We start from the raw sequence: 894,138 nt of genomic DNA, 5'->3' as shown, positions 1-894,138 counted from the left end.
CGGCGTATCGACAAAGCCGGGGCAGATGATCTGCAGCCGGATGCCGATCCGGTCGAGATCGAACTTCAGGCTCTCGGCCATGTTGATCAGCGCGGCCTTGGAGGCGCCGTAGGCGGCGCTGGTGGGCAACCCGCCATAGCCGGCGACGGAAGACACGATGGCGATGTGGCCATATCCCTGCGCCTTCATATGCTCGACGGCCGGCAGCAGGCAGTTGACCACGCCGTTGAGATTGACCGCGAAGCTCTCCTCGAAGGCTTCGCGGTGGAGATCGTCTCCCCGCACGGGGACCGCCACCCCGGCATTGAGGATCACCAGCGACAGGTGGCCATGATCGTACTCGATCGCCGCCAGCACGCGCTCCATGTCCTTGGGGTCGGTGACGTCGCCGTCGAGAACGGTGATCCTTCCCTCCCCGGCCGCCTCGTGCTGCAGGTCCACCAGTTTCTCGTGGCTTCTGGCGGTGACGACCACCGAATAGCCTTCACGCACCAGCTTGAGCGCCAGCGCCCGTCCAATGCCCGCGCTCGCGCCGGTGACCCAAGCCAGTTTATGTTCGGATTTCACAGACTGAATACTCATCACTCTCACTCCTCGGCACGCGCCGGAAAAAACGCACGCATCTCCTTCTGGCGAAAGAGACGAGCCCGGCCCTTCATCGCGGCAGCGGTCCTTGCCGCGGAGCCCCAGATGCCTTGGAGACGATTTTTGTTCGGGACAGAGCGGCGGCGAAACGCTATTTCTTGCCTGAAGTGCAGGCTGAGCCGAAAACACGCCAACATTTCGGCGGTCCGGGGTCGTTGTCGATTTTCGTCAGCCGCCGTTCGTATTTCCCTGGCTGTGTCGCCCTGCTCCGGCGCCTGTCCTCAAGCACGAGGTTCTGAAAATGACCATTCTACCGTCCGTCCTCGAAGCGATCGGCAACACACCCTTGATTCGGCTGAAGGCCGTGTCTGAAGCCACGGGCTGCGACATCCTCGGCAAGGCCGAGTTCCTCAATCCGGGACAGTCGGTCAAGGACCGCGCCGCGCTGTCGATCATCCGTCACGCGGAACGGAGCGGGCAGCTCCGCCCCGGCGGCGTCATCGTCGAAGGTACGGCCGGCAATACGGGCATTGGGCTTGCGCTCGTCGGCCAGGCGCTTGGTTATCGCACCGTGATCGTCATTCCCGAAACCCAGAGCCAGGAGAAGAAGGACGCCTTGCGGCTGCTTGGCGCCGAGCTCGTCGAAGTGCCGGCTGTTCCCTACAAGAACCCCAACAACTACGTGAAGCTCTCCGGCCGGCTCGCCGAGCAATTGGCAAAGACAGAACCGAACGGCGCCATCTGGGCGAACCAGTTTGACAACGTCGCCAACCGTGACGCGCATGTGGAAACCACGGCGCCCGAGATCTGGCGCGACACGGACGGCAAGGTCGATGGCTTCATCTGCGCCGTCGGCTCCGGCGGAACGCTGGCGGGCGTCGCACTGGGGCTGAAGGCGAAGAACCCAGCAATCAAGATCGGCCTTGCGGATCCGCAGGGCGCAGCGCTTTACAGCTACTACACCAGCGGCGAACTGAAGGCCGAGGGCAGCTCGATTACCGAGGGCATCGGCCAGGGCCGCATCACCGCCAATCTCGAAGGCTTTACGCCGGACTTCTCCTACCAGATTCCGGATTCGGAAGCCGTTCCCTACGTCTTCGACCTGATCGAACGGGAAGGCATCTGCGTCGGCGGCTCGACGGGCATCAACATTGCCGGTGCCGTGCGGCTCGCCAGGGAGCTCGGTCCAGGACATACGATCGTGACGATCCTCTGCGACTATGGTAACCGCTACCAGTCGAAGCTCTTCAATCCGGACTTCCTGGTCTCCAAGGGACTGCCGGTGCCGGCCTGGTTGAAGACGTCTTCCCACATTGCGGTGCCATACGAATCAGTTGGATAGGAATGCGATGACTAGGACCGTGACCGCCCTTTTCCGAGACGATTTCTACCTCTCGACCTGCGAAGCAAGCGTCACCGGGATCCTGGAAGATGGCGGGATCGAACTGGATCAGACTTGCTTCTACGCAACATCGGGCGGGCAGCCCGGCGACACCGGCTTTCTGGAGCGCGCCGACGGCAGCCGGATCGACATCGCGGTCGCGCGTCACGGCGAAACCAAGGACATCATCATCCATGTGCCGGCTGAGGGACAGCTGGTGCCGAATGTCGGTGAAAAGCTCGTCCTGCACATCGACTGGCCCCGCCGCTACCGGCTGATGCGCATGCACACCGCCTGCCATCTGCTCTCGGTCGTCTGCCCCTTCCCGATCACTGGAGCCTCGGTTGGCGAGGACGAGAGCCGCGTCGATTTCGACATGAGCGAGACGATCGACAGGGACGAAGTCACGACGGCGCTGATGAAGCTCGTCGAGGAAAATCACCCGGTTTACGTCCAATGGATCACCGACGAGGAACTCGTCGCCAATCCCGGCATCGTCAAATCGAAGAACGTGCGCCCGCCGATCGGCCTTGGGCGCGTCAGCCTTGTCTGCATCGGCGAAAATTCGGCCATCGACAGCCAACCCTGCGGCGGCACCCATGTGTCGGAAACGCAGGAAGTCGGCGCTATCCACATCGCCAAGATCGAAAAGAAGGGCAAGGAAAACCGCAGGTTTCGTATCCGCTTCGGTAAGCCCGAAGATCGCGCATCAGTTTGAGTAGGGAGTTGCGACCGTGACCAACAACAAGAGCGCCTTTGTCGTTTCCGCCGATTGGCTGCAGGAGCGCCTCGGCGACCCGGCGATCCGGATCCTCGACGCGGCCTGGTACCTGCCCGCACAGAACCGCAACCCGAAGGCGGAATACGACGCCGGACATATTCCCGGTGCCGTATTCTTCGACCAGGATGCCATTGCCGACCACACGAGCGGCCTGCCCCACACCTTGCCCTCGCCGGAAGTCTTCGCCTCGTCGGTCGGCGCGCTCGGCGTCAGCGAGACGGACACGATCGTCGTCTATGACGGCCCCGGCATCATGACCGCACCGCGCGTCTGGTGGATGTTGCGCATCATGGGCGCCAAGAACGTTTACGTGCTCGATGGCGGCATGGACGGCTGGAACAGGGAAGGACGCCCTGTCACCACCGAAGTGCCCTCGCCCAAGCCGGCGACGTTCAATGCGAGCTTCACACCTTCGGCAGTCACTTCCTTCGAGCGGATGAAAGAGATCGTCGCCGACGGCAGCATCCAGATCGCCGATGCCCGCGGCGCCGGACGTTTCTATGGCGAAGAACCGGAGCCGCGCGCCGGCATGCGCTCGGGCCATATGCCTGGCGCGCACAGCCTTCCCTCCGGCATTTTCTCGGAAAACGGAAAGTTCAAGGATCTCGCGACGTTGCGCCAAACCTTCGCCGACGCCGGTGTCGATCTCTCCAGGCCCGTGGTCACGACCTGCGGGTCGGGTGTCACCGCCGCCATCATCACCCTGGCGCTGCAATCGCTCGGCCACACGGACAACACCCTTTATGATGGCTCCTGGTCGGAATGGGGCAGCCGCGCCGACACGACCATCGTCACCGGTCGAGAGTGATATCATGCGCTCGCCGAAGCTCGCCTCCCTGACAGCGCACGTAACCGAACTCGAAATGACGGCGCCGCCGAAGCAAAGCCTGCCGATGCCGGTCAACATCCAGACCGCCATCCTGCGCGTCTCCGACATCCCGCTCAGCTATTACCGCTTTTTGTACCTGCGTGTCGGTCGCCGCTGGCACTGGACCGAGCGGCTGCGGATGAGCGACGAGGAACTTTCAGAGGTGCTCGGCGACAAGCGGACGAGTGTCACGGTTCTCTATGTCAACGGCGCGCCGGCCGGCTTTTTCGAGTTGCACCAGGGCGACGACGACATCGTCGAACTCGTCCATTTCGGCCTGATGGAACATGCGCTCGGCCTCGGCCTCGGCAAGTGGTTCCTGCTCCAGACGCTCTTTGCCGCCTGGGCGCTCAATCCGAGCAAGCTGACGGTAACGACCAACAATCTGGATCACCCCCGCGCGCTCCAGCTTTACCAGCAATTCGGCTTCTCGCCGGTCGCCACGCGTGAGGAGACGGTCGAGCCTTTGACCGACGAGGAACTGCTGACCCTGGCGAAAAATCTCTGAGGCGTGTCGCCCGGCAAGTTCCGGGTGGTCGAAAGGGGCGCGACCGGCGCATCCTCCTGATCGAACATTTCAAACCGAACAAGGAGATGCGCCATGACCTTGCGCTACATTCCGATGTCCGACGACGAAGCGCGGCGGATCCGAGACGGCGGACCGGACGCCTACGGCAATCCACCGGAGCGAGAGATTTCCGACGGTGACGGCGTGCCCTGCCGGCACTGCCTGCGCAATGTCGGCGCCGGGGAGCCCTACCTGATCTTTGCGCTGCGGCCATTTTCGTCGTTGCAGCCCTATGCGGAGACAGGCCCGGTGTTCATGCACGCCGAGGAATGTCCGGCGCATGACGGCGGCGCGCTTCCGCCGATCCTGGCTTCGAGCGTCAGCTATCTGTTGCGCGGCTATGGCGAGAACGAACGGATCGTCTATGGGACCGGCGGTGTCGTTTCGTCGGAACAACTGCAGGCGCGGGCGGAAGAATTGCTGGCACGACCGGACGTCTCGTCCGTACATGTGCGTTCGGCCAAGAACAATTGCTACCAATGCCGGATTGAACTGGCCTGAACACGAATTCGGCCCGGCATTTCTACCGGGCCGCAAAATCTATCTCTCAGGCGACGTTCAGGGCGGCCTCGGGCGCATAGGCATCGTAGCCCAGCGCTTCGGCGACCGGCGCGTTGGTGACGCGGCCGCGGTGGACGTTGAGGCCGGCACGCAGATGCCGATCCTCGGCGATCGCCTTCAGGCCCTTGTCCGCGAGTTGCAGGCCGTAGTGAAGCGTCGCGTTGTTCAGCGCATGCGCCGAAGTCACCGGCACCGCGCCCGGCATGTTCGCCACGCAGTAGTGCACGATGCCGTCGACCTCGTAGGTCGGGTCGGAATGGGTGGTGGCATGCGAAGTCTCGAAGCAGCCGCCCTGGTCGATGGCGACGTCGACGATGACAGCACCCTTCTTCATGCCGGTCAGCATTTCGCGCGTCACCAGTTTCGGCGCCGCAGCGCCCGGAATGAGAACCGCTCCGATCACCAGATCGGCGGAGAACACTTCCTCTTCCAGCGCGTCGATGGTCGAATAGCGCGTGTGGACGCGGCCGGCGAAGAGATCGTCGAGCTGGCGCAGGCGCGGAATCGAGCGATCGATGATCGAGACATCGGCGCCAAGCCCGGCCGCCATCCGTGCCGCATGCAGGCCGACGACGCCGCCGCCGATGACCGTGACCTTCGCCGGCAAGACACCCGGCACGCCGCCGAGCAGGATGCCGCGGCCGCCATTGGCCTTCTGCAGCGAGGTCGCGCCCGCCTGGATCGCCAGGCGTCCGGCAACTTCGGACATCGGTGCAAGCAACGGCAGGCCACCGCGATCGTCGGTGACGGTTTCATAGGCGATCGCCGTGACGCCGGAATTGAGGAGACCCTTGGTCTGCTCCGGATCGGGCGCAAGATGAAGGTAGGTGTAGAGAATTTGGCCTTCGCGGAGTTGCGCCCATTCGGAGGGTTGCGGCTCCTTGACCTTGACGATCATGTCCGACTTTTCGAACACTTCCTTTGCCGTCGCGACAATCTTCGCGCCAGCGGCACGGTAAGCATCGTCATCCGCGCCGATCCCTGCCCCAGCCTTGGTTTCCACGATCACCTCGTGGCCATGGGCAACATATTCACGCACCGAGCCGGGCGTCAGGCCGACTCGATATTCATGGTTTTTGATTTCCTTCGGGCAACCGACACGCATCCTCGCGTTCCTCTCCTGTATGGGCTTTTCGCCGCTTCTGACGAGGCATTCAGCAAAACACGGCCTAGATCGAATGTCCTTGCAAAGAGGGAATCCCGGGCGCATTGATTTCGAATAGTATTGCGCGAACTGAAGCATTATTGAGGGAAACCACCAATGAGCGAACTCGATGCCATCGATCATGCGATTCTGCGCATCCTCCAGCAGAATGGCCGGATCTCGAATGCAGACCTCGCGGCGAAGGTCGGGCTCTCTCCGTCCGCGTGCTCCCGCCGGGTCGACATCCTCGAAAAGTCAGGAACGATCGCCGGCTATCATGCACGCATCGCCCACAAGGCGCTCGACTACCAGATCATGGTGATCGTGCATATTTCGCTGTCGGGCCAGTTTGCCAAGACGCTTGCCGAGTTCGAGGCGGCAGTGAAACTCTGTCCGAACGTGCTCGTCTGCTACCTGATGTCGGGAGAATACGACTATATTCTGAGGGTCGCGGCCAAGGACCTGCAGGACTACGAGCGCATCCACCGCGATTGGCTCTCGGCGCTGCCGCATGTGGTCAAGATCAATTCCAGCTTCTCGCTACGGGAAGTGATCGACCGGCCGAACGTCGGCATCTGAGCGAGCGGCCTACCGGCCGACGACACAATTGCGGCCGCGTCCCTTGGCGGCGTAGAGCCGAAGGTCGGCCTCGGACAGCAGGTTCTCGATCGCCGCTCCGTCGTCCGGTGTCGACGACAGGCCGATGCTCGCGGTCACCGGCCGCCCATCCGGCGTCGAGACGAGATCCGACACGGCTACGCGAATCTCGTCCGCCCGGCGCAAGGCATCGCCATGGGTCATTGCCGGGCAAAGGATCACGAACTCCTCGCCGCCATAACGAAACAGCCGATCGATCGGGCGCAGCTTCGATTTTACCGTCTCGACCAGCCGCTGCAGGACGCGATCGCCTTCCTGATGGCCGAAACGGTCGTTGACGCCCTTGAAATGGTCGACGTCGATGATCATCAGCGTAACCGCGGCGTTGCCGGCGCTCGCTGTGCGGAGCATTTCCGGCCCTTCGATTTCAAACCGGCTGCGGTCGAGCGAACCGGTCAGCGTGTCCTGCCCCGACCGCGAAAGCAGGTCTTCGTAGCGTTCGCGGAACGTCAAGGTGTTGAAGATATCGCCAAGTGGCCGATCCGACATAGCCAGGAACGGATGGCGCGAGGCATTGAGATACATGCCTGTCGCGATCGCAAAAAAGGGCGCCGCCAGCATCTTCGCCATCCAGCCGCCCCAGAAAACCTCAAGGGGCGCACCGTTCCACCAGCGTAGTGCCACGTAGAACGCAGCCTGGTCGAACGTCAGCACGACGACGCCGCAGATCAGGAATCGGACAGTCGCGAAACGCCGCAGCCACCGTCCCAGCCGCTCATAAAGCAAGATGATCATCAGCGAATCGAAATAGAGGATCGTCGTCCCCCAGACCATCAGCCAACCCATCTCGTCGATGAAGGCGAGGTCGGCGGATCGGTGCGCCACAATCGATACGGTATCGTGCTGGCGCAGCAAGAGGCTCAGCGCCACCGTCAGGAAATTGCCGGCGAGCAAGCCATAGATCGGCTGGCGAACGGTTGCCGCATCCTCCTTCACGTAGAGCAGCAGGATCATCATCAGCTTGCCGGAGAAAAGCACGGCCGAGCCGGGCGAGATCACGCCGAACGGCAATTGCACGTAGAAGACGGCCGCGAGATAGGTCTCGATGAAATGCATCACGCCGAGCGCGGCGACGAAGACGCCAAGTCCGAGCCGGACCCGTAGATGCAGCAGCCCGATCATCGCCGTGACGTAGACCAGCGCCTCGCCGACGAAGAGAAGAAGGTTGGCGTTTGGCATGCGCTTCAAAAAATCCGTTTCCCGAAGCCCGGTTAAACGGGAAGTTTGAAGAAAACTTTAGCGGGACCCGCAGTTGCCCGGCTTCAGAATGCGAAAATCTGCCGCTTTCGGAAATGTCGCCTTTCCGGCATAGTCGCCGCCAACCCACCGTGGTCCGCGCGTCAGCGGACAAACTCCGGATTGCACTCGTCTCGGAAGAACCGGGATCCTTGATAAATGGAGGACCGCATGCCAACGATGACATCCCCGTTCCACCTCACGCGCCGTTCGCTTCTCGCCGGGGCCGCAGCTTCCTCGGCGCTCGTCATCCTGCATCCGTTTTCCGTCCGCGCCGCCGCCAATCAGGCGCATCTCAGAATCATGGAAACGACGGACCTGCACGTCCACGTCTTTCCCTACGACTATTATGGCGACAAGCCCAACGATACGGTCGGTCTTGCCCGCACCGCCTCGATCATCGACGCCATCCGGGCCGAAGCGACAAACTCCATCCTGGTCGACAACGGCGATTTCCTCCAAGGCAATCCGATGGGCGACTACATCGCCTATCAGCGCGGCATGAAGGATGGCGATATCCACCCTGTCATCGCCGCCATGAACGTGCTCGGCTATGATTGCGGCACGCTCGGCAACCACGAATTCAACTATGGCCTGGACTTCATGTTCAAGGTCCTGAACGGCGCGAATTTCCCGCTCGTCTGCGCCAACCTGACGAAGGGCGCCCTTGCCGCCAATGGGCGTCAGGACGAGCTGTTTCTCAAGCCTTACGTCCTTCTCGACCGAAAGGTGAAAGATGGTTCCGGCACGGAGCATCCGATCCGCATCGGTCTCATCGGCTTCGTCCCGCCGCAGATCATGACCTGGGATGCCAAGAACCTCGAGGGCAAGGCCAACGCCCGCGATATCGTCAAGGCGGCCGAAGCCTGGGTGCCGCAGATGCGCGAGGAAGGCGCCGATATCGTCGTCGCGCTCTCGCATTCGGGCATCGGCCAGCAGTCCTATGCGGAGAACCTCGAAAACGCATCCGTGCCGCTGGCAGCGATCGCAGGCATCGATGCGATCGTCACCGGACATAGCCACCTGGATTTCCCCGGGCCGAAATTCGACGGCATCGCGGGGCTCGACAACACGAAGGGCCTGATCTCCGGCAAGCCCGGCGTCATGGGCGGCTTCTGGGGTTCGCATCTCGGCCTGATCGACCTGCTGATCGAACGCGAGGGTGGTGCCTGGCGTGTCGTCAACTCTACGAGCGAGGCACGGCCGATCTATCGTCGCGAAGAGAAGAAGGTGATCGCTGAAGTCACCGACAAGCCGGAGGTGCTGGCCGCCGCAAAGAAGGACCACGAGGCGACGCTCACTTATGTGCGCACGCCCGTCGGCAAGACCAGCGCGCCGCTCTATTCCTACTTCGCTCTGGTCGCGGACGACCCTTCCGTGCAGATCGTCAGCCAGGCGCAGACCTGGTACATCAAGGACATGCTGAAGGAGACCGAGTACCGCGACCTGCCGGTGCTTTCGGCCGCCGCTCCCTTCAAGGCCGGCGGCCGCGGCGGCGCGGACTACTACACCGACGTTCCGGCCGGCGACATCGCAATCAAGAACGTTGCCGACCTCTATCTCTACCCGAACACGGTGCAGGCCGTTGTCATCACTGGCGACCAAGTGCGCAACTGGTTGGAAATGTCCGCCGGCATCTTCAACGAGGTCAAGCCGGGCGCCACCGATGCACCGCTGATCAACGGCGGTTTCCCGTCCTACAATTTCGACGTCATCGACGGGGTCACCTACCAGATCGACCTTTCCGAGCCGCCGAAGTTCGACAAGGACGGCAACGTCATCAGTCCTTCCTCGAACCGCATCAAGAATCTGCAGTTCAACGGGAAAGCGATTGATCCGGCACAGAAATTCGTGGTCGCCACCAACAACTACCGGGCTGGCGGCGGCGGCAATTTCCCCGACATCGCCGCCGACAAGGTGGTGTTCGTAGCCCCCGACACCAACCGCGATGTCGTGGTGCGCTACATCATCGATCAGGGCACCATCAACCCCTCGGCCGACGCCAACTGGACCTTCGTGCCGCTCGCCAATACGAGCGTGACATTCGACAGCGGACCGAAGGCCCGGCAGTTCCTGGCGCAGGTGAAGGGTGTGGCGATCGAGGATGCCGGTGATGCCGCCGAAGGGTTTGCTCGCTTCCGGATCAAGCTCTGAGCCCCAGTCAAACGAAGATCGGGCCGCCACCCGTGGCGGCCCGCCGCTTTTTGGCAGGCGACGAAGGTTCAGCCGAATCAGCGAAGCCTATGGCAGGCTGCCCAAAGGCAATGCGAGACATTAATAATGTCCGCTAACTATATGAGAAGATTTGGATATGCCGCAGGCGGCAACCGATCAAACCTGGCGCGACTGGGCGTCGTCGGAAAACAGCGACGGGCCGGTCTGGTCGATGATCTGGCGTCCCTTGCGCAGCGCGGCGTCGATCGCGTCCTGCTCGGATGTGAAGAGATCGGCGCGAATGAAGCTGCGGATTTTGGCGCTGCCATCGGCCGAGGGCTTCTCGATACTGCCCGCCAGGCGAAACTGCGAGCCCTCGCGCATGGGCGTCGCGCGGATGGTGCATTCGGCATAGGCCTCGGTCTTCCCGGGCGCAGCCTGCGTCTGGTTTTCGGAGGAACCCGAACGGCCGAACAATTTCGAGAAAAACGATGCCATGACCAAGACTTAGACGCCGCAGCCGGCACTGTCAAAGCTTAAGTGCCGATTTTCGACCGCGGCGCCGTCATCCCGGCCTAGATGATGAGATTGGAGAGGATTTCGTTCTCGGTGATGTCCTGGTAACGCAATCCAGCGGCGTCGAAGCGGGCCTTCAGCACTGGGAAATTCTCGGCGTGCTTGGTCTCGATGCCGATCAGGATGGAGCCGAAATTGCGCGCCGATTTCTTCAGGTATTCGAAGCGCGAAATATCGTCCTCGTCCCCGAGCAGATTGAGGAAATCGCGAAGCGCGCCCGGTCGCTGCGCCATGCGCAGGATGAAGTATTTCTTGAGCCCCGCGTGGCGCATTGCCCGCTCCTTTACGTCCGGCAGGCGCTCGAAGTCGAAGTTGCCGCCGGACACGACGGCAACCACCGTCTTGCCCGCAAGCGCCTCGGGGCCCAGCGCTTCCAGCGCCGCAACCGAGAGGGCGCCCGCCGGTTCCAGCACGACGCCTTCGACATTCAGCATATCGACGATCGTCAGGCAGATCGCATTCTCCGCCAAGAGCATCACCTGATCGGCGGAAAAGCGGCGGAGGGCCGCAAAATTGAGGTCGCCAATCCGTCCGACTGCGGCACCGTCGACGAAATTGTCGACCTGATCGAGGGTGACGACGCTGCCGGTTTCGAGGCTCTCGCGCAGGCTGGGCGCGCCGGCGGGTTCGCAGAAGATGAAGTGATCCGCGTCGATCACGTCCTTGAGATACCCCGTCACGCCGGCGGCAAGGCCACCGCCGCCGACGGGCAGAACAACGAGATCGGGTGTCACGCCATCAGGCAGTTGCCAGACAATTTCAGCGGCGACGCTTGCCTGGCCCTCGATGATATCGGCATGATCGAAAGGCGGCACCATGACGCCGGCGATCGCTTCGACGTGATCGCGCGCCGCCTTGTAGCACTGGTCGAAGATATCGCCGACGAGGCGGATGGTGATGAATTCGCCGCCGAACATGCGGGTCTTGTCGATCTTTTGCTGCGGCGTCGTCACCGGCATGAAAACGACGCCAGGCACGCCGAAATGGCGGCAGACGAAGGCAAAGCCCTGGGCGTGGTTGCCGGCCGAGGCGCAGACGAAGGTCTTGCCGGATGCGTCGGCGCCGAGCGCCTTGCGGAAGAAGTTGAACGCGCCGCGGATCTTGTAGGAGCGCACGGGCGACAGGTCTTCGCGCTTGAGGTAGATATTGGCACCGTAGCGCGCGCTCAAGTGCTCGTTGAGCTGCAGCGGCGTCGGCGGGAAGATCTCCCGCAAGGCTTCGGTTGCGGCTTCGACATCCTGCTTCATCGCGTGCGGTCTTCCGTTGAGTTGGTCGATGGCTGTGGCTATTGCACATTGCAACGCCCGAAGCCATCGCTTTGACTCGAATCGGACCGCCGTGAACAATGCAGCCGCATCCCCTTCGGCCGGGACGTCCGCAACACTTTCCGGGAAATTGAACGCTTGAACGCAACCTTGATCCGGCATGCTGTGCACATCGCGGCAATCCTCGGCATATACCTAGCGGGCGCCATGCTCGTGCCGGCGATGGTCGATCTCTATTACGGGCACCCGGACTGGCCGATCTTCACCGCTTCGGCCTTCATGGTCGGAGGCCTGTCGCTCGCGACCTTCATGGCGACCCGCATGGGGCCGCCGCCGTTTTCCAAGAAGTTCGGATTCGTCCTGGTCAATCTGTTGTGGGCGGTCTTTTCCGTGGTCGGAGCAATCCCGCTCTGGCTGTCGTCGCTCGATCTTGATTTTGCCCAGGCGCTTTTCGAGTCCGTCTCGGCAATTACCACGACCGGCGGCACCGTCATCGTCGGTCTCGACGACGCGCCGCCGGGGCTTCTGGTCTGGCGTTCGCTGCTCTGCTGGCTGGGCGGCATCGGCATCGTCGTGCTCGGCCTGTTCATCATCCCCTATCTCAGGGTCGGCGGCATGTCCTTCTTCAAGATGGAATCCTCCGACACCAGCGACAAACCGTTCGCGCGCCTCGCCAGCTTCAGCCGCGCCTTCCTGATCGTCTATGTCGTCATCACGCTTCTCTGCGCGATCGGCTACTTCCTGACCGGCATGAGCCGCTTCGACGCCGTCAACCATGCAATGTCGACGGTCGCGACCGGCGGCTTTTCCACCCATGATGCGTCCTTCGCCTATTTCGGCAGCATCCCGCTGCTCTGGACGGCGACCTTCTTCATGGCGCTCTGCAGCCTGCCCTTCTCGATCCTGATCGTGCTGGTGGCACGCGGCCGGCTCGACGCGCTGCGCGATCCGCAGATCATCGTGTTTCTCGGCTATCTCTCGGCCTTCTCAATCGCGGTTGCCATTTATCACCGCCTCGCGAATGGCGTCGAATTTCACCTGGCGCTGGCGCATTCCTTCTTCAACATCACCTCGATCCTCTCGACCAGCGGCTATGCCAGCCAGGATTACAGTCTCTGGGGGCCCTTCGTCGTCATGGCCGCCTTCACCGCCACCTTCATGGGCGGCTGTTCCGGATCGACGGCAGGCGGCATCAAGGCCTATCGCTTCATCGTGCTCTTCAACGCGATCCGGTCGGGGCTCAACAGACTCGTCTACCCCAACGCGATCTACGCCGTGCGCTACGGCACAAATCCCGTCGATGCCGACACGCAACGCGCGATCTTCCTGTTCTTCATCACCTATATCCTGCTCTGGGCCTTCGGGAGTCTCGCCATGGGTGCGCTCGGCTATGATCTGATCACTGCGACATCGGCAGTCATCACCTGCCTTTCAAATGTCGGTCCAGGGCTTGGCCCCATCATCGGACCGGCGGGTAACTTCTCGACGCTCGGCGATCCCGAACTCTATCTACTGTCGCTGATGATGCTGCTCGGCCGTTTGGAGGTTCTGACCGTGCTCGTGATCCTGACGCCGGTGTTCTGGAAGCATTGACCATCGGCCCGCCGGCCCTATCGTCTTGACTCGATGCGGCAGATGCCGAAAGTCGGTGTCATCCGGCGAGGGGGAAAACGTCATGGTGAAACATATGCTTCTTCTGGCGACGCTGACCGCCGCCACGACACTATCCGGAAATCTGATCGCACACGCCGGACCACTCACCGATGCCGCGGCGCAGGCGGAGAAGCTTGCCGCTTCGGGTGACGCTGCAAAAGCCCGCGACCTCCTTCGCCAGGCGATCAGCGACTTTTCGCAAAAGCTACCCTTCGCGATCGGCAAGGCGATTTTTGTTTCCAAACAGCCGACTGGCTATGCGATGTACCAGCCGAGGGACAACTCGGTCTTCAAGGAGGGCGAGTCGCTGATCTCCTACATCGAGCCGATTGGCCTCTCCTGGAAGGATGCCGCCGAGAAAGGCAAGCTCGAGAGCCACTTCACAGTCGATTTCGACATCCTCAACCCGAAGGGCGACGTGCTCGCCGGGCAAAAGGCCTTCGGCGATTTCACCTTCACCGGCTATCTCAGAAACCAGGAAATCTATGCGACGCTGACCATCGATGTTTCCGGCGCGCCGGCGGGCGAATATGTGCTGCGCTTCCACTTCAACGACATCAACAGCGGCAAGAGGGCCAGCGTCGACCAGCCCTTCAAGATTGCCGGACCGTAAGACCATGCCTGATGCAATAACGACCGTTGGTTTCGATGCCGACGATACCCTCTGGCAGAACGAGCAGTTTTTTCGCCTGACCGAGGCTCGCTTCGCCGAACTTCTCAGTCCCCACACAGACACCGAGCATCTGTCCGAACGGCTGCTTGCCGCAGAAAAACGCAATCTCCGTCTCTACGGTTTCGGCATAAAGGGCTTTGTCCTCTCGATGGTCGAAACCGCGGTGGACGTGACGGAGGGGAAAGTCCCCTCTTCCGTCATCGCCGAAATCCTGGCGGCCGGCCGCGACATGCTCGTGCACCCGGTCGAGCCGCTCCCGCATGCCAAGGAAACACTTGACGCCCTTCATGGCCAGGTCCGGCTCGTCTTGATCACCAAGGGTGATCTCTTCGACCAGGAACGCAAGCTTGCCGCCTCCGGCCTTGGCGACTATTTCGACGCCGTCGAAATCGTCAGCGACAAGAATGCCGGCACCTACGAGCGCATCTTCAAGCGCCATGGCGACGGCCCGTTGAAGAGCCTGATGGTCGGCAATTCGCTAAAGTCCGATATCGTCCCCGCGCTCGAGGCGGGCAGCTGGGGCGTCTATGTCCCGCACGCGCTCACCTGGTCATTCGAGCACCACGACAAGCCGGACCACCACCCGCGTTTCCGCGAGATCGAGCATCTCGGCGGACTGGCCGCGCTCGTTCGTGGTTTGAGCGACTGACTTGCTCCGCCTCATCCACAAGACAGGTCGTCCATTGGTGCGGTCGACGGGAATCGAACCCGTACGGTTTCCCGAGGGATTTTAAGGCCCTTGCGTACATCAGGTCTACGCCGGATCCGGCGCTCCGAGCACCGCCAAATCGATGCAAGAAGAAGCGGTAGACAGCGGCACGCGGACGATTTCCAGGGAAGGCGCGGGAAAAGCGAAGGCGCATCCCCTTGACGCAGCAGCGTAAGTGATTGATCTAAGAGCTCATGCGGGCGTGGCGAAACTGGTAGACGCAAGGGACTTAAAATCCCTCGGCCTTGGCCGTACGGGTTCGACCCCCGTCGCCCGCACCAGACAGACGGCTTTCAGGATCATTGGGCGGCCGGCATCCAACCCTCGCTCGGCAGCGACAGGTTTGCGCCGGAAAAGGTGGCCGCTCAGTTGTTGTAGTAGTAGCAATCGCATTCCGCCTGGTGAGCATCGTCGTGCCATACCCGGACGGCGAGTTTCGAAGCGCATCCCTCGTCTTCCAGCCTGAGGCCGAGAAGCGAGACCGCTGCCGCCTTGGAATTGGGGGCGTCCACCTCGATTGCCGATCCGACCTGGTGGACTCCCTGCCGCGGGGTCCAGGTGAAGATCTGAACGCTATAGTGCATCGAATATCCTCCGTGGAGAGATGGTGTGCACGCAATACTGTTGCAGAACGCTGGAGCGGAATGAGGAAGCGTTGACGTTTCCGCCCGCATCCTAGTCTAAGCTATTATAATCGATCACGTTTGCGATATTGTGTCGCCCGACCAAAATCATCGTGATCTGGTGTTCGGATTGAGCCGGTTGCCTTGAAGCGAACTAACCGTCTTCTACAGTCGCCTCCGGTCGATCGCCGCCGTCTGTGTGTTCGAAGTGCCAGCGACCCTGCTCGTCCTGGAAACTGATATCTTCGTCGTCACCGCCAACCTGCTGTTCAGCGGCGGCGGCCTTGGCGGCGGCGAGCGCCAATTCGCGGCTGGGAAAGGGTTCCGAAAATGCGTCGGCAGCCTTGTAGGCCCAGCCTCCGTCATGAGGAACGATGGTGTAAGTGATCCTCGCCATACTTCCCTCCAACAGTCCGAAAGACGCTTCGGTCTTCGGGCGGGCCGTCGCCGCACGGCCCTTCTTTCCTCCTCGTCAAAGGCATGCTCATGCCGAACGCCGCGGATATTACCACAGGTACGGTGCGAATTGCCACCTTCGCGAACCACCCGGGAACGGCGTGCAACGAATCAAAAAAGCGGCCCCTCTCGGAGCCGCCCTTGATCAAGAAATCCAATATCTTGAGCGATCAGACCGCGAGCTTCGCGGCGATCTTGGCGACATGTGCGCCCTGGAAGCGAGCAGCCTCGAGTTCGACCTCGGAGGGCTGACGCGAACCGTCGCCACCGGTGATCGTCGAGGCGCCGTAGGGCGAGCCGCCCTTGATCTCGTCGAGGCCCATCTGCCCCTGGAAAGCATAGGGAAGGCCGACGACGACCATGCCGTGGTGCATCAGGGTCGGGATGAAGCCCAGGATGGTCGACTCCTGGCCGCCGTGCTGCGTCGCCGAGGATGTGAAAACCGAGCCGACCTTGCCGACCAGCTTGCCCTTGGCCCACAGGCTGCCGGTCTGGTCGATGAAGTTGCGCATCTGCGAGGCAACCGTGCCGTAGCGCGTGCCCGCGCCGAAGATGATCGCGTCATACTGCGCAAGTTCCTCGACATTGGCGATCGGCGCTGCCTGGTCCAGCTTGTAGTACGAAGCCTTGGCAACTTCTTCCGACACCAGCTCGGGAACGCGCTTGACGTCGACCTCGGCGCCGGCCGATTTCGCGCCTTCGGCCACCGCATAGGCCATCGTTTCGACGTGTCCGTATGCCGAATAATAGAGAACAAGAACCTTGGCCATTAAATGCTCCTTTGGATTCAATCGATCCCACTTGATCACCGCTACCGGGAAGATTTATCAAAATGCGGCCGCTTGCCAGGAGTTGTCCGGGAAACAGACTGTTCTTGCTCGTCGAACAATGAACAATCACTGTTAAACGATTGGCTTATATAAATAGGAATTATCGATGAGCCCAAAAATCGTCACTGCCGCGATGGTCGCCATCGGCGACGAACTTCTGTCGGGTCGAACCAAGGACAAGAACATCGGCCATCTCGCCGACATGATGACCATGGTTGGCATCGATCTGCGCGAAGTCCGGATCGTCGCCGATGACGAGGCTGCGATCGTCGAAGCCATCAACGCCGTGCGCGGCCGCTACGACTACGTCTTCACGTCAGGTGGTATCGGCCCGACGCATGACGACATCACCGCCGACGCGGTGTCGCGCGCCTTTGGCGTCGAATGCGTCTACGATCCGGAGGCGATGGCCCTGCTCGCTGCAATGTACGAGCGCCGCGGCATGGAGTTCACCGAGGCGCGCAAGCGCATGGCACGCATGCCGCTAGGTGCACGCCATATTCCAAATCCCGCCTCCACTGCACCGGGCTTCGCCATCGGCAACGTGCATGTCATGGCCGGCGTGCCGCAGGTATTCCAGGCCATGCTCGACGCCTTGCTGCCCGGCCTTCAGGTCGGTTCGCCTCTCCTCTCCCGGACCGTGCGCTCACCTTTCGGCGAAGGCGATATCGGCAGCCCGCTGACGGAGGTGCAGAAGAACCATCCGGAGACGAGCATCGGCTCCTACCCCAAGTTCGACGGCAAGAACTTCTCGACCGATATTGTCGTGCGTGCCCGCGATCCACAGGCGCTGGCTGCGGCCGAAGCCGACGTGCAGGCAATGATCCAGGCGATCACCGAAGCGCGCGCGAAGACCTGATTGCGACTGCATAGTTCCTGAGATTGGATCGATTGAAGCACAAATATGCGGCAGGCCCGATGCCCTGCAGCGAGCTTGGCGTGTCTTAGAGGATACGCGGCGCTGTAGAGCCTTGCGCTTTGACCGCCATTGCCGTTATTGCATGTCGGCAAATCAGGATGACGCGTTCCCGCCTGCCCGATCTGCCGGACGCTTCGCCTTTACCTCGTACAGACAAGCCGGAGCCCACCCATGTCGCTGCCCGATAAAGCCTTTCCCGTCTCCTGGGACCAGTTCCACCGCGATGCCCGCGCCCTCGCATGGCGCCTTGCCGACAACGGCCAGGAATGGCGCGCCATGGTCTGCATCACGCGCGGCGGGCTGGTTCCCGCGGCGATCATCTGCCGCGAGCTCAATATCCGCATGATCGAGACCGTCTGCGTCGCGTCCTACCACGACTATGACACGCAGGGTCAGATGAAGGTGCTGAAGGGCATCGCGCCCGAAATTGCCGAGAATGGCGGCGAAGGCGTGTTGATCGTCGACGACCTGACCGATACCGGCAAGACCGCCGCGGAAGTGCGCGCCATGCTGCCAAAGGCACATTTTGCCGCCGTTTACGCCAAGCCGAAGGGCCGGCCGATGGTCGACACCTTCGTTACCGAAGTAAGCCAGGACACCTGGATCTACTTCCCCTGGGACATGGGCTTCACCTATCAGGAGCCGATCGCGAAGGGTACGCGCGGCTAAGAGCCGGGCATTCGACCCAAGCGCCTCAAGCGGTCCCTGCGTTGAGGGCCGGTTGCTTGAGGCGCTGCTTTAGCCGGCCTCACGCCATTGGCGGTATGGCGCCAATCAATGTCTCGGCCGTCAGTCCCCGCCCGGCCTGACTGCCGGCTACACCGTGTCGCCAGACGGCGGCGGCCGCTGCCTCGAAGGCCGGCATCCCTTGAGCAAGATGTGCGCCGATGATGCCGGCGAGAACGTCTCCCGAACCGGCGGTTGCCAGCCACGGCGGCGCATTGTTGTTGATCACGGCCCGGCCGTCGGGTGCGGCGATCACCGTGTCCGCTCCCTTGTAGACGATGACAGCGTGGCTGACGCGCGCCGCCGCCTGCGCCTTCTCAATCTTGGAGAGGGCGTCGTCGCCGGCAATATCGGGAAAGAGGCGGGCGAATTCGCCTTCATGCGGCGTCATGACCATCTGGCCGCCGGCTCTCACAAGCGCGGAGAAGAGCTCTTCGCGGTTCGCCCGGAACGATGTGATGCCGTCGGCGTCGAGCACGAAGGACCGGTCGCAGAGCGCCAACACAAAATCCCTCGTCTTCTTGCCGACGCCGAAACCGGGCCCAAGGACGAAGCTGCCCAAGCGGTGATCCTGCAGCCATTTCGTCAGGTCTCGCTTACCCTCCACTTCCCTCACCATCACGGCGGTCAACTGCGAGGCGTTGATGCCGAGCGCGGCTTTTCCCGTGGCCACCGTGACCAATCCGGCGCCGGCCGCAAGGCCGGCCGTCGCCGCCAACCGCGCGGCGCCCGTCGCTTGCCGGTCCCCGGAGAAGACGACGAGATGGCCACGCTTGAACTTGTGCGTCGATGGAGCGAGATCACCACTCCAACCCGACCAGACAGCCGGCGAGTTCAGACGCAGTCGGCCGGCTCCGGCCAGCACAATGCGCGGCGGGATCCCAATATCGAAGACTTCGAGCGTCCCGCACAGGAATCGGCCAGGCAAAAGCCAATGGCCCGGTTTCGGCGCCATGAAGGTTACCGTGTGGCGGGCTGCGAAAGCTGCGCTGCGGATTTCACCGGTCCGTCCATCGATGCCGCTTGGCAGATCGACGGCAATGACCGGGAGCTTGCTTGCGTTGACACGCTCGATCAGTTGAACGGTCTCACCCGAAAGATCGCGCGAGAGCCCTGCCCCGAACAGCGCATCGACGATGACATCGCCGACCCGCGGTTCGAACTCCGTGAGCGATGCCACCGCTCCGTGCCATTCCGACCGCGCCCGTGCGGCGTCGCCCTGAAGTGCCGCGGGGTTGCCGAGTGCAAAGACCGCGACGTCCGCGCCACTCTCCGCGAGACCGCAGGCGGCGACATAACCATCGCCGCCGTTATTGCCCGGCCCGCAAAGCACGACGAAACGGAGAGCATCCGGGCAGCATCGCAGCGCCGCAGCGGTCACGGCCAGGCCGGCGTTGCGCATCAGCGTAAAGCTATCGATGCCGGATTGGGCGGCCGCCTGATCGATTGCGGTCATTTCCGAGGGCGTGATCAACAAGTGCTGAAGTTCGGAGCGCATGACCCAGACTTATCCACGCCCGGCGGCCCGAAGCAAGGCCCACCGTCGCGGCACACAATATGCCCTCTAATTATGCATCTGCACATATTTGTTGCTCAAATAACGTGCTCCACCCCGTCAATGAGCAAAGGCAACGGCCAGGACCGGGCAACTTTCGATCGAAAATCATAAAAATTAGGCAGATCACCGTCAAGAATGGCGTGGAAACGCCGCGATCCGGGTCTCGGCAGCAGATTTTTTGTCATTCCGACAGATTTTCGCAGAAAAACTGGCATGCAACGTGCATATTCAGGGCGAGCGGGCATGATCCTGCTTTAAAGGGAGAAGCGGAGAGACATTTTCTCATGAAAAAGATCGAAGCGATCATTAAGCCCTTCAAGCTCGACGAAGTGAAGGAAGCCCTTCAGGAAGTCGGCCTGCAGGGCATTACCGTCACGGAAGCCAAGGGCTTCGGGCGACAGAAGGGCCACACGGAGCTTTATCGCGGTGCCGAATACGTGGTGGACTTCCTGCCGAAGGTAAAGGTCGAAGTCGTGCTGGCGGATGAAAACGCGGAGGCCGTCATCGAGGCGATCCGCAATGCCGCGCAGACCGGCCGCATTGGTGACGGAAAGATTTTCGTTTCCAATGTGGAAGAAGTCATCCGAATTCGCACGGGCGAAACCGGCCTCGACGCCATCTGATATCTCACGGGCCGTCCGGCCCGGTTTCTTTTCAAACCTCGTCATCTCACACAGGGAATTACGGCAAATGACGACTGCAAGCGATATTCTGAAGCAAATCAAGGACAATGACGTCAAGTTCGTCGACCTGCGCTTTACCGACCCCAAGGGCAAGCTGCAGCACGTAACGATGGACGTCGTCTGCGTCGATGAAGACATGTTCGCCGACGGCGTCATGTTCGACGGCTCCTCGATTGGCGGCTGGAAGGCGATCAACGAGTCCGACATGGTGCTGATGCCCGATCCGGAAACAGCGCATATGGACCCGTTCTTCGCGCAGTCGACGATGGTCATCATCTGCGACATTCTGGACCCGGTTTCCGGCGAAGCCTACAACCGCGACCCGCGCGGCACGGCCAAGAAGGCGGAAGCCTACCTCAAGGCCTCCGGCATCGGCGACACCGTCTTCGTCGGCCCGGAAGCCGAGTTCTTCGTTTTCGACGACGTCAAGTACAAGGCCGATCCGTACAACACCGGCTTCAAGCTCGACTCCTCCGAACTGCCGTCGAACGACGACACCGACTATGAGACCGGCAACCTCGGTCACCGTCCGCGCGTCAAGGGCGGCTATTTCCCGGTTCCGCCGGTCGACAGCTGCCAGGACATGCGTTCGGAAATGCTGACGGTTCTCGCCGAGATGGGCGTGACGGTCGAAAAGCACCACCACGAAGTGGCTGCCGCCCAGCATGAGCTCGGCGTCAAGTTCGACGCGCTGGTTCGCAACGCCGACAAGATGCAGATCTACAAGTACGTCGTGCACCAGGTTGCCAATGCCTATGGCAAGACCGCAACCTTCATGCCGAAGCCGATCTTCGGCGACAACGGCTCGGGCATGCACGTGCATCTGTCGATCTGGAAGGACGGCAAGCCGACCTTCGCAGGCGACGAATATGCCGGCCTGTCGGAAACCTGCCTCTACTTCATCGGCGGCATCATCAAGCATGCCAAGTCGCTGAATGCCTTCACCAACCCGTCGACGAACTCCTACAAGCGTCTCGTCCCGGGCTATGAAGCGCCGGTTCTGCTCGCCTACTCGGCCCGCAACCGTTCGGCCTCCTGCCGCATTCCGTTCGGCACCAACCCGAAGGCCAAGCGCGTCGAAGTCCGCTTCCCGGATCCGACCGCCAACCCCTATCTCGCCTTCGCAGCCATGCTGATGGCTGGCCTCGACGGCATCAAGAACAAGCTGCACCCGGGCAAGGCCATGGACAAGGACCTCTATGACCTGCCGCCGAAGGAACTGAAGAAGATCCCGACCGTCTGCGGCTCGCTGCGCGAAGCGCTCGAAAGCCTCGACAAGGATCGCAAGTACCTGACCGCCGGCGGCGTGTTCGACGACGACCAGATCGATTCCTTCATCGAACTGAAGATGCAGGAAGTGATGCGCTTCGAAATGACCCCGCATCCGGTCGAGTACGACATGTACTACTCGGTCTAAGCCCACCGGCAACATCGACTTAGCTGCCGGCACGGTAAGAGCATGAAGAGCCGGCGGTTCCTCGAAGAGCCGCCGGTTTTTCTTTCGGCTTTCGCTTTCGTCCGCGGAGGCGGCCCCTTGCGCAGGCGGCACCGTTTGCGGAATTGTGTGATATTATGATGGCGGCAATCTTTGCGCGTCCAGCCGGGCGCACGGCGCCGAAGGTCAACGCAGGGCGGAAGGGAGATCCCTATTGATGTTTTGGGTTCGCCAACCCAGATAATCTCCTGAAAGGATGTGTTGCGTCATGAAACAAAGAAACGCCAAATTCGAGATCGGACAGGTGGTTCGCCATCGGATTTTCCCGTTCCGCGGCGTCATTTTCGACGTCGATCCGGAATACGCCAATACCGAAGAGTGGTGGAACGCTATTCCGCAGGAGATCCGCCCGAGCAAGGATCAACCCTTCTACCATCTGTTCGCCGAAAACGATGACAGCGAATATGTCGCCTACGTTTCCGAGCAGAACCTGGAGTTCGACGACAGCGACCGGCCGATGCGCCACGCCCAAGTCGATGCCCTGTTCGATAAGGATGGCGTCGGCCACTACAAGCCCAAGGCGACTTTCCGTCACTGAAGCATGCCGCAAAAGTGCGTGGCGTTTTGAGATGAAATATCGAAGGCTCAACGAACCCTAAGATCGCGACGCGCTTCAAGGCTTTTGCCCCGGATAAAATGAAAACGCCCGGACGTTAAGTCCGGGCGTTTCTTTTGGCGATCGCGAGCGATCGCTCAGTTCTGCTTGGCAGCCTTCTGGGCTTCCTCGAGCTTCTTGCGGGCGTCCTCGGCCTTCTTCTGCATTTCTTCCTGCAGGAGGCGCTGGCGCTCTTCGAGCTGCGACTGTTCGATCGGTTCGCCGTCGAATACACCGGTGAAGCCTGTGAGGGCCATCTTGATCGGGTTCGGCGCACGCTGGAAGTTCACCGACGTGAAGACGACTTCATTGCCCTTCTTCAGGCTTGCGATCAGCTGGTCGGAGAGCGGCGCTTCAGCGACGCACTTGTCCGGCATGCAGATGGCGTAGTCGAGCTTCACCGGCTTGCCGCCGTCGATCTGCATCTGGACACCGGTCGGGATGAGGCGTGCGGACGGTACGGAAACCTGCAGGACCTTGCGATTGACCTTGCCGCTTACGGTGATGAGGCCGACAGCGGTCACGAGCTGGCCGTTATTGGCGGTCAGCAGGTTCTGAACGATGCAGACGTCATTGTCTTCCTGCTTGGTGCAGACCTTGAACCAGCCCTGCGGCGGCTTGCCACCCGCCTGCTGGGCGGATGCAACACCCGGCACGCCCGCAGCAGCTACAGAGAGCGCCAGCGCTGCCATACCCGAGCGTTTGGTAAAATTCGACTTGAAGATCATTGTGATTCCGTCTCCTGAAATCCGGTAACGGAACAATTCGTTCCGCAGGTGAGTATCGTCAGCCGCCGTTGTCCTGTTGGCCAAATAAGGCAAATGCATGACCCCGTTTCCGGAAACACCTGTTACATTGGCTCGCTTCGATTATCCAGTGTTTCCTGTCATTTTTTGACTTGCGACTGGGTGGAATTTGGGCGGCGGATCGGTTGGATTCATCGGTCACCGTTGCTAACGTTTAGGGAATCGGCCTGTTGATACCCCTTCACGGGAGGTGACTTTGCGTTCAATTCTCTCCGGTCTGGCACTGCTCATGACCGTCACTTCGTTCGCCAACGGCGCGGCAGCCGCTCCTGTCCATGCCATCGCCATGCATGGCGAGCCGGCGCTGCCAGCCGATTTCAAGAACTTTCCCTACGTCAATCCGAACGTGAAGAAGGGCGGGAAGATCTCTTACGGCGTCGTCGGCAGCTTCGACAGCCTCAATCCTTTCATCCTGAAAAGCATGCGCACGACGGCGCGCGGCATGTGGGACCCGGAATACGGCAACCTCGTCTACGAATCGCTGATGCAGCGCTCGCGCGACGAGGCCTTCACCATGTACGGCCTGCTCGCCGAATCGGTCGAATGGGATGACGACCGGACCTTCATCCAGTTCAACCTCAATCCCAATGCCCGCTGGGCCGACGGGCAGCCGGTAACCGCTGAAGACGTCATCTTCAGCTTCGAACTGCTGCGCGACAAGGGACGGGTTCCCTTCAGCAACCGCCTGGCCAAGGTGGCGAAGATGGAGAAGGTGGGCGACCGCAGCGTCCGCTTCACCTTCACCGAAGAGGCCGACCGCGAACTTCCGTTGCTGCTCGGGCTGTCGCCGGTGTTGCCGAAGCATGCAATCGACGTTGCGACCTTCGAGCAGACGAGCTTGAAACCGCCGCTCGGCTCCGGTCCCTATCGCGTCGCCGAAGTGAAGCCCGGCGAGCGCATCGTCTACAAGAGAAACCCGGACTATTGGGCGAAGGACCTGCCGTCGAAAGTCGGCCAGGACAATTACGACGAAATCTCCGTCGAGTATTTTCTCCAGGAAAATTCGCTGTTCGAGGCGTTCAAGAAGGGCGAGATCGACGTCTATCCCGAAGGCAGCGCCACCAAATGGGCGCGCGGCTATGATTTCCCGGCTGTCCGCACCGGCGAGGTCGTCAAGGAAACCTTCAAGCCGAAGACGCCCTCGGGCATGCTCGGCATCGTATTCAATACCCGCAGGCCGATGTTCGACAACCTCAAGCTCCGGCAGGGTCTGGCGCTGGTGTTCGACTTCGAGTGGGTCAACAAGAACCTCTTTGACGGCGCCTATACGCGCACCCAGAGCTACTGGCAGAATTCGACGCTGAGCTTCCTCGGCGCGCCGGCCGACGACCGCGAACTCGGCCTCATCGGCGATGCGCGCGAGCGTATCAATCCGGCGATTCTCGACGGCACATACCGGCTGCCGGTGACCGACGCCTCCGGTCGCGATCGCAACGTGCTGCGCGTCGCCGTTTCGCTGATGCGGGAGGCCGGCTTCCAGATAAAGGACGGCAAGATGGTGAACGCCAACGGCGCGCCGCTCGCCTTCGAGATCATGAGCCAGAATGCGGGCCAGGAAAAGATCGCGCTGGCCTACCAGCGCTTTCTCGCCCCGCTCGGTATTCAGGCTTCCGTACGCACCGTCGACGATTCGCAGTACCAGCAGCGCAGCCAATCCTTCGACTACGACGTGATCATCAAATCCTTCCCGTCGACTTTGTCGCCCGGCGTCGAACAGGTCGGGCGCTGGTCCTCCCAGTCGCGGGACCGGCAGGGGAGCGACAACTTTGCCGGCGTAGCCGACAAGGATGTCGACCGCATGATCAACAACATTCTCCAGGCCCGGACGACCGAGGATTTCACGGCCGCCGTACGTGCGCATGACCGGTTGCTGGTCAATAATTCCTACCTAGTGCCGCTCTATCACCTGGACGCGCAGTGGGTGGCCAGGCACAAGCATATCGGCCGCCCCGATGTATTGCCGCTTTACGGCTATCAACTTCCGACCTGGTGGGATCAAAACGCGCAGTAGAGGGTTGGTTCCCTTTTGGTAACGCATTGAAAGCCGGGTCAAACCGGCTTATCTCGCCGACATACCAAATAAGGAAAGGCACCCGCACCATGGAAACCGTCAGCATCGATATCGTCTCGGACGTCGTCTGCCCCTGGTGCTATCTCGGCAAGGCGAGACTCGATCAGGCGATCGCCAATGTTCCGGACGTGCTCGTCACGGTCAATTGGCGTCCCTATCAGCTCAATCCCGACCTGCCGCCCGAAGGCGTCGACCACAAGCAGCATCTGGCCGCAAAGCTCGGCGGTCAGGCAGCCGTCGATCGCGCGCATGACATGCTGCGCGAGCTCGGAAACGCCGACGGCATTGCCTTCGACTTCGATGCCGTGAAGATCAGCCCGAACACGCTCGATGCCCATCGGCTCGTGCGCTGGGCTGCAACCAACGGCGAACCGACGCAATCGGCCGTCGTCGGCCTGCTCTTCAAGGCCAATTTCGAAGAAGGTCGCAACGTCGGCGATCACGCCGTGCTGCTGGATATCGCCGAGAAGGCCGGTCTCGATCGGCCCGTCATCGCCGCATTGCTGAACTCCGACGCCGACAAGGACGCCGTCAAGGAAGAGGTCGGGATGGCGCGCGAGATGGGCGTGACCGGCGTGCCCTGCTTCATTCTCGACGGACAATATGCCGTGATGGGAGCGCAAACCGTCGACGTATTGACGAATGCGCTGAGCGAAATCGCGCAAATGAAGGCGAGCGGCAAACCCAACTGAGCAGCCCTGTCTCCTTAAGTCGATTCGAGGAGACATGCAGCAAATCTAAAGCGCTACGGCGACCTTCGCGCGTCTGAAAAGGCGCGCGGCGCTGTAGTCTGGCGCTACGGCAGCACGCTACAAAACGTGGCTACTTCGCCAGGCCCGCGAGCTGCGTCATCACCATCGCAGCGCCTGAAAGGCGCTTCTCCGGCGTTGCCAGCTCCCTTTGGAAGAAGATGCTGTGATCCGGCCGGATCTTCGCGAGCGTGCCCTGCTTGGCGATGTAACCGACCAGCGCCGCCGGGTTCGGGAACTCCTTGTTGCGGAGCTGGACGACGACCCCCTTCGGCCCGGCATCGAGCTTCTCGACATTGGCCGTACGGCAGAGCGACTTGATGTATACGATCTTCAGGAGGTGCTGGACCTCGATCGGCAACGGCCCGAAGCGGTCGATCATCTCGGCGCCGAAGCCGTCGATTTCCTTGAGATCCGTCAGTTCACCCAGGCGGCGGTAGAGACCGAGCCTCAGGTGCAGGTCCGGCACGTAGTGTTCGGGGATCATCACCGGGGTACCGACCGAGATCTGCGGCGACCAGCCGGTATCGTGGATTTCTTCCTCGCCCTTGAGTTCGGCGACCGCTTCCTCGAGCATCTGCTGGTAAAGTTCGAAACCGACCTCCTTGATGTGGCCCGACTGTTCCTCGCCGAGCAGGTTGCCGGCGCCGCGGATATCGAGGTCGTGGCTGGCAAGCTGGAAGCCGGCGCCGAGCGTGTCGAGCGACTGCAGCACCTTGAGCCGGCGTTCGGCCGTTCCCGTGAGCGTCTTGTTGACCGGCAGAGTGAACAGCGCGAAGGCACGCACCTTCGAGCGGCCGACGCGGCCGCGAAGCTGGTAGAGCTGGGCGAGGCCGAACATGTCGGCGCGGTGCACGATCAGCGTATTGGCCGTCGGGACATCGAGACCGGATTCGACGATCGTCGTCGACAGCAGCACGTCGTAACGCCCGTCGTAGAAGGCGTTCATGATGTCTTCGAGCTCGGTCGCCGGCATCTGGCCGTGAGCGACCGCCACCTTCAGTTCCGGAACGTCGGATTTCAGGAAGTCATGGATCTCCGAGAGATCACTCAAGCGCGGGCAGACATAGAAGCTCTGGCCGCCGCGATAGTGCTCGCGCATCAGCGTTTCGCGGATCACCAGCGCGTCGAAGGGTGAAATGAAGGTGCGCACCGCCATGCGATCGACCGGCGGCGTGGTGATCAGCGACAACTCGCGAACACCTGTCAGGGCGAGCTGCAGCGTGCGCGGGATCGGCGTTGCCGAAAGCGTCAGCACGTGCACGTCGGACTTCAGCTCCTTCAGCCGTTCCTTGTGCTTGACACCAAAGTGCTGCTCCTCGTCGATGATCAGCAGACCGAGATTGGCGAAATTGACCGAGGTGCCGAGCAGCGCATGGGTGCCGACGACGACGTCGGTTTTTCCATCGGCCACTTCCTTCTTGGTCAGCGCCAGTTCCTTCGAGCCAACGAGACGGGAAGCCTGCTGGATGCGGATCGGCAGACCGCGAAAGCGCTCGGAAAAGGTCTTGAAATGCTGGCGCGCGAGCAGCGTGGTCGGCACGACGACGGCAACCTGCACGCCGTTCATGGCCGCGATGAAGGCGGCACGCAGTGCCACTTCTGTCTTGCCGAAGCCGACGTCGCCGCAGACGAGGCGGTCCATCGGGCGGCCGCTGCCGAGATCGTCGCGCACCGCCTCGATCGAGTTCAACTGATCCTCGGTCTCGTCATAGGGGAAGCGGGCGGCGAATTCGTCATAGACACCATCCTGAGCGACGAGAACCGGCGCCCGGCGCGTGTGGCGTTCGGCGGCGATGCGGATGAGCCCACCCGCCATGTCGAGCAGCCGCTTCTTGAGCTTGGCCTTGCGCGCCTGCCAGGCAACGCCACCAAGCTTGTCGAGGATCGCATCGGTCCCCTCCGCACCATAGCGCGACAGAAGCTCGATGTTTTCGACCGGCAGGAACAGCTTGGCGTTTTCGGCATAGACAAGCTCGAGGCAATCGTGCGGCGCTCCGACGGCCTCAATGGTGCGCAGCCCGACGAAGCGGCCGATGCCGTGCTCGGCGTGCACCACATAGCTGCCCTCGTCGAGGCCAGCGACTTCGGCGATGAAGTCGGCCCCGCGCTTGCGGCGCTTCGAACGCCGCACCATGCGGTCGCCCAGGATATCCTGTTCGCCGATAACAACGAGATCGCCGGTCTCGAAGCCGGCCTCGATGCTGAGGACGGTCGATCCCACCTCGCCCGGCTTCAGGCTCTTGACCTCGGCCAGTGCCTTGATCGGCTTGATGTTGCCGAGCCCATGTTCGACGAGCACCTGCAACAGCCGGTCCAGCGATCCCTCGCTCCAGCCCGAGATGACCACCTTGGCGCCCTTCGAACGGCGCTCGGCAATGTACTTGACCGCCTGGTCGAAGACGTTGACGCGTTCGCTCTCCGTCTCCCCCTCGCCCGCCGACTTCGCCCAGCGCATGCCCTGGCGCGCATCGACCGATATCACCTGTCGGGCTTCGCCTTCATGCTCGTTGAACGGCGACAGGCGAATGGCGTCGCGCGAGGCAAGCGCAGCGTTGAAGCCCTGCGAATTCAGATAGAGCAATTCCGGCGGAACCGGCTTATAGGGCGTACCCTGCGTGGTCTGCGCCTTGCCGGGAGAGGCCGATGCCAGACGGGCATCGTAATAGTCGAGAATGAGCTTCGAGCGTTCGGCGGCGGCTTCGCGCGCCAGATGGTCGGTGACGATGCGGAAACCGTCGAGATAGTCGAAGACCGTCTCCAGCCCATCATAGAAGAGCGGCAGCCAGTGCTCCATGCCGGCGTAACGCCGCCCTTCGGAGACAGCCTGATAGAGTGCATCGTCGCGGGTCGTGGCGCCGAAGAGCGAAAGATACTGCCTGCGGAAGTGGCTGATCGTCTCCGGCGTCAGCGACACCTCGCTCATCGGATTGAGATCGAGAGAGCGAACCTGGCCGGTCGTGCGCTGGCTTGCGGGATCGAAGGAGCGAATCGTCTCGAGCGTGTCGCCGAAGAAATCGAGACGCAGCGGCTCGGCGCTGCCGGGCACGAAGACATCGAGGATGCCGCCGCGGACCGCGTATTCGCCCACTTCGCGCACCGTCGCGACCCGCTCGAAGCCATTGCGCTCAAGCCGGGTGGCGATGTCATCCATGCGTACCTGATTGCCCGGGCGGGCCGAAAACGCCAGGCTCTCGATCACCTCCTGCGGCGAAATCTTCTGCAGGGCGGCATTGACCGTCACCAGCACGATCGCCGCATGCGGCTTCTTCTTGTGCGCAATCAGCGCGCTGAGTGCCGCGAGACGCCGTGCTGACGTGTCGGCGCTCGGCGACACGCGGTCATAGGGAAGGCAGTCCCAACCCGGCAGTGTCAGGACCGGAATATCCGGCGCTACGAAGCTCAAGACCTGCTCCAGGTCAGCGATCCGCTGGCCGTCCGACAGAATATAGGCGACCGGCTGGCCCGCCCGCGCAAGTTCGGCCAGAACCAGTGCCTCGGCACCGGCGGGAACCGGGCCGATCGTGATCTCCCGCTGCGCTTCGACGATCTTCTTCGGATCAAGGCCAACCAGCATCATCGGTTTATTTCATTCCTTCGGGAAGCTTGTCGAAATCGGGACGATAGGCGGCGATGCGCTCGAACATCGGCGTCTGATAGCGAACGGGCACCGGCTGTTCACCGGTGATCCACCTGACGAGATCGTTGTCCTCTTCGCGCATGATCGTCTCGAGTTCATCGAGTTCGACTTCGGAAAGCGCCGAAAGCTCAGCCTCGGCAAACTGCCCAAGAATCAGATCCATCTCGCGAATGCCGCGATGCCAGGCACGGAACAGGATCCGCCGTCGCCGCGGATCGAGATCGGCGCTGGTGCGTGAGATGCCAGTCATGGAAATTCCTTCCTGCCGCCCGCTACCGCGCCGCGCGTCTTCCAAGGCGCACGAAAGTCGCTGTAGCACTTGAGATTGCTGCATGTTTTTGCCCCTGATCCGGACTGGGTTCAGGGAGAAAGAAAACATGCAGGAGAGCGCCGCGCATTCGGACGAACACGCGAAAGACGCTCCAGCGCTTTGATTCCAGAGCACCTTGTCACCTTCAGTGATACCACTTGAAAGCGGGACGCTCCAGGCTACGGTTTGTCGTCACTGGGCTCTATAAACTCTGAATAGGTGATTGTCAGCCTTGCCAAAGCCCGATTTATCATCGCAATTTCATCGCCATGCGCCCCGCCCTGCTCGATCCGCTCTTCTCACCGCTCGACACGCTTCCAGGCATCGGCCCGAAGATCGGGGAGCTCTATGCCAAGCTGCTCGGTCGTGAAACGATCGAGGATTGCCGTGTCGTCGATCTTGTCTTCCACGCGCCGCACTCGCTGATTGACCGCCGGCAGCAGCCCGGCATTGCCCATGCGCCGCAAGGGGTCATCGTCACCATTACCGGCCGGGTCGACCGCCATCAGCCGCCGCCGCGCGGCAAACCCAACCTGCCCTACCGCGTCTTCCTGCATGACGAGACCGGCGAGCTGGCGCTCACCTATTTTCGGGTCAAGGGCAACTGGCTGGAAAAGTCGCTGCCGGTGGATGAGACGGTCATCGTCAGCGGCAAGGTCGACTGGTTCAACGGCCGGCCATCCATGGTGCATCCGGACTATGCGGTTCGGGCGAGCGAGGCGGAAAACCTGCCGCTGGTCGAGCCGGTCTATGGCCTGACCGCCGGGCTTTCGCCGCGGACATTGCGCAAGTCGATCGAGGCGGCCGTCGCCCGCGTGCCGGAAATGCCGGAATGGGTGGACGATGCGCTGCTCACCAGGCAGGGTTTCGCCAGTGCCGCGGAGAGTTTCCGCGCGCTGCATGATCCCCGGGATGCAACGGATATCGATCCGCAGGCGCGCGCGCGCCGCCGGCTTGCCTATGACGAATTTCTCGCCGGACAGTTGTCGCTCGCGCTCGTCCGCCAGCGCCTTCGCAAGGTCGCAGGTACGCCGGTTCACGCCACCGGCACGCTCTCCCGGCCCGTCATCGATGCACTTCCGTTTTCGCTGACGGCGAGCCAATCGACGGCCATTGCCGACATCCTCAAGGACATGGCCGGGACCGAGCGCATGCTGCGGCTGCTGCAGGGCGACGTCGGCTCCGGCAAGACGATGGTGGCGTTGATGGCGATGCTGGCAGCGGTCGAATCCGGCGGACAGGCCGTGCTGATGGCGCCGACCGAAATTCTCGCCCGGCAGCACCATGCGACCCTTGCGCGGATGGCCGCGCCGGCCGGCATCACGATTGACGTCCTGACCGGCCGCACCAAGGGCAAGGAACGCGATGCCATCTTGGATCGTATCGCGTCCGGCGAGACGCGGATGGTGATCGGCACGCACGCGCTTTTCCAGGATACGGTGAACTACAAGGAACTGACACTGGCGGTGGTGGACGAGCAGCACCGCTTCGGCGTTCACCAGCGCCTGCGCCTAACTGCCAAGGGGATCTCTCCGCATATGCTCGTGATGACGGCGACACCGATCCCGCGGACGCTGGTGCTCGCAGCCTTCGGCGACATGGATGTCTCGAAACTGACGGAGAAGCCTGCCGGGCGTAAGCCGATCCAGACCGTGACGATCCCGACGGAGCGTACCGGCGATATCGTCGACCGGCTGGACGCAGCCCTTCGCGAGGGCAAGAAGGCCTACTGGATCTGCCCGCTCGTCGAGGAGTCTGAAGCCGTTGACGTCATGTCTGCCGAAGAACGATACGAAGGCCTCGCCAAGCGCTTCGGCAACAATGTCGGCCTCGTACATGGCCGCATGAATGGGGCCGAGAAGGACGCCGTCATGCTCGCCTTCAAGAATGGCGAGATCCGGTTGTTGGTCGCCACCACCGTCGTCGAGGTCGGCGTCGACGTGCCCGATGCGACGATCATGGTGATCGAACATGCGGAACGTTTCGGCCTTGCCCAGCTTCATCAGTTGCGCGGCCGCGTCGGGCGCGGCGACGACGCTTCGACCTGCATCCTGCTCTACAAGGGTCCGCTCAGCGAGAATGGCCGATCACGGCTCTCGATCCTGCGCGACAGCGAGGACGGCTTCCTGATTGCGGAGGAGGACCTGAAGCTGCGCGGTGAAGGCGAGTTGCTCGGCACGCGCCAGTCGGGCACGCCGGGCTTTCGCATCGCCAGCCTGGAAGCCCATGGCGATCTCCTGGAAATCGCCCGCAAGGACGCCGCCTATGTGATCGAGCGCGACCCGGATCTGACGTCGGAACGCGGCGAAGCGCTGCGGACACTGCTCTATCTCTACCGGCGCGACGAGGCGATCCGCTTCCTGCGCGCCGGCTAGATGCCAACCAGGACAGTGTGAGCCGGTTTCGACCGGACGGACGCCTGGTCGTCAGGCGGTCTTCTGCTGCCCGATCTTCAACGGCGCATTGGCAAGCGGCTTGTGGTCAGGCGTCACAAGGCCACCGGAGATCAACAGCTTGGCGGCATCCTCCGCACTCATATCGAGCGGAATGATCTTGTCGCGCGGTACGAACAGCAGGAAGCCAGCCGTTGGGATGGGAGTCGGCGGGAGAAACACCGTGACCATGTCCATGCCGCGGTCGTCGAACTTGGCGGCGATCTCCCCTTTGACATCCGTTGCGATGAAGACGAGCGCCCAGAGGCCCGGGCTCGGATATTCGATCAGTCCTGCCTTTTTGAAGGACGACGACTGCTCCTGAAGCACCGTCTGGAAGATCTGCTTGGTCGACTTGTAAATCGTGCGCACCAGCGGCGTGCGGTTGACGAGGGACTCGCCGAAATTCACGATCGACCGGCCAACGAGGTTTGCGGTCAGGAAGCCGACGAGCGTGATCACGACGATGGCGACGAGCAGTCCGAAGCCGGGGATTGCAACGGGAGAATAGGTGTCCGGATTATAGAAATTCGGCAGATACGGCTTCACCCAACCATCCGCCCATTCGATGAAGGAGCGGACGAGCCAGGCCGTGATCGCTATCGGTGCACAAATGATCAGACCAGTCAGGAAATAGTTTCGTAGCCGGGTTGCGATGAAGCTCTTCTTCGTCGTCATGCGTCTTTCGCCTTAGATCACGCTTATGATTTCGGGTCGGATCGACCGAAAATCATAAACCTGATCGCTTCTCCAGTTAGAGCGGGATTCGGGCGGAAGACCGCGCACATTTTTCCTCAATCCCGCTCCAGCCTCACGCGACCCCGAAGGCCGGATGATAGGCGACAGTGCCCGCCGCCATCGCGCCGGAGAGTGCCAGCGCCATGAAATATTGCGGCGCACAACCGGGGAATACAAGAGCCGATTCGTTGCGGAAACCGAACTTTTGATAATAGGCGGGATCGCCGACGACGACACAGCCGGCAGCCCCTTCCGCCCGCAGCCATTCGAGCCCCTCGAGGATCAACTGCCTGCCGATGCCCTGCGTCTGGACCTCCGGCTTGACCGACACAGGCCCAAGCCCGAACCAGCCGGATTCTGCCGGCGTCAGGGTGACGGGCGAGAAGGCGATGTGCCCGACAATCTCATCGTTCATCTCGGCAACCAGCGAGACGCTGAGCGCACCGGCTTCGCGCAGGCGTTCGATGATGAGGGGCTCGCTCTGATCGCTGTGCGGATGCCCTTCAAAGGCGGCAGCGGTCACGTCCCGAATCGCCTTCTCATCGCCTGGACGCTCATGCCGGACGTAGATCATTCGACGGTCACCGATTTGGCGAGGTTGCGGGGCTGGTCGACGTCGGTGCCCATGAACACCGCCGTGTGGTAGGCAAGAAGCTGGATCGGCAGCGAGAAGATCATCGGCGCGATGACCTCGTCCACGTCAGGCAGCACGAGCGTCGCCATGGTCTCGAGCTTGGAGGCGGCAGCGCCCTTCTCGTCTGTGATCAGGATGATCCGGCCGCCGCGCGCGGCCACTTCCTGCATGTTGGAAACCGTCTTCTCATAGAAGCGGTCATGCGGCGCGATGACGATGACGGGCATGTTCTCGTCGATCAGCGCGATCGGCCCATGCTTCAGCTCGCCGGCGGCATAGCCTTCGGCGTGGATATAGGAGATTTCCTTGAGCTTCAGCGCACCTTCCATCGCCAGCGGGAAGCTGGTGCCGCGGCCGAGATAGAGCACGTCATCGTACTTGGCGAGCTGGTGCGACAATTGCTCGATCTTCGGCTGGATGGCGTTCAGCACCTGGCCCATGATGCGCGGCATCTCGGCAAGGCAGCGAACCAGCGCCTGCTCCTCCTCGGCGCTGACCGTGCCGCGGGCGCGGCCAGCGCCGATCGCCAGCGACGCCAGCACCGCGAGCTGGCAGGTGAAGGCCTTGGTCGAGGCGACACCGATCTCCGGACCGGCAAGGATTGGGAACACCGCATCGGACTCGCGCGCAATCGTCGATTCGCGGGCGTTGACGACGGCGCCGATCTTCAAGCCGAGCTCCTTGCAGTAGCGCAACGAGGCGAGCGTGTCGGCGGTTTCACCCGACTGCGAGATGAACAGTGCCGCCGACTGCGCCGACAATGGGATTTCGCGATAGCGGAACTCGGAAGCGACGTCGATTTCCACCGGCAGGCGGGCATAGCGCTCGAACCAGTATTTGCCGACCAGGCCAGCGAGATAGGCCGTGCCACAGGCGGAGATCGCCAGGCTCGGAACCTTTGCAAAATCGATCGCGCCGGCGAGCGGCTTGATGCGGTTGCCGGCGAAGTCGATGTAGTGGCTCAGCGCGTGCGCGATCACCTCCGGCTGCTCATAGATCTCCTTCTCCATGAAGTGCCGGTGGTTGCCCTTGTCGATCATATAGGCGGCAGCCGACGAGATCTGGCGCGGCCGATCGACGACATTGCCGGCGAGATCGAAGATATGCACGCCGTTCGCACCGATCACCGCCCAGTCGCCGTCGATCAGATAGGTGATCTCGTTGGTGAAGGGCGCAAGCGCGATCGCGTCAGAGCCGAGGAACGTTTCGCCCTTGCCGTGGCCAATCGCCAGCGGCGGCCCGTTGCGCGCCGCCATGATCGTCGACGGGTCGTCCTGATAGAGCACGGCGAGCGCATAGGCGCCGGTGACCCGCTTCAGCATCGCGTGCATCGCCTCGCGCCGGCCAAGGCCTTCGCGGCGGAACTTGGAGAGCAGATGCGCCACGACCTCGGTGTCGGTGTCGGTCTCGAACCTGGCGCCATCGGCGATCAGTTCGTCCTTCAATTCGGCGAAGTTCTCGATGATGCCGTTGTGGACGACGGCGACACCGTCGGTGAAGTGCGGATGGGCATTGCGCTCGGTCGGCGCACCATGGGTCGCCCAGCGCGTGTGGGCGATGCCGATCGTGCCGGCGAGCGGCTGTTCGCGCAACCGGATCTCGAGATTGACGAGCTTGCCCTCGGCGCGCCGGCGCTCCAGCGTTCCGCCATTGATGGTCGCCACACCGGCGGAATCATAGCCGCGGTATTCGAGGCGCTTCAGCGCATCGACCAGTCGCTCCGATACCGGCTGGTTGCCAACGATGCCCACAATACCGCACATAGTCGTCTCCGATTTGTCCCCGCGCCCGACGCGGCGCCTCAGTCAATGAGGGCAGATGTCCCGCCCGACGCGCTGCCTTGGTAAAGCATTTGCCGGGTGAGGCAATCCGTCCCGATTTCACTTTCGGTTTCAGTATTTAACGCTCCGCATGTTTCCCCGAATCGCAGCCGATTCAAGCAAGCTGCAGCGGACCTTTACGTGCCTGATGAGGCCACGGCGCCATCGGCCTAGCCGGCGGCTTTTGCGGCCTTCTTGGCCGCCTTAACCGCCTGGTAGCGTTCGCGCAGCAGCCGCGCCCGACCCGGCTTGATCTCCTGGCGGGCGCGGCCGAAGGCAACGGCGTCGGCCGGCACGTCCTCGGTAATCACGCTGCCCGAGGCAACCAAGGCCCCATCGCCGATCGTCACCGGCGCGACCAGCGACGAATTCGATCCGATGAAGGCATTTTCACCGATGCGGGTCTCGTGCTTGTTCACGCCATCATAGTTGCAGGTGATCGTACCGGCACCGATGTTCGAACCGGCACCGACGAAGGCGTCGCCGATATAGGTCAGGTGGTTGACCTTGGCGCCAGCGCCGATCTCCGCCTTCTTGACCTCGCAGAAGTTGCCGACCTTCGACTTTTCGCCGAGATCGGCGCCCGGGCGAAGCCGGGCAAAGGGACCGACCGTCGCCCCGGCCCGGACCGTTGCGCCTTCGACATGCGAGAAAGCGTGGATGACGGCACCGCTCTCGACGCGTGCGCCGGGACCGAAGACGACATTTGGTTCGATCAGCACATCTTGCTCGAGCACCGTATCCCAGGCGAGAAACACCGTTTCCGGCGCGATCATCGACACGCCCGACAACATGAGTTCGTGGCGACGGCGCTGCTGCCAGAGCCGTTCGATGAAGGCGAGCTCGGCGCGTGTGTTGCAACCGGTCAACTCCTCTTCCGGCGCCTCGACGGCAATCGCTCGTCCGCCGATCTCGCGGACGATCTCCACGAGGTCGGTCAGGTAATACTCGCCCTTGACGTTGGCATTGCCGATGCGGCCGAGAAGATCGAGCGCCTTGCGACCGTCGATCGCCATCAGTCCACCGTTGCAATAGGTGATGCGGCGCTCTTCCTCGGTCGCATCCTTGTGCTCGCGGATGGCGAGCAAGGCGCCGTCCTTGACGATCAGACGTCCATAGCCACTCGGATCGGCGGCCTCGAAGCCGATCACCACCACGTCGTTGCCGGCGGCAAGACCGTCACGCGCGGCCTTCAGAGGTTCCGGCGTGATCAGCGGCGTATCGCCGAAGACGACGAGAACGTCGTCATAACCTTTTGCCAGCGCTTCACGGGCAGCCAGCACCGCATGCCCCGTACCCAGCCGTTCCTTCTGCAGATAGGAAGAGACCGACACGCCGCCGATATCGGCAGCCGCCGAAACCGATTCTGCGTCGCGGCCGACCACCAGAGCGATGTCGGAGATCGAGGCGCTCGCCAGCGCCTGAACGACATGGGCGATCATCGGCCGGCCAGCGACCGGATGCAGCACCTTCGACATGGACGATTTCATCCGCGTGCTTTCACCCGCAGCCAGAATGATGGCCAGGCACGTCCGTTCCATACAATACTCTCCTTGGTCTTTCCGAGGCTGACGCCTCCCGCACAATTTCTTAAATCGAAATCGGTTCAAGTACAAAATCACGCACGATTCGGCGCTGTGGTACCGCCAAGATATTGCGAGAAGCATAATTCTCACAATCACGTCGCATTAACCGGCTTAAAACCCGATGATGGCATAAGAAGGCGCGGAGCCTGTATCAGTGCGCGGGTGCATCGCTCCCAAGAGGGAGACGAGACCGCAATGCACAGTCGCACCGAACTCGATCTAGAGGCGCAACAGCCAAGCGCGGCACGCACCTTCGTCCGCTCCCCGTTTTTCCTGCTCGTCATCACAGCTGGTGTGCTCGCGCTGCTGCTCTGCGTGACGGTCCCGCAGCCGATCGGCCCGATGTTCTGGGATCATTACCTCTATCTCGATGCCGCGAACCGAATTCGTGACGGGCAAATCCCTTCGGTCGATTTCTTCACGCCCGTCGGCGCCCTCGGCTATTACCTTTTCGCAGGCCTGCAGGTCGTCTTCCCCAACGGCCAACCACTGCTGCTCGCGAGCTGGTGTCTGCTGCTCGTCACCGGGCCGCTGATGGCGCTCGTCGTCTTCGACGTGCAAAAGCGCTCGGCGCTCTTTGCCCATGCGATCCTGTTGCCGTTCCTGTTGTTCTCGGTCTTGCCGTTCAACACCGGCGATTTCTACCCCTATCCCGGCTCAGACGGCTTCGGCATCTACAACCGCCAGGTCTGCCAGCTCCTTTATGTGCTCGCCGCGGCATTGGTTCATGTTCGCGACCGTCGTATCCTTGTATTCGTCGTTGCCGCGGCGATGGTCGCTCTCTTCTTCGTGAAGATCACGGGCGCTGTCGCCGGCACTGTTCTTTGCCTGATGGCTTTTGCCGCAGGCCGCATGCCCTTCAAATCGGCGCTGGCCGCAGCATTGCTGTTCTTCGCCGTGCTCGCCGTGGCCGAGATTTCCGTGAGCGCCGTATCGGCCTATCTCAACGACATCCTGGCGCTGCTGGCCGTCAACGACGACAGCCTGTTGCCACGCCTGCTGCAGGCGGCCTCGCTCAACGCCGACCTGCTGATTCCGGCCGGGCTGCTCGGCCTGGTGCTATTCGTGGCGCACCTTTCATCCTTTGCACAGTCCCTGCGGCGGCTTGGCGGGCAACCCTCTCTATCAGCACTCGCGAGAGTCTTCGACCAACCGTTCCTCTGGCTGGCCACCTTCGTCCTTGCCGGCATTCTCTTTGAAAGTCAGAATACCGGCAGCCAGGCGCTGATCTTTCTGCTGCCTTTGCTGCTCAAGATCGTTGCCGACGAGGTCACCGGTGCCGCGCTTCAGCCGCGTGCGATCGCAGTAGCGATACTCGCCCTGGCGGCCACCCTCCCACCAGCCACCGCCGTCCTTCAAAAAAGCGCTCGCGCGTGGATCGGGGCCATCAACAATGTGCCACTCGAAAGCCGGAATCTCAAAACGATGGGCGCCGTCAATCTCCGGCCCATTCTGGCGCTGCGCGCCGAACGCCTGCGCGATATCTATACTGCCCATCGCCCCGCCTTCGATGCCTTCGCGAATGCCGGCGAGCTACCGTCGTTCCTGCTCTACAGCGATTTCGACTTCCAGGCCGGCTGGCTGGCAAATATCGATGAAGCCATCGATGCGATGCGCGCCTATGAGGCGGCAAATGGCGTGCGTTTCGAAACGATCCTCAACATCGATTTTACCAATCCGTTCCCGTGGCTGATGGATCGTAGCGCCCCGAAACATGTCGCGATCGGTGCAGATCCGTTCCGCGCCGTCCCTCCGCCGGATGAGAATGTCCGCGCCGCCCTGCGTTCGGTCGACATCGCGCTCGTGCCGACCTGTCCGGTCACCAACGTCAATCGGATGCTGCTTTCGCTCTATCAGCCGAGCCTCCAGCCCGGCCATGAGCGCGTGACGCTGACAAGGTGCTTTGACGCCTTCATCCGCAAAGAGCTAAAAGCCACGGCATCAGCCGCGAGCAGCTCCTGATGACCGACGACTAGGCCTCGGGCCGCAGCCGGCTCTCGCTCAGAAGCCCGCTCTCCTCCAGGATCGGATAGGCGACGGACGCGATGTGCGCGTTGACGCGCTTGAGATCGCGCAGCATGTCGAGATGCAGCGAGCTCGTCTGGAGGCTCTGGACCAGCCCGTCTCGCAGACGCTCGATATGCCGCTCGGCCGAACGCTTCTCCATATGGCGAACGCTCACCTTCACCTCGATGAGCTGCCGGGCCAGATCGGCATTGCGACTGACGAAGATGGATTGGGCAACGCGAAGATTGTCGATCGTAAGATTGAACAGGCTTTTCAGCTCCTGATAGCCCTCCTCCGAGAACTTCAGACCGTTGTCGACCTTTTTGACGATCTCCTCGCAAAGCCCCTTCTCGATGATGTCGCCCATATGTTCGAGGTTGATGGCGTAGTCGATGATGACGATCGAGCGCCGACCGTCTTCCTGGCTCAAGCCATCACGTCCCAAGCGCGACAGAAAGATTTTCACTTCCTGCTGCAACTGGTCCACCTGCTTCTCGAACTTGGCGACGTCGCGAATTTCGGAGAGATCGTTGTTTTCGAAGGCGGCGGCTGCGCGCATCAACATCATCTCGACCAGATCGCCCACGCGCAGAACTTCGCGGGTCGCCCCGGAGAGCGCCATGACCGGCGTATGCAGGGTACTTTCATCGAGATAGCGCGGCCCGCTCTCTTCCGTTTCCGCATCGGGAATGAACCGGATCATCAGTTGCGACAGCAGGCCGGCAAAGGGCCAGGCGAGGATCGCAACGGCAAGATTGAAGGCAAGGTGGATATCGACAGGCAGGTTCTGTCGCGGCAGCGGCAGGCTTTGCAGGAATTCTACACTCACGCTCGTCAGCGGCAGTGCGATCAAACAGCCGGCTGCGCGAATGACGAGATTGCCAAGGGTGACGCGGCGCGCCGATGGCGCGGAGGCCAAGGTCGCCATGACCGGCGGGATCGCGCCCCCGAGATTGGCGCCAAGCACGAGCGCCACCGTCAATCCCACGGTCAGAATGCCCGCGGACGAGAGCGACAGGACCAGCATGACGATCGCCAGGCTGGAGGACGAAGCGAAAGCCAGCCCGGCGGATATGAGGAGTGCGACAGGCCAGGCGCTGTCTAGCATACCAAGGAACGCCGCCAGCGCCGGAGAATCGCGCATCGGCTCTGTCGCGGAGCCCAGCAGATGCAATGACAGGAGCATGAGGCCGATGCCGACGAAGGCGGCCCCGAGACCCTGGCGGGCGTTCGAGCGGCTGGCACGGTGCAGAACGACACCGACCAGGATCACGAGCGGCGACAGCCATTCGATGCCGGTCGCGACGATCCACGCGGTCATGGCCGTGCCGACATTGGCGCCGAGGAGCACGATCTGGGCCATGCGCGAGCGCACCAACCCCTTCTCCACGAAGGAAGCGGTCATCAAGGCGGTGGCCGTCGAACTCTGGAGGGCAAGCGTCGCGATCAGTCCCGTCGCGAAAGAGCGGACGGCCCCATTGGTTCCCTGCGCGAGACCGGCGCGCAATCGCGCACCGAAGGCGCGTGTCACGCCGTCCTTGACGAGCGACAGGCCGAAGAGGAGCAGTGCGACCGCTCCGAAAAGATTGACCATCACGATTGTCGACTGCATCGCATGCCTTCCCGCGGGGACTTCAGAATCGCCCCTTACCCTTGCAACAGAACCACAGTTCCAATGCGTATTCGACTCAATCTGACAGATAAATTTCGATTGCCGGCTAATGAATCCGACATGGGTTGTGCCGCGCGCGCCCGATGGGTTTGCAGGTCCTTCGCGGATCTCCTATGCCCGCTGCAACGCGTCGGTGGCAAGGCATTGAAAGCCGGGGGGATCGCGACCCACCAACGATCCCGTGAGCGCGCGCAATTTGCGGCAAACGACCCTTCATTTCCTGTTTCGTTTGTTTTAAGGAACGAATTCGTTTGGCCCATGGCCGCCGCATTGCAACGAGGTTTCTACCCCATGCTCGAATCCCTGAGAACTGCCGCCCAGACCTGGGTAGTCAAAGGCCTGCTAGTCATTCTCGTTCTGTCGTTCATGGTGTGGGGCGGCTCATCTCTGACGATGACGAGCCAGTCGGACGCGGTGGTGGTTGTCGGCGACGTCAAGGTCAAGGCGCCGGAGTTCCGGCTCGCCTATGAAACCATGCTGGCTCAGGCCTCCCGCCAGCTCGGCACCCGCCTGACGCCGCAGCAGGCACGGGCCTTCGGCATCGAACAGCGGGTCTATTCGCAAGTCGTTGCAGGTGCGGCTCTCGACCAGCTTGCAGACGACATGAACCTCGGCCTGTCGCAGGACCGACTGGCCAAGCTGATCGCCGACGATCCGGCGTTCCACAGCGTCAATGGCCAGTTCGACCGGCTGACGTTCTCGAGCGTGCTGCGCAATGCGGGCCTGCGCGAACAGGATTACATCAACAGCCAGAGCCAGACCGCGATCCGTTCGCAGATCGTCGATGCGCTCTCGGACGGTTATGCCGCTCCCAAGGTTCTCACGGATGCGATCGGCGCCTACCGTCACGAAAAACGCACCGTCGACTATCTGCTGCTCTCGAACGCCAATATCGACGCGGTGAAGGTACCGGGCGACGATGTGCTGGCGCCCTGGTACGATACCCGCAAGGCAAACTACCGCGCCCCCGAATATCGCAAGTTCAGCTATGTAAAGCTCGAGCCGGCCGACGTCGCCGATACGGCAGCCGTGACGGATGAAGAGATGCGAGCCGAATATGACCGGCGCAAGGAGAGCTTCCGCACCGCTGCGACGCGGACCATCGAGCAGCTCACCTTCCCGTCACGTGAAGCGGCTGACGCTGCAGCGACCAAGCTCTCCTCCGGCACGAGCTTCGATGATCTGGTGAAGGCCGAAGGCAAGACCTCGGCGGACGTGCTCCTCGGCGAGTTCACCAAAGATCGCGTGCCCGACGCCAAGATCGCCGAAGCGGCCTTCGCGGTTGCTGCCGACGGCGGCGTATCTCCGGTTGTCGACGGCGCCTTCGGCCCGGTCATTCTGCGCGTGACGAACATCCGTCCGGAAGCGGTACGCAGCTTCGATGACGTCAAGGAAGAATTGCGCAAGGACATCGCCCTTTCGGCAGCGAGCGAAGAGGTCATGCGCCTCCACGACAAGATCGAGGACGAGCGCGCTTCCGGCGCTCCGATCAAGGAGGTCGCCGACCAGCTCAAGCTGAAGCTGGTGACCATCGATGCCGTCGATGCAACCGGCAAGGACAAGAACGGCGACGCCGTTGCCGGCCTGCCGGAGCAGGCTGCCCTTCTGCAGGAGGTCTTCAAGGCGGATGTCGGGGCGGAAACTCTGCCGGTCAATGTCGGCCGCGACGGCTATGTCTGGTTCGACCTCGATGAGATTACCCCCGCGCGCGATCGCACGCTGGACGAGGCTCGCGATGAAATCGGCGCCGATTGGATGGCGGAACAGCAGCGTGCGGCCCTTGCCAAGAAGGCTGGTGAGTTGAAGCAGCGTGTCGAGCAGGGTGCAAAGCTCGCCGACATCGCCAATGAACTCGGTCTCGCCGTCGAAACGAAGTCCGGGCTGACGCGCGCTACCTCGGACGCGGCCCTGAGCCCGGCGGCTGTCGCTGCTGCCTTCTCGGGTCCGAACGGCTTCGTAACCAACGCTGCCGGCATCGGCGGCGAGGGACAGGTGCTCCTGCAGGTGACGGCAGTCGAGAACGGCGGCCCCACCGATGCACTGCAGGACGATAGCCGCCAGATCGAGGCCATGGCCCGCGTCAGCGGCGAAGATATTCTGGATCAGATGGTCGCCACGCTGCAGGCCGCCTACGGCGTATCGATCAACCAGACGCTCGGCGAAACCGCAGTTGCGCAACGATAGGCTCGAGGAAACAACCGATGAGTGATCTCAAGCCATTCGTCGCCAAGGTCGCCGCCCGCGAGGCGCTGAACCGTGAAGACGCCCGTGCCGCCTTCGAAATCATCATGTCGGGAGCCGCAACGCCATCGCAGATCGGTGGCTTCCTGATGGCACTGCGTGTGCGCGGCGAAACGGTCGATGAGATCGTCGGCGCGGTCGGCGCCATGCGTGCCCGCATGCTGCCGGTCGATGCTCCGGCCAATGCCGTCGATATCGTCGGAACCGGCGGTGACGGCGCCGGCACCTACAATATCTCGACGCTCGCTTCGCTCATCGTGGCCGGTGCGGGCGTTCCGGTCGCCAAGCACGGCAACCGCGCACTGAGCTCGAAGTCGGGCACCGCGGATGCGCTCTCGTGCCTCGGCGTCAAGCTCGACATCGGCCCCGCGGCCATCTCGCAATGCATCCGGGAGGCGGGCGTCGGCTTCATGTTCGCGCAGCAGCATCATTCGGCGATGCGCCATGTCGGCCCGACGCGGGTGGAGCTCGGAACGCGGACGATCTTCAACCTGCTCGGTCCGCTCTCCAATCCGGCCGGCGTCAAGCGTCAGCTCGTCGGCGTCTACGCGCCGCAATGGGTGCAGCCGCTTGCCGAAGTGCTGCGCGATCTCGGCTCCGAAAATGTCTGGGTCGTTCATGGCGAAGGCCTCGACGAGATCACCACGACCGGCACGACTGAAGTCGCGGCTCTCGAGAACGGCAAGATTTCGACCTTTACGCTGACGCCGGCCGATTTCGGCCTTGAGACGGTGACGCTCGATGCACTGAAAGGCGGCGACGGGGCGCACAATGCGGCTGCGCTGCAGGCGGTGCTCGATGGTGCCGAGAACCCCTATCGGGACATTTCCCTTGCTAATGCGGCAGCAGCGCTGATGATAGCCGGACGAGCGAAGGACCTCGGCGAAGGCATGGCGCTCGCCCGCCAGTCGCTTTCGAGCGGCGGCGCCAAGTTGGCGCTGCAGCGCCTGATCAGCGTTTCGAACGCAGCCTGAGGAAGGATCGACAACGATGACGGATATCCTGCGCAAGATCGAAGCCTACAAGCGCGACGAGATCGCGGCCGCGAAGTCGCAGACACCGCTTTCCGAGCTCAAGGCGCGTATCGCCGAGCAATCCGCGCCGCGCGGCTTTCACGCCGCGCTCACCGCACGCAAGGCCGCCGGCACATTCGGGCTGATCGCGGAGATCAAGAAGGCAAGCCCGTCGAAGGGGCTCATTCGCCCGGATTTCGACCCGCCGGCCCTTGCCAAGGCTTACGAAGCTGGCGGTGCCGCCTGTCTCTCGGTACTCACGGATGCACCGAGCTTTCAAGGCGCGCCCGCCTTCCTTGAAGCGGCACGCGCGGCCTGCGCCCTGCCCGCACTGCGCAAGGACTTCATGTTCGACCCCTACCAGGTGTTCGAGGCACGGGCTTGGGGCGCCGACTGCATCCTGCTGATCATGGCTTCGCTCAGCGACGACGACGCTCGCCGCCTCGAAGAGGCGGCGTTCGAACTCGGCATGGATGTGCTCATCGAGGTGCATGACGCCGAGGAAATGGAACGCGCGCTCAAGCTCGCCTCCCCGCTCGTCGGCATCAATAACCGCAATTTGAGGACGTTCGAGGTCGATCTCGCCGTTTCCGAGCAGCTTGCAGGCATGGTGCCTTCCGACCGGCTGCTGGTCGGCGAAAGCGGCATCTTCACCCACGAGGATTGCCAGCGGCTGGAAAAAAGCGGCATCACCACCTTCCTCGTCGGCGAAAGCCTGATGCGCAAGAGCGACGTCGAAGCGGCGACACGCACCCTGCTGACCGGTACCGCAGACATATTGGCGGCCGAGTAATGGGTAAGCCGACGCTCACACATCTCGGTGGCAGCGGCGAAGCGAACATGGTGGATGTCGGCGACAAGGCCGAGACGGTGCGCATCGCGGTCGCCGAAGGCCATGTCCGGATGAAGCCGGAAACGCTGGCACTCATCCTCGAAGGAGACGCCAAGAAGGGCGACGTCATCGGCACGGCGCGGCTTGCGGGCATCATGGCCGCCAAGCAGACCGCCAATCTCATCCCGCTCTGCCATCCGCTGATGCTGACGAAGGTGACCGTCGACATCACGCCCGACCCAGCGCTTCCCGGCCTCCGAGTCGAGGCGCTTGCCAAGCTCACCGGCCGCACGGGCGTCGAGATGGAGGCACTGACGGCCGTAAGCGTCGCGTGCCTCACCGTCTACGACATGGCGAAGGCCGCCGACCGCGAGATGGAAATCGGTGGGATCCAGGTCGTCAGTAAATCTGGTGGCCGGTCCGGCGACTTTCGACGCGAAGGGAAATGAGATCATGTCGCTGCTATCCGTCGAAGATGCGCTCGACCGTATTCTTGGCAGCGCAACCCTGAGGCCACGGACGGAAGATGTCGGTCTTTACGACGCTGTCGGCCGCGTCCTTGCCGAGGATGTCTCGGCGCTCGTCACGCATCCTGCCTTCGACAATTCGGCGATGGACGGCTATGCGGTCCGCCACCAGGACATCGAGACCCTTGGCGCGGAACTTGCCGTGATCGGTCAATCGGCTGCCGGCCATGGCTTCAAGGGAGAGGTGGGGCCCGGACAGGCCGTACGCATCTTCACCGGAGCGCCCCTGCCCGCCGGCGCCGATACGGTGATCATCCAGGAGGATACCGAGCGGCTTCCGGAAGACCGGATCCGAACCAAGTTCGTTCCCGGCAAAGGGCGCCATATCCGCTTGTCCGGGCAGGATTTCGCCTTTGGCGAAGCCGCGCTGTCGGCGGGTGAGTTGCTCGATGCCGGCCGGCTGACGCTCGCCGCCGGCATGAATCACGCGCGCCTGCCCGTTTTCAAGCGCCCGAAAATCGCGATCCTTGCCACCGGCGACGAACTGCTGCCCCCCGGCAGCAAGCCGGGAGCCGACCAGATCATTGCCTCAAACAGCTTCGGCGTCGGGGCCATCGCGCGCGACAACGGCGCGGAGGTCATCGATCTCGGTATCGTCGCTGACGACCAAAAGGCGATCGCCGCCCAGGTCGCGCGGGCCCAGGCGGCCGATGTCGACGTGCTTGTCACGCTCGGCGGCGCCTCGGTCGGCGACCATGACCTGGTCCAGGCAACTCTGCTTTCCTGCGGCATGACGCTCGACTTTTGGCGCATCGCCATGCGCCCGGGAAAGCCGCTGATGGTGGGCAAGCTCGGCGATACGACCGTGCTCGGCCTCCCCGGCAACCCGGTCTCGAGCCTCGTTTGCGCACTGCTGTTCCTGGAGCCGCTGACGCGCAAGCTCGCGCGACTGCCCGCCCGCGAGCGTATGACGACTGCACGACTCGCGAGCCCGCTGCCAGCCAACGACGTCAGACAGGACTACGTGCGCGCGCGTCTCAGCAGAGACGAAGACGGGAACCTCGTCGCGCATCCCTTCTCGCGGCAGGACTCGTCGATGATGAAGGTCTTCGCGCAGTCCGACTGCCTGATCGTGCGCCGGCCGCACGCTGCGGAAGCGCCGCTCGGCGCATCCTGCGACATTCTCAGGCTGCGCTGAAACGCTCGCGTCAATTCTGCCGGCATTCCCGGATTGGCAAGCGAACATCGCTGACCCGGGAAGTCTCATTTCTGCTTCCAGGCCTGGATCGTGTCATGGCGCCGACATGATAGCGCTGTACAAAGGGAGCTACTTGATCGCCGCCGAGGACGTCCGACTACGGATGTACTAGCGGACCCGCGGTGATCTGGAGAAAGGTCGGGTTCAGCCCGGCCTTTTGCTTTTGCGCGGCAGGTCCGGGCCGTCGACGCTGCCGCCTCGAGCCGAAGCAAATGTATCTCCGGCCCCTCGACAACTTCAGGGGATGGTTCAGTTGGCCGCCTCGTCGCAGCGGCTGACGAGGATCTTGTCGATCCGCCGCGCGTCCATGTCGACCACTTCGAAACGATAACCGTGGGCGATGGCGATATCGCCCTCCTCTGGCGTCTTGCGCAACTGCTGCACCAGGAAGCCGGCGATCGTTTCGAAGTTGCCGTCGGCATCGATGCCCTCGATCCCGATCGTCAGGTGGATCTCGTCGATCGGTGTACGGCCATCGACGAGATAGCTGCCGTCCTCGCGCTGGCGGATCAGCGCGTGCTCGATGTCGTCGTAGTTCGAGGGAAGCACACCAACGATGGCCTCCAGGATGTCGGCAATGGTGATGATCCCCTCGGTGCTCCCGTATTCGTCGACAATCATCGCCATATTGATGCTCGACGACTTGAAAGCCTCAAGTGCCTTAAGGCAGGATGCGGTCTCCGGCAGGGTGTGAATCTCGCGGATGTATTTGCGCACATCGAAGGGACCGGAGCTCGGCGCGTTCAGGATCTCTTTCGCCAGAACGGCACCGAGGACATCGCCGCTCGGTCCATCGACGACCGGATAGCGGGAATGGCCGAACTGACCGATCTTGCGGCCAACCGTCTCCAGGCTGTCATTGACGTCGATGAAACTCACCTCAGTCCGGTGCGTCATGATCGACTTCACGTTGCGGTCGCCGAGCCGGATAATTCGCCGCAACATCTCGTGTTCCGACTTCTCGATGGCGCCGCTTTCGACACCCTCGGCCATGATCGCCTGGACTTCCTCCTCGGTGACGTGATCCGGATCGTCCGGACGCATGCCGAGAAGACGCATGGTCACCGACGCGGCCGTTTCGAAGAGGTAGACGATCGGGGCCGCAATCCGCGACAAGAGCAGCATAGGCCGTGCCACGAACATTGCCAACGCTTCGGAGTTCTTCAGCGCCAGCTGTTTCGGGATGAGCTCACCGATGACGACGGACAGGAAGGTGATGAGGGTAACGACGAGTGCGACGGCGACCGTGTTGCCATACGGATTGATCCAGCCGATTTCATTGAGCAACGGCGCAAACCTGGCGGCGATCGTAGCGCCACCGTAGGCGCCAGCCAGCGTGCCGACGAGCGTAATGCCGACCTGTACTGTGGAGAGGAACTTGCCCGGGTCTTCCGCAAGCCTCAGCGCAACCTCGGCGCGGTGATTTCCCTGTTTTGCCATCTGGCGAAGCATGGGCTTGCTTGCCGAGACGATTGCCATTTCCGAGAGAGCAAAAAATGCATTGATCAAAAGCAGGACGAAAATGACAAAAAACTCGGACATGGTCTCCAGGTCACCGTTGACGAAAGCCGCTCCGCTAGGGAACGACCAATCACCAGATAAGGCCAGCGGGCGATCTGAGCAAGCGCAAGCATTGAAATCGATGCGAGCTGCTGAACATTGACGCTCAATCCCGGAGAGGCCGAGTTCAGGCGCCGTTATGCAAGGCGCTGCGAACCCGCGCGCGACCGATCTTGATGACATTCTCCATCGCGCGCCGGGCGCCGACCTCATCACGCCGGCCGATCTCCTCGACGATGCGGATATGGTTGCGGGCGACTTCGTCTATGCCGCCCCTTTCCGCGGTCGGCGAACTCAGCTTGAAGACGCCGACCAGCGCCGCTTCGATCAGCCCGCCGACCGTTCGCATGAACGGGTTTCCGGAGGCCTCGGCGACGGCGAGGTGAAACTTCAGATCCGCGACGGCGAGGCTCTCTGCCGTATGCCCTTCCTCGCCCATGGCAACGGCGAGACGCATCATGCGGCTGATTTCCGCTTCCGAAGCGTTTCGCGCGGCGAGCGCTGCCGCATGCGGCTCGAATGCGAGACGCACTTCGCTGAGGTGATAAAGGAACTCCTCGTCGACCCCGCACTCGAAATGCCAGGTCAGGATATCGCTGTCGAACAGGTTCCAGTCGTTGCGCGGCGTCACACGCGTGCCGATGCGGGCACGGGGCACGACCAGTCCCTTGGCGGCCAGTGTCTTCATCGCCTCGCGAAGAACCGTCCGCGACACCTTGAAGCGCGCCGCGAGCTCCGGATCCCCAGGAAGAATCGAGCCCACAGGGAATTCGCCGGATATGATCGCCTTTCCAAGTTGATCAACGACATGCGCATGACTCGTGCGTTTGCGCGAGCCAGACACAACGGTTTCCAGCAAACTCCTGTTCAACCTATCTCCTCCAGGCACTCCCCTGCCTGATTCCTGCCGGCACGAATATCGGTGCCCCGAAGCACCGCCAGCCGCTTGCCTCAAACTTGCGCAAACGAGTGTAGTTTGATCGATCGATTCCGGAAAGCCCCCGGAAAGACAGGCAGAATCGGCGTTTGCGACATTCTCCAATGGTCGCAACGCCCTGGTTGCCCATCCTCAAAAGACAAACCCCGCCAGAGGGCGGGGTTTGCTTAACGTCCCTTCCGTAAGCCGCTTACTTCGGCAGCTGGTCGTCGACACCTTCGACGTAGAAGTTCATGCCAAGCAGCGTGCCGTCGTCCGACGACACACCGGCCGCAAGCCACTCGCTGCCGTCCTGCTTCTTCAGCGGGCCGGTGAAGGGCTTCAGTTCACCCGACTTGATCTTGGCTTCGGTTTCCTCGGCCATCTTCTTCACGTCATCAGGCATGTTGGTATAGGGCGCCATCGTCAGGATGCCGTCCTTCAGACCATCCCAGCTCGACGTCGTTTCCCACTTGCCGTCGAGGAAAGCCTGGGTCCGCTTGACGTAATAGGCGCCCCAGGTGTCGACGATTGCCGTCAGCTGCGTGTTTGGGCCGGCCGCGATCATGTCGGAGGCCTGGCCGAAAGCCTTGATGCCGCGTTCGGCGGCAACCTGCATGGGGGCGGTCGTATCGGTGTGCTGCGTCAGGATATCGACGCCCTGGTCGACCAGCGCCTTGGCGGCATCGGCTTCCTTGCCGGGATCGAACCAGGTGTTGGCCCAGACGACCTTGATCTTGAAGTCGGGGTTCACCGAGCGCGCGCCGATGACGAAGGAGTTGATGCCCATCACCACTTCCGGGATCGGGAAGGAGGCAATGTAGCCGGCGACGCCCTTCTGCGACATCTTTGCGGCGATCTGGCCCTGGATGTAGCGCCCCTCATAGAAGCGGCTGTTGTAGGTCGCGACGTTCGGCGCCGTCTTGTAGCCGGTCGCGTGTTCGAACTTCACGTCCGGGAACTTCTGCGCGATCTTGATCGTCGCATCCATGAAGCCGAAGGAGGTCGTGAAGATCAGGCCGCAGCCGGAGCGCGCGAGGCGTTCGATGGCGCGTTCCGCATCCGGACCCTCCGGCACGTTTTCGAGGAACTGCGTCTCAACCTTGTCGCCGAGCTGCTTCTCCAGCGCCTGGCGGCCGATGTCGTGGGCCTGGGTCCAGCCGCCATCGGTCTTGGAACCGACGTAAACGAAGCAGATCTTGGCCTTTTCCTGAGCGCTGGCGCCCGTGGCGAAGCCGATCGCAGCCGCGGTACTTGCGAGAGCGAGCAGTAGTTTCTTCATTTTCTTGACCTCTGTCGGTTTGAGAAACGTCCGTCTGAAATGCTTGAAATCACCGGTCCGGCACAAACGGTTTGCCGAGCGATGCCGGCGTATTGATCAAGGTCGTGCGCCGGTTATGCGAGATGAGAATGAGTACGACGATTGTCGCGAGATAGGGAAGCGACGAAAGGAACTGCGAGGGGATGCCAAGGCCGAAGGCCTGCGCATGTAGCTGGCTGATCGAGACGGCACCGAAGAGATAGCCGCCGGCGACCACCCGCCACGGCCGCCAGGAGGAAAAGACGACCAGCGCCAGCGCGATCCAGCCGCGACCCGCCGACATGTTTTCCACCCATTGCGGCGTATAGACGAGCGACAGTTGCGCACCGGCGAGACCCGCGCAGGCGCCGCCGAACATCACGGCAAGATAACGGGTCCGGATGACGTTGACGCCCAGCGCATGCGCAGAGGCATGGCTGTCACCGACAGCACGCAGCTTCAGGCCGGCGCGGCTGCGGAAAAGGAACCAGTGAACGCCGGCAACAAGCGCGATCGACAGATAGAAAATGATATCCTGCCGGAACAACAGCGGGCCGAGCATGGGGATATCGGCCAAAAATGGTATCGCGATCGGCTGCAGCTTGATGCCCTGGATGCCGAGGAAGCTCTCTCCCATCATGCCGGAAACGCCGATCCCCAGCAGCGTCAAGGCGAGGCCGGTCGCCACCTGGTTCGCGACGAGGGTCAATGTCAGGAAGGCAAAAAGCTGCGAAAAGAGCGCGCCACAGAGGACGCCGGCGAGCATGCCAAGAACGGGCGAGCCGGTGATCTGGGTGATCGCGAAGGCGGACACCGCCCCCATGATCATCATGCCTTCGACGCCGAGGTTGAGCACGCCCGAGCGTTCCGTCACCAGTTCGCCGATTGCGGCCAGCACCAGCGGGGTCGCGGCGGTGATGACACTCAGCAGGATCGCTTCGACAATACCCATCAGCGGCTCCCCTCGGTGCTTGTCGCGGCCAACCGTTCGAAGACCAGCTTGATGCGATAGTGGATGAGCGTGTCGCAGGAGAGCACGAAGAAGAGCAACAGGCCCTGGAAGACGCGCGTGACCTTCTCGGAGACGCCGATCGACAACTGCGCCGCCTCGCCGCCGAGATAGGTCAAGGCAAGCACGAGGCCGGCGGCGACGATGCCAAGCGGATTGAGGCGACCGAGAAAGGCGACGATGATGGCGGTGAAACCGTAACCGGGCGAGATGACCGGGCGCAGCTGCTGGATGGCGCCGCTGACTTCCGAAATGCCGGCGAGCCCGGCAAAGGCGCCCGACAGCAGCATCGAGAACCAGATCATCCGCCGTGACGAGAACCCGGCAAAGCGCCCTGCCCGCTCCGACTGGCCGAGAACGGAAATCTCGAAGCCCTTCAGCGTATAGCGCATCATGAACCAGACGAGGACGGCGGCGATGATGGCAAAGGCGAAACCCCAGTGCGTGCGTCCAGAAGCGATCATTTCCGGCAGGATCGCATCGACGGCGAAAGTGCGCGTCTCCGGAAAGTTCATGCCGCCGGGGTTGCGCCAGGGACCGCGCACCAGCCAGTCGAGAAAGAGCTGCGCGACATAGACGAGCATCAAGCTCGTCAGGATCTCGTTGGTGTTCATATGCGCCTTGAGGAAGGCGGGGATCGCAGCAAAGAGCGCGCCGCCGAGCATGCCCATGAGCATCATCAACGGCAGCACCAGCGGTGACTGCCAATCGTAGAAAACCACCGGCAGGATCGAGCCGGCGATGGCGCCCATGATGAACTGGCCCTCGGCGCCGATATTCCAGTTGTTGGAACGGAAGCAGACCGAAAGCCCGACGCCGATCATGATCAAGGGCGCGGCCTTGATCGCCAGTTCGTGCAGCGACCAGACCTCGCTCAGGGGTTCGACGAAGAAGCTGTAGAGCGCCGCCACCGGGTTCTTGCCGAGCAGCGCGAACATGATGCCGCCGAAGACGATCGTCAGCAAGAAGGCGATGAACGGCGATAGGACCGAAAAAAGCGTCGAGACCTTGGCGCGCTTTTCCAGTTCAATGCGCATGTGCGGCCTCCGTGCCTTCCGTCTTGCCGTACATCCCCCCCATCAGGAGGCCAATCTTTTCGCGCGAGAGCTCTTTCGCCGGATAGGGATCGGAGAGCCTTCCATCGCTGATGACGGCAATCTCCGTCGCGACTTCAAAGATCTCATCGAGATCCTGGCTGATGACGAGGACCGCGGATCCCGCCTTCGCAAGGTCGACGAGTGCCTGGCGGATGCGGCTCGCAGCCCCGGCATCGACCCCCCAGGTCGGCTGATTGACGACCAATACGCTCGGCTGGCGGTCGAGCTCACGGCCGACGATGAACTTCTGCAGGTTGCCGCCCGACAGCGAACCCGCCGGCGGATCCTCGCCGCTCTTGCGCACGTCCATCGCCTCGGAAATGCGCTGCGTGGCACTCGCCACCGCATCCCGCCGTATGATCTTGAGGAAACCGCCGCCGAGGAAAGCCTTGGCATCCGAGCGGCTGCGGGCAAGCACCAGATTGTCAGAGAGCGGCAGCGCCGATACGGCGGCATGACCGTGCCGCTCTTCCGGAACGAACCCTGCGCCCATCAGGCGGCGGGCATTGATGTTCCTGCTGCCGACGGGCCGCTGGCGGATCTGCACGGCATTTTCATCCGCGATGGGATACTCGCCCGACAACGCATCGAAGAGTTCGCCCTGGCCGTTGCCGGCTACACCGGCGATCGCCAGCACCTCGCCGGCATGAACCTTGAGACAGATGTTCTTCAGCGATACCGCAAAGGGCGTGCGCGCGGGAACCGTCAGGTGACGCGCCTCCAGTTGCACCTGGCCCTTGGCGCTCGTGCCTTCGGCCGTTACGACCGCGACATCGCTTCCGACCATCATGCGCGCCAGCGATGACGGCGTCTCCGCCTTCGGATCGCAGGCGCCGGTGACCTTGCCGTGACGCAGCACGGTGGCGCGGTCGCAGATGCGCTGAACCTCTTCGAGCCGGTGGCTGATATAGAGGACCGAGCGTCCCTCCGCCTTCAGCTTGTAGAGCGTTTCGAACAGGCGATCGGCCTCCTGCGGCGTCAGGACCGAGGTCGGCTCGTCCAGGATGATGAGACGCGGGTTCTGCAGCAGCGCGCGCACGATCTCGATGCGCTGGCGCTCGCCCACGGAAAGATCGGCCACATGCGCCTTCGGGTCGAGCGGCAGGCCGTAGGCATGCGACAGGCGTGAAGCTTCCTCCGCCACCTTTGCCAGCGAGATGTTCGCGTCCATCGAAAGCGCAATGTTCTCGGCGACAGTCAGCGCCTCGAACAGCGAAAAATGCTGGAAAACCATGCCGATGCCGAGCTTGCGCGCGGCGGCGGGGTTGGCGATGCGCACGCTCTGGCCCTGCCAGAGGATCTCGCCGGCCGTCGGCGCCAATACGCCGAACAGCATCTTCACCAGGGTCGATTTTCCGGCACCGTTTTCGCCGAGAAGGGCGTGGATCTCGCCCTGTTCGATCTGCAGATCGATTCCATTGCAGGCCGCGAAGCTGCCAAACAATTTCGTCAAGTTGCTCACAGCCAATAGATGGCCGTTCGCCGCTACTCCCTCAACAGGCACGCTGCCCTCTTTCCCCTCTGCTGATCCGCGTCCGCCTTCCTGCATGTTTCCTTAAATCCTAGCCGATTTAAGGATAAAGACATGCAGCAATTCAAAGTGCTACAGCGACCTTTACGCGTCTGACAAGACGCGCGGCGCTGTAGGGCTTCGATCACGGAATCAGCAGTGTTGTTCCACTTGTTTTTCTTGTCTCGAGATCCGTATGCGCCCGCCCTGCATCGGCAAGCGGATAAGTCTGATTTATATTGATACGCACTTTGTTGCTTTGCACAATATCAAACAGGGAATTTGCACACGCTTCCAGCGCAGGCCGCGTGGCAACGTAACCGAAGAGTGTCGGACGCGTCGCAAAGAGAGAGCCCTTCTGCGCCAGGATGCCGATGCTGAAAGCCTCCACCGGACCGGACGAATTGCCGAAGCTCACCCACAGGCCGCGCGGCTTCAGGCAATCCAGCGACGCCGGATAGGTGTCGCGCCCGACGGAATCATAGACGACGTCGACACCCCGGCCATCGGTCAGTTCCTTTACCCGCGCGACGAAGTTGTCCGTGCGGTAATTGATCACGTGGTCGTAGCCATGCGCCAGCGCCAGATCGATCTTGTCCTGCGAACCCGCCGTGCCGATCACGGTCGCGCCCAGCGCCTTTGCCCATTGGCCGGCGATCAGTCCGACGCCGCCGGCGGCGGCATGAAAGAGGATCGTCGTGCCGGGGCCAACCTGATAGGTCTGGTTGAGCAGGTATTGCGCCGTCATGCCCTTCAGCATCATCGCCGCCGCGGTCTCGAGGCTGATGCCGTCGGGCACCTTCACCAGTTGCGAGGCATCGACATTGCGTTCGCTGGCGTAGGCGCCGTCGGCCGATGCATAGGCGACGCGATCACCGACGGAGAAGAGATTAACGCCGTCGCCGACCGCAGTGACGATGCCAGCCCCCTCCTTGCCCGGCACGAAAGGCAGGCCCGAGGCGGACTTGTAGAGGCCGGTGCGGAAATAGACGTCGATGAAATTCAGGCCAACGGCGACCTGGCGGATCTGCACCTCGCCCGGGCCTGGCGGCGAGAGCGTGACGCCTTCGAGTTTCAGGACCTCCGGTCCACCGAGTTCGCGTACCACAATCGCCTGTGCCATTGCCTGCTCCTATTTCCGGCCGAGATTTGGAAAAATCTGCAGCACGAAGCCAATTACGTAGAGATAGATGCCCGCCACGACGAAGCCGGTCACGACCCAGGCCGGCGTCGCAAAGTGCAAGAGCAATGCGTAAACGCCGAGCGCCGACCAGATCAAGAAGACGCCGAGATTCAGCGGTCGCAAACGCTGCACGCGAACCGGGTGGAGAAAATTGATCGGCAGGAAAGTCAGGACCACCGAGACGAAGACCACGACCGACGCCGTCACCTCGCTTGCCTGAATGACGAACAGCGTGAACACGATCATGTTCCAGACGACGGGGAAGCCCGAGAAGAAATACTCGTCCGTCTTCATGCCCATGTCGGCATAATAGATCGCGCTCGAAACGACGATCGCGCCTGCCGCGACGAAGGACCAGGGTTCGCCAATCATGCCGCTCTGATAGAGCGCAAAGGCCGGCAACAGCACATAGGTCACATAGTCGATGACGTTGTCGAGCGTGTCGCCCGACCAGTTGGGCAGCACTTCCTTGACGCGGACCTTACGGGCGATCGGGCCATCGATGCCATCGACGAGCAGCGCAAGACCCAGCCACCAGAACATGTCGACGAAGCGATGTTCGGCGGCGGCGACGACGCCGAGGAAGGCGAGAAACGATCCCGAGGCAGTCAAGATATGCACGGAAAAGGCGCGGATCTCGGCGTAGGGAACTCGTCTGTAGTTAAAAAACTTCATCTGCGGACGCCGCCCACCCCTACTGTTTTCCCCGTGCGGGCCTCACACCCGCCTCAACCGCTTTGCGGCGCATTGCCGGTAATATGCACCCTTTGCAACGCATCGCCACTAAAATTCAAGGTTCTCAGCTTCCGCTTGCCACATTGTTCTGTGGACACTTGCAAATTGCTTCTGCGCTGATTCCACCCATTTATTTCGCTCTCGCCCGCGACTAGAGGTATGATTGAGGTTCGACCGAGACGCCTCACAGCGTGTGCGAAAGGGTTTGGTTGCATCATGGATCACTATGACATCGCCATCATCGGTGCAGGCCTCGCGGGATCGCTCGCGGCCATCGCGCTTTCCGACGCCGGTTACCGCGTCGCTCTGATCGGCCCCGAGCCGGCGGTCGCCGACGGACGCACCACCGCGCTGATGGACCAATCGATCGAGTATCTCAAGAAGCTCAACCTATGGGAAAAGGTCGAGCCGCTGACCGCGCCGCTCGCGACCATGCGCATTCTCGACGGAACCAACCGGCTGCTGCGCGCGCCGCCTGTCAATTTCCGCGCCTCGGAAGTCGGGCTCGACGCCTTCGGCTACAATATCCCGAACGCGCCTTTCATCGACATTCTCCGCCAGCGGGCCGAAGAGAGCCCGACGCTGACGCGCATCACCGCCTCCGCAATCGGCTTCGACCTTTCGGACACTGTCGCGACCATCGACCTGGCGAACGGCAGCCAATGCAGCGCCCATCTCCTCGTCGGCGCCGATGGTCGTCGCTCCCCGGTGCGCGAAGCGGCGAAGATCTCCGTCAGCACCTGGTCCTACCCGCAGACGGCGGTCGTCTTGAACTTCGCACACGAATTGCCACACCAGAACATCTCGACAGAGTTCCACACCGAAAGCGGCCCCTTCACCCAGGTTCCCCTGCCCGGCAACCGCTCCAGCCTCGTGTGGGTGCGCAAACCCGACGATGCTGCGCAAACGCTGACGCTCGACCTTGCCGCACTCTCCCGCGCGGTCGAGGACCGCATGCAATCGATTCTCGGCAAGGTGACGGTGGAGGGCGCGCCACAATCCTTCCCGCTTTCCGGCATGACGGCACAACGCTTCGGCAAGGGCCGCGTCGTCCTTCTCGGCGAAGCGGCGCACGCCTTTCCGCCGATCGGGGCTCAGGGGCTCAATCTCAGCCTGCGGGACGTGATGACGCTCGTCGATCTCATCGGTGCATCGAAGGGAGAGACGCTTGCCGACGATATTGGCGACCGCTTCGACAGTCGCCGCCGGCTGGATATTGTCAGCCGCACTGCGAGCGTCGATCTTCTCAATCGCTCGCTGCTTTCCGGCTTCCTGCCGGTGCAGGCGCTGCGCGCGCTTGGACTGCATGTGCTTTCCGCCGTCGGGCCGCTTCGCAGCCTGCTGATGCGCGAAGGCATTCACCCCGGCAGCGCGCTTCACGCCCTCAAGGACAGCCTACGGGAAAAGATCGGGCGGAAGAGCGCCTGAGCGGATGAGATAAAGCAGGCCGGTGACAGTCGCCACCGAAAGCGTCGTGGTGATCAGAATCGTCGCCGAGGCGCGCTCCTGCCACACACCGTACTGGTGACCGATGACGAAGACATTCGTCGCCGTCGGCAGCGCGGCGAGCAACACTGCCGTCTGCACCCAGATCGGATCGTAGTTCCCGGTCAGGCTCATGGCCGTGAACATGACCAGCGGATGCAACAGCAGCTTCGCCGGAACGATGTAGCCGATCTCGACGGGAATGCGCTTGATCGGCCGCAGCGCCAACGTCACGCCCATGGCAAAAAGCGCACACGGTGCTGCGCACTGGGCGAGGTAATCGATAAGCCGCCGAACTGGCACCGGCGGCTGCACCGCGAAGAAGGCGGCAACGACACCGGCAAGCGTCGCAAGGATGAACGGGTGCAGGATGATCTTGCGCGCGACGCTTGCGGCGAGCGCCAGCGGCCTTTCCTGCCGGCCCCCTGATATCGCCATCATCGCCGGCGCGACGGCAAAATGCGCTGCATTCTCGAAACTGAAGATCAGCGCCACCGGCACTGCGGCCGCATCACCGAGAGCAAGAAGCGCCAGTCCAGGCCCCATATAGCCGATATTGCCGTAGGCGGCGCCAAAGCCCTGGATCGTCGCCTCGGCAATAGAATTGCGCCGCACATGGACGCCGATGAGGAAGATCAGCGAAAAAACGATGTAGGTCGCACCGACGGTCGTCAGGATGAAATCGGCGCGCGCCAACTGTTCGATCGGTGTGCGCGACACCAGCTTGAAGAACAGCGCCGGCAGAGCGAGGTAAATGATGAAGGTGTTGAGCCAACCCATCGCCTCGCCCGGATGATGGACGAAGCGCGCCGTCAGATAACCGAGAAAGATCAGGCCGAAGAACGGCAGCACCAGCCCCGCGATTTCCGTCATCTTTCCCCTCGCATCTTTCACTTCCCCGCGCCAGCGTGGGGCCTTCGCGCGCCTGCGGCACCCTGCATTCAAATGAAGGCACTGTTTCCAGAGCATCTTTCCGCTGCAGGTGATTCCACTTGAAAACGGGATGCTCTAGCCCGGAAATCGACCTGGCGATTAGGCCGGCCCCAGCGAAAAGTGATTCCGAGATACGAGGGAATGCCCTAGCCGATTTTCATCAGGATCGGGAAGGTCTGCTGGAACCAGATGGCCACCGAACTGATGAAACCGAAGAGGAATGCAAGGCCGGCAAGCACGAGGAGCCCGCCCATCAGCTTCTCGACAAGGCCGAGATGGCGGCGGAAGCGGAACAGGAAGCGCATGAAGGCGCCGGAGAAACCGGCGGCGATCCAGAACGGAACGGCAAGCCCGAGCGAATAGACGGCAAGCAGCATGGCGCCGTCGGACACGGTGTCGCGCGCAGCGGCGACGCCGAGGATCGTGCCGAGCACCGGACCGATGCACGGCGTCCAGCCGAAGGCGAAGGCAAGCCCCATGATATAGGCGCCAGAGAGCGTCGCCGGCTTGCCGCCGCCCTGGAAGCGTGCCTCGCGCGCGAGCAAGCCGATCTTGAACACACCGAGGAAATGCAAGCCCATGACGATGATGATCACGCCGCCGATGCGCGACAAGAGATCCATGTGCTGCCGCAGCAGCATGCCAATCGACGAGGCCCCTGCCCCGAGCGCCACGAAGACGGTTGCGAAGCCGAGCGTGAACAGAAGTGCTGCCGGCAGGACCGCGCGCCGGGTGCTGCCGATCGTCGCCGCATCACCGCCGCGGAACTGGTCGACCGAAACGCCGGCCATGTAACAAAGATAGGGCGGCACCAGTGGCAGAACGCAGGGGGAAAGGAACGACAGGGCGCCGGCAAGAATGGCGGTCCAGATGGAAATATCGGCGATCGACAACGGCAAGAACTCCGGCATGCGGCATTTGGGCCATTCCTTAGCCGCAGGATCACGATGATACCAATCACCTTTTGGCGATCATTGCGCCATGCACGGTTTCTTCGCAAAACCCGCAATTTTTAGGTTGACCGACAGGAAACACGCGTGCATATGTCCGCCCACTTCCGCCGGGCTTCACGGCCGCGGCCAGGGAGCGCGTAGCTCAGCCGGTAGAGCAACTGACTTTTAATCAGTAGGTCCAGGGTTCGAATCCCTGCGCGCTCACCACTGGTTTTCTGTCCGACCCGGAGACATAGGTAACAGTTTGTCCCTAAGAGATGGGTGACAATCTCGTGCCGAACGGATTGTCGATGGTTTGCAAGGTCCTCTGCTCCAGGTCGATATATCCCAGATCATAGTGCATGAAGCTGACGAGCCAAATGCCGTCGTCGACTTCCTTGATTCCGAGTTTCTGTCCGGCCAGCACGGTCGAGATGTTGATCTTCTTGCGGTAGATGCAGATGCGGCCGCAATTGGTGACGAGTGCGTCTCGATCGTGGAAGGGGTAGTTGATCTCCGGCAGTCCCTGGTAGGGTCTTGCGGATGCGACATAGAGGCTGGCGGGCACCTGCATGTCGAGCGCCTCGTGGGGGCGCTCCTGATTGAATTCGCTGACGAATGCATCGAAGCGGGCCTGCTGCTGGAGGATGTTTTGGCCGGGTGGCTTGGTTGCCTCCTGCTTCAGCGTCAGGTGCATGCGCTCATGCCGGCCGTTTTGTTGGGGACGGCCCGGCCTGATGCGCTCCAGCGTGATGCCGAGCCGCAGCCACCATACCGATAGTTTCGACAGATTGTAGAGCCCGTTTGGCGAGGCGAAGGGGAGCCCATTGTCGCTGCGGATCGCGATGGGCAGGCCGCACTGTGCAAACAATCGCCGGAAGGCGTCGAAGACGCCCGGCTCGCGCGTCGACTCGAAGGCTTCGCAGGCGAGAAGGTAACGGGATGCCTTGTCGGTGACCGTCAAGGGGGTAACAGTATCGGCCGTCACCGAGCTTGAACTCGCCCTTGAAATCGGCACACCAAAGATCGTTGGGCCGCAATGCCTGTTGAAGTGGACGGCTCCCAACGGCATCGAATGTGCCAGAATGAGTTCGTTGAAAGCTCAATCGAGGGAGACCGTCCGTGGAACAGATTACTCGAATTGGTATGGATACGTCAAAGAACGTTTTCCAATTGCATGGTGTGAATGCGAGCGAGCTGCCGGTGCTTCGCAAGAAACTGTCACGCAGGGAAATGGTGAAGTTCTTCGAGAAGATGCCGCCGACCACTGTTGCGCTTGAGGCGTGCGGCGGTTCGCATCACTGGGCGAGGTTGCTAAGCTCGTTCGGGCACGAAGTGAAGCTGATCGCGCCGCAACTGGCAAAACCCTATGTCAAGCGCGGCAAGAACGATGCGTCAGATGCAGAGGCATTGTGTGAGGCGATGAGCCGGCCGACCATGCGCTTCGTGCCGGTGAAGACCGCCGATCAGCAGGCAGCCTTGATGCTGGTCGGAGTGAGGGAAAGATTGATCCGCAATCGCACCCAGCTTGCTAATGCTATCCGCGGCTTTGCGATGGAGTTCGGTGTCATCGCCGCCAAGGGCATCTGCCGGATCGAACCATTGCTGGAGCGGATCGCCACCGATCAGTCTCTACCGGAACTGGCACGCGAGCTATTCGCCATGCAGGGTGAGGAATATCGCGAGCTGCTTGCCGAGATCAAAACCGTCGATGGACAGCTGATGGCCCTGCATCGCGCTGATGAATGCAGCAAACGGCTGGCGGAAATCCCTGGTGTCGGACCGATCGGCGCCTCGCTTCTGATGATGAAAACCCCCGACCCGGCGATGTTTAAATCCGGACGTGATTTTGCCGCCTGGATCGGCCTGACGCCAAGAGATCATTCGACGGCGGGCAAAGTCAGGCTCGGTGTGATCACCCGCGCCGGTGATGAGATGTTACGAAGTGTGCTGGTGGCGGGTGCAACCGCTGTTCTTCAGCCGGTTCGCACTGGTCGGAGTAAGAATGCTTCTCCCTGGCTCCTTGAGCTCCTCCAACGCAAGAAGCCAAAACTCGTTGCGGTGGCGCTGGCCAACAAGATCGCCCGGATCGCCTGGAAGCTGATGGTCAGCGGGGAAGCGTACCGAAGACAACCCCAAGATATCCCGCAGGAGGCCGCAGCGCTGGCGGCATGACAGATCGGCCATCACGATGAGCAGAGAATGACCGCTGCTGTATTGAGTTGATGCGTGAACTTGCAAGAAGGAAGCAGATGGTGTGATCGATCGATCCAAGACGCGTGATGCTCCGTTTGTCCCAATGGCCGTTAAAGGTCGAAATACTGCTTGGAACTCGCGTCGCGGAAACCATCTTGGCCAGTGGTCATGTGCGGCCACACCCAAAGGCCGCACATATGGAAGCAAGCGATCCGATCAAAATTATCTGCAGAAAACACTTGCAAATGGGAGCCGTCCACATATGGGACAAGGCCGTACCTTCGGCCCGGTGCCGTTGCCGCTTGCGGGCATGGGCGACCAGACCATGTCGATCGAAACGGCATGCACCGTACTCTTTGACGGCACCCGCACGTCGCCGGCCAGGCGCTTCACCAGCAGTTCCCGGATCTTCCTGGCACCCCAATGCGGCTTCTCCTTCTTGCAGGAGACGATCATCGCCTCGACCGCTCCGGGCAACTGGTTGGCATAGCGGACGGGCCGTCGCGGCCGGCATCCGCCAAAGACAAAGCGGCGCTTCCCGATCGGCAAAGATCGAGAGGTTGGACATTACAGCGAACGCTCGAGCAGCCGCAGAGGTCTGTCGGGGACAGAAGCAGCCCGCTGATTCAGGCGCCAATCGCGATCGGCACGCTAGAAATCGAAATAGACGGTGACGCCAGATCGACGGTAGCGGTACGGGTCATAGTAGCCATAGTACCCGCGGTCATAGCCGCGATAGTACCCGTAATGCCGCGGATAGCACCTGCCGTAGTAGTGACATGAACGCCAAGCGTACCGCCTATCCCAACGATGATGCCACCGGCGATCGGCGCGCCAATGACGATGGCTCCGGTGACTGACCTGATCGACAGTGCCGGCCTGTACTTGCTCGGGTTTGGGCACGAAAATCGGAGCAGCGCTCAGCGGCACGGTGAAAGACGCAGCCAAACCAATCGCTGCGAAGGCGGATAAGAGCTTTTTCATCGTGATTCCTCCTATCTTGTAATTATTTTGGGCTATTCAGCCTGAACCGCCGATGAATACGCAAGCCGCACGGCTGGTAGCCTGGCACCGCTGGCGCCGCCCCTATGAGCGGTGCCGGGCGACGCTAACGTGCAATTACGGAACGTTCCCGTCAGGTCGACAGTTCCCTCCCTGGCCAGCCAGAGACGCACGACGTGCGGAAAATCTGAAGCGGGCCTTGCCGGAAACCGAATGAATCGCCTGCTGATGCCGTGCGCCGTAAGGCAGGCGCTGTCCGCTGTCGGGGCCGCCGATCACCCACGCACCGCAACCGGCCTAATGCTCACCGTCGGCTTCCGCGCGCTTACGATCGGCTACGTTATGGGCCGATCGTCGGCCGTCACCGGGCAAGGCTACCGGCGATAACCGCCGCTGCGCTAACAAGGTCTACAACCGGTTGACGGGATCGACGGCTGGAGGGCTTCGGTTGTCCGATTGCGTGAATGCCAGCGATCCGCTTGCCCCCCGGCATCACCCCTATCGACAATTGCGCGCGTTGCGTAGATGCTGAACCTCACGCTAAGGATGCAGAGTGGTGAACTCCCGGGTTGATTTGTAGCAAAGGGGTGAAAGGCATGAAAAAGCTTATCATTGCGATTGGAATAGTTGGTACGCTTGCTTCCTGCACGCAGACTGAGAAAGGGACCGCCATCGGCGCCGGCACGGGCGCCATCATCGGAGGCGTCGTAAGTGACAGTTGGGGCGGCGCGGCGATCGGTGCCGTGGCCGGTGGCATCATGGGCAACCTCATCGGTCGTTCCCGTGAGCGCGAAGGCTACTGCATCTATCGCGATCGCTATGGCCGCCGATACGAAGCGCGCTGCCGATAACGGCCGCCTCCCGAAGCGAACAGCGTCTTTCCTGCAGCGCGCGTAACTTCGAAACTGGCAAGAAACCCTTGCGATAGCAAACAACCTGGCCGCCATGCGTCTCTCGCTTGGCGGTCGGCGTCCGGATTATGGATGGTGCTGCCGAGCCATTCGGCAGCTTTTCGTCGTCGATAAGCCGCTATCCAGGCGGGACATACCGCTAGTAGGACGAGAGCAAAGGTGCCAGCAACGGCGAGCATCGTTGCGCGCCGGGCCAGCGACAACTGCCGAACAGCAAGAGACGTCCTCTATCAAGCGTGTTACACTGCTGACATGACTGATGAAGAGCAGACCTACGAATACTCGGATTTTTCTGGCCAGTTCAGTGACGATGGCGTCATCGTCGAATTGCGGATCTATCGGCCGGCGGGCACGAATCTCGATTGGGTACTCGAGGTGATCGACGAGGAAGGCTTCTCCACCACGTGGGAGGAGCCCTTCCCCACCGATCGAGAAGCCTTTGAGGAGTTCATTGCGACCGTCCAGCGAGACGGTATCCAGGCATTTACCGACGAGCCGCCACACACCGTTCACTAGCACCTGTCGTGACCCGTAGTCTGATTGCCACGGCTGCAGGTCTCCTGTGATCGCAAATTCAAAGCGCGCCATCGATCTTTGCACAGGCGCGGTGCCGCAGGCGGCATTCACCCACCCAGCAAATCCGCTACGCCGCAGCCGCCCTCCGCGTCGCACGCATCTTCAATGGGCTCATCCCATATTCGCGGCTGTAGGCGCGGGAAAAGGCGGACAGGCTGTCGAAGCCGCAACGAAGCGCGATCTCGCGGATCGGGCTGCCGGAATCGCGCACCAGACGGTGTGCGACCTGGAGGCGGAGCCGAAGATAGTAGGCGCCGGGGCTGGTCGATAGCCCTCGCGCAAAAAGCAACTCCAGCTTGCGCTGCGAAATCGAGAGCCGCTTCGTCAAGGCTGCGATCGTCAACGGGCGCTCGAGCGTGCGCTCCATCAGCCGTATCGCGTCTGCAAGTTCCGGGTCGCGCGTCTCGATCCGCCCGAGCGATACGAATGGCTGGACATCGGTGGCGCTGTGCGTTTGGTCATAGACGAAGATGCTGGCGACATCGAGCGCCAGCGCCGAACCCAGCCTTTGCGTGATCCAGTGCAGCATCATGTCGAAGGTCGGCGAGGCACCACCTGACGTCCAGAACTTCCCGTCGGCGACGAAGCGATCGCCAAGCACGGTCAAGGCCGGAAAGGCCTGGCTGAAATCCTCGAGTTCTTCCCAATGGGCGGTTGCCCTGCGGCCATTGAGCAGGCCGGTCCGCCCGAGCAGCCAGCAGCCTGATTCGATGCCGGCTATGATATCGAAATGCCGGGAGGCCTCCTGCAGGATTCCGATGAATTTCTTGCCGACATGCCGATCGAGGTTGAAGCCCCCGATCACCAGCAATGCGTCGCCGGCAAGTGGCTGGGCGAACTTGCCGTCGACCACGATCGGCACGCCGCAGGTCAACGTCACCGGTTTTCCGTCGGCCGAAAGCAGCCTCCAGCGAAACACGTCGCGTCCAGAGATGCGGTTGGCGGCACGCATCGGATCCAGCACCGACGCAAGCGACATGATCGACGACTCCGGCAGGATGACGACGGAAACTTCGATCACAGATTGTAGACGTCCATCGGAAGGCATGCGGGAAATGTCAAATTTTGAGCGATAAATGTCAATTCTGGAAATGGCATTCGGGCATTATCAGACCGTATCGATCTCCCTACGCGCGGCGCTGCAGCCCCGCGCAGAGACGTTCCCCTTTCCGCCTTTTGCCGGAACGGGCCGGTCGGAGTCATCCACCGGCCCGTTTTTTTATGCGCAAGTGCAAGCGCTGCAGGTGAACGCCGAATCCGGCCTTGACCGCATTCAACATCGGAGACCTCAATCCAGCTTGATTGAGATCGAGAACCGGCAAGGCATGGGACCAGATGTCCGCCTTTTATAATTTTGGCCGGACATCAGTGAAAAATATCCACGCGCTCTTCCAGCCAGTTCGCAATCCCGCTGAAACCACAGTACATTTGCCGTCGTCTTTTCTCTCTCTACGGCCGGGCATGACGTCATGAACATCCCAAGACTTCTGCTGATCTTGCTGCTATCGGCGGTCCCGACCTATCTTCTGCTTCTCGGCTTCATCTATCTTTCGCAACGCACGCTTCTCTACCCCGGGGCCGAAGACATTGCCGCGCCTGAGCGAGCGAGTTGGGGCGAGAATGTCTCCGTCAAGACGCCGGATGGCGAGACGCTGCACGGGCTTTACAGCGAAGGCAACCCCGACAGGCCCAGTGTGCTGCTCTTTTTCGGGAATGGCGATCGGGTCGACAACTACGGCTTTCTCGCACAGGCCCTGGCCGCGCGGGGCATTGGACTGCTCGCGATTTCCTATCGCGGCTATCCGGGATCCACCGGTTCACCAAGCGAGAACGGTCTGCTGACCGACGGCATCGCGGCGTTCGACTGGCTGGCGTCTCGCGTCAAAGGGGGCATCGTCGTACTCGGTCGGTCGCTTGGCACCGGCGTCGCCGTGAACACGGCGACACAAAGACCGGCAACCGGCATGATCCTTGTCTCGCCCTATCTGTCGGTTCAGTCGGTCGCCCAGGCGCGCTACCCATTCCTTCCGGTCTCGCTTCTCATCAAGGATTCCTTCCGCTCCGACCTCAAGATAGCGGCGGTGAAACAGCCAAAGCTTTTCATTCACGGACGGTTGGACGACAGCATTCCCCTGTCTTCGGGCGAGGCGCTCTATCGCATCGCTGCTGAACCCAAGCAGATGCTGGTTGGCGAGCGCTCGGGTCACAACGACATCTGGAACGACAAGACGGTAAGCGAGGTGATCCATTTCGTAGAGTCGCTGGAATCGGATGCGACCTAGGCTACCCCGCCCAACTGGAGGGAGGTCTCTCGAATTTCCGTTGAAGAACAGACGATTTGCCCGACCTGAGAGATAGGTGACGTTTCGTACCGAAGACATGGGTGACACTTTTCGCTTTTTGCGGGAGGTGTTGATGCCGTGGAAAGAGACTTCGGTGATGGAGGAACGTCTACGATTTGTCGCCCGGCTGCTTGAGGGCGAAGGCATGAGCGATGTGTGCCGGGAGTTCGGCATCTCGCGCAAGACCGGCTACAAGATCTTCAATCGCTATAAGGACGACGGCCTGGAGGCTGAGAAGCCCCTGCAGGTCTTTGATGGCGCTCGCCGTCGATGTCGTCGACTGCTCGGTCGTCGCCACACGGTAGGCGAGATTGTCGATCTTCCTCACTTCGGATTCGAGCACGCGGAAACGCTCTTCGCTCCTCGCCTCCATGGCACTGCGCCACTTCTGAAGCTCCTCGATGTCCCTGCCCTTGTTCACCCAGATCGTGACGCCGCCGACGCACATGCCGAATAGCGTCACGAGTTGGATGATCGTGTTCAGGTTCCATTCGAGCTTTTGCGCGCGCTTCGGGAATTCCATTGGCTGATCCTCAAGTCCCATTCTGCCCCTCGTATGCAAATTTTGATGATCACCGCGCAGCGTCGTGAGCGCTGCACTCTTCCTTGGTCCAGACGCGGGCACCGCATATGCCCGCCACTGTGTCGTCGATCTTGTCCTGGTCTGCCGGCGTCGCGCCGCGGGCGCCGATAAGCGAAGTCCCGACGACCGCCCTAGCCGTTAGGTTGAGTTGCTCTTTCGACGCATTGACCCGTCCCGTTGAGGTACAGCCAGCCGCGCTCAAGGCAGAGGCGACGATTAACGCGAGCGCGATCCGCTGCATTGGTCAGTTCTCCGATTGCTTTGTTGGTGGCTGCCTGGGCTTCGACGCGCTCGGCCGCCCTGCCCTCATACCTCGCCACAGGCAGCAGCCAGACAGCGTTGACCGCCTGCATAGCGAAGAACACGACAAGGCCGCCGGCAGCAGCCCCAGCGGCCAGAGAGATACGGCTGAACATCACGCCATCCTCTCGACCTGCTTCGCCACAGCCTTCCGATCGGCGTCCTTCCGCCAGTAGAGTAAGCCGGCGATGCCACCGAGCGCGAGCAGGAGGATAAGAAGGTTCTGCCAAGGTATGCCGCCGATCGCGGTGAGGATCGACGCGCCGCCGCCGCTGACGGCCGGGACGACCACCTCTTTCGACTTCCACCACGGCGCATCGAGGCTCGGCGGCGTAACCGGGACGGGAACCGGTACCGGCTTCTCTTCGGTTACCGGCGCGACCTTCACCTCCGGACGAGCCGCCTCACCCGGAGTGAGCGCCACGAGCGCCTTGTGCATTGCCGACCTGGTCTTTGGGCCGACGTCGCCGTCGACCTCAAGGCGCTGGTCAGCCTGGAACTGCCGGACGTTGTCGGCGCGATAGCCGAGGAGGACGAGCGAGATCCGGGCGAGCCGGTCGAAGCGATCGGCCAAGCCGTTCTTGCCGCCGTTGATCTTCTTCGTGATCGTCTCGGCGTCGCCCTCGTCGGCCCAGCGGTTCAGCCCGCGGGTGTCCCAATAGAACAAGGGAACAAGGCCTTCCCAAGGGTCGGTGTTGACCGCGTCCGGATCCTTGACGAAGTCTGGGCAATCGAGGCCGGCGGAACGGCACCATTCGCGGTACTGGGCATAATTGTCCTTGCCCGTCAACTGCATGCCGGTGCGGCCGCGGTAAAGGTAGCCGTCGCCATCCTTCTCCGGCGTGTTGCCGAGATCGGTCCTGGTATCATAGCGCTGCTGCGCCGGCGTCGGGCCCCAGATCTCCCGGTCGTACCGGAAGTCGCCGCTTTCGTGCATCAGCTGCGCGAAGTACTGAGCGAGCCGGTGCGGCCGATCCATGCCGAACTTGCTGCCGTATTTGTCCAGTGCCACAAGCACGGACGCGAGGTTGCTCTCGTTCACTTTGCCCTTCGAGGCATCGCGAACCTGCTGAGCGGTGATGACGCTCATCGGTTACTCCTGATTGTTGGGAGGGAGTTGGCAGGCAAAGGCGACCAGCGACGGGAATGATCCCGAGCCATGTGGCGATCCTTTGATTGTTGGAAACTATCTATTGGGTCAGAGGGACCCAGTTATTGACTTGCGGTCGCCCCCATAGGATTTGATTGGCCACGAATAGAATGATAGAGAGGGCGGAATGCTAACCGATGCACGAAGCATCGCGATCGTGGGGAACGCCGCGTCGCTTTTAGACGCGAACCATGGATTGGAAATCGATGATCACGAGGTGATCATCCGGATGAATCGAGGACTGCCAACTAACCCCGAAAAACAAGGGCGGCGGACGAGCATTCTCGCCTTTTCAGTTTTCCCCCAGATCGCAGACATCTATGACCAATTCGGCGCTGACAAGCTCATCTGGATGTCACCGAAGCTGCGAGACGAGGCTCCGGGCGACCTCGAGCTGGAATTCTATTCGCTGGAACGATGGGAAACGCTGCACTCAAAGCTCGGAGCCCGCCCCAGCGTTGGTGCTATGGTCCTTGACTATGTCTCCACCTTTGGTAGCCAGAGCGTTAACATTTACGGGTTCGACTTCAAGCGCACCACGTCAACATACCTTGAGGCGCCCCACATCGGCCCACACAATTACCAAGCTGAAGAGGCGTTCTGTCTCTCGATTGTAAACGAGCGAAATTGGCGAATTAGGAGAGACTATGCTGACTAGGCGCGAAGAACTCATTGAACAGTACCGGATTCTCCACGCTCGCGAGAAATACGGCGCCTCCTCAGAAAAGCAGATCGACTTCATTACGCCGTGGCTGAAAGAGCTTGGCCCTATCAACACGATTCTCGATTTCGGATGCGGGCAGTCCCAACTGGTCGACTGGCTTGCCAGAGATTTCGGGGCCCAGGCTTTCAGATATGACCCTGCGATTGAGCAATTCAACCAGTTCCCGGTAGACAAGGCAGACGTCGTGATCAACACCGATGTGCTTGAGCATATCCCGCTTGAGGACGTCGACGGCTTCATCGCGCGCATCGCGTCGATCAGCGAAAAGGTGTTCTTCAACATCTCGAACATCCCAGCGGTCGCGATCCTGCCGAACGGCGAGAACGCGCACTGCACAGTCGAGCCTCCGGAATGGTGGGCGGAGCAACTTGCCAAGCACTTTGCGGTAGTAAGGCGGGTACCGAGCTATCGCCCCTCGACGTCGAGCTTCATCACCTGGCTCGAACCGGCCTGACCATCTTGCCCCCACGTTCTGCAATCGCGTGGGGGCAATTTATCATTATGCCGCCTGGTACCGCACCGGGTCGAGGAAGACGTAATCATCGTCTGACAGCATCCCATAGATGCGTACTGACCCACCCACGTTCACTTCGATCTTTACCCGCGTCTGTCGGCCGTCACTGTTGCCGACCGAAGTCGACCGGAACACCCGCAGCCTGCTTGGACGCATGTTACTTGGGAGCGAGAGGATTGCTTCCGCCTTCGTACCCGCCTCAAGGATACCTTCCAGTTGAATTTCGCGCTCCTTGTTTGCCGTCATGGGGCGTCCTGATGCTGGAAAACCACCCGCTGTGGAAGTAGCGAGATGGTAGTGGGATAGCATCGATCTGGGGCGAAGCCCTTCGAATGATGTCGCGGCTGATCGCACGTGCGATGGCCCGACCGATCAGGCGGTACGTGAACGGTGTGTCATGTATCCTGTCGCGAACGCGAGGGTCTGAGGCATCGGGGCTTGTGACGTAGTCGGCGAGAATTTGATCCGTCCCTTGCGTCGTATCCACAATGATCGCGCCTCGAGTTGCGGCGATAGTGTGAAGTCCGGTGCTCCCCACAGCCGCAGAGCACCACACGCCAGTCGTCAGGGGAACTTGGCTATTCAGCGGGCAAATACGCCTTAAGATCGGGCCAACCGCTGAAATTTGCGCGGATATCAGCCATTCTAGCCACGCCAGCGATGGACACCTCGTAATCGACGACGCGCTTAACCTCGTCGGTGCGGCCTAATGCAAGCAGCGCCTTGAGCCAAGGAACAAGAGCGTCCGCTCGATCCGGCGTTCTAGAGTGATAATTCCGCCCGTGTGCTTCCGCTTCCTCGTAGCGCCCTGAACTCAGACAGAAATACGCCATCACTTGCGACAGCATTCGCTGGTCAATGAAGAAGTCTTTTGCACGCTGGATTAGCTCCAATACGCCCGTTTGGTCATTATGCTTGTGAAGCAGGCCAAGCCCATCGGTCCAAGCATAAAGATACCCAGGCGAGAGATCGAGCAGTGATGAAAGGCAGCGCTTACCGTTCTCAAGAGTGCCGATAGCAGCATGCGCTTGCATCAGCGACATCCATGTAAACGTATCATTCGGAAACTTACTTACGTAGAACGCCTCACGGTCGATCAGCGCGCCCCAATCGCCAGAACGCCGCGCCTCCAGCATAGATCGATATGCGTCGTAGGATTCTCCCCAATCAAAGCCAAGCTCGTTGAGCAGCGATTGGGATACAGGGTGGTAAGTAAGGCAATTGATCCCTTCGCTTTGCCTCAAATACCATTCTATGTAGCCCAGCAGATAGTCGTAGTCTCCTGGGAGCTGCTGGACAAACGATCTCACCATCATCGCGGTGATTTCGCCATTCGGATGTAGAGCAGTATGAAAGAGAGATCGCTGAGGTGCGTTACTCCTGATGTAGCCGGCGAAATCGACTTTCGTGCCCGACCGCTTTTGACACATCTCAATTATGCTCAGATCCATGCTGAGCATGCGGAGTGGCGTTGCCTTAGGCCCAAATCGAGAGAGCGCCTCACTTGGCGAGGCCGCGTAGAACTGAAGATGGGGATACCTAATTACTTGATCGACGAGAGCGCTATAGCTCATCATCAACTGATCAGACATCGGCGTTGACTGAGTGCCCTGCACGACCCAACGGCCTTGCGATCTGGCTTCTTCAATCAAGTTGTGTGCCATCGACTCATCAATATATCGACAGCCAACTCCGAGAAAACTCAGCAAGAAGCCGAGATCTTGCCCGACGGCATAGCAGTCCGCAATTTTGCTCGCGGTCAGAATGGCAGCAAGATGCTGCCCTTGGCAGTTGCCATCGAAAATGACAAGAGGCAGCGTCACTCTCTGACTAGGCCCCAACGAGATCTGCGAGTTCGCCAACTGTTTGGCATATTAGAGCCGCCTGGGGTTCGATCTTGACCCCGAGCCTGTCCTCCAACTCGAACATGACTTGCACATGTCCGAACGAATCCCATCCAGGAACGTCCGCTGCGGTCATATCTCGCGTCAGCTCGCCCTCGAAAAGTGGAAATGTCGCTCGAACCGCGTCCACGAATGCGTCTGTCATCAAAGCCTACTTCCCTCAAAATCGAGTTCAGCCAAGTCCATGGACCTGGTGAGGTAATTCTTCCGATTCTCCGATCGTGAGATCTTGCCACTGGTAGTCTTCACGAGTGAGTTTGCCCGCACCGCAACGACATGAGCGGGAGCAATTCCGAAACTGTCATTGATGCGCCCGATGATCTCTGCCTTCAGCGCCCTCACGGCCACTTCGCCGGTCGCCTCTACCGCAAGTATAAGTTGTTGTGTGCCGCTCGCATCGTCGACGCCAAAAGCCGTTGTGCGCCCGGGTTTAACGCCGGGAATGGTAGATGCAAGCTGCTCTATATCATGCGCGTACAGATTCTTTCCGCGAACGATTATGAGATCATCGACGCGGCCGGTGATGTAGAGAACACCTTCATACTTAAAGCCGAGATCGCCCGTTTGATACCAGCCATCGACGAACTTCCGCTTCGTAGTCTCCTCGTTGCGGAAGTAGCCGCCACACATCGAAGGCCCGCGAATAACTACCTCTCCAACGTTGCCATCTTGCAGATTATCACCAATCCTGATGTCCACCCCTTCGATTGGCATACCCACTGGCATGATGACCTTCGAGCGGTCAGTCGCCTCGTGCGCCACAACTACGCGCCTTTCAGATTCCAAGATATGCGCGTCTACCAGCAGACCTGTGATTGGCGCTCGTCGCGGCGTCTGCGCAATCGCGAACACGTACTCAGCGGCTGCGTAGCAAATCTGCACCGCGTTCGCCGGTAGCCCGTGTGGACCGAAGCGAGTTTCGAAGGCATGCATGTCGTCTTGCTTGCAAGGTTCAGAGCAGTTGATGACCGCCCTCACCCCCGATAGTGCATTTTCAGATAAATCCAGCCGAGCGCGCTTGGCCAGATAGTTGAAGGCGAAGTTTGGCAACCAACAATAGGCGTTTGGATGCTTCTCCAAAAGCGAGATCAGCACACCTGGGTTCGATAGCCATGCAAACGTATCGATCAACCGTACCGGCACCCCTTTCCGCATTGGCAGCAAGGTCGCAGCAACAAGCCCCATATCATGGTAGATGGGCAACCAAGAGATAACATTCGACGTATCGTCGATGCCGATCGCATCCCCGTAAACATCCAGCTGCGAAAGCAACTGACGATAGGTGACGGTCACTCCTTTCTTCAAGCCGGTTGTGCCGGACGAATGCTGCAGAAACGCGATATTATCAAGGTCAACCGGGACCGCCGTGGGACGCTTCGGCGTCTGGAATACCTCGATCTCGTCTGTGGAGACAATCACGTCAACGCCCAGCGCCTTAACATGCTCCAAGGACGACGGCTCACTCACAACCAGATGCGGTTGAATACGGTCGATCAACCGCTTATGGCCCTTGGCCCAAGCACTTACGTCCTGCTTAATTGTTGGTGGAGGCATGAATGCCGGGACTGCCCCCATCCACTGCGCGCCGAAGAATGCAAGCAGCATACCCTCGCTGTGCTGGGCGAAAATAAGTACGATATCGCCCTTGGCCACCCCATTCTCAATGTACATTTGAGCTGTAGATGAAATCCTGTCGTGAACATGAGAGAAGGTGAGCCTTTTCTCATGACCAGCGATACCGTGAAGATCAAAGCAGACTTCTTCAGGAAAGTTTTTTGATTTACCGGTAAGCGCTTCGAAAAAGGGATTGGCCATTAGCAACTCCAAATAGAGTGACGCTGGTATATTGCCACTAGCCAAGCTAAGTCAATCGACGATTAAGGCGCCTGAAACCTGATCGCGTCGAGAAAGATGTAGTTGTCGTCCGACGGCATGCCGTAGATGAGCACATTCCCGCTGGTCACCAGTTCCAACTTTACGCGTGTCTGCCTACCGTCACTATTTCGCACCGATGTCGTCCAGAACGTCCGGACGCGGGCCGGCCGCAGATTCGTCGGGAACGAAATGATAGCGGTGCCATCAGCCTTGGTTCCAGCCTCCAGAATGCCCTCGACCTGCACGACCCTGTTCTCGTCCACCGTCACATACGGCGTGCGAAGGCTGGATGACCAGCTGTTTGCGAAATACCTGATCGGCAACTGAACGGCGTCAATAGATGCGGTTGACTTTCGGATGATGTCGCCAGCGATAGCCCGCCCAATCACATCGCCCTCAAGTCGATAAACAAACGGCGTTTCATGAATTCTATCGCGAACGCGTGGGTCTGATGCATCCGGGCTCGTGACATAATTGGCAAGAATCTGACCAGTAACCTGAGTCAGGTCGACTACGACCGCGCCACGTGTTGCGGCAAGATTCCGGTATGCCTCGCGAAGGGGAGCGCCGTACTGAGCGTTGGACGTCGCAAGACCCCTAGGTCCAATCGACATTCAGGCTTCCCAAATCAGTTGATCGCTGATTCATAGGAGACCGTGTTGAACGAGGGTCTTTTGCATGGCGGCGAAGCGGTATGAACTGAGCGATGCTCAGTGGGTCAGGATTGCATCTTTGTTGCCTGGTAAGGCTGGTGATCCCGGGCGCACCGGCTCGGACAACCGCTTGTTTATCAATGGCTGTCTTTGGGTGCTGCGTTCCGGCGCCCATTGGCGCGATCTGCCGGAGCGTTATGGCAAATGGAAGACGGTGCATAAGCGCTTTAGCCGCTGGTGTCATGCCGGCATATGGGAGCGGGTGTTCGAGACGCTGACGGCTGACCGTGACAACCAGTATCTAATGATCGACAGCACCATCGTTCGTGCCCATCAGCAGGCGGCATCCGGAAAAGGGGGGCCAAGGATCAGGCGCTGGGGCGTTCCCGAGGCGGACTGACCACCAAGATCCACATGTTGGCCGACACGCTTGGTCGGCCGCTACGTTTCATTGTGACGGCTGGCCAAGTTGGCGACATCACGCAAGCGCCGGCTCTTCTGGATGGCCAGAGCGGCGATGCCGTTCTGGCTGACAAAGCCTATGACAGCCATGCCTTGCGTGAGACGATCGCCGACATGGGAGCCGTGGCGGTAATCCCGTCAAACCGCTCGCGCAAGGTCATCATCCCCCACGACGAACTCGTCTACAAACATCGCAACCGCATCGAGCGATGCTTCAATCGGATGAAGCACTTTCGTCGCTTCGCCACGCGCTACGACCGTAGAACCATTCACTTCCAAGGCTTCCTCTATCTCGTCGCCGCAATGAGTTGGCTCCAGTGAATGTCGATTCGCCCTAGAGCGGTTAAGGCGGGAATTGGAGCGCCGTGCCAGTGATGCGGCGGCTGTGCTGTTCCTTCAGAAGATGACGGAACTTGTCCCGATCCGCGATGTCGTCAAGGCAACCGCGACGGTGGGTGCGTTGATCGAATACTTCATGATCGCCGGCAGGAGGAGCTTGCCGAAGCACGGAAGGCTGCTTTCATCGAGGCGGCGGTCGAAATGGACGACTACGCTGCCACTGCAACAGCGATGTGGCAATCCGAGGAAGACGCCGATCGGGCCGCCGCTCACCTGGCGCAATCCTACGCGTTCCAGTCTGCAGCCAAGGCCCTCCACGCCAAAGCCGAGGATACCGGCCGTGACTGAGACCGCAATTCACGATCACATCTTCGGCGCCTACATCTACCGCTGGGACCGCCAAGGTCGGAAAGGCCAGCCGTGCGATGTCCTGATCCGCACCAAGGTCATGAATAGCTGCCTCGTCAAGTTCGCCGACGGCTACACAATGGTCACGAGCCGGAACGCGCTGCGCAAGAACCCTGCCGCCCGCCAGGCTCAAGGAGGAGAGGAATGACGGCAAGAGCAGCAATCAAAGCCGCCGACCTCAAACGCATGGCCGATATCGCCAAGTCGAAGGGTGTCACTGTCTGGGTGGAGATCGACGGCAGGCGCGTCGGTGTTTCCCCCGATATCCAAGATATTCACAAACCTGCTACCGTTGACCTGAAGCCGGATGACTTCTCGTCATTGTCCGAATGGCAGGCGTGGAGAGACCGAGAACGTGCTCGTGAAGCTCAAAGGAATTCATAAGGTCAAGCGCCGGCTGGCGAACGGAGAGGTGCGCGTCCACTATTACGCATGGCGCGGCGGCCCGAAGATGGAGGCTGCACCGAATACGGAAGCGTTCGCCGCCGAACTTCTGAGACACCGGGCAGAGAGTGCCCCTGCCGAAGTGAACACGCTCGACGACCTGATCGACGCCTTCCAAAAGAGCCCCGCGTTCGCGGCTCCGGCAGAGAAGACGCAGGACGCCCACAGGCATTCGTTTAAGGAAATCCGCAAGGAATGGCCGAAGCTCCCGCTGAAGCTGACGCAGCAGCGCGGCATGAAGGCGATGATCCGGAATTGGCATCACACCTTTGCAGCCAACCCGCGGAAAGCCGACCAAATGCTTTTTCCCTCTCCCGCGTCTTCACGTTCGGGATTGACGAGGAAACGATCGAAAAGAACCCCTGCACCGGAATCGATAGACTTTACACCGGATCACGCAAGGAAAGCGTCTGGACGCCTGAGTTGATCGCTCTGTTCCGGGCCAAGGCCAAGGCTCACATGCTCCTCGCCTTCGAAATGGCGATTCACACCGGGCAACGCCAAGGAGATCTGCTGTCCCTCACATGGAAGCAGTACGACGGAACGCACCTGTCGTTCCAACAGGGAAAGACCAAGAAGCGCGTTCGGGTGAAGGTCCACAGCAAGCTGAAGGCCATGATCGACGCGCTGCCAAAGGACAAGATGCGAATCTTGAACAACTCGCGCGGCCGGCCGTGGACGAAGGACGGCTTCAAGACGTCATGGGGGAAAGAGTGCGCCAGGCTGAAGATCGAGGGCGTGACGTTCCACGACTGCGCGGCACGTTCATCACCGAACGGCGACGTGAAGGATCGACGACAGAACAGATCGCGTCGATCACCGGGCACTCGATTGCAGAGGTGGGAAGAGTGCTTGAGAAGCACTATTTGGCGACGGACCAGCAGACCAGCGATGCCGTCATTTTGCGGATGGAAAAGAACATCACGTGAATGAATTCTGTAAACGGCTATGGGAAAGCTGTAAACGGGGTCTAGTAGAACTTCAAAAACGCCCGCTAAGCGCTTGATTTTTTGGCGACCCCTGCAGGATTCGAACCTGCGACAACCTGCTTAGAAGGCAGGTGCTCTATCCAACTGAGCTAAGGGGCCGTCCCGGGCCATGCCCGTCGAATGCGGCCGGAGGACTTAGTGGGTCCAGGGCTGCATCCGGTTGAAACGGAAGTTGTCCGGATAGGACACGTTCTTGCGCGTCGCTTCCTTCGGCGCGATCACGCGGTATTCGATGCCGTTGCGCTCCGCATAGGCGATGGCCTGCTCGGCATTTTCGAAGGTCAGCCGCAGCTGCTGCTTCATGTCGCCGGAACTGGTGTAACCCATGATCGGGTCGATGGTGCGCGGCTTTTCCTGATCAAACTCCAGCACCCACAGATTCGTCTTGGCCTTGCCAGACTGCATGGCGGTCTTTGCTGGACGATAGATCTTTGCGGACATGGTTTCGAACGGCTCCATACTCTCGCCGGCAACATTCATGGGCGCCGACATTCCGTCTTCCCATAACGCAGAATGATTTAAAACGGAATGACTTTCGGCCGGATAAATTTGGCTTTTCAGTCGGAGGATTGCGCCCGATACAGCGTGCCGCTGGCAGATCGTACAGGTCGCGCGCACGACGCGTACAAAAGGGCCACGCACCGGCATCCGACGAAAGGAAGATACGCGGGAAATCGAGAACACCATCCTAGGCGTTACGATGGTCGGAGTGGAGAGATTCGAACTCCCGACCCTCTGGTCCCAAACCAGATGCGCTACCAGACTGCGCTACACTCCGTGCCAACGGCGCCGGAGATACACGGTTCGCCCTTGGGCTGCAACATGAAATTTCGTTGACGCCTGCACTAAAGAAAAACCGGCTTTCGGCCCAGCCACGGTCCGCGGCCGACAGAAATGTCCCGAATTGGGACAAAGATGCCGGTTTGTCATTCGAATTTAGTAATCACTAAATCCATTGCGGTTAGAGCCAAGCGGTGCACAACCACGCCGTGCCAGCCTTTCCAAGCCCGCCCGAGCATCTTCCCCCATGAACACCCAACTCGATCTCGCTACCGTCCTCTTGCTTCACAAATCATCGTTCCTTGTCGGTGCGTTCTGCTTCCTCTACGCCCGTTGGCAATCGCCGCGCGATGAAGGTCTTGGAATTCTCGCAAGTGGTTTCTTCTTCCTGGCTCTCGCTTCGACGCTTGCCGGCTACGGCGAACAGAAACTGCTGCCGGCCTATCTGTGGACGCTTTCGAGCTTCACGCTCGGGATCGGCGGTTATGCGTTGTTCTGGATCGGCGTGCGCCGCCTGAGCGCCGGTCGTCGACGCAAGACGGACTGGCTGGCGCTTTCAATACCGATCGCGGGCGCGGCAATCGGCCTTGCCACGCATTTCCATGTGGTCAATTACATCCGCGCCAGCGTGTTCAACGCCACCGCCTTTGTCTTCCTGGCCGCCTCCGCCCTCGCCGTCATATCTGATCGCAGCAGGGAACCGTTGCCGGTACGCGCCCTGTTTGCGGCGGCCATGGCCGTTGGCGCCAACCTTTGCCTTGCGGTGGTGATCGGGCTCGTGAAGCCCGGCATCATACCGATTACCACCACCTACGCCTTTTTCCTCTCGATCATCTGCCACTTCGCGATCGCCCTTTTTGCTCTGGTCCTCGTCAAGGAGAGAGCTGAAGCCGAACTCCGGTGTTCGGCCGACACCGATGCCCTGACCGGCGCCTGCAACCGACGCTGGTTTCTCGCGCAACTGCCCAGATCGAACTGGCACGGCGACTGCCTCGTCGTCATGGATCTGGATTTCTTCAAGCGCATCAACGATCGCCACGGCCACCAGGCCGGCGATCAGGCTTTGATCGCCTTTGTCGATCTCATCAGGAAGAATCTCAGAAAGGGCGATTGCTTTGCCCGACTCGGCGGAGAGGAGTTCGGCCTCTACCTCCCGCAGACGAGCGAAGCACAGGCGCTGGCGATCGCCGAGCGGCTCCGTCGGGCGGTCGAAGAGCTCGTGGTGATCAGCAACGACCAGTGCATAGCGCTCAGCGTCAGCATGGGGCTGGCCTTCGCCGGCGGTGACGAGGGTACGTGGGAAGATTTGTTCAACAGGGCGGATGCAGCGCTCTACGAAGCCAAGCGCAGCGGCCGCAACCGCGTCACTTCATTTTCTTCAGCGGCCGCAAGCGGCTCGAAGCCAATGGAACGCAGCCTCAGTCGCACCGGGTGAGACAGAGGCGGATGGGCGAGCCCCCCAAAAAAGAAGCGGCCATCCTCTACGGCGGCCGCCCAGGCTGGAGGTTTGATGCCTCATTTTACTCTTACTGAGAGAAATTGCCTGTGGCCAATTTTCACCTATGCCGAGCAAAAGCCACCATTGCGCGAGCGCATGGCAACTCTACACTTTGTGCTGCAGGCCCCGTCGTATAGAACGGATACGCAGCCGCATCGTGCTGTCTCTCCTGGAGTTTGGCTTTGCCTTTGTAAGATCCGGTCTCGCTAGTTTCACCCCGCACGCCCGATGGCGCCCGCCGCTATCGGATTGATTTTTTGCGCGTTCGTTGAGGTGACGGTTCGAGACCGGAATGGCATTGCCGATCTCAAGCCCGGCGAAGCATCGCCAGGCGGAACCATCACCTAAAAACGCTGCCAGACCGTGTCCCCGGAACGGGTGCTCAAACCGTCGTCTCGATGGACTTCCATTTGGAAGAACCAGACGATATGTCTCACACACTGACGGTCCTGTGGACCATTGAACCACAAACTCCTCCGCGCCCCTGGCTTGCTTGCAGCCGCTGCCGCAGAACACGCCCCTTCGAATGCAGCGGCAAGACACGGCTGAATGCCAACGGGCGCAGGCTGGATGCCTGGCTGATCTATCGCTGCGCCGACTGCGACGGTACCTGGAATCGCCCGATCTTCGAGCGGCGGTCTGTTTGTGACATCGCGCCCGAGACGCTCGATGCGCTTCAAAACAACGACTCCGGCTGGATTCGCCAGGTCTCGTTCGATGTCGAGGGGCTTCGCCGAAACACGGACACGATTGAAGAATTCGCGGAATGCCGCGTGACAAGGCGCGTACTCGCCCAATCGCTTGACGGCTGCACCCAGCTTGAGATCGTCCTCGCGGTGCCGTTGCCGATCGGCATGCGTACCGATCGCCTGCTATCGGCGGAACTCGGCCTTTCGCGCAACAGGCTCGTTCGACTCGAGGAAGCAGGACGGTTCAGGCTGCAGTCCGGCCCACGCAAGGCGCTGCAACGGCCCATCAGGGACGGGATGCGTGTGATTCTCGATCTCGCGAACGGAGGTAAACAGGGAGACGTCGCCGATCGCGCGACGGGCCGGCTGCACTCCGCATGAACGAATCGAGGAAGCGCCGGCCACAGACCGACGCTTCCTTCATCTCGGTCATTGAGATCAGAACTTTACACCGACGCCGACGGTGAACTGGTGCTGGTCGAGATCGACATTGACGCCGCCGATGTCCTTGTCGCCATAGTCGTTGTAGCGATACTCGGCGCGTCCGAAGACGTTGTCGGTGAACGAATAATCAACGCCGGCACCGATCGTCCAACCGTTGAAGGTCTCTTTTTCCTTTGAAACGCCGGGCACGTCGACAAAGCCCCGGGTGACGGTCCAGCCACCTGCCCCATAAAGCAGCGCCTTGTCGTTCAGCACATAGCCGACACGCCCGCGTATCGCGCCGGAGACATCGGTGCCGACTTCGGCCGAGGTCCCACCGACATCGACGGACTTGTCGTTCCAGTTATAGTTGACATCGCCCTCGATGCCGTAGACCCAATCACCCTGCTGATAGTTGAAACCGGCAAAGGCACCGAGAAGGCCGCCGTTGAAATCTTCCGCGGCATTGCCGCCGGGCGCGCTGAAATCACCGTTCAGCCAGCCGCCGCCACCTTGAAGACCGACATAGCCGCCGGTCCACACGAAAACGGGCGGCGTTTCGACCACTGGCGGCGGCTCAGCCGGCTGCGCAAGGTCTGCCGCCATTGCAGTTTGGGTAAATGCCGCGGCCGCCGCGATGGCAACAAGCACATTCCGGATCATCACAGATGCCTCCTGTCGTCTTCGGCAGAACATTAGCAACTTATTAAGTTGAAGTCTGCCCAAAAGGCTTCGCAGTCATCATCGATCGGATCGAATCGTCTCGATACGGGTGATTTAGGCACCGATCCTCAAACTACAAGGCGGTGACGGAAGCCATCTGACGATTGGTGGCGCTGTAGCACTTTGATTTGCTGCATGTCTTTGTCCTTAAATCGAGGTCGATTTAAGGAGACATGCAGTAGGCCCCGGGTCAGCGGCGCGGAATTCGAGCGCCTTCGAGGCGATCTCCGGCCCGAATGGCAAGTCGTTTGACGGCGCCGGCATTGAGCTCGAGAACGAAGGCGACAGGTTCGCCGGAATCGATGATCGCCTCGGACAATGGTACGGCATCTTCGCGGATCGTGCGCACGGTGCCCTTGTTGTCGATGAACAGCATGTCGAGCGGGAGATATGTGTTCTTCATCCACATCATCACGCGACGGGTTTCGCCAAAATCGAACAACATGCCGTGATCCGGCGCCATCGACCGCCGGAACATCAGCCCCTGCTCGCGCTGATCGGGATCGACGGCCAGTTCGACGGTCAGTTCATGGACTTTCCCGTCCGCAGTCACAAGGCGCATCTTGTCCTTCGTGAAGGCGACATCGGCGAGCGCCACAGCAGCCAAGGCGAACAACAAAAAAAGCGCCGACAGGGCGCTTTTTCCGGCAAGGCTTCGGACCGTGAGCATCAATGCGACCGGCTGGTCGGCGACGGGCCGTCCGGATGAATCTCGGCAGCCATCAGGCCCTTTTCACCATCGCCGAAGCGCACCAGGACAACCTGTCCGGGACGAAGCTCGGTGAGGCCGAAGCGCCGCAGGGTCTCCATGTGAACGAAAATGTCCTCGGTGCCCTCGCCGCGCGTCAGGAAACCGAAGCCCTTGGTGCGGTTAAACCACTTGACGAGCACCCGTTCGAGGCCGCTGGTCGGCGTCACCTGGACATGGGTGCGCACCGGCGGAAGCTGAGATGGATGCACCGCCGTCGACTGATCCATCGACAGGATGCGGAACGCCTGGTAGCCGCGATCGCGCTTCTGGATGAGAGCTACGACCCGCGCGCCCTCGAGAACCGTCTGATAGCCGTCGCGCCTCAGGCAGGTCACGTGGACCAGGACGTCCTGCATGCCGTTGTCAGGCACGATGAACCCGAAGCCCTTGGCGACATCGAACCATTTGATCACGCCCGTGATTTCGATGAGGTCGAGAGCGTCACTGCCAAAGTCGTCACCATGCATGACGTCTTTTGAAGATGTCCTATCCGCCATTCTCTCCCAGCCCCTCGTTTACGCGCGACTACCGATACGGTTAACTGATTCTTATTGACCAGAATAACATCGTCCCGCCGCGGATACGCAAGACCCTCGGCATATTTTGGCCGAGATCTAATATGCGGACGCAGCCTTGCCTCTGGCTTGCTGGCAGCCCAGTATACGCCATCTTCTGCAAAACAGGGACATTGCAATGCGCTATCTGCACACAATGGTTCGCGTCAAGAATCTGGACGAGGCCTTGAACTTCTACTGCACCCTTTTCGGCCTGACCGAAATCCGCCGGTACGAGAACGAGAAGGGCCGCTTCACGCTGGTTTTCCTCGCCGCCCCCGGCGACATCGATCGCGCGCGCGGCGAGCTCTCACCCTGCCTCGAACTCACCTACAACTGGGATCCGGAAGACTACACCGGCGGGCGCAACTTCGGCCACCTCGCCTATGAGGTCGACGATATCTACGGCTTCTGCCAGCACCTGATGGACAATGGCGTAACCATCAACCGTCCGCCGCGCGATGGTCACATGGCCTTCGTGCGTTCGCCGGACGGCATTTCGATCGAGATCCTGCAGAAGGGCGAACACCGTCCGCCGCAGGAGCCCTGGGCTTCGATGGCCAATACCGGCGCATGGTAAGCCCCGCGCAATTCTGACCGGCGAGGATGACCCTATGCGGCCGGTAGTTCCGGTCGGCATGGCCGAGTCGCCGATCAGCAGCAGCTATGAATGATCTGAGGCCCGGTCGATCCGGGCCTTTGCATGTTTGAAACATGCAGGCTCAAGGTTAGCGCCGGTTTACAAATCACGTGTCGTTGAGTATTTTTTCGCGCGGGACGTTGATGCCGGGCCCTTTCCGCGATGTCTCGTGGCGGCGACCCCCTTTGTACTTGGCCTGATCTTTTCCCGTGGCGTTCTTTTGGACCGCTGCGAGAAGCTTGAGTTTGTTTGTTCTGAGCGATGTTTCGGAACTGAGACTTAATGCATGACAAGGCGAAGGTTTCGCCGGTCATGCACGGAGAGCGGGGATAGGACGTTGCAACATCCGGACACGAAGGGCGCAGTGCTCGCTGCCATTGCGCGGGCGGCAGCTTTATCCGTTTCGCTGCTGGCGCTCAGCGGCTGCGTGTCGGCCGTCGCCGACGGTGACGTCACCGCCGGACTGAACCCCGAAGGGCAGACCACATCTCAGCATGCGGCCGAACCGGCCGGGCAAGGCACGGTCCGGGATGCGCAGGTGGCAGCGCTCGGCAGCGATCCGCAAGCGCATCAGGCCGCCACTGCGCAGGATTCCGGTCAGGCACAATCCCTGACCATGCAGAACACAGGCCTGCGTGCCGCTTCCTCCAGCATCTACGGGCCGACTGCGGCGCCGCAGGGCATGCCGACGACGCAGCCGCAGGCCAACGGAACCGTGCCGCCGCCGGCCGGCCAACCCGCCATGAACGCGACCACGAACAGCCTGTTCAGCGGCACCCAGCGACAGCCTCAGCCCATCATAACGCCCCAACAGGGGGCCGCGAACGAGGCCGACGCTACGGCGGCACACACGGCGGTCGCCGCTTACGCTCCGACTGCAACACAGGACGCTCTTCCCGCAGCCGTTCCCGTGCCGCTCAGCGCCGAGGCTGCCGCCGGCGGCGAAACATCGGCTGCCCTTCAGGCCGTGGCCAATGCGGAGGTTGCGCCGGCCGCGACCGAAGTCGCGATGGCGGAGCCAACGCAGGTGTCCGCCGGGGCCAAGGATGGCGACGGCGACAAGCAAGTGCCGAAAGCCTGGACGCTCGCAACGCTCTTTGCCGGAAAGCACAAGGAGAAGCCGCAGGAAGCACAGCGCGCCGCCCAACCGGCGGGAAAGAAGACGATCACCACCAGCAATCCGAGCCAGCCGCAGACAGCCTCCCTCGCCTACACGCTTCCGGGCGTCAAACTGAATTCGCTCTACAATTTCGAGCACGAAGAGCATCTCGGCGACGATGGCGACGGCGCGCCGGTTCAGGTCGCCTCCCTTTCGGGCTTGGCGCGGCTGGCACCGAGCGGGCTGATTCTACAGACGGAAAAGGTCGACGCCGGCTGCTTCAAGCCCGAACTCATGCAGATGCTGAAGAAGGTGGAAGCGCACTACGGCAAGCAGGTCATGGTGACTTCCGGCCTGAGACCGATCAAGGTCAACCGCGCGAAGCAGTCGCTGCATACGCGCTGCGAGGCAGCAGACATCCAAGTCCAGGGTGTCAGCAAGTGGGATCTGGCTGAATTTTTGCGCAGCATTCCTGGCCGCGGTGGCGTCGGCACCTATTGCCATACGGAGTCGGTCCATATCGATATCGGCGCACAACGAGACTGGAATTGGCGCTGCCGGCGCGGCAAGGGCTGAGGCCAACCGCTTGTTTCCATGGGCTATTCCGCAGGTTCTGCCCATCGACTCCCGCCTGTGGAATTTTTACAGAAATATGAAGTTTGCCGCTTGCGGTTCTCAAATCCTCTGGCTATAAGGCGCCCACACAGCGAGTGCGCCCTTCGTCTATCGGTTAGGACACCAGATTTTCATTCTGGGAAGAGGGGTTCGACTCCCCTAGGGCGTGCCACTGTGTTGACCTCCTCTCCACACACAAATTGCTATTTTCTTCGCCTGAAGCAGTGATTTTCTGTCTCCGTGGCGAATCCGGTTCCGCCCGGTGGTTCGTCGGATTTTTCTCGCTGTTTTTAACAGGAAAAGCACAAAAATCCTGCGTTTGGCGCTTGCGGTCTCCAGAGTCGCTGGATATAAGGCGCCCACACAGCGAGTGCGCCCTTCGTCTATCGGTTAGGACACCAGATTTTCATTCTGGGAAGAGGGGTTCGACTCCCCTAGGGCGTGCCACTGTGTTGATCTTCTTTCCCATGAAATTCGACATTTTCCTCTTCTGAAACAGCAACTTGCCGTCCCGGACGCATCTCCGATTCCAGCTCTTCAGGTGCTGAATTTTTTCCTGATGTTTTTAACAGGAAAAGCACAAAAATCCTGCGTCTGGCGCTTGCGGTCTCCAGAGTCGCTGGATATAAGGCGCCCACACAGCGAGTGCGCCCTTCGTCTATCGGTTAGGACACCAGATTTTCATTCTGGGAAGAGGGGTTCGACTCCCCTAGGGCGTGCCACTGTGTTGACCTCTTCCCCCACATTTCCAATATTAGGGTCGCAGTATCCGCGCGATTGCAACTCATGTTCGATCGCGTCTCGGCACTCTGGAAGCGATGCCTCTGAATTGATGTCGAGGTTTGAGCTGAAAGAGGATAATATGCGCCGGTGAATTGCGCACGGTCGCCAGACTGCGTTGCAAATCATCAGCGACAAGCATGGGCGCCCATCGTCTAGCGGTCAGGACGCCGCCCTCTCACGGCGGTAACACGGGTTCGAGTCCCGTTGGGCGTGCCAATCGCTGCTCGCAAGTGCACCAGCCGGCCATTCAATCATCGATGGGTGAACCCGAGCGTTTCTCGCTCGGCGATTTTACAGCGCCTTCGCCGCATCCGTGACGCGCAATTGCACACGACGCTGGCCTTGCCACAGATCCGCCGACACCGAGCCGGCGACGTGAATCGACGCGCCGCGGCTCGCGAGCAGGAAATCGCCGAGCGGCGTTTCCGTTGCCCGGAACGCAATACCGTCGAGCCGGCTGCCGTCCTGGCCTTCCAACGTTACCTTGATGTGGTTGGCGCCCACCTGTCGGCTGTCGCGCAACCGGTGTTGCGGAAAGGCGAAGACCGGTTGCGGATGCGCCGAACCATAGGGGCCGGCCTGTTCCAAGAGATCGATGAGTTCCAGTGTCGCGCCGGAGGCAGCGAGCGCACCGTCCAGCTTGAGTGTCTGGATGGCGACGAGGTCGCGTACTGCCGCCTCCGCACGTTCCTCGAAGAATTGCCTGAGCTTGCCGAGCTTCGCCCGCTCCACCGTAAGGCCGGCAGCCATCGCATGGCCGCCGCCTTTGACGAGCAGGCCTCCATCAACCGCGGCCCGGACCATCTTGCCCATGTCGAAGCCGTTGATCGAACGGCCCGAGCCGGTGCCCCGGCCATTCGGATCGAAGGCGATGGCGAAGGTCGGCCGGCGGAACTTCTCCTTGATGCGGGCGGCAAGCAGCCCGACGATACCGGGGTGCCAGTTTTCCCGCGCCGTGACGATCACCGAGGCGCCCTCGCCAGTGCCGTACTCCGCAAGAACCTCGGCCTCGGCTTCGGCCAGCATGACGGCTTCCATGGCCTGCCGCTCGCGGTTGAGCTCATCAAGCTGCGCGGCGATCCTTTCCGCCGCTCCGGCATCGTCCATCGCCAGCAGACGGCTGCCGAGGGCAGCGTCGCCGATGCGGCCGCCGGCATTGATTCGCGGCCCAACCAGAAACCCCAGGTGATAGGGCGTGACCGGGCCGCCGATCGCCGCCTTTCTCAACAGCGCCGCGAGCCCGACATTGCCCATGTGCCGCGCCGCGATCAGTCCCTTGACGACATAGGCCCGGTTCAGCCCCTTGAGCGGCACGACGTCACAGACGGTCGCGAGCGCCACCAGATCAAGCTGCGCCAGCAGATCGAAGGATGCGGCGCTCCCGTTGCCGGCACTGCGCAGCACGCGCAAGGTGTTGACGAGGACCAGATAGACGACGCCGGCGGCACAGAGATGTCCCTGCCCCGAAAGATCGTCTTCCCGATTGGGATTGACCAGCGCGTGACAGGCTGGCAAGGCCGACCCCACCTGATGATGGTCGATGACGACGACGTCGACGCTACGTCGCCCCGCAACGGCAAGTGCTTCATGGCTCGTCGAGCCGCAGTCGACGGTGACAATGAGCTCGGCGCCATTGTCGATCAGTTGTTCGATCGCCGCCGGATTCGGCCCGTAGCCCTCGAAAATCCGATCGGGAATGTAAATCTCCGCGTCGATGCCAAAGTGACGGAGGAACCGGGTCATGAGCGCCGACGACGCGGCACCGTCGACGTCGTAGTCGCCGAAGACCACGACCTTTTCACGCCGCTTGATGGCCGCCGCGAAACGATCGGCGGCCTTGCGGCAATCGGTGAGCGTATCCGGATCCGGCATCAGCGACCGAAGCGTCGGATCGAGGAAGCTCGCGGCATCGTCGAGCACGACCCCGCGGCCGGCAAGCACGCGACCAAGGAGATCGGAATAACCGTGGACCTGACTGATGGCGAGCGCCCGGTTCTGGCCCGCCTGGTCAAGCCGTGACACCCAGCGCTGACCGCTGACCGATTGCTCGACGCCGAGAAAGGCCCGCTGTACCGGATCCACCAATTCTTCCATGTTCGTCCACCCGCCTGCACTTAACTTTTCTTAGCGCATAACCCCGACAATCGTGACCGTTTTTGGAACGGCATACACAGAGATCCGCGGTCCGCGCCCCGTTTCCGGCGCCGCTCGCCTGACATGCCCATATGAGAAAGCCTCGCCGGCATGCTTGCACGGCGAGGCTTCCAATCTATCGGCGACAATCCGGCGCTACGCGCCGCCGCCATGCATTGCGGTTGAGGTCTGTGCCGCCCTCAGTTCGCCTTCGGACGCTCGATACGGATGACCTGCGGCTCGCCGACGAGATAGCCCTCGCTCTTGATCGCCTTGATGGCATCGCGAACGGAATGCTCCGAGGTCGCGTGTGTCACCAGGATGATCGTCTGCGGCTCGCCGCTCTCCATCAGGTGCTTGGAATGCTGCATGATCGATTCCAGCGAGATGCCGTTATCCGCCATGCGCGTCGCGATGCTGGCGAAAACGCCGGTGCGGTCGACGACCTTCAGGCGGATGAAGTAGCCGCCCTCGTGGCTCTGGATCCGCGCGCGCTTGTAGGGAAGCAGCGCATTGGTCGGACGGCCGAAGGCCGGAACGTGCTGAGCACCCGGACGGCTTTTCGCGATGTCGGCGATATCGCCGAGAACGGCCGAGGCGGTCGCGTTGCCGCCGGCACCGGGGCCGACCATCAGCAATTCGCCAAGAATGTCGGATTCGATCGCGACTGCATTGGTCACGCCATCGACCTGGGCGATGACGGAATCATAGGGCACCATCGTGGGATGGACGCGCTGCTCGATGCCGCTCTCGGTACGCTGCGCGACCCCCAGGAGCTTGATCCGGTAACCGAGATCGGCCGCCGCATGAATATCGTCGATCGAGATATTGGTAATGCCTTCGAGATAGATGTCGTCGGCAGCGATCGCCGTACCGAAGGCGAGGCTCGTCAGGATCGACAGCTTGTGCGCCGTGTCGTTGCCCTCGATGTCGAAGGCCGGATCGGCTTCGGCGTAACCGAGACGCTGCGCTTCCTTGAGGCAGGCTTCGAAGGAAAGCTCTTCCTTCTCCATCTTCGTCAGGATGTAGTTGCAGGTGCCGTTCATGATCCCGTAGACGCGCGAGATCGTATTGCCGGTCATGGATTCGCGCAGCGCCTTGATCACCGGGATGCCGCCGGCGACGGCCGCTTCGTAGTTCAGAAGCGCGCCCTTCTCCTCGGCGATCTTGGCGAGTTCGATGCCATGGGCCGCAAGCAACGCCTTGTTGGCGGTGACGACATGAATGCCACGCTGCAAGGCGGCCTTGACGGCGGAATAGGCTGGGTCGCCCGAGCCGCCCATCAATTCGACGAAGACGTCGATATCGGCGTCACGCGCAAGCGAGACGGCATCGTCGAACCATTTGATTTGCGAAAGGTCGACGCCGCGATCCCTGTTGCGGTCACGCGCGGTTACGGCCGTGGTCTCGATTGCCCGCCCGCACGTTGTCGCAAGCATCTCGTGACGATCCTGGAGGATTCGCACGAGCGAGGCACCGACGGTACCCAAGCCCGCAATGCCGATTTTGAGGGCATCTGCCATAGCCATTTCCTAACATGTAAGGGGCGAGCCGCGAGAACCGCGGTGCCGGTGTGGAAGGAGGCGCACCCAAGAGCGCGCCTCCCGTCTTATTTACTTGTGAGCGTTGAGCGAGACGACGTTGTGCATCGTCTCGTCGGCGGTCGACAGGAATTTCTTGATATTGCGCGCCGCCTGGCGAATACGGTGCTCGTTCTCGACCAGAGCGAGGCGCACGTAGTCGTCGCCCTGCTCGCCGAAGCCGATGCCGGGAGCAACCGCGACATCGGCCTTCTCGACTAGGAGCTTCGAGAACTCGAGCGAACCGAGATGGCGGAACTTCTCCGGGATTTTCGTCCAGGCAAACATCGTCGCTGCCGGCGGCGGCACGTCGAAGCCCGCCTTGCCGAAGCTCTCGACCATCACGTCGCGGCGGCGCTTGTAGACGTTGCGGACCTCGGCGATATCGCTGCCATCGCCCTTCAGTGCCTGGGTCGCCGCCACCTGGATCGGCGTGAAGGCGCCGTAATCGAGGTACGACTTCACACGGGTCAGCGCCGCGATCAGTCGCTCATTGCCGACGGCAAAGCCCATGCGCCAGCCGGGCATCGAGAAGGTCTTCGACATCGAGGTGAACTCGACCGTGCAGTCGATCGCTCCCGGAACCTCCAGGACAGATGGCGGCGGCGCGTCGTTGAAGTAGATTTCCGAATAGGCAAGATCCGAAAGCACGATGATGTCGTGCTTCTTCGCGAAGGCGATCACGTCCTTGTAGAAGTCGAGGGTCGCGACCTGCGCCGTCGGGTTCGACGGATAGTTGAGGATCAGCGCCAGCGGCTTCGGGATCGAGTGGCGCACGGCGCGCTCGAGCGGCGGGAAGAAGGTCTCATCAGGCTCGACCGAGATCGAGCGGATGACCCCACCGGCCATCAGGAAGCCAAAGGCGTGGATCGGATAGGTCGGGTTCGGGCACAGGACCACATCACCCGGCGCGGTGATCGCCTGGGCCATGTTGGCGAAGCCTTCCTTGGAACCAAGGGTGGCGACGACCTGCGTTTCCGGATTGAGTTTGACGCCGAAGCGACGGGCGTAGTAGGCGGCCTGGGCACGACGCAGCCCGGGAATGCCCTTCGACGACGAATAACGATGCGTGCGCGGGTCCTGAACGACCTCGCAAAGCTTGTCGACAATCGACTGTGGTGTGGGAAGATCCGGATTGCCCATGCCGAGGTCGATGATGTCAGCACCGGCCGCTCGCGCGCTTGCTTTCAAACGGTTGACCTGTTCGAAAACATAGGGCGGCAAACGCCGGACTTTGTGAAACTCTTCCATCTCCAAACCTCGTTTGGCGCACGCTCCCGCCAGCGGCTCAAGCCTTCGCGAAACCGTGCGCTGTGGTGAACGGCCGTCCTTGCGGCCATTGAACGCTTTGCGTCCAAATCACCGGAAAGGCAAGCGCTAATTCTGGATCTCTTTCAGCGTGTCGGCACCGTGCTGTTCGGCGAGCGCGCGCATTTCCTTCAGACGACGCTGATATTCCGCTTCCGAGATCGCGCCGGACTTGCGCGCAGCGCCGAGCGATGTCAGCCGCGCCTGCATGTCGGCCGCCTCCTCGTTCGTCATCTGCGTCGTCGCGGCCGGCTTTTGGCCGTAGACCGAGGGATAGTTCTCGAAGTTCGTCGTCTGGTTGTTGCAGCCTGCAAGCGTGCCTAGCAGAACGATCCCGACAAGCCAGGTGATGGAACGCTGTTTTCCGACGGCAAGCATACTGAAGAGAACCTCTGATCTGACGGCGCGACGATGCGCCTAGCCCTTGTAATCATTTTCGGGCAGAATGTAAAAATACAAAACAAACAAGATGCTGTGGAGGAAGCCGGGTGACAGCAGAGAGGAAAACGGAAGGCACCACTGGCAAGGACGGCTTCACGGGTTTCGACCCCAAATCCGTCGAGCCATACATCGTCAAGGACCCGGAAAGCCTCGCCGTCAACCTCGCCCGCGCCATGGAGCAACTCGGCAAGGCGGCCTCCGCCTGGCTGGCGCCGCGTGAATCGGGGCAGAAATCGGACGTCTTCGCCGAACCGGTCACCGACATGGTGAAAACACTGTCCAAGGTCTCCGAATACTGGCTTTCCGATCCGCGCCGCACACTTGAAGCGCAGACGCATCTGATGGGCAGCTTCTTCGAGATCTGGTCGCGGACGCTCCATCGCATGTCCGGCGAAGTCGGGATGGCGGAGCCCGCCGCGCTCCAGCGCAACGACAAACGCTTCTCCGACGAGGATTGGGTGAAGAACCCGTTCTTCGATTTCATCCGGCAGGCCTATTTCGTCACATCGGATTGGGCCGAGCGCATGGTCGAAGACGCCGAAGGGCTCGACGATCGCACGAAACATAAGGCGGCTTTCTACGTCCGCCAGGTTTCGAGCGCACTCTCGCCCACGAATTTCGTCACCACCAATCCGCAACTCTATCGCGAAACCGTCGCGTCGAACGGCGCCAACCTCGTCAAGGGCATGCAGATGTTCGCCGAGGACGTCGCCGCCGGCCGTGGCGACCTCAAGCTGCGGCAGACGGACACCAGCAAATTCGCGATCGGCGAGAATATCGCGATCACGCCCGGCAAGGTCATCGCCCAGAGCGACGTCTGCCAGGTGCTGCAATATGAAGCCACGACCGAGACGGTGCTGAAGCGACCGTTGCTGATCTGCCCGCCGTGGATCAACAAGTTTTACGTCCTCGACCTCAACCCGCAGAAATCCTTCATCAAATGGGCCGTTGACCAGGGGCATACGGTGTTCGTAATCTCCTGGGTGAATCCGGACGAACGGCATGCGACCAAGGACTGGGAGGCCTATGCCCGCGAAGGCATCGGCTTTGCCCTCGACACCGTCGAGCAGGCGACCGGCGAGCGCGAAGTCAACGCCATCGGCTATTGCGTCGGCGGCACCTTGCTGGCCGCAACCCTTGCGCTGCACGCTGCCGAAGGCGACAATCGCATCCGCTCCGCGACCCTGTTCACGACGCAGGTCGACTTCACCCATGCGGGCGACCTCAAGGTCTTCGTCGACGAAGACCAGATCCGCCAGATCGAGCAGAACATGAGCGTGACCGGCTACCTCGACGGCTCGAAGATGGCGACCGCCTTCAACATGCTGCGCGCCTCCGAACTCATCTGGCCCTACTTTGTCAACAACTACCTCAAGGGGCAGGATCCCCTGCCCTTCGATCTGCTCTACTGGAATTCCGATTCGACGCGGATGCCGGCAGCCAACCACTCTTTCTATCTGCGCAATTGCTACCTCGAGAACAAACTCTCGAAGGGTGAGATGGTGCTTGCGGGCCGGCAGATCTCGCTCGGCGACGTGAAGATCCCCATCTACAACCTCGCCACCAAGGAAGATCACATCGCTCCGCCGCGCTCGGTCTTCCTGGGCAGCTCTGCCTTCGGCGGCAAGGTTACTTACGTGCTTTCCGGCTCGGGCCATATTGCCGGCGTCGTCAATCCGCCGGACAAGGGAAAGTACCAGTTCTGGACCGGAGGCGCGCCCAAGGGCGAGTTCGACGAGTGGTTCAAGGCAGCGAAGGAGACGCCGGGATCCTGGTGGCCGCATTGGCACCAATGGATCGAGAAGCTCGACAAGAGACGCGTTCCGGCCCGCAAGCCCGGCGGTCCACTGAATTCGCTCGAAGAGGCGCCGGGCTCCTATGTTCGCGCCAGGGCATGATACATTTGCAGGAAATATCTTGATTTTCGATCCGCCGCTCGCACAGGCAACCCTCGTGCAGCGCTACAAGCGCTTTCTCTTCGATGCGATCCAGCCGGATGGTACCGCCATGACCGGATCCTGCCCGAATACGGGTTCAATGCGTGGTCTGACGACGCCGGGCTCACGCATATGGATGTCGGAGCACGACAGCCCGACGCGGAAATACCGTCACATGCTCGAGATCGTCGAAGCCGACGGCACGCTGGTCGGGATCAATACCGGTTTGCCGAACCGGCTCGCCGAAGAGGCCATTCGGCTTGGCCTCGTTTCCGATCTGCACATCTACCAAGGCTTCGCGCGGGAACAGAAATACGGCCGCAATTCGCGCATCGATATCTTGCTCACCGATCCCGTCCGGGGCCTTGCCTATGTCGAGGTGAAGAACGTGCATTTCAGCCGCAGGCCCGGCCTCGCCGAATTTCCGGACAGCCCGACGGCACGCGGCGCCAAACATCTCGACGAACTCGGCGACATGGTCGAAGGCGGCCACCGCGCCGTCATGATCTATCTCGTGCAGCGCGGCGACTGCGACCGCTTGCGAATCTGCCGCGACTTCGACCCGGCCTATGCGCAAGCCTTTGACCGCGCCATGGCACGCGGGGTCGAGGCCTATGCGATCAAATGTCAGGTTTCGCCGACCCAAATCCGTCCGACCGGGTTGATGACAGTGGACGAAGCGGCCCTCGCTGCTCTATGAAATCCGACTTGGAACAAATGAAAGCTTTGGAATGGTGACTTACATCGAGGCAGGGTCTGCCCCCTATAAAAACACCGGCGTTATCCGGCTCTACGGACCGGAAGGTTTCGAGGGCATGCGCAAGGCCTGCCAGGTAACGGCGCGCTGCCTCGACGAACTCGTCTCGCGCGTTCAGCCGGGCGTCACGACCGACGAGATCGACCGCTTCGTCTTCGAGTTCGGCATGGACCATGGCGCGCTGCCGGCGACGCTGAACTACCGCGGCTACACGAAGTCCTCCTGCACCTCGATCAATCACGTCGTCTGTCACGGGATTCCCAACGACAAGCCGCTGCGCGAAGGCGACATCGTCAACATCGACGTCACCTATGTCGTCGATGGCTGGCATGGCGACTCAAGCCGCATGTATCCGGTCGGCGAGATCAAGCGCGCGGCCGAGCGGCTGCTCGATGTCACCCATGAAAGCCTGATGCGCGGGATTGCCGCCGTACGCCCGGGCGCACGCACCGGCGCCATCGGCGAGGCGATCCAGACCTATGCCGAAGCGGAGCGCTGCTCGGTGGTGCGCGATTTCTGCGGCCACGGTGTCGGCAAGCTCTTTCACGACGCGCCGAACATCCTGCACTACGGCCGCGCCAATGAAGGCCCCGAATTACGCGAGGGCATGATCTTCACCATCGAGCCGATGATCAATCTCGGCCGCCCGCATGTGAAGGTGCTTTCGGATGGCTGGACCGCCGTTACCCGCGACCGGTCGCTTTCGGCGCAATACGAGCACACGGTCGGCGTGACCGCCGAGGGATGCGAGATCTTTACTCTGTCGCCCGCCGGCCTGTTCAAGCCGGGCCTCAACAATGTCGGCGCCGCATGAAGAAGCGTCCAATCTCCCCTGAGGGCGATGATGCGCCATCGGCGGACGAAAGGACGTTTTTTCCGCAATTGCAGTTGGGCAGGGGATCTGCGCCGAAGAAGGCGCCGGCGCCCGAAGCGCATTATCACGGCCATCGCGATCGGTTGCGGGCGCGCTATCGCGAGCACGGCGACGCGGCGCTGGCGGACTACGAAATCCTTGAAATGCTGTTGTTTCGGCTGATTCCGCGCAAGGATACCAAGCCGATCGCCAAGGCGCTCATCAGCCGTTTCGGAACGCTTGCCGGTGTCTTCGGCGCACCGATCGGGCTGTTGCAGGAGGTGGACGGCATCGGCGAGGCCGTTGCCCTCGATCTCAAGCTGATCTCCACGATCGGTCACCGCACCCTGAAGAGCGAGCTTCGGCAAAAGCACCTTCTCTCCTCCTGGAGCGCCGTCATCGACTATTGCCATGCGGCAATGGCCTATGAGACCAAGGAACAGTTCCGTATCCTCTTTCTCGACAAGCGCAACGCGTTGATTGCCGACGAGGTGCAGCAGACGGGCACGATCGACCATACGCCGGTTTATCCACGTGAAGTGGTCAAGCGCGCACTCGAACTCTCCGCTACGGCGATCATTCTCGTCCACAATCATCCGTCTGGAGACCCTACGCCGTCGCGCGCCGATATCGACATGACCAAGCTGATCGTCGAAACGGCGAAGCCGCTCGGCATCGCCGTCCACGATCACATCATCATCGGCAAGGATGGGCATGTCAGCCTGAAGGGCCTGCGGCTGTTCTGAGAAGCGGTTCCAGACGGAAGCCGCTTCCACTGTTCCCGGAAGTGCTTCGGCCTACAGCCATTTCGCGCGTCGGAAGAAGCGATAGAGCGTGGTGCACAGTCCGATGATCACCGCCAGCACGATGAAATAGCCGTAGCGGAACTTCAGCTCCGGCATGTCGTCGAAATTCATGCCGTAGATACCGGCGATCGCGGTCGGCACGGCGAGGATCGCCGCCCACGACGCGAGTTTGCGGGAAATCTCCGTCTGTTCGGACTGTCCGATCATCAGGCTCGCCTCGAAGGTGAAGGCGAGAACTTCGCGCAGCGCGTCGATATCCTCCTGGACGCGGCGCACGTGGTCGGTCACATCGCGAAAGAGCGGCTGCAGCGCGGCATCCATGCCAGGAAGATCGATGTGTTCGTGCCGGCGGCAGACGTCGACAAGCGGCACGACCGCATTGCGCAGCCTCAGGAGATTGCGGCGGAGCAGATAAAGGCGCTCGATATCACGCTTGACCAATCGCTCCCGCAACAGCCGATCTTCCAGTTCTTCCACCTCCTCATGGATCGCCTCGATCACCGGCATGTAGTTGTCGACGATGAAATCGAGGATCGAATAGAGGATGTAGTTTTCGCCATGGGCGAGCGCGGACGGCGAAGATTCGCAACGCTGGCGCACCGCCATGTAAGACGTGGACGCGCCGTGCCTGACCGAGACGACATAGCCTCGGCCGACGAAGAGGTGGGTCTCGCCGAAAGCGATCTCATCGCCGACCATATGAGCGGTGCGGGCCACGACGAAGATCGAGTCGCCATAGATCTCCAGTTTCGGCCGTTGATGCGCCTTGCCGGCGTCCTCGATGGCCAGATCGTGGAGATCAAACTCTCTTTGCAACTGGTGAAGCAGGTCCGCATCGGGCTCGTGCAGGCCAATCCAGATCACCGCGCCTGGCCGCGAGCGCCACTTGCCCGCATCTTCGATCCGGATATCGCGTAGTCTCACGCCGTTCTCATAGACCGCCGCCGCCACGACACCCGGCCGATGCGTGAGCTGTGCAGCCGCGCCCTCCTCGTCAAGTGGCGGCACCGCCCTGTTCGTAAGCTCCAATCCCATCGTCAGCCTCCCAGGCAAATACGACACCGATGGGGCTCGGCATGTCGTAACGAAGCCAAGCCTACGCGCATTCCCTTATATTCTCATCCCGCTGTTTCGGCTATGAAAACCACTTCATCAAACCGTGCCATTGACGGTATAGACGCTTGCAAGCGAGAATTTTTGCGATGCACAATGATTCCTCCCTTCAAACGGAAATGCCCATGAACCAGTTCGATCTCATTGTCGTCGGAAGCGGGCCCGCCGGTCGCCGCGGCGCCATCCAGGCCGCCAAGCTCGGAAGGAAGGTTCTCGTCATCGAACAGGGAAAGCGCGTCGGTGGCGTTTCGGTGCATACGGGTACCATTCCCTCCAAGACCCTGCGCGAGACGGCACTCAATCTTTCCGGTTGGCGCGAGCGCGGCTTCTACGGGCGCGCCTACCGCGTGAAGCAGGAAATCAGCGCCGACGATCTCCGGCAACGGCTGATCATCACCCTCAATCACGAGGTCGAGGTTCTCGAACACCAGTTTGCCCGTAACCGCGTGCAGCAGATGCGCGGCAAGGCAAGCTTCGTCAATCCGACTACGCTCGAGGTCGTGAAAGACGACGGCGAGACCCTGCTGGTTTCAGCGACCAGCATCATGCTTGCCGTCGGCACGAAGCCATTCCGTCCGAACTACATGCCCTTCGACGGCAAGACCGTCCTCGACAGTGACGAACTGCTGGATATCGCGGAGTTGCCGCGCTCGCTCGTGGTCATTGGCGCCGGCGTCGTCGGTATCGAATATGCGACGATCTTCAGCGCGCTGGACACGCATGTCACGGTCATCGACCCCAAGACGACGATGCTCGACTTCATCGACAAGGAGATCGTCGAGGATTTCACCTACCAGCTGCGCGACCGCAACATGAAGCTGCATCTCGGACAGAAGGCCGACAAGGTCGAGCGACTCGACGACGGTAAGGTCCTGCTGACGCTCGACAACGGCCGCAGGATCGTCACCGACATGGTCCTCTTCGCTGCCGGACGCATGGGCGCGACCGACACGCTGAACCTGCCTGCAGCCGGGCTCGAGGCCGACAGCCGCGGACGGCTCAAGGTCAATCCGGAGACGTTCCAGACCTCGGTGCCGAACATCTATGCCGCCGGCGATGTCGTCGGCTTCCCGAGCCTTGCCTCGACCTCCATGGAACAGGGCCGCATCGCGGCGCGCGTTGCCGTCGGCGCGATCGCCATGGAACCGCAGAAGTATTTCCCCTACGGCATCTACGCGGTGCCGGAAATCTCCACCTGCGGCCTTTCGGAAGAAGAGGTCAAGGAACGCGGCATCCCCTATGAATGCGGCATAGCGCGCTTCCGCGAGACCTCGCGCGGTCACATCATGGGGCTCGATTCCGGCTTGCTGAAGATGATCTTCTCAATGAAGACTCGCCGTCTGCTCGGCGTGCACATCATCGGCGAAGGCGCGACCGAGCTGGTGCACATCGGCCAGGCCGTGTTGAACCTCAAGGGCACGGTCGAGTATTTCGTCGAGAACACCTTCAACTACCCGACGCTTGCCGAGGCCTACAAGATTGCCGGCCTGGATGCATGGAACCGCATGGGCGAGATCAAGCAGGAACTGCCGAAAGCGTAAGCCGTAGGCGACAGGTCTGGGCGCGCGTCAAAGACGGCGACAGCGGCGTCCAACTCGGTCGCGTACCGGGCAAATCGCCCGCATGCCCACCATGCCCACGAATCAGGTAGCTTTGCCTCTCCTGATAAAGAGACATGAACGCCATGCGCATCCTTTCCCTGAATGCCTGGGGCGGCAAGCTCCATTCGCCGCTGATGAAATATCTCTCGCAGGTCGATGCCGATGTTCTGTGCCTGCAGGAGATCGCGCGTTCGCCGACCACGGAAGCCGAGTGGCTGACGTATCGCGATGCGGATGTCGTATTGCCGCAGCGCGCAAACCTCTTCGACGAGATCGCGGCAGTGCTTCCGGGGCATGATGGCTTCTTCTGCCCAACGGCACGCGGCACGCTTTTCGACGGCGACAGGTCCGTGACCTCGGAATTTGGGCTCGCAACCTTCGTCCGACGGACGCATTCCGTCATCGGGCAGGCGCTCGGCTTCGTGCATGGCAGCTTCTCATCCAATGCTTGGGGGCCACATCCACGAGCGCGGAATGCGCATTGCATCCGCCTGTTCGATCACGACATCGGCGCTGCGATCACCATTGCGCAGATGCATGGACTGAGAGAAATCAATGGCAAGAACGACACGGCGGCGCGGCACGCACAAGTGGATGCGCTTGTGGCGCTCATCCGTCAGGTCTGGCCGGGCGACGAGCGGCTCGTCGTATGTGGCGACTTCAACGTGCTTCCCGACAGCGTTACCTTCCAGGCACTCGGGCGGCTTGGGCTCATCGACCTTGTGGTCTCCCGTGGCCACACGGATACTCGAACGTCGCACTATCTGAAAAGCGGCCGCTTTGCCGACTACATGCTCGTGAACGGCGACGTCGATGTCACCCGCTTCGATGTCGTCGCGCAGCCGGAAGTGTCCGACCACCGCGCCCTGCTCCTCGACATCGGCTAGGCCACGCCGCTGAAACCGGAATAGATCCGCCTCCGCGACGTGCCTCCAATGAAAGAAGCCCTGCCGCAAGCGGCAGGGCTTCTCGATTCCTAAGGCTTGGGTCCGATTACTCGGCGCTGTCTTCAGCGGCCTTCTTCTTGGCCGGAGCCTTCTTCTTCGGAGCCGCGGCTTCTTCGCCTTCAGCGGCTTCAGCCTTGGCAGCAGCCTTCTTCTTGGCCGGAGCCTTCTTGGCAGCCTTGCCTTCGCCCTCTTCGTCGTCGGCCGTCAGCTCTTCCTTGGAAACCGTTTTGTCGGTTACCGAGATTTCGCCGAGCAGGTGGTCGACGACCTTTTCTTCGAACAGCGGAGCGCGCAGCGATGCAGCAGCGCCGGGGGTGTTCTTGAAGTAGTCGAGGATCTGCTTTTCCTGGCCCGGGAACTGGCGGAGCTGCTCGAACAGCGAACGCTGCAGTTCGTCGTCGCTGACCTGAACGCCGGCCTTTTCGCCGATTTCCGAGAGAACGAGGCCGAGGCGGACGCGGCGCTCTGCGAGCTTGCGGTATTCGGCGCGGGCTTCTTCTTCGGTGGTTTCTTCGTCAGCGAAGGTCTTGCCGGCCTGCTGCAGGTCGGTGTTGATCTGGCGCCAGATGTTTTCGAATTCGGCTTCGACGAGGCGCTCCGGCGTTTCGAACTTGTAGAGTTCGTCGAGCTGGTCGAGGATCTGACGCTTGACCTTCTGACGGGTCAGGTTGCCGTACTGGCTTTCGATCTGGCCGCGGACGATTTCCTTCAGCTTGTCAGCCGATTCGAGGCCGAGCTTGGTGGCCAGTTCGTCGTTGATTTCGATGTCCTGGGCAGCAGCGACGTCCTTGACGGTGATGTCGAAGGTCGCTTCCTTGCCGGCGAGATTTGCAGCCGGGTAGTCAGCCGGGAAGGTGACGGTAATCGTCTTCTCGTCGCCAGCCTTGACGCCGACGAGCTGCTCTTCGAAGCCTGGGATGAAGCGGTTGGAGCCGAGAACCAGCTCAGCGTCTTCGTCCTTGCCGCCGTCGAAGGCAACACCGTCGACCTTGCCGAGGTAATCGATCGTGACGCGGTCACCGTTGGCAGCCTTGCCCTTCTTCGATTCGTAGCTGCGGGCGCTTTCGGCGATACGCAGGATCTGTTCGTTGACTTCCTCGTCAGCGATTTCGACGACTTCGCGGGTCACCTTGATGCCGCTGACGTCCTTGAGTTCGATCGCCGGGATGATCTCGTAGGCGACGGTGAACTCGAGGTCAGCTTCCGCGTTGAGGATCTTGTTGGCTTCGGTCTCGTCCTCGGTCATCGCGATTTCCGGCTGGGTCGCCGACTTTTCGCCGCGGCCGGACAGGATCTCGGTCGGCTTGTCACGAACGATCTCGTTGACGAGGTCAGCCATGATCGACTTGCCATAGACCTTCTTCAGGTGCGCAACCGGCACCTTGCCCGGACGGAAGCCGTTGATGCGAACGCGGTCCTTCACTTCGGCCAGACGCTCGTTCATCCGAGCTTCCATGTCCTTGGCCGGGATAACGACCTTGAGTTCGCGCTTCAGCCCTTGAGCGAGCGTTTCGATAACCTGCATGTTCAAACCTTCATTTCACGTTGACTGTGCTCTTCCCCTTCATAAGGTCTGGCGAGCACGTGAGCCGATCCATTTGCCGGGAGTGGCTTTACGCAGTTCTGCAACCGTTTTGCAAGCAAAATGGCACTCCAGCCCCCTTCATCCCTGCAGAATCCGGACTTTAGGCGCGATCCCTGTCTGGTGCGGGTAGAGAGACTTGAACTCCCACGCCTTGCGGCACCAGAACCTAAATCTGGCGTGTCTACCAATTTCACCATACCCGCGTTCAGACAATCGCACCGCCTGATCGTATTCCCGCAAGTCCAACCAGCGGAATCCCGCGGATACAATGGGCATGCTGAAAGTTTACGGCTTTCCCGAGCGCGGCGTCTCTATATCACTCGTTTTCGCGGGATCAAAGGGAAAATGCGTATTTCCCACGACGGACCGGAGGACCTGCCGAGCTTCAATAAAGCGGCTCTTCATAGACCGGGCTTCCGTTGACCGCGATCTCGCGGATCTGCGCACTGCCCTTTCCATCAACGCGGATATTGACGGAAAGCGCCTCGGCATTGCGCGCCTCCTCCAATGTGCGCCCTTCGCCCTCCGGCACGTAGAAGCGCTCTATGCCGTAGTCGACATTCACCGCGGAAGGAGGCGACGACGGATAGTACGAGAATGGAAGCGAGCGGAGTACGACGCTGTCGCCAACGGGCGGCAAGGGTTGGAACGACGCTTCGGTCGCCGTCCAGAAACCGTCGGGTTGCCTTTCCAGCCGGACATAAAGCACAGCTTCACCCGATTGCGTCGGAAGCGCCCCCTTGAGCAGATCAGGCTGCAGCCTGGAAATATCGTAGCTCAGAATCACGTAGTCGCCCCTGAGCAGGTCGCGCGGATCAACGGGCACGGTTTTCAGAAGCACGTCCCGCCCGCTTCGGAGGATCGAGGCCCTGCTCTCGATCATGTAGCCGAGTGCCGCCGTCTGCACGCCGGCGACAAGCAGGGCGGCAAGCAGCGGATTCAGCCAACGCTTATTCGATGTGCCGCTGATCATCGCGAAACCTCCGCCTGGCGCGTCCGCGCCATGTGCCCTTCGATGCGAATGACCAGCCACGCGATGCACGCGACGACCAGCCCCGAAATCAGGAAGAAGCCCGATGTGCCGAGCATCGATCCCAGGGTTTCAAAGGCGAGGTAGAGAAGCTCTCCGGCAAAGGCGACATAGCCGAGATAGCGCACCGCCCCATTCTGCGCTCCGGCAAGCGCAATGCCGAGGAGCGCCACCAGCAATGTGCCCGCTCCGGCCGCGATCTCCGTCGTCAGACCGACCGCCTCATATTGGAGCCCGGTGAAACCAAGTAGGGCGAGCGCAAAGGAATAGAAGGCGGGCGCCGAACCGGCATCGAGCGCAAGTTGGCGCACCGGCGAACCCGGCAGGGTCGCCACCAGGAAGGCCGCAAGACCGAGAACAGCGAGGCCAGCGGCGAAAGCAAGCGACGGGCTATCCAGGTAGAGCCAGGCCAGCCAGGAAAGAACGAGCAGATAGGCAAGATGGCGAGCCCTGCCCGCTTCCGTGAAACGAACCAGGAGAACGACGATCACGGCCAGGACCGGCACGGACCACAAGTGCCAGTCGGAGATCGTGGGGAACGCACCTTCCGTCAACATCGTACCGAAATAAAACCACGCGAGCCCGCCGGCGGCGGTTGCCATCGCCGCCGAGCGAAATGCGAATGCCGAGAGACTGGCGCCGACGAACCACAGCAGCGCAGCATCAGCCGCATCGCCCGACAGGTGGTACATCTGCCCGATGAGGGCGATACCGCCGCCAAAGGCCGCCGCCCCCAGGACCAGCGCTGCGGCGGCAAAGGCCGCCCTGCCGGCGCGCAACAGCCAGCCGGCGGCAAAATGGAAGCCCCAGATCAGAGCAACGATGCCGGCAACCCGCGCCAGACGGGGCAGCGCCTCCCAATTGGCGGCGACAAGCAACAGGATCGACGCGGATAGCAGGAGGGCGGCGAGGATGAGCAGGACGCGCCCGGCTCGGAAGGTCGACTCCCGTCCGTCATACTCGGCCAGCATGGCGCGTGCGGCATTGTCCTGCAGCAGGCCCTTGTCGATCCAGTGCTTGAAGTCTCGCTCGAGACGCGCGCGGTACATGCTGCCCTCAGCCTTAAGCATCCGATGCTTGAAATGATCCGGGTTCATCACCAACTAACCACGTATCGGCGCGGAAATACAACCGCTCTGTCGCGAGCGCGGCTCCTGCACCGATAGGGACTGCTGAACGGCTTGCGCGATGCGCATATCTTCCATGCGGATATTGCACTGCACAAATCGATTTAAGGCCCCTATATTCAAATCATCAAAGGCGAACGAAGGCAGCAAGCCAGACGATCGCCAGCGGAACTGGCCAACCGCCTCAGGATACTGGGAAGGGCCCGGGCAAAACCCGACAGAATTCGGATGAGCGTACTCCTCCTCCCAACGCTCCTCCGATCAGATTGGCAACACTCCTCCTCCCGGTTGCCAGTCACTTCAAATGACGCTCGCTGGACCTCCTCCCCCAGCGGGCGTTATTGTTTTTCAGCTCTCCTCCCCACAAGAAAGCCAGCACGTCGAGCAATTGCACAATATTCGTGCACGTTCCGGTCGCGCGCGCCCGGAGCCATGCACAGATCGCATAGGTGCCATTCTGGAACAGCTCTACCCTTCCGCCCGGCTCCATACTATCTTCAACTCATCGATCGGGGCGGCGCACTCCTCCTCCCAGCGCCCCTCGATTTGGATCGGCGACACTCCTCCTCCCGGTTGCCGATCAGAACAAAGCGACGCTCGCTGGACCTCCTCCCCCAGCGAGCGTTGTTTGTTTTTGCCCCCCGGATTTCGGTCGAGACTTTCACCACCACAACCCGATTGCACGATGCGCATCGAGCGCCGTTCGTGGCCCGGCGACCGCGCCCAGGCTTGCACCTGATGCATGGGTGCGATGCAGCATTATCTCTGTAACTTCTGCTCAAAACGATTATATTCCAGACCATCAGATGACGGCCAGCAAGAGAGATAGAGCGCTGGCAAACGACCCTAGAAAGGATAGGATCATGAACCTCGCACGTTCTTTCAACAATTGGCGCAAGTATCGTCAGACCTGCAACGAGCTCGGCCGCATGAGCGACCGGGAGCTCAGCGACCTCGGCATCGGCCGCGGCGACATCCCGTACGTTGCTCGCCAGGCGATCAAGTAATTCAGGCTGCGCTTCAAGTGCAACCGGCCTCCAGTAAAAACGCCTTCCGGTTCATTCCGGGGGGCGTTTTTCGTTGCCCAATCCGCGGATATCCCAACGCGCCTTCGCACGTGCGAGATGAACCTGAGATCTGGTCGACAACGCCCGGCGGAATAACACGAGCCACGCTCGTCAAAGGCGCCGTGAGCGGCGCGTCCACGATTTCAGAGAACATTTAAAACACATATGCTTAGCGCAGAGAGAATAGCATTTTAACCAATCGTTAATCGATGCCGTCTTTTGAAGCGGTGCCCATCTATGCGGCGATGCACTGCACAAATGCATAGCAGCTGCATTTTCTTTGCACTCCACCTTCTAATTAGACAAGCGTATAAGAACCTCAACGACGCAGACAGATGGCTGTCGCGACAAACTGATTTTGAGGAAAAGACCATGAACCCGATTCGTATCGCAAAAAGCTGGATCAACTACCGCCGCACCGTCAGCGAGCTCGGCAACCTGTCGAACCACGCTCTCAATGACATCGGCATCACCCGCTACGACATCCGCAACATTGCGGCCCGTTCCTTCCGTTAATCCGAACGGTTCGAACTGACTTTCAAAACGGCGTCCTTCGGGGCGCCGTTTTCGTTTATTGACATTGGAACGAAGGGCCGAGCCGTGATAGGAAACCGGCCATGAGCAAAGACACCACTTCCCACTCCCCCATCCATGTCATCGGCGGCGGCCTTGCCGGCTCGGAAGCCGCCTGGCAGATCGCCGAGGCCGGCGTACCGGTCATCCTGCATGAGATGCGCGGCGTGCGCGGCACCGACGCGCACAAGACCGACGGCCTTGCCGAACTCGTCTGTTCCAACTCGTTCCGCTCGGATGACGCGACCAGCAATGCGGTGGGCGTCCTGCACGCGGAAATGCGCCTCGCCGGCTCGCTGATCATGAAATCCGCCGACGCCAACCAGGTTCCGGCCGGCGGCGCGCTTGCGGTGGACCGGGACGGCTTTTCCGACGCGGTCAGCGCGGCGATCGCGGCCCATCCGCTGATCACGGTCGTGCGAGAAGAAATCACCGGCCTGCCGCCGAAGGAGTGGGACCTGGCCGTCATCGCAACCGGCCCGCTGACGGCGCCGGATCTTGCCGAAGCGATCCGTAAGGAAACGGGCGCCGACGCGCTTGCCTTCTTCGATGCCATCGCGCCGATCGTCTACACCGAGACGATCGACATGGATGTCTGCTGGTACCAGTCGCGCTACGACAAGGTCGGCCCCGGCGGCACCGGCAAGGACTACATCAACTGCCCGATGACCGAGGAGCAGTACAACGCCTTCGTCGACGCGCTGATCGCCGGCGACAAGACCGGCTTCAAGGAATGGGAAGGCACGCCCTATTTCGACGGCTGCCTGCCGATCGAGGTGATGGCCGAGCGCGGCCGCGAGACGCTGCGCCACGGGCCGATGAAGCCGATGGGCCTCACCAATGCCCACAACCCCACGGTCAAGCCCTATGCCGTCGTACAGCTGCGCCAGGACAATGCGCTTGGCACGCTCTACAACATGGTCGGCTTCCAGACGAAGCTGAAGTACGGCGCCCAGGCGGAAGTCTTCCGCATGATCCCGGGCCTGGAGAATGCCGAGTTCGCCCGCCTCGGCGGCTTGCACCGCAACACCTACATCAACTCGCCGACGCTGCTTGACGCAACATTGACGCTGAAATCGCGGCCGGGCCTGCGCTTTGCCGGACAGATCACCGGCTGCGAAGGCTATGTCGAAAGCGCCAGCATCGGCCTCCTTGCCGGCCGCTTCGCCGCTGCCGAGCGCAAGGGCGAGGCATTGGCTGCACCGCCGGCCACCACCGCCTTCGGCGCCCTGCTCAACCACATCACCGGCGGGCACATCGTCTCCGACGATGAGCCGGGCAAGCGTTCGTTCCAGCCGATGAACGTCAATTTCGGCCTGTTCCCACCGCTCGAACCGGGCGCAATCACCAAGCCGGAGGGCGCCAAGCGCTTCCGCGGCAAGGAAAAGGCCGTTGCCAAGAAGCAGGCAACGGCATCACGCGCCCTCGCCGATTGCGCCGCATGGCTCGGCAAGTCCGCCTGACGGCGAACGAGGAGCCAGACAACGAACGGCCCGCTCGCGATGACGCCAGCGGGCCGTTTCTTTTGAACCGCTACTCGCTCGCCCGCGCCGTCGGGGACGGTTCGGAATCGGCATGCGTGAATTCCGATTTCGGATTGAAGCTACCGAGCAGCCACAAGGAAACCTCGGCCGCTTCGCCTGCGTTTTGAAACTCGAAGGCGTTGTCCAGATAGGCAAAGTCGGGGAAATGCACGATCAGCCCACGGCCGGTCTCGGAGCTGTTCACCCGCACCTTTCCAGGCTGGATCACGTGGCAGACATAGTGCGTACCATGCGATTGGATGAAGCCCGCCTTGCCGTCGTGCAGCCGCAGGAATATCGCCTTCCAATCCGCGGTGGAATGCAGCGCACGGATCGCCTCGTCCGGAAAAGCACGGCCGAATTCAACCATCGCAGAGCCCGCATCGGGCTTGTCCCAATCCCGCTCGGCGCGGGCGTTCATCCACATGTAGAATGCGCCGGCCAGCACGATGACGGCGATGAGCAATAACCAAAGCATCCGCGGGTGCTCCCCTTCGCTCGGCGTAACGCCGATAAAGCGCTTCCATACGCTGCGAGGCTTGTGCCAACGTGTCGTCCCGTCGGGGCGACTAAGCCGAACGCATCAGGCTTTTGACGGGTAGCCGCCTACATCGACCGGCTGCCTTGACGGTTAGAAGCGACGGCGCCGAGCGGCGCGCCACATCCACCATTGCCGCCGCCATTGCGCCGGACGAATGGGTGTCTTCAAAAGCCTGGCGCCAGCCGCCTCGGCCCGATCGAAGACCGGCTCGGCCAACGCAAGCGGCACGAAGGCCGGAAAGTTCTGCGGCGAGATCGTCGCCATTTGCGCTCGAGCCCTGGCAAGGTGGTCCCGTCCGAACCCGGCGAAGGCCCGAATGGCCCGGCTGATTCCGTCGGTGTCCTCCCCGGCGATGAGCCCTTCTCGATCGAGGCCGGTCGCGCGCAGCAGTTCTGCCGGCAAATAGACCTGACCGCGTCTCAGATGCAGCGGCAACAGCATCAGGAGGCCGGCGACCGTCTGCGCGACGCCAGCGTGGCCGGCGGCTTCCGCGGACTTTGCAGCATTCTGCGGATCGAGCACCAGCGACGAGAGCTGGATCAGGGCCGAGGCGGTCTCGCCGGCATAGCCCTCGAGTGCCGAGCGGTCTTCCATCGGATCGTCATAGAGATCGAAAATCCGGGCGTCGATCATGTTCTGCAGCACCGAGACCGGCAGCCGATGCTCGCGAATACACTGGAGAATGGCTTCGGCAAGCGGATGCCCCTCGCCGGAGCCTGCGCTGTTGCCAATGAGATCGCGCCACCATTGCATGCGGATTTCGCCTGGAATCGGCTCATGCACGAGATCGCGAATTCGAGCGATCTCGGCATTGAAGGCATAAAGCGCGGCGAGCGAGCGCTGCTTGTCGGCGGGCGCCAGCAGGCAGGCGAGATAGCGGTCGCGGTCCGTGTCCCGGAGGTCGGCCAGGATCTGAGCGGAAATGTCTTGCACGTCGTCTTCCTCGGATCCCGATCAAACGGCGATCAGCGCGACGGCGACTGCACGCGATTCGGCCAGCATCACATTGTAGGTGCGAACCGCAGCCCCGGTACTCATCGGATCCGAGGATACGTTGACGGCACGCAATGCCGCCTTCAGGTCCGCGGGCAGCGGGCGGATGTCCTTGCCGGTACCGACCAACAGCACTTCGATGTCTTTCGCCTCATCGATGACTTTACGGAATTTCTCGACCGCCAAGGGATCGCCTTCCACCACGTCCCATGCATAGACGCCCGAGGGCAGCATCAGGATCGAGCCGCGATGCGACATGTCCGCAAAGCGAAAACCGCCGTTGCCATAAGCATCGATAGGCGCACGGCCCGGAAAATGCGCTTCGCGGATTTCAATACCCTTGGGCATTTCAAACTGTACCCTTTGCCGCGCCGGCAGCACCCGTATCCGCGCCGGACGCGTTTTCGTCCCCCGGAATGTGGTCGGTCCGCTTCCTGAAGAGGATGAGGACCGGGCCGGCGATGTAGATAGAGGAGAACGTCCCGACGGCGACACCAAACAGCATGGTGACGCTGAAGGAACGGATGAGGCCGCCACCGAAGAGATAGAGCGCAGCAAGCGCCAGAATGGTCGTCAGTGCCGTCAGGATCGTGCGCGAGAGTGTTTGGTTGATCGACGTATCGATCAGCACCGAAAGCGGCATGCGCGGATAGCGGCCGAGATTCTCGCGGATGCGATCGTAGATCACCACCGTATCGTTCAACGAATAGCCGACGATCGTGAGAACGGCGGCGATGCTGCCGAGATTGAACTCGATGCCGGTCAGCACCAGGAAGCCGATCGTCAGCAGCACGTCGTGCACGGTCGCGATGATCGCGCCGACGGCGAAGCGCCACTCGAAACGTAGCCAGACATAGAGCAGGATCGCCACGAAGGAAATCGCGAGCCCGATCGTTCCGGCACGTGTCAGCTCGCCCGAAACGACGGGGCCGACCACTTCCACCCGGCGGAACTCGTATTCGTCGGCCAGCTCCGTCCGGATGACGCCGGCTGCGGTCTGCTCGGCATTGTCGCCCGCCTCTTGGGACGGCACCCGAACGAGCACGTCCTCGCCCGAGCCCAGTTGCTGCACCTGTACTTCGCCGAAGTTCAGTTCGTCGAGGCGGGTGCGGAGGTCGGCAACGTTGACCGCACCGCCCTTGGAGTGCAGCTCGATGATCGAGCCGCCCTTGAAGTCCACACCCAGATTGAGCCCGATGCCCGCAAGCAGGAGTACGGAGGCGGCCGACAAGGCGGCCATCAGGATGAACGCCGGATTGCGTATCCGCATGAAGCGGATGTCCAGATTGCTGAAGCGACCGGTCCGAATGCCCTTCGGCAAACGTTCCGACTTCCACTGCCGAAGCCAGCGCTTCACGATCAGGCGGGTCACGGTATAGGCGGTGAATAGCGTCGTGACACTGCCGATCGCCAGCGTTACGGCGAAACCGCGCACCGGACCGGAACCGAGGTAGAACAGGATGGCGCTGGCGATCAGCATCGTCAGGTTGGCGTCGAAGATGCTGCTGAAGACGCGGGAGAAGGCGTTGTTGATCGTGCGGCGCAGCGGCTCACCACCACGAACCTCCTCACGCAGGCGCTCGTAAATCAGCACGTTCGAATCGACCGCGACGCCGATCGTCAGGATGATGCCGGCAATCCCCGGCAGGGTCAGCGTCGCGCCTGACGCAGAAAGTGCGGCAAGGATCAGGACGATGTTCAAGGCGAGCGCGATCACGGCAAAGACGCCGAAAACGCCGTAGAAGAAGATCATCGAGGCGGCCACGGCAATCGCGGCAACAAGACCAGCCTTGAGCCCATCGGCAATCGCGTCGTTACCGACCCCGGGGCCGACTGTCCGCTCCTCGACGAAGGTCAGCGGGGTCGGGAGCGGTCCGGTCCTGATGAGGGCGGCGAGATCCGCAGCGGAGTCGGCCGGCAGATCGGCAGAAATGCGCACCGTGTCGCCCTTGACCGCGTCCGAAAGTTTCGGCGTTGCAGCTACCTGGCCATCAAGGACGATCGCAATCTTCGCCTGCGGCTGCTGCCCCGTGACCGCGGCGACGCGCTGTTGCGAGGCCGCATCGAGCTTGACCGCGACCGACGCCGTATCGCCGGCAGCATCCGCTTCGGGCAGCGCGGCGAGAAAATTGCCCGTCGCCAGCAGCGGCTCTTTCTGGACCAGATAGGGAACTGGCGGGTCGTCATAGGAATAGAGGACTTCTGCGCCCGCCGGCACTTGCCCCTCGACGGCCCGCTCAACCGATACGGACGTATCCAGCAATCTGAATGTCAGAAGAGCGCTTTGGCTGAGCAAGTCTTTCAGTCGTTGCGGGTCGTCGAGACCCGGCACCTGGACGATGAGGCGATCCTTGCCGCGCCTCTGGATCAACGGCTCCAGCACGCCAACTTCGGCGACACGGCTGCGCACCACGTCGATAGACTGATCAAGAGCCAGGGACAGCCGGTAGTCGATCCCTTCGTCGGTCAGGCGGAGACGGACGAGCTCATCCTCGGCGGCGCTGTCAAACACGACTTCTGAAATTGCCCCTCCGCCAAAGCCACCGATTTCGACCGGCGCCGTCAGCGTCTTCAGTTTGTCGCGAGCGGCCGAAAGTTGCACACGGTCCCGAACCCGGAACGAAATCGACTGCCCTTCCCCCGAAAGGCCGATATAGGCGATATCGGCGTCGCGCAGCGATTTGCCGACTTCGCTGGCGACCGTTTCGAGCCTTTCAGCGACGATATCGCTGCGCGCGGCCCGCAGCATGAAGTGCGAGCCTCCCTGGAGATCGAGGCCGAGCGCCACCTGGCGATGAGGCATCCAGGACGGTAGTCCCGCCGCCTCCTCGCGCGTTAGAACATTCGGCAAGGCAAAGGCGATGCCGGCGAGAGCCACCAACCAGACGAGGATACGTTTCAATGGCGGAAATCTGCGCATGCCTCAAACGCTCCAGTTGTTCGTCGGATGGTGACTGTCCGCGTCCCTTATTCTTTCACAGGTTCGCCTTTGACGCGAACTTCAGATACGCCGCTGCGAACGACGCGGATCTTCACGCCTTCGGCAATTTCGACTTCGAGCTCGTTGTCATCGACGACCTTCGTAACCTTGCCGACGATGCCGCCGCCGGTCACCACCTGATCACCACGACGGATGTTCTTCAACAGCTCCTCGCGGCGCTTCATCTGGGCGCGCTGCGGACGGATGATCAGAAAATACATAACGACAAAAATCAGCAGGAACGGCAGGATGGACATGAGAATGTCCGCGCCGCCAGCGGAGGGGGCGCCGGCTGTCTGCGCAAAAGCTTCGGTAATGAACATCGATCACTCCTTGAGTTCAAATATCGGCGGTTCCTCCGCACCAAATCGGCCGGAATATAGGGGCGCGCGGCGGCTCTGCAAAGCAGCGGCACCCTTACCCGTTCCTGTGCCTCTGACACAATTTCGACAAGAGTAGAACCCCCCGCGCGAGGCTCTGCGGCCTTTTCCAGCGCAAACCTGCGTGCTACCGGGTGTCAGTTGACCGTACAGTCGCAATCGCGTGCCGATTCATGCGGCCTTCGTCCCTGCGGCGCGACCAAATGATTGATTCAGTTGCTGGAGATAGACAGATGCCGGAAGCAAAGATCGACGTTCTCATCCGGGAAATGCAGAAGCTTTCCGCAGCGATCGAACGCATGGCCGGTCCAGCCGCAGCAAGCAATGATTGGAACGCCGCCGAATGCTTCGTCTGGGCACCCGCCACGCATCACCTGCAGCCGGTCGCCAAGCCCAACCGTATCGAACTGTCGTTGATATCAGGTGTCGACCACGTCCGTGACATTCTGCTCGACAACACGCTGCGCTTCGCCGAGGGCTTTCCTGCCAACAACGTGCTGCTCTGGGGCGCGCGCGGCATGGGCAAGTCATCGCTGGTGAAGTCGGTGCATGCGCAGGTGGCCCGCGAGACCGGGGTTGCCATCAAGCTCGTCGAGGTGCATCGCGAGGATATCGCCACTCTGCCCACACTGATGGACATCCTCAAGACTGCGCCAGTCCCGGTGATCGTCTTCTGCGACGACCTGTCCTTCGATCATGACGATACGTCCTACAAATCGCTGAAGGCCGTGCTCGACGGTGGCGTCGAAGGTCGTCCGTCGAACGTGCTGCTCTATGCGACATCGAACCGTCGCCATCTGCTGCCGCGCCACATGATGGAAAACGAGCAGTCGACCGCCATCAACCCTTCCGAGGCCGTCGAGGAAAAGGTTTCGCTGTCCGACCGCTTCGGCCTGTGGCTCGGCTTTCACAAGTGCAGCCAAGACGACTACCTCGCCATGATCGATGGCTATGCCAAGCACTACGGCTTCGCCGTCGAGGCCGAGACCTTGCACGCGGAAGCGCTCGAATGGGCAACGACACGCGGTGCAAGGTCCGGCCGCGTCGCCTGGCAGTTCATTCAGGATCTTGCCGGACGCATGCGCCATCGCCTCGACGCATAGGCTGCGCGATCGCATCCCTGGTCAAATCTGCTCTTCTAGCAAAAAATACCGCCTGTCGGCCCCGACAGGCGGTATTTGACTTTTCGGCCTCGATCGCGCCCGACCAAGGAAACGGCTGCGGACTATTCGAGGAAGGTCGCCGGGTTTACCGCCGTGGCGTTCTTGCGGACCTCGAAGTGCACCTGCGGCTGGCTGGCGCGACCGGTCATGCCCGACGCCGCGAGCGTCTGGCCGCGCTGAACCTTCTGGCCGCGCTGAACCTTGAGCTCGGAAGCGTTGCCGTAGACCGTGACCGTGCCGTCGTCGTGGCGCACCAGGACGGCATTGCCGAGTTCCTTCAGGCTGCTGCCCGAATAGATGACGACGCCGTTTTCGGCCGCCTTGATTGGCGTGCCCTCGGGCACCGAGATATTGATGCCGTCGTTGCGGTTGCCGTCGACGTTGGCGCCGTAACCGGCAACCACCGCGCCGCGCACCGGCCAGCGATATTTGCTGATGCCCGTCGACTTCGGCGAGTCCTCGTCGACATCCGTCTTGATGGCCGCAACGTCCGTAACGCTCTGCTTGGCAGCCGGCGGCTGGTACTCTGCCGGCTTGTTCTTTTCGAGCGAAGCAACCTGCGGCTGCTCGGCCTTCTTGCTCGGAACCGATGCGGTCTTGACCTGGTCCGGCGCGGCGCCGGCTGTGCCCGGCAGCTGCAGCGTCTGCCCGACGCGGATCGATTCCGCAGTCAGGCCGTTCGCCTGCTTGAGTGCAGAGACGGACACGCCCGTCGCCTTGGCGATGCGATTGAGCGAGTCACCTGGCTTGACGGTATAGGTTCCACCGCCGTTACCTTCGCCGTTCGTCGCCGGCTTGCCGGCAACGACATCGGTCTTGCCTGCACCCTTTTCGCGGGACTGGGCAGAGCCAGGCAGGATCGCAGCGTCACGGTGATCGTTGGGCAAGGGCGAAGGCTGGCGCTTGTTGCCATCGAGACCGGCAATCGAGTTGGTCGCAGCGGCCTTTGCCGGGCTGCCCACGGAACCAAAGGTCGGGATCACCAGCCGCTGACCGGTTTCGACCTGAGCGGCGGACTGCAGACCGTTGGCCTTCAGAATTTCCTTCTCGGGAACACCGAAGCGCTTGGAGAGGACCGCGACGTTGTCGCCGGGGCGAACCATGATCGTCGGGGCGTTCTGCGTCGTCCAGCCACTCTTGCTGGCGGTCTCCTTGACGGCCGCCGGAAGCGTCTGCTGCGTCGCGATTGCCGCCTGCTGCTGACGTGCAGCGGGGAACGGCTGCGCTTCGGGGCGCTGGCGTGCCGTCGAGCTCGGGTCGGCCAGGGTCGTGCGCTGAACGGAGATCGGCGTCGATGCGCCACGGGCCGTAGACACCGGAGTGGAAGCGGTATTCACCGGATCATAGCCACCCTGCGTGCCTGCTGTCGGATAAGGTTGACCGAGAGCCATATTGCGCGAATCCGCAGAAGGGGCAGCCATCTGGCCGACCGCCACGTCACCGCGCGGTACCGGTGTCGCATCGCGTGGAATTGAATTTGTGGTGATGTTGTCCGACCGGGAGAACAGGCCGTCAAATCGGCTGGCATCCGAGCTGCAGCCCGTTGCGACGCCTGCAAGCAGGACCGCCACACACAGGCGGATCGTAGACTTTCCAACCCCGGGAGATACAAACTGACGCATGACGCTTACCCACTCCGAACGCAACTCGATGTGGGATGATTAAAACGTATTAGAGTTACCGCCCGGTTAAGGTCGGTACCACCAATGGACTAATTTGACGAAACGCTAACCATAGGCGCCGGCTCGTCGCATCAATAGCGCCGAACAAGCCTGGTGACCGCGCACTCTTGCGCGACGAGTTTTAGCTCAGTTCGGAATAGAGACGCTCGATTTCGGAAACCGAACACCGCTCCGTTGGTTCATCTTCATAGCTGATGCTCGTCAGATCCCAGGCGAAGATCGGACGTCCCTCAGGACGGACGGGAGTTTCGGACTGAGCGGTCTTGTCTTCTTCGAGCAGGACGCTCACCAGTGTCTGGAACGTTGCCTCGCCATCGGCTCCGCTCGCCCGCTCATACTCGAGCGACCGCAGACCGGCGACGGCGGCCTCGCGCGTCCCAAAATAGCGCAGGCTGTCCTGATCTTCGGGGCGGAGGCTGTCGTAATAGTCGATGAAGTTCTTGTAATAGGCCTCATGGTCCCCGGCATCCAGAAACCTGCCGAAGGCCTGGTATTCGCGCGACGCCAACTGCGGGGTCAGACGATTGTTCCACTCGTCCCGGCTGAGCGGCGGCTGCCCATCCGATGCCTTCTTCGTCTGGCTGAGATAAAGCAGAGCGTCGGCGGAAAGGGAGATGCGCGGTGTGGGGTCGAAGAAGCTCGCCGCAAGAGCCTGCGCGGCCTGTTCGTCCTTGCCGCCGGAATTCGCCTGGCCGGAGCTGCGCCCGGCAAGATTATTCAGCCCGTCGCCCGATGCTGCAGCCGTCAGCCTGTTCGCGATCTGCATTTGCCGTCTCCGTCAATCTCACGATCCGGCAGCAACACCCTGGTCGAGCAAGAGCAACGACTCGCGGGAGGAACCCATCGTGCAGTGGAGGCGTATGGCCCGAGGCTTGCGCGAGGCTGGATACAGTTAAGAATCTCTTAACGCGCCAGCTGAGACGATTAACGCGCCAGCTGAGACGTTCGACAGCGACAGTATTACAGGAACGAAGCGAGCTGCGGGACGATCGGAAGGTAGGGCGCGTCGAACAGATCCTCGCGGTCGAAGCGGCTTCCCGTTCGATTGACCCGGACGACCCGGCAATGGGTCTCGCTCATCATGATCGGCACCACCAGGGTTCCGCCCGAGACGAGATGATCGGAAAACATGCGCGGCAGGCTGTTGAAGGCGGCCGTGATCAGGATGCGGTCGAAGGTACCCTCGCCCGGCACGCCGGCGCTGCCGTCGGCATGGCGGACGATGACGTTGCGAACGCCTGATTTCTCGAGGTTCTTCTGCGCCGTACCGACAAGTGTCTGATAGCGGTCGATCGTCAGGACACGCTCGGCCACCCGCCCCATCACCGCCGCGGTAAAGCCGCTGCCGGTTCCGACCTCGAGGATGCGCTGCCCTGTCTTCAGGTTCAGACAGTGCAGCAACCGCACGGCAAAATCATAGCCTTCCATGAACGAGCCGCAATCGAGCGGAATCGTCCGCTGCGAATAGGCCTCGGCCTGATATTGCGGCGGCGCGAACAGGCCGCGCGGGGTCTGCTCGACCGCCTTGAGGAGATCGTGATTGCTGATGCCTGCGGCGCGCAGCCGCAGCACCATCTTGGCAAAGCCTTCCTGTTCCGAAGCGCGCACGCTCAATCAATGAGCCCCTTCGTTCAATGCCCGCATCAGACGGTCCTGGACGGTATAGTCCGTCAAGTCGAGCTTGAGCGGCGTTACGGAGATGTGGTTCTCGCGCAGTGCATGAATGTCGGTTCCGGCGCGGAAATCGCCGAACCGCTCACCGAAGCGCAGCCAGAAATAAGGAAAACCACGGCCGTCAGTGCGCTCATCGATCGACAGGCCGAAGTCGAGCTTGCCTTGTGACGTTACCTCGACCCCTGCAACGGTGTCGGCTGAGCAGTTCGGGAAATTGACGTTGAGAAGCGTGCCATCGGGCAGTTCCACGGCCATCAGCTTGCGGATCAGACCCGGCGCATGCGTCTCCACCACATCCCAAGGCACGGTCTTGCCGACGGCGTGGTGATAGGCCTGGCTGAGTGCGATGGAGCGAATGCCCTGCAACGTCCCCTCGATGGCGCCCGCCACCGTGCCGGAATAGGTCACGTCATCGGCCATGTTGGCACCAATGTTGACGCCCGAGAGCACGAGATCGGGCTTGCGGTCCAGCACCTTGCGGACGGCCATGATGACGCAATCCGTCGGCGTCCCCCGCAGCGCAAAGCGCCTCTCCGTGATCTGGCGCAGCCGCAGGGGTTCCGACAGGGTCAGCGAATGCGCCAAGCCGCTCTGGTCCGCCTCGGGCGCCACGACCCAGACATCGTCCGAAATCGTCCGGGCCACCCTTTCGAGCACGGCGAGGCCTTCAGCATGAATGCCGTCATCGTTTGTCAGCAGGATCCGCATGGATGCCGTCCTTCCCTTGACGTCCGTTCAGTCCGCCTTCTCGATGCGCTTCTGGCCGCCCATGTAGGGCACCAGCACATCCGGCACCGACACCGAACCGTCTTCGTTCAGATAGTTTTCGATTACGGCGATCAGCGCGCGCCCGACGGCGACACCGGAACCATTCAACGAGTGAACGAAACGCGTTCCCTTGTCTTCCTTGGTGCGGTAGCGCGCATTCATCCGGCGCGCCTGGAAGTCGCCGCAGACGGAGCAGGACGAGATCTCGCGATAGGTGTCCTGTCCCGGCAACCATACTTCCAGATCATAGGTCTTGCGAGCGCCGAAGCCCATGTCGCCGGTGCAGAGCGTCATCACGCGGTAGTGCAGACCGAGGCGCTTCAGCACCTCTTCCGCGCAGGCGGTCATGCGCTCGTGCTCGTCGATCGAGGTTTCGGCATCGGTGATCGAAACCAGTTCGACCTTATTGAACTGGTGCTGGCGCAGCATGCCGCGGGTGTCGCGACCGGCCGAACCGGCCTCCGAGCGGAAGGACGGCGTCAGCGCGGTGAAGCGCAACGGCAGCTTTTCGCCTTCGAGGATCTGCTCGCGAACGATGTTGGTAAGCGGCACTTCCGCAGTCGGGATCAGCCAGCGATCATCCGTGGTCCGGAACAGATCTTCGGCAAATTTCGGCAACTGGCCGGTGCCGTACATGGCGTCGTCGCGCACCAGAAGCGGCGGCTGCACCTCGGTGTAGCCGTGCTCCTGGGTGTGCAGGTCGAGCATGAACTGGCCGAGCGCACGCTCGAGCCGGGCCAGCTGTCCCTTGAGGATCGTGAAACGCGAACCGGAAATGCGGGCGGCCCCCTCGAAATCCATGAGGCCGAGCGCCTCGCCGATTTCGAAATGCTCGCGCGGCTGGTGGTTCCAGGTGGGCTTGTTGCCGACCACGCGCTTGACCACGTTGCCGGTCTCATCCTCGCCGACCGGAACGTCCTCGAGCGGGATGTTCGGAATGCGGGAAAGCGCGTCGCTGAGCTCGGCTTCCACCTTGCGGCTGTCTTCCTCGAGCGCCGGCATGGCGTTCTTGAGTTCGGCCACCTCGGCCTTCAGCATTTCGGCGAGCTCGGCATTCTTCTGCGCCATGGCCGCGCCGATATCCTTCGAGGCAGCGTTGCGGCGCGACTGCATGTCCTGCAGCGACTGAAGGATCGAGCGGCGGCGTTCGTCGAGCGCGATCAGCGACGCCGACAAAGGCTCCGCGCCCCGCTTCGCCAGGGCGGCGTCCAGCATCTCGGCATTTTCACGGATCCATTTGATATCAAGCATTGTCGTTCCACGCGTTGGTCAACTCACGGCGCGAAATCTCGAATGCTCAGCCCTTGGCGGGGCCGACCTCTCCGGAAGATCCTTCCTGCGACTCGGCAACTTCGCTCTTGAGCGCGTCCGCTGCCCGCTGTCTTTCGACGAGTCGCGCCGTATAGATCGAAATTTCGTAGAGAAGGATGGCTGGCAGTGCAAGGCCGATCTGGGAAACCGGGTCAGGCGGCGTGAGCACGGCTGCAACCACGAAGGCAATCACGATCGCGTACTTCCGCTTCTCGGCCAGGCCCTGCGACGTGACGAAGCCGACGCGTGCGAGAAGCGTCGTGATCACCGGGAGCTGAAAAACCAGACCGAAGGCAAAGACCAGCGACATGATCAGGCTCAGATATTCCGAGACCTTCGGCAGAAGCTGAATGGCCACCTGCCCTTCGCCGCCGCCCTGCTCCATCGCCAGGAAGAACCACATCACCATCGGCGTGAAGAAGAAGTAGACCAGGGCGCCGCCAAGCAGAAAGAGGATCGGCGACGCGATCAGGAACGGCAGAAACGCGGCACGCTCGTTCTTGTAAAGGCCCGGAGCCACGAATTTGTAAATCTGCGCAGCGATTACCGGAAAGGCGATGACCAGCGCACCGAACATCGCCACCTTGATCTGCGTAAAGAAGAACTCCTGCGGGGCCGTGTAGATCAGCTCGACATTGCGATGATTCAGGCCGGCCCAGCTCACTGCCCATTTGAACGGCAGCACCAGGAGATTGAAGAGACCCTTGGCGAAGTAGAAGCAGACGAGGAACGCCACGAAGAAGGCGCCGACGGCCCACATCAGGCGCCTGCGCAATTCGATCAGGTGCTCGATCAGCGGCTGCGGCCGGTCCTCGATATCGCCGCTCATGCTTCACCTTTCTTGCGCGTGCTGGCGCGCGGCTTGGACGTCCTGGCAGCCTGCTCGGCTGAAGCGGGCTTCGACGACGTCTTCTCGGCCACCGCTTTTGCGGGCGCCTTTGCCGAAGTTTTGGGTGCCGCCGCCTTGGGCGTTGCGGCCTTCTTCGCCGCCGGCGCCGGATCGGCCTTCGCCCTTGGCGCCCGCTTGGGCTTCTCGGCCGGGATGGCTGCTTCGGCGCGCTCCAACTGGCGGGTGGCTGAGCCCAGGGCGGCTGCGGCAACCGCATCCGCGGGCTTCGCTTCCGTCGCCGCCACCGGGGCAGCCGCAGCCACCTCCGCAGTCGCGGGCTCGACAGCGCTTGGCGTGACCGGCTTGTCGGGCGTCGCAGCCTTCTGCAGGTCCGACTTGATCTCGCTGCCGATCTGGCGAAGCGGATTCATCGCATCCCTGAGCGCATTGGCCGGGTTGAGGCTCTGCGCATCGCTGATCGTCTTGCGAACCTCGTCGAGGTCCGCTTCGCGCAGCGCTTCGTCGAATTGCTGGCGGAACTCCGAGGCCATGCCGCGCATCTTCGCCGTCATGCGGCCAAAGGCCCGCAGCATAGGCGGAAGATCTTTCGGCCCGACAACGACGATCAAAACGATGGCGATGACGACAAGCTCGGTCCAGCCGATATCAAGCATTCGAAATGTCCTGCAACCCGTGATGGGAACTGGTCCGGTACCGATACCGGACCGGCTCCACCGACGCCAGACCGTTAGCGAACTTCGTCGGACTTGTGGTCAACGGTCTTGCTGTCGAGCGTCTTGTCGGTCGCGCCCGCTTCCTCGTCGCTCATGCCCTTCTTGAAGTTCTTAATGCCCTTCGCAACATCGCCCATCAGTTCGGGAATCTTGCCACGACCGAACAAGAGCAGCACCACGACCAAAACGATCAGCCAGTGCCAAATGCTAAAGGAACCCATGCTCTTACTCCTCTGAGCCTTCCCGATATAGGCTCTTTCACATGTCAATTTTCAGGCGCGCGCTAAACACGCCCTTCTTTGCGACAGAACCTAAGATGCAGAACCATCTTTTTCAAACAGTAATATATCCCGCTCGTTAACTGAAAGCATTACATCGCGCAATCCTTGCGGCAATTGGTCCGCGCGGATGCGCGCACGCACCACATCTTCACAACGCGGCACCGCGAGCTCCAGCAGTTCCACCACACCGATGAACCGGCGAGAGAGGATACGCGCGGGAATATCGCCCTCCTCCTCGCCGACACGCACGCCGGAAAGCCTGACGGCGACCGAAACCCGCTCCCCTTCCTGGTGCCGCCCAGCGGCGACCGTGCCGACCGGCGTGTCGACGCGGCCATTGCGAACCTGTGCGTTGAACACGTTGATTTCCGAGAAGAAACCGGCTGCGAACAGGTTCCTCGGGTGACGATAAAGCTCATCGGCCGTGCCGACCTGCACCAGTCGCCCATCCTGCAGAAGCGCAATTCGGTCGGCCATGCGCATCGCTTCCTCCGCGTCGTGGGTGACGACGATCGCAGTTGCCCGGGTCTCTCTGAGGATGGCGAGCGTATCGGCGCGGATCGAATCCTTCAGGCGCGAGTCGAGTCCGGAAAACGGTTCGTCCATCAGAAGCACGGCGGGGCGTGGCGCAAGCGCGCGGGCCAGCGCCACCCGCTGCTGCTCGCCGCCGGAAAGCACGTGCGGGTACTGGTTGGCGTAGTGGGAGAGCCCCACACGCTCGAGCGCCGCATCCGCCTGGTTCAGGGCTTCCTTCTTCGGAAGCGCCGTCAAGCCAAAGCGAACGTTGTCACGAATGGACATATGCGGGAAGAGCGCGAAATCCTGGAACATCAGGCCGACGCCGCGTTTTTCCGGCGGCAGGAAAACCGAGGGGCCGGAAATCTCTTGGCCATTGAGCAGAAGGCGTCCCGCACTCTGCTTCTCGATCCCTGCGGCGATACGCAGCAGGGTCGTCTTGCCGGACCCGGACGGTCCGAGCAGGCAAAGCACTTCGCCGGCCTTGGCCGCCAGGCTGACGCCCTTGATCGTTTCCTTGGCGTGATAGCTGTGATGAATGTCTTCGAAGGTCAGGCTCGCCGCGAAGGATACACCCGCCCGTCGTGTCGTCATGACGGGAGCGTCCTGCGGATCTGAAACCATGCTTGCATTCCTTGACACCAGTCGTGCCCGTCAAAACTGTCGGGCGCCGGGGAAAGCCGATATCCCCATTCAGGTTTTTAATCGGCTTCTTCGCCCTTCGGTGTCAAGAGCCCCAGTTCTTCAAGGTCAAGCTGGGTGATGGGGTCCTCGTTCTCGGCAAGCTCGTCTTCGCCCACGGGAACGGGAATATTGAGATTGGACGGCACGCGGCCGGAAAGCAGCCCTGCCCCCTTCAGTTCCTCGATACCCGGCAGATCGCGCAGTTCCTCGAGGCCGAAGTGATCGAGAAAGTCGCGGGTGGTGCCGAAGGTCACCGGCCTGCCCGGCGTACGCCGGCGTCCCCTGAAGCGAACCCAGCCTGCCTCCATCAGGACGTCGAGCGTGCCCTTCGATGTTTGGACACCGCGGATATCCTCGATCTCGGCGCGGGTTACCGGCTGATGGTAGGCAATGATGGCGAGGACCTCGAGCGCAGCGCGCGAGAGCTTGCGGACCTCCTGCTCGTCGGTCTGCACCACGAAGGAGAGATCGGCGGCCGTGCGGAAGGCCCAATGGTCGGCGATCTGGACAAGGTTGACGCCGCGCGTCGCATAGAGCGCCTTCAGGCGCCCCATGATCCGCCTGACATCGGCACCACGCGGCAGCCTGCTTTCGATATAGGCCTCCGACACAGGCTGCGCCGAGGCAAAGACCAAGGCCTCCGCGATCCGCTCGGCTTCTTGCTCCAGCCGCGGATCGAAGGACGGCGTCGTATCGATTTCGTCATCCTCGTCAGGAGTGTCTGGTATGTATTTTTGGGCTTCAGCCACGGGCTGCCTCCATTTCGGCAAGCGTCTCCGCATCGATCGGATTTGGTCCGCGCCGAAGATAGATCGGCGCAAACGCCTCTTCCTGACGGATCTCCAGCCGGCCCTCGCGGACCATTTCGAGCGAGGCGGCAAAGGAGCTGGCGATCGCCGTTGCCCGCTCCTTCGGCGTCGTCATGTAGCGGATAAGAAAATGATCGAGCGCTGTCCAGTCATCGAGCTCGCCGATCATGCGCGCCAGAATCAGGCGTGCGTCGGCGAGAGACCATACGTGGCGCTTCTCGATGGTCACCTGCGTGATCGCCTGGCGCTGCCGCAGGCTCGCATAGGCGCTCAGGAGATCATAGAGCGAGGCATCGAAACCGGACTTCTTCTCAGTGACGATATGTTCCGGCGCACCGCGAACGAAGACGTCCCGGCCAAGCCGGTTTCTGTTGACGAGCCGCGTTGCCGCCTCACGCATCGCCTCCAGCCGTTTCAGCCGGAAGGCCAGGGCCGAGGCCATTTCCTCGCCAGTCGGACCATCGTCCTTCACCTGCTGCGGAATCAGCAGCCGCGACTTCAGATAGGCAAGCCATGCCGCCATGACGAGATAGTCGGCGGCGAGTTCGATGCGGATGCTGCGCGCCCGCTCGATGAAGGCGATATATTGCTCGGCGAGTGCCAGTACGGAGATGCGCGAAAGATCGACCCGCTGGCTGCGGGCGAGATGAAGCAAGAGATCGAGTGGCCCCTCGAAACCGGCGAGATCGACCACCAGCGCTTCTTCATGCAGCCCGCGCTCGGCAGTCTCTTCCTGCCACAGGGGCTCCATCGGCGCCTTCGACGCAGGCTTACCTTGTCTTTCGCCCGCATTGCTCACTGACAATCCGATCCTTTCCCGCTGGCCGCGCCTGCCTTACGCTGTTGCGAACAGACCGTTGAACTCGGCCCGCAGATCGCTTTCGTTCGCATCGTCAGGCGTCCGGAAGGCTGCCTCGGCGATCCTTGCCCGACGCAGGCTCTCGCCAGCGAGAACCGGTACGACGTCGGCGACGGCCTTCATTTCTTCCATTATGCCATGACAATGCAAGACGAGATCAAGCCCCGCGGCAATGATGTTGCGCGCGCGCGTGGTCATGTCGCCGGCAAGCGCGTTCATCGAGACGTCGTCCGACATCAAAAGACCGTCGAAACCGATGTGACCGCGAATGACCTCGCGCACGACCTTCGCCGAGGTGGTCGCCGGATTGTCCGGATCGATCGTCGTGAAGACCATGTGCGCCGACATCGCCATCACCTCGTCCTTCATCGCGACAAAGGGCAGGAAGTCGCTGGCGGCGAGTTCATCGAAAGTCGCGCTGACTACGGGCAGATTGTGGTGCGAGTCGACGAAGGTGCGGCCGTGACCGGGCATGTGCTTCATGACAGGCAGCATGCCTCCGGCCTTCAAGCCCTCGCCCATCGCCCGACCGATCGCCGCGACAGTCTCAGGGTCATGACCGTAGGCACGATTGCCGATGACATCGTGGCTTCCGGGCACCGGCACATCCAGCACCGGCAGGCAGTCGACGGTGATGCCGAAACGCATCAGGTCGAAGGCATGCAGGCGCCCCATGAGCCAGGCCGCGCGCAGACCCAGTTCGGCGTCGCGGCGGTAGATTTCACCGATCGCCGCGCCGTTCGGATATTGCTGGACGAGCGGTGGCCGGATGCGTTGCACGCGTCCACCTTCCTGGTCGATGAGCACCGGCGCGTTCGGATTGCCAATGCTGTCGCGAAGCGACGCCACCAGATCGGAGATCTGCTGCTCCTCGCCGATGTTGCGCCCGAACAAGATGAAGCCCCATGGCCGCTCGCCGGCAAAGAACTGGCGTTCGCCGGTCGTGAGAGAAAGGCCCTTGCAGCCCGAGATAAATGCTTTTGATTCGCTCATTGGGAGAGCATAGAGCGGGCGCCGCCCGGCGCGAAGCCACAAAGACGAAGTCCCGTCGCTCATGCACAGGGCCATGGGGCGATCGAAATCCCTGAAATGCGAAGGGCGCGGCCCCCGAGCCGCGCCCTCCTCAAACTCTATCGATGTGCCAGGCTTACTTGGTCACCAGGCAGCTTCCGCCAGCGCCCTTGTACTTGGAGCACAGGGCGTTTGCCTCTTCCTTGGATCCGGCCGGGATACGGACGCGATAGTAGGTCCCCTTGCCGGCGATCTCCGCCTTGCGGATATCGACGCCGCGGCCGCCGATGACGCTTCCGAACTTGCTGGAAAGGCTGTTGTACGACTTCTGCGCCTCAGCTTCCGACGGCAGGGACGCGACCTGGATGTAGTATCCGCCGGTCGGAACCGAGGCCGTTGCCACCTGCTGCGGCGGCTGCGCTTCCGGCGTGGCGGCGGCCTGCTCTTCAGCCGGGCGAACATTGCCACCCTCTGCGGCCGCAGCGGCCACTTTGGCCGGCTGCTCGGCCGGACGCGCCTGCGGCGTCGGCGCCTTCTCGGCCGGTGCCGTGGTCGTCACGCTGCGAACCGGAACCTCTTCGAGATTGGCGTTGCCCGTCGCGGCAAGCGCGACCTGGTCGTCATTGGCCGATGCCTGACCGGCAGCGCTGACCTCAGCCGAGGCGACTTCCTTCGAGGGCGTTTCCGGCAGCGGCTGCGTTGCTCCGGCAACATCGGTCGCAGGCGCGGCAACCGGCTCTTCACGAGCAACCAGCGTGCCGTCCGGCTTGACGATCATCGTGCGTACCTTGCGCGGTGCGACGGCAGGCGCCTTGTCTTCTTCCTGAGCGGCCGTCGGGGCGCCGCCGTCCGGCAGCAGGCGAGCGCCATCCTCGTCCTCGGCAGGCAGGCTGGCCTGCGGGCCATCCGCGTCGTCACTGCCTTCGAGCGGCAGCGTTTCCGGCGTCAGCGTCTTCTGAACGACGTCCATCGGCTCTTCGGTCGAGGAAACCAGCGCTTCCTGCTGCGGCGCACCGGCCTGGGCTCCAGCGACACGATCGTAAACCGCCTTGTCCTGGTTCGGCACAGTCTTGCCGCCCTTTTCTTCCGGCACGACCTTAACCGGCCCCTTGTCGGCGAGAATGATCTTGGGGCCCTCGGCCGAAGTTACGGCATCGCTGCCGCCCATCCAGGCGTAAACAGCCGCGCCGCCGAGAATGATGACGCCAGCAACGCTTGCGGCAAGCAGCATCGTGCGCTGCGACCGCCGGCCCGAGCCGTAATCGCGATAGTCGCCCGCATCGTCCTGGCCCTGCGCCGCGGAAACCCGCTCGGCATCGCGCGCCGGAGACTGCCGTTCGGTCATGGAGCGGCGGAAATCCTCCTCCATCGCCTTTTCGAACTCGTCAAAATCATCGAGCGCGCCGGCACCGAACGACGGACTTGCATTTGCGGCTGGGGCAGGACGAACCGCCTCGGCCTTTTCAACGGCCGCCGGACGGGCTTCCTTGACGGCCGGAGCCGGCGTGCCGAACAGTTGCGCCATTTCCGCGTCGATATCGAGATCGTAATCCGCCGGATAGGCGACCGGCTTTTCCGTTTCGATGACCGGCAGTTGCGGCACCTCCATGTCGGCGATCGGTGCAACGCCATTCTCGGCTTCGGCAATCATCGAGGGATCGAAAGGCAGCGCGCTTTCGGGCTGTGCGTCCTGCTGCTCAGCCGGGGCCGGAGCGGCGAAAGTCTCGACGGAGCGTTCCGGTTCGCGCTGCGGAGCAGCGGTCTCGGCGACCGGCTGCACAGCAGCCTGCGGCACGGCCGCAGGGGCTGCGGCAACGGGTTCGGTCGGGCCGAGGTCGGCGAGGTCGAGCTTCAGCGCGGCATCGGAGAGCTCCAACTCGAAGTTCTCGATGTCGAAGCCGGGCTCGTTTTCCGGCTCCGCGACGGGCTGTGCTGGCTGGGCGGCCTCGACCACCGGCGTAACGGCAGGTGTGGCGACCGCGGCAGCAGCAACCGGCGCGGCCTGGGATACGAGCGGGCCGGCAAAGGCGCGCTGCTGGCTGGCGCCGGTCGGCGAAGCGACAGGCGTCGCCCGACTGAAGGTCGGCGTAAAGGGATAGGGGCTCTTCTTCGCCGGCGTCGCGACCGTATTTGCCGGGGCGGCGGCAGGCGCAATGACCGGCTGTTCCGTTGCATGAAGCGCCGGATGAGACTGCACGGCAGCGGCAACGACGGCAGCGACCGGCGGAACCGGGAAGCGCTCGACATCCGCGAGAAGCTCGTCGCGGACAGTTTCATGGCCCGCGGGCTCTTCCGGGATCGTCTCGTTCGCGTGAGCGGTCTCGTCAGCGTGCGCCTCTTGCACGACATCAAGGCTCGGCTCGTCGTAGACCGGGAACGGCTCGGCGACAGGGGCAGGCTCGGCCCAAGCGGCAGAGGGTTCCGCGGCCGGCGCTTGCCAGCCATCCGCAACCTGTTCCTTCGCCTCGGATGTCGGCTCTTCTTCGAACGGCAACAGATCGGCTTCGCCGAGCGACAATTCGAGTTCACGCTCCAGATCGAACGCCGGCTCATCGGCGCCGAAGTCCGCGCCATCGCCTTCTGCAACCGGAGGGGCGGCCGAGAACGATTGCACTTCGAAAGCCTGCTCGGGCTCCTCTTCGACGACAGCGGCTGGCGCTGCGACCGGCTCCGGCTGACGGAATGTCGGCGCGTCGTATTCTTCCGCGAGATCGGCTACCGGCTCGATCCGGGCCTCTTCAACCGGCTGCGGCGCCGAAACCGGCTCCACAGCAGGCTGCTGCACAGCGCGGGGCGCATCATAGCTATCGAAGGCGCGAAGAAGTTCGTCCTCGAGATCGAAGGCGGGATCCTGACGGACCGCCTCCTGATGTCGCTGCAGCTCTTGCAATTGCTGTACGGCCGGCCGGGCATCGTAACCGACGATCCGGGCGAGTTCGGCCAACGGATCATCGTCTGCCAATACGTCGAATTCAGCCGGCCCGCTTCGTGCGAATTGTTTGTCTGCCATGCTCTCCACTCACAATTGCCTGTATTTATGTGCCAGTGCATTGTGGGAAAATGGTGACAATACTTATCGCATTTCCTCCGGTGCGGAGGTGCCTGTTATAGACAGGCCGGACTTCAATACCGAAGCGACAGCATGCACCAGCCCGAGTCTGGCAGTACTTAATTCTCTATTTTTATCGTTAACAAAACGTAATTCCGGATTCTCTTTACCTTTGTTCCAGTGTCCGTGGAAGGCAGCGGCAAGATCGTACAGGTAAAACGCGATGCGATGCGGCTCCTGAGCCAGTGCCGCCGCCTCGATCACTCGCGGATATTCTGCGAGCTTGGCGACGAGCTGAAGTTCCGTCGGATCCTCGATCTGCCCCTGTACGGCACCGGCAAAGTCGAGCGATTCGATATCCAGATCCGGGAAAGCTTCCGCCGCCTGACGGAACACCGATCGGCAACGTGCATGAGCATACTGCACGTAGAAGACTGGGTTATCCTTGGACTGTTCTGTAACCTTAGCAAAATCGAAGTCGAGCGGCTCGGAATTCTTCCGATAGATCATCATGAAACGAACCGGATCACGGCCGACTTCATCGACGACGTCGCGCAGCGTGACGAAATCGCCGGAGCGCTTCGACATCTTCACCGGTTCGCCGTTGCGGAAGAGCTTGACCAGTTGGCAAAGCAGAACCGTAAGTTTTGACGAACCGCCTGATACGGCGCGTGCCAGTGCTTCGAGCCGCTTGACGTAACCGCCATGGTCGGCGCCCAGCACATAGATCATCTCGTCGAAGCCGCGATCGAACTTATCCTTGAAGTAGGCGACGTCGGCGGCGAAATAGGTGTAGCTGCCATCGGACTTGATCAGCGGCCGGTCGATGTCGTCACCAACCTCCGTCGAGCGGAATAGCGTCTGCTCGCGATCTTCCCAATCCTCCGGGAGCTGCCCCTTCGGCGGCGGCAGCGTGCCCTTGTAGACGTGCCCCTTGAAGGTCAGGTCGTTGATCGCGGTGCGAATCGCAGCCGCTCCATTGGCGTGCAGCGTCCGTTCGGAGAAGAAGACGTCGTGATTGACGTTCAACGCCGCGAGATCTTCGCGGATCATCGCCATCATGGCATCGATCGTCCGGTCCTTGACGAGCGGCATCCACCTGTCTTCGGGCATCAGGCGCAGGCTCGTGCCGAATTCATCGGCGAGCGCTTCGCCGACCGGAACGAGATAGTCGCCCGGATAAAGACCCGCCGGGATCTCCCCGATGTCCTCGCCAAGCGCCTGGCGATACCGCATGAAGGCGGAACGCGCGAGAACGTCGATCTGCGAGCCGGCATCGTTGATGTAGTATTCCTTGGTCACCGCATAGCCGGCAAAGGCCAGCAGGTTGGCAAGCGCGTCGCCGACGACGGCGCCACGGCAGTGGCCGACATGCATCGGTCCCGTCGGGTTGGCCGAGACATATTCGACGTTGACCTTGCGGCCCGAACCGACGGTGCTGCGGCCATAGTCAAGGCCCGCCCGCACCACGCTCGACAACAGCTTCTGCCAATAGGATACCGAAAGCCGGACATTGATGAAGCCCGGGCCGGCAACAGTCACTTCGGTGACTTCCGGGTCCTGTTTGAGCTTTTCAACGATGAGTTCGGCAAGCGCCCGCGGGTTCAGGCCGAGCGGCTTGGCCAGCACCATGGCGGCATTGGTCGCGACGTCGCCGTGGCTCGGATCGCGCGGCGGCTCGACATTGACACGGCCGAAGTCAAGCTCGGATCGCTTTTCTCGAACGCTTTCAAGCGTTTCGAGAATGTCCTTAATTCTTGATTCGAAGTCCGTGAAGAGATTCATCTGATCCGTCCGCTTTTCCCGACCACATGTGACCGGCGCAAAACTCAAAAAGGAGGCTCGGTTCGGTCGAACCGCAAGCCTCCGGGCGGGGCGTCCCTACCGCAAATCCGGCGTGTGGTCAAACAAGCGCTTGTGCACGCTGATTGCGAAGGTATCGGTCATGCCGGCAAGATAGTCGCCGACATGACGGGCTCGCGCCGGTTCGGCCATGCCGGCAATCTGATCGACCCAATAGTGCTCCCGCATCAATTGCGGGTCATCCATGAAGGCATGGTAGAGATCGCAGACGATCGACGCCGCGCCCTCCCGCACCCGCATCACTTCGGGGTGCCGGTAGATGCGGGTCATCAGCAGGCGCTTTATCTGTTTGTCGGTCTCGCTCATCTCGTCGGAGAAGGTCGCCATGACCGTACCCGCCTGCCGCACCTCGGTTGCGCTCTCCGGGCGAATGTCCGCGATGCGTTTCTGGGCGACACCGATCACGTCCTCGACCATTGCCGTGATCTGGCGACGCATGATCTCGTGCGTGAAGCGGCTGCTTTCAAGGCCGGGATAGCGGTCGTGGACCTCGCGCATCAGACGGGCAAGGAACGGCACGTCTTCCAGCATCTCGAAGGTCAGATAGCCGGCCCTCAGGCCGTCGTCGATATCGTGCGTGTTATAGGCGATGTCGTCGGCGATGGCCGCGACCTGCGCTTCAAGGCTCGCATAACTCGCCAGCTCCAGATCGTACAGTGCGCAATAATCGAGGATCGGCTGCGGCACCGGTCCGCGCGTGCCCTGCCCGTCGGGCGTCAGCAGCGGTCCATTGTGCTTGACCAATCCCTCCAGGCTTTCCCAGGTCAGGTTCAGCCCGTCAAATTCGGCATAACGCCGTTCGAGTTTCGTGACGATGCGCAGCGACTGGGCGTTGTGATCGAAGCCGCCGTAGGGCTCCAGCATCTCATGCAAGGCATCCTCGCCCGTATGCCCGAATGGCGTGTGACCAAAATCGTGGACGAGGGCGACCCCTTCGGCGAGATCCTCGTCGAGCTTGAGCGCGCGTGCGAGTGCGCGAGCGATCTGCGCCACTTCGATCGTATGCGTCAGCCGCGTGCGGTAATGGTCGCCGTCGGCAGCGATGAAGACCTGCGTCTTGTGCTTCAGCCGGCGAAAGGCGGTCGTGTGCACGATGCGGTCGCGATCGCGCTGGAAATCCGAACGTGTCGCGCTCGATGCTTCCGGATAGAGCCTGCCGCGCGTCGCCCAGGGATTCGACGCGAACGGCGCGTGTTCACCATAACCGAAGCCCAGCGCAGTTTTGTCGAATGTCATTTTCCACCCAAATCGTCATCCCATTGACGGGACATTGAAGCCTTCATACCTATAGTGAAAGCCACGGAAACGCGTCGCGCAAGCATCGACCGATTCCGCAAGCGAAAGCAATGGCTTGGCCGCGGGGGTTGAAACCACCTCCGGAGCCGGGCGCGACATTGCTGGAACAACAATCCAATCTCTCCGGTTCTTGACCCCGGCAGGAGGCAGATATGACGCAAGAAACCGTGACCATTTCGGACGCTGCTGCAAAGCGGATCGCCACGATCCTTCGTTCGGACAGTCACAACAATGCCATGCGAGTATCCGTGGAGGGCGGCGGCTGCTCGGGATTCTCCTACAAGTTCGACCTGGTCGATAGCGCAAACGACGACGACCTGGTGCTGGAGAAGGACGACGCCAAGGTTCTGATCGACAGCCTTTCGCTCGTCTATATGGGCGGTTCGGAAATCGACTTCGTCGACAACCTGCTCGGCCAGTCGTTTCAGATCAAGAATCCGAACGCGGTCGCAAGCTGCGGATGCGGAACGAGTTTTTCCATCTGACACGGCCAGATGCACCTGATCGTGGTCGCCATCAGAGATATGGCGACCCCAGCCAAAGCAAACGGTTCGCCAGCCGATCGACGAGCGGCTTGGCGCGCAATGCCTCGAGCGTGACGGGCTCGGCCGAGGCCTGAACATCCGATATCATGCCGCCGATCGTATGGGCGAAACCGTCGTCCAGCACTTCGAGATCGAACTCGAAGTTGAGCCGCAGCGAGCGCGGGTCGAGATTGGTCGATCCGACATAGGCCCAGCGCTCATCCACGATCAAGAGCTTCGAATGGTTGAAGGCGCCCGCGGCGCGCCAGACGCGGCAGTGGCCTTTCAGGACCTGGTCGAATTGCGCGGTCATCGCGCGATCGACCAAGAGCAGGTTGTTGACCGCGGGGACGATGATATCGACGTCGACGCCCCTGCGGGCCGCAGTAACCAAAGCGCTGATCAGCTCGCGGTCCGGAAGGAAATAGGGCGACATCACGCGGATGTTCTTCCGCGCCACCGAGAATGCCCCCATCAGTATCTTGTGATTGGTCTCGTTCGTAGCGTCCGGGCCTGAAGGTACGGCGCGCATCAGCACGGAAGGCGCATCTGCCGGCGGGGGCATGTCTTCGAGCGTCCAGGCGCTGCCCGTCAGCATCTCGCCGCTGGAAAATTGCCAGTCCTCGGCGGCAACCTGAAAGATGTCGGCGACCACCGGGCCGCTCACGCGAAAATGCGTATCGAGCGCCGGTATTTCGCCGGCGATCTCGTTGGTAAAGCCGGCGCGGATGTTCATGCCACCAGCAAAGGCAACCCGGCCGTCGACGACGAGGATCTTCCGGTGCGTGCGCAGATTGGCATAGGGTAGCCGCAGCCCCATGATGATATTGCCGTTAAAGACGGCCGTCGGAACGCCGGCGGCCTTCAAATGACCGACGATGCTTGGGACGGAGTAGCGTGCGCCGACCGCGTCGATCAGCACGCGCACCTCGACGCCGCGCGCGGCCGCGGCGATCAAGGCATCCGCGAAGCGAAGGCCGACCACGTCGCGATCGAAGATGTAGCTCTCCATCAGGATGCTGCGCTGCGCACCGGCGATCGCCGTCAGCATGGCCGCATAAGCGGCGTCTCCACCGGCCAGAACCTCGATGCCGTTACCGGAACACATGCGATGGCGGGAAACACGATCCCCGAGAATTTTCATCGCGGCAAAGCGATTCCCGAAGCGTCCGGCAATATCCGTTTCAGAGATATCGAACCTGCCGAACTGGTCGGGGCCCTGCCCGCGCAACAGCGCGCGCTGCGAGCCTATCGAGGAGCGGCGGATACGGTTGATACCGGCAACGGCATAAAGCAATGCCCCGACGATCGGCGAGAGCAGAACGACACCGACCCAGCCGGCGGCCGCGCGAACGTCGTCCTTGGTCATGGCGGCGTGAATGGCAGCCGGGATGCCAAGCACGAAGGACAATAGCGCCAGGATATGCGGCCAGTAGTTCTGCACGAGATCGATCATGCGCCGGACTATAGCCGGCCATGAACCGGAATCAATTCGAGCACCCGCACCCATACCGTATAAACTGTGGTCGGCGCCGCACGCCGTCGTTGCACCTTTCCCACCGGCCTGAAAGGCCGCAGGTATCGGATTTGTCAAAAGAATCCGGAGCGGCTAGAAGATTCTCGGCGTCAAGGACTCACCGACATGGAAGGGCGTTTCGAGCCATGAAGATTGCGACCTGGAACATCAATGGCGTCAAGGCGCGAATCGACAGCCTCTTGGCGTGGCTGAAGGAAGCCAATCCGGACATCGTCTGCCTCCAGGAAATCAAAACTGTCGACGACGGCTTCCCTCGTCTGGAAATCGAGGCGCTCGGCTACCATGTCGAGACTCACGGCCAGAAGGGCTTCAACGGTGTCGCCCTCCTCTCCAAGCTGCGGCCGGACGAAGTCACCCGCGGACTGCCCGGAGACGATTCGGACGAGCAGTCCCGTTTCATCGAAGGTGTGTTCTCGGTTGCCGGCGGCGTGATCCGCGTCTGCTCGCTCTACCTGCCGAACGGCAATCCCGTCGATAGCGAGAAGTATCCCTACAAGCTTTCCTGGATGCGCCGGCTTGCGGCCTACGCCGAGCAGCGCCTTCTGCTCGAAGAGCCCTTCATCCTGGCCGGTGACTACAATGTCATCCAGGAGGAGCATGATTGCTGGGACATCAAGGTCTGGCAGAACGACGCTCTCTTCCTGCCTGAAACACGCGCGGCCTTTCGGCGCCTGCGCAATCTCGGTTTCACCGACGCCGTGCGGGCGACATCGGACGCAGTCCCGCTCTATACGTTCTGGGATTATCAGGCCGGTTGCTGGCCCAAGAATTTCGGCATTCGCATCGACCATCTGATGCTGTCGCCGGAGGCGGCCGATCGTTTGGTTTCGACATCGATCGACAAGCATGTGCGCGCCTGGGAAAAGCCCTCGGACCACGTCCCCGTCATCGGCGAGTTTGCCTTCGCCGCGGCTTGAGGCGCGGAACTGCCGTTCGGCTCTTCCGTATCAGTGCCGCTGTTTTTTGGGATTGTCCCGCGACGCGATCAGTCGTCGTCGCCCTGCATGTGCAGGTTTTGCGACAGGGCGATTGCCGTACGGCGGTCGTCCTCGCTCGCCAGCGAGAACGCTTGCTCCTGCATCGACTGCATCCACGGCCGATCCTTCGGCGAACACTGGTCGAGCGCGGCGGTCATATAGGCGAGACCACGGACGGTCTGGCCTTCCTGGAAAATCACGTTGCCGAAGACACCCATGGCACCGGCATGGCCGCTCTTGCGGGCCCGATTGAGCCACTTCTTGGCTTGCTGAACGTTGACACTGCCGCCCTCGCCCGAGAGCAGCATGCGCGCGAGCTGGAACTGCGCCTCGGCGACCCCAAAGGTCGACGCCGCCTGGAAATAGAGTTGCCGTGCCTGGGCCATATCCGACTTGATCGGGCTGTCGGGAATGCCGCGTCGGTAGTAGCCGGCAAGAGAGATCAATGCGTTGACGAAGTAACCGGTATCCTCGGAGCCCGGTTCCACGCCCTGCTGGGCGATCTCGCTATAGATCTTGAAGGCTTCGAGGTCGTTCTCGGTGACGCCGTCGCCATAGGCATACATATTGGCCAGAGCCCAGCGGGAGCCGGTATGTCCCTTCTCCGCCGCGTATTTGTAGGCTTCGATGGCCTCATCCTTGCGACCGTTCTTGTAAGCGGAGAAGCCGAACTTGAAGAGCGCGAAGGGGCCGGATTCCTTCGTAACGCCTGCCCCTGGATCAAAGGCAAGAGCCGGCATGGTGATGGTCCCGCAGACCGCCAGCGACACGCCGAGTATCGCAACCTTCAGTGACTTCAGTTCACCCGCAAGCATCACAGTCTAATTCTTCCGTTCCAGCCGGCCACGCCGAACTCATCACCGCTGCAAACACAAACACCCGGGCGACCCGCCGCCGCCCAAAACTTCATCACATCCGTCGACTGCATCGACGCGACCATTCCAGAACGAAACTTCGACACATCCGCCAAAAGACCATTTCAGTCGGCCACTTGCACCAAAGTACCGGAGGCCACATCTGACATGAACATCGACTGTCCAAGTTTCATTTCACACCAAACGCTGCAGGTTTCGTTTTCACGTTGCAGGTTTGTCCCTACTATCGCTGCTCCCTGTTTGTGGCGGGAAATGGACATAGCCGGGACGAGTCCGATGCTAACAAACTCTAGCATTAAATGTGTTGCTGAATCGTCACATTGCGGGACGCTGCTGGCGCTTGGTTAAACACTCCACACCAAAAGAAAGGCCCGGTTGAAACCGGGCCCTGAACAGTAAGATTAACGGAGGATCAGAACTTGATCTTGATCGAGGTCGAGACGGCCGCGAAGAAGTCGTCGTCGAAATCGTACTTCACGTCGGTACCGACGGGCTGCCCCTGATACACTTGCGGACCGGAGCTGCCGCCCGTCAGAATACCGACCGCTCCGGCGAGGCGGAACTCGAGGTTCTCGGTTGCGGCATAGGAAAGCCCGGTGCCGAAGGTCCAGGTGTCGGTCTGCGTGCCGAAGCCGTGGCTCGTCCCACGATCCCAGGTGATGCTGGCTGCACCGCTAAGCTTGTCGGTAAACTTGTGGCCGACACCGCCCGAGATCGTCCAGCCGTCACGGTAGAGCAAGTTGAGGCTGGTGCAGGGCGTGAGAGGATTGGCCGTACGCGGGCAGAAACTCAGAACCTGGAGTTGGCTCCAATCGGTCCACTTGACCGACCCGAACGCCACCCAATCCGGAGCGATACCCGACTGCACCTTCAATTCCAGCGAATCCGGCATGGAAGCGTTGCCGAAAACATCGTATTTGGTGCCCGGTATCCGCACCAGTCCAACGCCCGGGATGAATGCCGGAAGCGCCGCGTCCCGCAGATCGATCGAGCCAGAAAGGTCATCCAGATCGACTGCACTGTTGTAAACGAGGCTAGCCCGCACAGCATACTCGGGAATTTCGTAGGCGACACCCGTGCGCCATCCCCAGCCTGTACCTTCAAGATCAAGTCGACCAGAGCCATCAAAGGTGCCGAATGCCGGCACGACCTGCCGTTCCTTGAACCCGCCAACCTCCTGGTAGAACACACCACCGATCACACGCAGTTGACCAGGCCCCACTGCCCATTTGTAAGAGCAGGTCGCAGCATAGTTGTCACTTTCGACCTTCGTTTCGGCGTTATCATTGGCGCCTGCCCAGTTAAATCCTGGTTTCGAGTGCGCGCCCCACGGCTGCGAATAATCAGCCATACAGTCGAAGCCTTCGCCGATCCCGGCCTTGATGCCGACGCGCGGCACCCAATAGCTCTCGGTATCGCGAACGCCATCGGACGGACCACCAGGCGTACCGTTCAACGGGTTGAGATCGACGACGTTGTTGAGTTCGCGCTGCGGATTGACGTAGGTCGCCGACGCTTCTGCCGCGTAGTCCGACGGGTCGAAGAGCAGGTCGATGTTGTAGCCACCGCGCTCGAGACCGCCGGCGTGGGCCGCCGACGCAAACAGCAAACCAGCCGCCACCGTCAGGACGCCACGCTTAAAATTCATGTGAGCCATCAAGCTCCTCCCCTGCACTGCACTCTGCGACATTCCACCTCATGCCGCGTGTGGCGAAAGTATTCTCACGAACATGTGAAATCGCAAATGCCAGAGGCTGAGGTGGTGCGACACTATGGGTCACATGATTTACGTAAGATTCTCATGATTTAGACACATTCGCGCATTTCCGGAATGATATTCCGGGAAATAGGTAAATAAGCCAATAAAATAGGAAAAACTTCCAACACTCGCGAAAGCTGTGTCGCGGAGACAACAATATTGGTTTTTGCTGGAGGCCACAAAAATGGCCATTGAAACTCCGCCGGCACATGCCAAGCGATTTCGTGAACGGTCTACAGTATTCGGCCCGGCGATTCGATCCCGAAGCTCGTGCGCGCAAGTATATCCTGATATGCTAAAATACAAAATCCGCGACAGTGCTGTCGCGGATTCCGATTTCCTTGATCGACCGATCCTGGGGCGGATACACCCCTAGCGTGTTTCCTAGCCGGCTTCCGCTACGCGGGTGAGAGCAACGCCAAGCGATTCCTTCTGAAGATCGAGCTCCACCAGACGCTCACGCTCGGCTTCCACCAGCTCAGGCTTTGCGTTCGCGACGAACTTTTCATTGGCCAATTTGCCAAGAATACGCTCGCGCTCTGCCTCCACCTTGGTGATCGCCTTCTCCAGGCGCGACTTCTCGGCGGTCAGATCGATCAGGTTGCCAAGCGGCAGGCACGCGGTCGCCTCGCCGACGACGATCTGAGCACTGCCGCGCGGAGCGACAGCCGCATGGTCGATGTGTTCGACACGCGCCAGGCGGGCGATCGCCGGGGCATGCTGCTGCAGCCGCTCGCGCGTCAGGTTGTTGGCACCGACGACAATCAGCGGCGCGGTTGCTGCCGGCGGAACATTCATCTCCGAACGGACCGAGCGAATGCCCGAAACGAGGTCAATCAGCCAGTTGATCTCATCGGCAGCGGCGTCGTCGGCATAGGAAGCCGCCGGCCATTCGGCGTGGCAAAGCAGCGTCTCGCGTTCGCGGCCCTCGCCCGCCGTCTGCCCCCAGAGTTCCTCGGTCATGAACGGCATGAAGGGATGAAGCAGCTTGTAGATCTCGTCGAGGACGTAGGCGACGCAGGCCTGCGACTCGCGCTTGGCCGCCTCGTCCTCGCCATTGAAGACCGGCTTCAGCAGTTCGAGGTACCAGTCACAGAACTGGTTCCAGACGAAACGGTAGAGGCTGCCGGCCGCTTCGTTGAATCGATAGGCCTCGATCGCCTCGGTGACGTCACGGATTGTGCGCGAGAGCTCGGTCAGGATCCAGCGGTTGATGGTCAGCGATGCGGCTTCGGGAATGAAGCCTTCGCTGTCGACCACGCCGTTCATCTGGGCAAAGCGCGTCGCGTTCCAGAGCTTCGTGCCGAAGTTGCGGTAACCGGCGATACGAGCGGGATCGAGCTTCACGTCGCGGCCCTGCGCGGCCATGATCGCCAGCGTGAAGCGCAGAGCATCGGCGCCGTATTCGTCGATGAGTTCGAGCGGGTCGATGACGTTGCCCTTCGACTTCGACATCTTCTGGCCGTTCTTGTCGCGAACGAGCGCATGGACATAGACGGTATGGAACGGCTCGACCGGGGTGCCGTCTGCATCCTTCATGAAGTGCAGGCCCATCATCATCATGCGGGCAACCCAGAAGAAGATGATGTCGAAGCCGGTCACCAGCACGTCGGTCTGGTAATACTTCTCCAGTTCCGGCGTCTCGTTCGGCCAGCCGAGCGTCGAGAATGGCCAGAGCGCCGAAGAGAACCAGGTGTCGAGCACGTCTTCGTCGCGCGTCAGGATTTCGCCCGGCTTGAAGTTCTCGAGCAGGTCCTCGACATAGGCCTTCATCGGACCTTCATGCGCAAGATAATGCTGGATCGCGGCGTGCAGCGCCTCTTCCTCTGTCTTCTCGACGAAGACCTGACCGTCGGGGCCGTACCAGGCCGGGATCTGATGCCCCCACCAGAGCTGACGCGAGACGCACCAGGGCTGGATGTTCTCCATCCACTCGAAGTAGGTCTTCTCCCAGTTCTTCGGAACGAAATTCGTCCGACCTTCCTTGACCGCGGCAATCGCCGGCTTCGCCAGCGTCTTGGCGTCGACGTACCATTGTTCCGTCAGGCGCGGTTCGATCGGCACACCGCCACGGTCGCCATGGGGGACCATGTGCTTGTGCGGTTCGATCTTGTCGAGCAGGCCAGCCTCTTCGAAGATGCGGACGATGATCTTGCGAGCCTCGAACCGGTCCTTGCCTTCGAGCTCGTCCCATGCGCCATGCAAGGCGGCCGGGTCGGTAAGCCCTTCGAGGAACTCCTCGTTGTCCTTGACGGTGATGCGGCCGTCGATCGTCATGATGTTGATCGCGCGCAAGCCTGCACGCTTGCCGACGTCGAAGTCGTTGAAGTCGTGCGCAGGCGTGACCTTCACCGCGCCGGTGCCGGCCGTCGGGTCCGCATAGCTGTCGGCGACAATGGGAATGCGCCGGCCGACGATCGGCAGGATGACATGCTTGCCGAGGAGCGGCTTGTAGCGCTCATCGTCCGGATTGACGGCAATGCCGCTGTCCCCGAGCATCGTTTCCGGGCGGGTGGTCGCGACGACCAGATAGTCACGCTTCTCCCATTCGGTCGCCTTGCCTTCCTCGTCGAAGGCAACCGGATGTTCATAAGTGACACCCGGCTCGAGCGGATAGCGCAGATACCAGAGATTGCCATTGATCTCGTGCTGCTCGACTTCCAGATCGGAAATCGCCGTCAGAAGCTTCGGGTCCCAGTTGACCAGGCGCTTGTCCTTGTAGATCAGCCCTTCCTTGTAGAGCGAGACAAAGACTTCCAGAACCGCCTCCGACAGACCGTCGTCCATGGTGAAGCGTTCACGCGACCAGTCGCAGGATGCGCCAAGCCGTTTCAACTGGTTGAAGATCAATCCGCCGGATTCGGCCTTCCACTCCCAGACCTTCTCGATGAAGGCCTCACGCCCCATCTGGCGACGGTGCTGCTGGGTTTCCATGAGCTTGCGCTCGACCACCATCTGGGTCGCAATGCCGGCATGGTCCATGCCCGGCTGCCACAGCACGTCCTTGCCGCGCATGCGCTCGAAGCGGACCATGATGTCCTGAAGCGTGTTGTTGAGCGCGTGGCCCATGTGCAGCGAGCCGGTCACGTTCGGCGGCGGAATCACGATACAGAAGCTGTCGGCGCCGGGCTTGGCACCCGCGCCTGCACGAAACGCGTTTTCTTCGTCCCACTTCTTGGCGATACGTGGATCGACGGATGCGGAATCGTAGGTCTTATCAAGCATTTTGGAGCCAATTTAGGAGAGTGATGTCTGTGTCTTGTAAACCGGAACGGCCGGTGCAAGTCAACACGAACGCAAAAAGCCGCGACGGTCGCCGCGGCCCCATGCGTCAAACGGTCTGAATTTCAGCGACGCGGTCCGCGGGCAACACGCTCGATTTCCTCGCGAACCAGCCGTTCGACGAGTGTCGGCAGATTGTCGTCCAGCCATTCCTGCAGCATCGGCCGCAGCATCTCCTGGGCGATTTCGTCAAACGAACGCCTCGCACCCTGATCGACCGCCAGAGCGAGATTGTCGAAGGATTGCGCGACCTTCCGGCCGACTTCCGGAGAGACGATGGCTGCGATCGCCTTCTCGGGTGCCAGCGTGTCGGCCACCGGTGCCGCTGCCTGTGCGGGCGATTCGGAATTGTCGCGACGCTCCGATGAACCGGGGGCAGCGACGGCCTCCACATCCGCGCGTGTTTCGGAGGCTGCAATCGGCTGAGCAGCCGGAGCCTTGGGTGCCGATACCGCAGCCATGCGTGACGTTACGACAGGGCTGTCCTGGACCACCGGCGCTGCCGCCGGCGCGACTGGCTGCGTGTCACGCGGGGCAAACCCTGTCGCGTGACGCTCCGACGCCGCGCGAACGCGTGCTGCGACATCAGCCAGGGAGAGCGGCGGCTGCGCGGACACCGTACCAGCCTCGGACGGAACGATGGAAAGCTCTACGGACGGCGCCGCTGGTACGGCCCTTGGTGCTGTTTCTGTCGGCTCCTCGCGTCGTCCGAAGGCAACCGTCTCGATCTCGCGGTCGATCGTCAGTTCGATCTCGTCGCCCGCCTCGTCCTCGAAGTGCTGCTGCGGCGAAAGCCCGGCCTGCCCAGGCTCATTGCTCTCGATGATCTTGCGAATGGATGCCAGGATCTCATCCATCGAAGGTTCACGCGCGACATTGAGCTGTGCCATTTTCATCCTCGTTTGCACGGCCGGCATGTGCTTCAGAACGAGACATGCGCCGATTTCCGACAAACCTTATGTGAGTTCGCGGACGAAACAAACGCCACGAATCAGCCACTCAGATTCTTGCACAGATTTGTTTTCAGGGGAAAAAATAGAAACGTCAGCGCCGGCTCAAGGCGCGGGACGTCGCCCAGAGCATGTCACGCAAAGGCAACTGCCTCGACAACGCCGCCATGGAAAGCTTCTTGCCGTGCTCAAATCCGAGTTCCTCCATCCCAACAGGTTCGACAGCATCCAGAGCCTGAAGGACGGCATCAAAGCCTACATCCACTATTTCAATCATCAGCGCATCAAGCTGAAACTGAAAGGACTGAGTCCTGTGCAATACAGAACTCAGTCCCTATTATCCTAGCCCAGCAATCGTCCAACCTTTTGGGGTCAGTTCAAGACCGGGGCGTTTTCTTCAGCGACCGTCGACGGTTCGAAGACCGAACCATTTGTCCTTGACCGCCTCGTAGTGTTGCTCGGCGCGATACTCCGCAACCTGCAACCCTTGGCTCTTCACCGTAAGATTCGCGGCAGCCGCAAGCAACGTGTAGCTGGCTACGACGGCGTCGCGCTGTGCGAGGGCCAGCAGTTCCTGCGCCTGAAGCACGTCCTGCTGCGAATCGAGAACGTCCAAGGTCGTACGCTGGCCGACCTTGCGCTCTTCGATAACGCCGTCCAATGCCAGTTTGGCGGCGGAGATCTGCGCCTTGTTGGCGGAAATACGGGCAATCGCGGCTTCAAGCTGCGCATAGGCGGAAACGATCGTCTGCTGAATGGCCGCGCGAGCCGAATCGACCAGGATACGCTGCTGCCCCAGGCGTTCCTTTGCCTGGCGGATCTGGCCGTATTCGGCGCCGCCCTGATAGATCGGAACTTCCAGCCGCGCCGTTATGCTCGAGGTGTTGTTGTCGAGACCGTTGGTGCTGGCATTACCGGTGGTGCGGCTGACCTCGCCTTGAAGCGTCACGCCAGGCAGCATCGTGCCTTCCGCAGACTTCACCTGGTAACCGGCCGAGTCGACCGAGTATTGCGCGGCCAGAATCGTCGGATGCTCGCGCAGGCCCATTGCGACAGCCTGATCGAGCGAGCGTGGCAGGCCCTTCGAGGCGGGCGAAGCCTGCTTGATGCCCTTCGGCACGTCGCCGACGATCTGTACATAGGTCGCTTCGCTCTGCTTCAGCTGAGCGACGGCCACGATGAGCTGCGACTGCGCGTTGGCGAGCGATGCCTCGGCAAGGCTCACGTCCGTGCGCGTGCCTTCGCCCACGTCCAGGCGCGCCTTGGCGGCGTTCACCTGTTCCTGCAGGAAGGCGATGTTCTGCTTGCGGATAGAGACCAGCTGCTGATCGCGGGCGATGTTGGAGTAAATGGTTGCAGCCGAGAGCAGGATCTGCATTTCGTCGGCACGCAGCGATTCGCGGGTCGCGAATACGTTCGCTTCGGCCGCGCGAACGTTGTTCAGCGTCTGAAAGCCGTCGAAGACCATCTGCGTTACGGAGACACCGACCTGTCCCTGATGAAAGTCTTGTGACCTGGTTTTCTCTCTATCGACAGTCGTAAGCGTTCCTGTTGCGAAAGCTGCCACTTGGGGCCGAAAGCCAGACTTGGCGATCGGCACACTCTCGTCCGTCGCGCGCAGACCCGCACGTGCAGCATTCAGATCCGGGTTGTTCTCGTAGGCTTTGGCCATTGCGCCGAATATCGTCTCGGCCAGTACTGCATGCGGGGCAACCAGTACACTCGTCGAAACGGCGGCCCACAGAGCCGCTTTACGGACAATCGACACCATTACTTCTCTCTCCGATCGGGGCGGCAGAGCCTGCCCTCTATTTTCCGCGGCGCCGTCCTCGTAATAAAACGGCGCTGCCTAGATACGGCGATGAAGCGCTCACACCGCCCACTGGTGAGCAAATCACTACCACTGCACTCTTTGAAACCCGGATTCCAGATTCCGACAACTGCGCAGACCTACTCTGCGCAGGCATTTCAAAAAGAAACACGCCCCCCGTTGCGAATTGGCAACATTGTTATTTTAGCAGTGCATTTTGAATGCTGATATCCCTCAATAAGCGGGACCTCAAAAAACAAATTCCTGCTCGCGGCGGAAGCCTGGAAGCGGCTTCACCGCAGTGTTGAAATCGGCACGCTCGGAGGTTCTTCCGTGCTCGTGCACATAGAGTTTAGCGCGCGAAGCGTTGCCAAATCCTTCGACCACGACGAGCCGGCCGCCATCGCGCAATTGTTCGAACAGCCCCGCAGGCAACACTTCCACCGCACCGTGGACGAAGATGACGTCGTAGGGCGCTTCGGCAGCGTAACCCTTCTCGAGTTCGCCGGTGACGACGGCGATATTGTCATAGCCGAGACGCGCCAGGGTCTCGGTGGCGGTGGCGGCAAGACCCTGATCGCTTTCGAGCGCCACGACCGAACCGGCGATCAGCGACAACAGCGCCGAAGCGTAGCCGGTGCCACAGCCGATCTCGAGCACGACGTCGGACTTGGCGATCTCGGCAAGCTGCAGAAGCTTGGCGAGCGGCGAAGGCTCCATCAGGAATCGCGGGGCTGCACCGTTGGTGCCTTCAAGCGCGATGTCGGTGTCGATATAGGCGAGCTCCTTCATCTTGGCGGGCACGAACTCCTCGCGCGGCACGGTGAGGAAGGCGGACAAGACCGAGTGGGACGTCACATCCGTCGTGCGGATCTGGTTGTCCACCATCTTGGTACGCGCTGCTTCGAAATTCATGCTAGTGCCCTCGTATCCGGATAGGCGCGGCGCCGCTTTTCGGAGAAGCCCGCGCGATCGTCTTGTGGCTCTCAACGGAAAGCCTTTGACGTAAGCTCTTAAATCGCCGCCCCGCCGGATTCAAGCGACAGCGGCAAATTGCGCCGGAAAAACGGGGAAGAAGGGACTGATCGGCCAAGCGCGGCGGCGCGCGGACAAGGTGCGACGCATCGTTGAGGTATTGACCCGGGCTGGGTCAGCGCCCGGCTGCGCCTTCCAGGCCGACGAGGGCGATCTTGGTATAGCCGGCGTTCTGGATGAGGTTCATGACGGCCATCAGCTCGCCGTAGTCCACGGCCTTGTCGGCCCTCAGCAGCACACGCGTCTCGGTGTTGCCCTCGGTCAGGCGCTTCAGCTCGTCGGCGAAGGTCTCGCGGGCCGTTTCTTCGTTGCCGATCGCAAGCGCCAGATCCGCCTTCAAGGTCACGAAGACCGGCTTGTCGTCGCGCGGTGTGGGCTTTGCCGCCGATTGCGGCAGATCCACCTTCATGTCCACCGTGGCGAGCGGCGCCGCCACCATGAAGATGATCAGGAGTACAAGCATGACGTCGATGAAGGGCGTGACGTTGATTTCGCTGTTCTCGTCGAGATCGCCGCCGTCCTGGCTTACCTTTCCGGCCATGGGTCACCCGATCCGTGCGATGGTTGTCTCGGCATGGACGAAGCCTTCCTGACGGCGGGGCTGCGCCTTGCGGACCAGACGGTGGTCGAGGTCACGGCTGACGAGCCGCTCCACGGCGGCCGCCGCATCGGCAAGGATCACCTTGTAGCCGCCCACCGAACGGGCGAAGTAGTTGTAGATCACCACCGCCGGAATGGCTGCGACGAGGCCGATCGCAGTGGCGAGCAACGCTTCGGCAATACCGGGTGCGACGATCGCAAGATTGGTCGTCTGCGCCTTACTGATGCCGATGAAGGAATTCATGATTCCCCACACCGTGCCGAAGAGGCCGACGAAGGGACCGACCGAGCCGATCGAGGCCAGAATGCCGGTTCCACTGGCCACGCGCTTGCCGGCACGAACCTCGATGCGGTTCAGCAGCGAAGAGACGCGTTCCTTGATACCGCTTAAGGGCGCATGGTCGACCACCGCCTCCGAACGCACCATTTCGTCGATCGCCGCCGCCACCATCTCAGGCGCGGGGCCCGACTTGCCATCGAATGCATTCTTGACATCCGCGAGGCCGTTGGCGGCTGACAGGAGACGAACCGCGCGGGTAAGGCGTGCCTTCGCACCGAAAAGCTCCAGTGCCTTGACCAGGAAGATGGCCCAGGTGGCGATGGACGCCACTGCCAGGCCGATCATTACGCCTTTGACGACCACGTCTGCAGCCATGAACATGCCAATCGGCGAGAGATCATGCGGCAGCACCGGGCTCGCCGCACCCTCAGTCGTGGCGGCGCCTTCCACCGTTACGGGGGCGGTCTCGGGCGACGTAGCCTGCGCTGCGGGCTGCCCCTGCGCGGCCGGAGCCGCCTGGTTTACCGGTGCGCTGCCGGCGGTCTGGCCCTCTGCGATCGGCGCCTGCGCGGGCGAACCCATGACGGTTTCCTGATTGCCGCTCGTGACCGGGACTGACGATGCGCCTTCACTCGCTGATTGAGCGAACGCAACCGCAGGCAAAGCAGCCGATGACAGACCGAGCATCGCGGCTGCCAGCAGATTGATCGTCGATCGCGCTCGGTTCGGCATCTTGTTCCTCACGTACTGGTCCGTTTCGTCGTTTCAGAGCGAAGGGAAGGTCGTCACCCGCTGCATCCCTTGCGTGCTTTTTGGGTTCTTTACGCAAGGGGGAGCCGAATGACAAGGATTTGTGGAGTTTATCAATCAAGAATAATTTCGCAACCGACCCGGCGGCCAGGACACGCACTGGAACTGCCGTCAAATGCCTGGCGGATCATCCGTGAAGGTAGCCGTCCGCCAGTCATAGGCGCGGTGCCGTTCCCACGGGCGGGCAAGAGTCGTGAATGCCGTCCGAAACTGCATTGGCGGCGGCGCTTGCTCCGTATCCGGCTGCGCTCGTATTTCGATCGCACCCGTACGACGCAGCGTCCGTGCATTCACAATGTGGGCGCGATCGCTCGGGCACGTCGCGCCATCAACCCGGGCGGCGGTCATCACCAAATCCGCCAGGCCGCACAAGGCTGGAAACAGACGCGGGTTCTCGAGCGCGATGATCGTCCAGCCGTAAGTGTTGCGCGCCGCACACCATTGCTTTTCCCGGCAGATGAAGACACCCGCAGCATTCGCCTCGATCGCCGACGACAGATCCGCGCGGATTGCGGCCACCTTTGCCTCTTCGAGCGGCGGAGCGCCCTTCCCGTTCGGCTCCGTAGCCGGATAAGGATCGGCAAAAGCTGGCGGCGCAAGCGTCACCGGCGCAAGATGTCTTCCCACCGCGAGTGCTCGCTGCCATTGTGAAAACACGAAATCCGACGGGCGCGTCCTGTTGGTCGCGATCGCGCCGTTCGCGACGAGACCGATGAGGCGGCCATCTTCGGCTATTACGACGTCGGGAAGACGGTCGCGCTCCACGGCGAGGCTGACAAGACCGGCGCAGATCAGCAGGGCACCCGACAGCGCCAGCCAGCTCCGCAATACACAGACCAGAATACCGCCCGCGGCAATCAGCACAAAGCCGAGATGCCCGATGCGACCGGTGACGATCTCGCCATCAAGCGAGGTTACGAAGCGGGCGATGTCAAGCATCCGGTCGAGACCCCATGCCATTGCCACCAGCGGATAGTGTTCAAGCCCCAGTGGCATCAGAAGCATGGCGAACAGGCCGAACGGCATGATCACGATGCTGATCACCGGCATGGTGAGAACATTGGCGAGCAGGCCGTAAGCCGGCAACCTGTGGAAATAGGCGATCGAATAGACCGATGTCGCCAACCCGCCAATCAGCGAGGTGATGACGACACCGGCGACTACGCCCGTGACCAGCCCCCTTCCCTTGCTTCGCCTTTCCGCTGCCGGTAGCTCCGTTTCCCGCCGCTCGCGCCAGCGCGCATAACCGGCAACGAGCGCAAGGGTCGCGGCGAACGACATCTGAAAACCAGGTCCGGCAACCGCCGACGGCGTTAAGGAGACGATGACGATCGCCGCAAGCGCAACGTTGCGCAGGCTGATCGACATGCGATCGAAAAACACCGCCACGAGCATGATCGAAATCATGATCCAGGCGCGCAATGCCGACACGGCGCCACCGGCGATGAGAATGTAGAGACAGACCATCAGCAGCGCGCCGGCCGCCGCGACCTTCTTGACCGGCACACGATGGGCCAGGCCAGGGACCATGCTGAGGACAGTGCGGGCGCCGATCAGAAAGGTTCCGGCGGCAAGTGCCATGTTGAGGCCCGAGATCGCCAGCACATGGGCAAGGCCGGCTTGCCGCAACACCTCGACCGTCTCGCGGCTGATGGCACGCTCTTCCGCCGTCACCAGTGCAGCGGCAAGTGCTCCGGTATCGCCGCCGATCGCGGTGCGGATGCGCTCTCCGACTGCCTCTCGTATCGAGGCGATGCTGGTCGCCAAGGATGAGCCGAAGGAAAGGGTCGCCTCCAATTCTCCGGCCGCAGGCGCTTTTCCGCCCGTCGGCGAACCATAGAAGAAGCCGACTGCGCCGATGCCCCTGAAGTAGCTGTCAAATGCAAAGTCGTTCAGCCCCGGCAGTGCCGGGCCGGACGGCGGCGACAGCCGCGCCCTGCCCTCGATGGTCGCCCCTATCGGCAGCGGCTCGTCCCGACCTCGCGCTACCAGCGTTATTCTCGTTGGTTGGCGGCGCAGGCGCGGCTTGGTGGTCTCTCGAACCTCTACCCCGTAGCGCCATTGGCCCCGGTCGTCCTGTTCGCGGGAGAACACCACGCCCCGCACATTCGTCGTCACCGGTGCATCGAGGATAATTGTATCGATGCGCGCCGTCTCGGCCGCGATCAGCACCATTCCCGCTACAAACAGCATCGCCGCGATCAGCGGTGCCCGCAGCAATGCAGATTTTCCAACGCAAGCCACCGTCGCCATGCCAAAAACGCAAAGCAGCAGTGCAAGTTTGGCGATTCCGACATCAAATGGGAGCGACAGCCAAGTGAGGACACCGAAGCTCAGCAGTACCGGTATCAACACGAAGCCGTGACCGAACGCGCGCTCGTCTTCGATCGCGGAGGCGAAAGACACCTTGACCAGACGCGGGCTGAGGTGAGCCGAGAATATGGATATCCCGCGCTTCACCCGTGTCGAGAGCAAGGCGGGCGGCGCATTGGGAGCAAGGACTGCAACGGCATTGGCAGGATCGGAACCGGACAACAGGAAGCTGCCGCGCTCCGCGTCGTGCGACGCATACCGCCCTTCAGTATCGTTCATTGCGCCAGCGCTCTTTCCCCCCGAATATGCGCCCGATCATGCAACCAAAGGCACACAACCGCAACCGCTGCGCTATCTGCTGAAAAAAGCGGCAAACCTATATAGAATGGTACCGCACCATCATCCGACGCGATTGTTGATCTGCTTGGACTTATTGCCCGTAACATGCCATTGTTGCGTCGCCATATGCACATTTTCGCATCGCACAATTTGCCTTTCGTACAGCTTGGCAGTCGAAAATAAATCATATAGCAAATTCGCAACGTTCATTTTCGTGGCACGTCTCGGTGCCACGTTGCCATAAGACGGAGGGTCCGATGACTGAAAAAACCGCGGTTGTAACACTCGATGGAAAGTCGGCGGATCTTCCGGTGCGATCGGGGTCCATCGGCCCTGACGTCGTGGACATCGGCTCGCTTTACAAGCAGACGAAGATGTTCACTTACGACCCGGGCTTCACCTCCACGGCGTCGTGCGAATCCAAGATCACCTATATCGACGGCGACGAAGGCGTGCTTCTGCACCGCGGCTATCCGATCGAGCAACTTGCAGAACACGGCGACTTCCTGGAAGTCTGCTACCTGCTGCTCTACGGCGAACTGCCGACGAAGGCACAGAAGGCCGACTTCGATTATCGCGTAACGCACCACACCATGGTGCATGAGCAGATGTCGCGCTTCTTCACCGGCTTCCGCCGCGACGCGCACCCGATGGCCGTCATGTGCGGCTGCGTCGGCGCGTTGTCGGCCTTCTATCACGACTCGACCGACATCACCGATCCGCATCAGCGCATGGTCGCTTCGCTGCGCATGATCGCCAAGATGCCGACGATCGCGGCCATGGCCTATAAGTACCACATCGGCCAGCCCTTCGTTTACCCGAAGAACGACCTCGACTACGCCTCGAACTTCCTGCGCATGTGCTTCGCCGTTCCGTGCGAGGAATATGTCGTCAACCCGGTCCTGTCGCGCGCCATGGACCGCATCTTCATCCTGCATGCCGACCACGAGCAGAACGCGTCGACCTCGACGGTTCGTCTCGCCGGTTCGTCGGGCGCCAACCCGTTCGCCTGCATCGCTGCCGGTATCGCCTGCCTCTGGGGCCCGGCACATGGTGGCGCCAACGAAGCGGCGCTCAACATGCTCGCCGAAATCGGCACGGCCGACCGTATTCCGGAATATATCGCCAAGGCCAAGGACAAGAACGATCCGTTCCGCCTGATGGGCTTCGGCCACCGCGTCTACAAGAACTACGACCCGCGCGCCAAGATCATGCAGAAGACCACGCATGAGGTGCTGGCGGAACTCGGCCACAAGGACGATCCGCTGCTCGAGGTCGCGATGGAACTCGAGCGCATCGCACTCACGGACGAGTATTTCATCGAGAAGAAGCTCTATCCGAACATCGACTTCTACTCCGGCATCACGCTGAAGGCGCTGGGCTTCCCCACCACCATGTTCACCGTGCTCTTCGCGCTCGCCCGCACCGTCGGCTGGATCGCGCAGTGGAACGAGATGATCGAAGATCCGGAGCAGCGCATCGGCCGCCCGCGCCAGCTCTATGTCGGCGCTCCGCAGCGCGACTACGTGCCGGTCTCCAAGCGCTGATCGGTTTCAGACCAGAAAGCAAAGCCCGGTCAGCGATGACCGGGCTCTTGTTTATGGGGCCGCGACATCGGCTCGTACGCGTTTCCATCAGACTGGCTGCAAGCAATGCCGGTCGCAAACTGGCCACGGCGGGCGGAAGCCCAGCGCATAGTTTCGGCGGCGTCGGCGCATCGAGGGATGCATCCTGCGCGCTCAGGGGACTGTGAAGCTTACCTATTGGCCTTCTGGAGATAGCCGAGAACAATCTCGGCCGCCATCTCTCCCGGCGGGCGGCTCGTCGCCATGCGCCGCTGTACCACTGCGTAGCCATCCAGCATCGAGGCGCGCTGCGCCGTTGCACCGGAAAGCCGCTCCATCCAACGCGTCAAGGCACCGGGGCGGATTGCCTGGTTGAAGTATTCCGGGACGATCGGGAAGTCCGCGATCAAATTCGGCAAGGCGCCGCTCCAGATGCGGATGCGCTTGTGCAAAAGCTTCACCAGGAAATCGGGATCGTAGGTCGAAACGACGGGAACGCCGGCCAGCGCCAGTTCCAGGAGAACCGTTCCCGAGGCAGCGATCGCCGCATCGGCCTGATCGAAGGCGGCCCATTTTTCCGCCGCCCCCACGGTGATCTCCGGCTGGATGGGCCAAGATGCGGTGATTTCGCGCACCAGCTTCTCCTGCCGCGAAACGGTCGGCAACAGGAAGCGGATGCCAGGATGCCGGCTAGCAAGCTCCTCGACCACCCGGCCAAAGATTGGCAACAGGCGGCCAACCTCACTGGAACGGGAGCCCGGCAGAAGGAGGCATGTCGACACGCGCCCATCCATGGCGCCGGCAAGGCGCTGCTGGCGGCTTGCCCGAACCGCAAGCACATTCGCATCGCTTGCGAGGCGATGACCGACATAGGTCGTCGGAGGGCCCTGCAGCCTCTGCATCGCCTCCGGTTCGAACGGCAACACGGCCAAAACGTGATCGACATAGCCGCGCATGCGCGGCGCGCGCTCCGGCTTCCAGGCCCAGACGCTCGGGCAGACATAGTTGATGACAGGCACATCCGGCAGTGCCGCACGGACTTTCCGCGCCACGCGGTGGGTAAAGTCCGGGCTGTCGATGATCAGCAACGCGTCGGGACGCGCGGCAATGATCGCCTGCGCCGTCTGGCGAATGCGCATGATGAGCTTCGGCAATCTTGCCAACACCTGGGTGAAGCCCATGATGGATAGTTCGGAATAGTCGAAGAGGGAGCGAAGGCCTTCGGCCTCCAACGCCTCGCCGCCGACACCAACGAGCTCTATCGGCCTGCTGCTTTGGGTCCGAAGCGCCCGGACGAGATCGCCGCCCAGAAGGTCTCCTGAAACCTCCCCCACGATCACCGCGAGTTTGTAGCTGGACGCGCTCATCGCTCGGCTCCCCTGGCCGATCGCTCGACCCCGGCGACAAACAGACCGGAGCGATTGGCGACGTCGATCACGTCGGCGCGTTCCAGCACCAGCGCCCTACCAGCTTCAACGGCGATGCCTGCGAGACCGGCCCTTTCTGCAAGCGCCACGGTAGAGGGCCCGATCGACGGCAAGTCGGCGCGAAGATCCTGCCCCGGTTTGCAGAGTTTGACGAGGACCCCCCGCCGGCGAGAAGAGACACGGCCCTCGGCCTTCAAGGCGACGACACGCTCCAGCATTGCATCGGTACCTTCAGCGCCCTCCAGCGCCACGACGCGCCCGCCGACGGCCACAGCACCCTGCCCCACATCCAGAGCGCCGAGGGCATTGGCAGCGGCAATGCCGGCCTCTATGTCGCGGCGGTCGTCGGCATCGGGCGTGACTGCACCGATCGGCCCCGGTTCCGCCAAGAGATTGGGCACCACTTCATGGACGCCAATGACATGGGCTCCGCTTGCCTCGATCAGCGCCATGGCCATGCGCAGCACGGCATCGTCTCCACCGGATACCAACGTCTTCAACACAGCCGGGATCTTTGCGAGCGTTCTGAGCGTCGGGCGAATATCACGCCATTCGGGCCGGCGGCGAACCCAGCCCGACAGGACGACGCGATCGATCCCCTCTTCCCTGAAGGTACGGCTGATATTGGCAAAGTCGCCGATTCCCAGCACGGAATGATCGAAGCCGACCCAATCGGCCTCTTCCGCCTCTCGCGACAACGCGATGATGAAAGGATCTTCGCCGCGCGCCCGGACGGCCTCGGCCACATGGTGCGGCAGCGCGCCCCCGCCGGCGATGATTGCGAGCCGACCGCCGGTCGCTGCGTGGCTCGCAGCAGCCGACATCACGCTCACGCCTTGCCGCGGGACGGCGACGATAGTGCCCTGTCGCTCTCGGCCGCGATGAAATCGAGGATTTCGACGACCGGTGCGCAGTCGGCGTATTCTTCGCGAATGGCGGCCGCATTGGCGCGGATCGACTCCGGGCCTTCAAAGATCTGCTTGTAAGCACGACGAACGACGTGGATCGTTGCGCGGTCGATCCCGGCTCTCGTCATGCCGACAACGTTCAGCCCGCTCAGCACACCCGGATTGCCGTTGAGCATGCCGTAGGGAATGACGTCATAGCTGACGGCGGAGAGGCCCCCGATGAAGGCCTGGCGGCCGACACGGGTAAACTGGTGCACGGCGCAGCCGCCGCCAAGAATGGCGCGGTCTTCGACCGTGACATGGCCCGCCAGCATCACGTTGTTCGACAGGATGATATTGTTGCCGAGCCGGCAATCATGCGCCACGTGCGAATAGGCCAGGAAGAGATTGTTGTTGCCGACGACCGTCTTGCCGCCATGTTCGACGGTGCCCGTGTTCATCGTCACGCCTTCGCGGATCGTGCAATTCGTGCCGATCAGCAGTTCCGTATCGACGGCGCTATGATGAACACTCTGCGAGTCGGCGCCGATCACAGCCTGCGGGAAGATCTTGGACCCCTTGCCGATGGTTGTACGGCCGGTCACCACGACATGACTGTGAAGCTCAATATCGTCGCCGAGAACGACTTTAGGACCCACGTGGCAAAAAGGGCCGATCTTGACGTTTTCGCCGACCACAGCGCCGTCTTCGATGATCGAGGACGGGTGGATCTTCGCTGTTGCTGCAATCATGTTCAGGCGTCTTCCTTGCTGACGATCATTGCGCCGATATCAGCTTCTGCGACCAGTTGCCCGTCAACTTTTGCATCACAGTGAAATTTCCAGATATTGCCGCGCTGCTTCTGCTTCACGACATGGAATTCGACGCGATCGCCCGGAACGACCGGCTTGCGGAACCGCGCATTGTCGATGGTCATGAAATAAACGAGGTTTGTTCCGGTTCCCACCTTGCGGGCACAGATCGCACCGGCCGTCTGAGCCATGCCCTCGACGAGCAAAACGCCGGGCATGATCGGCTGTTCGGGAAAGTGACCGGTGAAATGCGGTTCGTTCGCCGAGACGTTCTTGATGCCGATCGCCGAATTGTCGCCGTCGATCTCGATGATCCGATCGACGAGCAGAAATGGATAACGATGCGGGAGCAGCTTCAGGATTTCCTGAATGTCCGCCGTACCGAGAACCGTTGCTGCCTCACTCATTCGAGCCGCCCTTCTTCTTTTTCTGTCTGTCGCTTGCCCGCATCGCCATCTCCGCGACGTCGCGCAGGAAATCGCGCATCGGGCGCGCTGGAATACCACCATAACGTTCGCCGGCGGGAATATCGCTTGCCACGCCGCTCATCGCCGCGATCTGCACGCCATCGCCGACCGTGATATGACCATTGACGCCGCTACCGCCGCCGATCATCACGCCGTCGCCGATCTTCGTGCTGCCTGCAATTCCGACCTGGCTGACGATGCCACAATAGCGGCCAATGCGCACGTTGTGGCCAATCTGGACGAGATTGTCGATCTTCGTCCCTTCGCCAATCACCGTGTCATCCATCGTGCCACGGTCGATCGTCGTGTTGGCGCCGATCTCCACGTGATCCTGAATGATCACGCGCCCAACCTGAACGATCTTGATCATTCCGCCCTTCGGACCCGGGGCATAGCCAAACCCGTCCTGCCCAATACGGGCGCCTGGATGGATGATCACGCTGTTGCCGACGAGAGCACAGAGCACGCTTGCGCCTGAGGCAATCGTACAGTCGCGGCCGATGCGCACACCCGGGCCGATGACCGCGCCGGCAGCAATGCGGGTGCCGCGACCGATTTCCGCGCCGGCTCCGACGACCGCCATCGGCTCGACTTCGACACCGTCTTCGAGACGCGCGGTCGGATCCACGAAAGCGCCCGGCGCCACGCCCTTGAGGCTGGTGTTGCGCGCGGGGCGCATCGCGACCTCGTGCAGCAACGTACCGGCAAGAGCAAAGGCCGTATGCGGGCGAGCCGTCAGCAGGACCGGGATATGGGCAGGTACAAGGCTGGAGATCGTCTTGTCGCAGATGATCGCGGATGCCTGACACGTATCAAGCTCGGCGCGGCTCTTGCGAGACAACATGTAGCAGACGTCACCGGGCTTTGCCCGATAGACCGGCGCTACCGAACGGACGGCGCGGTCTGCGACCGCGACATCCACCAACTCCGCCCCAATTTGATCGGCCAGGTCGCCCAGGCGAATCCCTTCATGGGGCGGAAAAAACCAGTTCTGTTCCATGGACACTCCAGAACGATCTTTTCTGGCAGTTCTGGACTGCTCGTTTATCAGAACGACGAGGAAATACCGAACTTCAGGTTCTGTACCCGGTCGAAGTCTTCCTTGGCAACCGGCCAGGCGTAATCGACACGCAGCGGACCGAACGGCGAAGCCCAGATCAGGCCGATACCGACCGATGCGCGCAGCGAGGAGTCGTTGCCCTCAACCGTTTCGCCCGGCGCCATCGTGACCTTGTTGCTGTAGAGCGTGCCGGCATCGGCGAAGACCGCACCACGGAAGCCGCTGTCACGCGGGATACCCGGAAGCGGGAACGTCGCCTCGGCCGAAGCCGTGAAGTAGGTCGTGCCGCCGAGTGAATCGCCCGTAGCCTTGTCGCGCGGGCCGATACCGTTGCGCTCGAAGCCGCGGATGTCGTTAGAACCGAGCTGGAACTGGTCGAAGACCTGAAGATCGCTGCCGGTTTCGAAGATGTGACCGGCGCTACCACCGAGCGACGCGATAATGTCCGCCTCGTCGTTGACGGTGTAGTACCACTTGGCCTTGCCGGTCATCTTGTAGAAATCGGAGTCGCCACCGAGGCCTGCAAACTCGTGCGTGAAGGTCGCCAGGATACCGTCATGCGGCAGCTGCGCATCGTCGAGCGTGTTGTAGGTGATCGACTGCGATACCGACGAACGAACCCAGTTTCCACCCTCGACCGCGCGAACGTAGGGCGACGACAGCTTCGCAACGTTGCCGCTATAGTCGAACTGCGTGAAGTTGTAGCGCAGCGTGGTCGACAGGTTTTCGGTGATCGGCGCCGTTACGCGCAGGCTGAAGCCCTGATCTTCGTAGCTGTAGTTGTCGTCGTCGAAATCGTTCTCGTTCTTGAACACGTCGAAGCCAGCAGCCAGACGATAACCAAGGAAGTACGGCTCGGTGAACGAAACGTTGTAGGTCCGGCTCTCGTCACCGCGACCGGCAGCGACGCGAATATACTGACCGCGACCCAGGAAGTTCTTCTCTTCGATCGACGCCTCGACCAGGAAGCCGCCACCGCTACCGGCGGAGTAGCCAGCACCGATACCGAACGAACCGGTCGATTGATCCTGAACATCGACAATCACGACGACGCGGTCAGCAGCGCTGCCCGGTGCAGTCGAGATATTGACGCTCGAGAAGTAGCCGAGGGCCTCCAGGCGACGCTTGGCGCGCGCAACCATCTCCTGGTTGAAGGCATCGCCTTCACCCATGTCGAATTCGCGACGGATGACGTAGTCACGCGTGCGGGTGTTGCCGCGGATCTCGATGCGCTCGACGTAGGCTCGGTCGCCCTGGTCGACGAGGTAGTCGACGGCGATCGTGTGGTTGGCGAGGTCGCGGTTGCCGCGCGGCGTAACGCGCGCAAAAGGATAACCAGCCGAAGCGACGCGCTTCGAAATCTCGCTCATCGTCGCCTGAACGTCCTTGGCCTTGTAGACCGAGCCTTCACGGCTCACGACGAGACCCTTCAGCTCTTCGGCATTGATGCCCTCGACGGTCGATTCGACATTGACGGCGCCGAAGTCATAACGCGGACCTTCTTCGACGGTGATCGTCACCGTGTACTCGTTGGTCGCCTCATTGAGCGTCGCGTCAGAGGAAACGACCTGGAAGTCCGCGTAACCGCGGTTGTAATAGAACTGGCGCAGCAGCTCCTCGTCGGCGCGAAGCTTGTCCGGATTGTAGACGTCCTTGCGCGTGATGAACGAGAAGATGCCCGATTCCTTCGTCGCGATGACCGACTGAAGACGGCCGTCGCTATAGGCCTCGTTACCGACGAAATTGATCTGGGAGATCTTGGTGCGCTCGCCTTCATTAATCACGAAGGCAAGGTTGACACGTCCTTCGGCAACCGGAACGACCTGCGTCGTCACCGTGATGTCGCTGCGGCCGATGGCAGCATAGGCGTCCTTGATTGCCTGAATGTCCGTTTCGACCGTCGCTTCGCTGTACGGGCCGAGCGGCTGCGTACGGACGACGCCCTGCAGCTTGTCGTCCTTGATCTTGCGGTTGCCGTTGAAGACGACCTGGTTGACCAGCTGGTTCTCGCTCACGTTGACGACCAGTGTACCGCCGGCGACATTGATGCTGACGTCGGAAAAGTAGCCGGTGGCATAGAGGCGCTTCACGGAAGCGTCGATGTCAGTGTTGCTGAAGGCCTTGCCCGGAACGATCGTGATGTTCGCACGGACGGTCTCCGCGCTGACGCGCGTTGCCCCGCGCACTTCGACACGATTGATGACCGCAGCTTCTGCGACAGACGTGCCTGCGAGCAACCCAACTCCAGCGCCGGAAACAACAATGCTTGTTGACAGCGCAGCCGCCGACACCGCGTTCAAAAACCTTGAACCAGCTTTCATGTTCAAATCTTACCTTTTCCAAACGTCGCGCGGCAGTTTCGTGCCGACTCCGGTCACGGTTGCCGTTTTAACCGCTTTTCCCATACAAGCAAGCCAGCTCGTTAATTTCTGTTTACTTCAATTCGAACCGTGGCTTAACGGCCACTACAGCCTCGAGTTATCGTAAACAAAACCTTTCTTCGCAGGCCGTTGAAAACCAATCGTTCACAGTGTCCGCCGAATTCCCCCTCGCCTTTCCCCGACCGAACGCTAGCCGAAGAACATCGATATGTCGTTCCAGGTGGCAAAGACCATGAGCATCAAAACCATGGCAAAGCCGATCCGATAGGCGACATCCTGCGCGGCAGGACCGACAGGCTTCCCGCGCAAGGCCTCAATCGCATAGAACATCAAATGGCCGCCATCAAGCACCGGCACGGGCATGAGGTTAAGCAATCCTATGGAAACTGACAGGATCGCAGCGATATTCAGCAGGAATGGAATACCGAGCGTCGCCATCTGTCCGGAGACCTTGGCGACGCGGATCGGTCCACCGATCTGGTCCGCCTTCATCCGTCCGGTCAGTACGTTGCCCAGGTAGTCGAAGGTGCCCGTGATCACGTGCCAGCTTTGCAGGACGCCCTGGCCCACGGCCTCGATCGGGCCATAGGTGACGGTGCGGAAATTGCCGGCTTCCTGGTCGGTCAGGATGCCGATGATGCCAATCTCCATCTTGTTGCCGAACTGGTCGGCGAGTTCCGTCCGCTGAGGCACCATCGGCAGATCGAGTATCGCGCCATTGCGCTCGATTCGGATCGTGATCTTCAGTTCGGGCCGCACGCTGACATAGCGGCGAACGTCGTCGAAGGTCGTCACCGGCGTGCCGTCGATCGAGATCAGCCGATCGCCCGGGATGACGCCCGCCTGCGCTGCTGCGCTGTTTTCGTTCACCCGCGCCACCACCGGATCGGCGACCTGGCGGCCGTAAACGGAGAACAGAACGGCGAAGATCGCAATCGCGAGGATGAAGTTGGCGATCGGCCCTGCGGCAACGGTGGCCGCACGCTTCCAGAGCTTGGCGCCAACAAAGGTCTTGCCGCGCTCTTCCGGCGCGATCGCCTCCAGGCGCTTGTAGTCCGGCACGCTCGCAGCGTCCTCGTCGCCGAAGAACTTGACGTAGCCACCGAGCGGGATCGCCGACAATTTCCAGCGTGTTCCGCGTCGATCGGTCCAGCCGAACAGTTCGGGACCGAAGCCGATCGAAAAGGCAAGGATGCGTATTCCCGACCAGCGGCCGACGAGGTAGTGCCCCATCTCGTGTACGAAGACCAGCAAGGTCAGCACGAGAAGGAAGGGGATGATATAGCCGGTCAGAAACTGAAAGGCATCGAGCAGATAGGTCATGAACGTTCCTCAAGTCCCTGCGGTCGGCATCAAGGGCCGAGCAGGACCGAACCGAAGGCGATCTGGCGCCCGTCGCTGACGAAATACTGAATCATGACCAGAATCAACGCCGCGATGCAGGCGAATATCAAACCGTCGACTCGATCCATGACTCCGCCGTGCCCCGGAATGAGACGACTCGAATCCTTCACGCCAAAGCGCCGCTTGATGAAGGACTCGAACAGATCCCCAATCTGGCTGGCAACCGAAAGCACCAGGGCAATAATCGGGATCCGAAGATCTTGCAGCGAAAAGTATGCCATAAAAACGGCAATACCGGCGAGGATGCCACAAATCGTGCCGCCGATGGCGCCCGACCAGGTCTTGCCGGGCGATATGCGCGGCGCAAGCTTCGGGCCACCGATCGCACGACCGGTGAAATAGGCGAAAATGTCGGTTGCCCATACCACGGCAAAGACGAACAGCGTCGCGATCAGGCCGAGATCGTCGGCGCCACGCAGTGCGGCCAGCGAGATGCCGGTGAGGCCCGCATAGGCAATGCCTCCGGGCAGCCACCAGCTCGTCTTTTGAACAAGGACCCAAAGCAATGCGGCGCCGATGCCGAACGCCAGGAAGGGAAGGCTGTAGCCGATGTAGCCGGTGACGACCAGACCTGCGATCACCGCCATGGAGAGCCAACCGAAGGCATTGCCCTGGAAATCGCGCTCAACCAGGCCGGTGATCGTCGACCACTCGTAGTAGACGAGAAGCGCGATCAGGACGGAAAGGAACTGGAAAGCGAGCCCGCCGAACCAAGTCGCAGCGAGAGCGACCGCTGCGAGCACCACCCCCGAAGCGATGCGAAGCTTGAGTTCAGTTTGCATCAGGAACCAACCGCCCGCGTCGGCTCGACCAATCCGCCAAAACGGCGCTCCCGGCAAGCATACTTCTCCAGAGCCGCCAGGAAGGTCTCACGTGTGAAATCCGGCCACAGTTCGGGAACGAAGATCAGCTCGGAATAGGCGCCCTGCCAGAGCAGGAAGTTCGATAGACGCTCTTCGCCGCTCGTACGGATGATGAGGTCCGGATCAGGTATATCGGCAGTGTCCAGCGCAGCCGCAATGCGTTCCTGGTTGATGTCCTCCGGGCGCAAGCGCCCTTCGGCGACATCGACGGCGAGGCGACGCATCGCGCGGCTCAACTCGTCCCGCGCGCCGTAGTTGAAGGCGATAACCAGGGTAATTCCGGTATTCGCCCGCGTCGTTTCCTCGGCCTCTATCAACAAGGGCAGGATGTCGCCGCGCAGGTTGGAGCGGTCGCCGATGACACGGATGCGGACGTTCTCGCGATGCAGGTCGGCGAGATCCCGGCGGATGAAGGTCTTGAGCAGCCCCATGAGGTCGCTCACCTCCGGCTCCGGCCGGCTCCAGTTTTCCGAGGAGAACGCAAAAAGCGTCAGATAGCGAATACCCAACTGGGCCGCCGTCTTGACGGCATCGCGAACGGTCTCGACGCCTTTGCGATGCCCCATGGTGCGCGGTAGCCCACGCGCGTTAGCCCAACGCCCGTTGCCATCCATGATGATGGCAACATGTTCAGGAACGGTCGTGGAGATGAGGTTTTGCATAAGGCGTCCGCGAAAGGAGACTCAGATCACGAGCAGATCAGACCTGCATGATTTCCTTTTCCTTCTCGGCGAGCAAGCGGTCGATCTCGGAAATCGTTTCGTCGGTCATCTTTTGCACGCGCTCGGACTGAGAACGGCTGATATCCTGACCGATTTCGCCATCCTTTTCGGCTTTTTTCAGGTCATCCATACCGTCGCGGCGCACGTGACGTACGGCTACCTTGGCTTTTTCAGCGTAATCGTGGGCCACCTTGACCAGCGACTTGCGGCGCTCTTCGTTGAGCTCGGGCAACGGAATGCGCAGGTTCTGGCCGTCGATGATCGGATTGAGGCCGAGGTTCGATTCGCGAATGCCGCGATCGACGGCGCCAACCATCTGCTTGTCCCAGACCGAAACGGACAGCATGCGCGGCTCGGGAACGGTGATGTTGGCAACCTGGTTGAGCGGTACGCGCGAGCCGTAGGCTTCAACGGTCACCGGGTCGAGAACATTCGCCGACGCCCGGCCGGTACGAAGCGATGCAATATCGCTCTTGAATGCGGAAATGGCGCCATCCATGCGACGCTTCAGTTCCTTCAGTTCAACACCTTCACTCATGGTCGAAACTCCCGTTCTATCATTCGCCGGCCCGAGGGCCGTTCTGCGGCGTACTTAGTTGTCTGTGACGATGGTCGCGCGACCGCTGCCGGTCAAGATTTCCGCGAAACCACCCTTTTCGTGGATCGAGAAGACGACGATCGGAATGGTATTTTCGCGTGCAAGCGCAACGGCGGCAACATCCATGACGGCAAGGCCCTTTTCAAGGACCTCGCTGTGGGTCAAGCGATCGAAGCGGGTCGCAGTCGGATCCTTCTTCGGGTCGGCGGAATAGATACCATCGACCTGAGTGCCCTTGAAAATGGCCTGAGCCCCCATTTCCGCCGCGCGCAGCGCCGCAGCCGAGTCCGTCGTAAAGAAGGGATTGCCGGTGCCGCCGGCGAAGATCACGACGCGGCCGAGCGAAAGATGATGAAGCGTTGCGCGCTGCGAGAAGCTTTCGCAGATCTCCGGCATCGCGATTGCCGAAAGCACGACCGTGTCGATGTCGAGCTTGCGCAGCGAGGTTGCCAGCGCCAGCGCGTTGATGACCGTTGCCAGCATGCCCATGTGGTCGCCGGTCACCCGGTCTCCACCCTTGGAGGCCACCGCGACGCCGCGGAAGATGTTGCCGCCACCGACGACGACACCGACTTCGACGCCCATGGCGCGCGCTTCGGCGATGTCGGCGGCGATGCGGTCGGCGACCGCCACGTCGATACCGAAGCCCTGGCTGCCCATCAGGGCTTCACCGGAGGCTTTGAGGAGAACACGCTTGTAGATTGGCTCGGCCGGCATCATCGCTCCTGATCAGATCGGTGCGCGTGCGCACGACGGCGGCGCACAGCGCATAAGGACATATTGCGCTCTCCGGTTTCAACCGCTGCGGAGTCATTTCCGGCGGGTCCGGCGCATTGACGAAGCCCGATACACGAAGGGCACCGCGTTGTCACGCGATGCCCCGAGGTTTTCCCAATATGGGTGAAGAAATCAGCCCTTGGCGACGGCCGCGACTTCTGCAGCGAAGTCGGACTCTTCCTTCTCGACGCCTTCGCCGAGCAGCAGGCGAGCCATGCCGGTCACTTCGATCGGTGCGCCAGCAAGCTTTTCAGCGTCCTTGACGGCCTGACCGACGGTGATTTCCGGGTTCATGACGAAGGCCTGCGACAGCAGGGCGACTTCTTCGAAGAACTTGCGCATGCGGCCTTCGACCATCTTTTCGATGATGTTGTCCGGCTTGCCCGAAGCGCGCGACTGTTCGATGAAGACGTTGCGCTCGCGCTCGGCGACAGCAGCGTCGACTTCTTCGGCGCGGATCGCCAGCGGGTTGGTCGCAGCGATGTGCATGGCAATCTGGCGGCCGACCGAGTACAGCACTTCCTTGTCGCCGACCGACTTCAGCGCGACGAGAACGCCGAGCTTGCCGATGCCGTCGCCGGCAGCGTTGTGGATGTAGGTTGCGACAACGCCGTCTTCGACCTTGAGCAGAGCCGCGCGACGCAGCGTCATGTTCTCGCCGATCGTGGCAATCGCGTCCTTGATCGATTCGTCGACCGACTTGCCGGTCGCCGGATAGTTTGCGGCTGCAATGGCTTCAACCGTGCCGTCGGTGCCGAGCGCTACGTTGGCGACGCCGCGAACGAGTTCCTGGAAGGCTTCGTTACGGGCAACGAAGTCGGTTTCGGAGTTGATTTCGACGACGACGGCCTTGGTGCCGCCGCTGACGATGCCGACGAGGCCTTCGGCAGCCGTACGACCCGACTTCTTGTCGGCCTTCGCGATACCCTTGGCGCGCAGCCAGTCGATCGCTGCTTCCATGTCGCCGTTGGTTTCAGCAAGTGCCTTCTTGCAATCCATCATGCCTGCGCCGCTCTTTTCGCGCAGTTCCTTCACCATTGCTGCAGTCACAGTCATCTTTTTTGCCTCTTTGTCTGTTTGGCGGGGCGTACCCGCGCATGGCGCGATGCCAGGAGGTTTGGCAGGGAATGGCTTTTCAATGTGACACCGTGATGAATGCATCACGCTGATGTTGCTCGGATCCAACGATCCGAACGGATCGGCGCCATCCCCGGCTGAAAAGAACAAGGCCGTTCAGACTTTCATCACAAACGGCCTCGTCCCGACATTTCATTGGGGGCGACAGGGTTATCTGCCGCCAGAGCCCGATCAGGCGTCGGTGGCCTCGTCGAGTGCCGGCTCGACCGGAACTTCGGCAGAGGCGCCGAGGTCGCGGCCTGCTGCGCCCTGCTGGCGTGCGATGCCGTCGATGGCAGCGCGAGCGATGAGGTCGCAGTAGAGAGCGATGGCGCGCGAAGCGTCGTCGTTGCCCGGGATCGGATAGTCGATCTGGTCCGGATCGCAGTTCGAGTCGATGACGGCGACCACCGGGATGCCGAGGCGCTTGGCTTCGTCGATCGCGATCGATTCCTTGTTGGTGTCGATGATGAACATCAGGTCCGGGGTGCCGCCCATGTCGCGGATACCGCCGAGTGCGCGGTTCAGCTTTTCGCGCTCACGCTCGAGGTTCAGGCGTTCCTTCTTGGTGAAGCCCGAAGCTTCCGAAGCGAGGATTTCGTCGAGCTTGCGCAGGCGCTGGATCGAGTTCGAAATCGTCTTCCAGTTGGTCATCATGCCGCCGAGCCAGCGAGCGTTGACGTAGTACTGGGCCGAACGCTTGGCGGCGTCAGCGATGATTTCCGAAGCCTGGCGCTTGGTGCCGACGAACAGAACGCGGCCGCCGTTGGCAACGGTGTCGCTGACGACCTGCAGGGCGCGCGACAGCATCGGCACGGTCTGAGCGAGGTCGATGATGTGAACGTTGTTACGATCGCCGAAAATGTACGGCTTCATCTTCGGGTTCCAGCGGTGCGTCTGGTGGCCGAAGTGAACGCCAGCTTCCAGAAGCTGACGCATGGTAAAATCAGGCAATGCCATGCCTTTTTCTCCTTTTCCGGTTGAACCTCCGCGAAGCGTCGAGCATGGTCTTTCGACCGACCCACCGGCGGAACGATCCGGATTTCTCCCGGAACATCCCATGCTTCACGTGTGGAATGGGCAGCCCCTTAACCTCAACTGCCCGAGAAATCAAGACGCGAAAGCCGCTTTTTGGCGGGATCGCCTATTTGCAGTCCTCGGAATTGAAGACTTCGAGGTCAGCGAGCTTTCCGCTGAGGACAAAATCGCCGTAGTCCATCGTCAGGTCGCGGGTGATCCCGTTTTCATAGAGCTTGAATGACATGCGGTAGATCGGCAGGGCATCGCCGCTCTTGTCGTCGTTGAAATAGGAGATCGTCACCGGCCAATAGCTTTCGCTACCGAACTTGCCGGCTTTGCCCGCATCCGGCTCGTCGGCGGTGGGCTTGCGCGATTTGCCGACGAAGGTCGAGGTGATCAGCGTCTTGTCGCCCGAGTCGGAACCGTCGAAGATGCGCGCCTCGAACAGGCTTTCCCCCTTCTTCGCCCGCGAGATCACTTCCATCATGTGGGCGGTAGGGAACCGGCTGGCCGCGAGTTCCACCTCACGCTTGTCGGGCGCGGTCAGCTCGACCTTGACGCCGGCCTTTTCCTCGTGCGCCGTGCCGCGCACTTCCTTATCCAGTTTCTCGTCTGTGAAGGAACGTGTCAGGAAGCGGAAGTTGCCGCTCTTCAGGTCTTCATAGGTGGTCGTCTGTTGGTCGGTGAGACGCACTTCCTCGCCGGTGTCGACCTGGGTCACGAAGCGGAAGCTGACCGTATAGCCCTCGCAGGCGGAGCCATTGAATTCATAGACCATGCGACCATACATTCCGGCAATGCCCGAACGATCCGACGCATCCTTGAGTTCGAGATCATAGACGGCGCGATGCGGCACGAGGATGTTCGCACTCGCCGCCGTCGCGCCCGACGCCGTCATGACGGCGAAACAAACGCTGCCCAGTGTGACGAGACCGAAGCCTTTATGAAACATCCGTTTCCTCCTGTTGGACTCGCCGGCAATGCTATAAACAAGCGTTCGGCAGAAGCGAGGCGGTGATTGCAGGAAAAGCCGGGCCCCCGCCGCGATCCGGCCTGAATGCAGGATTTTAACACAAAAGACAACAATGGAGCTTTCCATGTCCGCAGAGATCGAAACGCGCCTCAAGGACCTCGGCGTCACCCTTCCCCAGGCTGCGACCCCGGTCGCGAACTATGTGCCGTACGTGATCAGCGGCTCCATGCTGTACATCTCCGGGCAGCTTCCGATGGAGGACGGCAAGGTGGCCGTGACGGGCATTGTCGGCAAGGATGTCGACGTCGCCCGCGCACAGCGCGCCGCCGAACTCTGCTCGATCAATATCCTCGCACAGGCAAAATCCGCGCTCGGCGGCGACCTCGGACGCATCCGTCGTCTCGTAAAGATCAACGGCTTCGTCGCCTCGACGCCGGAATTCACCGAGCAGCATCTGGTCATCAACGGCGCCTCCAATCTGCTGGCCGGCGTGCTCGGCGAAGCAGGCAAACACGCCCGCGCCGCCGTCGGCATGGCCTCGCTTCCCTTCAATGCCGCCGTCGAAATCGACGCGGTCATCGAGATCGCCTGATCGGGGTGCCCGGCATGGCTGATATTTCCTGGCTGAAGGCCCAACCGATCGCCCATCGCGGCTATCACGACATGAACAGGCAAGTGTGGGAGAATACACTCTCGGCATTCTCCCGCGCCGTCGAGGCGGGTTTCGCGATCGAGTGCGACCTGCAATACACCGCCGACAGCATCCCGGTCGTCTTCCATGACGACGACACGCAGCGCCTCTGCGGTATCAAGGGCGATGTTCGCTCACGCACCGCCGGCGAGCTCGGGCTGATGGCGATCGGCGGGACGAAAGACAAGGTGCCGACCTTGACGCAGATGCTGCGGCTGGTCGACGGCAAGGTGCCACTCGTCATCGAACTCAAGGGCCGCAAGGGCGACGACGAAGGCTTTGCCGCCGCCGTTCTGGAGACCCTCGAAGGCTATAAGGGACATGTCGCCCTGATGAGCTTCGATCACTGGCTGCTCAAGGATCTGAAGGCGCTCGACGCACCCTACCCGCTCGGCCTGACCGCAGAAGGCGCCAATCCCGAAACCTTCTTCGTGCACGAGGAAGCGATGCAGTTGGGGCTCGACTTCATCTCCTACCACTACGGCCACCTGCCGAACCCGTTCATCACCAAGGAGCGGACACTCGGCAAGACGATCATCACCTGGACCGTACGCGACCGGCAGGCCGAGGCTTACACCTACGCCCACGCGGACCAAATGACCTTCGAGGGTTTCGACCCGCGGGAGGCCCTGGTTTCCTGAACTGATGTCAGACGCCGTCACCATCCGTATAGCCCAATCCTTCGCCAATGTGCCGGCAGCACGTTGGAACGTGCTTTCCGGTGCGTCGAAGGAGCATCCCGACGGCGTCTACAATCCCTTCCTCTCGCATGCCTATCTCTCCGCTCTTGAAGAATCCGGATCGGCAACCGCCAAGACCGGTTGGCTCGGCCAGCACCTGCTTCTCGAAGGATCGGACGGGCACCTGCGCGGCGGCCTCGTCTGCTATCTGAAGAGCCACAGCCAGGGCGAATATGTCTTTGACCATGGCTGGGCCGACGCCTTTGAACGGGCCGGCGGGCGCTACTATCCGAAGCTGCAAAGCTCCATCCCCTTCACACCGGCCACCGGACCGAGACTGCTTACGGCACCGGGGGAGAATGGTCGAGCGGTACAGGATGCGCTTGCCGCGGGCTTGAAGGAGCTTGCGTGCAGGCACGACGTCTCGTCGGCGCATGTCACCTTCGTGCCGGAAGCCGAGATGCCCGCCCTCGAGCGTGCCGGCTTCCTGCACCGCACCGACCAGCAGTTCCATTTCTCAAACGAGGGTTACGGATCGCACGCCGATTTCCTGGAGACCCTTGCCTCGCGCAAGCGCAAGGCGCTCAAGAAGGAACGCAGGGCTGCGCTCGAAAACGGCATCTCGATCGACTGGCTGACAGGCCGCGACCTGACGGAAGCGATCTGGGACCAGTTCTTCGCCTTCTACATGGACACCGGCGGCCGCAAGTGGGGTCGCCCCTATCTGACACGCTCCTTCTATTCGCTGATCGGTGAGCGCATGGCCGACGATATCCTACTGGTGATGGCGCGTCGCAACGGCCGCTACATTGCCGGCGCGATCAACTTCATCGGCGGCGACGCGCTTTACGGCCGTCACTGGGGCTGCATTGAGGACCATCCGTTCCTGCATTTCGAAGTCTGCTACCACCAGGCGATCGACTTCGCGATCGCCAAGGGCTTGAAGCGGGTCGAGGCCGGTGCCCAGGGCGAACACAAGCTCGCGCGGGGCTATATGCCCGTCACCACCCATTCGGCGCATTTCATCACCCATCCGGGGCTCGCCCGCGCGGTCGCCGACTATCTTGACCGCGAGCGCAGGGATGTGGAGGAAACGGGCGAGATTCTTGCAGAACACGGACCTTTCCGCAAAGGTGAGCGGCAAGACGACTAGACCGCTTCGGCGAGGGCCGGCCTGCGCCAATTCACGAGGAACGACAATGAGATACGACGACAACAACATCTTCGCCAAGATCCTGCGCGGCGAAATTCCTTCGCACCGCGTCTACGAGGACGATGCGACGATCGCGTTCATGGATGTGATGCCGCAGGCCGAAGGCCACTTGCTCGTCGTTCCGAAGGCTCCCTCGCGCAACCTGCTCGATGCCGATCCGGCGACGCTGCCAACGCTGATTGCGACCGTGCAGAAACTGGCGATCGCAGCGAAAGAGGCCTTCGAGGCGGATGGCGTCACGGTCATGCAGTTCAACGAGGCACCGGCCGGCCAATCGGTCTTCCACCTGCACTTCCATGTCATTCCGCGGCGCGCGGGCGTGCCGCTGAAGCCGCATTCAGGTACCATGGAAGACGGCGCCGTGCTGGCGGCCAATGCCGAAAAGGTTCGGCAGGCGCTCTGATCGCGCCTTCAATCTCTGCCTGAGTTGTTGTTCCGCCGAGACGGCTTCCCTGCTCGGCGGATGGCTTTTTCACGTCACCGGTCTTCGGCGAAGACAACCGCTCAGAAACCGAGCAACCAGAGCCCTGACGCGAGCCCTGCGATCGCGGTCGCTATCCCGATCGCCGGCTTTCGGCCGAAGAGAAAGAAAGCCACGGCCCCAAGCGCAACGGACCCCGTGCGCAGCCAGAGTGGGGATTGCTCGAGCACTCCCGTCGGATAGAGGACGAGCTTGGCGATGACCGCGGCGACGAGAGCGGTCGCGACCGCCCTCACCCAATTCAACGCTTCGGAATCATCGCGCAGCTTGTTGCCGGCAACCACGCCCAGCCAGCGCCAGATGTCGGTTGCCAGCCAGCCGGCGATCGCGATGAAGGCATAGGGCCACCAACCGTCCTGCCACGTCATGCGCCCACCTCCTTGCGTTGGCGCCAAAGGCGCTCGACCAACCAGGCGAGCGTGCCGCCAACGAGGCCGGCAATCAGGATATCGAATTCCGGAAACAGCCAGTAGAACAGCGGCCCGCCGGCGAGGCCGAACAGGAGCGCGACGTAGACGACGGGATGGCGCGCGGAATGCCATATCGATGCGAGGAAATAGACGGGTGTCAGGAAGAAGAGACAGCCGGCAACGATCGGCGGGAAGTCCGCGACGAAGTGGTAGACGACGGCGACCAGCAACATGTTTGTCGCGACGAGCGTGATGCCGAAGCCGGCAAAGAAGGCGGCACGCCGCCCGCGCGGCACCTTCGGCACCTTCTCCATTGCGAACACCCAGGCGGTGATCGCGATGAAGTGCGACAAGAAGAGGAGCAGCCATGTGGGCGTTCGCGACGTGCGCAATTCCGGAACGAGCGCCGCAACCATGGGCATCAGACGAACGGACGACAGCGATACCGCCAGGAACGCGGCCGCAAGATTTGCGCCGCTCATCATCGAGCCGACAAGGATTACCTTGGCCGGAAGCGCCCAGACGATGCCGGTCATGAAGACGACCTGCTGCACCGGAATTCCAGCCTGCGCCGTCAGCGAGCAGAAGCCGACGAAGGACAGCATCAGGATGAAGGCCGGCAGGCTGAAGATGCCGCGCATACCCTTCCCGAACCAGGCGAGCGAAGATTGCTCGTCTTCTTCCCTATTCATCGGCACTTCCGGATTGTCTTTGACTCAGAAAAACGGTGCCGGATGGTTTGCATCCGGCACCGTCGAACATCTCTTGCAAGCGCCTATTTCTTGCGAGGCACCTTCGGCACCGTGCGGCCCTTTCTCGGAGCCACGTCGCTGGCCCCAGCCTCTCTACCCGACGACGCCTTGGCGGCAGCCTTCTTCGGCTTGGACTTCGGCGCAGACTCGGCGCCCACTTCTTCCTTATCTTCGGCCTTCTTCGGCTTTGTGGTCTTCATCGCCGGGCGGGAAACCTCCGCCTTCGGCTTGATTGGCGTGGTTTCGGGAACGGCATCCAGCAGCAAGCCCTTGGTGCCATCGGCCTTGGTGCCGATCGTCACCTTGACAACGCCGCCCTTCTTCAGCTTGCCGAAGAGGATCTCATCGGCGAGCGGCTTCTTGACGTTTTCCTGGATGACACGCGCCAGAGGCCGGGCACCCATCTTCTCGTCGTAGCCCTTCTCGGCAAGCCAGGCGATCGCCTCGGGCGCGAGGTCGAAGGTAACGTTGCGCTCGGCAAGCTGGGTCTCCAGTTGCATGACGAACTTCTGCACCACCTGGTGGATAACCGGGGTCGGCAGCGAAGCGAACGGGATCACCGCGTCCAGACGGTTGCGGAATTCCGGCGTGAACAGGCGGTTCAGCGCCTCTTCGTCCTCACCCGTGCGCTTGGAAGAACCGAAGCCGATGGCGGCCCGGGCCATTTCTGATGCGCCGGCATTGGTCGTCATGATCAGGATGACGTTGCGGAAATCGATCTTCTTGCCGTTGTGATCGGTCAGCGAGCCGTGATCCATGACCTGCAACAGGATGTTGAACAGATCCGGATGCGCCTTCTCGATCTCGTCGAGCAGCAGCACGCAATGCGGATGCTGGTCGACGCCATCGGTCAACAGGCCGCCCTGGTCGAAGCCGACATAGCCGGGAGGTGCACCGAGCAGGCGCGAAACCGTGTGCCGCTCCATGTATTCCGACATGTCGAAGCGCAGAAGCTCGACGCCGAGCGACGTCGCAAGCTGCTTGGCGACTTCCGTCTTGCCGACGCCGGTGGGGCCGGAGAAGACGTAGCAGCCGATCGGCTTGTTCGGTTCCCGCAGGCCAGCGCGCGCCAACTTGATCGACGAAGCGAGTGCTTCGATCGCCAGATCCTGGCCATAGACGACCGAGCGTAGCTCCTTCTCGAGATTGGCAAGCACTGCCTCGTCGTCCTTGGAGACGGTTTTCGGCGGAATGCGCGCCATCGTCGCGATCGTCGCCTCGATCTCCTTCTCGGTGATCAGCTTACGGCGCTTGCCGGCGGGCAGCAGCATCTGCGCCGCGCCGGACTCGTCGATCACGTCGATCGCCTTGTCGGGCAGCTTGCGGTCATTGATGTAACGGGCCGAGAGCTCGACGGCCGCCTTGATCGCCTCGTTCGAGTATTTCAGGTGGTGATATTCCTCGAAGTACGGCTTCAGCCCCTTCATGATCTCGATCGCATCGGCAATCGTCGGCTCGTTCACGTCGATCTTCTGGAAGCGGCGGACGAGCGCCCGGTCCTTCTCGAAGAACTGACGGTATTCCTTGTAGGTCGTCGAGCCGATGCAGCGGATCGCACCGTTGGACAGCGCCGGCTTCAGCAGGTTGGACGCATCCATCGCGCCACCGGACGTGGCGCCGGCACCGATGACCGTGTGGATCTCGTCGATGAAGAGCACGGCACCGGGATAATCCTCAAGCTCCTTGACGACCTGCTTCAGGCGTTCCTCGAAATCGCCGCGGTAGCGCGTGCCCGCGAGCAGCGTGCCCATGTCCAGCGAGAAGATCGTCGCGTCCTGCAGCGCCTCCGGCACCTTCTTTTCGACGATCCGCTTGGCAAGGCCCTCGGCAATCGCCGTCTTGCCGACGCCGGGGTCGCCCACATAGAGCGGATTGTTCTTGGAACGGCGGCACAGCACCTGGATGGTGCGGTTCACCTCAGAGTGACGCCCGATCAACGGGTCGATCTTGCCGGACTTCGCCTTTTCATTGAGGTTGACGCAGTAAGCGGTCAGAGCGTCCTGCTGCTTCTTGGGACCGTTTTCCTCGGTGTCGCGCGAAGGCTTCTGCTCGGATTCGTGATCGTCGGCGCCGCGTACCGGCCGCGACTCGGAACTGCCCGGGCGCTTGCCGATACCGTGCGAAATGAAGTTGACGGCGTCGTAACGCGTCATCTCCTGCTCCTGCAGGAAATAGGCAGCATGGCTTTCGCGCTCGGCGAAGATGGCAACCAGCACGTTGGCGCCGGTCACTTCCTCGCGGCCGGACGACTGGACGTGGATCACCGCGCGCTGGATGACACGCTGAAAGCCCGCCGTCGGCTTGGAGTCCTCATCGTAGCCGGTCACGAGATTGGAGAGCTCGTTGTCGACATAATCCGTCACGGTTTTGCGCAGCGTCTCGAGATTGACGTTGCAGGCGCCCATCACGGCTGCCGCGTCGGCATCATCGATCAATGCCAAAAGCAGATGCTCGAGCGTGGCGTATTCATGATGGCGCTCGTTGGCAAAAGTCAGTGCCTGGTGCAGCGCCTTTTCGAGGCTGGGCGAAAATGTTGGCACGTTAGTTCCTCATTTCTTTTCCATGACGCATTGCAACGGATGCTGATGCTGCCTGGCAAAATCCATCACCTGCGTCACCTTGGTTTCGGCGACCTCATAGGTGAAGACGCCGCACTCTCCGACGCCGTGATTGTGGACGTGGAGCATGATACGGGTCGCCTCTTCCGGGTCCTTCTGAAAGAAGCGCTCCAGAATGTGGATGACAAACTCCATCGGCGTGTAATCGTCATTCAAAAGCAGAACACGATACAAACTCGGCTTTTTGGTCTTCGGCTTGGTACGCGTGATGACGGACGTGCTGCGGTTGTTGCCGTTTCCCTCGTCATCGCTACCTTGCTGCATCCGGACCGGCATGGCGATCATTCTTGTCAGTTCCTTGTACAGCAGCGACCCCATTGAACACGGCCGCAGCGTGCTTGCCCTTTATCTAATGGTTCGTTTCCAGATTTTAAGACCGAACCAACGCACTGCAATCATAATCGCACGAGCGCGCGCAAGATTGATCAACTTTCTTCGGGCCGCTCACAGCAAAAGCGAGAAAACAAAAGGGCCGGTCGCAATTGCTGCGACCGGCCCTCGATAAACTTGTGTGCTCAGCGATCAGGCGGCGGCAGCGGCGGCCTTGACTGCTGCCGTTGCCTTGGCAACCGGCGCTTCGTAGGGCTTGTAAGCATCCTTGGCGAGATCGGCGTACATTTCGCCGATCTTCGTAGCCTCGGCGACGAAGCCTTCGTAGCTCGACTTGATGTAGTTGGTCTGCAGTTCGAAAGCAGCTTCGACACTCTTGGTGGCCGACAGCTTCTCGACGTGCGCAACGCCTTCTTCGAAGGACTTCTTGGAATAGTCGGCGGCTTCGGTCGCGATAGCCTGGAGACCCTTGGTCCAGGCGGAATAGCTCTTTACAGCCACATCAATGGCTTCTTTGCTCTTCTTGTTTGCATCATCGAAGTTGAACATCGGGTGTCTCCTTAGTGACGGCCTGATCTGGAGGCTTCAGTTTATGTGCACTGCACAAAAAGTCAAGACGAGTGTGCAACGCAATAAAATACAACGGATGCAACAACTTGATGAAGAAATGCCGTCGAGCGTAAAATTTCCTTCGATCTTTGCCGAAGACGGAAGATGAATGCCGCGAGCAATTGCCCAAAACGACATCAAGGCTTCATCAGAAACAATAAGCCCCAAAAATCGCGGGGATTTTCGGGGCTCGCTACTTTGTCGTCCGTCGTCAGGACTTAGAGGTCGATGTCGAGGATCGCCATGGAGAAGTTGTAGGAAAGCTCGCCATCTTCCTCATCGCGGAAAACGACACCGAGGAACTCGTCACCGAGATAGACCTCAGCGGACTCGTCCTTCTTCGGGCGAGCCTTGACGACCATCTGCTGGTTGAAGGTGCGCTTGAAATAAGCTTCAAGCTTGCGGATTTCTTCGGGCTTCAAAACACGTCTCCGTAGCCGTTTATCTGTGCGGCGCTTCTCGCACGCTGCATCGCCGGGTGTAAACCCCTCGAAAGAGGCTTACGCACCGGTTCCCGTGTGTTCAGATATCGAAGCTGCTCAGGATCTGGTCCATCTGACGCGACGGCTCGGAGCAACCGGCCTCGCCCACCACCTTCGCCGGCACGCCTGCGACCGTCGTTTTCGGCGGTACCGGTTTCAACACGACGGAGCCAGCGGCGATGCGCGAGCAGTGGCCGATATGGATATTGCCGAGAATCTTGGCGCCGGCGCCGATCAGGACTCCATCGGCGATCTTGGGATGGCGATCGCTGCCTTCCTTGCCCGTGCCGCCGAGTGTCACGCCGTGCAGGATAGAGACATTGTCGCCGATCACGGCCGTCTCGCCGACGACGAGACCGGTGGCGTGGTCAAGGAAGATACCGCGGCCAATACGGGCGGCCGGGTTGATGTCCGTCTGGAAGACGCTCGACGAACGGCTCTGCAGATAGAAGGCGAAATCCTTGCGGCCGCGCTTCAAGAGCCAATGGGCAAGGCGGTGCGTCTGGATGGCGTGGAAGCCCTTGAAATAGAGCACTGGCTCGATGAAGCGGGTGCAGGCGGGATCGCGGTCATAGACCGCCTGGATATCGACGCGCAGAATGGCGCCCCATTCCGGCCAATCCTCGAGCATCTCCGAGAAGGTCTGTCGCAAAAGGTTCGCCTGGAGGTCGGGATGATCCAACCTCTCGCAAATGCGATAGATCACACTTTCTTCGAGCGAGTGCTGATTGACCACCGTCGAATAGAGGAAGGCCGCAAGCATCGGGTCCTGCTCGGCTGCCACGCGGGCTTCCTCACGCAGGCTGTTCCAGATCGGGTCCATCACCTTCAACGCTTCCGTCTGGCGAAGTTCGGTCTTGGCGACCATCGTCGCTCTCCTTCCTGTCCGTCCTACAGTCACTATAGGGGAAATCCGACATGACTTAAATGGCCCGGCCCCAGTTCCACTCTCGGTCGAGCGGCTCAGGAGCGGGCAAGCGTACGGTGCTCTCCGCCCACTTCTTCGAGGAACTCGAGCACGGCCTTCTTGAATACCCGATCACCAACCGCGAGCATATGGTCCCGGCCCGGAATATCAAGCGCACGCGCATTGGGCATCAGTGCCGCCAGTTCCTGCGGCGAGCCGGCAATGTCGTCCTTCGTCCCGACACCGATCAGGGTGGGCATGTCGATGCGCCCCATGTCCTCGGCCGTCAGCAGATCACGGGATGTCGAGATACAGGCCGCAAGCGCCTGCCTGTCGCTTTTGGTCTGGTCGGCAAAGGCGCGGAACATGCGGCCGCGCGCATGGGTCACGACCTCCAGAGAGGGCGCCACCAGGGCATCGGCGATCGGGTCCCAATCCCCTACCCCTGTCACCATGCCGATGCCGAGGCCGCCGAAGATCAGCGAGCGCACCCGGTGGGGATGTGCGAGCGCCAGGAATGCGGAGATGCGCGCGCCCATTGAGTAGCCCATCACATGCGCTTCGGCGATGCCGAGATGCCCCAGAAGCGCTACGGCGTCGCCCGCCATCTGCTGTGGATGATAGAGTGCTGGATCATAGGGTTTGCTGCTGACGCCGTGCCCTCGATTGTCGAGCGCAATTACCCGGTAACCGGCATCGCCCAGCGTCTTCAGCCAGCCCGGGAACACCCAGTTGACGTTGGCGCTCGAGGCAAACCCGTGAATGAGCAGAATGGGTGCGCCGGCTGGATCACCTTCGTCGAAGAAGGCGATCTCCAGGCCCTCGTGGGTAAAGCGGGAAAACGGCGGCGGATTGAGATCCATCTTTATCATCCTAGGGGTATCGATCCGGCGCAACCTAGTTCGTCGCCCTGGCGAGTGAAACCCCGCCCCGGTAAAAACCACAGCTGCGGCGTGTTTGCCGCTACACTTTTGCACCAAAGCTCACTATGGTGCCGGCAACTTTCAGACTTGCATTCATCGGAGCATGACATGGCCGGCCACAGCATCCCGCACTTCCAGAACGACGGCGGACATCAGGCAATCGAAATCGGCGTCAAGGAATTCATGTGCACCGGCGCGTCCATTCCGTACGATCACCCGCACATCTTCATCGATATGGGCGACGACAACGAGAAGGTCTGCTCCTACTGCTCCACGCTCTATCGCTACAATCCGAAGCTGAAAGCGACGGAAACCAATCCGCCCGGCTGCCTCTTCGCCCACAAAGCCGCCTGACACGCCACGATGTCGCGCGCTGTCGCGATCATCGGCGCCGGTATCGGCGGGCTTGCGGCCGCCTTGTGCCTCGCCCGCCGCGGCTTCGAGGTCGACATCATCGAGCGGGCCGAGGCACTGACCGAAGTCGGCGCCGGCCTGCAGCTGTCACCGAACGCCTCGCGCATCCTCATCAAGCTCGGCCTCCTCGCGAAGCTCGAACGCTGCTGGAGCGAGCCCGAGCACATCGGCCTGGTCGACGGCGTAACCCTGAGCCCTCTGGCCAGCGTATCGGCTGGCGCTTTCGCCCGCCGCCGCTGGCATGCCCCCTATGCCGTCATGCATCGCGCCAGCCTGCAGAAGGTCCTGCTTTCCGCAGTCGAGGCCGAGTCTAGCTGCCGCCTGCAGCTTGGGCATCAGATCGATGCTCCCGATGAGCAGACGATTGAAAGACTGACGGGGCGCCGCCCGGACATCATCGTCGGCGCCGACGGGATCTGGTCGCGATTGCGCAACAGCGTACCCGGTGCCGGCCGCGTAAGCTTCTCGGGCAACGTCGCCTGGCGCATGACGCTCACGCGCGACACGGCCGCGGGCCTCCTCCAACCGAACCAGGTGACGGCGTTCCTCGGTCCTCGCGCCCATCTCGTCGCTTATCCGTTGCGGGAAGTTGACGGCTTCAATCTCGTCGCGATCATCGAGGGCAAGGAGACCGACGCCGTCTGGGTCGGCAAGGATTCGGACGAGCGGCGCCAGGATTGCCTGAATGCATTCTCGCGCTGGAATGCAGGCATTCGCTCGCTGCTCGAAAAGGCTACGGCTCCCACCTATTGGCCATTGTGCACCGTGGACGATGGCGCTTGGCAAGACGGGCGAAGGACCGTGCTGATCGGGGATGCGGCCCATGCAATGACGCCTTTTGCGGCACAGGGCGCAGCCATGGCAATCGAGGACGCCTTCGAGCTTTCCGACTGCCTGGCCACCGGCACCGATGTCCCATTGGCGCTGGCGACATTCGAAGCGAGGCGCCGACCACGCATCGCCCGGGTTCGCCGGCGCGCGGCATTCAATCACTTCGCCTACCATGCCCGGGGGCCTTTACGCCTCGGCCGCGACATCGTCCTGAAACTCAAGGGACCGGACGCGCTCGCCGCCGACCTCGACTGGCTCTACGGCTACGGCGCCCAACGGCCCTAGTTCCGACGCTGCTGCATGTCTTCTTAAATCGACCGCGATTTGAGAGCGAAGACAGGCAGCAAACCAACGCACGACGGCGACCTTTGCGCGCCCGACAAGACGCGCGCCCTGCGGCGCTGAGCCTTCGATAATCGATGCCGGCAAGGCGCCGCCAGTGGTCGCGGCGCCTCTTTTTCGTCAGACGGCGTTCGCCGCCGCCAATCCCGCCTCGATGTCGCGGCGGATATCCGGCACATCCTCGAGGCCGATCTGCAGGCGGATGACCGGCCCTTCCGTCGGCGCCAACGCGACCTTGCGATCTCCCAGGCCAACGTGAACGGCGAGACTTTCGAACCCGCCCCAGGAGTACCCCAACCCGAAGAGCTTCAGCGCGTCGAGGAAAGCGTGCGCCTTGGCCTTGAACCGATCAGGGCTTTCCGCCTTGAGGACAAAGGAGAAGATGCCGCTCGCGCCGCTAAAATCACGCTTCCAGAGTTCGTGGCCCGGGAAGCTCGGCAGCGCCGGATGCAGTACGCGCGCGACTTCGTCCCGCGTTTCGAGCCATTTCGCCAGCGTCAGCGCACTTTCCTGATGGCGTTCGAGACGGATGCCCATGGTTCTGAGGCCGCGCAGGATCTGATAGCTATCGTCCGGCGAGACACAGACGCCAAGGGTGACCATCGCCTCCGTCAATGCCGGCCAATGCGCAGCGTTTGCCGACACGGTGCCGAAAAGCACGTCCGAGTGCCCTGAAGGATATTTGGTGGCCGCATGGATCGATACGTCGACACCATGATCAAGCGGCTTGAAATAGACCGGCGTCGCCCAGGTGTTGTCCATGGTGACGACGCAGCCGTGGCGATGGGCGGCGGTGGCAATCGCGCGGATGTCCTGCATCTCGAACGTGTTCGAGCCCGGCGCTTCGGTGTGTACCAGTCGCGTGTTCGGGCGGATCAGCGATTCGATACCCGCACCAATCATCGGATCGTAATACTCGACGGTGACGCCGAGACGCGTCAGCATCGTGTCGCAGAAGTGGCGCGTCGGGAAATAGACCGAATCGACGACCAGTGCGTGGTCGCCCGCCGAAAGGTAAGCGAGGAACGGCACCGTCACCGCAGCCAGACCCGAGGGCACCAGGATCGTCCCGGCGGAACCTTCGAGCTCGTTGATCGCGTCGCAAAGCGCATCCGTAGTCGGCGTTCCGCGCGTCCCGTAGGTGTATCTCTGTGCGCGCGTTTCCATCGTCTTCGCATTGGGAAACAGCACGGTGGATGCGTGCACCACCGGCGGATTGACGAAGCCGAAATAGTCGGAGGGATTGTTGCCGCTATGAGCGAGACGGGTGTTGATGCCCCTCTTGCCATTCACATTGCCGCTGTCTGCCATTGCATGTTCCGCTTCTGATTTCGAATGAGAAACTCTTCGAATGAGCTACAACTGCGGTCAAGTGGCAAAAATCATGGAGTGTCGTTTTGGCAGTTATTGGCGGGCATTTGGCGATTTTTCGCCCAGCGCCCGCTCGCTTCCTCCAAAAACTGCCTAACTTTCTGGCTTGTTTCGAGTTTTTCACATGCAAAATCAGAAAATCGGCAGCCTCTCTTGACCCTCATGGAATTTGAGCATGAGATAGCCTGTGCTCGCGCCAGGAGGGTGGCGGAGACTGCACGCGCCGGAAGAGGCGCCGGTGCAGACGGGAACTAACGACAACAGAAAAAGGTTCTAAAAATGGCAAGAAGAATTCTGACAGCTCTCGTTGGCGCTGCTGTCATGGGGATTGGCACACAGGCGGCTTCGGGCGCTACCCTTGACGACGTGAAGGCCAAGGGCTTTGTCCAGTGCGGCGTGAACACCGGCCTTGCCGGCTTCGCGGCACCGGATGCTTCGGGCAACTGGAGCGGTTTCGACGTTGACTACTGCAAGGCAATCGCCGCCGCGATCTTCGCGGATGGCAGCAAGGTAAAGTACACGCCCACTTCGGCCAAGGAACGCTTCCCGGCACTGCAGTCCGGTGAGGTCGACGTTCTTGCCCGCAACACCACGTGGACGATCAACCGCGACACCGCGCTCGGCTTCAACTTCCGCCCTGTCAACTACTATGACGGCCAGGGCTTCATGGTTCGCAAAAGCCTGAACGTCAAGTCGGCCCTCGAGCTTTCGGGCGCGGCCGTCTGCGTGCAGACCGGCACCACCACCGAACTCAACCTTGCCGACTATTTCAAATCCAATAACCTGCAGTACAACCCGGTCGTCTTCGAAAAGCTCGAAGAGGTCAACGCCGCCTATGACGCCGGCCGTTGCGACGTCTACACGACGGACCAGTCCGGCCTCTATTCGCTGCGCCTGACGCTTTCCAAGCCGGATGATCACATGATCCTGCCGGAAATCATCTCGAAGGAACCGCTCGGCCCGGCCGTGCGCCAGGGTGACGACCAGTGGTACGACATTGTCAGCTGGGTTCACTACGCCCTGATCCAGGCCGAAGAGTTCGGTATCACCCAGGCGAACGTCGAAGAAATGAAGAAGTCGACCAACCCGGATGTCCAGCGCTTCCTCGGCGTCGAGGCCGACTCGAAGATCGGCACCGACCTCGGCCTGACCAACGAATGGGCCGTGAACGTCATCAAGGCGGTCGGCAACTACGGTGAAGTCTTTGACCGCAACATTGGCGCCGGCAGCCCGCTGAAGATCGAGCGCGGCCTCAATGCGCTGTGGAACAAGGGCGGCATCCAGTATGCCCCGCCGGTCCGCTAAGGCGATCTGATACAACAGGGGAAGCGGGCCTCCCGCTTCCCTTCCAACGATAAGAACACCCATAAGGGTGAAAAGGGGAAAGAGGCATTGCATGGCGATTGGCGTCACAACTACGCCTGAGAAAAGCAAACCGTCGGGGTCTATCATCAATGACCCGCAGGTCCGCGGGATATTTTATCAGGTTATCACCCTCGTCGTTCTCGCGGCCTTCGTCTATTGGGTGGCCGACAATACGATCGAGAATCTGAAACGGGCGAACATCGCTTCCGGCTACGGCTTCCTGAACGGACGCGCGGGCTTCGACGTCGGGCAATCGCTGATCGCCTTTACCAGCGATTCCACCTATCAGCGTGCGCTGCTCGTTGGCCTGCTCAATACGCTGCTCGTAGCGATTTGCGGGATTTTCACCGCAACCATTATCGGCTTTGCGGTCGGCATCGGAAGGCTTTCGCACAACTGGCTGATCGCCAAGCTGTCGCTCACCTATGTCGAGGTGTTCCGGAACATCCCGCCGCTGCTCGTCATCTTCTTCTGGTACAGCGGCGTTCTGGCCATCTTGCCGCAACCGCGCGAATCGGCGGCGCTGCCGCTCAACATGTTCCTCAACAACCGCGGCCTCGCCTTCCCCAAACCGATCCTCGGCGACGGCTGGCAATACACGCTCTTTGCGTTGGTCATTGCAATCGTCGCAAGCATCGCGGTGGCACGCTTTGCGCACAAGAAACAAGACGCCACCGGGCAGCGCTTCCCGATTCTCTGGACGGTTCTTGGCCTTGTCATCGGCTTGCCGCTACTGACGTTCTTCGCCACCGGCTCGCCGATCACCTTTGACGTTCCGGTGGCCGGAAAATTCAATCTTACCGGCGGTTCGGTAATCGGACCCGAATTCCTGTCGCTGTTCCTGGCGCTCTCGTTCTATACCGCCGCCTTCATCGCCGAGATCGTACGCGCCGGCATTCGCGGCGTGTCCAAGGGACAGACAGAGGCCGCCCATGCGCTCGGCATCCGACCGCGCCTCACGACGCGCCTCGTCGTGGTCCCGCAAGCGCTGCGGATCATTATTCCTCCGCTCACCAGCCAGTACCTGAACCTGACCAAGAACTCGTCGCTCGCCGTCGCGATCGGCTATGCGGATCTTGTGGCCGTTGGCGGCACGATCCTCAATCAGACGGGTCAGGCGATCGAGGTCGTCACGATCTGGATCGTCGTCTACCTGTCACTCAGCTTGGCGACGTCCCTGTTCATGAACTGGTTCAACGCCCGCATGGCCTTGGTGGAGAGATAAGACCATGACCACACACCAGGCTACTTTCGTGCGCGCCTCGATGATCGAGGCATCGTCACCACCGATCGCAGAAGGCGGGCTCGTCCGCTGGCTGCGCAAGAATCTCTTCGCCACGCCCAAGGACACCGTGCTTACCATCATAAGCTTGCTGGTGCTCGCTTGGCTCGTGCCGCCGGCAATCCAGTGGCTCTTCCTTGACGCCGCCTGGACCGGCGGTGGTCGCGGCGTGTGTGCCACGGTCGCCCAGGGCGGCGCCCAGCCTGAGGGCTGGAGCGGCGCCTGCTGGGCCTTCGTCAATGCGAAGCTCGACCAGTTCGTCTATGGACGCTACCCGCTCGAGGAGCGCTGGCGGCCCACCCTCGTCGGCATCCTGTTCGTGCTTTTGCTCGTGCCGATGCTGATCCCGAAGGTGCCCTACAAGAGCATCAACGCCATCCTGCTGTTCGCGGTACTACCGATCGTCTCCTTGATCCTGCTTCCCGGCGGCTGGTTTGGGCTGACCTTCGTCGAGACGCCGCTTTGGGGCGGCCTGATGGTCACGCTCATACTCTCTTTCGTCGGCATCGCGGTGTCGCTGCCGCTCGGCATCCTTCTTGCGCTTGGCAGGCGCTCGCACATGCCGGTCATCAAGATGCTCTGCACCGCCTTCATCGAACTGGTACGCGGCATTCCGCTGATCACCGTGCTGTTCATGGCGAGCGTCATGCTGCCCTTGTTCCTGCCGCAGGGCGTTACCTTCGACAAGTTCCTGCGGGCACTGATCGGTGTGTCGCTCTTCGCATCGGCCTATATGGCTGAAGTGGTGCGCGGCGGCCTCCAGGCCATTCCGAAGGGTCAATACGAAGGGGCGGATTCGCTAGGCCTCAGCTACTGGCAGAAGATGAACCTCATCGTGCTGCCGCAGGCGCTGAAGCTGGTGATCCCCGGCATCGTCAACACGTTCATCGGCCTTTTCAAGGACACGTCGCTGGTCTCGATCATCGGCATGTTCGACCTGCTCGGCATCGTTCGCTTCAACTTCACCGACGCGAACTGGGCCTCGTCGGTCACGCCGATCTCAGGGCTAATTTTCGCTGGCTTCATATTCTGGCTTTTCTGCTTCGGTATGTCGCGCTATTCAGGCTTCATGGAACGCGTGCTCGACACGGCCCATAAACGATAAAAGAGGGGAGGATCGCATGGCAAACACCGCCACTGCTTCCAAAATGACCGTTTCTGCGACGGATGTTGCAGTCGAAATCACCGGAATGAACAAATGGTACGGGGACTTCCACGTCCTTCGCGACATCAACCTGAAGGTCATGAAGGGCGAGCGCATCGTCATTGCTGGCCCGTCGGGCTCCGGCAAGTCGACGATGATCCGCTGCATCAATCGCCTGGAAGAACACCAGAAGGGCAAGATCGTCGTCGATGGCATCGAGCTGACCAACGACCTGAAGAAGATCGACGAAGTGCGCCGCGAAGTCGGCATGGTCTTCCAGCATTTTAATCTCTTCCCGCACCTGACGATCCTGGAAAACTGCACGCTTGCGCCGATCTGGGTGCGCAAGATGCCGAAGAAGCAGGCAGAGGAAATCGCGATGCACTTCCTGAAGCGCGTCAAGATCCCTGAACAGGCGCATAAATATCCGGGCCAGCTTTCGGGCGGCCAGCAGCAGCGCGTGGCGATCGCCCGTTCGCTTTGCATGAACCCGAAGATCATGCTTTTCGACGAGCCGACCTCGGCACTCGACCCGGAAATGATCAAGGAAGTGCTCGACACCATGGTCGGCCTTGCCGAAGAAGGCATGACCATGCTGTGCGTCACCCACGAAATGGGCTTCGCCCGCCAGGTCGCCAACCGCGTGATCTTCATGGACCAGGGCCAGATCGTCGAGCAGAACTCGCCGGCCGAGTTCTTCGACAATCCGCAGCATGAGCGCACCAAGCTCTTCCTCAGCCAAATCCTGCACTAAACCAATTCCGGACGGAGAACCGTCTGAGAGAAACGCCCGCCTCGATGAGGCGGGCGTTTTCATTTCAGCGATCGGATGGTCGTCCTATTCCACTCGATAGCGCAACGTGCCGACGGACCAACGGATGCCGCGTCTGTCGAGATCGTCGGTCCAGGTATTCTGCAATCGCGCAACGATGTCGCCAGGCGCATCCCGGGCATTCAGCTCGACCTTCAGCCCACGGGATTTCGGTGCAACACCGCTCAAATCGATGGCATCGCTGATCACGAAAGCGACGAGGACATTTTCGCCCTCGCCCGACGCCTCGAAATCAAAGCCGTAATATTCGTCCGGCAATGTCAGCGGCACGTCTGGCGCAAGCGGCGTGATCTTCCGCGCGAACTCGTTCGGAAAGATCTGCCTCGCCTTGCCCTGGCTGTTCACGTCGAAGAGCAGCAGGTCGCCGCTGGTGCGGCTGGTCACCGTCAGCTTGAAAACGTCGCCGGCCCTCATGGTGTCGGTCAGTCTATGGCAATCCTGACATCTCCGGTCTCTGTCTTGCCGATGATGTCGCTGACCGCGTTGACGGCATTGGCATCTTGATGGATGGGGTGGGCTAGGTTCGGAGTGCCGGCTTGCAGATAAGCCCCCTGCCCGTTGCCGTTTGCGTCCAGCTTTTCGGGCGCGACTGCGCTCTCACCAAGAGCCTGCGCCTTGCTTTCCAACTGCGGGTCGAGATTGCCGCATTTGTCATGCGAAGCGCAATCAGCGGTCGATTGCGCCCTTACGAACTCGAGAAGCTCGGCGTTCGCGTAACTTCCCACACCGACGAGCAAGGCTCGGTCGCCGGCTGCGGCCGGAGCAGGATGCAAGGCGAGACATGTCACCACAGCAAGCACGGCACACCAAGACCTGCCATGCGTGCTCATTGGCCCCGCTCCCTCGTGTAAAGCGGCTGGATGGCGACCGTGCTGTCGCTGCCTTCCAATCGTGTCTCAAGAAGGCGCAGCAGCGCCGCGGCGTCGAGCTTGGAGTTGGTGAAGGCGGCCGCAATGGCGTCGATCGGCGTGTTGGTCGAAATGACGACCAGATGATCGGCGCCGAAGGGTTTCACCACTTCCAGGCCCTGAAGCTGAAACGGATGGCTGCCGCTGCCCGCAATCTGCGCATCGAGAAGCTGCGCTTCACCGGTATTCGCCAGATTGAAAACCAGCATGTTGGCGTAGTCGCCCTGCGCCGCCTTAAAATTGAGACGGTCCCCTGCCGCATAGATGTCCTTGAGCGGCGCAAGCGAAACGCTGCCAGGGCTCTGCGCCGCCAAGGTTTTCAGGAAGTCGACCAGGATGAACTTGTCGACGGCGCCCTGGAGCATTTCCGGCGCGATATGCTCGCCGGCGACATCGCCGTTCGGCGTATAAAACACGCCGGTCGCCGCATCCCAGCGGTAGGGCACGCCATTGCCGCCCAGATTGTTTAGCGGCGGCGCCGCACCGGCAACGCTCAGTGCCAGTTTCCCCGTCCACCCCATCTCACGCGGTGATTTCAGCCGCGTCCTGGCTTCGCCGGTCGCAGTCGCACCAATCGTTGCACTGCGCGGCAGCGACAGAACAATCTCCTTGTCGGAGCGCGGCAACTGCGGCGTAAAGTTCGGCACCTGCAGGGCTTCCGACTGAAGCTTGACGTTGGAGAAGACGTAGTCCTCGAGTTCGATGCGCGAGATCCGGCCATCGCCGTCACGGTCGGCAGCGCCTTCGAGGGCCCGGGCGAAGCTCCAGCTCAGGGCCCCGCGCGGCTCTCCGCCAATCACCACTTCCGGAGTCGGCTGGCTTTCCAGCGATGCGGCCAGGATCGTCACGCTGGACAGTTCCGCCTCCTTGGCGCCCTCGAGCGCCTCCTCGGATGGTGGAGGTACCTTCGCGCGCACGATCGGCGCAAGCCGCGTCTTGCCGGATATGGAACGGTTCATGCCGCCGGAAAAGCAGCTGTCCGAAACGAACAGAACCTGAATGGCCTTGGCCTCGGCTTCCGCGAACCAGGCGTTCAGTTCGTTGTCGACGATGATCTCCTTGCCCGTTTCCTCCGCACGGCTTCTGTCAAAGCCTGGCAGTTCCAGGAACTCGTCCAGGCCGTCGTCCTCGCTGCCCGCGACCAATTCCGGCACCTGCGCGCCGTGCCCGGCATAGGTGAAGACGATCGTATCGCCGCGGGCTGCGCCGGCAACCAATTCGCTCCAGGCGGAGCGGATGGCGTCCTTCGTCGCCTGCTCGTTGATGAACTGCCGTATCGTGCCGACATTGGCCGCTTTTAGCGCCTGCGCGACATCGCGTGCGTCCTTGACCGCGCCGTCGAGGCTCACTTCATGCGGATAGGCATCTACCCCAACGACAAGCGCCGAAGTGGCAGCGAAGACGGGAGCTACGGACAGGACGACGAGCGCCGTCGAAAGCAGGATCCTGTGCAGCACCGCTAGTTCCCCACATCCACTTCCACCCGCCGGTCGAGCTGGTGCAGCATCGCCTCGTCATAGGCGTTCGGATCGTCCGGTTTGAACGGCTCTTCCTCGCCCCTGCCGACGACTGTCCAGGTGCCTGGGTAGCCGGCACCGACGAGGTACTTCGCCAATGCCTCGGCGCGTGCGATCGACAGCGCCTTGTTCGCCTCTGTCGTGCCAACCGGATCGGTATGACCAATCAGCGTGATTGTCGGCGGTTTTGCCGACTTCAGGCATTCGAAAAGATCCTTTGCCGACTGCAATCCCTCGGGCGTGAACTCGGCGGTGCCAAAGACGTAGCGCACCGGCGTGGCCTTTTTCCTGATCGATATGCCGCGGTAGGAGAACTTGCAGGCGCCGCGCGCCGCGAGCTTGACGGGCTTGGTTGCCGCAAGTCGCATCTCCGAGGCCAGCCTGTCCAGCCGCAGGATATAGTCCTTGTCCGGCGCCATCCAATCGGGGGTCAGCTCTTCGTTCGCCGCATCTTCCAGCGCCTGCTGATAATAGGTCGCCGCCGCCTCATAATCCCGGCGCTCCCGGTTGATGTCGCCGAGAGCATCGAGAATCTGCCAGGGGCCACCGGCGTCCCTGCTCGCAGTCGTCAGGTCGCCTTCGAAGCTTTCGAGCTTGGCGCCCTGCCCCACAGCGGCCGCGACCCGATTGAAAGTCGCCAACGCCGCGACCCGACGCGTCAGCGCGATCTCGGTCGCCGAACATCCGGCGAAACGCTCGGGATCGACCGCTGCGCGCGCAGCCGCCTCGTCGCTCCGGTTCAGCGCTTCGGACGCCTGGCGAAGGCCATCGCAGGCCGTCGCGGGCCAGGCAAAAGGCAGCGCCAACGCCGACACGAGAATGAGGGATTTCATCACCTTTGCCATAATTCGCGCGTCACTCCCTGATCTCGAACGTCACCATCTGAACGCTGCTGGCCCCGCCATCGCCCTGGGCCTGCTTGGCCAGATTGATCGCCAGCCCCCTCGTCGGCGGCAACCGCGACTTCGCCACGTAGTCGCGCGCCTTCTCCACAGTGAGTCTCTGATCGCCAAGCCCACCGACGCGACAGAAAGCCAACATCGACTCGGATGGTGCCGGCGTGTCGAAGGTCAGCGTGCCTGTCCCCGGCTGCGGGATCAGGCGCCGTTCGCCCGGCTGCAGCGTCGTGTTGCCAATCATCACATCCGGGATGACCTCGACATTGCCGTTCTCCTCGACATAAAGGATCTGCAACTCGCAGGCCTGATTGGCGCTGAGCTCGAAAGAAAGCTGATCGCCGACCTTCGCCGTCGTCGACTTCACGTTCAGTGCGAGCGCCAGCCTGTCGCCAGCTTCCGCTTTCTCCTTGCGATAATCGGGCACCGCGACCGCGATCGATTGTGGCTTCGCGTCCGACGACTGATCGGCACCGGCAACGACGATTGCCGCCGTGTCCAGGGGACGGCGCTGGAGCAATGGTTCCAGCAGCAAGGCATATTGCTGTTCGACCTCGTTGCGCGGGATCGTTCCGCCGGCTTCCAGGGTCGTCACCCAGTCGAGCCCCAGGCGCAGGACATCGGTGTTCGTCACGCGCTTGATGGCATTGGAGAATTGCTTCGGCGTCATGTCGAATTCTGCCGCCAAGCCGTCAAAGTCGAGTTCGTCTTCGTATTTGTCCGCGAAGTAGGTGATGATCTCTGCGTCGCCCGGCGCATGCCTGCTCTGGAGACCGCCATCGGGCGTCGGCTCGGTCACTCCAAGCGCCTTGAGGGCGGCGACGAAGCGCTCGCGATCCTTGCGATAGGCCTCGTCCAGTTCCTCCTGCTTCACATACATGGCGAGCAGCACGTCCTGCTGATCCTTGCTGAAAAGCGTCGATGTCTCGATATGCTCACGCAACTGATCGCGCTTCGACAGAATACCGTCGGCATGGCAATCGACGCAGGAACGCGCATTGACGATCTCGACGCTCTTGCCGATCGGCCGCTTGCGGAACGACACGATCGTCGTCGGTCCGACATCAAGCTGTTTGCCCGCCGCGGTCGATAAGTAGTACCCCTGCAAGCCGTTCGGGAGCGAGAAGATCATCTCGCCCCCATCATGCTCGAAGGGCACCAGACCCGCATCGAGCGGAGCGAGTTCCGTCGGCCCATGCGGGAACCGCTTCAGCACCTGCTTGCCGACGTCGCCGCCGAAATCATAGGATTTCCAGTAATAGCCGCCGAAGGGCATGTCGTGCCGCTCCAGCATGCGGTTATGGTCGGATACGCCGGAAGAGCCGTCGGCGAAGCCGGCACGCAGGACGTCGCGCCGGCGGATGTTGCCGGCGACGTCGATCTTGAAGCGCGCCTCGAGCTCACCAATCTGGGTCGGCAGCCTCATCAGCCGATTGTAGATCTCCGGCCGGGCGCCATTGCTCATGAACCAGTCGATCCGCATGATCGGCAGTTGCGTGGCCGTTTCTCTGGAAAGTGCCGCCAGCGACGGATCGCTCTGCGGATCGATGCCGTAGAAATAACGTTTGATCAGGAAGTCATAGTCCGCGGCCTCCCATTGCAGCTCGCGCAGATCGACGCGCACCAGCAGCCCGTTGGTGCCGTCGACCTCCGTCGGCAGGACCAGTTTCGGCCCATAGGAGAGCGAATTGAGCAGTTTCTTGAAGCCGCCCGCGAGCACGTCCATGCGCTTCATGAAGGTCTGGTCGTCCTCGCAGCCCATCATGCCGTTGTATTGGTCGCGATAAGAGAAATAGCGCATGAACGGACGATCGCGCTCGCTGACAGTCCCTATGTCCTTCAGCGCCGCCTCGACGAACTGCCCGTAGGTCAACATCGGGCGCGAGCGTTCGGGCTTGGTCGCTGCGGTTTGCGGTAGGCTTTTCTCGCTCAGCGCGTTGATCCAGTCCTCCAGCACCTTGATCTCTTCAGCCGAGGGCCGTTTGCCGAGCGGCATGCGGCCGCTGACGACCGTGGAATAGAGACGCGACTTCGATGCGTCGCCCGGTACCACGAAATTGGCATCGGCGGCGATCGAAGCGAGATCGCCGGCGGGGTAGCTCCCCTGCGAACTTTCGCCCGGTCCGTGACAATTGCGGCAATACTTGCCGATGAAGGCATCCGCCTGCTGTGCCAGCACCGCATGGTCGCCGCCGAGCGCTTCCGCTGCCGTGCTTTCCTTGCAGACGGCGGTCACAGACTGCGCCACCGGCGCCGGCGCCTTCACTTCGCGGTCGGAAAGAAAGGCGTAGATCGCCCGCCGGTCGTCCTCCGTCAAAACTTTCAGCCCCTTGGCGATGCGCCGCATGACGGGATCGCTGACTGGCGCACCTGAGAGTTTCTTTCCTTCGTCGATGAGACCCTTGGTGAAGACCTCGGGCGAAGCAAGGCCCGCCACCTTCGCCTTGCTGATGTCTGGCGCAACCGCCCCCGTCAGGTCCTTTTCACCCTGGTAGGCACGTTCGAGATCGAAGCCATAGGTGGTGGTGCGCGGCGTATGGCAATCGCCGCAAGCGCCGACATTCTCGACGAGGTAACGACCGCGCTCGGCTTGCGTCTCTTCCCGCGGTTGATAGCCCGGCACCGTGAAGTGGCTGCGCTTCCAGAGCGTGATCGTCGTCTGGCGACTGAAGGGGAAGGCGATCTCGTGTTCCTTGGAGGTGGCGTCCGACTGCGGCAGCGTCTCGATATAGGCCTTGATGTCGAGCGCATCCTCCGGCTTCATCCCGCCATAGGACGTGTAGGGCATGACCGGGTAGAGGTTGTTTCCCTCCCGATCGAGGCCGACCAGCACCGCGTTCAGGAACTGTGCGTTTGTCCACCCGCCGATACCGTTGGCGTGCGGAGAAATGTTCGGCGCATAGAAGGTGCCGATCGCAGTGTTCATCTCCATGCCGCCGGAAAGCAGTTCCGTATTGTCGCCGGATCCGTGACAGGCGCCGCAGCCTGCTGCGTTGAACATGTACTGGCCGTTTTCCACATTCGCCTTGTAGGTCGAAAACGCGTCATCGGCGAAGGCATCGCGTGCTTCTGCAAGGGCGGGGCAAAACGAGATGGCAAGCAATGCCGCCGCCGACAATGCCAATGCCCCCGAGCCGGGGCCGGCTCTTCGCGAGACGCTCCCCAGCCTTCTCCGCAGACCGCGCATGAAACCCTCTCCTCATTCAAAAAGTCACTCGTGAAATCTGCTGCTTATCGAAACTGAAACCGCTCGAACTCGATTCGCCTTGGCTTCTTGCCGAGTTCGTTCAAGCCCTTGACGATTGCTTCTCTCAGCGGCGGCGGACCGCAAAACCACAGGTCGGCCTCCGACGGATCGATCACGCTTCCGGTTGCCAGCTTGGCCGCGTCCAGGCGTCCATCCGCAGAGGAATCATGCAGGACGAAACTGAAGTTTCCGAGCGTCCGCGCCTGCGCCTCGAAGGTTTCCAGGCCGATCGCCTCGCGTCGGTCGCGAACGCAATAGACCATGTGGATCTGCTGCCCTTCGTCGCCCTTGAGGTGCCGCGCCATCGCCAGGAACGGCGTAACGCCGATGCCGCCGGCAAGCCAGATCTGCTTCTTGCCGCCACGACGATGATTGAAGCGGCCGTAGCCGCCTTCGAGCTTCAGCCGATCACCGGCCGCGATATTGTCACGGAGCGCTTGCGTATAGTCCCCGAGCGGCTTGATCGCGAAGCGGACGATGCCGTTAGCCTCAATGCCGGCGATCGTAAACGGGTGCGGCTCCCGAAGGCCCGGCTTCATCACGCGCAGAAACCCGAATTGCCCCGGCCTCGCGCGGAGGCGACGCCCGAGTGGCCGCGCTGCGATCACGGTCGCGCCGTTCTCCCTGGCCACGTCAAAAACCTCGTAGCCGCGCGTTCTGAGCCAGGGCAGAAGCTGGGTATAGGCGTAGCTCAGAATGCCGAGCGCGGCAAAAACGTTCAGGTAGACCGCGAGCATCGCAGTGCCGTCGTAAGGACGTTTGATGAACATCTGGTGGAAAGCGACGAGAACGAAGAGCAGACCGATCAGGCGGTGCGTGTATCGCCAGAGGTGGTAGGGAATCTCTATCTTTATCCTCGGGATGACCTTGACGATGCTGAGGACCAGCAGGACGACGAACCCATAGAAGGCATACTTCCCGGCCGAAGCGGCTAGGTGGTTCAGGCCGCTCGTCAGTGCCAGCCCCTTGAAATCGGGCTTTAGAAAATAATGGACGAGGATCAGGATCAGCACGGAGATGCCGATCCTGCGGTGGAAGTGATAAACGCGGTCGAGACCGCCGAACAAGGCTTCGACGAACGGCGGGCGCGCGGCCATGAATTGAGCGATCGCCATGCCGACGAAAGCGGCAGACGAGGCCATCAGGGAGAATGTCGTCAATGCGTTGGTGTGGCTGACCGCGGGCACGGCCAACAGCCCCGCAATCACCATCAGCGACCAGACCAGAAACGCGCCCACTTGCATCCTGCGCCCCTCAACGCCGACGTCAGATGGTTGTTGCCAAGGAGAAGACTGACAAGCCCCTTACCATTCGTCAACATCATTCCCGCTGGAAACGGCTGATGAGCTTCCTTTATTCATGCCTTTGAAATTCGTGATTTTTGAGCGCTTGCTCATTTACCTTTCTCAAGGTTCGCATCAGCTTGAAAGGCGATACCGGGTTGCGACGATCGCCTTGCTTGCCTCCTTGTGAGAAATTGTGCAAGCTCCTGATATATCAGAAGCAAAGGAACGGCATGTCACTGCAATCCCAAGCGCACCTAGCCTATCTTGCGCTCGAGCGGCTCATCGTGACACTCAAGCTCGAGCCCGGCGCCCTGGTCACCGAGAAACGGTTGATCGAGCTCGCGGGGCTTGGCCGAACGCCGGTTCGCGAGGCGATCCAGAAGCTCGCCTGGCAGGGCCTGATGGATGTGCGACCGCGTGTCGGCCTGCAGATCACCACGATCCGTCCCGACGACCAGGTCCATGTCATGCAGGCCCGGCAGAAGTTGGAGCCGCTTGCGGCAGCTCTGGTCGCGACACACGCGAGCGCCGATGACCGGCGCGCGATGAAAGCCTGCGGCGTGGAGATGGCCGCCTGTCTCGACGCAGGCGACTTGGAGGGTTTCCTCGTCGCCGACAAGGTCTTTGACGAACTGATGGAGGAGGCCTGTCCCAACCGCTTCCTGACTGCGGCGCTGGCACCTTTGCAGACCCATGCGCGCCGCATTTGGTTTGCGTCGTCCTCTCCGGAAAAGATGGCTGGATCGGTTCGCCGCCACATCACCGTGATCGATGCGATCGAAAGGGGTGACGCTCCAACTGCGTCTGCGGCGATGACGGAATTGATGAACTATCTATCAGACGCCTGAGGACCGGTCGCACAAGTGCGAGGAAATCACCGCAACCATTTGCTTTGACAATGATTTCTTCACTCTCATACCGTCAAGCCACGCATCACGCCATTAGGATATGAGGCGTCTGGCCACCACGGGTCGCGGCCGCGCTCGCGCGGCGCGAGGCCGCACAGGTCGGCTGCCGGTGCTCGGTCACCAGAATATCGACATCGTGCTCCGTATGCCCCACATGCGAGACCATCGAAACCTCCGGCGAATGGCTCCGCCCTTAGCGACGAATGCCCACCACAAACAACGAAAGGCGCCCTGGGGACGCCTTTCGTTAAATCGAAGATTGCCTGGAACCGGGATCAGCCGACGAAGGCCCGCTCGATCACGAATTCGGCCGGCTTGTTGTTGGCGCCCTCGGTCAGCCCGGCTGCCTCGAGGATTTCCTTGGTGTCCTTCAGCATCGCCGTCGAACCGCAGATCATGCCGCGGTCGACAGCCGGATCGAGCGGCGGCAGGCCGAGATCGGAGAAGAACTTGCCGTTGACCATCAGGTCGGTGACACGGCCCTTGAACGGATAGTCCTCGCGGGTCACCGTCGCATAGTGGCGCAGCTTGTCGCCGACGATCTCGTTCAGGAACTCGTGATTGCGGATTTCCTCGACGAGATCAAAGCCGTACTTCAGTTCGGCGACGTCGCGGCAGGTATGGGTGAGGATCACTTCCTCGAACTTTTCATAGGTCTCCGGATCGCGGATCAGGCTCGCGAAGGGTGCAATGCCGGTTCCGGTCGAGAACATGTAGAGACGGCGGCCGGGAACCAGCGCATCAAGCACCAGCGTGCCAGTCGGCTTCTTGCGCATCAGCACCTTGTCGCCGGGCTTGATCGCCTGGAGATGCGAGGTCAGCGGGCCATCCGGCACCTTGATCGAGAAGAACTCGAGCTCTTCGTCCCAGGCGGGGCTGGCGATCGAATAGGCGCGATAGATCGGCTTGTCGCCAACCATCAGGCCGATCATCGCGAATTCACCCGAGCGGAAACGGAATTCCGCAGGGCGGGTCATGCGGAAGCGGAAGAGCCGATCCGTATAATGCTCAACGCTCGTCACCGTCTCGACGTAAACGCCTGCCGGTGCCTGGATCGCGAAATCTTCCGTTTTTGCCGGAGCATTCATCTGGCTAAAGTCCTGTAATGATGACCCTGTTTATCAACAATGACCGGATATTCCAAGCCATGCGCGATGGGAAGGAATTCCCTTCCAAATATAGTCGCTTTCGCGGGATTTTCAGCGTGCTTCACACTGTCGCGGCCAATCCGACCCAACTCTTGCGCCAAGCCAGACGGAAACCGCATCACATTTTTCTAGGCATTGCTTCATGAAACACGCCGCCAGCTATAGGATTTTGCGTCGGTCGAGGGCTTTGCCGTCGGCTGGTAGTGAACGGCGATTCCAGGCAGGCGCCCTTCCGAAAGGCGCTTGAGAGCCGTCGCATTGCTGACTGCGAAGCTATCGACACCGCAGCGCAGCATAAGCGGGATCTGGTCGATCAGCACGTCACCGATCGCCCTCACCTCGCCGCCAAAGCCGAGCCGCGAGCGCAACAGCGACGCGTGGCTGAAGGCGCGACCGTCGTTGAAGGCCGGGAACGCCACCGCCACGAGAGCGACGCGATCGAGATGGGGCGCCAGCTTCGTCACGTCATCCGCCGGCGCGATGATCACGCCGAGGCCGGTTTCGTCGCTCGTTTCGACCTTGGCGAGGAACGCATCGAGGCCAATAATCGCCTTCTCGTTCGAGCCCGCCTTCGTTTCCTCCGTCTCGATGATCCAGGGATCGTCGCCTACGAAGCCGGTTTCCTTCCAAATTTTCGTCATATCCGTTCCTTGCGCCTCAGGCAGCTTCCTGCGCACTGCCATAGAGCGCGTCCTTGAAGGGTTGCGGGCCGACGCGGCGATAGGCTTCGAGGAAGGTCTCGTCCTTGTCGCGGCGAAGTCCCAGATAGGTGTCGACGATCGTCTCGACGGCATCGGTCACCTTCTCCGGCTCGAAGCCGCGGCCGATGATCTCGCCGATCGAGGTGTTCTCGTCGCCGGAGCCGCCGAGCGTGATCTGATAGAGTTCCGCACCCTTCTTCTCGACACCAAGCAGGCCGATATGGCCGACATGGTGATGACCGCAAGCGTTGATGCAGCCGGAGATCTTGATCTTCAGCTCACCGATCTCGGCCTGGCGCTCGGGCGAGCCGAAGCGGTTCGAAATCTCCTGGGCCACCGGAATGGAGCGTGCATTGGCAAGCGCGCAGTAATCCAGCCCCGGACAGGCAATGATATCCGTGATCAGGCCGGCATTGGCGGTCGCAAGGCCGGCGGCAACGAGCGCACGGTAAACCGGCTCGAGATCGGCCAGCGCCACATGCGGCAGGATGAGGTTCTGCTCGTGGCTGACGCGAATTTCGTCGAAGGCATATTCCTCGGCGATATCAGCAACGGCATCCATCTGCGCGTCGGTGGCGTCACCCGGAATGCCGCCGATCGGCTTCAGCGAGATCGTCACCATGCCGTAATCCGGATGCTTGTGCGGCTGCACGTTCTGCTGCACCCAGCGGGCAAAGTCCGCATCGGTCTTCTTCCAGCGTGCGAGGCTCTCCCAGCCTTCGGCGCGGTTGCCGAGCGCCGGCGGCATGAAATAGGTGGCGATCGCCTGGATGTCCGTCTCAGGCAGCTTCAGTTCCGTGTCCTTGAGCGCAGCAAATTCGACCTCGACCTGGCCTGCCAGTTCTTCGGCGCCGGTCTCGTGCACGAGGATCTTGATGCGGGCCTTGTACTTGTTGTCGCGGCGGCCGTGGAGGTTGTACACGCGCATGATCGCCGTCGTGTAGGACAGCAGGTCCTCTTCCGGCAGGAAGTCGCGGATCTTCTTGGCGATCATCGGGGTGCGGCCCTGGCCACCGCCGACATAGACGGCAAAGCCGATGCGGCCGTTCTCGTCCTTCTTAAGGTGCAGGCCGATATCGTGGACCTGGATCGCGGCGCGGTCACGCTCGGCGCCGGTGACGGCGATCTTGAACTTGCGCGGGAGGAACGAGAACTCCGGGTGAACGCTCGACCATTGTCTCAGGATCTCGGCATAAGGCCTTGGATCAGCGACCTCATCGGCCGCCGCCCCGGCGAAGTGATCGGCCGTGACATTGCGAATGCAGTTGCCCGAAGTCTGGAGCGCGTGCATCTCGACCGTCGCCAGTTCCTGCAGGATATCCGGTGTATCGGAAAGGCGCGGCCAGTTGTACTGGATGTTCTGGCGGGTGGTGAAGTGGCCATAGCCGCGGTCATATTTGCGCGCGATATGGGCGAGCATGCGCATCTGACGGCTCGACAACGTGCCATAGGGAATGGCGACGCGCAGCATATAGGCATGCAGCTGCAAATAGACGCCGTTCATCAGGCGCAGCGGCTTGAAGGCATCTTCGGCGAGCTCGCCGCTCAGGCGGCGCCCGACCTGATCGCGGAACTGTTCGACGCGGGAGGAAACGAAAGCGTGGTCGAATTCATCGTAACGGTACATCGGGTATCGGTTCCTCAGGCAGCGTGTTTCGGGCCGGCCAGACCGTTGTAGCCGGCAGCATAGGGGATGGACGGGCCTTCGGCGCGGATGCGTTCACGCATGCGCAGCGGCCGAAGCGTGCCGTTGATCTCTTCGACGTCGACGACATTGACGTCGACGACCTTGTTATCCTCGAACGCCTGCTTGCCCGTGGCTTCGAGTGCCGTCACGGCCTCGGCATGGCGGGCAACAAAGGCATCCTGAAGCGATTCGGCCCAGTTGCCGGCGGCATCCAGCCAGACGGAAATGCCGTCCGAAAGCCGATTTGCCGTCAAAACCTTGCTCACCATCGTCTCTTCCTCAGCTCAAAATCTGTTCGTTGCGCCCGGAGGCGACTTCAGCGGTCTTCTTGGCACCGCGTGATTTGCCGACGACGAGCGGTTCGGACCGCCCGAAGTTGGCGCCGGCAACGGCCTCGCCAATGATGACCATGACCGGACCTGAAAGCTCGCTCCGGTTTTCGAGATCCGGAAGATCCTTCAGCGTGCCATGCAGCAAGCGACGATCCGCGCGGCTGGCGTTCTCGATGACGGCGACGGTCGTTTCCGCCGGAAGGCCCGCCTGCATCAGACGGCCAGCGACGGACGCGGCGACAGTCCGGCCCATATAGACCGCGATCGTGGCACCGGAAACGGCAAGCCGTGCCCAATCGGGCAGAACTTCGCCGGTCAGATCGTGACCGGTGGTGAAGACCAGCGAAGAGGCAACGCCGCGCAGCGTCAGCGGCAATTCGAAATCAGCGGCGGCAGCAAAGGCCGACGTAATCCCCGGGACGATCTCATAGCTGATACCGGCTTCGCGCAGTGCTGCCATTTCTTCGCCAGCGCGGCCGTAGACCAAGGGATCACCGGACTTCAGGCGAACGACTCGCTTGCCTTCGGCCGCGAGCGCCACGAGCAACTGGTTGATCTCGTCCTGAGACTTCGTGTGGCAGCCCTTGCGCTTGCCGACGGACAGGCGCTCGGCGTCGCGGCGGCCCATATCGACGATCGCCTGCGGCACCAGCGCGTCATAGACGATCGCATCGGCCTCCATCATCACGCGCTGAGCGCGAAGCGTCAGCAGGTCTTCAGCGCCCGGACCGGCACCAACGAGCCAGACATGGCCAGCCGCCTTCTCGGGCGCATCGAGCAGACGCGACGCCTCGCGGCGGGCAGCCGCCAGATCGCCGCCGGCGACCCTGTCGGCGACCGGACCCTGGAAGAACCGGCGCCAGAAGAGGCGGCGCGCCACACCACGCGGCACCAGGCGGTCGACAGCCTCGCGATAGCTCGCGGCGAGCGATGCAACGACACCGAGGGAAGGCGAAAGGAGCTGATCGATCTGGGCGCGGATCATCTGGGCCAGCACCGGCCCTGCCCCTTCGGTGCCGATGGCGACTGCGACCGGGGCACGATTGACGAGCGCCGGCGTGAAGAAGTCGCAAAAGTCGGGCTGGTCGACTGCATTGGCCGGGATCTTGCGTTCACGCGCGGCGACAACGATGCGCCGGTCATCGGCGGCATTGCCGGTCGCGGCAAAAACGAGGATGGCGCCGTCGAGCTGCTCGGGAGCGAAGGCGGCCGCCACGCGTTCGATCGCGCGATCACGAAGGTACTGCGCGAACTCTGTTTCCGGCTCATCGGCGTAGACGACGATCGAGGCTTCCGTGTTCAGCAACAGCCGCACCTTGGCAAAGGCCTCGTCGCCATTGCCGAACACCGCCACGCGCTTCTGCGCGACGCGAAAGAATGCGGGGAATACGGCGAGCTGCTGCGTCATGGTCTGGCAGAGGTTTCCTTCTACAGGCTGCGCCGAATATCCCGCATGGAACACGACAATTGAAGGAACAGAAATTTCAATGCCTTTCCGGTCCCGTATTGTTTTGCTCGGTGGTGCACCATTTTGAGCAAATATCTCCAGTCCCCTTAAGCCGCCGACCCTTCCGCGGCCATTGCGCCGCGGGGGCAACCTCCGTTAAATGCGGTCACTGACCTGCCGGAGATGCAAGACATGACCCAATCGGACCTCGCCGAACGGCTTTTGACCGTCATCGAGCAGAATATCCTGCCGCTCACCGAAAAGGGTGTGGCCGCAGGCAACAAGGTGTTTGGCGCTGCGATCCTGCGCAAATCCGACCTGTCGCTGGTGCTGGCGGAAACCAATAACGAGACGGAAAACCCGCTCTGGCATGGTGAGGTCCACACGCTGAAGCGTTTCTACGAGATGGCGGAGAAGCCCGATACGCGCGATCTCATTTTCCTGTCGACACACGAGCCCTGCTCCATGTGCCTTTCGGCCATCACCTGGGCCGGTTTCGACAATTTCTATTACTTCTTCAGCCACGAAGATTCGCGCGACAGTTTCGCGATCCCGCATGATCTGAAGATCCTGAAGGAAGTCTTCCGCCTGGAGCCGGGTGGCTACGCCAAGGACAACGCCTTCTGGCATTCGGCCTCGATCGCGGACCTTGCGAAGGGCGCCGATACTGAGACCCGTGCGCGGCTTGCCGCCCAGGATGCCCGCATCCGCGCCCGCTACCAGAGCCTTTCCGATAGCTACCAGTCGGGCAAGGATCAGAACGCCATTCCGCTGAACTGAGATCCATGGAACCTTCACGCGACATCCAACGCCTGCTCGACATCATGGCGGCGCTTCGCCAACCCGAGACCGGCTGCCCCTGGGACATCGTTCAGACCTTCGAGACGATCAAGCCCTATACGATCGAGGAAGCCTATGAGGTCGCCGACGCCATCGAGCGCGGCGACATGCACGACCTTTGCGACGAACTCGGCGATCTTCTTCTGCAGGTGGTGTTCCACGCCCGCATGGCGGAGGAAGCGGGTGACTTCGCCTTCGGCGACGTCGTCGAGGCAGTAACGCGCAAGATGATCCGCCGGCATCCGCATGTCTTTGCCCGTTCCGACGCCGATACGCCCGAGGCGGTCAAGTTGCAATGGGACCAGATCAAGCAGGCAGAGAAGGCAGAACGGCAGGCGAGACGCACCAAGCACGGCCTCGCCCCGGATGCCGCTAAGAGCCACCTCGGTTCGGTCCAGCGCTCGTTTCCGGCGCTTGTCGAAGCCCTGAAACTGCAGGAGCGCGCGGCAAAGGTCGGCTTCGACTGGTCGGAACCTGAACCGATCCTCGACAAGATCGAGGAGGAGATCGGCGAACTGCGCCAGGCGCTGCGCGAAAAGGATCGCGCCAAGGTCAGCGACGAACTGGGCGACCTGATCTTCGCAGTGGTCAATATCGGCCGCCACGTCGGGACTGACCCCGAAATGGCCCTTCGCGGCACCAACACCAAGTTCCGCCGCCGCTTCGCCCATATCGAGCGCGAGCTAGAAGCCGGCGGCGAGACGCTGGATAACGCGACGCTGGAGCGGATGGAAGAGCTTTGGCAGGCGGCCAAGGCGATCGAGCGGCAGCTCGGCTAAGACCGTCGGGACGCATGTTTCCGATGCGTCCCTCGCAGGCAGCCAGCGAACCGATGGCTCGAGCAAAACGTTTGGGCTAACCAGTCTTTGGCTTACCAGTCTTCTTCGACGGGCTTCGGCCCGTTTCCGAGACGGCGTTCCAGATCGGACGCCTCGTTTTCGGTCAGCCGGAGATCGAGGCTCACGCGCCCGTCTTCCAGATCCTCGCGGCCGTCGACGATGGCGTGCTGATAGATCCAGGGCAGAAGCTGCAACTGGTCGATGCCGAGAACGACGGTGCATTCCGTCAGAACGCCCGACAGGCGTCGGCCGATTTCGGCGAGCAGCTCGTCAACGCCCTCACCGGTAATCGCCGAGACGGCAACCGTATTTTCCGAGGTCGCTGCCTTGCCGCGCAACGCTTCGCGCGATTCGACATCCAGCCGGTCGATCTTGTTCCAGACCTCGATCAGCCGTTCGGACGCTTCCTTCTCGTCGATGCCGAGATCGGCGAGAATGCGGAGCACATCGCTTGCCTGCGCCTGGTTGTCCGGGTCGGAGAGATCACGCACGTGCAAGATCAGATCCGCCTCCAGCACCTCTTCGAGCGTCGCGCGGAAGGCAGCGACGAGGTGCGTCGGCAGGTCGGAAATGAAACCGACGGTGTCGGAGAGGATCACCATGCGGCCATGCGGCAGCTTCAGACGCCGAAGCGTCGGATCGAGCGTCGCAAACAGCATGTCCTCGGCGAGTACGCCCGCCCCGGTCATGCGGTTGAAAAGCGTGGACTTGCCGGCGTTGGTATAGCCGACGAGGGCGACGATCGGATGCGGCACCTTCTTGCGCTTGGAACGGTGCAGCTGCCGGGTCCGGCGGACCTGTTCCAGTTCGCGCTCGAGCTTGACGATGCGGTCCTGCAGCAAGCGCCGGTCCGCTTCGATCTGGGTTTCACCCGGGCCACCCATGAAGCCGCCGCCACCGCGCTGACGCTCAAGGTGGGTCCAGCTTCGGACCAAGCGGCCTTTCTGGTAGTTGAGATGCGCAAGATCGACCTGCAGCGTGCCTTCCTTGGTGGAAGCGCGGCGCCCGAAAATCTCGAGGATGAGGCCCGTTCGGTCGATGACCTTGGCGTTCCATTCCTTCTCGAGATTGCGCTGCTGCACCGGCGTCAAGGGATGATCGACGATAACGAGACCGGCATCCTGTTCGACGAGGATGTGGCCGATCTCCTCGATCTTGCCGGTGCCGAGCAGGGTGCCAGGCTTCGGCTGCGCCACCGGAACGATGGCGCCATGCACGACATCGAGGTCGATCGCCAGCGCCAGCCCGGTCGCCTCGTCGAGGCGGCTTTCATCCGAGCGTGTGGTCGTGGCCGAGAGTATCTCTGCGGACTGTCTTCCGGTCTTTTTCAAGACCGGAACGATGACGACCGCGCGCATGTCGTCGCGGAGCTTCTCGAGCTCCGGAATGATCGACGACGATTTTGAATCCCGCTTGGTAATGTGCCTAACGTCCCGTCAGGATGCGGCTTCTTCATTCTCGAACATCTGCAGCGGCTGGCCGGGCATGATGGTCGAGATCGCGTGCTTGTAGACCAGTTGCGAGTGGCCATCGCGACGCAACAGGACGCAGAAATTATCAAAAGATGTCACGACACCGGTGAGCTTGACACCGTTGATAAGGAAAATTGTCAATGAAATCTTTTGCTTGCGGACCGTGTTGAGAAAGAGATCCTGCAAGTTTTGAGAACGTTCCGCCATCGCGCCGCTTCTTTCTTATTTGCCGGCGTTTCGCGCCGGTGCATTTTTGTCGATATCTGCAATCAGAGGCGCCACAAGTACCTTCCCCGACACCTCTCTAAGTTTGGTATCAAATCAATGTCTTTTCCGCAACGCCGAAAAAGGCTTCACGAATATTCTGTGCTATGCTTCCCGGATGGCCATTGCCGATCGGCCTGCCGTCCACCGAAACGACCGGAAAGCAGATGCTGGTAGCAGCGGTGATGAAGACCTCGCGCGCCGCGAGCATTTCCTCGATCGAGAATGCTCTCTCCTCGACCTTGAGCCCAAGCGGGCCCGCCACGTCCATCAGTGTGGTGCGGGTGATTCCCTTCAGGATTCCGTGCTCGGCCGTGCGTGTGCGCAGCGTTCCGTCGCGATCGACGATCCAGACATTGGTCGCGGCGCCCTCCTTCACCGTGCCATCGGCGTCGACGAAAATCGCCTCCTGCGCACCCTCCTCCTTCGCCTTCTGGCGGGCAAGCACGTTGGGCAGAAGCCCGACGGACTTGATGTCCACCCGGTCCCATCGGTTTTCCGGCACGGTGATGGCCGAGATCCCCTGCGTCGCCTTTTTGGCGATGGCTTCGGCATCGGTGCGCTTCGCCGTCACCACGATCGTCGGTTTGGTCTCCGTGGCCGGAAATACATGGTCGCGGCGCGCCACGCCGCGCGTGACCTGCATATAGAACAGACCATTCCGAACCCGGTTGCGCCGGATCACTTCCCGGATCACATGCACGAGCGCCGCACGGCGCATCGGCCAGGCGATGCGCAATTCACGAAGCGAACGGTCGAGACGATCGAGATGCCGGTTGAGATCGACGATGTAACCATGACGGACCTCGCAGACCTCGTAGACACCGTCTGCAAACTGATAACCGCGGTCCTCGATATGGACTGCGGCGTCGGCATGCGGCACGTAGGCACCGTTGACATAAGCAATTCTCGGCATGGATCTCGGCCTTAAAAATACTGGATGCTGACGCGGAAAAGTTGTTCGACATGCCGCACGGCATCGGCGGCGGCAAAGAGCACCACACGGTCCTTTGCCTTGATCTTTGTATTGCCATCCGGGCGGATGAACGTCTTGTCGCGGTAGAGCGCGCCGATGCGGATGCCATCGGGAAGCTCGAGGTCACGCAAGGCCCTGCCAACCAGCGGCGACGTTTCCAGCGCTTCGGCCTCGATCACCTCGGCCATTCCCTTCTGCACCGCGTAGATGGAGCGGATGCGTCCCTTGCGCACGTGCTGCAGCACGCGGGAGATCGTCACGGCGCGCGGGTTCACATAGGCGTCCACGCCAGCCGTGCCGGCAAAATCCTGATAGGACGGTTCGTTGATCAGCACGAGCGTCGACTTGGCGCCGAGCCGCTTCGCCATCATGCTGCCGAGGATGTTGATCTGGTCATTGTTCGTCAGCGCGACCACGAGATCGGCATCCTGAACGTCAGCCTGCGCCAGGATTCGCTGATCCATCGCGGAACCGTTGAGGACAACGGTGTTGCTCAGCTTATCCGCCATCACCACTGCCCGGTCGCGATCGCTCTCGATCAGCTTCACCCGGGTCCGCGGCTGATGCTCCTCGATGGTCTTGGCAACGAAGTAGCCGACATTGCCGCCGCCGAAGATGATGATGCGCCGCGCTTCCTGCTCCTCATGGCCGAAGAGCGCCAAGGTCCGGCGGGCATGGTCTCGGTCGCAAACGACATAGGCGATATCGCCTGCCTGCAACTGGTCATCAGAGTGCGGTACCATGACCTTACCGTTGCGGAAGATACCGGTCACCGTCGCGAGCAGATCGGGGAACAGTTCGCTCAACTGCTGCAGCGGCGTGCCGACAACCGGGCAATCTTCGAGGCACTCGAAGGCGACCATGGCAATGCGGTCTTCGGCGAAACGCACGATGTCAATTGCACCAGGAAAGGAAATACGCCGCAATACCAGCCGCCCAACCTCGACCTCGGGCGAAATGGTGACGTCGATCGGCACGTTCTCACGGGAGAAGAGGTTCGAATATTCTGGCGCGAGATAGCTTTGCGCCCGAATGCGCGCAAGCTTCGTCGGCACGTTGAAGATTGCATGCGCCACTTCGCAGGCGACGATATTGACCTCGTCGGAAAGGGTGACGGCGATCAGCATGTCGGCCTGGTCGGCACCAGCCCTGGCGAGCACGTCCGGATGCGCACCGTGTCCGACATAGCCACGCACATCAAGGCTTTCGGTGATGTTGGCAATCAACGCTGCCGACGTATCGATCACCGATACGTCGTTGTCTTCCTGTGCCAGCCGCTCGGCGATGCCATATCCGACCTGGCCCGCGCCACAAATGACTACCTTCATGTCGACCTTTCAAGGAGCTACAGCGACCTTTTGCATATAAGTCGCGCGGCGCTGTAGGAGCGCGGGTGCCAGGGCCGTAAGTTGTATCGGCTCAGACGCCCAGCGACTTCAGCTTTCGATGCAGCGCCGACCGTTCCATACCGACGAATTCCGCCGTACGCGAAATATTGCCGCCGAATCGGTTGATCTGCGCGATCAGATAATCACGCTCGAACATTTCGCGAGCCTCGCGCAACGGCAAGGTCATGATGTGCTGGTCGCCCTGGGCCGAGATCTTCGGCAGGGTATCGCCCACTTCCGTCGGCAGCATGTCGGCAGAAATCGGCGTATCCGGACCGTCGCTGCGGGCAAGGATCATCAGCCGCTCGATGTTATTGCGAAGCTGGCGGATGTTGCCGGGCCAGTCATGGGCCTGGAGCACGGCCAGCGCGTCGTCGCCGATCTTGCGCGGACGGATACCCGCCTGTTCGCTGACCTGGCGCATGAACATGTCGACGAGGAACGGAATGTCCTCGCGCCGCTCGGCGAGCGCCGGCACCCGTACCGGAATGACCGCAAGCCGATGGAACAGGTCTTCGCGGAAAAGGCCCTCGGAAATCATGTTTTCGAGATTGTAGGCCGTCGAAGAGATGATCCGTACATCGACCCGGACCCGCTTGGTGCCACCGACGCGTTCGAACTGTTGATCGACCAGCACGCGCAGGATCTTGTTCTGCGTCTCGCGCGGCATCTCGCCGATTTCGTCGAGATAGAGAATCCCGCCATGAGCCTCCTCAAGAGCGCCCGTGCGACGCGGCTGGCCCGGCGTGCCTTCGGTCCCGAAAAGCGCGATCTCCATCCGGTCAGGCGTGATCGCCGCGGCGTTCAACGCCACGAACGGACCGGCGGAGCGTGTCGACTTGCGGTGGATCATCCGCGCGACCAGTTCCTTGCCCGACCCGGACGGCCCCTGGATCATGATGCGGCTGTTGGTCGGCGCGACCTTCTCGATCGTCTGACGAAGCTGCGACACGGCAACCGACGTGCCGATCAGCTCAACGGGATCGCCGGACTTCCTCTTCAGCTCAGAGACTTCGCGCTTGAGCTTCGAGTTTTCCAGCGCCCGCTCGGCAATCAGGATCAGCCGATCGGCCTTGAAGGGCTTCTCGATGAAGTCGTAGGCGCCACGCTTGATGGCGTTGACGGCGGTTTCGATGTTGCCGTGACCGGAAATCATGACGACCGGGAGATCCGGATACCGTCCCTTGATCTCGTCGAGCAGCGCCAGTCCGTCGAGGCGGCTTCCCTGCATCCAGATATCGAGGAAGACCAGACGCGGCACGCGATCGCTGATCGCCGCCAGCGCGCTGTCGCTGTCGAAGGCGGTGCGGGTTTCGTGCCCTTCGTCAGAGAGGATACCCGACACGATCTCACGGATATCTTCCTCATCATCCACAACCAGAATATCAGCGGCCATCGCTCGCACCCTTATCCTTCAAACTGTCTTCGCCCCCGGTCTCTCCGGCAGGCGGCAGGATCACGCGGATCATCGCCCCGACACCGCCGTCGAAATCGGCTGGCGCGTCGTGCAATTCCAATTGTCCGCCATGGTCCTCAATGATCTTCTTGACGATGGCGAGCCCGAGGCCCGTGCCCTTCTCGCGCATCGTCATGTACGGCTCCAGAATCCTGTGCCGGTTCTCTGTCGGCAGGCCCTTGCCGTTGTCGATGATATCGACAACGAAACGACCCGAGGCCAGGTCAGTTCGCGCTCGTGCGACGATCATCGCGTGGCCGCGCACCGCATCAGCCGGCACCGCCTCGATCGATTCGACCGCATTCTTGACGATGTTGCCGAAGGCCTGGCCAAGCATGCGCCCATCGAACAGGCCTTCGAGCGGCTCTTCGCCGAGGTCCCGCACGAAATCGATGTGATTGTTGCCCATCTCGCGTAGGAACATCGCATCCTTTAGGATCGCGCGGAGATCGGCCTTTTCCTTGGTCGGCTTCGGCATGCGCGCGAAAGCCGAGAACTCGTCGACCATGCGGCCGATGTCTTCCACCTGGCGCACGATCGTATCGGTGCACTGGTCGAAGACGGCCTTGTCTTCCTGATTGATCTGCTTGCCGTAGCGGCGCTTCAGGCGCTCGGCGGAGAGCTGGATCGGCGTCAGCGGGTTCTTGATCTCATGCGCGATGCGGCGCGCCACGTCGGCCCAGGCCGTCGATCGCTGCGCGATGACGAGGTCGGTGATGTCGTCGATGGTGATGACGTAGGATTCGTTCGACTCGCCGCCCTCTTCGCGCGTTACCTGAACGTTCAGTGTCCGCTCGGTGCCGCCGCGCATGATGTTGATCTGCTTGCGGTAGTCGTTGCGATGGCGGTTTTCGGCCTCGACCAGGACCTCTTCGATCTCCGGCGCCACCGTGCGCAGATCGGCCCCCAGGAGCTCAGGCGCCGCCTTCTTCAGGAAGTCTTCGGAGGAAGAGTTGGCGATGGTGATCTGCCGGTCGCGGCCGACACCGATCACGGCGGCGGTCACGCCTGAAAGAACGGCCTCGATGAACCGGCGGCGATGGTCGACCTCGTCCTTCGCCTCCAGGATCTGCTCCTGCTGGCTGCGGATTTCCGAGACCATCTTGTTGAAGGTGCGCGACAGGTTGCCAACGTCGCCGTCGACGGCGCGCACGGGCACGACGACATCGAGATTGCCCGAGGCGACGCTATCGGCAGCGCCGATCAATTGGCGAATGGGCCGGACGATCCGGTCGGCGACGGCGATGGCGGTCCAGATCGCCGCCAGGAGAACGATGAGCGCAAAGCCGATGTAGAGGACGCCGAAGGCGATCTGCGTGAAGGTCCGCCCGGCCTCCAGCATCTTGTACTCGGCCGTGTTCTCTTCCATCAGCCGCAGCGAGCGCATCACTTCCGGATCGACGTTGCGAACCGTGTAGAGATAAGTGCCCGGAATATCGTCGAGCGGAATCACGGCGCCGACGAGGTTGGTGACCCCTGGCGGGATCAGCGTCGGCTGGCCGGATACGGAGCTTTTCAGCGCGTCTGGCGGGATGGCCGGCAGCGGACGGTCGGTGGAAATGTTGGCCTGGATGATGGCGCTGCCGTCGGCCCGCACGAGGAAGGCGCCGAGCATGCCGCGGCCCCGTGCCTGGCGGGTCATCAGCTCCGTAAAGCCGGTGCGGTCGAGGCTGTAGAGCTGCCGGTTGCGTTCGAGGTCGTTCGCCATCGACACGGTCTGGCCCTGCAGGTAGCTGGCATTCTCGAGCACATAGGCCTGGGCGACGTTGATCGACGAGCGGACGATCGCCTGGGTTCGCAGCGAAAACCAGCGATCGAGACCGACATCGAGGGTGATGCTGGCAAAAATCGCGACGAGAACCGCCGGCGTGATCGCGACGATCGAAAACAGGGCAACGATGCGGACGTGCAGGCGCGCGGCGGCGCGGCCCTTGCTGCGGGCACGCAGCAGCCGCAGGATTTCGCGGGCGATCAGGTAGATAAGGCCGACGACGAACAGGCTGTTGATGGCAGCGCAGGCGATGACGACATTTCTCTCGAGCCGTATCGGCGTCAATCCGAGAAGCACGAGCAGCGAGACGGTGGCGCAGATCAAGGCGCCGGTCGCCAGCATCAGCCCCGGGAGAGCAAAGGACGCGCGCCGGTCCTGCGCCGCGAGTCCCTCATCTGTGCCCAGCGGCAAGGCCATTGCGTCCACCATAAAAAGCGTTCCCCCAACCGCCGCCTGCCGGCGACGGCATCACTTGCTGGCATTCTCTGGTCAAAGGTTGACCTCACCGCCCAAATGGGCTGCTGCGTTGCGGCCCCAGTCAATCAATTGGGTCAAATCAATTGAACGAGACGGCAACGACGGGCGATTCGGCGGTCGTCACACGTTCAAGCAACGCATTGTGGCGAAAATGCAACGGTGGTCGTGACCAAGTCAAGCGCTGCGTGAGCTGCGATAGACCGAAACGCCGAGTTCGCGGATTTTCTTGCGCAGCGTGTTACGGTTGAGGCCGAGCAAATCGGCCGCCTTGATCTGGTTACCACGGGTTGCGGTGAGCGCCGCCAGGATCAGCGGATACTCCATCTCCGCAAGCACCCGGTCGTAGAGGCCGGCCGGCGGCAAGGCATCGCCGAAACTTGCGAAATACTGGCGCATGTTTTCTTCGACGGCCTGCGAAATGGTGAGCGATCCCGGCCGCGCCGCGGTCTTCTCGATCGGGCTGTCCGGTATCTCGGAACGCAACTCGTTTTCGATGATTTCGCGGGTGATCACATCCTGTGGATAAAGTGCCGTGAGGCGGCGCACCAGGTTTTCCAGCTCGCGCACGTTGCCCGGCCAGGCATGTGCCTTCATCAGTTCCAGCGCTTCGTGGTCGAAGCGCTTGACGTCGAGCCCTTCCTTTTCCGCCTGCTGGACGAAGTGGCGAACGAGATCCGGAATATCCTCTGCGCGGTCCCGCAGCGGCGGCAGACGCAACGGCACGACATTGAGGCGATAATAGAGGTCTTCGCGGAACAGGCCCTGATTGATCGATTGCTTCAGGTCCTTGTTGGTCGCCGCCACGATGCGCACGTCCGAGCGAATCGGCGTGCGGCCGCCAACGGTCGTGTACTCCCCCTGCTGCAGAACGCGCAGCAGACGGGTCTGCGCGTCCATCGGCATGTCGCCGATTTCGTCGAGGAAGAGCGTGCCGCCCTCGGCCTGCTCGAAACGACCGGTCGAGCGCATCTGTGCGCCGGTGAAGGCGCCCTTCTCATGGCCGAAGAGTTCGGATTCGATCAGATCGCGCGGGATCGCCGCCATGTTGATCGCCACGAACGGGCCGTTGCGGCGCTTGCCGTAATCGTGCAGTGCGCGGGCGACGAGTTCCTTGCCGGTACCGGACTCGCCGGTGATCATCAGCGTCAGATCCGTCTGCATCAGGCGCGCCAGCACCCGGTAGATTTCCTGCATTGCCGCCGAACGGCCAACCAGCGGCATGCCGTCCTGGGTGTCGTCGTCGAGCTTCGCCGGGCGACGCTTGGGTTCCGAGAGCGCCCGGCCGATGATGCCGATGAGTTCGGTCAGGTCGAAGGGCTTCGGCAGATAGTCGTAAGCGCCCTTCTCCGAAGCCTTGATCGCCGTCATGAAGGTGTTCTGGGCGCTCATGACCAGCACCGGCAGATCGGGGCGCGCCTTCTTGATGCGTGGCAGCAGATCGAAGGCGTTCTCGTCGGGCATCACGACGTCGGTCACGACGAGATCGCCGTCGCCCGCCGCAATCCAGCGCCACAGCGTCGCCGCATTGGAGGTGATGCGGACATCGTAGCCGGCGCGGCTCAGCGCCTGGTTCAGCACGGTGCGAATGGCTGCGTCGTCATCCGCAACGAGGATCGTGGCACCCGTCATGCAAGGTTTCCTTTTGTCATCGGCATGTCGTCTTCATCCGCTGCCTGGCCCTTGGAGGCTGGCATCAGGACACGGAAAGTGGTGCGGTTCTGCTGGCTGTCGCATTCGACGATGCCGCCATGGGCGCCGATGATCTTGGCGACCAGCGCGAGCCCCAGGCCGGAACCGTTGGTCTTGGTGGTGATAAAGGGATCGAAGAGCAGCGGCAGAAGGTCGGAAGGCACGCCCGGCCCATTGTCGTGCACGCAGAATTCGAGCGGCAGCGAGATCTTCTCGCGCGTTCCGGCAACGGACAGGCGGATGCCCGGCCTGTAGGCTGTCGTCAGCACGATCTCGCCGTCACTGCGGTCGCCGATCGCTTCGGCCGCATTCTTGATCAGGTTCAGGAAAACCTGAACCAGTTGATCGCGGTTGGCGAAGACCGGCGGCAAGGACGGATCGTAGTTCTCCGCGAACTTGATTTGTCGCGCGAAGCCGGCCTTGGCGATCGCTTTCACGTGGTCGAGCACCGAGTGGATGTTCAGCGGCACGCGATCCACGGGGCGCTCGTCGGAAAACACCTCCATGCGATCGACCAGCGAGACGATACGGTCAGTTTCATCGCAGATCAGCCGCGTCAACGCCCTGTCTTCGTCATTGACCGAGGTTTCCAGCAGCTGTGCAGCACCGCGTATGCCGGAAAGCGGATTCTTGATCTCATGCGCCAGCATCGAGGCAAGGCCCGTCACCGAACGGGCAGCGCCGCGATGGGTCAGCTGCCTGTCGATCTTGTCGGCCATTGAGCGCTCCTGGAAGACGACGACGACCGCGCCCGGCTCGGAAAGAACCGGCGCGACATAGAGATCGACGAGCTTGTCGGCGCCGAGACGCGGCGAGCTCAGGTCGACGCGGTATTCATTTACCGGCGCCTTGCGTTCGCGGACCTGCTCGATCAGGGTCAGCAGCGGACTGCCGAAGGGGATGAAGGCGCTGATATTGTGGCGCGCCAAGTGGTTGGCACTGGCGCCGAAAAACGATTCGGCTTCCCAGTTGGCGAAAGCGACCAATCCATTGGCATCGACCAGAATCACCGGGTTCTGAATGGCGTTCAGAACAGCCATCGACAGACCGTTCGCGGCCGCATCGGGAACGCTCGGTTTCTCGGTCATGCGGCAATTCCTTCTGCGACCATCTCGCCGTCAGACTCGGCCGGCGCCGCATCCAGCATCGCCGCACGCGCCCTGTCGCGGACAAATCGGACATCGGTCGACGTCAGGATTGCAGCCTTTTCCGCGCCTGCCATGTCGGGGGCGGCGCGGTCGAGATACCATGCGACATGCTTGCGGGCGTGCCGCAAGCCGACGTCGACGCCATAGAATTCGAGCATCATCTCGTAGTGCTCCGCAAAGGTATCGGCGATCTCCGCCTGCGAGGGGTGCTCGACGACACCGGCAAGAAAGCCGATGTGCCACGGGCGCCCCTGCGACGAGCGCCCGGCCATGACGGCGTCGGCACCCGACCGGCGAAGAATCTCTTCCGCGTCGGCGATCGTCTCCACGTCGCCATTGGCGACCAGCGGAACGGTAACGACGTCGCGAACCGGGCGAATTGCATCCCAATCGGCCCTGCCGTTGTAGAACTGCATGCGCGTGCGGCCGTGCACGGTAATCGCCTTCACGCCCGCCTCTTCGGCGCGTTTCGCAATCAGCGGCGCATTGATGGAGTTTTCGTCCCAGCCGAGCCGCATCTTCAGCGTCACCGGCACGTCGACGGCGTTTACCGTTGCATCGACCAAGGACAACGCGTGGTCGGGATCGCGCATCAGCGCCGAGCCGGAATAACCGCCCGTCACTTTCTTGGCCGGGCAGCCCATGTTGATGTCGATGATATCGGCACCATTGTCAGCGGCGATCCTGGCGGCTTCAGCCATCCAATGCGCTTCCCGACCGGCGAGCTGGACGATGTGCGGCTTGATCCCCGAATTCTTCAGGCGCGCCCAGGATTCCGACGCATTGCAGACCAGCTCGCGGCTCGCAACCATCTCGGTAACGACGAAGCCGGCGCCGAAGCGCCAGGCGAGCCGCCGGAATGGCAGATCGGTGACACCGGACATGGGCGCAAGCGCAACCCGGTTGCGGATTTCGATCGTCCCGATCCGGAGCGGTGATGAAAGAGCCGGAATTGGCAAATGCTTATCTTTCAGGCACATGTTGTTGCTGCACTATTTTTAGACATTGTTCTTGAGCTTGCCAAGCGATTTCGGCGCCTTGCGCAAATTTCCTAGCTTGGCTGGCAAAGCACGATCCTTCGCGGTACATCACGGCGAAGATCGGCGAATGCGGGACCTCATACAGAAGATGCAGCCTCAAGAACAGCTCAAGTGCGGCGTGGTGATCGTTGCAGCCGGGCGCGGCGAACGTGCAGGACAATCCGCCGAAGGTCCGAAGCAGTATCGAACCATCGGCGACCGCCCCGTTATCGCCCATACGCTTGACACTTTCGCGACATGGCCGGGCGCAGGCCCGATCGTCGTCGTCATCCACCCGGACGACGAGGCCTTGTTCGACGCGGCACGCAAACGCTCGGTGGCCGGCGACGTGATCATCGTCCATGGCGGTGCGACGCGGCAGATATCCGTGCTCGCCGGCCTCGAGGCACTCGCCGGGACCGGCGTAGGCCATGTCATGATCCACGATGCGGTTCGCCCCTTTGCCGATCACGCGCTGCTTTCGCGCTGTGCCGCCGCGCTCGGCGGCGAGGTCAAGGCCGTTCTGCCGGCGGTCGCGGTCGCGGACACGCTCAAGCGCGCGGGCAAGGGCAGCGTCGTGCTGGAGACTGTGCCGCGCGACGGACTCTATGGCGCGCAAACACCGCAGACCTTCGATCTTCCGGCCATTCTTGCCGCACACCGGGATGCGGCCAAGAGCGGCCGCACCGATTTCACTGACGATGCTTCGATCGCCGAATGGGCCGGCCTCAAGGTCGTCCTCGTCGAGGGCACGGTCGACAACGTCAAGCTTACGTTGAGAAGGGATATCGCCATGGCCGACGAGAAACTCAAGCGCACCGCCCTGCCCGACGTGCGTACGGGCAACGGTTACGACGTGCACCAGTTGATCGAGGGTGACGGCGTCACGCTCTGCGGCGTCTTCATTCCGCACACGAAAAAGCTCTCCGGCCACTCCGATGCGGACGTGGCGCTGCACGCGCTCACCGACGCGCTGCTCGCCACCTGCGGCGCCGGCGACATCGGCGACCATTTCCCGCCGTCCGATCCACAATGGAAGGGTGCGCCGTCGCGCATTTTCCTGGAACACGCCGCACGCATCGTGCGCGAGCGCGGCGGCGTCATCACCAATGCCGACATCTCGCTCATCGCCGAAGCGCCGAAGGTCGGGCCGCATCGCCTGACGATGCGTCAGAACCTCGCGGAGATGCTGGGGATTTCGCTCGACCGCTGCTCCGTCAAGGCCACGACGAACGAACGCCTCGGCTTCGTCGGCCGCGATGAAGGCATTGCCGCCATCGCCACGGCCACCGTCATCTATGGGAGCCTTTCGTGATGTGGCCCGCCGACATCGAAGTCAAGGCTGGCGAAATCATCGCCGAGCTCACGGCACGCGGCCTCAAGGTCGCGACGGCCGAATCCTGCACGGGCGGCCTGATCGCGGGAGCGCTCACCGAGATTTCCGGTTCGTCTGCCGTCGTCGATCGCGGATTCGTCACCTATTCCAACGAAGCGAAGGTCGCCATGCTCGGTGTCGAGGAGGCGACGCTTGCCGCCCATGGTGCGGTTTCGCGCCAAACGGCAATCGAGATGGTCGAAGGCGCGGTGCGACATTCGGCGGCGGATTTTGCGGTGGCCGTCACCGGCATTGCCGGTCCCAGCGGCGGTTCGGCCGAAAAGCCAGTCGGGCTCGTGCACCTTGCGGCATCCGGGCGAAATGGTGAGATGCTGCATCGAGAGATGCGTTATGGCGACATCGGCCGCAGTGGCATCCGGCTTGCGACCGTCCGCACCGCGCTCGACATGCTCGCGGAAATCGCTCAGATCGCGTAGATTCTGTCGGCGCGTTTTTCGAAGGCGTCGGAGAACATCCGGAAGGCGCGGTCGAACATCGAGCCCATCAAGGCGCCGAGTATGCGGCTCTTGAACTCGTAGTCGATATAGAAATGCACGACCGACTGGCCCTCGCCCGCCGGTTCGAAACGCCAACGGTTGTCGAGATACTTGAACGGCCCGTCGATGTATTTGACGTCGATCGCACGCTCGGCCTTGTTCAACAACACCTGTGTCGTGAAGGTCTCGCGGATCGCCTTGTAGCCGACGGTCATGTCGGCAAGTAGCAGCAGCTTGCCGTCGCGCTCCTTGCGTGAGCGCACCGTCAACGCCTCGCAGAGCGGCAGGAATTCGGGATAGCGCTCGACATCGGCGACGAGATCGAACATCTGGTCGGCGCTATGCTTGACGACGTGGTTGGTTTCGAAATGTGGCATGTCCGAGAGCTAGTGGCCCCGCTTTATCTTAGCAAGTAGCAACGCCGTTTCGGCGTGCGATTTCAACACGAGAACCGGCAGGTCGGCATGGGCCGCCAGTTGCATCTCGATCTCAACCGCATCCCGGCGCTCGAAGTTCCAGATATACCGAAGGAAATCGAGATCGACCTTCTCCGGGCAGTCGTCGGCCATATCGGGACGGGTCTTTTTCCAATAGGCGAACCAGCGCAGAAACACCCCGAGCAGCGAGACCCAGCGCGGCGGCCGCATCCAGATCACGACATGCGCGCGCGGCAGCCTGAGCGGCAGCGTCTTCGGGCCCGTGCCATCCATGATCCAGCGTTCGCCGGCCGCAGCCTTCGAGATCAGCGCCAGCATCTCCTGTCGCGTCGCGGCCGAAGCTTCCATCCCGGCATCCAGAAGAACTCCCGGTCCATCGCCAGATGCGGCAGGTCGAGCCGTTCGGAGAGTTGCCGGGAAAGCGTGCTCTTGCCGCTGCCGGAACAGCCGATCACCAGAATACGTTGCGCATTCCCGAGATGCGACGCTGCCTCTTCCCCGTTCATAAATCGCGGCATCGGCTCGCCTCCTCTGAAGACAGCCGTTAGGCGATCGAGCGGGCCGATGCAAGCTTGGCGCGAGCGTCCGAACGTCGCGCCATGGCCTGGGCAAGCGTCCCTGTAAATACAAACTCTCAAAACAAAACAGCTCCGGCGCAAGCGCCGGAGCTGATCGTTCTCGAAACGCGCAGTCCGCCTTACTCGGCAGCCTGCAGCTTTTTCTCGCGCGCCGCCCTCAGACGGGCAAAGTCATCGCCGGCATGGTGCGACGAGCGCGTCAGCGGGCTCGAAGAAACCATGAGGAAACCCTTGGTATAGGCGACGGTCTCGTAGGACTTGAACTCCTCGGGGGTCACGAACTTCTCGACCTTGTGGTGCTTGCGGGTCGGCTGCAGGTATTGGCCGATCGTCAGGAAGTCGACATCCGCGGTGCGCAGGTCGTCCATCAGTTGCAGCACTTCGTTGCGTTCCTCGCCGAGGCCGACCATGATGCCGGACTTGGTGAACATCGTCGGGTCCAGTTCCTTCACGCGCTGCAACAGGCGCACGGAGTGGAAATAGCGCGCGCCCGGGCGGACCGTCAGATAGTTGCCCGGCACCGTTTCCATGTTGTGGTTGAAGACGTCGGGCTTGGCGGCGACGACGCGTTCCAGCGCACCCGGTTTCTTCAGGAAGTCCGGCGTCAGGATCTCGATGGTGGTCGTCGGCGAAGCCTCGCGGATCGCCCAGATGACCTTTTCGAAATGCTCGGCACCACCATCTTCCAGATCGTCGCGGTCGACGGAGGTGATGACGACGTGGCTCAGCCCCATCTGCTTGACGGCCTTGGCAATGTTTGCCGGCTCTTCGAGATCGAGCGCATTCGGCTTGCCGGTCGCGACGTTGCAGAAGGCGCAGGCGCGGGTGCAGATTTCACCCATGATCATGAAGGTGGCGTGCTTCTTGTCCCAACATTCGCCGATGTTCGGGCAGCCGGCCTCTTCGCAGACCGTGACGAGCTTGTTGCTCTTCACGATCGAACGCGTCTCCTGATAGCCCTTCGACATCGGCGCCTTGACGCGGATCCAGTCCGGCTTGCGCATCACTTCCGTGTCGGGCTTGTGCGCCTTTTCCGGGTGGCGGACGCGTTGCGCCCGGTCAGAGACGGCATCGAACACCGTTACCATACTGTCATCCTCGTCGCGGCGGGACCGGCGTCAGGCCGGGTGACCCATTTTCGCTCTATATAGACGGCCCGACGGGAAATGTCAGGCCGTCTTTACTTGATGCCCGACGGAAGCGCGGAAGGCCCGGCAGACTATCGTTTGACGGCGCGACCAGCGGCAATCAACAGGCAGGCGCCGATGAAGCCGATGACCAGGTAGGCGACCCAGCCGGCAAAAGCCATGCCGAAGGCCGCCAGGATGAAGTTCAGCACCACCGCGCCGATGATGCCGAGCAATATGTTCATGAACAGGCCCATGTCGCTGCTCATGAACTTCTCCGCGAGCCACCCGGCCAAACCGCCGATGATGATCGCAGCCAGAATACCGACGCCGTTCACGCTCATTTTCGTCTCCGTGCATTGAGAACATGGCCGTCCTCAATGCCGAAGCCGCCGCAAAAGTTCCGGCGCCGGACAACCGTTAGGCGTTCAGCGCACGGCCATAGGCGTCGAGCACGCTTTCCTTCATCGTCTCCGAGATCGTCGGGTGCGGGAAGATCGTGTGCATCAGGTCTTCTTCCGTCGTCTCCAGGTTCATGGCGACGACGAAGCCCTGGATGAGTTCGGTCACTTCGGCGCCGACCATGTGGGCGCCGAGCAGTTCGCCGGTCTTCTTGTCGAAGATCGTCTTGACCAGGCCCTGGTCCTCGCCGAGCGCGATCGCCTTGCCGTTGGCGACGAACGGGAAGCGGCCGACGCGGATATCGCGGCCGAGTTCCTTGGCCTTGGCTTCGGTGAGGCCGACGGAGGCAACCTGCGGATGGCAATAGGTGCAGCCCGGGATCTTCAGCTTGTCCATCGGGTGGACGTTCGGCAGGCCGGCGATCTTCTCGACGCAGATCACCGCCTCGTGCTCGGCCTTGTGGGCAAGCATCGGCGGGCCGGCGACGTCGCCGATCGCGTAGACGCCGGGCACGTTGGTCTTGCCGTAGCCGTCAATGACGATGCAGCCGCGGTCCGTCTTCACGCCGAGCGCCTCAAGGCCGAGGTTCTCGATGTTGCCCTGGACGCCGACGGCCGAGATCATGCGGTCGGCGGTGATCTTCTCGACCTTGCCGTCCTTCATCTCGACATGGGCGGTGATCGAGTTGGCAGCCTTCTCGACCTTCGTCACCTTGGCTTCGAGATGGATCTTCATCCCCTGCTTTTCGAACTGCTTCTTGGCGATCGCCGAGATCTCGGCGTCCTCGACCGGCATGACCGTCGACAAGACTTCGACAACTGTCACGTCGACGCCCATCGTGCGGTAGAAGGAGGCGAATTCGATGCCGATCGCGCCGGAGCCCATGACGACAAGCGACTTCGGCATTTCCTCGGGCTTCATCGCCTCGAAATAGGTCCAGATCAGCTTGCCATCGGGCTCGATGCCGGGAAGTGCGCGCGGACGGGCGCCGGTCGCGATGATGATGTGCTTGGCGGTATAGGTGCCCTCGCCCTTGGTGTTCTTCGGCAGCGGCGCCTGCGGCTGGACGGCCGGCTTCGTCGACTTGCCGACGACGATTTCGCCGGGCTTCGTCAGCTTCGCTTCGCCCCAGATCACGTCGACCTTGTTCTTCTTCATCAGGAAGCCGACGCCGCCGTTCATGCGCTCGGCAATGCCGCGCGAGCGCGCGACGATCGCCTTGAGGTCCGGCGTCACCGTGCCCTCGATCTTGACGCCATAGGCGCCCGGATGCTGAGCGTAGTGCAGGACTTCGGCCGAACGCAAGAGCGCCTTGGTCGGGATGCAGCCCCAGTTGGAGCAGATGCCGGCCAGATGCTCGCGCTCGACGACCGCGGTCTTCAAACCAAGCTGTGCTGCGCGGATGGCGGCGATGTAGCCCCCCGGACCCGAACCGATGACGATGACGTCGTAATTCTCAGCCATATGTTTCCTGCCTTTGTCTCAAGCGACCTTGCGGGTGAACAGCACCCAGTCGTGTTTCTTGCTTTCGTCAAAGAGCGGAACCGCCTCGGCGCGCGCTGCCTCGCCGAAGCCGTTTGCTCTGTATAGTGCCTGGGCGCTCACGTTGTGGCTTTCGGTGATCAGGCTCACCGGCGCCGATCCGGCGCGTTCGAATTCCCTTGCCAGGAGCGCGCTACCGATCCCGCGGGCGCGCTGATGGCGATAGACGCCGAGGCTTTCGATGAACCAGTGGCCGACGATCTGCCTTTGCAGCGCGAGCAAGGGTTCCAGCACCGGGTGCTTGGCGACGATCTCCAGAACCTCCGGACCGATCGCATAGCCAACCGACAGACCGGCAATCTCGTCATCGGTTTCGGCAACCAGCGCGTCGCGCCAGTTTCCAGGCCCGGGCTCCTCGCGAAGCTTGTTGCGGCCGCGCTCGAAAGCCGTGTCCGTCACTCCATGGAGGACGGCGCCGTACCAGAGCCAGGAGGCAAAGCCGTGCGCGGCGATGTCGACGAGAATGGCGAGCTCGGCCGCCTCACGTCTTTCCGCCGGACGAATGGTGACGCCCCCCACCATTCTTAGATCCCAAGCATCATCCGCACGACCGGTTCGAGACCCCGGCCGATCGCACGCGTATTCTCCGCATCGAGATGCACGCCATCGAGCGGCGTGGTCATCGCGACGGATCCGGCATCGAAGAAGCCGCAATCAAGTTCGTCGGCAAGATCGCGATAGAGCGGCGCCAGCATGGCTGACTGCTCGACGCCGCCGGCGAACATGGCGGCAAATCCGGCATCGGCAGTTTCGCAGAGCGCCGGCGGCGCGACGATCAGGATCTCCGGTCCCTCCTCGCCCTCGACCGGCCAGTCATGCCGGCGCACGAGGTTGACGAGACGCTGAATACCCTTCACGGCGCCGAAGGCGGTTCCGTGGATCACCGGCTTCATGTCGTTGGAGCCGAGAAGAAATATAATGAGATCGAGCGGCGCGTGGCTGTGCAGCACCGTCGGCAGCACTTTTGCACCATTGCGATCGCAATCGGCGAGATGATCGTCATAGGCGGTCGTGCGACCGTTCAACCCCTCGGCGATAACCTGGACGTCAGAACCGAGCGCCTTCTGCAGCACACTCGGCCAGCGATCGGCAAGCGGGTGGCGGCCTCCGTCCGCGGCATCATAGCCCCAGGTCAGACTGTCGCCATAGCAGAGAACTGTTTTCATCGTCCGGGTCCGCCTTCGACTGCGCGAATAGGAACGGACCGGCCCGAGGGCCGGTCCCTATCCAACTCAGACCAGCATGCCCATCGGGTTTTCGATGTAGCGCTTGAAGGCTCCGAGCAGTTCGGCGCCGAGCGCGCCATCGACGCAGCGGTGGTCGGTCGAAAGCGTAACGGTCATGACATTGGCGATGACCATCTGCTTGTTCTTGATCACGACACGCTCCTCGCCCGCACCGACCGCGAGGATAGTCGCGTGCGGCGGGTTGACGACGGCGGCGAAGTTCTTGACGCCCATCATGCCCATGTTGGAGACCGCCGTGGTGCCGCCCTGGTATTCCTCGGGCTTCAGCTTGCGGTCCTTGGCGCGCTGGCCGAGGTCCTTCATCTCGTTGGAGATGGCCGACAGGCTCTTCACTTCCGCCTGGCGCACGATCGGGGTGATCAGGCCGCCCGGGATCGACACGGCAACGCCGACATCGGCGTGCTTGTGCTTGACCATGGCGTTCTCGGTCCAGGAAACGTTCGCGTTCGGAACGTCGCGGAGTGCCAGCGCCAGGGCCTTGATAACCATATCGTTGACGGAGAGCTTGTAGACCGGCTTGCCATCCTTTTCAGGGGCTGCGGCGTTGAGCTGGGCACGGAGCGCCAGCAGTGCGTCGAGTTCGCAGTCGACCGACACGTAGAAGTGCGGGATCGTCTGCTTGGATTCGACGAGGCGCTTGGCGATCGTCTTGCGCATGCCGTCGTGCGGCACGAGTTCGTAGGAACCCGGCTCGAAGAGTTTGAGAACGGCGTCGTCCGACGGGCCCTTGGCGAGCGGTGCGGCCGCGGGAGCTGCAGCGCCGGCAGCCGGAGCCGCCGCGGGCTTCGCGGTGCCACCGGAAACGGCGGCCTCGACGTCCTTCTTGACGACGCGGCCGTGCGGGCCGGAACCGGCGATTGCCGAAAGGTCGATGCCGGCGTCCTTCGCCAGGCGACGTGCGAGCGGCGAAGAGAAGACGCGCGCGCCTCCCTCGGACTTCGCCGGCTGCGCGGCAACCGGGGTGGGGGCGGCTGGTGCAGGAGCGGCCGCCGGAGCGCTCGGCGCTGCCGGTGCGGGCGCTTCCGCCTTGGCGGCAGGTGCCGGTGCGGCTGCACCGTTGCCACCCTTGGCAGCGGCTGCGACATCCTCGCCATCGGCGGCAAGAACGGCAATCAGCGCATTGACCTTGACGCCTTCGGTACCGGCGGGAACGACGATCTTGGCAACGGTGCCTTCGTCGACGGCTTCGACTTCCATCGTCGCCTTGTCGGTCTCGATCTCGGCAATCACGTCACCGGACTTGACCTTGTCGCCTTCCTTGACGAGCCACTTGGCCAGATTGCCTTCTTCCATCGTCGGAGAGAGGGCAGGCATTGTGATGTTGATAGGCATCGAAGGGCCCTCCCCTTATTTGTAGCAAACGGCTTTCACCGCATCGACGACCTCTGCGACGCTCGGAAGCGCCAGCTTCTCGAGGTTCGCGGCGTAAGGCATCGGCACGTCCTTGCCGGCGATCGTCAGGATCGGGGCGTCAAGGTAGTCGAATGCCTGCTGCATGACGCGGGTGGCGATTTCGGTGCCGACGGAAGACTGCGGATAGCCTTCTTCGACGGTGACGAGACGCCCGGTCTTCTTGACGGATTCGATGACCGTCGGCAGGTCCATCGGACGGATGGTGCGCAGGTCGATCAGTTCGACGTCGATGCCCTGGGCCTCGAGCTCGGCAACCGCCTTGACGGCATAGGTCATGCCGATACCGAAGGAGACGATCGTTGCGTCCTTGCCCTGCTTGTGGATGCGGGCCTTGCCGATCGGCAGAACGAAGTCGTCGAGCTTCGGCACTTCAAAGGAGTGACCGTAGAGGATTTCGTTCTCGAGGAAGATGACCGGGTTCGGATCGCGGATCGCGGCCTTCAGCAGACCCTTGGCGTCGGCTGCCGTGTAGGGCATGACGACCTTGAGGCCGGGGATATGGCTGTACCAGGCAGCGTAGCACTGCGAGTGCTGCGCGGCCACGCGGGCAGCGGCACCGCTCGGGCCGCGGAAGACGATCGGGGCGCCCATCTGGCCGCCGGACATGTAGAGCGTCTTGGCCGCGGAGTTGATGATCTGGTCGATCGCCTGCATGGCGAAGTTGAAGGTCATGAACTCGACGATCGGACGCAGGCCGGTCATGGCAGCGCCGACGCCGACGCCGGCAAAGCCATGCTCGGTGATCGGGGTATCGATGACGCGGCGAGAACCGAACTCCTGCAGCAGGCCCTGGGTGATCTTGTAGGCGCCCTGATATTCGGCGACTTCTTCGCCCATGACGAAAACATCATCGCTGGCGCGCATTTCTTCGGCCATCGCGTCGCGAAGCGCTTCACGAACGGTCATCGTAACCATTTCGGTGCCGGCCGGGATTGCCGGATCGGCGGCAACCTCAATCTTCGGCTGGGCTGCAACCGGAGCCGGCGCGGAAGCGGCCGGAGCCTCGGCTGCTGCCGCCTTCGGCGCTTCGGCCTTCGGAGCAACGGCGATATCGCCGGCGGCTTCACCGTCCTGCAACAGCACGGCGATCGGCGTGTTGACCTTGACGCCTTCGGTGCCGGCGGCGATCAGCAGCTTGCCGATCGTGCCTTCGTCGACGGCTTCGACTTCCATCGTCGCCTTGTCGGTCTCGATTTCGGCGATGACGTCACCCGAGGACACCTTGTCCCCCTCGTTCTTCAGCCATTTCGAGAGCGTGCCTTCCTCCATCGTCGGGGAAAGGGCGGGCATAAGAATTTCTACTGGCATGTTTGTCCCTCCCCGGATCAAAGCAGGATGTCGGTGTAGAGCTCGGATGCATCCGGCTCCGGATCGGCCTGGGCGAAATCGGCGCTATCGGCGACGATATCGCGGACTTCCTTGTCGATCTGCTTGAGCTCGTCTTCGCTCGCCCAGCCCTTTTCCATGAGACGGGCCTTCACCTGCTCGATCGGGTCGTGCTCCGAGCGCATCTTCTGCACTTCATCCTTCGAGCGATACTTCGCCGGGTCGGACATCGAGTGGCCGCGGTAGCGGTAAGTCAGCATTTCCAGAATGATCGGGCCCTTGCCCGCGCGGCAATGGGCGACAGCCTCGTCGGCCGCGGCCTTGACGGCGCGAACGTCCATGCCATCCACCTGGAAGCCCGGAATGTTGAAGGAAACGCCGCGCTGCGAGAAGTCGGTCTGTGCCGAGGCGCGGGAAACGGCGGTGCCCATGGCGTAACGGTTGTTCTCGATCACGTAGATCACCGGCAGCTTCCAGAGCTGCGCCATGTTGAAGCTTTCATAGACCTGGCCCTGGTTGGCCGCGCCGTCACCGAAGTAGGCAACGGAAACATTGTCGTTGCCGCGGTAGCGGTTGGCGAAAGCGAGACCGGTGCCGAGCGACACCTGGGCGCCGACGATGCCGTGACCGCCGTAGAAGTGCTTTTCCTTGGAGAACATGTGCATCGAGCCGCCCTTCCCCTTGGAAAGACCGCCGCGACGACCGGTGAGTTCGGCCATGACGCCGCGGGCGCTCATGCCGCAGGCCAGCATATGGCCGTGATCACGGTAACCGGTGATGACCTGGTCGCCTTCCTTCAGCGCCGCCTGCATGCCGACGACGACCGCTTCCTGGCCGATGTAGAGGTGACAGAAGCCGCCGATGAAGCCCATGCCGTAGAGCTGGCCGGCCTTCTCCTCGAAACGCCGGATCAGCAGCATCTCGCGGTAGGCGTTGAGATCTTCTTCCTTGGAGAATTCGGCGAAGGTGCCGCCGTTGAAATCTTTCTTGGCCGGCTTTGCGGCACTCTTGCGGCTGGAAACGGACGCGGATTTTCGCGGAGCCATTCGTTCCTCCCAATGGTTAGCCTTTTGCGGTTACCATAGGGAAAGAAAGCGGCCACAGCAATGCCATATTTGCATGGCTCGCATTCCATGCAAATTATTGAATTTGCTCTATAAATTTCAATTAACTGAATTCAGGTTAATCTGCAGCGCGGTGAAAAATAACGATCTCGTCGCTTCGCGACATGTTCAGCGCGAGGCGAGCTTTTTCATCCAGCATGTCCCGTTCCAGCGACCCGTCACTCATCAGCTGAACCTCTTTTTCAAGGATCATTCGCCGCTTCGTGAGCTCATCCAGCCGCGCCTGCCGCTCGACGATCTGGCGATCGAATTGCTCGGTCGCCTTCAGGCCATAGCCGCCGTGGATGGAATGATAGCCGAAGTAGGAGAGAAAGGCGACCGCGATCAGCGGCATCACCAGCCGCCCCAGTTTCCGTTTCTTATGATGCCGTGTCCACATCCATTCACGCCCTGATACGCAATACGGAAATCAGATTAGCGGCGATTGATTAACCGACCGTTGACCATGAATGGCAGGAAAACAGAAACCCGCCCACGTGGAAACGTGAGCGGGTTCGTTTGTTAGCTGCTGCGTTGCGTATCCGACAGGACGCGCGGCGCTCTAGTAAGTTAGAGCGGGATGCGGGCGGGAAACCGCGCATACTTTTCCTCATCCCGCTCTGGGATCAGCCGCGCAGGATCGAACGGCCGGCGTATTTGGCCTGCAGGCCGAGTTGCTCTTCGATGCGGATGAGCTGGTTGTACTTGGCGAGCCGGTCCGAACGGGCGAGCGAGCCGGTCTTGATCTGGCCGCAGTTGGTGGCAACCGCGAGATCGGCGATCGTCGCGTCTTCGGTTTCGCCGGAGCGGTGCGACATGACGGCGGTGTAGCGTGCCTTGTGCGCCGTCTCGACGGCATCGAGTGTCTCGGAGAGCGAGCCGATCTGGTTGACCTTGACGAGGATCGAGTTAGCGACGCCCATCTTGATGCCATCGCGCAGGCGCGCCGAGTTGGTGACGAACAGATCGTCGCCGACGAGCTGAACCTTCGAGCCGATCTTGTCGGTCACGGTCTTCCAGCCGTCCCAGTCGTCTTCCGCCATGCCGTCTTCGATCGAAAAGATCGGGTACTTGGCAGCGAGTTCCGCGAGGTATTCAGCCATGGCGCCCGGCTCCAGTGTACGGCCCTCACCTTCGAGCACGTACTTGCCGTCCTTGAAGAATTCGGTTGCGGCGCAATCAAGCGCGATGAACATGTCTTCGCCCGGCTTGTAGCCGGCCTTCTCGATCGACTTCATGATGAAGTCGAGGGCTGCCGGAGCAGAAGCGAGACCCGGGGCAAAGCCGCCTTCGTCGCCGACATTGGTGTTGTGGCCGTCGGCCGCAAGCTGCTTCTTCAGCGTGTGAAACACTTCCGAACCCATGCGGACCGCATCGCGCATCGTATCGGCACCGACAGGAACGATCATGAATTCCTGGAAGTCGATCGGATTGTCGGCATGGGCGCCGCCATTGATGATGTTCATCATCGGAACCGGAAGAACATGGGCGTTCGGACCGCCGACGTAGCGATAGAGCGGCAGGCCGGCAGCTTCGGCCGCAGCCTTGGCGACGGCCAGCGACACGCCGAGGATGGCGTTGGCGCCGAGGCGCGACTTGTTCGACGTGCCGTCGAGCTCGATCATGGTCTTGTCGATCTGGATCTGGTTCTCGGCATCGAGACCACCGATCGCTTCGAAGATCTCGCCGTTGACGGCTTCGACAGCGCGCTCGACACCCTTGCCGAGGTAACGCATGCCGCCATCGCGCAGTTCGACGGCCTCATGCGCACCGGTCGAGGCGCCCGACGGCACCGCCGCACGGCCGAAGCTTCCGTCTTCCAGATGCACATCGACCTCGACGGTCGGGTTGCCGCGGCTGTCCAGGATTTCTCGGCCGATGATGTCGATGATTGCAGTCATGATCTCTTCCCTGCTTGAGGACGGTGGGTGGTCGGGGCCTGTCATACGCCAAGGCCTCGAAATTACAATGGCGCGCAAAATGTAAAACCGTTCGCGCCATTGCGGTTCATGAAAATTTCACGAAGCGTCGCTGACGGCTCAACCCTTGGCGATCGCGTCGAAGGCGAGCAGCTTTTCAAGCAGCCTCGGCATCTCTTTCAGGTGCACCATGTTCGGGCCGTCCGACGGCGCATTGTCCGGGTCTTCGTGCGTCTCGACGAAGACGCCGGCAACACCGACGGCCACGGCCGCACGGGCGAGCGTCTCGACGAATTCGCGCTGGCCGCCCGAAGAACCGCCCTGCCCGCCCGGCTGCTGCACCGAATGGGTGGCGTCGAAGACGACGGGCGCGCCGAGCGAAGCCATGATCGGCAGCGAGCGCATGTCGGAGACCAGCGTATTGTAGCCGAAGGAGGCGCCGCGCTCGCAGAGCAGCACGTTCGGATTGCCGCTGTCGGTGAACTTCGCCAGCACGTTCTTCATGTCCCAAGGCGCCAGGAACTGGCCCTTCTTGACGTTGATCGCGCGGCCGGTCTTGGCGGCCGCGACCAGAAGATCGGTCTGGCGCGACAGGAAGGCCGGGATCTGCAGAACGTCGATCGTCGGGGCGACCAGAGCGCACTGCTCCTCGGTGTGCACGTCGGTCAGCACCGGGAAACCGAATTCCTTCTTGAGATCGGCGAAGATCTCCATCGCCTTGTCGAGGCCGATGCCGCGCTTGCCGGAGAGCGACGTGCGGTTCGCCTTGTCGAAGGAAGACTTGTAGACGAGGCCGATACCGAGCTTCTTGCAGAGTTCAGAGAGCGCACCCGCGATCATGAAGGCGTGTTCGCGGCTCTCCATTTGGCAGGGGCCGGCGATCAGCGACAGCTTCTCGGTTTGCGCGAAGGCGACCTGGTGGGCGCCGTTGCCGACAACTACTCTGGCATTCGTTTTCATCATCAAGCTCCAAAAGCGAAGATCACCCCTTGCCCCGGCATTTCGGGGACAATGAGGCGTCCGCCCATTTCTGCAAATTCGATATCGTTCTCAGCGAAGAGAGTGCGTGTCGCCTCCAGGTCGGCGACGCGGAAAACGACGGCGCGACCGCGCAGGCCGCGTTCGGCACCCCGCACCGAACGGCCGAAGAAGGCTTCCATACCGGCGGGATTCAGCACCGAAATCTTGGCGTTGGTGGCCGACACATCCATGCCGAAGGAATGCGCCGTGACTTCGCGTTCGTCGACCGCCTCCTGCAGCAGGTACTGGAAATCGGTCGGGTTGGCTTCCGACAGGACCACCTCGGCGATGCCGATCACGCCGTTTTCATGCTGCTCCAGTGCGGCCCGATCGGTGGGCAGCGCCCGGACACGCTGACAGTTGAAGAGGAAGAAATCCGGCGAGCGCAGATCGGCCGCGAAGGCAAGGCGGAAGGAACCCAATCCCTCACGGCCATCCGGCAGCTTCATCGGCCGGGAAAACTCCAGCATATCGCCGCCGGATATGCCGCGGGCGCGAAAGCGGATGTGATCGCTCGCGGCATCCTCGGTGCCGAAGACCAGCGCCGAGAGACCTTCCGGGCCCTGGCGGAAACGGAAGGCCTGATCGCGCGCGACAAAGGCATTGCCGTCGAGTGCGGCGGCTTCGCATTCTTCGCGGGAAGCAACGGCCAGCGGCTCGAGGTAGGTGCCGTCGGAAAAGAACACGCAGGCATTTTCGGTACCGAAAGGATGGCGGGCATCCTCGGCGACCGTAAAACCGAGATCAGACAGGCGACGCCGTGCCTGGGTAAGCGTATCCACCGGCAGCACGAGGTGATCGAGCGGGCGGGTGGTGCGCTTGGAGAGGCTCATGGCGTTTTCCCTGATGGTTCGCCGCTGTTTGCAACTTTTGGCCGGCGAATGCAAGCCGGGTCGCGGCCATGGAGCCGATTGGTCGCTGACGGCCGAACGCGGGCCGCAAACAGAAACGCTCCGCGCCGGGCCGCGCCCGCCGCAGAGTTACCTTTGCCAGCAAGTGCCGGACTGCCTCAGTAGTAGCCCGGAGCCGCCGTGGAGTTGGCGGTATTTCCCGCCCCGAGACCGGGGGCGAAGGTTTGGGGCTGCGCATAGGTCGTATTGGTGGAGGACGTGGAGGCACAGCCCGCAAGCCCCGCCACGATCGCCAGCGGCACGAGTAACAAAGTGATGAAGCGCATGCGTATTGCCCCTTTCCAGTTTAGCTGACGAACAGAAAAGAACGAAACTGACGGTTTGGCGAGTACGTAACAGTAACGCGACGTAACAAGGGACGATGATCCACATGCAGCGTTACCCGGAAATGCAGCCGCGGGTCACCGCAGACACCGCGATCGCTCCGTTCGTCCTGTGCGACCCACAAGGCGCGCACTGCGGTCGACTGCTGTGCATGGCATCGCTCATTTTGCGATCCATCCCCGCCCGCTGATGGCGAATACCCAAAGCGTCCGGCACGTTATCATGCGGCGTGTGATTTCAACCGCTTGAGAAGCGGACACAATCGCGTAAAGTTGTTCGATGCAGCCTGGAGCTACGCCAGGCGGCAGGCTGAGGGGCAGCGCTTGATCTTTTTGTTGCAAGGCATGAAACGCATCCGGGCACGGCCGATAGGCTGCGCAAGGCGCATCAGGACGCCAACCTGGTTCCCGCTTGGATATGAATCGACATGATCCGCGATTTGACGGCCAAGCTGGCCTCCATCGCCATCATGATGTTTGCGCGCGCGCTGACTGCGGCGCGCGCTATCTGGCATGAGACGGGTCTGCCACCAAAGCAGAGCATCTATTTCGCCAATCATTCCAGCCACGGCGATTTTGTGCTGATCTGGGCGGTGTTGCCGCCCTGGCTTCGGGAACGCGCGCGGCCGGTTGCCGGCGCGGAATACTGGCTGAAATCGAAACTCTCGGCCTTCATTGGCCGCGACGTCTTCGATGCGGTGTTGATCGAGCGCGACCCGGCGGCCCGCACCCAGGATCCCGTCGAGCAAATGACGGCTGTTCTTAACGACGGCTCGTCGCTGATTCTCTTTCCCGAGGGAACGCGCAATCAGACCGAGGCACGGCTGCTTCCCTTCAAGAGCGGGCTCTATCACCTCGCCTGCAGGCGGCCGGACGTGGCACTGGTTCCTGTCTGGATCAACAATCTCAACCGCGTCATGCCGAAGGGGGAGTTCGTGCCGATCCCGCTCATCTGTACCGTAACTTTCGGCGAACCGATGCATCTGAAAGCGCAGGAGACGAAGGACGAGTTCATCGCCCGCGCCGAGGCTGCCATGCTCGCGCTCGCGCCTCCATCAACGGAAGACGACGCATGAGCGCAGCAACCTTGGACATGCTCAAACTGCTCCTGGGTGTCGGCGGCATTCTCGTCCTGGCGTCGAGCATCGGCTACGTCCTGAAGCAAAGGCTCTCGCCGGATGGGTCGAACGGTGCAATCGAGAACCTCAACGCCCGCATCAAGGCATGGTGGGCGATGGTGGTGCTGATTGCCATCGCCTTCGTTGCCGGCCGGGTCGGCGTGCTCCTGCTTTTCGCCTTCTGCTCTTTCGCGGCGCTACGCGAATTCATCACGCTCATCAATACCCGCCGCGGCGACCACTGGGCGATTGCTGCCGCTTTCTTCGTCGTTCTGCCGATCAATTACGTTCTGCTCTGGGCCGAGCAATACGGCATCTATTCGATCTTCGTGCCGGTCTATGCCTTTCTGCTGATGCCAATCATCGCGGTCATGCGCGGCGACACGCGCGATTTCCTGCTGAGGATCGCGGAGGTGCAATGGGCGCTGATGATCTGCGTCTTCTGTGCCTCGCACGTGCCGGCACTCCTGACGCTGCAGATCCCGGATTACGAAGGGCGCAACGTCCTTCTCATTGCCTTCCTGGTCATCGTCGTTCAATCCAGCGACGTGCTGCAATATGTCTGGGGCAAGCTCTTCGGGCGGACCAAGATTGCACCGACCCTTTCGCCGTCGAAGACGGTCGAGGGCTTTATCGGCGGGGTCGCAAGCGCCACCCTGATCGGCGCGTCGCTCTGGTGGATCACGCCGTTCACGCCGTCCCAGGCCGCGTTGATGTCGTTTCTCATCACCCTGATGGGCTTCTTCGGCGGGCTCGTCATGTCGGCGATCAAGCGTGACCGCGGCGTCAAGGACTGGGGCCATCTGATCGAAGGCCATGGCGGGCTGATCGACCGGCTGGATTCCGTCGTCTTCTCCGCACCGATCTTCTTCCATTTGACACGTTACTGGTGGTCACTGACATGACCGCGAAGCTGAGGGGCCTGGCGGGCAACGGCATGGTGCACGTGGCATTCGCTTTTTTTGCCATGGGCGGCTGGGCACTTTTCGCCAATCGCCATCATCCGATGCCCAAACCGCTTCTTGCCGCGATCGTGCAAGGAACGCTCTCGGCGCTTTTGACCCTCTACCTCAAGACAGCGATCGACGCGCTTTCCAGGCGGTTTCGCGGAACAAAACGTTTGTTCCTGCCGCCACTTCTCGCCTGCCTCGGTTCGTCGGCAATGCTCGCCGCGATTCACACGGCCAGCGGCACGCCGGAGGTCCTGAGGACGATCGCCCTGCCGCTCGCGGTGTCGACCACCTACGCCGCCATCTACAACTATTCCATCAGCCGAGGAGAGCCTGGGCATGACCGAGACCGGTGACCGCAGGCCGCTCGCAAGCCGCAACACCCGCTGGGCGCAGGCGATCGCGCGACGCCTGGCGTCGATGAATGTCACGCCCAACCGGATCTCGCAGGCAAGCATGCTGGCCGCGGCCTTCGCCGGGCTTGCCTTCTGGCTGACGGGCGAAACGCAGGATGGGGTGAGGGTCGCGCTGTTCGTCGCCGCCGCCCTCTTCTGCCAGTTGCGCCTGCTCTGCAACCTCTTCGACGGCATGGTCGCCGTCGAGGGCGGCAAGGGCGAGGCCGATGGTCCGTTTTGGAACGAATTTCCCGATCGCATCGCGGACATTTTCATTTTCGTCGGTGCCGGATATGGCATCGGCTTCCCTGCGCTCGGCTTTGCCGCGGCCGCCTTCGCCGTGCTGACGGCCTATGTGCGCGAACTCGGCCACGCCAATGGTGCTCCGAGCGACTTCTCCGGGCCGATGGCCAAGCAGCACCGCATGGCGGCAATGACGCTGGCTGCTGCGCTATCGGCCTTTGAAGGCCTGTGGCTCGGCGACGGCGAAATCCTCTGGATCGCGCTGCTTGTGATTTCGATCGGCGCACCGCTGACCACTCTCTTGCGCGCACGCCGCCAGATTGCCTGGCTACGCCGGAACACTTCGCACAAAGGCTGATCGTTCCCCTCCCGCTGCAACTGACACGCCCGCGCGATAAACCCGCGAGCGCCTCTTGACGTTTCGTTATCTCCATTACTAGATTGATTAGTCGCTTTATTATTTGAACCCTTGCCCGTGCCTGTCGACGATCGAGAGGTTCGCTTTTGTAAAAGACTTCTGTTTCAAATGGTTATGGCGCATTCCTCTCGCGCCTTCCGCAACGGAGAACACGAATGACCACTCCGGACCGCATCGACGATGTCGACGCACTGCGCGGCTTTGCCCTGCTCGGCATCCTTCTCGTCAACATCATGGCCTTCGCCTCAGCCTTCTATGGCCTGGAACTCGCGGACCCCACCTTCAGCAGCATTTTCGATCGCGCCGTCCATCTGGTAATCGCGCTGTTCTTCGAGATGAAATTCTATCTGCTCTTCTCATTCCTGTTCGGCTACAGCTTCACCTTGCAGATGCGCTCGGCGGAAAAAGCGGGCGAGGCCTTCGTGCCGCGGCTCTTGCGCCGGCAGGCGGGCCTTTGGTTGATCGGTGTCACCCACGCGGTTCTGCTCTTCCATGGCGATATTCTCACCACCTATGCCGTACTCGGCGTCGTCCTGCTGATGCTCAGAAATCGCAGCGACGACGCCCTCTTCCGCCTGGCGAAATGGCTGGTCATTCTCGTTGCCATCGCATGGGGCGCACTCGGCATTCTCGCGACGCTGGAACCGATACCGCTCGACCGGTCGGCGATCCTCGCCGCCGCAGAGGCAACCGAACTTGCCTTTCGGGGTAATTGGCAGACGGTGATCGGCCAGCACCTGATGGAGCTTTCGACCATCTGGGTGATCGTTGGCCTGCTGCAGGCACCCTCTGCGCTTGCAATGTTCTTGCTCGGGCTGATCGCCGGGCGTCACAAGATGCTGGCGCGACCGAGGGAAAACCGGGCATTGTTCCGGCGATTGCTTTGCGCCGGCCTATGGATCGGCCTGCCCGGCGCCGTCATCTATGCCTATGCCAGCGTCGAGATGCTCGATTCGCCGATCGCGATCATCGGGCTCTCGGTCGGGCTGATCACCGGACCGTTCCTGACCGGCGCCTATGTCGGCGGCATGATGCTGTTCTTCGGGTCCAAGGCCGGCGAACGCCTGCGAAACCTACTGGCGCCCGCCGGCCGCATGGCGCTTTCCAACTACCTCATGCAGTCCCTGTTCGCAGCCCTGATCTTCCATGGCTACGGCCTTGGCCTCATCGGCAAGGTCTCGCCCTTGGCAACGGTGTTGATTGCGCTCGGCATCTTCACCGCCCAGCTTTTCATCAGCCGCTGGTGGATGGCCCGTTTTGTCTATGGGCCGCTTGAATGGGTCCTGCGCTTCATCACCATCTGGCGGCCGCCGCAATGGCGCAAGCCGGTCGAGGCGCGCTGACCGCCCTCAGGCGGAAGCTCCGAACGCCGGTGCATACGAAAAAGGCCGATCTCGCGACCGGCCTTTCTTGGTTCATGCAATCCCGACTTAGACGAGGCGGGACTGTTCCAGTGCCGCTTCGACGAAGCTTGCAAACAGCGGATGTGGGTCCAGCGGACGCGACTTCAGTTCCGGATGATACTGGACGCCGATGAACCACGGATGATCCGGATATTCGACCGTTTCCGGCAGCACGCCGTCCGGAGACATGCCGGAGAAAACGAGGCCACAGGACTCGAGGCGGTCCTTGTAGTCGACGTTGACTTCGTAGCGGTGGCGGTGGCGCTCTGAAATATCGGTCGAACCATAGATCTCGGCGATCTTGGTGTTGCCCTTGAGCGACGCGCGGTAGGCGCCGAGACGCATCGTGCCGCCGAGATCGCCGGAGGCGGAACGCTTCTCGAGCTCGTTGCCTTTCACCCATTCGGTCATCAGGCCGACGACCGGCTCCTTGGTCGGACCGAATTCCGTGGACGAAGCCTTCTCGATCCCGGCGAGGTTGCGGGCCGCTTCCACGACCGCCATCTGCATGCCGAAGCAGATGCCGAAGTAAGGCACCTTACGCTCGCGGGCAAAGCGGGCCGCGTTGATCTTGCCCTCGGAGCCGCGTTCGCCGAATCCGCCGGGAACGAGGATGCCGTGCACCTTTTCGAGATAGGGGGCCGGATCTTCCTTCTCGAAGACCTCCGACTCGATCCACTCGAGCTTGACCTTCACCCGGTTGGCGATACCGCCGTGGTAAAGCGCTTCGATCAGCGACTTGTAGGCATCCTTGAGGCCCGTGTACTTGCCGACGATCGCGATCGTGACTTCGCCCTCCGGCGTGCGGATCCGGTCGGCAACGCGTTCCCAGGCTTCCATGCGCGGCTTCGGCGCCGGCTCGATACCGAAGGCGGCGAGCACTTCGTTGTCGAGGCCTTCCTTGTGGTAGGCGATCGGAACGTCATAGATCGAGGCAACGTCGAGCGCCTGGATAACGGCCGACTGGCGGACGTTGCAGAACAGCGAAAGCTTGCGGCGCTCGGCTTCCGGAATTTCGCGGTCGGCGCGAACGAGCAGGATATCGGGATGAATGCCGAGCGCCTGCAGTTCCTTGACCGAATGCTGCGTCGGCTTGGTCTTCAGCTCACCGGCTGCCGGGATATAGGGCATGAGCGTCAGATGGACGTAAACCGCGGTGCCGCGCGGCAGGTCGTTGCCGAGCTGGCGAATCGCCTCCATGAACGGCATCGCTTCGATGTCGCCGACCGTGCCGCCGATCTCACAGAGCACGAAGTCGTAGTCGTCATTGCCTTCGGTGACGAAGTTCTTGATTTCATTGGTGACGTGCGGAATCACCTGAACCGTCGCGCCGAGATAGTCGCCGCGCCGCTCCTTGTCGATGATGTTCTTGTAGATCCGGCCCGTGGTGATGTTGTCGGTCTTCGTCGCCGAACGCCCCGTGAAGCGTTCGTAGTGGCCGAGATCGAGATCGGTCTCCGCGCCATCGTCGGTTACGAAAACCTCGCCGTGCTGGGTCGGGCTCATGGTGCCCGGATCAACGTTGAGGTAGGGGTCGAGCTTGCGCAGTCTCACCCGGTAGCCACGCGCCTGCAGCAATGCTCCGAGAGCTGCTGCAGCGATGCCTTTTCCGAGGGAGGAAACCACGCCGCCAGTGATGAATACATATCGCGCCATGGGAGTCACCGGATACCTTTTCACAAATGATTCCGCCACCGAAAAATTCATGTTCCAGAACTTTTCGCCTTGGGATGGAGGCAGATTTCACACAAAACAAAACCGGCGGATGAAACATCCGCCGGCGGGTTCTTTGGAATTGCGGCCTTATTGGCCGCTGGGAACTTGCGATCCCGAATTGTCGTTGGCGGGCGTCTCGGTCGTTGCGCCGCCTGCCGGAGCTTGGCCCGACGTTGCCGGTACCGTCGAGGGAACACCGTTGCTCGTTGCCGGGGCAGTTGCCGGCTGCTGCTGGGTGGCGCCACCGGCGGGAGCCTGGGTGTTGCCGCCGCCGAGCGAGTTGAGAACGCCGCCACCGTTCGAGCTGGTGCCCGGGATACGATCGAGGATGTCGGTCGCCTGCGGCTGATAGCGAGCGAGGATGCCCATGGCGAGCGCCAGAACGAAGAACAGGGCCGCGAGGATTGCCGTCGTGCGGGTCAGCGCATTGGCCGTACCGCGCGCGGACATGAAGCCCGAGCCGCCGCCGATGCCGAGACCACCGCCTTCGGAACGCTGAATGAGAACGACGCCGATCAGGGCGACGACGACCATGAGATAGATGACGAGTAGTACGGTCTGCATCAGCTTCCAGTCCTGCCCTTTGGGCACACGAATCAAACCATGCGCAAACTCGGCATGGCCGGGCGCAATTTTCGCGCCTCTTTATACCATGCCGTGCGCCATTCCAAGCCCCTGCCCGGCGATGCGGGCGATCAGGCCGTCAATTCTTCATAAGCCCGGTAGATGGCGAGGAAGTCTTCCGCTTTCAAGCTCGCGCCGCCGATCAGGGCGCCGTCGACATTGGCGACGCCCATCAGCTCCTTGGCATTGGACGGCTTGACCGAGCCGCCGTAGAGGATACGCATCTTGGCACCGGCGTTGCCGAAGCGCGAAACGAGTTCCTCGCGCATGAAGGCATGCGCCTCCTCGACATCGGCCGCCGTCGGGGTCAGGCCGGTACCGATCGCCCAGACGGGTTCGTACGCAATGACGGTGTTTTCGGCTGTCGCCGCATCCGGCAGGCTCTCGGCGAGCTGGCGCTTCAGAACGTCAAGCGTCTTGCCGGACTTGCGCTCATCGCCGGTCTCGCCGATGCAGACGATCGCCACGAGCTCGGCGGCGTGTGCCGCTTCCGTCTTCGCGCGAACCAGCGCATCGCTTTCGGCGTGGTCGGTGCGACGCTCGGAATGGCCGACGATGACATGGGTGCCGAAGCAATCGGCGATCATTTCGGCGGAAACGTCGCCGGTGTGGGCACCCGACTGCTTCTGATGGCAATCCTGCGCGCCGATCATCAGCGGGCTGTCATCGCAAAGCGCCGTTGCCACATAGAGCAGGGTTGCCGGCGGGCAGATCAGGGTTTCGACCTTGGCGGAAAGTTCGCCCTTGACCCCTTCGGCCATCGCCTTGATCTGATCGAGCGAGGCGCGGGTTCCGTTCATCTTCCAATTGCCGGCGACGAGCGGGCGGATATCGGGCGTCATGCAATTTCCTCCGGGTACTTTTCTCCGCAAGCGGCCTAGCAAATGCGCCCGGCAAATAAAAGCTCTGCCGGCGATTATTCCCGCGGCGGGACAAGTTGTCCTGCCCCGCCGCGAGCGGTTGTCAGGCGCTGCGTGTCATCTCGATTACCGCGAAGGGCAGCCCTTCGTCGTCGGTCTCCTTGCGTGCGGTTTCGACGAAACCGCGGCGACGATAGAAGTCGACGGCGGCTTGATTGTCCGCATAGACACTGACTTCGAGCGGCCCGAGGCGCGCGGCAGCATCCTCGACAAGGGCGCGACCGATGCCGGCGCCGTGGATATCCGGATCGACGAACAGACCGCCAATGAAGTTCTCGATCAGCCCGATGAAGCCCACGACCTGCCCGTCGATCGCGGCGACCCAATTGTCTGCCATCGGCAGGTAAGTGTCCCGCACCAGCTGCTGCTGTTCGAGAAGGCGCGCCTCACCGAGAAACGGATGGCCGACACGCGACGCCGCGAGCCAGATTGCAAGCAACCGTTCGCCTTCCTCCGGACGCCAGGGGCGAATGGCGATGGGCGCGGCACCGTCACGGGCTCCCTGCTTGCCTTCCGGCTTTGCGGCCGCAATCGAGTACATCAAAGGCAGGCTTGGCATGGTTGCAGGCGGCGCCATGCGCCGGTCACCGAGATCTCGCATGCCTTCGAAGCCGACCCAGCCGTTGGCGTAGGGATATTCCGTCAGACGCTCGATCCGGAGTCCGGAATCGATGAGCGCCTGGATCACGTCAGCGATACCCCAGTTGAACTCGAAGGATGGGTGGGGATTGGTAAAGCCCACGACACCCTCTTGGTAGCCGCCGATTGCAAGGCCTGTGCCGGAATCGGCGACATAGTCGCCGACGCCCGCTTCTGCGACCGGTTTCTTGGGAGCATAGTCGTAGTGTGGCTTCCAGCCCGGGTCGAAGACCATGGCGAAGGGATGGAACTCGATGAAGGCGAAGCGCCCGCCCGGCCTCAGCACGTCGGCTATGCCGCGCGCCCAAACGCCGAGATCCGACAGCCAGCAGATGGTGCCGTAGGACGCGAAGACGCGATCGAACCGCCGTCCGTCCGCCACCGCACGCTCGAACCATTCGAACAGGTCGGACCGTTCGAAGCTGGCCGCAATCCCGCTTTCTTCGGAAAGCCGCGTCGCAAAGGCGATCGCCTCGTCCGAGATATCGACACCAGTGACCCGGGCGCCGAGGCGGGCGAGACTCAGGCTATCCTGACCGGAGTTGCATTGGAGATGGAGAAGCTCCAGCCCGGCGACGTCGCCGAGCAAGCCGATTTCTTCAGGATAGAGCGTGGAACCGCCCGCGCGAAAAAACGCTGCCTGATCGCCCTTGTGGCTGTTATGCGCGACCGTCGCCGCGTTCCAGGAGAGGCGATTGGCCTCGTGAAGATCGTTACCCATAGTCCTATTCATAAAATCGTGTCGGCAGACATGCGACCGGTGCCCCGTGTGCGCGCTGTTCCTAAAACCTCAGCACGGCCTCAAGCTCGTCATCATAGTGCTCGCCCGTCGGCTCAAAGCCGAGGCCACGATAAAATCCTTCGGGGCTGCCGGGACCCTGCCCGTAGCTCGTGTAGAGTTCGCGAAGACCGCGGGCTCTCAGATCGCGCACGACAAGGGCAATCGCCTGCTTGCCAAAGCCCCTGCCCTGAAACGGACGGGCAATCATGAAGCGCCAGAGATAGACGCCGGGGCAATCGATGCCGTCGTCCCAGTCGGAACCTTCATGCAGCAGGATGAAGCCGACCAGCGTCTCCTCAGCATAGATCGCGCGGAACCAGGCATTCTCGGAAAAATGGGCCTCGGCGATCGAGGTGCCGTTGTCCGCTACCATGTCGCGCTGTTCGTCGCTCAGCGTCTCGCTGAGCTCGCAGACGTCACAGACGGTCGCGGCTGAAATTCGCCGGAGGCTAATCTCGGCATCAGACGTCAATACGGTCTCACGCATTGGGAAACTCCTAAGAAAAATCAAAATGTAAAAAAGCCGAGACCGGGACGGTCGGCATCAATTCACCCGCAAAAAGGGCAATTGGCGCCTATAATGAAATCATGGCGAGAAAACGCCTGCCCGTTCGCATTGGCGAACGCCCGTGAAATCCGGTTCGCGAGTGGGTCGTGGCTCCAGTTTAGGAACCCGACGTCACTTTGGTCGACCTGCCGTCGGCTGCGTTCCGCCGTTCTCCAAGCCGGCAATCGCCGCGTGAACGTCCGCTTCCAGATCTTCGTCGAATTGCTCGAAGATCGTATCGCCGATCAAGCCGTGAACCTCGCGGAGGTAAGGGGCGGCCGCCTCGCCTTCGCCAAGAGCGAGGTAGGAGCGCGCGATCGAAAGCGACGAGAGCGGCTGGCGCCGCTCCAAGGTCCATTCTCGGGCCAGCAGTGAGACGGCAATGCTCTCCCGATACTGGCCGGCATCGCAAAGTGCCGCGCCGTAGCCGCTCTTGACCCAGTAATACATGTCCGTGAAAGCGAGGTGCGCGTCGGCTACGTCGGACGCCAGACGCCAGGCGTCGATCGCCTCGCCATATTTGGCTTCGGTTCCAAAGCGGATGCCCCTGCACGCATGCTCGTAGGCCTGCCGCTCGTGCGGACTCATTGGTGTCGTTTTTTTCTTCGCCATGTATGCCAGCCCAACTGCTCCCAGGAACAACTCCTCCGTGTCCCCTCCACTGCAAGTGGACCACAGCTTGCCGACCTCAACAAGATCGCAGTGCAATTTTACGGTATTATCGGCGAATAAAAGCATGGGCTCATGGGTCTCACCGCCGTAACCGAATTGTAGCGGCCGGGCTGGCGAACACGGAGACGATCATGTTGCGCAACGACAGGGCCGGGTTCGGCTGGGTCACCATCGTTCTTCACTGGACGATTGCCGTGATCATTCTCGCCTTGCTCGCCCTCGGCTTCATCATGCGCCGGGTTCCGATCGACCCAGCGCTGCAGTTTTCGCTCTACCAGTGGCACAAGTCGCTGGGTTTCACCGCGCTTGGCCTGGCGGCAATCCGCGCCCTCTGGCACGTGATCGAGCTTCGCCCCCAACCGCCAGCAGGCCTCAGCCCACTTGAACAGCGTGCCGGCAGCGTCACCCATATCGTGCTCATCGGGCTTGCTCTCGCGGTCCCGCTCGCCGGCTGGGCCGTCGCGTCGACCTCGACGCTGAATATTCCCAGCTTCTATTTCAACTGGTTCATCATACCGCATCTGCCGATGGCGAAATCGGCGCCGGCCGAGGACTTCTGGACGCTCGTCCATATGACGCTCGCCTACCTGCTCCTCGCTTTTGTCGCGTTTCACGCATTGGCCGCCCTCTACCACCACTTTGCGCGCCGGGACGACGTCCTCGTTCGCATGCTGTCGGCCGGATCGCACCGCCGTAAACGCTCCCAAGCGGCGAGCGCAGATCCGGTGATCGCTGGAAGGAAGAAACCATGACACTGCGCCTGCAACCACCACCCAGGGCAATTGCACTCGCCTTTCTGGCGGTCATGCCCGGTGCGTCACTCACATTCGCCGCCGCGCCTGACCTTGCCGACGCCGCCGGCAACTATGGCATCACCTCTGCCTCCCGCATCCATTTCACGGTGGCACAAACCGGTGGCGGCGGAGGAATTGCCGGTGACTTCGGCAAATTTTCCGGAAGTTTCCGCATCGACCGAAATGATGTCGGCCGCTCAACGGTCGAGTTCACGCTTTATCCGGCGAGTGTGAAAACGGGAGAGAAGCGTGTCGAGGATTTCCTGAAATCGAGCGCCGTCTTCGATACTGCCAACTACAGCACCGTCACCTTCCGCTCGACGAACGTGAAGCAGACCGGCCCCGATACGGCGGCGGTCGAGGGAACATTGACGGCCCGCGGCACCTCCCGCAAGGAGCGCTTCTCCGTCACGCTGCTTGACTGGAATCGCGGTTCGATCGCCTTCAACATCCGCGGCAATATCCACCGCTCGCCCTACGGCATGGATGTCGGCACGCCGATCTATTCCAACGTCGTCGAATTCGACATGAACATCAAAGGGCAGAGGCGCTGAACGCCCCTGCCCTTGGCGAAGGATAGGCTCGTCGTTCAGCCGATCTGGCTGCCGACGAAATCCTTGACGATGCGTACGATGCCGCGGCCGAGCAGGTCGTCCAACGCAGCGATGAACTGGTCGACGTGGGCGCGCTCGCAAATCAGCGGCGGCTCGAGCCGGATGACATTGCGATTGTATTCAGTGAAGGCGACGAGCACGTCGTAGTCGCGCAGCAGCAGCGCGCCAATGAAGCCCGAGAGCGAGCCCTTGAGCTTGTCGTCGAGCATCGAGACGACAGGGCGCAGAACCATCGGCAGCGTCTGGCTGAAGTCCTGGAACTCGAGGCCGACCATCAGCCCCTTGCCGCGCACGTCCTTGATGATCTTCGGATACTTCCCCTTCAGCGCCTGCAGGCGCTCGAGCAGATATTCGCCGCTGTCGGCGGCGCGATCGATCAGGTGTTCGTCGTAGAGCACGTTGATGCCCTCGATCGCCGTCACACAGGCCTCGCCCATGCCGCCGAAGGTTGCCATGGCGTGGATCATCGCGGTCTTCGGCGTGCCATAGGCCTTCATGTAGACTTCACGGCGCGCGATCATCGCACCAACGGCAGCCTTGCCGGCGCCGAGCGACTTGGCAAGCGCGGTCACATCGGGCACGACGCCATAATGCTCAAAGGCATAGAAGCGACCGGAGCGGCCATAGCCGCACTGCACCTCGTCGGCGACCCAGAGCACGCCGTATTTGTCGCAGAGCGCGCGCAGCTTCTGCCAGTATTCGGCCGGCGCCTGGATGATGCCGCCGCCGCCCTGGATGGTTTCGAGCACGATGACGCCGATTTCCGGATCGGACTTGAAGGCGTTCTCCACGGCGTCGATATCGGCAAAGGGCACGCGGACCGTATTGTCGGTGACCTTGAAGTCGGCGCGGTAAAGCTGGCCATCGGTGATGGCGAGCACGCCTTTGGTCTTGCCGTGGAAGGAATTCTCGGCATGGACGACCTTCGGCCGCTTCGGACCGGCGGCGCGCTCGGCGAGCTTGACCGCCGCCTCCATCGCTTCCGAACCGGACGATCCGAGAAAGACCATGTTGAGATCGCCGGGCGAGCAGGCAGCGATGTTCTTCGCCAGAGCCGCCGCATATTGCGACATGAAGGCGATCGCGATCTCGTGGCGCTTTTCGTCCTGGAACTTCTGGCGCGCATCGAGGATGCGCGGATGATTGTGGCCGAAGGCGAGCGAGCCGAAGCCGCCGAAGAAATCGAGGATCTTTCGGCCGTTCTGGTCGGTGTAGAACATGCCCTCGGCGCTCTCGATCTTCACCTTGTGGAAGCCGAGAAGCTTCATGAAGTGGAGCTGTCCTGGGTTCAGGTGCTCCTTGAAAGCCGTGGTGATGTCGCCGATCGACATGGCTTTCGCCTGTTCGACGGTGATGAGGTCGGGCTTGGTCACGCCACCGTCAAGCGAGGGGGCGGCAACGGCGATACGGTTCGGTATGTCCAGCATGGTGTCTCCCCTCATTCGGCCGGCACGGCGACGGCAGCGGTGGAAACGGCGCCCGTCTTCTTCGCCCGATATTCGTCGTAGGCGGCGATTAGCATGTCGCCGTCATTGTATTCGGCACGCCAGCCGAGCTCACGCTTCAGCTTGCCGGTTTCGCGCACGCACATCTCGTCGGCGATCAGATACTGCTCCGGATCCATGATCGGCCTGTTGATCAGGTCGAAGAAGGCCAGTGTCTGCTTGACCGCGAAGGCGGGCGTCGGCAGCAGGAAGGACTTGGAACCCGCGTGCCTGATCAGATTGCCGAGCAGGTCGCGCACGGAAGGCGGATTGTCGGAGCCGAGATTATAGGCTTCGTTCGGCACGCCGCCCTTCCAGGCAAGGCGCGCGGCTTCGGCGCAATCGAAGACCGAAATGAACTGGTAGGGCACCTTGCCCGAGCCGATCATCGGCACCGGCAGGTTCAGGTCGATCAGCTTGAACAATTTCTCGAGAATGCCGAGACGGCCGGGGCCAATGATGAGGCGCGGGCGGAAGATCGCAATGTTCATGCCCTGCTTGCGCCATTGCACCGCGAGCTGTTCCGTCGCCCACTTCGACTTACCGTACTCACCGAGCGGCTTTGCCGGGTGATCCTCCGTCTGCGGCGACTGGACCGTATGGCCGTAGATCATGTCGGTGGTGAACTGCACCAGACGCGACGCGCCGGCGGCATCCATGGCCTTCATGATGTTTTCGGCGCCGTAATAGTTGACGGGCCAGAAGAATTCCCATCGTTTCGAGCGGATCTGCAGCGGCGACAGCATCTTCGCCGCCATGTTGTAGACCATATCGTCCGCGCCGATCCCGACCTTTTGAACAGATTCCAGATCGGTGACGTCGCAATGGACGAAGCGGGCGCGGCCGTAATGCGGCAGGTCGGACTTGACGATATCGGCGATCACGACTTCCTCGCCGTCCTTGACTAGGCGCTCCGCCAGGTGACGGCCAACGAAGCCGTCGCCACCAAAGATGATGTGTTTCATGACTTGCTCCCGAATTCTGCGGTGCCCACCCCGGCGGCTTCAGCCGACTTGTCATCGGCATGGGATGAGATGCCCGACTGGGCGATGAGAACGGTTCCTGCACAGATCAGCGCGATACCGGCGATGCGCCAGGCATTGAGGTCCTCGCGGAAAACGAAATAGGCGAAGACCGCGACGGCAACGTAAGCGAGGCTCAGGAAAGGATAGGCAAAGGAAAGCTCGACCTTCGACAGCACATAGAGATGCGACGCCATCGAAATGACGAAGGTCGCGAGGCCGGCAAAGACCCAGGGGTTGAAGACGATCTGGAACAGCCGGACGATCGCCGTTTCGGCGGTCATCGATATCGGTCCGAGCGTCATCATTCCCTGCTTCAGCATGAGCTGAGCGGCAGCGTTGGTAAGCACCGTAAAGAGAATGAATGAAATATATTTCATTGTTTTACTCCCAGTCCCGCAAATGTACTTACGGGCAAGAGGCGGATTTTCCGTGAAGTTTGAAAGTTTAATTGAATAAAATTGTCTGCATTCTCATTCTGGCAAAGCCAGAGCCGTGCGCTTCCAGAAGTTGGAAACGAGCGCAGGATCGCGCAGCGCCTCGAGCTTTTTCCAGGAAGGGAACGATTTTTCAAAGACTTGCGGGCTCATGCGGGCATCCTTGTACGGATTGATCGCACCGCCGGCCTCGATCACGATGCGATCGAGCGCATCCAGGAGCTTTACTGTCCGTTCACCTTGATTGGCGAAGTCCAATGTCAAAGTAAAACCGGGTCGCGGGAAGGAAAGAAGACCGCGCGAGCCGATGTCGCCGAAACGCTTCAGAACCGTGAGGAACGACGCGTGGCCGGCAAGCCGAGCGGTCTCCATCAGCTTCGCCGTGATCTCCGGTGCACGGTCCGTCGGATAGACGCTCTGGTGCTGGTAGAGACCGCGCGGACCGTAAAGCCTGTTCCAGGCACCGATCGCATCCAGCGGATAGAAATAGGATGTCCAGGGAACCGTCGTCACGGTTTCACCCGGCTTTTCCTTGCGGAAGTAATATTCGTTGAAAGCCTTGAGCGTTGCCCGGTTCAGAAGGTTGAAAGGCGGCGCGAAGGGCACCGACAGCTTCAGTCCCTTTGGGATGTCGGGCAACTCGCAGGAGCCATCGGCGTGGTCGCCGGCCAGCAATACACCCCTGCCCGCGCGGGAACCGGTTGCGAGCTGATCGATCCAGGCAACGGAGTATTCGTGCTCCTGGTCGACGCGATCGACGAGGGCGAAGTATTGGTCGAGGTTGTCGAAGCGGATCGCATGTTGCTGGACATGCGGCGACGGCACCTTCATCAGCCGCAGATCCACGGTCAGGATCAAGCCCGTCAGGCCCATGCCGCCGATGGTCGCGGCGTAGAGTTCAGAGTTCTCTTCCGGCGAACAGGTCAGCCGATCCCCGTTCGAACGCAGGAGCGTGAAACCCGTCACGTGATTGCCGAAGGTGCCGCGCGCATGGTGGTTCTTGCCGTGGACGTCGTTGGCAAGGGCGCCGCCGACGGTGACGAAAGCCGTACCAGGGGTGACCGGCAGGAAGAAGCGATGTTCGATCGCGCGTTCGAGCACCTGACGCAAGGTCACGCCGGCCTCGCAGGTCATCTTCCCGGTGCCGGGATCGAAGGCGATGATCCGGCCATGTCGGCGGCTTTCGATCAGCGTGCCCCGGTCATTGTGGCAACTGTCGCCATAGCTGCGGCCGTTGCCGAAGGGCAAGTAGCCACCGGCCTCCAGGCTGCCGAGACGGTCCTCATAGTCGTCGGGCGAGATGGCCGGCCGCGCGCGATTGTCGAGCCGACCCCAGCTTTCATGATCCAGCAAACTCATTGCGGCCCGATGGCTCCAAACAGGATCAACAGCGCGCCGACCAGCATGGTCAATTGGCTGCGCCAGTCACGCATGATGAAGACAACGGGGTCTTCATGCAGCATGCCGCGACGCGCAAGCATCCAGATGCGCAACAACATATAGAGCACCAGCGGGCAAAGCGGCCACAGCGCCCAGGGCGTGGTGTACATTTCCTGGAGTTCCTTGCTGTGCACGTAGAGCGCAAGGACCAGGGCCGAGGTGAAGGCGGAAGCGACGCCGGCCTGCCCCACCATCTCGAAATCGACAGCAAGATAGCCGCGGCCCGGAACGTTGCCGCCGTCCTTGTCGTCAAACTCGTGCAACTCGACGTAGCGCTTCACCAGCGCCAGGCTGAGAAAGAAGAAGATCGCGAAGGAAACCAGCCAGAAGGAGAGTTCCGTGCCCGTGGCCGCAGCACCGGCAACAATGCGCGTGGTGTAGAGGCCGGCAAGCGTGAAGACGTCGACCAGCAGCTTGCGCTTCAGCACGAAGGTATAGGCCGTCGTCGCGCAGGCATAGAACGCCAGCACACCGGCGAATTTCCACGGCAGCAGAAGCGTCAGCGACAGCGACGCCAGGACGAGGCAGGCGGCAAGAATGAGCGCCGTCGGCACCGACATCTGGCCGCTTGCGAGCGGCCGATGACGCTTCTTCGCGTGGCGACGGTCATTCGAAAGGTCCGAAAGGTCGTTGATGACGTAGACCGCCGAGGCGAGGAAACTGAACGCGAAGAAGGCAATGATGACGCTGGCGATCGCGTCGAGATGCAGGACCTCGTGATTGAGGATCATAGGCACAACGATGAGCACGTTTTTCGCCCATTGATGCACCCGAATGGATTTCAGCGGCGCGAGCATGCTCACCTGGCCGGTATCCAGGCGCTCGGCATCATGATTGCGGCGCCACTTTTCGGCGGCCGCGTCCGGAGCAACCACGATCGCGCACCGCGCCGCCTCGAAGACGGCGATGTCGTCTCGGCTGTTGCCCATATAGTCGAAGGCACCGTCGCCGTAGCGGTCGACCAAAGCCTGGCGCTTGCGGCTGCTCGTCAGATTGAGCGCGTCGGTCGAATGCATGACCGAGGAGAAGAGCCCGACATGATCGGCAACGTCTCTGGCGACGGATGGCGCCGCTCCGGTGACGAGCACCAGTTCGCGCCCGGATTTTCTCTCCTCCGCCAGCCGATCGATGACGGCCTGGCGGTAAGGCCAGTCCTGAGCCTGGCGGCCGGAACGCAAGGCCACCTCATGCTTCAGCCGCGCCTTGCCCTTCGCCAGCCAGAACAGCATGGGAATGAGCATCAGGGGATTGCGCAAGAGGATGATCGCCGCACCTTCCCACAGCGTATCGGCGGCCAACAAAGTACCGTCGAGATCCACACACAGGGGAACGTGCCGTGTTTCGGTGCGCGCGTCCATGATTTCCACCCCAGCCATAATTGCCGGGCATGATGACGTCTTCAACTTTCCAGAGTGGAAACACGGCCCACAATCTCGCCCGGAAACTGTCGGGCTGGTTAACAAATGTCAGCGGCGCCGACAAAGGTCAGTGGCGACCGATCCAGTTCAACGCATCGCGCCAATCGGTCATGCGCAGCGGGGTGCCGTGCGAGCCGGTTTCGAAGAGAACGAAGCGTGTCGGGTAGCCCTTGGACTTGAGCGCACGGTAGAGCGCCCTCTGGCTTTCGGCCGGATAGACGCTGTCGCGGCTGCCGTGGCTGAAGAACATCGGCAGCTTCGCCTTGTAGGCAGCGCTCTTGGTGAAATCGGGGTCGCTCACGCCCCCCATCACCATCATGCCGCCGAGAGCCGCCACGGCAGAGGCATCGCGCGAAACGCCCCAGCAGATGAAGCTTCCCATCGAGGCGCAGGCGAGCACCACGGGGCGACCGCCGGACCGCTCGGAAGCCTGCTTCACCAGGCCGGCAATATCTGCAGCGCCTGATGTGTCGAAGGAACGGACGCTTGGCGCGTAGTAGGTGCCGCCATTGGCGACAGCGAGGTTCTTCAGCCGGTTGAAGTTGCCGCCGAAGGAAAAATCGTTGGTGCCGAGCCGGCGATCGCCGCCGCGGCCGTGGACGAAGATCACCGTGAAGGCAGCGCCACGGTCGGGACCGACGCGGGTCACATCGAGCGAATGGCCGCCAATGTCCAGCGTCTCGTTGACCTGCTCGCTCTTCACGCCAAGCGAAACATAGGCACGTTTCACCCGGCGCTCCGGGATCTCGTCCCGTTCGTTGATGTCGCGCAGTTCCTGGTAATCGACGGTCAGGTCGTCGCCGTCATCATTCTGCTGCAGCACCTTGCCATAGGAGAAGAGTTCGTCCTTGAAGGGCTTCACAGCCTGCGCCTGGGCGACGGAAGCCGCGGAAAACAAGGCAACGGCCAGCAAAAGCCGACGAAACGGAAAAACAATTGTGGACACGGCCAATGACGGGCTCCCTCGTTCGCCGAAAGACTTGCCATCGCCCGGACGCCAAAGCAACACTTGCTCCGTGACATGGCCATGAAGGCGGGATTTCGCCCCGGCCGACGCCTGAATTCTCCTTTTGTTCGCGTATCCCGTGAGAGTCTGGCAGAATTCAGGTGATTCGACCGCCGGGGGATGGCGGCAAAGCCGAGGTCTTGCTATGGCCTCCGGCATCCCCAGACGACAGGAACGACCCGAACGGCCCCATGGACGACAACAGCGACCTCTTTTCAATGCCCGAGCAACCGAAGCCTGCACAGCCGAGCGCCAAGCCGGCGGTGCCAGCGGCACCAGTCGCGCGCGAAGAGCCGCGCCCTGCGCCGAAAGGCAGTGATGGCAGCGACTATGACGCTTCGGCGATCGAGGTGCTCGAGGGTCTGGAGCCGGTTCGTCGTCGTCCGGGCATGTATATCGGCGGCACCGACGAGAAGGCGCTGCACCACCTCTTCGCCGAAGTCATCGACAACTCGATGGACGAAGCGGTCGCCGGCCACGCGAACTTCATCGAAGTCAACCTCGATGCCGACGGCTTCCTGACCGTGACCGATAACGGCCGCGGTATCCCGGTCGAGAACCATCCGAAATTCCCGGGCAAGTCGACGCTCGAAGTCGTCATGACGGTGCTGCATGCCGGCGGCAAGTTCGATGGCAAGGCCTACGAAACCTCGGGCGGTCTTCACGGCGTGGGCGTTTCCGTCGTCAACGCGCTGTCCGATGCGCTCGAAGTCGAGGTCGCCCGCAACCGCAAGCTCTATCGCCAGCGCTTCTCCCGCGGCATTCCGCAGGGCGGGCTCGAAGAACTCGGCGACGTGCACAACCGCCGCGGCACCCGCGTTCGCTTCCATCCGGACCCGGATATCTTCGGGCCGCACGCACATTTCGAGCCCGGGCGGCTGTTCCGCATGGCGCGCTCGAAGGCCTATCTCTTCGGCGGCGTCGAGATCCGCTGGTCCTGCGATCCGTCGCTCCTGCAAGAAGGCTCCGAAATCCCGGACAAGGCCGTCTTCCACTTCCCGGGCGGCCTGAAGGACTACCTCGCCGCGACGCTCGGCAAGGAGTTCACCGTCACCCGCGAGATCTTCGCCGGCAAGTCGGAGAAAGCGAACGGGCACGGCTCGCTCGAATGGGCCGTCACCTGGTACGGCGGCGACCAGCAGGTGCATTCCTACTGCAACACCATCCCGACGCCCGAGGGCGGCACGCATGAGGCGGGTTTCCGCATCGCGCTGACCAAGGGCCTGAAGAGCTATGCCGAACTGACGCAGAACAAGCGGGCGGCGATCATCACCACCGACGACGTGATGATCTCGGCGGCTGGCATGCTGTCGGTCTTCATCCGCGAACCGGAGTTCGTCGGCCAGACGAAGGACAAGCTTGCGACGGTCGAGGCGCAGCGCATCGTCGAAAACGCGCTTCGTGACCCCTTCGATCACTATCTGGCCGACAATCCGGGAGAAGCCGCCAAGCTGCTCGACTGGGTGATCGAGCGCGCCGAAGAGCGCGTGCGCCGGCGCAAGGAGAAGGAAGTCAACCGCAAGACGGCGGTGCGTAAGCTCCGCCTACCCGGCAAGCTGGCGGACTGCTCGCAGAACACCGCAGAAGGCGCCGAACTCTTCATCGTCGAAGGGGATTCGGCAGGCGGATCGGCAAAGCAGGCGCGCAACCGCTCCAACCAGGCGATCCTGCCGCTGCGCGGCAAGATCCTCAACGTCGCGAGTGCGGGCCGCGAAAAGCTCAGCGCCAACCAGCAGATCGCCGATCTCGTCCAGGCCCTCGGCTGCGGCACGAGAACCAAGTATCGCGGCGAGGATCTCCGCTACGAGCGCGTCATCATCATGACCGACGCCGACGTCGACGGCGCGCATATCGCCTCGCTGCTGATCACCTTCTTCTACCAGGAGATGCCGGAGCTGATCCGCGGCGGCCACCTCTATCTCGCCGTACCGCCGCTCTACCGCATCAGCCAGGGCTCGAAGACGCTCTATGCCCGCGACGACGCGCATCGCGAAGAGCTGATGCGCACCGAATTTGCCGGCCGCGGCAAGGTCGAGATCGGTCGCTTCAAGGGTCTTGGCGAAATGCTGCCCGCGCAGCTCAAGGAAACGACGATGGACCCGGCCCATCGCACGCTGCTGAAGGTCGAGATCGACGAGATCGACTTCGAGGGCACGCGCGAGGCGGTGGACAATCTCATGGGCACGAAGGCCGACGCCCGCTTCCGCTTCATCCAGGAGCGCGCCGTGTTCGCCGAGAACCTGGACATCTGATCGCGGGATGGACGCGAAGACGCGTGACGTTCTTGCGCGTCGCACTCCACCGCTCAGCGATCGAGATCGAGAACGGCGGCACGAGTGCTGCCGTTTTGGTTTTCAGCGCATCGCGGTTCGGCGAGCCGAGATCATACCGCCCGGCGAACGGGCTTTTCCATGAACAGACTCAGCGGATCCGGCTGGTAGCCACCAAAGGGCGGACGCTCGACATAGGCGGCCGCCTTGTAAAGCCCGATCGCCTCGGGCTGGTAGATGCCGGTTTCGAGGCGAATTGCCGTATATCCGAGTTCACCCGCGCGTGCCTCCAGCGCCTGCAGCAACAGCTTGCCGATCTTCAGCCCCCTCGCCCCCGGATCGACGAACATGCGCTTGATCTCTGCCGTGCCGTCGTCGGCTTTCACCAGGGCACAGCAACCGACGATGTCGCCGTCACGCCGTGCCACATAGAAGGAAACTCCAGGCTGCTCCAGGCTCGACAAGTCGATCATATGATTGCTCTCGGCGGGATAGAGCGAAGCGGCATAGGCGTCGGAGAGTTCCAATAGACGCACGACCTGAGCTTGGCGCGGCGACTCCAGGGCTATGGTTACGGCAGGCACTTGTTTCGTCCTTCTCGATCTCAGCTATTTCTGCCGGACGTTAGTGTCAGCTTTTCCGCCAGCCAATACGTCAAATGACGCAGACGCCGGTCCCGCCTTATCAATCCGGCTAACGGGCCGAAACAATTTGTTCCGCGCCACCCGCTGCTCCGCCGCAATTCGGAGAGAATCGCACAGGCATAGGTTGATCCCTCACAAGCTCCAGGGACCAACGACAGGAACACCATGCAAGCGGCGCTGATTGTCATGACCATTCTCGGCTGCGACCACGATGTCAGCCAATGCCAGTACATCTCGACGGTCAACGGCACATGGCCGTCTATCGCCCAATGCGACACGGACTCGCAGGCGCAATTGCCAAAGTTCTCGAACGCAAACTATCCGGTCGTCGTCGCCGTTTGCGAAAGCTCCAGCCCGACCCTCGCCGACTTGACGCCGCCACCGGCCGGCTCCCAGCAGAGCCGGATGCCGCCCTCGCAGGTGGCGGAGCCGGAGCCTGAACCAACCTTGCCGAAACGGACACTGGCCTTCCTGTCGGGTGCCATCCCGGATCGGGAAAAGCTCAAGGCCATCGTCACAAAGCCGGTGCACTACATCGAAGACGGTTATTCCTGGGTCGCCCGCCGGTTCACCAACGAGAAATGAGCTTTCAGCAGGTTGTCCGCGGGCAGTCGCGCCGGAAACGGCGATTTCCTATACCGGTCACAGCGACGGTTGCGGCGGCCTTCGTACTACCGGAGGTGCGCCGGTCGCCGGAGCGCCTGCGGAGAAGTAGATGGAGACGCTGCGGGACGCAATCGACCGCAACCAAAGTCACGCGGCCTGTCGCGCCGCGAGTTCCGCGTAGTCGCGGGCCGACTGCCGCTCCTCGGCAAATGCCAGGCGCTCGAGCAGGTCGATCATCGCAGAATTGACCGGCGACGATGTCCGCGCATTCCGAAGGCGTGCAAGCAGTGCTGCGGAAACGGAAGCGACACTGTCGTTTCCGGCTGAAGCATCCTGGCGCCAGAGAAGCACGGCCGCAGCGAAGGTTTCGCTGACATCATGGCCGAGGCCGGCGCTTTCGAACAGGGCGCGGATCGAATGAATGCGGCCGCCGGAGAGGATGGAGCGCACGCGCTTTTCGCAAACGCCGGAGAGATCGACGATTGCCGCCGAGAAAAATTCCGCGCGGCCGGTAACGAGCGCATGGAGCAGGAAGGCTGGGGTCAGGCGCCCGGTCTCGCGCAGATGTGCCACGAGGCCAGGCAATTCCTCCACCGCCAGCGTGCCGGCCATGCCGACGGCAGCGATGTCGCAGGCTTCCCGGGTGATCCGCCGGCCCCGGGCTTCTCCGATCGCCGTCTGCACCAGGCCGAAGGCGGCCAGTGCCGCGCCCACCTCTTCCACCAGCGCGTGGCGGGCGTCGCTCGGCAGGTCCGGCCGTGCAAGCAACAGGTCACGCACGGCCGCGGAACAGCCAAGTCGCTCGGCGATGCGTTTCAACGACCGGCGCGACAGGTTGGCGCCCGCGTTTTCCAGGAGGATCAGAATTTCTTCCTCGCCGCCGATTTCGGCGATCGCGGCCGATACGGCACGGGAGACGAAGCTGCGCGCGGCGATCAGAGCCCGTGTTTCGAGCGTTCCTCTGGCCGCAAGGTCGACGAGGTCCTCATCCGTCAAGACCGGCGAGCGGGATATGACGACATAGGCAATTTCAGGCTGGTCCTCGGCGAGGCCGAGAATAATGGCGCGCGGAACGGACGAGCAGCCGCAAAGCGCATCGGCAAGTGCGTGCCGAACCTTTGGCGACGGGTCATCGAGCAGGAAGGTCATCGCCATCTCCGCGGCGCGGCGATCCAGGCCATTCATCTGCGCATCGACATAGGCGCGACCAAGCGCACTGGCGGCGCGGGTGCGCTCACCCGTTCTCGCCGTTTCCACCCAGCGAAGAAATGCTTGTATGATCACCTACGCCCCACTAGACCACGCCAATGCCACCGATGTTCAAACCCTAGCGGGCAAAGGTTTAAGATTGGTTCACCATGTCTGTTAACCGCTCCCAAACCATGAAGCCGCTGCTGATCGTCAAAAGCGCCCTCCCGGCCATGGACATCGTTGCACTCAATGCGCTCGCCGGTATCATCGTGGATATTGGTTCCGACACCGATACGCTTGCCGGAATGGCAGGTTTGGCAGGCCGCACCTTCGCGCTTCTCGCGCGCGTCGGACCGCTGGAGCGGCTGAGCGAAGACGCGTTGCAACAGCTGCTCGATAGCGGTGCCGACGGCATCGTGCTTTCCGGATGTCGTGGGCGTGCCGATATACAGCAGCTCGATGTGATGCTGCGGGTTGCGGAAGCCGCCAACGGCACCGCGCCCAATCCTATCCGGATCTATGGAGAATACGGCGGTTCGCCGGAGGGATTCTTGTCGCCCCATCCGCTGACGGACTCGTCGCCCCGCCTGAAGGCTCTGATCTTCAATGGCTTAGCGCTGGCAAAGTCCGTAGGTTGTCAGGAGCCGACCAGCGCTCGCCATCAGCGCGTCGCAGCGCCGATCCTCACCGGACGCGCGAATGTGGTCCTGAGGGCGTTCGAAGCCGGCGTGCCCGCCTATGAAGTATTGCCTGCCACCCCTGACGAAGCCGCGGCACGGTGGGTGCGATCGCAGAGCCGTGACAACGGTTTTGCCTCGGTCGTCTGCAACTCGGTCGAACAGGCAGCCATTCTAAGCAACGCGTGACCCATCACGCGGCCAAAGTCTCGGGTCTCAACGCGTCGGGCGGGTCATCTGAAAGACATCACCACCGTCGCAATAATCCATGTAACCAAGACGGGCGAGCGGCTTGACCGTCGCCATGTCGAAGCGGCCGTCGCGGATTGCTTCTTCTCGGATATGAATGCCGACGACCTGGCCGATGACGACATAGTTGTCGGTCACCGCGCCTTCCAGGCTTTTTGGTTGAAACATCTCGGTCATCCGGCACTCGAGCGCAGCAAAAGCCTCGGCGACGTACGGCGCATTCACCAAGGTGCCATCGACCGGAGTAAGCCCGGCGATCTCGAATTCGCTCTCGCCATGCGGTGCGGGAACAGACGTCTTGTTGACAGCCTCGGCAAGATTGCGGCTGGCGAAGCTCGCCGTGAACTCACCCGTCGCCTCGATGTTGCGGACCGTATCCTTGTGGCCGCTGGACGAGAACATCACGAGCTTTGGCCGATCACTGATGGCGTTGAAGAAAGAATAGGGCGCGAGGTTAAGCGTGTCGTCGGCCCCGCGCGTGCCGATCCAGCCGATCGGCCGTGGCGAGACGATGGCCTTGAAGGGGTCATGCGGCAGGCCGTGACGATTCGAGGCCGTATCGTAGAACATCAGGCGTCCTCTCCGACCCAGGTGACGATCTCGGCGAGTTCCGGCCGCGGCCGTTCCGTCGGCGGCACCATCGCGGTACCGATGTGGATGAAGCCGGCAAGTTTCTCACCCGGATTGACACCCAGCAAGGGATAGGCGCGTTCGTCGAAGGCGAACCATTCGGTCAACCAGTTGGAGGCGTAGCCGAGTGCGTTTGCGGCCATCAGCAGATTGAGACACACGGCGCCGGCAGACATCAACTGCTCCCATTCCGGGATCTTGAAATGCGGCGCAGCCTTGCTGACCACGGCAACGACGACCGGCGCCCGCGTCAGCCGCGTTTCCTCGACCTTGATCATTTCCTCCGAAAGATCCGGTTTTACCGCCAGCGCCAGCGCCTTCAATTCGGCGCTGATGCGCGCCCTTTCCTCGCCGCGATAGACGATGAAGCGCCAGGGAGCGAGCTTGCCGTGATCCGGCACACGGGAGGCGAGCTTCAGCATCTCCTCGACCTCGGCCCTGCTGGGGCCGGGTTCGCCCATCTGGAAAGCGGGGATCGAGCGGCGGGACGCAAGGTAGTCAACAAGCTTAATTTCGGTTTTCATGTCGGATGAATTCCACTAATTTGCCGCAGCATCGGAAGCCACGAAAATGCCATATCGGCGTCCCAAGTGGAGTCACTCAGTCAGGAAGTCAACTGCTCTCATGCGTGCATGCTCTCGTATTTTCCTCGGAACCGGGCTCGCGATCCTTGTCGCCGGCGCTGCCGCGGAAAGTGTGCGTGCCGAGGATGCGACCCAGGCCTTCGAGAGTTTTCCCTCGATCGCCGGCCCGCGCAAGATGCCGAAGCTTACGGGCTTCAGCCCGATGACGACCGATCCGATCGCGGAAGGCACCTTGAAGGATGTCAAGCTCGAAGCCTTGCTCACGGAGAAGGGCGCGCCCGTCGAAGCCGGCCTGACCTGGCGCGTGTTCAGCCCGATCCCGGGAAGCGACGGCAAGCTGCCGCTGCTGGCGACGTCGGAGGGCGGCTCGACGGCATTCAACGTCGCACCGGGTGATTACTTCGTCAACGTTTCCTTCGGACGCGCCTCAGCAACGCGCAAGATCCGCGTGCCCGAGGAAGGCACGCTCGAAAAGCAGACTCTGGTCTTGGATGCAGGCGGCATCAAGCTGAACGCCGTCTCCGGCAGCGATGTCCGCATACCGCCGGCAGAACTCAGCTTCTCCGTTTATTCCGCAGATACCAAAAGCGACGGCGAGCGGGCGCTCATCATGTCGGATGTGAAGCCGAATACGGTGATCCGGCTCGGCGCCGGAACCTATCACGTGACCTCGAGCTACGGTGCGACCAACGCTTCGACAGCCGCCGACATCCAGGTCGAGGCCGGCAAGCTGACGGAAGCGACCATTCAGCACCGCGCTGCCAAGCTGACGCTCAAGCTGGTGTCGGAACCGGGCGGCGAAGCCATTGCCAACACCGCCTGGACGATCCTGACGTCGGCAGGCGACACGGTGGATGAAGAAAACGGCGCCTTCCCGACGCTGGTTCTGCTCGAAGGCAGCTACTCCGCCGTCGCGCGCTACAAGGACAAGATCTACGAACGGGACTTCACCGTGAAGGCCGGCGTCAACACGGACGTCGAAGTGCTGCTCAGCAGCGGCGGCAACGACGCGAACACCAATCCGGGCGCCGTCTCTGAAGCACAGGACTAACCCCAGCGTAACGGTAAGCGATTGACGCTACGTCAGCCGGCTCGCCGCATGAACCGCCGGCGCGGCGGCGCCATGGAGAAGACCGCGTCATAGATGCGGGCCAGCAGATCCTTGCGATCACTACAGACGCCGAGGTCCTCGGGCGTCAGAACCCGGCCGATGCGCGCCGCGATCGTCGTGCCGGACAGACGGCGGAACTCGCGGATCAGTAGCGACAGCCTCAGCGTCAGTGAAATCTTGCTCGCCAGATGGAAGATGGGACCGTTCTGCCCCTCGAAGTAGATCGGGATGACACTCGCGCGCGCCGCCTGGATCAGTTTCGCCGGGAAGATCTTCCAGGGCAGGTCCTCGGCACGGCCAAACCCCTTGGGCGCGGTCGCGACGCCGCCGGCGGGAAAGATCACGATGGTCACGCCCTCCTTCAGCAGCCGCAACGCCTCATGGCGCGTCGCCATGTTGACGGCCAGCGCCTCCTTCGTCTCCTCGAACGACACCGGCAGGGAGTACGGCGCCATTTCCGGCACCTTCAGCAGTTCGTTGTTGATGAGGACGCGGAACGGTCGGCCAAGCTGTTCGGCGAGAGCCAATACGGCGATGCCGTCACCGATGCCGAACGGGTGATTGGCGACGATGACGATCGGCGTGTCGGGCAAATGCCGCGGCGGCCACTCGCCCTGGGTGCGCAGCTTCACATCGATGAGCTGCAGCATCTCGCCGAAGACCCGATCGCTCTTGCCGACGATGTCGGACCGCCAGCGCGTGTAGAGCTTTGCGTAACGGTTGCGGCCCGACAGGCCTTCGATGGAGCGGATGAACCAGCGCTTCAGACGCCGGTCGTTTGCGTTGGCGTAGGACAGCTCTTTGAACTGCACGGAATTCTCCGATGGATCATCTCGTATCCGGATATTCCGCTAATATGACAGTTTGCTGACAAAGCAAGTGCCCGGGGTCTCAACCCCGGGCTTTCTTTTCGGCCTTGCGCTTGAGGTCCGGCGCCATGGCTTCCGACGCGAGCGATGCAATCGCCTCGTCGAGCGACATCGCGGTCTGCGCCTGGGAACCCAGACGGCGGATGTTGACCGAACGTTCTTCGGCCTCGCGCTTGCCGCAGACGACGATGACCGGAACCTTGGTCACCGAATGTTCGCGGACCTTGTAGTTGATCTTCTCGTTGCGGAAGTCGGTCTCGACGGTCAAGCCCGCATCACGCAGGAGCTCGGCAACCTCGCGACCGTAGTCGTCGGCTTCCGAGGTAATCGTCGCGACGACGACCTGCAGCGGCGAAACCCAGAGCGGCATATGGCCGGCGAAGTTCTCGATCAGAATGCCGAGGAAGCGCTCCATCGAACCGCAGATGGCGCGATGGATCATGACCGGTTGGCGCTTTTCCGATTCCTTGTCGATGTAGAATGCGCCGAAACGCTCCGGCAGGTTGAAGTCGACCTGGGTGGTGCCGCACTGCCATTCGCGGCCGATTGCGTCTTTCAGCGTATACTCGAACTTCGGCCCGTAGAAGGCACCCTCGCCCGGCAGGATGCCGGTCTTGATGCGGCCTTCCGACTGCGCCTCGATCGTCTTCAGCACGTCCATCATCACGCTCTCGGCGCGATCCCAGAGCTCGTCGGAGCCGACGCGCTTGTCCGGGCGAGTGGAGAGCTTGACCACCACTTCCTTGAAGCCGAAGTCCTCGTAAACCGAGAGGATGAGGTCGTTGATGCGCAGGCATTCCGCCGCCATCTGCTCGTCGGTGCAGAAGACGTGGGCATCGTCCTGCGTGAAGCCGCGCACGCGCATCAGACCGTGGAGCGCGCCCGAGGGCTCGTAGCGGTGGACGTTGCCGAACTCGGCCAGGCGAACCGGAAGTTCGCGATAGGACTTCAGGCCATGCTTGAAGATCTGGATATGGCCGGGGCAGTTCATCGGCTTCAGCGCGAAGACGCGGTCGTCGTCGGTCTCATCACCGGCGACCGTCACCTTGAACATGTTGTCACGGTACCAGCCCCAGTGACCCGAGGTTTCCCAGAGCGACTTGTCGAGCACCTGCGGCGCGTTGACTTCCTGGTAGGTGTTTGCGAGCCGGCGGCGCATGTAGGCCACCAGCGTCTGGAACATACGCCAGCCCTTGCCGTGCCAGAAGACGACGCCCGGGCCCTCTTCCTGGAAATGGAACAGGTCCATTTCGCGGCCGAGGCGACGATGATCGCGCTTTTCGGCTTCGGCGAGCACGTGCAGATACTGGTCGAGCTCTTCCTGGGTGTGCCAGGCGGTACCGTAGATGCGGGTCAGCATCGCGTTGTTGCTGTCGCCGCGCCAATAGGCGCCGGCCACCTTCATCAGCTTGAAGGCCGTGCCGATCTGACCGGTCGACGCCATGTGCGGGCCGCGGCAAAGGTCGAACCAGTCGCCCTGATAATAGATCTTGAGATCTTGTCCCTCGGGGATCGCGTCGACGAGTTCGACCTTGTAGCTCTCGCCCTTTTCAGCAAAGACCCGGCGAGCCTTCTCGCGCGACCAGACTTCCTTGGTGAAAGGCTTGTTGCGTGCGATGATCTCCTTCATCCGCTTTTCGATGAGCGGAAGATCGTCCGGAGTGAAGGGCTCGTTGCGGGCGAAATCATAGTAGAAGCCATTGTCGATGACCGGGCCGATGGTCACTTGCGTTCCCGGCCACAATTCCTGCACAGCCTCGGCCATCACGTGCGCGGCATCGTGACGGATGAGTTCCAGCGCGCGCTTGTCGTCGCGCACGACGATCTCGATCCTGCCATCGGTCACGGGATCGGACAGGTCGCGCAGTTCGTCGTCGAGCGCAATCGCCACGGCTTTTTTGGCGAGCGACTTCGAAATCGATTCTGCTACGTCACGGCCGGTCGTGCCGAAGGGATATTCGCGCACCGAGCCATCGGGAAATGTAAGGGAAACGGAATTCGACATAATGATCTCCTATCCAGTCCCGCCAACGAATGCGGGTGGTATGGTTGACCGGCAACGACCGGTGAATGACGATACAGCGTCGCATCCGTCGGACGCGCATAGATCGCTGTAGTGCTTTGGATTGCTGCATGTTTTGCCCCAGGCCGGAGGCGACCCGGGGAAACACGCGTAGCCTGATAAAGGGTTTTCGAAAGTGAGTAAAGGTGAAGGCAGCGATGGAGCCTAGCGGCGCAGCATCTCGGCAAGCCCCTTCACCGTATTCCAGTTGCGGAACGTTCCGACACCGAGACGCTTGGTCGTCATCGCACCCAGGAGTTTCGATTCGCTCGCCTTGCCGGTGAAATGGACCCACAGATCGCCGTCGACGATTGCCAGCCGTTCGCCGGCGACACAGTAACGCTCGAGACCTGCGAGCGCGGCGTCCGTCAGCGGATCGCGCATCACCCGCACATGGACACGCGTCGCGTCTTCTTCGCCCTCATCGCGAAACGGATTTGATGCCGCGAGCTTCCGCCAGCCGGCGCCGGACCGGACAATTATGTCGACATGCCGGCCAAATGTCTTCGCGAAAGCCGTCTCAAGCGGCGATTCGAGGTCTCTAGTGGACATTTGTCCGGCCTCAAACACAAGATTGCCTGTCGCAACCAACGTTCGCGGCGAACGGTAGCCGAGGCCTTCAGCCATCTCTCTGAGATCGGCCATCACGACCCGTCGCCCGGCACCAAGAACGATGCTGTAGAGCAAGGCAACGTAGCTGTTCATCTCTTCTCCGTTCATGCACGCCAGAAATCCGCGGCGCCCGCCGGCAGGCGGGCGAGAACCCGATCGAGCTTTGCCTCGTCGATGTTGCGACGCAGGGCGGCAGCCACATCGACGATCGCGCTGTCCGGCGAAAGATTGTGATCGGGCCGGAACGCCTGCACCTCGCGGGTCATGGCGATACGGCCCGAAAACGGGCTCTTCGGTTCTTCGAGGTCCCATTCGGCGACGAAAATCGCGCGCAGCACCGGCGGCAAGACATCTGCGAACAGGATGGCCTCCTCAAGATCCAATCGCCGCCGGAAAGTCTGGAACACCGCCTGAACCATCGTATAGGCCTGGTTCGTCGTCTGCAGCCCGGCCAGCTCGCGCACGTCGAGGATGAACCGGTCGAAGTCGACCGAGGCCTGGCGGTATTCCATCGGCATGGGCATCGTGATCAACCAACCTTCGGCCGCGGTCGCCAGTAGCGCCACGGCGCATACCACACGAGGCGAGACTCGAGCCGTTCCGGCACCGGATCAAAACCGTGCGTCCCGCCTGGCCCGCAGCGGGCGACGCGAAACAGCGTCATCCAACCTCCGGCCCAGAGGCCATGACGCGCGATTGCCTCATAGCCGTATTCCGAACAGGTCGGCAGGTGCCGGCACGAATTGCCGATGAAGCTCGAAAGCGTAAGCTGGTAGGCGCGGATCAGCGCCATCCCGATCAGCCGCCCCGGAGTCTTGCGAAACGGGCCATTCCAGTTTCGACCATGCGCCGCCGGCTCCGCACCGCTGTGCGGCGAATGCCGACAATTCGGTTCGCCGCACATGTCAGACGGCCGCGAGCAGCCGCTTGGCTTCGATCTGCTCGATGGCGTCGACCACGGCATCAAAAGTCAGCATCGTCGATGCGTGGCGCGCCTTGTAGTCCTTGACGGGGCGCAGAAAGCGCATGTCCTCGAAGCGCCCGGACGGCCCCTCGCCGTCCGCCTTCAACATGGCAAGCATGTCCGCACGTGCCTGGCGGATTTCCTCCGCACCGGCGCCGACGACATGGCGCGCCATGATCGAGGAAGATGCCTGACCCAGCGCGCAGGCCCTCACGTCATGGGCAAAATCGGTGACCACGTCGCCGTCCATCTTCAGCCAGATATGCACCTTCGAACCGCAGAGCTTCGAATGCGCGGTCGCGTCCGCGTCGGCGTCCGAGAGCGTTCCGATGCGCGGAATGTTGCCGGCAAATTCGAGAATTCGGCTGTTGTAGATGTCATCCATCATTTGACGCGATCCGACTGATTTTTCGCGGTTTTGAGTGATCGACACATGATTTTCTCCGGTAGGCAGGAAAAAAGCACGACGCGACACGCTCCGCCTCTTTCATCTCTGTGGCACCATACTATATGCTATGTCGTGTTGGGGCGACAGTTCCGCAAGAGGAACTATGTCGCCTGTTGTTTGGGAAACCGTGCCGGAAGGTCCAGTGCACTGCTAAGCCAGGACCCGAAAGCCCCGGAGCCCGCCAACGGAACCCAAGCCTGCAGGGTTAGGCGAATGGCCAGTGGCGAGTTGTCCGAAAGATAAAACGTCAAGCAATCCCGTATTGCTCAAAGAGGCCATTATGGATGCCATAGTGAAGAATTTTCCTGTGCTCGACGATGCGAGCCGCCGCCCGACCCAGAAGGAAGCGGAGGAAGCCGTACGCGTTCTGTTGCGCTGGGCCGGCGACGATCCGGAGCGCGAAGGATTGAGGGACACGCCGGCGCGCGTGGCGAAGTCCTACCGCGAGCTTTTCAGCGGCTATGATCTTGCCGCCGAAGACGTGCTTGGCCGGACCTTCGAAGAGGTCGCCGGCTACGACGACATGGTGCTGGTCAAGGACATCCCGTTCTACTCCCATTGCGAACACCACATGGTGCCGATCATCGGCAAGGCGCATGTCGCCTACCTGCCGAATGGCCGCGTGCTCGGCCTGTCGAAGATCGCCCGCGTGGTCGATATCTACGGCCGCCGGCTGCAGACGCAGGAATCGATGACGGCGCAGATCGCCCGGGCGATCGACGAGTCGCTTGCCCCGCGCGGCGTCGCCGTGATGATCGAAGCCGAACATATGTGCATGGCGATGCGCGGCGTGCAGAAGCAGGGCTCGACAACGCTCACCACCACATTTACGGGTACGTTCCAAACGGAACCGGCCGAACAGGCGCGGTTCATGACCATGATCAGGGGCTTCAAGTAAGGCTCCGACAGACGGAGCCTTCCATGACGCTCATCTTCGACGCCCCCTCTTCCAACAAGGCCGAGCTGGAATCCGGACCGGCCTTCACGCCCCGTTTCGACGAAAAGGGCCTGATCACCGCTGTCGTCACGGACGTGCGGGACGGCGAACTCTTGATGGTTGCCCATATGAACGCCGAGGCCCTGGCGCTGACGATCGAGACGGGTATCGCGCACTATTACAGCCGCTCGCGCAAGAGCCTCTGGAAGAAGGGCGAAAGCTCCGGCAACCTCCAGACCGTCAAGGAGATCCGCACCGATTGCGACCAGGATGCGATCTGGCTGAAGGTCTCGGTGGGCGGTCACGACGCCACCTGCCACACCGGTCGCCGGTCCTGTTTTTATCGCACGGTCGGCGTCGAGAGCGGCCAGGCCATCGTCACAATCACCGACGACCACAGGCACTTCGACCCTGCCGAAATCTACGATAAAAATTAGGAATCGCGCATCTTTTTGATGCGGCCACATGCTATATTTATCATTTGGAAACCAAGCGAGCGCCTAATCCTCAAGCAAGGATGCGGCGCGACGGGGGGAGCGGCAACGTTCCCGATTGTATTGCAAACTGTATCCAATATTTATCGGTCATGCCGCAATCGGCGACGGGATCGGTGATATACCTAAGTACGGTGCCAGTCTTTCAGCAATGGAATAGGACGAGGCCGGCACCTGCGCCGGCTTGGCGAAGCCTCCCAAGACGCGCGCATCAATATGCCTCTCTCCAGGATCGAATTCGGTCCTGGGAAGTTAAGTCAATGATGAATTGCCACAGCGATCTTCGCGCATTCTCATCGACGTGTCGCGCTGCGGAGTATTCGGCGGTGTTGGAGGTGCCGGATGTTGAACTGGACTTTTACGCGTAGCAACCAAATTACAGATCCGTCCGACTTGGACGGAACATCGATTTCAACAACGCCGCCAGAACCTGCGACACCCCCGCAAAAACCGAAGATCGCCATTGCCCTTGGGGGCGGCGCCGCCCGCGGTTGGGCGCATATCGGCGTGCTGCGCGCCCTCGACGAGGAAGGCATCGAAGTCGGCATGATTGCCGGCACGTCGATCGGCGCGCTCGTCGGCGGCTGCTACCTTGCCGGCAAACTCGACGAACTCGAGGCCTTCGCCCGCTCCCTCACCGTTCGGCGGATCGCTGGCCTGCTCGACTTCGCCATTGGCGGCGGCGGTCTCTTCGGCGGTCTCCGCCTGACCAAACGCATGCAGGAGCACCTGGAAGGTCTCAGCATCGAAGGTCTCGACCGACCGTTCATCGCCGTTGCGACCGAAGTGCATAGCGGTCACGAGGTTTGGCTCGAAAAGGGATCGCTCATCACCGCGATCCGCGCCTCCTACGCGCTGCCCGGCATCTTCGAACCGATCAAGGCGAACGGGCGCACGCTCATTGACGGCGCGCTCGTCAATCCAGTCCCGGTCTCGGTCTGCCGCGCTCACGAGCAGCAACTCGTCGTCGCCGTCAACCTGAACTACGACCTCTATGGCCGCTCCGCCGTCGTCAAGCACAGCGCTGGGATGGAAACGCCTGATGCACATGAGAAGGAAGCGACCCATCACTCCCGCCTCGGCATGACTGGCGTGATGGTTCAGGCCTTCAATATCATCCAGGATCGTATTTCGCGGGCCCGCCTTGCCGGTGATCCGCCGGATCTGGCGTTGCACCCCAAGCTCAACGATATCGGCCTGTCGGAGTTTCATCGTGCAGGTGAGGCGATCGACCGCGGCTACCACGAAGCGAAGGCCAAGCTCATGGAAATCCGCAGAATGCAGGACGCGCTCGTGCGCTGACGCGCATCCCATCAATCTTCTGCGTTGGCCCCGCGGTGATGGCGCGGGGCATTGCTCATTTGAAGGAACCCCTTCGCGAAGCCGAAGAACCGCTTCGCGCGTCGTCGCTACAAGCAGGACGACGTATCCGAGGCGGATAAGAGGGCGGCGTGGGCCGCCCTACCCGTTAGCCAGCGATATAGGCTTTGATCTGTTCGGTCTCGTGCTCGATCGCACGGATGTGGTGCTTGATCACGTCTCCGATCGAAACGATGCCGGCGAGGCGGCCATCTCTTTCGACCGGCAGATGACGGGCCCTGAGCTTGCTCATCATTTCCATCAGGGCCTGGACGGACATTTCCTCGGTGCAGCTATAGACGTTCTGCCACATGACGGCCGCGACCGGCCTTTCGAGACAGGTGGCTCCCTGCTTGGCGATCGCTGCGACGATGTCGCGCTCGGTGAGGATGCCTGCGATCTGATCGTCCGCATCGACGATGATGACCGCACCGATATGATTGTCACGCAAGAGAATGGCAGCCTGTTGGACTGGCATCTGCGGGCCGACCGTTACGACATTGCGGCCCTTCTCATCGAGTATTGCTTTTACTGACATGCGCACATCTCCCGTTGCGACAACACCGGGTCGGCAGGGAAGGTCCAGCCGTCTCTCGTGCGGTACGGTCGGGCGATGGAACCTGCACCCTGGCCGCTTACGATCGCCTGCCCGCGTGCTCCTCAGACGCGAATGGGCTTTCGATACCCGGCCTTCACAGGCCGCCTGCCTCTCGACAATCGGCGACCGCAGCAAATGGTGCGCCAGCACCCTTGGGAAATCAAGCGCTCAGCAGCGCCGTGCGCCGATCTTTCCCCGGCCGTCAGTCGCGCGGGTCGAAAAGGCCGAAGAGAAGAAAGCCGAAAAGGAAACCGCCGATATGGGCCTCCCAGGCGATGCTGCCCGCGCCGCCAGGCGTGAACATGCCAAGCCCGATCAGGAAGTTGGTGAGGAACCAGATCCCGGTGAAGATCAGAACAGAGCGATTTGCCAATGATTCGCTGACAGGCAGCCGTCGGTTGAGATGGGCAAATTGCCGGCTGATCCGTCCACTTGGCGAGAAGACGAAGCGCGCCGCCGCGCCCATGAAACCGGAAACGACACCCGAAGCGCCGACGACCACGATCATCTCACCCCAATGAAATGCCGTGTGCAGCGCAACGGCGGCCGCAGCCGAAAGGCACCAGAACACCGCCAGCCGCCCCATGCCGATGCGGCGTACGACCGGAGCACCGAAGGCGACCATCCAGAAGATATTGAAGATCAGGTGCTCCCAGCTCCCGTGCAGGAACGAATAGGTAATGGGGCTCCACAGCCAGGCGAGCCCCTGCTCGGCCAAGGGGTGATCGTAGCGCGCCGGCAAAAAGGCGAAGTTGAAGATGATCTCCTGATCGATCGCAGGCGTCAGGACATAGGTGCGCAAGGCGTGAATGGCGATCAGAAACAGCAGGATGCCGGTCAGTCCGGCCGGCAGATTGAAGGCAGGCTCACGCGAAGGACCGGCGGCGCTGTCCCGGTCCGTCTCCGGCGGCGTTGCCGTCTGATCTCGTTCCATGGCTGCTGCTTTCTCCATCGATTGGTCCGTTCGATCGAATTCGATAGAGGCGATGGCATGACATCGCCGGATTCGGACCGGACTGGGGGCGCCCAGCCATAAGCAAACAAAAAAAGACCGTCCAGTAAAAACTGAACGGTCGCCAAGCTCAAATCCGAGCTCCAGTTCAAGTGCCGAAGCCAACGCTTCGTGAAGTCATGTCTTCCAGTGCCAGTCGCGGCGCCCGCGTGCAATCGAAACCGTTCGTTAACCTTAATTTCGAGCTGGCATGGTTTTCGCTCCATTGATCTCAATACCGCGATGAACGGCCAAACATGTGCCAGACCGGCACAGACGGCTCGCAGAAATGGAATGAACGCAAAGATGCGCAGCAATACGAGCACGGAGCTTTTCCGATACTGGAACACCATTCGCGGCAAGCGCGACCTTCCCCGTCGGGACGAACTCGAGCCGGGGGACATCCGCACGCTGCTCCCCAACCTGTTCATTCTCGAGCGTGACCGCAACGCCGGCATCTCGTTTCGTCTGGCGGGAACCCATGTCTGCGCCCTCTTCGGCCTTGAGTTGCGCGGGCGGCAATTCGGCTTGCTCTGGCTGAACGCGCAGGCGGCCAAGGCGCAGCGCATGGCCGGCCAGGTGATGACACACCGGGTGCCGGTGATGCTGTCCGCCAGGGGCCGTACCGCCGATGCGCGCGAGATCGAGGTCGAAGCGCTGTTGCTGCCGCTCGCCTCGACCGAAGGTGCAAGCGACCGAATCCTGGGTGCACTCTCGCCGCTTTCCCGCCCGTACTGGTTGCATGCGACGTCGGTGGAAGGCCTTGACGTCACCGGCATGAAAATCCTCGATCCCGATCGCACAGCCGTGTTTCGCGAAGAACAGGCGACGGAATATGTCCCGCCCCGCGCAGATTCACAGGGCGGCGAAGGAGTTTTCGGCGAGTTCCGTCGGGTCCGACATCTCCGCATCCTGGAGGGCGGGCGTCGCGGCTGATCGCCGCCGCTGTCCCGGGCTGACCACCTGGACCAACCGGAGGACGAACCTTCTATTAACCCGAACGTCCTAAACTCTGCCTGCCGAAATACGTCATGCAGAGTCACCATGTTCTCGTTCCAGCACACTCAGAATACCGCTCCGAAGCCGCATCACGAAGGTGCGTTCCAGCGCGTTTCGGTGAATCTTGCTGGACGGCTGATGCTCGCCAATCACGACGAATATGACTGCACCGCCGTCGACATGTCGCCCGGCGACGTCCTGTTTTCCTCACCGGCACGGCCGCGGGCGGGTGAGCGTATCATCGCCTATATCGACCATGTCGGTCGCCTCGAGGGCACGGTGTCGCGCGTTGCCGACGATGCCTTTGTGATTCAGCTCAACGCCACCGAGCGCAAGCGCGAGAAGCTGGCCGCGCAACTCACCTGGATCGCCAACAAACATGAACTCGGACTACCGGAGGACCGGCGCCACGATCGCCTTGCACCGCGCAAGACGTCTACGGAGCTGACGCTCGACACCGGCGAAAAATTCCCTTGCCGCATCATCGACCTCTCACTCTCCGGCGCTGCCGTGGACATCGAGAACCGCCCGCCGATCGGAACCCCGGTCATGCTCGGCAACATGAAGGGCAAGATCGTTCGCCATTTCCAGGAAGGCTGCGCCATCGAGTTCTCGGGCGTGCAGTCCCGCGAAGCGCTGACAGAATTCCTCTGAGGCCCGCCCGCGCCATCGCGCCTGCCCTACTCCAAGATCAAGTTCGCTGGCCCGATCCTGCCGCACGAAACGAGGGCGCCTCGCGAACTACCGGTTTCGCTTCCTGCCCTCAAAGTCTTTGATATTTCGCGTGTCGGCATCGCAAAGCCGCGCATCTTTGCGCGACATGCCTTGATTCTCGGCCTTCACAGTAGATCTGCCCAATAGGCCGCAACGAAGCTGCCGTTGAAGCTCAGCCGATCGAAATCGTTTCGAGGCCGAGTCTGCCTCATTTCGGAACATCACGACCCGACCGCGGCTTCCGGCAGTCGCAAATATTTTCTCGAACAAATTCAAGGCGCGACGCATATTCCAAGTCGAAAAACGTCGACACAATCGTCGGATTTCGCCTCGCGCGCCACACATCGCGCCCGCCATTCTCCCGTAGCCGCTGCGCCGGTCGGCCCGCGGCTCGGCATGGGTCGATTGATTACAATCACTTACATGGTCAAGGAAACATTAACGGACGGTCATTCCGCTGGAAAATCAATAAAATTTGAGTCAAATTCGATTTAAATAAAGATCAAAATCTATTCTTATTTTATTCTTATACGACTTTCATTTGTACTTGTTTTTAGTTCGCAAGTTCGCGATCGATGAAAACGTATGTGCCATTGTCGAACCACAACGGGGAGACAATCATGCTCAAGACAATCACCAAGATGATCGCGGTTGCGGTTCTTTTCACCGCCGGCCTGATCGAAACGGCGCAGGCGCTTCCGGCCAACATGGTCGTCACCGGCGCCACCAACCCGCCGATCGGTCACTACGAGTTCTGCAAGATCTATCCGTCGGAGTGCGCCTCCAACGGCAAGGACGGCGGCCCGATGGTGCTGACGCGCGAAGGCTGGCAAAAGATTCTCGAGGTTAACTACGACGTCAATCAGGCGATCACGCCCATGACCGACATGGAGATTCACGGTGTCGAAGAAAAGTGGTCCTACCCGGAGACGGTTGGCGACTGCGAAGATTACGTTCTGCTGAAGCGCCGCAAGCTGATCGAGGATGGCTTCTCCCCGTCGGATCTGTTGATCACCGTCGTGCTGCAGCCGAATGGCGACGGCCATGCCGTCCTGACCGTGCGCACCGACCGCGGCGACTTCATTCTCGACAACATGCGCAACAAGGTTCTGCTGTGGTCGGACACCGAATACACCTACCTCAAGCGCCAGTCGACCGAACACTCCGGTCGCTGGGTCAAACTCCAGGACGGCCGCACCGTCGCCGTCGGCAGTGTACGGACGCAGTAATCTTGGAAGACTTGGGAGGCGGCGCGCCTGCCGCAGCAGCCTCCGTCATTACAGGGCTCCGGTCATACTATCCCCGTCCAGACCGGGCCTCGGCCGGTTCCGCGTCCCTCGGAACCGGCATTTTTGTCAGCGACATCCTTGGTGCGCCAAAGCGCATCGCGATCTTTCAGCTTCGCGCTTGCACTTTAGTTTTTTGATCGCAAACCGCTGCGCGCGTTTGCGCGACATGCCCTGGCAGTCGGAAGACGCCTTCATCGAAAATTAACCATCCTCGACCAGCGTCGGGCAAGCGACATCGTCCATCCTTCGATGTGCAGGAAAGCGTAAGCCGATCACTGGACCGCCAGGTTCGGCGCTACGGGACAGTCCAACGATGAGCAGCACTTCAAATGATACTCACGAACCGGACCTCCAACCGCTGCTGTCGTCCGGCTTCGTTTACCGGGTGACGGCAGTCGTCATGGTGCTCGCGACGCTGACGGCCGCCATCTCGCTTGCGGGGCGCTGGTTCGGGGAAAATCTCGCCCTTGCCGGCCACACCGCGAGCAATGAGGTTTTCGACATCTTCATCGGCCAGGATCACCTGCGCCTTCCCGCAAACATGATCCGCTTCGAAGCTCAGCGCGCCACCTCGATCGCCGAGCGCGTCGATCTTTACCTGACCTGGCCGGGGCTCGAAGGCTACAGCGATCGGAGCCGGGAACTCTTCAACAATGTCGACGCACCCGAAAAGCTCATCTTCCTGCAGATTTCGCAAAGCACGATGTCTCGCGACATGTCCGGGCGACTCGAGCCGATTTACGCGCAGGTCTTCGACGGCGCGCCCACGGCTGGCCCTGCGGGCCTGACGGAGCACGCAGTCAAAGCGACATCCAGCTATGCGGGCGAAGTCTTCTTGACCGCTGAGACGCCTGCGCAGTCCCCCTATGTGGTGCGCTGTCTCAAGCCCGGCCTACAAGCCATCTCGACCAGCGCCGACTGCCAGCGCGACATTCACGCCGGAAAGGATCTCGTCGTGCTCTACCGATTCTCGAACAGGCTGCTGCCGCAGTGGCGCGAAATCGACCAAGCGATCGCGACCTTCGTCAAAAGCCGCCTCGTGCCCTGATTTCGACTAACTGGCGTGGTGCAGGCAGCCCGCCGCGCCATTGCGCAACACCGGCATCGCCCTTGTACAAATGCGTTCGATTCCGGAAACCAATCATTCATCATAAACCGATTGGTAACGCTATGCCGATACTGTCTCGAGAACGGTCGTTCCCGGAGGCGGCGTCCGGACAACCCCATGACATGAGAATAAAGAGTAGCGTAGTGTCCCAATCCGGTTTTTTTGATCTCGCGAAGCGCCCGTTCGGTGCTCTTTCAAAGATGGTAGGACGGGTCGTCCTTGCGGGCGCCATTGCCTCGGTCACGCTTGCCGCACCGGCTTTCGCGGCCTCCTCGAACTACGCCAATCCGAAATATTCGGGCATCGTCATCGATGCGAAGACGGGCAAGATCCTCTATGGCGAGGACGCCGACGAACTGCGCTATCCGGCGTCGCTCACCAAGATGATGACGCTCTATCTGACCTTCGAAGCGCTCGAAGCCGGCCGGATCACGAAATCGACGCCCATTCCCTTCTCGAAGAACGCTTCCTCCGAGCCGCCGTCCAAGCTTGGCGTCCGCGCCGGACAGTCGATCACCGTCGAGCAGGCGATCCTTTCGCTCGTCACCCGCTCGGCCAACGATGCGGCGACGGCGCTTGGTGAATATCTCGGCGGTTCCGAGCAGCGTTTTGCCCGCATGATGACGAACAAGGCCCGCGCGCTCGGCATGACGCGCACGACCTATCGCAACGCAAACGGCTTGCCCAACCCGGAACAGCGCACGACGGCGCGCGACCAGGCCCGCCTCGGCCTCGCGCTTCGCCAGCACTTTCCGCAATATTACGACTACTTCTCCACCCGCAGCTTCCAGTTTGGCCGGCAGACAATCGGCAACCACAACCGCCTGCTCGGCAATGTACGCGGCGTCGACGGCATCAAGACCGGCTATACCCGCGCATCCGGCTTCAACCTGGTGACATCGGCTCAGCTCGAAGGCCGCAGCATCGTCGCTGTCGTCATGGGCGGCACCTCCGGCGGCAGCCGCGACGCGCAGATGCGCCGACTGGTCGCCAAGTACATGCCCGCAGCGTCCCGTCGCGGCGACGGCAACCTGATTGCCGAAACCAAGTCGGCTCCGGTTCCGGCCGAAGAAACTGAGGTCGCTTCGGCAGCGCCGGTTGCCGAGACGCCCGTTGTTGCCGCGACCGCCAGCGGCCATGACCTGCCCAACACCGGCCCGGTTCCGGACTTCCGCTACAACGGCGAGAGCGCGGGCAGCGTGCAGATGGCCTATGCCGGCAGCGCGCGCGCATCCGACAACCCTGTCCTTTCGCCGAAGATCGTTCCCAACACGCTCGATGCGCAGAGCCTGAAGCTTCGTCAGCCGGTCGCCGCCGGCATGATCGACACCCAGGTCACCAACTCCGTGCCGAAGAAGGCCGAAGCCAGCGCAAAGGCAGAGCCGGTCGAGGTCGCAAAGGCCGAGCCGATGCCGGCCCAGCCGCAAGGCTGGGTGATCCAGATCGGCGCGACGCCGGACAAGGATCAGGCCATGACCCTTCTCGGCAATGCCAAGGACAAGGGCGGCAAGGCTCTGCAGAACGCAAAGCCCTTCACGGTTGCCTTCGGCCAGGTCTACCGCGCGCGCTTCGGCGGCTTCGACGACCAGGATGCAGCCGTCAACGCCTGCAAGGCATTGAAGAAGAAAGGCATCTCCTGCTGGGCGAGCCAGCAGTAAGGTAAAAGTTTTGGCGGCCGGATGTGTTTGTTTTCCGGCCGCCTTCCTCGGATTTGTACAGCGTAACGAGGTTAATCATGGCGATAAACGAAAACGTTCCGGGTGTTACCCCGCTGCCGGGACGGCGCGCTAAGCCGTCGCGTATCAACCTGCATCCCCTGCACGAGGCGGCCATGCGCATTGCCGATCTCGGGCTCAACAGATCGAAGGCGAAGACGCGCGATCTGGTCGGGATGCTCCTGACGCACGGAGCCCGCGCCTGGCGATCGACGCAGCCGCGCGCCGGCATTCATCTTCACGTGACGGGGCCGAACCGCCGCCATCCCTTGAAGATGCGGATCTCTTGAAAGTTCGCGAAGTTGCAAGGGCGGCCTATGCCGCCTTTGTGCTTTCAGCAGTGTCGCTGCGACGATGCGTCGTAGAATACCCCCAACCAGCCATCCGGCTGGCGGTTCGCCGCACCCTCAAAGTTGAAAGCTAGAGCAACCGTAGAGCGTCATCCGGACGCACGGGGCGCTAGAGAAGTCCGAGCTCCGCCAGTTCGCGGCGCAGTTCGAGCGGCATATCGGCGCCACCGCCGGAAAGCGACGCCAGGTCGCGGGGCGCGTCCTTGTCGGTGAGATAGCGCCAGCCCTGGAAGGCGCGCCGCGGCTGCAGCTCCGTCTCAACCACTTCCGGCCCGAGCAGCAGATTGCAGCGGCCGATACCCTCGCCATCCGTGAAGGTCTCGATACCGATCAAGGGCTGCCGCGCCTGCACCGTCCCCTTGATGACCCAGTAGAGCGAACCGCCGTCCAGCAGTTCCTCCATGCGCTTGGGCACCATGCGGGTCGTGTGAAACGAATGGGGCTCAAGGCCGGCGGCCATGGCGGCCATCGCCTTGCGCGAAACCCATTCGCGCAGGTCATCGATCGATTCCGCCCCGACGCAGAGCTTTATGAGATGCAGAGACATAGCTGTTTTGAACACCCGTCCGGCCGTTGCGGTCAAGCGGCCAGACGCTGTTCATCCACAATCACCGCCACTGCATAATTCCTTAAACCGGGATCGATTTAGGGACAAAATTATGCAGCGCTTCAAAGTGATACAGCGATCTTGGCGCGCCCTAAGAGGCGCGCGGCGCTGTATGGCTCAACATTCGACGACGTTGACCGCGAGACCGCCGGTCGATGTTTCCTTGTACTTCTCGTTCATGTCGACGCCGGTCTGGCGCATCGTCTCGATGCAGGCATCGAGCGGTACGAAATGCTTGCCGTCGCCCTTGAGCGCCAGCGACGCCGCCGTCACCGCCTTGACCGCGCCGAGCGCGTTGCGTTCGATGCACGGCACCTGAACCAGGCCGGCCACCGGATCGCAAGTCATGCCGAGGTGATGCTCGAGTGCGATCTCAGCGGCATTTTCGATCTGCTCGGGCGTACCGCCCATGACGGCAGCAAGCCCCGCAGCCGCCATGGCGGACGCTGAACCGACTTCGCCCTGACAGCCGACTTCTGCGCCCGAAATCGAGGCGTTGTGCTTGATGATGCCACCGATCGCGGCAGCCGTCAGCAGATAGTCGCGAATGCCCTCCTGATCGGCATCATCATGGAAGTGCATGTAGTAGCGGATCGTCGCCGGAACGACGCCGGCGGCACCGTTGGTGGGCGACGTGACGACGCGGCCGCCCGCGGCATTCTCTTCATTGACCGCCATGGCGTAGACGCTCAGCCAGTCGTTGGCGAGCAGCGGATTGGTCTTGTTGGAGCGCCATTCTTCCTGCAGCTTGTCGTGGATCGAGCGGGCACGGCGGCGGACCTTCAGGCCGCCGGGCATGATGCCCTCCTGGCTCAGCCCTCGGTCGATACAGTTGCTCATCGCGCCCCAGATGCGGTCGAGCCCGGCATTGAGCTCGTCCGGCGACATGGTCGCTTCTTCGTTCGCCCGCTTCATCTGGGCGATCGTCAGGCCCGAGCGGGCCGCCATGTCCAGCATCTCCTGGGCTGTCGAGAACGGGAAAGGCACCTTGACGCCAGCCGCCTTGTTCTTCGAGGCACGCATGGCCTCGAGTTCCGTATCGGTCACGACGAAACCGCCGCCGATCGAGTAATAGATCCGCTTCAGAAGCAGCCTGCCATCCCGATCGAAGGCGGAGAAGGACATGCCATTGGCGTGGCCCGGCAGCGGCACCTTCTTGTCGAAGATCAGGTCCGTCTTCGGCTGGAATTCGTAGGATGGATGTCCGGGCGGCGCAATGCGTCCGCTGCGCTCGACCTCGTCGATCAACGCGTCCATGCGATCGGGGTCGACCAGATCGGGGCGTTCGCCGACGAGGCCAAGGATCACCGCCCTGCCCGTTCCATGGCCGATGCCGGTATGGGCAAGCGAACCATGCAGGCTGACCTTGATCGCCGCAACGGCAGCATGGGACGGGCGCGGCCAGTCATCAGACAAGATGAGATCGAGAAAGCGGTTGGCGGCCGACATCGGCCCCATCGTGTGCGAGCTCGAAGGCCCGATACCAATCTTGAACACGTCGAAGACGGAAAGAAACATAAGCTGCCTGCCCCGGAGACTGACCCGCAGCGCACCGGCATGACCGCCTGAACGCCGCATTCACGATTGCCTCGATATCACGCTTCACGGTCCGTGCGAACCGGCGCGCTATCCTCATATTTGCTGGACGATTTTATCCTCAGATCGGTCCCGATTTAAGGAAATCCGCACCAAATATAGGAACGAAGCCTATGCGATCCCATAGCGAACGGTCAGGCGATCAACCGACATTCGATCCCATCCGTGCGACATTGCCGTGCGCAGGCGCTCTGGCCATCTGGAATCAAAACGGCGCGGCTCCTGGGAAGCCGCGCCGACAATCAGTGGACTTTTCTAGATACTAGATATCAAAGGCCGCCGAAAAGATAAGCAAGAACAAGAACGCCAGCGAAACCAGCTACGGCGCGAGCAGTCACACCCCAGCAAGACTTCTGAATTGTATTGTCCATGATGTCTCCGAAATACTCTCAACGGCCGCGGGCAGCACATATGGCGCGCCCCGCGTCTGGGGCCATGCATATTGAAGAAAACGTAAATCCGCAATGGGGAAATGTGGCGAAAAGGTGTCCTGGCCTTGTCGCACCAAACGCCAAACTGGTGAAAACCGCGCAGTCGACCGGCGGCGACGGAGAGAAATTCCGCCGCAATTTCATCACAGTAGTTGACGCGCCGCCGATTCCCACGCCGCCGCGGCCACCTTGCAATTTCCAAAAGCCATGCCAAAAACACGTGTATGACCTTCGAAGATTACATAGCGCTTGTCGTGTTCATCCTGCTTTGGGCAGGCTTCAGTTGGGCGACCGACGGCTCGCGCGGCTTCAAGCGTGTGAGTCTCACCCGCCTCATGAACGAGCATCGCGGCCGCTGGATCCGCAATTCGCTGAACCGCGACCTGAAGATGATCGACACGCAGATCATTGCAGGGCTTCAGGCCGGCACCGCCTTCTTTGCCTCGACGACGATTTTCGCGCTCGGCGGCTGCTTCGCGTTGCTGGGGGCGACCGAACAGGCGCAGATGATCTTCGCGGACATGCCCTATGTCTTCCATGGCGGGCGCACCGCATTCGAGCTCAAGGTTGGCGGCCTCACCTGCCTCTTCGGCTACTCCTTCTTCAAGTTCGGCTGGTCCTATCGGCTGTTCAACTATTGCTCGATCCTGATGGGCGGCATTCCGATGACCGCCGACATGCAGCGAGATCCGCGGGCGGCCGAGAGAGCGGCCGAACGGGCGATCCGTATGAACGTGCTGGCCGCCAAGCACTTCAACGCCGGCCTCAGGGCGATTTTCCTGTCGATCGGTTATCTCGGCTGGTTCGTCAGCCCCTATGTCTTCGTCGGGCTTACCGTCTTCGTCATCTTCGTGCTGACCCGCCGGCAGTTCTACTCGCAGGCACGCGCGGCGCTGCTGCAGGACGCAGCGCCCTGACGGCACGCACGCCTTTCGCGCCGAACAGAAACAAGTCAGGCCTACTCAGTTCCACCATCAACCAGCGACGCGTGTTTGGCGCAAGCCAAGCCTGTCACTCTTCCTCACGCCCACAGGATGGCGAATGCCCATGTCCGACAGCAACATGACTTCACCGGCAACACAGATACCGGCTCAACCCGCCGCACGGGGAAGGCTCGCTTTCATCGATTTCGCGCGCGGCGTGGCGCTGCTCGCCATGGCAACCTATCACTTCGTCTGGGATCTCGAGTTCTTCGGCTATGTTGCCGCGGGAACCGCCGGCACCGGCGGCTGGAAGATCTTCGCCCGGCTGATCGCCAGCAGCTTCCTGTTCCTCGCCGGTTACAGCCTGGTGCTCGGACAATGGCCGAATCTGCGCTTCGACGCGTTCATGCGCCGCTTCGCCAAGATCGCCGGTGCCGCGGCGCTGATTACCATCGCGACCTATTTCGCGTTCCCGGACACGTTCATCTTCTTCGGCATCCTGCATGCTATCGCCGCCGCAAGCGTGATCGGCCTCGTTTTCCTGCGGCTTCCCGCCGTCGTCTCCCTCGTTGCGGCTGCAGCAGCCATCGCAGCCCCCTTCTATCTGCGCTCGGCGGCCTTCGACGCACCCTGGCTCTGGTGGGTCGGACTGTCCGAAACGCTGCCGCGCTCCAACGACTACGTGCCGCTGCTGCCGTGGCTCGGGCCATTCCTGCTCGGCCTTGCCGCAGCCAAGCTCTTCCACGCGCGGCTCGTTGCGGCCCTGGCAATCCGCCCATCCACAGGCGACAAGGGCAAGCTGTGGATGAAGCCCTTCGTCTTCGGCGGCCGTCACAGTCTGGCCATATACCTCATTCACCAGCCCGTGCTCATCGGACTGGTCTATCTCTTCTCGCTGATCTCACCGCCGACATTGCCGGATCCCAAACAGGCGTACCGCAGCAATTGCGTCGCGGCCTGCAACCAGGGCAACCCAGCCGTGCCGTGCGAGACCTTCTGCGGCTGTACGTTAGACCTTCTGGTACAGCAGAACCTGTTCGACGATCTGAACAGGGGAGAGATCAACGTCAGCACCGATGAACGCATTGCGCGAATCGCGCGACAGTGCACAATGGACGTGCAATCAGGGGACTAGGACATGAATGCCTATCGTGCCAAGCCGCTGACCTTCCCGTGGCCCGCCCTGCTCTACGGCGTCGCCACGCTCGCGGCCCTTGTTCTGGGGCGATATTCCCCCATCCCGGTGGCACATGGACATAGCTGGTTTCCCTGGATCATCGGCGGCATACTGATCGTTGCGGCCATCTGGCTGGACCTCTGGGCGGTCAAGACGTTGCTCGACCGCCACACGGCCGTCATGCCTTACCGCTCGGCGACCTGCCTTGTCACCTACGGCCCCTTCCGCTTCACGCGCAATCCGATCTATCTCGGCTATACTTTGATGATGGTCGGCTTTGGCCTAGCGACGCTCAATCCGTGGTTCTTCATCACGGCGATCGCAGCGGTGATGCTGACGACGCTCTTTGCCATTCGCAATGAAGAGCGGCACTTGCTGTCGCGCTTCGGCTTCGAGTTCGAGCGCTATTGCCGGCACACCAGCCGCTGGATCTGAGCCGGCAGGCCGGAATGGCCAAACAAAAAAGGCGGCGCAGACGCCACCCTTCAAATTCCTCAAATGCATTGGCGGATCAGGTGCCGACGCCAATCTCCGCCAGACGCGTGAGGCACGCCTCTTCGACATTGTCGAGCTCTGCCAGGGTATCTTCGATATCCTTGCGCTTCTGGCGAAGTTCCTCGCGCTTCTCCTCGACGCGGCTCATCAACAGGCGAAGCTGGCCCATCTCGCCGGGCGGGTCCTTGTAGACCTGGATGATTTCGCGGATCTCGGCAATCGTAAAGCCGATCCGCCGGCCACGCAGAATTTCCTGGATCAGCCGCCGATCCGCGGGTCGGAACAGCCGCGTACGGCCGCGGCGCTCGGGATGAATGAGGCCCTCGTCCTCATAGAACCGCAGCGTTCGGGTGGAAATGCCGAATTCCCGCGTCAATTCGGTGATGCTATAATATTTATTCACGCTGCCATTCCATGATTTTTCGCAAATCCACTATCGTTGACCTTGACGTAAAAGTCAAACAACGGCGCTTACGTGACGTGGAACCACCAGGTGGCAATGCCGAGAAAACTGAAGAAGCCAGTGATATCCGTAATGGCGGTCACGAAGACGGCGGAAGAGACGGCCGGATCCGCGCCGAAGCGGTCCAGACACAGCGGAACGAGGATGCCGGCAAGCGCTGCGGCCATCATGTTGATCAGCATCGCAGTAGCGATGATGCCGCCGATGTTCGGATCCTGAAACCAGAGACCGGCCACCAAACCGATCAGCGCGCCGAAGATCATGCCGTTGAGGAGCCCCACCCCGGCTTCGCGCCGGATGATGCGCGGAGCGTTGTGAATATCGAGACCGCGGGTCGCGAGCGCACGCACGGTGACCGTCATCGTCTGCGAACCGGCATTGCCGCCCATGCCGGCGACGATCGGCATCAGGATAGCAAGCGCCACGATCTGCTGAATGGTCGCATCGAATAGGCCGATGACCGAAGCGGAAATGCAGGCCGTCATGGAATTGATGAACAGCCAGGGCACGCGCGAGCGCGATGCTTCCGCCACCGAGTCCGACAGCTCTTCGTCGCCGACACCGCTCAGGCGCAGCAAGTCTTCCTCGGCTTCTTCCTGGATGACGTCGACGACGTCGTCGATGGTGAGAACGCCGACCAACCGACCGTTGTCGTCAACCACCGCCGCGGAGAGCAGGTCGTACTGCTCGAAGAGCTGAGCTGCCTCTTCCTGGTCCATTTCGGCAGGAATGGCGTGGCTCGTGTCGTGCATGATTGCATCGACCTTGACCGAGCGTTTGGTACGCAGCACGCGATCGAGGTCCACGGCGCCGAGCAGCTTGAAGGTGGGATCGATGACGAAGATCTGCGTGAAGCTCTCGGGCAGGTCCTCGTCCTCGCGCATGTAGTCGATCGTCTGGCCGACGGTCCAGAACGGCGGCACCGCCACGAACTCGGTCTGCATGCGCCGGCCGGCCGTGCTCTCGGGATAGTCGAGCGAGCGGCGCAGACGAACCCGTTCCGTGAAGGGAAGCTTCGCCAGGATTTCGTCCTGGTCTTCCTGGTCGAGGTCCTCGAGAATGTAGACGGCGTCGTCGGAATCCATCTCGCCGATAGCCTCGGCGATCTGCTCGTTCGGCAGATGATCGACGATATCGAGACGGATCGCCTCGTCGACCTCGGTCAGCGCCGAAAGGTCGAACTCCTTGCCGAGCAGCGAGACCAGCGCCAGACGCTGCTCCGGCTGGATCGCCTCGAGCAGGTCGCCGAGTTCCGAGGAATGCAGGCCGGCAACGTGCTGGCGCAGATAGATCGTGTCGCGATCGGCAATCGCCGCGCCGACATGCATGAGGAAATCGGAACGGACCGAACCGTCGTCGGCATAGATGTCCGAACCGTCAAAGGTCTTGACGTCTTCGAGACCGCTGTCGTCGTCGCCGATATTGCTCATGGGCGCCCTCGAAACGATTGCTGCTTTCCGGTGGCCATCTTTGCAGACCGGAAAGAATGCGTCACTGACGGTTGGCTGGCCTTCTTCCGCCGCCGTGGTCCGGAGTCGGGCTCTAGAGCCTGCTACCGCAAAGCCCCGCCGAGGTCCACAGCACAGTTACCACCCCGCGCGTGGCGACAACAGATTTATTCAAGCTGTTGCAAATACATGAGAAACCGGCGGTATCTCGATGCAGTCGACATCGACCGCACGATCGGTTAGCACTTTTCTTCGTTCCCTGAAGCCGGAATCGATTTCAGCGAGCGAAACAGCAGCTCAAGGTTTACGGCGTCTCCTGCGTTCCTCAACGGGACGAACGCCCAAGACCGCTGCAGCCGAGGAATATCTGATGGCGATCCGTCCCATTGTCCGCTTTCCAAACCAAATGTTGAGCCGCAAGGCGGACAGCGTCACCCGCTTTGACGCGACGCTCGAGGCCCTTGCGGCCGATCTTCTCGACACGATGCGAGCGGCACCGGGTATCGGCATCACCGCCCCGCATATTGGTGTCCTTCAGCGGGTGACCGTGATCGAACTCGACCAGGAGAGCGGCGTTAGGATCTACGTCAACCCGGAGATCGTCTGGCACTCTACCCAGCTCATGAAACATGCGGAAGGCAGCGTTTCGATGCCAGGGGTCACGGAAGACGTCGAACGTCCGCAAGCGGTGCGAGTTCGCTTTCAGGCGCTCTCCGGTGAAACAATGGAAGAAGAGGCCGAAGGGCTGATGGCGATTTGCCTGCAGCACGAGATCGATCAGCTGGACGGCATATTCTGGACCCAACGCCTCTCGCGCCTGAAACGCGATCGGGCGATCAAGAAATTCGAAAAACTGACAAGGGAACAGACACGCGGCTAGAGCCGTGCCCCGCAGACAGTATCAAGTGACTTCACCAAGGATCTGACAATGAAGCCAACATATCTTGCAGTCATCGGCCTCCTGGCTCTTGCCGGTTGCAACAGCGCCCAACAGAGCCTTGAACCCCTGCCCGAAAGCCTGACCTACGGCGAGAATGCGAGCAAGAGAAAGACGCAGGCCGCTCCCGGCACGATGGTCCAGAACCGCTTCATGTATGAAGGGCAGATGGTCTACGAAACCTACGAGGTTCAGCCCGATCACAGCTACAAGCTCGTCCGGCGCCGCGTGGACCAAAGTGGGCCCGCCGGCAACGGCTGACGAGGGCCGTGGAGTCGCGCTCGACCTGAAAGGCCCGTTGCGATCGACGGTGCAGACGAACGCAACGGGCCGGCACAGGTCCGTCCACGCGCGTTCAACGCTTACTGTTGGATCTACAAACAAAAAACCCGGCCGAAGCCGGGTATTTGGTGCGGTCGAGAAGACTCGAACTTCCACGGGTTGCCCCACAGCGACCTCAACGCTGCGCGTCTACCAATTCCGCCACGACCGCATCGTGGTAGCTGCCGACTCGCGCCAGCGGGGCTGCATTTAGCAAAAGCCCCCGGGGTGCACAAGGGACGGCTGTGCACAATTCGAATGATCGCGACGGAACGCAGCAGCCTTCGCATTTTTCGGTGTGAAGAAGCCGTGCCCGGCCGCCTCTCGCAGACCAAGTGCGCACGCACGTTATCAGCCATAGCGCCGAGACCGGCCGTTTGGATCGCGGCAGGCCCCTACCAATCGCGAGCAAGACGAACGAGCTTCCGCCATGTTGGACGCCTGTTCTTGAGCGGAAACGTGCAGCGAATATATCGGTCAAAGACCCGATCCCAGGCTAAACGCCATCTCGCTGAGCTGAGGAAAAAAACAAAAAACCCGGCCGAAGCCGGGTTCTTTTGGTGCGGTCGAGAAGACTCGAACTTCCACGGGTTGCCCCACAGCGACCTCAACGCTGCGCGTCTACCAATTCCGCCACGACCGCATCGTGGTAGATGCCGACTTGCGCCGACGCGGCTGCATGTAGCAAAAGCCCCTGGGGGGCACAAGAGGATGACGACAGAAATTTGACGGGAAATGAAACTATTTCAACAGCCCGCTCGGGAAGCCGTGGAAACGCTGGACTCTTGTCTCACGCCGTCCCATGTACAAGCTCTGAAAAACAGGAATACCGAGCGAATGCAGCGTGAGAATCTGAGCCAGGACATGTTCGCCCCTCCGGAATCACCGCCGGTTCGCTGGCGGATCGCCTCCGAACTGGTCGATTATCCACAGGCCGTCGAGTTGATGGAGCAGGAAGCCGCCGCGATCGCGGCCGGAACGGCGGACGAACTCGTCTGGCTGGTCGAGCATCCACCGCTTTATACGGCCGGAACCAGCGCCGATGCTGCCGACCTGGTGATGCCAGACCGCTTTCCGGTTTTCGCGACAGGTCGCGGCGGCGAATACACCTATCATGGTCCGGGACAGCGCGTCGTTTACGTCATGCTCGACCTCAAGCGCCGGAAACAGGACGTGCGCGCCTTCGTCGCCGCGCTGGAGAGCGTCGTCATTTCCACGCTCGATTCCATGAATGTCAGAGGCGAGCGCCGCGAAGATCGGGTCGGCGTCTGGGTTCGCCGCCCGGAAAAGCCAGCCCTGCCGGATGGCTCCATGGCAGAAGACAAGATTGCCGCAATCGGGATCCGCCTGCGCAAATGGGTGAGCTTCCACGGCTTCGCTCTGAACGTCGATCCCGACCTCGACCATTTCGGCGGCATCGTGCCCTGCGGTATCCGCGGTTATGGTGTCACGAGTCTCGTCGACCTTGGTCTGCCGGTCATGATGCCGGACGTGGACATTCGTCTGCGCGAAGCCTTCGAGAGCGTGTTCGGCCCGACGACAACCGACGGAGCCTAATTCCGCCTAGTTTGCGGCCCGTCGCCCCGCCTGCCGCTCGCGCCAGATGATGAAGAGGCCAGAGCCGACGATGATGGCGATGCCGAGCCATTTGGAGAGCGATGGAAAGTCTCCGAAGATGAGGTAGCCAAGCGCTGTCGCCGTGACGATCTCGAAATAGTGGAATGGCGCCAACAAGGAAACAGGCGCCGCTCTGAAGGCCTTGACGACGAGCAGGTGGCCGTAGCCGGAGAGCGTGCCGAGCACGACCACCAGCGTCCACCCAAGTGCCGATTTGGGTAAGGACGGCACGAAGTCCGCACTCCCCATGCCGTTACCGATCAGGATCACCAGCGCCATCATCAATGTGCCGCCGATACCGGCGATGGTCTGCATCGTCAGCGGCGAGTCGCCGGTACCGACCGCGCGATTGAGAAGCAGATAGCAGGCAAACACGAAGGCGCAGGCAACCGGCAGCAACGCCGTCACGCCGAAGACCGCGAAGCTCGGCTGGATGACGATCATCGCCCCACCGAAGCCGACGACGATCGCCAGCCAACGCCGCCAGCCGACCTTCTCCTTGAGAAACACGGCCGAAAGGCAAGTCAGGATGAAGGGCTCGACGAAGTAGATGGCAAAGGTGTCGGCCAAAGGCATGTACTTCACGGAAATGAAAAAGAACAAGGCCGCGGTCGCCAGCAGCACGCCGCGCAGCAGATTGGCCCAGGGACGCTTCGGCTTCAGCGCCCGCAGGCCACCGGCGCCGAGAAGCATGGGCAACGTAGCCACCAACTGGAAGAAGAAGCGATAGAAGGTTACCTGGCCGGGCGACATGCCTTCATAAACGGCCATATATTTTGCAATCACATCCATGCCGGGCAGAATGACCATCGCAAAGAGCATGATGGCGACGCCTTGCATGACGGTATTGGCAGGCTCGGCAGCCGCGGTTCGGGCGTCGGTCATGGGCAAGCTCCGGTTGGCCGCGGCAGATTAGTGGCAACGCTGTGGTTTTCAACGGTCGGGCGTTTTATCAGACGCGCAAAGGTTGCTGTGGCACTTTGATTTTCTGCATGTCTTCGTCCTCAAAGCGAGGTCGACTTAAGGAGACATGCAGTAAGCCGCAATTGACGGTGTTTTTGGCGCTTCGGGGTGGTCCCTCGCCGACCAAATGCCTATAAGTTCAGGACCATCTTCCGCCCCGGACATCAAAAGCGGCGGTCTGCCTGATGTCCGGGACCTTTGAACGTAACCGTGGCAAAGGAGATATCCATGCGCTTGTCCACCGAAACGATGATTGCCCGCCTGCGAGACACCAGCGACGGTGACACGCTGGGTGGACGCATCTGGAGGGCGCGCGATGCCGCCAACCTCAGCACCAAGGATCTTGCAGACCAGCTTGGGGTCCGCGCTGAAACGGTCTCGGCCTGGGAGCGCGATCGCGCCGAACCCCGGACGAACCGGCTGTTCCTGCTGGCCGGCGTGTTGGGCGTTACGCCCGCCTGGCTGATTGCCGGCCTCGGCAAGGCCCCGGATTCAGACGCGTGCGACGACGAGCGCGACGGTCTTCGCGAGCAGCTTGCACTGGTCAAGAAGCTGCATGAGCAGACCGGCAAGGCCATCGCGGCTCTTGAGATGGAACTCAATCGCGTTCAACAGAACATTCGTTAGCTATTACCGATTCCAACGGGCCGCCGTCCTGGTGGCCCGAAACCATTTTTGCTCAAGGGAGAAATTAAATGGATGTACGCGCCGCCGTTGCCGTTCAGGCCGGCAAGCCGCTCGAGGTCATGACGGTTCAGCTCGAAGGCCCGAAGGCCGGCGAGGTGCTGATCGAGGTCAAGGCCACCGGCATCTGCCACACCGACGACTTCACCCTGTCGGGCGCCGATCCGGAAGGGCTGTTCCCGGCGATCCTCGGCCATGAAGGCGCCGGTATCGTCGTCGACGTCGGCCCGGGCGTCACCTCGGTGAAGAAGGGCGACCACGTCATTCCGCTCTACACCCCCGAGTGCCGTTCCTGCCCGTCGTGCCTCAGCCGCAAGACCAATCTCTGCACCGCGATCCGCGCGACGCAGGGCCAGGGCCTGATGCCGGACGGCACCTCGCGCTTCTCGATCGGCAAGGACAAGATCCACCACTACATGGGCTGCTCGACCTTCGCCAACTACACGGTGCTGCCGGAGATCGCCGTCGCCAAGGTCAACCCGGACGCGCCCTTCGACAAGATCTGCTACATCGGCTGCGGCGTCACCACCGGCATCGGTGCCGTCATCAACACGGCACAAGTGGAGATCGGTGCGACCGCGATCGTCTTCGGCCTCGGCGGCATCGGCCTCAACGTCATCCAGGGCCTTAGGCTTGCCGGTGCCGACATGATCATCGGCGTCGACCTCAACAACGACAAGAAGGCCTGGGGCGAGCGCTTCGGCATGACCCACTTCGTCAACCCGCAGGAGGTCGGCGACGACATCGTGCCCTATCTCGTCAACATGACGAAGCGCGGCGCCGACCAGATCGGCGGGGCCGACTACACCTTCGACTGCACCGGCAACACCAAGGTGATGCGCCAGGCGCTCGAAGCCTCGCATCGCGGCTGGGGCAAGTCGGTGGTGATCGGCGTCGCCGGTGCCGGCCAGGAGATCTCCACCCGGCCGTTCCAGCTCGTCACCGGCCGCAGTTGGATGGGCACCGCCTTCGGCGGCGCCCGCGGCCGCACCGACGTGCCGAAGATCGTCGACTGGTACATGGAGGGCAAGATCGAGATCGATCCGATGATCACCCACACCATGGCGCTCGAAGACATTAACAAGGGCTTCGAACTGATGCATTCCGGCGAAAGCATTCGCTCGGTCGTTCTTTACTGAGCGCCAGGTGGCGCAGTTCCGGGCTTCAAACTATGCCCGGAATTGCTTCACAACCTGAATGACGCAATTCCGGACGGAAAACCGCTTCGCACTTTTCCTGGAATTGCTCACAATCCGATTCAGAACGGCGCCGGAGTCGATTGATTTCCGGCGCTTTTTCAGTCCGTTGAGAAATTGATTCAAGATGATCTATGTCGATGCCGATGCCTGCCCGGTGAAGGCGGAAATCCTGAAGGTGGCCGAGCGCCATGGAATAGAGGTGACTTTCGTCGCCAATTCCGGCCTGCGTCCCTCGCGCGACCCGATGGTGCACAACGTCATCGTCTCGGCGGGCTTCGATGCGGCGGACGATTGGATCGCGGAACGGGCGCATGAAGGCGATATCGTCGTCACCGCCGACGTGCCGCTGGCCGCGCGCTGCGTTGCCGCCGGCGCACTGGTCACCGGTCCATCGGGCCGCCTCTTCGACAAGAGCAATATCGGCATGGCATCCGCCATGCGTGATCTTGGCCAACACCTGCGCGAAACCGGCGAGAGCAAGGGCTACAACGCCGCCTTCACCCCACGGGATCGCTCTGCCTTTCTTGAAACACTTGACCGACTCGCACGCCAGTCGAAAAAATGACAGCGCGACGAGCAATCCTGCGGGCAACCGCAATCGCAAGGGCATTTCAATGAAAGCGACGACAAAGCTCAGGCACTGGCCCTTCTACACCGCCCTCTTCTGCGGAGCTCTGACCGTACCAGCCCTCTGGTTCGTTGCGCGCCCCTTTGTCCTCGTGGCCGCGGCCATCACCTTTTTCTGCGTCTATCTCTTCATGAGCTGGCGGCGCCTGCGAATGATGACGGGCAGACACCTGAAAACGCATGCCCGCAACACCGACGAGCCGGAAGCCGTCATCTTCCTTGTAACATTCGGCGCCGCCACAACCGCGCTCGTCTCGCTGTTCTTTGCGCTCAATGCCCAGCAGACCGCATCCGCCCTGGCGCTCGCCCTCGCCTTTGCCTCCGTCGTGCTCGGCTGGGCGACCATCCACATGATGGCCGCCATGCACTATGCCCATGTCTATTGGGTGGCTGACCAGACCAAGCAGGCAGCGGAGCCGGCGCGCGGCCTCGATTTTCCCGGGACCCCTGATCCTGGCGGCTATGATTTCCTCTATTTTTCCTTCGTCATCGGCATGACGGCGCAAACATCTGATGTCGCCATCACGACGACGACCATGCGGCGCATCAACCTGATGCACGCCATCGTCTCGTTCTTCTTCAACACCGTGCTCGTCGCCGCCGCCGTGAACGCGGCCGTGCAGCTTGCCGGCTGAGCATAATTATCCAAGGAGCATCCCATGAAAGTCCTTTCGCAAAACACCGCCTTCGGCGGCATGCAGGGCGTCTTTTCGCACGAATCCGAGGCCTGCAAGGGCGAGATGACTTTCGCCGTCTTCGTACCGCCACAGGCTATCAAGGAACCGAGGCCGGTCGTCTGGTACCTGTCCGGCCTCACCTGCACGCACGCGAACGTCATGGAGAAGGGCGAGTACCGGCGCATGGCGTCCGAGCTCGGCCTCATCATCGTCTGCCCGGATACCAGCCCGCGCGGCACCGACGTCCCCGACGAGTTGACGAATTGGCAGATGGGCAAAGGCGCCGGGTTCTATCTCGACGCCACCGAGAAGCCCTGGGCCGAGCACTATCAGATGTACACCTACATTACCGAAGAGCTGCCCGCCTTCGTCAGCCAGCACTTCCGCATGGACATGAGCCGCCAGGGGATCTTCGGACATTCAATGGGCGGTCACGGCGCGATGACGATCGCGCTCAAGCAGCCGGACCGCTTCAGGAGCTGCTCGGCTTTCGCGCCGATCGTCGAGCCGTCGACCGCTGATTGGTCGATCGGCGCCTTCGAGAAGTACCTTGGAACCGATCGCGCAGCCTGGCGGCAATACGATGCCTGCGCCCTCGTCCAGGATGGCGCACGCTTCCCCGAATTCCTGGTCGACCAGGGCAAGGCAGACAGCTTCCTCGAAAGCGGACTGCGCCCCTGGCTGTTCGAAGACGCCGTGAAGGGCACGGGCATCGGTCTGACGCTGCGGATGCATGAGCGCTACGACCACTCCTATTACTTCATCTCGACCTTCATGGACGATCATCTGAAGTGGCATGCCGACAGGCTGGCCTGAGCCGATTTGACCGCGGAGCGACTGATGACCCACCTCTTTCTCGTCGGCGCCGGCGGCGCGATCGGCTCGATCTTGCGCTACCTCGCCGGGCTCTGGGCTATCCACCGCTTCGGGCCCAGCTTCCCGTGGGGCACCCTCGGCGTCAACGTCACAGGCTCGTTCCTGATCGGCCTGCTGGTGGAGATGATCATGCGCAAGTTCGGCGCGTCGCCGGAAATGCGCGTGTTCCTCATCACCGGCGTCCTCGGTGGGTACACGACCTTCTCCGCCTTCTCGCTGGATGCAATCACGCTGGCCGAGCGCGGCGATGTCGTGCTTTCCGTCATCTATGTAATCGCCAGCGTCGCGCTTTCGATCTTGGCGGTCTTCAGCGGGCTGGCTCTGGTGCGCGCAATAGTCTAAAGGCTGCTCCTACAGGCGCTGCGTCTCCAGAGAGAAACGCGGCGCGTGCTGCATTGGTCCTCGACCGTCATCGTTTCGAGGGCATTATCATGCAGCGGCTAAAGGATTGCGGCAGCCTTTGCGCGCCTGAAGCGTTTTCTTGCGTCCATCCCAGCCGCAGGAGCTTCGGACTGACGCGCGACGCTGCGGAAACGGAAGGCAGGTTCGCTCAAATGGCAGGTATAGAACACAGACAAGTGGATGGTGACGAGGCCGGCATGCGTCTCGACCGCTGGTTCAAGGTGCACTTTCCCGGGTTGGGCTTCGGTCCGCTGCAGAAACTCCTGCGCTCCGGCCAGATTCGCGTCGATGGCGCGCGCGCCAAATCCGACACCCGCGTCCAGCCCGGCCAGACGATCCGCATTCCGCCGCTCGGCGTCGACCCGAAGGAGACCAAGACCGGCCCGATCGGTGGCCGTGATCTCAGGCATTCTCCGGATGGCGAGCTTCTGTCGCGCATGGTGCTGCATGAGGATGCAAAGGTCATCGTGCTGAACAAGCCGGCCGGCCTTGCCGTCCAGGGCGGCTCCGGCGTCAGCCGTCATATCGACAAGATGCTCGAGGCCTGGACCAACCAGAAGGGTGAAAAACCGCGCCTGGTGCACCGGCTCGACCGCGACACCTCGGGCGTGCTGGTGATCGCCCGCACCCGCGGTGCTGCCCAGCAACTGACGGCCGCCTTCCGCGAGCGTGACACCAAGAAGACCTATTGGGCCCTGGTGAAAGGTGTGCCGCGAAAGCGTGAAGACCGGATCTCCACCTGGCTCGTCAAGGAACAGACGCCGGATGGCGACCGCATGCGTATTGCCAAGCATGGCGACGAGGGCGCCGATCACGCGATCTCCTACTACCGGATCGTCGAACAGGCCGGCCAGAACCTCGCCTGGCTGGAGATGGAGCCCTATACCGGCCGCACCCATCAGCTGCGCGTGCACGCAGCCCATATCGGTCATCCGATCATCGGCGATCCCAAATATTTCGAGGCCGACATCAACTGGTCGTTCCCGGGCGGTATTCAGAACCGGTTGCACCTGCATGCCCGGCACATCGACATCCCGCATCCGAACGGCGGTCGCCTGCAGGTGACCGCACCGCTGCCGCCGCACATGGTGCAGAGCTGGAACCTGCTCGGTTTCGACGAGAATGCTGCGAACGAGGAAGATTGATGAAACTGGCTCTCTTCGACTGTGACGGGACACTGGTCGACAGCGGTGGCCTGATCCATGAAGTGATGGCGCGCACCTTCCAGGCCTTCGACCGCGAGCGCCCGCCCCTTTCGGCGACCAAGGGCATCATCGGCCTGACCCTGGACATCGCCATTGCCCGCCTGCTCGGCCGCGAGCACGTGGACGACCTGGCGCTGGCGATGACGGCACACTATAAGGCGATTTTCGCAGGCGTGCGCGGCGAAGCCGGCTTCCAGGAGCTGTTGTTTCCGGGCATCGCCGACATGATGCAGACGCTCTCGTCGCGCCATGAACTGCTGATCGGTGCCGTCACCGGAAAGTCGCGGCGCGGCCTGACCCATATCGCGGCAACTCACGGCTTCGACAGCATCTTCTTCGTTTCCCGTACGGCCGACGATTGCCCCTCCAAGCCGCATCCGGCAATGGTGACGGAGTGCTGCTCGGAAGCCGGCATCGATGCGAAGGATACGGTCGTCATCGGCGACGCGATCTACGACATGCAGATGGCCAAGGCAGCCGGTGCCGCCGCCATCGGCGTCGCCTGGGGTTATGCATCCGTCCCTGACCTCATCGAGGCAGGCGCGGATTTCGTTGCCCAGACGCCGGCTGACATCATTGAATGGATGGAACACAATCATGCCTGATATTCGCGACGAACTCACCGGTGCGATGAGCCACGAGGATCCGGTCCGCCGCGCACAGATCCAGATGCTGAAACCGCTGCCGAAGCGCTTCTACAAAGAGGTCAGTGTCGCTGCGGTCGACGGCGATACGCACAGCGTGCTGCTCGATGGCCGGACGGTGCGCACGCCGGCAAAACAGCCGCTTGCCGTGCCGACGCGCAAGCTCGCGGAGATTCTCGCCGCCGAATGGGAGGCACAGACCGCGGTCATCGACCCCGGCCAGATGCCGGTCACCCGCATCGTCAACACGGCACTCGACGGCGTCGCCAAGGACCAGCGCTCGGTCTTCGATGACATCCTGCGCTTCGCCGGAACCGATATGCTCTGCTACCGCGCCGACAGTCCGGAAGGTCTCGTCGCGCGCCAGAACGAAATCTGGAATCCAGTGCTCGATTGGGCACAACAAACGCTCGGCGCCCGCTTCATCCTTGCCGAAGGCGTGATCCATCAGGAACAGCCGGAAGAAGCACTCGCTGCCTATGCGGAAGGCTTGCGTGCCTTCGCGACGCCGCTCGGCCTCACCTGCGTCCACACGGTGACGAGCCTGACGGGCTCGGCCCTCTTGGCGCTCGCCTTCGCCTCGGGCAGGCTCTCCGCCGAAGAGGCTTGGACGGCCGCGCATGTGGACGAGGACTGGCAGATCGAGCATTGGGGAACCGACGACGAGGCCTTCCGCCGGCGGGAGAACCGCTGGCAGGAAATGCAGGCGACCGCGGCGGTGCTCGACGCCCTGCGCTAAACGAGAACGCCACATCGCTGAATACGATTGCGGGCTGCGCGTCCTTCATGACGCGCAGCCCGCTTCATTTGTAACTATGGCCGCCGCTTCGAGAGCCTGACGCTACGGCAATGCAGTACGCAGCGTTAGGCAGCGAGCTTCAGTCCGGCAATGCCGCTGACGATGAGCGCGATGCAGCCGAGACGGATGAAGGTCGCGGGCTCCGCGAACAGGAAGATGCCGAGGATGACGGTGCCGACGGTGCCGATGCCGGTCCAGACCGCGTAGGCCGTGCCAAGAGGCAGGCTGCGCACGGCAAGACCGAGCAGCACGACACTGAGGATCATCGACCCGACGGTCAGGATCGTCGGCGTGACGCGCGTAAAGCCATCCGTGTATTTGAGACCGATTGCCCAGCCGATTTCGAGGACACCGGCAAGCAGAAGAAGGAACCAGGCCATGTCAAACTCCCAAGGTTGGAGCGAGGCCGTCCCCGCGGATGTTCGGTATCGACTTTGCGAACCGTGCAGCCGTCTGCAATGCAGGCTCTATCCCACACACCGGTGCCGACAGCAAGGCAACCACGGACAGATCAGCTTTGCACCGGTGGCAAAGCTAGATCGTTTCACGCATTGCTTGAAAACAAGTGGGGTTCCTGCGAGCCAGGAATTTCGCAAAGGGAAGCGGTCTTACGCTTTTCCGGATAGGCGCTACGGAGCAGTGCGCTCCCGGCGCAGTTTCGCCCACCATTCCAGCCGCTTGCGGATTTCGCGCTCGAAGCCGCGCTCCGGCGGGTCGTAGAAGGTCTGGCGGCCCATCTTTTTCGGAAAATAATCCTGGCCAGAGAAAGCATCCGGTTCGTCATGATCGTAACGATAGCCGTCGCCGTAGCCTTCGCCTTTCATCAGCTTGGTCGGTGCGTTGAGGATGTGTTTCGGCGGCAGCAGCGAGCCGTTTTCCTTGGCAGCGCGCATCGCCGCCTTGTAGGCAGTGTAAACGCCATTCGACTTCGGCGCGGTCGCCAGATAGACGCAGGCCTCGGCGAGCGCCAGCTCGCCCTCCGGCGAACCGAGATAATCATAGGCGTCCTTGGCGGCGTTGCAGATCACCAGCGCCTGAGGGTCGGCGAGGCCGATGTCTTCGACCGCCATGCGCACCAGGCGTCGCCCAAGATAAAGCGGATCCTCGCCAGCGTCGAACATGCGGCAGAGATAGTAGAGGGCAGCATCCGGATCGGAGCCGCGTACCGACTTATGCAATGCGGAAATCAGATTGTAGTGGCCGTCCTGGCCCTTGTCGTAGACCGGCGCCCGGCGTTGTACGATGTTTTGAAGTGCTGCCGCATCGAAGATTTCGTCGCGCCGGGCCGCCCGCCAGACTTCCTCGGCCAATGTCAGGGCCGCCCGGCCATCGCCATCGGCCATGCGGATCAAGCTGGCACGCGCATCCGCATCAAGCGGCAGCGTCTTGCCTTCCGCCTGCTCGGCTCGCGATAGCAGCTCCTGGATGCTGTCTTCGTCATGCGGCTTGAACGTCAATACGCGGGCGCGAGACAGCAGAGCGGCATTGAGCTCGAAGGACGGGTTTTCCGTCGTTGCACCGACGAGGATGACGGTGCCGTCTTCCATGACAGGCAGGAAGCTATCCTGCTGGGCGCGATTGAAGCGGTGGATCTCGTCGACGAAGAGCAGGGTCTGCCGGCCGGACATGCGCCGCGCACGCGCCGCTTCGAACACCTTCTTGAGATCGGCGACGCCAGAGAAGATGGCCGAAATCTGCTCGAAGGCGAGCCCTGCCTCCCCCGAAAGCAACCGCGCCACGGTCGTCTTGCCGGTACCCGGCGGCCCCCAGAAGATCATCGATCCGAGAGATCCCGACGCGATCATGCGCGACAGCACGCCATCGTCCCCGGTCAGGTGTTCCTGACCGGTGACTTCGGCAAGCGTGCGCGGACGAAGCCTGTCGGCAAGCGGTCTTGCCGAGGCCATCTCAGGAGGTTCGGAGGCGGAGAAGAGATCGCTCATCGGAAGAACTGACGGATCAATTGCCCGTCCCGCTCGATCTCGACGCGCCAGAAGGAGGCATCGTCGGCCATCACATGCTCCAATGTCTTGGACGTGTCGATCGCGGTGCCGTTGACCGAGCGCACGATGTCCTTCGGCTCCAGGCCGATGCGTGCCGCAGGCGAGCCGCGGTTGACCTCCATGACGACGACTCCTTGCAGCGAGGTCGACATGCGCAACTCGTCGGCAAGCCGCGGCGACAGGTTGGCGACGACCGCGCCGGCGAAGGGATTGCGCCCTTCGATCAACCGTTCGTCGCGCGGCGACGTCTCGGGCGCCCGATCGAGCTTCAGCGTCACGTCACGGGTTTTGCCGTTTTCCGACACGGTGACATGCGCCTCGTGACCGATGCCCACCGTCGTCAGGCGGTAGCCGAGCGCATCCGGGTGTTCGACGTCGATGCCGTTGACGGCGGTGATCACCTGTCCCGGCTTGATGCCCGCCTGTTCGGCCGGGCCACCCGCCACGACAGCAGTCACCAGCGCGCCACGGGCGCGGTTGAGGCCGAGGGCTTCGGCGACTTCAGAGGTCACCGGTTCGAAGCTTGCGCCGATGAAGGGACGCACGAAGGTGCCGTTACCGCCTTCGGCGGAGGCGACGAAGACCTTCACCAGATTGGCCGGGATGGCGAAGCCGACGCCGTTCGAACCGCCCCCCTTGGAGAAGATCGCGGTGTTGATGCCGATGAGCTGGCCATTCATATCGATGAGGCCCCCGCCGGAATTGCCCGGGTTGATTGCCGCATCCGTCTGGATGAAGAAGCCGAAATCGCCCGACGAGACCTGGTTGCGCGCGAGCGCCGAGACGATGCCGCTCGTCACCGTCTGGCCGACGCCGAAGGGATTGCCGATCGCGAGAACGAGATCGCCGACTTCGACCGCATCGGAATCGCCGAGCGGGACGATCTCGAACGGGCCGTCCGACTGGATCTTCAGCACCGCCAGGTCGAGCCGGTCATCCTTGAGCACGATCTTGCAGGGAAACTCGCGGCCATCGGCCAGCGCCACCTTGATGTCGTCGGCGCCCTCGATGACGTGGTTGTTCGTCACGACGATGCCATTCTTGCCGACGATCACGCCGGAGCCGAGCGAGGATTGCTTTTCCGAACGGTTCGGCATCCGCTGGCCGAAGAATTCCTCGAAGAAGGGATCGCCGGAAAAGATCGAGCGGCGCTCGACGACCCGTTCGGCGTAGACATTGACGACCGCGTTTGCCGTCTGCTTGACGAGCGGCGCGAAGGAAAGCTGCATTTCGGTGCGCGACTGCGGAACGGTCTTGGCCTCCTCGGCCAATGCCGGACTGGCAAGAGAAACAGCAATGACGAGCGCGGCAAGCGCTCTCTGACTAACGATCATGTGAAGCATTCTCCTATTCGTCGCGGCTACGTTCAGATAGGATTTCGCGGGAAAAAAGGCAAATGTTGGCGCAAGATACGCGAACTTGCCGGCTTCACGCGCCACGCACGAAAACGTGGTTCGGCACCCCTTTCACGGTGATCGAAAGTCTGCTGAGTTCTTACAAGCCAAGGCTCATAAACCACTCTCGGATAAGACCATGCCATCCTATCGTCCGCCGCGAATCGTTTCCTCCGAAATCACCCCGGAGAATATCTTCATCAACCGCCGCGCATTCCTGGGCGCCGCTGCCGGCGGCATCCTCCTCGCCGGAAGCAGTTCAGGCATGGCGGCTGCGCTCAGCGCACCGAAAGGCAAATACGTCGTCGACGAGGATCTGACCCCGGAGGCCGACGTCACGGGCTACAACAACTTCTATGAATTCGGGACCGGCAAGGGCGATCCCGCCGCCAATTCCGGCAACTTCAAACCGACGCCCTGGATGGTGAAGGTCGACGGTCTCGTCGGCAAGCCGCAGGAGTTCGGGCTAGAAGACCTGCTGAAGTTCCCGATCGAGGAACGCGTCTACCGCATGCGCTGCGTCGAGGCATGGTCGATGGTGATCCCCTGGACCGGCTTCCAGCTTTCGACCCTTCTCGACAGGGTCGAGCCGCTTGGCAGCGCCAAGTATGTTTCGTTCGAAACGGTCGTGCGCCCAGCGGAGATGCCGGGCCAATCCGGCTTCTTTCAGCCGCTGCCCTGGCCCTATCGCGAAGGGCTGAGGCTGGATGAAGCCCGCCACCCGCTCACTCTCTTGTCCGTCGGCGTCTACGGCAAGACCCTTCCCAACCAGAACGGGGCGCCGATCCGGCTCATTACTCCCTGGAAATACGGCTTCAAGGGGATCAAGTCGATCGTGCGGATCTCGCTCACCGAAACGCAACCGCCCTCCACCTGGAACCTGTCGGCCCCACACGAATACGGCTTCTATGCCAACGTCAACCCGGCCGTCGATCACCCGCGCTGGAGCCAGGCGACGGAGAACCGCATCGGTGGCGGCGGCTTCTTCGGCTCCAATCGTCGCGATACCCTGCCCTTCAATGGCTATGCCGATGAGGTTGCCAGCCTCTATGCCGGCATGGATCTGAGAGCGAACTATTGATCATGGTCCATCTGCCCGCCCTCCCGAAACGCTACCATTCAGCCTCGGTATGGGCGCTTTATGGCCTCGGCTTGCTGCCGGCAGGCTACGGCTTCTATCTCGGCGCCACCGGGCAACTCCCCGGAAATCCGGTCAAGGAATTCGAGCACCTGCTTGGTCTCTGGGCGCTTCGCTTTCTCGTCGCGACCCTGGCGATCACGCCGATCCGCGACATTTTCGGCATCAATTGGCTTCGCTACCGCCGGGCGCTCGGCCTGCTCGCCTTCTATTACGTGCTGATGCACTTCCTCGCTTACATGCTGCTCGACCAGGTGCTGAACGTCGCGGCGATCCTCACCGATATCGGCCGTCGCCCGTTCATCACCATCGGCATGGCCGCGCTCGTGATGTTGATCCCGCTGGCACTGACGTCCAACAATTGGTCGATTCGCAGGCTCGGGACCCGGTGGAATACGCTGCACCGGCTTGCCTATGTCATCGCCGCTGCCGGCGCCCTGCATTTTTCGATGTCGGTGAAGGTCGTTGGCCCCGAGCAGATGCTCTATCTCGGCCTGGTCGCCGTGCTGCTCGCCTGGCGACCGGTGCGCAAGCCCTATCTGCGCCGCAAACGTCAGGCGGCCAATGCGCCGGTCAGACGGCAGCCCATAGAAAAAGCGGCCGGGTGATCACCACCCGGCCGCTTTTGTTTTTCTGCCTTCGAATCGGCTTAGGCTGCTTCGGCAGCTTCAGCTTCAGCGGCAACGCGGGCGCGGTCCGCTGCGCCCTTGGCGTCGACGTCGCGGTCAACGAACTCAATGACGGCGAGAGCGGCGTTGTCACCGTGGCGGAAGCCAGCCTTCATGATGCGCAGGTAGCCGCCGTTGCGGGTGGCGTAGCGCGATGCGATCGTATCGAACAGCTTCGAAACGACGGCGGCGTCGCGGATCTGCGAGATCGCCTGGCGGCGAGCGTGCAGGTCACCGCGCTTGCCGAGCGTGACGAGCTTCTCGACGATCGGGCGGATTTCCTTGGCCTTCGGCAGGGTCGTGACGATCTGCTCGTGCTGGATCAGCGAAGCTGCCATGTTGGCAAACATCGCCTTGCGGTGGCTGGCGGTTCTATTCAGCTTGCGGCCGGCTTTTGCGTGGCGCATGGCTATTCTCCTTCAATGCAGGCTTTGCCTGCCGTTTCCTGGCACATACAGGTGCAAGCACCTGCTGTTTGACGGGGAAAGGCAGAACAAGCTGCCTTTATCTGTTAGTATTGGTCTTCGTAACGCTTGGCGAGATCTTCGATGTTCTCGGGCGGCCAGGACGGCACTTCCATACCGAGGTGCAGGCCCATGGAAGCGAGAACTTCCTTGATTTCGTTCAGCGACTTGCGACCAAAATTCGGCGTGCGGAGCATTTCTGCTTCGGTCTTCTGAATGAGGTCGCCGATGTAGACGATGTTGTCGTTCTTCAGGCAGTTGGCCGAACGGACCGAAAGTTCCAGTTCGTCGACCTTCTTGAGAAGCGCCGGGTTGAAGGCGAGTTCGGTAACTGCTTCTTCCTCTGCTTCCTTCTGCGGCTCGTCGAAGTTGACGAAGACCGACAGCTGGTCCTGAAGGATGCGGGCCGCAAAAGCGATCGCATCTTCACCGGTGACGGAACCGTCCGTCTCGATGGACATCGTCAGCTTGTCATAGTCAAGAACCTGGCCTTCGCGGGTGTTTTCCACCTTGTAGGACACCTTCTTGACCGGCGAGTACAGGCTGTCGACCGGGATCAGGCCGATCGGAGCATCTTCCGAACGGTTGCGATCAGCCGGCACGTAGCCCTTGCCGTTGTTGACGGTGAACTCCATGCGGATCTCCGCGCCCTCGTCGAGGGTGCAGATCACATGGTTCGGGTTGAGGATTTCGATATCGCCAACCGTCTGGATGTCACCGGCGGTAACAACGCCCGGACCCTGCTTGCGCACGACCATGCGTTTTGCGTCGTCGCCATCCATCTTGATGGCGATTTCCTTGATGTTGAGCACGATGTCCGTCACATCTTCCCGAACGCCCGGGATAGAGGAGAACTCGTGCAGGACGCCGTCGATCTGCACTGCGGTGACAGCAGCACCGCGCAGCGACGACAGAAGCACGCGGCGAAGCGCGTTGCCGAGCGTCAGGCCAAAGCCGCGTTCAAGCGGTTCCGCAACCAGCGTTGCCTTGGTGCGGCCGGAGGAGACGAACTCCACCTTGTTCGGCTTGATCAATTCCTGCCAATTCTTCTGGATCATGTTTTCTGCCTTCCGTTCGTTGCCACCATCCAATCGTGACAACCGAGCCCCGAAGACCGGCAGAGCGCGGATGCACCCTCACCGGCATGTTGAATGCATATGATCAGACGCGGCGCTTCTTGCGCGGACGGCAGCCGTTGTGCGGGATCGGGGTCACATCGCGGATCGAGGTGATCATGAAGCCCGCAGCCTGCAGCGCGCGAAGAGCCGATTCACGGCCGGAACCCGGACCGCAAACTTCGACTTCCAGCGACTTCATGCCGTGTTCCTGAGCCTTCTTGGCGCAGTCTTCAGCGGCGATCTGTGCGGCAAACGGGGTCGACTTACGCGAGCCCTTGAAACCCTTTGCACCGGCAGACGACCAGGCAATCGCGTTGCCCTGTGCGTCGGTGATGGTGATCATCGTGTTGTTGAACGACGAATTGACGTGTGCGACGCCAGACGTGATGTTCTTGCGTTCGCGGCGGCGAACGCGGGTGGCTTCCTTGGCCATAGGATCCCTTTCTTAGATCTCTGCACCGCCGTAATTCCAGCGGCTCCACCGGGAAAAGGATTTGTCGTCCCCCGCCCTGCATCTTCATTTCCCCGAAGAGCGGAATACCCGCTCTTCGGACTTAACATCCAGCCATTCGGCCAGACAGCGGTCAGGCAAGCGCCTTACCAAACTGCAAAAGGAGGCCGGCGCCTGACGCCAGCCTCCCAATCTCCCTTTTCGGGAAATTACTTCTTCTTACCGGCAATCGCCTTCGCCGGACCCTTGCGGGTGCGGGCGTTGGTGTGGGTGCGCTGACCACGAACCGGCAGGCCACGACGGTGACGCAGGCCGCGGTAGCAGCCAAGGTCCATCAGGCGCTTGATGTTCATCGAGGTTTCGCGACGCAGGTCACCTTCGACCTGGTAGTCACGGTCGATCGTTTCGCGGATCTGCAGAACTTCAGCGTCCGTCAGCTGATGCACGCGACGATCGGACGGAATACCGACCTTCTCGACGATTTCCTGTGCGAATTTCGGGCCGATCCCATGAATGTAGGTCAGCGCGATAACTACGCGCTTCGCCGTCGGGATGTTGACGCCAGCGATACGTGCCACGTCTATTCTCCTTGCGTTCCAGTTGCCATCCGGCAATAGGTGCTTCGTTACGCGACCTCGAAGAGCCGCACGTTGATTGAGGTTCGAGACACGTCAAAAACGACCGCACCCGGACTTCATTTTCTTTGAAGACCGCGCCGATCGCTCTCATGTCGCGAGTTGGCGCTGTCTTTGGCGGAATCGGCCGGAAAAGTCAACTCCCCGGCGGTCCCTTTTCGGCAAAGACCAGTGTCTAAGCCAGAATCTTCTCGATCTCTGCGGTGACGGCGGTCACGTCCGCCATGCCATCGACCGTTCTCAACTGACCAGTACCGGCATAGTGCTCGGACAGCGGCGCAGTCTTTTCGCGATATTCGGCGAGACGACGCCGGAAGGCTTCCGGATTGTCGTCCGAACGGACCGCGCCTCCCGCAGCGATGGTCTCCGCTACGCGATTCTCCATCCGCTTTACAAGGGCCGCCTCGTCGACCTTCAGCTCGATGACCGCATCGAGCTTCAGCCCCTTGCTTTCCAGCATCTTGTCGAGGGCAATCGCCTGCGGAACCGTGCGCGGGTAGCCATCGAGAATGAAACCCTTCGCACAATCCGGCTGATCGATGCGATCCGACACGATTTCGTTGACGATCTCGTCCGATACCAGCTGGCCGGCGTCCATGACTGCCTTGGCGCGCTTGCCAACTTCAGTCGCCTGGGCAACGGCCGCCCGCAGCATATCGCCTGTGGAAAGCTGCGGAATGCCGTATCTCTCCGTCAGAAGCTTGGCCTGAGTCCCCTTGCCAGCGCCCGGCGGTCCCAAAAATATCAGTCTCATCGTCCCCTCTTTCCTCCGCGCAGCTTCGACTTCTTGATCAGCCCCTCATATTGCTGTGCGATGAGATGGCCCTGGATCTGTGCTACAGTATCGAGGGTCACGCTGACAACAATCAAAAGCGACGTACCACCAAGGTAGAACGGCACGCCGGTCTGCGAAATCAGAACTTCCGGCAGAATGCAGACGAAGATCAGGTAGACCGCACCGATGACGGTGATGCGCGTCAGGACGTAATCGATATATTCAGCGGTGCGTTCGCCCGGACGGATGCCCGGAATGAAGCCGCCGTGCTTCTTGAGATTGTCAGCCGTGTCCTTCGGATTGAAGACGATCGCCGTATAGAAGAAGGCAAAGAACGCAATCATCGCTCCGTAAAGAACCATGTAGAGCGGCCTGCCGTGGCCAAGCGCACCAACGATGGTCGTCGCCCAACCCGGCAGCGTCGCCGTGTTGGCAAAGCCTGCAAGCGTTGCCGGCAGCAGCAGCAGCGAGGAAGCGAAGATCGCCGGGATGACGCCCGAAGTGTTGAGCTTCAGCGGCAGGTGCGAGGTGTCGCCCTGGAACATGCGGTTGCCGACCTGGCGCTTCGGATACTGGATCAGAAGCCGGCGCTGTGCCCGCTCGACGAAGACGATGAGCGCAATGACGGCAACGACCATGATAATGATCGCGAGGATCAGCGGCGTCGAAAGCGCGCCGGTGCGGCCGAGTTCGAGCGTACCGGCAAGTGCGGTCGGCAGGTGGGCGACGATACCGGCGAAGATGATCAACGAAATGCCGTTGCCGATACCGCGCGACGTGATCTGCTCACCGAGCCACATCAGGAACATGGTGCCGCCGAGCAGCGAGATGACGGTCGAAATGCGGAAGAACCAGCCCGGATCGTTGACGAGGCCGTTGCCGCTCTCGAGGCCGACGGCGATGGCGTAAGCCTGCGCCGTGCCGAGAAGCACCGTGCCGTAGCGGGTGTACTGGTTGATGATCTTGCGGCCCTGCTCGCCTTCCTTCTTCAACTGTTCCAGCGCCGGAACGACGGAGGTCATCAGCTGAACGATGATCGAAGCAGAGATATAGGGCATGATGCCGAGCGCGAAGATCGCCATGCGCTCAACTGCACCACCCGAAAACATGTTGAAGAGGCCGAGGATGCCGCCGCTCTGGCCACGGAATGCCTGGGCAAATGCTTCCGGATTGAGACCGGGCAGCGGGATATAGGTGCCAAGACGGTAAACCAGAAGCGCACCAAGCGTGAACCAAAGCCGTTTCTTCAGATCTTCCGCCTTGGCGAAAGTCGAGAAATTCAGGTTCGAGGCGAGCTGTTCCGCTGCAGAAGCCATGCAATTCTCCGCGTACCAAATCTCGGAATCAGCGGGAACACCCGGTCCGTTCCGGAAGGAGTAACTTTTCGTCTTGAAAACCGGACGCGACGCGATTGTGTCTGCAATCGGATGCCTCACCGTGGTTTCCGCTATGTCCGCCGCGGCGAGCGATTCGCCGGCTGCGGACGTGAGGCTCACATATGGGAGCAAAACCGCCCGGAGTGAAGCACCCCGGGCGGTTCATCAGTAATATTATTCAGCGGCAGCTGCGAGCAGCTTGACCGAACCGCCGGCCTTTTCGATCTTCTCGATCGCCGACTTGGAAGCGCCGGCAACTTCGATCGAAACCTTCGCCTTCAGTTCGCCGTCAGCGAGAACGCGGACGCCGTCCTTTTCGCGACGGATGACGCCAGCGGCCTTGAGAGCGGCCGCGTCAACGGTCTTCGAAGCGTCGAGCTTCTTGGCGTCGATTGCCGTCTGGATACGGCCGAGCGACACGACAACAAACTCCGAAGCGAAGATGTTGTTGAAGCCGCGCTTCGGCAGACGACGGTAGATCGGCATCTGGCCGCCTTCGAAGCCGTTGATGGCAACGCCCGAACGAGCCTTCTGACCCTTGACACCGCGGCCGGCCGTCTTGCCGGAGCCCGAGCCGATACCACGGCCGAGACGCTTGCGGCTGTGGGTAGAGCCTTCGTTGTCCTTGATTTCATTCAGTTTCATGATCTTATCCCCCTCACTTCTCGTCGACGACGCGAACGAGGTGCTGGACGGTCCGGATCATGCCGCGAACAGACGGAGTGTCTTCCAGCGTGCGAACCCGGTGCATCTTGTTGAGGCCCAGACCGATCAGCGTCTGACGCTGTACGGCCGGACGGCGAATGGGGCTACCGATCTGCTCGACAGTAACCGTCTTCTTGGCAACTTCTTTCTTAGCCATCTGTCAGCTCCCTTATTCTTCGGAAGCAGCGCCGGAGGAAACACGACGAGCCTGGAGCGTTGCATACTTGATGCCGCGCTGAGCTGCGATGTCCTTCGGGTGCATCTGGTTCTTGAGGGCGTCGAAGGTTGCGCGAACCATGTTGTAGGGGTTCGACGAACCGGTCGACTTTGCAACGACGTCATGAACGCCGAGCGTTTCGAAGACGGCGCGCATCGGACCACCGGCGATGATACCGGTACCGGGCTTGGCCGAACGCAGCAGCACCTTGCCGGCGCCGTGACGGCCATGAACGTCATGATGCAGGGTACGACCACCACGCAGCGGGACGAAAATCAGATCGCGCTTGGCAGCTTCCGTGGCCTTGCGGATGGCTTCCGGCACTTCGCGTGCCTTGCCATGGCCGAAGCCAACGCGGCCCTTCTGGTCGCCAACGACGACGAGAGCGGCGAAACCGAAACGACGACCGCCCTTCACCACCTTGGCGACGCGGTTAATTGCTACGAGCTTATCGACAAATTCGCTGTCGCGCTCTTCGCGGTTCTGGCGATCTTCGCGAGAACCTCTTTTTTCTTGTGCCATTGTCCTCTTCCTTTTTCTTTTCCGGGTGCAATCGGCAGATTGACGAGACCGCCTCCCCTCTTTTTGAGGTGAAGACGGCTGGAGATTTGCGAAACCGGCTGAAAAGCCCGGGCGTTACGCCCGGGCCAACGAACTTAGAAGTTCAAGCCGCCTTCGCGGGCTGCCTCGGCCAGCGCCTTGACGCGGCCGTGGTAGATGAAGGCGCCGCGGTCAAAGACAACGTCCTTGACGCCAGCCTTCGAAGCACGCTCCGCCAGGAGCTTGCCGACAGCCGAAGCGGCTGCCGTGTCTGCGCCGGTCTTCAGAGAAGACCGCAGATCCGTGTCGAGGGTCGATGCCGAAGCAAGGGTCTTGCCGGCAACGTCATCGATGATCTGCGCGTAGATGTTCTTCGACGAGCGATGAACCGACAGGCGCGGGCGGCCGTTGGCGACCGCCTTGATTTGACGGCGCACGCGGTTGGCGCGACGCACAAGAGTATCTTTCCTGCTAGCCATTTCGCGTGATCCTTACTTCTTCTTGCCTTCTTTGCGGACAATCCGCTCTTCGGCATACTTGACACCCTTGCCCTTGTAGGGCTCGGGGCCACGGTATTCGCGGATTTCCGCGGCAACCTGGCCGACCTGCTGCTTGTTGATGCCGGACACGATGATTTCGGTCGGCTTCGGAACAGCAATCGTAATGCCTTCTGGCGTCTGGTAGACGACGTCGTGGCTGAAACCGAGCGCGAGCTGCAGGTTCTTGCCCTGCATCGACGCACGATAACCAACGCCGTTGATTTCGAGCTTGCGCTCGTAACCGTCCTTGACGCCCTTGAAGATGTTCTCGATCATCGTGCGGGACATGCCCCACTTCGAACGAGCATCCTTGCTCTGGCTGAGCGGCTGAACAACAACCGCATTATCTTCGAGCTTTACCGAAACTTCGTCGTTTGCAACGAAGAACAGTTCGCCCTTCGGGCCCTTCGCCGTTACCTTCTGGCCATCAACGCTTGCCGTGACGCCTGCCGGAACCTGAACGGGCTTCTTACCGATACGAGACATTTTTATACCTGTCTGTTCGCTATGGAGAACCTGCTACGCCTTCGTTAGAAGACGGAGCAAAGGATCTCGCCACCAACATTCTGTTCGCGTGCCTGATGATCGGCCATCACACCCTTCGGGGTCGAAAGGATGGTGATGCCGAGGCCGTTCGCGACCTGCGGAATGGACTTAACCGAGACATAGACTCGGCGGCCCGGCTTGGAGACGCGTGCGATCTCGCGGATCACGGAAGCGCCTTCGTAGTACTTCAGCTCGATGTTCAGCTCGGACTTGCCGTTGCCGAATTCGACTTCAGAGTATCCGCGGATGTAACCTTCGGCCTGAAGGACATCCAGAACGCGTGCACGGAGCTTCGAAGCCGGCGTCGAAACGCTCGACTTGCGGCGAGCCGCGCCGTTACGGATACGGGTGAGCATATCGCCCAGCGGATCAGTCATTGCCATGTGCCCGTCTCCTTACCAGCTCGACTTGACGACGCCCGGCACCTTGCCGAGGTTGCCCAGTTCGCGAAGCGCAATACGCGACATACGAAGTTTACGATAGTAGGCGCGCGGACGGCCGGTAACTTCGCAACGGTTGCGGATGCGGGTCTTGGATCCATCGCGCGGCAGACCTGCCAGCTTGATGGTTGCCTTGAACCGCTCTTCAATCGGCAGAGACTGGTTCATGATGATCGCCTTCAGAGCGGCACGCTTTGCAGCCTGCGAGGCAACCAGTTTGCGGCGGCGCTTGTTCTTTTCAACTGCGCTCGTTTTCGCCATTACAGTTATCCTTCTTTACGCTTGTCGTTACGGATTACTGACGGAACGGGAAGTTGAACTCTGTGAGCAGAGCGCGAGCTTCGTCGTCGTTAGTTGCCGTCGTGCAAACGATGATGTCCATGCCCCACATCTGATCAACCTTGTCGTAGTTGATCTCAGGGAACACAATGTGCTCCTTGATGCCCATAGCGAAGTTGCCACGGCCGTCAAAGGACTTCGGATTGAGGCCGCGGAAGTCGCGAACGCGCGGGAGAGCGATGTTCACGAGACGATCCAGGAACTCATACATCCGAACGCCGCGCAGGGTAACCTTGGCACCAATCGGCATGCCTTCGCGGACCTTGAAGCCTGCGATGGAGTTGCGAGCGCGGGTGATTACCGGCTTCTGGCCAGCAATCGCTGCGAGGTCGGCAGCAGCAACGGTCGGCTTCTTCGAGTCGCCGGTTGCTTCGCCAACACCCATGTTGATGACGATCTTGTCGAGGCGCGGGATCTGCATTTCGTTGGCGTAGGAGAATTTCTCCTGCATCGCCTTGCGGATGCGCTCTACATATTCCTTCTTGAGCCGCGGCTCATAAGCGGACTTAGCCATCGATCACTTCTCCCGAACGCTTGGCCACGCGGACCTTCTTGTCGCCATCGATCTTGAAACCGACGCGGGTCGGCTTGCCGTCCTTCGGATCGGCAATCGCGATGTTCGAAAGGTGGATCGGGGCTTCCTTGTTGATGATGCCGGCTTCCTGGCTCTGGGTCTGGCGCTGGTGACGCTTCACCATGTTGACGCCACGCACGACAGCCCGGTCTTCCTTCGGCATAACCTGGACGACTTCGCCGGTACGGCCCTTGTCCTTACCGGTGAGAACGACAACCTTGTCGCCTTTGCGAATCTTTTGCATCTCTCAACGCTCCTTTAGAGTACTTCTGGAGCCAGCGAGATGATCTTCATGTGGTTCTTGGCGCGGAGTTCGCGCGGAACCGGTCCGAAGATACGGGTGCCGATCGGCTCTTTCTTGTTATCGATAAGAACGGCTGCGTTGGTGTCAAAGCGGATGACGGAACCATCCGGACGGCGGATGTCCTTCGCAGTGCGAACGACAACAGCCTTCATGACATCACCCTTCTTTACGCGGCCGCGCGGAATGGCTTCCTTGATCGAAACGACAATGATGTCGCCGACCGACGCATACTTGCGCTTGGAGCCGCCCAGCACCTTGATGCACATGACACGACGTGCGCCGGAATTATCCGCCACGTCGAGGTTTGTTTGCATCTGAATCATGTCAGGTCGCCTTCTTGTTGTTACCAGGCCGGTTGGGCCGAGACCCCCTCGCCTGGCTTATAGTGCTCATCTCAAAGCAAAAGAACGCCCGGACTCGAGCGTTCCTCTGCTTCAATTGCGTGCTTCATACAGGTATTTGCCCAAGACGCAAGGGTCTTGCGGTCAAAACCTGCAGAAATCAAGCGTGGACGGCTACGACCGTCCAGCGCTTATCCTTCGAGATCGGCGCACATTCCTCGATAGAAACGACGTCACCAACCTTGTACTGGTTGTTTTCGTCGTGCGCCTTGTACTTCTTCGAACGGCGAACGGTCTTCTGGAGGATCGGGTGCGCGAAGCGGCGCTCGACCCGGACGACAACCGTCTTGTCGTTCTTATCGCTGACAACAGTGCCCTGCAGAATGCGTTTCGGCATATTTTCTGGTCCTTAGGCCTTGGCTTCTGCCGCCTTCTGGCGGGCAATGGTTTTGACGCGTGCGATGTCCTTGCGGACTTCGTTGATACGCGAAGACTTCTCGAGCTGGCCGGTTGCCTTCTGGAAGCGCAGGTTGAACTGCTCCTTCTTCAGCTTGGCAAGCTCTTCGTTGAGTTGATCGGCGCTCAGAGCGCGAACATCTGCGGCTTTCATGAGCTTCACTCCTTACTCTGCGATACGCTGCACGAAGCGCGTCTTGACAGAGAGCTTGGCAGCGCCAAGACGAAGTGCCTCACGGGCAAGTTCTTCGCTGACACCATCGATCTCAAACATCATACGGCCGGGCTTGACCTTGCATGCCCAGTATTCGACCGAACCCTTACCCTTACCCATGCGGACTTCCGTCGGCTTGGCGGTGACGGGAACGTCAGGGAACACGCGGATCCAGACGCGGCCGGCGCGCTTCATGTGACGCGTGATCGCGCGGCGGGCCGCTTCGATCTCGCGCGCATTGACGCGGTTCGGTTCCTGAGCCTTCAGGCCGAATTCACCGAAGGCGAGATCAGAACCGCCCTTGGCAACGCCCTTGATGCGGCCCTTGAACTGCTTGCGATACTTCGTACGCTTTGGCTGCAACATTTTTTTACTTCTCCGATATTGGCTGCCAAACGCGAATGTTACGCGTTTTCACGACGGCGGTCACGATCGCCACGGTCGCGATCACGGCCGGACGGGCCCTGGTTGTCACTTTCGATCGCGCGACGCTCGGAAGCCATCGGATCGTGCTCAAGGATTTCGCCCTTGAAGATCCAGACCTTGATGCCGCAGATACCGAAAGCGGTTTCCGCTTCGGCCGTGCCGTAGTCGATATCCGCGCGCAGCGTGTGCAGCGGAACGCGACCTTCGCGGTACCATTCGGTACGAGCGATTTCGGCGCCACCGAGACGACCGGCGCAGGTGATCTTGATGCCTTCGGCGCCAAGACGCATGGCCGACTGAACAGCGCGCTTCATCGCACGGCGGAAGGCCACGCGGCGCTCGAGCTGCTGGGCGATCGACTGGGCAACGAGCGTTGCGTCAACTTCCGGCTTGCGCACTTCGACGATGTTGAGGTGCGTTTCGGAGTTGGTCATCTCGGAAAGCTTCTTGCGGAGCTTTTCGATGTCGGCGCCCTTCTTGCCGATGATCAGGCCCGGACGAGCCGAGTGGATCGTGACGCGGCACTTCTTGTGCGGGCGCTCGATGACCACCTTGGCGATACCGGCAGCCTTCAGCTCTTCCATCAGGTAGGCGCGGATCTTCAGGTCTTCGTGAAGAAGCTGGCCGTATTCGGCATTGTCCGCGAACCAGCGGCTATCCCAGGTCCGGTTGATGCCGAGACGGAAACCGATCGGATTAATCTTCTGGCCCATTATGCGGCCTCCCCTTTGGCTTCCACTTCACGAACGACGATCGTCAAGTGAGAGAACGGCTTTTCGACACGCGATGCACGGCCGCGACCACGAGCGTGGAAGCGCTTCATGACGATCGACTTGCCAACGTAAGCTTCTGCGACGACGAGCGAATCGACGTCGAGATCGTGGTTGTTCTCTGCGTTTGCGATCGCAGATTCAAGGGTCTTCTTGACCGTCTCTGCGATGCGCTTGCGGGAGAACTCCAGTTCGGCCAGAGCGCGGTCGACCTTCTTGCCGCGGATCATCGCGGCAACCAGGTTGAGCTTCTGGGGGCTGACGCGGATCGTGCGCGCAACTGCCTGCGCCTCATTATCCTTCAGCCGGCGTTCGGCTTTTGCCTTGCCCATTGTTACTTCCTCTTTGCCTTCTTGTCCGCGCCATGACCGTAGTAGGTCCGGGTCGGAGAGAATTCGCCAAACTTGTGGCCGACCATGTCTTCGTTGACGCTGACCGGAACGTGCTTGCTGCCGTTGTAGACGCCGAAGGTGAGGCCGACAAACTGCGGAAGGATCGTGGAGCGGCGGCTCCAGATCTTGATCACTTCGTTACGACCGCCTTCGCGGACCTTCTCAGCCTTCTTGAGAAGATAACCGTCAACGAACGGACCTTTCCATACTGAACGAGTCATTCGAGACTTCCTCTCTTACTTCTTCTTCTGATGCCGCGAACGCATGATGAACTTGTCGGTCGACTTGTTCGAGCGCGTACGCTTGCCCTTCGTGGGCTTACCCCACGGGGTAACCGGGTGACGACCACCCGAGGTACGGCCTTCACCACCGCCGTGCGGGTGGTCAACCGGGTTCATGACGACGCCGCGAACGTGCGGACGCTTGCCGCGCCAGCGCGAGCGACCAGCCTTACCGTCATTGATGTTGCCGTGATCGGGGTTCGATACGGCGCCGATCGATGCGAGGCAGGAACCGTGCACGAGGCGCTGTTCGCCCGAGTTCAGACGAAGGATCGCCATGCCCTGGTCGCGACCGACGAGCTGTGCGTAGGTACCGGCGGAGCGGGCCATCTGGCCGCCCTTGCCCGGCTTCATTTCCACGTTGTGGATGATGGAGCCGACCGGGATGTACTGCAGCGGCATCGTGTTGCCGGGCTTGACGTCAACGGCCTTCTCGGAAGCGATGACCTTGTCGCCGGCAGCGAGGCGCTGCGGAGCGAGGATGTAGGCCTTTTCGCCGTCGGCGTAGTTGACGAGCGCGATGAAGGCGGTGCGGTTCGGGTCGTATTCCAGACGCTCGACCGTGCCTTCAACGTCGAATTTGCGACGCTTGAAGTCGACCAGGCGGTAGGTACGCTTGTGACCGCCGCCCTGGAAGCGAACGGTGATGCGACCGAGGTTGTTGCGACCGCCCTTGGAGGACAGGCCTTCGGTCAGCGCCTTGACCGGCTTGCCCTTGTAGAGGCCAGCCCGGTCTACGATGACCAGCTGACGCTGGCTCGGGGTCGTCGGATTGAAACTTTTCAATGCCATTTTCTTGTTCCCTTTTGGGTTTTTACCCTAATGGGCCTATCCGTTAGAGACCGGTGGAGACGTCGATGGACTGACCGTCGGCGAGCGTGATGATCGCCTTCTTCACGTCCTTCTGCTTTCCGGCAAAGCCGCGGAAACGCTTGGTCTTGCCCTTGCGGACGAGCGTGTTCACGGCCGTAACCTTGACGCCGAACAGAGCTTCGACGGCAGCCTTGATTTCAGGCTTCGAAGCGTCCTTGGCGACGTTGAAGACGACCTGGTTCTGTTCGGAAACCAGCGTCGACTTTTCGGTGATCGAGGGGGACACGATCACGTCGTAGTGGCGAAGATCCGTCATTTGAACCGCTCCTCCAGAGCTTCCACGGCAGCCTTGGAAAGCACGAGCTTGCCACGGCGCAGAATGTCGTAAACATTGATGCCCTGAACCGGCAGAACGTCCACGTTCGGGATGTTCTGGGCTGCGAGCTTGAAGTTGTTCTCGATCTCGGCGCCGCCGATGATCAGAGCGTTAGTGAGGCCGAGCGATGCAAACGCACCGGCGAGAGCCTTGGTCTTGGCTTCCTTGGCAACGAGGTCGTCGATGACGATGATCTCTTCAGCCTTCAGCTTGGCCGACAGGGCATGACGCAGGCCGAGGGCGCGAACCTTCTTCGGCAGATCATGCTCGTGGCTGCGGACGACCGGGCCATGGGCCTTGCCACCGCCGCGGAACTGCGGAGCGCGAGCGGAGTGGTGGCGGGCGCGGCCCGTACCCTTCTGCTTGTACATCTTGGCGCCGGTGCGCGAAACTTCCGCGCGGCCCTTGGCCTTGTGCGTGCCCTGCTGCTTCTTGGCGAGCTGCCAGCGAACGACGCGGGCAATGATGTCTTCACGGGGTTCGAGGCCGAAAATGGCGTCAGAAAGGGAAACCTTTCCCGCGTCCTTGCCCTCGAGGGTTTTGACGTTGAGATCCATTACTCGGCTCCCTTACTTCGATGCTTCGGCGCGCACGGCGGCCGGGCGCGGAGCGCCTTCCGGGGTGCCCGACTTGATGGCGTCACGAACGACGATCCAGGCACCCTTGGAGCCGGGGACTGCGCCCTTGACCAGGATCAGACCGCGGTCTTCATCGGTCGATACGACTTCGAGGTTCTGGGTGGTGACGCGGGTCTGACCCATGTGACCAGCCATGCGCTTGCCCTTCCAAACGCGGCCCGGATCCTGGTTGGAACCGGTCGAACCGTGCGAACGGTGCGATACGGAAACGCCGTGCGTTGCACGCAGACCACCGAAGTTGTGGCGCTTGATCGCACCAGCAAAGCCCTTACCGATCGTGGTACCGGTAACGTCGACGAGCTGGCCGGCAACGAAATGGTTGGCCGTCAGTTCTGCACCGATGTCGATCAGGTTGTCCGCGGTAACGCGGAACTCGACGAGCTTCGCCTTCGGCTCGACGTTGGCAGCAGCAAAATGGCCGCGCATCGCCTTCGGCGTGTTCTTGACCTTCGAACGGCCTGCACCCAGCTGGACAGCCACGTAGCCGTTCTTCTCTTCCGTACGCTGGGCTACCACCTGGCAGTTCTCCAGCTTCAATACTGTAACCGGGATATGCTCACCGGCGTCGTTATAGACGCGGGTCATTCCCACTTTCTGTGCAATCACACCTGAACGCATCGGTTCATTCCTCTTGAGAGTTAGTGACGGGGCGAGCCCCCTCACATCTCTGGTTTAAGGTTTCCTTGAGATCATCCGATCTTGAGGTCGCCCGTTTTCGGAAGCCGTTGGACCGGGGTCCACGTACCTTCCTTGTTATTAAAGCTTGATTTCCACGTCGACGCCGGCAGCCAGGTCGAGCTTCATCAGCGCGTCAACGGTCTGCGGGGTCGGATCTACGATATCGAGAAGGCGCTTGTGGGTGCGCATTTCGAACTGTTCACGGCTCTTCTTGTCGACGTGCGGCGAGCGGTTGACCGTAAACTTTTCAATGCGCGTCGGCAGCGGTACGGGACCGCGCACGCTTGCACCGGTACGCTTTGCCGTCGACACGATTTCGCGCGTCGAGGCGTCGAGGATCCGGTGATCAAACGCCTTGAGGCGGATGCGGATGTTCTGGCCGTTCATACGACTTATCCTTGTTCATGTTGTCTGCGGTTTCCGTGGAAAAACACGCATTGAACTTCGTTTAATGTTCGGCCAGTCCGCAAATTTTCAAAGATCGGAGGGACAGGGTTTCCCCTGCCCCTTCCTATTTGAGCGGCCGTGGCCGGCCTGTTCTTTGGTGAGCGCACAACGTCGAAGCACCATGCAAATCACGCGTGGGCGCCATTTGCACTATTTCGTCGTCTTCGGCAAGCCGTGCGACCAACTAAATCTTTCGGGGCGGCTATGACGGAGGCGCATAGCATGCGCCTCACTTCATTTCCGCCTTTAGTCCCGTCGATTACTCGACGATCGAAGCAACGATGCCGGCGCCGACGGTGCGGCCGCCTTCGCGGATCGCGAAGCGCAGCTTTTCTTCCATCGCGATCGGTACGATCAGCTCGACGTCAACGGTGACGTTGTCGCCCGGCATGACCATTTCCGTGCCTTCCGGCAGCGTCACGATGCCCGTCACGTCCGTCGTGCGGAAGTAGAACTGCGGACGGTAGTTCGTGAAGAACGGCGTATGACGGCCGCCTTCTTCCTTCGTCAGGATGTAGGCTTCGGCCTTGAACTTCTTGTGCGGCTTGACCGAACCCGGCTTGCACAGAATCTGGCCACGCTCGACGCCGTTGCGGTCGACACCGCGCAGCAGCGCACCGATGTTGTCGCCGGCCTGGCCCTGGTCGAGCAGCTTGCGGAACATTTCAACGCCCGTGCAGGTCGTCTTCGTCGTCGGACGGATGCCGACGATTTCGATTTCTTCGCCGACCTTGACGATGCCGCGCTCAACGCGACCGGTCACAACCGTACCGCGGCCCGAGATCGAGAACACGTCTTCGATCGGCATCAGGAACGGCTGGTCGATCGGACGCTCCGGCGTCGGGATGTAGGCGTCAACCGCTGCCATCAGCTCGCGGATCGCGTCTTCGCCGATCTTCTTGTCCGAATCTTCCAGAGCGGCAAGCGCCGAGCCCTTGATGATCGGAATGTCGTCGCCCGGGAATTCGTAGGACGACAGAAGTTCGCGAACTTCCAGCTCGACGAGCTCGAGAAGCTCGGCGTCGTCAACCTGGTCGACCTTGTTGAGGAACACGACGATCGCCGGAACGCCGACCTGGCGGGCGAGCAGGATGTGCTCGCGGGTCTGCGGCATCGGGCCGTCAGCGGCCGAGCAAACCAGAATCGCGCCGTCCATCTGTGCAGCACCGGTGATCATGTTCTTGACGTAGTCGGCGTGGCCGGGGCAGTCAACGTGAGCGTAGTGACGGTTGGCCGTCTCATACTCGACGTGCGCCGTCGAAATCGTGATACCACGGGCCTTTTCTTCCGGAGCGGCGTCGATTTGGTCATACGCCTTGAACTCGCCGAAGTACTTCGTGATCGCTGCCGTCAGCGACGTCTTGCCATGGTCAACGTGGCCAATCGTGCCAATGTTAACGTGCGGCTTGTTGCGCTCAAATTTGCTCTTTGCCATTTCCGGCTCTCCGTTTTCTATCCCCTCTCGGGGAAAACTTTCTATCTGCTTTCAGCGTGTCGGTATTCCGGTCACTTCTGACCGGAATACTTTGCCTGGATTTCCTGTGCGACGTTCGACGGGACCGGCGCGTAGTGATCGAAGGTCATCGTGTACTGCGCACGACCCTGCGACATCGAGCGCAGGTTGTCGACGTACTTGAACATGTTCGCCAGCGGAACGTTTGCGTTGATCACAACGGCAACGCCACGCGATTCCTGGCCCTGGATCTGGCCACGGCGGGAGTTCAGGTCGCCGATAACGTCGCCGACGTAGTCTTCCGGCGTTACGACTTCTACCTTCATCATCGGCTCGAGCAGCTGTGCGCCAGCCTTCTTGGCTGCTTCACGGAAGCAAGCACGGGAAGCGATTTCGAAGGCGAGGACCGACGAGTCGACGTCGTGGAATGCACCGTCCACGAGCGTCGCCTTGACGCCCAGCATCGGGAAGCCAGCAAGCGGACCCGAGGACAGAACGCTTTCGATACCCTTCTGAACGCCCGGGATGTATTCCTTCGGAACAGCACCGCCGACGATCTTGGATTCGAAGACGAAATCGTCGCCGTCCGGGTTCGGTTCGAACACGAGCTTGACGCGCGCAAACTGACCGGTACCACCGGACTGCTTCTTGTGCGTGTAGTCTTCTTCGTGCTGACGCGTGATCGTTTCGCGGTAAGCAACCTGCGGTGCACCAACGTTGGCTTCAACCTTGAACTCGCGACGCATGCGGTCGACGATGATGTCGAGGTGAAGCTCACCCATGCCGGCGATGATCGTCTGGCCGGATTCCTGGTCGGTCTTGACGCGGAACGACGGATCTTCGGCCGCCAGGCGGTTGAGCGCGAGGCCCATCTTTTCCTGGTCGCCCTTGGACTTCGGCTCGATCGCGATCTGGATAACCGGCTCCGGGAATTCCATACGCTCGAGAACGACCGGCTTCAGCGGATCGCAGAGCGTGTCACCCGTCGTGGTTTCCTTGAGGCCGGCGAGAGCAACGATGTCGCCTGCGAAGGCTTCTTCGATGTCTTCACGCGAGTTCGAGTGCATCTGCAGCATACGGCCGACGCGCTCGCGCTTGTCCTTGACCGTGTTCATGACCGACGAGCCCTTTTCGAGCTTGCCCGAGTAGATGCGGGCGAAGGTCAGCGAGCCGACGAAGGGGTCGTTCATGATCTTGAACGCGAGCATCGCGAGCGGCTCGGCATCGTCAGCATGACGCTCGATTTCAGCTTCGGTCTTGACGTCGATGCCCTTGATGGCCGGAATATCGACCGGCGACGGCAGGTAGTCGACGACGGCGTCGAGAAGCGGCTGAACGCCCTTGTTCTTGAACGCGGTGCCGCAGAACATCGGGTGGAACTTCACGTCGATGGTGCCGCGGCGAACGAGTTCGCGGATCTTGTCGTTCGAGGGCATGTTGCCTTCGAGGTAGGCCTCCATCGCGGCTTCGTCGATCTCGACAACGGTCTCGATCAGCTTTTCGCGATATTCTTCGGCCTTATCCTTCAAGTCGTCCGGGATCTCGACGACGTCCCACTGGGCGCCGAGCGATTCATCGCGCCAGACAAGAGCGTTCATCTCGATCAGGTCGACGACGCCCTTGAAGTCGCTTTCAGCGCCGATCGGCAATTGCATGACGACGGCGGTCGCTCCGAGACGGGTCTTGATCATTTCGACCGAGCGGTAGAAGTCGGCGCCGGTCTTGTCCATCTTGTTGCAGAAGATCATGCGCGGAACATGATACTTCTCAGCCTGACGCCAGACGGTTTCCGTCTGCGGCTCAACGCCGGCGTTGGCGTCGAGCAGCGCGATGGCGCCGTCGAGAACGCGCAGCGAACGCTCGACTTCGATGGTGAAGTCAACGTGGCCGGGGGTGTCGATGATGTTGAAGCGGCGGGTCTTGCCGTCGCGACCCTTCCAGAAGGTCGTCGTAGCAGCGGACGTGATGGTGATGCCGCGTTCCTGCTCCTGCTCCATCCAGTCCATGGTAGCGGCGCCGTCGTGGACTTCGCCGATCTTGTGGGACTTGCCGGTGTAGTAGAGGATGCGCTCGGTCGTCGTGGTCTTGCCAGCGTCGATGTGCGCCATGATACCGAAGTTACGGTAGTCTTCGATTTTATATTCGCGTGCCATAGTGGACTGCCTCTCGAGACGTTCGCGCCAGAATTACCAGCGATAATGCGAGAACGCACGGTTGGCATCAGCCATCTTGTGCGTGTCTTCGCGCTTCTTCACGGCGCTACCACGGTTGTTCGCTGCGTCCATGAGTTCGCCGCAGAGGCGATCGACCATGGTCGTCTCGTTACGCTTGCGTGCGGCCGCAATCAGCCAACGGATGGCGAGGGCCTGGCGACGCTCCGGACGAACATCGACCGGAACCTGGTAAGTAGCACCACCGACGCGGCGCGAACGCACTTCAACGTGCGGCGCAATGTTGTCGAGCGCGGAATGGAATACGGTGATCGGCTCCTGCTTCAGCTTAGCCTGGACCGCATCGAATGCGCCGTAAACAATGCTTTCCGCTACGGACTTCTTGCCGTGCAGCATGATTGCGTTCATGAATTTCGTGACAACCAGATCACCGAACTTCGGATCCGGGTTGATCTCACGCTTTTCTGCTCTATGACGTCGGGACATACTTCTCGTCTCTTTAACTGTTTCAGCGCTTTACCACGCGGAGGACCTCGCGCAGCGCCAGGATTTTCAAAACCGAATTACTTCGGACGCTTCGCACCGTACTTCGAACGGCGCTGCTTGCGGTTCTTAACGCCCTGCGTATCGAGAACGCCACGGATGATGTGGTAACGAACACCCGGAAGGTCCTTAACACGGCCGCCGCGGATCATAACAACCGAGTGTTCCTGAAGGTTGTGACCTTCACCCGGAATGTAGCCGATGACTTCAAAGCCGTTCGTCAGACGAATCTTGGCAACCTTACGGAGCGCCGAGTTCGGCTTCTTCGGGGTCGTCGTGTAAACGCGGGTGCAAACGCCACGCTTCTGCGGGTTTTCCTGCAGAGCAGGAACCTTGTTGCGCTTTACCTGTGCCTGACGAGGCTTGCGGATCAGCTGGTTTACGGTAGGCATATACCCATCCCTTGCAAAATCTTGTCACGTTACCCTTGCGGGCGGATCGTTGCCGTCGCCGGCAGTTTCGAACGCCTCATGAAATGCGCAAAACAGGGGCCGATCCGCCTTTCCGCAGATGGCCCCAAATAAAGCAGAGGACGCACTATCGTGCGCGTCGTGCGTGCAGCATTGTAGTCGTCAGCGTGCGTTTCGAACCTTGTTTGAGGCGAACTCCAGAACGCGACGTTCCGAACCAGCCAGCCTCACATGGGCTCCGATGCGGCGGGGTGTACTGATTTCAAGGCCAACAGTCAAGGGCAATTAAGAAATATTCTATCGCCCGCAGGCCTGACATGCCTGCAAAACCAGGCTTTTGCACATGGTTTCGCACCCGGCGCTCGCCTCTTTGACCCTTCAGCAGCCGGAGTGTCCGACAGGGTTAAGGAATCGGCAACCACTTTGTGGGGGTTTTCCACCGTCTTCGAGTCGGCCGCCCGAGATGCGCTCCGGCTGCGCCGCATTTCCATCGCCTTGGACAAAAAAGGGCGCTAAGGTCGCGCCAGCCAAACGAAAGGAAACAAAATGGCCGTCACCCCAGACAACGACAATGCCCCGGACGAACCGATGGTGTTCATCATCATCGGCAAGGCCTATGAGACCGACGGCGACGAAGACGGCGTGGACATTCACGTGATGCTCAAGGCGCCCGACGACGATACCGCCGTTCGCGAAGCACTGAACGCCCTTGCCGAAGAGGGTTTTCTCGAGGCTGATCTGGACCAGATCGGGACACTGACCGAGGTGCCGAACGAAGAGCCTCACGCCTCCGCCTACCAAGGCGCACTCGAAGGCGAAGTGGCGATCATCCGCTTCAGTTGAGCTTTACGGGCAAGCGACCTTCGCCCTCGCCGCTTGCGCGCGGGCCGCACCTCCCCAAAAGAAGAAGCCGCCGAGAGCTATCTCGGCGGCTTCTTCTTTGTCTGGACAGAGGGCGGAAGCCCGCCCTCCCCCGTTTATTCGGCTGCTGCGTTCTCGTTGGCGAGATCGGCCAGCATCGGCGTTGCGGCCTCCGCACCCGTGCCGCGACGACGCTCTTCCAGGATCATTTCGTCGCGCGCGGTTGCGATGCGGCGAATCTGGGTCATCGTGCCACCGGTACCGGCCGGGATCAGACGGCCGACGATGACGTTTTCCTTCAGGCCCTGCAGGCCGTCCGTTTTGCCGGCGATCGCCGCTTCGGTCAGGACCTTGGTGGTTTCCTGGAACGAAGCTGCCGAGATGAAGGACGGTGTCTGCAGCGACGCCTTGGTGATGCCAAGCAGGACCGGATCGCCGTATGCCGGCTTCTTGCCCTGTTCGATCAGGCTGTCATTGACGTCTTCGAGTTCGATACGATCGACGTTGTCACCGACGATGTAGGTCGAGTCGCCGGCATCGGTGATTTCCACCTTCTGCAGCATCTGGCGAACGATGACTTCGATGTGCTTATCGTTGATCACAACGCCCTGCAGTCGGTAGACTTCCTGGATTTCGTTGACCAGGTAGGAAGCAAGTGCTTCCACGCCCTTGATCGCCAGAATGTCGTGCGGCGCTGGGTTGCCATCGAGGATGTAGTCGCCCTTTTCGATGTAGTCGCCGTCCTGAAGATGGAAGGGCTTGCCCTTCGGGATCAGGTACTCGACCGGCTCGACACCGTCTTCCGCCGGCTCGATCAGAACGCGACGCTTGTTCTTGTAGTCGCGGCCGAAGCGAACGGTACCATCGATCTCGGCGATAATGGCGTGATCCTTCGGACGACGTGCTTCGAACAGTTCGGCAACGCGCGGCAGACCACCGGTGATGTCCTTGGTCTTGGCGCTTTCGAGCGGCGAACGGGCGAGAACGTCACCCTGGCTTACCTTCTGGCCGGGTTCGACCGAGAGGATCGCGTCAACCGAGAGCATGAACCGGGCTTCGCCGCCGCGCGACAGCTTGGCAACTGCACCGTTCTTGTCCTTGATAACGATCGCCGGCTTGAGATCCGAGCCGCGCGGCGTCGAACGCCAGTCGATAACCTGACGCTTGGTGATGCCGGTGGATTCGTCGGTCGCTTCGAGCACCGAGATGCCGTCGACGACGTCTTCGAAGTGAACGGTACCCTCCACTTCCGTCATCATCGGACGGGTGTAGGGATCCCACTCGGCGAGACGCTGACCGCGCTTCACCTTGTCGCCATCGTCGACGAGGATCTTCGAACCATAGGCAACGCGCTGCGAAGAACGCTCTACGCCGCGCTCGTCGAGGATCTGGATCGCCATGTTGCGGCCCATCGCGACGAGAACGCCCTCCGAGTTGCGCAGCATGTTGCGGTTCTTGATCTGGATCGTACCTTCGTAGGACGCTTCCAGGAACGACTGGTCGACCACGGTCGCGGTACCGCCCAAGTGGAAGGTACGCATGGTGAGCTGGGTGCCGGGCTCACCGATCGACTGAGCTGCAATAACGCCAACCGCTTCGCCCATGTTGACCGGCGTACCACGCGCCAGGTCGCGACCGTAGCAGACGCCGCAGACGCCGGTCTGGATTTCGCAGGTCAGCGCCGAGCGGATACGGATCGACTGGATGCCAGCCTTCTCGATCTCGATGACATCTGCCTCCAGGATCATCTTGCCGGCATCGACGATGCGAGCGCCGGTCACCGGGTGATCGATATCGTCCAGGGCCGTGCGGCCGAGGATACGTGCACCGAGCGATGCCACGACCTGACCGGCATCGACGATGGCCGTCATGGTCAGACCCTTGTCGGTACCGCAGTCGACGGAGTTGACGATGCAATCCTGCGCCACGTCGACGAGACGGCGGGTCAGGTAACCGGAGTTCGCGGTCTTCAAGGCGGTGTCGGCAAGACCCTTACGGGCGCCGTGCGTCGAGTTGAAGTACTCGTTCACGGTCAGGCCTTCCTTGAAGTTCGAGATGATCGGCGTCTCGATGATTTCACCCGACGGCTTGGCCATCAGGCCGCGCATACCGCCCAGCTGACGCATCTGGTTCGGAGAACCACGAGCACCCGAGTGCGACATCATGTAGATCGAGTTCATCGGTTTCTGGCGACCATTGTCGTCGAACTCGACCGCCTTGATGCGTGCCATCATCTCGTCGGCGACCTTTTCCGTCGCCTTGCCCCAGGCATCGACAACCTTGTTGTACTTCTCGCCCTGGGTGATGAGACCGTCGTTGTACTGCTGCTCGTATTCCTTCACCAGCGCTTCGGTGTCACCGACGATCTTCGCCTTGGTGTCCGGAATGACCATGTCGTCCTTGCCGAACGAAATGCCGGCGCGGCAGGCATGGGCGAAGCCGAGCTGCATGATGCGGTCGCAGAAGATGACCGTGTCCTTCTGGCCGCAATGACGGTAGACCGTGTCGATCATCTTGGAGATGTTCTTCTTGGTCATTTCCTGGTTGCAGATGTCGAACGGAATGTTCGGGTTCTTCGGCAGCAGTTCGCCGATGATCATGCGGCCAGGCGTCGTTTCGTAGATCTTCGAAACCGGGTTGCCCTCGGCGTCGACGGTCTTGTAGCGACCGCGGATCTTGGCGTGCAGCGTCACAGCCTTGGTTTCGAGCGCATGATGCAGCTCGCCCATGTCCGAGAACGCCATGCCTTCGCCCGGCTCGTTCTGGTTCAGGATCGACAAGTAGTAGAGACCGAGAACCATGTCCTGCGACGGAACGATGATCGGCGCGCCGTTTGCCGGGTGCAAAATGTTGTTCGTCGACATCATCAGCACGCGGGCTTCGAGCTGCGCTTCGAGCGACAACGGCACGTGAACGGCCATCTGGTCGCCGTCGAAGTCGGCGTTGAAGGCCGTGCAGACGAGCGGGTGCAGTTGGATCGCCTTGCCTTCGACGAGCGTCGGTTCGAAGGCCTGGATGCCCAGGCGGTGCAGCGTCGGCGCACGGTTCAGCAGAACCGGATGCTCGCGGATGACCTCGTCGAGGATATCCCAGACTTCGGGCTTTTCCTTCTCGACGAGCTTCTTGGCCTGCTTCACCGTCGAGGAGAAGCCCTTGGCGTCAAGCCGCGCATAGATGAACGGCTTGAACAGCTCGAGTGCCATCTTCTTCGGAAGACCGCACTGATGCAGCTTCAGTTCCGGACCGGTCACGATGACCGAACGGCCGGAATAGTCGACGCGCTTGCCGAGCAGGTTCTGACGGAAGCGGCCCTGCTTGCCCTTCAGCATGTCGGACAGCGACTTCAGCGGGCGCTTGTTGGCGCCGGTGATGACGCGGCCGCGACGGCCGTTGTCGAACAGCGCATCGACAGATTCCTGCAGCATGCGCTTTTCGTTGCGGATGATGATGCCCGGAGCACGCAGTTCGATCAGGCGCTTCAGACGGTTATTACGGTTGATGACGCGGCGATAGAGATCGTTCAAATCCGACGTCGCGAAACGGCCGCCGTCGAGGGGGACGAGCGGACGCAGATCCGGCGGGATCACCGGAACGACCTTCATGATCATCCATTCCGGCCGGTTACCGGATTCCATGAAGTTTTCGACGATCTTCAGCCGCTTCATCAGCTTCTTCTGCTTCAGATCCGAGGTCGTCTCCGCGAGCTCGGTGCGCAGATCGCCGGCGATCTTCTCCAGGTTCATCGAAGCGAGCATTTCATAGATCGCTTCAGCGCCGATCATGGCGGTGAACTGATCTTCGCCGAACTCATCGACGGCGAGCATGTAGTCTTCTTCGCTGAGAAGCTGATTTTCCTTCAGCGACGTCAGACCGGGCTCGGTGACAATGTAGTTCTCGAAGTACAGAACGCGCTCGACATCCTTCAGCGTCATGTCGAGCAGCGTCGCGATGCGGCTCGGCAGGGACTTCAGGAACCAGATATGGGCAACCGGAGCAGCGAGCTCGATATGGCCCATGCGCTCACGGCGAACGCGCGACAGCGTGACTTCGACGCCGCACTTTTCGCAGATGATGCCCTTGTACTTCATGCGCTTGTACTTGCCGCACAGGCACTCGTAGTCCTTGATCGGGCCAAAGATGCGCGCGCAGAACAGACCGTCGCGTTCCGGCTTGAACGTGCGGTAGTTGATCGTCTCCGGTTTCTTGATCTCACCGTAAGACCAGGAAAGAATCTTCTCCGGCGACGCGATCGAAATCCGGATGGAATCGAAGGTCTGTGCAGGCACCTGCGGATTGAAAAGATTCATGACCTCTTGGTTCATGCCTGTCTCCTTTACGGGCTTTACGCCCTGAGCTTGGCGAGGGTGCCGACAAATCCCGGGCGCCGGCCCCTGCCCCTTAAACAGCTAAAACCGCATTGGCTGCGGCTCTGTTCCTTCCGAAGACTGAGCGTCTCCAGGCGGAAACGGTGCGCGCCGCATCGCGGCACGCACCTTGGGTCTCTTTACTCGGCTGCGTGCGGCAACTGTGCCGCGCCAGCCTCGTCGACCTTCGAGTTTTCGAGCTCGACCGAAAGGCCCAGCGAGCGCATTTCCTTGACGAGAACGTTGAAGCTCTCCGGAATGCCCGCCTCGAAGGTGTCGTCGCCACGGACGATCGCTTCGTAGACCTTGGTACGACCAGCGACGTCGTCCGACTTGACCGTCAGCATCTCCTGCAGGGTGTAGGCCGCGCCGTAAGCTTCCAGCGCCCAGACCTCCATTTCCCCGAAGCGCTGACCGCCGAACTGCGCCTTACCGCCCAGCGGCTGCTGGGTGACGAGCGAGTACGGTCCGATCGAACGGGCGTGGATCTTGTCGTCGACCAGGTGGTTGAGCTTCAGCATGTAGATGTAGCCCACGGTCACCTGGCGGTCGAACTGATCGCCGGTACGGCCGTCGTAGAGCGTCGACTGGCCGGTCACCTTGAGGCCGGCCTTGGCCAGCATCTCGTTGACGTCGGCTTCGACTGCACCGTCGAAGACCGGAGTCGCGATCGACACGCCGCGGCGGGTCTGCTCGGCCAGGCGCACAATCGACTCGTCGTCGTACTGCTTGATCGGCTCGCCCTTTGGACCGGATCCGATGACATCGTCGATGGTCGCGCGCAGCGGCTTGATGTCGCCACTCTCGTGGTAGGCATCGAGCATCGCGCCGATCTTCTTGCCCATGCCGGCGCAAGCCCAGCCGAGATGGGTTTCGAGGATCTGGCCGACGTTCATGCGCGACGGAACGCCGAGCGGGTTCAGAACGACGTCGACATGCGTGCCGTCTTCCAGGAACGGCATGTCTTCGATCGGCACGATACGCGACACGACACCCTTGTTGCCGTGACGGCCGGCCATCTTGTCGCCCGGCTGGATCTTGCGCTTAACAGCAACGAAGACCTTGACCATCTTCATGACGCCCGGAGGCATTTCGTCGCCACGCTGGACCTTTTCGACCTTGTCCATGAAGCGCTGCTCAAGGCGCGACTTGGACTCGTCGTACTGGGCGCGCAGAGCTTCGATCTCGCCCTGAGCCTTTTCGTCTTCGACGGCGAACATCCACCACTGCGAGCGGGGGTATTCACTGACGACGAGGTTCGAAAGCTCGGTGCCCTTCTTGAAGCCCTTCGGGCCGGCAACGGCCGTATGGCCGCGCAGCATGTCGACGAGACGTGCGTAGACGTTGCGATCGAGGATCGCCTGCTCGTCGTCGCGGTCCTTGGCGAGGCGTTCGATTTCCTCGCGCTCGATCGCCATCGCGCGCTCGTCCTTTTCAACGCCGTGGCGGTTGAAGACGCGAACTTCGACGACGGTACCGAAGGTGCCCGGAGGCATGCGCATCGAGGTGTCGCGGACGTCGGAGGCCTTTTCACCGAAGATGGCGCGCAAAAGCTTTTCTTCCGGCGTCATCGGGCTTTCGCCCTTCGGCGTGATCTTGCCGACGAGGATGTCACCCGGCTGAACCTCAGCACCGATATAAACGATACCGGCTTCGTCGAGGTTGCGCAGCGCTTCTTCCGAAACGTTCGGAATGTCGCGGGTGATTTCTTCCGGCCCCAGCTTGGTGTCGCGCGCCATCACTTCGAATTCTTCGATGTGGATGGACGTGAACACGTCGTCGCGCACGATCCGCTCGGAGAGCAGGATCGAGTCTTCGTAGTTGTAGCCGTTCCACGGCATGAACGCGACGAGCGCGTTGCGGCCGAGAGCCAGGTCACCGAGGTCGGTCGACGGACCGTCAGCGATGATGTCGCCCTTGTTCAGGACGTCGCCGACGGTCACCAGCGGGCGCTGGTTGACGCAGGTGTTCTGGTTCGAACGCTGGAACTTCTGCAGACGATAGATATCGACGCCCGACTTCGACGGATCGAGGTCTTCGGTGGCGCGGATAACGATACGGGTCGCGTCAACCTGGTCGACGACGCCGCCACGACGGGCTGCAATCGCCGCGCCGGAGTCGCGGGCAACGACCGGCTCCATGCCGGTACCGACGAACGGTGCTTCGGCGCGCAGCAGCGGCACGGCCTGACGCTGCATGTTCGAGCCCATCAGTGCGCGGTTGGCGTCGTCGTTCTCGAGGAACGGGATGAGCGCGGCTGCGACCGAAACGAGCTGCTTCGGCGAAACGTCCATCAGATTGATGTTGTCGCGCGGCGCCAGCATAACTTCACCGGCGTGACGGCAAACGACGAACTCTTCAGCGAAGGAGCCATCACCCTCGAGAACCGAGTTTGCCTGGGCAACGTGATACTTCGCCTCTTCCATCGCCGAGAGATAGACGACGTCGTTCGTCACCTTGCCGTCGACGATCTTGCGGTACGGGCTTTCGATGAATCCGTACTTGTTGACGCGGGCGAAGGTTGCGAGCGAGTTGATCAGACCGATGTTCGGGCCTTCCGGCGTTTCGATCGGGCAAATACGGCCGTAGTGGGTCGGGTGAACGTCGCGGACTTCGAAGCCGGCGCGCTCGCGGGTCAGACCACCCGGGCCAAGTGCCGAGAGACGGCGCTTGTGGGTGATTTCCGAAAGCGGGTTCACCTGGTCCATGAACTGCGACAGCTGCGAGGAGCCGAAGAATTCGCGAACGGCAGCAGCGGCCGGCTTCGCGTTGATCAGATCCTGCGGCATGACCGTGTCGATCTCGATCGAGGACATGCGTTCCTTGATCGCGCGCTCCATGCGGAGCAGGCCGAGACGGTACTGGTTCTCCATGAGCTCGCCGACCGAACGAACACGGCGGTTGCCGAGGTTGTCGATGTCGTCGATCTCGCCCTTGCCGTCGCGCAGTTCGACGAGCATCTTGACGACCGCCAAGATGTCTTCCTTGCGCAGGATGCGCACGGTGTCGGCGACTTCGAGGTCGAGGCGCATGTTCATCTTGACGCGACCGACGGCCGAAAGGTCGTAGCGCTCGGCATCGAAGAACAGCGTGTTAAACATGGCTTCCGCGGAATCCATGGTCGGCGGTTCACCCGGACGCATCACGCGATAGATGTCGAACAGGGCGTCCTGACGGTTCTCGTTCTTGTCGGCCGCGAGCGTGTTGCGGATGTAGGCACCGACATTGATATGGTCGATGTCGAGAACCGGGATCTCGTCGAAACCGGCCGAGAGGATGACCGGAAGGGTCTTCTCGTCGATCTCGTCGCCGGCTTCGAGGTAGATCTCACCGGTGGCGAAATTGACGACGTCTTCGGCAAGGTAGTTGCCGTAGAGATCATCGTCGGTCGCCTTGAGCGCCTTCAGGCCCTTTTCCTGCAACTGACGGAGCAGGCGCGGGGTCAGCTTCTTGCCGGCCTCGACAACGACTTCGCCGGTGTCGGCGTCGATCATATCGGTGATGGCCTTCTGGCCCTTGAGCGCATCCGGTTGGAACGGCACGCGCCAGCCTTCGCCGTCGCGCTGGTAGAGCGACTTCGTGTAGAAGGTGTCGAGGATTTCCTCGCCGTCCATGCCGAGTGCCATCAGCAGCGACGTCACCGGAATCTTGCGGCGGCGGTCGATACGGGCATGCACGATGTCCTTGGCGTCGAACTCGATGTCGAGCCAGGAGCCGCGGTAAGGAATGACGCGAGCTGCGAAGAGCAGCTTGCCCGACGAATGGCTCTTGCCCTTGTCGTGGTCGAAGAAGACGCCCGGCGAACGGTGCATCTGCGAAACGATAACACGCTCGGTACCATTGACGATGAAGGTACCGTTGTCGGTCATGAGCGGCATGTCGCCCATGTAGACGTTCTGTTCCTTGATGTCCTTGATCGACTTCGCGCCGGTATCCTCGTCAATATCGAACACGATGAGACGCAGCGTCACCTTGAGCGGCGCTGCGTAGGTCAGATCGCGCTGACGGCATTCTTCGACGTCGAACTTCGGCGGCTCGAATTCGTAGGACACGAACTCCAGCATCGATGCGCCCGAGAAATCCTTGATCGGGAAAACGGACTTGAAAACAGCTTGGAGCCCCTCGTCAGGGCGACCGCCCTTGGGCTCTTCAACCATCAGAAACTGGTCGTAGGACGCCTTCTGAACCTCGATGAGGTTCGGCATTTCTGCGACTTCTGGAATTTTACCAAAAAACTTGCGTACGCGCCTGCGACCGTTAAACGAAAGGGTCTGAGCCATCGTCGCTCCTTGTCAATCTTGCATCCGGGCCTGCAACGGACGGGAACCGATGGCCAGTCGATCCCGTCAATCAATGAGTAGTCCAATCTCGTCCAGCTAACGAAAAACGCTCAGCGCGGATTGCTGAGCTGCCTTCCGTTCGAGACCATCCTCTTGAAGAACCCATTACCCAAAAGCCTTTTTCGACAGGCTTTTGGGTAATATGTTCTAAAAACGGTCAAAGAGAGGCGGCCTGAAAAGGCCACCTCCCCTTGCATGTAGCCGAATTACTTGACGTCAACCTTGGCGCCAGCTTCTTCGAGCTTCTTCTTGAGGTCGGCAGCTTCAGCCTTGGAAACTGCTTCCTTGACCGGCTTCGGAGCGCCTTCGACCAGGTCCTTGGCTTCCTTGAGGCCGAGGCCGGTGATGCCGCGAACTTCCTTGATGACGTTGATCTTGTTGGCGCCAGCGTCAACGAGGATTACGTCAAACTCGGTCTTTTCTTCTTCAGCAGCAGCAGCAGCACCGCCGGCAGCGCCGCCAGCAGCAGCAACAGCTACCGGAGCAGCAGCCGAAACGCCCCACTTCTCTTCGAGCATCTTGGAGAGCTCAGCAGCTTCCAGGACGGTGAGCGAGGAGAGGTCTTCAACGATCTTTGCGAGATCAGCCATTTTACTTTTCCTTTTGTTCGGTTCGAACTGGTTTTAAATACAACAGCGAAAATCCGCCTTAGGCGGCTTCGTCCTTCTTGGCATAGGCCGAGAACACGCGAGCAAGCTGGCTTGCCGGTGCCTGAACAACCGTTGCGACGCGGGTTGCCGGGGCATTGAGAAGGCCCAGCAGCTTTGCGCGCAGCTCGTCGAGCGAAGGCAGGGTCGCGAGCGACTTGACTGCTTCGGCGTTGAGCGTGGTCGTGCCCATGGCGCCACCGAGAACAACGAGCTTGTCGTTGGTCTTGGCGAAATCCATGACAACCTTAGGAGCCGTGATCGGGTCTTGGCTGTATGCAATCAGCGTCTGACCCTTGAAGAGATTGCTCATCCCTTCCGACTCGGTGCCCTGAAGAGCGATCTTGGCCAGGCGGTTTTTCGCGACTTTGACGGTGCCGCCAGCAGCGCGCATCTTCGAACGGAAGTCGTTCATCTGCGCAACTGTGACACCAGCATAGTGGGCCACGACAACCGAACCGGAAGCCTTGAAGACTTCGTTCAGCTCCGTGACGAATTCGCGTTTTTCCGCTCTTTCCACTGTCTGTCTCCAGTTGACAGGGTTGCAATAATGCCCCCCTGCCGGGTTTGCCTTTGTCACCCGAGATCGAGCTCGATCCCTGATAACGCTTAAGGATCCTGTCCCTTGGCGTTCCCGGGAGAGCCGGGTCTGACACAAGGCAAGCGAGGTTCGAACCGAATTTCGACGCCTCCGGCGCCATGGTGAAATTCAGATCTTACCCGTCTCATGCAGGCCGAAGTGATTAAGGTAGAACCACCCGCAATCTCGGACAGGAGTTCCGGACTTGACATCCGGAATTCCCGGCCCCGAAGGACCGGGAATTTGTGCGCCGGGCCGAAGCCCGAAAACAATTAGGCGACGCTGAGCGTGGCCGGGTCGATCTTGAGGCCCGGGCCCATGGTCGACGAAATCGCGACGCGCTTGACGTAGTTGCCCTTGGCGCCGGTCGGCTTCGCCTTGATCACGGCGTCAGCGAAAGCGCGGATATTTTCTTCCAGCGCCTTGGCATCGAAGGATGCCTTGCCAACGCCAGCGTGAACGATACCAGCCTTCTCGACGCGGAACTCGACAGCGCCGCCCTTGGATGCCTTGACGGCACCGCCAACGTCCATCGTAACCGTGCCGACCTTCGGGTTCGGCATCATGCCGCGCGGGCCGAGAACCTTACCGAGACGACCGACGAGCGGCATCATGTCCGGGGTGGCGATGCAGCGATCGAAATCGATCTTGCCGCCCTGGACGATTTCGACGAGTTCTTCCGCGCCGACAACGTCAGCACCGGCAGCCTTGGCTTCGTCGGCCTTGGCGCCACGGGCGAAAACAGCGACACGAACCGAGCGGCCGGTGCCGTTCGGCAGGTTGACAACGCCACGAACCATCTGGTCGGCATGGCGCGGGTCAACGCCGAGGTTCATCGCGACTTCGATGGTCTCGTCGAACTTGGCGGTCGCACGTTCCTTGACCAGCGATACGGCTTCGGTGAGGCCGTAGATCTTCGCCGGATCGATGCCCTCGCGGGACTTCTGTACACGCTTTGCAATCTTCGCCATGGTCTTAGCCTACCACTTCCAGGCCCATAGCGCGGGCAGAGCCCTCGACCATAGCCATTGCGCCTTCGATATCGGCAGCGTTGAGATCCTTCATCTTGGCTTCGGCGATCGACTTGATCTGAGCCTTGGTGAGCTTGCCAGCGGAAGCGCCCTTACCCGGGGTCTTCGAGCCGGACTGGATCTTTGCTTCCTTCTTCAGGAAGTAGCTGACCGGCGGCTGCTTCATGACGAAGGTGAAGGACTTGTCCTGGTAATAGGTGATGACGACCGGGATCGGCATACCCTTTTCCATTTCCTGCGTGGCGGCGTTGAACGCCTTGCAGAATTCCATGATGTTAATGCCACGCTGACCGAGCGCAGGACCGATCGGCGGGGACGGATTGGCCGACCCAGCCTTCACCTGCAGCTTGAGCTGGCCTGCAACTTTCTTAGCCATTTCTCTCTGCCTTTTCTAAAACCCTCTCGCGACGGATCGCTCCAAGGATCGATTGCGCCGGCTTCCCGGCTTTTGCCGACCACGGGGAGATCGGCGGCTGCGGTTGCGTGGTGCGGAACATCCGACCCGGCTAAGGCCGGCCTCCTTCCACGCGCATGCGGATTTCTCCGCCAGAACGGGTCGTAACCCGCCCTATCTCTTGAGATCTTCTCAGACCTTCTCGACCTGACCGTATTCCAGTTCGACCGGCGTCGCGCGACCGAAGATCGACACCTCGACCTTGAGGCGCGAACGCTCTTCGTCGACGTCCTGAACGACGCCGTTGAACGAGGCGAACGGACCGTCGGAGACGCGAACCTGCTCGCCGATCTCGAACGAAACCGACGGCTTCGGCCGTTCGACGCCGTCCTGCACCTGGCCGAGAATGCGCTCGGCCTCATGATCCGGAATCGGAACCGGCTTGCTGTCGGTACCGAGGAAACCCGTCACCTTCGGCGTGTTCTTGATAAGGTGGAATGCCTCATCCGTCAGGTTGGCACGAACCAGAACGTAGCCCGGGAAGAACTTGCGCTCGGCGTCGACCTTGCGGCCACGACGCACTTCGACAACCTTCTCGGTCGGCACGAGAATCTTCTCGAACAGATGCTCGAGGCCCTTCTGCTTGGCCTTTTCCTCGATCGATTCAGCGACCTTCTTTTCGAAGTTCGAATAGGCGTGAACAATGTACCAGCGCGCAGCCATGCTACCCTCCACCCAATCAAGCGCCAACGTTGAGGACGAGGCCGATCAGCCATCCCATCAACTGGTCCGCAGCAAAGAAGAAGGCAGCGGCAAAAAAGACCATGACAAAAACCATCAGCGTCGAGATCATCGTCTCGCGCCGAGAGGGCCAAGTCACTTTCGACGTCTCGGAGCGAACCTGCTGCAGAAACGTTACCGGATTCGTTTTGGATGCCATGTAATGCTCACGCCATTACGGCGCGTAAAGCCGATGATTCAGCCCCACGCACCGCGTGTCTGTTTGGACCCTACATAAAGACCGATTCTGAAAACCACAAGAGCCAATCAGTCTTTTTTGTGAATTTCGTCAGCCGGGTAACCGGCCCTTAAACTTACTCTGCCGAACCCTCAACCTTTATGCAAGTGTCGAGGAGAATGGCAGGGGCAGAGGGGCTCGAACCCCCGACCTGCGGTTTTGGAGACCGCCGCTCTACCAACTGAGCTATACCCCTATTCAGCGGCGCCTTCGTCCAACGACGCGTCACCGCCTCAAGTCAGCGGCTTCATATTCAGTTTGCCGGAGGATGACAAGCATCTTTCACCGAAGAAGCGAAAAAATCCTCATCGGAACGTATCCGGCCTTACCCTCCCGCCTACAGGCTCGAAGAAGGGGCGCAAGTTATTGCCGTGCCAATCGGAATTTTCCACAGGCGCAGAACCAAAGGAGCCGCTACCCTGCCGGCAATTGGCTGGAACCGAATCAATGTCGCGCATCGCGCTGGTCGATACGATCCCTGCTGGCCATCGCTCTTCGAAGAACGAGCCATGGCCGTAACCACCCTGCTCTTCCCTTTCGTCAGCGAGATCCACCACATCGGCAGCACGGCAGTACCGGGACTGGCGGCGAAGCCGAAGATCGATATCGATGTCGTCGTCTCGGATCAAAGGATGGTGGCGGAAATGAGCGCGCGCCTTCGTAGCGCCGGCTACACCTTTCACGGCGATCCGTACGCATGCAACCTCTGGACCTTCACCGCCGACACGCGCCCCTGTGGCACGCGCCTCTATCTCTGCGAAACCGGCAACGCCGCGCATGCGGCACGCCTCCTGTTCCGCGATGCGCTTCGCGAGCACCAGGATCTCGCCCGCCGTTACGACACGCTGAAGCGGCGGCTCGCAAGGGAGGCGAAGGGAGACTGGGATATCTACACCAATGGGAAGCGCGGCTTCATCAATGAAGTCCTGGCACTGGCGGCAACGAAAAAGGGCCCCGCTGTCGCCAGCGGGGCCCTCTGAAGAACTGTAACCCTAGGGATTACTCGACGATCGAGGCAACGATGCCGGCGCCGCGTGCAAATCGCGCTTGCGCGCCATTTGCACATCTTTGCTGCCGTCGGCAGCTTACGGCATCGCCCTTCCGATCGTTACTCGACGATCGAAGCAACGATGCCGGCGCCGACGGTACGGCCGCCTTCGCGGATCGCGAAGCGCAGCTTTTCTTCCATCGCGATCGGAACGATCAGTTCGACGTCAACGGTGACGTTGTCGCCCGGCATGACCATTTCCGTGCCTTCCGGCAGCGTCACGATGCCCGTCACGTCCGTCGTGCGGAAGTAGAACTGCGGACGGTAGTTCGTGAAGAACGGCGTATGACGGCCGCCTTCTTCCTTCGTCAGGATGTAGGCTTCGGCCTTGAACTTCTTGTGCGGCTTGACCGAACCCGGCTTGCACAGAATCTGGCCACGCTCGACGCCGTTGCGGTCGACACCGCGCAGCAGCGCACCGATGTTGTCGCCGGCCTGGCCCTGGTCGAGCAGCTTGCGGAACATTTCAACGCCCGTGCAGGTCGTCTTCGTCGTCGGACGGATGCCGACGATTTCGATTTCTTCGCCGACCTTGACGATGCCGCGCTCAACGCGACCGGTCACAACCGTACCGCGGCCCGAGATCGAGAACACGTCTTCGATCGGCATCAGGAACGGCTGGTCGATCGGACGCTCCGGCGTCGGGATGTAGGCGTCAACCGCTGCCATCAGCTCGCGGATCGCGTCTTCGCCGATCTTCTTGTCCGAATCTTCCAGAGCGGCAAGCGCCGAGCCCTTGATGATCGGAATGTCGTCGCCCGGGAATTCGTAGGACGACAGAAGTTCGCGAACTTCCAGCTCGACGAGCTCGAGAAGCTCGGCGTCGTCAACCTGGTCGACCTTGTTGAGGAACACGACGATCGCCGGAACGCCGACCTGGCGGGCGAGCAGGATGTGCTCGCGGGTCTGCGGCATCGGGCCGTCAGCGGCCGAGCAAACCAGAATCGCGCCGTCCATCTGTGCAGCACCGGTGATCATGTTCTTGACGTAGTCGGCGTGGCCGGGGCAGTCAACGTGAGCGTAGTGACGGTTGGCCGTCTCATACTCGACGTGCGCCGTCGAAATCGTGATACCACGGGCCTTTTCTTCCGGAGCGGCGTCGATTTGGTCATACGCCTTGAACTCGCCGAAGTACTTCGTGATCGCTGCCGTCAGCGACGTCTTGCCATGGTCAACGTGGCCAATCGTGCCAATGTTAACGTGCGGCTTGTTGCGCTCAAATTTGCTCTTTGCCATGGGTACGTTTCCTGTGGTCAAGTATGAATGATCAGCCGGCAGGGCCGGTTTGTGGAGCCGTTTAAGGGTTTCAGGGGATTTGCGCAAGACTTAATTGCGTACGCCCGGACCGGTCGCCGACGGCCTTTTCCTATCGAAATGTAAGAACGGTGAAGCGCCGACGCAAGACCGGGCATCTGCGAATCACGGATCGCCAGCCAAGCAAGATAAACAATGGCTTATCACGAGGCGCTGAGGCATCGATTTAATTGGAGATTTGGAGAGAATTCGCTGCTGGAGCGGGTAGCGGGAATCGAACCCGCGTATTCAGCTTGGAAGGCTGCTGCTCTACCATTGAGCTATACCCGCGGGCCTTCGATCCAGAAGCAGAATGGTGGAGGGAGTTGGATTTGAACCAACGTAGGCTGAGCCAACGGATTTACAGTCCGTCCCCTTTAACCACTCGGGCATCCCTCCATTATTCTGTCGGGATCTTTCGACCAAGCAATTGAGATCGCGAGACAACCCAGCGACTTGTCGTTGCCGCTCTCGATCTGTGGCCGGGTATATGACTGCCCTCTTTCGTCCTGTCAACACGGCTCAATGGAAAATTTCTGAATTTCTCCACAGCGACAATTCCGGACCGCCCACCGAAAACCATTTCGCCCCGCCTGCAACCTCTCTATAAGACGCCCATGAGCAAAGATCGCACCGGCGACAAGAGCGCCAAGGACACCCATTACGCCAACCTCAGGCGCGCCCACCGCGACGCCAAGCGGGAGCGAGGCGAAATCCCAACGCCAAAACAGGAGAAGCGCCGCAAGGCGCCGGCCGACTGGAAGCCGCCGCAACTCGCGCCGGAACAAGTCCTGCTCTACGGCCTGCACACGGTTCGCGCCGCTCTCGACAATCCGGCGCGCCAGGTCGTTCGCCTCAGCGTTACACAGAACGCCGCTGCCCGGCTGGAGCTCGGCGAACTGTCGGCCCTGCCCTTCCCGGTCGAGACCGTGACGCCGCAGGATCTCGACAAGATCCTCGGTCCTGATGCGATCCACCAAGGCGTCATGCTCGAAACGCGTCCCTTGCCGCATCGCAAGCTCGAAGCGCTTCGCGACTGCCCGCTGATTCTCGTGCTCGACCAGGTGACCGACCCGCACAATGTCGGTGCCATCATGCGCTCTGCCGTCGCCTTCGACGCCGGCGCGCTGATCACCACCATGCGCCACAGCCCGACCGAATCGGGCGTGCTCGCCAAATCCGCCTCGGGCGCGCTGGAGATGATTCCCTATATCCAGATCACCAATCTTGCGGATGCCATCGAAGAGCTCCATCGGCTGGGCTTCCAGACGATCGGCCTCGATTCGGAAGGGCCGCAGCCGCTCGAGGGAACATTCAGCGGCGAGAAGATCGCACTCGTTCTCGGTTCCGAGGGCAAGGGGCTGCGGCAGAAGACCCGTTCGATCGTGACGGACCTTGCCCGGCTCGACATGCCGGGCGCGATCAAATCACTGAACGTATCGAACGCGGCGGCGATCGCCATGTATGCTGCGCGCCAGTTCCTGAACCGCTGAGATCTCCAGACAGCGCCGACCGCCCATCGCGACGACCATGCGGGCGGTCGCATTGCCCCAGGCTTAGCGCAGCGACACCAAGGGCCGCACATTGACGCGATATTGGGCCAGTGGAAATCTCCGCGTGGTTGGGATCGGAGAGCTTTCATGGTCATCGCACTGGCATCACGCGTACCACTGTTTCGGCTGCTGGTTTTGACTGCGGTCTGCCTCGGTCCACACACCGCCTCCGCGGCCGGCGACATCGATCCCGCCATCATCGCGGCGCAGACGGGCGATTATCTGGTCGCGCCGCTCGATGGCGCCGACGGATGCAAGCTCACACTCACCGCCGACGAGGCGATCGGCGGCTACGCCGTTGCCGGGGCCGAGGGCTGCGCCAAGAGTCTGCCAATCCTTGCCGACGTCGCCGCGTGGAATTTCGACGGCAGTGGTGGCCTGTTGCTGATCGACGTCCTGCGAAAAGTCCACGCCCGCTTTGAAGAGAGCGAGGGATCCCCTCTCCTGACGAACGGCGAGAACGGGCCGCGACTGGCGCTCGTGCCGGCGGTGGACGGCATCTCGCATCTGCCGGCGCCGGCCAATATGAAAGGCGCATGGCAGATGAAACGTCCGGACGGAACCGCCGTCTGCCAGGTGACCTTCACGGGGACCGTCGACAGTGGCGGTAATCTGGGGCTGTCCGTGGAGGAACCTTGCGAAGGCGCCGTCAGAAAACTGAAACTGCGGAGCTGGACAGCAAACGGCCTTGGCATAACCCTGCTCGGAGACGGCGGCAGTTCGCTCGCTTTCACGGCCACAGCTTCCGGATTCGAGAAAGACCGGAACGAAGGCGGCAAGCCGCTGCTCCTCGTCAGAAACTGACCGATGGCCGCGTAAAGTCCAGAGGCGTGCTTGCCGTCGGACAGCCGTCGCGCAACTTTTTCCACGTGGTGACATTGAGGTTCATCTCGCAGCGCGCGAGATAGGCGTTACCGCCAACGCGCACGCAGGCAATCTGTCCAAGTTCATACTTCGAACCATCGCGGTTGCGGCAGGTGCAGCCGTGATCCGGCGGCGCGGCAAGTGCGGCTTCGGCGGCGAGCAAAAGGGCCACCGTAGCGGTCATGCCCCAAAGGATCGTCCGCCCGTTCGTCATGAAGGCAATATAAAGCAAATCGGGATAGACGAAAACGGACAATGCCGGCTGCATCCGCAACCGGCACCGTCCGCAAGTAGGGCCAAGGCCCCTCCACCGGATCACCGCCGTGATCCGCTGAACCTATTAGCTCGCCAGGCGAAGCACATTGCCCTCGGCAATGGTCTTTTCGGCCTCGGCGATCGCGAACTGCTTGGAGTCGGCGCTGAGGTTCAGGCCCTCGGCGCGGACGAACTCGACATCGGTGACGCCCAGGAAACCGAAGACCGTCTTCAGGTAGGATTCCTGGTGGTCCATCACGGCTGCCGGACCGGCGGAATAGTGACCGCCGCGGGTCGAGGCGACGATGATCTTCTTGCCCTTGGCGAGGCCTTCCGGACCATTTTCGGTGTAACGGAAGGTCTTGCCGGAGACGGCAATGCGGTCGATCCAGGCCTTGAGCTGGCTCGGAATACCGAAATTGTACATCGGGGCGCCGATGATGATCCTGTCGGCAGCCAGGAATTCTTCGAGCATGTCGCGGCCAAGCTTGACGTCGGCGGCAAGGTCGGCGTCCACGCCTGCGAGATCTGCGGGAGCCATGATCTGGGCGCCGGTCAGGTGCGGGAGCGAGCTGGCGGCGAGGTCACGGTAGGTCACCGTTGCATCCGGGCGATCAGCCTTGACCTGAGCGGCGAGTGCTGCCGTCAGGCGGCGGGAAACCGAGTGATCACCGAGGATACCGGAGTCGATATGAAGAACATTCATCGGAACACCTTTGTGTTTGCGTTGCGGTGATCCACATATGAGGGGAAAACAATCACCCGGTAAGCCAGTGGATATTTGACATACTGTTTCCAGACGGAAACAATCACGCCGAGCATCCGCACTTCGGAGACAGGACAATGCAGGATCTAAACGACCTCGGGCTTTTTGCCGCCGTGGTGCGAAACAACGGCTTCAGCGCTGCCGCACGTGACCTCAACATACCCAAGTCCAAACTCAGCAAACATGTGGCCCGCCTCGAAGAGCAGCTCGGCGTGCGCCTTCTCGAGCGCTCGACCCGCAAGCTGCGCGTCACCGACATCGGCCGCGTGTTCTACGAACATTGCCAGGGGCTGCTCGACGGCGTTGCCGCCGCCGAAGCCGAAATCGCGGCCGTTCGGGCCGAGCCCTCCGGCACCGTCAGGCTCGCCTGCCCGCTCGGGTTTACGCCCATGCTCGCCGATATCCTTCCGGCGTTTCACCGGCGCTATCCCGGCGTCCGGCTGCTGATCACCGCCACCAACCGCCGCATTGACCTCATCGAGGAACGGATCGACGTAGCGCTTCGCGCCCGCGGCCAACTCGACACCGACAATCAACTGATCATCCGCAAGTTCGGCGAAGTGCGCGAGCGGCTCGCCGCCAGCCCGACGTTCCTTGCCCGCGCGGGCGAGATCACGATCGACAATCTCAGCCAGCAGGCAACGCTGTCGATGAACGAACAGCACCCGACCGATGTCTGGCGGCTCATCTCGGCCGACGGGAACACGACGGAGATCACCCACCGCCCGATCATCGGCTGCAGCGATTTCATCATTCTCGAACGTGCCGCGATCGAGGGCATGGGTGTGGCGCTGCTGCCGGACCATATCTGCGAGCGCGCCTTCCGGGCCGGCGTCTTGGTACCGGTGCTCCCGGAGTGGACCTCGAACGACGTCGTCGTGCACCTCGTCTTCCCGTCCCGCCAGGGCATGCTGCCGGCAACCCGGGCGCTGATCGACTATCTCGCCGAAAATCTCCTCAACGCCCTGCAGAAATGCCGCGAGGTTCCGGTACGGATGGCCCCCTCGTTCGACATCTGACGTCGCTACCCGGTGCCGCTCGACACCGGCAAATCATCAAGAGATGGCCGTCGGGAGCGCGGACCGTGGACCGAATTGCATTGGCGTGACGATCTCCACGCCGAGGGCCACCGCGTGACGATGCGCGGCAGCCCGCATCTCAACCCGAATGCGGTCCCAGCAAAAGCGAACGATTTCAGCAAAAAAGGATGACTTGGTGCCCCCAGAGAGACTCGAACTCCCGACCTACTGATTACAAATCAGCCGCTCTACCAACTGAGCTATAAGGGCACTTTCAGCGGTCGGAGTTACCATAATCTCGCGCGGTGTAAAGCAAATTTACGAATTCTCCCAATTTTTCAGATGCGTTCGGCGGCCGGCCATGCCAGAAACGGGGTCGAGAGATCGCCGTAAGCGGCATGCAACGCATCGAACGGACTAGAGTTTCATGGCCCGAACGTTCAATTCCTTCGCCTTCCTCGCCTCCTCTGCGGAGGAGGCGCAAAAGGCTGCGGCTGATCTCAAGGCGATCTATGGTGATCACGATCCGGCAAAGGCCGACGTGATCGTGGCGCTCGGTGGTGATGGCTTCATGCTGCAGACGCTGCACCAGACCATGAACAGCGGCAAGCTGGTCTACGGCATGAACCGTGGCTCCGTCGGCTTCCTGATGAACCGCTACAGCACCGAAAACCTGCCGGACCGTATCTGTCAGGCGGTCGAAAACGCGTTCCATCCCCTGGAGATGCAGACGACCGATGTCTATGGCGAGAGCTTCACGGCGCTTGCGATCAACGAGGTTTATCTCTTCCGCCAATCCTACCAGGCCGCGAAGCTGCGCGTCGTCATCGACGGCAAGACGCGGCTCGAGGAACTGACCTGCGACGGGTTGCTGGTGGCAACGCCCGCCGGATCGACGGCTTACAACCTCTCGGCCCACGGTCCGATCCTGCCGCTCGAAGCGCCGCTTCTCGCGATGACGCCGGTCAGCGCCTTCCGTCCGCGGCGCTGGCGCGGCGCGCTGCTGCCGAACCATGTGACCGTCGAGATCGAAATCCTCGAAGCCGACAAGCGACCGGTCAACGCGGTGGCGGACCACCAGGAAGTAAAATCAGTGGTCAAAGTGCGAATCGCCGAATCGGAAAACATGACGGCGCGCATCCTCTCGGATCCCGACCATTCCTGGTCGGACCGCATCCTGGCCGAGCAATTCTCGAACTGAGCGCACGTTCTCCGCGCGATATGGTATGATCCTCCACGGACCGGCTTGCGACCGCTACTGCATGTTTTCTTTAATCGGTACCCGATTAAAGAAAACATGCAGTAATTCAAAATGCTACAGCGCTGCGCGTCTGATAAGACGCGCAGCGCTGTAGGAGCGAGGCGGCCGCGGAATGGTTTGAAAGGACGACAATCCCAAATGCAAAGATCCGCCCTTCTCGTGCTTCTCCTGCTCGTGACGAGCGCCGGCGCCAAGGCCGAGGACGCCAACGTCGTGCCGCCGCGGGTAACCTTTGTGACGAGCACGGGCTACTGGGAGGAAAGCGGAGAGCCGCTTTCTTCGCCCGACCCCAATGCGGCCGCCGAGAAGCGAGGCGACGCCCGGCGCGGCTACTACAAGCTGATCGCGCTTCGGCAGGCGGATGGCACGGCACAGGTCCATCTGCAGCAGATCGAAGCGACACCAGCCGGACCCGTGGTGGTTTCCTCGACGGAACTCGAAGAGTTCTCGGCGCTCAAGGCCTATGTCACCGACATTCGCCCGGAGAGCTCGACCGGCGTCACCGCGCAGCCGGGCATGTTCGCGACGGTCTATCTGAAGACCGATCCGACCGCGCGCGAACCGGAGAGCTGGACCGTGCTCATCGACGATCTCGGCGACATCAAGATCGAGCGCGCCTCGAACTGAACAAACGAAAGGGCCGGATGCGAACACCCGGCCCTCTTCAATTCCAGAACTCTCGCCGCGATGCTTAAAGCGGGTCGCGATCTCTCAGATTCGCTCCTTGCGCTTTAAGTTCTTGATATCGCATGTCTTATCGCAAAACCACTGCGCACTTTTGCGCGACATGCCTTAGTTCAGATCGTCGACGACGGCATCCGCACCGCCGCTGACGCGGTGCGCGAGCGCCGCTTCCATGAACTCGTTGAGCTCGCCGTCGAGAACATCGCCCGGTGCCGTGCTTTCGACGCCGGTGCGCAGATCCTTGACCAACTGGTAGGGCTGCAGAACGTAGGAGCGGATCTGGTGACCCCAGCCGATGTCGGTCTTCGACGCGGCTTCGGCGTTGGCCGCCTCTTCCCGCTTCTTCAGCTCGGCCTCATAGAGGCGGGCGCGCAGCATGTCCCAGGCCTTTGCCCGGTTCTTGTGTTGCGAGCGCTCCTGCTGGCACTGCACGACGATGCCCGACGGCATGTGCGTGATGCGCACCGCCGAGTCGGTCGTGTTGACGTGCTGACCACCGGCGCCCGAGGAGCGGTAGGTGTCGATGCGGCAATCGCTCTCATTGACGTCGATCTGAATCGAATCGTCCACCACCGGGTAAACCCAGATCGAGGAGAACGAGGTGTGACGGCGCGCGTTGCTGTCATAGGGCGAAATGCGTACCAGGCGATGCACGCCCGATTCGGTCTTCAGCCAGCCATAGGCATTGTGGCCCTTGATGAGCAGCGTCGCAGACTTGATGCCGGCTTCTTCGCCGTCCTGGATTTCCATCAATTCGACTTTGTATCCCTGGCGCTCGGACCAGCGGGTGTACATGCGTAAAAGCATGTTGGCCCAATCCTGGCTCTCCGTGCCGCCGGCACCCGAATGCACTTCGAGATAGGTGTCGTTCTGATCGGCCTCACCAGACAGCATGGCCTCGACCTGCTTCTTGGCCGCTTCCGACCGAAGCTCGCGCAGCGCCTGCTCGGCATCCGCGACGATCGCTGCATCGCCCTCTTCCTCACCGAGTTCGATGAGTTCGATGTTGTCGTTGAGCTGCTGCTCGAAACGACGCAGGCCATTGATGCCGTCGTCAAGCTGCTGGCGCTCGCGCATCAGCTTCTGTGCTTCCGAAGCATCGTTCCAGAGGGTCGGGTCTTCGGCCTTGTTGTTCAACCAGTCCAGTCGTCTTACCGCCTGATCCCAGTCAAAGATGCCTCCTCAGCAGGCTTATGGCCTGCTTGATTTCGTCGACAATATTCTCGATTTCGCTGCGCATGATCCTGCTTCTTGTGAACCCGAAATGAAGGTGAGCGTCAAATAGCGATGCCCGCCGCTGATGTAAAGGCGGCGGGCATCGCGAATGAAGAAAGGCTTTAGAACAGGCCGTTGGAACCGGAGGTCACCGCCTGATTTGCCTGCGGCGAGTTCTTCAGGATCTCTTCCGGCGGAACATATTGATCGAGACCGCCGATGACCGAGAAGGTATCGGCCGGGCCAGTGCCGGGCTTGAAGGCTTCGATGATCGTGTCCGGCTCGCCCTCATAGGCGGCCATTCCGGTCTTGCGGTTGACGGCGATCATGCTCATGCCCTCGGGCACGACGAACTTGCTCGGGCGTATGCCCTTGACGGCTTCCTGCATGAAGTCGTTGAAGATCGGCACCGCAAGGCTGCCGCCGGTGGCGCCGCGGCCGAGCGGGGCGGGATTGTCGAAGCCGAGATAGAGGCCGGCAACGATGTCCGGCGTGTAACCGACGAACCAGGCGTCCTTTTCGTCGTTGGTCGTGCCAGTCTTGCCGGCAACCGGGCGATCGAGCTTGATCTTGCCAGCCGCCGTGCCGCGCAGCACCACGCCCTCCATCATCGAAGTGATCTGGTAGGAGGTCATGGGGTCGAGCACCTGCTCGCGATTGTCGGTCAGAACAGGCTCTTCCTGGCTCTGCCAGTCGCCTGCATTGCAATTGTCGCAGGTGCGATCCTCATGCCGGAAAATCGTCTTGCCATAGCGGTCCTGAATGCGGTCGATCAGCGACGGCTTGATCTGCTTGCCGCCGTTGGCGAGCACCGAATAGGCCGAGACCATGCGCAGAACCGTCGTTTCGCCGGAGCCCAGCGACATCGCGAGCAGCGGCGGCATCTTGTCATAGATGCCGAAACGCTCGGCATATTCGGCGACGAGGTTCATACCCATGTCATTGGCGAGGCGAACGGTCATCAGGTTGCGCGACTTCTCGATGCCGAGACGCAGCGTCGACGGACCGGCCGAGCCGCCACCATAGTTTTCCGGGCGCCAGACCTGACCGCCGGCGACGATTTCGATCGGGGCGTCGAGAATGACCGACGCCGGCGTATAGCCGTTGTCGAGCGCTGCGGCGTAGACGAAGGGCTTGAAGGAGGAACCCGGCTGGCGCATCGCCTGGGTCGCGCGGTTGAACTCCGACTGGCCATAGGAGAAGCCGCCGACCATCGCGAGTACGCGGCCGGTCTGCGGGTCCATCGCCACGAGACCGCCCTGGACCTTCGGCGGTTGGCGGAGGCGATATTCGCCCTTTTCGGGCAAGGGTTCGACATAGACGACATCGCCGGCGCCGAAGACGCCTTCAGGGGATTTCGCCGACTTGCGGTCGCCGTTGGCGGACCGGTAAGCCCACTGCATGTTCTTGGCGGAGATGTGTCCAGTGACGCGTTCGGCCGCGATCTTGCCCGAGGCTTCCTTATCCGGCTGGATGCCGATCTCGGCACCCTGCGCATCGACCGACAGAACGACGGCGAGCTTCCACTCCGGCACGTCGCTGAAGGCAGGAACCGCGCCCAGCGGCTCACCCCAATCGCCACCGATCTCGATCGTCTTGACTGGACCATGGAAGCCGCGGCGCTCGTCATAGCTCAGCAGACCCGCCTGCAGCGCCTTGCGCGCCGCGATCTGCAGACGCGGATCGAGCGAGGTGCGAACCGACAGGCCGCCTTCATAGAGCGCGTTGTCGCCATATTTCTGGATGATCTGCCGGCGGACTTCCTCGGCGAAGAAGTCGGACGCGAAGAGATGTGCGCCACCGCGGCGTGGATTGACGCCGAGCGGCTGCTTCTTGGCCTCTTCGCCATCGGCCTTGGTGACGTAGCCGTTCTCCACCATGCGGTCGATCACCCAGTTGCGGCGTTCGATGGCGGCTTCGGTCTTGCGGAACGGATGGTAGTTGGCCGGGCCCTTCGGCAAGGCGGCGAGATAGGCGGTCTCGGCAATGGTAAGCTCGGTGACCGACTTGTCGAAATAGGTCAGCGCCGCACCGGCAATGCCGTACGAATTGAGGCCGAAGAAGATCTCATTGAGATAGAGCTCGAGGATCCGGTCCTTGCTGTAGGCCTGCTCGATGCGGAAGGAAAGGATTGCTTCCTTGACCTTGCGGTCTATCGTCTGGTCGGACGACAGCAGGAAGTTCTTTGCCACCTGCTGCGTGATCGTCGACGCGCCCACGGGTCGACGGCCGGAGCCGAAGTTCTGCAGGTTGACGGCGATGGCGCGGGCGAGACCCGTAAGGTCGACGCCCGGATGCTGGTAGAAATTCTTGTCCTCGGCCGAAATGAAGGCTGCCTTGACGCGATCCGGGATCGCCTGGATCGGCAGATAGAGACGCCGCTCGCGCGCATATTCTGCCATCAGGGCGCCGTTGCCGGCATGAAAGCGCGTCGTCACAGGCGGCGAATATTTCGCCAGCACCTCGTAGTCAGGTAGATCCTTGGTGACGACGCCCAGATAAAGCGCCACGGCTCCGGCCACGCCAAGCAGCAGAAACGCACCAATCCCGAAGAAATATCCAATCAGCCTGATCATCAGTCAGATACCGGTACCTTAATTATCGTCCAATTGCCGGACCGCCGCGCGACAGTCCATGCTCTGTCCCGCCGGTTTACATTGCGTCGGTCCGGCCAAACTCTTCCATCAGAAATCGTCTGGCATCGCAGCGCCCCGCCAGCCCGGCTCCTCATATGGCGAGGAACCCCGGGCATCAACTCGTTTCTCAACAAATCCGGGCGCAATTCCGGTTAGGTCTCGGATTGTGCGTAAAATAGGGCTGTTTCTGATTATCGCGTGCGCATCCAGTTGAAAAGCATAACGCTGTTACCGGGGCGACACAAATCACTTCGTTCCCGGTCATGCCTTCAAACGTCAGCCGCCGCTGGCGACCGCCTGCTCGCGGTAACGCTGAACCGCGACGGCAAGGCGCTCCGAAACTTTTTTGCGCCATTCCGCATCCAGCAGCAACTTCTCATCTTCCTTGTTCGACAGGAATCCCAGTTCCAGCAGGATCGACGGCACATCGGGAGCCTGCAGCACCCGGAACCCGGCGAACCGGTGCGGGTTGTTGATGAGATTGATCTGGCCCTCGAAGGAGGAGACCACCGAGCGCGCCAAGTTGACGGAGAAGGCCTGCGTCTCGCGGCGGGTCAGGTCGATCAGGATATCGGCGACCTCCGCGGGCTCGCTTTGAAGCGGCACGCCGGCGATTTCGTCCGAAAGGTTCTCGCGGGCAGCAAGGCTTGCGGCCAGATGGTCCGATGCCTTGTCGGAGATCGTATAGACCGTAGCGCCACGGATGTCCTTCTGCCGGAGCGCATCGGCATGGAGCGAGATGAAAAGATTGGCGCCCTTGTTGCGGGCTATCTGCACGCGCTGCGGCAGCGAGAGAAAGACATCCTCTTCGCGGGTGAGGAAAGCCTCAATCCCCGCGCCCTTGTTCAGGGCCTCGACGAGGTCTTTGGCAAAGGCCAGCGTGACGTGTTTCTCTTCCGTCTTCGTCTCGCCGGCGAGCGCGCCGGTGTCGATACCGCCGTGACCGGCATCGATCGCGACGATGAACGGTCCGCCGTCCTTCGTAGGCGCAACCGCAACGGGTCTGCCGGTTTTCGTCGCTGCAACCGAACCGGTCCACTGCTGTTCGCCGAGAAGCGCGTCGAAACGCGCCTGGTCGACCCGTACGACGTCGAGGACCAGGCGGTAGCCCTTGCCCCCCTCTTCCGCAATTACTTCCGCATGGGTCACGGCGACCGGTCCCTTCGCGGAGAGAACGATGCGGGAATTGCCCGCCCCCATGCCGCCATAGCGGATCGCATCGAACAGGCCGCGCGGCTCGAGGCTTTCCGCCTTCAGACCAAAGGCCGTTTCCGGAAGATCGACGACCACGCGAACCGGGTCCGCCACGTAATGAAGGGAAAAGTCCGGCTTGCGGTCGAACTCGACGACGACCCGGGTGCGCGCGTCGTCACCGGCGATCCGTGCGCCGAAAGCGAGCAAGGGGCCCGACTCGACAGCATTGGCCGTCTGCGCGTTCAAGAGGAAACCTCCGACGAGCAACGATGCACCGAGCAAACGCCAACCCGTACGCGACATCAACGACAACAGCGAACCGAGCATACAAACCGCCAAAGGCTTCACCTTGGGCTCCCCACCACTTTCTCAAAAACCAGGCGGCAGCCGACGCGACCACCAAACGCACACCTTGATCAATGAACCTCTATGGTTAACCAAAGCTTGACAGAGGTCATCCTCCGTCCTGCGCCGAAGCCATCGATTCATCATTTGCCGGCCTACTCCACGTGGACGATCGAATCGATCATTATTGTGGCGGCACGGGCTTTTCCCTTGCCAATGTGACATAGAAAACATAAAAGCGTCACAAGGAGAAAGTGTTGACGGGATAGAACAGTCGACCGGGCAGCCGGAGCTTCTCCAAAGCTTGGCGCCAGGGAGTGGTCGAACCGGATTAACCGGTTAAACGCATCGCACTTCCGCGGTCGCAAGCGTTCATCCGCCGTCTCTGCATTTCCTCCTTGTATACTGGATCGCAAATTTCCGGCGGTGGCCGGAGTTCTTGATGGTGATTCTTCACCAACGCCCGCAAGCGGGCGCATTCATCGGGTCTTCATGAGACCTTGGACATTGGCATTCTTGTTTGGTCATTGATGTTGACTCAGCAGTATCGGTCAGAAGTAGAGCGGCCCCGGAACAGACATGTTCCGGCTGTCGTCTGGCTGCTGCACCATCGCCTGCACCAAACAGGAACTTTCATATCCGGCGCACCTTCCGACGTGTTTGGCAGTCTTCCCAAGGAAGCAGGTCTGTCTCCCGTTCCGCTGGTGCGCCGAGGAGCACAGCTTAGATGGCAGAGAAAATGCTTATCGATGCGTCTCACTCCGAGGAGACGCGCGTCGTTGTCGTACGCGGCAACCGCATAGAAGAATTCGACTTCGAGTCGGAACATAAGAAGCAAATCCGCGGCAATATCTATCTGGCGAAGGTCACCCGGGTGGAGCCTTCGCTGCAGGCCGCCTTTGTCGACTATGGCGGCAACCGCCACGGATTTCTGGCCTTCGCCGAAATTCACCCCGATTACTACCAGATCCCGCTTGCCGACCGTCAGGCCCTGCTGAAGGCCGAAGCCGAAGAAGCACGACGCGACGACGACATCGAACATGTCGAAACAGCACCGGCGCCGGCGAGCGAACTTTCCGTTCCCGTCGCTCTCGAGGCCGTAACGGAGATCGAAGTCGAGGCAGAACCGGCGGAAGCCGTTGCCGCCGAACCGACGGCCGAAGAGGAAGCGCCGGCCGAAAAGCCCAAGGCAAAGCCGAAGCGCACCCGCAAGACCAAGGCCAAGGCTGCGGAAGAAGCAGCAGTGGCGGCCGCCGACGGCGACGAAAGCAACGACGGCGAAATGGCCGCAATGGTCGATACCGACACCATCTCCGAGGATGTCGACAGCCGCCGTCGCCACGACGACGACGACGATGATGACGACGACAGCCACGATGGCGAAAAGGAAATCATCGAGTCCGTCGGCGCGGAAGACGCCATGGAAGAGGTTCCGGATCGTCAGGTCCGTAAGCCCCGGAAGCAGTATCGCATCCAGGAAGTCATCAAGCGCCGCCAGATCCTGCTCGTCCAGGTCGCCAAGGAAGAGCGCGGCAACAAGGGCGCGGCGCTGACGACTTACCTGTCGCTTGCCGGCCGCTACTCGGTGCTGATGCCGAACACGGCACGCGGCGGCGGCATCTCCCGCAAGATCACCAATCTGCAGGACCGCAAGCGCCTGAAGGAAATCGCGCGCGGCCTCGAAGTGCCGCAGGGCATGGGCGTCATCCTGCGCACCGCTGGTGCGAATCGCACCAAGGTCGAGATCAAGCGTGACTTCGAATACCTGATGCGCCTGTGGGAAAACGTCCGCACGCTGACGCTGAACTCCACGGCCCCCTGCCTCGTCTATGAGGAAGGCAGCCTGATCAAGCGCTCGATCCGCGACCTCTACAACAAGGATATCAGCGAGATCATCGTCTCCGGCGAGGAAGGCTACAGGGAAGCCAAGGGCTTCATGAAGATGCTGATGCCGAGCCACGCCAAGGTGGTTCAGCCCTATCGCGACGTGCATCCGATCTTCTCGCGCTCCGGAATCGAAGCGCAGCTCGACCGCATGCTGCAGCCGCAAGTGACGCTGAAGTCCGGTGGCTACATCATCATCAATCAGACCGAAGCGCTGGTTTCGATCGACGTCAACTCCGGTCGGTCGACGCGCGAGCACTCGATCGAAGACACGGCACTGCAGACGAATCTCGAGGCGGCCGAGGAAGTGGCGCGCCAGTTGCGCCTGCGCGACCTTGCCGGCCTTGTCGTCATCGACTTCATCGACATGGAGGAAAAGCGCAACAACCGCGCCGTCGAGAAGAAGCTGAAGGACTGCCTGAAGAACGATCGCGCCCGCATCCAGGTCGGCCGGATCTCGCATTTTGGCCTGCTCGAAATGTCGCGCCAGCGCATTCGCGCCTCGGTGCTCGAATCGACGATGCAGACCTGCCCGCACTGCAACGGCACGGGTCACGTTCGCTCGCAGTCCTCCGTCGCCCTGCATGTACTGCGCGGCATCGAGGAATATCTGCTCAAGAACACCACGCACGACATCACCGTGCGCACCATCCCGGACATCGCGCTCTACCTGCTCAACCAGAAGCGCGGCACGATCACGGACTACGAGGCCCGCTTCGGCGTCTCGATCATCATCGAGGCGGACGCCCACGTCGGTGCGCAGCACTTCGCGATCGATCGTGGCGAACCGGTCGAAAACCCGGTCAAGATCGAGCAGCTCCTCCACTTCGAACCGGAGCCGGAAGAAGATGACGTCGTGATCGAAGAGGATCTCGACGAGGAAGAGGCCGAGGAAGTCGCCAGCGAGCAGCGCCAAGAGCAGCCCAAGGCCGCTCAATCCTCCGACGAGCAGGGTGGCCGCAAGCGCAAGCGCCGCCGTCGCCGTCGCGGCAAGGGTGGCCAGCAGGCCGAAGGCGGTGTGACCCAGGTCTCCGAGTCGGCATCGGATGCGGAAGACGATTCCGATGACGGTGAGGCAGACGACGAGGGTGTAGAGACCGAAGACACGACCGCAGACGGCGAACAGAAGCGCAAGCGTCGCCGTCGCGGCAAGCGCGGTGGCCGCCGCAACCGGCCGGAGGGCGAAGGTGAAGGCGAAGGCCAGATCGAGGCCGATGCGGAAGGCGATGACGCCGACGAACCGGAAGCCGTAGAAACGCCGTCCGTTGCCGCCGAGATCGAAGTGGCCGTGGCCGTCGAGGAAACCGCTGCAGCCGTCGCGGAAGCCGAGGTCGTCGAGGCCAAGCCGGCCAAGCCGAAGCGGACCCGCAAGAAGGCTGTGAAGGCCGAAGAACCGGTCGCGGCCGTCGATGACGTCGCTCAGGCCGCCGTCGAAGATCAACCGGCAGACGTCGACGTCGCCGCCGAGGCAGTAGAAGAGGCTGCGGCCGACCTCGCCGAAACCAAACCGGCGCGCGCAAACCGCGATCTTTCGAAGATCGCCTCGGAACCGGTCGTGACGTCGAGCTCTCCGAAGGCCGAAGGCGAAGAGGAAGAGCCCGCCAAGCCGAAAAAGGGCGGCTGGTGGCAGCGCCGCGGCTTCTTCTAAGAAGTCGCTCTGGTCCCGGCTCGACGCCGAACCGGGATCCTGACACCTCGAAGCGTTGAACGCGAAAGATCATGAATGGAAAGGCCCGGATCACTCCGGGCCTTTTCATTTACGGGTGGTAGCCGAAGCGGACGGGGCGTCTTCGCTCCCCTGCCCGTTCTGCCGGACGATCAGGCAAGCCAGCGAGCGATCCGGTCCATTGCCTCGACCATGTCGGCCTCAGCGCCGGCATAGGAAAAGCGCATCGTGCGGTGTCCCTCGAGCGGATCGAAGTCGAAGCCCGGCGTCGCCGCGACATTGATCTCAGCAAGCATCCGGCGGGCAAAGGCCATGCTGTCATTGGTGAAACGGCTGACGTCGGCATAGGCGTAGAAGGCGCCATCCATCGGCGAGGCAATGGAGAAGCCGATTTCCGGCAGGCGCTTCAGCAGCATCTCGCGATTAGCCGCATAGGCGGCTTTATAGCCGTCGAGTTCCTCATGCGCGTCGAGTGCAGCCTCAGCCGCGATCTGCGACAGTTCCGGCGGCGAAATATAGAGGCTCTGGGCGATGCGCTCGAAGCCGCGCACCTTGTCGGCCGGCAAGACCATCCAGCCGATGCGCCATCCGGTCATGCAATAGTATTTCGAGAAGGAATTGATGACGATCACCTCGTCGGTAACCTCCAGCGCGCTCGCCTCTTCGCCGGCGAAGGTCAGGCCGTGATAGATCTCGTCCGAAATGAAGGCGATCGATTCCGCCTGGCAATAGTCGGCCAGCGCCCTGAGGCCGGCCCTGCCCGTGACGGTGCCGGTCGGGTTCGCCGGGCTTGCCAGCAACACGCCCTTCAGCGGCCGGCCGATCTTTGCGGCGGCCCGCGCCAGGCTATCCGGCGTCAGCGTGAAGCCGGAATCGGCATTGGCCTCGACCTCGACCACCGTCAGGCCGAGCGCGGCGAGGATGTTGCGATAGGCCGGATAGCCGGGCCGCGCAATGGCGACGCAATCGCCGGGATCAAAGAGCGCGAGGAAGGCGAGATTGAAGCCGGCTGACGACCCAGTTGTCACGGCAACCCGCTGCGGATCGAGCGCGATCCCGTGGCGCTTCTCGTAGTGGCGGGCGATGGCCTTGCGCAGCGACAGAGTGCCGAGTGCATCGGTATAACCAATGCGGCCGTGCTGCAGGGCGTTGCGCGCGGCTTCCAATGCAGCCGCTGGCGCCGGATGCGCCGGCTGTCCGACCGCCATCGAGATCACCGGGTGGCCGGCATGGCGGCGACGAGTCGCCTCCGCCAGCACATCCATCGCGTGAAAAGGTTCGACGGCGCTGCGTTTTGACAAGTCTATCAACGGAAAATCCTCGATATGCGGCTGTGCTCCAGCCCCTTTGCCCGATGATATTGACCTTCACAAGTCCGCGAGTGCCGTATTTCCGCCGATTTTGCCGTTTCGTTTCCGCGGCGCCCACCCTATGCTGCGAGCATATAGCGAATACGAGGAATCCTGTTGTCTTTTGGAGCTGCCCCGGTTGACGTGACGATGGGCGATGGACGACACAGTGGATACGCAAGGACAACGAGGTAGAAATGAATTTCAGCACCAAGATGATTGCCGCCGGAACGCTCGCCGCGCTCTTGGCCGGGGTCAGCCTGCCGCAGAACGCGTTTGCGCTCGACGCGAAGCAGAAGGAAGAAATCGGCGCCTTCATCAAGGAGTACCTGATCGCCAATCCGGAGATCATGCTGGAGGTCCAGGAGGCGCTGACGACGAAGCAGCGCGCCAAGCAGCAGGAGGCCGCCGAAAGCGCGATCACCGAGAACAAGAAGGCGATCTTTAACTCCGACTATGACATGGTGCTGGGCAATCCCAAGGGCGACGTCACCATCGTCGAGTTCTATGACTACAACTGCGGCTATTGCAAACGCGCCCTTTCGGACATGGACGCAATCCTCAGCAAGGACAAGAACGTCCGCTTCGTGCTGAAGGAATTGCCGATCCTCGGCCCGGACTCGCTGGCGGCGCACAAGGTGAGCGCTGCGTTCCGTCTCATCGCTCCAGAGAAGTACGGCGACTTCCATCGCGCCCTGCTCGGCGGCGAAGACCGCGCTACGGAAGAGACTGCCCTTGCTGTCGCGGCCAAGCTCGGTGTTCCCGAGGATCAGTTGCGCGCCAAGATGGAAAAGGAGCCGCATGACGCGGCCGTGCGCGAGGCCTATGGGCTTGCCAACGACCTCGGTATCACCGGCACACCGTCCTATGTCATCGGCAACGAGGCGGTCTTCGGCGCCGTCGGCGCCGAAGAAATCGAAGGCAAGGTCGCCAATATGCGCGAGTGCGGCAAGACGGCCTGCTGACAAACCTTCCCATGACTGTGGACAATTCCCGCGGGGGGCCAAAGGGCTTTTCCTCGCGGGACCATCAGTCTATAGGTAACCCTCCATCATCGGACCGGAATCCCTTATGCCATCGACCATTTTCGTGCTGAACGGCCCTAACCTGAATGCGCTGGGCAAGCGCGAACCGGGTATTTATGGCGGCCAGACGCTCGCCGATATCGAGGCGATGTGCAAGGCCGAGGGCAACAAGCTCGGCTTCGCGGTCGATTTCCGCCAATCCAACCACGAGGGCACGCTGGTCGACTGGCTGCATGAAGCCGGCAGCGTCGCCGCCGGCGTGGCGATCAATCCGGCGGCATACGGCCATACGTCGATCGCGCTTCACGACGCCATCCGCGCCATCGGCATTCCTGTGGTCGAACTCCATCTCTCGAACATCCATGCGCGCGAAGAATTCCGTCACAAATCGATGATCGCGCCTGCCGTCAAAGGCGTCATCTGCGGCTTCGGCGCGCAGAGTTACATTCTTGCGCTGCATGCGCTAAAGAACCTGACAAATCCGTCGAAATAAAAAGAACATTAAGAGGCTCATATTCCATGGCTGACAAGAAACCAGGTATCGACCAGGCGCTGATCCGCGATCTCGCCAATATTCTCAAGGACACCGATCTGACCGAGATCGAAGTCGAGCAGGACGACCTGCGCATTCGCGTCTCGCGCAACGGCACGCCGGTGGCAATGCCGATGATGCCGCAGATGCCGGCCTATCAGGCTCCTGCCGCTGCTGCTGTCGCCGCCCCGGCCAACGCCGTCGCCGCTCCGGCTGCCGAGAACGGCCGCGCGTCGAAGAACGCGGTGACGGCACCGATGGTCGGCACCGCCTACCTCGCTCCGGCTCCCGGTGCGCGCCCGTTCATCGAAGTCGGCGCCACCGTCAAGGAAGGCCAGACCATCCTCATCATCGAGGCGATGAAGACGATGAACCAGATCCCGGCTCCGCGCTCGGGCAAGGTCACCGAAATCTTCGTTCAGGACGCAGCCCCCGTCGAATATGGCGAACCGCTGATCGTAATCGAATAAGGCGGCGCGGCGATGATCTCGAAAATTCTCATTGCCAATCGCGGCGAAATCGCCCTTCGCGTGCTGCGCGCCTGCAAGGAGCTCGGCATCGCTACGGTTGCCGTCCACTCCACGGCCGACAGCGACGCCATGCATGTGCGCCTCGCCGACGAGAGCGTCTGCATCGGTCCGCCGCCCTCGCGGGATAGCTATCTGAACATTCACCAGATCGTCGCCGCCTGCGAAATTACCGGTGCCGACGCCGTGCACCCGGGCTACGGCTTCCTGTCGGAAAACGCCAAGTTCGCCGAAATCCTCGAAGCGCACGACATCACCTTCATCGGTCCGACGGCCGAGCACATCCGCCTCATGGGCGACAAGATCACCGCCAAGAAGACGGCGGAAGAGCTTGGCATCCCGGTCGTTCCGGGTTCCGATGGCGAAGTGAAGCCGGAGAATGCGCTTGAAGTCGCCCGCCAGATCGGCTTCCCGGTGCTGATCAAGGCCACCGCCGGCGGCGGCGGCCGCGGGATGAAGATTGCACGAACGGAAGCCGATCTCGAACATGCCGTGGCCACGGCGCGCGCCGAGGCCCTGGCGGCCTTCGGTAACGACGCGGTCTACATGGAGAAGTTTCTCGGCCAGCCGCGCCACATCGAAATCCAGATCGTCGGCGACGGTGCAGGCAACGCCGTACACCTCGGCGAACGCGACTGCTCGCTGCAGCGTCGTCACCAGAAGGTCTGGGAAGAGGCAAACTCCCCGGCTCTCAACGTCGACCAGCGCATGAAGATCGGCCAGATCTGCGCCGATGCGATGAAGAAGCTCAAGTACCGCGGCGCCGGCACGATCGAATTCCTCTACGAGAACGGCGAGTTCTATTTCATCGAAATGAACACCCGTCTTCAGGTCGAGCATCCGATCACCGAAGCGATCACCGGCATCGACCTCGTGCACGAGCAGATCCGCGTCGCGTCCGGCGGCGGTCTTTCGGTCAAACAGGAAGACATCGTGTTCTCCGGGCACGCCATCGAGTGCCGCATCAACGCCGAGGACCCGCGCACCTTCGTCCCCTCCCCGGGCACGATCACGCATTTCCACGCGCCCGGCGGTCTTGGTGTCCGCGTCGATTCCGGCGCCTATCAGGGCTACCGCATCCCTCCGTATTACGACAGCCTGATCGGCAAGCTGATCGTGCACGGGCGCACTCGCGTCGAGTGCATGATGCGTCTGCGCCGCGTCCTCGATGAATTTGTCATCGACGGCATCAAGACCACGCTTCCGTTGTTCCAAGACCTGATCAATAATCAGGATATCGCCAACGGCGACTACGATATCCACTGGCTGGAAAAGCATCTGGCCGCTACGTCCGAGTAAGGGCCATACGTTGAAAGGGACGCGCAGCAAGCAGCCCGACATTACCCCGGACATGCTGCTGCGCGCCTATTCGATCGGCCTGTTCCCGATGGCCGACTCGGCCGACGACCCAGAGCTCTTCTGGGTCGAGCCGGAAATTCGCGGCGTTATCCCGCTGACGAACTTTCATGTCTCCCGCAGCCTCGCCAAGACGATCCGCCGGAAACCCTTCGACATCCGCTTCAACACCGCCTTCGAAGCGGTGATGGAAGGCTGCGCCGCCCCCGCCCCGGACCGACCGACGACCTGGATCAACAGCAAGATCCGTAACCTCTACGCCACGCTGCACACGATGGGCTACGCCCATAGCGTCGAAGCCTGGGAGAATGACATGCTGGTCGGCGGCCTCTACGGCGTCTCGCTCGGATCGGCATTCTTCGGCGAGAGCATGTTTTCCAGGCGCACCGACGCCTCGAAGATCTGCCTCGTGCATCTGGTGGAGCGGCTGCGCGCCAGGGGCTTTGAGTTGCTGGACACCCAGTTCACCACCGAGCACCTCAAGTCCTTCGGCGCGATCGACGTGCCGAAGGCCGAATACGAGATCATGCTCGGCAACGCGATGAACTCGCCAGACCTCTCGTTCTAGATACTCTTCGCCTGATATCTCCATCCGGAGATGTACTTCGTCGAAGTGTTTATCCAGACTTCGACCGTTTTCGAGGGCATCAAGGGCATGTTCGGCCCCGAGGAACCGCCAAGCACATAGCGCGAGGATGGATGCTGCATTAGGCTGCCGCTCTTACGTTCGGCAGCCTCGGCGAATTACTGCTTCGCCGCCGTATCCGGTGGCGGCAGATCGGACGTCGCCTTGCAGGACTGCAGCCACACGTCATAGACCGGATGCTCGACGGCGTTCAGGCCCGGGCTATCGGCGAACATCCAGCCGGTAAAGATGCGGCGGATCTTGCGGTCGAGCGTGATCTCCTCGACCTCGACAAAAGTCGTGATCTTCTGCGCTTCGGTATCGTCGCGGCTGTAGCAGACGCGCGGCGTGACCTGGAGGGCGCCGAACTGCACCGTCTCGCCGATATAGACGTCGAAGGTCGTGATACGGCCGGTGATCTTGTCGATGCCGGAGAAGACAGCAACGGCATTGGAGAGGCGCGCCGCGTCAACGGCTTCCGCCGAGGCGATCAGCGACAAACCGGCAAGCAGGGACAAGCCCAACCGCCGCGCTCCTTGGCCGATTGCTTTGCGCAGATCAGAACCTGCCATTGTCGCCTGTCTCCCGCGTGCCCTGTTCATCGTCGATGGATGTCAGGCGCTAACCATCAATTGTGGCCGCGCCGTGATCGAGGAACCTATTCCGCGGTCCGTCCTCGTCGCTGAAGAGAGATTTCTTAGGAACCCGGTGTCCAGGCGTCATAGTCGCCGGTCACGCGCGGACGCTTGCCGGTGGCTGCGATCGAGCCCTGCGGACGGTAGGCATTGGCCGTGCCGGTCGGGTTCGCGCGATGCGGCTTCTGCCATTCGCGCGGCGTGTACTTCTCATCGGCCGGCGAAACGTCAGTGCGGTGATGCATCCAGCCGTGCCAGCCGGCCGGAATGGCGGAGGCTTCGGCATAGCCGTTATAGATCACCCAACGGCGAGTGCGGCCTTCGGAATCCTTGCCACCCTGGTAGTAGACATTGCCGAACTCGTCTTGACCGACCCGTTGGCCGTGGCGCCAGGTGTGAAAGCGCGTTCCGATCGTCTGTTCGTTCCACCAGGTGAAAATCTGCAGCAGGAGCTTCATGGATGCCGTCCTTGACCGGCCGTTGGGAAGGCGGCCAGATACCAAAACTATGTTCCCGCTTATGCCCCGCCGCTCATGGCTTGTCCAGTGATTCCGAGGCAAAGGCCGTCATTTCAACGGCATGAGGAAGCCGAAATGGCTACGCACGAAGCCAAGCCGCTCATAGAAGCGGTGCGCATCCGCGCGCACGGCATTGGAGGTCAGCCGCACCTTCTTCGCTCCCCGGTCGCGCGCCTCGGCGATGGCATGGCGCATCATGCGTTCACCGATGCCGCGGCCGCGCATATCTTCACGCGTCTGAACCGCCTCGACGATCAGGCTGGAACTGCCCCGCCCGGACAAGGTGGTATGCAGCGCCGTCTGAAAGGTACCGACGATCTCGCCGGCAAGGACTGCGACGAAAAGTGTCTGCAGTGACGAAGCCTCGATTTTCTCGAAGGCGGCGACGTAGTCGCCGAAAGCGGTGGGATCGGTCGTGTCACCATGACCACCGATCTGGTCGGCGGCGAAGAGAGCGACGATCGCCGGCAGGTCTTCGCGCTCGGCCTTGCGGATCAAGAGTTCGGTTGTCGCGTCCATCGTTCCTCAACTCACATCGTTCGTCGGCAGCGGACCAACCACCAGAAGGTAACGACTTGATGACGGTGCGATACTCCCGGGGTTTTCCACAGGCGGACGGACAAGGCTACAACCGAGAGATCTCCAAAGCGGGGCGCGATCTCTCGGATCGCTCCTTGCGCTCTACGATCTTGTTATTTCGCACGCCGCTTTCGCAAAACCGCAGCGCACTTTCGCGCGACCTGCTTCAGCCGAGAAGCCGCTTCTCCAGGATAATAGCCGGCAGGCCGGATTGGTCGTCGCCGCAATTCGCCGTCTTGCCCATCTCTGAGAAGCCATGCGTCCGGTAAAACGCCAACGCATGCAGGTTCTGCGGCTCGACCTCGACGCGCATCCGCTCGGCATCGGGAAAACAGGTCTCGAGTTCGGCGAAGATGTCGCGGCCAATGCCCTGCCGCTGGAGCTTCGGCAGCACATAGAGCTGATGGAGCATCGCCGTCTTGGGCTGAGTGTCCGACATCGCCGCAAAGCCCATGCCGCCGATCTGGCGGCCGTCGTCGGCCACCAGGAATTCGGAGTTCTTGCGTGCGAGGCGGGCCTTCAGCGCCGACAGCGAGTGCCAGCGCTCCGTCAGCTCATTGACCTTCTCGACGCCATAGAAGGTATCGTAGGTCGCGTGCCACGTTTCGATCAGCAGGGCGCGAACCTTGTCCAGGTCACGCTCGCTGGCCGTGCGCACGAAGAACATCGCTTATTCCTCGATGCCGAGCTTGGCCTTCACCAGCGCCTGTACGGCTTGCGGGTTGGCCTTGCCACCGGTCGCCTTCATCACCTGGCCGACGAACCAGCCGGCGAGTGAGGGCTTGGCCTGGACCTTGGCAACCTGATCGGGGTTCGCGGCAATGATCTCGTCAACGGCCTTTTCGATGGCGCCGGTGTCGGTCACCTGCTTCATGCCGCGGGATTCGACGATCTCGGCCGGGTCGCCACCCTCGTTCCAGATGATCTCGAAGAGATCCTTGGCGATCTTGCCGGAAATCGTCTCAGCCTTGATGAGGTCGATGATGCCGCCGAGCTGGGCCGGCGAAACCGGAGTCTCTTCAATGGCTTTGCCGGCCTTGTTCAAGGCGCCGAGCAAGTCGTTGATGACCCAGTTCGCAGCAATCTTGCCGTCGCGTCCTTCGGCTACCGCCTCGAAATAGTCCGCGATCGACTTCTCGGAAACGAGAACCGACGCATCGTAAACCGAAAGGCCGAGGTCGCGCACGAACCGCTCCTTCTTGTCGTCCGGCAGCTCCGGCAGGTCGGCCTTCAGCGCCTCGACGAAGGCATCGTCGAATTCCAGCGGCAGAAGGTCCGGATCCGGGAAGTAGCGGTAGTCGTGCGCGTCTTCCTTCGAGCGCATCGAGCGGGTCTCGCCCTTGTTCGGGTCGAACAGGCGGGTCTCCTGGTCGATCACGCCGCCGTCTTCGAGGATGCCGATCTGGCGGCGTGCCTCATACTCGATCGCCTGGCCGATGAAGCGGATCGAGTTGACGTTCTTGATCTCGCAGCGCGTGCCGAAGGCTTCGCCCGGACGACGGACGGAAACGTTGACGTCGGCGCGCATCGAGCCTTCGTCCATGTTGCCGTCGCAGGTGCCGAGGTAGCGCACGATCGAGCGCAGCTTGGTCATGTAAGCTTTCGCCTCGTCCGACGAACGCATGTCCGGCTTGGAGACAATCTCCATCAGGGCGACGCCAGATCGGTTGAGGTCGACATAGGACATCGACGGATGCTGGTCGTGCATCGACTTGCCCGCGTCCTGCTCGAGATGCAGGCGCTCGATGCCGATTTCGACATCCTCGAACTGACCCTGGCGATCCGGACCGATCGAGATGATGATCTTGCCTTCGCCGACGATCGGATCCTTGAACTGGGAGATCTGATAGCCCTGCGGCAGGTCCGGATAGAAATAGTTCTTGCGGTCGAAGATCGAGCGCTTGTTGATCGTAGCCTTGAGACCGAGGCCGGTGCGCACGGCCTGCTTCACGCATTCCTCGTTGATGACGGGCAGCATGCCGGGCATGGCGGCGTCGACGAGCGAAACGTTCGCGTTCGGCGCATTGCCGAACTCCGTCGAGGCACCCGAGAACAGCTTCGAATTGGAAAGCACCTGGGCATGGACTTCCATGCCGATGATGACTTCCCAGTCGCCGGTGGCGCCGGGAATGAAGCGTTTCGGATCGGGGGTGCGGACGTCGACAATGCTCATATCATGCTCTTCTTTGAAGCCTGAATTCTTGGTTTCTCGGTAGAACAATTGGTTCACCGGTGCAAGTTGTTCGGCGTCATCTGGCGCCCATCTCGGTGCAACGGCGAATGCGAAACGCCGCTTAACCACCGTTTAGCACCCTTGCGCCAAGATTTCCCGATGTCGACCCTCACCGCACTCGCATTGTACGCAGCCTACATCAACATCCTGAGCTTCGGGCTGTTCTGGTTTGACAAGCGGGCTGCGCGCGCGGGCCGTTGGCGCATCAGCGAGCAGACATTGCTGGCAATCTCTCTTCTCGGCGGCAGTCCTGGTGCGATGGCCGCCCGCCACATGTTTCGCCACAAGACTCGCAAGGAACCGTTTCGAACCCGTTTGGCCCTCATCATCGTTTTGCAGGTGGCTACCGCGGCTGTCGGCACCCTGGCGTTGCAGGGACACCTTGACGCGATTGCGAGCGTCTTCTAGGAAAGCATCGTATTTCTGGAGTCTTGATGTTCACTTCTTCGTCTGAGTCCCGGTAAGGGCCCGTCCCCGCAATCGCCTTTGATTGCGCGCACGGGCCGGAAACGTCGCCCCGCACTTCCAGTGAATTGCGGAACGGTTTCCTGCGTTCATACGAACGCTTTTCCGGAACATTCAGAAATGGACATCTCACGCGCCGAACAGCGCATTCTTCATCATTTGGCCCAGGGCGGCCGCATCGAAGTCACCCGCGAAAGCAAGGCCATCATCGAAATTCGATGCTTCACCCGTGACGGCTGGGTCTATCCTGGTTTCGACCTGGAGCTCTTCCGCAAGCTGAAGCGCAAGAAGGCGATCTCGTCTTCTGGCGGCAAGCCCTATCGCATCACGGAGCGCGGCTTGCAGCTGGTGCGCGCCGAACTCAACAACCGCTGAGCGGCGGAAACCGATGACACCGGGCGTCACATGCTGCCCGGTGCCAGCTCTGCACGCATCGGCACAGGGGTGACCGGTCTTTAGTCTCGCTCGGTGAGGACTTTGCGGAGACCGATGAACTCGACATTGCGGTCGAGTTGCGGCGCATAGGCGGTGGAAAGCCAGCTCACGCTGTAGCCGCGATTGCGGAAGAAGGTCACCGCACGGCTGTTGCGCGCATGCGTCTTGGTGATGATTGCATCGAAGCCGTCCGCAAGAATGCGATGCTCGATCTCACCGAGCAACAACGCACCGAAGCCCCTGCCCTGAGCTGCCGGCTCGATCCACAGGTCGGAAATCGCGTTGTCGAAATCCTCACGCGCTGCCCAACCGCGAATGCCGCCTTCGGCTTCGATCAGCAGAACGGACAACCAGTGATCGGAAAGAAAACGGGAGAACGAAGCTTCGGCCACATGCCGCATTTTCTCGCCGTCGGCGAGACCCGCAATCGCGGATTGCCAGGCGGCGACACCGATCACCGTCAACCGCTCGATATCGCCGGCGCGGGCATGGCGGATGGCTGGCAGACGCGGTCTCCTTCCGCGACACGGTGGCGGGGGCGCCTTCGGAAACAGGGCGGCGCCGGACCGGCGCCGCCCTCAAAGCTTTACCACCACTTGGTGGGCGTGAAGCGGCCGGCCGCCTGCTCGATGACGTGCGCCGTCTTGAACAGCGTCTCTTCTTCGAACGGCTTGCCGATCAGTTGCAGGCCAAGCGGCAGGCCCTTGTGGTCAAGCCCGCCGGGAACGGCGATGCCGGGCAGACCAGCCATGTTGACCGTCACCGTGAAGATGTCGTTCAGGTACATCTTGACCGGATCGGACGCCAGATCCTCGTCGGCGATGCCGAAGGCGGAGGACGGCGTGGCGGGCGTAAGGATCGCGTCGACGCCGGCGTGGAAGGCCAGCTCGAAGTCCCGCTTGATCAACGTGCGAACCTTCTGCGCCCGCAGATAGTAGGCATCGTAGTAGCCGGCCGAAAGTACGTAGGTGCCGATCATGATGCGGCGCTTGACCTCCTGGCCGAAACCGGCGGCGCGCGTCTTCTCGTACATTTCGACGATGTCCTTGCCGTCGACGCGCAGACCGTAGCGCACGCCGTCATAGCGGGCGAGGTTCGAGGACGCCTCGGCCGGAGCGACGATGTAATAGGCCGGCAGCGCATACTTCGTGTGCGGCAGGGTGATGTCGACGATCTCGGCGCCGGCTTCCTTCAGCCAGGCAATGCCCTGCTTCCAGAGCGCCTCGATCTCCTCCGGCATGCCGTCGACGCGGTATTCCCGGGGAATGCCGATCTTCATGCCCTTGATCGACTTGCCGATCGAGGCTTCGTAATCCGGCACCGGCAGATCGACCGAAGTCGTGTCCTTGGTATCGACGCTTGCCATCGACTTCAGGAGGATGGCGGCATCGCGCACGTCACGGGCGATCGGGCCGGCCTGGTCGAGCGACGAGGCGAAGGCGACGACGCCCCAGCGCGAGCAGCGGCCATAGGTCGGCTTGATGCCGACAGTGCCGGTGAAGGCGGCCGGCTGGCGGATGGAACCGCCGGTATCGGTCGCCGTGGCGCCGGCGCAAAGATGCGCGGCGACGGCCGCGGCGGAACCACCGGAGGAGCCGCCCGGAACGAGATCCATGTTGGAACCCTTGGCGCGCCAGGGATTCTTCACGGCACCATAGTAGGACGTCTCGTTCGACGAGCCCATGGCGAACTCGTCCATGTTCAGCTTGCCGAGCATGACGGCACCGTCGTTCCAGAGGTTCTGGGTAACAGTCGATTCGTAGCGCGGCGCGAAACCGTCGAGGATGTGGCTGCAGGCCTGCGTGTGCACGCCTTCGGTACCGAAGAGGTCCTTGATGCCGAGCGGAATGCCTTCGAGCGCACCCGCCTTGCCGGCGGCAATGCGCGCATCCGAGGCTTTCGCCATTTCGCGTGCCCTGTCCGGCGTTACGGCGACATAGGCGTTGATCGCCTCATTGGCGGCGTCGATCGCGCCGATATAGGCATCCGTCAGTTCGACGGCGGTGATTTCCTTGGCGGCGAGTTTTGCGCGGGCTTCGGCAATCGTGAGGCTGGTAAGGTCGGTCATGATGAAATGGGCTTTCGCAATCGGGAACGTCGGGGCGGCAGGCGGAGGTTACTCGACCACCTTCGGAACGAGGAAGAAATTGCGATCGGAATTCGGCGCATTGGCAACGATGTCGTCCGCCTTGCTGCCGTCCGTGACGGCATCCGTCCGCTTCTTCATCTCCATCGGCGTCACCGAGGTCATCGGCTCGACGCCATCGACATTCACTTCGGAGAGCTGTTCGACAAAACCGAGAATGCCATTGAGCTCGCCCATCATCCGCTCGGCTTCCTCTTCGCTGACGGCGATACGGGCAAGGCGCGCAACGCGCTTCACGGTGGCAAGGTCTACGGACATGATCGTCTCCGGTAACTGGAACTTCCCCCGCTATAATGGCGCGCGGCGAGCCACGCAACGGGGGAATTGCCGGAGTACCGGGCCTCACGTCAAAAGGCCCTGCGCAACATCAGACCTCGACGACGCCGCCGACGCGCGGCGTCTGCACCTTGGTGGATGCACTTTCCATACCGGCAACGAAGGTTGCAGGCGTCTGGTCGATGATCGGGAACGAGCCGTAATGGCAGGGGATCGCCGTCGAGAACTTGAAAAAGCGCTGGCACGCGAGTGCCGCCACGGCTCCACCCATGGTGAAACGGTCGCCGATCGGAACGATGCCGATCTCCGGCTGGTGCAGTTCGCCAATCAACGCCATGTCGGAAAAGATGTCCGTGTCGCCCATGTGGTAGAGCGTCGGCTCGTCGTCGAAGTGCAGCACCAGGCCATTGGCGTTGCCGAGCGAGTGGGAGACACCGTCCTCGGTAATCTGCGCCGAGGAATGCAGCGCGTTGACGAAGGTTGCGGAAAAGCCGCCGAGGTGGATCGTTCCGCCGGTGTTGCCCGGCTCCATTTTCGTGACGCCCTGCCTGCCGAGCCACATGCAAAGATCGAAGTTGCCGACGACGGTCGCCCCTGTCTCCTTGGCGATCGCAACCGTATCGCCGACATGGTCGCCGTGGCCATGGGTCAGGAGGATGTGGGTGAGGCCGGCGGTCGCATCCCTGCGCTCCTCGTCCCGGAAGGCGGGGTTGCCGGTGAAAAAGGGGTCGATGAGGATTTTGGCCTTTGCCGTCTCGACGTGAAAGGCGGAATGACCGAGCCATTTGATCTTCATGACTTTCTCCCTGATGATTTGCGTATCGGAACAGCATATGGAACAGACAACCCTCCGCGCAAAGATCGAATCGACACGGACATGGCAATTCTCACCATCGAAGAGCTGGCATCCCAGCTTCATCAGAATCAGGCGATCGCCGGCCTCGACCTTGGCACCAAGACGATCGGTCTCTCGGTCTCCGATCTCGGCCGCCGTTTCGCGACACCCCGCGAGGTGATCCGCCGGGTCAAGTTCGGGGTAGACGCGGAAGCGCTGTTGTCAGTGGCGGAAAAAGAAAAGGTCGCGGCCTTCGTCATCGGCCTACCCGTCAACATGGACGGCAGCGAGGGACCGCGCTGTCAGGCGACCCGCGCCTTCGTGCGCAACATGGAGCAGAAAACGCCGCTGCCCTTCATCTTCTGGGACGAACGGCTTTCGACCGTTGCGGCCGAGCGCGTGCTGATCGAGATGGATGTGTCGCGACGGAAGCGGGCCGAACGCATCGATTCGGCCGCCGCCTCCTTCATTCTTCAGGGCGCGCTCGACAGGCTGACGTCGCTTGGAAGGGACACCCTCTCGGACTGAGCTCTGCCGGCGCCGAAACGACGGCGATACCACGCTGCGATCTCACGGCGCTTGCGAAAGCCGATTATGGCAAAGACCACGAAACTATCGAAGACGATTGCGCGGGCGACGAGCGGCGGGATCGTCTCTGGCGGAATGCCGAGGACATTGCCGTAGACCTGGAACACCAGATCGTGGGTCTGCCGCGTCAGCATGAAGAAGCCGAAGCTCATGTCGTAATAGGAGAGACCATACCACGACGTGAGGAACATGACCGGGCAGGCCCAGAGGATTAGAAACCACTTCATGCGGCTCCCCTTTCCGAAATGCGGCGGTAGACCAGTGGATATATGGCGCGATCTGCCAGCAACAAGGCGAGTAGGACCGTCGTTGGGATTGCAATATCCAGCGCCAGTCCGGTGAAAAACATCATCATGATGATCAAAAGGCCAGTTCTCACCGAACCGCTCCATCCGGATTCTGTTGAAATGCCTGGTCAATTTCCTCCCTGTAGGGAAGACGTGCAACGTAAACCATCTGTTAAGGTTAATTTGCACAGGGTTGGTCTTTTCGTGCCGTTGGATGCGGCCGCGTTCCGATCTTTCTCCACCATGCCGCAAGCCCATTCCGGTCTCTGCAGAATTCGGGTAGCGATATCCCTCCCCCTCGCAGGCCCTCCACCATGACCGTCGTCTTTGAAAGCATCCTCCCGATCTTCCTTCTCGTTCTGCTCGGCGCCTGGCTCAAGCGCTCGACACTCGTCGACCAGAGCCTTTGGCTCGGGCTCGAGCAGTTTGGCTACTTCATCCTGTTCCCTGCCCTTCTGTTCTCGACGCTCGCCCAGGCAGACTTTGCCGGCCTGAAAGCCGACGCGACGGCCATTGCGACGGTCGGCAGCGTCAGCCTGATGTCGGCCTTCGTACTGCTGCTATGGCCAATGCTGCGAGACCGGCAGGTGTCCGGTGCCTCCTTCACATCGGTCTTCCAGACGGCGACGCGCTGGAACGGCTTCATGGCGCTGGCAATTGCACAGAAGCTTTACGGCCCAATCGGCTTGACGCTGACCGCCCTGGTGATGACCCTCGTGATCATCCCCATCAATCTCTACAACATCGGCGTGCTGGTCTGGTTCGGTGGGGGCCATCGTGACTTCAGGCGCTTCTTTGCCAAGATCGCCACCAATCCGCTGATCGTCGCCTCGGTGCTCGGCATTCTCGTCAACTCGATCGGCCTGAAGATCTACGGCCCAGTGATGACCACGATCGAGATGCTGGCAAGCGCCTCGCTCAGCCTCGGGCTGGTGATGGTCGGCGCCGGCTTGCGCGCTTCCGATGCGCTGAGACCAAGCGCGACGGCGCTGCTCGCGGTCTTCCTCAAGCTGATCGTCATGCCGGTCTTCATGGTGAGCGCGAGCTACCTGCTCGGCATTCGTGGCGACGCCCTGCTCGTCATCGCGCTTGGCGCGGCCGTGCCGACGGCAATGAACGGCTATCTGCTGGCCAAACAGATGGATGGCGACGCCGAACTCTATGCGGCAGTCGCGACGATCCAGACGGTCGTCTCGTTCTTCACGATACCGCTCGTCCTCTACCTGACGGCTTACGCCGCAGGGGCCTGACGGCTTACGCCGCAGGGGCCTGACGGCTTACGCCGCAGGGGCCTGACGGCTTACGCCGCAGGGGGATAGAGAAGATCGAGGATGTAGGCGGAATCGAAGCGCGAATCGAGCATGCCGTAGGTCGAGCGCCATCCGGCAGCCAGGCGCGACTCGAGGAACGCATCCGCGATGCGACCGGCACCGAGGCGGTAAAGCTCGGCGGCTGCCCCTGCGAGCGCCAGCTGCTCGACCAGCATGCGCGCCGCACCCTCGTCACGTTCGCAGAGCGACATGGCCGCACGCAGCACGTCGATCGTCTTGCGGCCGGACGGCCCAAGATCGCGCGCCAGAACGACGAAGAGCTGCTCGAAGAGGTCCTTGCCCTTGACGAGTACGCGCAGCACGTCCAGCGCCATGACGTTGCCGGAGCCTTCCCAGATGGCGTTGACCGGCGCCTCGCGGTAATGGCGCGCCAGCGCGCGCTCCTCCACATAGCCGTTGCCACCCAGGCATTCCATCGCTTCATAGATCAGCGCCGGCGCGATCTTGCAGGCCCAGTATTTTGCGACCGGCGTCATGATCCGCGCATAGGCCGCGTCTTCCGAACTGCTGCGGGCCTTGTCGAAGGCCTCGGCCAGACGGAAGGAAAGTGCGCTTGCCGCCGCCACATCGAGGGCCATGTCCGCAAGCACGCGCGTCATCATCGGCTGGCTGACGAGCGGCTTGCCGAAGACCTTGCGGCCGCGTGTGTGATGCACGGCTTCGGCGAGCGAGGCCCGCATCATGCCGGCGGATGCCAGCGCACAATCAAGGCGCGTGAGCGTCACCATGTCGAGGATCGTCCGGATGCCGGCATCCGGCGCGCCGAGGATAAAGCCGAACGTGTCGGAGAACTCGACCTCTGACGAAGCATTGGAGCGGTTGCCGAGCTTGTCCTTCAGCCGCTGGAAACGCAGGCCGTTGGCGCTGCCGTCCTCCAAGAGACGCGGCACCAGGAAGCAGGCGAGGCCGTCGCGGGTCTGCGCCAGCATGACGAAGGCGTCGCTCATCGGTGCCGACATGAACCACTTGTGGCCGTTGAGCCGGTAGATGCCCTCGCCCACGCGTTCCGCCGTAGAAGTGTTGGCGCGCACATCGGTGCCGCCCTGCTTCTCGGTCATGCCCATGCCGACGGTCACCGCCGATTTCTGCATCCAGGGGCGGTTGGTGGAATCGTATTTGCGCGACAGGATCTTCGGCGCCCATTCCTTCTGCACCGCCGGCGACGCAGTGATCGCGGCAAGCGAAGCGCTGGTCATCGTCAGCGGGCAGAGATGACCGCATTCGAGCTGGGCCGTCAGATAGAAGCGGATGGCGCGGGTCTTGTGCGATTGGTTGCGTTCATCCGGCAGATTTTCCCAGGCGGACGCGTGCAGGCCCGAAGACATCGAGCGGCGCATCAGCGCATGCCAGGCCGGGTGGAACTCGACGACGTCGAGACGCTCGCCGCGCGGACCATGCGTCTTCAGCTTCGGCGGACCTTCGTTCGCCATGCGCGCCAGTTCCTGTGCCTCCGGCGAGGTGACGTAACGGCCGAGCAGGTCGAATTCGTCGCGCAGCGTCTTGCTCATGCCGGACGTGATGTCCACCACCAGCGGGTCGGAGCGATAGGCGTTGACACCGGACCAGGGCTTGGGCTGGTTCAGCTCGGCGAGTTTCTGTTCAGTCCGGTTCATCTGATTCATGGGCCGGTTCTAGCGCAAGTTTCACGACCACGGAACGGGGCGCGAAAAAGATAGGATCGCCGTTGCAAGTTTTCTGCGGACGGCGGCGCCCAAGCCTTGCCGTGCCGGGGGCCAAGTCTTATAGAGCGACCACATTTCCAGAGCGCAAGGGCGGCCCATGATCACTTTCCCGCATCGCCACCTGCTCGGCATCAAGGGGCTCACGGAGCAGGATATCACCTATCTGCTCGACCGGGCCGATGAAGCCGTCCAAATCTCCCGTCAAAGAGAGAAGAAGACTTCCACGCTTCGGGGGCTGACGCAGATCAACCTCTTCTTCGAAGCCTCGACCCGCACGCAGTCTTCCTTCGAGCTCGCCGGCAAGCGCCTCGGCGCCGACGTCATGAACATGTCGGTCGGCAATTCCTCGGTGAAAAAAGGCGAGACGCTGATCGACACGGCGATGACGCTGAACGCCATGCACCCGGATGTGCTGGTCGTGCGCCATTCCTCGGCCGGTGCCGCGGCGCTGCTGGCGCAGAAGGTTTCCTGCTCCGTCGTCAATGCCGGCGACGGCCAGCACGAGCACCCGACCCAGGCGCTGCTCGACGCGCTGACGATCCGCCGTGCCAAGGGCAAGCTCTCCCGCATCATCGTGGCGATCTGCGGCGACGTGCTGCACTCGCGCGTGGCGCGCTCCAATATTCTCCTCCTGAACCAGATGGGCGCGCGCGTCCGCGTGGTCGCGCCGGCGACGCTGCTGCCCTCCGGAATCGCCGACATGGGTGTCGAGGTCTACCACTCCATGGCCGAGGGCCTGAAGGATGCCGACGTCGTCATGATGCTGCGCCTCCAGCGCGAGCGCATGGCCGGCGCCTTCGTTCCTTCGGTGCGCGAATACTTCCACTATTACGGGCTCGATGCGGAGAAGCTGAAGGCTGCCAAGGAGGATGCGCTCGTCATGCATCCTGGGCCGATGAACCGCGGCGTCGAGATCGCCTCGGAAATCGCCGATGGCCCGCAGAGCGTGATCGAACAGCAGGTCGAGATGGGCGTTGCCGTACGCATGGCGGTGATGGAAACGCTGCTTCTCTCGCAGAATCAGGGGCCGCGCCTATGACCAGACCACTCGTTCTGAAGAACCTCCGCATCGTCGATCCCTCGCGCAACCTTGATGAAGTCGGCACGATTATCGTTGGACACGATGGCCGCATCCTGGCTGCTGGCGCAGATGCGCAGAACCAGGGCGCGCCGGACGGCGCCTTCGTCAAGGACTGCACCGGGCTCACCGCAGTCCCGGGCCTCGTCGATGCCCGCGTCTTCGTCGGCGAACCGGGCAGCGAACACCGCGAAACTTTCGAATCCGCGTCGCGCGCCGCTGCCGTCGGTGGGGTCACCACCTTCATCGCGATGCCGGACACGGATCCTGTGATCGACGATATCGCGCTGGTCGAGTTCGTAAAGAAGACGGCGCGCGACAAGGCCGTCGTCAACGTGCATCCGGCCGCGGCCCTGACCAAGGGGCTCGCCGGGGAAGAGATGACCGAATTCGGCCTGCTGCGCGAAGCTGGCGCCGTCTGCTTCACCAATGGTCGGCGGTCGATCCACGATACGCTGGTTCTGCGCCGGGCAATGACCTATGCGCGCGAATTCGGCGCCGTCATCTCGCTCGAGACCCGCGACAAGTATCTCGGCGCCAACGGCGTCATGCACGAAGGCCTGCTCGCAAGCTGGCTCGGTCTTGCCGGAATCCCGCGCGAGTCGGAGATCATCCCTCTCGAGCGCGACCTGCGCATCGCCGGCCTGACGAAGGCCGCCTATCACGCCGCGCAGATTTCGGTTCCCGAATCGGCAGAGGCCATCCGCACAGCGCGCGAACGCGGCGCCAACGTCACCTGCGGCATCTCCATCAACAATCTGGCACTCAACGAGAACGACATCGGCGAGTACCGCACCTTCTTCAAGCTTTCGCCGCCGCTTCGCAGCGAGGACGACCGGGTCGCCATGGTCGAGGCACTGGCCGACGGCACCATCGACATCGTCGTCTCCTCGCATGACCCGCAGGACGTCGATACCAAACGCCTGCCCTTCGCCGACGCCGCCGATGGCGCCATCGGCCTCGAAACGCTCGCGGCTGCAGCCCTTCGCCTGCACCACGGCGGCCAGGTTCCGCTGATGCGCCTGATCGATGCCATGTCGACGCGTCCGGCGGCGATCTTCGGTCTCGACGCCGGTACGCTGAAACCCGGCGCGAAGGCGGACATTGCGGTCCTCGACCTTGACGAGCCGTGGGTGCTCTACAAGGAAGCGATCGTTTCACGCTCCAAGAACACGCCGTTTGAAAATGCACGCTTTACCGGCCGGGTTGTGCAAACCTATGTTGCGGGCAAGCTTGTGCATTCCGCATAAGCCCAAAGCGGTCGCGCGGGAGGGAACCGGTGGATCTATTTTCCTGGCAGCTCGGGCTGCCCTTGACGTTGGTGAGCCTCGCCTTCGGCTATCTGCTCGGCGCGATCCCATTCGGGCTGATCCTGACCCGCATGGCGGGGCTCGGCGACGTGCGAAAGATCGGCTCCGGCAATATCGGCGCGACCAACGTGCTGAGAACCGGCAACAAGAAACTCGCAGCCGCCACCCTGCTGCTCGACGCCCTGAAGGGTACGGCGGCGGCAGCGTTGGCCTCCTATTGGGGCGTCGAGGCCGGCATTGCCGCCGGCTTTGCGGCGTTTCTCGGTCACCTCTATCCGGTCTGGCTCGGCTTCAAGGGCGGCAAGGGCATTGCCACCTATATCGGCGTGCTCCTCGGCCTCGTTCCCGTCATGGTGCTTGCCTTTGCGGCGATCTGGCTCGCCATGGCGAAAATCACCCGTTACTCCTCATTGTCCGCCCTGGTTGCAACGGCTATCATCCCGGTTCTACTTTACGCGGCAGGGAACGAGAAGGTCGCTCTCCTCTTCGCCGCAATGACCGTCATCAGTTGGGTGAAGCATCGCGCCAATATCCAGCGGCTGCTCGCCGGCACGGAAAGCAAGATTGGAGATAAGGGATAATGTCTGAGGACAGCGCAGGACGAACCGGAGTGGCGCTGACCGAACGACAGAAACTCTCCTGGCTGCGGCTGATCCGCAGCGACAACGTCGGTCCCATCGCCTTCAGGGACCTGATCAACCATTTCGGCACCAGGGAAATGCGCTCGACGCACTTCCTGAACTGTCCCGGCGCGGAGGAACCAAGCAGGCCTACCGTGTGGCGACCGTGAGTGAGGCCGAACGGGAACTGGAAGCGGCGCGACGCTGCGGCGCGGTCTTCGTCGGCATCGGCGAACCGGGTTATCCCTCGGCGCTTCGACAGATCGACGGTGCTCCCCCTCTTCTCGCCATGAAGGGCGACCTCAAAGCGGCAACCCGCCCGTCGCTCGGCATTGTCGGCTCGCGCAATGCATCGGCGAGCGGCGCCAAGTTCGCGGCAATGATCGCACGCGATGCCGGACGCGCCGGCTATGTCATCACCTCGGGTCTTGCCCGCGGCATCGATACGGCCGCCCATCGCGCAAGTCTCGAAACCGGCACGATCGCTGCACTTGCCGGCGGGCTGGATCGGCCCTACCCGCCCGAAAACCTCGGCCTCCTCGAGGAGATCACATCGGGCCGGGGCCTCGCGATCAGCGAAATGCCTTTCGGGTGGGAGCCGCGTGCGCGCGATTTTCCCCGCCGCAACCGGCTGATTGCCGGCGTCAGCCTCGGCGTCGCGGTGGTCGAGGCCGCCAATCGCTCCGGTTCGCTGATCACCGCCCGTTATGCCGCCGATTTCGGCCGGCTCGTTTTCGCCGTTCCCGGATCCCCACTCGATCCCCGGTGCCATGGCACGAACGATCTTCTGAAACAGGGCGCGATCGTCACCACGTCGCCGGGCGATGTCCTCGAAGCGCTGGCGCCGCTCAGCCAGTTCGAGTTGGCCCTGCCAAGCGCCAGGGAACCGGAGAGGCATGCGCAGCCGAGCGCCCCCACCACGACCAGCGACAACGACCGTGCGGCCATCATCAATGCGCTCGGCCCGACGCCGGTCGAGACGGACGACATCGTAAGGCACACCGGGCTCTCTCCGGCGCAGGTCTACCTGCTTCTTCTGGAACTCGATCTCGCCGGGCGGCTCGACCGGCACGCCGGCGGGCTCGTGTCTCTCACGACAAACGAATGAGTGCCAGCGACGGTGATCCGCGGCCGCGGGGAAGCGAGGGACACCTATTGCAGATTGCAGACGCCATGCAATCTTGTGTGAGTTGCATCGCCTCCTCTCATCGTTATTTTGGGTGAACCCTCTTGACCCCGCACGAATCCCTGTCCATTTCGGGGCATCGATACAAGGCGACACACGGCGCTGACAGCGCTGACGCCCGAACCAGAACCGGTTGTCTCAAAAAATGACGATGAATGTTGTAGTGGTGGAGTCGCCTTCCAAGGCAAAGACGATCAACAAGTACCTCGGGCCTGGCTACAAGGTGCTGGCTTCGTTCGGCCATGTGCGCGACCTGCCGGCGAAGGACGGTTCGGTCCGTCCGGACGAAGACTTCGAAATGTCCTGGGAGGTCGACGGCGCCTCGGCGAAGCGCATGAAGGATATTGCCGACGCCGTCAAATCCTCCGACGGCCTCATTCTCGCAACCGACCCGGATCGCGAAGGCGAAGCCATTTCCTGGCACGTGCTCGACCTCTTGAAGAAGAAGAAGGTGCTCGGCGACAAGCCGGTCAAGCGCGTCGCCTTCAACGCCATTACCAAGAAGGCCGTTCTCGAAGCGATCGCCCATCCGCGCGACATCGACATCTCGCTGGTCGACGCCTACCTGGCGCGCCGCGCGCTTGACTATCTCGTCGGCTTCAATCTCTCCCCGGTGCTCTGGCGCAAGCTTCCGGGCGCCCGCTCGGCCGGCCGCGTGCAGTCCGTTACGCTGCGGCTCGTCTGCGACCGCGAAGCCGAGATCGAGCGCTTCGTCTCGGAAGAATACTGGAACATTTCGGCACTGCTGAAGACCCCGCGCGGCGACGAGTTCGAGGCTCGCCTCGTCTCGGCCGACGGCAAGCGCCTCGCGCCCAAGGCGATCGGCAACGGCGAAGAAGCGAACCGGCTGAAGACCCTGCTCGACGGCGCCGCCTATGTCGTCGACAGCATCGAGGCGAAGCCCGTCAAGCGTAACCCATCGCCGCCCTTCACCACCTCGACGCTGCAGCAGGCGGCATCCTCCAAGCTCGGCTTCTCGGCCTCGCGCACCATGCAGGTCGCGCAGAAGCTCTACGAAGGCGTCGACATAGGCGGCGAGACGGTCGGTCTGATCACCTATATGCGTACCGATGGCGTGCAGATGGCGCCGGAAGCGATCGAGGCCTCGCGCAAGGCGATCTCCAGCCAGTTCGGCGATCGTTACCTGCCCGAGAAGCCGCGCTTCTATTCGACCAAGGCGAAGAACGCCCAGGAAGCGCACGAAGCCATCCGCCCGACCGATTTCAATCGTACGCCGGACCAGGTTCGCCGCTTCCTCGACGGCGACATGCTGCGGCTCTACGACCTTGTCTGGAAGCGCGGCATCGCGAGCCAGATGGCATCCGCCGAGATCGAGCGCACGACGGCAGAAATCACCGCCAACAATGGCGGCAAGACCGCCGGCCTGCGTGCCACCGGCTCCGTCATCCGCTTCGACGGTTTCATCGCCGCCTATACGGATGCCAAGGAAGACGGCGAGCAGAGTGACGACGGCGACGAGGATGGTCGCCTGCCGGAGATCAATGCGCGCGAGAACCTCGCGAAGCAGAAGATCAACGCCTCGCAGCACTTCACCGAGCCGCCGCCGCGCTACTCGGAAGCGAGCCTGATCAAGAAGATGGAAGAGCTCGGCATCGGCCGGCCTTCGACCTATGCCGCCACGGTCACGACGCTGCTCGACCGCGACTACATCACCAACGACAAGCGCAAGCTCGTGCCCCAGGCCAAGGGCCGGCTGGTGACGGCGTTCCTGGAGAGCTTCTTCACGCGCTATGTCGGCTACGACTTCACGGCGTCGCTCGAAGAGAAGCTCGACCAGGTCTCGGCCGGAGAGGTCAACTGGAAAGATGTCCTACGCGACTTCTGGAAGGATTTCTTCGCACAGATCGAAGAAACCAAGGAACTGCGTGTCACCAACGTGCTCGACGCACTGAACGAGGAATTGGCGCCGCTGGTCTTCCCGAAGCGCGAGGACGGCGGTGATCCGCGCACCTGCCAGGTTTGCGGCACCGGCAAGCTGTCGCTGAAGCTCGGCAAGTATGGCGCCTTCGTCGGCTGCTCGAACTATCCGGAGTGCAACTTCACCCGCCAGCTTTCCTCCGAGAGCAACGGCGACCAGGAAGCAGCAGTCTCCAACGAGCCGCAGGCGCTCGGCAAGGATCCGCATACCGGCGAGGAGATCACGCTGCGCAGCGGCCGCTTCGGCCCCTATGTCCAGCGTGGCGACGGCAAGGAAGCCAAGCGCTCGAGCCTGCCGAAGGGCTGGACGCCGTCGACAATCGACCACGAGAAGGCCGTCGCCCTCCTGTCGCTGCCGCGCGACATCGGCGCGCATCCGGAAACCGGCAAGATGATCTCGACCGGCCTCGGCCGCTACGGACCGTTCGTGCTGCATGACGGCACCTATGCCAATCTCGAATCGATCGAAGACGTGTTCTCGATCGGCCTCAACCGCGCCGTGTCCGTTCTTGCCGACAAGCAATCGAAGGCCGGCGCCGGGCGTGGCCGCACGGCAGCTGCCGCGCTCAAGGAACTCGGAGATCACCCGGAAGGCGGCGCGATCACGGTGCGTGACGGGCGCTACGGTCCCTATGTCAACTGGGGCAAGGTCAACGCCACCCTGCCCAAGGGCAAGGATCCACAATCGGTAACGGTCGAGGAGGCGCTTGCGCTGATTTCGGAGCGCGCCGCCAAGGGCGGAACGACGAAGGCCAAGGCAGGCAAGGCCAAGACGACCAAGGCAGCGGCAAAGTCCGAGGATGGCGCCGCGAAGACGACCAAAGCCAAGGCACCCGCCAAGAGCAAGACGAAGACGGCCGCCAAGGCCAAGAAGGGCTGATTTTGACCAGAATACCGCGCGACCCGACCGAACAGTCCGGCAAGAGAAGCATGGGCAAGAAGCATGCTCGCGCGGCAAAGGCCGGATCGGCCCAGCCAAGCGAACCCATCATTCACGGCGCGGTTCCGCCGCGCGACGTGCTGATGCGCTTCATCGCCGAAAACCCGGATCGCGCCTCCAAGCGCGAGATCGCCAAGGCCTTCGGGCTCAAGGGCGAAACTCGTGTCGAGCTCAAGACGCTGCTCAGATCGCTGGAAGAGGACGGCCTGGTCGGGAAGAAGCGCAAGTCGCTGGTGCGTCCTGGCGCCCTGCCCCCCGTTGCCGTGCTCGACATCACCATTCGCGACGTCGACGGCGAACTGATCGGCCGGCCGGCCGAGTGGCTTGACGACGACGGCGTCGCCCCGGCTGTGTTGATCAAGCAGTCGGCCGTCGGCAAGGCCAAGGGCAAGGTTCCGGTCGGCGGCCTCGGCGACCGCGTGCTCGCCAAGATCTTCCCCGCGAAGGATCGCGGCGGTCCCGCCTATACGGGACGCATTATCAAGATCTTGGACAAGCGCAAGGAGGCCGTGCTCGGCGTCTTCCGCGCGACACCGGGCGGTGGCGGCCGACTGATGCCGATCGACAAGCGCGGCGAGGAAGTGCTCGTCGATCCGGAGTTCACCGGCAACGCCAAGGACGGCGATCTGGTCGAAGTACAACTCGCACGGCTCGGCCGTTACGGTTTGCCACGTGCCCAAGTGCAAAACGTCATCGGCTCGGTGGCCTCGGAGAAGGCGATCTCGATGATCGCGATCCATGCGCACGGCATACCCCACGTCTTCCCGGAGCGGGTGATCGAGGAGGCGAACGCCGCCGGTCCTGCCACCATGGCGCATCGCGAAGACTGGCGGACGCTGCCGCTCATTACCATCGACCCGGCCGATGCGAAGGATCACGACGACGCCGTTCATGCCGAGCCGGATCCGTCCGAAGACAATCCGGGCGGCGTCATCGTCACGGTCGCGATCGCCGACGTCTCCTATTATGTCCGGCCGAAATCGGCGCTGGACCTCGAGGCGCTGAAGCGCGGCAACTCGGTCTACTTCCCCGACCGGGTGGTGCCGATGCTGCCCGAACGGATATCCAACGATCTCTGCTCCCTGAAAGAAGGCGTCGATCGTCCGGCACTGGCCGTGCGCATGCGCTTTTCCAGGGAAGGCCGCAAGGCCGGGCACACCTTCCACCGCATCATGATGAGAAGCGCGGCGAAGCTATCCTACCAGCAGGCGCAGGCGGCCATCGACGGCAACCCGGATGACAAGACCGGGCCGATCCTTGACACGATCCTGAAGCCACTCTGGGAGGCTTATCGCATCCTCACGCGCGGTCGCGACCGGCGCCAGCCGCTCGAACTCAACATGCCCGAGCGCAAGATCATCCTGAAGCCCGACGGCACGGTCGACCGTGTCTTCGTTCCCGAACGCCTCGATGCCCACAAGCTGATCGAGGAGATGATGATCCAGGCAAACGTCGCTGCGGCCGAGACGCTGGAGCAGAAGCGCCAGGTGCTGATCTACCGCGTGCACGACCAGCCGTCGCTCGCCAAGCAGGAGAGCCTGCGCGAATTCCTGGCAACGCTCGACATCTCGCTCGTCAAGGGCGGCAACATGCGCTCGAACCATTTCAACGGCGTTCTTGCCAAGGCCGAAGGAAAACCCTTCGAGACGATGGTCAACGAGATGGTGCTCCGCTCGCAGAGCCAGGCCATCTACAGCCCCGAGAATATCGGGCACTTTGGCCTGAACCTCTTGAAATACGCGCATTTCACCTCGCCGATCCGGCGTTATGCCGACCTCATCGTCCACCGGGCGCTGGTTGCCTCGCTCGGCCTCGGTGAAGGTGGACTGACGCCGCAGGAAGAGGGCGTGCTCGACGACATCGCCGCCGAGATCTCGACATTCGAGCGCCGCGCCATGGCAGCGGAACGGGACACCGTCGACCGGCTGATCGCGCATCATCTGAATGGCCGCATCGGCGAGGAATTCGAGGGCCGCGTCTCCGGCGTCACCAAGGCGGGACTCTTTGTCACCCTGCCCGCCTATGGCGCCGACGGCTTCGTTCCGATATCTACGCTCGGACGCGACTACTTCATCTACGATGAGGCGCATCAGGCGCTCTCCGGCGAAAAGACCGGGCTCGGCTATCGCCTCGGCGATCCAGTGCGCGTCAAGCTCGTGGAGGCCGTACCGCTTGCAGGTGCGCTGAGATTCGAGATGCTGAGCGAGGGGCGCAAGATGCCGACGGCGACGCGCTCCTTCCACAAGTCCGGCCGGCGCGACCGCAACGGAGCACGCAAGCAGCCGGGAACACGGCCGCCGAGAGGCCGGCGATAGGTTCCCGCAAGGCAGAGGATTAGGCATGAAAGCAGCGGCAGGCGAAACACTTCAACTGGGCAGCGGCGAAAGCGACGAGCGCTCGGTTGGCCTTTCGATGAAGCGCGGCTTTCTCGGCCGCTGTCCGGCCTGTGGCAGCGGCAAGCTGTTTCGCGGCTACGTCAAGTCCGTCGATGCCTGCGCCGCCTGCGGCGAGCGCATGGACCATCATCGTGCCGATGACTTCCCGCCCTATATCGTCGTGACGATCGTCGGACACCTCGTGCTTGCCGGCTATATGATGACCGACCTGATCCTGCCGTTGACGACGTGGCAGCATCTGGCGATCTGGGCGCCGATCACCCTGATCAGTTCGCTGCTGCTGCTGCAGCCGGTCAAAGGTGCCGTCATCGGCCTGCAATGGGCGCTCAGGATGCACGGTTTCGGCGGTCACGAAGACGCGCCGGAAGATGTCCTGCCCCCGCGAGACGACAGGGCATGACGTCTGCGCGGAGCCCGGGCGGCCGGGAACGCCAGCGTCCCGCGACTGTCAGACCGCGGGACGCGGCCTCCGTTATGCTGCTCGACCGCGAAGGGGAGCGCGTGCGGGTTTTGATGGGCAAGCGGCACAGCGCCCACGTCTTCATGCCGGATCTCTATGTCTTCCCCGGTGGACGGCGCGATGCCGGAGACCACCGCATCAGTTTCGGTTCCGACCTGCACCCATCGGTCCTGCATGCGCTGAAGACGGCCGGCACACGCCAGCTGACCGACGCACGCGCCCGCGCGCTCGCCCTTGCCGGACTGCGCGAGCTCTACGAAGAGGCCGGCATCGCCGTCGGCCAACCGGCTCCTTCGGCCGCCGCGCCGGTTCCCTTTCTTCCCGATCTTGCAAAGTTGCGCTATATGGCTCGGGCCATCACCCCTCCGGGCCACGCGAGGCGGTTCGATACCCGCTTCTTCGCCTTGTTTGCGGATGAGGCCGGGATCGATCCGACACGCTTCCTGGACAGCCGGGAGCTTCAGGATTTGCAGTGGATCGATGTGAACGATTCTCCGTCTCTACGGATACCCGACATCACCGCCATCATACTTGCGGATCTCAGAAGCAGTCTCGACTCCGATCCGTCGCTCCCCTGTGAACGAGCGGTGCCACTCTATGCCCCGCGCCGTGGGCGCCTCGTCCGCACGTTGCTCTAAGGACCTTCGTCTGATGTCACAACCGTCGCCCGGTACAGCTGCACCGGTTGAGGATATTCACTGGCGGTCGCTGATCGCCGCCGTTGCCGCCATCAGCGCCGTTGGCATCGCCATCGGCCTCGGCCTGCCGCTGCTCTCCATCATCATGGAGAAGCGTGGGATTTCCTCGACGCTCATCGGGCTCAATTCGGCGATGGCCGGCCTTGCCTCGATGGCGGCCGCACCGTTCACCACAAAGGTCGCCCATCGCCACGGCGTCGCGCAGACCATGTTGTGGGCCGTGCTGGTCGCCGCCACGAGCGCCTTCGGCTTCTATTACATCACCAACTTCTGGCTCTGGTTTCCGCTGCGTGTGGTCTTCCACGGTGCCATTACCGTGCTTTTCATCCTCTCGGAGTTCTGGATCAACGCGACTGCACCGCCAAGCAAGCGCGGCTTCGTGCTCGGCATCTACGGCACGATTCTTTCGCTCGGTTTCGCCACCGGTCCCCTGCTCTTCTCCATCCTCGGCAGCGAGGGGATCCTCCCCTTCGTCGTCGGCGCCGGCGTGATTCTGCTTGCCGCCGTGCCGATCTTCCTGGCGCGTGACGAGAGCCCCGTCATCGACGAGAAGCCCGAGCGGCATTTCCTGCGCTACGTCTACCTCGTTCCGACGGCCACGGCCGCCGTCTTCATCTTCGGCGCGGTCGAATCGGGCGGGCTTTCGCTGTTCCCGGTGTTCGGCACCCGGTCCGGCTTCACCGAATCACAGGCCGCACTGCTGCTGACGGTGATGGGCATCGGCAACTTCATCTTCCAGATCCCCCTCGGCATGCTGTCCGATCGGGTGAAGGACCGGCGCACGCTGTTGTCCGCGATGACGGTCATCGGCCTCATCGGCGCGCTCTGCCTGCCGATGCTGGCCGAAAGCTGGTTCCTCATGGCGGTCGTGCTGCTTTTCTGGGGCGGTTGCGTGTCCGGACTCTACACCGTTGGCCTCAGCCACCTGGGGTCTCGCCTGCAGGGCGCGGATCTTGCGGCCGCCAATGCCGCCTTCGTGTTCTCCTACGCGGTCGGCACGGTCGCTGGCCCGCAAGTCATCGGCGCCGCGATGGACGTCACCGGCGACAACGGCTTCGCTTGGGCGATCGCCGGCTTTTTCGCTCTCTATGTCGCGCTTTCGGTGGTCAGGATCGTTTTGAATCCAAAACGGCCTTGACTTTTCGGCCGCGATTTGTAGTTTCGCGCCAACCTTGCCCGTGGCCCGCAACCGGTTGTCCACGGCTTTCATTGTTACAAAGGCAGGACGACCATGGCAAAAGCCACCACCATCAAGATCAAGCTGCTTTCGACAGCCGACACGGGTTTCTTCTACGTCACGACCAAGAACAGCCGTACGATGACGGAGAAGATGACGAAGACCAAGTACGACCCGGTCGTCAAGAAGCATGTCGAGTTCAAGGAAACCAAGATCAAGTAAGATCGGCCGTTTCCCGGGGATCAAAGGGCGCCGACCGCGAGGTCAGGCGCCCTTTCCTTTTGCACGCTTGAGCATGGAGCTTAGGCTTTCCGCGACCGCGGCAACCGGCCAGTTGACGGCCGAAAGGCATGCCGTCCCGCGCCTCCCGCCTCGTCTCCAAAGCAGAAACGCCGCCCCAGGGATGGGACGGCGTTTCGGAAAAGGGGGTCGGCTGGCCTCTGACTGCGGCACGAGGATTCCGCAGGCGTCAAAAGCCAACCGACCGACCCCACGACCCAGGAGATGCGGCGGACCTGAGCATCATGGGGTAAGCAAAATGTTAGGAGGCGATGCCTCCTTGTTCATCAGCATCACCTGAAAATGGAAAAAAATCAACGAATTCTTAATGCGCGAAGCGGTGCCGCTAAGCGCATGGTTAATTCTGTATCAGACTGAGACAGGCACGCGGCCTGGGCGCCGCGGCTACCCAAACTCCCCGGTAGCAGCGACTGCGGCGAGAATACAACTTTAGATGCAGCCCGCAAGAGGCGGCCCCAAGAAATTCACCGCGGCACGGAGCGTCCGGATTGGACGGCCAAATGCTCAGGCGGCCGCCGCCACCACACGATTGCGGCCCTCGTTCTTGGCTTGGTAGAGTGCCGTATCCGCGCGCTTGAGCAGAGCCTCGGCCGTATCGGCATCCGGCCTGAGCGTCGCGATTCCCATCGACGCCGTTACCTTCAAAACGCCGTCCGCCTGCGGTACCGGGAACGGCAGGCTTTCGATAATCAGGCGTAAGCGCTCGGCGACGCCGGCCGCCATTTCGGCCGACGTATCCGGCATCACGACGACGAATTCCTCCCCGCCGAAACGACAGGCAAGATCGGCCCCACGCACTGTCGTGCGAATGCGATTGGCGAACTCCCGCAGCACTTCGTCGCCGGCATCATGGCCGTAGGTATCGTTGACCTGTTTGAAACGGTCGATGTCCGTCATGCAGATGGACAGCGGCCGGCCGCGCGCCGCAGCCCGATCCATCAGCAGTTTCAGGTGAGTGTCGAAATAGCGGCGGTTGTGCAGGCCCGTCAGGCCATCGGTGACGGCAAGTTCGATGGTCTGCTGCACACTCGCGCGCAGCCTGTCATTGCAATGCTTGCGCCGGATCTGGGTCATGGAGCGAGCGATCAGTTCATTCGGATCGACCGGCCGCATCAGGTAATCGGTCACGCCGAGATCGAGCGCGCGCACCACCATCTCATCGCTGCCCTGCTCCGCGATCAGCAGGATGGGGATGAAGCGCGTCCGTTCCAGCGAGCGCAACTGCGAACACAGCCGCAGAGGATCGTAGTCGTCGAAGTTCGCGTTGACGATGACCAGGTCGAAATTGTTCTCGGCCGCTTCGAAGAGTGCCGCCTGCGGATCGGAAATCACCGAGACATCCGCGATCGGCGCAAGCGCGCGCTGCAACCTCTCCTGTGACGAGCCACGGCCATCGACCAGCAGAACATTGCCCGGCTCGTCCGGGCGGTCCGCGCGGCCGACGTCCTCGAGGCCGATGGTCTGCGCCGTCTGGGCGCGCAGGCGCAGTTCGTCGCTGACATTCTTCAGCCGCACCAGGCTCTTCACGCGCGACATCAGTTGGAGATCGTTGACGGGCTTCGTCAGGAAGTCGTCGGCGCCAGCCTTCAGGCCGCGCACGCGATCCGACGGCTGATCGAGCGCCGTCACCATGACCACCGGAATATGTGCCGTGCGCGAATTCGCCTTCAGTCGTTCGCAGACCTCGAAGCCGTCGAGCCCGGGCATCATGATGTCGAGCAGCACGAGATCGATGGGCGTCTTCTCGCAGAGCGCCAGCGCCGAATAGCCGTCATTGGCCGTCAACACATCGAAATATTCGGCGAGCAGCCTGGCCTCGAGCAACTTCACATTGGCCGGAACATCATCAACGACAAGAATACGCGCAGTCATATCAATTTTCCCGCCGCTCAGGCATCGCCCAGGTAGGTTTTGATCGTTTCTATGAACTTCGGTACGGAAATCGGCTTGGAAACATAGGCTTCGCATCCACCCTGGCGGATGCGCTCCTCGTCTCCCTTCATTGCAAATGCGGTAACGGCGATGACAGGAATGACGTGCAATTCATCGTCTTCCTTCAGCCATTTGGTCACTTCCAGACCGGACACTTCCGGCAACTGGATATCCATGAGAATGAGATCGGGCCGGTGCTTGCGCGCGAGTTCGAGCGCCTCCATGCCGTTGCGCGTCTGGATCGTCGCATAGCCGGAAGCCTCAATCAGGTCGCGGAACAGCTTCATGTTCAGCTCGTTGTCCTCAACAATCATTACCTGTTTGGGCATGTCGATCCCTTGCTGTCCATCGTCACCTTGCAAGTCTCCTCAAGACATTTAACTTGCAGAGCCGACGACTCGACCCATTTCCTCAACTTCAGAGATAGGCCTATTTGGTTGAAAAATAGGTAACTCCGCACGTAAAAACCATACGGGGACGAAGCATTGAAGAGCGCTGACGAAATCGCCATCGACATCCTCGCCTGGCTCGCCAATGAACCTGAGCTTCTGTCCCGCTTCCTGGCGCTGACGGGCACCGATCCCACGGCTTTGCGCAGCGCCATCGCCGATCCCGGCTTCATGGGTGGTCTCGTCGCCTTTCTCATGGACCACGAGCCGACGCTGATGGCATTCTGCCAGGCGACCGGTACGGCGCCGGAAGATGTGGTGCGCGCCCATGCGGCGCTTTCGGGCCATTCAGGTTTTGAGGATTGAGCGTGCCAGGCGCGTCCACGGGCGACCGCGTCCAGCTTCGAAAGCGCCCGCTGATCGTCAGCGACATCGACGAGGTCGTGCTCGAATTCATCAATCCGTTCAAGGCCTTCCTTGAAAGCTGCGGCCACGCTCTGTTGCCCCGATCCTTCCGTTTGACCGGCAACGTCGTCGATCGTACGAACGAACGACCGCTGGCGGATGCGGAGGTCAAAGCCCTGCTTGATTCCTTCTACGGGACGCAGGATCGCTGGCAGACGCCGGCCGCACAGGTCGTCGAGACCTTGGCCGCGCTGTCGAAGGAAGCGGACATCGTTTTCCTCACCGCCATGCCACCCCATCACGTCGCGATCCGGCGCGCCTTGCTCGACCGGCTGGGCCTTCCCTACCCGCTGCTGGCCTCCGAGAAGCCGAAGGGGCCGATCGTGCAAAAGCTGCACGCCGAACGGTCGGTTCCGCTGGTCTTCGTCGACGACATTCTTCGCAACCTGCAGTCGGTCCAGCGCCATGCGCCGTCCTGCCTGCTGATCAACCTGATGGTTAACGCGGAGTTCCGCGCGCTCGCCCCAAAGCCGGACGCCGGCGTCCGCACGGCCGCTGACTGGCCGGAGGCCGCGGCGGCCATTCGTTCGTATTTCGCGGGCTAGTTCAGCGCCGGTTCCCATCAGTGCAAATCCAATCGCATCAGCGGCCTGCCATCCTTGCGCCGCGCCACGACGTCGAATCCCGCAGCCTCGAAGACCGTCGTCGCGCCGACCCAAAGGGCGACCGACCTTGACTGTTTGGCGTGATCGATCGGACAAGCGTCGAGATAGCGCGCGCCACCTGCCCTGGCGTGGTCGATCGCGGCGCGCACGAGTTGATGGCTCAAGCCCTTGCCCCGTAGTTTCGACTGCATGAATAGGCAACTCAGCGCCCAGATCGTCGGATCGGTCGCCTCGCGGTCCTGCAGCGGTCGCGCGACCGTGCGCGGCGAATTGAACTGCGGAACATCCTGGCGAGGACCAACCTGAACCCAGGCCACCGGCCTTCCCTCGAAATAGCCGAGGATTCCGGGCGGCGGCGCCGCTTCGATGCGTGCCTTGATAAACGCCTTGCGCTGCCTCGCCGGCATCGCCGTTCGGATGGAATGCGGCAGGCGCAACGCGGTGCACCAGCAACCGCCATAGGCACCGTTCGGCTCAAAAAGCTGTTCGAAATCCGCCCAACTATCCGCCGTCACGGGTGAGAACTGGAGTGTGATTTCCAACAGAGCCTCCCTTGAGACTCACCAGCCTAGAGCGTAAGGTCGCGATGTTCAATATTTGTTCCCGATATGCCCGACAGCGCTGCTCAATCTCCAGGCTTCTGCCGCGACTGCCTCAAGGAACAGGCCGGTGGCGCGCGGCGCTGCACGGCCTGCGGCAGTCCACGCCTGCTACGCCACAGCGAGCTCTATGATCTGACATTGGCGCATATCGATTGTGACGCCTTCTACGCGTCGATCGAAAAACGCGATGATCCGGAACTTGCCGACAAGCCGGTGATCATCGGCGGCGGCAAGCGCGGTGTGGTGTCCACTGCCTGCTACATTGCCCGCATTCACGGCGTACGTTCGGCCATGCCGATGTTCAAGGCGCTGGAGGCCTGCCCACAGGCCGTGGTCATCAAGCCCAACATGGAAAAATACGCGCGTGTCGGCCGCGAAGTCCGCACGCTGATGCAGGAGTTGACGCCGCTGGTGCAGCCGCTGTCGATCGACGAGGCCTTTCTGGAACTCAAGGGTACCGAGCGACTGCATCACGATCCGCCGGCGCGTACGCTCGCGCGCTTCGCCCGACGTGTCGAGCAGGAGATCGGCATCACCGTCTCCGTCGGCCTCTCCTACTGCAAGTTTCTCGCCAAAGTGGCTTCCGACCTGCAGAAACCGCGCGGCTTTTCCGTCATCGGCCAGGCCGAGGCGCTGGAGTTCCTGAGGGAAAAACCGGTCACGCTGATCTGGGGCGTCGGCAAGGCTTTCGCCAATACCCTGGAACGCGACGGCGTGCGCACGATCGGGCAATTGCAGACAATGGAGGAAGCCGATCTCATGCGCCGCTACGGCACCATGGGACAGCGGCTCTTTCGCCTGTCGCGCGGGCTCGACGAGAGAGCGGTCGAGATCGACGGCGAAGCCAAGAGCGTGTCCTCCGAGACGACGTTCAATGACGATATCGCGCGTTACGACGATCTCGTGGTGCATCTCCGGCGCCTTAGCGAGCAGGTAGCGCATCGGCTGCGAAAGTCCGAACTCGCCGGCCAGACCGTCGTTCTGAAACTGAAGACGGCCGACTTCAAGATCCGTACCCGCAACCGGCGACTCGACAGCCCGACACGGCTCGCCGACCGCATCTTCCGCACCGGGCTGCAACTCCTGGAAAAAGAGGCGGACGGCACGAAGTACCGCCTGATCGGGATCGGCGTCAGCGATCTCTCAGCCCCGGATCTTGCCGATCCGCCCGATCTGGTCGACCCCGCGGCAACCCGCCGGGCCGCGGCCGAAGACGCCATGAACAGGCTGCGCGACAAGTTCGGCAAGGCCAGCGTCGAGACCGGCTATACCTTCGGCACCCGGAAACGCGATCCCTGAACGCGGACACAGCGCGATCACGCAACCTTGATGTGGTACGCACACGGGCTGGATGAATTCTTTAAAGATTGCAGGCTAGGCTCGCTCGCCAAGTCACGTGTTGGGTTGAGTGTATGGTATCGCGTTTCGCTCTCACCGCCAGCTTCGTTGCTCTGCTCTTGTCACCGGCCACCGGGTTTGCAGGCAGTCGCGGGCCGCTACAGATCATCGTCTCGAAAGACCAGCAATCGCTCGTCGTCTATGACGGCGACGCCGTGATTGCGACGTCGCCGGTATCGACCGGCAAGGCCGGCCATGCGACGCCGACCGGCATCTTCTCGATCCTGGAAAAGCGGCGCCATCACAAGTCGAACATCTACTCGAACGCGCCGATGCCCTTCATGCAGCGGCTTACATGGTCGGGTATTGCGCTACACGGGTCCAACCATGTGCCCGACTACCCCGCCTCGCATGGCTGCGTGCGCCTGCCGAGCGCCTTCGCCGCCTCGCTTTACAAGATGACCGAGCGCGGCGTGCACGTGCTGATTTCCGACCGGCAGATAACGCCTGCAGAGGTCAAGAGCGCCCTGCTGTTTCGCCCGGCTCCCTCGGAAGTCCTGCCGCCGCTTTCCGATGTGCCGCTGAGACCCGCAATCAGTCAGGCTGGAGATACGCCGGTCGAAGTCGCGATGACAGAACCGGCAGGTGGAGCGGCGGGCGCAGTCAAATCGACGGCAGAACCGATCCGTATCCTGATCACCCGCAGCGATGCGCGGGACGCCATGCGTGAAGTCCAGGCGTCGCTGGAGTTCCTCGGATACGCACCCGGTACGATCGACGGCCACGCAGGACCGGCGACGATTGCGGCGCTTCGCGCCTTCCAGACGAGCGAAGGGATCGAGAGCGACAGCAAGCTGACGCCGGAGTTGACCGACAGGCTGTTGCGCAAGGCCGGCCGCATGCCGCCGCAGAACGGCAAGATCCTCGTCCGGCAAGGCTTCAAGCCACTGTTCGAGGCGGGGCTCACGATCAACAAGCCGGAGGAAGCGCTCGGAACGCATTTCCTTCAATTCCGCCACAATGAAGAAGAAGGCGCTGAAGGCAAATGGTTCGGCGTTTCGCTCGAGAACCACCTGCCTGCCTCGACGAAGAAGCGGCTCGGCATTTCCATCGACGCCGATCCCTTCGCCTATAACGCAATACAGCGGACGCTGGCGCGGATGACGATATCAGACGATGTTCGCAAGCGGGTCGAGGGCCTATTGGCAGAGGGCTCGTCGCTCTCGATCGCCGACACGGAAAGCGGTCTGGAGACCGGCCAAGGCACCGATTTCATCACCATCACCCGAGCGCGGCCCGGCGACTGATCGTAGGCCTATACGGGAAACGCGAAACAACCACGGGCCGTCGCCGCTCGCCTTGAAGAACCTGCGCGTCCGTTCTGCGCTTCAACAAAGGGAAAGATCAAACCAACTCGACGTCGACGACACCCGGCGCCGAGCGCAGCGCTGCAGCGATCTCCGGCGAGATCCGGAACTTCTCGCTCAGTTCCACCTCGATCTCGCGCTGGCCGTTGTCCTTGATGACGACGAAGGAGACGAGGCCGTCGCCCCTGGTGTTGAGGTGCGAGGCGATCGATTTCAGCGGGCCGGAATCGCGCACATAGACGCGCAGCGCCTTCTGCAGCTGCAGCGATTCCTCCTCCAGCGAGCGCAGGGTCTGGATGCGCAGACCAATGCCTTCCGGCCGCTCTTCGGCGGCAACGGTCATGACGAGCGATTTGCCCGGCTCCAGGAGGTCGCGATACTGATGCAGCATCTCGGAGAAAAGCACGGCCTCGAATTGGCCGGAAGAGTCCGAAAAGGCGATGATGCCCATCTTGTTGCCGGTGCGCGTCTTGCGCTCCTGCTTCGAGGTCACCGTGCCAGCTAAGCGGCCGGCGGTTGCCCCCTTTTTCACCGCGCCGGCGAAATCACCGAAGGTCTGCACGCGCATCTTGGCGAGCAGCGCATTGTAGGTGTCGAGCGGATGCGCGGAGAGATAGAAGCCCAGCACCTGGAATTCGCGATGCAGCTTTTCCGAAGCGAGCCAGGGCGTGTAGGCGGGCAGCGCGATTCGCTCCGGCCCGGTTGCTGCCCCTGCCCCGAACATGTCGCTCTGGCCGCTCGTCTTGTTCTCCTGCGCGCGCTGGGCGAAGCCGAGGATGCGATCGAGCCCGCCGACCAGTTCTGCCCGGTCATAGCCGAAGCAATCGAAGGCGCCGGCGGCGATCAGGCTTTCGAAGACGCGACGGTTGAGAAGCTTGGGGTCGATCCTGAGGCAGAAGTCCTCGAGACTCGCGAAGGGGCGGTCGCCGCGCACCTCGACGATATGCTCGACCGCGGATTCGCCCACGCCCTTGATCGCGGCGAGCGAATAATAGATGCGGCCTTCACCCGTCTGGAAATGCCGGAACGAGGTCTGCACCGATGGCGCGATTACTTCAATGCCCAGCCGCTTCGCATCCTGGCGGAAGTCGTTGACCTTTTCCGTGTTGGACATGTCGAGCGTCATCGACGCCGCCAGAAACTCCACCGGATAGTGCGCCTTCATATAGGCGGTCTGGTAGGAGACGATTGCGTAAGCCGCGGCATGCGACTTGTTGAAGCCGTAATTGGCGAACTTGGCGAGCAGGTCGAAAATCAGGTCCGCCTGCGGCTTCGACACGTCATTCTTGATAGCGCCGTCGACGAAGCGGGCACGCTGCTTGTCCATTTCCTCCTTGATCTTCTTACCCATGGCGCGGCGCAGAAGATCGGCCTCGCCGAGCGAATAGCCCGAGAGCACCTGGGCGATCTGCATCACCTGCTCCTGGTAGACGATAACGCCCTGCGTTTCCTTGAGCAGATGGTCGATCTTCGGATGGATCGATTCGACCTCTTCCTCGCCATGCTTGCGGGCATTGTAGACCGGGATGTTCTCCATCGGGCCCGGGCGGTAGAGCGCCACGAGAGCGATGATGTCCTCGATGCAGTCGGGCCGCATGCCGATCAGCGCCTTGCGCATGCCGGCACTTTCCACCTGGAACACGCCGACGGTCTCGCCGCGCGACAGCATTTCATAGGTCTTCGGATCGTCAAGCGGAATGCTCGCGAGATCGACTTCGATACCGCGCTGCTTCACGAAATCGACCGCGACCTTTAGAACGGTGAGCGTCTTCAGGCCGAGGAAGTCGAACTTGACGAGGCCCGCCTGTTCCACCCACTTCATGTTGAACTGGGTGACCGGCATGTCAGAGCGCGGATCGCGATACATCGGTACGAGCTGCGACAGCGGCCGGTCGCCGATCACGATGCCGGCGGCGTGGGTCGAGGCGTGACGGTAGAGGCCTTCGATCTTCTGGGCGATATCGAGAAGGCGGGCGACCACCGGCTCCTTCTCGGCTTCCTCCTGCAGGCGCGGCTCCTCCTCAATCGCCTTGGAGAGCGGCGTCGGATTGGCCGGATTGTTCGGCACCAGCTTGCAGATCTTGTCGACCTGGCCATAGGGCATTTCAAGCACGCGGCCGACGTCGCGCAGTGCGGCGCGCGCCTGCAGCGAACCGAAGGTGATGATCTGCGCCACCTGCTCGCGGCCATATTTGCGCTGCACGTAACGGATCACCTCTTCGCGCCGGTCCTGGCAGAAGTCGATGTCGAAGTCGGGCATCGAGACGCGTTCAGGATTGAGGAAGCGTTCGAACAGCAGCGAGAAGCGCATCGGATCGACGTCGGTGATCGTCAGCGCATAGGCAACCAGTGATCCTGCACCCGAGCCGCGGCCCGGCCCGACGGGAATATCGTGCTGCTTCGCCCATTTGATGAAGTCGGCAACGATCAGGAAGTAACCGGGAAACTTCATGCGCTCGATAACACTGAGCTCGAAGGCCAGGCGCTCGCGATATTCCTGCTCGCTATAGCCGGGCGCCATGCCAAGCTTGGCGAGACGCTGTTCGAGCCCCTCCTCCGCCTGTCGGCGCAACTCGGCCGCCTCCGCGCGCTCGGCCTCTTCCGGATCCGCGGTGGCGCCGGTAAAGCGCGGCAGGATCGGTCCGCGGGTCTTCAGAATGAAGGAGCAGCGCCGTGCGATCTCGACGGTGTTTTCCAGCGCCTCGGGCAGATCGGCAAAAAGCGCCGCCATTTCCTTGCGGCTCTTGAGATAGTGGTCCGGCGTCAGGCGGAAGCGGCTGTCGTCCGAAACCATGGCGTTGTGTGCCACCGCCATCAGGGCGTCATGGGCATCGTAGTCGGACGGCGACGGGAAGAAGGCCTCGTTGGTGGCAACAAGCGGAATGTCGAACTTGTAGGCAAGGTCGATCATCCGGCTCTCGTGGCGCCGGTCGTAGCCTCCGTGCCGCTGCAATTCGATATAGAGACGATCGCCAAAAAGATCATGCAAGGTTTCAAGGCGCGCCTCGGCCAGCGCCGTCGAGCCAGTCTTCAGGGCCAAGTCCACCGGACCGCCGGACGCGCCTGTCAACGCGATCAATCCGTCCGTACCGTTTTCGGCAAGCCAAGAACGCGTGATCCGGGTCGCCTGATTGCCCTCGCCGCTGAGATAGGCCCGACTCACCAAGTCGACGAGCCGCGTGTAGCCGTCATCCGTCGCAGCGATCAGGACGATTGATGGCAGCTTCGCGAGTTGTTGCGCGTGGCCGCGCCGTTCGCCATCCGCCTCGTCTTCCATGTCGATGGAAAGCTGGCAGCCGGTAATCGGCTGCAGTCCGTCGCCGGCTGCTTTCTGAGAAAACTCAAGCGCGGCAAAGAGATTGTTGGTGTCGGCGATCCCGATCGCCGGCTGATTATCGGCAACCGCCTTGCCGATGACCTTCTTCAGCGGCAGAGCGCCTTCGAGCAGGGAGAAGGCCGAATGAACACGCAGATGTACAAACTGCGGGTCCGTACCAAGCGCCTCGCTCGATGCTGCTTTGCCGTCGTCTGCCATTGTTCGCACCCTGATTCCTGTCCGGTCGGCAGGATATCCCGCTTATCACCCGACATGTCCAGTTTCACCTGACACGTCATCCCCCTTATTCAATCCCGGGGGCGGAAATTGGGAGGTGGGTGGGACGAAATGTCAGCGCTCCTCAGAGGCCGAGCGCGATGAAAGAGATGCTTGCGATGAAAAGGCTCATCGAAGCGAAGGCGGCGAGGTCACGAACAAAATCAGTCATAACATGGCTCCTTTTCCGTTATGTTTTTACTTTGTTCCATTTTTGTTCACTCGTCAAGCGATGCACAGGCGTTCTATTCACGATGGTTAACACGGCAGGCGAATGCCGGTTAACCGGTAAGGAAGCCGCTTGAGGAACGCGCCCCGCCCGCCTATCAAGAGGAACAACCAAGCGGAGCGTTTCGACATGCATGCACGCCTGATTCTACTCTTGCTGTTCCTGTTTCCGGCGGTCGCCTCCGCGACGGAAACGATCGACCCTGCCCGGATTGTCTCCGCCGCAACCGGCGACTGGGATAAGGACGGAGATACGGATCTCGCCCTGATCGTGCGGCCCGCCGAGGGCAGCGACGACGACAACGGCGTCTATGTTTACCTCACAGGCGACAACGGCGCGCTCGGTTTGAAGTCGGTCATCCCGAACAAGATTTGGGGTCAGTTCGATCTTGCCGGGCAAGCGCCTTCGGTCGAGGCGTTGCCGAACGGTTCGTTGATCATCACCAGCCACAACGACGCCATAGGCCGTGACCGCTGGGAACAGAAATTGACGGTGGCATACCGCAACTTCGACTTCGTGGTCGCAGGTTACACCTACTCGTCCTACGATACGCTCGCCCCCGACAACACCGCCCAATGCGACCTCAACGTGCTGACGGGCAAGGGCAAGGCCAACGACAAGCCCATTGCCGTGAAAGGCGAACTCGTCCTCCTCAAGGACTGGCACGACGATCGCGGGCAGAAGGCTTGCGGCATTCAATAACCAGCCATTCGTTCCCTTTATGTTCTTTACAGCTCTCGTGCATTGCGGCATCTTGAGTTCGGAACAGATAGGGAACGATCATGACCGAACTCAAGGGACTCACGGACTTCATCGTAGAGGCCAAAGCCAATGCCTATGTGGGCGGCGGCATGATGCGTGCTTCTTCGCGTCCGGGCTCCCACGACATCGGTTACGAACGTGATCGCTGGCGCTATCTCGACAGCTATTTCGGTGGGACTGACTTTGCCGGACAGGAGACCGTCTGGCAGGGGGAGGAACCCCGCTGGGCAATGAACTACTTCGGCCGCATCATCCGCCCCGATCTCATCGATGGAGAGAAGGCCGGGCTTGTCATCAAGGCTGCGCTGCAGGCGATGTATCAGGAAAAGCGGCACTTCCTCGGCGGCATGGAGTTTCGGCATGCGCATGGCTACTATATCGATAGTAGCCGTGGTGACACCGCACATTTTTCCGGCCACGAAGTCATCTTCGTCGATGGCGAGGAAGCTTACGAACTCGACTATCGCGGCGGTCTGATCAGGCGTTAAGAGCAAGGGCAGAAGACGCGCGTCCATCGAGCCTCAGGGCAGACGCTCCGGGCAACCTAAAGACGCGGGCTGAGCCCGCTTGTCCTGTACAGGTGAAAGACAGCGCGAGGCAACTGACGATCAACAGGCCGGCCGCCACGCGGTCAGTTCATCTCGACAACCTTGCCGTCCTCGATCGTCACACGGCGGTCCATCAAGCCGGCAAGCTCATGATTGTGCGTCGCGATCAGGGCAGCAAGGCCCGACTGGCGCGCCAGCGCCTCCAGCGCTTCGAAGACATAGCCGGCGGTTTCCGGGTCGAGATTGCCCGTCGGCTCGTCCGCAAGAAGCACGAGCGGCACATTGGCGACGGCACGCGCAATCGCGACGCGCTGTTGCTCGCCGCCGGAAAGTTCCGCCGGGCGATGGTCGGCGCGGTGACCGATGCGCATGTAGTCGAGCAGCGCCCTTGCCCGATCGGCGGCCTCAGCCCTGGGCAGGCCGGCGATCAGCTGCGGCATCATGATGTTCTCGAGTGCCGAGAATTCGGGAAGCAGGTGGTGAAACTGATAGACGAAGCCGATCTCGTTCCGGCGGATCGCCGTGCGCCGATCGTCGTCGAGCCCACCACAGGAGACGCCGTTGACGAGCACCTCGCCGCCATCGGGGCGCTCCAAGAGGCCGGCGACGTGCAGAAGCGTCGATTTTCCGGTTCCCGAAGGCGCGACCAGCGCAACCGTCTCGCCGCTTCTCAACGTAAAATCCGCACCCTTGAGGATGGGCAGGTACGTTTCGCCTTCCCCGTAGTGTCGCTCGACGCCGGAAAGCTGCAGTGCCACGCGCGCATTCATTCAGTTGATGTCCTTGTCATTCGTAACGCAGGGCCTGCACCGGATCGAGGCGCGAGGCACGCCAGGCCGGGAAGATCGTGGCGAGGAAGGAAAGCGTGAGTGCCATAACGACGACGAGCACGGTCTCATCGGCATTCATATCGGCCGGGAGCTGGCTCAGGAAATAGAGTTCCGGACTGAAGAGTGTGGTTCCCGAGATCCAGGAGAAGAACTGCCGGATGGATTCGATGTTGAGGCAGACGACGACGCCGAGCGCCACGCCGGCGATCGTTCCCGCCACGCCGATCGCCGCCCCGGTCATGAAGAAGATGCGCATCACCGAGCTCGAAGTTGCGCCCATCGTTCTGAGAATCGCGATGTCGCTGCCCTTGTCCTTCACCAGCATGATCAGGCCCGAGATGATGTTCAGCGCCGCGACCAGCACGATCAGCGTCAGGATCATGAACATCACGTTGCGTTCGACCTCGAGCGCCGAGAAGAAGGTCTTGTTGCGATCACGCCAGTCGGTGATGAAGATCTGCCGTCCCGCGGCATCCTCGATCGGTTGGCGCAGTTCGTCGACGACATCCGGATGCTCGACGAAGATCTCGATCGACTGCGCAAGCCCCTCCGCGTTGAAGAAGAGCTGCGCCTCTTCGAGCGGCATGAAGATGATCGTCGAGTCGTATTCCGACATGCCGATCTCGTAGATCGCCGAGACGGTATAGGCCTTGACACGCGGGTTCATGCCGAGCGGCGTCACGTCACCATTGGGCGAGGTCAGCGTGATCGTTCCGCCGACGCGGATGCCGAGTTGCTCGGCCATGCGCGAGCCGATCGCCACGCCGGAGCCGGAGGCAAAGCCCACCATGTCGCCGGACTGGATGTGGTCGGAAACCGACTTCATCTTGCTGAGATCGTCGGCGCGGATGCCGCGCACCAGGGCGCCAGTGGAACTATCGCCGACGCCCTGGGCCAGGACCTGGCCCTCGACCAACGGGATCGCCATGGTGACGCCCTTGACACCCGAGAACTTGGTCGCCAGTTCCGCATAATTGTTGAGCGGTCCGTCGATCGGCTGGACGATCATATGACCGTTGATGCCGAGAATGCGGGAGATGAGCTCGGTGCGGAACCCATTCATCACCGCCATCACGATGATCAGCGTCGCGACGCCGAGCATGATGCCGATGAAGGAGAAGCCGGCGATGACCGAGATGAAGGCCTCCTTGCGCCTGGAGCGCAGGTAGCGCCAGGCTACCATGCGCTCGAAGGCGGAAAAGGGACGGCTGGAGGACTTTTCAGGCTGCGCTGCGGCCTGCACCTGATCTTGCACCACGGCGGTCATCCTGCCTTCCCTCGCCTCATTACTTCGTTGCGATCAGCTTGTTGATCGCAGCTTCCACGGTCATCGTCTCGCGCTCGCCGGTCTTGCGATCCTTGACCTCGACTTCGCCGTTGGCGACCGAACGCGGACCGACGATGATCTGAACCGGAACCCCGATCAGGTCAGCCGTCGCGAACTTCGCACCGGCGCGGTCGTCCGTGTCGTCGAGCAGAGCATCGAATCCTGCCTTGCCGAGTTCGGAGTAGAGCGTCTCGCAGGCTCCGTCGCAAGCGGCGTCGCCCGCTTTCATGTTGATGATGACGCCGTCGAACGGCGCGATCGACTTCGGCCAGATGATGCCGTTGTCGTCGTGCGAGGCTTCGATGATCGCCGGCACGAGGCGGGTCGGCCCGATGCCGTAGGATCCCATGTGCACGGCGTGCTCCTTGCCGTCGGGGCCGAGAACCTTGGCGCCCATGGCTTCGGAATACTTGGTACCGAAATAGAAGATATGGCCGACTTCGATGCCGCGCGCCGACATGCGATCGCCCTCGGCAATCGCATCGAAGGCTGCCTCATCGTGCATTTCCGATGTCGCCGCGTAGCGCGACGTCCACTTGTCGAAGATCGCCTTGAGGCCGGCGACATCATCGAAGTTGGTTTCTTCGCCGGGGATATCGAAGCCGAGGAAATCCTTGTGGCAGAAGACTTCGGATTCGCCGGTGTCGGCGAGGATGATGAATTCGTGGCTCAGATTGCCGCCGATCGGGCCGGTATCGGCACGCATCGGAATGGCGCGGAGGCCCATGCGCGCGAAGGTGCGCAGGTAAGCGGCGAACATGCGGTTGTAGGCGTGTTCGGCCCCCTCCCGGTCGAGGTCGAAGGAATAGGCGTCCTTCATCAGGAACTCGCGCGAGCGCATGGTGCCGAAGCGCGGGCGGATCTCGTCACGGAACTTCAATTGGATGTGGTAGAGGTTGAGCGGCAGATCGCGGTAGGACTTCACGTAGGAGCGGAAGACGTCCGTGATCATTTCCTCGTTCGTCGGACCGTAGAGCATCGGGCGATCCTGGCGATCCTTGATGCGCAGCATCTCCTTGCCGTAGGCGTCGTAGCGGCCGCTTTCCTGCCAGAGCTCTGCGGACTGCAGCGTCGGCATCAACAGTTCGATCGCGCCCGAGCGGTTCTGCTCCTCGCGGATGATGGCATTGACCTTGTCGAGGACGCGCTTGCCCAGTGGCAGCCAGGTATAGATGCCCGAGGACTGCTGCCGGATCATGCCCGTACGGAGCATGAGGCGGTGGGAAACGATTTCCGCTTCCTTAGGATTTTCCTTCAGGATGGGCATGAAAAAGCGGGACAGGCGCATGACGGGTTCCAGAACTTGATGAACGTCGCACTATCGGCGGATTCGGGCGAAATGACGTTGAACTCCGGTGCCTTCTTTGCCGATAGACTGGCAAGGGCGACCGTCGCTTCTCGGGGGTCGAGCTCTCCATTATCCATCGCCGGCAAAGCCAGCGTGAACCTTTAGGAGCCTTGCGTTCATAGCTGCTTCGCAGGCGGAAGAAAACCCTGCTCTCAGACCATCGCTGGAAAGATCGGAGCCGCTGATTTTGAGGGGGAAGGACCAGCAAAGCCTGCGTCAAAAGAGCACGCTAGTAACAAGATTACGACAGGAATTGTCAACGGGAATATTTTACCCAACTGTAGCAAAAATGCAAAAAAACAGGATGACACAGCTTAATGTTTGGGCTAATTTCGGCTCACAAAACAGGCATGAAGACTAAATTCTTGCCGACTTTCGCGGTCAAGTCTTGGGAGGATAAGATCTTAGGCGCGCTTAGTCGCTGCCGCCGGCAACGGATGAAAGATCACGCGAAACTTGAAAACAAGGCTTTCAGCCTTGTTTTTTTTTGCTTTACGCGATCCAGCGCGATCACGAAGCAGCAGCAAGAATTGAACTATGTCAATTTGGCGACAGTCAACCCCGTGATTGCTCTGGTTCCGGCCACAGCGTCGCGCCGGACGTCATCGCGACGCCGCAATCCAGCCTCGATATCCTGAAAAATCTTCGCTCGCCCTGCGGCTCCGCTCAGCCCATCCGCTCCCGCGGAAACTCTCAATAGAATTTCGGGTAAAACCGCGGAATGGAATCGATGCCGTAGCCAAGTTTGACCGAGACGACATACCAGGCGATCTGGATGACGGCGGAGATGGCGGTGGTCAAAAGCACGACCCGTTTCGCATTGAACTTGGCCGGCGCGCTTTCGACGCTTCCCGGGACGACGCTGTTTTCTTCCGCCTGCGTGCGCACTCCCAAGGGGAGAACGGCAAACAGCGTGATCCACCAGATGATGAAGTAGATGGCAAAAGTTGAAAACAGCGGCATTTCCGGCTCCCGGTGAAGGCAATCGACGTAACGGCCAAAGGCCATTTCGCCGCGACTTCCGCGACATTCTGTCCGCCTTATAGCGCCGCCTGCCCGATCAGACAAACGTGCATCGCGCGGTCAACTGTCACACCTCTTCGAGTTCGATCAGCGTACCCTGGAAATCCTTGGGGTGCAGGAAAAGCACCGGCTTGCCATGCGCGCCGATTTTCGGCTCCCCGTCTCCCAGAACCCGAGCCCCGGCCGCCCGCAGCGCGTCACGCGCCGCGAGGATGTTCTCCACTTCGTAGCAGATGTGGTGCATTCCACCCGAAGGGTTCTTCGCCAGGAAGGCAGCGATCGGCGAGCCTTCGCCGAGCGGCTCCAGAAGCTCGACCTTGGTGTTGGCCAGCGTGACGAACACGACGGTTACGCCGTGTTCCGGCAACGCCTGCGGCTCGGTGACGGATGCACCGAGCGTCGAGCGGTAGCTTTCGACGGCGGAGCCAAGATCCGGCACGGCGATGGCGATATGGTTCACTCTTCCGAGCATTGCGATCCTCCCGCTATGACGTCCTTTACCGGTCCCGCTTACATCGCCGCTGGACGACCGCCAATCAGACTTTGGTGACAAACACCGTTACAATCGGCTTCTTGCCCCAGGTCTGGTTGGCTGTGCTGCGAACGGCCCGGCGAACCGCCTCCTGCAACATTGCCAGGTCCTTGCGCTTTGCCCGCGGAATACTCTCGACCGCACCGAGGATTGCGTCATAGAGGGTGTCCTCCATGTCTTCACCCTCGTCATCGAACTCCGGGAGACCGATCGCAACGATATCCGGGTCGCCGAGGAAATCGTAGCGACCGTCGAGAACGACGTTGACGGCGACGTGTCCGGCGAAAGAGAGCTTGCGGCGCTCGCCGATGCCCATTTCTTCAAAATCGCCGATGAGGTTGCCGTCCTTGTAGATGCGGCCATGCGGCGCTTCGTCGATGACCTCGGCCGGGCCGGGGGCAAGGCGCAGCATTTCGCCGTTCCGAAGGCGCGGAACACTGGCAATGCCCGACTGCTGCCCGAGCTCGGCATGGGCCGTCAGATGCGCAGCTTCGCCATGAACCGGGACAAGTATCTGCGGGCGCAGCCACTGATACATCTGCTGCAGTTCGGTACGGCGGGGGTGACCCGATACGTGCACCAGGGCTTCACTGTCGGTGATGATGTGGATGCCCTGTTCGACCAGGCCATTCTTGATGTCGTTGATCGCCTTCTCGTTGCCGGGGATCGTGCGTGAGGAGAAGACTACGGTGTCGCCGGCGGAGAAAGCAACGTTGCGCATCTCGTCGCGCGCGATCTTGGCGAGCGCTGCCCGCGGTTCGCCCTGGCTGCCGGTCAGGATAACCACGACCTTGTCGCGTGGCACGTAGCCGAACTCGTCTTCGGCGAGGAACGGCTTGATGCCTTCCATCAACCCGAGATCCTGAGCAACGGCAACGACGCGGCGCATCGAGCTGCCGAGCAAGAGGACATCCCGCCCCGCCTCTTCCGCGGCCTCGGCGATCGAGCGGATGCGTCCGACATTCGACGAAAAGGTGGTGATCGCAACCCGGCCCTCGGCGTTGGCGATGATCTTCGACAGGCTCTCGGAGACTTCCTGTTCCGACGGCGAAACGCCGTCGCGCATGGCATTGGTTGAATCGCAGATGAGCGCCAACACGCCTTCATCGCCGATCTGACGGAAACGCGTTTCGTCGGTCAGGGGCCCGAGCGATGGATGCAGGTCGATCTTCCAGTCGCCGGTATGAACGACGGTGCCGAGCGGCGTGCGGATGATCAGCGACATCGGCTCGGGGATCGAATGGTTGACGCCGACGGCTTCGATCTCGAACGGGCCGACATTGATGCGGTCGCCCTGCTTGAAGATCGTCACCGGGATTTCGCCGCGGCTCTTTTCGAAATCGCGCTTGGCCTCCAGCATGCCTGCCGTGAACGGCGAGGCATAGACCGGAACGTTGAGGCCTGGCCACAAATCGTTCAGGCCGCCATAATGGTCCTCATGGGCGTGGGTGATAATGATCGCCTTGAGATTGCGCCGTTCCTCGGCGAGAAACCCGATGTCGGGCAAAACCAGTTCGACGCCGGGAAGCTCGGGCCCCGGGAACGTCACGCCGCAATCGACCATCATCCACTGGCGGTTTCCGGGCCGCCCGTAGCCGTAAAGGCCGAGGTTCATGCCGATTTCGCCGACGCCGCCAAGCGGCAAGAACACCAGTTCTTCGTCCTGCGCCATATTGTAATGCGCCCTTGTTCTAGAAATTATCCGAAAAATACATCGCCGGCTGCAATCGCCTGCATCGTGCCTGACCCGGTATCGAGCATCAACCGTCCGGTCTCATCAATACCGGCAAAGCGGCCCGAAAGCGATCGGTCCGGCAGGTTCACTGTAATCGTCTCACCGATGCCGCGGGCGGCTGCCCGCCATTGCTCGATGGTCTTTGCAATCCCCGCACCGCGCTCCCATAGCGACAGCGTCTCCGCCATCGTCACGAACAGCCGCGCGAAAAGTTCATCCGGAGAAACCGAAGCGCCTTCCTTCCTCAACGAGGTAACGGGATAGAGGGCCTCGTCCGGCTGGACGGCAATGTTGATGCCGCAGCCAATGACCAAGGCCTGGCGCCCATCCGGAAGCGCCTCCCCCTCGAGCAGGATGCCGCAGGTCTTTTTCCCGTCGATGAGAATGTCGTTTGGCCACTTGATCTCCACCGGTGCCGCACCCGGCGGCATCACCTGGCGGATTGCCCGGTGCACGGCGACGGCAACGGCAAGCGGCAGAGAATGCAGTTGCTCGATTGGTGCGGGATCGATCAGGAGAAGCGATGCATAGAGGTTGCCTGGTTCCGAAAACCAGGCGCGGCCGCGGCGGCCGCGGCCGCCGGTCTGCCTGACAGCCGTGACCCAGAGATTGCCCGGGTCGCCCTGGCGCGCACGCGCCAGGCATTCGCTGTTTGTCGATCCGACCGCATCGAGAGCGACATGCCGGAAATCGTCGGGCGATATCCGGCCACCGCTTTCAAGGGCGATCAAAAGAAGGTCCGCGCCGCGGCCTCGGCAGCGCTTCCAAGCGGACCGCCGATCAGGACGTATCCGATGACGAACAGGCCCGAGAGGCCGAACACCAGCTTCAGTTCGCCGGCCGTACGGGCAAATTCGCCCTTGGCATCATCGAACCACATCACCTTGATGACGCGCAGGTAATAGTAGGCGCCGACAACGGATGCGAGCACGCCGATGATGGCGAGTGCATAGAGCTGCGCTTCGATCGCCGCCATGAAGACGAAGTACTTCCCGAAGAAGCCTGCCATCGGCGGAATGCCGGCGAGCGAGAACATCAGGACGGTCAGTACGGTCGCCATGAAGGGGTTCGTCTGCGACAGGCCCGCGAGGTCGTCGATGTTCTCGACGTTTTCGCCTTCCTTGCGCCGCATCGCCAGGATGCAGGCGAAGGTGCCGAGCGTCATGACCATGTAGATGAGCATGTAGAGCAGCACGCCGCGAACGCCCGCCATCGAGCCGGCAGCAAGGCCGACCAGTGCGTAGCCCATGTGACCGATCGAGGAATAGGCCATCAGGCGCTTGATGTTCTTCTGGCCGATCGCCGCGAAGGCGCCGAGCAGCATCGACGCGATCGAGATGAAGACTATGATCTGCTGCCAGTCAGCAACGACGGGCTCGAAGGCGTTGATGACGATGCGCACAAGGATCGCCATCGCGGCGACCTTCGGCGCTGCCGCGAAGAAGGCGGTGACCGGTGTCGGCGCACCTTCGTATACGTCCGGCGTCCACATGTGGAACGGCACGGCCGAGATCTTGAAGGCGAGACCGGCGAGCACGAAGACGAGACCAAAGATGAGGCCAAGCGAGCGGCCTTCCGCCGTCAGCGCAGCGGCGATCTGGGTAAAGCCGGTATGACCGGTGAAGCCGTAGATCAGCGACATGCCATAGAGCAGCATGCCTGAAGAAAGCGCACCGAGCACGAAGTACTTGAGGCCGGCTTCGGTCGAACGAACGCTGTCGCGGTTTATGGCGGCGACGACATAGAGTGCAAGCGACTGCAGTTCCAGCGAGAGATAGAGCGAGATCAGGTCGTTGGCCGAGATCATCAACAGCATGCCGAGCGTCGCCAGCACCAGAAGCACCGGGAACTCGAAGCGATCGATCTGGGCGGAACGCGCGTGACCGACGGTCATCACCATCGCCGTGATCGAACCGATCAACGCCAGCACCTTCATGAACTTGGCGAAGGGATCCGACAGGAAGGCGCCGCCATAGGCTTCGCCTTCACCGGTTTTCAGAACGAGCCAGAGGCCGGCGATGATCAGAACGGCAACCGCGAGGCCGGTGACGGTCGAAGCCGACTTTTCGCCGGCAAATACGCCGATCATCAGCAATGCCATCGCGCCGACCGCGAGGATCAACTCGGGGATCGAGAGTTGCAGGCTTGCAAGGAGGGTTTCAGCAGTCATGTCCAATCACGTCCTGTGGTCATTGCACCGAAAGCGCAACGTTTTGCGCTGCCTGCAGGGCTGCGGAGTAGTTGTTGACGAGCAGATCCACGGAAGCCGCGGTCGCATCGAAGATCGGTGCCGGGTAGACGCCGAAGAAGATCGTCAGGATCACCAGCGGATAAAGAATGGCCTTTTCGCGCGGTGACAGGTCGAGCAGCGCCTTCAGGCTTTCCTTTTCCAGCGCACCGAAGATCACCCGGCGATAGAGCCAGAGAGCATAGGCGGCCGAGAGGATGACGCCCGACGTCGCGAAGAGCGCAACCCAGGTGTTGGCACGGAACGCGCCGACGAGGGTCAGGACTTCGCCGACGAAGCCGGAGGTTCCCGGAAGGCCGACGTTGGCCATGGTGAAGACCATGAAGGCGACGGCGTATTTCGGCATATTGTTGACCAGGCCGCCATAGGCCACGATCTCGCGGGTGTGCAGACGGTCATAAACGACGCCGACGCAGAGGAAGAGCGCGCCGGAGACGATGCCGTGCGACAGCATCTGGAAGATCGCACCCTGCACGCCCTGGGTGTTGGCGGCGAAGATACCCATCGTCACGTAGCCCATATGTGCAACCGACGAATAGGCGATCAGCTTCTTGATGTCCGTCTGCATCATCGCGACCAGCGAGGTGTAGATGATGGCGACGATGGAAAGCGTGAAGACGAACGGCGCGAAATAGTCCGATGCCAGCGGGAACATCGGCAACGAGAAGCGCAGGAAGCCGTAACCGCCGAGCTTCAGGAGGATGCCTGCCAGAATGACCGAGCCAGCGGTCGGCGCCTGAACGTGCGCGTCCGGAAGCCAGGTGTGGACCGGCCACATCGGCATCTTCACCGCGAAGGAGGCGAAGAAGGCGAGCCAAAGCCAGGTCTGCATCTGGCGCGGGAAGTTGTAGGCGATCAGCTGCGGGATGTCGGTCGTACCGGCCTGCCAGTACATCGCCATGATCGCGAGCAGCATCAGCACCGAGCCGAGCAGCGTGTAGAGGAAGAACTTGTAGCTGGCGTAGACGCGGTCCTTACCGCCCCAGACACCGATGATGATGAACATCGGGATCAGGCCGGCTTCGAAGAATACGTAGAAGAGCACGATATCGAGCGACACGAAGACGCCGATCATGAACGTTTCCAGCACGAGAAAGGCGATCATGTATGCCTTGAGCCGCTTCTCGATCGTCAACCAGCTTGCAAGCACGCAGAAGGGCATGAGGAAGGCCGAAAGCACGACGAAAAGTACCGAAATACCGTCGACGCCGAGATGATAGGAAATGCCGGTGCCGAGCCACTCGTGCTTTTCGATCATCTGGAAGCCCGGATTCGAGGCGTCGAACTGGTACCAGATATAGACCGACACGGCGAGCGTGAAGATCGTCGTCAGCAGCGATACGTTCAGGATGTTCCGGCGGCCGTAAGCGCTGTCTTCCCTTGTCAGCAAGAGAAGCAGGACGCCGACGAGCGGCATGAAGGTGACCGCGGAAAGTACGGGCCAATCGGTCATCAGAAGGAACTCCTGAACATCATCCAAGTAACGAGCGCGGCAATGCCGATCAGCATCGCGAACGCGTAGTGATAGAGGTAACCAGTCTGCAGGCGGACAACGCGGTCAGTGACATTCAGCACGCGCGCGGCAACGCCGTTCGGGCCGTAGCCGTCGATCACGCGGCCATCGCCTTCCTTCCAGAGGAATGTGCCGAGCCACTTGGCCGAGCGTACGAACAGCAGATCGTAAAGCTCGTCGAAGTACCACTTGTTCAGCAGGAACTGGTAGAGGCCACGATGCTGCTCCGCCAGGTACTTCGGCAGTTCCGGCCGGCGGATATACATGTACCAGGCCGTGAAGAGGCCGAGCGCCATGGCGCAGAACGGGCTCCACTTAACCCACAGCGGAACGTGGTGGTACTCATGGAGGATTTCGTTTTCAGCAGACGTGAAAAGCGCACCCTTCCAGAACTCTGCATAGCCCTCGCCGAAGAAGTGGTCGTGGAAGAAATAGCCAGCGGCAAGTGCTCCGATGCCCAGAATATAGAGTGGAACCAGCATGACCTGCGGCGATTCATGGACGTGATGCATGACATCCGACGACGCACGCGGCTTGCCGTGGAATGTCATGAAGGTGAGGCGCCACGAATAGAAGCTTGTGAACAGTGCAGCGATCACCAGCAGCGCGAAGGCGAAGCCGGAAACAGCGCTGTGCGACGCAAAGGTCGACTCGATGATCGCATCCTTCGAGTAGAAGCCCGCCGTGCCGATAACGCCCGGAATGCCCACACCGGTCAGCGCGATCGTGCCGATGAACATCATCCAGTAGGTGACTTTAATGTGCGGCCTGAGGCCGCCCATATAACGCATGTCCTGCTCGCCATCGACGGCGTGGATGACCGAACCGGCCCCCAAGAACAGCAGCGCCTTGAAGAAGGCGTGCGTGAATAGGTGGAAGATGGCAGCGCCATAGGCGCCGACGCCCAGTGCCACGAACATGTAGCCGAGCTGCGAACAGGTCGAGTAGGCGATGACGCGCTTGATGTCGTTCTGAACGAGACCGACAGTCGCTGCGAAGAAGGCCGTGATCGCACCGATGATCGTGACGACGGTCAGTGCATCCGGTGACAGTTCGAAGAGCGGCGACATGCGGGCGACGAGGAAGACGCCGGCGGTGACCATGGTTGCGGCATGGATAAGAGCCGAAACCGGGGTCGGGCCCTCCATCGCGTCCGGAAGCCAGGTGTGCAGCAGGAATTGTGCCGACTTGCCCATGGCGCCCATGAACAGCAGCAGGCAGGCAGCCGTGATCGCGTCAGCCTTTTCGAGGTGCATGCCGAACAGGGTGACAACCGCCTCCCCTGCTGCAGCGCCCTCGGCCGGCAGATAGGTCTGGGCGGCAGCGAAGATCGTCTCGAAGTTGACCGAGCCGAACAGCACGAAGACGAGGAAGATGCCGAGCGAGAAGCCGAAGTCACCGACGCGGTTGACGATGAAGGCCTTGATCGCCGCGGCATTCGCCGACGGCTTCTTATACCAGAAGCCGATCAGCAGGTAGGATGCCAGACCCACGCCTTCCCAGCCGAAGAACATCTGCACCAGGTTGTCCGACGTGATGAGCATGAGCATCGCGAAGGTGAAAAGCGACAGGTAGGCAAAGAAGCGCGGACGGTGCGGATCGTGGTGCATGTATCCGATCGAATAGATATGCACCAACGTCGACACCGTGTTGACCACGACGAACATGACCGCCGTCAGCGTATCGACACGAAACCCCCACTCGACGTCGAAGCTGCCGGATTGGATCCAGCGCAGCACCGACACCTTGATCATCTCCTGCTCGCCCAAAGCGACGTCGAAGAAGACATACCACGACAGAGCGAGCGCAATCAGCATCAGCCCGCTGGTGACATATTCCGAGGCCTTGGCGCCGATCGAAGTGCCGAAGAGGCCGGCGATCAGAAAGCCGATCAAAGGCAGGAAGACGATAGCCTTGATGATGGTATCCATAGCCCAATCAGCCCTTCATCATGTTGACGTCTTCGACGGCGATCGAGCCGCGGTTGCGGTAGAAGACGACGAGAATTGCAAGTCCAATGGCCGCTTCCGCAGCCGCGACGGTCAGGATGAACAGGGCGAAGACCTGGCCCGTGATGTCGTTCAGGAACGACGAGAAGGCAACCATGTTGATGTTGACCGCGAGAAGAATGAGTTCGACCGACATCAGGATGACGATGACGTTCTTCCGGTTCAGGAAGATGCCGAAGACGCCCAGCGTGAACAGGATGGCGCTGACGGTGAGATAGTGGGAAATTCCGATTTCCATTTTTTGTTCCTCGATCTCGCGTCCGACTTAGATGCCCTGGCCCGGCTTGACCGTGATCACTTCAACGGCGGTCTCGGGTGTACGGGCAACCTGCTGCGGGATGTTCTGGCGCTTGATGTTTTCGCGATGGCGCAGGGTCAGCACGATCGCGCCGATCATGGCGACGAGCAGCACGAGGCCGGCGATCTGGAAGAAGTAGACGTAGTGGGTGTAGAGCACGTCGCCGAGGGCTGCCGTGTTCGTCCGCTCCGTGACGGCCGGGATCGGCATCGAAATCGCCTTGGCGACTTCCGGCGAGAAGGTTGCGCCGCCGACGACGATGATGAGCTCGGCTGCGAGGATCAGGCCGATCAGCGCACCGATCGGCGCATATTCGAGCACGCCCGCACGCAACTCCGCGAAGTCGATGTCGAGCATCATGACGACGAACAGGAAGAGCACCGCGACCGCACCGACATAGACGACCAGCAGGATCATCGCGAGGAATTCGGCGCCGGTCAGCAGGAACAGACCCGCCGAGTTAAAGAAGGTCAGGATCAGGAACAGAACCGAATAAACCGGGTTCCTGGCCGCAATGACCATAAATGCCGACGCCACCGCGATGAAGGCAAAGAGATAGAAAAAAAGAACCTGCAGACCCATGATCGGTGCCTTTTTCGTCTTGCACGGCGTGAAGCGCTTCCGGCTCCACTCCACAGGCAAAGCCGGACACGCGTCCGGCCGTTGCCCAAACCTATTGTCACATGCACCGCCCTCCCCGGGGCAGCGCTACGCTCCGGCCTCAGCGATAGGGCGAGTCCATTGCGATGTTGCGTGCGATTTCCCGCTCCCAACGGTCGCCGTTGGCGAGCAGCTTTTCCTTGTCGTAGTAAAGCTCTTCGCGCGTCTCGGTGGCGAACTCGAAGTTCGGGCCTTCGACGATCGCATCGACCGGACAGGCTTCCTGGCAGAAACCGCAATAGATGCACTTCACCATGTCGATGTCGTAGCGCACCGTGCGGCGTGTGCCGTCGTTGCGGCGCGGACCGGCTTCGATCGTAATTGCCTGTGCAGGACAGATCGCCTCGCACAGCTTGCAGGCGATGCAACGCTCTTCACCGTTCGGATAACGGCGCAGAGCATGCTCGCCGCGGAAGCGCGGGCTGACCGGCCCTTTCTCGAAGGGATAGTTCAACGTCGCCTTCGGCTTGAAGAAATAGCGCATCGACAGAAAGAACGCACCGACGAATTCCTTCAGGAACAGCGAGCTGACGGCTTGCGAAAGACCGGCCATCATTTACCTCCAGAATTGCCGGCCTGGGAGCGGCCGGCGGTATGCTGCAAAACGTGAGCCATCGTCATGCGGCTCCCGTCAGCTTGAGAACGAATGCAGTGATCACGACCATTGCAAGGGAAAGCGGCAGGAAGACCTTCCAGCCGAGACGCATCAGCTGGTCGTAGCGATACCGCGGGACGAAAGCCTTCACCATCGCGAACATGAAGAACACGAAGGATGCCTTCAGAACAAACCAGATGATGCCGGGGACCCAGTTCAGGAACCAGACGTCGACCGGGGGCAGCCAGCCGCCGAGGAACAGGATCGTCGTCAGCGCGCACATCAGGCAAATGGCGGCATATTCGCCGAGCATGAACATCATGTACGGAGTGGAGCCGTACTCGACCATGAAGCCGGCGACGAGTTCCGATTCTGCTTCCGGCAGGTCGAAGGGCGGACGGTTCGTTTCGGCGAGTGCCGAAATGAAGAACACGATGAACATCGGGAACAGCGCCAGCCAATGCCAGTCGAGGAAGGACGCCGGGAGGCCGAGGCGCGTGCCGATGCCGTCGGTCTGGGCGTTGACGATGTCCGTCAGGTTCAGCGAGCCGACGCAGAGCAGCACGGTGACGATGACGAAGCCGATCGAGACTTCGTAGGAGACCATCTGCGCCGCGGAGCGGAGCGCACCGAGGAACGGATACTTGGAGTTCGACGCCCAGCCGCCCATGATGATGCCATAAACTTCAAGAGAAGATATGGCGAACACGAAGAGGATGCCGACGTTGATGTTCGCGATCACCCATCCGGCGTTGAGCGGGATGACCGCCCAGGCGGCGAGCGCCAGCGTCACGGAGACGAGCGGCGCGAGCAGGAAGATCGCCTTGTTGGCGCCGGCCGGAATCACCGGCTCCTTGAAGACGAACTTCAAAAGGTCGGCGAAGGACTGGAAAAGCCCCCAGGGGCCCACCACATTCGGACCACGGCGTAGCTGAACTGCCGCCCAGATCTTACGGTCGGCGAGCAGGATGTAGGCGATGAAAAGCAGCAGCGCGACCAGGAGCAGCAGCGACTGGGCGACCATGATGATCGTGGGCCAGACATAGGTCGAAACGAAAGCGTCCATGATACTCTATTCCCTCGCGCTCATTCCGCCGCAGCTTTGAAATTGTTGCGTGCCAAAGCCGAGCATTCGGCCATGACGGCGGATGCGCGCGCTATCGGGTTCGTCAAATAGAAGTCTTTGACCGGAGACGCAAACACGGATTTGCCCATCTCACCGGCTTTTTGGCCGAGTGCGGCAATTTCGTCGCCGTTACCGGTCGCGATCGCGTCGACTTCTGCGAAATGCGGGTGGGCCGCATAGAGCTTCGAGCGCAATTCGCCAAGCGAATCAAAGGGCAGCTTCTTGCCGAGAACGTCGGAGAGCGCGCGGATGATCGCCCAGTCCTCGCGCGCGTCGCCCGGAGCGAAGCCGGCGCGGTTGCCGACCTGAACGCGACCCTCTGTGTTGACCCAGGTGCCGGACTTTTCGGTGTAGGTTGCGCCCGGCAGGATGACGTCGGCGGCATGCGCGCCGTTGTCGCCGTGCGAGCCGATATAGACGGTGAAGCCAGACTTGCGCGCGGCAAGATCGATCTCATCAGCGCCGAGCAGGAAGAGAACGTCGGAACCGGTAACCATTTCGGCGGCCGACTTGCCGTTCGCACCCGGCACGAAGCCGAGGTCGAGACCACCGACGCGGGAAGCGGCCGTGTGAAGGACGGCAAAGCCGTTCCACTCGGCGGTGACTGCACCGACTGCGCCCGCAAGCTTGGCGGCAGCAGCGAGAACGGCAGCACCGCCCTCCCCTGCGATCGCGCCCTGGCCGATGAGGATCATCGGGCGCTGGGCCTTCTTCAGCGTTGCGGCGAACTTGCCCTTGCCGGATACGAGCTCGGCCAGCGTCTCGGTGCCGGCGCCGAGATATTCGTATTCGTAGCGCAGTTCACCGGGCTCGCCGATCACGGCGATCGGGAAATTGCCCATGCGGTAGCGCTTGCGGATACGGGCGTTGAGGACGGAAGCCTCGAAGCGCGGGTTGGAGCCGATGATCAGCAGCGCATCAGCGCTTTCGATGCCGGCGATCGTCGGGTTGAAGATGTAGCTGGCGCGGCCGAGCGACGGGTCGAGTGCTGCACCATCCTGGCGGCAGTCAATGCTCTCGGAGCCGAGGGCTGCGATCAGTTGCTTCAGCGCGTACATTTCTTCGACCGAAGCGAGGTCGCCGGCAATGGCGCCGATCTTGTCGCCGGAGGTCTTGGCAACCGCGGCCTTGATCGCCTGGAAGGCTTCGCCCCAGGTCGCCGGCTGCAGACGGCCATCCTTCTTGACGTAAGGACGATCGAGACGCTGCGTCTTCAGGCCATCCCAGATGAAGCGGCTCTTGTCGGAGATCCACTCTTCATTGATGTCTTCGTTGACGCGCGGCATGATGCGCATGACTTCGCGGCCGCGGGTATCGACGCGGATCGCCGAACCCAGCGCGTCCATCACGTCGATGGATTCGGTCTTGTTCAGCTCCCACGGGCGGGCGGTAAAGGCAAAGGGCTTCGAGGTCAGCGCGCCGACCGGGCAGAGGTCAACGACGTTGCCCTGCAGCTCTGAGGTCATGGCCTGCTCGAGATAGGTGGTGATCTCGGCGTCTTCGCCGCGGCCGATCAGGCCAAGCTCGGCAATGCCGGCGACTTCGGTGGTGAAGCGGACGCAGCGCGTGCAGTGGATGCAGCGGTTCATCACGGTCTTGACGAGCGGACCGATGTACTTGTCTTCGACGGCACGCTTGTTTTCCTGATAGCGCGAACTGTCGATGCCGAAGGCCATCGCCTGGTCCTGCAGGTCGCATTCGCCGCCCTGGTCACAGATCGGGCAGTCGAGCGGATGGTTGATCAGCAGGAATTCCATCACGCCTTCGCGGGCCTTCTTGACCATCGGCGTGGTCGTGAAGACTTCCGGCGCTTCGCCGTTCGGGCCCGGACGAAGGTCGCGCACACCCATGGCGCAGGAGGCGGCGGGCTTCGGCGGCCCTCCCTTCACCTCGATCAGACACATGCGGCAGTTGCCGGCGACCGAAAGCCGCTCGTGGAAACAGAAGCGCGGAACCTCGGCCCCGGCCTCTTCGCACGCCTGAAGCAGCGTGAAATGATCCGGTACCTCGATCTCTTTTCCGTCGACTTTCAGCTTTGCCATCTTCGTACTCAATCCTGTCTTCCGTCCATCGGCCCATCGGCGACGGACAATTCCAACACAGCCTTGCTGCTTGCGGGCGATGACCGTCACAGGTCCCCGCCCCTATTGTCTCACGCGCCTTTCAGCGCCTTGGCCTGTCCAACCCAGTCATCCCGCTTGATCCGGCCGCCGAAACCGAGTTCGTCATCGAAGCGGGCAACGTCCGCCTCGCTCCAGCCGGCGATGTCGGCAAAACCGCTGATACCCTTCGCGTTCAGCACCTGCTCAAGCTTCGGGCCGATACCGGAAATCCGCTTGAGGTCGTCAGCGGCCTTCGCCTTGGCCCGCGCCGCGCGAGCCTTAACCGGCTTCTCGACTGCGGCCTTATCAACCACCGGCTTCGCCGCAACGCGCTTGGCGGCCACGGACGGCTTGGCGACCGGTTCCGGCTTCGCTTCGGCTTGCGCCGTCTTTGCGACAACCGGGGCCGTCGCGCCAGACGCTGCGGGTTCCGCCCGCTTCTGAGCCGCCTCGACCGCACCCTGCATCGCGCCGAACATGGCGCCTGCAATGTGGCTCGTGAGGCCGAAGCCGATCGCGGTCGCCGCCGCGACCGCGGCAGCCGGGTGAACCATCAGCGGGTGCAACGGCACCTGCGGCAGGCCCTTCATCCACTCGGCCATACCGAACGGATCGGCCGGGTCGCCGCCAAGCGGACGTGCGAACGGAATGCCTGTTTCGGCCTGCCCCTTCATCTGTCCTTCTCCGCGCGCGCCGGCCATCGTCCGTTACTCCGCCGCTTCCAGAACCGCGCCATGCGGCGAGGCATTGCGTGTGTATTCGTCGATGCGCTTTTCCATTTCCGGACGGAAGTGCTTGATCAGACCCTGGATCGGCCAGGCGGCCGCGTCGCCGAGCGCACAGATCGTATGGCCTTCCACCTGTTTGGTGACGTCGAACAGCATGTCGATCTCGCGCTTCTGGGCGCGGCCCTGAACCATGCGCTCCATCACGCGCATCATCCAGCCGGTGCCTTCGCGGCACGGCGTGCACTGGCCACAGCTCTCGTGCTTGTAGAAGGCCGAGAGGCGCCAGATAGCCTTGATGATGTCGGTCGACTTGTCCATGACGATGACGGCGGCGGTGCCGAGACCGGAGCCGAGCTCGCGCAGGCCGTCATAGTCCATGATCGCGTCCTTCATCTGCGCGCCAGGCACGCAAGGGACGGACGAGCCACCGGGGATGACCGCGAGCAGGTTGTCCCAGCCGCCGCGAATGCCCCCACAGTGCTTTTCGATCAGCTCATGGAACGGAATCGACATCGCGTCTTCGACCGTGCACGGGCGGTTGACGTGACCGGAAACCGAATAGAGCTTGGTGCCGTGGTTGTTCGGACGGCCGAAGCCCGTGTACCAGCCGGCGCCGCGACGAAGGATCGTGGGGGTCACCGCGATCGACTCGACGTTGTTGACGGTTGTCGGGCAGCCATAGAGGCCCATATTGGCCGGGAACGGCGGCTTCAGGCGCGGCTGGCCCTTCTTGCCTTCGAGGCTTTCGAGCAGCGCGGTTTCTTCGCCGCAGATATAGGCGCCGGCACCATGGTGCACGTAAATGTCGATGTCGTAGCCGAGCTTGTTGTTGTTGCCGAGCAGGCCGTAGGCGTAGCACTCGTCGATCGCCGCCTGCAGCGCCTCGCGCTCACGGATGAACTCGCCGCGAACGTAGATATAGGCGACATGCGCACCCATGGCGAAGCTGGCGACGACGCAGCCTTCGATCAGGGTGTGCGGATCGTGACGCATGATGTCACGGTCCTTGCAGGTGCCGGGCTCGGACTCGTCGGCGTTGACGACGAGATAGTGCGGACGGCCATCGCTTTCCTTCGGCATGAAGGACCACTTGAGGCCGGTCGGGAAGCCGGCGCCGCCACGGCCGCGAAGGCCGGAGGCCTTCACTTCGTTGACGATCCAGTCACGGCCCTTTTCGAGCAACTGCTTGGTGCCGTCCCAGTGGCCGCGCGCCATGGCGCCCTTCAGGGACTTGTCCTTGAGCCCGTAGATGTTGGTAAAGATGCGGTCTTCATCTCTGAGCATAATTCACCTCTTTACCGCGGCTTCTTGCCGAAGACCTTGATGTATTCGGCTTCGCCGCCCTTGGCGAGCGCCTTGGCCTGCTTGACCCAGTCGTCGCGTTCGATGCGGCCCTTGAAATTCAGGTATCCGTCGACCCACTCGCGCTCCGCCTTCTTCCAGGAAGCAACTTGCGCGTAGGTGTAGATGCCCAGTTCGTTGAGCGTGCCCTCGATCTTCGGACCAACGCCGGAGATCAGCTTGAGGTCGTCGACGGCCGCCGGCTTTTCGATGCCTGCCGGGCGGTTCTTGTCCTCCAGCGAAGGCTTGCCGGCAACGGCGGCAGCCTTGGCCGGCTTCGACTTGTCGACGGTGTCGCCTTCGACCTTGGCGTTGGCGGCGGCTTCCGCCTTTGCCGTCGCCGGGGTCTTCAGCGAAGCGTCGGTTACGGCCGAAGCGGTCTTGGCACGGGCGGCATTCGACGGCGGCACGGAAACGGCCGGCCCGTCACTGACCTTCTTGGCCGCGCTGGTCGCAGCCTTCGCCGGAGCCGGGTCGGCCGTCATCAGCGTCGTCAGGCCGCCTTCCGGCGCAGAATAGATGCGGTCGATCTGCGGACCGGGGGTAACTTCAGCACCCTTGCCTGCCTCGAAACGGTCGATGATCTGCTCGAGCTTCTCGGGCGTCAGGTCTTCGAAAGTATCCTTGAAGATCATGACCATCGGTGCGTTGACGCAGGCGCCCTGACATTCGACCTCTTCCCAGGAGAGCGTGCCGCTCTCGTTGAGAGTGAAGGGGTCGTGGGCGATCTTGCTCTTGCAGACCTTGATCAGGTCTTCCGCGCCACGCAGCATGCACGGCGTCGTGCCGCAAACCTGGACGTGGGCGCGCGTGCCGACCGGCTTAAGCTGGAACTGGGTGTAGAAGGTCGCAACTTCGAGCACGCGGATGTAGGCCATGCCGAGCATGTCGGCGATCGACTCGATGGCCGCTTTCGTGACCCAGCCGTCCTGATCCTGAGCGCGCATCAACAGCGGGATGACGGCGGACTGCTCACGACCCTTGGGGTATTTCTTGATCGTTTCCTTCGCCCAGGCGGCGTTCTCCTTGCTGAAGGCAAAGCTCGCTGGCTGGACGGTGTCTTCGGCTAGTCGACGAACGGACATTCTAGTGGACACCTTATCAGTTAATCGAACCGCACCGCGATTTCGTCACCGAGACGAATTCGCAGGCATAGGCTGACTGGTCTTTCTGCAAAAATACGATGTAGCGCGCGCCATTGGCGACCGCGGCCTTGATCTCGTAGCCCTTGGCCACGAGGTCGGCCATCGAGCCCCCGCGCATGCCACCCGACGTCGCGCCGCTGTCGACCGACTCCTGCGCAGGAGCGGCCGATGCGAAAGCGAGAAGAGCAAGCGTGGCCAGGGGCACGAGACGCATCAGCGGTCTACCTCACCGAACACGATATCGAGGGAGCCCAGCACGGCCGAAACGTCGGCAAGCTGGTGTCCCCGACAGAGGAAATCCATCGCCTGGAGATGTGCGTAACCCGGCGCACGGATCTTGCAGCGATAGGGCTTGTTGGTGCCGTCGGAGACGAGATAGACGCCGAACTCGCCCTTCGGCGCTTCGACGGCGGCGTAAACTTCGCCGGCGGGCACGTGATAGCCTTCGGTGTAAAGCTTGAAGTGGTGGATCAGCGCTTCCATCGAACGCTTCATCTCGCCGCGCTTCGGCGGAACGATCTTGCCGTCGAGCGACGAAACCGGACCGACCTTGGCATCGCCGAGCAGGCGATCGACGCACTGGCGCATGATGCGCGCCGACTGGCGCATCTCGATCATGCGGATCAGATAGCGGTCGAAGCAGTCGCCGTTCTTGCCGATCGGGATATCGAATTCGAGATCTGAGTAGCACTCGTAGGGCTGCGAGCGGCGCAGGTCCCAGGCGGCGCCCGAGCCGCGCACCATCACGCCCGAGAAGCCCCAGGCCCAGGCGTCATCGAGCTTGACGACGCCGATGTCGACGTTGCGCTGCTTGAAGATGCGGTTGCCGGTCAAGAGTTCGTCGATATCGTCGACGGTCTTCAGGAACGGATCGATCCATTTGCCGATGTCTTCGACCAGCTCGTGCGGCAGGTCCTGGTGGACTCCGCCCGGACGGAAATAGGCCGAGTGCATGCGCGCGCCGCAGGCACGCTCATAGAACACCATCAGCTTTTCGCGCTCTTCGAAGCCCCAGAGCGGCGGCGTCAGCGCGCCGACGTCCATGGCCTGCGTGGTGACGTTCAGGAGGTGCGAGAGGATGCGGCCGATTTCCGAATAGAGGACGCGGATGAGCTGGCCGCGGATCGGAACTTCCGTGCCCGTCAGCTTCTCGACCGCGAGCGCGAAAGCGTGCTCCTGGTTCATCGGCGCCACGTAGTCGAGGCGGTCGAAATAGGGCACGGCCTGCAGATAGGTCTTGGTCTCGATCAGCTTCTCGGTGCCGCGATGCAGAAGGCCGATATGCGGATCGACGCGTTCGACGATTTCGCCATCAAGCTCGAGCACCAGACGAAGAACGCCGTGCGCCGCCGGATGCTGCGGACCAAAGTTGATGTTGAAGTTGCGGACGTTATGTTCGGTCATACCGATTGCTCCAGGCCGGACGGCAGCCGCTGGCGGCTACCGCGGGCCACTTAGTCTCACCGTGCTTTCGCTTTCTCGTCGCCGGGCAGCACGTAGTCCGTGCCTTCCCAGGGAGAGAGGAAGTCGAAGTTGCGGAATTCCTGCTTCAGCTCAACGGGCTCGTAGACGACGCGCTTGGCTTCGTCGTCGTAACGGACCTCGACGAAACCGGTGACCGGAAAGTCCTTACGCAGCGGATACCCTTCGAAACCGTAGTCCGTCAGGATGCGACGCAGGTCCGGATGGCCGGTGAAGAGGATGCCGTACATGTCGTAGGCTTCCCGCTCGAACCAATCGGCGCCGGGATAGACCGGCGTCGCCGACGGCACCGGCTCGTTCTCGCCGGTCGAGACCTTGACGCGCACGCGCAGGTTCTGGCGCGGCGACAGCAAGTGATAGACGACATCGAAGCGATCCGGCCGCTGCGGCCAGTCGACACCGCAGACATCGACGAGGTTCACGAAGGCGCATTGCACGTCGTCGCGCAGGAAAGTGAGCAGCGCGATGACGTTCGCCGCAGTCGTCGTCAGCGTCAGTTCGCCATAGGCCAACGATGCGTCGGAAATCAGCGCGCCGCGCGTTTCACGCAGGTAGGACGCAAGCTCGTTCAGGGCTTCACTCATATCAAAGACCCCCTGCCCTTAGCGCTCAATCGTGCCGGTCCGGCGGATCTTCTTCTGCAGCAGCAGCACGCCGTAAAGCAGCGCTTCTGCCGTGGGAGGACAGCCTGGCACGTAGATGTCGACGGGTACGACGCGGTCGCAGCCGCGAACAACCGAATAGGAATAGTGATAGTAGCCGCCGCCGTTGGCGCAGGAGCCCATCGAGATGACGTAACGCGGCTCCGGCATCTGGTCATAGACCTTGCGAAGAGCAGGCGCCATCTTGTTGGTCAGCGTGCCGGCGACGATCATGACGTCGGACTGGCGCGGCGAGGCGCGCGGCGCAAAACCGAAACGCTCGGCATCGTAGCGCGGCATCGACATCTGCATCATCTCGACCGCGCAGCAGGCGAGACCGAAAGTCATCCACATCAGCGAGCCGGTACGGGCCCAGTTAATGAGCTCGTCCGTCGAGGTGACGAGAAAACCCTTGTCGGCGAGTTCGTTATTGATCTCGCCGAAGAATGCGTCATTGCTGCCAATCGGCTTGCCGGTGGAAGGATCGATGATCCCCTTCGGCTTGGGCGCAACGAGCGTGGTGCTGGATACTAGTTCCATTCCAGCGCTCCCTTCTTCCATTCATAGACAAAGCCGATCGTCAGCACAGCGAGGAAGACCATCATCGACCAGAAGCCGAACCAGCCCAGATCATTGAACGAAACCGCCCAAGGGAAGAGGAAGGCGACTTCAAGATCGAAGATGATGAAGAGGATCGACACGAGATAGAAGCGGATGTCGAACTTCATGCGGGCGTCATCGAACGCATTGAAGCCGCACTCATAGGCCGACAGCTTTTCCGAATCAGGAGCCTTGAAGGCGACGGCGAAGGGAGCAATCAGAAGCGCCAGGCCGATCACCAATGCGATTCCAATGAAAATCGCGATCGGAACGTAGGAACCGAGAAGTTCAGTCATTGTTATCCGTCCCTGCCTGCGGGAGGGCGCATGGGAGAGCACCAAAACAACAGATCTCGCAGGCCGAAAAATATGTTGCAACGCCAGAGTGGTTAGCGCAGGCCGCGCCTGCGCGCAAGCCTTCAAGGGTCATTTAAACCGGTTCACGACACAGGATCGAATGGGTGGGCGCGACAAAGCTCGGAATCACGGGCCATCACCGACTTTACCGTGAACAGCGGCCATGCGAGACAGATTGCCGCAGCGCACAAAACCAGTCGCACGACACAAGAACAGGGAAACCTGAAAAGGAAAGTGGCGCGAGTGACGGGGCTCGAACCCGCGACCTCCGGCGTGACAGGCCGGCACTCTAACCGACTGAGCTACACCCGCGCATGATGACCGCGAACGATCATTATTACCACCATTGGCCATCCATGAGAATGCCCAGGCAGGACCAGATCAAGAGTGGCGCGAGTGACGGGGCTCGAACCCGCGACCTCCGGCGTGACAGGCCGGCACTCTAACCGACTGAGCTACACCCGCATCATCTTGACTTGGTTGGAGCGTTTCCGCCCCGGCACCGAGCGGGCTTGCCCGTTCGATGAGCGGCTAACTAAGCGGTTCGCATTTGGGTGTCAAGCGTGTTTGAAGACAAATCCATGACGGAACGAAAAATGATCCACAGGCCAGGGTGACGGCAAAGTTCAGGAGGCTGGATCGCGTGCACGACGCAGCCACAGCCCCACTCCGGTCGCCTCTTCCATCCCGTGCGATGGTGCCGAACGGCGAATCTTCGTCTCTCGCCTCCCCCGCCGCGCGGGACGGCCAAGAACCTGCTTTCTTGTCCACAAGCGCGAACCCCGGCAATTCAGGGCGTTGCGCGACCCGCAGCAAAAAAAATCATAAAAACGATACAAATGCTCTTGCGGTTTTTTTCGGTTACGCCTAGATCACGGCCACCGACGCGGCGGACTGATCCGGTCCGGATGCGGAAGGGCGATTAGCTCAGTTGGTAGAGCGCCTCGTTTACACCGAGGATGTCGGGAGTTCGAGTCTCTCATCGCCCACCATTTTCTCCCCGAAGATCGACATCCATACATTTGCGGCATCGTTGTGTACTCGTGCGCCGCTCGCGCCCTGCCCTTCATAGTCTTTTCGAGATGGGCGCTGCGCTTTGAGCGGGCAGGAATCAGGGCCCGACAATCACGATCGAGCAAGGTGTCGACACGACCGCCAATTTTCACCGCATGCGCCGTCCCGCGCGCACTTACGCGCCGCGATACTGCTCGTCGGTCACATGCTCCAGCCAATCCACAGCCTTGCCGTCGAGCGCTTCCTGAATCGCGAGATGCACCATTGCGGTCTCGGGCGCGGCACCATGCCAATGCTTTTCGCCCGGCGGGAACCATACGACATCGCCGGTACGAATCTCGCGCACCGGGCCGCCCCAGCTTTGCGCCAGGCCGCGGCCGGCAGTCACGATCAGTGTCTGGCCGAGCGGATGGGTGTGCCAGGCGGTGCGGGCGCCCGGCTCGAAGGTAACGCTGACGGCGCGGACCCGCGCCGGATCCGCGGCTTCGATAAGCGGATCCTGCCGCACGGTGCCGGTGAAATACTCCGCCGGAGCGCGCATCGAAGGTCTCGATCCACCGGGTATGATTTCCATCTCTCGTTCCTCCGGGTTTTCGTTTGCGGCGCTTCCGTTCAGCGAAAGTGCGTGACGATGAACGGGCACCGCCTTTCCCGCGACCCTATCATAACCTGTGGATTGTCACAGTCGGGCAGGAAGCACGGGCAATCTCGCACAGATGTTCGTGGTGCGTCAGATAGATCACCTGGCCCACCCGCGCCATGGCGGCCATCTGTTCGAAGGCGCGGCCGGCGCGCCCGTCGTCGAAGGTCTCCATGATGTCGTCGGCGATGAAGGGCAGCGATTCGCGCGCTGCCGCAATTTCGTGATAACCGGCGATTCTGAGCGCCAGGTAGAGTTGGAATCGGGTGCCTTTGGAGAGATCCTTGGCAAGTTTCGATCCGCCTCCGGCGGCGTTGGCGATCAGAAACTCCTGCCCCCTGTCGGATTGCGCCGACAGGCCGGAATATTCGCCGCCGCTGATGCGGCTGAAAGTTTCGGAGGCCCGGCGCATCATCGCGCTGCGGTGCCGTTCGCGGAAAAGCCGAAGCGCCGTTTCCGCCGCGATGACGCCTGCCCGGAGCCGCAGATAGGCGAGCGCCCTGCTCTCGATGTCAAGCAGCAGCGTGCGCCGCTTCTGATCGAGTTCGGCCACCGTATCCCCGCCTTCGACATCGGCGAGCGCCTTCTCTTTGCCGCGCATATCCGTGTGCAATTCGCTGACGTCGCGGTCGCTGTCTTCGAGCGCCGCGTCGAGCCGCGCCAGTTCCAGCCGGACCGCGGCGTCATCGAACTCAGCGAGCAACGCCTCGGCCTCCTCGCTCCTGGCGACACCAAGTCGGGTTGCGAGATCCGCTTCCAATTCGGCGATACGTTGGCGCAGGCGCTCCTGCTCGCGTGCGATTTCGAACTGCTGCCCGGCTTCCTCGAGTGTATCGCACGCGAAGAACTCAGTAACGAGACGCCGGCGCGCGCCATGAAGCTCGCGTGCACCACAGATTCCTCGCCGCTCTTCCTCCAGTCGGGCCAGCTCCGACAGAAAGGTCGCCCGACGGTCGGCAATCCGCTGCGCCTCAGCGGCACGCGCCTTGAGCGTCGTAAACGTTGCGAACGTATCGTCTGTCGCGGATGCGCCCGCGAGGCCGGCGATATCGCGCTCGAAAGCCGCCTGATCCTTGCGCATGCCGGCGACGCGATATTCGAGGTCGGCCTTGCGCTGTGCGAGCTTGTCCAGGTCCTGCAGGATGGCGAGCATCGCGCCAATCTGCTCCGGCACGAGCTGTTCGCTGCGTTCGGCGAGCCAGCTTTTGGCGAGAAGCGCGCTCCACTGTTCCTTCCAGGCGGCCATCTCGGCCTCGGCAAGATCAAGGGTCGCGCGGCGGCCGTCAAGAACCGCTGCGCCGCGCTTCACCGCCTCGCGGGCCGCGTTGCGGGCGGCGGCTGCGGCTTGCGCCTGCGAGACGACCCGTTCGGCGATCAGCAGGAGATCGTCGAGCCGCTCCGGCAACTCTTCCCTTATGCCGATGCCGGCGAGCTCGTCCCTGAGCGCGCGAATCGCTTCGGTTTCCTCGGCATGTGCCCGCTCAAATTCCAGGCGCGCCATACGCAATTGCGCGCGGATCTCGAGCGCCGAAGTCCGAACGGCAAGCCAGCCTTCCAGTTGCGGCAAGCTCGTGACGCTGGGTAAACCACACGACGTAGCGACGGCTGCGAGAACCTGCGCCTGGGCCACCCCTTCCTCACTGCATCGCTGCTGCTGTTCACGGAGCGCCGCGAGCCGGGCGCGCCGCTCGGCGAGCGAAAGAGACAGGCCGCGCATCTCGGCGAGCCGCGCTGTTTCGGCGAGGCGCAGCGCGGTAACCTCGTCATCCCTGCCCATCGCCTCTTCGAAAACGGCGGCCGTTTCATGGACGAGCTGGTCCTTGTGCCGTTCCCAGGCCTCGTCACGATGGCGACGCAGCGCCGCGGCCGAAACATCGTCCAGAGTGCCGCCGACGGCAGACAGCGCGTCCAGCCGTGCCTCCTCGCCCGCAAGCAGTTCCCGCTCGCCGGCGATGCGATCGGACAGGCGCGCTTGCCGTTCCTCCAATGTGGCGGCCGCCTTGCGCCAGGTCTCAAGCGCTCCGGATGCCGGAACGCCAAGCGCCAGCAGATCGTCGGCGTTTCCGGCAAAAGGTTGTAGCAGCAACAGCTTGTCGGCAAGTTCCGCCTCCAGCCTATCCAGCGACTGCGCGGCTGCCTGTTTCCGCAGCAGACAGTCGCTGCGACGCAGCAGCGTCAGCCGCCCGGAAAGGCCCGAGGCATCCGCCAGCCCCCCTTCTCCATCGAGCCGCGCCAGTTCACATTTGGCGACCCGATTTTCGGCGGCGGCCGCCTGCACTTCGTGCCGGGCGGACGTGCACCGTTCGGCCAGGGCAGAGTGCCGGCGGGCGAGATCCTGAAGCCGTGCGCCAACCCCTGCCGGCAGCAGCAGCTCGGCAGGGTCGCGGTCCGCCGGCTCACCGAGCCGCAACAGGCAGCCGGCGATCTCCGTCGACGTCCTCGCCAGTTCTTCCAATCGCGACGGCATGTCGCGCGCGGCCGTAACATAGCGCGCATCGAGTGTTGTCTCCTGCAGCGCCGTCAGCCGTTCGGCCAGGCACAGCCCTTCCTTGTCGAGCGGCAATTGTTCCAGCGCATCGCGACGATGCTTCATCTCGCTTTCGTTCTGCCGGAGCCTGACCTCGATCTCCGCCTCCTGGCGGCGCAGCGCCGGCAGTTCGGTTGCCCATTCAGCCGGCGGAACCGGCAACACCGGCGCGCTCGCCAGTTCCATGCGAAGCGCGCGCAGCCGGCCAATATGCGGCATTGCCTCGATCTCAGCCTTCAATCTGGTCCGCGCGACCCGAAGCTCGGCCCGGCGTGTGATCGCCTCCTCGTGACGGTCGCGTGCTTGCGCGAGCGTCTTGCGTAGCGCCGCATATTCGCGTGCATTGATATCGAGGGCGTTTCGCTCCGTCCTCAAAGCATCAAGCTGCGCCTTCAACTCGGCAAGCTGATGCTTACGCGCCTGTGGCCGATAGAAGGCGTCCGCCTGGCCACGCAAGACCGCAAGGGTCGCCGTGCTATCCGGCAGACCCGAGCTTGCGGAGAACAAGAGTGATCCAAGCTCACCCTCGCTCTTCAGGATCGCCTCGCCGCCCTTCTCGATGCTCTCGTCATCGAGCGAAAACATCGTCTGATAGGTGTCGCGGTCGATTGCGCCCAGTGTTCCGGAAAAGAGATTGTCGGGCAGCGGCTGATCATCTGCGCCAACCAGCGAGTTCGTCTTGCGTTTGACCCGGAACACGCGGTGAGTCCGATCGGCCGCCGTGAGTGTGCCGCCGACGCGCATCGTCGGATAGGGATGCAGGAACCCATAGGGGCTCGAGTGCTCTATCCCGAAGAGCAGATCGAGGAAGCCAGAAAAAAGGGTCGATTTGCCTGCTTCGTTCGGACCGTAGACGATGTGCAGGTCGGGCACGTCGGCCGCATTTTCACCGAAGTCGAGGCGGCGATCGGTGAATTTGCCATAGCGGACGAGATCAAGCGCACGTAGCCGCATCAGTGGCTGCCCTCGCCGGCGCTGCCGCCATGAAGATGGGCAAGCACCTCCATACCTCCCGATGCGCCGGCCTCGAAAGCGAGCCGTTCGATCGCATCTTCGTCAGGCGCCAAAGCTTGGCGCAGCTCCGGAGGCAGTTGTTGCAGCAGATCTTCCACAGCCGCCCGGATCTCCTGGCGAAAGGCGTGGGCGGGCAGAACGTCGGCCTCGACGAGAGCCCCAAGTTCATCGACCGGATCCACCATTGCACCCGTCTTTTCCGCGAGCGGACTGCCGCAGGCGAGTTCCAGCTTCTCGATCCAGCAACCGACGATGCCGGCCGCGATGTTGTCGATCTCGGCGCGCAACAGGTCCGTGTCACGGCGAAGGCGCCAGGCCAGCGGCGTCGCCCCTGTCAGCGTTACGCGCAGGATCACGTTTTCTGCCGCCGTATCCATAGTAACGCGCGTAAGCGCCTGCCTGACCGCATCGAGCACATCGCGCCACTCGGAGAGGCCTGTGATATCGACCGGCAGGCGCTCGAAACTGGCAATCCCGATCGGCATCTCGGCAATCTCGGTCCGTCCGTCGTCATCGATCGCCACCAGCGTCACGCTTTTCACACCGGCCTCGTTGATGTCGCGGCCCTGCGGTATGCCGGGCATGACGACGAAACGGCCTGTTGCATGGATCTGGCGTTGGTGGATATGGCCGAGCGCCCAGTAGTCGAAACCATGCGCCACGAGGTCGACGGCACTGCAGGGCGCATAGGGATCATGGCCAGCGGCGCCGGCAAGACTGGTATGCAGCATGCCGATGTTGACTGCGCCCGGCATCGGCGGCTGAAAGGTCGGCAGCAGGCTTTCCGGCGCGTGCGGACTGGCGAAACTTACCCCGTGCACGTAGACCTCGCGCCCGCTTGCCAGGCTCTTGGCAAGAACGGCCTTTGCCTTGCCTTTGAACACATGCGCCGACGGCGGCAAAGTAAGCTCGTTGGTGACCTGCGACTGGGCGTCGTGGTTGCCGCGGATGATGAATGTCCGGATGCCCGCCTCATCCAGCCGGCGCAACTCCCGCCCGAGAAACAGCGCCGTGTTCATCGACGTCTGGCTGCCGTCGTAGAGATCGCCCGCGATCAGCAGCGCATCGACCTTTTCGACGATGCAGAGATCGACGATCTTGAGGAAGGCGCGCCGGGACGCGCCGCGCACGATCTCCGCGAGGTCGGCGTTCCTGAGGGCGAGGCTGCGGAGGGGCGAATCGAGATGAAGATCTGCAGTATGGACGAAGCGGAAGGGCATGGCCGACCATGCCCGGCGAGCCGGTGCCCGTCAATCAGCTGCCTCCCTTCATCCACGTGGGAGATTGGCCGGTGATAGACGAGCACATTTTGGGCCAACCAAGTAAAGCCAAGACCAATGCAGAAGATCCCCGTGAGGATTGACGAAACCGAACGATCAACCGCACCGTCTCAGCACCTGCAAATATCAGATTATACTCACTTTAATCGATTAGGGTTTTTGTAACATCTTGTTCGCTAGGTTTCCGCCGGCTGCGCTCCGAGCGCGTCCGGGCACCGGAATGATTCCTGCTTCGGCATCCGCTCCGTCATGACGATCAAGAGCCGGAACGACTTCATCAAGTACAGCATTATGGACGGCAGTCCTTCCGGGGGGAACCTATGTCACGGCTCAAGATTTCACACACGCTCATTGCCCTTTTCGTCGTGGTCGCCGTCATCGTCGCGGCGCTTGCGGTTTCCTCGCTCGGCGGCATCAAGATGATGAACGAGCGCAACAACGAGATCGCCACCACCTGGCTGCCGCGTGTCTCGCTTTCCCGCGCGCTCGAAACCCAGCTTTCCGACACGCGCATGGCGTTTGCACGCCACCTGATCTCGCTGACACCCTTCGAGAAGAAGGCCGCGGAAAAAGTCATCGGCCAGACCGTCGAAGGCTTCAACAAGCTCGCCGATGACTATGCGGCACTGATGGTGACGGACGCCGACAAGGCAGCGCTGGAAAAAGTACACACTGCCTACCAAGCCTACCTCTCCATCGCCGATGGCATGGTCAAGCTCTCCAACAATCTCGAGAACATGAAGGCGCAGAGCGTCTTCAAGGTCGAGATGCGTGAAACGGAGCAGAAGGTCGACGAGGCGATCAAGGAAGTGCGCGCGCTCAACGTCGCCGGAGCCGATGCCGCGGTTGCCGCAAGCTCGGCAACGCATGACCAGATCCGCATGATCGAAATGGTCGTCATCGCTGTCGCTGCCATCATCGTGATCGGCGCCATTCTCTATGCCGTGCGCGGTATCGCCCGCCCGATCCAGATCATCACCCGTTCGATGGCGCGCCTCGCGGAAGGCGACACGGACAGCAACATCCCCTACGGTGCCCGCAAGGACGAAATCGGCGAGATGGCCCGTGCCGTCGAAGTCTTCCGTCAGGCGGCAATCACCAACCAGCAACTCGAAGCGGATGCTGAGGCGCAGCGCGCACGCGCCGAGGCCGATCGCCTGCGTCTGACCGAAGAAGCGGAAGCCGCGGCCCAGCACCGCCTCCAGGAAGCGACGGCCGGCCTGGCCAACGGCCTGCGCCGCCTGGCCTCCGGCGATCTCGCCTTCCAGCTCAACGAACCCTTCGCACCGGACTTCGAGCAGCTCCGCCATGACCTGAACCAGGCCGTCGCCCAGCTTGCCGACACGCTTGCCGCCGTTTCGGCCAGCTCCGACAGCATCGATAGCGGTGGACGCGAAGTCAGCCAGAGCGCCGACGACCTGTCGCGCCGGACCGAGCAGCAGGCCGCTTCGCTGGAAGAGACCGCCGCCGCCCTCGACCAGATCACCGTCAATGTCGGCAATTCGTCGAAGCGCACCAACGAGGCCCGCGCCGTGGCCAGCCAGGCAAACGAAAGCGCCCGCAAGTCCGGCGCGATCGTCTCGGGCGCCGTCGATGCCATGGGCCGGATCGAGCATTCGTCAAGCCAGATCTCGAACATCATCGGCGTCATCGACGAGATCGCCTTCCAGACGAACCTCCTGGCGCTGAATGCCGGCGTCGAAGCGGCCCGCGCCGGTGATGCCGGCAAGGGGTTTGCCGTCGTCGCCCAGGAAGTGCGCGAACTTGCCCAGCGCTCGGCCAATGCGGCCAAGGAGATCAAGGACCTGATCCGCAACTCCGCCGTCGAAGTCGAAAGTGGTGTCCGGCTCGTGCGCGAAACCGGCGAGGCTCTGCGCACCATCGAAGGCTTCATCATCACGATCAACCAGCATATGGATGCGATCGCCGTCTCGGCGCAGGAGCAGTCGGCCGGACTGTCGGAGGTCAACATGGCCGTGAACCAGATGGATCAGGTGACGCAGCAGAATGCCGCCATGGTCGAGGAAGCCAATGCGGCAAGCGCCACGCTTGCCCATGAAGCTGGCCGCCTGCGCGAACTGATCGCCCGCTTCACGCTGGAAGAAACTCAGGCCTACGGCTACGCGCCGTCCGCCGGCTCGACGCGCCGAGCGGCATAACCATCGCGCAGGTCCGAGCCTGGTTTTCGCGGGCTCGCGCCGGAGACATCGCAGTCGACCGTGAAGTGGACGAGTGGTCGTAGCCGATGTGCGGGATACGAAAATCTTGACGAACCAACAGAAACGGCCGCCGGAAACGGTGGCCGTTTCTTTGCCTGCCCGGTGCTTACCGTGAAGTCCCGGAGGTTTGTGTCGACAAATGCGGTAATTGTAACTATCACTAATGTTACTGCCATTTCACATGGCACCTCATGAAATTCCAATGACGATCATGAAGAAGACATTCGAAGTTTCCGACAGACTGTTCGAGCTCTACCATCGGGTTCACCGGCTGGTGAACGAATCGATGACCGAAGAAGGCGTATCGCTGGCACGGAGCAAGTTCCTCTTCTTCCTCAGCAAGCTCGGCCCCTGTCGCTCGACCGATATCGCCTGCGCGCTGAACTTCGCGCCGCGCACGGTCACCGAAGCCATCGACGGTCTCGAACGTGACCGCCTGGTCATGCGCAAGCCGGACCCGGAAGACCGGCGCGCCAAGATCGTCTCGATCACCGAAACCGGCCGCATCGTTCTCGAGGCCGCCGAACATCCACGCAAGCAACTGCTCGAGGAAATCTTCTCGGCGCTCGACGACGAGGAACTCGACGCCCTCTACGACATCGTCGGCAAGCTGGTGGACCGGACGGACGAGATCCGCAAGCGCAAGGACGAAGCCGAAGAGGCAGCACAGATCGCTGTTGCCCGCTGACCGCGGCTCCTCGATCGGGTAACACAGTGCCGAAACTGAAAGAGGCCGGGACGTCATGTCTCGGCCTCTTCCGTTTTCTCCGGGCGTAACGCTTACATCGCGTTGATGGCGCCAATGGAGAAGAACAAGGTTTCGCCGGAGGAGTCGTCGACACCGTCGTTGTCGGTGACGACGTAGCCGTTGCCGGCGGCGTCGACGGTGAAGCCTTCGACCTTGTCGACGAGGTAGCCGTTCAGCGCCTTCAGGTCCGGAATGAGGTCACGTACCTCTTCCTTCTTGATGACCGGCAGTTCGCCACCGAGTGCTGCCGGCTTCAGTTCCGTCAGCGCGACGCGATAGATCTTCTTGAGCTTGGCTGCCTGGCCGATCAGGTTGTCGCGCTCGATGACATAGGCGTAGTCGCCATGCACGGAGATTTCCGAGAGGCCGACCCAGCCGTCACCGGCCTTTTCCAGCGGGTAGCGCACCGCACCCCATTCTTCGCTCTTCGGCTTATAGGAAACGAGCTTGACGAAGCCCTTCTCGTCATCCTTCCATTCGCGTTGGACAGCCATCCACAGCGTCTGGTCGTCACCTTCGCCAACGACGGTGATGCCTTCGAAGCCGAAGCGGGTTTCGCCGGCACGCAGCGCCTCGGGCAGGGCGATTTCCTCCTTGATCTCGCCCTTCTTGTTCACGTGGAAGATCGCGTGATTGTAGAGCTTGTCGGAGTTGCCCTCCGATGCGAGCCAGAAGCCCCCTTCCCCGTCATTGGCGATACCCTCGATATCGAGCTTCTGAGCCGGCGCGCCGTCCCGGGTGATTGTGAGCGTTTCGGTGATGAGAGCCGGCTTCTGCGTTGCGTCGATCGTGAAGATCGTCGGCTGCGACGAGAAGACCGAGTCGTTGACGGCACGCAGGAAGCCCGGCTTGTCCGAGACGGCAGCGAGACCGGAGAGTGCGCCGAAGCCGATCGGCAGGCCGTCCTTCTCGGCGGAGCGGATCTGCGGATAGGTTGCCTCGCCTTCAGCGCGCTCGTAGATCATCACGTGCGAACGCGCGCCGCCGTCCTCGACGAGGTCGACTTCATTTGCGGTCGCAAGCAGATTGCGCGACGGAATGGCGACGGCACCTTCCGGCGAGATGCCCGACGGCAGCAACTGCAGCAGTTCAGGCTCCGCACCCGTGTCCTTGTAGACGCCAACGACCGAAGCACGCTCCGAGAGCAGGAAGAACAGGTTGTCGTCACCGAACTTCGCCGCGTCCAGGCCCTCGGGCTCGACGCCCTTGGCAGAAGAGCGCTTCTCTGGATAGTGGCCGATCGCGGCAATGGCATGCTCGAAGCTCGCACCCGATTCGTAGAGGACCTTGCCGGTCGTATCGAAGATCGTGAAACCACGTGAACCGCCTTCGTAATCGCCTTCGTTGGCGACGACGATCCGGTTGTCGTCGAGCCACTTCACGGCGTCCGGCTCGCGCTTGCGGCCCGGCTGTTCGTCCTTGAAGGCAATCGCACCGTTGCGCTTGGTGTCGATGTTCTTGAGGTCAACCGTGCCGGCGGAGAAATGCGTCTTCACCGTCGCGGTCTTGCCGTTGATGATGACGATGTGGTTGTTTTCCTGCAGCGTCAGCGCAATCTCGTCTTTGCCGTTGAAGGAGACGAATTCCGGCTCCGGATCCTCGCCAGCGATTTCGGCAAGACCTGTCAGCGTCACACGCTTCAGCGAGCCGCAATCGGCGATACCGTCCTTCAGCGACAGGATGACCAGATCGCCAGCCGGCATCTGCGGGATCTTGCCTTCGTTCACTTCCTCGTCACGCTCGTTTTCGATGGCAATCGCTGCAAGCGTGCGATCCTTGTTGACGGCGACCGAGTCCGGCTGACCGCCGAGGTCACAGGTTGCCGCAACTTTCTTGGAGGCGAGATCGACCACGGCGAGAAGACCGGAGGGCTTGACGAAGCTTTCGCGCGTGTTGACCGCAACGAGCGCCTTGGCGCCGGCAACGGTGACGGAGGTCGGCTCACCATCGAAAGAGATCGTGCCGGCAGCCTTCGGCGCCTTGGCATCGGTGATGTCGATCAGGCCGACGCGCTTGCCCGGGCTGTCCGAATAGATCAGCGTATTGCCGTCCTCGCTGGCCGCGATGATCTCGGCCGACGTCGGCGCCTTGCGCGCGTCACCCTCAGGCAGATTGTCGGCAACGGCGAAGGATGCAATCCGGTTGAATACGGGCTCGGCCGCCGCGGGAAAAGCCGCGGAAGCGAGAAGGACGGCGGCAAATACCGCCACGCGCGATGCATTGGTCATAAAATCCCCCATGGACACTACTGAAAAACATGGGGTTTCTGCGCGACGGGGATGACAGCCGAATGACAGCCGAACGGTTTTGCACCACTCAGGCGGCGGCGGTCTCCCGCTCGCGCCTGATCTCGTTGCGCATGATGAACAGCGAGGCTGCGAGGATCAGCACGGCACCGATCCAGAGATAGCCGGTCGGCGCGTAGCCGAAGACCAGCCAGCCGGCGAAAACATTGAGCGGCAGCTTCAGATCATCGAAGGGCTGCACATAGGCTGCGTCAGCGACCGTGTAGGCCAGTGTCAGCAGATACTGCGCAAAAACGGTCAGAACCCCGGCGAGCACGAGAAGGCCGAGTGCCGCGCCGTCCGGAACCGCAAAACCAGCCGCGAGCGCAATGACGCCATTGATCGGGGTCAGGAGGACAAGCAGCCAGATGGTGATCGTCTCTGGATGCTCGCTGCTCGTCAGGCTCTTCGTGATGAGTGACGACGCGCCCCAGAGCAACGCGGAGAGGATCGGCAGCAGGGCCGCCCAGGTGAAGCTGGCCGACCAGGGATCGAGAATGATCATGGCGCCGGCAAATCCGACCGCCGTCGCGGTCCAGCGCGCCGGGCCGACCCGTTCGCCAAGAAACAGGCGAGCGCCGAGGATGATGAAGAAGGGCGAGGTCATGACCAGGGCGATCGCCTGCCAGATCGGCACGTGAGCGAGGCCAGAGACCCAGGTCCCGACGCCGAAGGCGGCGAGCGCCACACGCACCACATGGCGCCAAGGGTAATCGGTGCGCATCGCCGAAAGCCCCGCACGGCGCAGGAACGGCAGGGAAAACAGGAAGGCGAAGGCGTATTGCCAGAAGGCCGTTGCGGCGGCGGGAAAGCCGAGCGTCATCGTCAGCCATTGGGTGACGACGTTGAGGCCGGCGAAGGCAATGCCGGCGAGCACCATGAAGCCGGCTCCGGCCATGGCACGCGAGGAGGAAAAACCGAGGGAAGTCTGATTCATGTCATGTATCCTGAAAAATGGACAAACACAAATCAGGACGCATGAGCGCACGGCACGACGCCGGGCAGCCCTGCCCTTCGCACCGACGACCATTCTCTTTCATCCGGACTATGACCGTCGGCTCCGGAGTTGCACCGGATCTGCTGACCCCTACCCCTGTTCCAGGAGAAAGGCGCTCGCGGGCTTGGGCCACCGCATAGTGTTACAGCGACCTTAGCGCGCCTAGAAAGACGCGCGGCGCTGTAGTGCCCTTACCGCCGGTGGGGACTTTCACCCCGCCCTGAGAATGGGCAAGCCGTAGAGCAAATGGCGGGAGGCTGCAAGGGCCGCCCTTGAAATGCAAAAGGGTCCGGCTTTCGCCGAACCCTCGAATACCTGGACTGCCGGCCTCGTGTCCGGCCGCCAAGCAAATCTGATCAGCCGTTGACGGCGTCCTTCAGGCCCTTGCCGGCCGTGAACTTCGGCACGTTGCGAGCCGGGATATCAACTTCCGCACCCGTGGACGGGTTGCGGCCCTTCGAGGCTTCGCGGCGCGAAACCGAGAAGTTGCCGAAGCCGACCAGGCGAATGTCGCCGCCGTTCTTCAGCTCGCCCTGGATGGTCTCGAAAACTGCATCAACTGCAGAAGATGCGTCGGTCTTGGAAAGTCCGGCCTTCTCAGCAACGGCAGACACGAGCTCATTTTTGTTCATGTTTCCACCCCTTTCAGATTGGTTCGAAACGACTGTGTTTTAAGGCGCGGCGGCTTGCGCATCGCCCGCGTCTTGCCTTTCCCAATTGCGCCTAATCCCTTGGAATGCAAGGCTTGCGGCGTGCTTTTACAAGAAAAAAGACCGGCCAAAGGCCGGTCTTCCCAATTTTTCTGCAAAATGGGCGCCGCGTGAGGGCGCGGCGCCCATTGCCTGGCACTTTTTAGTGGGCGATCGAAGAACCCGCTTCGTCCTGCGAATCAACCGCTGCGACGGTCGCCGGCTCATTTGCCGGGTCCCAGTCGATCGGCTCCGGCCTGCGCACCAGAGCGTGTTCGAGCACTTCGCCCATCCGCGAAACCGGGATGATTTCGAGCGCGTTCTTCACGTTGTCCGGGATCTCGGCGAGATCCTTGGCGTTCTCTTCGGGGATCAGCACCTTCTTGATGCCACCCCGGAGAGCCGCGAGCAGCTTCTCCTTGAGACCGCCGATCGGCAGCACTCGGCCGCGCAGCGTGATCTCGCCGGTCATCGCCACATCCTTGGAGATCGGGATGCCGGTCATGATCGATACGATCGCGGTTGCCATGGCGACACCGGCCGACGGACCATCCTTCGGCGTTGCGCCTTCCGGCAGGTGCACGTGGATGTCGCGCTTGTCGAACAGCGGAGGCTCGATGCCGAAGTCGATCGCCCGCGAACGGACATAGGACGCCGCCGCCGAAATCGATTCCTTCATCACGTCACGCAGGTTGCCGGTGACCGTCATGCGGCCCTTGCCGGGCATCATGACGCCTTCGATCGTCAGCAGCTCGCCGCCGACCTCTGTCCAGGCAAGACCCGTGACCACGCCGATCTGATCGTCGCGTTCGGCTTCGCCGTGACGGAAGCGCGGCACACCCAGGTAGTCGTTGATGTTGTCCGCCGTGACTTCGACCGTCTTGGTCTTGCCCTTGATGATCTCGGTCACCGCCTTGCGGGCGAGCTTCATCAATTCGCGCTCGAAGTTACGGACACCGGCTTCCCGCGTATAGGTCTGGATGACCGCCATCAGGGCCCCGTCGCTCACGGAGAACTCCTTCGGCTGCAGCGCGTGGTCGCGGATCGCCTTCGGCAGCAGGTGCCGCTTGGCGATCTCCAGCTTTTCCTCTTCGGTATAGCCGGCGATGCGGATCACCTCCATGCGGTCCATCAACGGTGCCGGAATGTTCAGCGTGTTGGCCGTGGTGATGAACATCACGTTGGACAGGTCGTATTCGACTTCCAGGTAGTGGTCCATGAAGGTCGCGTTCTGTTCCGGATCCAGCACCTCGAGCAGCGCCGAAGACGGATCGCCACGGAAATCCTGACCCATCTTGTCGACCTCGTCGAGCAGGAACAGCGGATTGGAGCGCTTCGCCTTCTTCATCGACTGGACGATCTTGCCGGGCATCGAACCGATATAGGTACGGCGGTGACCGCGGATCTCGGCTTCGTCACGAACGCCGCCGAGCGCCATGCGCACATATTCGCGGCCGGTCGCCTTGGCGATCGACTTGGCGAGCGAGGTCTTGCCGACGCCCGGAGGGCCGACGAGGCACAGGATCGGGCCCTTGATCTTCGACGAACGCGCCTGCACGGCGAGATATTCGACGATGCGTTCCTTGACCTTGTCGAGACCGAAGTGATCCGTGTTGAGCACGTCCTCGGCATGGTTCAGGTCGCTCTTGATCTTCGACTTCTTGCCCCAGGGCAGGCCGAGCAGCCAATCCAGATAGTTGCGAACCACGGTCGCTTCCGCGGACATCGGGCTCATCTGGCGCAGCTTCTTGAGTTCCGCATCGGCCTTTTCGCGCGCTTCCTTGGAGAGCTTCGTCTTGGCGATGCGTTCCTCGATCTCGGCCATCTCGTCGCGGCCATCTTCGCCGTCGCCGAGTTCCTTCTGGATCGCCTTCATCTGTTCGTTGAGGTAGTATTCGCGCTGGGTCTTCTCCATCTGGCGCTTGACGCGCGAGCGGATGCGCTTTTCGACCTGCAGGACGGAGATCTCACCTTCCATGAAGCCGAGCGCCTTTTCCAGGCGCATCTTCACGCTGGTGGTCTCCAGCATTTCCTGCTTCTCGACGATCTTGATCGACAGATGCGAAGCGACGGTATCGGCAAGCTTCGAATAGTCTTCGATCTGGCTGGCGACGCCGACGACCTCGGGGGAGATCTTCTTGTTGAGCTTCACATAGCTCTCGAACTCGGAAACGACCGAGCGGCTCAGCGCCTCGATCTCGACCGGATCTTCTTCCGGCTCGTTCAGCGTATGCGCCGAAGCCTCATAAAATTCTTCGCGCGGCGTGTAGCCGTCGATCTTGGCGCGCGCGCGGCCTTCGACCAGCACCTTGACGGTACCGTCGGGCAGCTTCAGCAATTGCAGGACATTGGCGATGGTGCCGACGTCATAGATCGCAGCCGGTTCCGGATCGTCGTCGGTGGCGTTGATCTGGGTGGCAAGCATGATCTGCTTGTCGGTACCCATGACTTCCTCAAGCGCACGGATCGACTTTTCACGGCCGACGAAGAGCGGCACGATCATGTGCGGGAAGACTACGATGTCGCGGAGCGGCAGGACCGGGTGGGTCGCGCTTTCAGTCGCCGGTGACGTTTTGTTCGTCATGTCATTTCCTTTCCGTCCCGATTTCGGGCCCGTTCCCGGGAGCCCCGCAGGCACTCCCGGTTGTCATATTTTCCACATGAAAGTGGAGTGCGACCGCGTCCATTTCAAGGCTGACGCGACACCCACCAACCGTGGCCGGGTCCTTCTGACTACGCATCATTTCTGTTGCGGGCCTTGCGACGGAGAACGAGGCTCAAGGACGCGCAACGACAAAGGTCCTTCATTGAATCGTCACATCATTGCGTTGTTTGGGACACTTTAGCAACAATCGAATTGTGAAATCTGCGCTGCCGCCCCTTTGTCTCAACAGCTAAGTGCACGAACATGAAAAAGCCCGCACAAGGCGGGCTTCTCAAACGATAATTCAGTTTTCTCAGGCCGAAACGTTGGTCTTTTCGTCCGACCGCTCGGAGTAGATGTAGAGCGGCCGCGCTGCACCCTTGACCACCTCGTCGGAGATGACCACTTCGCGCACGCCTTCCAGCGTCGGCAGCTCGAACATGGTGTCGAGCAGGATCTTTTCCATGATCGAGCGAAGGCCGCGAGCACCGGTCTTGCGCACGATCGCCCGGCGGGCAATCTCGCGCAGCGCGTCTTCATGGAAGGTGAGCTCCACGTCTTCCATCTCGAACAGGCGCTGGTACTGCTTGACGAGCGCATTCTTCGGCTCCGAGAGGATCTGGATCAGTGCGTCCTCGTCGAGGTCTTCGAGCGTCGCCAGGACTGGCAGACGACCAATGAATTCCGGGATCAGGCCGAACTTGACCAGATCTTCCGGCTCCAGTTCGCGCAGCACTTCGCCGACGCGACGATCTTCCGGCGCCCGAACCGTGGCACCGAAGCCGATCGAGGTCTTCTCGCCGCGAGCAGAGATGATCTTGTCGAGGCCGGCAAAAGCGCCACCGCAGATGAACAGGATGTTGGTGGTGTCGACCTGCAGGAATTCCTGCTGCGGATGCTTGCGGCCACCCTGCGGCGGTACCGATGCAACGGTGCCTTCCATGATCTTCAGCAGCGCCTGCTGCACGCCCTCGCCCGAAACGTCGCGGGTGATCGACGGGTTGTCGGACTTGCGCGAAATCTTGTCGACTTCGTCGATGTAGACGATGCCGCGCTGGGCGCGCTCGACGTTATAGTCGGCAGCCTGGAGCAGCTTGAGGATGATGTTTTCGACGTCTTCACCGACATAACCGGCTTCGGTCAGCGTCGTGGCGTCCGCCATGGTGAACGGCACGTCGATGATGCGGGCGAGCGTCTGGGCAAGATAGGTCTTGCCGCAGCCGGTCGGGCCGACGAGCATGATGTTCGACTTCGCCAGTTCGACATCGCTGCCCTTGGCGGCATGCGCCAGGCGCTTGTAGTGGTTGTGAACGGCGACCGACAGGATACGCTTGGCCTGCTGCTGGCCGATGACGTATTCGTCGAGAACCTTGATGATTTCCTGAGGGGTCGGCACACCGTCGCGGGACTTGACCATCGAGGTCTTGTTCTCTTCGCGAATGATGTCCATGCACAGTTCGACGCATTCATCGCAGATGAAGACGGTCGGTCCGGCAATCAGCTTACGGACTTCGTGCTGGCTCTTGCCGCAGAACGAACAATAAAGCGTATTCTTCGAGTCACCGCCGTTGCTTCCGCTGACCTTGCTCATTTCCACTTCCTTCCAGCACGCCGGACACTTCAAGAGAAGTATCGCGGACCACTCAATTCGCCCTGTAGCCTATCCTCATGCAGGGCTTCCGGGAGTACTTACCGCATCGGCACGGACACGTCCGATACGGCTGCAACGACTCTCCCAACTCATCCGAACACTATGCCCTCAGAATCCAACATAGCATTAACGGTCCATATTAACGGCTTTACCCGGTCGATAAAGCCCTTGAGCCATTACAATTGTGTCACAATTACATCTATCGCGACACAAAAGCGCGTTATCAGGCCTGCTCGGCGCCTTCGATCTCTTCGCGCGAGGTCAGTACCTTGTCGACGATACCCCAGTCCAGAGCCTCGTCCGCGCTCATGAAATGGTCGCGGTCGAGCGTCTGTTCGACTTCCTCGTAAGTCCGACCGCAATGCTTGACATAGACCTCGTTGAGGCGGCGCTTCATCTTGAGGATGTCGCGGGCATGGCGCTCGATATCGGAGGCCTGGCCCTGGAAACCGCCCGAGGGCTGGTGAACCATGATGCGCGCATTCGGCGTCGCAAAACGCATGTCCTTGTGGCCGGCCGCCAAGAGCAGAGAACCCATGGAGGCTGCCTGGCCGACGCAGAGCGTCGAGACCGCCGGCTTGATGAACTGCATTGTGTCGTAGATTGCCATACCCGAGGTGACGACGCCGCCCGGGGAATTGATGTAGAGCGCGATTTCCTTCTTCGGGTTTTCCGCTTCGAGGAAGAGGAGCTGGGCGCAGACGAGCGTCGCCATCTGATCTTCGACCGGACCGGTGACGAAGATGATGCGCTCCTTCAGAAGGCGCGAAAAGATATCGTAGGAACGTTCACCGCGGTTGGTCTGCTCAACAACCATCGGCACCAGTGCCAGTGCGGTATCAACGGGATTTCTCATATCGAACCTTCATCAATCGGGCTCGCAAAACCTTGCGAACCGGGAATCACGGGATTTACCTTCTGCTCCTACATAGAGTGTCAACACCCTTCACTTCAAGTCGCGAAGCTTCGATAACCTTAATCGAACGCCCCCTTTGCTGCGAAGTCCGGCACTCCTCCACACATGGTTGTCAATAGAGCCTTTCTTCGCCGATAAGCGCGGTGCAAGCCGCCGCGACCGAGCGTTTCGCACAGGGTTCGATGACCTCGGTAAACGAACGGCAAATCATGCAGCCGGGCCACCGCTTCGTCAGAGCTGAGACTCGATCGGCAGAATGCGGATCAGGTTGGCCATCAAGCGCCTTGCAAGGCTGGCATCCGGCTCGTGCCGCAACAGCCTCTCGCAACCGTTGGCGCGATCACGCCAGACAAGCCGTGAACCGTCCATTCCGAGCCGGTAGCTGATCGACGGCGAGGTCTCTTCTTCGAACATGCCGGCGAGTTCGCCTGCAAGAGCCTCATCGGCGAACACCACGCCCATTTCCGTGTTGAGCGATGCGGAGCGCGGATCGAAGTTCATCGAGCCGACGAAGCCGTGCCGGCCATCGACGACGAAAGCCTTGCTGTGCAGGCTCGCATTGCGCGCGCCGAACAACGACATGCGATGTCCTTCGGCGACATCGCCCTGTTCCTTCAATTCGAAGAGTTCCACGCCGGCGCGCACGAGTTTGCGGCGATACTTGACGTATCCGCCGTGAACGGCTGCGACATCCGTCGCAGCAAGAGAGTTGGTCAGCACCGAGACGCGCGCGCCGCGCGCCGCAATGGAGGCAAGCTCGCGCGTCCCGGCAGCGCCGGGGATGAAATAAGGTGAAATGATCCTGAGATCCCTCGCGGCCGCCTCTATCAGCGGGAAGAGTTCACGCAGCAACCAGTTCTGCCGCCGCTGCATCAGCGCCTTTTCCGGCGGATCCGATGCCAGGCGGATCTCCGAACTCCAGTGAAGGCGCCGCGAGCCGTGATAGATGTCGGCCTCCTTGGCCGCGCTGTCGATGCGTTCGATGTAGAACCGGCCTGCCGGCGTCCGGGCAAGCCCTTCGACGGCATCGCGGAGCGCCGGTAGATATTGCTTGCGTGGTGTGCGCAGCGCCGCGATCGGGAGAACCGAGGCGCTGTTCCAATAGCGGTCGAACATGGTTGACGCCTGTTCCAGCACCGGCCCCACCATCCAGACGTCGAGGTCGCGGAAGTTGGAGAGTTCGGCAGCGTCGAAATAGGCGTCGCCGATGTTGCGCCCGCCGGCGATCGCGACACGGCCGTCCGCCACCCACAGCTTGTTGTGCATGCGGCGGGTGGCGCTGAAGGCACGGATCGCCATTTCGAAGCCGCGACGAAAGCGATCTGTCCGCGCCCGGCTCGGGTTGAACAGTCGCACGTCGATATTGGGGTGGGCATCAAGTGCGATGCACATGCGATCGTGAATGCCGGCATTGATGTCGTCGAGCAGCAGCCGGACACGTACGCCCCTGTCGGCTGCTGCCAGGATCTCACGAGCCAGCAGAAGGCCGGTCAGGTCATCCTTCCAATAGTAATACTGCAGATCGAGACTTCGACCGGCGCGCCTAGCCGCATGCGCGCGCACCACCAAGGCTTCGATATTGTCGGAGACGAGCGACACGCCATTTGCCGCTGGATGGGCTGAAAGAAGCGGCGCCAGATGCCGATCGAGTTCGGTTCCGGCCTCGGCCACCGGGAACGCGGTCGACGGCAGCCCATGCGGGCGCCGCCCGAACCGGCCGTAAATGTAGAGGATGGCCGAAACGACCACACCGACGATGATAGCGACGGCAATCAGGACGGAGGACAACATCGAAAGTTCGCCTCGCGCCCGACGTCAGACCGATCCCGCGCGACCGGCTTCGACCCGAGTTCCGTCTCGGTGATCCTGCTGGGCAGCCTTCAAGGCGATCGAGGCCTTTACCGGCAGATGGTCCGAGGCGATCCGCGCAAGCGGTGAGTCATGCACGGCGACCGAGGTTACCAGATGGTGTGGATTGCCAAGCACGCGATCGAGCGGAAGCAGGGGAAACCGCGACGGAAAGCTCGCGACCGTGGCATGCGACGGATCGAAAACCGGACTGAGGAACGACAGCGACGAACGCCGGCCCATGCGCCACTCGTTGAGATCGCCGATCAGCAAGGTCGGCCTGCCGTTCGCATCGGCCGCCGCCTCCAGGATTGCCTCGGCCTGCTGAGCGCGGGAATGCCTGAGAAGTCCGAGATGGGCGGCGATGATGCGCAATGGGCCGACCTTCAGGTCGAGATCGACGACGAGGGCACCGCGCGGCTCGACACCCGGCAGTTTCAGTTGCCGCACATCCGAAACCGCCCCCTCGCGCAGCAGCAGCACGTTGCCGTGCCACCCATGCCCCTTCGCGGAAAACCCGGAGATCGGCACCGAAACGAGATGGGATTCACGGCGGAGGTGGTCGAGATCGAGAAGCCCGGCGCGCTCCCCGAACCGCTGGTCCGCCTCCTGAAGCGCGACGATATCGGCACCTAGTTCGCCGATCACATGGGCGGTCCGCCCGGGATCGAAGCGCCCATCCGTGCCGACACATTTGTGGATGTTGTAGGAGGCGATGACGATATCGCCGCGGTTCACCGCGGTCTCACGATGGACGACCGTGGGGCGCCGCTTGCGGATCGCCGCCACGATCCCCGCCGATAGACTGGACTGGTTTTTTGCCATGCCGCTCCCTGCCTGCTGCCTGCATCATTGCGCAAATAGGTCGCCCGGCGCCACCGAAAAAGGGTGGTAGGCGGAAGTTGTTTCGCAACCGCATTGCGGCGGCAAACAGATCGAGACTGGTCGCCAAGAAGCAGCGCGAGCATCCATTGGCGCCTAATGTTGATCAGTCGGACGGCTGCGAGCAGGATGCGTTTTCCGTCGGAATGGAGCCTGATCGAGGTGCGGACGTCTCAGGGTTCCGCCGCACCTACGGTCTGTCTCAGGCGGGTGTTGCTCACCTTCAGTCCTGAACAGGGAGATTGCCCCGCTTGCCCGCCGAACCTCGTTTCCCGTAGAAGTGGACGTCAATCGAGTCCTGCGAAGAGCCCGTTGCATGTCTGCCATAACCATTGACGGAGCCCAAAGGCGCGTTTCCATCGATGCGCGCAATCCCGCCTTCTACCGAGAGCCACTTGCCGCCTATGCCGAGATCCACGCGCAATGCCCGGCCTTCTTCTGGGACGAGCGGCAGCAATGGTATTTCGCTGGCTACGACCAGGTGAACGCGCTGCTGCGCGACCGGCGTTTCGGCCGACAGATCCTGCATGTGGCGACGCGCGAAGAGGTTGGCCTTCCGGCACCGAAGCCGCATTTGAAGGATTTCGACGCGCTTGAGGAGCATTCGCTGCTGGAGCTCGAACCGCCGGCACACACCCGCCTGCGCGCACTCGTCAACCGGGCCTTCGTCTCGCGGCAGATCGAACAGTTGAGACCGGATATCGAGCAATTGTCGCATGCCCTGATCGACGGTTTCGAGCGCAACGGTGAAGTCGAGTTGCTCAAGACCTATGCCGAAACGATCCCTGTGACGATCATCGCCCGGATGCTCGGCATTCCCGTCGCGGCGACGCCCGACCTTCTCGACTGGTCGCATCGCATGGTCCGGATGTATGTCTTCAACCCGAGCTACGAGACCGAACTCGACGCCAACAAGGCATCCGCCGACTTTGCCGACTACCTCAGAAAGATCATCGCCGAGAAACGCCGCGACCCCGCCGACGATCTGCTGACCCACATGATCACCTCGGAAAAGGATGGCGAGCGACTTTCCGAGCCAGAACTGGTCTCGACCACCGCCCTGCTCCTCAATGCCGGTCACGAAGCGACGGTGCATCAGATCGGCAATGCGGTCAAAACCATCCTGCACTCCGGACTCTCGGCCACGGACCTGTTTGCCACGGAAGCGGCGACGGCGCTGACGATCGAGGAGTGCCTGCGCCTTGCGGCACCGCTGCATATTTTCCAGCGCTATGCCCTGACGGACGTCGAACTCGACCACGGCATCACGCTTCGAAAGGGCGACAAGATCGGCCTGCTGCTCGGGGCGGCGAATGTCGACCCGAAGAAGTTCACGGACCCGAATGTGTTTCGGCCGACGCGTGACGAAGGCGCCAATGTCTCCTTCGGCGCCGGCCTGCATTTCTGCATCGGCGCGCCGCTCGCCCGGCTGGAGCTCAATCTATCGCTGCCGATCCTGTTTCGGCGGCTGCCGAATATGCGGTTGAAGAACGAGCCCGAGGTGAAGGATGCGTTCCATTTCCACGGCCTCGAACGCCTCGATCTGGTCTGGTGACCAACACCGGAGCCAGGACGATCTCCGGCGCTTCACTGCTTAAAGGCGGATGACGTAATCCTTGCGCGTGGTCTCGACGACCTCCCAGGTACCTTCGAAACCGGGACGCAGGATCATGCTGTCGCCGGCACGCAGATGCGCCGCTTCGCCACCATCCTGCGTGACGATCGAATAGCCGGAGACGATGTGGAAATATTCCCACTCCTCATAGACGATCCGCCATTTGCCCGGCGTCGATTCCCAGACCCCGGCAAAGAGGCCGCCCTCGGCCTCCTCCAAGTTCCAGGTCCGGAATTGCGGCGCCCCGGAGATCAGGCGGTCGGCGGCCGGCGTACCGGTTTCCGCCTTGACGGAAGACAGATCGAATTTCTGCATTTTCGTCATTTTGGCACCTTCAGGGGAGGCGTCGCCTCCCCTCCTGTTTCAGAGCTTTGCCAGCGATTGCTCGAGATCGGCGATGATGTCGGAGACGTCTTCGATGCCGACCGAGAGACGGACGACATCCGGTCCGGCACCGGCCGCCACCTGTTGTTCGGGCGTCAGTTGCCGATGGGTGGTCGAGGCCGGGTGAATGACGAGCGAACGCGTGTCGCCAATATTGGCGAGATGCGAGAACATTTCCAGCCCCTCGACGAAGCGCTTGCCAGCCTCGTAGCCACCCTTGAGACCGAAGGTGAAAACGGCGCCAGCCCCCTTGGGCGAATAGCGCTGCTGAAGCACGTGGTTGGGATCGTCCTCAAGCCCGGCATAGCTCACCCACGACACCTTGTCGTGCGTCTTCAGCCACGTGGCGACCGCAAGCGCGTTGTCGCAATGGCGCTGCATGCGCAGAGGCAGGGTCTCGGCACCGGTCACGAGCATGAAGGCATTGAACGGCGAGATTGCCGGGCCGAAATCGCGCAGGCCCAGGACACGGGCGGCAATCGCAAAGGCGATGTTGCCGAAGGTCTGGTGCAGGACGACGCCGGCATATTCCGGACGCGGCTCCGAAAGCATCGGATACTTGCCGGACTTCGACCAGTCGAAGGTGCCGCCGTCGACGATGACGCCGCCCATCGAATTGCCATGGCCGCCGATGAACTTCGTCAGCGAATGCACGACGATGTCGGCGCCATGCTCCAGGGGCCGCAGCAGGTAGGGCGTCGCCATGGTGTTGTCGACGATCAGAGGCAATTCGTGCCTGCGGGCAATCTCGGCGATCGCGGCAATATCGACGAAGGTGCCGCCGGGATTGGCAAGGCTTTCGATGAAGATCGCCTTGGTGCGCCGATCGATCTTCGCCTCGAAGGAGGCCGGGTCGCTCGGATCGGCCCAACGCACCTGCCAGTCGAAGGACTTGAAGGCGTGGCCGAACTGGTTGACCGAGCCGCCATAGAGCCGGTTGGCCGCGACGAAGTTGTCGCCCGGGCTCATGATCGTGTGGAAGACGAGCAACTGTGCCGCATGGCCGGAGGCAACTGCCAGCGCTGCCGTGCCGCCTTCGAGCGCGGCAATGCGCTCTTCCAGCACCGCCTGGGTCGGGTTCATGATGCGGGTGTAGATGTTGCCGAACTGCTGGAGACCGAAAAGCGCCGCGGCATGGTCGGTGTCGTTGAAGACGAAGCTCGTCGTCTGGTAGATCGGCGTCGCCCGCGCTCCCGTGGTCGGATCAGGCTGCGCTCCAGCGTGGATTGCGAGCGTGTTGAAACCAGGATTGTCTTTCGTCATTTCGTACCTCCCATGACCCGAGCGCCGCGCCAGCCGGCGCGCCGAGGACGCTCTATCACCTTGAATCTGTGTGTAACCCGCAATCGATTCCCCGCGCCCAGCGCGGAGGTGGCGGCACTATTCCAGAGCCTACGTGTGCGGTCAAAGAGGATTTTTTGCGAAACTGACGGTTGTGCGAACCGTCGCCCTATCTCAGCCGATCAGCCGCGGATACTCGATCGCCGGACAGCGGTCCATCACCACCTTGATCCCGGCAGCTTCCGCTTTTGCCGCTGCGCCATCGTGGCGCACGGAGAGCTGGCCCCAGATCACCTTCGGCAATCGGTCAAGCGCCAGGATCTCGTCGACGAGCGCCGGCAAGGCATAGGCCGCGCGGAAGACATCGACCATGTCGATCGGCTCCTTGACGTCGGCGAGCCTGCCGACAACGGCCTGGCCCTGGATGGTCTTGCCGACGTGACCGGGATTGATCGGGATCACCCGATAGCCCTTGCGCAACAGGAACGCCATAACCCGATGGCTCGGCCGCTCGGCATTCGGCGAGGCACCGACCAGCGCAATCGTCTTGGTCTCGCGCAAAATGTCGGCGAGATAGTAGTCCGGATAGGCGTCGTGGTTCATTTAAGGATACGGGTCCATTGTAATTAAACGGCCGTATAATGATGCCGGAGCCCGGCGAGTCAACTGCGCGCTCCATGCTTCCCGCGTGGAGCTCAAGACGACCGCCGCCGCGACATTTTCCGATTGCATTTGCGGCCGAGCGGCGCGACAAGCTTCACAAAGCCTGCCACATCGTTTCCGAGGTCCCATCTTGCCCGTTGAAGTCATTGCGCTCGTCCTGTTCGGGGCGTTGTTGCACGCGACCTGGAATGCCCTGGTCAAGGTAGGCTCAGAAAAATCGCTCGACGCAGCAATGATCGCGCTCGGGGCCGCCGCCGTGGCAATCCCCTTCCTCCCCTTCCTGCCCTTGCCGAAACCGGAAGCCTGGCCCTACATCCTGGTTTCGGCGCTGTTCCAGTTCGCCTATTTCCAGCTTGTCGCCGCCTCCTATCGCGCCGGCGACATCGGCCTCGTCTATCCGCTGATGCGCGGTACCGCGCCCTTGATCGTCGCGGCCACCAGTGGTGCCTTGATCGGCGAGCAGCTTTCGTTCGGCACGATGATGGGCATCCTGACGATCTCGGCGGGCGTATTGACGCTCGCCTTCGAGTCGCGAAAGGGCGGGAAACACGCGATCGTGCTCGCCCTCCTCAACGCCTGCGTCATCGCCTGCTACACCTATGTCGACGGCATCGGCGCACGCGTCTCGGGCAACGCGATTTCCTACACGCTGTGGATGGCTCTGCTGCCGCCAGCGCTGCTCTTCACCTGGGCCTTCGCCCGACGCGGCATCAAGCCGGTCGCCCGCCACGTCTACAAGAACTGGTGGCGCGGGCTCATTGGCGGCGCCGGGTCGATCGGCGCTTACGGCCTGGCGCTCTGGGCGATGACCAAGGCGCCGGTCGCCACCGTCGCGGCGCTCCGCGAGGCGTCGATCCTTTTTGCGGTCGTCATCTCGATCGTGTTCCTGAAGGAGCCGGTCAGCGTCTGGCGCATCGCCGCTGCCTGCGTCATTGCACTCGGCGCGCTGCTCTTGAAGCTCGCCTGACCGTCAGTCTTCCTTCCATTCCGGCATGCGCTTGCCGAGGAAGGCACCTATGCCGTCCTCGGCGTCGCGGGCCAGCATGTTCTCGACCATGACGCCGACGGCGTAGTCATAGGCATCCGGCAGGTCCATCTCCGCCTGACGATAGAAGGCCTCCTTGCCGATCTTCAGCGCCTGCGGCGACTTCGAGGCGATCACCGCGGCATATTTGTCGACGACCTGACGCAGATATTGCTGCGGCACGATGCGGTTGACGAGGCCGAAATCCTTGGCGGTCGAGGCGTCGATGGTCTCGCCGGTCAAGAGCATCTCCATCGCCTGCTTGCGATGTGCCGCGCGCGTGAGCGCGACCATCGGCGTCGAGCAGAAGAGGCCGATATTGACGCCGGGCGTACAGAAGGTGGAGCTGTCGGTGCAGATCGCCAGGTCGCAGCTGGCCACAAGCTGGCAGCCGGCCGCCGTCGCAAGCCCGTCGATCTCGGCAATCACCGCCTGCGGCAGCCGGTTGATCTTCAGCATCAGGTCGGCTGCCAGGCGGATCGTCTTTTCGAAGAACGCCCTGCCCCGGCCGTCGTCCTCGCGATGCGCGGTCATTTCCTTGAGATCGTGGCCGGCGGAAAACAGCTTGCCCGAAGCGGCGAGCACGACGACCCTGATTTCCCTGGAGGTGGCGACCGCGTCGAACTCCGCGTGCAAGGCCTCCATCATGGCGATCGAAAGCACGTTGGCCGGCGGATTGTTGAGCGTCAGCCGCAGCACCGGCCCGGAGCGTTCGCGCAGCAGCATCCCGTTCGACTCTTCCTTCCTGAACGATACGACGTCGGCCATGATCTTCTCCTGAAACGTGAACCCGGGCTTGGTGGTACGCCGGACGCGCGTGCGGTGCAAGCTGGCGGGAGAAACAGCGGCGCATTCCGTCTAAGACCTTTTTCCGCCTTGCGTCTGGCCGCCGGTCGGTTTCAGGTGGCGGCAGATATGTTGAAGGATGCAGTGAATGACCATCGAGCCGATCATGAGCGTCGACGACCTCAACCGATTTCTCGACACGGATTTTCCGCAGGTCCATACCGACGGCAAGGTCTTTCATGTCACGGCGGTCGGTCCTGGCTTTGCCACGATGCGGCTCGATCCGAACGAGCGGCACATCCGCCCGGGCGGCACCGTCTCGGGCCCGACCCTCTTCGCACTTGCCGACGTTTCCGCCTATATTGCGCTGATCGCCCATATCGGACCGGTCGCGCTTGCGGTCACCACCAATCTCAACATCAATTTCCTGCGCAAGCCCGAACCGGAACCGCTCGAATGCACCTGCCGGATCCTGAAACTCGGCAAGCGGCTGGCCGTCCTCGACGCATCGGTCGTCAAGGTCGGCGGTGACGATCTCGTCGCGCATGCAACGGCGACCTATTCGATTCCGCCACGTTGATTTGTGGTATCAAAATACCATACATATAACATATTGTTTTTGTTTGCCTTTATTTCACACGCGCTGGTTTCACGTTCTTGACGCTGGTTTCGCACTTGCGTATAAGCTGCCGCAGATCGCGGTCCTCAAGGGCCGCTTTCTTCTTTTGTCCGGGAAACCGGCCAAAACCAAGCAACAAGAAACGCCCAGCGGTTCGCCGCTTGGGTCCAAAGAAAGAGTTTTGATATGGCAACCTTCGTTCAGAAGCCTGCAGAGGTGGAGAAGAAGTGGATCATCATCGACGCCGAAGGCCTCGTTGTCGGTCGCCTCGCTTCCATCATCGCAAACCGCCTGCGCGGCAAGCACAAAGCTACCTTCACCCCGCATGTTGACGACGGCGACAATGTCATCGTCATCAACGCCGAGAAGGCAGTTCTGACGGGCAAGAAGTACACCGACAAGAAGTACTACTGGCACACCGGCTACCCCGGCGGCATCAAGGAGCGCACCGCTCGCCAGATCATCGAAGGCCGCTTCCCGGAGCGCGTCATCGAGAAGGCCGTCGAGCGCATGGTTCCGCGTGGTCCGCTCGGCCGTCGCCAGATGAAGAACCTGCGCGTTTACGCAGGCGCCAACCACCCGCATGAAGCACAGCAGCCGACCGTCCTCGACGTCGCCAAGCTGAACAGCAAGAACACAAGGAGCGCCTGATAATGGCTGACCTTTCCGCTCTCAAGGACATCGCCACGACCGCGGAACCGGCTGCTCCGGTTCACGTCAAGAAGGTCGACGCCCAGGGTCGCTCCTACGCGACCGGCAAGCGTAAGGACGCTGTCGCCCGCGTATGGGTCAAGCCGGGCTCCGGCAAGATCACCATCAACGGCAAGCCCTACTCGGCTTACTTCGCCCGTCCGGTTCTGCAGATGATCCTGCAGCAGCCGATCGTCGCTGCTGCCCGTGACGGCCAGTTCGACATCGACGCGACCGTTGCTGGCGGTGGTCTCTCCGGCCAGGCCGGTGCCGTTCGCCACGGCATTGCCAAGGCGCTGACCTACTTCGAACCGGGCCTTCGCTCCGTTCTGAAGCGCGGCGGCTTCCTCACCCGCGACAGCCGTGTGGTCGAGCGCAAGAAGTACGGCCGTGCGAAGGCACGTCGTTCGTTCCAGTTCTCGAAGCGTTAATCGCCTCCAAACTGCGACACTGGAAAGGCGGGGCTTTGCTCCGCCTTTTTTAGTTATCGTCGCCGGCATAACATCCCACAAGGTCGACCTTCCGAGGCATAGCGAATGACAAACTCTCCCGTCGCCAAGACCCCAGCGCCTCCCTATTACATCGTCACCTTCTCCTCACGGCGCACGGCCGGCGACAACGGCTACGACAACATGGGCACGGAGATGGAGAGGCTTGCCCGCGAACAGCCCGGCTTTCTCGGCCTCGAAAGCGTGCGCGGCGCCGATGGCTTCGGCATCACCAATTCCTACTGGGTGGACGAAGAGAGCATCACGGCATGGAAAGGCAATGTCCGCCACCTTGCCGCCCAGCGGATGGGCCGCGAGCGCTGGTACGAGGATTATCAGGTGCGGGTCGGCAAGATCGAACGGCAGTACGGATTCGAGCGCACTTAAACGACGCGGCTCCGTGCAGCGCTCTCTTTGAGCCGCTTCAGATCGGCAATTCGGTCGTCGACTTGAGTTCACGCAATACGAAACTCGATACGACCGTGCGCACATGCGGATTGCGCATCAGATACCGCGTCATGAAGGCGTCGTAGCTTTCGACGTCGGCCGCGCGGATCTTCAGCATGTAGTCGAACGTACCCGACAGAGCGTAGCACTCCATGATTTCCGGCCGGTCGCGCACCACCGCCGAGAAGGCCGCGATCGCTTCGTCGTGATGGTCCTCGAGCGTCACGTGGGCGATGATGCAGAGTTTGAGATCGAGCTTTGCTGGATCGAGCAGCGCCACGCGCTTGCGGATGACACCATCGCCTTCCAGTTCCTGCAGGCGCCGCCAGGCCGAACTTTGCGACATGCCGGCCTTTTCCGCCAGTTCCGAAAGAGACTGGCCGCAATCGGCCTGAATCAGCCGCAACAGCTTTCGCAATGGCTGAAGATTTTCTTTCACATCGGACGTCATATCGAAATTTTCTCCCGCAGACAGTCCACAGCCTGGCAACTGTGAAACAAATACTCGCTCCAATCGCGATACAATTGCAACAGGAGACGTTGTTCTGACGAGCGAGGAGGCGTCATGACCAAGGAAAGCACTTATACCGCCAAGCTGCCCGAGCCTGACGGCACCTATCTCTACACCCCGGAAGAGGATGCGATCTGGGGCGAGCTCTATCAGCGGCAGATGAAGCTTCTGGCCGACAAGGCTTGCGACGAATATCTGGAAGGCGCAAGGACGCTCAACCTCGGCCCCGATCACGTGCCGCAGCTGAAGGACGTGAACCGCCGGTTGGCCGAGACCACCGGCTTCGGTGTGGAAGGCGTTCCCGCCCTCATTCCGCCGTCGCGCTTCTACGAGCTCCTGTCCCAGGGCAAGTTTCCGCTGGCGACCTTCATTCGGCGGCGCGAACATATCGACTACATCGAAGAGCCCGATATCTTCCACGAAGTCTTCGGCCATTGCCCGCTGCTTACCAACCAGAGCTACGCCAATTTCGTCCGTCGCTTCGGCGAAAAGGCTGTGTCGCTCGGCAAGGGCTATTCGTGGCACATGTTCCGGATCTTTTGGTTCACGGTCGAGTTCGGTCTGATCAACACGCCGAAGGGCCGTCGCTGCTATGGTGCCGGCATCGTATCTTCGCCGAACGAGACACGAAATGCCATGGAGACCCCTGGCATCGAATTCCGTCCGTTCGACCTGATGACCGTGCTGCGCACGCCCTATCGCATCGATATCGTGCAGCCGATCTATTACGTGATCGACAGCTTCGCGCAGCTCGAAACGATCATCGAGGAGGATGTCGCCGCGCGCATCACCGAAGCGAAGGCGCTTGGCGACTTCGCTCCAACTTACGAGGCCAAGGCCTCGTAATCGCGGAAGATTCGGCCGGCAGGGGCCTTGCCTTGCCGGCTGCGATTGTCCAACGTCTCGCCACCACACGTTGGAGCGGGATGCGTGCACGGAGTGCGCCTATCCCGCCCTGGAGCAGAGGCGGGCTATGGCCAACAGGACAATCGATCATGCGCTGACGGCGCGTTCACTGACATCAGCGGCATCCGACCCGACGCATGCCGGCATTCTCTCCTTCATGCGGCGCAAATACTCGAAGCAGTTGAAGGGCGTCGATGCCGTCGTCTGGGGCATCCCTTTTGATGCCGCGACCTCGAACCGCCCCGGCGCTCGCTTTGGGCCACAGGCGATCCGGCGCGCTTCGGCGATCTTCGACAACGATCCGCAATACCCCTTCGAGCGTGATCTCTTCTCGGAGATGGCCACGATCGACTACGGCGACTGCCTGCTCGACTACGGCAACCATTCGAAGACGCCGGCAACGATCGAGCGCGAGGCCGCCAAGATTCTCAGGAGCGGCGCCTATCTGCAGACGCTCGGCGGCGACCACTTCGTCACCTACCCGATCCTGAAGGCGCATGCGGCCATCCACGGCCCCCTCGCCCTCGTGCAGTTCGATGCCCACCAGGACACCTGGCCGGACGAGCGCGGCCGCATCGATCACGGCTCCTTCGTCGGTCGTGCCGCGCGCGAGGGCCTGATCGACACCGACGCCTCGATCCAGATCGGCATCCGCACCCACGCGCCGGAAGATTGCGGCATTCGTATCCTCTATGGTTATGACGTCGAGGAAATGAGCGCGACCGAGATCGCCGAGACGATCATCCGGCAGGTGGGCGAGCGGAAGGCCTATCTCACCTTCGACATCGACTGCCTCGACCCGGCCTATGCGCCCGGCACCGGCACGCCGGTCGCCGGGGGCCCGTCGAGCGCCAAGATCCTCTCGGTGCTGCGCAAGCTCGGCGCGCTGACGGTCGTCGGCAGCGACATCGTGGAAGTGGCGCCCGCCTACGATCATGCCGATATCACCGCGATCGCCGGCGCGACCGTCGCGATGTACATGCTGGGGCTGCATGCGGAAAAGCTCGCAGAGCGCGCGCCGCTGCGCTGAAGGCAAGCGCCGCCGTTGCGACGAAGGGCGGCTGCTTGTATAGAAACTGACAGGCTTGGCGGTGATCCGCCCGCCTGTTGAGAAAATGATTCAATTCTATGCCAGAGTGATTCCGGAACGACCTCTAACCTACTGGCAGAACGGGAAAATCATGAAACCGAAGATCTTCATCGATGGCGAACACGGCACCACGGGCCTGCAGATCCGCACGCGCATGGCCGGCCGTAGCGATCTGGAACTGCTTTCCATACCGGAAGCAGAACGACGCAACGCCGCGATGCGCGAAGATCTCCTGAACGACGCCGACATCGCCATCCTCTGCCTGCCGGACGATGCCTCGCGCGAAGCGGTTGCGATGGTCGCCGGCAACAACAAGGTGCGCATCATCGACACGTCGACCGCGCACCGCATTGCGCCCGACTGGGCCTATGGCTTTGCCGAAATGGACAAGGCGCAGCCGGAGAAGATCCGCGACGCCCGCCATGTCGCCAATCCCGGCTGCTATCCGACCGGCGCGATCGGCGTGATCCGGCCGCTGCGCCAGGCCGGCATCCTCCCGGACGGCTATCCGGTCACGGTCAACGCGGTTTCCGGTTATACCGGCGGCGGCAAGCAGATGATCGCGCAGATAGAGGACGAGGCCAATCCGGACCACATCAGCGCACCGCACTTCCTCTACGGCCTGCCGCTCAAGCACAAGCACGTGCCCGAGATGAAGATGCATGGCCTGCTCGACCGGGCTCCGATTTTCGCCCCCTCGGTCGGCAAGTTCGCGCAGGGCATGATTGTCCAGGTCCCGCTCTACCTCGAAGATCTTGCCGCCGGCGCGACGCTGGAGACGGTGCACGCGGCGCTGGTCGAGCACTATGCCGGTCAGTCGATCGTCGAGGTCGTGCCGCTTGCGGAAAGCGAAAAGCTCGCACGCATCGACGCGACCGAGCTTGCCGGCAAGGACACGATGAAGCTCTTCGTCTTCGGCACCAGCGGCGGCAATCACGTGAACCTCGTCGCCCTGCTCGATAATCTCGGCAAGGGCGCCTCGGGCGCGGCCGTCCAGAACATGGACCTGATGCTGTCGGCCTAAACGGCAATCTTCACTTGAAACGCAAAGGACCCCGGCGAGCCGCTCGCCGGGGTCCTTTGTTTCATCGCTTCGGTGGAACGTCAGTCGCGATACTTGATCGCCGTCGGCCGCGGATATTCGCCGTAGAAGCCGCGCCAGTGGGCGATGGCGAAGCCGAGCACGACGAGGGCGCCGCCCTGGTGCAGCACGCCCCAGCCGATCGGCACCTGCAACACCAGCGTGGCGATGCCGATGGCGGCCTGGACCGAGACGAGCAGGAACAGAAGCACCGAGCGCCGTGCATGGGTGGTTTCCGGGGCAGCCCTCAATGAGGCGATCATGTGCATCAGCGCGAAGGAGAACAGCACATAGGCGCCGATCCGGTGAACGAACTGCACCGTCTTCGGGTTCTCGAAGAGATTGATCCACCAGGGCTGCTGCAGGAACAGATCCTGCGGGACGAGCGCGCCATCCATCAGCGGCCAGGTATTGTAGCTGAGGCCGGCATCGAGGCCGGCGACGAGCGCGCCGAGATAGATCTGGAACTGGCTGAAGATCGCGATGATCATCGCCATCTTGCGCGAACGGTCGGTGGGCGCGGCGTCGTCGGAGTGTGAACTGAGCCCGCGGAAGATCCACATGCAAGAGGCGAAGATCAGACAGGCGATGACGAGGTGCGTTGCCAGCCGGTACTGGCTGACCTCGGTGCGCTCGGCGAGGCCGGAGGAAACCATCCACCATCCGATGAAGCCTTGAAAGCCGCCGAGCGCCAAAATGCCGAGAAGCGGCATCCGGAGCTTACGCTCGACCCGCCCGGTCAACCAGAAGAACGCGAGCGGCAGGGCGAAGATCAAGCCGATGGTACGGGCCAGCAGCCGGTGCGCCCATTCCCACCAGAAGATCGTCTTGAATTCGTCGACCGTCATGCCGTTGTTCATCTGCTGATATTGCGGAATGCGCTGGTAGAGTTGGAACTCTTCTTCCCATTCCTCGGCCGAAAGCGGCGGGATGACGCCATGGATCGGCTTCCATTCGGTGATCGACAGGCCGGATTCCGTAAGGCGTGTTGCACCACCGACAAGCACGAGCGTAAAGAGCGTGAAAAGCACCACCGCCAGCCAGCCGCGGATTTGCTGCCGGTTACGGTCGGTCCTGCCGATCTCGTTTCGAAGCATCTGTTCTGTCGCCAATTCGACGCCGGCCATCATTTTCCCTCTGGTATTGCAGGGTTGTCGGCGGAGCGACCGGACGGATCAACGGTCGCACCTCTCGGAAAGCCGTTGATTTGCACCAGAGCGGCATGCAAAACAAGACCGAAACCTTTGCGGCATGCCGTCGCGGCCTCCTTGCCCCTGTAAGCCACCTGAAAGATGTGAAATGCCCGTACGCCTCAGAAAGCTGATCGGCACAATCCTGATCATCATCCTCGTCGTCGTTTATGCGCTTGCCGCCGTCACCTTCGCCTCGCTGCTGCTGGGCGCGTCGCCCTGGTGGGCGCATCTCGCCTATTTCTTCTTCACCGGCTTGCTCTGGATATTGCCAGCCATGCTGATCATCAAATGGATGGAAAAGCCCGCCAAGGATCGCTGATCCCCTACAGCGCCGCGCGTCTTATCAGACGCGCAAAGGTCGCTGTACGACTTTGAATTGCTGCATGTCTTTGTCCTTAAATCAAGGGAGACATGCAGTAGGCGCCGCACCCACCGGAGGGTCATAGATGAGACTTGCGGTCATTTCCGACATTCACGGCAACGATCTCGCGCTCGAAGCGGTGCTCGCCGACATCGATGCGCTGGGCATTCGCGACATCGTCAATCTTGGCGATCACCTGAGCGGCCCGCTCAATGCCGCCCGCACCGCCGACATTCTGATCGAGCGGGCGATGCCGTCGATCCGCGGCAATCACGATCGCTATCTGCTGACCGTCGATCCCTCGCACATGGGGTTGTCCGATCGCGCCGCTCACGACGAATTGCAGCCGCGACACCGCGAATGGCTCGCCACTTTGCCCGCGACGCTGGTTTACAAGAACACATTCTTCCTGTGCCATGCGACGCCGGAAAACGACGAGGCCTATTGGCTCGAGGCCCTGAGCGCTGGCGGCATCGTCCACATGGCGGCGCGTTCAGCGATCGAGGCTCCGGCCGCCGGCATCGAGTATCCGGTGATCCTCTGCGGTCACACCCACATCCAACGCGCCGTCCGCCTCTCCGACGGACGCCTCGTCATCAATCCCGGCAGCGTCGGTTGCCCCGGATATGACGACGACCAGCCCATGCCGCACAAGGTCGAGGCGGGCTCTCCGGATGCGCGCTACGCGATCATCGAGCAATCGGCCGCAGGGTGGGGCGTCACCTTCCGCAACGTTCCCTATGATTGGATGGCGATGTCCCGGCTCGCGGCCAGCCGCAACCGGCTGGAATGGGCAAAGGCACTGGCCACAGGTTTTCTCGATTGATCGGTTGGGTCGCGAGATGCCCGCTCGTTTCACGCTTTGCTAACCGCATTCCCCGGTTATTCTCGAATGCAGTTCATGAGAGTTGCCGCATTAAACGGATCATAGCGGACTTGAGGTTCAATCGCTCGGCAACAGGCACCGGATGGCACCCTCGATGACGAACTCCGACCTCACCATGGAAGGCTCCGGCGACCGTCGCCCGCGCGCATCCCTGCGTGTCGGTCCGGCCGATGCCACGGGCCGCTTCGCGATTTCGGTCCATCGCACCATGGAGCCGCTGGAGTCCGAATGGCGTGCACTCGACAGCCTCGCCGGTAATTCGCTGCATCACGCCTATGACTGGTGCCGCGCCTGGGCGGAAACTCACGGCAGCGATCTCTTGCTGCTGCGCGTAGCGTTCGATGGCGAGCTTTTCCTCATTCTGCCGCTGGAACTCAGGCGCGGGCGCCTGTTTCGAACCGCCCGCCTGATCGGAACGGAACACAGCAACCTCAACACCGGGCTCTTTGCCGCCGACATCTCGGCGGCGTTCACGCCGGCGCTGGCCCAGGCCTTGGCTCGCGACATCACAAGGGCGCTACATGGCTTCGCCGATGTCCTCATAATCGAACGGATACCAAGCGAGTGGCGTGGCGGTGTCAGCCCCTTCGCCACACTTCCTGGCGTCGCAAACCCCAACTCTTCGTTCCAGCTCCCCCTCCTCGGAAGCATCCAGCTCACCCTGGCGCAGATCAATGCGAAGCGCCGCCGCAAGAAGATGCGCATCTCCGAGCGACGGTTGGCGGAAATGGGCGGCTACGACTACGTGATCGCCCGAACTCCCGGCGAAACGCAGGCGCTGCTCGACACCTTCTTCCGGCAGAAGGCGACCCGATTTGCAACACTCGGCCTTCCCGATGTCTTCCAGGACGCCGAGACACAGGCCTTCTTCCATGCGCTTGCCTCCCGTCAGGACGGCGACCCGCAACTCATGCAGCTCAACGCCATCCGGCTCAAGGGTGAACATGACGGACAGGTGGTTGCCATCGCCGGGCTTTCGCTGAAAGGCGACCATGTCATCTGCCAATTCGGCTCGATCGACGAGGCGCTGGCGGGCGATGCAAGCCCGGGTGAATTGTTGTTCTATCGGATGATCGAGCGCCTCTCGGCGCAAGGCCTGCGCCTCTTCGATTTCGGCGTCGGTGACCAACCCTACAAGCGATCCTGGTGCACGATCGAGACGCCGTTGCGTGACATTGCATTACCGGTGACGTTTTGGGGGCACCTTGCCGTCCTGCGCCATTACCTCGTCGTGCGGGCAAAGGTTGCAGCGAAGTCGAACAAGGCGGTTTACGCTCGCCTGCAGCGAGCGAGGCGGTTCAGACAAGGCAAAGTCGATACACAAGGCGCCCCCGACTGAGGTACTGAAAACAGCATCGCCGTGCGGACCGCGTTGATTTCCCGCAGTCGGCACGCCGTCGTCCGTCACGCGGCATCTCGGTCCGGATAGTCCGGATCGGTCTCTGCCTGCCCGGTCATGAGGACGATGTCGCGATAGCCAGCCGCACCAAAGCCGGTCAGAACCTCGACGATGCGTTCATCGCTGACCGACGGTGCCGAGAGGATGATCTCTGCGCCATCGCGTCCGGCAATCTTCTCGACGGCCATCTCGTCGGCCGGACCACACTCGACCAGAACGAGATCATAGGCGTTGGTCAGGGCGTCGATGATCATCTTCAACCGTTCGATGCCGCGCATCGCCTGCCGCGGGTCGGCATCGCCCTGGGGGATGATGTGGGCGTCGGAGAAGCGGTCGGCATGGATCGTATCGGTGAAGGGCACCTCACCCGCCAGCAGGTTGGTAATGCCGGAAAGCTGGGCCGAGCGCGCCATCAGACGCGTCGGGCAGGCCGAGCCGGTCAGGTCGATCAGCACCACCTTCACGCCATCCTCGGCCAGCAGGCGTGCCAGCATCACCGTTGCGGTCGATCCTTCGTCTCCGCCAGGCGATACCGAAATCGCGACGCGCACGCCGGTGGCGCGCAGATGCTCCGCCACCGCTTCGATCGAGAAATCCGGTTCGGCGGCTGCTTCCGCGGCGTCCGCGTCTGTATCCGACGCTGGCGCCGCGGGCAGCAGGTCGACAGCATCGCCATCGGCCATGGGCGCTACCTCGGGCGAGGTGCCCGCTGCAACGACCGGGATGTCAGCGGCGCTTGCAGCCAAGGCTGGCCTTGGGCGAACCGGTGCCAGCCGCTCGCCGGTTGCCGAGACCGGCCGCAGCGCCCGGCCGCTGAACAATTCGCCAAGCATGATCACGACGCAGCTCAAGAGGAACGTCGCGAGAGCGGCAACGATCGTGATCGGCAGCACCTTCGGGAAACTGGCGCTCGTCGGGACCACCGCGTTTGAAATCACACGTGCATCGGCCGGTGTCGCGTTCTCGACCGTGCGCGACGTCGCCTCCCGGTAACGCGCCAGATAGGTCTCGAGCAGTTGCCGCTGGGCAGTCGCTTCGCGCTCGAGCGCGCGCAGGCCCACCTCTTCCTCGCCGGCCTGCGCGGATTGAGCCTTCAGCGCGTTGAGTTGCTGGACGAGTTGCTGTTCACGCAGTTCACCGACCTTCGCCTCGTTTTCGAGGCTCGTCAGAATCCTGCGCGTCTCCGTGCGAATCTGTCCGCGGATGCCTTCAAGTTGCGACTTCAACGCCTTAAGGCGCGGATGACCGTCCAGCAACGTGGTCGAGAGATCGGCGACCTGTGCCTGCAGGTTTGCCTCGGTCTCCTTGAGCCGCTGGATCATCTGCGACCCGACGACATCGGTGATCGTGTCCGGTGCCCGGCCGCTCGCAAGCGCCGAGCGCACGCCCGCAGCCCGCGCTTCCGCGTTGGCACGTTCACCGCGGACGCGGGCAAGCTCGGTCGAGATATCCGTCAGTTGCCGTGTTGCGAAATTTGTCGTCTCGCCCGTCGGCAACAGATCGGACGAAGCGCGGTAGGCGGCAACTTTTGCCTCCGCATCCCGCACCTTCTCGCGCAGATTGGCGATCTCCGGCTCGAGCCAGCGGGAGGCCTCGGAATTGGTGTCGAGCTTCGCGCCGCTTTGAAGCGCAAGGTAGACCTTCGCCATCTCGTTCGGAACCGCGGCCGCAAGCTGCCGATCCTTCGAGGTGAAGCTGATCGCGATCACGCGCGACTTCTCGACCTGATAGACTTGGAGCTTGTCGTTGAATTCCTTGAGCACCCTCTCCTCGGGTGGCATTTCCAAGGGGTTCTTCTTGAGGCCGAGCATGACGAGAAGATCCGAAAGCGCCGACGGCGCGGCCGACGGATCGAATTCCTTGAGCTCATGGAGCTTCATGTTGCGCGCAACCTGTTTGATGAGGTCGGCGGAACGGAGCACCTGCACCTGGCTCGAGATGCCGGACTCGTCGAAAACGCGATCGGCCCCGGCCTGCGACACCTGGTTCGGGCCGCTGAATTCCGGCTCACGGGATTCAATGAGTACGCGAGTTTCGCTCTGATAGTCCGGCGCAATCATCTTCGTGGCACCGAAGGCGAGTGCCGCCACACCGGCAGTTGCGAGCAGCACCTTGACGCGCCGATCCCAGACAGCGCGAAACAGGCCGCCGAGGTCGATATGCACATCCTGTTGACCGCTGCCGTTTCCCGACATGCTACTGGCTCCGAACCTTCAAATTTTGCCGGAGGGTAAAGGAACATGGTAACGCAAGGGTTAATAGGATCAACTTCCGGACGATAACTCCCTCTCCGCCACAGCGATACATCGCAAAAATTCTACCGCGAGTTTACCGCCTATTAACCCTAACGGTTCGATAACGTCTGAAAAGGTGGGTCGTTTCCGGAGCCTATGAACCGCATGTCAACCGCAGCTATCAAGACGGGTCTCGCGATCACGGCGGCAGTGCTGTCGATGTTGCTCAGCGGTTGCACAAGTTATCAGCCGGCGCCGAAAGCTTTCAGCGAAGCTACCATCCAACCCTATCGCCTCGACAGCGGCGATCGCCTGCGCATCAACGTCTTCGAACAGGCGGGCCTCAGCGGCACCTATACGGTCGATCAGGCCGGATATGTCGCCTTCCCGCTGATCGGCACGGTCGCCTCGCGCGGCAAGACTTTGCCCGAGCTCGAAGGCATGATCGCCGCCAAGTTGCGGCAGGGGTACCTGCGCGACCCCGACGTGACGATCGAGGTCGATCGCTACCGTTCGGTCTTCATCATGGGTGAAGTCGGCCAGGCTGGACAATATGCCTATGTGCCTGGGATGACCGTGCAGAATGCGATTGCGGTCGCTGGCGGTTTCTCGCCGCGCGCCAACCAATCCAATGCCGACATTACCCGGAGGATAAACGGCCGCATCATCACTGGCCGGGTTCCGATCACCGACGCGGTTCTCGCCGGCGATACGATCTACGTCCGCGAACGCCTGTTCTGATCTCGATGCAGCCACAGCGTCCCCTGCGCATCATTCATTGCTTCAGGTCGCCGGTCGGCGGAATTTTCCGCCATGTGCGCGATCTCGCCGAGGCGCATGCCCGCGCCGGCCACGAGGTCGGCATTCTCTGTGACAGCACCACCGGGGGTAGCCACGAGGATTCACTGTTCGACGAGATCCGGCCCTATCTGGCGCTCGGCCTCGTCCGCATGCCGATTCACCGCTCAATCGGGCCGTCGGATGTTGCCGCGCTGTGGCGCGGCTACAAGGAAATCAGAAGTTTGCGACCGGATGTGTTGCATGGGCACGGCGCCAAGGGTGGCGCCATCGCCCGCCTCATCGGTTCAGCCTTGCGGGTCAACAGGTATCGCGTAGCCCGCCTCTATTCACCGCATGGAGGGAGCCTCCACTATCGCCGCCGCTCCCTGATCGGCCGGCTCATCTTCCCGCTGGAACGGATTCAGGAGCGGCTGGCGGATGCCCTCGTTTTCGTCTGCGACTTCGAACGCCAGACCTATTTCACCAAGGTCGGGGCGCCACACGTCCGGCACGAACTGATCTACAACGGCATAGACGACGGGGAGTTCGAAGTGATCTCCCCCCGGCCGGATGCGGCCGATTTTCTCTATATCGGCATGATGCGGGACCTGAAGGGTCCCGATTTGTTTGTGGAGGCCTTCGCTCGGACCGAACGCCTCGTCGGACGGCCCCTCTCGGCTTTGATGATCGGCGACGGCCCGCAACAGCAGGAATATGGTGAACTGATGCTGCAGCAGGGCCTCGGCCGCCGCATCAAGATGCAGCCGGCGATGAAGACCCGCGAAGCATTTACGCTGGCTCGCAATATCGTCGTTCCCTCCCGCGCCGAGTCCATGCCCTATATCGTCCTCGAAGCACTCGCGGCGAGAAAACCGGTCATCGCCAGCCGTGTCGGCGGCATCCCGGAGATACTTGGGCCCGACAGCAGTGCGCTTGCAGAACCGGCCGACGTCCAATCGCTGGCCGCCATCATGGCGCGCTCGATCAGCGAAAGGGACTGGGCAGTGCGGGTCATGCCTGAGCCGAACACGTTCAAATCGCGCTTCGCCGCTTCGGTCATGTCGTCCGAGATGCTGGACCTCTATCGGGAATTGTGCCGTTACCAGCCATCCACGGATAGCGTGTCATCTACAACGTAAGCGTTTCTTAGTGGCTTTCTGCTATCCGGGCGGAGGACTTCAGCGCCGGAAGACAGCCATGAACAAGATTGATCACCCGGGTTCATTCGATCCGGAAGTGCTTCGCAAGAAGATTTCGGAAATCCGCGCCCGGGCGCCCGGCGAGATGCCGAGCGACGGGCCGACCGCGGAGCTCAATCCGCTGGCGCGCCAAATCGCCGAACAGTTCCGGGCGGACACCTATTCGCCGGCCATGATCATGGGACTGATGCGGCTGTTCGAGTTCAGTGCGCTCTTTGCCATCGGCTACGCAATCAACGCACTTTATGTTCAACCGGGCTTCGACCACTTGCCGCTCTATCTGGCGATCCTGGTGGGGGGCTCGGCGCTGGCGGTTGCCGCGATGCAGATTGCCGACACCTATCAGATTCCGGCACTGCGTGCCTGGCTGCGGGTGATGCCGCGTATTCTCGCGGCCTGGGCGGTCGCCTTTGGTGGCATCGCCATCGCCCTCTTCTTCCTGAAATCCGGCCACCAGTATTCCCGCGTCTGGTTCGGCGGCTGGTTCGTCGGTGGCGCGCTCTTTCTCCTCGCCGAGCGCGCCTTCATCGCCTATTCCATCCGTCACTGGGCCCGCAACGGCACGATGGAACGGCGCGCCGTCGTCGTTGGCGGCGGCCAGCCGGCGAAGGACCTGATCCGCACGCTTGAGGATCAACCCGACAACGACATCCGTATCTGCGGCATTTTCGACGATCGCGACGAGCGGCGCTCGCCCAACGTCATCGCCGGCTATCCGAAACTGGGAACGGTCAACGAACTCGTGGAATTCGCGCGTCTGGCGCGCATCGACATGCTGATCATCTCGCTGCCGCTGACGGCCGAAAAGCGCATTCTCGAACTCCTCAAGAAACTCTGGATCCTGCCGGTCGACATCCGGCTCGCCGCCCACGCCAACAATCTGCGCTTCCGTCCGCGCAGCTATTCCCATGTCGGCGACGTGCCCATGCTCGACATTTTCGACAAACCGATCGCCGACTGGGACTCCGTCGCCAAGCGCGGCTTCGACATCTTCTTCAGCCTAGTCGCCCTGGTGCTCCTGTGGCCGATCATGCTGGGCGCCGCCATTGCCGTCAAAGCCACCTCTCCCGGCCCGATCATCTTCAAGCAGAAGCGGCACGGCTTCAACAACGAGACCATCGAGGTCTACAAGTTCCGCTCGATGTATACGCATATGAGCGATCACTCGGCACGCAACGCCGTGACCAGGGGCGATCCTCGCGTAACGCCGGTCGGCCGCTTCATTCGCAAGTCGTCGATCGATGAGTTGCCGCAGATTTTCAACGTGCTGAAAGGCGAACTGTCGCTCGTGGGGCCGCGCCCGCACGCCGTGCTGGCGCAGACCCAGAACCGGACCTATTCCGACGTCGTCGAAGGCTATTTCGCGCGCCATCGCGTCAAGCCCGGCGTTACCGGCTGGGCACAGATCAATGGCTGGCGCGGCGAGATCGACAATGACGAGAAGATCCGCCTGCGCACGGCCTTCGACCTCTACTACATCGAAAACTGGTCGCTTCTCTTCGATCTCAGGATCCTGTTCCTGACGCCATTCCGTCTCCTCAACACCGAGAACGCCTATTGAGCACCGTCGAGACAGGCCGGTTTCCGATCGCACGTCCTCAGCTTGCAGCGCTCTCGCTGCTCGGCTCGGGTCTGGTGGCGTTCGCCGTGTTTCTTTCCGGCTTCGTCATCTTCGAGCCCGCGCCCTACGAATTGTTCCTCATCGCACTCATCGGGCTCTGGGCGCTCTTCGGGCTCAAGATTTCACGCAGCATCGCGCCCCTGCTCACGCTTCTGACGCTGTTCATGGTAGGCGGCATCCTGTCCTTGACGGTCATGGTCGACCTGAGCAAGGGGCCGATGTACATGGCGGTTTCCGGATTTCTTGCGCTGTCGTCGATCTTCTATGCTGCGATCATAGAAGACCGTCATGAGCGGCTGAGGCTGATCTTCAATGCGTGGACGGTCGCGGCCATCATTACCGCGCTGCTTGGCATCCTCGGCTATTTCGGCGCCGTTCCGGGCGCGGAGAACTTCACGCTCTACGGTCGCGCCAAGGGCGCCTTTCAGGATCCCAACGTGTTCGGGCCGTTTCTCTCGGTGCCGGCCATGTATCTGATCCACGGCATCCTGACGCAGCCGATCCGGAAAGCGCCGCCGAAGATCGCCGCATTGCTGATCCTCGCCCTTGGTGTCTTCCTGTCGTTTTCGCGTGCCGCCTGGGCGCTCAATCTCTTCTGCGTCGTCGCCTTCGTCTTCGTCATGCTGCTCAGGGAACGCAGCGGCCTCTTTCGTCTCAGGATCCTCGCCCTGGCGCTCGTGGGCGCACTCCTGGTCGTCGGCGCTCTTCTTGCCGCCCTTCAATCCGAGCAGGTCGCAACGCTCTTTTCCAGCCGATCGCAACTCGTGCAGGATTATGACGGCGGGCATCTCGGCCGTTTCGACCGCCATCGCCTGGGCTTCCTGATGTCGATGGAGAAGCCTCTCGGCATCGGCCCCATGGTCTTCAGCACGATCTTCCCCGAAGACGAGCACAACGTCTGGCTGAAGTCGCTGACCTCCTATGGCTGGCTCGGCTTCATCAGCTATGTGACGCTCATCATCTGGACGCTTTCGCTCGGCTTCCGCTTCCTGCTGCTCAACCGCCCCTGGCAAACCTACCTGATGATTGCCTGGGTTGCCGTCCTCGGCCATGTCGGCGTCGGCAACGTCATCGACACCGATCACTGGCGTCATTTCTACCTGCTCCTCGGAATCATCTGGGGATGTGCCGCTCTCGAATATCGTCATCGCCGGCAAGCGCGTGCCGGCTGGAGCTCCTGATCATGGAACACTTCGTTCCGGGCCGGCGACCGGCCCTCCCCTTGCGCCTCCTTCAGGTTCTGGAACCGAGCGGTGGCGGCTCGGGTCGACACTTTCTCGACCTCTGCCGCGGCATGCACCAACGCGGGCATCATGTGGAGGCAGTCTATTCGCCGGTGCGGGCCGAGGAAGGTTTCGTGCGCGAGTTGAAGGCGGTCGGCCTGCCCGCCGTCCACGCCGTCAACATGAAGCGGGCGCCGGGTCCGTGGGATCTCGCCTCCTTCCTCGAACTGCGGCGCATCATTCGCGGCGGCGGCTTCGACATCATCCATGGCCACAGCTCCAAGGCCGGTGCGCTGATCCGGATCCGGCTTCCCGGTCCGCACATTCCCCGCCTCTATACCCCACACGCCTTTCGCACCCTCGATCCCAGGCTCGGCCGCGGCGGCCGGCTGATCTATGGCACGATAGAATGGGGCCTTGCCCGCTTCTTCACCGACCGGCTCATCTGCGTTTCCGAAGACGAATACCGTCACGCCCTATCGCTGCACATGCCCGAGGATCGGACGTCGGTGATCGTCAACGGCGTTGCCCCGCCCTCATGCGAGATGGCGCAAACGATTCGCGCCAGCTTCGGGATCGCGCCGGATGCCTTTGTCTTCGGCTTCATCGGCCGGCTTTCGGCGCAAAAGGCGCCGCAACGTCTCATCGCTGCCTTCAAGAGCGTCGCCGCTTCGGTGAAGAATAGCCATCTGGTGATGGTCGGCGCCGGTGAACTCGAAGGGACCTTGCGCGAGGCGATCGCCGAAAGCGGACTGCAGAACCGCATGCACCTGACCTCGGCCTTCACCGGACCGCAGGCCGCACCGGCTTTCGATCTTCTGGTCATGCCGAGCCGCTACGAGGCCATGTCCTATGTGATGTTGGAAGGGGCGGCCGCCGGCAAACCTATCATCGCCACCGATATCGGCGGTGCCCGCACGGTCATCGAGGACGGCCAAAACGGCTTCATCCTGCCGAACAGCGACGACACGTCGTTACTTGCGAAGACGATGGTCAAGGCAGCTGCAGCGGAGACTTTCGAAAAGCTGTCTGCCGTCGCCCGGAGCCGGAAACAACGCTTCACCCTCGATGTGATGCTCGATCAAACCGAGACGCTCTATAAGAGGACGGTCATCAGACGCCGCGTGCCAGCAATCCTTCAGCCGGCGGAGTAGCGCGGATAGAATAATGGTGGAAAGCAGATCAATCGCTCTATGGGGGATCGAGGATTGAGAAAATGGTCGGAGCGGCGGGATTCGAACCCACGACCCCTTGACCCCCAGTCAAGTGCGCTACCGGGCTGCGCTACGCTCCGAACCGAGGAAACCCCTATATAACCAGCGCTTAGAGCGCAAGCGGGAATTTCGAACTCGGCATGAAAAAGAAATGTCCGGCGTGGAAAAGCGGGCCGGCCAAGGACCGATGAGAAAATCAGTCTGCCTTTCTCCACCATCGCCCCGAGATCGATGCGCGTGCGTCGCAATAGAACCTTCACCAAACCTGAAATCGCGTCGCTCGAAACGTTGTCCCTAACGCAACGTGAGCTTGCCATCACAACCGATTTGAGGGACAGTTTGGTACTGGCCCCTCGAGGCCTGGAGCCTCCCCTTCTAGGAGAAAACCATGCCTCTTAAATCTTTGATGGCCGTGACCGCACTCGTCGTCCTGACCCTGTCCGGATGCGCGACTTCCGGCTCGACCAACACAACCTACGCGCAGTGGACCGGCCCTTATCCCGAACCGGATGTTTCCGCAGCGAGCCCCGGTGGTTTCCGTATGTCCTACTAAAACGCGGCACCTGTAGGGTGAGCGACAAAACGCGGGCCCAGTAAGGCGTCTCTCAGTCGCTCACGTCAATGCATGAGTGGGTTGCCCCTTTGCCCAGCGCCGAGGCAATTGGATGCGGGGCGCCTACCAATCTCCCAAACCGACGATCGAACGAATGTTCGCCGATCGCTCCGGCTGGAATGTTCGGCTGGCAGCAACGCGCCCACAACCGCGCAAGCGCCACGCGCCTGCGTCACGGCTGAATTTCCTTAAGGCCATGAAAGCGTTACGCGTTGTCGACCAAGCGCGCCTCGCAGGCGTCGCGGACGGCCTCAGCGCACCTGGTCGAGCAGGCGCTTGCATTCCAGGAGATCGTAGAGCGCCTCCTGAAGCAGGGCGCGATCTTCCTTGCCGACAGACGACGATTTGCCGAGAGAGATCTCCGGCACGTCGTCGCTGCCGCCGCCGAACGAGAAGAAGCGGCGGCTCGCCGGTGCCTTGGCGCGGCCGACGATCTGATCCTCCTCCGAAACGCCGGCCTTGGGCGGCGCCGGCTCCTCGTTGCTCGATGCCGCAAGCGCCTCGACGGTCGCGAGATCACCGCTGGCAATGGCGGCAACGAACTTGTTGCCGTTGGTCTTCAAGAGCTTCTGGACGCCCTTGATGGTGTAGCCGTGGTCATAGAGGAGGTGCCGGATACCCTTCAGGAGATCGACATCCTCGGGTCGGTAATACCGTCGACCGCCGCCGCGCTTCATCGGCTTGATCTGCTGGAAACGGGTTTCCCAGAAGCGCAGAACATGCTGCGGCAGATCGAGATCGTCGGCGACCTCGCTGATGGTGCGGAAAGCGTCCGGGCTCTTTTCCATGTGGCTCCCAATCCATGTCACGCGACTCACGCTCGCAAGCAGCAATGAACCGACATCATACCGATGATGGCACGAATCAGGTCCATTTCAACGGCTTATGGATGGGTTTTCAACCACATTTGTGGCTGACGCCGTGACTTCACGCGACGGGAGATACCGGCTTCTGCTTGGCCCTGCGGCTAAGATGGGCCTTCAGCACCCGTTGCTTGAGCACGTTGGACGCCTTGAAGGTCATGACGCGCCGCGGCGAGATCGGCACTTCCTCGCCGGTCTTCGGGTTTCGCCCGATGCGCTCGTTCTTGTCGCGGACCTGAAAAGTCGCGAAAGAAGACAGCTTCACGCTCTCGCCACGCACGATTGCGTTGCATATTTCGTCAATGACGGTTTCCACCAGTTCGGCAGACTCTGTTCGTGACAGACCTACCTTGCGAAAAACCGACTCAGCCAAGTCCGCCCGTGTTACTGTTTTTCCGCTCATCTTCCCCCACCAACGTCTGGTACGCCGATCAGCGTCCGAAGACTATTGCCCTTACCTTTTGCGGTCAAGCGCCTGTTGCTTAAGCAATTTCTTTACCAGCGGAGGAGCACGGAGCCCCAGGTGAAGCCACCCCCCATGGCCTCGAGCAGGACGAGGTCACCCTTCTTGATCCGCCCGTCGCTTGCCGCCGCGTTCAAGGCCAGCGGAATGGAGGCAGCAGACGTGTTGCCATGCAGATCGACCGTCACCACAACCTTGTCGAGAGGGATGCCGAGCTTCTTGGCGGAGCCGTCGATAATGCGTCGGTTAGCTTGGTGCGGCACCAGCCAGTCCAGATCTTCCGCGGTCGTTCCGGTCGCCTCGAAAGCGGCCTCGATCACGTCGGTGATCATTCCGACCGCGTGCTTGAAGACTTCGCGGCCTTCCATCTTGAGATGGCCGACCGTGCCCGTGGTCGAGGGACCACCGTCAACATAAAGCTTGTCGCGATGAGCACCGTCGGAGCGGAGCTTCGCCGTCAGCACGCCACGGTCGGCGTTCGTACCCTCTCCCTCCTCAGCCTCCAGGATGATGGCACCGGCGCCGTCGCCGAAGAGCACGCAGGTCGTCCGGTCGGTCCAGTCGAGAATGCGCGAGAACGTCTCCGAGCCGATCACCAGAACGCGCTTGGCAAGCCCGCCGCGGATATAGGCGTCGGCCGTCGTCACTGCATAGACGAAACCGGAGCAGACGGCCTGCAAGTCGAAAGCCGCACCATGGCGCATGCCAAGGCGATCCTGGATGTTGACGGCCGTTGCCGGAAAGGTGTTGTCCGGTGTCGAGGTCGCCAGGATGATGACGTCGATATCATCAGGCGTGAGCCCGGCATTGGCGAGTGCCGCGCGGGCCGCGGCTTCGCCGAGAGACGCGGTGGTCTCGCCCTCGCCGGCGATGTAGCGCTGCCGGATGCCCGTGCGCTGTACAATCCACTCATCGGACGTATCGACTTTGGATTCCAGCTCCTGGTTGGTAACAACGCGCTTCGGCAAGGCTGCGCCGAAGCCGCGAACGACGGAACGGATCATCTATTCAAACCTCATCATTCATGCCGGCGGAAAGGGCCTGGGGCGGTTCCGCACCATGGTACTTCGCCAGATCGAGCTCGATCTTCGACTTCAGGCCATTCTTCACCATGTCGTAGCCGACATCGATGGCGGCTGCGAAACCCTCGGCATCCGCACCACCATGGCTCTTGATCACGACGCCATTGAGGCCAAGGAATACCCCGCCATTGACCTTCCTGGGATCCATCTTCTCGCGCAGGCGATCGAACGCGCCCTTCGCCAGGATGTAGCCGATCTTGGCAAGCAGGGTACGCGACATTGCAGCGCGCAGATATTCGGCAATCTGGCGCGCGGTGCCTTCGGCGGCCTTTAGCGCGATGTTGCCGGAAAAACCTTCGGTCACGACCACATCGACCGTTCCGCGGCCGATGTCATCACCCTCGACGAAGCCGTAGTAGTCAAAGCCATCGATATTGGCTTCACGGATCAGGCGGCCAGCTTCCTTGACCTCCTCCTGTCCCTTGATTTCCTCGACACCAACATTGAGAAGACCAACCGTCGGCCGTTCGATCTCGAAAAGCGCCCGTGCCATGGCGCCGCCCATCAGCGCGAAATCCATGAGTTGCTGCGCATCCGCACCGATCGTCGCCCCGACGTCCAGCACGATGCTTTCGCCCTTCAGCGTCGGCCAGATGGCGGCGATCGCCGGACGCTGGATCCCTTGCATCGTGCGCAGACAGAAGACCGACATCGCCATCAGCGCGCCGGTGTTGCCGGCCGAAACGACGACGTCCGCCTCGCCGGCGTTGATCGCGTCGATCGCCTTCCACATGCTCGATTTTCCGCGGCCGCGGCGAAGCGCCTGACTCGGCTTCTCGTCCATCGCGACGGCGAGCTCGCAGTCATGGAAGGTGCTGCTGGCCTTGAGCTTCGGATATTTTTCCAGGAGGTCCGCGCATTGCGCTTCGATGCCGAACAACACGAACTTGATGTCCGGATGACGCTCGAGCGCCCTTGCGGCGCCCGGGATGACGACTTCGGGACCATAGTCGCCACCCATCACGTCAAGTGAAATTCTGACCACGCGTGTCTTATCCTTCATTTCTGCCACACAACACGTGCCGTCGTGGCGCACTCACCGGGACGCAATGACGATACATATTGTTGCTTCTGACGCTTGAGCCAAGCACGCGGCAGATCGCTTCGCGGCTCTTTTGGCCGGTTTGGGGCCAAAATACTGCTTTTCCTTTGCGTGACAACCGAATTGTAGAGGAGGCTTTCAGAGCCTCAGTCCTTTTTCCAGTCCTTCAGAACCGCAAACGGGTTCGGTTTCTTGTCGTCCGCCTCCGTGCTCTCGATGCGCGCGCCGAAAGTGGCGCCAGGCTTGCGCGGATAGGGATCGATCGCGAGTGCCACCTGCTCGCTGACGACGACGCCGGCATCGATCGTGTCGCCGGTGAAGGTGTCGGGAATGTCGGGACCATCCGGATCGAGAATCATCTCGCCGCCGTCGTTGCTCGCCTGGCGGGCGAGCCGCGATCCCTCGGGTACTAGGATCACTTCGACCGGCTCATGGATATCGGCCTCGACGGGCTCGAGTGTCACCACGCAGCTTTGCACGATGCGGGCCGTCACATCGCCCTTGATCTTGATGCCATCCTTCTTCCAGCGTGCAATCTGCAGTTCTGCGCCGAGCGACAGTACATCATTGACGCCCCAGAGTTTCGCGAGAGCAGCACGCTCGCGCTCGTTTGCGGAAAGCTTAACGCTGACAGCGTTCGCCGAGATGTGTCCCACCCTCACCGGATAGGAGAAGGCCGGCTGGCCATCGTCTTTCATGATCGGATCCTTCCTCGCCAGGGCGATCGATGCCGCCCGTTCGCGAATGCAGCCGTCGCCCGTCTTCCGGTTCGCGACGCTGTTATCTCTTTATAACCGCTATTAAGCTCCAGCAGACGGAATCTGCAACTGACCGGTCTCGACAACCTCTTCGCCAACGTCGGCGAGTTTCGCCTCCACGGTCAGCAGGTAGGCTGCAAGCGCCTCCATCGCGGGCGCGGCATCGCCCCCTTCCGGGTGGAAGTTGCGCTTCAAGGCCGCCGCCAAGGCCGCCCCATCCTTTGCCTCCAACGCGGCCGCATAGGATTCGAGGCGACCATAATACATGCCGGCCAGCCTCTTCATCTTCTTCGGAACGCCGGCATCGCCCACGCCAAGCTCGCGGATCGAATGGTCGACGTCCTCGAAGAAAGCGTCGATGATCTCCTGGGCGATTTCCTGCCCGGGCCTTGCGGAGGCGCGTGTGCGGCGGAAGTAAAGGATCAGCATCGCCGACAGCATCTCGAAACGCCCCATGACCGTGTCCGGCACATCGAGGTCGGTATAGAGATAGGGTTGGCGCGCGGCCGACGTCAGCAGCGCATACTGCCGTTCGACAATTACCGTGTTGCCGCTTTTTCTTTTGAACAGTCCAAAAATCATCACAAAGCTCGGGCTTGGCTTTCTCGAAATGCGCGCAAGCGCCCATCCCGTTGTTGCATGACAGCCGAAGCTGGTTTACCGAAGCAGGCACGAATTGCAATGGCGGATCTGCCATCGTTTCTCCAAGGGGAGCTGTCGTTGACGAAGCGGTATTTGAGAAAAAACTTTAAAACCCTCGGCCGCGTGGCCGCCGTAGCTACCATCGCCGGTCTCACCCTTTCAGCCTGCCAGTCCGCCAATGTCGGTGAAGTCCTTCATCAGGGTTACGTGGTTGACCAAGAAACGCTAAATCTCGTTCCGGTTGGCTCCAGCCGCGAACAAGTGCTGCTGTCGCTCGGCACGCCCTCCACGACCGCGACCTTCGACAACGAAGTGTTCTACTACATTTCCCAGACCCGCAAGCGTCCCGTCGCCTTCATGAAGCCTCAGTTGATCGACCAGTCGATCCTTGCCGTCTACTTCGACAAGGAAGGCACTGTCAGCCAGCTCGCCCATTATACGCTGAAGGACGGCAAGGTCTTCGATATGCTGTCGCGCACGACGCCGACCGGCGGCAAGGAAACGAGCTTCCTCGGCCAGCTCTTGAGCGGACCGGGCGCCGGACAAGCTGCCGCAAAGAGCCTGTTCAAGGACTTCGGCAGCAAGTAGTTCACCATCACAAAGCAAAAGGCCCGCGGAACCAAGTTTCGCGGGCCTTTTTCGTTTCAGTGGTTCGATCAGGCGAGGACCGCCAACAGCAGCAGCGCCACGATGTTGGTGATCTTGATCGCCGGGTTCACCGCCGGACCGGCCGTATCCTTGTAGGGGTCGCCCACCGTGTCGCCGGTGACGGATGCCTTGTGCGCATCCGATCCCTTCAGATGACGGTCGCCGTTCTTGTCGACGAAACCATCCTCGAAGCTCTTCTTGGCATTGTCCCACGCGCCGCCGCCCGAGGTCATCGAGATCGCCACGAAGAGGCCATTGACGATGACACCGAGAAGCGATGCGCCAAGCGCTGCAAAGGCCGAGGCCTTCGAGCCCGACAGAAGCAGCACGCCAAAATAGACGACGACAGGTGCAAGCACCGGCAGCAGCGAGGGGACGACCATCTCGCGGATCGCCGCCTTCGTCAGAAGGTCGACGGCGCGGCCATAGTCCGGCCGTTCCTTGCCTTCCATGATCCCGGGCTTTTCGCGGAACTGCCGACGAACCTCCTCAACGATGGACCCGGCCGCCCGGCCGACGGCCGTCATCGCGATACCGCCGAAGAGATACGGGATCAGACCGCCGAAGATCAATCCGGCAACGACGTAGGGGTTGGAGAGATCGAAGGAGATCTGCCCAACATCGGCGAAGTACGGGTACTTGTCGCCATTGGCGGCGAAGTAGCTGAGGTCGTTCGAATAGGCCGCGAACAGCACCAGCGCGCCGAGACCGGCCGAACCGATCGCGTAGCCCTTGGTGACGGCCTTGGTGGTGTTGCCGACGGCATCGAGCGCGTCCGTCGACTTACGCACTTCCGGCGGCAGATGTGACATTTCCGCGATGCCGCCGGCGTTGTCGGTTACCGGTCCGAAGGCATCAAGCGCCACGATCATGCCGGCGAGGCCGAGCATGGCGGTGACGGCAATGCCCGTGCCGAAGAGACCGGCGAGCTGATAGGTGGCAATGATGCCGCCGACGATGACGATCGCCGGCAGAGCCGTCGATTCCAGCGAAACGGCGAGGCCCTGGATCACGTTGGTGCCATGCCCGGTCACAGAGGCCTGGGCGATCGAGTTCACCGGCCGCTTGTTGGTGCCGGTATAGTATTCGGTGATGACAACGATCAGGGCCGTCACGACCAGGCCGAGGATACCGCAGAAGAACAGGTTCCAGCCGGTGACGTCCTTGCCAGCGACGGTGCCGATCGAGCCCCATCCGATCGTAAACGACGTGGCGGCGCCGAGACCGAAGATCGACAATGCGCCGGTAACGATCAGGCCCTTGTAGAGCGCACCCATGATCGAGTTGTTGGCACCGAGCTTCACGAAGAAAGTGCCGACGATCGATGTGATGATGCAGGCCGCGCAGATCGCCAGCGGGTAGACCATGACGGTCGCAAGCATCGGCGTGCCGGCAAAGAAGATCGCCGCGAGCACCATGGTTGCGACGACCGAGACGGCATAGGTCTCGAAGAGGTCGGCCGCCATGCCGGCGCAATCGCCGACATTGTCGCCGACATTGTCGGCAATCGTCGCCGGATTGCGCGGATCATCCTCGGGGATGCCGGCTTCCACCTTGCCGACGAGGTCGCCGCCGACGTCGGCACCCTTGGTGAAGATGCCTCCGCCGAGACGGGCGAAGATGGAGATCAGCGAAGCACCGAAGCCGAGCGCGACCAGCGCGTCGATGGCTTCGCGCGAGGCGGGTTCATGCCCGAGACCGGCGGTGAGGACGGCGTAGTAGACGGAGACGCCGAGAAGCGCCAGGCCCGCTACGAGAAGGCCGGTAATCGCGCCGGACTTGAAAGCGATGTCGAGGCCGGAGGCGAGGCTGACGGAAGCCGCCTGGGCAGTGCGGACGTTCGCCCGAACCGAAACATGCATGCCGATGAAGCCTGCAGCGCCCGAAAGGATCGCACCAATCAGGAAACCGAACGCGGCGGCGGCGGAAAGAAGAACCCAAGCGGCGATGAATACGACGACGCCGACGATGGCAATGGTCTTGTACTGACGCGTGAGATAGGCCTGCGCCCCTTCACGAATGTAGCCTGCGATTTCTTGCATGCGGGCGTTCCCCTGGTCGGCGGCCAGCACCGACTGTGTTGCCCAGATGGCATAAGCCACCGCGAGCAACCCGCATGCGATAACGCCCAACAAAATGGTCATTTCGCATTACCCTCCGTTACAACCCGCAGACTCACTCCCGGCCACGGGCCCCTCAAAACCGCGAATCACGCGCCACCTCCTCAAGCAGCGCCCGCCACGGCGCGGCCAGAGTGCGGTTGCAACGGGAGATCGTCAAGCCCCGGAAAACGCCAGTGACAAGGCGCTCCGGCGACTTCGAATGTCGGGGGAAAGGAATTAGGCGGCGGCGTTCCGGGGAGCGCGCTTCAACAGCAACAGAAGCACGAGGCAGACGATGGTAACCGGCCAGACGACCGCGTTCAGCATGTCCCATCCATAGGCGGACAGGACCTTGCCCGAGGCAAAGGACGACAGCGCCACCGTGGTGAACAGGATGATGTCGTGGAAGGCCTGGACCTTGTCGGCCTCCTGCGGGCGGTAGCTGCTCGCAACGATCGCAGTCGAGCCGATAAAGCCGAAGTTCCAGCCAAGGCCGAGCAGCACCAGGGCGCCCCAGAAGTTCCAGAGCTCGATGCCCATATGTGCGACCGTGGCGCAGGCCATCAACAACAACAGCCCGCAGCCGACGATACGCTCGGCTCCGAAGCGGCTGACCAGCAAGCCGGTGAAGAAGCTCGGGGCGAACATCGCCAGCACGTGCCACTGGATGCCGAGCGTCGCAAGCTCGGTCGAAAAGCCGCAGCCCACGACCATCTCGACCGGCGCACCGGTCATCATGAAGGTCATCAACGCGTAGCTGGAGATGCCGCAGACCATGCCGGTGGCGAAGCGCTGGCTACGCACGATCGCGCCGAGAGGACGCACGGCCTGGTCGTGGTGATCTCTCACCATCGTGCTCGGTTCGGGCAGCCGCAGCGGCGCGAAGAAGAATGCCGCAAGCAGACTGATCGGCAGCAGCACGACGAAAGCGCCGGCAAAGGCAACGGGCGCGAACAGGTCACCGGCAAAGATGACGATCTGCGGGCCGAGCACGGCAGAAACGATGCCGCCGCCAAGGATCAGCGAGATCGCCTTAGGCTTGTAGAACGACGGAGAAGCATCGGCGGCAGCAAAACGCAGCTTCTGGGTGAAGCCATTCGACGAGCCGAGCATGGCGAGCGCGAAGGCAAAGAGCCAGAAGCTTTCACGGAAGAGCGCGATTGCGGCGAGCGCCGCACCTGCGGCGGCAATGCCGGTCCCGGTCATGAACGCAAAACGGCGGCCGATCAGGCGCGAGAGCATCGCGACCAGCACGACGCCGAGCGCCATGCCGACGTTAAAGGCGGTGAGCGGCGCGGTGGCGAGAGACTTGTCATCCGCCAGCAACCGATAGCCGGCAACACCGCCGATGGAGAAGCAGATCGGTCCGACGACACCGAGAATGGCCTGGGCGGCGGTCAGATGGAAAACGTTGCGGCGCGCTTCGCGAAGGGTGGCCCCCATGTCATCCGCAGCAACAGCAACCATAACTCTTTACTTCCGGAACTCGCTGCGAACCTGCTTGGCGATGCGGTCGAGAACGGCGTTGACCAACTTCGGCTCGTCATCCTCGAAGAAGGCCTTGGCGATCTCGACATACTCGGTAACGATCACCGGAACGGGCACGTCCTTGCGCTCCAGCATCTCGAAGGTGCCAGCGCGCAGGATGGCGCGCACGGTAGAGTCGAGCCGCGACAGCGCCCAGTCGTCCTGAAGCGCCGAACCGATCAACGGGTCAAGCTTGCGCTGGTCACGCACGACGCCGGAGACGATCGAGCGGAACCAGGACGCGTCCGCCTTCAGATAGGTATCGCCGTCGACGTCCTGGCCGAGGCGATGGGCTTCGTACTCGGCAACCACTTCGAGCACGCCGGTACCGCCAATGTCCATCTGATAGAGCGCCTGCACGGCGGCAAGGCGCGCTGCACCGCGCTGGTTGACCTGCTTCAGCGGCTGATCCGAGGGTGTCTTCGTCACTTTTCCGTGCCCAGTTTCTTCTTCAATTCAATCATGGTGAGCGCCGCACGCGCGGCGAAGCCACCTTTGTCACCTTCCGACCGGCGGGCACGTGCCCAAGCCTGGTCGTCATTCTCGACCGTCAGGATACCATTGCCAATAGCGAGGCTTTCGCTCACGGCGAGATCCATGATGGCCCGCGAAGATTCGTTCGCGACGATATCGAAATGATAGGTCTCGCCGCGAATGACCATGCCGAGTGCGACGAAGCCGTCATATTCCGTACCGCCCTCGTCGGCACCGTCAAGCGCCATGGCGATCGCCGCCGGGATTTCGAGCGCGCCCGGAACCGTCACGATATCATAGGTGGCCCCGGCTGCGTCCAGCGCGTGCTTGGCGCCGTCGAGCAATGCATCGGCCATATCGTCATAGAAGCGCGCTTCCACAATCAGGATGTGGGCTGCCGTGGTCTCTGCCATGGATCACCTGTCTTTGAGAGTTCGTCGCCGGATGCGACCGACTGAGGCGGCGGTCAAACCATGCTCCGCGTCGATTGGCAAGCAAATTCCGCCGCGGACGGCCTTTTGCCGCGCCGAACGGGGCCAGAATAGTAGCCTCGAAGGACGTTGGCGGAGCGCTCAAGGCGGCAACATGGCAAACGCGCGGTCCAATGTGATCCGCATGCGCTCCGCGGCAGCTACCGTCATAGGATTGCAATACGGAGACATAATCAACGTGACGTTTATCAGATTTCAACGCTTCTCGGTTGACGATCCCGCGATCGCGCGACACGGATAGGGAAGGACCGTCGATGCTTCTTGCGAAATGCACGGCGCCAGGGAGGAAGACATGACGGAAACGCGAAAACCGATCGTCAACCCGAAGAGCCTCGACCTCGACCACTGGACGAAGGGCAGCTTTTTCGAATCCCGCGACGCCTCCTTCGGCGCGCTGCTCGGCCTGAAGGATCTCGGCATCGGCTACGGCGAGGTGCCGCCAGGCAAATCCGGCTGCCCCTTCCACAATCATCACGTCGAGGAAGAGCTGTTCATCATCCTCGAAGGCGAAGGCACCTATCGTTTCGGTAGCGAACGCCATTCGGTCGGCCCGGGCGATATCCTGGGCGCGCCGGCGGGCGGGCCGGAAACGGCGCATCACCTGATCAACACCGGCACGGTGCCGCTCAAATACCTGTCGATCTCCACCATGGCGGCAACCGAGATTTGCGAATATCCCGATTCCGGCAAGTTTCTCGCCAAGACGCGCGGTCCCGACGGCGGACGGCGCTTCCGCTTCATCGGCCGCGCGGAAAGCACCGTCGACTATTGGGACGGCGAGCCCGGCGCCTGAGTTCACCACAGCATAGGATCGAACATGCATAGCGTCCCTATCATCGAGACAGATCGCCTTATCCTGCGCCCCTATCGCCGTGACGATTTCCCTTCCTACGTCGCCCTGTTCGGCGATCCCGAGGTGATCCGCTATGTCGGTGGGGTACCGTTCACGCGCGAACAATCCTGGACCCGTTTCCTGCGCCAGGTCGGCATGTGGCACTATTTCGGCTTCGGCTTCTTCGCCATTCAGGATCGGCAAACAGGGACGTTTCTTGGCGAGGCCGGGTTTCACGACGTGCACCGCGCGATCACGCCGTCACTCGAGGGAACGATGGAAACCGGATGGGCGCTGTCGCCCAAGGCGCATGGCCGGGGACTGGCGACGGAAGCCGTCAGTGCCGCACTCAAATGGGCCGATCAGCAATTTCCGACACTCCGGAAAACCTGCATCATCGACATCGGCAATCACGCCTCGATCCGTGTCGCGGAAAAGCACGGCTTCCAGGAGTTCTGGCGAACGACCTATCACGGCAATCACGTGATCATGTTCGAGCGGCAGCAGGCGCGTGCGCACGCTGGAACATGAACAATTTTTAGTTGTTTTCTCGCCCTTGGGCGCCATCAAACGGCCAGGTTCCAGACGCGGACCTGGATCAACTTAGCGACGCCGAAGCTATAGTTTCTTCAAACTTCGCTCATGCCGGCTTGGGGGCCGGGAACTCGGCCAGGCGCGCCGCATATCGCGCCATGGTGTCGACCTCGAAGTTCACGAAATCACCGGCCTTGCGCTCGCCCCAGGTGGTGACCTCCAGCGAATGACGGATAAGCAGCACGTCGAATTCGGCGCCATCGACCTTGTTGACCGTCAGCGACGTTCCGTCGAGCGCGACGGAGCCCTTCGGAGCCACGAATCTTGCCAGATGCTCGGGTGCCCGCAGACGAAAGCGCACCGCGTCGCCCTCCGGTTCCACCGACAGGATTTCCGCCTTGTCGTCGACATGGCCGGAGACCAGGTGGCCGCCGAGCTCGTCGCCGATCTTCAGCGACCGCTCGAGGTTGATCCGCGTGCCCTTCGTCCAGCCTGCAATCGTCGTCAGCCGCAACGCCTCTTCCCAGGCCTCGACCTCGAACCAGCGCTCGTTGCTGCCGGCTTCAGGCAGGGCGGTCACCGTCAGGCACACGCCGGAATGGGCAATCGAGGCGCCCATGTCGATGGTCTTCGGATCATAGCTCGTGGCAACACGCAGCTTGATGCCTTCCTTGAGCGGGGTGACGGCATCGACAGTGCCGATATCGGTAACAATGCCTGTGAACATCAGTTCTCTCTTTCGTATTCCTCGAACAGATCGTCGCCATACCGTGCCTCGGCGACGCACCGGAAGCCTTTCGGCACGGATCTACGGTCAAATGGGGATGCAATGCCGTTTTCGCCAATCGTCCCGGGGCCGGTGTAAAGCTGGATACGGTCGACGAGATCCGCATCGAGAAAGGCGCGCGCCGCGACGGCTCCGCCTTCCACCATCAGGGAGGAGAGGCCGCGGGAAGCGAGTGCTGCCAGCAGGTCGGCAATCGAACCGGCTTCGAGCACCTCGACGCCGGCCGCCTCCAGGGCCGCCTTGCGTGCGGCCCGTCCGTCGCCGGCATCCGTGTCGCCGGATCCATCACTGGAGACCACGATCACCGGGACATCCCGCGCCGTTCGCACCAGTTTCGAAGCAAGCGGGAGGTCGAGCCGGCGGTCGAGGACGATGCGCAGCGGCGAGCGATTTTCGAGCCCTGGCAGCCGTACGGTCAATTCGGGGTCGTCAGCCGTCGCCGTGCCGATCCCGACCAGGATCGCATCCGTCTCGGCCCTCAGCATCTGCACCTGCCCGCGGGAGATAGGACCGGTGATGCGAACCTGCCCCTCCCCTTTGCGGCCGATCATGCCGTTGGCCGAAACGGCAAGCTTGAGAGTCACATAGGGGCGGCGGCTCACCTGGCGCATGAGATAGGCTTCGAGCGCCCGCTGCCCCTCTTCCGCGAGAACTCCGATATCGACGGTGATGCCGGCATCGCGCAGGCGCACGACGCCGCGTCCGGCGACGCGCTCGTCCGGATCGAGGATCGAGATCACCACGCGGGCAACGCCGGATGCGACGAGCGCGTCCGCGCAAGGCGGCGTCTTGCCGTGGTGCGAGCAGGGCTCCAGCGTGACATAGGCAGTCGCTCCCCTTGCCCGCTCGCCGGCTTCGGCAAGCGCCTGGGTTTCGGCATGCGGACGGCCGCTTCGCGCCGTCACGGCGCGGCCGAGGATGACGCCGTCCTTGACGATCAGGCAGGCCACGGAAGGATTGGTGGATGTCTGTCCGAGATGATGGCGGGCCAGCCTCAGCGCCGCAGCCATGAACCTCTCGTCTTCACGGTTGGTCGCTGCCATGGCTCTATCCAGCCTGTGTTCTACTCGCCGGGATCGCGCGCGATCTTGGCGCTGATCTCGGTGATGACCTTCTCGAAATCCTCGGCATGCGAGAAATCGCGATAGACCGAAGCGTAGCGCACGAAGGCAACGTCATCGAGGCTCTTGAGGGCCTCGAGCACCTGCAAACCGATTTCTTCGGAGGGAATCTCCGTCTCGCCGGAGCTTTCGAGTCGCCGCACGATGCCGGAGACCGCCCGCTCGATGCGGTCGCGGTCGACCGGGCGCTTCCTCAGCGCGATTTCGAAGGACCGCAGGAGCTTGTCCCGGTCGAAAGGCACCTTCCGACCGGTCTTCTTGATGATCATCAGCTCACGCAACTGCACCCGCTCGAAGGTCGTGAAGCGACCTCCGCAATCCGGACAAATCCGGCGACGGCGAATGGCGTTCCCGTCTTCTGCCGGACGGGAATCCTTCACCTGGCTGTCTTCAGAACCGCAGTAGGGGCAGCGCATGGGCGACCGATCACATGTAGCCGTACATCGGGAAACGGTCGGTCAGCTTGACGACCTTGTCGCGAACGCCCGCTTCAACGGCGGCATTGCCTTCGTCGGAGTTGGCGACCTTCAGGCCATCGAGGACCTCGACGATCAGTTCGCCGATTTCCTTGAACTCGGCTTCCTTGAAGCCGCGAGTCGTACCCGCCGGCGTGCCGAGACGGACGCCCGAGGTGACGAACGGCTTCTCGGGATCGAACGGGATGCCGTTCTTGTTGCAGGTGATGAAGGCGCGGCCGAGCGCGGCTTCTGCACGCTTACCGGTCGCATTCTTCTTGCGCAGGTCGACGAGCATCAGGTGGTTGTCGGTGCCGCCGGAGACGATGTCGAGGCCATTGGCCTTGAGCGTTTCGGCGAGCGTGCGGGCGTTCTTGACGATCTGGGCTGCATAGTCCTTGAACGAGGGCTGCAGAGCTTCGCCGAGCGCAACCGCCTTGGCGGCGATGACGTGCATCAGCGGGCCACCCTGGAGGCCCGGGAAGACGGCCGAGTTGATCTTCTTGGCGATGTCTTCGTCGTTGGTCAGAACCATGCCGCCGCGCGGGCCGCGCAGCGACTTGTGCGTGGTCGTGGTGGCGACGTGGCAATGCGGGAACGGCGACGGGTGCTGGCCACCGGCAACGAGACCGGCGATGTGCGCCATGTCGACCATCAGCCAGGCGCCGATTTCGTCGGCAATCTCACGGAAGCGCTTCCAGTCCCAGACACGCGAATAGGCCGTGCCGCCGGCGATGATCAGCTTCGGCTTGTGCTTGCGTGCCTTCTCGGCGACGTCGTCCATGTCGAGCAGGTGATCGTCTTCACGCACGCCGTAGGAGACGACGTTGAACCACTTGCCGGACATGTTGACCGGCGAACCGTGCGTCAGGTGACCGCCCGAGTTGAGGTCGAGGCCCATGAAGGTATCGCCTGGCTGCAGGAGCGCCAGGAAGACGGCCTGGTTCATCTGCGAACCGGAGTTCGGCTGAACGTTGGCGAAGTTGACGCCGAAGAGCTTCTTGGCGCGCTCGATCGCCAGTTCCTCGGCGATATCGACGAACTGGCAGCCGCCGTAATAGCGCTTGCCCGGATAGCCCTCGGCATATTTGTTGGTCATGATCGAGCCCTGGGCTTCGAGCACGGCGCGGGAAACGATGTTCTCCGAGGCGATCAGTTCGATCTCGTGGCGCTGACGACCCAGCTCCTTCTCGATCGCACCGAAGATATCCGGATCGCTGTCGGCCAGAGAGCGGGTGAAGAAGGCGTCATTGGTCTGTTCAGGCATCGGCGCGAGGCTCCTCTCAAGGGTGGCAGTTCTTTAGCTTCCTCGCACGGCGAGAGCAATATCTGCTGTGCGGTTTGCGTCATTTCCCCCATCTGCCGCGCCGAAATACCGCGGGGCTCCGCCCACGAAAAAGCCGCGCTCCCAGGGGAAGCGCGGCTTTTCGATCTCGTGTCGCAAATTTGCTTATTGCGGCAGCGCGTCGTCGTCGACCGAACCGGCGGACTGTTCGACGCCATAGGGCGTCTGAAGCGCCAGTTCGGTGGCGCCGTCGCGCTGATAGATATCGTCGCGGAACTGCACCACTCCGTCCTTGGCGGACCAGGCCGTGATGTAGGTGAAGAAAACGGGAACTTCCTCGGCGAGCGTGATCGGCGTGTTGACGCCGGTCTTGATGGTCGCCTCGATCTGCTGGCGCGACCAGCCAGGGGTTTCCTTGAGCAGCCAGGTCGAGAGGTCGCGCACGTTCTGGACGCGCACGCAACCGGACGATTCGAAGCGCATGAGCTTGTTGAACAGGCCCTGCTGCGGGGTGTCGTGCATGTAGACCTGATGCTCGTTGTGGAAGTTAATCTTCGTCGACGACATCGCGTTGATCTTGCCCGGGTCCTGACGGAACATCAGGTTCGGCGCCTTCTCGGCGTTCCAGTCGACAGTTTCCGGCGACACTTCGTTGCCGGCGCCGTCGAACAGGCGGATGGAGTTGCGCTCGAGATAGGTCGGATCCTTGCGCATCAGCGGCATGATATCCTTCTGGATGATCGAGCGCGGCGCGGTCCAATAGGGATTGAGGATGACCTCGTAGATCTTCGAATTGAGGATCGGCGACTGGCGATCGATCTTGCCGACGATCGCCGTATGGCGCAGCGCCACGCGGCCGTTCTCCACCGCTTCGATGTAGGCGGCCGGAATGTTGACCATCACGTAGCGGCGGCCGAGATCGCCCGACATCGACTGCAGGCGCACCAGGTTGGTCTGGAGCTGGCCGAGGCGGGTGTTGGCGTCGACGTTGATCGCCTTCAGCGTGTACTCGCCGATGACGCCATCCGGCGGCAGGCCGTGGCGCGCCTGGAAGCGCTTGACCGCGCCTTCTACGTAGGAATCGAAGGACGAGGAAACACCGGCCGACTGCGGCAGGTCACCGGAAACCATCAGACGCTGGCGAAGCTGCTGCACCGACGGATCGGTGACGCCGAGTTCGAGCTTGACGCTGGTCTGGACCGTCGGCCAACCGCCTTGCGAAACGATGTTCTGGTAGTCGAAGATCGCCTGCTGCACGTGGGCGATCGTTTCCGGGCCGAAGACCGGCGTGTTCGAGACGACTGCCGTCGCGGTGCGCGATGCCTTCGCGTCATACTGGTCATCCCAGGAACCGCGGCGCGGCGAATTGATGATCTCGTTCAGGGCATCCTGTGCGCTTGCCGCACCGGCGACCGCCACAGCACCGAAGGTTGCCGCCGAGCGCAGAAAGGCGCGGCGCGAGAATGCATCAATTCCATTCTTTTTCGACATATTCCTACCATCCCAATGCGTTGGCACGCGCCCTATGCGCTGGCACGCATGTTGCCGGAGCCCTAACACGATCGTGGTTAACAAAGGTCAACCAACGAGCCACCCTGCCCTCACAAGTTTTCACGATACCGCGAGTGAGAACCCTCATCCGGCAGGCGAAACGCGAAATGAATCCACGCTCGAGAAACCACGTGGCCGCACCTACCGCATGTCGTCGTCGCTGTCACAGCAATATGGCCAATTCGTGTCTCGGCGAGGCTGAACGACGACGTGGCACGCCATTTGCTTTTCACCGCAAAGGACAGGCCCGCAGGCAGGCTGCAGACAGCAACATTTTGATATTCTAATATTTTCCACTTGGAAAACCGGCCAAACGCGGGATTGGCGTGCCGAAGGGGTGCGGCCTTTGGGCAACAGAGCGCGCCGCCGACAAATGGCAAAGGTCGGACACGCAGGGATTGCGCCCGACCCTTGAACTGGAGGTTTTGCCTGGATCAGAGACGGTACATGATCGAGTCGTTCCAGAAGCGATCAAGGCGCTGCAGCAGCTTGTTCATCTGGGTGAACTCGTCCGAACCGATACCGCCGACCTTCTGGATCGAGCCGATGTGGCGCTCATAAAGCTTGGCGACGGTTTCGGCGATGTCCTGGCCGTCTTCCGTCAGGCTGATGCGAACCGAGCGGCGATCGACACGAGAGCGCTGGTGGTTGATCAGGCCGAGATCGACCAGCTTCTTGACGTTGTAGGAGACGTTCGAGCCGAGGTAGTAGCCGCGGGAGCGAAGTTCGCCGGCGGTGAGTTCCGAATTGCCGATATTGAAGAGCAACAGGGCCTGAACGGCGTTGACGTCGCTACGACCTTCGCGGTCGAACTCGTCCTTGATGACGTCGAGCAGACGGCGATGCAGGCGCTCGACGAGGTGAAGGGATTCCATGTAGAGACCACGGATGGTTTCTTCCTGAGGGTCTCGGGGCTGAGCCGCCTGCGGCTTCATCTTGGTGTTCATTTGACTGCCTCACTGTTTTGTTTGGCGGTGTCTGCTTGTCTTCCCGCCTTGAGTGAGACCCTATCGAATACGTCTAAAATTCTACTTAAACCGCAGCCTTAACAAGAGCTTGCCATTTGACGAGCCTGTCTCAGGGTGAATCAACCCTTACCTGCCTGGCCTGCCGCCAGCGCTGATAGAGGAGCGCCGCCCGGAAAAGAACGAAGGTCACGGCAACCGCCGCATGCAGCACGAGCAGCAGCGGACGGGCGCCGAGGGCCGGATAGAACTCGTACATGGCGATCTCGATCGCCGCGGCGACCACCCAGACGACAGGCCCCCAGGAGACGAGCAGCCAGAGGCCGAGCGCCGCAACGGGATAGACGACGGCGAGCGCCGTGGCAGCCGCACGCCATTCGGGCGACAAGAGATCGAAGCGACCGGCGCCGCCATGGGAAAAGCCGATCAGCATGGCCCAGTAGTTGAGTGCGAACCAGATGCACGAGGCAGCGACCAGACGCAGGAAGACACCGAAGAGGATCTCGGTCAGCGATGGTTTCGGCACATGGGCAGAATCATGAAGCATGACCGGCAAGATAGGGCGGCTCTTCCTCATCCGCCAGCGGGATCGCTGCGTGCCCTCCCCTGCCGTTGTCATTTGAAGAGAAGAAATGCCGCAGCCTGTTCGCCGGACGCGCGGTTCCCAATTGCCGCCGCCCCATGATAAAGCGCTTGACTAACGACGATTTTACCGGAAAGGCGCGGCGCGATGAACGACAGGACAAATCTTGTGGACAGGATCACCGGCCACCGCCGCATGCGCCGCAACCGCAAGGCCGACTGGACGCGGCGGCTGGTGCAGGAAAACCGCCTGACCGTCGACGATCTGATCTGGCCGATCTTCATCGTGCCGGGCAGCGACATCGTCCAGCCGATCGACGCCATGCCCGGCGTCAACCGCATGAGCATCGACAAGGCGGTGGAAGCCGTCAAGGAGGCGGCCGACCTCGGCATTCCGGCGATCGCCACCTTCCCCAACATCGACATGCGGTTGCGCGACGAGACCGGCTCCAACAGCCTGGCCGCCGACAACCTGATCAATGAAGCGACGCGCGCGTTCAAGAAGGCGGTGCCCGAGATCGGCGTCATCACCGACGTCGCGCTCGATCCCTTCACCAGCCATGGCCACGACGGCATCCTGCGCAACGGCGAGATCGTCAACGATGAAACCGTCGAGATGATCTCCAGGGCGGCGGTCGCCCAGGCGGATGCCGGTTCCGACATCATCGCCCCCTCCGACATGATGGATGGCCGGATCGGCGCGATCCGCCAGGCGCTTGACGCCGCCGGACACCAGAATGTCGGCATCATGTCCTATGCGACGAAGTTCGCCTCCGGCTTCTACGGTCCCTATCGCGAAGCGATCGGCACCGGGGGCCTGCTCAAGGGCGACAAGAAGACCTATTACATCGATCCGGCCAACGGCACCGAAGCCATCCGCGACGCCGCCCTCGACGTCGAGGAAGGCGCCGACATGCTGATGGTGAAGCCGGGTCTCCCCTATCTCGACATCTGCTGGCGGATGAAGGAGGCCTTCGGCCTGCCGGTCTTCGCCTACCAGGTGTCCGGCGAATACTCGCAGATAAAAGCCGCCGCCGCCAACGGCTGGATCGACGGCGAGAAGGTAATGCTGGAGACACTGCTCGCCTTCAAGCGCGCCGGCTGCGACGGCATCCTCAGCTATTTCGCCGTCGAAGTCGCTCGCATCCTCGCCAAGGGCCGCTAGATCCAGGGTTCCGGGGCCCGACGTTCTGCGGCGCCGCGCGTCTTTTCAGACGTGCGGGGTCGCCGCAGCATTTTGAGTTGCCGGATATTTTGTCCGGATATCGTTTCCGACCTAAGGAATTAGGCAGGGGCCCGCGATCCTTGTTTTGCAGGCGTCACCGTCCCATATTCTGCATGCACCCAAGCGAGGCTTAAACGGATGACCATGCACAACGAAGAACTGAGGCTGCCGAGCAATGATTGGCGCGCCTATCAGGGCGTGCTCTCCCGGCGCATATTCGCGTTCCTGCTGGATTACGCCATCATCGCGCTTCTGTGGATCCCGGCGGCGATCGTCGTCTTCTTCCTGGGCATCCTCACGCTCGGCCTCGGCTTCATGCTGTACCCGGCGCTCTTTGCCATCGTCGCAATGCTTTATTTCGGCCTGACCGTCGGCGGGCGGGAGCAGGCCTCCCCCGGCATGCGGATGATGGGATTGGCGGTCGCCCGCACCGACGGACGCCCGATGGATTTCCTGACCGCCATCGTCCACCTCGTCATCTTCTGGATCGCCAACGCCCTGCTGACGCCGCTGATCCTGCTGATCGGCCTCTTTACCGATCGCAGCCGCCTGCTGCATGACCTGCTGATTGGCACCGTCATGGTCCGCCGTGGCATGTACTGACCGGAAGCGCGCCCATTGTCGGCAACGCTAAAATAACTGGCTGGCGGAGGCGGAAGCTGCAAACGAGTGAGTTGACGTTTTCCATTCTTCCGCCATGCTATTGTCATGAGCAACCGCGTGAAGAGTAACCTCCGCACTCGATGAACACACAGACCGCACCGTCTCCGCAATTCTACCTCACTGCGCCGGCAGCCTGCCCCTACCTGCCGAACGAGATGGAGCGAAAAGTCTTCACCCACATGGTGGGCGAGCGCGCGCCTGAACTCAACGATCTCCTGACGCAGGGCGGCTTCCGCCGCTCGCAGAACATCGCCTACCGCCCGGCCTGTGAGACCTGTCGCGCCTGTATCTCGGTGCGCATTCTCGCCAACGAGTTCAAGCCCAGCCGCTCCATGCGCCGGGTGCTTGCCGCCAATCAGGATGTGACCTCGGCGGAGTATCCGGCCGAGCCGTCCAGCGAGCAGTACAATCTTTTCCGTCGGTACCTCGACCGCAGACACCAGAAGGGCGGCATGTCGGACATGTCGGTGCTCGACTACGCGATGATGGTCGAGGATACGCATGTGCACACGAAGATCATCGAATATCGCCTTAGGGTCGAAGGCGACGGCGTCAGCGAGAAAGCGCGCGGGCCGCTGATCGCGGCAGCGCTGACAGATCGCATGGGCGACGGGCTTTCGATGGTCTACTCCTTCTTCGATCCCGATCGAGAAGACCGCTCGCTCGGCACGTTCATGATTCTCGATCACATTCGCCGCGCCAGAGAGCGCGGATTGCCCCATGTCTATCTTGGCTATTGGGTCAAGGGATCGCGGAAGATGGGCTATAAGACAAAGTTTTTGCCGCAAGAGCACCTTATGGCCCGTGGCTGGGAACGCTACGAAGGCAGAGACGCCACAGTGGAAGCCGCACCTACGAAAACGGGTTAGAAATTGAGTTCATCTTCCGATGCCGCGGTGCACCGGCGCGGCCTTGCCATCACCGGTCTCGGCGGTCTCGCGCTCTCCTTCGACATTCCGCTCATCCGCTCCGCCGGTGGCGACGTCTGGTCGCTGCTTGCGGTGCGCAGCCTGTCGACGTTCGTCGTCGCGCTCGGCGCCTGGTTCGTGATCAACCGCATGTTCGGCCGGAAGATCTCCCTCGTGCCGGGCAAGACCGGGCTTGCCGTCGGGCTGTTCTACGGCATCAATTCCTGCACCTTCCTGCTCGCCGTCTTCAACACCTCGACGGCGAATGTGGTCTTCATCCTCGCCTTCACCTCGATGTTTGCCGCCATCTTGTCCTGGATCTTCCTGAGGGAACGGCCATCGAACGCCACGTTGGTGACGATGCTGGTCATGGTGTTCGGTGTCGGATTGATCGTCCAGAACGGATTGGAAAGCGGCCATCTCTTCGGCGATGCGATGGCGGCGTCCTCTGCCTTTCTCCTGGCCAGTGCCATCACGATCAGCCGCGCGAGCAAGCGCGACATGGCGCTGGTACCGTTGGTGACGGCGATCTTCCCGGCAGCGGTCGCTCTGCTGATGCTGCCCCCTTCGGGCTTCTCGATCGCCGAGCCCGGTTACATCTTCTTCAACGGCCTCGTGATGATCCCGCTCGCCTTCTTCTGCCTGGCGACGGGACCGCGTTACCTCTCCGCGCCGGAAGTGGGCATGTTCTACCTGCTCGAAACGATCCTGGCGCCGATCTGGGTCTGGCTGGTCTTTGCCGAAACCCCGACGATGCAGACCTTGCTGGGCGGCGCGATCCTGATCCTGGCGCTCATCGGCCATTCGCTCTGGCAGATGCGCAGCCGAGCGCTGAGAGCCGCAGTGATCTGCGCCGAGTAACGATATCGGATCAATGGTCGCGGCGAGGACCGGTCGGCCGCGGACGGCGCGACTTCTGGTCAGCCTCGCCACGGCGGTCGCGAATCGGCGTCCGTTCCGGCACCGGTTCCGGTGCGGCGGATGCCAGTCGGGTTTCGGGCATCTGCACGCGCATCGCCCACAACTCACGATTGGTGTTGATCCAGGTGGCCGCCTCGCTCAATGGCGCCGGATTCCCGCTTAGGGATTCGCCTTCGCGACGCCGCAAGCGCGTGACGAGACCCGCTGCCTCAAGGAGTACGATGTGCTTCTCCAGTTCTTCGCCTCGCACCGCAACGGCCGAGGCGATGTCGGTGACACGCGCCTCACCGGCAAAGAGGATCTCGAAGATCCGCCGGCGAACCGGGCTGGCGAGCGCCAGGAGAATATCGTCGAGAGTGTTGGCATTCGGCATTGGCACCATCCTGTTGGATGGCCAGTGATCCACGATACGTGCGGCACTTACAAGCGCCGCATCTCGCTCGGTTTCAACTGTATTTCCAATACCTTAACGAACAAATTCAGTGCCCCGGAACGGGACACCGGCCATGCGCTTCGTCTGCCGCACGGCCAGCAATTGCTGGTCAGCCGCTGAACTTTCCACTGCGCGGGAAGCCCTTCGGAACGACGCGGCCTGCCGACGCGCGATCGCCCTGCCACTCGATCAGCTCATCCTTCGTCTTGGTAAAGACGCGGCCGGCGCTGTCTTCCCAGACGAGCCCTTCGGCGATCGTGAAGCAGCGGATGTCGGAGATGCCGCCATCCTTGTAGCGCTGCAGCCGGACGCCCTTGCCGCGCGCCATTTCTGGGATCTGGACGAGCGGGAAGACGAGCATCTTGCGGTTCTCGCCGACGACGGCAACGTGGTCACCCTTGACCGGCACGACCAGCTTGGTTTCGTCGGGCATCGAGACGTTCATCACCTGCTTGCCCTTGCGGGTATTGGCGACGATGTCGCTTTCCGTGACGACGAATCCGTTGCCGGCAGCCGACGAGACGATGAGCTTGCGGGCCGAATCGTGGACGAAGGCGGTCAGAACGTCCTGGTCGTTCTCCATGTCGACGATGATGCGCAGCGGCTCACCGTGGCCGCGACCGCCAGGCAGCTTGTCGCCGCCGAGCGTGTAGACCTTGCCGCCCGTCGTGAAGACGAGGATCTTGTCGGTCGTCTGCGCCGGGAACGCCACCTTGAGCGCATCGCCCTCCTTGAACTGGAGCGAGGACGTATCGGAGATGTGACCCTTCAACGCCCGGATCCAGCCCTTTTCCGAGATGACGACGGTGATCGGTTCCTTCTCGATCATCGCCTGCTGGATCGCTTCGACGTCAGCCTCCGGTGCATCGGCGAAGGTGCTGCGACGCTTGCCGATCTCGGTGGCCTTGGCAAACTTCTTTTTGACCTCGCCGATCTCCCAGGCGACGGTCTGCCACTGCTTCTCCGCCGAGGCGAGCAGCGCTTCGATTTCGGCCTTCTCCTTCGAAAGCGCGTCGAATTCGGTGCGAATCTCGAACTCTTCGAGCCGGCGCAAGGCGCGCAGGCGCATGTTGAGGATCGACTCGGCCTGCAGATCGGTGAGCGAGAAGCGCTCCATCATGACCGGCTTCGGCTCGTCTTCCTCGCGGATGATGCGAATGACTTCGTCGATGTTCAGATAGGCGACGAGATAGCCGCCAAGGATTTCCAGCCGGCGGTCGATGGCCGACAGGCGATGGCGGGAGCGGCGCTGCAGCACCTCGCGACGGTGCGCCAGCCATTCCGAGAGCACCTCGTTGAGCGCCATGACCTTCGGCACGCGCCCCATGGACAGCACGTTCATGTTGAGCGAGATGCGGCTTTCGAGCTCGGTCAGCTTGAAGAGCGACTCCATCAGGATGCCGGCGTCGACCGAGCGGCTCTTCGGCACGAGAACGATGCGGACGTCTTCCGCGGATTCATCGCGGATGTCTTCGAGCAGGGGCAGCTTGCGGGCGACCAAGAGCTCGGCGATCTTTTCGATCAGCCGCGACTTCTGGACCTGATAGGGGATCTCGGTGACGACGATCTGGTAGCCGCCACGGCCGAGATCCTCCTGCACCCAGCGAGCGCGGACACGGAAACCGCCACGGCCCGTGCGATAGGACTCGGCCATGCTTTCGCGGCTTTCGACGATCACGCCGCCGGTCGGGAAATCGGGGCCTTCAATGCCACCCTTCTGCGGATTGGCCGGATCGTAAAGCAGATCCTCGACGCTCGCGTCCGGATGGCGGATGAGGTGCAGCGCCGCGTCGCACAGTTCGTGGGCGTTGTGCGGCGGGATCGAGGTGGCCATGCCGACCGCAATGCCGGTGGCGCCATTTGCCAGCAGATTCGGGAAGGCCCCGGGAAGCACGGTCGGCTCCTGGTCCTCCTCGTTGTAGGTGGGACGGAAATCCACCGCGTCCTGATCGATACCTTCCAGAAGAAGGGCAGCGACCTCGGTCATCTTGGCTTCGGTGTAACGGTAGGCGGCGGCGTTGTCGCCGTCGATGTTGCCGAAATTGCCCTGCCCGTCGACAACGGGATAGCGCTGCGAGAAATCCTGCGCCAAACGAACCAGGGCGTCATAAACCGACTGGTCGCCATGCGGGTGGAACTTACCGATCACGTCGCCGACGATACGGGCGCACTTCTTGAACGACGAATTGGGCCTGAGCCCCATTTCGCTCATCGCGTGGATTATGCGGCGATGCACGGGCTTCAATCCGTCGCGGACGTCCGGAAGCGCGCGATGCATGATGGTCGACAAGGCATAGGCAAGATAACGCTCTTCCAGCGCCGCCTTGAGGTCAACCGGCTGAATATTGTCGTCCCCGCCTGACGGGGGAGTAAGGCTTTGTCCCATGGGTCCTTGCTAACGCAACAAACCCGGAACAGCAAGGTTTTCAGGGGATGCGATTGTGGAGAACCCCTTGTCGGCCAACTGTTGGCGGTCGAAGCGATCCGCTTGCTCCGGCGCAATGTTCGTGCAACGGTCGGGCGGCTATGCGTCGGAGGCGAGCGCTTGGTAACATCCCGGAAAGCATGCCCGACCGGGAACATGTGCGGTTCGGCCAAGCGAATATAATTTCGCCCTGTTTCGTAATAGCTTCGGCTGCAGTTGATTTGGACGAATTGTGAGGGGGATTGCAAGACACGAACTGGCCGCCGAAAACTATCGGATGTTGCCGTTCGCTCCCAGTTGACGCCCTCTGCGGAAACAAACCAGATTAGCCACGCCTCATCTTCGAAACAGCTACACAATCAAAGATTTTACGAAGGAACTCGACTATGATGCACACGCGCAAGATCCGCCTGATGATGGCGAGCGCCGCGCTCCTCACGCTCGCCGGCCCGGCCTTCGCGCTCGACGGCGCTGACCTGATGAAGAAGCTCGACGCGGCGACGAACGCGAACGGAACATCCTTTACCTACGACAAGGCCGAAGTCGACGGCGACAAGGTGACGGTGTCCGGCGTGCAGCTGAAGGTCGCCAGCCAGCCGGGCGACGCGCTGAAGATCGGCGAGCTGACCTTCGAAGGTGTCGAAGAAACCGAAGGCGGCGGATACTACGCAGAAACCGTATCCTTCCCCGACGTCAATCTAAGCCAGGACGAGGGCAGCCTATCGGTCAAGGATATCCTGATTTCGGGCCTGACGATCCCCGCCAACGCGAACGGCGGCACCATCAATGATATTCTCCTCTACGAAAGCGCCAGCACCGGGCCGATCACCGTGAGTGCGAAGGGCAAGGAAGTCTTCTCGCTGGAGAGCACCGAAGCCAACCTAGCCCGCCAGGAAAACGATGCCGGCTTCGACTTCGACGCGACGGCGTCCGGCATCAAGGCGGACCTTTCGTCCGTCGAGGATGCCAAGACGAAGGACGCAATCGAAAAGCTCGGCCTGACCACGCTTGACGGCGCCCTGACGATGAAGGGCAGCTGGGAGATCGAGAGCGGCAATGTCGCCCTGGAAGAATACGCCTTCGACTTCAAGAATGTCGGCCGGCTGAACTTCGCCTTTGACTTTTCGGGCTATACGCTCGCCTTCGTCAAGTCGATGCAGGAGGCGATGAAGGCAGCCGAGGCCAACCCGAACAAGGAAGAGGCCAACCAGGCCATGGGCCTCGCCATGATGGGCCTGATGCAGCAGCTGACATTCAACAGCGCCGAAATCCGCTTCGATGATGCCTCGATCACCAAGAAGGCACTCGACTATGCCGGCTCGCAGCAAGGCGTTTCCGGCGAGCAGATGGCTCAGTCGCTGAAGGGCCTGGTACCGATCATGATGGCGCAGCTCAACGTGCCGGAACTGCAGAACCAGGTATCCGCCGCCGTGAACGCCTATCTCGATGGCCCGAAGAGCCTGACGATCAGCGCGGCACCGGAAAAGCCGGTTCCGTTCCCGATGATCATGGGCGCCGCCATGGGCGCACCGAACACCATTCCGTCGGTGCTCGGCGTCAAGGTGACCGCGAACGACTGATCCTCGCAACAGTTCCCGGCCTCAGCCGCGCTCGGAACAAGCGACGTTACGACAAGCGTTGCGCGCCCGTACGGGCGCGCGCACTTCACTGGCACCACGGCTACCGCATATTTCCTTCAATCGCAGCCGGTTGAAGGACAAATACAATGTTGCAATTCAAAGATCGCCGCAGCCTCCGATTTGCCACACGGTCCGCGAAGCCTCCAATCCACCTTCATTGAAGCAGATTTGTATTTTGCACGCATCGGCCCTCCACAGGTCAAGGGCCGCTTTTACTTGCAGACATGCTTTCGGCTGGCACGGTACTCTTGGCGGAGCGCGCATCGGTTGCAGCGATCGTCACTTTCTCAGCATGCTATTCATGGCATCAAGAAAATTTCGCGGCCGGGCGATGGCGTTTTTCATCAAAATCGGGCATGCCATACTCACGCTACTGAAAATCCGACTTCTGACGAACTTGAGTACATCTAAGGCGTAGCAGGAGCGTCCCAGACTTAATTTACGATATACAAGTATACGCCTGAATATCATCTTCACATTTCGGCAGATCGGACGTAAATGCTCGCCTGGCTCCAGCAGTCTGTAAATTTTAGAGAAGAATTGGCAGAGGGGAAATTCGCCCCCGTGCGCGCCGATTACTATTCGGGTCCACCAGGTAAGCCGCTGCGGCTCCTGCTCCAGGCGCGGACGGATTTCCTGTCGATCTGGCGTGCCGGCGATTATACCGAAACCGTCTCGCAGATCCGGATTCTCGGCCGGCAGATCATCGTCGTCAACTCACCCGACTTGATCCGGCAGGTGGTCGTCAAGCGGCACGAGAACTTCGAGCGCAAGAGCCCGCAGATGCGCCGGGCACTCGAATTCCTGCTCGGGGACGGGTTGTTCATTTCCGACGGCGACACGTGGAAGCAACGACGGCCGTTGGTAGCGGACATCGTCCACGCCAAAAGGGTCCCGTCCTTCGGCCCCGTCATGGAGAAGACGACCAGCGAACTGGTCGAGCGCTGGAACCGGATGCCCGATGGGGCCGAGGTCAACGCGCTCCACGAAATGGCGGGCCTGACCGCCGAGATCATCGCGCGCAGCGTCTTCGGCAACCAACTCGGCGACGACAGTGCGACCGCCGTGACCGAGGGCTTCACCAGTTACCAGTCGCTGGTCGATTCCATCAACATCGGCTATTTCCTCGGCTTCGACGACGGGCTCCCCGTCCTGCGCACCCCGAGCCTGCGCCGCTCGGTCAAGCGCATCCACGGGACCATCGACAAGGTGGTGGAGGATCATCTTGCCGGGCGCGGTGACCACAACTCCATGGTCGAACTGCTCATCCGGCGGCAGCAGCGAAATCCGGAGCTGAAGCTCGACCTCGTCGCCTTGCGCAACGAGGCCGCGACCATCTTCATGGCCGGTCATGAGACGACAGCAGCCACGCTGACCTGGACCTTGTATCTGCTTTCCAAGGCGGGCTGGATCGAGAAGGCCGTCCACGACGAGATTGCCAGGATCTGCGGCGACCGAATGCCAACGATCGACGACGTGCCGCAGTTCGAATGGTGCCGGGCCGTCATCGAGGAAACGCTTCGCCTCTACCCGCCGGTTCCGATCCTGGCGCGACAGACGCGCGAGGCGGACATGATCGGCGACGTCGCTGCCGAACCGGGCTCGCTGGTCCTGATCGTGCCATGGCTCCTCCACCGCACCGCGAGCCTCTTCGAAGACCCGCACCATTTCCATCCGGAGCGGTTCACCGAGGGCCGTCGTCCGACGCCCTACAGCTTCATTCCCTTCGCAAGCGGCCCGCGCGTCTGCCCCGGCCTGCATTTCGGTCTGACGGAAGCGATCCTGTGCCTGGCGATCATCGCTCAGCAGTTCCGGGTCAGGGTCCGAGAGCACCATGCGGTCGAACCGATCTGCCGCTTGACATTGCGGCCGAAGGGTGGCCTTCCCGTGACCCTTCACAAACGGGAGAGCACGTCGCATGGCGCCGGATGAATCGCCCCTGCGCGAGCCGATTGCCAGGCGCAGAGCCTGGAGCTTCACCGAAGAAGACGCGCCCCGGCTTGCCGACGCACTGGCGGGCGGCGATCGCTGGCGGGCTTTTTGGCGCTATTGGGTCACCGACAACCTATGGAACCTGATCGACCTACTTGCTCATTTCGGCATGAAACTGCTGCCGATGGATGCTTGCTCGCGCTTGGGTGCGACACTCGGGCTGTTCGCCGTTCCGCGCTTTCATAAGGTTGCTTCGCGACGTGCCCGGGAGACGATACGGCATCTGCGTCCCGACCTGAACGCCGAGGAACAGGAGGCGCTGTTTCTCGAAAACTGTCGGGCTCAGGGCCGCCTGATGACCGAATTCTCCGTCCTCAACAGGTTGCAACGGCACCGCAACAGGCTCCGGTCCGACGGCCTCGCCCCCATCCGCAAGGCAGCGGACGAGGGCCCGGTCATCGTTGTTGGACTCCATCTCGGCAATTGGGAAGTGGGACCGATCGCGCTGCGGCATTTCGACCTTCAGGCTCATGCCTTCTACGTTCCCCCGAAAAGCCGGGCCAAGGCGTGGATCGCCGAACGAGTCCGCAGCAGGGCCGGCTTGCGGTTTCTCCCGCCGGGCGCTGAAGGGATTCGGCCGGCGCTCAAGGTCCTGAAAAGCGGCGGTGTTGTCAGCATGTTCTGCGACGAAGGTTTTGGCGGCATGATCCGCGGACCATTCTTCGACCGCAAACCGCATCAGGAAGGCAATCTCGCGCTTGCCGTTCGCCTGGCACGCATGACAGGTGCCACGATCTGCCCCTGGTACGGCCTGCGTACCGATGGTTTCCGCTTCGAATGCCAGGCGCTGGAGCCCATCCGGCTTCCAGCCTCAGATCCTGCAAATGCGCGCCTCCTGGACGATATGCTGCTTCTGAACGACGCGATCGAGCCCATCGTTCGAGCGCATCTCGACCAATGGTATTTCCTGGACAACGCGCTTCGGCCGGAATGACGGCACCGCGGTTTTTTGTCCGCTCGGCTTCCATGATATGATCAGCGCTTGATGCCTTCGGACCCCGGCCTATTTACTTTGGGCGGGGATCCGAGGTCCCCGCATTCCTGACCGATAAAACGGAAGGAGGAGCCCATGGGACTGAAGCAGGCGGATATTACCGCTATCCTTGGCCCGGTCGACGAGACGCTGATGGCCGAGTTGCTGGCGACCGGCGCGACGGCGGGCGAACTTGCAGAGGCCATCGCCTGGGTCAACAACGACGAGGCGCTGATTGGCGAAGGCCGCCACCTGCCCGCTGGCCGGGTTGCGGCATTGATCGATATTCTGACGCCGGACAATGACGAGGAACGGGACTTCGCGACGTAGCCGAACAGGCAGCGAGGCGCGCTGAAGCTTTTCGATTGCATGCAGGGTTGCCCCGGCGCGACGCGCGGCGGGAGCATGAGGGTACGTGTTTGGTGTTGAGGGAGGTCAACAATGGCAGCCAAGGAAGTCAAGTTCAGCAGCGATGCCCGCGACCGTATGCTGCGTGGTGTCGATATCCTCGCCGATGCCGTGAAGGTGACGCTCGGCCCGAAGGGGCGGAATGTGGTGATCGACAAGGCTTTTGGCGCGCCGCGCGTCACCAAGGACGGCGTCTCGGTTGCCAAGGAGATCGAACTCGAAGACAAATTCGAGAATATGGGCGCGCAGATGCTGCGTGAAGTTGCGTCGCGCACCAGCGACGTCGCCGGTGACGGAACGACGACGGCCACCGTGCTTGCTCAAGCCATTGTCCGGGAGGGCGTCAAGGCGATCGCATCGGGCATGAACCCGATGGACCTCAAGCGCGGTATCGATCTCGCCGTCGACGCGATCGTCGCGCAACTGAAGACCCATGCCCGAAAGATCTCCAACAACGAGGAGATCGCCCAGGTCGGCACGATCTCGGCGAACGGCGACAAGGAAATCGGCAACTACCTGGCAAAGGCGATGGAGCGCGTCGGCAATGAGGGCGTGATCACCGTCGAGGAAGCCAAAACCGCCGAGATCGAACTTGAGATCGTCGAGGGTATGCAGTTCGACCGCGGCTACCTTTCCCCCTACTTCATTACCGACCAGGAGAAGATGCGCGTCGAATTCGAAGACCCGTATATTCTCATCCACGAAAAGAAGCTCTCCAATCTGCAGGCCATGATCCCGATCCTCGAATCCGTGATCCAGGCGAGCCATCCCTTGCTGATCATCGCCGAGGACGTGGAGGGCGAAGCGCTTGCCACGCTCGTCGTCAACAAGCTGCGCGGTGGTCTCAAGATCGCGGCCGTCAAAGCCCCCGGCTTCGGAGATCGGCGCAAGGCGATTCTCGAGGACATCGCCATCCTGACGGGCGGTACGGTCATTTCCGAGGATCTCGGCATCAAGCTTGAAAACGTGACGCTCGACACGCTCGGGCGCGCCAAGCGGGTCATGGTCGAAAAGGAAAACACCACGATCGTCGATGGCGCCGGAACGAAGGCTGATATCGGCGGACGTGTCAGCCAGATCAAGGCACAGATCGAGGAAACGACGTCCGACTACGATCGGGAAAAGCTGCAGGAACGGCTCGCCAAACTCGCCGGCGGCGTTGCGGTGATCCGGGTTGGCGGCTCGACCGAAGTGGAAGTGAAGGAGAAGAAGGACCGCGTCGACGACGCCCTGCATGCGACGCGAGCCGCGGTAGAGGAAGGCATTCTGCCCGGCGGCGGCGTCGCGCTGCTCAGGGTCGTGCATGCGCTCGACGGGCTCAAGGCCGGCAATGACGATCAGCGCGTCGGCGTCGAGATCGTTCGGCGGGCAGTCGAGATGCCCGTGCGTCAGATTGCCGAAAATGCCGGTGCAGAAGGCTCCCTGATCGTCGGAAAGCTCCGGGAGAAAAATGACTTCGCCCACGGCTGGAATGCCCAGACCGGCGAATATGGCGACCTCTTCCGCATGGGCGTCATCGATCCCGTCAAGGTGGTGCGTGCGGCGCTGCAGGATGCGGCTTCCATCGCCGGCCTCCTGGTGACGACCGAGGCCATGGTCGCGGAAAAACCGAAGAAGAATGGACCCGCGCCGCCGCCCGGTCCCGGCATGGACTACTGAGGGTCGCTCGGGTCTTTCAGAGGGAAGCAGACAGGTGACGTGCGACCTCGGCGATTGCCAGTTCGGCGATCGGCAAGAGTTCCGCTTCGCTGGCGCCGTCCTGCGCCTGCACCGTCATGCCCTGAAGAATCGCGCCGACGAAGCGCGCTAATCCCGCGACATCCGTATCGCCGCGCAACTCCCCATCGACAACGCCCTGCCGGAAGCGATGCTCCAGCAGCGCCAGGGTCTCGCTTCGCAGCGCCCTGACATGCCTCGCGATCGCCTGGTTCTCAACGGCGCAGGTCAATACCGCGGTTGAGATCATGCAGCCCTTCGGTCTGCCTGGACGCGTGAACTCATGGGCGGAGGCACGCAGCATCTTGCCGATCACCTCGACCACATGCCCTTCGCTGGCGAGATTTCGGCCCGCGGCAGCCCCCTCCTCTTTCCGGTACTGGTCGAGCGCTTCCCGATAGAGGTCGGCCTTCGAAGTGAAGGCCGCATAGAGACTCTGCGGCGTAATCCCCATGGCGGCGGTCAGATCGGCAATCGACGCCCCTTCATAGCCGAGCCGCCAGAAGGTTTCCCCGGCTGCCGCCAGAGCCACCTCACGATCGAAGGCGCGTGGTCGCCCGCGACGGCGCGAGGATGATACCAAAGCCTCACTATTTTTCACAATGATCACTCTAGAATTATCTCAAGTCCTGACGTATTCAGGAATGGTCATTGTGATTATAGAAGGATTTGTCCAATGAGTCTCCACCTGAAAGGCGCGGCGCTGCTCGCTATACTGGTCGCCTCCCCCGCCGTGGCCGACGATCAGAACGCTGCACTCGGCGCACGGCTCGACCCGGTGATCGATCATGCCATCGCCGACAAGCGTATCGTCGGCACGGTGGTCCTCGTCGCCCGCGATGGGGAACTTGTCTATGCGCGTGCGGCCGGACTCGCCGACCGGGAGGCCGGTCGCGCAATGAAGGAGGACGACATCTTCCGCTTTGCGTCGGTCACGAAACCGTTCGTGACCGCGGCGGCCATGCGCCTTGTCGAACAGGGGCGTATCACGCTTGACGACCCCGTCAGCAAGTGGCTCCCGGACTTCAAGCCGACCTTTGACGGCAAGCCGGCGACGATCCTCGTCCGCCACCTTCTCAACCATACGGCAGGGCTCGAATATGGCTTCTTCCAGCCGCCGGGAGGCGCCTATGCCAAGGCCGGCATTTCCGACGGGCTCGACCTTACGGATATCACGCTCGACGAGAACCTGAAGCGCATCGCGAGCGTTCCGCTCGTATCGGAACCGGGCAAGACCTGGCGCTATTCGGTGGCGATCGACGTCCTCGGCGGCGTTATAGAGAAGGCGAGCGGCAAGACGCTCGACAAGGCGGTTGACGAGCTTGTCGTCTCGCCCTTGTCCCTCGCCGACGCCGGCTTCTCGACAGAACCGTCGGAGAGATTGACCGCTACCTATTTCGATGCCTCGCCCGAACCGAAGCGCATGGAAGGCAGCGTCGCGGTACAGATCGGGGAAGGCAAGCTGACGTTCTCGCCGGAGCGTATCCTCGATGCCAAACAGTTCCCCTCCGGCGGCGCCGGTATGTCGGGTACGGCAAAGGATGTGTTGACCTTCCTCGAAACCATCCGCAAGGGCGGAGACCCGATCCTGTCGGCAGAGACGGTGAAGACGATGATGCAGGACCAGACTGGTCCCCAGGCGGAGACGCAGGGCCCCGGCTGGGGATTCGGCTATGGCTGGGCCGTGCTCATCGACCCCGCAACCGCCGGTACGCCGCAATCGAAGGGCACCATCCAGTGGGGCGGCGCCTACGGCCACAACTGGTTCGTCGATCCGGTCGAGAAGATCACCGTTGTCGCCATGACGAACACGGCCTTCGAGGGCATGTGGGGCCAGTTCACGCGCGATGTTCGCGACGCGGTCTACGGCAAGCGCTGAAGCGAAATCAAAGCAGACAACGAAAAAGCCCGGCGAGACGGTCGCCGGGCTTTCTTTATTTCGTTAGTCTATTGGACCTTAGTCCTTCTTCTGCGGGATCGGACGGATCGCCAACTCGCGCAGCTGTGCCGGAGTTGCGGCCGACGGCGCGCCCATCAAAAGATCGACGGCCTGCTGGTTCATCGGGAACAGCGAGATCTCGCGCAGGTTCTTGGCGCCGACCAAGAGCATGACGATGCGGTCGATGCCGAAGGCCATACCGCCATGCGGCGGTGCGCCGTATTGGAAGGCGCGGTAGAGGCCGCCGAACTGCTCTTCGACTTCCTGCTGCGACTTGCCGGTCAGTTCGAACGCCTTGACCATGACTTCCGGAAGCTGGTTACGAATCGAGCCCGAGGCGATTTCGAAGCCGTTGCAGACCATGTCGTACTGGTAGGCCTTGATCGACAGCGGGTCTTCGCCGTTGAGCGCTTCCAGCCCGCCCTGCGGCATCGAGAAGGGGTTGTGGGCGAAATCGATCTTCTTCTCGTCTTCCAGCCATTCGTAGAACGGGAAGTCGACGATCCAGCAGAATTCGTAGCGGTCACGATCGACGAGGTTGAGTTCCTCGCCGGCGCGGGTGCGGGCTTCGCCGGCAAACTTGTAGAACTTCGAGGGATCGCCGGCGACGAAGAAGCAGGCGTCGCCGTCGTCGAGGCCGAGCTGGGTGCGGATCGCATCCGTGCGCTCTTCGCCGATGTTCTTGGCGAGCGGACCGGCGCCTTCGAGCTTTTCGCCTTCCTTGCGCCAGAAGATGTAGCCGAGGCCCGGCTGGCCCTGGCTCTGGGCCCAGGCGTTCATGCGGTCGCAGAAGGCGCGCGAGCCACCGGTCTTGGCCGGAATCGCCCAGACTTCGATCTTCGGGTTCGACGCGATCATGTTCGCGAAGACCTTGAAGCCGGAGCCGGCGAAGTGCTCGGTGACTGCCTGCATCTCGATCGGGTTGCGCAGGTCCGGCTTGTCGGAACCATATTTGCGGATCGCCGTGTCATAGGGGATGCGCGGGAACTTCTCGGTCACCGGCTTGCCTTCGGCGAACTCGACGAAGATCTCGCGGATCACCGGCTCCATGGTCGACCAGACGTCTTCCTGCTCGACGAAGCTCATTTCCAGGTCGAGCTGGTAGAACTCGCCGGGCAGGCGGTCGGCGCGCGGGTCTTCATCGCGGAAGCACGGTGCGATCTGGAAGTAACGGTCGAAGCCGGCAACCATCAGGAGCTGCTTGTACTGCTGCGGCGCCTGCGGCAGGGCGTAGAAGTTGCCCGGGTGGATACGCGACGGCACCAGGAAGTCGCGCGCGCCTTCCGGCGACGATGCGGTCAGGATCGGGGTCGTGTATTCTGTGAAGCCGACGTCGCCCATGTGGCGGCGCATCGACGAAATGATCTGCGTGCGCTTGACGATGTTCTTGTGCAGCGTATCGCGGCGCAGATCGAGGAAGCGATACTTCAGGCGCACGTCTTCCGGGTATTCAGGCTCGCCGAACACCGGCAGAGGCAGTTCCTTGGCAGCCGAGAGAACCTCGATCTCCTTGGCATAGAGCTCGATCTCGCCGGTCGGCATGCCCTTGTTGACGGTATCGTCGGTGCGCGCCTTGACGACGCCATCGATACGGATCACCCATTCGCCGCGCACCGTCTCTGCGATCTTGAACGCCGGGCTATCCGGATCGGCGACGACCTGGGTCATGCCGTAATGGTCGCGCAGGTCGATGAAGAGCACGCCGCCATGGTCGCGGACGCGGTGGACCCAGCCGGAGAGGCGAACGGTGGAGCCGACGTCCGATTTGCGGAGGGCGGCACAGGTGTGGCTGCGGTAACGATGCATCGTCTTATCCCGGAATTGCAAAGAGCCGCGCAGGCTCGTGGGACACGGCGCGCGGGCAACATGGTCAAAATCGGGCGGAAAAGCGCATGATGCGCAGCCTTTGTCAAGCCGCGCGACCGCTGCCGCCCCCGATGGAGGCGCGTTGTAGACGAAGGAAACGGCCAGTCCAAGGCCGTGCTCGAACAAGAGCCTGCCGAATTGCCGCGAAAAGAATGGCAATCGTCACAATTCGGGGCTGTCCGGCAGCAGAATGCGGGGCTACACATTTGAGGCCCGCAAGCCCCCTCGAGTCGCGGCCGATTTCCGGATGTCGCCTGCCCCATGTCTCAGATTCGCCCGCTCATCCCCCTTCTCGTTACCGCAGGCATCCTCATCGGCGGCAATGGCCTGCAGGGCACCTTCATCTCGCTTCGTGCATTGGAAGAGGGATTTTCGACATCCCTGATCGGTGTGATCGGCGCCGGTTACAATATCGGCTTCGCGCTCGGCTGCGTCTATGTCACGCGCATCCTGCGCGCCATCGGCCACATCCGCACCTTCTCGGCAATGGCTGCGATCGCATCGGCCGCGGCGATCTCCATGGTGCTCGTGATCAATCCGCTGATGTGGTTCCTGATGCGACTGCTTGCCGGCATCTGTTTTGCCTGCCTGTTCGCGACTGTCGAAAGCTGGCTGAACGCCAGCGTCACCAATGCCAACCGGGCGCGCACGCTTTCGGTCTACCGCCTCGTCGATCTCGGATCGGTGACCGCCGCGCAATATGTCATCCCCGGAATCGGCATCGAAGGCTTCGAACTCTTCGCCATCATCTCCATGGCTCTGACGCTGTCGCTGGTCCCGATCTCCTTCGCCGACCGGTCGAGCCCCGTGGCCCCGGAAGCCATCCGATTCGATGTGAAAGCGCTCTGGAACATCTCGCCGCTCGCGACCATCGGCTGCATCGTCGTCGGCCTGACCAACGCCGCCTTTCGCTCGCTCGGCCCGATCTATGGCCAGGGCATCGGCCTCTCCGTGACGGCCATCGCCACCTTCATGAGCGCCGGCATCATTGGCGGCGTCGTGCTGCAATATCCGCTCGGCCACTATTCCGACCGGCTCGACCGCCGGCTGATCATCCTGATCGCCACCTTCGGCTCACTGCTGGCCGGCCTGTTCCTGGCTTTCGGCGCCGGCAACGACGAGTGGCTGAACTTTGCCGGCATCTTCCTCTTCGGCGCCTTTGCGATGCCGCTCTATTCGCTCTGCTCGGCCCATGCCAACGACCATGCCGCGGAGGGCCAACATGCACTGGTTTCGGCAGGCATGCTGTTCTTCTGGTCGCTCGGTGCGATCATTGGGCCGCTCTTTGCGTCGTTTCTGCTCGACATCTTCGGGCCTCAGGCGCTCTTCATCTACACGGCCGCCGTCCTCTTCCTGTTCATGCTCTACACCTTGCAGCGCATGACGGCGCGCGGGCCGGTGCCTGCAGAAGCGCGCGCCATGCCCTTCCGCAACCTCCTGCGCACTTCGGCTTTCTTCAACAAGCTCGCCGCTGGCAACAATCACAGGCGCAAGGACGGCTGACCCTGCGGCAAGATGCGCGCAGTCCGGATAATTGCTGAATGCAGCGATCAGGTTTAGAACCGGCGCCAGAGCGGGATCAGGAAAAGTGTTTGCGGTTTTCCGCCCGCATCCCGCTCTAACGTGATCTAACCAGTTGCCGAGATTGCCTGAATGCCCGCCATCAGTCGCCGCACCTTCCTTCAAGGTTCCGCCGCCCTCGGAGGCGCCTTTGCGCTCGGGGCCGGCATGGCGGCACGCGCCGGCACCGCACCCGATCCGCAGATCCTGACGGCGCAGTTTACCAAGGCGCAGATCGCCAGCGATGGCATCACGCCGAGAGTGATGACCTATGGGTTGGGAGAGGCCGAGAGCGGCGGCATGCCCCCGGTCCTGCGCATGCGCAAGGGCGCGCCCTACGCCGCACGCCTCCTCAACCGGCTGGACGAGCCGACGACGGTGCACTGGCACGGGCTTCGCATCGCCAACGCCATGGACGGCGTGCCCGAGTTGACGCAGCCCTATGTCTATCCGGGCGATCGCTTCGACTATCTCATCACGCCGCCGGATGCCGGCACCTTCTGGTACCACCCGCACTGCAATACCCTGACGCAGATGGGCGCCGGCCTGACCGGCGTCATCGTCGTCGAGAATCCGGAGGACCCGGTGTTCGACGCCGAGATCGTGCTCAATCTGCGCGACTGGCGGCTTGGCGCAGGTGGCGCCTTCATCGATCCGTTCAAGCCGCGCGACGCCGCGCGTGGCGGCACCTACGGCACGGTGCGCACTGCCAATTGGCAGCGGGAGCCGACCTATGATGCGCCGGCCGGCGGGCTGGTGCGCGTGCGCATCGCCGCCACCGACGTCACGCGCATCTATACGATCGGCCTCGATGGCGCCGAGGCGATGGTGATCGCGCTCGACGGCAATCCGGTCGACAAGCCTTTCACGCTCGATCGCTACGACTTCGGCCCCGGCCAGCGCGTCGATCTTGTCCTGCGCATGCCCGATGGAGAAGGCCAGACGGCCGTGCTCGGCAATTTCCGCGGATCGCACCCTTGGACCATCGCGCGTTTCCGTGCGGCCGGCTCTTCGCTGAAACGCGACCTCCGCGATGTCGCCCCCCTGCCCGCCAATCCGATCTCCGAGGCGGACCTTTCCACTGCTACCCACGTGCCGATCGAACTGACGGCAACGGCCGAACATAAGGCTGCGCCTTCGATCTGCGGCTCGCTCGGCTATACGTTCTGGGCAATCAACAAGGTGCCGTGGCCAGGCGATACGCCGGATCCGATCGCGCCGATCGAGGAGATGAAGCTCGGCAAGAGCTATGTCCTGCAGGTCGCCAACCGGACGCCGCACGCGCATCCGATCCATCTGCACGGCCTAAGCTTCCGTATCCTCAATTCCAACAAGCGGACATTCCTGCCGCCGCCGACCGATACGATCCTGCTTTTGCCCGACGAACAGGCGGAAGTGGCGCTGGTGGCCGACAATCCGGGCGACTGGGTCGTCCATTGCCATATCATCGAGCACCAGAAGACCGGCATGACGGGTTATTTCAAGATCGTCTGAGATTTCGATTGTGACAGATGGCGCGACGGGCTACACGAAAATGTCAGCCGCATTTTTGCCATAGTGATTTAAATCTGATGATTGAAACAACCGCAGACCTTGAGGCGGCGTGCCAACAGCTGGCCCGCTCAAATTATATTACGATCGATACTGAATTCCTGCGCGAGACGACCTTCTGGCCGGAGCTCTGCCTGATCCAGATGGCGAGTCCGGATCTCGCCGTCATCGTCGATCCGATGGCCAAAGGCATCGATCTTTCGCCCTTCTTCGCGCTGATGGCCAATCCCGAGGTCATCAAGGTATTCCACGCCGCGCGCCAGGACATCGAGATCATTTTCCATCTCGGCAACCTCATTCCGCATCCGATCTTCGACACGCAGGTCGCGGCCATGGTTTGCGGGTTCGGCGACAGCGTCTCCTATGACCAGCTCGTCAACCGCGTCACCGGCACCCAGATCGACAAGTCTTCGCGCTTTACCGACTGGAGCCGCCGGCCGCTGACGGACAAGCAGCTCGACTATGCGCTCGCCGACGTCACGCATCTGCGCGACATTTACAAATACCTGGCCGCCGAACTGGAGCGCGAGGGGCGCTCGCTGTGGCTGACCGAGGAGATGGCGATCCTCGAGGCGCGTGACACCTACGACCTGCATCCGGACGACGCCTGGCAGCGTCTGAAGATGCGCGTCAAGAAACCGATCGAACTCGCCACCCTCAAGACCGTCGCCGCCTGGCGCGAACGCGAGGCACGCACCCGCAACGTGCCGCGCGGCCGCATCCTGAAGGACGACGCCATCTACGAGATCGCCCAGCAGCAGCCGAAGGACGCGGAAGCGCTGGCACGGCTCAGAACCATCCCCAAGGGGTGGGAACGCTCCAGCGCCGGAACTGCGGTCATCGAAGCGGTCAACGAGGCGCTTGCGATCCCCAAGGCCGATCTGCCGAAACTGCCGCGTCAAAGCCATGCGCCAGAAGGTGCCGCTGCCGCAGGCGAAATGCTGAAAGTGCTTTTGAAGCTGATCGCCGAAAAGCAGGGCGTGGCCGCGAAGATCATCGCCAACAGCGACGATCTCGACAAGATCGCTGCCGAAGGCGAGAAGGCCGATGTCGGCGCGCTCAAGGGCTGGCGGCGCGAGCTCTTCGGGGAAACCGCGCTGAAGCTCATCAATGGCGAAGTGGCTCTTCGTTTCGTCGACAAGAAGATCGAGACGGTGGAGCTCGGCGGCTGAGCCTACAAGGGCGGAGCCAAGTTTCCGCCCGAATCCGGCTCTAGCTGAAAGCCCGGCGGAACAGAATCACCATCGTCTCAAACGAGGTAACAGGGCGTGGAGCCGACGCAGTTAAACCGTGCCGGCTGAGACCTATGCCGCTTCTTCCGATACCGGGGCTTTCCGCATGCGTTGGCGCTTCTCCACTTTCGAAGGACTGCTCCTGCTCCTGGTGGTTGCGGCCGCCGGGGCAGTCTACGCCTGGATTGCCTATGGCACAGGCGCGCTGATCGGCGCGACCTATGCGCTGTTCATGTGCATTCCGATCATTGCGTTCGAGCGGCGCATCATTTTCAGACGCCTCAACCGACGGATTCACGCCTTCTCGACCCCGATGTTTTTCGTCGCCTCGCTTGCGATCTACTTCGTGCTTCTTGACGTCGGTTACGCGGCCGCCGGTCTGATCATGCAGACAAGCGGCGCTTTCGGCGATGTCTACTGGATGGAGGCGATGATGCCCTCCAAGACGGTGCTGCTCTATGCGCTGACGATCTCGGGCTCGCTCGTCTTCATCCTCAGGGTCCGCGAACTTCTTGGCCGCGACGTGTTCCTGAGCCTCCTGACGGGGCGTTACCGCAGACCGATCCAGGAGGAGCGCGTCTTCCTGTTCATCGACCTCGCCGGCTCGACCTCCTATGCCGAACGCAACGGCGACCTCAGGATGCAGGAATATCTCGGCAAATTGTTCGCGACGATTGCCGACCCCGTGCTGCGCTATCGCGGGTCGATCGACGACTATGTCGGCGACGCCGCCGTGATCACCTGGCCCTTCGACCGGGCCACCAACAATGCGGCCTGCATCCATTGCGTCTTCGACATTCTGGAAATCATCGATGCGGATGCGCACCGTTGGCAGAAGGAGTTCGGCGAAGTCCCGCGCCTGCGCGCGGCGCTTCATGGCGGCACCATCGTCGCGGCCGAAATCGGCCTCGATCGGCATAAGATCACCTATTTCGGCGACACCGTGAACACCACTGCCCGGCTGGAAGGCTTCTGCAAGACCCTCGGCCACCAGGTGCTGATCTCCACCGATCTCGCCCGCAAGATGCGTCTTCCGCACTATGTCCGCGTCGAGGATCTCGGCGAGCACGCCGTCAAGGGACGCGGGCAGAAGCTCGGCGTGCTGGCGCTGCGTGTCGGAGGCTCGACGCCTGCCCTCACCCCCAGTGCGGCGGAATAGTCATCGGCGGACGGCAGCGGCATCAGCCGTGCAGTTTTGCGCCCTTGGTGATCTTGTCGACCAGCTTCTTGTCTGCATGAATGGCGATGCCGGCAATGGCGGCATCATCCGGGCTGGTCTCTGCGAAGACCGCGCGGTTGGCGCTGTCGTGGCCGGTGGCGAACATCGCGTCGACATAGATCGACGCCCGTACGTCCCTCTCGATCGCACGGCGTTGAATGTTGCCGAGCGTCTTCCCATCTGCGGCAAGTACGATGATCGGCTGAACGCTCAAGGCGTTGTAGACGTTGCCGGCGCCGTCGCGATAATCTTCACCGATGATATCGGGCTTCTGCCCGGCAATACCGGTGGCGAGGAAGGCGGTGACGTTCAGCTTCTGCCAGGTTGCCAGGTCCTCGCGCAATACGATCGCAAATTTGGTATCGAACATGACGGTCATCTCCATTTCAGCCCGACAGGGCGTGCCGGAAGACGCATTATCGGAGGATGCCGCGATCGATCTTGAACGATTGTGCGGCGCGCCCGGCGACGGCATCCGCGTCGCTCCGGCGGTCGAAGGCATCGAGCGCATCGAAGCGCGGCTGCACGGGAAATTCTTCGAGCCGCACCGTCACGACACCTATGCGATCGGCGTGACGCTGGGTGGCGTTCAGACGTTTCAGTACCGGGGCGAAAGCCGCTTCAGCAAACCCGGAAGTATCATCATCCTCCACCCGGACGAGGTCCACGATGGCGGCGCGGGAACGGAGTTGGGGCTGCGCTACAGGATGATGTATCTGCAGCCGGAAAAGTTGCTTGCGGCGCTCGACGAAATGGGCCGCTCCCTGCCCTTCGTCGCAGCGCCGGTGGTGGGTGATGAGGCCTTGCGTCAGGCAGTCGGGGAAGCCTTGATGGACCTCGACAATGGCATTGACGAACTGGCGCTTGACGACATCCTGGTGCGGATTGCCGAGGGCCTCTACCGGCATGCCGGCACCAAGGACATCAAGCCGGGAAAGGCTGACAAGCACGCCGTTCTCGAGGCAACGGAATTCCTTCGCGCCAATCTAGAACGGCCCGTCGGATCGCAGGAGCTCGAGGTGGTCAGCGGACTTGATCGCTTCACGCTCGCCCGGCAATTTCGCAAGGTTCTCGGCACCAGCCCGCACCGCTATCTCTTGATGCGGCGGCTGGAGCGCGCCCGGCAGATGATCGCCAGTGGCGAAAGCCTCGCGGGCGCGGCGCTCGAGACCGGCTTCGCCGACCAGGCGCATTTCACCCGCCATTTCAAGCGCGCCTACGGCATCACGCCCGGGCGCTGGTCAAGCCTCACCGTCGCCGGCTGAGCCTGTCACCAAAGCTTCATCGGCCTGTAAAGCAAGCATCACCCGCCCGTCATCAAAGCCGCCTATCGGGTTGCCGTCTACAGCGCCGCGCGTCCGATCGGACGCGCAAAGGTCGCTGCAGCACTTTGAATGGCTGCATGCCTTTGCCCTGAAATCGAGGGCGAGGAGACATGCAGGAGGCTCCAACCCATGGTGACTTTCATGACGAAAACGCTTCTCGCCACCGCGGCTCTTTCTCTTTTGATGACGATGGCCGCTTCGGCCGAGGAAAAGTCCTTCACCGCAACCCTGAAGGGTCACGCGATCCTGCCGGCGAACACGATCATCGCTGCCCCCTCGGACGCCCCTGACTATCTGAAGACCTCGGGCAAGTTCACCACCCCGGACCGTAAACGCGCAGGAGCGCTCGGCACCGTCCCGGGTAAGGACGGCGTTCGTCCGACGGGCTTTTCGCTGCCTTTCGACGGCCAGCCGATGCAGGGTTTCTCCGGCATCAAGGTGATGGAAGACGGCACCTTCTGGAGCCTCTCCGACAATGGCTTCGGCAACAAGCTGAACTCCACTGATGCCATGCTGATGCTGCACCACATCAAGATGGACTGGGACGCCGGCAAGGTCGAGGCGCTGAAGACGCTGTTCCTCACCGACCCAGACAAGAAGGCGCCCTTCCCGATCCTCATGGAAGGCTCCGACAAGCGTTATCTCACCGGCGCCGACTTCGACGTCGAATCGATCCAGCCGGTTGCCGATGGTTTCTGGGTCGGTGAGGAGTTCGGGCCCTACATCCTCAAGTTCGATCTCGACGGCAAGCTGACGGATGTCATCCCGACCACGGTCGACGGCAAGCCGGTCATGTCGCCCGACAATCCGACGCTGACGCTGCAGGCCGATCCGTCGAAGAGGACGCCCGCCTTCAATCTGAAGCGCTCCGGCGGCTATGAGGGCATGGCCCTTTCCAAGGACGGCAGCAAGCTCTACGGCCTGCTCGAAGGCCCGCTCTGGACGGACAGCGAAACGGTCGAGCAGGCCGAAGGCCGCCCGGCGCTGCGCATCATCGAACTCGATGTTGCAAGCAAAGCCTGGACCGGCCGTAGCTGGCTCTATCCGCTGGCGGAGGGCGGCGAGGCGATCGGCGATTTCAACATGCTCGATGACAGGACCGCGCTGGTGATCGAACGCGACAACGGCGCCGGCACGGTCGACAAGGCCTGCGCCGATCCGAAGGCCCCCAAACCGGACTGCTTCGCGACAGGCTCCAAGGTCAAGCGCATCTACAAGATCGCCTTCGACGACAGCAATGTCGGCAAGGCTGTGCGCAAGATCGGCTACATCGACCTGCTGAAGATCGCCGACCCGGACAACAAGAAGCGCCAGGGCGGAGGCGAAGGCTTCTATGACATGCCCTTCGTCACCATCGAGAACGTCGACCGTGTCGATGCGACCCACATCATCGTCGGCAACGACAACAACCTGCCTTTCTCGGCCGGCCGCTCGCTCGACAAGGCCGATGACAACGAGTTCGTGCTGCTCGAAGTCGGCGATTTCCTGAAGGCCGAATAAGCGACAAGGGCGCGCGAACACTGCCTGTTTTCCTTAAATCGTTTGCCGATTTAAGGATAAAAACATGCAGCAAATCAGACTGCTACAGCGACCTTTGCGCGTCCGACAAGACGCGCAGCGCTGTAGAGCTCGCGCGCCCTTCTATTTGAACCCGGATTTTGAAGGTTTCAGCTTTCGAAGTGGAAAGCGAGCCGCTTGCCGGTAAGCTTGCCGAGTTGCTGCAGGCGCCCGTCCAGCCGTTCACCGGCAAATTCCGAATAGGCGGCAGGAACGACGATTTCGAGATCCGCGTCCGGCTGAGACGACTTGCGGAACGTCAGGTTCCGCGCGATCCCCGGCATCGATGCCGAGAAGAGATAGGCGACACGCAGCAGGCCGCCGAGCAGCTTCGCCAGTTCCAGCAGGCGCGGCGTGGTGATGCCGGCGAGCGCGTTCGTGGCGCCGTCGTCGTTCAGCCCTTCGAAGCGATAATAGTTGGCAAGCGCGATATAGGCGCGGCCCGCATGGGTGATCCCCGAGAAGGTCGAATGAGCAATGATGTTCAGCGCCTGCAGGCCGCGGTAATCCGGGTGCGCGCGCCAGCTGATATCGGCGAGCAGACAGGCGGCCTGACGATAACGGCTTTCCTCTTCCGTCTCCTCGATCCCGAAGTACGGCACCATGCGGCCCGTCCAGTCCGCGAGTTCGCGGGCGTGTTCCGGCGAGCGGGCCCGCAGAATGGCAATTTCGTTCGCCGCCGTCAGCAGCGGGTCCTGGGCGCGCTCGTGATCGTTGAGCAGCGAGAACAGATAGCCTTCGCGCACGCCGAGCGCGGAGAACGAAATCCGCTCCGGCTCCATGATCGAGAGCGCTTCCTGCATGGCGATCGCCCCGAAGGGCAAAAGGCTGCGCCGGCTCTTCGAGATCGTCGAATAGGCCGCGGGCTTGATGTTCTTCGGCTCGATCACCTCCGGCAGGAGCGCCATCGCCTCGTCGAAGGAAATCTCGTAGCCCTGCATCATGTGCAGCGGATAATCCCGGATCTCCATGTGCAGCTTGGCGATCGAGCGCCAGGTGCCGCCGACGGCATAGAAGGTGCGTCTCGTTCCGGTCCTCAGGACAGCCGAGTTCTTCATGAACTTGCGCACCCAGGTGCGCGCTTTGGTCAACGAGCCGTTGCTGTGTTCGAACAGACGAATGCCGCCGAGCGGCAGGGTGATGCCCTTGCCGATCTTCGTGCCCGAGACGTCGACGAGTTCGAGGGAGCCGCCGCCAAGGTCGCCGACGACGCCATCAGGATCGTGATAGCCGCTGACGATGCCCATCGCGGAATAGTAGGCCTCCTCCTCGCCGGTGAGGATGCGGACCTTGTGACCAAGGATCGCCTCCGCCTTTTCGATGAAAGCCGGGCCGTTGCTGGCCTCGCGCGCGGCCGCGGTGGCGAGCACGTACATCGATGTCGCACGCGCCTGCTTCGAGAGCGCGTGAAAGCGATGCAGCGCCTTCAGCGCACGCTCGACGCTTTCTTCGTCCATGCGACCGGTGGCATCGATACCCTTGCCGAGACCGCACATCACCTTTTCGTTGAACAGCACGGCCGGCGAGCGGCTCAGGCCTTCGTAGACGACAAGGCGAATGGAGTTCGAACCGATATCGATAACAGAAACCGGGCGGATGCCGGGCAGACGCCCCTGCGCTTCAGATTCGACCATGCAATTCCAGTTTATTTGTGCCAGCCGCTCTTCCAGCCGGCGATGAGCTTCGGTGCGCTGGACTTCAAGGCCTCGCCCCGGCCGGAGAGGCTGGGATTGGTCATGAAATAGTACTGTGCGTTGAAAGGCTCGGCGTCCTTGCCGACTTCCATCCGGCGAGAGGTGCCGTCAGGAAGAATCTCGTAGCTCTGCTGGTTGTCGATGAGATTGCCCAGCATGATCTGCGACAGAACCTGTTCGTGCACAGTCCGGTTGATGAGAGGCACGAGCGTCTCGACCCGCCGGTCCAGATTGCGCGGCATCATATCCGCCGAGCCGATATAGACAAGGGCATTTTCCGATGGAAGCCCATGACCGTTGCCAAAGCAGAATATGCGGGAATGTTCGAGGAAACGGCCGACGATGGACTTGACGCGGATGTTGTCGGAGAGCCCCGGAACCTGCGGTCGCAGGCAGCAGATGCCGCGCACCACGAGGTCGATCTCGGCGCCGGCGCGGCTCGCCTTGTAGAGTGCATCGATGATTTCCGGATCGACGAGCGAGTTCATCTTCATCCAGATCGCCGCCGGGCGCCCGGCCTTGGCGTGCTCGATCTCTTCATCGATGTGCTTGAGAATACGCGGGCGCAGCGTGTGCGGTGAGACCGCCAGTTTCATGCCCGCTTCCGGCTCGCCATAGCCGGTGATGAAGTTGAAGATGTTCGCCATGTCGTGGGCGATCACCGGATTGCAGGTGAAGAACGACAGGTCCGTGTAGATCTTCGCCGTCACCGGGTGATAGTTGCCGGTGCCGAGGTGGCAATAGGTCCTGAGCTTGCCCTCCTCGCGCCGAACGACCATCGACATCTTGGCGTGGGTCTTCAATTCGATGAAGCCGAAGACGACCTGCACGCCGGCGCGTTCCAGGTCGCGCGCCCAGCGGATATTGGCTTCCTCGTCGAAGCGAGCCTTGAGCTCGACCAGAGCAGTCACCGACTTGCCAGCCTCGGCGGCGTCGATCAACGCACGCACGATAGGGCTGTCATTCGACGTGCGATAGAGCGTCTGCTTGATGGCGACGACATCAGGATCGCGCGCCGCCTGCAGCAGGAACTGCACGACGACGTCGAAGGATTCATAGGGGTGGTGGACGACCATGTCCTTTTCGCGGATCGCCGCAAGGCAGTCGCCGGCGTGTTCGCGCACCCGCTCCGGAAAGCGCGGATTGTAGGGCTCGAAGCGCAGGTCATCGCGCGGCGCCTTGGTGATTTCCGAGAGCGTGTTGAGCGCCAGCAGCCCCGGCAGAACGGCGATGCGGTTTTCCGGAACGCCGAGTTCCTGCACGACGAACTGGCGCAATGATGCCGGCATCTCCGAATCGGTCTCGATGCGGATCACCGATCCGCGGCGACGGCGCTTCAGCGCCGTCTCGAAGAAGCGCACCAGATCCTCGGCCTCTTCCTCCACTTCGATATCACTGTCGCGAATGATGCGGAACGTACCGGAACCCTTCACCTCGTAGCCGGGGAACAACCGGTCGATGAACTGGCTGACGACGTCCTCGAGCGTGATGTAGCGGATGACGTTCTTGACGTCGGGCAGCCGGACGAAACGATCGAGCGCCACCGGCAAACGCAGGAGCGCCGTCATCGGCTCGCGGCCGGTCTTGCTGACGAGCTGCAGGCCCATCGAAAAGCCGAGGTTCGGAATGAACGGGAACGGGTGGGCCGGATCGATCGAGAGCGGCGTCAGCACCGGGAAGATCGACTGATCGAATTCGTTGGCGAGCCAGCTCTTATCCTGCGCCGAAAGCGACGCTGGACGCACGATTAGGATGTCCTCCTTGGCGAGATACTGCTGCAGCACGGCGAGCGAGGCCTGCTGCTCCATCTGCAGGTTGTCGATTTCCTTGAGAATGTCTTCGAGCTGCTCGATCGGCGTCTTGCCGTCGGGCGAACGCATGGCGAGGCCCTGGCGCACCTGCCCTTCGAGGCCCGCGACGCGCACCATGAAGAACTCGTCGAGGTTGGCGGCGGAGATCGACAGAAAGCGAATGCGCTCCAGCAGCGGATGCGCCGTGTTCAGCGTCTCTTCAAGCACGCGACGATTGAACTGCAGCCAGGAGAATTCGCGGTTGATGAAGCGCTGCGGGCTGGTCAGCAGATCGACATCCTCTGCCGCAGCCTGGTTTTCGTTCACCGCCGATACCGCGTTATCCATGCTCATTCGATCCCATTGCTCCGGTTGCACCGGCTATCTCAGTTTGACGACGGTTCTGTGACAGTCAATCGGACCGCCGTTGATTCCCCAGTTCTTCAAGAACTTCGGAGGCGAGCGTTCGGCTGAGCTTCGTGCCGCGCGAGAGCGCCAGATGATCGATCCGCTCGACGATCGTCTGCGCTGCTTCCAGCGACCGCTCCATGCGCTGGACGATGTAGCCGACGAGCCGCTCATCGACGAAGAGTTGGCGGTCTGCAAAAAGCTTGATCAGCACCTGCGTCAGCAACTCGTCATCCGGCTCCCCGATCTCGACGACGGTCGCCGCCTTCAGGCGCGAGCGCAGATCCGGCAGCGTGACCGGCCAGGACATCGGCCAGAGCCGCGTGGTCATCAAGAGGCCGGTGCCGTGCTGGCGCACGTTGTTGATGACGTGAAACAGCGTGGTGTCGTCGAAGCTGCTCCGGTCGGCGTCCTCGAAGAGAACAGGCTTCTCCGCGGCAATCAGCGCGGCATCGGAGCCGGCGAGCGGATGGATTACCTCGGCTCCTGCCCGTTCCTTCCAGATGCTGGCGAGATGCGATTTGCCAGAGCCAACCGGCCCGGCGATGATGACGACCGGTGACGGCCAATCCGGCCAGTGGTCGACGATGGCGATCGCCGCGCTCAGCCGGTCGGAAACGAGCAGATCCTCACGGCCCGTCGCCGGGTCGTGGCCGAAGGCCAGGGGTATTTGTTCGAATGGGCGTTTTGTCATGCTGTACTCGGGACAATCGTCGGAAATCAGGCGGCCTTGTCGCTCTTCGCCTTCTTTTCCACGGCCTTGCCGTGCCCGTGATAGAGGTCGCTATCAAGGTACCGCTGGATGCCGAAGCGGACAAGCACGCCGATGGCCGCTGCCGCCGGCACCGCCACCAGCAGACCGACGAAGCCGAAGAGCGCGCCGAAAGCAAGCAGGGCAAACATCAGCCAGACCGGATGCAGGCCGACGCTTTTGCCCACCAGCTTCGGCTGGAGGATGTTGCCCTCCATGAACTGGCCGCTGAAGAAGACTGCCAGCACGAGGCCGATCCAGAGATAATCCGGCCAGAACTGCACCAGGGCGACGCCGACGGCGAGCACGAGGCCGACCAGGGACCCGACGTAGGGAATGAAACTGATCATGCCGGCGAATAGGCCGATCAGCAGGCCGAAATTGAGACCGACGAGCGACAGGCCGATGCCATAGTAAAGGCCGAGAATAACGCAGAGCGAACCCTGCCCGCGCACGAAACCGGCAATCGTCGTGTTCATGTCCCGGGCGATCTGGCGCACCGTCGTCACATGGTCGCGCGGCACCCAGCTATCGACCTTCTCGACCATCCGGTCCCAGTCGAGCAGAATGTAGAAGGCGACGACGGGGGTAACGACGAGCAGCGAGATGACGTCGAGCAAAGCCACGCCGGAGTTCCAGATCTGCTGGAAGAGCGTGCCCAGGAAGGCGGCTCCCTGTTCCAGCAGCTTGCCGGAACTTTGCTTCAGCGACGGCATCTGGCTCGCCAGCCAATCCGGAATGAGCCGTGTCTGCGCTTCGTTGACGAGCAACTGCAGCTTGGCGGCGTAGCCCGGGATGTTCGCGATGAAATCCGAAGCCTGGCTGACGATCACGGGAATGATGATCATCAGTGCAAGCACGAAGACGACGACGAAGCCGATCAGGATGACGACCGTTGCCATCAGCCGGCTAAGGCCGAGCCGCTCGAGCCGGTCGGCGACCGGATCGAGGAAATAGGCAAGCGCCATGCCGGCAAGGAACGGCAGCAGGATCGAGCTGAAAACCATGAGGAAGGCAATGAAGGCGGCAAGCACCAGCAGCCAGAAGATGACCTGGCGCTGCAATCCGGAACCGCTGACCTTGATATCCATGACGCTCCCTTTAGATCACGATGATTTTAGGTCGGATCGGCCCAAAATCATCGTGATCGTTTCTCATAAGTGAGAGCGGGACGCGGACGGAAGGCCGCACGCACTTCTTCTCATCCCGCTCTAGCGCGCCGCGCGCACCGATCGCGTATCACAATCCTTCAAAGGAGATAGGGGGCGGCGCGGGCGCCGGTCAAGTCCAACCGGGCGGGAGCGTGTGGTTTGGAGCCATACTCGCTCGCTTCCATCGTGGGATATGGGCAAAATGTTGAAAAAACGCCGTTGACGACAGCTCTCGGCTTGCACTCCCTTGCCTGCCGTGCCAATCGCATCCGCAAATTACCTGTCGCACGACGAGCCTTGGAGAACGAGCATGAGCCAGTCGGGAAAGAACGGCCTCACCTATAGCGACGCGGGCGTGGATATCGACGCCGGTAACCTGATGGTCGAGAAGATCAAGCCGCATGTGCGCTCGACCAGGCGCCCTGGTGCCGACGGCGAGATCGGCGGCTTCGGTGGCCTCTTCGATCTCAAGGCAGCGGGCTTTACCGACCCGGTTCTGGTTGCCGCCAATGACGGCGTCGGCACCAAGCTCAAGATTGCCATCGACGCCAACAAGCATGACACCGTCGGGATCGACCTCGTCGCCATGTGCGTCAACGACCTAGTGGTCCAGGGCGCCGAACCGCTGTTCTTCCTCGATTACTTCGCCACCGGCAAACTCGACCCGGATCAGGGTGCGGCCATCGTCGCCGGCATTGCCAGCGGCTGCCGGGAAGCGGGCTGTGCGCTGATCGGCGGAGAGACCGCGGAAATGCCGGGCATGTATTCGGGCGGCGACTATGACCTTGCGGGCTTTGCCGTCGGCGCCGCCGAACGCGGTCAGTTGCTTCCCGCCGGCGACATCGGCGAAGGCGACGTCATTCTCGGCCTCGCCTCGTCGGGCGTTCATTCCAACGGCTATTCGCTGGTACGCAAGATCGTTTCGCTCTCGGGCCTTGCCTGGGACGCCCCTGCTCCGTTCGGCGAAGGCACGCTCGCCGACCTGTTGATGACGCCGACGCGCATCTATGTGAAGCCGCTTCTGAAGGCAATCCGCGAGACCGGCGCGATCAAGGCGCTCGCCCACATCACCGGCGGCGGCTTCCCGGAGAACATTCCGCGCGTGCTGCCGAAGCACCTGGCGGCTGAAATCGACCTCGATGCAATCAAGGCGCCGAAGGTGTTCTCCTGGCTCGCTCAGACCGGCGGCGTTGCTGCCAATGAAATGCTGCGTACCTTCAATTGCGGCGTCGGCATGATCGTCGTCGTTCCCGCCGACAAGGCCGCAGAGGTTTCGGCCGTGCTGACCGGCGAAGGCGAAACCGTCTTTACCCTCGGCCGGATGGTCGCGCGCGCCGAAGGTGCTGCCGGCACGATCTACAAGGGCAGCCTCGCCCTATGACGAGCGATGTGACGTTAGGCAAGAAGCGGGTCGTCGTCTTCATTTCGGGCGGCGGCTCCAACATGCTGGCGCTCGCAAAGGCGGCGGCGGAACCCGGTTTCCCGGCCGAGATCGTTGCCGTCATCGCCGACAAGGCGGATGCCGGCGGGCTCGCAAAGGCGGCGGCGCTCGGGATTCCAACGAGGAGCTTCCAGCGCAAGGATTTCGAGAGCAAGGACGCGCACGAGGCGGCAATCCTTGCCGAACTCGATCGCCTTTCGCCCGACATCATCTGCCTGGCGGGCTACATGCGGCTGCTCTCCGCGACGTTCATCCAGCGCCATGAAGGGCGGATTCTCAACATCCATCCCTCGCTGCTGCCGCTGTTTCCGGGCTTGCATACGCACCAGCGCGCGATCGACGCCGGCATGAAGGTCGCCGGCTGCACCGTGCACTTCGTCACCGAAGGCATGGACGAGGGCCCGATCCTCGCCCAGGCGGTCGTGCCGGTTCTCCCCGGCGATACGTCCGACAGCCTTGCTGCACGGGTGCTGACCGTCGAGCACCGCACCTATCCGATGGCGCTGCGAATGATGGCAGAGGGCAAGGTGCGCATGGAAGGCGGCCGCGCGGTGATCGATGGCGCTCGCGAGGCAACGGGCACGCTGATTTCACCGGCGGCGTGATAGTCCGCGGCTGTCGTGAGCGACAGCAGTTTACTTCGCCGACGCCAGCCTTCGATCGAGCGCACCAAGCACCCGTCGCGTCAGTGCCGGATAATCCTCGTCGAAGTGGTGGCCACCATCGATGCCGATGACATCGACACCGGTACCCTTCAATTCAGGGCAGGCATCGTCCTCTTCGTCCGTGCCGTAGATACATTGCACGAGCGTGGGATCGATGCGCTTGATATCGTCGAGCGGATCGCCGCCCTTGCCATCGCCCTCTGCGCCCAGCCAACCGAGCACCGAAACCTTGTAGTCGACCATGTGCGAGAGCGCCATCAGCGTCACCTGGCGGACATGGGCCTTCTCGCCTGATGGCAGCAGGTTGAAGGTTCGCGGCAAAACGTCGGCACCGAAGGAATAGCCAATCAGGAGCACATTGCGGACGTTCCAGTGCTTACGATAGTAGGTCATGACCTTGGCAAGATCGTCCGCAGTCGCCTGCGGGTCCCGCTCGGACCAGAAATAATGCAAGGAATCGAAGCCGACGACGGGCACGCCTTGCTGCTGGAGGACGTCGCCGACCTCCTTGTCGATGTCGCGCCAGCCACCGTCGCCCGAGTAGATCACTGCCATCGTATCGCGCGTCGGCTTCGCGTCGAGAACGGTCAGCGGCAGGCCAAAGGGGTTGCCGGCATCGCGCTGGCTGTCGATCAGATCGGTGAGGTGATCGGACAAGGCCGTGAAGGCGTCGTCATCGCTGTCTTCCTGCTCGATATCCGGATGTTTCGCGATGAGTGCCGCCACATGTGCCCGGCCATCCGCGGAGGCTGCCGGAGAAAAGACCACGGAGACCGGGTCCGGTAAGGCGCCGTCGGTCAGCCCATAGACCATCCGGCCATCCTTCCGCACTTTATCAGCCGGTGTGCAGAGCTGCTTCTCGAGCGCGATCCCCGCTTCCGGGTCGACGGCCAGCGTCTGGCCGATCGTCGCCGGCGGAGTCTGGGCGGCAATTGCAAGCGCCATCGCGCCGCCCGCGCCGACGCCCGCGACAATGGGCAACTGATAGGCGTCGGTGCCGACTGCGCGCTGCACCTGTTGGCTGAGCGACTCGATATCGGAGACCATGTAGATGCAATCGCCGTCGTCCTTGGCAAGCGAGGCGAGATAGGCATTGAGGTCGACGCCGATGACGACGGTTTTGTCGCCGGTGAGCGTATCGGCGATCGCCTGCTCCTTGTCCGTCCAGCCACCGGCATCCGAAAGCAGAACCACCAGTGCGGCCGCTTTTTCCTTGGGCAACATGATGCGCGGCGACGGGATCATCCCGGTATCGTAGCTCTTCGGCGCGTCGTCTGCGGAAGCGGGAAGAGTGGAAGACGAAAGCAGCAGCGCTGCCGAGGCGAGGCATTTCCAAGCGTTCGCAACACGGATCATTTCTTCACCACTCCCTTGAGGCCGCCGCCGATCAGGAACGTCGCATCCATCAAGGCGAGGATCGGATTGATGCCGCCGCTGGCGACAAGATAGCGCGGTTGCCACTGCGGATGAAACTTCGACTTGAAGGCACGCAAGCCCTTGAAGTTGTAGAAGCGCTCGCCGTGTTCGAAGAAGGTGCGGCCGGCTCGATCCCACACCGGCGCGATCTGGCGCGTCGACATGCCCGATAGCGGCGCCATGCCGAGATTGAAGGTGCGATAGCCCTCCGCCTTCAGATATTCCATGACCTGAGCGAAGAGGAAATCCATCGCCCCTTTCGGCGCATCCGGCGCAAAGCGCATCAGATCGACGGTCCCCTCCTCCTTGGACCCCGTCACCAGGATGTTGGCGAAGGCGACGATGCGTCCCTCGCAGGTGAGGATCGCCACCGGCTGCTGGGCCAGATAGTCGGGATCGAAGGCACCAAGCGAGAAACCCTTTTCCTTGGCGTTGTGATGTTCCAGCCAGGCATCGGAAACCGCCGTCAGGTCATCCATGATCCCGGGGACCTCTCCAGGTGATACGACCTGGAACTCGAGCCCGTCACGCTGGGCACGGCTGACCTGCTGGCGCAGGTTTGCCCACTTGCCGCCCTTCATTTCGAAGCGGGTGAGGTCGACGCGCGCCAGTTCGCCGAGCCGGAAGGCACGCAGCCCCGCATCAGCATAGTAGGCAAGGCCGTCGGGAGCGACCTGATAGAAAACCGCCCGGCACCCCGAGGCGCGTGCCTTTTCGATGAACTGCCAGATCAGCTCCGGCCAGGCATCGATAGGGCCGACGGGATCAAAAAGCGCGATCCAGGAACGGGCGCGCTGGCCGTACATGATGAAAGCGCGCCCATCGGCGGAAAACAGGATGCTTTTGTCGCCCATGCGCACCAGATTGGCGTCGGACATGTCCTGTGCCTCGACGATCGCCAGAGCCCGCTCCATCGCATCATCAGAGGCGGGCTCCGCTGCCCCGGTTGCCGGACGCATCAGGCTCCAGATCGCAAGCAGGCTCGAACCGATCGTCACGCCGAGGAGTGCCCGAAGCCCACGCGGAGCCTCGGCAGAGAATTCGAACTGCCACCAGAGTTCATGGCTGTACTCGACATCGCGGTAGACGAAGAGCAGCACGATCAATCCGCCCAGGCAGATAACCCCGAGCGCCGTCAGCCACGGTATGGTGAGCGCCTGACCGAAGAGCGATGCCGGACGGGCGAACAGGCGCCGGCTGACAATCAATCCCAGGAGGAAGAAGGCAAGCATGCCCGCCTCCACCACCGCGACCGCCTTGATGAGCGACAGCAGAAGCGCTGCCATCGCAATCGCGATGGACGCCCACCAGGCGCCATCAAGGCGCAGGGCAAGACCACGGGAGACAACGACGAGCGCCAGTCCGAGCAGGCTTGCGAGGAAATGGGCGCCCTCGACGATCGGCAAGGGCAGCAGACTTTCCAGAAAAGCCAGGTTTTCGTCCGGCGTCGGCGTCACGCTCGAAAGCACCAGCATGATCGCCAGCACGATGCCGAGCGTCGCAAGCAGCAACGGCGTCATACGGCCGCCGATGCGCCGCACGCTCGAGGCAACCGGATGACCGGAAAGCTGCCGGAGCTCGATGCCGATAACGACGGCAATCGCGATCACGAGAGGCAGCACGTGATAGATCACGCGATAGAGAACCAGCGCGCCGAGAATGGCATCGACATCGGTGTTGTGACTGAGCGTCGCGATGATGATCGTCTCGAAGACGCCGAGGCCGGCGGGAACATGGCTGAGAACACCGACACCGACAGCGAGCGAATAGACCGCGAGGAAGGCCGGCCAGCCGATGGTGCCGACCGGCAGGAGCACGTAGAGGACAGTCGCCGAAGCGGCGAGATCGAGTGCCGTCACCAGGAACTGGCGCGAGACGGTGCGCGAATCCGGCAGCCGCAGCGTCATGCGTCCGAGGCTGACCTCGCGTCCATCGCGTGCAAGGAAGAACACGGTGAACAATCCACCGAGGACGGCGGCGGCGATCAGGCGCAGTAGGAGGGGATCCAGCCCGGTCATCGGCGCCACATATTCGCCGACCGCAAGCAGGCTGAGGCAGGTCACCGTCAGAAGCCCGAGGCCGAAGGCGAGCGTCACAAAGGCGATGATCCGGGCAATCTTTTCCGGCTCGACGCCGAGGCGGGAATAGGACCGGTAGCGGATTGCGCCACCGCTCAATGCGCCAAAGCCCGCGGTATTGCCGACCGCATAGGCGCAAGCAGCCGTCAGCGCCACATCGGCATAGGGCAGTTTCCGCCTGACGTAATCAAGCGCACTGACATCATAGAAGGTCAGCGCCAGGAAGCTCAGGGCTGTGCAGAATACCGCTGCCGCGACCGACGTCCAGGACGTCTCCGCCAAGGCCTGCACGACTTCGTCGTACTGCACTTCCGATGTCAGGTGAAAGATCGCGACGCCGAACAGGGCGATTACGAACAGCGTACCGGCAGCCGAAAGATAGCGACGGTTGCGGCGCAGGAAGGCGAGCCAGCCTCCCTCCGCTTGCTGTTCGTCGTCGGTGGGGCTTTGCGAAAGGGAGGATGTCATGGGGCGCCCATGTCAATGATGAAGACATCAGCGCTTTAGCTCAGCCGATACGGATCAAAAAGTGAAATATCCGTAATAAATTATGTTCTTGTAAAACAATGATTTAGCCGATAAGTTCATGGCGGTTGAGCCTTGCCCATTGCAGCAGCATGATCGTCTTGGCGTCGCAGATCTCGCCGGTGGCTATCATCGCCAGGGCCTCATCGAGCGGTATTTCGAGAACTTCGATGTCCTCGCCCTCATGCGCAAGCCCGCCGCCGTCGCCGCGTTTCTCGCTAATGTCGATACAGCCGACGAAGAAGCTCGTGCGCTCGGTGATCGCGCCAGGGCTCATATAGGCATCGAAAAGATGGGTGGCACCCTCGACATGGTAGCCGGTCTCTTCCAATGCCTCGCGGGCGATCGCGATTTCGGGGGTATCGTCATCCAGCAGCCCCGCCACCGCCTCGATCATGTAGGCCGGGCCGCCCTGCAGCAGGACGGGAACGCGCAGTTGCCGCACCAGCACCACGCTCTGGCGCCTGGTGTCGACGAGCAGGATCGTCGCCGCACTGCCGTGATCGTGCACCTCTCGCTTCAGCGTCGCGGTCACGCCATTCGACATGTCCTGTTCGAGGGTTACCTCCTCGAGATGGATGAACCCGTCCCACAGGGTTCGGCGACCGATGATCCTGACGCGCGGATCGTGATGCATACTCATGCGAAATCCTTCGTTGGTGGGAGCAATCCAGCCGCTCTAGCACTTTGATTCTAGAGCATGAGGCCTCCGAGGTTACCGTCGTGCGATGATCTAGGGCGCGAGCCTTACCCAGACCCTGTTGTCGTGAAAAGCGGCACCGCCATAGGGCGCCACCGCATCGGCACCGGTCAGAACGTTGATCCCCTCGCCGTCGAGATGGGCGCCGTTCGGCCACAGCCCCTCGGCGATCACCACGCCGCGGCGCGTACCGCCGCCAATCTTGGCGTGCAGGCGAACCTCTCCGCGTTCGTTGCCGAGCTGAACGACATCGCCATCGGCAATGCCGAGCGCTGCAGCGTCCTCGGCATGGATCATCACTTCCGGGCGCACTTCCTTCTGGATCGAGGACGGCGTCTCGGCAAAGGTCGAGTTGAGGAAAGAGCGCGCCGGCGAAGTCGCAAGGCGGAAAGGATGCTCGGCGTCGGCGACCTCGATCAGGTCGACATGGTCGGGGAAATCCGGCAGTGCCGCGTGCGGCCCCTGAATGCCCATGGATTTCGGCGGCCGGTTCGGCGCGGGCGTTCCCGTCCAGTCCGCCCTGAAGCGGAACTTGCCGTCGGGATGGCTGAACCCCTTGAGGTAGTGCGCTTCCTCGAAGGCCGGCTGACAGTCCAGCCACTTCTCCTGCTTCATCTCCTCGTAGCCGATGCCGTAATTGGCAAGCAGCCGGTCGATATGCTGGTGCTCCGTCAGGCCGAAGCCGGCATGGTCGGCGACGCCCAGGCGCTTGGCCAGTTCCTCGATCACGAAGAGGTTGGTGCGCACGGTCGATGGCGGCTCAACCACCTTCGGGCCGATCAGGATGTGCTGGTGTCCGCCGCCGCGATAGAGATCGTCATGTTCGAGGAACATGGTGGCCGGCAGAACGATATCGGCGACATCAGCCGTGTCCGTCATGAACTGCTCGTGCACGGCGACGAACAGGTCGTCGCGCAGAAAACCGCGCTTCACCAGCCGTTGCTCCGGCGCGACGTTCACCGGATTGGTGTTCTGGATCAGCATCGCCGTCACCGGGCCGCGATGGCGCAGTGCCTCGGCGTCACCGGTCAGCACCCGGCCGATCTGCGACTGGTCGAGCATGCGCACGTCCGGATCGTGGAAGGCCGAACCGACCAGCTCGCGCTTGTCGAGCTTGAAGATGTCGTTGTTGGAGTGGAAGGCCCCGCCGCCCTCGTGCTTCCAGGAGCCGAGAACCGTTGCCACGGAGGCCGCAGCATGGATCGCGACCGAGCCATTGCGCTGGCGCGTGAAGCCATAGCCGAGCCGGAAATAGGTTCTGGGCGTCGTGCCGACCAGTTTGGCGAAGGCTTCGATTTCCTCGACCGGCAGACCGGTGATGGCAGATGCCCATTCGGGCCCGCGCGACTGGAGATGCGCCTCAAGCCCGGCCGGATCGTCGGCGAATTCCGCCATATAGGCCCGGTCGGCATAGCCGTCGCGGAAGGCGATGTGCATGACCGCACAGGCGAGTGCTGCGTCGGTACCGGGCTTCAGCACCAGGCCCATGTCCGCCTGCTTCACCGTCGGATTGTCATAGATGTCGATGACGACGATCTTGGCGCCGCGGTCCTTGCGGGCCTTGACCGCGTGCGTCATCACGTTGACCTGGGTCGCGACCGCGTTTGTCCCCCAGATCACAACGCAATCAGCCCTCGCCATCTCGCGCGGGTCGGGGCCGCGCAAGGCGCCGGTCGCCATGGTAAAGCCGGTCCAGGCCATGTTGGTGCAGATCGAGCCGAAGAAACCGGAATAGCGCTTGGCGTGGCGCAGCCGCTCGATGGAGTCGCGCTGCACCTGGCCCATGGTGCCGGCATAGAAATACGGCCAGACGGCCTCCGCCCCGTGCTTCTGTTCGGCGCGGATGAACTGCTCGGCGATCTCGTCGAGCGCCGCCTCCCAGCTCACCTCCTGCCAGTTGCCCTCGCCCTTGGCCCCCCTGCGGCGCTTCGGCACCATGAGACGGCCCGGATGGTAGATGCGCTCGGAATAGCGCGCCACCTTGGCGCAGATCACGCCGGCGGTATAGGTGTTGGCGGATGCGCCACGCACGCGGCCGATGCGCCCTTCGGCGGTCAGGTCGACCTCCAGCGCGCAAGCGGAGGGACAGTCGTGCGGACAGACCGAATGGCCGATCGATTTTTCTGTTCTGATAGGGGTCGCAACGTTCATGGCTTTTCTATATGGCATCGACAAACGGGCTCAAAGAGCCAATCGTTGACCCATCGAAACAATTGATCACGGCCATCGGCGGCGCTCATGAACTATCGGCACATCTACCACGCGGGCAATTTCGCCGACGTCCTGAAACATGCGGTGCTGGCGCGGCTTGTCACCTATCTCCAGCAGAAGGAGAAGGCGTTTCGCGTGCTCGACACCCATGCCGGCACCGGGCTCTACGACCTCTCCAGCGAAGAGGCACAGAAAACCGGCGAATGGCGCGACGGCATCGGCCGGCTGCTCGACGGTGATCTACCGCCCGAGGTCGCGGTGATCCTTGCGCCCTATCTTTCCTCCATCCGCACGCTCAATCCCGGCACCGAGCTGACGCTTTATCCCGGCTCGCCGAAGCTGGCGCGCATGCTTTTCCGGCCGCAGGACCGGTTGTCGGCCATGGAACTGCACCCGGACGACTATGAGACTCTGCACCGTCTTTTCGACGGCGACTTCCAGAGCCGCATCACCGAGCTCGACGGCTGGCTGGCGCTGGGCGCCCACCTGCCACCGAAGGAAAAGCGCGGGCTGATTCTCGTCGATCCGCCTTTCGAAAAGGAAGGCGAATACGAACGCCTCGCCGATGGCCTCGCGCGCGCCTATAGGCGCTTTGCCGGCGGCATCTATTGCCTCTGGTATCCATTGAAGCAGGGCGCGCCGATCAAGGCTTTCCACGAAGCGCTGAAGGCACTCGAGATTCCGAAGATGCTCTGCGCCGAACTGTCGGTCCGCAGCGACCGCGAAACCACCGGCCTTTCGGGCTCTGGTCTCATCATCGTCAACCCACCCTTTACGCTGAAAGGCGAGCTCGACCTGCTGCTGCCGTTCCTGAAAGCACGGCTGGCACAGGATCGCTTTGCCTCCGCACGCTGCTTCTGGCTGCGCGGCGAAGAACAGGCAACCCGAGGGGCTTGACGGACGGGCGCGACACACCGCAATCTCGTGTGACGATATAGGGAGACGCCCATGACTCGCACGCTCGCAGCAACGCTTCTCATCTCGCTTTCCCTCGCCGGCGCTGCGGCGCCGGGCGCATCCGCAGCCGATTATATCGGTAGCGGGCAGGTCCAATCGTATGACGCAGGGGTTTGCAGCGAAGCCTCGGTGCTTGGCTTCATCACCTCACGCTTCGAGTACCGGGCTGCGAACTACTTGCACGCCGATCTCTCGATCGCGGAGATCCGCAATATGGGACAAGACCGGCATGAGTTTCGTGACGAGACGCATCTGGTCGAGCGCGAATATTGCTTTGCCACGGCCGTCATGACGGATGGCCAGCAGCGTTCGCTCTACTATCTCATCGAACGTCCCTGGGGCTTCGCCGGCGTCGGCAGAAACATCGAGTTCTGCGTCGGCGGGCTTGATCCCTGGTATGTCTACGGCGCGCATTGCGCCTCGCTCCGCTAACCATGAAAGCAATCCGGGATGCGCGCCGGCTTCTGCCGGCGCTTCTCGTTGCGGCCAGCCTGGTCGGCTGTAGCGATCAAAACGCCGAAAAGGCGCCGGCCGCGACCGGAACGCAGTCCGCGAAAGCGACCACCGCGGTACCGGTCGGCAGCGGCTTCGATTTCTACGTGCTTTCGCTCTCCTGGTCGCCGACCTGGTGTGGCGACAACGATCCCAACGGAAAATCCAGCCAATGCGAGATCGGCAGCAACCGCGGCCTGATCGTGCACGGCCTCTGGCCTCAGAACGAAAAGGGCTATCCGGATTTCTGCCCGACGCGACAGTCCGATCGTGTGCCCGCCTCTCTCGGCAAGCAATATCTCGACCTGATCCCATCGATGGGGCTGATTGGCCATCAATGGCGCAAGCACGGCACCTGTTCCGGCCTCAGCCAGGAAGACTATTTCGCCGTCACGCGCGCGGCCTGGAATAAACTTGCCCTGCCCCCGGAGCTCTCACCTCCCCGGCAGCAGATGAATTTGTCCGTCAACGCAATCGAAAGCGCGCTCGTCACCAAAAACCCTGGCATGACAAAAGATGCGGTCGCGGTTACGTGCGAAGGCAACAGGCTCGAAGAAATTCGGGTCTGCTTCGACAAGTCGCTGAATTTCCGACCCTGCCCGGCGGTCGATCGCCAGGCATGCAGGAAAGACAGCGTTTCGCTGCCTCCGGCTCCATAGATATTTGTTTTTACGCGACTCCCGGCGCAGCGCCGGGAATTGCACCGCACCAGAAGAAAGACGTTCGATGAAGATACTGTACTCGCCCGCCTCGCCCTATTCGAACAAGGTTCGCATGGCCGCACATTATGCGGGGTATTCGGCCGAAAGCGTGTTGACCGACACCAACGCCAACCCGCCGGAACTGATCGACAACAATCCGCTCGGCAAGATTCCGACGCTCATCCTTAACGATGGTCGGGCAATCTATGACAGCCGTACGATCATGCATTTCGTCGACCGGGAGACCAAGGGCAAGCTCTACCCGAAGAATGCCGGCAAGCGCACCGATGTCGAGCTCCTCGAAGCGCTGTGTGACGGCATCTGCGACAGCCTGCTTGCGATCGTCTACGAAAAACGCTTTCACCCGCCGGAAAAGGTGCATCAGCCCTGGATCGACCGGCAATGGGAAAAGGTCGAACGCAGCCTCGACCATCTGAACGCCAACCTGCCGAAGACCGGAGCCAAGCTCCATGCCGGCCATTTCGCCCTCGCGGCGATGCTGCGCTACATCGAGTTGCGCTTTGCCGGCGAATGGCAGAAGGGCCGCGCCAAGCTCAAGAACTGGCCGGCAAAATTTGAAAAGCACTTCCCCGACTATTCCAAGTTCAAAGCTTGAAACGAAGACGGGACATGAAAAAGGCCGGGTCTCCCCGGCCTTTTTACGATCCGGCAGAAGCCGATCAGAACTTCACGCCCATACCGACGCGAACGCTGTGCTCGTCGTAGCCGGAGGAGACGTTGGTGCCGCCCATCTTGAAGTCCTTCGAGCCGTAGTCCGTGTAACGGTACTCGACGCGTGCGGTGATGTTGTCGGTGACGAAGGTTTCCGCGCCGGCACCTGCGGTCCAGCCGACCATGGTGTTCTTGTCGGAAGCGCCACCAACGGTGCCCTTGGCCTGACCGACGGCCAAACCGGCGGTGCCGTAAAGCAGAACCGGGTTCAGATCGACACCGACGCGAGCACGCAGCGAGCCGTTGACGCCCTGCTTCATGCGCAGGTTACCCTTGCTCGAATCCTGGCCGGAGTAGCCGACATCGGCTTCACCGCCGTATACGATCTGACCGCTCTGCACGTTGTAGCCGCCGTAGAGACCACCGCCGAAGCCGGCTGCCGTATTGCTGCCGGTCGCGTCATGCTGACCATGGTGCCAATCGGCGGTACCACCGACATAGGCACCCGACCAGTTCTTCACTGCCGGCTCGGTGTATTCGGCCTGCGGGGCAGCCGGAACTTCGTCGATCGCATCAGCAGCCTGGGCGGCCTGGAAGGCGATGAGGGTCATAGCGGAAGCCATGAGGGTGGTGGTGAGCGTACGCATAAATATTCTCCTTTTCGTACCGATGCTCCCTGGGCTTGGGGTCCCACAGTGAAACATCGGACAACTTTCAATTAACCCGCCCGGTTGAGTTGAAATTGGCCAGCAAATGAGGATTCACAAGAGCCAAAATGTGAAATTTTGGTGGCGCAAACACGCCCAAAATTTGATGTTGCTTTGGCGCCACACGGAATTTATTAACCATAATTCAAGATTAACGAAAGATATACTATAAGGCTTCAAAATAATACAATTTACGCCAATTCCATTAATTTTTCGGCAAGGAACTGTCAGGGAGTGTTTCAGGCTCACGTTTCTTGCCTATATCTTCGTCCGCTGACGCGAAGATTCGAAATAGCGGGATGAAACGGTGAAGAAAGCACGGAAGGCGGCCCTCGTGACCGGGGGCGCCAAGCGGATCGGCAAGGCTATAGTTGAGGACCTCGCGGCCCATGGCTTTTCGGTCGCCATTCACGCCGACGCCTCATTTGCCGAAGCGGAAGCACTGGCCGAGACCCTCTCGAAAAGTAAAACGAAGGCCGTCGCGCTTCGCGCCGATCTCACCAATACGGCCGAGACTTCGACGCTGATCGCACGCGCCGCAGAGGCACTTGGCCCGCTGGATCTGCTCGTCAACAATGCCTCGGTGTTCAAGAAGGACAGCCTCGACACCTTCGACGAAGCAATCTGGGATCAGCACTTCGCCCTGCATGTGAAGGCCCCTTCCCTGTTGGCGCGCGACTTCGCTGCATTGCTTCCGCCGGACGCCAATGGGCTCATTGTCAATGTGATCGACCAGCGCGTCTGGGCTCCCAATCCGCGCTTTTATTCCTATATGTTGTCCAAGTCGGCGCTTTGGACGGCTACCCGGACGATGGCGCAGGCGCTCGCCCCGCGCATCCGCGTCAACGGTATCGGCCCCGGGCCGACGCTGCCGAACGAGCGGCAGGACCGGAAGGATTTTGAGGCACAGGTCGAAGCCCTGATTCTCAAACGCGGGCCGACGCTCGACGAATTCGGACGGACGATCCGCTTCCTGTTCGACACGCCGTCGATTACCGGACAGATGATCGCCCTCGACGGGGGCCAGCACCTCGCCTGGGAAACGCCCGACATCAGGGAGATAGTGGAATGAACGGACGCGTGCCGACAGACGGCGGCATCCTCTATGACGGCACCGAGGCGGAAGACGACGACGATCTGATCGAGGTCGCGGAAAGCGAAAGCGCCGCCACGCCTGTCGAGTGGAACGAGAATCGCGTCGAGACAGAGGGATTGAAGGGCGCGGAACTGATCCAGGCCTTCGTCAAGCTCTTGCCGAACGGGCCCGGCGTCTATCGCATGTTCAACGAGGCCGGCGACGTTCTCTATGTCGGCAAGGCGCGCAGCCTGAAGAAGCGCGTCAACAACTATGCCCAGGGGCGTGGCCACTCCAACCGCATCGCGCGCATGGTGCGCGAAACGGCAAACATGGAGTTCGTGACGACGCGCACCGAGATCGAGGCGCTGCTTCTCGAAGCGAACCTAATCAAGCGCCTCAGGCCGCGCTTCAACGTGCTTTTGCGCGACGACAAGTCGTTTCCCTATATTCTGGTGACGGGCGACAGCCGCGCGCCGGCGCTCTACAAGCACCGCGGCGCGCGCAGCCGCAAGGGCGACTATTTCGGTCCCTTCGCCTCCGCCGGCGCGGTCGGCCGCACGATCAATTCGCTGCAGCGCGCCTTCCTGCTCAGAACCTGTACAGACAGCGTCTTCGAGACCCGGACGCGGCCCTGCCTGCTCTACCAGATCAAGCGCTGCTCGGCGCCCTGCACCGGTGAAATCAGCGATCCCGACTATGCGGAGCTGGTGCGCGAGGCCAAGGACTTCCTCTCTGGCAAGAGCCAGTCGGTGAAGGCGACCATCGCCGCCGCCATGAGCGAAGCATCGGAGAACCTCGACTTCGAGCGAGCGGCCCTTTACCGCGACCGGCTGGCGGCGCTGAGCCACGTGCAGAGCCACCAGGGCATCAATCCCGCCGGTGTCGAGGAGGCGGACGTCTTTGCCATCCACCACGAGGGCGGCATATCCTGCATCCAGGTCTTCTTCTTCCGCACCGGGCAGAACTGGGGCAACCGTGCCTATTTCCCGAAGGCCGACCCGTCGCTGCCGGCGGCCGAGGTGCTTTCGCAGTTCCTGGCCCAGTTCTACGACGACAAGCCCTGCCCCCGGCAGATCCTTCTCTGTGAGGCCGTGGAGGAACAGGAACTTCTGGGCCAGGCGCTCAGCGAGAAGTCCGGATACAAGGTCGCGATCCAGGTGCCGCAGCGCGGCGAGAAGAAGGATCTCGTCGACCACGCGCTTGCCAATGCGCGCGAAGCCCATGGCCGCAAGCTGGCGGAAACCGCCTCGCAATCGCGCCTGCTCGAGGTCTTCTCCGAAACCTTCAAGCTTGAGCGCGTGCCGCGCCGTATCGAGATCTACGACAACTCCCACATCATGGGCACCAATGCCGTCGGCGGCATGGTCGTGGCGGGACCGGAAGGCTTCGTCAAAGGGCAATACCGCAAGTTCAACATCAAATCGACCGACATCACGCCCGGCGACGACTTCGGCATGATGCGCGAGGTGATGACCCGGCGGTTCTCGCGACTGCTGAAGGAGGAAGGCAAGCCGGACAGGAGCGCCGAGGCTGTCGATGATGGTGCCTTCCCCGCCTGGCCGGATGTCATCCTCATCGACGGCGGCCAGGGCCAGATGACCGCCGTGCGCGCCATTCTCAAAGAACTCGACGTCGAGGATTGCGTGACGGCGATCGGCGTCGCCAAGGGGGTCGACCGCGACGCGGGACGCGAGCGCTTCTTCGCGCTCGGCCGCGACAGCTTCACGCTGCCGCCGCGCGATCCTGTGCTCTATTTCATCCAGCGGCTGCGCGACGAAGCACACCGTTTCGCCATCGGCTCGCACCGCGCCCGCCGCAAGAAAGAGATGGTCAAGAACCCGCTCGATGAGATCGCCGGCATCGGGCCCACGCGCAAGCGTGCGCTGCTGACGCATTTCGGCACCGCCAAGGCCGTCTCGCGCGCCGGCATCAGCGACCTCATGGCCGTCTCGGGCATCTCCGAAACGGTGGCCCGGCTGGTCTATGAACATTTCCACGACGATGCTGCGAAATGAAAACCGGGTGTCACAATTCACCCGGCGTTCACATGCAATAGGGCAAATATGACAGTTGCCGACGATGACCTGTTGACCTCCGGCCAGCAAAGTCATTCTGTACCTGACGAACCAGAGAACACGAATCCATGGCCAAGCCTGTCGCCTACAGCATCCCGAACCTACTCACCTATTTCCGAATCCTGATCGTGCCGTTGATCGTCCTCTGCTTCTTCATCGAGGGTCGGCTGCACAGTTCGGATTTCGCACGCTGGACGGCGGTCACGCTCTTTATCGTTGCATCGATCACCGATTTCTTCGACGGCTATCTCGCCCGCATCTGGAATCAGACGTCGAACATCGGCCGCATGCTCGACCCGATTGCGGACAAGCTCCTGGTCGCGTCGATCCTGCTGCTCGTCGCCGCCGATCAGACGATTGCCGGCTGGTCGATCTGGGCTGCGATCATCATCCTCTGCCGCGAAATCCTGGTGTCCGGCCTGCGTGAATATCTGGCAGCGCTGAAGGTCAGCGTTCCCGTGACGCGCATCGCCAAGTGGAAGACGACGATCCAGATGGTCGCCATCGCCTTCCTGCTGGCGGGCCCCGCCGGCGACAAGATTTTGCCCTATACGACGGAAGCGGGTATCGTGCTCCTGTGGATCGCCGCCGGGATCACGCTCTACACGGGCTACGACTATTTCCGCGCCGGCCTCAAGCACGTGGTCAACGAATGAGCACCGTCAATCTCGTCTATTTCTCCTGGGTGCGGGAGCGCATCGGCAAGGGCGAAGAGACGCTGGACGTTCCCGCCGGCGTCGTCACCATTGCCGACCTCCTCACCCATCTGAAGACGCTCGGCGAGGAGTACGAGGCGGCGCTCGAACATGAAAACGTCATCCGCGCGGCCATCAACCAGGAACATGTCGACCATCGCGAGCCGATCGCCGGCGCCCGGGAGATCGCCCTGTTTCCACCGATGACGGGTGGTTGAGGCAATGCGCACGCCGGTGACCGTGCGCGTTCAGCGCGAGGACTTCGACCTCAATGGCGAGGTCGCGAAACTCTCGGCGGGACGGACCGATATCGGTGCCGTCGTCACCTTTTCCGGGCTTTGCCGCGATGAAGCGGGCACGCTCGCCGCCCTCGAGCTCGAACATTATCCGGGCATGGCCGAGGCGGAAATCGAACGCATCTGCCGCGAGGCAGCCGCGCGTTTCTCGCTGCAGGCCGCGACCGCTATCCACCGCTACGGCAAGGTCAAGCCCGGCGAAAACATCGTGCTGGTGGTTACCGCCTCGCGGCACCGGCAGGCCGCCTTCGACGGCGCCAACTTCATCATGGACTTCCTGAAGACTTCGGCGCCCTTCTGGAAGAAGGAGCACCTTGGCGACGGCACCAGCGGCGGCTGGGTCAGCGCGAAGGATGCCGACGACACGGCGCGGGAGCGCTGGTCGACGAAATAGGCCGCGCTGGCACGGAACACCCGTGGCCCATCCGCCAGTCAGGGAATGATCTTCTCCTTGCGCGTCACCGCGAGCACGAGCACCAGAAACCCGAAGATCGCAAAGTCGCGCCACAGGATCGGACCATAGGCGCTCCACAGCGTTTCCAGCAAGCCGACTCCGGCGGCACCGAGTGCGGCGTAGAGCGGCGAGGCCTGGCCACCGATCGCGGCGATGAACAGCACCTTGACGCCGAAAGTGAGCCCCGTGCCGAAATCCATGTTGCCGTAGTAGGACGCTGCGAGAATGCCGCAGAAGGCAGCGATCAGCGATGCCGCGCCATAGGCGACGATGTAAACGGTCGCGGCATCGACGCCGCAGAGTGCCGCCGCACCCCGATCCTCTGATACCGCGCGCCAGAACCGCCCTGCCCGTGAATGCGTGAGATACCAGTGCCCGGCTGCCACGAGCGCGGCCATGAGCGCGGTGTTGCCGAGCTGGATGACCGTCAGCGTGACCGGAAAGCGCGGATCGTCCCAGAAAACGATGTTCCCGTTCAGGAACGGCGGCAGCCACAGGCTGCGTGTCTCAGAGGCGAGCCGCGCCGTTTCCATCAGGACCAGCAGGCAGCCGAGCGAGGCCACGACGACGGTGTTGGCTGACGAAAAGGCGAGCGGCCGCATGACATAACGCCCGGCGACGAGCCCGGCGCCAAGGCCGAAACTCAAGGCCGCAGCCGCGCCGAGGCCGAGCGCAGCCGGCAGCACCAGCCACAGCCGGTTCCAGCCGAGATCCGCAAACAGCACGAACATCTGGCCCGAGAAAGCAAAGAGCGCGCCATAGGTAAGATCCGCTCGACGTGTCACGGCGAAAGCGATGGCATAGCCAAAGGCAAGCACCGCATAAAGCGCGGCGACAGGGACGGCATTGGCGAGTTGCTGCAGAAAATAGAGCATGGCGCATCCGGAGCGTGACAAGATCAATATAACTGGTAAAATCATTTTTGCCAGTTAGGATTTTCGTATGACCTTCACCTGGACAGCCCATCGTTTTGCCGGCGGCGCCTTGGCGCTGGACGTGGCCAATTCCATCGTCCTGCGCTTCGATCCCGAGCGCCGGATCGACCGTTTCGCCGACGTTGCAGCGATCGATACCTTTGCGGAAGCTGCCAACCGTTTCGGGGCGGAGAACACCCGCTTTGGTCCGCTGCTGCCCGTGGCGGCTGAACGGCGCGCGGGCCTTCTGCGGCTGCGCGAAGCGACCGACAGGCACTTCCGCGCGGAGATATCGAAAAATGGCCGGCCGGAGTTCCTGGCCGACTTGCTCGAGGCGATCGCGGTGGTTCTGCGCGGTCCCGTGCCGCACGGCGGCGCGCTTCCGCTCGACACCGCGACCGCGCATTCGGCACTCAGCCTTGCCGCCAACCCCGAGCCCGACCGGCTGAAGATCTGCCCGAATTGCGGCTGGCTGTTTCTCGACCGCAGCCGCAACCGCAGCCGGACCTGGTGCGACATGGCGGTCTGCGGCAATCGCAACAAGGCCAAGCGCCACTACCATCGCAACAGGGAAGAAGCAGGCCCATGACAAGGATGATCGGGATCTTGGCAGCACTTGCCATCACACTCGCCACCACCGGCTGTCAGCGCGAGACCGGACCGGATCCGCTGAAGCTGACGGGCAAGATGTTCGTCTTCAATTACCGCCTTGCCTACGCGGTCTACACGATCACGCTTCAGAAGACAGAGCCCGTGCCCGAGGGCAGCGTCGTCGTCGCCACCTTCGAGAACCCGGTGGGCGGCAAGCCGTTCACGCTGACGCGCAAGCTCTTTCCAAAGCTCGACAGGGTGGTGCTGGAAAGTCCTGATTTGACCTGCGTGAAAAAGGAAAGACCCTATGCGGTGACGATCGAAGTGAAGGGACCTGACGGCGAAACGCTGCAGAAACTGGAGACCACAGTCATCTCGGATATCGACCAGGATATCCTGCCGGCCAAGGCACTGGTCGAGGGCCCCGCCTACGACAAGAATCCGGAAGTCTTCCGCGACGGCAAGACTCCCGAACATTTCGAGACCGCGAAATGCCCCATATGAAAAAACCGGAGCGTTTCCGCTCCGGTTCAAATCCAAGTCAATTCAAGCCGTTGCGGCTCAAACTGGAGATTTTTAATCAGCCAACGATCTCGGTGCCCGAGAACCAGTAGGCGATTTCTTCAGCAGCAGTTTCCGGGGCATCCGAACCGTGAACCGAGTTTTCGCCGATCGACAGGGCGTGAACCTTGCGGATGGTGCCTTCGGCAGCGTTTGCCGGGTTGGTGGCGCCCATGACTTCGCGGTTCTTGGCGATTGCATTTTCGCCTTCGAGAACCTGAACGACCGTCGGGCCGGAGGACATGAACTCGACCAGTTCGCCGAAGAACGGACGTTCCTTGTGAACGGCGTAGAAGCCTTCGGCTTCGCGACGGCTCATCCAGACGCGCTTGGAGGCGACTACGCGCAGGCCGGCATCTTCGAGCATCTTGGTGATGGCGCCGGTAAGGTTGCGCTTGGTCGCGTCCGGCTTGATCATCGAGAAGGTACGTTCAATAGCCATTGGCTCAAATCCCTTGTTTCTTGAGAAGTGGCGGTTCATTAGCCGCCAATCCCGCGCAAAACAAGGGGGCCTGCCGATGATTCGGCTCGAGCCGAGCGGGTTTCATGCAGCCGTCACAGTCCGTCCGAGGCCGCCATGCAGGTCGAGGCAGCGTTCGAACCAGCCGGTGACGGGATCGCCTGGCTGAAGCAGGCTTTGCGGCGAGACGATGCGCGCCCACTGAAATGCCCCGAAGACGATATAATCAGCGAAAAGCGGTTCCGCGCCACCCAGGAAATCCTGAAACTTCAGCATGTGGCGAAGCGGCTCGAGCTTTTCGGCGAACGTGGCAAGGGCAGCCGGGCCGCCTTCGGCGACCGCTTCCAGCGACGTGCCGAAGCGCTTTTCGCGGCTTTGCCGGAAATAGGCCTGATCGACGGGATCAAGGCTATCATGAATATCCTTGATAATGATCCGGGCGATGGCGGGATGCAGCGTCGTCTGCGACCAACCCTCCACGAAACGGGCGGTGGCCTTCGCACCCTCACCGGCGAAGAGCGGCGGGCGGTCCGGATAGGTCTCTTCGAGGTAGAGGGCGATGTCGAAGCTGTCCTTCACCAGCCGTTCCCCGTCACGCAACAGCGGCACCAGCGTGGTAGCTCCATTCTCGATGCCGGGGATTTCGGTGAAGCCGATCGGCACGACGTCAAAATCGAGCCCCTTGTGCGCGAGCGACATCTTCGTCTTCCACACATGCGGCGAGAAGGGACGCGTCCTGTCGGCCCCACAAAGCGAATAGAGTTTTCTCGACATATAGACTCCCGGTCGGTTGGCGTCCCGTTGAACGACAAATCGGCGGCGTCATCAAATCAGTAAATTTCATGAGTGATATCAGCCACAGAAATGCAGTTTCGCGTTAGCGTCGCCGCCCCTTCAAGGAGATACCAATGCTCGATCACTTTCGCATGTTCGCCGACTATAACCGCTGGGCGAACCGCCTGATCTATGCCGCTGCGGCAGAATTGACCGATGCCGAACTGCGGGAAAACCGCGGCGCCTTCTTCGGCTCGCTGCTGGCGACCCTCAATCATATCCTTGTCGCCGATCGGGTGTGGATGAAGCGCTTTACGCGCGAGGGTGATGCCCCCACTGCGCTCGATACGATCCTGCATGGCGATCTGCCGGCGCTCACCACCGCTCGCAACGCCGAGGACGAACGCATCATTGCGTGGATCGACAGCTTGAGCGAGGAACGCCTCAGCGCCGATCTCACCTATACGCCACTCACCAACCCGACGGTTATCACGCAGAAGCTGGCGCCGACGCTCGGGCACTTCTTCAACCATCAGACTCATCACCGTGGGCAGGCGCATGCGACGCTGACCGCACTCGGCCAGCCGTCCGTGACGCTGGACCTGGCCCACTTCCTCAGGACTGACGGGTCACAGTGGGCGTAGCGGAAAGCGCAGCGCCCCAAAGCCGAGCGATCGCAGCGGCCGGAGCTCGCGCTCCCGCCACTCAGCAAGCTTCTTTAGAAGCTGACGCTGGCCGAGCCACGCGGCCAGGCCGAGCGCGATGCCGCCAACGATCGACAGGATCGAAAACGCCACCGGCGGCAACGCCGGTTGCAGCGGCAGCATCAGCAGCTCGGGAACGAAGCGGTGCAGGATGTAGATGTGGAAGCCCGCCGCCGACAGAGGCAGGACGAGTTGCGCCGCCCAGCGCGGCACGCTGACGCGCGTAAGATAAAGCAGCGCTGCCAGGACGGCGATTTGCAGCAGGTATTTGATCTTCGTCCCGATCCAGACCCCCTCGTATAGGCCGAAGAACAGGAACGCCCCGGCGCCGGACAACATCAGCAGCAGGCGCTGCTTGCCGGTTTCGGCGACCGCGGCGCACCAGCCGATGACGGCGAGATAGAAAATCCATGGCAGGGTGAAGATCTGGCGATTGCCGATCGGCCACAGGAGCGGCAGGGTCAACCTGGCGACAAGAGCGGCAAACAGCAGGGCCATGCCGGCACCGAAGGGCCTTGCAGAGACAAAGCGCCGGAACTGCGGGATCGCGAAGAGCCCGACAAAGACGAGCATCATCTGGCAATAGGCTTCGATGAACCAGTAGAGATACGGCACCATGCCGTGTTCCTCCGGCAGGGCCACACCGAAATTGCCGACGAGGAAGACCGAGGCCCAGGGCACCTCGCCCCAGGTGACCGCATAGGCAGCGACGATCAGATAGTAAGGCACCAGCACCTGGGCGAGCGGGCGCAGGATGGCCGGGCCATCTCCGGCCAGAAGTGGCCCCATCTGGAAGCGGGCGAGGCTGAAGCCTGCGAGGACGACCATGGCTGCCGATCCGCCGGGGATGGGCCAAAGCAACTCGTGGTGCAGGACGACGAGCAGAATCGCCAGTGCGCGGATCAGCAGGTCCATCCCGATCCGTCGCGTGGCGGTCTCACGGCGCTCCTGCGCCGACAATTCGGCGATCGACAAGGTCTCCCAGGCGTCGGGAACTTGCCCCAGCGCCTTTTCCAGACCGATCGAGAGCTGAACGAAACGCAAGGAATCGCCGCCCAGCGACACAAAACTGTCGGAGCGCTTCACCCTCTTCGGATAGAAGACCTGCGCAAAAAGCTCTTCGATGCCGCCGTTGTCGTCGTCGACGGTCGCTGCCGCCTGGCGGGCCGTCATTTTGAGTGCGTTATAGTCGACCTTGCCGCTGGAAAGCCGCGGCATTTCGGCAAGCTGCGTGGCCTTGAGATGCGCGAGCGTCAGCCCGCTCGCTTGCGCGAGGAACCGTCTGATCTCCTCGGCATCACGACTGCCGGCGTAGAAAGCATGAAGGCCGGCATCGTCACCGACGACGGCTGCCACGATGCCACGCCTTTCGAGCGCCGCTTCCAGCCCATCGTGGGCGATCCTGAGGCCGGCAATCTTGGAAATCCGCTTCATGCGGCCGACGATCTGGAACAGGCCGTCGGCATGGCGCATCGCGAGGTCACCGGTGCGCAGTTCGGTAAGCTCGGCGCCACGGCAGAGATCTTTGCGCGATGTGGCGTAGCCCATCATCACGTTCGGGCCGCGATAGACGAGTTCGCCGGCGACACCGTCGCCTTCGATCGGCGCTCCGTTCTCGTTCTCGATCGAGAGGTGCCCGCCGGGGATGGCTATGCCGATCCTCTCCTCGTTGCCGGCAAGTGCCGCCGGCGGCACAAAGGCTATGCGCGCGGTGGCCTCCGTCTGGCCGTACATCGCAAAGAAGGACGCGCCTTGGGCACGAAGGTGGTCGTCATAGAGACGGATGATCTCCGGGCTCAACCGACCGCCGGCAACGGTCATGAAGCGCAAATGCGGGAACCGCCGTTCGCGGAAACCCACCTTCTCCAGCAACTCGTAGGAATAGGGCACGCCTGCAAAGTTTGTGCTGCCGCTTGCGGCGAGACCATCGAGAAAGCCGGCATCGAGGACCGATCCACCGGGAATATAGAGGCTTGCTCCAACCGCCAGGTGGGAGTTCAGAACCGACAGACCGTAGGAGTAGTGAAGCGGCAGGATGAGGCAGCCGCGATCATCCGCCGTCAGGCCGAGATATTCTGCAATGGAGGCGGCATTTGCCGTGATGTTTTCCCCGGACAAGCGGACGGCCTTGCCGCAACCGGTGGTGCCGGAGGTGGAGAGCATCACCGCCAACTCGGGATGCGGCGCCTTGCCATCTTGCCGCAGATACTCCGTGCGCCAGCGGCCATCGATGCGGCGAAAGCCGTAATCGGGCTCGAAGGCATCGACCCAGGATTGGGCCACCCCGGTCTTCGGAGCCTGCAGGGCCACGGCATGTCCCGCACTCAGCGCCGCCAGGTAAGCGATGATCGCATGTTCGGAAAGCTCGGCCTCGATCACCACCAGTCCGCGTGAACCGCCGAAGGCGAGCGCCTGGCGGGCGACGCGTTCGCCGAGTTCCCGATAGGTGACGATCCGTTGCCCGGAAAAGACCAGCGCCGCACGGTCACCCCATTTCGCCAGATCCGCAATGAACGAGAGGGACATCCTTGACCGTCGCTGTTTGTCCGCGGGCTTCGATGCCCGATTTAGCAGCGCCGAATATAATTGGTGACTAAAGGCGTCAAGTATAAACTTTGCCAAGCTGACAGCTGTCAGTTGGCATGCGAGTCTCGGTTGCGCCCCGCCGCGAGCAGATGGAATTCAGCAACCATACCGGGCGGGAACGAGCGGAATCCGAAATCTTCAGACTCCCTTAAATGCAGTCTCTCATAGTACTCCTCGATCCGGACATCACATCCTACTGACATTGAGGACCGACAGAATGACCAGGCAAGTTCCAGCGGAGGCCAGCCGATCGCAGGCGAGACAAGCAGCAATCATTCTGAAGGTGGCGCACGCAATGTCCGCGCATGGGGTTGCTGCCCTGCCCCGCAATTACGAGCTTTTCTACGAAGCACTGTCCGGTCGCCTGCCCCAGCTTTCCCGGGAGCTTGGCGCGCTCGGGCACAACCCGCTACAGGACTCGCTGGACGCGCTGGGCCTCAAGCATCACCTCGTCTCCCACGCTTCCCTCGCCGCGGACCGGGCGAGGGCCGAAGCGCAGGAAGCCCTCGCCGACATGGCCAGCAAGCTCAAGCTTGCGCTGGTGCAGAAACAAGCGTTCAAGGCCGAACTCGATCACTTCGCCGGCCGGCTTGAAGCAGATCCCGTCGCCGGCCTAACGGGGGTCGCCGACGAAGCCGCACGGCTGCGGGAAGCGGCTGGCCGATTGATGAACGAAGAGAGCGCTCTGCAATACCTTCTGGAAAACGGCGCGCGACGCTTCGTCGAACTGGAGGGTGATCTGTCCGAAAGCGGTCGGTCGCTCACCCGCGACCCCGCCACCGGCCTGCCGAACCGGCTTGCACTTTCAGCGAAGCTCGACTCCATTCTCGAAACGGAGCGGATCGACCAGCCGGTCGCTCTGCTTCTCGTCTCCGTGGAAGGGCTTCGTGCGATGGCCGAGCACCATGGCGGCACGGTCGCGGCCAAAGCGCTTGCCAGGCTGTCGGCGCTGTTTCGCAAGTCGATCAAGAAAAACGACTTCGTCGCCCGCGTGGGCCAGCAGGACTTCGCCTTTGTCTGCCGGGACGTCAGCGCCGAGAACGCCGAGGCCATTGCGCGGCGCCTCCTGCAATCCGTAAAGGCAATGAAGGTCACCCTCCCCGGGCGCGTGCACACCGTCGAGACGCTCTCGCTTGCGGCGGGCATTACCGTCGCGCAGCCGGCATCGAACAGCGCCGATCTTCTGATCCAAGCGGAACTGGCATTGTCCGCAGCGCAGGATGGCGCCGGCATCCTGCGTTATTCGGCGGCACTCGGCCGCGACCGCGGCAAGATCTACGGCCAGAACGCCGCTTAGGTGCCCACACGTCAAGCGGCGACCGGCTGGCGGTTTTCGTCGATCTCCGTCGCCTTCTCCCGGAGACAGCCGAGCAGGCGGAAAAGCTCGCCGCGCTCGCAGTCGTCGAGCGCAGAGAACAACTCGTCGATCGTGCGATGACGTGGCTGGAGCGCCGCTTCCAGTGCCAGCCGGCCGCGATCGGTAATCGATATGATCTTCGCACGGCGATCCTCCGGATCCGCTTCACGGACGACCATGCCGTCCCGTTCCAGTCCGTCGATCGCTTCGGTGACGGTTCTCGCTGCAAAGCCGAGCGCCGCGGCGATATCCGCACAGCGACGGGGTCCGAGCGTGTTGAGATAGAACAGGAACTTGCTGCGCGCGAGCGAAACGCCTTCCTCCGACATCGACGCGTTCACCAGGCGATGAACGCAGTGATAGAGATCGAAGAGCCGCTCGGCGACCTCGACTTTTTCTGTCATGGCAATGCACCTCATTTGGCAACGCCAAAACGCAACAGCCCGGCCCCGCGTGGCGGGACCGGGCTGTTCGGTCAACCGTTTGGCGTGACTTACTGCTTGTTTTCGTCGGTCCGACCAAAAGCCTTGGCGTCGCTGCTGGCGATCGCACCGGTTGCCGTCGCATCGACGGATCGGTCTTCGATACCTGCGTAGTAGTCGCCGCGGCTGGTCGTGCTCGCAGAGACGCCGATGCCGGCGGAAGCCTCGGCACGGCCGGTAAAGAGCGGCGTAGAGCTCACGCCCTCATAGTAGCTGCCGCCGGCCACAGCGGCCGACGCGCCGCCAAGCATGGCGGCCGCAACGAGGATCGCGGCAATGGACTTCTTCATCAATCTGTTCCCTGGTGGAGATGGGCAGTCGGGGCTAACCCCGTCCGGGCGCTTGGGAGGACGCTTCATAAGATCACGGCGGTGATCAATCAAATCCCTCGAAAAGGGGTGCAGGCAGAAACCCGCACCCCCTCTTCATCGTGGTCAGCGCGAGATGCCCTGATAATATTCGCCTTCGCCACCCTGCACGCTCTTCGGCGCGACGCCGTAGCTCACCACCGAACCGGTGTTGGTGCGGTCGACATAACCGGCTTCAGAGTTGCCGATGGTAAAGGACGACTTGCCGGTAACGGCAGGCGTGCGCTCGGTATAGAGTGGCGTCGGGCTGACGCCTTCGTAGTAGCTGCCGCCGGCCAAGGCAGCGGAGGCGCCACCTAGGATGGCGGTTGCAACGAGAGCGGCGGAAAGAGCGGTCTGGATTGCAGTTTTCATGATCTTCACTCCTGGGAGGCTCGTTCGGTCGAACGAGGTTTCATCTAAAATGTCCGTGGCCGGATCGGTCGTCCCTCGGAACGCGGGGCCCTTGCCAATGGCGTTCAGTCGATCGAGGCGGTCAGAAGAGCGTTCCCCGCCCTTCCGCTATTGAGATGGTCCCTCACGATGAGGATGTGTAGTATCGATTGTCGGAACGCGTTGTTCAAAAATCGATAACAATGACCTCTTGAAATCCCGGACCGACACCGCAGGAAAACGCTGCATACCCGCGCCTCTTGCCTTCCCGGCCAAGTCCGGGCAAAAGGCCGCAATGATCCAGATTTCCGGCCTTTCCGCCCGCATCGCGGGACGTCTCCTCATCGAAAATGCATCCGTGACGCTTCCGGCGGGCACGAAGGCGGGGCTCGTGGGCCGAAACGGTGCCGGCAAGTCGACGCTGTTTCGCATCATCACCGGCGACTTTGCCTCCGAAGCCGGCAGCATCTCGCTGCCCAGGAATGCCCGTATCGGCCAGGTCGCGCAGGAAGCGCCCGGCACCGAGGAACCGCTGATCGAGATCGTGCTCAAGGCTGACAAGGAGCGTTCGGCACTGATCGCCGAAGCGGAAACCGCGACGGACCCGCACCGCATCGCCGAGATCCAGACGCGGCTTGCCGATATCGGCGCCCACTCGGCCGAGTCCCGGGCGGCCAGCATCCTCGCTGGCCTCGGCTTCGACCACGAGGCGCAGCAGCGGCCGGCCTCGTCCTTCTCTGGCGGCTGGCGGATGCGCGTGGCATTGGCCGCGGTGCTTTTCTCCGAGCCCGACCTGCTGCTGCTCGACGAGCCGACCAACTACCTCGACCTCGAGGGCACGCTCTGGCTGGAGGACTATGTCCGCCGCTATCCGCATACGGTCATCATCATCAGCCACGACCGCGATCTCCTGAACACCGCAGTCAACGCCATCGTGCACCTCGATCAGAAGAAACTCACCTTCTATCGCGGCTCCTACGATCAGTTCGAGCGGCAGAAGGCCGAGGCCGACGAATTGCAGATGAAGGCGAAGGCGAAAAACGACGCCGCCCGCAAGCATCTGCAGAGCTTCATCGACCGGTTCCGGGCCAAGGCGACGAAGGCCCGCCAGGCGCAGAGCCGCATCAAGGCGCTAGAGCGCATGGGAACCGTGGCTGCCGTCATCGAGGACCATGTCCAGGGTTTCTCCTTCCCGGATCCAGAGAAGGAAGCAGCATCGCCGATCATCGCCGTCACCGGCGGCGCCGTCGGCTACGAGCCCGGCAAGCCGATCCTCAAGCGGCTGAACCTCAGGATCGACACCGACGACCGCATCGCGCTGCTTGGCTCCAACGGCAACGGCAAGTCCACCTTCGCCAAGTTCATCTCTGGCCGCCTCGCGCCCGAAGCAGGTGAATTGAAGATCGCGCCGAACCTCAAGGTCGGCTTCTTCGCTCAGCACCAGTTGGACGACCTCATCCCGACCCAGAGCGCGGTCGAGCATGTGCGTCGGCGCATGCCGGATGCGCCGGAAGCCAAGGTGCGCTCGCGCGTGGCGCAGATGGGGCTTGCGACGGAAAAGATGGAAACACCCGCCAAGGATCTCTCCGGCGGCGAAAAGGCGCGGCTGCTGATGGGCCTTGCCGCCTTCGATGCGCCAAACCTCCTGATCCTCGACGAGCCGACCAACCACCTCGACATCGACAGCCGCAACGCGCTGATCACCGCGCTCAACGACTATTCCGGTGCCGTGATCCTGATCTCGCATGATCGACACCTGATCGAGGCGACCGCCGACCGGCTGTGGCTGGTGCGCGATGGAACGGTGGCGAGCTATGACGGCGACCTCGAGGATTATCGCAGCCTGATCGTCGGCGGCACCAAGGCGAAGGACGAGAGGGTCAAGCCTTCGAGCGCCGAAGACAGCGTTTCGAAGGCGGACCAGCGCAAGGCCAATGCCGACAAGCGCGCCTCGCTTGCACCGCTTCGCAAGAAGATCAATGAAATCGAATCCTTGACCGGGAAACTGGAGAAACTGATTCAGGCACTTGATGTGGAACTGGCCGATCCGGCGCTCTACGAAAAGTCGCCTGCGAAAGCTGCACAGAAGGCCAAGGAACGCGCCGACGCGGCAACGAAACTCGTTCACGCCGAAGAGCAATGGCTCGAGCTTTCCGCCGAATACGAAGAGGCGATGGCCGGCTGACATGGGGCCGGCCGGTCGTTCATCCGAGCTCAAACGTGGTGATGCCATAGATCCGGGCAAGCGGCAGGCCTGGGTCCGGCCCGCGATACATGCGCGCCGTTTCGAACACCGGCCGCAGATTGTAGCGATCGCAAAGCGCCTTGGCCGAGGCATTCGGGTCGGGGATGTCGAGATAGACCTCGCTGCCGTTGACGCCGGAGGCGAGCTTGCGAAAAACCAGATCGGCGCCGGTCTCCGTATCGGAAAAGAGCGGCCCGATCTTGAACCCGTTACGGCAGGCGCGAATCGTCCCATAGGCCGCAACCGCGCCATCGCGCAGCAGCAAGACGCTGCGCCGTCCATCGCTCGACTTCAGCCATTCGCGAAGGAAGGCCTCACGACGGGCCGGGACGAAACGGCGGTCATATTCGGTGAGGAGCGACATATGAATCGGCGCGACCTCCAGGAGATCGGCACCCGGCGGCTCGACGACGTCGATCACACCGCCGTAGCGGATGTTCGCATGGGCGTAAGCGAAGCCGGACCGGCGATAATTCTCCTGCTGGGCGATCACGCCGTCGAGGCCGACGATGCGCCCATCGGCGGACGACATCGCCTGCTGCCACAATTGCCGGCCGATCCCCTGGCCACGAAAGTCCGGTCGCGTGATGAAGAAGCCGAGGAAGCCATAGCTTTGGTTGTATCGCACCAGTGAAATGGCTCCGATGGGCCCCTCCTCTCCACTCGCGATCCAGTAACCGTCCGGGTCGGCCGTCCAGAATGGGCCTGCGTCGCCGAGACCGGGATTCCACCCTTCCCCCGCTGCCCATTCGATCATGACGTCGAGTTCGACACGGCTTGCACGACGGATTTGCAACTGCATGTTCACTCCTCTTGCGGCGGTCAGATCACCCTGTTGACCCGCCCCCGCTGGCGAGACGACACGGCGTGTCCGTTGGTAGAGCTAGAGCGATGGCGTTCAGAGGGAATGATAGTCTGTCGATTTCCACGACATTGATGGCACATGCTGGCGGCGGACCGGCGGCGCTTGCCCCCTTTGCGCAATCTGCTACAAGAGCCGACAATAAGTCATACAAATCGAGCGGAACACCAATGGCCCCCATCAAAATTGCTCTTGTCGGCGTCGGCAAGATCGTTCGCGACCAACATCTGCCGGCGATCGCCAGAAACGGCGACTATCACCTGATCGCTGCGGCCAGCCGGCATGGCACGGTCGACGGCATCGACAATTTCAAATCGATCGAGGCGATGCTCGAAGCCGTGCCTGCGATCGAGGCCGTGTCGCTCTGCATGCCGCCGCAGTATCGCTACGAGGCGGCCCGCACGGCGCTCGATGCGGGCAAGCACGTGTTCCTGGAAAAGCCGCCGGGCGCCACCCTCAGCGAAGTCGCGGACCTCGAAGCGCTGGCGGCATCGAAGGGGCTGTCGCTGTTTGCCAGCTGGCATTCCCGCTACGCACCCGCCGTGGAAGCGGCAAAATCCTTTCTGGCGACAACGACGATCAATGATGTCCAGATCATCTGGAAGGAAGACGTGCGCCACTGGCACCCGAATCAGGAATGGATCTGGGCCGCGGGCGGTCTCGGCGTCTTCGACCCGGGCATCAACGCACTTTCGATCATTACCCACATCCTGCCGCTTCCGCTGTTCGTGACCTCGGCCGTGCTCGAATTCCCCGAGAATCGGGACGCGCCGATTGCTGCCAACATCACCTTCACGGATGGGAAGAAATTGCCGGTTTCCGCCGAGTTCGACTGGCGCCAGACCGGCAAGCAGAGCTGGGACATCGTCGCCCGGACGGCGGCAGGCGAGATGGTGCTGTCCGAAGGCGGCGCCAAGCTCGCCATCGATGGCAAGCTTGTCCATCACGAGCCGGAACAGGAATACCCGATGCTCTATCGGCGCTTCGCCGAGATCGTCAGAGCCGGGAAGTCGGACGTCGATCTGGCGCCGCTGCGCCACGTCGCCGACGCCTTCATGCTCGGCAAGCGCAAGTTCGTCGAAGCGTTCCACGATTGATATTCTGAGCACGTCAGAAGCACGAAGCCCGCGGCATCGGCCGCGGGCTTCTTCGTCGCAACGGGTTGTAAACTCAAGCCTTCTTTTCCCAGCGGCCGTCGCGGTTCTGTTGCCAATAGGTGAGGTTGTGCCCCTCCCCCTTCAACCGCTTCCAATGGGCGCGCGCGCCCTCGAGCTGATCCTGGTCGTAGCCATCGAACATGAAGACGACGCGCTCGTAGGTCGAAACATCAGGCGGGCTGGCGCCGTCAATGACGAAGCGGACCGTCGCGGCATTCGCATTGCCTTCGTCGGCCACCAGCAGGATCGGCTGGTCTGCAGCGAAGTCGCCGGCATCCGTGCCATGCGGCAGGAAGCTTTCGTCGCGATAAACCCACAGATGCGTGTCGAGCGCGTCGCGCCGCTCGGCGTCGATCGTCTGCACAGCCACCCGCCAGCCGCGCTCGACGCTCTTGTCGAGCAATGGCGGCAACGCGTCTTCGAGCTTCGATTCCGTCAGGTGATAGAACAGGATTTCGGTCATACCGATTGCTTCCCGCCTTTCGTCACGTCCGTCGCGGCCAGTCAGGATTCGTAGCTCGCCCGCACCAATTCATCGAGCAGCCGGACGCCGAAACCCGAGCCCCAGGACTGGTTGACCTCGTCCGTCGGCGTGCCCATGGCGGTGCCGGCGATATCGAGATGCGCCCAGGGCGTATCCTTGACGAAACGCTGCAGGAACTGCGCCGCCGTTACCGCACCGCCGTGGCGGCCGCCGGTGTTCTTCATATCGGCGAACTTGCTGTCGATCATCTTGTCGTATTCCTTGCCGAGCGGCATGCGCCACAGGCGTTCCTGCGTCGCGATGCCGGCGGCGAGCAACTGGCCGGCCAGGCGGTCATCGTTCGAGAATAGGCCGGCGTGGTGCGTTGCGAGCGCAACCATGATGGCGCCGGTCAAGGTCGCGAGATCGATGATCGCCTGCGGCTTGAAGCGGTCGTTGCAGTACCACAGCGCATCGCACAGCACGAGGCGGCCTTCGGCATCGGTGTTGATCACCTCGATCGTCTGGCCGGACATCGAGGTCACGATGTCGCCAGGGCGCTGTGCGCTGCCGTCGGGCATGTTTTCCACAAGGCCGATGATGCCGATGGCATTGACCTTCGCTTCGCGTGCGGCAAGCACATGCATGAGGCCGATGACGGCGGCGGCGCCGCCCATGTCACCCTTCATCTCCTCCATGCCGGCGGCCGGCTTGATCGAGATGCCACCGCTGTCGAAGACGACGCCCTTACCGACGAAGGCGAGCGGGCGGTCCTTGGCCTTGCCGCCCTTCCACTGCATGACGACGAGCCGCGGCGGGCGGGTAGACCCCTGCGCCACACCCAGCAGCGCGCCCATGCCGAGTTTCTTCATCTCCTTTTCGGTGAGAATCTCCACCTCGACGCCAAGCTTCTCCAGGTCCTTTGCCTTGGCGGCAAACTCGACCGGGCCCAGCACGTTCGCCGGCTCGTTCACCAGGTCGCGCGCCAGGAAGACGCCTTCGGCAACCGCCTGTGCGGTGGCGAAGGCCTTCTTCGCGGCGATGACCGTGCCGGTGACGATCGTCACCTTGGCCGGCTTGCCGGAGAATTTGGCCTCGTCGTCGGCTTTCTTGGTCTTGTAGCCATCGAATCTGTAGGCGTTCATCTCCATGCCGAGCGCGAAATCGGCGGCCGCCTTGCCGGTCACGTCGATCCCGGGCGCGTCGATGAAGACGGTCATCTTGTCGGCTGAACCGAGCTTCGCGGCGACGGCGCCGCCGGCCTTCAGCCAATCGTGTTCCGTAAGCGCATCCGCCTCTCCAAGCCCGAGCACGATGATTCGGTCTGCTGGCGAGCCATGCGGCGCAACGATATCGAGACTGGAGAACGCCTTTGCAGTGAACTTCTTCACCTTCGCCGCCTTTGTCACCACGTCTTGCGGATCGGCGACATCGGCACCGGCTGCAGCTCCGCCGCCCGACGTCTTGAGGAGCACGGCGACGCCGCCGCTCGGCCGGTGGGACTTGGCAAAGGTGAACTCGAACTTCATCGGCATTGAAAAACTCCGGCTACTTTCTTGTCTCTGCACGCATCCGGAGCAACGAAAGAAGCTTCCGAGAGCCGGTGTCAGGGCAAGGTGATTGTGGCCGCGACGCGTTGGGATGACACGGCGAGGCTTGTGGCGATCCGCCCTGTTACCGGGCGGTTACAGTGGAAAATATTCGCAACATTCGCCACCGTCAAAGCTGTGGCCGGCACCCTTCTCGCTTTTCAACCGCTTGGCAAGATGCCCCCGGATGTTTACATGCGGTTAACCGAGGTTCTTCGCCTTAAATTATCCCTGTTGCTTCACAATTTGAGCGACGCGAATAGCAGGCAAGAACCAGGCTTCGGCTAGGACCGGGCAAAACCCGGCCCGACGCCGCCGCCGGAACAGAAACATGAGCAGGATTTTGGACCGGACACGGGCATGAAGCTGATCGAACGCTACATATTCCGGCGTGCCTTGATCATGTTCCTCGCGACACTCCTGCCATTGCTCGGCATCGTGTGGACGACGCAGGCGCTTGCCAACGTCAATCTGGTCACCGACAGCGGCCAGTCGGTTCTGGCCTTCGCCAAGCTGGCAACGCTCATCCTGCCTTCGGTCGTCCCGATCATCCTGCCCTTCGCCCTGGTCATCGGCGTCACCCAGACGCTCACCACGATGAACACCGATTCGGAACTGACGGTGCTCAACGCCGCCGGCAGCTCGCGCATGGCCATCATCCGGCCGGTCATCTACCTGGCAGCGGGCCTGAGCGTCCTGTCTTTCGCCGTCGACAATTTCGTCGAGCCGTATTCGCGTGTTTCGGTACGCAAGATGCTGGCGACCGCCAATGCCGACCTGCTGTCGTCCGTCGTTCAGGAGAACTCGTTCCGCAAGGTTGCCGACGGCCTCTATGTCCAGGTCGGAGCGCGGCGAAGCGGCGGCGTGTTGCAGGGCATCTTCGTTGCCGATTCGCGCAATCCCGCCTTCGAACTCGTCTATTACGCCCGCGAAGGCGCGGTCGACGAAAAAAGCTCCGCGCTGGTGATGAAGGACGGCGAGGTGCAACGCAAATTGCCTGACGGCAGTGTCTCGATCATCAAGTTCGATTCCTATGCCTTCGACCTTGCCGATATGACCAAGACGACGCGCGAGGCGACGATCCGGGCGAAGGACCGGGACCTCGCCGGACTGCTCAATCCCGATCCGAACGATCAGGTCTACAAGAACAAACCGCTTGCCTTTACCGCCGAGATCAACCGCCGCCTGACGGAGTGGACCTTCCCGCTGCTGTTCGGCCTGATCGCATTGGTGTTCAGCAGCGACGCGCGCTCTCACCGGGAAGCGCGCCTCCATCCCATGGTGAGCGCGCTCGGAACGGCGCTGCTCATCCGCTGGATGACCTTCTATGCCGGCAACAGCGCCGAGGATTCCATCTGGTTCGTGCCGCTGATGTACATCGTGCCACTTGCAGCCGGCGCGCTCTGCATTCACCAGCTCGTGAGCAACAAGCGCCTCGACATCCCGATGACCTGGCAGGAAAAGCTGCAGGATCTCCTGGTACGCCTGCGCCTGGTGCGGCGTGACGCCGAGGGAGGGCAGCCATCATGATGGGCACGCTCTTACGCTACTTCTTCATCCGCTACGTCGTCACCACTTTCTGGTTTCTCGTCGGCATCTTCTCGTTGATCTTCATCATCGACTTCAGCGAGCAGGCAAGCCGCCTGGCGAACCTGCCGCATTATTCGATCACCGGCGCCCTGCTGATGACCGCCCTTCGCATCCCGCTGATCCTGCAGCAGACGATTCCGTTTGTGGCGCTGTTTTCGGCGATGGCGGCGCTGATCTCCCTCAACCGGCGCTATGAACTGGTCGTGACCCGCGCCGCAGGTATCTCCGTCTGGCAGTTCCTGCGCCCGTTCGTGCTGGGCGCCTTCCTCTTCGGCATGCTCGCCGTGATCGCGCTCAATCCGCTGGCGGCGTGGGGAACGAAACGTGGGGAGGCACTGCTGGCGGAATGGGGTGCCTCGCGTTCCTCCGACGCGGGGTCGATTCCGTGGCTGCGACAGATCCACAACGGGACCGATACGATCATCGGCGCGCGCTCGGTTCAGGACAACGGTACGACGCTCCTCAACGTCACCGTCATCCACTTCGATCCACAGGGCTCGATCATTCTGAGACAGGATGCGGCTTCGGCGAAACTCGAAGATGGTTACTGGCTTCTTAACGAGGTAACGGAAACGCGCAATGGACAACTGCCGCGTCGTCTAAAAACAGCACAACTCAGCACCAATCTGAAGGCTGAGTTTGTTCAGGAACGTCTTGCAAAGGCTGATTCCATTCAGTTTTTTGACCTGCCCGGCAAGATCGAAGTGGCCCGCTCCTTCGGTTTTTCAACCAATGCCATGGAAACCCAATTCCACTCGATGCTCTCGCTGCCGCTGCTTCTCGTCGCCATGACGCTGATCGCCGCCTGCGTGTCGCTCAAATTTAGCCGGTTCAACCAATCTCGCTCCGTAATTCTCGGTGGCATCCTTTCAGGCTTCGTGCTTTATGTCGTGACCGTGCTTGTCAAAGCATTCGGGAGCAGCGGCATTGTGCCTCCTTTCGTTGCAGCCTGGTTGCCAGTTGTTGTAGCGATGGCGCTGGGCTCGACGATTCTTTTAAATCAGGAGGATGGCTAGTGGCGGTAGTGAACCGCAAACGCATGACGCTGATCAACGCTACCCTGCTCGCAGGTGTGGCGCTGCAGACACTTGCCATGGGAATGAGTGCGCCTGCGATGGCGCAGCAGACTTCGGACCGCCTCGATTCGCTGCGTCCGAACATGCCGGAAGACGCCAAGCTGCTTCTGTCCGCCAATGAGCTCGTCTACAACAAGGACGCCGAGAAGGTGATCGTGCGCGGCAACGTGCAGATCGACTACGGCGGCTACAAGATGGTGGCCCGTCAGGTCGAGTACGACCAGAAGAATGGCCGCATCTATGCATCCGGGGACATCCAGTTCGTCGAGCCGGGCGGCAATGTCGTCTACGCTGACAAGATGGACGTCACCGACGATTTCGGCAACGGTTTCCTTGAGCAGATGCGCATCGAAACCACCGACCTGACCCGGCTTGCCGCAACGAGCGGCGAGCGCCGGAACGGCGAGGAATTCATCCTGAACGAGGCCGTCTACACGGCCTGCACACCCTGCGCGACCAAGCCGGAACATCGCTCGCTGTGGCATATCAAGGCGCAGCGCGTCATTCAGAACGGCCGCACGCGGACGATTCGCCTGGAGAACGCCCGCTTCGAGCTCTTCGGCAAGCCGATCGCCTATATTCCGGTGATGGAACTGCCCGACCATACGGTCAAGCGCAAGAGCGGCTTCCTGTTCCCGACGTTCCGCTCGGCGCAGAAGCTCGGCGTCGGCGTCGGCGTCCCCTACTACTGGGCGATCTCGCCCTATATGGACGCGACGGCAACCGTCACGGGCCTGACCCGACAGGGCTTCCTGCTGGAGGGCGAGTTCCGCCAGCGGTTCCACAACGGCTTCCATACGCTGAACGTTGCCGGCATCAGCCAGCTCGACAAGAGCAAGTTCACGCCCGGCACGGTCGACGCGGAGAAGACCAATCGCGGCATGATCGCGTCGAAGGCCGAGTTCGAGATCAATCCGCGCTGGACGTTCGGCTGGAACGTTCTCGTCCAGTCGGACGCCAACTTCGCCAAGACCTACGAACTGTCGAACTTCGACGGAACGACCTATGTCAACCAGGCCTATTTGACCGGGCTCGGCAAGCGAAACTACTTCGACCTGCGCGCCTTCTACTTCGACATTCAGGACGCGGATCCGAACAGCATCAAGGAAAACCAGCAGCCTGCGGCGCAGGTGCTCGATTACTCCTACAAGGCGCCGCAGCCCATATTGGGCGGCGAACTTTCGGCGACCGTCAACCTCACCAACATCAAGCGCAATCGGCTGGACTTCGAGGCCGTCCCAGGCGTCGTCGATCGCTTCCGCGGTCTGGAAGGCACAACCCATCGCCTGACGGGCGAGCTTGAATGGAAACGCACGTTCATCGCCCCCGGCGGTCTCGTCGTCACACCGCTGCTGGCGGCACGCGGCGATGCACTCGGGCTGAACATGGACGCGCCTGGCCCGCTCTATACCGGCGACTACAACACCAGCGACGCCACGACGCGGCGCATGTTGACCGCCGGTCTCGAAGCCCGCTACCCGATCCTCTTCGTCGGCGAGGACAGCAGCCATGTGCTCGAGCCGATCGCTCAGCTCTACGCGCGCCCTGACGAACAGGACGCTGGCGGTCTGCCGAACGAAGACGCTCAGAGCTTCGTGTTCGACGCGACCAACCTTTTCGACCGCGACAAGTTCTCCGGCTTCGACCGGGTGGAAGGTGGCACGCGCGCCAATGTCGGCTTCCGCTATACCGGTACCTTCGACAGTGGCTACGGCCTGCGCGGCATCGTCGGCCAATCCTTCCATCTCGGAGGCCTGAACTCCTTTGCAACCGACGACCTGGTGAAGGTCGGCGCGGAATCCGGCCTGGAAACGAAGCGCTCGGACTATGTCGCGATGTTCGGCATCGACGCGCCGTCCGGCCTGATGGCGAGCCTCTCGGGTCGTCTCGACGAAAAGGATCTGGCACTGCGCCGTGCCGATGCGACCGTCGGGTACCTCGGCACGACGTGGCAGGCGGCGATGACCTATACGCGCATCGAAGCGCAGCCGCTTTATGGCTCGCAGGTGGATCAGGACGAAATCCAGACGGCCGCCGCCTATAAGTTCCACGACTATTGGTCAGTCTTTGGTGCCATCACCTACGACATCAACCGGGACGTCATCTCGCGCAACGGCTTCGGCATTACCTACGACGATCAGGACACCCTGTTCTCGATCGTCTACAAGCAGGAACGCGATACCAGCAGCACGCTGGCGAACGATTGGTCGATCGGTGCCAGGATCAGCTTCCGTACCCTCGGCGACGTCAATGTCGGCGACACCAAGTTCGAAGAGCTGGATTACTATTAAGATCATTGGAACGAGGGGGCGAAACGCGAAGTTCGCCCCCTCTCGCAATTTTGGGCTGCTCAAACGGTCTTGTCATCGTTTGGCCGCATGTATTATGCATTTCCTCCGACAAGATAAGGCAACGGCGCAACGCCGGTAGGCGGACAAGACCCGACGACAGTGATCGTCCGGCAAACAGGAAAAGGTAATGGGCGGGAAAATGTCGATCTCGAGGACGCTTTCGGTATTGGCTGTGGCCGGGGCCCTGAGCATCGCGGCATGTGCCGGTGCGCAGGCTGCAAGTCAGGTCAAGGTAACGGTCAACAACACCGTGATCACCTCGGGCGATATTGCCAAACGTGTCGCATTCATCCGCCTGCAGCGTCAAAAGGGCGGAGCAGACGAAGCCAAGAAGCAGCTTGTCGACGAAGTGCTGAAGCGCGCCGAGATTGCCCGGCTCGGGCAATCGGTGAGCACGCAGGAGGTCGATGCCGCCTTTGCCCGCTTTGCCGGAGGCAACAAGCTTTCACCAGAACAGCTCGGCAAGATCCTCGACCAGGCGGGCGTCGGCGTCGAGCATTTCAAGCAGTATATCGCCGTCCAGATGAGCTGGCCGCGTGCGGTCAACTTCCGCTACGGCAATTCGAGCCGGCTGCAGGGCGCCGATCTCGTCAAGCGGATGATGGAAGGCGGCGGCAACAAGCCGGTGACGACCGAATACTTCCTGCAGCAGGTGATCTTCGTCATTCCCGAAAAGAAGCGCGGCGCCATCACGGCGAAGCGGCAGGCTGAGGCAAATGCCTCGCGGTCGCAGTTCCCGGGCTGCGAGACCTCCAAGGTGTTTGCCGCCAACTATCGCGACGTTTCGATCCGCAATCTCGGTCGTATGCTCGCCCAGCAATTGCCGGACGAATGGAAGCCCCTGGTCGAAAAGGCCGGCGAAAACGGCACGACCGGAACTCGCGTAACCGAAAAGGGCGTCGAATACCTGGCGATCTGCAAGAAGCGTGAGGTCAACGACGACACGGCCGCAGAAATCGTCTTCCGCGCCGAGGATATCGGCAAGAAGAAAACGGGCGGAGAAGACCCGAACAGCGAAAAGTATCTTGAGGAACTGCGCAAGAAAGCGCAGATCGTCAACAAGTAAGCACAGCGGTAACATGCGCGAACCAACCGGCGGGCCACTCGCCCTGACCATGGGTGATCCGGCCGGTATCGGGCCGGATATCAGCCTTTCCGCCTGGCTTGGCCGCCGCGAGCACGCGACGGCACCTTTCCTTTTCATCGGCGATCCTTCGGTGCTTGCCGCGCGAGCGGCGATGCTCGGCTATTCGGTTCCCGTGCGGGAAACAGATTGTGCCGGCGCCGTTGCCGTATTCGATGCGGCGCTGCCGATTCTGCCGGTCACCTGCCCAGCCCCGGTTACGGCGGGCGATCCCGACACGGCCAATGCCAGCGCCGTCATCAAGGCGATCGATACGGCGGTGCGGATCGTCACCGCCGGCGAAGCTTCGGCTGTCGTGACCAACCCGATCGCCAAGGCGGTTCTCTACGACGCCGGTTTCCGTTTTCCCGGCCACACCGAATACCTGGCGGATCTCGCGGAGAAGGCGACGGGACAAGCCGTTCTGCCGGTCATGATGCTGGCCGGACCGAAGCTGCGTGCGGTTCCGGTCACGATCCATATCCCCCTGAAAGACGTACCGGGCCAGTTAACGCCGGATCTCATCTATCGCACCTGTGCGATTACGGCGGCTGATCTGCGCAACCGTTTCGGGCTCGAGCGACCGCGCCTCGCGATCGCTGGGCTCAACCCTCACGCCGGCGAAAACGGTGCGCTCGGCCTTGAGGATAACGCCGTCATCCGCCCCGTGATCGACCGTCTGCGGGCCGAGGGGATCGATGCCGTGGGTCCCCTGCCGGCGGATACGATGTTCCATGATCGGGCGCGCGCGACCTACGACGTTGCAATCTGCATGTATCACGATCAGGCGCTGATCCCGGCCAAGGCGCTCGGCTTCGACGACAGCGTCAATGTCACGCTCGGCCTTCCCTTCATCCGCACGTCGCCTGACCACGGCACAGCCTTCAGCCTTGCCGGCAAGGGCGTCGCCCGCGACGACAGCCTCAGGGCGGCACTTGATCTTGCCGCGATGCTCGCGAACAATAGCCCGGGAGATATCCGCTGATGGCCGCGCTCGACGGTCTTCCTCCGCTGCGCGACGTGATCCAGCGCCACGGCCTCGACGCCAGGAAGGCGTTGGGCCAGAACTTCCTGCTCGACCTCAACCTGACGCAGAAGGTTGCCCGGACCGCCGGTTCGCTCGAAGGCGTGACGGTCATCGAAGTCGGCCCCGGTCCCGGCGGCCTGACGCGCGCCATCCTGGCCCTCGGAGCCAAGAAAGTCATCGCGATCGAGCGCGACTCCCGCTGCGTGCCGGCGCTTGCGGAAATCGGCGCGCACTATCCGGACCGGTTGCAGGTGATCGAAGGCGACGCCCTGAAAACACCGTTCGAGACGCTTGCCGATGATGGGCCGGTCAAGATCATCGCCAACCTGCCCTACAATGTCGGCACGCAATTGCTCGTAAACTGGCTATTGCCCGAACGCTGGCCGCCATTCTGGCAATCGTTGACGCTGATGTTCCAGCGGGAAGTTGGCCTCAGGATCGTCGCCGAAGCGGATGACGATCACTACGGACGCCTCGGGGTGCTCTGCGGCTGGCGCACCAGGGCGCGGATGGCTTTCGACGTGCCGCCACAGGCTTTCACGCCGCCGCCCAAGGTGACGTCATCGGTGGTCCATCTGGAGCCCGTGGAGAACCCGATCCCCTGCTCCGTTTCGGCACTCGAGAAGGTGACGCATGCCGCCTTCGGCCAGCGCCGCAAAATGCTGCGGCAAAGCCTCAAGCCGCTTGGCGGCGAAACCCTGCTGGCAAAGGCCGATATCGACCCGCAGCGGCGGGCCGAGACGCTTTCGGTGGAAGAATTCTGCCGCCTGGCAAACTGCCTCTGAGCACTGTGGCCGGCAGGACCGGCCAATCCCATCGACTTAGAACGGATTTTCCGTCAGAAGCCCATTGACGAAATCGAACAGGCCCGGGCGTCGGTCGCGACGAAGCCGTTCGGCCTCGACGATCGCCCGTACGGAGGCGAAAGCGCGATCGAGGTCGTCGTTGAGCACGATGTAATCGTACTCGCGCCAGTGCTCGATCTCGGCGCGCGAGTTGGCAAGCCGTGTCGCAATCACCTCTTCGCTGTCTTCGGCCCGACGGTGCAGGCGTGACTGCAGCTCGGTCATCGACGGCGGCAGGATGAAGATCGACACGACGTCGCCGGCCATCTTTTCCTGGAGTTGCTGGGCGCCCTGCCAATCGATATCGAAGAGCATGTCGCGGCCGGCGGCCATCGCCGCTTCGACGGCATCGCGTGGCGTGCCATAGAAATTGCCGTGCACCTCCGCCCATTCGAGCAGCGAGTCGGTCGCCCGCAACGCTTCGAATTCCCGGATCGACTTGAAGTGATAATGCCGGCCATCGATTTCGCTCGGACGGCGCTGGCGCGTCGTCACGCTGACGGAGATGCTCATCTCCGGGTCGGCTTCTAGGAGGTTGCGCGCGATCGTCGACTTGCCGGCGCCCGAGGGCGAGGAGATGACGAGCATCAGCCCACGACGGGCAATCTTGATGGGCGAAGGGGTCGCCGGGGTCATGCTTTACTCCAGATTCTGGACCTGTTCACGGAACTGGTCGATGACGACCTTGAGTTCGATGCCGGCGGCCGAAACGGCGGCCGCATTCGACTTGGAACAGATCGTATTCGATTCTCGGTTAAATTCCTGTGCCAGGAAATCAAGCTTGCGGCCGACGGGGCCACCCTTCGCCAGCAGCTCCCGCGCCGCTGCGATGTGGGAGCCAAGCCGGTCGATCTCTTCCCGAAGGTCAGCCTTGGTGGCGAGCAGCGCCACTTCGGCGTAAAGGCGTTCCCGGTCGAGCGAGGAGCCGTTGTCCATCACCAAAGCCACCTGCTGGGCAAGCCGGTCGGCGATCGCCGCGGCGCTGCGCGACGGATCGGCCTCCACGGTCGCCGTAAGTGCCTCGATGCCTTCGACCTGCGCCAGCAGGATCTGACATAGCGCTGTCCCCTCCTCCTCACGCATGGCGCGGAGGTCGGAAAGCGCGAGCCTCAGGCCTTCGAGGATGTCCGTATCGAGGGCGGCACGCTCCTCTTCGCTTTCTTCCGGTTCGCGAAAATCGACAATCCCGCGGATTGAGAGAAGCGTGTCAAATTTCAAGGGCGCCGGATCGACGAGATCGCCGAGTTGTTCGCGCAAGTTCAAGACCGCCGTCAGCGCGCCCTGATTGACCACCGCCTCGACGGTTGCTTCCGCGCCACTGACGGAAAGCCCGATCTGGAGATTGCCACGTGAGAAATAATCTGTCGCGAGTTTGCGCACTTCGGGTTCGAAGCGCTCGAGCCCTTGCGGCAGGCGCAACCTGAGATCAAGGCCCTTGCCATTGACGGAGCGCAGTTCCCAAGCCCAACGGCGGCGGCCACTGCTGCCTTCCCTTCGGGCAAAGCCGGTCATCGATTGGAGCGGCATCGTCACCTCCGTTGTGTTTCAGCAGAAGCAATACGGCTACGGCGCGGCATCCCGCAAGGGATATCCGCGCCGTGATCTATCCGTCCACAATGCAGCGTTTATTGCGGCTGCGCTGCTGCCGGTTCAGCCACTGCAGCATCCGTGGCAGCCTTCGCGGCTTCCGCTGCCTTCTCGGCTTCCGCCTTGCGCCAACGCCTTACGTTCGCGTTGTGCTCATCCAAAGTCTCGGCGAAAACATGGCCGCCCGAACCGTCCGCGACGAAGTAGAGTTCCGGTGTACGCGACGGATTGGCGACTGCCTCCAGCGCCGCACGGCCCGGATTGGCGATCGGCGTCGGCGGCAAGCCCTTGATGATATAGGTGTTGTAGGGCGTCTGCTTGTCGATGTCGGACTTCAGGATCGGACGGTCCGCCGGCTTTCCGTCGCCGCCGAAAATGCCGTAGATGATCGTCGGGTCGGACTGCAGGCGCATGCCTTTGTCGAGCCGGTTGATGAAAACGGAGGCGACCCGCGGCCGTTCGTCGGCGCGACCGGTTTCCTTTTCCACGATCGAAGCAAGCGTGACGAGTTCCTCGACCGTCGAGACCGGCAGGTTCGGATCACGCTTCTCCCAGATCTGGTCGACCAGCGCCTTCTGGGCGGCAACCATCTGCTGGACGATCTCGCCGCGCTTGGTGCCGCGTGTGAACTTGTAGGTGTCCGGCATCAGCGAGCCTTCCGGCGGAAGCTCCTTCGGCAGATCGCCAACCAGAACCGGATCGTCGGAAAGCTTGTGGAACATCTGCTTGACGGTCAGACCTTCGGGCAGAGAAACGGAATAGAGGATCGATTTGCCCGACTTCAGAAGCTGCATCACGTCCTGCATCGACGAGCCGGCCTTGATTTCATACTCGCCGGCCTTCAGCGTCTCATTATCGAGATAGGCTTCCGAGACAAAGCGGAAGACGCGCGCGTCGGTAATGATGTTGCTGCGCTCGAGACCGCTGGCGATCTCGCTCATGCCGGCACCGCTCCTGACGATGAAGTTCTGATTTGCCTGCAGCGGACCCGGCTTCTCGTACTGATGCATGGCGTAGTAGACCGTACCGGCCGCGGCAAGCGCCGCGAAGACGATGATGGTCATCACGAAGTTCAGGAAGATCACCACCTGGCTGCGCGCCTTGCGCGACCGCTTCGGAGGCTGCGGCACCTTTTCCGGGCGCAGCGCCTCGTTGGCCGATTTCGGAATGATCGGCCCGTTGCTCGCGTTTTCATTGCGGCCGAATTGCGCCGCGCCGTTATCGTTTGAGTCGCTCACGATTGTCCCGAACCCGAAATTCGCAGCCTCATTCTCTTCCTGCCCCGGTGCGAATTTCGGACTGGACCATGGCAGGCTTAAGTCAATTTCATAAACGGCGCCGACCTGGCGGGCGGCGTTCCGCAGTCTTCATCACAATAGACCTGCGGCGCAGTGCCTTGGCACCAGGAACCACAGAAATGTGTCGGTTCACCGCCTATTCAAGAGAAGACGATGGACGGCTGACACTTTACAGAACCGTACGCCTTACAGGACGCGTTCAGGTCGCTGTAACACTCTAAATGACTGCCTGTTTTCTCCTTAAATCGGATGGATTCAAGGAGACTGGCAGCCGTTCGGAACGTGGCGCCCCCGATATCCCTGGGCGGGCGACCTGTTCCCGGCAATAGTTAAATGGCAATCTGACAGATATGCCTTGCGCGAACATAGCGGTCGGCAAGCACCGCCGCGATGGCGTTGCATCCTCCCAAATCATGCTTGTAGCGAGCAATGCGGCAAAAGCAGGATCATCGGACCGACTTGTTGGGTCGATCCGATGATTGGCAGGGCCCGATCAGGCGCCCGTATAGCGGCGCAGGACCAGCGACGCGTTGGTGCCGCCGAAGCCGAAGGAGTTCGACAGCGCCACGTTGATCTCGCGCTTGCGCGCGACGTGCGGCACGAGGTCGATTTTGGTTTCTATCGACGGATTGTCGAGGTTGAGCGTCGGCGGTGCGATATTGTCGCGAATCGCGAGTGCCGAGAAGATCGCTTCGACAGCGCCGGCAGCGCCGAGCAGATGGCCGATCGCCGACTTGGTCGAGGACATGGAGATCTTCGACGCATGCTCGCCGACCAGGCGCTCGACGGCAGCGAGCTCGATCGTGTCCGCCATGGTCGAAGTGCCGTGGGCGTTGATATAGTCGACGTCGGCGGCCGTCAGGCCGGCGCGCTTCAGCGCCATCTGCATGCAGCGATAGGCGCCGTCGCCGTCTTCCGACGGAGCAGTGATGTGGAAGGCGTCGCCGGAAAGGCCGTAACCGACGACTTCCGCATAGATCTTCGCGCCGCGGGCCTTGGCGTGCTCGAGCTCTTCGAGGATGACGACGCCGGCACCCTCGCCCATGACGAAGCCGTCTCGATCGACATCGTAGGGACGCGATGCCTTCTCAGGGTTGTCGTTGTGCTGGGTCGACAGGGCCTTGCAGGCGGCGAAGCCCGCGAGCGAGATCCGGCAGATCGGCGATTCCGCACCGCCGGCAACCATGACGTCGGCATCGCCGAGTGCAATCAGACGGCTCGCGTCGCCGATGGCGTGCGCGCCGGTCGAGCACGCGGTGACGACCGAGTGGTTCGGGCCACGCAGCTTGTGGCGGATCGACACCTGGCCCGAGGCGAGGTTGATGAGGCGGCCGGGAATGAAGAACGGCGAAATGCGGCGGGGGCCCTTGTCGCGCAACGTATAGCCGCCTTCGACGATGCCTTCGAGACCGCCGATACCCGAACCGATCAGGACGCCGGTCGCGATCTGGTCCTCGTTGCTCTCCGGCTTCCAGCCGGCGTCGGCAAGCGCCATGTCGGCGGCCGCCATCGCATAAACGATGAACGGATCAACCTTGCGCTGCTCCTTCGGCTCCATCCAGTCGTCGGCGTTGAAGGTTGCGTCGGTACCGTCACCGAAAGGAATGCGGCAGGCGATCTTGGCAGGAAGATCCTCGACCTCGAATTCGGTCACCTTGCGCGCAGCATTCTGCCCGGCAAGAAGGCGCGCCCACGTCGCCTCAGTTCCGCAACCCAAGGGAGATACCATGCCGGTACCGGTGATAACGACACGTCTCATAGTCCGCGACCCACCCTGACTTTTCAATTTCAGAGCCGGATCGGACCACGTGTGACGAACCCGATCCGGGCATCCATTTTAAGGTTCTTATTCACGATCAGAGGAAAATGCGGGAAAACGCTTGCTGATCGAAACCCGCGCTCGCGGGACAGCCCACTTCCCTGGGCTGAAACGGGCCGCTTTAGGCGACCCGTCTACGGCCGTAGCCGCTTGGATATTAGGCCTGGGCCTTTTCGATGAACTTGACGGCGTCGCCGACGGTCAGGATCGAGTCAGCGGCATCGTCCGGGATTTCAACGCCGAATTCTTCTTCGAAAGCCATGACCAATTCGACGGTGTCGAGCGAGTCCGCGCCGAGGTCATCGATGAAGCTTGCGCCTTCGCTGACCTTTTCGGCGTCGACGCCAAGATGATCAATAACAATTTTCTTTACGCGTTCTGCGATATCGCTCATGTCGGAGTTCCTCGACCTTCGTTTCTGTGGGCGCCTGTTCCGGCACCGGTACTCTTATTCAAGCCTGATAGACCAAGACGGGCTACCCGGCAATCCATCCAACCGGAACTGCGGCAAACCCAGGGCAGCCAAGGCTGCCGGACACCTGGCGGGACCGGTCGACTGCTAACAGTCATGGCCCGATTAACACGGTTTAAGTCTGTCGCAAAGTCCGAAAATGCCTGACATTCGCTTGGTCAACATTGAATTTCAGGCATTTGGCAGGCGCATCCCGGGACGTTGAATATCGCCCGCCGCACAATCTCGACGGGCGACGCATCCCGGAAACCGGATCAGATCATGGCCATGCCGCCATTGACGTGAATCGTCTGGCCGGTGACGTAGCCAGCCTCGTTCGACGCGAGGTAGACGACGGCCGACGCAATCTCTGCGCCGGTGCCCATGCGCTTCATCGGGATCGCGCCCATGATCGCATCTTTCTGCTTGTCGTTCAGCTTGCCGGTCATCGCGCTCTCGATGAAACCGGGCGCGACGCAGTTGACGGTGACGTTGCGCGTCGCGATCTCCTGCGCCAGGGACTTCGAGAAGCCGATCATGCCGGCCTTGGAGGCACAGTAATTGGCCTGGCCCGGATTGCCGGTGACACCGACGATCGAGGTGATGTTGACGATGCGGCCGAAGCGGCGCCGCATCATCGGATGGGTGAGCTCGCGCGTCAGGCGGAAGACGGCGGTCAGGTTGACTTCGAGAACGCTGTCCCAGTCCTCATCGCTCATGCGCACGAAGAGGCCGTCCTTGGTGATGCCGGCATTGTTGACGAGAATATCGACGCCGCCGAGTTCGGCCTCGGCCTTTTCGCCGAGCGCCTTGACTTCGGCACGGTCGGAAAGGTTCGCTGGGAAGAGCTGCACGCGATCGCCGAGTTCGTTGGCAAGCGCTTCCAGCTTTTCGACGCGCGTGCCGTGCAGGCCGACGGTTGCGCCCTGGGCGTGCAGCATGCGGGCGATTTCTTCACCGATACCACCGGATGCGCCGGTAACGAGAGCCTTGCGGCCGGAAAGATCGAACATCTGATTGATTCCTTGTAACTGGAGCGCTTACGCGATCGCTCAGGCGAGCAAGGCGGCAAGTGCGGTGTCGATATCGGCAGGCGTATTGACGGCAATACCGTTGACGGTCTTGTCGATCCGGCGGGCAAGCCCGGTCAGGACCTTGCCGGAACCAAGTTCATAAAGCGTCGTGACATTGTTGGCGGCAAACCACTCGACCGTCTCGCGCCAACGGACCTGGCCCGTGACCTGCTCCACCAGCAGCCGGGCGATCTCGCCGGCATCGCTGACAGGTGCGGCCAGCACGTTGGCGATCACCGGCACGACGGGATTGCGCTTCTCGACCTTGGCCAGCGCCTCGCGCATCACGTCGGCGGCCGGCGCCATCAGGCTCGAATGGAAGGGTGCGGAGACCGGCAGCATCAAAGCGCGCTTTGCGCCTCTCTCGGAGGCCAGGGCCGCAGCCTTCTCGACGGCAGCCTTCTCGCCGGAGATCACCAGCTGGCCGCCGCCGTTGTCGTTGGCGATCTGGCAGGCCCCAAGGGCAGAGGCTTCGCGGCAGACGGCGTCGACATCGGCATGTTCCAGTCCGATGATCGCGGCCATCGCGCCCTTGCCGACCGGTACGGCCGCCTGCATCGCGTTGCCGCGGATGCGAAGGAGACGCGCCGTGTCGGCGATCGAGAACGTGCCCGCGGCGCAGAGCGCCGAATATTCGCCCAGCGAATGACCGGCGACGAAGGAGACCTTGGACTTGATGTCGAGGCCCTTGGCTTCGAGCACCCGGATGACGGCCATCGATACGGCCATCAATGCGGGCTGCGCGTTCGCGGTCAGCGTCAGCGTTTCCTCGGGACCGTTCCACATGATCTCGGATAGCTTCTCGCCGAGTGCCTCGTCGACTTCGGCAAAAACGGCCGCAGCTTCCGGAAAGGCGTCCGCCAGGTCCTTGCCCATGCCGACAGCCTGGCTGCCCTGGCCGGGAAACGTGAATGCAATGCTCATGGGATAGTCCCTTCCCTAGATCGCTATGATTTCGGGTCGGCTCGACACGAAATCATAGTGATCGGTTCTTATGAGTTGGAGCGGGTGCGGGCGAAAATCGCAAATACTTTTCCCCAAGCCCGCTCCGGTTTTCTCTCCATTCACATTCCTGAACGGCGAGTCAAGCTTGGAGGCCCATACGGACGAGGCCGACGGGGCCTTTTGCCCTTGATCTTCAACAATCAAGGCGTAAGTTTGCCGCCCGATGTCGTTCTGCCCTGCAACCGACGCAAGGGCAAAGGCGGCCACTCCATTCCCGGCGCGCGCCCCTTTCCTCCCCAGGTCGGCGCCCGCCCTTCACAAGGATACTTATCTAGATGCGCTACAACACGCTTGGCCGCACCGGCATCAAGGTCTCGGAAATCTGCCTAGGCACCATGACCTGGGGCTCGCAGAACTCCATCGCCGAGGCGCACGAGCAACTGGATCACGCCTTCGACAAGGGCGTCAACTTCATCGATACAGCTGAACTCTACCCAACGACCCCGCTCTCGCCCGAGACCTACGGCAATACGGAGCGTTTCATCGGCGAATGGCTGGCGAAGCGCGGCCGCCGCGACGACGTCGTGCTCGCGACCAAGGTCGCCGGCCCCGGTCGCCCCTATATCCGCAATGGCGACCCCACGACCCCGGAAGGCATCGAACTGGCAATCGACGCCAGCCTTCGACGTTTGAAGACAGACTATGTCGACCTCTACCAGATCCACTGGCCGAACCGCGGTCACTACCATTTCCGCAATGCCTGGTCCTACGACCCGACCAAGCAGGACAAGGCGCATGTTGCCAGCGATCTCAGGGCGATCCTCGACAAACTCGGCGATCTCGTGAAGGCCGGCAAGGTCCGCGCCATCGGCCTCTCCAACGAAACGGCCTGGGGCACGATGAAGTTCATCGACATGGCCGAACGTCACGGCCTGCCACGGGTCGCCTCGGTCCAGAACGAATACAATCTGCTCTACCGCGCCTATGATCTCGATCTTTCCGAGCTGTCGCATCACGAGGACGTGGGTCTGCTCGCCTATTCGCCGCTCGCAGCCGGACTGCTCAGCGGCAAGTATTTGGACGGCGCCAGGCCGACGGGCTCCCGCCTCTCGATCAACGGCGACCTCGGCGGCCGCTTCACGCCGCACCAGGAACCGGCCGTCGCCGGCTATGTGCAGCTTGCACGCGAGCACGGTATCGATCCCGCTCAGATGGCAATCGCCTTCTGCCTGACGCGGCCGTTCATGGCGTCCGTCATCATCGGCGCGACCTCGATGGATCAGTTGAAGACCAACCTCGGTGCCGCCAATCTCACTCTGTCGCAGGACGTCATGAACGGCATCCGGCGGCTGCACCGTCTCTACCCGATGCCGATCTGATCGGCATCGGTCCTGCAGAGAACAGATTGGAGTGAAAATATCCGGCGAGCCTTGCCTTCTGCGGAAAAATGCGTATAAGCGCGCTGTTCGAAATGCCCGGTCTTCTGGCTGGTGGCTGAACGGAGGGCCGGTTTCCCGCGAGGGGAGCCGTTAGGATAGCAAGTCTTTCCGGCCTCCCGTGTCTCCGCTCTCGACCGTCTCGATACAACACTTTCTTGCCGGCTCTTGCGAGCCCATAAGAACAGTCGTTGAGGCTTAGCCGCCGAGGTCCGGGCTGATTAACGCAAGAAAGGCAAGCCACAATGGCTCTTTATGAACACGTATTCCTGGCCCGCCAGGACATCACGCCGCAGCAGGTCGACGCTCTCGTCGAGCAGTACAAGGGCGTGCTCGAAGCGAACGGCGGCAAGGTCGGTCGCGTCGAGAACTGGGGCCTGAAGTCCCTCACCTACCGCATCAAGAAGAACCGCAAGGCTCACTACGTTCTCATGGACATCGATGCTCCGGCACCGGCCGTTCACGAAGTCGAGCGCCAGATGCGCATCAACGAAGACATCCTGCGCTACATGACGATCGCCGTCGAGAAGCACGAGGAAGGCCCGTCTGCCATGATGCAGAAGCGCGACCGCGACGACCGTCCGCGCCGCGATGGCGACCGTCCGGAGCGTGGCTTCGGCGACCGTGGTCCGCGTCCGGACCGTGGCGACCGTGAAGACCGTCCGCGTCGTCCGCGCGAAGACCGCGCGTAATCAAGAAGCTTTAGGAGATAAAGACAATGGCTGAAGTTTCTTCCGCTCCGGTTCGTCGCCCGTTCCACCGCCGCCGCAAGACCTGCCCCTTCTCGGGCGCAAACGCTCCGCGGATCGACTACAAGGACATCCGTCTGCTGCAGCGCTACATTTCCGAGCGCGGCAAGATCGTTCCTTCCCGCATCACGGCCGTTTCCCAGAAGAAGCAGCGCGAACTCGCCCAGGCGATCAAGCGTGCACGCTTCCTCGGCCTGCTGCCCTACGTCGTTTCCTAAGAACGGCTGACTCTCCGTTGGTCATCTGACTCGACGGAAACTGACTCCGGGGCAAGGCGCTCCCCCGACGTGAGCGCCTTTTCCCTCCCTTCCGCGGTGGGCGCGGATCGGAACCGGTGCGAAAGCGCCAAAATCCCATGCTGGGGCCGGGCCTTTGCCATCCCCTAACTGCACGAAGCAGGACAGCGAACGTGACGAATGTGAACAGGACATCGCTGCTGACCGGCATTCTCGCCGGCTTTACCGCCGCCCTCTTGTCGATGGGCGCGAACACGCAGCCGTCTCTTGCCATCGTCCTTTATGCCGCTTCCGCACTCCCGATCCTGATTGCCGGCCTCGGCTGGGGCAACGCCGCGGCGATTGCTGCGATCGCCAGCGCCGGCGCCACCGCCGCCGCGCTCGTCTCGCCCCATTTCGCACTGCTGATTCTCGTCGTCACGCTGATCCCCGCCGGCTGGCTCAGCCACCTCGCCAATCTCGCCCGCCCGGCTTCCGAACTCGGCGGCCCGGACGAGGCACTTGCCTGGTATCCGCTGTCCGATATCCTCAGCCACCTCGCCGGCCTCGTGACCATCGGCATGATCATCGTCGGCTTCATCGTCGGCTATGGCTCCGACATTTCCGACCGCATGGTCGATATCGTCATTGAGGCGGTGAAGGCGCAGGATCCGGGCTACAATCCGGACGTCGCTGCCGTGGCCCAGATCAAGTCGCTCTTCACGCTGGCCCTGCCGCTCGTTCAGGGCGCGATCTGGGTATTGATGCTCTTTACCGCCTACTACGTCGCAACCCGCATCGTGCAGATATCGGGCCGGTCGTTGCGCCCGCGCGAGGATATCCCGTCGACGCTGCGCATGCACCGCAACGCGATCTTCATTTTCCTCGGCGGTCTGGTCATGACCTTCCTCGGCGGCGCTCCCGCGACGATCGGCGCACTGATCTGCGGAACCTTCGGCGCAGGTTTTCTGCTCGCCGGCTTCGCCTCCTTCCATTTCCGCACGCGCGGCAAGTCCTGGCGGCTTCCCGTGCTGTGGATCGCATACCTGTCGGTGCTCGTGTTCACGATCCCGGCATTCTTCTTCCTCCTGTCCGGCCTGATCGATACGCGACGCACCATCGCAGTCACGCCGGTGGGAAAAAATTGACCAACGAACTGAAACTCTGAAAGGAAACCAACATGGAAGTCATTCTTCTCGAACGTATCGCCAAGCTCGGCCAGATGGGCGACACCGTAAAGGTTCGCGACGGCTTTGCCCGCAACTACCTCCTGCCGCTCGGCAAGGCACTGCGCGCCAACGCTGCCAACAAGGCCCGTTTCGAAGCCGAGCGTTCGACGCTCGAAGCCCGTAACCTCGAGCGCAAGTCGGAAGCCCAGGCGGTTGCCGAAAAGCTCGACGGCAAGTCCTTCATCATCGTCCGCTCCGCTGGCGAAACCGGCCAGCTCTACGGTTCGGTTGCCGCTCGCGACATCATCGAAGTGCTCGCTGCCGAAGGCTTCAACGTCGGCCGCAACCAGGTTGACCTCAACCACCCGATCAAGTCGATCGGCCTGCACAAGGTCACGCTGCACCTGCACTCGGAAGTCGAGATCTCGGTTGAAGTCAACGTTGCCCGTTCGGCTGAAGAAGCCGAGCGCCAGACCAAGGGCGAAAGCCTGACCTCGGCCGACGCCATCTACGGCGTCGACGAAGACGCTCTGAAGCCGGAAGACTTCTTTAACCCGGAAGCCGAATTCGAAGGCGAAGAAGAATAAGCCTAACGGCTATTCGACATGCGAAAGCCCGGGTCATCGATCCGGGCTTTTTTCTGGGCCCTTCTTTCTAAGCCTCTTCACGTAAGACGGCAGCCTACCCCGGCGCAGCGACGGGCACGGCATGGCCAGTCGCCGGGCCCGGCGCATCCTTGTCGACGCGCACGACCGCCGAGAAGCCGAGCGTCGACATCGGTGCGGCGGCGATGCCGCTGATGAAGCGGACGACGATGCCGAATGCAGGTCGGAAACGAAGACGTTCATCAAGGAGACGATGACGAAGCCGGCGATGCTGATTTCAGCAAAGCGGCGCAGCCCGTGTTGAGCGTGGAACTTCCCGCCGCTCGATGAAACCCTGCTTCTCCATGCCGTCGAGCGGGCGCACCAGCGTCGGCGTCTCGCTCACCGGCAGTTCGCGCTGGTCAAGATGGAGAATTGTGCGGATCAGGGAGAGAGCTACACTTCCGGAAGCCCGGTTGGGTGATTCGTTCGTCAACGTCCAACTTTGTGGGAAGGCGAGATTCTACGCTTTTGTGAACCCGGCCTGTGGATCAGTCGAACAACGGGAAAAGCGCCAGGCCGCGATGAGACGCTTTGCGAGTGTGTCCCGCCTGCACTTGACCCGGCTCGCGGCAGATCGCAAACCGGTTCCACACCAGACAGAGGCAGAGATAAAACGACATGAACGACGCGGCGCGAAAGCTATCCCCTATCAGCAACGATCAGGTGGACCAGCACTATCGCGAGGCGCCGAACAACCTCGAGGCCGAACAGGCTCTGCTCGGCGCGATCCTCGTCAACAACGACGCCTTTTACCGCGTCTCGGACTTCCTGAAACCGGTGCATCTCTACGAGCCGCTGCACCGCAAGATCTTCGAGGTCGCCGGCGACATCATCCGCATGGGCAAGACCGCGAACCCGGTCACCATCAAGACCTTCCTGAAGGCCGACGAGAAGGTGGGCGACCTGACGGTTGCCCAGTACCTCGCACGCCTTGCCGCCGAAGCCGTGTCGATCATCAATGCGGAAGACTATGGCCGGGCGATCTACGACCTGGCGCTTCGCCGTTCGCTGATCACGATCGGCGAGGACATGGTCAACATCGCCTATGACGCGCCGCTCGACATGCCGCCCCAGGGCCAGATCGAGGACGCCGAACGCCGCCTGTTCGAACTGGCCGAAACCGGCCGCTACGACGGCGGCTTCCAGTCGTTCAACGATGCCGTGGCACTCGCGATCGACATGGCCGGTGCCGCCTTCGAACGCGACGGCAGCCTCTCCGGCATCTCGACCGGCATCCATTCGCTCGACGCCCGCATGGGCGGCCTGCAGCGCTCGGACTTGATCGTGCTCGCCGGACGTCCGGGCATGGGCAAGACCTCGCTTGCCACCAACATCGCCTATAACATCGCTGCCGCCTACGAGCCCGAAGTCCAGGCGGATGGTTCGTTCAAGGCGAAGAATGGCGGCGTCGTCGGCTTCTACTCGCTCGAAATGTCGTCCGAACAGCTCGCCACCCGTATCATCTCCGAGCAGACTGAGGTCTCCTCGTCGAAGATCCGCCGCGGTGACATTTCCGAGGCCGATTTCGAAAAGCTCGTCGCCTGCTCTCAGATGATGCAGAAGGTGCCGCTCTATATCGACCAGACCGGTGGTATCTCGATCGCCCAGCTTTCCGCCCGCGCTCGACGCCTGAAGCGCCAGCGTGGCCTCGACTGCCTGGTGGTGGACTATATCCAACTCATGACCGGATCGGGCAAATCCAGCGACAACCGCGTGCAGGAAATCACCCAGATCACCACGGGCCTCAAGGCGCTCGGCAAGGAACTGAACGTTCCGATCATCGCGCTGTCACAGCTCTCCCGTCAGGTGGAAAGCCGCGAAGACAAGCGCCCGCAGCTCTCCGACCTTCGTGAATCGGGCTCGATCGAGCAGGACGCCGACGTGGTGCTCTTCGTGTTCCGTGAGGAATACTACGTGAAGAACCTGGAGCCGCGCGACGAGTTCGACCCGAAGTACGAAGAGTGGAAGATGAAGATGGAGCAGGTGAAGGGCACGGCCGATGTGATCATCGCCAAGCAGCGCCACGGACCGACCGGTACCGTGAAGCTCGCATTCCAGTCGGAATACACGCGTTTCGCCGACCTCGCCGATCCTTCCTTCAGCCAGTACGAAGAACACTAAAGTTCCGTGGGGGCGGCCGGAGCGGGATGGGAAAAATGTTTGCGGTTTCCCATCCCGCTCTCACTTCATAGTGAGCCGCCCAGGCGCGACGGTCCAACCTTTTACCAGGCACCACCCAGAACCTGACGCAACAGTGCCACCGAAATCACCCCGATGGCAACGGATGCCAAGAGCGGCAACCTGGTTGCGGCAACGGCCGTCGCGGCAGCCGCAATCGTTTCGGAGGGGCCGGTGACCAGTGCCGTCGGAGCGATGACCGCCATCAGAACCGCTGGCGGAATGGCTTCGAGGGCGCGCTTCTGGTTTTCTCCGATCGTCACGTAGCGGATCAGAATAAGGCCGCCGATGCGGGTCGCGATAGTCGCGACTGCCATGGCCAGGATCGCAAGCAGTGCGTCGAGATCGACGGTCATGCGTGGGCCTCCTTGCGTCCGCCGGATAGCACGGCCACGACGACGCCGGCGGCGGCGCCGGCCGCGATATACCACACCCCCGGCAGCAACTGATGCGTGACCACCGCCGCACAAGCGCTTGCGGCCAGCACGGCGCCCGTTTCGCGCCCCTTCCAAAAGCCCATGACCAATATGATGAAAACGGCCGGGAAGGCGAAGTCGAGACCGATGAGTTTCGGATCGCCGAGCAGGGCGCCAAGCATCGCGCCCGTCAGGCTCGTCAGCACCCAGGCGCAGTAGAAGGGCACGGCCAGGCCGGCATACCAGGCGGGCGTCAGCTTGCCATTGCTCGCGCGCATCTCGGCCATGGCCCAGATTTCATCGGCGAGAAGCAGCATGGAGGCATAGCGCGCCGGCCCGGAGAAACTGTCGAGCTTGCTGCCGATCGAGGCGCTCATCAGCACATGGCGGATGTTGACCAGCAGGGCCGAGAAACCGAGTGCAGCCCAGGAGGCCGGATGCGTCCAGATATCCATGGCGACGAATTGCGACCCGCCGGCAAAGACCAGCGCGCTCATCAGCGTCACCTCCGCCGGCGTCAGCCCCTTGGCCGCCGCCACTGCACCGAACACCAAGCCGATCGGCATGACGGCGACGATCAGCGGCGTCATCGCGATCGCCGCGGCGCGAAATTCTTGAAATGCACTTCTTACCTGCAACGTCGCTGGCTCCATTTGCGCGAAACGGAGAACGTCTAAAGGCTGGAGCGGCTCCCGTATTGAACGAAAGTGATTGCTCCCATGAGTAACAGCGGGATGCGGGCGGAAAAACCGCACGCACCTTTCCTCATCCCGCTTTAGCCGGCGCGAAAGGCGCCCGGAGTCACCCCGGTGCGCGCCTTGAAGTGGCGACTGAAATGCGCCTGATCGGCAAAGCCGCACTGATAGGCCGCATCCACCGCCGACCAGCCATGCCTGAGCAAGGTCTTGGCAGCACGCACGCGCTTGTCGGTCAAAAAGGCATGCGGAGTGATGTGAAACTCCTTGCGGAAGGCACGGATCAGGTGCGCGCGGCTGAGCCCTGCGACCTTGGCCAGCTCCTCGAGCCCGACGTCTTCAACGTAATTCTCGACCAAATAGTCTCGCACCCGATGCACGGCGGACTGCTCGCGCGTCTCGATCGGGGTGATGATCGTACTGCCGTGCCTCTCGAACATCGCCGCAAGCACGCCGAACATTCTCTCTTCGGCCTCGAGTTGACCGCCCGCCAGCTCGAGCGTTCGGTGCGCGTGATGAAAGGACAAGGCGAGGTCCGGATCCTGCAGCACACGTTTCGAGAAGGACGGCGTTCCCTTGAAGGAGCGGCCGGTCACGTCCTCGATGATGTTCACCAAAAGCTCGGCGCTCGGATAGACCATGCGGTAGCGATAGCCGCTGCCGCCGGGATGACCGTCGTGGATCTCGTCGGGATTGATCAGGTAGAAGAACCCAGGTCCTGCTTCCGAGCGCTCGCCCTTGATCTTGCTGATCTGCGAACCCGCCTCGATCGCACCGATGCTGAAGGTCTCGTGCGCATGCGGCGCGAATTCGTGGGTGATGAAGGTCGCCGTCAGGCATTCCATCCCCATGAAACGAGCATCCCGCCAGAAGCGCGTGCGTTCGGCGCCCTCAATCGGCGTGTCATCGATGGCCTGTTGCTGCGAAATCGTCTGCATGCGGGAAACATAGTGGTCCGAGGCGACCCCGTCTTGCACAAAAGTGCTTGGTTCCCGACACAGCCCGCGTGGACGTGCGACAGGCGAGCATTTGCGACCATGGGCCGTTGGCTGTATTGCTCTTCGTATCGTCCACGCAGAGTGTCCGGCATGCTTCCTCCCGAATTCCTTTCCGCCTCCAACCGCCTCACCATCGATCTCGGTGCGCTTGCCGACAATTGGCGGGCGATGAATGCCCTCTCCGGCAAGGCGCGGGCGGCAGCGGTCTTGAAGGCGAACGCCTACGGGCTCGGTATCGAACACGCCGCCCCCACCCTCTATGCGGCCGGCGCGCGCGACTTTTTCGTCGCCAATGCCGAGGAAGGTGCCGAGCTGCGGCCACTCGTTCCGGAGGGCCGCATCTACATTCTCGCCGGCATGTGGCCGGGAAACGAAGAGCTCTTTTTCGACAATGATCTCGTGCCCATCATCAATTCCGAGGAGCAGCTTGCGGTGTTCATGGCCGCGCTTTCCGAACGCGGTGATCACCCCTGCGTCCTGCATGTCGATACCGGCATGAACCGGTTGGGCCTCTCGGTCGAGGCCGCCGTGGCGCTTGCCAACGACCCGGCGCGGCCCGCAAGCTTCTCTCCCGTCTTGGTCATGAGCCACCTCGCCTGCGCCGACGAACCGCAGCATCCGTTGAACGCCTACCAGCTCGCGCGTTTCCGCGAGGCAACCGCTGCGTACGAGGGTGTCGATGCCAGCCTTGCCAATTCCGGCGGCGTCTTCCTGGGCGCCGACTATCACTTCGAGCTCACCCGACCAGGCATTGCCGTCTATGGCGGCGAGGCGGTCAACGATGCCGTCAACCCGATGACGCCTGTCGTGACCGCCGAAGCCAGGATCATCCAGATTCGCGAAGTTGCCGCCGGAGGTACGGCCAGCTACGGCGCCTCCGCCCGCTTCGACAGGGACAGCCGCATCGCCACCGTCGCCGTCGGCTACGCCGATGGCTACCATCGCTCCGTCTCCGGCGGCGGCGTGACTCTGCGGCAGGCAACTCCGTCAGGGGCATTCGGCTTCCTGCACGGCAAACGCGTGCCGCATGTGGGGCGCGTCACCATGGACCTCAGCCTGTTCGACGTCACCGACCTTCCGGCAGGTGCCGCACGCCCGGGTGATTACATCGAGCTCTTCGGCCGCAACATCGCCATTGACGACGTTGCGCGCGCCGGCGGTACGATCGGCTACGAACTGCTGACCAGCCTCGGACATCGCTACATCAGGAACTATGTCGGCGCCGCCTGACGCGGCTTTGCCGCAAATTCCCTGCGGCTCTCGCTAAAATTCACCTTTTGTTCCGCGTTTCGCGGCATTATGTGACGACAAAGGTGATTCTCCCGTCATCAACGGCATCGCCCCGCGCGGCCGCCGGTGGCCCTCCAGATTTCGAAAGTCGATGCCGATGGCGAAAGCCCGCACACAATTCATCTGCCAGAACTGCGGCACCGTCCACACCCGCTGGGCGGGCAAATGCGAAGGCTGCGGCGAGTGGAACACCATTGTCGAGGAGGATCCGACGGCCGGCATCGGCGGCGGTCCGTCGCGCGCGCCGAAGAAGGGACGCCCGGTGGCGCTCACCACGCTTTCGGGCGATATCGAAGATGCACCCCGCGTCCAGACCGGAATTTCGGAATTGGACCGGGTGACCGGCGGCGGTTTCGTGCGCGGCTCGGCATTGCTCGTCGGAGGCGATCCCGGGATCGGCAAATCGACGGTGCTGATGCAGGCGGCCGCAGCACTATCGCGCCGCAAGCACCGCGTCATCTATGTCTCCGGCGAAGAGGCGGTGGCGCAGGTGCGGCTGCGTGCGCAGCGCCTGGGTGCGGCTGACAGCGACGTGCTGCTTGCCGCGGAGACCAATGTCGAGGACATCCTCGCGACGCTCGCCGATGGCAAACGTCCGGACCTCGTCATCATCGACTCGATCCAGACGCTCTGGAGCGACATCGTCGATTCGGCGCCCGGCACGGTGACCCAGGTTCGGACCGGCGTGCAGGCGATGATCCGCTTTGCCAAGCAGACGGGAACCGCCGTCGTTCTCGTCGGCCATGTCACCAAAGAGGGGCAGATCGCCGGCCCGCGCGTCGTCGAGCACATGGTCGATGCGGTGCTCTATTTCGAAGGCGACCGCGGTCACCACTATCGCATTCTACGCACCGTCAAGAACCGCTTCGGCCCGACCGACGAGATCGGCGTCTTCGAGATGTCCGACAAGGGCCTGCGCGAAGTGGCCAATCCGTCCGAGCTGTTTCTCGGCGAGCGAAACGAGAAATCGCCGGGCGCGGCTGTCTTTGCCGGCATGGAAGGCACGCGCCCTGTTCTCGTCGAAGTCCAGGCCCTCGTCGCGCCGACTTCGCTCGGCACGCCGCGGCGCGCCGTCGTCGGCTGGGACTCCGCCCGGCTGTCGATGATCCTCGCCGTACTCGAGGCCCATTGCGGCGTTCGGCTCGGCCAGCACGATGTCTATCTCAATATCGCCGGCGGTTACCGCATTTCGGAGCCGGCCGCCGATCTAGCTGTGGCTTCCGCACTGGTTTCGTCGCTTGCCGGGCTTGCCCTTCCAGCAGATTGCGTCTATTTCGGCGAAGTCAGCTTGTCGGGAGCCATCCGGCCGGTTGCGCATACCGCACAACGCCTTAAAGAAGCCGAGAAACTCGGGTTCTCGCAGGCGGTGCTGCCATCCGCTTCCACCGAATTGCCGAAAAACGGCAATGGCCGATGGAGCGAAATGGAGAGTTTGCCGGATCTGGTGGCGCGCATCGCGGGATCGCGAAACGCGCTAAGGCCGGTGGAAGAGGCAGACTGAGGAAGCGGATGCCGCAGACCGCCGCTACTGCATGGTTCCCTAAATCGGAATCGATTTAGGGGCAAAACTAGGCAGCAGGTCTATGTGCTACAGCGACCTTTGCGCGCCCGAAAGGACGCGCGGCGCTGTAGGGGCCGCGAAAAGGCTGCAAATGCCCTACTGCATGTGTTCTTTGATCGTAGCCGATCAAAGGACAAAAACATGCAGCACATCAAAGTGGTACAGCGACCTTTGCGCGTCTAATGAGACGCGCGGCGCTGTAACATCAGGCAGGGCCGATGGCGGATAGGCTTGAGGAGACCCGGACGAACCGGGTCCGGAGTAAGGACAAAATGCCCATTACAATTCTCGACGGTATCGTTCTCGGCGTCGCCCTGTTTTCCGCAATCCTGGCCATGGTTCGAGGCTTCTCGCGCGAAGTGCTCTCGGTCGCGAGCTGGGTGGGTGCGGCCGCAGCCGCCTATTTCCTCTACCCGCAGCTTCTGCCCTACGCCAAGCAGTACACCAACAGCGATACCGTCGCATTGATCGGATCGGCGGCGGTGATCTTCCTGGTCGCGCTGATCATCATTTCCTTCATCACCATGCGGATTGCCGATTTCATCATCGACAGCCGCATCGGCGCGCTCGACCGCACCCTTGGCTTCCTGTTCGGTGCCGCCCGCGGCATCCTTCTGGTGGTCGTCGCCATGCTGTTCTTCAACTGGCTCGTGGCTCCGCAGCAGCAGCCGACCTGGGTCACCCAGGCGAAATCGAAGCCGCTGCTCGACAATCTCGGCAACAAGCTGATCGCGCTGTTGCCTGAAGAAGCCGACGCCACCATTCTCGACCGCCTGCGCGGCAAGGACACGACCGGCGAAGGTGAAGGCGAAGCGCCGGCGGCCAACCCCGGCCAGGCACCGTCGACGACGCCGGAGCAGGCGCCTGCCGACGACGCACCGGCCACCAACGGCTGAGACAGGAACGATTTGCCGACAAAGCCCGCCCCGCGGGCTTTGTCCTTTTGGGGAATAACGCTTGCAGCCGTTTTCAGCTAAGATCGCTTGAAGACGGCGGGCCTGATCACGATATGCGCACCGGTACGGAGCAAAGGCGACTGTGATGACCGATCTGAGATCCATGGAAATCCACGATGAACTCGAAGGCGATACGCTACACGAAGAGTGCGGCGTCTTCGGCATATTGGGGCATTCGGACGCGGCGGCGCTGACGGCGCTCGGCCTGCATGCGCTCCAGCATCGCGGCCAGGAAGCGGCCGGCATCGTCACCTTCGACGGCAAGCAGTTCTACACCGAAAAGCGTATGGGCCTCGTCGGCGACCACTATACCGATCCGGCGACGCTGGCGAAGCTGCCGGGCTTCATATCGATCGGCCACACGCGCTACTCGACGACAGGCGAAGTGGCGCTGCGCAACGTCCAGCCGCTTTTTGCCGAGCTCGAAGTCGGCGGCATCGCAATTGCCCATAACGGCAACTTCACCAATGGCCTCACCCTCCGCCGGCAACTGATCGCCGACGGCGCTATCTGTCAGTCGACCTCCGACACCGAAGTCGTCCTGCATCTGATCGCCCGCTCCAAGCAGGCCTCCTCCTCCGACCGCTTCATCGACGCCATCCGCCAGATGGAAGGCGGCTATTCGATGTTGGCGATGACGCGCACCAAGCTGATCGCAGCACGCGACCCGATCGGCATCCGCCCGCTCGTCATGGGCGAGCTCGATGGCAAGCCGATCTTCTGCTCCGAGACCTGCGCGCTCGACATCATCGGCGCAACTTACGTTCGCGACGTCGAGAATGGCGAAGTGATCATCTGCGAGATCCAGCCTGACGGCTCGATCACCATCGATGCGCGCAAGCCCGAGATAACGCAGCCCGAGCGCCTCTGCCTGTTCGAATATGTCTATTTCGCGCGGCCGGATTCGGTCGTCGGCGGCCGCAGCATCTACGTGTCGCGCAAGAACATGGGCATCAACCTCGCGAAAGAATCGCCGATTGAGGCCGACGTGGTCGTTCCGGTGCCGGACGGCGGCACGCCGGCTGCCCTCGGCTATGCCCAGCAGAGCGGCATTCCGTTCGAATACGGCATCATCCGCAACCACTATGTCGGCCGAACGTTCATCGAGCCGACGCAGCAGATCCGCGCCTTCGGCGTCAAGCTCAAGCACTCCGCCAACCGCGCAATGATCGCCGGCAAGCGCGTCGTTCTGGTCGACGATTCGATCGTGCGCGGCACGACGTCGGTGAAAATCGTGCAGATGATGCGGGACGCCGGTGCGCGCGAAGTGCATATCCGCGTCGCGAGCCCCATGATCTTCCATCCGGACTTCTACGGCATCGACACGCCGGATCGCGACAAGCTGCTCGCCAACCAGCATGCCGACCTTGCCTCCATGTGCCGCTACATCGGCGCGGACTCGCTCGAGTTCCTGTCGATCGATGGCCTCTATGAGGCGGTCGGTGGCGAAAAGCGCGATCCCAAGGCGCCGCAGTTCACCGACCACTACTTCACCGGGGACTATCCGACCCGCCTTCTCGACCAGGAAGGCGCCAGCAATGTCCGCAAACTCTCGGTTCTCGCCAGCAACGGATAATCAGACAATAACATGACGATCGATCTCAAAGGCCGGGTGGCCGTGGTCACCGGCGCATCGCGCGGTATCGGTTATTTCACCGCTCTCGAACTGGCCAAGGCCGGTGCCCATGTCGTCGCCTGCGCGCGCACCGTCGGCGGGCTCGAAGAACTCGACGACGCGATCAAGGCCGCGGGCGGCTCGGCGACGCTGGTGCCGTTCGACCTTGCCGACATGGCAGCGATCGACAAGCTCGGCGGCGCGATCAACGAGCGCTGGGGCAAGCTTGACATCATGGTCGCCAATGCCGGCGTCCTCGGCACGATCTCGCCGATCGGCCACGTCGAGGCGAAGGTGTTCGAGAAGGTTATGAATATCAACGTTACCGCCACCTGGCGGCTGATCCGCTCGCTGGAGCCGCTGCTGATCAAGTCGGATGCCGGCCGCGCGCTGATCCTGTCGTCCAGCGCCGCGCACAAGTGCAAACCTTTCTGGGGCCCCTACTCCGCGTCGAAGGCGGCCGTCGAGGCTCTTGCCCGCACCTGGGCCGGCGAGACGCAGCGCCTGCCGCTGCGCATCCTCTCCGTCGATCCCGGCGCCACCCGCACGGCGATGCGCGCGCAGGCGATGCCCGGCGAGGATCCGGAGACCGTGCCGCATCCTTCGGAAGTCGCCGCCAAGCTTCTGCCGCTCGTCGGTCCGCAGCAGACCGAGACCGGCAAGCTCTACATCGTCCGCGAAGACAAGATCGTCGACTACCGGATGCCGGAGTAATCCTCGAGGATTTACCCAAACGGAAAAGGCCACCGTGTCGCCACGGTGGCCTTTTCCTTTGTAGCTGAGCTGAACCTCAGTCAGTCCTTGTCACCGGGCAGGCCATCGCCGCCCGTCGATGGGTGGGCAGGCCAATCGCCGCCATATTTTCGCTGCCAGGAGCGCGCGCCGAAAGGCAGCGTGATCAGGTAGCCAAGCGCCGTCACCGCCATCGTCTCCCACGTGTAGGTCATCAGCGTCGCGACATAGAAGACGACACCGAGAATGGCCGGCAGGACGAGATCGCGGCGCACGCGGCTGTTTTCCGACTTGCCGGACCAGACCGGCAGGCGGCTGACCAGCAGGAAGGCGATCAACACGGTGTAACCCGATGCAATCAGCGCGAAGATGCGCTCCGGCGCCAGGCCCAGGAGGCCGAGATAAACCGGAAGCAGGACCAGCATGGCGCCGGCCGGCGCCGGCACGCCGACGAAATATTCCGACTGCCACGGCGCCTTGGACTGCCGCTCGGCCATGACGTTGAAGCGCGCAAGCCTGAGGCCACAGGCGATCGCGTAAATCAGCGCCGCGATCCAGCCGATCGAGCGGGCCTGATCCAGGATGAAGACATAGAGCACGAGCGCCGGTGCAACGCCGAAATTGATGATATCGGCGAGCGAGTCCATCTGGCCGCCGAAGTTCGACGTTGCCTTCAGGAGGCGCGCGACGCGGCCGTCGATGCCGTCGAGAAAGGCCGCAAGCAACACCATGGCAACGGCAAGCTCGATGCGGTTTTCGAAGGCAAGCCGAATGCCCGAGAGACCGGCACAGATCGCCAGTACCGTGATCAGGTTCGGGATCATCAGGCGCAGCGGTATCTCGCGCAGCCGAGGGCCGCGACCGGTGTCATTTGAACCGCTCGCGTCACCGCCGACTTTCAGCGGTTCGGCCGGTTTTTCCTGTTCAGGGCCTTCCATATGCACTCCTTATGCGCGACGGCTGACGACCGGGCCCTTGGCCGAACCGAATTCGGCAAGCACGGTTTCACCCGCTACGGCAGTCTGCCCGACGCTGACGCGCGGCTCGGCTCCTGCAGGCAGGAAGACGTCGAGGCGCGAGCCGAAGCGGATCAGGCCAAAGCGTTCGCCGGCGTCCAGCGAGCCGTTTTCATATTTCCAGCAGAGGATGCGGCGGGCAACGAGGCCGGCGATCTGGACGACGCCGATCGCGCCGTGCTTCGTGTCGATCACGAGGCCGTTGCGCTCGTTCTCGTGGCTGGCCTTGTCGAGGTCGGCGTTGACGAACTTGCCGGCGCGATAGGCGACGCGGGTGATCGTGCCGGCCATCGGCGCACGGTTCACATGGCAATTGAACACATTCATGAAGACCGAGATGCGGAGCATCGGTTCCGAGCCGAGGTTCAGCTCTTCCGGCGGCATGACCGTTGCGATCGACGAAACACGGCCGTCGGCGGGGCTGATCACCAGATCGTCGTCGATCGGCGTCATGCGCTCCGGATCCCGGAAGAAATAGGCACACCAGGCGGTCAGCACGAAGCCGATCCACATCAATGGCTCCCACAGGAAGCCAAGCACCAGCGACACGACGAAGAAGATCGCAACGAAGCGATAGCCTTCCTTGTGCACCGGGACGAGCGTGTTGCGGATCGTATTGACCAGGCTCATGAACTCTACTCCAGATTTTCCGTGGAACGTGAACTACCGCGAAATGCCTCAGCGGGCAACGCCACCCGCCCCAGAGCGACAAAATGCGTCGCGACCAGCAAACATCCTCAGACCGCCGGCTCGCCGCGCGTGACGATGCCGAGATCGTCGCTTTCGCGCACCCGCTTCAGCTGCTCTTCCGCCTGCGTTGCTTCGCGCTGGCGGCTCCACATCGAGGCATAGAGGCCATCGCGGCCGATCAACTCGCCATGAGTGCCGCGCTCGGCAATGACGCCGTCCTTCAGCACGATGATTTCGTCGGCGTTGATCACCGTCGAAAGACGGTGCGCGATGACCAGCGTCGTGCGATTGCGCGAGACCACATCGAGCGCCGACTGAATTTCCTGCTCGGTCCGGGTGTCCAGCGCCGAGGTTGCCTCATCGAGGATCAGGATCGGCGGCGCCTTAAGGATTGTGCGGGCAATCGCGACGCGCTGCTTCTCGCCGCCGGAGAGCTTGAGGCCGCGCTCGCCCACCATGGCATGGAAGCCTTCCGGCAGCGTGCGGATGAAGCCGGCGATCTGGGCAGCCTCGGCCGCCGCTTCGACCTCGTCCTCGCTGGCCGAAGCCCGGCCGTAGCGGATGTTATAGGCAATCGTGTCGTTGAAGAGCACGGTATCCTGCGGCACCATGCCGATGACCGAGCGCAGGCTCTTCTGCGTCACCGTCCGCACATCCTGCCCGTCGACGGTGATCGCCCCCTGCTGCACGTCGTAGAAGCGATAAAGCAGCCGGGAGAGCGTCGACTTGCCGGCACCCGACGGGCCGACGACGGCAACGGTTTTGCCGGCGGGCACCTCGAAGGTGATGCCCTTGAGGATCGGTCGCGCCGGATCATAGGCGAAGTGCACGTCCTTGAAGGCGATGGCGCCCTTGCCGATGACGAGCTCGGCGGCATCGGGGCGATCCACCACTTCCGCCTGCACGTCGAGCAGGTCGAACATATGCTCGATATCCGTCAGGCCCTGGCGGATTTCGCGATAGACGAAGCCGATGAAATTGAGCGGGATCGCGAGCTGGATCAGCATGGCGTTGACGAAGACGAAATCGCCGAGCGTCTGGTCGCCGCGCTGAACGGCAAGCGCCGACATGATCATCATGACCGCCGTGCCGGCACCGAAGATCAGCGCCTGGCCGAAATTGAGCCAGCCGAGCGAGGTCCAGACCTGCGTTGCCGCCTTTTCATAGCGCTCCATCGACTTGTCGAAGCGCCGGGCCTCCATGTCCTCGTTGCCGAAATACTTGACCGTTTCGAAGTTCAGGAGCGAGTCGATCGCCTTCGTATTGGCGTCGGTATCGCTGTCGTTCATCGAGCGGCGAATGGCGATGCGCCAATCGCTCGCCTTGACTGTGAACCAGATATAGAGCCAGACGGTGACTGCGGTGACGAAGAGATAGCCGAAGCCGTAGCCCCACCAGAAGATCACGGCCGTCAGCAAGAACTCGATAAGGGTTGGCAAGGTGTTCAGGATGGTGAAACGGACGATCGTCTCGATGCCCTTCGTGCCGCGCTCGATGATGCGCGAAAGCCCGCCGGTGCGCCGTTCCAGATGGAAGCGCAGGGAGAGCTGGTGCATATGCACGAAGGTCTTGTAGGCGAGCTGGCGGACGGCGTGCTGGCCGACGCTTGCAAACAGCGCGTCGCGGAGCTGATTCAGTCCTGCCTGCAGCAAGCGTGCCAGATTGTAGGCAAGCACCAGCATGACGGCGCCGGTCAGGACCTCAGGCAGGAAGCCCATAACGTCCGGCTTGCCATTCAGCGCGTCCGTCGCCCATTTGAAGGAATAGGGAACGAGGATCAGAACGACCTTGGCGATGATCAGAATGACCGTTGCCCAGATGACCCGGAGCTTGAGGTCGGCCCTGTCCTTCGGCCACATATAGGGCCAGAGATTGGCAATCGTCTGCAGCGGATTGCTCGTATCGGCCGAAACAGTTTTCTTCTGGGGTGCCACGTTCTGATCCGCTCTTACGTTTCGCGCTGCTTGACGGCCGCGACAGCCTCACGAGCCTTGCCGCAGCGTACTTTCCCTCTACAACGCCACGCGTCTTATCAGACGCGCAAAGGTCGCTGTAGCACTTTGACTTGCTGCACGTCTTCGCCCTCAAATCGAGGTCGATTGAGGCAATAGCCTGAGACAAACAACGCCGTCATCACCGTTCAATGAAAAGCGGCGCCTCGTTGAAGGCGCCGCCCTGGATCGAGAGATAGGCATCCATCGCCGCCGCCGCAATGTGCAGGCGGACGATCGGCAGCCTATTGCTCGTGTTTCATGTGCTTTCTATGAATCTCGCGGGATTCGTCATCGGGCAACGCCTTATCCGGCACGCCGAAAACCTGCCCCGGGCGAATGCGGTCCGGGTCTTCAATCTGGTCCTGGTTGGCAAGGTAGATCGTGGTGTAGCGCAAGCCCGCGCCATAGACGCGCCGCGAAATCTGCCACAGCGTATCGCCGCGACGGATGATCACCGAGGACTTGCTCTCCTTGAGCGGCTCCTGCTGGACGGTCTGCGGCCCTTCCTGCTGGGGGGCAGCGGCTGCGGCTTCCGTCCCTTGCGCCGGCGTCGTCGAGGCGTCGCCTGCCACCGCGCTGCCTGCGCCCATGACCTTCGCCAGCTCACCCGGCGCAGGGGCGTCCTTCAGCTGGGCTTGCCCGCCCGAGGCCGGCGTCGCGCTGCCGCGCTCGGCCAGAACCGGTCCGACGGTCGCATCGACCTTCGCAAGCGCCGAGGCAACGCTTGGCGCATCCTGCGGCGCCGCCTTCAAGGCTGTCAGCGCGTCGGCTGCCGCCTTGGAAGCCCGCGACGCGGCTGCCGCCAGCGCCTGATCGGAACTGTCGGCAAGCCGGAAATCCGCCAGCGACTTCAGTGCAATTTCCGTCGCGGAACGCGCTGCGGCAAGCTGCTCGCCGCTCGGCACCTTGCCGTTGGCATAAAGTCCCTTCAAGAGGGCCAGCGCCTTACCGGCCTCGGCGCGCACGCCATCAAGGCCGGCCGTCGCCGAAGGCGTGCCCGACGGCGCGACTGCGGCAACCTGGGAGCCGGCGGGGCGATCAAAGGGAACCGATGCGCGCATGGCGACCTTGGTGCCATCCTCGTTCAGCATGTCGGCGCGGATGATGTGGCTGCCCACGGTCAACTCGACCTCGCCGTCGACAACGAAATTGCCCTTGTCGTCGGCCTTGATTTCGCCGATCAGCTTTTCATCCGCATAGACACGCACCAGAGCATGCGGCTTGGCGCTGCCCGCGACGAACATCTTGCTTCCTTCGATCTCGACCGCAGTCACCTGCAGGCCGGGAACGCCAACCGCCTTTGCCGGTGCCGAGGACGCGTCGCCGGTTGCCAGCGGCGTCTGCGATGCGACTTCCGCCGACTTGCCGTCGGTTGTCTGCGCGGTTTCACCCTTGGCCGCTTCCGGCGTCGTGATCAGGCGGCTTGCCTCACCCGGCTTGGACACCATGGCGAGAAGCTGCCCCGAAGGGTCCTTGGGAACCGAAACGGTCGCGACTTCCTCGGAGGTCTTCACGGCGCCGTCTTCACCGGTGCTGCGCAGCGTCAACTGATAGTCGCCGGCCGGCAGCGGCTTGTCGAACACCGCTGCGAAGTCGCCCGTCGCGCCGACATCGGCGGTGCCGACAACGGCGTCGCCGCTCAGGATCTCAAGCTTCGAACCAGGCTGCGCATGCCCAGCGATCACGGTCGATCCATCAGGCTCCACACGCAACACGTCGAACCCGGGGACGGCAGAGTTTTCGGCGGCTGCGTTCGTCGCCGCAGCGTTTGCCGTCGCGTCGGCGGCCTCACCGGCCTTGCTGTCCAGCGGCTTCGCCGTACCTTCGGTCGCTTGCGGGCCAGAAGCGGTTTCGGTCGACTGTGTCGCATTGCCTACCGACGGCTCTTCCGCCGTCTTCTTGGCGTCACCACGCAGGTTCGGCTGCACCACGAATACCATCAACGCTGTTGCTGCCACGAGGACAGTAATGGCCACCCAGCCGGCCCTATTTTTTATCATGCCACTCTCCACACGGAGCGGAGCGGAACTCCGCGCATGCCCTCTCATCGGCCTGCGGTGCGGGCTAACGCCATGCATTATAGCGCAACAGCAAGCAACCGTCCGATTTCTTCAATCAATCCCTGAAATTGCTAGCGATTCCTGATTCGCCATACAAGCTGCCGGCCACCCGGCAAACGGCGGAAAACCGGCTTTCCCCTCATTTTTCTTGACCCTTGCTGCGGTGCAATGTCTTTTGGAGGCATGAGCACCGAAAGCACCACGATTCGATCCATCTGCGTCTATTGCGGTTCACAGCCCGGACGCGACAATGCCTATATGGAAGCCGGCCGCGCACTTGGCCGCTCGATTGCCGATCACGGTCTCCGCCTCGTTTATGGTGGCGGCACGCGCGGCATCATGGGAGCCGTCGCCAGCGGCGTCCTTTCGAACGGCGGCGAAGTCACCGGGATCATCCCTGAGTTCCTGATGGATAAGGAAGCGACCCGCCATTCACTCGGCCAGCTCAACGAGCTGATCGTCACCGCCGACATGCACGAGCGCAAGCATACGATGTTCGAGCGGGCCGACGCTTTCGTCGCGCTGCCGGGCGGTATCGGCACGCTGGAAGAGATCGTCGAGATCATGACCTGGGCGCAGCTCGGCCGTCACCGCAAGCCGATGGTGTTCGGCAACATCAACAATTTCTGGCGGCCGATGCTCGACCTGCTGCAGCACATGCGTGACGAAGGCTTCGTGCACACGGCGCATCTCGTGCAGCCACTGGTCGTCGACGATGCCGCTAACATCGTGCCGGCCATCCTGGCGGCTGCCAATGGTGGCAAGGGCCGCGAGGGCGAGGCGGAGATCATCTCCCGTCTTTGATGGCAGCAAGCACCGACAAGGAAAAAGGCGCGGTCCACCAACGCGCCTTTTGATTTGTAGCGACTGCGAGCTTACTCCGCGGGACTTGCCTGCAGCACCCGGCGCGCCCGGCTTTCCGCCAGCATTGCGCCCGAATAGATCACCAGCGCCGCCCAGATCAGGCCGAAGGCAATGAGCTTTGCCGTGCCAAAGGGCTCGTGGAAGACGAAAACGGCAATCAGGAAGATCATCGTCGGGGCGATATACTGCATGATGCCGATCGTCGACAGGCGCAGCAACTTGGCACCGTTGGCATAGATCATCAATGGAATGGCGGTAACGACACCGCAGGACATCAGCCAGAGAATATCGGCCGTGCCGGTATCTCCGAAATGGCCCTGCCCGGTCGCCTCGAGCCAGATTATATAGCCGAGCGCCGGAACGCTGAGCAGCAGGACTTCCAGGAAGAAGCCCTGGTTCGGACCGACAGGCAGCGTCTTGCGGAAGAAGGCATAGAAGCCCCAGGACAGGCAAAGGCCGATCGACACCCACGGCAGGCCACCGGCGTCGAAAGCAAGGACGGCGACCGCGGAGGCCGCGAGCGCAATCGCAACCATCTGCGCCGGGTTCGGCCTTTCCTTCAGCAGCACCGCGCCGAGGAAGATCGAAAACAGCGGGTTGATGTAGTAGCCGAGCGCCGTCTCGATCGCCCGGCCGGCACCGATCGCCCATACATAGATCCCCCAGTTGATGGTGATCAGCACGGCGGTCAGCGCCGCCATGCGCAGCATGCGCGGCGAGCGCAGCGCCACCTTGATGTCGTCCGTACGCCCGAGCCAGAGCAGAACCAGGCCCGCAAGCGGCACCGACCACACGATCCGGTGCGCCACCACTTCCGGCGCCGGAATGTGAGCGACGGCCTTCATGAAGAAGGGCAGAAAGCCCCAAAGGAGATAGGCGGTCAGCGCGAAGGCAAAGCCTTTCGCGGAATCGGTGTTTTCGGCGGGTACTTTCGCGTTCGGCTCGGCCATAACATCTTTTCCTGGTGCGTTTGCCGGCGAGCCTTGGTGGAACGAGCCGCTCTCCGATCTCTGCTGCCCGTCTCCCTAAATCGCCTCCGACTTAAGGGCAAAACATGCAGCAATACAAAGTGCGACAGCGACCTGTCTGACGGGACGCGCGGCGCTGTAGGGAAGGCGCGGCTTACCAGCCGGCGCAAGCTCCCGTGAATGGGTCCTACCCCAATGTCCGGTTATGCACCAATTCATTTCCGTGAAGGGATGGTGAGTTTTACTCATCACGCCGCCGGAGCGAGCCCAGTCTCAGCTTGCCGCTGACGTCATTCGGCAGCGATCAGGCCCACATGGTCCCGGTTCTTCAGCAGCTTGAAGATGATGCTGTCCATCAGCGCCTGGAAGGATGCGTCGATGATGTTGTCGGAGACGCCCACCGTCCACCAGCGCGCGCCGGTTCCATCGGTCGATTCGATCAGCACGCGCGTGATCGCCTCGGTGCCGCCGTTGAGGATACGGACCTTATAGTCCGCGAGCTCGAGATCGGCGATCTCCGACTGGTACTTGCCGAGGTCCTTGCGCAGCGCGAGGTCGAGTGCGTTGACGGGCCCGTGCCCTTCGGCGACCGACATCATCGTCTCGCCATCGACCACCACCTTTACCACCGCTTCCGACACGGTCTTCAGATTGCCGTTCGCATCGAAGCGGCGCTCGACCATGACGCGGAAGCTTTCGACGTGGAAGAAGTCCGGCACCGTGCCGAGGATACGGCTCGCGAGCAGCGCGAAACTCGCGTCCGCCCCCTCATAGGCGTAGCCGGTCGCCTCCCGCTCCTTGACGACGGCGATCAACTTGTCGAGCTTCGGGTCGTCCTTGCTCACAACGATGCCGCGGCGCTTCAACGCATTGATGAAATTGGCCTTGCCGCCCTGGTCCGAGACCATGACCTTGCGCAGGTTGCCGATGCTCTCGGGCGCGACATGCTCATAGGTGCGCGGATCCTTGAGCAGCGCCGAGGCATGGATGCCGGCCTTGGTGGCGAATGCGGATGCGCCCACGTAAGGGGCTTGCTGATCCGGCGAACGGTTCAATAGCTCGTCGAACGAATGGGCGAGCTTCGTCAGTTCCTGCAAGCGATCGGCATCGATCGCCGTTTTGAAGCGGCTGGAATAGGTCTCCTTGAGAGCAAGCGTCGGGATCAGCGTGACGAGATTGGCGTTGCCACAGCGCTCGCCGATGCCGTTCAGCGTTCCCTGGATCTGGCGCACGCCAGCCTCGACCGCGGCCAGCGAATTGGCGACCGCCTGGCCGGTATCGTTATGGGCGTGGATGCCGAGATTGGCGCCGGGCACGCCGGCCGCGATCACCGCGGTGACGATCTCGCGTACCTCCGGCGGCTGAGTGCCGCCATTGGTGTCGCAGAGCACGACCCAGCGGGCGCCGGCTTCAAAAGCCGTCTTCGCGCAGGCGAGCGCGTAGGCCGGATTGGTTTTGTAACCATCGAAGAAATGCTCGCAGTCGACCATCGCTTCACGGCCGGAGGCGACCACGGCCTCGACAGAAGCGCGGATGTTGTCGAGGTTTTCCTCGTTGGTACAGCCGAGTGCGACCTCGACATGGTAGTCCCAGCTCTTGGCGACCAGACAGATCGCGTCGCTCTTGGCGGCAAGCAGTGCCGCGAGGCCCGGATCATTGGACGCCGAAACGCCGGCGCGCTTGGTCATGCCGAAGGCGACGAAGGATGCCTTCTGCGTGCGCGTGCTCGTGAAGAACTCGGTGTCGGTCGGGTTCGCACCGGGATAGCCGCCCTCGATGTAATCCATGCCGAAGCCGTCGAGCAGGCTCGCAATCGCAATCTTGTCCTCGACCGAAAAGTCGATGCCGGGCGTCTGCTGCCCGTCCCGTAGCGTCGTGTCGAAGAGGTAGATGCGTTCCCTGGTCATGGCTAATCGTCCAACTGCTCTGTTCTTGCTTGGTCTTACTCGGTCTTGCATGCGTATCTGTCCGTGGCGCGGATCAGCCGGTCGAGAATGCCCGGCTCGGAATAGGCGTGCCCTGCCCCCTCGATCAGATGCAATTCGGATCCGGGCCAGGCCCTATGCAACTGCCAGGCATATTTCGCCGGGCACGGCATGTCGTAGCGCCCATGGATGATAACCCCGGGAATGCCGTGAAGCCGGTGAACATCCCGCAACAATTGGCCATCCTCCATCCAGCCGGCATTGACGAAGAAGTGGTTTTCGATGCGCGCGAAGGCGTCGGCATACTCGTCGTCCTCGAACGGAGCGCTGGTCGATAGTTCCGGCAGCAGCGTAATCGTCTCGCCCTCCCAGATGCTCCAGGCCTTTGCCGCCGCAAGGCGCGTTGCCTTGTCGTCGCTCATCAGGCGACGGTGATAGGCGTGCATCATCTCGTGCCGCTCTGCTTCCGGGATGGGCGCGACGAACCGCTCCCACTTGTCCGGGAACATTTCCGAGACGCCGAATTGATAGTACCAGTCGAGTTCGGCTTTCGTCAGCGTATAGATGCCGCGCAGCACGAGTTCCGAAACGTGCTCCGGATGCTTCTCGGCATAGGCGAGTGCAAGCGTCGATCCCCAGGATCCGCCGAAGACCAGCCACTTGTCGACCCCGGCCTGTGCGCGCAGCCGCTCGATGTCGGCAACGAGATGCCACGTGGTGTTGGCCTCGATCTTCGCATGCGGTGTCGACCTGCCGCAGCCGCGCTGGTCGAACAGGGTCACATCATAGAGCGCCGGATCGAACAGACGGCGATGGTTGGCAGAAATCGTGCCGCCGGGGCCGCCATGCAAGAAGACGGCGGGCTTGGCGCCTGGCGTGCCGACCTTTTCCCAATAGATCACGTGACCGTCGCCGACATCGAGGTGGCCCGAGGCATAGGGTTCGATTTCCGGATAGAGCGTACGCAATACAGTCGTCATTTTCAGTCTTTCGTCAGCGGCCAATGCACGGTGTCGTAGTCCGGGTGCTGGCGGTTCGTTTCCAGTATGATCAGATGGCGAGTGGCGGACACTTCGCTGCCATCGTCCGTCTCTTTTTCCGGCAGCCCGGCGAGCCGCGAGAACCAGAGGACTCGAGACTCGACGCCGGCCTGATAGACGGGCAACACATCATCCGGATCGTCGAGCGAGCCGAGCGTGATATTGATGAAACCCGCATCCGGCATGTCGTAAAACAGCGGCGTGCCGCAGTGGCTGCAGAAGCCGCGACGAACCAGATGCGACGAGCGGAACCAGGACGGCTGACCGCGGGTGATGTCGAAACTGTCACGCGCGACGTTCGCCAGCGGCATGAAGTAGTTCCCGGCCGCCTTCTGACACATTCGGCAATGGCAGATATGCGGATCCGCAAGCGTGCCCTCGGCGCGGTAGCGGACGGCGCCACACTGGCATCCACCGGTATAGATGCGGGAGATGGTCACCGGAATGCTCCCGAAGGATGCCATTGATCGGTTTCATGGTCCGGGTGCTGGAAGGAGATGATGCTTTCCTGCCGCGCATAGAAGTCCGGATCCTCCAGGACCGGCTGCTCGAAGATCGTCTCGACCCAGGGAAGGCGCGAGGCGTAGTTGACCTGGATTTTCGGCGCGAGATCGGTGCGATCGTCAAAGGTGCCGATCGCGATCTCGAGGCCGCCGGGATGCCGGTAGGTCATCGGCGTACCGCATTTCGGACAGAAGCCGCGATCGATGTTGACCGAGGACTGGAAGTAGCTCGGCTCTTCCCGCACCCATTCGACGCCATCTTTCGGCGCCGTCACCAGCGCGGAGAAGAACGAGCCGAATTGCTTCTGGCACATGCGGCAATGGCAGATCGACGGACGACCGAGTTGCCCGCGGATACGGAAACGGACTGCGCCGCACTGGCAGCCGCCTGTTCGAACGTTTTCGCTCATCGTCTTTCCTCCGGGGGCCAGGTTTCAGTGTCGTGGTCGGGATGCTGGTAGGAAACGAGATCGGTCAGGAATTCGACCGCGTCCGGATCTTCCATCGTAGCAACACCGGGCAATTCCGATATGTGATCGACATAGGGCAACTTGTGCTCGATGCCCCATTGGATGGTCGGCACGATGCCCTGCGGTTCGTCGAAGGCGGCAATCGCCAGGGCCATGCCGTCCGGCGCCTCATAGGTCAGCGGCGTACCGCAATCGCCGCAGAAACCGCGCCGTACCGCGTTGGAGGATTGAAAGCGCTTGGGCTCGCCGCGAGTCCAGGTGACGTGCGCGCCGCGAACCGAAACCAGCGGCATATAGAAGTTGCCGCTCGCTTTCTGGCACATGCGGCAATGGCAGACGGAGGCGTCGCCGAGCCTGCCCTCGACACGGAAACGGACCGCGCCGCACTGGCAGCCGCCAGTATAATAGGGCCTGTTGTCGAGACTCATCGCAACTCCTCCTCAGCTCGGCGCGTGGCAGACGGCTTCGATGTTGTTGCCGTCGGGGTCGAGCACGAAGGCCCCGTAGTAGTCGGGGTGGTAGTGCGGCCTCAGTCCCGGCTTGCCATTGTCGCGCCCGCCGGCCGCCATCGCCGCTTCGTAGAAGGCATCGACTTCCGCGCGGCTCCGCGCCGAAAACGCATAGTGCCGGCCCGGGCCAGTCGCAGCCACCTCATGCAACCAGAAGACCGGCCGTTCGCGGCCATAGCCGCCGACCCTGACGCCGCCGGTATGTTCCACCGGCACCATCATCAGCAGCGAGGCGCCGAGCGGAGCGAAGGCCTTGTCGTAGAACGACCGCGCCCGGTCGAAATCCGCGACCGGAATGCCCGTATGGTCGATCATCGCACGAACTCCTCTTTCATGCATGCTCTCCGCGTTTCCGCCGTCCCCGGACGGCTCTGTCCGATCCCGATCAATGCGACCGGGCACGACGCGCCGCCGGGCTCGCGATCACCGCTTGATATCCCAGGTCGTCACACGCTCGCCGGTTGCCGGATCCTTGCCATCCTTGAGCTGGATTCCCTGCGCCACGAGATCGTCGCGGATCTTGTCTGCCTCGGCGAAGTTCTTCGCCTTCAGCAGTTCCAGACGCGCACGGACACGGCTGTCGATGTCGTGCACCACGGCTTCGTCCAGTTCGACCGCCTCGGGCACGACGCCGATGAGGGCCGCGCTGGCGGCGAAGGTGCCGAGCAGCTTGGGGTCGGCCGCCGCCTTCTGGGCGAGAGCATGGAGCGCCTGAACGGCAGCGACGGTGTTGAGATCGTCCGCAAGTGCGGCAACCACCGCCGGATCAGCCTCCCCCGTTGCATCGCCCGGCACCGGCCACTTGGAAAGCAGATGTTCGGCTTCCTCCAGCCGCTTCACCGAGAAATCGATCGGCTCGCGATAATGCGTCATCAGCATGGCCAGCCTCAGCACTTCGCCCGGCCACTGGCGGCCGGCGAACTTTTCGGTGTGCAGCAATTCGTAGATGGTGACGAAGTTGCCTTCCGACTTCGACATCTTGCGGCCTTCGACCTGCAGGAAGCCGTTGTGCATCCAGACATTCGCCATCACCTCGGTGCCGTGGGCGCAACGCGACTGGGCGATTTCGTTCTCATGGTGCGGGAAGATCAGGTCGAGCCCGCCGCCGTGAATGTCGAAGACCTCGCCGAGATAGCGTCCGCTCATGGCCGAGCACTCGATATGCCAGCCCGGGCGGCCCCTGCCCCAAGGACTTTCCCAGCCCGGCTCGTTATCGGTCGAAAGCTTCCACAACACGAAGTCGCCCGGGTTCTTCTTGTGCGCTTCCACGGCGATGCGAGCGCCGGCCTGCTGTTCGTCGAGGTTGCGCTTCGAAAGCTGTCCATAGTCGGCCATCGACTTCGTATCGAACAGCACCTCGCCGCCGGCCTGATAGGCGTGCCCCTTGGCGATCAGCTTCTCGATGATCTCGATCATCTGCGCGATGTTGTCGGTCGCCCGCGGCTGCACGTTCGGATCGAGGCAGCCGAGCGCCTTGGCATCCGCAAGGAACTGGGTTTCGGTCTTCTCCGTCACGCGTCGGATCGCTTCGTTCAGCGGCAGCGTCGGATAGTCCCGCAGGGCACGCGCATTGATCTTGTCGTCGACGTCGGTGATGTTGCGGACATAGGTGACGTGCTCGGCGCCATGGACATGGCGCAGGAGCCGGAACAAGACGTCGAAGACGATCACGGGCCGGGCATTGCCGATATGGGCATAGTCATAGACCGTCGGGCCGCAGACATACATGCGGACGTTGTCGGGATCGATCGGCCGGAAGTCGACCTTTTCCCGCGTCAGCGTGTTGTACAGCTTCAATGTCGGCGCTCCGCCCATTCCCATTCTCCAATACGCTTACAACCGTCGAAATACGGCGCCCGGGAGGCCCGCGCGTTTGTCATCTTGGATTTTAGGAGACGAAAACGGCCAGGCCAGCGTGACGCTAGCGAATAATCTTCCGGCAGATAATGCAGATAACCGTTTTCATGCGCTCACTTATCGCGCGTCACCCGTTTTCGGTCAAGAGGTCAGCCGCATGCAAGCACAGTCGGCTATCGAAACGGAATCGGCGGCCACGGATTTGTCATGATTAGGCTTATCTGGGAGCGCCATGCGGAAAACAGATTCGCGGTGTAGTTGGTTCTGCACCACGGGTTCCTGTCTCCGGAGAACAGGGAGGAGCATCGTTTTCGCGCCGAAAGACGAAAACGGAATGTATCCGGTTCGGGAAAGCAGAGCGGGATGAGGAAAAGTGCGTGCGGTTTTCCGCCCGCAGCCCGCTCTAACTTATTAGAAACGATGACGTTTATGAATTTGGGTCGATCCGACCCAAATTCATCGTGATCTAAGGAGTGAGTGCAAGTGAAAGCCGCAAAGACCAAAGAAATCGCCAAGCCAACCAATCTCGTCGAACAGTACCGTCCGCTCGGCTTGAAGGCCGTGCTCGCCGCTGCACTGCAAGCGAAGGGAAAGTCGGCGACCAAATTGACCAAGCGGCCCGCCTAACCCCTGGGTTGTTCGTTCAAAACAGCGACATCTGCCCGCTGTCGGGCATGTCCGGTTTGCTTTTGCCCTTAGGCTGGACATCCAGTATCGTCCTGGGTGTCACCGCGTCCTGGATGTCCGGGCCGGTATTGGCGACCTTGTTGACCTTGTCGGAGACAGGGATTGCCTCGAAATAATCCTCCGCTACCGGCCCGAAGAGATCGGCGACGTCGCGCGGCTCCTGCGTCTTGCAATCCAGCCAACGGGCAAAATCCTCGGGCTGGATGACGACGGGCATGCGGTCGTGGATCTGGCGGATGGAGGCATTGGCTGCCGTCGTGAGGATCGCAGCAGTGTCGACCTCGGAACCGTCGGCTGACGACCAGGTTTCCATCAGGCCGGCGAAGGCGACAATGCCGCCCTTTCGCGGCCGCACCCAATAGGCCTGCGACGGCTCGCGGCTGCCCTTTGGCGGCCTGCGCCATTCGTAGAAACCCGAGGCCGGAACGAGGATGCGACGGTGTCGCATGGCGGCGCGAAACGACGCCTTTTCGATCGCCGATTCGGCGCGGGCATTGATGAGCAACGGAAAATCACGCGGGTCCTTGACCCAGCCCGGCATGAAACCCCAGCGCACGAGAACGGCCTTGCGCTCGGGAAGGTTACTGCCGGGCTCAGCGCGCTCGCCTGCGACGACGACCATGATCGGCTGTGTAGGCGCTATGTTGAATCGCGCCGGAAAGTCCTCGCTTTCCAGCAGGCCGAACAATTCCATGAGTTCTTCCGGCGTCGCCGTCAGCGCAAAACGTCCGCACATGACACGGATGTGGCACTTCACGTAGGATGGGTCAACGTTACTGAGGCAATTTGATTCCCCAATGTCGACCAAGCCCGAACTCGCCTCCTCCGTCATTCTCGAACGCGGCGGCCGTTACCTGCTCGTAAGGCGGGCCAACCCGCCGTCGGCCGACATGTACGCCTTTCCCGGCGGACGGGCGGAACCCGGCGAGACGCCGGCTGAAACAGCACTGCGCGAGCTTTGGGAAGAGACCGGCATCAAAGCGCGCAATCCCGTGCTCTTTGAAACCTACGACCTCCCCGGCGAGGAATCGGAAGGGCGCCATTTCCTGCTTTCGGTCTTCAGAGCGGAGGCGAGCGCCGATGCGGTTGCCGTTGCCAGTGACGATGCCGCCGGGCTTGGCTGGTTCACGCCCGCCGAAATCTTTGCCCTGCCGATCCCGGACAGCGTGCGCGAATGCGTGGAAAGGCTCGCGAACATCGGCACGGAATCCGGCCGCGGCCTTGAAACCGCCGTCAATTCGGGCTTGATGAAGCCATGATCACTGCCCCGATCCTTGCGCGGCTCGCCCTGGCCGGTTTCGCGCTGACAGCCGCCACCGGTGCGGCGGCGCAAAAAACAACGTCGAACGAACCGGCAACGACCGAGGCCGCCACCCCGGCTCCCGTCGTCGTGGAAGAGAAACCCACGCCCTACGACCAGAGGTTGATTCGACTTTCCGAAATTCTTGGCTCCGTCCATTATCTCAGGAACCTTTGCGTCAAGGAGCCCGAGGACGTCTGGCGCCGCTCGATGCAGGAATTGATCGACAAGGAAACGGCCGACGAGGTCAAGCGGCGCGAAAGGATGACCGCCGCATTCAACCGTGGGTATCGCACCTTCGCCTCCGTTTATACCACCTGCACGGGACCGGCGATCGTCGCCGAGCAGCGATACCGTGCCGAAGGCGCAACACTTGCGTCAGAAATCGTCGCCCGCTTTGGAAATTAGCAAGAAATTAACCTCTTTTCTCACGACCCCGTGTCGTTTCGGGAAAAGGCTGCTAAGTTCGTTAAGAGAGTGGTAAGAAGTGGCGAGTCCGTCACGGTCGTTCAGTTGGAGTTCAGCCGGACGGCCAAAGAATGAACCGCTTGCACAATGGAAGTCGCATGGAACGAATGATGGAACCAAGCCTGACCGACATCGATGACATGATCGTCCACGAGAAAATGCAGGCTGCGCTGGAACACCAGAGCGAGGCCTGGGCGGACGGCATGGCGGATGGTATCGAGCCGGAAATCATCGCCGATGCGGCCATTGCGCTCGCCATGCGGGAAACCGTTCGGCTCCATGGCGAAGATGGTGCCGAAGCGATGCTCAATTCGCTTCGCGAGCGCGTGCTCGCCGGTGAATTCTCGCCCCAGCGCACGCTTCAGTAATATCAGGACTGCCCGATGAGTCGGAATCTTGCAAACCGGACCCTTCCGGTTCGCCTCGCTACGCTGCTTTTGGCCGGTGTCGCCTTGAGCACCCAGGCAGCGTTCTCTCCCGCCTTTGCTCTCAGCGAATTGCAGGGCGCGCCGCAACCCGTTCCCACCGAGCAGCCCGCTGCCGGCGACCAGAAGGCGACGCCGCCCGTGGCCGAACCCATCGCGGAAGGGCCGGAAGAGGAAGAAAAGCTTCCGCTCGAAATACCGATGCCCGATCCGCTGATCAACAAGTCAGCGACGGTCACAAAGGACGAGGCCCCGACGGCCGAGGAGCCCGAGACCGCCGGGCCCGTCGAGGTCCTGACCGACGTTTCCAAGATACCTGCGCCGGTAGCGCGGATGCGCGAACTGATCGTCGAGGCGGCTGCCTCCGGCGATATCGAGCGCCTGCGCCCGCTGCTCGGCAAGGGCCCGAACCAGACCCAGGTCACCGGTGTCACCGGCGACGAAGACCCGGTTGCGATCCTGAAGAGCCTCTCGGGCGACCAGGAAGGCGTCGAGATTCTGGCGATCCTGCTCGACGTGCTGTCGACCGGCTTCGTGCTGGTCGACAAGGGCACGCCGCAGGAGGCCTATGTCTGGCCCTATTTCGCGGAAAAGAAGCTTTCCTCGCTGACGGCACCGGAAAAGGTCGACCTGTTCCGCCTGGTCACCGCAGGGGACTTTGCCGACATGGAAGAGTTCGGCAGCTACAACTTCTACCGCGTCGGCATCATGCCGGACGGAAAGTGGAAATTCTTCATCGCCGGCGACTGACCGCCGGCGACCGCGCTTGCCGATCCTCTTCGAACATCCTACCTCTTCGCCAAGAGATCACGAAGGTACCAGGTCGAGTCGACCGGGATTGCTGTCGTGATCGGTCTTTGTTGTTACGCATTTCCGAACGCAAAACTGCTACGCATTTTTGCCGGAAATGCTCTACAGCGCCGCGCGTCTTGTCTGACGCGCAAAGGTCGCTGTAGCACTTTGAAGTGCTGCATGTTTTTGTCCTTCAATCGGCTACGATTAAAGGAAACATGCAGTAGGTTAGAGCGGGGTTCCCACCCCACCGAGCAGGATTCGAACGATGCCCAGAGTTCGCCTCGACGACCGCGCGATTGTCGCCGTCTCCGGCAAGGACGCAGAAGATCTTCTCCAGGGACTGATCACCACCGACCTCGACGCGCTGGCACCCGACGAAGCGCGTCCCGGCGCGCTTTTGACACCACAGGGCAAGATCCTGTTCGACTTCATGATTTCGCGCGATGGCGACGGCCTTCGGCTGGAAACCGCGCGCGACCAGGCGGAGGCGCTGCTGAAGCGTTTGACGATGTACAAGCTTCGCTCGGCGGTGGAGCTGTCGATCAATACTTCCGACGCCGTCACTGTGATATTTGACGAAGCCGCACCTGATGGTGCCTACCGGGATCACCGGTTCGAGAAGGCCGGGATAACGCTTTTCCGCAGCTATGGGGACGCAGCCGGCGATACCGCCAGTGTCGAAGAACTCGAGCGGCTTCGCATTGCGTCAGGCATTGCGGTCTCCGGCGCCGACTATGTCCCACAGGATGCTTTTCCGCATGACGTTCTCCTGGACAGGAACGGCGGCCTATCCTTCAAGAAGGGCTGCTATGTCGGCCAGGAAGTGGTGTCGCGGATGCAGCACCGCGGCACGCCGCGCCGCCGGGTCGTGATCGTTTCTGCGGAAACGGCGCTCCCCCCGACCGGAACGACGATCACCGCGAATGACAAGGTGATCGGCGCATTGGGCACCGTCCAGGGCAGGTCCGCGCTTGCGATCGTGCGCATCGACAAGGCCGGCGAGGCCATGGCGAATGGGATCCCGCTGCTTGCCGGCGACGTCGCAGTGACCATGGTTCTGCCCGAATGGACCGGGCTCACCTTCCCGACGAGCGCCGACGAGGCAAGCGCGTGACGACGACCCGCGCCTGGCAACGCATGCTCTCCGGCCGCCGGCTGGACCTTCTCGATCCGTCACCGCTCGACGTCGAGATCAGCGATATCGCCCATGGGCTGGCGCGCGTTGCGCGCTGGAACGGCCAGACCGCTGGCGACCATGCCTTCTCGGTGGCGCAGCACAGCCTGATGGTCGAGGACATCTTTCGCCGCAGCTACAAATGCAGCGCCGACGACTGCCTGCTGGCCCTTCTGCACGACGCGCCGGAATATGTGATCGGCGACATGATCTCGCCGTTCAAGGCGGTGGTCGGCGGCGGCTATAAGTCGGTGGAGAAACGTCTGGAAAGTGCCATCCATCTCAGATTCGGCCTGCCGCCTCATTGCTCCAAGGAGCTGAAGGATCGCATCAAGAAAGCAGATCATGTCGCCGCCTATTTCGAAGCGACGGTGCTCGCCGGCTTTTCCGTGGAGGAGGCGCGCAAGTTCTTCGGCCAGCCGCGCGGCATCACCCGTGAAACGCTGCTGATCGATCCCTTGCCGGCAGTCGAGGCGCAGCGGCTGTTCACGGAGCGGTTCCAGGTCCTGGAAGCGCAGCGCCTGCCGGCCCGAGCGGACATCTGACATGCCAAGTATCGTCGTTTCCCCACTCGCCCGTATTGCCGAAATGGCCGTCCGCCACGGCTGTACGGAGATGATCAGCCTGGTCGCCAAGGGCCAGGATTTTCATCGCCCGGGCATCATCACCAAGGCGCGGCACCTGACACTGGGCATGAACGACATCACTTTCGCCGGCACCGGTGATCTGGTGGCACCGCAGGAAGACCATGTCCGGCAAATCATTACCTTCGCCCAGGAATGGGACCGCGCGCGCCCGCTGCTCGTCCATTGCTGGATGGGCGTTTCCCGCTCGCCCGCAGCCGCTCTCATCGCGGCGCTTGCAGCAGAACCGGACCAGGACGACGCAGAGTTGGTGCAGCGCCTGCGGCAAGCCTCGCCCTTCGCGACCCCGAACAGCCGGCTCATCGAAATCGGCGATGCGGTGCTCGAGCGCAACGGACGGCTGATCGCCGCCGTTCGCATGATCGGCCGCGGTGCGGATGCGGACGGTAACGCGCCCTTTGTCCTGCCGCTTCTTGTCGAGGGAGCAACCGTTGCCGACTGAGACGCAGCCGACGACCGTTGAAATCGGCCTCAATGCGGCGATTGTCGCCGTCGTCCAGCGCAGCCCGCGCATCCTCGCCGTCAGCGAAGCGGACGGCGACGCGCGCGACAGCCTGCCCTTCGGCCCTTTCGACCCTGCGCTCCACCGGACATTCGAGACGAGCCTGCGCGATCGCGTCGAAAAGCGAACAGCGCTGAAGCTCGGCTACATCGAGCAGCTCTACACGTTCGGCGACCGCGGCCGGCAGCGGCTACCGGGCGAAGAAGGCAAACACATGGTCTCGGTCGGCTATCTGGCGCTGACCAGGACCGATGCCGAAAACACCGAGCGGCTAGCCGAAGCCGGCGCGCACTGGCGTGACTGGTACGGCTACCTGCCGTGGGAAGATTGGCGTCAGGGCCGCCCGCCAATCCTCGATCAAGCGATCCTGCCGGGGCTTGCCCGCTGGGAGAGCGGCGCCACCGGCGACGAGCGGGCGGGGCCGATTGCGCAACGCCGGGCACGCATCCGCCTCGCCTTCGGCCTCGACGATTTCCCCTGGGATGAAGAGCGTGTGCTGGAGCGCTACGAGCTGCTTTATGAGGCCGGGCTGGTGCCCGAGGCTGTCATCGACGGCCACGGCAACGGCCACGAGGTTCTGACCGCCGGACAGGCGATGCGCCATGACCACAGGCGCATCGTGGCAACCGCGATCGCGAGACTGCGCGGCAAGATCAAGTACCGACCGGTCGTCTTCGAGCTGATGCCGCCGGAGTTCACGCTGACCGACCTGCAAGCGACTGTAGAGGCGATCTCCGGCCGCCACCTGCACAAGCAGAACTTCCGCCGCCTGGTCGAAGGTGCAGAACTGGTGGAGCCGACGGGCATGACGCTTTCGTCCACCGGCGGCCGGCCGGCCGCGCTCTTCCGCTTCCGTCGCCAGATCCTCGACGAGCGCCCTGCCCCAGGCCTCAAGGTTGGCGGGCGCTGATGCCGGCCATCAATCGCTGAAAAGCGGCGCTGCGCTTAAAAACATCCCGAGATGCGACCTACATTTGCTGGATCGTGATATGGTTGGTGCGGTGGGTGGAGGCGAAAAACTCGTCGCCCGCGCTCACGCCAGAACGACGCGAAATTTTCGACTGAGGTAAGCCCATGCTACTCGCACTGACCCTGCTGACGTCGCTGCTCGGCAGCCCGCCGCAATCGGGGATCGACGAGAAGCCGAAGATGCCCGACTATTTCAAGAATCAGCTCGGCGGCTCGCAGCCGCAGACAACGATCTGCAACCTCAGCAGCCAGGATTCGAACGGACAGTTCCGAACCTGCCGCTATGATTGCGGCACGCAGATCACCGTCGGCCAACGTTTCGTCTGCCCGTTCATCATGCAGCGCTGACCCCACCGACGGTGGCGGACTACCGCTCAATCACCACGTCGAGACCAACATCCAGCGTCGGGGCAGCCATGGTGATCTTTGACGTCGAGATATAATCGACGCCGCTCTCGGCGATCGCGCGCACCGTATCGATCTTGACGTTGCCGGAGGCTTCGAGCCGGGTGCGGCGGGGGTCGAGCGCATAGGCGTCGGCGGAAAGCTGCCAGTGCGCCCGGTTGACGGCGACGGCTTCGCGCAGCAGTTCCGGGCCCATATTGTCGAGCAGGATCACGTCGGGAGCTGCGGTCAGCGCCTCACGCATCTGGTCCAGACCATCGACCTCGATCTCGATCTTGACGAGATGGCCGCAATAGGTCCGCGCCGCGTGAATGGCGCTGGCAACGCCGCCGGAAACGGCGATGTGGTTGTCCTTGATCAGCACCGCGTCATCGAGACCATAGCGATGGTTGGAACCGCCGCCGAGGCGCACGGCATATTTTTCAAGCGCGCGCAGCCCCGGGATGGTCTTGCGGGTGCAACAGATCTTCGCGCGGGTATGGGCGATTTCGTCAGCGAACTTCGCCGTGTAAGTGGCAATGCCCGAGAGATGCATGAGGAAGTTCAGCCCGACGCGCTCGGCTGAAAGCAGACCACGGGCACGACCGGAAATGCGGGCGATGGCTGTTCCAGCCGCCACTCGGTCTCCGTCCGCCGCCAGCGCTTCGAAGCAGATCGACGGGTCGACCAGGCGGAAGGCCGCCCGGGCGAGATCCAGCCCGGCAACGACGCCCGGATCGCGGGCGTTCATGCCGGCCGTTGCCGTCAGTTCCGGCCCGATCGTCGACAGCGTGGTGATGTCGCCGGCACGGCCGAGATCCTCTGTCAGCGCCGCGCGCACCTGGTCCTCGATCATCAGTGCGGGCAGTTCGGGGCGGAGGGCTGCGGTCATTGTCACGGGTCCTGATGTTCAATCGAATGGGCGGCCGGCAGATGCCGGCCTGCTGCAGGTTGCCTTTAACCCTAGCCGGTTCAAGGCGACATGCAGCAATTCAAAGCGCTACGGCGACCTGTGCGCGTCAGAGGGACGCGCAGGCGCTGCAGATCACGCCGCTTCCGTTTCCGCCAGTTCCTGGGTCAGGCGGTTGGCGTCGGCGAGCGTCAAATAGGTGCGGCGGCGCCATTCCGGCCGCTCCGACGGGCAATCGGCGCGGAAGTGGCCGCCACGGCTTTCGGTGCGACGAAGCGCGCCGACGGTGATCAACTTGGCGGTCGTGATGATGTTGGTGAAGCGCATGCGGGTATTCTCGCGCTCGAGCACCGCGATCTCCCGGATTGCCTTCAGCAGGCTCGCGCGGGTGCGGATCACGCCGACGCAGTCGCTCATGAGCTGGCGCAAGACCTTGAGTTGCGGGCTGTCCTCGACGGTCACCGGGTCGTCGTTTTCGCCGGCATTGTCACCCCATTCGGTGAGCTTCGGCGCTGGCAGCGTGCCCTTGATGTTCTCGGCAATGCGGGCGGCGAAGACGACGGCCTCGAGCAGAGAGTTCGAGGCGAGGCGGTTGGCGCCGTGCACCCCGGTCGAGGTCACCTCGCCAGCGGCCCAGAGGCCGTCGATCGAGGTGCGGCCTTCGGCATCCGTCAGAACACCACCCATATGATAGTGAACCGCCGGCACGACCGGGATCGGCTGCGTCACCGGATCGATACCAGCCGCCATGCACGAGGCATAGACCGTCGGGAACATCTCGGGGAAGTGTTTGCCCACGGCCTTGGTGCAATCGAGGAAGGCGCCGCGTCCTGCCTGGACCTCGGCGAAGACCCCGCGCGAAACGATGTCGCGCGGCGCAAGCTCGCCGTCCGGGTGGATATCGAGCATGAAGCGATGGCCGGCCGCATTCAAGAGATGGGCGCCGTCGCCACGAAGCGCCTCGGTCGCAAGCGGCGCCGGATCCTTGCCGATGTTGATCGCAGTCGGGTGGAACTGCACGAATTCCGGATCGGCGATGATCGCGCCGGCACGCGCCGCCATCCCGACCCCCTGTCCGCAGGCCTCCCACGGATTGGTCGTTACCGCATAGAGATGGCCGACGCCGCCGGAGCAAAGCACGACGGCACGCGCCGGGAACGATACGCGCTTCTTCGACTGTCCCGCGTCCGGTCGCGCGATGACACCCGAGATGAACCGGCCCTCGCGAACCAATTCCTCCACGACGTAACCCTCGATTACACGGATTGAAGGCGTCTTGCGCACCGCGGCAATCAACGCCTCCATGATCGCCTTGCCGGCCATGTCGCCTTTGACCCGGACGATGCGACGTTCGGAATGCGCCGCCTCGCGCGAGAGCAGCAACTTGCCTTCGAGGTCGCGATCGAACGGCACGCCATATTCCAGGAGATCGTGAATGCGCGCCGGACCTTCGGCCACCATCATCCGCGTCATCTTCTCGTCGACGATGCCGGCACCGGCGGTGAGCGTGTCGGCGACATGCTTCTCGAAGGTGTCGCCGGGGCTCATGGCCGCGGCGATACCGCCCTGCGCCCAGGCCGAGGAAGCGCCATGGCCGATCGGTGCGGCAGCAAGGATCGTTACCGGCCTCGGGCTCAGCTTCAGCGCACAGAACAGCCCGGCCAAGCCGCCGCCGACGATGACGATATCGTCAATCCCGTTGAAGGATTGCGGGCGAAAATGGTCGGTCAGCATGGTTCGTTCTCCTCCAATGCGCATGCCTGCATCCGGATGAACATCACCCGGCAGAAATTGTTACTGCTTGAGATTCACCATGCGTTCGACCGCCAGGCGGGCGCGATCGGCGATCACGGGGTCGACGAGAACCTCCTCCGTCATGGTGAGCAGGCTGTCGAGGATCTTCGGCAGCGTGATGCGCTTCATGTGCGGACAGAGGTTGCAGGGCTTGACGAATTCGACGCCCTCGACCTCGGCCTGGATGTTCGACGCCATCGAGCATTCGGTGACGAGCAGCACCTTCGACGGGCGGTTGTCCTTGACATAGTTGATCATGCCCGACGTCGAACCGGCGAAGTCGCAGACGGCAATCACATCCGGGTGGCATTCCGGATGACCGATGATCTCGATGCCCGGGTTGGCTTCCTTGTAGGCAAGCAGTTCGGCGGCGGTGAAGCGCTCATGCACCTCGCAGTGACCCTTCCAGGTCAGGATCTTCTTGTTGGTCTGGCGCGCGACGTTCATCGCCAGATATTCGTCCGGGATGCAGAGCACCGTGTCGGATTCCAGGCTCTCGACGACATCGAGCACGTTCGACGAGGTGCAGCAGATGTCGGTCTCGGCCTTCACGTCGGCCGATGTGTTGACGTAGGTCACGACCGGAACGCCCGGATAGCGCTGCTTCAAGAGGCGCACGTCGGCACCGGTGATCGATTCCGACAGCGAACAGCCGGCCTTGGCGTCGGGGATCAGAACCGTCTTTTCCGGGTTCAGCAACTTCGAGGTTTCCGCCATGAAGTGCACGCCGCACTGAATGATGATCTCGGCATCGACCTTTGTGGCGTCGCGCGCAAGCTGCAGCGAATCGCCGACGATATCGGCGACGCAGTGGAAGATGTCGGGCGTCTGATAGTTGTGTGCGAGAATGACCGCATTGCGCTCCTTTTTCAGCCGGTTGATGGCGTGAACGTAGGGCGCATAGACCGGCCACTCGATCGCCGGGATGAAATCCTTCACCTTGTCGTAGAGATGCTCGGTCTCGCGCGCGACTGCCGGCGTGAAGGCAAGCTCGGGTCTTTCGATGATACCGAAACGCTCCGCGGCGCTGACAGGAACCGGGTTCGCTACCACCTCAGTGCGGGGTGCAAGGCGCGTCATCGAGATCTCCTCTCCGCCCCTTTTTTCGGGCGGGCTTTTCAATTATGCTCAAACTGAGCATAATTGAACCAAAACAAAAGCGGCAAAGCCGCATGGGTTGATTTAGAAAGTTTTGTGACAGAATTCAAGAATGGAGCGCTGCTTTTCGCAGCGCCCCCGATTTTGATAGGCGATCAGGCGGTGGCCGGCCGTGCCACGCCCCTTTCCTCGATCGGCCAATGGACGATCGCCGCGAAGACGCCGAGCGCCACGCCGAGCCACCACACCGGATCATAGGAACCGAAGCGGTCGTAGAGATAGCCGCCCATCCACACGCCCAGGAATGAGCCGACCTGGTGCGAGAGAAAGACGATGCCGCCGAGCAGGCCGAGGTGGCGGGTGCCGAACATGATGGCGACGAGCGCGTTGGTCGGCGGCACGGTCGACAGCCAGAGCAGGCCCATGACGATCGCGAAGACGATGACGGAGACCGGCGTCTGCGGCAGCAGCAGGAAGGCAGTCACCGCCACCGAGCGGGCGAGATAGATCAGCGCCAGGAAATAGGGCTTCGAGTAGCGCTGGGCGATGAAACCCGCAGACAGCGAACCGATGATATTGAAGAAGCCGATCAGCGCCAGGGCAATCACCGCATAGCGCGCGTCGATGCCGATATCGCCGATATAGGCCGGGAAATGCGCGGTGATGAAGGCAACCTGGTAGCCACAGACGAAGAAGCCCGAAACCAAGAGCAGGTAGCTCCTGTGGCCGAGCGCCTCCTTCAGCGCCTCGCCGATCGATTGCTTGTAGTGCGCCTCGCTCTGGCAACCGGAGGACGCATTGCCGCGCAGCGGAAGCGCGAAGAACGGCACCAGCAGCATGAGGACGCCGAGATAGACCAGACTGTCCGACCAGCCATAGGCGGAGATCAGCCCCTGGCTCAAAGGCGCGAACAGGAACATGCCGGCCGAGCCCGCCGCCGTGCCAATGCCGAAGGCGAGCGACCGCTGGTCGGGCGAAACGTTGCGTGCGAAGGCGGAGAGGACGATGCCGAAGGAACCCGAAGCGATACCCAGCCCTACCAGGATACCGCCGCCAATATGCAGCCAGATCGGCGCGTTGGCGAAGGCCATGATGAACAGGCCCGCAGCATAGAGAAGCCCCGACATGGCCAGCACCCGCCAGGTGCCGAAGCGGTCGGCAATCGCGCCGAAGAACGGCTGCCCCAGTCCCCAGCAGAGGTTTTGCACGGCCATGGCAAGGCCGAAGGTCGTCCGGTCCCAGCCGGTATCGGCGAGCATCGGCAACTGGAAGAAGCCCATCGCCGAGCGTGGGCCGAAGGTGAGCATTGCAACGATCGAGCCGGCCGCAATGATCAGCCAGGGCATCTCCCGGCTGGCACTGGACGGCGCACATGCTCCGGAAACAGCGGACATGGAATATCTCCGATTGAAGGAGCGGCATCCTATGCGGCGGTCAAAATAGAGAAAAGCCAATTAAATTGACGCCGCGATCACCGGAATTGATGCCCGCCTCACCCGGCGCTGCGGAAACGGCTGCGGAACAGATCGATCACCCGGTCGAGCCATCCCCGGGAATCCGCGTGAATGGGAGAAGCACAACGCCTCCCCCCGCCAGCCTCTCGGATCTCGGCGCCAAGCTACTCGGTATCACGCCCTGGGCGTGAGGGGCTCTGAAAAGTTGGAGCGGAATGCGGCCGGAAACCGCATGCATTTTTCCTCATCCCGCTCTATGCCGAAACACGCACCTTCATCGGCCAGCGCTCGCTGCGCCGGCCGATGACCTTGACCTCGTCGCGGAGCCTCACGGTGCCTTCGCTGCGCGGGACCGCATTCCAGCCGAAGAGGACGCCGGCCACGCGCCGGTCGGCCGACATGCGCTTTTCGGCCAGCCCCTGGATCGGGTTGCCGCCGATGCGCTCGCCGGTGAGTTGGTCCTGTGTCGTCATGATGCAACGGGAGCAAGGCTTGACGAGATCGAACCGGATACCGCCGATCTCGACGCTTTCCCAGAAATCTTCCTCCCAGGCTTCGTCGCAATCGACGAGGATATTGGTGCGGAAACGATCCATGCCGACGGGTTCCTGACCTTTTTCGGTGAGCGTCCGGTTGAGATCGGCGAGCGAGCCTGTCGTCGTGATCAGGATCGGGAAGCCATCGGCAAAGCCCACCGGTGCCGCCGTACCCGCCCATTCGGCACCGACCAGGCGCTCGGCCGTGGCGTCCATGTGGGCAAGCTTGACCGGGCGGGCGAACCATGCGGACAGAACCGCGTCCGTCGCATCGTCCGACACGGCAGCATTGACTTCGCTGCCCCAGACCCGGACGTTGAGCCGGCGATCCGGATCAAAGCGTACCGCAATCTCGCTGCCACCCATCTTCAGGTGCACGCCGCCATCGATGTGGCTGGCTTCGACCTTCGCCAGCGCCTGCAATTCGCGCTGGGTGATGAAGCGCCCATCCGGGTCGATCAGCATGAAACGCCGGTCGCCCTCGACACCGTCGAGATTGACGGTAACCATCTCGCGGGCGATCGCGCGGCCGCTCTTCAGCGGATGAATGTTGAGGCCGGTCACCTTCATGGGCAATTCCTTCATCTTCAAAAATTGATTCAAGCGCCTGACGATCCGATTCACCAGGTCGCGATAATCCGTTGAAACGGCTAGATCATTTTTCTGTTTCGAGGAAACGGCGAAATGATCCAGTTTCTGAAAAGTCGCAAATCCGAACGGAAAACCGTTTCACACTTTTCCTGGATTTGCTCTAAATTTCATCGAGCATCATGGCAAGCACGTCGCGCAGCCGTTGCTCGCGCTCCATGGCCAATCGGCGGCCAGCTTCGGTCTTGAAGCCATCGGCCAGCCGGAAAAGCTTGGTTTCGAAATGGTCGATGGCGAAGGCCTTGTCATCGAGCGGCCTTGCCTCCGCCAGCGGATCGAGCGGATCATAGAGGCCGCTGCCCATGCGCCCGGCGATGTAGAAACACCGGGCGGCACCGACCATGCCGATCGCATCCAGCCGGTCGGCATCCTGTAGGATCTTCGCCTCCAGCGTCTCCGGCGGAATGTTGGCGGAGAAGCTGTGAGTCAAAATGGCATGCGCCACCGCGGCCGTGTCCGCCGCGTCCCATCCGAGACCTTGCAGGATGCCTGTCGCCTTCTCCGCCGCCAGCCGCGATGCCTCAGTGCGCAACGGCGAGTTCTTCTCGACCGAAACGCAATCATGCAGCAGCACCGCTGCGGCAAGCGGCCGGGCATCCCCGCCCTCCTCCGCATGGATGCGTGCGGCGTTCTTCCAGACGCGGATCAGATGGGCGGCGTCATGCGATCCGTCATCGGCGGCAAAGGCATGCGGCAACAGCACCGCTGCGAGTTCCTCATGCGGCGCGAAGGCGGCCGCGAGTTTCGAAATGCGTGTCATGACATCCTATTGCTGTTCGGTCGGGTTCGTCGGCGCCGTCGATGCGGCGCCGACACCGGACAGGATCTTCTGGTAGAAAAGCCCGATGCCGATCAATACCCCGCCAAGGCCGATGAAGGACAGTGCCCGCAGGAAACCTTCGAGGTTGGACATGTCGATCAGGAACACTTTCAACACGGCGACGAAGACGAGAACGGCCGAAGCGATGCGGATGCTCTTGGCATGGAAGCGCGAACCGAGCACGAGCAGCAGCACGCCGAGCAGCAGCCAGACGACAGAATAGGTGTAGGTTTCTCCCTGCAGGAAATCCTTCCAATCCGCGATGTTTTCCCCCTGCCACGCGCGGCGCACGGTAAGGCTGGCCCAAGCGAAGGCAAGGACCGCGCCGCTGACCGCGAGCGCCATGACATAGGGCAAAGGCCGCTTGTCGCGCGCGTACCAGGCGAGCCCGGCATAGCCGAGCCCCGGCAACAGATAGCCGATCAGCAGCAGGTCGAAGAACGGGATACGGCCCAGGAGCTCGCCGCTGAAGTAAGGATTGAGGCCGAGGAGATGCGCCGACAGCACCGACAACATCGAGAGTACGCCGAGGCCCATGCCGCCGTAACGGAAGACGGGACTCGGCGACTTCATGTCGAGGCTCATGAAGATGGCGGACGCTCCGATCGCCAGCAGCGTGTAGATCGACTGCTCGCCGAGCGTCGGTACCGAGCTGTCGAGCACGCCGCCGTTCATCGCATGGCGCACCAGGATCGCGAGCGTCAGCAGCACGAAGAGGCTCGCCAGCGCCTGCAGGAGGTTGCGCACGCGCGTATCCGGCCAGGACCTGAGGAAGTAGGCCGAACCGGCGAGGAGCGCGGCGGGAATGCCGTAGCCGGGCAACAGCGCATTGAAGACGGGCGTGGTGCCGAGATTGCCAGCACCGACGATCGTCGGCTCCCAGGCGATGCGTCCGAGAACGACGACGGCCGCCGCGCCGGTCATCCAGGGCAGCATCGGCCAGGTGCGGATGCGCGTCGCGAGCGCATAGGCCGTACCGAGCACGGCAATCGCAAGCGTCGTGACCAATCCGTCCGTCCAGGCATGAAGCGCAAGAACGAAGAATGCGAACGAACCGGCAACCAGCAGGCCAGCCGCCGTGTCGCGTGCCTCGGTCCCGCCGTCATGTCGGTAAAGCCAGTCCGCCAGCGCGAGCAGCACGGCGCCGAGGACGAGCGAGAACAGGCCGTGCGGCAGGTCGAAGGCATAGTTACCGGTCATCAGGAATGACATGACCGTCAGCGCGATCGGAACGCCCGCGGCAATGCCGGCCCAGAGGGTCGAATATTGCGGATGCGTGACGAGGCGGCGCGACAGCACGAAGCCACCGAGCACCACGAACAGCGCCGCAAGCAGCATCGCGGTGATCATGGCGGTCCGCCCGGGCAGCACGACCGTCGGGAGAGCATCGGCCAGCGAGGGATCGAGATAGGCGAGCACGCCGCTCAGCGCCGTCAGGCTCCAGACGCCGGCGACTGCGCCGACCGCAGAAAGCACGGCGGGATAGACCGCCGTCGTCCGCCACGCTCCGAGCGCTGCCAGCGCAGCAATGACCACGGCAAATTCCGTCACAGGATATTTGACCGCGGTCACCGCCGGGCTGATGAGAAGGAGCGCCAGAACCGTGGCGGCGATGGCCGCGGAAATGGAAATTGCCGCATGCGGCGGGATAAACAGCCGCTCCCACGGTCCGGCAACGGCGCCGCGTCGCGCCACTCCGTCAGGCACCTCGGCCGCAGGCGCTGCTTCCGTGGCCCCCGGCCAGATAAGACAGGTGCCCGCGATCATCACCAGCAGCGCAAAAGCGACCGGCAGCGGTTCGAATGGCGAAACCGCACTGATATAGGCGAGCCCCCAAAGCCCGATGCCCGCATTGGCCAAAGTTGGCACTACGGTCCAGGTCCGCAGCCGCGAGGCTAAGAGGGTCGCCACCCAGACGACTGACAGGAAACCGAAGAGCACCCAGGGGCGCGGCTCGTCGCTGGAGACGAGTGCCGGCGTTGCGAGCGAGGCAAGCAGACCGAGGCCGGCGAGCGCCTGTCCATGCAGCAGCGACAGACCGACGGTCGCCAGCGAGATCGCGGCCAAGAGAACGAATGCTGAGCCCGCGCCGATATAGCCGTAGATGTCGTAGGCGGCATAGGCGACGCCGAAGAGGGTGACGGAACCGGCAGCCGTCAGGATGCCGGGGATCATCGCGTTCTGGAACTCATTGGCGATGACAGGCACGGCGCGCCTGCGAATGACCTCCCCCGCGGCCACCAGCAGGAGGCCGAACAGGGCGGCAAGCGTGAGGCGAACCGCCGGGCTCAGGAGGCCGGCATCGATCGAATATTTGACCATGAAGACGCCGCCGAGCGCCAGCGCGATGCCGCCGACCCAGACGGCCCAACGCGCACCGAGGCGGCTTTCCAGGCTTTCGGCGTGACGGGGCGCGGCCGTGACCGGCTGCGGCGCTTCCGTGCTGGCGGCGGTCGTCTCGTCGCCCTCGATGCCTTCCGCCGCTTTCTCCGCGTCGCCAAAGATCCGCTCACCCTCGTGCACACTTGCCGGCAGGCCGACGGCGGCAACCGTCTCCGTTTCCGTCGGCAATTCGGGCGCAGCGGCAAACTCTTCGCTCGTGCCTTCGGCTTCAACGCCTTCGCGCGACGAGGCCTTCAGGCTTGCGACCTCCGCCCTCAGGGTGGCGAGTTCCCGCTCCAGCCGCTCGGCCGTCTTGCGACCGCCGACAAAGGCGGCAAGCGCCAGGATAACGGCAAAAAGATCAAAGAGTTCGAACATGGTTTCCCCTGACAGTCGCACATGCAAACCGCGCGCAACCATACAAACTTTTACGCGCTCGCCAAATGTCTACAGCGCCGCGCGTCCCGCCCGACGCGCAAAGATCGCTGTAGCACCTGAATTGCCGCATGTTTCCTTAAATCGAAGACGGTTTAAGGAAACATGCAGTAGACGGGCTAGTGCTGTAATCTCTTCACGGAAATGTCGCAGAACTGTCATCGAGCAACTGATACAGGCGGATGAGCACCGCCGTCGCACGCGGTGGTTTCCATCGTTCAACCAGGAGACCCGATCATGGACAAGCATCTCGGCCAGACGGAAGAGACCGAATTCAAGACGCTGACGGAACGCAGGGAAGAGCTGGAAGACATCGGCCACAACTGTTCCACCAATCCGACGATGGGCGACATCATCCATCGCCGCTTCTCGCGCCGCTCGTTCATCGGCGGCTCGCTCGCCGTTGCCGCGATTTCGACGACCGTCAGCCCGCTCGCTCTCCTGACCGCCGAAGAAGCACGCGCCGAAGAAGGTTCGCGTTTCGACTTCACCGAGATCGAAGCCGGCGTTGATGAAAAGCACCATGTCGCCGAAGGCTACGATGCCGATATCCTGCTGCGCTGGGGCGACAAGATCTTCGCCGAGAGCCCGGAGTTCGACCCGAAGAACCAGACGGCCGCCGCCCAGGAAAAGCTGTTCGGCTACAACAATGACTATGTCGGCTTCATCCCGCTCGACGGCAGCGCCGACCACGGTCTCCTGGTCGTCAACCACGAGTACACCAATGCCGAGCTGATGTTCCCGGCGTTCGCCAGCGTCGTGAAGGAAAAGGTGACGAAGGACGGCAAGGAAGTCGAGGAAGAGAAGGTCGTTCTCGGCGAATATACCAAGGAACTGGTCGACATCGAGATGGCTGCCCATGGCGGCACGATCATCGAGATCCGCAAGGTCGACGGCAAATGGCAGCCGGTTCTCGACGGCAAGCACAACCGCCGCATCACCGTCAACACCGAGATGCAGATCACCGGCCCCGCCGCCGGTCATGACCGCCTGAAGACGCAGTCCGATCCGACGGGCAGACAAGTCTTCGGCACGATCAACAACTGCGCCGGCGGCGTCACCGCCTGGGGCACCTACATGATGGCCGAAGAAAACTTCAACGGCTATTTCGGCGGCGAGATTGCCGAGGATCATCCCGAATACAAGCAACTCAAGCGCCTGGGCGCCCCGGGCGGCCAGTATGAATGGGCCTCCTTCTATGACCGGTTCGACGTCTCCAAGGAGCCGAACGAAGCCAATCGTTTCGGCTGGATCGTCGAGGTCGACGCGCTGGACCCGACTTCGGTGCCGAAGAAGCGCACCGCACTCGGCCGCTTCAAGCATGAAGGCTGCGAATCGATCGTCAACAAGGATGGCCGCGTCGTGCTCTATTCCGGCGACGACGAGCGTTTCGACTATGTCTACAAGTTCGTGACCAAGGGCACGTTCAACCCTGATGATCGCGCCGCCAACATGGATCTCTTCGACGAAGGCACGCTCTATGTCGCCAAGTTCGATGAAGACGGCACCGTCACCTGGATGCCGCTGGTCCACGGCGAGGGCCCGCTGACCGAAGCCAACGGCTTCGCCTCCCAGGCCGACGTGCTGATCAACACCCGTCTTGCCTCCGATGCACTCGGCGCCACCAAGATGGACCGTCCGGAAGACGTGCAGCCGAACCCGAAGACGGGCAAGGTCTACGTGATGCTGACCAACAATACCAAGCGCAAGGCCGAAGAAGTCGACGCCGCCAACCCGCGCGCCAAGAACGCTTTCGGCCATATCGTCGAGATCACGGAGACCGACGGCGACTTCGCTTCGCTGAAGAGCCGCTGGGACGTGCTGCTGAAGTGCGGCGATCCAAGTGTTGCCGAGGTCGGCGCCTCGTTCTCGACCGCCACCACCAAGAACGGCTGGTTCGGCATGCCCGACAATTGCGCCATCGACGCCGACGGCCGCCTCTGGGTGGCGACCGACGGCAACAACCAGAAGGAAACCGGCCGCACCGACGGCATCTGGGCGATCGACACGGACGGCGCCGCTCGCGGCACGTCGAAGCTCTTCTTCCGCGTGCCGGTTGGTGCCGAAATGTGCGGTCCCTGCTTCAACCCGACGTCGGATACCTTCTTCCTCTCGGTCCAGCATCCGGGCGACGCCGGCCTTGCCACCTACGAGACGCCGGCAACCCGCTGGCCCGACTTTAAGGATGACATGCCGGTTCGCCCGGCCGTCGTCGCCGTGACCAAGCAGGGTGGCGGCCGCATCGGCTGATCAGGACTGCGGATCGCAAACGAACGCCGCGCAGCTCTGCGCGGCGTTCTTGTTTCCGGAGTTGTTTTTGGCGACGCAATTCCGGACGGAAAACCGCTTCGCACTTTTCCTGGAATTGTAGTTGAAGTGACGCAATTCCGGACGGAAAACCGCTTCGCACTTTTCCTGGAATTGCTTTTAACGCCGCAGATTGTCGATCGGGAAGATCGCGCAGGTTTCGGTGCCATGGGCCAGCAGCTTGCCGTTTCCGTCGCGAAGCCAGGCTTCCGATGTCGCGATCGTACGGCCGCGATGCACGATGCGCCCCTCGCAGAAGACCTCCCCCATTCCTGGGAGCAACGGCCGGACGAGGTTCAGCTTGAACTCGACGGTCGTATAGGCTTCGCCCGGTTTGACCGTGGTGAAGACAGCGCAACCGAGTGCGGAATCCATGATCGTCGCCGTCCAACCGCCATGAACCGTGCCGAGCGGGTTGAGATGTTCCTCGGTCGGCAATCCCTTGAAGACCACCCGGCCCTCCTCGACCTCGGTCAGGCCGAACTTCAGCGTCGCCGACATCGGCGGAGCCGGCAGATCGCCGCTCAAGAGGTCCTGCATCGCCTTGAGGCCCCCGTCGCGGGCAACACGATCGAGGGGCAGCACGCCGATTCCAGATACGGGCATGCCGGGGTAAAGCTCCTGGAACATCTAATACTCCTGGGTCAGGCTGCTCAGTCAGGCGGCCGAAGGATGGGATTTCAGCGCCTTGAGCGCCGCATGGACGAAGCCGTCGCGCGCGGAAGATACGTCGAGACCGCGCGGCTCATAGACATGGCGGTTGAGGAAGAAGGCGGTCAGGCGGAAGGCGGCGGCAAGGCTGTCGTGATCCGCCGCCCGGCGCGTTTGCGCGGAAAGGAACTCCGGCAGCGCCAACATCCGGTCGGCATAGCGTTCCCCCGCCGCCCGGCAGACCGCCCTGCCCGATTTCGGCGAGACATAGACCAGTTCGGTGCGCGCACCGGTCGCGACACATTCCGTCAGATCGAGCCCGAATCCGAGGTCGTTGAGAACCGCAAGCTCGAAGCGCACGAACAATTCTCCGGCATCGGCCGGATCGGCGAGATGATCGACGATGACGGTCAGCGCCTCGTAGAGATGCGGATGCGGGTCACGCTCCGGGAGGAGCCGCAGCAGCGCACCGAGAGCCTGGATGCCATAGACCGAGGTCGCCGTCTCCATCAGCCGGGCGGCACGCAGTTCCACCGGTTCGATGCGGAATTCGCCCATGTGCTCGTCAAGCCGCGCGCGCCAGGTCACTTCCACCGAATTGCCCGGCTGCAGCACCGGCTGCATGATGCGCGAGCGGCCGGAGCGCACCATGCCGAGATGCCGGCCGTGGGCGGCGCTCATAACCTCCACGATGGCCGAGCTTTCGCCGTGCCGCCGTATCCCGAGAATAATGGCCTGATCGCTCCATTGCATGGATATGGCATACACCCGCGGTCGAAAGCGGATCAAGCTATGTTGCGAGGACAAGCGCGACGCGGCCGAGTGTCGCCTTTCGGTCACACTCATTGGTTGCCTCATTTGCGACATGCTGTCGCCGCCCGGACGCCGTCTTTGACATTAGAACGGAAGAGCGGCAAAAGCCGTGCCTCCCGCCCAAAATGACAATCAGCAGGATCAAAATTTTCATTATGTGTGTGTCCCGGAACAGCGCCGGCCGCCTGGCGCAGCTCTTCGCCCTTCTTCTCGCCACCTCGACGCTCGCCAGTTGCGTCACCACGTCGGGGCCGGCCAAGCCGAAGGGACCGGATCCACACTATGTGGCGATGTACGGGCCGCTGCCCAACGAAAAGTTCCCGCTGGACGCGATCGATATCAGCATGGTCGACAAGCGATATCTGCGCCAGCAGGTCGCCTATCAGACGCATGAGCCGCCGGGCACGATCGTGATCGATACGCAGAACCGCTTCCTCTACCTCGTCCAGGATGGCGGCATGGCGATGCGCTACGGCATCGGTGTCGGCAAGGCCGGCCTGGAATTCGCGGGCGAGGCGCGCATTGCGCGCAAGGCCGAATGGCCGCGCTGGACGCCGACGCAGGACATGGTGGCGCGCGAGCCCGAGCGCTACGGCCCGCTTGCCGGCGGGATGGAGCCGGGTGTGCGCAACCCGCTTGGACCGCGCGCGCTTTATCTCTTCCAGGGCAACCGCGACACGCTGTTCCGCATCCACGGCACGACCGAGGCCTGGTCGATCGGCAAGGCCGTGTCGAGCGGCTGCATCCGTCTCTTCAACCCCGATATCATCGATCTCTACAGCCGCGTGCCGCTCGACTCGCGTGTCGTGGTACTGCAGGCCGAACCGCCGATGACGGAGCCGGCCGCCGGCGTGCCCATGGCGAGCGCTGCCAATGGCGGCCTGCCCCCGGCCTATTGATAGAACGCCTTGCCGATCCAAGCCATCCACGAGCGCCGGATCAGCCAATATGCGGGACACGCGATGTCGGTCCTCTCCGCGCTGCAACAGGGGCTGGACCGACCATCGGAGTGATGGTTTCGACTTTCCATTGCGCGGCTTTCTTCGTAAGAACGCCCTGACAACACAATCTGGGGACATGGTCGTGCGCTACCTCATCACCGGCACCGCGGGCTTCATCGGTTTTCATCTCGCCAAGCGATTGATCGACGAAGGACATTTCGTGGTCGGCTTCGACGGCATGACGCCCTATTACGATGTCACGCTGAAGCAGCGCCGGCATGCAATCCTGTCCCGATCGAACGGCTTCAAGGCCGTCGTCGGCATGCTCGAAGACCGCGCGGCGCTGAACCATGCGGCGGAGATTGCCGAGCCCGAGGTCATCATCCACCTCGCGGCCCAGGCCGGCGTGCGCTACAGCCTCGAAAATCCCAAGGCCTATGTCGATTCCAACCTCTTCGGTTCGTGGAACATCCTGGAACTGGCGCGCGAACTCGGCCCGAAGCACCTGATGCTCGCCTCGACGTCGTCGATCTACGGCGCCAACGAGAAGATCCCGTTTGCGGAAACCGATCGCGCCGATGAGCCGATGACGCTCTATGCCGCCACGAAGAAATCGATGGAGCTGATGGCGCACAGCTATGCCCATCTCTACAAGGTTCCGACCACGGCCTTCCGCTTCTTCACCGTCTATGGTCCCTGGGGCCGGCCCGACATGGCGCTGTTCAAGTTCGTCGACGCCATTCACAAGGGACAGCCGATCGACATCTACGGCGAAGGCCGCATGAGCCGCGACTTCACCTACATCGACGACCTCGTCGAAGGCATTCTCCGGCTCTCGCAAGTGGCGCCGGCGGAAGAAAACCGCGTGCCGTCCGAGAGGGCCGAGGACACGCTGTCGCGCCAGGGGCCGTTCCGGGTCGTCAATGTCGGCGGCGGCCAGCCGGTCGAGCTGATGACCTTCGTCGAGACGGTCGAGAAGGCGGTCGGCAAACCGGCGCTGCGCAACATGCTGCCGATGCAGCAGGGCGACGTGCCGCGCACCTATGCCTCTCCCGATCTGCTCGAGGCATTGACCGATTTCAAACCCTCGATCCCGGTGGAAGAAGGCGTGGCGCGCTTTGCCGCCTGGTATGAGGAATACTACAATGTCGACGGCAAAGCCGGATCCTCGGCCTCGCAGGCATAAGCACGTGCGAACCGGCAGGGTTTGCGCGTTCACCGACAAGAGCTCGCCAGACAACGAAGGAAAGAGCCTATGAAAATCACGATGATCGGCGCCGGCTATGTGGGCCTCGTTTCCGGTGTGTGTTTTGCGGATTTCGGTCATGACGTCGTTTGCCTCGACAAGGATGAGAGCAAGATCGACGCGCTGATGCAGGGGCGAATCCCGATCTTCGAACCCGGCCTCGACCAGCTGGTCGCCAGCAACGTCGCCTCGGGCCGGCTGTCGTTCACCACCGATCTCGTTGCCGCCGTCGCCGACAGCGACGTGATCTTCATCGCGGTCGGCACCCCTTCCCGCCGCGGCGACGGTCATGCGGACCTGTCCTATGTGTATGCGGCGGCCCGCGAGATCGCCGCCAATCTCCAGGGCTTCACCGTCATCGTCACCAAGTCCACCGTTCCGGTCGGCACGGGCGACGAGGTCGAGCGCATCATTCGCGAGACCAATCCCGGCGCCGATTTCGCCGTCGTCTCCAATCCGGAATTCCTGCGCGAGGGGGCGGCGATCGAGGACTTCAAGCGGCCTGACCGCATCGTCATCGGCGTTGCCGGCGATGACGAGCGGGCGCGCGACGTCATGACCGAGGTTTACCGGCCGCTCTATCTCAACCAGTCGCCGCTCGTCTTCACGTCGCGCCGCACCTCCGAGCTGATCAAGTATGCCGGCAATGCCTTCCTGGCGATGAAGATCACCTTCATCAACGAGATGGCCGATCTCTGCGAAAAGGTCGGCGCCAATGTCCAGGACGTCGCCCGCGGCATCGGCCTCGACGGCCGCATCGGCTCGAAGTTCCTGCATGCCGGCCCCGGCTACGGCGGCTCGTGCTTCCCGAAGGACACGCTGGCCCTGGTCAAGACCGCCCAGGACCATGACGCGCCCGTGCGCCTCGTCGAGACCACGGTTGCGATCAACGACAACCGCAAGCGGGCGATGGGGCGCAAGGTGATCGCGGCGGCCGGCGGCGACGTGCGCGGCCACAAGATCGCGATCCTCGGCCTCACCTTCAAGCCGAACACCGACGACATGCGCGACAGCCCGGCGATCGCCATCGTGCAGACGCTGCAGGATGCCGGCGCCCACATTGTCGGCTACGACCCGGAAGGCATGGAGAACGCCAAGAAGATCATCGACGGTATCGATTACGCCGGCGATCCCTACGAGGCGGCCAACGAGGCCGATGCGCTGGTGATCGTTACGGAATGGAACGAGTTTCGGGCGCTGGACTTCCGCCGCCTGAAAGCGGCGATGAAGAAGCCTGTGCTCGTCGACCTCAGGAACATCTACCGCCAGGACGAGGTCGCCAAGCACGGCTTTGCCTATTCCAGTATCGGCCGGCCCCTCTGAGGGGTCCCAACCGGCGAGAGGCCGCGCACGGTACGGCGCGGCCGGCTATGCTTTTGGAACCGGCAGCGGCGGCAGAGCTTCCCAACTCTTGCCCGCAAGGATGACGCAGCTGCGGCCGTTGACGTCGGTGACGATCAGTGTCCAGCTGCCGTTGTCGGCTGCGTAGACTTCCATGATCGCCTGAGGATTGATGAGCGCCGTCGCGGCTGGTTTCTCTCGATATTGTCGCGCCAGAAACTCGATCACCTCGGATCGGTTAGCGCAATTTATGGGCGCTTGCGAAACTGCCGGAACCGGGCGCGCCGTCACACCTGCCGCCAGAAGAGCGGCCAGCGCGAAGCCGCGGATCACCTTGCGTACCATCACGCAACTCCTTTCACCGGATGCCCGGCGGAGGAGGAGTTTCCGCTGACCTTTTCCGCCGTCGATCCGGCTGCTCGATCGGCACATTGCTCACAAAATGCACGTGCCACGATGAAGAGAGTATGGCGGAAAGCCGATATTATTACAATTATCTAAATTATAGACTGTCCCTCGGGGCGCCGGAGCGCCCCGATAGAGGCGCTGCTATTTGCGCTTCATCGCTTCCATCAAGGCCGCCCCAAAGGCGCCTTGCGATGGCGCTTGCGGCTTCTGCTGACGCACGGGCGCGCCGCGGTTGCCGCCGTTCGGTGCACTTCCACGCGCCTCACGGCCAGACTCGGCGCCGCCGTCCTTTCGCATCGTCAAGCCGATGCGCTTGCGGGCAACGTCCACCTCGGTGACGCGGACGGTCACGACGTCTCCGGCTTTCACCACTTCGTGCGGATCCTTGATGAAGCGGTCCGCCAGTTGCGACACGTGAACAAGCCCGTCCTGGTGCACGCCGATATCGATGAAGGCGCCAAAGGCCGCAACGTTGGTAACGGTGCCCTCGAGCTGCATGCCGACCTTCAGGTCCTTGATGTCGTCGACACCCTCGGCGAAGGTCGCCGTCTTAAAGCTCGGGCGCGGGTCACGGCCCGGCTTTTCAAGTTCGGCCAGGATGTCCTTGACGGTCGGCAGGCCGAACCGTTCGTCCACGAAGGTCCTCGGATCGAGCTTCTTCAATGCAGCGCTGTCGCCCATCAGCGCGCGCACGTCGCGGCCGCAGGCTGCAACGATCTTCTTGGCAACGCCATAGGCTTCCGGATGCACCGAGGAGGCGTCGAGCGGCTCCTTGCCGTTCGGGATACGCAGGAAGCCCGCGCACTGTTCGAAGGTGCGCGCGCCGAGCCGCGGCACCTTCAACAGCTCCTTGCGGCTTTCAAACGGCCCGGTCGCGTCGCGATGCGCCACGATCGCCTCGGCCGAGGACTTGCCGAGACCGGAAACACGGGCGAGCAGTGGGGCAGACGCCGTGTTGACGTCGACGCCGACGGCATTCACCGCATCTTCCACCACCGCATCGAGCGAGCGGCTGAGCTTCGACTGGTCGACATCGTGCTGGTATTGGCCGACGCCGATCGATTTCGGCTCGATCTTCACGAGTTCGGCCAGCGGATCCTGCAGGCGACGGGCGATTGAAACGGCACCGCGCAGAGAAACGTCGAGGCCGGGGAACTCCAGGGCGGCGGTTTCGGAGGCCGAGTAAACCGATGCTCCGGCCTCAGAGACGATGACCTTGGTCGGCTTCGGCGCAGGCAGTTGCTGCAGCATGTCGGCAACCAGCTTTTCGGTCTCGCGGCTACCCGTGCCGTTGCCGATCGCGATCAGTTCCACCTTGTGCTTGCGGATCAGCGAGGCGAGCTCGGCCTGCGTTCCGCGAATGTCGTTTTTCGGCGGGAACGGGTAGACGGTCGTCGTTTCGAGGAGTTTGCCGGTGCCGTCGACCACGGCGACCTTGACGCCGGTGCGGATGCCCGGATCAAGCCCCATCGTCGCCCGCGATCCCGCGGGTGCGGCAAGCAGCAGGTCCTTGAGGTTGCGGGCAAAGACGTGGATCGCCTCCTCCTCGGCGCGCTCGCGCAGTTCGCGCATCAGGTCGAGCGACAGCGACATGGAGAGCTTCACGCGCCAGGTCCAGCCGATCATCTCGGCCAGCCATTTGTCACCCGGCAGATGAGCGCCGACATTGTAGGCGGCGGCGATCATGCGCTCGACCGGCTTGACCGGCGAGGTATCGTCCTGATCGACGACGATGTCGACGGAAAGCACCTCCTCGTTCCAACCGCGCAGCATCGCCAGCGCCCGGTGGCTGGGCGTCGTCGCCCAACGCTCGGAGTGGTCGAAGTAGTCCGAGAACTTGGCGCCGGCTTCCTGTTTGCCCTCGACCACCTTTGCGCGCAGGAAGGCGGCGCCCTTCATGTGGTTGCGCAGGCGGCCAAGCAAGTCGGCGTTTTCGGTCATGCCTTCGGCAATGATGTCGCGGGCACCATCGAGCGCCGCCTTCACATCGACGACCTCGGCGGACAGGAAGGCGGTTGCGCGATCGGCCGGCGCCATGGAGCGATCGGCAAGGATCGCTTCGGCCAGCGGTCCGAGGCCACGCTCGCGGGCGATCTCCGCCTTGGTGCGGCGCTTCGGCTTATAGGGCAGATAGATGTCTTCGAGCTCGGCTTTGGTTTCGACGGCGGCGATCTTGGCTTCGAGTTCGTCGGTCAGCTTGCCCTGCCCGCGGATCGATTCGAGGATCGACGCCCGGCGTGCCTCGAGTTCGCGCAAGTAGGTCAGCCGCTCCGACAGCACACGCAGTTGCGTATCGTCGAGCCCGCCGGTCACTTCCTTGCGGTAACGCGCGATGAACGGCACCGTTGCCCCCTCGTCCAGCAACTCGACAGCGGCGGTAACCTGAGAAGCTGTTGCCTTGATTTCGCTGGCGATGATGGCGGCGATAGGTTTTGCGGGGCTGGCCATGGGGAGTTCCGTCTTTCCTGCAGCGCTTCGAAGCGCTGCACGTTTTGTCCCTGGATCGCAGCCGATCCAGGGAAACAGGCAGTTCGTTTGGTTCGCGACCATAAAGGCGCAGAGCTTCCAGGCCAAGTGAAGGCCTTCGGAGGAAATCCGGAACTCCACAGAAGATCGGAACCCCTGGCCCCCTGTGGGGCCGCGGAGATGGCCTTGGATCAGACCGCGATTGCAGCCGGCTCGATATGTTCTTCCGGCGGCGCTTCATCCCAATTGTTGACCGGTTCGAGTGGCGGCCGGCGTTTCTCGAACTCGATCAATTGCCGCTCCCGCTCCTCGATGTAACCGCGGGAGACCGGCACGGCATCGAGAGAAGGCGAAAGCTGGAGCTGGAAGACGAAGTGCTTGTCGTAGAGGAAGGCCGTTTCGGAAGCCGCCAGATAGAATTCCCACATGCGGAAGAAGCGTTCGTCATAGAGCCGCACCGCCTCTTCGCGGCGGGCGACAAACCGCTCCCGCCAGGCGCGCAAGGTCCAGGCATAGTGCATCGGCAGGATCTCGATATCCTTCACCAGGAGCCGCATCCGCTCGACCGATGGCAGAACCTCGGAAAGAGCGGGAATGTAACCGCCGGGGAAGATGTATTTCTCGATCCATGGATTGGTTGCCCAGGGCTTGTAGACCTGGCCGATCGAATGCAGCAGCATGACACCTTCAGGCTTCAGCAACTCCTTCATCTTGCTGAAGAAATTTCCGTAATTGCCGATGCCGACATGCTCGAACATACCAACGGAGACGATGCGATCGAACTGCCGGTCCTGCATGGTGCGGTAGTCCTGCAGTTCGAAGCGGACGCGATCGGAAAGCCCGCGCCGGGCGGCGCGATCACGGGACACCTTGAGCTGCTCCTCGCTGAGCGTGATGCCGGTGACCTCCACCCCGGAGGATTCGGCCAGGTACATGGCCATTCCGCCCCAGCCAGAACCGACTTCCAGCACTTTCTGCCCCGGCTCCAGCAGAAGCTTCGCGGCGATATGCCGTTTCTTGGCAAGCTGGGCCGCATCGAGCGAGATGCCCCGCGGCTGGAAATAGGCGCAGGAATATTGCCAATCCTCATCGAGGAACAGGTTGAAGAGCTTGCGGTCGAGATCGTAATGATGCGCAACATTGTGCCGGTTGCGGTTGACAGGCATGCGGCTGCGCACCTGCTGGCGCAAGACATGCTGCAGGGCCGTCAGCGTGTTCGCAAAGGTTGCCGCATTCTCCAGCCCATTGTCCTTGACGATCGAAAGCACGTCGAAGATGTCACCTCTTTCGATGACGACGCGCCCGTCCATGTACATCTCACCGAAGCGAAGGCCCGGGTCCCGGACGATCGCTTTCTCCGCCTCTGCATCGACGATGCGGATCGATGCCGGTTTTCCGGTGCCGTCACCCAGAATGACCTGTTCGCCGGAAGAAAAAGTCACCGTCAGGTTGCCGTTGCGCACCAGGCGACGAAGCAAAGTCAACAATGCTGCATTCATATCCCACCCCTACCAGACCTACAGACGTGTCCTGGTGCATGAGAGATGCGAAGGGTCGGCTCGTTCGGGGCTTCGAGGAGATGCGCCGGCGCGCATTGGGAACAGACGCGGCGCGTCCCGAAGCGGCGAGAACCGGCTCGGGCGTGGCCTCACGGCATCCAGCGGGCGCGTCAGGCTCCTCGTGCTTGCGTCGCCGGATATTCGTCAGGCCAGCCGCCATCGGGCTCCTATCCATCAGAACTTCCATTAATCTAGGAAGCTTCAATCGATTGGCAATGGGCTCTTTGTGGCCCCTCATAGATTTGGTTCCTTAGCAATTGCTGAGGAACAGCCTAGCCACCAATGATCCCTCGGCCCCCCAGGCGAGCACGGTCATGCGGGCGATCGAAGTCCAGGATTGGGCCAGCGGCAACAATACGGGTCGGATTGATGTGGGCAATGCCGTAGTAACCGCGCTTGATGTGATCGATGCGCACGCTCTCGCGGATGCCCGGCCATTGATAGATTTCGCGCAAGTAGTTCGACAACGCCGGGTAGTCTTCGATCCGACGGATGTTGCATTTGAAGGCGCCGTGATAGGCCGCATCGAAGCGCACCAGGGTGACGAACAGGCGGATGTCGGCCTCGGTCAGGTACTCGCCGGCGAGGTACCGGTTGGCCGCAAGGTGCGCATCAAGCCCGTCGAGCATGCCGAACAGGCTCGCCACCGCCTCATCATAGGGTTCCTGCGTCTTCGCAAAGCCGCACCGGTAGACGCCGTTGTTGACCCGTTCGTAGATCGGGCCGTTCCAGCGATCGATCTCGCTGCGCAGCGCCTCCGGATAGAAATCGAGCCGGTTGCCGGTCAGGTGATCGAAGGCTGCGTTCAGGATACGGATGATGTCTGCGGACTCGTTGTTGACGATCCGCCCCTCCTGCATATCCCAGAGAACCGGAACAGAGACCTTGCCGGTATAGGTCGGGTCGCTCGCCACATAGAGTTCATGATGAAAGCGGATCTTGCCGACGCGCTCGCCGGCATCGACGGGCTCGTCATAGGTCCAGCCATCCTCGCCGAGAACCGGGTTGGCCACCGTAAGCCCGATGATCTGCTGCAATCCCTTGAGGTTTCTGAAAGCGATCGTGCGCGAGGCCCAGGGGCAGAGATAGGAAACGAACAGGCGGTAGCGCCCAGCCTCGGCCGGCAGAGCCGGCTGGCCATTCGGGCCCGGGCTTCCGTCTGGCGTGATCCAGCGGTGAAAGCGCGTCGGTTCCCGGTGAAATGCGCCGCCCTTCATCTCGCTCGCCGCAACGTCGCCCTTGACCCATTTCCCCTCGACAAGCTGCGGCATTTCTTCTCTCCGGATCGCAAAAAATCAGCGATAGCTACGTCTCACAGGGCCTGGCTAAGGGTCAATCGCGCGCGCGGGTGACACATTGTTCGCAATCCGCGACACGCACGCGATACGTGCACGATCATCGTTGCGCCACATTATCGAGTAATCCCGACTTCAAGAGGAGAATCGGGATGAAGAAGGCCCTTGCCGCTATTGCGCTGTTTGCCGCCATTGTCTGGCTGATGAACACGTCGCTGTTTGTCACGCCGCCGCCGGGCGCGGCGAACCTGCTCGCACACCGAGGCGTCCATCAGACCTATCCAAAAACGAATGTCGGCAACGACACCTGCACGGCAACGATCATCGACACGCCGCGGCATCCCTATCTTGAAAACACGATCACCTCGATGCAGGCGGCCTTCGACGCCGGGGCTGACGTCGTCGAACTCGACGTGCATCTGACGCCGGACAAGCAATTCGCCGTATTCCACGACTGGACGCTCGATTGCCGGACCGAAGCCAAGGGCGTGACCGAAGAGACGCCGATGACGACGCTGAAGGGTCTCGATATCGGCTACGGCTATACGGCCGATGGCGGCAAGACGTTCCCCTTCCGCGGCAAGGGTGTCGGCCAGATGCCGACGCTGGACGAGGTCTTGACTTCCCTGCCCGACCGCAAGTTCCTCATCAACTTCAAGAGCCGGCGCGCCGAAGAAGGCGCGGCACTTGCAACGCTGATCGAAGCGCAGCCGCAATGGCGAGAGGCTGTGTTCGGAGTCTATGGCGGCGAGGAGCCGACGCGTGAGACGCTGAAGCAACTGGACGGCACGCGCGGCTATGACCGGACGTCGACGATGGCGTGCCTCACCCGGTATCTCGGTTACGGCTGGATGGGTCTCATGCCGGAGGCCTGCAAGAACACTCTCGTCGTCGTACCCGGCAACTATGCGCACTTCCTGTGGGGTTGGCCCGATCGCTTCTCCGAACGCATGAAAGCGGCCGGAAGCGAGATCATCCTGCTCGGCCCCTATCACGGCGGCGACTTCACCGCCGGGATCGATACGATGCAGGATCTGGAATTGGTCCCGCCGGGGTTTTCCGGCTACATCTGGACCAACCGGATCGAGGTGATTGGACCGGCACTGGGAAAGCGCCGGATCGCCGGCCGCTGAAAGAACTGTCGCACTATCCAGCGCGCCGCTTGCCGCTCGCCGGCATCGATCCTATGACTTCGAAAACAATCGTCCGGACCCGTCAGCAACGGCCGGCCCGTCTCGACTTCGCAGGAGGCAAGCTCATGGACGTCACGATCTACCACAATCCCGCCTGTGGCACCTCGCGCAATACGATGGCGATAATCCGCAACGCCGGCATAGAACCGACCGTGGTCGAGTATCTGCAGGCGCCGCCATCGCGGCAGGAACTCGAAAAGATGATCGCCGATGCCGGCCTGACGGTTCGTGACGTGATCCGCGAGAAAGGCACGCCTTATGGGGAACTCGGGCTCGCCGACCCGGCACTCAGCGACGATCGCCTGCTCGACGCGATGATGGAGCATCCGATCCTCATCAACCGTCCCTTCGTGGTGACGCCGATCGGCACGCGGCTTTGCCGCCCGTCCGAACTGGTGCTCGACATTCTGCCTGATACGCACAAGGGTCCGTTCTCGAAGGAGGACGGGGAGCCGGTTCTCGATGCAGAGGGAAAGCGGATTTCAGGCGCGTGATCTCGCTTTCGGCGGCCACTGTACAAGGCCTTGCTTCGGAATCGATTTAAGGACTTATGCCGCCGATCTGAACTGTCGCGGCAGCCTGCGTGCATCTCGACAGGCGTATGCCGCCACAATGCGGCGCCCGTCCTGTGCAGGCGCCAACGTCGTATTGCAGCGGGCCAGTGCGGCCAGGCCTATCGCGGAAATTCGAGGCCCATTTCGCGGAAGCGCTCGGGGTCGTCGCCCCAGTTCTCGCGCACCTTGACGAACAGGAAGAGGTGCACCGGCTGCTCGAGGATCTCGGAGATCTCCTTGCGCGATGCCGTCGAGATCGCCTTGATCGCGTCGCCACCCTTGCCGAGCGCGATCTTCTTCTGGCTTTCGCGCTCGACATAGATCACCTGTTCGATGCGCACCGAGCCATCCTTGCGCTCTTCCCACTTCTCGGTTTCGACATGCGAGGAATAGGGAAGCTCCTGGTGCAGCCGCAGGAACAGCTTTTCTCGGGTGATTTCGGCTGCAAGCTGGCGCATCGGCAGATCGGAAATCTGATCTTCCGGATAATACCAGGGGCCCTCGGGCAGAGCGGCCGCGAGATAGTCCATCATGTCGTCGCAGCCGGAACCGTTGAGCGCCGAGATCATGAAGGTGCGGTCGAACTTGATCGTCTCGTTGGCGGCGGCCGCCAGCTTCAAGAGGTCTTCGGGGCGCACCTGGTCGATCTTGTTCAGCACGAGGATCTTCGGCTGGTGCACTTCCTTGAGCCCCTCGAGGATCGTTTCCGCATCGCCCTTCAAGCCGCGTTCGCTATCGATCAGGAACATGATCACGTCCGCATCCTTGGCGCCGCCCCAGGCGGTGGTCACCATGGCACGGTCGAGCCGGCGGCGCGGCTTGAAGATGCCGGGCGTGTCCATGAAGACGATCTGGGCGTTGTCGTGGATGGCGATGCCGCGCACGATGGCGCGCGTCGTCTGGACCTTGTGGCTGACGATCGACACCTTGGCACCGACGAGGCGGTTGACCAGAGTCGACTTGCCTGCGTTGGTCGCGCCGATCAGCGCCACGAAACCCGAGCGGGTTGGCGCGCCCTCGGCGGCCGTATCTTTATCCATATCCGTCATTTTTTCCGTCAATTTCCGGCGGGGTTTTTCCGCCACACGCCTTCGCGTTCCAGCAATTTCATGGCGGCCACCTGCTCGGCGCCGCGCTTGGACCTATCGATCCCGGTCTCCGGCGCGATCCCCGAAATCTCCACGGTTACCGTGAAGCGGGGATCATGGTCCGGGCCGGAACGATCGTCCGTCCTGTAAGTCGGCGCGATGCCGAACTTGGCATGCGCCCATTCCTGCAATTCGGTCTTCGCATCGCGGCGGGCACCGTCGGCGCGGACTGCCCTGTCCTTCCAGTGGCGCAGCACGAAGCCGCGGGCAGCTTCAAGGCCGCCATCGAGATAGATGGCGGCGATGAGCGACTCTACCACATCGGCCCGCACATTCATCATCGCCTTGCCGGTAATCTTCTTGACGTCGGAGCCGGTGCGAATGAACTGGTGCAGTTCCATATCGTCGGCAACCTTGGCGCAGCTTTCGGCGCTGACGAGCTGGTTCAGCCGTACCGAGAGCTCGCCTTCGTTTGCGTCGCGAAACGTCTGGAACAGAAGCTCGGCAACACAGAGCCCCAGCACCCGGTCTCCCAGGAACTCCAGGCGCTGATAGTTGGAGCCCTTGGCGCTACGGGCGCTGGAATGGGTGAGCGCCCGGTCAAGGCGCTCCTTCTCCGCGAACTGATAGCCAATCACGGTTTCGAGCTTTGCCCGATCCTCCGCGCTCAGCGACCGCGACTTCATTATTCGACCGCCTTGAACAGACGATCGTAACGCAGGTTCGCCGGCCACTTCCAGATTTCGCGGAACGAGGTGTCGTTGCCGAGCGAGAAGAAGATCATGCTGGCGCGGCCAACCAGGTTCTCGGCCGGCACGAAGCCGACGTCGAAGCGGCTGTCGGCCGAGTTGTCGCGGTTGTCACCCATCATGAAATAGTGGCCTTCGGGCACGATGAATTCGCGGGTATTGTCGCCCCGCGAATCCGGGAACTGGTCGAGCGTGTCGTAGGATACGCCGTTGTCCATGCTTTCGCGATAGACCGGGACGTCTCCGCCCGTGTCGTACTGGTCGTCGGCGCGGAACGCACCATCCGGCACGCGATCGACCGGCTTGTCGTTGATGTAGAGGATGCTATTGCGCACCTGGACGCGATCACCCGGAAGACCGACGAGGCGCTTGATATAGTCGATGTCGGGGTTCGGCGGGAAGCGGAAGACGACGATATCACCGCGCTTCGGCTCGCTTGCGAAGATGCGGCCGGAGAAGAGATCGGGCGAGAGCGGCAGCGAATACTTGGAGAAGCCGTAGGCGAACTTGTTGACGAAGATGTAGTCGCCGACGAGCAGCGTCGGCATCATCGAGCCCGAGGGAATGGTGAAGGGCTGAAAGAGCACCGTACGGATGACGACCGCCAGGAGCAGCGCCTGGATAACGACCTTCACGTTTTCCCAGAGGCCGCTCTGCTTCGCTTCTGTCTTTTCTGCCACGCTTTTGTCTTCCTTTATCATGGCACGCCCTCACCGGGGCTTGCTCTCAACTTTCTTCTGCAGTTCTGATCCCACCTTCAAACTGCGTACAATGCGGTCTCATATGCTGCAGACTGCCTGCCCTTCAATCGCCCTGGACCGGGTTATCCAGCGGAATGCTCTAAACCGTTCCCTCAACCGGGGCAACGGGCAGCGCCTCGATAATCACGAAGGCCTGCGCCAGAGGAAAATCGTCGGTGATCGTCACGTGAATGGCCGCCCGGTGATGGGGCGGCAGCATCTGCACCAAACGCTCCGCCGCACCGCCAGTGAGGTTCATGGTCGGCTTGCCGCCGGGCAAATTGATGACGCCCATGTCCTTCCAGAAGACGCCCTGCGCCAGCCCCGTGCCCAGCGCCTTCGAACAGGCTTCCTTGGCCGCGAAACGCTTGGCGTAGGACGCAGCCCTGTTCTTCCGGCCTTCGGACTTGGCGATCTCGACATCGGTGAAACAGCGCTGCACGAAACGCTCGCCGAAACGGGAAAGCGAATTTTCGATCCGCCTGATATCAATCAGGTCGCTGCCTATGCCTATGATCATGAGAAGGGTCCGAAGTCTTTGGCGCGTGCCGGGCGTCGCTTCTGAAAAATGCGAGCCGCATGGTAAGCCGCAATATAGGAAGTCAGCGCGCCGGCAGCGGCCAGCGGCAGGGAGCCGATGAGCATCGGCTTGACCACCGGTCCCCAAAGGGCGGAAAGGTCGAGGTGCTCGACCATACGCATGACATCGGCACTGCTGGCGGCATGGGCGCTTTCCACGCCCAAAAGCGCGATACCGAGCTCATAGGACGCCGTCAGGATCATCGGGATCGTCACCGGATTGGCGAGCGCGGTGGTGATCGCGGCGGCAACCAGGTTGCCCGAGAAGACGAAGGCCAGGGCGACGGCTATGACGACGTGCAGGCCGAAGAACGGCGTGAATGACGATGCCACGCCAGCAGCCACGCCGACAGCGACGGAATGCGGCGTCGAAGCGAGCCGCAGGATACGCAAGGCGATATAGCGCGGGCCACGCCGAAAGCCCTTGCGTGGCCAAAGGAGCGCGCGGAGCCTTTCGGAAATCGTGACCGGTTTTCTACGTCTGAATAACATTCTGCCGTCATGACCGCATCTTGGATGCCGTGGCCCGGCACAAGACGGCGCGTCCGCCTGTTTGCTGGCCGCAAGATAGGCGTCATGCCCGTTGCTTGCAACCCGCCGGCGCGCCGCGCACGTGTCGCAGGCGAGCCATTCATCGAACGCATAGCTTCAGCATCCCGCCCACGAGACGGGACGCGATCGACTTAGTAGTAGCGGAACAGGCCGCGGTCGATCTGACGCTGACGGTATTCGAGATCGATACGATCGACCGAGTTGTTGAGATAGGCGAGCTCGCGCTCTTCCTGAGTGGGGACGCGCAGTGCGCGGGTGATCTTCTTCAACTGATTGAACATGGCAAACCTCTTTGTTTACCTCCCGAGACAGAAGATAGTTTAGAGGTCCCTTTCCCACCAGTTCCAGGAAAAGGCGGCAGCCATGCGTCTGCAGCATGCCTTGCCGTTTTGCCATGCATCTCCTGCCTGTTATTGAGGCATCCATGTGCAGAACTGCCCAGCAGCGGGCACGGCAGCGCTGCGGGCAGCCGTACCGACCGACTCACTCGAAGAGGCGTTTCACCATCGACACGCTCGGCAGTTCCTTGAGCTGCGCGATCAGGTGGTTGAGCTGACGCAGATCCCAGACCTCGAGGTCGAACTGCAGCTCGCTGAAGTCCGCCGCCACGCGGCCCATCGACAGTGAGCGGATATTGACGTCGCTGGTCGCGATCGCCTGCGCCACCTCAGCCAGCGTTCCGGGCTCGTTCAGGGCGCTGATCGCAATCCGCGCCATGAAGCGGCTGCTATTGGCCTCATCCAGATCCCAGCGCACATCGATCCAGCGCTCCGGTTCGTCATCGAATTTCTGCAGGATGGGCGACTGGATCGGATAGATGGTGATGCCCTTGTCCTTCTCCATGATGCCGACGATGCGATCGCCGGGAATGGCACCTGCGGGGCTGAAATGCACTTCGGCATTGCCGGAAAGGCCTCGAATTGGAAGCGCTTCCGGCCCTTCGACCTGGGCCGCGCCGTTCGCATCCTTGCCGCGCCCCGGCAGCTTGAACACCATGCCGGCGGCGCTGCGCATGTTGAACCAGCCATCGTCGGCGCTCGGCTTCACCGTCACGCGCTCGTCCTGATGGTCCGGGAACACGGCGCGCAGGACATCGAGAGAAGAAAGCTCGCCGCGACCGACGGCGGCGATCGCGTCCTCGACTTCCTTCTGACCGAGACGGTGCAGCGCCGGCTTCAGCGCTTCTCGCGAAAACGTCTTGTTGGCGCGCTCGAAGGTGCGCTCGAGAATGCGATAGCCGAGCCCGGCATATTGTTTGCGAATGGCGGCCCGCGTCGCGCGGCGGATCGCCGAACGCGCCTTGCCGGTCACGACGATCTCTTCCCATGCTGGCGGCGGCACCTGGATGCCCGAGCGGATGATCTCCACCTCGTCGCCATTGTTGAGGCGGGTGACCAGCGGCATGATGCGGCCGTTGATCTTGGCGCCGACGCAGGTATCGCCAATGTTGGTATGCACGGCGTAGGCGAAGTCGATCGGCGTCGCGCCGCGCGGCAGCGCGATGAGCTGTCCCTTGGGGGTGAAGCAGAATACCTGATCCTGGAACAGTTCGAGCTTGGTGTGCTCGAGGAATTCTTCGGGATTATCACCCTCCGCGAGGGATTCGATCGTGCGCCGCAGCCAGGAATAGGCGTTCGAGGTCGGCGACAGGGCGGTATCGTTCGAGTTCCCCTCCCCGTCCTTGTAGAGCGAATGGGCCGCGATGCCGTATTCGGCGATGTCGTTCATCCGCCGCGTGCGGATCTGCAGCTCGATGCGCTGGCGCGACGGACCGACGATCGTCGTGTGGATCGACTGGTAGTCGTTCTGCTTGGGCGTCGAGATATAGTCCTTGAACCGGCCTGGAACGACACGCCAGCGGGTGTGGACGATGCCGAGCGCCCGGTAGCAGGACGGGATGTCATCGACAATGATGCGGAAACCCCAGACGTCGGAAAGCTGCTCGAACGACAGCGACTTCGACTGCATCTTGCGGAACACCGAATAGGGCTTCTTCTGGCGCCCCTTGACCTGCGCAGCCTTCAGGCCCTCAGCCTGAAGGAGTTCCCGCAGTTCGTCCTCGATTTTCTTGATCAGACCTTCGTTGCGCTGGGAAAGCTCCTCCAGTCGCCGGGTGACCGTCTCGAAAGCCTCTGGATTGATGTGGCGGAACGAGAGATTTTCGAGTTCCTCGCGCATGTCCTGCATACCCATGCGGCCGGCGAGCGGCGCATAGATATCCATGGTTTCCTCGGAGATGCGGGCCCGCTTTTCCGCCGACATGTGGTCGAGCGTGCGCATGTTGTGCAGCCGATCGGCAAGCTTCACCAACAAAACGCGCACGTCATCCGAAATGGCCAGCAGCAGCTTGCGCAGGTTCTCGGCCTGCTTGGCCTTCTTGGTGACGAGATCGAGCTTCTTGATCTTCGTCAGCCCCTCGACGAGCGCACCGATGTCTTCGCCAAAGAGATCGTCGATCTCCTGGCGGGTCGCGGTCGTGTCTTCGATGGTATCGTGGAGCAGCGCGACCGCGATCGTCGACTCGTCGAGCCGCATTTCCGTCAGGATGGCCGCCACTTCCAAGGGATGAGAGATATAGGGATCGCCGCTTGCCCGCTTCTGCTGGCCATGCTTCTGCATCGCATAGACGTAGGCCTTGTTCAGCAAGGCTTCATTGGCGTCGGGCTTGTATTTTTGCACGCGCTCTACGAGCTCGTATTGGCGCATCATTCGCTGGCGGTCCTCTAGAGCGGGGTGATTTCAGGTCGGATCGACCTAAAATCATAAACGTGATCGTTTCTCACACGCCAGAGCGGAATGCGGGCGGAAAACCGCGGACACTTTCTTCATCCCGCTCTGGAAGAAATCAATAAAAAAGTGCGCCAATCATACGAGTGGCGCACTGCTTTGAAAACACGCGGGAACGGGCGTTCCGCGAAGGATCTCAGTAGTCGTCGCTCTTTTCCGGCGGCACGAGACCTTCGATGCCGGCCAACAGTTCCTCTTCCGACATGCGGTCGAACGTGATCGCTTCCGGCTGATCCTCATCTTCGGCAACCTCGGCGAACGTGGTCTCCGATTCCGACTGAAGCAGCGAAGCCGGATCGGGCTCGGGCTCGTCCACTTCAACATGCTTCTGCAGCGAGTGGATCAGATCTTCCTTGAGGTCGTCGGGAGAAAGCGTTTCATCGGCGATCTCGCGCAGCGCAACGACAGGGTTCTTGTCGTTGTCGCGGTCGATGGTGATGGCGGCACCCTGAGAGATCAGGCGCGCGCGGTGGCTGGCAAGCAGAACGAGTTCGAAACGGTTATCGACCTTGTCGATGCAATCTTCGACGGTGACGCGGGCCATTGCCTGTCCTTTTGGGCTCGAAGCGCGGCGGCATGGCCGCTGCACGGATTGACGACACGAAACCGGAAACAGCCGTCTAGCGACGGCCTCGTCGGCTCCGATTTCTGGAATTAGCCGCCCGGATACAATCAAAACAAGGCAAGTTCAAGTTTTTCCTTCAAGTGACGCTCACGTAACGTCACACTTCGTGATAAAATGCGATCCAAATGGGCTGGAAAACCTTACTCGCAAACACTTGGTTGCATTATAGGCCGCAACGCCAAAACGCCTGGTAGAAAAGGCATTCCAGGGATGTGGACGATCTATAGCAACTGCTAAAACTAGCTATATTCGCGAGCGCCCTGCTGGAATAATGCAATGCCTAGCCTACATTATTTGCAATATCAGCAATTATTAATGTAAACGACTTATTTTGCGTATCGGCCGGCAGCGGGCATTTGATGCGCCGGCATTGAAAAGGAAAGACGATGTTTGATCCCCGCGAAAAGATCGCACTTTTTATCGACGGCGCAAATCTCTACGCGGCATCGAAGAGCCTCGGCTTCGACATCGACTATCGCAAGCTGCTGAAAGCCTTTCAAAAACGCGGCTATCTGCTCCGCGCCTACTACTACACAGCGCTCATCGAAGATCAGGAATATTCTTCAATTCGCCCGCTGATCGACTGGCTAGACTACAACGGTTACAAGGTCGTGACGAAGCCGGCCAAGGAATTCACCGACTCGCTCGGTCGCCGGAAGATCAAAGGCAATATGGACATCGAACTCGCGATCGATGCAATGGAGCAGTCCGAGACCGTCGATCACCTTGTCATCTTCTCCGGTGACGGCGACTTCACCACGCTCGTCGAAGCGCTGCAGCGCAAGGGCCGCAAGGTCTCGGTCGTCTCGACGATGTCGACCCAGCCGCCGATGATCGCCGACGACCTGCGGCGCCAGGCGGACCACTTCATCGACCTCGCGACGCTGCGGGCGGAGATCGGCCGCGAGCCTTCCGAACGTACCCCGCGGCATACGGCCGAACCGGTGGCCGACCCCGTCGAAATCTAAAACGGCGACAATCAGCGAAACGCTTTCAAGCTAGAGCTCGAAGGGCGGTGCAACACTTTGGGCAGGCAATGGCGGCGCGTGTCGCGCGAGCCTCGAACTCTATCGGCCAAGAACGTTCGGTCTGGTCTTGTTCGTTGGGCATGACCGGTGGCGACCAGGCGGACCGGATCGCTTAGCCACGATCCTTCAGCAGGCGGCTTTTCTGCCGGTTCCAATCGCGCTCTTTCGAGCTCTCGCGCTTGTCGTGAAGCTTCTTGCCCTTGCCGAGCGCCAGCTCGAGCTTGGCCCGGCCGCGCTCGTTGAAATAGATGCGCAGCGGGATCAACGACATGCCCTCCCGGTTGACCGCGCCCTGCAGACGATTGACCTCGCGCTTCGACAGAAGCAGCTTCCGCCGCCGCCGCGTTTCATGGTTGAAGCGGTTCGCCTGAAGATACTCCGGCAGATAGGAGTTGATCAGCCAGATCTCGCCGCCTTCGTCCGTCGCATAGGATTCAGCAATGTTGGCCTTGCCCTCGCGCAACGACTTGACCTCGGTGCCGGTCAGAACCAGACCGGCCTCATAGGTGTCGACGATCTCGTAGTTGAAGCGGGCCTTTCGGTTTTCCGCCACGACTTTTTTGACCGTGCGCTGGCTTCCTTTGGGCGCCATCAGTTCATCAATCCTGCATGCCTCAGTGCCGCGTCGATCGCTGCCTCGGTTGCCGGCTCCAGCGTCGACAACAGCGGCGAGCGCACGGTGCGGCTCATCCGGCCAAGGCGGTTCAGAGCATATTTCGCACCGCAGAGACCCGGCTCCATGAAGATCGCCTTGTGCAGCGGCATCAGCTTATCCTGGTAGGCGAGCGCCTTGGCGAATTCGCCGGCAAGCGTTGCCTCCTGGAACTCGGCGCAAAGGCGTGGAGCCACGTTGGCCGTGACCGAGATGCAGCCGACACCACCATGGGCGTTGAAGCCGAGCGCAGTCGCGTCCTCACCGGAAAGCTGCACGAACTCCGGGCCGCAGGCCATGCGCTGCTCGGATACGCGCTCGATCTTGCCGGTCGCATCCTTGACGCCGATGATGTTCGCATAGGCCTTGCTGAGCGCCGCCATCGTCTCGACGCTCATATCCACGACCGAACGGCCGGGAATGTTGTAGATGATGATCGGCAGCTTCACGCTCTCGGCGATCGCCGCATAATGCGCGAAGAGGCCCTTCTGCGTCGGCTTGTTGTAATAGGGCGTGACAACGAGGATCGCGTCGGCACCGGCCTTTTCGGCATGCTGGGCGAGCTCGATCGCTTCCGTCGTGTTGTTGGAGCCGGCGCCGGCAATCACCGGCACCCGCTTGGCGGCCGCCTCGATGCAGAGTTCGACGACTTTCTTGTGCTCGTCATGGGAAAGGGTCGGAGACTCGCCGGTGGTGCCGACCGGCACGAGACCATGGCTGCCTTCTTTTATCTGCCATTCCACATGCGCGACGAAACCATCCACATCCACCGCGCCGGTCGCGGTGAACGGTGTTACGAGAGCGGGAATGGAACCCTTGAACATGCACAACTCCTGACGGCACAAAGGTGCAAAATGCACTCATGCTTTGGCCGTAATCGACGGTTAAAAAACTGCCGCACCATAATCATGTGAGGGGGCTGCGGCAAGCGTCGTGACACGGCATTTCACGCCGGTTTTCGTGCAAAAGCTTGACGTTCGGCCCGCATAATGGTCCCGCTCAGCCACAGGCTTGGGCGACAAGGTACGATTGCCATGATCAATATTGGCCGCTAGTCTTGCCTCAGACAATCCGGCGGCAGTTGAATGTGAGACACGGGGAACACAGCCTCTTGATGCGCGGATCAATTTTCCTGCCCGCCGCCACCATCATCGGCGCTGCGCTGCTTATATCGCCAGCGCTTGGTTCCGAAACGCCGGGACGAATACCGGTCCCGACGCATAGACCCGACAAATCTGGCAAGGCTGCTCAAGTTGCTGCCGACGAGACCACCAATGCCATTCCGGCAATCGCTGCGCCGATCGACAGCGATCTGAAGGCGGGACTCGACGCCCTCTCCAACCGGCAGCCCGCGGCCGCGATTGCCGTGCGCAACGCCATGAGCCGCGACGCGCTCGACCGTCACATCCTGACCTGGGCGATTGCAGTTTCCGGCCAGCGCGGCATTCCTTCCTATGAGATTGCCGATGCCCAGCGCGAACTACAGGGTTGGCCCGGCTTGAAATCCCTGCGCGCCAATTCGGAGCGGGCGCTCTATCGCGAAAACCCGCCGGCACCCGACGTCCTCGCCGCCTTTGGCAACACACAGCCCGAGACAACCGAGGGAACCCTCATCCTTGCTCGCGCGCTCGTCGCCCGGGGACAAACGGATGCGGCGGCGAAATGGTTGCGCGGAATTTGGCAACGGGACGCGCTCGACAAGGACATGGAGACCCGGATCCTGGCGGAGTTTTCCGGCCTGTTGACGCCCACCGATCACCAGCGACGCATGGCCATGCTCCTCTATCGCAACCGTGTCGAACAAGCCGAACGGTTTGGTGACCTCGGCAAGGCGCAGTCGCTCTATCGCGCCTGGGCAGCGGTCAGCCGCGGCAGTGACAAGGCAGAGGCACTGATCGCGGCGGTCGACCCTTCCTGGCGCAAGGATCCCGCCTATCTTTTCATTCAGATCGAGCTCCTGCGCAAACAGAAGAAATACGAGGAAGCAGCCAAGTTGCTTGCCCGTATGCCGAAGGACAGAGGGGCGCTCATCAACCCCGGCGAATGGTGGGTCGAACAACGCGTGGTCAGCCGGGGCCTGCTTGACGCGGGTGACTTCAAGGGCGCCTACCGGATCGCAGCCGGTCATCTGGCAACGGATGCGACCGATGTCGTCGATGCCGAATTCCATGCGGGCTGGTATGCGCTTCGCGGCATGGAAGATCCGGCGACCGCCGCTCGCCATTTTCGCCGTATCCTCGAGGTCTCCAACCGCCCGCTTTCCGCTTCGCGCGCCTGGTACTGGCTGGGCCGATCGGCCGAGGCGGGCGGACCGGGCAATGCCAGCGAGTGCTTCGCCAATGCGGCACGCTACCCCGGAACATTCTATGGGCAACTGGCCGCCGCCCGACTTGGCCGCAAGACCCTGAACGTCACCTACCCCGCTCCGACGGCAGATGATCAAACAAGATTTGAAAATCGTGAAGCGGTGCGTGCAATCACCCGGCTTGAAGGCGCCGGCCACGCCTGGCGCGCCGACAGTATCTACCGTGCGCTTGCCGAGGAACTGAGCAGTCCCGGCGAACTCGCGCTGCTTTCGGCGCGGGCAGAGAAGGCCCGCAACCATCAGCTTTCGCTCCAGATCGGCAAGATTGCATTCGGACGTGGCATCGATGTCGCCGCCCTCGCCTTCCCGGTCGGCGTGATCCCTTCGACCGCCAATATCGACGGCTCCGGCAAGGCGCTGGCCTATGCCATCGCGCGACAGGAAAGCGCCTTCAACCCTGCAGCCATCTCGACGGCCAATGCCCGCGGCCTGCTGCAACTGATGCCGGGAACCGCCAAGAGCGTCGCCAGCCGCTATGGCCTTGCCTATTCGCAGGATAAGCTGACCAGCGACGCCGGCTACAACGCCACGCTTGGCGCCCACTATCTCGGGGAACAGATCAGCAGCTTCGCCGGCTCCTACATTCTGACCTTCATTGCCTACAACGCCGGTCCGCGCCGGGTTCCGGAATGGCTCGGCCGCTACGGTGATCCGCGCGGCAAGCCGATCGACGAAGTCGTCGACTGGATCGAGCGCATCCCCTTCCAGGAGACGCGGAACTATGTGCAGCGGGTCATGGAAAATTATCAGGTCTACAAGTCGAGGCTCGGCCAGACGGCCGACATCGTCGAAGATCTGAGAATGGGGCGGCAATAGTTTGAGTTCAGATGCCGCGATCAAGCAATTGTGATAGACGCTGCCGGCACAAACGACGATTTCAGCCATTTCCTTCCTGAAGGTCCGATCTTTCCTGAAGGAAAATGGTGAGCGCGATGAAGACATTGACAATGATTGCCCTGTCGTTGGCGACGGCGATGAGCAGTGTCCCGCCAGCCGAAGCCTTCCCCACCGCTCCGCAGGTTGCCTCTCAGTCGACCGACGTCCAGAAGGTGCAGTTCCCATACGAGCGCGGCGAGGCGCGCAAGAATCGCCCCAGTTGCCCGTTCCCCTATTGCGAACGCGGCGGCCGGCGCGGCTATTATCGTGATTGGGATCGACACGGATACTATCGGGACGGCTATTATCGCGACCGTTATCGCCGATACTATCGCCACCACGATAATGATTTCGGCGCATTTTTCGGTGGTCTCGCCGCGGGTGCGATCGTCGGCGGTTTGTTGAGTCAGCCGAGATATTATAACGGTGGCAGCGCCCATACGCGCTGGTGCTACGCACGCTATCGGTCCTATCGAGCCTGGGACAATACCTATCAGCCCTATGGCGGCCCAAGGCGTCAGTGCTATTCGCCCTACTGACAAGGCATGATGCCTAATGACCAGCCATCGGTCCTGTGAGAGCGATGGTTTCCTTGCCGAAGTATCACGATGAATCGCCGCGGTAGCTCCCCGAGGTGTGATTGGCGACCGCACGCCCTGTGGCGCTCGCCAGAATGCTCTCCGACATCACCGCTTGCCCTTTCCCCTTCAACGGCTACGATCCGACCGGTTTTGAAGGAGACTGAGGATGGATCAAGGCGCGTTTCGCGAACACCGCTTCTGCGGGACCGGCGGCTTGCAACTCTACGCACGGACCTACGGTCCCGAGCCTCGGCCGTCAAAGGCGATACCAGTCGTCTGCCTGCCGGGGCTTACGCGCAACAGCCGCGATTTTCACGAACTCGCCACCTTTGTCGCATCCTCGCCCGGGGGCGGACATCCCGTGGTCTCCCTCGACTATCGGGGCCGCGGCAACTCGGAGCGAGACGGCGACAAGAGCCATTATGCGATTGCAATCGAAATCTCCGACGTCATCGCCGCCTGCGCCCATTTTGCTATCGATAAAGCCATATTCATCGGCACGTCCCGCGGGGGACTGATCCTGCACCGCTTGATCGGTGACGCGCCCGGCTTGATCGAAGGCGCTATTCTCAACGACATCGGACCGGTGGTCGAAATTGGGGGATTGATGGCCATCCGGGACTATCTCAACAGGGCAACCGGACCGGTAAGTTGGACGGCAGCGCCCGACTATCTGAAGGCCCTGCATGGGGACGATTTCCCGATCCTTCGCGATTCCGATTGGCAGCAGATGGCAAGGGCGATCTATCGGGATGAAGGCGGCGTGCCTGTCGCCGATTTTGACTCGGCAATCGGACAGCAATTGCTGGGCCTGACGGCTGAAACGCCGTTACCCGATCTCTGGCCCCAGTTCGATGCCATGGCAGAGGTCCCGCTCATGGTTATCAGGGGTGAGCACTCACGGCTCCTCTCGCAAGCAACGATCAGGGAAATGCGTAACCGGCATCCGGGAATGGTAGAATTCACCGCGCTAGGCCAGGGGCATGCGCCATTGCTGCATCTCGACGGCCCTCGAGAAGCGGTTTCCGCCTTTCTCGACGGCATTTGTGGCAGCGCCAAACCGCGCTCGACCTAAGCGGCGCCCCAGCACGCGCTGACGATCGAATTTCATGACATTGGCGTGCATCCGTTGGAGATCCGCCGAGGATTGACTGAGACGACCACCCCATTGCGACGCTTCGAGACAACGAAAAAGCCCGGCTCGAAAGCCGGGCTTCTCTCTTCTGACCAAAGTCAGGCGATCTTAGAAGTCGCGCTGCAGGCGGACGAAGCCGAATACCTGGTCGTCAGCGTCGTCAGCATCTTCGTACTGAACCGAAACGCGGGTCGCCAGACCTTCGGTGATCTTGTAGTCAACCGTTACACCAGCGCGCCATGCGTCGTCGTTGCCGAAGTCAACCAGCGAGGTCTGCAGGTTGTCGAAGTACTGAACGCCGGGGGTGATAGCGAGCTTTTCGGTGGCGTTCCAGCGGTACGAAGCTGCAACGGTCCACTCGGAAGCAGCCCAGTAAGCGTTCGGGTTCGAAGCCCAGATACCAGCGAGCTGGAAGACACCCGGACCGAGGTCAGCCGATAGCAAGCCGCGGATCGCGCCTTCTTCGAGTTCAGAGTCGTAACCGCCGAGCAGGTCGAAGGAAACGCCGCCGACCGAGGCCGAAACGATACCAGAAACGCCGATGCCGTTAGCCTTCGTCGTAGCGCCTTCGAGTTCGTCGATCGAAAGACCAGCCTGGAACGAACCGCCGTCATAGAGGTAGGCGACCGAGTTGAACTCGGTGACGTTGCCGAGCGAGTCGGTTTCGCCGTTCAGGCCCTTATCCCACCAGTTGTAGAAGAAACCAGCCTTGAGGCCGCCGAGCTGGATGTAGGCTTCATCGACGTCGATGAAGCTGTCGCCCTCGTCGGTGTCGTTGTCGGCGTTGAATTCAGCAGCGAAGAAGCCGGTGAGCGTGCCGTACTCGGTGTCGCTCTTGGCATCGAACGAGATGTAAGCGCGCGAGAAGGCATCCCAGTCCGACGTGGAAGCGTCGGTGCCGGTGATCGGATCAAAACCTTCGCGGTAACGGCTGTCAGCAGCATCACGACCAAACGAGGTCTGGAAACGGATGAAGCCGCCGATCTTGAGGCAGGTTTCGGTGCCCGGGATGTAGAAGTAGCCGGTGCCGAAAGCGTCGCAAACGCGAACGTATTCCATGGGCTCCGGCTCGGCTGCGACGATTGCGTCGGCTGCCTGTGCGCCGGAGACTGCTGCGAGAGCAGCAGCGGAGCCGAGAAGAAGGCTCTTGATGTTCATTTCTGACCTCCAGTCAAAAGTTTCAAACGGGTCTGGGTATTTTGCTGAAGGACAGCTTTCCCTGCCCCATCCCCAACGTTCAAGAAGTCGGACGATCAACCGCCCTTGCTTCCGGAGTTGAAAATACAAGACCGGATCATCGGCGCAACGTCCAACTAGCGAGATCACGTGCTTTGCATCGCCCTTCGCCGAACCCTGTTGCTGAAACGACACAAAATCGCCGCAGACCCCTTGAGAAAATTAACAAACCATTAAGAAAACCCTTTGCTGGCAGGGGTTTAGCATAAGGCGCGCACGCCCGGCCTGTTTCAGAAAGAGGCAGAAAGCTGCCCAAAATGGGGGAAAGCGCGGCCACAAATGCCGACTCCACCTCGGCGGCGAACGGCTAAAACAGCAATCTCTCCAGGAAACGAGAACGGGACGGACGGTTCGAGACCGAAAGAATCATCAGAATCAATGCCGAGATTCGCAAACGAAACGCATCCTTGATTCTGACCCAGCGAGAATCGCGGCCGCCGACCGCAGGAAAGAAGACGTCAATGGGCGAACAAACCGACAGAGATCTCGAAAAGAGTTGATGCGCGCACGAGAGAGGGGAGAGAGTCGACGGTCTGACCGACTTGCCGGAAAGCCCGGTGGCGTTGCGCCAAACAATTTGCGGATCTTGGGATGCGCCGACGGATCGGTTCCCGCACTCGGTTCGCTGCGCCATCCCAAGTTGGCGGGAGCCATCATTACTGTCTTTACGGAAGCAAGGTATCGCAAACCATCGACAATCCGTCCGGCACGAGATTGTCACCCATGTCTTAGGTACGTTCTGTTACCTATGTCTCCGGGCCGGACAAGAAAGGGATGGCGGAGAAGAAGGGATTCGAACCCTCGATACCGTTTCCGGTATACTCCCTTAGCAGGGGAGCGCCTTCGACCACTCGGCCACCTCTCCGTTAGCGCCTGACTAGTGTCACTCAACGGCCAATGCAAGATTTTTTTGTCGTTTTCCGGCAATTCCCCTCATTTTCCGCGTGGGCCTGCCCGGCAAGAAGCAAGCGTGCGCGTTTAGCCACAGGCGGCACCTGCCGCTCAGCAGGAAGCGCCGGAACCCGCCGACGTCTGATTCTCGTTCGCAATGAGGCGCCTTTATCTCTTATGTCTCAAGACTTGCCTGCGAGACGCTCGATCGCCTGTTGCGTGGCGGCACCGAAGTCGCCGTCAATCGGGCCGCCGTAATAACCGCGATCCCTAAGCAGCACCTGCATTTCCTTGCGGAAGTCCGGCGTGAAATTGTTGGGCTGCGTCCGCAATTCTTCAAGCTTGGCCGGATCGCCACCCTCGATGCTCGCCGCCGCCCAGCGAACCGCCTCTTTCGCATCCGCTTTGGTGCCGAGGCCGTAATCATAAAGTCGGCTCAAGTTGCCCATGGCGTAGGCGCTGCCGGCATTCGCTGCCATCTCATACCAGGTGCGTGCCTGCACATAGTCCTGCGAGACACCGTTGCCGATGTCATAGAACCAGCCGAGCAATGCCATGGAATAGGAATCGCCCATATTGGCCGCCTTCTCATACCAGACCTTCGCTTCGCTGTAGTTCTGCTCAGTTCCCAACCCGTTTTGATAGGCCCAGCCGAGCGAGGACATCGCATTGGTGTCACCGCTCTCGGCCGCCTTCTTGTACCAGGACAGCGATTGCGCCAGGTCCTTCGGAAGGCCAAGCCCTTCCCGGTAGAACCACCCCATCGTCGCCATCGCGTTGGCATAACCCTGGTTGGCCGCCAGGTCATACCATCTGGCTGCTTCGGCAAAGTCCTGTGTGATGCCGCCATAGCCCTCACGGTAGAGCCAGCCGAGGGACGCCTGGCCGTAGGCGTTGCCGCCCATGGCTGCCTGCTCGAACATGCGCTTGCCCTGGTCGACGTCGACCGGACCATCGGTCCCATAGACTGAAAACCAAGCGAGATTCGTCAGCGCATACAAATTGCCGCCGTCGGCGGCCTTCCGGTAGTTGCGCCGCGCGTCAACATAATTGCGGCCGGCATCCTGCGCCCGACCCAGCATGTTGACGAGCATCATATCGTCCGGATTCTCGTTGACGGCCTGGGCGCAGGCGGTCAAAGCCCGCTCGGAATCGAGCTTCAGGAAGTTGACCCCGAGGAAGCCCGGCATCGATTGCGGCTCGCCTGCGAGCAGGTAGCAATCGCGCGAGGCCTGCGTGTCCTTGCCGGTCGGCGAGACGTTGAGACCCTTTTGCGGTTCCAGCGCCGCGATCTGCTGCTCGGCCTCGGCCTTGTGCCTGCTATCCGGATAGCGCTCGATAAAGCGCGTCAACGCCGCGGCATCGGTCGACTGCTTCAGCGCCTCCCAGGCAATCTCGTCGGGTGAGACACTCGACGTCTGCTCGGCCTCGGTCAGGCGTTTCAGCTTCTTTTCGGCGAGCATCCTGTACACGGGATCCGACCCGTGCTTCGCCAGGAACGCCGCGATCAGATCCTTGTCGGCGAGGTCGCGAATATTCTGCCAGTCGGCGGCTGCTTCCGATTGGCTGTTTGGCGAGAGTTGGCCGCCATTGTTGGTGATGTTGATGTTCACCTCTTTGATATTGAGGAAGATCTGCGCCCCACCGAGCGACCCATAGACGAACGGCTCCTGGCCGCGATTGGTGACCGACACCACTTCGTCCCGCACCTTGCCAAGCGCAATGCGAACGTCGACGCCCGGCTCGGTCAGGTATTTGGCGAGTGCCGTGGCAAAGGGGCTGTTCTTGCCCTCCCCGTCGAGTGCGACCGTGCCGGCCTTGGAGGCAAAGGCGACGAGCAGGTCGGCCGATTCCGGTTCGACGCGCGCAAGGCCCCGCGAGACCGCCCTGGTCGAGATCGAGCGCGTCATGCTTTGTTCAAAGGGATTGTTGCGGCACGCGTCGAGGATGACGAGCTTGAGCTTGGTCGCGCCTTCGAGTGAACGCTGAACCCGGTCGAGGCCGATCGCCTCGTCTTCGACGTCCTTGTCCGTTTTCAGTCGCACGTCGACGGGAAGCAGAAAATTCGCGCCGTTCATCTCCATGCCGTGACCGGAATAGTAGACGATCGCCACCTCGGCGCCGGTCGCCAGATCCTCGAACTCGCGCAGCGCCTTGACCATGTCCTGGCGACCGACGTCGTGCACCGTCGTGACCGAATCGAAACCGGCGTCCTCGAAGGAGGCCTTCATCAGTTCCACGTCATTGGCGGGGTTGTTGAGCGGCGACGTCGCTTCATATTTCTCGTTGCCGATCAACAGCGCGACGCGCTTGGCGGCCCATGCATCCGCCATCGGCACAAACAACGCGATACAAAGAATAGAGAGCGGCAGCCAATGCCGCGAATGCCCCGTGAACATGCCATTCCCTCCGGCACCGACCATCGTTCTTCGCCTTGCCCGGCTTGAACGACCGACGATGCCCTCGCCCATCTGCCCCTCGGAATCACCACATCGGGCGCTCCGATCATGCCTGGCGAAAGTATTACGTATGAGATGGGGGCTTTCAATGTACGCAGGCGTCATAATTTACTCCGTGATACGCGTGCGCAGAGCGCAAGGTCGAAGCAAGTCGATGCACTTAGCTGAGACATGATAGCGGCACAGCCGTCGATTCCATCGATGACGATGCTGCGAGGGTTACGAAGGGCTGTCGGTCTCGGAGCTTGCCATGTCCATGAAGATGCATGTCGCGGAAGGAAAGCCCGGCCAGCTTGCAACGACGCATCAGCACTATTTCATCGAGCGGCCCTGCCGTATCCTCGTCATTGGTCAACAGCTGAAAGTGAAGACCAAGTATCAATGCCTGCTGCGCCACATCTCGATTGCCGGCGCGATGCTCGACTTCAATGCTGCGATCCCGCTGCCGAAACATTTCTTTCTGGAAATCGAAGGTTTCAAGGAGGAAATCGGCTGTTCGCAGGTTCATCGAGAAGGCACCGAACTCGGCGTGCGCTTCAACATGCTGCTGTCGCCGGATTTCTTGAGACGCCTCATTCGAATCCAGTTCTCCAGCGGCAGCCTCTGATTCTCAACGCAAAACGCGCGACATTAGATTTTTAGTGATCGATTTCAGGGGATTGCAAGTTTCTCCTGCGAAAGTGATTCTATCATTGGTGGAGTTGGGCCACTGCGATGTGGGGCAAATGAATTGTCCTGGATTGCCGAATGCGTTCGGGAGACGATCGCATGCGCAATCCGGCTCTGGCGGAGAATAGCGCATGTTGCACCAGACAATGTATTCCTGCGTCCCTTCGCCATTCTACGAGCGACGCTACGAACGCTTCTCCGTCGCACACGCGGGGACGGTGACGTCGGTACGGCCGGGACTCGGCGGCGTCTCGGTCCGGCCATGCCGAATGATCGACATATCGCGCGGCGGAGCCAGCTTTGCGGTCGATACCACCATCGGGCTGTCGCAACATTATTATCTGCACATCATCGGCACGCCGCTCAGGATCGGCTGCGCCGAGGTCTATCGCAACGGCGAGCGCATCGGTGTCCAGTTCATAAAGCCGATCGAACAGACCTTGCTGCGCGAGATCATCCGGCAGGATTTCTTTACCGGACAAAACGGCAAGGCGGCCAAATCACGCTGATTGCAGGGCTGCGGCCGCGTACCGCGATGAACAGCGGAATTCCGGCAGCTTTTCTCGTCAGGGCGATTCCGAATTGCGGCAGCTTGCGCTAAGTTCCCCGGACTTTCTTCGAACGGGGCCCATTCTCCAGCATGTCCGCTTTTTCTCGCTTCACGCCGCTCATCCAATCCCTTCCGTCCACAATTCCGTTCGTCGGCCCGGAGGCAATCGAACGGCAACGTGGCCGAGCCATCGCCGCGCGCATCGGCGCCAACGAAAGCGGGTTCGGTCCGGCCCCGAGTGTCTTGGCGGCAATCAATGAAGCGGCCGGCGGAACGTGGAAATATGCCGACCCGGAAAACCACGACCTGAGACAGGCAATCTCTGCCCATCTCGGCACCACGCCGGCCAATATCGCGATCGGTGAAGGCATCGACGGATTGCTCGGGCAGATCGTCCGCATGGTGATCGAGCCCGGCATGCCGGTCGTCACATCGCTCGGCGCCTATCCCACCTTCAACTATCACGTCGTCGGCCATGGCGGTCGGCTGGTTACCGTACCCTATGCAGAAGACCGAGAAGACCTCGAAGCTTTGCTTGCGGCGGTGAAGCGGGAAAATGCGCCGCTCGTCTATTTCGCCAATCCCGACAATCCGATGGGAAGCTGGTGGTCGGCCGAGCGCATCGTCGACTTCGCCCGGGCCTTGCCGGAAACAACGCTCCTTATCCTGGATGAAGCCTATTGCGAGACGGCGCCGGCCGAGTCCCTGCCGACCATCGATGCCTTGATCGATCGCCCGAACGTCGTGCGCACGCGCACCTTCTCGAAAGCCTACGGACTTGCAGGGTCGCGCGTCGGCTATGTCATCAGCACGCCGGGCACGGCGCAGGCCTTCGACACGATCCGCAACCATTTCGGCATGAACCGGATCGGTGTCGCGGCAGCGATGGCCGCGCTCGCGGACCAGAACTATCTAAAGGAGGTAATTGCGAAGATCGCAGCGGCACGCCAGCGCATTGCGGCCATTGCCGCAGACAACGGCCTAACCCCGCTCGCCTCCGCCACCAATTTCGTGGCGATCGACTGCGGCCGGGATGCCGTCCATGCCCGCGCGATCGTCGATGCACTGATGAACGACCATGGCATCTTCATCCGGATGCCGGGCGTGGCGCCCCTCAACCGCTGCATCCGTGTCAGCACCGGACCGGAAGCGGAGATGGCCCTGTTTGCGGCCGCCCTGCCCGAGGTTCTGAAAAAGCTCGCCTGATCGTGCTTTCAGATTCCTGCTGTCGGGCGGCGCTCACGCTGAGTGCCGCCGCATCGGCTCAATGAACCGTCATCCATTCGCGAGCGGCGCGAAGGGCTGCGGCGAGATCTACCTTGCTCATCGTCATCGCCAGATCGGCGCGCAGGTCGACGGCGCGGTCGCAGCCCTTGATCGCGGCGATGTTCAGCCACTTGTGGGCGGCGACGAGATCGACCGGGCGTCCGTGGCCGGTCGCATAGGCCAGACCCATTTCACAGAAGATTTCCGCCTGGTTGTCACCACCCATCGCGGCATCCGAAGCAATCTGCATATCAAAGCGTGCCATTGTCTTGTCCCTGTCTTGCCTGGTTGGTTTTTCCGAAGCGGCCCGCCCGTTTGGAGCGGGCCATGCTCCAGATCAGCACTTGTTTTGGTCCCTGTTCGACCTTGCCTCTTGGTGGGCCTTTCCGGAGCGCACCGTCTTTTTGCGGCGTCGTCTTCGGCGGTTTGTCGGAGCGTTTTTGTCCGCTCGTCTTATGGCTCCAATATGCAGCAGGGCTTTCAATGCGCGCTTAAAATGCATGCTTAATTTGCGACAAACAAAGTTCAAACGCTTGGTAAACTTGAGTTTTTGTTAAACATCGGAAGGCCGGGAATCCGGCGCATTCGCCTCAAAATTTACGAAAAATTCAACTGCCGATTTCAACCAAACGCTAACCACGAAAAGATCGACGGCGGCGGAACCGCCAGGAATTCGTAGCTTCGACCTGCTTGCAACGGCCAAGAAAAGCACCGAAAGCCGTCATTGGGCTTGTTTACCTTTACGTGCGCGTAAGCTATCGTGCGCGCGGCGGTGAGGAGCCTGCCTTTGCACACGAGGACATCTCAAGAGCTACCGGCGGAGCGGACCACGCCGGCAGCCTCGATCTGGAGGACTGGAATGATAAGAACCTTGCTCATGACCGCGACGTTCGCCCTTGGCATTGCCGGGACGGCGGCAGCGGCAGAATCGATCGTCGGCAACTGGAAGACCGCAAGCGGAGCAACTGCAGAGATCGCCCCCTGTGGCGGTGCGTTCTGCGTGACGCTGAAGACCGGCAAGCATGCCGGCAAGCGTATCGGCAACCTGTCCGGCACCGACGGCAGCTATTCGGGCGAAATTACCGATCCGGACACCGACAAGACCTATAGCGGTTCGGGCTCCGTCAACGGCAATTCGCTGAAGATGAAGGGCTGCGTCCTGAAAGTGCTCTGCAAGTCGCAGACGTGGACGCGCCTTTAGGCGCTCGTTGAGGCGGCCAGGAAAATTAGCAATTCGGAAGGGCGGCCACCGGCCGCCCTTTTGCATGTGCTGTCCATCGGCTTGGCCGTTCTGTTCCGCCAGGCTCGGCATTTCCCGGCGCGCGCGACAGCGGCCCAAATGCAACCGAAGATGAACGCCAGATGAACGGACATCTCAGCATCAATTCAGTTTGGGTGTGCGAAAACACACTCAATCGATTTGAACCTGCCTCCAAACAACGGACAGAACCATGGATATCCTTGCTCGGCGCCTCACCATCATCAGCCTTCTGATGGTCGTTTTCGCTGTAACTCTCGCCGCTGCCGTCAGCGCGGACACCGAACGTCGCCGCAGCAATACCTACCTCGGTTCGCTGACGGATTGCACCGCACACACGGCGCAATACTGCCAGGCCAAACTCTAACCCCGGACGAGACGGGCTGCGCCCTGCTCCGACGCCAAGTGAAACCGATCACCTCGTGATCTGATGGAGAGACGAACATGCTGGCCGCTCTTTCGACATCCGTGTTTCTCTCGCTGCGCGTTCTTGCACTGGCCGGCCTGTTGATGGCACCGGTCGGGGCGCTTGCCTACTCCAAGGCCAACGGCGCCGGCATCGGCAAGCAGGGCGCCGGCCTCGTCCTCTTCGTGACCCTGCAGCGCCAGTCCATGACCTGAGGCGGGACAGCCAGACGGAATCGCATGAAAAGGGGGCCTCGCGCCCCTTTGTTCTTTCCGGCTTGCGCTCGGCGTCGCTTTCCTGTCCTCTTACTCCGCCGGCGCCACGCGTCTTTCAAGGCGCCAAGGTCGCAGCACTTTGAATAGCTGCATGTTTCCTTTGGATAAGGAAAGATGCCGTGAGATTCGCCACAACTTTTGCCTGACTTCTCACCCTGATCGACAGTCCGGCGGCTGGGCGGGCCTATGCCGCCTATGGCGGCGTCTTGCCAGCCCGCGTTGAGCCCATCGACACGCCTATCGCGACACAGTTGTGTGCACCGATATCTTGTCGTTTGCTTGTCAGAAGTCGCAGCCTATAATGCGACATGAACAAGCGAATCTCTTCACACTCCGTCCTTTCCGTCGCAACGCCTCAGCCTTTCGAGCCGCAGTACTTCGACGATCCCGCCGCTGCCGTCGATTGCCTCGAGGCGCTTTACGAGCGTAATACGCGGTTCCTCTGCGAAGCTTTCGAGGGTCTGGGGAAAACCGACAAGCCCCTGACGCGCTATCGCGCCTGCTACCCTCAGGTCAGCATCGAGACGAGCAGCTTCGGCCACGTCGATTCCCGTCTGTCCTTTGGCTATGTCAGCGCCCCGGGCGTCTACACGACCACGATCACCCGGCCAAAGCTCTTCCGGCACTATCTGAAGGAACAGCTCGGGCATCTGATCCGCAACCACGGCCTCGGCATCACCGTCTCGGAATCGGCGACCCCGATCCCCCTGCACTTCGCCTTTGGCGAGGGCGCCTATGTGGAGGCGTCGGCCGCAAACACCATCGACATTCCGCTGCGCGATCTGTTCGATGCACCCGACCTGACGACCACCGACGACGAGATCGCCAACGGTTCCTACGAGCCGGGTCCTGGAGAACCCTCGCCGCTCGCGCCTTTTACGGCCCAGCGCATCGATTATTCGCTGGCGCGGCTCAGCCATTACACCGCGACGAGCGCCACGCACTTCCAGAATTTCGTCCTCTTCACGAACTATCAGTTCTACGTCGACGAGTTCTGCGCCTGGGCCCGCCAGCAGATGGCCGAAGGCGGCAACGGCTACACGGCCTTCGTCGAGCCCGGCAACATCATCACGCCGGCCGGCTCCGACAGGCCGGAGACCGATTATCCGCTCGCCCGGCTGCCGCAGATGCCTGCCTATCACCTGAAGAAGAAGGGGCACGGCGGCATCACCATGGTCAATATCGGCGTCGGCCCGTCCAATGCCAAGACGATCACCGACCACATCGCGGTGCTGCGGCCGCATGTCTGGCTGATGCTCGGCCACTGCGCCGGCCTTCGCAACAGCCAGCGCCTTGGCGACTATGTGCTTGCGCACGCCTATATGCGCGAGGACCACGTGCTCGACGACGACCTGCCGGTGTGGATCCCCCTGCCTGCGCTCGCCGAAGTCCAGGTGGCGCTACAGGATGCCGTTGCCGAGGTCACCGGCTACCGCGACTACGATCTCAAGCAGATCATGCGCACCGGAACCGTCGCGACCATCGACAACCGCAACTGGGAACTTCGCGACCAGCGCGGCCCGGTCAAGCGCCTGTCGCAGGCGCGCGCCATTGCGCTCGACATGGAATCGGCGACGATCGCCGCCAACGGCTTCCGCTTCCGCGTGCCCTACGGAACGTTGCTTTGCGTGTCGGACAAGCCGTTGCATGGCGAACTGAAACTGCCGGGCATGGCAACCGCCTTCTACAAGACGCAGGTCAGCCAGCACCTGAAGATCGGCATCCTCGCGCTGCAGAAGCTTGCGTCCATGCCGCCGGAGAAGCTGCATTCCCGCAAGCTCAGAAGCTTCTACGAAACCTCGTTCCAGTAATCATTGGAACCCTCGCAGTCCCGGCGGGAAGCTCAAGTCAAACTTCCCCGGGATTGCTCAGCGTTTTCTCCCCAACGCCATCGACAAGATCGTGCCCGCCACCGCGGACACGATGATCAAAAGATGTGCGTTGACGCCGGCGGCCGCCAGTTGCTCCAGTCCGGCGCGATCGGCGGCCGCGCCGAAGGATACCGCACCGGCCGCGATCGCCGCCGGATAGGTTCCGACACCCGCGGGCGCATGCATCGGCAGCACCGAGGAGAGCTCGCCCCCGAGCGCACCGCCGAAACAGGCGGCCAACGGCGCGACGCCCATGAAGGCCAGCACCCAGGCAAGAACGATAACCTTGACCGCCCAGTTGAGGATGGTCATGCCCCAGGCGCGCAGGAACGCAACGATGTTGGCGGGGACACCCGCCTCCAATTCGTCGACGATTGCATCGAGCTTTGTCGGCAACAGCCGGCGCGCCAGCGCAATCACTTGATCCTTCAGAAGAAAAAGGAGAAGCGGCGAGACGAACGCAGCCAACCACGCGATCCACAGGGCGGCTGACCCACGGTCGAGGACGAGGCCAACGGCGGCAACGACGAGAAGGGCGTGCAGGTCGAGCAGGCGCATAACCAGGAGCGCCGACGTGCCGCGTGCAAGCGGCACGGAAAACTCCGAGCGCATCAGGAGCGGAAAGCTCGTCTCGCCGGCGCGAAACGGCAGCATGATGTTCAGCAGGTTGTGAACCTGGGTGACGCGAAGCAGCTGTAGGAAGCGGCCCGCCGTTTCGTTCGGGAAATAGTCGTAGATGCGGTAGCAGCGGATGAAGTATGTCGCGACGAGCAGGGCCAGGGCTGACGCGGCAGAACCGAAACCGATCTCGGACCATTGCCTCAGCAGCGCCGCCCATCCCCAGAACCATTCGACGAAGGCCGCGTAGGCCGCAATGGCGCCTGCCGACAGCAATGTCATCCGGTTGCGGGCGAGCCAGGATCGCCCGTCGGACTGGCAATCCGAAGTCATCAGATCTCGATTTCCCGTGTTGAAACGCAAGAATGAACGTTGGTTATCACTGATAACTGTGCAAGAAAACGATTATGTAAGCGCAATCCCAATCTTGCGGCAAATGCAGGCGCCGCATGCACGAGCTGTTCCCATGTACTCCATCGAACTTTCCGTCGTCATTCCCGTGTTCAACGAGGAGGACAGCATCCAGCCTTTGATTACACGGGTCCGCGAGGCGCTGGCGACGTTCCCGTCTCCTTGGGAACTGATCCTCGTTGACGACGGCAGCACCGACCGAACGCTTGCAAATGCAAGAAAGGCCCTTTCCGATCCTAACCTCGACCTCAAGATCGTCGAATTGCAGAAGAACTTCGGGCAGACGGCGGCTATGCAGGCTGGGATCGACTCTGCTGCCGGGCGGCTGATCGCCACGCTCGACGGCGACCTTCAAAACGATCCGGCCGATATCCCAGAAATGGTCAAGGCAATCGAGGAGCGCGAGCTCGATCTGCTCGTCGGTTGGCGAAAGAACCGGCAGGATGGCCTCTTGCTCCGGAAGATCCCATCCTGGTGCGCCAACCGCCTGATCGGCAAGATCACCGGCGTCAGGCTGCATGACTATGGCTGCAGCCTGAAGGTCTACCGGACCTCCGTCATCAAGCAGGTGAAGCTGATGGGGGAAATGCACCGCTTCATTCCCGCCTGGGTCGCCGGCGTGGTGCCGAGCAGCCGCATCGGCGAGATGCCTGTCACCCACCACGCACGGCAGCATGGCCAGTCGAAGTATGGGCTTTCCAGAACCTTCCGGGTGATTCTCGATCTGCTGTCGGTGCTCTTCTTCATGCGATACAAGGCGCGCCCGGGGCACTTCTTCGGCTCGATCGGGCTTGCGACAGGGGCGCTCAGCGCGCTGATCCTGATCTATCTCGGCTTCGACAAGTTCATCCTCGGCAACGATATCGGAACGCGACCGATGCTGATCGTCGGCGTCATGCTGTTCCTCTCGTCCGTTCAGCTGATCACGACAGGCATTCTCGCTGAAATGATGGCGCGAACCTATTTCCGCGACGACGGTACTACCAACTACATCGTGCGGCAGGTGTTCGTCCGGGACCCGGCCGATGCTTGACGTCGTCAACCGTCGGCCAAACTTCGTCATTGCGCTGATCGCCGGTTACTTCCTGTTCTGTATCGGCTTGCGCCTCGCCATTTCCACATCGCTTGAAATCGACGAGTCGGAACAAGCCTTCGTCTCGCAGTTCCTGATGCTCGGCTATGGTTCACAGCCCCCCTTCTACAACTGGCTGCAATTCGGGCTCACCTCGGTTTTCGGGCCATCGCTTGCGACGATGACGGTGCTCAAGAACGGGCTCCTGTTTCTTTGCTGTCTCGTCTACGGCCTGGCGGCGCGCGAGATCCTCAACGACCGGCGCCTGACCGCCATCGCCACGGTCGGCGTCCTGACCTTTCCGCCGATTTTCCTGCTCGCACAGCGCGACCTTTCGCATACGGTCGCAGCGCTGTTTGCCGTATCGCTGTTCCTCTACGGTTTCATCCGGACGATGACGCGGCCGAGCCTCTTTGCCTACGTCCTGACCGGCGCTGCCGTCGGCATCGGCGTCATCTCGAAGTACAACTTCGCGCTCGTCCCAGCCGCCGCGGTCCTTGCGATTCTGCCGGAGCCGAAGTTTCGCGCCCGGCTCTTCGACTGGCGCATCCTGGTTGCGGTCGCCGTCTGCGCGCTGATTGCGCTGCCGCACGGCTACTGGATCCTGGATAATCTCGGCGCCGCCTCGCGAAATACCCTGAATGAAATGGGAACGGTCCAGCAAACCAGCTACCTGAGCAAGGCGCTCAAGGGAATTGTTGCGCTGGTTGCCGCCACGCTTCGCGGCGCCGCCATTCCCTTGGTCGTCTTCGCTGTGGTGTTCCGCAAGGACCTGCCGGCCATCTGGCGCGCCGGGAACCCCTGGACGCGGGTCATCGGGCGCATGCTGCTGTTCTGCCTCGGCGCCGTGCTGTTGATCATGCTGGCCGTCGGCGCCACCCACATGCGCGAGAAGTGGCTGGTTCTCTTTCTCGTCCTGCTGCCGCTTTACCTTGCTCTCAAGGTGGAGGCTTCCGACGTCGACACCGCACGCAGCGTCCGCCCCTTCCTGCTGCTCGTCGCCTTCATCATCGTCACCACATTGGTAATCGTCTCGGCGCGCGCGGTCGTTCGCCCCTGGTTCGGCAAATTGTCGAGGCTGAGCATTCCCTATAGTACCCTTGTCGAAACCGTCGCTCGGCAGCAGGGAGGCGAGCCGGCGATGGTCATCGCCGCGGACAAGCTGCTTGGCGGTAATGTGCGCACGCGCCTGCATGGCGCTAAGGTTTTCGTCCCCGGCAACAGCAGCAGCCCCCCGATCGAGCATCTGGCCGGGCCGCTTCTCGTGGTCTGGAGCGATAACGGCAAGCTCGATGCTCCGCCACCTGAAGGGCTCCTCGACTTCCTGAGGTCGCTCGGCGTACCGGAGGCGGCAATGAAGCCGCAGCAACTCGCCCTGCCCTATCTCCATGGCAAACTGCCGGATCGCTATGGCTTCGGCTACTTCTGGATCGCCGATCCGTCGCGATCGGCGCCAACGAGCAGCTTGAGTTCACCGGGGTGAATGCGGAGCGCGACGTCACGGCCCATCGGCAGAAGTTCACCGTCAATGACGCAATTGATCTTGCGCTCCACCTTCGGAAAATGCAGGTCGAGGGCATAACCGCTCATGGCGGTGATCAGCGGGCTGTCGCGAAATTTGCCGCGTATGACATCGAAAGCGAGCTTGGCCACGCCCGGCGGGCTCAAGGGCGGCGCCGTGTAGAAGCCAAGGTGGCCGGCCGTGATGTCGTCGGCATACAGCAGACTATAGCGGCCGAATGGGTTGTTCGAGACTGAGACCGCCGAGACATGACGGCTCTCCTTGTGGCCGTCGACATCGAACTCGATCTCGAAATCAGGGGGATTGAGAATAACGCCGACCGCCGCGCGGGTGCTTGCGGCGATTTTTCCTGCCCTCGAACGAAAGCTGAAGGACTCGCGATAGCGCACCATGCGGGCATGGAGGCCCATGGAAAACTGGTGCACGAAGGCCCGACCATTCGCACTGCCGATGTCACCGTCGATGATCACGCCGTTTGCCAGCACCTCCGGCACCTTCCAGATGTCGAGCGGCAGCTTCAGCGTGCGTGCAAAGAGGTTCATCGTCCCGGCGGGAACGACCCCAAGCGGCATGCTGTTCTTCCACGCGACCGCGGCGGCCGCGGAAATCGTGCCGTCGCCACCGCCGGCGAGGATCGCATCGAGATCGTCGCGGCGGCACGTGCGCTCCAGGGTCTCGCGCATCTCGCTTCCGGAAACCGCTGCGATCTCGACCTGGTGCCCCGCCTCGTGAAAGACTTCCTCGACCTTCCGGCCATAGGCCGCCATATCCGTCGTGCGGAAGGTTCCGCCATCACGATTGAAGATCGCCTTGATTTTCATGAATGGGTCACTGGCTCCGTTGCCGCGGCAATGCTGCTTACCGCGATCAGATAATCGCGATTGCGGTCAATTCCAGAACCTTACCGAAACTTAACGGGAATCGAGCGCGTGCCGATCCGCCCCGGAGATCCGCAGAGAATCGCCGTTCACCGGGGCTCAGGTAATTTGAGCGGCCCGCCCGTCTTGATCGACCGGATCGCGAAGTTCGAGCGTATGTCGGTCACGCCCGGCAAGGCCAGCAAAGTCTCGGTCAGCAGCTTCTCGTAAGCCGCGAGATCCTCGACGACGACCTCGGCGAGGAAGTCGGCATTGCCCGAGATCAGGAAGCACGACACCACCTCGGGAATGGCAAGCAGCGCCTCCTGCTGCAGTTGAGCGTTTTCGCGGCTGTGGCGGCCGACCTTAATCTCCACGAAGACCGTGAGCCCGAGGCCGGCCTCCTTGCGATCGATATCGGCCCGATAGCCACGCAGAATGCCGGATTTTTCCAGATTGCGGATGCGCCGCAGGCAAGGCGACGGCGAAAGATTGACCTTGTCGGCGATCTCGACGTTCGTCGCACGCGCATCCTCCTGAAGGATCTTGAGGATGGCGAGATCGAACTTATCAAGATTTGGCATGATCGCAAGCTTTTCAGGTTACTTTTGGCACATTGTTGCGAATGATAGTCGATTACGGCCATAAATCGCAAGGACATGCGCGGCCTTTCAGACGTAGTCTTCCTTCCGGCCCAAGAGCTTGGGATATCCAAATCAGGAAGGAAATTCAAATGGTTGCGATCACAATCGATCGCGGCAGCACGACGCCTGCCGCCGCCGGCTACGCCGGCGCCTTCGTCACCGTCCTCATCTGGGCGAGCTGGATCCTGACGACCCGCCACACGGCCGGCACCGCGCTCGGCACGATCGACCTTGGCCTTATCCGCTACGGCGTTCCGGCGCTCGTGCTTGCGCCGGTGTGGCTGAAAACCGGCCTCTTGCCGCGCAACCTGCCGATCCGGCTGCTCGCTTTGATGGTCGCGGGCTCCGGCGCTGCCTTCTTCCAGGTCGCAGCCTTCGCGATCCACTCCGTACCTGCGTCCTCGGTCGGCATTCTTCTCGGCGGTTCGATGCCGCTCGCCACCGCGCTGATCGGCACAACGATCTTCAGTGAGCGACCCGACCGGATGCGGGTGATCGGCTTCACTGCGATCGTCGCCGGCGTCGCCATCCTGCTGACGCGCAGCCTTGCCGTCTCGGCCCCAACAAGCTGGATCGGCTACGCCCTGCTTCCGGCGGCGGCGACGCTCTGGGCGATTTACACCCACGCCTTCCGACGTTCGGGGCTCAGCCCACTGCAGGGAAGCGCCCTGATTGCCGTCTGGTCCTTCCTGATCCACCTGGCGCTTGTCGCCTGTTTCGGAAGCACGCTTGCCGGCGTTCCGGTCAGGGAGATCGCGTTGCAGATCACCAGCCAGGGCATCCTCTCCGGCCTCGTCGCCATGGTCGCCTATGGCTTTGCGGTGAAGAGCCTCGGCGGCACGCAGGCTGCCGCCTTTACCGCGCTGACCCCGGTGCTGGCGATGATCGGCGGCGCCGTCCTGCTCGGCGAACAGATCGGTCCGTTCGAGATCCTGGCTGCGATCATCACGGCTGCCGGCGTGGCGCTTTCAACCGGCATTCTTTCGGCCCGCAGTTGAGCCAGGACGTTTCCCATAAGACAAAGGCCCCGGCGCTTTTGCACTCCGGGGCCTCAACTTGTAGCGCTCGCTCGGGCTCAGCCGTGGATGATCTCCCGATGCTTCTGCAGGCGGTGACCGTAGGCCTGGCTGACACGATCGAAGATGATCGCGATGCCGACGATGGCGAGGCCGTTGAAGATGCCGAGCGTGAAATACTGGTTGGCAATCGCCTTCAGCACCGGCTGGCCAAGTCCCTGAACGCCGATCATCGAGGCAATGACCACCATGGCGAGCGCCATCATGATCGTCTGGTTGATACCGGCCATGATCGTCGGCAGGGCCAGCGGCATCTGGACGTTCTTGAGCTTCTGCCAACCGGAGGAACCAAAGGCATCGGCTGCCTCCAGCACGTCCTTGTCGACCAGGCGAATGCCGAGATTCGTCAGACGGATCATCGGCGGGATGGCGTAGATCACCACGGCAATCAGTCCCGGAACCTTGCCGATGCCGAGCAGCATGACGACGGGAATCAGATAGACGAAACTCGGCATGGTCTGCATCACGTCGAGGATCGGGTTGACGATGTTCTGGAACCGGTCCGAACGGGACATGACGATGCCGATCGGAATGCCGATCGCGATCGACAGCACGGTGCAGACGAAGATCATCGAGATCGTCTTCATCGTATCGTCCCACATGTCGAAATAGCCGATGATGAGCAGCGTGCCGATGCAGCCGGCGACGATCTTCCAGTTACGACTCGCGACCCAGGCAATCACCGCGACCAGGAGCAGGATGATCGGCCAGGGCGTCTTCGTCATGAAGCGCTCCGACTGGATGAGGAAGAACTGCAGCGGCTCGAAGAAGGACTCGATACCGTCGCCGTAGGTGCGCGTGAAGGTGCGGAAGCCCTCATCGATCGCCTTCTTTAGCACCCGCAGGCGCTCGTCATCCATATGCGGAAACTGGGTAAACCAGTCCATTCCATTTCCCCTTCACATCTCACCGGCCGCGATTGTTGTTTTGCTGTTGCCGGACGTCGAACGAGTGGCGGCGCGCGTAACCGGCGCGCCGCCTGTTGTTTCAATCCCTGCGATCAGAGCGCGGCCTTGACCTTTTCGGCAACCTCGGGCGAAACCCAGTTGGTCCAGATATCGGGGTTTTCCTGGAGGAAGTGCTTGGCGCCCTCCTCGCCGCTTGCCTGGTTGTCGGTCATCCAGGCCATCAGCTTGTTGACCGTATCGTTGGTCCAGGCACGCTTGTTGAGGTAGTCCATGGCCGGGCCGGCACGATCGGCGAAAGCCTTGGTCACCAGCGTCTGCACCTTGTCCTTTGGCCAATCGTTCTTTTTCGGGTCCGGGCAATCGGCAACGGTGTTGCAGCGCTTCCATTCTGCCGGGTCTGCCGGCACACCGTGCTCGAGCTTCACCATCTCATATTTGCCGAGAAGCGCGGTCGGCGCCCAATAGTAACCGACCCAGCCCTGCTTGCGCTCGTAGGCCTTGGCGATCGAGCCGTCGAGGCCGGCGGCCGAACCGGTGTCGACAAGGGTAAAGCCTGCGGCTTCAGCGCCATAGGCCTTGTAGAGCTGCGTCGTCACCACCGTTCCGCCCCAGCCCTGCGGGCCGTTGAACACGGCACCCTTGCTGGAATCTTCCGGATCCGGGAAAAGTTCCTTGTGTTTCAGCACGTCGTCGATCGTCTTGATATCGGGATTGGCATCGACGATGTATTTCGGGATCCACCAGCCCTGGACCCCGCCATCGGAAAGCGCGAGCGCCGCGCCGACGAGCTTGCCTTCCTCAAGTCCACGGTTGACGACGTCCGGCAGCAGATCGACCCAGCCCTCCGGCGCGACATCGGGCTCACCCTTTTCGATCATCGAGGTAATCGTCGGCACCGTGTCGCCAACAACCAGGTCGGCGTTGCAGCCGTAGCCTTCCGTCAGGATGATCTTGTCGACGTTTGCCAGCACCTCGGCGCTCTGCCAGTTCATGTTGGCGATCGTCACGTCGCCGCATTCGGCGGCAGAGGCCGTACCAGCGAGGCCAAGGAGGCCTGCAGCCAGGCAGGTCGTTGCAAGAAGCTTCTTCATTTCCGTTCCCTTGTTTTGGCGGTCCATCCCGTCGCACTGCCGATCTCACCGCAGGGATCGACAGCGTCACAAGCTCGGTCCAACTCGAAACAACAGGGACCGAAAGCCTGCAGATTCGTCGGCGTCGAGCCGATGACACCATGAAAGCTAACGGGGTTTTCCGGCAAGGACTTTTCCATTTGCGTCAACGAGTGCCTTTCCCAATGCCTGAACAACTCTGAGGCGCGAGTGAGGACTGTTTGCTGCGCTGGTAATGGCGTGACACCCGGACCCGGTTACCGCAGCGGGTGGCCAAATAGCGTCGCCGGGGCGTTCGAAAAGCAATGCGCGGCTGAGATGGCGCCCGCATCGCCGACTTCGTCGACCGCGTATGAAAGAGAAACGGCGCCGGGAGACCGGCGCCGCTCTTCTTCGTTCCATGAGGACCAACCGATATCACATATTTGGATAGACCGGACCCTCGCCACCCTGCGGCGGCACCCAGTTGATGTTCTGGTTCGGATCCTTGATGTCGCAGGTCTTGCAGTGCACGCAGTTCTGCGCGTTGATGACGAAGGTCGGCTTGCCGTCCTTCTCCACCCACTCGTAAACCCCGGCCGGACAGTAGCGCGTCGACGGACCGGCATAGATGTCGTACTCGGAGCGCTTCTGCAGCCCCATGTCCTTGACCTGCAGGTGGATCGGCTGGTCCTCCTCGTGGTTGGTGTTCGACAGGAACACCGAGGACAGCCGGTCGAAGGTCAAGACGCCATCCGGCTTCGGATAGTCGATCTTCTGATGCTGCGATGCCGGCTCGAGCGACTGCGCATCGGTCTTGCCGTGCTTCAACGTGCCGAAGAAGGAGAAGCCGAAGAGCTGGTTGGTCCACATGTCCAAGCCGCCGAGTGCGACGCCCACCGCCGTGCCGAACTTCGACCACAGCGGCTTGACGTTGCGGACCCGTTTCAGGTCCTGGCCGATGGCGCTGTCGCGCCAGCCACGTTCGATCTCGATCGGCTCGTCATTGGCGCGACCGTTGGCGATCGCCGCCGCCAGCTTCTCGGCCGCGAGAATGCCCGACAGGACGGCGTTGTGGCTGCCCTTGATGCGCGGCACGTTGACGAAGCCGGCCGAACAGCCGATCAGTGCGCCACCCGGGAAGGAAAGCTTCGGCACCGACTGGTAGCCGCCCTCGGTGATCGCGCGCGCGCCATAGGAGAGCCGCTTGCCGCCCTCGAAGGTGCCGCGGATCGCCGGATGGGTCTTGAAGCGCTGGAACTCCTCGAACGGGTAGAGATAGGGGTTCTTGTAGTTCAAGTGCACGACGAAGCCGACGGCCACCAGGTTGTCTTCGAGATGGTAGAGGAACGAACCACCGCCGGTCTTCATGCCAAGCGGCCAGCCGAAGGAGTGCTGCACCAGGCCCGGCCGATGGTTCTCCGGCTTGACCTGCCAGAGCTCCTTCAATCCGATGCCGAATTTCTGGACGTCACGCCCTTCGTCGAGTTTGAACTTGGCGATCAGCTGCTTGGCGAGCGAGCCGCGCACGCCCTCGCCGATCAGCGTGTATTTGCCCAAGAGCGCCATGCCGCGGGCGAAGTTCGGGCCCGGCTCGCCATTGCGCTCGATGCCCATGTCGCCGGTGGCGACACCGATGACGGCACCTTCGTCGTTGTAGAGCACTTCGGTTGCGGCAAAGCCCGGATAGATCTCGACGCCGAGTTCCTCCGCCTTGGTGGCCAGCCAGCGACAGACATTGCCGAGCGAAACGATGTAGTTGCCGTGATTGTTCATCAGCGGCGGCATCAGGACGTTCGGCAGGCGGATCGAGCCGGCAGGGCCCAGGAACAGGAAGTGGTCATCCGTCACGTCGGTCTTGAACGGATGGTCCGCCTCTTCACGCCAGCCCGGCAGCAGCCGGTCGATGCCGATCGGATCGACGACCGCACCCGACAGGATGTGCGCGCCGACCTCGGCGCCCTTCTCGAGCACCACCACCGAAAGCTCCGGATTGACCTGCTTCAGCCGGATCGCCGCCGCGAGACCGGCCGGCCCCGCGCCGACGATCACGACGTCGAACTCCATGCTCTCGCGTTCGGGCAGATCTTGCTCGGTCATACGGTCTCTCCAGTCTCACCGGTCTTCTGCCGGTTCAGTTCCCAGGATATATCATGCCGTCATGGCAAATGCAGTTTGGCTTGTCGAGCCGGGATGCGACAGACGATGCCCGCTTTTGCGCATGAGGTCATGAGTTTAGGGCAAATGTCTATATGACGTGCACGTAAACGTAAATACACCATTTTGTCGCGTACCGACGCTATGAGCCATTCGGCCTTGCTTTTGCCGAAGAGCCATGCCACGAGGCCGCCACACCCTTCCGGCGGTTCGCGCCGGCTCATCCCATTTGCAAACGGCACTCGAGAAGGCGCCCCCCTGGCGTCCGGACGACGTGTCTTCTGCCGCCTTCGGTGCCGGCCGCCTGACATGCGGAAATGGCCCGACAAAATTTCATGTTGCGTTGCGCGCCGCCGGCTTGCTCCGGGCGGCGCAGCGACGCCAGACGCAAGGAGACCACCATATGGCCAAGGCACTGGGCTTCGACTTCGGCACCACCAATTCCGTGCTTGCCGTTGCCGCCGGCGACGCCACCCACTCGATGCGGTTCGACAGCCTTGCCGGCACGACCGACGCCATGCGCACCGCACTTTCCTTCATGAAGGACACCAATCTTGGTGCCCAGGCACTGAAGGTCGAGGCCGGCCAGGCCGCGATCCGCGCCTTCATCGACAATCCGGGCGACTGTCGTTTCCTGCAGTCGATCAAGACCTTTGCCGCAAGCCCCCTCTTCCAGGGCACGCAGGTCTTTGCCAAGCGCCACAGCTTCGAGGACCTGATGCGGGTGTTCCTGACCAAGCTGCGCGACTATGCCGGCGACGGCTGGATGGATCAGTATAGCCGCATCGTCGTCGGCCGCCCGGTGCACTTCGCCGGCTCCAGCCCCGATCCGGCGCTCGCCCTGGAACGCTACGGCGCAGCCCTTTCTGCCTTCGGCTTCCCGGAGGTGCACTACGTCTACGAACCGGTGGCGGCCGCTTTTTACTTCGCCCAGAACCTGAAGCAGGACGCCACGGTCCTCGTCGCCGATTTCGGCGGCGGTACGACCGACTATTCGCTGATCCGATTCGAGACCAAGGCCGGGCGCCTGACGGCGACGCCGATCGGCCATTCGGGCGTGGGTGTCGCCGGAGACCATTTCGACTTCCGCATCATCGACAACGTCGTCTCGCCGCTCATCGGAAAGGGGAGTCTCTTCAAGAGCTTCGACAAGCTGCTTGAAGTGCCGTCGAATTATTACGCGAATTTCGGTCGCTGGAATCAGCTTTCGATCTTCAAGACATTGAAAGATTTCACCGATCTGAAGCAGCTCGTGCGCCAGAGTCTGGAGCCGGAAAAGCTCGAAGCCTTTGTCGACCTGATCGAGCATGACGAAGGTTACCCGCTCTATCAGGCGATCTCGGCGACGAAGATGCGGCTGTCGCAAGAAGACGAGACCGAATTCTATTTCGCCCCGCTCGGCGAAATGTCGCGCCGAACGGTTCGCCGCAGCGATTTCGAAGGCTGGATCGCGCCGGAACTCGCCCGCATCGAAGGCGCACTCGACGACGTGCTGCAGTCGACCGCGACGGCGCCCGGGTCGATCGACAAGGTGTTCTTGACCGGCGGCACGTCTTTCGTTCCTGCCGTGCGCAGCATCTTCGAGCGTCGCTTCGAGGCCGACCGCATCGAAAGCGGCGGCGAACTGCTGTCGATCGCCCACGGCCTGGCGCTGATCGGGGAGCATGAGGACATCGGCCACTGGACGGCGAATGCGGCTTGAACCGGACGTCATCGATGACCTTGGATAGGAATGCCGAGGGCCGGAAAAGCGGTTCCGGTCCGCCAGCTTATGGTTTAGGTTGGCGGCCATGATTTCCGCCCACGACCTCTCTCCGGCTGAGCTTGCCGCCCTCCTCGCCTTCCATGCGGATGCGGGTGTCGAATGGCTGCTGGAAGAGGAGCCGGTCGACCGCTTCGCCGAGTTCGAGGCCATGAAGGCGGCGCGCAGCAATGCGCGCACCGCGACGGCCAGCAACCGTGCGGAGGCGCCCGCCACGCAACCAGCAGCGCGCCAGACAGCCGCGGCTGCCCCGCCACAATCCCGGGAAAACCGCGCACCGGCTCCGGCCGTCAGCGCCCCTGCCGTTGCCATTCCCGATGCGCAGGCGATCGAAGAGGCGCGCTTTGCCGCCGAATCGGCGCGATCGCTCGCCGAGCTCAGGGTTGCGATGGAAGGTTTTGCCGGCTGCAACCTCAGAAACAGTGCCCGCAATCTCGTCTTTGCCGAGGGCGACTCGGCAAGCGGCATCATGGTCGTTGGTCCGATGCCCTATGCCGACGACGATCGCGACGGCCAGCCCTTTGCCGGACGCCTCGGCGAGATGCTGACCCGCATGCTCGCCGGCATCGGTCTTGCCCGCGAAAACGTGCTGCTGAGCAATGTCGTGCCCTGGCGCCCGCCTGGCAACCGCGTACCGACGGCCCGCGAGGCCGATATCTGCCGTCCCTTCATCGAACGCCAGATCGCCCTTGCAGAACCCAAACACCTGCTTCTATTGGGTAATTTCACCGCCCGCTTCTTCTTCGGCGGCAGCGATACGATCCATCAGCTTCGCGGCGAATGGCGCGAGCTTCCGATCGGCGGCATCACGGTGCCGACCCTTGCGACCCTGCACCCGCAGGATCTGGTGACCGCGCCGGTCAACAAGCGCTTCGCCTGGCAGGACCTGCTTGCCTTCAAGGCCCGGATTCACGGCTGATCCGCACCAAAACGCCTTACGCGCATACGGCGCCAACGCGTCGGCCTGCTTTATGAACAAAGAATGAAGAAAGCCATGCGGTTTGCGCATATCAGCGGCGCATTATGACGCATTGCAAAACGCGATGTTGCAGCGCAATATGCTGGCACGGGAGGAATGGATAAGGAATTGAACCATGACTGCCCGCTTTCGTCCGATCCACAGCAGCTTTGAGACGCTCCGTCACACCGGTGCTGCCCAACGGACGCCGTTCAACCGTTTCGGCACGGCAGCCAATGAGCAGATGACCGCGATCGGCCTTGCTCGGACCACCCGTCCGGCGCAGATTTTCGCCGATTTCATCCAGCGCTGATCCCCACGCGATACGCTTGACCGCGTATCGCGTGCACAAGTCGGCATAATTAGCCGGCGACGATGAAAGGAACGAAACCATGACGAAGCCCATCGCGAGCCTCAGGGTCCTGTTCGATTCGATCTCCGACATTGGCACTGCCGTGCGCGCCTCGCGCGAATACACCCTTCTCAGCACCAAGAAGGATGCGCGCCGCGCCCATCGCGTGGCTGTGAGCCCGTTGCTGCCGAACTGGTGTCCTGATCGATAAATTTGTGCGATCATTTTCCCTGTTTGAGAAGGGGATGATCGATGGGCAAAGCGGCGGTTGCGATTGTCTTGACGGGTGAGGAGCGCGGTGAACTGGAGACATTGGTTCGCCGCCGCGGCACGGCGCAGGGCCTGGCGCGGCGGGCCCAGATCGTGCTGATGGCCGCGGACGGCGTTGAGAACAAGGAGATTGCCACGCGGCTTGGCACGATGCCGAACACGGTGGCCAAATGGCGACGGCGTTTCGCCGAGCAGCGGCTCGATGGGCTTTACGACGAGCCGCGTCCCGGCGCGCCGCGCCAGATCGGCGACGAAGAGATCGCCGAGACGATCCGGTTGACGCTGGAGACGACACCGCCGGACGCCACCCACTGGAGCCTGCGTTCGATGGCACGGGCGGTCGGACATGCGCCCTCGACGATCCATCGCATCTGGACGGCCTTCGGGCTGCAGCCGCATCGCGCCGAAAGTTTCAAGCTGTCTTCGGATGCGCTATTCGTCGAGAAGGTGCGCGACATTGTCGGCCTTTATCTCAACCCGCCCGAGCGGGCGCTGGTGCTCTGCGTCGATGAGAAGAGCCAGATCCAGGCACTCGATCGCAGCCAGCCGGTGTTGCCGATGCGGCCCGGCCAGATCGAGCGGCGCAGCCACGACTACACCCGGCATGGAACACTTTCGCTCTTCGCCGCGCTCGACGCTGCCACCGGCAAGATCATCGGTCGCTGCTTCAAGCGTCACCGCGCGCAGGAATTCCTGAGATTCCTGCGCGAAATCGAAGCCAACGTGCCGCCAGACCTTGATATCCACATCGTCATGGACAACTACGCCACCCACAAGACCAGCGCCATCCGCAGCTTCTTTCTCAAGCGGCCCCGCTGGCACATTCATTTCACCCCGACGGCGGCGTCATGGCTCAACCAGGTCGAGCGCTTCTTTGCCAACCTGACCGAAAAGCAAATCCGGCGCGGCGTGCACCGCTCCACCGCTGAATTGGAGGCGGCAATCACCGCCTATATCGACGCCGTCAACACCGATCCCAAACCGTTCCGATGGACCAAATCGGCAGACGATATCCTCGCCACCATCAAACGCTTTTGCCTGGCAACCCTGCAAATCGCCGATGTGCAAAACAAATCGGCAGAAACTTCTGAATCAGGACACTAGTCATCTGAATCCGAAATTCGTGTCATAAGCTGTTGTCGACCTTCTGACAGAAGCGCTTGACGGATGCGAGAATGTCGTCTGCGGATTTGGTCCAGCGATATGGCTTGGGGTTTTTGTTGTGGCGCTCGATGAAGCTTTTGATGTCGGCTTCGAGTTGAGCTGTCGAAGTATGGACGCCACGTCGTAGTTGCTTGCGGGTCAATTCCGCAAACCAGCGTTCGACCTGGTTGATCCAGGAGGCCGAGGTTGGCGTAAAGTGCACGTGGTAGCGTGGCCGCCGCATCAGCCAGTTCTTGATCGATGCAGTTTTATGCGTTGCATAGTTGTCCATCACGATATGCACGTCCAAATCGGGCGGCACGTTCGCATCGATCTGCTTCAGGAAGTCCAGGAACTCGGTGGCCCGATGCCGCTTGTAGCATTTGCCGATGACAAAGCCGGAGGCGACATCGAGTGCTGCAAACAATGTCGTCGTGCCGTGCCGAACATAAGAATGGGTACGCCGTTCAGGCATGCCAGGCATCATCGGCAGCACTGGCTGCTCGCGATCGAGCGCCTGGATTTGGCTCTTCTCGTCCACGCTGAGAACCAGCGCCCGATTGGGAGGCGACAGATAAAGACCGACGATGTCGCGGACCTTATCGACGAACAAGGGATCGCTGGACAGCTTGAACGTCTCAGTGCGATGGGGCTGCAGGCCGAAGGCGTTCCATATCCGGCGGATCGTCGTGTGCGAAAAACCAGCGGCTCCTGCCATCGAGCGGATCGACCAATGGGTCGCATCCGTGGGCGTAGAACGCAGCGTGCGCTCGATCACAGCAGCAATCTGATCATCGCCGATCGTGCGGGGCCGGCCAGGGCGAACTTCGTCGAGCAGGCCATCGAGCCGATCTTTAAGAAAGCGCCGCCGCCATTTGCCAACCGTATGTTCATGCACGCCGAGTTCGCCGGCAACGACCTTGCTCGCAATTCCGTCGGCACAGCGAAGAATGATCCGGCACCGCTCTGACATGGAGCGAGCAACGCGATGCTTACGCACCTGCCGCTCCAAATACTCCCGCTCCGCCTCGCTCAAAATCAATGGTGCCGTCGGTCGGCCAGTCGCATTTGCCATTGCTCAACCTCCCATGAACAGGCAAAGCGTACAATGTAATGAACTTCAGTTCCAGATGACTAGAACGCCGTGCGTTCAGATGAACGCACTAAGGTCGCTCTAACACCTCGTTTCCAGAGCATCTTTCCGCTTCAAGCGATTCCACTTGAAAAGCGGGATGCTCTAGGTGCTGCCGACAAAGAGGCGTACCGCCTTTTTGCCATCGGCTGTCGCAATCGACAGCGCCCGAAAAACTGGATAGAGCCACACTCGTCCCGACCTGCTGCATGTCTTCGTCCTTAAATCGGCCTCGATTTAAGGACGAAGACATGCAGCAAATCAAAGTGCTACAGCGACCTTCGCGCGTCTGATAAGACGCGCGGCGTTGTAGGAGTGTCAGGCTCATCCGGCCCTTGCCAGACCGTTCCTCGCTCCACCTGCGCTTTGCTCGTCATCGGCTTCGATGGCGAAGTGCCACGTTTTCAGGAGCGCCGATGCTGGCCAGCCTCGCTTCCGTCTTCAGCCTGATGGTATCGACCCTGCTCATGATGGTCGCCTTCGGCCTCCAGAGCTATGTGATCCCCGTGCGCTCCGTCGCCGAGAACTGGTCGACGCTGACCGTCTCGGTCATCGCCACCGGCTATACGGTCGGCTTTACGCTCTCCTGTGTCGTCACCCCGAAATTCGTACTGCGGGTCGGCCATGTACGCGTCTTCACCGCGCTGATCACGCTGCTATCGATCGCGATCCTGCTCTGCGGTCTCATCGTCGACTGGCACGCCTGGATCGTGTTTCGGGCGATCTCCGGCTTCGCCATCTCCGGCAGCTATCTCGTGATCGAGAGTTGGCTCAACGAACGCGTCACCAACGAAAACCGCGGTCTGTTGTTTTCGCTCTACTTGATCACCACGATGGTCGGCACCATAGGCGGCCAATACATGGTGCCGCTCGGCGACCCGACCAATACGTCGCTCTTCATGCTCTGCAGCGTGCTGTTTTCCCTGGCGCTGCTGCCGACGGCGCTCTCCTCCTCGCCGATGCCCGCGCCACCAGCGCAGGCGAAGTTCGATATCCCTGCGCTTTTCCGCCGTTCTCCGGTCGCTGTCGTTGGCGGCTTTCTTGCCGGCGCACTGTCCGGTGCGTGGCTCAATCTCGGTGGCGTCTTCACGCAGAAGATCGGTCTTTCCACCGCCGAGGGTGCGACGCTGCTCGCCTCGCTCCTGACCGGCAGCGCGATCTCACAGATCCCGATCGGCCGCCTCTCCGACAAGATCGACCGGCGTATCGTCATGGTCGGCTGCGGCATCGTCGGCGTCGTCTCCTGCCTGGTGATGTCGGCGTCGATCGGCAGCCAACCGGCGGTCCTCTACGTCATCGCTGCACTCGTGGGCTCGGTGCTGTTTCCGATCTACGCGCTGAATGTCGCGCATGCGAACGACCTCGCCAAACCGAACGAATATGTCGAGACGTCTTCCGGCCTGATGATCACCTACGGGCTCGGCACGATCTCCGGCCCGCTTATGGTCGGCCCGGTCATGGACCGTTTTGGCCCGGCGGCGCTGTTCCTCGTTCTCGCCGTCTATTTCGCCCTTTATGGCGGCTATGCCGCCTGGCGTATCCTTCAGCGCGAACAGCACAAGGGTCTGGTTGCCAAGACCGATTTCCAGGCAACGAGCGTGGTGCCGACACCCGGGCCTGACGTGACGAGCCCTGTTGCCCAGCAGATGGCGCAGGAACCGCTGATCGATGACGACACGGTTCCGGCCTGGGAGAAACAGCACTCGTAAGTGTCATCGACGGAAGATGAACGCGCGCTTCGCCTCAGCCCTGCGGCGTCATGTGCTTGCGGGCGCCCCGGCGCTCGAGGCCGAGCCGATGTTCGCGGAAGATGATGAAGATGCCGGCTCCGACGACGATGGCGGTGCCGATCAGCATGGTTGCCGTCGGAATATCGTCGAACAGAAAATAGCCGATGATCAGGCCGAGCACGATCGAAGTATATTCGAACGGCGCGATCGTCGACATGTCGGCATGGCGGTAGCTCTCGGTCAGAAGAATCTGCGCCACACCGCCACAGAAGCCGGCGACCATCAGGAGCAGAAAGGCCTCGCGCGAGATCGACGGCCAGCCGAAGGGCAGCGTCGCCAGCGAGAAGACCGAGGCCGACAGCGAGAAATAGAGCACGATCGTATGGGTCCGCTCGTTCTTGACGAGTTTGCGCACCAGCACCATCGCAACCGCGCCGAGGGCTGCCGAAATCAGCACCGATGCAGCACCCAGCGCCTCCAGCGAACCGAAGCCGCCTTCGCGGAAAAGGGTCAGCCGCGGCCAGGTGATGATCATCACGCCGACCAGCCCGATGACCACCGCCGACCAGCGATAAAGCCGCACCGTCTCGCCGAGAAACAGCGCAGCGAAGGCAACGGCGATCAGTGGCATGGCGTAGCCGATGGCGATGGCTTCAGGCAGCGGCAGGTGCACGAGCCCATAGAAGCCGAAGCTCATCGCGAGAATGCCGACGAAGCCGCGCGCGATATGGCCGGTGAAATCCGCGGTCTTGAAGGCATCGCGCAACTGTCCGCGGAAGGCGAGATAACCGAGGATCGGCACCATGGCGAAGGCCGAGCGGTAGAAGGTGATCTGGCCGGTGGCAATCTCGTTTCCGGCCGCCTTGATCAGCGTCGACATGCAAACGAAAATGACGACGGAAAGGACCTTGAACAGGATCCCCTTCATCGGGCTTTCGACTTCCGCATCCATTGAGGGCACTTTTCGAACAGCCTCCGCCGGCCAGAGCAGACACGAGGGCTGGTTTGGAGATTTTTCAGCGGAGAACCCCGCCGCAGGACTTCGTCACATTAGCGACGCTCGGCAACAAAGTCGGATCAAACTTCGTGATGAATAGCGTTTTTTCTTGATCGATTGACGTTTGGCAAAACGACGTCAGGCCTTTCTTTAGCCGCGGCGAAAAAAACCTTTCCAATTCATGTCTTGTTAGTCCCACTTCGATACACGTCTATCCGATAAGGGAGCGGGAAGACCATCGGAAACCATGCCTTTTCTGTCGAAAGTGCGGTCGCCGGCATCACAATCGTGTGGCATTATCCGACTTTTCGCCCCTTGGCCTTTTCACCATCACAGGCGCCCACTACAAATTCTCCAGTAGAACGGCGCAAGCGGGACTGACCATGCGGACAAATACTGGCCAGATCATTCATCTGGAAGACTATCGGCCGACCGACTTCGTTCTGGAGAGAGTGGATCTGACCTTCGAGCTCGATCCGAAGGAAACCAAGGTCGAAGCCCGATTGATCTTCCATCGTCGCGAAGGTGTCGACGCGTCGGCGCCGCTGCTGCTCGATGGCGACGAACTGAAGATGACCGGCTTGCTGCTGGACCAGGAAGAGCTCGCGGCCTCCCTCTACGATGTTACCGACGATACGCTGACCATCCGCGGCCTGCCGGAAGCCGCCCCCTTCGAAATCACCATCACCACCCTGCTTTCGCCTGAGACGAACACGCAGCTGATGGGGCTCTACCGCACCAACGGCATCTACAGCACCCAGTGCGAGGCCGAAGGCTTCCGCCGCATCACCTATTTTCCCGATCGTCCCGACGTGCTTGCCGTCTACACGGTCAACATCATCGCCGACAAGGCATCCGCTCCGCTCCTGCTGTCGAATGGCAATTATCTCGGCGGCGCCGACATAGGCGACGGCCGTCATTTCGCCGCCTGGTTCGATCCGCATCCGAAGCCGAGCTACCTCTTCGCCCTCGTCGCCGGTGATCTCGGCGTCGTCGAAGACACGTTCACGACGATGTCCGGCCGCGAAGTCGCACTGAAGATCTATGTCGAACACGGCAAGGAACCACGCGCGGCCTACGCCATGGACGCGCTCAAGCGCTCGATGAAGTGGGACGAAGACGCCTTCGGCCGTGAATACGACCTCGACATCTTTATGATCGTCGCCGTCTCCGACTTCAACATGGGGGCGATGGAGAACAAGGGTCTCAACATCTTCAACGACAAATACGTGCTCGCCGACCCGGAAACGGCGACCGATGCGGACTATGCCAATATCGAGGCGATCATCGCGCACGAATACTTCCACAATTGGACCGGTAATCGCATCACCTGCCGGGATTGGTTCCAGCTCTGCCTCAAGGAAGGCCTGACGGTCTACCGCGACCACGAATTCTCCGCCGACATGCGCTCGCGGGCGGTCAAGAGAATTGCGGAAGTGAGGCACCTGAAGTCGGAGCAGTTCCCGGAGGATGCCGGCCCCCTCGCCCATCCGGTGCGACCGACGAAATACCGCGAAATCAACAACTTCTATACGACGACCGTCTACGAAAAGGGATCGGAAGTCACCCGCATGATCGCCACCATCCTCGGCCGCGATCTGTTCAAGAAGGGCATGGACCTCTATTTCGACCGGCATGACGGCCAGGCCGTGACGATCGAGGATTTCGTCGCCTGCTTCGAAGCGGCAAGCAGTCGCGACCTCCGCCAGTTCGCCCTCTGGTACCATCAGGCGGGAACACCGCTGGTCACCGCTTCGGGCGCCTATGACGCCGCCAAGCAGACCTTCACCCTATCGCTCGAGCAGACCGTTCCGGCAACGCCCGGACAGGGTGCCAAGGAGGCGATGCACATTCCGCTCAAGATGGGCCTGCTGCTCGAAGGCGGCAGCGAAGCCGACCTTTCCGCGGTCTCCGGCGCCGACATCACCGGCGACGTCCTGCATCTCACGGAGCGCAAGCAGACGGTCGTCTTCTCCGGCATTCCGTCGCGCCCGGTGCCGTCGTTCAACCGCGGCTTTTCCGCGCCGATCAACCTACACATCGAGCAGAGCGACGAGGATCTTGCGCTGATCGCGCATCACGAGAGCGACCTCTTCGCCCGCTGGCAAGCGCTCAACGCCATCGCACTCAGCAATCTGGTCGAGGCGACGGCGAATGTTCGCGCCGGAAAGCCGGTCACCTGCGACCAGGCGCTCATCGACGGCCTGATCCGCGCTGCCGCGGATGAAACGCTGGAGCCCGCTTTCCGCTCCCAGGCCCTGGCACTGCCGAGCGAATCCGACATCGCGCGCGAGATCGGCACCAACAACGATCCGGATGCAATCCACGCCGCGCGTCAGCAAATCCTGACGGCCGTTGCCGCCGCCGGGCGCGACACGTTCCTCAACTTGGCCGACGACCTCGTCTCCACGGCCGCTTTCAGCCCGGACGCCGCAAGCGCCGGTCGCCGGGCACTGCGCAACAGTGCGCTCACCTACCTCGTCCAGGGCGACGAAGGACCGGGGCGCGCCGCCGAGACCTTTGCCGCCGCCAACAACATGACCGATCTCAGCCATGCGCTGGCGCTGCTTGCGCACCGCTTTCCGGATGCCGCCGAGACCGCGGAAGCGCTTGCGGCCTTCCGCGCGCGTTTCGCCGACAACGCACTGGTCATCGACAAGTGGTTTGCCGTTCAGGCGACGATCCCCGGAGCCGGCACACTCGACCGCGTCAAGGCGCTGATGGCGGAACCGCTGTTCAATGGCAACAACCCGAACCGCGTGCGCTCGCTGGTGGGCACCTATGCCTTCGCCAACCCGACCGGCTTCAACCGCGCCGATGGCGAGGGCTATCGCTTTCTCGCGCATCAGATCCTCGACATCGACCCGCGCAACCCCCAGCTTGCGGCGCGTATCCTGACCTCGATGCGCTCCTGGCGCTCGCTCGAGGACAAGCGCGCCGGTCATGCCCGCAAGGCGCTGAAGGAGATTGCCGGAGCGCCGAGGCTTTCGGCCGATGTCGGCGATATCGTGGAGCGCATGCTCAAGGCCTGAAGCCTACTGCATGTTTCCTTAAATCGTCGCCGATTAAAGGACAAAAACATGCAGTACTTCCAAAGTGCTACAGCAACCTTTGCGCGTCTCATAAGACGCGCGGTGCTGTAGAACCCGTTGATTTTCTTCAGGGCCGGGCCGCTTGCGCGGCCCGGCCTATTATTTCCCAACGATAAGAAATGGTTAAGAAATCTTTACCAGCGCCTCTGGACAAGGCGAATCGCCCTGTGATTCATTGAGTCAGATTCGGGCGAGCGGCGCGCCGAATCATCAGAGGGTTTTGAGAATTGGGAAAGATGGCGGACGCGCGACAGGCGAGCGCAGCCGACGGGCGGTTGCGACTCAAGTTTCCGGGGCTTGCCGGCCGCCTGGAGCAAGAGTTCATCTCGCATGCGAAGATCTTTGCCGGACCGACCTCGCGGCGACTGGCAAGCGCAGAGCCGATTCTCAAGCGCTCCATCCCGATCCTCATCATCGCATTCCTGATCATCGTGGCGGTCTCGCGCATGTCCAGCATCATGGACGAGCATGCCCGCATGGAAGAGAGTTCGCGCCAGACGGTCGGGCTTGCGGCGGCAACCGCCGTTGCGGCCTTCCAGACGGACGGCGCTGTCCTTTTTGACCAGAGCCGCCGCTCGGACGTGGAGCAACGCTTCAGCCATTATCTGCCCACCGGCATGCTCGATCCCGGCACGTTCATCCTTGCAGTCCGAAGGGACGGCCGGATCTTCGCCAGCACCCAGGAGGGCGGGCCGCTCATCGGTCGGACGCTCGCGGCCGTCGCACCCGACATCGCGACGCTGCAATATTTCGGCGAGCACTCCAGCGTCATGAAGACGCCGATCGTCGGCGTCGACCATATCGTGGCACTGGCGCAATTGCCTGACGCGGCCGGAGTGGTGCTGGCCGCAACGCCGGTGACGCAGCTCGAAACCACCTGGCGCGATGAAGTCTCGCTCAACGTGACGCTCTTTGCCGGCATCTCCGCCATCCTGCTTATGGTGCTCTATGCCTATTACATCCAGGCCAAGCGGGCTCGCGACGCGGACTCGGTCTTTGCCGAATCCAACCTACGCGTCGAGACTGCGCTGTCTCGCGGCCGCTGCGGCCTCTGGGATTTCGACCTCGCCAACCGTCGGCTGTTCTGGTCGCGCTCGATGTACGAAATGCTCGGCATGCCCGGAGAAAACAGCGTGCTCTCCTTCGGTGACGCCGCGCGGCTGATGCATCCGGATGATCGCGGCATCTATGGCGTGGCGCGGACCATAGCGCGTGGCGACGCGCGCCAGATCGACCAGGTTTTCCGCATGCGACATGCGGACGGCCACTATGTGTGGCTGCGTGCCCGCGCGGAAATCATCCGTACCGTTTCCGGGCGGGCGCACCTGATCGGCATCGCCATGGACGTGACCGAGCAGCACCGACTTGCCCAACGCTACGCCGAAGCAGACCAACGGCTCGCCGACGCGATCGAATGTACGTCGGAGGCCTTCGTCCTCTGGGACAAACATGACCGCCTCGTCATGTGCAACACCCACTTCCAGGAAGCCTACAAGCTTCCCGATCACGTGCTCGTTCCAGGCACCGAGCGCATCACCGTCCAGACGGCCGCGGCGCGGCCGGTGGTGGAACGGCGCATCGCCGATCCCGATCGCAGCAACCAGTCGCAGACGACCGAGGTTCAGCTTGCCGACGAACGCTGGCTGCAGATCAACGAGCGACGCACGCGCGACGGGGGCCTCGTCTCGGTCGGCACCGATATCACCCTCCTGAAGCGGCATCAGGTGCGCCTGCGCGAATCCGAGCGGCGGCTGATGGCGACGATCGGCGACCTTTCGGCGTCGCGCATGACGCTGGAGCGACAGAAGACCGAACTGTCGATCGCCAACGCCAACTACCAGGCGGAAAAGGAACGCGCCGAGGCGGCCAACCGCGCCAAGTCGGAATTCCTGGCGAACATGTCGCACGAGCTTCGCACGCCGCTCAACGCCATCCTCGGCTTCTCGGAAATCCTGCAGAACCAGATGTTCGGGCCGCTCGGCTCGGAGAAATACAACGAATACTCGCGCGACATCCACGAGAGCGGCAAGCATCTCCTCAACGTCATCAACGACATACTCGACATGTCGAAGATCGAGGCCGGGCACATGCGCATCAGCCGCGAGACGATCGATCTGGCGCCGCTGATCGAAGAGACGCTGCGCTTCACCACCATACCGGCCGAACAGAAGAACATCCATGTGGTGCAGCAGATCTCGTCCGGCCTCACCATGATTGCCGACCGCCGCGCCATGAAGCAGATATTGCTCAACCTGCTTTCAAATGCGGTGAAGTTCACCAATGAAGGCGGGCGCATTTCGCTTCGTGCCCGCAAGGTAACCGGCGCCGTGACGCTGACGATCGCCGATTCCGGCATCGGCATACCGCGCGACGCGCTTCAGAAGATCGGCCAGCCCTTCGAGCAGGTGCAGAGCCAATATGCCAAGAGCAAGGGCGGCTCGGGCCTGGGGCTGGCGATTTCGCGCTCGCTCACCCGCTTGCATGGCGGCAGCATGAAAATACACTCGACGGAAAACGTCGGTACGATCATCTCGGTCAGAATCCCCGACCGAGCCTGAGGCACTCCATCACGCCGAAACGACCGATTGGAAGACACGCCGCGCGGACTTCGACAGCCGCCGGATATCTCCCTCCAGTGTCTTCAGGTCGGGATAGTCCCCTGCCCGGCAGACGAGATCGATCAGCCCGGCCGGTGCTTCCTTCGGCTCGAACTCTCCCTCGATGCACAGCCGCACGATCTGCGACAACTCGGTAAAGAGGTGCAGCGCCTCCAGAGCAACATCGAGATCATTGGGGTTCATCAAGGAGTCGCCGAGCAGCTTCAGTGCATCGGCCGTATTCGTGCCTGATGTCAGCGGTTGAATGCCCTTCGCGGGCGCAACGAGCGCCAGGTACTGGCTGATGAACTCGATATCGACGAGACCACCCGGGATCAGCTTGAAATCCCAGATATCGCTCGGCGGCTTCTCGCTGTCGATCATCTCGCGCATGGAGATCACGTCGGCGCTGACCTTGGCAACATCTCGCTTACGGCCGAGGATTTCGGCAAAGATTGCATTGGCCTCGGCGATCAGCCTTTCGTCGCCACAGATGCAGCGCGCCCGCGTCAGGGCCAGATGCTCCCAGGTCCAGGCCTCTTCGCGCTGATACTTGGCGAAGGCATTGATCCTCGTCGCGACCGGCCCCTTGTTGCCGGACGGACGAAGCCGCATGTCGACCTCGTAGAGAATGCCCTCTGCCGTCGGCGCGGAAAGTGCGGCGATCAGGCGCTGCGTTACCCGCGTGAAATAGCGCGTCGGGTCGAGCGGCTTTGGGCCGTCGGACTCGGTCGCCGCCTCATCGTAATCGTAAAGCAGGATCAGATCGACGTCAGAGCCCGCGGTCAGCTCGTGACTGCCGAGCTTGCCCATGCCGACGACGGCGATGCGGCCGCCGGGGAAATCGCCGTGTACCGAGCCAATCTCGTCCTGCACCGCCTTCACCGCCGCGGCGATGATCAGGTCAGCGAGATCGGTAAAGGCGCGGCCGGCCTGTGCCCCCGAGATGGCGCCGGTCAAAAGCCGGATGCCGATCAGGAAGCGCTGCTCGGCGGCAATGATGCGCAGGCGGTCGAGCACTTCCTCATAGTGTCGCGCGCCACCGACGAAATTGGCAATACGCGGCGCGAGATAGTCCCTCGTCGGCAATTCGGCAAGGAGGCCCGGATCGAGCATGCCGTCGAAGACATGCGGGCGCGCGGCGATGATTTCGGCAAGCCGCGGCGCCGACGACATGACGTTGACGATCAGCGACAGGAGGCCCGGATTGTTGCCGAGCAGCGAAAAGAGCTGAATGCCCGCCGGCAGGCCGGAAATGAAATTGTCGAAGCGCAGCAGCGCTTCGTCGGCTCGGCGGCTTTCGCCGAAGACGCGCAGAAGCTCCGGCGTCAGTTCGGTCAGGCGCTCGCGCGCTTCCACCGATTGCGTCGCGCGGTAGCGGCCATAGTGCCAGGTGCGGATCGTATGGGAAATGTCCGACGGCCGCTGGAAGCCGAGCTTCTTCAGCGTCTCCAGCGTATCCGGGTCGTCGCGCTGGCCGGTGAAGACGAGATTGCCGGTCTCGATCGAAAGCTTCGCCTCCTGCTCGAAGAGCTGGGCGTAGCGGCGCTCGACCGTCTTCAACACGCGCGAAAGCGCCTTCGAGAAGGCGGCCGTATCGTCGAAGCCAAGCATATAGGCGATGCGCTTCAGCTCCGCTTCGGTCTCGGGCAGCACATGGGTCTGTTCGTCGCGTACCATCTGGATCCGGTGCTCGACGTCGCGCAGGAACCAATAGGCCTCTACGAGTTCATCAGCCGTCTCCTCGTCGATCCAGCCGGCCTTGACCAGGGCGCGCAGCATCGGCTCGGTGGCGCGCTGGCGTAGCTCCGGCATGCGACCGCCGGCGATCAACTGCTGCGTCTGCACGAAGAATTCGATCTCGCGGATGCCGCCGCGGCCGAGCTTGATGTTGTGTCCCTTGACCGCGATTTCGCCGTGGCCCTTGTGGGCGTGGATCTGCCGTTTGATCGAATGAATGTCAGCGATCGCCGCATAGTCGAGATATTTGCGGAAGACGAAGGGGACCAATTCCCTGAGGAACCGCTCACCGGCTTCGATATCGCCGGCGACCGGCCGCGCCTTGATGAAGGCGGCCCGTTCCCAGTTCTGCCCCCTGCTCTCGTAATAGAGCATCGCCGCCTCGACTGGAATCGCGAGCGGCGTCGAGCCTGGGTCGGGGCGCAGCCGCAGGTCGGTGCGGAAGACATAGCCGTCGCCGCTGCGCTCCTGCAGGATGCGGATCAGCCGGCGCAGCAGCCGGCCGAAGGTCTCCGAGGCATCGTCGCGGTCGACGATGACGCCGGATTGCGGATCGTAAAAGACGACGAGATCGATATCGGAGGAATAGTTGAGCTCGAAGGCGCCGAGCTTGCCCATGCCAAGCACGATGACCCCGGAACCGATGCTGGGGTTGGCGACGTCCTTGACGATCAGCTTGCCGCTCTCGTGCGCGCTCAGCAGCAGGTGATCGATGGTTGCGGAGACGGCAGCACCAGCAAAATCGCTGAGCCAGCGCGTGGTTTCGCGGCCGTCGAAGTGCCGGGAGAGATCGGCGAGCGCCACGGCGAAGGCGAGCTCGCGTTTGGCCCGCCTCAGCCGCGCCATGATCTCCGTGTCCGGCAGGGCCGCGCCGCCTTCGTTGGGTTTCCAGGCATCGCGGGCGCGGCGCACCCGTTCGGTCAGGAAGGCCGTCAGATCGGTGGACAGGAGTTCTTCGAGAATGGCCGGGCGGCTGTCGCCCGTATCGCGCAGGAAGGGCGACAGCGCAAAGGCCGAGACAATAAAGGTCTTGAACGGACTTTCGGAGGCGAGCAGTTTCGCGATCTGGTCATGACCCTTGGCCATGTCCTTTAGCACTGAGAGCGCCGTTTTGGCATCGGCCTGGCTCGCCGGACGGATTGGCGCCGTCTCGATCTCCCAGCACTGCTGCACTTGGTCCTGCATGCCCTCTCCCCTTGCAACAGCCTGCACATCCCACGCAGCGGCAAGCCGTGCTCGTCTCCTGTTCTCAACGAACCGGTCTATCAGGTTGCAGCCGCGGGGAAAACCATCTGCACCGTCAGGCCTTTGCCACCATCCCCCGCCGCCGGATCGGTATCGGCGAGACGCAGCGAGCCGTGATGCATCTCCATGACCGCCTCGACCAAGGACAATCCGAGGCCCGTGCCCGGCTTGGACCGGCTCTCATCGAGGCGAACGAAGCGCTTGACCACCTCGTCATGCATTGCTGCCGGTATGCCGGGCCCGTGATCGGCGACGGACAAGAGTACATGGCTATCGCGCTTTTCCAGCGAGACCCTGATCAGCGGATTGTCGGCGCCATCGGCATACTTGATCGCGTTGTCGATAAGGTTGCCGAGCGCCTGGCCAACCAGTTCTCGGTTGCCGGAGATTGTGATGTTTTGCGCGACTGCGGCTTCCAGCGTCAGACCGACATCCTCCGCAACAGGCTCATAGAGCTCGACGCAATCGGCAACGATCTGCGAGAGGTTGATCTCGCTCATCTCGGCGGCGGACGAGCCGGCCTCGACGCGCGAGATCATCAGGAGCGCATTGAAGGTCCGGATCAACTGGTCGGACTCACCGATGATCTCTTCGAGCGCGCCACGCTGGCTCGTGCCCTTGCGGGCGAGTGCTGCTTCGGCCTTGTTGCGCAGCCGCGTCAGCGGCGTTTTCAGGTCGTGGGCGATGTTGTCGGAGACCTGGCGCAGACCTTCGTTCAGCTTCTCGATGCGGCCGAGCATGGCATTCAGGCTTTCCGACAGCCGGTCGAACTCATCGCCGGAACCGCTCATCGGCAGGCGCTGCGAGAGATCGCCAGCCATGATCTTGGTGCTCGCCTCCGACATGCGGTCGATGCGCTTCAGGGCATTGCGGCCAATGCCGAACCAGATGACGAGCGCGCCAAGCCCCATGACGCCGAGCGCTACCATGAGCGCCTGACGCACCAAAGCGCGAAACTTCTGCGGCTCCTGAAGGTCACGGCCGACGAGAATGCGCAGGCCATTGTCGAGCACCAGCACATGGGCGAGCGCCACATGACTGTCCTTCTTCGTCTCGTCCGTATAGCGCTGATAGGCAAAGGGGCGTTCGGTCCAACCTTCGCTGTCGAGCAGTCCGGGCTCGAGGCTCGCGACGTTGCCTGCAAGGATCTCGCCGCTCGGCCCGGCGATAACATAGAGATTGGCGCCCGGCTGCCGCGCGCGCCGCTCGAGCGAGCGCAGCAGGCCGTTCATGCCGGCCCGCGTGTAGACCTGCTCGATCTGCGTCACCTCCGCGGTGATGGCGTCACGGGTCTGCTGCTGCAGCAACCGCTCCGACATGCCGGTGACATAGAACACCAGAAAGGCTGCACAGAGCGAAAAGAGAATGAGATAAAGGGCGGAAAGCCGAACCGCGGTCGTTCTGAAGAGAACGCGAAGCTTGCTCATGCGGAGGCCCGGTCATCCTTGATCATGTAGCCGGCGCCGCGCACGGTGCGCAGCAGCGGCACGTCAAAGTCCTTCTCGATCTTCGAACGCAGCCGCGACACATGCACATCGATCACGTTGGTCTGCGGGTCGAAGTGATAGTCCCAGACATTTTCGAGCAGCATGGTACGGGTGACGACCTGGCCGGCATTCTTCATGAGATATTCGAGCAGGCGGAACTCGCGCGGCTGCAGCGGGATCTCCTTGCCCTGTCGGCGCACCGAATGCGACAGGCGGTCGAGTTCGAGATCGCCAACGCGGTAGACCATATCCTGTTCGGGCGTGCCCTTGCGGCGGCCGAGCACCTCGACACGCGCCAGCAGTTCGTTGAAGGCATAGGGTTTCGGCAGATAGTCGTCGCCGCCGGCACGAAGCCCCTTGACACGGTCATCGACCTGCCCAAGCGCGGAGAGGATCAGCACCGGTGTGTGGATGTCCTTGCGCCTGAGCTCGGTGATGACGGACAGGCCGTCGCGGCGCGGCAGCATGCGATCGATCACCAGAACGTCGTAGCTGTTCTCGCTGGCCATGAAGAGACCGCTCTCGCCGTCACTGGCGTGGTCGGAAACGATACCCGCCTCACGGAAGGCCTTCGCCAGATAGGCTGCCGCCTCGAGATCGTCTTCAATGATAAGAATCTTCATACGCGCGACCATAGTCCCGGACCCCTGTCTGTCTCAACCGGTTTCGGCTTTCCGCCACCGGATTGGCGAGTGCCCTCGATCACGATGGTATCGGCCGGATCGAGCCAAACTCATGGTGATCGATTCTCGTCGGTGAGAGCGGGATGCGGGCGGAACACCGCACACACTTTTCCTCATCCCGCTCCAAACGGCGAGCGCCGCGAAATCACGTGGAAATCGCGGCGCTCCGGTCATTCATTTGACTGCCGCGATCAGCCCTGATCGATCGGGAGGGCCACGAAGCGGCTGCCGTTTTCGGCCTCGATCTGGAAGAGCGCCTTGCTACGGCCGTCCTTCTTGGCAGCGTTGATGACCTTCAGGATATCGTCGGCGGACTTCACTTCCTGATTGTTGACGGAGACGATCTTCTCGCCCGTCTTCAGGCCACGATCGCTGGCATCGGAGTCCTCATCGACGGAGGCGATGGTGACACCCTTGCCGTCATCGGACGGGACGACGGTGACGCCGAGGTTAGCTAGGGCCTGCTCGCTCGAAGGCTGCGTGTCTTCGGACTGGCTGTCCTGGCTCTTGGCGGCCTCCTTGTCATCCTTCGGCAGCGTGCCGATCTCCAGCTTGACGCTTTCGGACTTGCCGTTGCGCCAGAGGCTCAGGTCAACGGTCGTGCCCGGGCGGATGGCGGCAACCTTGCGGGCGAGATCGCGCGGATCCTTGATGGTGTCGCCGTTCAGCGCAGTCACCACGTCGCCCTTCTTGATGCCGGCCTTTTCACCCGGCGAACCCGCCTGGGGTTCGACGACCAACGCGCCGCTTGCTTCCGCAAGGCCGAGCGATTCAGCGATGTCCTTGGTGACGGGCTGGATCTGTACGCCCAGCCAGCCGCGGGAAACCGAACCGTCCTTGATCAGGTCGGTAACCACATCCTTGGCAACGGCCGCGGGGATCGCAAAGGCAATGCCGACATTGCCGCCCGACGGCGAGAAGATCGCGGTGTTGATGCCGACCACTTCGCCGGAGAGGTTGAAGGTCGGACCACCCGAGTTGCCGCGGTTCACGGCAGCGTCGACTTGCAGGTAGTCGTCATAGGGGCCGGAGCCGATATCGCGGCCACGGGCGGAGATGATGCCCGAGGTCACGGTACCGCCGAGACCGAACGGGTTGCCGACAGCAACCACCCAGTCGCCGACGCGGACCTTGCTGTCATCGGCCCAGCCGACATAGGTGAACTTGCGCTTGTCATCGACCTTGAGCACGGCGAGATCGGTGCGGCTGTCCTTGCCGATCAGCTTGGCATCGAGTTCGGTGCCGTCGTTGAGGATGACGGTGAAGGCCGAGCCATCGGAAACCACGTGGTTGTTGGTGACGAGGTAGCCGTCTTCGGAGATGAAGAAGCCCGAGCCCTGGGACGTCGGACGCAGGCGACCTTCGCCATGCGGGCCACGGCGACCCGGACCGCCGCGCTCGCTATGGTCATCGCCGCGCGGGCCGAATTCCTTGAAGAAGCGCTTCAGCGGGTGATCGTCCGGCAGTTCGTCGAAGCCACGGCCGCCGAAGCCAAAGGTGAAGTCGCTGCCATCTTCGGAGACCGGATTGACGCGCGACTGGACGCGAACCGAAACGACGGCGGGCGAGACCGCGTCGACGACATTGGCAAAGCTCGGCACCGGCGGCGCTTCCACCTTGACTGCTTCCGCAAAGGACTGGGAGACACGCGCCGGCAGACCGGAGGTCAGCATGACCGCAGCAAGACCGGCAACCGTCGAGGCCTTCAGAACGGTCTTGAGGGAGGGACGCAGGGATTTGGTCGTAATCATCCGTTTTGCCTTTTCTCTTCCTTGATGCCGCCAAGCGGCAGCATCGAACCTGACTGCGCGCCCGTCTCGATGAAGACGGGTTCGTTTTTTTGGCTGACTGGAGGAACAGCCGATGACGAAACATGTAACGGATGGGACCTTACTGAGTTCTGTCCGGAAGATGAATTTTTGGTAATGTTGCGGGACGCGATGCTAAACGCATGGATTGCCGGCCGACGGGAGACAACACGCGCCGTCACCTTTGGTGCCCGCCACGGACAATCTTTCAGCGATTTCAAAACATTATTGGGCCAGGGCGGCAATTGTCATCGACCCCGGACCGACCGTCAGGGCTGAAGCAGCTTCTTCAGCTTTTCCTTTTCATCCTCGGAAAGCGGAGTCCCCTTTGCTTGGGTGCCGCGACGGCGAGCCGCGACGACGAGGGTGATCGCCCCGACGAGAAGCAGGGTTGCGGGCATGCCCCACAGGATCAGTGTCTTCGTTTCGAAGCGCGGCTTCAGCAGCACGAATTCGCCGTAACGGGACACGACATAATCGATCACCGCCTCGTCGCTGTCCCCATTGGCCAGCCGCTCGCGCACCAGCACGCGCAGATCCTTGGCGAGTTCGGCGTTGGAATCGTCGATCGACTGGTTCTGACAGACCATACAGCGCAGCTCTGCCGAGATCGCCCGCGCCCGCGCCTCGAGCGCGGGGTCGGCCAGAACCTCATCCGGGTTGACCGCGAAGGCCGGGCCGATCGGCGCGATAAACAGCAGAAGTGCAAGCAGCAAACGCATCATTCGGCAGCTCCCACCGGCACCGTCTTCGGCCGCTTGGCCCGCGCAGGCGCGCCGACCCGCAGGCGGCGGTCGCTCAAGGACACGAAACCGCCCGCCATCATGAACAGCGTTCCGCCCCAGATGCACAGGATCATCGGCTTCCACCAGATGCGCACGACGATGCCGCCTTCGCCGATCTGGTCGCCGAGTGAAACGTAGAGCTGGCTGAGGCCGAAGGTGCGGATGCCGGCTTCCGTCGTCGGCATGCGGCGCGCCTGGTAGAGGCGCTTCGACGACCAGACCTCGGAGACGGCAACACCGCCGCGGCTGATGGTGAAGTGGCCGGATTCTTCCGTGTAATTCGGGCCGCTGCCGTTGCGCATGCCGTCGAAGCGCAGGGTGTAGCCACCGGCTTCGACTGTCATGCCTGGCTTCATCTCGACGACGGTCTCTGTTTCAAAGGCCGTAACGGCGACGATGCCGATCAGGGTGACGCCGAGACCGATATGGGCGAGCGCAGTGCCGAAGGCCGAGCGCGGCAGGCCGGTGAAGCGCCGCCAGGCGACATTACGCGCAACCTTGCCGAGGCCGGAACGCAACGCGACATCCGTCACGGAACCCACGATCAGGTAGACCCCGAGAGCGATGCCGAAGAGCGCCAGCACCGGGCCGCCATTCATCGCATAATAGTAGCCTGTACCGAAGACGAGACCGATCGCGACCGCGGCGAAGAGCCGCTGGGAGACGCCGAGGATGTCCCCGCGCTTCCACGCGAGCAATGGACCGAACGGCACTGCGAAGAGCAGTGGCAGCATCAAGAGGCCGAAGGTCATGTTGAAGAACGGCGGACCGACGGAGATCTTGTCGCCTGTGAGCGCCTCCAGCACCAGCGGATAGAGCGTGCCGGTCAGGACTGTCGCCGCGGCCGTCGTCAGGATGAGATTGTTGAAGACCAGCGAACCCTCGCGTGAAATCGGCGCAAATATGCCGCCGGCTTTCAGGTGCGAGGCCCGCAAGGCGAAAAGCGCGAAGGCGCCACCGATGAAAAAGACGAGGATGGCGAGAATGAAAATGCCGCGGGTCGGATCCGTGGCGAAGGCATGAACCGAGGTCAAGACGCCCGAACGGACGAGGAAGGTGCCGAGCAGCGACAGCGAGAAGGTCATGATCGCGAGCAGCACGGTCCAGATCTTCAGCGCCTCGCGCTTCTCCATGACCAGAGCCGAATGCAGAAGGGCGGTGCCCGCGAGCCAGGGCATGAAGGAGGCATTTTCCACCGGATCCCAGAACCACCAGCCGCCCCAGCCGAGCTCGTAATAGGCCCAGTAGGATCCCATGGAAATGCCGGCAGTAAGGAAGGTCCAGGCGGCAAGCGTCCACGGGCGGACCCAACGCGCCCAGGCGGCATCGATCCGGCCCTCGATCAGTGCGGCGATCGCAAAGGAGAAGCAGACGGAGAAGCCGACATAACCGAGATAGAGCAGCGGCGGATGAATGGCGAGGCCGACATCCTGCAGGATCGGGTTCAGGTCCTTGCCCTCGCCCGGCGCCGGGACCAGCCGCGCGAACGGGTTGGACGTCAAGAGAATGAAGAGAGCAAAGGCCATGGCGATCCAGCCCTGCACGGCGAGCACGTTCGCCTTCAGCGTTTCCGGCAGGTTGCGCCCAAAGGCTGCCACCAGCGCCGAGAAAAATGTCAGGATCAGCAGCCACAGAAGCATCGAGCCTTCGTGGTTCCCCCATACGCCCGAGATCTTGTAGATCAGCGGCTTCAGCGAATGGGAGTTCTCCCAGACGTTGCGGACCGAGAAGTCCGAGGTCACATAAGCGAAGGTCAGCACCGTGAACGCGAAGGCGACCAGCAGAAAACAGGCGACCGCAGTGCTCGACGCCAACTCCATCAAGCCGCGATCATTCAGCCGCGCACCGAGGATCGGCAAAGCGGCCTGGATGACCGCCGTGGCCAATGCCAGGACCAGCGCGTAATGTCCGAGCTCGATGATCATTTGATGGTTTCCTTCCCGCTGAGCTCAACGCCCTGGGCCTTCAAGCGGTCGGCGACATCCTTGGGCATGTAGGTCTCGTCATGCTTGGCGAGAACCGTATCCGCCACGAAGACCGAGCTCCCTTGAACGAAGGCTCCCTCCGTTACCACGCCCTGCCCCTCGCGGAACAGGTCGGGCAGGATGCCCGTGTAGGTTACCGGCACGCCGGCAAGCGTGTCGGTGACGGTGAAGGTGACGGTCTTGCCGTCGCCGCGCTTTACCGATCCCCCTTCGACCACGCCGCCGAGGCGGATGCGCGTACCCGGCGACAAGTTTGCCTTGGCGAGGTCGCTCGGCACGTAGAAATAGGCAATCGCCTGGCTGAAGGCGAACATCACCAGGAAGGCTGCGAGAACCAGGAAGCCGACACCGCCGCCGATGATCGCCAGTCTTTTTTGTTTGCGCGTCATTGCGTCACTCCATCGGTCGCAATACCGAGTTCACGAGCAAGCGCCAGGAGCTGCTTGCCCCCGTCGCCATCGGCCGGGAAGGTCTTCAACCCCTCCTTTAGCGCTGCCGCCGCCTTGTCTCGTTGATCGAGGACAACGTGGGAGCGGATCAGCCGCGCCCAGCCTTCGAGGTTGTCAGGATTTGCCTTGAGGCGGCTTTCGAGGCTTTCGACCATGCCGCGGATCATTTCCTGCCGATCACCGCTGCTCATGTTCTCCGCGGCCGCGACATCCTCGGCGCTGGGATTGCCGGGTGCCGCCGCGCTGCCGGCGGCGGCGCCCGTCAACTCGGCGACATGCTGCTTGACCAGCGGCAGCCAGGGCGCATCGGCAGGCGACGTCGCGACCAGCCTATTGAAGGCGGTCAGCGCCTCGTCCTTCTTGCCTTCCTGCTTGAGGCCGAGGGCAAGGTAGAATTCCGAGCGCGGGTCATTGGGATCGAGCGCCAGCGCCTGCTGGAGTGCCTCCTGGGCCTTCGTTGTCACGAGACCATCGGACTGCACGACGAGCGCCTCCGCATATCCCCCGAGGCGCGCCGGCGTCGGTCCGAGCAAACGTATCGCCCGGTCATAGGCGTCAACCGCTTCCTCGATACGTCCGTTGCGCATGTAGATCGGCGCGAGCAGGTCCCAGCCGGCGCCGTCGTTCGGGTTCACCGCAAGGTGGTTTTCAGCCTTGGCGATCAGGACATTGATGTCGCCATTGGGATCGGCAAGACGAGCGGCAAGCGGCTGCGCCGGCACGCCCGGGCTACCCGTCAGCAGGTAAAGACAAAGGCCGACGACGGGAAGACAGAGCAGCACGAAGGCCTGGGCCAGACGATTGGCCCCGCGCCGCGGCGAAACGGCCGGCGTCACTACCCGGTCGCTCTCGCCGGCTGCCAGCAATCGGCGCGCCACCTCGGCCCGCGCAAGCTCGGCATCATCACTCGAAATCAGGCCGCTGTCCTGATCGCGTTTCAGTTCGTCGAGCTGGTCGCGATAGACCTCGATGTCATGGCTGTGGGGAGACGAAGGGGCTTCCCCTGCCCGCATCAGCGGCAGGATCAGCACGACGGCAACGGCCGCCGTCAAAATGGCGACGAGGATCCAGAACAACATGCACGCTCAATACTATGAGGCCCATGCCATTCCAACTCGAAAACCCGCCATGACGGAGATTTGAGGCGTTTCGCCGCAACAGCCGATGAAGCCGTCTGGCAACGCTTCGGACGCCCGAGAAGGCACGCGCTCAGGTGAGCGGCGTCCAACTGCCGTCGGGATTGCGGCAGGCAGCGCCGCGTGCCGTCTTCGCCTGGCTCTTGATCGTCACGGTATGGCTGTATTGGCGGCAGTTCTGTGATCCGACCTGATAGGGAGCGGCCGCAACGACGGAGCCGCTGACGCCGCGTCCGTCCCAGGTCACCGGCTGGCCGCCCGGCGCTGCCTCGAGCGCGCGATACTCCGCCTCGAGCGCGCGCTGGCGGTCGGACGAACCGATATCGAGATCGGCAATACGACCGATCACTCCGCCCTGAAGCGCAGCGATGTAGGTCGTCGAGGAAACCCCACGGGTGGCGGTCGAGCCAAGGCCGGCGACAGCCCCCTTGCTGCCGCCCGGGGTGCCGCAACCGGCAAGAGCCACGGCCGACGCGATCACCGCGATCCTACCGCCAACGACAAAAGTCCGTGTCATTTCTGCCTGGTTCCTCATGATCCGCGACACTCAACCATTCCTATCCGAAGCCGTATTCGTGAACCCCGTGCATTCGGGTCAAATGACGACTTGTCCTTGATTTTCTTTTGGCATTCCCCGCTTGCCGAGGCAACGGCGCGCCCTGCCGCCGTGACATTTTCGAGCACGGGTGTGACACCTTGATCACGAACGCCTGTGCACTCTTCGTCATCCCGCCCTACGCTGCGGCCGGCAACAGGAGCTGCGCGCGCAGTCCCCCTTCGTCCCGCCGCGACAGCGTAATGCTGCCCTGGTATTCCCGCACGATCTCGCTGACGATCGAGAGCCCAAGCCCGGTTCCAGGCTTGCTTTCGTCAAGCCGCTTGCCGCGCTTCATCGCCAGCGCGATCTGGTCGGGATTGAGCCCCGGACCATCGTCATCGATGTCGAGCACGATCCACTGTCTACCGGGCTCCTTCGCATGAAGCTCGCTCGGCGCCGGCCGCACGTTCAGCCACACTTCGCCACGGGCGTGGCGGGCAGCATTCTCAAGCAGGTTGCCGACGGTTTCCTCGACATCCTGCAATTCCATCGCGAGCACCAATGCCGGCGGATTGATCGACAGGTGAACCTGTTTTTCCGGGTTGAGCTTGCGCATCACCCGAACGAGACGTTCGAGCGCCGGCTGTGCCTCGGTCCTCGCCAGGACGGATTCCCGCTGCGCCGCGATCCGCGCGCGGCTGAGATAGGATTGAACCTGCGTCTGCATCGCATCCACTTGGTTCCGCACCAGTTCGCCATGCGGCGCATCGAGCACGCGGGCTTCGTTGAGCAGAACGGCGATCGGCGTCTTCAGTGAATGCGCAAGGTTGCCGACCTGCATACGGGCACGCTCGACGATACGGCGGTTGCTGTCGATAAGCGCGTTGACCTCGTTGGCCAGCGGCTGGATCTCGCGCGGGAAGGCCCCGTCAAGCCGCTCGCTCTCACCGGTGCGGATCTTCTCCAGCGAGCGACGAACCTGATCGAGCGGATGCAGGCCGAAGAGAATGGTGAGCGCGTTCACGCCGAGTCCGCCGAGACCGAAGATGGAGAGCGCGATGGTCAGATTGCGGGTGAAGCGATTGATGTCAGCCTCGAGCACGTCACGGTTGCCGGCAACGCGAAAGCGCGCGGTGTGGCCCTGGATGTCGAGCACGACCTCGGTCTCGGAGACCTCGACCTCGTTACCGAACGGATCCTTGGTGGTATAGAAGCGGACGTAGCCGGTGTCGAACGGAACCTCATCGACGCTGGCGATCGGCAGCTTGCCGTTGCCGAGAGACGTCGAGATCAGGGGTGGCGTGTCGAATTCGCCGATCGGATCGACGATCCAGTACCAGCCGGTCTGCGGCTGCGAAAAGCGGAGATCGCCGAGCTGCGGACTGCCTGAAAGCACCGTCTTCTCGTTGACGGAAATCGAGTTGACGACGTTGAAAAGCTGCGCCCGCAGCAGGTCCTTGAAGCCGCGTTCGGAACCCTGGCGATAGAGTTCGGAAATGACCACACCGATCACGACCAGGGCGACGACCGCCCAGACGGTGGAAACCGCCAGTACGCGTGCTGTGAGCGATCTAATTGCCATTGCCCGGCGCTTGCATTCGGTATCCGAGACCGCGCACCGTTTCGATCAGATCGTTGCCGATCTTCTTGCGCAGCCGGCCGATGAACACTTCGATCGTATTGGAATCGCGATCGAAGTCCTGATCGTACATATGTTCGACCAGTTCCGTGCGCGAAACGACCTGACCCATGTGGTGCATGAGATAGGAGAGCAGCCGGAACTCGTGCGACGTCAGCTTCAGTGCCACGCCATCCACGGTTGCCTTGGACCCCTTGGTATCGAGGCGCACCGGGCCGCAGACGATCTCCGAGCTTGCATGCCCGGCAGCACGGCGGATCAGGGCGCGGATGCGGGCAAGAACCTCTTCGACATGGAAGGGCTTCGCGACATAGTCGTCGGCGCCGGCATCGATGCCGGCGACCTTGTCGCTCCAGCGATCGCGCGCCGTCAAGATCAGGACCGGCATGGTCTTGCCGTCGCCGCGCCACTTCTCCAGTACCGTGATGCCATCCATCTCCGGCAGGCCGATATCGAGGATCACGGCATCGTAGGGCTCGGCATCGCCGAGATAGTGTCCCTCCTCGCCGTCATAGGCCTGGTCGACGACGTAGCCGGCCTCCTTCAGCACCTCGGCGAGTTGCCGGTTCAGGTTGGCGTCGTCCTCGACAATCAGAATGCGCATTCGTCTCTACTTCCTCTCGCGGCCATCCCGCTGCATGCTTCGGCTCAATCCTAGCCGATTTACGATAGAAACATGCAGGCTTTCAAAGCGCCACAGTGACCTTTGCACCTGGCAAGACGCATGGCGCCACAGGGATGGCTTACATCGGCACCTTGACGGTCACCTTTTTCGGTCGCCCGCCATTACCGGGAACGAGCACCGTGATCACACACTGGCCATCAGACGTCGGCTGCGCCGACAGCAATTCGCCGCCGGTGTCGGCGACCACCTGTGCAGCGGCCGCACTGCAATCGCCGGACACGCGGACGACGTTATCCGACGGCACGCTGATCGCAGGCAGGCTGAAGCCCGCGAGGCCTGCAGCAAGCGCGGCTATGATCACTGGTGAAGACATGAACGCACTTTCAACTTGGGAAGCATCATAGCAGAAGCAATAACCGAACGAGGCTGAATGGCAAATGAATGTCGGCCTTCCGACCCGCCGGGCGCCCATCGCGGAACCCGTCGACCTCACCGGAAATCCGACCCTAGATTGCAGCGATTCCGTTCCCGACGGAACCCGGTTGAAGGCCGCAATCGCCACTTCATGCGGCAGTTTCACCTCGAGCGGCGCCGTGAGGATATGGTCTCACGCTCTGCGGCATTGCTCGCGGCAGGCGGAAATCAGCCTTTTGTTAAGCATGTTCCGCTAGGGTTGAGAGGTCAGCAAGGCTCTCGCGTCGCGTCACCGAAGGTATCCGCCATATCCTGAACGCTGAGATATCGCATCCAGCAGGAAGCGATTCGCAATTCCTTTGAATCCCTTGGCGGCGATCGTTCAAAAGTTGAGTCACCATCCTGCAAGGTTGATTCAAGATGATCGCATTTCGATTCCGAAAGCCAGACTAAGCCACTGACACGCTTCGATTTCGTCGCCACGGTTTCCCCACCGAGGGCGCGAGCGTCCCTCGCGTTCGGCACATGCATCAGCCGCTGAACAGCGCCAAGATTGGCCTGCGCGGCAGAAAAGATGTCCGCGAAATTACTTCAAAAGAATGCCTAATTTTGACATATCGACACCGGCATGCATGCGCACCGACGGACGGCTGTGGATCAACCAAAAATTAATCGATTTAAATATTTTCTAATCGTTTAAATGATTTAAGCCACTGATTTACAAAGCCTTTACGATGTGAAATTGTCCGCCCCGTCAAACGTCATGAAACCGTCATAGGCCCGGAGGATCGGATGCAGACGCTCGCGAACAACCAGCCCGCATCTCAGCAGTCCAAAGTACCGCAATCGCTGCTCGACCGTTTCGAAAACGAATGGCGCGCCATGCGCGCTGCCGGCGAAAGCACCCCGAAGCCGATCCAACCGGCCGAGTAAAGCCGTCGGTGGCGAGCTGGTTCTCGCCACCACCATCCCGAGCTATGCAAGACGCAACACGAAGTTGAACCTTGAGTGCCAGGATGGGCCGCATCCTGCAACGCTTGTGTCGTGTCATTGCGCAAACGGATAGGGCTGTGGCAGAAGCTGCGGCCCTTGAATATTTGTGGCTATTTTCAGCCTTTTGGCCATTCGGAAAAACCATGTTACTCTTTCCGTATGCTGACCGAAGAGATTGAAAAACTCGCGCTAAGCTTGCCGGGAACGGAGGAGAACGCGCATTTCGGCACACGGGACTTCCGCGTGGGCAAGCGCATTTTCATGACCTTGCCGGAGGCCGGTCGTGCGGTCTTCAAACTCACGCCTGACCAACAACGCATGCTCCTGGAAATGGAGCCTGGGGTCTGCGCCGCCGTGCCCGGCGGCTGGGGCGATCGTGGCTGGACCTCATTCTACTTCGTCGAAGCGGACGAAGGCCTCGTCCGTCAGTCGATGGAAACCGCCTGGCGCAACGTCGCGCCGAAAAGCCTCGTCAAGAAGAACGGCGGCAGCCACTAAGGCACATCGCGATCTTCGAGATTCGCTCCTTGCGCTTTAAGCCTTTGATATTTCGCATATCGTTGTCGCAGTACGGCTGCGCACATTTGCGCGACATGCTTTGGGCTGCCTCAAGAGGAAGTGGATTTCCGGTTCGCGCGGTACCGACGCAAATCGATCCCGAACGCCGGCCAATCCCCTCTTATTCCACGCTTTCCTGCCCCACTTCCAACGGCCAGGTGACGATATAGTCTTCATAGTCTTCGATATCGACGTCGTCCTCGGCGACGGTGCGGCCGCGCACCGAAATGCCGGCAGCATGAACCGTTTCCGGATCGCCCGAAATCAGCGGGTGCCACCAATAGAGATCGCGCCCCTCGGCGACGAGCCGATAACCGCAGGTCGGCGGCAGCCAGGTGATCTCGCGCACGGCCTTGGGCGTCAGCTGGATGCAGTCGGGCACCGTCGCCTGCCGGTTTTCATAGTCCCTGCAGCGGCAGCTCTTGCCATCGAGAAGCGTGCAACGGATCGAGGTCCAGGCGATCTCGCCGGTATCCCAATCCTCCAGCTTGTTCAGACAACAGAGCCCGCAGCCGTCGCAGAGACTTTCCCACTCCGTATTGGTCATGTCCTCAAGGCTCTTCGCCTTCCAGAAAGGCATTTCGCCCATCGTCATCACACTTTCGTCAAATAGCCTGCGATACAGAAATTTCGCAGAAAATTGCCGGTTTTTTAAGGCCGCCGGCGCGATATGCAAGTAGATTGGAATTTGACGCCGTGCAAATATTACACGGCGCCGGCATGATGCCGCAGAGCCTTCAGGACGTCGAGACGTGCGGGAACCGAGGAAAGACGATAACCGGCCGAAAAAACGGCACATCTTTCTCAGGATCGACTCCTGGATCGATTCCACGGTCTGGAATGCCGGCTTCAAACTGGCGCAATGGTGGGAAGACACCACCATCTTCTTCCGCCGGTTTCGCGTCACGGGCTGGAAAAGGGTCGTGTTCGAGGTGCTCGGCGAAGGCATGACCTGGGGTACCGTCGGCTCGGTGCTGATGCTGGCCTTGGCGCTTCCGGCCTTCGAGGAGACCAAGGGCAACTGGCGCGCCCAGAGCGACTTCGCCGTTACCTTCCTCGATCGCTACGGCAATGAAATCGGCCACCGCGGCATCATTCACGAAGATTCCGTACCGATCGACGAGTTGCCTGACCATCTGATCAAGGCGGTGCTCGCGACCGAAGACCGCCGTTTCTTCGACCATTGGGGCATCGATTTCCTCGGCCTTGCCCGCGCGATGACCGAGAATGCCCGCGCCGGCGGCGTCGTCCAGGGCGGCTCGACGCTGACGCAGCAGCTTGCCAAGAATCTCTTTCTGTCGAACGAACGCACGATCGAGCGCAAGATCAAGGAAGCCTTCCTGGCGGTCTGGCTCGAATGCAACCTGTCGAAGAAGGAAATCCTCCGGCTCTATCTCGACCGCGCCTATATGGGCGGCGGTACCTTCGGGGCGGCTGCGGCCGCGCAGTTCTATTTCGGCAAGTCGATCACCGATGTGAACCTTGCGGAGTCGGCGATGCTCGCCGGGCTCTTCAAGGCGCCGGCCCGCTACGCGCCGCACGTCAACCTGCCGGCCGCGCGCGGACGCGCCAACGAGGTTCTGACCAACCTTGTCCAGGGCGGGCTGATGACCGAGGGCCAGGTGATCGCCGCACGCCTCAATCCAGCCAGCGTTATCGACCGCGCGCAGGTAAAAGCGCCCGACTTCTTCCTCGATTGGGCCTTTGACGAGGTCCAGCGTATCGCTCGCCCCTTTGCGCAGCATTCGTTGATCGTGCGCACCACGATCGACATGGGCCTGCAGAACGCCGCCGAGGACTCGGTGGAATCGAGCCTGCGCCAATATGGCGAGAGCTTCCATGTGAAGCAGGGCGCCATCGTCATGATCGAGAATGGCGGCGCGGTGCGCGCCATGGTCGGCGGCCGTGACTACGGCGAGAGCCAGTTCAACCGCGCGACCCGCGCCCTGCGGCAGCCGGGCTCCTCTTTCAAGGTCTACACCTACGCTGCGGCGATGGAGAAGGGCATGACGCCGGAAACGGTCGTCGTCGATGCGCCGATCACCTGGCGTGGCTGGTCGCCGCAGAATTACGGCCGGAGCTATGCCGGGCGCATCACGATCCTGACGGCGATCGCCAAGTCGATCAACACCATCCCCGTGCGCCTCGCCAAGGACAAGCTCGGCACCGATCTGATCGCCCAGACCGCCAAGGCGATGGGTATCGAGACCCCACTCCGTACCGACAAGACCATGCCGCTCGGAACATCGGAAGTCACCGTGCTCGATCAGGCGACGGCTTACGCGGTGTTCCCGGCGGGCGGTGTACAGTCGCGCCGTCATGGCATCAGCCAGATCCTCAACTATGACGGCGATATCCTCTACGACTTCAGTCGCGACGAACCGCCGGCGCGGCGCGTGCTTTCGGAAGCCGCGAATACGTCGATGAATTCGATGCTGACGCAGATCCCGATCATCGGTACCGCGCGCAAGGCCGCCCTCGACAACGGCATCGTCGTCGGCGGCAAGACCGGCACGACGCAGGCCTATCGCGACGCCTGGTTCGTCGGCTTCACCGGCGACTATACGACCGCCGTCTGGTTCGGTAACGACGACTACACCTCGACCAACAACATGACCGGCGGTTCGCTGCCGGCGATGACGTTCAAACGGCTGATGGACTATGCCGAGCAAGGCATCGAGCACCGCGCGATCCCCGGTGTAGTCGCGCCGACGGCGCCGGCGAAACAGCCGCAGGTCGCGACGGCGAAGCCGGATGAGAATGCCCTGCCGCCACTCGTCCGTCCACGCTCGTTGTCGGCCGAGGTTACCCGCCTGCTACGCACGATCGGCGAGACCTTTGAAAAGGCACCGGCCCTGAAAGCGCCGGAGAGCGGCGGCAAGCTCGCCGCCCTCGGTACTGCCGAAGAAAGACGCTCCGGACAGACGAACCCCAATGCCGCCAGCAACTAGATTCTCCCGCGCAGACCTGCGGCAACGATCTCGACAGGAAGCCGCACGCGCCGCGTCGGCGGCCGTTGCACCGGTCGCCGATTTCGGCGAGATATGGGGGCAAACTCATCTTGCCCCGCCGCAGAACGATTTCCGATAGAGCCGCCCTTGTTCCGAATCCCCTTCCTCGTCGCGCTCGCCCTTGCCATCGCCTTCGGCGGCGGCATTGCCTCGGCCGTATGGGCGCTGAAGGCGACCGTCGGCTTCGGTTCGATCGCGATCGGCCCGTGGGTCGCTTTCCCGGAGGCGCAGACGATCAACGCCGATCCCTATGCCAAGGCGCACCGGGCGCGCGCCGGAGAACTTCTTTACGGCGGCGCCGAAGGACTGATGTTCAGCGCGCAGACCGACGACAAGGGCCAGAAGCTCCAGGCTTCCTGCTCCTATGACGTCACGGGGCTGACGCCACAGGCTCGCTTCTGGACGCTCTATGCGGCGAATGCCGACGGCCTGCCGTTGCGTCCCGGCTCCGACCTGCCCTCGGCCGTCAATTCCTGGACAGTGCTGCGCAGCGAAAACAGCAATTTCACTATCCATGTGTCGCCGAACGCCCAGCCGGACAATTGGCTGGCCTTGCGTCATGCAGGCACCTTCCGACTGGTTCTGACGCTGCTCGACACGCCGACGGCAGGTTCGTCGGGGCTGCTCGACCTCGCCATGCCAATCATCACCAAGACCGGGTGCGGCGATGCGTAAGGTTCTCTTCGCCACGGTCCTCGGCCTCGTCGGCGCCGCCCTGCTGCACATCATCATCATCCTGGCGCTGCCGCAGTTTACCGGCCGCGACGCCTATACCCGCGTGCTGGGATTGTTGGAGATGGACAGCTTCTTCGCGCTGACGAGCACGCCGGGGCCGACCGGCCTTGCCAATGACGACCCCTATCTCAGGACGGCCGTTTGCAGCTTCTCGATCTCGGACGGACCGGCGCGCTTCCTCGCCAGCGGCAATGTGCCGTTCTGGTCGCTTGCGGTCTTCGACAGCAATTCGAATGAAGTCTTCAGCATGAACGACCACACGGCAGTCAACGGCAAGCTCGATCTTGTCGTCGCGACGCCGATTCAACTGGTGGAACTGCGCAAGTCGCCGCCGTCAGCGCTGGCGCAATCGATCATGGTGGAGATGAAGGAACAGGACGGCTATGCCGTTCTGAGGGCGATGGCGCCGGTCGACAGTTTCGAGGAGCAGGTCCGCAACTTCCTTGCGGAATCAAGCTGTGAGCCATTTCGGCGCTAAGTGCTTCGGACGCGAGACGGATTGCCGCGCAGTCGCTGCCGCGCTCGGCAGATAGCCAAGGCAAAGATTACGTTCAGTGCAAGAATTATGCTGAAGAGGCCCTGATGTTTCGGGCCAAGGACAGGCGCCCGGCCGTCGCCGGTCGTCGACGCGGGAATGCGAACGCTACTGCTTCTTGATCCGGCGTCCATCCGGGGCCGTCGGCTGCGGGTCACGGTCGAGGCGCTCGTAGCGGATGCCGGTGAACAGAAGCACTTTGGCTCCGCTCGATATGGCCGGTGGTCTACGCGGCGGTACGCGAACCTTTCGGTCCTGAATTCTGATCACGTCTGCCATGCTCGTCTCCACAAAGTCTTGAGACGGATGAACTACCGTACAGATTTCACCCTGCCCTCTCGGGCCAGCGCATTTTTCCAGGCTTGCCTGGACAGGCGCGCTTTTCTCGTTTGCTCCTTCTTCCGGTCGCCCGGATGTTGCTCTTCTGGTTCACACGACACAGCCCGATGATAACGGGTCCGCCCCGATTGAGCCATAGGCTGGTTAACAGAATGCTAATACACCACTACGGCACCAACCTTACACTCATTATCGCGCCAGACGATCCCTCGAGATGTATCCGCGGTAACAATCCGGAGCGGCATCAAACCGCAGTCAGCGTCGCGATATCAGACCAAGCAGGAACGACACACCGGCAACCGCCACCAGCGTCGACAAGGGCTCCTCGCGTACCCGCTCGCGGACGCGTTCCGCCATCAGTTCCGCCTCCCCCTGAACAACCGCCTTCGTACCGCTCCCGATTGCCGAGACAGCTTCGGTCAGTCGAGCGATTTCCGCCCGCAGTTCGGCGATCTGAACGTCAACCTCGGCACGCGCTTGCACCTGCGAAACGTTTTCACCGACTTTCTGCACGGCCTCCAGTTTCTTTTCCACCATTGCAACGCTCCCTTGTCTGCGCGGTCTCAACGCTCCGGATGGCGTTTGGTTCCGCCTGAGACCACAGAAACCGAGCCCACCAAAAGCAAACGGGCGGTCGCGCCGCCCATTTTCTGTTCACCGGAATAACGCCGAAGCACGGCGCTTCACGTCAATCGTCGCAGTCTGGATCGTCGAACTCGCACCGAACAAACGGCGCCGGGCGGGCGCCTTCGTAGATGCCGCCATCGTCCTGGCGAATACGGACGCTGCGACGTTCCCATTCTCGGCGATCTTCACGCACCGTCAGCTCGCGGTTCCATTCGCTCTCGCGGCTACGCCACTCCTCTTCACGCTGGCCGGTTTCCCTGTCGCGGCGGTCGCGCTCGCGCTGCCGTTCCCAGTAGCGACGATCCCGGCTGTCATCGACCCAATCCGGTCCCCGGCGCCACCGATCGCGCTCACGATAGAAATCGCGGCCACGGTAGTTGCGGTCCCAATAGCTGTCGAATTGGAAGACGACCGTCGGTATGCCGAGCGGGCGATAATAGCGAGGCTCGACATACACGCGATTGCGGCGATAGTCGGCCTGGACGTAACGCCCGGCAACCCAGCCGCGCCCGCCATAGAACGAGACGTCGCACCACGGCAGATCCGCCAGGCATCCGTGAATTTCGACGGATTCGCCGACCGGAATCAGCGATACCGCCGGATAACGGGTGCTCGGACCGGAGCGCATGTTGACATTGGCAGTGGCAAAGCCTTCCGCGGCTTCGGCGATCGCCGGGGCCGCAAGCAGCGCGCAGACCGCCGCTGCGCGCAGGATAAATTTCTTCACAGTTCCATATCTCCCATGGAGAGGCCCCTCTTCACTTGGCCTCCAGGCGTCGGCGGGCGTCCGGAGCCCTTGACCGTCGCCGCGATAACTCGTGACCGCATGTGGATTTTTTATGGCTGATGCCGCGAATGTCCCCGGGAAATGCCGGGGCCCATCGGCAATCTGTCGGCCTTGCCGGGCGCCACGCATGTGCCGCAAGCCTGAATAAAGCTCCAACATCCATAGTTAACAGTACGCTAACGCTTTTCTTCTAATTTTTGCGACGTGTGCCTTTCCGGATCACCGGAAACGGCGATCATGTTTTGCGTGCAGGGAATTATCGTGACGGATCGCTTTCGTGAGTTGGAAAGGCCACAGACCGGCCGCTTGAAGGACGTCGTCCTGATGGCGACGGTCACCGGTTTCGAAAGCCTGCGCATCCCCGGCAAGTCCGACATGAAGCAGTTTGCCGAACTGTTCGAGCCGCTTTTTCTCGGTTCCAGCAACGAAGCCCGCCGTCAGGCGGCGGCAGCGCTTTCCCAGTGTCCACAGATCCCGGAGCCGGTCGCCGCACTGATCGGCGGCATGCCGATTTCGATTGCCGCGATTTTTCTGACCCGCTCGAAGGCGATCACCGACCGCACCCTGATCGCGGTCATCCGCGACCGCGGGCCGGAACATGCCGCGGCGATCGCGCGCCGCCCGAACCTCTCTCCCCTTGTCGTCGATGCCCTGGTCGAGCATCACAATCCGCCCGGGCTCGCCGCACGCAACGCAGCAAGGCAGGTGGTGGCCGAGCGGGCGAACCCGGAGGCCGAGGCCGCTTCGGTGCGCGCGGCCCGCGAAGAGGCGCTGCGACACGAGATCAAGACGCTGGCACGAGCGGGGTCACGCAGCACCGCATCGACGACCTCAACCGACGCGATCGGCGACGTGCATGCGGCGCTGCTCGTGCGCTTTGCCCGCAGCGGCGAGATCATCCTGTTCTCACGTGTCCTCGGCCAGGCACTCGGCACCAATGACGCGCAAGTCGAACGCATCCTGCTCGACATCTCCGGACAGCGGCTCGCGACGAGCCTCATCGCGCTCGATGTCGAGACATCCGATGCCGGCTTCGTGCTCAAGGCGCTATATCCGCATCTTCGCGAGCCTTTCGGCGAGACGACCCATGCCGAAGCGTTGATCGGCGCCATGAACCGCGCCGCCTGCCGCGAACAGCTCGACGCCTGGATCGAGGCGGAGGCCGGGGAATCGACCCCGGCTGCAAGGCACGAAGCATACTTCGCTGAAAATCCCGCCAACGATGCGCGGCAGATCGGCCCTCGCAGGATCGCAGCGGCCGCCGGCAATGTGCTGCCACTGCGACTTTTCGGCCGGCGACGCGGCTAGACGCAGAAATCTCTCATCTTGCGCCGCCTTGATGCAAGTCGATTTGATCGTCCGTGAGCGCGTCCTGCGGCCTCCGCCAAGTGGAGAGGCAAGCAGGTTCGCACGTTCGGCAAATCGGTGTCAGGACCGGCTTGCGCCATCCTGCGGAACGACCTCAAACAGTTCGCCATGGTCGTCCAGTTCGATTTCCACGATCCAGCAATCCGGATCGAACCGGATTTCGCTCGCAAGGGCTGCATCGACCCCTTCGGCGTCGCTGTCACGCAACCTCACTTCAAACTTGCGGCCGATATCGACTTCGTCGGCGAAGAAATTCTGCGGTGCCGGGGCAAACAGCGTCTCGGTGCCGAGCCGCGTGCGCTGGCGGATGAAGATCGCGCCGGCCTCCTCCGCTCCCTTGCGCAGCACGGCCGCATAGCCGCCGAGCGAAAACGCGCGGCGCAACAGGGACGAGACGAAGATGTGAGACTTCAAGCGCATGGAAGGCTGATACACGTGCCGGCTGGCGCAGGCAAATCGGCGATGCGGTCAAACCCGACCATCGGTCAGAGTGCGCCGATTTCCTTGAGCTTTTTCAAGACCTGCGTATTCGGCTCGCCGGTCTGCGGCAGGCGGTAGTGTTTTTCAAAGTGGCGGATCGCTGCCCGCGTCTGCTCTCCAGCGACGCCATCGACCGCAACATCCGCATAGGCGAGATTGCTCAGCCCCTTCTGGATGTTCAGCACCAGGTCGCTCGAAGCCGGGATTTCGGCACGCGGAATGAAATTACCTTCCTTCTCGGAGGAACGAATGGCGGCAGCGACCGGATCGATCTCCACGCCGTTGCCCTTTGTCTCGGCGAGAGGCCTTCCCGCCGGCGTGACCTGAGCAGCCTTGTCGCTCGGTACGGCTCGCAGCGCCTGCAGCAACTCGGTGCTTGCCAAGCCCGTCTCGGCGCGGCCCGCCTGCGCTTCGAAGCGCAGGATCGCTGCCGCCGTCCGCGGGCCGCTGCGGCCGTCCGGTGCGCCGTCGTAAAGTCCGATCCGGTTCAATTCCTTCTGGATGTCGGCGACGAGCTTCGAGGTCGCGCCGCCGGGCACGCTTGCCACGCGCTCGGGCGACGGCTTGTCCGCCGGCAGGTCCGCGGAAGCAGCGGCGATCACGTCCTCGACATTGTCCGCCTTGGCCTTGGCCTCGCCCTCGCGTTCGATGACGAAGGTGGTCACGTTGCGCTGCTCGACCTCCTCACCCTTGGCGATGGCGATCCGCTGCGCGGTTTCGGCACTGACGAGCGGCACGCGGGTGCGCAGGAGCGGCGACGGGTGCACGCCGTGCTGATACCACATGGCATTGGCGGCCACGAAGGAGAACACGACCAGGAAGGCGGCCGAGCCGCCCGAGACCAGCGGATGACGCGCCATCAGGCGGCCGGCAAGTCGAACACCCTGTCCGGCAAGAGCCAGCCCGCGCACGGCCAGGCCGGGCGCACGCCGCGCGACCTTCTTCCGTTCAGGCTGTTTTCGCTTGCGCGGCGCCATATCCCCGTTCCTCGTTCAAACCGACGTCTTCGGGCCGCCCCCCTTCGGCAACCGGTTTCGTTTCTCCATCGCGCAGGCGTGGCGGAAACTCCACCGTTACCGACGAACGCTGTTCCTGGCGCTCGGCAACGGCGATGCCGGAGCCGTCGCGCGGTATCGTCACGACGATGATGGTTCCCTCGCCCTCGCGGCTGCGAATCGTCAGGTCGCCACCATGAAGCGCAACGAGGCCCTTGACCAGCGAAAGGCCGAGGCCGGTGCCCTCGTAGCGGCGCGTATAGTCGTTCTGGATCTGGACAAAAGGTTGACCGAGCAGTTCCAGCTTGTCGGCGGCGATACCGATGCCGGTATCGCTGACAGAGAGCTTCAGCATCGCACCATCCACCTCGGCGTCGATCGTCACGACACCGCCATGGTCCGTGAACTTCACGGCGTTGCCGATCAGGTTGATGAGAACCTGTTGGAAGGCGCGCTGATCGGCATTGATTTCGCCGATGCCGCGGGTGACGCGGCTGACCAGCTTGACGCCCTTTTCCGCGGCCTGGTGCGACAGCATCGCCTCGCAGGCGGCAACCGCCTCGGCGACGCGGAAAGGCTCGGGCAGGAGTTCGTAGCGCCCCGCCTCGATCTTGCTCATGTCGAGCATGGTGTTGACGACGGAGAGCAGATGTTCGCCCGACTTGTGGATGAGGCCTACATATTCGCGCTGGCGATCGTTCTCGAGCTTGCCGAAATATTCGCCGGCCAACACGTCGGAGAAACCGAGGATGGCGTTGAGCGGCGTGCGCAGTTCGTGGCTGACGGCAGCGAGGAAACGGGTCTTGGCGTCGTTCGCAGACTCAGCCTCGGCCGTCCGGGCAGCGGCCTCGGCGCGCAGACCGGCCTCCTGGGAGACATCGCGCGACTGGGCAAGGATCCCCGTCAGGTTGCCATCGCGATCGCGTAGCGGCGCCAGTTCGCAGGACATGTAGACGAACTGTTCGCCTTCAATCGGCAATGTCCGCCGTTCGATGCGGATATCGACCGTCGCCCGGTCGCCGCCCTGGCGGAGGATGTCGATCGCGCTCAGGAAGGTGATGCGGTCGGAGACGTGAATCTGCTCGATGAATCCGCGGCCTGCGGGGTCGCGCATCAACGTCAGGTGCTCGGCTGCATCGCGCCCATGCACGGAGAGAACGTTGCCGCGCAGGTCGTGCACGGTGACGATACCCGCAAAAAGATCATAGGCGGCCGAGAGGTCCGGGAGGGCGGGATCGGACGGAGCCGGCGCACCAGCGTCCGGCGCCCGACCGCGAGCGATCGCAACGGCCGCCGCCAGCAGCGAAGCGGAAGCCCAAAGGGCGGTGCCGAGCGGCAGGGCCGAGGACACGGGCATGGCGAGCGACAGGGCGAGCGGCACCACCGGCAGCGTCGTCAGCGAGACGGCCGCGACGGCACGCAGGCGTTTCGTATCGCGGCGTCCGGCGAGCGAGGAAGCTTCACGACGGGGCAGCCACAGGGCCGCGACCTCGTCCACGCGGGACGCCCATCTGCCAGCCATGTTACGCAATACGCTCACGCTTTACCCTGCTACATTTGTTGTTCTTGCGAGGCTGGCGCGACCGAATTCCCCTACCTGGGAATCGCGATTCAGACTGCCTCGTGACATGTCGGAATCTCGCACCCCCGGCTTAATGAAAGAATAAACGCGCCCGTGTCGGAACGGTGCGAAACGGCTGAAAAATCCCGTTTTGAAGCAAATCGAGCGACCTTCATTTCTTGTGGTTAACGGGGCGTAAGCAACGGATTTCTGTGCATTTTCTGGACACTGTTAATGATTGTGGCGCCCCCACCGGCACGCCATTGCCGACGCTTCCGGGCTTCGCGCCAAGAGGTTCGCCACGAACCTTAACGGTGAAAGCTAAAATGCGACACAAATGCGCGGCAAAGCAGCCGACGGCGGCATTTCATTAAAAATTGAAGCAAATGCCGCTCGATTTTGAAAAGCCGTCTTGTGATTCCCGTCCTAGTGTCGGTGTCAACAAAGGGTCGACGCTGCATCGAAGGCAGCGGGTTCCCCGAGGAAACGACGGCAGCGTGAGCGGGTATCAGGGGATACGGCGGCGCTGCGGGATGCCGAAGGCGCACAAGCCGGCTAGAAGACCGGTGAGCTCAGGCAACTGAACGAAGGATGGGCAGAACATGTGGTTTCTCATCAAGGCGACATTCTGGTTCTCGCTGGTGCTGGTGCTGCTGCCGTTCCTCGATCCGTCGAGTTCGCAGAAGCTGGAGCACGCCCCCAAGGTCGAGCTTGGCGACACCTTCGCCGCCGCCAATGAGGCTTTCCAATACATCAGCGCCATCTGCATCCAGAAGCCTGAGATCTGCGAGAAGGGTGCCGAGACCTTCGTCGCCCTCGGTCATCGGGCTCGCGAAGGCGCTCGTATCGCCTATGAATTCCTGGATACCCAGTTTGCCGAAACCGATGCCCAGCCCGATGCCAAGGTGACGACCGGAACGGTCGCACCGGCGATGACCGGCACGGTAAAGCCGCAGGCCGATGTGGCCGCTCCGACCACCGAGGTCAGCACCATCGACGCAGAGCCCGTCTTCAAGCGCACGCCGGTTCCGGAAAAGCGCCTCGATCCCAAGGCCGCGATCATCCAGTAATCACGCCAGGCCCTCGGTCGGGGCCGGCGGGCCGCCATTCACCCATCCGCAACTTAACTGCCTGACTTGCCGCCCTGTCGTGGCCGCCGCGAGGATCCCATCCCCTCGCGGCGTTTTCTTTTTTGCTGGCACAACCCTGGATCGCGCCCGAGCCAGCCACGCACAAGGCGTCGCTGCTTAGGTCCGCCGCCCAGCAATTGGCCGGCGCAGGCGGTATCGAAGCGGCAGATGGTGTTGCATCTGCCGCAGCCGCGGCTGCCCTGCCAGAGGCCGGCAATGCGCAGACGGAAGGTGCTGCGACAGGCGACGATGCAGTCGCGCCCTCCGAGCCGGCAAACTTCGCCGAGCGCGCCTATCGCGAATTCAGCGACGGAGATCGCGAGTCCGGTTCCACCGTGAAAGTGGTCGCCGAACTCAAATCGGTTGCCGAACAGGTAAAGCAACTGTTGCGAAGGGCCGAGCAGGAATTGCGCAACGATGGATCTGCCCGCGGCGCTGACGATGCGCGCGCGGCCGGCCATGTCTTGTCGGCCACCATCGGCAAACTCGGCGGGATCGACGCAAGCGCCGGAAATGCCTTCACCTTTCCGTCAAGCGTTTCGATCTAACCTGCCTGCGAAATGCCGCCGATGCCCAAGACAACCGTTATTGACGGTTCTCAATGGCCTTTCGATCCCCTATATGAGGGCTGAAAGCCTGCGTGCCCGACAGCAAAGGGCATGGCAGGGACGAACCTCGTTCGCGGCAAGGGCCGGCGGGGGTATAATATTCTGACAACTGGACCCGGATCATGACGACGCTTGAGCAGATCATCGACGATTTCGCCTTCCTCGACGAGTGGGAGGATCGCTATCGCTATGTGATCGAACTCGGCAAGGCGCTGCCGGAGATGCCTGAGGCCAAGCGGACCCAGGAAAACAAGGTTCAGGGCTGCGCCAGCCAGGTCTGGCTCGTCACCCAGACGACGGGTGATCCGGAGGACCCTGTCCTGACTTTCGAAGGTGAATCGGATGCGCATATCGTGCGCGGCCTAGTCGCGATCGCGCTTGCCATCTTTTCCGGCAAGCATGCCTCGGAGATCGCCGAGATCGACGCCATCGATACCTTCGGCAAGATCGGCCTGATCGAGCATCTCTCGACGCAGCGCGCCAACGGCCTGCGCTCGATGATCCGCCGCATCAAGAACGAAGCGGAGCTTCGGCTGGCCGCCTGACGGACCGTCAGGACCCGACAGCACAAAGTACAAGAGCCGGACGCTCAGGCCCGGCCCTTTGTAATCAAATAAAATAACGTCAGGTACTCGCAGCAAACAGCCGCAAGGCTTCACCAGACGGTTGAAGCCTTACTTGCCGCGGCGCTTGCGGCGCTGGCCGAGGCCCATTTCCTTGGCGAGGCGCGAGCGTGCTTCCGCATAGGCGGGTGCGACCATCGGGTAGTCGGTCGGCAGGTCCCACTTCTCGCGGTATTCTTCCGGCGACAAATTGTGGTGGGTCATCAGGTGACGCTTCAGCGACTTGAAGGTGCCGCCGCATTCGAGGCAGGTGATCTGGTCGTCCTGGACGGACTTGCGAACCGACACGGCCGGCTTCGGCTTTTCAACCGGGATGACAACCGGTGCCGGCGCCGCGGTGTTGTTGAGGGCCGAGTGCACGTCTGCGATCAGCGTGGGAAGCTCGGCGACGGGAACCACATGATTGCTGACGTAGGCGGCAACGATTTCCGCCGTCAGTTCAACCAGAAGTTCATGGCTCGCGCCAAGCGCTGTTTCAGTCATTTCTTTCTCCTATCGGACTTCAGCACAACCCGAAACGACGTCTCGGGGGAGGAACGCTTGCAAGAGCCGTCAGGAAGCCTTCGCTGCCTTGGGATGGACCATCAAACGCGGCGAAGACAAACGCCGGCCACGATATCAAGAGTTGGAATTTTGATTACGAAACCTGCTGCCGAGTCACCGGGACGACCGAACTCTCAAAGCAACAACCAAACATTCACAACTCAAGCTGGAATTTCAGATCAAAGTATTTTCCGCGACGACACTTTACATTTACCCGATTAACATCGAAGCGTGAAATGTCCAAACATAAATTTGCCGACACTTAGCAACTTTATCTCCAAATTGCTAAAATAGCCACACTGCATCGCAAAGTTCTGAAATACAGATACAGAAATGTCATCGATCAGCGACGACGTGGCTCTTCCTTTTGCGGAAGCTGATCTACGACTGACAGTTTCGTAAGTTTGTAACCGGCCTGATGTGCGGCTTTTGCCAAGAGATGAGCCGAAATTGGTGCAGTCAGCACGAAGAAGAAGAAGCCTGCAAGCGCCCGAATCAGTATTGCCGCATCCAGAGAATGGACGCCTGCAGCCAGCAGCAACAGGCCGGAACCTATGGTGCCGGCCTTCGACGCCGCGTGCATCCGCGTGTAAAGATCAGGAAACCGCAAGATGCCAATTGCCGCAAGCAGCGAAAAGACCGCGCCGACGATCAACAGAGCGGCAACCAATACGGCGATGGCCATGTTCAGGACAGGGTTCATAGGCGGCCTCCCTTGTGCTTGCGCCGGACCGCGTTGGATCGCGGTGTGGAGACGCGCGTTGCTTCCGGCGCGCTTTCCGGCGAAAGCCCGCGGGCCAGCACGAAACGAGCAAAGGCGACCGTCGCCAGGAAGCCGACTAGGCCCAGGGCGATGGCAATGTCGATGTAAAGGTTAAAACCGGTGCGGATCGCAACGACGGCAATCAGGCCGATGGCGATCGCCACCAGCATGTCGAGGCCGAGCACGCGGTCCGGCAAGGTCGGACCGCGGATGATGCGCCAGACGGTAATCAGAAGGGCGATAGACAGCGCGATAAGTGCGAAGCCCGTGGCAAAGGCTTCGATCTGGTCTGGCAGGCTCATTCGAAAGCCTCCTTTATCCGCCGTTCGAAGCCGTTGGCGATGTCGCGCCGCAAGCCGCCGGGATCGGCGCAATCGAGCGCATGGACGTAGAGCGTCCGGCGGTCGTCGGAGACGTCGACCGAAAGAGTTCCCGGCGTCAGCGTGATGAGATTGGCAAGCAGCGCGATCTCGAAATCGCTCTTGACCGTCAGCGGAAAGGCAAAGATTCCGGGCTTCAACACCATTTTCGGCTGGATCACCATGAGGGCGACCTTGGTTGCCGAGATTGCCAGCTCCTTGAAGAACAGAGCCGTCAGCAGAAACAGTTTGAGCGGCCGCACTGGATAGGTGACGGGCTGGAGCTCGCGCCGGATCAGCCACAGGGACAGGGCTCCGACGGCGAAGCCGAGGATCAGATTGGCCAGCGAGAAGCTGGCGCTGATCGCACCCCAGATCGCCGTGAACACCAGGTTGATGGTGAGGAACTTGGTCACGGGGCACCTCCCGGGAAAACCGAGTTCAGGTAGGCCGAGGGCTCGGCGAGCCCGGTCGCCGCAGTTTGAATGGTCGCAAGCAGCGGCTCCGGATAGAGGCCGATCGCCAGGGCGAGGACGGTCAATGCGGTGAGCGGCAGGAGTGCCGCGGGCGAGATCGTCGCGGACGCCGTCGCTCCCTCGCCGGCGCCAGCATCGCGCCAATAGGCCAACAGGAAGAACCTCCCGGTGACAACAGTCGTCAGGAAACCGGTGAGAAGCAGGGCCCCTGCCAACCACCAGGCGCCGATATCGAGCGCCGCCTTGACCAGCATCACCTTCGGCCAGAAGCCGGAGAAAGGCGGCAGACCGGAAACGGCGAAGGCGAGCATCAGCGTAAGCGCCGCGAAACCGGCATGGCGACGATAAAGGCCTGCAAGCGACGAAAGCGAGAAGCTGCCGCCGAGCCTGGCCGCAATGCCGGATGCGAAATAAAGCGCGGTCATCACCAACATCGAGTGCAGCGCATAGAAGATCGCGCCGCCGATACCGCCCGGCCCGCCGACGGCAATACCGGCGAGGATCGAGCCGATGCCGGCGACCACGAGATAGCCGAGCATGCGGCGGAAATCCGATTGCGCCAGCGCCCCGAACGCGCCGACGAGCATGGTCAGCGCGGCGACCAGGGCAATGACGAAACTCAGTTCCTCGCGCTGGAGCGGCAGCAGCATCACGGTGACGCGGATCAGGGCGTAGATGCCGACCTTGGTCAGCAGGCCGGCGAAGAGCGCCGACACCACGACGCGCGGCGTGTGATAGGACGCCGGCAGCCAGAAATTGACCGGAAAGGCCGCCGCCTTCATGCCGAAGGCGAGCACGAAGAGCGCCGTCAGCGTCATCAGCGGCGCAGTACCGGCAAGGCCTTCCGCCTTGCGGGCGATATCGGCCATGTTGAGCGTGCCGAAGCTCGCATAGAGATAGCCTGTGGTGATCAGGAACAGCGTGGTCGCGATCAGGTTGAGGAAGCCGTACTTCACTGCGCCGTCGATCTGCTCCCGCTCGGAGCCGAGTACGATCAGGCCGAAGGAGGAAATCAGCAGCACCTCGAACCAGACGTAGAGGTTGAAGATGTCGCCGGTCAGGAAGGCGCCGGAGACCCCCGCCATCAGGAGCATCAGGAACGGATAGAAGCCGTAGCGCCGGCCGCTGTCATTGATATCGGCCAGCGAATAGATCCCGCCGGCAAGCGCCACCACCGAGGCGGCCAGCGCAAAGAGCGCGCCGCTGAGATCGACGGTGAAGGCGATGCCGAAGGGCGGCAGCCAGCGCCCCATGACCATCGTCAACGGACCGCTTGCGAGTACATGCCGGAGCAGGAAAACGTCGATGAGAACGAGGCCGGCAAGACCAAGGACCGCAATGTAAGGGTGCCAGTCGATCTTTCGGCGCAGCATCACCAGCAGTGCGCCGATCGCCAGGCACCAGGCGACAGGCAGGATCACCAGCCATTCGGCAGAGGCGACCGGATCGAGAACGAGCGCGGCGGAGAGATCTGCGGGGGGAGAAGTCGAAGCGGCCATGGGTCGGTCAGTATCCAAGCGGCGGAGCCGGCTCGTCCTTCGGCTCGGCTACGCGCATCTCGTCGGTATTGTCGGTTTGCAGTTCCTCGTAGGCGCGCCAGGCCAGAACCAGCAGGAAAGCGAAGAAGGAGAAGGAGATGACGATTGCCGTCAGGATCAGCGCCTGCGGGAGAGCGTTTGCGGCCGGTCCCGTGAGCGTATCCTGGTGGCCGGGAATAACCGGCGGCACGCCGCGCGTCAGCCGCCCGCCGGTGAAGATCAACAGGTTGACCGCGTTGCCGAGGATGGCGACGCCAAGCAAGACGCGGATGATGGACTTCGACAGCAGCAGATAGACCGCCACCGTGAAGAAGATGCCGACGAGCAACGCAAACCAGGCTTCCATCACTCGCCTCCCCGCTCTTCGAGCGAAAGCGCAACCGAGCTGATCGCGCCAACGACGACGAGATAGACGCCGCAATCGAACAGCATCACGGTCGACAGCGGGATCTCCACACCGAGAACCGAGGGATAGATCCAGAGACCGGTCATGAACGGGACGCGTGCGGCAATCGAGATCAGTCCAGCGACCGCCGATGCGAAGAGCCCCGCGCCGGCGATTGCCATCGGATGGAAATAGATCGCGCGGCGCACGGTCTCGACCCCGCAGGCGATGCCGTAGATCGCCAGCGCCGATACTGCGATCAACCCGCCGATGAAACCGCCACCGGGTTCGTTATGGCCGCGCAGCAGCACGAAGATCGAAAACAGCACCATCAGGCTGGCGAGAAACGGGGCGACGGCCCGGAAGATCACCGACTTCATGCGCGCTCCTCCGCATCCGGATCGTTGTCGGCGATACGGCGAAGCGAACCGGCCCTCAAGCGGACCAGCGACAGGATGGCAAGACCGGTGACCATCAGCACGGCGATCTCGCCCAGCGTGTCCGTGCCGCGGAAATCGACGATGATGACGTTCACCACATTGGCCCCGTGCGCGATCGACTTCGAATAGAGATTGAAGAATTCGGTCAGCGTGGCGTCGAAGGGAACACCCGTCGCCTTCAGCAACATCAAGCTGAAGCCGACGCCGCAGGCGAGCGCGATGGCGAAATCCGGGACCTTCTGTGCGAGCGGCCGATGGTCGGACGGCGAGAGCCTGAGCCTTGTCATCACCAGCGCCAGAACGACGACCGACAGCGTCTCGATCATGAACTGCGTGAAGGCGAGGTCCGGCGCGCCATAGAGCAGGAAGATGACGGCCACGGCAAAGCCCTGGATGCCGAGCGAGACGATCGCCGTCAGCCGATCGGGCGCGAGTACGACGGCAAGGAGACCGATGACCGCGATTGCCATAATCGCGAGCTCGTGCAGCGGTACGTCGGGTGCGAAGAACGGCGCGCGCGGCAGTTCGCCATAGATGAGCGGAACGAGCAGCAGGACGAAGGCAACCAGGATGAAGGTCACCGTCATGTAAACGTCGAGCCTGCCGGATTGCAGCCGGCGCGTCAGCGCCCCGGAAAAACGAACGAGCCCGCGAATGAACTGGTCGAAACCACGGTCCGGCCCCCAGCCGATATCGGCAAGGATCGTGGCGATGAAGTCACGCAGGCGATCGAGCTTGAGGTAGAAGACGATCCCGATCAACGCGGTCGCGATCGACATGGCCAACGGCATCCCGACGTGCGGAACGACCGATATCGCGACCGCACGCGGTTCGCCTGATATCGCCGATGCCATCGGCGTCGAAACGAGTTCATGGGTCAGCCCCGAGAGCAAGGCCGTCGAAAGCCCCTTGGCGGCGAGCAGCGCCGGCCCGAGCCAGAGCAGCACCGGCGCCTCGTGCGCTGCCTTCGGCGTCTCGACCTTCGCACCGACGAATGGCTTGAGGGCTACGGCGAAGGCCACCGCAAACATCAGCGCATTGCCGAAGATCGCGAGCGCAGCAAAGACCATCGAGCGGCGGTCGAAGCCGGAGAGTGCGTAATAGATTTCCTCCTTGGCGATGAAGCCAAAGAAGGGGAACAGCCCGCCCATCGAGAATGCCGCGGCAAGCGCAATGACGAAGGTGAGAGGCATGGCCGAGCGCAAGCCCCCGAGCCTGGTCACGTCGCGCGCGCCGGTCTCATGGTCGATGATGCCGGCGACCATGAAAAGCGCGCCCTTGAACAGGGAGTGTGCGACGAGATAGAGCGCCGCCGCCTCGATCGCATGCGGGGCGCCGAGACCGGTCAGCATGACGAGCAGGCCGAGCGACGCCATCGTCGTATAGGCGAGCATCAGCTTCAGGTCGGTCTGACGGCAGGCAAGGGCTGCACCGATGACGAGCGTAGCACCGCCAAAGAGCGGCAGCAGGATCTGCCATTCAGGCGTACCGCCGAAAACGGGATTGAGCCGCATCAGCAGATAGACGCCAGCCTTCACCATGGTCGCCGAATGCAGATAGGCCGAGACGGGTGTCGGTGCTTCCATCGCGTTCGGCAGCCAGAAATGGAAGGGGAACTGCGCCGACTTCGTAAAGGCGCCGCCGAGAACGAGAAGAAGTGCCGCCAGGTAGAACGGGCTTTCGCGCATCTCCGTGCCAAAGGCCATGAGCAGCGAAAGCTGGGTGACGCCGCTGACGTTCCAGATGATCAGAAGTCCTGCGAGCAGGACGAGCCCGCCTCCTCCGGTCACGACCAGCGCCTGAAGCGCCGCACGCCGGGCCGCTTCGCGCGAATGGTCGAAGCCGATCAGCAGGAACGACGTGATCGAGGTCAGTTCCCAGAAGACGAAGAGCATCAGAAAGCTGTCGGACACGACGAGGCCGAGCATCGACCCCATGAACATCAGGATGAACGAGAAGAACCGCCCCTGCTGCGGATGGCCTTTCAGGTAACCGCCGGAATAGAGCACGATCAGCGTGCCGATGCCGGCGATCAACAGGGCGAAGGTCAGCGACAGACCGTCGATCAGCCAGGAAAAGCTGACATTGAACGACGGGATCCAGGCATAGCCGCCGGTGACCACCTCGCCTTTGGCCACTTCCGGCCAGAAGCGGGTGAAATGCAGGACAATGGCCGCGGGGAAGAGTGCCAGAACCCAGGCCGCCTTGTGCCCGAGCAGGCGCGTGAGCAGCGGCGCGACCAAAGCCCCCACGAAAGGGAGTGCGAGGGCCAGAAATGTCAGGGCCGCAACATCCATCGTCCTGGCCTGCTCCTTTATATTTTCACCATGCAATCAATCGAAGACCCGACATAAAAGAAGGGTTATGGCGCCTCAAGCCTTATCCAGATAAAAACGACGTTATGGGCCGTAAAGTCGCTTCGGAGATCGGATGCAGCAGTCCAAGCACTATCAGATTCGTTCGTTTCATGCGGCGGCCACCGACTACAATTAAAATGCTGTTAGCATAATATTCACTTGTCGTCGCAGCAGGATCGAACGCCCTGGAATCGGGACAATAAGACGTGGTAGTTGTACGTAAAGGCTTCTTCAATTCAAAATAATACGAAGCCTGGATCGCCGGGCCGGCGGAAACCGACGGCTGCTCGCAACGTCTGCCTTCGACGATATCTGCCAACCCGCAGGCTCGCTCATCGACCGTCTTTCTGCCGCAAGCAGCATGAACTGAAGAACACAACGATCACGGGCGAGGCCTGCTTGGAACGATCTCGCATAGTCGTCATCGCCAGTATCCTGGCTGCACTCGGCGCGATCCTGCCGATGCTGGCGACCTATTATCTTTCCTGGTCGATCGCGGTGCGCAGCGAGCAGATGCGGCTTTCGCGCCTTGCCGACTACGCCATCATGCGCGCCGATGCGGCGCTCGAGGAGGCCTCCCGGGCGCTGAAGGTCGCCGACCGGTTCGACATGCCGCCGTGCATGTCGACGCACATCGCAGCGCTGCGCTCGCTCGTCGTCAACACGACCTCCATCGAAGATATCGGCTACTTCGAGAACGGGCTGCTGAGGTGCACGTCGTGGGGCTACCCGCCGCGCCGTCTCACCCGCTCTCCGTCCGCCGATTTTTTCGCGAGCAACGGCGTCGAAGTCATCCCGCGGATGTATCCGACGATCAGTACCGGCACCCCCATGACGGCGTTTCGATATCGCTCCTACACCGTGCTGACCAATCCGGCTCGATTCGTCGACGTGATTGCGGAGCCCGGCACCCGGCTTGCGGTGGCCACGAAAAACGGTGTGCTGATCAGCACTCTGAACAATCCGAACGCGTCGCTTACAGCGCGGCTCGCCGATCTTCCCAAAACCGGCAGTGACGGCGACGACCTGTTCGCAACCTCACGGGGCGCAAACTGGATTGCCGTTGCCAGCGCCCCCGGTATCTCCATTCTCAACGACATGGACCGGGAGCGGCTGCTGCTCCTGCCGGTCGGCGCCCTGGTCGCAGCACTCATGGTCGGTCTCGTCGTCTGGACGTCGCGGCGCCGCCTTTCGCCGCTCGGAGAGCTCTCGATCGCCGTCCAGCGGCGCGAGTTCATCGTCCACTATCAGCCGCTGATCGAACTAAAGACCGGCATCTGCGTCGGCGCGGAAGCGCTCGTGCGCTGGCGGCGGCCCGATGGGCAAATGGTCCGCCCCGATCTCTTCATCCCGTTGGCGGAGGAGAATGGCCTGATCGAAGAAATCACCGACCAAGTCATCCATGCCATGGTCGCCGAGCTGAGAACGATACTCCTTGCGGATCGCTCGCTGCACATTGCCGTCAACCTCGCCGCCGATGACATCAAATCAGGGCGCATCCTACCGGTGATAGAGGCAGCACTGGAAAACACCGGCATAGTGACCCAGCAGATCTGGCTGGAAGCGACCGAGCGCGGCTTCATGGACGTGAAATCGGCTCGCGCGACGATCGAGGAAGCCCGCCGGCGCGGCCACTCGGTGGCGATTGACGACTTCGGCACCGGCTACTCGAGCCTGCAATATCTGCAGGAGCTTCCGCTCGATGCACTGAAGATCGACAAGTCCTTCATCGACACAATCGGAACGGATTCCGCCACCAGCTCGATCACGCCGCATATCATCGACATCGCCAAGTCGCTCGACCTTTACATCGTCGCCGAGGGCATCGAGCGGCAGGAGCAAGCCGATTATCTCATCGAGCGCGGCGTGCAGTACGGCCAGGGCTGGCTGTTCTCCAAGGCGTTGCCGGCAGCGGAATTCATCGCCTTCTACAACAACAGCAAACGCCGGCGCGGGGCCGGTCCGACGGTGATCCGCCGGGAGATCGCCTGACCTACGCCGCGTCGCCTCCGAGACACGTCAATTGCGCGCTTCCGGCAGCATTCCTATATAGTCGGCGCAACGACAGGAGATCTTTCATGACGACCGTAAAGACGCCCAAGGTGGTGAAGACCGATGCGGAATGGCGGGCCATGCTCTCGCCGGAACAATACCGCATCACCCGGCAGCAGGGTACCGAGCGTCCGTTCACCGGCCCTTTCCTCAACAACAAACGGACCGGCACCTATGAATGCGTCTGTTGCGGCCGGGCCCTCTTCCGCTCGGACACCAAGTTCGATTCCGGCTGTGGCTGGCCGAGCTATTTCGCAGCGATCGACGACTAGGCGATCCGGGAAATCGAGGACCGCTCGCACTTCATGGTGCGCACGGAGATCCGCTGTGCCGACTGTGACGCCCATCTCGGACACGTGTTCCCGGATGGCCCGCCGCCGACGGGACTTCGCTATTGCCTCAACGGCCATGCGATGACGTTTACCGAGGATTGACACCGACGCGCGGAAGGAGTGGCATGGGGTCTGGTGTTCCATCAGGAACAGGCCCTGAGCCGAGGCCGCGCTATCTAGACTATCTGTCAAGCAAGCGAGAGGAGGTCCGCATGCTGCGCATACTGACAGCACTCACTCTCCTGCTCTCGTCGGCCCTGGCAGCGACGGCCGCCGACGACTGGGTACCCTATGCCAATGCGCGTTTCGGTTACGTGCTCGACATACCGCCTGGCTTCGAGTTGCAGAGCCAGGGAGACAATGGCGACGGCGCCAGCTTCCATGCCAACGACAATGGCGCGACCCTTTCGGTCTTTGGCAGCACATTGCTGGATGGCGACTTCGAAACCGACGTCAACGACCGCATCGGCTACGAGCGCGAGGGCGACTGGCGCATCGCCTATTCGCGCGTGACGACCGCCTGGGCAAGCTTTTCGGGGGTCCGTGGCAAAGAGGTGTTTTATACGCGCGCCATCGCTCTCTGCGACGGCAGCGCCGCCTATTTCCGCCTGCAGTACCGCAAGAGCCGGCTCACCAGTTTCGACGGCGTGATCTCACGCATGGCGGAAGCGCTGAGGCCATCGGAAGGCTGTCAGCATCCGCCTGTCGCTGCCGTTGCGGGCGAAGCGCCAAACTGACCACGGTTCAGGATGCGGCGCTATAGCAGGTCAGCACGGCCGAATAATGCACGGCCGCACCGGTCACGACGAAGCCGTGCCAGATCGCGTTCTGGAAGCGCAGCTTTTCCCAAACATGGAAAATGACGCCGGCGGAATAGATGATTCCGCCGATCAGGATCAGCACCAGCGTCGTTGCCGTCAGCGTCGACAGGAGCGGCCCGGCGGCGAGCACGCCGCTCCAGCCCATGGCGAGATAAAGCAGGATCGCCAGCCGGTCGAACCGGCCGGGAAACAGACACTTGATCGCAACGCCGAGGGCGGCGATCGCCCAAATGCCGATCAGCATCACGAACAGGAACGGGTCGTCCACGCCGCGCTGCAGGAACGGCGTATAGGTTGCTGCGATCAGGATGAAGATGGAGGAATGGTCGACGCGGCGCAGGAACCATTTGGTGCGCGAAATCGGATAGAGGTTGTAGAGAAACGAAATCGAGAGGGTCGCAAGCAGCCCCGCCCCGTAGACGGCGGCGGCGGCAAGCTGGCCACTGGTGCTCCAGAGCGTCGCATAGAAAATCAACGCGGTGACACCGACCAGCGCGGCGGCAAGGCCGATGCCGTGCACGATGCCGTCGGCAATCAGTTCCGAGCGGTCATAGTTCCATTTGACGCCAGCAAATTCCACGCAGTCCCTCTCCCCGGGTCTCTGTCCCTCTTTCCTGCCGTGCGCCCCGTCGCTGTGGCGCCGCCATCGTCATCCTGCCACAGCCCCGAGCTGCCGCAAAGGTAGGGTGGCGTGGCGAAAGCATCAACTTTTGCAACGCATTACAACAATCGAATGACATGTTTGCGAAGTGCATGGGACCTTGTTTGCAGGCCCGGCCACGACCACATGGGGCGCGCAGGATGACGTGCCGATCGGGAGGAGGACGATGCCAATCTTACGCACCCCGCAGCCGCAACTGGCGGCCGCGCTCAGCGACCTCTGCCTGCGGTCGAAAGCCGTATGGGGATACGACGCCGCCTTCCTGGAGGCGTGTCGTCCGGCGTTGACGCTGACGGCCGAAGACTGGAAGGTTTCCGATCTGCAGATCGCCGTCGATGGTGAACGGATCCTCGGTCTGGCGCAGGTTCGCTCCCATGGCCAGATCGCCGAACTCGACAAGCTCTTCATCGAGCCGGACGCCCGCGCCGCCGGCATTGGCCGAAGCCTTTTCGACTGGTGTGTCGAGGCGGCGATCAACCGTGGCGCCACGGTCATGACGATCGACGCCGACCCGGGCGCTGCCGATTTCTATCGCCACATGGGCGCCGTCGATGACGCCGTCATCGCATCGACCGTCATCCCGGGACGCTTTCTGCCGAGACTGAAGCTGGAACTAAGATGACGATCGGAAGTTCGCCGCCGCTGGCGCGGCGATCGTTCGATGGATCATCTTGCACCGCGGGTAACTTCCGCCGCACATTCCTGACAGAGCGGCGCATGGGGCACGGCCTGCAGGCGCGCTGACGAAATCGGCAGGCCGCAGCGGACGCAGGTGCCGAAGGTGCCGGCGGCGATCCGGTCGAGGGCCGCATCGATCGCGCGGATCTCTTCCTGGCCGGCAAGACCGAGGCCCTCCAGAACCTCATCGTCTTCCCGCTCGGTCACGCGATCCGGTACATCGGCGTTCATGGGCTGATCGAGATCGTGCTCGATCTTGACCAGTCGCCCCTGCAGCTCCTCCTTGCGGTGAGTGAGGCGGCTGCGAAAATCGTCAAGCGCAAACTTGTCCATCTGAAGACTCCTCGGCGGTGGCGGCGCAAGATCGCGCCGCAGCCGCTCTTATTGTTGGCAGATTACCGGTCGACGAGTACGGCGCAGGGGCAATGGCTGACCACGCGGCTGGCGGTCGAGCCGATGAAGTAATCAATCAGACCCGGCCGGTGGGAGGCGATGATCACCAAATCGGCATTCTCTTCGCTCGCGAAGGCGTTGATGGTGCCAGCAGCGCCGCCGGTGCGAATTTCGACACGCCCGCTGATCCCGTGCTTGGTCTTCATGTCCTCGAGCGTCTTCTTTGCCTGCTTGCGGGACTCCTCGACCATCTCCAGCGGGAAATCGACGATCATGTAGCCCTGCGCATAGGCGTTCAGATCCTCAACGACATTGAGCAGAACAATCTCGCCCCCTTCGTCAATCAGCTTCTCGGCAATGCCCAGCACAGATTCACCGTGCTCGAGCTGGTCCATGGCAATCGGGACGATGATCTTCTTGTACATGCTGCACTCCTTCTGTTGCCCTCACGGATCGCCGCACCGGATGTGGCGGGCGAATCCCTCGTCTGGAGATTGCGCCCCGACCGCTTTCCCGGCTTTGATTGAAATCAAATCGAAAGCGCCGCGCTCGCGTGACCCTACTCAAATGGAGGTAGGGCGACGGCAACCACTGTCAACGCTCATCGAACACAACATCAAGCGACTGACGGGCTTCCGTGAACGGACGCGCCGGCCCATATTCCGGGCAACAGTTTCAACGCAACTGGGCCGGCAGACCGGCTGCAGTTCGACGCCCGAGGAGGCAGATTTGACAGCTATCCCGACCGACCACGCCATTGCCATGCCGGCGCATGTCGACTGCGCACACCTGGTCGTCCAGGATCTGCCCGTCGTTTCGGCCTGGTACCAGAAGATCATCGGTTTGAAGCCGATCGAAACGAGCAAGAGCGGCGAGACACTCGGCGTTGCCGGCCGTCCGCTCCTCAGCCTGACGACCGAAGGCAACGCCGCCAGGGCACCCCGCAATGCGCCGGGTCTCTTCCACAACGCCTTTCTCGTACCGAGCCGCGAAGAACTCGCTCGCTGGCTGGCCCACGCCGCGCACAACAACATCCGGCTGCAGGGCGCCTCCGACCACCTGGTCAGCGAAGCCATCTATCTCGCCGACCCCGAAGGCAACGGCATCGAGGTCTATCGTGACCGGCCACGCTCCGAGTGGAGCTTCAAGCCCGACGGCACCGTCGGCATGGACACGCTGCCGCTCAATCTGCAGGCACTCTACGATGAAGCGCCCAAGGGCGACTGGGACGGCATGGCCGATGGAACCGCCATCGGCCATATCCACCTGCAGGTCTCCGATATTCCTCAGGCCGATGCCTTCTTCCGCGACGTATTGGGTCTCGGGCTGATGGCCCGCTATCCGGGCGCCAGCTTCTTCGGCTCGGGCAAGTACCATCACCACGTCGCCGCCAATATCTGGAATTCGCGCGGCGCCCCGAAGCGCGAAGGCCACATGACCGGGCTTTCGGACTACACGATCCAGTACAAGGACCCGGCGGAACGCACGGCGGCGCTGGTCAAGCTCGATGCGCTGGAAATTCCGGTCAGCCGCGCCGGCGATGGCTACAGCCTCATCGACCCCTGGGGCATCGGCCTCAAGCTGGTCGCCTGACCTCTCTCCCGGACCGCAGACGAATGGAGTTTGCGGCAACGCGCCGGCCGCAGCCGCTTCGGGCGGCCGCTTCATCCGATCCGCGATACATAGGACTGCCCGTCCCGGCTTTCCGGGACGGTGCTTTGCTCAGCCGGGCAGGTGGCAGACGACGCCGACGAGCCTGGCAACCAGCGGCCGCACGAGCAGCACGCAGATGAAGGCGACGGGCATCGCCAAGCTGTAGGAATTGAGCACGCGGGCCGGATAGCCGGCATCAATCCCCGTATTGGCGCCGACGATGACGCAGCACATCAGAAACGCCATGATCGCCGACATGAAGAAGGCAAAGGCGACGGGCGCCGCCCGGGGCGGCAGCTTGCGGCGACGCGCGATCCGCGGAGCCGATAGGGTATCTTCCATCAGAAGCTCTCCCGAGATGACCGAGAGGACCATCCCCTCGCTTCGGAGCGCACTATACGGATAGCGGATTAGCGAAGTAGGCCATTGCAGCTTCCTTCAGAAATAGGCAAAACTATCGAATAGACGCAAGCATTCGATGGATGGGCTTATGGACACGTTGCGCGGAGTGGAGAGTTTCGTCAGAAGCGTCGAGGAAGGCAGCATCGCCGCGGCCGCGCGTAAGCTCGGGATCACCCCGGCCTCGGCAAGCCAGAACATCGCGCGCCTGGAGCGAACGCTCGGCAGCCGGCTTCTCAGCCGAACCACACGCCAGCTCGGTCTCACCGAGAGCGGCCGGCTCTATTACGAGCGGGTACGCGGCGTCGTTCATGAGCTGGAACTCGCCGCAGCGGCCGTCTCCGCGCTCAACGCCGAGCCGCGTGGCTCGCTTAAGATCGCCTCCTCCGTCGCCTTCGGTCGCCATGTGGTGTCGCCATTGGTGCCGTCCTTCGCTGCAAAGTATCCGGATGTTTCGATCGAACTCGTCGTCACCGACCGCGAGATCGACCATATCGGCGAAGGTATCGACATCAGCGTGCGTTTCGGCCTGCAATTGGAACCGGGCCTGATCGCGCGCAAACTTGCGTCAGTGCCGATGATGATCTGCGCGGCGCCGTCCTATCTGGAGCGACGTGGCCGTCCGCAACGGCCGGAAGACCTCATCCACCACGATTGCCTCGTCTATCGCTATGCCGGGCATGGGCGCATCTTTCGCTGGGCATTCACCCGCGACGGCCTGCGCTTCGAGCCGGAACTGAAAGCGACGATCGTCAGCAACGACATCGATACGCTGGCGGAAATGGCGATCGCCGGCGCCGGCATCGCGCGGCTCGGCGCCTTCATCGCAGCGCCGCTGATCGAGCGCGGTCAGCTCGTGCCGCTGTTCGGCGGCCTTCCACGCGAGGGGGTGGCCAACACCGACCACGAGCCCTTCGACTTCTATGCCTGCTTTGCCGACCGCCAGGCGGAAACCCCGAAGGTCCGGGCATTCATCGAGCACGCCGCGCAATCGCTGAAAGGGCGTTGGTAGCTTTCACGCGCCACCGGTAGCGGGTGCGGCACTTGGCGCCGCGGCTTCGGCAGGCAACTGTTCGGCCGCACGCCGCTGCTTCAGCCGGTAGCCGACCTCGACGATGGCGTGGATTGCTGGAATGAACTCCTGGCCGAGATCGCTGAGGCTGTATTCCACCGAGGGCGGCGACGTCGGGACAATCCGCCGGTCGATCGCCCCCTTCTCCTCGAGCTCCTTCAACCGTGTGCTCAGGACTTTTGCCGAAATGCCGGGAACGTCGATCCTGAGCTCGCTGAAGCGGCGCGGGCCTGCGCTCAAGGACCAGAGGATGTTCGGCGTCCAGGCGCCGCCGAGCAGCACCATGCACTCGCCCACCGGGCAACTGGGCGGCAGGGCCGGGGCCCGATTTTTCCGAATTTTCAAGCTCATCGACAAAATTTTCCAGTTACCGACGGGAAACCGGAAAAGGAGGTAACATAAGGTTATCTAATATACAAAGGTTATCGCTTCCGCTTAGGTTCCGCCGTCCCCGACAAGGGGCAGTCATTTCAGGAAGGAACTTGCTCATGAAGCTCTATTACGCCCCCGGCGCTTGCTCGCTTTCCCCTCATATCAGCCTGCGCGAAGCCGGCGCCGACTTCGAGATCGTCAGGGTCGATACGAAGACGCATCTCACGGAAGCCGGAGCCGATTTCAAGGCAATCAACCCCAAGGGCTATGTACCGGCCCTGGTGCTGGAGAGCGGCGATGTCGTCACCGAGGGTGCGGCCGTGGTGCAATACATCGCCGACCGCTTTCCGGAGGCAAAGCTTGCGCCGGCTAACGGCACGCTGGAGCGCACCCGCCTGCAGGAACAGCTGAACTTCATCTCGTCCGAACTGCACAAGGCGTTCTCGCCGCTGTTCAACGGCGCGGCAGGCGCTGAGGCAAAGGAGGCAGCAAAGGAGCAAGTGGCCAAACGCTTCGGCAATATCGAAAGCCTGCTCGCCGACGGGCGCCGCTATCTGCTCGGTGCGGAATTTTCGGTCGCCGATGCCTATCTCTTCACCGTCGTCAACTGGAGCGGCACCACCGGCATCTCCCTCGCCCCCTGGCCGCATCTTGAAGCCTATATGCAACGGATCGGCGAACGGCCGGCAGTGCGTGCCGCCATGCAGAGTGAAGGGCTGATCGCGGCATGAGCGGCCCGTCGACCGATCCCCAATTCGCCGCCGTCGTCGAGGTGCTTTACCACTACTTCGACGGACTCCACCGGAGCGACACGAGCATTCTCCGACGGGTCTTCCATCCGAAGGCGCTCTACGCCACGGCAACGGACGATATCCTGCTCGAGCTTGACATGGACAGGTACTTTTCGATCGTCGACGGACGCCCTTCGCCGGCCAGCCGTGGCGAGGAGCGCGCCGACCGTATCCTTTCGATCGAATTCGCAGGGCCGGTGACGGCGCTCGCGAAAGTGCAATGCGCCATCGGCGACAAGGCTTTTATCGACCTGCTGTCTCTCGTCTACGTAGACGGCCGATGGCAGATCATCGCCAAGGTCTTCCACTACGACATCAAACCCGTGCAATAAGGGAGGCCACATGCCGTATGTGAACATAAAGATCACCCGAGAAGGTGCAACGGCCGAACAGAAGGCGGCCCTGATCAAGGGCGTCACCGACCTGCTTGCCACCGTTCTCGACAAGAACCCGGCCACCACCTTCGTCGTCATCGACGAAGTGGCGCGCGAAGACTCGGGCATCGGGGGATTGCCGGTCGAGGAATATCGACGAAAGATCAAGGCTCAGACGTAAGAGGAAATGCCTTCTCCCCACGACATGGGGAGAAGGCAATTCCCAGGCGAACAGTCGGCCGCTGCTGCCTTTGCGCTTGATCGCTATCGCCAGGCTCTCTATCTCATTGTCTCCCGCCGCATCGATCCCGGAGACGCATCTTGTCCGTATTCAGCAACCTCCCCAAAGCTCCCGTCAGCGCGAAAAAGCCGGTGAGCGATACGCGCCACGGCATTACCCGCACGGACGACTACGCCTGGCTGCGCGCGGACAATTGGCAGGCGATGTTCCGGGATCCTTCGATCCTCGACCCGGAAATCCGCAAGCATCTGGAAGCCGAAAACGCCTACATGAACGCGGCCATGGACGACACGAAGCCGCTGCAAAAGACGCTTTTTGCCGAGATGCGCGGCCGGATCAAGGAAGACGACAGTTCGGTACCGGTCAAGGACGGTCCGTTTGCCTATGGCCACGCCTATGTCACCGGCGGCGAGCAGCCGCGCTACTTCCGCATTCCCCGCGACGGCGACCACAAGGATGAGGCGATCCGGCAACTGCTGCTCGACGGCGACAAGGAGGCGGAAGGCAAGGCCTATTTCCGCCTCGCCGGCCTCGACCATTCGACCGACCACAGCCTCGGCATCTGGGGTTACGACGACAAGGGCTCGGAATACTTCACGCTCAGGGTCCGCGATCTCGCCACCGGCCAAGATCTGGCCGACGTGATCGAGAATACCGGCGGCGGCGGCGCGTGGGCGCCCGATGGCAAGAGCTTCTTCTACACCGTGCTCGACGACAACCATCGCCCGTCGAAGATCTTCCATCACGTGCTCGGCACCAGCCAGGCGGACGACCGGCTGGTCTACGAAGAGGACGATCCGGGCTTCTTCATGTCGGTCGGCGGTTCGCTGCTCGACGATTTCATCTATATCGACATCCACGATCACGAGACCAGCGAATACTGGCTGCTCTCGACCAGTGACCTGACGGCCGAACCGAAGCTCGTCGCCGAACGCGTGACCGGGCTCGAATATTCGATGACCGAAGGCGGCGACGTCTTCTACATCCTGACCAATGCCGACGGCGCCAAGGACTTCAAGATCGTCGAGGCACCGGTCCATGCGCCGGGCAAGGAAAACTGGCGCGAGGTCGTGCCGCACAAGCCGGGAACGCTCATCCTCAGCCACATGGCCTATGCCCGCCATCTCGTCTGGCTGCAGCGGCGCGAGGGCCTGCCGGAGATCGTCATCCGCGACCGGCAGACCGGCGAAGAGCATGCGATCGCCTTTGCGGAAGAGGCCTATTCGCTCGGCCTTTCCGGTGCCGCCGAATACGACACCAACGTCATCCGCTTCTCCTATTCGTCGATGACGACGCCATCGCAGCTCTTCGACTACGACATGGCGACGCGCGAGCGCACGCTGCTCAAGACCCAGGAGGTGCCCTCCGGCCACAACCCGGACGACTATGTCACCCGGCGCGTCTTCGCCCCGTCCTGGGACGGCACCGAGGTACCGGTGACGTTGCTCTACCGCAAGGACACGCCGCTCGACGGCTCGGCGCCGTGCCTGCTCTACGGCTACGGCGCTTACGGCATCACCATTCCGGCCGGCTTCAACACCAATTGCCTGTCGCTTGCCGACCGCGGCTTCGTCTATGCCATCGCCCATATCCGCGGCGGCAAGGATCGCGGCTTTGCCTGGTACGAAGACGGCAAGATGGCCAAGAAGACCAACACCTTCAAGGATTTCATCGCCGCCGCTGACTATCTGAATCAACAGAAGTTCACGTCCTACGCGAAGATCGTCGCCGAGGGCGGCTCGGCCGGCGGGATGCTGATGGGCGCGATCGCCAACATGGCACCGGAGAAGTTCGCCGGCATCATCGCCGCCGTGCCCTTCGTCGACGTGCTCAACACCATGCTCGACGACACCCTGCCACTCACCCCGCCGGAGTGGCCGGAATGGGGCAACCCGATCGAAAGCCGTGAATTCTACGACATCATCGCCGGCTATTCGCCCTACGACAATGTCGACGCAAAGTCCTACCCGGCGATCCTCGCGCTCGGTGGCCTGACCGATCCGCGCGTCACCTATTGGGAGCCGGCGAAATGGGTAGCGCGGCTGCGCGAAAAGACCACCGGCAGCGAGCCCATTCTGCTGAAGACCAATATGGACGCCGGCCACGGCGGTGCCTCGGGACGCTTCCAGCGGCTGGAAGAGATCGCCTTCGAATATGCCTTCGCGATCAAGGTCGCCGGCAAGATATAACCGGAGCGGGATGAGGAAAAGTGTTCGCGGTTTTCCGCCCGCATCCCGCTCTACCCCATGAGATTCCCGGAGGTCCCCCATGCCCGTTCATGTCGCCCTGCTCCGTGCCGTCAATGTCGGCGGCACGACACCGCTGGCGATGGCCGACCTCAAGGCGATCTGCGAGGGGCTCGGCTTTGCCGACGTCAAGACCTACATCCAGAGCGGCAACGTGCTGTTCCGCTCGGATCTGCCGGCAGAGAAGGTAGCAGCGATGCTCGACGGCGCCCTTCAGGAAAAACTCGGGAAGGCGCCGGGCGTGATGATCCGGACCGGCGCGCAATTGCAGGCGATCGCCGATCGCGCGCCGTTCCCGGGCGCCCAACCCAACCTGCTTCACGTCGTCTTCCTTTCGCAGCCCGCACCAGCGGACGCACTCGACAAGCTCGTCGCGCCGGATGGCGAGGAAGCGCGGTTGGCTGGGAGCGAAATCTACATCCATTTTCCGAACGGTTCCGGCCGTTCGAAGTTCAAGCTGCCGGCTACGAAATCCGGCACTGCCCGCAACCTGAACACAGTGCGCAAGCTCGCTGCTCTGGCGCTCGAAATGGAAAGATAAGGCATCCGTTTCCTCAAGCCGATTGAGGCGTTCTTTCTGTTGTCGGAAAACCGCTGCGCTCTTTTGCGCGGCATGACTCAGGCGGTCGCCGGCTGGAACAGCAGCCGGAGAAGGGATCTAAGCACGAGCAACTGCTGCGGCAGGCTCTCCGGCTGCTTCAGCGCCTTGGATAAAATGATGCCGCCTTCGAGCACCGTCGAAACCATGTCGGCGAGTTGATCGACATCCAGCGGTTCGCGCGGCCGATAAACGCGCATGATCTCCTCGAACATCGCGCCGAAGCGCCGGCGCCACATCAGCGCCGCCTGCCGGTTGATCTCCTGGATCTCGCGATCGAAGGCGCGTTCCTGGGTACACATCACCGCGACCAGACAACCGGGGTGGCCGTTCGGCAGGTCGGACAGCGTTTCGGAAAGCAGTTTCAGTCCGAGCAGGAGAGCCTGCAGCGGATCGTCGGCCAATTGATGGGCCCGCCCAAAGATCTCGTCGTAGATGCGCTCGTCATTCTCGATGTAGCGCTCGAGCAGCGCCCGCGCGAGCTCGTTCTTGTCGCGGAAATGGTAGAAGAAACCGCTCTTGGTAATGCCGATCTCGGCGATCAGTTCGTCGATCGAGGTCGCGCCGAAACCCTTCGCCAACACCGCCGCCTCCGCGATGTCGAGGATCCTCGCCCGCGTTTCCTCACCCTTTCGCATTAGCCGGTGCCCTACCATTGGTGCGGTTTCCGACAACGAAGGGGCCACCAGCCGGCGACGCCGTGACGGAACCAACGCAGTAAGTTACTGATTTCGCTACAATATGCGGATATATTAGCAATAGTATACCTTAAGTCGTCTAGTTTAGAAGATGATTAAAAGGCAGTAATTTACTTGGTTCTACGGGATAGGAGGCGTCCCCGGACCCATCAGCAAGACTGAAACGGTGGAGACCGACATGGCCAAATACCGACGGAGCCTGCCACTCTTGAACGGTGGGCTGTTCTTAAGCGACGGCGGCATGGAGACGACGCTGATCTTCCACGAAGGCGTCCCGCTTCCGCATTTCGCAGCCTTCGTGTTGCTTGCGACCGCCGATGGGCGGCGGCGGCTGCTCAACTACTACGCACGCTATCTCGCGATCGCCCAACAACATGGCACCGGCTTCGTGCTCGACACGCCCACTTGGCGGGCAAGCTCGGACTGGGGCGTCAAGCTCGGCTACAATGACGAGGCGCTGGCCGTCACAAACCAGAATGCCATCTACATCCTCTCGGAACTGCGCTCCGAATACGAGCGCCCGCAGGCACCGATCGTGCTCAGCGGAGCGATCGGTCCGCGTGGCGACGGCTACCGTCTCGGCCGCATGAGCCCTGACGAGGCCGAAGACTATCATTCGGCGCAAATCTCGGCCTTTGCGGCCAGCGAGGCGGACATGGTCAGCGCCTATACGCTGACCAGCATCGACGAAGCGATCGGCATCGCCCGGGCCGCTCAGAGCCACGGCATGCCCTCAGCCATCTCCTTCACGGTGGAGACAAATGGTCGGCTGCCGGACGGCCGCACGCTTCAGGCTGCGGTCGAGACCGTCGACGCCGCGACCGGCGGCTATCCGCATTACTACATGATCAACTGTGCCCATCCGAGCCATTTCGACACGGTCCTCGACGCCCGAGCCAGCTGGACGCAACGCATTGCCGGGATCCGGGCCAATGCCTCGATGATGAGCCACGCCGAGCTCGACGACAGCGAAACGCTCGATGCCGGCGATCCCGCCGACCTTGGGCGGCGGTACAGAACACTGACGGCGCATTTGCCACGATTGCGCATCCTCGGTGGCTGCTGCGGCACCGATCATCGCCATATCGCGGCAATCTGCGAGGCCTGCCTTCCACCGACGGCGCTCAGCGCCTGAGGCACGGGGCCTCGCCCTCCCGGCCCTCTCGCGAGTGATCGCGGGAGGGCGCCGCCGCTCTCGCGAAAAGCCATGGTGCCGGAGCGTCTTCCGCCCGCATCCCGCTCCAACTTCCAAGAATCGATCACGATGATTTTTGCTCGGGTCGGCGCAAAATCATCGTGATCTCGTGTAGACTTGAGCGGAAAGGACGGCCCCGGGCAATCCCGGCAGACGCCGTTGACCGCTTGATCATGAACTATGCTCCCCCCTCACCGACCGGAAATGCCGAAGCCTTTGCCTTCGACAACAGCTATGCGCGGCTGCCGCAGCAGTTCTTTGCGCGCGTCGAGCCGACGCCCGTCGCGGAGCCCTGGCTGATCAAGCTCAACAAGCCGCTCGCCGAGGAACTCGGGCTCGACGTCGCCGTGCTCGAGCGCGAAGGTGCCCAGATCTTCTCCGGAAACCGTGTGCCCGCTGGCGCCGAGCCGCTTGCCATGGCCTATGCCGGGCACCAGTTCGGCACCTTCGTGCCGCAGCTTGGCGACGGCCGGGCGATCCTGCTCGGCGAGGTGATCGACCGCAACGGAAAGCGGCGCGACATCCAGTTGAAGGGACCGGGCCAAACGCCGTTTTCGCGGCGTGGCGACGGGCGCGCGGCGCTCGGGCCGGTGCTGCGCGAATATATCGTCAGCGAGGCGATGTTTGCCTTGGGTATCCCAACGACACGGGCGCTTGCGGCCGTGGTCACCGGCCAGCCCGTCTATCGCGAGCAGATCCTGCCCGGCGCGATCGTCACGCGCGTGGCAGCGAGCCACCTGCGCGTCGGCACTTTCCAGTTCTTCGCCGCACGCGGCGACGTGGCATCCGTGAAGATCCTCGCCGACTACGCGATCGACCGGCACTATCCCGAGATCAAGGACCATGAGCGGCCCTATCTCGCCTTCTTCAAGGCGGTGGCGGCGCGCCAGGCGGAGCTGATTGCCCGCTGGCTGCATGTCGGCTTCATCCATGGCGTGATGAACACCGACAACATGACGATATCCGGCGAGACGATCGATTTCGGCCCCTGCGCCTTCATGGATGCCTACGACCCCAAGAAGGTATTCTCCTCGATCGACCATATCGGCCGTTATGCCTATGCGAGCCAGCCCGGCATCGGCCAATGGAACCTCGCGCGCCTCGCCGAGACGCTGGTGCCACTCTTCGACGACAATGCGGACACGGCGGTGGAACTGGCCAACGATGCGCTCGGCGAATACGGCGCAATCTTCCAGCGCCATTGGTTGGACGGCATGCGGGCCAAGATCGGGTTGGCCACGAGCGAAGAAGGCGACCTTGATCTCGTGCAGGCACTGCTGACGGCCATGCACAAGGGCGAGGCCGATTTCACTCTGACCTTCCGGCGGCTGTGCGACAGTGCTCGCGATCCGGCAGGCGATGCGACGTTCAGCGCTACTTTCGCCGCGGCCGAGACGGTCCAGCCATGGCTTCAGGACTGGCGCCAACGGCTTTCCCGCGAAACGGCGACGCCCGAGGCGCGCTCGAACGCGATGAAGGCCGTGAATCCGGCCTACATCCCCCGCAATCACCGCATCGAACAGGCGATTGCAGCAGCAACCAACGACGGCGATTTTTCGCTGTTCGAGGCGCTCGCCGAGGTCACCGCAAAACCCTACGAAGACCAGCCGCACTTTGCTGCCTACCAGGAGCCGCCGAAGCCCGAAGAAGAAGTCCTGCAAACCTTCTGCGGCACGTGACAGTCATCTGAAGCTTTCCCACCTCGACGCGATCCGGCCGGCTGCTTCTCGTCCTGAATCACCGAAACGTTCTAACTTCTTGTTTTTTCATGGCGTGATGGCACGGCTCGCCAGCAGATGAGTCCATACCCATCGGCCTTGTGTTCATTTATCGCTGCAGCTTGAGCGCAACCCCATCGCACACCCCTAAATTTCCGCGCTGCGGAATTGTGGCTATTGAAAGGCATGTGCGGCGCGTTAGGTGCTACTGCGTGTTTCCTTAAATCGTCTCTGATTTGAGGACGAAAACATGCAGCAACTCAAAGTGCTACAGCGACCTTTGCGCGTTTGAGAAAACGCGCGGGCTGTAGCGGTAAGGGTGCCAGGCGCGCCTTTCCACACCCGGCTGCCGCGACGTCGCTTGCGGCCGCCAACTCCGAAACCGACTTGTCTCACGCGGCCCCGAACGGGACCGGCGTTATGGAAAAAACCGTGCCGCGGCACCTTTCTTCAATGCGGGAGTTTCCATCATGCTCATCCTGACGGCCATCGTCTTCGCTCTCATTGGCCTCGTGCTCGGCGGTGGCGGAGCCAAGCTGCTGATGCTCGGCGGCAGCCCCTACTACCTCGTCGTCGGTATCGGCTTCCTGCTGACGGCCGTGCTCATATTCATGCGGAAATCGGCGGCGATCTGGCTCTATGCGTTCATCGTTCTCGGATCGCTCGGCTGGGCGGTCTCCGAGGTCGGCTTCGACTGGTGGCAACTCGGCCCGCGCGGTGGTGTCATCGTGCTTCTGGGGCTCTGGCTGCTGCTGCCGTCCGTCCGTCGTCCACTTGGTTTCGAGAGCCCAACGGGCGAGCGTTACGCGGTGAGCGCCTGGCCGCTGGCGATCGCCGTGCTGATCTCGATCGGCGTGGCCGGCTATGCCCTGACGCAGGACCCGCACGACATTCGCGGAGATCTGCCAAGCGATGTCGTTGCCGCCAATCCGCCGCTCGGAGGCTCGGTGCCTCCGGCCGAATGGCACCAGTACGGGCGGACGCCGTTCGGTCAAAGGTACTCGCCGCTCAACCAGATAACGCCGGACAATGTCGGCACTCTCAAGCTTGCCTGGCAGTACCAGACCGGCGACGTCAAACGGCCCGACGACGTCGGAGAGACGACCTATCAGGTCACGCCGCTCAAGGTGAAAGACACGCTCTATGCCTGCACGCCGCACAATTGGGCGATCGCGCTCGATGCGGCGACCGGTGAGGAGAAATGGAAATATGATTCCAACTCGGGCATGAACCCCGACCGCCAGCATCAGACCTGCCGCGGTGTCACCTATTGGGCCGACCCGGCCGCAGCTCCCGGCAGCCCCTGCGCCGAGCGGGTCTACCTGCCGACCTCCGATGCGCGCCTGATCGCGCTCGACGCGGCGACCGGCTCCGTCTGCACCAGCTTTGCCGACAACGGCGTGCTGGGGCTCGAAACGGGCATGAAGTACAATCCGGCCGGCTACTACTATTCGACGTCACCGCCGGTGGCAGTGGCCGGCAAGCTCATCATCGGCGGCGCCGTCAACGACAACTATTCGACCCAGGAACAATCCGGCGTGATCCGTGCCTTCGACATCAACACGGGCGCGCTGATCTGGAATTGGGACAGCGGCAACCCGGACGTGACGACGCCCCTTCCCGAAGGCCAGACCTACACGACCAACTCGCCGAACAGCTGGTCGGTGTTCAGCTATGACGAGGCGCTCGGCATGGTCTACATCCCCATGGGCAACCAGGTGCCGGACCAGCTCGGCATGGGTCGAAGCGAGCACGTCGAGAAATATTCGTCCTCGATCGTCGCGCTCGACATCAACTCCGGCGCGGTGCGCTGGGTCCGCCAGACCGTGCATCACGACCTCTGGGACATGGACGTGCCGGCGCAACCGGCCCTGCTCGACATCACCAAGGACGACGGCACGGTGGTCCCGGCGCTGGTCGGACCGACGAAACAGGGCGATATCTACGTGCTCGACCGCAGAAACGGCGAGCCGATCATCCCGGTCGAAGAGGTTCAGGCCCCGGGCGGAGCGATCCCCGAGGATTTCAGCGCGCCGAGCCAGCCGGTCTCTGGCCTCACCTTCATGCCTGCGCCGCTGCAGGAGAAGGACATGTGGGGCATCACGCTCTTCGACCAGCTGGCCTGCCGCATCGCGTTCCGGTCGCTGAAATACGAGGGGCGCTACACGCCGCCGTCGATCGAGGGGACGCTCGTCTACCCCGGCAACTTCGGCACCTTCAATTGGGGCTCCGTCGCCGTCGATCCGGAACGGCAGGTGATGTTCGGCATGCCGACCTACCTCGCCTTCACCTCGCGTCTCGTGCCTCGTGATCAGATTCCGCCAAGGGGACAGGACGAGAAAGGGTCGGAACAAGGCCTCAACCGCAACGAAGGCGCGCCCTATGGCGTCTTCATGGGTCCCTTCCTCGGACCGCTCGGCATTCCCTGCCAGGCGCCGCCATGGGGTTATGTCGCCGGCGCGGATCTTCGAACCGGAAAGATTGCCTACAAGCACAAGAACGGCACCGTCGAAGACATGACGCCGCTGCCGTTGCCGTTCAAGGTGGGCGTGCCGGGCATCGGCGGACCGATGATCACCAAGGGCGGCGTCGCCTTCCTGGGTGCTGCGGTCGACGATTATCTGCGCGCCTACGACCTGACGACCGGCCGCCAGCTCTGGGAGGCACGCCTGCCCGCCGGCGGCCAGTCGACACCGATGAGCTATGCGGTCGGCGACAAGCAATATGTGCTGATCGTCGCCGGAGGCCACGGTTCGGTCGGCACCAGGCCGGGTGATTACATCATCGCCTACACCCTGCCCTGATGCGCGAGAAGCATCCCTAATTCTCGCTAGAAGGTTGCAGGAGCAAGCACCACGCAAGCCCGCAAAAGCAGCGTCCCCCGGACGACAGATTCCGGGGGATTCCGATGAAGATCGACAACTGCATCTCGAGCTACTACGTCTCCGAGCGCCGCCAGCAGATGGGTACGGTTTCGCCGATCGAAGAGACCGGCACCAACGCGCGCCCGCGGCTTGCCCCGACAATCGCAACGAAGGTCCCATACGAGTTCTTCCCTCGCCCCCGCCATTGACACCCAACAGCGCGCAACTATCTATTGCTCCAGAAGCTATAGGTTTGAGGCAACCATGTACTCCATCGGCGAACTCTCGCGGCGCACCGGCGTGAAAATTCCGACCATTCGCTATTACGAGCAGATGGGGCTGATCGCGGCGCCCGAGCGTTCCGAAGGCAACCAGCGGCGCTACGAGAAAAGCGAACTCGAGCGACTGGCCTTCATCCGCCACGCGCGCGATCTCGGTCTGTCGATCGATTCGATCCGGGATCTGCTCGCCCTCAGCCAGCACCCGGAACGCCCGTGCGGCGAAGCCGACCGGATCGCAAGCGAACATCTGGCGACCGTTCGCGAGAAGATCGCCCGGTTGAAGAAGCTGGAGCAGGAGCTGGAACGCATCGTCGCCTGCGACGGCAATCACACGGTGGGTGACTGCTATGTGATCCGGGCTTTGGCTGACCACTCCATGTGCGAGAGCGAACACTGAGATCGCAGCGGATAATCGACTGCGCGAAAAATCCCCGTTGACAAAATTGCGAAAACGAACAATCTAGCGCCCATGATCAAGAACGCACCCATTTGCCGCGTGTATTTTTGGCTGTTCCGATAGGAGCGGCCTGCTGATCACATTCAACAAGGCCGCCATCAGGCGGCTTTTGTTTTTCCGGCTCCTGATGGCGAGAGAACCCGAGGAGCCGAGACATGCTACAGACCGCCATCCCCACACTTCATCCTGTCCCGTCGACGCGGCCGCCGATGGTCACGATCCGCTGCGCCAAGCAGCGCGACCTGCCGGAACTGCGCGAGATGATCGCCGAGCTGGCCGCCCACCATGGCGACGCCGCGCCGATCACGCCGGAACAGCTCGAGCGCGACCTCTTCGGCCGCACGCCCTGGATCACCGCACTCGTTGCCGAGGCCGGCAACCGGCTGATCGGCTACGCGATCCTGGTGCCGATCTACCGGGCTGCCGAGGGCGCACGCGGCATGGAACTGCACCATCTCTTCGTTCGTCCTGAAAGCCGCGGCACCGGCATCGGCCGTCACCTCGTTGCCAAGGCGCGCGAGCAGGCGAAGATGGCCGGTTGCGACTTCCTTTCGGTCAGCGCCGCCACCGGCAATTTCCAGGCGCATCATTTCTACGAATCCGAACGCTTCGTGCCTCGTCCGGTGACCGGCATGCGCTATATGCAGAAGCTTGGATGAGGATGGAACGATGCGCCTTGCAATCGTGCTCTGTGAAGGCTTCGCCGATTGGGAATGTGCGCTGTTGATGGCGGCGGCGCGCACCCATCTCGGCGTAGACATCGACGTTGCCACCGCCGACGGTGCCCGCGTGACGTCGATGGGTGGCCTCGACGTCTCGGCACATCTGTCGATCGACTCGCTCGATCCTGCGGGTTTTGACGGGCTGGTCATTTGCGGCGGGTCGATCTGGGAGACCAATGAGGCTCCTGATCTCTCAGCAACGATCCGCGCTTTCGATCGCGACAAGCGCGTGGTCGCGGCCATATGCGGCGGCGTCAACGCGCTCGCCGCAAGCGGTCTTCTCAACGGCATCGATCACACCGGCAACAGCGCCGAAAGCCTTGCGGCGCTGCCCCGCTATCACGGCAGGCCGCATTATCGCGATCAGCCGCGGGCGCTACGCAGCGGCCATGTCGTCACCGCCGCAGGAACCGCGCCGATCAGCTTTGCCGCGGAGATCCTGCGCGGCCTCGGCCTTGGCTCACCCGAGCTCGACGGCTTTCTGGCACTCTACGGACACGAGCATCGGATGAACGGAAGCGCCAGCGTCGGCTGAGAACCGCCACCTGGGGCGCAGGTCGGAGCGGCTGGACTGGTCGTAGGGCACGGTTTCAGTCACCTTCCCATTCTCCCCAGCAACGCACGCCCTCTCCACGCACAAAAATCGCCGCAGCACCTTGAATTCCTGCATGTTCTGCCCGTCCATCGGTGACGATCAAGCGAAGCATGCAGAAGGAGTTGAGTGCGCCCTGCTACAGCGACCTTTGCGTGTCTGACAAGACGCGCGGTGCTGTAGCGTCAGAGCGCCGGAACCGCCTTGAGATAGGCTGCAATCGCCTCCCGCTCGGCCGGCGTCAGCTTCGCCATGTTCTTCTGCACCTCAACCATCGAGCCGCCGACGGAATCGAATTCCGGGGTGAAACCGGTTTCCAGATAGGAGGCGATGTCCGAGGCGCTCCAGCTACCGATGCTCTTGGAGCCGGGCGTGATGTTGGGGATGCGGCCCTTACCTTCCGGGTTCGGCGCACCTGCAAGCCACTGGTCAGGCTCGAAGCCGCCAAGCGCATTTCGGGGCGTATGACATTCACCGCAATGGCCCGGCCCCTCGACGAGATATTGGCCGCGCGTGAGCTTCGGATCGCTGCCGTCGACGCGGACGCGCGGCTTGTCGGTGAGGAACAGCAGCTTCCAGCCACCGAGCGCCATCCGCATGTTGTAGGGGAACGGCAGGTCGTGCGGCGGCGCCACCTCGGCGCTCTTCGGCAGGGTTTTCATGAAGCCCCAGAGGTCGTTGACGTCCTTCGCCGTCATGCGCGCATAGGAGCCGTAGGGGAACGAGGGATAGAGGTGCTCGCCGTTACGCCCCACCCCGCGGGTCATGGCGTTGCCGAATTCGGCAAGTGTCCACCCACCGATCCCGGCGGTCTCATCAGGCGAGATGTTCGGTGCATGGAAGGTTCCGAACGGGCTCTTCAGCGGCGCGCCGCCGGAGAGAACGAGACGGGCATCACCTTCGGCGCCTGGCTTGGCATGACAGCTCACGCAGCCGCCGGCCCAGAAGACCTGTTCGCCATTGGCGAGATCAGGCTCGCCGAGCCCCTCCCAATGAGAGGCACTCCGCGGCGCCGGCTTCGTCAGCCACCAGAGGGCTGCCCCGCCGACAACGCCCAGCACCACAAGACCCGAAATCAGCTTTCTCGTGCGACGCCCCATTGTCACCCCTCGTGCCTACTGCACGTCTCCTTAAATCGACCTCGATTTAAAGACATGCAGCCAATCAAAGTCCTACAGACCTTTGCGCGTCTCATAAGACGCGCGGCGCTGCAGCCGCAAGCGGACTGGCCCTAAAACAGATCGAGGCACGCGGCTCGAAGTCGCGTGCCTCCCTTGTCAACGTTATGCGACGTCGCCGCCCATCAATCCTTCTTCAGGCGATAGCTCTCATGACAGCTGCCACAGTCCTTGCCGATGCCGCCGAGAGCCGTGCCGACGGCCGCCTGGTCAGCGGGAAGCTGTGCCAGAACCGTCGCAGCATCGGTGTCGAGCTTGGCGGCCTTGGCCTTGAAGTCGTCCATGTTTTCCCAGATCTTCGGGCTCGCCTCGGTCTCGTGACCCGTCTCGGAACCGGCCGGGAAATGCGAGGGGAAGGTCTTCATCGTTTCGCTGATCGTCGTCAGCGACGCCTTGACGACCTCCGCGTCATAGGGCTTTTCACCCTTGGCGATCCCGGCAAGTGCGCCAGTTGCTGCACCCACCTTCTTCATCGCCTGCTGGCGAACCACCTGCGGCTCGTCGGCTGCCGTCACGGCAGTGACACCCAAGCCCGCAAGAGCGGCTGCCAACATGAGTGCGCGTATTTTCATCAGGATCTCCCGGTCAAATCAAATCGGTTTGGCAAATCTGCCTGGCTGGCCTTCATGTCCAATGCGGCGGCATGATGTCATTTTGCGTATTCTGCGGAAGTAACATTTTTTTGATGTGCTTGTTACGACAACAGAATTTCGACTGGCCGCTTTGTTTTTCCGGGCTTTCGACCGATCAATCGAATAAACATGACTTCAGAATTCATATTTATACTTCGGCCGTTCGGCACGATGAACGTCAATTCGCCCAGCCCTGCCAGATGGTGAAGACCGCGACCAGAATGAGCACGACACCAGCGGCGCGACCGATCCACACCGTTGCGCCGGGGCTGCCGACCAGGAAATCGCGGCCGCGGCCGGCGGCGAGCGCCAGGCCACCATATATCGCGAGCTGCGTCGTCGCGATCATTGCGGCCATGACCAGGGCCTGCGACCAGATCGGCCCAAACTGCGGTTTGAGGAACTGCGGATAGACCGCCAGCATGAAGAGATAGGCCTTCGGGTTCATCAGGCTCGTCAGCGCACCCTGCCGGAAGCTCGCCCAGCGGGAGAGCCTCCCCGAGCCTTCTATTCCGCCAATGGTGATCGAACTCTTGACGAGCGAAAAGCCGATCCAGGCGATATAGGCAGCACCCGTGACGAGCAGCACGTTGAAGAGCCCTGGCACGAGGTGGAGGATGACGCTGACGCCGAGCGCCGCATAGAGCGTGTGCAGCACGCCGCCCGCCATGATGCCTGCCGTCGCCGACAGGCCTGAGGCCCGCCCACCCGTCAGCGAGTTGGCCAGAACGAAGACCATATCCATGCCCGGCACGATGATGATGCCGAAAAGCAAGGTGAAGAAGAGCCAGAGATTTTCCGTGTATGTCATGTCAGTTGTCCATCGCCCGATTTTTCATATCACTAGACGAATTGCTGTTTTTTCAACTCGTTGGCTGATGGTATAAATCCGGGCAACTGACAAGGGTCTGTCAGGAGCGTTGATGACGGGAGCGGTTTTCGATGCGCAAGGCGGCACGGCTATTCGAGATCATCCAAATCCTCAGGCTTGCGCGAAAACCGGTGACTGGAGCGGCGATGGCCGAGACGCTGGAGGTGACGGTGCGCTCGATCTACCGGGATATCGCGGCACTCCAGGCGATGCGGGTGCCGATCGAGGGCGGCCGCGGCATCGGCTATATCCTCAGGCCCGGCTTTGACCTGCCGCCGCTGATGTTTTCGATCGAGGAAACGGAAGCGATTGCCGTGGCGCTGGCGCTGCTGTCGCGGACCGGCGACGAGGAACTGAAGGCGGCGGCCGTCAGGGTCAACCAGAAGATCACCGCTGCAGTGCCCGAGCCGCTCAGGCTCGCCTTCCGCTCCCAGGCGCTGCACGCCTGGGGAACGATTGCCCCCTCGCCCGCCGGCATCGATCTTGCCCTGGTGCGCCGGGCAATCCGCGATGAACAGAAGCTCGAACTCAACTATCGCGACGAGCTCGGCCGAGCGACGGAGCGAACGATCCAGCCGGTAGCGCTGATCTACTATTCCGAAACCGCCAACATCGTTGCCTGGTGTGAGCTGCGGAAGGCGATCCGCAACTTCCGGGCGGATCGCGTCGAACATTGCGAAGCGGCAGACGCCTATTTTCCGGGTGAGGGAAACCGCCTCCGGGAACTGTGGATCAGCGGCTGGCAGACACCGCCGGCAGCCTGACCGGCACGCGGCAGCAGGCCGCCGCAAACGAAAAGACCCGGCGCAAGCGCCGGGCCCAAACGTGATGCATTGAAGACGGACGGCTTACTTGGCAGCCGCTTCGTACATTTCGAGCACGTAGTCCCAGTTGATCAGGCTGTCGACGAAGGCTTCGAGGTACTTCGGACGGGCGTTGCGGTAGTCGATGTAATAGGAGTGTTCCCAGACATCGACGCCGAGGATCGGCGAAGCACCGTGAACGAGCGGGTTTTCGCCGTTCGGGGTCTTGGAGATTTCAAGCTTGCCGTTCTTGACCGAGAGCCAGGCCCAGCCCGAGCCGAACTGGCCGGTGCCGGCGGCGATGAAATCGGCGCGGAACTTGTCGTAGCCGCCGAGATCGGACTTGATGGCCGCCTCGAGCTTGGCCGGCAGGCTGGTGCCGCCGCCGCCCTTCTTCATCCACTTCCAGAAGTGGATGTGGTTGTAGTGCTGGCCGGCATTGTTGAACAGCGGCTGGTTGGTGCCGTAGGACTTCTTGACGATTTCCTCGAGCGACAGGTCGGAGAGGCCGGCTTCTTCAGCGAGCTTGTTGCCGTTGGTCACGTAGGCAAGGTGGTGCTTGTCATGGTGATATTCGAGCGTCTCGCGCGACATGTAGGGCGCCAGCGCATCGTAGTCATAGGGAAGGTTCGGCAATTCGAAGGCCATGTGGGCATCTCCTCTTGGCATGGGATTTCGTGAGGGAAATCTGTGAGCGGGAACATAGGCACCAGCCCCCATGGAGGCAACCGATGCAATGCCATTTTTTCCTCAACCCACGGAATATACTTTCAACATCATTTTGAAAGCATGACACTTTCGAGCACAATCGCGCCACCGTTTGCATGCAGCTTTTCAACCGCCACAACCATGCAGAAGGACTGCCCATGCCGTCGCGCCTGATCCACGCCCTCGCCCTTTCCGCAGCCGCGGCGCTGCTCGCGTCCAATGCCGCAGCCTCCTCCGGCGACGCATGGGAGACTTTCCGGGCCGAGGTTTCGGAAAGATGCCTCGCAGCTGCCTCGTCGCTCGAGAAGGCAAGCGCGGTCGTCGATCCCTTCGGCTCGGAAAGCTTCGGCCTGGCGCTGGTGATCGGCACGCCCAAAGGATTCCGACACGGCTGTGACCCGGATCTGCGTCTTCGACAAGCAGAAGAAGACGGTCGAGATCGGCGGCGAACTGGCGCCCGATAGAGTGATCATCAAGGCACCGGAAAAGGCCAAGTGAGCAACCGGCGCTGACACCCGACGATCATCACGCTCTTCGCAGCCTGACGATCGACCTGCCGGATGATTTTGCCAGCTCGAACGTCTTGCGCCGCCCCTACGCTCGGGCCCCGCTTATCGCTTGAGCTCCAACCGACCAGTTGGTAGAGCTTTCGCCATGGTGAGCGAGACCTACGAAAAGATCCTGGATGTCGCGGAACGCCTGATGGTGTCGAGGGGCTACAACGCATTCAGCTATGCGGACATTGCGCCCGAAGTGGGGGTTGGCAAAGCAACGATCCATCATCACTTCGCGACCAAGGCGGATCTGGCGGCGGCGGTGCTTGCGCGTTACCGCAAGAACAATCGCCGCCACGTCGAAGGGCTGCTGGCGGCTGTCGCCGATCCGGCGGCGCGGCTTGACGCCTATATCGGCTTTTGGGAGGACTGCATTCGCCGGCAGGACATGCCGTTCTGTATCGGCGCGTTGCTCGCCTCCGAGATCCCGTCATTGCCGGAAATCGTCGTTCAGCAGGTGCGTGGCCATTTCGCCGATCTCGCCGGCTGGCTCCGCGCAGTGATCGACGACGGCGTCGCCAAAGGCGTGCTTAGGGCTGAACATGGATCGGCAGTGGCGGCCGACTCCTTGATTGCCTCGGTCCACGGCGCCATGCTGGCCGCGCGCGTCGCCGGCTCCGATCCAAGCGTATTTTCCGCTATCGCCCGTCGCGCAATGAATCAGCTTCTGACCACCAAGCCACTGTGATGACGGCTTCGCCCGCGTTGTTGCGACGTCACAAAGCCGCAACAATGACGACGCAGACTTCGCGAGGGCTGTTCCCACGGTAACGCCAGGTAGCCTGTCGCTGGTATAGGTTCAGCGTGAAGGCCCCCGATGCGCCGGCATAAAGCAAGCGCATCTCTTTTTTGCAATTGAGTCGACCAACTAGTCGGTCGGTCACATGGAAGGAGCAAGATCATGGCAAATCCGCTATCCACCCTCGGCATCATACATACGGCAATCAGCCTGGCGCCCGTCATCGCGGGGCTTTACGGCTTCGCCCGCTATGGCGCGATCGATCCTGCGACGCGCTCTGGCAAGATTTATCTCGCCACTCTCGTTCTCGCCGTGCTGACAACGGCGGGGCTGTCGAGCACCGGCGGCTTCAATGCAGGGCATGCGCTTGGCATCGTCACGCTGCTCGTGATCGCCGGAAGCCTTGCCGCTGCGCGCGTCGACTTCTTCGGCCGCCTCAAACCGTATCTCACGACGATCGGCCTCTCCTTCACTTACTTCCTGCTGATTGTGCCGGCGGTCGCCGAAACGCTGAAACGTCTGCCGGCCTCGCAGCCGCTCGCAAGTGGACCGGAATCGCCGATCGTGCAAACGACGTTGCTCGTCTGGCTGCTGATCTTCCTGTCGGGTATTTCAGTGCAGGCCTATCTGATCCATAAGCGCGCCGCAGTCACGTCGCGCGCTTCCCTCTCTCGCTGATGGCGGGAAAGCAAGCGACCGGGAACGCACTCCGGGTGTATACCGTCCGAGCGCGGCAGACCTCGCGCTCGGTGCCGGGACCTTCGGATTGTTTCAGACGTCGCGCGCCGCGTGCGCCCAATCCATGTAGAGATCGCGCGCCTTGGCGGCGATCGGGCCCGCCTGCAGGTCGCGGCTTTCGAGGCGTGTCACCGGCAGCACCTTGGAATAGTTGCCGGACGTGAAGATCTCGTCGGCCGCTTCGAAATCGGCCATGGTCAACGTTGCCTCGACCACGTCGAAACCGGCTTCACGCAGCAGCGTCATGACGCGGAAGCGGGTGATGCCGGCGAGGAAGGTGCGGTTGGCGGCCGGCGTGAAGACGACACCGTCCTTGACCAGGAAGACGTTGGAAGAGCCGGTCTCGGCGATGTTGCCCAGCATGTCGCGCACGAGCGCGTTGTCGAAGCCGCGCGAACGGGCCTCGGTCAGGATTCGCGCATTGTTCGGATAGAGGCAGCCGGCCTTGGCGTCGGTCGGCATCGATTCCAGCGTCGGTCGGCGGAAGGGCGAGAGCGTCAGCGACGAGCCGCCATGACCGTTGCCCATCGGCGCTTCGAACAGGCAAAGCGCGAAACGGGTCGATTCCGGATCGATGGCAACGACGCCGGCGGCGCCGTGTTCGGCCCAGTACATCGGCTTGACGTAAAGCGCGGTCTTGCCATCGAATTTCTTGGCGCCTTCCCAGGTCAGCGCCTCGATCTCTTCGGCCGCCATGGTCGGCTTCAGGCCAAGTGCGGTCGCCGAGCGATTGACGCGCTGGCAATGCAGATCAAGGTCGGGCGCGACGCCGTCGAAGACGCGGGCGCCGTCGAATACCGTCGAACCCAGCCACATCGCGTGCGAGGTCGGGCCGATCAGCGGCGGGTTGCCCGAGAGCCATTCACCATCGACATAGGTCCAGGTCACTGAGCGGGGGGATGTATCGACGGCCATCGGCGTCTCCTTCACTTTCCTTGTTCCGTTCGTTCCGCATAGCCCAAAAAAGCAGCATCGGGGTGAATGGGTATATCAAAAAATGTCATGGCGGCCATTCTGGCACCGGGACGGCGTCTCGCTTAGTCTCTTGCGCAAAGGAAGGGAAAGCCATGCGTATCAAGCATCTCGAAGAGGACGACGTCCACCTCTTCCGCCGTATAAGGCTGGAGGCGCTCACCCGCGAGCCCCAGGCCTTCGCTTCGACAGCGGCGGACTGGGCGCGGCTTTCGACGGCGGAATGGCAGGCGAGATTGACCGCCAACGCCGTCTTCGTCGCGCTCGACGGGGACGAGCCGCTCGGCATCATGGGCCTGATGCGGGAGCGCGCGAGCCGGCTGGCGCACCGGGCCACGATCATCATGGTCTATGTGCGCGACGAAGCACGAGGGTCCGGCGTAGCGCACCAACTTCTCGCGCATCTGACCGAGCATGCCCGCTCGGCCGGTATCCGGATGCTGGAGCTCGTCGCCCGCGCCGACAACGAGACCGCGATCCGATTCTACGAACGCGAAGGGTTCCGAACAATCGGGCGCGTTCCGGGCGGGTTGCTCGACGGAGACGCAGAAGTCGACGAAATCCTGATGGCCCGCCACATCGATGGTCGCGCCGCATCTGTTCAGACATCGCAAGGAGTGCCCCGATGAAAGCCATGTATTACGACGCGTTCGAGAAGACGCCGGAAATCCGCACGCTTCCCGATCCGACTCCGACGGAAAATGGCGTGGTCATCAAGGTCGAGGCGACGGGGCTTTGCCGGTCCGATTGGCACGGATGGATGGGCCATGACGCCGATATCCGGCTGCCGCACGTGCCGGGCCACGAACTGGCAGGCGTGGTCACCGCTGCCGGCCGCGGCGTGATGCGCTACAAGGTCGGCGACCGGGTCACCGTGCCCTTCGTTTCCGGCTGCGGCCGCTGCGGCGAGTGCCGCTCGGGCAACCAGCAGGTCTGCGAGGCGCAGTTCCAGCCGGGCTTCACCCATTGGGGGTCCTTCGCCGAATATGTCGCGCTCGACTTTGCCGACCAGAACCTCGTGCACCTGCCCGAAAGCATGGACTTCACCACGGCCGCGAGCCTCGGCTGCCGCTTCGCCACCTCGTTCCGCGCCGTCGCCGACCAGGCCAAGGTCAAGGGCGGCGAATGGGTGGCCGTGCATGGCTGCGGCGGCGTCGGCCTGTCGGCGATCATGATCGCGGCCGCCCTCGGCGCCCAGCCGATTGCGATCGACATCGCCGAGGACAAGCTTGCCTTCGCCAAAAAAATCGGCGCGGTCGCGACGATCAACGGCCGCGAGGTCGAGGACGTCGCGGCGGCCGTCAAGGATATTACCGGCGGCGGCGCGCACGTCTCCATCGACGCCCTCGGCAATCCGGTGACCTGCTTCAACTCGATCAAGAACCTGCGCCGCCGCGGGCGCCACGTCCAGGTCGGCCTCATGCTCGGCGACCAGGCAACGCCGCAGATCCCGATGGCTCAGGTGATCGGCCACGAGCTCGAGATCTACGGCAGCCACGGCATGCAGGCCTGGCGCTACGACGCCATGCTGGCGATGATCGCCGACGGCAAGCTGAAGCCGCAACAGCTGATCGGCCGGGAGATCTCGCTTGCGGAGGCGATCCCTGCGCTGACTGGCATGGATCGTGCGACCGACCTCGGCATCAGCGTCATCACGCGGTTTTAATGCGGACATGGACAGCAGGATCGGAACGGTCGACGCAAGAACGCCGAACACACCCATTTCGACTCACCTGCTGCATGGGCTAAACCTCGTTCCCGACAGAGGGCAAGGCAGATGACCATTGCGAGACGACGAAGATTGATCAAGCGGCAGCGCACCGGCACGGCGCTGGCCATTGCTGCGACGATCTCGTTCCTCGCCGGCATGACCGACGCAATCGGGCTCTTGAGCATCGGCGATTTCGTGTCCTTCATGAGCGGCAACACGACCCGGGCGGCGATCGCACTCGGTGAAGGGGATTTCACCGGTGCGCTGCAGCTCGTCGGCGCGCTCGGAGCGTTCATCATCGGTAACGCGCTTGGCGTGATCGTAGCCGCGCGCCTCGGTGTCGTCGGCGTTCTCTCGACGGTCAGTCTCGTGCTGATGCTCTGCGCCGGTTTTGGGTCCCTTATGCCGCGCCCCTTCTACTTCTACGGCGTCGTGCTCTCCATGGGCCTGGTCAACGCGGCGGTCGAACATATCGAGGGGCTGCCGATCGGGCTCACTTATGTCACCGGGGCACTTTCCCGCTTCGGGCGGGGTCTCGGCCGCTGGCTGCTCGGCAACAAAAACCGTCAATGGTTCGTGCAGATCGTGCCGTGGCTCGGCATGTTCTCGGGTGCGGTAGCCGGCGCTCTGCTGCAGCACCACTTCGGCGCGGCCTCGCTGTGGGCGTCCTTTGCGCTCAGCACCGGGCTCGCGCTTGCCACCGTTCTCGTGCCGTCCCACTGGTCGCGGCGCTATATCCATTCGGGCTGACACCTGCCCGCAGCTTTTCGCCTATCCCATGATTTTGCCCTTAAGCCGCGACCGATTTCAGGGCAAAATCCGCTCGGAAGAATCACAGCGAGGTCCTGTCATGGCGCTTGCGGCAGCCGTCACCGGGGATGAACTCTACCATCCCGTTCTCGAGGCCAATCCGGCGCATCCATCTGGCTGGCCGGTGCGGGCGATCGTCAGTTCGCAAACAGAAGCGCGGCACAACCGGGCGCTCTGGGCGCCGACGCACCTGATCTCGATCCGCGCCCCCGGCAGCCGGTTGCTCTCGATGATCGAGCTGCCGCCGGAGCGGCACCTGGAACTCTTTTTTGGCGACAGCACCGATCCGGACGAACCGGATGCGGCCCGTCCGGAGGCGATCGAGGCTGCCTTCGCCTTTGTCGACCGCCTGCCCGAAGACGCGCATCTGCTCGTCCACTGCCTGAGGGGGATCGGCCGCGCGACCGCGCTCACCCTCGGCATCCTGGCGCGCTACATGCCGCCGGAAGACGCCGCGGCCGCGCTCCATGCGCTGCGGCCGGAGGCCAAGCCGAACCGGCATGTGGTCAATCTCTGCGACACGGCGCTCGGCCTCAAGGGCAAGCTCGCCAAGCAGGCGCTGCGCTTCCCGGCGAAAGTCTGGAAGCCGGGCAAAAGCTGATGCGAGAACTCTGCAACCGTCCCGCCGGCCGTTGTGCACTGCACAAAGATTTGACATGATCCCACGAAAGAACGGTGACAGTTGGCTGCCTGATCAGGCATGATGCTGTAAGCCTTTGTTTTCGGATGGGCTTTGACGGGGCGATTCGACCTTGTCCCGCCAATGCCGAAGACAAATGACGGGAGGAAAAGATGTCCCACGCGGCCTATGTGTTTGACGCCTACGGCACGCTCTTTGACGTGCATGCGGCCGTCAGGCGCCACGCTGAGGAAATCGGGCCGGACGGGCAGGCTTTTTCCGAACTCTGGCGCGCCAAACAGCTCGAATATTCCTGGGTGCGCTCGCTGATGGGCAGCTATCAGGACTTCTGGCAACTGACCGAACAGTCGCTCGACTACGCCTTCGCACGGTTTCCCTCCGCCGACCCGAAACTTCGCAAGCGGCTGCTCGACGCCTATTGGGCGCTCGATTGCTATCCGGAAGTGCCGGCGGTTCTGAAAGGGCTCAAGGAGCGCGGCGCGCGCATCGCCATCCTCTCCAACGGCTCGCCGGCCATGCTTGCCTCTGCGGTCCGCAACGCGGCGCTCGACATCATCATCGACGACGTCTTTTCCGTCGACGCGGTGAAGGCCTTCAAGACTGCGCCTGCCGTCTACGACATCGTCACAACCGGGTACCGGCTCTACCCGCATGCCGTCTCCTTCCAGTCGTCGAACCGCTGGGACATTGCCGGGGCGACGAAATTCGGCTTCCGCACCGTATGGATCAACCGAGCTGACATGCCGGACGAGTATCGTGATCACGGGCCGGCGCTGATCCTGCCCTCTCTCGAAAGTCTGCAGTTCGGTATCTGAAGGATCTCCTGATGGCCTGGTCGCCTGCGCTGTATCTGAAGTTCGAAGACGAACGCACCCGGCCAGCCAGAGACCTTCTTGCCCAAGTGCCAGACCTGCCCGATGGGGTCGCCTTCGACCTCGGCTGCGGCCCGGGCAACTCCACCGAACTCATCCGCGACCGGTTTCCCGAGGCCACGCTTTCAGGCCTCGATAGCGACGAGAACATGCTCGTTGCGGCGGCGAAGCGGCTGCCCGGCGTCACCTTCGAGAAGGCGGATCTCGCAAACTGGGTTCCGCCTGCCGGCGCGGCGCTGTTTTACGGCAACGCTGTCTTCCAATGGCTTCCGAACCACCTGACGATCTTCGAAAGACTGATGGCGGCACTCGCATCGGGCGGCACGCTTGCGGTCCAGATGCCGGACAACCTTGGAGAGCCGAGCCATTTGCTGATGGAGGAGACGGCTCGCAGCCCGGCTTTCACCGACGTCTTTGCCGGCAAAACCATCCGCCGCAATCCCATGCCGAGCCCGGCAACCTATGTCGAATGCCTGGCGCCACAGGCGGCCGGCATCGAGGTCTGGCACACGATCTACTACCATCGGCTCGCCAATGCAGAAGCGATCGTCGAATGGGTGAAAGGTACGGGCCTGCGCCCCTATCTCGACGCCGTGCCGGAAGACAAACGTGACGCCTTCGTTGCCGACTACACGGACCGGATCCGCGCTGCCTATCCGGCGATGAGCGACGGCAAGGTCCTTCTGCGCTTCCCGAGACTTTTCATCGTCGCGGTGAGGGCATAGCGCCGGCCGACGCTACATGTGTTCGACCAGAAAATCGATGAAGGCGCGGATGCGCGCGGCGAGATGCTCATGGCCGGCATAGACGGCGTAGACCGTCTCGATCTCGCCCGACTGATAATCCTCGAGCAACGGTACGAGCGTTCCGGCCTTGAAATCCGGCTCGACGTGGAAGCGGCCGATACGGCCAATGCCGATGCCGGCAAGGCAAAGCTGGCGGACGATCGAACCGCTCGAGACCTGCATGTTGCCGAAGACCGAGCGCAGCTCCGCGGCCGGCTGCCCGGGCATGCGGAATGCCCATTCGTCGACGCTGCGACGGAAGTTGAAGCGGATGCAATTGTGGCCGTCGAGTTCATCCGGCGTTTGCGGTGTCCCGTGCCTTCCCAGATAGGCGGGCGATGCGATCACCACCGGGCGGCTTTCCATGAGCTTGCGTGCCTTCAGCGATGAATCACGCAACGGACCGGTGCGGATCGCCACGTCTGCCCTCTCGCCGACCACGTCGATCATGCTGTCGGTCAAGGTCAGGTCCAGCCGCACCTCCGGGTAGCGGGCGAGGAACTCCGGCGCGAGCGGCATGATGTAGCGCTCGCCGAAGCCGACGGCGGCATTCACTCGCAAAAGCCCCCGCGGTGTCATGCGGCCGCCGGCGGCGACGAGCTGTTCGGTTTCGACGATCTCGGTCAGGATTCGCTGCGCTCGCTGGAGGTAGACCTCCCCCTCCGGCGTCAGTTGCAGCGTCCTGGTCGAGCGCACGAGAAGCCGTGTGCCGAGCCGGTCCTCGATCCGCGTCACCAGTTTGCTGATTGCAGACGGCGACAGCTTCAGGCGCCGCGCGGCGGCCGAGAAGCTGCGGGTCTCCGAAACGGCAACGAAGACCTCCATCTCACCCGCCCGATTGTCCATGGGTCGTTACCTTTGAAATGAATTCACAGTCCTTTGTCCGATTATGCTTATTATCTTGCGGAGTGCAAAGGCTCATATTCCGCTTCGATTTCATCAACAACCAACGCGCCCGGCCCCTCCCAGCCGGGTGGGAAAGGTCTCGTCGTGCCCATTGCTATCCTTGCACTGACGATCGCGGCCTATGCGATCGGAACAACGGAATTCGTGATCGTCGGCCTGCTGCCGACAGTCGCCACCGACCTCAATGTCACTCTGCCGCTCGCCGGCCTGATCGTCAGCGTCTATGCGCTTGGCGTCACCTTCGGCGCGCCGGTGCTGACGGCGCTCACCGGCCGGATCGAGCGCAAGCCGCTTCTGATCGGCCTCATGGCGCTGTTCATCGTCGGCAACGCCGCCGCCGCACTGTCCCCCAGCTATGAGCCCCTGCTCGTCGCACGGGTCATTTCCGCCTTTGCCCATGGCGTATTCTTCTCGGTCGGCTCGACCATCGCCGCCGACCTCGTCCCGGAGGATCGCCGCGCCTCGGCCATTGCCATGATGTTCATGGGCCTCACGGTCGCGATCGTCACCGGCGTGCCGCTCGGTACCTGGATCGGCCAGACCTTCGGCTGGCGCGCCACCTTCTGGGCCGTGACCGGTCTCGGCGTCATCGCACTCACCGCGATCGTTGCCCTGCTGCCGAACACGCTCTCCAAGGCGCCACCGGCCAAGCTCATCGACCAGGTGCGTGTGCTCGGTTCCGGCCGCCTGCTGATCGTCTTTGCCATGACCGCGCTCGGCTACGGCGGCACATTCGTCGCCTTCACTTTCCTCGCGCCGATCCTGCAGGACATCACCGGCTTCTCCGAAGGCGCCGTCAGCCTGATCCTCGTGCTCTATGGTGTTGCCATCGCCATCGGCAACATTGCCGGCGGCAAGATCGCCAACCGCGATCCGGTGAAGGCGCTTGTCGGCCTGTTCCTGGCCCAGGCGGCCGTGCTGGTGCTCTTTACTTTCACCGCTCCCGCGCCGGCGCTGACGCTGGTGACGCTTGCCGCGCTCGGCTTCCTGTCCTTCGCCAACGTGCCGGGCCTGCAGCTCTATGTGGTGCAGCTTGCCAAGCAGTACCGTCCGGGTGCCGTCGATGTCGCCTCGGCGCTCAACATCGCAGCCTTCAACCTCGGCATTGCCGTCGGCGCCTGGCTCGGTGGCGTGGTCGTCGCCTCACCGCTTGGTCTCGGGATGACGCCGGTCATCGGTGCCCTGCTCGTCGCGGCCGCCCTGATGCTCACGCTCTTGAGCTGCGTTCTTGATCGTCGAGCAGGCGCCGCCTACCAACCGGCTTGATCCGCCGCCCTCGAGGACCACCTATAGATCGTTCCTTTCTCGCCCGGCCATGCGGCCGGGCGCTCGCCAAGTACGGCAGGTCAAGTACAAGGAGTTACCCACCATGCATTCCGTCAATTCAAACGGCGCCAACATTCCAGCGCTCGGCTTCGGCACCTTCCGCATGCCTGGCGCCGACGTGCTGCGGGTGCTGCCGGAAGCACTCAAGCTCGGCTTCCATCACGTCGACACGGCGCAGATCTACGGCAACGAGGCCGAGGTCGGCGAAGCCATCCATAACTCTGGCGTCTCGCGCGCCGACATCTTCCTCACCACCAAGGTCTGGGTCGACAACTATGCGTATCGGGACTTCCTCGCCTCGGTCGACGAGAGCCTGAAGAAGCTGAGGACCGACCATGTCGACCTGCTTCTCTTGCATTGGCCGGGCGGCAGCGACGTACCGATGGCAGAGCGCATCGGCGCCCTCAACGACGTGCGGAAGGCCGGCAAGGTCCGCCACATCGGCGTCAGCAACTTCAACACGGCGCAGATGGAAGAAGCCGTGAAGCTCAGCGATGCGCCGATCGCCACCAACCAGGTCGAGTATCACCCCTATCTCGACCAGACCACGGTGCTCGGAACCGCACGCAAGCACGGCATGTCGATCACCGCCTATTACGCAATGGCCAACGGCAAGGTCCCGAACGATCGGCTGCTCAGGGAGATCGGCGAGCGCCACGGCAAGACGGCCGCCCAAGTGGCCCTGCGCTGGCTGGTGCAGCAGAAGGATGTGGTCGCTCTGTCCAAGACTGCGACGATCGATCGGCTGAGGGAAAATTTCGCGATCTTCGACTTCGCGCTCGGCGATGGCGAGATGGTGGAGATCAACGCCCTTGCCCGCCCGGATGGCCGGATCGTCAATCCGGACGGCCTCGCACCGGTCTGGGACAAGGCTGCTTGATCTGCAAGCGAAAGCAGCCGGGCGCGACCGTAGGATCGGTTCCAGCTCAGGCCGGCACTGCGGGAATCAAAACACCCGCCGGATCGCTCCGGCGGGTGTTTTGTCGGCCCGCAAGGACACCGCGGATCAGACGAACTGGCTGAGGCCCGGAACCGAGGCGACGACTTCGTCGACCACTTCGTCGCCGGCCTTTTCCTTGGCGAAAGCAATGGTTTCCTTGGCGAGCGAGGTGATCTCGCCCATGCCGAGGCCCTGGCTCATCAGCTGCTGGCCGAGCGCCATGACGCCGCCGCCGCCGATGGCCGACATCAGGCCGCCAAGCAGGCCGCCGCCGCCCGAACCTTCGCCGTTGTACTGGGCGATCAGCTCGGATGCGCCCGGGATCGCTTCGATCATCCTGGCAACCGGGCCGTCGGCGGCTTCGCGCTGCAGAAAACCGAGGATCATGCCGACAGCCTTTTCGGCCGTTGCCGGCTCAATGCCAACGTTTTCCGCGACGCGCGTGACCAGTTCATTCATGGACTTAACTCCCTCATTGGGTTTTTGACGTTGACGTCAAGGTAAATGATCACTTCGAAAATGACAAGCGGCGACGGCTGCCGGCGCCGGACAAACTCACGGCTTTCGGCCGGCATCTGCAGGCCCCTTTCAATGGCGCCCAGCCCGCGAAAAGCCGATGGTTTCACGGTGCCGCAGGCTTGGCAAGGCGTCGAGCCGAGCACTGTTCACCCATCCGCTTTCCCGTTCCCTGGACGGGAACAGTCCAGTTGCCGGGCGTGACTGCACCACCTATAACAGGAGCGAGCCACACAGCGATGACGGGCGCCGGCAAAAACCGCGAACCGCCCGCTTTCATTGACGAAACGGAGATGAAGCCCACATGTTGGAAGAAGGCAAGCTCTTTATCGGCACCAGCCGCAAGCCTGATGATTCGATCAACAAGGGCGAGTATCTGGAACTCAAATTCGGCAACCGCCATGGCCTGATCACCGGCGCTACCGGCACCGGCAAGACGATCACCCTGCAGGTCCTCGCCGAAGGCTTCTCCAACGCCGGTGTCCCGGTCTTCTGTGCGGACGTCAAGGGCGATCTCTCCGGCATCGGCGCCATCGGCGAACCCAAGGACTTCATCCTGAAACGCGCCGAACAGATCGGCCTGCCGACGAACCCCTACGAGTTCCAGGAATTCCCGGTCATCTTCTGGGACCTCTACGGCGAGAAGGGCCATCGCGTCCGCACCACCATGTCGGAGATGGGACCGCTGCTGCTGTCGCGGCTGATGAATGCGACCGACGCGCAGGAAGGCGTGCTCAACATCGCCTTCAAGATCGCCGATCAGGGCGGCCTGCCGCTGCTCGATCTCAAGGACCTGCAGGCGCTGCTCAACTACATGGGCGACAATGCCAGTGCACTTTCCAACCAGTTCGGCTTCATCTCCAAGGCCTCGGTCGGCTCGATCCAGCGCGAGCTACTGATCCTCGAGCAGCAGGGCGCCGAGCATTTCTTCGGCGAGCCGGCGCTGAAGATCACCGACATCATGCGCACGACCAACGACGGACGCGGCGCGATCTCGGTGCTGGCGGCCGACAAGCTGATGATGAACCCGCGGCTTTACGCGACTTTCCTGCTCTGGCTGCTTTCGGAGCTCTTCGAAGAGCTGCCGGAAGTGGGCGACCCGGACAAGCCGAAGCTGGTCTTCTTCTTCGACGAGGCGCATCTGCTCTTCAACGACGCGCCGAAGGCGCTGATCGAACGCGTCGAACAGGTCGTGCGCCTGATCCGCTCCAAGGGCGTCGGCGTCTACTTCGTCACCCAGAACCCGCTCGACGTGCCGGATACCGTTCTCGGCCAGCTCGGCAACCGCGTCCAGCATGCGCTGCGCGCCTATACGCCGCGCGACCAGAAGGCGGTGAAGACGGCCGCCGATACCTTCCGTCCGAACCCGGACTTCGATTGCGCCACCGTCATCACCAATCTCGGCACCGGCGAGGCGCTGGTCTCGACGCTCGAAGGCAAGGGCGCGCCCTCGATGGTCGAGCGCACGCTCGTGCGTCCGCCGCAGTCGCGCGTCGGCCCGCTGACCGAGGCCGAGCGGCAGAAGGTGATGGACGTCAGCCCCGTCCGTGGCCTCTACGACGAAGACTTCGACCGCGAGTCGGCCTACGAGCTTCTGGCGGCACGCGCCAAGAAGGCAGCCGACGCGCAGGCAGAGGCGCAGGAACGGGCCGAGCAGCAGACGACTGAAGCCAATACCGGCGGCAGCCGCTGGACGCTGCCGGGCTTCGGCGACGACGAGCCGGAAGCGTCCGGCAAGCAGGCGCGTCCGCGCAGCTCCGGCTACCAGCGCGAGACGGTCGTCGAAGCCGCAATGAAATCGGTCGCCCGCACCGTCGCCACCCAGGTCGGCCGCGCCCTGGTGCGCGGCATCCTCGGCAGCCTCAGCCGGCGCTGACCACGACCGTGAGGGCAAGGGTACCTCGACGACGCTGAGGCGCGGCGGCCGCCGCCTCCTGCAGCGGGGCTGGAGGGAGCATCATGCCCCTGAGAACACAAAAGCCCGGCGGAAGAACCGCCGGGCTTTTGGATTCCTATTGGAATTGAGATCTCAGGCAACCGTCAGCTTGACGTCGATATTGCCCTTGGTCGCGTGGCTATAGGGGCAAACGATATGCGCCTTCTGGACGAGGTCTTCGAGAACCGCCTTGTCGACGCCAGGCGACGAGATCTCAAGCGCGGCATCGATGCCGAAGCCGGTACCATCGTCGCGCGGGCCGATACCGACGGTTCCCGTCACCTTCGTGTCCTCCGGAAGCTTTACCTTCTCCTTGCCGGCAACGAACTTCAGCGCGCCGAGGAAGCAGGCCGAGTATCCGGCGGCGAAAAGCTGCTCCGGGTTGGTGCCGCGGGCGCCGTCGCCGCCGAGCTCCTTCGGCACGGTGAGGGTGACATCCAGAACGCCGTCAGCGCTCTTGGCCTGGCCAGCACGGCCACCGGTTGCGGATGCAGTGGTGCGATAGAGAATAGGCATTGGCGGGTCTCCTTTGCGTTTCCGAGTGGATGCGAATTAGATAGCGCGAAATTCAATTGTGCGCAAATTAATTTTGCAAATTGCATTTTTGGCGTGTTTTTGCGAAGATGCGACGATGACTGACAAGGCGACACATAACGATACCATCCCCGAGGAAGCGCTGGCGCTCGGCCAGCAACTCTGCTTCGCCGTCTATTCGGCGGCGCATGCTTTCAACCGCGCCTACAAGCCGTTGCTCGACCGTTTCGGCCTTACCTATCCACAATATCTCGTTCTGCTCGCGCTGTGGCAACAGGACGAGATGACGGTAAAGCGCATCGGCGAGGAAATCGGGCTCGATTCCGGAACGCTGTCCCCGCTTCTCAAACGCCTGGAGGTGGCCGGATATGTCGCACGCCAGCGCGATCCGGGTGACGAGCGGCAGGTGATCGTCCGCCTCACGGAAAAGGGCCGCGGCCTCAAGCGCGAAGCCTTCGGCATTCTCATGGATATCGGCAAGGCTTCAGGCTGCAGCCTGGACGAAGCGGGCGAAATCCGGGAAACGCTGCATCAATTGACGCGGCAGCTCAATTCCGGTCACAGCGCGGACTGATCGCAGCGGAACTAGCGGAGGCATCCACCGCATGAGCGATGGGACGCAGTGAGCGACGACATCAGCGGTTTCAGATGACGAGGATCGGCGCCTTGCCGCGCACGCGATCGTAAAGATCCATGACATCCTGGTTGAGCATTCGCACGCAGCCGGACGAAACGGCCTTGCCGATCGACTTCCATTCCGGCGTCCCGTGGACGCGATAAAGCGTGTCCTGACCATTCTGGAAGATGTAGAGCGCGCGCGAACCCAAGGGGTTGTTGAGACCCGGCGCCATGCCGCCGTTCTTGGCCGAATATGGTTTCAGCTGCGGCTGGCGGGCGACCATGCTGTCCGGCGGGGTCCAGCGCGGCCACTTCTGCTTCCACTGGATGACGCCGCGGCCCGACCAGGCGAATCCCTCGCGACCGAGGCCGACGCCATAACGCAGCGCCCTGCCCCCCGGCTGGATCAGATAGAGGTAACGGTCGCCGGTATCGACGACGATCGTTCCCGGCTGCTCGCCGAAGGGATCGCTGACCTCCTGGCGATAGAAACGCGCGTCGATCTGGCGGAAGGGAATGGCCGGCACCTGATAGCCGCCGTCATTCACGGAGGCATAGATGTCCTCGACGTAGAGGTCCTGCGGCGGAAGGCCGGTCGGCAGCGGCCCCGGGCCATCCTGCCTCTCATAGATGCCTTCGGCGCGCGGATCGGTAAAGCGTCCCTCGAGCGCGGGATTGCGGAACACCGGCGCCGTCTCATAGCGGAAGACATCCGTGTTCATCGAGGAGGTGCAGCCTGCAAGGCCGGCAGAGGCAAGCGCCAATCCGGACGAGCGGAGAAACTGACGGCGGGAGAAGAGAACTGAAGAGGACATCGAACTCTGGAGGGCTTGAGTGCGGCCTGAGGAGTGCTGCATGAAATTGCTTAACGAAATACTACGCACAGCCCCTCGAAATGGGGGCGATGCTTGCATTTGCGGCTGGACCGAAGCTTGCGTCGCGGCGTGAAGCGGAGGGAACTTAGACGCTATGGGCACTGAAACGCGGCTGGCGCATCAATGCTTCAAAATCAGGCGCGGCCAGTGGCCGGCTGAAGAAATAGCCTTGGATCTCGTCGCAACCGCTCCGGCGCAGAAACTCGACCTGGGCCTGGTTTTCCACACCTTCGGCGATGACGCGCAGGCCGAGGTTTTGGGCGAGCGAGATGATCGCCGCCGTGATCGCATTGTCGTCGAGATCGACGGGAATGTCCGCAACGAAGGACCGGTCGATCTTCAGGCGGCGCACCGGAAAGCGTTTCAGGGCGCTGAGGCTCGAATAGCCGGTACCGAAATCGTCGATTGCCAGGTGCACGCCGATCGCCTGCAGTTCGTGCATGGTGGCGATTGCGCCTGGCACGTCCTGCATGATCAGGCTTTCCGTGAGTTCCAGTTCGAGACAGCAGGGCTCAAGTCCGGTTTCGGCAAGGATGGCCGCCACGTGGCCGGCCCAGTTGCGCTCGCGGAACTGGCGCGCCGAAACGTTGACGCTGACGATCAGCGGCGGCAGACCGGCATCCTGCCAGCCCTTGGCCTGGCGGCAGGCGGCACGCAGCACCCAGTCGCCGATCGGCACGATCAGCCCGGTTTCTTCGGCGAGCGGAATGAACGCGGCCGGAGAGACCGTGCCCCGATCGGGGTGACGCCAACGCAGCAGCGCTTCGGCTGCGAAAACGCGGCCATTCGCAAGGTTCATCTGCGGCTGGAACTGCAGGAAGAACTCGTCACGCGCCAGTGCCCTGCGCAGTTCCTCCTGCTGGCGCAGCTTTTCGTGCGCCTTGGCAGCCATTTCCTCCGTGAAGACCTGCAGATTGTTGCGACCGAACTCCTTCGCCCGATACATCGCCATGTCGGCATTGGCGAGCAGTTCGCCCACCGTCTTGCCCTGATTGGGAAAGCAGGCGACGCCCATGCTACAGGTGACCTGCAAGCTCCGGCCTTCGATCTCCACCGGTGCGGCGATGGCGCGGCGAATATCCTCAAGCCTCGCCAGTACGACATCACGCTCGCAGGGAAGGCCGTTCAACAGCAGGATGAATTCGTCGCCGCCGACACGCACGACCATGTCGGACTTGCGCACCGACGAACGCATGCGCGATGCCGTGACCTTCAACAGTTCATCGCCGGCCGCATGGCCGAGCGTGTCGTTGACCAGCTTGAAATTGTCGAGGTCGAGGAAGGCGAGCACCGCCCATTGACCGGTACCGCGCAGGGCCTCCAGCGCCTCGGCGACCTGTTCCTCGAACAGCGCCCGGTTCGGCAGGCCCGTCAGCGCATCATGATGCGCCATGAAACTGATACGGTCCTCTGCCTGCTTGCGCTCGATGGCGATACCCGCCAGATGCGCCACCATCGCGATCAACTCCCGCTGCCCGTCGTCGGGAACACCAACCGAGCCGGAATAGAGCGCGAAGGTACCAAGCACCTTGCGGTCGCGCGAATGGACCGGCGTCGACCAGCAGGAGCGGAAACCATAGGGTCGAACGAACTCGCGATATTCGTCCCAGAGAGGATCGGCGAGAATATCCGAGACGATCACCTGCTCGCCGCGCCAGGCGGCGGTACCGCAGGAACCCATGCGAGGACCGATCTCGACACCATGGATGGTGGCACAATAGGCCTCGTCGAGGCTTGGCGCTGCGCCGTGGGAGAGATAGCGGCCATCGGCAGACAACAACAGCACCGACCCTTTGATCCCGGGCATCAGCGCCTCGATCAGCAGGATCATGTCCCGGAAGAACTCGTCGAGCGGCCGGCCGTTGGCGATCATTTCCAGGAGGCGGGCTTGCCCTTCGAGCAAGCGCTCGGCGGCCTTGCGGTCGGAGATATCGCGCGACACGCCGACGACGCCGACGATCTTGCCGCGCTTGTTGCGCAGCGGCACCTTGGAGGTCATCAGCCAGCGGTCGCGGCCCTTGCTGACGATCGCCCGTTCCTCGATGCCGAAAATCGGCTCTCCGGTCTCGATGACGCGGCGCTCGATGTCGGCGATCGCCTTTGCCATATGCGGCGGATGGAGATCGAAGTCGGTCTTGCCGACGATATCACTCAGCGCCGCCAGCCCGTTGTCGGCAACAGTCACCTGGTTGGCGATGAGGAACCGCCCTTCGACATCCTTGGCATAGATGTAGTCGGGCACATGGTTGATCATCGTTTCCAACCAGTAGTGGCGGTCGGCGATGTCGGGTTCGGTAGGAAAGATGCGCGCCACTTCTTCGGCCAGCCGGTGGCTGGCATCGATCAGGCGACGTGTATCCTCGTTGCCGCCGCCGTTTATGGCGGCATATCGCGGATTGCGGGACGTGTTCTTCGCCAAGCAGCCCTCCCGACGCGTTTGGTCACGTCGCTGGTCGATCTTTTCCCCACTTCACGTTAGACGAGCAAGAGTTAGCCCTTCCTAAATAACTTGTAGAGAAATCGTGTAGAGGTTGCAATCTCGAAGTCGCGCCGCCCGCAGCGGCCGGACCAACGGCGCGAACGACACGTCGACAATCGGCCGCATGGCCTATCAAAAGATTTCATGCGTGATATCAGCGGCCTGGGCTTCCGCCCTCCCTCGCGCTTACCTAAGACAGGGGCACGCAACGACGGGAGGAGTTCGACATGCTGACGATCTACGGGGTCTATCGCTCGCGCGCATCGCGCAACTACTGGATGGCGCGGGAGCTCGGCATCCCCTTCAAATCCGTGCCGGTCATCCAGGCGCGCCGGGTCGCCGATCCGCTTGCCGCCAATGCGCCCATCAACACCAAGTCGCCGGCCTTCCTCGCCGTCAACCCGATGGGGCTGATCCCGGCGATCGACGACGACGGCGTCGTGCTGACGGAATCGCTTGCCAACAATCTCTATCTCGCGCGCAAATATGGCGGCCCTCTGGCGCCGGCCGATATCCGTGAAGAAGGACTGATCGGCAACTGGACGATGTGGGCGGCGACCGAGGTCGAGCCGCATGCCGTGCAGATCGTGCTCACCTACGACTACGGCAACGAGGAAACTGAAGAAGGCAAGGCAACGATCGCGAGATGCGCCAAGGCCCTCGACAAGGCCTTCGCCCGCCTGGAGGGCCTCCTCGACGGGCGGGACTATGTGGTCGGCGATCGCTTCACCGTGGCGGATCTCAACCTTGCGGAAGTGTTCCGCTACACAATGAGCCAGAAGCAGCTTTTCGACAGATATCCGCGCGTGGCCGCCTGGCTTGCCCGTTGCCACGACCGGCCGGCGTTCAAGGCGATGATGGACGTGCGCTTGGCGGAACCGGAATAGACCGCCGCGAACGGCTCGACGGCTGCCCGGGTATCGTCAAGTCATGGTCCCCGCGTCGAAGCGAACGCGCGGCGCCCTGAGATCGAGCAGGCGCATGCCCTCTTCCACCTCGTCACGAACCCAGCGCTTGAAGGCGGCCGCGGCCTTGCTTTCCCGCCGCGATGGCGAGCTGACGAAATAGTGGCCGTAGCCCGTCTCGACACGAATGCCGAAGGGCACGACCAGACTGCCCTGGCTGATCGCGAAACCGGCCAGCGTCTGCCAGGCGAGCATGACACCCTGCCCCGAGATCGCCGCGTCGAGCACCAGCGACGCCTCGTTGAACGTGTGGCGCACGCGCATTTCGGCGCCGGAGAGGCCGACTTCGCGAAGCCACACCTCCCAGCTGAACATCGAGTGACCGTCGATCACGGCAGGGAGCTTTAGAATATCTGCAGGTACACGCAGGTTCTCTGCCATGGACGGCGAACAGACGGGAAAGACCTCCTGCTGCAACAGCAGTTCGGATTTCACACCGGGCCATTCGCCGGAGCCGACTCGGATGCCGACGTCCACATCGGACGTGTCGAGATTGACGAGCTTCGTCGTGGCATCGATACGCAGGCGAATGTCCGGGTGACGCTCGGCGAAGCGGTTGAGCCGATAGACCAGCCAGCGGGCGGCAAAGACCGGTGCCACCGAGATTGTCAACACTGACTCGTCGCGCCGCCGTGCCGAAGCCACGGCCTCTGCCAGTTCCTGAAAGGCGTTGCCGAGGCGCGCGAGGAACCGCTGGCCAAAGTCGGTCGGGACGAGGCCCCGCGACGTTCGCTCGAACAGGACGCGGCCGAGCTGGGCCTCCGCCTTGGCGATCTGCTGGCTGACGGCGCCGGAGGTCACGCCGAGTTCCTCTGCCGCTGCGGCGAGCGAGCCCAGTCGACCGGCAGCTTCGACCGCGCGCAGTCCGTTCAGATGGACGGAGTTCAGATCCCTCATATAGTTTTTCTAAACTCGTTCGGTGCCATTCTCAATTGAAAAGAGAGCGGGACAGGCAGATCATCCAACGAACGAAAGGATGGTCCGCCATGTTGAAGCTTCTCTCGACGTTGACCGCATTCGCCACTTCGGAAAATCGGAAGCAGGATACGCCACTGGCCTGGGCGCGCGACCCGCTGCAGCACCCGGATCTCGAGCGCATGGACGAACGCGAACTCGGTGATCTGCCCTTCCCCGGCTGGCCCTGGCCGCGCGCGACCGAATGCGGCGGCGACTACCTGCAGGCCGGGGGCCGGTGACGAACAAGGGCCTTGTGATAAGCTGACGGGATGAGCGAGGACCTCGACCGCAATTTCGCGCGCATCGTCAAGCTGGCGGAAGCCGCCGGCCTGCCGGACGTTTCGGTCGGCACCTCCTACGGCACGCCGGCGCTGCTGGTGAAGGACAAGAGCTTCGCGCGCATGAAGGATGACGAGACGCTCGTCGTCATGTGCGCGCTTGAAGAAAAGGAGATGCTGCTGGAACTCGATCCGCGGCTCTATTTCGAGACGGACCATTACAAGGGCTGGCCTGCCATGCTCCTCCGGCTCTCGGAGATCGACGATGGAAGTCTAACCGGGCGGCTGATTGCCGCCTGGCGGGAAAAAGCGCCGAAGAGGCTTTCTGCAAGCTTCGGCAGCTGAATTCTGCACTACTTCACGTGAGCGGACACCGGGCGGCGCCCTACGGTGTCGGTCGGTGTCTGCTGACCTTTTCGACCAGGGAGGCTTTGCCGTCGACATCCGGGGCGAAAATCTCGATGCTGCAGCCGGCGCGATCGAATGATGCGCCCTTCCATTTCGGAGCCAGCGCCTATACCGGTGGAAACGATAGCCGCACAGGTGCTCTTCCATGATCGTTCGCGACCGCCCCAGCCTTCTGAAACTGTTCTTCATCCTCAGGGGATCGGTCATTCAGCGGATATTTCCGCAGGTGCTGTTCGTCTTCGGACTTTCCGCCCTCGTCGTCTGGGCGCACCGCTTCGATCCGCAAATCGTGCCAAGCGTCAACAGTGGCCCGTTCGCGCTGCTCGGCATCGCGCTTTCCGTGTTTCTCGGCTTTCGCAACAATGCCTGTTACGACCGCTGGTGGGAGGCGCGAAAGGATTGGGGGCAGCTGATTTTCACGTCGCGCGATCTTGCCCGCCAGACGCTGATCCTGGACGAGACGTCGGGGAAAGCGGCGCGGCGGCGCCTGCTCAATCTGACGATCGCGTTTGCCCACGCCCTGGTCTGCCACCTGCGGCCGGGCAACCATGTCGCCAGGACGCTCGAGTGGATACCTGGCGATCTGGTTCCAGGCTACAAGGCGAGCCGCAATCCGCCGGACTTCCTGTTGCGCGCGATGGGCCGCGACCTTGCCGGTCTTCGTGCATCCGGCACGATCAGCGACTTTCAGTGGACACTGCTGGACGGTACGGTCGGCAAGATGTCGGCGACGCTCGCTGCGTGCGAGCGAATCCGCAACACGCCAGTGCCCTTCGGCTACACGCTGCTTCTCCACCGCACCGCCTATCTATTCTGCTTCCTGCTGCCCTTCGGCTTTGCCGATGCGCTCGGCTGGGCGACGCCCTTCGTCACCGCGCTGGTTGCCTACACGTTCTTCGGCCTCGACGCGCTTGGCGACGAGCTAGAGGAGCCGTTCGGCGTGCTGCCGAACGACCTGCCGATCGTGGCACTCGCCGAAACGATCGAGATCAACCTGCGCGAGGCGCTGGGCGAAGCCGACCTTCCGCCCCTGCCGCAACCGAAGGACTACATGCTGATGTAGCCAGGACGGCCCGTGGCCCAAGGCGCGTCGTAAGTAATAGCAAGACCGCTGCGCGCTTTTGCGCGACAGGTCAGAGCTTGACCGCCGCCAATACTCGGGCAACGGCCGGGCGCGTCGTCATGCGATTGCGGTGATCCAGCACTTTCGGAAAAAGAGCGGGATCGACGCCATCCGATTCCAGCCAGCCGGCAATGGTGAACAGGTAGGGATCGGCGACTGAATAGGCCTCGCCCATGACGAAGGGCCCTTCGAACATCCTGTTTTCGATCAGTTCGAAGCAGGCCGTCATGTTGGATGCGACCTTGGCCCTCATCGCCTCATGCGCGGCGGGATCGTCCGCCCAGCGCGCACCGCGGCGGCCATGGGCATGGGCGACATGCACCGTCGAGCACAGATAGTTCATGAACGACTGCAACTGCGCAAAAGCAAACGCATCACCCCTTGGTGCCAGGTTCGCCGCCGGATGCGTCTCAGCGATATAGGTGAGGATCGCCGGCGTTTCGGTGACGACGCCGCGGTCGGTCAGAAGCGCCGGCACCCGGCCCTTCGGGTTTACCGCGAGATAATCGGGCTTGGTCTGTTCGGCGGTCGAGAAATCGACGCGGCGCGCCTCGTAGTCAGCACCAGCCTCCTCAAGCGCGATATGCGAGGCCAACGAGCAGGTCCCCGGTGCGTAGAACAATTTCAACACTTCAACTCTCCTCTGCGGTCAGGTGGATCGAATGACTTAGCGTCGATCGCGCCGAGCCGACAGTATCAATACTCGCGAATTGAAGCGAATTCGGGCGAAGCCCAAAGGGTTTTCTCCACTCCTGTTCCCGCGTGCGACCCGCAGAAGGAAGGATGTCACCCGGATTGACAAGCCGGAACGGATTTCAATACAACGTGAATGTTACGTTATAACATTTTCGGAGTTGCTTATGAAGACGCTCTTTTCAACCTTCATCGCCGCCAGCCTGTTTGCCGCCGCTGCGACACCCGCCTTTGCCCATGGCGCATGGATCGGCGAGCGGTGGGGAACGCTCGCCGTCATCTACGGCCACGGCCCGGCGGACGAAGCCTATGATCCGGCCAAAGTAAAATCGGTCTCGGCGCTTGACGAGGACGGCAAGGCATTGCCGGTGACGATCGTGCCCGCCGACAACCACGCCTTATTGAAACTCGACGGCGAACCCGCAATCATCGCTCTCGAGTTTGACAACGGCTATTGGAGCGAAGGCGCCAACGGCAAATGGGTGAACAAGCCGAAGAACGAGGTTCCCGGCGCCAAGCAGGCGAGCCATTCCGTCAAGTACAGCATCGCGCTGGTGCATGCGCATGGCGACCTGCCGGACTTCCCGGCACAGCCGCTGCAGATTGTTCCTCTCGACAACCCCATCGGCCTGAAGCCCGGTGAAAGATTTCGCGTCCGCCTGCTGCTCGACGGCAAGCCGCTCGAAGGCAAGGAAATCACCCTGGACTACGCGGGACTGCCCGAGTTCGTCTCCGAAAAGACGGACGCGAATGGCGAAGCCGAGGTGACGCTACGCAATGCCGGCGTCAACATCCTCGCCGTCAGTCACGCGATCCCGCTCGAAGGTAACGCCGCAGCCGACAAGAAGGGGCTGACGGCGACGCTGACCTTCGTCGCCGCGCCGCACGTGCACGAGTAGATCCGCCTCCCCGGTCATGCGGCAGCTCAGCCAGAACATCCACCCTATGCTCGAGGGCGGCGTGAAGGATTGAACCGCGCATCGGTCCCGAGGATGACGTGCGGAGGCGTGTGGAAACCTCATACTCGGCCCGGCAGGCTATCTCTGCCGGGCCGTTTTCGGTCACGCAACGAGCGCCTCGCCGCAACCGGGCACATCTACCAGGCGATGGTAGACGGGTATGCCGCGCTCGCGGGCAATGCGCACATCGTTGTCGGCTCCCTTGCTGTCACCCGGCAAGCGCAACACAGCATCGCAAAGCGCCAGCAGGCGTCCGGCCACCGGGTGGAAGATTTCCTCGTAGAGCCCATCCCCCACCCGCTCGCCGCCCGCCGCATTCCACACCGGCAGCGCCACCCATTCGCCGATCATCGGCACGTGCCCGGCTTTAAACAGCGCATAGGACGGCTCTTCCAATCGCTTCAGGTTGGCGGCCATCTTGTCCGGATCGTCTTCCGTTCCCGAGCGATAGGGACCTGCGATCAAAATCAGCATGATTTTCTCCACTTTTTTGCACGAAATATCCAGATCATTCTGGATATTTCTCGATATTTCGTGCAATATCGTGAAGAGTCAAGGAGGCATTCATGCTGACAACACAGAGACGGGCTTTGATTTCCGCACGACTGGCGCGCGACGGCGAGATCGTCGCCAAGCGTCTGGCGGACGAATTGGATCTCTCGGAAGACACGATCCGGCGCGATCTCCGCGAGATGGCGGCGGAAGGCCTGTTGAAGCGTGTTCATGGCGGCGCGCTGCCGCTGGTGCCGCCGCTACCGAACTTTGCGGCACGGCAGGAGATCGCCGGCGACGTCAAACGTCGGCTTGGGCGCAAGGCCACGGCGATGATCGAGGCGGGCCAGACGATCTTTCTCGACGGCGGCACGAGCAATGCGGAAATCGCGCGGGCGCTGCCACGCGAGATGCGGCTGACCGTGGTCACCCACAGCCCGACAATCGCCGCCGAGCTCGAACGCCACGAAGCCGAAGTGATCCTGATCGGCGGCCGCCTCTACAAGCACTCGATGGTTGCTACGGGAGCGGCCGCCTTGGCCGCCATCGCCGGCATTCGCGTCGACCTGTTCTTTCTCGGCGTCACCGCCATTCATCCCGTCCATGGCGTCTCGACCGGCGACTTTGAAGAGGCGGCCGTCAAGCGCGCGATCCTAAAGCAGGCCGCAGATACCTATGTGCTTGCGACGGCTGAGAAATTCGGCGCGGTCTCGCCACACCGCGTGGCCGGGATCGCCGATCTGGCCGGCTTCATCGTGGCTGAGGAAATCGAGGACGGGGTGCTCGCGCCCTATGACGACGCGAACATCGCGATGATCAAGGCCTGATGTCGCCGACGGATTGACCCGACCGGGATGCTCGCAGACGCGTGGACTCCTCGGCTCGCACGTCTCAGGCGGCAAAAGCCTCCGTCACCCTGACATCGCCGACATGGATGCCGTTCCAGTTCCGCATCGAGTGGTTGGCCTGCGCCATCAGGGCTGCATGCAGCTCCGGCTCGTCGCGGAAGAAGCGGGCAAGCGTTGCCGCAATCATGGCCTCTGCCGCCCGCGTCGTGCCATCCTCGCATTTCAGAGCGATCGCGATGCCCTTCTCCGGAATGGCGGCGCAGAAGACACCCTCGGCGCCGGTCTTGGCGAAGATGCGGCCGGGCGCCGTTTTCATGAGCCGCGTGCAGGCGCGCTTGGTGCCGGCCACGAAGAAGGGCTCGGCCATGCAGGCCTCGATCAGCCGCTTGGAGGCGCGGGCACGTTCCGGCCCAAGGCCGGCGCCGGTCGCCATCTTCGCAAAACCATGCGCCAAGCCCTTGAGCGGCACGGCATAGGTCGGGATCGAGCAGCCGTCGACGCCGCAATTGTCCTTGGCGAGGATCGCACCCGTCAAGCTTTCCATCGTACCGCGGATTTCCCGCTGCAGTGGGTGGTCGTAGCCGACATAGCCCCTTGCTTCGGTACCCGAATGGCAACAGGCGCAAATGAAACCCGCGTGTTTGCCGGAGCAATTGTTGTGAAGCGCGGTCGGCGCATCGAGGCTGCGGGCCTGGGCGATCAGCGTCTTCTGGTCGGACGACCAATGGGCGCCGCATTCGAGCGCCGAGACATCGCGGCCAGCTGCTGCAAGCATCTTGGCGGCAAGTTCCACATGCTCCGGCTCGCCGGAATGGGACGAACAGGCAAGCGCCAGTTCCTTGTTGCCGAAGCCGTAGGCGTCAGCGGCGCCGCTTTCCATCAATGGCAGCGCCTGCATCGCCTTGCAGGCAGAGCGCGGGAACACGGCGGTGTCGGTTTCGCCGAGCGAAAAGACGGTGCGGCCGTCGCCATCGACGGCGATCACAAGGCCGCGATGGCGGCTTTCGACGAGGTTTCCACGGGTGACTTCGACGAGAACGGGATTCGACATGCCTTGCCCTCAAATATCCGAAATTGCTCCGTGCATTTAGCAGGATTCCAGCGTCAGGAAACGGAGTTTTCATGAAATTCGCCCGCAGGCTCGCCGCCGTCTTTCTGGTCATCTACCTGCTGCCGGCGCTGGCCTCGGCCGGCTGGTGGTACATGCAGAACCGGCCGCAGAGCTGGCGGGATGCGGATTGGTCTTCGGCTGGCATCCTGCCCAAGGCGGCAGATAGTTCGGATGCAGCGATCTATGTGTTCTCGGCAACGACGGGCGGCATGAAGGGCGCCATCGCCAGCCACGCCTGGATCGTCACCAAGGAACAGGGTGCGCCCGCCTACAACCGCTACGACAAGGTCGGCTGGGGCAAGCCGATCCGCCGGAACGGCTATCCGGCGGACGCCCGCTGGTACTCCAACGAACCGCGGCTGGTCGTCTCCGTGACCGGCACCGAGGCCAGCCGACTGATCCCGAAAATCGAGGCGGCGATCGCCACCTATCCCTATGCTTCGCCCGGCGGCTACCGGATCTGGCCAGGCCCGAACTCCAACACCTTCGTCGCCCATGTGTTGCGCTCGGTGCCGGAACTCGGCGCGGCGCTGCCGCCCGACGCCGTCGGCAGGGATTATCTGCCGGAGGGCAAGCTGTTCCAGATCGATGCCGATAGCCGCGACATGCACGCAACGCTTTATGGTCTGGCCGGCATTTCGGCCGGGGTGCGCAGCGGCCTCGAGCTGCATTTCTTCGGCCTCGTCGCCGGCTTCGATTTTGCCAGGCCCGGCATCAAGATCCCGGCACTCGGGCGTTTCGGGGTCTGATCTGCGGAGTTCGCACTACCCGAGGTGGAGGCCCGCACGCATTGTGCGGGAAATGGAAAAGGGCCGCCCGAGGCGACCCTTCCATGAGTTCTGGCCAAGTGAGTGGCCCGGGCTTTAGGCCCGAAGGAAGGCGGGGATCAGGCCGAGGGCTGCCTCGACACGTTCACCTCTCCCATGCCCTTCACCAAGACCGAAATCTCATTAGACATTGGATCACCTTCCTTTCTGTTCGTTGCTGATCAGTCGAAGGTAAGCGATCCGTCTCCAATTACAAGATCGACGATAGTCGGAGATCGTCGCAATGCTCGCGATCACAAGAACCGCATGATCGCCGCGATCACCGGGGCCTGATGATCGTTCCGATCACAGAGACATGATGATCGTTCCGATCACAGGGACATGATGATCTCGCCGATCACAGGGACATGATGATCTTGCCGATATGGTCGCCCCCTTCCATCTGGCGATGGCCGTCGGAAACCGCGCTGAAGGGCAGAACCGAATGGATGACCGGCGCGACCTTGCCCGTCTCCAACAGCGGCCAGACCTTCTCCATAAGGCCGTCTCGGATCGCCTGCTTCTCCGCCGCAGTGCGTGGGCGAAGAGCCGAGCCCATGACATGGAGCCGTTTCGTCAGGATCGGCGCGATGTTCGCCCCCTCCACCTTGGCGCCGCCGAGGAAGGCGATGATCGAAAGGCGTCCGTCTTTCGCAAGCGATGCAATGTTACGATCGAAGTAGCGCCCGCCAACCATGTCGAGAATGACGTCGACGCCGCGTCCGCCTGTTTCCTCGAGCGCGACGACCTTGAAGTCCTCGTCGCGATAGTTGATCGCGCGCTTGGCACCCAGCGCCTCGCAGGCCCGGCATTTCTCGGCGCTGCCGGCGGTGACGAGAACCTCGGCACCGAAGGCCTTGGCGAGTTGGATCGCCGTCGTGCCGATGCCGCTCGAGCCACCATGGACGAGGATCGTCTCGCCCGCCTTGAGACCGGCCATGTCGAAGACATTGGCCCAGACGGTGAAGAATGTTTCCGGCAGCGCGGCCGCCTTCACCGCGTCATAGCCCTTCGGCCAGGCGAGCGCCTGGGTCGCGGGTACTGCCGCGTATTCCGCATAACCGCCGCCATTGGCGAGCGCGCAGACCTTGTCGCCGATCCGAAAGCCCTCGGCCCCCTCGCCCAACGCCACGATCTCGCCCGCCACCTCGAGGCCGAGGATCGGGCTTGCGCCCGGCGGCGGCGGATAGTCGCCCTTACGCTGCAGGACATCGGGGCGGTTGATGCCGGCCGCCTCCACGCGAACCAGGATGTCGCCGGGCTTGACCTCGGGCAACGGCCCCTTCTTCAGGACCATGTTTTCCGGTCCGCCCGGGGCCGGAACATCGACGAAATTCATTTCTGACGGAAGGGACATGGCATTACCTCATGCTCACTGATGTGCCCCATCTAGCGCTGGCGATACGTCGCGGAAAGAGCTTCCGTCGTACCGATAGAGCCGTCCTCGGCCGACAGGAAGGAGAGTATGTGTTCGGCCACAAGGGCGGGACTCTCCCAGTGCGGATTATGACCGTGCCCGTCCAGAGTGATCAAGCGGGCCGCGACGAGGGTGGCGGCAAGCTGCTGGCGATGTCCGGCATCGAAAAGCGGATCCTCGCTGCCGGCGATCGCCAGGACCGGCATCCGCAGGTGCCGCGCGCTGGTGCGCAGGTCGGTAACGGCCAGGCCATCGAGGACGGTGTGCCATATCCGTGTCGGTATGTCCGCGGCCTCCTCGCGCATGCAACCCAGAAATTCGCCATCGACCGGACGGCTGCAGGCGTGCCAGCTGTTGAAGAACGCATCGTCCCGATGAAGCGGATCCTTCAACGCGCGGATCGCCTGGGCCGTCGGATTGGTCGCGTCGAGCCCGGGCAGCAGGCTGCCGGACAGCAGGACGAGCGTGCGGACCAGATCCGGCCGCACGGCGGCAAAGGCGATTGCTGTCATCGCGCCCATGGAATGGCCGACGACAACGACGTCGCTGAGCGCCAGCCGGTCTGCCAGGCAATCGAGGTCCCGGGCAAAATCGGCAACCGTCGTCTGCCCCGCTTGCGAGCCGCCGTGTCCGGCAAGATCGGGAATGATGAGGCGATGACCGACCAGATGAGGCGCGATCAGCGAGAAACTGCGGCTGCTGTCAGAATAGCCGTGCAGGAGCAACAGCACCGGACCTTGGCCCTGATCGACATAGGCGAACTGACGCCCGCCTGGTAGTTCGAGCCGCTTCTTCAGTGAACCCCAATGCCGTTGGTCGATGCCGGTCACAGCCCGAGCGCGGCCTTGACCGCGGCAGAACCCGGCTGCCCATCGAACGTCGTCACGCCGGCGAGCCAGGCGTCGAGCCGCTGCGGTTCCTCCTTGATCGCCTTTTGCCCGGCCTCATCCGGCGCCAGCCCGTCGTTCATCAGGTAGCCCATGCCGCGGTTCTCGAAGTCGATGTCGAACACGAGATTGTTGAGGAGTTTCGCCACGTTCGGGCACTCCTGCAGGTAGCCCTTGCGCACCTGGGTGGAGACGGTCGCGGCGCCGAAGTCCGGCCCGTAGAACTTGTCGCCGCCGGTCAGATACTTGATCGAGAGCGTCGTGTTCATCGGATGTGGCGCCCAGCCCTGAAACACGATGAAAGATTTGTCGCGCACCCGGCGGGTGACCTCGGCCAACATCCCCTGTTCGCTCGATTCGACCACTTCCCAGCCATCGAGCCCGAGGCTCGGGTCCTTGATCGCATCGAGCATCAGCTGATTGGAGCCCGGCTCGATGCCGTACATCTTCTTCTCGAACCTGTCGGCGAAAGTTTTCAGGTCGGCGAAGTCCCTGACCCCGGACTCCCAGACATAATCGGGCACGGCGAAGGTATATTTCGCGCCCTTGAGGTTGGTGCGCACGGTCTCGACCGAACCGTCGTCCTTGTAGGGCTTGTAATAACTCACCATCGCCGGATCCCAATAGCCGAGAAAGATGTCGAGATCGCCGCTGCGCAGGCTGGTATAGATGACGTCGATGCCGAGCAGCTTGCTCTCCGGCTCATAGCCAAGCGCCTTCAGCACCGTCAGCCCCACGCCCGTGGTGAAGGCCAGATCGTTCCATCCGGGCTCTGCCAGCCGCACGCGCCGACAGGCCTCGGGGTCGCCGGCAAGGACCGGGTTGGTGGCAGCAATGAGCGCAATGGTGGACATCAAGAGTTTCAGATCCGGCATAGCTTTCTCCCAACTTGTCCATATGGACTAAAAATTGTCCCATGGGTCAACAATTGATCTTTCCGGAAAGTTTGTCAATGTGGGAATCGTTTGGAGAGGGCCCATGCGACTGACGAGGATAAGTGAGATCAGGCGACGCGAGCTGCGCCGGGCGGCCTTCGAGGTGCTGCAAAAAGAAGGCATGGCCGGCGCGACGCTGGAGAAGGTGGCGATGCATGCCGGCGCCTCCAAAGGCATCGTGCTGCATTATTTCGCCAACAAACAGGAGCTCTTCGAACATGCGATGCGCGAGGCGAATGCCGCGCTGAAGGAAGCGGTGGTCGAACGGCTGAACCGGGCGCGCACGCCCCGCGAGCGGCTGGAGGCAATCATCGAGGCGAATTTCGAGGAACGCTTCTTCCAGCCCTCAGTCTGCCATGCCTGGCTTTCCCTCTGCGCCGAGGTGCCGCGCGAACCGCAACTCGCCCGAATCCAGAAGGTCATTCACGCCCGTATGCGCTCGAACCTTCTCTCCGCGCTGGCTCATCTGTTGCCGGAAGACGAATGCGAGGCCGCGGCGCTCGGCATCACATCATTGATCGACGGGTTATGGCTGCGGCTCGGCTTGCAATCGGGTGGACTGACGCGTGAGATGGCGCTCGCGCAGATGCGCGATTATCTCGCTCACCGCGTGCCTGCACTGGCGGGCTGAACTGGCCTGGAGGTTAGATCGTTTCACTGTTTCATGGAAACAATGAAACGATCTAACCCTCTGAAATTACGCAATCCCGACGGAAAACCGTTTCACACTTTTCCTGGGAACTGCTCCAGATCTCAGCCCCCGAGCGCGTCCAGGACGAGCCCGGCTTCGTTGGTCTTGGCGCGGGACTTGATTTCGGCGATGCGGGCGCTGACGGCCTGGGCGTCGGAAAAGACGAAGCCTTCCGGCAGCCCGAGCACTGCGATCGAACAGCGCATCAGCGGAAATTCCTTCGGCGAGCCGTCGCGGCCGTAGCCGCTGATGCGCCCTTCCGCCTGATGCTCCGGCGAATAGAGCTGGCGCACGTCGGAACGGAAATCGTCGAGCAGGCGGTTCAGCACCGCCTCCAGTTCCTCCACCGAGCAGCCGCTGACACCAACGAAGAAATCATCGCCGCCGACATGGCCGAGGAATTTTTCCTCGCCGATGAAGTGCCGGCGCAAGAGCGCGGCGAACAGCGTGATCGCGAGATCACCCTTCTGGAAGCCGTAGGTGTCGTTGAAGGGTTTGAAGTCGTCGAAGTCGCAATAGCAGAAGTAACGCGCCTGATCACCGTCGAGGATCGCGTCCTGGACGTAGTCGCGGATGGCGCGGTTGCCGGGCAGGCCCGTCAGCGGGTTCTGCTCCTGCGCCATCTTCAACTGCTTTTCGTTGATGATCTTCAGAAGCGACGAAGCCGAGAGCGTGCCGGCATAGCGCATGTCCTCCGTCAGGATCAGGCAGTCGCTGCCGTCCATGCCGGCAAAGATCTTCAGCATCTCGTCGGCGGGCGTATCGAGATCGGCGATCGGTGCCGGGCTGACGAAATGCGAAATGCGCCGCTGGTAGATCCTGTTCTTCAGGAGATCGCGGCCGAAGGGGTGATAGATCAGCTCCTTGACGTGATATTCGTGCAGGATGCCGCGCGGTTCGCCATTGGCGTTGAGCACCGGGAAGAAGCCCTGGCGCGGGTTCCGCCGGAAGAGATCGAAGACGGAATCGAGCTCGTCGCTTTCGCGCACCGTCGGGAGCTGCTCGATCTGCTTGCGAATCAAGATGCCGTCCAGCGAGGACGAAGAGCGTCTGCCGCTCACGCTCTGATCGAGATGCGGATAGGCAGGTAGAAGCTCGCTGAGATGTGTCGTCGGCCGGGCGACGTAATAGCCCTGCACGAGATCGCAGCCGAGATCGCGGCAGGTGAGAAACTCGGCCTCCGTCTCGACGCCCTCGGCGATGACGCGCGTGCCGAGCACATGGGCGGTGTTGACGGTATGGCGGACGAGATGACGTTTGCGGGCATCCGCTTCGATGCCGGAGATGAAATGCCGGTCGATCTTCACGTAATCGACCGGCTGATCGCAGAGCAGCTTCAACCCGTTGAAGCCGGCACCGAAATCGTCAATGGCGAGCTTGAAGCCGGCGAGCCGGAGATCGCGCACGAGCGCGGAGAAGTCCGGCATCTTGCCGCTGTCGAAACGCTCGGAAAGCTCGAAGCAGAGCGACGACGGGGCAATGTTGGCGCGCTTCAGGTGATTGACGAGCCGCTCGACGATATCGCCTTCGCCGCCGACAAGCCGCGAGTCGAAGTTGAGGAACAGGGTGCGAGCGGAATAATCGGGCAGCGTCGCGAAACCGGCGACGGCGCGGCTGTTGATCATGTGCTCGAGCGCCAGCAGTTGCCCTGACTCCTCGGCCTTGTCGAGCAGTTCCAGCGGCGAGGCAAAGCCGAGCTTCTGGAAGCCGCGCATCAGCGATTCGTAGCCGAAGACGGTGCCGGTCGCCGCTTCGGCGATCGGCTGGAAGGCGCTCTCGATCACCAGCTTGGCGAGCGTAACGATCTGGTCGTCGCCGAACCGGCGCAGCGAGAGGATTTCGGCGGGGGCGGCGGACATGCCGGGCTCCAGAGGCTTAAGAACGGACGATCGGACGTCGGCAGCATGGCCGCCAAGAGTCAACGAAGTCTTTCCCCACTATGAAGCTTTGATGAAAGCTATGTGACAGCCGCAACCGCCCAAGACCAATCAAACCACTCTAATGAAATCAGTAGTTTCATGAGCAAGTCCTGTCACCAGTCAATGTCCGGCAGAAGACCAGTCTTCAGTTGGAAACGCGCCAGGCGAGAACGAGCAACGCCAGGTATCCGGCACCGATAGCCAAGCAGAGGGGACCGTAAATGCGGCGGTCGAGAGTCGCGAAGGGTTCGGTGCCGTGGCGTCGGCGAAAGGCCGTCGTGAAAGCCAACACCCCGCGGACGACAAAGATGGCCGCAAGGACGGCAAGCCCGCTATAGGCCAAGGTCGCGGGCAACGCGCCCGCCAAGACGGGCGTCACGGACAATGGCACGAGCGCTGCGGCGAAAATGAGCGCGGCGACGAGGAGCGTCAGCCAGACCGGCGGCATTACCGAGCGATGTTCTGTCCCGACCACTGTGCGCACCAGCGATGCCTCGTCGTCACAGGGCCAAAGCCCACCCAGTGCCCAATAGGCGTGCAGCCCGGCGATACCGGCAAGAACGAGGAAAAGCAGGATCGCGATCGCCGTCAACATGGCTGGTACCTTGTTCGCCTGTTTGTGGAAGCCGCCTCAGGCGGCCATGGGTGATGCAGGCCTTGTGCCCGACCGCGCGCCGATCGCCGCGAATGCGGCCATGACGGCGAAGGCCACCCATTGCGGCGTGTTCCAGAGAGAGCCGAGATAAGCAAAACCATAGCCGATGAAGAGCGCCGCGTAGGCGAGATATTGCGCGATCACCGCACCTGCCAGGGGTGCGCGATAACGTCCGTTCACGGCGGCAAACAGTAGCGCCAGACTGTTGATCAGGAGGATGGCGCTCGTCGCGTGCCACAGAAGCGAGACATAGGTCTGCAGCAGCGGCGATGGGCTGCTTGCAAGCAGAGGCACATGCACTTCCGGCCCGCCGGCGAAGAGATGGATACCCGTTGTCACCAGGGACAGAACGCCCGCCGCCAGAAGCCATCTGTTCATGAGTTCATCTCCACGCGTCACCATACGGCAGCGTATGTACGCCATTAGGTTGCATTGGTCAATACGGTGGCGTATGGAAAGCCATGGCGACAAAAGACACCCTCACGAGCGATGACTGGATCAAGGCCGCCTTCCGAGCGCTGACAGAGGGCGGCGTGCAGGCGATACGGGCTGAAGCCATTGCTCGCGACCTGAAAGTGAGCAAGGGTTCGTTCTATTGGCATTTCAGGGATGTGCCGGATCTGAAGGCGCAGATGCTTAGCCACTGGGCGCGCGAAGCAACCGAGGCCATCATCGCCGAGGTGGAGTCGCACGAGGTGCCGGCAGATAAGCAATTACGACTGCTGGTGGACTCCGCCACCGACGACCGCAACCTTGCCTATGGCGGCATGCTGACCGAAGGCGCAATTCGTGAATGGGCGCGTTTCGACGCCGCGGCCGCGACTATCCTCAAATCGGTAGACGAGCGGCGCATTGCCTATGTCGCCGATCTCCTCGGCCGTTGTGGATTTTCCTCAATCCGCAGCCGCAGCGGCGCCAATGCACTCTACGGCGCCCTGATCGGTCTCGAAGCCTTGGCCGCAGGTGGGCTTGCCGATCTTCGCGGTGACCTGCTCGGGCTGTTGGAGACGCTGCTTCGCAGCTGTGACGCCGGGGCAGAATGAGAAAAGTGCGTGTTTTCCACTCGCTTTGACAGCGTACGCTCCTAGCCCTTCGCCAGCACACCGAAGGCGATCAGTGACAGTCCCTGCATCACCAGGTCGACGGCCAGGAACAGGCCGAGGATCCACAGGCTGTTGACCGGCCAGCCGGCAGCGATGATCAGGCCAGCCGCGAGTGTGACCAGACCACCGAGCGCCACCCAGCCCCAGCCCTGCACCGGCCGGAGCTTGAGACCGACCCAGACGCGGAAGCAGCCGGCGATGATCAGCGCGATCGCCATTACGAAGGTCAGGAAGGACGAGGCGAGCAAGGGATTGATGAAGGCAAAAAGGCCGGCGATCGTGTAGCAGGCTCCGCTGAGGCCCCAGTAGAGCACGCTGTCCCAGCCCTTGACCTGGAAGGCGTGGGCGAGATTGAAAAGCCCGCCTACCAGCATGATGATCCCGACATAGTAGACCGAGGCGACGGTCGCCATCAGCAGGTTGCCGAAGGCGAGACCACCGCACATGATCAACAGCACGCCGAGTGCTACGAACCATCCCCATTTGCGGGCAACCGCCGTCTTGTCGGCCTGATCGAATGCATGGGTCATTTCAACCTCCAGTCCATCGAGTCGCAGGATCGCTACCGGGAGGATTGAGCCGGATTTCTCGGAAAAAGGAAAGCAAAAACACCGAAGATTTTTATTGATTGATGAGTCAATCAAAAATAAACTGACCGGCGTCAATGGAGAAACGGATGCCAAAGGTCGGAATGGAGCCGGTGCGCCGCAAGGCGCTGGTGGACGCAGCACTTCGCGTGATCGGCGACCAGGGTACGCTGACCGTCACCATGTCCGAGATCGCCCGCCACGCCGGCGTCTCCCCTGCCCTTGCCCATCACTATTTCGGCAGCAAGGAACAATTGCTGATCGAGACGATCCGAAGCCTCCTAAGGCAGTTGCGCGACGATACGGTGACGGCGCTTCGCACGGTGGCGGGCCCGCGCGAAAAGCTGAGTGCGCTCATCCGCGTCTCCTTCCAGGCAAGCCAGTTCGCCCCCGACACCGTCGCCGCATGGCTTGCCTTCTATTCGGAGGCGCAACGGTCGGAAGAGGTGCGGCGGCTGCTCGTCGTCTATGCCCGGCGCCTGCGCTCCAATCTCATGGCGAGCCTCAAGGCGCTTTGTGCCGACGATGACGCGGAACGCATCGCCGAGGGCGCTGCTGCGATGATCGACGGACTTTATATCCGCCAGAGTCTGCGTTCCGCGCCGATCAGCATCGAAGCCTCGATCGCGCTCACCGAAGACTACGTCAACTCGCACATCGATCGGCTCAATCACCAGGGAACGGCCGCATGACCGCAAGACCGAACATCCTGATCATCATGGTCGACCAGTTGAACGGAAAACTCTTTCCGGATGGACCGGCCGCGTTCCTGCATGCGCCGAACCTGAAGGCGCTCGCCGCCCGCTCGGCGCGCTTCCGCAACAACTACACCTCGTCGCCGCTCTGCGCGCCGGCCCGCGCTTCCTTCATGGCCGGGCAATTGCCGAGCCGCACCCGCGTCTACGACAATGCTGCCGAGTACCAGTCCTCGATCCCGACCTATGCGCATCACCTGCGCCGGGCCGGCTACTACACGGCGCTTTCCGGCAAGATGCACTTCGTCGGCCCGGATCAGTTGCACGGCTTCGAGGAACGGCTGACCACCGACATCTATCCGGCCGATTTCGGCTGGACGCCCGACTATCGCAAGCCGGGCGAGCGCATCGACTGGTGGTACCACAATCTCGGCTCGGTCACCGGCGCCGGCGTCGCCGAGATCACCAACCAGATGGAATATGACGACGAGGTCGCCTTCCTCGCCAACCAGAAGCTCTACCAGCTCTCGCGCGAGAATGACGACGCGGACCGCCGCCCCTGGTGCCTGACCGTCTCCTTCACCCACCCGCACGACCCTTATGTGGCGCGCAAGAAGTTTTGGGACCTCTATGAGGGCTGCGAACATCTGCTGCCCGAGGTCGGCATGCTGTCGGAGGATCAGCAGGATCCGCATTCCAAGCGTATCATGCATTCCTGCGACTACGGCAATTTCAACCTGACGGAAGACAATATCCGCCGCTCGCGCCGGGCCTACTTCGCCAACATCTCCTATCTCGACGAGAAGGTCGGCGAGCTCATCGACACGCTGACGCGCACCCGCATGCTCGACGACACGCTGATCCTCTTCTGCTCGGATCACGGCGACATGCTCGGCGAGCGCGGCCTGTGGTTCAAGATGAACTTCTTCGAGGGCTCGGCCCGCGTGCCGCTGATGGTCGCCGGTCCGGGCGTTGCACCCGGCCTGCACCTGGCGCCGACCTCCAATCTCGACGTGACGCCGACGCTTGCCGATCTCGCCGGCATTTCCATGGACGAGGTGAAACCCTGGACCGACGGCATCAGCCTCGTGCCCATGATCAACGGCGAGGAGCGCAGCGAACCGGCGCTGATGGAATATGCGGCGGAAGCGTCCTACGCGCCGCTCGTCGCCATCCGCGAAGGCAAGTGGAAATATATCCACTGTGCGCTCGATCCGGACCAGCTCTACGATCTCGAGGCGGATCCGCTGGAACTCAAGAATCTCGCCGCCAATCCGGAAACGCCGGTGCAGGCGGCGACGCTGCAGGCCTTCCGCGACATGCGCGCCGCTCATTGGGACATGGACGCCTTCGATGCGGCCGTGCGCGAAAGCCAGGCGCAGCGCTGGGTGGTCTACGAGGCGCTCCGCAACGGCGCCTATTACCCATGGGATCACCAGCCGCTGCAGAAGGCATCCGAGCGCTATATGCGCAACCATATGAACCTCGACAATCTCGAGGATTCCAAACGCTATCCGCGGGGAGAATGACATGAAAGCCCAACCGCAAGCCTCGCACTTCATCGACGGCGAATATGTCGAGGACATCGCCGGCACCGTCATCGAGAGCATCTATCCGGCGACCGGCGAAGTGATCGCCCGGCTCTATGCGGCAACGCCCGCGATCGTCGAAAAGGCGATTGCGGCCGCCAAGCGTGCCCAGCCGGAATGGGCGGCGATGAGCCCGACGGCGCGCGGCCGTATCCTCAAGCGCGCCGCCGAGATCATGCGCGAAAGGAACCGCGAGCTCTCCGAGCTCGAGACGCTCGACACCGGCAAGCCGATCCAGGAGACGATCGTCGCCGATCCGACATCCGGCGCCGACAGCTTCGAATTCTTCGGCGGCGTCATCGCCACGGCGCTCAACGGCGATTACATCCCGCTCGGCGGCGACTTCGCCTATACCAAGCGCGTGCCGCTCGGCGTCTGCGTCGGCATCGGCGCCTGGAACTATCCGCAGCAGATCGCTTGCTGGAAGGGCGCACCGGCGCTCGCCGCCGGCAACGCCATGGTCTTCAAGCCGTCGGAAAACACGCCGCTCGGCGCGCTGAAAATCGCCGAAATTCTGATCGAGGCGGGCCTGCCGAAGGGTCTCTACAACGTCATCCAGGGTGATCGCTCAACCGGTCCGCTGCTCGTCAATCATCCTGACGTCGCCAAGGTGTCGCTGACCGGCTCGGTGCCGACCGGCAAGAAAGTGGCGGGTGCGGCCGCAGCCGAACTCAAGCATGTCACCATGGAACTCGGCGGCAAGTCGCCGCTGATCGTCTTCGATGATGCCGATCTCGAAAGCGCCATCGGCGGCGCCATGCTCGGCAATTTCTATTCGACCGGACAGGTCTGCTCCAACGGCACCCGCGTCTTCGTCCAGAAGGGCATCAAGGAACAGTTCCTGACGCGGCTCAAAGCCCGCACCGAGGCAATCGTCATCGGCGATCCCATGGACGAGGCGACGCAGCTCGGGCCGATGGTTTCCATGCCGCAGCGCGACAAGGTCTTTTCCTATATCGAGAAGGGCAAGGCCGAAGGGGCGCGGCTCGTCACCGGCGGCGGCATTCCAAATGCCGTCAACACAGCCGGCACCTATATCCAGCCGACGGTCTTTGCCGACGTCACCGACGACATGACGATCGCCCGCGAAGAGATCTTCGGCCCGGTCATGTGCGTGCTCGACTTCGACGACGAAGCCGAGGTGATCGCGCGTGCCAATGCGACCGAGTTCGGGCTTTCGGCCGGCGTCTTCACCGCAGACATCACCCGCGCACACCGTGTCGTCGACCAGCTCGAGGCGGGCACGCTGTGGATCAACACCTACAATCTCTGCCCGGTGGAGATCCCCTTCGGCGGCTCGAAGCAGTCCGGCTTCGGCCGTGAGAACTCGGTGGCGGCACTCAACCACTACAGCGAGTTGAAGACCGTCTATGTCGGCATGGGGCCGGTGCAGGCGCCTTATTGAGATTGGGGTTTGCCCCTCTCCTCGGGTTTAACCTGAGGACTGGCCCTCTTCCCGCTGGCGGGGAGAGGGGACGTGCCACACGAGCAGTTCGAGAGTGCACAAAACGGTGCGGCAACGTCCCTTCGCCCCGCTTGCGGGGAGAAAGTGCCGGCAGGCGGATGAGGGGCGCATCTCCTCACCCGCGCGGATGACGGGCATGCCGAGGGGCAATCAGCTAGAAGAAAGACCACGCTTATGCAGGCAGATTACATCATCATCGGCTCCGGCTCGGCCGGTTCGGCGCTCGCCTATCGCCTTTCCGAAAACGGCAAGAATACCGTCATAGTGCTGGAATATGGCGGCTCGGACGTCGGTCCCTTCATCCAGATGCCGGCGGCGCTTGCCTGGCCGATGAGCATGAAGCGCTACAACTGGGGCTATCTCTCCGAGCCCGAGCCGAACCTCAACAACCGGCGCATCACCGCGCCGCGCGGCAAGGTGATCGGCGGTTCGTCGTCGATCAACGGTCTCGTCTATGTGCGCGGTCACGCGGAAGACTTCAACCGCTGGGAAGAACTCGGCGCGCGCGGCTGGGCCTATGCCGATGTGCTTCCCTATTTCAAGCGCATGGAGCATTCGCATGGCGGCGAAGCCGGCTGGCGCGGCACCGACGGGCCGCTGCACGTCAAGCGTGGTCCGGTGCATAATCCGCTGTTCCACGCCTTCATCAAGGCCGGAGAGCAGGCGGGCTTCGAGCTCACCGACGACTATAACGGCTCTAAACAGGAAGGCTTCGGGCTGATGGAGCAGACCGTCTGGCAGGGTCGGCGCTGGTCGGCGGCAAATGCCTATCTGAAGCCGGCGATGAAGCGCCAGAACGTCTCGCTCGTGCGCTGCTTCGCTCGCCGGATCATCCTTGAGAACGGCCGGGCGACCGGCGTCGAGATCGAACGCGGTGGCAAGATCGAGATCGTGAAGGCAAACCGCGAAGTGGTCGTCTCGGCGTCCTCGTTCAACTCGCCGAAGCTGCTGATGCTCTCGGGCATCGGCCCGGCTCAGCACCTGAAGGACATGGGCATCGAGGTGAAGGTCGACCGGCCGGGCGTCGGGCAGAACCTGCAGGACCATATGGAATTCTATTTCCAGCAGGTCTCGACCAAGCCGGTGTCGCTCTATTCCTGGCTGCCCTGGTTCTGGCAGGGGGTTGCCGGCGCGCAATGGCTGTTCTTCAAGAAAGGCCTAGGCATTTCCAACCAGTTCGAGGCCTGCGCCTTCCTGCGCTCCGCCCCCGGGGTCAAGCAGCCGGACATCCAGTATCATTTCTTGCCGGTGGCGATCAGCTATGACGGCAAGGCGGCCGCCAATACACACGGCTTCCAGGTGCATGTCGGCTACAACCTCTCGAAGTCGCGCGGCAACGTCACGCTGCGGTCATCCGACCCGATGGCCGACCCGGTCATCCGCTTCAACTATATGAGCCACCCGGAGGACTGGGAGAAGTTCCGCCACTGCGTGCGCCTGACCCGCGAGATCTTCAGCCAGAAAGCCTTCGACCACTATCGCGGTCCGGAGATCCAGCCGGGCGAGAAGGTGCAGTCGGACGAGGAGATCGACGCGTTCCTGCGCGAGCACCTGGAAAGCGCCTATCACCCCTGCGGCACCTGCCGGATGGGTGCGAAGGACGATCCGATGGCGGTCGTCGATCCGGAGACCCGCGTCATCGGCGTCGAGGGCCTTCGCGTCGCCGACTCGTCGATCTTCCCGCACGTGACCTATGGCAATCTCAACAGCCCTTCGATCATGACCGGCGAAAAGGCGGCCGACCACATTCTCGGCAAGCAGCCGCTCGCCCGCTCCAACCAGGAGCCGTGGATCAACCCGCGCTGGCAGGTCAGCGACCGCTAACGGCTATCCGACGAAGCCGATCCAGCGGCCGGCGAGCAACGCACCGAGCCACAGGATGAAGGAGGCCAGCGCCTGCACACGCAGGCGCTGGGCTATTGCTCCGCCTACGATGGCGATTGACCAGCCACGACTCATACGGACCGAAAGCGCGTTCAACGTGCCGAGCGTCAGAAACGCGAGCTTGGTCAGAAATGCCGGATTGGCGAGATAGGCGGAAGGCCTGACGCTGAAGAGGCAAAGGCCGGTGACGACGGCCAGGATGAGGCCAATCACTGCTGCCCGAGCAAGGAACGGGCCGAGCACCGCGACCGGCGCGTGCCCGACGAGACCGAGCAGCCTGAGGTCAAGCGGCAGGATGGCGCCGATGAGCAGGCCAATCGCCAGGATGTGGGCTGCGTTGACCAGCAGATAAAGAAGCGCCGAGCGTCTGAGCGCCGCGCCGACCGGCCAGCCGGCGATCCAATCGACGAGGTCCGCCGCGCTCATCCACCGGCCCGGATGCGTTCCGGATAGATGTCATAGGTCTTTCCGACAACGGTGATGCGCACCGCCTTCATGCGCTTTTCGCTGGGGTCGAGCGAACGGTTGCCGAGAACGACGATCGCATCGCCTGCCTTGGCCGCCCCTTCGACAAAGCCGGAGCGCTCCGTCTGCCGGGGATTGCCGAGTTCGACGCGCCACATACCATCCGTGGTTGATTCCACCTGAAGGGTCGGATGCGGCGGCGCCATCGAGATCTCGCGAATGATGCCCTTGAGCTCGATCTGGTCGGCCTCGGCCCAGGACCAGCCGTGATGGGCGTAAGCGCCGGTTACCAGAAGCCCCGTCAGAATGACCGCGGCAACACCACGGTGCGATATGGCTTTCAACATCTGCCCGCTCCTTCGCCAGTTTCGAAGAGGCGGCAGCTTGAACCCGAAGAACGATTTGCGAAAGGACGTGGTCTTCAACACTTCTTGAGCGTCGCCATTCAACTGCCGCCTGCGGCAGCGATGACCAGGGGTTGCGCGAAACCATACTCAGCAGCTTGAAATTTCGCCGATGACGGCAGATCCGCCGCGTGATAACGCGTGCTCCATCCCGTCATCGTCATCACTCCCCTGCCAAGGCGAGCTCGCGTCCCGATGCCCATGCGGCCTTGTCCGCGGCATCGCCCGAGGATGATTTGCCTTGCGGGCAACCGCAGAACGTTATCATGACAATCAAGACACGACTGCTCGTGTGCTTGTCCCTGCTCGCCGTCGCCATGCTGATCATGATCGTCACGGCCTTCAATGCGATGACTTCGGTTGTGCGCCGTCTCGTACGGCCCCGGAGATCGCCGCCCCTCGCCTGCACGCGCCTTGAGCCGCAAGCTTCGCCTATCGCGGCGCTGCCACAGGAGGATGGTCGGGCTGAGTTTTGACGATCGATGCAAAGAAGGCGTGGACCGCCTGGATCGCGCCTTCCCGTGTCAAACGGTGTCTATCACCGCAATTAAAGTATAAAATCTAGTAATTTACTAGTCTATATTCGGTTTTTCGCTGCCTTTCGTTCTGAGAGGCAGATTTGCTCCAAACAAAGAGCATTAGAAACCGCTATTTCTGTCCATTGCCGCATTGGGCTGCGATATTCCGACCAAGTTGGAACAGGACGCAGCCATGACCACGTCATCCCTCGAAACCACCGCCAAGGCACTGAACGAGACGCTCGAGGGCCTGGATCTCGCCGGTCGGCTGGCGCTTGTCGCAAGCCTTGACGGGCGGGCCGTCTTCACGACCTCGCTCGGCATCGAGGACCAAGTGATCACCGCGGTCATCGGCGAGAACAAGCTTTCCGTCGATGTCGCAACGCTGGAGACCGGCCGCCTGTTCAACGAGACGGTCGCCCTCATCGACAAGACGGAAGAAACCTACGGTATCCTGATCAAGCGCTATCATCCGGAGCAGGCCGACATCGACGCCTATGCGGCGCGCTACGGCCTCAACGGCTTCTATGAGAGCGTCGAGGCGCGGCATGCCTGTTGTGACGTGCGCAAGCTGAAGCCGCTTGCGCGCGCACTCGAAGGGGCAACCTTCTGGATCACCGGCCTGCGCCGCGGCCAGTCCGGCAATCGCGCCTCGACCCCATTTGCCGAGGCCGATCTCGACCGTGGCCTCATCAAGGTCAACCCGCTGGCAGACTGGGACATCGAGACCATCCGCGCTTACGTCGCCGCCAATGCCGTTCCGGTGAACCCGCTGCACGCGCGCGGCTATCCGTCGATCGGCTGCGAGCCCTGCACCCGCGCCATCAAGCCCGGCGAGCCGGAGCGCGCCGGACGCTGGTGGTGGGAGAACGACGAGAAGCGCGAATGTGGTCTGCACGTTCCGGAAGCCGCCGCCAGTTCCATCATCCCGAATTCGAGCAGCGCCGCCTGAGGGCTGGCGCGCTCCTCTGAAGACAAATCCTCCCGGAGACTGAAATGCCCCATACCCATCCGGAAACGGAACTGCATAACCCGCAGAGCACCAAGCCGCCGCTCGACCCGCATCTGAAGGCGTTGGAGAACGAGGCGATCCACATCTTCCGCGAAGTGGCGGCCGAGTTCGAGCGCCCGGTCATGCTCTATTCGATCGGCAAGGATTCCTCGGTGCTCTTGCATCTGGCGCGCAAGGCCTTTTACCCCGGCCGCGTGCCCTTCCCGCTGTTGCACGTCAACACCGGCTGGAAGTTCGCCGAGATGATCGCGTTTCGCGACGAGATCGTCGAGCGCTACGATCTCGATCTGATCGAGCACATCAATCCGCGCGGTGCCGCCGAGAACGTCACGCCGTTTTCCCACGGTTCGGCGCTCTATACCGACATCATGAAGACCGAGGCGCTGCGCCAGGCGCTCGACGCCGGCCAGTTCGATGCGGCCTTCGGCGGCGCACGGCGCGACGAGGAAGCAAGCCGCGCCAAGGAGCGCATCTACTCGTTCCGCACGCCTGACCATCGCTGGGATCCGCGCAACCAGCGTCCGGAACTCTGGAACGTCTACAACGGCATGATCCGCAAGGGTGAAAGCGTGCGCGCCTTCCCGCTGTCCAACTGGACCGAGGTCGACATCTGGCGTTACATCCAGGCCGAGGACATTCCGATCGTACCGCTCTACTTCGCTGAGAAGCGGCCGATCGTCGAACGCGACGGCATGATGATCCTTGCCGAGGATCCGCGCCTCGAACTGTTGCCGGGCGAGACCAAGCGCGAAGAAGTGATCCGCTTCCGCACGCTCGGTTGCTTCCCGCTGACCGGCGCTATCCGCTCGAACGCCACGACGCTCGACGACATCATCTCCGAACTCGAAACCGCGACCGTTTCCGAACGCCAGGGCCGCGCCATCGACCGCGACCAGTCCGGCTCGATGGAAAAGAAGAAACGCGAAGGATATTTCTGATGACTGCACCCGCAACCGCGAATGCCGTTCAGGACGTTGCTGCTGGCGAGGTCCTCGCCTTCCCGGCGCACGAGTCGGCGCGCGCCACCCGTGACAGCCGCCCGCTTCGCCTCATCACCTGCGGCTCGGTCGACGACGGCAAGTCGACATTGATCGGCCGCCTGCTCTGGGACACCAAGGCGGTCAAGGAAGACCAGGCGGCGACGCTGCAGCGCGATTCCAACGGCAAGCAGAACGATCTCGGTCTGCCCGACTTCGCGCTGCTGCTCGACGGCCTGCAGGCCGAGCGCGAACAGGGCATCACCATCGACGTCGCCTATCGCTATTTCTCGACCGACAAGCGCTCCTTCATCGTCGCCGACACGCCCGGCCACGAGCAATATACCCGCAACATGGCAACCGGCGCCTCGACCGCCGACCTCGCCGTGCTGCTCGTCGACGCCCGCGTCGGCCTGCTCGAGCAGACCCGCCGGCATGCGACGATCGCGACGCTGATGGGCATCAAGCAGTTCGTGCTGGCGGTCAACAAGATCGACCTGACCGACTACGACCGCGCCCGTTTCGAGCAGATCAGCCACGAGTTCAAGGAATTGGCGCTGTCGCTCGGTGTGCGCCAGGTCACGGCGATTCCGGTCTCGGCACTGAAGGGCGAAAACGTCGTCTATGACGGCAGCGCCTCAATGCCGTGGTACGAGGGCCCGACGCTGATCGAGGTGCTGGAACTGGCAACGACACGCTCGGCCCAGACCGTCGGTTTCCGCCTGCCGGTACAGCGCGTTTCACGCCCGGGCGAAAGCTTCCGCGGCTATCAGGGCACGGTTGCCGGCGGTTCGGTGAAGCCCGGCGACAGCGTCGTCATCCTTCCCTCCGGCATGGTCGCCAACGTGACCAAGATCGTCACCTTCGACCTCGTGCGCAACGCCGCCGTTGCCGGCGACGCGATCACGCTCGTGCTCGACCGGCAGGTCGACGTGTCGCGCGGCGACATGATCGTGGCGATCGACAGCCAGCCGCTGACCGGCCTGGCCTTCGACGCACAGCTCGTTGCCCTGCAGCCGGAAGGCATCCAGCCGGGCAAGCGCTACTGGCTGAAGAGCGGCAGCCGCCGCCAGCGCGTCCAGGTTCAGCCCATCAGCCAGCTCGACCTCAAGAGCGGCAAGTGGAACCACGCCGAGCAACTACCGATGAACGCCATCGGCAAGGTGCATCTCGCCTTCGACGAGCAGGCGATCTTCGACACCTACGAGCAGAACCGCACCACCGGTGCCTTCATCCTGATCGACCCGGACACCAACAATACGGTGGCCGGCGGCATGATCACGGCGAAGCGTTCGGCGCTCGGCGGCATTCACACGGAAGACGCCCGCGTCATCCTCTCGCTGCCGGCCGACCTCGCCGATCAGTTGATGGCGACCGAACTGTTCTCGAGCCGCCGCGAGGAGGCCGAAGTCCGGCGTGTAAGCGCCGGCAAGGCAATCGAGATCATCGACGACATCGACGGCTGACCGACAGCCGCAACAGATAGCAAAAAGGGGCCTGGTCGAGGCCCCTTTTTTTTGCTTGAACGGCGACCGCTCCCGGACGCGTTGGCCTTTGCAACCTGCTCTTCCGCCCTATCTCCCACTGCATGGGAGAAGCGCCATGAAGACGGAACATCAAGGCGAAGATGCGCGGCCGAAAGGCTTTCGCGGGCGCATGATATCAATCCAGGCATTTGCGCGGAAATATCGGCTCGATGCGGAGGAGGCCGAGCGACTGGAGGACCAGTTCGGTCCGGCCGCCGGCGAAATCGATCTATTGCAGGCGGCCCGGCGCAACGGCATGCCGGAGGAGTGATCCCCTGCCGGCATTCATCATCAAAGCTGCTGCTCGATCGCCGGGAGAACCATCGTCAACGACGCAGGCTCGGCGTGCTGCCAAAGTTGATAGCCGACGACGCTGCCAAGGATGGCAGTCCATATGGCGATTTCGCGAAAGGTGAAGATCGGTTCCTTCAACATCTGAGTCTCTCGGGCAAGAACAAGTGTTGAGGGGAATATCGCCCTGATTGTTCACGCTGATAAGACGCCAATCCGTGAACAGGTCGTTTCAACGTGAACAATAAAACGGCGCGCATCGCTCGCGTAAGAGGGAATCGTCCGGGGTGGAGGGCCGCCTGGCACGGCCCCGGCCCGCTTCTCTGCAGCAGGCTGGCATGACGCCCTGGAGTCCTCACCGTCCCAAAACGGGACAGGGCAGGCAATCGCTTCACCCTGACCCGAAATCGCACAGATCGCACCTTTTCATCCGTCTGCGCATTCGTAAGTTGGCGCGTCGATCATGAGGATCGATAGGGCTGTTTCACCGTTTCTGGACGTCGTGGGACAGTCCGCCTGACCGTGAGCCGGCAGCGAGGACGCCGCCCGGCACGCACAGTCCCGGGACTCTCCACGGTACAGCGATCCCTGATCTGACACGGGCGGTAGCGATGGACAGAACCAACCTCTCCGGCGTATCTGGACGACTTTCGCGCAACGATGCGCCGAATCAGGGAGACGAGAAGGTGAGCACGGACAGGCAACCGGAAACCACCGTGAAGGTCGAGAAACGCATCGACGGCAAATGGTGCTTCGTCATCACGTATCGCGGCGTCACCTATCCCGCCCAGGGCAATTTCACGTCGATGCTGCAAGCGCAGGCCGCTGCGCAATCGGCGCTAAAGGCACTCGAGAGGTAGCGCCGACAAGCGGACGGAGCGTTTCCAGGTCGATCATGGAAACGCTCTCCTGTCCCTACCTGTGCGCCGCGCCCGCCTGGTCCTTACTCGACTGCGGAGCGGATGATGTTGCAGAGCCCCTCCTGCACCACCTGTTTGGTGGCCACTTGCCCCACCTGAATATCGAACATCGCATCAACCCGCGTACCCGAACCACGCTTGCGGGCAACGACGCGCAGCGTCTGCAGCCGTCCGGAGCCGGCAGTATCCTGATAGGCCTCGATGGTGCCCAGCGACTTGTTGACCTCGATCCCCGAAAACCCTTCCGCAGCGACACCGCGCGCCATCCGCTGCAAGGCGGTCTCGGGCTTCAGCTTCGGAAACTCCTGCCAGGTCTTGTAATAGACCGGCGTCACCAACGGCACGCCCGAGGCCTTGAAATTCTTCTCGCAGCTCTGCGCAACGGCCACCGAATGGCCGGCCATAAGCAGAATCGCCGCAACGGATAGGTGCTTGATCGACATTCCCGTTCCTCGTCGTCATTGATCGAATGACGGGAACCTAGAGCCTTCGCTTGCGCGCAGACAGGTCGACCCAGGCGCGAATACACGGCTATTCGACAAACGGCTTGGAGGAAGCGACGAACGACTGAGGCTGGTGGGTGAGAAGGTGAAGGATCGACGCCGAACGAGGGGGCAAAGATCAGGCGCAATCGGTCCGCCGCGGGGGCGGAATACATCAGAGCATATGTCTAAGGGATTGATTCGGCTGGTCGGAGTGGCGTGATTCGAACACGCGACCCCCACGTCCCGAACGTGGTGCGCTACCAGACTGCGCTACACTCCGTGACCAGCGGCGCCTCTATAGAACAGGCATTTTGATTTCACAAGCGCCTATCTCGAAAAACCTTGCACCTTTTTCAAAAAATTTGTGACGGTGGAAAACTCGTGCGGAAATTGCCGGCCAGCGGTGCCTGAAGACGCACCCGATAGGGACTTTGTGCAACGCTTCCTATTTTCCTGAAATGCGAGGCGCGGCGTGGATTTCCTTTCGCTTGGTTTGGCGCTAGAGGCACAACGGAAAGCGTGGAAAGCCAGGGGATACGGGCCTCCGCGCCATGCCTATTTCAGAACGAGAGCCAAAGGGACAGAAACATGAACTTCCGCATGATGACGGTGGCGGGCGTTGCGCTCATGCTCGCCAGCTGCACGACGACAACGACTGGGATCAGCAGGAACGCGGTCGAGGCCCGTTGGCTGGGTCAGCCGGCCGGCGGCTTCTTCGCTCAATACGGTCCGCCGATCTCCGACGTCGAAAGCGGCAGCTCCACCGTCTACAGCTGGAAGGGCGGCTACAAGACCCGCAAGATTCCGGCGCAGTACGAAACCACCAAGGACGGCAAGCGAGGCAAGCGCCTCTCGTCGGCCCGCACGGAGTATCTGAGCTGCTCTGTCCAGCTCACCGTCTCGTCCGACTATGTCATCCGCTCGATCCGCATTGCCGGCGACCACAAGCGTGCCGATGGCCCGAGCTGGTGCGAAGAGTTCCTGGGCGCCCCGGCCCAGACCAAGCCGGCGGCAACCGCAGGCTGAGCTCCAGGTATCAAAAAACCCGCCGGTGAAAATCGGCGGGTTTCGTCTAGGAGAGTGTGGTCGAACTCAGCTCGTGCTGTTGTCTTCGACGGGCGCGTCTGGACCGTTCTTCTTGATTGAGTCGATGGCGTTCTGTGCGCTGGCCTTGGTCTTGTAGCCCTCGGTCGAGAACATCACTTCGCTGTTGTACTTGAAGCGAACCCGGTATTCACCAGCCTTGTCTTTGTAGATTTCGAATTTGTGAGCCATCTTCTCCCTCATACAAGTAGGAATCACCGCAGTTAGCGTGTCAGTTGCAGCGCGACTTGACAAGAGCGCAAGTAGAGTCGGCGCGCGCTGGGCCGTGTCCGATCGGATGATTGAAGAACGCCGCTGCAGTGCCTGAAGCCCCCTAGCTACCTTGAGCAGATGAATAACGACGGTTGAAGGGTGCCTGACCCGGTGCCGCGAGAACTGACGAAGGGCGACACCCGCAGCCACGCAGAAGCGGCAAAGCAAAAGCACACTGTCGTTGCTGAATTTCTCCAGATTATCGAAGCTGCGCCGACTGGACGTGCACCCTCTCCTTAGGAACTGCTTTTGGCGTTGCTGCCCTGCTGCGTCTTGCCGGAAGCTTTCTGCGGATAACAGACGGCTTTTCACGCTCCATAAACAGGCGCGACGTGATCCGATCTATATCTACAGCGCCGCGCGTCTTATGAGACGCGCAAAGGTCGCTGTAGCTGCATGTCTCTGTCCTTAAATCGAGAACGATTTAAGGAGACATGCAGTCGCGCCGAATCACGGGCGTTCCCCTGAACAAAACTCTTTCCCTGAATTCTTGAAGTATTACTGCGAAATCTAGCCGGTTGCGTTCGTGAATATCACTGATAATATATGTCCGTTATTTTAACTTAAGTATAATTAGGTGGATCATGTCGAAAGATAATACAAAGGAATTAGAAAATACCCCCGAAGAATTGACATCAGAAGCTGAAGCCCGCCGAAATTTTCTCATGAAGGCTGGGCGTTTTGCCGCTGTAACCCCTCCGACCATAACCCTACTGCTTGGCACAAGCTTAAATTCGCGCGCCATTGCCAAGTCCAGCGGGGGAGGCCCGCGTGGTCATGGAGGCGGAGGCAAGACCAATGGTCAGCCCAGCCTTCCAAATCTCTTGAACATTTCGCCTCCCGTTTCCAAATCGGTCAACAGAGCGCCGACTTGGACACAAAGGGAAGACCGCTATTCTCGGGAAAACAGCGACAGCAGGTCATCGCACAACCGCTGGTGAAGAGCGCCCTAAACAAGATATCGCCCGGCGCGGCATCTCGGAGATGTCCCTGGCCTCTCCCGCCTTGTGGCCGCAGAGGCGAGCCGTTGGATAGAAAAACCGAGCGCACTCGTTGAGGCGCATGGCGAGGCGCGCGCCTTCATGTAAGTGATCGAAGTTATCTACCTGAAAACAGATGGCTGGGGCGCCAGGATTCGAACCTGGGAATGCCGGTACCAAAAACCGGTGCCTTACCGCTTGGCGACGCCCCAACAGATTGACGGGACGATACGTCCGCCAAATCGAGCGCCTGCTTATCAAAGCTCGCCGCCGGTCACAATCACTAAGTTGGCACTAAGTTGAATTTTCGGCGGATTTGTTGCGCCTTGTGCAAAAGGCAGTCCGGCTCCCCAACATGGGTCGCGCATGCGCCCTTCCCTTCGCCGACCGCACCTCCTATTGTCCCGGCGAATGGAGAATGCCATGAGCCAGTTTCGCGCCCGTCCCCCTGCCGTTCCGAGCGTGCTCGTCGATGACGCGGTTGTCAGGATCACACGCTGGGATTTCGAGCCCGGCGCCGACACGGGCCATCATGTGCACGGCCTAGGCTATGTCGTCGTGCCGATGACCGATTGCCAGTTCCTGCTCGAGGAAGAAACGGGCAGCCGCCGCGTCGATATCGCCAAGGGGGCTGCCTATCGCCGCGAGGCGGGCGTGGCGCACAATGTCGTCAATGCCGGCGGCGAGCCGATGTCGTTCATCGAGATCGAGTACCAGTGAGAGCCAGGAAGAAACGCATGCAGGGGCCAGACTTCGATCTCGATTTCAAGCCGGCCCATGGCGCGGCCGTGACGGTGGCGGACGACGTGCAGCGCATCACCGTCAACAATCCCGGCCCCTTCACCTTCCATGGCACCAACAGCTATATCGTCGGCAAGCGCTCCGTTGCCGTCATCGACCCCGGCCCGGATGACGAAACGCATTTTCAGGCGCTGATGGCGGCGCTGGCCGGCCGCGAGGTCACCCATATCGCCGTCAGCCATACGCATCGCGACCACTCGCCGCTCGCCCGGCGGCTGAAGGCCGCAACCGGCGCGCTGATCGTGGGCGAAGGCCCGCACCGCTCCGCCCGCCCCCTGCATATGGGCGAAACCAATCCCTTTGCCGAAAGTTCGGACATGGAGTTTGCACCCGATCTCGGGCTTGCCGATGGCGCGCGCGTCGAGGGCGATGGCTGGAGCCTGACGGGGTTGACCACTCCGGGCCATACGGCCAACCACATGGCCTTCGCGCTCGATGGCACCGGCATTCTCTTTTCCGCAGACCACGTGATGGCCTGGGCGACGACGATCGTTGCACCGCCGGATGGGGCCATGGCGGACTACATGGCCTCGCTCGAGAAGCTGCTTTACCGCGACGACCATCTCTACCTGCCCGGCCACGGCGGGCCGGTGACCGAGCCGGCCTCCTTCCTTCGGGGCTTGCGCGCCCACCGCAAGATGCGCGAGCGCGCCGTGCTCGAACGCATCCGTGCCGGCGACAGTCGGATTCCTGATATGGTCAAGGTCATCTATGCCTCCACCGATGTCCGGCTGCACGGGGCCGCCGCGCTCTCGGTCCTTGCGCATCTCGAAGACCTGATCGAGCAAGGACGGGTCGAGACCGACGGGCCGCCCTCGCTCCTCGGCACTTACCGGCTGGCGCCCGGCGGAGCCGGCTGATCATGCGGCGGGCGGCCTACAGCTATCGCAGCGATGCCTCTGTGCCTGCCTTTGCCGATGACAAGCCGGTGATCGTCTTCGACAGTGAATGCATCCTCTGTTCCGGCTGGGTGCGTTTCCTGCTTCGCCATGACCGGCGTGCGCAGTACCGCTATCTCACGGCGCAGTCGCCGATTGGCCAGGCGCTCTACCGGCATTACGGGCTCGATGCCAGCAGGCGAAAGCAACCTCCTGATCGAGGACGGCGTAGCCCGATTCAAATCCGACGGATCGATCCGAACGCTCGCGCGGCTGGGCCTGCCATGGTCGCTGGTGAATGTCTGCCGTATTCTGCCCGCTGCCCTTCGCGACCCGCTTTATGATCTCGTTGCGAAAAACCGCTATCGCATCGCGGGGCACCGTCAGAGCTGCATGGTGCCGACGCCTGAGGAGCGTGGGCGCTTCATCGCATGAATCCTGGGCGAATGGCAGAGTTTCCACCAGCAGATCCTCGGACGCGATTGGGATCCCTTGCCATCGCCGCATTCGATGGTCGCGGCGCCGTTGTGCGCGACTGACGCCACCTGCCGGCTCGATGCTGATCAGTCGCCGGCGATGCCGAGCAGCTCGGCATCGAGCGCCCGCAGGAATTGGTCGGCAAACGCTGCCCCCATGCCGAGGTCGTGCGGACCGTAGCGGGAGGCAACGCGCAGGTCGACGAAGGTCGTCTCGGCCTCTTCGCGCAGCCGTATCAACACATCGAAACGAAAGCCGGCAATCAGCGTGCGCCATTCGCCCTGGAGCACGACGTCGCTGGCGCGCCGTCCCGCAAGCGCGCCTTCGAGCGAGAGTTCCGGCCGCGCCGCCGGCACCGGGACGTTTTCCGGCTCGACCGTCGTCTCCGCCCCGGCATTCGGTCGCACGGTCAGGTCCTCGAGATCGGCGCGGGCGTTTTCGACGCCAAGCTCCTCGGTGATGCCAACGCGGTTCTGTTCGATGACGGTGCGCACGCCCTGGTAAACGCGGTCGAGCGCGCCATCATAGCGCCGGCCGGTGAGGCCCGGATAGGCAAGGATCTGCGCTTCCCGGTCCTCGGGCGTTACGGCGTCCTTGCGTTTCAGCCAGCTCTCTTCGGTCTGCGGCACCTCGAGCCATGGCGGCGGCGTCACCGTATCGGTGCTGACATCGTAGATCGCCGGGCGGGTCAGATATTGCACGGCGCCGAAACCGATGAAACCGAGCGCCGGCGCGGCGTAAACGAGGGCCGCAGCCGACGCGAGACCACCGATCGCAGCAACCTGCCAGAGGCGGGCAAGGCCGACGACGGCAAGCAATACGCCAAGCAGCGCAAAAACGCCGGACAGGCCGACGAGAGCCAGGAAATGCGGTGTCGTCAGTGGCCCGAAGCGGTGGGCGAGCAGCGAGAGCGCGAAGAGTACGAAGGAGACACGGGCGAAACGACGCGCCCAGTGGGCGGCATAGGAATAGGGACGCTCGTACCGGATCATCATGTAGTTGAATCAATCCCCTGCCGCGAAACAGACCGCATTCTTAGACCATGCCCCGAGCCGTGAAAACAGGCAATGCGCCAGTCGACCGCCGCGCTGCGGGCCGCGCCCGAGGCTTCGCCGCAAAATCGCCATTCTCGTTAACCACCTATCAACACATGGGAATGTGCCCGCGCGCCCAGGAATAGGCCGGCACGCGGAGTTTCAATCGGAGGCAACGGCCGCGCCCGGCAGAGTGTGAGGGTGCGCGGCGATCGACGGAGAACCGACATGGGCGCATCGCAAGCAGCCGTGGCAATTGCCACCCCCGCCCCTCTTCCTGCGGGCGACGGCGGCATTCCGATGGGGCTCCTCGAATTGGAACTCTCCCTCGACGGCTTCTCCGGGAACAAGGATGATTTCCCTGGTTTTGTCCGGACCGTAGCCGACAATGCCGGCGCCGAGTTTCTGTTTGCATTGCCTGCCTCTGAGCTGATCGATGACTGCATGAGCATCGCCGTGCTTCGGCTCGGCGACGCGGACGCCGAAACATCGATCCTGTTTGCCTGCCTTGATGAGCAGGGCACGGCCATACGCATCGAACATCCAAGCGATGGCACGCGCGACCTGGAGCGCTTCGCCGAGTCCTTCGTCGGCGTGCTCGAGCGCATGTGATCGCGGCACGGCGGCGCCCCTTCCACCGGATTTGACGCAAGCGGTTGCATGCCAACCAGCGAAGCGTTTCGTCTCGAGCTTCCTGCAACGCCCCACTGGTGCTGCACGTCGACCACGGCCGGCAGACCTGCCGACACCCCACCTTCAGCACCACATCCGGCGATCGCGGGGCGCCGTCCGTGCACAACCGCAACGTCGCCGCAGATTTGCCGCGGTTCGCTTCGATTTTCGGCGCAACTCCCTATATTGATTGCGATTCGAGAAATGAATCCGCCGGTGGCGCGCCGGCACTCTGGAGGCACGAAGATCATGACGACCCGATTGACGATCCTTGTCGCGGCTGCCTTGCTGCTGACGGCGTGCCAGACGATGACACCGGAGGAGCGGCGAATCGCCGACGGGAACACCTGCGCCTCCTACGGCTTCCGCCGCGGCACCGACGCCTTTGCCACCTGCCTGCAACGCATCGAACTCGACCGGCGCGCCGAATCGCGCGCCTTCCGCTATCAGAACGACGTGATGATGTGGGGCTGGGACCGGCCGGTCGTCATCATGCGCTGATCTGGCTATCGCCTTCGGTCGAAGGAGCGCGCACAGCCAAGCCGACGCCGGTTCGCGAGCGTCGGCTTCTACCTGCGTGTTCCACTTAATCGTTGCCGGTTAAGGGACAAAACGCAGCAATTCAAAGTGCTGCAGCGACCTTCGCGCGTCCGAGCAGACGCGCGGCGCTGTGGTCTTACCCCTTGCCGTTGATCGCCGCCTGGGCCGCGGCAAGGCGGGCGATCGGCACGCGGAAGGGCGAGCACGAGACGTAGTCGAGACCGGCGTCCTCGCAGAAGCGGATCGAGGCGGGGTCGCCGCCATGTTCGCCGCAGATGCCGAGCTTCAGGCCGTTCTTGGTGCGCCGTCCCCGTTCGGCGGCGATCTGGATCAGTTCGCCGACGCCATCGAAATCGAGCGAGACAAACGGATCCTGCTCGATGATGCCCTTCTGCTGATAGGTTGCCAGGAACTGCGAAGCGTCGTCACGCGAGATGCCGAAGGTCGTCTGCGTCAGGTCGTTGGTGCCGAAGGAGAAGAAGTCTGCCGCTTCGGCGATCACGCCGGCGCGCAGTGCCGCGCGCGGCAGCTCGATCATGGTGCCGACGAGATAGTCTATGTCGATCCCGGCCTCACCGATCACGTCCTTGGCGACCGCATCGATGCGTTCCTTGACGTAGTCGAGCTCTGTTTTGAGGCCGACGAGCGGCACCATGATTTCGGGAACGACGGCCGCGCCAGTCTCGCGCGCCGCCTCGACGGCCGCCTCGAAGATCGCGCGCGCCTGCATCTCGGCGATCTCCGGATAGGAAATCGCCAGACGGCACCCGCGGTGGCCGAGCATTGGGTTGAACTCGTGCAGTTCGTCGACGCGTTGGCGGAGTTCCGACGGGTCGAGCGAAAGGGCCCCTGCGACGTCGGCGATTTCCTCGTCGGTCTTCGGCAGGAACTCGTGCAGCGGCGGGTCGAGCAGGCGGATCGTCACCGGAAGGCCGTGCATGATCGAGAACAGCTCGGCGAAATCCGAGCGCTGCATCGGCAGGAGCTTGGCAAGTGCCAGGCGCCGGCCAGCCTCGTCGTCGGCGAGGATCATCTCGCGCACGACGTTGATGCGGTCGTCCTCGAAGAACATGTGCTCGGTACGGCAGAGGCCGATGCCTTCGGCGCCGAAGGAGCGCGCGGCGCGCGCATCCGCTGGCGTTTCGGCATTGGTCCTGACGGTCATGCGGCGGCTGGCATCCGCCCAGGCCATGATCTTGCCGAAGTCACCGGAAAGCTCCGGTTGCAGCATGGCGATCGACCCCTTCAGCACCTGGCCGGACGAGCCGTCGATAGTGATGATGTCGCCCTTGCGGAGCGTCACGCTTCCGGCCGTCAACAGCTCGTTGCGAAGATCGACGCGGATGCTGCCGGCGCCGGAAACGCAAGGTGTGCCCATGCCGCGGGCGACCACGGCCGCGTGGCTGGTCATACCGCCGCGCGTCGTCAGGATACCTTCGGCCGCGTGCATGCCGTGAATGTCTTCCGGGCTGGTTTCGACGCGCACGAGGATGACCTTGCGGCCTTCCTTGTCGGCCTGAACCGCTTCTTCGGAGGTAAAGACAATCTCGCCGGTGGCGGCACCCGGCGAGGCCGGCAGGCCGGAACCAATGATGTCGCGACGCGCATGCGGGTCGATCGTCGGGTGCAGCAGTTGGTCGAGCGAAGCGGGATCGATGCGGGCGACGGCCTCCTGCTCGGAGATCAGCCCCGCCTCGGCCATATCGACGGCGATCTTCAGCGCCGCCTTGGCGGTGCGTTTGCCCGAGCGGGTCTGCAGCATCCAGAGCGTGCCGCGTTCGATGGTGAACTCGAGATCCTGCATGTCGCGGTAGTGCCGCTCGAGCGTATCGCAGATCGAACGGAACTCGGCAAAGGCCTCGGGCATCAGCTTTTCGAGCGACGGCTTGTCGGAACCGGAGGCGATGCGGGCCGCCTCGGTGATGTTCTGCGGCGTGCGGATGCCGGCGACGACGTCCTCGCCCTGGGCGTTGACGAGGAACTCGCCGTAGAGCTCGCTTTCGCCGGTCGAGGGATTGCGGGTGAAGGCGACGCCGGTTGCCGAGGAATTGCCGAGATTGCCGAAGACCATGGCCTGGACGTTGACGGCTGTTCCCCAGCCGGCGGGTATGCCATGCAGGTGGCGGTAGGTAATCGCGCGCGGGTTCATCCAGCTCGAAAAGACGGCGCTGATTGCGCCCCAGAGCTGCACTTCCGGATCCTGCGGGAAGGGTTCGCCGAGCGCCTCTTCGATCGCCTCCTTGTAGCGCGCGATGACGTGCTGCCACTCGACGGCGGAAAGCTCCGTGTCCTGCTCATGGCCGAGGCGCGCCTTTTCATCTTCCAGGATCTCTTCGAAGACATCGTGATCGACGCCCATGACAACATCGCCATACATCTGGATGAAGCGGCGGTAGCTATCCCAGGCAAAACGCGCGTCGCCGGCGTCATGGCCAAGCGCATGCACCGACTGGTCGTTGAGGCCGAGGTTGAGAACGGTATCCATCATGCCGGGCATCGAGGCCCGGGCGCCGGAGCGAACCGAAAGCAGCAAGGGATGGGACGTGTCGCCGAAGACCCGTCCGGTCACCTCTTCCATCCGACTGATGCCCTCGCGCACTTGGTCGCGCAGGCCTTCCGGCATCTGCCTGCCATTGTCGAAGAAGCTGTTGCAGGCATCGGTGACGATCGTCAGGCCGGGCGGCACCGGCAAGCCGAGGTTGCACATTTCGGCAAGGTTTGCGCCCTTGCCACCCAACCGCTCGCGGTCACCTGCACGTCCCTCGGCCTTGCCCCCACCGAAGGTGTATACCCATTTCGTCATACCTGCTCTCCACCCAGAAACAGTCTTTTATGACGATCTACAGTATATGTTTCAGGCTGAAAATGCATCCGGTGAAGAATTATGCTGCACCGCATCATTTTGTGTAACAATGCAACATATTGGCGGTCGACAGCGCCGCACGTCTTGCCCGACGCGCAAAGGTCGCTGTGGGACTTTGATTTGCTGCAAGTCTCCTTAAATCGAGGTCGATATAAGGCGACAAGCCGTAATGCCCGCCAGAGGCTTTATCCGCCACATTGCCGGCCACATCACAAAAAACTGATATAAACTGGCGCGGTGGGGCGCGTCCAAGAATAGCCCATCATGCAATCCGTCTCGGTCAGCCAAACGCTAATCGGTCAGGTCCGGGAAACGTCGATCAGACTACTTCGCGCAGCCGTTCCGCCGTCTGCAGGTCGACGGAGACGAGCTGGGATACGCCCTGCTCGGCCATGGTCACACCGAAGAGACGGTTCATGCGGGCCATGGTGATCGGGTTGTGGGTGATGATGATGAAGCGGGTCTCGGTCGAGGCCGCCATCTCGTCCATCAGGTTGCAGTAGCGCTCGACATTGTGGTCGTCGAGCGGGGCGTCCACTTCGTCGAGCACGCAGATCGGCGCCGGGTTGGTGAGGAACACCGCAAAGATCAGTGCCATGGCCGTCAGGGCCTGCTCGCCGCCCGAAAGCAGCGTCATCGTCTGCGGCTTCTTGCCCGGCGGGCGGGCGAGGATTTCGAGACCCGCTTCCAGCGGATCGTCGCTCTCGATCAGTTGCAGTTCGGCGGTGCCGCCGCCGAAGAGATGGGTGAACAGCCGCTGGAACTGCACGTTCACGACGTCGAAGGCGGCAATCAGGCGCTCGCGGCCCTCACGGTTCAGGTTCTGGATGGCGCTCCTGAGCTTGCGGATCGCCTCGATGACGTCGTCGCGCTCGCGGAGGATGAGAGCCAGCTTTTCGGAAAGCTCCTGCTGCTCCTCTTCCGCGCGCAGGTTGACGGCGCCGAGCCGCTCGCGTTCGATCTTCAGCCGTTCGAGTTCACGCTCGATGTTGCGCATGTCCGGCAACGCTTCATCGACCGCGAGCCCGGTCAGGCGCATCACCTCATGCGGCGCACAGGAGAGCGCTTCCTGGATGCGCGCTTCGATCTCGATACGGCGCTCGCGGGCCGAGACCAGCCGCTCCTCGGCGCGGCCACGCTTCTCGCGCGATTCCGCAAGCTCGGAAAGCGCGGTTGCTGCCAGCCGATCCGCCTCGCGCTGGTGATTTTCGGCCTCGGCGAGGAGGTCGGCCGCCTCGCGCCGCGCCGCCTCCGCCTTCTGCAATTCGCCCATCAACGCGCGGCGCTTGTCATCGAATTCGTCCGGCGCGTCGATCAGTTCTTCGACTTCATCGCGGGCCTCCGCTTCGCGGTCGCGCAGCGTCGCGATATGTTCCTCGGCGCTCGCGGCGCGCGCCTTCCAGGTCTGGCGCTCGCTGGCTATCGCTGTCATGCGCCGCTGGCGGGCCTCGTTCTCACGCGCCAGGCCGTCATGGGCGGCACGGGCTTCGGCGACGGCGGCGCGATCGGCGGCGACATCGGCCGTCTGCGTGCGCAGTTTCAATTCAAGTTCTGAGAGATCGGGTGCATCAGCCAGCGCGTCGTTCGCCGTTTCGATCTGCTCGGCCACTTCCTCGACCTGGGCTTCGATCTGGCTACGCGTTTCCGCCAATACCGCGCGCCGGCGGGCAAGATCGCCCGAGGCGCGCTCGGCAGCCGCAAGGGCGTCACGGGCTTCGGCGAGCTGCCGCGTGATCATGCGCTGCGCCTCACGCGCGAGCCGCAGCCTTTCGTCTTCGGCACGAATGCGCGTGCCGGCGGCCGCAAGTTCAGCCTCGGCGCGGCGCAGCGCCTCTGCGGCACCTTCGGTTTCTATTTCGAGTTCGGCGAGGCGGTTCTTCTGCGCCAGCCGCAGGGCGGCGGCACTCGGCGCCTCGGAACCGGTTACATGCCCGTCCCAGCGCCAGACGGAGCCTTGCTTGGTGACGAGGCTCTGACCGGGCTTCAACAATGGCAGCAGCCGCTCCGCTTCCGCCTCGCTTGCGACGATGCCTATTTGCTTGAGCGCACGCGTCAGCGCATCCGGCGCCTTCACATGGGCAATCAGCGGGTTAACGCCTTCGGGCAAATCGGCGTCGCCGGCATGATCGCCGGGCGCTCGCCAATGGGCCGGCGCGCGCCTGTCGAGCGGCGAATCGAGATCGTCGCCAAGCGCGGCACCCAATACGGTCTCAAAGCCGCGGTCGACCTTCATCTCCTCCACCACGGCCGGATAGGCGCCGCCGGAAACCGCCTCCAGCATGCGGCGGATCGTGCGCGCTTCCGTTTCTATACCGTTGAGAGCGGCCCGTGCGCGATCGACCGGTGGACGCGCGTCAACCTCCGCGCGCCGCGCCTCAGCCAGAGCCTCCTCGATCGCAAGCACATTGGCTTCCGCTTCTTCGAGCGCGGCCTCGGCGACCTCGACCTGCCCCTGCTTCTCGTGCGGGTCGGGAAGTGCGGCCATCTGTCTGTCGAGTTCATCGAGATCGCGCGACTGTTCAGTTAACTGCCGGGCAAGCCGGGCCTGTCGCTCCGAGAGATCGCGCAGCGTCCGCTCGAGCTGGTTGCGACCCGCCTGGGCCTCGGCCCGCTCGGCGGTCAGCCGCGCCAATAACGCTTCGCTGTCGGCGAGCCTTTCATTCGCTTCCTCCAGCCGCTCACGCGCTTCCGTCGCGCGGTCGTCAGCCTCGGCGAGCATGTCGCCAAGTTCGGCCTCCTCCTCGTCGAGCCGCGCCAGAATGCCGGCATTGTCGACGACGAGCCTCTCTTCGCGAGCGATGTCTTCGGCAAGCTGCGCCAGGCGACGATGCAACTCGTCGCGCCGTCTGAGGATCCGGCCGGCATCCTCTTCGAGCTGCGCGCGGGCGATCTGCAGGCGTTGAAGCGCCGCCGCGAACCGCGCCTCGTTCTCGCGCAGTTCCGGCAGTTTCAGGCTGGCAATCGCCTGTTCTTTGGCCGCCTGCATCTGCAGCTGCGCCTTTTCGGCGACCAGTGCGGTGATCTGGTTGAGCTGGCTCGTCGCCTCGGCCTCCGCCTCCTTGGCCTGCACCCAGCGGATATGGAACAGGATCGCCTCATGCTTGCGGATATCGGCCGACAGCATCTTGAAGCGGTTGGCCTGGCGCGACTGGCGCTTGAGGCTCTCGATCTGGCTTTCGAGCTGCGACGTGACGTCGTCGAGGCGCTCGAGATTGGTTTCCGCTGCCCTGAGGCGCAATTCCGCCTCGTGGCGGCGCGAATGCAGGCCGGAAATGCCGGCCGCCTCTTCCAGAAGCTGGCGGCGGGCCTGCGGCTTGGCGGCGATCAGCTCACCGATCCGCCCCTGCCCGACCATCGACGGCGAACGCGCGCCGGTCGAGGCATCGGCGAAGAGCAACTGCACGTCCTTGGCGCGCGCCTCCTTGCCGTTGATGCGGTAGACAGAGCCCTGCTCGCGCTCGATGCGGCGCGTCACCTGGATCTCGTCGCTATCGTTGAAGGCCGCGGGCGCCGTGCGATCGCCGTTGTCGAGATAGAGGCCGACCTCCGCCGTGTTGCGCGCTGGGCGGTTGCCGGATCCGGAAAAGATCACGTCGTCCATGCCGGAAGCGCGCATGTTCTTGTAGGAGTTCTCCCCCATCACCCAACGCAGCGCTTCGACGAGATTGGACTTGCCGCAGCCATTCGGCCCGACGACGCCGGTCAGCCCCCTCTCGATGATGAATTCGGTCGGTTCGACGAAGGATTTGAAGCCGAGCAGGCGGAGCTTGTTGAACTTCATGTGGCAGACGCTGGGGCCAGATACCCCCCTCTGCCCTGCCGGGCATCTCCCCCACAAGGGGGGAGATCAGTTGGAGCATCGGCTCGATTCCATCGCGACCGGCTCACCACCAGGTTCAACTGCCCTTTCGACACCCTGCAATGGTGGCTGTGTGCATGCGACATCGCCACTGGCCGATCTCCCCCCTTGTGGGGGAGATGCCCGGCAGGGCAGAGGGGGGTAAGCCACCAGCGCTTCATTCGAACGCCCCCTTACCAATTACGCGCACTAGATGCTCACATACATTGTCGATGTCTCGCAGCACATCGTCGTTCCAGAAGCGCAGTATCGTCCAGCCGTCCGCCTCCAGACGTTGGGTGCGCTGCAGGTCGTAATGGGCAGCCCCCGCTCTTGCATGCTGAGATCCGTCCAACTCGACTATCAACCTTTGCGTCGGGCACGCAAAATCAGCAATGTAACCAGCAATCGGAACTTGCCGTCGAAAGCCGAGCCCCATCAGTCGGTGCGCGCGTAGTTCGTTCCAGAGCTTGAGCTCGGCATCCGTCATGGCGCTTCGCATGCGACGGGCGTTCGAACGGGCCTTCGGTGAAACGTCAGCGTGCGGCATGTCGGGACCCCGCTTGCCGCAACGCTACGAACAAAAAAACGGGCACACGGCTGCTGCCGTCGCCCGTTTTCAGGAAAAGCGAAGGATCAGAGCTTGCTGTCGATGAGGGCCGACATAACGTCAACCGACATGTCCCCCGAATAGTGCTCACCATTGACGAAGAAGGTCGGCGTCGACTGAACGCCGAAATCCTTTGCGCCCCGCTGCATGACAGAGTTCACATCATCCAGAAGTTTTTGGTTCGTCAAGCAGGCCTCGAAGCTCTCCTGTGTAAAACCGGCGAGTTTGGACATCTGCAGCAGCGCGTCACGGCCGTTCTGGGCCGCGGCCCATTGCTGCTGCTGCTTGAAGAGCATGGAGATCATCGGGAAATACTGACCTTCCGGCGCACAGCGCGCCAGCATGAAGGCAGCCGCCGCACGCGGATCGAACGGGAATTCGCGTATGATGAAGCGGACCTTGCCGCTGTCGATGTACTTCGTCTTGATCGCTTCGAACGTGTTGTTGTGGAAGGCCGCGCAGTGCGGGCAGGTCATCGACATGTATTCGACGATCGTCACCGGCGCATTGGCGTCGCCCAGCGCCATTTCCGGCAGAGCGCCCGGCTCGAGCAGCTTGGCCTGATCGACCGAACCTTCCGAGGAAGGAAGCTCGACCTTCGCTGGGGCGGCGGTCGACTGAGCGACTTCCGTGCCGGCGGCCGGCTTGGCCTCGGTGCTTGCCGGGGTCGCAGTCGTCGATGCGGTCGTGGTGGCGTCCGGCTTTGCCGCCGTCTCGGTTGGCGTGGTCGTCGAGGCCGTTTCCTTCTTTTCGTCGCTGCAGGCAGCAAGCACCAGGGCGACGGTTGCGATGGCGGCACCGCCGAGCAGGCGTTTCGTAAGGTTCATTGCGGAAGCGGACATGAATTTGACCCGTGTTCGGAAGGATTTATGCTGCGGATTCGATATCTTGCTGCGCGCAGGGCGGCAAGTGGCCGGGCGTCAACAGAATTCAAAGAATTGTGACCGGCTGATGGCCCTATCGCCGTCGCGGCGCCAGCACGGCCGTCCCAAGCCGTCGCAAGGCCGCCTTCAGTTCTTCGCTCTCGATGCCCTCGACCATCGCCTCCAGCCGGCGCGCGGGCTCGCCCGAAAGCGGCTTCGGCTTGCCGCGGTGTTTCAACTGCGGCGAGACTGGCTTCTGAACGATGCGCAGTTGCCCGATGGCATAGAACCCGAAGAAGCCGTTGATGCGCTGGATCAGTTCTCCCTGGGCATGGGTCAGGAAGAGCGCACGTGCGCCTTCGCAGGCAACCGTCAGCACGCCCGGCTGGTAACCGCCCTCACCCGAAATTTCCGAGGCACGGCGCGGCCAGGCGATCTTCTCCGGGCGCGTGCAATCGGCGAAGTCTTCGCCGGCAATTTCGTCCCAAGAGCCGAGCAGCATGGTGTTGATGCCTGCGCGCTTGGCAAGCACGGGGTCGATCAGGCCGTTGGCGACCTCGCTGATCTGGACGACGCCCTTGCGGGGCTTCTGCTCACTCACGAAAGCGACTTTCTGTATGCAACGTCGATTGAGCCTTGATGCCGCGGCTCCGCTTCGCCAAGTATAGGCCGGAAAGAGAACTCCCGGCAAATCATGAACGATCCGATACCGGCGGCCGACGCCGCACCCCTTCTTTTGGAATGGTACGACAGGCACCACCGCGACCTGCCCTGGCGGGTCTCGCCGCCTATGGCCAAGCGAGGGGTCGTCGCCGATCCCTATCATGTCTGGCTGTCCGAGGTCATGCTGCAGCAGACGACCGTCCAGGCGGTAAAAGCCTATTTCGAGAAATTCCTGTCGCTGTGGCCAACCGTCGAGGACCTGGCGCGCGCCGACAACGAGGACGTGATGAAGGCCTGGGCTGGGCTCGGATACTATGCCCGCGCCCGTAACCTGAAGAAATGTGCCGAAGCCGTCGCGAACGACCACGGCGGCCGCTTCCCCGACACCGAGGAAGGGCTGAAATCCCTTCCCGGCATCGGCGATTACACCGCCGCCGCAATCGCCGCGATCGCCTTCAACCGCAAGAGCGCGGTGCTCGACGGCAATGTCGAACGGGTGATCTCACGGCTCTATGCGATCGAAACGCCCCTGCCGGGAGCCAAGCCCGCGATGCGCGCCCGCGTCGCCGGCCTCACGCCCGATGATCGCCCGGGCGATTTCGCCCAGGCGATGATGGACCTCGGCGCGACGATCTGCACCCCGAAGCGGCCTGCCTGCTCGCTCTGTCCCTTCCGTGCGCACTGTCGCGCGCTGGTCGTTGCCGATCCCGAGACCTTTCCGCGCAAGGCGCAGAAGAAGGACAAGCCGCTTCGGCGCGGCGCCGCCTTCGTCGCGATCGATGCCGACAATGCCGTCTATCTGCGCAAGCGGGTCGAGAGCGGCCTGCTTGGCGGCATGACCGAGGTGCCCGGCACCGACTGGACGGCGCGACAGGACGGCGACACCTCGCTCGCCTCCCAACCCTTCGCCGCGCACTGGGAAGACTGTGGCACCATCAGCCACGTCTTCACACATTTCGAGTTGCGTCTCTCCGTCTACCGCGCCAATGTCGCGCGCGCCGGAACGGACGGCGACGGCTGGTGGGAACCATTTCACTCCCTCAAGGCCCAGGCGCTGCCGACGGTCATGAAAAAGGCGATCGCCCAGGCGATTCCGCATGCCTTCAAGGCGGAGCGCTAGAGTGTTCCGCTTTCAAAGTGGAAAGACTGGAAACGGAAAGACGCTCTAGAAACCAAGTGCTGGAGCAGGATGAGGAAAAATGTGCGGTTCTCAGTCCACGTGCCGGCCTAACTTCTGATCTAAAAGACCAAGCAAGGAATACGTCCATGAGCAGCATCGAAATCCGCCACATCGTCTTCGACATCGGCAAGGTGCTGATTCATTACGATCCCAACCTGCCGTTCAGCCGCATCATCCCCGACGAGGCGGAGCGGGAATGGTTCTTCGCCAATGTCTGCACCCATGACTGGAACATCGAGCAGGATCGCGGCCGCTCCTGGGAGGAGGCCGAGGCGCTTTTGATCAAGGATTTTCCCGATCGCGAAGTGCAGATCCGCGCCTTCCGCAAATATTGGCAGGAGATGGTGCCGCATGCCTATGTCGAGACGGTTTCGCTGCTGGAACGGCTGATTGCCGAGGGACGCGACGTGACGATGCTGACCAACTTCGCCTCCGACACGTTCCGCGAGGCCCAGGCCCTCTATCCCTTCCTGACCCTGCCGCGCGGCGTCACCGTTTCGGGCGACGTCAAGCTCATCAAGCCCGATATCGCCATCTACGAAACGCATGCGCGGACCTTCGGCCTGACCCCGTCGGCGACCCTCTTCATCGATGACAGCGTCGCAAATGTCGAAGCCGCGCGGCTCGCCGGTTGGCACGCGGTGCACTTCGTCGACCCCGAGAAATTGAAGGCCGACCTCACTTCATACGGCATCCATTCCTGACGCAAGCCCGTTTCGCCCGGTCGATGGAACGACGGCTAAGGTACGGCGCGCCTTCAGCTTTCGGGCGAAACGACGCGCCACACCGCCCAACCGGCAAGCGCTGCGGCCGCCAGCCAGATGCACAGGATCGCGACCAGACCGCCGCGGCTGGATGGGCGCTCCTCCAATGCCGTCGCCCGGTCCCGAAATTCGTGCATGAGCGTCGGCGGCACGAGACGCACCGCCAGCAGGATGCCGAGCGGAACGATGACCAAATCATCGATGTAGCCGAGCACCGGAATGAAATCGGGGATCAGATCGACCGGCGACAGCGCGTAGGCGGCGACTGCGCCGGCAACGAACTTCGCTGAAAGCGGCGTTCGAGGGTCGCGCGCGGCGAACCAGAGCGCGACGACGTCGCGTTGGATCTGACGCGCCCACTGCTTCGTGCGCTGGAGTCGATCGGGCGAGGCCATGCGGACGGCAACCCTTATTCGGGTGAAGACTGGGTTCTCGGAATCCTATTTCCGGACGCAAGGATTGGCAATCAGGCGAAGCCTCCTTGCCTATCGCGTCAACGTTCCTGCAATCATCCCGCAAACATACAAATGCCCGGAATCCGCTTTGAGGATTCCGGGCATTTAAAGCTCTCCTTCCGGGACTGAAGGTACAAAAACCGGTCGGAGCGCCTTTCGAAGGATCTGGCCGAACTGGTTGATCAGTTCAGTTTTGCCAGATCATTTCGAATGACGGTTCTGAGTTCGTCGATGGGCTTCAGGGTGTTCCCCTCTTCGAAGTGCCAGAATGTCCATCCATTGCATGCATCAAGCCCCTGGACCTTGGCGCCCAGGCGATGAATTGAGCCGGCCTCGCCACCGGAAGCGACCGTGCCGTCGGCGCGGACGATGGCGCTGTAGCGGCGCTTTGCGTCCGTGAGCACCGTGCCGGGCTTGATCAGCCCGCTCTCGATCAGTGTATTGAAGGCGACACGCGGTTCGGCCTTCTTGCCGGTCATCACTGACAGCATGGCCTTGCCGAGCGGTTCGACGGCATCGATGCGCGCCGAGGCCGCGTCAATGTAGTCCTGCTCGCGCTCGATGCCGACGAAGTGACGGCCGAGACGCTTGGCGACGGCGCCGGTCGTGCCGGAACCGAAGAAGGGATCGAGCACGACGTCACCCGGCTTGGTCGAGGCCATGAGGATGCGGGCGAGCAGCGCCTCCGGCTTCTGGGTCGGATGCACTTTCTTGCCATCGTCGTCCTTCAGCCGCTCATGCCCGGAGCAGATCGGGAAAAGCCAGTCGGAGCGCATCTGCACGTCGTCATTGGCGGCCTTCATCGCATCGTAATTGAAGGTGTAACCCTTGGCATTCGCATTCGGCGTCGCCCAGATCAGGGTTTCATGGGCATTCTGGAAGCGGCGGCCCTTGAAGTTCGGCATCGGGTTGGTCTTGCGCCAGATGATGTCGTTGAGGATCCAGAAGTGCAGATCCTGCAGGATGGCACCGACGCGGAAGATATTGTGGTAGGAACCGATGACCCAGAGAGTGCCGGTCGGCTTCAGCACGCGGCGGCAGGCGAGCAGCCATGCGCGGGTGAAGGCGTCATAGGCCTCGAAGGAGGCGAACTGGTCCCATTCGTCGTCGACGGCATCGACCACCGACTGATCGGGACGGGTCAGCATGCCGCCGAGCTGGAGGTTGTAGGGCGGGTCGGCGAAAACGACGTCGACCGAATTGTCGGGAAGCGCATTGAGCGCCGCAACGCAGTCACCCTTGATGATGCTGTCGAGCCAGCCCAGCGGACGGGTGGAGCGGGAGACTTCGGCAAGCGAAACAACTGAAGACATGGACAACTCGCAAATACGCTTACTCGGAACGGACTATGGAGCTTATGGTTACCGAAGATGGTTACCAAAGCCTGAAGGCCGTTCCGAAAAAGTGCGTAGTCACGCCATGTTAGTGAGATCCCCTGGCGTGGGATGAGGAAAAGTGTGCGCGGTTTTCCGCCCGCATCCCACGCCAACGGCAAGATACGAACACGCCGATTCATTTGGAGTCGTGAAAGGCGCGGCTGTCGGCCGGCGCTTCACGGCGCTCGTTCAACCCGTAATCGCGGATGACGGAGGCGATGCGCAGGCGATAGTCGGCGAAGACGCCGTGACGTCCCGCATCCTGGGCGGCGCGGTGTTCGGCACCGTTGCGCCAGGCCTTCACCGCCTCCTCGTCGCGCCAGAAGGACAGGGACAATACCTTGTCGGGATTCGCCAGGCTCTGGAACCGCTCGATCGAGATGAAACCATCGATGTCGTCAAGCAGAGGGCGCAGGTCGGCGGCGATACCGAGATAGGTGTCGCGACGGCCCTCGGCCGGCAGGACTTCGAAGATGACGGCAATCATGATTCACTTTCCTCCGATGCCAGCGGATACGTTCTTCAGGAAAATGCGGTCTTCCTTCAGAATAAACCGTTCGCGGCGGGCAAAGGCATAGTTTTCCCTGCCGAGCGGATCAGCTGCAAGCCGGGCGCGATAGGCCTCGTAGGCCGCGAGGCTCTCGATGTTGTAGACACCGTAGGCCGTCGTCGCCGAGCCCTCATGCGGCCCGAAGTAACCAATGAGATCGGCGCCGCAGCGTGGGATCGCCTCGCCCCAGTTGCGCGAATAGGTGGCGAACTCTTCCTTCTTGAAGGGATCGATTTCGTAGCGGATGAAGCAGGTGATCATCGTCGTCTCCTTGTGGCCCGGCCTGTCGCCGGTCTTCGATGGGACGACTATGCACGCTTGTCCGACGGGGATGCTTCGACTACGATCGAAGTATGAAGGAAGGTCCTGACATCGCTCTCATCGGCTCCCTGATCGGAGATCCCGCCCGCGCCAACATGCTGACGGCGCTGATGGGTGGTCGGGCCCTTACGGCGACCGAACTCGCCACCCATGCCGGGATCACGCTTCAGACCGCAAGCTCCCATCTTTCCAAGCTCGAAGCGGGTGGCCTGCTCAGCCAGCGCAAGCAGGGGCGGCACCGCTATTTCCAGCTCGCCGAGGATGAAGTCGGCCTGATGCTCGAGAACCTGATGGGCTTCGCCGCCAGCCGCGGCATGAACCGTCACCGCCCCGGCCCGAAGGATCCGGCGCTGCGAAAAGCGCGCGTCTGCTACAACCATCTCGCCGGCGACTATGGCGTGCGCATGTATGACAGCCTGATCGCCGAGAAGCAGATCGAGATCAACGGCGACGACCTCGCGTTGACGCCGGCTGGCCAGACCCGGATCGAGGCACTGGGCATCGACTATTCGGCACTGAAGAAATTGCGCCGCCCGATCTGCCGCACCTGCCTCGACTGGAGCGAGCGCCGCTCGCATCTTGCCGGCTCGCTTGGCGAGGCGCTGCTGACGCTCTTCATCGACAGGGGTTGGGCGAAGCGCGAAGCAAACAGCCGCGCCATCCGCTTTACCGCAAGCGGCGAGAAGGCGTTTTCGGAGCTGTTTCCGCAATAGGCGGCCGTAGCGCGGACGCGATCTTAGCCAACAATCGAGAAGGCTTCGCGGGTTTCACCTGCAGCAGTCCTGACCGGCGTCTTGCCGATCCATCCCACGTGCCGCTCGAGGATCTTCGCAGCTTCGTCGCCACGGCCTTCGCGCAGGGCTGCAAGGATGGCGCGATGGTCGTGGTCCGTTCGCGCTTCCCAGCTCGTGCGCCATGCGGAGAAGAGAAAACGGGCGCTCGCCGCATGCAGATCGTCGATGGCCGCGAGCAGCCGCGGCATGCCGCAGGGCTGCAGGATCAATCGGTGAAAGGCGCGGTTCGCCGCTTCCCAGGAGCGGACGTCCCGTGAGGTATCGGCGGCAACCGTCGCCGCTTCCGCCCGGTCGAGGATCGCCGGCGTCAAATGCGGGATGGCGTGGCGAAGGGCCAGAACCTCGAGAACCGCGCGCATTTCGGCAACCTCCCTCACCTCCTTGAGATCGAAGGAGGCGACGCGAACGCCGCGGCGCGGCTCGCTGACGGCAAGCCCCTGGGCCTCCAGCCGCCGAAAGGCTTCGCGAACGGGAACATGGCTCGCGCCGAATTCCTCGGCGATATGATCCTGCCGCAAGCGCTCGCCAGGCATCAGGATGCCGGAGATGATCCTCTCGGCGAGAGCCCTGCTGATGCGACTTGCAAGCGTATCGTCCTGTTGCTTTTCCATCGCCTACAGATAGAGCCGCGAAACAATGCTGTCGAGCAAGCGGAGCAGCGGTTTCGATGATTTCCAAAGGTTGAGCTTTCGGCCACCTTCGTATAAAGCTCTGGCGTACGAAAGCCCCGCGCCGCGCAAGCTATCCTCCCCCTGCCTGCGGCGCCTTCTCCTCCCAGGGAACTGTTCCAAATGACCGGTATCGATCTCATCATTTTTGATTGCGACGGCGTTCTCGTCGATTCCGAAATCATCGCCTCGGAAGTCGAAGCCGCGCTGCTTACCGAAGCGGGCTACCCGATCAGCCTCGAAGAGATGGCCGAGCGTTTTGCCGGCATGACCTGGCACAACACGCTGCTGCAGATCGAGAAGGAAGCGAGCATTCCGCTTTCCGCGTCGCTGATCGACAAGGTAGACACCATTCTCGACAAGCGACTGGAACGCGACGTCAAGATCATCGATGGCGTCAAGCCGATGCTGCTGCAACTGACGCTGCCCCATTGCATCTGCTCGAACTCCACCTCGGCGCGGCTGGCAATGATGCTCGGCAAGGTCGGCATCAAGGATCACTTCGGCTCGCGCATCTACTCGGCGCGCGACCTCGGGCCCGATCGCGTCAAGCCGAAGCCGGACATTTTCCTGCACGGTGCCAAGCAGATGGGGGTCCACCCGTCGCGGGTGCTGGTCATCGAGGACTCCGTGCATGGCATCCACGGCGCGCGCGCCGCTGGCATGCGCGTCGTCGGCTTCACTGGCGGTTCCCACACCTTCCCGTCGCACGCCGACAAGCTGACGGAGGCAGGCGCCGAAACCGTGATCTCGCGCATGACGGCCCTTCCCGGCGTGATCGCAGCGCTTTCCGAATGGTCGGAGTCCATGACGGCCTGACGCCGCGAAGGCCACGTCCGGCCGCACCACTTTCGCCCCGGCTTTCGGCCGGAGCGGGAAAAAGCCTTCGGCCACCACGGCAGGCGTCCGATTAGGCGCCGAGGGACACGATGACACATTGAAGTGGCGCCGCGTCCCTCCGAAAATCTCTGCAGCGACGCGCTCTATCAGAGACGAGAGGTCGCTGCAGCACCCTGAAATGCTGCATGTTTTCGTCCTTTGACCGGTTACGGTTCAAGAACACATGCAGTAGGTTTTCGAAGCCGCGCACGAAGGCCATATCAAGCAAAGCCCCATCAGGGGTATTTCTAGGAGGAAACACTATGCGTCTTTCAATGTTGACCGGCCTGACCCTGGCGGCCAGCGTCGCCTTCGGCCCGCTCGCCTTCGCCGATATCACCGTTGGCGTCATCACGCCGCTCACCGGCCCGGTCGCGGCCTATGGCGAGCAGGTGAAGAACGGGGCAGAAACGGCCGCTGAAGAGATCAACGAGGCTGGCGGCATCAACGGCGAAAAGATCGTCCTGAAGCTGCTCGACGACGCCGGCGACCCGAAGCAGGCGGTGTCGGTTGCCAACCAGGCGGCCGGCGAAGGCATCCGCTACGTCGTAGGGCCGGTGCTCTCGGGCACCTCGATGGCAGCTTCCGACGTTCTCGCTGAAAACGGCATCCTGATGGTGACGCCGACGGCAACGACGCCTGACCTCACCACCCGTGGTCTCTGGAACGTGCTGCGCACCTGCGGCCGCGACGACCAGCAGGCCGAAGTCGCCGCTGCCTATGTGGTCGAGAACCTCAAGGACAAGAAGATCGCCGTCCTGCACGACAAGGCTCCTTACGGCAAGGGCCTTGCTGACGGCTTCAAGAAGGCGATCAACGCAGGCGGCATCACCGAAGTCGTCTACGAAGGCCTGAACCCGGGCGACAAGGACTTCAGCGCCATCGTCACCCGCCTGAAGTCCGAGAACGTCGATGTCATCTACTTCGGCGGTTACCATCCGGAAGGCGGCTTGCTCGCACGCCAAATGCACGACCAGGGCGTGAAGGCGCAGATCTTCGGCGGCGACGGCCTGTCGAACACCGAGTTCTGGGCGATCGGCGGCGAAGCTGCCTCCGGCACGATCTACACCAACGCCAGTGACGCGACCCGCAATCCGGCATCGGCTCCGGCCGTCGAAGCGCTGAAGGCGAAGAACATTCCGGCCGAAGCCTTCACCCTCAACGCCTATGCCGCCGTGCAGGTGCTGAAGGCTGGCATCGAAAAGGCCGGCTCCGCCGAAGACGCGACTGCTGTTGCCACCGCGATCAAGTCCGGCGAAGCGATCGACACGGTGCTCGGCAAGCTGACCTATGGCGAAGCCGGCGACCTGACCTCGCAGGCTTTCTCGCTCTACAAATGGGAAGGCGGCAAGAGCGTTCCGGCTGAGTAAGCCAGAGCGGGATGGAAATGAAACGCCGGGGCAAGCCCCGGCGTTTTTTATGCGGCGTGCGCCGCAGCTTACTTCTTCTTGCCCTTGGCCGGCGGACCCTCGTCGAAGCCGACATAGACGGTGACGTTGGACCCGGCGCCGGCCGGCAGCGTCACGTTCGCCTTGGTGAAGACGAATTGTGCCGAGCCGGTCGAGGGAACTTCGACCGCATGCTGCGTCAGTTCTGAGTAAAGCGTCTTGTCTTCGTCGGTCGCGGCGACACGGATCGGCATGGTGATCTTGCCGGGGCCGCCCGCCGGGCCGCTGACCACGCGTCCCTGCACCACGACGGTCATCGTCAATGAGCCCTCGCTCTGCACGCACTGGCGCGTGGTGTCGGCGAGCGAGGCCTGGTAGACGACCTTCGTCGGGTCGTTCTTGGCACCCTTGGCGTAGCTGGTGAACACCGACGTGCCATCGCGCAGGACGACCTGCGGGCACGCGGCCTGGACGACGGCTGGCGTCGGAGCGGTGGCACTGCCGCCCGCATCGATCGCTCCGCCGGATTGCGTCTTGTTACAGCCGGCGAGGATCGCGAGAAAAGATATTGCGAGAACAGGCCGGGATACTTTGCCAAACACGTTGAACAACCTCTGCTGGACCGGTTGAAACTCCTTGACCGAAATCTCGGCCGGAAGACCTTTCATGGCCTTCGGGCATCGTCTATAGCAGCGACAAACTGAAAAATCGATCGGGTCAGCGCGTCCCTTCCGAATTTTCCGAAGCCTGATCTACGGTCGGAAATTGCGTCGGTGACAAGAATAGATGCAGACTTTGTCAAGGACTGACGCAATAAGACGGGCATGCCGCGGCGCCGTTTTCTACTGCATGTTTCCTTAAATCGTAGCCGATTTAAGGAAACATGCAGCAACTGAAAGTGCTACAGCGACCTTTGCGCGTCTGATAAGACGCGCGGCGCTGTAAGCCGCGGCAATCCTAGAGGTGGGACGAAGGACAATCATGGTGAAGTATATCTCGACGCGCGGCGAAGCCGCTCCTCTCGGCTTCTGCGACGCGCTGCTTGCCGGTCTGGCGCGCGACGGCGGTCTCTATCTCCCCAAGGAATGGCCGAAGTTTTCCAAAAAGGAAATCCGGGGCTTACGCGGCAAGTCCTATCAGGAAATCGCGTTCACCGTGCTCGAACCCTTCACCAATGGCGAGATCCCCGCGGCCAAGTTCCGCGAAATGATCGACGAAGCCTACGCCACCTTCCGCCATCCGGCGGTAGCGCCGCTGGTGCAGACCGGGCCCAACGCCTTCGTCATGGAACTCTTCCACGGCTCGACGCTCGCCTTCAAGGACGTGGCGATGCAACTGCTTGCGCGGCTGATGGACTATGTGCTGGCCGAGCGCGGCGAGCGCGCCACGATCGTCGGTGCGACCTCTGGCGACACCGGGGGCGCCGCGATCGACGCCTTCGCCGGCCGCGAACGCACCGACATCTTCATCCTCTTCCCGCACGGCAAGGTTTCGCCAGTGCAGCAGCGGCAGATGACGACGTCAAAGGCATCGAACGTTCACGCCATCGCCGTCAGAGGCAACTTCGACGACTGCCAGAACCTCGTCAAAGGCATGTTCAACGACGCCGCCTTCCGTGATCGCGTCAAGCTTTCGGGCGTCAACTCGATCAACTGGGCGCGCATCATGGCCCAGATCGTCTACTACTTCACCACGGCGGTGGCACTCGGCGGTCCGGACCGCAAGATCTCCTTCACGGTCCCGACCGGCAACTTCGGCGATATCTTCGCAGGATACGTCGCCAAGCGCATGGGACTGCCGATCGACAAGCTGGTGATCGCCACCAACGAGAACGACATCCTTGCCCGCACTATGAAGACCGGGCGTTACGAGATGCGCGACGTCAAGGCGACGACCGCGCCGTCGATGGACATCCAGATCTCGTCGAACTTCGAGCGGTTGCTGTTCGAGGCGAACGACCGCGACCCGGGCGAAGTGCGCTCGGCCATGGACGACCTCAAGCAGTCCGGTTCCTTCACCATTCGCGAAAAGGCGCTGAAGGCCATCCGCAAGGAGTTCCGCGCCGGCCGCGCCTCGGAGAAGGAGGTGGCCAAGACGATCGCCAAGACGCTGGAAAAAACCGGCTATCTGCTTGATCCGCACAGCGCCGTCGGCGTCTTCGTCGCTGCCAAGCACGAGAAGCCGTCCGCCCCCATGGTGACGCTCGCCACCGCCCATCCGGCGAAATTCCCGGACGCGGTAAAATCGGCCAGTGGTATTGACCCGGCGCTTCCGACGTGGCTTGCTGACCTGATGAACAGGGAGGAGCGTTTCGATATCCTGGATCCGGACCTGAAGAGCGTCGAGACCTTTATCGGCGAGCGTACCCGTCTCCGGGGGTAAGAACGAGAAGAAACGTATGATGAAAGTTGAGTGCACCCGGCTCCCTTCCGGGTTGACGGTGGTAACCGAGCAGATGCCGCATCTCGAAAGCGTGGCGCTCGGGGTGTGGATCAAATCCGGTTCGCGCAATGAAACCTTGGGCGAACATGGCATTGCCCACCTGCTGGAGCACATGGCTTTCAAGGGCACGGCGCGACGCACCGCCCGCCAGATTGCCGAAGAAATCGAAAATGTCGGCGGCGAAGTCAACGCCGCCACGTCGACCGAGACGACATCCTACTATGCACGCGTGCTCAAGGATCACGTGCCGCTCGCGGTCGACATTCTCGCCGACATCCTCACCGAATCCACCTTCGACGACGAGGAACTGCGGCGCGAGAAACAGGTGATCCTGCAGGAGATCGGCGCCGCCGACGACACGCCCGACGACGTCGTCTTCGACCGTTTCGCCGAGACCGCCTATCGCAACCAGACCGTCGGACGGCCGATCCTCGGTACCCCCGACACGGTCATGTCGTTTTCTGCCGATCAGATCCGCCAATATCTCGGCCGCAACTACACGACCGACCGCATGTTCGTGGTCGCGGCCGGTGCCGTCGAGCACGAGGCTTTCGTGCGCCAGGTGGAGGAGCGCTTCTCGACCCTTCCGCGCACACCGATCGCGGCGCCGGTGCTCGAAGTCGCCCGCTACACGGGCGGCGACAGCCGCGAGACGCGCGACCTGATGGATGCACAGGTCCTGCTCGGCTTCGAGGGCAAGGCCTATCACGCCCGCGACTTCTACTGTTCGCAGATCCTCGCCAACATCCTCGGCGGCGGCATGTCCTCACGCCTCTTCCAGGAAGTGCGCGAGCATCGCGGCCTCTGTTATTCGGTCTACGCCTTCCATTGGGGCTTTTCCGATACCGGTATCTTCGGGGTGCACGCGGCCACCGGCGGCGAGAACCTGCCGGAGCTGATGCCCGTTATCGTCGACGAACTGCGCAAATCCTCGATGAACATCGAGCAGCAGGAAATCGAGCGGGCCCGCGCCCAGATCCGCGCGCAGTTGCTGATGGGCCAGGAAAGCCCGGCGGCCCGGGCCGGCCAGATTGCCCGCCAGATGATGCTCTACGGCCGCCCGATCCCGAACGAAGAGCTGATGGAGCGCCTCTCCGGCATCACCATCGAGCGTCTGACCGACCTCGCCGGCCGGTTGTTCTTCGACACGACGCCGACGCTTTCGGCCATCGGCCCGCTGGAGCAGCTTGCCCCGATGGGCGATATCCTGTCGTCCTTGACCGGCAAGGCCACCGTTCCGCACGCCGTCGCCAGCTAAACGGGCCCGACTGCATGTCTCCGACCTCGATTTGAGGACGAAGACATGCAACAAATCAAAGTGCCACAGCGACCTTTGCGCGTCTCATCAGACACGCGGCGCTGTAGGTCATTTCATGCTTTCATCGAAACCGTGAAATGATCTTGCCTTTTCGAGGCCGGGCAATTCCTGGCGGAAAAGCGATCGCCACTTTTCCTGGAATCGCTCTCGGCCGCCGAGGGACGCCAGCACCGTACTCGAAATGGTGAAGTCTTTGCGTCTTTTCGCAAAATCGGATTCGATTTGCGCGCAAAGTTGTGCAACGTTTCGGTTCGTGACAGCGCAAAGGCGCGCTGCCGGGCGGACGATAGAGGATCCCCGCACGCAAACTGGACGGCCTCGGAGGCAGCAATGACACGATCGGTTTTTCGGTTCCTGTCGCGGCAGCCGGAGACGATCGAAATCGCCGATCAGAACTACCTGCTGCGGCTCCCGCGCTACGCCGATTATCGCCAGTGGTATCAGCTGAGAAGCGAGAGCCGCGCCTTCCTCGAACCTTGGGAGCCAACCTGGCGTCCCGACGAGATGACCGAGAGCGCCTTTCGCAGCCGGGTCATCCGCAACGAGCAGGAATATTCCTCCGGCCAGGCGGTGCCGCTCTTTCTTTTCCACAAGCCAGACGAGATGCTGCTCGGGGGACTGACGATCGGCCATATCCGCCGCGGCGCCGGGCAAAACTGCATGATCGGCTATTGGATGGGCGAACGCCACGCCGGCAAGGGCCATATGTACGCGGCCCTCAGGCTCGCCATTCCCTACATCTTTTCGACCCTTGAGTTGCACCGTATCGAAGCAGCCTGTATTCCGGACAACTCAAGAAGCATCCGGCTCCTTGAAAAGGCCGGTTTTGAGCGTGAAGGCTACTTAAGACAGTACTTGAGAATCAATGGCCAGTGGCGGGACCACGTGCTCTTTTCTCTCCTGTCCGACGATGCCCTACCGAACAGGAATATGCCCCTTTGATGCCTCTAACCCGCTCGCCCTTCGCCTGGTCAGCCTCGAAGCTGGCAGCGTTTCTGATTACGCTCACGACGTTTTTCTGCGCGCTCGGCGGTGCGGCCCAGGCTCTGGAGCCGGTGAAGATCTCGCGCGAGGACACCGCACTCGACCTGACGGCGACGACCGAAATCTACAGCGGCCGCAACGAAGCCTTCCAGGTCTCGACGGCGCCCGGAACCGACGGCATCGTGCGCCGCATCGAGGTGCGCTCCAGCAGCGAGGACCATCAGGGCGACTGGGCCGTGTTCGCGCTCGCCAACGTTTCGGCCGAACCGCTCGACCGCGTGATCGTCGCGCCGCATTTCCGGCTGGTGAATTCCAAGCTCTTCTGGCCGGACCTCGGCTCCAAGCGCATCCTGTCGATCACCCCCAGCGAAGGTTTCGCGCTCAGCCGGGAACCGAGCGACGAGGCGGACGTCTTCCGCATCACGCTGGCGCCGGGCGTCATCATCACCTTCGTCGCAGAACTGGCGACGCCGGAACTGCCGCAGATCTACCTGTGGGAGCCGGATTCCTACAAGGATACGGTCAACGCCTTCACGCTCTATCGCGGCATCGTGCTCGGCATTGCCGGCCTGCTCGCGGTGTTCCTGACCATCCTCTTCGTCGTCAAGGGAACGTCGATGCTGCCGGCAACGGCGGCACTCGCCTGGGCGGTTCTCGCCTATATCTGTGTCGATTTCGGCTTCCTGTCGAAGCTCATCAGCGTTACGGCCGGCGACGAGCGAATATGGCGAGCGGGCACCGAGGTCTTCCTGGCGGCGGGCCTCGTGATCTTCCTGTTCACCTATCTCAATCTCAACCGCTGGCATCAGCATCTGGGTTACGCCACGCTCGCCTGGATCCTCGGCCTCGGCCTGCTCTTCGGCGTCGCCGTCTATGATCCGGCGATCGCGTCCGGCATCGCCCGCCTCTCCTTCGCTTTGACCGGAACGGTCGGGATCGTGCTGATCGCCTATCTCGGCTTCAACCGCTACGACCGTGCTATCCTTCTGGTACCTGCCTGGCTGCTCATCCTCGTCTGGCTCTTCGGCGCGTGGCTGACCGTCACCGGCCAGCTCGCCAACGACATCGTGCAGCCGGCGCTCGGCGGCGGTCTCGTCCTCATCGTGCTGCTGATCGGCTTCACCGTCATGCAACATGCGGTTGCCGGCAGCGGCTACCAGCAGGGCCTGTTCTCCGATCTCGAGCGCCAGTCGCTGGCGCTCACCGGCTCCGGCGACACCGTCTGGGACTGGGATGTCGCCCGCGATCGGGTGGTGACCATGCCCGATATTTCGACCCAGCTCGGACTGTCGCTCGGCAGCATGCACGGCCCCTTGCGCAACTGGTTGCCGCGCCTGCATCCCGACGACCGCGACCGTTTCCGGGCGACCCTGGACGTGCTTCTGGAGCGCCGCCGCGGCAAGCTCAACCACGAATTTCGCGTGCGCGCCGAAGACGGCCATTACCACTGGCTCGCCATCCGCGCCCGGCCGGTACTCGGCGCCAACGGCGAGATCATCCGCTGCGTCGGCACGATCATCGACATCACCGAGCAGCGCAATTCCGTCGAGCGGCTGCTGCACAATGCGCTGCTCGACAATCTGACCGGCCTTCCGAACCGTCAGGTCTTCCTCGACCGGCTGCAGGCGATGCTGCTGATGGCCGACGGCAGCAATTCGGTCCGTCCGACGGTGCTGGCAATCGACATCGACCGCTACAAGCAGGTCAACGACCTCCTGGGCATCGCCGCCGGCGACAACATCTTGATCGCCTTGACCCGGCGCCTGCGCCGGCTCCTGCGCCCGCAGGACACGCTTGCCCGCCTCGGCGGCGACCAGTTCGGTCTGATCCTGATGTCCGAGCGCGACCCCGCCAAGGTCGCGGATTTCGCCGACGCGGTGAGCAAGGCGATCATGGTGCCGCTCAACTACGGCAACCGCGAAATCAACCTGACGGCATCGATCGGCCTCGTTTCCTGGCTCGACCAGGAGCAAAGCGCTGCAGGCCTGCTCGACGACGCCGAGCTCGCCATGTTCCGGGCGAAGAAGGAAGGTGGCAATCGCGTCGAACCCTTCCGCCCTGCCTTCCGCACGTCCGGCTCGGACCGGCTCCAGCTCGAAGCCGACCTCAAGCGGGCGATCGAACGCAAGGAGCTCTCGCTGGTCTACCAGCCGATCGTTCGATTGAGCGACGCGGAGATCGCCGGCTTCGAGGCGCTGATGCGCTGGGATCATCCGAAGCGCGGCAATATCTCCCCGACCGAGTTCATTCCGATTGCCGAAAATTCGGACCTCATCAGCCAGCTCGGAATGTTCGCTTTCGACAAGGCGACGAGCGATCTGACGGAATGGCAGCTCCAGACCGGCGACCTGCCGATCTTCGTGTCGATCAACCTTTCGAGCGCGCAGCTTCTCAACAACGAGCTCTATGACGACGTCCGCGCCATCCTCACCAAGAACCGCTGCGATCCGGACAAGGTGAAGATGGAATTGACGGAATCGCTCGTGATGGAAAACCCCGAGCAGGCCCGTCTCGTCCTCGAAAAACTGAAAGAGGCCGGCCTGAAACTGGCGCTCGACGACTTCGGTACCGGCCATTCGTCGCTGTCCTACCTCACGCGTTTCCCCTTCGACACGATCAAGATCGACAAGGCACTGGTGCGCGACCCGAGCGACAAGCGCGGCATTCTCCTGCGCTCGGTGATCACCATGGCGCGTGAGCTCGATATGCAGGTGGTAGCCGAGGGTATCGAATCCGAGGACGACGCAATCCAGCTTTCGCAGATGGGCTGCGACTACGGCCAGAGCTTCCTCTTCGGACCGCCCATCGGCTCGGAATCGATCCAGCGGCTGCTGAAGGAACGCTTTCCGCTGATGAAGCGGGCGTGAGTTCCGCAAGGCGACGCCGCTCAGCGAGCAGCACACCATCGTCCAAAGCCCGTCAGGCAACCACCCGGCGGGCTTTGCTTTTCAGCATGAATGTTCTGAAGAAGGCGGGCTGATCCGACAATCAGGCGTGGCCAGCATCCGCGGAGAGCATCGCGGCCGACACGCCCATCAGGGCCAGCGCCCGGTCGTATTTGTCGTCCAGCGCCCTGTCGAAGATCAGTTCCTCACGCGCCGGACATGTGAGCCAGCCGTTCTGGGTGATTTCCGCTTCGAGTTGCCCCGGTCCCCACCCGGCATAGCCGAGCATCATCGTCGCCTTGACCGGCCCCTCCCCGCGCGAAATGGCGCGGACGATATCGAGCGTCGCGGTGAGGCAGATATCGTCGCTGACGGGGATGCTGGAATCGCTCAGATAGTCGTCGGAATGCAGCACGAAGCCGCGCCCGGTCTCGACCGGCCCGCCGGCCTGAATCTGGAAATCCCGTGTCATCTGCGGAAGGCGGATCGCCTCTTCCTCGTCGAGGATATCGAGATGGAGCAGCACGTCCGGAAAGGTCAGTTGCTGAGGTCGATTGAGCACGAAGCCCATCGCGCCATCGTCCGAATGGGCGCAGATGAAGATGACCGTGCGGGCGAAATTGGCATCAAACATTCCCGGCATGGCGATCAGGAACTGACCGTCAAGAAAACCTCGCTCCCGTCTCTTCTGCGCCATCGGAGTCGACATCATGGGAACAGCCTATCAATTCGCCGCGAAATGAAAAGCGCCTCAGCGTCGCGGTCCGGAAATATTGCACGCACGACGTTCACTTCGCCGTGTCCGATCAAGCGATTATGATCATCGCTCTCTTTGGAGCGTCTGGAGCCTCGCCGGCAAAGGCGGTATTGCTTCTGGCATGATCCAGCACTCCACATATCAGAACATGGCCCAGTTCATTGGCGCGGCAAGCCTCATCGCCGCTTTTTTTCTTCCGGTGGCGACACAGGCGGCCACCAGCGAGTGGGTCACCTCCCCGGGCGGCATGGTCCGCCTGGTCGCGGCCCAGCCCAAGCAGGACGGTACGATCCCGGCAACGCTGGAGGTCAAGCTCAATGCCGGCTGGAAGACCTATTGGCGCGAACCGGGCGCAAACGGCATTCCCCCGCAGGTGACGATCGACCCGACGAGCGGCGTCGTGCTCGAGAAGATCGGCTTCCCGGTGCCGAAGACGTTCGACGACGGCGTGGTGCGCTATGTCGGTTACGACAGGCCGGTCGCTTTTCCGCTGACGCTGAGGCGCGTCCAAGGCGCGGGCGACGTCAATATTCGCGCCTCGGTGTTTCTCGGGATCTGCGAGGATATCTGCATCCCGGTTCAGGGCGAGTTGACGCTGGCGCTGAAGCAGGGTGATCTGGACAATCCGCTCGACGGCGCGCGCATCGATGACGCGATCGCCGCATTGCCGGAGGCACCTTCCGGCGACTTTGCCGTCACGGCAAGCCACTACGATGCGGACAAGGCCGTGCTGAACCTTTCCTTTCATTTGCCCGATGGCAATGACCATCCAGAACTGTTCCTGGCCGGCCCATCCGGTGTTTCCTTCGGCAAGCCCGAAATCACGACGGAGGGCGAGACCGGTCTCGGCGCGACCGTCCCGGTCCGGCTCCGCGGCAAGGACAAGGAACTCAAGGGCAAGCCGATCGTTGTCACCATACGCGCGAAGGGCCGCAGCATGGAGACGACCCTTGCCTTTGATTAGGCCGCATCTATAGTCCCGCAGGTTCTCCGCCACGAGCGGAGAAGCGAAGACGCAAGCAACGCAAGGAGAGTGCCGTGACCATCGCCGTCGGAGACAAACTGCCAGCCGCAACCTTCAAGGAAAAAACCGCCGATGGTCCGGTGGAGGTCACCACCGATCAGCTCTTCGCGGGCAAGCGCGTCGTGCTCTTCGCCGTTCCCGGTGCCTTCACGCCCACCTGCTCTCTCAACCACCTGCCGGGCTACCTCGAGAACCGCGACGCGATCCTTGCCCGCGGCATCGACGATATCGCCGTGGTCTCCGTCAACGACCTGCATGTGATGGGCGCCTGGGCAACTGCGTCTGGCGGCATGGGCAAGATCCATTTCCTCTCCGACTGGAACGCCGCCTTCACCAAGGCGCTCGGCATGGACATCGACCTCTCCGCCGGCACGCTCGGCGTGCGCTCGAAGCGCTATTCGATGCTGGTGGAAGATGGCGTAGTGAAGTCGCTCAATCTCGAAGAAAGCCCGGGCCAGGCAACCGTCTCGGGCGCCGCCGCGATGCTCGAACAGCTCTGAGCGCAGAAGTAGATGCAAATGGAAACGGGCCCCTACGGCCCGTTTTTCATTTCACGAGGAGAGAGTCCGAACGGCGCCCCTTCTTGTAGGGTTCCATGCCCTTGCGGGCGAGCTCGTCGGCGCGCTCATTCTCCGGGTGGCCGGCATGGCCCTTGACCCAGTGCCAGGTCACCTTGTGACGGCGATTGGCTTCATCCAGCCGCTGCCAGAGCTCGCCGTTTTTCACCGGTTTCTTGTCCGCGGTCTTCCAGCCGTTCTTCTTCCAGCCGTGGATCCACTTGGAAATGCCGTCCATCACATATTTGCTGTCGGTATGGAGATCGACCTCGCAGGCGCTCTTCAGCGCATCGAGCGCCGAGATCGCCGCCAGCAGTTCCATGCGGTTGTTGGTGGTCTCGGCCTCGCCGCCGGAGAGTTCCTTTTCCACCTCGCCGTAGCGCAGCACCGCGCCCCAACCGCCCGGCCCCGGATTGCCGGAGCAGGCCCCGTCCGTGAAGATGTCGACGTGTTTCATACCCGGCCCTCTTCGCGTTTCAGGCCGTATTCCGCGCTCGAAGCGATGGCGCGGTGAAAGCGGATCTTCGTCAGGTATTCGAGCGGGTCTTTCTTGACCACGAGCGCGCCGGCAGGCGTCATCAGCCAATCGTAGAGCCGCGTCAGGAAGAAGCGCAGCGCCGAGCCGCGGCAGAGCAGCGGCAGCGCGTCGACCTCGGCCGGCGTCAGCTTGCGTACGCTCTCATAGCCCGAAAGCATCGCCATGCCCTTGGTGATGTTGTAGGAGCCGTTCTTTTCGAAGCACCAGGAATTGAGGCACACGGCGACGTCATAGGCGAGGTAGTCGTTGCAGGCGAAATAGAAATCGATCAGGCCGGACAGCCGGTCTCCGAGGAAGAAGACGTTGTCCGGGAAGAGATCGGCGTGGATGACGCCTTCCGGCAGGGATTTCGGCCAGTGGCTTTCGAGGTGTTCGAGCTCCGCCGATATCTCGTTCTTGAGACCCGCCTGCACCTCGTCCGCACGCGCCTCGGAATTGACCCAGAGCGGCCGCCAGCCGGCGACCGAAAGCGCGTTGGCGCGCTTCAGCGCGAAGCCTTCGCCGGCAAGATGCATGGCGGCAAGCGCCCTGCCGACTTCGTGGCAGTGCTTTGCCTCGGGCTTTCTCAACCACATGCCCTCGAGGAAGGAGATGACGGCAGCCGGACGGCCGGAGAGCTCACCGAGCAGCTTGCCATCGGCCCGCGGCAGCGGCAGCGGGCAGGACAGCCCCCGCTCCGCCAGATGATGCATCAGCCCCAGGAAGAACGGCAGGTCATCGGCGTTCACCCGCTTTTCGTAAAGCGTGAGAATGTAGGAGCCCTTGGTCGTGTGCAGCAGGAAATTGGAATTCTCGACGCCTTCGGCAATCCCCTTGTAGGAGGTCAGTTGGCCGACGTCATAGGCGGTGAGAAAGCGGGAGAGATCGTCTTCCGTGATATCGGTGTAAACTGCCAAGGTCTTCCACTTTCAAGAAAATGCGGCAAGAAGTGCGGGTTATTCGCCGTTGACGAAGGCCATGTCGGCGGCGGTCAGCGGCACGTGGCGGATCTCGCGGTTGACGAGGAAGTTCTCGTTCTCCTCGACCGTGTCGGCGAGTTCCACCCTCGCGTCGTAGCGCTCGCGGAATGCCTCGATGATTTCGTTGACGATCACTTCGGGCGCCGAGGCGCCGGCCGAGAGACCCACCGTCGAGATATCGCCCATCTCGGCCCAGTCGATCTCCGACGCGCGCTGGACCAGCACGGATTTCTTCGCGCCAGCCTTCAGCGCCACTTCGACGAGGCGCTTGGAGTTGGACGAATTGGGCGCGCCGACGATCAGGAACAGATCGCAGCCGGGGGCTGCCTGTTTCACCGCCTCCTGGCGGTTGGTGGTGGCGTAGCAGATCGAATCGGCCGCTGGCGCCGTCAGGTTCGGAAAGCGTTCGTGCAGCCGCTTGATGACGCCGGCCGTGTCGTCGACCGACAAGGTCGTCTGGGTGACGAAGCCGAGATTGTCCGGATCCGGCGGCTGGTAGACGTCGGCATCCTCGACCGTCTCGACCAGCGACACGGCGCCTTCAGGCAATTGCCCCATGGTGCCGATCACCTCCGGGTGGCCGGCATGGCCGATCAGCACGACGTGGCGGCCGAGACGGTGATGGCGCATCGCCTGCTTGTGGACCTTGGAGACCAGCGGGCAGGTGGCGTCGAGATAGAAGAGATTGCGGGCATCCGCATCTGCGGGCACCGATTTCGGCACGCCGTGCGCAGAAAAGACGACCGGCTGCTTGCGGTGCTCCGGCGGGATCTCGTCGAGTTCTTCGACGAAGATCGCTCCCTTGGCCTCGAGACCTTCGACGACATAGCGGTTGTGAACGATCTCGTGGCGGACATAGACGGGTGCGCCGAACTCCTTCAGCGCCAGGACGACGATCTGGATCGCCCGGTCGACGCCGGCACAGAAGCCGCGCGGCCCGCAGAGGCGAATGGTGATCGGGGATTTTGCTGCCGCTGATGATGCCATGGATCAGGATGCCATTAAAACGAAAACAAGCGCTGCGATCGCCGGGCCGCCCTGGATCAGGAGGATGCGCGGCTTGACCGACCACGCGCCATATATAGCGGCAACGATCACGCACACAAGGAAGAACACCTTCAGTTCGAAGGCAAAGGCCGGTTCCGACTGGATCAATGACCAGAACAGGCCGGCCGCAAGAAAACCGTTGTAGAGCCCCTGGTTTGCGGCGAGCACCCGCGTCGTCTCCGCCTGCTCTGGCGTCATGCGGAAGACCGCCCTCCCCCGCGGCCCGGTCCACAGAAACATCTCGAGCACGAGAAAGCCGACATGCAGCAGTGCCGTCAAGGCAATCAGAGAGTTTGCGATGATCGCCATCATTGTTCCCTGCCGTCGATCCCTTCAACAGGGTTAGCACGGCGCCGGCTGCGCGGCTATCGCCCGCGGCGCACCAGGTAGAGACCGCTGACCAGCACCAATGCTGCCGCCAATCCATACCAGGTCAGCGCGTATTGGAGATGGTTGTTGGGCAGATCGAACTGGGTAACGCCGCCGATCGGCAGGCCACCGGGATTGGGCGTCGCATCGGCATCGACAAACAGCGGCACCACCTTGTCGGCGGGAAGCCCGACGGACGACGCCATCGTGTCGAGATCCTTCCAGTAGAAGATGTTCTTGGCGAGGTCGTTTTCCGGAACGAGCGACGACGGCTTCTGGTCAAGCTTCGATCGTGCAAGGCCATGAATGCCGACGAAGGCCGGAAGCTCGCCAGCAAGACGGGTCGACGAATCCTTCTGTTCGAAGGGAACAAAACCACGATTGACGAAGAGGAAGCGGCCATCGTCCAAAGTCAACGGCGTGAAGACGTAGTAGCCAGTGCGGCTGTCATAGGTCGCGAAGAAGTGCCGCTCCTTGCTGTGATCGAAGGTGCCCGTAACCGTGACGGTGCGGTAGTCGATGTCGATCCCGTCTGCGAGCATCTTCTCGATTTCGCCGATCGACACCGGAGGCGCCGACCGGCGCTCCTGGATCGCCGTGAGCAGGCCTTCCTTCCAGTGCAGCCGCTGCATCTGCCAGGTGCCGAGGGAGACAAGGATGGCGAAGGCGACGGCCAGCAAAACAAAGGCAGCGAGACGTCCGAAAAGGCCCCGCTTCCTCCTGCTCTCGAGCTCAACCACGGTCGATTTCGCCCGAGCGCGCATTGTTGCGGTACTGCAGGTTGATCAAGACGCCCTTGAGCATGCGTGTCAGCCCAAGGCTGAGGATGGTCGCAAGCGGGATCCACAACAGGAAATGCAGCCAGAGCGGCGGGTTGAAGTTGATCTCCGCCCAAAGCGCCGCACCGACGACGACAAAGCCGACGATCAGGATGACGAAGACCACCGGGCCGTCGCCGGAATCGGCGAAGCGGTAGTCCAGGTCACAATTCGTGCAGGCCGGCTTGACCTTGAGGAACCCGTCGAACAGCTTGCCCTGGCCGCAACGCGGGCAAAGCCCCTTGATGCCGGTCATTACCGGATCCACCGGCGGGAAATGTGCTTTGTCTTCGCTCACGGCTTGATCTCGATCGGTGTGTTGTTGGGCACCATCGCCCAGATTTCATCCATTTCGGCATTGGTAACCGCAATGCGGCCGTCCGTCCAATCGAACCGCTGCGTCAAAAACGCCAACCAGCCGAAATAATTGGGCTGCCGTGGATCATGATCATGCCGCCCGGGTCGACCTATCTCGCTTCACTGGCAGCAGGCAATCAAAAGAACAAGGCGGCTGCATGGCTGCAACCGCCTTGTTCGCTACAGTCAGATGCTCGCGGAATTAGCCGTGAGCGATCGGTGCACCCCAGCTACCCCAGATGTAGATGGAGAAGAAGAGGAACAGCCAGACGACGTCAACGAAATGCCAGTACCAGGCCGCCGCTTCGAAGCCGAAGTGCTGCTTCGGGGTGAAGTCGCCGCGGAGCGCACGGAACAGGCAGACGAGCAGGAAGATCGTGCCGACCAGAACGTGGAAGCCGTGGAAGCCGGTCGCCATGAAGAAGGTCGCGCCGTAGATCGAGTCCTTGAAGGCAAACGGAGCGTGGGCATATTCGTAGCCCTGGACGAAGGAGAACAGCACGCCGAGGGCGACCGTCAGCGTCAGGCCGGAGACGAGACCCTTGCGGTCGTTGTGCAGCAGCGCGTGGTGCGCCCAGGTGACCGTCGTGCCCGAAAGCAGCAGGATGACGGTGTTGTAAAGCGGCAGATGCCACGGGTCGAGCACTTCGATGCCCTTCGGCGGCCAGACGCCTCCAGTGAAGGTTGTACGCGCGGTCTGGATGGCTTCGCCGGCGAAAAGGCTCGCATCGAAGAAGGCCCAGAACCAAGCGACGAAGAACATCACTTCCGAAGCGATGAACATGATCATGCCGTAGCGCAGGTGCAGCGACACGACGCGGGTGTGGTGACCTTCGTGCGCTTCCTTTACCGTGTCCGACCACCAGCCGAACATGGTGTAGAGAACGATGATCAGACCGGCGAGCAGGATCCAGACGTTGGCGAGCTCGAAGCCGAAGATCTTCAGCGAGCTGCCCGCGAGGTAGCGCATGTAGCAAATGCCGCCGAACGCCATGACGAAGGCGCCGATCGAGGCAAGCAACGGCCAGGGGCTCGGGTCGATGATGTGGTAGTCGTGATTCTTCTGATGCGCACCGGCCATGTCAGTAATCCCCGATAAGTCTCTCTCTTGTCGCCTTTCCGGCATAGCCGAAAAGGACCTCCAGTCAAAGTTTGTTCTCTTCCGTCTTCACCTGCGCCACCGGTTTCGACGGTTCGCGCGGGTAGAAGGTGTAGGAAAGCGTCAACGTCTTGATGTCCTTGGTCTCCACCGCCTTGACGATGTCCGGGTCGACGAAGAATACCACCGGCATCTCCATCTCCTCTCCCGGCTGCAGCGTCGTCTCGGTGAAGCAGAAGCACTGTACCTTGTTGAAATAGGCACCAGCCTGCATCGGCGTGACGTTGAAGGTCGCCTGGCCCGTCGTCGGCTTCGACGACAGGTTCTTCGCCCGGTACATCACCTGCACCGTTTCGCCGATGCGGATATCGATGTCGCGCTGGACCGGCTTGAACTCCCAGGGCAGACCGCCCGAGGTGTTCGCGTCGAAGGTGACCTTCACCTTCTCGTCCAGGATCACATCGGAAGCCTGCTCGACACGCTGCGTCGTCCCGTTATAGCCGGTGACGCGGCAGAACATGTCGTAGAGCGGCACGGCTGCATAGGCCATGCCGACCATGCCGGCGACGAAGGCGAGGCAGGTGCCGACGACGACTCGGTTCGAGCGCTGCTTCGGCGTGGTTTCCAGTGAATTCGTCATGCCATCCCGCCTCAGTTGACCATGCCGTTGCCGAACTTGATCAGCGTGACGATGTAGAAGAGGACGACGAGCCCGAAGAGGACGAAGCCGAGCGCAATGTTGCGGCCGCGACGCGACTTCTTCTGGGCTTCAGTGAGCTTGACGGTTTCCATCAGACAATACTCCCGGCATTCAGCCAGATATTGACGATCAGGTGATCCGCCATCAGGGCGGAAAAGATCACGAACAGATATATGATCGAGAAGGCGAACAGCTTCTTGGCCGGCAGCATGCGCTCATCCGCTTCCGGCATGCGCAGCACGCCGATCGAATACCAGATGAAGCCGAGGCCGAGTGCCGTTGCCACGAGGCCGTAACCGATGCTCGCGAAGCCGAGCAAGGTGGGACAGATACCGATGAGCGCAGTCAGCACGGCATAGATGACGATCTGCTTCTTGGTGGTCGCCTGACCGCAGACATTCGGCATCATCGGCACGCCGACGGCGCCGTAGTCGCCCATCTTGAAGAGCGCGAGCGCCCAGAAATGCGCCGGCGTCCAAAGGAAGGTGATAAGGAAGAGAACGATGCTCTCGATCGACACGGCGCCGGTGACGCAAGCCCAGCCGATCATCGGCGGGAAAGCACCGGCCGCACCGCCGATGACGATGTTCTGCGGCGTCGAGCGCTTCAGCCACATCGTGTAGATGACCGCGTAGAAGAAGATCGTGAAGGCGAGCAACCCGGCTGCGAGCCAATTGACGGCGAGCCCGAGGATGATCACGGAAAAGGCAGAGAGCGTCAGACCGAAAGCCAGCGCTTCCTGCGGCAGGATCTTGCCTGCCGGGATCGGGCGCTTGGCGGTACGGCTCATGACCGCATCGATATCGGCGTCATACCACATGTTCAGCGCACCGGACGCGCCTGCGCCGACGGCGATGCAAAGAATGGCGATGAAACCGATGAAGGGATTGATATGGCCGGGCGCGAGTACCAAGCCTGCGAGCGCCGTGAAGACGACGAGGGACATGACACGCGGCTTCAGAAGCTCGAAATAATCGCGCGCAGAGGCTTCGGACAGACGCGGTACGCCTTCCATGCCGACTGCTTCGTGATTGTCGATGACCGTCATGTCCTGTCCCTGATTTAGTCCCGGCCGCAAGGGCCGCGTATCGCCGGTTTCCCGGCGGGGTGAAGCCGCCGGAACCGGCGGCTTCTGTTCGTTGCCCGTCACTTGATGCGCGGGAGCTGCTCCCACTGGTGGAACGGCGGCGGCGAAGAAAGCTGCCATTCCAGAGTGTTCGCACCCTCGCCCCACGGGTTGTCGCCAGCGACGCGCTTCTTGGCGAAGGCTTCGACGACGCCGAAGAGGAAGATCAAGACGCCGACGGCCGCGATGTAGGAACCGTAGGACGAAACCATGTTCCATCCGGCAAAGGCATCCGGGTAGTCGATGTAGCGGCGCGGCATGCCGGCGAGGCCCAGGAAGTGCTGCGGGAAGAAGATCAGGTTCACGCCGATGAACATGACCCAGAAGTGCAGCTTGCCGATGAACTCGGAGTACATGTAGCCCGACATCTTCGGGAACCAGTAGTACCAGGCAGCGAAGATGGCGAAGACGGCGCCGAGCGACAGAACGTAGTGGAAGTGAGCAACCACGTAGTAGGTGTCGTGCAGCGAGCGGTCGAGGCCGGCATTGGCGAGCTGAACGCCCGTGACGCCACCGACGGTGAACAGGAAGATGAAGCCGATCGCCCAGACCATCGGGGTCGTGAAGCGGATCGAACCGCCCCACATCGTCGCGATCCACGAGAAGATCTTAACGCCGGTCGGAACAGCGATGACCATCGTCGCGAAGACGAAGTAGCGCTGCGTGTCGAGCGACATGCCGACGGTGTACATGTGGTGCGCCCACACGATGAAGCCGACGGCGCCGATCGCGACCATGGCGTAGGCCATGCCGAGGTAGCCGAAGATCGGCTTGCGCGAGAAGGTGGAGACGATGTGGCTGATGATGCCGAAGCCCGGCAGGATCAGGATGTACACTTCCGGGTGACCGAAGAACCAGAACAGGTGCTGGAACAGGATCGGGTCGCCGCCGCCCTCAGGCGCGAAGAAGGCCGTGCCGAAGTTGCGGTCGGTGAGCAGCATGGTGATGCCGCCTGCCAGAACCGGCAGCGAGAGCAGCAGCAGGAAGGCGGTGATCAGTACCGACCAGGCGAACAGCGGCATCTTGTGCAGCGTCATGCCCGGAGCGCGCATGTTCAGGATCGTGGTGATGAAGTTGATCGCACCGAGGATCGAGGATGCACCGGCGATGTGCAGGCCGAGGATCACGAAATCCATGGCCGGCCCGGGCATGCCCGATGTCGAGAATGGCGGATAGACCGTCCACCCGCCGCCTGCGCCGTAGGCACCGGCCGGCCCCTCGACGAACATCGACAGCAGCACCAGCAGGAAGGCCGGGACGATCAGCCAGAAGGAGATGTTGTTCATGCGCGGGAACGCCATGTCCGGCGCACCGATCATGATCGGCACCATCCAGTTGGCGAAACCGCCGATCAGCGCCGGCATGACCATGAAGAAGATCATGATGAGCGCGTGCGCGGTCGTGAACACGTTGAACATGTGCTTGCCGCCGTCGATGGCAGCATCGCCCTCGAAGCCGTAGACCATCTGTGCCAGACCGTGGAAGATCTGGATGCCGGGCTCCTGCAGTTCGGCGCGCATGAACACCGAAAGCGTGCCACCGATGATACCCGCGATGATCGCGAAGATCAGGTACAGCGTGCCGATGTCCTTGTGGTTGGTCGACAGGAACCAGCGCTGGAAGAAGCTCAGAGGCTTGTGCGCATGGTCTGCGTGGCCATGATCGGAGTGATCATGGCGTTGATCGTGATGAACGGCTGTTCCAGCCATGGGTCGAGCTCCCCTTCCGATTACTGTGCGGCGTTAGCGGCGACGTCGACGGTCTTGGCCGCTTCGATGGACGCCATGAGCGCCTTGTTCGCATCGCCGAGATTGGTAGCGGCGGCTGCGAGCCAGGTGTCGTATTTTTCTTGCGAAACAACGCGGATGGCGATCGGCATGTAGGCGTGATCCTTGCCGCAGAGCTCGGAACACTGGCCGTAGTAGAGGCCTTCGCGGTCAGCCTTGAACCAGGTTTCGTTCAGGCGACCGGGAACGGCATCGATCTTCACGCCGAAGGCAGGCATTGCGAAGGCATGGATCACGTCGGCGGCGGTGACGAGGAGACGAACCGTCTTGCCGACCGGAACGACAACTTCGTTGTCGACAGCGAGCAGGCGCGGATATTCCTTCTTGTCTTCCTTGCCGAGGGCGGCGCGATCTTCTTCCTTCATCAGCAGGCTGTCGAAGGAGAGCGGGCTTTCGCCGACCTCATATTCATAGGACCAGTACCACTGGTTGCCGGTCGCCTTGACCGTCAGATCCGGATTGGCCGGCGGCGTGAGCTGCGCAGTCAGGAGCTGGAAGGACGGAATGGCGAGGAAAAGCAGCACGATAACCGGACCGACGGTCCAGATGACTTCGATCGCGGTGTTGTGGCTGGTCTTCGAGGGAACCGGGTTGGCACCTTCACGGAACTTGACCACGACGATGATCAGCAGGAGGAGAACGAAGAGGGTGATCGGAATGATGAACCACAGGGTGTAATGCTCAAACCACGTGATTTCTTCCATGATGCCCGTAGCGGCCGGCTGAAGATTCGTCTGCCATTCGACAGGCTTGTCAGCAAAGGCGCTAGAAGCAAAAAGCAGACAGGCAAGCGCTGCCAGAACTGCATAAGCCTTGTTTTTCACAATGTGTCTCCCCAATGCGCTTGATCAGGATCAAACCGGAACGCAGAATCCCTGCGATACTGCTGCGCTTCAAACCACAGTTTGTCCGATGCCGCAACATCTGACCAATCAACCCCGTGCGGCATTTTTGCACAAACGCATCTTTTCACACAGGCACCCCTTAGAAGCCGTCACGAATCGACTTATATGACCTCTTCCGCGCCTATAGCGGCGATTGCACGCGGCCGGCGCGGCAACACACAGGATGGGGGCGTTTACCCGTCCAATTTCCGCCATATGACGCTGGAATGTGCTCCGCGGGGCTTTTCATTTATTCCCGCGCGCTTCAAGAATAGCCCTGATGATTCGACGTTTTGAGGTTTACATGGGCCTGCCCCTCTTTTCGCGACTGTCGGCCTTCGCCGCCTTCGGCCTTGCCGTTCTCGCCCTCCCCGCTCAGAGCCTGGCCCAGCAGCCCGCCGGAACCCCCGGCACAGTCAAGTCCAATCACGGCGCGTGGTCGATCGTTTGCGATCAGCCGGCCGGCGCATCCACCGACCAGTGTGCGCTGATGCAGAACGTCATTGCCGAAGACCGGCCGGAAGTCGGCCTGTCGGTCGTCGTCTTGAAGACGGCGGATCGCAAGGCGAAGATCCTGCGCGTGCTCGCCCCGCTCGGCGTCCTGCTGCCGAACGGCCTCGGCCTCAATGTCGACGGCAAGGATATCGGCCGCGCCTACTTCGTGCGCTGCTTCTCCGATGGCTGCTATGCAGAAGTCGTGCTCGAAGACGAATTGCTGAAGACCTTCCGCTCCGGCGCCACGGCCACCTTCATCGTCTTCCAGTCGCCCGAGGAAGGCATCGGCATCCCGGTTGATCTCAAGGGCTTCGGCGAAGGCTACGACGCCCTGCCCTGAGCGGCGCCCCGGGACCCCACGCCAAGAAGACAGAACGCCGCGCTTCGAGCGCGGTTTTTTGTTGGCGCCGGCGCAAACGACAAAGCCCGGATCGCCGATCCGGGCTTTGTCGTAATCAGAAGCGTCGTGCTTCAGATGATGTCGGTTCCGGCAATCTTGATGCCGAAGCCTTCGAGGCCAACATAGTGGCGCTCGCGCGAGGCAAGAAGGCGGATCGAGCTGATGCCGAGATCCTTGAGGATCTGCGCGCCGAGGCCGATTTCCAGCCATTCGTTCTCGCGCGCCTGCGCCTCGTCATGCGCTTCGCGATCGTGCTTGCCCTTGCGAGCCGTCTGCGACACGCCGACGCCGACCGATCCTTCGCGCAGGTAGACGATGACCCCCCTGCCCTCTTCGGCGATGCGCTTCATGATGCGATCGATCTGGCAGTCCTTGCCGAAGACATCGGCGCCGACATTTTCAAGATGCAGCCGGACCGGGATGTCGACGCCGTCGCGGATGTCGCCGAAGACGACGGCGAGATGCTGCATCGGATCCCAAGGGAGCGAATAGGAATGCCCCTTGGCCGGACCGTACGGCGTTTCGATGTCGAAGGAGCCGCCCTGCTCGATCAGCGTTTCCTTGCGCTGGCGATAGGCGATGAGGTCTGCGACCGAAACCTGCTTCAAGCCGTGGGTTTCGGCAAAGCTCGCGACCTGCGGCCCGCGCATCACGGTGCCGTCGTCATTGACGAGTTCGCAGATGACGCCGATCGGCGGCAGGCTTGCGAGCTTGCAGAGGTCGACGGCAGCTTCCGTGTGACCGGAACGCATGAGGACGCCGCCTTCGCGCGCGACCAGCGGGAAGATGTGGCCGGGGCGAACGAAGTCCGTCGGCCCGACATTGGGATTGGCAAGATTGCGCACCGTCAGCGTGCGGTCGTCGGCGGAAATGCCTGTTGTCGTGCCGTGCTTGAAATCGACCGAAACGGTGAAGGCCGTCGTGTGGGCGGAATCGTTTTCAGCGACCATGGCATTGAGATTGAGGCGTTTCGCCTCCTCGCGCGGCATCGGGGTACAGACGATGCCGGAGGTATGGCGCACGATGAAGGCCATCTTTTCCGGCGTGCAATGCACCGCGGCGACGATCAGGTCGCCCTCGTTCTCGCGGCCATCGTCATCGGTCACGACGACGATTTCGCCGGCCTCGAAGGCGCGGATGGCATCGACGACACGCTTCTGATCATAGGACATGGTGCTCTTCCCGACTTGCTTGGCCGATTTGCTTAAGGCCGAATTACTTACAGCGCCGCGCGTCTACTAGACGCGCAAGGGTCGCTGTAACACTTTAAGTTGCCGCATAATTTTGTCCTTAAATCGTCTCCGATTTAAGGAGTTGTGCAGTGACGGCCGGTCTGGCCGCGGTCACGCAGATAGTGATCGGCGATCGTGCAGGCAAGCATCGCCTCACCGATCGGCACGGCGCGGATGCCGACGCAAGGATCGTGGCGGCCCTTGGTGCGGACATCGACTTCGTTGCCATCGCTGTCGACCGAGCGGCGCTCGGTGAGGATCGACGAGGTCGGCTTGATGGCAAAACGCGCGATCACCGGTTCGCCGGTTGCGATGCCACCGAGAATACCCCCGGCATGGTTGGAGAGGAAGACCGGCTTGCCGTCCGCGCCGATGCGCATCTCGTCGGCGTTCTCCTCGCCGGTGATCTCGGCGGCACCGAAGCCGTTGCCGATCTCGACGCCCTTGACGGCGTTGATCGACATCAGGTTGGAGGCAATGTCCTGATCGAGCTTGGCATAGATCGGCGCGCCGATGCCGGCGGGCACGCCCTCGGCGACCACTTCGACCACGGCGCCGATCGAGGAGCCGGCCTTGCGGATACCGTCGAGATACTCTTCCCACACCGGCACGATCTCCGGGTCCGGGGCAAAGAATGGATTGTTGTTGACCTCGGCCCAGTCCCAGTTGGCCCGGTTGATCTTGTGCTTGCCGATCTGCACGAGCGCACCGCGCACGATAAGGCCCGGGACGACCTTGCGGGCGATGCCGCCGGCGGCAACGCGTGCCGCGGTCTCGCGCGCCGACGAACGACCGCCGCCGCGATAGTCGCGAATGCCGTATTTCAGGTCGTAGGTATAGTCGGCATGGCCCGGGCGATAACGCTTGGCGATCTCGGAATAGTCCTTCGAACGCTGGTCGGTGTTTTCGATCAGCATGGAGATCGGCGTGCCGGTCGAGATCATCGTCTCGCCGTCCTCGTCGAACATCACGCCTGAAAGCACCTTGACGAGATCGTCCTCGCGGCGCTGCGTCACGAAGCGCGACTGGCCGGGCTTGCGCTTGTCGAGCCAGGCCTGGAGTTCGGCGAGCGTGAAGCGGATGCCGGGCGGGCAGCCGTCAACCACGCAGCCAAGCGCCGGCCCGTGGCTTTCGCCCCAGGTGGTGACACGGAAGAGATGACCGAAAGTATTATGCGACATGAAGGCTACCGGACCTTAAGCAAGCAACGGCCGTACGTTTCGTAGGCGGATGCCCTCTCTTAGTGGAAAGCCGGGGACGGGGAAAGACTTTTGCGCCTGCTGCCGTCGCCTTCGTCACGAAGCCAGGCGCAGGCCACGCTCGGCGGCAAAGGCGAGGAACGTCTCCGAGCTCAACGGCCTGGCGAAGGCATAGCCCTGCAGAACGTCGCAGCCGAGGATGCCGAGCATTTCGGCGTGCGCCATGGTCTCCACGCCCTCGGCCACGGTCTCGATGTTGAGCGAGCGGGCAATGTCGATGATCGAACGGACCAGCGCCTGCTCCCTGCGCGCGCTCAAGACCGGAACGACGAGCTGCCGATCGATCTTCAGCCGCTTCGGCTTGATCTTCAGCAGGCTGACGATCGAGGTGTGGCCGGTGCCGAAGTCGTCGAGTTCGATGTCGATGCCAAGCTTCTTGATGCCTTCGATATTGGTGGCAACGATGTCGTCGCTCTCGTCGAGGAAGATCGATTCCACCAGTTCGAAGCAGATCTGGCCGGGCGCGATGCTCAGGCCTTCGAGAGAGGACAGGAGGTCGTCGTCCTGAAGCCGCTTGGCCGAGACGTTGACCGAGATCTTCGGCACCCGCACGCCGGCAGCGGCCCACCGCATCTGGTCGGCCAGCGACTTTTCGAGCACGAGACGGTCCAGCGCCGCCGTGACGTTCAACTCCTCGGCGATGCCGAGAAAACGATCCGGCGTCAGGATGCCCTCACGCGGGTGGTTCCAGCGCACCAGCGCTTCCACCCCGCAAAGCGCGAGCGTGGTTGCATCGAACTGCGGCTGATACCAGGGCTCGAACTCGTCACGCTCGATGCCTTCGAGGATTTCGTCAGCGATCCGCTTGGCGGTCACGACCTCGGCCTGCAGCACTTCGGTGAAGAACTGATAGCGGTTACGGCCCGCCTCCTTGGCGCGGTAAAGCGCGATGTCGGCATTGATGAGCAGCTTGCGCGCATCGATCTCCGCGCCACGGCCGACCGCAACACCGATGCTGACGCCGAAACGGCAGGGAAAACCGTTGTAATCGACCGGCTGGCGCATCGCGGCAATGATCCGGTCGCAACGCGCCGCCAATGCCGCCTCGCCGGGCGCGCCGATGGCGGCGACCACGAACTCGTCGCCGCCGATGCGGGCGATGATGTCACCGGGCGATGTGTTTGCCCGGAGGATTTCGGAAGCGTGGATCAGCATGGCGTCGCCGGCGGCGTGGCCGAGCGTGTCATTGATCTGCTTGAAACGGTCGAGATCGATATGGAGGATGGCGATATCCTCGCGATCACCGGCGCTCGCCAGGCGCTCCAGCGCCTTGTCGAGCATGCGGCGGTTTCCGAGGCCGGTCAGCGGATCGTGGAGAGCGTTGTGCTCGATCCGCACCCGGGCCTGTTCCAGCTCGGCGTTCTTCGCATCCGCCATCGCCTTGGCTGCGCGCAACTGTTCGGTCATCAGCACGTCTTCAGTGACATCGAGCGCCATGCCGACAAATTTGCGTGCGCCATTCGGCGCCACGTGAAGCTTGCCGACCGACCGGATGTGGCGAACGCCGCCGGCCGGCAGAATCGCGCGCGCCTGGTGCACATAGGTCTCGTCCGCCGCAATGGCGCGGTTGACCGCGACCAGCGCCGGCGCCCGATCTTCAGGATGAAGCGCGGTGAGCCACGTCTCCTCATTGGTGGTCCCATCGATATAGACGAGACCGTAGAGCTGGTGCATGCGTTCGTCCCAATAGGTCAGTCCGCTGTCGAGATCCGCCTCCCACATGCCGCATCGATAGGAATCGAGCGCCAGGTCGAGGCGGCGCGAGAGCAGTTCAAGGTCCTGCTCGCGCTCGTAAAGACCCTTCAGCGCCTGCTCGAGTTCGAGATTCTGCTGATCGACCTGGGCCTTGGCCGCAGTCAGCCGCTCGGTCTTCATGACGTCGTCTGTGACATCCCAGCTAATGCCGGTGACCTTTGCACGGCCGTCGGCACCGCGATGGCTGGAGCCGACGTTGCGGATATGGCGCACCGCACCGTCAGGCAGGACGACCCGGTATTGCGAGCGGTATTCCAATCCGTCGTCCAAGCTGCGGAACAGCGCGTTGGCGGCGATGCAGATATCCTCCGGGTGCACCGTCGCGCGCCATTCTTCATAGGTCGGTTCCTCCAGGTGGACCTCGAGCCCATGCAGATGGAACATGCGATCGTCCCAGGAGCGCTGCTGCGTTTCGACGTCGATCTCCCAGATACCGATCTTGGAAGCGTCAAGCGCAAGGTTCAGCCGGTGAGACAGCGTCATCAGCTCCCCTTCCCGCGCCTTCAATTTGGCAATATTGCGCTGCCGCTCGTTGACGAGCCCGCCGGTCAAAAGGATCGGGATCACCACGATGGCGACGGCGGCGGCGATCGCCAGGCGAATGCTCTCTATGTTTTCAGGAAGCTGGTCCCAGCCTCCAACCGGCATGGCGGCGAGTTCCCAGGCGCCACCTGCCAGATCGAGCCGGCGCGTCACCGGCGCCTTGCGAAAAAGTGCGTCGTCGCCGAAGAACGCATCCTGGATCCGCTCCTGCTCGGAGATATCCCTGATCGCGAGGTGAACGTCGATGTGCCGATGATCCTTCGTCAGCTCCGGTGCTTCGCTGCCGGTCTCCAGGAGGCGCGCCGCGCGATAGAGCGCCTTCTCGTCGATAATGGCCTCGACATAGCCCCAGCGCTCCATGCGTCCCTGGATCTTGGAAAAGACCGGCAGGAAAAGCTCGAAACCGTTGCGTCCGCTCGGCAGGCGAATGGGGCCGATCATCACGGGCCTCACCGTCGACGACGCCCGCTCGATGGCGTGCCTCGTCGCGCCGAACCTGTTGAAATCCGTGCCAACGAACCATTGCTGGCTCTCACGCGGAAAAGCGATCCCCACCACGCCGCCGGGCGCAGCCGAAGCGCGCACCATCTGCGGGTTCTGCAGCAGGAGCTTCGTCGCCATGACGGTGAAATCGTCAGGCGTCATCGCCGGGTGCACGCCGATGCTGTTGGCGAACCCGTTCAGCGCCGCAATGTTGGTGTTTATCGCCGATTGCAACCGATTGGCGATGAGGTTCAGTTCATTCTCGACGTCGATCCGGAGATCATTCTGGAAATTTTCGCGATTTTGCCGCTCGTAGACGTAGCCGCCGGCAAAGACGACGAGGCCGGCGATCGCCGCTGGTATCAGCGATGGTTTCGCAAATCTGGCGGCCGCCCGAACGCGCTGGCGCAGAACGTCGATGATCTTCAATCTCTTCCCCTCGATCCCCAACCAAAGGTAGCGAGCGATTCTTAAGATTGGCTTTCGTCACAATTCCTTGGAAAACCCTATGATTCATGGGGAAATCGGCATTCCGCCTCCCGGACTTCGGCGCCCACCCGCTTGAAAAAAGCGGTGTCGCCGTTCAGTGTTCCGGCGTCGAAAGGCCCGTCAAAAAACCGGGGCCTGACGGCCAAAAGCCAAGCTACAAGGCAATTTTTGCCACAATCGGGGGCCAAGGGTGATGAGAGGGATGTTCGCAGAATCGTTGAAGAGGGCAAGAAAGATGCGTTTTGTCATTGCCGCGCTCATGGCCACCGCCGGCTTGCTTTCGCCTTTATCCGCTCTTGCGGAAAGCGCCGACGTGGAAGCTACCATTACGGGTGTCGATACCGAGCGCCTCAGCCTCCAGCTCGATGACGGCAAGAGCTACCAGGCACCTGAAGAGTTCAATTTCGAGGGCCTGAAGGCAGGCGTGAAGGTTCTGGTCTTCTACACGGAAGTCGATGGCAAACGGGTCATCAACGACCTCGAAATCGTGCAGTAAAAAAGACCAAGATCCGCCCGTCCTCCGGGGCGGCTCCTTCATTTCAGCGGTCAGATCCAGCCAATGGTCCCGCCGGAAATGCGCAGGAGGCGATCCTGCGGGATCGCCGCAGACGCAGCCTCCTCGGCCTCCATTTCCCCAAAGAGCTTGAAAAGCGATCGGATGACGCCGCCGTGGCTGACGCACACGGTCGGCTTCGTCACATCCTTGAGCCAGGCGGCAACGCGCCAGGACAGAATCTCATAACTCTCGGCATCGGGTCCCGGCGGAATGAAGTCCCATTTCACCGCGCGCCGTTCAGCGATTCTTTGCGGCGCCGAACGCTTGAGTTCTGGAAGAGTGTGCCCTTCCCAGTCGCCGAAGGAAACTTCCTTCAGCCGTTCGTCTGTCCGGTAGGCGGTGGGATCGAGCCCCATCGCCAGCCTCACGCGCTCCATGGTCTCGCGCGTGCGGCCAAGCGGGCTCGCGACGAAGTCGAAATGCACGGCGTCGGCGCCGAGGATAGCGGCAAGTGCTGCGCCATTGCCGGTCGCCTGCTGGCGACCGAAATCATTGAGCGGGATGTCCTTCTGCCCCTGGAGCCGGCTTTCGGCATTCCAGTCAGTCTGTCCGTGACGGATCATATAGATCAGCACAACATGTCTCCGGGCAGAAGGCCGTCGACCGAACCCGTCGTGGAGGTTCGGTCAGTCCTTGATCACGGAGATATCGGGCGCGTCCACGGCCTTCATGCCGACGACATGGTAGCCGCTGTCGGCATGGTGGACTTCACCGGTAACCGAACGCGACAGGTCGGAGAGCATGTAGAGGCCAACATCACCGACTTCTTCGATCGTTACGGTCCGGCGCAGCGGCGCGTTGTATTCGTTCCACTTGAGGATATAGCGGAAGTCGCCGATGCCGGAGGCAGCCAGCGTCTTGATCGGGCCGGCCGAAATCGCGTTGACGCGGATGTTCTTCGGACCGAGGTCCACCGCGAGATACTTCACGCTCGCTTCGAGCGCAGCCTTCGCGACGCCCATGACGTTGTAGTTCGGCATGACCTTTTCGGCGCCGTAGTAGGTCAGGGTCAGCATCGAGCCGCCATCGGTCATCAGCTTTTCAGCGCGACGGGCGACCGAGGTGAACGAGTAGACCGAGATCTGCATCGTCTTGGCGAAGTTCTCGGGCGAGGTATCGACGTAGCGGCCGGTCAGTTCGTCCTTGTCGGAGAAACCGATCGCGTGAACGACGAAATCGATCTTGCCCCAGTGCTTTTCGAGCGTGTCGAAGACGGCGTCGATGCTGGCTTCGTCGCTGACGTCGCAATGGCCGGCCATGAAGCCGTCGATCTCGGCGAGCAGCGGCTCGACACGCTTCTTGAGTGCGTCGCCCTGATAGGTCAGCGCAACTTCACCACCCTGCGCGTGGATGGCCTTGGCAATGCCCCATGCGATGGAACGGTTGTTTGCAACGCCCATGATGACGCCGCGTTTGCCCTTCATCAGACCGGATGCCTGAGCCATGGTAAAGTCCCCAATACTATTTCCAGCAACGGCCGGCGCCGTTGCCGAAGTTCACAAATGTCGCAGACGCACCGCCGGAACGGGTGCGGCAAAATGTCGAGAATTGCCTATGGCATAGCCGCCGGAGTGGTTCAAGCGCGGCCGACATCAGGAACTGTTAGTCCCCGTAATATTGGTTCAAAGTGTCAGAGAACTGTCACAAATGGGCCATCACAAATAGAGTCCGTCGCGCTGCGACTTCATCAGATCGGTCACCTTCTCATCCGGCGTGTCATTCAGAACCAGCCGCAGCTCGACCAGGAGGTCGCCGCGGGTGCCGTAGCTTCCAGGCAGGCCTTGGCCGGTGAGGCGGATGGTCTTGTCCGACCCGGACCAGGCAGGCACGACGACGGTCACCGGGCCGACCGGCGTCTCGATGCGCTCCTCGCAACCGAGAACGGCGCCCTGGAGATCGATCGACAAGGTCGTCAGCAGGTCGAGACCGCGGGTGCGGAAAGCGCCACCCTGATCGACCCGAAGCGTAACAACCACGTCGCCACGACTCATGCCGGTGACGCGATAGCCCTGTTCGGCAAGGCGAATGGCCTGGCCGTCGACGGCACCCGGAGGTATTTGAACCTTCAGGCTCTCGCCATCCGGAAGTTCGACCGTCAGACGCTGGCGATTGATCAGATCCTCGATGCTGACAGCCAGATCGACGGTCAGGTCGGGCACCTTCTCCGCGGTCTTCGCGGCACGGCCGCGGATGCGCCGGACGATGGCTGCGACGAGTTCGGCTGCGGGCGCTGCGGCGCGCTGCATGAACGGCGAATCCACCTTGGCTGCGGTTTCTTGCTGCACCTCGGCCGCGGGTTGAGACTTTGCCTCGGTGGTCTGAGCAGGCCGCTCCGGTTCCTTCGCCGCGGCCGGTTTCGGTGTAGGCTTGGGCGACGGGTTCGACGCGGGCTTCGGTGACGGCCGGGCCGACTTGGCCCGCGCCTCCGCACCAAAAATCTGCGAGATGGCGTCCTCGGCCGTCTCCGCGTCGACAGGCGGCTCCTCCTGCACGTTACCGCGCATCTTTGCCTTCATCGCCTCCATGCGACGAAGCTCGGCCTCACGGCGTGCATAGTCGTAGCGGCTCCTGAGCTTCGGGTCGCGCAGAAGTTCGTAGGCCTTGCCTGCCTCGGCAAAGCGCTCGGCCGCGGTGGGATCGTCCTGATTATGGTCCGGATGCACGGCCTTTGCCAGCGAACGCCAGGCCGCCTTGATTTCGTCCTGGCCGGCATTGCGCCGGACACCGAGGATCACATAGGGATCACGCATGGCTTCTACCATCTTCTCTGATCGGCGGCCTCTCCCTGACGCCCGCCTCATGCCCCGATTGAAGGCGTCGTTGTCGCCCGTCCACTGGGCATCGATGATCCGGAGAACTTGCTAAATAGTGGTTAGCCGCAGCGGCGCCGCCGGCACTGGAATGAGCGCCAAGGACGATCGTTCGCACCTTTAGAGAATTGTGGTTAATCGCCGATTTCCGAGCTTTGTCTCAGTCGCGCGGGCCGAAGCTCGTCAGATACCAGGCGCCATCGCCGCCCTGGCACGTGCTGCCGTCGAACTTTGCGATACCCTCATAGGAATGGCGCGTCGTGGTGAAGCGGCGGCAGAGCATGCCGCTCGCGCGGTCTTCCTGAATGCTGCTGATGACACCGGCACTGCCCGAAGTCGCATTGGCCCAGGGGATCGGGTTGATCATGCCGCCGCCCAGTTCCGCCGAGGTCACGGCATTGCGAACCATCACGGCATCGGAGAGGCCATCGGAGGTCTTGGCAACGGGAACGGTACCGGTGGAGACCGTGCGGTCGACGCTGCTGCCGAAGAGATCGAGCCCCGCGCCCATGCAGCCGGACAGCGCCAGGACCGGCAGGCAAATTGCCGCGCTACGCAGCAAGGCGAAGGAATACCCCTTCTTGGCGTCGATCCACTTTGCTATGTCTTGCACGGCAATCCTGTCAGACTCGCTGGAGCCGCACGTTTCTCGACAAGGTCAACATACAGGCTCCGACATTTTCGATGCGGAAATACAGGTCGGGCTCATCCCGAAGCATTTCCGCGCCAGACATCACGGCATTGGAACGCAATATGGCGGCGAATGAGTTAACAAGCGGTGACTTCACCGAATCAAATGAACCCTTTTCCCTGTTTGGCACATGGCTGAAGGACGCGGAAGGCAGCGAAATCAACGACCCGAATGCGGTCGCTCTCGCCACCGTCGACAGCGACGGATTGCCGAATGTCCGCATGGTCCTGCTGAAGGGCTTCGACGAGCGCGGCTTCGTTTTCTACACGAATTTCGAGAGCCAGAAGGGCCAGGAAATCCTTGGCGCCCGCAAGGCGGCCATGTGCTTTCACTGGAAGTCCCTGAGGCGGCAGGTGCGCGTGCGCGGTCCGGTCGAGATCGTGACCGACGAAGAGGCGGATGAATATTTCAAGAGCCGGCCGCGCGGCAGCCGCATCGGCGCCTGGGCATCGAAACAGTCACGCCCGCTTGAAAGCCGCTTCGCGCTGGAAAAGGCCGTAGCCGAATACACCGCCCGCTACGCGCTCGGCGAAATTCCGCGCCCGAGCTACTGGTCCGGTTTCCGTATCCGCCCGACTTCGATCGAATTCTGGCACGATCGTCCGTTCCGGCTGCATGACCGGCTGGAGTTCCGCCGGGCAGCACCCGAGGGCGGCTGGGAAAAGGTACGGATGTATCCGTGATTGGCCGCCGTTCAGGCGCCCGTTACTGCATGTTTCCTCTGATCGTAGCCGATTGAAGGACAAAAACATGCAGCAATTCAAAGCGCTACAGCGCTCTTTGCACGTCTAATAAGACGTGCGGCGCTGTAGGCGAAAGGGAATGCCTGAGGCCAGTGCCGAGACGTAACGGGCCCGCTGGAAATGACCATTCAGCGAAATACGTGGCAGCGCATGAGGCCGGGGGTGGGCTCGTGCGACCAGCGTACCGGGTTGGGTCGTGACCGCGAGAGTGAAACCGAGATCGGCGACGATCCGATGATCGCGCGGCGAGACCGCCGGTGCGTCGCCATAGGGATAAGCAAAGGTTAGGGGCCGGCGGCCGGTAATGGCCTCGATGCGTTGTGCGGACTCGCCAATTTCCCGCCTTGCCTCGGCGTCGGAGAGACGGGCGACCGACCGGTGGCTGATCGTGTGGGCACCGAGGCTTGCCAGCGGGCTTTCGATCAGCCGCCGCAGCCCCGTCTCATCCAAGGTCAGCCGGTCGGTTATTGCCTTCGGATCGATGCCGCGCTCGAGCGCGGCGGCATCCAGCGACGCAATCGCCTTCGCCTCGTCATGGCTATGGATGTAGGCTGCGATGCGGCCGAAGACCGCCTGTTTCTCCGCCGTCGTACGGGCCTCAAGCGCCTCCATTCCTGAGCCGAAGTCGAAGCGCAGCGTCTCGCTCACCGCGAGCACGTCGGCAAGCGTTTCCCACCAGAGCGTATGGGTACGGTCGATGAAGCCGCCGGTGACGAAGACTGTGAAGGGCGCCTGATGGCGCTCGAACACGGGCAGTGCATGCTCGAGATTGTTGCGGTAGCCGTCATCGAGCGTGAAACAGGCGATCGGCCCGCTCCCCGCGGCCAGCGCATCGGGCAACTGTTCGAGCGTGACGAAACGATTGCCGTCGCGCTTCAGCGTCGTCAGTGTCGCGTCGAGGAATTCCGGGGTGACTTCCAGATGACCGTTGGGATCGAAGGCACGCGCGAGCTTTGGCCGGACATGGTGCAGCGTGAAGATGGCGCCCTGCCCGCGCGCGCCAGCCATCAGCCCGGCGCGGCTCAGCCCGCCGGCGACCTCCAGCCCGCCGGCAATCGCGGCACGGCGAACAATCGTCCTGATCGTGTTCTTGGTGGTCGGCCCCATGTTCCCTCGTGCGGCGCCAGAGCGTCGTGCTCTGCGGGCTCAAGGTTAACGACGAGGGCGTTAAACCTTGTTGAATGAGAAGACATTTATCGCCCATTTACCACAGACTCGAAAACGGGCTAGGACTGTCCCAGTCCGCCCTAAAGTTGCAGCAAAGACACGGATCTTGTCACAAAACGAAACAGCATCGCGCCCGTGACTAACGGCGCTCTTTCGACGGGGATCGACATGAAAACTTTGCGCTGCCTCCTGTTGGCGACCTTCGCATTCGCGCTTGGGTCGGCAACGGCGATCGCCGGGAGTGCGTCGCTGGTGCTCGACGCGCGCACGGGCAAGGTTCTCTCGGCAGAAAATCCTGACGTCCTCAACCACCCCGCTTCGCTGACCAAGATGATGACGGTCTACTTGGCCTTCGAGGCGCTCAAGCGTGGAGAACTCTCCTGGGACAGCAAGATCAAGGTCTCGAAGGCGGCGGCGGCCAAACCGCCGACGCGCCTCGGCCTCAAGCCCGGCATGACGATCACGGTCCGCGAGGCGGTGCTCGGCATGATCGTGCGCTCGGCGAACGATGCGGCAGCGACCATGGCGGAAAAACTCGGAGGTTCTGAAGCCAATTTCGCTCGGATGATGACCGCCAAGGCACGGCAGCTCGGCATGAGCAAGACGGTCTTTGTCAACGCCTCGGGCTTGCCGGCGAGCAAGCAGGTGACGACGGCACGGGAAATGTCGACGCTGGCCGTCGCGCTGATGCGCGACTTTCCCAAAGAGTACCGGCTCTTTGCAACCGAGAGCTTCCGTTTCCACGGCCGCAAGCTTCGCGGCCACAACAACCTGATGTATCGCTACGAGGGCATGGACGGCATCAAGACCGGCTATACCAACGCTTCCGGCTTCAACATCGTCAGCGCCGTCAAGGACGGCAATCGCCGGGTGGTCGGCGTCGTGCTCGGCGGCAGAACGGCGCGCAGCCGCGATGCCAAGATGGCCGCGCTTCTCGATCGCCATGTCGGCAAGGCGGCAAAGGGCGGGCGGCAGCTCGTGGCATCGGCGCGCGGTGGCAAGCCGGTCGAAAGTGCGGTGGACGTGGCATCCGTAGCGACAGCCGAAGCGCCGATGCCCTACGCCGCGCCACAGCGCGCCAAGCAGGATTCCGTTGCGGCGCTCATCGCAGCGACATCCGCGACGGCGATCCCCGCGGAACGGCCGACCGAGGTCGCCGAGATCGAAAATACCGCGGCGACGCCCGTATCCGGCGGCTGGCAGATCCAGATTTCAGCTGCACCGTCGGCCGAGGCGGCGCGCATGCTGCTTGCCCAGGCGCGCTCCGAAGCGGGCGCTCCGCTCGCAGGAGCCACGCCCTATACCGAAGCTGTCGGCAAGGGCGCCAATGCGGTCTACCGCGCCCGCTTCGTCGGCTTTTCGAGTCGGGACGCGGCAGCGGCCGCCTGCGATGCGCTCAAGCAGCGCTCCTACGACTGCATGATGCTGCCGTCACGCGGCTGAGCGGCAACAAAGGTTATGCGCCGAGGCGGCGGACGTAGAACTTGCTGTCGACCGCCATCAGCGGAAACGTTCTTGGCAACGCATTGCGGTTGATCTCGGTAAAGCCGTTCTTCTCGTAAAAACGATGCGCGGCCAGGAACTTGTCGGTCGTTCCGAGGAAGACGGCGGAGATGCCGGCGTCTGCGGCATGCCGGAGGAGCGTTTCGAGCAACAGCGGCGCGACGCCAAACTCGCGGCCGCGAAACTCTGCGGCGACGAACATCTTGCGCAAGGCCGCATTACCGGCGCCAATATCCTTGAGACCCACCGTGCCGACAATCCTGTCGTCGGCAGTCGCCACCCAGAAGCCGCCACGGCCGGTCTGATAGAAGTCCGGGATAACGTGCAAATCCGGCTGTTCGTCAGCCGTGATCACGATCCCGAACTCTTCGCGCTGAATCGGCAGAATGACGCCGATGACCGCATCAACGTCCGATGGCTCAAAAGGTCTAACCGCGATCTTGTGCATGGGCCCGTCCTTTCCCCTCGGTCCGCGACAACGAAGATCATTACGCCTGCGTGCCGCCGACGGTGATCTGGTCCATGCGCAGATGCGGCTGGCCGACACCGACGGGCACCCATTGGCCGGCCTTGCCGCAATTGCCGATGCCGGTGTCGAGCTTGGTATCGTTGCCGACCATCGTCACCCGCTTCATCGCGTCCGGGCCATTGCCGATCAGCATGGCGCCTTTCACCGGCGCGCCGATCTTGCCGTTCTCGATCAGATAGGCCTCGGTGCAGCCGAAGACGAACTTGCCGGAGGTGATGTCCACCTGGCCGCCGCCGAAGGAGACAGCATAGATGCCCTTCTTGACCGAGGCGATGATTTCCTCGGGCGTCCGGTCGCCGGAGAGCATGTAGGTGTTGGTCATGCGCGGCATCGGCACATGGGCGTAGCCCTGGCGGCGGCCGTTGCCGGTGGGCTGCATGCCCATCAGCCGGGCGTTTTGGCGATCCTGCATATAGCCGACGAGCCTGCCGTCCTCGATCAGCACGTTGTAGCCGGACGGCGTACCTTCGTCGTCGATGGAAATGGAGCCACGACGCGCCTCTATGGTCCCGTCGTCGACGACGGTCACGCCCTTGGCCGCGACCTGTTCACCCATAAGGCCGGCAAAGGCCGAGGTCTTCTTGCGGTTGAAATCACCTTCGAGGCCATGGCCGACCGCTTCGTGCAGCATGACGCCCGGCCAGCCGGATGCCAGCACCACGTCCATGGTGCCGGCCGGCGCATCGATCGCTTCGAGATTGACCAGGGCCTGGCGCAGCGCCTCGTCGGCGCCCGTCTTCCAGTTTTCCTCGGTGACGAAATCGCCGAAGCCGCGGCGTCCGCCGGTGCCGAAAGAGCCGCTCTCCTGCCGGTCGCCGTCGCCGGCGACGACGGAAATGTTGATGCGCGTCATCGGCCGGATGTCGTGGACGCGGTGGCCGTCGGCCCGGAGGATATCGACGACCTGCCAGCTTGCCGCGATCGAGGCGGTGACCTGGCGAACCTTCGGATCCTTGGCGCGCAGATAGGCGTCGATCTCCTGCAGGAGCGCAACCTTCGCCTCGAAGCTCGGCTCGCCGATCGGGTTTTCGTCGCCATAGAGCTTCTTGTTGGTACGCTGCGGCGCTGCGGCATAGGAGCCGGCGTAACCGCGCGTTACCTGCGCCACCGCGTCGGAGGCTCGACGGAGGGCAGACAGGGTAAGCTCGCCGGCATGGGCATAGCCGACCGCCTCGCCGGCGACGGCGCGCAGGCCGAAGCCCTGGTCGGTATTGAAGCTGCCGCCCTTGAGGCGACCATTGTCGAAGGACAGCACCTCGGCCTGGGCATGCTCGAGGAACAGTTCGCCGTCGTCGGCAGCGGCGAGCGTCTCCGAGAGAACCTTGCGGATCGTTGCCTCGTCGGCATCGAAGAGGCTCATCAGATCGGTGTTCATGGTGGCGCGCTCCCGCATCAAGATATCTATGGCCTCCATTTAGGAAGGCCGCGGGTTCAAGCCAAGGAAAATCTCACTTAGGACGGGATGAGGAAAAGTGTGTGCGGTTGTCCGCTCGCATCCCGCTCTGACCGATGAGAGACGATCTCGATGACTTGCTGGTCGGTGCGACCAAAAAATCATCATGATCTAAAGTGACGCGTTCCAGCCTTCGAGGCGCTCGACTCGATCGACGCCTGCAAAACGGGCTACACGGTCGAGCTCCGCATCGATGCGTTCCAGGCGGCCCGCCGACGCCCGGACGCCCTTCTCGAGCCAGAGCTTGCGGACGTCGAGGCTGCCGCGCTTGCGGTCCGCCTTCATGTCGATGCGGCCGATCATCCGATCGCCTTCGATCAAGGGAAAGACGTAGTAGCCATATTCGCGCTTGGCTTCGGGCACGAAGATCTCGATGCGATAGAAGAAGCCGAACAGGCGCTCCGTGCGGTTGCGGTCGCGCAGCAGCGGGTCGAAGGGGCTGAGCACCCGGACACGGCCTGGCGGTTCGGGAATATCACCCAGCGTGTCCGGAAAACCGGCGAAGGCAAAAGCGGCGCGCGGGCGCCCACCATCGATCGCCTCGATCGAAACTTCATCGAGCTCGTCGCGATGCTCGGCAACCCAGGCCTTGGCTTCATCAGGAGACACCAGATCCCAGAAGGCAGCGATCTCGCCATGGGTCGCAAAGCCCAGACGCTCGAGCGCGCTGCGGCAAGCCCAGTCGATGAATTCTTGGTGGCTGACGTCGCCATCCTGATGATGCGGCGGGATCACCCGCTCGGTCAGATCATAGACCTTCTGGAAGTTCTCGCGCCTTGCGATCGCCAGCTTGCCCGTGCGCCAGAGCACTTCGAGCGCCGTCTTCGAGGGATGCCAGTTCCACCAGCCACCGGATTCGTGTTCGGCTTCCTTGAGGTCGCGGGCGAGCACCGGTCCGCCCTCGGCGATGCGCTGATAGGTCTCGTCGCAGCCCTTTTCGAAGCCTTCGCCGCGCCATTTCCGCCAGCGCTCGACAATCGTCTCGCCCTCCCATTTGAAGCGATGCTTCCAATAGCGGAAGAAGCTGCTCGGAATGATCGAGGCGTCGTGGGTCCAGTGTTCGAACAGATCGCGGTCGTCTTCCAGAAGCGCGGTCAGATGCTCGCGCCGATAGGTCTGGTTGCGGGCAAACAGGATCTGATGATGGGCGCGCTCGACCGTGGCGATGCTGTCCACCTGCACGAAACCGATGTCGTGGATGAGTTTGAGCAGTCCTTCCTTGCCGAGTGCACGGTTCGGCGCACCGGAAAGGCCCTGCTTGGCGAGGAAGATGCGACGGGCGTCGCTGTTGGAAAGGCGAATCGTCATGGCGACAAGAATAGGCTTTTATTCCCATAATTCAAACGCGGTACCAGGCAGATCACGCGCATTGCCCTTGTTGTCGGACTTGGCCTATAGAGCAACCCGAAAACGGCGCGAGCCGAAGACAGCGAGGACGGAATGGACATCCGCTTTACCGATTGCGCGGTCCGCTTCGGCGAGCGGGTAGCGTTGCACCCCCTGACCCTCACGCTCGGCGAGAGACGCGTCGGCATCATCGGCCTCAACGGTTCCGGCAAGACCACGTTCGCCCGGCTGATCAATGGCCTGGTCAAGCCTTCCGCGGGCCGAGTGACAGTCAACGGGCTGAATACGGTCGAGGACGATCGCGCCGTGCTTTCCGAAGCCGGCTTCATCTTCCAGAACCCGCAGCACCAGCTCATCATGCCCATCGTTGCCGAGGACATTGCCTTCGGCTTGAAGAACCGCGGCCTTTCGCGCGAGGAAATCGATCGCCGCATGCAAGGTGCGTTGTCGCGCTTCGGCATCGAACATCTGGCGCGCCGGCGGGTGCATGAGCTTTCGGGTGGCGAGACCCAGCTCGTCGCCATGGCGAGCGTCGTCGTCACCGACCCGAAGATCCTCATCCTCGACGAGCCGACGAACCAGCTCGACCTCAGGAACCGGCGCCGGGTGGCCGCCGCAATCGATGAATTGCCGGAGGATACGGTGGTGATCACCCACGATCTCGCGCTCGTCGAGAACGTTGACCGGCTGCTGCTCTTCCACGAGGGTCGGCTTGCCGCCGAAGGCAACCCACACGAGACGATCCGCCACTACCACGAGATCGCCGGATGCTGACGAGCCTGCACATCGAGGGCGATAGCCTGCTGCACCGCCTGCCGGTGAGATTGAAGCTCATTGCGCTCCTGATGCTGAGCATCGTGCTTTTCCTCAGCTCGTCGCTCGCGCTTCAGGCAATCGCCTTCGTCATTGCCACCGGCCTCTATCTGTCCGTCGGGCTCTCGCCGAGGGAGGCGTTCAAACGTGTCGGCTTCGTCTTCCTGACGATCTTCTTCCTGGCTGCCGTCAACCTCTTTCTCCTGCCGGTTGCCGAGGTCGCGGCTTTGACATTGCGCCTGATGGCGCTGGTGCTGTTCGCCGCCACAGTCACGGCAACGACGACGATCAGCGCCTTCATGGACGAAGTCACCATCCTGCTGACGCCGCTCGAAAGGCTGGGCTTGGTGCGGGCGGCGGATGTCAGCCTGGCGCTGGGGCTCGTGCTGCGCTTCGTCCCGGATATCTTTGCGCGCTACGAGGCGATCCGCGAGGCCCATCGCGCCCGCGGCCTGCCCGTCAGACCGTTGACGATCATCGGCCCGCTCATCATCCTGACGCTTAAGGATGCCGATACGATTGCCGCGGCAATTGACGCGCGCGGCTTTCGCCGTCAATAAATTCGCGCCCACTAATACACAAGGGAACCGGACCCGCATGAAAACCAGAGACCTCGTCCTCATCGCCCTCTTCGCCGCGATCGTCGTCGTGCTCGGCCTCATCCCGCCGATTACGCTCGGCTTCATTCCCGTGCCGATCACCGCACAGTCGATGGGTGTCATGCTCGCCGGCTGCATTCTCGGAGCCAAGCGCGGCGCGCTTGCCTTCCTCTTGTTCCTGCTTCTGGTCGTCATCGGCCTGCCGGTGCTTTCGGGTGGGCGCGGTGGCCTCGCCGTGATCGCCGGGCCGTCCGGCGGCTTCATCATCGGCTGGGTCGTCGCTGCTTTCGTCACCGGCCTCATTGCCGAGCGCATGGTGCGCGAGGGCCAGGCGGAGACGCGCCAGTTCATCGGCTTCTTCCTTGCCTCCGTTCTCGGCGGCATCGTCGTGCTCTATGCGATCGGCATGCCCTGGGTGTCAGTGGTTACCGGCACGCCGCTCCTGACGGTCGCCACCGGTTCGCTCGCCTTCATCCCAGGCGACCTCTTGAAGGCTGCGATCGCGACACTTGCCGCGCGCGCGGTCTATGCCGGCTACCCGCTGCTGCCGGCTCGCACCTGAGCCGATGCCGTTTGCCGCCGCGGTCAATCGCCATGCGGACGAACATCCGCACAGCCCGGCCTTCCAAATCGAGGGCCGGGTCTTCACTTATGGCGAATTGCAACGCCTGGCCGGACAGCTTGTTGCAGCATTCGACGAACTGGCCGGGAGCACCTTGCACCGCAGCGTACTTGGCAACCGCTCGCGGCTGATCGCGCTGGAAGCCGGCAATCATCCGCTTTTCGCTGCCGCCTTTCTCGCCGCCACCAGTAACGGCCACTGCGTCGCGCTGATCGATCCGCATCTGCCGGCCTCAACCCGAGAGGCCATGCGCGATCGCCTGTCTCCCGATCTCGTCATCAGCGCCAATGGCGCCGGCTTGTCTCTGCAGGCCCCGGCAAGCGGCGAGATGCGATCCCTCCGCGAGACCGATGGCAATGAGCGAGCGCCGCTTGCAGCCGGCGCCGGTACCGAGCCATTTCTGATCGTCTTCACATCCGGAACGACGGGCACGCCAAAAGCGATCATCCGCGATCGCGGTTCATGGCGGCGAAGCCTCGCGACCAGCGAACGCTTCTTCGGCATAGACAGTGAGACCCGCACATTCGCCCCCGGCCCGCTGGCACACGGGCTGACGCTCTATGCGCTGGCCGAAACGCTCGTCGCCGGCGCCGAATTCATCGGCACCGCGCACTTCGACGCGGCGCGATCGCTGCGCCTCATCGAAGCGGGGGCAGTGAAGCGCCTGGTTCTCGTGCCGACGATGCTGCGGCGGCTTTGCGCCGCCGCAGGCGGCAATCCATGCGCATCCGTCACACAGATCACCGTCGCCGGTTCAAAGCTGACGACCGGCGATCGAGCCGACGCCGCCATTGCCTTTCCGGCGGCTGCCGTCATCGAATATTACGGCGCCTCGGAACTGGGCTTTATCAGCGTCGCCTCGCAGAACGACACCGCTTCGGCCACCGCCGTCGGCCGCGCCTTTCCCGGCGTCACGCTCAGCATTCGCAATGATACGGGGGACGAAGTGCCCGCAGGCGAAACGGGAACGATCTTCGTCGATAGTACACTCGTCTCCGACGGCTATGTCGGCGACGCCGATGGCGCCGGCTTTCGTCGCCTTGGTCGGCTTGCGACGGTCGGCGATCTCGGCTTTCTCGATGAAGACGGCACGCTTCACCTGCTCGGCCGCGCCGGCGGCATGGTGCTTTCAGGCGGCAACAATATCTATCCGCAAGAGGTGGAAACGACGCTGACCGCGCATCCCGGCGTACATGCCGCCGTCGTCCTCGGACTGGATCATCCGGATCTCGGCAGTGAACTCGTTGCCGTCATCGAGCCGGAAGGCAGCGCGTTCGACCGGGAAGCGCTCGGTCGCCATCTTGCCGCCCACCTGCCCCGCTATAAACATCCGCGTCGCCTCTGGCTCTGCCGGAAGATGCCGATGACGCGCTCGGGCAAGGTGGCGGCCGGCCTACTCAGACAATGGATCTCGGACGAAAACGATGGCCTCGAACGCATCGACTGATCCATCGCGCGTGCCGGTAATAATCGCGGCACTCAGAACGCCGATCGGCCGCGTCAATGGCACGCTTCGCGATGTCGAGCCGTCACGGCTGGCGGCAGCGCTGATTACCCGCCTTGTTGCGGATGTCGGGCTGGCAGCGACCGATATCGACGACGTCATTCTCGGCAACGCCGCCAACAGCGCCGGCAATCTCGCCCGGCTCGCAGCGCTCGAAGCAGGCCTGCCGGTTTCGACACCGGGCGTCACCGTCGATCGCCAATGCGGATCGGGGCTGGAAGCGATCACGCTTGCGGCGCGCATGATCCAGGCCGGCGCGGGACGATTTTATCTCGCCGGCGGCACCGAGAGCGCCAGCCGCGCGCATATCCGCCTGAGGCCGCCACTGGAGCGTGGCGGCGAACTTGCCCCGGTCAAGCGCGCCCGCATGGCGCCGGACGAGATCGGCGATCCGGACATGGGCGTCGCCGCCGAGAATGTTGCGGTGGCCTGCGGCATTTCTCGCGAACGGCAGGACAGCTTTGCGCTTCAAAGCCATCGCCGCGCCATTAGAGCCGAGCTTGCCAGCGGTTTCCTCCGCGAAATCGTGCCGATCGAGACGGCGGCTAGCGTCGTGTCACGGGACGAATGCCCACGACCCAATGCGTCGATGGAAACGCTGCGGCGGCTGAAGCCGGTCTTCGTCGAGGGCGGCACGGTGACGGCCGGCAATGCCTGCCCGATCAACGACGGCGCGGCCGTCGCGTTGGTGACGAGCCTTGCCGAAGCGCAGCGACTTGGCGCGCCCTTCGCGCTCGAATTCGTCGATGCGGCAACGGCGGGCGTCGATCCCAACCTGCTCGGCCTCGGCCCGGTTCCGGCAATGCAGAAGCTGAAAGCGCGACAGCCTGCGCTCGATCCGGCAAAGGTCGATCTCATCGAATTCAACGAGGCCTTCGCTTCGCAGGTGCTCGGCAGCCTCGACCAGCTCGACATTCCGGCGGAGAGGGTCAACCTCGATGGCGGCGCCATCGCGCTTGGCCATCCCTATGGCGCCTCGGGGGCGATCCTCACCGTCCGGCTCTTCTCGCAGATGTTGACGGCGCCATCGGGCACGGAGGGGCTGGCGATGATGGGCGTTGGCGGCGGGATGGGTGTCGTCGCGCTGTTTCGCGCGGTTTGAATGCACGCGATTGCGGGCGGCAATCGCCTCGCACCTTTCGCGGAATGTCGTTGGCTAGACAGAATAAGCCGCCAGCCATTCCCGCGTCATGGTCGGCAGCGGCAGCGGCGTGTGCCGTTGTGGATCGACCGCCACCCAGACGACCTCGACTTCCGCCGCGAGTTGACCGCGGGCTTCGACCTTGACGGCAAAGCTGATCGAGCTGCCGCCGATCTTCGCCACGTTGACGGTGAAGCGGGCCGGCTCGTCGTAGCGCAGGCCGCGGTGATAGACGCAAGCGGAGCGGCGCACGAGATAGCTCGGTTCGTTCACCACATGCGGGCGATGACGCCACAAACTGGAGAGAGCGGCTTCGGCGTGGGCGTAGTAGGCGGCATTGTGCATATGGCCGTGCATGTCTATATCGCGAAACGGAATGCGAATTTCCGTGACGTTCTCCAGTTCCCTGCCGTCCATGCGAGGCTCCCTGACGATGCGCTCCACCCTCGTTAGACAGTTCGGCGACCCCCGGCAAGTGATTGCGCTGGTCGATGCAGAGCGCGGCACGCCGGGATCGGGGGAAGTCGAGGTGGCGGTGGCGCTGGCCGCCATCAACCCATCCGATCTCATCCCGGTGACCGGCGCCTATAGCGCCCGCACCAGCCTGCCCTTCGTGCCTGGCTTCGAAGGCTTCGGCATGGTGACGCGCGTCGGCGCCGGCGTCACGTCGCTGAAACCCGGCGACCGCGTGGTCCCGATCGGCGCCAGCGGTCTTTGGCAGGAGTACCTGATCAGGCCGGCCGAATGGTGCTTCGCCCTGCCCGACGACATCAGCGAGACCGACGCGGCGACCTGCTACGTCAACCCGCTGACGGCGCTGCAGTTGATCGAGGCACTGCACGCTCATTTCGGTTCGCTCGAGGGGCGCCGCATCGGCGTCACGGCCGCCGGATCCGCAATTGGCGGCATGCTGATGAAGCTGCTTGCCGGCGAAGGGGCGGAGGCCACCGGCATCGTTCGCAGCGAGCGCAGCGCCGAGCGGCTCGCGCGTGAAGTTCCCGGCCAGATCGCGCTTGGAGACGAACAGCGCCTGCCGGATCTCCGCTTCGACGCGATCATCGATGCTGTCGGCGGTCCTTTCGCCGGCGACCTCATCCTGCGAACGCTCAAACCCGGCGGCGCCTTCGTCCAGTATGGCGCGCTGAGCAACGTGCCGGTCCCGCAGGGGGCGATCCAGGCACGGCCGGACATCCGCTTCTCCTTCCTGTGGCTGCGCACCTGGGTGCATTCGGCGGGCCGTGCAGCGATCGAGGCCGCTTTTGCGAAGAGTTTCGAAGGCTTGCGGAGCGGCCTCTTCAGGAGCCGCATCGCGGAGATCCATCCCCTGAGCAGGCTCGATGCGGCACTGACGCATCAGGCGGATTCCAGCCGCGACGGCAAGCTGCTGCTCGATCCGCGCTGTTGAAAATTCCGCCTTTCCGCCGCCTCGCCATGGACCTTGGCAGGTTACAGCACTAGTTTCCCGGCATGACCACGTTCCTCTACGAAAATCCGGTCTTCCTGGAACACGAGGTTCCGGAGGGACATCCCGAGCGGCCGGACCGGCTGAAGGCGCTGAACATTGCGCTCGAACATCCTAATTTCGCCGATCTCAAGCGGATCGAAGCGAAAAAGGCGAGCGAAGACCTCGTCCTGCTGGCCCATCCCGAAGAGCATCTGACCGCCGTCCGGCGCGCCATTCCGGACGAAGGCCTCAACCATTTCGAGGCGGATACCTATGCGAGCCCGTTGAGCCTGGAGGCGGCGCTGACCGGCATCGGCGGAGCTGTCGCGGCGGTCGATGCGGTCTTTACCGGCGAGACCGACAACGCCTTCGTGGCGGCGCGGCCACCGGGCCACCACGCCGAGAAGAACAAGGCGATGGGCTTCTGTTTTTTCAACACGGTGGCGATTGCCGCCCGATATGCCCAAAAGGTTCACGGCGCCGAGCGCGTCGCGATCGTCGACTGGGACGTGCACCACGGCAACGGCACCCAGGACATCTTCTGGAACGATCCGTCGGTGCTCTTCTGCTCGACGCACCAGATGCCGCTTTATCCCGGTACCGGCGCCAAGGACGAGACAGGCGTCAAAGGCAACATCGTCAACGCGCCACTCTCGCCGAACAACGGCAGCGAGCACTTCCGCGAGGCATTCCGCAGCCGCGTGCTTTCGGCACTCACCAATTTCCGGCCGGACTTCATCCTGATCTCGGCCGGCTTCGACGCGCATCACCGCGATCCCCTGGCGCAGATCAATCTCGTCGCCGAGGATTTCGACTGGGCCACCGGACGCCTGCACGAGATCGCCGATCGCAGCGCCGGCAACCGCATGGTCAGCCTGCTCGAAGGCGGCTATGACCTTCAGGGCCTGGCCGAATCGGCCGGCCTGCACATTCTGAGACTGATGAGAGGGTAACCATGAACACCACCACGCAACCGGACGTTTCCACCCTCTCCTTCGAGCAGGCCGTCGAGGAACTGGAGCGGATCGTCTCGGCGCTGGAACGCGGCGACGTGGCGCTCGACAAGTCGATCGAGATCTACGAGCGCGGCGAGGCGCTGAAGAAGCATTGCGAGGCGCTCTTGAAGGCCGCTGAAGACCGCATCGAAAAAATCCGCCTCGACCGCGCCGGCAAGCCGCAGGGCGTGGAGCCGCTCGACGCCGACTAAGCCATCAATGCGCTGGAGCGTTCTTCATGCGTTCATTTGAACGCATGGCGCCCTAAGGACATTGATCGCCCCGTGGAAACGCTGCGTATCGGCATGGTCTCTAGCCGCCTTAGACTGCAGGCGTTAGTTATTGATGCGACAGCAAAAAACGGGAGCACGCGCATGTCCTTCTTTCCAGGCCCCGATCCACTGGCCGGCGACAAGCCCGCCTGCGACGCCATCGAACATCTGATCGTTCCGCGCACCAGCGATATCGGCGGCCTACAGGTTCGCCGCGCTTTGCCGACGGCGAAGCGCCGCCTCGTCGGACCCTTCATCTTCTTCGACCGGATGGGACCGGCGCTGCTGCGGGCCGGCGAAGCGATCGACGTGCGCCCGCACCCCCATATCGGCCTTTCGACGGTCACCTATCTCTTCGACGGCGAGATCAAGCACCGCGACAGCCTCGGCACCGAGATGGTCATCCGCCCCGGCGACGTCAACCTGATGACCGCCGGCCGCGGCATCGTGCATTCCGAGCGTTCTCCTGAAAACCAGCGCGGCCATGCGCGCTCGATCTCGGGTCTGCAAACCTGGCTGGCGCTGCCCGACCACAAGGAAGAGATCGACCCGATCTTCAGCCACACCGAGGAGCGGGCGCTGCCGCATATGAGCGACGACGGCATCAAGGCGCGGGTGGTGATCGGCAATTTTGAGGGCGCCAAGTCGCCCGTCTCGGTCTTCACCGACACCATCTACGTCGATCTCAACATCGCGCCAGGCAAAAGCGCCCCCTTCGCCGCGCAGTGGGAAGAGCGTGCGCTCTATATTCTCTCCGGCGAGGCGATCATCGCCGGTGACCATTTCGCCGAAAACCAGTTGCTCGTCTTCCGCCCGGGCGACGAGATCACCGTTACCGCCGGGCCTGAGGGCTGTCACGTCATGCTCTTCGGTGGTGCCGCGCTCGGTTCGGCCCGCCACATCTGGTGGAACTTCGTTTCCTCGTCCAAGGAGCGCATCGACAAGGCGAAGGAGGAATGGCGCACCGGCCGCTTCGACGTCGTGCCCGGCGACGAGGAAGAATTCATTCCGCTGCCCGAAGGCTGATTTCGACCAAAAGTAGAGGCGGGATGAGTGCATAAAACCGCGCAACATTGCCTCATCCCGCTTGAATCGATTTCGATTCACAGAATCATGCGCTAGTCTCTTGGTCGACGACGCAGGAACGCCTAATTTTGCATTCAGCAACGATTGCGTCTAAAGAGCCGCTTCGACGGTACCACTAACTATCGCGCGCCTGATCCCGCGGCGCGCATGAGGCATGCAGCGTGACACAACTGCCAACCAATCCGATGCCGGCTACTCCCTTGCTCGATAAGGTGACCTTCCCCGACGATCTGAAGAAGATCGACGACAAGGACCTGCCGCAGCTTGCCGGAGAAGTCCGGGCGGAGATGATCGACGCGGTGTCGCGTACCGGCGGCCACCTCGGCGCGGGCCTCGGCGTCGTCGAACTGACGATCGCCATCCACAAGGTGTTCAACACGCCGCATGACCGACTGATCTTCGACGTCGGCCACCAGTGTTACCCGCACAAGATCCTGACCGGCCGCCGTGACCGCATCCGCACGCTTCGCCAGGAAGGCGGCCTTTCGGGCTTCACCCGTCGCGCCGAGAGCGAATACGATCCCTTCGGCGCCGCCCATTCCTCGACGTCGATTTCCGCCGGCCTCGGCATGGCCGTTGCCGCCGATCTCGACGGCAAGAACCGCAACGTCATCGCCGTCATCGGCGACGGTGCGCTGTCGGCCGGCATGGCCTATGAGGCGCTGAACAATGCCGGCGCGCTCGACGCGCGGCTGATCGTCATCCTCAACGACAACGACATGTCGATCGCGCCGCCGACCGGCGCGATGAGCGCCTATCTGGCGCGCCTCGCCTCCGGCCGCACCTATATGGGCATCCGCGAGGTCGGCAAGAAGCTGACCGCCTATCTCGGCAAGACCGTCGACCGGGCGATCACCCGCGCGGTCGAGCATGCCCGCGGCTACGTCACCGGCGGCACGCTCTTCGAGGAGATGGGCTTCTACCACATCGGCCCGATCGACGGACATTCCTTCGACCATCTGCTGCCGGTGCTGCGCAACGTGCGCGATAACGCCAAGGGTCCTGTGCTGATCCATGTGGTGACGCAGAAGGGCAAGGGCTATCCGCCGGCGGAAGCCGCCGCCGACAAGTATCACGGCGTCAACAAATTCGACGTCATCACCGGGGCCCAGGCGAAGGCCAAGCCGAATGCGCCCGCCTATACCGCCGTCTTTGCCGATGCGCTGACGCAGGAAGCAAGCCTCGACGACAAAATCGTCGCGGTCACCGCCGCCATGCCTACCGGCACCGGTCTCGACAGGTTCGCCAAGGTCCATCCGTCCCGCTGTTTCGACGTCGGCATTGCCGAACAGCATGCGGTGACGTTCGCCGCCGGCCTCGCCGCCGAGGGCTACAAGCCATTCGCGGCCATCTACTCGACCTTTCTGCAGCGCGGCTATGACCAGGTGGTGCATGACGTGGCGATCCAGGGCCTACCCGTGCGCTTCCCGATCGACCGCGCCGGTTTCGTCGGCGCCGACGGACCGACCCATGCGGGTTCGTTCGACACGACCTATCTCGCGACGCTTCCCGGTTTCGTGGTGATGGCAGCCGCCGACGAGGCGGAATTGAAGCACATGGTGCGCACCGCCGCCGCCTATGACGCCGGCCCGATCTCTTTCCGCTATCCGCGCGGCGAAGGCGTCGGCGTCGAAATGCCGGAGCGCGGCCAGATCCTGGAGATCGGCAAGGGCCGCATCGTCAAGCAGGGATCGAAGGTCGCCCTTCTCTCCTTCGGTACCCGTCTCGCCGACTGTCTGATGGCGGCCGAAGATCTCGACGCCGCCGGTCTTTCGACCACGGTCGCCGATGCGCGCTTCGCGAAGCCCCTCGACCACGACCTCATCCGCCAGCTTGCCCGCCACCACGAGGTGCTGATCACCATCGAGGAAGGCGCCGTCGGCGGTTTCGCCAGCCATGTGCTGCAGTTTCTCGCCGAGGACGGCCTGCTTGATGGTGGCCTCAAGGTGCGCCCCATGGTCATGCCCGACATCTGGATGGAACAGGCCAAGCCAGAGGCGATGTACGCCGCCGCCGGCCTCGACCGCGCCGGCATCGTCTCGACCGTTTTCAAGGCGCTCGGCCAGAAGCAGGATATCGGTATCGGCGCTGCCGGCTAATCTTCCAACACGAAGGTCACCTTCAGGATAACCTTGTAGGAAACCGGAGCGCCGTTTTCGACCGCAACCTCCTGCTCTTTCACCCAGGCCGCCTTGACGCCGCGCAGCGTCTGGCAAGCGCGCGTTATGCCGGAGTTGACCGCGTCTTCGAAGCTGACAGACGATGTTGATGAGATTTCGGTAATGCGGGCAATCGACATTGCTATCCTCCCTGGCGTCCACGCCATCCCTTTCTCAATCCGCTCTCAGCCTCACGCGTTCGCATCGGCTTCCGCCTCGACGGGAATGCGTCGAACCTTGGACTGAGCGCGTTCGGTCTTGGGCATCGTCACCTGGAGAACGCCGTTCTTGAATTTGGCGCGGATCTGGTCGTCCTGCACCTCCGTGCCGATCGGTATCCGGCGTTCGAAACGGCCATAATACCGTTCCGAAAACCGCCGGTCCTTGGATTCCATATCTTCGCGCTTCTCGCCCTTTAGAACCATGGCCCCGTCATCGAAGGTGATTTCGATGTCCTTCTCGTCCATGCCGGGCATCTCCGCGGTTATGCAGATTTCACGCTCGCTATCCGTGACCTCGACGCGCGGCCATGTCGTGCCGTACAGGCGGCTGTAGAGCCGTCCGCCTTCGAGGCCCCTAAACGCATCATCGAACAACCGATCCATCTCCCGGCGGAACGCCATGAAGGGGTCGTCGCGATAGGCGGGAAGGTTGTCCCCGCGGCTCCATGGGATAAGATCTCGAATTGCCATTGAATCCTCCTTCTCGCGCCATCCAAGCCGAGCAGGTCGCCCGGGATGGCGACGGTTCATCGGTCGGTACGCGCCTCGTCGCGCACGCCCGTGCGCGGCGGCTTTGGGCGCAGCCGCCCACCAAACCATGCGAAGCGCAAATGGTTCCATCACCGCAAAGATCGCCAACTCGCCACCCGCCCGGAGAGAGCAACGCAAGCGCAGACCGCTCACGCCGTGGGGCGCCGACCGTAAGCGCGACGCAGTTCATCTTTCGCGTCTTCCAGAATTTTCTTCCTGTCGTCCGACAGGTTCTTGCCCGCGCGATTGACATAGAAAGTCAGCATCGACATGGCAGAACGAAAGGGCCCAGCCTTTCGCCTGCTGCTTCTGTCGGCGGAGCGCTTCAGCGACGCCGCGATCTCCTTCGCATCATCCTTTTCGAACACATGAGGTTCGAGTTCGAGAGCGTTGCTGTGGCGCGTGACGTCTCGGGACCACTGTTTCTGGCTGCGGGTCATCGCTTCTTCCGTTTGCTGGCTCGGCTACTCGCCGTGCAACTTGGAGACAATGTGAAGCGAACCCAAAATGAGCGGTAATGTTCCAAACCGCACTTATCCGTGATCTACAGCGCCGCGCGTCTTATCAGACGCGCAAAGGGTCGCTGTAGCACTTTGAAGTGCTGCATGTTTCCCTTTAATTGGCTACGATTAAAGGGAAACATGCAGTAGAGCCGGCGCTCCGGGCGCGAGGGGCTTGCCATTGCGACGGCAAGTCGCCATGAGAAACGCATGTCAGAAGAACGTCAGAATGAAGAACACAGAAACCGGGTCCGTCTCGACCAGTTGCTGCTCAATACAGGATTGGTCGCCAGCCGTGCCCGCGCCCGCGACGCGATCCAGCGCGGCACCGTCAAGGTCGATGGCCGCACGGTCAACAAACCATCGTCGATGTTTGCCGAGAGCGTGACGATCACCATCGATGATCCGGCGCAGGACTATGTCTCCCGCGCGGCGCTGAAGCTCGTCGCAGCGCTCGATCACTTTGCGCTCGATCCCGCCGGCGAAAGCTGTCTCGATATCGGCGCCTCGACGGGCGGCTTCACCGAAGTCCTCTTGAAGCGCGGCGCCGAGCATGTCGTGGCGGTCGATGTCGGCCATGGGCAAATCCACCCACGCATCGCCGACGACGAGCGTGTCACCAGCATCGAGGGTCTGAATGCGCGCGCGATGACGCCCGAAGACATTGACGATCGCGAGGTCACCTTCGTCGTCTCGGATGTCTCGTTCATCTCGCTGAAGCTTGCTCTCCCTCCGGCGCTCGACATGGCGCTTCCCGGCGCACACTGCATCCTGCTCGTAAAGCCGCAATTCGAGGCGGGTCGCGACGCGATCAGCAAAGCCGGCCTGCTCAAGGATCCCGATAGCGCTCCGGCCGTTGCTGCCGAACTCGAGCGCTGGCTCGTGGAGGACATGGGCTGGCAGAGCCTCGGCCTCATCCCCTCGCCCATTGCCGGCGGCGACGGCAATGTGGAGTTTCTGCTGGCGGGGAAAAAGCCATGAGCACCGAGACCGTCACCATCAGCCGCCTTGGCGCCCAGGGCGACGGTATTGCGGAAGGCCCCGATGGGCCGATCTATGCGCCCTTCACGCTGCCCGGCGAAAGCGTGGCGCTGGCGGTCAACAAGTCGCACGGCACGCTGATCTCGCTGAAGGCACCTTCAGCCGAGCGCGTCGAGCCGCCCTGCCGGCATTTCGGGCCCGACGGTGTCAACGGCACCTGCGGTGGCTGCACCATGCAGCACGCCTCGGACACGCTCTATCACGGGTTCAAGCGCGATCTCGTCATCGCTGCCTTGAAGTCGAAAGGGCTGAAGCCGGAGGTGGCGCCGCTGATCGTCGCCCATCCCGGCCAGCGCCGCCGCGCGGTCTTCACCGCCCGCAAGACCGAGAAGGAACTGCTTCTCGGCTTCAATCAGGCGGAAAGCCATCACATCGTCGCGATCTCCGAATGTCCGATCGCGAGCCCGGGCATCGTCTCGAAGCTCGCAACGATCGCCAGGATCGGCGCCGCCATGGCCGTCAACGCCGAGCCGTTCCGTATCACGGTGCTCGAGACCCTTTCGGGCCTCGACCTTGCCGTCGAGGGCATCAAGAAGCTCGATGACCGCGAACGTCGGCGCACGGTCGAAGCGGTGCTCGGCACCCGCGGCATCGCTCGCGTCAGCCTCAATGGCGAGATCATCGTCGAACTGGTGAAGCCGTTGATCGATTTCGGCGGCGTTTCCGTTTCGCCGCCGCCTGGCAGCTTTACGCAGGCAACGGTCGAAGCCGAGGAGGCGATGGCGAAGCTGGTGCTCGATCACCTCGGCAAGGCCAAGCGCGTCGCCGATCTCTTTGCCGGCTGCGGCACCTTCGCGCTGCGCATCGCCCGCAAGGCGCGCGTGCACGCGGTCGAAGGCGACGACAAGGCGCTGAAGGCGCTCGATTTCGCCGCGCGCAACACGCAGGGGCTGAAACCGGTGACGGTCGAGAAGCGTGACCTGTTCCGCCGTCCGGTCATGGCGCAGGAACTGAAGGTCTATGACGCGATCGTCTTCGATCCACCACGCGCCGGCGCCGAGGCGCAGTGTCATGAGATCGCCCGCTCGGGCGTCAGGAAAATCGCTGCCGTGTCCTGCAATCCGGTCACGTTGGCACGCGATCTTTCCATCCTTACCGCCGCAGGCTACCGGATCACCTCGGTGACGCCGATCGACCAGTTCCTCTGGTCGGCCCATGTCGAGGCGGTCGCGACGCTGGAGAAATGAGAGAAGGTCGGGAGGCCCGGCCTACTGTCTGATCGCTGTCCGGGAACATCGCTCATCTTCTCCGTCACGGGTTGAGCCTGAGGATGACAGAAGCGGCGAACGAAGAACATCAATGAGAAAGGCCCGGTTTCCCGGGCCTTTCTCATGTCAGGCTTGAAGCAATTGCCATACTGAATCGCGGCAATGACCTTATCCCTTTGTTATTGCTGCGTTCTGCCTCCAGGGCGAGGGCATCAGGCCGCGCGACGACGGGCACCGCTCCCTGCATAAGCACCCTGCGTTTCGCCGAGGTTGAACTGGGCAAGCAATGCATTGAGCGAGGCGGCCTCGGAGGCAAGACCGTGGCTTGCCGCCGTCTGCTCTTCCACCATCGCCGCATTCTGCTGCGTGCCCTGGTCCATGGTGTTGACCGCCGTGTTGATCTCCTGGAGACCCGTCGACTGTTCGCGCGTTGCCGTGACGATTGCGCTCACATGCTTGTTGATCTCCTGGACTTCGGCAACGATCATCTCCAGCGCCTTGCCGGTGTCGCCGACCAGCATCACGCCGTTCCTGACCTGGTTGCCCGAGGTGGTGATCAGCGCCTTGATTTCCTTCGCCGCATTGGCCGAACGCTGTGCGAGTTCGCGCACTTCCTGGGCGACGACGGCAAAACCCTTGCCGGCTTCACCGGCACGGGCCGCCTCGACGCCGGCGTTCAGCGCAAGCAGGTTCGTCTGGAAGGCGATGTCGTCGATGACGCCGATGATGTTGGAGATCTCGCCGGAGGACTTCTCGATCGCGTGCATCGCTTCGACGGCGTTGGCAACGACTTCGCCGGACTTCTCGGCACCGGCCCGGGTGCGGGCGACGAGCGCACCGACTTCCTCGGCCCGGCGGGCGGAATCCTTGACGGTCGTGGTGATCTCTTCGAGTGCGGCTGCGGTCTCTTCGACGGAAGCTGCCTGCTGCTCGGTGCGGCGCGCGAGATCGTCGGCGGCCGAGCGGATCTCGGAGGCGCCGGCGTCGATGCCGCGGGCGTTCGCACCGACGGCGCGCAGCGTGTCATGCAGCTTGGCGACGGAGTTGTTGAAGTCGGCGCGCAGGCGATCAAGGCGATCGGCGAAGGGGGTGTCGATCCGGTAGGCGAGATCGCCGTCGGCAAGACGGCCGAGGCCGGTTGCCAGGCCATCGACGGCCTGCTGGATTTCGGCCGCATCCCGTGCCTTCTGCGCTTCGCGCTCCAGCCGCTCGCGTTCCGACAACGACCGGTTGGCATCCGCTTCGCTTTCGAGGCGGGCGCGTTCGACGGCGTTCGCCTTGAAGACGGCGACGGCTGCGGCCATCGAACCGATCTGGTCGCGGCGCTCTTCGCCGGGGATTTCGACGTTGTGATTGCCGGCAGCAAGCTTTTCCATCGCGCCGGTCATCTCCGTCACCGGACGGATGACGAGACGGCTGAGGAAGGTCGCGAGGAAGACGATCATCACGCCGACCGCAAGGATCGTGGCAATGGTGGCTGCGATGCGGAACTTGTCGATCGCCGAATAGGCGGCATCGGCGTCGATGACGAAGCCGACATACCATTCGACCGAGGGAAGGCCCTGCACCGGAACGAAGCTCACCAGCATCGGCTTGCCGCCGAGTTCGGTGTTCATGATGCCCGCACCGATCGTCGGTGTGTCGATCGGGAAGGCCTCGCCGAGCGATTTGGTGACGAGCTTGGCATCCGGATGCACGAGGATCTGGCCGTCCTTGCTGGCGAGGAAGGCAAAGCCTTCGCCGCCGACGTCGACGCCCTTGATCATCGCTACCAGCGTATCGAGCGAAAAGTCGCTGGCGGCAACGCCATAGAGCTTGCCGTCACGCTTGACCGGCACCGCCGCACTGATGATGAGCGCACCGGTCGATGCGTCGACATAGGGCTCGGTCAAAACGCGAGTGTCGGCCTTGACGGCCTGCTGGTACCACGGACGCTGGCGCGGGTCGTAGCCGGCCGGCATCGGATTGTCCGGCCAGGTGATGAACTTGCCGCTCTCGTTGCCGACATAGGTCGACATGAATTCGCTGGTCAGCACGTCGTTCTTCAGGATTGGCTGGATGGCGCCGTCATCGGCCGCGCGGCCGGTGGCATCGGCGACCATCGCGGTCAGCGTGACGCGGCCGTTCAGCCACTTGGCAACGCTCTGCGCGGCCTGCGTGCCGGAGGAGGCAATGTTCTCCTCGACGGCCTTGGTGGTGGTACTACGCTGCAGCGTGTCGATGTAAACGGAAAAGCCGGCAAAGGCGCCGACGACGACACAGGACGCGGCGACGAGGATGCGCGTCATGAGGTTCGATCGCTTGGACAAGATGGGCTCCCAATGGATGCCGGCGACTGCCGCCGGACATGAGCTCTCGATGATTTTCGCGCAGCATCCATCGTCCGCCGGAGGGCGAAGCGCTGACGTCTACGGGAAAACGTTGAACATGCCAGAAGGCGGAGCCAGCCATGCTTCATGCGGCTGGGGCCCTCGAAATGAGGATGGGCCTATCGCGCCGCACGCTACCGATCGCTATTTAAGAAGCAATTAAAATTGATTTATGCAAGTTCGCGATGCCGGCGGCAACGGGATCTTTACCCAGTCGCGGCTAGGACGTTGCCCCCGAACACGAAAACGGGCGCACAGCGGCACCCGCCTCGCCCATGCACGAAGCCTGGATTGTTTAGCGGCGCATGAAGGCCTCAAAGGCCGCACGTGCCTCGGCGCTCTTCAACTGTGCGGCAAAGTGCTTGGCTTCCTCGTCGATGCGCGCCAGAACGTCGCTGCGGTCGCCACGGACGAGGTCGCGGGCGATGCGAAGCGCCTCCGGCGGCTTCTTGGCAAGACGGGCGGCAAGCGCCAGCGCCTCACCTTCGACGGCATCCTGCGCAACGACCTTCCAGATCAAGCCGGCTTCCAGCGCCTCGCGGGCCGTCAGAGCTTCGCCGGCGGCAAGTAGCGCGAAGGCCCGCTGGTGGCCCATGATGCGCGGCGCGATCAGGCTGGAAGCCGCTTCCGGCACCAGCGCCAGATCGACGAAGGGCGTCTTGAACACGGATCGCTCGGACGAGACCGTCAGGTCGCAATGGAGATGGATGGTCGTGCCGATGCCGATCGCCAGGCCGTCGACCCCCGAGACGATAGGCTTGGTGGCGGTCGCCAGCGCCTTCAGGAACTCGATCACCTCCATGCCCATGGAGCCGCCCATGGCGAAGGCGAGGAAGTCTGCCATGTCGTTGCCGGCGGAAAAGCAGCCATCGGTGCCGAGGAAGGCGGTGGCCCGCACAGCCTGGTCGCTTGAGGCGACCGTCAGCGCATTGGTCATCTTCGCGTACATGTCGCGGGTGATGGCGTTCTTCTTCTCCGGCCGGTTGAAGCGGATCACCTGGACGCCGGGATAGGCTTCCGGCCGTTCGATGAGGACGTGGTCGGTCATGGTATTCCCCTCAAGCCAGAACGGCGCGGGCGACGGCCAGGCTGTCGGCGCCGTTGACGACACGATCCTTCAGCGCGGCGGTTTCCGCCAGAAGGTTTTCCGCCGTGAAGCGGCAGAGCGCGATGCGCTGGTCTTCCTTGGCATCGCTCACTTCAGCCAGACCACCCTTTGCGAGATAGACACCGGTCAGCGCCAGGCCGAACAGGCGCTGATAGGCCGTGGCGCCGGCCAATGCTTCGGCGAGCTTGCTGGCGGCGACGGCCGCTATCAACCACTCGGTCGCAGCCGACAGGTCATCCAGCGCCGCATCGAGACGCGCAGCCGTCTCGCCGAAACCGTTCCGATTCGAAGCGCGCACGGCAGACGCGATTTCGCGCAGTTCGCCGATGAAGCCGCGGACATGGGCGCCGTCGGAAAGCGGCAGCTTGCGGGTGACGAGATCGATCGCCTGGATGCCGTTCGTGCCCTCGTAGATCGGAGCGATGCGGGCATCGCGCAGGTAGCGCGCCGCACCCGTTTCCTCGATGAAGCCCATGCCGCCATGGACCTGGATGCCCATCGAGGCGACGTCGACACCGGCATCGGTCGAAAAGGACTTGGCAATCGGCGTCAGCAGGCTGGAGCGTTCCTGCCAGTATTTCGCCTTCTCGCCTTCGGCCGCATGCGCCATGTCGACGGCATGGGCGCAGGCATAGGAGATCGCGCGCGAGCCTTGCGTCAGCGCCTTCATCGTCAGAAGCGTGCGGGCGACATCGGGATGCTCGATGATCGGACTCATGCCCTGCCCGGTCCAGCCCGGCGCCTTGCCCTGGGTGCGCTCCTTGGCGAATGCGATCGCCTTCTGCGTCGCGGCGTCGGCAATGGCGACACCCTGCATGCCGACGGCAAGCCGGGCGTTGTTCATCATGGTGAACATGCAGGCAAGGCCGCGATTCTCCTCGCCGATCAGGTAACCGACCGCGCCCTTCTCGGCGCCGAACTTGCCGTCGCCATAGATCATCGTGCAGGTCGGTGAGCCATGGATGCCGAGCTTGTGCTCGAGCGAATGACAGAAGAGATCGTTGCGTTCGCCGAGCGAACCATCGGCCTTGACCAGGAACTTCGGCACCAGGAAGAGCGAGATGCCCTTGGTGCCGGCCGGCGCATCGGGAAGCCGCGCCAGCACCAGATGGACGATATTGTCGGTGAAGTCGTGCTCACCCCAGGTGATGAAGATCTTCTGGCCGAAGATGCGGTAGGTGCCGTCGTCGCGGCGCTCGGCACGGGTCTTGAGCACGCCGAGGTCGGAGCCGGCATGCGGCTCGGTCAGATTCATCGTGCCGGTCCATTCGCCGGAAACCATCTTCGGCAGATAGGTGGCCTTCAGCGCGTCGGAGCCATGCTTCTCCAATGCCTCGATCGCGCCCATGGTGAGCGTCGGGCCGAGCGCAAAGGCCATGGAACCGGCGTTCCACATTTCCATGGCGGCAACATGCAGCATGTGCGGCAGGTTCTGGCCGCCGTACGCTTCCGGAGCCGTCAGGCCGTTCCAGCCGCCGCCGATCCAGCTGTGATAGAGGTCACGCCAGCCATCCGGCGTCTGAACTTTGCCCCCGACGAGGCGCGAGCCCTGACGGTCGCCGATATCGCCGAGGGGGGCTACCTCTTCCGTCGCGAACCGGCCGGCTTCCGAAAGGATGGCATCGACCAAGTCCTCGCCGAGGTCGCCAAGGGCGCCCGATTGCAGCGCGTCGCCCATGCCTGCCACGTGTTTCAGCGTGAACGCAATCTCGTCGACGGGTGCCTTGTACATGATGATCCTCCCAGATAGCCAGGTCGCGCAGAGCGTATCCTCGTTGCGCCGAACACTATTGATTTTTACGTAAACGTCAACGTCAATTCCCACTCCTCTACGCACGCGGTGCCGTGCTTGCCTGTAACAAAACTGTCATCAACCGGGCATAGAAGCCAAGGCATACAACGCCGCGCGTCTTGGTAAGGCGCGCTAAGGTCGCTGTAGCTTTTTTGAATGGCCGCATGTTTTCTCCCTTAAGTCGGTGGCGCTTTAGGGAACATGCGGTGGGCCCCTGCCAAGGCATTCCGATGAACCTGATTTCCCCCGAAATACCCGGCATCGTATGGGCCTATCGTTTTCTGCCCGGCGAAAGCCGCTGCCAGCGCATCGCCACCGACGCTTCGATCGACAGCCTGCTTGCCGGCGAAGGATGGGTCTGGGTTCATCTGGCGCTCTCCGACGCACGCACACCTGCCTTGATCGAGCGGATCGGCAACCTTCCGCCGCTCGCGGTCGCGACGCTGACCAGCCACGACACGCAGGCCGCGATTACGGTCTCGGACGATATCGTACACGGGACGCTCGTCGACTTCGAGCGCACCTTCGACGCAGTGACCAAGACGATCGGCTGGCTGCATTTCGCCGTCAGCGACAGGATCATCATCACCACGCGCCTGCATCCACTGCGCAGCATCGACCGCGTCAAGGCAGCGGTCGAGAAGAGCGCGAAATGCGCCCGCCCGATCGATCTCTTCGAGATGATCGTGATCGAATTCCAGCGCACTTTGATCTCGCTGGTTCTGGAACTGACCGAGGACCTGAATGTCATCGAGGATCACGTCTATGGCGAAGCGGGGCACCGGCAGCAACCGGGCCTCGCGCCGCTGCGCCGTACGGTCGTGCGGCTTCACCGCCATCTGCGCACGATCCTGGCCTTGCTGAGACGGGCTGCCGCCTCGGACGAAGACGAGGTGCCGCCCGGCTTCATCGACGCCGCCGAGCGGCTTTCAGACCGCCTCGAAGCGGTTGACCGCGACGTCTTCGCCTTGCAGGAGCGGGCGCGCCTGCTGCACGAAGAGATCGACAGCAAGATTTCCTCGGAAACCAACCGGCACCTCTACATCCTGTCGCTGATGACCGCTTTCCTGCTGCCGCCGACGCTCGTCACCGGCTTCTTCGGCATGAATACCGGGGCGCTGCCCTTCGCCGATGGCACCGGCACGCTCTATGCGGCGCTGTTCATCGCGCTCTCCATGGGCTTTGCCTGGTGGATCCTGAGGCGGATCGGTATCCTCTAAGAGCCGGGAGCCAAACCCGGCCATCAAATCCTCCACCGCGAAAACACATTCCGTGAGCCTCGAAGACTTCGGGCGACGATCGCGAACTCAACTTCTGCATGATTCGCCCGGATCGGCGCCAATCCAAGGATCTCCCTCAGCCGGAATATCCGAAATCGCGCGGCAGCGCGTAGACCTTAGGCTTGTTCCGCCTTCGGAGACCGTCCGGGCCAAATTGCAAAGAGCCCGGCTGCAACTGGAAATCAGCTGGCGGCTCCGGGCTTTCAAGCCTTCCTGCCGTCGATCGCCTGCAACCACGAGACGAAGGGATACGACGTCGCTATGCAAGACATCACTCACATACAGCCGCAGGTCGGTATACATTCGCGTTTGCCTCCAGCACAGTTCGCGCGGGGGCTGAGATTTACGATGCGTTAACGATACTGTCGGCAATCTCAGAGAATGGCTAAGCGGTATATCTCCACCACAGGGATGATTCTGCGCCTCGCGACCTTCCTGGGTCTGATTTTCGCGGCGGCGACCACACGCGCCGGTGAACTGGAACCCTGGAAGACCAAGTCGAATTCCATCATTGTTGACGCCTATGAAATGAACAGCATCGACTGGGAAATCATGCTCGCCGACAAGCGCATCTCCGGCTTCATCGCCAAGGCCTCCGACGGCCTGCCCGAAAGCTTCTCCTGCACCGGCGACCACAATGGCGACACCTTCAACCACTGCAAGACCATGTGGCGCAAATACGCCGTCAGCCGCGAGCTCTACCAGACCCGGCGCATGATCGCCCGTTCGCACGGGCTGCTGTGGGGCGCCTACCATCTCGCCCGTCCCGGCAACCCGGTGGACCAGGCGAACCATTTCCTCGACTACGCCGAGCCGCGCGACGACGAGCTGATGGTTCTCGATCTCGAAGGCATCGATCCCGACAAATACATGTCGCTCGAGGATGCCGCCATCTTCGCCGGCCACATCAAGACCCGGACCGGACGCTATCCGATCCTCTATACCAACCACATCACGGCCAAGTACATCGCCACGCATCGCGCCAAGCACCGGCTGCTATCGCGCCTGCCGCTCTGGTATGCGCGCTACAAGCCGGATATCCGCCAGGTCTTCCCGATGGGCAACTGGGACAGCTATGCGCTGTGGCAGTTCTCCTCCGGCGTCAATTGCGGCAAGCGGCGCTGTCCCTATCGTGTGCCCGGCACCTTGGACGACATCGACGTGAACGTCGCCGCGATGTCGCCGCTGGCGCTGAAGGCGATCTGGGCGCAAGGCGCGTTGCTGCCGGAAAAACCAATGCCGCTCACCCTCGTCGCTCAAGCTGCGCAAGGGACCGGAGTGCACGCGGCCACACGGGCGACCGCAACGCTTGGCGAGCCACTGCTCGTCAGCCGTGCCGGTGCCACGAGCGGCGCCGGCAGCAGCGTCGACATGCTGGTGACCGGCTCGATCGATTTCGCCCGCCATGAGCGCGCCCTGCAGGTGGCAGTTGCGGCCGATGGCGCCGCGCAGGGCGGATGCTCCAAGCCACCTGCCGATGCCGGCGGCCCAGGGTCTGCCACCGTCCAGCCTCCGCCCTGTAACACGCCCTAGCCCCTTCAGGCTTCGATCTGGACATCTCCCAGCGGCCGCGAGCAGCAGGCGAGGATGTAGCCCTCGTCGATCTCGTCATCGAGAATGCCGCCATTGTGGCTCATCTCGACCTCGCCTGCGACCTTCATCACACGGCAGGTGCCGCAGATGCCGCCCTCGCAGGCCGCGCCGATCCTGACGCCGTTGGCGCGGGCCGTCTGCAGGATCGTCTGGCCGGGCTTTGCCACCACTTCCTTGCCGCTCATGGTGAAGGCGACCTTGGCCACCTGACCGTCGCCGTCATCGCCGATACCAGCGCGCACGGCGATTTCTTCCGCAGCCGGCGCGGCCGCCGGCTGGAAGCTCTCCTCGTGATAGCGGCTCATGTCGAAACCGGCTGCCTTCAGCATCTCGCGCACACCGCGCATGAAGGGCTCCGGCCCGCAGCAGAACACCGTGCGTTCCAGGAAGTCGGGAGCGAGTAGCGGCAACTTGGCACCGTCGATCCGGCCGCGCAGACCATGCCAGCCGTGACGTGCCTCATGTCCCTCGACGATGAAGCCGAGGTTCAGCCCGGACATCTGCGTTGCCAGGACCTCGAGTTCCGAGCGGAACAAAAGATCCTCCGGCCGACGGGCGCAGGAGATGAAGGTGACGTCCGTCTCCGGCACGCAGTCCGCCATCCAGCGGGTCATCGACATCATCGGCGTGACGCCGGAGCCGGCCGAGATGAACAGGTACTTGTCGCCCGGATGGCGGACGAAGCTGAAATCGCCGAGCGGCCCGAAGGCCCTCAGCTTCATGCCCGGCTTGAGATGGTCGAACATCCAGCGGGTGCCGATGCTGTCGGCCTGTGCCTTCACCGTGACCGCGATCGAGAGCGGCCGCGATGGCGTCGAGGACAGGGTATAGGTGCGCATGACCGGTTCGTCCGCGACCGGCAGTTCGAGGGTGACGAACTGGCCGGGCAGGTAACGAAACCAGGCTGGCTTCTCCGCGCGGAAGGTGAAGGTCATGACGTCGGCGGTTTCGACGACCGCCGAAGTGCATTCGAGCATTTGCTGCCGGTCGATCCAGACATGCAGTTCGTCGAAATGGTGGAAGGAGGATGCCATCTGCATGTCAGGCGACCTTCGACAACGGAGCCGCATCGCCCTCGAGGCGCTGCTCCATGAACTTGCAGTACCATTCGACGAACTGCATCACGCCGCCTTCATGCTCCGGCGAATAGGGGCCGGGTTCATAGGCCGGCGAGCGGATGCCGAAGGCGTTTTCCTCGACGATCTGGCGATCCTGGTCATTGGTCTCGGTCCAGACATGGGTCAGGTCATCGAGCGTATAGTCGACGCCTTCGACCGCATCCTTGTTGACCAGCCACTTCGTCGTCACCTGCGTGAGCTCCGGCCCGAGCGGCAGCACGCGGAAGGTGATGGCGTGATCGGAAAGCACATGGTTCCAGGTGGTCGGGTAATGGAACATCAGGAGCGTGCCGATCTGCTTCTGCCGGACATCGGCCGACAACGCCCTTTTGACGGCAGGCGCACCCGACATGGTGTAGCTTTCGGCATTATCGACCAGCGGCATGCGCGCGGCGCGGAACTGGCCGGTCGGCGACATCCGGAACTCGCTCGGCAGGCCCTCTGCCTCGCATTTCGCCCAATGGGCGGCAATCACCGGATCGTCCTTGGCGCCCTGCACCCCGGTCGCGGTCGGCGCTTCCGGATAGGTGCGGCAGAGTTCGGGGTGATTGGCGGCGCAATGGTAGCACTCGCGGTTGTTTTCCCAGACGAGCTTCCAGTTACCCTTCTCGATGATGGTGCTTTCGAAGGCGACCTTGGTCTCCCCCAGCCGGTGCGGAGCGAGATAGGGAGTGACCAGTTCACGGAAGGCCGCGAAATCCGCCGGCGTCTCCGACAGGTTGATGAAGATATAGCCGCCGACCGTCTCACAGTGGATCGATTTCAGGCTGTGGGCCGCCTTGTCGAAGTCCTCGCCCATCTGGCGCGCGAAGAGCAGCGAGCCATCAAGTTCGTAGGTCCATTGATGATAGGGACAGACGAGCTTCGCCGAAGACCCCTTGTGCTGCGTGCAGACGCGCGAACCGCGGTGCCGGCAGGAATTGTGAAGCGCGCGGACCGCTCCCTGGCGATCGCGGGTGATGACGACGGGAAAATCGCCGACCTGGACGGTGAAATAGTTGCCGGCCCGCGGGATCTCGCAGTCATGGCCGATGAACAGCCAGTCCTTGTACCAGATGTTTTCGAGATCCTGCCGGTAATAGTCGGGATCGATGTAGAAGGCCCGATCGAGGCTGTAGCCGTCACGCCGGCCCTTCAGCTTGCGAAGCATATCGGTCTTGGTATCCATGTCCTGTCCTCATGCGCCATGTTTCGGAGAGGCAGGACAGGAACCCGCACGGGCGCACACCCATGCGTTTCAGGCTCCGATCCGGCTGCCCGCCGCAACCCGTTACGGTTATGTCCGTCAAGGCTGGTTTCCGGGCTCAGGAGCCGTCCTTCCAAGGACCAGCCCGGCGCCTTCCCGGACGGAACCGTCCAGTGGCTTTTTGCCGAGGCCTTCGCTCCACCACCGTTGCGGGGGCAGCGCCGGGATTTGACCGGCTTCCCAATTCTCCGCCTCCCCTTTGGAAGGCGACACCTTGAGTAGGGATATGTAAGCGCGGAAGGCGTCCTGGCAGACGCCGGATAGCGACATCCAATTCCAGAATGACGACACGATGGAAACCGTTCTCCCAAACCGGCGTTGGAAATTTTTCACTTTATAAACAGATAGATAGATCAAATATTGGGCATATGCCACCTTTTGTGGCCGATATGGCGCAGGCACGGGAAGACTTCGCCCGTTTGCGACATTTTCATGAAAGTACCGGCGCATCTTCCGCCAACGAAAGGAAATCCTTCATTAACCATAAGGCACTAGGCTTGCCGGCGGACGAGGATGTCCCGCAGGCAGATGGCGCATGGCAAAATTCAGATATTACGACGCAGCGGCCGAGAAGCCGCCGGCGGTCGTGCCGAAGACGGCAGTCCACACCGAGTTCCTGCGCACCGGCCGGATCAACCGCCGGCAATGGGTGCCGGGCGAACGGCGGTATCTGAGCTATGAGGAAGTCGCGGACAGAACCGGCAAGAAGCTCGCGACCGCCGGCGACACGACGCACAGGCGGATCAATGGCTTTCACGCCTCGATCCAGTTCCCGAAGCTGATCTTCCACCGCACGCTCGTCGGCAAGCCGCATCTCGGCTATTGCCATGTGACGGCGGCGCGCACCGCGGTGACGCCTTCCAAGGACATCACCTGGTCGTTCTATTTCGCCAATTTCTTCAGCGACCTTGGTGACGAGACCCATTTCTTCGACCGCATCCAGAGCGGCTATTCCCGCATGTATTTCGCCGTCGCGATCGAGCCGAACGCCGAAGACGGACAGATGGTCATCAACCGCAACGTCCGTGACAACGGGCTGCTCTTCCGCACGGACGACCCAAAGGTTGCTCTCAAGAACGTGCTGATGCTGGGTGCGCGGGACGACGCGCTGCGCCGCATCATCCGCAGCCTCTGAGCCAGCAACCGATCCCCGCAAAGAAAATCGTTCTGTTTTCCCGGCACGTCCGCTAAGGAAGCGTCGGAAAGGAAACGGCATGGCAGAGATCATCGACACGGGTATTGAACCGGACCGCGCGATCGAACGCGCCTGCGCCGTTCTTGCCGAAGGCGAACCGGTCGCCATTCCCACCGAAACCGTCTATGGCCTTGCTGCCGACGCGACCAATCCCGACGCGATCAGCCGCATCTACGAGATGAAGGGGCGGCCGCGTTTCAATCCGCTGATCTCGCATGTTTCCGACATGGCCATGGCCGAGGCTCATGTGCGCTTCGACCCCATGTCCCGACGCCTGGCGGAAGCGTTCTGGCCTGGCCCCCTGACGTTGATCCTGCCGCAGCGGCCGGAGAGCACCGTGCACGCGCTTGCCTCGGCCGGCCTCGATACGCTTGGCATCCGCATGCCCGACGGCTTCTCGCGCCGGGTGATCGCTAGTTTCGGGCGGCCGCTCGCCGCACCCAGCGCCAATACCTCGGGCAAGATCAGCCCGACCAGTGCGGCCCATGTCGATGCCGATCTCGGCGAGAAACTGAAACTGATTCTCGATGCCGGCCCAGCCGAAATCGGCTTGGAGTCCACGATCATCAAGGTCGACGGCAACGAGATCCGGCTGCTGCGCCCGGGCGGCCTCGATGCCGCCGAGATCGAGCGCCTGCTCGATCGTCCGGTGATCCGGCCGGAAACGGCGGGCGCAACGATCGAGGCGCCGGGCATGCTGGCCTCCCACTACGCGCCAGGCGCTGCCGTCAGGCTTGATGCCGCCGATGTGCGCAGCGGTGAGGCGCTGATCCGCTTCGGCGGCGACCGAATCGCCGGCGAGGAACAGGCGGCCGTGGTTCTCGATCTCAGCCCGACCGGAAATCTTCGCGAAGCGGCAGCCAATCTCTTCGACTACATGAAGCGCGCGGACGCCAGCGGGGCGGCGACGATCGCCGTCGGGCCGATCCCTTCGGAAGGATTGGGCGAAGCGATCATCGATCGGCTGCAGCGGGCGGCGGCGCCGCGCGGGTGAGATGGCGTGCGGCATCTCCTCCGCACCGCGATTGCGGTTATGATCGCAGTCGATACGAACCGAGGATCGTGTCTTCAGATCGACCGGTCCGATAGCGCGCGCAGGCGCAACACGAAGGCAGGCCCATGACGACCCTTCCCTCCCCCGAACTCATCGCCTCCTTCGTCGAGATCGTCGGCAGCGCCAATGCGCTGACCGCCGAAGCGGACAAGGCCCGCTATCTCGTCGAATCCCGCGGGCTCTATCGCGGCACGACGCCGATGGTGCTTCGTCCCGGCTCGGTCGACGAGGTTTCGCGCATCATGAAACTCGCCAGCGCGACCCGCACGGCGATCGTGCCGCAGGGCGGCAATACCGGCCACGTCGCCGGCCAGATCCCACGGGAAGGCAAGGCGGATATCGTGCTTTCGCTCGAACGGCTGAACCGCATTCGCGACGTCGATCCGGTCGGCAACGTGATCGTGGCGGACGCCGGCTGCATTCTCGCCGACATCCAGAAGGCGGCCGACGATCACAATCGCCTGTTCCCGCTGTCGCTCGGATCGGAAGGCTCCGCCCGCATCGGCGGCAATCTCTCCACCAATGCCGGCGGTACAGCGGTGCTCGCCTATGGTAACATGCGCCAGCTTTGCCTCGGCCTCGAAGTGGTGTTGCCGACCGGCGAAATCTGGGACGGGCTGCGCCGGCTGAAGAAGGACAATACCGGCTATGACCTGCGTGATCTCTTCATCGGCGCTGAGGGCACGCTTGGCATCATCACCGGCGCCGTGCTCAAGCTCTTTCCGAAGTCGCTCGGACACCAGGTGGCCTTCGCCGGCGTCGGCAGCGTCGAGCATGCGCTCGCCCTCTTCGACAGGGCCTCCAGTCTTTGCGGGCCGGCGCTGACGGGCTTCGAACTCATGCCGCGGCTCGGCGTTGAATTCACGACAAAGCACATTCCCGGCGTTCGCGACCCGCTGGAAACCGTCCACCCCTGGTACGCGCTGATCGACATCTCCACCTCCGATTCCGCCGAAAGCGCCGAGCGGATGGTCAGCGACCTTCTGGAACAGGGATTTGCGGCCGGCCTCGTCGAAAATGCCGTGATCGCTGCCAACGAGACGCAAGGCAAGGCGCTGTGGCATATGCGCGAAAGCATGTCGCCGGCGCAGAAGCCCGAGGGCGGTTCGATCAAGCACGACGTTTCGGTGCCCGTCTCCAGCATTCCCGCCTTCATGAAGGAGGCGGATGCCGCTGTCATGAAGGCGATCCCCGGCGCGCGCATCTGCTCCTTCGGCCACATGGGCGACGGCAACATCCACTACAACATCTCGCAGCCGGTCGACGCCGACAAGCAAGCCTTCCTCGATCGCTGGCGCGAGATCAACGCGATCGTCCACGGTATCGTTCTCAAATACAACGGCTCGATCTCGGCCGAACACGGCATCGGCCAGTTGAAGCGCGACGAGCTCGCGGAGATCCGGTCGCCGATCGAGATCGAGCTGATGCTACGGATCAAGCACGCCTTCGATCCGGCGGGCATCATGAACCCTGACAAGGTGCTGCGCGCGGACCGGTGATTGCGGGCGGCCCTACTGCATGTCTCCTTAGATCGACCTCGATTTAAGGGCAAAGACATGCAGTAAATCAAAGTGCTACAGCGACCTTTGCGCGTCTGAAAAGACGCGCGGCGCTGTAGGCCGAGGGCTCGTGCACCCCGCAGGAGGTCGCCAGACTTCCGGGTCCGCGTCAGCGACCGCCTGCGCGCAATTGCGAGAGGGACAGGAGCGTCTCGGCGCTGACACCGCCACCACCGCTACCGCTGAGGATCGCCAGCCCTGGTGAGACGTCCGTGTTGTTTTCGACGTCATAAAGCGCCGTGAACCGCTGCAGGAGCTTTTCGAGCTTCGCCGGGTCCTGCAGCTCCTTGATGTCGATGACGCGCTCGATATAGGCGGCCTGCGCCTCGATCTTGGCGTTCTGCAGTCCCTCCGGCATGCTGTAGGCCGTCTTGATAACCTGGAACAGGGCGGTCTCGGCCAGGATGTCGTAGGCCGTGTTGATCTCCGGCGCCTTGCGCTTGAAATAGAGCGCCAGGCGAACGCCGCCGTTGTCGGCGCCTTCCGACTCCTCGAGCGACTGATTGAGATAGAGATCGACCGTGGTGATCAACCCGCGCCGGGTCTGGATCTGGCCGGCCTCGCCCCGGACGATCTTGCCGTCCGTATCGAAGTTGAAGGAGGCGACGATCTCGCGATATCTCAGCCCGTTCGGATCGGTATTGATGAAGCTCTTGGGATCGTCCAGGTCGGACGTGAACATGTCCTTGAGGTATTCGGTCTTGACCGTTTCCGGATCGATGCCGGCGCCGACGAGAACGAAGTCGACCAGACGCCGGTTCGCAAGAAAGGCGTCGAGCGTCTCGATCTTCTCGATCTCGGCAGTGTAGTATTTGGCTTCCTCCTGCGCCTTATCCTTGGCGACCTTCTTCTCTTCATCCGTTCCAAAGCGGGACTTGGCGATCACGTAGGCCTTGGCCGTGTTCATGATGTCGGCTTCGCTCTGCGCCAGCTTCGGTGCGCCGAGCGTGCCGTCCGGATTGAAGTTGAATGCCTTTACCAGCTTGACGTAGCGCTCATCGCGCAGCGTGTTGGCATAGCTCTTGGGATCGTTGAGGTCGCTGGTCAGAATACGCTTCAACGTTCGCGTGCTCAGATCCTCGTTTTCGAGACCGAAGGCCCGCAGCATGAATTTCTTCATGTCGTTGTTGGCGAGCAGTTCATCGACCGATTTCATTGTGCCGATCAGGAGCTTGAAGCGCTTGACCAGAGCTTCGTCCTCGGCATCGCTCTTGTCGTTGTAGCGCACCATGTACTCGTCGGACGTCGTCTTCATCTGGTTCGCATCCTGCGCCGCCTTGCCGGCCTGCAGCGTGCCGTCGGTCTGGAAGTTGAAGGCGGCGAACATCTTCTTGTAGGCGGCGTTGTATTCGCCGCCATATTTGTTCACGTAGCTCTCGGGGTCGTTGATGTCGCTGGTCAGGATGTTTTCGACCGTAGAGGGCACCGTCGTCGCGGATGGCAAGCCGAAGGCCGTGACGATGTAGTTGAACAGACGGCTATTGCCGACCAGGTCCGAGACCGTGGTGATGCTGCCGATCGTCTGTTCGTAGTATTCCTTGTTGAGCAACGCCCCGGCGCCGGTCAGTCGTGCGGCGCCCGACGGTGTGACGCCAGGGCGCTCGAAGACATAGGCCTCGTTGAGCAGCGCCTTCTTTTCGTCGCTGATTGCCTTCTCGCCGGCGGGCACGCTGCCGTCGGCATCGAAATTAAACGTCGAGGCTAGCTGGATATAGATATCGAGACTGCGCACCTGCCGGTCGAGCGTCGTCAGCTCCAGTGAGAGCTGCGCCTTCAGCGCAGGCGCCTGGTCGCGCGGAGGCAGCCTGGCGTCGAGATCGGCCACGATCGCGTTCTGCTCGTCGATCTTCGCCTGGATGGCCGGCTTCTCGGCATCGGGCGCTGCGGCCAGTTGCTCCGTCAGGCTGGAGATCTGCGAAAGCGCCGTGTCGCGTGCCCCGAGGTCCGTTAGCTGCTTCGTCGCCTCCGTCATCCGGGTCTTGGCGGCCGTCTGGTTGGCCGTAAGCGTCGCGGGATCGCTGGTCAGAGCATTGCGGACATCCGCGTAGGAAAATGTCTTGGGGTCCAGTCCGAACACCGTGAAGGCAAAGCTGCGCAGCTTTTCGTTACCCAGGAACTGGTCGACATCGGTGACCAGATCCATGGCCGCGCCAAAATAGGCCATCTCCTGCCGCATGACTGTATCGAGATTGGTGATACGCTCGTTGTAGAGGCCGATCAGCGCATCCTGCTGTGCGTTGGTTTGGGCCACCGCGGTTGCCGAACTGAAGTTGAAGGCTTGTGCAAAATTGCGGTAGCGTTCATCCGTGAGACGGTTGGCGAAACTGTTGTCATCCTTGAGGTCGCTTTCCAGAACCTTGCGCATGAAGGCCTTGGCATAGGTCATGTCCTCCAGGCCATGCGCCTTCATCGCGTAGGAATAGAGCCGGTAGTCGTCGAGGAACGCGTCGACGGTTTTCACGCTGCCGATGTTTTCCCGGTAATACTCGGCTTCGCGCGCGATCTGCGGCTGCTGGGCAACACGGTTGAGGCTGCTGCGCAAATCACGCGTGATGCGACTGTAGTCGAGATAGGTCGATACCATGCCTGGCCCCGTCGGTTACCCATGGGGTGGGCGAACCATCCCCGAAACAGAATTCTGACGCGTCATGATTGCAGCACTGGCTTGTGTGTGGCTTTTCGCCGACGGCCGGCGCCCCGCGTTGCGCCCGATCGGGACAAGACGGTCCGAGCCGTTGACGAAACGGAAACCCTGAGCGGTCGGCTTTTGCTAACCATCGAAAAACGCAAAGTTTTCTTAACCGCGATTCTTAAGTCGTTCGGAAAGGGGGGCGCCTATTCTCCAGCCCATAGAGGACGAAAAGTCCCGACGAGAAGACCGGATACCGGCTCTCAAGGAAAAACAAGGGCGATTGAAATGCGCAATACACTCTCTCAACCCGCATGGGTCGAAAACACGCTCCGTCTTGATCCGAAGCGCTTTCCACAGCAGGCAAGCTACGCTTTGCACGGTCATACGGGTAATGTCACGATCAGCCTGGACGAGCGTGGCGCAGTTCTGCGCAAGGTGCTACCATCGAGCGGCCTGCCGCTTTCGATCGCATTGCCGGCGCGGGCATTCAAAGGGGTCGCGGCTCGCGCGATCGATCACGGCGACGGAGACGTTACAGTGACGCTGGAACTTCATCACGACGACCCGGACCTCTGCGTTCCGCTGCTCGTCGCACACGATCTGTCCGACATCGCGGCTGACTGGCGCGCCTGGGCGGAGGCCTATCGCATTCCGATGCTGATGGTCGAAGCGGACGGCGTTGCAAGGCCGCTCGAAGAGCATCTCGGCGACGTGCGCACCGCACCGGTCAAGCCGCGGCGGCGCCACTCCTTCTTCGCCGAGCGCCGGCCGCGTTTCCTCGTGCGTCGTTCCACCGGCAAGCTTGGCGTTCACATGAAGATCGACGGGCGCGAGATCATCGCCCGCAGCTGATCCGCAGCAGCACTTCCAGCGCGACAGCCGGCCGTTCCCTGCGGTCGGCTGTTGTCGTTTTCCGAGCCGCCGATTTTGCAATGCGGCTCCGTACGGCAAGCATTCACAGTTTTTCTGGGACTGCTCGAGATGTTCCCACGGAAACAGATCCGTCGCCTTCTTCGTGCCATATCGGCTTCATAGCCAAGATCACGAAAGAAGGAGAAACCCGATGCACAAGCATATCGCCGCCGCCGTTGCCGTCATCCTGTCCAGCTTCCGTGCGCGTCACGAGGCGAAGGAGCGCAAGGCCGCCCGCGAGATCAGCTGGGCCTGACGCTTTTTTGCGGCCCGCCACTACAGCGCGGCACGTCCTATCAGACGCGCAAAGGTCGCTGTAGCACTTTCAGGGCTGCCGGGACGAACCGAACGTATGAAGAGGATCCTCCGCCGCGACGGAGGATTTTTCATATCAGGCGTATAAGAATCGCCAGCACCAGACCGGCAAAGATTATCAGGCCGACGACCCCATTGAACTTGAACAACGCCAGACACTGCGCCGGATCGTGGATATTCAACACCAGGATCTGGTAGGTCAGCATCGCCGCGGCAATCAGAAGGCCGATATAGGCGACAGCGCCGGCACCGGCGGCCATGAAGGACATGAGCAGCAGCAGCGTCGCGATGCCATAGAGGCCGATCAGCCACGGCCGCGGATTTTCGCCGAACCGCCGTGCCGTCGAACGTACGCCGATCAGCTCGTCGTCCTCCCTGTCCTGGTAGGCGTAGATCGTGTCATAGCCGATCGTCCAGGCAATCGCCGCGCCATAGAGCAACACGGCTGCCAGCGAGAGCGTGCCGAACTCGGCCGTCCACCCCATCAGCGCACCCCAGGAAAAAGCCAGGCCCAGGAAGAATTGCGGCCAATCGGTAAACCGCTTGGCGAAGGGATAGATCGCCACGACCGCCAATGACAGGATGCCGAGCACGATCGAAAAAGTGTTGAACTGCAGCAGCACGACGAGGCCGACGAGCGCCTGCAGCACCATGAACACCTTCGCCTGGAGACGCGAGACGCGCCCCGACGGCAGCGGCCGCGAACGGGTGCGCGCAACCTCCATATCGATGTCGTGGTCGACGATGTCGTTGTAGGTGCAACCGGCGCCGCGCATGGCGATCGCGCCGGCGGTGAACAGGAAGCAATGGTACAGGAAGCGGCCGAACGAGAATGCCTCGGTGCCCGCCACCGCGCCGGTAGCCAGCGCCACGGACCAGAGGCAGGGCAACAGCAGCAATTGCCAGCCGATCGGGCGGTCCCAACGGGCGAGCTGCGCATAGGGCCAGAGCGCGCGCGGCATCACGCGATAGACCCAGTTGTTGGACGGCGCGTCATGGACGCGGCCAGAATCGGCGGAAAAGGTGTTCATGCTTCTGTTTGACGCCGCGCGTCCGGCCGGTCAAGCGGCGAGATCGTCGCGGCGCCGGCCCGGCGCATTGTCACGGAAGGCTGAAGTCGAAGCGGTAGGTTGCCGACAGGCCGACCAGGACCTGGTTGCGGCTGCCGCGCTCGCGAACGAGGCTGGAATCGGCGGCAGGGCCAAGCAACCGCCGGTACTCGGCATAGGCACTCGTTTCGAGCTTCTCCGTTGCCTGCCAAGTGATCGCGGCGCCGACGCCGGCGGATCCGACGCCGCCATGCGGATAATACGTGGCAAGACCAGATGCGGCCGACTCGCGGTCATTCACGCCATAATAAGCGCCGTAGTAGTCGCTGGTCGCAGCGGTCAGGCGTGGACCGCCGGAGATGCGGACATTGCTGCTGACGTCGGTGAAGGCGTCGGCCGCGACATCGGCGACGATGCCGTGGTGGCTGCGAATGCCCTGGCGGACTTCGGCGCGCACCCGCAGCCAATCGGTCGGATAGACCTCCGCAAAGCCACCGACTTCGCCGCCGAACTTGATCGGATCGAGACCCTTCAGATCGCTGGAGGTGCCGGCATCGCGCTCGAAGATCAACTTACCGACGAGACCGGCACGGAAACTTCCCTGGTCGACCAGCGCATAGGACATGTTGTCGTTGCGCGAGGAGAAGCGGACCGTGCTGCCGGCCTTGCCGAGCGAGATCAGCGGTGCGGCCTGGAACATGCGCTTCGAGGCGCCTTCGTATTTCGGGCCGAGGAACCCGGTGGCTCCGACCTTCAGATACCAGTCACCGGACCAGAAATATTGGCCGTCACCGGCAGAGGCGGCGTTCGCCGACAGCAAAAGGGTTCCAGAAAGGAACACGAGAGAACGGATACGCAAGAAACAACTCCGGAAGTATCATTCGCCGGGGCGAAGCATTGACCGTGCCGACAGGACGAGGGAGGCAGACGCGGACTGGAACGGCACAGGGCGACTTATTCCGGCTTGTTCCTACGATTCCGTTAACCAGGTCAATTCAAGCTTCCTTTGCCATACCCGACGTGCCGACGCCGATCACTGCCCAAGATAGGTCTTGAGATAAACACTCGGCGGGCTGCCGAGCATGCGGCGAAACATGGTGGTGAAGGCGGCGACGTTCTCGTAGCCGGCATCGAGCGCCACATTGGTGATCGGCTCGCCATTGGCCAGCAGCGGCAAGGATGCGAAGATACAGGCCTGCTGGCGCCAGGTGACGAAGCTGACCCCCGTCTCCTTGCGGAAAAACCGCGTGAACGATCGTCGGCTGAGGCCCATCCGGTCCGCCCACTGGTCGATGCTCGCTGCCGCCGACGGCGCCTGCAGGAACTGTCGGCACAGCGCTGCAAGTTTCTCGTCGCGCGGGAACGGCAGGCCGAGCGGGCGTTCCCGCAGCCGGCCGATTTCTTCCAGAAGCAGATCCGTGACCAGTTGCTCGCGCCGCTCCGACATCGTCTCGTTCTCGATGCCGACGAGCGCATCGACGAGGCTGCCGGCGAGCGGGTTGATCTCCATGACCATCGGCCGCTCGGCGAAAAGCAGGTCCGGCGCGAAGTAGATCGAATGCATGCGCACGTCGCTGATCATCTCGGCCGAGTGCTGCATGCCGGCCGGGATCAGCAGGGCATGGCCGGGCGGAACCATCCAGCGTCCGCGTTCGGTGCGCATCAGCACGACGCCGCCGCGCGCCCACCAGAGTTGCGTGCGCGTATGGCTGTGGAAAGGGACGAGAAGGCCGGCACTGTAGTCTCGCCCCAATGCCAGCACCGGGGCGTTTCCCGTCTCGATCCAATCGAGGTTGCGAAAGTGATCCTCATCGGGAAGCTGCGGCAAGGGAAATCGGCGGATCGGCATCTGGCCCACTCACGAAAGAACTCGACCAGATCACAAAAGCAGGCCAATCGCAACCTCAGTACAGATAACCACGCCGCATACAACCTTCGAGACGGCAAGGAATCACCCATGTCTACCGTGACCTCAACTTCCGGGATCACCCCAGAAAAGACGGCCTTCTCCGTCATCCTGGCTGTCAGCTTCTGCCATATGCTGAACGACATCATGCAGTCGCTGCTGACCGCGCTCTACCCGCTGCTCAAGGCGAACTACGCGCTCGATTTCGTGCAGATCGGCCTCCTGACCTTCACCTTCCAGCTGACGGCATCGATGCTGCAGCCGGCCGTCGGCATCATCACCGACCGCTGGGCGCTGCCCTATTCGCTGCCAGTTGCGATGCTCTCGACCTGCAGCGGCCTGATCCTGCTTGCCAATGCCCGCGACTTCTGGGTTCTCCTCATTGCGGCAAGCCTCATCGGCATCGGGTCGGCGATCTTCCATCCGGAGTCCTCCCGCATCGCCCGCCTCGCCTCCGGCGGTCGCCACGGCCTGGCGCAATCGCTGTTCCAGGTGGGCGGAAACGCCGGCAGCGCCATGGGGCCGCTGCTTGCCGCCTTCATCGTCATTCCCTTTGGCCAGGGAAGCCTCAGCTGGTTCTCGATCGTCGCGATCATCGGCTTCTTCGTGCTCTCCTGGGTCAGCACCTGGCATGTCCGCCATCGCCGCACGACGATGAGCCGGCCGGCGCCGAGCCGCACCCTTCCCCTGCCGAAGGGGCGGGTGATGTGGGCGGTCGCCGTGCTGGTGCTGCTGACGGCCACGAAGAACGTCTACATGGCCAGCATCTCCAGCTATTTCACCTTCTTCGTCATCGAGAAGTTCGGCGTCGGCGTTCAGGAGGCACAACTCATGCTGTTCCTGTTCCTCGGCGCGGCCGCGGCCGGAACCTTCCTCGGCGGCCCGATCGGCGACCGCTACGGCGCCCGCTTCGTCATCTGGTTCTCGATCCTCGGCGTCATCCCCTTCGCCTTGCTGCTGCCCTATGCGAACCTCTTCTGGACCGGGGTTCTGTCGATCGTCATCGGCCTGATCTTCTCCTCGGCCTTCTCGGCGATCGTCGTCTTTGCCCAGGAACTGGTGCCGGGTCGGGTCGGGCTGATCGCCGGCGTCTTCTTCGGTTTCGCCTTCGGCTTCGGCGGCATGGGCGCGGCCGTGCTCGGCATCTTCGCCGACCGGCAGGGCATCGAGTTTGTCTACACCGTCTGCTCCTATCTTCCGCTGCTCGGTATCCTCACGATCCTGCTGCCGAAGATCCCGGCGAGATAGTGTTTCGCGCAGAGATTGTCCTTGCAAATTCACCGGGCGCCGCCATGCGGCGCCCGGTTTCGTTTGAGCGGCAAGCCGCACCCGACACCTTCCTTACCCGTCGCAGCCCCACGTAATCATTCATCAATTTTTGCGCGCTACGGTCGTCTGACGGGCTTGGGCAGGGGTATGCAATGCAGGGGCGAACGGTGATTCCGGCCTTTCTGGCGACGTTGCTTTTTGCAACGGCGGCACCGGCCGAGACCCTGAACCTGCTGATCTGGGAATCCTATATCGACCAGAAGATCCTGGACCGCTGGACGGCGATCACAGGCGTTGCGGTGCATCAGGTCTATTACGATAGCGGCGACACGCGCGACGAAGTGCTGGCCGACCCGAACAGCCGCGTCGACCTGGTGGTCACTGGTGAAAACAGCGCCGCCCTTTTTGGCCGCAAGGGCGTGCTCGAAAAGCTCGACGAGACCAATGTCGCCTCTCTGCGCGACTACGACGAAAGCTGGCGCAAGCGCTGCTCGGGCCGCGGCCTGCCCTACCTCTGGGGCACGATGGGCATCCTCTACCGATCGGACGTCGTTACGGAGGTGCCGACCTCCTGGCAGGATCTCATGCGCCCGGCCCCGGCGCTTGCCAAGCATGTCGCCATGTATGACGACCACAACGAGGCCTTCGTCGCGCCGCTGATGCTGCTCGGCCAATCGATCAACACCAACGACAGCGCGACGCTGAAAGCGGCCTTCGGTCTGATGAAGGAACAGGCGCCCTCGGTGCTCACCTACGAATACGTCATCAGCTCGATCCAGAATCCGACGGTCAGCAAGGACATCCACATGGCGCTGGGCTATAGCGGCGACCAGCACGTGCTCAACGACAAAGCCGGTACGCGCGGCATCTGGCGCTACGCCGTTCCCAAGGAAGGCACGCTTTCCTGGCTCGATTGCATGTCGGTCGTCGCCAATTCGCCGAACAAGGATCGCGCACTCGCTCTCCTCGACTATCTCGGTTCGCCCGGAAGTGCCGCCGCGAACGCGCTGGCGCTCAACATGCCGACGGCAAGCCGGGCCGCCTATGCGCTCCTGCCGGAAGCAGTCCGCGCCGACCCCGCCATCTACCCCTCGCCCGACATCCTGGCCAAGAGCCAGTATCAACAGGAACTGTCCACAGAGTCGGTGCAATTGCGCCGGCGCATCATCAGCACATTGGCGAACTTCCAGTGAACCTCGGCAAACGCGCGCTCATCCTGATCTTTCCCGTCGTTCTCGCTGGCTACCTGCTGGCAGCGGTCTCGGTGCACGTCACGCAGAGCCGCTCGATCCGTGCGCTCGAACATGCCAAACTGTCGCAGCGACTGGAACATGCGGCCGCCGTTTTTCAAAACGAGATCGGCCGCAGCAAGGCCTTCCTCAATGCGCTCCTGAACGGCAACTCACTGCGCCAGTATGTTTCCGAAACGGACGAGAACTACCGCGCCAATGCGCTCGGCGTCAGGCTGCAGGAGAGCCTCAAGTCGCTTCTGGACGACCCGACGGACTACGTCTCGCTGGCGCTCCTGACCTCCGAGCTGAAAACGGACTACTATTTCGAAAACAGCTGGGATCCCTTCGCCCAGATCGACGATGCCCAGCTCAACCTCGCCCGCCGGCTGATCCGCGAAGACAAGCTCGCCGACTGGACCTACCTCTACGAAGCCGGGCAAAGACCGCGCATCGTCTATTCCTTCTTCCTCGATCCGATTGCCTTCACCCGGCCGCTGCCTAGCAAGAAATCGAGCGCCCTGCTCGTCCAGGTCGCGATCCAGCCGGACCGCTTCCTCGACATGCAGCAGGCGCTGAAGAAGGAATACGGCTCCGACATCGTGCTCCAGCCCTGGCCGTTGGCGATCACCGATGACCTTTCGGCAAGCGTCCATCTCGGGCCTTCGCTCTACGCAACGCTGACCGTTCCCAGCAAGCATTTCGATGCGCTGATGGCCCGGCAGAAGTTTCTGCTGGCGCTCGGCGCCGTCGCCATGAGCCTGTTCTCGATCTGGCTGATCATCATGCTGATCCGCCGTTTCATCACCGATCCGATCGCCACGCTCGACGCCGATGTGATGGCGGTGATGGTGGGCGCGCGCGACGAGATCCGCGACATGGAGGAGAGAGGCGAGATCGGGCGGCTGACGGAGAATATCCGCGAACTCCATCGGCAGTCGGTGCAATCGTTGAAATTGGTGCAGCGCAGCTCCTGGACCGACACCCTGACCGGGATCAGCAATCGCGGCCATTTCAACGCGCTTGCCGCCGGTGCCGTGCGCGAGGCGATCGCCGCCGGCGAGAAGTGCAGCCTGCTGTTCATCGACATCGACAACTTCAAGTTCGTCAACGACAAGCATGGCCACGAGATCGGCGACGAGCTTCTGAAGACGCTGGCCGCCCGGATCGGCGAGCGGGTCGATGCGATCACCGAGCGGCGCGGCCAGAAGCCGGCCATTCTTGCCCGCCTCTCCGGCGACGAATTCGCCGTCTTCGTGCGGTCGCGGCCGGGCGACGGCACGGTCCGGGAAATTTCGGCCGCCATTCTGGGGCTGTTCGAGGACGGCTTCGAGGTCTCCGACAAGCGCTATCCGGTGACCGCAAGCATCGGCGCTGCGATCTGCCCTGATGACGCGACCAACCTTGCCGAGCTGATCTCGAACGCCGATGCCGCGATGTATCAGGCAAAGACCAGCGGCAAGAACCGCTCGGCCCGCTTCTCCCGCGCCCTTCACGACAAGCGTACGCGGCTGCGCCAGATCCAGGACGAACTGCGTTCGCTGGATCCGGACGAACAGTTTCACCTCGTCTATATGCCGATGGTCGACACCGATGGTCGCGTGACCGGTTGCGAAGCGCTCTTGCGCTGGTACTCGCCCGTTCTCGGCAACGTTACCCCGGACGAATTCGTGCCGATCGCCGAAAGCTCGGGCCTTTTCACCAAGATCGACTGGTGGGTGATCAACAAGGCGATGTCGGATTGCGGCCAGCTCAAGGCCCTCTTCGGCCCGCAAACGGTACTGGCGATCAACATCTCCTCGGCCGAACTGCATTCGAAGGCGATCGCCGATCATTTCTCCGACTGCCTGGAGATGCATGGGCTGGAGGCGCGTTCGATCGAAATCGAGCTCACCGAAACCTTCGCCGTCAAGTTCAGCGACCAGCTTCGCCGCAACATCGACGCCCTGCGCCAGAGGGGCTTCCGCCTTTCGATCGACGATTTCGGCGCCGGCTACACCTCCGTGCAGCAGATCATCGAATACACGGCCGACACGATCAAGCTCGACCGGGCGCTGGTCTCGAACCTCACCGCCTCGCAATCTCTACCGGTGCTCAAGGCACTGATCGCGCTCTGCCATGCCAAGGACGTCGCCGTCGTCGGCGAAGGCATCGACACGCCGGAAAAGCTCTCCATGCTGACGGCTGCGGGCTGCGACCTGTTCCAGGGCTATCTCATCAGCAAGCCGCTGCCGATCGAGGACCTGGCGATCTGGGCGCTGACACGTACCGCCCGCTACGCGCACGGCGATGGACAGGACGACCTGCAAAGCCGGCAGGCCATCGCCTGAACGCCGGTGATTGCGGGAATCGCTGGCCGGACTCCCGTTTTCCCTTGACCTTGCCGCCCTGCCGTCCTAACCGCAGCGCAGCAATTTCGGGATATCGGGGGCTGCAATGAAGGTTCTTCTGATCGGATCGGGTGGGCGCGAGCACGCCCTAGCATGGAAGATTGCACAGTCTCCCAAACTGACGAAGCTTTATGCAGCACCGGGCAATCCCGGCATCGCCGAAGAAGCTGCCATCATCGCGCTCGACACGGAAGACCATGCGGCCGTCGCCGACTTCTGCCGCAAGGAAGCGATCGATTTCGTGGTGGTCGGTCCCGAAGGGCCGCTCGTCGCCGGTCTCGCCGACGTCCTGCGCGCAGCCGGCATCGCCGTCTTCGGCCCGTCCGCAGCCGCCGCCCAGCTTGAAGGCTCCAAGGGCTTCACCAAGGATCTCTGCGCCCGCTACGGCATTCCGACCGGCGCCTATGGCCGCTTCACCGATGCCGAGACGGCAAAGGCCTATGTGCGCGAACAGGGTGTGCCGATCGTCATCAAGGCCGACGGCCTGGCTGCCGGCAAGGGTGTAACCGTGGCGATGACACTCGATGAGGCGCTCGCCGCCGTCGACGATTGTTTTGCCGGCGCCTTTGGTGCCGCCGGCGCCGAAGTGGTGGTGGAAGCCTATCTCGATGGCGAAGAAGCAAGCTTCTTCTGCCTCTGTGACGGCAAGACCGCGCTGGCGCTTGCCTCCGCCCAGGACCACAAGCGCGTCGGCGACGGCGATACCGGACCGAACACCGGCGGCATGGGCGCCTACTCGCCCGCCCCGGTCATGACCGCGGAAATGATCGAACGGACGATGAAGGAAATCATCGAGCCGACGATGCGCGGCATGGCGGAAAGCGGCCATCCCTTCTCCGGCGTCTTCTTTGCCGGGCTGATGATCACCGCCAAGGGACCGGAACTCATCGAATACAACGTCCGTTTCGGCGACCCGGAATGCCAGGTATTGATGATGCGGATGAAGAGCGACCTGCTGCCGCTGCTCTATGCCGCGGCAACCGGCACGCTCGCCGGCATGAGCGCAGAATGGCGCGACGAGACGGCGCTGACCGTCGTCATGGCCTCCAAGGGCTATCCCGGAAGCTACGCCAAGAACACGCCGATCGACGCCCTTCCCGCGCCCTCCGACACCACCAAGGTGTTCCATGCCGGCACGGCCATGAAGGACGGAGCCCTGGTCGCGACCGGCGGCCGCGTGCTCAACGTCACCGCAACGGGTGAAAATGCCGGCAGAGCCAAGGACAGAGCCTATGCGGCGGTTGCGGCCGTTTCCTGGGAGAACGGCTTCTACCGGCACGATATCGGCTGGCGCGCGGTTGCACGCGAGAACGAGAAAGCGTGAACCGGAGCGGAACTCATTCCCGGATCATTCTATTTTTACCAATTCTCCTGACGGGAAAGTAAGGGAGAGCGCATATTCTCGCCGCTAACAATTGCGGGAGAAGCCTATGCGCCTGTTGCTGATCACCACCGTTCTCGGGCTTGCCGCCGGCAACGCGGCGGCGTCGTCGATCGAGTCGGTCGCTTCCGGTACGACCGACAATGCCAGTGTCGCCACGGTCTCTTGCGCCGCATGCCCGCCGCTGCAATCGAAGAAGAAGGTGACCTATGTCGTGCCGACGATCGCGGCGGGCGATGAAACGGTCGAGCTCAAGAAAATCAACGGCGAGATGAAGATGGTGCGCACCGAGGCCTGGCTCGGTGGCTCGCCCGTCGTCTTCGTCAGCAAGCCCTCGCAGGAATTCATCAAGGCGGCATCCGTCGAAGGCGATGCCTCCCCGACGGTCATCGTCTCGACGAATGCGAACGACCAGAACCCGGTGGCGGACGACGCGAAGATGATCGCGATCGACCAGACCGCAAAGACCGCCGCGGTCACGCCTGTCGGCGCCTCCATGGGCGGCACAGTTAAGAAGGCGGCAGCAGACGGCTCACAGCAATTTGATCCGTCCACCCTCGAACTTCGGCTAGACTGATCTCCTATCGGGAAAGTTCCCTGCCCCGCTCAGCTGTCCCCTGCATGCAAGGCTGACGGGCGTTTCGCTGCAACAGCGAGAGATTGCGCCCCTGAGAGAAGCAGGGGCGCAATCTTTTATTCTGGGCTTTCCAATGCCTCGATCCGCGCGACCAGCGCCTCGATCTGCCTGTCCGAATAGACTTCGATGCCCTGGCCGGCGAGCAGTGCTGCCGTCACCCCCTCCCCGGCGTGGCGCATGCCGGTAAAGCTTCCGTCATAGACGAAGCCGGAGCCGCAGGACGGACTGCCATCGATCAGCAGTGCGAAGCGACAGCCCGTTTCCCGCGCCAGCGAAAGCGCGTTCTCGGCAGCCTGCACGAAACCTTCGGTGACGTCGCGGCCGTTGATCTCCAGCACCTTTGCATGGCCGGTCAGCACGTCCTTGCCGACGGCGCCGGCGGCGATCTCGGCCGGCGGACGCGGCACCGGCATGCCGGCAGACATTTCCGGACAGATGGCCACGAGACGGCCCTCGGCCCGCCAGCGATCGATCGCCGGATGTATGAGCGGCTTCGACTGGCCATCGTAGCGGACGGCATGGCCCATGAGGCAGGCGCTGACGAGGATCTTTTCGGGCATGTCTTCCTCTACCCCGACGCCCTGCCGATCAGCAAGCGCCTTCATGCCGTGCCGATCTCAAGCATCAGATCCAGCGGTCTTTTTCCGCCGTGCGTTCTCCGCCCTCGTGGCCGGTGTTGAGGGTGCCGCGCGGCTCGATCAGCAGCATCTTCACCTCACGCTCCGCATAGGGCTTGTGCTCCACGCCCTTCGGCACGACGTACATCTCTCCCGGCCCGAGCGTCACCGACCCGTCGCGGAAATCGATGCGCAGCGTGCCTTCGAGCACGATGAAGGCTTCATCGGTATCCTTGTGATCGTGCCAGATGAAGTCGCCCTCGATGCGCACGATCTTGAACTGGTAGTCATTGAGTTCGGCAATGACGCGCGGTTGCCACTGATCGCTGAAGAGCGAGAGCTTTTCGGCGAAATTGATCGGCTTGTGGGTCTTCGTCGCGTTGTCCATCGGCTGTCTCCATCGGTTTGATAGAGACAGGATATAGGTCGCCCGGCGGCAGCCGGCTTGAACGTTTGTGCGAAGGCAATGGCTACTGCATGTCTCCTTCAATCGACCTCGATCTAAGGACAAAGACATGCAGCAAATCAAAGTGCTACAGCGACCTTTGCGCGTCTGATAAGACGCGCGGCGCTGTAATGCCGCCGGCGGAACCGGCGGCCGACCGTCTCGTCTTAGCCTGAGATCTTGGAGAAATCCGCAACGGTGCCGGTTGCCGAGCGGATCAGACCGAGCAGCGCCAGGCGGTTCGCGCGGATCGCGGCATCGTCGTCATTGACCAGTACGTCGTTGAAGAACTGGTCGACCGGTTCGCGCAGCCTTGCCAGCGCTTCCATCGCCGAGCGGAAGTCTTCCTTGGCAATCGCGTCGCGCGCTTCGCCCGAACCAACTTCAACGGCCCGGTGCAACGCCTTTTCGGCATCGAGCCGGAAGAGGTCGGCATCGACGGCATCGGCGACGGTCGTTCCCTTCTTCTCTTCGGCCGCCAGGATCTGCGTCGCACGCTTGGTGCCGGCCAAGAGGTTCCGGCCTTCCTCGTCGGTGATGAATGCCGTCAGCGCTTCGACACGGCGGGCGATCATCAGAAGGTCGTCCGAATCCGGCGTCAGCACGGCGTCGATCAGGTCGTAACGGGCGCCGAGATCGCGCAGATAGACCTTGAGGCGGTCGTGGAAGAAGGAAAGCAGATCGGTGGAAACGTCGTCCGCGAGTGCCGGCTTTTGTGCCCGCAGAGCGACGAGTGCGGCCTCGAAGGCCGGCAGCAACGGCAGGCGCGCCTTGCCCTCCAGGATCAGACGGATGACGCCCAGTGCTGCGCGGCGAAGCGCATAGGGATCCTTGGAGCCGGTCGGCTTTTCGTCGATCGCCCAGAAACCGACGAGCGTGTCGAGCTTGTCGGCAAGCGCCACTGTCACCGCCACCGGATCGGTCGGTACCCGGTCGGACGGGCCCTGCGGCTTGTAGTGATCTTCGAGCGCATCGGCGACCGACCGCTCTTCGCCCTGCAGCAGCGCGTATTTGTGGCCCATGATGCCCTGAAGCTCGGGGAACTCACCGACCGCTTCCGTGCGCAGGTCCGCCTTGGCGAGCACCGCGGCGCGGTCGACGAGTTTTGGGTCGGCGCCGGTCACCTTGGCGAGTTCGCCGGCCAGCGCCCGGATACGGGCAACGCGTTCGCCCTGCGTGCCGAGCTTGGCGTGGAAGGTGACGTTCAGCGCATCGAGCTTGGCCATGCGCTGGTCGAGCGGCTTATCGAGATCGAGAGCGAACTTCTTGGCGGAGGCCTCGAGCGTCTCGAGATCCGGCAGGTTGCCCTGGTCGCGGTGCCAGAAATGGGCCGCGTCCGAAAGGCGGGCGCGGACGACCTTGCCGTTGCCGTGCACGATCTCCTTGCCGCCGTCCTTCGCCTCGATGTTCGAAACGAGGATGAATTTGTTGGAGAGCGTGTCTGCGCCCGGAACGCGGGTGACGAAGCACTTCTGGTTGGTCTTGATGGTCAGCCGGATGATTTCCGAGGGGATTTCGAGATAGGCGTCCTCGAAGGTCCCCATCAGCACCTGCGGCCATTCGACGAGACCCGAAACCTCTTCCAACAGACCTTCGTCCTCGACAAGCTCAAGACCGTTGGCGAAGGCGGTGTTGCGCGCGTCGGCGACGATCATCTCCTTGCGGCGCTCGCCATCGAGAACGACCTTCGCCTTTTCGAGCTTTTCGGCGTAGTCGGCGAAGCGGCGAACCGTGATCGCCTCCGGCGCATGGAAGCGGTGGCCATAGGTGACGTTCGACGCGACGATGCCGTCGACCTCGAACGGGATCACTTGCGTTTCCTCGGTCTCCGAACCGAAGGTGCAGACGATCGACTGCAGCGGGCGGACCCAGCGAAGCGCGCCGGGCTTTGCCGACGCCACGCCGGAGCGCATCGGCTTCGGCCAGGGGAAATTACGAATGATACCCGGCATCGCCTCGGCGATGATGTCTTCGGCCGGGCGACCCGGCTTGACGATGTGGGCGACGTAAAAATCGCCCTTCTTCGGATCGCTATGGACATGCGCTTCGCTGATCGAGGAGAGACCGGCGCCGCGCAGGAAGCCTTCGATCGCCTTCTCGTTGGCGTCGGTGCGCGGGCCCTTGCGCTCTTCGCGGATATCGGCGGAGCGGGCGTTGAGGCCACGGATGTCGAGCGTCAGCCGACGCGGCGTCCAGTATTCGCGCGCACCCTCATAGGTCAGGCCCGCCTCGACCAGGGCATCGGTCAGCAGCTTCTTGAGGTCGCCGGCCGCCTTGCGCTGCAGGCGGGCAGGAATTTCCTCGGAGCGGAGTTCGATAAGAAGATCGGGCATGGGAGTAACTTTTTCTGTTCCTGACGGTTGCGGCGGACTTAGCAATCTCTGGCAAGAATGTCACCAAGCCCGTCGATGAATTTGGCTGTCCATGCGCGGGTGCACAGGCGGTTTCACCAGCCGCCGCCGCCGCCACCACCTCCACCGCCGCCGGAAAAGCCGCCGCCGGACGAAAAGCCGGATGATGACGACTTGGGTGGAGGCGGCAAGGACGACGTCATCGTCTCCGCCATCGAGCCGGCAAAGCCGCCAATGCGGTCGCCGAAGGTGCTGGAGCCGAAACTGTCGCCCTGATACCAGCTCGGCTGATAGGCGGCAGCCGCGGCCGCCCCTGCCGCGGCCGCGAGCAACCAGCGATCGAAGGTCTCGGTCCAGGGCTTTTCGACGCCGAGCGCCACCGCATAGGGGAGCAGCGTTTCGAAATGTCGGGGCGACATTTCAGGCGCGCCCTGCATGTTCATCCGGTCCTTCTCCGCGAGCGTCATATACTGCCTGAGCCCGTCGATGCCATCCATCATCCGTGTGCCGAGCGGCGTCGGCGCGCCCATCAGGAAGAAGAACAGCACATTGACGAGAACAATGGCGCCGATAACGAACAGCAGGGGCAACTCGTCCGTCTCGGCCGCGGAATAGAAGACGGCGGCGAGGATCGCCGAGAAGATCGTGAAGGCCACGAAGCCGATGAAGGCGACGACCACGATCGACATGATCCGGCTCATCAGGCTCTTCTCGCGGCGCAGCGACTTGCCGAAGGAGACGGCGAGGATCGATACGAAGAAGGCGATAAAAACCGGAACGATCACCAGCGGCAGGCTGTCTTCGCTGAGGTCGCCGAAGAAGAACACGGCCGCGACGGCCAGCACCGACAGGATGACGCCGGCAACCACGTAGCCGGTGTTTTCCAGATAATATTTGCCGCGGTGCTCGCGCTCCATGGCACTGCGGAAATCGGCTCCGGTCGCCTGCACCCGCGTGCCATGGGCGCGATCGATGGTGAGCTTGCCGCCCGCGCCGTTGACCGCCTTCATCACGGCCGCTTCGCCGGTCGGCAGCTTTTCGTCGCCCTTCTCGCCGGTCGCGGCGATCACGATGGCGTTCTTCAGGTCCTCGAGGACCACATGACCCTTGACCGCAAGGTTGAGCGCGGCCGCCGACAGCGCCGTCCAGCCCTCGCCGGAGAAGCCCTTGTTGTCGATATAATTGACGAGCGCCGGCGAGATGCCGTCCGGCGGATCCCAGCGCGGCACCATGACGCCGCGATCCGGGTCGCGCCCGACCCTCAGCCAGGCCTGGCCGTAATACAGCAGCACGACGACGAGCCCGACACCGGCGATGACCAGCGCGAGGTGATCGCGCAGCCACCAGGCGTTCTCCTGGCTCGAGGAAGGCCTGTCGATGCTACCCTTCGGCATCTTGATCGCGATCGTCAGCCCTTCCCGCGGATCGAGGCGGCGGGTGCTGGCGAAGAAGATCTCGCTCCCATCCCGCCATGCGCGGGCGTCCTTGCCGGTCGCGCCGTAACCGCCGGTGAAGAAATCCAAGGCTTCGGCCCTGACGCCTGCCGGCAGTGTCACCGTCGCGCTTGCCTCGTCGATCGGAAAGTCCCACTCCGTGCCGGTCACGTTCCAGTAGAGTTCGTCATGATCGTCGAAGAAACGGATCTGCCGGCCGGTTTCGTAGGTGAACTGAAACGTGTGCTCGCCCGGCTCCAGAAACACCTCGGCCGAGCCGGTGTAGATGCGGATGCCGCCGCTGATCGATTCCGTGCGGTAGGGCTCCTCGTCGCCGTCGCGCTCGACCGACAGCAGCTTGAAGTCCACCTTGCTGCGCTTGCCCTTCGCATCGGTGAAGGTCAAAGGCAGGTCGCGGTAGATGCCGCGGCGGATCTTGTTGCCCTCGACGGTCGCCGTGATCGTCTCGGTGACGGTCATCGTGCCATCCTTGGCGACATCGATGACGGAACGATAGGCGGAGAAGACCTCCTCCGCCCGACCGATGCCCGCCGTTGCCAGCAAAAACACCAGAAAGGCAAAAGCGGCAGCAAGACGGGCCATGCGGATCAAGCTTTCTTCCGGTTGAAGTTCAAGTCACGCGGTCGATCTGATTGGTTAGAACGGGATGCGGGCGGAATCCGCATACACTTTTCCTCATCCCGCTCCGGCTCAGGGCCGGTCGCCGGTGAATTCGACGCCGAGGGATGCGAGCGCATCCCAATAGGCCGGATAGGTCTTCGCAACGCAGCCTGGATCCTGGATGGTGATGCCGTGGATCTTCAGGCCGGCAAGCGCGAAGCTCATGGCGATGCGGTGATCGGCGAAGGTGTCGATCGAGGCCGGCAAGGTCTGGCCGGCAAGCGCAGGGTCGGAAGAGACGATCAGGTCGTCGCCTTCCTCATGAGCCAGGCCCGGCCGGATTGCGGAGAGCCCCAACGAAAGCGCTCGCACCCGATCGCACTCCTTGACGCGCAGGTTTGCGAGTCCGACGAAGCGCACAGGCGTGTTGTTGAAGGCGGCGAGCACGGCGATCGTCGGGATCGCGTCCTGCATCTGCGAGCCATCGATGACGGCAGGCAGGTTCGGGAAGCTGGCGATCACCGCATGGGCGCGCGCATCCGGCTGCGAGAAGGCCGTCGCCGGCACGCCGAGATCGATGGCACCACCGGTCAGGACTTCCGCCGCCCAGAGATAGGTCGCAGCCGAGGCGTCCGGCTCGATGACATAGTCGGCCGCCCGGTATCCTGTCGGCGCAACCTGCCAGACGGACGGGCTCACCTGCTCGACTTCGGCACCGAAGGCCCGCATGGCGGCAACGGTCAGGTCGATATAGCCGCGCGCGCCGATCTCGTCGCCGGCAAGCTCGATGCTGACCGGCCCCCTGGCGCCAGGTGCTGCCATCAGCAAGGCCGAGACATATTGGCTGGAAAGGCCGGCATCGATGACGACGCGGCCGGCCGGGAACCCGCCCGTGCCCTTGACGATAACCGGCGGGCAGCCGGTTTCGGAGGCGATCTCGACGCCGAGGGTACCAAGCGCCTCGACCAGCGGCTTGATCGGCCGCTTGCGCATGTGCTGGTCGCCGTCAACGACGACGGTGCCGTCGACGAGCGCCGCGGCCGCCGTCAGGAAGCGGGTCGCCGTACCTGCATTGCCGAGGAACAGCGGTACGGCCGGCGGCTTGAGTTTGCCGGTGCTGGTCACAACGAAGGTGGTTTCATCCGGCTCGTCGACCTCGACACCCATCGCCCTCAGCGCATCCGCCATGTAGCGGGTGTCGTCGCTCTTCAAGGCACCTGTCAAGCGGCTCGTGCCTTTCGCAAGGCCTGCGAGCAGCAGCGCACGGTTGGTGATCGACTTCGAGCCCGGGGGGCGCACATGGCCGCGGAGCGGATGGTCGGTCGGCAGGATGGTCAGCTTCTTCATGGTATCGGTCGTCATCGAATGAGGTCTCTTGATGCGAATTGAGCCGCAGCGGGAGCCCGCGGCCGGAATGTTCATGGCGACCGGAGTCGCGGATGGAAGGGGTCAGAACTTGACCTGCGGCGCCGCGCGATCGGCCTCGTTGGTGATCTCGAAATAGCCGGCTTTCACGAAGCGGAAAGCGTTGGCGATGAGGTTCGACGGGAAGCTTTCGACCTTGACGTTGAGGTCGCGGGCAGCACCGTTGTAATAGCGGCGCGACATCTGGATCTCGCCTTCGATCGTCTCCAGCGAGCGCTGCAGTTCGGCGAAATTCTCATTGGCCTTCAGGTCCGGATAGGCTTCCGCGAGCGCGAACAGCTTGCCGAGCGCCTGGGACAACGCGCCTTCGGCCTCAGCCCGCCCCTCGATGTCGCCGGCTGGCACCGCCTGCGCCCGGTTGCGCATGGCGATCACCTCTTCGAGCGTCGACTTCTCGTGCGCCGCGTAACCTTTCACCGTTTCGATCAGGTTCGGAATGAGATCGGCACGACGCTTCAACTGCACATCGATGCCCGACCAGGCCTCCTCGGCGATCTGCCGCGCCTTGACGAGACCGTTATAGACGAAAACCAGATACAGGATCACGACGACGGCGATTGCCAGACCGATCATAGGGCACCCTCCAAAGAATTCGCGCAGAGATTAGCATTCGTATCTCAGCTTCATAGCGCTTTCTGCAGCATTCGGGCCGAGAAACCCACTCCTCCCCGATTGCCATCCGCAAGGTGAACGCACTGTTCACCGCAGCAACGCGCCCTCACGGCAAAACACCTCGGTTCCTGTTCCAACGGTAACGGCGACCAGGCGGGCGATCGGCGATAGTCGCCCTATCGAACAACCCGAAGCCGAAGTGAAGACCATGAAAACGCTCGCAACCTTCATCAACGTGATCGCCTTTACGGCGCTCTTCGTTGCCTATGCGAGCGTTGGTTCCGCCGAACGGCCGACCGGTGTTCGCCGCGCCCTGCAGACCTATTCCGGCCAAGTCTACACTGGCGCCTATCCGACGCTGAAGGCGTTCTGCAAGAACGATATCAACGCCACGCAGATCATCTGACCGCCGATGGATCAGCGATCTGTGCCGCGCGCAAACAGCGCCTCGGCCGGATTGATCAGCGTGTGATTGTCGGCGAGCGGCGCGCCCAGCCTCTCGGCCAAATGACGCGCGATCGTCAGCTTGCCGGTTTCGGGCCAGCCATTGATGTGAACGACGAGCCCGGGCGTTTGCGCGGTCAAGCGGCGTCCCGGTTGAAGTTCGCGCCGCCGGCGTCGGTCAAGAGGAAGGCTTCGCCGCAGGCCTTGGCCAGCGTGCGGACGCGCAGGATGTAGCTCTGGCGCTCCGTGACCGAAATGACGCCACGGGCATCGAGCAGGTTGAACACGTGGCTCGCCTTGATGCACTGGTCATAGGCGGGGAAGACACACTTGTGCAGTTGATTGTTGCTGTGATCGCCCGGCGCGCCGGCAGCCAGCAGCGCCTGGCATTCCGCTTCGGCATCGATGAAGTGCTGATGCAGCATCGCGGTGTTGGCGTACTCGAAATTGTAGCGCGAATATTCCTGCTCTGCCTGCAGGAAGACGTCGCCATAGCTGATCTTCTCTGCGCCCTCGCGGCCGTTGAAGTTCAGGTCGTAGACGTTGTCGACGCCCTGAACATACATGGCGAGACGCTCGAGACCGTAGGTCAATTCGCCGGAAACCGGCGAGCATTCGATGCCGCAGACCTGCTGGAAATAGGTGAACTGCGACACTTCCATGCCGTCGCACCAGCACTCCCAGCCAAGGCCCCAAGCACCGAGCGTCGGGCTTTCCCAGTCGTCCTCGACAAAGCGGATATCGTGCAGCAGCGGGTCGAGGCCGATGGCCTCCAGCGAGCCGAGATAGAGCTCCTGCAGGTTGGACGGGTTCGGCTTCAGAAGCACCTGATACTGGTAGTAGTGCTGCAGGCGGTTCGGGTTTTCGCCGTAGCGGCCATCGGTCGGGCGGCGCGACGGCTGCACATAGGCGGCGCGCCACGGACGGGGCCCGAGCGCACGCAAGGTCGTTGCCGGATGGAAGGTGCCGGCGCCCACTTCCATGTCGTAGGGCTGCAGCACGGCGCAACCCTTGTCGGCCCAGTAGTTGTGCAAAGTCAGGATCAGGGCCTGAAACGAGCGCTTCGGGTTCATATGATCGGGCAGAGTGGTCATGGATCGCGTCCGGATTTCTTCTAAAAATGAGCCGGACTGGTGCCACGCCTGATGACAGGGGTCAAGCAACTACAACGCCGGCCCGCCAATTAGACGCGCCGGAGCCTCTGCGCCCTGCGATCCCATCTATTCGTCGTCGCGTTTCAGCCTGTACTCACCGGTCTCGGGATCCTGGACCAGCGTGCCTTGCGCGCCGGTCCGCTCCTCGCGGCGGGTCTGTTCACGTTGGCGCGTCAATTTCCGCGCATCGGCCACGAACTTGCGATAGCCGAGCCAGAAAATGAAACCTGCAATCAAGAGCAGGATGAGTTGCGGCATTTTTCCTCCAAGGGCGACGCGCGCGGGCTAGAGCCCGAACCGCGCCCACAATGCCCTTTCCTCGATCGCTTCGGCAAGACCCGCTGCCGCCGACGCTGCCAGGGGCTCGACGATGGCGCCGGCAACGGCCGCGCCGGTCTGCCGGCGGCCGAAAAAGCTGCGCACCGGCTGGATGAGTTCGAGTCGCGCCTTTTCGCCGTAGCGCTTCTTCACCTCGCCGCGCAGGTCGCCGAGACCGTCGATGAGCCCCAGTTCCAGCCCACGTCGGCCGGTCCAGAAGAGCCCGGTAAAGATATCCGGATCATCAGCGAGCATCTGCCCGCGACGGGCCTTGACCATTTGGATGAAGGTATCATGGATATCGAGCTGCAGGTGCTTCAGAAACGCGATGTCGCGTTCCTTTTCCGGCTGGAACGGATCGAGCATTACCTTGTTTTCGCCAGCGGTATAGACACGTCGCTCGACACCGATCTTCTTCAGCAGTTCCGGAAAGCCGAAACCGCCCGAGACGACACCGATCGAGCCGACGATCGAGGTCGGATCGGCGATGATCTCGTCACCGGCGAGCGCGATCATGTATCCGCCCGAGGCGGCAACGTCCTCGACAAAGATCAGGACGCGCTTCTTCTTTTCCTCGGCGAGGTCCCGGATGCGCTGGTAGACAAGGCGCGACTGCACCGGGGAGCCGCCGGGCGAATTGACGGAGATCGCGACAGCCGGGGCGTCCTTCACCGCGAAAGCCTTTTCCAGGAGCGGCGCCGCCGTCGCCAGGTTGAGCACGGGCCGGAACTGCCCGCCGCCGGCCATGATCGCTCCGTGAAGCCGGACGACGGGGACCGTCACGCCTTCGCTGCGAAACCGCCTCGGCAACAACCGTCTCAGGAACGCCTTCATTTCAACTCCTGCCTGCTAGGTCCGATGATTTGGCTCGGATCGGCCCAAAATCATAACCGTGACCGCTTCTCATACGTTAGAGCGGAATGCGCGCGGAAACCGCACACATTTTCCTCATCGCACTCCGACGACCAAGTATTCTGGCCTGTCCATGCCATGTATGCACTGGCGCGGCAAACGCAATCCGCATACGGTAAATCAGCGGCGGCGATAGGCGGCTCGACCATTGTTGAGATCGTCGACATGATCGGCGAAGCGGTGCCCTTCTTCATGCATGACGAGAGGCGCGCGCAGTACCAGCCGCTTGCGGCTCTGCTTGATCGCCGTCACCAGGATCCGCACGGCGTTTTCGCCGACGCGCGGATGAAGCGCCGTGATCTCGATGCCGCCGAAACGGCGGCCGCAGGCGGCGATGATCTCCGCGATCGATTCCGGCCGGGCGATCAGCGACAACTGTCCGCCCGGCTTCATGATTGCCCCGGCGGTTTTCACCCAGACCTCGAAGAGCCCGTCGCTCATCGCATGCGCCTCCGCCTTGAGACTATCCGGCGTCTTGCGGTCGGAAGCATCATTGAACGGCGGGTTCATGATCACGTGATCGAAGCTGTCATCGGCGAGGCCCGCGGCGACACGCGCCCTGCCGGCAAGCGAGACATCGGCCTCCAGCACAGAGACCCGCGACGCAAAGCGGGCGTTTTCGGTGAGCTTCAGGCTGCGGCGGGCATAGTCCGCCATGATCGGCGAGCGCTCCACCAGGACCACCTCCGCGCCTTCGATCCGCGAGGCGACGGCCATGCCGGCAGCACCTGCACCGGCGCCGAGATCGGCGACGCGGCAGGGACGGTCCGCGGAAACGAGCGACGCCAGCAGCATCGCATCCATGCCGGACCGATGCCCCTGCCCCAGCGGCTGGACGACGTGGAACTTGCCGCGATGAAAGGCATCGACGGTTTCAGCCGCAGCAGACGTCATGATTCTTGCACCTGCAGCGTGACCGGTTTGCATGGCACCCTCACGGCCGCAACTCCGCCTCGAGCCCGGCGTCGATCAGGATCCGCCGCGCGGCTTGCGCGTCTTCATCCGCAACCAGGAAACGGCGGGGCAGCAGGCCGAGCGAGCCTTCCAGAATACTCATCCCCTGATCGGCAATGAGACATGCGATGCCGGCATCCTTCATCAGGCTCTCGGCAAAGGAGAGCACGACGGCATCGTTGGTACGGATCAATTCCTTCATCCGGCGGTTTTTCCTGTCCTATTTCAGCAAGCGGGACAATTCGCCTCTTGCCGCACGTGGCACCCCTTCCTATTGTCGAAAGCGACAATGAAAACAGGAGTCCCGGTGTGGGCGTAGTGATACCGCTGGAAGACAGCAAAAACAAACAGGCGTCCGTTAAGCCGCTCGTCGACCTGACTGCGCCGGACATGGAGCGCGTCAACCAGCTCATCCTGTCGAAGGCCGGCTCCGACGTTCAGATGATTCCCGAGGTCGCCAACCACCTGATTTCTTCCGGCGGCAAGCGGCTACGCCCGATGCTGACGCTCGCCTCCGCTTCGATGTTCGGCTACGAGGGCGACGCCCACGTCAAGCTCGCCACCAGCGTCGAGTTCATGCATACGGCGACGCTCCTGCACGACGACGTCGTCGATGAAAGCGATCTTCGCCGCGGCAGGTCCACCGCACGCACGATCTGGGGCAACCAGGCGAGCGTTCTCGTCGGCGACTTCCTGCTCGGCCAGGCGTTCCGCATGATGGTCGATGTCGGCTCGCTCGACGCGCTCGACGTGCTGTCGACCGCAGCCTCCGTCATCGCCGAAGGCGAAGTCCTCCAGCTTTCCGTTGCCAAGAACATGGAAACGACCGAGGACGACTATCTGCAGGTCATCCGCGCAAAAACCGCGGCACTCTTTGCCGCTGCCGCCGAAGTCGGGCCGATCGTCGCCCAGACCAGCAAATCCGATCGTAACGCGCTCAAGTCCTACGGCATGAACCTCGGCCTCGCTTTCCAACTCGTCGACGACGTGCTCGACTACGGCGGCTCGTCGAGCGACCTCGGCAAGAATGTCGGCGACGATTTCCGCGAAGGAAAGATCACGCTTCCGGTGATCCTGTCCTACCGTCGCGGAACGGCGGAAGACCGCGCCTTCTGGCGCGAGGCGATCGAAGGCGGCGACAGCAGCGATGCCAATCTCGACAAGGCGCTCGGCCTGATCAAGCGCTATGGCGGCTTGAGCGATACGATCGCGCGCGCCCAGCACTATGGCACGATCGCCCGCGATGCTTTGGCACCGCTGCCGGCCTCACTTTGGAAATCAGCTCTCACGGAAGTGATCGACTTCTGCATCGATCGGGTAAGCTGACGGGACCTCGGCCGTACCGGGACGAACGACAGGAATTTCTTGCCGCATTGCGCCAAAAAAGCCATTCTATTCCTCAAGAGTTGTGCTGGGCTATATGTGGCTGACTCCGACAACAACCCTTAGTGGTGCGCAAGGCCGAGCAATCGGCACGAAAGGTTTGACATGCGGCAAATGACGATCCTCCGCCTCCTCAGCGGCGCAGCACTGCTGGCTCTCGCCGCAGTCAGCGGCAGCCACCAGGCCTTCGCGGAAGACAAGGCTGCCGCCGTCGAGGAAAGCGAGCCCTTTGACATCAAATCGGTGAACACCTTCGCGGGCGCTTTCCTCGCTGCCCGTACGGCCGATACGGATCGCGATTTCGCATCCGCCACCGAGCTCTACAAGATCGCGCTGCAGTTCGAACCCAATAACAACGACGTCAAGCAGCGTCTGATGATCACCTTGCTGATGGCCGGCCAGTTCGACGAAGGCGCGAAGATTGCCGACCAGCTCAAGTCCGACCCGGCCGTCGAGCGCATCACCACCGTGATCCGCGCAATCGAAGCGATCCGCAAGCGCGAGTATCGCAATGCGCAGAAGCTCCTGAACTACCAAGGCCCCAACGACCTCGACCGGCTGATGAACGGCCTGCTTTCCGCCTGGGCGAAATTCGGCCAGGGCAAGCCGAAGGAAGCGCTGGCACAGATCAACGGGCTCGAAGGTCCCGACTGGTTCCGCGTGTTCAAGAACTATCACGCGGGGGCGATCGCGGTTGCCGCGGGCGACAAGCAGACAGCCCGGACCAGGCTCAACGATGCCATTCTGGACCGCGAAGGCGGGAGTGCGGCGCCTGACACGTTCATGCGGGCGGTCGAAGCGCTCGCTCGTTTCGAGGCGCGCGAAGGCAACAAGCAGAAGGCGCTCGACACCGTCGCCGTCGGCGAAAACATGGTCAACAACTATACGCCGCTGCAGGCGCTGAGGGCCGATATCGAGAACGGGGTTCCGCAGGAACAGCAGGTCAAGAACGCCAGCCAGGGTACTGCAGCGGTGCTCTTCTCCATTGGTGCTGCGCTCAATCGCGAGGGCGCCGAGGACATCGTTTCGCTCTACCTGCAGACCGCCCGCCGGCTCGACCCCGACAGTGCCGACATTCTGGTGATGCTCGGCGGTATTGCCGAGAACCTGAAGAAGCCGAACGAGGCGATCGAGCTCTACAAGGCGATACCGGAAACTTCCCCGATGCGGCGGGTTTCGGAGCTGCAGCTCGGGTTGAGCCTCGCCAGCATCGGCAAGGTCGACGAGGCGAAGAAGCACCTGAAAGCGCTGATCGACGTCGATCCGAAGAACATCCGCAACTATCTCGCCTATGGCAGCGTGCTCTCCGATGCCAAGGACTACAAGGAGATGGGCGAGCTTTACGACAAGGCCGTCGAACAGATCGGGCCGGTACCGAAGCGCAGCGACTGGACCGTATTCTTCCAACGCGGCATCGCCTACGAGCGCCAGAAACTCTGGGACAAGGCCGAGCCGAACTTCCGCAAGGCGCTGGAACTCAACCCGGACCAGCCGCAGGTGCTGAACTATCTCGGCTATTCCTGGGTCGACATGAACATCAACCTCGATGAAGGCCTCGAGATGATCCGCAAGGCGGTCGAACTGAAGCCCGACGACGGCTACATCGTCGATTCGCTTGGCTGGGCCTATTTCCGCATGAACCGCTTCGACGACGCGGTGGTGGAACTGGAGAAGGCGGCTGAACTGATGGCCGGCGACCCGACGATCAACGACCACCTTGGTGATGCCTACTGGCGTGTCGGCCGCAAGCTCGAAGCGGTGTTCCAATGGACGCAGACGCTGGAATTGAAGCCCGAGGAAGCGGAAATCCCGAAGATCAAGGCGAAGATCGAAAATGGCCTGCCGCCGCTGAAGGAAGGGGTTCCGGCCTCGGCCGACGCGAAGGAAACCGCGCCGAAGAAGGCGATCCCGGAAGCGCCGGCGCCGGACAAGAAGTCCTGATCGATCCATGACCGAGGACGGCATTGCGGGCTTCACGCTGACGCGCGCGGCGCCCGCAAAGATCAATCTGGCGCTTCACGTCGTCGGCCAGCGGGCCGACGGCCACCATCTTCTCGAAAGTCTCGTGACCTTTGCCGATCGCGGCGACCGGATCGGGTTTGCATTGGCAGACGCCGATCTCTTCACCGTGTCGGGGCCCTTCGCGGCCGAACTGCCGATGGATGCCAGCGCTGAGGGCGGAAATCTGGTTCTAAAAGCGCGAGACCTCCTGCGTGAAGAGCTGCGGTCCCGCAACCCCGCCGCTGCCGGCCCTGTCCATCTGCATCTCGAAAAGAACCTTCCCCTCGCTTCCGGCATCGGCGGCGGCTCCGCCGACGCGGCGGCAACGCTTCTTGGGCTGCTCGAGTTTTGGGGCGCGACGATCGAACCCTCCCGCCTCGATGCGATGGCATTGACGCTCGGCGCCGACGTACCGATGTGCCTGGCCGGCAAACCTCTCGTGGCGAAGGGCATCGGCGAGGACATCACGCCGCTTGCCGACCTTCCCTCCCTGCCGCTCGTGCTGGTCAATCCGCTCGTCGCCGTCTCGACGCCTGTCGTCTTCCGGACGCTCGGGAACAAGACCAATCCGCCGCTCGTGCTGCCGCTGCACATGAAGACGATGGACGACTGGCTGTCGGCCATGGCAACGATGCGCAACGACCTGCAGCCGCCGGCGCAGCAATTGCAGCCCGTGATCAGCGACGTCTGCCAGGCGCTCACGGAAGCCGGAGCGATCCTGGTGCGGATGTCAGGCTCGGGCGCCACCTGCTTTGGCATTTTCGACGACGGTGAACGCGCGGCTGCGACAGCGCGCACTCTTTCGGCGGCGCAGCCCGGCTGGTACGTTCTCGCCTGCAACACGACAGGGAGAGACAGGTAGAATGGCCGGCATCGACGAAAAACGTCCCTTCATTCCCGTCGGAATCGCCATCCTTACGGTGTCCGACACACGCACGCTCGCCGATGACAAATCAGGCGACACGCTGGAGTCGCGCGTGCGCGACGCAGGCCACCGCCTGGAAGCACGCGCGATCGTGCCAGACGATCAGGCGAGGATCTACGAGCAAGTGAAGGCCTGGACGCTCGAGCCAGCGATCGACGTGGTGATCACGACGGGCGGCACGGGATTTACCGGCCGCGACGTGACGCCGGAGGCGCTGGAGCCACTTTTCGAAAAACGCATGGACGGCTTCTCCGAGATCTTCCATCGGATCTCCTACGAGAAGATCGGCACCTCGACCATCCAGTCGCGCGCGACCGGCGGCGTCGCCAACGCCACCTTCATCTTCGTTCTGCCGGGATCGCCGGGCGCCTGCCGCGACGCGTGGGACGGCATCTTGAAGCAACAGCTCGACTACCGGCACATGCCCTGCAACTTCGTCGAGATCATGCCGCGGCTTGACGAACACCTGAAACGCGGCTGAGCCGGAGCCGCTGCGGCCCCTCGCTCTTCGACCCTGTTACCTTTGTAACAGACAGCCATTTTTCCCGTCATTAGCGTCCGATGTCAGCCCAGCGAGATCGGCCGCCGCACCTTTCTTCGGGCTGCAAAGACACCTCCCCGCCGCTATTCCCGGGCGGGGAGAACAAGGGGATACGACGTGCAGCCAGAATGCTGCCCGGCAAGAAATTTATCAGACACGGTCATTTGAGAGCCACCTTGAGGTGCCGTCCCGCGGGGACTGGCACCTTTCTCATGCGGCAATCAGCGAGCTCCCGGCGCCCGCCTGCTTTCGACGGCAACCCAGGCCGGAACGAGTTCCGTCGAGAGTTTGCGAACGGTCCGGACATTCGTCATGTCACCAAGGCATAGGTTGCCCTCAGCCGCCGTCAGCGCATCGTGTTTGCTCATCAGGAAACCCGCCTCCAGCGGTTTCCTCCGCCGGACCAGGCGCCTGAGGAACGGCTTGCGGTGCATTCTGGAACCGGAGAAGCGCGCAGGTGTCCTGTTGAGCGCGACATACTCGGCAAGTTCGTCGACCCACCGACCGATCGGACGGGCCCCGGGTTCCAGCAGCATCAGCCATTCGCCGCGTGCCGAACGCACGATTTCGCGGAGATTCCAGTCGACGCAAAAGCGGCAGCCGGCCGCTTCCGCCACACGCGATGAGCCGTCCTTGGAGCCGTGATCGAGGATGATCACATCACTGACCAGGCCCTCCACGGCGCCGGCGACGAGCACCGACAGCGTCTGAACCAGCTCGGCTTCGTTGTCTCGCGTTTCCATGATGATCGTCAGCATAGCTCGTCCTACCGCATCACCGCTACAATTGCTACATGCCCGGCCGGCGTTGGTCGCGAACCGGGAAGCGCGAATCCTCGGCCAAACCGCCGCTGTTTTTTGTTCTTGAATTGTTCTCGTATTCGCGATAGGAAAATAATCAGAACAAAACGGGATCAAAGATCTGATTCCGGGGAGATTCCAATGAACGAGCTGTCTCAGATCAGGCAGGGTGCGCTTGCGCCCGCCAATACGGCGGATGTCGCCGAAGCGATGATGAGCGCAACGGGCTTGCGGATCGACATCGACCGCCGCCGCGGACGCGGCGCCGGGCTCAACATATCCGGCCGCTTCGAGCCGCAGGCGCGGGAAAGCTTCGACGATGGCTGGGAAAGCCTGGAGGATCTGCCGCCCTTCAAGACCGAAGTCCAGGTCGAGAAGCCGCGGACGGTGATCACCCGGAACGAATCCCCCGATATCTCCTTCGATCGTTCGATCAATCCCTATCGCGGCTGCGAGCACGGCTGCATCTATTGCTTCGCCCGGCCGACGCACGCCTTCATGGGCCTGTCGGCCGGCCTGGATTTCGAGGCGAAGCTCTTTGCCAAGCCGGATGCGGCGCGGCTGCTGGAGCGCGAATTGGCGCGGTCGGACTACAAGGTCAGGCCAATCGCCATCGGCACCAACACGGACCCCTATCAGCCGATCGAAAAGGAATGGCGCATCATGCGCCAGATCCTCGAAGTGCTGAGGGATGCCAACCACCCGGTCATGATCGTCACCAAGTCGGCGATGGTCACCCGCGACATCGACATTCTCGCGCCGATGGCCGAGAAGGGGCTGGTGCGGGTCGGCATTTCGGTCACGACGCTCGACCGGAAGCTGGCGCGAACGATGGAGCCGCGCGCCGCGACGCCAGCCAAGCGGCTGGAGGCGATTCGCGCCATGGCCGAGGCCGGCATTCCCGCCGGCGTTCTCGTCTCCCCGATCATCCCGGCACTCAACGACCATGAGATCGAAAGGATTCTCGAAGCGGCGAGGACGGCCGGGGCGACGGAGGCGAGCTATGTGCTCCTGCGGCTGCCGCTGGAGGTAAGCCCGCTGTTTCGCGACTGGTTGCTGCGCAACTATCCGGATCGCTACCGCCACGTCATGTCGCTCGTCCGCTCCATGCGTGGCGGCAAGGACTATGACGCCGAATTCGGCAAGCGCATGAAAGGCGCCGGTCCCTATGCCTGGCAGATCGGCCGCCGCTTCGATCTCGCCACCAAGCGCCTCGGCTTCAACCCGACGCGCCGGCAGCTTCGCGACGATCTGTTCGTGCCGCCGCTCGGAACGGGGGTGCAGCTCTCGCTTCTTTGAAAGTTTTCCGGAATGGCCACGCGACGGCTGTTCCGGATTTGTGACCGACGATTCGCGCCGAGGATGCTCGGGAAACGGGCGAGATTTCGATACCGCGTCCGCCTCCAGCAAGGAGGGGCGAACGTTGGAAGGTCACAAAGCAGTTCCGGTGCCCTGCCCCCGCCTGGGGCATCGGTTATCCCCCCGTCCGCCGCCGCACTCGGACCTGGGGGCTTGAAGAGAATCGGTCGATCATGCGAATTAGACTCATGTCTCGCAGGTCGTCCGATTCTCCCCTTTTTCCCGACGTTATCGAAGCGCCCGATTTCAGTTTTGAACTCTCGGCAAAGGGCGACGGTTTCTGGCCGGTCGCCGGCGCCGATGAGGCCGGCCGCGGTCCGCTCGCAGGGCCTGTCGTGGCAGCCGCAGTCATCCTGAATCCGGACGCCATTCCCGAGGGCCTCGATGACAGCAAGAAGCTCAGCGCGCAGGCGCGCGAGAAACTGTTCGACGAAATCCTCGCGACGTCGCACGTATCGATCGCCTCAGCCTCCGCCGGCACGATCGATGCCACGGATATCCGCAAGGCAAGCCTGGAGGCGATGCGGCGCGCCGTGGCGGGCCTTCCCTCCCCCGCGCGCTTCGTGCTCGTCGACGGCTGCGACGTGCCGCCTGGGCTTCCTTGCCACGCCAAGGCTGTCGTGAAGGGCGACGCGCGATCGCTGTCGATCGCCGCCGCTTCGATCGTCGCCAAGGTCACACGCGATCGCATGATGGCCCGCGCTGATCTCGCCCACCCAGGCTATGGCTTCGCGCTCCATGCCGGCTATGCGACCGTGACCCACCGTCGCGCCATCGAGACCCATGGCCCCTGCGCCCTGCACCGTATGAGCTTCCGTCCGCTGCGGCAGGACTGAAAGCCGCGGAGCGCTTCCCGGGAGTGCCGGCGCCGGCCCGCCAGCTTGCAAGAAGGTCGAAGCGCCAGCACGTGCCCTGTGAGCCCAGACAAAGGTGCACTTCAAACAGATGTTTTTTCCGGGGCTCGCTGGTGCCGCGCCGGATGGCTCGCTGCGAACAGGAGGCCTGTGCGCCATATGGCCCCACTGGCCAGAGCCTGCAGCCGATCCCCGGCGCATGGCGCAAACAGAAAGCCCCGCACGGGTGAACTGACCCCCGAAAGTTGGACATCAACCTTCGGGGGTTTTGCATGTCCAAGCACAGCATGGCTTTCAAGCAGTCGGTCGTGGAGTTTTGTCTGCGCGGTGATCGCGGCTACAGGAGCGTTGCGGCGCAGTTCGGCATCGATCATGCGACGGTGCGCAAATGGGTTGCGGCTCATGCGGCGCATGGTTTGGCGGGATTGGAGAAGAAATTCAGCCCCTATGACGCCGCGCTCAAGCTGTCAATTCTGCAACGGATGTGGGAGGATGGGCTGTCCCGCCGGCAGGCAGCGGCGATCTTCGGCATCCGCAATGCCAGCTGCCTTTCGGATTGGGAAAGGCGATATGAACGCGGCGGTATCGAAGCCTTGGCCCCGCGCCGGAGAGGAAGGCCGCCATCCATGCCAAAGCCACCCGTCAAAGCCAGTGGAACGGATGCTTCGCAGAGCGATGAAACCAAGAGCCCGTGAGGAGCTGTTGGCGGAGCTGAACTATCTGCGCATGGAGAACGCCTACCTAAAAAAACTGGAGGCCTTAACGCGGGAACAGGCGCCGAAAAAGCGCAAGTCGTCCAAGCGTTAAGGCCATTCTATCCGCTCGACGGGTTGCTCAAGCTTTCCGGCCTGGCGCGCAGCACCTTTTACTATCAGCAGCGGGCGCTCGCCCGGCCAGACCGGAAGACCGCGCTCAAGGAGCGGATCCGATCGATCTTCGCGGCACACAAGGGCCGCTATGGCTATCGCCGGGTGACCGCGGCGTTGCGCGGATTGGGCGAGACGGTCAACCACAAGAGGGTTCAGCGGCTGATGGTCGAGCTCGGCCTGAAGTCCTTGGTCCGGCCGAAGAAATACCGCTCCTATAAGGGCCAGGCCGGACACGTGGCGCCCGATCGCATCCAACGGCAGTTCACCGCCGAGCGCATGAACCAGAAATGGGTGACCGATGTGACGGAGTTCAACGTGGCGGGCGAGAAGCTTTATCTGTCGCCGGTCATGGACCTCCACAACGGCGAAATCATCGCCTATGAAACCGCCAGACGACCTGTGTTCAAACTGGTCGAGCGCATGCTCAGCAAGGCTCTGCGCCGCTTGCAGGCCGATGAACGGCCGATCCTGCATTCCGACCAGGGATGGCATTACCAGATGCCGACCTGGCAGCGCATGCTTCGGGCGCGCAACATCGATCAGAGCATGTCACGCAAAGGCAACTGTCTCGACAACGCGGCCATGGAAAGCTTCTTCGCCACTCTCAAATCCGAATTCTTCCATCCCACGCGCTTCGAAAGCATCGACAGCCTGCAAGACGGCATCGCAGACTACATCCACTACTACAATCATCACCGCATCAGACTGAAACTCAAAGGGCTGAGCCCTGTACAATACAGGACCCAGCCCTTAAATCATCCCAGCCTATGAACCGTCCAACTTTATGGGGTCAGTTCAGGGGCGGGGCTCTCTTCAATCGGGAATGGGCCGAGGCTTAGTTCAGGCGTGCCTTGACTTCGCCGAGCGCCTTCTTGAACAGGTCGTTCTGTGCACCGGCGTCGGCCTTGGCGGCAACGACCTTCTCGGCAGCGGCGATTGCCAGATCGACGGCAGCGGAGCGGACGGCGTTGATCGCGTCGCTTTCGGCCTGCTTGATCTTCTGCTCCGAGAGAGCCGTGCGGCGGGCAACGTATTCCTCGGTCTTCTGCTTGGCTTCCGCCGTCAGCATTTCGGCCTCGCGCTGAGCGGCAGCGACGATACCGGCGGCTTCCGCCTCGGCATCCTTGCGCTTGCGCTGGTACTCGGCGACAAGGCTCTGTGCTTCTTCGCGCAGACGCTTCGCCTCGGTCAGCTCGTTGCCGATCTTTTCGGCGCGGGCGTCGAGCGCCTTGCCGACCATGCCCGGAACCTTGAGATAGGCGATCAGGGCGAAGAACAGGATCAGGCCAACGAAGGCATAGAAAGTTGCATCAAGATGCATAGCTCAGTGCTCCTCAGTTGCCAGCCGATGCCTTGACGGCAGCGGTGATCTCGGCCTTGGTGACGGTTCCACCGATCAGCTGCTTGACGACAGCGGTCGCGGTTTCCTCAGCGATGGCGCCGACGTCTGCCAGGGCCTTTGCCTTGATGTCGGCGATGCGGTCTTCCGCAGCCGAGATCTTCTTGGCGAGATCGGCTTCGACGGCCGTGCGGTCTGCCGTTGCCTTGGCCTTTGCGGATTCGCGGGCGTCGTCAGCGATCTTGTGACCCTTGGACTTGGCCGCCGCCAGGTCCTGCTCGTAGGAGGCGATGGCCGCGTCGGCTTCGCCCTTGAGGCGGGACGCTTCATCGAGATCCTGAGCGATCCGATCGTGACGGGTTTCGAGAATTCCGCCGATGCGCGGAATGATGACCTTCGACATCAGGAGATAGAAGAGGCCGAACGTGATCGCGAGCCAGAGCAGCTGCGATGCGAAATGAGTCGAATCGAAGGGCGGGAACACGCCGGAGCCAGCCTCGCCTTCGTGGGCCACACCCGTTTCGGTGTGCACCTCACCGGCCGCAGCGGCATCGTGTGCTTCGGCGCCTTCAGTGGTGGTTGACTGCTGGGCATAGGCCGCGGTCACAAACATGCTCACCTCCAGGTGCACTCAAGAATATGCGCGGCCGCGGCCTTTTGACGGGCCGCGGCCGAAACTCCAGCCGGTATTAGACGGCGAAGAGGAGGAGCAGGGCTACGAGCAGCGAGAAGATGCCCAGAGCTTCCGTAACGGCGAAGCCGAATACGAGGCGGCCGAACTGGCCGTCAGCAGCCGACGGGTTACGCAGCGCGCCGGACAGGTAGCTGCCGAAGATGTTGCCGAGGCCGAGAGCCGTGCCGGCCATGCCGAGGCAAGCGAGACCTGCGCCGATGAACTTTGCTGCTTCCGCTTCCATGTTTGAACTCCTTCGAATGGTGTTGCGGCTTAGGATTGCGCTTCCGGCGGAGGGCCGGCCGGAAGCAAGCGACTGTTATTCCTTAGTGGCTTCCGGGATGGACAGCGTCGTTGAGGTACATGCAGGTCAGTACCGCGAAGACATAGGCCTGGAGGAAGCAGACGAGGAATTCAAGACCGGTAATGGCGACGGTCATGATGAGCGGCAGGATGGCACCACCGATGCCGAGAGCGCCGAGTGCGCTCAGCGAGGTGACGAAGCCTGCGAAGACCTTCAGCGTGATGTGGCCGGCCAGCATGTTGGCGAAGAGACGGACCGAGAGGCTGATGGGGCGGGAAAGGAACGAGATGATTTCGATCGCGACGACGAGCGGCAAGAGCACGCCGGGAACGCCATGCGGCACGAAGAGCTTCAGGAAGCCGAGACCGTGCTTGTAGAAGCCATAGAGAATAACGGTGCCGATCACGAAGACGGCGAGCGCGAAGGTAACGATGATCTGGCTGGTGACCGTGAAGAAGTAGGGCATCATGCCGAGCAGGTTCGCCGTCAGGATGAACATGAACAGCGAGAACACCATCGGGAAGAACTTCATGCCGCCGCTGCCGGCGCCTTCGCGCAACATCGAGGCGATGAATTCATAGGACATTTCGGAGACTGACTGCATGCGGGTCGGGATCAGACCGCGCTGCGACGTCGTCAGATAAAGGAAGCCTGCGGCAGCACCCACGGTCGCAACCATGAACAGCGACGCATTGGTGAAGGAAAAGTCAATTCCGCCAATCTCGATCGGGACAATCTTGTTGACCAGGAACTGGTGGGTCGGATCGTTTGACACCGCGCTTCTCTTTCGTTCTGCCCGCCCGAGAGCGGAAACCGTTTTCTTCGGGACAACGCCTCAGTGGGCGTCTCCGTCCTTCTTGTCATTCCCAGAGCCATCTCTTCCGGCTTCCGGTGTCGCCACCATACCGGCCGAGCGCAGCACATTCAGCACGCCGGCGCAGAAGCCAAGAAGCAGGAAGACGATCATGCCCCACGGCCCTGTACCCGCAAAGTGGTCCAAAAGATAGCCCAGAAACGCCCCGACAACGATACCGGCGATGAATTCGCTCGAGAGCTTCATCGCCGCCGCATAGCCCTTGCGGCTGTCGGCAGCACGGGCCTCTGCTGCATCAGGCGCATGAGGCTTCTTTGCCTCAATCTTCTCGCCGAGCTGCTTCAGCCGCGCTTCCAGACTTTCTTCAGGTTTCTCCGCCACGTGGCCGCTCCCTTGCCGTCCTAATCGGGTCTCAGACCGCGATTTCGGTCATACAATAGGCCATCATTCAAGCCACGTTTCGGCCCCATTTGAAGTCGCGCGCAACATAGTTTTAGGCACCCGCATAGTCAAGGCATGCGGGCTGCTTGGGCGTGGACAATATTATTACGATAATTCAAATGGTTAGAGGCAAAAAGCTTGATCCGCGACAAGGTTGCCGCAGGATTCCTGCGCTCTGCCGGCCGGATTCTCCGCTCTATGGCCAGACAGAAAAAGACGGCGGAATCGAGTCCGGCGCCGGTCAGCTCCAGCCGCCACCATAGGTCCGGTAGAAGACGTGCATGCCGATCTTGCCGACCCGCTTCATCGTCTTTGCCCACGGCGGATTGACGTAGGTCGCATGGTAATGGGTGGCCGACCCCACTTCCGGCAGCCAGATCTTGCCGGCCGTGACAGCCATCGCGACTTCCTTGGCCATCTTCCAGTGCGAGCGGGAATAGATCAGGTCGCGGATCATGTCGCAGGCGAAGGAAAACTGGCAGCGATTGCGCCAGGCCTTGTTCTGATAGACGACGCCGCAGATGGTCTTCGGGTAGGTCGGATTGCGGACACGGTTGAGAATCACCTGCGCGACGGCTGCCTGACCCTTGAGCGACTCGCTGCGCGCTTCGAAATAGATGCCTTCGGCAAGGCAGGTCTGCTCTTCCTTGCTGAAGACCGTCGGCGGCAGCACGGTTGCTGCCCAGGCATGATCGTCGGGTGAGATTTCGGGAATGAAGCGACCCGCGTTCTTGTCTTCGCGCAGGATCGAGTCGAAGGGCGATTCACGCGCATAGTCCGGCTCGGGCCGGACGTAGGCAGTCGCAAGAATGTCGGGCTTGTCGTTGGTCACGAGCTTGGCCAGCATGGGCGAAACGCCGGGATCCGCCTTTGGTGGCTTCTTCCTATAGAAGGCCGTGGCGATCTCGATCTCCTTGCCCTTGATGCGTGACTTGGCGAAGACCATCTTCTCGCCCTCCTCGAAGCGCGGCTCCGTCAGGGAACTCGTGCGCTGCAGGATGGAGCCGGCGGTGAAATCCTTCGGCGGCGTCACCGGCGTGACCGCGACGATGCGTCCCTTCTTGTCGCGACGATTGATGCGTTCCTCGTCGGGCGTGCCGGAGTGTTTGGTCTCGGAAGTGAGTGCGACGCGGCTGCCATCGGGCATGTCGATGCCGGCGCCGCCATCGAGCGCGCCCGTCGTGATCGGATCGGCGAAGACCATCTCGACTTCGTGGATCGAACCCGCCGGCGACGGCGTCATGTACATGCGCCAGCGTTCGCCGCCGCGATTGATGCCGGACAGGAAGGTCGCGAGGTCCGCATAGGCGGCGACGGAGGGGAAGCCGAGATAGAGCGTGAGGCCGATGATTGCAGGCGCCATCCACGTGGACACGTTCAGGCGAGACTTTTGACGCAGGTTCCGACTCTTACGCACCAACCGACTCCACGCAACGCTTGACTGACGGCACGGCTCCGCCCGCGCCGGCGAGAAGCCAGCGTCGGAGATTCCGCGCGGGAAGCTAAGACAATGAGGCGGCCGGGCACCCCGCCGGAGCCGCTTCGTTCGAGCCTTGAAAATGAAGCATTAACCTTGATGTTTGGTTAATGCCGCTACGCCGAAGGACATGTGCTCAGAAAGCGAGTGGAGCCGCCCCGGGCGGGAACGGCTCCGCTTTATCGCTCTGCGCAGGCAAAGCCCCCCTGCCTGGTTCACCCGGGAGGGGCAAAAGGATCAGATGATGACGTGCGAGCCGAGTTCGACGACGCGGTTGGTCGGCAGGCGGAAATAATCGGACGGGTCGATTGCCGCGTTGGCAAGCGCGATGAACAACCGGTCCTGCCAATGCGGCATGCCGGATTCGGCATCGGGCACGAGCTTGCGGCGACCGAGATAGAAGGAGGTCGACATGATGTCGAACTTCAGACCCGATTTGCGGAAAAGACCAAGCGCCTGCGAGACGTTCTGCGTTTCCATGAAGCCGAAGCGCATCTCGAGCAGCGTGAAGCGGTCCGAAAGCGGCTGCATGCTCACCCGCTCGGATTTCGGAACTTTCGGCGTGTTGGCGGTTCGGATCGTCAGAATGAAGTTCTGATTGTGCAGCACGTGATTGTGCTTGATGTTGTGGAGCAGCGCGGCCGGGGTCGATTCCGGATCGCTCGTCAAGAACACGGCCGTTCCGGGGACGGCCACCGGCGCATGCTCGCTCTTGCGCTCGATCGACTTGATGAAGCTCGCCAATGGAATGTCGATATGGCGCGTCTTGGCGTGCAGGATTTCGGTTCCGCGCCGCCAAGTCCACATGATGATGATGAAGGTGGCGGCGATCATGATCGGCACGTAGCCGCCGTCGTGGACCTTTAGCATGTTGGCGCCGAGGAAGATGAACTCCAGCGCAAACAGCGGCAGCAGCACGGCAGCCGCCCAGACCGCCGACCAGTTCCAGCGCGTGCGCAGGAACTCGAAGGAAAGCACCGTCGTCACCACCATCGCACCGGTGACCGAAATGCCGTAGGCGGTGGCGAGCGATTCCGACGAACCGAAGACGAAGACGAGCGCCATGACGCCGAACATCAGCAGCGTGTTGACGTTCGGAAGATAGATCTGGCCTGTATGCGTCTCCGACGTGTGGAAGATCGCCATGCGCGGCAGGAAACCCAGGTGGATCGCCTGGCGGGTCAGCGAAAAGGCGCCGGTTATCACCGCCTGGCTGGCGATAATGGTGGCCGCGGTCGCAAGGATCACCGCCGGCAGCAGCGCCCATTTCG

862 protein-coding genes, 22 tRNA genes, 15 pseudogenes and 2 riboswitches (2 of these 901 running past the window's edge) are annotated in these 894,138 nt (G+C 62.2%); of the genes and pseudogenes, 378 read left to right on the top strand and 521 right to left on the bottom strand.

The genetic code is table 11. From position 1 onward, the window contains the following. Positions 1–582: the 5' portion of an SDR family NAD(P)-dependent oxidoreductase gene (locus BHMPCIPO_RS09555; protein WP_173516512.1), read on the bottom strand. Its footprint begins 258 nt before the window's first position; 582 of the gene's 840 nt are visible here — the first part of the coding sequence; its start codon is at positions 580–582; the stop codon falls past the left edge of the window. A 304-nt stretch (positions 583–886) separates the two neighbouring features. Here BHMPCIPO_RS09555 and BHMPCIPO_RS09550 point away from each other — a divergent pair, with 304 nt between their 5' ends. The 5 genes from BHMPCIPO_RS09550 (at position 887) to BHMPCIPO_RS09535 (ending at position 4,684) form a co-directional block, all read left to right on the top strand. Then, the gene (locus BHMPCIPO_RS09550; RefSeq protein WP_173516511.1) at positions 887–1,927 is read left to right on the top strand and encodes a cysteine synthase A; all 1,041 of its coding nucleotides are present in this window, start codon (positions 887–889) and stop codon (positions 1,925–1,927) included. Positions 1,928–1,934: 7 nt separating this feature from the next. Continuing rightward, complete coding sequence (locus tag BHMPCIPO_RS09545) at positions 1,935–2,684, top strand: alanyl-tRNA editing protein (RefSeq protein WP_173516510.1); 750 nt, start codon at positions 1,935–1,937, stop codon at positions 2,682–2,684. A 16-nt stretch (positions 2,685–2,700) separates the two neighbouring features. Beyond that, on the top strand, positions 2,701–3,555 hold the full coding sequence (gene sseA / locus BHMPCIPO_RS32830) for a 3-mercaptopyruvate sulfurtransferase (RefSeq protein ID WP_247958990.1): 855 nt from the start codon (positions 2,701–2,703) through the stop codon (positions 3,553–3,555). Positions 3,556–3,559: 4 nt separating this feature from the next. Beyond that, positions 3,560–4,123: a GNAT family N-acetyltransferase gene (locus BHMPCIPO_RS32825; RefSeq protein WP_246304291.1), complete on the top strand. Its 564-nt coding sequence runs from the start codon at positions 3,560–3,562 to the stop codon at positions 4,121–4,123. A 93-nt stretch (positions 4,124–4,216) separates the two neighbouring features. Then, on the top strand, positions 4,217–4,684 hold the full coding sequence (locus tag BHMPCIPO_RS09535; RefSeq protein ID WP_173516509.1) for a DUF1203 domain-containing protein: 468 nt from the start codon (positions 4,217–4,219) through the stop codon (positions 4,682–4,684). A 46-nt stretch (positions 4,685–4,730) separates the two neighbouring features. Here the strand turns inward: BHMPCIPO_RS09535 and ald are convergent, their stop codons facing one another. Then, the gene (gene ald / locus BHMPCIPO_RS09530) at positions 4,731–5,849 is read right to left on the bottom strand and encodes an alanine dehydrogenase (RefSeq protein WP_173516508.1); all 1,119 of its coding nucleotides are present in this window, start codon (positions 5,847–5,849) and stop codon (positions 4,731–4,733) included. A gap of 156 nt (positions 5,850–6,005) precedes the next feature. Here ald and BHMPCIPO_RS09525 point away from each other — a divergent pair, with 156 nt between their 5' ends. Further along, the gene (locus tag BHMPCIPO_RS09525; RefSeq protein ID WP_057255972.1) at positions 6,006–6,467 is read left to right on the top strand and encodes an Lrp/AsnC family transcriptional regulator; all 462 of its coding nucleotides are present in this window, start codon (positions 6,006–6,008) and stop codon (positions 6,465–6,467) included. 9 nt (positions 6,468–6,476) lie between these two features. On the opposite strand, the gene BHMPCIPO_RS09520 is transcribed toward BHMPCIPO_RS09525, so the two are convergent. Further along, positions 6,477–7,724 carry a GGDEF domain-containing protein gene (locus tag BHMPCIPO_RS09520; protein ID WP_173516507.1) on the bottom strand — a complete coding sequence of 416 codons (1,248 nt, stop codon included), beginning with the start codon at positions 7,722–7,724 and terminating at the stop codon, positions 6,477–6,479. 237 nt (positions 7,725–7,961) lie between these two features. On the opposite strand from BHMPCIPO_RS09520, the gene BHMPCIPO_RS09515 reads away from it, so the two are divergent. Continuing rightward, the gene (locus BHMPCIPO_RS09515; protein ID WP_173518129.1) at positions 7,962–9,935 is read left to right on the top strand and encodes a bifunctional 2',3'-cyclic-nucleotide 2'-phosphodiesterase/3'-nucleotidase; all 1,974 of its coding nucleotides are present in this window, start codon (positions 7,962–7,964) and stop codon (positions 9,933–9,935) included. Positions 9,936–10,112: 177 nt separating this feature from the next. Here the strand turns inward: BHMPCIPO_RS09515 and BHMPCIPO_RS09510 are convergent, their stop codons facing one another. Next, positions 10,113–10,433, bottom strand: coding sequence for an HlyU family transcriptional regulator (locus BHMPCIPO_RS09510; protein WP_173516506.1), 321 nt, complete (start codon positions 10,431–10,433; stop codon positions 10,113–10,115). Between the two features lie 77 nt (positions 10,434–10,510). Then, entirely contained in the window at positions 10,511–11,758 is a 1,248-nt protein-coding gene (gene ilvA / locus BHMPCIPO_RS09505; RefSeq protein WP_173516505.1) for a threonine ammonia-lyase, read from the bottom strand. A 156-nt stretch (positions 11,759–11,914) separates the two neighbouring features. On the opposite strand from ilvA, the gene BHMPCIPO_RS09500 reads away from it, so the two are divergent. From BHMPCIPO_RS09500 to BHMPCIPO_RS09485, 4 genes are all read left to right on the top strand, one after another. Then, complete coding sequence (locus BHMPCIPO_RS09500) at positions 11,915–13,369, top strand: TrkH family potassium uptake protein (RefSeq protein WP_173516504.1); 1,455 nt, start codon at positions 11,915–11,917, stop codon at positions 13,367–13,369. An 82-nt stretch (positions 13,370–13,451) separates the two neighbouring features. Beyond that, positions 13,452–14,042, top strand: coding sequence for a hypothetical protein (locus BHMPCIPO_RS09495; protein ID WP_173516503.1), 591 nt, complete (start codon positions 13,452–13,454; stop codon positions 14,040–14,042). Positions 14,043–14,046: 4 nt separating this feature from the next. Beyond that, complete coding sequence (locus tag BHMPCIPO_RS09490; protein ID WP_173516502.1) at positions 14,047–14,751, top strand: HAD family hydrolase; 705 nt, start codon at positions 14,047–14,049, stop codon at positions 14,749–14,751. 256 nt (positions 14,752–15,007) lie between these two features. Next, positions 15,008–15,092: transfer RNA gene (locus tag BHMPCIPO_RS09485), tRNA-Leu, on the top strand. Positions 15,093–15,176: 84 nt separating this feature from the next. Here the strand turns inward: BHMPCIPO_RS09485 and BHMPCIPO_RS09480 are convergent. The 3 genes from BHMPCIPO_RS09480 to wrbA all read right to left on the bottom strand — a co-directional run bounded on the left by BHMPCIPO_RS09480 (position 15,177) and on the right by wrbA (position 16,660). Beyond that, positions 15,177–15,395: a hypothetical protein gene (locus tag BHMPCIPO_RS09480; protein WP_173516501.1), complete on the bottom strand. Its 219-nt coding sequence runs from the start codon at positions 15,393–15,395 to the stop codon at positions 15,177–15,179. Positions 15,396–15,588: 193 nt separating this feature from the next. Next, positions 15,589–15,831 (bottom strand): DUF2188 domain-containing protein, encoded by a 243-nt coding sequence (locus tag BHMPCIPO_RS09475; RefSeq protein ID WP_173516500.1) that lies wholly within the window; start codon positions 15,829–15,831, stop codon positions 15,589–15,591. 229 nt (positions 15,832–16,060) lie between these two features. Beyond that, positions 16,061–16,660, bottom strand: coding sequence for an NAD(P)H:quinone oxidoreductase (gene wrbA, locus BHMPCIPO_RS09470; RefSeq protein ID WP_173516499.1), 600 nt, complete (start codon positions 16,658–16,660; stop codon positions 16,061–16,063). Positions 16,661–16,826: 166 nt separating this feature from the next. On the opposite strand from wrbA, the gene BHMPCIPO_RS09465 reads away from it, so the two are divergent. Both BHMPCIPO_RS09465 and gpt read left to right on the top strand, forming a co-directional pair. Next, on the top strand, positions 16,827–17,579 hold the full coding sequence (locus BHMPCIPO_RS09465; protein ID WP_173516498.1) for a competence/damage-inducible protein A: 753 nt from the start codon (positions 16,827–16,829) through the stop codon (positions 17,577–17,579). A 231-nt stretch (positions 17,580–17,810) separates the two neighbouring features. Next, on the top strand, positions 17,811–18,308 hold the full coding sequence (gpt, locus tag BHMPCIPO_RS09460) for a xanthine phosphoribosyltransferase (RefSeq protein WP_173516497.1): 498 nt from the start codon (positions 17,811–17,813) through the stop codon (positions 18,306–18,308). Positions 18,309–18,387: 79 nt separating this feature from the next. Here the strand turns inward: gpt and BHMPCIPO_RS09455 are convergent, their stop codons facing one another. After that, the gene (locus BHMPCIPO_RS09455) at positions 18,388–19,863 is read right to left on the bottom strand and encodes an NAD(P)H-hydrate dehydratase (protein WP_173516496.1); all 1,476 of its coding nucleotides are present in this window, start codon (positions 19,861–19,863) and stop codon (positions 18,388–18,390) included. 344 nt (positions 19,864–20,207) lie between these two features. Between BHMPCIPO_RS09455 and BHMPCIPO_RS09450 the strand changes: the two genes are divergently transcribed. The 3 genes from BHMPCIPO_RS09450 (at position 20,208) to hspQ (ending at position 22,639) form a co-directional block, all read left to right on the top strand. Further along, on the top strand, positions 20,208–20,546 hold the full coding sequence (locus tag BHMPCIPO_RS09450) for a P-II family nitrogen regulator (protein ID WP_003528058.1): 339 nt from the start codon (positions 20,208–20,210) through the stop codon (positions 20,544–20,546). Between the two features lie 67 nt (positions 20,547–20,613). Beyond that, positions 20,614–22,023: a type I glutamate--ammonia ligase gene (gene glnA / locus BHMPCIPO_RS09445; protein WP_173516495.1), complete on the top strand. Its 1,410-nt coding sequence runs from the start codon at positions 20,614–20,616 to the stop codon at positions 22,021–22,023. Positions 22,024–22,309: 286 nt separating this feature from the next. Continuing rightward, positions 22,310–22,639: a heat shock protein HspQ gene (gene hspQ, locus BHMPCIPO_RS09440; protein ID WP_173516494.1), complete on the top strand. Its 330-nt coding sequence runs from the start codon at positions 22,310–22,312 to the stop codon at positions 22,637–22,639. Between the two features lie 155 nt (positions 22,640–22,794). Here the strand turns inward: hspQ and BHMPCIPO_RS09435 are convergent, their stop codons facing one another. Continuing rightward, complete coding sequence (locus BHMPCIPO_RS09435; RefSeq protein WP_173516493.1) at positions 22,795–23,424, bottom strand: invasion associated locus B family protein; 630 nt, start codon at positions 23,422–23,424, stop codon at positions 22,795–22,797. A 307-nt stretch (positions 23,425–23,731) separates the two neighbouring features. Here BHMPCIPO_RS09435 and BHMPCIPO_RS09430 point away from each other — a divergent pair, with 307 nt between their 5' ends. Both BHMPCIPO_RS09430 and BHMPCIPO_RS09425 read left to right on the top strand, forming a co-directional pair. Further along, positions 23,732–25,513: an extracellular solute-binding protein gene (locus BHMPCIPO_RS09430; RefSeq protein ID WP_173518128.1), complete on the top strand. Its 1,782-nt coding sequence runs from the start codon at positions 23,732–23,734 to the stop codon at positions 25,511–25,513. A gap of 89 nt (positions 25,514–25,602) precedes the next feature. After that, positions 25,603–26,265 carry a DsbA family oxidoreductase gene (locus BHMPCIPO_RS09425; RefSeq protein ID WP_173516492.1) on the top strand — a complete coding sequence of 221 codons (663 nt, stop codon included), beginning with the start codon at positions 25,603–25,605 and terminating at the stop codon, positions 26,263–26,265. Positions 26,266–26,395: 130 nt separating this feature from the next. On the opposite strand, the gene mfd is transcribed toward BHMPCIPO_RS09425, so the two are convergent. Continuing rightward, the gene (mfd, locus tag BHMPCIPO_RS09420) at positions 26,396–29,899 is read right to left on the bottom strand and encodes a transcription-repair coupling factor (protein ID WP_173518127.1); all 3,504 of its coding nucleotides are present in this window, start codon (positions 29,897–29,899) and stop codon (positions 26,396–26,398) included. Positions 29,900–29,906: 7 nt separating this feature from the next. Beyond that, a complete protein-coding gene (locus BHMPCIPO_RS09415; RefSeq protein ID WP_173516491.1) occupies positions 29,907–30,212 on the bottom strand; it encodes an FAD assembly factor SdhE in 306 nt (101 codons plus the stop codon). 329 nt (positions 30,213–30,541) lie between these two features. Here BHMPCIPO_RS09415 and recG point away from each other — a divergent pair, with 329 nt between their 5' ends. Continuing rightward, on the top strand, positions 30,542–32,647 hold the full coding sequence (gene recG / locus BHMPCIPO_RS09410; protein ID WP_173516490.1) for an ATP-dependent DNA helicase RecG: 2,106 nt from the start codon (positions 30,542–30,544) through the stop codon (positions 32,645–32,647). A gap of 51 nt (positions 32,648–32,698) precedes the next feature. Here recG and BHMPCIPO_RS09405 read toward each other — a convergent pair whose 3' ends face one another. The 4 genes from BHMPCIPO_RS09405 to glmU all read right to left on the bottom strand — a co-directional run bounded on the left by BHMPCIPO_RS09405 (position 32,699) and on the right by glmU (position 37,437). Beyond that, positions 32,699–33,382: a DUF502 domain-containing protein gene (locus BHMPCIPO_RS09405; RefSeq protein WP_173516489.1), complete on the bottom strand. Its 684-nt coding sequence runs from the start codon at positions 33,380–33,382 to the stop codon at positions 32,699–32,701. A 133-nt stretch (positions 33,383–33,515) separates the two neighbouring features. Next, complete coding sequence (locus tag BHMPCIPO_RS09400) at positions 33,516–34,013, bottom strand: GNAT family N-acetyltransferase (RefSeq protein ID WP_173518126.1); 498 nt, start codon at positions 34,011–34,013, stop codon at positions 33,516–33,518. Further along, entirely contained in the window at positions 34,013–35,839 is a 1,827-nt protein-coding gene (gene glmS, locus BHMPCIPO_RS09395; protein WP_173516488.1) for a glutamine--fructose-6-phosphate transaminase (isomerizing), read from the bottom strand. The genes BHMPCIPO_RS09400 and glmS overlap by 1 nt, the downstream gene beginning before the upstream one ends. Before the next feature lie 227 nt (positions 35,840–36,066). Beyond that, positions 36,067–37,437, bottom strand: a complete 1,371-nt coding sequence (gene glmU, locus BHMPCIPO_RS09390) for a bifunctional UDP-N-acetylglucosamine diphosphorylase/glucosamine-1-phosphate N-acetyltransferase GlmU (protein ID WP_173516487.1) — start codon at positions 37,435–37,437, stop codon at positions 36,067–36,069. A gap of 240 nt (positions 37,438–37,677) precedes the next feature. Between glmU and BHMPCIPO_RS09385 the strand changes: the two genes are divergently transcribed. Then, positions 37,678–39,444 (top strand): hypothetical protein, encoded by a 1,767-nt coding sequence (locus BHMPCIPO_RS09385; protein WP_173516486.1) that lies wholly within the window; start codon positions 37,678–37,680, stop codon positions 39,442–39,444. Positions 39,445–39,454: 10 nt separating this feature from the next. Here the strand turns inward: BHMPCIPO_RS09385 and BHMPCIPO_RS09380 are convergent, their stop codons facing one another. After that, on the bottom strand, positions 39,455–41,101 hold the full coding sequence (locus BHMPCIPO_RS09380) for a Na/Pi cotransporter family protein (protein WP_173516485.1): 1,647 nt from the start codon (positions 41,099–41,101) through the stop codon (positions 39,455–39,457). 351 nt (positions 41,102–41,452) lie between these two features. Between BHMPCIPO_RS09380 and BHMPCIPO_RS09375 the strand changes: the two genes are divergently transcribed. Genes BHMPCIPO_RS09375 through BHMPCIPO_RS09355 form a run of 5 tightly spaced genes read left to right on the top strand, consistent with a single transcriptional unit; the run spans position 41,453 to position 46,912 of the window. Next, complete coding sequence (locus tag BHMPCIPO_RS09375; RefSeq protein WP_173516484.1) at positions 41,453–43,345, top strand: peptidylprolyl isomerase; 1,893 nt, start codon at positions 41,453–41,455, stop codon at positions 43,343–43,345. A gap of 17 nt (positions 43,346–43,362) precedes the next feature. Next, positions 43,363–44,376: an anthranilate phosphoribosyltransferase gene (gene trpD / locus BHMPCIPO_RS09370; protein WP_173516483.1), complete on the top strand. Its 1,014-nt coding sequence runs from the start codon at positions 43,363–43,365 to the stop codon at positions 44,374–44,376. Between the two features lie 16 nt (positions 44,377–44,392). Continuing rightward, the gene (gene trpC, locus BHMPCIPO_RS09365) at positions 44,393–45,208 is read left to right on the top strand and encodes an indole-3-glycerol phosphate synthase TrpC (protein ID WP_173516482.1); all 816 of its coding nucleotides are present in this window, start codon (positions 44,393–44,395) and stop codon (positions 45,206–45,208) included. Next, positions 45,208–45,696 (top strand): cyclic pyranopterin monophosphate synthase MoaC, encoded by a 489-nt coding sequence (moaC, locus tag BHMPCIPO_RS09360; RefSeq protein ID WP_173516481.1) that lies wholly within the window; start codon positions 45,208–45,210, stop codon positions 45,694–45,696. The genes trpC and moaC overlap by 1 nt, the downstream gene beginning before the upstream one ends. A 4-nt stretch (positions 45,697–45,700) precedes the next feature. Next, on the top strand, positions 45,701–46,912 hold the full coding sequence (locus tag BHMPCIPO_RS09355) for a molybdopterin molybdotransferase MoeA (protein WP_173516480.1): 1,212 nt from the start codon (positions 45,701–45,703) through the stop codon (positions 46,910–46,912). Between the two features lie 309 nt (positions 46,913–47,221). On the opposite strand, the gene BHMPCIPO_RS09350 is transcribed toward BHMPCIPO_RS09355, so the two are convergent. The 8 genes from BHMPCIPO_RS09350 to pcsA form a co-directional block, all read right to left on the bottom strand. Further along, positions 47,222–48,514, bottom strand: a complete 1,293-nt coding sequence (locus tag BHMPCIPO_RS09350; protein ID WP_173516479.1) for a hemolysin family protein — start codon at positions 48,512–48,514, stop codon at positions 47,222–47,224. Between the two features lie 145 nt (positions 48,515–48,659). After that, the gene (locus BHMPCIPO_RS09345; protein WP_173516478.1) at positions 48,660–49,403 is read right to left on the bottom strand and encodes a FadR/GntR family transcriptional regulator; all 744 of its coding nucleotides are present in this window, start codon (positions 49,401–49,403) and stop codon (positions 48,660–48,662) included. Positions 49,404–49,659: 256 nt separating this feature from the next. Then, positions 49,660–50,730, bottom strand: coding sequence for a BMP family ABC transporter substrate-binding protein (locus BHMPCIPO_RS09340; protein WP_173516477.1), 1,071 nt, complete (start codon positions 50,728–50,730; stop codon positions 49,660–49,662). Between the two features lie 49 nt (positions 50,731–50,779). Further along, a complete protein-coding gene (locus tag BHMPCIPO_RS09335) occupies positions 50,780–51,700 on the bottom strand; it encodes an ABC transporter permease (protein WP_173516476.1) in 921 nt (306 codons plus the stop codon). Further along, positions 51,700–52,794, bottom strand: coding sequence for an ABC transporter permease (locus tag BHMPCIPO_RS09330; RefSeq protein WP_173516475.1), 1,095 nt, complete (start codon positions 52,792–52,794; stop codon positions 51,700–51,702). Before BHMPCIPO_RS09330 ends, BHMPCIPO_RS09335 begins: the two co-directional genes overlap by 1 nt. Beyond that, complete coding sequence (locus tag BHMPCIPO_RS09325; protein WP_210266430.1) at positions 52,784–54,403, bottom strand: ABC transporter ATP-binding protein; 1,620 nt, start codon at positions 54,401–54,403, stop codon at positions 52,784–52,786. Before BHMPCIPO_RS09325 ends, BHMPCIPO_RS09330 begins: the two co-directional genes overlap by 11 nt. Positions 54,404–54,509: 106 nt before the next feature. Next, on the bottom strand, positions 54,510–55,487 hold the full coding sequence (locus BHMPCIPO_RS09320; protein ID WP_173516473.1) for a quinone oxidoreductase family protein: 978 nt from the start codon (positions 55,485–55,487) through the stop codon (positions 54,510–54,512). 9 nt (positions 55,488–55,496) lie between these two features. Beyond that, the gene (pcsA, locus tag BHMPCIPO_RS09315; protein WP_173516472.1) at positions 55,497–56,222 is read right to left on the bottom strand and encodes a phosphatidylcholine synthase; all 726 of its coding nucleotides are present in this window, start codon (positions 56,220–56,222) and stop codon (positions 55,497–55,499) included. Between the two features lie 276 nt (positions 56,223–56,498). On the opposite strand from pcsA, the gene BHMPCIPO_RS09310 reads away from it, so the two are divergent. After that, positions 56,499–57,710, top strand: coding sequence for a UbiH/UbiF family hydroxylase (locus BHMPCIPO_RS09310; protein WP_173516471.1), 1,212 nt, complete (start codon positions 56,499–56,501; stop codon positions 57,708–57,710). On the opposite strand, the gene BHMPCIPO_RS09305 is transcribed toward BHMPCIPO_RS09310, so the two are convergent. Then, positions 57,678–58,640, bottom strand: a complete 963-nt coding sequence (locus tag BHMPCIPO_RS09305) for an AEC family transporter (protein ID WP_173516470.1) — start codon at positions 58,638–58,640, stop codon at positions 57,678–57,680. The two genes, BHMPCIPO_RS09310 and BHMPCIPO_RS09305, sit on opposite strands and share 33 nt — an antisense overlap. 206 nt (positions 58,641–58,846) lie before the next feature. Continuing rightward, a complete protein-coding gene (locus BHMPCIPO_RS09300; protein WP_173518125.1) occupies positions 58,847–59,593 on the bottom strand; it encodes a cytochrome c biogenesis CcdA family protein in 747 nt (248 codons plus the stop codon). A gap of 191 nt (positions 59,594–59,784) precedes the next feature. Between BHMPCIPO_RS09300 and BHMPCIPO_RS09295 the strand changes: the two genes are divergently transcribed. Next, positions 59,785–59,860, top strand: a tRNA-Lys gene (locus BHMPCIPO_RS09295). Between the two features lie 43 nt (positions 59,861–59,903). Here the strand turns inward: BHMPCIPO_RS09295 and BHMPCIPO_RS09290 are convergent. Further along, positions 59,904–60,684 (bottom strand): annotated as a pseudogene (locus tag BHMPCIPO_RS09290) (integrase core domain-containing protein); the annotation flags it as partial. Between the two features lie 70 nt (positions 60,685–60,754). Between BHMPCIPO_RS09290 and BHMPCIPO_RS09285 the strand changes: the two are divergent. Next, on the top strand, positions 60,755–61,807 hold the full coding sequence (locus BHMPCIPO_RS09285; RefSeq protein ID WP_173516469.1) for an IS110 family RNA-guided transposase: 1,053 nt from the start codon (positions 60,755–60,757) through the stop codon (positions 61,805–61,807). A 286-nt stretch (positions 61,808–62,093) separates the two neighbouring features. Here the strand turns inward: BHMPCIPO_RS09285 and BHMPCIPO_RS32820 are convergent. After that, a pseudogene (locus tag BHMPCIPO_RS32820) lies at positions 62,094–62,338 on the bottom strand (helix-turn-helix domain-containing protein); the annotation flags it as partial. Positions 62,339–62,479: 141 nt separating this feature from the next. Then, positions 62,480–62,812: a hypothetical protein gene (locus BHMPCIPO_RS09275; RefSeq protein WP_173516467.1), complete on the bottom strand. Its 333-nt coding sequence runs from the start codon at positions 62,810–62,812 to the stop codon at positions 62,480–62,482. Between the two features lie 614 nt (positions 62,813–63,426). On the opposite strand from BHMPCIPO_RS09275, the gene BHMPCIPO_RS09270 reads away from it, so the two are divergent. Next, complete coding sequence (locus BHMPCIPO_RS09270) at positions 63,427–63,681, top strand: YMGG-like glycine zipper-containing protein (protein ID WP_173516466.1); 255 nt, start codon at positions 63,427–63,429, stop codon at positions 63,679–63,681. A 312-nt stretch (positions 63,682–63,993) separates the two neighbouring features. Further along, positions 63,994–64,257 carry a hypothetical protein gene (locus BHMPCIPO_RS09265; RefSeq protein ID WP_173516465.1) on the top strand — a complete coding sequence of 88 codons (264 nt, stop codon included), beginning with the start codon at positions 63,994–63,996 and terminating at the stop codon, positions 64,255–64,257. Between the two features lie 127 nt (positions 64,258–64,384). Here the strand turns inward: BHMPCIPO_RS09265 and BHMPCIPO_RS09260 are convergent, their stop codons facing one another. Next, positions 64,385–65,365, bottom strand: coding sequence for a GlxA family transcriptional regulator (locus BHMPCIPO_RS09260; protein ID WP_173516464.1), 981 nt, complete (start codon positions 65,363–65,365; stop codon positions 64,385–64,387). Between the two features lie 28 nt (positions 65,366–65,393). Here BHMPCIPO_RS09260 and BHMPCIPO_RS09255 point away from each other — a divergent pair, with 28 nt between their 5' ends. The 3 genes and pseudogenes from BHMPCIPO_RS09255 to BHMPCIPO_RS09245 all read left to right on the top strand — a co-directional run. Further along, positions 65,394–65,669, top strand: a complete 276-nt coding sequence (locus BHMPCIPO_RS09255; RefSeq protein WP_173516463.1) for a hypothetical protein — start codon at positions 65,394–65,396, stop codon at positions 65,667–65,669. A gap of 117 nt (positions 65,670–65,786) precedes the next feature. Continuing rightward, positions 65,787–66,599 (top strand): alpha/beta hydrolase, encoded by an 813-nt coding sequence (locus tag BHMPCIPO_RS09250; protein ID WP_173516462.1) that lies wholly within the window; start codon positions 65,787–65,789, stop codon positions 66,597–66,599. 133 nt (positions 66,600–66,732) lie between these two features. Next, a pseudogene (locus BHMPCIPO_RS09245) lies at positions 66,733–66,891 on the top strand (helix-turn-helix domain-containing protein); the annotation flags it as partial. A 340-nt stretch (positions 66,892–67,231) separates the two neighbouring features. On the opposite strand, the gene BHMPCIPO_RS32815 reads toward BHMPCIPO_RS09245, so the two are convergent. Genes BHMPCIPO_RS32815 through BHMPCIPO_RS09235 form a run of 3 tightly spaced genes read right to left on the bottom strand, consistent with a single transcriptional unit; the run spans position 67,232 to position 68,632 of the window. Continuing rightward, positions 67,232–67,483 carry a hypothetical protein gene (locus BHMPCIPO_RS32815; protein WP_246304290.1) on the bottom strand — a complete coding sequence of 84 codons (252 nt, stop codon included), beginning with the start codon at positions 67,481–67,483 and terminating at the stop codon, positions 67,232–67,234. After that, complete coding sequence (locus BHMPCIPO_RS09240) at positions 67,374–67,658, bottom strand: hypothetical protein (RefSeq protein WP_173516461.1); 285 nt, start codon at positions 67,656–67,658, stop codon at positions 67,374–67,376. The genes BHMPCIPO_RS32815 and BHMPCIPO_RS09240 overlap by 110 nt, the downstream gene beginning before the upstream one ends. After that, positions 67,658–68,632, bottom strand: a complete 975-nt coding sequence (locus BHMPCIPO_RS09235) for a peptidoglycan-binding protein (protein WP_173516460.1) — start codon at positions 68,630–68,632, stop codon at positions 67,658–67,660. Before BHMPCIPO_RS09235 ends, BHMPCIPO_RS09240 begins: the two co-directional genes overlap by 1 nt. A gap of 187 nt (positions 68,633–68,819) precedes the next feature. Here BHMPCIPO_RS09235 and BHMPCIPO_RS09230 point away from each other — a divergent pair, with 187 nt between their 5' ends. Then, positions 68,820–69,350, top strand: a complete 531-nt coding sequence (locus tag BHMPCIPO_RS09230) for a glycosyltransferase family 29 protein (protein ID WP_173516459.1) — start codon at positions 68,820–68,822, stop codon at positions 69,348–69,350. Further along, complete coding sequence (locus BHMPCIPO_RS09225; RefSeq protein WP_173516458.1) at positions 69,340–69,870, top strand: class I SAM-dependent methyltransferase; 531 nt, start codon at positions 69,340–69,342, stop codon at positions 69,868–69,870. Before BHMPCIPO_RS09230 ends, BHMPCIPO_RS09225 begins: the two co-directional genes overlap by 11 nt. A gap of 45 nt (positions 69,871–69,915) precedes the next feature. Here BHMPCIPO_RS09225 and BHMPCIPO_RS09220 read toward each other — a convergent pair whose 3' ends face one another. From BHMPCIPO_RS09220 to BHMPCIPO_RS09200, 5 genes are all read right to left on the bottom strand, one after another. Continuing rightward, positions 69,916–70,176 (bottom strand): hypothetical protein, encoded by a 261-nt coding sequence (locus BHMPCIPO_RS09220; RefSeq protein ID WP_173516457.1) that lies wholly within the window; start codon positions 70,174–70,176, stop codon positions 69,916–69,918. Positions 70,177–70,508: 332 nt separating this feature from the next. Continuing rightward, a complete protein-coding gene (locus tag BHMPCIPO_RS09215) occupies positions 70,509–71,753 on the bottom strand; it encodes a tetratricopeptide repeat protein (protein WP_173516456.1) in 1,245 nt (414 codons plus the stop codon). Positions 71,754–71,760: 7 nt separating this feature from the next. Next, a complete protein-coding gene (locus tag BHMPCIPO_RS33795; protein ID WP_376741651.1) occupies positions 71,761–71,910 on the bottom strand; it encodes an acyl carrier protein in 150 nt (49 codons plus the stop codon). Between the two features lie 68 nt (positions 71,911–71,978). Next, positions 71,979–73,649, bottom strand: coding sequence for an AMP-binding protein (locus BHMPCIPO_RS09205; RefSeq protein WP_173516454.1), 1,671 nt, complete (start codon positions 73,647–73,649; stop codon positions 71,979–71,981). 62 nt (positions 73,650–73,711) lie between these two features. Next, positions 73,712–74,323 (bottom strand): hypothetical protein, encoded by a 612-nt coding sequence (locus BHMPCIPO_RS09200; protein WP_173516453.1) that lies wholly within the window; start codon positions 74,321–74,323, stop codon positions 73,712–73,714. A gap of 64 nt (positions 74,324–74,387) precedes the next feature. On the opposite strand from BHMPCIPO_RS09200, the gene BHMPCIPO_RS09195 reads away from it, so the two are divergent. The 6 genes from BHMPCIPO_RS09195 (at position 74,388) to BHMPCIPO_RS32805 (ending at position 76,948) form a co-directional block, all read left to right on the top strand. Beyond that, positions 74,388–75,145 (top strand): IS5 family transposase gene (locus tag BHMPCIPO_RS09195; protein ID WP_173516452.1). Its coding sequence is split into 2 segments (ribosomal slippage): positions 74,388–74,730 and positions 74,730–75,145, totalling 759 coding nucleotides; the frame shifts between segments, so codons are not numbered across the junction. Between the two features lie 219 nt (positions 75,146–75,364). Continuing rightward, the gene (locus BHMPCIPO_RS09190) at positions 75,365–75,511 is read left to right on the top strand and encodes a hypothetical protein (protein WP_173516451.1); all 147 of its coding nucleotides are present in this window, start codon (positions 75,365–75,367) and stop codon (positions 75,509–75,511) included. Beyond that, positions 75,504–75,719: a hypothetical protein gene (locus BHMPCIPO_RS09185; RefSeq protein WP_173516450.1), complete on the top strand. Its 216-nt coding sequence runs from the start codon at positions 75,504–75,506 to the stop codon at positions 75,717–75,719. Before BHMPCIPO_RS09190 ends, BHMPCIPO_RS09185 begins: the two co-directional genes overlap by 8 nt. After that, positions 75,716–75,955, top strand: coding sequence for a hypothetical protein (locus tag BHMPCIPO_RS09180; RefSeq protein ID WP_173516449.1), 240 nt, complete (start codon positions 75,716–75,718; stop codon positions 75,953–75,955). Before BHMPCIPO_RS09185 ends, BHMPCIPO_RS09180 begins: the two co-directional genes overlap by 4 nt. Further along, positions 75,927–76,442 carry a hypothetical protein gene (locus BHMPCIPO_RS32810; protein ID WP_246304289.1) on the top strand — a complete coding sequence of 172 codons (516 nt, stop codon included), beginning with the start codon at positions 75,927–75,929 and terminating at the stop codon, positions 76,440–76,442. The genes BHMPCIPO_RS09180 and BHMPCIPO_RS32810 overlap by 29 nt, the downstream gene beginning before the upstream one ends. A gap of 32 nt (positions 76,443–76,474) precedes the next feature. Beyond that, positions 76,475–76,948 (top strand): site-specific integrase, encoded by a 474-nt coding sequence (locus BHMPCIPO_RS32805; protein ID WP_376741650.1) that lies wholly within the window; start codon positions 76,475–76,477, stop codon positions 76,946–76,948. A 78-nt stretch (positions 76,949–77,026) separates the two neighbouring features. Here the strand turns inward: BHMPCIPO_RS32805 and BHMPCIPO_RS09170 are convergent. The 3 genes from BHMPCIPO_RS09170 to BHMPCIPO_RS09160 all read right to left on the bottom strand — a co-directional run bounded on the left by BHMPCIPO_RS09170 (position 77,027) and on the right by BHMPCIPO_RS09160 (position 77,782). Then, a tRNA-Arg gene (locus BHMPCIPO_RS09170) sits at positions 77,027–77,103 on the bottom strand. A 36-nt stretch (positions 77,104–77,139) separates the two neighbouring features. After that, on the bottom strand, positions 77,140–77,445 hold the full coding sequence (locus BHMPCIPO_RS09165; RefSeq protein WP_113537239.1) for an ETC complex I subunit: 306 nt from the start codon (positions 77,443–77,445) through the stop codon (positions 77,140–77,142). 260 nt (positions 77,446–77,705) lie between these two features. Next, positions 77,706–77,782 (bottom strand) — tRNA-Pro (locus BHMPCIPO_RS09160). 249 nt (positions 77,783–78,031) lie between these two features. On the opposite strand from BHMPCIPO_RS09160, the gene BHMPCIPO_RS09155 reads away from it, so the two are divergent. Beyond that, positions 78,032–79,219, top strand: coding sequence for a GGDEF domain-containing protein (locus BHMPCIPO_RS09155; protein WP_173516448.1), 1,188 nt, complete (start codon positions 78,032–78,034; stop codon positions 79,217–79,219). A gap of 473 nt (positions 79,220–79,692) precedes the next feature. Next, entirely contained in the window at positions 79,693–80,352 is a 660-nt protein-coding gene (locus BHMPCIPO_RS09150) for a DUF1062 domain-containing protein (RefSeq protein ID WP_246304287.1), read from the top strand. A gap of 57 nt (positions 80,353–80,409) precedes the next feature. Here the strand turns inward: BHMPCIPO_RS09150 and BHMPCIPO_RS09145 are convergent, their stop codons facing one another. The 3 genes from BHMPCIPO_RS09145 to BHMPCIPO_RS09135 form a co-directional block, all read right to left on the bottom strand. Continuing rightward, positions 80,410–81,057, bottom strand: coding sequence for an outer membrane protein (locus BHMPCIPO_RS09145; protein ID WP_173516447.1), 648 nt, complete (start codon positions 81,055–81,057; stop codon positions 80,410–80,412). A gap of 250 nt (positions 81,058–81,307) precedes the next feature. Continuing rightward, positions 81,308–81,787, bottom strand: a complete 480-nt coding sequence (locus BHMPCIPO_RS09140) for a DUF192 domain-containing protein (RefSeq protein WP_173516446.1) — start codon at positions 81,785–81,787, stop codon at positions 81,308–81,310. After that, entirely contained in the window at positions 81,787–82,365 is a 579-nt protein-coding gene (locus tag BHMPCIPO_RS09135; protein WP_043623636.1) for a cold-shock protein, read from the bottom strand. The genes BHMPCIPO_RS09140 and BHMPCIPO_RS09135 overlap by 1 nt, the downstream gene beginning before the upstream one ends. A gap of 196 nt (positions 82,366–82,561) precedes the next feature. Between BHMPCIPO_RS09135 and BHMPCIPO_RS09130 the strand changes: the two genes are divergently transcribed. From BHMPCIPO_RS09130 to BHMPCIPO_RS09105, 6 genes are all read left to right on the top strand, one after another. After that, a complete protein-coding gene (locus BHMPCIPO_RS09130) occupies positions 82,562–83,002 on the top strand; it encodes a VOC family protein (protein WP_173516445.1) in 441 nt (146 codons plus the stop codon). Positions 83,003–83,399: 397 nt separating this feature from the next. Further along, the gene (locus tag BHMPCIPO_RS09125; RefSeq protein WP_246304286.1) at positions 83,400–84,737 is read left to right on the top strand and encodes a YcbK family protein; all 1,338 of its coding nucleotides are present in this window, start codon (positions 83,400–83,402) and stop codon (positions 84,735–84,737) included. Positions 84,738–84,873: 136 nt separating this feature from the next. Next, positions 84,874–84,948: transfer RNA gene (locus BHMPCIPO_RS09120), tRNA-Glu, on the top strand. A gap of 200 nt (positions 84,949–85,148) precedes the next feature. Then, positions 85,149–85,223, top strand: a tRNA-Glu gene (locus BHMPCIPO_RS09115). 200 nt (positions 85,224–85,423) lie between these two features. Then, a tRNA-Glu gene (locus BHMPCIPO_RS09110) sits at positions 85,424–85,498 on the top strand. A gap of 202 nt (positions 85,499–85,700) precedes the next feature. Continuing rightward, a tRNA-Glu gene (locus BHMPCIPO_RS09105) sits at positions 85,701–85,775 on the top strand. A gap of 75 nt (positions 85,776–85,850) precedes the next feature. Here BHMPCIPO_RS09105 and recJ read toward each other — a convergent pair. The 4 genes from recJ to BHMPCIPO_RS09085 all read right to left on the bottom strand — a co-directional run bounded on the left by recJ (position 85,851) and on the right by BHMPCIPO_RS09085 (position 90,958). After that, entirely contained in the window at positions 85,851–87,653 is a 1,803-nt protein-coding gene (gene recJ / locus BHMPCIPO_RS09100) for a single-stranded-DNA-specific exonuclease RecJ (protein ID WP_173516443.1), read from the bottom strand. 239 nt (positions 87,654–87,892) lie between these two features. Next, a complete protein-coding gene (locus BHMPCIPO_RS09095; RefSeq protein ID WP_173516442.1) occupies positions 87,893–89,215 on the bottom strand; it encodes a homoserine dehydrogenase in 1,323 nt (440 codons plus the stop codon). 90 nt (positions 89,216–89,305) lie between these two features. Then, positions 89,306–90,523 carry an LL-diaminopimelate aminotransferase gene (locus BHMPCIPO_RS09090; protein ID WP_173516441.1) on the bottom strand — a complete coding sequence of 406 codons (1,218 nt, stop codon included), beginning with the start codon at positions 90,521–90,523 and terminating at the stop codon, positions 89,306–89,308. Between the two features lie 126 nt (positions 90,524–90,649). Further along, on the bottom strand, positions 90,650–90,958 hold the full coding sequence (locus BHMPCIPO_RS09085; RefSeq protein ID WP_173516440.1) for an SHOCT domain-containing protein: 309 nt from the start codon (positions 90,956–90,958) through the stop codon (positions 90,650–90,652). 110 nt (positions 90,959–91,068) lie between these two features. On the opposite strand from BHMPCIPO_RS09085, the gene phaC reads away from it, so the two are divergent. The 4 genes from phaC to radC are packed head-to-tail and all read left to right on the top strand — an operon-like array spanning position 91,069 to position 95,314. Further along, complete coding sequence (gene phaC, locus BHMPCIPO_RS09080; protein WP_173516439.1) at positions 91,069–92,919, top strand: poly(3-hydroxyalkanoate) polymerase subunit PhaC; 1,851 nt, start codon at positions 91,069–91,071, stop codon at positions 92,917–92,919. A gap of 19 nt (positions 92,920–92,938) precedes the next feature. Continuing rightward, complete coding sequence (sfsA, locus tag BHMPCIPO_RS09075; protein WP_173516438.1) at positions 92,939–93,658, top strand: DNA/RNA nuclease SfsA; 720 nt, start codon at positions 92,939–92,941, stop codon at positions 93,656–93,658. Between the two features lie 31 nt (positions 93,659–93,689). Then, the gene (gene map / locus BHMPCIPO_RS09070; protein WP_173516437.1) at positions 93,690–94,529 is read left to right on the top strand and encodes a type I methionyl aminopeptidase; all 840 of its coding nucleotides are present in this window, start codon (positions 93,690–93,692) and stop codon (positions 94,527–94,529) included. Then, the gene (gene radC / locus BHMPCIPO_RS09065; protein WP_173516436.1) at positions 94,526–95,314 is read left to right on the top strand and encodes a RadC family protein; all 789 of its coding nucleotides are present in this window, start codon (positions 94,526–94,528) and stop codon (positions 95,312–95,314) included. Before map ends, radC begins: the two co-directional genes overlap by 4 nt. A 51-nt stretch (positions 95,315–95,365) precedes the next feature. Here radC and BHMPCIPO_RS09060 read toward each other — a convergent pair whose 3' ends face one another. Next, positions 95,366–96,409, bottom strand: a complete 1,044-nt coding sequence (locus BHMPCIPO_RS09060) for a magnesium and cobalt transport protein CorA (protein ID WP_173516435.1) — start codon at positions 96,407–96,409, stop codon at positions 95,366–95,368. Between the two features lie 203 nt (positions 96,410–96,612). Between BHMPCIPO_RS09060 and sthA the strand changes: the two genes are divergently transcribed. Further along, complete coding sequence (sthA, locus tag BHMPCIPO_RS09055) at positions 96,613–98,028, top strand: Si-specific NAD(P)(+) transhydrogenase (RefSeq protein ID WP_173516434.1); 1,416 nt, start codon at positions 96,613–96,615, stop codon at positions 98,026–98,028. A 143-nt stretch (positions 98,029–98,171) separates the two neighbouring features. Continuing rightward, on the top strand, positions 98,172–98,975 hold the full coding sequence (locus tag BHMPCIPO_RS09050) for an endonuclease/exonuclease/phosphatase family protein (protein ID WP_173516433.1): 804 nt from the start codon (positions 98,172–98,174) through the stop codon (positions 98,973–98,975). 106 nt (positions 98,976–99,081) lie between these two features. Here the strand turns inward: BHMPCIPO_RS09050 and tig are convergent, their stop codons facing one another. The 4 genes from tig to BHMPCIPO_RS09030 all read right to left on the bottom strand — a co-directional run bounded on the left by tig (position 99,082) and on the right by BHMPCIPO_RS09030 (position 102,699). Beyond that, on the bottom strand, positions 99,082–100,560 hold the full coding sequence (tig, locus tag BHMPCIPO_RS09045) for a trigger factor (protein ID WP_173516432.1): 1,479 nt from the start codon (positions 100,558–100,560) through the stop codon (positions 99,082–99,084). A 178-nt stretch (positions 100,561–100,738) separates the two neighbouring features. Then, positions 100,739–100,823, bottom strand: a tRNA-Leu gene (locus BHMPCIPO_RS09040). Between the two features lie 182 nt (positions 100,824–101,005). Further along, positions 101,006–101,593, bottom strand: coding sequence for a GDYXXLXY domain-containing protein (locus tag BHMPCIPO_RS09035; RefSeq protein ID WP_173516431.1), 588 nt, complete (start codon positions 101,591–101,593; stop codon positions 101,006–101,008). Continuing rightward, on the bottom strand, positions 101,590–102,699 hold the full coding sequence (locus tag BHMPCIPO_RS09030; protein WP_173516430.1) for a DUF2157 domain-containing protein: 1,110 nt from the start codon (positions 102,697–102,699) through the stop codon (positions 101,590–101,592). The genes BHMPCIPO_RS09035 and BHMPCIPO_RS09030 overlap by 4 nt, the downstream gene beginning before the upstream one ends. Positions 102,700–103,640: 941 nt before the next feature. Here BHMPCIPO_RS09030 and BHMPCIPO_RS09025 point away from each other — a divergent pair. From BHMPCIPO_RS09025 to trmFO, 3 genes are all read left to right on the top strand, one after another. Beyond that, a complete protein-coding gene (locus BHMPCIPO_RS09025; protein WP_065376908.1) occupies positions 103,641–103,784 on the top strand; it encodes a DUF1127 domain-containing protein in 144 nt (47 codons plus the stop codon). Between the two features lie 432 nt (positions 103,785–104,216). Next, positions 104,217–104,360, top strand: coding sequence for a DUF1127 domain-containing protein (locus BHMPCIPO_RS33790; RefSeq protein WP_064816989.1), 144 nt, complete (start codon positions 104,217–104,219; stop codon positions 104,358–104,360). A gap of 101 nt (positions 104,361–104,461) precedes the next feature. Next, complete coding sequence (trmFO, locus tag BHMPCIPO_RS09015; RefSeq protein ID WP_173516429.1) at positions 104,462–105,880, top strand: methylenetetrahydrofolate--tRNA-(uracil(54)-C(5))-methyltransferase (FADH(2)-oxidizing) TrmFO; 1,419 nt, start codon at positions 104,462–104,464, stop codon at positions 105,878–105,880. A 70-nt stretch (positions 105,881–105,950) separates the two neighbouring features. Here the strand turns inward: trmFO and BHMPCIPO_RS09010 are convergent, their stop codons facing one another. The 5 genes from BHMPCIPO_RS09010 to yajC form a co-directional block, all read right to left on the bottom strand. Further along, entirely contained in the window at positions 105,951–106,418 is a 468-nt protein-coding gene (locus tag BHMPCIPO_RS09010; protein ID WP_173516428.1) for a hypothetical protein, read from the bottom strand. A gap of 153 nt (positions 106,419–106,571) precedes the next feature. Continuing rightward, positions 106,572–107,414, bottom strand: coding sequence for a phytoene/squalene synthase family protein (locus BHMPCIPO_RS09005; RefSeq protein ID WP_173516427.1), 843 nt, complete (start codon positions 107,412–107,414; stop codon positions 106,572–106,574). Positions 107,415–107,435: 21 nt separating this feature from the next. After that, on the bottom strand, positions 107,436–107,822 hold the full coding sequence (locus BHMPCIPO_RS09000; RefSeq protein ID WP_173518123.1) for an Mth938-like domain-containing protein: 387 nt from the start codon (positions 107,820–107,822) through the stop codon (positions 107,436–107,438). 1 nt (position 107,823) lies between these two features. Continuing rightward, the gene (gene secDF / locus BHMPCIPO_RS08995; protein WP_173516426.1) at positions 107,824–110,394 is read right to left on the bottom strand and encodes a protein translocase subunit SecDF; all 2,571 of its coding nucleotides are present in this window, start codon (positions 110,392–110,394) and stop codon (positions 107,824–107,826) included. 47 nt (positions 110,395–110,441) lie between these two features. Next, positions 110,442–110,777, bottom strand: coding sequence for a preprotein translocase subunit YajC (gene yajC, locus BHMPCIPO_RS08990; protein ID WP_065376915.1), 336 nt, complete (start codon positions 110,775–110,777; stop codon positions 110,442–110,444). Between the two features lie 290 nt (positions 110,778–111,067). Between yajC and BHMPCIPO_RS08985 the strand changes: the two genes are divergently transcribed. Further along, the gene (locus tag BHMPCIPO_RS08985; protein WP_173516425.1) at positions 111,068–111,937 is read left to right on the top strand and encodes an ATP-binding protein; all 870 of its coding nucleotides are present in this window, start codon (positions 111,068–111,070) and stop codon (positions 111,935–111,937) included. Positions 111,938–112,059: 122 nt separating this feature from the next. Here the strand turns inward: BHMPCIPO_RS08985 and BHMPCIPO_RS08980 are convergent, their stop codons facing one another. The 15 genes from BHMPCIPO_RS08980 to BHMPCIPO_RS08910 all read right to left on the bottom strand — a co-directional run bounded on the left by BHMPCIPO_RS08980 (position 112,060) and on the right by BHMPCIPO_RS08910 (position 129,303). Next, positions 112,060–113,619, bottom strand: coding sequence for a peptidoglycan DD-metalloendopeptidase family protein (locus tag BHMPCIPO_RS08980; protein WP_173516424.1), 1,560 nt, complete (start codon positions 113,617–113,619; stop codon positions 112,060–112,062). Positions 113,620–113,800: 181 nt separating this feature from the next. Beyond that, a complete protein-coding gene (locus BHMPCIPO_RS08975; RefSeq protein ID WP_173516423.1) occupies positions 113,801–114,445 on the bottom strand; it encodes a biotin biosynthesis protein BioC in 645 nt (214 codons plus the stop codon). A gap of 194 nt (positions 114,446–114,639) precedes the next feature. Beyond that, entirely contained in the window at positions 114,640–115,293 is a 654-nt protein-coding gene (locus tag BHMPCIPO_RS08970; RefSeq protein ID WP_173516422.1) for a protein-L-isoaspartate(D-aspartate) O-methyltransferase, read from the bottom strand. After that, the gene (surE, locus tag BHMPCIPO_RS08965) at positions 115,294–116,061 is read right to left on the bottom strand and encodes a 5'/3'-nucleotidase SurE (protein WP_173516421.1); all 768 of its coding nucleotides are present in this window, start codon (positions 116,059–116,061) and stop codon (positions 115,294–115,296) included. It lies immediately after the preceding gene. A gap of 27 nt (positions 116,062–116,088) precedes the next feature. Next, positions 116,089–117,372, bottom strand: coding sequence for a serine--tRNA ligase (gene serS, locus BHMPCIPO_RS08960; protein WP_173516420.1), 1,284 nt, complete (start codon positions 117,370–117,372; stop codon positions 116,089–116,091). Between the two features lie 46 nt (positions 117,373–117,418). Continuing rightward, positions 117,419–118,261 carry a twin-arginine translocase subunit TatC gene (gene tatC, locus BHMPCIPO_RS08955; RefSeq protein WP_173516419.1) on the bottom strand — a complete coding sequence of 281 codons (843 nt, stop codon included), beginning with the start codon at positions 118,259–118,261 and terminating at the stop codon, positions 117,419–117,421. Beyond that, positions 118,258–118,935, bottom strand: a complete 678-nt coding sequence (tatB, locus tag BHMPCIPO_RS08950) for a Sec-independent protein translocase protein TatB (protein ID WP_173516418.1) — start codon at positions 118,933–118,935, stop codon at positions 118,258–118,260. The genes tatC and tatB overlap by 4 nt, the downstream gene beginning before the upstream one ends. A 74-nt stretch (positions 118,936–119,009) precedes the next feature. Beyond that, the gene (locus BHMPCIPO_RS08945) at positions 119,010–119,216 is read right to left on the bottom strand and encodes a twin-arginine translocase TatA/TatE family subunit (RefSeq protein WP_113537623.1); all 207 of its coding nucleotides are present in this window, start codon (positions 119,214–119,216) and stop codon (positions 119,010–119,012) included. A 90-nt stretch (positions 119,217–119,306) separates the two neighbouring features. Next, positions 119,307–120,416 (bottom strand): ABC transporter ATP-binding protein, encoded by a 1,110-nt coding sequence (locus BHMPCIPO_RS08940; protein ID WP_173516417.1) that lies wholly within the window; start codon positions 120,414–120,416, stop codon positions 119,307–119,309. 77 nt (positions 120,417–120,493) lie between these two features. Then, complete coding sequence (gene scpB / locus BHMPCIPO_RS08935) at positions 120,494–121,225, bottom strand: SMC-Scp complex subunit ScpB (protein ID WP_173516416.1); 732 nt, start codon at positions 121,223–121,225, stop codon at positions 120,494–120,496. Then, positions 121,218–122,036 (bottom strand): segregation and condensation protein A, encoded by an 819-nt coding sequence (locus BHMPCIPO_RS08930; RefSeq protein WP_173516415.1) that lies wholly within the window; start codon positions 122,034–122,036, stop codon positions 121,218–121,220. The genes scpB and BHMPCIPO_RS08930 overlap by 8 nt, the downstream gene beginning before the upstream one ends. Before the next feature lie 84 nt (positions 122,037–122,120). Continuing rightward, entirely contained in the window at positions 122,121–123,137 is a 1,017-nt protein-coding gene (nagZ, locus tag BHMPCIPO_RS08925; RefSeq protein WP_173516414.1) for a beta-N-acetylhexosaminidase, read from the bottom strand. Positions 123,138–123,291: 154 nt separating this feature from the next. Then, a complete protein-coding gene (locus tag BHMPCIPO_RS08920) occupies positions 123,292–126,165 on the bottom strand; it encodes an SPOR domain-containing protein (RefSeq protein WP_173516413.1) in 2,874 nt (957 codons plus the stop codon). Positions 126,166–126,228: 63 nt separating this feature from the next. Then, complete coding sequence (argS, locus tag BHMPCIPO_RS08915; protein WP_173516412.1) at positions 126,229–127,989, bottom strand: arginine--tRNA ligase; 1,761 nt, start codon at positions 127,987–127,989, stop codon at positions 126,229–126,231. Between the two features lie 96 nt (positions 127,990–128,085). After that, positions 128,086–129,303 (bottom strand): deoxyguanosinetriphosphate triphosphohydrolase, encoded by a 1,218-nt coding sequence (locus BHMPCIPO_RS08910; RefSeq protein WP_173516411.1) that lies wholly within the window; start codon positions 129,301–129,303, stop codon positions 128,086–128,088. 212 nt (positions 129,304–129,515) lie between these two features. Between BHMPCIPO_RS08910 and erpA the strand changes: the two genes are divergently transcribed. Then, entirely contained in the window at positions 129,516–129,848 is a 333-nt protein-coding gene (gene erpA / locus BHMPCIPO_RS08905; RefSeq protein WP_173516410.1) for an iron-sulfur cluster insertion protein ErpA, read from the top strand. 31 nt (positions 129,849–129,879) lie between these two features. Here erpA and BHMPCIPO_RS08900 read toward each other — a convergent pair whose 3' ends face one another. Then, positions 129,880–131,343 (bottom strand): phospholipase D-like domain-containing protein, encoded by a 1,464-nt coding sequence (locus BHMPCIPO_RS08900; protein WP_173516409.1) that lies wholly within the window; start codon positions 131,341–131,343, stop codon positions 129,880–129,882. A 206-nt stretch (positions 131,344–131,549) separates the two neighbouring features. On the opposite strand from BHMPCIPO_RS08900, the gene xth reads away from it, so the two are divergent. Beyond that, complete coding sequence (xth, locus tag BHMPCIPO_RS08895) at positions 131,550–132,341, top strand: exodeoxyribonuclease III (RefSeq protein WP_173516408.1); 792 nt, start codon at positions 131,550–131,552, stop codon at positions 132,339–132,341. Positions 132,342–132,409: 68 nt separating this feature from the next. On the opposite strand, the gene exoR is transcribed toward xth, so the two are convergent. The 4 genes from exoR to BHMPCIPO_RS08875 form a co-directional block, all read right to left on the bottom strand. After that, complete coding sequence (gene exoR, locus BHMPCIPO_RS08890; RefSeq protein ID WP_173516407.1) at positions 132,410–133,216, bottom strand: exopolysaccharide production regulator ExoR; 807 nt, start codon at positions 133,214–133,216, stop codon at positions 132,410–132,412. 472 nt (positions 133,217–133,688) lie between these two features. Beyond that, complete coding sequence (locus BHMPCIPO_RS08885) at positions 133,689–134,933, bottom strand: OmpP1/FadL family transporter (RefSeq protein WP_173516406.1); 1,245 nt, start codon at positions 134,931–134,933, stop codon at positions 133,689–133,691. Between the two features lie 486 nt (positions 134,934–135,419). Further along, on the bottom strand, positions 135,420–138,260 hold the full coding sequence (locus BHMPCIPO_RS08880; protein WP_173516405.1) for a valine--tRNA ligase: 2,841 nt from the start codon (positions 138,258–138,260) through the stop codon (positions 135,420–135,422). Positions 138,261–138,382: 122 nt separating this feature from the next. After that, positions 138,383–139,207, bottom strand: coding sequence for a PopZ family protein (locus BHMPCIPO_RS08875; RefSeq protein ID WP_173516404.1), 825 nt, complete (start codon positions 139,205–139,207; stop codon positions 138,383–138,385). Between the two features lie 164 nt (positions 139,208–139,371). Here BHMPCIPO_RS08875 and BHMPCIPO_RS08870 point away from each other — a divergent pair. Then, positions 139,372–139,613: pseudogene (locus BHMPCIPO_RS08870) on the top strand (IS3 family transposase); the annotation flags it as partial. Between the two features lie 51 nt (positions 139,614–139,664). On the opposite strand, the gene BHMPCIPO_RS08865 reads toward BHMPCIPO_RS08870, so the two are convergent. The 6 genes from BHMPCIPO_RS08865 to BHMPCIPO_RS08840 form a co-directional block, all read right to left on the bottom strand. Next, the gene (locus BHMPCIPO_RS08865) at positions 139,665–141,038 is read right to left on the bottom strand and encodes a TolC family outer membrane protein (protein ID WP_173516403.1); all 1,374 of its coding nucleotides are present in this window, start codon (positions 141,036–141,038) and stop codon (positions 139,665–139,667) included. 288 nt (positions 141,039–141,326) lie between these two features. Beyond that, complete coding sequence (locus BHMPCIPO_RS08860; protein ID WP_173516402.1) at positions 141,327–141,992, bottom strand: protein-L-isoaspartate O-methyltransferase family protein; 666 nt, start codon at positions 141,990–141,992, stop codon at positions 141,327–141,329. Between the two features lie 235 nt (positions 141,993–142,227). Then, the gene (gene exbD / locus BHMPCIPO_RS08855; RefSeq protein WP_173516401.1) at positions 142,228–142,653 is read right to left on the bottom strand and encodes a TonB system transport protein ExbD; all 426 of its coding nucleotides are present in this window, start codon (positions 142,651–142,653) and stop codon (positions 142,228–142,230) included. Positions 142,654–142,656: 3 nt separating this feature from the next. After that, entirely contained in the window at positions 142,657–143,724 is a 1,068-nt protein-coding gene (gene exbB / locus BHMPCIPO_RS08850) for a tonB-system energizer ExbB (RefSeq protein ID WP_246304285.1), read from the bottom strand. Continuing rightward, the gene (locus BHMPCIPO_RS08845; protein ID WP_173516399.1) at positions 143,621–143,863 is read right to left on the bottom strand and encodes a hypothetical protein; all 243 of its coding nucleotides are present in this window, start codon (positions 143,861–143,863) and stop codon (positions 143,621–143,623) included. Before BHMPCIPO_RS08845 ends, exbB begins: the two co-directional genes overlap by 104 nt. Positions 143,864–143,913: 50 nt before the next feature. Beyond that, positions 143,914–146,394 carry a ComEC/Rec2 family competence protein gene (locus tag BHMPCIPO_RS08840; protein WP_173516398.1) on the bottom strand — a complete coding sequence of 827 codons (2,481 nt, stop codon included), beginning with the start codon at positions 146,392–146,394 and terminating at the stop codon, positions 143,914–143,916. 317 nt (positions 146,395–146,711) lie between these two features. Between BHMPCIPO_RS08840 and gltA the strand changes: the two genes are divergently transcribed. Further along, a complete protein-coding gene (gltA, locus tag BHMPCIPO_RS08835; RefSeq protein WP_173516397.1) occupies positions 146,712–148,001 on the top strand; it encodes a citrate synthase in 1,290 nt (429 codons plus the stop codon). A 209-nt stretch (positions 148,002–148,210) separates the two neighbouring features. On the opposite strand, the gene lpxB is transcribed toward gltA, so the two are convergent. Genes lpxB through bamA form a run of 6 tightly spaced genes read right to left on the bottom strand, consistent with a single transcriptional unit; the run spans position 148,211 to position 154,993 of the window. Continuing rightward, a complete protein-coding gene (lpxB, locus tag BHMPCIPO_RS08830) occupies positions 148,211–149,386 on the bottom strand; it encodes a lipid-A-disaccharide synthase (protein ID WP_173516396.1) in 1,176 nt (391 codons plus the stop codon). After that, positions 149,383–150,270 carry an LpxI family protein gene (locus BHMPCIPO_RS08825; RefSeq protein WP_173516395.1) on the bottom strand — a complete coding sequence of 296 codons (888 nt, stop codon included), beginning with the start codon at positions 150,268–150,270 and terminating at the stop codon, positions 149,383–149,385. The genes lpxB and BHMPCIPO_RS08825 overlap by 4 nt, the downstream gene beginning before the upstream one ends. Before the next feature lie 5 nt (positions 150,271–150,275). Further along, positions 150,276–151,085 carry an acyl-ACP--UDP-N-acetylglucosamine O-acyltransferase gene (gene lpxA, locus BHMPCIPO_RS08820; protein WP_376741629.1) on the bottom strand — a complete coding sequence of 270 codons (810 nt, stop codon included), beginning with the start codon at positions 151,083–151,085 and terminating at the stop codon, positions 150,276–150,278. 2 nt (positions 151,086–151,087) lie between these two features. Next, entirely contained in the window at positions 151,088–151,552 is a 465-nt protein-coding gene (gene fabZ / locus BHMPCIPO_RS08815; RefSeq protein WP_034796695.1) for a 3-hydroxyacyl-ACP dehydratase FabZ, read from the bottom strand. Continuing rightward, positions 151,545–152,612: a UDP-3-O-(3-hydroxymyristoyl)glucosamine N-acyltransferase gene (gene lpxD / locus BHMPCIPO_RS08810; protein WP_173516394.1), complete on the bottom strand. Its 1,068-nt coding sequence runs from the start codon at positions 152,610–152,612 to the stop codon at positions 151,545–151,547. Before lpxD ends, fabZ begins: the two co-directional genes overlap by 8 nt. A gap of 47 nt (positions 152,613–152,659) precedes the next feature. Beyond that, entirely contained in the window at positions 152,660–154,993 is a 2,334-nt protein-coding gene (gene bamA / locus BHMPCIPO_RS08805) for an outer membrane protein assembly factor BamA (protein WP_173516393.1), read from the bottom strand. Here bamA and BHMPCIPO_RS08800 point away from each other — a divergent pair. Beyond that, positions 154,935–155,159 carry a hypothetical protein gene (locus BHMPCIPO_RS08800; RefSeq protein WP_173514879.1) on the top strand — a complete coding sequence of 75 codons (225 nt, stop codon included), beginning with the start codon at positions 154,935–154,937 and terminating at the stop codon, positions 155,157–155,159. The genes bamA and BHMPCIPO_RS08800 overlap by 59 nt on opposite strands. A gap of 83 nt (positions 155,160–155,242) precedes the next feature. Here BHMPCIPO_RS08800 and rseP read toward each other — a convergent pair whose 3' ends face one another. From rseP to BHMPCIPO_RS08760, 8 genes are all read right to left on the bottom strand, one after another. Next, on the bottom strand, positions 155,243–156,376 hold the full coding sequence (gene rseP, locus BHMPCIPO_RS08795) for an RIP metalloprotease RseP (protein WP_173516392.1): 1,134 nt from the start codon (positions 156,374–156,376) through the stop codon (positions 155,243–155,245). Between the two features lie 29 nt (positions 156,377–156,405). Next, a complete protein-coding gene (locus BHMPCIPO_RS08790) occupies positions 156,406–157,239 on the bottom strand; it encodes a phosphatidate cytidylyltransferase (protein ID WP_173516391.1) in 834 nt (277 codons plus the stop codon). Further along, complete coding sequence (locus BHMPCIPO_RS08785) at positions 157,239–157,982, bottom strand: isoprenyl transferase (protein ID WP_173516390.1); 744 nt, start codon at positions 157,980–157,982, stop codon at positions 157,239–157,241. Before BHMPCIPO_RS08785 ends, BHMPCIPO_RS08790 begins: the two co-directional genes overlap by 1 nt. A gap of 37 nt (positions 157,983–158,019) precedes the next feature. After that, the gene (gene frr / locus BHMPCIPO_RS08780; protein ID WP_173516389.1) at positions 158,020–158,580 is read right to left on the bottom strand and encodes a ribosome recycling factor; all 561 of its coding nucleotides are present in this window, start codon (positions 158,578–158,580) and stop codon (positions 158,020–158,022) included. Positions 158,581–158,634: 54 nt separating this feature from the next. Then, positions 158,635–159,357: a UMP kinase gene (pyrH, locus tag BHMPCIPO_RS08775; RefSeq protein ID WP_173516388.1), complete on the bottom strand. Its 723-nt coding sequence runs from the start codon at positions 159,355–159,357 to the stop codon at positions 158,635–158,637. 192 nt (positions 159,358–159,549) lie between these two features. Continuing rightward, positions 159,550–160,473 carry a translation elongation factor Ts gene (tsf, locus tag BHMPCIPO_RS08770; protein ID WP_173516387.1) on the bottom strand — a complete coding sequence of 308 codons (924 nt, stop codon included), beginning with the start codon at positions 160,471–160,473 and terminating at the stop codon, positions 159,550–159,552. A 252-nt stretch (positions 160,474–160,725) separates the two neighbouring features. Beyond that, positions 160,726–161,493, bottom strand: a complete 768-nt coding sequence (rpsB, locus tag BHMPCIPO_RS08765; protein WP_173516386.1) for a 30S ribosomal protein S2 — start codon at positions 161,491–161,493, stop codon at positions 160,726–160,728. A 184-nt stretch (positions 161,494–161,677) separates the two neighbouring features. After that, a complete protein-coding gene (locus tag BHMPCIPO_RS08760) occupies positions 161,678–162,505 on the bottom strand; it encodes a cell envelope integrity EipB family protein (RefSeq protein ID WP_173516385.1) in 828 nt (275 codons plus the stop codon). Positions 162,506–162,650: 145 nt separating this feature from the next. Between BHMPCIPO_RS08760 and BHMPCIPO_RS08755 the strand changes: the two genes are divergently transcribed. From BHMPCIPO_RS08755 to BHMPCIPO_RS08740, 4 genes are read left to right on the top strand one after another with little or no spacing between them, the layout of a single operon-like run. Further along, positions 162,651–163,118, top strand: a complete 468-nt coding sequence (locus BHMPCIPO_RS08755) for a RidA family protein (protein WP_173516384.1) — start codon at positions 162,651–162,653, stop codon at positions 163,116–163,118. A gap of 14 nt (positions 163,119–163,132) precedes the next feature. Next, positions 163,133–163,858: a glycerophosphodiester phosphodiesterase gene (locus tag BHMPCIPO_RS08750; RefSeq protein WP_173516383.1), complete on the top strand. Its 726-nt coding sequence runs from the start codon at positions 163,133–163,135 to the stop codon at positions 163,856–163,858. A 4-nt stretch (positions 163,859–163,862) separates the two neighbouring features. Further along, positions 163,863–165,050: a GNAT family N-acetyltransferase gene (locus tag BHMPCIPO_RS08745; protein WP_173516382.1), complete on the top strand. Its 1,188-nt coding sequence runs from the start codon at positions 163,863–163,865 to the stop codon at positions 165,048–165,050. 46 nt (positions 165,051–165,096) lie between these two features. Then, positions 165,097–165,513: an HIT family protein gene (locus tag BHMPCIPO_RS08740; RefSeq protein WP_173516381.1), complete on the top strand. Its 417-nt coding sequence runs from the start codon at positions 165,097–165,099 to the stop codon at positions 165,511–165,513. 101 nt (positions 165,514–165,614) lie between these two features. Here the strand turns inward: BHMPCIPO_RS08740 and BHMPCIPO_RS08735 are convergent, their stop codons facing one another. The 8 genes from BHMPCIPO_RS08735 to BHMPCIPO_RS08700 all read right to left on the bottom strand — a co-directional run bounded on the left by BHMPCIPO_RS08735 (position 165,615) and on the right by BHMPCIPO_RS08700 (position 172,562). Continuing rightward, positions 165,615–165,959 carry an AzlD domain-containing protein gene (locus BHMPCIPO_RS08735; RefSeq protein WP_173516380.1) on the bottom strand — a complete coding sequence of 115 codons (345 nt, stop codon included), beginning with the start codon at positions 165,957–165,959 and terminating at the stop codon, positions 165,615–165,617. Then, the gene (locus BHMPCIPO_RS08730) at positions 165,956–166,693 is read right to left on the bottom strand and encodes an AzlC family ABC transporter permease (RefSeq protein WP_173516379.1); all 738 of its coding nucleotides are present in this window, start codon (positions 166,691–166,693) and stop codon (positions 165,956–165,958) included. The genes BHMPCIPO_RS08735 and BHMPCIPO_RS08730 overlap by 4 nt, the downstream gene beginning before the upstream one ends. A gap of 83 nt (positions 166,694–166,776) precedes the next feature. Next, a complete protein-coding gene (gene clpA / locus BHMPCIPO_RS08725; protein WP_173516378.1) occupies positions 166,777–169,293 on the bottom strand; it encodes an ATP-dependent Clp protease ATP-binding subunit ClpA in 2,517 nt (838 codons plus the stop codon). Positions 169,294–169,302: 9 nt separating this feature from the next. Then, a complete protein-coding gene (gene clpS, locus BHMPCIPO_RS08720; protein ID WP_173516377.1) occupies positions 169,303–169,656 on the bottom strand; it encodes an ATP-dependent Clp protease adapter ClpS in 354 nt (117 codons plus the stop codon). A 237-nt stretch (positions 169,657–169,893) separates the two neighbouring features. Continuing rightward, positions 169,894–170,250: a phasin family protein gene (locus tag BHMPCIPO_RS08715; RefSeq protein WP_173516376.1), complete on the bottom strand. Its 357-nt coding sequence runs from the start codon at positions 170,248–170,250 to the stop codon at positions 169,894–169,896. Positions 170,251–170,528: 278 nt separating this feature from the next. Then, a complete protein-coding gene (locus tag BHMPCIPO_RS08710; protein WP_034796738.1) occupies positions 170,529–170,732 on the bottom strand; it encodes a DUF3126 family protein in 204 nt (67 codons plus the stop codon). A 100-nt stretch (positions 170,733–170,832) separates the two neighbouring features. Next, positions 170,833–171,660 (bottom strand): serine O-acetyltransferase, encoded by an 828-nt coding sequence (gene cysE / locus BHMPCIPO_RS08705; protein ID WP_173516375.1) that lies wholly within the window; start codon positions 171,658–171,660, stop codon positions 170,833–170,835. A gap of 95 nt (positions 171,661–171,755) precedes the next feature. Further along, a complete protein-coding gene (locus tag BHMPCIPO_RS08700) occupies positions 171,756–172,562 on the bottom strand; it encodes an alpha/beta fold hydrolase (RefSeq protein ID WP_173516374.1) in 807 nt (268 codons plus the stop codon). 168 nt (positions 172,563–172,730) lie between these two features. On the opposite strand from BHMPCIPO_RS08700, the gene BHMPCIPO_RS08695 reads away from it, so the two are divergent. Both BHMPCIPO_RS08695 and BHMPCIPO_RS08690 read left to right on the top strand, forming a co-directional pair. Then, entirely contained in the window at positions 172,731–172,976 is a 246-nt protein-coding gene (locus BHMPCIPO_RS08695; RefSeq protein WP_057255736.1) for a zinc-finger domain-containing protein, read from the top strand. 9 nt (positions 172,977–172,985) lie between these two features. Then, entirely contained in the window at positions 172,986–174,152 is a 1,167-nt protein-coding gene (locus BHMPCIPO_RS08690) for an FAD-dependent monooxygenase (protein ID WP_173516373.1), read from the top strand. A 177-nt stretch (positions 174,153–174,329) separates the two neighbouring features. Here the strand turns inward: BHMPCIPO_RS08690 and BHMPCIPO_RS08685 are convergent, their stop codons facing one another. After that, on the bottom strand, positions 174,330–175,520 hold the full coding sequence (locus tag BHMPCIPO_RS08685; RefSeq protein ID WP_173516372.1) for a cystathionine beta-lyase: 1,191 nt from the start codon (positions 175,518–175,520) through the stop codon (positions 174,330–174,332). A gap of 339 nt (positions 175,521–175,859) precedes the next feature. Between BHMPCIPO_RS08685 and BHMPCIPO_RS08680 the strand changes: the two genes are divergently transcribed. The 4 genes from BHMPCIPO_RS08680 (at position 175,860) to BHMPCIPO_RS08665 (ending at position 180,125) form a co-directional block, all read left to right on the top strand. Beyond that, the gene (locus tag BHMPCIPO_RS08680; protein WP_173516371.1) at positions 175,860–176,885 is read left to right on the top strand and encodes an amino acid ABC transporter substrate-binding protein; all 1,026 of its coding nucleotides are present in this window, start codon (positions 175,860–175,862) and stop codon (positions 176,883–176,885) included. A gap of 91 nt (positions 176,886–176,976) precedes the next feature. After that, positions 176,977–178,170 carry an amino acid ABC transporter permease gene (locus BHMPCIPO_RS08675; RefSeq protein ID WP_173516370.1) on the top strand — a complete coding sequence of 398 codons (1,194 nt, stop codon included), beginning with the start codon at positions 176,977–176,979 and terminating at the stop codon, positions 178,168–178,170. Positions 178,171–178,174: 4 nt separating this feature from the next. Then, positions 178,175–179,332 carry an amino acid ABC transporter permease gene (locus BHMPCIPO_RS08670; RefSeq protein ID WP_173516369.1) on the top strand — a complete coding sequence of 386 codons (1,158 nt, stop codon included), beginning with the start codon at positions 178,175–178,177 and terminating at the stop codon, positions 179,330–179,332. 16 nt (positions 179,333–179,348) lie between these two features. Continuing rightward, positions 179,349–180,125 carry an amino acid ABC transporter ATP-binding protein gene (locus BHMPCIPO_RS08665; RefSeq protein ID WP_173516368.1) on the top strand — a complete coding sequence of 259 codons (777 nt, stop codon included), beginning with the start codon at positions 179,349–179,351 and terminating at the stop codon, positions 180,123–180,125. Positions 180,126–180,209: 84 nt separating this feature from the next. Here BHMPCIPO_RS08665 and BHMPCIPO_RS08660 read toward each other — a convergent pair whose 3' ends face one another. From BHMPCIPO_RS08660 to BHMPCIPO_RS08635, 6 genes are read right to left on the bottom strand one after another with little or no spacing between them, the layout of a single operon-like run. Beyond that, a complete protein-coding gene (locus BHMPCIPO_RS08660; protein ID WP_173516367.1) occupies positions 180,210–180,617 on the bottom strand; it encodes a DUF4384 domain-containing protein in 408 nt (135 codons plus the stop codon). 8 nt (positions 180,618–180,625) lie between these two features. Next, positions 180,626–181,033, bottom strand: coding sequence for a hypothetical protein (locus BHMPCIPO_RS08655; protein ID WP_173516366.1), 408 nt, complete (start codon positions 181,031–181,033; stop codon positions 180,626–180,628). Beyond that, on the bottom strand, positions 181,030–182,568 hold the full coding sequence (locus BHMPCIPO_RS08650; RefSeq protein ID WP_173516365.1) for a caspase family protein: 1,539 nt from the start codon (positions 182,566–182,568) through the stop codon (positions 181,030–181,032). The genes BHMPCIPO_RS08655 and BHMPCIPO_RS08650 overlap by 4 nt, the downstream gene beginning before the upstream one ends. Before the next feature lie 2 nt (positions 182,569–182,570). Beyond that, positions 182,571–183,461: an OmpA family protein gene (locus BHMPCIPO_RS08645; RefSeq protein ID WP_173516364.1), complete on the bottom strand. Its 891-nt coding sequence runs from the start codon at positions 183,459–183,461 to the stop codon at positions 182,571–182,573. 22 nt (positions 183,462–183,483) lie between these two features. Then, positions 183,484–186,711 (bottom strand): c-type cytochrome, encoded by a 3,228-nt coding sequence (locus BHMPCIPO_RS08640; RefSeq protein ID WP_173516363.1) that lies wholly within the window; start codon positions 186,709–186,711, stop codon positions 183,484–183,486. Positions 186,712–186,755: 44 nt separating this feature from the next. Further along, entirely contained in the window at positions 186,756–188,015 is a 1,260-nt protein-coding gene (locus BHMPCIPO_RS08635) for a ferredoxin reductase family protein (RefSeq protein ID WP_173516362.1), read from the bottom strand. Between the two features lie 272 nt (positions 188,016–188,287). Here BHMPCIPO_RS08635 and BHMPCIPO_RS08630 point away from each other — a divergent pair, with 272 nt between their 5' ends. Further along, positions 188,288–188,905 carry a GntR family transcriptional regulator gene (locus BHMPCIPO_RS08630; RefSeq protein WP_173516361.1) on the top strand — a complete coding sequence of 206 codons (618 nt, stop codon included), beginning with the start codon at positions 188,288–188,290 and terminating at the stop codon, positions 188,903–188,905. Positions 188,906–189,036: 131 nt separating this feature from the next. Here the strand turns inward: BHMPCIPO_RS08630 and BHMPCIPO_RS08625 are convergent. The 6 genes and pseudogenes from BHMPCIPO_RS08625 to cysG all read right to left on the bottom strand — a co-directional run. After that, positions 189,037–189,146 (bottom strand): annotated as a pseudogene (locus BHMPCIPO_RS08625) (acetyl-CoA hydrolase/transferase C-terminal domain-containing protein); the annotation flags it as partial. A gap of 94 nt (positions 189,147–189,240) precedes the next feature. Next, positions 189,241–190,053, bottom strand: coding sequence for a ferredoxin--NADP reductase (locus BHMPCIPO_RS08620; protein ID WP_173516359.1), 813 nt, complete (start codon positions 190,051–190,053; stop codon positions 189,241–189,243). Between the two features lie 200 nt (positions 190,054–190,253). Beyond that, positions 190,254–190,754, bottom strand: coding sequence for a DUF934 domain-containing protein (locus BHMPCIPO_RS08615; RefSeq protein WP_173516358.1), 501 nt, complete (start codon positions 190,752–190,754; stop codon positions 190,254–190,256). A gap of 16 nt (positions 190,755–190,770) precedes the next feature. Further along, a complete protein-coding gene (locus tag BHMPCIPO_RS08610; protein ID WP_173516357.1) occupies positions 190,771–192,441 on the bottom strand; it encodes a nitrite/sulfite reductase in 1,671 nt (556 codons plus the stop codon). A 14-nt stretch (positions 192,442–192,455) separates the two neighbouring features. Continuing rightward, positions 192,456–192,770, bottom strand: coding sequence for a DUF2849 domain-containing protein (locus tag BHMPCIPO_RS08605; RefSeq protein ID WP_173516356.1), 315 nt, complete (start codon positions 192,768–192,770; stop codon positions 192,456–192,458). A 10-nt stretch (positions 192,771–192,780) separates the two neighbouring features. Continuing rightward, positions 192,781–194,241: a siroheme synthase CysG gene (gene cysG / locus BHMPCIPO_RS08600; RefSeq protein ID WP_173516355.1), complete on the bottom strand. Its 1,461-nt coding sequence runs from the start codon at positions 194,239–194,241 to the stop codon at positions 192,781–192,783. A 231-nt stretch (positions 194,242–194,472) separates the two neighbouring features. Between cysG and BHMPCIPO_RS08595 the strand changes: the two genes are divergently transcribed. Then, the gene (locus BHMPCIPO_RS08595) at positions 194,473–195,060 is read left to right on the top strand and encodes a deaminase (protein WP_173516354.1); all 588 of its coding nucleotides are present in this window, start codon (positions 194,473–194,475) and stop codon (positions 195,058–195,060) included. A 5-nt stretch (positions 195,061–195,065) separates the two neighbouring features. Then, a complete protein-coding gene (gene mazG / locus BHMPCIPO_RS08590; RefSeq protein WP_173516353.1) occupies positions 195,066–195,899 on the top strand; it encodes a nucleoside triphosphate pyrophosphohydrolase in 834 nt (277 codons plus the stop codon). A 92-nt stretch (positions 195,900–195,991) separates the two neighbouring features. Here the strand turns inward: mazG and hflX are convergent, their stop codons facing one another. From hflX to dusB, 9 genes are all read right to left on the bottom strand, one after another. Further along, a complete protein-coding gene (gene hflX, locus BHMPCIPO_RS08585) occupies positions 195,992–197,317 on the bottom strand; it encodes a GTPase HflX (protein WP_210266428.1) in 1,326 nt (441 codons plus the stop codon). A gap of 78 nt (positions 197,318–197,395) precedes the next feature. Beyond that, complete coding sequence (gene hfq, locus BHMPCIPO_RS08580; RefSeq protein ID WP_003535434.1) at positions 197,396–197,638, bottom strand: RNA chaperone Hfq; 243 nt, start codon at positions 197,636–197,638, stop codon at positions 197,396–197,398. Between the two features lie 109 nt (positions 197,639–197,747). Continuing rightward, positions 197,748–198,611 carry a D-amino-acid transaminase gene (locus BHMPCIPO_RS08575; RefSeq protein ID WP_173516352.1) on the bottom strand — a complete coding sequence of 288 codons (864 nt, stop codon included), beginning with the start codon at positions 198,609–198,611 and terminating at the stop codon, positions 197,748–197,750. Positions 198,612–198,622: 11 nt separating this feature from the next. Next, on the bottom strand, positions 198,623–199,999 hold the full coding sequence (gene trkA, locus BHMPCIPO_RS08570) for a Trk system potassium transporter TrkA (RefSeq protein WP_173516351.1): 1,377 nt from the start codon (positions 199,997–199,999) through the stop codon (positions 198,623–198,625). Between the two features lie 91 nt (positions 200,000–200,090). Further along, positions 200,091–201,455 carry a two-component system response regulator NtrX gene (gene ntrX, locus BHMPCIPO_RS08565; protein ID WP_173516350.1) on the bottom strand — a complete coding sequence of 455 codons (1,365 nt, stop codon included), beginning with the start codon at positions 201,453–201,455 and terminating at the stop codon, positions 200,091–200,093. Beyond that, positions 201,445–203,715 (bottom strand): sensor histidine kinase NtrY-like, encoded by a 2,271-nt coding sequence (locus BHMPCIPO_RS08560; protein ID WP_173516349.1) that lies wholly within the window; start codon positions 203,713–203,715, stop codon positions 201,445–201,447. Before BHMPCIPO_RS08560 ends, ntrX begins: the two co-directional genes overlap by 11 nt. A 222-nt stretch (positions 203,716–203,937) precedes the next feature. After that, positions 203,938–205,392 carry a nitrogen regulation protein NR(I) gene (gene ntrC, locus BHMPCIPO_RS08555; protein WP_173516348.1) on the bottom strand — a complete coding sequence of 485 codons (1,455 nt, stop codon included), beginning with the start codon at positions 205,390–205,392 and terminating at the stop codon, positions 203,938–203,940. Beyond that, complete coding sequence (locus BHMPCIPO_RS08550; RefSeq protein ID WP_173516347.1) at positions 205,389–206,540, bottom strand: two-component system sensor histidine kinase NtrB; 1,152 nt, start codon at positions 206,538–206,540, stop codon at positions 205,389–205,391. Before BHMPCIPO_RS08550 ends, ntrC begins: the two co-directional genes overlap by 4 nt. Continuing rightward, complete coding sequence (gene dusB, locus BHMPCIPO_RS08545; protein ID WP_173516346.1) at positions 206,537–207,580, bottom strand: tRNA dihydrouridine synthase DusB; 1,044 nt, start codon at positions 207,578–207,580, stop codon at positions 206,537–206,539. Before dusB ends, BHMPCIPO_RS08550 begins: the two co-directional genes overlap by 4 nt. A 148-nt stretch (positions 207,581–207,728) precedes the next feature. On the opposite strand from dusB, the gene BHMPCIPO_RS08540 reads away from it, so the two are divergent. Beyond that, positions 207,729–208,934: a bifunctional 2-C-methyl-D-erythritol 4-phosphate cytidylyltransferase/2-C-methyl-D-erythritol 2,4-cyclodiphosphate synthase gene (locus tag BHMPCIPO_RS08540; RefSeq protein ID WP_376741649.1), complete on the top strand. Its 1,206-nt coding sequence runs from the start codon at positions 207,729–207,731 to the stop codon at positions 208,932–208,934. Further along, on the top strand, positions 208,934–209,431 hold the full coding sequence (locus BHMPCIPO_RS08535; RefSeq protein WP_173518120.1) for a CinA family protein: 498 nt from the start codon (positions 208,934–208,936) through the stop codon (positions 209,429–209,431). Before BHMPCIPO_RS08540 ends, BHMPCIPO_RS08535 begins: the two co-directional genes overlap by 1 nt. On the opposite strand, the gene BHMPCIPO_RS08530 is transcribed toward BHMPCIPO_RS08535, so the two are convergent. The 16 genes from BHMPCIPO_RS08530 to BHMPCIPO_RS08460 form a co-directional block, all read right to left on the bottom strand. After that, positions 209,419–209,868 (bottom strand): type II toxin-antitoxin system RatA family toxin, encoded by a 450-nt coding sequence (locus BHMPCIPO_RS08530; RefSeq protein WP_173516344.1) that lies wholly within the window; start codon positions 209,866–209,868, stop codon positions 209,419–209,421. The genes BHMPCIPO_RS08535 and BHMPCIPO_RS08530 overlap by 13 nt on opposite strands. Before the next feature lie 9 nt (positions 209,869–209,877). Further along, complete coding sequence (locus BHMPCIPO_RS32795) at positions 209,878–210,246, bottom strand: P-loop NTPase family protein (RefSeq protein WP_246304283.1); 369 nt, start codon at positions 210,244–210,246, stop codon at positions 209,878–209,880. Then, positions 210,234–210,446, bottom strand: a complete 213-nt coding sequence (locus BHMPCIPO_RS32790; RefSeq protein WP_246304281.1) for a P-loop NTPase family protein — start codon at positions 210,444–210,446, stop codon at positions 210,234–210,236. The genes BHMPCIPO_RS32795 and BHMPCIPO_RS32790 overlap by 13 nt, the downstream gene beginning before the upstream one ends. Positions 210,447–210,625: 179 nt before the next feature. Continuing rightward, positions 210,626–211,594: a lipoyl synthase gene (gene lipA / locus BHMPCIPO_RS08520; protein WP_173516343.1), complete on the bottom strand. Its 969-nt coding sequence runs from the start codon at positions 211,592–211,594 to the stop codon at positions 210,626–210,628. A 131-nt stretch (positions 211,595–211,725) separates the two neighbouring features. After that, entirely contained in the window at positions 211,726–211,977 is a 252-nt protein-coding gene (locus BHMPCIPO_RS08515) for a GlsB/YeaQ/YmgE family stress response membrane protein (RefSeq protein WP_173516342.1), read from the bottom strand. Between the two features lie 76 nt (positions 211,978–212,053). Then, the gene (lpdA, locus tag BHMPCIPO_RS08510) at positions 212,054–213,499 is read right to left on the bottom strand and encodes a dihydrolipoyl dehydrogenase (protein WP_173516341.1); all 1,446 of its coding nucleotides are present in this window, start codon (positions 213,497–213,499) and stop codon (positions 212,054–212,056) included. Between the two features lie 18 nt (positions 213,500–213,517). Beyond that, positions 213,518–214,099 (bottom strand): GNAT family N-acetyltransferase, encoded by a 582-nt coding sequence (locus BHMPCIPO_RS08505; protein WP_173516340.1) that lies wholly within the window; start codon positions 214,097–214,099, stop codon positions 213,518–213,520. A gap of 2 nt (positions 214,100–214,101) precedes the next feature. After that, a complete protein-coding gene (locus BHMPCIPO_RS08500; protein WP_173516339.1) occupies positions 214,102–214,743 on the bottom strand; it encodes an SGNH/GDSL hydrolase family protein in 642 nt (213 codons plus the stop codon). Between the two features lie 66 nt (positions 214,744–214,809). Further along, positions 214,810–216,156 (bottom strand): pyruvate dehydrogenase complex dihydrolipoamide acetyltransferase, encoded by a 1,347-nt coding sequence (locus tag BHMPCIPO_RS08495; RefSeq protein WP_173516338.1) that lies wholly within the window; start codon positions 216,154–216,156, stop codon positions 214,810–214,812. A gap of 15 nt (positions 216,157–216,171) precedes the next feature. Next, positions 216,172–217,545 (bottom strand): pyruvate dehydrogenase complex E1 component subunit beta, encoded by a 1,374-nt coding sequence (locus BHMPCIPO_RS08490; protein WP_173516337.1) that lies wholly within the window; start codon positions 217,543–217,545, stop codon positions 216,172–216,174. A 17-nt stretch (positions 217,546–217,562) separates the two neighbouring features. Beyond that, positions 217,563–218,609: a pyruvate dehydrogenase (acetyl-transferring) E1 component subunit alpha gene (pdhA, locus tag BHMPCIPO_RS08485; protein WP_173516336.1), complete on the bottom strand. Its 1,047-nt coding sequence runs from the start codon at positions 218,607–218,609 to the stop codon at positions 217,563–217,565. 136 nt (positions 218,610–218,745) lie between these two features. After that, complete coding sequence (locus BHMPCIPO_RS08480; protein WP_173516335.1) at positions 218,746–219,066, bottom strand: FtsB family cell division protein; 321 nt, start codon at positions 219,064–219,066, stop codon at positions 218,746–218,748. 226 nt (positions 219,067–219,292) lie between these two features. Then, the gene (eno, locus tag BHMPCIPO_RS08475; RefSeq protein WP_173516334.1) at positions 219,293–220,567 is read right to left on the bottom strand and encodes a phosphopyruvate hydratase; all 1,275 of its coding nucleotides are present in this window, start codon (positions 220,565–220,567) and stop codon (positions 219,293–219,295) included. A gap of 138 nt (positions 220,568–220,705) precedes the next feature. Next, positions 220,706–221,548 (bottom strand): 3-deoxy-8-phosphooctulonate synthase, encoded by an 843-nt coding sequence (gene kdsA / locus BHMPCIPO_RS08470; RefSeq protein ID WP_173516333.1) that lies wholly within the window; start codon positions 221,546–221,548, stop codon positions 220,706–220,708. Then, positions 221,548–222,438 carry a VOC family protein gene (locus BHMPCIPO_RS08465; protein WP_173516332.1) on the bottom strand — a complete coding sequence of 297 codons (891 nt, stop codon included), beginning with the start codon at positions 222,436–222,438 and terminating at the stop codon, positions 221,548–221,550. Before BHMPCIPO_RS08465 ends, kdsA begins: the two co-directional genes overlap by 1 nt. 176 nt (positions 222,439–222,614) lie before the next feature. Then, positions 222,615–222,782: a hypothetical protein gene (locus BHMPCIPO_RS08460; RefSeq protein ID WP_173516331.1), complete on the bottom strand. Its 168-nt coding sequence runs from the start codon at positions 222,780–222,782 to the stop codon at positions 222,615–222,617. A gap of 485 nt (positions 222,783–223,267) precedes the next feature. On the opposite strand from BHMPCIPO_RS08460, the gene BHMPCIPO_RS08455 reads away from it, so the two are divergent. From BHMPCIPO_RS08455 to BHMPCIPO_RS08435, 5 genes are all read left to right on the top strand, one after another. Then, a complete protein-coding gene (locus BHMPCIPO_RS08455) occupies positions 223,268–223,915 on the top strand; it encodes a lysophospholipid acyltransferase family protein (protein ID WP_246304280.1) in 648 nt (215 codons plus the stop codon). Further along, on the top strand, positions 223,912–224,862 hold the full coding sequence (locus BHMPCIPO_RS08450) for a phosphatidate cytidylyltransferase (protein ID WP_173516330.1): 951 nt from the start codon (positions 223,912–223,914) through the stop codon (positions 224,860–224,862). Before BHMPCIPO_RS08455 ends, BHMPCIPO_RS08450 begins: the two co-directional genes overlap by 4 nt. Continuing rightward, positions 224,859–225,263, top strand: coding sequence for a hypothetical protein (locus BHMPCIPO_RS08445; RefSeq protein ID WP_173516329.1), 405 nt, complete (start codon positions 224,859–224,861; stop codon positions 225,261–225,263). The genes BHMPCIPO_RS08450 and BHMPCIPO_RS08445 overlap by 4 nt, the downstream gene beginning before the upstream one ends. Beyond that, positions 225,247–225,903 carry a CDP-alcohol phosphatidyltransferase family protein gene (locus tag BHMPCIPO_RS08440; RefSeq protein WP_173516328.1) on the top strand — a complete coding sequence of 219 codons (657 nt, stop codon included), beginning with the start codon at positions 225,247–225,249 and terminating at the stop codon, positions 225,901–225,903. The genes BHMPCIPO_RS08445 and BHMPCIPO_RS08440 overlap by 17 nt, the downstream gene beginning before the upstream one ends. 215 nt (positions 225,904–226,118) lie before the next feature. Next, complete coding sequence (locus BHMPCIPO_RS08435; RefSeq protein WP_173516327.1) at positions 226,119–227,306, top strand: DUF418 domain-containing protein; 1,188 nt, start codon at positions 226,119–226,121, stop codon at positions 227,304–227,306. A gap of 87 nt (positions 227,307–227,393) precedes the next feature. On the opposite strand, the gene pyrG is transcribed toward BHMPCIPO_RS08435, so the two are convergent. From pyrG to BHMPCIPO_RS08400, 6 genes are all read right to left on the bottom strand, one after another. Next, positions 227,394–229,031: a CTP synthase gene (gene pyrG / locus BHMPCIPO_RS08430; protein WP_312033043.1), complete on the bottom strand. Its 1,638-nt coding sequence runs from the start codon at positions 229,029–229,031 to the stop codon at positions 227,394–227,396. Between the two features lie 138 nt (positions 229,032–229,169). Next, the gene (gene secG, locus BHMPCIPO_RS08425; RefSeq protein ID WP_173516325.1) at positions 229,170–229,646 is read right to left on the bottom strand and encodes a preprotein translocase subunit SecG; all 477 of its coding nucleotides are present in this window, start codon (positions 229,644–229,646) and stop codon (positions 229,170–229,172) included. 131 nt (positions 229,647–229,777) lie between these two features. Then, positions 229,778–230,548, bottom strand: coding sequence for a triose-phosphate isomerase (gene tpiA, locus BHMPCIPO_RS08420; RefSeq protein ID WP_173516324.1), 771 nt, complete (start codon positions 230,546–230,548; stop codon positions 229,778–229,780). A 121-nt stretch (positions 230,549–230,669) separates the two neighbouring features. Beyond that, positions 230,670–231,986, bottom strand: a complete 1,317-nt coding sequence (locus BHMPCIPO_RS33645; protein WP_210266427.1) for a bifunctional class I SAM-dependent methyltransferase/GNAT family N-acetyltransferase — start codon at positions 231,984–231,986, stop codon at positions 230,670–230,672. Positions 231,987–232,047: 61 nt separating this feature from the next. After that, entirely contained in the window at positions 232,048–232,533 is a 486-nt protein-coding gene (locus BHMPCIPO_RS08405) for a GNAT family N-acetyltransferase (RefSeq protein ID WP_173516323.1), read from the bottom strand. 192 nt (positions 232,534–232,725) lie between these two features. After that, a complete protein-coding gene (locus BHMPCIPO_RS08400) occupies positions 232,726–233,331 on the bottom strand; it encodes a hypothetical protein (protein WP_173516322.1) in 606 nt (201 codons plus the stop codon). 65 nt (positions 233,332–233,396) lie between these two features. Between BHMPCIPO_RS08400 and BHMPCIPO_RS08395 the strand changes: the two genes are divergently transcribed. Then, positions 233,397–234,017, top strand: coding sequence for a cytochrome b (locus BHMPCIPO_RS08395; RefSeq protein WP_173516321.1), 621 nt, complete (start codon positions 233,397–233,399; stop codon positions 234,015–234,017). 53 nt (positions 234,018–234,070) lie between these two features. After that, positions 234,071–234,613 (top strand): YceI family protein, encoded by a 543-nt coding sequence (locus BHMPCIPO_RS08390; protein ID WP_246304397.1) that lies wholly within the window; start codon positions 234,071–234,073, stop codon positions 234,611–234,613. Positions 234,614–234,648: 35 nt separating this feature from the next. Here the strand turns inward: BHMPCIPO_RS08390 and BHMPCIPO_RS08385 are convergent, their stop codons facing one another. From BHMPCIPO_RS08385 to BHMPCIPO_RS08360, 6 genes are all read right to left on the bottom strand, one after another. Then, positions 234,649–236,100, bottom strand: coding sequence for an aspartate aminotransferase family protein (locus BHMPCIPO_RS08385; protein WP_173516319.1), 1,452 nt, complete (start codon positions 236,098–236,100; stop codon positions 234,649–234,651). Between the two features lie 11 nt (positions 236,101–236,111). Beyond that, complete coding sequence (locus BHMPCIPO_RS08380) at positions 236,112–237,122, bottom strand: NAD-dependent epimerase/dehydratase family protein (protein WP_173516318.1); 1,011 nt, start codon at positions 237,120–237,122, stop codon at positions 236,112–236,114. Continuing rightward, the gene (locus tag BHMPCIPO_RS08375; protein WP_173516317.1) at positions 237,119–237,559 is read right to left on the bottom strand and encodes an EamA family transporter; all 441 of its coding nucleotides are present in this window, start codon (positions 237,557–237,559) and stop codon (positions 237,119–237,121) included. The genes BHMPCIPO_RS08380 and BHMPCIPO_RS08375 overlap by 4 nt, the downstream gene beginning before the upstream one ends. A 93-nt stretch (positions 237,560–237,652) precedes the next feature. Then, on the bottom strand, positions 237,653–238,975 hold the full coding sequence (locus BHMPCIPO_RS08370) for an FAD-binding oxidoreductase (RefSeq protein ID WP_173516316.1): 1,323 nt from the start codon (positions 238,973–238,975) through the stop codon (positions 237,653–237,655). Further along, a complete protein-coding gene (locus tag BHMPCIPO_RS08365) occupies positions 238,972–240,414 on the bottom strand; it encodes a UbiA family prenyltransferase (protein WP_173516315.1) in 1,443 nt (480 codons plus the stop codon). The genes BHMPCIPO_RS08370 and BHMPCIPO_RS08365 overlap by 4 nt, the downstream gene beginning before the upstream one ends. Positions 240,415–240,541: 127 nt before the next feature. Further along, positions 240,542–241,426: an alpha/beta hydrolase gene (locus BHMPCIPO_RS08360; RefSeq protein ID WP_173516314.1), complete on the bottom strand. Its 885-nt coding sequence runs from the start codon at positions 241,424–241,426 to the stop codon at positions 240,542–240,544. Positions 241,427–241,671: 245 nt separating this feature from the next. Between BHMPCIPO_RS08360 and parE the strand changes: the two genes are divergently transcribed. Further along, complete coding sequence (parE, locus tag BHMPCIPO_RS08355) at positions 241,672–243,732, top strand: DNA topoisomerase IV subunit B (protein ID WP_173516313.1); 2,061 nt, start codon at positions 241,672–241,674, stop codon at positions 243,730–243,732. 131 nt (positions 243,733–243,863) lie between these two features. On the opposite strand, the gene BHMPCIPO_RS08350 is transcribed toward parE, so the two are convergent. Then, positions 243,864–244,334 carry a GNAT family N-acetyltransferase gene (locus BHMPCIPO_RS08350; RefSeq protein WP_173516312.1) on the bottom strand — a complete coding sequence of 157 codons (471 nt, stop codon included), beginning with the start codon at positions 244,332–244,334 and terminating at the stop codon, positions 243,864–243,866. A 225-nt stretch (positions 244,335–244,559) separates the two neighbouring features. Here BHMPCIPO_RS08350 and BHMPCIPO_RS08345 point away from each other — a divergent pair, with 225 nt between their 5' ends. Beyond that, complete coding sequence (locus BHMPCIPO_RS08345; protein ID WP_173516311.1) at positions 244,560–244,979, top strand: hypothetical protein; 420 nt, start codon at positions 244,560–244,562, stop codon at positions 244,977–244,979. A 168-nt stretch (positions 244,980–245,147) separates the two neighbouring features. Here the strand turns inward: BHMPCIPO_RS08345 and BHMPCIPO_RS08340 are convergent, their stop codons facing one another. Then, positions 245,148–246,284, bottom strand: coding sequence for a DUF2336 domain-containing protein (locus tag BHMPCIPO_RS08340; protein ID WP_173516310.1), 1,137 nt, complete (start codon positions 246,282–246,284; stop codon positions 245,148–245,150). Between the two features lie 74 nt (positions 246,285–246,358). Here BHMPCIPO_RS08340 and BHMPCIPO_RS08335 point away from each other — a divergent pair, with 74 nt between their 5' ends. Continuing rightward, positions 246,359–247,057 carry an aldolase/citrate lyase/malate synthase family protein gene (locus BHMPCIPO_RS08335; RefSeq protein ID WP_173516309.1) on the top strand — a complete coding sequence of 233 codons (699 nt, stop codon included), beginning with the start codon at positions 246,359–246,361 and terminating at the stop codon, positions 247,055–247,057. A gap of 27 nt (positions 247,058–247,084) precedes the next feature. Here BHMPCIPO_RS08335 and BHMPCIPO_RS08330 read toward each other — a convergent pair whose 3' ends face one another. Then, a complete protein-coding gene (locus BHMPCIPO_RS08330) occupies positions 247,085–247,687 on the bottom strand; it encodes a flavin reductase family protein (RefSeq protein ID WP_173516308.1) in 603 nt (200 codons plus the stop codon). Then, positions 247,687–248,271: a nitroreductase family protein gene (locus BHMPCIPO_RS08325; RefSeq protein ID WP_173516307.1), complete on the bottom strand. Its 585-nt coding sequence runs from the start codon at positions 248,269–248,271 to the stop codon at positions 247,687–247,689. Before BHMPCIPO_RS08325 ends, BHMPCIPO_RS08330 begins: the two co-directional genes overlap by 1 nt. 100 nt (positions 248,272–248,371) lie before the next feature. Here BHMPCIPO_RS08325 and BHMPCIPO_RS08320 point away from each other — a divergent pair, with 100 nt between their 5' ends. Continuing rightward, positions 248,372–249,382: an RgsD C-terminal domain-containing protein gene (locus BHMPCIPO_RS08320; protein ID WP_173516306.1), complete on the top strand. Its 1,011-nt coding sequence runs from the start codon at positions 248,372–248,374 to the stop codon at positions 249,380–249,382. Between the two features lie 32 nt (positions 249,383–249,414). On the opposite strand, the gene BHMPCIPO_RS08315 is transcribed toward BHMPCIPO_RS08320, so the two are convergent. The 6 genes from BHMPCIPO_RS08315 to BHMPCIPO_RS08290 all read right to left on the bottom strand — a co-directional run bounded on the left by BHMPCIPO_RS08315 (position 249,415) and on the right by BHMPCIPO_RS08290 (position 254,337). Then, a complete protein-coding gene (locus BHMPCIPO_RS08315; protein ID WP_173516305.1) occupies positions 249,415–250,254 on the bottom strand; it encodes a lysophospholipid acyltransferase family protein in 840 nt (279 codons plus the stop codon). Between the two features lie 79 nt (positions 250,255–250,333). Continuing rightward, positions 250,334–252,316 carry a threonine--tRNA ligase gene (gene thrS, locus BHMPCIPO_RS08310; protein ID WP_173516304.1) on the bottom strand — a complete coding sequence of 661 codons (1,983 nt, stop codon included), beginning with the start codon at positions 252,314–252,316 and terminating at the stop codon, positions 250,334–250,336. Between the two features lie 222 nt (positions 252,317–252,538). Continuing rightward, entirely contained in the window at positions 252,539–253,078 is a 540-nt protein-coding gene (locus tag BHMPCIPO_RS08305; protein ID WP_173516303.1) for a DUF1697 domain-containing protein, read from the bottom strand. Positions 253,079–253,089: 11 nt separating this feature from the next. Then, positions 253,090–253,509, bottom strand: a complete 420-nt coding sequence (locus BHMPCIPO_RS08300) for a DUF2267 domain-containing protein (protein WP_173516302.1) — start codon at positions 253,507–253,509, stop codon at positions 253,090–253,092. Positions 253,510–253,514: 5 nt separating this feature from the next. Next, positions 253,515–253,889 (bottom strand): membrane protein insertion efficiency factor YidD, encoded by a 375-nt coding sequence (gene yidD, locus BHMPCIPO_RS08295; RefSeq protein ID WP_173516301.1) that lies wholly within the window; start codon positions 253,887–253,889, stop codon positions 253,515–253,517. A 1-nt stretch (position 253,890) separates the two neighbouring features. Beyond that, positions 253,891–254,337, bottom strand: coding sequence for an iron-sulfur cluster assembly scaffold protein (locus tag BHMPCIPO_RS08290; RefSeq protein WP_173516300.1), 447 nt, complete (start codon positions 254,335–254,337; stop codon positions 253,891–253,893). 340 nt (positions 254,338–254,677) lie between these two features. Here BHMPCIPO_RS08290 and folE point away from each other — a divergent pair, with 340 nt between their 5' ends. The 3 genes from folE (at position 254,678) to BHMPCIPO_RS08275 (ending at position 257,130) form a co-directional block, all read left to right on the top strand. Continuing rightward, complete coding sequence (folE, locus tag BHMPCIPO_RS08285; RefSeq protein ID WP_173516299.1) at positions 254,678–255,295, top strand: GTP cyclohydrolase I FolE; 618 nt, start codon at positions 254,678–254,680, stop codon at positions 255,293–255,295. 23 nt (positions 255,296–255,318) lie between these two features. After that, positions 255,319–255,771, top strand: coding sequence for a phosphoribosyl-AMP cyclohydrolase (gene hisI / locus BHMPCIPO_RS08280; protein WP_173516298.1), 453 nt, complete (start codon positions 255,319–255,321; stop codon positions 255,769–255,771). Positions 255,772–256,170: 399 nt separating this feature from the next. Continuing rightward, entirely contained in the window at positions 256,171–257,130 is a 960-nt protein-coding gene (locus BHMPCIPO_RS08275) for a patatin-like phospholipase family protein (protein ID WP_173516297.1), read from the top strand. Positions 257,131–257,296: 166 nt separating this feature from the next. Here the strand turns inward: BHMPCIPO_RS08275 and BHMPCIPO_RS08270 are convergent, their stop codons facing one another. Continuing rightward, positions 257,297–257,725, bottom strand: coding sequence for a CBS domain-containing protein (locus BHMPCIPO_RS08270; protein ID WP_173516296.1), 429 nt, complete (start codon positions 257,723–257,725; stop codon positions 257,297–257,299). Between the two features lie 262 nt (positions 257,726–257,987). After that, on the bottom strand, positions 257,988–258,719 hold the full coding sequence (locus BHMPCIPO_RS08265) for a rhomboid family intramembrane serine protease (RefSeq protein WP_173516295.1): 732 nt from the start codon (positions 258,717–258,719) through the stop codon (positions 257,988–257,990). Between the two features lie 351 nt (positions 258,720–259,070). On the opposite strand from BHMPCIPO_RS08265, the gene BHMPCIPO_RS08260 reads away from it, so the two are divergent. From BHMPCIPO_RS08260 to BHMPCIPO_RS08235, 6 genes are all read left to right on the top strand, one after another. Next, entirely contained in the window at positions 259,071–259,712 is a 642-nt protein-coding gene (locus BHMPCIPO_RS08260; RefSeq protein ID WP_173516294.1) for a PAS domain-containing protein, read from the top strand. Between the two features lie 108 nt (positions 259,713–259,820). Next, positions 259,821–260,429, top strand: coding sequence for a PilZ domain-containing protein (locus BHMPCIPO_RS08255; protein ID WP_173516293.1), 609 nt, complete (start codon positions 259,821–259,823; stop codon positions 260,427–260,429). A 680-nt stretch (positions 260,430–261,109) separates the two neighbouring features. Further along, a complete protein-coding gene (locus tag BHMPCIPO_RS08250) occupies positions 261,110–261,718 on the top strand; it encodes a transglutaminase-like cysteine peptidase (RefSeq protein ID WP_173516292.1) in 609 nt (202 codons plus the stop codon). Positions 261,719–262,091: 373 nt separating this feature from the next. Next, positions 262,092–262,826, top strand: a complete 735-nt coding sequence (locus tag BHMPCIPO_RS08245) for a hypothetical protein (protein WP_173516291.1) — start codon at positions 262,092–262,094, stop codon at positions 262,824–262,826. A 182-nt stretch (positions 262,827–263,008) separates the two neighbouring features. Then, entirely contained in the window at positions 263,009–264,544 is a 1,536-nt protein-coding gene (locus BHMPCIPO_RS08240; RefSeq protein WP_173516290.1) for an SPOR domain-containing protein, read from the top strand. 77 nt (positions 264,545–264,621) lie between these two features. Then, complete coding sequence (locus BHMPCIPO_RS08235) at positions 264,622–264,891, top strand: hypothetical protein (RefSeq protein WP_173516289.1); 270 nt, start codon at positions 264,622–264,624, stop codon at positions 264,889–264,891. A gap of 169 nt (positions 264,892–265,060) precedes the next feature. Here the strand turns inward: BHMPCIPO_RS08235 and BHMPCIPO_RS08230 are convergent, their stop codons facing one another. Further along, positions 265,061–265,498 carry a DUF1489 family protein gene (locus BHMPCIPO_RS08230; RefSeq protein WP_173516288.1) on the bottom strand — a complete coding sequence of 146 codons (438 nt, stop codon included), beginning with the start codon at positions 265,496–265,498 and terminating at the stop codon, positions 265,061–265,063. A 177-nt stretch (positions 265,499–265,675) separates the two neighbouring features. Beyond that, positions 265,676–267,076: an L-serine ammonia-lyase gene (locus BHMPCIPO_RS08225; protein ID WP_173516287.1), complete on the bottom strand. Its 1,401-nt coding sequence runs from the start codon at positions 267,074–267,076 to the stop codon at positions 265,676–265,678. Between the two features lie 733 nt (positions 267,077–267,809). Between BHMPCIPO_RS08225 and BHMPCIPO_RS08220 the strand changes: the two genes are divergently transcribed. The 3 genes from BHMPCIPO_RS08220 to BHMPCIPO_RS08210 all read left to right on the top strand — a co-directional run bounded on the left by BHMPCIPO_RS08220 (position 267,810) and on the right by BHMPCIPO_RS08210 (position 270,120). After that, entirely contained in the window at positions 267,810–268,502 is a 693-nt protein-coding gene (locus tag BHMPCIPO_RS08220) for a DUF599 domain-containing protein (protein WP_173516286.1), read from the top strand. A gap of 130 nt (positions 268,503–268,632) precedes the next feature. Next, complete coding sequence (locus BHMPCIPO_RS08215; RefSeq protein ID WP_173516285.1) at positions 268,633–269,643, top strand: heparan-alpha-glucosaminide N-acetyltransferase; 1,011 nt, start codon at positions 268,633–268,635, stop codon at positions 269,641–269,643. Between the two features lie 3 nt (positions 269,644–269,646). Then, complete coding sequence (locus tag BHMPCIPO_RS08210; protein ID WP_173516284.1) at positions 269,647–270,120, top strand: methyltransferase family protein; 474 nt, start codon at positions 269,647–269,649, stop codon at positions 270,118–270,120. 76 nt (positions 270,121–270,196) lie between these two features. Here BHMPCIPO_RS08210 and BHMPCIPO_RS08205 read toward each other — a convergent pair whose 3' ends face one another. Continuing rightward, complete coding sequence (locus BHMPCIPO_RS08205) at positions 270,197–270,583, bottom strand: MerR family transcriptional regulator (protein WP_113537749.1); 387 nt, start codon at positions 270,581–270,583, stop codon at positions 270,197–270,199. 68 nt (positions 270,584–270,651) lie between these two features. Beyond that, the gene (mgtE, locus tag BHMPCIPO_RS08200) at positions 270,652–272,073 is read right to left on the bottom strand and encodes a magnesium transporter (RefSeq protein ID WP_173516283.1); all 1,422 of its coding nucleotides are present in this window, start codon (positions 272,071–272,073) and stop codon (positions 270,652–270,654) included. A 388-nt stretch (positions 272,074–272,461) separates the two neighbouring features. Here mgtE and BHMPCIPO_RS08195 point away from each other — a divergent pair, with 388 nt between their 5' ends. Together BHMPCIPO_RS08195 and BHMPCIPO_RS08190 are read left to right on the top strand one after the other, a co-directional pair. Further along, a complete protein-coding gene (locus BHMPCIPO_RS08195; RefSeq protein ID WP_173518117.1) occupies positions 272,462–272,971 on the top strand; it encodes a peptide deformylase in 510 nt (169 codons plus the stop codon). A gap of 48 nt (positions 272,972–273,019) precedes the next feature. Beyond that, complete coding sequence (locus BHMPCIPO_RS08190; RefSeq protein ID WP_173516282.1) at positions 273,020–273,289, top strand: hypothetical protein; 270 nt, start codon at positions 273,020–273,022, stop codon at positions 273,287–273,289. A 147-nt stretch (positions 273,290–273,436) separates the two neighbouring features. Here the strand turns inward: BHMPCIPO_RS08190 and BHMPCIPO_RS08185 are convergent. Together BHMPCIPO_RS08185 and BHMPCIPO_RS08180 are read right to left on the bottom strand one after the other, a co-directional pair. Beyond that, positions 273,437–273,521: transfer RNA gene (locus BHMPCIPO_RS08185), tRNA-Leu, on the bottom strand. Between the two features lie 386 nt (positions 273,522–273,907). After that, positions 273,908–273,992, bottom strand: a tRNA-Leu gene (locus tag BHMPCIPO_RS08180). Positions 273,993–274,186: 194 nt separating this feature from the next. Between BHMPCIPO_RS08180 and lipB the strand changes: the two genes are divergently transcribed. Further along, positions 274,187–274,906, top strand: coding sequence for a lipoyl(octanoyl) transferase LipB (lipB, locus tag BHMPCIPO_RS08175; RefSeq protein ID WP_246304279.1), 720 nt, complete (start codon positions 274,187–274,189; stop codon positions 274,904–274,906). A gap of 6 nt (positions 274,907–274,912) precedes the next feature. On the opposite strand, the gene BHMPCIPO_RS08170 is transcribed toward lipB, so the two are convergent. Continuing rightward, the gene (locus tag BHMPCIPO_RS08170; protein ID WP_246304278.1) at positions 274,913–275,851 is read right to left on the bottom strand and encodes a DMT family transporter; all 939 of its coding nucleotides are present in this window, start codon (positions 275,849–275,851) and stop codon (positions 274,913–274,915) included. Positions 275,852–276,157: 306 nt separating this feature from the next. On the opposite strand from BHMPCIPO_RS08170, the gene BHMPCIPO_RS08165 reads away from it, so the two are divergent. The 9 genes from BHMPCIPO_RS08165 (at position 276,158) to BHMPCIPO_RS08125 (ending at position 282,982) form a co-directional block, all read left to right on the top strand. Then, entirely contained in the window at positions 276,158–276,556 is a 399-nt protein-coding gene (locus BHMPCIPO_RS08165; protein ID WP_173516280.1) for a helix-turn-helix domain-containing protein, read from the top strand. A gap of 68 nt (positions 276,557–276,624) precedes the next feature. After that, on the top strand, positions 276,625–277,752 hold the full coding sequence (locus BHMPCIPO_RS08160) for an S-(hydroxymethyl)glutathione dehydrogenase/class III alcohol dehydrogenase (RefSeq protein ID WP_173516279.1): 1,128 nt from the start codon (positions 276,625–276,627) through the stop codon (positions 277,750–277,752). Positions 277,753–277,936: 184 nt separating this feature from the next. Further along, on the top strand, positions 277,937–278,377 hold the full coding sequence (locus tag BHMPCIPO_RS08155) for a YaiI/YqxD family protein (RefSeq protein WP_173516278.1): 441 nt from the start codon (positions 277,937–277,939) through the stop codon (positions 278,375–278,377). A 49-nt stretch (positions 278,378–278,426) separates the two neighbouring features. Then, positions 278,427–279,074 (top strand): DUF1345 domain-containing protein, encoded by a 648-nt coding sequence (locus tag BHMPCIPO_RS08150; RefSeq protein WP_173516277.1) that lies wholly within the window; start codon positions 278,427–278,429, stop codon positions 279,072–279,074. Between the two features lie 24 nt (positions 279,075–279,098). Further along, positions 279,099–279,932 carry an S-formylglutathione hydrolase gene (gene fghA, locus BHMPCIPO_RS08145; protein WP_173516276.1) on the top strand — a complete coding sequence of 278 codons (834 nt, stop codon included), beginning with the start codon at positions 279,099–279,101 and terminating at the stop codon, positions 279,930–279,932. 24 nt (positions 279,933–279,956) lie between these two features. After that, positions 279,957–280,334, top strand: coding sequence for a fluoride efflux transporter CrcB (gene crcB, locus BHMPCIPO_RS08140; protein WP_173516275.1), 378 nt, complete (start codon positions 279,957–279,959; stop codon positions 280,332–280,334). A gap of 212 nt (positions 280,335–280,546) precedes the next feature. Next, entirely contained in the window at positions 280,547–281,539 is a 993-nt protein-coding gene (locus tag BHMPCIPO_RS08135) for an RluA family pseudouridine synthase (protein ID WP_173516274.1), read from the top strand. Further along, the gene (locus BHMPCIPO_RS08130; protein WP_173516273.1) at positions 281,539–282,204 is read left to right on the top strand and encodes an HAD-IA family hydrolase; all 666 of its coding nucleotides are present in this window, start codon (positions 281,539–281,541) and stop codon (positions 282,202–282,204) included. The genes BHMPCIPO_RS08135 and BHMPCIPO_RS08130 overlap by 1 nt, the downstream gene beginning before the upstream one ends. Next, on the top strand, positions 282,197–282,982 hold the full coding sequence (locus tag BHMPCIPO_RS08125; RefSeq protein ID WP_173516272.1) for an ATP12 family chaperone protein: 786 nt from the start codon (positions 282,197–282,199) through the stop codon (positions 282,980–282,982). The genes BHMPCIPO_RS08130 and BHMPCIPO_RS08125 overlap by 8 nt, the downstream gene beginning before the upstream one ends. A gap of 125 nt (positions 282,983–283,107) precedes the next feature. On the opposite strand, the gene sugE is transcribed toward BHMPCIPO_RS08125, so the two are convergent. From sugE to BHMPCIPO_RS08110, 3 genes are all read right to left on the bottom strand, one after another. After that, positions 283,108–283,422: a quaternary ammonium compound efflux SMR transporter SugE gene (sugE, locus tag BHMPCIPO_RS08120; protein ID WP_173516271.1), complete on the bottom strand. Its 315-nt coding sequence runs from the start codon at positions 283,420–283,422 to the stop codon at positions 283,108–283,110. A gap of 249 nt (positions 283,423–283,671) precedes the next feature. Further along, the gene (locus tag BHMPCIPO_RS08115; RefSeq protein WP_173516270.1) at positions 283,672–284,985 is read right to left on the bottom strand and encodes a replication-associated recombination protein A; all 1,314 of its coding nucleotides are present in this window, start codon (positions 284,983–284,985) and stop codon (positions 283,672–283,674) included. After that, positions 284,982–286,379 carry a DegQ family serine endoprotease gene (locus BHMPCIPO_RS08110; protein WP_173516269.1) on the bottom strand — a complete coding sequence of 466 codons (1,398 nt, stop codon included), beginning with the start codon at positions 286,377–286,379 and terminating at the stop codon, positions 284,982–284,984. Before BHMPCIPO_RS08110 ends, BHMPCIPO_RS08115 begins: the two co-directional genes overlap by 4 nt. Before the next feature lie 199 nt (positions 286,380–286,578). Here BHMPCIPO_RS08110 and msrP point away from each other — a divergent pair, with 199 nt between their 5' ends. Beyond that, positions 286,579–287,520 (top strand): protein-methionine-sulfoxide reductase catalytic subunit MsrP, encoded by a 942-nt coding sequence (gene msrP, locus BHMPCIPO_RS08105; RefSeq protein ID WP_173516268.1) that lies wholly within the window; start codon positions 286,579–286,581, stop codon positions 287,518–287,520. A 2-nt stretch (positions 287,521–287,522) separates the two neighbouring features. Beyond that, positions 287,523–288,185: a protein-methionine-sulfoxide reductase heme-binding subunit MsrQ gene (msrQ, locus tag BHMPCIPO_RS08100; protein ID WP_173516267.1), complete on the top strand. Its 663-nt coding sequence runs from the start codon at positions 287,523–287,525 to the stop codon at positions 288,183–288,185. A gap of 41 nt (positions 288,186–288,226) precedes the next feature. Here the strand turns inward: msrQ and rplQ are convergent, their stop codons facing one another. From rplQ to rpsL, 31 genes are all read right to left on the bottom strand, one after another. Next, positions 288,227–288,652, bottom strand: a complete 426-nt coding sequence (rplQ, locus tag BHMPCIPO_RS08095; RefSeq protein WP_173516266.1) for a 50S ribosomal protein L17 — start codon at positions 288,650–288,652, stop codon at positions 288,227–288,229. A 104-nt stretch (positions 288,653–288,756) separates the two neighbouring features. Further along, a complete protein-coding gene (locus BHMPCIPO_RS08090; protein ID WP_034795592.1) occupies positions 288,757–289,767 on the bottom strand; it encodes a DNA-directed RNA polymerase subunit alpha in 1,011 nt (336 codons plus the stop codon). A gap of 103 nt (positions 289,768–289,870) precedes the next feature. Continuing rightward, entirely contained in the window at positions 289,871–290,260 is a 390-nt protein-coding gene (rpsK, locus tag BHMPCIPO_RS08085; protein WP_003536496.1) for a 30S ribosomal protein S11, read from the bottom strand. A 227-nt stretch (positions 290,261–290,487) separates the two neighbouring features. After that, entirely contained in the window at positions 290,488–290,856 is a 369-nt protein-coding gene (gene rpsM / locus BHMPCIPO_RS08080) for a 30S ribosomal protein S13 (protein ID WP_173516265.1), read from the bottom strand. A gap of 232 nt (positions 290,857–291,088) precedes the next feature. Then, entirely contained in the window at positions 291,089–291,667 is a 579-nt protein-coding gene (locus tag BHMPCIPO_RS08075) for an adenylate kinase (protein WP_173516264.1), read from the bottom strand. Then, entirely contained in the window at positions 291,664–293,004 is a 1,341-nt protein-coding gene (gene secY / locus BHMPCIPO_RS08070; RefSeq protein WP_173516263.1) for a preprotein translocase subunit SecY, read from the bottom strand. The genes BHMPCIPO_RS08075 and secY overlap by 4 nt, the downstream gene beginning before the upstream one ends. 234 nt (positions 293,005–293,238) lie before the next feature. After that, the gene (gene rplO, locus BHMPCIPO_RS08065; protein WP_057255582.1) at positions 293,239–293,709 is read right to left on the bottom strand and encodes a 50S ribosomal protein L15; all 471 of its coding nucleotides are present in this window, start codon (positions 293,707–293,709) and stop codon (positions 293,239–293,241) included. Between the two features lie 13 nt (positions 293,710–293,722). Further along, complete coding sequence (gene rpmD, locus BHMPCIPO_RS08060; protein WP_057255581.1) at positions 293,723–293,926, bottom strand: 50S ribosomal protein L30; 204 nt, start codon at positions 293,924–293,926, stop codon at positions 293,723–293,725. A gap of 12 nt (positions 293,927–293,938) precedes the next feature. After that, positions 293,939–294,508, bottom strand: a complete 570-nt coding sequence (gene rpsE, locus BHMPCIPO_RS08055; protein WP_173516262.1) for a 30S ribosomal protein S5 — start codon at positions 294,506–294,508, stop codon at positions 293,939–293,941. 134 nt (positions 294,509–294,642) lie between these two features. Next, a complete protein-coding gene (gene rplR, locus BHMPCIPO_RS08050; RefSeq protein ID WP_173516261.1) occupies positions 294,643–295,005 on the bottom strand; it encodes a 50S ribosomal protein L18 in 363 nt (120 codons plus the stop codon). Between the two features lie 12 nt (positions 295,006–295,017). Then, a complete protein-coding gene (gene rplF, locus BHMPCIPO_RS08045; protein WP_173516260.1) occupies positions 295,018–295,551 on the bottom strand; it encodes a 50S ribosomal protein L6 in 534 nt (177 codons plus the stop codon). Between the two features lie 44 nt (positions 295,552–295,595). Continuing rightward, complete coding sequence (gene rpsH, locus BHMPCIPO_RS08040) at positions 295,596–295,994, bottom strand: 30S ribosomal protein S8 (protein ID WP_173516259.1); 399 nt, start codon at positions 295,992–295,994, stop codon at positions 295,596–295,598. Between the two features lie 12 nt (positions 295,995–296,006). After that, positions 296,007–296,312, bottom strand: a complete 306-nt coding sequence (rpsN, locus tag BHMPCIPO_RS08035) for a 30S ribosomal protein S14 (RefSeq protein ID WP_173516258.1) — start codon at positions 296,310–296,312, stop codon at positions 296,007–296,009. 34 nt (positions 296,313–296,346) lie between these two features. Then, positions 296,347–296,904, bottom strand: coding sequence for a 50S ribosomal protein L5 (rplE, locus tag BHMPCIPO_RS08030; protein WP_173516257.1), 558 nt, complete (start codon positions 296,902–296,904; stop codon positions 296,347–296,349). Continuing rightward, complete coding sequence (gene rplX / locus BHMPCIPO_RS08025) at positions 296,897–297,208, bottom strand: 50S ribosomal protein L24 (protein WP_173516256.1); 312 nt, start codon at positions 297,206–297,208, stop codon at positions 296,897–296,899. The genes rplE and rplX overlap by 8 nt, the downstream gene beginning before the upstream one ends. A gap of 14 nt (positions 297,209–297,222) precedes the next feature. Further along, complete coding sequence (gene rplN, locus BHMPCIPO_RS08020; protein ID WP_034795548.1) at positions 297,223–297,591, bottom strand: 50S ribosomal protein L14; 369 nt, start codon at positions 297,589–297,591, stop codon at positions 297,223–297,225. 178 nt (positions 297,592–297,769) lie between these two features. Continuing rightward, positions 297,770–298,006 (bottom strand): 30S ribosomal protein S17, encoded by a 237-nt coding sequence (rpsQ, locus tag BHMPCIPO_RS08015; protein ID WP_173516255.1) that lies wholly within the window; start codon positions 298,004–298,006, stop codon positions 297,770–297,772. Between the two features lie 12 nt (positions 298,007–298,018). After that, positions 298,019–298,219 (bottom strand): 50S ribosomal protein L29, encoded by a 201-nt coding sequence (rpmC, locus tag BHMPCIPO_RS08010; RefSeq protein ID WP_056319072.1) that lies wholly within the window; start codon positions 298,217–298,219, stop codon positions 298,019–298,021. A 12-nt stretch (positions 298,220–298,231) separates the two neighbouring features. Beyond that, positions 298,232–298,645, bottom strand: coding sequence for a 50S ribosomal protein L16 (gene rplP / locus BHMPCIPO_RS08005; protein WP_011975175.1), 414 nt, complete (start codon positions 298,643–298,645; stop codon positions 298,232–298,234). A 38-nt stretch (positions 298,646–298,683) separates the two neighbouring features. After that, positions 298,684–299,418 (bottom strand): 30S ribosomal protein S3, encoded by a 735-nt coding sequence (gene rpsC, locus BHMPCIPO_RS08000; protein ID WP_173516254.1) that lies wholly within the window; start codon positions 299,416–299,418, stop codon positions 298,684–298,686. After that, positions 299,418–299,807, bottom strand: coding sequence for a 50S ribosomal protein L22 (gene rplV, locus BHMPCIPO_RS07995; RefSeq protein WP_034795534.1), 390 nt, complete (start codon positions 299,805–299,807; stop codon positions 299,418–299,420). The genes rpsC and rplV overlap by 1 nt, the downstream gene beginning before the upstream one ends. 2 nt (positions 299,808–299,809) lie before the next feature. Further along, entirely contained in the window at positions 299,810–300,088 is a 279-nt protein-coding gene (gene rpsS / locus BHMPCIPO_RS07990) for a 30S ribosomal protein S19 (protein WP_018239488.1), read from the bottom strand. A gap of 15 nt (positions 300,089–300,103) precedes the next feature. Then, positions 300,104–300,940, bottom strand: coding sequence for a 50S ribosomal protein L2 (gene rplB, locus BHMPCIPO_RS07985; RefSeq protein WP_057255572.1), 837 nt, complete (start codon positions 300,938–300,940; stop codon positions 300,104–300,106). Between the two features lie 43 nt (positions 300,941–300,983). Further along, positions 300,984–301,277 carry a 50S ribosomal protein L23 gene (locus BHMPCIPO_RS07980; protein ID WP_057255571.1) on the bottom strand — a complete coding sequence of 98 codons (294 nt, stop codon included), beginning with the start codon at positions 301,275–301,277 and terminating at the stop codon, positions 300,984–300,986. Next, the gene (gene rplD / locus BHMPCIPO_RS07975) at positions 301,274–301,894 is read right to left on the bottom strand and encodes a 50S ribosomal protein L4 (protein ID WP_173516253.1); all 621 of its coding nucleotides are present in this window, start codon (positions 301,892–301,894) and stop codon (positions 301,274–301,276) included. Before rplD ends, BHMPCIPO_RS07980 begins: the two co-directional genes overlap by 4 nt. A gap of 12 nt (positions 301,895–301,906) precedes the next feature. Then, a complete protein-coding gene (gene rplC, locus BHMPCIPO_RS07970) occupies positions 301,907–302,593 on the bottom strand; it encodes a 50S ribosomal protein L3 (protein WP_173516252.1) in 687 nt (228 codons plus the stop codon). Positions 302,594–302,731: 138 nt separating this feature from the next. Beyond that, a complete protein-coding gene (gene rpsJ, locus BHMPCIPO_RS07965) occupies positions 302,732–303,040 on the bottom strand; it encodes a 30S ribosomal protein S10 (protein WP_003507767.1) in 309 nt (102 codons plus the stop codon). A gap of 319 nt (positions 303,041–303,359) precedes the next feature. Continuing rightward, positions 303,360–304,535 carry an elongation factor Tu gene (tuf, locus tag BHMPCIPO_RS07960; RefSeq protein WP_173516240.1) on the bottom strand — a complete coding sequence of 392 codons (1,176 nt, stop codon included), beginning with the start codon at positions 304,533–304,535 and terminating at the stop codon, positions 303,360–303,362. 71 nt (positions 304,536–304,606) lie between these two features. Further along, the gene (fusA, locus tag BHMPCIPO_RS07955) at positions 304,607–306,706 is read right to left on the bottom strand and encodes an elongation factor G (protein ID WP_173516251.1); all 2,100 of its coding nucleotides are present in this window, start codon (positions 306,704–306,706) and stop codon (positions 304,607–304,609) included. Between the two features lie 33 nt (positions 306,707–306,739). Then, positions 306,740–307,210, bottom strand: coding sequence for a 30S ribosomal protein S7 (gene rpsG / locus BHMPCIPO_RS07950; RefSeq protein WP_173516250.1), 471 nt, complete (start codon positions 307,208–307,210; stop codon positions 306,740–306,742). A gap of 77 nt (positions 307,211–307,287) precedes the next feature. Then, a complete protein-coding gene (gene rpsL, locus BHMPCIPO_RS07945) occupies positions 307,288–307,659 on the bottom strand; it encodes a 30S ribosomal protein S12 (RefSeq protein ID WP_003507760.1) in 372 nt (123 codons plus the stop codon). Positions 307,660–308,223: 564 nt separating this feature from the next. Between rpsL and BHMPCIPO_RS07940 the strand changes: the two genes are divergently transcribed. After that, entirely contained in the window at positions 308,224–308,520 is a 297-nt protein-coding gene (locus BHMPCIPO_RS07940; RefSeq protein WP_173516249.1) for a transcriptional regulator, read from the top strand. Between the two features lie 134 nt (positions 308,521–308,654). Here BHMPCIPO_RS07940 and rpoC read toward each other — a convergent pair whose 3' ends face one another. The 9 genes from rpoC to BHMPCIPO_RS07895 form a co-directional block, all read right to left on the bottom strand. Continuing rightward, on the bottom strand, positions 308,655–312,860 hold the full coding sequence (rpoC, locus tag BHMPCIPO_RS07935; protein WP_173516248.1) for a DNA-directed RNA polymerase subunit beta': 4,206 nt from the start codon (positions 312,858–312,860) through the stop codon (positions 308,655–308,657). 182 nt (positions 312,861–313,042) lie between these two features. After that, on the bottom strand, positions 313,043–317,182 hold the full coding sequence (gene rpoB, locus BHMPCIPO_RS07930; protein WP_173516247.1) for a DNA-directed RNA polymerase subunit beta: 4,140 nt from the start codon (positions 317,180–317,182) through the stop codon (positions 313,043–313,045). A 266-nt stretch (positions 317,183–317,448) separates the two neighbouring features. Further along, on the bottom strand, positions 317,449–317,832 hold the full coding sequence (rplL, locus tag BHMPCIPO_RS07925) for a 50S ribosomal protein L7/L12 (protein ID WP_173516246.1): 384 nt from the start codon (positions 317,830–317,832) through the stop codon (positions 317,449–317,451). Positions 317,833–317,890: 58 nt separating this feature from the next. Continuing rightward, positions 317,891–318,409 (bottom strand): 50S ribosomal protein L10, encoded by a 519-nt coding sequence (gene rplJ / locus BHMPCIPO_RS07920; RefSeq protein ID WP_173516245.1) that lies wholly within the window; start codon positions 318,407–318,409, stop codon positions 317,891–317,893. A gap of 332 nt (positions 318,410–318,741) precedes the next feature. Continuing rightward, complete coding sequence (gene rplA, locus BHMPCIPO_RS07915) at positions 318,742–319,440, bottom strand: 50S ribosomal protein L1 (protein WP_173516244.1); 699 nt, start codon at positions 319,438–319,440, stop codon at positions 318,742–318,744. 4 nt (positions 319,441–319,444) lie between these two features. Continuing rightward, a complete protein-coding gene (rplK, locus tag BHMPCIPO_RS07910; protein WP_173516243.1) occupies positions 319,445–319,876 on the bottom strand; it encodes a 50S ribosomal protein L11 in 432 nt (143 codons plus the stop codon). A 210-nt stretch (positions 319,877–320,086) separates the two neighbouring features. Beyond that, positions 320,087–320,617 carry a transcription termination/antitermination protein NusG gene (nusG, locus tag BHMPCIPO_RS07905; protein ID WP_034795476.1) on the bottom strand — a complete coding sequence of 177 codons (531 nt, stop codon included), beginning with the start codon at positions 320,615–320,617 and terminating at the stop codon, positions 320,087–320,089. 16 nt (positions 320,618–320,633) lie between these two features. Then, on the bottom strand, positions 320,634–320,834 hold the full coding sequence (secE, locus tag BHMPCIPO_RS07900; RefSeq protein ID WP_173516242.1) for a preprotein translocase subunit SecE: 201 nt from the start codon (positions 320,832–320,834) through the stop codon (positions 320,634–320,636). A gap of 198 nt (positions 320,835–321,032) precedes the next feature. Further along, positions 321,033–321,108 (bottom strand) — tRNA-Trp (locus BHMPCIPO_RS07895). 223 nt (positions 321,109–321,331) lie between these two features. Between BHMPCIPO_RS07895 and BHMPCIPO_RS07890 the strand changes: the two genes are divergently transcribed. Beyond that, a complete protein-coding gene (locus BHMPCIPO_RS07890; protein ID WP_282439059.1) occupies positions 321,332–321,892 on the top strand; it encodes a GrpB family protein in 561 nt (186 codons plus the stop codon). A gap of 128 nt (positions 321,893–322,020) precedes the next feature. On the opposite strand, the gene tuf (BHMPCIPO_RS07885) is transcribed toward BHMPCIPO_RS07890, so the two are convergent. From tuf (BHMPCIPO_RS07885) to BHMPCIPO_RS07875, 3 genes are all read right to left on the bottom strand, one after another. Continuing rightward, positions 322,021–323,196, bottom strand: coding sequence for an elongation factor Tu (tuf, locus tag BHMPCIPO_RS07885; protein ID WP_173516240.1), 1,176 nt, complete (start codon positions 323,194–323,196; stop codon positions 322,021–322,023). 274 nt (positions 323,197–323,470) lie between these two features. Continuing rightward, positions 323,471–323,544: transfer RNA gene (locus BHMPCIPO_RS07880), tRNA-Gly, on the bottom strand. Positions 323,545–323,567: 23 nt separating this feature from the next. Then, positions 323,568–323,652: transfer RNA gene (locus BHMPCIPO_RS07875), tRNA-Tyr, on the bottom strand. A gap of 218 nt (positions 323,653–323,870) precedes the next feature. Here BHMPCIPO_RS07875 and BHMPCIPO_RS07870 point away from each other — a divergent pair. Continuing rightward, a complete protein-coding gene (locus BHMPCIPO_RS07870) occupies positions 323,871–324,746 on the top strand; it encodes a TrmH family RNA methyltransferase (RefSeq protein WP_173516239.1) in 876 nt (291 codons plus the stop codon). A 147-nt stretch (positions 324,747–324,893) separates the two neighbouring features. Beyond that, a complete protein-coding gene (locus BHMPCIPO_RS07865) occupies positions 324,894–325,610 on the top strand; it encodes an AprI/Inh family metalloprotease inhibitor (protein ID WP_173516238.1) in 717 nt (238 codons plus the stop codon). Here the strand turns inward: BHMPCIPO_RS07865 and BHMPCIPO_RS07860 are convergent. Both BHMPCIPO_RS07860 and BHMPCIPO_RS07855 read right to left on the bottom strand, forming a co-directional pair. Then, a complete protein-coding gene (locus tag BHMPCIPO_RS07860; protein WP_246304394.1) occupies positions 325,600–325,854 on the bottom strand; it encodes a hypothetical protein in 255 nt (84 codons plus the stop codon). The two genes, BHMPCIPO_RS07865 and BHMPCIPO_RS07860, sit on opposite strands and share 11 nt — an antisense overlap. A 156-nt stretch (positions 325,855–326,010) precedes the next feature. Beyond that, entirely contained in the window at positions 326,011–326,631 is a 621-nt protein-coding gene (locus tag BHMPCIPO_RS07855; RefSeq protein WP_173516237.1) for an FMN-dependent NADH-azoreductase, read from the bottom strand. A gap of 137 nt (positions 326,632–326,768) precedes the next feature. Here BHMPCIPO_RS07855 and BHMPCIPO_RS07850 point away from each other — a divergent pair, with 137 nt between their 5' ends. After that, a complete protein-coding gene (locus tag BHMPCIPO_RS07850) occupies positions 326,769–327,710 on the top strand; it encodes a LysR family transcriptional regulator (protein ID WP_173516236.1) in 942 nt (313 codons plus the stop codon). Positions 327,711–327,904: 194 nt separating this feature from the next. On the opposite strand, the gene BHMPCIPO_RS07845 is transcribed toward BHMPCIPO_RS07850, so the two are convergent. Then, positions 327,905–327,980 (bottom strand) — tRNA-Thr (locus tag BHMPCIPO_RS07845). A 157-nt stretch (positions 327,981–328,137) separates the two neighbouring features. Here BHMPCIPO_RS07845 and BHMPCIPO_RS07840 point away from each other — a divergent pair. Both BHMPCIPO_RS07840 and BHMPCIPO_RS07835 read left to right on the top strand, forming a co-directional pair. Further along, positions 328,138–328,911: an NAD kinase gene (locus BHMPCIPO_RS07840; RefSeq protein WP_173516235.1), complete on the top strand. Its 774-nt coding sequence runs from the start codon at positions 328,138–328,140 to the stop codon at positions 328,909–328,911. Between the two features lie 198 nt (positions 328,912–329,109). After that, complete coding sequence (locus BHMPCIPO_RS07835; RefSeq protein WP_173516234.1) at positions 329,110–329,598, top strand: hypothetical protein; 489 nt, start codon at positions 329,110–329,112, stop codon at positions 329,596–329,598. Between the two features lie 165 nt (positions 329,599–329,763). On the opposite strand, the gene prfB is transcribed toward BHMPCIPO_RS07835, so the two are convergent. The 3 genes from prfB to BHMPCIPO_RS07820 form a co-directional block, all read right to left on the bottom strand. Further along, a protein-coding gene (gene prfB / locus BHMPCIPO_RS07830) for a peptide chain release factor 2 (protein WP_173516233.1) occupies positions 329,764–330,895 on the bottom strand; the annotation gives its coding sequence in 2 pieces (ribosomal slippage) (positions 329,764–330,825 and positions 330,827–330,895; 1,131 coding nt in all). A 97-nt stretch (positions 330,896–330,992) separates the two neighbouring features. Continuing rightward, the gene (locus BHMPCIPO_RS07825; protein WP_173516232.1) at positions 330,993–333,446 is read right to left on the bottom strand and encodes a penicillin-binding protein 1A; all 2,454 of its coding nucleotides are present in this window, start codon (positions 333,444–333,446) and stop codon (positions 330,993–330,995) included. Between the two features lie 336 nt (positions 333,447–333,782). After that, positions 333,783–335,027 (bottom strand): N-acetylmuramoyl-L-alanine amidase, encoded by a 1,245-nt coding sequence (locus tag BHMPCIPO_RS07820; RefSeq protein ID WP_376741627.1) that lies wholly within the window; start codon positions 335,025–335,027, stop codon positions 333,783–333,785. A 745-nt stretch (positions 335,028–335,772) separates the two neighbouring features. Here BHMPCIPO_RS07820 and BHMPCIPO_RS07815 point away from each other — a divergent pair. Next, positions 335,773–338,577: an Rne/Rng family ribonuclease gene (locus BHMPCIPO_RS07815; protein ID WP_173516231.1), complete on the top strand. Its 2,805-nt coding sequence runs from the start codon at positions 335,773–335,775 to the stop codon at positions 338,575–338,577. A gap of 170 nt (positions 338,578–338,747) precedes the next feature. Here BHMPCIPO_RS07815 and BHMPCIPO_RS07810 read toward each other — a convergent pair whose 3' ends face one another. Further along, positions 338,748–339,905 carry a pyridoxal phosphate-dependent aminotransferase gene (locus BHMPCIPO_RS07810; protein ID WP_173516230.1) on the bottom strand — a complete coding sequence of 386 codons (1,158 nt, stop codon included), beginning with the start codon at positions 339,903–339,905 and terminating at the stop codon, positions 338,748–338,750. A 236-nt stretch (positions 339,906–340,141) separates the two neighbouring features. Between BHMPCIPO_RS07810 and BHMPCIPO_RS07805 the strand changes: the two genes are divergently transcribed. The 5 genes from BHMPCIPO_RS07805 (at position 340,142) to aat (ending at position 343,952) form a co-directional block, all read left to right on the top strand. Continuing rightward, positions 340,142–340,909 carry a DsbA family protein gene (locus BHMPCIPO_RS07805; RefSeq protein WP_173516229.1) on the top strand — a complete coding sequence of 256 codons (768 nt, stop codon included), beginning with the start codon at positions 340,142–340,144 and terminating at the stop codon, positions 340,907–340,909. Between the two features lie 106 nt (positions 340,910–341,015). Beyond that, a complete protein-coding gene (gene aroQ / locus BHMPCIPO_RS07800; protein ID WP_173516228.1) occupies positions 341,016–341,462 on the top strand; it encodes a type II 3-dehydroquinate dehydratase in 447 nt (148 codons plus the stop codon). Positions 341,463–341,488: 26 nt separating this feature from the next. Continuing rightward, the gene (gene accB, locus BHMPCIPO_RS07795; RefSeq protein ID WP_173516227.1) at positions 341,489–341,971 is read left to right on the top strand and encodes an acetyl-CoA carboxylase biotin carboxyl carrier protein; all 483 of its coding nucleotides are present in this window, start codon (positions 341,489–341,491) and stop codon (positions 341,969–341,971) included. A gap of 12 nt (positions 341,972–341,983) precedes the next feature. Then, positions 341,984–343,327 carry an acetyl-CoA carboxylase biotin carboxylase subunit gene (accC, locus tag BHMPCIPO_RS07790; protein WP_173516226.1) on the top strand — a complete coding sequence of 448 codons (1,344 nt, stop codon included), beginning with the start codon at positions 341,984–341,986 and terminating at the stop codon, positions 343,325–343,327. Between the two features lie 10 nt (positions 343,328–343,337). Next, the gene (gene aat, locus BHMPCIPO_RS07785; RefSeq protein WP_173516225.1) at positions 343,338–343,952 is read left to right on the top strand and encodes a leucyl/phenylalanyl-tRNA--protein transferase; all 615 of its coding nucleotides are present in this window, start codon (positions 343,338–343,340) and stop codon (positions 343,950–343,952) included. A gap of 176 nt (positions 343,953–344,128) precedes the next feature. Here aat and BHMPCIPO_RS07780 read toward each other — a convergent pair whose 3' ends face one another. The 5 genes from BHMPCIPO_RS07780 to gatB all read right to left on the bottom strand — a co-directional run bounded on the left by BHMPCIPO_RS07780 (position 344,129) and on the right by gatB (position 347,914). Beyond that, positions 344,129–344,581, bottom strand: a complete 453-nt coding sequence (locus tag BHMPCIPO_RS07780; protein WP_173516224.1) for a DUF2155 domain-containing protein — start codon at positions 344,579–344,581, stop codon at positions 344,129–344,131. A gap of 125 nt (positions 344,582–344,706) precedes the next feature. Next, the gene (locus BHMPCIPO_RS07775) at positions 344,707–345,102 is read right to left on the bottom strand and encodes an NADH:ubiquinone oxidoreductase subunit NDUFA12 (protein ID WP_173516223.1); all 396 of its coding nucleotides are present in this window, start codon (positions 345,100–345,102) and stop codon (positions 344,707–344,709) included. 108 nt (positions 345,103–345,210) lie between these two features. Beyond that, the gene (locus BHMPCIPO_RS07770; protein WP_173516222.1) at positions 345,211–345,681 is read right to left on the bottom strand and encodes a GNAT family N-acetyltransferase; all 471 of its coding nucleotides are present in this window, start codon (positions 345,679–345,681) and stop codon (positions 345,211–345,213) included. A 226-nt stretch (positions 345,682–345,907) separates the two neighbouring features. Next, positions 345,908–346,408, bottom strand: coding sequence for a GNAT family N-acetyltransferase (locus BHMPCIPO_RS07765; RefSeq protein WP_173516221.1), 501 nt, complete (start codon positions 346,406–346,408; stop codon positions 345,908–345,910). Between the two features lie 3 nt (positions 346,409–346,411). Beyond that, a complete protein-coding gene (gene gatB / locus BHMPCIPO_RS07760) occupies positions 346,412–347,914 on the bottom strand; it encodes an Asp-tRNA(Asn)/Glu-tRNA(Gln) amidotransferase subunit GatB (protein ID WP_173516220.1) in 1,503 nt (500 codons plus the stop codon). A gap of 159 nt (positions 347,915–348,073) precedes the next feature. Between gatB and BHMPCIPO_RS07755 the strand changes: the two genes are divergently transcribed. After that, complete coding sequence (locus BHMPCIPO_RS07755) at positions 348,074–348,382, top strand: DUF1294 domain-containing protein (RefSeq protein ID WP_173516219.1); 309 nt, start codon at positions 348,074–348,076, stop codon at positions 348,380–348,382. 177 nt (positions 348,383–348,559) lie between these two features. Then, positions 348,560–348,814 (top strand): YjhX family toxin, encoded by a 255-nt coding sequence (locus BHMPCIPO_RS07750; protein WP_173516218.1) that lies wholly within the window; start codon positions 348,560–348,562, stop codon positions 348,812–348,814. An 80-nt stretch (positions 348,815–348,894) separates the two neighbouring features. Here BHMPCIPO_RS07750 and BHMPCIPO_RS07745 read toward each other — a convergent pair whose 3' ends face one another. The 4 genes from BHMPCIPO_RS07745 to BHMPCIPO_RS07730 form a co-directional block, all read right to left on the bottom strand. Next, positions 348,895–349,332, bottom strand: a complete 438-nt coding sequence (locus tag BHMPCIPO_RS07745; RefSeq protein WP_312033042.1) for a GNAT family N-acetyltransferase — start codon at positions 349,330–349,332, stop codon at positions 348,895–348,897. 128 nt (positions 349,333–349,460) lie between these two features. Next, positions 349,461–350,942, bottom strand: a complete 1,482-nt coding sequence (gene gatA, locus BHMPCIPO_RS07740; protein WP_173516217.1) for an Asp-tRNA(Asn)/Glu-tRNA(Gln) amidotransferase subunit GatA — start codon at positions 350,940–350,942, stop codon at positions 349,461–349,463. Between the two features lie 48 nt (positions 350,943–350,990). Further along, a complete protein-coding gene (gatC, locus tag BHMPCIPO_RS07735) occupies positions 350,991–351,278 on the bottom strand; it encodes an Asp-tRNA(Asn)/Glu-tRNA(Gln) amidotransferase subunit GatC (protein ID WP_173516216.1) in 288 nt (95 codons plus the stop codon). A gap of 109 nt (positions 351,279–351,387) precedes the next feature. After that, a complete protein-coding gene (locus BHMPCIPO_RS07730) occupies positions 351,388–352,092 on the bottom strand; it encodes a metal-dependent hydrolase (RefSeq protein WP_173516215.1) in 705 nt (234 codons plus the stop codon). 81 nt (positions 352,093–352,173) lie between these two features. Between BHMPCIPO_RS07730 and ruvX the strand changes: the two genes are divergently transcribed. Beyond that, complete coding sequence (gene ruvX, locus BHMPCIPO_RS07725; RefSeq protein WP_173516214.1) at positions 352,174–352,659, top strand: Holliday junction resolvase RuvX; 486 nt, start codon at positions 352,174–352,176, stop codon at positions 352,657–352,659. On the opposite strand, the gene BHMPCIPO_RS07720 is transcribed toward ruvX, so the two are convergent. Together BHMPCIPO_RS07720 and BHMPCIPO_RS07715 are read right to left on the bottom strand one after the other, a co-directional pair. Beyond that, positions 352,605–352,946: a DUF6105 family protein gene (locus tag BHMPCIPO_RS07720; RefSeq protein ID WP_173516213.1), complete on the bottom strand. Its 342-nt coding sequence runs from the start codon at positions 352,944–352,946 to the stop codon at positions 352,605–352,607. The two genes, ruvX and BHMPCIPO_RS07720, sit on opposite strands and share 55 nt — an antisense overlap. Then, positions 352,943–353,098 (bottom strand): hypothetical protein, encoded by a 156-nt coding sequence (locus BHMPCIPO_RS07715; protein WP_173514878.1) that lies wholly within the window; start codon positions 353,096–353,098, stop codon positions 352,943–352,945. Before BHMPCIPO_RS07715 ends, BHMPCIPO_RS07720 begins: the two co-directional genes overlap by 4 nt. A gap of 222 nt (positions 353,099–353,320) precedes the next feature. On the opposite strand from BHMPCIPO_RS07715, the gene BHMPCIPO_RS07710 reads away from it, so the two are divergent. Beyond that, complete coding sequence (locus BHMPCIPO_RS07710; protein WP_173516212.1) at positions 353,321–354,256, top strand: AEC family transporter; 936 nt, start codon at positions 353,321–353,323, stop codon at positions 354,254–354,256. Positions 354,257–354,306: 50 nt separating this feature from the next. Here BHMPCIPO_RS07710 and BHMPCIPO_RS07705 read toward each other — a convergent pair whose 3' ends face one another. Continuing rightward, complete coding sequence (locus tag BHMPCIPO_RS07705; RefSeq protein ID WP_173516211.1) at positions 354,307–355,959, bottom strand: acyl-CoA dehydrogenase family protein; 1,653 nt, start codon at positions 355,957–355,959, stop codon at positions 354,307–354,309. A 157-nt stretch (positions 355,960–356,116) separates the two neighbouring features. Here BHMPCIPO_RS07705 and BHMPCIPO_RS07700 point away from each other — a divergent pair, with 157 nt between their 5' ends. The 10 genes and pseudogenes from BHMPCIPO_RS07700 (at position 356,117) to rpmG (ending at position 368,044) form a co-directional block, all read left to right on the top strand. Beyond that, a complete protein-coding gene (locus BHMPCIPO_RS07700; RefSeq protein ID WP_173516210.1) occupies positions 356,117–357,058 on the top strand; it encodes an aspartate carbamoyltransferase catalytic subunit in 942 nt (313 codons plus the stop codon). Continuing rightward, positions 357,055–358,347, top strand: a complete 1,293-nt coding sequence (locus BHMPCIPO_RS07695; RefSeq protein WP_173516209.1) for a dihydroorotase — start codon at positions 357,055–357,057, stop codon at positions 358,345–358,347. The genes BHMPCIPO_RS07700 and BHMPCIPO_RS07695 overlap by 4 nt, the downstream gene beginning before the upstream one ends. A 29-nt stretch (positions 358,348–358,376) precedes the next feature. Further along, complete coding sequence (plsY, locus tag BHMPCIPO_RS07690; RefSeq protein WP_173516208.1) at positions 358,377–358,988, top strand: glycerol-3-phosphate 1-O-acyltransferase PlsY; 612 nt, start codon at positions 358,377–358,379, stop codon at positions 358,986–358,988. Further along, positions 358,988–360,135, top strand: a pseudogene (gene dprA / locus BHMPCIPO_RS07685) (DNA-processing protein DprA). Before plsY ends, dprA begins: the two are co-directional and overlap by 1 nt. Before the next feature lie 229 nt (positions 360,136–360,364). Next, the gene (gene topA, locus BHMPCIPO_RS07680; RefSeq protein WP_173516207.1) at positions 360,365–363,031 is read left to right on the top strand and encodes a type I DNA topoisomerase; all 2,667 of its coding nucleotides are present in this window, start codon (positions 360,365–360,367) and stop codon (positions 363,029–363,031) included. Positions 363,032–363,033: 2 nt separating this feature from the next. Further along, on the top strand, positions 363,034–365,406 hold the full coding sequence (rnr, locus tag BHMPCIPO_RS07675; protein WP_173516206.1) for a ribonuclease R: 2,373 nt from the start codon (positions 363,034–363,036) through the stop codon (positions 365,404–365,406). Positions 365,407–365,431: 25 nt separating this feature from the next. Next, positions 365,432–365,887 (top strand): DUF983 domain-containing protein, encoded by a 456-nt coding sequence (locus BHMPCIPO_RS07670; protein WP_173516205.1) that lies wholly within the window; start codon positions 365,432–365,434, stop codon positions 365,885–365,887. Then, positions 365,884–366,585 (top strand): NUDIX hydrolase, encoded by a 702-nt coding sequence (locus BHMPCIPO_RS07665; RefSeq protein ID WP_173516204.1) that lies wholly within the window; start codon positions 365,884–365,886, stop codon positions 366,583–366,585. The genes BHMPCIPO_RS07670 and BHMPCIPO_RS07665 overlap by 4 nt, the downstream gene beginning before the upstream one ends. Before the next feature lie 13 nt (positions 366,586–366,598). Next, complete coding sequence (locus tag BHMPCIPO_RS07660) at positions 366,599–367,783, top strand: MFS transporter (protein WP_173516203.1); 1,185 nt, start codon at positions 366,599–366,601, stop codon at positions 367,781–367,783. 93 nt (positions 367,784–367,876) lie between these two features. Next, the gene (gene rpmG / locus BHMPCIPO_RS07655; protein WP_034795357.1) at positions 367,877–368,044 is read left to right on the top strand and encodes a 50S ribosomal protein L33; all 168 of its coding nucleotides are present in this window, start codon (positions 367,877–367,879) and stop codon (positions 368,042–368,044) included. Positions 368,045–368,626: 582 nt separating this feature from the next. Here the strand turns inward: rpmG and BHMPCIPO_RS07650 are convergent. Next, on the bottom strand, positions 368,627–369,994 hold the full coding sequence (locus BHMPCIPO_RS07650) for a PleD family two-component system response regulator (RefSeq protein WP_173516202.1): 1,368 nt from the start codon (positions 369,992–369,994) through the stop codon (positions 368,627–368,629). 17 nt (positions 369,995–370,011) lie between these two features. After that, positions 370,012–370,383 carry a response regulator gene (locus BHMPCIPO_RS07645; RefSeq protein ID WP_003537642.1) on the bottom strand — a complete coding sequence of 124 codons (372 nt, stop codon included), beginning with the start codon at positions 370,381–370,383 and terminating at the stop codon, positions 370,012–370,014. A 156-nt stretch (positions 370,384–370,539) separates the two neighbouring features. Between BHMPCIPO_RS07645 and BHMPCIPO_RS07640 the strand changes: the two genes are divergently transcribed. After that, on the top strand, positions 370,540–370,809 hold the full coding sequence (locus tag BHMPCIPO_RS07640; RefSeq protein ID WP_173516201.1) for a DUF3572 domain-containing protein: 270 nt from the start codon (positions 370,540–370,542) through the stop codon (positions 370,807–370,809). 77 nt (positions 370,810–370,886) lie between these two features. Next, positions 370,887–371,453, top strand: a complete 567-nt coding sequence (locus tag BHMPCIPO_RS07635) for a hypothetical protein (protein WP_312032984.1) — start codon at positions 370,887–370,889, stop codon at positions 371,451–371,453. Positions 371,454–371,470: 17 nt separating this feature from the next. Here BHMPCIPO_RS07635 and BHMPCIPO_RS07630 read toward each other — a convergent pair whose 3' ends face one another. After that, positions 371,471–372,055, bottom strand: coding sequence for a GNAT family N-acetyltransferase (locus tag BHMPCIPO_RS07630; RefSeq protein ID WP_173516199.1), 585 nt, complete (start codon positions 372,053–372,055; stop codon positions 371,471–371,473). A 66-nt stretch (positions 372,056–372,121) separates the two neighbouring features. Here BHMPCIPO_RS07630 and BHMPCIPO_RS07625 point away from each other — a divergent pair, with 66 nt between their 5' ends. Further along, a complete protein-coding gene (locus BHMPCIPO_RS07625) occupies positions 372,122–373,414 on the top strand; it encodes a DNA polymerase IV (protein WP_173516198.1) in 1,293 nt (430 codons plus the stop codon). Between the two features lie 113 nt (positions 373,415–373,527). Next, positions 373,528–374,760: a L,D-transpeptidase family protein gene (locus BHMPCIPO_RS07620; RefSeq protein ID WP_173516197.1), complete on the top strand. Its 1,233-nt coding sequence runs from the start codon at positions 373,528–373,530 to the stop codon at positions 374,758–374,760. Between the two features lie 97 nt (positions 374,761–374,857). Here the strand turns inward: BHMPCIPO_RS07620 and dnaE are convergent, their stop codons facing one another. After that, on the bottom strand, positions 374,858–378,355 hold the full coding sequence (gene dnaE, locus BHMPCIPO_RS07615; protein WP_173516196.1) for a DNA polymerase III subunit alpha: 3,498 nt from the start codon (positions 378,353–378,355) through the stop codon (positions 374,858–374,860). Between the two features lie 415 nt (positions 378,356–378,770). On the opposite strand from dnaE, the gene BHMPCIPO_RS07610 reads away from it, so the two are divergent. Both BHMPCIPO_RS07610 and BHMPCIPO_RS07605 read left to right on the top strand, forming a co-directional pair. Further along, positions 378,771–379,343: an FG-GAP repeat protein gene (locus BHMPCIPO_RS07610; RefSeq protein WP_173516195.1), complete on the top strand. Its 573-nt coding sequence runs from the start codon at positions 378,771–378,773 to the stop codon at positions 379,341–379,343. Positions 379,344–379,423: 80 nt separating this feature from the next. Continuing rightward, positions 379,424–379,891 carry a DUF5680 domain-containing protein gene (locus tag BHMPCIPO_RS07605; RefSeq protein ID WP_173516194.1) on the top strand — a complete coding sequence of 156 codons (468 nt, stop codon included), beginning with the start codon at positions 379,424–379,426 and terminating at the stop codon, positions 379,889–379,891. 143 nt (positions 379,892–380,034) lie between these two features. On the opposite strand, the gene BHMPCIPO_RS07600 is transcribed toward BHMPCIPO_RS07605, so the two are convergent. The 3 genes from BHMPCIPO_RS07600 to proS are packed head-to-tail and all read right to left on the bottom strand — an operon-like array spanning position 380,035 to position 383,396. Then, entirely contained in the window at positions 380,035–380,721 is a 687-nt protein-coding gene (locus BHMPCIPO_RS07600) for an ABC transporter ATP-binding protein (protein ID WP_173516193.1), read from the bottom strand. Between the two features lie 16 nt (positions 380,722–380,737). Beyond that, the gene (locus tag BHMPCIPO_RS07595) at positions 380,738–382,048 is read right to left on the bottom strand and encodes a lipoprotein-releasing ABC transporter permease subunit (RefSeq protein ID WP_173516192.1); all 1,311 of its coding nucleotides are present in this window, start codon (positions 382,046–382,048) and stop codon (positions 380,738–380,740) included. Positions 382,049–382,067: 19 nt separating this feature from the next. Continuing rightward, positions 382,068–383,396, bottom strand: coding sequence for a proline--tRNA ligase (proS, locus tag BHMPCIPO_RS07590; RefSeq protein WP_173516191.1), 1,329 nt, complete (start codon positions 383,394–383,396; stop codon positions 382,068–382,070). Between the two features lie 410 nt (positions 383,397–383,806). On the opposite strand from proS, the gene BHMPCIPO_RS32550 reads away from it, so the two are divergent. Continuing rightward, complete coding sequence (locus BHMPCIPO_RS32550) at positions 383,807–384,094, top strand: hypothetical protein (protein WP_210266601.1); 288 nt, start codon at positions 383,807–383,809, stop codon at positions 384,092–384,094. Between the two features lie 55 nt (positions 384,095–384,149). On the opposite strand, the gene BHMPCIPO_RS07585 is transcribed toward BHMPCIPO_RS32550, so the two are convergent. The 22 genes from BHMPCIPO_RS07585 to BHMPCIPO_RS07480 form a co-directional block, all read right to left on the bottom strand. Continuing rightward, entirely contained in the window at positions 384,150–384,419 is a 270-nt protein-coding gene (locus BHMPCIPO_RS07585; protein ID WP_173516190.1) for a DUF1467 family protein, read from the bottom strand. A 127-nt stretch (positions 384,420–384,546) separates the two neighbouring features. Then, positions 384,547–384,951: a methylmalonyl-CoA epimerase gene (gene mce, locus BHMPCIPO_RS07580; RefSeq protein ID WP_173516189.1), complete on the bottom strand. Its 405-nt coding sequence runs from the start codon at positions 384,949–384,951 to the stop codon at positions 384,547–384,549. Between the two features lie 64 nt (positions 384,952–385,015). Continuing rightward, the gene (locus BHMPCIPO_RS07575) at positions 385,016–386,683 is read right to left on the bottom strand and encodes a ribonuclease J (RefSeq protein WP_173516188.1); all 1,668 of its coding nucleotides are present in this window, start codon (positions 386,681–386,683) and stop codon (positions 385,016–385,018) included. Positions 386,684–386,709: 26 nt separating this feature from the next. Next, a complete protein-coding gene (locus BHMPCIPO_RS07570; RefSeq protein ID WP_173518112.1) occupies positions 386,710–387,474 on the bottom strand; it encodes a biotin--[acetyl-CoA-carboxylase] ligase in 765 nt (254 codons plus the stop codon). Further along, complete coding sequence (gene nuoN / locus BHMPCIPO_RS07565; RefSeq protein WP_173516187.1) at positions 387,474–388,916, bottom strand: NADH-quinone oxidoreductase subunit NuoN; 1,443 nt, start codon at positions 388,914–388,916, stop codon at positions 387,474–387,476. The genes BHMPCIPO_RS07570 and nuoN overlap by 1 nt, the downstream gene beginning before the upstream one ends. A gap of 19 nt (positions 388,917–388,935) precedes the next feature. After that, positions 388,936–390,447 (bottom strand): NADH-quinone oxidoreductase subunit M, encoded by a 1,512-nt coding sequence (locus BHMPCIPO_RS07560; protein WP_173516186.1) that lies wholly within the window; start codon positions 390,445–390,447, stop codon positions 388,936–388,938. Beyond that, positions 390,447–392,438 (bottom strand): NADH-quinone oxidoreductase subunit L, encoded by a 1,992-nt coding sequence (gene nuoL, locus BHMPCIPO_RS07555; RefSeq protein WP_173516185.1) that lies wholly within the window; start codon positions 392,436–392,438, stop codon positions 390,447–390,449. Before nuoL ends, BHMPCIPO_RS07560 begins: the two co-directional genes overlap by 1 nt. 7 nt (positions 392,439–392,445) lie before the next feature. Next, positions 392,446–392,754 carry an NADH-quinone oxidoreductase subunit NuoK gene (gene nuoK, locus BHMPCIPO_RS07550; RefSeq protein WP_025426592.1) on the bottom strand — a complete coding sequence of 103 codons (309 nt, stop codon included), beginning with the start codon at positions 392,752–392,754 and terminating at the stop codon, positions 392,446–392,448. A gap of 27 nt (positions 392,755–392,781) precedes the next feature. Next, the gene (locus tag BHMPCIPO_RS07545; protein ID WP_173516184.1) at positions 392,782–393,396 is read right to left on the bottom strand and encodes an NADH-quinone oxidoreductase subunit J; all 615 of its coding nucleotides are present in this window, start codon (positions 393,394–393,396) and stop codon (positions 392,782–392,784) included. Positions 393,397–393,535: 139 nt separating this feature from the next. Continuing rightward, entirely contained in the window at positions 393,536–394,027 is a 492-nt protein-coding gene (gene nuoI, locus BHMPCIPO_RS07540) for an NADH-quinone oxidoreductase subunit NuoI (protein WP_173516183.1), read from the bottom strand. 64 nt (positions 394,028–394,091) lie between these two features. Then, positions 394,092–395,135 carry an NADH-quinone oxidoreductase subunit NuoH gene (nuoH, locus tag BHMPCIPO_RS07535; RefSeq protein ID WP_173516182.1) on the bottom strand — a complete coding sequence of 348 codons (1,044 nt, stop codon included), beginning with the start codon at positions 395,133–395,135 and terminating at the stop codon, positions 394,092–394,094. 20 nt (positions 395,136–395,155) lie between these two features. Then, positions 395,156–397,237: an NADH-quinone oxidoreductase subunit NuoG gene (gene nuoG / locus BHMPCIPO_RS07530; protein WP_173516181.1), complete on the bottom strand. Its 2,082-nt coding sequence runs from the start codon at positions 397,235–397,237 to the stop codon at positions 395,156–395,158. Positions 397,238–397,347: 110 nt separating this feature from the next. After that, positions 397,348–397,998 carry a helix-hairpin-helix domain-containing protein gene (locus tag BHMPCIPO_RS07525; RefSeq protein WP_173516180.1) on the bottom strand — a complete coding sequence of 217 codons (651 nt, stop codon included), beginning with the start codon at positions 397,996–397,998 and terminating at the stop codon, positions 397,348–397,350. Positions 397,999–398,004: 6 nt separating this feature from the next. Next, on the bottom strand, positions 398,005–399,309 hold the full coding sequence (gene nuoF / locus BHMPCIPO_RS07520) for an NADH-quinone oxidoreductase subunit NuoF (RefSeq protein ID WP_173516179.1): 1,305 nt from the start codon (positions 399,307–399,309) through the stop codon (positions 398,005–398,007). Positions 399,310–399,320: 11 nt separating this feature from the next. Continuing rightward, positions 399,321–400,451: an NADH-quinone oxidoreductase subunit E gene (locus tag BHMPCIPO_RS07515; RefSeq protein WP_173516178.1), complete on the bottom strand. Its 1,131-nt coding sequence runs from the start codon at positions 400,449–400,451 to the stop codon at positions 399,321–399,323. Between the two features lie 16 nt (positions 400,452–400,467). Beyond that, positions 400,468–400,725, bottom strand: a complete 258-nt coding sequence (locus tag BHMPCIPO_RS07510; RefSeq protein WP_173516177.1) for a hypothetical protein — start codon at positions 400,723–400,725, stop codon at positions 400,468–400,470. Continuing rightward, positions 400,725–401,915: an NADH-quinone oxidoreductase subunit D gene (locus BHMPCIPO_RS07505; protein WP_173516176.1), complete on the bottom strand. Its 1,191-nt coding sequence runs from the start codon at positions 401,913–401,915 to the stop codon at positions 400,725–400,727. The genes BHMPCIPO_RS07510 and BHMPCIPO_RS07505 overlap by 1 nt, the downstream gene beginning before the upstream one ends. A 56-nt stretch (positions 401,916–401,971) precedes the next feature. Continuing rightward, entirely contained in the window at positions 401,972–402,577 is a 606-nt protein-coding gene (locus BHMPCIPO_RS07500; protein WP_173516175.1) for an NADH-quinone oxidoreductase subunit C, read from the bottom strand. A gap of 18 nt (positions 402,578–402,595) precedes the next feature. Next, a complete protein-coding gene (locus tag BHMPCIPO_RS07495; RefSeq protein WP_173516174.1) occupies positions 402,596–403,174 on the bottom strand; it encodes a NuoB/complex I 20 kDa subunit family protein in 579 nt (192 codons plus the stop codon). Further along, on the bottom strand, positions 403,165–403,530 hold the full coding sequence (locus BHMPCIPO_RS07490) for an NADH-quinone oxidoreductase subunit A (RefSeq protein ID WP_173516173.1): 366 nt from the start codon (positions 403,528–403,530) through the stop codon (positions 403,165–403,167). Before BHMPCIPO_RS07490 ends, BHMPCIPO_RS07495 begins: the two co-directional genes overlap by 10 nt. A gap of 295 nt (positions 403,531–403,825) precedes the next feature. Then, a tRNA-Asp gene (locus BHMPCIPO_RS07485) sits at positions 403,826–403,902 on the bottom strand. Positions 403,903–403,978: 76 nt separating this feature from the next. Then, a tRNA-Asp gene (locus BHMPCIPO_RS07480) sits at positions 403,979–404,055 on the bottom strand. Positions 404,056–404,506: 451 nt separating this feature from the next. Between BHMPCIPO_RS07480 and BHMPCIPO_RS07475 the strand changes: the two genes are divergently transcribed. Next, a tRNA-Val gene (locus BHMPCIPO_RS07475) sits at positions 404,507–404,582 on the top strand. Positions 404,583–404,779: 197 nt separating this feature from the next. Here the strand turns inward: BHMPCIPO_RS07475 and BHMPCIPO_RS07470 are convergent. The 3 genes from BHMPCIPO_RS07470 to BHMPCIPO_RS07460 form a co-directional block, all read right to left on the bottom strand. Then, a complete protein-coding gene (locus BHMPCIPO_RS07470) occupies positions 404,780–405,178 on the bottom strand; it encodes a (R)-mandelonitrile lyase (protein ID WP_173516172.1) in 399 nt (132 codons plus the stop codon). 88 nt (positions 405,179–405,266) lie between these two features. Next, positions 405,267–408,725 (bottom strand): ATP-binding protein, encoded by a 3,459-nt coding sequence (locus BHMPCIPO_RS07465; protein ID WP_173516171.1) that lies wholly within the window; start codon positions 408,723–408,725, stop codon positions 405,267–405,269. Beyond that, entirely contained in the window at positions 408,725–410,005 is a 1,281-nt protein-coding gene (locus tag BHMPCIPO_RS07460; RefSeq protein ID WP_173516170.1) for a metallophosphoesterase family protein, read from the bottom strand. Before BHMPCIPO_RS07460 ends, BHMPCIPO_RS07465 begins: the two co-directional genes overlap by 1 nt. A gap of 380 nt (positions 410,006–410,385) precedes the next feature. Between BHMPCIPO_RS07460 and BHMPCIPO_RS07455 the strand changes: the two genes are divergently transcribed. Beyond that, a complete protein-coding gene (locus BHMPCIPO_RS07455) occupies positions 410,386–412,224 on the top strand; it encodes a methyl-accepting chemotaxis protein (protein WP_173516169.1) in 1,839 nt (612 codons plus the stop codon). 271 nt (positions 412,225–412,495) lie between these two features. After that, positions 412,496–412,972, top strand: a complete 477-nt coding sequence (locus BHMPCIPO_RS07450; protein WP_173518111.1) for a MarR family winged helix-turn-helix transcriptional regulator — start codon at positions 412,496–412,498, stop codon at positions 412,970–412,972. Between the two features lie 92 nt (positions 412,973–413,064). On the opposite strand, the gene BHMPCIPO_RS07445 is transcribed toward BHMPCIPO_RS07450, so the two are convergent. The 8 genes from BHMPCIPO_RS07445 to BHMPCIPO_RS07410 form a co-directional block, all read right to left on the bottom strand. Further along, positions 413,065–415,272, bottom strand: coding sequence for an esterase-like activity of phytase family protein (locus BHMPCIPO_RS07445; RefSeq protein ID WP_173516168.1), 2,208 nt, complete (start codon positions 415,270–415,272; stop codon positions 413,065–413,067). Between the two features lie 76 nt (positions 415,273–415,348). After that, on the bottom strand, positions 415,349–416,254 hold the full coding sequence (locus BHMPCIPO_RS07440; protein WP_173516167.1) for a DMT family transporter: 906 nt from the start codon (positions 416,252–416,254) through the stop codon (positions 415,349–415,351). Positions 416,255–416,341: 87 nt separating this feature from the next. Next, positions 416,342–416,546, bottom strand: a riboswitch (FMN riboswitch). A gap of 124 nt (positions 416,547–416,670) precedes the next feature. Next, positions 416,671–416,946: a non-specific DNA-binding protein Hbs gene (hbs, locus tag BHMPCIPO_RS07435; protein ID WP_065777403.1), complete on the bottom strand. Its 276-nt coding sequence runs from the start codon at positions 416,944–416,946 to the stop codon at positions 416,671–416,673. A 220-nt stretch (positions 416,947–417,166) separates the two neighbouring features. Continuing rightward, positions 417,167–419,587, bottom strand: a complete 2,421-nt coding sequence (gene lon, locus BHMPCIPO_RS07430; protein ID WP_173516166.1) for an endopeptidase La — start codon at positions 419,585–419,587, stop codon at positions 417,167–417,169. Positions 419,588–419,960: 373 nt separating this feature from the next. Continuing rightward, positions 419,961–421,238 (bottom strand): ATP-dependent Clp protease ATP-binding subunit ClpX, encoded by a 1,278-nt coding sequence (clpX, locus tag BHMPCIPO_RS07425; RefSeq protein WP_077961578.1) that lies wholly within the window; start codon positions 421,236–421,238, stop codon positions 419,961–419,963. A gap of 283 nt (positions 421,239–421,521) precedes the next feature. Beyond that, positions 421,522–422,154: an ATP-dependent Clp protease proteolytic subunit gene (locus tag BHMPCIPO_RS07420; RefSeq protein WP_173516165.1), complete on the bottom strand. Its 633-nt coding sequence runs from the start codon at positions 422,152–422,154 to the stop codon at positions 421,522–421,524. Between the two features lie 291 nt (positions 422,155–422,445). Continuing rightward, a complete protein-coding gene (locus BHMPCIPO_RS07415; protein WP_173516164.1) occupies positions 422,446–424,005 on the bottom strand; it encodes a phospholipase D family protein in 1,560 nt (519 codons plus the stop codon). Positions 424,006–424,029: 24 nt separating this feature from the next. After that, a complete protein-coding gene (locus BHMPCIPO_RS07410; RefSeq protein ID WP_173516163.1) occupies positions 424,030–424,887 on the bottom strand; it encodes an endonuclease/exonuclease/phosphatase family protein in 858 nt (285 codons plus the stop codon). Between the two features lie 373 nt (positions 424,888–425,260). Here BHMPCIPO_RS07410 and BHMPCIPO_RS07405 point away from each other — a divergent pair, with 373 nt between their 5' ends. Further along, complete coding sequence (locus BHMPCIPO_RS07405) at positions 425,261–426,499, top strand: cytochrome P450 (RefSeq protein WP_173516162.1); 1,239 nt, start codon at positions 425,261–425,263, stop codon at positions 426,497–426,499. Positions 426,500–426,538: 39 nt separating this feature from the next. Here the strand turns inward: BHMPCIPO_RS07405 and BHMPCIPO_RS07400 are convergent, their stop codons facing one another. The 3 genes from BHMPCIPO_RS07400 to BHMPCIPO_RS07390 all read right to left on the bottom strand — a co-directional run bounded on the left by BHMPCIPO_RS07400 (position 426,539) and on the right by BHMPCIPO_RS07390 (position 428,827). Then, positions 426,539–426,883, bottom strand: coding sequence for a cupin domain-containing protein (locus tag BHMPCIPO_RS07400; protein WP_173516161.1), 345 nt, complete (start codon positions 426,881–426,883; stop codon positions 426,539–426,541). 39 nt (positions 426,884–426,922) lie between these two features. Further along, complete coding sequence (locus BHMPCIPO_RS07395) at positions 426,923–428,206, bottom strand: O-acetylhomoserine aminocarboxypropyltransferase (protein ID WP_173516160.1); 1,284 nt, start codon at positions 428,204–428,206, stop codon at positions 426,923–426,925. 192 nt (positions 428,207–428,398) lie between these two features. Continuing rightward, positions 428,399–428,827, bottom strand: a complete 429-nt coding sequence (locus tag BHMPCIPO_RS07390; RefSeq protein ID WP_173516159.1) for a CoA-binding protein — start codon at positions 428,825–428,827, stop codon at positions 428,399–428,401. A gap of 190 nt (positions 428,828–429,017) precedes the next feature. On the opposite strand from BHMPCIPO_RS07390, the gene BHMPCIPO_RS07385 reads away from it, so the two are divergent. Then, complete coding sequence (locus BHMPCIPO_RS07385; protein ID WP_173516158.1) at positions 429,018–429,854, top strand: EamA family transporter; 837 nt, start codon at positions 429,018–429,020, stop codon at positions 429,852–429,854. A gap of 3 nt (positions 429,855–429,857) precedes the next feature. Here BHMPCIPO_RS07385 and BHMPCIPO_RS07380 read toward each other — a convergent pair whose 3' ends face one another. Then, a complete protein-coding gene (locus BHMPCIPO_RS07380; RefSeq protein WP_173516157.1) occupies positions 429,858–430,679 on the bottom strand; it encodes an enoyl-CoA hydratase in 822 nt (273 codons plus the stop codon). Between the two features lie 166 nt (positions 430,680–430,845). Between BHMPCIPO_RS07380 and BHMPCIPO_RS07375 the strand changes: the two genes are divergently transcribed. From BHMPCIPO_RS07375 to BHMPCIPO_RS07360, 4 genes are all read left to right on the top strand, one after another. Beyond that, on the top strand, positions 430,846–431,277 hold the full coding sequence (locus BHMPCIPO_RS07375) for a PaaI family thioesterase (protein ID WP_173516156.1): 432 nt from the start codon (positions 430,846–430,848) through the stop codon (positions 431,275–431,277). 225 nt (positions 431,278–431,502) lie between these two features. Next, entirely contained in the window at positions 431,503–431,967 is a 465-nt protein-coding gene (rplM, locus tag BHMPCIPO_RS07370) for a 50S ribosomal protein L13 (RefSeq protein WP_173516155.1), read from the top strand. A gap of 2 nt (positions 431,968–431,969) precedes the next feature. Continuing rightward, positions 431,970–432,437, top strand: coding sequence for a 30S ribosomal protein S9 (gene rpsI, locus BHMPCIPO_RS07365; protein ID WP_173516154.1), 468 nt, complete (start codon positions 431,970–431,972; stop codon positions 432,435–432,437). 105 nt (positions 432,438–432,542) lie between these two features. After that, positions 432,543–432,881 carry an antibiotic biosynthesis monooxygenase family protein gene (locus BHMPCIPO_RS07360; RefSeq protein WP_173516153.1) on the top strand — a complete coding sequence of 113 codons (339 nt, stop codon included), beginning with the start codon at positions 432,543–432,545 and terminating at the stop codon, positions 432,879–432,881. Positions 432,882–432,918: 37 nt separating this feature from the next. Here the strand turns inward: BHMPCIPO_RS07360 and BHMPCIPO_RS07355 are convergent, their stop codons facing one another. Next, positions 432,919–433,392, bottom strand: coding sequence for an Lrp/AsnC family transcriptional regulator (locus tag BHMPCIPO_RS07355; RefSeq protein WP_173516152.1), 474 nt, complete (start codon positions 433,390–433,392; stop codon positions 432,919–432,921). A gap of 114 nt (positions 433,393–433,506) precedes the next feature. Between BHMPCIPO_RS07355 and BHMPCIPO_RS07350 the strand changes: the two genes are divergently transcribed. The 3 genes from BHMPCIPO_RS07350 to argC all read left to right on the top strand — a co-directional run bounded on the left by BHMPCIPO_RS07350 (position 433,507) and on the right by argC (position 436,472). Then, on the top strand, positions 433,507–434,298 hold the full coding sequence (locus BHMPCIPO_RS07350; protein WP_173516151.1) for a phenylalanine 4-monooxygenase: 792 nt from the start codon (positions 433,507–433,509) through the stop codon (positions 434,296–434,298). Between the two features lie 127 nt (positions 434,299–434,425). Then, complete coding sequence (gene speB, locus BHMPCIPO_RS07345; RefSeq protein WP_173516150.1) at positions 434,426–435,388, top strand: agmatinase; 963 nt, start codon at positions 434,426–434,428, stop codon at positions 435,386–435,388. 151 nt (positions 435,389–435,539) lie between these two features. Further along, on the top strand, positions 435,540–436,472 hold the full coding sequence (argC, locus tag BHMPCIPO_RS07340; RefSeq protein WP_173516149.1) for an N-acetyl-gamma-glutamyl-phosphate reductase: 933 nt from the start codon (positions 435,540–435,542) through the stop codon (positions 436,470–436,472). A gap of 80 nt (positions 436,473–436,552) precedes the next feature. On the opposite strand, the gene BHMPCIPO_RS07335 is transcribed toward argC, so the two are convergent. Further along, the gene (locus tag BHMPCIPO_RS07335) at positions 436,553–437,656 is read right to left on the bottom strand and encodes a COX15/CtaA family protein (RefSeq protein ID WP_173516148.1); all 1,104 of its coding nucleotides are present in this window, start codon (positions 437,654–437,656) and stop codon (positions 436,553–436,555) included. A 172-nt stretch (positions 437,657–437,828) separates the two neighbouring features. On the opposite strand from BHMPCIPO_RS07335, the gene BHMPCIPO_RS07330 reads away from it, so the two are divergent. From BHMPCIPO_RS07330 to BHMPCIPO_RS07320, 3 genes are all read left to right on the top strand, one after another. Beyond that, positions 437,829–438,041 carry a DUF2842 domain-containing protein gene (locus tag BHMPCIPO_RS07330; protein ID WP_173516147.1) on the top strand — a complete coding sequence of 71 codons (213 nt, stop codon included), beginning with the start codon at positions 437,829–437,831 and terminating at the stop codon, positions 438,039–438,041. A gap of 127 nt (positions 438,042–438,168) precedes the next feature. Then, positions 438,169–438,909: a metallophosphoesterase family protein gene (locus BHMPCIPO_RS07325; protein ID WP_173516146.1), complete on the top strand. Its 741-nt coding sequence runs from the start codon at positions 438,169–438,171 to the stop codon at positions 438,907–438,909. A gap of 154 nt (positions 438,910–439,063) precedes the next feature. Beyond that, positions 439,064–440,308 (top strand): GNAT family N-acetyltransferase, encoded by a 1,245-nt coding sequence (locus BHMPCIPO_RS07320; protein WP_173516145.1) that lies wholly within the window; start codon positions 439,064–439,066, stop codon positions 440,306–440,308. Between the two features lie 65 nt (positions 440,309–440,373). Here the strand turns inward: BHMPCIPO_RS07320 and BHMPCIPO_RS07315 are convergent, their stop codons facing one another. Then, complete coding sequence (locus tag BHMPCIPO_RS07315; RefSeq protein WP_173516144.1) at positions 440,374–442,563, bottom strand: GumC family protein; 2,190 nt, start codon at positions 442,561–442,563, stop codon at positions 440,374–440,376. Between the two features lie 204 nt (positions 442,564–442,767). Here BHMPCIPO_RS07315 and BHMPCIPO_RS07310 point away from each other — a divergent pair, with 204 nt between their 5' ends. The 5 genes from BHMPCIPO_RS07310 to BHMPCIPO_RS07290 are packed head-to-tail and all read left to right on the top strand — an operon-like array spanning position 442,768 to position 448,579. Then, positions 442,768–443,343: a polysaccharide biosynthesis/export family protein gene (locus BHMPCIPO_RS07310; protein WP_173516143.1), complete on the top strand. Its 576-nt coding sequence runs from the start codon at positions 442,768–442,770 to the stop codon at positions 443,341–443,343. A gap of 5 nt (positions 443,344–443,348) precedes the next feature. Beyond that, entirely contained in the window at positions 443,349–444,521 is a 1,173-nt protein-coding gene (locus tag BHMPCIPO_RS07305; protein WP_173516142.1) for a glycosyltransferase family 4 protein, read from the top strand. A gap of 58 nt (positions 444,522–444,579) precedes the next feature. Further along, positions 444,580–446,142, top strand: coding sequence for an undecaprenyl-phosphate glucose phosphotransferase (locus tag BHMPCIPO_RS07300; RefSeq protein ID WP_173516141.1), 1,563 nt, complete (start codon positions 444,580–444,582; stop codon positions 446,140–446,142). Beyond that, the gene (locus BHMPCIPO_RS07295) at positions 446,139–447,383 is read left to right on the top strand and encodes an O-antigen ligase family protein (protein WP_173516140.1); all 1,245 of its coding nucleotides are present in this window, start codon (positions 446,139–446,141) and stop codon (positions 447,381–447,383) included. The genes BHMPCIPO_RS07300 and BHMPCIPO_RS07295 overlap by 4 nt, the downstream gene beginning before the upstream one ends. Positions 447,384–447,385: 2 nt before the next feature. After that, the gene (locus tag BHMPCIPO_RS07290; protein WP_173516139.1) at positions 447,386–448,579 is read left to right on the top strand and encodes a glycosyltransferase; all 1,194 of its coding nucleotides are present in this window, start codon (positions 447,386–447,388) and stop codon (positions 448,577–448,579) included. Positions 448,580–448,642: 63 nt separating this feature from the next. On the opposite strand, the gene BHMPCIPO_RS07285 is transcribed toward BHMPCIPO_RS07290, so the two are convergent. Continuing rightward, positions 448,643–448,719: transfer RNA gene (locus BHMPCIPO_RS07285), tRNA-Pro, on the bottom strand. Between the two features lie 308 nt (positions 448,720–449,027). On the opposite strand from BHMPCIPO_RS07285, the gene BHMPCIPO_RS07280 reads away from it, so the two are divergent. Next, positions 449,028–449,192, top strand: a complete 165-nt coding sequence (locus BHMPCIPO_RS07280) for a hypothetical protein (RefSeq protein WP_173516138.1) — start codon at positions 449,028–449,030, stop codon at positions 449,190–449,192. A 311-nt stretch (positions 449,193–449,503) separates the two neighbouring features. Here the strand turns inward: BHMPCIPO_RS07280 and BHMPCIPO_RS07275 are convergent, their stop codons facing one another. The 6 genes from BHMPCIPO_RS07275 to BHMPCIPO_RS07250 form a co-directional block, all read right to left on the bottom strand. Beyond that, on the bottom strand, positions 449,504–450,040 hold the full coding sequence (locus BHMPCIPO_RS07275; RefSeq protein ID WP_057252555.1) for a MerR family transcriptional regulator: 537 nt from the start codon (positions 450,038–450,040) through the stop codon (positions 449,504–449,506). A 139-nt stretch (positions 450,041–450,179) separates the two neighbouring features. Further along, complete coding sequence (locus tag BHMPCIPO_RS07270) at positions 450,180–450,518, bottom strand: integration host factor subunit alpha (protein ID WP_113536913.1); 339 nt, start codon at positions 450,516–450,518, stop codon at positions 450,180–450,182. 92 nt (positions 450,519–450,610) lie between these two features. Further along, positions 450,611–451,582 carry a beta-ketoacyl-ACP synthase III gene (locus BHMPCIPO_RS07265; RefSeq protein WP_173516137.1) on the bottom strand — a complete coding sequence of 324 codons (972 nt, stop codon included), beginning with the start codon at positions 451,580–451,582 and terminating at the stop codon, positions 450,611–450,613. Positions 451,583–451,586: 4 nt separating this feature from the next. After that, complete coding sequence (gene plsX / locus BHMPCIPO_RS07260; protein WP_173516136.1) at positions 451,587–452,645, bottom strand: phosphate acyltransferase PlsX; 1,059 nt, start codon at positions 452,643–452,645, stop codon at positions 451,587–451,589. 203 nt (positions 452,646–452,848) lie between these two features. After that, a complete protein-coding gene (locus tag BHMPCIPO_RS07255; RefSeq protein ID WP_173516135.1) occupies positions 452,849–453,400 on the bottom strand; it encodes a YceD family protein in 552 nt (183 codons plus the stop codon). 102 nt (positions 453,401–453,502) lie between these two features. After that, on the bottom strand, positions 453,503–454,042 hold the full coding sequence (locus BHMPCIPO_RS07250; RefSeq protein ID WP_173516134.1) for a ubiquinol-cytochrome C chaperone family protein: 540 nt from the start codon (positions 454,040–454,042) through the stop codon (positions 453,503–453,505). Between the two features lie 138 nt (positions 454,043–454,180). Here BHMPCIPO_RS07250 and BHMPCIPO_RS07245 point away from each other — a divergent pair, with 138 nt between their 5' ends. Beyond that, positions 454,181–454,690, top strand: a complete 510-nt coding sequence (locus tag BHMPCIPO_RS07245; protein ID WP_173516133.1) for an outer membrane protein assembly factor BamE — start codon at positions 454,181–454,183, stop codon at positions 454,688–454,690. A 68-nt stretch (positions 454,691–454,758) separates the two neighbouring features. On the opposite strand, the gene BHMPCIPO_RS07240 is transcribed toward BHMPCIPO_RS07245, so the two are convergent. The 4 genes from BHMPCIPO_RS07240 to ribH form a co-directional block, all read right to left on the bottom strand. Then, complete coding sequence (locus BHMPCIPO_RS07240; RefSeq protein WP_173516132.1) at positions 454,759–456,894, bottom strand: sodium-translocating pyrophosphatase; 2,136 nt, start codon at positions 456,892–456,894, stop codon at positions 454,759–454,761. Positions 456,895–457,089: 195 nt separating this feature from the next. Further along, on the bottom strand, positions 457,090–458,319 hold the full coding sequence (locus BHMPCIPO_RS07235; protein ID WP_376741625.1) for an MFS transporter: 1,230 nt from the start codon (positions 458,317–458,319) through the stop codon (positions 457,090–457,092). 6 nt (positions 458,320–458,325) lie between these two features. Then, positions 458,326–458,808, bottom strand: coding sequence for a transcription antitermination factor NusB (gene nusB, locus BHMPCIPO_RS07230; protein WP_173516131.1), 483 nt, complete (start codon positions 458,806–458,808; stop codon positions 458,326–458,328). Beyond that, positions 458,805–459,266 (bottom strand): 6,7-dimethyl-8-ribityllumazine synthase, encoded by a 462-nt coding sequence (gene ribH, locus BHMPCIPO_RS07225; RefSeq protein WP_173516130.1) that lies wholly within the window; start codon positions 459,264–459,266, stop codon positions 458,805–458,807. The genes nusB and ribH overlap by 4 nt, the downstream gene beginning before the upstream one ends. Before the next feature lie 370 nt (positions 459,267–459,636). Here ribH and BHMPCIPO_RS07220 point away from each other — a divergent pair, with 370 nt between their 5' ends. Next, a complete protein-coding gene (locus BHMPCIPO_RS07220; RefSeq protein WP_173516129.1) occupies positions 459,637–460,137 on the top strand; it encodes a cupin domain-containing protein in 501 nt (166 codons plus the stop codon). Positions 460,138–460,161: 24 nt separating this feature from the next. After that, positions 460,162–460,707, top strand: coding sequence for a GNAT family N-acetyltransferase (locus tag BHMPCIPO_RS07215; RefSeq protein ID WP_173516128.1), 546 nt, complete (start codon positions 460,162–460,164; stop codon positions 460,705–460,707). A gap of 109 nt (positions 460,708–460,816) precedes the next feature. Here the strand turns inward: BHMPCIPO_RS07215 and BHMPCIPO_RS07210 are convergent, their stop codons facing one another. From BHMPCIPO_RS07210 to BHMPCIPO_RS07180, 7 genes are all read right to left on the bottom strand, one after another. Continuing rightward, entirely contained in the window at positions 460,817–461,437 is a 621-nt protein-coding gene (locus BHMPCIPO_RS07210; RefSeq protein ID WP_173516127.1) for a riboflavin synthase, read from the bottom strand. Next, positions 461,437–462,540, bottom strand: a complete 1,104-nt coding sequence (gene ribD, locus BHMPCIPO_RS07205; RefSeq protein ID WP_173516126.1) for a bifunctional diaminohydroxyphosphoribosylaminopyrimidine deaminase/5-amino-6-(5-phosphoribosylamino)uracil reductase RibD — start codon at positions 462,538–462,540, stop codon at positions 461,437–461,439. Before ribD ends, BHMPCIPO_RS07210 begins: the two co-directional genes overlap by 1 nt. Positions 462,541–462,560: 20 nt before the next feature. Next, a complete protein-coding gene (gene nrdR, locus BHMPCIPO_RS07200; RefSeq protein ID WP_034803756.1) occupies positions 462,561–463,034 on the bottom strand; it encodes a transcriptional regulator NrdR in 474 nt (157 codons plus the stop codon). A gap of 10 nt (positions 463,035–463,044) precedes the next feature. Further along, entirely contained in the window at positions 463,045–464,340 is a 1,296-nt protein-coding gene (gene glyA / locus BHMPCIPO_RS07195; protein WP_173516125.1) for a serine hydroxymethyltransferase, read from the bottom strand. Between the two features lie 183 nt (positions 464,341–464,523). Continuing rightward, the gene (locus tag BHMPCIPO_RS07190; RefSeq protein ID WP_173516124.1) at positions 464,524–465,849 is read right to left on the bottom strand and encodes a L,D-transpeptidase family protein; all 1,326 of its coding nucleotides are present in this window, start codon (positions 465,847–465,849) and stop codon (positions 464,524–464,526) included. Positions 465,850–466,343: 494 nt separating this feature from the next. Next, positions 466,344–466,856 (bottom strand): transcriptional regulator LdtR, encoded by a 513-nt coding sequence (ldtR, locus tag BHMPCIPO_RS07185; RefSeq protein ID WP_065777474.1) that lies wholly within the window; start codon positions 466,854–466,856, stop codon positions 466,344–466,346. A gap of 130 nt (positions 466,857–466,986) precedes the next feature. Continuing rightward, positions 466,987–467,421, bottom strand: a complete 435-nt coding sequence (locus BHMPCIPO_RS07180; protein WP_173518109.1) for a DUF6163 family protein — start codon at positions 467,419–467,421, stop codon at positions 466,987–466,989. 183 nt (positions 467,422–467,604) lie between these two features. Between BHMPCIPO_RS07180 and hemB the strand changes: the two genes are divergently transcribed. From hemB to BHMPCIPO_RS07160, 4 genes are all read left to right on the top strand, one after another. Further along, the gene (gene hemB, locus BHMPCIPO_RS07175; RefSeq protein WP_173516123.1) at positions 467,605–468,621 is read left to right on the top strand and encodes a porphobilinogen synthase; all 1,017 of its coding nucleotides are present in this window, start codon (positions 467,605–467,607) and stop codon (positions 468,619–468,621) included. A gap of 198 nt (positions 468,622–468,819) precedes the next feature. Next, positions 468,820–469,284 carry an RDD family protein gene (locus BHMPCIPO_RS07170; RefSeq protein ID WP_173516122.1) on the top strand — a complete coding sequence of 155 codons (465 nt, stop codon included), beginning with the start codon at positions 468,820–468,822 and terminating at the stop codon, positions 469,282–469,284. Positions 469,285–469,424: 140 nt separating this feature from the next. After that, positions 469,425–470,213, top strand: coding sequence for an arginyltransferase (locus tag BHMPCIPO_RS07165; RefSeq protein ID WP_173516121.1), 789 nt, complete (start codon positions 469,425–469,427; stop codon positions 470,211–470,213). A 3-nt stretch (positions 470,214–470,216) separates the two neighbouring features. Next, entirely contained in the window at positions 470,217–471,113 is an 897-nt protein-coding gene (locus BHMPCIPO_RS07160) for a DMT family transporter (protein ID WP_173516120.1), read from the top strand. 10 nt (positions 471,114–471,123) lie between these two features. On the opposite strand, the gene BHMPCIPO_RS07155 is transcribed toward BHMPCIPO_RS07160, so the two are convergent. Then, positions 471,124–471,546 (bottom strand): helix-turn-helix domain-containing protein, encoded by a 423-nt coding sequence (locus BHMPCIPO_RS07155; RefSeq protein ID WP_376741624.1) that lies wholly within the window; start codon positions 471,544–471,546, stop codon positions 471,124–471,126. A 24-nt stretch (positions 471,547–471,570) separates the two neighbouring features. Here BHMPCIPO_RS07155 and BHMPCIPO_RS07150 point away from each other — a divergent pair, with 24 nt between their 5' ends. After that, positions 471,571–471,726, top strand: coding sequence for a hypothetical protein (locus BHMPCIPO_RS07150; protein ID WP_173516118.1), 156 nt, complete (start codon positions 471,571–471,573; stop codon positions 471,724–471,726). Here the strand turns inward: BHMPCIPO_RS07150 and parC are convergent. Continuing rightward, positions 471,716–473,992 (bottom strand): DNA topoisomerase IV subunit A, encoded by a 2,277-nt coding sequence (gene parC, locus BHMPCIPO_RS07145; RefSeq protein ID WP_173516117.1) that lies wholly within the window; start codon positions 473,990–473,992, stop codon positions 471,716–471,718. The two genes, BHMPCIPO_RS07150 and parC, sit on opposite strands and share 11 nt — an antisense overlap. Positions 473,993–474,417: 425 nt before the next feature. On the opposite strand from parC, the gene BHMPCIPO_RS07140 reads away from it, so the two are divergent. From BHMPCIPO_RS07140 to groL, 5 genes are all read left to right on the top strand, one after another. Continuing rightward, entirely contained in the window at positions 474,418–475,611 is a 1,194-nt protein-coding gene (locus BHMPCIPO_RS07140) for an aq_1923 C-terminal domain (RefSeq protein WP_173516116.1), read from the top strand. A 624-nt stretch (positions 475,612–476,235) separates the two neighbouring features. Beyond that, positions 476,236–477,603 (top strand): cytochrome P450, encoded by a 1,368-nt coding sequence (locus BHMPCIPO_RS07135; RefSeq protein WP_312032979.1) that lies wholly within the window; start codon positions 476,236–476,238, stop codon positions 477,601–477,603. Then, positions 477,590–478,597: a lysophospholipid acyltransferase family protein gene (locus BHMPCIPO_RS07130; protein WP_173516114.1), complete on the top strand. Its 1,008-nt coding sequence runs from the start codon at positions 477,590–477,592 to the stop codon at positions 478,595–478,597. Before BHMPCIPO_RS07135 ends, BHMPCIPO_RS07130 begins: the two co-directional genes overlap by 14 nt. 135 nt (positions 478,598–478,732) lie before the next feature. After that, positions 478,733–478,966, top strand: a complete 234-nt coding sequence (locus BHMPCIPO_RS07125) for a hypothetical protein (protein ID WP_173516113.1) — start codon at positions 478,733–478,735, stop codon at positions 478,964–478,966. A gap of 111 nt (positions 478,967–479,077) precedes the next feature. Continuing rightward, the gene (gene groL / locus BHMPCIPO_RS07120; protein ID WP_173516112.1) at positions 479,078–480,703 is read left to right on the top strand and encodes a chaperonin GroEL; all 1,626 of its coding nucleotides are present in this window, start codon (positions 479,078–479,080) and stop codon (positions 480,701–480,703) included. A gap of 16 nt (positions 480,704–480,719) precedes the next feature. Here the strand turns inward: groL and BHMPCIPO_RS07115 are convergent, their stop codons facing one another. Beyond that, a complete protein-coding gene (locus tag BHMPCIPO_RS07115) occupies positions 480,720–481,370 on the bottom strand; it encodes a TetR/AcrR family transcriptional regulator (RefSeq protein ID WP_173516111.1) in 651 nt (216 codons plus the stop codon). Positions 481,371–481,436: 66 nt separating this feature from the next. Here BHMPCIPO_RS07115 and BHMPCIPO_RS07110 point away from each other — a divergent pair, with 66 nt between their 5' ends. Then, entirely contained in the window at positions 481,437–482,639 is a 1,203-nt protein-coding gene (locus BHMPCIPO_RS07110; RefSeq protein ID WP_173516110.1) for a serine hydrolase domain-containing protein, read from the top strand. Between the two features lie 78 nt (positions 482,640–482,717). Here the strand turns inward: BHMPCIPO_RS07110 and aspS are convergent, their stop codons facing one another. Beyond that, entirely contained in the window at positions 482,718–484,505 is a 1,788-nt protein-coding gene (gene aspS / locus BHMPCIPO_RS07105) for an aspartate--tRNA ligase (protein WP_173516109.1), read from the bottom strand. Positions 484,506–484,826: 321 nt separating this feature from the next. Between aspS and BHMPCIPO_RS07100 the strand changes: the two genes are divergently transcribed. The 4 genes from BHMPCIPO_RS07100 (at position 484,827) to BHMPCIPO_RS07085 (ending at position 490,067) form a co-directional block, all read left to right on the top strand. Further along, positions 484,827–486,068 (top strand): MFS transporter, encoded by a 1,242-nt coding sequence (locus BHMPCIPO_RS07100; protein WP_173516108.1) that lies wholly within the window; start codon positions 484,827–484,829, stop codon positions 486,066–486,068. A 150-nt stretch (positions 486,069–486,218) separates the two neighbouring features. Continuing rightward, positions 486,219–487,619 carry a multicopper oxidase family protein gene (locus BHMPCIPO_RS07095; RefSeq protein WP_173516107.1) on the top strand — a complete coding sequence of 467 codons (1,401 nt, stop codon included), beginning with the start codon at positions 486,219–486,221 and terminating at the stop codon, positions 487,617–487,619. Positions 487,620–487,696: 77 nt separating this feature from the next. Continuing rightward, complete coding sequence (rnd, locus tag BHMPCIPO_RS07090; RefSeq protein WP_173516106.1) at positions 487,697–488,848, top strand: ribonuclease D; 1,152 nt, start codon at positions 487,697–487,699, stop codon at positions 488,846–488,848. Positions 488,849–489,014: 166 nt separating this feature from the next. After that, positions 489,015–490,067 (top strand): adenylate/guanylate cyclase domain-containing protein, encoded by a 1,053-nt coding sequence (locus tag BHMPCIPO_RS07085; RefSeq protein ID WP_173518108.1) that lies wholly within the window; start codon positions 489,015–489,017, stop codon positions 490,065–490,067. 22 nt (positions 490,068–490,089) lie between these two features. Here the strand turns inward: BHMPCIPO_RS07085 and BHMPCIPO_RS07080 are convergent, their stop codons facing one another. Next, on the bottom strand, positions 490,090–490,497 hold the full coding sequence (locus tag BHMPCIPO_RS07080) for a DUF2000 family protein (protein ID WP_173516105.1): 408 nt from the start codon (positions 490,495–490,497) through the stop codon (positions 490,090–490,092). Here BHMPCIPO_RS07080 and BHMPCIPO_RS07075 point away from each other — a divergent pair. After that, positions 490,496–491,392 (top strand): AraC family transcriptional regulator, encoded by an 897-nt coding sequence (locus tag BHMPCIPO_RS07075; RefSeq protein ID WP_173516104.1) that lies wholly within the window; start codon positions 490,496–490,498, stop codon positions 491,390–491,392. The two genes, BHMPCIPO_RS07080 and BHMPCIPO_RS07075, sit on opposite strands and share 2 nt — an antisense overlap. Positions 491,393–491,593: 201 nt before the next feature. Further along, the gene (locus tag BHMPCIPO_RS07070; RefSeq protein ID WP_173516103.1) at positions 491,594–492,952 is read left to right on the top strand and encodes an esterase-like activity of phytase family protein; all 1,359 of its coding nucleotides are present in this window, start codon (positions 491,594–491,596) and stop codon (positions 492,950–492,952) included. Positions 492,953–493,119: 167 nt separating this feature from the next. On the opposite strand, the gene ppx is transcribed toward BHMPCIPO_RS07070, so the two are convergent. The 4 genes from ppx to BHMPCIPO_RS07050 all read right to left on the bottom strand — a co-directional run bounded on the left by ppx (position 493,120) and on the right by BHMPCIPO_RS07050 (position 498,743). Further along, positions 493,120–494,643 carry an exopolyphosphatase gene (gene ppx, locus BHMPCIPO_RS07065; protein WP_173516102.1) on the bottom strand — a complete coding sequence of 508 codons (1,524 nt, stop codon included), beginning with the start codon at positions 494,641–494,643 and terminating at the stop codon, positions 493,120–493,122. Positions 494,644–494,654: 11 nt separating this feature from the next. After that, positions 494,655–496,841 carry an RNA degradosome polyphosphate kinase gene (locus BHMPCIPO_RS07060; RefSeq protein WP_173518107.1) on the bottom strand — a complete coding sequence of 729 codons (2,187 nt, stop codon included), beginning with the start codon at positions 496,839–496,841 and terminating at the stop codon, positions 494,655–494,657. A 64-nt stretch (positions 496,842–496,905) separates the two neighbouring features. Continuing rightward, positions 496,906–497,595, bottom strand: coding sequence for a DnaA regulatory inactivator HdaA (gene hdaA, locus BHMPCIPO_RS07055; RefSeq protein ID WP_173516101.1), 690 nt, complete (start codon positions 497,593–497,595; stop codon positions 496,906–496,908). A 26-nt stretch (positions 497,596–497,621) separates the two neighbouring features. Then, positions 497,622–498,743 (bottom strand): AI-2E family transporter, encoded by a 1,122-nt coding sequence (locus tag BHMPCIPO_RS07050; RefSeq protein WP_173516100.1) that lies wholly within the window; start codon positions 498,741–498,743, stop codon positions 497,622–497,624. 370 nt (positions 498,744–499,113) lie between these two features. Between BHMPCIPO_RS07050 and purM the strand changes: the two genes are divergently transcribed. Continuing rightward, on the top strand, positions 499,114–500,184 hold the full coding sequence (purM, locus tag BHMPCIPO_RS07045) for a phosphoribosylformylglycinamidine cyclo-ligase (RefSeq protein ID WP_173516099.1): 1,071 nt from the start codon (positions 499,114–499,116) through the stop codon (positions 500,182–500,184). After that, the gene (purN, locus tag BHMPCIPO_RS07040; RefSeq protein WP_173516098.1) at positions 500,181–500,849 is read left to right on the top strand and encodes a phosphoribosylglycinamide formyltransferase; all 669 of its coding nucleotides are present in this window, start codon (positions 500,181–500,183) and stop codon (positions 500,847–500,849) included. Before purM ends, purN begins: the two co-directional genes overlap by 4 nt. Positions 500,850–500,879: 30 nt before the next feature. Here purN and BHMPCIPO_RS07035 read toward each other — a convergent pair whose 3' ends face one another. The 4 genes from BHMPCIPO_RS07035 to BHMPCIPO_RS07020 form a co-directional block, all read right to left on the bottom strand. After that, positions 500,880–502,265 carry a virulence factor family protein gene (locus tag BHMPCIPO_RS07035; protein WP_173516097.1) on the bottom strand — a complete coding sequence of 462 codons (1,386 nt, stop codon included), beginning with the start codon at positions 502,263–502,265 and terminating at the stop codon, positions 500,880–500,882. Next, positions 502,262–504,871: a bifunctional lysylphosphatidylglycerol flippase/synthetase MprF gene (gene mprF / locus BHMPCIPO_RS07030; RefSeq protein ID WP_173516096.1), complete on the bottom strand. Its 2,610-nt coding sequence runs from the start codon at positions 504,869–504,871 to the stop codon at positions 502,262–502,264. The genes BHMPCIPO_RS07035 and mprF overlap by 4 nt, the downstream gene beginning before the upstream one ends. Positions 504,872–504,974: 103 nt before the next feature. Continuing rightward, positions 504,975–505,571 (bottom strand): NUDIX domain-containing protein, encoded by a 597-nt coding sequence (locus tag BHMPCIPO_RS07025; protein ID WP_173516095.1) that lies wholly within the window; start codon positions 505,569–505,571, stop codon positions 504,975–504,977. A 90-nt stretch (positions 505,572–505,661) separates the two neighbouring features. After that, entirely contained in the window at positions 505,662–507,797 is a 2,136-nt protein-coding gene (locus BHMPCIPO_RS07020) for a molybdopterin-containing oxidoreductase family protein (RefSeq protein WP_173516094.1), read from the bottom strand. A gap of 69 nt (positions 507,798–507,866) precedes the next feature. Here BHMPCIPO_RS07020 and BHMPCIPO_RS07015 point away from each other — a divergent pair, with 69 nt between their 5' ends. The 4 genes from BHMPCIPO_RS07015 to BHMPCIPO_RS07000 all read left to right on the top strand — a co-directional run bounded on the left by BHMPCIPO_RS07015 (position 507,867) and on the right by BHMPCIPO_RS07000 (position 510,605). Next, a complete protein-coding gene (locus BHMPCIPO_RS07015) occupies positions 507,867–508,736 on the top strand; it encodes a 23S rRNA (adenine(2030)-N(6))-methyltransferase RlmJ (protein ID WP_173516093.1) in 870 nt (289 codons plus the stop codon). Between the two features lie 51 nt (positions 508,737–508,787). After that, complete coding sequence (locus tag BHMPCIPO_RS07010; protein WP_173516092.1) at positions 508,788–509,228, top strand: hypothetical protein; 441 nt, start codon at positions 508,788–508,790, stop codon at positions 509,226–509,228. A gap of 2 nt (positions 509,229–509,230) precedes the next feature. Continuing rightward, positions 509,231–509,947: a ribonuclease T2 family protein gene (locus BHMPCIPO_RS07005; protein ID WP_173516091.1), complete on the top strand. Its 717-nt coding sequence runs from the start codon at positions 509,231–509,233 to the stop codon at positions 509,945–509,947. Positions 509,948–510,014: 67 nt separating this feature from the next. Further along, the gene (locus BHMPCIPO_RS07000) at positions 510,015–510,605 is read left to right on the top strand and encodes a glutathione S-transferase (RefSeq protein WP_173516090.1); all 591 of its coding nucleotides are present in this window, start codon (positions 510,015–510,017) and stop codon (positions 510,603–510,605) included. A gap of 64 nt (positions 510,606–510,669) precedes the next feature. Here the strand turns inward: BHMPCIPO_RS07000 and BHMPCIPO_RS06995 are convergent, their stop codons facing one another. Further along, entirely contained in the window at positions 510,670–511,308 is a 639-nt protein-coding gene (locus BHMPCIPO_RS06995) for an outer membrane protein (protein ID WP_173516089.1), read from the bottom strand. Between the two features lie 367 nt (positions 511,309–511,675). Between BHMPCIPO_RS06995 and BHMPCIPO_RS06990 the strand changes: the two genes are divergently transcribed. From BHMPCIPO_RS06990 to BHMPCIPO_RS06970, 5 genes are all read left to right on the top strand, one after another. Further along, on the top strand, positions 511,676–512,440 hold the full coding sequence (locus BHMPCIPO_RS06990) for an SDR family oxidoreductase (RefSeq protein ID WP_173516088.1): 765 nt from the start codon (positions 511,676–511,678) through the stop codon (positions 512,438–512,440). Beyond that, positions 512,437–514,461 carry an excinuclease ABC subunit UvrC gene (uvrC, locus tag BHMPCIPO_RS06985; protein ID WP_173516087.1) on the top strand — a complete coding sequence of 675 codons (2,025 nt, stop codon included), beginning with the start codon at positions 512,437–512,439 and terminating at the stop codon, positions 514,459–514,461. Before BHMPCIPO_RS06990 ends, uvrC begins: the two co-directional genes overlap by 4 nt. 128 nt (positions 514,462–514,589) lie before the next feature. Continuing rightward, positions 514,590–515,177, top strand: coding sequence for a CDP-diacylglycerol--glycerol-3-phosphate 3-phosphatidyltransferase (gene pgsA, locus BHMPCIPO_RS06980; protein ID WP_173516086.1), 588 nt, complete (start codon positions 514,590–514,592; stop codon positions 515,175–515,177). Then, entirely contained in the window at positions 515,174–515,434 is a 261-nt protein-coding gene (moaD, locus tag BHMPCIPO_RS06975) for a molybdopterin converting factor subunit 1 (protein WP_173516085.1), read from the top strand. Before pgsA ends, moaD begins: the two co-directional genes overlap by 4 nt. 4 nt (positions 515,435–515,438) lie before the next feature. After that, positions 515,439–515,906, top strand: a complete 468-nt coding sequence (locus BHMPCIPO_RS06970) for a molybdenum cofactor biosynthesis protein MoaE (RefSeq protein ID WP_173516084.1) — start codon at positions 515,439–515,441, stop codon at positions 515,904–515,906. Positions 515,907–515,944: 38 nt separating this feature from the next. Here BHMPCIPO_RS06970 and BHMPCIPO_RS06965 read toward each other — a convergent pair whose 3' ends face one another. Beyond that, positions 515,945–516,841 carry a branched-chain amino acid ABC transporter permease gene (locus tag BHMPCIPO_RS06965; RefSeq protein WP_173516083.1) on the bottom strand — a complete coding sequence of 299 codons (897 nt, stop codon included), beginning with the start codon at positions 516,839–516,841 and terminating at the stop codon, positions 515,945–515,947. Between the two features lie 67 nt (positions 516,842–516,908). Between BHMPCIPO_RS06965 and BHMPCIPO_RS06960 the strand changes: the two genes are divergently transcribed. Next, the gene (locus BHMPCIPO_RS06960) at positions 516,909–517,469 is read left to right on the top strand and encodes a CGNR zinc finger domain-containing protein (RefSeq protein WP_173516082.1); all 561 of its coding nucleotides are present in this window, start codon (positions 516,909–516,911) and stop codon (positions 517,467–517,469) included. A gap of 5 nt (positions 517,470–517,474) precedes the next feature. Continuing rightward, positions 517,475–517,975, top strand: a complete 501-nt coding sequence (locus BHMPCIPO_RS06955; RefSeq protein ID WP_173518106.1) for a hypothetical protein — start codon at positions 517,475–517,477, stop codon at positions 517,973–517,975. A 76-nt stretch (positions 517,976–518,051) separates the two neighbouring features. On the opposite strand, the gene ndk is transcribed toward BHMPCIPO_RS06955, so the two are convergent. Both ndk and BHMPCIPO_RS06945 read right to left on the bottom strand, forming a co-directional pair. Further along, positions 518,052–518,474 (bottom strand): nucleoside-diphosphate kinase, encoded by a 423-nt coding sequence (ndk, locus tag BHMPCIPO_RS06950; protein WP_003531616.1) that lies wholly within the window; start codon positions 518,472–518,474, stop codon positions 518,052–518,054. A 102-nt stretch (positions 518,475–518,576) separates the two neighbouring features. After that, a complete protein-coding gene (locus BHMPCIPO_RS06945) occupies positions 518,577–519,266 on the bottom strand; it encodes a glutathione S-transferase family protein (RefSeq protein WP_173516081.1) in 690 nt (229 codons plus the stop codon). 134 nt (positions 519,267–519,400) lie between these two features. On the opposite strand from BHMPCIPO_RS06945, the gene BHMPCIPO_RS06940 reads away from it, so the two are divergent. Further along, positions 519,401–519,910, top strand: a complete 510-nt coding sequence (locus BHMPCIPO_RS06940; protein WP_173516080.1) for a DinB family protein — start codon at positions 519,401–519,403, stop codon at positions 519,908–519,910. Here BHMPCIPO_RS06940 and BHMPCIPO_RS06935 read toward each other — a convergent pair. Beyond that, positions 519,896–522,496: an AMP-binding protein gene (locus tag BHMPCIPO_RS06935; RefSeq protein WP_173516079.1), complete on the bottom strand. Its 2,601-nt coding sequence runs from the start codon at positions 522,494–522,496 to the stop codon at positions 519,896–519,898. The two genes, BHMPCIPO_RS06940 and BHMPCIPO_RS06935, sit on opposite strands and share 15 nt — an antisense overlap. Positions 522,497–522,773: 277 nt before the next feature. Here BHMPCIPO_RS06935 and BHMPCIPO_RS06930 point away from each other — a divergent pair, with 277 nt between their 5' ends. Further along, the gene (locus BHMPCIPO_RS06930) at positions 522,774–523,853 is read left to right on the top strand and encodes a GGDEF domain-containing protein (protein WP_210266422.1); all 1,080 of its coding nucleotides are present in this window, start codon (positions 522,774–522,776) and stop codon (positions 523,851–523,853) included. Positions 523,854–523,864: 11 nt separating this feature from the next. On the opposite strand, the gene BHMPCIPO_RS06925 is transcribed toward BHMPCIPO_RS06930, so the two are convergent. From BHMPCIPO_RS06925 to BHMPCIPO_RS06915, 3 genes are all read right to left on the bottom strand, one after another. Next, the gene (locus BHMPCIPO_RS06925) at positions 523,865–524,317 is read right to left on the bottom strand and encodes a MarR family winged helix-turn-helix transcriptional regulator (RefSeq protein WP_173516077.1); all 453 of its coding nucleotides are present in this window, start codon (positions 524,315–524,317) and stop codon (positions 523,865–523,867) included. A gap of 89 nt (positions 524,318–524,406) precedes the next feature. Further along, positions 524,407–524,685, bottom strand: a complete 279-nt coding sequence (locus BHMPCIPO_RS06920; RefSeq protein ID WP_173514877.1) for a hypothetical protein — start codon at positions 524,683–524,685, stop codon at positions 524,407–524,409. A gap of 144 nt (positions 524,686–524,829) precedes the next feature. Further along, the gene (locus BHMPCIPO_RS06915; protein WP_173516076.1) at positions 524,830–525,117 is read right to left on the bottom strand and encodes a hypothetical protein; all 288 of its coding nucleotides are present in this window, start codon (positions 525,115–525,117) and stop codon (positions 524,830–524,832) included. Between the two features lie 313 nt (positions 525,118–525,430). Here BHMPCIPO_RS06915 and BHMPCIPO_RS06910 point away from each other — a divergent pair, with 313 nt between their 5' ends. Beyond that, a complete protein-coding gene (locus BHMPCIPO_RS06910) occupies positions 525,431–527,320 on the top strand; it encodes an ABC-F family ATP-binding cassette domain-containing protein (protein ID WP_173516075.1) in 1,890 nt (629 codons plus the stop codon). A gap of 19 nt (positions 527,321–527,339) precedes the next feature. Here the strand turns inward: BHMPCIPO_RS06910 and BHMPCIPO_RS06905 are convergent, their stop codons facing one another. Further along, the gene (locus BHMPCIPO_RS06905; protein WP_173516074.1) at positions 527,340–528,182 is read right to left on the bottom strand and encodes a GNAT family N-acetyltransferase; all 843 of its coding nucleotides are present in this window, start codon (positions 528,180–528,182) and stop codon (positions 527,340–527,342) included. Between the two features lie 230 nt (positions 528,183–528,412). Between BHMPCIPO_RS06905 and BHMPCIPO_RS06900 the strand changes: the two genes are divergently transcribed. Then, entirely contained in the window at positions 528,413–529,339 is a 927-nt protein-coding gene (locus tag BHMPCIPO_RS06900) for a Gfo/Idh/MocA family protein (RefSeq protein ID WP_173516073.1), read from the top strand. A 73-nt stretch (positions 529,340–529,412) separates the two neighbouring features. Here BHMPCIPO_RS06900 and BHMPCIPO_RS06895 read toward each other — a convergent pair whose 3' ends face one another. Then, complete coding sequence (locus BHMPCIPO_RS06895) at positions 529,413–529,862, bottom strand: DNA polymerase III subunit chi (RefSeq protein ID WP_173516072.1); 450 nt, start codon at positions 529,860–529,862, stop codon at positions 529,413–529,415. 41 nt (positions 529,863–529,903) lie between these two features. Then, positions 529,904–531,397 (bottom strand): leucyl aminopeptidase, encoded by a 1,494-nt coding sequence (locus tag BHMPCIPO_RS06890; protein WP_173516071.1) that lies wholly within the window; start codon positions 531,395–531,397, stop codon positions 529,904–529,906. Between the two features lie 414 nt (positions 531,398–531,811). On the opposite strand from BHMPCIPO_RS06890, the gene lptF reads away from it, so the two are divergent. From lptF to rsmA, 6 genes are all read left to right on the top strand, one after another. Beyond that, positions 531,812–532,981: an LPS export ABC transporter permease LptF gene (gene lptF / locus BHMPCIPO_RS06885; RefSeq protein WP_173516070.1), complete on the top strand. Its 1,170-nt coding sequence runs from the start codon at positions 531,812–531,814 to the stop codon at positions 532,979–532,981. Beyond that, on the top strand, positions 532,978–534,057 hold the full coding sequence (gene lptG, locus BHMPCIPO_RS06880; protein ID WP_210266421.1) for an LPS export ABC transporter permease LptG: 1,080 nt from the start codon (positions 532,978–532,980) through the stop codon (positions 534,055–534,057). The genes lptF and lptG overlap by 4 nt, the downstream gene beginning before the upstream one ends. Continuing rightward, positions 534,057–536,408 (top strand): LPS-assembly protein LptD, encoded by a 2,352-nt coding sequence (locus BHMPCIPO_RS06875; protein WP_173516069.1) that lies wholly within the window; start codon positions 534,057–534,059, stop codon positions 536,406–536,408. Before lptG ends, BHMPCIPO_RS06875 begins: the two co-directional genes overlap by 1 nt. Before the next feature lie 187 nt (positions 536,409–536,595). After that, the gene (locus tag BHMPCIPO_RS06870) at positions 536,596–537,534 is read left to right on the top strand and encodes a SurA N-terminal domain-containing protein (protein WP_173516068.1); all 939 of its coding nucleotides are present in this window, start codon (positions 536,596–536,598) and stop codon (positions 537,532–537,534) included. Positions 537,535–537,547: 13 nt separating this feature from the next. Further along, positions 537,548–538,576, top strand: a complete 1,029-nt coding sequence (gene pdxA, locus BHMPCIPO_RS06865; RefSeq protein WP_173516067.1) for a 4-hydroxythreonine-4-phosphate dehydrogenase PdxA — start codon at positions 537,548–537,550, stop codon at positions 538,574–538,576. After that, positions 538,576–539,403, top strand: coding sequence for a 16S rRNA (adenine(1518)-N(6)/adenine(1519)-N(6))-dimethyltransferase RsmA (rsmA, locus tag BHMPCIPO_RS06860; protein ID WP_173516066.1), 828 nt, complete (start codon positions 538,576–538,578; stop codon positions 539,401–539,403). Before pdxA ends, rsmA begins: the two co-directional genes overlap by 1 nt. 36 nt (positions 539,404–539,439) lie before the next feature. Here the strand turns inward: rsmA and gmk are convergent, their stop codons facing one another. From gmk to fabD, 7 genes are all read right to left on the bottom strand, one after another. Beyond that, the gene (gmk, locus tag BHMPCIPO_RS06855) at positions 539,440–540,099 is read right to left on the bottom strand and encodes a guanylate kinase (protein WP_173516065.1); all 660 of its coding nucleotides are present in this window, start codon (positions 540,097–540,099) and stop codon (positions 539,440–539,442) included. A 3-nt stretch (positions 540,100–540,102) separates the two neighbouring features. Continuing rightward, positions 540,103–540,990, bottom strand: coding sequence for a YicC/YloC family endoribonuclease (locus BHMPCIPO_RS06850; protein ID WP_173516064.1), 888 nt, complete (start codon positions 540,988–540,990; stop codon positions 540,103–540,105). Positions 540,991–541,088: 98 nt separating this feature from the next. After that, positions 541,089–542,288: an endolytic transglycosylase MltG gene (mltG, locus tag BHMPCIPO_RS06845; RefSeq protein WP_173516063.1), complete on the bottom strand. Its 1,200-nt coding sequence runs from the start codon at positions 542,286–542,288 to the stop codon at positions 541,089–541,091. Between the two features lie 553 nt (positions 542,289–542,841). Continuing rightward, positions 542,842–544,107, bottom strand: coding sequence for a beta-ketoacyl-ACP synthase II (fabF, locus tag BHMPCIPO_RS06840; protein WP_173516062.1), 1,266 nt, complete (start codon positions 544,105–544,107; stop codon positions 542,842–542,844). Between the two features lie 217 nt (positions 544,108–544,324). Further along, entirely contained in the window at positions 544,325–544,561 is a 237-nt protein-coding gene (locus BHMPCIPO_RS06835; protein ID WP_003531676.1) for an acyl carrier protein, read from the bottom strand. A gap of 332 nt (positions 544,562–544,893) precedes the next feature. Next, on the bottom strand, positions 544,894–545,631 hold the full coding sequence (gene fabG, locus BHMPCIPO_RS06830; protein WP_173516061.1) for a 3-oxoacyl-[acyl-carrier-protein] reductase: 738 nt from the start codon (positions 545,629–545,631) through the stop codon (positions 544,894–544,896). 39 nt (positions 545,632–545,670) lie between these two features. Continuing rightward, positions 545,671–546,615, bottom strand: a complete 945-nt coding sequence (gene fabD / locus BHMPCIPO_RS06825) for an ACP S-malonyltransferase (RefSeq protein ID WP_173516060.1) — start codon at positions 546,613–546,615, stop codon at positions 545,671–545,673. A gap of 356 nt (positions 546,616–546,971) precedes the next feature. Here fabD and BHMPCIPO_RS06820 point away from each other — a divergent pair, with 356 nt between their 5' ends. From BHMPCIPO_RS06820 to rplI, 5 genes are all read left to right on the top strand, one after another. Continuing rightward, positions 546,972–548,015, top strand: coding sequence for an aldo/keto reductase (locus BHMPCIPO_RS06820; protein ID WP_173516059.1), 1,044 nt, complete (start codon positions 546,972–546,974; stop codon positions 548,013–548,015). A 302-nt stretch (positions 548,016–548,317) separates the two neighbouring features. Next, positions 548,318–548,764: a 30S ribosomal protein S6 gene (rpsF, locus tag BHMPCIPO_RS06815; protein ID WP_173516058.1), complete on the top strand. Its 447-nt coding sequence runs from the start codon at positions 548,318–548,320 to the stop codon at positions 548,762–548,764. 26 nt (positions 548,765–548,790) lie between these two features. Next, positions 548,791–549,039 (top strand): 30S ribosomal protein S18, encoded by a 249-nt coding sequence (gene rpsR / locus BHMPCIPO_RS06810; RefSeq protein ID WP_025426448.1) that lies wholly within the window; start codon positions 548,791–548,793, stop codon positions 549,037–549,039. A gap of 191 nt (positions 549,040–549,230) precedes the next feature. Then, positions 549,231–550,184 (top strand): DUF2232 domain-containing protein, encoded by a 954-nt coding sequence (locus BHMPCIPO_RS06805; RefSeq protein WP_173516057.1) that lies wholly within the window; start codon positions 549,231–549,233, stop codon positions 550,182–550,184. Between the two features lie 32 nt (positions 550,185–550,216). Further along, positions 550,217–550,792 (top strand): 50S ribosomal protein L9, encoded by a 576-nt coding sequence (gene rplI / locus BHMPCIPO_RS06800; RefSeq protein WP_173516056.1) that lies wholly within the window; start codon positions 550,217–550,219, stop codon positions 550,790–550,792. A 172-nt stretch (positions 550,793–550,964) separates the two neighbouring features. On the opposite strand, the pseudogene BHMPCIPO_RS32775 reads toward rplI, so the two are convergent. Next, positions 550,965–551,125: pseudogene (locus BHMPCIPO_RS32775) on the bottom strand (MFS transporter); the annotation flags it as partial. Between the two features lies 1 nt (position 551,126). Next, a pseudogene (locus BHMPCIPO_RS32770) lies at positions 551,127–551,216 on the bottom strand (MarR family transcriptional regulator); the annotation flags it as partial. A 254-nt stretch (positions 551,217–551,470) separates the two neighbouring features. On the opposite strand from BHMPCIPO_RS32770, the gene BHMPCIPO_RS06790 reads away from it, so the two are divergent. Further along, positions 551,471–552,973, top strand: coding sequence for a replicative DNA helicase (locus BHMPCIPO_RS06790; protein WP_173516054.1), 1,503 nt, complete (start codon positions 551,471–551,473; stop codon positions 552,971–552,973). Between the two features lie 101 nt (positions 552,974–553,074). Here the strand turns inward: BHMPCIPO_RS06790 and BHMPCIPO_RS06785 are convergent, their stop codons facing one another. The 3 genes from BHMPCIPO_RS06785 to BHMPCIPO_RS06775 all read right to left on the bottom strand — a co-directional run bounded on the left by BHMPCIPO_RS06785 (position 553,075) and on the right by BHMPCIPO_RS06775 (position 555,079). Then, positions 553,075–553,386: a branched-chain amino acid transport AzlD family protein gene (locus BHMPCIPO_RS06785; RefSeq protein ID WP_173516053.1), complete on the bottom strand. Its 312-nt coding sequence runs from the start codon at positions 553,384–553,386 to the stop codon at positions 553,075–553,077. Continuing rightward, positions 553,383–554,036: an AzlC family ABC transporter permease gene (locus tag BHMPCIPO_RS06780; RefSeq protein ID WP_173516052.1), complete on the bottom strand. Its 654-nt coding sequence runs from the start codon at positions 554,034–554,036 to the stop codon at positions 553,383–553,385. Before BHMPCIPO_RS06780 ends, BHMPCIPO_RS06785 begins: the two co-directional genes overlap by 4 nt. 185 nt (positions 554,037–554,221) lie before the next feature. Then, on the bottom strand, positions 554,222–555,079 hold the full coding sequence (locus BHMPCIPO_RS06775) for an AraC family transcriptional regulator (protein WP_173516051.1): 858 nt from the start codon (positions 555,077–555,079) through the stop codon (positions 554,222–554,224). 150 nt (positions 555,080–555,229) lie between these two features. On the opposite strand from BHMPCIPO_RS06775, the gene alr reads away from it, so the two are divergent. From alr to BHMPCIPO_RS06750, 5 genes are all read left to right on the top strand, one after another. Beyond that, on the top strand, positions 555,230–556,369 hold the full coding sequence (gene alr, locus BHMPCIPO_RS06770) for an alanine racemase (protein ID WP_173516050.1): 1,140 nt from the start codon (positions 555,230–555,232) through the stop codon (positions 556,367–556,369). Positions 556,370–556,526: 157 nt separating this feature from the next. Beyond that, complete coding sequence (radA, locus tag BHMPCIPO_RS06765) at positions 556,527–557,930, top strand: DNA repair protein RadA (RefSeq protein ID WP_173516049.1); 1,404 nt, start codon at positions 556,527–556,529, stop codon at positions 557,928–557,930. Between the two features lie 332 nt (positions 557,931–558,262). Further along, a complete protein-coding gene (locus BHMPCIPO_RS06760; protein ID WP_173516048.1) occupies positions 558,263–558,886 on the top strand; it encodes a CvpA family protein in 624 nt (207 codons plus the stop codon). Positions 558,887–559,031: 145 nt separating this feature from the next. Beyond that, positions 559,032–560,522, top strand: a complete 1,491-nt coding sequence (gene purF, locus BHMPCIPO_RS06755) for an amidophosphoribosyltransferase (RefSeq protein ID WP_173516047.1) — start codon at positions 559,032–559,034, stop codon at positions 560,520–560,522. A gap of 12 nt (positions 560,523–560,534) precedes the next feature. Beyond that, complete coding sequence (locus BHMPCIPO_RS06750) at positions 560,535–561,275, top strand: SDR family NAD(P)-dependent oxidoreductase (protein WP_173516046.1); 741 nt, start codon at positions 560,535–560,537, stop codon at positions 561,273–561,275. An 80-nt stretch (positions 561,276–561,355) separates the two neighbouring features. Here the strand turns inward: BHMPCIPO_RS06750 and pssA are convergent, their stop codons facing one another. The 4 genes from pssA to BHMPCIPO_RS06730 all read right to left on the bottom strand — a co-directional run bounded on the left by pssA (position 561,356) and on the right by BHMPCIPO_RS06730 (position 566,993). Continuing rightward, positions 561,356–562,231, bottom strand: a complete 876-nt coding sequence (gene pssA, locus BHMPCIPO_RS06745; RefSeq protein ID WP_173516045.1) for a CDP-diacylglycerol--serine O-phosphatidyltransferase — start codon at positions 562,229–562,231, stop codon at positions 561,356–561,358. 9 nt (positions 562,232–562,240) lie between these two features. Further along, positions 562,241–562,939 (bottom strand): phosphatidylserine decarboxylase, encoded by a 699-nt coding sequence (locus BHMPCIPO_RS06740; RefSeq protein WP_173516044.1) that lies wholly within the window; start codon positions 562,937–562,939, stop codon positions 562,241–562,243. Positions 562,940–563,046: 107 nt separating this feature from the next. Continuing rightward, the gene (locus BHMPCIPO_RS06735; RefSeq protein WP_173516043.1) at positions 563,047–564,933 is read right to left on the bottom strand and encodes an ABCB family ABC transporter ATP-binding protein/permease; all 1,887 of its coding nucleotides are present in this window, start codon (positions 564,931–564,933) and stop codon (positions 563,047–563,049) included. A 302-nt stretch (positions 564,934–565,235) separates the two neighbouring features. Further along, positions 565,236–566,993, bottom strand: coding sequence for a LysM peptidoglycan-binding domain-containing protein (locus BHMPCIPO_RS06730; RefSeq protein ID WP_173516042.1), 1,758 nt, complete (start codon positions 566,991–566,993; stop codon positions 565,236–565,238). A gap of 243 nt (positions 566,994–567,236) precedes the next feature. Between BHMPCIPO_RS06730 and BHMPCIPO_RS06725 the strand changes: the two genes are divergently transcribed. Continuing rightward, positions 567,237–567,857 (top strand): LOG family protein, encoded by a 621-nt coding sequence (locus BHMPCIPO_RS06725; RefSeq protein WP_173516041.1) that lies wholly within the window; start codon positions 567,237–567,239, stop codon positions 567,855–567,857. A 71-nt stretch (positions 567,858–567,928) separates the two neighbouring features. On the opposite strand, the gene rarD is transcribed toward BHMPCIPO_RS06725, so the two are convergent. The 8 genes from rarD to cysS form a co-directional block, all read right to left on the bottom strand. Continuing rightward, positions 567,929–568,867, bottom strand: coding sequence for an EamA family transporter RarD (gene rarD, locus BHMPCIPO_RS06720; protein WP_173516040.1), 939 nt, complete (start codon positions 568,865–568,867; stop codon positions 567,929–567,931). A 308-nt stretch (positions 568,868–569,175) separates the two neighbouring features. Then, entirely contained in the window at positions 569,176–570,792 is a 1,617-nt protein-coding gene (gene cimA, locus BHMPCIPO_RS06715) for a citramalate synthase (protein WP_173516039.1), read from the bottom strand. A gap of 35 nt (positions 570,793–570,827) precedes the next feature. Next, positions 570,828–571,790, bottom strand: coding sequence for a prolyl aminopeptidase (pip, locus tag BHMPCIPO_RS06710; protein ID WP_173516038.1), 963 nt, complete (start codon positions 571,788–571,790; stop codon positions 570,828–570,830). A 2-nt stretch (positions 571,791–571,792) separates the two neighbouring features. Then, a complete protein-coding gene (locus BHMPCIPO_RS06705) occupies positions 571,793–572,314 on the bottom strand; it encodes a GFA family protein (protein ID WP_173516037.1) in 522 nt (173 codons plus the stop codon). Further along, the gene (locus BHMPCIPO_RS06700; RefSeq protein ID WP_173516036.1) at positions 572,287–572,763 is read right to left on the bottom strand and encodes a GFA family protein; all 477 of its coding nucleotides are present in this window, start codon (positions 572,761–572,763) and stop codon (positions 572,287–572,289) included. Before BHMPCIPO_RS06700 ends, BHMPCIPO_RS06705 begins: the two co-directional genes overlap by 28 nt. Continuing rightward, positions 572,760–573,251, bottom strand: coding sequence for a GFA family protein (locus tag BHMPCIPO_RS06695; protein WP_173516035.1), 492 nt, complete (start codon positions 573,249–573,251; stop codon positions 572,760–572,762). The genes BHMPCIPO_RS06700 and BHMPCIPO_RS06695 overlap by 4 nt, the downstream gene beginning before the upstream one ends. Positions 573,252–573,263: 12 nt before the next feature. Beyond that, a complete protein-coding gene (locus BHMPCIPO_RS06690; protein ID WP_173516034.1) occupies positions 573,264–573,647 on the bottom strand; it encodes a VOC family protein in 384 nt (127 codons plus the stop codon). 108 nt (positions 573,648–573,755) lie between these two features. After that, a complete protein-coding gene (gene cysS / locus BHMPCIPO_RS06685) occupies positions 573,756–575,147 on the bottom strand; it encodes a cysteine--tRNA ligase (protein ID WP_173516033.1) in 1,392 nt (463 codons plus the stop codon). A 525-nt stretch (positions 575,148–575,672) separates the two neighbouring features. Between cysS and BHMPCIPO_RS06680 the strand changes: the two genes are divergently transcribed. Then, positions 575,673–575,816 (top strand): hypothetical protein, encoded by a 144-nt coding sequence (locus BHMPCIPO_RS06680; RefSeq protein WP_173516032.1) that lies wholly within the window; start codon positions 575,673–575,675, stop codon positions 575,814–575,816. 16 nt (positions 575,817–575,832) lie between these two features. Here the strand turns inward: BHMPCIPO_RS06680 and BHMPCIPO_RS06675 are convergent, their stop codons facing one another. Further along, positions 575,833–576,612: an SOS response-associated peptidase gene (locus BHMPCIPO_RS06675; RefSeq protein ID WP_173516031.1), complete on the bottom strand. Its 780-nt coding sequence runs from the start codon at positions 576,610–576,612 to the stop codon at positions 575,833–575,835. A gap of 61 nt (positions 576,613–576,673) precedes the next feature. On the opposite strand from BHMPCIPO_RS06675, the gene BHMPCIPO_RS06670 reads away from it, so the two are divergent. The 9 genes from BHMPCIPO_RS06670 (at position 576,674) to BHMPCIPO_RS06630 (ending at position 582,501) form a co-directional block, all read left to right on the top strand. Then, positions 576,674–577,135 carry an NUDIX hydrolase gene (locus BHMPCIPO_RS06670; protein ID WP_173516030.1) on the top strand — a complete coding sequence of 154 codons (462 nt, stop codon included), beginning with the start codon at positions 576,674–576,676 and terminating at the stop codon, positions 577,133–577,135. After that, positions 577,132–577,584 carry a TIGR02301 family protein gene (locus tag BHMPCIPO_RS06665; RefSeq protein ID WP_173516029.1) on the top strand — a complete coding sequence of 151 codons (453 nt, stop codon included), beginning with the start codon at positions 577,132–577,134 and terminating at the stop codon, positions 577,582–577,584. Before BHMPCIPO_RS06670 ends, BHMPCIPO_RS06665 begins: the two co-directional genes overlap by 4 nt. 158 nt (positions 577,585–577,742) lie before the next feature. After that, complete coding sequence (locus BHMPCIPO_RS06660; protein WP_093232155.1) at positions 577,743–578,012, top strand: hypothetical protein; 270 nt, start codon at positions 577,743–577,745, stop codon at positions 578,010–578,012. A 15-nt stretch (positions 578,013–578,027) separates the two neighbouring features. Then, complete coding sequence (locus tag BHMPCIPO_RS06655; RefSeq protein ID WP_173516028.1) at positions 578,028–578,819, top strand: hypothetical protein; 792 nt, start codon at positions 578,028–578,030, stop codon at positions 578,817–578,819. Between the two features lie 310 nt (positions 578,820–579,129). Then, on the top strand, positions 579,130–579,978 hold the full coding sequence (ygfZ, locus tag BHMPCIPO_RS06650) for a CAF17-like 4Fe-4S cluster assembly/insertion protein YgfZ (RefSeq protein WP_173516027.1): 849 nt from the start codon (positions 579,130–579,132) through the stop codon (positions 579,976–579,978). After that, a complete protein-coding gene (locus BHMPCIPO_RS06645) occupies positions 579,975–580,583 on the top strand; it encodes a YfbR-like 5'-deoxynucleotidase (RefSeq protein ID WP_173516026.1) in 609 nt (202 codons plus the stop codon). The genes ygfZ and BHMPCIPO_RS06645 overlap by 4 nt, the downstream gene beginning before the upstream one ends. Before the next feature lies 1 nt (position 580,584). Continuing rightward, positions 580,585–581,124: a tyrosine phosphatase family protein gene (locus tag BHMPCIPO_RS06640; protein WP_173516025.1), complete on the top strand. Its 540-nt coding sequence runs from the start codon at positions 580,585–580,587 to the stop codon at positions 581,122–581,124. Then, positions 581,060–582,094 carry an NUDIX hydrolase gene (locus tag BHMPCIPO_RS06635; RefSeq protein ID WP_173516024.1) on the top strand — a complete coding sequence of 345 codons (1,035 nt, stop codon included), beginning with the start codon at positions 581,060–581,062 and terminating at the stop codon, positions 582,092–582,094. Before BHMPCIPO_RS06640 ends, BHMPCIPO_RS06635 begins: the two co-directional genes overlap by 65 nt. A gap of 164 nt (positions 582,095–582,258) precedes the next feature. After that, the gene (locus tag BHMPCIPO_RS06630; RefSeq protein ID WP_173516023.1) at positions 582,259–582,501 is read left to right on the top strand and encodes a hypothetical protein; all 243 of its coding nucleotides are present in this window, start codon (positions 582,259–582,261) and stop codon (positions 582,499–582,501) included. Between the two features lie 19 nt (positions 582,502–582,520). On the opposite strand, the gene nadC is transcribed toward BHMPCIPO_RS06630, so the two are convergent. The 7 genes from nadC to BHMPCIPO_RS06595 form a co-directional block, all read right to left on the bottom strand. Next, complete coding sequence (gene nadC, locus BHMPCIPO_RS06625) at positions 582,521–583,429, bottom strand: carboxylating nicotinate-nucleotide diphosphorylase (RefSeq protein ID WP_173516022.1); 909 nt, start codon at positions 583,427–583,429, stop codon at positions 582,521–582,523. A 153-nt stretch (positions 583,430–583,582) separates the two neighbouring features. Beyond that, a complete protein-coding gene (locus BHMPCIPO_RS06620) occupies positions 583,583–585,181 on the bottom strand; it encodes an L-aspartate oxidase (RefSeq protein WP_173516021.1) in 1,599 nt (532 codons plus the stop codon). Between the two features lie 60 nt (positions 585,182–585,241). Beyond that, positions 585,242–586,321, bottom strand: coding sequence for a quinolinate synthase NadA (gene nadA / locus BHMPCIPO_RS06615; RefSeq protein ID WP_173516020.1), 1,080 nt, complete (start codon positions 586,319–586,321; stop codon positions 585,242–585,244). Positions 586,322–586,494: 173 nt separating this feature from the next. Then, positions 586,495–587,733: an MFS transporter gene (locus BHMPCIPO_RS06610; protein WP_173516019.1), complete on the bottom strand. Its 1,239-nt coding sequence runs from the start codon at positions 587,731–587,733 to the stop codon at positions 586,495–586,497. A gap of 314 nt (positions 587,734–588,047) precedes the next feature. Beyond that, entirely contained in the window at positions 588,048–588,899 is an 852-nt protein-coding gene (locus tag BHMPCIPO_RS06605; RefSeq protein WP_173516018.1) for an MOSC domain-containing protein, read from the bottom strand. A 181-nt stretch (positions 588,900–589,080) separates the two neighbouring features. After that, entirely contained in the window at positions 589,081–589,737 is a 657-nt protein-coding gene (locus BHMPCIPO_RS06600) for an HD domain-containing protein (RefSeq protein ID WP_173516017.1), read from the bottom strand. 6 nt (positions 589,738–589,743) lie between these two features. Beyond that, positions 589,744–592,557, bottom strand: coding sequence for a DUF2339 domain-containing protein (locus BHMPCIPO_RS06595; protein ID WP_173516016.1), 2,814 nt, complete (start codon positions 592,555–592,557; stop codon positions 589,744–589,746). 294 nt (positions 592,558–592,851) lie between these two features. Between BHMPCIPO_RS06595 and BHMPCIPO_RS06590 the strand changes: the two genes are divergently transcribed. Then, positions 592,852–594,864 (top strand): PhoX family protein, encoded by a 2,013-nt coding sequence (locus BHMPCIPO_RS06590; protein WP_173516015.1) that lies wholly within the window; start codon positions 592,852–592,854, stop codon positions 594,862–594,864. A 177-nt stretch (positions 594,865–595,041) separates the two neighbouring features. Here BHMPCIPO_RS06590 and BHMPCIPO_RS06585 read toward each other — a convergent pair whose 3' ends face one another. After that, complete coding sequence (locus BHMPCIPO_RS06585) at positions 595,042–595,551, bottom strand: PaaI family thioesterase (RefSeq protein WP_173516014.1); 510 nt, start codon at positions 595,549–595,551, stop codon at positions 595,042–595,044. 27 nt (positions 595,552–595,578) lie between these two features. Then, positions 595,579–596,325: a DNA repair protein RecO gene (recO, locus tag BHMPCIPO_RS06580; RefSeq protein WP_173516013.1), complete on the bottom strand. Its 747-nt coding sequence runs from the start codon at positions 596,323–596,325 to the stop codon at positions 595,579–595,581. A 215-nt stretch (positions 596,326–596,540) separates the two neighbouring features. Between recO and BHMPCIPO_RS06575 the strand changes: the two genes are divergently transcribed. The 4 genes and pseudogenes from BHMPCIPO_RS06575 to rkpK all read left to right on the top strand — a co-directional run bounded on the left by BHMPCIPO_RS06575 (position 596,541) and on the right by rkpK (position 599,895). Continuing rightward, a complete protein-coding gene (locus BHMPCIPO_RS06575; protein ID WP_173516012.1) occupies positions 596,541–597,284 on the top strand; it encodes a L,D-transpeptidase in 744 nt (247 codons plus the stop codon). Positions 597,285–597,287: 3 nt separating this feature from the next. Then, positions 597,288–597,398: pseudogene (locus BHMPCIPO_RS32765) on the top strand (transcriptional regulator); the annotation flags it as partial. Positions 597,399–597,468: 70 nt separating this feature from the next. After that, positions 597,469–598,512, top strand: coding sequence for an NAD-dependent epimerase (locus BHMPCIPO_RS06570; protein WP_173516011.1), 1,044 nt, complete (start codon positions 597,469–597,471; stop codon positions 598,510–598,512). Positions 598,513–598,581: 69 nt separating this feature from the next. Next, a complete protein-coding gene (gene rkpK / locus BHMPCIPO_RS06565) occupies positions 598,582–599,895 on the top strand; it encodes a UDP-glucose 6-dehydrogenase (RefSeq protein ID WP_173516010.1) in 1,314 nt (437 codons plus the stop codon). A gap of 45 nt (positions 599,896–599,940) precedes the next feature. On the opposite strand, the gene BHMPCIPO_RS06560 is transcribed toward rkpK, so the two are convergent. The 4 genes from BHMPCIPO_RS06560 to BHMPCIPO_RS06545 all read right to left on the bottom strand — a co-directional run bounded on the left by BHMPCIPO_RS06560 (position 599,941) and on the right by BHMPCIPO_RS06545 (position 605,617). Further along, positions 599,941–600,258 (bottom strand): hypothetical protein, encoded by a 318-nt coding sequence (locus BHMPCIPO_RS06560; RefSeq protein ID WP_173516009.1) that lies wholly within the window; start codon positions 600,256–600,258, stop codon positions 599,941–599,943. 204 nt (positions 600,259–600,462) lie between these two features. Beyond that, complete coding sequence (locus BHMPCIPO_RS06555; protein ID WP_173516008.1) at positions 600,463–602,769, bottom strand: Tex family protein; 2,307 nt, start codon at positions 602,767–602,769, stop codon at positions 600,463–600,465. Between the two features lie 209 nt (positions 602,770–602,978). Then, positions 602,979–604,286 (bottom strand): cyclopropane fatty acid synthase, encoded by a 1,308-nt coding sequence (locus BHMPCIPO_RS06550; protein ID WP_173516007.1) that lies wholly within the window; start codon positions 604,284–604,286, stop codon positions 602,979–602,981. A gap of 332 nt (positions 604,287–604,618) precedes the next feature. After that, positions 604,619–605,617 (bottom strand): glutathione S-transferase family protein, encoded by a 999-nt coding sequence (locus BHMPCIPO_RS06545; RefSeq protein ID WP_173516006.1) that lies wholly within the window; start codon positions 605,615–605,617, stop codon positions 604,619–604,621. Between the two features lie 176 nt (positions 605,618–605,793). Between BHMPCIPO_RS06545 and BHMPCIPO_RS06540 the strand changes: the two genes are divergently transcribed. Both BHMPCIPO_RS06540 and arsC read left to right on the top strand, forming a co-directional pair. After that, positions 605,794–606,774 (top strand): glycerophosphodiester phosphodiesterase family protein, encoded by a 981-nt coding sequence (locus BHMPCIPO_RS06540; protein WP_173516005.1) that lies wholly within the window; start codon positions 605,794–605,796, stop codon positions 606,772–606,774. A 125-nt stretch (positions 606,775–606,899) separates the two neighbouring features. Beyond that, a complete protein-coding gene (arsC, locus tag BHMPCIPO_RS06535; RefSeq protein ID WP_173516004.1) occupies positions 606,900–607,328 on the top strand; it encodes an arsenate reductase (glutaredoxin) in 429 nt (142 codons plus the stop codon). 179 nt (positions 607,329–607,507) lie between these two features. Here arsC and era read toward each other — a convergent pair whose 3' ends face one another. The 8 genes from era to rpoZ form a co-directional block, all read right to left on the bottom strand. Continuing rightward, positions 607,508–608,437 (bottom strand): GTPase Era, encoded by a 930-nt coding sequence (gene era, locus BHMPCIPO_RS06530; protein WP_173516003.1) that lies wholly within the window; start codon positions 608,435–608,437, stop codon positions 607,508–607,510. An 8-nt stretch (positions 608,438–608,445) separates the two neighbouring features. Next, entirely contained in the window at positions 608,446–609,162 is a 717-nt protein-coding gene (rnc, locus tag BHMPCIPO_RS06525; protein WP_173516002.1) for a ribonuclease III, read from the bottom strand. Continuing rightward, positions 609,162–609,905, bottom strand: a complete 744-nt coding sequence (gene lepB / locus BHMPCIPO_RS06520; RefSeq protein ID WP_173516001.1) for a signal peptidase I — start codon at positions 609,903–609,905, stop codon at positions 609,162–609,164. Before lepB ends, rnc begins: the two co-directional genes overlap by 1 nt. A 160-nt stretch (positions 609,906–610,065) precedes the next feature. Then, the gene (acpS, locus tag BHMPCIPO_RS06515; RefSeq protein WP_173516000.1) at positions 610,066–610,485 is read right to left on the bottom strand and encodes a holo-ACP synthase; all 420 of its coding nucleotides are present in this window, start codon (positions 610,483–610,485) and stop codon (positions 610,066–610,068) included. Further along, complete coding sequence (locus tag BHMPCIPO_RS06510; RefSeq protein ID WP_173515999.1) at positions 610,482–611,036, bottom strand: DUF2062 domain-containing protein; 555 nt, start codon at positions 611,034–611,036, stop codon at positions 610,482–610,484. The genes acpS and BHMPCIPO_RS06510 overlap by 4 nt, the downstream gene beginning before the upstream one ends. 191 nt (positions 611,037–611,227) lie before the next feature. Then, entirely contained in the window at positions 611,228–611,377 is a 150-nt protein-coding gene (locus tag BHMPCIPO_RS06505) for a DUF3563 family protein (protein WP_173515998.1), read from the bottom strand. Positions 611,378–611,579: 202 nt separating this feature from the next. After that, positions 611,580–613,805 (bottom strand): RelA/SpoT family protein, encoded by a 2,226-nt coding sequence (locus tag BHMPCIPO_RS06500; RefSeq protein WP_173515997.1) that lies wholly within the window; start codon positions 613,803–613,805, stop codon positions 611,580–611,582. A 214-nt stretch (positions 613,806–614,019) separates the two neighbouring features. Further along, positions 614,020–614,427, bottom strand: a complete 408-nt coding sequence (gene rpoZ / locus BHMPCIPO_RS06495; RefSeq protein WP_173515996.1) for a DNA-directed RNA polymerase subunit omega — start codon at positions 614,425–614,427, stop codon at positions 614,020–614,022. 467 nt (positions 614,428–614,894) lie between these two features. Here rpoZ and BHMPCIPO_RS06490 point away from each other — a divergent pair, with 467 nt between their 5' ends. Beyond that, the gene (locus BHMPCIPO_RS06490; RefSeq protein WP_057252816.1) at positions 614,895–615,476 is read left to right on the top strand and encodes a LabA-like NYN domain-containing protein; all 582 of its coding nucleotides are present in this window, start codon (positions 614,895–614,897) and stop codon (positions 615,474–615,476) included. A gap of 172 nt (positions 615,477–615,648) precedes the next feature. Here BHMPCIPO_RS06490 and smpB read toward each other — a convergent pair whose 3' ends face one another. Both smpB and dapA read right to left on the bottom strand, forming a co-directional pair. Further along, a complete protein-coding gene (gene smpB, locus BHMPCIPO_RS06485) occupies positions 615,649–616,128 on the bottom strand; it encodes an SsrA-binding protein SmpB (RefSeq protein ID WP_173515995.1) in 480 nt (159 codons plus the stop codon). After that, positions 616,128–617,012, bottom strand: coding sequence for a 4-hydroxy-tetrahydrodipicolinate synthase (dapA, locus tag BHMPCIPO_RS06480; RefSeq protein ID WP_173515994.1), 885 nt, complete (start codon positions 617,010–617,012; stop codon positions 616,128–616,130). The genes smpB and dapA overlap by 1 nt, the downstream gene beginning before the upstream one ends. A 290-nt stretch (positions 617,013–617,302) precedes the next feature. Here dapA and BHMPCIPO_RS06475 point away from each other — a divergent pair, with 290 nt between their 5' ends. From BHMPCIPO_RS06475 to BHMPCIPO_RS06465, 3 genes are all read left to right on the top strand, one after another. After that, positions 617,303–619,369, top strand: a complete 2,067-nt coding sequence (locus BHMPCIPO_RS06475; protein ID WP_173515993.1) for a lytic transglycosylase domain-containing protein — start codon at positions 617,303–617,305, stop codon at positions 619,367–619,369. Between the two features lie 116 nt (positions 619,370–619,485). Further along, positions 619,486–619,968: a BA14K family protein gene (locus BHMPCIPO_RS06470; protein WP_173515992.1), complete on the top strand. Its 483-nt coding sequence runs from the start codon at positions 619,486–619,488 to the stop codon at positions 619,966–619,968. A gap of 208 nt (positions 619,969–620,176) precedes the next feature. Beyond that, the gene (locus BHMPCIPO_RS06465) at positions 620,177–621,085 is read left to right on the top strand and encodes an alpha/beta fold hydrolase (protein WP_173515991.1); all 909 of its coding nucleotides are present in this window, start codon (positions 620,177–620,179) and stop codon (positions 621,083–621,085) included. A gap of 168 nt (positions 621,086–621,253) precedes the next feature. Here BHMPCIPO_RS06465 and BHMPCIPO_RS06460 read toward each other — a convergent pair whose 3' ends face one another. The 3 genes from BHMPCIPO_RS06460 to BHMPCIPO_RS06450 all read right to left on the bottom strand — a co-directional run bounded on the left by BHMPCIPO_RS06460 (position 621,254) and on the right by BHMPCIPO_RS06450 (position 625,671). After that, positions 621,254–622,303, bottom strand: a complete 1,050-nt coding sequence (locus BHMPCIPO_RS06460) for a porin (RefSeq protein ID WP_173515990.1) — start codon at positions 622,301–622,303, stop codon at positions 621,254–621,256. Between the two features lie 853 nt (positions 622,304–623,156). Further along, positions 623,157–623,246, bottom strand: a tRNA-Ser gene (locus BHMPCIPO_RS06455). 208 nt (positions 623,247–623,454) lie between these two features. Further along, positions 623,455–625,671: a caspase family protein gene (locus tag BHMPCIPO_RS06450; RefSeq protein WP_173515989.1), complete on the bottom strand. Its 2,217-nt coding sequence runs from the start codon at positions 625,669–625,671 to the stop codon at positions 623,455–623,457. A gap of 310 nt (positions 625,672–625,981) precedes the next feature. Here BHMPCIPO_RS06450 and BHMPCIPO_RS06445 point away from each other — a divergent pair, with 310 nt between their 5' ends. From BHMPCIPO_RS06445 to BHMPCIPO_RS06435, 3 genes are all read left to right on the top strand, one after another. Further along, positions 625,982–626,338: a hypothetical protein gene (locus BHMPCIPO_RS06445; RefSeq protein WP_173515988.1), complete on the top strand. Its 357-nt coding sequence runs from the start codon at positions 625,982–625,984 to the stop codon at positions 626,336–626,338. Positions 626,339–626,531: 193 nt separating this feature from the next. Further along, positions 626,532–626,909 carry a PilZ domain-containing protein gene (locus BHMPCIPO_RS06440; RefSeq protein WP_173515987.1) on the top strand — a complete coding sequence of 126 codons (378 nt, stop codon included), beginning with the start codon at positions 626,532–626,534 and terminating at the stop codon, positions 626,907–626,909. Positions 626,910–627,040: 131 nt separating this feature from the next. Beyond that, complete coding sequence (locus tag BHMPCIPO_RS06435; protein ID WP_173515986.1) at positions 627,041–628,156, top strand: pyridoxal phosphate-dependent aminotransferase; 1,116 nt, start codon at positions 627,041–627,043, stop codon at positions 628,154–628,156. A 58-nt stretch (positions 628,157–628,214) separates the two neighbouring features. Here BHMPCIPO_RS06435 and BHMPCIPO_RS06430 read toward each other — a convergent pair whose 3' ends face one another. Then, positions 628,215–628,481: a sel1 repeat family protein gene (locus tag BHMPCIPO_RS06430; protein WP_173515985.1), complete on the bottom strand. Its 267-nt coding sequence runs from the start codon at positions 628,479–628,481 to the stop codon at positions 628,215–628,217. 594 nt (positions 628,482–629,075) lie between these two features. Between BHMPCIPO_RS06430 and BHMPCIPO_RS06425 the strand changes: the two genes are divergently transcribed. The 4 genes from BHMPCIPO_RS06425 (at position 629,076) to BHMPCIPO_RS06410 (ending at position 631,966) form a co-directional block, all read left to right on the top strand. Next, positions 629,076–629,417 (top strand): DUF2147 domain-containing protein, encoded by a 342-nt coding sequence (locus tag BHMPCIPO_RS06425; protein ID WP_173515984.1) that lies wholly within the window; start codon positions 629,076–629,078, stop codon positions 629,415–629,417. Between the two features lie 250 nt (positions 629,418–629,667). Continuing rightward, the gene (locus BHMPCIPO_RS06420; protein WP_034804185.1) at positions 629,668–629,841 is read left to right on the top strand and encodes a hypothetical protein; all 174 of its coding nucleotides are present in this window, start codon (positions 629,668–629,670) and stop codon (positions 629,839–629,841) included. A 77-nt stretch (positions 629,842–629,918) separates the two neighbouring features. After that, positions 629,919–630,095: a hypothetical protein gene (locus BHMPCIPO_RS06415; RefSeq protein WP_173514876.1), complete on the top strand. Its 177-nt coding sequence runs from the start codon at positions 629,919–629,921 to the stop codon at positions 630,093–630,095. 368 nt (positions 630,096–630,463) lie between these two features. Continuing rightward, positions 630,464–631,966, top strand: a complete 1,503-nt coding sequence (locus tag BHMPCIPO_RS06410) for an AMP nucleosidase (RefSeq protein WP_173515983.1) — start codon at positions 630,464–630,466, stop codon at positions 631,964–631,966. 57 nt (positions 631,967–632,023) lie between these two features. Here BHMPCIPO_RS06410 and BHMPCIPO_RS06405 read toward each other — a convergent pair whose 3' ends face one another. Further along, complete coding sequence (locus tag BHMPCIPO_RS06405) at positions 632,024–632,977, bottom strand: lysylphosphatidylglycerol synthase domain-containing protein (RefSeq protein ID WP_173515982.1); 954 nt, start codon at positions 632,975–632,977, stop codon at positions 632,024–632,026. A 103-nt stretch (positions 632,978–633,080) separates the two neighbouring features. On the opposite strand from BHMPCIPO_RS06405, the gene BHMPCIPO_RS06400 reads away from it, so the two are divergent. Further along, a complete protein-coding gene (locus BHMPCIPO_RS06400) occupies positions 633,081–634,088 on the top strand; it encodes a glycosyltransferase family 2 protein (protein ID WP_173518104.1) in 1,008 nt (335 codons plus the stop codon). Further along, positions 634,081–635,610 carry an ArnT family glycosyltransferase gene (locus tag BHMPCIPO_RS06395; protein ID WP_173515981.1) on the top strand — a complete coding sequence of 510 codons (1,530 nt, stop codon included), beginning with the start codon at positions 634,081–634,083 and terminating at the stop codon, positions 635,608–635,610. Before BHMPCIPO_RS06400 ends, BHMPCIPO_RS06395 begins: the two co-directional genes overlap by 8 nt. On the opposite strand, the gene BHMPCIPO_RS06390 is transcribed toward BHMPCIPO_RS06395, so the two are convergent. Together BHMPCIPO_RS06390 and BHMPCIPO_RS06385 are read right to left on the bottom strand one after the other, a co-directional pair. After that, entirely contained in the window at positions 635,547–636,470 is a 924-nt protein-coding gene (locus BHMPCIPO_RS06390; protein ID WP_173515980.1) for a diacylglycerol/lipid kinase family protein, read from the bottom strand. The genes BHMPCIPO_RS06395 and BHMPCIPO_RS06390 overlap by 64 nt on opposite strands. A gap of 146 nt (positions 636,471–636,616) precedes the next feature. Then, on the bottom strand, positions 636,617–637,090 hold the full coding sequence (locus BHMPCIPO_RS06385) for an Lrp/AsnC family transcriptional regulator (RefSeq protein ID WP_173515979.1): 474 nt from the start codon (positions 637,088–637,090) through the stop codon (positions 636,617–636,619). 149 nt (positions 637,091–637,239) lie between these two features. Between BHMPCIPO_RS06385 and BHMPCIPO_RS06380 the strand changes: the two genes are divergently transcribed. Next, positions 637,240–638,148: a DMT family transporter gene (locus BHMPCIPO_RS06380; RefSeq protein ID WP_173515978.1), complete on the top strand. Its 909-nt coding sequence runs from the start codon at positions 637,240–637,242 to the stop codon at positions 638,146–638,148. A 77-nt stretch (positions 638,149–638,225) separates the two neighbouring features. Here the strand turns inward: BHMPCIPO_RS06380 and BHMPCIPO_RS06375 are convergent, their stop codons facing one another. The 3 genes from BHMPCIPO_RS06375 to BHMPCIPO_RS06365 form a co-directional block, all read right to left on the bottom strand. Continuing rightward, entirely contained in the window at positions 638,226–639,113 is an 888-nt protein-coding gene (locus BHMPCIPO_RS06375; protein WP_173515977.1) for an ABC transporter permease, read from the bottom strand. A gap of 113 nt (positions 639,114–639,226) precedes the next feature. Next, positions 639,227–640,225, bottom strand: coding sequence for an ABC transporter substrate-binding protein (locus BHMPCIPO_RS06370; protein ID WP_173515976.1), 999 nt, complete (start codon positions 640,223–640,225; stop codon positions 639,227–639,229). A 435-nt stretch (positions 640,226–640,660) separates the two neighbouring features. Further along, positions 640,661–642,322 carry an electron transfer flavoprotein-ubiquinone oxidoreductase gene (locus tag BHMPCIPO_RS06365; RefSeq protein ID WP_173515975.1) on the bottom strand — a complete coding sequence of 554 codons (1,662 nt, stop codon included), beginning with the start codon at positions 642,320–642,322 and terminating at the stop codon, positions 640,661–640,663. Between the two features lie 460 nt (positions 642,323–642,782). Here BHMPCIPO_RS06365 and BHMPCIPO_RS06360 point away from each other — a divergent pair, with 460 nt between their 5' ends. From BHMPCIPO_RS06360 to BHMPCIPO_RS06340, 5 genes are all read left to right on the top strand, one after another. Further along, entirely contained in the window at positions 642,783–644,081 is a 1,299-nt protein-coding gene (locus tag BHMPCIPO_RS06360; RefSeq protein WP_173515974.1) for an Hsp70 family protein, read from the top strand. Between the two features lie 88 nt (positions 644,082–644,169). Next, positions 644,170–645,060 carry a uracil-DNA glycosylase gene (locus BHMPCIPO_RS06355; protein ID WP_173515973.1) on the top strand — a complete coding sequence of 297 codons (891 nt, stop codon included), beginning with the start codon at positions 644,170–644,172 and terminating at the stop codon, positions 645,058–645,060. 175 nt (positions 645,061–645,235) lie between these two features. Further along, positions 645,236–645,412 carry a hypothetical protein gene (locus BHMPCIPO_RS06350; protein WP_156134297.1) on the top strand — a complete coding sequence of 59 codons (177 nt, stop codon included), beginning with the start codon at positions 645,236–645,238 and terminating at the stop codon, positions 645,410–645,412. Between the two features lie 79 nt (positions 645,413–645,491). Further along, positions 645,492–645,662, top strand: coding sequence for a hypothetical protein (locus BHMPCIPO_RS06345; RefSeq protein WP_173515972.1), 171 nt, complete (start codon positions 645,492–645,494; stop codon positions 645,660–645,662). A 41-nt stretch (positions 645,663–645,703) separates the two neighbouring features. Further along, positions 645,704–646,825 (top strand): IS630 family transposase, encoded by a 1,122-nt coding sequence (locus tag BHMPCIPO_RS06340; RefSeq protein ID WP_173515064.1) that lies wholly within the window; start codon positions 645,704–645,706, stop codon positions 646,823–646,825. Positions 646,826–646,847: 22 nt separating this feature from the next. On the opposite strand, the gene BHMPCIPO_RS06335 is transcribed toward BHMPCIPO_RS06340, so the two are convergent. Continuing rightward, positions 646,848–647,939 carry an IS630 family transposase gene (locus tag BHMPCIPO_RS06335; protein ID WP_173515971.1) on the bottom strand — a complete coding sequence of 364 codons (1,092 nt, stop codon included), beginning with the start codon at positions 647,937–647,939 and terminating at the stop codon, positions 646,848–646,850. A gap of 473 nt (positions 647,940–648,412) precedes the next feature. Here BHMPCIPO_RS06335 and BHMPCIPO_RS06330 point away from each other — a divergent pair, with 473 nt between their 5' ends. Continuing rightward, the gene (locus tag BHMPCIPO_RS06330; protein ID WP_173515970.1) at positions 648,413–649,705 is read left to right on the top strand and encodes an MFS transporter; all 1,293 of its coding nucleotides are present in this window, start codon (positions 648,413–648,415) and stop codon (positions 649,703–649,705) included. Between the two features lie 34 nt (positions 649,706–649,739). Here BHMPCIPO_RS06330 and BHMPCIPO_RS06325 read toward each other — a convergent pair whose 3' ends face one another. Beyond that, on the bottom strand, positions 649,740–650,678 hold the full coding sequence (locus tag BHMPCIPO_RS06325) for a DMT family transporter (RefSeq protein ID WP_173515969.1): 939 nt from the start codon (positions 650,676–650,678) through the stop codon (positions 649,740–649,742). 428 nt (positions 650,679–651,106) lie between these two features. On the opposite strand from BHMPCIPO_RS06325, the gene pepN reads away from it, so the two are divergent. Together pepN and BHMPCIPO_RS06315 are read left to right on the top strand one after the other, a co-directional pair. After that, the gene (pepN, locus tag BHMPCIPO_RS06320) at positions 651,107–653,755 is read left to right on the top strand and encodes an aminopeptidase N (RefSeq protein WP_173515968.1); all 2,649 of its coding nucleotides are present in this window, start codon (positions 651,107–651,109) and stop codon (positions 653,753–653,755) included. A 287-nt stretch (positions 653,756–654,042) separates the two neighbouring features. Further along, the gene (locus BHMPCIPO_RS06315; RefSeq protein ID WP_173515967.1) at positions 654,043–656,373 is read left to right on the top strand and encodes a PAS domain-containing sensor histidine kinase; all 2,331 of its coding nucleotides are present in this window, start codon (positions 654,043–654,045) and stop codon (positions 656,371–656,373) included. Between the two features lie 9 nt (positions 656,374–656,382). Here the strand turns inward: BHMPCIPO_RS06315 and BHMPCIPO_RS06310 are convergent, their stop codons facing one another. The 12 genes from BHMPCIPO_RS06310 to BHMPCIPO_RS06255 form a co-directional block, all read right to left on the bottom strand. Further along, positions 656,383–659,337 (bottom strand): bifunctional [glutamine synthetase] adenylyltransferase/[glutamine synthetase]-adenylyl-L-tyrosine phosphorylase, encoded by a 2,955-nt coding sequence (locus BHMPCIPO_RS06310; protein WP_173515966.1) that lies wholly within the window; start codon positions 659,335–659,337, stop codon positions 656,383–656,385. An 80-nt stretch (positions 659,338–659,417) separates the two neighbouring features. Beyond that, entirely contained in the window at positions 659,418–660,824 is a 1,407-nt protein-coding gene (locus BHMPCIPO_RS06305) for a sensor histidine kinase (protein WP_173515965.1), read from the bottom strand. Beyond that, positions 660,821–661,519 (bottom strand): response regulator transcription factor, encoded by a 699-nt coding sequence (locus BHMPCIPO_RS06300; protein ID WP_173515964.1) that lies wholly within the window; start codon positions 661,517–661,519, stop codon positions 660,821–660,823. The genes BHMPCIPO_RS06305 and BHMPCIPO_RS06300 overlap by 4 nt, the downstream gene beginning before the upstream one ends. A 239-nt stretch (positions 661,520–661,758) precedes the next feature. Further along, positions 661,759–663,318 carry a Do family serine endopeptidase gene (locus tag BHMPCIPO_RS06295; protein ID WP_173515963.1) on the bottom strand — a complete coding sequence of 520 codons (1,560 nt, stop codon included), beginning with the start codon at positions 663,316–663,318 and terminating at the stop codon, positions 661,759–661,761. Positions 663,319–663,644: 326 nt separating this feature from the next. Then, the gene (locus BHMPCIPO_RS06290; RefSeq protein WP_173515962.1) at positions 663,645–664,100 is read right to left on the bottom strand and encodes a cytochrome c-type biogenesis protein; all 456 of its coding nucleotides are present in this window, start codon (positions 664,098–664,100) and stop codon (positions 663,645–663,647) included. Beyond that, positions 664,097–666,085, bottom strand: a complete 1,989-nt coding sequence (locus BHMPCIPO_RS06285) for a heme lyase CcmF/NrfE family subunit (RefSeq protein ID WP_173515961.1) — start codon at positions 666,083–666,085, stop codon at positions 664,097–664,099. Before BHMPCIPO_RS06285 ends, BHMPCIPO_RS06290 begins: the two co-directional genes overlap by 4 nt. After that, the gene (gene ccmE, locus BHMPCIPO_RS06280) at positions 666,082–666,534 is read right to left on the bottom strand and encodes a cytochrome c maturation protein CcmE (RefSeq protein WP_173515960.1); all 453 of its coding nucleotides are present in this window, start codon (positions 666,532–666,534) and stop codon (positions 666,082–666,084) included. Before ccmE ends, BHMPCIPO_RS06285 begins: the two co-directional genes overlap by 4 nt. Beyond that, on the bottom strand, positions 666,531–667,673 hold the full coding sequence (ccmI, locus tag BHMPCIPO_RS06275) for a c-type cytochrome biogenesis protein CcmI (protein WP_173515959.1): 1,143 nt from the start codon (positions 667,671–667,673) through the stop codon (positions 666,531–666,533). Before ccmI ends, ccmE begins: the two co-directional genes overlap by 4 nt. Before the next feature lie 130 nt (positions 667,674–667,803). Beyond that, positions 667,804–668,247 (bottom strand): RT0821/Lpp0805 family surface protein, encoded by a 444-nt coding sequence (locus BHMPCIPO_RS06270; RefSeq protein WP_246304272.1) that lies wholly within the window; start codon positions 668,245–668,247, stop codon positions 667,804–667,806. Positions 668,248–668,464: 217 nt separating this feature from the next. Then, complete coding sequence (locus tag BHMPCIPO_RS06265; RefSeq protein ID WP_173515958.1) at positions 668,465–669,850, bottom strand: sensor histidine kinase; 1,386 nt, start codon at positions 669,848–669,850, stop codon at positions 668,465–668,467. Continuing rightward, positions 669,840–670,511 (bottom strand): two-component system response regulator FeuP, encoded by a 672-nt coding sequence (gene feuP / locus BHMPCIPO_RS06260; protein WP_034789361.1) that lies wholly within the window; start codon positions 670,509–670,511, stop codon positions 669,840–669,842. Before feuP ends, BHMPCIPO_RS06265 begins: the two co-directional genes overlap by 11 nt. A gap of 139 nt (positions 670,512–670,650) precedes the next feature. Beyond that, complete coding sequence (locus tag BHMPCIPO_RS06255; protein WP_173518102.1) at positions 670,651–670,905, bottom strand: hypothetical protein; 255 nt, start codon at positions 670,903–670,905, stop codon at positions 670,651–670,653. An 833-nt stretch (positions 670,906–671,738) separates the two neighbouring features. Here BHMPCIPO_RS06255 and BHMPCIPO_RS06250 point away from each other — a divergent pair. Both BHMPCIPO_RS06250 and BHMPCIPO_RS06245 read left to right on the top strand, forming a co-directional pair. Next, entirely contained in the window at positions 671,739–671,879 is a 141-nt protein-coding gene (locus BHMPCIPO_RS06250) for a hypothetical protein (protein ID WP_173515957.1), read from the top strand. Positions 671,880–672,098: 219 nt separating this feature from the next. After that, positions 672,099–672,437: an MmcQ/YjbR family DNA-binding protein gene (locus BHMPCIPO_RS06245; protein ID WP_173518101.1), complete on the top strand. Its 339-nt coding sequence runs from the start codon at positions 672,099–672,101 to the stop codon at positions 672,435–672,437. Positions 672,438–672,618: 181 nt separating this feature from the next. On the opposite strand, the gene BHMPCIPO_RS06240 is transcribed toward BHMPCIPO_RS06245, so the two are convergent. Then, a complete protein-coding gene (locus BHMPCIPO_RS06240) occupies positions 672,619–673,086 on the bottom strand; it encodes a YcgN family cysteine cluster protein (RefSeq protein WP_173518100.1) in 468 nt (155 codons plus the stop codon). Between the two features lie 163 nt (positions 673,087–673,249). On the opposite strand from BHMPCIPO_RS06240, the gene BHMPCIPO_RS06235 reads away from it, so the two are divergent. The 3 genes from BHMPCIPO_RS06235 (at position 673,250) to BHMPCIPO_RS06225 (ending at position 676,721) form a co-directional block, all read left to right on the top strand. Next, complete coding sequence (locus tag BHMPCIPO_RS06235; RefSeq protein ID WP_173515956.1) at positions 673,250–675,448, top strand: transglycosylase domain-containing protein; 2,199 nt, start codon at positions 673,250–673,252, stop codon at positions 675,446–675,448. Between the two features lie 147 nt (positions 675,449–675,595). Further along, positions 675,596–676,183, top strand: coding sequence for a DUF1214 domain-containing protein (locus BHMPCIPO_RS06230; protein ID WP_173515955.1), 588 nt, complete (start codon positions 675,596–675,598; stop codon positions 676,181–676,183). Continuing rightward, the gene (locus BHMPCIPO_RS06225; protein WP_173515954.1) at positions 676,176–676,721 is read left to right on the top strand and encodes a DUF1254 domain-containing protein; all 546 of its coding nucleotides are present in this window, start codon (positions 676,176–676,178) and stop codon (positions 676,719–676,721) included. Before BHMPCIPO_RS06230 ends, BHMPCIPO_RS06225 begins: the two co-directional genes overlap by 8 nt. Before the next feature lie 165 nt (positions 676,722–676,886). Here BHMPCIPO_RS06225 and BHMPCIPO_RS06220 read toward each other — a convergent pair whose 3' ends face one another. The 3 genes from BHMPCIPO_RS06220 to BHMPCIPO_RS06210 form a co-directional block, all read right to left on the bottom strand. Then, positions 676,887–677,057 carry a hypothetical protein gene (locus tag BHMPCIPO_RS06220; protein ID WP_173515953.1) on the bottom strand — a complete coding sequence of 57 codons (171 nt, stop codon included), beginning with the start codon at positions 677,055–677,057 and terminating at the stop codon, positions 676,887–676,889. 315 nt (positions 677,058–677,372) lie between these two features. After that, positions 677,373–677,654: a hypothetical protein gene (locus BHMPCIPO_RS06215; RefSeq protein ID WP_173515952.1), complete on the bottom strand. Its 282-nt coding sequence runs from the start codon at positions 677,652–677,654 to the stop codon at positions 677,373–677,375. 151 nt (positions 677,655–677,805) lie between these two features. Continuing rightward, positions 677,806–678,471 carry an SH3 domain-containing protein gene (locus BHMPCIPO_RS06210; RefSeq protein WP_173515951.1) on the bottom strand — a complete coding sequence of 222 codons (666 nt, stop codon included), beginning with the start codon at positions 678,469–678,471 and terminating at the stop codon, positions 677,806–677,808. Positions 678,472–678,768: 297 nt separating this feature from the next. Between BHMPCIPO_RS06210 and BHMPCIPO_RS06205 the strand changes: the two genes are divergently transcribed. Beyond that, positions 678,769–679,839: a DUF2336 domain-containing protein gene (locus BHMPCIPO_RS06205; protein WP_173515950.1), complete on the top strand. Its 1,071-nt coding sequence runs from the start codon at positions 678,769–678,771 to the stop codon at positions 679,837–679,839. Positions 679,840–679,959: 120 nt separating this feature from the next. On the opposite strand, the gene BHMPCIPO_RS06200 is transcribed toward BHMPCIPO_RS06205, so the two are convergent. The 3 genes from BHMPCIPO_RS06200 to BHMPCIPO_RS06190 form a co-directional block, all read right to left on the bottom strand. Then, positions 679,960–680,319, bottom strand: coding sequence for a DUF1491 family protein (locus tag BHMPCIPO_RS06200; RefSeq protein WP_173515949.1), 360 nt, complete (start codon positions 680,317–680,319; stop codon positions 679,960–679,962). A 65-nt stretch (positions 680,320–680,384) separates the two neighbouring features. Beyond that, positions 680,385–681,356 carry a peptidoglycan-binding domain-containing protein gene (locus BHMPCIPO_RS06195; protein ID WP_173515948.1) on the bottom strand — a complete coding sequence of 324 codons (972 nt, stop codon included), beginning with the start codon at positions 681,354–681,356 and terminating at the stop codon, positions 680,385–680,387. Then, positions 681,328–682,896 carry a sensor histidine kinase gene (locus BHMPCIPO_RS06190; RefSeq protein WP_173518099.1) on the bottom strand — a complete coding sequence of 523 codons (1,569 nt, stop codon included), beginning with the start codon at positions 682,894–682,896 and terminating at the stop codon, positions 681,328–681,330. The genes BHMPCIPO_RS06195 and BHMPCIPO_RS06190 overlap by 29 nt, the downstream gene beginning before the upstream one ends. 641 nt (positions 682,897–683,537) lie before the next feature. Here BHMPCIPO_RS06190 and BHMPCIPO_RS06185 point away from each other — a divergent pair. The 3 genes from BHMPCIPO_RS06185 to BHMPCIPO_RS06175 all read left to right on the top strand — a co-directional run bounded on the left by BHMPCIPO_RS06185 (position 683,538) and on the right by BHMPCIPO_RS06175 (position 685,218). Further along, complete coding sequence (locus BHMPCIPO_RS06185) at positions 683,538–684,005, top strand: DUF5330 domain-containing protein (protein WP_173515947.1); 468 nt, start codon at positions 683,538–683,540, stop codon at positions 684,003–684,005. A 122-nt stretch (positions 684,006–684,127) separates the two neighbouring features. Next, the gene (locus BHMPCIPO_RS06180) at positions 684,128–684,613 is read left to right on the top strand and encodes a hypothetical protein (protein WP_173515946.1); all 486 of its coding nucleotides are present in this window, start codon (positions 684,128–684,130) and stop codon (positions 684,611–684,613) included. A 182-nt stretch (positions 684,614–684,795) separates the two neighbouring features. After that, a complete protein-coding gene (locus tag BHMPCIPO_RS06175; protein WP_173515945.1) occupies positions 684,796–685,218 on the top strand; it encodes a SufE family protein in 423 nt (140 codons plus the stop codon). 129 nt (positions 685,219–685,347) lie between these two features. Here BHMPCIPO_RS06175 and mucR read toward each other — a convergent pair whose 3' ends face one another. From mucR to BHMPCIPO_RS06135, 8 genes are all read right to left on the bottom strand, one after another. Further along, positions 685,348–685,779, bottom strand: coding sequence for an exopolysaccharide biosynthesis transcriptional regulator MucR (gene mucR / locus BHMPCIPO_RS06170; RefSeq protein WP_043620098.1), 432 nt, complete (start codon positions 685,777–685,779; stop codon positions 685,348–685,350). Positions 685,780–686,182: 403 nt separating this feature from the next. Next, entirely contained in the window at positions 686,183–686,542 is a 360-nt protein-coding gene (gene mnhG, locus BHMPCIPO_RS06165; RefSeq protein WP_376741622.1) for a monovalent cation/H(+) antiporter subunit G, read from the bottom strand. Continuing rightward, positions 686,539–686,904, bottom strand: coding sequence for a cation:proton antiporter (locus tag BHMPCIPO_RS06160; RefSeq protein WP_173515944.1), 366 nt, complete (start codon positions 686,902–686,904; stop codon positions 686,539–686,541). Before BHMPCIPO_RS06160 ends, mnhG begins: the two co-directional genes overlap by 4 nt. Then, complete coding sequence (locus tag BHMPCIPO_RS06155; RefSeq protein WP_173515943.1) at positions 686,901–687,377, bottom strand: Na+/H+ antiporter subunit E; 477 nt, start codon at positions 687,375–687,377, stop codon at positions 686,901–686,903. The genes BHMPCIPO_RS06160 and BHMPCIPO_RS06155 overlap by 4 nt, the downstream gene beginning before the upstream one ends. Then, on the bottom strand, positions 687,374–688,936 hold the full coding sequence (locus tag BHMPCIPO_RS06150) for a Na+/H+ antiporter subunit D (RefSeq protein ID WP_173515942.1): 1,563 nt from the start codon (positions 688,934–688,936) through the stop codon (positions 687,374–687,376). The genes BHMPCIPO_RS06155 and BHMPCIPO_RS06150 overlap by 4 nt, the downstream gene beginning before the upstream one ends. A gap of 7 nt (positions 688,937–688,943) precedes the next feature. Beyond that, positions 688,944–689,321, bottom strand: coding sequence for a Na+/H+ antiporter subunit C (locus BHMPCIPO_RS06145; RefSeq protein ID WP_173515941.1), 378 nt, complete (start codon positions 689,319–689,321; stop codon positions 688,944–688,946). Continuing rightward, a complete protein-coding gene (locus BHMPCIPO_RS06140) occupies positions 689,321–689,740 on the bottom strand; it encodes a Na(+)/H(+) antiporter subunit B (protein WP_173515940.1) in 420 nt (139 codons plus the stop codon). Before BHMPCIPO_RS06140 ends, BHMPCIPO_RS06145 begins: the two co-directional genes overlap by 1 nt. After that, positions 689,737–692,097, bottom strand: a complete 2,361-nt coding sequence (locus BHMPCIPO_RS06135; protein WP_173515939.1) for a putative monovalent cation/H+ antiporter subunit A — start codon at positions 692,095–692,097, stop codon at positions 689,737–689,739. Before BHMPCIPO_RS06135 ends, BHMPCIPO_RS06140 begins: the two co-directional genes overlap by 4 nt. A 459-nt stretch (positions 692,098–692,556) precedes the next feature. Between BHMPCIPO_RS06135 and BHMPCIPO_RS06130 the strand changes: the two genes are divergently transcribed. The 3 genes and pseudogenes from BHMPCIPO_RS06130 (at position 692,557) to BHMPCIPO_RS06120 (ending at position 695,278) form a co-directional block, all read left to right on the top strand. Further along, positions 692,557–694,149, top strand: coding sequence for an EAL domain-containing protein (locus tag BHMPCIPO_RS06130; protein ID WP_173515938.1), 1,593 nt, complete (start codon positions 692,557–692,559; stop codon positions 694,147–694,149). A gap of 86 nt (positions 694,150–694,235) precedes the next feature. Continuing rightward, positions 694,236–694,643, top strand: a pseudogene (gene msrB, locus BHMPCIPO_RS06125) (peptide-methionine (R)-S-oxide reductase MsrB). 110 nt (positions 694,644–694,753) lie between these two features. After that, a complete protein-coding gene (locus tag BHMPCIPO_RS06120) occupies positions 694,754–695,278 on the top strand; it encodes a hypothetical protein (protein WP_173515937.1) in 525 nt (174 codons plus the stop codon). Positions 695,279–695,285: 7 nt separating this feature from the next. Here the strand turns inward: BHMPCIPO_RS06120 and trhA are convergent, their stop codons facing one another. Then, positions 695,286–695,942, bottom strand: a complete 657-nt coding sequence (trhA, locus tag BHMPCIPO_RS06115; protein WP_173515936.1) for a PAQR family membrane homeostasis protein TrhA — start codon at positions 695,940–695,942, stop codon at positions 695,286–695,288. Between the two features lie 247 nt (positions 695,943–696,189). On the opposite strand from trhA, the gene BHMPCIPO_RS06110 reads away from it, so the two are divergent. Next, entirely contained in the window at positions 696,190–696,645 is a 456-nt protein-coding gene (locus BHMPCIPO_RS06110) for a GNAT family N-acetyltransferase (protein ID WP_173515935.1), read from the top strand. A gap of 44 nt (positions 696,646–696,689) precedes the next feature. On the opposite strand, the gene BHMPCIPO_RS06105 is transcribed toward BHMPCIPO_RS06110, so the two are convergent. Beyond that, positions 696,690–697,034, bottom strand: a complete 345-nt coding sequence (locus BHMPCIPO_RS06105) for a TraR/DksA family transcriptional regulator (RefSeq protein WP_173515934.1) — start codon at positions 697,032–697,034, stop codon at positions 696,690–696,692. 62 nt (positions 697,035–697,096) lie between these two features. Continuing rightward, entirely contained in the window at positions 697,097–697,519 is a 423-nt protein-coding gene (locus BHMPCIPO_RS06100) for a universal stress protein (RefSeq protein ID WP_173515933.1), read from the bottom strand. A 337-nt stretch (positions 697,520–697,856) separates the two neighbouring features. On the opposite strand from BHMPCIPO_RS06100, the gene BHMPCIPO_RS06095 reads away from it, so the two are divergent. Then, positions 697,857–698,687 carry a VOC family protein gene (locus BHMPCIPO_RS06095; protein WP_246304386.1) on the top strand — a complete coding sequence of 277 codons (831 nt, stop codon included), beginning with the start codon at positions 697,857–697,859 and terminating at the stop codon, positions 698,685–698,687. Between the two features lie 129 nt (positions 698,688–698,816). Here the strand turns inward: BHMPCIPO_RS06095 and BHMPCIPO_RS06090 are convergent, their stop codons facing one another. Continuing rightward, the gene (locus BHMPCIPO_RS06090; protein WP_173515931.1) at positions 698,817–699,089 is read right to left on the bottom strand and encodes a DUF2798 domain-containing protein; all 273 of its coding nucleotides are present in this window, start codon (positions 699,087–699,089) and stop codon (positions 698,817–698,819) included. Positions 699,090–699,237: 148 nt separating this feature from the next. Here BHMPCIPO_RS06090 and BHMPCIPO_RS06085 point away from each other — a divergent pair, with 148 nt between their 5' ends. Beyond that, complete coding sequence (locus tag BHMPCIPO_RS06085; protein WP_173515930.1) at positions 699,238–700,158, top strand: LysR family transcriptional regulator; 921 nt, start codon at positions 699,238–699,240, stop codon at positions 700,156–700,158. 3 nt (positions 700,159–700,161) lie between these two features. Here the strand turns inward: BHMPCIPO_RS06085 and BHMPCIPO_RS06080 are convergent, their stop codons facing one another. Continuing rightward, entirely contained in the window at positions 700,162–700,569 is a 408-nt protein-coding gene (locus BHMPCIPO_RS06080; RefSeq protein ID WP_173515929.1) for a winged helix-turn-helix transcriptional regulator, read from the bottom strand. Positions 700,570–700,706: 137 nt separating this feature from the next. Between BHMPCIPO_RS06080 and gstA the strand changes: the two genes are divergently transcribed. The 5 genes from gstA (at position 700,707) to BHMPCIPO_RS06055 (ending at position 704,783) form a co-directional block, all read left to right on the top strand. Then, positions 700,707–701,321, top strand: a complete 615-nt coding sequence (gstA, locus tag BHMPCIPO_RS06075) for a glutathione transferase GstA (protein WP_173515928.1) — start codon at positions 700,707–700,709, stop codon at positions 701,319–701,321. Continuing rightward, a complete protein-coding gene (locus tag BHMPCIPO_RS06070; RefSeq protein ID WP_173515927.1) occupies positions 701,318–701,713 on the top strand; it encodes a nuclear transport factor 2 family protein in 396 nt (131 codons plus the stop codon). Before gstA ends, BHMPCIPO_RS06070 begins: the two co-directional genes overlap by 4 nt. A 10-nt stretch (positions 701,714–701,723) precedes the next feature. Continuing rightward, the gene (locus BHMPCIPO_RS06065; protein WP_173515926.1) at positions 701,724–701,936 is read left to right on the top strand and encodes a tautomerase family protein; all 213 of its coding nucleotides are present in this window, start codon (positions 701,724–701,726) and stop codon (positions 701,934–701,936) included. Between the two features lie 140 nt (positions 701,937–702,076). Then, positions 702,077–704,185 carry a S9 family peptidase gene (locus BHMPCIPO_RS06060; protein WP_173515925.1) on the top strand — a complete coding sequence of 703 codons (2,109 nt, stop codon included), beginning with the start codon at positions 702,077–702,079 and terminating at the stop codon, positions 704,183–704,185. A gap of 79 nt (positions 704,186–704,264) precedes the next feature. After that, positions 704,265–704,783: a DUF1697 domain-containing protein gene (locus tag BHMPCIPO_RS06055; RefSeq protein ID WP_173515924.1), complete on the top strand. Its 519-nt coding sequence runs from the start codon at positions 704,265–704,267 to the stop codon at positions 704,781–704,783. Positions 704,784–704,860: 77 nt separating this feature from the next. Here the strand turns inward: BHMPCIPO_RS06055 and BHMPCIPO_RS06050 are convergent, their stop codons facing one another. Further along, entirely contained in the window at positions 704,861–705,478 is a 618-nt protein-coding gene (locus BHMPCIPO_RS06050) for a TetR/AcrR family transcriptional regulator (protein WP_173515923.1), read from the bottom strand. Between the two features lie 238 nt (positions 705,479–705,716). On the opposite strand from BHMPCIPO_RS06050, the gene BHMPCIPO_RS06045 reads away from it, so the two are divergent. From BHMPCIPO_RS06045 to BHMPCIPO_RS06015, 7 genes are all read left to right on the top strand, one after another. Further along, positions 705,717–706,673, top strand: a complete 957-nt coding sequence (locus BHMPCIPO_RS06045) for a homocysteine S-methyltransferase family protein (protein WP_173515922.1) — start codon at positions 705,717–705,719, stop codon at positions 706,671–706,673. A 233-nt stretch (positions 706,674–706,906) separates the two neighbouring features. Next, the gene (locus tag BHMPCIPO_RS06040; protein WP_173515921.1) at positions 706,907–708,412 is read left to right on the top strand and encodes a protein adenylyltransferase SelO; all 1,506 of its coding nucleotides are present in this window, start codon (positions 706,907–706,909) and stop codon (positions 708,410–708,412) included. Between the two features lie 509 nt (positions 708,413–708,921). Beyond that, positions 708,922–711,255 (top strand): glucose/quinate/shikimate family membrane-bound PQQ-dependent dehydrogenase, encoded by a 2,334-nt coding sequence (locus BHMPCIPO_RS06035; RefSeq protein WP_210266416.1) that lies wholly within the window; start codon positions 708,922–708,924, stop codon positions 711,253–711,255. Positions 711,256–711,359: 104 nt separating this feature from the next. Beyond that, positions 711,360–711,524, top strand: a complete 165-nt coding sequence (locus BHMPCIPO_RS06030; protein WP_173515920.1) for a hypothetical protein — start codon at positions 711,360–711,362, stop codon at positions 711,522–711,524. A gap of 55 nt (positions 711,525–711,579) precedes the next feature. After that, positions 711,580–711,993: a MerR family transcriptional regulator gene (locus BHMPCIPO_RS06025; RefSeq protein ID WP_173515919.1), complete on the top strand. Its 414-nt coding sequence runs from the start codon at positions 711,580–711,582 to the stop codon at positions 711,991–711,993. A gap of 215 nt (positions 711,994–712,208) precedes the next feature. Then, on the top strand, positions 712,209–712,712 hold the full coding sequence (locus tag BHMPCIPO_RS06020; RefSeq protein WP_057250477.1) for a GNAT family N-acetyltransferase: 504 nt from the start codon (positions 712,209–712,211) through the stop codon (positions 712,710–712,712). 10 nt (positions 712,713–712,722) lie between these two features. Further along, positions 712,723–713,310, top strand: coding sequence for a DJ-1/PfpI family protein (locus tag BHMPCIPO_RS06015; RefSeq protein WP_173515918.1), 588 nt, complete (start codon positions 712,723–712,725; stop codon positions 713,308–713,310). Positions 713,311–713,552: 242 nt separating this feature from the next. Here BHMPCIPO_RS06015 and BHMPCIPO_RS06010 read toward each other — a convergent pair whose 3' ends face one another. The 3 genes from BHMPCIPO_RS06010 to BHMPCIPO_RS06000 all read right to left on the bottom strand — a co-directional run bounded on the left by BHMPCIPO_RS06010 (position 713,553) and on the right by BHMPCIPO_RS06000 (position 715,988). Next, on the bottom strand, positions 713,553–714,467 hold the full coding sequence (locus BHMPCIPO_RS06010) for a c-type cytochrome (protein WP_173515917.1): 915 nt from the start codon (positions 714,465–714,467) through the stop codon (positions 713,553–713,555). A 203-nt stretch (positions 714,468–714,670) separates the two neighbouring features. After that, the gene (locus tag BHMPCIPO_RS06005; RefSeq protein ID WP_173515916.1) at positions 714,671–715,117 is read right to left on the bottom strand and encodes a c-type cytochrome; all 447 of its coding nucleotides are present in this window, start codon (positions 715,115–715,117) and stop codon (positions 714,671–714,673) included. A 238-nt stretch (positions 715,118–715,355) separates the two neighbouring features. Then, a complete protein-coding gene (locus tag BHMPCIPO_RS06000; RefSeq protein WP_173515915.1) occupies positions 715,356–715,988 on the bottom strand; it encodes a LysE family translocator in 633 nt (210 codons plus the stop codon). 131 nt (positions 715,989–716,119) lie between these two features. Between BHMPCIPO_RS06000 and BHMPCIPO_RS05995 the strand changes: the two genes are divergently transcribed. After that, complete coding sequence (locus BHMPCIPO_RS05995; RefSeq protein WP_173515914.1) at positions 716,120–716,812, top strand: helix-turn-helix transcriptional regulator; 693 nt, start codon at positions 716,120–716,122, stop codon at positions 716,810–716,812. Positions 716,813–716,896: 84 nt separating this feature from the next. On the opposite strand, the gene BHMPCIPO_RS05990 is transcribed toward BHMPCIPO_RS05995, so the two are convergent. Then, positions 716,897–717,499 carry a superoxide dismutase gene (locus tag BHMPCIPO_RS05990; protein WP_173515913.1) on the bottom strand — a complete coding sequence of 201 codons (603 nt, stop codon included), beginning with the start codon at positions 717,497–717,499 and terminating at the stop codon, positions 716,897–716,899. 218 nt (positions 717,500–717,717) lie between these two features. On the opposite strand from BHMPCIPO_RS05990, the pseudogene BHMPCIPO_RS05985 reads away from it, so the two are divergent. From BHMPCIPO_RS05985 to BHMPCIPO_RS05975, 3 genes and pseudogenes are all read left to right on the top strand, one after another. Then, positions 717,718–718,057: pseudogene (locus BHMPCIPO_RS05985) on the top strand (hypothetical protein). Between the two features lie 156 nt (positions 718,058–718,213). After that, positions 718,214–718,801 (top strand): TetR/AcrR family transcriptional regulator, encoded by a 588-nt coding sequence (locus tag BHMPCIPO_RS05980; RefSeq protein ID WP_173515912.1) that lies wholly within the window; start codon positions 718,214–718,216, stop codon positions 718,799–718,801. 213 nt (positions 718,802–719,014) lie between these two features. Next, positions 719,015–719,530, top strand: a complete 516-nt coding sequence (locus BHMPCIPO_RS05975; protein WP_173515911.1) for a hypothetical protein — start codon at positions 719,015–719,017, stop codon at positions 719,528–719,530. 93 nt (positions 719,531–719,623) lie between these two features. Here the strand turns inward: BHMPCIPO_RS05975 and BHMPCIPO_RS05970 are convergent, their stop codons facing one another. Continuing rightward, positions 719,624–720,505, bottom strand: a complete 882-nt coding sequence (locus tag BHMPCIPO_RS05970; RefSeq protein ID WP_173515910.1) for a branched-chain amino acid aminotransferase — start codon at positions 720,503–720,505, stop codon at positions 719,624–719,626. 152 nt (positions 720,506–720,657) lie between these two features. On the opposite strand from BHMPCIPO_RS05970, the gene BHMPCIPO_RS05965 reads away from it, so the two are divergent. From BHMPCIPO_RS05965 to tam, 6 genes are all read left to right on the top strand, one after another. Then, a complete protein-coding gene (locus tag BHMPCIPO_RS05965) occupies positions 720,658–721,191 on the top strand; it encodes a GNAT family N-acetyltransferase (RefSeq protein WP_173515909.1) in 534 nt (177 codons plus the stop codon). Then, a complete protein-coding gene (locus tag BHMPCIPO_RS05960; protein WP_173515908.1) occupies positions 721,188–722,228 on the top strand; it encodes a zinc-dependent alcohol dehydrogenase family protein in 1,041 nt (346 codons plus the stop codon). The genes BHMPCIPO_RS05965 and BHMPCIPO_RS05960 overlap by 4 nt, the downstream gene beginning before the upstream one ends. Before the next feature lie 111 nt (positions 722,229–722,339). After that, entirely contained in the window at positions 722,340–723,023 is a 684-nt protein-coding gene (locus tag BHMPCIPO_RS05955) for a YoaK family protein (protein ID WP_173515907.1), read from the top strand. Between the two features lie 100 nt (positions 723,024–723,123). Continuing rightward, positions 723,124–723,684: a phosphatase gene (locus BHMPCIPO_RS05950; RefSeq protein ID WP_173515906.1), complete on the top strand. Its 561-nt coding sequence runs from the start codon at positions 723,124–723,126 to the stop codon at positions 723,682–723,684. A 191-nt stretch (positions 723,685–723,875) separates the two neighbouring features. Beyond that, positions 723,876–724,538 (top strand): haloacid dehalogenase type II, encoded by a 663-nt coding sequence (locus tag BHMPCIPO_RS05945; RefSeq protein WP_173515905.1) that lies wholly within the window; start codon positions 723,876–723,878, stop codon positions 724,536–724,538. Positions 724,539–724,549: 11 nt separating this feature from the next. Next, positions 724,550–725,320 (top strand): trans-aconitate 2-methyltransferase, encoded by a 771-nt coding sequence (tam, locus tag BHMPCIPO_RS05940; protein ID WP_173515904.1) that lies wholly within the window; start codon positions 724,550–724,552, stop codon positions 725,318–725,320. Positions 725,321–725,332: 12 nt separating this feature from the next. Here tam and BHMPCIPO_RS05935 read toward each other — a convergent pair whose 3' ends face one another. After that, positions 725,333–726,226, bottom strand: a complete 894-nt coding sequence (locus BHMPCIPO_RS05935) for a LysR family transcriptional regulator (RefSeq protein WP_173515903.1) — start codon at positions 726,224–726,226, stop codon at positions 725,333–725,335. Between the two features lie 144 nt (positions 726,227–726,370). Here BHMPCIPO_RS05935 and BHMPCIPO_RS05930 point away from each other — a divergent pair, with 144 nt between their 5' ends. Both BHMPCIPO_RS05930 and BHMPCIPO_RS05925 read left to right on the top strand, forming a co-directional pair. Next, positions 726,371–727,552: an MFS transporter gene (locus tag BHMPCIPO_RS05930; protein WP_173515902.1), complete on the top strand. Its 1,182-nt coding sequence runs from the start codon at positions 726,371–726,373 to the stop codon at positions 727,550–727,552. Positions 727,553–727,655: 103 nt separating this feature from the next. Next, on the top strand, positions 727,656–728,492 hold the full coding sequence (locus BHMPCIPO_RS05925; RefSeq protein WP_173515901.1) for an aldo/keto reductase: 837 nt from the start codon (positions 727,656–727,658) through the stop codon (positions 728,490–728,492). Positions 728,493–728,618: 126 nt separating this feature from the next. On the opposite strand, the gene BHMPCIPO_RS05920 is transcribed toward BHMPCIPO_RS05925, so the two are convergent. Then, complete coding sequence (locus BHMPCIPO_RS05920; RefSeq protein WP_173515900.1) at positions 728,619–729,011, bottom strand: DUF2780 domain-containing protein; 393 nt, start codon at positions 729,009–729,011, stop codon at positions 728,619–728,621. 361 nt (positions 729,012–729,372) lie between these two features. On the opposite strand from BHMPCIPO_RS05920, the gene BHMPCIPO_RS05915 reads away from it, so the two are divergent. Next, entirely contained in the window at positions 729,373–730,944 is a 1,572-nt protein-coding gene (locus tag BHMPCIPO_RS05915; protein WP_173515899.1) for a helicase HerA-like C-terminal domain-containing protein, read from the top strand. 153 nt (positions 730,945–731,097) lie between these two features. Here BHMPCIPO_RS05915 and BHMPCIPO_RS05910 read toward each other — a convergent pair whose 3' ends face one another. Continuing rightward, positions 731,098–731,520 (bottom strand): organic hydroperoxide resistance protein, encoded by a 423-nt coding sequence (locus BHMPCIPO_RS05910; protein ID WP_173515898.1) that lies wholly within the window; start codon positions 731,518–731,520, stop codon positions 731,098–731,100. A 115-nt stretch (positions 731,521–731,635) separates the two neighbouring features. On the opposite strand from BHMPCIPO_RS05910, the gene BHMPCIPO_RS05905 reads away from it, so the two are divergent. Then, positions 731,636–732,112: a MarR family winged helix-turn-helix transcriptional regulator gene (locus tag BHMPCIPO_RS05905; protein WP_173515897.1), complete on the top strand. Its 477-nt coding sequence runs from the start codon at positions 731,636–731,638 to the stop codon at positions 732,110–732,112. Between the two features lie 70 nt (positions 732,113–732,182). Here the strand turns inward: BHMPCIPO_RS05905 and BHMPCIPO_RS05900 are convergent, their stop codons facing one another. Both BHMPCIPO_RS05900 and BHMPCIPO_RS05895 read right to left on the bottom strand, forming a co-directional pair. Next, complete coding sequence (locus BHMPCIPO_RS05900) at positions 732,183–732,971, bottom strand: L,D-transpeptidase family protein (protein WP_173515896.1); 789 nt, start codon at positions 732,969–732,971, stop codon at positions 732,183–732,185. Between the two features lie 145 nt (positions 732,972–733,116). Next, a complete protein-coding gene (locus tag BHMPCIPO_RS05895) occupies positions 733,117–735,450 on the bottom strand; it encodes a putative bifunctional diguanylate cyclase/phosphodiesterase (protein ID WP_173515895.1) in 2,334 nt (777 codons plus the stop codon). A gap of 287 nt (positions 735,451–735,737) precedes the next feature. Between BHMPCIPO_RS05895 and BHMPCIPO_RS05890 the strand changes: the two genes are divergently transcribed. After that, complete coding sequence (locus BHMPCIPO_RS05890) at positions 735,738–736,397, top strand: glutathione S-transferase family protein (protein WP_173515894.1); 660 nt, start codon at positions 735,738–735,740, stop codon at positions 736,395–736,397. Between the two features lie 36 nt (positions 736,398–736,433). Here BHMPCIPO_RS05890 and BHMPCIPO_RS05885 read toward each other — a convergent pair whose 3' ends face one another. Next, entirely contained in the window at positions 736,434–737,372 is a 939-nt protein-coding gene (locus tag BHMPCIPO_RS05885; protein WP_173515893.1) for a LysR substrate-binding domain-containing protein, read from the bottom strand. A gap of 89 nt (positions 737,373–737,461) precedes the next feature. Between BHMPCIPO_RS05885 and BHMPCIPO_RS05880 the strand changes: the two genes are divergently transcribed. From BHMPCIPO_RS05880 to BHMPCIPO_RS05870, 3 genes are all read left to right on the top strand, one after another. Beyond that, positions 737,462–737,671, top strand: a complete 210-nt coding sequence (locus BHMPCIPO_RS05880; protein WP_246304271.1) for a hypothetical protein — start codon at positions 737,462–737,464, stop codon at positions 737,669–737,671. 30 nt (positions 737,672–737,701) lie between these two features. Beyond that, positions 737,702–738,055, top strand: coding sequence for an MmcQ/YjbR family DNA-binding protein (locus tag BHMPCIPO_RS05875; RefSeq protein ID WP_173515892.1), 354 nt, complete (start codon positions 737,702–737,704; stop codon positions 738,053–738,055). 208 nt (positions 738,056–738,263) lie between these two features. Beyond that, positions 738,264–739,181 (top strand): bestrophin family protein, encoded by a 918-nt coding sequence (locus BHMPCIPO_RS05870; protein WP_173515891.1) that lies wholly within the window; start codon positions 738,264–738,266, stop codon positions 739,179–739,181. A 70-nt stretch (positions 739,182–739,251) separates the two neighbouring features. Here BHMPCIPO_RS05870 and BHMPCIPO_RS05865 read toward each other — a convergent pair whose 3' ends face one another. Continuing rightward, positions 739,252–739,872, bottom strand: a complete 621-nt coding sequence (locus BHMPCIPO_RS05865; protein ID WP_173515890.1) for a glutathione S-transferase family protein — start codon at positions 739,870–739,872, stop codon at positions 739,252–739,254. Between the two features lie 229 nt (positions 739,873–740,101). On the opposite strand from BHMPCIPO_RS05865, the gene BHMPCIPO_RS05860 reads away from it, so the two are divergent. After that, positions 740,102–740,833 (top strand): DUF4198 domain-containing protein, encoded by a 732-nt coding sequence (locus BHMPCIPO_RS05860; RefSeq protein ID WP_173515889.1) that lies wholly within the window; start codon positions 740,102–740,104, stop codon positions 740,831–740,833. Positions 740,834–740,995: 162 nt separating this feature from the next. Here BHMPCIPO_RS05860 and BHMPCIPO_RS05855 read toward each other — a convergent pair whose 3' ends face one another. Then, complete coding sequence (locus BHMPCIPO_RS05855; protein ID WP_173515888.1) at positions 740,996–741,367, bottom strand: DUF4406 domain-containing protein; 372 nt, start codon at positions 741,365–741,367, stop codon at positions 740,996–740,998. A gap of 92 nt (positions 741,368–741,459) precedes the next feature. Between BHMPCIPO_RS05855 and BHMPCIPO_RS05850 the strand changes: the two genes are divergently transcribed. Continuing rightward, complete coding sequence (locus tag BHMPCIPO_RS05850; protein ID WP_173515887.1) at positions 741,460–742,212, top strand: DeoR/GlpR family DNA-binding transcription regulator; 753 nt, start codon at positions 741,460–741,462, stop codon at positions 742,210–742,212. Positions 742,213–742,276: 64 nt separating this feature from the next. Here the strand turns inward: BHMPCIPO_RS05850 and BHMPCIPO_RS05845 are convergent, their stop codons facing one another. Further along, on the bottom strand, positions 742,277–743,284 hold the full coding sequence (locus tag BHMPCIPO_RS05845; RefSeq protein ID WP_173515886.1) for an asparaginase: 1,008 nt from the start codon (positions 743,282–743,284) through the stop codon (positions 742,277–742,279). A gap of 71 nt (positions 743,285–743,355) precedes the next feature. Here BHMPCIPO_RS05845 and BHMPCIPO_RS05840 point away from each other — a divergent pair, with 71 nt between their 5' ends. Beyond that, positions 743,356–744,093 carry a DUF3750 domain-containing protein gene (locus BHMPCIPO_RS05840; protein WP_173515885.1) on the top strand — a complete coding sequence of 246 codons (738 nt, stop codon included), beginning with the start codon at positions 743,356–743,358 and terminating at the stop codon, positions 744,091–744,093. A gap of 415 nt (positions 744,094–744,508) precedes the next feature. Here the strand turns inward: BHMPCIPO_RS05840 and BHMPCIPO_RS05835 are convergent, their stop codons facing one another. The 3 genes from BHMPCIPO_RS05835 to choX are packed head-to-tail and all read right to left on the bottom strand — an operon-like array spanning position 744,509 to position 747,308. After that, the gene (locus tag BHMPCIPO_RS05835) at positions 744,509–745,507 is read right to left on the bottom strand and encodes an NAD(P)H-quinone oxidoreductase (protein WP_173515884.1); all 999 of its coding nucleotides are present in this window, start codon (positions 745,505–745,507) and stop codon (positions 744,509–744,511) included. 32 nt (positions 745,508–745,539) lie between these two features. Beyond that, positions 745,540–746,397: an alpha/beta fold hydrolase gene (locus BHMPCIPO_RS05830; RefSeq protein WP_247957955.1), complete on the bottom strand. Its 858-nt coding sequence runs from the start codon at positions 746,395–746,397 to the stop codon at positions 745,540–745,542. Next, positions 746,394–747,308, bottom strand: coding sequence for a choline ABC transporter substrate-binding protein (gene choX / locus BHMPCIPO_RS05825; protein ID WP_246304380.1), 915 nt, complete (start codon positions 747,306–747,308; stop codon positions 746,394–746,396). Before choX ends, BHMPCIPO_RS05830 begins: the two co-directional genes overlap by 4 nt. 124 nt (positions 747,309–747,432) lie before the next feature. On the opposite strand from choX, the gene betI (BHMPCIPO_RS05820) reads away from it, so the two are divergent. Then, entirely contained in the window at positions 747,433–748,020 is a 588-nt protein-coding gene (gene betI / locus BHMPCIPO_RS05820; RefSeq protein WP_173515882.1) for a choline-binding transcriptional repressor BetI, read from the top strand. Between the two features lie 122 nt (positions 748,021–748,142). Here betI (BHMPCIPO_RS05820) and BHMPCIPO_RS05815 read toward each other — a convergent pair whose 3' ends face one another. The 3 genes from BHMPCIPO_RS05815 to BHMPCIPO_RS05805 form a co-directional block, all read right to left on the bottom strand. After that, positions 748,143–749,939 carry a GGDEF domain-containing protein gene (locus BHMPCIPO_RS05815; RefSeq protein ID WP_173515881.1) on the bottom strand — a complete coding sequence of 599 codons (1,797 nt, stop codon included), beginning with the start codon at positions 749,937–749,939 and terminating at the stop codon, positions 748,143–748,145. Positions 749,940–750,144: 205 nt separating this feature from the next. Beyond that, positions 750,145–750,594 (bottom strand): DUF3995 domain-containing protein, encoded by a 450-nt coding sequence (locus BHMPCIPO_RS05810; RefSeq protein ID WP_210266414.1) that lies wholly within the window; start codon positions 750,592–750,594, stop codon positions 750,145–750,147. A 36-nt stretch (positions 750,595–750,630) separates the two neighbouring features. After that, positions 750,631–751,032 (bottom strand): hypothetical protein, encoded by a 402-nt coding sequence (locus BHMPCIPO_RS05805; protein ID WP_173515880.1) that lies wholly within the window; start codon positions 751,030–751,032, stop codon positions 750,631–750,633. A gap of 83 nt (positions 751,033–751,115) precedes the next feature. Here BHMPCIPO_RS05805 and BHMPCIPO_RS05800 point away from each other — a divergent pair, with 83 nt between their 5' ends. Next, positions 751,116–751,697 carry a TetR/AcrR family transcriptional regulator gene (locus BHMPCIPO_RS05800; protein ID WP_173515879.1) on the top strand — a complete coding sequence of 194 codons (582 nt, stop codon included), beginning with the start codon at positions 751,116–751,118 and terminating at the stop codon, positions 751,695–751,697. 41 nt (positions 751,698–751,738) lie between these two features. Here BHMPCIPO_RS05800 and BHMPCIPO_RS05795 read toward each other — a convergent pair whose 3' ends face one another. Next, complete coding sequence (locus BHMPCIPO_RS05795; RefSeq protein ID WP_173515878.1) at positions 751,739–752,287, bottom strand: HdeD family acid-resistance protein; 549 nt, start codon at positions 752,285–752,287, stop codon at positions 751,739–751,741. A gap of 146 nt (positions 752,288–752,433) precedes the next feature. Here BHMPCIPO_RS05795 and betI (BHMPCIPO_RS05790) point away from each other — a divergent pair, with 146 nt between their 5' ends. From betI (BHMPCIPO_RS05790) to betA, 4 genes are all read left to right on the top strand, one after another. Beyond that, the gene (gene betI / locus BHMPCIPO_RS05790; RefSeq protein WP_173515877.1) at positions 752,434–753,036 is read left to right on the top strand and encodes a transcriptional regulator BetI; all 603 of its coding nucleotides are present in this window, start codon (positions 752,434–752,436) and stop codon (positions 753,034–753,036) included. Next, positions 753,033–754,568 (top strand): choline-sulfatase, encoded by a 1,536-nt coding sequence (gene betC, locus BHMPCIPO_RS05785; protein ID WP_173515876.1) that lies wholly within the window; start codon positions 753,033–753,035, stop codon positions 754,566–754,568. Before betI (BHMPCIPO_RS05790) ends, betC begins: the two co-directional genes overlap by 4 nt. 1 nt (position 754,569) lies before the next feature. Beyond that, positions 754,570–756,033, top strand: coding sequence for a betaine-aldehyde dehydrogenase (gene betB, locus BHMPCIPO_RS05780; protein WP_173515875.1), 1,464 nt, complete (start codon positions 754,570–754,572; stop codon positions 756,031–756,033). 234 nt (positions 756,034–756,267) lie between these two features. Beyond that, a complete protein-coding gene (gene betA / locus BHMPCIPO_RS05775) occupies positions 756,268–757,917 on the top strand; it encodes a choline dehydrogenase (RefSeq protein ID WP_173515874.1) in 1,650 nt (549 codons plus the stop codon). Positions 757,918–757,920: 3 nt separating this feature from the next. Here betA and BHMPCIPO_RS05770 read toward each other — a convergent pair whose 3' ends face one another. Then, positions 757,921–758,403 (bottom strand): DUF2214 domain-containing protein, encoded by a 483-nt coding sequence (locus tag BHMPCIPO_RS05770; RefSeq protein ID WP_173515873.1) that lies wholly within the window; start codon positions 758,401–758,403, stop codon positions 757,921–757,923. Next, positions 758,400–758,789 carry a DUF6152 family protein gene (locus BHMPCIPO_RS05765; RefSeq protein ID WP_173515872.1) on the bottom strand — a complete coding sequence of 130 codons (390 nt, stop codon included), beginning with the start codon at positions 758,787–758,789 and terminating at the stop codon, positions 758,400–758,402. Before BHMPCIPO_RS05765 ends, BHMPCIPO_RS05770 begins: the two co-directional genes overlap by 4 nt. A 323-nt stretch (positions 758,790–759,112) precedes the next feature. Here BHMPCIPO_RS05765 and BHMPCIPO_RS05760 point away from each other — a divergent pair, with 323 nt between their 5' ends. From BHMPCIPO_RS05760 to BHMPCIPO_RS05740, 5 genes are all read left to right on the top strand, one after another. Beyond that, on the top strand, positions 759,113–759,322 hold the full coding sequence (locus tag BHMPCIPO_RS05760; protein ID WP_173515871.1) for a hypothetical protein: 210 nt from the start codon (positions 759,113–759,115) through the stop codon (positions 759,320–759,322). A 235-nt stretch (positions 759,323–759,557) separates the two neighbouring features. Further along, the gene (locus BHMPCIPO_RS05755; protein WP_173515870.1) at positions 759,558–760,316 is read left to right on the top strand and encodes a phosphoadenylyl-sulfate reductase; all 759 of its coding nucleotides are present in this window, start codon (positions 759,558–759,560) and stop codon (positions 760,314–760,316) included. Between the two features lie 44 nt (positions 760,317–760,360). Then, positions 760,361–761,314 carry a sulfate adenylyltransferase subunit CysD gene (gene cysD / locus BHMPCIPO_RS05750; protein WP_173515869.1) on the top strand — a complete coding sequence of 318 codons (954 nt, stop codon included), beginning with the start codon at positions 760,361–760,363 and terminating at the stop codon, positions 761,312–761,314. After that, positions 761,314–762,819, top strand: a complete 1,506-nt coding sequence (gene cysN, locus BHMPCIPO_RS05745) for a sulfate adenylyltransferase subunit CysN (RefSeq protein ID WP_173515868.1) — start codon at positions 761,314–761,316, stop codon at positions 762,817–762,819. The genes cysD and cysN overlap by 1 nt, the downstream gene beginning before the upstream one ends. Positions 762,820–762,955: 136 nt before the next feature. Continuing rightward, the gene (locus BHMPCIPO_RS05740; RefSeq protein ID WP_173515867.1) at positions 762,956–763,150 is read left to right on the top strand and encodes a hypothetical protein; all 195 of its coding nucleotides are present in this window, start codon (positions 762,956–762,958) and stop codon (positions 763,148–763,150) included. A gap of 20 nt (positions 763,151–763,170) precedes the next feature. On the opposite strand, the gene BHMPCIPO_RS05735 is transcribed toward BHMPCIPO_RS05740, so the two are convergent. After that, complete coding sequence (locus tag BHMPCIPO_RS05735) at positions 763,171–763,314, bottom strand: hypothetical protein (protein ID WP_173515866.1); 144 nt, start codon at positions 763,312–763,314, stop codon at positions 763,171–763,173. A 467-nt stretch (positions 763,315–763,781) separates the two neighbouring features. On the opposite strand from BHMPCIPO_RS05735, the gene BHMPCIPO_RS05730 reads away from it, so the two are divergent. Next, entirely contained in the window at positions 763,782–764,030 is a 249-nt protein-coding gene (locus BHMPCIPO_RS05730; RefSeq protein ID WP_173514875.1) for a hypothetical protein, read from the top strand. Between the two features lie 83 nt (positions 764,031–764,113). Here BHMPCIPO_RS05730 and BHMPCIPO_RS05725 read toward each other — a convergent pair whose 3' ends face one another. After that, positions 764,114–764,527 (bottom strand): hypothetical protein, encoded by a 414-nt coding sequence (locus tag BHMPCIPO_RS05725; protein ID WP_173518093.1) that lies wholly within the window; start codon positions 764,525–764,527, stop codon positions 764,114–764,116. 251 nt (positions 764,528–764,778) lie between these two features. Further along, positions 764,779–764,855: transfer RNA gene (locus BHMPCIPO_RS05720), tRNA-Pro, on the bottom strand. A gap of 308 nt (positions 764,856–765,163) precedes the next feature. Between BHMPCIPO_RS05720 and BHMPCIPO_RS05715 the strand changes: the two genes are divergently transcribed. Beyond that, positions 765,164–765,601 carry a hypothetical protein gene (locus BHMPCIPO_RS05715; RefSeq protein ID WP_173515865.1) on the top strand — a complete coding sequence of 146 codons (438 nt, stop codon included), beginning with the start codon at positions 765,164–765,166 and terminating at the stop codon, positions 765,599–765,601. 66 nt (positions 765,602–765,667) lie between these two features. Here BHMPCIPO_RS05715 and BHMPCIPO_RS05710 read toward each other — a convergent pair whose 3' ends face one another. Continuing rightward, complete coding sequence (locus BHMPCIPO_RS05710) at positions 765,668–765,850, bottom strand: YegP family protein (RefSeq protein WP_173515864.1); 183 nt, start codon at positions 765,848–765,850, stop codon at positions 765,668–765,670. Positions 765,851–766,515: 665 nt separating this feature from the next. Here BHMPCIPO_RS05710 and BHMPCIPO_RS05705 point away from each other — a divergent pair. Further along, positions 766,516–766,872 (top strand): hypothetical protein, encoded by a 357-nt coding sequence (locus BHMPCIPO_RS05705; protein ID WP_173515863.1) that lies wholly within the window; start codon positions 766,516–766,518, stop codon positions 766,870–766,872. A gap of 176 nt (positions 766,873–767,048) precedes the next feature. Here the strand turns inward: BHMPCIPO_RS05705 and BHMPCIPO_RS05700 are convergent. Beyond that, a tRNA-Gln gene (locus BHMPCIPO_RS05700) sits at positions 767,049–767,123 on the bottom strand. A 211-nt stretch (positions 767,124–767,334) separates the two neighbouring features. On the opposite strand from BHMPCIPO_RS05700, the gene BHMPCIPO_RS05695 reads away from it, so the two are divergent. The 3 genes and pseudogenes from BHMPCIPO_RS05695 (at position 767,335) to BHMPCIPO_RS05685 (ending at position 769,025) form a co-directional block, all read left to right on the top strand. After that, a complete protein-coding gene (locus BHMPCIPO_RS05695) occupies positions 767,335–767,631 on the top strand; it encodes a cupin domain-containing protein (RefSeq protein ID WP_173515862.1) in 297 nt (98 codons plus the stop codon). A 17-nt stretch (positions 767,632–767,648) separates the two neighbouring features. Next, complete coding sequence (locus BHMPCIPO_RS05690) at positions 767,649–768,572, top strand: MBL fold metallo-hydrolase (RefSeq protein ID WP_173515861.1); 924 nt, start codon at positions 767,649–767,651, stop codon at positions 768,570–768,572. A gap of 2 nt (positions 768,573–768,574) precedes the next feature. After that, a pseudogene (locus BHMPCIPO_RS05685) lies at positions 768,575–769,025 on the top strand (thiol-disulfide oxidoreductase DCC family protein). A 128-nt stretch (positions 769,026–769,153) separates the two neighbouring features. Here the strand turns inward: BHMPCIPO_RS05685 and BHMPCIPO_RS05680 are convergent. Then, positions 769,154–770,062: a DUF1499 domain-containing protein gene (locus tag BHMPCIPO_RS05680; RefSeq protein WP_173515860.1), complete on the bottom strand. Its 909-nt coding sequence runs from the start codon at positions 770,060–770,062 to the stop codon at positions 769,154–769,156. Positions 770,063–770,329: 267 nt separating this feature from the next. On the opposite strand from BHMPCIPO_RS05680, the gene BHMPCIPO_RS05675 reads away from it, so the two are divergent. Together BHMPCIPO_RS05675 and BHMPCIPO_RS05670 are read left to right on the top strand one after the other, a co-directional pair. Next, the gene (locus BHMPCIPO_RS05675) at positions 770,330–770,713 is read left to right on the top strand and encodes a hypothetical protein (protein WP_173515859.1); all 384 of its coding nucleotides are present in this window, start codon (positions 770,330–770,332) and stop codon (positions 770,711–770,713) included. A gap of 309 nt (positions 770,714–771,022) precedes the next feature. Continuing rightward, the gene (locus tag BHMPCIPO_RS05670) at positions 771,023–771,274 is read left to right on the top strand and encodes a hypothetical protein (RefSeq protein WP_057250618.1); all 252 of its coding nucleotides are present in this window, start codon (positions 771,023–771,025) and stop codon (positions 771,272–771,274) included. 175 nt (positions 771,275–771,449) lie between these two features. Here BHMPCIPO_RS05670 and ppdK read toward each other — a convergent pair whose 3' ends face one another. The 5 genes from ppdK to BHMPCIPO_RS05645 all read right to left on the bottom strand — a co-directional run bounded on the left by ppdK (position 771,450) and on the right by BHMPCIPO_RS05645 (position 780,088). Further along, complete coding sequence (gene ppdK / locus BHMPCIPO_RS05665) at positions 771,450–774,116, bottom strand: pyruvate, phosphate dikinase (RefSeq protein ID WP_173515858.1); 2,667 nt, start codon at positions 774,114–774,116, stop codon at positions 771,450–771,452. 379 nt (positions 774,117–774,495) lie between these two features. Further along, positions 774,496–777,957, bottom strand: a complete 3,462-nt coding sequence (gene smc / locus BHMPCIPO_RS05660) for a chromosome segregation protein SMC (protein WP_173515857.1) — start codon at positions 777,955–777,957, stop codon at positions 774,496–774,498. A gap of 235 nt (positions 777,958–778,192) precedes the next feature. Further along, a complete protein-coding gene (locus BHMPCIPO_RS05655; RefSeq protein WP_173515856.1) occupies positions 778,193–778,564 on the bottom strand; it encodes an endonuclease domain-containing protein in 372 nt (123 codons plus the stop codon). An 86-nt stretch (positions 778,565–778,650) separates the two neighbouring features. After that, positions 778,651–779,466, bottom strand: coding sequence for a DsbA family protein (locus BHMPCIPO_RS05650; protein WP_173515855.1), 816 nt, complete (start codon positions 779,464–779,466; stop codon positions 778,651–778,653). A gap of 115 nt (positions 779,467–779,581) precedes the next feature. Beyond that, positions 779,582–780,088, bottom strand: a complete 507-nt coding sequence (locus BHMPCIPO_RS05645; RefSeq protein ID WP_173515854.1) for a DUF721 domain-containing protein — start codon at positions 780,086–780,088, stop codon at positions 779,582–779,584. Between the two features lie 93 nt (positions 780,089–780,181). On the opposite strand from BHMPCIPO_RS05645, the gene mutY reads away from it, so the two are divergent. Both mutY and BHMPCIPO_RS05635 read left to right on the top strand, forming a co-directional pair. Then, entirely contained in the window at positions 780,182–781,270 is a 1,089-nt protein-coding gene (gene mutY / locus BHMPCIPO_RS05640; protein ID WP_173515853.1) for an A/G-specific adenine glycosylase, read from the top strand. A 146-nt stretch (positions 781,271–781,416) separates the two neighbouring features. Continuing rightward, a complete protein-coding gene (locus BHMPCIPO_RS05635; RefSeq protein ID WP_173515852.1) occupies positions 781,417–782,034 on the top strand; it encodes an HAD family hydrolase in 618 nt (205 codons plus the stop codon). A gap of 53 nt (positions 782,035–782,087) precedes the next feature. On the opposite strand, the gene BHMPCIPO_RS05630 is transcribed toward BHMPCIPO_RS05635, so the two are convergent. From BHMPCIPO_RS05630 to BHMPCIPO_RS05615, 4 genes are all read right to left on the bottom strand, one after another. Then, positions 782,088–782,489, bottom strand: a complete 402-nt coding sequence (locus BHMPCIPO_RS05630) for a YkvA family protein (protein ID WP_173515851.1) — start codon at positions 782,487–782,489, stop codon at positions 782,088–782,090. Positions 782,490–782,731: 242 nt separating this feature from the next. Further along, on the bottom strand, positions 782,732–783,862 hold the full coding sequence (locus BHMPCIPO_RS05625) for a site-specific DNA-methyltransferase (RefSeq protein WP_104664761.1): 1,131 nt from the start codon (positions 783,860–783,862) through the stop codon (positions 782,732–782,734). Positions 783,863–784,061: 199 nt separating this feature from the next. Then, positions 784,062–784,412 carry an antibiotic biosynthesis monooxygenase family protein gene (locus tag BHMPCIPO_RS05620; protein ID WP_173515850.1) on the bottom strand — a complete coding sequence of 117 codons (351 nt, stop codon included), beginning with the start codon at positions 784,410–784,412 and terminating at the stop codon, positions 784,062–784,064. 3 nt (positions 784,413–784,415) lie between these two features. Then, complete coding sequence (locus BHMPCIPO_RS05615; RefSeq protein WP_173515849.1) at positions 784,416–784,736, bottom strand: NIPSNAP family protein; 321 nt, start codon at positions 784,734–784,736, stop codon at positions 784,416–784,418. A 92-nt stretch (positions 784,737–784,828) separates the two neighbouring features. On the opposite strand from BHMPCIPO_RS05615, the gene BHMPCIPO_RS05610 reads away from it, so the two are divergent. Further along, positions 784,829–785,509, top strand: coding sequence for an ArsR/SmtB family transcription factor (locus BHMPCIPO_RS05610; protein WP_173515848.1), 681 nt, complete (start codon positions 784,829–784,831; stop codon positions 785,507–785,509). Positions 785,510–785,532: 23 nt separating this feature from the next. On the opposite strand, the gene BHMPCIPO_RS05605 is transcribed toward BHMPCIPO_RS05610, so the two are convergent. Continuing rightward, positions 785,533–786,201 (bottom strand): GntR family transcriptional regulator, encoded by a 669-nt coding sequence (locus tag BHMPCIPO_RS05605; RefSeq protein WP_057250651.1) that lies wholly within the window; start codon positions 786,199–786,201, stop codon positions 785,533–785,535. A gap of 180 nt (positions 786,202–786,381) precedes the next feature. On the opposite strand from BHMPCIPO_RS05605, the gene BHMPCIPO_RS05600 reads away from it, so the two are divergent. Together BHMPCIPO_RS05600 and BHMPCIPO_RS05595 are read left to right on the top strand one after the other, a co-directional pair. After that, the gene (locus tag BHMPCIPO_RS05600) at positions 786,382–787,077 is read left to right on the top strand and encodes an HAD family hydrolase (RefSeq protein ID WP_173515847.1); all 696 of its coding nucleotides are present in this window, start codon (positions 786,382–786,384) and stop codon (positions 787,075–787,077) included. Between the two features lie 323 nt (positions 787,078–787,400). After that, positions 787,401–788,507 carry an ABC transporter substrate-binding protein gene (locus tag BHMPCIPO_RS05595; RefSeq protein WP_173515846.1) on the top strand — a complete coding sequence of 369 codons (1,107 nt, stop codon included), beginning with the start codon at positions 787,401–787,403 and terminating at the stop codon, positions 788,505–788,507. A gap of 68 nt (positions 788,508–788,575) precedes the next feature. Here the strand turns inward: BHMPCIPO_RS05595 and BHMPCIPO_RS05590 are convergent, their stop codons facing one another. After that, positions 788,576–789,127: a hypothetical protein gene (locus BHMPCIPO_RS05590; protein ID WP_173518092.1), complete on the bottom strand. Its 552-nt coding sequence runs from the start codon at positions 789,125–789,127 to the stop codon at positions 788,576–788,578. A 379-nt stretch (positions 789,128–789,506) separates the two neighbouring features. On the opposite strand from BHMPCIPO_RS05590, the gene thrC reads away from it, so the two are divergent. From thrC to BHMPCIPO_RS05570, 4 genes are all read left to right on the top strand, one after another. After that, positions 789,507–790,907: a threonine synthase gene (gene thrC / locus BHMPCIPO_RS05585; RefSeq protein ID WP_173515845.1), complete on the top strand. Its 1,401-nt coding sequence runs from the start codon at positions 789,507–789,509 to the stop codon at positions 790,905–790,907. Between the two features lie 16 nt (positions 790,908–790,923). Next, entirely contained in the window at positions 790,924–792,225 is a 1,302-nt protein-coding gene (locus BHMPCIPO_RS05580; RefSeq protein WP_173515844.1) for a M16 family metallopeptidase, read from the top strand. Positions 792,226–792,615: 390 nt separating this feature from the next. Continuing rightward, on the top strand, positions 792,616–793,227 hold the full coding sequence (locus BHMPCIPO_RS05575) for a GNAT family N-acetyltransferase (RefSeq protein ID WP_173515843.1): 612 nt from the start codon (positions 792,616–792,618) through the stop codon (positions 793,225–793,227). Then, a complete protein-coding gene (locus tag BHMPCIPO_RS05570) occupies positions 793,227–796,136 on the top strand; it encodes an EAL domain-containing protein (RefSeq protein WP_173515842.1) in 2,910 nt (969 codons plus the stop codon). The genes BHMPCIPO_RS05575 and BHMPCIPO_RS05570 overlap by 1 nt, the downstream gene beginning before the upstream one ends. Positions 796,137–796,257: 121 nt before the next feature. Here the strand turns inward: BHMPCIPO_RS05570 and BHMPCIPO_RS05565 are convergent, their stop codons facing one another. Next, the gene (locus BHMPCIPO_RS05565; protein ID WP_173518091.1) at positions 796,258–796,863 is read right to left on the bottom strand and encodes a YqgE/AlgH family protein; all 606 of its coding nucleotides are present in this window, start codon (positions 796,861–796,863) and stop codon (positions 796,258–796,260) included. Positions 796,864–797,059: 196 nt separating this feature from the next. On the opposite strand from BHMPCIPO_RS05565, the gene BHMPCIPO_RS05560 reads away from it, so the two are divergent. Together BHMPCIPO_RS05560 and BHMPCIPO_RS05555 are read left to right on the top strand one after the other, a co-directional pair. Beyond that, complete coding sequence (locus BHMPCIPO_RS05560; RefSeq protein ID WP_246304269.1) at positions 797,060–797,875, top strand: protein-disulfide reductase DsbD domain-containing protein; 816 nt, start codon at positions 797,060–797,062, stop codon at positions 797,873–797,875. A gap of 74 nt (positions 797,876–797,949) precedes the next feature. Then, entirely contained in the window at positions 797,950–798,435 is a 486-nt protein-coding gene (locus tag BHMPCIPO_RS05555; protein ID WP_057250664.1) for a peroxiredoxin, read from the top strand. Between the two features lie 46 nt (positions 798,436–798,481). Here BHMPCIPO_RS05555 and rnhA read toward each other — a convergent pair whose 3' ends face one another. The 13 genes and pseudogenes from rnhA to coxB all read right to left on the bottom strand — a co-directional run bounded on the left by rnhA (position 798,482) and on the right by coxB (position 808,116). Next, positions 798,482–798,949, bottom strand: a complete 468-nt coding sequence (rnhA, locus tag BHMPCIPO_RS05550) for a ribonuclease HI (protein ID WP_113537975.1) — start codon at positions 798,947–798,949, stop codon at positions 798,482–798,484. Next, positions 798,946–799,926, bottom strand: a complete 981-nt coding sequence (locus BHMPCIPO_RS05545) for a homoserine kinase (protein ID WP_173515840.1) — start codon at positions 799,924–799,926, stop codon at positions 798,946–798,948. Before BHMPCIPO_RS05545 ends, rnhA begins: the two co-directional genes overlap by 4 nt. A 39-nt stretch (positions 799,927–799,965) precedes the next feature. After that, entirely contained in the window at positions 799,966–800,976 is a 1,011-nt protein-coding gene (ispH, locus tag BHMPCIPO_RS05540) for a 4-hydroxy-3-methylbut-2-enyl diphosphate reductase (protein ID WP_173515839.1), read from the bottom strand. Positions 800,977–800,979: 3 nt separating this feature from the next. Further along, the gene (locus BHMPCIPO_RS05535) at positions 800,980–801,345 is read right to left on the bottom strand and encodes a DUF1304 domain-containing protein (protein WP_173515838.1); all 366 of its coding nucleotides are present in this window, start codon (positions 801,343–801,345) and stop codon (positions 800,980–800,982) included. A 56-nt stretch (positions 801,346–801,401) separates the two neighbouring features. Beyond that, a complete protein-coding gene (locus BHMPCIPO_RS05530; RefSeq protein ID WP_173515837.1) occupies positions 801,402–802,169 on the bottom strand; it encodes an SURF1 family protein in 768 nt (255 codons plus the stop codon). Continuing rightward, positions 802,138–802,521, bottom strand: coding sequence for a DUF983 domain-containing protein (locus BHMPCIPO_RS05525; RefSeq protein WP_173515836.1), 384 nt, complete (start codon positions 802,519–802,521; stop codon positions 802,138–802,140). Before BHMPCIPO_RS05525 ends, BHMPCIPO_RS05530 begins: the two co-directional genes overlap by 32 nt. After that, positions 802,518–802,690, bottom strand: a pseudogene (locus tag BHMPCIPO_RS33640) (L,D-transpeptidase family protein); the annotation flags it as partial. The pseudogene BHMPCIPO_RS33640 and the gene BHMPCIPO_RS05525, both read right to left, overlap by 4 nt. A 92-nt stretch (positions 802,691–802,782) precedes the next feature. Then, the gene (locus BHMPCIPO_RS05515) at positions 802,783–803,661 is read right to left on the bottom strand and encodes a cytochrome c oxidase subunit 3 (RefSeq protein ID WP_173515835.1); all 879 of its coding nucleotides are present in this window, start codon (positions 803,659–803,661) and stop codon (positions 802,783–802,785) included. A 64-nt stretch (positions 803,662–803,725) separates the two neighbouring features. Further along, a complete protein-coding gene (locus BHMPCIPO_RS05510; protein ID WP_173515834.1) occupies positions 803,726–804,319 on the bottom strand; it encodes a cytochrome c oxidase assembly protein in 594 nt (197 codons plus the stop codon). Between the two features lie 11 nt (positions 804,320–804,330). Next, a complete protein-coding gene (locus BHMPCIPO_RS05505; protein WP_173515833.1) occupies positions 804,331–804,471 on the bottom strand; it encodes a cytochrome c oxidase system small membrane protein in 141 nt (46 codons plus the stop codon). Next, positions 804,471–805,427 (bottom strand): heme o synthase, encoded by a 957-nt coding sequence (locus BHMPCIPO_RS05500; protein WP_173515832.1) that lies wholly within the window; start codon positions 805,425–805,427, stop codon positions 804,471–804,473. Before BHMPCIPO_RS05500 ends, BHMPCIPO_RS05505 begins: the two co-directional genes overlap by 1 nt. Before the next feature lie 98 nt (positions 805,428–805,525). Then, entirely contained in the window at positions 805,526–807,214 is a 1,689-nt protein-coding gene (gene ctaD, locus BHMPCIPO_RS05495; RefSeq protein ID WP_173515831.1) for a cytochrome c oxidase subunit I, read from the bottom strand. 20 nt (positions 807,215–807,234) lie between these two features. After that, positions 807,235–808,116 carry a cytochrome c oxidase subunit II gene (gene coxB, locus BHMPCIPO_RS05490; protein ID WP_173515830.1) on the bottom strand — a complete coding sequence of 294 codons (882 nt, stop codon included), beginning with the start codon at positions 808,114–808,116 and terminating at the stop codon, positions 807,235–807,237. Positions 808,117–808,456: 340 nt separating this feature from the next. Here coxB and BHMPCIPO_RS05485 point away from each other — a divergent pair, with 340 nt between their 5' ends. Further along, positions 808,457–809,011, top strand: a complete 555-nt coding sequence (locus BHMPCIPO_RS05485; RefSeq protein WP_373419799.1) for an invasion associated locus B family protein — start codon at positions 808,457–808,459, stop codon at positions 809,009–809,011. Between the two features lie 131 nt (positions 809,012–809,142). On the opposite strand, the gene ribB is transcribed toward BHMPCIPO_RS05485, so the two are convergent. The 3 genes from ribB to BHMPCIPO_RS05470 form a co-directional block, all read right to left on the bottom strand. Next, on the bottom strand, positions 809,143–810,243 hold the full coding sequence (gene ribB / locus BHMPCIPO_RS05480; RefSeq protein WP_173515829.1) for a 3,4-dihydroxy-2-butanone-4-phosphate synthase: 1,101 nt from the start codon (positions 810,241–810,243) through the stop codon (positions 809,143–809,145). A 134-nt stretch (positions 810,244–810,377) separates the two neighbouring features. After that, positions 810,378–811,484, bottom strand: a complete 1,107-nt coding sequence (gene aroC / locus BHMPCIPO_RS05475) for a chorismate synthase (protein WP_173515828.1) — start codon at positions 811,482–811,484, stop codon at positions 810,378–810,380. A gap of 114 nt (positions 811,485–811,598) precedes the next feature. Beyond that, complete coding sequence (locus tag BHMPCIPO_RS05470) at positions 811,599–814,772, bottom strand: bifunctional diguanylate cyclase/phosphodiesterase (RefSeq protein ID WP_173515827.1); 3,174 nt, start codon at positions 814,770–814,772, stop codon at positions 811,599–811,601. A gap of 295 nt (positions 814,773–815,067) precedes the next feature. On the opposite strand from BHMPCIPO_RS05470, the gene BHMPCIPO_RS05465 reads away from it, so the two are divergent. Next, positions 815,068–815,328 (top strand): DUF1344 domain-containing protein, encoded by a 261-nt coding sequence (locus BHMPCIPO_RS05465; RefSeq protein ID WP_113538088.1) that lies wholly within the window; start codon positions 815,068–815,070, stop codon positions 815,326–815,328. Positions 815,329–815,378: 50 nt separating this feature from the next. Here the strand turns inward: BHMPCIPO_RS05465 and BHMPCIPO_RS05460 are convergent, their stop codons facing one another. From BHMPCIPO_RS05460 to BHMPCIPO_RS05445, 4 genes are all read right to left on the bottom strand, one after another. Further along, positions 815,379–815,963, bottom strand: coding sequence for a histidine phosphatase family protein (locus BHMPCIPO_RS05460; RefSeq protein WP_173515826.1), 585 nt, complete (start codon positions 815,961–815,963; stop codon positions 815,379–815,381). Between the two features lie 51 nt (positions 815,964–816,014). Beyond that, the gene (fabI, locus tag BHMPCIPO_RS05455) at positions 816,015–816,833 is read right to left on the bottom strand and encodes an enoyl-ACP reductase FabI (RefSeq protein ID WP_113537991.1); all 819 of its coding nucleotides are present in this window, start codon (positions 816,831–816,833) and stop codon (positions 816,015–816,017) included. 210 nt (positions 816,834–817,043) lie between these two features. Next, a complete protein-coding gene (locus BHMPCIPO_RS05450) occupies positions 817,044–818,150 on the bottom strand; it encodes a DnaJ C-terminal domain-containing protein (protein WP_173515825.1) in 1,107 nt (368 codons plus the stop codon). A gap of 208 nt (positions 818,151–818,358) precedes the next feature. Beyond that, positions 818,359–818,811 (bottom strand): RT0821/Lpp0805 family surface protein, encoded by a 453-nt coding sequence (locus BHMPCIPO_RS05445; RefSeq protein WP_173515824.1) that lies wholly within the window; start codon positions 818,809–818,811, stop codon positions 818,359–818,361. Positions 818,812–818,951: 140 nt separating this feature from the next. Between BHMPCIPO_RS05445 and pdxH the strand changes: the two genes are divergently transcribed. Next, a complete protein-coding gene (gene pdxH / locus BHMPCIPO_RS05440) occupies positions 818,952–819,572 on the top strand; it encodes a pyridoxamine 5'-phosphate oxidase (protein WP_246304267.1) in 621 nt (206 codons plus the stop codon). A 105-nt stretch (positions 819,573–819,677) separates the two neighbouring features. Here pdxH and BHMPCIPO_RS05435 read toward each other — a convergent pair whose 3' ends face one another. Then, positions 819,678–820,739, bottom strand: coding sequence for a polysaccharide deacetylase family protein (locus BHMPCIPO_RS05435; RefSeq protein ID WP_173515822.1), 1,062 nt, complete (start codon positions 820,737–820,739; stop codon positions 819,678–819,680). 228 nt (positions 820,740–820,967) lie between these two features. Between BHMPCIPO_RS05435 and BHMPCIPO_RS05430 the strand changes: the two genes are divergently transcribed. Then, on the top strand, positions 820,968–822,242 hold the full coding sequence (locus tag BHMPCIPO_RS05430) for a D-alanyl-D-alanine carboxypeptidase family protein (RefSeq protein WP_173515821.1): 1,275 nt from the start codon (positions 820,968–820,970) through the stop codon (positions 822,240–822,242). Positions 822,243–822,255: 13 nt separating this feature from the next. Here BHMPCIPO_RS05430 and BHMPCIPO_RS05425 read toward each other — a convergent pair whose 3' ends face one another. The 3 genes from BHMPCIPO_RS05425 to BHMPCIPO_RS05415 form a co-directional block, all read right to left on the bottom strand. Then, on the bottom strand, positions 822,256–822,750 hold the full coding sequence (locus BHMPCIPO_RS05425; RefSeq protein ID WP_173515820.1) for a GNAT family N-acetyltransferase: 495 nt from the start codon (positions 822,748–822,750) through the stop codon (positions 822,256–822,258). Positions 822,751–822,790: 40 nt separating this feature from the next. Next, the gene (gene tldD, locus BHMPCIPO_RS05420) at positions 822,791–824,206 is read right to left on the bottom strand and encodes a metalloprotease TldD (RefSeq protein WP_173515819.1); all 1,416 of its coding nucleotides are present in this window, start codon (positions 824,204–824,206) and stop codon (positions 822,791–822,793) included. 189 nt (positions 824,207–824,395) lie between these two features. Further along, positions 824,396–825,592: a winged helix-turn-helix domain-containing protein gene (locus BHMPCIPO_RS05415; protein ID WP_173515818.1), complete on the bottom strand. Its 1,197-nt coding sequence runs from the start codon at positions 825,590–825,592 to the stop codon at positions 824,396–824,398. A 132-nt stretch (positions 825,593–825,724) separates the two neighbouring features. Between BHMPCIPO_RS05415 and BHMPCIPO_RS05410 the strand changes: the two genes are divergently transcribed. From BHMPCIPO_RS05410 to BHMPCIPO_RS05390, 5 genes are read left to right on the top strand one after another with little or no spacing between them, the layout of a single operon-like run. Further along, positions 825,725–826,405, top strand: coding sequence for an energy-coupling factor ABC transporter ATP-binding protein (locus BHMPCIPO_RS05410; protein ID WP_173515817.1), 681 nt, complete (start codon positions 825,725–825,727; stop codon positions 826,403–826,405). Next, positions 826,399–827,004 (top strand): CbiQ family ECF transporter T component, encoded by a 606-nt coding sequence (locus BHMPCIPO_RS05405; protein WP_173515816.1) that lies wholly within the window; start codon positions 826,399–826,401, stop codon positions 827,002–827,004. Before BHMPCIPO_RS05410 ends, BHMPCIPO_RS05405 begins: the two co-directional genes overlap by 7 nt. Before the next feature lie 37 nt (positions 827,005–827,041). After that, on the top strand, positions 827,042–827,605 hold the full coding sequence (locus tag BHMPCIPO_RS05400; protein ID WP_173515815.1) for a biotin transporter BioY: 564 nt from the start codon (positions 827,042–827,044) through the stop codon (positions 827,603–827,605). Between the two features lie 4 nt (positions 827,606–827,609). Further along, positions 827,610–829,112, top strand: a complete 1,503-nt coding sequence (locus BHMPCIPO_RS05395) for a class I adenylate-forming enzyme family protein (RefSeq protein WP_173515814.1) — start codon at positions 827,610–827,612, stop codon at positions 829,110–829,112. Then, a complete protein-coding gene (locus tag BHMPCIPO_RS05390) occupies positions 829,090–830,271 on the top strand; it encodes a thiolase family protein (protein ID WP_173515813.1) in 1,182 nt (393 codons plus the stop codon). The genes BHMPCIPO_RS05395 and BHMPCIPO_RS05390 overlap by 23 nt, the downstream gene beginning before the upstream one ends. Before the next feature lie 54 nt (positions 830,272–830,325). Here the strand turns inward: BHMPCIPO_RS05390 and BHMPCIPO_RS05385 are convergent, their stop codons facing one another. Next, complete coding sequence (locus BHMPCIPO_RS05385; protein ID WP_173515812.1) at positions 830,326–830,727, bottom strand: acyl-CoA thioesterase; 402 nt, start codon at positions 830,725–830,727, stop codon at positions 830,326–830,328. A gap of 16 nt (positions 830,728–830,743) precedes the next feature. Between BHMPCIPO_RS05385 and BHMPCIPO_RS05380 the strand changes: the two genes are divergently transcribed. From BHMPCIPO_RS05380 to dxs, 5 genes are all read left to right on the top strand, one after another. Then, positions 830,744–831,715, top strand: coding sequence for a zinc-dependent alcohol dehydrogenase family protein (locus BHMPCIPO_RS05380; RefSeq protein WP_173515811.1), 972 nt, complete (start codon positions 830,744–830,746; stop codon positions 831,713–831,715). A 62-nt stretch (positions 831,716–831,777) separates the two neighbouring features. After that, positions 831,778–832,707, top strand: coding sequence for a histone deacetylase family protein (locus tag BHMPCIPO_RS05375; protein ID WP_173515810.1), 930 nt, complete (start codon positions 831,778–831,780; stop codon positions 832,705–832,707). A gap of 2 nt (positions 832,708–832,709) precedes the next feature. Continuing rightward, positions 832,710–832,961, top strand: a complete 252-nt coding sequence (locus BHMPCIPO_RS05370; RefSeq protein ID WP_173515809.1) for an exodeoxyribonuclease VII small subunit — start codon at positions 832,710–832,712, stop codon at positions 832,959–832,961. Positions 832,962–833,123: 162 nt separating this feature from the next. Then, entirely contained in the window at positions 833,124–834,047 is a 924-nt protein-coding gene (locus BHMPCIPO_RS05365) for a pirin family protein (RefSeq protein WP_173515808.1), read from the top strand. A 245-nt stretch (positions 834,048–834,292) separates the two neighbouring features. After that, positions 834,293–836,206 carry a 1-deoxy-D-xylulose-5-phosphate synthase gene (dxs, locus tag BHMPCIPO_RS05360; protein WP_210266500.1) on the top strand — a complete coding sequence of 638 codons (1,914 nt, stop codon included), beginning with the start codon at positions 834,293–834,295 and terminating at the stop codon, positions 836,204–836,206. On the opposite strand, the gene BHMPCIPO_RS05355 is transcribed toward dxs, so the two are convergent. The 3 genes from BHMPCIPO_RS05355 to BHMPCIPO_RS05345 all read right to left on the bottom strand — a co-directional run bounded on the left by BHMPCIPO_RS05355 (position 836,203) and on the right by BHMPCIPO_RS05345 (position 837,458). Beyond that, positions 836,203–836,406, bottom strand: a complete 204-nt coding sequence (locus tag BHMPCIPO_RS05355; RefSeq protein WP_173515806.1) for a dodecin family protein — start codon at positions 836,404–836,406, stop codon at positions 836,203–836,205. The genes dxs and BHMPCIPO_RS05355 overlap by 4 nt on opposite strands. Before the next feature lie 51 nt (positions 836,407–836,457). Beyond that, entirely contained in the window at positions 836,458–836,958 is a 501-nt protein-coding gene (locus BHMPCIPO_RS05350) for an Hsp20/alpha crystallin family protein (protein ID WP_173515805.1), read from the bottom strand. A 209-nt stretch (positions 836,959–837,167) separates the two neighbouring features. Beyond that, a complete protein-coding gene (locus BHMPCIPO_RS05345; RefSeq protein ID WP_173515804.1) occupies positions 837,168–837,458 on the bottom strand; it encodes a DUF3175 domain-containing protein in 291 nt (96 codons plus the stop codon). Positions 837,459–837,728: 270 nt separating this feature from the next. Between BHMPCIPO_RS05345 and BHMPCIPO_RS05340 the strand changes: the two genes are divergently transcribed. Together BHMPCIPO_RS05340 and BHMPCIPO_RS05335 are read left to right on the top strand one after the other, a co-directional pair. Then, positions 837,729–838,499 carry a TlyA family RNA methyltransferase gene (locus BHMPCIPO_RS05340; RefSeq protein ID WP_173515803.1) on the top strand — a complete coding sequence of 257 codons (771 nt, stop codon included), beginning with the start codon at positions 837,729–837,731 and terminating at the stop codon, positions 838,497–838,499. After that, the gene (locus tag BHMPCIPO_RS05335; RefSeq protein WP_173515802.1) at positions 838,496–839,746 is read left to right on the top strand and encodes a class I SAM-dependent RNA methyltransferase; all 1,251 of its coding nucleotides are present in this window, start codon (positions 838,496–838,498) and stop codon (positions 839,744–839,746) included. Before BHMPCIPO_RS05340 ends, BHMPCIPO_RS05335 begins: the two co-directional genes overlap by 4 nt. A 233-nt stretch (positions 839,747–839,979) precedes the next feature. Here the strand turns inward: BHMPCIPO_RS05335 and mcpU are convergent, their stop codons facing one another. The 3 genes from mcpU to BHMPCIPO_RS05320 all read right to left on the bottom strand — a co-directional run bounded on the left by mcpU (position 839,980) and on the right by BHMPCIPO_RS05320 (position 844,976). Beyond that, positions 839,980–842,076, bottom strand: a complete 2,097-nt coding sequence (gene mcpU / locus BHMPCIPO_RS05330; protein WP_173515801.1) for a methyl-accepting chemotaxis protein McpU — start codon at positions 842,074–842,076, stop codon at positions 839,980–839,982. Positions 842,077–842,431: 355 nt separating this feature from the next. Next, positions 842,432–843,184, bottom strand: coding sequence for a crotonase/enoyl-CoA hydratase family protein (locus tag BHMPCIPO_RS05325; RefSeq protein ID WP_173515800.1), 753 nt, complete (start codon positions 843,182–843,184; stop codon positions 842,432–842,434). A 10-nt stretch (positions 843,185–843,194) separates the two neighbouring features. Then, positions 843,195–844,976, bottom strand: coding sequence for an acyl-CoA dehydrogenase family protein (locus tag BHMPCIPO_RS05320; protein ID WP_173515799.1), 1,782 nt, complete (start codon positions 844,974–844,976; stop codon positions 843,195–843,197). 290 nt (positions 844,977–845,266) lie between these two features. Between BHMPCIPO_RS05320 and BHMPCIPO_RS05315 the strand changes: the two genes are divergently transcribed. Next, complete coding sequence (locus tag BHMPCIPO_RS05315) at positions 845,267–846,256, top strand: transporter (RefSeq protein ID WP_173515798.1); 990 nt, start codon at positions 845,267–845,269, stop codon at positions 846,254–846,256. Between the two features lie 441 nt (positions 846,257–846,697). Further along, a pseudogene (locus tag BHMPCIPO_RS05310) lies at positions 846,698–847,708 on the top strand (glycoside hydrolase family 25 protein); the annotation flags it as partial. 146 nt (positions 847,709–847,854) lie between these two features. Here BHMPCIPO_RS05310 and BHMPCIPO_RS05305 read toward each other — a convergent pair. Together BHMPCIPO_RS05305 and BHMPCIPO_RS05300 are read right to left on the bottom strand one after the other, a co-directional pair. Then, a complete protein-coding gene (locus tag BHMPCIPO_RS05305; protein WP_173515796.1) occupies positions 847,855–848,949 on the bottom strand; it encodes an FAD-binding oxidoreductase in 1,095 nt (364 codons plus the stop codon). 1 nt (position 848,950) lies between these two features. Then, positions 848,951–850,195: an aromatic ring-hydroxylating oxygenase subunit alpha gene (locus tag BHMPCIPO_RS05300; protein WP_173515795.1), complete on the bottom strand. Its 1,245-nt coding sequence runs from the start codon at positions 850,193–850,195 to the stop codon at positions 848,951–848,953. 104 nt (positions 850,196–850,299) lie between these two features. Then, positions 850,300–850,505, bottom strand: a riboswitch (cobalamin riboswitch). Positions 850,506–850,808: 303 nt separating this feature from the next. On the opposite strand from BHMPCIPO_RS05300, the gene BHMPCIPO_RS05295 reads away from it, so the two are divergent. The 3 genes from BHMPCIPO_RS05295 to BHMPCIPO_RS05285 all read left to right on the top strand — a co-directional run bounded on the left by BHMPCIPO_RS05295 (position 850,809) and on the right by BHMPCIPO_RS05285 (position 854,021). Continuing rightward, entirely contained in the window at positions 850,809–851,408 is a 600-nt protein-coding gene (locus BHMPCIPO_RS05295; RefSeq protein WP_173515794.1) for a DUF6656 family protein, read from the top strand. Between the two features lie 79 nt (positions 851,409–851,487). Beyond that, complete coding sequence (locus tag BHMPCIPO_RS05290; protein ID WP_173515793.1) at positions 851,488–852,462, top strand: L-threonylcarbamoyladenylate synthase; 975 nt, start codon at positions 851,488–851,490, stop codon at positions 852,460–852,462. A gap of 125 nt (positions 852,463–852,587) precedes the next feature. Further along, positions 852,588–854,021, top strand: coding sequence for an FAD-binding oxidoreductase (locus tag BHMPCIPO_RS05285; protein ID WP_173515792.1), 1,434 nt, complete (start codon positions 852,588–852,590; stop codon positions 854,019–854,021). Between the two features lie 169 nt (positions 854,022–854,190). On the opposite strand, the gene BHMPCIPO_RS05280 is transcribed toward BHMPCIPO_RS05285, so the two are convergent. After that, on the bottom strand, positions 854,191–856,665 hold the full coding sequence (locus BHMPCIPO_RS05280) for a DUF1217 domain-containing protein (RefSeq protein WP_173515791.1): 2,475 nt from the start codon (positions 856,663–856,665) through the stop codon (positions 854,191–854,193). Positions 856,666–856,998: 333 nt separating this feature from the next. Between BHMPCIPO_RS05280 and BHMPCIPO_RS05275 the strand changes: the two genes are divergently transcribed. After that, positions 856,999–857,565: a DUF6101 family protein gene (locus tag BHMPCIPO_RS05275; protein ID WP_173515790.1), complete on the top strand. Its 567-nt coding sequence runs from the start codon at positions 856,999–857,001 to the stop codon at positions 857,563–857,565. A 446-nt stretch (positions 857,566–858,011) separates the two neighbouring features. Here BHMPCIPO_RS05275 and ubiA read toward each other — a convergent pair whose 3' ends face one another. From ubiA to BHMPCIPO_RS05260, 3 genes are all read right to left on the bottom strand, one after another. Then, the gene (gene ubiA, locus BHMPCIPO_RS05270; protein ID WP_173515789.1) at positions 858,012–858,971 is read right to left on the bottom strand and encodes a 4-hydroxybenzoate octaprenyltransferase; all 960 of its coding nucleotides are present in this window, start codon (positions 858,969–858,971) and stop codon (positions 858,012–858,014) included. Positions 858,972–859,041: 70 nt separating this feature from the next. Beyond that, positions 859,042–859,848 (bottom strand): MipA/OmpV family protein, encoded by an 807-nt coding sequence (locus BHMPCIPO_RS05265; protein WP_173515788.1) that lies wholly within the window; start codon positions 859,846–859,848, stop codon positions 859,042–859,044. A gap of 174 nt (positions 859,849–860,022) precedes the next feature. Beyond that, complete coding sequence (locus BHMPCIPO_RS05260; protein WP_173515787.1) at positions 860,023–860,838, bottom strand: AraC family transcriptional regulator; 816 nt, start codon at positions 860,836–860,838, stop codon at positions 860,023–860,025. A gap of 108 nt (positions 860,839–860,946) precedes the next feature. On the opposite strand from BHMPCIPO_RS05260, the gene BHMPCIPO_RS05255 reads away from it, so the two are divergent. The 5 genes from BHMPCIPO_RS05255 (at position 860,947) to BHMPCIPO_RS05235 (ending at position 867,741) form a co-directional block, all read left to right on the top strand. Continuing rightward, the gene (locus tag BHMPCIPO_RS05255) at positions 860,947–862,143 is read left to right on the top strand and encodes an MFS transporter (RefSeq protein WP_173515786.1); all 1,197 of its coding nucleotides are present in this window, start codon (positions 860,947–860,949) and stop codon (positions 862,141–862,143) included. 173 nt (positions 862,144–862,316) lie between these two features. After that, a complete protein-coding gene (locus BHMPCIPO_RS05250) occupies positions 862,317–863,357 on the top strand; it encodes an ABC transporter substrate-binding protein (protein ID WP_173515785.1) in 1,041 nt (346 codons plus the stop codon). Next, positions 863,354–865,723: a putative bifunctional diguanylate cyclase/phosphodiesterase gene (locus tag BHMPCIPO_RS05245; protein ID WP_173515784.1), complete on the top strand. Its 2,370-nt coding sequence runs from the start codon at positions 863,354–863,356 to the stop codon at positions 865,721–865,723. The genes BHMPCIPO_RS05250 and BHMPCIPO_RS05245 overlap by 4 nt, the downstream gene beginning before the upstream one ends. A gap of 106 nt (positions 865,724–865,829) precedes the next feature. After that, complete coding sequence (gene purD / locus BHMPCIPO_RS05240; RefSeq protein ID WP_173515783.1) at positions 865,830–867,107, top strand: phosphoribosylamine--glycine ligase; 1,278 nt, start codon at positions 865,830–865,832, stop codon at positions 867,105–867,107. A 106-nt stretch (positions 867,108–867,213) separates the two neighbouring features. After that, the gene (locus BHMPCIPO_RS05235) at positions 867,214–867,741 is read left to right on the top strand and encodes a plant virulence effector HPE1-like domain-containing protein (RefSeq protein WP_173515782.1); all 528 of its coding nucleotides are present in this window, start codon (positions 867,214–867,216) and stop codon (positions 867,739–867,741) included. A 116-nt stretch (positions 867,742–867,857) separates the two neighbouring features. Here the strand turns inward: BHMPCIPO_RS05235 and BHMPCIPO_RS05230 are convergent, their stop codons facing one another. From BHMPCIPO_RS05230 to BHMPCIPO_RS05205, 6 genes are all read right to left on the bottom strand, one after another. Continuing rightward, complete coding sequence (locus tag BHMPCIPO_RS05230; protein ID WP_173518089.1) at positions 867,858–868,361, bottom strand: 2-thiouracil desulfurase family protein; 504 nt, start codon at positions 868,359–868,361, stop codon at positions 867,858–867,860. Positions 868,362–868,425: 64 nt separating this feature from the next. Further along, the gene (locus BHMPCIPO_RS05225; RefSeq protein ID WP_173515781.1) at positions 868,426–868,806 is read right to left on the bottom strand and encodes a cupin domain-containing protein; all 381 of its coding nucleotides are present in this window, start codon (positions 868,804–868,806) and stop codon (positions 868,426–868,428) included. Positions 868,807–869,030: 224 nt separating this feature from the next. Beyond that, positions 869,031–871,196: a glycine--tRNA ligase subunit beta gene (glyS, locus tag BHMPCIPO_RS05220; protein ID WP_173515780.1), complete on the bottom strand. Its 2,166-nt coding sequence runs from the start codon at positions 871,194–871,196 to the stop codon at positions 869,031–869,033. A 113-nt stretch (positions 871,197–871,309) separates the two neighbouring features. Then, the gene (locus BHMPCIPO_RS05215; RefSeq protein WP_173518088.1) at positions 871,310–873,250 is read right to left on the bottom strand and encodes a DUF2207 domain-containing protein; all 1,941 of its coding nucleotides are present in this window, start codon (positions 873,248–873,250) and stop codon (positions 871,310–871,312) included. Positions 873,251–873,358: 108 nt separating this feature from the next. Then, the gene (aroA, locus tag BHMPCIPO_RS05210; protein ID WP_376741621.1) at positions 873,359–874,630 is read right to left on the bottom strand and encodes a 3-phosphoshikimate 1-carboxyvinyltransferase; all 1,272 of its coding nucleotides are present in this window, start codon (positions 874,628–874,630) and stop codon (positions 873,359–873,361) included. A gap of 87 nt (positions 874,631–874,717) precedes the next feature. Further along, positions 874,718–875,266: a LemA family protein gene (locus BHMPCIPO_RS05205; protein ID WP_173515779.1), complete on the bottom strand. Its 549-nt coding sequence runs from the start codon at positions 875,264–875,266 to the stop codon at positions 874,718–874,720. Positions 875,267–875,513: 247 nt separating this feature from the next. Here BHMPCIPO_RS05205 and BHMPCIPO_RS05200 point away from each other — a divergent pair, with 247 nt between their 5' ends. Then, complete coding sequence (locus BHMPCIPO_RS05200) at positions 875,514–875,711, top strand: hypothetical protein (RefSeq protein ID WP_173515778.1); 198 nt, start codon at positions 875,514–875,516, stop codon at positions 875,709–875,711. A gap of 11 nt (positions 875,712–875,722) precedes the next feature. Here the strand turns inward: BHMPCIPO_RS05200 and BHMPCIPO_RS05195 are convergent, their stop codons facing one another. The 6 genes from BHMPCIPO_RS05195 to BHMPCIPO_RS05170 form a co-directional block, all read right to left on the bottom strand. Further along, positions 875,723–875,890: a hypothetical protein gene (locus BHMPCIPO_RS05195; protein ID WP_246304266.1), complete on the bottom strand. Its 168-nt coding sequence runs from the start codon at positions 875,888–875,890 to the stop codon at positions 875,723–875,725. Next, complete coding sequence (locus BHMPCIPO_RS05190) at positions 875,887–876,843, bottom strand: glycine--tRNA ligase subunit alpha (protein WP_058320416.1); 957 nt, start codon at positions 876,841–876,843, stop codon at positions 875,887–875,889. The genes BHMPCIPO_RS05195 and BHMPCIPO_RS05190 overlap by 4 nt, the downstream gene beginning before the upstream one ends. Before the next feature lie 126 nt (positions 876,844–876,969). Continuing rightward, positions 876,970–877,161 carry a hypothetical protein gene (locus tag BHMPCIPO_RS05185; protein WP_173515777.1) on the bottom strand — a complete coding sequence of 64 codons (192 nt, stop codon included), beginning with the start codon at positions 877,159–877,161 and terminating at the stop codon, positions 876,970–876,972. 27 nt (positions 877,162–877,188) lie between these two features. Next, entirely contained in the window at positions 877,189–878,055 is an 867-nt protein-coding gene (locus BHMPCIPO_RS05180) for a S49 family peptidase (protein ID WP_173515776.1), read from the bottom strand. A 198-nt stretch (positions 878,056–878,253) separates the two neighbouring features. Continuing rightward, positions 878,254–879,027, bottom strand: coding sequence for a tRNA1(Val) (adenine(37)-N6)-methyltransferase (locus BHMPCIPO_RS05175; RefSeq protein ID WP_173515775.1), 774 nt, complete (start codon positions 879,025–879,027; stop codon positions 878,254–878,256). A 40-nt stretch (positions 879,028–879,067) separates the two neighbouring features. Continuing rightward, positions 879,068–879,289, bottom strand: a complete 222-nt coding sequence (locus BHMPCIPO_RS05170; protein ID WP_173515774.1) for a putative signal transducing protein — start codon at positions 879,287–879,289, stop codon at positions 879,068–879,070. 107 nt (positions 879,290–879,396) lie between these two features. Between BHMPCIPO_RS05170 and BHMPCIPO_RS05165 the strand changes: the two genes are divergently transcribed. From BHMPCIPO_RS05165 to moaB, 4 genes are all read left to right on the top strand, one after another. Continuing rightward, positions 879,397–880,413, top strand: coding sequence for a polyprenyl synthetase family protein (locus tag BHMPCIPO_RS05165; RefSeq protein WP_173515773.1), 1,017 nt, complete (start codon positions 879,397–879,399; stop codon positions 880,411–880,413). Positions 880,414–880,575: 162 nt separating this feature from the next. Then, positions 880,576–882,411, top strand: coding sequence for a tetratricopeptide repeat protein (locus BHMPCIPO_RS05160; RefSeq protein WP_173515772.1), 1,836 nt, complete (start codon positions 880,576–880,578; stop codon positions 882,409–882,411). Positions 882,412–882,418: 7 nt separating this feature from the next. Then, on the top strand, positions 882,419–883,333 hold the full coding sequence (locus BHMPCIPO_RS05155; protein WP_173515771.1) for a 4-(cytidine 5'-diphospho)-2-C-methyl-D-erythritol kinase: 915 nt from the start codon (positions 882,419–882,421) through the stop codon (positions 883,331–883,333). A 1-nt stretch (position 883,334) separates the two neighbouring features. Next, on the top strand, positions 883,335–883,877 hold the full coding sequence (gene moaB, locus BHMPCIPO_RS05150; RefSeq protein WP_173515770.1) for a molybdenum cofactor biosynthesis protein B: 543 nt from the start codon (positions 883,335–883,337) through the stop codon (positions 883,875–883,877). Positions 883,878–884,158: 281 nt separating this feature from the next. On the opposite strand, the gene BHMPCIPO_RS05145 is transcribed toward moaB, so the two are convergent. Then, on the bottom strand, positions 884,159–884,695 hold the full coding sequence (locus BHMPCIPO_RS05145; RefSeq protein WP_173515769.1) for a glycosyltransferase family protein: 537 nt from the start codon (positions 884,693–884,695) through the stop codon (positions 884,159–884,161). A gap of 183 nt (positions 884,696–884,878) precedes the next feature. On the opposite strand from BHMPCIPO_RS05145, the gene BHMPCIPO_RS05140 reads away from it, so the two are divergent. The 3 genes and pseudogenes from BHMPCIPO_RS05140 (at position 884,879) to BHMPCIPO_RS05130 (ending at position 888,590) form a co-directional block, all read left to right on the top strand. Then, a complete protein-coding gene (locus BHMPCIPO_RS05140) occupies positions 884,879–886,036 on the top strand; it encodes a PA0069 family radical SAM protein (RefSeq protein ID WP_173515768.1) in 1,158 nt (385 codons plus the stop codon). Between the two features lie 248 nt (positions 886,037–886,284). Then, positions 886,285–886,932: a ribonuclease HII gene (gene rnhB, locus BHMPCIPO_RS05135; RefSeq protein WP_173515767.1), complete on the top strand. Its 648-nt coding sequence runs from the start codon at positions 886,285–886,287 to the stop codon at positions 886,930–886,932. 290 nt (positions 886,933–887,222) lie between these two features. Continuing rightward, a pseudogene (locus BHMPCIPO_RS05130) lies at positions 887,223–888,590 on the top strand (IS3 family transposase). Between the two features lie 64 nt (positions 888,591–888,654). Here the strand turns inward: BHMPCIPO_RS05130 and BHMPCIPO_RS05125 are convergent. From BHMPCIPO_RS05125 to BHMPCIPO_RS05095, 7 genes are all read right to left on the bottom strand, one after another. Further along, the gene (locus tag BHMPCIPO_RS05125) at positions 888,655–889,140 is read right to left on the bottom strand and encodes a F0F1 ATP synthase subunit B (protein ID WP_173515766.1); all 486 of its coding nucleotides are present in this window, start codon (positions 889,138–889,140) and stop codon (positions 888,655–888,657) included. Between the two features lie 13 nt (positions 889,141–889,153). Further along, positions 889,154–889,771, bottom strand: a complete 618-nt coding sequence (locus BHMPCIPO_RS05120; RefSeq protein ID WP_173515765.1) for a F0F1 ATP synthase subunit B — start codon at positions 889,769–889,771, stop codon at positions 889,154–889,156. Between the two features lie 76 nt (positions 889,772–889,847). Next, positions 889,848–890,075 carry a F0F1 ATP synthase subunit C gene (locus BHMPCIPO_RS05115; protein WP_012707029.1) on the bottom strand — a complete coding sequence of 76 codons (228 nt, stop codon included), beginning with the start codon at positions 890,073–890,075 and terminating at the stop codon, positions 889,848–889,850. An 82-nt stretch (positions 890,076–890,157) separates the two neighbouring features. Continuing rightward, complete coding sequence (locus BHMPCIPO_RS05110) at positions 890,158–890,910, bottom strand: F0F1 ATP synthase subunit A (RefSeq protein WP_173515764.1); 753 nt, start codon at positions 890,908–890,910, stop codon at positions 890,158–890,160. 60 nt (positions 890,911–890,970) lie between these two features. After that, the gene (locus BHMPCIPO_RS05105; RefSeq protein ID WP_173515763.1) at positions 890,971–891,330 is read right to left on the bottom strand and encodes an AtpZ/AtpI family protein; all 360 of its coding nucleotides are present in this window, start codon (positions 891,328–891,330) and stop codon (positions 890,971–890,973) included. 301 nt (positions 891,331–891,631) lie between these two features. Further along, positions 891,632–892,753, bottom strand: coding sequence for a cell wall hydrolase (locus BHMPCIPO_RS05100; protein ID WP_173515762.1), 1,122 nt, complete (start codon positions 892,751–892,753; stop codon positions 891,632–891,634). A gap of 351 nt (positions 892,754–893,104) precedes the next feature. Further along, on the bottom strand, positions 893,105–894,138 hold the 3' portion of the coding sequence (locus tag BHMPCIPO_RS05095; RefSeq protein ID WP_173515761.1) for a potassium transporter Kup. It continues 865 nt past the right edge of the window; only the last 1,034 of its 1,899 coding nucleotides appear in the window; its start codon lies beyond the right edge, outside the window — the gene reads right to left on this strand; its stop codon occupies positions 893,105–893,107.

The sequence above is a fragment of the Ensifer sesbaniae genome, from assembly GCF_013283665.1.
Taxonomy (GTDB): Bacteria; Pseudomonadota; Alphaproteobacteria; order Rhizobiales; family Rhizobiaceae; genus Ensifer; species Ensifer sesbaniae.
Note: the sequence above shows the minus strand (reverse complement) of the source record. Positions and strands in the feature narration are given on the sequence as shown.

Coding starts and splice junctions, on each gene's coding strand:
- BHMPCIPO_RS06500 (WP_173515997.1), bottom strand. CDS start 613,805: ATGATGCGCCAATACGAGCTCGTAGAGCGCGTGCAAAAATACAAGCCC.
- BHMPCIPO_RS05370 (WP_173515809.1), top strand. CDS start 832,710: ATGAACACCACCACGCAACCGGACGTTTCCACCCTCTCCTTCGAGCAG.
- recO (WP_173516013.1), bottom strand. CDS start 596,325: ATGCAATGGAGCGATCAGGCCATTATTCTCGGGATACGGCGGCACGGC.
- BHMPCIPO_RS09140 (WP_173516446.1), bottom strand. CDS start 81,787: ATGCTCACGGTCCGAAGCCTTGCCGGAAAAAGCGCCCTGTCGGCGCTT.
- BHMPCIPO_RS06555 (WP_173516008.1), bottom strand. CDS start 602,769: ATGGCCAGCCCCGCAAAACCTATCGCCGCCATCATCGCCAGCGAAATC.
- BHMPCIPO_RS08860 (WP_173516402.1), bottom strand. CDS start 141,992: ATGAATTTCGAAGCAGCGCGTACCAAGATGGTGGACAACCAGATCCGC.
- BHMPCIPO_RS06305 (WP_173515965.1), bottom strand. CDS start 660,824: ATGAGCAAGCTTCGCGTTCTCTTCAGAACGACCGCGGTTCGGCTTTCC.
- BHMPCIPO_RS08560 (WP_173516349.1), bottom strand. CDS start 203,715: ATGGTGGACGCAATGGCCTTGCCGCTGGGCACAGATGAGGGACTCGCG.
- BHMPCIPO_RS07015 (WP_173516093.1), top strand. CDS start 507,867: ATGAACTATCGGCACATCTACCACGCGGGCAATTTCGCCGACGTCCTG.
- BHMPCIPO_RS08785 (WP_173516390.1), bottom strand. CDS start 157,982: ATGCAAAACCTCATCTCCACGACCGTTCCTGAACATGTTGCCATCATC.
- BHMPCIPO_RS06920 (WP_173514877.1), bottom strand. CDS start 524,685: ATGAAGAAGTCCATTGCCGCGATCCTCGTTGCGGCCGCCATGCTTGGC.
- BHMPCIPO_RS06900 (WP_173516073.1), top strand. CDS start 528,413: ATGGCCCCCATCAAAATTGCTCTTGTCGGCGTCGGCAAGATCGTTCGC.
- BHMPCIPO_RS05610 (WP_173515848.1), top strand. CDS start 784,829: ATGAAGGAAGGTCCTGACATCGCTCTCATCGGCTCCCTGATCGGAGAT.
- ribH (WP_173516130.1), bottom strand. CDS start 459,266: ATGGCAGAGACCACGGCAGCCCACATCCTGATTGTGGAAGCGCGCTTC.
- rpsN (WP_173516258.1), bottom strand. CDS start 296,312: ATGGCGAAAACGAGCGCAGTTGAAAAGAACAAGCGCCGCCGCAAACTG.
- aroC (WP_173515828.1), bottom strand. CDS start 811,484: ATGTCGCATAATACTTTCGGTCATCTCTTCCGTGTCACCACCTGGGGC.
- BHMPCIPO_RS08530 (WP_173516344.1), bottom strand. CDS start 209,868: ATGCCACATTTCGAAACCAACCACGTCGTCAAGCATAGCGCCGACCAG.
- BHMPCIPO_RS08190 (WP_173516282.1), top strand. CDS start 273,020: ATGAAGCCAACATATCTTGCAGTCATCGGCCTCCTGGCTCTTGCCGGT.
- rpsC (WP_173516254.1), bottom strand. CDS start 299,418: ATGGGCCAGAAGATTAATCCGATCGGTTTCCGTCTCGGCATCAACCGG.
- BHMPCIPO_RS08745 (WP_173516382.1), top strand. CDS start 163,863: ATGTCAGACGCCGTCACCATCCGTATAGCCCAATCCTTCGCCAATGTG.
- BHMPCIPO_RS06835 (WP_003531676.1), bottom strand. CDS start 544,561: ATGAGCGATATCGCAGAACGCGTAAAGAAAATTGTTATTGATCATCTT.
- pdxH (WP_246304267.1), top strand. CDS start 818,952: ATGGCGGCGAATGAGTTAACAAGCGGTGACTTCACCGAATCAAATGAA.
- parC (WP_173516117.1), bottom strand. CDS start 473,992: ATGGGACAAAGCCTTACTCCCCCGTCAGGCGGGGACGACAATATTCAG.
- BHMPCIPO_RS09355 (WP_173516480.1), top strand. CDS start 45,701: ATGTCGCTGCTATCCGTCGAAGATGCGCTCGACCGTATTCTTGGCAGC.
- BHMPCIPO_RS07020 (WP_173516094.1), bottom strand. CDS start 507,797: ATGCCATATAGAAAAGCCATGAACGTTGCGACCCCTATCAGAACAGAA.
- BHMPCIPO_RS06780 (WP_173516052.1), bottom strand. CDS start 554,036: ATGACGCCGCTGATCGTCGCCGTCATGCCGATCGGCTTGGTGTTCGGT.
- nuoF (WP_173516179.1), bottom strand. CDS start 399,309: ATGCTCAGAGATGAAGACCGCATCTTTACCAACATCTACGGGCTCAAG.
- clpX (WP_077961578.1), bottom strand. CDS start 421,238: ATGAGCAAGGTCAGCGGAAGCAACGGCGGTGACTCGAAGAATACGCTT.
- BHMPCIPO_RS09525 (WP_057255972.1), top strand. CDS start 6,006: ATGAGCGAACTCGATGCCATCGATCATGCGATTCTGCGCATCCTCCAG.
- BHMPCIPO_RS09250 (WP_173516462.1), top strand. CDS start 65,787: ATGAACATCCCAAGACTTCTGCTGATCTTGCTGCTATCGGCGGTCCCG.
- rnhB (WP_173515767.1), top strand. CDS start 886,285: ATGTCTCGCAGGTCGTCCGATTCTCCCCTTTTTCCCGACGTTATCGAA.
- BHMPCIPO_RS07850 (WP_173516236.1), top strand. CDS start 326,769: ATGCAGGATCTAAACGACCTCGGGCTTTTTGCCGCCGTGGTGCGAAAC.
- BHMPCIPO_RS05205 (WP_173515779.1), bottom strand. CDS start 875,266: ATGATCGGTCTGGCAATCGCCGTCGTCGTGATCCTGTATCTGGTTTTC.
- BHMPCIPO_RS05680 (WP_173515860.1), bottom strand. CDS start 770,062: ATGATGATCCGGTACGAGCGTCCCTATTCCTATGCCGCCCACTGGGCG.
- mprF (WP_173516096.1), bottom strand. CDS start 504,871: ATGACATCCTCCCTTTCGCAAAGCCCCACCGACGACGAACAGCAAGCG.
- BHMPCIPO_RS05125 (WP_173515766.1), bottom strand. CDS start 889,140: ATGCATCTTGATGCAACTTTCTATGCCTTCGTTGGCCTGATCCTGTTC.
- lptG (WP_210266421.1), top strand. CDS start 532,978: ATGATGGGCACGCTCTTACGCTACTTCTTCATCCGCTACGTCGTCACC.
- rpsB (WP_173516386.1), bottom strand. CDS start 161,493: ATGGCATTGCCTGATTTTACCATGCGTCAGCTTCTGGAAGCTGGCGTT.
- BHMPCIPO_RS09545 (WP_173516510.1), top strand. CDS start 1,935: ATGACTAGGACCGTGACCGCCCTTTTCCGAGACGATTTCTACCTCTCG.
- BHMPCIPO_RS06085 (WP_173515930.1), top strand. CDS start 699,238: ATGGACACGTTGCGCGGAGTGGAGAGTTTCGTCAGAAGCGTCGAGGAA.
- BHMPCIPO_RS06465 (WP_173515991.1), top strand. CDS start 620,177: ATGGATCAAGGCGCGTTTCGCGAACACCGCTTCTGCGGGACCGGCGGC.
- BHMPCIPO_RS05945 (WP_173515905.1), top strand. CDS start 723,876: ATGTCCCACGCGGCCTATGTGTTTGACGCCTACGGCACGCTCTTTGAC.
- BHMPCIPO_RS08920 (WP_173516413.1), bottom strand. CDS start 126,165: ATGGCAGACAAACAATTCGCACGAAGCGGGCCGGCTGAATTCGACGTA.
- trkA (WP_173516351.1), bottom strand. CDS start 199,999: ATGAAGGTAGTCATTTGTGGCGCGGGCCAGGTCGGATATGGCATCGCC.
- BHMPCIPO_RS05890 (WP_173515894.1), top strand. CDS start 735,738: ATGCTGACGATCTACGGGGTCTATCGCTCGCGCGCATCGCGCAACTAC.
- BHMPCIPO_RS06440 (WP_173515987.1), top strand. CDS start 626,532: ATGTTGCACCAGACAATGTATTCCTGCGTCCCTTCGCCATTCTACGAG.
- BHMPCIPO_RS33645 (WP_210266427.1), bottom strand. CDS start 231,986: ATGGGTAACGATCTTCACGAGGCCAATCGCCTCTCCTGGAACGCGGCG.
- BHMPCIPO_RS08695 (WP_057255736.1), top strand. CDS start 172,731: ATGGCCGGCCACAGCATCCCGCACTTCCAGAACGACGGCGGACATCAG.
- BHMPCIPO_RS08655 (WP_173516366.1), bottom strand. CDS start 181,033: ATGAGCACGCATGGCAGGTCTTGGTGTGCCGTGCTTGCTGTGGTGACA.
- BHMPCIPO_RS08390 (WP_246304397.1), top strand. CDS start 234,071: ATGCCCGGTGCGTCACTCACATTCGCCGCCGCGCCTGACCTTGCCGAC.
- rplA (WP_173516244.1), bottom strand. CDS start 319,440: ATGGCGAAGATTGCAAAGCGTGTACAGAAGTCCCGCGAGGGCATCGAT.
- BHMPCIPO_RS08505 (WP_173516340.1), bottom strand. CDS start 214,099: ATGGTGGGGGGCGTCACCATTCGTCCGGCGGAAAGACGTGAGGCGGCC.
- BHMPCIPO_RS09340 (WP_173516477.1), bottom strand. CDS start 50,730: ATGAAGAAACTACTGCTCGCTCTCGCAAGTACCGCGGCTGCGATCGGC.
- glmU (WP_173516487.1), bottom strand. CDS start 37,437: ATGGAACGGACGTGCCTGGCCATCATTCTGGCTGCGGGTGAAAGCACG.
- tpiA (WP_173516324.1), bottom strand. CDS start 230,548: ATGACGCCCGATATCCGCCCGCTCGTCGCCGGCAATTGGAAGATGAAC.
- BHMPCIPO_RS06705 (WP_173516037.1), bottom strand. CDS start 572,314: ATGGCATCCTTCGGGAGCATTCCGGTGACCATCTCCCGCATCTATACC.
- BHMPCIPO_RS07130 (WP_173516114.1), top strand. CDS start 477,590: ATGGCGCCGGATGAATCGCCCCTGCGCGAGCCGATTGCCAGGCGCAGA.
- BHMPCIPO_RS08605 (WP_173516356.1), bottom strand. CDS start 192,770: ATGGTGAGCAAGGTTTTGACGGCAAATCGGCTTTCGGACGGCATTTCC.
- BHMPCIPO_RS07720 (WP_173516213.1), bottom strand. CDS start 352,946: ATGAAGTGGTTTCTAATCCTCTGGGCCTGCCCGGTCATGTTCCTCACG.
- BHMPCIPO_RS06575 (WP_173516012.1), top strand. CDS start 596,541: ATGTGTGTGTCCCGGAACAGCGCCGGCCGCCTGGCGCAGCTCTTCGCC.
- BHMPCIPO_RS08865 (WP_173516403.1), bottom strand. CDS start 141,038: ATGGTGTCGATTGTCCGTAAAGCGGCTCTGTGGGCCGCCGTTTCGACG.
- BHMPCIPO_RS06585 (WP_173516014.1), bottom strand. CDS start 595,551: ATGTTCCAGGAGCTTTACCCCGGCATGCCCGTATCTGGAATCGGCGTG.
- BHMPCIPO_RS08755 (WP_173516384.1), top strand. CDS start 162,651: ATGTCCGCAGAGATCGAAACGCGCCTCAAGGACCTCGGCGTCACCCTT.
- BHMPCIPO_RS05615 (WP_173515849.1), bottom strand. CDS start 784,736: ATGATCACCTGCTTCATCCGCTACGAAATCGATCCCTTCAAGAAGGAA.
- BHMPCIPO_RS05415 (WP_173515818.1), bottom strand. CDS start 825,592: ATGACGATTCGCCTTTCCAACAGCGACGCCCGTCGCATCTTCCTCGCC.
- BHMPCIPO_RS08635 (WP_173516362.1), bottom strand. CDS start 188,015: ATGCAAGTGGGCGCGTTTCTGGTCTGGTCGCTGATGGTGATTGCGGGG.
- BHMPCIPO_RS07180 (WP_173518109.1), bottom strand. CDS start 467,421: ATGCTTCATGATTCTGCCCATGTGCCGAAACCATCGCTGACCGAGATC.
- BHMPCIPO_RS08730 (WP_173516379.1), bottom strand. CDS start 166,693: ATGAATAGGGAAGAAGACGAGCAATCTTCGCTCGCCTGGTTCGGGAAG.
- BHMPCIPO_RS07125 (WP_173516113.1), top strand. CDS start 478,733: ATGGGACTGAAGCAGGCGGATATTACCGCTATCCTTGGCCCGGTCGAC.
- BHMPCIPO_RS05960 (WP_173515908.1), top strand. CDS start 721,188: ATGAAAGCCATGTATTACGACGCGTTCGAGAAGACGCCGGAAATCCGC.
- BHMPCIPO_RS09375 (WP_173516484.1), top strand. CDS start 41,453: ATGCTCGAATCCCTGAGAACTGCCGCCCAGACCTGGGTAGTCAAAGGC.
- BHMPCIPO_RS09225 (WP_173516458.1), top strand. CDS start 69,340: ATGCTGACTAGGCGCGAAGAACTCATTGAACAGTACCGGATTCTCCAC.
- cysD (WP_173515869.1), top strand. CDS start 760,361: ATGCCCCATACCCATCCGGAAACGGAACTGCATAACCCGCAGAGCACC.
- BHMPCIPO_RS05715 (WP_173515865.1), top strand. CDS start 765,164: ATGAACTTCCGCATGATGACGGTGGCGGGCGTTGCGCTCATGCTCGCC.
- BHMPCIPO_RS05390 (WP_173515813.1), top strand. CDS start 829,090: ATGGCCTCGAACGCATCGACTGATCCATCGCGCGTGCCGGTAATAATC.
- BHMPCIPO_RS08375 (WP_173516317.1), bottom strand. CDS start 237,559: ATGAAATATATTTCATTCATTCTCTTTACGGTGCTTACCAACGCTGCC.
- cysN (WP_173515868.1), top strand. CDS start 761,314: ATGACTGCACCCGCAACCGCGAATGCCGTTCAGGACGTTGCTGCTGGC.
- BHMPCIPO_RS07825 (WP_173516232.1), bottom strand. CDS start 333,446: ATGATCAGGCTGATTGGATATTTCTTCGGGATTGGTGCGTTTCTGCTG.
- BHMPCIPO_RS09480 (WP_173516501.1), bottom strand. CDS start 15,395: ATGCACTATAGCGTTCAGATCTTCACCTGGACCCCGCGGCAGGGAGTC.
- BHMPCIPO_RS07585 (WP_173516190.1), bottom strand. CDS start 384,419: ATGCCGCTGTTTTCAACTTTTGCCATCTACTTCATCATCTGGTGGATC.
- BHMPCIPO_RS07460 (WP_173516170.1), bottom strand. CDS start 410,005: ATGCCCTTCCGCTTCGTCCATACTGCAGATCTTCATCTCGATTCGCCC.
- BHMPCIPO_RS08460 (WP_173516331.1), bottom strand. CDS start 222,782: ATGCGCTTCATCACTTTGTTACTCGTGCCGCTGGCGATCGTGGCGGGG.
- BHMPCIPO_RS07315 (WP_173516144.1), bottom strand. CDS start 442,563: ATGTCGGGAAACGGCAGCGGTCAACAGGATGTGCATATCGACCTCGGC.
- BHMPCIPO_RS08305 (WP_173516303.1), bottom strand. CDS start 253,078: ATGAACAGCTACGTTGCCTTGCTCTACAGCATCGTTCTTGGTGCCGGG.
- BHMPCIPO_RS06095 (WP_246304386.1), top strand. CDS start 697,857: ATGCCGGCGCATGTCGACTGCGCACACCTGGTCGTCCAGGATCTGCCC.
- secG (WP_173516325.1), bottom strand. CDS start 229,646: ATGCAGACCGTACTACTCGTCATCTATCTCATGGTCGTCGTCGCCCTG.
- BHMPCIPO_RS05325 (WP_173515800.1), bottom strand. CDS start 843,184: ATGACCGACCACGTCCTCATCGAACGGCCGGAAGCCTATCCCGGCGTC.
- BHMPCIPO_RS09035 (WP_173516431.1), bottom strand. CDS start 101,593: ATGATCAGCGGCACATCGAATAAGCGTTGGCTGAATCCGCTGCTTGCC.
- BHMPCIPO_RS05970 (WP_173515910.1), bottom strand. CDS start 720,505: ATGGCCGTCGATACATCCCCCCGCTCAGTGACCTGGACCTATGTCGAT.
- BHMPCIPO_RS07010 (WP_173516092.1), top strand. CDS start 508,788: ATGACTCGCACGCTCGCAGCAACGCTTCTCATCTCGCTTTCCCTCGCC.
- BHMPCIPO_RS07330 (WP_173516147.1), top strand. CDS start 437,829: ATGCCCGTACGCCTCAGAAAGCTGATCGGCACAATCCTGATCATCATC.
- BHMPCIPO_RS05400 (WP_173515815.1), top strand. CDS start 827,042: ATGAAAACCAGAGACCTCGTCCTCATCGCCCTCTTCGCCGCGATCGTC.
- BHMPCIPO_RS07700 (WP_173516210.1), top strand. CDS start 356,117: ATGATCACTTTCCCGCATCGCCACCTGCTCGGCATCAAGGGGCTCACG.
- lipB (WP_246304279.1), top strand. CDS start 274,187: ATGCAGCGTGAGAATCTGAGCCAGGACATGTTCGCCCCTCCGGAATCA.
- BHMPCIPO_RS05375 (WP_173515810.1), top strand. CDS start 831,778: ATGACCACGTTCCTCTACGAAAATCCGGTCTTCCTGGAACACGAGGTT.
- BHMPCIPO_RS05795 (WP_173515878.1), bottom strand. CDS start 752,287: ATGACCCATGCATTCGATCAGGCCGACAAGACGGCGGTTGCCCGCAAA.
- BHMPCIPO_RS06360 (WP_173515974.1), top strand. CDS start 642,783: ATGGCCAAGGCACTGGGCTTCGACTTCGGCACCACCAATTCCGTGCTT.
- BHMPCIPO_RS06370 (WP_173515976.1), bottom strand. CDS start 640,225: ATGAAGAAGCTTCTTGCAACGACCTGCCTGGCTGCAGGCCTCCTTGGC.
- BHMPCIPO_RS32795 (WP_246304283.1), bottom strand. CDS start 210,246: ATGCTGGCGCTGATCTCGAAGGCTGCGGCCGGCGAACGCTGGATCATG.
- rseP (WP_173516392.1), bottom strand. CDS start 156,376: ATGACCTATCTGCTCGATGCCTTTCAGTTTCTGACCGGCTATATCATC.
- BHMPCIPO_RS32790 (WP_246304281.1), bottom strand. CDS start 210,446: ATGCCGCGATTTATGAACGGGGAAGAGGCAGCGTCGCATCTCGGGAAT.
- BHMPCIPO_RS06345 (WP_173515972.1), top strand. CDS start 645,492: ATGACGAAGCCCATCGCGAGCCTCAGGGTCCTGTTCGATTCGATCTCC.
- BHMPCIPO_RS06310 (WP_173515966.1), bottom strand. CDS start 659,337: ATGCAGGACCAAGTGCAGCAGTGCTGGGAGATCGAGACGGCGCCAATC.
- BHMPCIPO_RS06870 (WP_173516068.1), top strand. CDS start 536,596: ATGGGCGGGAAAATGTCGATCTCGAGGACGCTTTCGGTATTGGCTGTG.
- BHMPCIPO_RS06955 (WP_173518106.1), top strand. CDS start 517,475: ATGATCGGGATCTTGGCAGCACTTGCCATCACACTCGCCACCACCGGC.
- BHMPCIPO_RS05425 (WP_173515820.1), bottom strand. CDS start 822,750: ATGCACAAGATCGCGGTTAGACCTTTTGAGCCATCGGACGTTGATGCG.
- nrdR (WP_034803756.1), bottom strand. CDS start 463,034: ATGCGCTGCCCCTACTGCGGTTCTGAAGACAGCCAGGTGAAGGATTCC.
- BHMPCIPO_RS06375 (WP_173515977.1), bottom strand. CDS start 639,113: ATGGACTGGTTTACCCAGTTTCCGCATATGGATGACGAGCGCCTGCGG.
- BHMPCIPO_RS09085 (WP_173516440.1), bottom strand. CDS start 90,958: ATGCTTGCCGTCGGAAAACAGCGTTCCATCACCTGGCTTGTCGGGATC.
- hdaA (WP_173516101.1), bottom strand. CDS start 497,595: ATGACAAAACGCCCATTCGAACAAATACCCCTGGCCTTCGGCCACGAC.
- BHMPCIPO_RS09350 (WP_173516479.1), bottom strand. CDS start 48,514: ATGTCCGAGTTTTTTGTCATTTTCGTCCTGCTTTTGATCAATGCATTT.
- BHMPCIPO_RS06175 (WP_173515945.1), top strand. CDS start 684,796: ATGACGACGCTTGAGCAGATCATCGACGATTTCGCCTTCCTCGACGAG.
- BHMPCIPO_RS08150 (WP_173516277.1), top strand. CDS start 278,427: ATGAAAGCGACGACAAAGCTCAGGCACTGGCCCTTCTACACCGCCCTC.
- BHMPCIPO_RS05385 (WP_173515812.1), bottom strand. CDS start 830,727: ATGGACGGCAGGGAACTGGAGAACGTCACGGAAATTCGCATTCCGTTT.
- BHMPCIPO_RS08700 (WP_173516374.1), bottom strand. CDS start 172,562: ATGGATCTCAATCCGCCGCCGTTTTCCCGCTTTACCCACGAGGGCCTG.
- BHMPCIPO_RS06425 (WP_173515984.1), top strand. CDS start 629,076: ATGATAAGAACCTTGCTCATGACCGCGACGTTCGCCCTTGGCATTGCC.
- hflX (WP_210266428.1), bottom strand. CDS start 197,317: ATGCGCGCGGTCGTCATCGTTCCGGTCTTGAAAAAGACCGGAAGACAG.
- BHMPCIPO_RS08450 (WP_173516330.1), top strand. CDS start 223,912: ATGAGCGCAGCAACCTTGGACATGCTCAAACTGCTCCTGGGTGTCGGC.
- ccmE (WP_173515960.1), bottom strand. CDS start 666,534: ATGACGCGCAAACAAAAAAGACTGGCGATCATCGGCGGCGGTGTCGGC.
- BHMPCIPO_RS06030 (WP_173515920.1), top strand. CDS start 711,360: ATGAAGATCGACAACTGCATCTCGAGCTACTACGTCTCCGAGCGCCGC.
- BHMPCIPO_RS07275 (WP_057252555.1), bottom strand. CDS start 450,040: ATGGAAAAGAGCCCGGACGCTTTCCGCACCATCAGCGAGGTCGCCGAC.
- BHMPCIPO_RS08455 (WP_246304280.1), top strand. CDS start 223,268: ATGATCCGCGATTTGACGGCCAAGCTGGCCTCCATCGCCATCATGATG.
- BHMPCIPO_RS07035 (WP_173516097.1), bottom strand. CDS start 502,265: ATGATCCGTGTTGCGAACGCTTGGAAATGCCTCGCCTCGGCAGCGCTG.
- aspS (WP_173516109.1), bottom strand. CDS start 484,505: ATGCATCGTTACCGCAGCCACACCTGTGCCGCCCTCCGCAAATCGGAC.
- BHMPCIPO_RS07650 (WP_173516202.1), bottom strand. CDS start 369,994: ATGACTGCGCGTATTCTTGTCGTTGATGATGTTCCGGCCAATGTGAAG.
- BHMPCIPO_RS08980 (WP_173516424.1), bottom strand. CDS start 113,619: ATGCGTCAGTTTGTATCTCCCGGGGTTGGAAAGTCTACGATCCGCCTG.
- BHMPCIPO_RS08115 (WP_173516270.1), bottom strand. CDS start 284,985: ATGAGCGATCTCTTCTCCGCCTCCGAACCTCCTGAGATGGCCTCGGCA.
- BHMPCIPO_RS07000 (WP_173516090.1), top strand. CDS start 510,015: ATGAAGATACTGTACTCGCCCGCCTCGCCCTATTCGAACAAGGTTCGC.
- BHMPCIPO_RS06080 (WP_173515929.1), bottom strand. CDS start 700,569: ATGAGCTTGAAAATTCGGAAAAATCGGGCCCCGGCCCTGCCGCCCAGT.
- BHMPCIPO_RS08930 (WP_173516415.1), bottom strand. CDS start 122,036: ATGGAGCCCCTGTGGCAGGAAGAGACTGCCGAGCGCGGGCTGCATGAA.
- BHMPCIPO_RS08840 (WP_173516398.1), bottom strand. CDS start 146,394: ATGAACGATACTGAAGGGCGGTATGCGTCGCACGACGCGGAGCGCGGC.
- BHMPCIPO_RS07490 (WP_173516173.1), bottom strand. CDS start 403,530: ATGACTGAACTTCTCGGTTCCTACGTTCCGATCGCGATTTTCATTGGA.
- BHMPCIPO_RS06700 (WP_173516036.1), bottom strand. CDS start 572,763: ATGAGCGAAAACGTTCGAACAGGCGGCTGCCAGTGCGGCGCAGTCCGT.
- purF (WP_173516047.1), top strand. CDS start 559,032: ATGACCGATCTGAGATCCATGGAAATCCACGATGAACTCGAAGGCGAT.
- BHMPCIPO_RS09050 (WP_173516433.1), top strand. CDS start 98,172: ATGCGCATCCTTTCCCTGAATGCCTGGGGCGGCAAGCTCCATTCGCCG.
- BHMPCIPO_RS05225 (WP_173515781.1), bottom strand. CDS start 868,806: ATGGACAACGCGACGAAGACCCACAAGCCGATCAATTTCGCCGAAAAG.
- BHMPCIPO_RS33795 (WP_376741651.1), bottom strand. CDS start 71,910: ATGACCGCAGCGGACGTTCCTGGATGGGATTCGTTCGGACATGTGCAA.
- BHMPCIPO_RS05900 (WP_173515896.1), bottom strand. CDS start 732,971: ATGTCCTCTTCAGTTCTCTTCTCCCGCCGTCAGTTTCTCCGCTCGTCC.
- BHMPCIPO_RS06640 (WP_173516025.1), top strand. CDS start 580,585: ATGCCAAGTATCGTCGTTTCCCCACTCGCCCGTATTGCCGAAATGGCC.
- BHMPCIPO_RS06395 (WP_173515981.1), top strand. CDS start 634,081: ATGCTTGACGTCGTCAACCGTCGGCCAAACTTCGTCATTGCGCTGATC.
- BHMPCIPO_RS09455 (WP_173516496.1), bottom strand. CDS start 19,863: ATGCGCTCCGAACTTCAGCACTTGTTGATCACGCCCTCGGAAATGACC.
- BHMPCIPO_RS09535 (WP_173516509.1), top strand. CDS start 4,217: ATGACCTTGCGCTACATTCCGATGTCCGACGACGAAGCGCGGCGGATC.
- BHMPCIPO_RS06600 (WP_173516017.1), bottom strand. CDS start 589,737: ATGACACGCATTTCGAAACTCGCGGCCGCCTTCGCGCCGCATGAGGAA.
- BHMPCIPO_RS05670 (WP_057250618.1), top strand. CDS start 771,023: ATGACGACCCGATTGACGATCCTTGTCGCGGCTGCCTTGCTGCTGACG.
- BHMPCIPO_RS07835 (WP_173516234.1), top strand. CDS start 329,110: ATGCAAAGATCCGCCCTTCTCGTGCTTCTCCTGCTCGTGACGAGCGCC.
- clpS (WP_173516377.1), bottom strand. CDS start 169,656: ATGATCGCCATGCCGGTCCGGATGCAGCAAGGTAGCGATGACGAGGGA.
- BHMPCIPO_RS06930 (WP_210266422.1), top strand. CDS start 522,774: ATGACCAGGCAAGTTCCAGCGGAGGCCAGCCGATCGCAGGCGAGACAA.
- BHMPCIPO_RS06205 (WP_173515950.1), top strand. CDS start 678,769: ATGTTTTGCGTGCAGGGAATTATCGTGACGGATCGCTTTCGTGAGTTG.
- BHMPCIPO_RS05365 (WP_173515808.1), top strand. CDS start 833,124: ATGTCCTTCTTTCCAGGCCCCGATCCACTGGCCGGCGACAAGCCCGCC.
- BHMPCIPO_RS07005 (WP_173516091.1), top strand. CDS start 509,231: ATGAAAGCAATCCGGGATGCGCGCCGGCTTCTGCCGGCGCTTCTCGTT.
- BHMPCIPO_RS05215 (WP_173518088.1), bottom strand. CDS start 873,250: ATGGCCCGTCTTGCTGCCGCTTTTGCCTTTCTGGTGTTTTTGCTGGCA.
- arsC (WP_173516004.1), top strand. CDS start 606,900: ATGGACGTCACGATCTACCACAATCCCGCCTGTGGCACCTCGCGCAAT.
- BHMPCIPO_RS07235 (WP_376741625.1), bottom strand. CDS start 458,319: ATGGTTGCTGTTGCTGCGGATGACATGGGGGCCACCCTTCGCGAAGCG.
- parE (WP_173516313.1), top strand. CDS start 241,672: ATGGACGACAACAGCGACCTCTTTTCAATGCCCGAGCAACCGAAGCCT.
- ldtR (WP_065777474.1), bottom strand. CDS start 466,856: ATGAACACCAAGATGAAGCCGCAGGCGGCTCAGCCCCGAGACCCTCAG.
- thrS (WP_173516304.1), bottom strand. CDS start 252,316: ATGTCGAATTCCGTTTCCCTTACATTTCCCGATGGCTCGGTGCGCGAA.
- BHMPCIPO_RS06605 (WP_173516018.1), bottom strand. CDS start 588,899: ATGAAGGTGACCGGCCTCAACATTCATCCGCTGAAGAGCGGCCGCGCG.
- lpxB (WP_173516396.1), bottom strand. CDS start 149,386: ATGAGCGCGTCCAGCTACAAACTCGCGGTGATCGTGGGGGAGGTTTCA.
- fabG (WP_173516061.1), bottom strand. CDS start 545,631: ATGTTCGATCTTTCCGGCCGCAAGGCTCTCGTTACCGGCGCATCCGGT.
- hspQ (WP_173516494.1), top strand. CDS start 22,310: ATGAAACAAAGAAACGCCAAATTCGAGATCGGACAGGTGGTTCGCCAT.
- BHMPCIPO_RS05695 (WP_173515862.1), top strand. CDS start 767,335: ATGAGCCAGTTTCGCGCCCGTCCCCCTGCCGTTCCGAGCGTGCTCGTC.
- rpsE (WP_173516262.1), bottom strand. CDS start 294,508: ATGGCACAAGAAAAAAGAGGTTCTCGCGAAGATCGCCAGAACCGCGAA.
- BHMPCIPO_RS07695 (WP_173516209.1), top strand. CDS start 357,055: ATGACCAGACCACTCGTTCTGAAGAACCTCCGCATCGTCGATCCCTCG.
- BHMPCIPO_RS05650 (WP_173515855.1), bottom strand. CDS start 779,466: ATGTCCGCTTCCGCAATGAACCTTACGAAACGCCTGCTCGGCGGTGCC.
- BHMPCIPO_RS32825 (WP_246304291.1), top strand. CDS start 3,560: ATGCGCTCGCCGAAGCTCGCCTCCCTGACAGCGCACGTAACCGAACTC.
- BHMPCIPO_RS07375 (WP_173516156.1), top strand. CDS start 430,846: ATGACCATCGAGCCGATCATGAGCGTCGACGACCTCAACCGATTTCTC.
- BHMPCIPO_RS05620 (WP_173515850.1), bottom strand. CDS start 784,412: ATGATTGCCGTCATCTTCGAAGTCCTGCCGGCCGAGGGCCGTCGCGAC.
- nuoN (WP_173516187.1), bottom strand. CDS start 388,916: ATGACTGCTGAAACCCTCCTTGCAAGCCTGCAACTCTCGATCCCCGAG.
- BHMPCIPO_RS09335 (WP_173516476.1), bottom strand. CDS start 51,700: ATGGGTATTGTCGAAGCGATCCTGCTGAGTGTCATCACCGCCGCGACC.
- BHMPCIPO_RS08135 (WP_173516274.1), top strand. CDS start 280,547: ATGGCAGGTATAGAACACAGACAAGTGGATGGTGACGAGGCCGGCATG.
- BHMPCIPO_RS06460 (WP_173515990.1), bottom strand. CDS start 622,303: ATGAACATCAAGAGCCTTCTTCTCGGCTCCGCTGCTGCTCTCGCAGCA.
- BHMPCIPO_RS08220 (WP_173516286.1), top strand. CDS start 267,810: ATGACCTTCGAAGATTACATAGCGCTTGTCGTGTTCATCCTGCTTTGG.
- argC (WP_173516149.1), top strand. CDS start 435,540: ATGAAACCGAAGATCTTCATCGATGGCGAACACGGCACCACGGGCCTG.
- BHMPCIPO_RS08760 (WP_173516385.1), bottom strand. CDS start 162,505: ATGTTTCATAAAGGCTTCGGTCTCGTCACACTGGGCAGCGTTTGTTTC.
- tsf (WP_173516387.1), bottom strand. CDS start 160,473: ATGACTGTGACTGCAGCAATGGTGAAGGAACTGCGCGAAAAGAGCGGC.
- nuoL (WP_173516185.1), bottom strand. CDS start 392,438: ATGGATACCATCATCAAGGCTATCGTCTTCCTGCCTTTGATCGGCTTT.
- gatA (WP_173516217.1), bottom strand. CDS start 350,942: ATGACCGACCTTACCAGCCTCACGATTGCCGAAGCCCGCGCAAAACTC.
- BHMPCIPO_RS07560 (WP_173516186.1), bottom strand. CDS start 390,447: ATGACCGATTGGCCCGTACTTTCCGCGGTCACCTTCATGCCGCTCGTC.
- rpoZ (WP_173515996.1), bottom strand. CDS start 614,427: ATGGCCCGCGTCACCGTCGAAGATTGCATCGACAAGGTCGATAACCGT.
- BHMPCIPO_RS06005 (WP_173515916.1), bottom strand. CDS start 715,117: ATGAAAATACGCGCACTCATGTTGGCAGCCGCTCTTGCGGGCTTGGGT.
- BHMPCIPO_RS05485 (WP_373419799.1), top strand. CDS start 808,457: ATGATTCGACGTTTTGAGGTTTACATGGGCCTGCCCCTCTTTTCGCGA.
- rplE (WP_173516257.1), bottom strand. CDS start 296,904: ATGGCTAAGTCCGCTTATGAGCCGCGGCTCAAGAAGGAATATGTAGAG.
- BHMPCIPO_RS07605 (WP_173516194.1), top strand. CDS start 379,424: ATGACCGAACTCAAGGGACTCACGGACTTCATCGTAGAGGCCAAAGCC.
- BHMPCIPO_RS06200 (WP_173515949.1), bottom strand. CDS start 680,319: ATGCGCTTGAAGTCTCACATCTTCGTCTCGTCCCTGTTGCGCCGCGCG.
- fghA (WP_173516276.1), top strand. CDS start 279,099: ATGAAAGTCCTTTCGCAAAACACCGCCTTCGGCGGCATGCAGGGCGTC.
- BHMPCIPO_RS06945 (WP_173516081.1), bottom strand. CDS start 519,266: ATGTCGAGAAAACTCTATTCGCTTTGTGGGGCCGACAGGACGCGTCCC.
- BHMPCIPO_RS05335 (WP_173515802.1), top strand. CDS start 838,496: ATGAGCACCGAGACCGTCACCATCAGCCGCCTTGGCGCCCAGGGCGAC.
- BHMPCIPO_RS08630 (WP_173516361.1), top strand. CDS start 188,288: ATGTCACTGCAATCCCAAGCGCACCTAGCCTATCTTGCGCTCGAGCGG.
- BHMPCIPO_RS08660 (WP_173516367.1), bottom strand. CDS start 180,617: ATGAGGGCCGGCGACGTTTTCAAGCTGACGGTGACCAGCCGCACCAGC.
- BHMPCIPO_RS08975 (WP_173516423.1), bottom strand. CDS start 114,445: ATGCAGATCGCGAACAGGCTGACGGCTGCAGCATCGGGCGACGGGCTG.
- BHMPCIPO_RS07025 (WP_173516095.1), bottom strand. CDS start 505,571: ATGAGTATGCATCACGATCCGCGCGTCAGGATCATCGGTCGCCGAACC.
- BHMPCIPO_RS05290 (WP_173515793.1), top strand. CDS start 851,488: ATGGCAGAGATCATCGACACGGGTATTGAACCGGACCGCGCGATCGAA.
- BHMPCIPO_RS07600 (WP_173516193.1), bottom strand. CDS start 380,721: ATGAATGCGCGCGTGGCACTGCAGCTTTCCGGCGTCGAGCGACACTAC.
- pgsA (WP_173516086.1), top strand. CDS start 514,590: ATGGCCAAGCCTGTCGCCTACAGCATCCCGAACCTACTCACCTATTTC.
- BHMPCIPO_RS08880 (WP_173516405.1), bottom strand. CDS start 138,260: ATGCTTGATAAGACCTACGATTCCGCATCCGTCGATCCACGTATCGCC.
- ppx (WP_173516102.1), bottom strand. CDS start 494,643: ATGGTCGAATCTGAAGCGCAGGGGCGTCTGCCCGGCATCCGCCCGGTT.
- BHMPCIPO_RS05505 (WP_173515833.1), bottom strand. CDS start 804,471: ATGGAAACCGTCAAGCTCACTGAAGCCCAGAAGAAGTCGCGTCGCGGC.
- BHMPCIPO_RS06255 (WP_173518102.1), bottom strand. CDS start 670,905: ATGTCTTCACCAGTGATCATAGCCGCGCTTGCTGCAGGCCTCGCGGGC.
- BHMPCIPO_RS06195 (WP_173515948.1), bottom strand. CDS start 681,356: ATGGCGCCGCGCAAGCGAAAACAGCCTGAACGGAAGAAGGTCGCGCGG.
- BHMPCIPO_RS32550 (WP_210266601.1), top strand. CDS start 383,807: ATGAAGACTAAATTCTTGCCGACTTTCGCGGTCAAGTCTTGGGAGGAT.
- BHMPCIPO_RS05530 (WP_173515837.1), bottom strand. CDS start 802,169: ATGCGCGCTCGGGCGAAATCGACCGTGGTTGAGCTCGAGAGCAGGAGG.
- BHMPCIPO_RS06245 (WP_173518101.1), top strand. CDS start 672,099: ATGCTGACCGAAGAGATTGAAAAACTCGCGCTAAGCTTGCCGGGAACG.
- BHMPCIPO_RS05465 (WP_113538088.1), top strand. CDS start 815,068: ATGCGTTTTGTCATTGCCGCGCTCATGGCCACCGCCGGCTTGCTTTCG.
- BHMPCIPO_RS33790 (WP_064816989.1), top strand. CDS start 104,217: ATGAACCCGATTCGTATCGCAAAAAGCTGGATCAACTACCGCCGCACC.
- BHMPCIPO_RS09510 (WP_173516506.1), bottom strand. CDS start 10,433: ATGGCATCGTTTTTCTCGAAATTGTTCGGCCGTTCGGGTTCCTCCGAA.
- BHMPCIPO_RS08385 (WP_173516319.1), bottom strand. CDS start 236,100: ATGCTGGACATACCGAACCGTATCGCCGTTGCCGCCCCCTCGCTTGAC.
- dusB (WP_173516346.1), bottom strand. CDS start 207,580: ATGTGCCTGAAAGATAAGCATTTGCCAATTCCGGCTCTTTCATCACCG.
- BHMPCIPO_RS09305 (WP_173516470.1), bottom strand. CDS start 58,640: ATGACGGAAATCGCGGGGCTGGTGCTGCCGTTCTTCGGCCTGATCTTT.
- BHMPCIPO_RS07380 (WP_173516157.1), bottom strand. CDS start 430,679: ATGGCCGACGTCGTATCGTTCAGGAAGGAAGAGTCGAACGGGATGCTG.
- BHMPCIPO_RS32805 (WP_376741650.1), top strand. CDS start 76,475: ATGCTCCTCGCCTTCGAAATGGCGATTCACACCGGGCAACGCCAAGGA.
- rpoB (WP_173516247.1), bottom strand. CDS start 317,182: ATGGCTCAGACCCTTTCGTTTAACGGTCGCAGGCGCGTACGCAAGTTT.
- BHMPCIPO_RS06925 (WP_173516077.1), bottom strand. CDS start 524,317: ATGACAGAAAAAGTCGAGGTCGCCGAGCGGCTCTTCGATCTCTATCAC.
- BHMPCIPO_RS05920 (WP_173515900.1), bottom strand. CDS start 729,011: ATGAATGAACTGGTCACGCGCGTCGCGGAAAACGTTGGCATTGAGCCG.
- BHMPCIPO_RS05345 (WP_173515804.1), bottom strand. CDS start 837,458: ATGACCCGCAGCCAGAAACAGTGGTCCCGAGACGTCACGCGCCACAGC.
- rpsQ (WP_173516255.1), bottom strand. CDS start 298,006: ATGCCGAAACGCATTCTGCAGGGCACTGTTGTCAGCGATAAGAACGAC.
- radA (WP_173516049.1), top strand. CDS start 556,527: ATGGCGAAAGCCCGCACACAATTCATCTGCCAGAACTGCGGCACCGTC.
- frr (WP_173516389.1), bottom strand. CDS start 158,580: ATGAGTGAAGGTGTTGAACTGAAGGAACTGAAGCGTCGCATGGATGGC.
- BHMPCIPO_RS05535 (WP_173515838.1), bottom strand. CDS start 801,345: ATGGCGATCATCGCAAACTCTCTGATTGCCTTGACGGCACTGCTGCAT.
- BHMPCIPO_RS07860 (WP_246304394.1), bottom strand. CDS start 325,854: ATGACCGCTACGGTGGCCCTTTTGCTCGCCGCCGAAGCCGCACTTGCC.
- exoR (WP_173516407.1), bottom strand. CDS start 133,216: ATGCTTGCGGGTGAACTGAAGTCACTGAAGGTTGCGATACTCGGCGTG.
- BHMPCIPO_RS08445 (WP_173516329.1), top strand. CDS start 224,859: ATGACCGCGAAGCTGAGGGGCCTGGCGGGCAACGGCATGGTGCACGTG.
- BHMPCIPO_RS05840 (WP_173515885.1), top strand. CDS start 743,356: ATGAAATTCGCCCGCAGGCTCGCCGCCGTCTTTCTGGTCATCTACCTG.
- BHMPCIPO_RS09490 (WP_173516502.1), top strand. CDS start 14,047: ATGCCTGATGCAATAACGACCGTTGGTTTCGATGCCGACGATACCCTC.
- BHMPCIPO_RS08735 (WP_173516380.1), bottom strand. CDS start 165,959: ATGACGTGGCAGGACGGTTGGTGGCCCTATGCCTTCATCGCGATCGCC.
- BHMPCIPO_RS07770 (WP_173516222.1), bottom strand. CDS start 345,681: ATGGACGCGACAACCGAACTCTTGATCCGCAAGGCCGAGCGCGAAGAC.
- BHMPCIPO_RS09450 (WP_003528058.1), top strand. CDS start 20,208: ATGAAAAAGATCGAAGCGATCATTAAGCCCTTCAAGCTCGACGAAGTG.
- gltA (WP_173516397.1), top strand. CDS start 146,712: ATGACTGAAAAAACCGCGGTTGTAACACTCGATGGAAAGTCGGCGGAT.
- BHMPCIPO_RS07855 (WP_173516237.1), bottom strand. CDS start 326,631: ATGAATGTTCTTCATATCGACTCCGGTATCCTCGGTGATCACTCGGTT.
- BHMPCIPO_RS07165 (WP_173516121.1), top strand. CDS start 469,425: ATGAACACACAGACCGCACCGTCTCCGCAATTCTACCTCACTGCGCCG.
- rplC (WP_173516252.1), bottom strand. CDS start 302,593: ATGCGTTCAGGTGTGATTGCACAGAAAGTGGGAATGACCCGCGTCTAT.
- BHMPCIPO_RS07140 (WP_173516116.1), top strand. CDS start 474,418: ATGATGCACACGCGCAAGATCCGCCTGATGATGGCGAGCGCCGCGCTC.
- BHMPCIPO_RS09310 (WP_173516471.1), top strand. CDS start 56,499: ATGGATCACTATGACATCGCCATCATCGGTGCAGGCCTCGCGGGATCG.
- BHMPCIPO_RS07075 (WP_173516104.1), top strand. CDS start 490,496: ATGACGGTCATCTCCATTTCAGCCCGACAGGGCGTGCCGGAAGACGCA.
- recJ (WP_173516443.1), bottom strand. CDS start 87,653: ATGGAAGAATTGGTGGATCCGGTACAGCGGGCCTTTCTCGGCGTCGAG.
- BHMPCIPO_RS08575 (WP_173516352.1), bottom strand. CDS start 198,611: ATGCCGAGAATTGCTTATGTCAACGGTGCCTACGTGCCGCATGCCGAC.
- BHMPCIPO_RS09430 (WP_173518128.1), top strand. CDS start 23,732: ATGACCGTCACTTCGTTCGCCAACGGCGCGGCAGCCGCTCCTGTCCAT.
- BHMPCIPO_RS06725 (WP_173516041.1), top strand. CDS start 567,237: ATGAGCACCGAAAGCACCACGATTCGATCCATCTGCGTCTATTGCGGT.
- BHMPCIPO_RS08400 (WP_173516322.1), bottom strand. CDS start 233,331: ATGCTTTTATTCGCCGATAATACCGTAAAATTGCACTGCGATCTTGTT.
- BHMPCIPO_RS09030 (WP_173516430.1), bottom strand. CDS start 102,699: ATGTACCGCGCGCGTCTCGAGCGAGACTTCAAGCACTGGATCGACAAG.
- BHMPCIPO_RS08345 (WP_173516311.1), top strand. CDS start 244,560: ATGCAAGCGGCGCTGATTGTCATGACCATTCTCGGCTGCGACCACGAT.
- BHMPCIPO_RS08270 (WP_173516296.1), bottom strand. CDS start 257,725: ATGTCAGTAAAAGCAATACTCGATGAGAAGGGCCGCAATGTCGTAACG.
- fabF (WP_173516062.1), bottom strand. CDS start 544,107: ATGAGACGTGTCGTTATCACCGGTACCGGCATGGTATCTCCCTTGGGT.
- BHMPCIPO_RS09205 (WP_173516454.1), bottom strand. CDS start 73,649: ATGGCCAATCCCTTTTTCGAAGCGCTTACCGGTAAATCAAAAAACTTT.
- BHMPCIPO_RS07355 (WP_173516152.1), bottom strand. CDS start 433,392: ATGACGTCCGATGTGAAAGAAAATCTTCAGCCATTGCGAAAGCTGTTG.
- BHMPCIPO_RS07190 (WP_173516124.1), bottom strand. CDS start 465,849: ATGTCGAAAAAGAATGGAATTGATGCATTCTCGCGCCGCGCCTTTCTG.
- rplI (WP_173516056.1), top strand. CDS start 550,217: ATGGAAGTCATTCTTCTCGAACGTATCGCCAAGCTCGGCCAGATGGGC.
- rplV (WP_034795534.1), bottom strand. CDS start 299,807: ATGGGCAAGGCAAAAGCCGAACGCCGGCTGAAGGATAATGAGGCGCAG.
- BHMPCIPO_RS05595 (WP_173515846.1), top strand. CDS start 787,401: ATGCGTCTTTCAATGTTGACCGGCCTGACCCTGGCGGCCAGCGTCGCC.
- BHMPCIPO_RS06025 (WP_173515919.1), top strand. CDS start 711,580: ATGTACTCCATCGGCGAACTCTCGCGGCGCACCGGCGTGAAAATTCCG.
- BHMPCIPO_RS08250 (WP_173516292.1), top strand. CDS start 261,110: ATGCTCAAGACAATCACCAAGATGATCGCGGTTGCGGTTCTTTTCACC.
- BHMPCIPO_RS06595 (WP_173516016.1), bottom strand. CDS start 592,557: ATGTTCGAACTCTTTGATCTTTTTGCCGTTATCCTGGCGCTTGCCGCC.
- BHMPCIPO_RS06665 (WP_173516029.1), top strand. CDS start 577,132: ATGATCACTGCCCCGATCCTTGCGCGGCTCGCCCTGGCCGGTTTCGCG.
- cysS (WP_173516033.1), bottom strand. CDS start 575,147: ATGGGCGGAGCGCCGACATTGAAGCTGTACAACACGCTGACGCGGGAA.
- BHMPCIPO_RS08255 (WP_173516293.1), top strand. CDS start 259,821: ATGTTCTCGTTCCAGCACACTCAGAATACCGCTCCGAAGCCGCATCAC.
- BHMPCIPO_RS05755 (WP_173515870.1), top strand. CDS start 759,558: ATGACCACGTCATCCCTCGAAACCACCGCCAAGGCACTGAACGAGACG.
- BHMPCIPO_RS06250 (WP_173515957.1), top strand. CDS start 671,739: ATGCAGACGCTCGCGAACAACCAGCCCGCATCTCAGCAGTCCAAAGTA.
- BHMPCIPO_RS06915 (WP_173516076.1), bottom strand. CDS start 525,117: ATGAAAACTGCAATCCAGACCGCTCTTTCCGCCGCTCTCGTTGCAACC.
- BHMPCIPO_RS09060 (WP_173516435.1), bottom strand. CDS start 96,409: ATGGGATTGGAGCTTACGAACAGGGCGGTGCCGCCACTTGACGAGGAG.
- BHMPCIPO_RS07215 (WP_173516128.1), top strand. CDS start 460,162: ATGCATAGCGTCCCTATCATCGAGACAGATCGCCTTATCCTGCGCCCC.
- BHMPCIPO_RS05710 (WP_173515864.1), bottom strand. CDS start 765,850: ATGGCTCACAAATTCGAAATCTACAAAGACAAGGCTGGTGAATACCGG.
- BHMPCIPO_RS05340 (WP_173515803.1), top strand. CDS start 837,729: ATGTCAGAAGAACGTCAGAATGAAGAACACAGAAACCGGGTCCGTCTC.
- BHMPCIPO_RS05860 (WP_173515889.1), top strand. CDS start 740,102: ATGAAGACGCTCTTTTCAACCTTCATCGCCGCCAGCCTGTTTGCCGCC.
- BHMPCIPO_RS05395 (WP_173515814.1), top strand. CDS start 827,610: ATGCCGTTTGCCGCCGCGGTCAATCGCCATGCGGACGAACATCCGCAC.
- yajC (WP_065376915.1), bottom strand. CDS start 110,777: ATGTTCATTACCGAAGCTTTTGCGCAGACAGCCGGCGCCCCCTCCGCT.
- mnhG (WP_376741622.1), bottom strand. CDS start 686,542: ATGAACCCTGTCCTGAACATGGCCATCGCCGTATTGGTTGCCGCTCTG.
- ilvA (WP_173516505.1), bottom strand. CDS start 11,758: ATGAAGCAGGATGTCGAAGCCGCAACCGAAGCCTTGCGGGAGATCTTC.
- BHMPCIPO_RS07325 (WP_173516146.1), top strand. CDS start 438,169: ATGAGACTTGCGGTCATTTCCGACATTCACGGCAACGATCTCGCGCTC.
- rpoC (WP_173516248.1), bottom strand. CDS start 312,860: ATGAACCAAGAGGTCATGAATCTTTTCAATCCGCAGGTGCCTGCACAG.
- BHMPCIPO_RS05705 (WP_173515863.1), top strand. CDS start 766,516: ATGTCGAAAGATAATACAAAGGAATTAGAAAATACCCCCGAAGAATTG.
- BHMPCIPO_RS08715 (WP_173516376.1), bottom strand. CDS start 170,250: ATGTTCAACTTCGATGATGCAAACAAGAAGAGCAAAGAAGCCATTGAT.
- BHMPCIPO_RS05950 (WP_173515906.1), top strand. CDS start 723,124: ATGGCGCTTGCGGCAGCCGTCACCGGGGATGAACTCTACCATCCCGTT.
- choX (WP_246304380.1), bottom strand. CDS start 747,308: ATGTCCACCATTGCGCTCATTGCTGCCACCAACCCGGTCCTTGCCGGC.
- BHMPCIPO_RS08260 (WP_173516294.1), top strand. CDS start 259,071: ATGAACGCAAAGATGCGCAGCAATACGAGCACGGAGCTTTTCCGATAC.
- BHMPCIPO_RS07450 (WP_173518111.1), top strand. CDS start 412,496: ATGAAGAAGACATTCGAAGTTTCCGACAGACTGTTCGAGCTCTACCAT.
- BHMPCIPO_RS09495 (WP_173516503.1), top strand. CDS start 13,452: ATGGTGAAACATATGCTTCTTCTGGCGACGCTGACCGCCGCCACGACA.
- BHMPCIPO_RS06105 (WP_173515934.1), bottom strand. CDS start 697,034: ATGGACAAGTTTGCGCTTGACGATTTTCGCAGCCGCCTCACTCACCGC.
- BHMPCIPO_RS06965 (WP_173516083.1), bottom strand. CDS start 516,841: ATGCTCTATTTTCTGCAGCAACTCGCCAATGCCGTCCCTGTCGCCGCG.
- BHMPCIPO_RS07510 (WP_173516177.1), bottom strand. CDS start 400,725: ATGCGTCTCGTGCCCCTGGCCACGCTTGCTCTTCTCGCTTTCGCATCG.
- BHMPCIPO_RS07445 (WP_173516168.1), bottom strand. CDS start 415,272: ATGGGGGATTTTATGACCAATGCATCGCGCGTGGCGGTATTTGCCGCC.
- nuoH (WP_173516182.1), bottom strand. CDS start 395,135: ATGGACGCTTTCGTTTCGACCTATGTCTGGCCCACGATCATCATGGTC.
- BHMPCIPO_RS07220 (WP_173516129.1), top strand. CDS start 459,637: ATGACGGAAACGCGAAAACCGATCGTCAACCCGAAGAGCCTCGACCTC.
- BHMPCIPO_RS07610 (WP_173516195.1), top strand. CDS start 378,771: ATGCATGCACGCCTGATTCTACTCTTGCTGTTCCTGTTTCCGGCGGTC.
- BHMPCIPO_RS06000 (WP_173515915.1), bottom strand. CDS start 715,988: ATGACATACACGGAAAATCTCTGGCTCTTCTTCACCTTGCTTTTCGGC.
- BHMPCIPO_RS08665 (WP_173516368.1), top strand. CDS start 179,349: ATGGCAAACACCGCCACTGCTTCCAAAATGACCGTTTCTGCGACGGAT.
- BHMPCIPO_RS05740 (WP_173515867.1), top strand. CDS start 762,956: ATGAAGACGGAACATCAAGGCGAAGATGCGCGGCCGAAAGGCTTTCGC.
- BHMPCIPO_RS09275 (WP_173516467.1), bottom strand. CDS start 62,812: ATGAAAAAGCTCTTATCCGCCTTCGCAGCGATTGGTTTGGCTGCGTCT.
- BHMPCIPO_RS08945 (WP_113537623.1), bottom strand. CDS start 119,216: ATGGGTTCCTTTAGCATTTGGCACTGGCTGATCGTTTTGGTCGTGGTG.
- BHMPCIPO_RS05770 (WP_173515873.1), bottom strand. CDS start 758,403: ATGAGCGCGGCGGACCTCGTCGATTGGATCGCCGGCTGGCCGGTCGGC.
- BHMPCIPO_RS06730 (WP_173516042.1), bottom strand. CDS start 566,993: ATGATAAAAAATAGGGCCGGCTGGGTGGCCATTACTGTCCTCGTGGCA.
- BHMPCIPO_RS06350 (WP_156134297.1), top strand. CDS start 645,236: ATGACTGCCCGCTTTCGTCCGATCCACAGCAGCTTTGAGACGCTCCGT.
- rplR (WP_173516261.1), bottom strand. CDS start 295,005: ATGGCTAGCAGGAAAGATACTCTTGTGCGTCGCGCCAACCGCGTGCGC.
- BHMPCIPO_RS05180 (WP_173515776.1), bottom strand. CDS start 878,055: ATGAAGGCGTTCCTGAGACGGTTGTTGCCGAGGCGGTTTCGCAGCGAA.
- BHMPCIPO_RS05315 (WP_173515798.1), top strand. CDS start 845,267: ATGAACCTGATTTCCCCCGAAATACCCGGCATCGTATGGGCCTATCGT.
- BHMPCIPO_RS07335 (WP_173516148.1), bottom strand. CDS start 437,656: ATGGCCGGCGTCGAATTGGCGACAGAACAGATGCTTCGAAACGAGATC.
- BHMPCIPO_RS07100 (WP_173516108.1), top strand. CDS start 484,827: ATGTCTCAGATTCGCCCGCTCATCCCCCTTCTCGTTACCGCAGGCATC.
- hfq (WP_003535434.1), bottom strand. CDS start 197,638: ATGGCGGAACGTTCTCAAAACTTGCAGGATCTCTTTCTCAACACGGTC.
- nuoG (WP_173516181.1), bottom strand. CDS start 397,237: ATGGCAAAGCTGAAAGTCGACGGAAAAGAGATCGAGGTACCGGATCAT.
- BHMPCIPO_RS09135 (WP_043623636.1), bottom strand. CDS start 82,365: ATGGCGGATAGGACATCTTCAAAAGACGTCATGCATGGTGACGACTTT.
- BHMPCIPO_RS05355 (WP_173515806.1), bottom strand. CDS start 836,406: ATGTCGATTGCCCGCATTACCGAAATCTCATCAACATCGTCTGTCAGC.
- exbB (WP_246304285.1), bottom strand. CDS start 143,724: ATGCCGAACCGAGCGCGATCGACGATCAATCTGCTGGCAGCCGCGATG.
- BHMPCIPO_RS06055 (WP_173515924.1), top strand. CDS start 704,265: ATGCCCGTTCATGTCGCCCTGCTCCGTGCCGTCAATGTCGGCGGCACG.
- BHMPCIPO_RS05190 (WP_058320416.1), bottom strand. CDS start 876,843: ATGACCACTCTGCCCGATCATATGAACCCGAAGCGCTCGTTTCAGGCC.
- BHMPCIPO_RS06545 (WP_173516006.1), bottom strand. CDS start 605,617: ATGCCGCAGCTTGTCGAGGGGAAATGGGTCAAGGGCGACGTTGCGGCG.
- BHMPCIPO_RS08230 (WP_173516288.1), bottom strand. CDS start 265,498: ATGTCTCTGCATCTCATAAAGCTCTGCGTCGGGGCGGAATCGATCGAT.
- gatB (WP_173516220.1), bottom strand. CDS start 347,914: ATGAGCATTGTCGACGTCCGCACCCCCGATCCGAAACGCTTCATTCCC.
- BHMPCIPO_RS08885 (WP_173516406.1), bottom strand. CDS start 134,933: ATGGCTCACATGAATTTTAAGCGTGGCGTCCTGACGGTGGCGGCTGGT.
- BHMPCIPO_RS05655 (WP_173515856.1), bottom strand. CDS start 778,564: ATGCCGCACGCTGACGTTTCACCGAAGGCCCGTTCGAACGCCCGTCGC.
- BHMPCIPO_RS06065 (WP_173515926.1), top strand. CDS start 701,724: ATGCCGTATGTGAACATAAAGATCACCCGAGAAGGTGCAACGGCCGAA.
- pssA (WP_173516045.1), bottom strand. CDS start 562,231: ATGGAAGGCCCTGAACAGGAAAAACCGGCCGAACCGCTGAAAGTCGGC.
- ppdK (WP_173515858.1), bottom strand. CDS start 774,116: ATGACGAAATGGGTATACACCTTCGGTGGGGGCAAGGCCGAGGGACGT.
- BHMPCIPO_RS06760 (WP_173516048.1), top strand. CDS start 558,263: ATGCCCATTACAATTCTCGACGGTATCGTTCTCGGCGTCGCCCTGTTT.
- BHMPCIPO_RS05885 (WP_173515893.1), bottom strand. CDS start 737,372: ATGAGGGATCTGAACTCCGTCCATCTGAACGGACTGCGCGCGGTCGAA.
- BHMPCIPO_RS06145 (WP_173515941.1), bottom strand. CDS start 689,321: ATGGAAGCCTGGTTTGCGTTGCTCGTCGGCATCTTCTTCACGGTGGCG.
- BHMPCIPO_RS07210 (WP_173516127.1), bottom strand. CDS start 461,437: ATGTTCACAGGCATTGTTACCGATATCGGCACTGTCGATGCCGTCACC.
- BHMPCIPO_RS08790 (WP_173516391.1), bottom strand. CDS start 157,239: ATGCAAACTGAACTCAAGCTTCGCATCGCTTCGGGGGTGGTGCTCGCA.
- BHMPCIPO_RS08275 (WP_173516297.1), top strand. CDS start 256,171: ATGTTGAACTGGACTTTTACGCGTAGCAACCAAATTACAGATCCGTCC.
- recG (WP_173516490.1), top strand. CDS start 30,542: ATGCGCCCCGCCCTGCTCGATCCGCTCTTCTCACCGCTCGACACGCTT.
- exbD (WP_173516401.1), bottom strand. CDS start 142,653: ATGGCCGGAAAGGTAAGCCAGGACGGCGGCGATCTCGACGAGAACAGC.
- BHMPCIPO_RS05975 (WP_173515911.1), top strand. CDS start 719,015: ATGGCAAATCCGCTATCCACCCTCGGCATCATACATACGGCAATCAGC.
- BHMPCIPO_RS08640 (WP_173516363.1), bottom strand. CDS start 186,711: ATGCGCGGTCTGCGGAGAAGGCTGGGGAGCGTCTCGCGAAGAGCCGGC.
- BHMPCIPO_RS05690 (WP_173515861.1), top strand. CDS start 767,649: ATGCAGGGGCCAGACTTCGATCTCGATTTCAAGCCGGCCCATGGCGCG.
- BHMPCIPO_RS08690 (WP_173516373.1), top strand. CDS start 172,986: ATGTCGCGCGCTGTCGCGATCATCGGCGCCGGTATCGGCGGGCTTGCG.
- BHMPCIPO_RS05910 (WP_173515898.1), bottom strand. CDS start 731,520: ATGCCTATTCTCTATCGCACCACTGCATCCGCAACCGGTGGCCGTGCT.
- BHMPCIPO_RS07620 (WP_173516197.1), top strand. CDS start 373,528: ATGGTATCGCGTTTCGCTCTCACCGCCAGCTTCGTTGCTCTGCTCTTG.
- BHMPCIPO_RS07280 (WP_173516138.1), top strand. CDS start 449,028: ATGCCTCTTAAATCTTTGATGGCCGTGACCGCACTCGTCGTCCTGACC.
- BHMPCIPO_RS05175 (WP_173515775.1), bottom strand. CDS start 879,027: ATGACGTCTGCTGCGGCTGAAACCGTCGATGCCTTTCATCGCGGCAAG.
- BHMPCIPO_RS05200 (WP_173515778.1), top strand. CDS start 875,514: ATGAAAACGCTCGCAACCTTCATCAACGTGATCGCCTTTACGGCGCTC.
- ccmI (WP_173515959.1), bottom strand. CDS start 667,673: ATGTTGTTCTGGATCCTCGTCGCCATTTTGACGGCGGCCGTTGCCGTC.
- BHMPCIPO_RS08680 (WP_173516371.1), top strand. CDS start 175,860: ATGGCAAGAAGAATTCTGACAGCTCTCGTTGGCGCTGCTGTCATGGGG.
- BHMPCIPO_RS05120 (WP_173515765.1), bottom strand. CDS start 889,771: ATGTTTGTGACCGCGGCCTATGCCCAGCAGTCAACCACCACTGAAGGC.
- BHMPCIPO_RS06560 (WP_173516009.1), bottom strand. CDS start 600,258: ATGGTACGCAAGGTGATCCGCGGCTTCGCGCTGGCCGCTCTTCTGGCG.
- BHMPCIPO_RS05560 (WP_246304269.1), top strand. CDS start 797,060: ATGGCCCAGTTCATTGGCGCGGCAAGCCTCATCGCCGCTTTTTTTCTT.
- BHMPCIPO_RS05170 (WP_173515774.1), bottom strand. CDS start 879,289: ATGAAGGAATTGATCCGTACCAACGATGCCGTCGTGCTCTCCTTTGCC.
- BHMPCIPO_RS08155 (WP_173516278.1), top strand. CDS start 277,937: ATGATCTATGTCGATGCCGATGCCTGCCCGGTGAAGGCGGAAATCCTG.
- BHMPCIPO_RS05800 (WP_173515879.1), top strand. CDS start 751,116: ATGGCGACAAAAGACACCCTCACGAGCGATGACTGGATCAAGGCCGCC.
- BHMPCIPO_RS07240 (WP_173516132.1), bottom strand. CDS start 456,894: ATGACCATTTTGTTGGGCGTTATCGCATGCGGGTTGCTCGCGGTGGCT.
- BHMPCIPO_RS06285 (WP_173515961.1), bottom strand. CDS start 666,085: ATGATCATCGAGCTCGGACATTACGCGCTGGTCCTGGCATTGGCCACG.
- BHMPCIPO_RS07155 (WP_376741624.1), bottom strand. CDS start 471,546: ATGCCGAATGCCAACACTCTCGACGATATTCTCCTGGCGCTCGCCAGC.
- BHMPCIPO_RS06690 (WP_173516034.1), bottom strand. CDS start 573,647: ATGATCGACCATACGGGCATTCCGGTCGCGGATTTCGACCGGGCGCGG.
- BHMPCIPO_RS06550 (WP_173516007.1), bottom strand. CDS start 604,286: ATGAATGCAGCATTGTTGACTTTGCTTCGTCGCCTGGTGCGCAACGGC.
- BHMPCIPO_RS07455 (WP_173516169.1), top strand. CDS start 410,386: ATGTCACGGCTCAAGATTTCACACACGCTCATTGCCCTTTTCGTCGTG.
- BHMPCIPO_RS06270 (WP_246304272.1), bottom strand. CDS start 668,247: ATGACACGGACTTTTGTCGTTGGCGGTAGGATCGCGGTGATCGCGTCG.
- BHMPCIPO_RS09010 (WP_173516428.1), bottom strand. CDS start 106,418: ATGCTTTGGTTATTGCTCATCGCCGTCATCGTGCTGGCCGGCGCATTC.
- BHMPCIPO_RS09260 (WP_173516464.1), bottom strand. CDS start 65,365: ATGCCTTCCGATGGACGTCTACAATCTGTGATCGAAGTTTCCGTCGTC.
- BHMPCIPO_RS07320 (WP_173516145.1), top strand. CDS start 439,064: ATGACGAACTCCGACCTCACCATGGAAGGCTCCGGCGACCGTCGCCCG.
- BHMPCIPO_RS08540 (WP_376741649.1), top strand. CDS start 207,729: ATGCAGCCTCAAGAACAGCTCAAGTGCGGCGTGGTGATCGTTGCAGCC.
- BHMPCIPO_RS08090 (WP_034795592.1), bottom strand. CDS start 289,767: ATGATCCAGAAGAATTGGCAGGAATTGATCAAGCCGAACAAGGTGGAG.
- rplO (WP_057255582.1), bottom strand. CDS start 293,709: ATGAAACTGAATGAAATCAAGGACAACGAAGGCTCTACCCACAGCCGC.
- moaC (WP_173516481.1), top strand. CDS start 45,208: ATGGGTAAGCCGACGCTCACACATCTCGGTGGCAGCGGCGAAGCGAAC.
- BHMPCIPO_RS05260 (WP_173515787.1), bottom strand. CDS start 860,838: ATGCCGATCCGCCGATTTCCCTTGCCGCAGCTTCCCGATGAGGATCAC.
- alr (WP_173516050.1), top strand. CDS start 555,230: ATGCTTCCTCCCGAATTCCTTTCCGCCTCCAACCGCCTCACCATCGAT.
- BHMPCIPO_RS06380 (WP_173515978.1), top strand. CDS start 637,240: ATGGTTGCGATCACAATCGATCGCGGCAGCACGACGCCTGCCGCCGCC.
- betA (WP_173515874.1), top strand. CDS start 756,268: ATGCAGGCAGATTACATCATCATCGGCTCCGGCTCGGCCGGTTCGGCG.
- BHMPCIPO_RS05285 (WP_173515792.1), top strand. CDS start 852,588: ATGACGACCCTTCCCTCCCCCGAACTCATCGCCTCCTTCGTCGAGATC.
- BHMPCIPO_RS05995 (WP_173515914.1), top strand. CDS start 716,120: ATGCGCAAGGCGGCACGGCTATTCGAGATCATCCAAATCCTCAGGCTT.
- BHMPCIPO_RS05570 (WP_173515842.1), top strand. CDS start 793,227: ATGCCTCTAACCCGCTCGCCCTTCGCCTGGTCAGCCTCGAAGCTGGCA.
- BHMPCIPO_RS06190 (WP_173518099.1), bottom strand. CDS start 682,896: ATGGCTGGCAGATGGGCGTCCCGCGTGGACGAGGTCGCGGCCCTGTGG.
- BHMPCIPO_RS07730 (WP_173516215.1), bottom strand. CDS start 352,092: ATGAAGATCAAATGGCTCGGTCATTCCGCCTTTCACGTCGAGACGGCA.
- BHMPCIPO_RS07775 (WP_173516223.1), bottom strand. CDS start 345,102: ATGAAGCTCCTGCTGCAGATTTTCACCTGGTGGAACGAACAGACGATC.
- BHMPCIPO_RS06150 (WP_173515942.1), bottom strand. CDS start 688,936: ATGGCCGCTTCGACTTCTCCCCCCGCAGATCTCTCCGCCGCGCTCGTT.
- BHMPCIPO_RS07495 (WP_173516174.1), bottom strand. CDS start 403,174: ATGGAACTAGTATCCAGCACCACGCTCGTTGCGCCCAAGCCGAAGGGG.
- lon (WP_173516166.1), bottom strand. CDS start 419,587: ATGACGAACAAAACGTCACCGGCGACTGAAAGCGCGACCCACCCGGTC.
- betI (WP_173515882.1), top strand. CDS start 747,433: ATGCGACTGACGAGGATAAGTGAGATCAGGCGACGCGAGCTGCGCCGG.
- rplX (WP_173516256.1), bottom strand. CDS start 297,208: ATGCAAAAGATTCGCAAAGGCGACAAGGTTGTCGTTCTCACCGGTAAG.
- BHMPCIPO_RS06695 (WP_173516035.1), bottom strand. CDS start 573,251: ATGAGTCTCGACAACAGGCCCTATTATACTGGCGGCTGCCAGTGCGGC.
- BHMPCIPO_RS08495 (WP_173516338.1), bottom strand. CDS start 216,156: ATGCCTATCAACATCACAATGCCTGCCCTCTCTCCGACGATGGAAGAA.
- BHMPCIPO_RS07440 (WP_173516167.1), bottom strand. CDS start 416,254: ATGAATCAGACTTCCCTCGGTTTTTCCTCCTCGCGTGCCATGGCCGGA.
- BHMPCIPO_RS08825 (WP_173516395.1), bottom strand. CDS start 150,270: ATGTCGGCTGCTGCGAGCCACGCAGCGACCGGCGGTCGGCTCGCAATC.
- cysG (WP_173516355.1), bottom strand. CDS start 194,241: ATGACGCAGCAGCTCGCCGTATTCCCCGCATTCTTTCGCGTCGCGCAG.
- BHMPCIPO_RS05935 (WP_173515903.1), bottom strand. CDS start 726,226: ATGGACAATCGGGCGGGTGAGATGGAGGTCTTCGTTGCCGTTTCGGAG.
- BHMPCIPO_RS08435 (WP_173516327.1), top strand. CDS start 226,119: ATGACCACTCCGGACCGCATCGACGATGTCGACGCACTGCGCGGCTTT.
- BHMPCIPO_RS09240 (WP_173516461.1), bottom strand. CDS start 67,658: ATGTTCAGCCGTATCTCTCTGGCCGCTGGGGCTGCTGCCGGCGGCCTT.
- BHMPCIPO_RS09230 (WP_173516459.1), top strand. CDS start 68,820: ATGCTAACCGATGCACGAAGCATCGCGATCGTGGGGAACGCCGCGTCG.
- BHMPCIPO_RS06335 (WP_173515971.1), bottom strand. CDS start 647,939: ATGGCAAATGCGACTGGCCGACCGACGGCACCATTGATTTTGAGCGAG.
- surE (WP_173516421.1), bottom strand. CDS start 116,061: ATGCGGATCCTGCTGACAAACGATGACGGCATTCATGCTGAAGGCCTC.
- BHMPCIPO_RS07805 (WP_173516229.1), top strand. CDS start 340,142: ATGAATTTCAGCACCAAGATGATTGCCGCCGGAACGCTCGCCGCGCTC.
- rpmC (WP_056319072.1), bottom strand. CDS start 298,219: ATGAAAGCCGCAGATGTTCGCGCTCTGAGCGCCGATCAACTCAACGAA.
- BHMPCIPO_RS06045 (WP_173515922.1), top strand. CDS start 705,717: ATGGCCAAATACCGACGGAGCCTGCCACTCTTGAACGGTGGGCTGTTC.
- BHMPCIPO_RS08365 (WP_173516315.1), bottom strand. CDS start 240,414: ATGGACGCGCGCACCGAAACACGGCACGTTCCCCTGTGTGTGGATCTC.
- BHMPCIPO_RS05635 (WP_173515852.1), top strand. CDS start 781,417: ATGAGCAGCATCGAAATCCGCCACATCGTCTTCGACATCGGCAAGGTG.
- BHMPCIPO_RS32815 (WP_246304290.1), bottom strand. CDS start 67,483: ATGCAGCGGATCGCGCTCGCGTTAATCGTCGCCTCTGCCTTGAGCGCG.
- BHMPCIPO_RS08240 (WP_173516290.1), top strand. CDS start 263,009: ATGAGAATAAAGAGTAGCGTAGTGTCCCAATCCGGTTTTTTTGATCTC.
- BHMPCIPO_RS08900 (WP_173516409.1), bottom strand. CDS start 131,343: ATGATCGATCTCGTGCAGAACTACTGGCCGCATATCCTGGCGCTATTG.
- BHMPCIPO_RS05730 (WP_173514875.1), top strand. CDS start 763,782: ATGGACAGAACCAACCTCTCCGGCGTATCTGGACGACTTTCGCGCAAC.
- BHMPCIPO_RS08370 (WP_173516316.1), bottom strand. CDS start 238,975: ATGAGTTTGCTGGATCATGAAAGCTGGGGTCGGCTCGACAATCGCGCG.
- BHMPCIPO_RS09255 (WP_173516463.1), top strand. CDS start 65,394: ATGTCAATTCTGGAAATGGCATTCGGGCATTATCAGACCGTATCGATC.
- BHMPCIPO_RS06510 (WP_173515999.1), bottom strand. CDS start 611,036: ATGTTATTCAGACGTAGAAAACCGGTCACGATTTCCGAAAGGCTCCGC.
- BHMPCIPO_RS05810 (WP_210266414.1), bottom strand. CDS start 750,594: ATGTTGACGGCGATCGCGATCCTGCTTTTCCTCGTTCTTGCCGGTATC.
- rpsI (WP_173516154.1), top strand. CDS start 431,970: ATGGCTGACCTTTCCGCTCTCAAGGACATCGCCACGACCGCGGAACCG.
- rpmD (WP_057255581.1), bottom strand. CDS start 293,926: ATGGCTAAGAAAGAAGTTGCCAAGAAGACGGTTACTGTCGAGCAGATC.
- BHMPCIPO_RS05565 (WP_173518091.1), bottom strand. CDS start 796,863: ATGTCGACTCCGATGGCGCAGAAGAGACGGGAGCGAGGTTTTCTTGAC.
- accC (WP_173516226.1), top strand. CDS start 341,984: ATGATCTCGAAAATTCTCATTGCCAATCGCGGCGAAATCGCCCTTCGC.
- BHMPCIPO_RS06240 (WP_173518100.1), bottom strand. CDS start 673,086: ATGGGCGAAATGCCTTTCTGGAAGGCGAAGAGCCTTGAGGACATGACC.
- uvrC (WP_173516087.1), top strand. CDS start 512,437: ATGAACGGACGCGTGCCGACAGACGGCGGCATCCTCTATGACGGCACC.
- thrC (WP_173515845.1), top strand. CDS start 789,507: ATGGTGAAGTATATCTCGACGCGCGGCGAAGCCGCTCCTCTCGGCTTC.
- BHMPCIPO_RS05630 (WP_173515851.1), bottom strand. CDS start 782,489: ATGGCCTCGCCCGATCGACTCCAGCGCACGAAGCAGTGGGCGCGTCAG.
- BHMPCIPO_RS05295 (WP_173515794.1), top strand. CDS start 850,809: ATGGCAAAATTCAGATATTACGACGCAGCGGCCGAGAAGCCGCCGGCG.
- BHMPCIPO_RS09130 (WP_173516445.1), top strand. CDS start 82,562: ATGCGCTATCTGCACACAATGGTTCGCGTCAAGAATCTGGACGAGGCC.
- lpdA (WP_173516341.1), bottom strand. CDS start 213,499: ATGGCTGAGAATTACGACGTCATCGTCATCGGTTCGGGTCCGGGGGGC.
- ygfZ (WP_173516027.1), top strand. CDS start 579,130: ATGCCCAGAGTTCGCCTCGACGACCGCGCGATTGTCGCCGTCTCCGGC.
- secY (WP_173516263.1), bottom strand. CDS start 293,004: ATGGCTTCTGCAGCGGAACAGCTCGCCTCGAACCTGAATTTCTCGACT.
- glyS (WP_173515780.1), bottom strand. CDS start 871,196: ATGCCCGATCTTCTTATCGAACTCCGCTCCGAGGAAATTCCTGCCCGC.
- speB (WP_173516150.1), top strand. CDS start 434,426: ATGGCCAACAGGACAATCGATCATGCGCTGACGGCGCGTTCACTGACA.
- BHMPCIPO_RS05160 (WP_173515772.1), top strand. CDS start 880,576: ATGCGGCAAATGACGATCCTCCGCCTCCTCAGCGGCGCAGCACTGCTG.
- rplD (WP_173516253.1), bottom strand. CDS start 301,894: ATGGATCTCAACGTCAAAACCCTCGAGGGCAAGGACGCGGGAAAGGTT.
- BHMPCIPO_RS06505 (WP_173515998.1), bottom strand. CDS start 611,377: ATGTTCAATCAGTTGAAGAAGATCACCCGCGCACTGCGCGTCCCCACT.
- nagZ (WP_173516414.1), bottom strand. CDS start 123,137: ATGAGCGAATCAAAAGCATTTATCTCGGGCTGCAAGGGCCTTTCTCTC.
- tig (WP_173516432.1), bottom strand. CDS start 100,560: ATGCAGGTTATCGAAACGCTCGCTCAAGGGCTGAAGCGCGAACTCAAG.
- BHMPCIPO_RS08300 (WP_173516302.1), bottom strand. CDS start 253,509: ATGCCCATGCCGATGGAATACCGCCAGGCCTCGGTCGACTTCGACCGG.
- BHMPCIPO_RS06405 (WP_173515982.1), bottom strand. CDS start 632,977: ATGACTTCGGATTGCCAGTCCGACGGGCGATCCTGGCTCGCCCGCAAC.
- ubiA (WP_173515789.1), bottom strand. CDS start 858,971: ATGAACACCTTTTCCGCCGATTCTGGCCGCGTCCATGACGCGCCGTCC.
- BHMPCIPO_RS07350 (WP_173516151.1), top strand. CDS start 433,507: ATGACCAAGGAAAGCACTTATACCGCCAAGCTGCCCGAGCCTGACGGC.
- BHMPCIPO_RS06740 (WP_173516044.1), bottom strand. CDS start 562,939: ATGAGCCTGGTCAATACGATCCGCAACACGCTCGTCCCGGTGCACAAG.
- BHMPCIPO_RS05600 (WP_173515847.1), top strand. CDS start 786,382: ATGACCGGTATCGATCTCATCATTTTTGATTGCGACGGCGTTCTCGTC.
- BHMPCIPO_RS06620 (WP_173516021.1), bottom strand. CDS start 585,181: ATGCTGACCGACCATTTTCGCCCGCAATCCTTCAACGGGATTGACGAT.
- BHMPCIPO_RS06790 (WP_173516054.1), top strand. CDS start 551,471: ATGAACGACGCGGCGCGAAAGCTATCCCCTATCAGCAACGATCAGGTG.
- BHMPCIPO_RS06995 (WP_173516089.1), bottom strand. CDS start 511,308: ATGCGTACGCTCACCACCACCCTCATGGCTTCCGCTATGACCCTCATC.
- gpt (WP_173516497.1), top strand. CDS start 17,811: ATGTCGCTGCCCGATAAAGCCTTTCCCGTCTCCTGGGACCAGTTCCAC.
- BHMPCIPO_RS07070 (WP_173516103.1), top strand. CDS start 491,594: ATGACGAAAACGCTTCTCGCCACCGCGGCTCTTTCTCTTTTGATGACG.
- BHMPCIPO_RS05500 (WP_173515832.1), bottom strand. CDS start 805,427: ATGACGGTCATCGACAATCACGAAGCAGTCGGCATGGAAGGCGTACCG.
- BHMPCIPO_RS07710 (WP_173516212.1), top strand. CDS start 353,321: ATGACCGTCGTCTTTGAAAGCATCCTCCCGATCTTCCTTCTCGTTCTG.
- BHMPCIPO_RS06660 (WP_093232155.1), top strand. CDS start 577,743: ATGGAACGAATGATGGAACCAAGCCTGACCGACATCGATGACATGATC.
- BHMPCIPO_RS08610 (WP_173516357.1), bottom strand. CDS start 192,441: ATGTACCGTTACGATGAATTCGACCACGCTTTCGTTTCCTCCCGCGTC.
- BHMPCIPO_RS06850 (WP_173516064.1), bottom strand. CDS start 540,990: ATGCCGCTCCAATCGATGACCGGCTTTGCCCGAAGGGAAGGCAGCAGT.
- BHMPCIPO_RS06430 (WP_173515985.1), bottom strand. CDS start 628,481: ATGGCACGCTTTGATATGCAGATTGCTTCGGATGCCGCGATGGGTGGT.
- BHMPCIPO_RS08405 (WP_173516323.1), bottom strand. CDS start 232,533: ATGCGTGAGACCGTATTGACGTCTGATGCCGAGATTAGCCTCCGGCGA.
- BHMPCIPO_RS09095 (WP_173516442.1), bottom strand. CDS start 89,215: ATGGCAGATGCCCTCAAAATCGGCATTGCGGGCTTGGGTACCGTCGGT.
- rplM (WP_173516155.1), top strand. CDS start 431,503: ATGGCAACCTTCGTTCAGAAGCCTGCAGAGGTGGAGAAGAAGTGGATC.
- tuf (WP_173516240.1), bottom strand. CDS start 323,196: ATGGCAAAGAGCAAATTTGAGCGCAACAAGCCGCACGTTAACATTGGC.
- rplB (WP_057255572.1), bottom strand. CDS start 300,940: ATGGCATTGAAAAGTTTCAATCCGACGACCCCGAGCCAGCGTCAGCTG.
- BHMPCIPO_RS06340 (WP_173515064.1), top strand. CDS start 645,704: ATGGGCAAAGCGGCGGTTGCGATTGTCTTGACGGGTGAGGAGCGCGGT.
- purM (WP_173516099.1), top strand. CDS start 499,114: ATGAGCCAGTCGGGAAAGAACGGCCTCACCTATAGCGACGCGGGCGTG.
- BHMPCIPO_RS08335 (WP_173516309.1), top strand. CDS start 246,359: ATGTCTGTTAACCGCTCCCAAACCATGAAGCCGCTGCTGATCGTCAAA.
- BHMPCIPO_RS08075 (WP_173516264.1), bottom strand. CDS start 291,667: ATGAGACTGATATTTTTGGGACCGCCGGGCGCTGGCAAGGGGACTCAG.
- BHMPCIPO_RS07085 (WP_173518108.1), top strand. CDS start 489,015: ATGCGTTGGCGCTTCTCCACTTTCGAAGGACTGCTCCTGCTCCTGGTG.
- BHMPCIPO_RS05300 (WP_173515795.1), bottom strand. CDS start 850,195: ATGGATACCAAGACCGATATGCTTCGCAAGCTGAAGGGCCGGCGTGAC.
- ald (WP_173516508.1), bottom strand. CDS start 5,849: ATGCGTGTCGGTTGCCCGAAGGAAATCAAAAACCATGAATATCGAGTC.
- BHMPCIPO_RS09330 (WP_173516475.1), bottom strand. CDS start 52,794: ATGCGCATTGAACTGGAAAAGCGCGCCAAGGTCTCGACGCTTTTTTCG.
- rnc (WP_173516002.1), bottom strand. CDS start 609,162: ATGAAGTCGCGGTCGCTGAGCGCGGAGGATCGGGCAAAGCTCGAAACC.
- BHMPCIPO_RS05805 (WP_173515880.1), bottom strand. CDS start 751,032: ATGAACAGATGGCTTCTGGCGGCGGGCGTTCTGTCCCTGGTGACAACG.
- BHMPCIPO_RS07170 (WP_173516122.1), top strand. CDS start 468,820: ATGACCATGCACAACGAAGAACTGAGGCTGCCGAGCAATGATTGGCGC.
- BHMPCIPO_RS06410 (WP_173515983.1), top strand. CDS start 630,464: ATGAACAAGCGAATCTCTTCACACTCCGTCCTTTCCGTCGCAACGCCT.
- BHMPCIPO_RS07110 (WP_173516110.1), top strand. CDS start 481,437: ATGAGTCTCCACCTGAAAGGCGCGGCGCTGCTCGCTATACTGGTCGCC.
- groL (WP_173516112.1), top strand. CDS start 479,078: ATGGCAGCCAAGGAAGTCAAGTTCAGCAGCGATGCCCGCGACCGTATG.
- BHMPCIPO_RS07670 (WP_173516205.1), top strand. CDS start 365,432: ATGAAAGCAGCGGCAGGCGAAACACTTCAACTGGGCAGCGGCGAAAGC.
- BHMPCIPO_RS08620 (WP_173516359.1), bottom strand. CDS start 190,053: ATGAATGCTCCGGCAAAAACGGAAGATTTCGCGATCCAGGCACCGGCA.
- trpC (WP_173516482.1), top strand. CDS start 44,393: ATGACGGATATCCTGCGCAAGATCGAAGCCTACAAGCGCGACGAGATC.
- smc (WP_173515857.1), bottom strand. CDS start 777,957: ATGAAGTTCAACAAGCTCCGCCTGCTCGGCTTCAAATCCTTCGTCGAA.
- BHMPCIPO_RS05815 (WP_173515881.1), bottom strand. CDS start 749,939: ATGTCCGCCGCCCCCGCCGAAATCCTCTCGCTGCGCCGGTTCGGCGAC.
- BHMPCIPO_RS06435 (WP_173515986.1), top strand. CDS start 627,041: ATGTCCGCTTTTTCTCGCTTCACGCCGCTCATCCAATCCCTTCCGTCC.
- ntrC (WP_173516348.1), bottom strand. CDS start 205,392: ATGACGGGTGCCACGATCCTCGTTGCGGATGACGACGCAGCCATTCGC.
- rpsJ (WP_003507767.1), bottom strand. CDS start 303,040: ATGAACGGCCAGAACATCCGCATCCGCCTCAAGGCGTTTGATCACCGG.
- BHMPCIPO_RS06050 (WP_173515923.1), bottom strand. CDS start 705,478: ATGCGAAAGGGTGAGGAAACGCGGGCGAGGATCCTCGACATCGCGGAG.
- dapA (WP_173515994.1), bottom strand. CDS start 617,012: ATGTTCAAGGGTTCCATTCCCGCTCTCGTAACACCGTTCACCGCGACC.
- map (WP_173516437.1), top strand. CDS start 93,690: ATGGTGACTTACATCGAGGCAGGGTCTGCCCCCTATAAAAACACCGGC.
- BHMPCIPO_RS07595 (WP_173516192.1), bottom strand. CDS start 382,048: ATGACCGCCGTGGTGCAAGATCAGGTGCAGGCCGCAGCGCAGCCTGAA.
- pip (WP_173516038.1), bottom strand. CDS start 571,790: ATGACGACTGTATTGCGTACGCTCTATCCGGAAATCGAACCCTATGCC.
- BHMPCIPO_RS06140 (WP_173515940.1), bottom strand. CDS start 689,740: ATGAAGTCGGTGATCTTCCGGGCCGTCGCCCCGTTTCTCGCCAGCCTG.
- BHMPCIPO_RS08125 (WP_173516272.1), top strand. CDS start 282,197: ATGCCTGATATTCGCGACGAACTCACCGGTGCGATGAGCCACGAGGAT.
- BHMPCIPO_RS05255 (WP_173515786.1), top strand. CDS start 860,947: ATGTCTACCGTGACCTCAACTTCCGGGATCACCCCAGAAAAGACGGCC.
- BHMPCIPO_RS07470 (WP_173516172.1), bottom strand. CDS start 405,178: ATGGAAATCATACCCGGTGGATCGAGACCTTCGATGCGCGCTCCGGCG.
- tuf (WP_173516240.1), bottom strand. CDS start 304,535: ATGGCAAAGAGCAAATTTGAGCGCAACAAGCCGCACGTTAACATTGGC.
- BHMPCIPO_RS06160 (WP_173515944.1), bottom strand. CDS start 686,904: ATGAGCCTGCCAGACCAGATCGAAGCCTTTGCCACGGGCTTCGCACTT.
- BHMPCIPO_RS06040 (WP_173515921.1), top strand. CDS start 706,907: ATGAACTATGCTCCCCCCTCACCGACCGGAAATGCCGAAGCCTTTGCC.
- BHMPCIPO_RS07465 (WP_173516171.1), bottom strand. CDS start 408,725: ATGCGGCTACGTGCGCTTGATCTCGTCCGCTATGGCAAATTCACCGAT.
- nusG (WP_034795476.1), bottom strand. CDS start 320,617: ATGGCTGCGCGCTGGTACATTGTTCACGCCTATTCGAACTTCGAAAAG.
- BHMPCIPO_RS06015 (WP_173515918.1), top strand. CDS start 712,723: ATGCGCCTTGCAATCGTGCTCTGTGAAGGCTTCGCCGATTGGGAATGT.
- BHMPCIPO_RS06330 (WP_173515970.1), top strand. CDS start 648,413: ATGCTGGCCAGCCTCGCTTCCGTCTTCAGCCTGATGGTATCGACCCTG.
- BHMPCIPO_RS05675 (WP_173515859.1), top strand. CDS start 770,330: ATGGGCGCATCGCAAGCAGCCGTGGCAATTGCCACCCCCGCCCCTCTT.
- BHMPCIPO_RS08160 (WP_173516279.1), top strand. CDS start 276,625: ATGGATGTACGCGCCGCCGTTGCCGTTCAGGCCGGCAAGCCGCTCGAG.
- acpS (WP_173516000.1), bottom strand. CDS start 610,485: ATGATCATAGGCATAGGCAGCGACCTGATTGATATCAGGCGGATCGAA.
- BHMPCIPO_RS06385 (WP_173515979.1), bottom strand. CDS start 637,090: ATGCCAAATCTTGATAAGTTCGATCTCGCCATCCTCAAGATCCTTCAG.
- BHMPCIPO_RS06970 (WP_173516084.1), top strand. CDS start 515,439: ATGCGCACGCCGGTGACCGTGCGCGTTCAGCGCGAGGACTTCGACCTC.
- BHMPCIPO_RS09425 (WP_173516492.1), top strand. CDS start 25,603: ATGGAAACCGTCAGCATCGATATCGTCTCGGACGTCGTCTGCCCCTGG.
- BHMPCIPO_RS07505 (WP_173516176.1), bottom strand. CDS start 401,915: ATGACCGAACATAACGTCCGCAACTTCAACATCAACTTTGGTCCGCAG.
- BHMPCIPO_RS05380 (WP_173515811.1), top strand. CDS start 830,744: ATGCGCTCCACCCTCGTTAGACAGTTCGGCGACCCCCGGCAAGTGATT.
- BHMPCIPO_RS05845 (WP_173515886.1), bottom strand. CDS start 743,284: ATGTCGAATCCCGTTCTCGTCGAAGTCACCCGTGGAAACCTCGTCGAA.
- BHMPCIPO_RS05905 (WP_173515897.1), top strand. CDS start 731,636: ATGACTGACAAGGCGACACATAACGATACCATCCCCGAGGAAGCGCTG.
- BHMPCIPO_RS06820 (WP_173516059.1), top strand. CDS start 546,972: ATGCGCTACAACACGCTTGGCCGCACCGGCATCAAGGTCTCGGAAATC.
- rplN (WP_034795548.1), bottom strand. CDS start 297,591: ATGATTCAGATGCAAACAAACCTCGACGTGGCGGATAATTCCGGCGCA.
- BHMPCIPO_RS07820 (WP_376741627.1), bottom strand. CDS start 335,027: ATGCTCGGTTCGCTGTTGTCGTTGATGTCGCGTACGGGTTGGCGTTTG.
- BHMPCIPO_RS09475 (WP_173516500.1), bottom strand. CDS start 15,831: ATGGCGAGGATCACTTACACCATCGTTCCTCATGACGGAGGCTGGGCC.
- BHMPCIPO_RS07415 (WP_173516164.1), bottom strand. CDS start 424,005: ATGTTGTCCTCCGTCCTGATTGCCGTCGCTATCATCGTCGGTGTGGTC.
- BHMPCIPO_RS07080 (WP_173516105.1), bottom strand. CDS start 490,497: ATGTTCGATACCAAATTTGCGATCGTATTGCGCGAGGACCTGGCAACC.
- erpA (WP_173516410.1), top strand. CDS start 129,516: ATGACGCAAGAAACCGTGACCATTTCGGACGCTGCTGCAAAGCGGATC.
- BHMPCIPO_RS07515 (WP_173516178.1), bottom strand. CDS start 400,451: ATGTCCGTTCGTCGACTAGCCGAAGACACCGTCCAGCCAGCGAGCTTT.
- mgtE (WP_173516283.1), bottom strand. CDS start 272,073: ATGAGCAATATCGGCGACGACGACAGCGGTCTCGAAGACGTCAAGACC.
- BHMPCIPO_RS05880 (WP_246304271.1), top strand. CDS start 737,462: ATGTTGAAGCTTCTCTCGACGTTGACCGCATTCGCCACTTCGGAAAAT.
- BHMPCIPO_RS08595 (WP_173516354.1), top strand. CDS start 194,473: ATGACCCAATCGGACCTCGCCGAACGGCTTTTGACCGTCATCGAGCAG.
- BHMPCIPO_RS07270 (WP_113536913.1), bottom strand. CDS start 450,518: ATGAGCGGAAAAACAGTAACACGGGCGGACTTGGCTGAGTCGGTTTTT.
- folE (WP_173516299.1), top strand. CDS start 254,678: ATGGATGCCATAGTGAAGAATTTTCCTGTGCTCGACGATGCGAGCCGC.
- BHMPCIPO_RS06120 (WP_173515937.1), top strand. CDS start 694,754: ATGCTGCGCATACTGACAGCACTCACTCTCCTGCTCTCGTCGGCCCTG.
- BHMPCIPO_RS08550 (WP_173516347.1), bottom strand. CDS start 206,540: ATGACCGAGAAACCGAGCGTTCCCGATGCGGCCGCGAACGGTCTGTCG.
- BHMPCIPO_RS09200 (WP_173516453.1), bottom strand. CDS start 74,323: ATGTCGATTGGACCTAGGGGTCTTGCGACGTCCAACGCTCAGTACGGC.
- BHMPCIPO_RS08480 (WP_173516335.1), bottom strand. CDS start 219,066: ATGTGGACACGGCATCATAAGAAACGGAAACTGGGGCGGCTGGTGATG.
- BHMPCIPO_RS07840 (WP_173516235.1), top strand. CDS start 328,138: ATGGCCCGAACGTTCAATTCCTTCGCCTTCCTCGCCTCCTCTGCGGAG.
- BHMPCIPO_RS05320 (WP_173515799.1), bottom strand. CDS start 844,976: ATGTACAAGGCACCCGTCGACGAGATTGCGTTCACGCTGAAACACGTG.
- BHMPCIPO_RS06940 (WP_173516080.1), top strand. CDS start 519,401: ATGCTCGATCACTTTCGCATGTTCGCCGACTATAACCGCTGGGCGAAC.
- BHMPCIPO_RS08740 (WP_173516381.1), top strand. CDS start 165,097: ATGAGATACGACGACAACAACATCTTCGCCAAGATCCTGCGCGGCGAA.
- gmk (WP_173516065.1), bottom strand. CDS start 540,099: ATGACCCCGGCGACCCCTTCGCCCATCAAGATTGCCCGTCGTGGGCTG.
- BHMPCIPO_RS05580 (WP_173515844.1), top strand. CDS start 790,924: ATGATGAAAGTTGAGTGCACCCGGCTCCCTTCCGGGTTGACGGTGGTA.
- rplP (WP_011975175.1), bottom strand. CDS start 298,645: ATGTTGCAGCCAAAGCGTACGAAGTATCGCAAGCAGTTCAAGGGCCGC.
- moaB (WP_173515770.1), top strand. CDS start 883,335: ATGGCCGGCATCGACGAAAAACGTCCCTTCATTCCCGTCGGAATCGCC.
- ntrX (WP_173516350.1), bottom strand. CDS start 201,455: ATGGCCGCTGATATTCTGGTTGTGGATGATGAGGAAGATATCCGTGAG.
- pcsA (WP_173516472.1), bottom strand. CDS start 56,222: ATGAAGTTTTTTAACTACAGACGAGTTCCCTACGCCGAGATCCGCGCC.
- BHMPCIPO_RS05185 (WP_173515777.1), bottom strand. CDS start 877,161: ATGCCGCAACTCATCCTGCTCTTGATTGCAGGTTTCATTTTCTGGCTC.
- BHMPCIPO_RS07310 (WP_173516143.1), top strand. CDS start 442,768: ATGTCAACCGCAGCTATCAAGACGGGTCTCGCGATCACGGCGGCAGTG.
- BHMPCIPO_RS05760 (WP_173515871.1), top strand. CDS start 759,113: ATGACAATCAAGACACGACTGCTCGTGTGCTTGTCCCTGCTCGCCGTC.
- rpsS (WP_018239488.1), bottom strand. CDS start 300,088: ATGACTCGTTCAGTATGGAAAGGTCCGTTCGTTGACGGTTATCTTCTC.
- BHMPCIPO_RS07705 (WP_173516211.1), bottom strand. CDS start 355,959: ATGAATCAGATGAACCGGACTGAACAGAAACTCGCCGAGCTGAACCAG.
- BHMPCIPO_RS07815 (WP_173516231.1), top strand. CDS start 335,773: ATGGCAGAGAAAATGCTTATCGATGCGTCTCACTCCGAGGAGACGCGC.
- BHMPCIPO_RS07780 (WP_173516224.1), bottom strand. CDS start 344,581: ATGGCAGGTTCTGATCTGCGCAAAGCAATCGGCCAAGGAGCGCGGCGG.
- dnaE (WP_173516196.1), bottom strand. CDS start 378,355: ATGGCAGACGACGGCAAAGCAGCATCGAGCGAGGCGCTTGGTACGGAC.
- BHMPCIPO_RS07300 (WP_173516141.1), top strand. CDS start 444,580: ATGAACAAGATTGATCACCCGGGTTCATTCGATCCGGAAGTGCTTCGC.
- BHMPCIPO_RS07865 (WP_173516238.1), top strand. CDS start 324,894: ATGGTCATCGCACTGGCATCACGCGTACCACTGTTTCGGCTGCTGGTT.
- mutY (WP_173515853.1), top strand. CDS start 780,182: ATGAACGATCCGATACCGGCGGCCGACGCCGCACCCCTTCTTTTGGAA.
- radC (WP_173516436.1), top strand. CDS start 94,526: ATGAAGAAGCGTCCAATCTCCCCTGAGGGCGATGATGCGCCATCGGCG.
- cysE (WP_173516375.1), bottom strand. CDS start 171,660: ATGGTCGCCAAGACCGAACTTCGCCAGACGGAAGCGTTGAAGGTGATG.
- betI (WP_173515877.1), top strand. CDS start 752,434: ATGCCAAAGGTCGGAATGGAGCCGGTGCGCCGCAAGGCGCTGGTGGAC.
- BHMPCIPO_RS06450 (WP_173515989.1), bottom strand. CDS start 625,671: ATGTTCACGGGGCATTCGCGGCATTGGCTGCCGCTCTCTATTCTTTGT.
- purN (WP_173516098.1), top strand. CDS start 500,181: ATGACGAGCGATGTGACGTTAGGCAAGAAGCGGGTCGTCGTCTTCATT.
- BHMPCIPO_RS07360 (WP_173516153.1), top strand. CDS start 432,543: ATGACAAACTCTCCCGTCGCCAAGACCCCAGCGCCTCCCTATTACATC.
- BHMPCIPO_RS05965 (WP_173515909.1), top strand. CDS start 720,658: ATGCGTATCAAGCATCTCGAAGAGGACGACGTCCACCTCTTCCGCCGT.
- sugE (WP_173516271.1), bottom strand. CDS start 283,422: ATGGCCTGGTTCCTTCTTCTGCTTGCCGGTGTCCTCGAAATCGGCTGG.
- secE (WP_173516242.1), bottom strand. CDS start 320,834: ATGGCATCCAAAACGAATCCGGTAACGTTTCTGCAGCAGGTTCGCTCC.
- BHMPCIPO_RS06110 (WP_173515935.1), top strand. CDS start 696,190: ATGCCAATCTTACGCACCCCGCAGCCGCAACTGGCGGCCGCGCTCAGC.
- BHMPCIPO_RS06475 (WP_173515993.1), top strand. CDS start 617,303: ATGCGCGGATCAATTTTCCTGCCCGCCGCCACCATCATCGGCGCTGCG.
- BHMPCIPO_RS06910 (WP_173516075.1), top strand. CDS start 525,431: ATGATCCAGATTTCCGGCCTTTCCGCCCGCATCGCGGGACGTCTCCTC.
- BHMPCIPO_RS06960 (WP_173516082.1), top strand. CDS start 516,909: ATGACCTTCACCTGGACAGCCCATCGTTTTGCCGGCGGCGCCTTGGCG.
- BHMPCIPO_RS09515 (WP_173518129.1), top strand. CDS start 7,962: ATGACATCCCCGTTCCACCTCACGCGCCGTTCGCTTCTCGCCGGGGCC.
- ndk (WP_003531616.1), bottom strand. CDS start 518,474: ATGGCTATTGAACGTACCTTCTCGATGATCAAGCCGGACGCGACCAAG.
- topA (WP_173516207.1), top strand. CDS start 360,365: ATGAATGTTGTAGTGGTGGAGTCGCCTTCCAAGGCAAAGACGATCAAC.
- lpxD (WP_173516394.1), bottom strand. CDS start 152,612: ATGGAACAGAACTGGTTTTTTCCGCCCCATGAAGGGATTCGCCTGGGC.
- BHMPCIPO_RS08215 (WP_173516285.1), top strand. CDS start 268,633: ATGTCCGACAGCAACATGACTTCACCGGCAACACAGATACCGGCTCAA.
- BHMPCIPO_RS08985 (WP_173516425.1), top strand. CDS start 111,068: ATGCCGGAAGCAAAGATCGACGTTCTCATCCGGGAAATGCAGAAGCTT.
- pdhA (WP_173516336.1), bottom strand. CDS start 218,609: ATGGCTCCGCGAAAATCCGCGTCCGTTTCCAGCCGCAAGAGTGCCGCA.
- BHMPCIPO_RS06540 (WP_173516005.1), top strand. CDS start 605,794: ATGAAGAAGGCCCTTGCCGCTATTGCGCTGTTTGCCGCCATTGTCTGG.
- glnA (WP_173516495.1), top strand. CDS start 20,614: ATGACGACTGCAAGCGATATTCTGAAGCAAATCAAGGACAATGACGTC.
- BHMPCIPO_RS08225 (WP_173516287.1), bottom strand. CDS start 267,076: ATGTTTCTTTCCGTCTTCGACGTGTTCAAGATTGGTATCGGGCCTTCG.
- BHMPCIPO_RS05870 (WP_173515891.1), top strand. CDS start 738,264: ATGATCGTTCGCGACCGCCCCAGCCTTCTGAAACTGTTCTTCATCCTC.
- BHMPCIPO_RS08615 (WP_173516358.1), bottom strand. CDS start 190,754: ATGACGAAAATTTGGAAGGAAACCGGCTTCGTAGGCGACGATCCCTGG.
- BHMPCIPO_RS08490 (WP_173516337.1), bottom strand. CDS start 217,545: ATGCCAGTAGAAATTCTTATGCCCGCCCTTTCCCCGACGATGGAGGAA.
- glmS (WP_173516488.1), bottom strand. CDS start 35,839: ATGTGCGGTATTGTGGGCATCGTTGGCAACCAGCCGGTATCGGAGCGA.
- BHMPCIPO_RS05100 (WP_173515762.1), bottom strand. CDS start 892,753: ATGGCGCCTGCAATCATCGGCCTCACGCTCTATCTCGGCTTCCCCTCC.
- rplQ (WP_173516266.1), bottom strand. CDS start 288,652: ATGCGCCACGCAAAAGCCGGCCGCAAGCTGAATAGAACCGCCAGCCAC.
- BHMPCIPO_RS08195 (WP_173518117.1), top strand. CDS start 272,462: ATGGCGATCCGTCCCATTGTCCGCTTTCCAAACCAAATGTTGAGCCGC.
- BHMPCIPO_RS08330 (WP_173516308.1), bottom strand. CDS start 247,687: ATGTTCTACGATACGGCCTCGAATCGTCACGGCCTGCCGCATGACCCC.
- pdxA (WP_173516067.1), top strand. CDS start 537,548: ATGCGCGAACCAACCGGCGGGCCACTCGCCCTGACCATGGGTGATCCG.
- BHMPCIPO_RS08170 (WP_246304278.1), bottom strand. CDS start 275,851: ATGACCGACGCCCGAACCGCGGCTGCCGAGCCTGCCAATACCGTCATG.
- BHMPCIPO_RS06785 (WP_173516053.1), bottom strand. CDS start 553,386: ATGACCGTCGATCTCGACGCACTGCTTGCGATCCTGGCCATGGCAGTC.
- BHMPCIPO_RS09320 (WP_173516473.1), bottom strand. CDS start 55,487: ATGGCACAGGCGATTGTGGTACGCGAACTCGGTGGACCGGAGGTCCTG.
- rplF (WP_173516260.1), bottom strand. CDS start 295,551: ATGTCTCGTATCGGTAAGAAGCCCGTTCAGGTTCCGGCAGGCGTCACG.
- BHMPCIPO_RS07660 (WP_173516203.1), top strand. CDS start 366,599: ATGTCACAACCGTCGCCCGGTACAGCTGCACCGGTTGAGGATATTCAC.
- BHMPCIPO_RS07940 (WP_173516249.1), top strand. CDS start 308,224: ATGGCCGTCACCCCAGACAACGACAATGCCCCGGACGAACCGATGGTG.
- BHMPCIPO_RS06470 (WP_173515992.1), top strand. CDS start 619,486: ATGAAGACATTGACAATGATTGCCCTGTCGTTGGCGACGGCGATGAGC.
- lptF (WP_173516070.1), top strand. CDS start 531,812: ATGAAGCTGATCGAACGCTACATATTCCGGCGTGCCTTGATCATGTTC.
- BHMPCIPO_RS05850 (WP_173515887.1), top strand. CDS start 741,460: ATGCTGACAACACAGAGACGGGCTTTGATTTCCGCACGACTGGCGCGC.
- BHMPCIPO_RS07405 (WP_173516162.1), top strand. CDS start 425,261: ATGTCTGCCATAACCATTGACGGAGCCCAAAGGCGCGTTTCCATCGAT.
- BHMPCIPO_RS08110 (WP_173516269.1), bottom strand. CDS start 286,379: ATGATCGTTAGTCAGAGAGCGCTTGCCGCGCTCGTCATTGCTGTTTCT.
- BHMPCIPO_RS06070 (WP_173515927.1), top strand. CDS start 701,318: ATGAGCGGCCCGTCGACCGATCCCCAATTCGCCGCCGTCGTCGAGGTG.
- BHMPCIPO_RS05405 (WP_173515816.1), top strand. CDS start 826,399: ATGCTGACGAGCCTGCACATCGAGGGCGATAGCCTGCTGCACCGCCTG.
- BHMPCIPO_RS07500 (WP_173516175.1), bottom strand. CDS start 402,577: ATGAGTGAAGCCCTGAACGAGCTTGCGTCCTACCTGCGTGAAACGCGC.
- BHMPCIPO_RS06390 (WP_173515980.1), bottom strand. CDS start 636,470: ATGAAAATCAAGGCGATCTTCAATCGTGATGGCGGAACCTTCCGCACG.
- BHMPCIPO_RS08440 (WP_173516328.1), top strand. CDS start 225,247: ATGACCGAGACCGGTGACCGCAGGCCGCTCGCAAGCCGCAACACCCGC.
- rpmG (WP_034795357.1), top strand. CDS start 367,877: ATGGCAAAAGCCACCACCATCAAGATCAAGCTGCTTTCGACAGCCGAC.
- BHMPCIPO_RS05855 (WP_173515888.1), bottom strand. CDS start 741,367: ATGCTGATTTTGATCGCAGGTCCCTATCGCTCGGGAACGGAAGACGAT.
- trpD (WP_173516483.1), top strand. CDS start 43,363: ATGAGTGATCTCAAGCCATTCGTCGCCAAGGTCGCCGCCCGCGAGGCG.
- BHMPCIPO_RS05925 (WP_173515901.1), top strand. CDS start 727,656: ATGCATTCCGTCAATTCAAACGGCGCCAACATTCCAGCGCTCGGCTTC.
- BHMPCIPO_RS06420 (WP_034804185.1), top strand. CDS start 629,668: ATGGATATCCTTGCTCGGCGCCTCACCATCATCAGCCTTCTGATGGTC.
- mce (WP_173516189.1), bottom strand. CDS start 384,951: ATGCTCGGAAGAGTGAACCATATCGCCATCGCCGTGCCGGATCTTGGC.
- lpxA (WP_376741629.1), bottom strand. CDS start 151,085: ATGATTGCAGCAACAGCGAAGATCCACCCGTCCTCGATCATCGAAGAC.
- ribB (WP_173515829.1), bottom strand. CDS start 810,243: ATGTCCTATGATCAGAAGCGTGTCGTCGATGCCATCCGCGCCTTCGAG.
- BHMPCIPO_RS05115 (WP_012707029.1), bottom strand. CDS start 890,075: ATGGAAGCGGAAGCAGCAAAGTTCATCGGCGCAGGTCTCGCTTGCCTC.
- BHMPCIPO_RS08800 (WP_173514879.1), top strand. CDS start 154,935: ATGCTTGTTGACAGCGCAGCCGCCGACACCGCGTTCAAAAACCTTGAA.
- rplK (WP_173516243.1), bottom strand. CDS start 319,876: ATGGCTAAGAAAGTTGCAGGCCAGCTCAAGCTGCAGGTGAAGGCTGGG.
- argS (WP_173516412.1), bottom strand. CDS start 127,989: ATGAATCTCTTCACGGACTTCGAATCAAGAATTAAGGACATTCTCGAA.
- BHMPCIPO_RS07625 (WP_173516198.1), top strand. CDS start 372,122: ATGCCCGACAGCGCTGCTCAATCTCCAGGCTTCTGCCGCGACTGCCTC.
- BHMPCIPO_RS07575 (WP_173516188.1), bottom strand. CDS start 386,683: ATGGCGCAGGACGAAGAACTGGTGTTCTTGCCGCTTGGCGGCGTCGGC.
- BHMPCIPO_RS08670 (WP_173516369.1), top strand. CDS start 178,175: ATGACCACACACCAGGCTACTTTCGTGCGCGCCTCGATGATCGAGGCA.
- pyrH (WP_173516388.1), bottom strand. CDS start 159,357: ATGCCGGCCGAGCCAATCTACAAGCGTGTTCTCCTCAAAGCCTCCGGT.
- BHMPCIPO_RS06775 (WP_173516051.1), bottom strand. CDS start 555,079: ATGCAGACGATTTCGCAGCAACAGGCCATCGATGACACGCCGATTGAG.
- gatC (WP_173516216.1), bottom strand. CDS start 351,278: ATGTCCGTAGACCTTGCCACCGTGAAGCGCGTTGCGCGCCTTGCCCGT.
- BHMPCIPO_RS06415 (WP_173514876.1), top strand. CDS start 629,919: ATGCTGGCCGCTCTTTCGACATCCGTGTTTCTCTCGCTGCGCGTTCTT.
- bamA (WP_173516393.1), bottom strand. CDS start 154,993: ATGAAAGCTGGTTCAAGGTTTTTGAACGCGGTGTCGGCGGCTGCGCTG.
- BHMPCIPO_RS06610 (WP_173516019.1), bottom strand. CDS start 587,733: ATGTCCGCTGTTTCCGGAGCATGTGCGCCGTCCAGTGCCAGCCGGGAG.
- BHMPCIPO_RS09165 (WP_113537239.1), bottom strand. CDS start 77,445: ATGTCCGCAAAGATCTATCGTCCAGCAAAGACCGCCATGCAGTCTGGC.
- BHMPCIPO_RS06090 (WP_173515931.1), bottom strand. CDS start 699,089: ATGGAAGATACCCTATCGGCTCCGCGGATCGCGCGTCGCCGCAAGCTG.
- BHMPCIPO_RS06750 (WP_173516046.1), top strand. CDS start 560,535: ATGACGATCGATCTCAAAGGCCGGGTGGCCGTGGTCACCGGCGCATCG.
- trmFO (WP_173516429.1), top strand. CDS start 104,462: ATGAGCAAAGACACCACTTCCCACTCCCCCATCCATGTCATCGGCGGC.
- nuoK (WP_025426592.1), bottom strand. CDS start 392,754: ATGGAAATCGGAATTTCCCACTATCTCACCGTCAGCGCCATCCTGTTC.
- proS (WP_173516191.1), bottom strand. CDS start 383,396: ATGCGCCTGTCCCGCTTTTTCATGCCCATCCTGAAGGAAAATCCTAAG.
- betB (WP_173515875.1), top strand. CDS start 754,570: ATGAAAGCCCAACCGCAAGCCTCGCACTTCATCGACGGCGAATATGTC.
- BHMPCIPO_RS05230 (WP_173518089.1), bottom strand. CDS start 868,361: ATGCCCGAAAAGATCCTCGTCAGCGCCTGCCTCATGGGCCATGCCGTC.
- BHMPCIPO_RS06635 (WP_173516024.1), top strand. CDS start 581,060: ATGCGGACGGTAACGCGCCCTTTGTCCTGCCGCTTCTTGTCGAGGGAG.
- tam (WP_173515904.1), top strand. CDS start 724,550: ATGGCCTGGTCGCCTGCGCTGTATCTGAAGTTCGAAGACGAACGCACC.
- BHMPCIPO_RS09090 (WP_173516441.1), bottom strand. CDS start 90,523: ATGGAAGAGTTTCACAAAGTCCGGCGTTTGCCGCCCTATGTTTTCGAA.
- BHMPCIPO_RS05625 (WP_104664761.1), bottom strand. CDS start 783,862: ATGTCTTCAGTTGTTTCGCTTGCCGAAGTCTCCCGCTCCACCCGTCCG.
- BHMPCIPO_RS07095 (WP_173516107.1), top strand. CDS start 486,219: ATGCCCGCCATCAGTCGCCGCACCTTCCTTCAAGGTTCCGCCGCCCTC.
- BHMPCIPO_RS07305 (WP_173516142.1), top strand. CDS start 443,349: ATGCAGCCACAGCGTCCCCTGCGCATCATTCATTGCTTCAGGTCGCCG.
- BHMPCIPO_RS09550 (WP_173516511.1), top strand. CDS start 887: ATGACCATTCTACCGTCCGTCCTCGAAGCGATCGGCAACACACCCTTG.
- BHMPCIPO_RS05575 (WP_173515843.1), top strand. CDS start 792,616: ATGACACGATCGGTTTTTCGGTTCCTGTCGCGGCAGCCGGAGACGATC.
- BHMPCIPO_RS07400 (WP_173516161.1), bottom strand. CDS start 426,883: ATGACGAAAATGCAGAAATTCGATCTGTCTTCCGTCAAGGCGGAAACC.
- BHMPCIPO_RS07050 (WP_173516100.1), bottom strand. CDS start 498,743: ATGGATATCAAGGTCAGCGGTTCCGGATTGCAGCGCCAGGTCATCTTC.
- msrQ (WP_173516267.1), top strand. CDS start 287,523: ATGGTCCATCTGCCCGCCCTCCCGAAACGCTACCATTCAGCCTCGGTA.
- BHMPCIPO_RS08685 (WP_173516372.1), bottom strand. CDS start 175,520: ATGGCAGACAGCGGCAATGTGAATGGCAAGAGGGGCATCAACACCCGT.
- gstA (WP_173515928.1), top strand. CDS start 700,707: ATGAAGCTCTATTACGCCCCCGGCGCTTGCTCGCTTTCCCCTCATATC.
- BHMPCIPO_RS09265 (WP_173516465.1), top strand. CDS start 63,994: ATGACTGATGAAGAGCAGACCTACGAATACTCGGATTTTTCTGGCCAG.
- BHMPCIPO_RS08645 (WP_173516364.1), bottom strand. CDS start 183,461: ATGAAATCCCTCATTCTCGTGTCGGCGTTGGCGCTGCCTTTTGCCTGG.
- BHMPCIPO_RS06020 (WP_057250477.1), top strand. CDS start 712,209: ATGCTACAGACCGCCATCCCCACACTTCATCCTGTCCCGTCGACGCGG.
- BHMPCIPO_RS07870 (WP_173516239.1), top strand. CDS start 323,871: ATGAGCAAAGATCGCACCGGCGACAAGAGCGCCAAGGACACCCATTAC.
- BHMPCIPO_RS05955 (WP_173515907.1), top strand. CDS start 722,340: ATGACCATTGCGAGACGACGAAGATTGATCAAGCGGCAGCGCACCGGC.
- BHMPCIPO_RS09415 (WP_173516491.1), bottom strand. CDS start 30,212: ATGACTGGCATCTCACGCACCAGCGCCGATCTCGATCCGCGGCGACGG.
- secDF (WP_173516426.1), bottom strand. CDS start 110,394: ATGCGCAGATTTCCGCCATTGAAACGTATCCTCGTCTGGTTGGTGGCT.
- fabD (WP_173516060.1), bottom strand. CDS start 546,615: ATGAGCATTGCATTCACGTTTCCCGGCCAGGGCAGCCAGGCTGTCGGC.
- BHMPCIPO_RS07980 (WP_057255571.1), bottom strand. CDS start 301,277: ATGACGGATCTTCGCCACTACGACGTGATCGTGTCCCCCTCGATCACC.
- BHMPCIPO_RS06890 (WP_173516071.1), bottom strand. CDS start 531,397: ATGCCGATGAAGTTCGAGTTCACCTTTGCCAAGTCCCACCGGCCGAGC.
- BHMPCIPO_RS08265 (WP_173516295.1), bottom strand. CDS start 258,719: ATGGAACGAGATCAGACGGCAACGCCGCCGGAGACGGACCGGGACAGC.
- BHMPCIPO_RS05250 (WP_173515785.1), top strand. CDS start 862,317: ATGCAGGGGCGAACGGTGATTCCGGCCTTTCTGGCGACGTTGCTTTTT.
- BHMPCIPO_RS07420 (WP_173516165.1), bottom strand. CDS start 422,154: ATGAGAAATCCCGTTGATACCGCACTGGCACTGGTGCCGATGGTTGTT.
- BHMPCIPO_RS06400 (WP_173518104.1), top strand. CDS start 633,081: ATGCAGGCGCCGCATGCACGAGCTGTTCCCATGTACTCCATCGAACTT.
- BHMPCIPO_RS07750 (WP_173516218.1), top strand. CDS start 348,560: ATGGACATCTCACGCGCCGAACAGCGCATTCTTCATCATTTGGCCCAG.
- BHMPCIPO_RS08940 (WP_173516417.1), bottom strand. CDS start 120,416: ATGGTTTCAGATCCGCAGGACGCTCCCGTCATGACGACACGACGGGCG.
- BHMPCIPO_RS09000 (WP_173518123.1), bottom strand. CDS start 107,822: ATGCCCAAGGGTATTGAAATCCGCGAAGCGCATTTTCCGGGCCGTGCG.
- aroQ (WP_173516228.1), top strand. CDS start 341,016: ATGCCATCGACCATTTTCGTGCTGAACGGCCCTAACCTGAATGCGCTG.
- BHMPCIPO_RS09155 (WP_173516448.1), top strand. CDS start 78,032: ATGAACACCCAACTCGATCTCGCTACCGTCCTCTTGCTTCACAAATCA.
- lipA (WP_173516343.1), bottom strand. CDS start 211,594: ATGGTAACGGTGTTCGATGCCGTCTCTGACCGGGCGCAACGCGTCCGC.
- BHMPCIPO_RS09435 (WP_173516493.1), bottom strand. CDS start 23,424: ATGATCTTCAAGTCGAATTTTACCAAACGCTCGGGTATGGCAGCGCTG.
- BHMPCIPO_RS09235 (WP_173516460.1), bottom strand. CDS start 68,632: ATGAGCGTCATCACCGCTCAGCAGGTTCGCGATGCCTCGAAGGGCAAA.
- nadA (WP_173516020.1), bottom strand. CDS start 586,321: ATGACGCGCCTTGCACCCCGCACTGAGGTGGTAGCGAACCCGGTTCCT.
- BHMPCIPO_RS08395 (WP_173516321.1), top strand. CDS start 233,397: ATGTTGCGCAACGACAGGGCCGGGTTCGGCTGGGTCACCATCGTTCTT.
- kdsA (WP_173516333.1), bottom strand. CDS start 221,548: ATGATGAAAACGAATGCCAGAGTAGTTGTCGGCAACGGCGCCCACCAG.
- rnhA (WP_113537975.1), bottom strand. CDS start 798,949: ATGAAACACGTCGACATCTTCACGGACGGGGCCTGCTCCGGCAATCCG.
- BHMPCIPO_RS05155 (WP_173515771.1), top strand. CDS start 882,419: ATGACCGAGGACGGCATTGCGGGCTTCACGCTGACGCGCGCGGCGCCC.
- BHMPCIPO_RS07545 (WP_173516184.1), bottom strand. CDS start 393,396: ATGGGTCTGCAGGTTCTTTTTTTCTATCTCTTTGCCTTCATCGCGGTG.
- BHMPCIPO_RS06445 (WP_173515988.1), top strand. CDS start 625,982: ATGTCCATGAAGATGCATGTCGCGGAAGGAAAGCCCGGCCAGCTTGCA.
- BHMPCIPO_RS06010 (WP_173515917.1), bottom strand. CDS start 714,467: ATGGGGCGTCGCACGAGAAAGCTGATTTCGGGTCTTGTGGTGCTGGGC.
- rpsF (WP_173516058.1), top strand. CDS start 548,318: ATGGCTCTTTATGAACACGTATTCCTGGCCCGCCAGGACATCACGCCG.
- eno (WP_173516334.1), bottom strand. CDS start 220,567: ATGACTGCAATCATCGACATCATCGGCCGAGAAATCCTGGACAGCCGC.
- BHMPCIPO_RS06300 (WP_173515964.1), bottom strand. CDS start 661,519: ATGGTCGCGCGTATGAAGATTCTTATCATTGAAGACGATCTCGAGGCG.
- BHMPCIPO_RS06035 (WP_210266416.1), top strand. CDS start 708,922: ATGCTCATCCTGACGGCCATCGTCTTCGCTCTCATTGGCCTCGTGCTC.
- BHMPCIPO_RS08130 (WP_173516273.1), top strand. CDS start 281,539: ATGAAACTGGCTCTCTTCGACTGTGACGGGACACTGGTCGACAGCGGT.
- BHMPCIPO_RS07395 (WP_173516160.1), bottom strand. CDS start 428,206: ATGACGAAAGACAATCCTGGTTTCAACACGCTCGCAATCCACGCTGGA.
- BHMPCIPO_RS06935 (WP_173516079.1), bottom strand. CDS start 522,496: ATGTCCCTCTCGTTCATTGCGGATCTGGCGAAATGGGGTGACCGTGCG.
- BHMPCIPO_RS06265 (WP_173515958.1), bottom strand. CDS start 669,850: ATGGCAATTAGATCGCTCACAGCACGCGTACTGGCGGTTTCCACCGTC.
- tldD (WP_173515819.1), bottom strand. CDS start 824,206: ATGAACACCGATCTGATGAGCCTCTTCGATGCCGACGAGGCAACGATC.
- BHMPCIPO_RS06225 (WP_173515954.1), top strand. CDS start 676,176: ATGCGTAAGGTTCTCTTCGCCACGGTCCTCGGCCTCGTCGGCGCCGCC.
- BHMPCIPO_RS06185 (WP_173515947.1), top strand. CDS start 683,538: ATGTGGTTTCTCATCAAGGCGACATTCTGGTTCTCGCTGGTGCTGGTG.
- rplL (WP_173516246.1), bottom strand. CDS start 317,832: ATGGCTGATCTCGCAAAGATCGTTGAAGACCTCTCCTCGCTCACCGTC.
- BHMPCIPO_RS07525 (WP_173516180.1), bottom strand. CDS start 397,998: ATGGCCGGCGCGCGCGGAGAAGGACAGATGAAGGGGCAGGCCGAAACA.
- BHMPCIPO_RS09405 (WP_173516489.1), bottom strand. CDS start 33,382: ATGACGACGAAGAAGAGCTTCATCGCAACCCGGCTACGAAACTATTTC.
- betC (WP_173515876.1), top strand. CDS start 753,033: ATGACCGCAAGACCGAACATCCTGATCATCATGGTCGACCAGTTGAAC.
- BHMPCIPO_RS06325 (WP_173515969.1), bottom strand. CDS start 650,678: ATGGATGCGGAAGTCGAAAGCCCGATGAAGGGGATCCTGTTCAAGGTC.
- rkpK (WP_173516010.1), top strand. CDS start 598,582: ATGAAAATCACGATGATCGGCGCCGGCTATGTGGGCCTCGTTTCCGGT.
- BHMPCIPO_RS05835 (WP_173515884.1), bottom strand. CDS start 745,507: ATGTCCCTTCCGTCAGAAATGAATTTCGTCGATGTTCCGGCCCCGGGC.
- smpB (WP_173515995.1), bottom strand. CDS start 616,128: ATGGCGCCCAAAGGAAGCCAGCGCACGGTCAAAAAAGTCGTGGCGGAA.
- BHMPCIPO_RS06100 (WP_173515933.1), bottom strand. CDS start 697,519: ATGTACAAGAAGATCATCGTCCCGATTGCCATGGACCAGCTCGAGCAC.
- BHMPCIPO_RS08910 (WP_173516411.1), bottom strand. CDS start 129,303: ATGACATTCGACAAAACTGCGCTGGGCTTCGGTTATGGTGAACACGCG.
- purD (WP_173515783.1), top strand. CDS start 865,830: ATGAAGGTTCTTCTGATCGGATCGGGTGGGCGCGAGCACGCCCTAGCA.
- BHMPCIPO_RS05450 (WP_173515825.1), bottom strand. CDS start 818,150: ATGGTAGAAGCCATGCGTGATCCCTATGTGATCCTCGGTGTCCGGCGC.
- tatB (WP_173516418.1), bottom strand. CDS start 118,935: ATGCTTGATATCGGCTGGACCGAGCTTGTCGTCATCGCCATCGTTTTG.
- nuoI (WP_173516183.1), bottom strand. CDS start 394,027: ATGGCCGGTCTTTCGCAAGCCGTCAGCTCGCTGTTCCTGAAGGAATTC.
- accB (WP_173516227.1), top strand. CDS start 341,489: ATGGCTGACAAGAAACCAGGTATCGACCAGGCGCTGATCCGCGATCTC.
- aroA (WP_376741621.1), bottom strand. CDS start 874,630: ATGACGACCGATACCATGAAGAAGCTGACCATCCTGCCGACCGACCAT.
- BHMPCIPO_RS05280 (WP_173515791.1), bottom strand. CDS start 856,665: ATGGTATCGACCTATCTCGACTACAGTCGCATCACGCGTGATTTGCGC.
- BHMPCIPO_RS06355 (WP_173515973.1), top strand. CDS start 644,170: ATGATTTCCGCCCACGACCTCTCTCCGGCTGAGCTTGCCGCCCTCCTC.
- BHMPCIPO_RS06655 (WP_173516028.1), top strand. CDS start 578,028: ATGAGTCGGAATCTTGCAAACCGGACCCTTCCGGTTCGCCTCGCTACG.
- BHMPCIPO_RS05735 (WP_173515866.1), bottom strand. CDS start 763,314: ATGTTGAAGGAACCGATCTTCACCTTTCGCGAAATCGCCATATGGACT.
- nadC (WP_173516022.1), bottom strand. CDS start 583,429: ATGACCGCAGCCCTCCGCCCCGAACTGCCCGCACTGATGATCGAGGAC.
- BHMPCIPO_RS07410 (WP_173516163.1), bottom strand. CDS start 424,887: ATGGCAAAAAACCAGTCCAGTCTATCGGCGGGGATCGTGGCGGCGATC.
- msrP (WP_173516268.1), top strand. CDS start 286,579: ATGCCATCCTATCGTCCGCCGCGAATCGTTTCCTCCGAAATCACCCCG.
- wrbA (WP_173516499.1), bottom strand. CDS start 16,660: ATGGCCAAGGTTCTTGTTCTCTATTATTCGGCATACGGACACGTCGAA.
- fabI (WP_113537991.1), bottom strand. CDS start 816,833: ATGGCTCAGGCATCCGGTCTGATGAAGGGCAAACGCGGCGTCATCATG.
- BHMPCIPO_RS08875 (WP_173516404.1), bottom strand. CDS start 139,207: ATGGCACAGCTCAATGTCGCGCGTGAACCTTCGATGGATGAGATCCTG.
- BHMPCIPO_RS07765 (WP_173516221.1), bottom strand. CDS start 346,408: ATGTTCTTCGTGCGCACGGCCAGCGAGCGTGACCTGGACAAGGTTCGC.
- BHMPCIPO_RS05765 (WP_173515872.1), bottom strand. CDS start 758,789: ATGTTGAAAGCCATATCGCACCGTGGTGTTGCCGCGGTCATTCTGACG.
- BHMPCIPO_RS08165 (WP_173516280.1), top strand. CDS start 276,158: ATGCGCTTGTCCACCGAAACGATGATTGCCCGCCTGCGAGACACCAGC.
- BHMPCIPO_RS08675 (WP_173516370.1), top strand. CDS start 176,977: ATGGCGATTGGCGTCACAACTACGCCTGAGAAAAGCAAACCGTCGGGG.
- BHMPCIPO_RS05275 (WP_173515790.1), top strand. CDS start 856,999: ATGCGCAATACACTCTCTCAACCCGCATGGGTCGAAAACACGCTCCGT.
- fusA (WP_173516251.1), bottom strand. CDS start 306,706: ATGGCACGCGAATATAAAATCGAAGACTACCGTAACTTCGGTATCATG.
- BHMPCIPO_RS08750 (WP_173516383.1), top strand. CDS start 163,133: ATGGCTGATATTTCCTGGCTGAAGGCCCAACCGATCGCCCATCGCGGC.
- yidD (WP_173516301.1), bottom strand. CDS start 253,889: ATGTGCGGCGAACCGAATTGTCGGCATTCGCCGCACAGCGGTGCGGAG.
- BHMPCIPO_RS07665 (WP_173516204.1), top strand. CDS start 365,884: ATGACGTCTGCGCGGAGCCCGGGCGGCCGGGAACGCCAGCGTCCCGCG.
- BHMPCIPO_RS07290 (WP_173516139.1), top strand. CDS start 447,386: ATGGAACACTTCGTTCCGGGCCGGCGACCGGCCCTCCCCTTGCGCCTC.
- BHMPCIPO_RS05145 (WP_173515769.1), bottom strand. CDS start 884,695: ATGCTGACGATCATCATGGAAACGCGAGACAACGAAGCCGAGCTGGTT.
- rpsL (WP_003507760.1), bottom strand. CDS start 307,659: ATGCCTACCGTAAACCAGCTGATCCGCAAGCCTCGTCAGGCACAGGTA.
- ispH (WP_173515839.1), bottom strand. CDS start 800,976: ATGGCATCATCAGCGGCAGCAAAATCCCCGATCACCATTCGCCTCTGC.
- BHMPCIPO_RS06670 (WP_173516030.1), top strand. CDS start 576,674: ATGTCGACCAAGCCCGAACTCGCCTCCTCCGTCATTCTCGAACGCGGC.
- BHMPCIPO_RS09325 (WP_210266430.1), bottom strand. CDS start 54,403: ATGCAGGAAGGCGGACGCGGATCAGCAGAGGGGAAAGAGGGCAGCGTG.
- BHMPCIPO_RS05140 (WP_173515768.1), top strand. CDS start 884,879: ATGAACGAGCTGTCTCAGATCAGGCAGGGTGCGCTTGCGCCCGCCAAT.
- tatC (WP_173516419.1), bottom strand. CDS start 118,261: ATGAGCGGCGATATCGAGGACCGGCCGCAGCCGCTGATCGAGCACCTG.
- BHMPCIPO_RS08325 (WP_173516307.1), bottom strand. CDS start 248,271: ATGAAAACCGAAATTAAGCTTGTTGACTACCTTGCGTCCCGCCGCTCG.
- sthA (WP_173516434.1), top strand. CDS start 96,613: ATGAACCAGTTCGATCTCATTGTCGTCGGAAGCGGGCCCGCCGGTCGC.
- BHMPCIPO_RS08290 (WP_173516300.1), bottom strand. CDS start 254,337: ATGATGGATGACATCTACAACAGCCGAATTCTCGAATTTGCCGGCAAC.
- hbs (WP_065777403.1), bottom strand. CDS start 416,946: ATGAACAAAAATGAGCTCGTGTCTGCCGTTGCTGAGAAGGCCGGACTT.
- BHMPCIPO_RS06215 (WP_173515952.1), bottom strand. CDS start 677,654: ATGGTGGAAAAGAAACTGGAGGCCGTGCAGAAAGTCGGTGAAAACGTT.
- BHMPCIPO_RS06590 (WP_173516015.1), top strand. CDS start 592,852: ATGGACAAGCATCTCGGCCAGACGGAAGAGACCGAATTCAAGACGCTG.
- mfd (WP_173518127.1), bottom strand. CDS start 29,899: ATGCTGGTTGGCCTTGATCCGAAGAAGATCGTCGAAGCGCAGCGGGAG.
- BHMPCIPO_RS05410 (WP_173515817.1), top strand. CDS start 825,725: ATGGACATCCGCTTTACCGATTGCGCGGTCCGCTTCGGCGAGCGGGTA.
- crcB (WP_173516275.1), top strand. CDS start 279,957: ATGACCCACCTCTTTCTCGTCGGCGCCGGCGGCGCGATCGGCTCGATC.
- cimA (WP_173516039.1), bottom strand. CDS start 570,792: ATGACCAGGGAACGCATCTACCTCTTCGACACGACGCTACGGGACGGG.
- BHMPCIPO_RS08380 (WP_173516318.1), bottom strand. CDS start 237,122: ATGAAACACATCATCTTTGGTGGCGACGGCTTCGTTGGCCGTCACCTG.
- BHMPCIPO_RS06365 (WP_173515975.1), bottom strand. CDS start 642,322: ATGACCGAGCAAGATCTGCCCGAACGCGAGAGCATGGAGTTCGACGTC.
- ribD (WP_173516126.1), bottom strand. CDS start 462,540: ATGGCAGCGACCAACCGTGAAGACGAGAGGTTCATGGCTGCGGCGCTG.
- BHMPCIPO_RS07755 (WP_173516219.1), top strand. CDS start 348,074: ATGTCGACCCTCACCGCACTCGCATTGTACGCAGCCTACATCAACATC.
- BHMPCIPO_RS09145 (WP_173516447.1), bottom strand. CDS start 81,057: ATGATCCGGAATGTGCTTGTTGCCATCGCGGCGGCCGCGGCATTTACC.
- hisI (WP_173516298.1), top strand. CDS start 255,319: ATGACGCTCATCTTCGACGCCCCCTCTTCCAACAAGGCCGAGCTGGAA.
- BHMPCIPO_RS06135 (WP_173515939.1), bottom strand. CDS start 692,097: ATGGATGTTGCGGCCCTGACATTTCTGGCCCTCGCACTCCCTTTCGTG.
- BHMPCIPO_RS07645 (WP_003537642.1), bottom strand. CDS start 370,383: ATGCCCAAACAGGTAATGATTGTTGAGGACAACGAGCTGAACATGAAG.
- BHMPCIPO_RS08320 (WP_173516306.1), top strand. CDS start 248,372: ATGCGTGCATGCTCTCGTATTTTCCTCGGAACCGGGCTCGCGATCCTT.
- BHMPCIPO_RS05990 (WP_173515913.1), bottom strand. CDS start 717,499: ATGGCCTTCGAATTGCCGAACCTTCCCTATGACTACGATGCGCTGGCG.
- BHMPCIPO_RS06220 (WP_173515953.1), bottom strand. CDS start 677,057: ATGGCAGACGTGATCAGAATTCAGGACCGAAAGGTTCGCGTACCGCCG.
- BHMPCIPO_RS07255 (WP_173516135.1), bottom strand. CDS start 453,400: ATGAAAGACGATGGCCAGCCGGCCTTCTCCTATCCGGTGAGGGTGGGA.
- rnd (WP_173516106.1), top strand. CDS start 487,697: ATGATTGAAACAACCGCAGACCTTGAGGCGGCGTGCCAACAGCTGGCC.
- BHMPCIPO_RS09465 (WP_173516498.1), top strand. CDS start 16,827: ATGAGCCCAAAAATCGTCACTGCCGCGATGGTCGCCATCGGCGACGAA.
- BHMPCIPO_RS08515 (WP_173516342.1), bottom strand. CDS start 211,977: ATGAGCGTGAACGGCGTCGGTATTCTGGCTGCGATCATCATCGGCGGT.
- BHMPCIPO_RS09220 (WP_173516457.1), bottom strand. CDS start 70,176: ATGACGGCAAACAAGGAGCGCGAAATTCAACTGGAAGGTATCCTTGAG.
- glyA (WP_173516125.1), bottom strand. CDS start 464,340: ATGCCTGAACAGACCAATGACGCCTTCTTCACCCGCTCTCTGGCCGAC.
- dxs (WP_210266500.1), top strand. CDS start 834,293: ATGCCGGCTACTCCCTTGCTCGATAAGGTGACCTTCCCCGACGATCTG.
- hemB (WP_173516123.1), top strand. CDS start 467,605: ATGAACGACAGGACAAATCTTGTGGACAGGATCACCGGCCACCGCCGC.
- BHMPCIPO_RS05980 (WP_173515912.1), top strand. CDS start 718,214: ATGGTGAGCGAGACCTACGAAAAGATCCTGGATGTCGCGGAACGCCTG.
- xth (WP_173516408.1), top strand. CDS start 131,550: ATGAAGATTGCGACCTGGAACATCAATGGCGTCAAGGCGCGAATCGAC.
- BHMPCIPO_RS05305 (WP_173515796.1), bottom strand. CDS start 848,949: ATGCAGATGGCATCCTCCTTCCACCATTTCGACGAACTGCATGTCTGG.
- BHMPCIPO_RS08500 (WP_173516339.1), bottom strand. CDS start 214,743: ATGAAAACAGTTCTCTGCTATGGCGACAGTCTGACCTGGGGCTATGAT.
- ruvX (WP_173516214.1), top strand. CDS start 352,174: ATGGCAATTCTCACCATCGAAGAGCTGGCATCCCAGCTTCATCAGAAT.
- rsmA (WP_173516066.1), top strand. CDS start 538,576: ATGGCCGCGCTCGACGGTCTTCCTCCGCTGCGCGACGTGATCCAGCGC.
- BHMPCIPO_RS09190 (WP_173516451.1), top strand. CDS start 75,365: ATGGACGACTACGCTGCCACTGCAACAGCGATGTGGCAATCCGAGGAA.
- fabZ (WP_034796695.1), bottom strand. CDS start 151,552: ATGAGTGAGGCAGCAACGGTTCTCGGTACGGCGGACATTCAGGAAATC.
- BHMPCIPO_RS05515 (WP_173515835.1), bottom strand. CDS start 803,661: ATGGCCGGTGCGCATCAGAAGAATCACGACTACCACATCATCGACCCG.
- BHMPCIPO_RS09180 (WP_173516449.1), top strand. CDS start 75,716: ATGACGGCAAGAGCAGCAATCAAAGCCGCCGACCTCAAACGCATGGCC.
- BHMPCIPO_RS05435 (WP_173515822.1), bottom strand. CDS start 820,739: ATGGGGCCGACCACCAAGAACACGATCAGGACGATTGTTCGCCGTGCC.
- BHMPCIPO_RS05875 (WP_173515892.1), top strand. CDS start 737,702: ATGAGCGAGGACCTCGACCGCAATTTCGCGCGCATCGTCAAGCTGGCG.
- mazG (WP_173516353.1), top strand. CDS start 195,066: ATGGAACCTTCACGCGACATCCAACGCCTGCTCGACATCATGGCGGCG.
- serS (WP_173516420.1), bottom strand. CDS start 117,372: ATGCTTGATATCAAATGGATCCGTGAAAATGCCGAGATGCTGGACGCC.
- rpsG (WP_173516250.1), bottom strand. CDS start 307,210: ATGTCCCGACGTCATAGAGCAGAAAAGCGTGAGATCAACCCGGATCCG.
- BHMPCIPO_RS07250 (WP_173516134.1), bottom strand. CDS start 454,042: ATGATTTTTGGACTGTTCAAAAGAAAAAGCGGCAACACGGTAATTGTC.
- BHMPCIPO_RS05350 (WP_173515805.1), bottom strand. CDS start 836,958: ATGGCAATTCGAGATCTTATCCCATGGAGCCGCGGGGACAACCTTCCC.
- BHMPCIPO_RS05915 (WP_173515899.1), top strand. CDS start 729,373: ATGTTGGAAGAAGGCAAGCTCTTTATCGGCACCAGCCGCAAGCCTGAT.
- rpsK (WP_003536496.1), bottom strand. CDS start 290,260: ATGGCCAAGGAAGCCACCCGCGTTCGCCGCCGCGAACGCAAGAACATC.
- BHMPCIPO_RS06630 (WP_173516023.1), top strand. CDS start 582,259: ATGCTACTCGCACTGACCCTGCTGACGTCGCTGCTCGGCAGCCCGCCG.
- BHMPCIPO_RS06675 (WP_173516031.1), bottom strand. CDS start 576,612: ATGTGCGGACGTTTTGCGCTGACGGCGACGCCGGAAGAACTCATGGAA.
- mucR (WP_043620098.1), bottom strand. CDS start 685,779: ATGACTGAAACAGCGCTTGGCGCGAGCCATGAACTTCTGGTTGAACTG.
- BHMPCIPO_RS06490 (WP_057252816.1), top strand. CDS start 614,895: ATGTTTGATCCCCGCGAAAAGATCGCACTTTTTATCGACGGCGCAAAT.
- BHMPCIPO_RS09270 (WP_173516466.1), top strand. CDS start 63,427: ATGAAAAAGCTTATCATTGCGATTGGAATAGTTGGTACGCTTGCTTCC.
- BHMPCIPO_RS07060 (WP_173518107.1), bottom strand. CDS start 496,841: ATGGATAACGCGGTATCGGCGGTGAACGAAAACCAGGCTGCGGCAGAG.
- BHMPCIPO_RS08535 (WP_173518120.1), top strand. CDS start 208,934: ATGTGGCCCGCCGACATCGAAGTCAAGGCTGGCGAAATCATCGCCGAG.
- ctaD (WP_173515831.1), bottom strand. CDS start 807,214: ATGGCTGGAACAGCCGTTCATCACGATCAACGCCATGATCACTCCGAT.
- BHMPCIPO_RS08210 (WP_173516284.1), top strand. CDS start 269,647: ATGAATGCCTATCGTGCCAAGCCGCTGACCTTCCCGTGGCCCGCCCTG.
- BHMPCIPO_RS06895 (WP_173516072.1), bottom strand. CDS start 529,862: ATGACCGAAATCCTGTTCTATCACCTGACGGAATCGAAGCTCGAAGAC.
- moaD (WP_173516085.1), top strand. CDS start 515,174: ATGAGCACCGTCAATCTCGTCTATTTCTCCTGGGTGCGGGAGCGCATC.
- rpsR (WP_025426448.1), top strand. CDS start 548,791: ATGGCTGAAGTTTCTTCCGCTCCGGTTCGTCGCCCGTTCCACCGCCGC.
- BHMPCIPO_RS06295 (WP_173515963.1), bottom strand. CDS start 663,318: ATGATTACGACCAAATCCCTGCGTCCCTCCCTCAAGACCGTTCTGAAG.
- BHMPCIPO_RS09520 (WP_173516507.1), bottom strand. CDS start 7,724: ATGCCAAACGCCAACCTTCTTCTCTTCGTCGGCGAGGCGCTGGTCTAC.
- BHMPCIPO_RS08465 (WP_173516332.1), bottom strand. CDS start 222,438: ATGAGCCTCTCCAAGCGCACCACCCGCCCGCTCGATCACCTCGTGCTG.
- BHMPCIPO_RS06290 (WP_173515962.1), bottom strand. CDS start 664,100: ATGATGCGTTTGCTGCTTGCACTTCTGCTGTTTATCGCGCCGATCGGC.
- BHMPCIPO_RS08245 (WP_173516291.1), top strand. CDS start 262,092: ATGAGCAGCACTTCAAATGATACTCACGAACCGGACCTCCAACCGCTG.
- pepN (WP_173515968.1), top strand. CDS start 651,107: ATGCGGACAAATACTGGCCAGATCATTCATCTGGAAGACTATCGGCCG.
- feuP (WP_034789361.1), bottom strand. CDS start 670,511: ATGCGCATTCTGATTGTCGAGGACGACGCCAACCTGAACCGGCAACTC.
- BHMPCIPO_RS09385 (WP_173516486.1), top strand. CDS start 37,678: ATGCACAGTCGCACCGAACTCGATCTAGAGGCGCAACAGCCAAGCGCG.
- BHMPCIPO_RS07390 (WP_173516159.1), bottom strand. CDS start 428,827: ATGAACCACGACGCCTATCCGGACTACTATCTCGCCGACATTTTGCGC.
- BHMPCIPO_RS07265 (WP_173516137.1), bottom strand. CDS start 451,582: ATGATCCGTTCCGTCGTTCGCGGCTTCGGCGCAGCCTTGCCGAAGCGC.
- rarD (WP_173516040.1), bottom strand. CDS start 568,867: ATGGCCGAGCCGAACGCGAAAGTACCCGCCGAAAACACCGATTCCGCG.
- BHMPCIPO_RS06905 (WP_173516074.1), bottom strand. CDS start 528,182: ATGCAGTTGCAAATCCGTCGTGCAAGCCGTGTCGAACTCGACGTCATG.
- era (WP_173516003.1), bottom strand. CDS start 608,437: ATGACGGATATGGATAAAGATACGGCCGCCGAGGGCGCGCCAACCCGC.
- BHMPCIPO_RS05605 (WP_057250651.1), bottom strand. CDS start 786,201: ATGGAAAAGCAACAGGACGATACGCTTGCAAGTCGCATCAGCAGGGCT.
- BHMPCIPO_RS05430 (WP_173515821.1), top strand. CDS start 820,968: ATGAAAACTTTGCGCTGCCTCCTGTTGGCGACCTTCGCATTCGCGCTT.
- BHMPCIPO_RS05510 (WP_173515834.1), bottom strand. CDS start 804,319: ATGACGAATTCACTGGAAACCACGCCGAAGCAGCGCTCGAACCGAGTC.
- BHMPCIPO_RS09380 (WP_173516485.1), bottom strand. CDS start 41,101: ATGCAGTCGACAATCGTGATGGTCAATCTTTTCGGAGCGGTCGCACTG.
- rpsH (WP_173516259.1), bottom strand. CDS start 295,994: ATGGCAATGACTGATCCGCTGGGCGATATGCTCACCCGTATCCGTAAC.
- BHMPCIPO_RS08235 (WP_173516289.1), top strand. CDS start 264,622: ATGGCGATAAACGAAAACGTTCCGGGTGTTACCCCGCTGCCGGGACGG.
- BHMPCIPO_RS09025 (WP_065376908.1), top strand. CDS start 103,641: ATGAACCTCGCACGTTCTTTCAACAATTGGCGCAAGTATCGTCAGACC.
- BHMPCIPO_RS05235 (WP_173515782.1), top strand. CDS start 867,214: ATGCGCCTGTTGCTGATCACCACCGTTCTCGGGCTTGCCGCCGGCAAC.